The organism is Brevibacterium zhoupengii, from assembly GCF_021117425.1.
In the GTDB taxonomy this organism is placed as follows: domain Bacteria; phylum Actinomycetota; class Actinomycetes; order Actinomycetales; family Brevibacteriaceae; genus Brevibacterium; species Brevibacterium zhoupengii.
The window spans coordinates 3565443-4408116 of sequence record NZ_CP088298.1; the positions used below are offsets into that span (position 1 = coordinate 3565443).

The following is an 842674-nucleotide window of genomic DNA, read 5'->3' on the forward strand; positions in this document are numbered from 1 at the left end:
AGGACTTCGGTGGCCGCGCCGACTGAGGGCATCGTGCTCACAGGGCTCGCGCCGTTTGCGGTGTTCGCGCCGTTCGGTAACCAGTCATGATTCTGCCCGAGGTTCGCGACCCGGCCATGGTCACTGTGCGACGGGGTGGAACCCTCAGCGATGACGATCACCAGCTGCTTGCCCTCTGGGCAGCCGACTGCGCCGAGCACGTCATACATCTCTTCGAATCCGAGGCCCCCGGGGATACACGGGTTCGCGACGCGGTCGCTGCCACACGTGCGTGGGCGGGAGGCACAATGCCGATGATGCAGGCACGCGCCGCCGGTGGGCACTCCATGGGTGCTGCCCGCCCCTTGCAAGGGGCGGCACGGTTCGCCGCCTATTCTGCAGGGCAGGCGGCATGCGTCGGGCACGTTGCCGAACACGACCTCGGCGCTGCGGCCTACGCCATCAAGGCCGCCAGCAGCGCGAGTCCCGAGGACCCCACTGCGGGACAGAAGGAACGTGACTGGCAGAGAGCACAGCTGCCCGATCAGGTCCGGCGTCTCGTGCTTGCCGATCAGCGCCGGCGCAACTCCATCTGCTGGTACGTCTTCGACACTGACTGAGTCTGGTCACCGGCTCCGAATACTTCCGCGTATGAAAGATGCGCATGTCATGCACTCATGCATGCCATGCGCATCTTTCATACGCGGTTACCTGCGAAGGGTCGTTGTCGCTGCTCAGGCGCGGCGGCGTGCAAGAACGTCGTCGACGGCGCCCAGCTCGGGAGCCTTGTTGGTCCGGATCGCCTTGCGGCCGTGTTCCAGCGGGCTGTCCTCGCGGGCGGAGTCGCTGAGCTCAGCACGGTAGCCGAGTTCGGCGGCGAACTGAGCGGCGATGTCCTCCCGGCTGCGAGCCTCGGTCTCGTAGGAGGACGCATCGGCGGCCTTCGCTTCGGGAACCGGGTGCTCAGCCTCTGGGGCGGCCACGTAGCTGGGGATCGGCAAGGGTGTCGGCGACCAGGCGCCGCGTGCCTGCAGTCGCTGCATGAACGGATCGTTGACCTTGACGGTGTCGACATTCGACGCGGCCGCCACAACCTCGGCGGTGGTGTCCGTGTCGCTGTCTGCGGAGTCGTCTTTGTCTGCTGAGTTGGTATCGGTCGCGGCTGCAGACGCGGAGCCGTCAGCCCTATCCGTCGAGGCCGACTCAGCTGCCGGTGCTGTCTCGGCAGAACCGGCCTTGGCTGCGACTGTTTCCTCATCGCCTGCGTCTGTGCCCTCGGGTGAGGCCTCTTCGACGATGGGGATCGGTCCGGTGAGCAGCACCTGCCGGGTGGTGTGGCCCTCTGCGGCTTCGTTGCGGATGCGCACGATCGGGATTTCGCCGGTGTCGGCTTCTTCCCTGCTCTGCTTCGCGCTCACGTTGCGCTCCATGATGGCGCGCGCCCGGGCCGCTTTGGTCGACCCTGCCGACCGTGCCTCAGCAGTCCCGGATCCTGCGGCCTTCGAGCCCGCAGTCGCCGAGGTGGTGGCCGGCTTCGCAGCAGCCTTCGCCTGAGGCGACGTGGTGGCTCGAGTTGCTGCCTTCGTCCGAGGTGCGGCGTTGGTCTGTGGTGCAGCTGTCGTGGTCTTCGCGGTCCGGCCCTCGATCTTCCGGAGGCGGGACTTGAGTTCACGCCTGCGCAGGTTGAGGGTGCGCACGATGGCCAAGGAGACGATCGCGAGCCCGAGGAAGACTCCGGCCAGGGCAATGTGGACGACGGAGAACATCGCAAGCACACTCGTCACCAGAACGCCGAGGGCAGAGGCGAGGAAGAGCAGGCCGAATCCTCGCGTCATCGTGCCCAGCGATTTCATCGACTCGCGCAGTGTCGTTGCTTTCTCAGTCATCGAATGGTCCTCATCGGCTCCGAAGTTCGGATTGGGAAACTGTGTACCTCGTTTGTCTGTCTCTGCTGTGCCTGTGGAGACGGCCTCGTCGGAGCGGCGCTGCGGTGACCTGGGGTTGGTGCGTCCGGGGCGGATCGGAACCGTCCCGGAATGCCCGCCGAGGTCGCTGCTGCTTCCGCTGCCGCGTCCCGTCGAACCGTGGCCGCCTGCCCCCTGCTGGGACTGGTTGAACACGGCGTGGACTGCCGGGTGGAGCATCCGAACATTGTCGGCCATCGCCGAGGCGGAGGCCTCGTGTCGGCTGTCACCGTCGAGATACGTGGAGCGGGTCTCACCGACGGCCACGGGAAGGGTGGCGCGCTGGTGGGGCGCGTCCAGCTCGGCGCTGGTGGAGTCTGTCGTGGTCGAACCCGAGTTCGCATGTCCGTCGATGACGGCGAATTCTGGGACCTTGGCGGAGAGGCTGAGCTTCGGTGCCTCGGTCATCGGTGCGATAGCGGGTCGGGGAACGCTCGCTTCGACGGTGGTCGAGGAGTGGAAGACTCGTGCCCGTTCGGTGTGGTCGTGGCCGGGGATCTGGGGGTCGGCGGCGACGACCTGTGCCCGATCCGGGACGGTGTCGATCTCGACGCGGGAGAGCTCCGTCGCTGATTTGCGGATCATTGTGGGCACGACAACGACGAAGACCACGATGATGGCGATAACGACGATGATGCTGGTGTCCACACTGCAACCCTAGAGTGCCCGGATCAGCAACGACGTGAAGGACGGTGGTGTGTCGGTCAAACAGGTGTCAAGTTCACGACTTTCTCAGGCTGTGTCGATAGGCGGTGAGGATTCCCTGTGGAACCTCTTCGGCGACCAGGGCGAACGTGCGGTGATCACACCACCTGCCGTCGATGTGCATGTACTTCTCACGCAGGCCTTCGTCCCGGAAGCCGAGCTTCTCAACCACCCGCAGGCTTGGCGTGTTCTCGGGTCGGATATTGATCTCGATGCGGTGCAGCCCCAGGGCGAAGAGGCAGTGATCGACGGCCATGGCCACGGCGATGGGGGTGATTCCGCGGCCGGCGACGCGCGAATCGATCCAGTAGCCGATCTGGCCGCTGAGGATGGACCCCCAGCTGATGCTGGAGACGGTGAGCTGCCCGCGGAAGACACCGCCGACCTCGATCGCCAAGGGCACGGACTGCCCCCGCTTGGCCTGCTTGTCGTACATGCGGACCATGGTGCGAAAACCTGGCAGCTGCTGGCCGGGAATCGGCAACGTCGCGTCCCAGGGGCGCAGCCAATCACGGTTGTGCCTGCGGACTTCGCGCCACTGGCTCTCGTCGCGCCGGTGGAGCGGACGCAGCACGATGTCGGACTGCTGATCAGTCAGGATGACTGGCCACAAACGGCTGCCTCCGCTCTTGGGTGTTCCATCAGGGAAGCGTCGCCACGTAGTCCTTGAGCCAGCTGTTGAGGTCAGCCCCCAGATCGTCACGAGAGCTGGCGATCTGCACGACGGCCTTGAGGTAGTCGAGCTTGTCGCCAGTATCGTAGCGGGCGCCCTTGAAGACGACGCCGTAGACGCCGTTTCCGCCCTCTTGTTCTGCGAGGACCTGGAGGGCGTCGGTGAGCTGGATTTCATTGCCGCGGCCAGGTTCGGTTGTCTCCAGGACATCGAAGATCTCCGGGGCCAGGACGTAGCGGCCGATGATCGCCAGATTCGACGGAGCCTCCCCTGTCTCGGGCTTCTCGACCAGGCCGGTGACCTTGACGACCTCGTCATCATCGGTAGCTTCGACTGCGGCGCAGCCGTAGAGGTGGATCGCCTCCGGTGGGACTTCCATGAGGGCGACGACGCTGCCGCCGGTCTTCTCGGCGACCTCGATCATCTTCGGCAGGATCGGGCTGCGTTCATCGATGAGGTCGTCACCGAGCAGGACCGCGAACGGCTCCTGGCCCACATGTTGGCGGCCTTTGAGCACGGCGTGGCCCAGGCCCTTGGGGTCACCCTGGCGAACGTAGTGGATATCGGCGAGTTCGGAGGCGTGGCGAACAGCGGCGAGCTTCTTGTCATCGCCTTTCTTAGCCAGTGCGGCCTCGAGCCCGTCGACCCGGTCGAAGTGATCTTCCAGGGGTCGCTTGTTCCGACCGGTGATCATGAGGAGGTCCTGCAGTCCGGCATCGGCCGCCTCTTCGACGACGTACTGAATGGCAGGCTTGTCGACGACTGGCAACATCTCCTTGGGAGTCGCCTTGGTGGCAGGGAGGAAACGGGTACCCAGGCCAGCCACGGGGATCACGGCCTTGCGCACTGTGCGCTGCGATTCATCACTCATGCCGTTCATCTTAACCATTGAAGGTGCCCCCGATTAGGCTTATGCGTGTGGATGCAGAAACTTCGAAGGCGCAATTGCGGAAGCGCATACGTTCCGATCGGGCGGCCCGAGCTGCGGCGGAGGCCGAATCGTCGGGCGCTGGGTCCGAATCGTCGGGAGCCGAGCTGGCCTCGCCGGTCGCCGAATCTGCGTGGCAGGTGGTCAAGGGCCTGCGCCCGGACCTCGATCTCACGGGCTGTTCGATGCTCGCCTATGCCGCCCTGGCCGGCGAACCCGACCTTGATCCGGCCATCGACCGGTTCCTCGCCCACGGCGGCACCGTCTACCTTCCCGTGGTCACGAGTGTCGGTCACGCACTCATGTTCGGCACCGTCACCGACTCCATGTCCACCCTCGAACCTCGCGGTAAGTGGGGCATCCGTGAACCGTCCCCTTCCCTGACTGCGTCAGCCCTCCTGGCCGCCGAGGTGGCCCCCGACCTGATATTCGTTCCTGCCCTCGGGTTCGGGCCCGGTGGTGCCCGCCTGGGCAATGGCGGCGGATTCTACGACCGTACGTTCGGGCCCCAGGGCGAGGTGCCGTTGGTCGGAGCAGAGGGCGAAGAGCCGTTGGCAGTCGGCACGCGCACAGATGGTGGACGCACGGTCCCTGTCGCTGTCTACGGCGTGTGCTTCTCTGTCGAGCTCGATCTCCCGGGCCTCACCATTGAGCCCTGGGACCTGCAGGTCCCCCAAGCCGTCACCGATCAGGGTGTCCACACTCTCGCCTGATTTGAGTTCCCTGGGTCACTGACGCGTACAGACCTGTGGATGGGACGACGGAGTTGCGGGCACCTGACCCCGCGCGTTATTCGCGGGCGTGGGCAGTGGACTATAATCTTCTCGTCGAAGAAAGGTCTCGAATGCCCGTTTACTCCTATGCCTGCAAGAGCTGTGGTCATGCTTTTGATATTCACCAAGATTTCAGCGATGACTCGCTCACAGTCTGCCCCGAATGCCAGGGGCGCCTGAAGAAGGTCTTCGGCACGGTGGGCATCAGCTTCAAAGGCTCAGGCTTCTACGCCACTGACTCCCGCGCAAGCAATTCGAGTACAGTGCCTTCGTCTTCGAACTCATCGAGTTCCGATTCGTCATCGAGTTCGTCGAAGGAGTCTTCGAGTTCATCGGATTCGTCCTCGTCGACGTCCAGCTCCGCGGCCAAGAGTGCCGCGGCAGCCAGCAGCGCCTCTGCGGACTGACTTCACCGTGCTTCCCTGTGAACTCTCCGTTCACTCGTGTGCGTCTGCGCTGTGGACACTGACCGGCTGTCCACATGCCGGGTTCGTGCCCTTGTCCTAGGATTGTGAGCACAATAAGGCTCTGGGCATGGGAATCATCCACCGCGTCAGAACTGGCATCTCAACTTGGTCGACGTCCTCACGGATCAAACCACAGCGCATCGTCGCTGCTGTCTGCTTTGCATGTGCATGTGCGCTCGTGGTGTGGATGCTCACCCCTGATCCGGGTGGGACGCCCATCGTCGTCGCCAACCGGGATCTGCCGCCGGGATCGCAGCTGCGAGCTCAGGATCTGACCATCGTCGAATTTCCGTCACGGCTCGTCCCGGACAAGGCCTTCACATCGGTCTCAGACGCCGATCACAAGCGCACTTCAGCAGGTCTGTCCAAGGGTTCGCCGCTGACGCAGTCGGCAGTTCTTGATCAGCAGGCGCTGCCCGAGGGCAGTACGGATCTCCTGATGCCTGTGCGTCTGGCCGACGATGCGTCGGCGGGCCTGCTGCAGCCGGGGCAGAGAATCCGTCTATTCAGCTCGCTGCCCGATGGGGGATCTGACATCGTCGTGAAGGAAGTGACGATAGCCCGACTGGTCGACAAAGGCGACGGCATTTCAGCAGAATCAGGGCAGCTTGTTTCAGTCATACTGTCATCAGAAGATGCAGCACGGATCGCAGAATTCGCCGGAATGCCGATCAGCTTCGCGATCCTGCCGGGCTGATTCGATGGCGGGTCTCTGGTCATCAATCGCTGACTTCCCGATGACTCCCGAATGACTCTGCGCCGCGGGACTGAGCCGTATTCACCAGGATATTCTGTCTCAGAATAGCTTGCATGTCTTCGGCATGCAGACGAGTTACCTGTGTGTATCATGTAACGGTAATAGAAGATTTTCACATCGCATTATTGTTGATAAATACGCCGAAAGGGTGCCTCTAATGCTTAAAGGATTCAGAGACTTCATTCTCCAGGGGAATGTCGTCGAACTCGCAACTGCGGTCATCATCGGCGGCGCCTTCACCGGAATCGTGACGGCCTTCTCCGATAAGATCATCAACCCGCTCATCGCCGCCGTCGGCGGCGCAGAAGGTCCTGCGCTGGCTTTCCGGATCAAGGAAGGCGTCCCGGAGACGACCATTGACCTGGGCGCTGTGATCACGGCAGCGATCAACTTCCTGATCGTCGCCGCCGTCGTCTACTTCATCATCATCGTCCCGATGAACAAGCTCAACGAACTGCGCAAGCGCGGAGCACCTGAGGAAGAAGTTCCTCCAACCACCGAGGACCTCCTCGGCGACATCCGCGAAATCCTCCGGACCCAGGCGGCCACCACCGTCGGCGGCCCGGGCGAAGGCCCTGCCAGCACGGCCGGCCCGTTCGACGACACCGAATCGACCGAGCCCCCGCGCCACTGATCGGCACGAACGCCACGAAGGCCCGTTTCCCCTTGAGGGAAGCGGGCCTTCGTCATCGTCGGGCGCGGCAGTTCAGGTTCTTTTGCCACTCAGTTCTCGAGGTGAGCACGCCTCGAGATGAGTACCCAATGCCGCAGGATCACCAGTGCGGAGGTTTCTGCGATCGGTAGTAGTCGACGCTGAAACCTCCGGCATCAGCTTCAGCTTCGTTTCGCAGCGTCGCCCGGTACTTGCGCAGGGCTGCCTCGAGACGGGCCTTCTTCTGCTCATCAGTTTCGTGCTCGTCTTCGTCCTCGGGTGGTACTTCGAGGTCGTCGTCACTCATCGCGCAGTGAGTCATCCTCGCGGGGCTCGATATCGGCCGCGCGCGGACGCATCCTCTCCGCATCATGATCACGAACCGGCGCTGTCTGCGCTTCTGCGGTGGGCTCGGAGGAATCCAGCGGGCTGTCCGCCGAGTCGCCGAGCGCATTTTCCGTGTCTGCGGACGCATGCCCTGTGTCTCCGAGGGCATCCTGTTCGACGGGCCCGGGCACCTGTTCGTTGCTTGCGGTTTCGATGAGACCGGCCTGACGCAGCTCATCGGCCCGGATCTTTCCCGTGTCGAAGGTGGGCACGACCTCGTCCTCCATGGGACTGTGCTTCTGAGTTTCGGGCACCAGAACCTCGGCGCCGGTGACTCGTTTGGCCTGCGTGTGCCGTTGACGGTAACGGTCTACCGCGGCCTGCAACTGGGAGTCACCGCGACTGGAGTTGCCCTTCTGTGCCAACGCCGTGCGGAGCAGATCCTTGATCTCCCCGTCACCGCGGACGACGGAATCGGACTGAACCCAGTCGATCATTGCGTCAAGGCTGGAGTCCGAGTACTTGTGCATGGGCAGACCCGGCACCAGTTTGGGCCGGCTGCCTGTGCGGCCGACGACCACGGAGGCAGCACGGGCCGCGTTGAGAACGGCCTGCGGGCTCATCTTCTCAACCGTGGACTTCCAGGCGCCGAAGATCTTCTCAGTCTCCGTCTGTGGATCGACGAAGGCATCGGTGGACCATACGCGCATGAACTTCCACCCGCGACGGGCCAACTGTTCGGGCACGACGCGATCGCGCTGGCGCAGGCTTCGGACTGAAGCGTATTCGGGCCCGTCTCCGGCGACGGCGATGATCATGCCGTGTTCGTCCTCGGTCGAGTTCGCCACGGCCAGATCGATGCCGTTGTAATGTTCGTGAGCGACCACGCCGAGCTGCAGCAGACGGTCGGCGATGTCGTTGAAGAGCGGATCGTAGATCTCACCGTGTGGGCCCGGCTGCCTCATTCCTCCGGCGGCGACCTCGTCGAGCAGCCGTGGCAGCAGGACTGCTCCCCCGGTGAGCCGGTTCGTCTCGAAGTCATCGGATTCGATGCTCGAGACAACGGTCAGGCGCTTGCGTGCCCGGGTCATCGTCGCCGCGAGGATCCGTTCCCCGTCGGGGCCCGAGAGCGCTCCGAAGTCGTGGATGACTCGACCGTGGACGGTCCGTCCGTAGCCGAAGGTGAAGATCACGGCGTCGCGGGACATTCCCTGAACGCGCTCGGCATCGGTGACCACAAAGGGTTCCTTGCTCGAATCATTGAAGAATGCTGCCACGTAGGGCAGGTCCTTCATAGCTCGAGAGATCGCGGTGGCCACACGCTGGGCGTGATGCGCGGTGAGCGCGACGACCGCCAAGGACTCACGGGATCGGTTGCGTGCGTGTCTGAGCACGAGTTCGACGACTCGCTTGACCTCAGCGTCTGGACTCTCGACACGACCGGTGCCGATGTCCGTTGGGCCTCTGCCGTCGGCGACATAGGAGAATTCGAGTCCAGTGCCCTCGCCTGTGTGGGCGGTCGGCATCGTCGTGATCGTCGAATCGTAGAAGTGCCGGTTCGCCAGATCGATGAGTCCGACCGGTGACTGCCGATAGGAGTTCGACAGTTCCATGCGGGGCAGGAACTCGCCGAGGCGCTCCTGGACTGAGCTCGGATGATTCCCATCGTCCATGCCCCAGCGATCAACCGCGATGGTGAACGGCCGCGGCCCGAGCAGACGGGAGTCACCCAGGGAGATGACCTGTCGGGCGCGGGTGATGGCCGGGACCACGTCGGGGACCGACAGGCGTCCGGCATCGGCGATGACCACGGCGTCGAAGAGCGGCAGAGCGGAGAAGAGCTCAGGCACGGTGTAGGGGCTGGCCATCCAGACCGGTGCCAGAGTGGTGAGCAGTTCGGGGGCCCGCGTCGACATGGTCTGCACCGAGGTGTGCGGCGACAGCAGCTCCTGCTTGATGACACCAGCGGAGATCGGGTCGTTGTCGATTCCCCGCTTCCAGGCCTGCGCATGGTTGTAACGCAGGCGACCAGCACCTGCAGCGACGAAGGCGCGGTCGTTCTCACGGAAGCCTTCGGCCACCTGGTGCAGTTCAGCACCGTCATGGCGACCCACCTGTGGATCCTCACTGGCCATCCGCTGCAGTACCGATGCCCAGTAGGCCAGGTCGAACTCAGGGCCGACCAACGTGGTGTCGACCTTGCGACGGCGCAGGTCTGTGAGCAGATCAGACAGGCCTTCGTCGGTCAGCTCACGCTGGAGCCGAGACCGCTCCGGCAGTTCGGCGAGATTCTCCGAGTCACGTCCCATGGCTTCGGTGCGTGCCTGCAGCTCTTCGATGAGCATGAGACCCAGGTCGCCGCCGTCGGGAGTGGTCTCGAGGATCGGTGCGATCTTGGCAACGTCGGCCTCAACGGTCTGCAGGATCTCATCGGCTTCGAGGACGCCGCGCGGGATCTGTGGGCGACCGTCGTGGCCGGCCAGGTCCTGGAGCACGATGCGCTGGGAACGGACATCGATCAGCGCCGCATGCAGGTCGGAGACGTCAGCACCGGGACGCAGGAACTCGTTCGCTGCCTTCTTCTGACGCTTGCGCTGGAGCATGCCCATCTCCACGCCGACCTCGGCACGGTATTCTGAGCTGCCTGTTGCTGCAATGAGGTCATCGAGACGGTGGTCGTAGATGTCGGGGGCGAAGTTGTCGAGGGTCGTGCGCACCCGCAACAGCACCTTGATGGCGCGCGACCAGTCACTGAGGTTGCGGCGCGGGTTCAGTTTGGCTTTGGACAGGACCGGCTCAACGGACTTGACCAGGTCGGGAATGGTCCGACCGAGACGTTCGGCAACGGTGCGTGCGGCTTCGGCCTCTTCGACCGATTTGAGGTCGGCACCGAACCAGACTGTGTCCTCAACGTCGAGGGTGAAGGCACCCAGAGATGCCAGTTCGCTGAGCTTTCCGCGCAGCGCGTTGCGACGGTCATCGCTGGCGCCGAGGAGGTCTTCACCGAGCCGGACAGGAGTTTGAGGAGAATCGTCGCCGGAGGTCAATTCCGCCAGGTGCTGCATCGTCTCGTAGACGGACACGTCCCAGGGTTCACGACGCCGATGCAGTGAGGACACATGCTCGTTGAGCGTCTCGCGCTGCTCGTTGAGTTCGTTGAGCAGGCCGGACAGGTCGGGACGCTCGGCTTTCTCTGCCGACCCGATGAGGCCGACGAGCTGTTTCCTGATCGCGCCGGTGCCCTGACGGGTGTCGACGGCGAACTCTGAGAGCCCGACCTCGCCGAGGCGGGAAGAGAAGTCATCGAGAGCATCGGCGGTCTGTGCCAGGAAGAGGACGCTCTTGCCGGTGTGGGCCAATGTCGTGGCGACCGCAACGGCGACTTGGGTCGCTCCGGTCCCGGGAGGTGTGTCAACGACGACGGACTGTCCGGAGACGGCGGCGTCGACGACGGCCTGCTGATCACCGTCGACATCGATGACGAGAAACTCTTCCTGAGGTTTGCGATCCGGAAGCGGTGTGACGGGTTCCTTGAGCGCGGCCGGAATGACTTCGTCTTCGTCGGAGTCAGATGTGTCTGCGTCTGCGGGCGCTTCCTTGTCCAGGCCGGATGCGGTGTCAGAGGCCGGCTGTTTGGCGCCTGAGTTCTCGGCAGCTGCAGTGTCGGCGCCGACGTTCGGTTCGGACTTCGCAGTTTCGGCTTCAGCGACATCCTCACGTCCGGAAGCTGAAGGCTCGTGAGTGGCCGCAGAGGCAGCTTCTCTGCCCTGCGCTGATGCAGACTCAGGTTTCCTGGCCGTGTCTTTGTTCGCAGTTTTCTCAGCACCTGCACCGGCGGAGGCCGACGGTGTTTCTTCGGAATCGCTGCGGCTCGTCTCGGGCCCAACGGCGGCAGACGTGTAGTCCGCGGCCGCCACGGTGTCACCAGGTGTGGTTCCGGCAGATGCGGTGGTGTCGGTCGACGCGACGTCCGCAGACGAGGTGGTGTCGTCTGTCTTGGCCTCGGCGCGCTTGGTATCGTCCGGCTTGGTGCCCTCGGGTGACGCAGCCGCAGAGACCGATCGAGTTGCCTCACCCGCAGTCGTGGTTCCGGTGCGGTCCGCTCTTCCCCCTGGCAGGGAGCCATCCGTGATCGGAACCGTGGGCTGTGAGAACTCATCATCGTCGTCGACAGTCGCCGGATCACGCTCAGTTGAAGTCGTCGTGCTTCGGCTGCCCCGCTCGTCAGAGACTGCAGCGGAGTTCCGGCTAGTGCCATGCTGGCGTGGGGTTGGAGTATAGGACGGGCCGCCCAATGCGCCGCGCACCTCTTCGTCGCCGGCGAGAGCACGAAGGATCGGATGCTGTGTGGGCAGGTAGTCAGTGGTGAATGGGCTCGCGATATTGGCGAATGTCGACACCACGAAGCGGTGGTTGATGCGCAGACCAGGCACGGACTGTGCAAGGTCACGGAGACGGTCGAGGGCTGGCCCCGGATCGAAGCCGTGTGGTCCGCCCGTGGCATCAACCCATTCATCGACGGGCACTTCGAGGTCGTAGACCTCAGACAGATGCTGGACCAAGGCGGGGTTGATCATGATCCCGTCGCCGAGAACGATTTCGAAGTCCTCGACTCGGGAGCCACGGGGAACGAGCGTGACGTGGCGCATCACGATCGGGGCGTTGAACTTGTACTTGGAGTCCTTCTCCGTCCACGAGGCGAAGCCGATCGCCAGGTGTGCGGCCTGAATTCCGCGCTCGTTGCCGAGCTGCTCGGCCTTCGACCGGATCGACTTAGCACGGCGTCGTGCGTCAGCGAGGACTTCATGGTCGCGGACCAAGCTGGAGAGTCGAGTGGCACGACCTGCCAGAAGCTGGGCTAGCCCAGAGGGATGTGCTCCGGAGAGATCGATGCTGCCATCACGCGAATCCCGGAAATGGAGCATGGTGTCGCGACCGCCCAGATGGGCAGCCTGCTGTTTCCACTCGGCGTAGACATCGTCGAGTTCTGGGAACTGATCGTCAACAACGGAATCTGGCACACTTCGACCCTAACGAGAAACTACACACAATAGGCGCTGGCACACCGTGAAACATCCAGGTTTCTTCTACGCTACACTTGGTGGTCGTGGTTGTAGAAGGCCACATCGCCCCCGTAGCTCAGGGGATAGAGCACCGCTCTCCTAAAGCGGGTGCCGGCAGTTCGAATCTGCCCGGGGGCGCCATCACCACTGCGGATCAGGGCAGTTCTCGTCTGCATAACCGCCTCCGACCGCAGCACATTGCGCACCGTGGCTCAGTTCATCGCATGGCATGGTCAATCTGGTTCATCGCATTCCTGGACCCGTCGTGGCAGTGCCCCCTTACCCGTCAGCGCCTGGTAGCCGACGATACGGCAATGCTCCCGGGCACCGTCGCACCTCCGAGTACGCCCCTGAACTGCGGCGACGATGGCCACCAACACCCGAATGACGAAATCGACACCCACCCAACAAGACAATAGTCCTTGTTGCCTCTAAGCTATCAAGGTGGGAGCGAGCCACGGCAAACTGCCTTGCGCCCAACCACGCGGAGTCGAAGGCCGACACCACGTGGCGCACCCCAGGAAGGACCAGAACATGCGGCACCTCCGCAGACGACTCCCCGTAGTCGGCACAACGATTGCACTGATCGCCGGGAGCGCTCTCCTTTCGTCTCCGGCAATGGCTGCGCCCGAACTCGGCCCCCAGCTCAGCGCATACGAGGGCGAACCAGACTTCACCGGCGTCACCACAAACCCTGAAACCGACAACCAGGGCGGCGTCGACAACGCCACCATGTACGGTGCCTACATTCCCTCGTCCGGTGTTCTCTCCGGCAATCGTGTCTGGTGCATTGACCGGGGCCTGAACCAACCTATGGGCAACGGCTACGACGAAGGCGGCAGATCATCCGTCGAAGCCCCCGAACTGGCTTATATCCTCGCGAAATGGGACGAACCCCGCGACGACCAGGCCGATCAGATGGCTCATGACATGGCAATCGGCGAGCAGGTACACAGCTCAGATGAAATCGACCACCGCGATATTCTCGATGACCGCAGTCTGCAAGAGGTCACCGATGGCATCGGCTGGAACGAGGACTCTCAGAATCTCAAGGACATAGGCGCGGACGCGTTCTACGATGACGTACTTCCCGACGCATACGACCTCTCGACGCTCATGAGTGACGAAGCCGCGAAGTATGCCGGAGACGGCACCTATAAGGCCGAAGTCACCATTGACGAGGACTCATCGGCTGCGGTTATCTCGCTGGTCAACTCCGAGGGCGTCAGTGTCCCCGGATTCGACGGTGAGCTCACTGTCGACGGCGCCAAGCCTGAGACGACGGAGATCACGTCCGGCGAATCCTCAGTCGAGGTGCCCCTCGATTTCACCGACGACGTTCCAGATGTCTCTGTCTCGGTGACATTCTCGGGATTGCCGACTGGTTCGGTCACCCAGTGGAACCCCAAGGATTTCGACGCTGATGAATATGATCGCGCGAGCCTGCAAGCTGTCGTTGAGGGGCAGGAGACAACGGTCCAGGCATCTGATTCATACCAGGGCCGCTACACCCCGAAGGTGTCCTCGCAGGTCTCGGTCGGAGAGATCACTGAGCTCCCGGCCAAGGTCACTGACAAGGTTCGCCTGGACCACTGCGCACCAGGTGAGACTATCGAAGATGTCAAAGTCGAGGTGTATGCCGAGGACGGAACCATCACCCAGTCCAAGACTGCCCCCGAGGATGCGAAGCTGCTGGAAACCTTCACTCCCGATGTCACCTGTGAGGAAGACGGCACCGTCGACTTCGAGACTGACGAGCTCACACTCGATGCCGACTTCGTCAAGCCCGGCGAGGAGAAGTCGGTGACATTCGTAGCTTCGGCTCCGGCCTCCGGATCGAACGAAGCCTTCTCACATGAGTACGGTGTGCCCTCGGAGACCGTGGAAATCGCAATTCCCGAGGCTGATAAGCCGGACGACAACCCGGTAGTGAAGACCGGTGCGTACGTTGACTCGGCCGACGCTGGACCCAATTGGAACCTCCTCGGCGGCATCGGACTGCTGACCGTGGCCGGAGGACTCATCATCGGTGCACTTCGCCGTCGCATGACTGGCAACTGACGATTCAGTCATGACTCGGTGGCGGTCACTGCTTCGGTGGCCGCCACCGACAGATGAAAGGAACCCATGACGGCACGAGTATTTCGTGACTGGTGGTCCATCCCTGTCGCAGTTGTTACCATTGCGCTCATCTGCGCAGGTGCATGGATGCTCACCCAGGGTCTCACCGATGAACACAACACCGACGAGAGTCAGGCCAATGTTCAGCTCGAAGAGCCCCCAAGCGAAGCCGACGTCGAGGAGATGCAGATCGAAGCCCTCGACGGAGAATTCCAGATCCCTTCTGTCGGGCTTGATACCGGGCTGGAGACGATGTCCGAGGTCAATGGTGCGATCAATCCCCCAGGGTTGCGCAATGGCTACATTGTGCGTAATCACGGCACCCCCGACCACCCCGAACGCGGCACGACCTATGTTGCCATCCACTCCGTACAAGGAGCCGAGCTGCCTGGGAACACACTCATCGATGTCGATGCGGGAGAGCCGACCGTCGAAAAGGGTGAGTCGATCACTCTTCAAGATCGCGACTACACGGTGACCGACTCCTACACGGTGCCCAAGACGGACATCTCCGGTGATGATCGTGTATGGGCCGATGAACCCGGCCGCCTCGTTATTCTCACGTGCCTGCAGCGCAATTCCGGTCAATCAGCCGACAATGTCGTCATCGAGGCAATCGCGGACTAGCGATGACCAGCCGAGCCCAAAGGCAAGGCAGCGGTCCCCGTATCACAGCCCCGGCTCGGGAACCTCACCATCGTGTCGACGCTTGTTATGGTCGCGGGTGACGCGCACGACCATCGTCGGACACTGCGAATACGGCAGAACCGACTGCGAGGTCGACCCCAGGAGCAGTCCGGCAAAGCCGCCGCGTCCGCGAGAACCGATGACGAGCACCTCGGCGGTGTCAGAGGCCCGGACGAGCACCTCGGCGGGCTGACCGTCGAAGAGGGTCCAGGTGACGTCGAGGCCTGCGAACTCCTCCTGCAGGCGCTGCTTGGCCACGACGAGCTTGTCGGCTCCCTCATTGACCAGTCGCTCGAGGTCCGCCGTGCTGGGCAGCCACTCCGGGCCGATCACTGTCGTGGTGATGACGGCGACGATGTGCAGCGGCGATCCACGACGCACAGCCAGTCGAGCAGCCTTCCACAGCGCTGGAGATTCAGCGCCCAGGGAATCGACGCCGACAACGACCTTGCCGTCGAAACGCAGCCCTTCGATGGCATCGACATTGGGGTCAGGCTCCTCGACGACGATGCCGTCCTGGCGGATGGGCCGGGAGGATGTCGGGTGAGCGGCCCTCTCCACATCTGACTGCCACGAGGCGGGAACGACCACCGTCGCGCAGGCGGAGTGGGCAGGCAGTGCACTGGAGACGGTGCCGAGCAGGCGTCCGGCGAATCCGCCGCGTCCGCGTGAGCCGACGACGGCCAGGCTCCCCGACTTCGATTCGTCGATGAGGACACCAGCGGCATCGCCGATCTCAATGACGGCCTCAACCGGCACGCCGGCGGCCTTCACTTCGGCGGCGGCTTCCTTGAGGGTGTTTGTGACTGCCGCACGGATTGAGGTGTCATCGATCGGGACGTAGGAGACGTCGATCGCTGCCGCGGCCACACTGGGGATCGTGTAGGCACCGACGAGGCGGATCGGCTTGTCCAGAGATTTCGCTTCGCGAATTGCCCATGCCAGTGCATTGCGGCTGGGTGGCGAACCGTCGATGCCGACGATGACGGCGTCAGGTTCCCCTGGGGGTGTAGTTTCAGCGTTCTGGGGCCGGTCCTGCTCGTTCATAGCAAGCTCCTCATCTTGAAGCGAACTTCTCTCGCTTCCACCCTAAATCAGAATCGATCACAGGCCTGGGCCTATGTCACATCGTTATCCGAATTCCGTCTCAGCGTGGACACCACGACGACGAGCTGGGACGATGCCCGCCTCAGGCGGCCCTGGAGAGCTCCAGGAACGGTCGCCACTGCTCGACCGGCTTGTCGATCCCCCGCATCCAGAATTGACCTGTTCGCGGCTCCTGAGGGTGGAAGCTGAGCTTCCACCCGATCTCCGCCAATGACCTGTTGCCTTTGCGGTTGTTGCATTCGCGACAGCAGGCGACGAGGTTCTCCCAGCTGTTGACCCCGCCGCGGGAGCGGGGAACGACATGGTCAACGGTCGTCGCAGGCTTCGCACAGTAGGCACAGCGGTGATTGTCGCGCCGGAGCACTCCTCGTCGAGAGAGTGAGACTCGGCGGTCATGGGGCGGCCGCACGTAACGTGTGAGCAGAATGACCGATGGCTGGTCGAGATTCAAGTGCTCGGATCTCACTGGAACATCCTCGGCAGCCAGTACCGTCGCCTTGCCCGTCAGCACCAAGACGACGGCCCTGGTGAACGGAACGATCGACAGTGGTTCATACCCGGCATTCAGCACAAGAGTCTTCATATCCCGCCCCTCATCAACGTGTGAGTGTGGATCCGGTCGACTGACACGGGCCCAGGGAACGCAAAAGGCGTTGTGCCGCAGCACAACGCCTTGAAAGAAGGGACAGACACAGATATGTACTCCGCGCCAGAAACTGGAGCGGCTATTCGTACTATTCGACTGTGGCCCATCTGGTTCCCCATCACTTACGCCAAACTCAATCTTATTAAGACTAACGCCGACCCTCCCCTGTGACCGAATTCATAACGCTCGCGTCACGGATTCTTTCACTGTCGTTCACCTTTCAGAACCGTGAGGGCCGTTGCGCACCAGCTTGGAGGGACCGCCGGCCGCATCCGTGGCGACACAGACACTTACACGAGGCCCGGCGCCGAAGCTGGCACCACAGGCCCGCCGAGGGAATTCGACACAATCGGGTACGCAAAAACTCCCCGTCTGACTCGAGGACCGTCGAGTCAGGCGGGGAGTTTCTGTGTGAACTGAATCAGAGAACGCGGATGAAGGTGACGTTGCCCATCCAGCTGTAGCTGCGCTTCGAGGTGCCTGATCCTGGTGAACCGGCATCGTACATCTGTCCGTCACCGGCGTAGATGCCGATGTGACCTGGGTGCCAGATGAGGTCACCGGGCTTGGCCTCCGACTGGGAGACGACCGTGCCGGATGCCTTCTGCGCACCGGAGCTGCGAGGCAGGTTCACGCCGACCTTGCTGTAGACCCACGAGGTGTAGCCGGAGCAGTCCCAGCCGCTCTGTGAAGTTCCACCGTAAACATATGGAGTGCCGACGCCCTTGGCAGCCCAGCCGATGACCTGCTCGGCCTTGGAGCCGTCGATCGAACCGGCATCGCCGGAGCCGGAGTCCTTGTTCTCGTCCTTGTCGCCGGAATCCGAGGAGCCGGCGGTCGGAGCATCACCGGAGTCATCGTCTGAAGTGTCTTCAGCGGTCTCAACGGGCTTTGGTTCTGGTTTTGGTGCAGCTTTGGCGGTGACGGTCTGGACATCGGCGCTGAAGGAGGAATCCTGCTTCTTGTCCTTGTCCTGGTCTTCGTCGCCAGCAGTGACGGTCGCCGTCTGGTTCTTGTACTCAACCTGGGTCTGAGCCTGTGACTCGGCGGAGACTGCGACGTTGTCGTCGGCTCCCTGTCCTGCTGCCGGAAGGACGGCTGCGGTGAGCAGTCCACCGCTGGCAGCGACAACGGCTGCACGGCGCCCGAAGACGGCGGAGTTGGCATTCAGGATGTCGGTCAGTTCGGTCAAAGGTGTCTTGACCTTGGCTTCAGCGGCGCGGCGGCCATGCTGCTTAGTTGCCACGTTTCCCTCTCGTCACCTATTGGAAGATTCCCAACCGCCACTCTCGGTCCTCAGAGATTTCACATCGAGCGTGGCGTGCGGCTCTCGATGCAAAGTCGCCACTTTCGTGAACGACCTCCATAACTGTAACCAATCAGTGACCGATTGTCACGTTTCTGTCACGAACCACGGGGGAAACACCTGAGGTTTTCCATAAAGATGCAGGTCAGAGGCATTAAATACTGATAAATCTTCGTAACATTTGCTCGTTATACGACACGGCCCAGGGAGCAATCTGTCGCTCTCTGGGCCGAGTTCGGCAATGCTTTGTAACAAACCGGCCCGAGTCGAGACCTTTGACCGTAATCGGCAACGTTTCAAGAGCGTGACCGTGCAGTCTCGCGACCGTGACTCGGCAATGCCTCTGCAGTGAGGCTGCCAGTTTTGACGAAAAGGGTGGGTCTGGTGAGGGGACCTCGCCCGACAAGCACCCGCCCATCGTCAGCCGGGCTCACATCTCGGCCGGGTTCACTTCCTAGCCGAGCTCACTTCTTATACGCGAATACGTGCGAGGCGGTATCCAGCGGCAGATCGAGCACGTCCTGCGCACCGGGGACCTGGACAGTGATGTACTCACCGTTGCGTGAGATCTCGACGTCGCTCTCGGGTAGGACACCGGCGACCTGGAACTGCTGCAGCAGGTGGATATCGACCTGGAGTGGTTCTGCCAACCAGGCGATCCGAAGCTCCTTGGCTCCATCGCGAGCCACTGCAGTCGCCAGATCGACGACCTCTGTGCCTTCGTTCAGCTTTCCACCGATCACGTCGAGACCGGGGATCGGATTGCCGTACGGGCCCGAAGCGATCTCGGGAAGCAGGGTGACGAGCTTACGTTCGACCTGCTCGCTCATCACGTGTTCCCACCGGCATGCCTCGTCGTGGACGAGTTCCCACTCGAGTCCGACGACGTCGGCGAGGAGCCGTTCTGCCAGACGGTGCTTGCGCATCACCTCGGTGGCGATACGACGTCCCTCTGCTGTCAGCTCCAGGTGTCGGTCATTGCTCACATGCAGCAGACCGTCACGCTCCATACGCGCCACGGTCTGTGAAACGGTGGGACCGGAGTGATCCAAACGTTCAGCGATACGAGCCCGCAACGGCACGATCGACTGCTCCTCAAGCTCGATGATCGACTTGAGGTACATCTCGGTTGTATCAATGAGGTCGTTCACTTCAGACCAGCCACTCCACTCTTCGTCTTCAGGCCCATTCGACCATTTCAGGCGTTCTCAGCTTCAATCCTATCCCGCGTACACATGATCACGTGCTTTCAAGCAGAGTTGAAGTCCACCGGCTCGTGTGATCCGAGGCCCTCATTCAATGCATTGCCGCCAGCCTCGCCTGTCGTAGTCGCCCTGCCCTCGGGATAACGCTGGCGGCACGACGAATATTTCGACACGACCGCGCTCGAGACAGAGCCCAGATCAGGGGTAGAGGCGAACCGGACTCCACTCTTCTGCCTGGGACAGATCTGCAGGTTCATGGCTGCCGTCGGCACGGCGGAAGACCCACCTGTCATGGAACCGATTCTTCTGCCCCTGCCAGAACTCGATCTCGAAGACACGAACCCGGAACCCGCCCCAATGTTCGGGTCGGGGCACGTCCCTGTCGGCATACTTCGCCAGCGCAGCATCATATTCTGCCTGCATCTGCTCCCGACCGCTGACTGGCTGGGACTGCTTCGAGACGCTGGCTGCGATCTGTGATCCGTGGGGGCGCACGGCGAAGTAGGCGTCGGAGTCCTCGGGGGCGGCCACCTCGGCGAGGCCTCTGATCCTGACCTGTCGTTCCATGTCCTGCCAGGGGAAGTTCACGGCCACTCTGGGATCGGCGCGCAGCTGCCGGCCCTTGGCAGAGTCGTAGTCGGTGAAGAACATGAAACCGGCTTCGTCGATGCCCTTGAGCAGGACGATCCGCGAGGAAGGACCCCATTCGTCGAGGGTCGAGACCGTCATCGCGTTCGGTTCCCGCACGTGGCTGGCGGCCTCGTCGTACCACTGTCTGAACAGCTCCAGCGGCGAGACCTGGGGATGGTCGAAGGTCGGTGACTCGTAGGACTTCCGCGTCTGCGGCAATCGGTCGACTGGCTCACTCATGCCTTCACTCTACGGCGAGCCAGTGACACAACGCTCGCACAGATACAGACATGCAGGCACAGACATGTCGATACCCAAATGCCGAGGCCGACATGACTCAAGATGACGGTGCCGGCCACCTGGCACGGGCGGGTGCGTCGTAGACTGTCGTGCGTGACTGCCACGAATATAGAGATCCCAGACGAACTCCTGCCCACCGACGGACGCTTCGGCGCCGGACCGGCGCGCATCCGCAAAGCCCAGATCGAGGCGCTGAATTCTGCCGCCGCCGATGTGCTGGGCACCAGCCACCGCCAGGCACCCGTGAAGAACCTGGTCGGGCGCATCCGCACCGGCCTGGCCGAGCTCTTCAACCTGCCCTCCGGCTACGAGGTTGTCCTGGGCAACGGCGGGTCCACCGCCTTCTGGGACGTCGCCGCCTTCGGGCTGGTGCGCGAACGCGCCGCCCATGCGACCTTCGGCGAATTCGGTCAGAAGTTCGCCAAGGCCACCGACGAGGCCCCACATCTGCAGGATTCCCTCATCCTCAAGGCCGAACCCGGCACCTCCGCCGTCCCCTCCCCCGCTGCCCTCGCCGAGGCGACCGGCAATTCCGATGTCACGGCCGACGTCTATGCTTGGCCGCACAACGAGACCTCGACCGGTGTTGCCACCACGATCACGCGTCCCGAGGGCATTGACGAGGATTCGCTCGTCGTCATCGACGCCACCTCGGGGGCCGGCGGTCTGCCCGTCGACATCACCGCCACCGACGTCTACTACTTCGCACCGCAGAAGAACATGGGCTCCGACGGAGGCCTGTGGGTGGCGATCATGTCGCCGAAGGCCATCGCCCGCGCCCAGGAGATCAAGGACTCGGGGCGGTGGATTCCCGCGTCGTTGGATCTCGTGACCGCGATCGAGAACTCGCGCAAGGACCAGACCTACAACACTCCTGCCGTGACGACCCTGGTGCTCCTGGCCGAGCAGATCGAATGGATCAACGGCAACGGCGGCCTCGAGTGGGCCACCACCCGCACCCGTGAGACCTCCGGTTTCGTCTACGCCTGGGCCGATGCCGCCGAGGTGGCTCATCCCTTCGTCGAGAACGCTGAGGATCGCTCGTCGGTCGTGACCACCATCGACTTCGACGATTCTGTCGATGCGGCCCTCGTCGCCTCGGTGCTGCGCAACAACGGCATCGTCGACGTCGAGCCCTACCGCAAGCTGGGCCGCAACCAGCTGCGCATCGCGACCTTCGTCTCCGTCGATCCCGAGGACGTCAAAGCGCTGCTGGCCAGCATCGACTTCGTCATCGACGCCCTGGCCTGATACCTCTGGCGACTTAGGCGCACGCGCCGGCTAGGTTAGCGCCAAGTGGTTCGGTGCCCAATGGTTCGGTGCCAGCTGGTTCGGTGCCGTTCTCGGCAATAGCTTTCAGCACCCCGCACCCGCAGTGCCTAAACACCCCGTTGCAACGAGGCGTTTTGGAGCTGCGGGGGCGGGGTGCTGAACTATCTGTAGGCCAAGCAGCTCACGGGAGGACGTGCGACTACCGGTGCGTGGTGCGCTGCACTGAATAAGCATGAGACACCAGTCCCCTGGCCCTCAGCCGAGGAAGTGGATGAGGGTTCCGATGCCGAAGGTGATGGCTGCCAGCAGAGCGAGCAGGAACTCGAGGGCGGTGCCGATGCCGATCGCTTTGAGTGATTCCCAACTGGAGTCCCAGGCCTCCTTTGCCTCCTTGAGCCGCAGGTATTCGGCGAGGTAGAGGCCGGCGATGAAGCCGATCGGCAGACCGACGACGGGAATCACGAAGAATCCGATGATGCCGAGGACCCCGGCCAGCAGCACGGACTTGTTGGGGACCTTCATCGCCTTGAGCTTCCTGCCCGTGAGCACCAGCGAGGCGCTCATGCCGGCGGCGACGAAAACGGCCACGATGGCGAAGATGATCCAAGCCATCGGCCCACCGATGACGATGGCCCACACCAGCACGGCGATCGCAATGAGGATGGATCCCGGCAGCACGGGCAGGATGATGCCGAGGCAGCCGACGAGGATCGCCAATCCGACCAGCACCGAGGTGAGAATGTCCGCGTTCACTGTGTGTCCGATCTGTTGCTCATGGGGCTCCTCATATTAAGGGACCAAGTTCTGCGCCGCACACAGAATGGCAGACGACTGCCGGCCTGCCCCTCCGCGACTACCGGCCCGCCCCTCAGGGACGGCTCAAGGACGTCCGTGCAGCCCTCAGGGGCGTCCGTGATAGCTCACATGGAGGCGGATGCGTGATTTGGGGTCGTAGTGCAGCCGCAGGTTCTTCGCCACGATCATCCACACCAGCCCGACGGCGAAGGCAATGATCCCCGAGGCTGCGCCGACGACCATCGCCATCCGCGGTCCGTACAGGTCAGCCACCCACCCCGCCAGCGGGGCACCGATGGGGGTTCCACCCATGACGACAGCGGCATAGATCGCCATCACCCGACCGCGATAGTGCGGTGGTGTCGTCGTCTGCACATAGGCATTCGCGGAAGTCATCATCGTCAGCGATGCGAAGCCGACAAGCATGAGTGACGCTGCGAAGACATAGTAGTTGGGGATCAGGGACGCTGTCCCGACTGCGAGACCGAAACCGCCTGCTGCACCGAAGATGAAGCGCAGCCTCGGCTTCTCCCGCTTTGCCGAGGCCAACGCCCCGGTCACCGAGCCGATCGCCATGACGGAGTTGAGCAGACCGAAGCCCGAGGCATCCTTGCCGAACTCGATCTTGGCCATCGTGGCGGTGTAGATGTTGAAGTTGAAGCCGAAGGTCGCAACGATGAAGAGTACGACGAGCACGATCGTCACATCGGGACGTTGGCGCAGATATCTGAATCCGCCCAGGATCCCACCTGTGCCCCGGCGACTCGAGGGGTGCAGTCGGGTCTGGTCAAGTCGAATGAGCACCGTCAGGGTCGCAGCGAACCCGAGTCCGCTGATGAGGAACACCGGCCCGGCACCGATGAGCGCGGTGAGGACACCGGCGACGGCGGGACCGATCATGCGGGCACCGTTGAATGATGCGGAGTTGAGGCTGACCGCGTTGGGGAGCAGCTTCTCACCGACGAGCTCAGAGACGAAGGCCTGCCGGGCGGGGTTGTCGAGGGTGGCCAGGATGCCCAGTGCCAAGGCTGTCAGATAGACATGCCAGAGCACGATGACGTCGGTGATGACGAGCACGAACAGCAACAGGCCCATGGCCCCCAGCAGTGTCTGGGTGACCATGAGCAGTCTGCGCTTGGAGAACTTGTCGGCGATCGCTCCCGCAAAGGGGAACATGATGAGCTGTGGACCCATCTGCAGCGCCATGGTGATGCCCAGGGCCGAGGCATTGTTGTTCGTCAGATAGGTGAGGACGATCCAGTCCTGGGCCGTCCTCTGCATCCACGTTCCGGTGTTCGAGATCAGGGCACCGGCGAACCAATGTCGGTAGTTCGGTTCTGCCAGTGACCGGAACGTGTGCGCCATCGAGTGTGTCAGCCCTCCTGGAACTCGAGTTCGCCGACGGAGTAGTCATCGACGACGGCATCGGCAGGTTCTGTGCTCTGCCGGCTGACGTCGGTCTCAGAATGGGCTCCACACCCGAAGTCGAGTGCGACGACCTTGCCGTCGGCCGGGGACCAGCCGTTGGCGCAGACACCGAATTTCTGCCGCAGCGATCCCGCCAATGGCATCAGGTAGCCGCAGCTGGAGCAGTGCGCCGAGGCTTTCGCCGCGAACTCGGATTCCGCGCCGGTCTCCGATTCGGCCCACCTGGAGGCGGCCGATGATATGCCTTCGGTTGAGAGGACCCGACGACGACCGAGCCCGAATTCAAAATTCGGAATCTCATCCAGGTTGCCGTCCGAGGTCTCTTCGACCTGCTCGAACCCCTGCTGGAGGTTCGGATCGTCTTCGACCTTCGGCAGCGTGTCCCGCGGAGTCAGATCGTTGGGTTCGAGCCGTTGTTCCCAGGGGACCCATTCCGGTGCGACCAGTGAGTCGGGTCCCGGCAGCAGTGCGGTCTCGCAGACCGTGACCTTCTTGGCGCGGGGTGCCCGTGCGAGCACTGCGATCCAGCGCCAACCGCGGTAGGTCGGGTCGGTGCATGCGAAGTAGTGAGTGACCAGGCGAGTGCCCTCGGCCAGAGTGCCCAGGTGGTCTCCGACCACGGCGCTGCCGGCCACCTCGGTGATGGCCGAGCGAGCGGTGTCGATCGCGGCGGCCAGCTGCGTGTCGAGAACGACCTTCTCCGACGTCGCCCGCGGGGCCCTGGCCGGCTTCACCGGTGCTGGCGACTCAGCCTGCGACGATGTCTCAGCCTGAGCTGGTGTCTCGGCCGAAGCCGTTGTTTCAGCCCGAGCTGGCGTCTCAGCTTGGGTCGTCGTTTCGGCAACCGACGTCGCCTCTGTGGGCGCAGGGTCGCTCGTCGGCTCGGCACTCTGGCCGGCCATCCAATCACTGAAGAGTGATGACATCAGGACTCCAAATCGTCGGCAATTGCCCGCAGCAGTGAGGCTACCTTGTTCCCGTGGGAAGGATCGGGGTAGCGGCCGTGCTGCAGTCCGTTGTTGAGGTCATCGAGTACTTTGATGACATCTTCAACCATAACCGCCATGTCTTCGGCCGGGCGTCTGCGGACCTTCGCAACCTTCGTCGGGCCCGACAGCAGTCTGGCCTTGAGCACCTGGGCTCCGCGACGGGAATCGACCACATCGTAGTCGAGGCGGGTGCCCTTGGTGACCTCGGCGTCCTCGGGCAGGACCGAGGAGTGGAGGAAGGCCTGGGAGCCGTCCTCGGCGATGACGAAGCCGAAGCCCTTGTCGACGTCGAACCATTTCACGCGTCCGGTTGGCATGGTGTCCTTTCCTGTTGCTGCTCGTCGTTGGTGTTGCTCGTCGTTGCTGCTGTCTGTACTGGTCAAGCTCGTATTCGGTGATGCCTGGTGGTGGTGCCGCGGTCGCGCTCGACTGCGTCGGTCCGAGTGGTCGGTCCGAGTGCTTGCACCGGGGCCTGTGCCTGCAACTGCGCCGGCACTTGGATCAGAGTCCGCGTCGCTGCCTGCGACCACTCCTGCACCTGCGCGTTCCGGTATCCATTACCCGGTATCCGGTATCCGGTCCAGGTCGCGAACCGGAACTTGCTCTGCGTCTGCTCTCCTGCGTCCTTCTCAGTGGTTGAACGCCACAAGACTGTGGGAGATTCCGGCCGTGGCCATTCGAATCGCCCGGACACGGACGCTGACTGCGGCCAACCTCGGCGCGGGGACCGTCATGGTGGGAATGTGCCCGACGCTGACTCAACGGCCACCCCGTCCAAGGCGTTCGCCTCAGCGGATGTGCGTGTGCCGTTAGCTGCGCCCGCGGCCGAGTTTCAGCTCTGGCCCACCTCGGTCTGTCTGCGTCTCAGTGCCGCTCTGACCAGGGCCACTGCGACCAAGGCGAAGGCGATCGGGAGGAGAATCATCGGCAGGTAAGTCAGCAGGTGTGAGGGGGCGTAGCCCATCCAGGCCTGCCCCAGTACGCCGAGCAGCGCGACCGCTCCGACAATGGCGGCGGCTACGGCCACGACGACGATGGTCGAGTCGACACGCTTGGCTGACAATGCTCGTCCTTTCCGAGATCTGCGAACCTGTTCTGCCCACCTATTGTACCCCTCACGCTAAACTGAACAGCGATGTCAATGACCTTCAGCCAGTGGCTGTCCCACAGTGCCGATACCGACTTCGAGTCCCTCGTCCGGACCCGTCGCGATCTCCTCCAACCAGAGTCCCCGACGATCCCCTCGCTGGCCGCGGCCGCGTCCTCGCGCATCGGCGTCTCCCGGGGCATCGAAGCCCTGAGCGCCACCGAGCTCGACGTCTTCATCGAGCTGGCCAAGGCCGCACGCACCACCACGGACATCAACGTGGGTGAGAATCGTCATATCGACGACGCCCTCGCCGAGGTTGTCCTCCCCCGACTGCGCGACCTGGGCCTGGCCTGGCCCTCGGCTGCCCCCACCGAGGCGGCATCGTCGCCGAAGTCCACCTGGCGGATCCAGTCCGAGGCCATCACACTGCTGCCCACCTCGGCGGCCGAATCCGCCCGGGCACATCCGTGGCAGGCGGACACGGCCGAGCTCGATTCGAGCACCGAGACCATCCCCACGTCACTCATTCACAACAGCGAACGAGCCGCAGTGGCAGAGGTCATCTCCTCCCTGCGCGGACTCGTCGATGAGCTGGCCAGCTCCCCCATCTCCCGCCTGACCAGCGGCGGAATCTCCAAACGCGATGTCACTCGGATCGGGAAGACCATCGATCTGGGACTCGAACAGACGATCACCCTGCTGCTCGCGGCGAAGTCGCTCAACCTCATCGGCGTCCTTGATGACCCGCTGGATCCGCAGTGGACGGCCAGCGATGACGCGGCCGCCATCCTCGAAGGAGACAGGGCGCAGCTGTGGGCGGCGCTGGTGTCCTCCTGGCTGCGTGAACCCCTCGATGTCACTCAGCTGGCGGCCGGAGCCAGCGCCAACGAGCGCCTCACCGTCCTCGCCTCGCCGAAGAAGTCCCTGTTCAAGGGGTTCAGCCAGTCGCAGCCGACGATGCCGCTGCTGCGCTTCACCATCCTGGAGATACTCCACGACATCGGGCAGGGATCCTCCCGCTCGGCCGAATGGATCCACGCGCAGGTTCTGGCCCGGCGCCCGCTCATCCCCGCGCATGACTTCGCGATGACAGAGGCGATCCTGCACACCGCGGGCGCCTTCGGTCTGGCGACGACGCCGCTGCAGAATTCCGAGCATTTCGGCCCCAGCAGGTTCGGTGTCCTCCTCGCAGCTGGCCTGCGGTCTGCGATGAGCGACCTCGCCGCCCAGGATCCCTCGATCGCTCCCGTGAACTTCAGCCTTGAGGGCCTCGAGGTACCCAGTCATGTCGTCGACGAGGTGCGGCTTGGGCTCGTCGACGAGGTGGAGACCGTCCTCATCCAGTCCGACCTCACCGCTGTGGCGACCGGGCCCATCGAACCTCGTGTCCACCACATTCTGCGTAAGTTCGCCGTCGTCGAGGCCCGCGGCCAGGGCACCGTGTACCGCATCGATGCCGACACGATCGAGGCGAGCATGCAGTCCGGCATCAATGCCGAGGATGCCCTGGCTCAGCTCGCCGAGATCAGCGCCGAGGCTCTGCCCTCGACCCTGAACTTCCTCGTCGAGAACACGGCGTCGAAGCTGCGCCGAGTCCAGGTCGCAGGCGCCCGCGCCGTCCTCGTCGTTGATGACCCTGTCGACCTCGATGTCATCCTCTCCGACCAGGCCATGCTGCCGGCCGGCCTGGAACGCTTGGCACCGACCGTGGCGATCGGGCAGCTGGGTCCCGAACGCACCATGCACCTCCTGGAGTCCGCCGAGCACCACGCCATGCTGCACTCGCCTTCGGGTCCGGTGCGCAAACGCAGAGTCATCACGCAGGCCGAGCCGGAGGTGCATCTGCGCAAGCGTGCCCGGGTCACCGACAACCACCTCGACGACTACATCCGCATCCTCCGTTCTCCCGGAGCCCGCGCAGCCCCGGTGACGAGCACCGACGAACCCCTGGGACACATGGATCGTCTCCGGGAGGCTGCCAGTGCGGGCCAGCAGGTCACGATCACGCTCGCCGACTCGCATGGGAAGGAACGCGTCATCGAGATGGTTCCGGCCACCGTCAACGGTGGGCGCGTGCGAGGCACGGTGAAGACCACCGGCGCCGAGGCGTCCCTGTCGATCGCGCGCATCGTCAGTGTCGATGTGGCCGGGGCTCAATCCGATGGTGCGGAGGAACAATCCTGAGGACACATACGTTGTCCCCTCGGAAGTCACCTCGGCGTGGGAAGAAGCAGGAACACATATGAACGGTCCGTTGATCGTGCAGTCCGACCGGACTGTGCTGTTGGAGTCGGGACATCCCCTGGCCGTCGAGGCGGCCGTGGCGATCGCACCCTTCGCGCAGCTGTCGCGGACCCCGGAATACATCCACACGTACACGATCACCCCACTGGGGCTGTGGAACGCCCGGGCCAGTGGCCATGACGCGGAGTCCGTCGTCGACGTCCTCCTCGAGTTCGCCAAGTACCCGGTGCCCCATGAGCTGCTCGTCGACATCGTCGACATCATGGACCGCTTCGGCGTCCTCACCCTCGTCGACAATCCGATCCACGGGCTGACCCTGACCTCGGCAGACACTGACCTGCTCGCCTCGCTCATCACCCAACCGGGCCTGGTGGGCAAGTTCGGCAGATCCCTCGACGCCGAATCCGTCCTCGTCCATCCGTCCGAACGCGGCGAGCTCAAACATGCGCTGCTGCAGCTGGGCCATCCGGTCTCCGACCATGCCGGCTACGTCGACGGTGAGGCCCACGAAATCGCCTTGTCCGATGATGCCCATGGTGGGCAGTGGCATCTGCGTGACTATCAGAAGGAAGCGATCGACCATTCCCTCAGCGGTGAGTCCGGCGTCGTCGTCCTACCCTGCGGTGCGGGCAAGACCATCGTCGGAGTGGCCACGATGTCGCGGGTGCAGACGACGACGCTGATCCTGGTGACGAACTCGGTCTCCGCCCGGCAATGGAAGGACGAGATCCTCGCGCGCACCTCGCTGACCGAGGACGAGGTCGGTGAGTACTCGGGGTCGACGAAGGAGATCCGACCGATCACCATCGCCACCTATCAGGTGCTGACCACCCGCCGCAAAGGCTCCTACCTGCACCTGGAACTCCTCGATGCCAAGGATTGGGGGCTGGTCATCTATGACGAGGTCCACCTGCTTCCGGCACCGATCTTCCGTCTGACCGCGAGCCTGCAGGCCAGGCGGCGGCTGGGACTCACGGCCACCCTGGTCCGTGAGGACGGACGTGAGGACGAGGTGTTCTCCCTCATCGGGCCCAAGCAGTACGAGGTGCCGTGGAAGGAACTCGAGCGCATGGGCTACATCGCCACCGCGTCCTGCCACGAAGTCCGGGTCCGCCTCGACGGAGGAACCCGGACCGCCTATGCCCGTGCCGATGGTGAGGACCGGTACCGGCTGGCTGCGACGTCGGATGCGAAGCTGCCGATCGTGCGTGAACTCGTCGCCGACCATCCGAATGCGCAGATCCTCGTCATCGGCCAGTACCTCGATCAGCTCGAAGAGGTCGGACGCGAACTCGACGCTCCTGTGCTGACCGGTCAGACCCCGGAATCGCAGCGCCAGGAGCTCTTCCGCGACTTCCGGTCCGGCGCGATCCCGGTGCTCGTGGTGTCAAAGGTCGCGAACTTCTCCGTCGACCTTCCGGCGGCCTCCGTGGCGATCCAGGTCTCCGGTGCCTTCGGCTCCCGACAGGAGGAGGCCCAGCGCCTGGGGCGGATCCTGCGACCGAAGGAAGACTCCGGATCCGCGACGTTCTACACCGTCGTCGCCGCCGACACCGTCGACGAGCACTTCGCCGCCCAGCGCCGTCGCTTCCTCACCGAGCAGGGCTACAGCTACGACATCGAGGTCCGCTGAGTCAGCCTGCGGCACATGGCTCAGCCGCGAGTGCGCACCACGCGGCCCTCGTCCCAGACCGGGGTCGTCGATTCGTAGATGTCACCGTCGGAGCCGAAGACGAGGAACCGGTCGAAGTCCCGGGCGAACCAACGGTCGTGGGTGACCGCAAGGACGGTGCCGTCGAAGACTGCCAGCGCATCCTGCAGAGCTTCTGCCGAGACCAGGTCGAGGTTGTCCGTGGGTTCGTCGAGCAGCAGCAGGGTGGCTCCGGCGAGTTCGAGGAGCAGAATCTGCACACGTGCCTGCTGACCGCCGGAGAGTGAGTCGAAGGTCTGTTCCGCAGCACCGGCGAGCTCGTAGCGGGCGAGCGCTCGCGAGGCCGGTTCCCGGGGAAGGCCGTTGCGATGCTCGTCGCCCCGGTGCAGGATGTCGAGCAGCGTGCGACCGTGTAGGTCCGGACGGCCATGCGTCTGCGCGAACCAGCCGGGACGGACTCTGGCACCGAGCTTCACCCGCCCCTCGTGCTCGACCGGGACGATCTCGACATCGGAGACCGGTCGGCGTTCGGGCTCGGGATCGGAGCCGCCGGCGGCGAGCAGCCGCAGGAAGTGCGACTTTCCCGAACCGTTCGATCCGAGCACGGCGACCCTGTCCCCGTAGCGGACCTCGAGGTCGAAGGGCAGCATGAGGTTCGTCAGCTCCAACTGCTGTGCGACGATCGCGATCTTGCCGGTCCGTCCGCCTTTGAGCCGCATCCCCAGATTCTGCTCTCGAGGAATCGCCTGCGGCGGTCCGGCAGTCTCGAAGCGTTCCAGCCGGGTCTGCGCAGCCCGGTAGCGGGAGGTCATGTCCGAGTTGTAGGCGGCCTTCTGCTTGTACATCTGGACGAGAGCCTTGAGCTTGGAATGCTCTTCGTCCCAGCGTTTGCCCATCTCTTCGAGCCGTTCGAAACGTGCCGTGCGCGCCTCGTGGTAGCTGTCGAAGCCTCCGGGATGGACCCACGCGGTGTTGCCTGCCGCAGAGAGTTCGAGGGTGATGATCTCTGTGGCCGCTTGGGCCAGCAGCTCACGGTCGTGGGAGACGAAGAGGACGCTCTTGTCGGTTTCGGCCAGCGCCTCCTCGAGCCAGCGTTTGCCCGGGACGTCGAGAAAGTTGTCCGGCTCGTCGAGGACGAGGACATCGTTGTGCCCGCGCAGAAGCGCCTCAAGCACGAGCTTCTTCTGCTCCCCACCGGACAGCGTGGAGATCGACCGATCCCGGCAGCGGTCGAAGCTCATCCCCAGCGCCGAGGTAGTGCAGGTGTCCCACAGCACCTCGGCTTCGTAGCCGCCGGCTTCACCCCATTCGCCCAAGGCGGTCGCATAGGCCATCTGCACAGTGGTTGACTCACTGTCGGGCCCGAGCAGCTTATCCTCGGCACGACGGACTGTGGCAGCGGCGGTACGGATACGTTTCGGTGCCAACTCCTCGAGCGCCTCGGCGACGGTATCGGCAGTGATGAACTGCCGCATGAGTCCGACGCTGCCGGTGTGGGAGATGAACCCCTCGTCCGGGGTGAGCTCACCGGTGAGCAGTCGCAGCAGTGTGGTCTTGCCCGCTCCGTTGGCACCGATGAGCGCGGCCTTCTTGCCGTCGCCGATGCGAAATGAGACGGAGTTCAGCAGTGGTCGACCGTCGGCCAGTGTGTAGGAAACGTCATTGATTTCGATATGGCCCATACGCTCAAGCTATCAGCCGCGACTCTTCGATTGAGGCTGAGTCAGCTGGGCCTCAGACTGCGACGCAGTCGGCCGACCCTCAGGCCGAGACGAGTTCCTCGGACGTGACGACGACCTCGCGGGAGGCGACCCGGCGGGCCAAGCGTGCCTCGCCCCATTTGATGAACCCGACGCCGGCGACGATGAAGACACCGCCGAAGAGCTGGATGGGCGCGGGCATCTCGAACAGGATCAGCCAGGCGACGATGACGGAGAAGGGCACCTCGATGAGGTTGACGAAGGATCCGACCGTCGCACCGATGTAGCGCAGGCCGAGGATGCCGGTGATGTAGGCGCCGACGGTGAAGACGACGATCATCGCCATGGGCAGGATCCACGAGACCTTGTAGCCGCCGAAGTCGACATCGGCGGCGACCGCACCAGCCGGCATGACACCGGTGAATACGATGAGCGACATGGCCAGAGCGCCGACGCCCATCCCCAATCCGGTCAATGCGACCGGTGGAACGTTGATGGAGTCCTTCGCCGAGACGAGGAAGTAGCTGGCCAGGCAGACCGCGGCGGCGAGAGCCATGACGACGCCGAAGATGCTGATATCCGAGTTGCGGAGATTGAGGATGAGGACGAGCCCGATCATCGAGACCACCACACCGATGAAGGTCACCGTCGCCGGACGGGTCCGTGTCCGCGCCCAGATCCAGAAGACGATGAGCATCGGCGCGGTCATCTCGAGCAGCAGCGCCACGGCCACGGTGAGGTGTTCGACGGCGACGAAGTAGAAGCCCTGGACACCGGCCATCGACACCAGGCCGTAGGTGAGCACGGTCTTCCAATGCCTGCGCACCTCGTCCCAACGTCCGCGCAGGGCGATGATGCTGGGCACGAGCAGCAGAACGGCCGAGCCGGCCAGTCTGATGAGCACGACCGAGCCCGGGGTCCACCCGATCTCATACATCGTCTTCGCGATCGGTCCCGAGACCGCGAAGAAGAACGCGGAGGCAAGCGTGAGGAGAAACCCCATGACGACGGTACGACTCATTCTTGACCTCCTGAAGTGCATGACTGCTGAAACGATGATGGACGTGCTGGTGGATATGTGATCCGAGTGCGGAGGGAGTGGGGCACACGCCAGCACCCTCGCCGAGGTGGGGCCCAGTCCCGCAGGACTCCGATGTTGATCTGCCGCCTGAAACCAGTATTGAACACGCCCGTGAAATGAGTCAAGTGCATTTTGGTCCTTACATATCTGTGGCAGAATGTGCTCACCATGCCTTTCGCCTATGACATTCGCTCGAATCTCACGATGCTCGTCGACCTCCTCAACACCTCGGGAGCCCTCGCCGAAGACGGAGACGAGCTGACGACAACCGCCGGACTCCGCGGATTCGCGGCCCGGCACGACTTCTCGGGCCCCATCCGGGCCACGAAGTCCGACGTCGATGCCACCCGTCGCCTGCGGGAGAGATTCGCCCTCGCGCTCGATGCGAGCCTCGACGCCGTGACGCCGGCCGAGGTCGAAGCGGGCGAAGAGAGCGTCGTCAATGAGGTCAATCTCACACTGCGCGAGGCCAGTGCACTGCCCCTGCTCGTCAAACACGGGGAGTGGGACTGGCATCTGCACGGGGTGGGCGAGTCAGCGAGTCTGGCCGATCGTGTCGCCGCCGACGTCGCACTCGTCCTCGTCGACCTCATCCGCAGCGGGGACCTCGATCGACTCGGCCGCTGCGCCGCCGAGGACTGCGACGCCTATCTGGCTGACTTCAGCCGCAACCGCTCGAAGCGCTTCTGCGATACCGGCAACTGCGCGAACCGCACGCACGTGGCAGCATTCCGCGCCCGGCAGGCGGACCCCTGAGGCCAGACCCTGGAGGCAGACTCCTGAGGCCAGACTCTCGAGACGACGACCGGGGCCCCACCTCGGCGATGGACACCCGGCGCGGTTCGGCATTTCTGTGCACAAGCTGAGTGCGAGCACATATAACCCTCAATCTGTGGAGGCATTCCTGTGAACGCATGCGGCACTTCAGCCCTCACGGGACTTTTCTGAGAGTTTTCTAGTGACTCAGGTCACATTCGCATTCAGGAAATTATCAAGCCACTATCAGAATTGAGCTTCAGACTAAATACATGACTACAGCAAACGATACCGACATCGAAGCCACACTCCTCGTTGTCGACGATGAGCCCAATATCCGCGAACTCCTCTCGACCAGCCTGCGCTTCGCAGGGTTCGACGTCGTCTCGGCCGCCAACGGCGCCGAAGCTCTTCGTCTGGCCGAGCAGACCAACCCCGACCTCCTCGTCCTCGACGTGATGCTGCCGGACATGGACGGCTTCACTGTCACACGACGCCTCCGCCAGATCGGCATGAACGCTCCCGTCGTGTTCCTCACCGCCCGTGATGACACCTCGGACAAGATCACCGGCCTGACCGTCGGCGGCGACGACTACGTCACCAAGCCCTTCAGCCTCGAAGAGGTCGTCGCCCGCATCCGCGCTGTGCTGCGTCGGACCCGCAGCCTCGAAGACGAAGAGAACGCCGTCATCATGGCCGGCGATCTCGAACTCGATGACGACACCCACGAGGTGCGTCGCTCGGGAATCCTCATCGATCTCTCCCCCACCGAGTTCAAACTGCTGCGCTACCTCATGCTCAACACCAACCGTGTGCTCTCGAAGTCCCAGATCCTCGACCATGTCTGGGAATACGACTTCGGCGGCGACACCGGAATCGTCGAGTCCTATATCTCCTACCTGCGTCGCAAGATCGATGTCACACCGGAGACCGACGCCGCCGGACACCCTGTCGAGATGGAATGGACGCCGATGATTCAGACCAAGCGCGGTGTGGGTTACATGCTGCGCACACCGGAATCCAAGTAGTCGGACAAGCTCAGGCGCTAGATTACTCACGTGGCAAAAGAATCCCGTCCCACCCGACCCGGCTTCTGGGAAGAATGGTCGCTGACTACCAAGCTGCTGGCCATCATGATGCTGCTCATGTTGCTCGTTCTCTCCGGAACGAGCGCCTGGGTGCTCGAGAACCTGCGCGACAGCCTCGTCGAACGCACCGATGAGAGACTCATCAATGCGTCGGAGACGCTTGCCAAGCAGGCTTATCAGGATGTGTTCCAGCCTGCCCAGCTGCAATCGTCGTCATCGTCGAGCAAGGACCAGTCAGCGAACTCGGACAGCAGCGACGGGGCGGATTCCTCCACCGAGACTCCCACCACCATCGATTCGAGCTCCTGGGATGAACTCAAGAGCCTCATGCCCGGTGGCTTCTACGTCCAGTTCTATGACACTGACGGCAAACCGATCAGTGATCCTGTAGCTCCGGAGCCTGGCAACAGCCCGGTTCTGCCGACGATCAACGAGTCGAAGGTCTATGCGCAGGGTGGTGAGCCATTCACCGTCGCCGGGACCACCTCGCAGTGGCGGGCTCGGGCGATGAAGGTTCAGAACACGGACGTACTCGTCTCGATCGCGGTGCCCTTCGACCGCGAGATCGACAACATCAATGAGCGTGCCCGCAATACGATGATCGGCATCGGACTGCTGGCCCTGGCCATGGTGGCAGGTGTCGGATACTGGGCGATCAACAACACGTTCCGGCCGCTGCGCGACATCGAGAAGACTGCCTCGAGGATCGCCGCCGGTGACCTGAGCCAACGGGTGCCGACGTTCCCCCGCAACACCGAACTCGGTCGCCTCTCGGGCGCACTGAACACGATGCTGGGGCGGATCGAGGACTCCTTCGACGGACAGACACGGTCGGAGAAGCGCATCCGCCAGTTCGTCTCCGATGCCTCGCACGAACTGCGCACACCTCTGGTCACGATCCGCGGCTACGCCGAGCTCTACCGGCAGGGCGCAATCACGAAATCCGATGACATCGGCAATGCCATGGAGCGGATGGAGTCCGAGGCCAAACGTATGGGAGTCCTTGTCGATGACCTCGTCGTCCTCGCTCGCCTCGACGAGCAGCGACCTGCCGAGATCGGTCCCATCGACCTCCACCGGATCGCCCGTGACGCCGCCGCCGACGCAGCCGCTCAGGCACCCGACCGGGACATCAGCTTCATCGGGCTCGACGGGGACGATGCTCAGCCCGTGCCGATGATCAGGGGGTCGGAGTCGAAGATCCGCCAGGTCATCGTCAACCTCGCCGGCAACGCTGTCCGCCACACCCCGGAGCACACCGCCATCGAATTCGCCGTCGGCGTCGTCGGAGGCCGCGCCGAGGCGAGCGCGGAGTCAGCAGACCCTTCGAATGGCCAGGACACCGAGTCCAAGACCGGCTCCAACAAGGCCGTGGCAAACAAGACGGGTGCGAACAAGGCCGCGGCGAAGGACAAATCCCGCGAGCGCGGATTCGTCACCGGCGGTGTGCGCATCTTCCGCCGAGGCGACTCGAACGGCAACGATCAGAACGACGCTCAGGCGCCCGCCGGGATTGTGCCGGATATGACGGCGGCCGGGTCGATTACGGTCGACGATTCGCTGCGCGGATTCCCCAATGGACGAGTCAGGATCGAAGTTCGCGATCACGGCGACGGGATCGACCCCGAGGTCGTGCCCCGGATCTTCGAGAGGTTCTATCGCCTCGATGTGTCCAGGACCCGCGATACCGGCGGGTCTGGTCTCGGACTTTCCATCGTCAAGGCGATCGTGGAGAACCACCATGGTGCGATATCGGTGCACCAGACCCCGGGCGGCGGTGCAACGTTCCGCATCGATCTACCTATCTCAGACACTGAAGACAGCGCTCCGGACGCACGAAAGGACGAGCGATGAGCAGCAACGACCCCAACAATCAGGGCAACAATTCCGACTACCGGGGACGGCACGGGGACCAGGACCACCGCACGTTCCCCACCGATGGCTCACGCGAATCCTCAGATGACCCACGCAGCTCGGCACCAGGATCCCAAGGCTCTGCGGAGGGCTCACGCCGCTCTGCCGAGGTCCCTCGCACGTTCCCGAGCAACTCGAGTGGATCCAGCGGATTCAGTGGAGCCAATGGGTCGAACGGTCCTGCGCGGGTCAGTCCTCCGGTCGCACCCTCTTCTCGCTCGAACAGCTCTGAGCAGGGTCAGACACCCTGGCAGGGTCAGGATCCGCGACAACGCCAGGCTCCGTGGCAGGGCCAGGACCCGAGGCAGAACCCGGAGTCGAATCCTTCTCCGGTGCAGCCGACTCGTGTTCAGCCCCCTGTGGACGCATCGACAGAACAGTCCGCACAATCCGGATACCCCGCACAATCCGGGTCAGCGGGAGGCTATCAGGGGTATCAGAGCCAACAGGGATATCAGGGGCAGCAGGGGCAGCCGCCACAGGGGCCCGGCGCTGGTGCGAACCAGTCCTACGATGGAGCCCAGCGCTACGGCAACACTCAGCGCTACGATCGCAGCCCAGACACTGGCGGAGGCGGTCACATCGGCTATTCCTCTCCCGGAACCAATGCAGCCCACGGTGCATCGCAGACTGGCACCAACTCCCCCACCGATCCGAATCCCTACGGCACGCCGTATGCGCAGGGAACCGGACAGCCCGGCACAGGGTCTGGCCCAGGCGCAGGGGCAGGGACAGTTGCGGGAGCCGGCCCCGATGCCGCCGCAGGCGCAGCAGGAGCGGCCGCCTATGGTCATATGGGCAGCCAACCGAACCCCGGCGGCTACCCCCAGACCGGGTCAGCAGGCTTCCACTCCGGTCCCGGTGGCCAAGGAGACCCCGGCGACCCCAACGGACCAAGTGACCCCTATGGACCAAACGGTCCTGGTGGACCAGGTGGACCGTACGGTCCAGGGCCGTACGGAGTCGAAGCACCACCTCGGCGAGAGAAGCGAGGACCGGGCTGGTTCGCCACCATCGCGATCGCCGCAGTTGCTGCGCTTCTCGGTGGAGCCGCGGCCTTCGGCGGGAGCTACGCAGTCAATGCCTTCGGCGGTGAGGACTCACGCAAAGTCGCTGATCAGACCATCGAAACCCCAGATTGGACCGAGGTCGCCAAGCAGACGTCCCAGAGCGTCGTCTCGATCCAGGTCGGCACCAACGGACAGGTGCAGGGACTGGGTTCAGGCTCGATCTACGATGACCAGGGACACGTCATCACAAACAATCACGTGGTGGCACCTGCCGACACACCTTCCGGCGAGATCGCTGTGACGATGAAGAACGGGGGGACGGTGAAAGCCGAGATCGTCGGCCGCGACCCCTCGACCGATATCGCGGTCATCAAACTCGACCAAGTTCCCAAGGACGCAGGTCCCCTCCCCGTCGGTGACTCGAAGGAGATGAAGGTGGGAGATCCGGTGATGGCACTGGGCAATCCTCTGGGTCTCGCGGATTCGGTCACCACCGGCATCGTCTCGGCTCTTGATCGGCCGGTCTCGACGGAGAACATCGGCGAGGACGCGACCTCGCAGGAGAAGGAGATGACGATCACCAACGCCATCCAGACGGATGCTGCGATCAACCCCGGCAACTCCGGCGGTCCGCTGGTCGACGGTGATGGCAACTTCATCGGAGTGAATTCCGCTGCGGCATCACTGAGCCAGGCTGGTGAAGGTGGCCAGTCAGGATCGATCGGCATCGGGTTCGCCATCCCCTCGTCGCAGGCCGTGATGATCGCCGACCAGCTCATCTCCAGCGGCAAGGCGCTGCATCCGTTCCTCGGGATCACGCTGACGGACGGACAGATCAACAGCGGCGGCGCTACCCAGGGCAGCGCCAAGGTCCAGTCTGTGCAGTCCGGGTCACCGGCATCCAAAGCAGGTTTCAAGGACGGCGATGACATCGTGGCCGTTGGTGGGACCAAGGTCAACAATGCCATCGCTCTGCGTGCACTCGTCCGTGCACAGCCGACGAACACGCCCGTCGACTTCACGGTCGTGCGCGGCGGCCAGGAACAGACGCTCAAGACGACTTTGGTCCTGAAGTGACGACATCGACCTTTCAGCAGAGGGTCGACCGGACTTGAGTGCAGATCACTGTGGATGACGATCCCACTCGTGGGCATTGAGGGTGTGGACAGCCAAGCGCTGTCCACACCCTCTTTCTCTGAGCTTCCGCCGGTACAGGAGAGCCGCGAAGATGAGTGCCAGTCCCGGTGCTTCGTCCCAAGCTCCGGTGTTCCACCGATAGGAGAAGTCATGAGTTTCGAAGTCGATGCCGAACGCGTCTCGTCCGCCGCCACCGCCACGGCAGGCACCTCCCGCACCCTTGTCGCGGAATCAAACACAATGCTGAGGAATCTTTTGGCCCTGCAGGAGTGTTGGAAGGGTAGTGCGGCACAGAATTTCCAGACGGTCATCAATGAGTGGGAAGGTGCGCAGAAGCAGCTGTTCGAATCGTTGACCTCGATCCACGGGGCGCTGAACACCGCAGCTGCGCAGTACTCGGAGGTGGAAGCCGCGAATTCTCGGCTCTTCGCTCCGTGAGGCTCGAGTCACCCGCGTCAGTCGGCGTCACCGGCCACCGGAACCCATCGGCGGCCCGAGTCGCAGGCACGCTGTGGCTACCGAATCCCGCCCGGATCGTCTGTTCGATTTCTATGTCCGCGTCTGGCAAATTATCAGCCTTTGTTAGTAGGCTGATAGCGATAGTTCGCGGCGGTGCTGGATGGGTTTCTCCAGGTTAGGAGACGACCGGTCTGCAGCGTCGGGTCAAGACCAATGCAGGAGTCGACTACGGATGAGCATCTTCCAAAGGATCGCGGCGATCTTTGGCGCCAAGGCCAACAAGGCACTGGACAAAGCCGAGAACCCCAATGAAACCCTCGATTATTCATATCAGAAGCAGCTTGAGCTGCTGCAGAAGGTACGCCGCGGTGTTGCCGATGTCGCCACCAGCCGCAAGCGCCTCGAGCTGCAGATCACCCAGCTCGAACAGCAGCAGAACAAGCTCAGCGGTCAGGCCCAGAAGGCCATGGAGGTCGGCCGCGAGGACCTCGCACGTGAGGCACTGACACGGAAGTCGGGCCTGGACCAGCAGATCACCGATCTGCAGGGACAGCACGAAGGACTGCAGGGCGAAGAGCAGAAGCTGACTCTGGCATCACAGCGGCTGCAGGCCAAGGTCGACGCCTTCCGCACACGGAAGGAAACGATCAAGGCCACATACAACGCAGCAGAGGCACAGTCGAAGATCGGTGAAGCCTTCTCGGGAATCTCCGAAGAACTCGGCGACGTCGGGCTCGCGGTCCAGCGCGCCGAGGACAAGACCGCTTCGCTGCAGGCACGTGCCGGTGCAGTCGACGAGCTCATCGCTTCGGGTGCCCTCGAAGATGTCACCGGTTCGTCGAAGGACGACATCAGTGCACAGCTCGATGCGCTCTCAAGCGAGAACGATGTCGAGATGGAACTCAACCGGATGCGTGAGTCACTGCCAGCGTCGTCGAACAAGCAGCAGCAGTCGCTTGAAGGCGAGGACAAGCAATGATCATCCGAATCATGGGCGAAGGCCAGTTTGATGTTGCAGACGTCGACCAGAACCTGATGCAGAAGTACGACAACCAGGTCGAGGACGCAGTCAAGGCAGGAAACGAAGAGGCTGCCAAGAACGCTCTGCAGTCCCTCCACGACTACGTCGTCGGGAACGGCAAGCCCGTCTCCGATGACTATCTCGGTTCGAGCGAGGCCGTCGTACCGTTCATCGATGCGACGCTGCAGGAGATCACGGAGCTCCTCACCGGTGAAGGCTTCATCCCGGATCCAGCCTGATCCACATAGTTTGATATCGATGATTCCGGCCCACTGCCTTCACCCGAGGTTGTGGGCCGGAACTGACTTAACCAGAGAGGAACCACGATGAAGAATCGCTTCGTCAAGGACAACGGACTCACCATGCGCATGGGGTGGACGATCTTCCTCAACGGACTCATCTATGTGATCCTCATTCTGGCCATCTGGTGGATCTTCGGAGGAAGCGTCTCCGGAGTCATCATCGCCGTGCTCATCAGCGCGGGCGCGTTCTTCTTCCAGTGGTACTTCTCCGACAAGATCGCGATGAAGGCGATGGGTGCACGGGAGGTCGCCCCCGAGGAGGCCCCGGAGCTGCACACCATGGTCGATCGTCTCTGTCAGCTTGCCGATTCAACCAAGCCACGCGTCGCCGTATCGAACTCAGCGATTCCCAATGCCTTCGCCACCGGTCGTTCACCGCAGCGTTCGGTCGTCTGTGTCACCCGCGGCCTGCTCGAGAAACTCGACCGTGATGAGGTCGAGGTCGTGCTCGCTCACGAACTCTCCCACGTCGCCCACCGCGACGTCACCGTCATGACCGTCGCCGGAGTCACCGGCGTCGTGGCCGCACTGATGATGCGCGCCGGCTACTACATGAGCTTCGGACGTTCGAACAACAACAACGGCGGCGTCCCCGTCCAGCTGCTGTTCGTCCTCGTCGGAGCCGTCGTCTACGGCCTCTCGTTCCTCCTCATCCGCAGCCTCTCGCGCTACCGCGAACTGGCCGCAGACAGAGCAGCCGCGATCCTCACAGGCGCGCCTTCGACCTTGGCCTCTGCGCTGACGAAGCTGAGCGGAGACATGAGCAAGATCCCGGAGAAGGATCTGCGAGCCTCTTCTTCGGCAAACCATCTGGCGCTCATTCCCGCCGCCAGCGGCAAGGCCGCCATCACGCAGCTCTTCTCCACTCACCCTTCCCTCGACAAGCGCTTGGAGCAGCTGGCGAGGATCTCCGGGCAGCTCTCACAGCAGCAGTGACGATCACTGCGCTGACCTCAATCGCACCGACCGACATCCACTAGGAGTTTCATGGGTTTCTTCGACGCGCTGTTGGGCCGTTCCAAACCGAAGCGGGCTAACCTCGACGATCTTTTCGCGCTTCCCCCCGCCGCGCTGACGCTCGAAGCCGCGACCGGCTTCAAACCCACCGGCGTCGGAGCAGTGGCGTTCCGACAGGTCGAGGGGGCGGCGTTCCAGACCGCTGAGTCCGAGAGCATCGCCCTCATCAGCTCCGATCCGGCCGCGAACGTGTCACAGCGCAACGACGGCTTCGGCTACACCTGGCAGGTGGTCTCCGACAACGACGCCGAGGTGGTCAACCTCGTAACCAATCTGCACGCCGTGAATTCGGCTCTGGTCAGCCAGGGGTTCGATACCATGCTGCTGTGCTCGACCGTCTACTTCGCCAACCCGGACGGACGCCGCCTGGCACTCGTCTACCAGTACAAGCGCGGTACGTTCTATCCGTTCGCACAGTCGGGTGCCAAGCAGCGTGACAATCCTCTGGAGATTCAGATCCGCGGCGTGCTGGCCAACGAACTCCCGTTCGAAGAGGACACGTCACGGTGGTCGGCGCTATGGGACGCACCGGGCCTCAACGACTCACCTGAGTCGAACACACAGCGCTGATCCCCGGGCGCCCGAGAGCCCCGGGCGCCCAAGGGATCAGATAAGGCAGAAGGGACGTCCCCGCGGGGGCGTCCCTTCTGCCTTATCAGTACCAGTCAGTTCCAGTTCAGCGGCCGCTGTGACTCTGGACCCTGAGTCCTATTCGATTGCAGTGACCTATTCAGTCGATATCTGGATGACCTCACCCAGCGCTTCGACCGTGTCTCCCGGACGGATCGTGGCACCTCGGCGAGTTTCGACCTCACCGTTGACCACAACTTCACCGTCAGCGATCATGTCCTTGGCCATCGCACCGTGTTCGGCGACACCATGGAGCTTGAGCAGCTGACCGAGTTTGATCGAATCGCCGCGAATCTCGATCGTCTCCATCAGAAAAGATCTCCCAGGTCGAATCCGTCGCCGCCGAAGAGACCGCCGCCATCGCCGCCGTCGCCTCCACCGAAGAATCCTCCGCCGTCTCCGCCAGCATCGCCACCACCGGCGTCACCGCCGGTCGCGTCTCCGCCGACGTCGCCGTCCCAGCCACCGCCGCCCATGCCGCCGAACATCATCGACCCCATGAGCACGCCGGGCAGAAGTCCCGAGCCTGCATAGGAGTTGAAGTATCCGCGGTTGTATTCGGCGTAGGCAGGGCCTGCTTCCCAGTAGGCACGGCGAGTGTGTCCGTCACCGGTCACGACCTTGCGCACCGCTGGTTCGGCGCCCACGGCCACGCGTTCGGCATCGGCAGCACAGACGGGAACCGGTCGCAGCTGTCCACCGGCTGGTGCCCAGTCGATGTCCTCGACCGAGGGGCCGTGCTGTGGGTTGAAGAAGCATGGGGGGCGACGGACGGGAAGCGGCTTACCGTCAACGCGGGCCCGCAGGCACTTTGCGGCATAGCGACCGTCCTCCAGAGCCTCGGTGACATGGCGGATGTCGGAGGGCTCGTCGACTTTGTCGAGCGTCTCCTTGGCGACGTCGTAGGAATCCAGTGCCTGCTTGTAATCCTGCGAACCGCCGGTGTCGAGTTCGACCCCGGCGGTGAGGATATCGAGTTCGGCGACTTCCTCGCCGAAGGACGTGACGTCTTCTTCAGCGGTCTTCGTCACCTGACGGAGCTCAGCGTCGGCGAGCTCCTTCTTTCGGTGCTTTTCCTTGCGGTAGCTCACGAAGAAAATGGTGCCGAGCACCACGAGTATTATCAGGAATACTGCTCCCACGATCTATGCCTCCCCAGCAAAACGAGTCACCAATCAGTATGCCGGATGAGTCTGACAAGGGACTGAACCGAAACCTTGTATCCGCTCAGTTGGCGGGCCCAAAACCTGAACTTCCGACCGGCACCCGTCCCCACACCGATCGCGGTATTCGTCCCGACGCTCATCGCGGTCACAGCAGGTGCCCGAGTCCGGCCTGCGAAGAGTGTGAGACGTGGCCTCAGCTCAGGTGGCTGAGACCTTTGACGAGGGTCGCAGCTCCACCGCCGAGGGCGAGGATGATCATCGCGATTCGCGCAGTCGAGGATTCGATCTTCTTCGACAGCCAGTCACCGCTGACCAGTCCTGCGACGAGCACCGCCCCGATTCCGATCCAGGTCGGTGCCGCCAACTGCGGCCAGGAACTGTGATCGAACACGGCCTTGAAGATGACCGCCGAGGTGGTCCCCACGACAAGGAACGGCTGCAGAGTGGCCGCGAACTTCCGCTGTTCCCATCTCGTCAGCACAGCGTAGGCGCTGACGGCCGGTCCTCCCGCCCCCGCAGCTGCTGACATCGTTCCCGAGAGGAATCCGGTCGTGAATTTGGTGCCGAAGTTCACCGGCACGGTCTTACCGACCCGGCCGATGATCATAGAGCTGATGAGGGAGACGATGATGAGCAGACCGATGAGTATCTGCAGAGGTGGGGCCGGAAGAGCCGCGGCCAGGAGAGCACCCGGGATCGAGCCGAGCACGGCACCCGACGACAGCTTCCAGAACGAGCCCCACTCCACCTCTTCGAAGGTGCGGACGAAGACGGTGCCGCTGGCGATGATGCCGCAGATGTTGACGAGCACGACACCGGAGAACGGGTCGAGCAGAAGCACAAGGAAAGGGCCACTGACCAGGCCGAATCCCATACCCGTGACCCGCTGCGACACTGCCCCGAGGAACACTGCGAACAGGATGAGCACAACGACGGGTTCCATTTGCTCAATTCTAGTTCAGGGCTCATATCCGGGCGGGGTTACAGTAATAGTCATGAATGCCTCGCCCCTGTGGTCCCGATTCAGCGCTGATCCCCGCGCTTACGGACAGGTGCGCGCGTCTGACGCCGATCGCGCCGTCGTGACCGATGTGCTGTCCGAGGCGTTTGCGCTGGGCCAGATCGATGCGGAGGAATTCGACGAACGCAGTGAGGCTGCCAACCGCCTGAAGACTCTGGGAGAGGTCCCCGAACTCGTGCAGGACCTCGTCATCGCCGAGGCGGGCGAGGTCGAACCCGGAGAACTCGACGATTCCGCTCGCGCTCAGGCCCTGGCCCGGTTGGATGCCGATCGTGTCCCGATCACCCCTGAACAGATCGATGCCGCCGCACAGAAGTACTACCGGGACCGAGTCCGGAATGCGCTGTTGGGAATGATCGCAGGTCCTGCTGGCGTCACCCTTGCCATCTGGGCCTTCACCTCATTCGCTTCGGGCGGGCTGATCTTCTTCTGGCCGATCTTCGTCATCCTACCGATGCTCTTCGGGGCGATCTCACAGATCTCCAACAAGGAGAGCCTCATCCGGAACCGGAAGCGCGAGCTGACGAAACGGGCCAGGGCGCAGCTCGGCGATGCCGAAGCGAAACGCGAGCTCGAAGAGCGCAGGAACAACGATGACGACGATGAGGATCCCGAGGATACGTTCGGTCGCGGATTGCAGCCACCTCATCCCCTTGCCCCGCCCTTCTCACCGGGACGAGACTCGCCACGTGATGAAATGCGCAGGCGACGCGAAGAGCGCCGCCGCAGACGCCGAAACCCCTGGGACTGAAGCACCCACGTCCGCACGCAGGCCAGTCCGCCCAGCAGGCCAGTGCTCAAGTCAGATCACCACGCTGGCCTGCCCCAGTATGCCTGTCAGGGGTGAAAGACCCGGATCTGAGCGAATTCCTCGGCTTTGTTGGTACGGAACCACAACGTGTGTGAGAAGTGTTGGATGTCGTCTCCATCGCTCGAGTTCTCCCACTGCCCCCATGCCGCGGCGGCCTTGCCGTGGGTGATGGCGGCCTCGAGATGACCGGCCACGGGATTCGAAGCTGAGATACCCAGCAGAGCGGCGAGGACCTCATCACGACCGGTGCTGGTCGCGACTCCCCCGCTGCCGACGATCTGGAGGATGCAGTCCTCAGCGATCACCTCGGCGAGGGCGGGCTCGTCTCCTGTGAACAGGTTCTCCTCGAACCTGGCCACGAACATATTCTTGGGGCTGTTTCCACACGATTCTGTGCCAGTGAACGTCATGGCACCCAGGCTACGGTACGGCCAGCAGGCAGAGAAGAGACGTGCCGGCACCCTTTCGGGTACCGGCACGGCTCATCGAGCGAGAGGGGCTGATCAGAAGCCCATGCCGCCCATTCCGTCCATACCGGCAGCAGCTGCGTCGGCACCTGGTGCAGCCTTCTCAGGCTTGTCGGCGACAACCGACTCGGTGGTGAGGAACAGACCAGCGATCGAGGCGGCGTTCTGCAGAGCAGAGCGGGTCACCTTGACCGGGTCGTTGATGCCAGCGGCCAACAGGTCCTCGTACTCACCGGTTGCGGCGTTGAGACCGAATCCGGCTTCGAGGTTGGCGACCTTATCGGCAACCACACCGGCTTCGAGGCCGGCGTTGGTGGCGATCTGCTTCAGCGGAGCTTCGATGGCAACCTTGACGATGTTGGCACCGGTTGCTTCGTCGCCCTCGAGTGCGAGGTTGGCGAAGGCAGTCTTGCCCGCCTGGATGAGCGAGACGCCGCCACCGGCGACGATTCCCTCTTCCACAGCAGCCTTGGCGTTGCGCACTGCATCTTCGATGCGGTGCTTGGTTTCCTTGAGCTCGACCTCGGTCGCGGCTCCGGCCTTGATGACTGCAACGCCGCCGGCCAGCTTGGCCAGACGTTCCTGCAGCTTCTCGCGGTCGTAGTCCGAATCCGAGTTTTCGATCTCGGCACGGATCTGGGCGACCCGACCTGCGATCTCCTCGGCGTCTCCGGCACCTTCGACGATGGTGGTCTCGTCCTTGGTGATGACAACCTTGCGGGCGGTGCCCAGCAGTTCGGTGGTCACGTTGTCGAGCTTGAGCCCGACTTCCTCGGACACGACCTGACCACCGGTGAGGATGGCGATGTCGGCCAGCTGAGCCTTGCGGCGGTCTCCAAAGCCAGGAGCCTTGACGGCCACGGACTTGAAGGTGCCACGGATCTTGTTCAGCACGAGAACCGCGAGAGCTTCGCCCTCGACGTCTTCAGCGATGATGAACAGCGGCTTGTTGGACTGCTGGACCTTCTCAAGGACGGGCAGCAGATCCTTCACGTTCGAGATCTTGGAGTTGACGATGAGGATGTAGGGGTCCTCGAGGACAGCTTCCTGGCGATCTGTGTCCGTGACGAAGTAACCGGAGATGTAGCCCTTGTCGAAGCGCATGCCCTCGGTCAGTTCGAGTTCGAGTCCGAAGGTGTTGGACTCCTCGACGGTGACGACGCCTTCCTTGCCGACTTTGTCGATGGCCTCGGCGATCAGTTCACCGATCGCAGGATCTCCAGCGGAGATACCGGCGGTAGCGGCGATCTGTTCCTTGGTCTCGATGTCGATGGCGTTCTCAAGCAGCACACCGGTGACGGCTTCAACAGCCTTCTCGATGCCGCGCTTGAGGCTGAGCGGGTCAGCACCAGCTGCCACGTTGCGCAGGCCTTCGCGGACGAGAGCCTGAGCGAGAACGGTAGCTGTGGTGGTGCCGTCGCCTGCGACGTCGTCAGTCTTCTTGGCGACTTCCTTGACGAGCTCAGCGCCGATCTTCTCGTAGGGATCCTCGAGTTCGATCTCCTTGGCAATGGAGACACCATCGTTGGTGATGGTGGGAGCGCCCCACTGCTTTTCGAGCACGACATTGCGGCCACGGGGTCCAAGGGTTACCTTGACCGCGTCCGCAAGCTGGTTGAGACCTGCTTCGAGTCCCCGACGAGCTTCTTCGTCGAATGCAATCATCTTTGCCATAGTGGCTTAGATCCTCCCTGATGGAGTGGAGTGGGATTCCAGAGCAGTCGTCAACGCCCGCGACGGCAGAGAGTGGGTCCGCATGTTCCATTCCACATATGGACCACGCTCTCGAGACAACTGATGAGAAACCCAGTGGTTTTCACCAGTACTAGATTTAGCACTCTCCCCATGCGAGTGCAAATATTGCGCGTTCCCGCGGCCTTCGAATCGGGTGGATTCCGCGGGATTGCGCGGTTCGGCCCAGCGCGAAACTTCAGCGCCGTCCACTGCGTGGACCGCTGCGCGCCAGACAACTGAAAAGCGCCAAGCAGTTACCTGCTTGGCGCTTTCCCCGATCGGAGGGATTCGGGCTTTCGCCGTCTTCCCGCCGCAGCGGATCAAAAGAGTTTACGTACGTGAGTCTCAGAGGAGGGTGACGGATTCCGCCTGAGGACCCTTTTGTCCTTCTCCAACTTCGAACTCAACCTGCTGGCCCTCTTCGAGAGCGCGGTAGCCGTCCATCTGGATTGCGCTCCAGTGAACGAACACGTCCTGGTTGTTGCCTTCCAGGGTGATGAATCCGTAGCCCTTTTCGGCGTTGAACCATTTGACGGTACCTTGTGCCATTACTTCTCCATACAGTGCAGTGTCATTGACATTCCGTCACCTCATTGCGACCGGTCTGGCCGCGCCGCGGACAACGGAAGCTAGTAAAAATCAACCGACCCCGCGATTTCTCTCATTGACCTCTAGAGAATGATCTCGGTGAAGCACGAATAGAACACAAGGGCAGTGCTTGCCTAGCTGATGCAACTCTACCCCAGCGCCGCACAGGTCCTCCGGCCGCTCAACACTGTTACCAATTCGTTATCAAGGTGTGTTCGACGGCGTCTTTTCCGGTACGAAACCTCCGCCGATCACCGACTTCACCGGCACAAAAGAGAAATGCGCTGCCGGTCATGACAACGAGCTGGCGCGTGGGCCTCAGCCGTTGTTGTCCACAGCCCCGGCCGAGCCGGAATCTGCGCCGCCTTCGGCCGAATCGCCCTCGCCGGAGCCGCCTTCGCTGGGCTCTGGTCCGCGCTCGGCGATGTCGGAGCAGATGACGACGGTGATGTCCGCGTCGAAGTCCGTCGAGGCTTCTGTGGCCTCGATTCCGAGTGCGTCGGCGACCATCTTCGCCTGAGATTTATTCGACTCGTCCGAGTAGTAGACCGTGGAGACGCTCAGCCCGGTCGAATAGTTGCCGACCTGGCCGATGCCCCAGCCCTTCTCCTCCACTGCTTCGGAGAATTTCTTCGCAACTCCGGAGACTCCCGAACCATTGAGCACGTCAACCGTAAGCTCCGAATCGGCGACGCTGACTTCGCTTTCACTCGGCGATGGGCTCGCCGAGGCGGTCTTATCGGATCCGGAATCGGCGACGTTGGACTCGGGGTCCTTCATCGAGGACGTGATGATGTTGATGGCCGCGACCACCAGCAGAACGGCAACAAGTGCCAGGATGATGACCAGCGCGATGGCACCGACGTTCGATTGCGCTGAGGAGTCCTGTCGATGGGCTCCGCTGCGTCGTCCGGGTTCGATCTCGTCGAATTCGTCAGTCATGTCTACCTCGAGACGCGGGCTTGTGCGCGTTCGCTCTGCCGCGTGGTGCGGATGCGACGCAGGCGTTTGACCAGCATAGGGTCACTGGCAAGTGCGGCAGGATTGTCGAGCAGGGAATTGAGGATCTGGAAGTAGCTGGTGGCAGACATGTCGAACCGTTCACGGATCGCGTGGTCCTTGGCTCCACCGTATTTCCACCACCGCCGCTCGAACTCCAAAACGGACACCTCGAGCTCACTCAGTTCGGGGGCGCCTTGGTTCTGCGGCATAGAGGTTGTGCTCCTTCGAGAAGAATCGTTGCTTCTATATTATCGCCCGGAGGACAGGACTGAAATTCGCGGCGCGCCGCCGCTGCCCTGCAGGCGCGGATTCATGCGCCTCTCGGCGCTTTCTTCCGGCGCCTTCCACCCTTTGGGAAGCAGGCGACCCACCCTGCTGCAGGCGGCTCACCACAGAGGGTGAACCGGCCGCGGCCGAGTGGGTCGACAGTGCTGCTGCGACGGTCCTTGGCAGATCGTCCGTCAGATTCGGGCTGATCAGCGGATGCGGATGTTGACCTGCTTGATCTGGGTGAAGCCTTCGAGCATGCCTTCCAGTGAGGCCTCACGGCCGAAGCCGGAGGTCTTCATACCGCCGTAGGACTGCCCGGCCAGCTGACCGCCGCCCTGGTTGACCTGGACCCAGCCGGATTCGATCCGGTTGGCCATGGTCAGTGCGGCATCGACGTTCCTTGTGAAAACGAAGGCGGCGAGGCCGAATTCGCTGTCATTGGCCATGTCGATGACCTCGTCGACGTCTTTCCAGGGAATGACCGAGAGGACGGGTCCGAAGATCTCCTCCTGGCTGGTCTGCCATTCGTTCTTGGCCTTGGAGAAGATGACCGGTGCGTGGTAAAAACCGGGTTCGCCGACTTCGAGTGAGTCCGAACCGTCGTAGGCGATCTCGACGCCGTCCATCGACTTGCCCATCTCGATGTAGTCCGAGACCTGGTTGTACTGCTTCTCGTTGATGATGCAGCCGATGTCCGAATCCTCGTTGCGAGGGTCACCGACCTTCATCTTCGACACGGCGTCGACGAGCTTGGCCAGGAAGTCGTCGTAGATGTCCTCGTGGAGGAACAGACGCGAACCCATCGTGCAGGACTGGCCCTGACGTGCGAAGCGCGTCGAGAGCAGCACCTGCTGGAGTGTGTCGTCATCGTTGGAGTCGGGGAAGACGATGTTGGGGCTCTTGCCGCCGAGTTCCATCGAGGAGTGAGCGAGGCGTCCGCCTGCCAGTTCGGCGACGTGACGGCCGACGTTCGTCGAACCGGTGAACGAGACCTTGTCGACGTCGGGGTGGACGTTGAGCGCCTCGCCGATGACCGAGCCCTTGCCAGTGACGACGTTGAGGACGCCGGCCGGCAGGATGTCGGCCAGCAGTTCAGCCATCTTCAGAATCGTCAGCGGCGCATCCTCAGCGCACTTGAGGACGATCGTGTTGCCCGCGGCCAGTGCGGCTGGGGTCTTGAAGGCCGCAATCATCAGCGGTGAGTTCCAGGGCAGGATTCCGGCGACGACGCCCAGCGGAACGCGTTTCGTGTACTGCAGCTGTCCGTCACCGGCAGGCAGGGTATTGCCCTTGACCTCACCTGCGACACCGCCCATGTAGCGGAACAGGTCGGCCAGGATGATCGTCTCCGGACGTGCCTGGGTGCGGATGGCGTTGCCTGTGTCGATCGCAGTCAGCTGGGCCAGTTCCTCGGACGCAGCATCAAGTGCGTCCGCGCAGCGGATGAGCATCTTCTGGCGTTCCTTGAATGGCAAAGCGGCCCATTCGGGGAAGGCCTTCCGAGCGGCCTTGACGGCGCGATCGGCGTCTTCTTCCTTGCCATTGGCCACAGTGGCGATCACTACGTTGCGATCAATGGGGGTGATGACGTCTTTCCTGTCACCGTCGGCAGCTTCGACCCATTCTCCGCCGATGAACATCTTCCAGTTCGTGGCCTCGGGAAATTGCGACATTGTGATCCTTTCACCTACATAGTTCTCCGCTGAACTCTCTCCGACGAGCATATCGCCTGCCCCCATCCGAAAAGAATGGCGGAGCAGTAGGCGATGATGCACACCTCGTCTGCGTTGCGTGCACATCAGCACCCGGTCCAACGCCATCGGTAGACTCGCGACCATGACGTCCACCGCTGAGCTCACGAACATCATGTCCCCCGACTGGGCCGCCGCACTGTCCGACCAGGCCGAACGCATCCACGCCATGGGCGATTTCCTACGTGAGGAGATCGCGGCTGGGCGCAGCTACCTGCCCAGCGGGGACAAGGTGTTCCGTGCCTTTGCCGATCCCCTCGCCGAGGTGAAGGTGCTCATCGTCGGACAGGATCCCTACCCGACCCCCGGACATGCGATCGGTCTGTCCTTCGCCGTCGATCCCGATGTGCGCCCACTCCCCCGGTCGCTGCAGAACATCTTTAAGGAAATCGAGGCGGACCTGGGCATCGACCCTGCCTCCCATGGTGATCTTCAAGCCTGGTCGCGGCAAGGGGTCATGCTGCTCAACAGAGTGCTCACCGTGTCACCGGGCGAACCCGCATCCCACCGCAAGCGCGGCTGGGAAGCCATCACCGAAGCCGCGATTGCCGCACTCGTCGATCGGGATCAGCCGCTTGTGGCGATTCTCTGGGGTCGGGACGCGAGGAATCTTGCGCCCATGCTGCTCTCGGGTCGCTCTGAGGTCGCGATCATCGAATCCGCGCACCCATCACCCTTGTCAGCCAACAGAGGCTTCTTCGGTTCCCAACCGTTCTCCCGGACGAACGAACTGCTCGAACAGAAGAACCTGGCGCCCATCGACTGGAGCCTCCCGTCCCAGGACTGACTTCACCTCTGTACTGACCTCAGTCCAGGGCCAACCTCCGAGCCCCTGCGCACGACCAGCCCCGGCACCTCAGTCGCGGGGCTCGACCGTGTCCAAGGTGATCGTCGATTCGTTCGACCGCGCGGATTCGGCGGTCTTCTCCACGGCATCAGCCTTGAGGTTCTTCAACGGCCTGGCCAGGTAGCTGCCGAGCACGGCGCCGACTGCCAGAGCCGCATTGGCCAGTATCGCGGTGAACAGTGCGGACAGTCCCACCGCGAATGTAGTCGTCGCGGATTCGGCGACGATCTGATAGACGGCGGTGAAGATCGAGAGACCCTGCAGCAGCGTGTAGATCGCGGGAATCATCAGCACGATGGCGGGTGCACCCAGACGCAGCGACAGCGGTCGTGCCAGGAAGCCGGTCACAGTCGCGGCCAGCAGACTGGCCAGAACATTGTCGATGGCGATGATCGTCAGCGCCGTCATCGTGATGTAGGAGGCGAGACCGACGAATGCACCGGGCAGGATGAACCGCCTCGTCGACTGCATGGCGATGACGCCAGCCACGGCCACGACAGCAGCGGCCACCATCGACACGATTGCTGAGATGACGTGGACGCTGGTCTTGGGCACAAGGACTTCGATCGGATCGAGCCCGATCGCCTCGCCGGTCACAACACCCAAGGCCAGCCCCGAGACAATGCCGGCCAGGGTCAAAACCACCCCCACCATGCGTCCGGCGGCGGTGAGCGGGAAATTCGTCAAGGCATCTTGTACCGAGGAATACAGGGATTGTGTGGGCAGGAGCAGGACGATGCCGGCGGCCACCAGAAATTGAGGAGATTGAATGATGCCGAAGTTGCCGGCGACCATTGCCATCAGGGTCGCGATGGCCGCCTGCAGGGCGGTGATGAAGAAACTGGGCAGCGCGGTGCGGCCGATGAGTCGGCCGACCCAACTGATCAGGGTGGACATGATGATTCCGAGGCCAGCGGCAATCGGCCCGCCGCCCAAGAGCACGACGAGGCTGCCGACCATCAGACCCCAAGCACCGGTGACGACCCAATCCTGATAGGGACGGCGCTGGTACCGGATGGCGTCGAGGCGACTCCGGGCATCGTTGAATCCCAGATTCCCCGCGACCAGATCGGTGACGAGCTTATGCACGGAGCCGAGTTTCGCGAAGTGGATGGATTCGCCCCGGTTGACGCGCATGACGGTCATGAGACGACCGTCGGACGTCGAATAGTGCACGGTGAGGGTGTTCGAAGTCAGATCCACTTGGGCAGTCGTGAGTCCGAAGGCCGCGCAGGCCGCAATGACGGAGACCTCGATGTCGGAGGTTCCGGCCCCGGCGCGCATCATGATCGCCGCAATGTCGGCGGCGAGGTCGAGGACCATCCTGGCCTCGTCCTCGTTGGGCTCGCTGGCCTGCACCGGAGCCTTGTACGGGCTGCCCTTGAGGGCGGTGACGATGGGCACCGGCTGGGTGTTGACCGAGGTGCCGGACACGAGCCTGCCCACGGTGCGCCTGGCCACCCGTTGAGCGATGCGCTGGGAGGCGCCCTTCTGCTCGGCCTTGGGCTTGGCTTTGGCCGTCGTCGTCTTCGGTGACCTCGCACCCGCGGGGCTGTCCTCACCGGATTTCAGTTCCCCGGTCGGTGCCTCGCGCAGCTCCTGGAGCCGCTGCTGACGGGAGAGTTCGAGCAGTTCCTGCAGCGCCGAGGACCCGGCTTCGGCCTTATTCGTCCCGTGCTCAGGTCCGGACGACGACTGCGCGTCGACCGGTACCTCGGCGGTGGGTGCCTCTTCAGTGTTGTCGTTCGTCACGGCTCACTGATGAGAGTCGGGCCGAATGGGTCCGCCACATCGGCGGTGCCTGCGGCTGCGTCGAATTCGTAGACCTTGCGGCCGGAGACGAACACCTGATCGGCGCGGGAGTTCAGGTCCAGCGGGTCACCGGACCAGACGACGAGGTCGGCGTCGCGGCCGGGAGCCAGCGAACCCAGACGCTCCTCGAGGCCGAAGATCGCGGCGGGGTTGATGGTCAGCGCTTCGAGCGCGACGACAGGATCGAGGCCTTCCTTGACTGCCAGGGAGGCCTCGTGGATGAGGAAGTTGATCGGGATGACCGGATGGTCAGTGGTCAGAGCGATGCGCACCCCGGCCTTGGCCAGTGCGCCTGCGGTTGCCAGGGACCTGTCGCGCAGCTCGACCTTCGAACGGCTGGTCATCAGCGGTCCGAGGATGACGTCGATGCCCTTGTCAGCGATGTAGTCAGCGATCTTGTGGCCCTCGGTGCCGTGGTTGATGACGAGACGATAGCCGAACTCCTCCGACAGGCGGATGGCTGTGGCGATGTCATCGGCGCGGTGGCAGTGCTGGTCGAAGGCGAGCTTGCCCTCGAGAACGTCCGCCAAGGTCTCCTTCACGAGATCACGCTCGAAGGGAATGCCCTCCGATTCGGCGTGGGCGCGCTTGGCCAGGTAGTTCTGGGCATCGACGAAGGCATCGCGGAGGATCTTCGCGGTTCCCATACGGGTCGATGGGGTGACGTTCTTCTCGCCGTAGACGCGCTTCGGGTTCTCACCCAGGGCCGACTTCACGGACAGGTCCTGCGTCACGAGCATCTCGTCGACGATCCGTCCCCAGGTCTTCACGAAGGCGGTGCGCCCGCCGATCGGATTGCCGGACCCGGGCTTGATCAGCGCCGAGGTGACGCCTCCTCGCAGTGCGTCCTTGAATCCGATCTCGGACGGGTCGATGCCGTCGAGGGCACGCACGCCGGCACCGTTGGGGTCGGTCATCTCATTCGTATCGTCACCGGACCAGCCTTCGCCATCCTCATGGACGCCGAGGTGGCCGTGGGCTTCGATGAATCCCGGCAGCACCCAGCGTTGTCCGGCATCGATGAGCTCAGTGCCGTCAGGCAGATCCGCGGCAGTGACGGTGCCGGATTCCACCGAGGTGATCGTGCCATCGGAGACCAGGATCGTGCCGGATTCGATCGGTTCGACACGCTGCCCCTTGGCATCTGCGATGGGCAGAATCCGAGCATTCGTGATGGCGAAATCAGTGATCTCGGGAACCGGAATCGAACGATACATTGTGCTCCTCTTGCAGTTGCCGTCAACGATGGGATCCGTCTCGAATCGAGTCTACGCCAGGCGATCAGCACAGGTCATGACGCGGGGCCACCGGAATCTGTCGCAGTCCCGGCTGATTCCGACAAGGCCGATTCAGTATAGTTCGGAGTCAGAGAATCAATGAGAGAAGGACCCCAATGCTCCAGACCATCACCTCGTATGTCGCCATCGGCGATTCATTCAGTGAAGGGCTCATGGACCACGATCCGAGCGCAGACGATCGCTACCTGGGTTGGGCCGACCGCCTGGCTGACAAGCTCGTCGACTCCCCCGCAGGCAGCCCCGAACTCACCTACGCCAACCTCGCCATCCGTGGGCGTCTCATTGACCGGATCATCGAGGAGCAGGTGCCCAAGGCACTTGACCTCAACCCCGACCTGGTCAGCTTCTGCGCCGGCGGCAACGACTGCCTGCGCCCGAAAGCCGATATCGATGACCTGGCCGACCAGTTCGAACGTGCCGTCGTCGCCTTTCGCGAGGCCGGCATCGAGGTGCTCATGTGCAACGGCTTCGACACCGAGATCGCCTCACCCCTCATCCGCGCCGTGCGCCCGCGCGTGGGCATCTACAACGCGCACCTGTGGTCGATTGCACAGCGACATGGCTGCCATATGACCGACGTCTGGGGGCTGCGGCAGCTCTACGCCGGCGACATGTGGGCCGATGACAGAATTCACCTCTCACCCAAGGGCCATGAGCTCGTGGCCAGTCAGGCCTTGGCCACATTGGAAAGCGGGCATTCCCTGCCGGTGACCGGGTTCGCTATGCCGGCTCGACCGACGCGGCCGATTCGAGCGGCCATGAGCGAAGAGTCCAAGTGGGCACGCGAACACCTCGGCCCCTGGGTCGGCCGGCGCCTGCGCGGGCAGTCCTCCGGCGACAAGCTGGATGCGAAGATTCCTGAACTCACCCGAGTGCGCAAATCAGAATGAGCCAGAGCGATCGTTTCGCGGCACTGGGCGCCGCCGGTTCCGCACCGGACTCTACGCGGGACTTCCTCCGATGCGATTACGGACCTGAGGCCGATCAGTTCCTCGAGGTCCATGGCGACCCGAGCACCGCCTCGGCGACGGTGTTCTTCGTCCACGGAGGCTACTTCCGTGAGCGCACGGACCTCGCCCATGCCAGGCCCATGGCGATTGCCCTCGCCGAGGCGGGGGTGCTGTGCGTACTCATCGAATATCGGCGCTCGGGCGGGCAACCCAACTGCTCCGACGACGTCACCGCCGCCCTCTCCTCTGCGTGGAAATCACTATCGGACTGGGGTGTCAACGACCGGGCACAGAGCAATCTCACGGTGACCGGTCATTCGGCCGGAGGGTGCCTGGTGCTGGCGTGGGCGAGCCACCTTCGCGCGGACGGACCCGAGTTCCGACTGCGGCCCTTGGCCCCGGTCACGGATCTGTTCCGGGAGGTCGAGGCCGGTTTGGGCGAGGGGGCTGTGCTCGACTACATGGGTGTCAGGCCGGAACAGGATCTGGCACCGTATCTGCGGGAAGATCCGCGTTCGCGGGTGGCCCTCATTCCCGCTCGGGCGGATCTGCTCATCCTCCACGGTGACCGCGATGAGACGGTCGACGTCGCATTCTCTCGGACGTTCCCGGCTCGGCTGACCGTCGCCGAGGGTGCCGATCATGCCGATCTCGTCGACCCCGATTCACCCTATTTCCCGCTCGTGGTCAAGACCCTGCTGAATTGATCTCACGGACGTGGGTGCGTGCGGGCTCGGCCAGTGTGCGGCGCAGCTGCGCGAAGAGTTCGACGCCTCTCATCCCGGGCCAGTTTGAGGGCAGGGCACTGGGCGGAAGGCCCGGATCGACGTACGGGATCGCCTTCCAATCGTCGACGCAGTGCAGCCACAGGGCGAACGCCTCACGCGGTTGAAGAGACGACTGCGGCGCTGAACCGGCGTGTTCTGCACCCACTGTGTGCGGCGCAGCGTTCTCTGCGTGCACAACGTTCTCTGCGTGCACAGCGTGTTCGTACCGGTCAATGAATTCGGTGTGCCGGGCAGCCAGAGTGTCCAGCTCCCACCATTTCGCCGCCACTTTGGCGAAAGGCTCGGCGGTCAAGGGCGTCTGCGTGATGAAGATCGTCGCCCGGTCTCGGACGTCGAGGTTGACTAGGGCTTCCTCGACCTCGGCGCGCAGATGCCCGGGCGCAATCCACAACCCGTCGGTGACCGCTCCGAACCCCAGCCCCATGAGTGTTCGCCGCAGCTGCACCCGCTTCGACCGATCCACCTCGGGCATAGAGTAGGACACCAGGCACCAGGGCTCGTCATCCCTCTGACTGCGGTAGGAGAAGATCCTCCGATCGCCGCGTTCGAGGCCAGAGACTGCCGCTGGGTCCAAACGATATCCGGCCACGGCCCCACGCTTGTCGGGGAGGAGCAGTCCCTTGCCCTTGAGCCTTGACACGGCGCTGCGGGTCGAGGAGTTCGAGACCCCGGCAGTGGCGAGGAGATCGAGCAGAGCAGCAACTCGAATCCAACCGCCCAGGTCACGCAGGTGAAGTCCGACGAAGGTCCGCAGCAAGGAGGTAGGGCTGCCGGAGGTGTGATCGAGATCGACGATTGGGCTCAGAGCCCCGAACAACCGGACGCAGAACCTTGGCTGCCCGTAGAGTCCTTTGCACTCTCCGTGCCCGGACCCGTCGCTGTGCCGGGTCCGTTCTCGATGCCGGTGCGGATGTCGAAGAGCTCTGGGAAGAAGGTGAGGTCGAGTGCCTTCTGCAGGAACCCGACGCCGCTCGATCCGCCTGTGCCTCGCTTCATGCCGATGATGCGCAGCACCGTGCGCATATGGCGGTAGCGCCAGAATTGGAAGTTCTCCTCGAGGTCGACGAGCTCTTCGCAGCTCTCATACTCCAGCCAATATTCTTCGGGGTTCTCGTAGATGATCCGGAAAGCGTCGAGAAGCTCCTCGTCGAAGGTGTGCGCCACAGACACGTCCCTGTCCAGCAGCCGCTGCGGCACCGGGAGCCCGCGACGGGCAAGGGCACGGAGGAACTCGTCGTAGACGCTGGGCTCGTTGAGGTACGCCTCGAGCTGGGCACGGGCCTCGGGTTCGCCGTCGAAGACCTGCAGCATGCCGGCGTTCTTGTTCCCGAGCAGGAACTCCACGGCCCGGTACTGCCAGGACTGGAACCCCGAAGACTTGCCGAGTTCATCGCGGAATCCGACGTATTCGCTCGGCGTCAGAGTTGCGAGGACCGACCACTGCTCGGTCAGGGTCTTCTGAATGTGCTTGACGCGGGCAATGCGTTTGAGCGCCAGCTGGAGCTGATCATCGGCAATGAGACGTCGGGCGTCAACGAGCTCATGGATGACGAGCTTGAACCACAGCTCCGTGGTTTGGTGCTGGATGATGAACAGCAGCTCGTCGTGATGGACAGGGTCGCTGACAGGATGCTGGGCGCCGAGCAGTCGGTCGAGGTGAAGATAGGAACCGTAGGTCATCGTCGACCTCAGATCCGTGTGGATTCCGTCTTCGAGGTCCCGCTCGTTGTTCTCCGCCGTGGAGTCGTCATGAGTCATAACAGGCAGTGTATTGCAGTTATCGACCGAGCGGATCAGATACGCAACATCATTCCGTTCCCGGCCTGCGCCGTTCAGGGGCTGCGATCTCGCGGACCTGCTCAACGAGGCTCTTCCACTCCCCCGGCATCTCGGTCTCACCGAAACGCACCAGACCGAAACGACTCTCGATCGCATAGACGTAACGGTCCGCCCCAGCGTTCGCCTTCACCCCCGCACCGCCATCGGCCCGCCCCGCCGGGTCATTCGGCCACGGGAGCTCTGCCACCTTCGGTCCGATGCTCGCCCGGTGCTCGCTCGAGTCGATGTCGAGGTCCCAGACGAGCAGGAGCCCCGCGATTCCGCCGCTGCGCTCGACGATGAGATGGCCGAATTCGCCGGACGCAGGAGACGAACCCTCCTCGCTCACCAGCTGCTCCCCACGTTTCCGCGGCTTGCGCCACGGGTGACGCCCACTGCGTCCCAGCTTTGGACGAGCGCATCGTGGACGTCGGATCCCTCACCGAACTGGGCGATCGCCTCGGCGATGGTCAGGGCTGCGAAGCCCGCGAAATCGGTGCGCGTGGTGATGTCATCTCCGGTCAGCACGGAGTACCAGACCTGCCCCACGGTCTCCCAGGCCTGGCCGCCGAGGCGGGTGGCCGCGAGTGCGAACGCGCGGTTGGGGATTCCGGAATTGAGGTGGACCCCGCCGTTGTCCGAATCGGTGGTGACGTAGCGGTCCATGTGATCGGGCTGGGGATCCTTGCCGAGAACATCGTCGTCGTAGGCGGTGCCGGGCTCGAGCATGGAGCGCAGGGCCTGGCCGGTGACCTCGGGGGTGAAGATGCCAGCACCGATGAGCCAGGAGGCATCTCCGGCGGCCTGCCCGGAATCATGCTGTTCGGTCAGGGCGCCGAAGACATCGGCGCAGTGCTCGTTGAGGGCTCCGGGCTGTCCTAAGTACTCGAGATCGGCGGTGTGGCTGATGACGCCGTGACTGAGTTCGTGGCCGATGATCGACAGCGACCCGGTGAAGCCGGTGAAGACCTCGTCGTCACCGTCGCCGAAGACCATGAGCCGACCGTCGAAGAAGGCGTTGTCGTAGTCCTGGCCGTAGTGGACGCTGGCAATGAGCGGCATCCCCTTGCCATCGAGCGAATTGCGCTCGAAGGCCTCGGCGAAGAGCGAATAGGAGGCTCCGAGACCGTCGTAGGCCTCATTGACCGCCTCGTCGGACACCGCCTCCTCGCCCTCGCTGCGCACAAGTGCTCCCGGCAGGGTCTCGGTGCCCTGCGCGTCATGGATGAGGCGATTCACCCCGGCACTGGCGCCGGTGACCTGAGACCCCATCGCGGCCTCGGAATCCTGCGCTCCCCCATCGGGCTTGGCCACCGGCGTATAGCGCAGCCCCTCGGCGCGCAGGTTGCGGCAGGACTCATCGGAGACCTGGCAGCTGCGTGCGGCGCGGGCGGCTCGGGGGAACTTCTCGCCTCCGCGTTCGGCGATCGCATCGAGCAGGTAGGGCGGAATGACATCTCGAATGCTCATATGACCAGGGTGCCACCTCTGCCCCCGCGTCGACCAGGAAAATTCGTGCAAACTTTCCCTTGCAAAGGATTCTTTGCAAGCGTATCTTTGCATTATGACCGATTCGCAGCCCGACCCTCAGCCCGGCTCTCACCCCGATCACACACGCAGAATCGAATCCTCAGCACTCAAGGGACTCGCCCACCCACTGCGGATGGCGATCTATGATGCGCTGGCGAAATACGGCCCGCAGACGGCGACGACGCTGGCCGGCAGGCTCGGCGAATCCACAGGTTCGACCAGCTATCACCTGCGTCAGCTCGCTCGGCATGACTTCATCCGGCAGGTCAAGAGCAGCACCGGAGGCAGAGACAAGTGGTGGGAGCGCATCCCCGGGGCGGTCACCGTCCCCTCGCGGAACGAGAGTCGAGATTCCGCGGCCCATGCTGCTGCCGACTTCGTCATCCGAGAGTGGAACCGCAGCAGCGCCCGGGCGCTCGAGGACTTCGTCATCGGATCCACAGACGAGGATCGCCTGTCCGCTGAATGGTTGGAGGCCGCGGACAACACGACCAGTTATCTTCACCTGACGTCGGAGCAGCTTGCCGAGGTCGCGAAGCGCTTCCACGACACAACCCAGTCGCTCATCGACGAGTTCCGGGGCCGCAACGACCCCGGATCCCGTCCCGTGCAGATCCAGTTCAATGCCTTCCCCCTGATCGATGGAGAGGAAACACCATCATGAGCACCTTGCTCACCCCGATCCGACCACCGACCTTCCAGCGAGGGCCCGGCAGGATCGTCGAACGCACGACCACCACCACCCGCGAGATCTTCCTCGACGACCCGATACCAACGCCACCCGGACCAAGGACGCCCTCCCCGCACAGTCCCAGGACGGCAGACGATCTGCTGACACACCCGTCCGAGCTGCAGCGCTCCGAGATGCAACTCCGCGGGCTCAATCGGGTCATGGTGCGCCTCGGCGTGTGGCTGATCGCAGCAGGCCGCAGGCACGCGCTTCGCCCGGCAGCCCGGGCGGATGAGATCGCCCGCAGGCTCGATGATGCGAAGGCCCACAATATGAGGCACTTCAGCGGCCTCCCGTACTGAACTCAGGCTCCTGAACTCACGCTTCCACCTCGGTGGCGGTGGACGTTTCGTCTCCCTTCGGAGTTGCCACGATGAGGGTGATGACGATGATGATCATGAAGAAGGTCGTGAGGAACGTCGGAACCGGGATGATCGGGTCACAGAGCACGAGGACGGCGCACACCGGGATGACCGTGTTGACGACCCCTCCGGCGTTGGCCCTGATCGCCAGCAGCCACACGCCGAGGACGAAGACCGCGACCGGCACGGACACCGTGAAGGTTGCGAGCACCGGGTCAAGAGCGCTGTTGCCCAGCTGCGAATCGACTTCGATGCCCACCCCAGCCGAGAATGCTCCGGCGGCAGCGAAGATGACGTAGTGGCCGTAGCCGTAGGTGAGCGAACCGCCGAAGCTGCCGATCGCGCGGTGGTGAGGTGGCCAGAAGTAGATCCACCACATCGACGCGGTCACAAGCAGGCTGAGGATGCCCAGAGACACCAGCGAGACGAGGTCATCGCTGTCCTCGAACGCTCCAAACACCGCATTCGCCGAGGCCAGCATGGACTCGCCGAGGACGATGATCGTGAAGCAGCCATAGCGTTCGGTGATGTGCTCCGGATGCCAGGGTGTCGTCCCCCGCGCTTCCGCGATGACGGGAATGGCCACCTCGGCGAGGACGAGAATGAGGAACCCGGCCAATGAGATCGCCGGATCATCAATGCTCATCCACGCCACCCACAGCACCTGCACGATGCCGATTCCGCAGGCGTAGGTCAGCGTCGCCGCTCGCGCCTTGCCTGCATGGCGTGCCGCGCGCAGCCACTGTGCGATCATGACAACTCGCATGAGGACGTAGCCGAGGACGAGGATGAGGAAGTTCTCGTCGGCAAAGACCGGTCCGATGCCCGCGGCCAGGATGAGCACCCCGCCCATCTGCACGATCGTCATCACCCGGTAGAGCCAGTCGTCGGTATCGAACGAGGTCGCGAACCACGTGAAGTTCATCCACGCCCACCAGATCGCGAAGAAGATCATGAGGTACTTGCCCAGACCGTCGCCGAGGTGGCCGGCAGTGACCGTGTCATGGAGATTGGACGCGGCGATGGACACCGCGATGACGAACACGAGGTCGAAGAAGAGCTCGAGCGAACTGGCCGCACGAGAGTCCTCACCGGGGTCTCGGGGGCGCATCGGGGTCAGCCGAAATCTGTTCGGCTGCACCGCTGAGTTGTTCACATCGATCACCTTCGCAGAGTGCCGTGGGCGGGACGGGTCTTCGCTGGCAACAGTGTAGACCTCCCTCCGGCAACCTCCCCTGCCACGGTTGGGTCCGTCGCGCGCCGCCGCTGGGTTCGTCGCGCAGCACTCACGGGCAGATCGGTGCGCAGATCCGTCCAGCGGAGCGCGCGTTTAGACTGGCCAGGTGCTCAAACCCATCATGTGGCCGGTCCTCGCACCGTCGCTCCTCTTCGCCGTCGGATTGGGCGCGATCCTTCCGGTCATGGTCCTCGGAGCGCTCAACCTGGGGTCAAGCTCGTCCTTCGCCGCCGCTATCGTCGGCATCATGGGGGCAGTCTCCCTTGCCGCAACGGTGCCGGCGGGGATTCTCGTCGACCGTCTCGGCGATTTCCGGGCCATGCTCGTGGCCACGGTCGTCGCGGTCGTGGTCCTCGGTGGGATCGTCGCCGCGTTCCTCTGGGACTCCCCCGCCTCGCTGATCCTCTACACGGTCGCGCTCATGCTCTTCGCGCCGGTCTCCGATGTGTGGAATCTGGCCCGGCAAGCCGTCGTCGCCGAGGTGATGCCGCCGCAGGACCTCTCGAGGGCTATGACCGCGCTGGGCGGCACACAGCGGGTGGGAAATCTCATCGGACCGATCGTCGGAGCCGGCCTCATGCTCGTCTTTCCGCTCTGGTCGGTCTTTGCGTTCTCCGGCGTCGTCTCGGTCGCAGCCATCGTCATCATGGCTCTGCCCATCGCCCAGATTCCCGGGTATTCGGATCGTGGGAGCCCGCTTCCTCCGCATACTTCGAACGCGAATTCGTCTGTCCACGGTCCTTCAAGCGCCGAGGCAGCGCCAGACCCTGCCCTCGCCGAGGTGGTTACACCGAAGTCCCGAAAGCCGCCTCGTCCTCGTCTCGAGGTGAGGTGGAAGGCCGTGATCCTCGTCGGGATCTCGATGATCGCCCTGACCGTGGCCAGGTCGGCCCAACCTGTGGTGATCCAGCTGTGGGGCGTCGAGATCGGACTGGAAGAGTCCGCGATCTCCCTGCTCATCGCCTTCGGGTCGGGCCTCGAGCTCATCTTCATGTTCCTCGGCGCCTACATCAAGGACCACATCGGCCGGACCACGACGATGGTGGCATGCCTGACGATCTTCGGATCCGGCTTCGTGATCATGGTGCTGCGTCCGGATCTGGCCGGGATGATCGCGGCCGCTGCGATCATGGCCGTGGGCAACGGGCTGGGGGCTGGAATCAATATGACGATCGGCGCCGATCTGTCTCCGGTCATCGGACGCGCCCGTTTTCTCGGGATCTGGGCGATCTTCTCCAACGGCGGCAAACTGGCGGGCCCGACCGTCGTCTCTCTGGTCATCACCATCGCCTCGCTGCGCCTCGGAGTCATGTTCCCAGGACTCTTCGCCATCCTCGGCGCCGTCTGGATCATCATCTGGTCCAAGCAGATCGGCCTGCCCGGCAGGATGCGGCGAGGTTGAGCCGAGCCCGGATCGGCCCTGAGAATCGGCGAGCACCGATTAGGCTGGTGACGACCGGTCCCTGACGGACACAACGCCGGGGAACACCGCTGCCTAAGGAGAGATGTTCATGGCCGCCCTCGACTTCGGAGCCTATGTTCTGCTGGGCATTGCCGCCATGCTGTTCCTCCTCCTGCAGTCATGGCTTGCCGCGACTGTGGTGCGCCGCGTCGTCGGCGTCCCGACAGGATGGCCGCGGACCATCGGGGTGGGACTGGTGATGAGCGCTGTCATGGCCCTGACCGTGCAGTATCTCTACCGTGCCGGGACGGGACAGAACGCTGGCGGCCTCGAGGTGGCACCCGGTGTCGCACTCCTGCTCCTGCTGCTGGCGACCGGGTGGATCTTCGCTCTGGGCGTCGGCGTCCTCGTCGTCATCGAAGCCGCCTTCCCGACAGGCTCGGTGCCCGGCCCACAGTCTCTGTTCTTCGGCTGGAAGGCGCGCAGGCGGCGCGGTCGACGCTACGCCGAAGTCATCTCGATCGCGGTGCGCCACGGCCTGGGTTCACAGATCCGCGGCTTCGGCCGGGGTGCTTCCCGTGACCGTGAGGCCAAGACGGCGCGAGCGTTGAAGAACTCGCTCTCGGAAGCCGGAGTCACGTTCGTCAAGCTCGGACAGATGCTCTCCACCCGGCGTGATGTGCTGCCTCCCGCCTACGTCCACGAACTGGAGCTGCTGCAGACGCAGGTCTCCCCCGAACCCTGGTCGGTCATCGAACCGGCGATCATCGAGCGCATGGGCAAACCCTTAAGCGACGTGTTCTCCCGCATCGACGCCACACCCCTGGCGGCAGCCTCGGTGGCACAGGTCCATGAGGCCACACTGCTCGACGGCACCGATGTCATCGTCAAGGTCCAACGGCCCAAGGCCCTCAACCAGGTCAATCAGGACCTCGACATCATCCTGCGTCTGGCCAGCTGGCTGAACAAGACCACCGTGTGGGGTCAGGATCTGGGGATCGAGAAGCTGGCGAAGGGATTCGCCAGCTCCCTCGAGGAGGAGCTGGACTATCGGATCGAGCTCAGCAATATGCGTGCCATCGAGGACAGTCTTCGGCGCTCGGGCACGTTCTCCGTGACAGTGCCCCACAGCTATCCGGAGCTCTCGAGCGAGAGGCTCCTCATCATGGACAAACTGCCCGGGCGTCCGGTGTCCTCGGCGGGGAAGATCCTGGCTGAACTCTCCGCGAAGGAACGCAAAGGCCTGGCCACCACTTTGCTGGGAGCCACACTCGAACAGATCATCACCGACGGCGTCTTCCACGCAGACCTGCATTCGGGCAACATCTTCATCATGCCCGACGGCGGTTTGGGGCTCCTGGACTTCGGGGCTGTCGGCAGGCTCGACCCTGGAACACAGACGGCACTAGGCCTCATGCTCTACTCGATTGACCAGAACGACAGCGCCGGCGCCACGGACTCCATCATCGAACTCCTCGGCCGCCCAGAGAATCTCGACGATCGGGCCGTTGAACGTGCCGTCGGCGAACTGCTCACCCGCTACGGCGGCGGAAGCCAGTCCTATGACGGGCAGAAGCTCTTCGACGACCTGTTCAACCTGGTCCTGGCCCACCGATTCTCGGTCCCGGCCCCGATCAGTGCGGCCTTCCGGGCGCTGGCCTCGGTCGAGGGAGCACTCCTGGTCATCGATCCCAGCTTCGACGTCGTCGCCGTGGCCCGCAACGAGGGCAACCGCCTCATGCGCAGCAAGCTGAAGTCGACGAAGATCACCGATGAACTCCAGCGTCGCGCGATGCAGATCCTGCCGATGATCGACCGTCTGCCTCGGCGGCTCAACAAGATCACCGAGGACCTCGAGCAGGGCCGCTTCTCGATGAACATGCGCGTGCTGGAGAACCCTTCCGATCGACGGTTCCTCACGAGCCTGTTCCAGCAGCTCATCGTCGCCGTCCTCGCCGGAGCCGCCGTCTTGGGATCGATCATGCTCATCACCAGCGAAGAGGGACCGCTGCTGACCGAAGGCATCCACCTGTACGCATTCTTCGGATTCGTCCTGCTCTTCGGCGGCTTCGTGCTGAGCATGCGCTCCCTCATGCTCGTGTTCAAACGCGGCGTCGACAGCTAGGGCGTTCGCCTCAAAACACCGGCAAACTCAGCGAAGGGACCCCGCGTTCTGCAACAATCTGCAGAACGCGGGGTCTCTCTCACCGGGAGCCTTCTCTCAGGCTCAGGAGGCGGGGACCTCGAACTCAGAGCTGAATTCGGGGACCTTCTTGTCCTCTCCGAGCACCTTCGCCTCGGGGCGCAGGTAGGTTCCCTTGAGCACGTCGGCTGTTTCACTCACGTAGATCGGAACGTAGCCCGTGTGCTCTCCATCGCGACGAGGCGCGAGGTCGAAATACTCAAAACCGGCATCTTTGAGTTCGGCTTTGGCACTCGATGCGTAATTGGCCTCTTCGCCGCCGCTGTCGAGGTAGAAGTCCGATGAGCTGATGGTCCCGCCGTAGCTGTCGCCCGGTTCCACCTTCACCTCGATGTAGACCATCTCCCCATCAGGGTTGTCGGCGGCTTCGTAGTACTCAGTGGGGTTGTTGCGCACCGCAGACACGATGGTGATGACGTCCCCGGTCTCCTCGTCGGTGAATTCTGTGCCGATCTTCACCTCAGCGCCCTCGGCCTTGCTGCTCGTGCCTTCGGCCTCGTCCGTCTCTGTAGTCTCGGCCGCAGTCTCGTCCGTGGTCTCTTCTGCCGGCTCTTCGGCTTCGAGGGCTTCGCCCTGCGTTTGGCTGGACGTCGCGTCCTCGGGGGCTTCATCCGCCGCCGTGTCATTGCTGCCGCAGGCTGACAGTGCCAGGACGGCGGCAAAGGCCAAGGCGGAAGTCTGGGTGAGGATTCGGGCTGAGTGGCGTCCGGTGCGGTTCATCGGGTTCCCTTTCGACATGATGGGCGCTGCATGAGCTGCGTGATTGACGGCTCATTGGCCCTGACAAGGAAAGACTCTATGGCCGAGAGCCCGAGGAACAGGTGATGATCACAGCACACCGCGTAGCAGATCTGCCACAACTGGCCCGGCACATGCTTGGCGCACCCGTGACGGGTGGAGGCGTTAGCGTGACGCCCCCGCACCGCGGCAGAAAAGAACCGGGCCAGACAGTTCACTGTCTGGCCCGGTTATGTGGAGCCCCCCATCGGACTCGAACCGATGACCTTCGCTTTACAAGAGCGGTGCTCTACCAACTGAGCTAGGGAGGCGTGGCGGCGAAACGATGCCGTCTGCGCCAACACGATAGTAGTCCATTCACCTTCGCGGCGACAAAACGGACGCGAAGGGAACTTCACCGTACGGACTTCACGTCCGAGCATCGGTCGACTGCCACCTCGGCGGCGGTCGACCGATGCGCGTGGAGTGAGTCAGCCCTTGAACTCGCCGGTGGCCTTGAGGATCTCCAAGGTCAGCGCCTGCGGGTCGCTGGTCTTGTCGGTCTGCTTGCCGTTGATGAGCACCCATGGAGTGGCTTCCACTCCGCTGTCGAGGGCTTCCTTCGAGGACTTGTCAACGAAGTCCTTGAACGACTGGTCCGTGACGCAGCTCTCGACGGTCTGCTCGGGGTCGGACGTGAGCTTCTTCGAGGTGTCGACACCGGCCTCTTCGGCAACCTTGAGCAGCTCTTCATCGGTGCGGCCGTTGCCCTGCTCTTCGGGCTGCTGAGCATACATTGCGGGGAAGAAGTCCCGGACGGTTTCGGGCTGGGAGTCGATGACGCAGGCCGCGAGGTTGGCGGAGCGGGTCGAATACTCATTGCCGCTGGACATCCGGTCGAGGATCGACACCGGCTTGTACTCGAGCACGATCGAACCTTCGTCGGCCAGTTTCTCCAGAGTCGGAGTATTGGCTTCTTCGAATGCCTTGCAGCCAGGGCACTGGAAGTCGAGGTAGACGGTCACAGTTGCGGCATTGTCCTTGGCACCGGCTTCGGCAGGGGTCGGCAGGTCCGACTCTTCACCGTCGGGCATCTGCTTCGGCTGCACCACTTCGCCGTCTTTGGCCATGCTGACACCGTTGGCGACGTAGTTGGCCGGGGTGATGCCCGGTTTGCTCTGCTGGAAGATGAGAACACCGACGACTGCGGCCACGACGACCACGACGACGCCGATCCCCACGTAGAGGATCGTCTTAGCGGTCTTCTCCTTCTTGGCCTGAGCCGCTGCGATCTGACGCGCGTTCTCACGTGCTTGGTTGCGCCGATTGTCACCGGAATTGTTCTTCGCCATTGTTCCTCACGTTGCGATCGTCTGACGTCGGCCCGGCCTCGGACCGTGGGGAATCGGGTCGACATACGAGTCCCGACCGTCCCACCTTACCCAAACAGGTGGTGGCCCGACTCCCAGTGAAATTCAAGAATCAACTACACCGGGTCCGGAAGATAGGTGAATGGGTTCGTCGTCAGCGGCCACCAGGACATCCCGGCTCCGGACTGAACAGCCATGATGCCGATGATGATGAGGAGCGCAATCGCCGACAGCGTGATGAGCCGACCCAGGTGGTTGCGTGTCACTCCGGAGACCATGAGCCGTGATCCGTAGCGCAGACTGCCCGCGCCGGGTCCCAGCCACAGCACGAGGGCACCCGCGGCGCCGGCCGCCCACACCGACCACTGCTCCGAGTACCCGCTGGGTACGATTCCCGCGATGTCGAGTCGGGTCAGCACGAGCATCGCGACTCCCGCAATCGCCGGCAGGATGAGGGTCGCGATCGAGGTCAGCACCGAAGCCAGGAACGCGGCCGGCGCCGAGGCGAGTGAGCGGAGGAATCCTCTGCGCTCGACTCCGCGTTCGAACCGGTGCTTCTGGGCCTTGCGGTCCAATCGTGTGCCGGTCCGCGCCAGGATCGACCACAGGAACACGAGGAGTGTGACGAGCAGCGGCCCCAACGGCATGATCGTGATGGCCAGCAGGATGAGGCCGAAGACCACCCACCCGCCGGTCCGGATCGTCCGGTAGGTCATCGGTGCCCAACCATAGCCAGGCTGGCCCGGCTGGCCAGGTCGGCTCTGCTGTCCTGCCTGGACTCCGGTGCCGTTGGGATCGGGTCGGGCAGTCCCCTGACCCGCTGGTGGTCCGCCGCGAGCAGCAGGTGGTCCGCCGAGTCCATACCCGGCCCCGCCGAGGTTGGTCCCGGCCATCGCTGAACCGGGAGCGGCTTGGATGCCGCCGTTGGGGTTGCGCACGGGAGGTGCGGTGCCCCGGTTCATCGGGCCTGGGGCCATTGTGGGCGGACTCCCCTGCCCACCGGGCATCATCCCGGAGCGGGCCTGTGGCTGCTGACCTTGCACCTGTTGGCCCTGCGGTCGCTGGTCTTGCCCTGGTTGGCCTTGTGGGGAGTAGCCCTGCTGCGGGTTCGTCCCGCCGGGACCCGACTCCTGGTAACCGCCGCGAGGTGAGCCATGTCCGGTTGCGCCATAGCCTGAACCGTCGTATCCGGCAGCACCGTAGCCCGCAGCTGCGCCCGCTGCGGCACCACCGGCGGCAGCGCCTGCAGCGCCGAAGGCTGCGGGTCCGCCGTAGCCTGGCCCACTGCTTCCACCGCCGTCGACTGCGGGCATCCGCGCCGTACCCGTCGGGGAAGCCTGATTTGCGGTCCCGGCTGCGGGACCGGATCCCAGCTGCGGTTCGCGTCCGGATTCGATGTCGACGAGGGCATCGAGGATCATCTGGCCGCTCGGCCTGCGTTCGGGCTTCGGGTCGAGGCAGGCCGCGATGAGGGGAACGAAGTTGCGGGGCGCATTGTCGAGATCGAACTTGCCCATGGCCACTCGCCCCAGCACAGCTTCGAGGGGCCCCGAACCATAGGGATTGCGGCCGGTGGCGGCGTAGGCCATGGTTGCGGCCCAACCCCACCAGTCGGTCTTCTCGCTCGAAGTCTTGCCATCGGCGATCTCCGGTGACAGATACCCGGGTGTTCCCATCACGAGGCCGGTCGCGGTCACTCGCACTTCGTCGGCGACCTGGGCGATGCCGAAGTCGATGACCATCGGTTCGCCGTCCATGATCATGACGTTCGCGGGTTTGAGGTCGCGGTGGATGACACCGGATTCGTGCACGGCGTTGAGGGCGTCGAGGAGGGCGTGGCCGAAATGGACGAGCTCATCCTCGGCGAAGGGACCGTGGTCCCTGACATCATCGGACAACGTCTGCCCATCGACGAACTCGGTGATGATGAAGGGCTGCGAGGATTCGAGCTCCGCGTCGAGCACCTCGGCGATTCGGGGATGTTTGATCCTCCGCAGCGTCCTGACCTCGCGTCCGAGGCGTTTGCGCGCGGTCTCATCATTGGCGATATGGGGGTGGAGAACCTTGACGGCGACAGGGTTGTTTCCGCCGTCGACACCGAGATAGACGACACCCATGCCGCCCGAGCCGAGCTCCTCGATGAGGCGGTAGCCTCCCAGATCCTGATCCATCACCCTCCCAAGCGTAGTCGAGCGAGTACAGTTCGTTCCAAGGACCGACACAGGAGGAGGCGCAGATGAACACCGTCAACTCTGCCGAAACCACTACCGCATCTCCGTATGGCGACAGCGATTTCGTTGTTGTCGCGAACCGACTGCCCGTGGACCGTGACCCCGCCGAGACAAGCCAAGGATGGCGTACCTCACCTGGGGGTTTGGTCACGGCTGTGGCTCCGGTGATGAAGTCTCAGGAGGGTGCGTGGATCGGCTGGACAGGTGTGCCCGATGTTGATTTCGACCCGTTCACCATCGACGGCATGCATCTGGTTCCCGTCACCCTCACGAGTGAGGATGTCCTCAAATATTATGAAGGATTCTCCAATGCAACTCTCTGGCCCCTCTATCACGATGTGATCGTTCCTCCCGAGTTCCACCGCACCTGGTGGGACTCGTATGTGCGAGTCAATGAGCGCTTCGCGGCCAAGGTCGCCGAGGTGGCTGCCGAGGGGGCGACCGTCTGGGTCCATGACTATCAGCTCCAGTTGGTTCCACAGCTGGTGCGACGGATGCGACCGGACCTGGCGATCGGGTTCTTCAACCACATTCCCTTCCCGCCGTTCGAGCTCTTCGCGCAGCTGCCCTGGCGCGATGAGATCCTGCGTGGACTCCTCGGCGCGGACCTCGTCGGATTCCAGCGTCCGGCCGATGCTGCGAACTTCCGACGTGCTGTTCGCGGGCGTCTCAACTTCACGACGAAGGGCTCAACCGTCAACGTCCCGGCAGGTGACTTCCTGCCGGAGCACATCGTGCGTGCCGAGGCCTTCCCCATCTCCATCGACACCCCGTACCTCGAGGAGCTGGCGCGTGATCCGAAGATCATCGAGCGAGCCCGGCAGATCCGCGAAGAGGTCGGCAATCCGAAGGTCGTCATGCTCGGCGTCGATCGGATGGACTATACGAAGGGCATCCGCCACCGTCTCAAGGCGTTCGGGGAGCTGCTGGCCGAAGGCAAGCTCGACGTCGAGGATGTCGTCCTGATCCAGATCGCGACCCCGTCGCGGGAGCGACTCGAGCAGTACAAGATCATCCGTCATGATGTGGAGCTGACAGTCGGGCGGATCAACGGCGAACAGGCCGAGGTCGGGTCCATCGCCGTCCACTACCTCCACCACTCGTATCCGCGCGATGAGATGACGGCGTTCTTCCTCGCCGCCGACGTCATGCTCGTGACCGCCCTGCGCGACGGGATGAACCTCGTAGCCAAGGAGTATGTGGCCTGCCGCAGACGTGATGACGGGGCTCTCGTACTCTCCGAGTTCACCGGTGCCGCCGACCAGCTCAAGGGCGCTGTGATGGTCAACCCGCACGACATCGGCGACCTCAAGGCCGGGATCCTCGACGCCGTGCAGATGGATGAGAAGACGGGTTCACGGCGGATGAAGCAGATGCGCAAGAAGGTCGCTACGGACACCGTGAGCATCTGGTCGAAGAAGTTCCTCGCCGAGCTCGAGGCCATCCACACGAACCCGGAGGCGATCATCCCCGACCGACCCGCCGCCCTGCCCGAGCGGTCGACGACGGCTTCGGATCGACTCACCTCCGCTGTTGACGCACGGACTACCAGCGGCGACTCACATGCCTCCAACGCGACATCCGCGTCCGCATCTGCACCTGGTGAGGATCGTCAGTGACAGCGGATTCGTCACCACAGTTCACTCCCGAATACACTCCGGCGGATGCCCTCGACCTCAGGCAGCTCACCGGCGCCGATTCAGCTCTCATCGCCCTCGACTTCGACGGTGTCCTCGCCCCGCTCCAGGACAATCCCGAGCTGTCCCAGATACTCCCGGAATCGGCGCAGGCGATCACTGCCCTCAGCGTCCTGCCTGCGACTCGGGTGGCCCTGGTCTCCGGGCGCGACGTCACCACCTTGCGCCGGCTTGCCGACCCGCCGGCGCACGTATGGCTGGTCGGTTCGCACGGCGCCGAGGTGGACCTGGACTCCTCGTCTTCACCTGAGGTGTCGATGACGTCGCCCGAGGTCAGCGCCGAGGAACAGCAGATGCTCACCGCCATCGACGCCCACATCGAATCCTTCGAACTCGACCTGTCCGCGGGGTCAGGCTCGGAGGTACGGTCGGTCTCGGACATACGGACAGGGTCGGACATGCCGTCGGGGTCGGATACCGAGGTCAGGGTGGAGCGGAAGCCGTTCTCACGTACGGTGCACACGCGCGGCCTCGATGAGGAATTCGCGTCCGCACTGCACGCCCATGTCATCGCCGTGCAGGCCGAATATCCCGGGATCCGCGTCATCGAGGGCCACGACATCACCGAACTTGCGGTGAAGACCGCGACGAAAGGTGATGGACTGCGGACCCTCATTTCCGTCGGGACACCGTCGGCGGTTGTCTACCTCGGTGACGATGTGACCGACGAGGATGCCTTCGCCGAACTCGAGAACCTGACCACAGGCCTGAGCATCAAGGTCGGGCCCGGACCGACTCGCGCACCCTGGCGCATCAAGGGCCCCGATGCGGTCGCCGAACTTCTCACCCGCCTGGCGAACGAGCGCCGCGCACAGGTGGCACACCTGCCCCAGCCTTGATGGAGTCTCGGCTCAGGGGCCATCTCGTCCTCGGTGGACGCCCTGCCAGCGTCATGTGAGGCTCGGTCGTCCTCGGCTCACGCCCTGTCAGCGTCGCTGTGGAGGTACTGCACTGGCGCGCAGCACAAGATCCGGTGTCACCGAATAGTCGATGGCCGCCTCGGTGCCGGGATCGGCCATCATCGCTCTGACCTCGTTGAGCGCGGACACCGCGATCGCTTCCCAGTCGTAGCTGACCTGCGACAGCGGCGGAGCGATGACATCGGCATCGGGCATGTCCCCGACCGTGAGCAGGGACAGATCGCGGGGGACGTCGAGGCGAGCGCGGCCGGCGGCCTCGAGGATGCCGAAGGACAGCGAGGGTGCACAGGCGATGACGGCGGAGCACTGCTGGCCCAGCAGCTCCTCGGCCGCGGCGACTCCGGCCATGGTGCCGCCGGCGGCTTCGACGACGGGGGCCTGGTCCCGGGTGGCGGGAATGTGGAGGACCTGGGCGATGGATTTGCGGAACCCGGCGATGCGCACGGCCGCGGCGGAGTCACGCAGCACGGCGAGCCCGATCCGACGGTGGCCCAGGTGGACGAGGTGCTGCACGGCGGTCGCGATTCCGTCCGTGGCGTCGAGGACGATGCGGGAGATGCCGTCCGGGTGCCGGGCGTTGGAGACTCTGATCTGCGGCAGGCCACGCTCGGCCAGCTTCGCTGCCAGCTCACCGGCTGCTCCACCGCCGAGGACGATCGCGCCTTGCACATGCGGCTGGCCCCCGTGCGGGCCGAGCAGCGATTCGGCCAGGGCGTCGGCACGTTCGATCGCGGCTTCCACGTGCACGGCCGCGATCCCTTGTGCGAAGACCTTGCTGGTCAGAAGCTCGAAGAGTCGCGCATAGGGGTCAACATTCCCGGGCGGCACGGTTGGTTTGACCAAGGCAATCATCTGCCTGGCTGGTGTATCCCCGGTGCCCGAATCCACGCCGAGGATGGCCAATGCCCGCCTGACCTTGGACAGGGAGCCGGCGGATACCGAGTCGGGGTTGCGCAGCGCCCGCGAGGCCGTCGCCTTCGATACTCCGGCCGCGTCGGCGATGGCCTCAAGCCCGACATGTTTGTGTTCACCAGGCTCGGGAGTGCTGGGTGTGCCTGGCGAGCCGAGCGGCGGGTCCACGGACGGGCTCACTGTCGTGCCGCCGTCGTTGAGGCGCGGGCAAAGAGTCGGGGACGGAATACCGGCGGGACCGATTGGAGGTCATCGCCGGAAATCTTCAGGGTCGACAGGGTCGCGGTGACGAGTGCCTGCGAGAGTCCTTCGACATCGATGCCCAGGACGGTGGCCGGCGGGCCGGTGAACTTCATCGTCGGCGAGTCCCCGAAGCCCACGATCGACATATCGCGCGGGACCTGCAGGTGCCGGTTGCGCAGACCATGCAGAGCCCCGTGCAGCTGCAGCGCCGACTGCACGATCACCGCAGTGCAGGTCGCATCCTTGAGATCGAGAACGGCACGCGAACCACCGGAGAAGGACTTCGGAACCTGTGCGATCCAGTCATCGAGCCTGACCCCGAAATTGCGTGCGGGATGTTCTGCACGGAAACGCCTGATCAGCTGCACCGCCAGCTCACCACTGTCATTGCAGATGAGACCGATGCGGCGGTGACCGATGGCCTGGAGATGCTCGAAGGCCGTTGTCATTCCCCCGCCGAGGTCGAGGCGGGCTGCGATGATGTCGCCGCTGACATCGTCGGAGTCCACCGCCGACTGTTCATCGACGCGGATGCAGGGGATCTCGGTGTGCAGGCTCGTCAGCGTCGGAGTCACGAGGGCAACGGCGCCGGCGTCGACGGCGACCTCAAGTGGGGTGGTCTCGGTCTCGACGGGAGGCCGGGTGATGAGCAGGCCGTGTTCCTGCAGCGCCGTGGCTACCCGGGTACAGACCTGAACCTGCCAGTATTCCGGGTTGCCAGGGGCGCTGACGGCAACCAAGCGCCTCAGCGCCTCGTGCAGGAGGGTGGAGCGGGAGTAACCCAGCGCGTCCATTGCCTCGAGCACTCTGGCTCGAGTCTCCTCGGCGACGGCACCGCGCTTGCCGAGAACACGGGAGACGGTCGCTAAGGACACGCCTGCCCGGGCGGCGACGTCGTCGAGCTTGACCTTCATATCGGGAAGTCTATCGGGGTCGGACAGACTGGGGACCACCTACGGCCCGGTGAGCACCCCGCACCTGGCGGCCACCTCGGCGTGGGTGTCAGCTGGTGGTGAGCACGGCAACGTCGACCTCAGCCGGTTGTCAGTACAGCGGTGAGCTCTCGGTTCAGTGTTCGGCCAAGTACTTGCACCTGCTCATCGAGCAGGGACTGCGGGAGCGCCCCGGCTTCAGCGAACCAACTGATCCGCACCTCGTGGGCGACCGTTTTCCAGGTGCCGACGACGAAGCCGTTGTGCACGATCGTGTTCGCGCCGCGTGAGGCCACCGCTCGGCGTGAGGCGGCGATGATTCGGGTATCCGCGGTCCCTGGCCCCAGCAGCCACGGGTCGAAGCTCGGGAGGAAAAGCAGCGTCTCCACCTGCTGGGTCGAGCGGATGTCGTCGAGGTCTGCGGCCAGGACGAACGCTTCGGATCCGGCCACGGTGACCGGGACGAGTTCGTCGCCCAGCGCCGTCATCCATTCCTCGAGCTGGGCCCGTCGAACACCGAGGCCCTCCGTGAACCAGTAGTGGAGATTGGCCCGTGTCACCGGCCCGTAGGAGTGCATGTAGTCCCCCATCGCCTGCACGCCCGCCTCATGTGCAGGCGGCAGACCGGGCCAGGCTGGGTCATCGGCCAACCACCTAAATGTGGCTTGCCCATCTCGAGTCGGCCCGAAGCAGATGTCTCCCCACCAGTGCAGAGGCTTGTAGAGGCTGTCGGCACCGGCGCCGCTCAGACCGAGCTGCAGATGACTCAGCGTGGGTTCAGCGAGCACCTGGGTGCTGATCTCCTCGCGTGTTCTGGGGCCGAGCGAACAGGCCCCGTGCACTGCTTCACGCAGGGGCTGCCAGTCGTCGATGCTGAAGGAAGCCTGTTTCTGAAATCGGGGCGAAGCCCAGATCTTCGTTGCGGCGCGAACGGAGAGCAGGTTCGCGCCGCGGACCGGAGTGAAGAAGTACGAACCCCCGCGGAGGGCATAGCTGCGGATGATCGAGGAGTCTTCCTGCGCGGCCGCCAGCACACCGGAAGCCGGTGGAGCGGCGGGGGCCGGCAAACCGTCCCCGGCCGAGTTCGACGGACAGCCCGCGGACGCTCGCCTGATGCGGATCGCGGCCTCGGCTGAGCGCTCGGGCCAGGCGCGCAGCGCCACCATCCGGTCGACCACCTCGGCGACTGCGGAATTCTGTGCCGTCCCGGGTGCCGGCGATGGGTCGTCGGGTGCGGTGGCAAGGCGGTGCCGACCCTGCCGCCACGCCATTGTCTGGGCCTCATCGAGCTCCATCAGCTCAGAATACGCTTCACCCCCGCTGACGACACGCCGTTGTCACAAACTATCTTGTCGAACTGAGGTGTTGCCTGCCGGACGGTCAGAAAGTGTTGAGCAATCGTGAGATCCGCGGTTTCTCACCCAGGTTTCGCCCAGATGCGCGCCCGCGCGCTGGCACAGTGCTGAGAATCACTCTACGCAATGTCGAATTGACTGTCACCGGGCGCAGTCGACGGCTTAGGATGAGGATGACTGAGCATCCCCGCCAGGTCACCGACGACCAGCTGCTCACGAATTTTTAGGAGGAAACATGTCAACAGTGTCGTTGAATGGCCTCAGTCACGCCTACGAGAACACGGTGTCCCCTTCGGTTCACCCCTTCAACCTCTTCATCGACGACGGAGAATTCCTCGTCCTCTACGGCCCGTCCGGATCCGGCAAGTCAACCATCCTGCGCATGCTCCACGGCCTCGAAGCCCCCAAGACGGGCACGATCCTCATTGACGGAAACGATGTCACCCATGCTGCGGTCAACGATCGCGATGTCACCCTCGCACTGGAGAGCTACGCCCTCTACCCGCACATGAGCGTGCGCGACAACCTCGGATTCGCCCTCCGCGTCGATGGCCTCCCCGCCGAGGAGATCCGCGACCGTGTGGAGTCCGTGACGTCGAAGATCGGGTTGCGTGACATCCTCGATGATGTGCCCGGCGATCTCTCCGCCCTGCAGCGCCAGACGATCGCTTTGGCCCGGGCCGTGGTCCGTCAGCCCAAGGTCCTCATCATGGACGAACCGGTCGTCAACCTCGTCCCCGAGCACCAGGCCGACACCCTGCGCCTGGTCAAGGACCTGCAGCAGGAATTCGGGCTGACCACCCTCTATGCCACAGCGAATCTCGAGGACGCGAAGGTCCTCGGCGACCGCATCGCCTTCCTCGACCACGGGCGTCTGATCGGGGTGGAGAAACCTGAAGTCGCCGAGGCGCTCGTCGCCTCGATCGCGGACGTGGACTCCTGATCGGTGCCCGAGACCACAGCACCGCAGATCCATGCGGTCCACAGTGCCGATCATGATGCAATAGCACAGCTGCCCTGGCATCTCCCGCTCGGCGACTGGTCTCATGACTTCCTCGGCGGCCTGCCCCGTGGAATCTCGCGCCACGTCGTGCGCTTCGTCGAAATCGGCGGAGAAGTACTCGCTATCAAGGAGACCGATGATCGTCGGGCACTGCGCGAATTCGACATCCTCGGCGTCCTCGGGAATCTGGCTGTGCCCACGGTCGAACCCCGCGCCTATGTGACCAACCGCAGCACCACCTCGGCGAAGGAACTGCCCGGAGCGCTGCTGACGGCCTACCTGGACTTCTCGCTGCCCTACCGCGCCCTGTTCTCGCGGTCCCTGGCCGAAGACACGACCGGCCGCCTCGTCGACGCCCTGGCCGTCCTCCTCGCCCGCCTCCACCTCGTCGGCTTCTATTGGGGCGATGTGTCGCTGTCGAACACCCTGTTCCGACGCGATGCCGACGCCTATGCTGCCTACGTCGTCGATGCGGAGACCGGCGAACTCCACGATCAGCTCTCCGATGGTCAGCGGCAGATGGATCTGCGGATCGCCAAGACGAACATCGCCGGCGACTTCCTCGACCTGCAGGCCGCGGGCCTCATTGATCCCGAGGTCGACCCCCTGGCCGCCGGTGAGCGCCTGCTCGAGGCCTACAACGGGCTATGGGCCGAGCTGACCCGGGTCGAGGAGTTCTCCGTCAACGAACGCTGGCGCATTGACGAACGCATTCGCCGTCTCAATGACCTGGGCTTCGACCTGGGCGAACTCACCGTGACCACCGACCTGGACGGCGTCAGCCTGCTGGTCGAGCCGAAGGTCGTCGAACCCAACCACCATTCGCGCAGGCTCCTGCGCCTGACCGGCATCGGGGCCAACGAGAACCAGGCGCGGACCATGCTCAACGACCTCGACTCCCACCGCAGCGCCCCCGGCTTCACCGGCGGAGCCCACGGTTCGGGAGAGCTGCCTGTCGAACTCAGCGAGGAGGAGGCCGCCCGGCATTGGCTCGACGAGGTCTACAAACCCCTCATCGCCGCCATCCCGGAGAACCTCACGCACAAGCTGGAACCCGGTCAGATCTTCTACGAGTTCATCGAACACCGGCGTGTGATGTCCCGGGCCAGGCAGCGCGACATCCCGACGATGGAGGCGATCGCCTACTTCATCGTCGACTACCTCTCCAACCTCCCCGACGAAGCACTCTACGTCGACAGCCAGAAGTTCTGAGCCTCCAGCTGGTCGGGATTCCATTACGTGGAACGTGGACCCGGCAGCCGCCTCGGCGGGCATATCTTTGAGATCACCAGGATCGCCGCCCATGATGACCACCATCGTGGCCGTCCACTCGATCAGAACCCCGGAAGGACCTCCGATGTCGCAAGTCCCACAAGTTTCAACACCGGCGAAGCAGAACTCCATGCCGAGCAATGAGAACAACCCCTCGATTCCCGCGCTCTTCGATCTCAGCGGCCGCACCGCCGTCGTCGTCGGTGCGGGCTCAGGTCTGGGTCAGGCAAGCGCGATCGGACTCGCCGACGCCGGTGCTCACGTCGTCGTCGCCGACCTCAACCTCGACGGCGCCGAGGAGACGGTGCGGATCATCAGCGAACGTCAAGGGGAATCGGGCGGCACAGGCAAGGGCGGGCACAGCGCCGCCGCCTCGCCGGGTGCCGAAGCCGCGCGCGTGGACATCACCGACACCGAGTCAGTCAACGCCCTCGTCACGGCTCACCCGGATGCCCAGGTCCTCGTCATCACCCCGGGTGCGAACGTGCGCAAGCGACTGCTGTCGACGACCGATGAGGAGTTCGACCGGGTCATCGACATCAATCTCAAGGGCACCTACCGTCTGATGCGCGGCTTCGGCGCCGAGATGGCCGAACGCGGACGCGGCTCCATCGTCACCTATTCCTCGTTCCGTGCGCTGGCGATCGAGCCGGGCCAGGGCATCTACGCCGCGGCCAAGGCGGGAGTCGTACAGCTGACGAAGACGCTGGCCAGCGAGCTGGGGCCCCAGGGCGTGCGCGTCAACGCGATCCTGCCCGGACCCTTCGACACTCCCCTGACTCAGCAGATCAAGTCCGATGAGGAATGGTGGAACGCCTACGCGGAGAAGACCGCTCTGGGCCGGTGGGGTCACCTGCACGAGATCGCCGGGCCGGTGCTCTTCCTCGCCTCCGACGCCTCGACCTACGTCACGGGGCACTCGCAGCTCGTCGACGGCGGCTGGATGGCACAGGACGGTCGCTTCTCCCCACGGCTGTAAATCTCCGCTCGAGCGCGGTCGCGTGCGGTCCTAGGGCGCAGTCGCGTGCGGTCCTAGGGCGCAGTCGCATGCGGTCGCAGGGCGCAGTCGCGTGCAGCTGTCGAACGCAGTCGCGTGCGAGCGTCGTGCCTGCACGTGCAAGAATATTCGCATGACCGCTCGAGACAACCTCCCCTCCCCTGCAACGACCGAACGAACTCGGCTGAGCAATCAGCTGGTCCGTCGCAAGTCGATCACCAGCATGGTCGAGGACACCCAGGACGCGTCCACGGGTGGTCTGCGCAGAACCTTCGGCGTCTTCCAGCTGACGATGATCAGCGTCGGCGCCACCTTGGGCACGGGTATCCTCGTCATCCTCGGCGAGGCTGTGCCCATTGCCGGCCCCGCCGTCTGGTTGGCCTTCATCCTGGCCGGAATCACGGCCCTGCTCTCCGCTGTCAGCTATGCGGAGATGGCGGGCATGGTTCCGGTGTCCGGGTCGAGTTATTCGTATTCCTATGCGACCCTCGGCGAGGGTGTGGCCTGGGTCTGCGGGTGGTGCCTGGTCCTCGAATATGCGGTTTCCGTGGCGGCCGTGGCTGTCGGTGCCGCCGACTACGTCAATGAGACGCTGCGGATCTTCGGCCTGTCCCTGCCGCCGTCGCTGTCGGCTGGCCCCGGAATCGCCGAGAGTCCCGGCGGAGTCATCAACCTCTCGGCCCTCATCGTCGTCCTCCTCGCCACGGTCCTGCTCATGCGCGGGGCCAAGGAGTCCGGCATCGTCAACACGATCATCGTGTTCGTCAAGCTCGGCATCCTCGTGTTCTTCGCCATTGTCGCGTTCACCGCATTCAAGGCCGGCAACTTCACTCCGCTGCTGCCCATGGGTGCCGCCGGGGTCACCGCCGCAGCGTCGAGTGTCTTCTTCTCCTACATCGGCTTCGACGCGGCCTCGACAGCCGGCGAAGAGGCGAAGAACCCCAAGCGGGACCTGCCGCGGGCGATCATCCTCTCCATGGTCATCGTCACCACCATGTACGTGCTGGTGGCCGTGGCTGCGATCGGTGCCAGGGAATGGCAGTGGTTCGAGACCTCGACCGCGCCTCTGGTCCAGATCGTCCACGAGATCACGCAGTCGAACCTCGCGGTCTTCATCTTCGCCGTCTCCGCGGTCCTTGCGATCCTCTCGGTCGTCATCACCGTCCTCTACGGACAGTCACGCATCCTGCTCACGATGTCACGAGACGGCATGGTTCCACGTGTGTTCGGCATCGTCTCTCCACGCACCGGCACTCCCCTGGTGGGGACGCTCGTCACGGGTGTTCTGGTGGCGATCACTGCGGCGCTGATTCCGCTCGGCGAGCTGGCGAATGCCACGAGCATCGGCACACTGTTCGCCTTCTGCCTCGTCAACATCGCCGTCATCTACCTCCGCGTGAAGCGTCCGGACCTGCCGCGCTCATTCAAGGTGCCCTTCGGGCCGATCATTCCGATCCTCGGCTCGCTGGCATGCGCGTTCCTCATGGTCAACCTCGGCGGAACCACCTGGATCGTCTTCGGCCTGTGGATGGTCGTCGGATTCGTCGTCTACCTCACCTACAGCCGCCGCCACTCCCGCGTCGGCGCCCTCAGCGACAGCGACTACCGCGCGAGCGTGGATGCCTGAGCGGCAAGTGCGCAGTTCGCACTGCGAACTACGCACCGGCGACTCGACACATTGAAGCCAGCAACCTCCCGGGCGCTGAGCAACCTTTAGCGGGGTTGCTCAGCGCCCGGGAGGTTGCTGAGTCTAAACGTAGGTGGATGCACGCGCGGAATCGAGACCTGATCAGCGTCTCGTCGGCTCCCGGCCAGCTCCTAAATTGCCACGCCAGGCTCTCAGCCGCGGCGACTGCGGGCGACTTCGTAGAGGGAGACTGCCGCGGCGATTCCCGCGTTGAGAGACTCAGTGGTCGCGGCGATCGGGATCGAGACGATCTGGTCGCACTTGTCGGCGATGAGGCGAGAGATGCCCTTGCCCTCTGAACCGACGACAATGCACAGCGGGTCGCGGCTGAAGGTCAGCTCCGGCAGTTCGACCTCGCCGTCCATGTCGAGTCCGACGACGAAGACGTTCTGCTTCTTGAGCTCGTCGATTGCACGCGCCAGGTTGACGACCTGAGCGACCTTGATGCGGGCGGCCGCACCGGCGGAGGTCTTCCACGCAGCTGCGGTCATCGAAGCGGCACGACGTTCGGGGATGATGACCCCGTGCCCGCCGAAGGCAGCCGCTGAACGCACGATGGCGCCGAGGTTCCTGGGGTCCGTGATGCCGTCGAGGGCGACGAGCAGCGGGGCCTCGGCCCGGTCGGCTGCGACCTCGAGCAGGTCACGGGGCTCGGCGTAGTCATACGGCGGGATCTGCAGGGCGATGCCCTGGTGGATCGCGTCGTCGGTGAGCCGGTCCAGGTCGGGCTTGCTCGCCTCAAGCATCGAGATGCCGCGCTTGGTGGCCAGGGTGATGGCCTCACGGACTCGGTCGTCGGAGTCGATGCGACCGGCAACGTACATCGCGGTTGCCGGAACGTCCTCGCGCAGAGCCTCGAGCACAGAGTTGCGCCCGGCGACCATGTTCGGACCGTTCTCCTTTTTGCGGCGCCGGGCCTGGTTGGCGCTTGACGCCTTCTTGGCCGCTGCCGTCTTGTGCGCCTTGTGATAGACACGGTCCTCGGCCTTCGGGGTGGGGCCGCGGCCCTGCAGGCTGCGCTTGTTCTTGCCGCCGGAGCCCTTGGTGGGGCCCTTCTTCGAGCCGCCGGCGCGTGGGTTGGAAGCCATGTGAATCCTTAAGAGTCGTAAGTGGTGGCGAACCGGAGTCCGTCACCGGAAGAGATTTTCTGAGCGAAATGCGGTGGGTCAGCTGTCTTTGACGTGGTAGCGGTAGCCGTCGGCCGTGTCCTCGATGACGATTCCGGCAGATGCCAGACTGTCCCGGATCGCATCGGCGGTGGCGAAGTCCTTCTCCGCCTTCGCCGCGGACCTTTGCGAGGCGAGCGCAGCGACGAGGGAATCCAACGCCGATTCCACGCTCGCGTTCGTTCCCGACTGCGCCCACGCCTCGGCGCTGGGATTGACTCCCAGGATATCGAGCATCAGCTCCACCTCGGCGACGATCTGCGTGAGTTGACTCCGATCCTGAGCTGAGTCGAGGAGCTTCGCACCCTCGGTGACCGTCGCGAAGACCACGGACAGCGCACGGGGCACGCCGAGGTCGTCGTCGAGTGCCGCAGCGAACTCCGCGGGCACGTCGACGCCGCGGGTGCTGTAGCCGTCGCTGACGTCGGGAAGTGCGGGAGCATCCTCGCCGAGAGCCTGCCGGGCACGTTTCAGGAAGTTCGCCAGACGGTCGAGCGAAGCGGTCTGCCGGTCCATGGCCTCGGGTGAGAATTCGAGGATCGACCGGTAGCTGGCACCGGTGAGGAAGTAGCGCACCGCCAGCGGGCTGTAGCGGTCGAAGAGTTCGGAGGCGAAGACCGAGTTGCCCAGCGACTTCGACATCTTGTCTCCGCCGACGTTGAGCAGACCCGAATGCATCCAGATGTTGGCGAACCGGTCACCGGCCGCACGCGACTGGGCAAGCTCGTTCTCGTGGTGAGGGAAGCGCAGATCCAGACCGCCGCCATGGATGTCGAAATTCTCGCCGAGGTATTTCGTCGACATGGCCGAGCACTCGATGTGCCAGCCCGGTCGGCCGCGACCCCAGGGGGCCGGCCACGAGGCGGTGTCCGGTTCACCGGGCTTGTGAGCCTTCCACAGTGCGAAGTCCCGGGCATCCTTCTTGCCCCGCATGTCTGCATCGTTCGCGGGCTCCATGTCGTCGAGACGCTGATTGGTCAGCTCGCCGTAAGCGGCCCATGAGGTGGCCGCGAAGTACACGTCGCCGCTGCCGTCGAGTGCTGGGTAGGCGTAACCGGCGGTGATGAGTCGATCGATGAGTTCGATCATCTCCGTGATGTGCCCGGTGGCGCGAGGTTCGTAGCTGGGCGGCAGCACATCGAGTGCGGCATATGCCTGGGTGAAGGCCCGCTCATATTTGAAGGCGTGGGAGAACCAGGTTCGACCCTCCTCGGCGGACTTCGACAGGATCTTGTCGTCGATGTCCGTGACGTTGCGAACGAGGGTGACGTTGTAGCCGCGATACATCAGCCAACGGCGCAGCTGGTCGAAGACCGAGGCGGAGCGCAGATGGCCGATGTGAGGCTCGCCCTGCACCGTGGCACCGCAGACGTAGATGCCCACGTGTCCGTCGTTGACGGGGCGCAGTTCATCGGTGGTACGGCTGGCGGTGTTGTACAGAGCGATAGTCACGCACACAAGTCTACCGGGGACAGGCGGTGTGGTGCCGCCTGCGCGAACATCAGGATGCGCGGACGACTATGAGGTGTCCAACATTTGATACGAGACTGTTACTCAGCTCACGTGACTTGCGGCACGTTTCACAGAATCTTCCCAGTAAGCTGGAGGACGGGCAAAGAAACCGCGCCAGTTCCACCCCGAGGAGAACTCTCGGAAGCGGTACGCTAGCTTGCCGACGGCACGGTCACAGCAGACTGCCCCATCGGCATCAGCCTCACAACAATGTGGTTGGACAGAAAGGACATCATGTCTTCCACCAAAGCACCCCAGAGGGAGGTCTTCGCCACCCGCGGCGCGTTCATCTTCGCAGCCATCGGCTCGGCAGTCGGCCTCGGCAACATCTGGCGCTTCCCGTACATCACTTACGACAACGGCGGCGGCGCCTTCATCATCCCTTACCTCGTCGCACTTCTGACAGCCGGCATTCCGCTGCTGTTCTTCGACTACGCGATGGGCCACCGCTCACGCGGCTCAGCCCCGTTGGCCTTCCGGATGGCGTCGAAGGTCGCCGAGCCCATCGGCTGGTTCCAGACCGGTGTGGCCTTCTTCATCGGCATCTACTACGCGGCCATCATCGGCTGGGCCGGCTGCTATATGTTCTTCTCGCTCAATCAGGCGTGGGGCGATGACGCCACCGGGTTCTTCACCGAGACGTTCCTCCATGCCAGTGACCCGGGCATCTCGTTCGAGTTCGTCCCCGGGATCCTCATTCCGATCGTCCTCGTGTGGATCGCCACGCTGGGAATCCTTCTGGCAGGCGTGCAGAACGGCATCGCGCGGTTCTCGAAGATCTTCATCCCGCTGCTGGTCGTCCTGTTCCTCGCGCTCGTCGTGCGGGCGCTGTTCCTGCCGGGCGCCTTCGACGGCATCGACGCCCTGTTCACCCCGGACTTCGCGGCACTGACAGATCCGGCAGTATGGATCGCGGCATACGGGCAGATCTTCTTCTCGCTGTCGATCGCCTTCGGCATCATGATCACCTACGCCTCCTACCTGAAGAAGAAGACGAACCTGACCGGTGCCGGGCTCGTCGTCGGCTTCTCGAACTCGGCGTTCGAGATCCTCGCCGGAATCGGTGTCTTCGCCGCTCTGGGCTTCATGGCCGCGGCACAGGGCACGCAGGTCTCCGAGGTCGCCGACAGCGGCATCGGACTCGCGTTCATGGCGTTCCCGACACTGATCTCGGAGATGCCCGGAGGTGCGCTGTTCGGCTTCGCCTTCTTCGCCTGCCTCGTGTTCGCCGGACTGACGTCGATAATCTCCATCGTGCAGGTCCCGATCCAGGCTGTGCGCGAGAAGTTCGGCCTCGGCGACAAGGCATCGACCTGGCTCGTCGGCGGAATCATGGCGGTCATCTCGATCCTGCTCATGCCCACCGTCACCGGCCTCTACGTCCTCGACACGATCGATGCCTGGGCCAACAACATCGGCATCGTCGGCGGTGCCGTCGTCGCGCTCATCTCCATCGGCTGGATCGCCCGCAGGCTGCCTGTCCTGCGTGATCACCTCAACGCGATCTCGAGCTTCAAGGTGGGCTGGTTCTGGATGATCATCCTCGGCGGTCTCACGACCATCGTGCTCATCTACATGCTCATCACGCAGATCATCACCTATTCGACCGAGGGCTACGAAGAGTACCCGGCCGTACTGACCGGCACCTTCGGCTGGGGCATGATCGGACTGCTGATCATCGCCTCGATCGTCCTGACTCTGATCAAATGGCCCCAGAAGACGCTCGATGCTGCTGAAGCGGCCGTCGCGGATTCTGTGGCCGAAGAGAATCGCAGAAACATCACTCACGGAGGAGAAAACTGATGGGCACCTCAGCAATCATCATGATGGTCATTGCCATGGTCACCGTGTGGGGCGGCCTCGGCGCCGCGATCATGCACCTGCGCAAGCACCCGGACGAGGAGTGAGCACGGCCAAAGGGCAGTGATCTCACACTGACGATCCGATAGCACGGAGGCGGTTCGACACCTGATTTCAGGGGTCGAACCGCCTCCTTTGCTCTGCCTTCCTGCGGACCGGAATTCTCATTCGGTGAGCGCACTGGTCGTGAGCGCCATGCCTGGTTAGGGTGGGGGCTGTACGAACTCATCGTCGGGCGAACTCAGCCGTTGACAACGCATTGAGCACAACGCCCAGAGCACTAGGAGACGCAATGCCACAGACTGTCAAAGGTGTCATCTCCCGTAGCAAGGGGGCGCCGGTCGAACTCACCGACATCGTCATCCCCGATCCGGGTCCGGGCGAGGTCATCGTCGATGTGAAGTCGTGCGGCGTCTGCCACACGGACTTCCACTATCGTGAGGGCGGAATCAGCGACGACTACCCGTTCCTGCTCGGCCACGAATCAGCCGGCACCGTCTCAGAAATCGGTGAAGGAGTCACCGACGTCGAGGTGGGCGACTTCGTCATCCTCAACTGGCGTGCCATCTGCGGCGAGTGCCGGGCCTGCAAGCGCGGGGAACCCTGGTACTGCTTCGACACCCACAACGCCTCCCAGAAGATGACGCTGCCCGACGGCACCGAGCTCGAAGCCGCTCTGGGCATCGGCTCCTTCGCAGAGAAGACCCTGGTCGCGGCCGGACAGTGCACGAAGGTCCCCGAAGCCGACCCTGCAGTCGTGGGTCTGCTGGGCTGCGGCGTCATGGCCGGAATCGGTGCCGCCATCAACACGGGAGAGGTCACCCGCGGCAAGTCCGTGGCCGTCATCGGCTGCGGCGGCGTCGGCTGCTCGGCCATCGCCGGTTCTGCGCTGGCCGGTGCCGGCACGATCATCGCCCTCGACCTCGATGACACGAAGCTCGAGTGGGCCAAGGATCTCGGTGCCACACACACGGTCAACACCCGCGGCAAGAGCGAGGACGAGGTCGTGCAGGCGATCCAGGACCTCACCGGCGGCTTCGGCGTCGATGTCGCCATCGACGCTGTCGGTCGCCCCGAAACCTGGCGTCAGGCCTTCTACGGTCGCGATCTCGCGGGCACTGTGGTGCTTGTGGGCGTGCCGACTCCGGAGATGGAGCTCAGCGTGCCGCTGCTCGACGTCTTCGGCCGAGGCGGCCGCCTGAAGTCCTCCTGGTACGGCGACTGCCTGCCTGAGCGAGACTTCCCGATGCTCGTCGACCTGTATCAGCAGGGCCGCGTGCCCTTGGAGAAATTCGTGTCCGAACGCATCGGACTCGGCGACGTCGAGGAGGCATTCGAGAAAATGAGTCAAGGCAAGGTACTGCGATCGGTGGTGGAATTCTGATGACGGCAATCGAACATCTGGTCACGTCCGGAACGTTCTCGCTCGACGGCGGAACCTGGGATGTCGACAACAACGTCTGGATCATCGGCGACGACTCCGAAGTCATCGTCATCGATCCCGCTCACGACGTCAACGCCATCGCGGAGAAGGTCGGAGCGCGAGAGGTCAAAGCGATCCTGCTCACCCACGGTCACGATGACCATGTGGGAGTCGTCCGCGACTTCGCTCATCGTGTGGGCAACCCGCCAGTCCACCTCAATCCCGAGGACCATATCCTCTGGGACATGACCTACGAGGGCTACCGGCCCGATGCGGAGATCACCCACGGCGACACCTGGCACGTCGCTGGGGTCAGGATCAAGGCACTGCACACGCCGGGCCACTCCCCCGGTTCGACCTGCTTCTTCATCGAAACAGGGCTGCCGATCCCCGCCTCGGCGGGTGCCGGCAGTGCCGTCGGGCCTGTTCTCTTCTCCGGAGACACCCTGTTCAACGGAGGCCCGGGAGCCACCGGGCGTTCCCATTCGAGCTTCGACACGATCATCGCCTCGATCAGGGACGTCCTGTTCAAGCTCCCCGACGCCACCATCGTCCTCACCGGACATGGTGAGCCGACCTCGATCGGCGCCGAAGCACCGTCCTTGGAAGAATGGGTCAAACGCGGAGAGTGAGAGCCTCAACCCTCTGATTCGCCGAGGTGGCGCTTGAGTCTCCCGGTGGGAGATGCCGTGGTCGCAATTCTGCGACCACGGCATCTCTACGTTTGGGGTCGGAGGTTAGAATCATCTGGTGCCTGAATCTCAATCACCGCTTTCGCCCGAACCCGCAGACCCATCATCAGCAGCACCGACGCCTGATGTCGCGGGAGGCGGGGCCGGCCTCAAAGTCGGAATGAAGCCGCGCCATCTGGTCATGATGAGCCTCGGATCGGCGATCGGAGCCGGCCTCTTCGTCGGTTCCGGTGCTGGTGTCCAGGCCGCAGGACCAGCCGTCCTCATCTCCTATGTGGTCGCCGGACTCATCGTCATCTTCGTCATGCGCGCCCTCGGCGAGCTGGTGGCCGCTGATCCGAACCCGGGGGCATTCTCCCACTACGCGGGCCGAGCCATGGGACCTGCCGCCGCATTCGCCGTCGGCGCACTGTGGTGGGTCCAACTCTGTCTCGTCGTCGCAGCCGAGGCCACGGCCGCAGCGCAGATTGCGGCCAGCTATGTGCCGTCGATTCCGCAATGGGTCATCGCCCTGGCCATCATGGTCATCTTCACCGCAATCAACCTCACCACCTCGGGCAGCTTCGGGGAATTCGAGTTCTGGTTCTCCCTCATCAAGGTCGCCTTCGTGACCCTGTTCCTCGTCCTCGGTGCCGCGTACCTCTTCGGCTGGACGCCTGCAGAACCACCGACAGCGGTCTTCACCGACGGCTTCATGCCCACGGGTCTCCCGGGAGTCGCGGCAGGACTCCTCGTCGTGGCCTTCGCCTTCGGCGGCATCGAGATCGTGGCAGTCGCCGCGGCCGAGACCGCGAACCCGCGCCGCAGCGTGACTCAGGCGATCAAGACCATCGTGTGGCGCATCCTGTTCCTCTACATCGGTTCCGTGGCGATCATCGTCCTGGTCCTCGACTGGAAGGACGAGCGGCTGAGCGAGTCGCCGTTCGTCGCCGTGCTCGACACCGCCGGGCTCCCCTTCTTCGCATCGCTCCTGGCTGCGGTCATCGTCATCGCGCTGCTGTCGTCGATGAACGCGAACATCTACGGCGCATCCAGGATGGCCTTCTCCATGTCCGAGCGGAAGATGCTGCCGGCAGGTCTGAGCCGTACGACCAAACGCGGTGTGCCGCTGGCCGCGGTGCTGGCCACCTCGGCGTTCGGTTTCGTGGCAGTGGGACTCAACTACTTCTGGGCCGCCGAGGTGCTCGGGGTGCTGCTCAACATCGTCGGGTCCACGCTCATCGTCACCTGGGTCGCGACCCTGGTCTCCCAGATCATCATCCGCCGCCGGGCCGAGGCCGCAGGCCAGGAGCTGCCGTTGAAGATGTGGCTCTTCCCCTGGCTGTCCTATGCGACGCTGGCAGGCATCGCCGTGATCATCATCCTCGGTCTGACCGTGGAGTCCGTGCGCATCCAGATACTGGGCACCTTGGTCTTCACCGCGGCGCTCTACGGCATCGGCTACCTGGTCACGCGCAAGCGCAGGGCCTGAATCAGTTCCCTCAGCGCGGGACCCGCGTCTCGTCCGGGGTTTCGCTGCGCGTCCCGTCCTGGTGCACGTCGGGTCAGCTGTCTGACCCACCCCTCGAGCATGTCGAGGGTCTGCCCCTCATGGCGGGCGAAATGTCGGCCCGCATACTCGCCGACGTCGATGGGGACGAGGAGTTCCAATGCGTCGAGGACGAGTCCGGCACCCCAAGGCATCTCCGGTGGACGAACACCGGAGACGGCGTACACAGCCTCGGCGGAGGCCTGAGCGGGCCGTCGCAGATGCGTTCTCAGATCCGTCCAGCTGCCCTCGCGAACACTCAGCTCCGCGACGTAGGGGATGAAGACTGCTGGTGGAGCGGAGACCAGAGCGGCTGGAACGCCGACGATGAGGCCACCGCCGAGTCCGTGCCGGAGGCGCCGCACAGGTTCCCGACGGCCGCTGGCCATGAACACCGGCATTCCCAGCGGCTGCCAGTAGCGGACCGTGCGTTCAGCTGTCCGCTCCGACAGGAGTGCAGGCGAGAAGACGAGGATCTCGGAGCCGGGGAACATCGACGCCGCAATGTCTCGGTCGCCGTCGACCTGGCTGGTGATCGCAATGGTGCTCGGACGAAGCACAGAGATGGAGGCCGCAACCGATTCATCGAGGTCCCCAGGCCGTGTGGTGAGCACAAGGAGATCCCACGATTCTTCACTCACCGTGGCCCAATCGACCACGGGCACCCGGCGTACCGCCCCTCGCCCATTGGAGCGCACTCGGCGCGGGTATGCGACGTCTCGCGGGGGCACAGTGCCTCGTGGGCGCACGGTGTCTCGCGGGGGCACAGTATCTCGCGAGCGCACGGTGGTTGGAGAGTTCAGGGTTTCAGAACCCGCATTCGTCGAGCGGGAGACCACGACAGTTTCGTGACGTTGGCCGAACAGTGCTGCGGCTGCGATGCCGATCGCCCCGGCACCTTGGAACACGATCTTCATGCCGTGCTCACTGTTGCGTTGGTGCCGGTTCGGATGCCACCGTCTCGCTTCTGTCAGCAGGGTAGACGAGCGCGTTCGCGATGGCTGCGACCCCTTCGCCTCTGCCTGTCAGGCCGAGTGCATCGGTCGTTGTCCCGGACACTGACACTTCGGCACCAGCTGCTGCCGACAGTGCTCGCTGAGCATCATCACGCCTGGTGCCGATCTTCGGTCTGTTGCCGATGACCTGGACGGAGACATTGCCAATCTCGAAGCCCGCCGCGCGAACCTGACGTGCAGCCTCGGCGAGGAGGGTGACCCCGGAGGAACCAGCGAATTCAGGCCGATCGACTCCGAAGTGCAGCCCCAGGTCACCGATACCTGCAGCCGAGAACAACGCGTCACAGCACGCATGCGCGGCGACATCGGAATCGGAGTGGCCCTCGAGCCCACGTCCGCCCGGCCAATGCAGTCCCGCGACCCAGAGCTCACGCGCCGGATCCTCGGAGTAGGCGTGCACGTCCACACCGATACCGGTACGCGGAATCACCATAGTCATCGTCGCTGTCCTCTTTCGTTCAGTGTGCTGCCTGCTGCGCCGCGATTCGCGGCGCCGCTGATCTGTTCATCGCGCATCTTTGCGATGTGCTCGCCGAGCACGAGGTCGAGCGGGTAAGTGATCTTCAATGCTTCCTCGTCACCGTCAACTGAGATGACATCGACGCCGAGGCGCTCAACGAGTCCAGCATCGTCCGTGGCAGTCAGTGCCCCAGGGCCTGCAGTGGCCAGGTCGTCTTCGTACTTCTCGTGTGCTCGGCGCAGGCTGGATGCGGCAAAGCCCTGTGGTGTTTGAACCCTGCGCAGTCGTGAACGGTCGAGATCACCGTGGAGGACCTCAACGGTTGGTAAGTTCTGGTCGACTTCGGCTCCGGAATCGACCACAACTTGCCAACCGTTGGCTTCTGCCGGACGGTTCTCTGCGCGGCGAACGGTGTCGGTCATCGGCAGGACCGGGACGACCGCCTCGGCGCCGGCGCGGACAGCTGCGACCACACGCCGGAAGACCTCGGGTGGGGTCAGCGCACGGGCAGCGTCGTGGACAAGAACGACATCAGCGCCACCAGCGTATTTCAAGGCTAATTGCACAGATTCGATTCGATCATTTCCACCTGCTACAACTGTGATTGAAATGTCAGAATGCTCAGTTCCGGAATCTGTCTGCATCGATTCTGCAATGGAAGTGATTTCACTGCGAGCACGCATTAAAAACTCCTCGGGAGCAGCAACCACAATTGTGGAAGCAACTCCCGAGGAGATGATCGCCTCAAGACTGCGAACCAAAAGGCTCTTCCCGTTCAGCTGAACGAGGGCCTTCGGGTCTGCACTGCCCAAGCGTGATCCCGACCCTGCGGCCGGAACGATGACGCAGGTACTCAGGACGCGAGCACTTCGTCCAGAATGGCCTCGGCCTCGGATTCCTCTTTCTTCTCGGCCAATGCGAGTTCGGAAACGAGGATCTGTCGAGCCTTGGACAACATGCGCTTCTCACCGGTCGACAGGCCGCGATCCTGCTCGCGACGCCACAGGTCACGAACGACTTCGGCGACCTTGATCACGTCACCGGACTGCAGCTTCTCAAGATTCGCCTTGTAGCGACGAGACCAGTTGGTGGGTTCCTCAACGAATTCGGCGCGGAGGACGTTGAAGACCTTCTCGACACCTTCTTCACCGACGACATCTCGCACGCCGACGAGATCGCAGTTTTCCGCGGGAACCTCGATGACTAGATCACCATGGGCGACCTGGAGCTTGAGGTACAGTTTCTCCTCACCTTTAATGGTTCGTTTTTTGATATCTTGGATTGTCGCTGCACCGTGATGTGGATAGACAACTGTGTCGCCGACCTCGAAACTCATATTCTCTTCAAACCCCTTTCGCGGACCTCCAGTTTACCATGAGGCGCGCCACAGAAATCGTTCAGGGTAGGGATTCTTCGTGCTAGGCTCCGCTGCGCGCCGTCACGCCCAGCGCCTCATCACGGGCAATGCCGAGAACTCAGGGCAGAAACTATTTCACCTCGGCCCGGACACTGCCTCCCTCCACGTGCATACTCCGAGTGCCTACTCCACCGTGCGTACTCTCTCCTTCGATCTCACTCGGACGCGTTCCGGGTTCTACGGCCGGTCAAAAACCGGGTAGTATACAGATTGATCTTGTATTGCCACTTCAAGGAGCAAAATGAAACGGCACAACCGCGCGGCACTCGCAGTTGCCGCACTCGCTCTCGTCATTCCCGTCAGCGGATGTGCAAGCCTGCTGTCACCTCACCAGACTGCCGAGTATCACTACAACGCCGGTGACGGCGCCTGGGGTTCGGTCGGAGACGTCGAGGTTCGCGGAATGATGCTCATCATGGACGAGTCAGGCGAGGGCCCTGCCCAGCTGTTCTACACGCTCATCAACAAGGGCGATTCAACTGCGTCGGTGTCCATCGACGTCGGCGAGAAGAAGCAGAAGGAGTCGGTCAAGGCCGGCGAGACCTACGTTCAGGACCCAGAGAGCTCGGCGTCGTCGTCATCGAAGCCGGTCATCGTGGACGGCCTCAAGGCACAGCCCGGCGACCTGGCCGATATCACCGTCACAGTCGGCGACGACGAGAAGACGATCCGGACCCAGGTCCTGTCGAATTCCCTGCCCTACTACGAACAGTACGTACCGACCGAAAAGCCCTCAGAGTCGCCCAGCGAAGATGCGTCTCAGCCCAATGGCGACGCATCTCAGTCCGGTGAGCAGAGCGAGTCAGCAGTCGGAGTCAACGGCTGAGCACAGCCGCACGAGAGCTGACAGTCAAGAAGGAGCCGCCCACATGGGCGGCTCCTTCTTGACTGTCAGGTGACTCTGCGCGAGTGGCCGGTTACTCTGAGGGTGGCCGGTGACTCTGTGGGCGGTCAGACGCCTCGAGTGATCAGGCTTCGAACTTGTAGCCGAGCCCACGCACCGTGGTGAGCAGACGCGGTTCCGAGGGATTCTGTTCCACCTTGGCGCGCAGACGCTTGACGTGGACATCGAGGGTCTTCGTGTCCCCCACGTAGTCCTCGCCCCAGATACGGTCGATGAGCTGACCTCGTGTCATGACTCGACCCGAGTTGCGGATGAGGATCTCGAGGAGCTCGAACTCCTTCAGCGGCATCGACAGCTCTTCGCCGCGAACACTGACGACGTGGCGTTCGACATCGATGCGGACGCCCCCGGCCTCGAGCACCGACTCATCGTCAAAGCCCTCCGACTCGACGTTGCGTCGCAGCACCGCACGCACCCTGGCGAGCAGCTCACGCGAGGAGTACGGCTTGGTCACGTAGTCGTCGGCGCCGAGTTCGAGTCCCACCACCTTATCGATCTCCGAGTCCTTGGCGGTGAGCATGATGATCGGCACACTGGACTTCGCGCGCAGCTCTCGGCACACCTCGGTGCCGGAGACTCCCGGCAGCATGAGGTCGAGCAGGACGAGGTCGGCGCCGTTGCGGTCAAACTCTGCAAGAGCCTTCAAACCGTCATCGGCAACAGTCACCTCATAACCTTCTTTACCGAGCAGGTACGAGAGTGGGTCCGAGAACGAATCCTCGTCCTCGACAAGCAGAATTCGAGTCACGTCTTGAGCTTCCTTTGTTCGCTTCCGGTTTCCAAAACCTGGGTTGTCTCATTCTCCACTGTGCTGACACCCTTGTCACCGTCAACGTCATTGTCACCGTCAACTTCAGCGTCTCCGTCGACGTCTGTGCCATCGTCAGCGGGCTGTTCGGTGACGTCATCGGCTCCGGCTCCAGCACCCGCTTCCGCCCGTGCCGAGTGCTCGAGCAGGACCCCATCCGGCGCCGAGGAGGATGCCTCGTCATCGGTGACCGTCCCTGCCAGCGGCAGCACGATCGTGAACGTCGAGCCTTTGCCGAGTCGGCTCCAGACCTTCACCTCTCCGCCGTGTGTGGCGATGATGTGCTTGACGATGCTCAGCCCCAAACCGGTGCCGCCGGTGATGCGCGACCGTGCCGGGTCGACACGGTAGAACCGTTCGAAGACCCTCTCCGTGTCCTGAGTGGAGAGTCCGATGCCCTGGTCAGTCACGGAGATCTCGACGCGTTCGTCGACGAGTTCGACACCGACGCCGATCCGGGTCCCATCGGGTGAGTAGTTGATGCCATTGTCGATGAGGTTGCGCACCGCGTTGACGAGGAGTTCGTAGTTGCCTTCGATGAGCATCCGACCAGGAGGCGAGACCTCGATGTGGATGTTCTTACCCTCGGCGCGCGTGCGGGCACGATCAGCGGCATCATCGACCACCTCGGCGGCGGAGATCTTCTCCGTTGCAGACGGGGCCGTGTGGTCCTGCACCCGGGAGAGGTCGATGATCTCCTGCACCAGCTGGGTCAGGCGCTTCGACTCGCGCTGCATGCGTCCGCCGAAGCGTTCGACAGCCTGCGGATCGTCGGAGAAGTCAGTGACCGCCTCGGCGAGGAGGGCCATCGCGCCGATAGGGGTCTTGAGTTCGTGGGAGACGTTGGCGACGAAGTCACGGCGAACGGCATCGACGCGCTTGGACTCGGTCTGGTCGTCACAGAGGACGAGGACGAAGTTCGTGCCCAAGGGGGCCACTCGAGCATGGAGGAAGCGCAGAATCGAGTCAGTCTGCTCACGTTTCTGCTCGAGTTCGATCTCTTCGATGAGGCCGCGCGAGCGCACCCGTCCGACCATGCGCAGCATCTCAGGGGAGGCGAGAGAATGCCCTCTGACCAGACCGAAGGTGTAGGCGGCCGGGGAAGCTTTGACGACATCGTCGCCGGCATCGAGGACGATCGCGGCCGAGGGCAGCACGGCCAGAACCTCGGCGATGCCTTCGGGCAGGTCATCCTCTGAATGCAGATCGGCAGCGTCACGGGAGCGTTCGCTGAAACGAAACGCCAGAATTCCCGCTATGCCAAGTCCCAGACCGACGATGCCGGTCAGGACCGCTACGATCAAGAGGTCCACGTCATCAAGCTTATGCGCAGTCTGCTTCACAGACGCACCGAATCGGCCTCAGAACGCCGCTTTTGCCGAGGAATTCACCTACACGCCAGACAACGTTCACCCAATCGTGTCAAGCTGGCACAGTGTGCCTGTCCTGACCGGACAGCTGTCCGCCCCGGGACACCATGAGGCACGTCAGCCTCACCAGAGATCCACGAGATTAAGGAACCGTTGTCAATGCGCGAAGTCTTCAGAAATGAGCTGGACGACCTGGCCACGCAGCTGGTCGACATGTCCATCAAGGTACACGAGGCGATGCGCCTGGCGAACCAGGCCCTGCGCAGCAACGACCTGGAGCTGGCCGAAAAGGTCATCGAAGCCGACGCCGTCATCGACCATATGCAGTACGCCCTCGACCAGCAGGCCGCTGAGATGCTGGCCCTGCAGGCACCTGTCGCCGCTGATCTGCGCGCGGTCATCGGCTCTCTGCGGATGTCCGCCTCCCTCGAGCGCATGGGCGACCTGGCTCGCCACATCGCCCAGCAGGTGCGCATCCGCTACCCCGAGTCCGCGATCCCCGATCAGTTCTCCGACACGTTCACCCGGATGGGCGAATCAGGAGAGAAGATCGCCGAGGCGACCGAGAACCTGCTGTCGAACCCCGGCCTGACCGCCGTGCCCACGATCAACGCGATCGATGAAGAGCTCGACGAACTGCACCTGAGCATCTTCGCCAAGCTCGCCGAGGCGCCTGCCGGGTCGCTGGCACCTCGCCACATTGCCGACGTCACCCTGCTCTCGCGTTACTACGAGCGCTTCGGCGACCACGCGGTGTCCGTGTCCCAGAAGGTCGAATACCTGCTCACGGGCAACTGGGAACCGTACCTGTCGAAGAAGTGACACACGCCTGAGACTCCGAATCAGGTGTGAGTCTCCGAATCAGCCCGAGGCCGACGAATGTTCGGCCTCGGGCTTTTCGCTGGCGATGACCTTTCGTGATCGCTGCTTCGATCCCGTGATGCTGCGCGCAATGGTCTTGAGCACTCCGGTCGTGACCGCGACGCCGAGGAGCAGGAGCGCGCCCCCGATGAGTTCGGGCCCCGTGGGTCGGTCGCCGAGGACGAGCCAGGCAGAGAGCACGCCGACCAGCGGGACGAGCAGCGAGAACGGTGCGACCTGCGATGCCGGGAAGCGTGCGAGCAGCGAGTTCCAGATGACATAGCCGATGAGCGATGCGCACCCGGCGGTGTAGACGACCGAGGCCACGACGCCCCAGGTCGGGTGCGCCAGAGCATGGGCCACCTCGGCGGGGCCATCGACGAGGAGCGAGAGCACGAACAGCGGAACCGGCACAACGAGGGCCGACCACACGGTCATCTGCACGCCGTTGGTCCCCTCCTTCACTCCGCGGGCGATGACATTGCCGACCGCCCACGACAGGGAGGCCCCGAGGGCGACGAGGAAGGCCGCGATTGGGACCGAGGCCTGCAGGCTCAGCCCGATGACGCCCAGCCCGGAGAGGCCGATGAGGATGCCGATGATCTGACGTCGATTCGGGATCTCGCGCAGTGCGAGCGCGGCGACGAGGACGGTGAATGCCGCCTGGATCTGAATGACGATCGAGGTCAGACCCGCCGGAAGTCCGAGGAACATCGAGGTGTAGAGCAGGCCGAACTGGCCCGCGGACATGAACACGCCGATGAGCAGGATGCGGCGGAAGTCCCCGCGTGGAAACTTCACGAAGAAGATCGCCGGGAACACGACGAGGGTGAAGCGGGCGGCGACGAGGAGCAGCGGCGGCCAGTCCCGCAGTCCGAAGTCGATGAAGATGAAGTTGACGCCCCAGAGGACGACGACGAGCAGGGCGAGCAGGTAATGGACAGGACGCATACTTCAAGGATCCCAGCCAGTGCATCAAATTTCCATTGAATATAAATGCGTGGTTTCGTTAAAATAATTTGATGATTGACACTCTCGCCCTGCGCACACTCGTTGCTCTCGACTCGGCCGGATCCGTCACGGCGACTGCCGACGCACTCGGCTACACCTCGGCGGCCATCAGCCATCAGCTGCAGAAGCTCTCGCGCTATCTCGGGGCGCCGGTGACCGAGCGCACGGGACGCGGGATCGCTCTGACTCCGATGGGCCGTGAACTCAGCCGTCGCGGTGCCGAGCTGCTCCAGGATCTCGAAAGCCTCGAGACCGACGCCAGAGCACAGTCGGGCGAACCCCGAGGTCGAATCACGGTGGGCGGGTTCTCGACCGGCATCCGCGGGGTGCTGGTGCCGTCCCTGCCGCTGCTCAAGGACACCGCGCCGGAGCTGACGATCACCAACATCGAGGAGGAGCCCGATGAGCTCATCGACATGGTCACGGCCGGTCGGATCGACGCCTCGCTCATCTTCGACTGGCGGGAAGCTCCTCCTCAGCTGCCCTCAACATTGAATTCCGAGCTCATCGCCGTCGACCGGGCCGATATCGTCATGCACCGCGACCACCATCTGGCCGCGCGTGATCAGGTGAGTCGCCAGGACCTCCTCGGCGAGGTGTTCGTCTCGGCACCGCGCAACGGCGTGTGCCACCGCTGGCTCACCGCACTCTTCGACCCGCTCAACACCGAACCGCGGATCGAGTACTGGGCGATGGAGTACGACACCCAGATCGAGTTCGCCCGGGCCGTCGGTGCGCTTGCGCTGGTGCCGCGGCTGGGACGACCGCATCTGCCCGCCGATGTCACCGTCGTCGAGCTCGACGATCCGAGCATCGCCCGTTGGATCTACCTCGTCTGGCGGGCCTCGATGAGCGCCTCCCCGGCGATCGCCCTCCTCCTTGAGCAGATGAGGGCGGTCGCCGAGGTGGCAGCCGGTGAGGTCACGTAAGTGAGCTCCTGAGCCTCAGCGGCCCTGGTTGGCGACCTGACCGATCGCGGCCTCGGCGGCAGCGGGATCAAGGTACGTGCCGCCGGGCTTGACCGGGGTGAAGTCCTCGGTCAGCTCGTAGTGCAGCGGGATTCCGGTGGGAATGTTGAGGCCGGTGATATCGGCATCGGAGATTCCGTCGAGGTGCTTGACGAGGGCACGCAGCGAATTGCCGTGGGCGACGACGAGCACGGTGCGTCCGACGGTGAGTTCGGGCACGAGCCGGTCGTACCAATAGGGCAGGAGCCGGTCGATGACATCGGCCAGGCATTCCGTACGAGGCAGGGAGTCGCCGAGGTTGGCGTAGCGGGGGTCTCCGGCCTGTGAGAATTCCGAGGCATCGCCGAGAGCCGGCGGCGGGGTGTCGAAGGACCGGCGCCAGGTCATGAACTGCTCCTCGCCGAACTCCTCGCGGATCTCCTTCTTGTTCTTACCCTGCAGCGCACCGTAGTGACGTTCGTTGAGTCGCCAGCTGCGGTGGACGTCGAGCCACGAGAGGTCGGCGGCCTCGAGCGCCAGGTTCGAGGTGAGGATGGCCCGCTTGAGACGGGAGGTGTACACGACGTCAGGGATGAGCTCGGCCTCGCGCAGGAGCTCTCCCGCGCGCTGGCCCTCTGCCCGGCCCTTGCCGGTCAGTGTCACATCGACCCAACCGGTGAACAGATTCTTCTGGTTCCATTCGCTCTCGCCGTGGCGCAGCAGGATGAGGTTATGCGTCATGGCACTATTTTTGCACGACCGCCCCTGCGCGCACAGACTCGCCCACGGAATGAGCCTGCGGACGAGCCGTCGATGAGCCTGCGGGTGAGCACTCGAGACGTTTCTCACTATTCGGCACACCGTCTTGCATCCCGAAATGCACGGCTAGCCTGAGCTCATGTCCGACTCATCCACGCCACCAGCGGGGCCACCGCAGACCCCCAACTCTCGCTCACACTCGGGGCAGGCATCGCCGTCGCCCGCGCAGCAGCCGAAAGCTGATCGCAGTTCGATCATCGCCGTCACGGCGCTGCCGGTCCTCGTCGTCATTGCGGGAGTCCTCGGATTCCTCACCCCCGACACGTTCACGCCCCTGGCACCCACAATCACGTGGAGCCTCGGCGTCGTCATGTTCTTCATGGGGCTGACCCTGACCTTGCCGGACTTCGCCCGCATCGCCAAGAAGCCGTGGATCGCCGCCCTCGGAGTCGTCACGCAGTTCATCGCCATGCCGCTGCTCGGCCTCCTCGTCGTCACCCTGTTCAACCTTCCGGCCGAGATCGCCGTCGGCGTCATCCTCGTCGGCTGTGCACCCGGCGGCACCGCCTCGAACGTGGTGACCTATCTGGCCAAGGGCGACACCGCACTGTCCGTGTCGATCACGACGCTGTCCACCCTGCTCGCTCCGGTGCTGACTCCCCTGCTGACCCTGTGGCTGGCCGGCTCCTATATGAATGTGCCCTTCTGGTCGATGTTCGTCTCGATCTGCCAGACCGTCCTCGTGCCCGTCATCGTCGGTGTCCTGGTGCGGGTCGTGGCCTCGAAGCTCGTCGATGCGATCGCACCCGTGCTGCCGTGGCTGGCATCGGTCGCCATCGCCTACATCGTTGCCATCGTCGTCGCCGGATCCGCCGATTCCATCGCCTCAGCCGGGCTCCTCGTCCTCCTGGCCGTCATCACCCACAACGTTCTGGGACTGGGCATCGGCTACGGTGTCGCGGCCGCCTGCCGCCTGGATACGCCCACCAGACGCGCGCTGTCCTTCGAGGTCGGCCTGCAGAACTCGGGCCTCGCATCGACCCTGGCCACCACGTACTTCTCCCCCTTGGCCGCTCTCCCCGGAGCCGTGTTCAGCGTCTGGCACAACGTCTCCGGCGCACTCCTGGCCTCGCTGTTCGCACGTCGGCCCTACAGCAGTCCACCACGTGAGCAGCTCTCCGCGGACGCTCGCGCGCAGGAGTCCGTACGATGACCGAGTCCGCGATTCCGGCGGGCTTCTCCGCCTTCGCCGGGGAGACGATCACCCTCGCAGACAGGAAGTTCCTGGTACGTCGCGCCACCGCAGCAGACGTGCCAGGACTGGTGTCCCTGCTTCGCGATGACGCTCTCGGTGCCGGTCGTGAGGGGGCAGGGACCGAGGATGTTGCCGACTACCAGCACGCATTCGGTCTCATCGACTCCGACCCCAATCAGCTTCTGGTCGCGGTCGACGAGGTCACCGACAGTTCCGACGTCACCGACAGCACCGCGGAACCTCGCGTGGACAGACGGTCACAGCCTTCGGAAACAGAGTCGACTGCTCTCGTGGGCACTCTGCAGCTGACCTTGATCCCGAGCCTGTCACGGCGAGGCTCGACACGGCTGCAGATCGAAGCGGTGAGGATCGGCCCGGCCGCTCAGGGGCTTGGTCTGGGCACTGCAGTCTTCGACTGGGCCCATGACTGCGGACGTCGGTTCGGGGCCTCGCTGGCTCAGCTGACGACCGACAAGTCACGTGCGGATGCGCAGCGGTTCTATGCTCGTCTCGGCTACAAGGTCAGTCATAAAGGACTCAAACTCGATCTGAGCTGAGACTCACATCCACTTCACGCCGTCGACTTCGGCTTCGCGGATGCGGTGAGCGATCATCTGCGACAGCAGCTTGGTGGGGATCTCTCGATCGTAGTAGAGCTTGATCGAGCCCTTTCCGGTGTCGAATTCGCCCAGCTGATCGGCGAAGGCCTCTTTGGTGCTGGGGGTGAACACGAAGTTCGCGTGCTTGGCATAGCCGGCGAATACGAAGAGGATCGTGTTCAGCGAATAGGCCGGGTTCCCCCATTTGATGCCTTCCTCCGCGGTGGGCGCAGCACTGCGGCTGAGGTCGCGGAGGCGGGCCAGAAAGTCTCTCTTGTGCTCATCGTCGAACCCGGCGATGTAGTCGTCGACGTTCACGTCTGCTCCAAGAATTCGTTGTCGTCTCCGCTGAGGACGTCTTCGAAGGCAGCGAGGTTGCGCGTCGACTCCCCGCGGCTGATCCTCCATGCCCATTCCTTCTTCATGCCGGTGCGGAAGCCGATGAGCAGGAGTTCGTTGAACGAGGAGTCGGCGGTCGCCAGAATCGCGCCGAGCAGCGAGTCGAGTTCGTCCAACAGTCGGTCCCGGGGCACGCTGGCCCCCAGGTAGACATCGCCGAGCGCATCGATTCCGAAGGACACAGGCCCCGGCTTCAGGTTCTTCATCAGCAGCCACCGATTGAACTCCTCGGAGTTCTCATCCGGATGACGAATGACGAACGCCTGCAGCTGCACCGTTCGCGCTGCGATCGTGATCGACACGGTCGTCTTCAGCTTCTTCTCCCCCGGCAGGACGACGGCGATCTGAGAGTCTTCAACGGCGTCGACCTCGACCTCGTTCTCGTGGGCCCATTGCCTCACACCGGCCAGGATCGTCTCGGTGTCGTTCGTCATCTCGTGTCCTTCCGTCTGCGACTCATCGACCGCCTCAGCAGGTGCGCCCGACGAGACTCGCCGGTGTCGGTTCTTCAACGGTCGTCATGGTTGTGTGCAGCACCTGGTCCGGCACCTCGAGAGCTCCGAGCACCGCCGCTGCTGTGGCCTCCCAGTCGAATCGAGTCGAACGTTCGGCGGCATGGGCGGCGAGTTCGCTGCGGGCATCGTCATCGAGGAGCATTCGTTCGAGCGCCATCGCCCAATGCCTGGGGTTGTGGTCGGCGATGAGGACGCCGGAGTGCCCGTGTTCGACGATGTCAGGCAGACCTCCCACCGCCGAGGCGATGGCGGGCAGTCCCGAGGCCGAGGCCTCGGCCGCGACCAAGCCGAATGATTCGCTGCGTGAGGGGACGAGGAGGATGTCCGCGGCACGGTAGTAGGTGACGAGCTCGTGTGCTGGGACGGGGCGTCGCACTTCGACACTGGGTTCGGCGGCGATCGCAGTGTTCAGTCTGCTCAGGTAGGGCGTGGACCCGGTAGGAGCGTCCTGGCCCGAGACTGCGCCGAGGAGGATCCCTCGTGTCCGCGAAGCCAGGTGCGGGTTGTTCTCGCGCAGCCCCGAGATCGCGTCGACGACGACATCGGTGCCCTTGATGAACTGCATCCGCCCCACATAGAGAACGATGAATTCGTCCGGGTCGAGCCCCAGGTCGCTTCTGGCTTCGGCACGATCTCCCGGGGAGAACAGTTCGTGGTCGACACCGGGCCTGGCCACCACGACGGCGTCCGCATCGGCGCCGAGTTCGTGGATGAGGTCGCGACGCTCTGCCGGGGTGTTGGCCACAAGCAGGTCCACCGCCGAGGCGATCCTCTCCTCTGCCTCCAGACGTTGAGGTCGCTCGTGGCTGGTTTCAGAGTCACGGTTCTTGACCGCCCCGATCGTGTGCATGCTCACGACGATCCGGGGACGCTCACCGGAGCCGAGGTCTTTGGCGCGCAGCTCCTGGGCCCGCAGGCCCGCCTCGGCGGAGATCCAATAGTGGGCCCAGATCAGATCGGCCGAGGTGAAGCTCGGCTGGGCGAGGAGGAGCAGTGCGAGTTCGTCGATGGCGTCAGCAAGCTCGTCCTTGCTCGCCGCCTCGATCGGCAGCTGGTGGAGACGGACGTTCTCAGCGATCTGGAGTGTGTCGACGTAAGCGTCAAGTCCTTCGCCGCCGCCAAGCCCCATGAGGCCACCGAGCTCGTCGATGCCCTCAAGCCCGTCAAAGCTATCTCGGCTCCCGCTGTTTCCCAGCCCGGCGATGTTCCCCAGCCCATCGATGCCGCTCGGGTCAGCGGTGAAGACGTCGACGATGTGGCCGGCGGCCGCCAGAGCGCGCACCGACTGGTCGACGTAGACGTTCATGCCACCGGCATCGCCCTGGCCCGGCTGAGCCGCGGGCGAGGTATGGAGGGAGAGAACGGAGATGCGCACGGTGCCAGTTTAGCCAAAGAACTCGCCGAGGATCCGGCGAACTTCGTGGCGACCACGCCACAGGATCGAACCTGCCGGCAGGACTTCCAGACGGGAGTCGGGAATCGCGGCTGCAACCGCCTCGGCGACCTCGACCGGATGCGCCGGGTCATCGTCATGGGTGAGCACGAGCACCTCCCCGGGGAAGCGCGCCAGGGTGCCCAGCGGGTCATCGCCTGCGTTCGTGTCGACGGCGATCTCGAGCGCCAGGCCGAGCCCGTCCGACATGTCTGTGTTCACGAGGTTCTCGGCCTTCGTCTTCGTCCAGGCTCGAGCCGGCAGGAGCTCGGCCACCTCGGCGGGTTCACGCGAGAGCATGAGGTCGGTGATGGATTCGACGTCACCGGCGGAGGCCAGATCGCGCAGTCTCTCCAGGTGAGCGCGGTTGGTCTCGGCAACCTCGGCGGAGAATCCAGTGAATGAGGCAGGGAGCACGAGTGCGACCTTCTCCAGATTCTGGGCCACCGGATGGCCTGCGCTCAGCAGCCGGAGAAGCCCACCGGCGGACATCGAGACCCCGAGGGCCTGAGTCGCCGAGGTGGATGTCAGTGCCTGGGCCAGCACTTCGGCGATCTGCCCGTAGTTCCACCCTGGACCCGGTGAGGGGCGGCCGCCGTGGCCGGGGAGATGGAGGAAGTGCTTGGTTCCGCTGATGCCGGTGCCGAATGGTCGGGTGTCGCGGATTGCGCCGGCGAATCCGTGGCCGAACAGTGTGTGGGGCTCGCTACTGCCGAAGCTGGCGATGAAGTCGGTTTCGGGGCCCGGGAGGTTGAGGTCCTGTGTCATCGATGCGTGCTCGGCGCCAGCTCAGCGCCAGTTCTTCCGAGTCTGTTTGCGATTGCGCGGGTCGATGGCCTTGATCTTCGGGCGGACGTCGGTGAGGTAGACGATGCCTGCGACGAGAGCGATGAGGTTGAGGAAGATGATGCGCATTCCCATCGGCGGCAGTGCGATGAGCGCAAGCGCGAGACCGACGCCGAGGAGGATGACCCAGAACTTCTTGCTCTGTTTGTCAACGGCGCGATAGTTCTCGTCCTTGTAACGGAGGCAGTCGATAAACGCCCACAGCTGGAGGCCGAAGGCGGCGACAGACAAGGCGAGAAAGATCATCTGCTGAAAGCCAGCAATTATTTCCATGCCTCCAGCCTAGCAATCACAGTCGTTGCCGGCACTGCGTCGGTGTGGATCCTGGGCGAATCCCCACCGGCGAGTCACCCTCCGCACATGTACCGCGCCACCTCAGCACCGGCAGCGCTTCGGCTCACAGTCTCAGTGTCCACGCACTCGCGGCCCCGCGAAGTCCGAATCCGCTGCCGATCACAGCTTCACAGGATCCCGGTCAGGCGTATGCCCGCGCACACCGCCATGCCCACCAGCACGCAGATGAGCATCGGCACCCGCAGGATCGAGGCGAGAACGCCCACTCCGACGCCGATGAGCCGTGCGGGATCCGCGACGTCCTGGCCATCGAAGATCGCCGTGGTGGCGAAGACAGCACCGATGAGAACGACCGTCGCCCGATCCATCCACTTCGTCACCGTCGCCGTCGAGTCGCCCTCCGGCTCCGCCGCAGTGTCGCCCGGGTCCTCCCCCGCAGCGTCATCCTGGCTCTCCCCCGCAGCGTCATACTGGCTCTCGCCCGCAGCCTCACCCGGCGCTGAGATGCCCGGTCCGGTGTCGCCGGCCACCGCCGAGGTGGTCGTGAGCTGTCGACGTCTGCCCTTGGTGGCGATTGCCGCACCCAGCTTCACACCGGCGAAGCGCATCGCGTAGGTTCCGATGCTCAGCGCGGCGAGTGCGATGAGGAAGCTGAGAGGGTTCATCGACGCTCCTCGCGAAAGTCGGGCCCAACAACGCCGCCGCGATCGGCCGGGGCTGGTTCTTGGCTTGCAGTGCTTGGGGCTGGTTCTTGGCCTGCGGTGCTTGGGGCTGGTTCTTCACCTGTGGTGCCTGAGGAGGTACCACCTCGGCGCTTCCTGATGGCGGCTCGAATCAGCCACCCGGCGGCCACGAATACGAATACGGACAGGGACGTCACGGCTCCGAGGCCGAGCGGCAGGATCGGCGTCAGGAGGACGGCGACGAGGATGCCTGCGACCGTCAGCGTCAGTGTCGACCTGTTCTTCAGATCGCCGCGGATGAGGCAGAAGAGGATGATCGGGAAGGCTGCGTCGAGGCCGAGAAGATCGGCGTCGATGACGTTGCCGAGCCACTGTCCGACCATGGCCCCGCTCGGCCACATCAGCGCGATGGACGCGCCCATGAGCAGAAAGGCGTGCCACCGGGCCCGATCGGAGTTCACTGTGCGCGATACGGCGATCGATTCGTCATTGATCCAATGCGCGGCGATGAGCGCACGCCAGTCCTGCGGAAAGAACGGCCCGACCGCCACGCCGAATGCGAAGTTCCGCGAGTTGACCAGCAGCCCTGCCAGCACCGCCAGTATCGGGGCGCCGCCTGCCGCGATCACCCCGACGAAGGTGAACTCAGCGGCGCCGCCGAGAGCGAACATCGCCAGCAGCAGCGTCTGCCACCAAGGGAACCCAGACACCGCGGAGATGGCCCCGTAGGACAGGGCGACAGCGGTGATCGTGATCGTGACGATCGCGACATCACGATAGGCCGAGCCCGGAAGGACCCGACCAGTCGTGCGAAATACAGAACTCATGTTCTATATACTGCACATGCGTTCTTCGTTCGTCAACCAGAACGCTTTGTCGCTATAGTGAACTTATGAGCTCTCAACCACACGGCGAGGCCCTCAGGGACAGGGACATTTCGCATGCCCCGACCGACATTCCATCCGCCCCGACGCCGCGCGAACAGATCGCAGCCGCCATCAAGCGCGAGCGACTGCGGGCCGATCTCTCACTCTCCGAAGTCGCACGCCGGGCGGGGATCGGAAAATCGACCATGTCCGGGCTCGAGGCGGGCACCGGCAACCCCAGCGTCGAGACGATGTGGGCCCTGGCGGCTGCGCTCGACATCCCCTTGGCCAGGCTGCTCGATCCCCCACAGCATGAGGTTGCGCTCGTGCATGCCAAGGACCTGCCCAGCCTGCCGTCGAACACTGCGAACTATGCGGCGACTCTGCTTTCGGCATCCCCGGCCAACGCGCGACGCGACGTCTACTTCATTCAAGCCGAACCGGGCCAGCCTCGAGACTCACAGCCCCACCCGATCGGCACCGTGGAGCATGTGATCCTCGGGCAGGGCGCGGCTCGCATCGAGGTGCTCGGCGAATCCTACGAGCTCCACGTCGGCGACTACCTCACGTACCCGGGCGACCAGCCGCACAAGTTCACGGCGCTCAAGCCTGAGACCACCGTCGTGTTCATCGTCGAGAGCCGCTGAGCTCAGTCACCAGAACTCAGTCAGCAGACACTTGGCTCCTTGACCGACGCACCGAGGTCGACTGGCCGACCAGCCCCACTCGTTCGAGGCTCACTCCGCGGGTGGTTCGTCGGTGTCTCGCGTGTCTTCTTCGCTCAGTGAGGGCAGGCGGCTCTGGGCGGCATCGTTCGTCAGCCCGCAGGCTTCGAGGAGGTCGACGGCGACCGGACGCAGCAGCAGCACAAGGGACTCGTCGTGGATGTCCCAGCTCTTCTCCGCACGCGGGTCCAGGCTGGAGGCGGCCTCGGCCAGTGCCGCTTCTGCCAGAGCTCGATCAGTACCTCGGCGCAGTGCGACCTCGAGCTTCTTCGAGCCTTCCGACAGCGAGCCTACATAGCTGGCGATGATCGGCTTCTCGACTCCGAACTCGGTGATGCCCACGACTCGGCGCGCAATGACTCGAATAGTCCGCATGGCACGATCGGAATGGGTGTGGGCACGGGACAGCCGGGTCACCTCGGCGGCGTGACGCCTGCCTCTGGCGTTGATCTTCGCCGCTTCCTTCGAGATCTTGAGCGACGAGCCCCAGGAGTCGATGATGTCCTGAGTCTCACGGGCCCGGGTCAGCGCCCGTTTGGCCAATACGACGTCGGAGTCCCGCAGTGCTCGAGACATCATCTGGAGGACGGCACTGATCTCGTCGAGCATGCTCGCGGCCAGACCGCGTGGGACCTTACGGGCGTCACGCGGGAGGATGAGGGCAAGAAGGATCGCGCACACCGAACCGGTGAGGGCATCGAGGGTGCGCGGAAACGGCAGGGTCGTGGCTGTGGCGGGAACCACGACGACGTAGACGGACTGGACGGCGATCTGAGTGATGAAGATGCCGCCGGAATTGAGCATCGTGCCGATGAAGAGGCCGATGGCCAGGGTCAGCGTGAGCTGCCAGATCCCGGTGCCGTAGACGTTGACGAGGAGCTCGCCCACGAGCACGCCGAAGGTCGCACCGAAGCCGATCTCCATGGCACGCCGGAGACGACGATCCGCAACCGGACCGATGCCGACGGCAGAGGCGACGGCCGCCAAGAACGGATAAGGATGCCCGAGGACGTAGACGCAGAAGGCATAGGCCGCGGTGGCCGCGATCGGGATCTGAATCAGCTGCCCGGCGTTGGCCTGCACGCGCCTGAGACCCATCCGAGAGCGATGCACCACTGTGTTGAAGGCGCGCTGTGGCAGCTCGCTGACCTCGGATTTCACCTGCGGTCTCCCTTCGTGCTCGCCTGCGCTGTACCCAGCGTACCGGAATTGTGACATGCTAAAGTCTGTGCGCCGAGGAGGCTATGAATGACAACCAACCTGACCCGAGATGAAGCGCAGAGCCGCACCCAAGTGCTCGATGTCTCGACCTACACTGTCGATATCGACGTCAGCAATGCCGAAACCGGAGCTCCGACGTACCTGTCCCGGACCGTCGTCGAGTTCACCGCTCGGACCGAATGCCGCACATTCATCGACCTGATCGCAGACTCGGTCACATTCGCCGAGATCAATGATGAGATCCTCGATCCCGCCGAGGTGTTCGACGGCGCGCGAGTGGGACTGCCCATCCGCACAGGGAAGAACACCCTGACGATCGAGGCACAGGCCTACTACTCCACCTCGGGCGAGGGGCTGCACCGCTTCACCGACCCTGCCGACGGCAAGGTCTACCTCTACACCCAGTACGAACCGACCGATGCCCGCCGCGTGTTCGCGAACTTCGACCAGCCGGACCTCAAAGCCGAGTTCATCTTCAACGTGACGGCGCCCGAGCACTTCCAGGTTCTCTCGAACCGGCCCGAGACGAGTCGCGGACCGAGCCAGGAGAAGAGCCAAGAGCAGGTCGATCCGGACTCCCCCGCGATCACTCACCACTTCGCTCCGACGCTGCGACAGTCGAGCTACATCACCTGCATCACAGCGGGCCCCTATGAGGGGGCGACCGATAAGTGGACGGACCCCACGACGGGCGAGACCATCGCGCTGGGCGCATGGACGCGCGCCAGCCTCGTCGACCATCTCGATGCCTCCGACATCTTCTCGATCACGAAGGCCGGGCTGGACTTCTTCAGCTCCGAATTCGACTACCCCTACCCGTGGGGCAAGTACGACCAGATCTTCGTTCCGGAGTACAACCTCGGCGCCATGGAGAATCCGGGCCTGGTCACGTTCACCGACAGCCTGATCTTCCGGGACAAGGTCACGGACGCGAACTACGAGTCGCGAGCCAATGTGATCCTCCACGAGATGGCGCACATGTGGTTCGGCGACCTGGTGACCATGAAGTGGTGGGACGATCTGTGGCTCAAGGAGTCGTTCGCCGACTACATGGGCGGGCTGGCGCTGGCCGAGGCGACCCGCTTCACCGACGGCTGGGTCACGTTCGCGCTGCGTCGGAAGGCGTGGGCGTACACACAGGATCTGTATCCGACCACGCATCCGATCGTCGCCGACATTCCCGACGTGGAGGCCGCGAAGCTCAACTTCGACGGCATCACGTATGCCAAGGGCGCCTCCGTCCTCAAGCAGCTCGTCGCCTTCGTCGGCCGGGAGGCCTTCTTCGCCGGTTCGCGTCTCTACTTCAAACGCTTCGACTTCCGCAATACCGAACTCGCCGACTTCCTCGAATGCCTCGCCGAGGTGGCCCCTGACCGGGACATCGCCACCTGGGCCAGCGCATGGCTGGGCACGTCCGGAGTCTCCGAACTGTCCCTGGAGCTGACGACCGGCAGTTCCGATGCGGTGCGGAGCAAAGCGAGCACCGGTACGTATGTGAGCGGCAACGCCGGTGGCAACGGCAGTGCGGGTGGCAGTGGCAGTGCCGGTGGCAGTGGCGGTGGCGGTGCAGGGACTGTGGGAACTGCGGGGACTGCACGACGTTCCGGGCGGGACAGCATCATCAGCGCGAAGATCACACAGGCCGATTCGGCCCGTGGTACCGAACTGCTGCGCCCGCACACGCTTGAGATCGCCACACTGGGGCGGTCGGGACGCAAGCTGGTCCCCCTCGACACCTTCGCCTTCGACTTCTCCACCGAATCCGCCGAGGTGGAGCAGCTCGTTGGGCGCACCCTCGGCGATATCACGTTGGTGAACTTTGCCGATCATGACTATGCGCGCGTGCGCTTGGATCAGGCCTCGACGGAGGCCGCGATCAGGTCGGTCTCCCGGATCGCCGATCCGCTTTCGCGGGCGCTGGTCTGGTCGGCCTTGGACAACGCCGTTCGCGATGGCCTCCTTCCTGTGCAGCGATACCTCACGGCCTATGCTCGAAGCTTGGGCAAGGAAAGCCATGCCGGCATCATGGCTGGATTGAGCCAGACGGCCCTGACCTGCCTGGATCAGTGGGTCTCGGAGAGGAACTTCGAGACCGCGATCACGGGCTTGCTGGGCGCCGCTCTCGACGCGTTGGCCACGGCACGGGCCGGTTCGGATGCTCAGCTGCATCTGGCGAATCTGGTTCTTGCTCTCACGTCCCGCACGGCGCGCTGCTTCGAGGCAAGTGCCGCGATCACGATGGGCCGCAGCTTCGCTTCGCAGATCCTCGCCGTTCCCGTCGGCGAGGAGATCGATCGCCTCACGCCCGGTGTACCCGCTGGATCTGAGTCTGCGGGTTCTGAGTCTGCGGAGACTGCTGGCGCGGGGTCTGCTGGTTCTACTAGCGCGGGGTCTGTCGCTCCGGACCATGCGGCGGCGTCAATGCCGTTCAAGGGCCTGATCAACGATCATGCCCTGCGCTGGAATGCACTGACTGCACTCGTGTGTCTGGGATGGGCTGACCAGACCGACATCGCCCGAGAGAACCAGTCTGATCCCAGCTCATCGGGTCGCCTCCATGCGGAGACCGCCAGCGCCGCCATGCCTCTGCCGATCGTGAAGATCCGCGCATGGGAGGTCATCAACGAAGCGGCCGCGCTGAGCAACGATGTGCTCTCAGCAATCATCTCCGGCTTCGTGGCACCCACATCGATGCCGCTCATTGAGAACTACGTCGATGAGTACTTCTCGCTGCTTGCGACGTTCTGGTCCGATAATTCGATCGAGATCGCCCGGCGCCTCGTGCTTGGCCTCTACCCACGCTGGTCTATTGACGAAGAGCGGGTGGTCCAGAAGACCGATGCCTGGCTGGCAGAGCACGGCGACGCCCCAGCAGCGCTTCGTCGCCTGCTCATCGAACGACGCGACGATCTCGCTCGGGCGATCTACCTCAAGTCGACCCAGAGTTCACGCCACTGACAGGTCTCTGACGTGGTCTGATTCAGGACGACAAGAGCGAAGGCCGAATCCCCGAATGAAACGGGGAATCGGCCTTCGCTCTGTGTTCATAGCTCACCGTCGCTGGGCAGATAGCTCACCGTCGCTGGGCAGTTCGCTCACCGTCGCTGGGCTGCGAGGTCAACGCCGGTCGGTGACCAGCCGACCGTTCAGCCTCTCGCCGCTCAGCTTCAGGCTCAGATGATTCGGCGAGCTCCGGAGAACTCGTTGCCGGTGTCCCACGACTTCCAGTCGGTGACGTAGACGTCTTTCGAAGCATTGGGCGAATGGATCATCTTGCCGTCGCCGACGTACATTCCGACGTGGTGGACGGTTCCCGAGCTGGTGGAGAAGAACAGCAGGTCGCCAGCTTTGAGGTCACCCTCGGCGACCTTCTTTCCGGTTGTCGCCTGCTCACCCGAGTCACGGGGGATGTCGATGCCGTGTGCTCGGTAGATGCTGTACGTGAAGCCTGAGCAGTCGAAGCCATAGGGCGAGACGCCTGCCCACAGGTAGCGCAGCCCGTCGAACTTCTTCGCGGTCTTGACGAGGTCATCGCCGCTGGGCTTCTCCGGTTTGCCGTCGGTGTCATAGACGTCAACATCGTCGACGTCGATCCACGCTGCGCCGCCGCCTGGGAGCGCCACGCGCACATCGTCGACGTCTTGAGCGATGAGAGGAAGGTCGACGTTGAAGGTGATCTCTGCACCGGTGTCCTTGGTGAATTCGATGCCTTCGAGTTCACTCTTCTTCTTGGTGACGACGGCCCGAGGCTGGTCGTCCTTCAAATCGCCGAACCGATCGTTTTCGACCAGCTGCTTCTTCGGCACCCAGCCGGGGTACCCCTTCTTATTCTTGGAGGTGGACTGGTCTTTGACCGCGACCTGGGCCCAAGCACCCTTGGTTTTGAGGACGGTGACTTCGGATCCGTAGGCGGCCTGGGTCTCGACCTTGCCGGTCAAGCCGCGCCGCACCTCGGTGTCCTTGAGATTCTTGTTCCACTTGTCGAGGTCGACAGGGTGTCCGAGGGCAGGCTTGTCGACCTTACGGGGTGCTTTCGAATCGGTCCACAGAGTCGCAACAGTGACATCGACGTAGGCTGTTTCGCCCTTTTCGATCTTACCGTCAGTGACCCGCTCAAGCTCTTGGCCCGGGACGACTGCAGCTTCCAAATCGGTTGCGGATTCTTCATCGGTCGACGTCAGGTTGCTCGACAGCGCGGGAGCTCCTGCGCCAAATACAAGTCCGAGCCCAAGTGCCGCCGAAACAGCAATTTTGGTACGCATTATTTCTCTTTCGGTCTGCGGGTGTCACTCCCGCGTGGGGGAAGTCTCCGAAGGTCATTCGGTATGCGTGCTCCGCAGCCCATGGCACCGACCGGTATCGAAATCTGTGGTCGACATCGATCGAACCCATGCGCATCGAAGCGCCGCACAGTGCCAATATTACTGCCTGCTCGGAAGCAGACGGCAACGTCGACACTGTGGCAGGATATCGCGATGCCAGCTTGAAAAGAAGTGCACTTGTCCGAATCGATATAGAGATGAGACTTCCCACGGGCACGACGAGCTGAAGGGGGCGCCCTCAGTTCGAGTCGCCGTCTTCAGCTCATCATGATGGTGGTGAACTCAGCTCACTGGGCTGTTCCTCAGTTGAGGAACTCAGCCGCCAACAGCTCGAGCGATTGAATTCGAGCGGCATCTTGAAGGAGGTCCTCGCCTTCCATCGCTCCTGCGACGGGTTGGATCATGATTTCGTCGACCTCGAACCGGCTGGCAAGTTCTTCAAGCTGGGCCTTGGCCGATGCGGCGTCGCCGATGATCCAGTTCTCGGACATGTCTTCGCCGACCATGCGCTCCTGTTCGGTCCTGACCGAGCGCACGTCGTCGCCGGCCAGTCGCAAGGGCTCCATTCGCCCACCTGTCCGCAGGCGAGACATCTGCAGCAGGAACGGCTCCGAACGCAGCTGTGCCTCTTCCTCGGTCGGCGAGACCACAGCATTGACCGTGACGAACGTCTGCGGCTTGTCTCCGTAAGCACCGGGAGTGAAGTTGTCGCGGTAGATCTTCATCCCGGTGGTGGCACCCGCAGCGAAGTGATTGGCGAATACGTAGGGCATGCCGAGCTGTGCGGCCAGTCGGGCCGAGTAGCCAGACGACCCGAGCAGCCATGGCAGAGGTTGTGTTCCCGGCACAGCAGCAGGTGTCGCGTGTAGGACGTGCTCGCGCCCGCCGTGGAGTGGAATGCGCAGCCCTTCGGGTTTCATCAGGCTCAGCGTGTCGATGACGTGCTGGGGGAACTGTTCGACGGGGTCGACCGTGTTTCCCTCCCGATCAACCATGCGACCTTCGCCGAGGTGGCCCCTCATGGCTGCGGAGGTGATCGGGTCTGTGCCTGGGGCTCGACCTATGCCCAGATCGATGCGGTCACCGTAGACCGCCGAGAGGAGCGAGAAGAGTTCCGCGACTGCCAGCGGCGCGTGGTTGGGAAGCATCACACCGCCGGATCCGAGGCGGATTCGCTCGGTGCCCTGCCCGAGGTACATGAGCTCGGCGCCCGGCATCGTTGAGGCGATCGATGGCATGTTGTGGTGTTCGGCAACCCAATAGCGGGTGAAGCCCAGTTTGTCCGCGGACTGAACCAGTTCGTGGGAGGCTGCAAAAGAATCTGAGGTGCTCTGTCCGACGCGGACCGGCACGAGGTCAAGAATAGAAAGCTCCATGCTGATGGCAACAGCCGCCTCATCGGGTTCATTCCGCTTTGCCTGCGGGACCTACGGCACACTGCTACCCTGATTCACACGAATCGCGCTAGTCGAAGAGAGTATCTGTGATCTCTTTCGCGATGAACCGTGCGTGCAGGATCGGAGTTCTGGCGGGATCAATCGATGCTGGTGGCACCCATGCAGGGCGTCCGTCCTTCAGCATCACGGTGTGCCAGTCCGATTCGTCGATCAGATGGTGGTGGGAGCCGCATGCCAGTGTCAGATTATTGACATCGGTCTTACCCTTTTGCGACCACGGAACTATATGGTGAGCGTCGCACCACCCAGGTGGAGTGTCGCAACCGGGAAATGTACAGCCCTGGTCTCGGCTGGAAATGACTGCCAACTGCTTTGAGGTGGCGAATCGTCGCTCTGTCGCAAGTTCCATACTCTTCGTCTTTTCGCCCATCAGGTGGAAGAACACCGAACCGTTCAGCCCCTCGTAGGAGGCCGTCTGCATCGGAAAAGGTGCTTCTGCGTCGGTGGCGGCACGACCGGACTGCTTTGCGAGGTCCTCGGCTTTCGCTGTGACCACGAGTGCGAAGGGCGCACCCGCCATCACTCGTTTCATTTCGATTCGGCCGATCATCGTGGCGAATCGTTCGTAGATTCTGTTCTTCACGCTCGGCTGTCGGCCGGCCATAGCCACTGTGGAGCCGTCTTCTCTCACGCCATATCCCCGCGGTACGTCACCGGAGCCTGCGCCGCCTGCTGTCTTTGACCCTCCCAGCCCGTCAACGGCTTGGTTGTCGAAACCGAATTCCAGCGAAGGGTCAAGCGCGTCCGCACGATCACCGTGCAGCACTTGAGCGTATACGTCGACCACTTCCTGATCCGCTGCGGAGATGGCATCCGCGGCTGAGGTGGCGTCCGCGGCAGAGGTGGCGTCCGCGGCAGCTGTGTCCGTACCTGAATCGACATCCGTACCTGCGCCAGTGCCAGTGCCAGTGCCAGTGCCAGTGCCAGTGCCAGTGCCAGTGCCAGTGCCAGCTTCGCTCTGTTGCGCCGTTGTTGGGGCTTCTTCGCTGTCGACTTTGATGCGCGATGTGAGGTGCCCGCTCATAATCCCGCCAGTGACTGCGTCGAGGACTCCTTTGAGCGCCCAGGTTCCGTCTTTTCGCTGGCGCAGGCTGACTGAGAAGTTGTCACGTTTCGGCGCTTCGTCAGGCAGTTCACCATCGGGGTCGAGCCATCCGAGAATCTCGTTGAATAGCTGTTGTATGTCCTTCACACGCACCGAGGGCGCCTTTTCGACCAAGATTCGTTCCGCTTCCAGACGGTCTTCCTGACTGACCCGAAAGGGAAGGTGCCTCAGGCACCCGATGATCGCGCTGGCCTGGGTCGCCGAGAGCAACCCCTTCTGCAATGCTTCAGAAACTATGGGACAAACCGGTGCGATCGGATCGCCGCTGAAACTGACCTGGTCTCCCAGTTTTTCTGCCAACTCGGATCTCCGGTAGGCCTCCCGTTCTGAGAGGTTGAGCCGATTCTGGACCAACGCTTTCGTCGTCTTTGCACCGTAGTCTCGAGGAGTTCCCACTCGTTCGAACACGGAAAGAGTCACGACTGAGAGTGATTCGACCAGCCGGTTGACTGTCTCCAGCCCATCCATCACTGTGAGCGCTTCGCCGGGGGCCAATGGTCGATTGCACGAATGGAGATCACCGACGAGTGTGCGAAGATCCTGGATGCTGCTGACGACTTCGGGAGCGATGCGTGCCAAGTCCGACCAGGCGCACTCGTCCAGAAGTGGATGCTCCGATTCGAGGCCAGTGTCGGATGCGGGCATGCTGTCGGTGCCGTTCGCACCGGTCTGTCCCGTGCGGTCTCGGGCTTCTTGACGCTTGGGCTCAGCGTTGGGCTGCGCTCCGCCGAGGGTGGTCGCCCAATCATCAGCCTCGCAGCCGTCAGGCCCGTTCTCATCAACACCGCGCTCAGCCTCCGGCCCCTCGACCTTCCTGTGCATCCACGCTTCTTTTTCGGCGTCGATCTCTGCCGCACGCCTTTTGAGTTCGGCTCGCGCGTCCGGATCATCAGCACTCGCCTGCCACGGGTTCCGACCAACCCAACGATCCCGCAGCTCATCGTCTGATGACTCGACAGCGCTGGTGGGAGCACCGGATTCGAGTGGATGCTCGGCATCGACAAACTCGAAATCATCTGGGGGTGGCGTGGCCACTTCATCAAAGCGATCGGCCAGTGGGTGACCATCAAGGTCAAGGCCTGCTTCGCGCAGCAGTTCTCGATACGTGCGAGTCTCGTTGCGATCTTCAGCCGCACTCTCGCCACCGGGCGCAGCAGGTGAGGCGGGTTCGTCACGCCTATTCTGCCTGTCGCGCTTGCGGTCGGGGGTGAGAGTCATGATCTCGGAATCCGTTCGTCAACTGCCTTGTTGTCCGCTTGATTCCAATTTTACGCGCATCATTAGCATAGTGTCTATAGTTTTGTTCTATTTTTTAAAGTTTTTTATTGTGGTGTTCGATCTAGTTCTAACCGCTAATCTCATAAGAGATCGAATCGTTCCAGTTCAGGCCACTCGTCATCTTCTATTCCGTTCAGTGGGTCGACCCCACACCTCGGCGCATTCACCCTGCGTCGCGCCTCGAGTCAGACACGCAATCGATCACAGTTTGCCAAATCAGCAAAATATCTTGCGTCACTGACGGGCTTCAGATCAGACTTCTGAGGTACCCGAATCCTTGCCCCTCAACAGAAGGACCGCCATGTCAGACCCTCTCGTCACTGAAAATCCACAAGACCGTCGCGACCCACAGACCCTCATCGCCGAGGTGGCCGTCATAGGTGGTGGCGCTGGTGGTCTGGCCGCGTCGATCGCTTTGGCCCGCTCACTGCGCAGTGTCGTCGTCATCGACGCTGGCTCGCCGCGCAATGCGCCGAGCGCGCACGCGCACAACGTCCTCGGTCAAGAAGGAATCAACCCCCTCGAACTCGTGGCCAAGGGACGTCGAGAGGCTGAAGGGTATGGCGTCCGGTTCGTCGACGCCACAGTCCTCAGTGCGGAGCGCGCCCAGCACTTAACCGATGAGTCCGAGCCGACGGGCTTCATCCTCAAGACTTCTGTCGGTGTCTCCATCGAGGCGAGGCGAATCGTCATCGCGACCGGCCTCACGGATGTGCTTCCCGATATCCCTGGGCTCGCGGACGGGTGGGGCGAAACCGTCATCCACTGCCCCTATTGCCACGGCTATGAGGTCCGTGGGGAGCGTATCGGCGTCATCGGCACTACCTCCATGTCCTATCACCAGGCCATGCTGTTCTCCCAGCTCAGCGACCACGTCACCTTCATACGCCACGATGCTCCGGAACCCGATGAGGCACAGACGAGAATGCTCGAATCGCTCGGCATCACCTACGTCGATGCGGCCGTCGAAGCGGTAGTACGCACCGACAGCGGAACCGACGTCACGCTACGCAGCCACACCTCGAGCGCCGCACCGCGAGGCAATGAGGCTGGGGCGACTGCAGAGAACGAGACCATGACCGTCGGGGCACTGGCCGTTGGTCCTTACTTCCGCGCGAACAGCGAGATCTTCGAACAGCTCGGCGGCACCGTCGTTGACCACCCGTCGGGTATGGGCTCGTCCATTCCCGCCGAGGCGACTGGAGCCACCGATGTGCCCGGCGTCTGGGCGGTGGGAAACAGCGCCGACATCTCGGCCATGGTGGTGGCGAGCGCGACCAGCGGCGTCCTGGTCGGTGCGCAGATCAACGCCGAACTCATCATGAGCTCAGTACCATCATGAGTTCAGTACCATCATGAGCTCGGTCTCGTCATGAGTTCAGTCCCCTCATGAGACCGCATTCATGACGCGCTCAGCGGCTGGCCTTCACACAGAGGACAGGGCATACGGCTTCAAGGATGACTCGTTGGATCGTCGATCCCAGGAGGAATTTCCCAACTGGGGTCCGCTTTCTGGTCCCGAGCACGATCAGCTCAGCCCCCACCTCGGCGGCGGCATCGAGAATCTGTTCCGCGGGATCGTACTCGCTGCCCCTCGTCAGCACTCGTCCCTGAACTCCGGAGCGCGACAGATACTCCTGGACCGACTTGATCTCACCCTCGCCGAGGCGGTAGGCATCGCTGCGATCTGATGATCGGGAAGCGTTGACGACGACCAATTCCAGACCGTCTTTCTTCGCCTCCGAGATCCCCTTGTCGAGTGCGGCATGGCCTGCTGGATTGTTGACGTATCCCACGATGACGGTCATTTTTCACCTTCACTTGTTGAGACTGATTGAAACCTGGAACGTCCCGCGATCATGTGAGCTCCTCGGGATTGCGGAACTTGGTGCTCGCGCCCTTCACGGACCGGTTCCACAACCAGGTGGCGGCCCACAGGACGACGCCGATGCCGATCAGCGCCACCGCGATCTGGTACTGGATGAGGTCGTCGAGACGAGCCCAGGGTCCCACGAGGAACGCACAGGTGAACACGCCGAGCCAGGGCAGGAACTTAGGCGCCTTGAAGTGCTCGTGCTCGACCGGCTTCTTCCGCAGGACCAGCACCGCAACGTTGACGACGGCGAACACGGCGAGCAGCAGCAGCGAGGTCGTGCCGCCCAGGGACGCGGTCACCGTCTCCGGCAGCAGAGTGGTCACGGCGATGATGAGGCCGAAGGCGATGATGGTCGTGAAGACGATCGAAACCCACGGTGAGCGCCGTCCGGGCAGCACCTTCGCGAAGACGGGCGGAAGCACGTTCTGCTTCGACATTCCGTACAGCAGGCGGCTGGCCATGAGCATGTTGATGAGTGCGGAGTTCGCGACGGCGAACATCGTCATGAACGGGAAGATCAGGTCGATCGGAAGCCCCGGCGCACCGGCTCTGACGACCTCCAGCAGCGGCGTCTCGCTCTCGGAGAGTTTGCCGATCGGCACTGCGGCCACTGCCACCAGCGAGACGAGCACATAGATCACGCCGGTGATCGAGAGCCCCGTGAGCATGATCTTCGGGAAGACCCTCGGGTCCTTGGTCTCCTCGACCATGTTCACCGAATCCTCGAAGCCGACCATGGAGAAGAATGCCAGCGAGGTTGCACCGGTGATCGCGAGGAAGACGCCCTTGTCGTCGGCGGTTTCGAAGATCATCACGCGGGAAAAGTCGGCGCTGCCCGAGCCCAGTGCGAAGAAGCCGACCAAAATGACGAGCAGCAGGCCGCTGAGTTCGATCAAGGTCAGCACGACGTTGAACCACACGCTCTCGCCCACGCCGCGCAGGTTGATCGCGGCGATGACGGCCAGGAAGCCGAGCGCGATCCACATGATCCCCGTGCCTGATATGTCCCACCCGAACCCTGCCACCATGTTGGCGGCAAAGACGTTGGAGGCTGTCGACGCCGAGGTGATTCCCGAGCTGAGGACGGCGAATGCGACGAGGAACGTGATGAAGTGGACCCCGAACGCCTTATGCGTGTACAGCGCGGCACCGGCGGCGGTCGGATACTTGGTGACGAGCTCCATATAGGAGAATGCCGTGATCAGGGCCACTGCGAAGGCCAATATGACCGGAGCCCAGCCGGCACCGCCGACCTGTCCGGCGACCTTGCCCGTCAGTGCGTAGACGCCGGTACCCAGGATGTCACCGACGATGAAGAGGAGCAGAAGCTTAGGCCCCATGACCCGTTTCAGGGTCTCCGGCTGCTGCTCTGCCCCCGGACCTGTCTTGGTTGAGTTTTCGCTGTGACTCACGATGGTGCCTCCGTGTTCGCCCGCAATCGCAGCCTCGCGATCACGTGTGTCTGCTGCGGACCACGTCGAAGAATGCCGTCAAGAGCGCCTTCGCGTCCCGCTGACTGTCCTCGCTGCGTTCCTCTGCCTGTTCCAACAGGGTCTCCTTATTAAAACCCAATTCTTGCAGATTGTCCGCGTCCCAGTTGCGAATGTTCTGTCCCGACGATTCCGGATGGAACTGTGTGCCCCACGCATTGCCGAATCGAAATGCCTGGAACCGGCAGGCGGTGCTGGTTGCCAGCAGCGTTGCTTCCGGCGGCAGATCGACGATCCGGTCGACGTGGCTCTCAACGAAGGAAGCAGACCTCCCGATCGCGGAGAACACTGGGTCCTGGCTCGCGTCCTCGGTCATATCGATCCAGGTGTACCCCTTCTCCGGGGCACCGGTCCGCGCCCGCACATCCCCGCCGATGACGTGTGCGATGAGCTGCCCACCCAGGCAGATGCCGAACTGCGGCAGGTCCGTCTCCAGCGCATGCCGTGACAATCGCGCCTCGGTGTCAAGCCACGGCGCACGATCGGTCTCATCGGGCATGTACCCGCCGCCGAGCATGATGAGCCCGTCGTAGTCGCTCAGCGCACTCGGCTCGGGAAGTCGGGACACCCCGCCGATGCGCAGGTCGAACTCGATGTTCTCGCTGATCATCCACTGCGTGAGCAGCCCCGGCTGGGATTCGATGTGATTGACGATGACGAGCAGCCGGGTCATGCGTGCTCCCCCGCCGAGGTGGCCGAACCGGCCGTACCCGCCGAGGTGGCCACACCGTCAGCGCCCGCCGACGACTCCGTACCCGCCGACGTACCCAGGAACTTCGTGTACGCCTCCTCGTGTGCCTCCAGGACCCGCATCGCGTTGTCGAAGCCGAGCTTGCGCAGATCAGTGTCCGACCAGCCGCGAGAGGCCAGCTCCTCGAAGAGCGCAGGATACTGTCCCGCATCGCCGAGCCCCTGCGGCAGCTCATCGACACCGCAGATGTCGCCGCCGAGGCCGATGTGGTCGATTCCGATCCGCTCACGTACGTAATCGCAGTGATCGGCGACATCGGCAACTCTCACCTCGGGGGCGGTGCCGTTCTCTCCGGCGTCCACCCATTCGCGACGTGCGTTCGAGACGAAGGAGGGAACGAAGGTCATCATCGCCACTCCCCCGTTGCCGGGCACCCGGTCGAGGACGTCGTCGGGGATGTTGCGCGGATGCGGGTTGAGTCCGAAGGCGCACGAGTGGCTGAAGATCACCGGAAGAGTGGAGATGTCCAGGGACTGGTGCATGACGCTGGGCGCGACGTGGGAGAGGTCGACGATCATGCCGATCCGGTTCATCTCCGCCACCACCTCGCGGCCGAAATCGCTGAGCCCACCGTGCTGCGGTTCATCTGTCGCGGAGTCCGCCCAGGAGTGCGTCGTCGACCAGGTCAGGGTCATATACCGGGATCCGGCGCGCGCATAGGAACGGAGCACGGCCAAGGATTCGTCGATCTGCTGGCCTCCTTCGACGCCCATGAGCGAGGCCACCTTTCCGGCGTTTCGGGCGGCGACCACCTCGGCGGCGGTGCGGGCGAACTGGAGCCGTCCGGGATAGCTCGTGACCACGCGCTGCACGGCGTCGATCTGTTCCCAGGTGGCCTTGATCGCATCGGCGCCGGTGATCGAGGAGTGGACGTAGACCGACCAGTACTGAGCGGCGACATGTCCGTCGCGCAGCTGATCCATCGTGGTGAAGGGCGAGACGCTCGGATCGTTGAGCCCCTCAACGCTGTAGTCGCGCTCCTCCCGCAGGTACCAGGCGAGGTCGTTGTGTCCGTCGAAGACGTCGTATGTCATGTGGTGTCCTTTACAGAGTGCTGGAGGGGCTTGTGTCGCCGAGGTGGTCGTGCGGTGTCGCCGGTGTGATCGTGCGGTGGGGTCAGAGGAAACGGTGGATGGCGTCGCCGGCTTCGCGCATGATCGGCATGACGTCGACGACCCGGTCAGTGCCCTTCTCCCAGTTCGCGAACACGGCATAGGCGACTCGCCGGGTCGGAGTCATCGCGATGCCGGCGTCGGCCCTGATCGTTCCGTTCGTGCCGGTCTTGTTCCAGACCCACACGTCGCGCTGATAGTTGTAGTGGGCCAGTGGATCGAGGTCGAACGCCGAGGCGACCATCGAGGTGTCCGCGCCGGCTCCCAACCAGCGACGGAAGATCTCATTCGTCGACTCATCCCAGAACTCATCCTTTGCGTGCCGGGCCATGAAATCGGCGAATTCGGCCGCGGTGCCCGTCGACAGAGTGCGCGGTGCCTTTGCCGGTCGGGGCCAGCGGAGGAAGTCATGGAGACCCGAGTTCCGGTAGCCGAGGTCCTCGACCTGGCGGGCGACGTTCTCCAGCCCGATGCGGCGGATGAGCACATTGGTCGCGAAGTTGTCGCTGAAGGCCCCGATGAGCACGGCCACGTCGTAGATGCTCAGATCGTCCTGCTCCATGAGGTACCAGATCCCGGATTCGTCGACCCGTTCCGAGGGCCGCCGAGACAGGCGCTCCTGCAGGTTGAGATTGCCGTTGACGTGCAACTGCAACGCTGTGTGCAGGAGGAACACCTTGCCCATGCTGGCGGTGTCGAGTTCGGCATTCTCGTTATGGGCGAACACGCGTTCGCCGCTGTCCACGTCGAAGGCCAGGGCGCTGAAGCGCACTCCCGGCAGCCGGTCGAAGTCCACGTCACCCATGTTCTCGTCCTCATTCATCATCGAATTCCTCTCCTCCAGCGACATCTCCCAGCATCACAGTCCTCTCACTTCGCGTCTACCCACATGCGCGGTCTGCCCTGCGCAGGAGCCTCAAGCGTGACGGCAACTCCCAACGGCGCGCTCGGCGCATCAGGGTCATGCCCGAAGCCCATCTCGGACACGATCGGAATGCCCATATCGCCGAGGTAGTCCACGACCAGGGCCTCGACCTCGTCGATCTCGGCGCAGTCCTGCCACGAGCCCAGCACCACGGCGTCCGCCGAGTCGAACCAGCCGCCGCGGACGAGCTGCACGAGCAGGTTGTCGAGTCGGTAGAGCTCCTCGTCGACGTCTTCGAGCATGAGGATCGAGGGCCCGAGGCGTTCCCGCAGTTCGCGCACCCCAGACAGTTCCGGACTGCCCATCCCGGCCGCGACAAGACTGAGGTTTCCCCCGCCGAGGCGGCCCTTCGCCGTCCCCGGAACCAGAGTCCGCGCCCGGCTGAGCGGGCGAGACGCCGCCTGGCTCGCTCCGGACTGCTCCGAGGCGGCAGCCGTCACGGTGGCAGCCGCTGGGGTGGCAGCCGCTGGGGTGGTCGATTTGTGCTGATTCTCGACCTGATTGTCAGCAGAAAACGACCATTCTTCGCCTGCAGCCCCGCCGTCCCCCGCAGCCCCGCTGTCGCCCGCGGCCCGGCCGTCTCCGCTGGGGAACCCGAGTTCGCGGCCGCTCCAGGGTTCGAACAGCCAGGTGGCCACCTCGGCGGGGACGACTGTGGAGTTCTTGAACGGATCGTTGCCGACCATCGGGCAGAACAGTGTTGCCACCTGCAGGTGGTGGTCCCAGGCCTGGTGCAGGGCGGTGATGTCCGAGGAGCCGGTGAGCAGCTTGGGTCGCCCGTCTCGGCGCAGGGCATGCGTGCGCATGAGGTCGAAGTCGATTCCGTCGAGCAGCCGCATCGCCCCGAATCCGCCCCGTAGGGCGATGACCGCCGCGGCATCCGGATCGCACCAGGCGTCGACGAGGTCGGCTCGGCGCTGCTCGTCGGTTCCCGCCAGGTACTTCACGCGGGGGTGGCGAGCGCGCACGTTGTCGCCGACAACCACGTGCAGCCCCCAGGATTCGAGCTGTCCGATCGCCCGCAGCAGGGATTCCTCATCTGTCGGGCCCGACGGCGCGATGAGGCGGACGGTGTCGCCGGCCTGCAGCGGGGCGGTCTCCAGGTACGGGCTGGCGCCTGCGAGCGTGCTCTCAGCGCCCAAAGCGCCCGAAACGCCTGAAACGCCTGAGGTGAATGCGGTGGAACTATTCATGTGTGACCAGACTCTGACTTCCCAATCGGGGAACTGCGGCGAGGAGTTCCTGCGTGTAGGCGTGCTGCGGGTTCGACAGCACGGTGTCGACATCGCCGTACTCGACGATCTCCCCTTTCTTCATCACGGCCACGGTATCGGCGATGTTCCACGCCAAACCGAGGTCGTGGGTGATGATCAGGGCGCTCATGCCCAGGTTCTTCTTCAGCGCCAGGAACAGGGACAGGATCTCTCCGCGCACGGAGGCGTCGAGGGAGGCGACCGGCTCATCGGCGATGAGCACCTGCGGGTCAAGGGCGAGTGCGCCGGCGATGACGACGCGTTGCCGCTGTCCGCCCGAGAGCTCCTGCGGGATCGACTCGAGGTAGTCGGCCGCAGGCGTCAGCTCGGCGGCTTCGAGCGCGCCGATGACCCGGTGGTATTCGTCGTCGGTGAGCTTCTGCACGCGCAGTCCCTCGACGACGGCCTCGTAGACGCTGCGCTTCGGGTTGAGCGACCCTGAAGGGTCCTGGAGGATCATCTGCACCTGCCGGCGGAAGGTCCGCAACGCCTTCGCCTTCGTCGGCAGCGCCTTGCCCGCGAACTCCACCCGCGAGCCCGGATCCACCTCCTGCAGACCGAGCAGCGACCTGGCCAGGGTCGTCTTCCCCGACCCTGACTGGCCGACCACGGCGAGGATCTCGGCCTTGTGCAGCGCCAGATCCACGTCGCGCACGGCCCGTTCCCTCCCCTGTCGGGTGTTGAAGGAGACGTTGAGGTTCTTGGCCTCAAGCACCACCTCGTCGGTCATCGTGTACGGCTGGGCCCGACGCACCTCGGCGGGCTTGAGGGTTCGCGGATTCATCCGCGACTCAGCGTCTCCGATCTGCGGGAACGCGCCGGCCAGCTGCTGCGTGTAGGCCTCCGCCGGGGCCAGGCACACCTGGTCGCTGGGACCGTATTCGACGAGCTTGCCGTGGCGCATGATCGCGAGGTTCTCACACACCGCGGAGAGCACAGCGAGGTCGTGGCTGATCATGAGCAGCGAGATTCCGCGTTCGGCCACGAGCTTCGCCAGCCCCACGAGAATCTGCTTCTGCACGATGACGTCGAGGGCGGTCGTCGGTTCGTCGGCGATGATGATATCGGGCTCGCAGGCCAGGGCCATGGCGATCATAATCCGCTGCTTCTGCCCGCCGGAGAGCTCGTGCGGATAGGCCACGGCCTTGCTCTTGTCGAGGTCGACCTCGTTGAGGAGTTCGAACATCCGATCCCGCCGTTTGGCCGGCGTCGTCCAGATGCCCTTGGCATGATGTTCGAGCGCTTCGATGATCTGCCCACCCACCTCGCGGACGGGGTTGAGCGAATGCAGGGCACCTTGGAACACGATCGAGGCCTGCCCCCAGCGCACGGCGCGGATCTGGCCGAAGGTGAGGTCCTTGATGTCCTTCCCGCCGAGGAGGACCTGCCCGTCGATCTGCGCGGACTTGGGCAGCAGTCGCAGCGCCGACATGATCAGTGTGGACTTGCCCGAACCCGACTCCCCCGCAATGCCCAAGGTGGATCCTGTCGGCAGGTCAAGACTGATGTCTCTGACCGCGGTGACGTCACCGCGTGCTGCGGAGGAACGGTAGGTGATTGTGACCTGCTTGAAGCTGAGATCGGTCATCAGCGGCTCCTCAGGGCTGGATTGATGATGGCTTCGAACGCGCGTCCGACCATCGTGAAGGCGATCACCACGAGCACGATCGCGATACCGGGGGCCAGCACGTACCACCAGTAGCCCGAGGTCGCAGCGGAGATGTCCATGGAGTTCTTCAGGATCGTGCCCCATGACTCCTTGCTCGTATCCCCCAGACCCAGGAAGGACAGGGTGGATTCGGCGATGATCGCGCTGCCGACCGTCAGCGTGGTATTCGCCAGCACCAGCGGCATCACGGCAGGCAGCATGTGCTTGAACAGGATGTGGCGATGTCCGGCGCCGAGGATGCGCGCCCTTTCGATGTAGAGCCGGGACTCGACGCTCAAGGTCTGGGACCGCACGATGCGTGCCGTCGACGCCCAGGAAGTGATGCCGATGGCGATGACGATCGTGAACACTCCGCGTTCGAGGACCGAGGACAGGACGATCGCGAGCAGCAGGGACGGCAGGACGATGAAGAAGTCGATGATGCGCATGACGACTGCGCCGAAGAGTCCTGAGAAGTGTCCGCCGGCCAGGCCCATGATGGTGCCGATGACCATCGACATCACGGTCGCGGCAACACCGACGAGGATGGACACGCGTGCACCCCAGAGGATGCGCACCCAGAGTTCGCGGCCCAGGTCGTCGGTGCCCAGCGGGTGTTCCAGGCTCGGCGGGGCGTAGCGGGGCACGTCGAGCTGCTTCGTCACATCGAGCATGGACACAGGCGCGATGAGGGGCGCGAAGATCGCGATGAGGATGAAGAAGAGCAGCACGAAGGCACCGATCATCGCCGGGATGTCGGCCCGGAACATGGCCCAGTTCTTCTTCGCGTTGTTGAGTCGGCGTTCGCGGACGAGTTTCGTCCCGTCCAGAACGGGAGACTGCCTCGCCGAGGTGGTGCTGGAGTTGGCGGCGTCACCTGAGGTTGTGGTGGGGTCGTTCGTACTCATCAGGCCCTCCTGACTCGTGGATCCAGGAAGCGGTACACGATGTCCGCTGCCAGGTTCATGACGATGATGATGCCCGAGAACACGACGAATGTGCCCTGCAGCAGCGGCAGGTCAGGCCCGCTGATCGCTTCGAAGGTCAGCTTGCCCAAACCGGGCCAGGAGAATACGGCTTCGACGGTGACGGCTCCGGCGATGAGCCCGCCGATGTGCATGAAGACGACGGTGACCGTGGGCAGAAGTGCGTTGGGCACGGCGTGCTTCCTGCGCACCTCGTCCTCGGTCAGGCCCTTGGCGCGCGCGGTCGTCAGGTAGTCCTCGCTCATCTCTTCGATGAGTGAGGCCCGCATGACCATGAGGTACTGCGCGTAGACGACGGCAACCATGGTGATGACCGGCAGGATCAGGTGCTTGACGATATCGACCATCCCGGCGAATGACCAGGGGTCCAGACCGGGCGTGATCATGCCTCCGGTTGGCAGCCACTGGAGGGTTCCGCCGAAGATCATGAGCAGGATGAGGCCCAGCCAGAAGGTCGGTACCGACCAGAAGACCAGAGAGGTCGAGGACATGATCTTGTCGAAGGTCGAATTGCGACGCCAGCCGGAGAGCTGCCCGAGCCACAGGCCCAGGCCGATCGAGAGGATGGCGGCGGTGGCTGTGAGCAGGAGCGTGGGTCCCAGGTACTCGACGATGAGTGAGGCCACCGGTTTGCGGTAGACGTAACTTTCGCCGAAGTCGCCGGTGAAGATGCCGACCAGATAGTCCCAGAACTGGACGATCACGGGTTTGTCCAGACCGTACTGGCTGCGCAGCTCGGCGATCTGTGCCGGGCTCATGGGCCGTTCTTTGGCGATCTTGAGCACGGGGTCGCCGGGCAGCATGCGGAAGGCGAAGAAGCCGAGGACGATGACGAGGATCATCGAGGTCAGGGCACCGCCGAGTTTGCGCAGAAGGTAGCCCAGGAATGATCCGCCCTTGGGCGGTTCGTCCATGTCGCGGCCGGGACCGCCAGCGATGCCGGTGCCACCGGGATCGGGGCCACCTTCCGGGGTGGGGAGGTCATGCGTCGGTGTTGTCACTGGGATACTCCTGGTCGTGCTGGGGAAGCGTGTGATGTCGGGACGGCGTCGGGTGAGTTGCGATGCGAAGCACCATCGTCGGTGAGCGTCGTGGTCACGACGCTCACCGACGATGGACATTTGTCCATGGTGCCCAGATCCATGGTGCTGAGGATGGGACTATTCGCGATCGTCGGACTTCTTGCGACGGCTGAGCAGGAAGCCGCCTCCACCGATGACCACGATTGCTGCGGCGGCGATGCCGATCCAACCGCCGGCACCCATGCCGCCGCTTTCGCCGGAAGCGTCTTCCGCGTTGGCGGGTTCGACCGAGGTGTAGCCCCAGTAGCCGACCTGGTTGGCGATGATGCCGCCTTCGGTGGGCTGCTTGGTGAAGCCGGTGAACCGATCGGAGCGGAAGGCCTCGAGCTGGTTCGGGTACCACAGCGTGATCGAAGCGGTGTCCTCATAATGCTGTGCCAGCGCCTGGTGGACCAGATCGGCGCGCTTGCCCTCATCGAGTTCGACGTGCTGCTGCTGGTAGAGCTTGTCGAAGTCCTTGTTGCAGTACCCGTCCTGGCTGGTGCCGCCGTTGCCGTCGGCATCGGGACGCGAATCGCAGGTGTTGATGAACAGTTGGTAGTCAGGGTCCGGGCCGAGTGACCAACCCGAGAAGTACATGTCGTAGTCACCCTTGGTGGTGCGCTCGGACACCGTGTCGACGTCGCTGGCCTCGTTCTTGAGGCTGATGCCGATGTCCTTCATCCACGGCTTGAGGAACTTCGCCGTGTTCTGTTCGACCGTGGCATCGGCATCGGTGAGGAAGCGCAGCTGAAGCTTTTCGCCGTCCTTCTCGCGGATGCCGTCGGAGCCTTCCTTCCAGCCGGCGTCGTCAAGCAGCTTCTTGGCCTTGTCGACGTTGAAGCCGGTGATCGCCGGATCGTCCTTGGGAAGCGCCCATGTCTCATACACAGAAGGCACGAAGCTCGTGGCCGGCTGTCCGTAGTCCTGCAGCACTTGGTCACGCAGGGTGTCGATGTCGATGCCCGCTCGGATGGCCTGTCGGACCTTCTTGTCCTTGAGCGCCTCGTGACCGGTGCCGAATTCCTTGTTGTCGGCGTCGGCGAGTCCGGAGTTGATGGAGATTCCCTGGAACCTGCGGCCGTTGCCCTCATTGGTCTCAACGTTCTCGGCGCTTTCGATCGCCTTGAACTGTTCGGGTGTCAGGCCGGTGATGAAGTCGACCTCGCCCGAGCGGATCGCCTGGACCTGAGCGTCGGAGTTCGTGTAGTAGCGGTACTGAATCTTGTCGAGGTTGGGCTTGCCACGCCAGAAGTTCGGGTTGGCCTTGAGCGTGACGGACTTGTTCGCTTCGTAGCTCTCGAGCTGGAACGGTCCCGAGCCGACGGTGTCCTCTTCGTTCTTGAACTCACCCGGTTTGTCGACCTTCGACCAGATGTGCTCCGGCACGACGGGAATCTCCTGGCCGGGATTGTTCGCCTGGGGCTCCTTGAGCGTGATGACCAACGTGGACTCATCAGGGGCTTCGACCTTGTCGAAGTTCTCCACGAGGGCGCCGTTGGCGACCGCCATCTCCTCCTTTTTCATGATCTGGTTGTATGTCCAGGCGACGTCTTCGGAGGTGAGCGGTTCATCATCGGACCACTTCATATCGGGACGCATCTTGTACGTCCAGACCTTGCCCTCGGAATCGGTGTCCCATTCGGTGGCGAGGCCCTCCGAGACCTGCGTGTCCTCGGCACTGTTGGCGACGAGGTTCTCATACATGTACTTGAACGTATTCGTCGGCATCAGATAGAACGAGGTGAACGGATTGAACGAGTCGATGAACCCGTCCGTGGCGATCCGCAGCACCTTTGAGTCGTCTGCTTCTTCGGTCGCAGCCTGAACGGGAGCCGTGGCCATGGAGCCGACCAAGGCCAGCCCGGCCAGACCAGCAAGGCCTGTTACCAGCCGCCTGCGCAGCTTATGTGGAGCGAACATCATTGTCCTTTGTCTCGTTATGGAGATTCAGTTATCAGTCGTTGCAGGTGAGAGCCTGCTCACACTTCATCTTAAGTTCTCACGAACTCAATTCGGGGCAAGCGCGCCCTGTCGTTTCGCGCCATTCTCACCCGCTTTCGGCCATCCGGTCTGCAGCGGCTGAATCCGAACTTCTCCCGCCTCGGCGAGGACCTCTGCGATGGTCTGTCCGCGCCGGATGAGTGAGAACTCGATCTCGCCTTCGCCGAGGTGGTCGTGAGCTTCGGCGCCGAGGTGGTCGTGGACGTCGGCGTACGCGTCCACGGAGGCCGGGCTCACCCGGTACCCGAACACCGGAACCCGCGGGAGCAGGTTGTAGGAGAACGGGTTGGAGAAGTAGTAGGCGCCGGTGTCGGGCACGGCCACGATGTCGCCGGCCTCGAGGCGCGGGAGCATGCGATCACGGGCGAGGAGGTCACCGGCGAAGCAGGCGGGGCCGGCGACATCGGTGGGCACCTCCTCGGCGGATTTGGGGGTGCCATCGGGGTCGAAGGGGAGGATCCGCAGCGGCCAGTCGGCGGGGGCGTAGGCCGTGCGGGTGGCGACCTGGACGCCGGCGTGGGTCATGGCGATGCGGCGGTCACCGGTGGTCTTCGCGTATTCGACGTGGGTGAGGATGGTGCCAGCCTTGGCCAGCAGTGCGCGGCCGAATTCGGTGATGATGTCGAAGTCGAACAGGTCTGGGACCTGCTCTTCGAGCACGGCCCGGTATTCGGCGAAGGTCGGGGTGATGTCCTCCCCGGCGAAGTTCACAGGCAGTCCCCCGCCGATGTCGATGCGGGTGACCTGACGAGCGCTGCTGCGTCCGTCTGCCTGGGGTGATTCTGGATTCCGCTGCGCGGCGCGCGCGTTGACGTCCTGTGCCAGTTCGACGACGGCTTGGACACCCGCGGCGGCCTGGTCGAGGCTGATCCCCTGGGACCCCGAGTGGACGTGGATCTGGTTGAGCCAGGGGCGTGCCAGGTAGGCCTCGATGAGTGCCTCGCGAACCCCGGGGTCGGCCAGTCCGATGCCGAACTTCGAGGTCTGTGTGGCGGTGGACAGCGCACCGATCGTGCCCGTCCCCGACTGCGGATTGATCCGAATCCCTACCCTCGCCGAGGTGGCTGTCGAGTCTGGCATAGTCGCCGAGGTGGCTCGTCCTTCAAAGAGCGCATCGAGCCGCTCGAGTTCGGAGAAGTTGTCGATGTTCATCGACACCCCGAGGTCAACGGCGCGCTTGAGCTCACTCAGGGTTTTCGCTGGGGAGTCGAAGACGATGTTCTCCGGCGCGAAGCCGGCTGTCAGAGCCAGTTCGAGTTCTCCCGGGCTGGCGACCTCGCAGCCGGCACCCACCTCGGCGTAGTAGCGCAGCAGCGGCTGCAGTGGGACTGCTTTGCAGGCCACGGCGTGAAGGACGTCGTTGTCTCCGGCGAAGGCTGAGGTCAGGCGCTCGTATGCGGTTTCGACCTGAGCGAGATCGATGAGGCCGATGACCGGGGTCTCGTCGTCGAGCCTCGGCGTCGGAGATTCGGTGCCGCCTAACTCCGTGCTGTTCGCTACTGCTTTGATCGCTCGATCCCGGCTGACCTGGACCGACGGCCCCGACTGGCTGCTGCGCATACTGTCCTTCGCTAGTGGTGTGGTGCCACTGTAGAACGCGGCCACCAGGACGAACGGACAATAATCTGCCAAACTTCAGCGTGGTTCCTTGTGCGAAACGCACAGCTGACCGATGTGGGGGTCACCGCGGCAGCTGCCGTCGCCGAGGTCAGCTGGTCAAGCCTGCTCGCGGTCGAAGACGAGCACCGCGAACTCCAGCCACAGGCGTCCTGCGCGCTCTGCCGTCGACAGTCCCGTGATCTCTTCGATCCGATTGAGACGGTGCCGCAGCGAGTTCGTGTGCACATGCAGACGGCGGGATGCCTCGGCGGAGTTGCCGACGGTGGCGAAGTACACCCGCAGGGTTTCAAGCAGCTGCCCCTGGTGCTTCACATCATGATCGGCCAGCAATCGGGCAGGCTCGGTGATGCGAGGTCCCACAGAACGGAGAGCATCGGCGGCTTCGAGCCCGACGAGTTCGGCTGCGACGTCCTCGGCCGTCGCACCACGGACCAGGTCCTGGTCCGACGCGGACGCGGAGGCGGGCGCGGAGGCGGAGGCGGGCGCGGAGTCCTCCGAGTTGGAAGCGTCGCGCGCGGGCCTGCGGGTCAGCAGCGCGTCGACGACGTACACCGCCTCGGTCCACGAACGGTGCACGTGGTCCAGGCGCTCGACTGCGGTTCCCACTCCGAAGTGCAGCGGCTCGGTCTGAGACAGGGACCGCTGCAGCGCCGAGACGACGTGGTCTCTGATGGCGGCGGCGGTGAGACTCTCACTCATGTGCACGAGCACGGCCAGATGGCCGTCGGTCCCCACATGGGCGAGCACGGCATCGGCGAAGGCGGCCCGCAGATGAAACCTCAGCACGGGCTCTCGGTCGGGGGCCACCTCGGCGAAGGACAGGGTTGCGTAGTGCCCAGAGAAGGGCAGCGCGAGCAATGTTGCGGCCGGTCCCAAGTCCGGCGATCCGCCGAGGATCGAGCCGAGAGCCTCGCGGCGGATGCGCTTCTCGAACGGGGAGCGGCGCAGGGTCCGCAGCATCACCGGAACAGCCGCACGGGCGGCATCCCGGAGGACTTCGCGCAGGGACGCGGGATCCACCGCATCCGGGTAGGCGGCCCAGATCGTGCCGAGCAGCTCACCCTCGCTGCGCAGGGCGATGACCGACCGGGCAGGAGTAGTCCCGGCAGCCGGTCGCTCGACCACGTCGGTCGAACGGCGCACGACGTCGAGGAACCCGGATTTCTCGAGTTCTGCGATGCGCCAGTCGGGGATTGCTCCGGAGAGGATGGTCTCGCGTCGAATGTCATCGATCTCATCGCCGAGGTTGGAGTGCGCAAGCACTCGCGAGGCCGGGTCCTCGATCGTGATCGATGCACCCGTCATCTCCGCGATGACCGCGGCCAGCGCACTGAGGTCATCGACATCTGGCCAGGCCAGGGCGCTCGAGGCACCCTCGTTGAGCTGCCGCAGATGGACCAGCACCTCGGACCAGGTCACGCCGGTGGAGCGTTCCAGCAGAATGGGCGGCGCTGACGTGTCTGTCCCCTCGCCGAGGTGGGCGTGCGTTCCCGGCGAAACGACGAGTGCCGCGGCACCCGAGTACTGCGCACGGATCGTATTGAGCCTGCCTGGACTGTCCACGGTTTCGGTGACGAGGACGACTGCCCCTGCGAGTTCAGCGGGAGAACCCAGAACACCAACCGAAGCTCTGAGGTCGAGGTCGAGATCGAGGTCGAACTCGATGCGAGTGACTTCAACGTCGGTTTCGGCCTGGGTCAGGGGAAGCAGAAACCCCGCGGTCTCGCGCAACAGGCGGGAGACGCGCAGGGAATTCGATTCACTCATACACCCACTGTAGTCAACGGCGCACCCACACACCTCGTGACCCCGGCAGCTGCCGAACCTGATTGTGCTTCAGACATTCCGATGAACTTCGTCATTCCGGAACGTAGAACTTATGTTGGATGGCACGGATGACGAGTTGCGCCAGATTCTTCGCATCCAGCTTGATCCGCAGATTCCTGGCGTGGGACTTCACCGTATAGACGGTGACGACCTGTTGTGCGGCGATCTCCGAGTAATCCATCCCCTCACAGATCTGACGCAGCAGGAGCTTCTCGCTCGGAGTCAGAGTCGGCACCGCGCTCGAACCGTCCGAGGCGATGTCGCCGCTGATCATGATGTCCTCCGCCAAGGATCGCAGCAGGGCCGGAGACTCTCCAGCGACTGCCGCTCGCGCGACGCGAACGAGTTCGGCATCTGTGGCGGACTTGTTCACCGCCGCTATCGCACCGGCCTCGAGAGCTCGTGTGATGCCCGGCCCGGGCGAAACAGTGGTCAGCACAACGATCGTCGCCTCCGGGTCGAGACACATGATCTCCCTGGCCGCATCGACGCCGCTCATACCCGGATGCATGTTGACATCCATGAGGACAAGATCCGGGCGATGGCGATCGAACGCTTCGATTGCGTCCTCACCGGAGTGCTGAGGTTCGAGAACTGTGAACCCTCCGTCGTCGACAAGAGCTGCCGCCACGGCTCTCGTCGTCCACGAATCGTCGTCGACGATGAGCACGACTATGCGATCGTCTGCTGGCGAGCTGTCGATCTCCGACCCGACCAAACCGCTCACACCCTCTCGCTCTTCGCCGCCGATACGTCGCGGTCGGCACTCGTTCCGAGAGGCGCTGCAGAGGACTCCGCTGCGGTGAAATCGTCGCGGGCACAGACTGCGTCAACCTCGTCTCCGTCACCCGAGGCGTGAAACCTGAGTGGCTGAACGACTTCGACGACGACGCGCCCCTGGTGAGTCGATCCCGTGGTGCAAGACCCGCCCAAAGCCTGAGCGCGCCGACTGAGAGATCGAGGCGGACGCGTCAGCGACGCCGCAGCCTCATTCTCCGTGCGGAAACGCAGGACAGCCGCGTCAGGTCCCTCACGATCCACGTCCACGGTCAGACTCGATTCGGTTCCCGGCAGGGAGTGTCGGATGACGTTCGTCGCCAGCTCCCGCATGATTGCGGTGAAATGTGCTCCCAGCACCGGGGAGGCAAATCGGGGCAAGGTGCCGACATTGAGCGTCAACGACACACCGCCGGCGGCACAGCCGTTCTCAATGGACGTGGCCAGTGCCTTCGCCTCGGCCTGCAGCCGAATCCTGGTCTGTCGCTCGTCTCCGTCACTGAGTTGAGTGACGAGCTGGCGCAGGCGCTTCGACGCCTCGGTGTTGACCAGGGCGAGCTCGGCGAGCTGACGGTTGGTGCCGAGATCCCGCGACCCCCTGGCCAATGCCTTGATGATTGCGCCCTCTGTTGCGAGTGAGTTCGAGATTGTGTCGTGCATATCGCTGGTGAAGCGAGCACGCAACGACTCCACGGCCTGCTGGTGTTCCACGGCGGCGCGCTCCCGGCGACGGATCTCGCGTTGGATCCTCAGTTCGACGAATCCGGCGGCCAAACCGATCAGTGAGTACGTGAGCCAGCCGTATCCGAAGTCGATGAACCCCGCAATGCCGCCGTCGTAGGCCGCCAGCTCGGTGCACGTGATGAGATAGACGACCAGTCCCACTGTGCCGATGGCAGAGCCGACCCAACGCCGGTGGCTGAGCAGTACAGCAATGGCGAAGATGAGCGCCTCGGGGAACATATTCTCCAGGTCGGGATAGAGCACGACGAAGACGAGGCTCAGCCCTGTCGAGACGAACACCGTCGCCAAAGGGAGAAACGGGGAGAGAACGATCAGAGCATAGGCACAGACGAGGAGGACCATGTATCGAGGTTCATCGATCTCGAACGATCCCGGAATCAGCACAGTCAGCCCCATGATGAGTGCAAGAAGCCGCATAGGCAGATCCACGAAGCGCCGTCCACGGAATACGAGCCACAATCTGTTGGGCGTACTCATGGTGCCGTCGTCTGTCGCTGATGTCATGGAGCCTATTGTGCTATACCCTCGTTCCCGCCGTAGCCGGCGGATCTCATACTTACGTGCGATGCCCGTTCGCGGCAAGCAGGCTAGCCTTGCAAAGGCACTCCCCACAGCAGCACGCCCCTCGTGCACAACCCGGACCATCCCCCTTTGGAACCGGTGATATCACCCCGTCTCCTTGACCTGGTGATATCACCGCGGTTGAGCACCACTCCACAACACGCTGACGGCGGCCCAGCTACCAAGTACTTGGTAGCTGGGCCGCCGTCAGGTTCTGGAGCGAGTTTGGGCGCTCTGGCTCAGGTCGAGCCTGGGACTTCTCCTCAGCCGAGGATCTCGCCGAGGCCTGCTTCGATGACGTCGAATGCCTCATTGAGCAGTTCGTCGGAGATCGCCAGCGGTGGCAGGAAACGCAGGATGTTGCCGAAGGTTCCCGTGGTGAGCACGAGGACGCCGTTGTTCGCACAGTAGTCGGCGATCTTCTTGACCAGGTCGGGGTTCGGATCGATCGAGTCGTGCGCGACGAACTCGGCGGCGATCATGGCACCACGGCCGCGGATGTCACCGACCTCCGGATACGTGCTCTGGAGCTTGGTGAGACGTTCGGTGATGATCTCGCCGATGTGAGTGGCGTTCTCAACGAGGCCGTCGTTTTCGTAGGACTCGATGGCGCCCAGGGCAGCCGCACAGGCGACAGGGTTGCCGCCGTAGGTGCCGCCGAGGCGACCCGGTCCGACCGAGTCCATGATCTCCGCGCGACCGGTCACGGCCGAGAGCGGCAGACCGCCGGCGATGCCCTTCGCCGTGGTGATGAGGTCGGGGACGATGCCCTCCCATTCGGAGGCGAACATCTTGCCCGTGCGAGCGAAGCCGGCCTGGACCTCGTCGGCGACGAAGACGATGCCCTTCTCGCGGGCGTACTCGACCAGCGTCGGCAGGAAGCCTTCGGCCGGGACGATGAAGCCGCCCTCACCCTGGATGGGTTCGATGACGATCGCGGCGACGTATTCGGAGCCGATCTGCTTCTCGATCATGGTGATGACGCGCTTGGCCGCATCCTCGCCGCTGACCTTGGTGCCGGCCGCGTCGTTGTCGCGGAACGGGTAGGACATGGGGGCGCGGTAGACCTCACCGGCGAACGGACCGAAACCGGCCTTGTAGGGAGCGGCCTTCGCGGTCATCGACATGGTCAGGTTGGTGCGACCGTGGTAGGCGTGGTCGAACACGACGACCGCATCGCGGCCGGTGTGGGCACGGGCGATCTTGACGGCGTTCTCGACAGCCTCGGCGCCGGAGTTGAGCAGGATCGAACGCTTCTCGTGATCGCCGGGTGTCAGGCGGTTGAGCGCCTCGGCAACCTCGACATAACCCTCGTACGGATTGACCATGAAGCAGGTGTGGGTGAACGCTTCGAGCTGTTCTGTTGCACCCTTGACCACGCGGGGGTTCGAGTTTCCGGCGGTCGTCACGGCGATGCCTGCACCCAGGTCGATGATCTGGTTGCCGTCGACGTCCTTGAGGATTCCGCCGCCGGCGGCGACGATATAGGCGGGCAGGCTCGAGCCGACTCCCGGTGCTACTGCCGACTTGCGTCGTTCCTCGATCTCACGGGACTTCGGCCCGGGGATCTCGGTGACGATCTTACGTTCCTGCGGCAGAGCTTCGCCGCCAATTTCCAAAGCTGTCATAACGAGAAGATTAGAGCCTATCGACGGTTCTTGTCACTTACCGTCCGCAGGCTGGTCAGATCACGTGAAACTCGGAACCAGACGATGCGGATTCCGTTGCCGTCGGTGCAGCTGTCAGAGCATGCAGAACGTGCTCACACAACGGTTCCAGACCGCTGAGCGAACCGAGGCTGCAGATTCACCCGCGGTTTCCGTCGAGGTCGAAATTCAGCGGTTCTGATTGCGCATGTCGACGTCTCTGTTGCGGCTGGGCAGGTCGAGATCGTGTTCGCGCACGGGCGCGACGATCGTCTCCTGAGCTCCGACCACACGGGCCGCATCCTCACCGAGATCGAAGCTGAGCTCCGCCTCGGCGGAGAGATTGCGCTTGACCACTGCCAAACCGATCGGACCCAGCTCCCAGTGGAGGGCGACCGAGGACAGCTGACCCACGGAACGCTCGGCTCCGCGGACCTCAGCGAGCACCTCGGCGCCGGCTTCGGGCTGAATGTGCCCGGATCCGTCGAGATGGACGAAGACGAGCCGACGAGGCGGCTGGCCGAGGTTGTGCACGCGTGCCACGGCCTCCTGGCCGCGGTAGCAGCCCTTGGCCAGGTGCACCGAGGTGCGCAGAAGATCGAGTTCGCCGACGAGCGACTTGTGGTCGATTTCGTTCACACCGGGACGCCAAGCGGCGATCCGCAGTGCTTCCCAAGCGTTGTAGCCGGCCATCGTGAAATCATTCGCCGAGGCGGCCCGCAGGTCAGCGCGGGCGATGATGCCGATGACGAACTGGGTCTCGAGCCCGGGGTGATCCTCCCCTGCCACTCCGAGGCCGAGATCAACCTGAGCGTACGAGGCCGAGCCGGTCCCGATGTGCGGCCAGGGGTCAGTCCACAGCTGGGTCACCGGCAGGCTGTCCGGCAGGGTGACGAGTGCGCCGATGCATTGGAACTCGTCGCTGACGTCCTCGATCGTCACCCGCATCATGAAGACCATCTTGCGCAGGAATTCGAGGGTGTCGTCGGTGCGCAGCTCGCTGATCGCCCACAGCGATTCGCCGTCGTCGACGAGCTTCAGCCAGCCTTCGATGCGGCCGTTCGGGTCAAGGACCAGAGTCTCTGTGGCCACGCCCGGGGCGAGTGTGTCGAGCTTCTGCGTGGTGATGGAGTTCAGCCAGGTGAGGCGATCTGCTCCGCTCAGACGCAGAACACGCAGATGAGGCAGATCGACGATCGCGCCCTTTTCCAGCAGTGCCCGCTGTTCACGCAGCGGTGAACCGTAGTGCAGCGGCGTGTGCGCCAGTTCGCCTTCGCCTACGACCGCGGTGGAGCTCAGCGGACGGCTCAGCGATGAGGGACGCGACTGCGCTGCCTGTGTCTCTGCAGCGTCGGCTTCGCCGTCATGTGCGTTCGAGTCGGGGTCGACCATTTCAGGCAATCTTCTTCAGTCGGGCTGAGGAGTGGGTGGCGAGTTCGTGACCCAGCGCGGCCATGTCCCAGGCCCACATCAGCTCTCCTCCGACGAGGCCGTACATGCGGGTCGAGGCCGTGTACTCCTTCGCGGTCTTGGTCCGGGCGACGACGTCGGTGGAGAGGTCGATGCGCGGTCCCTTCACGTGACCTGCGTAGAGTTCCATCACTCCGTGAGGGTGGACGATCTCGGCTTCGATCTCGAATCCATCGTCGTTGGTGCGCAGAGTCTCCACGGCAGCCGCCGTGGTGAAGCTCGGGTCCTCGGTCGGAATGAGCATTCCCGGGCCCACGTCACCGGCATCGCGCGGACGCACGAGCTGCCAGATCCCCGTCTCCAGGGTCAGCGTCGACTCCAATTCGCCGTCTTCACTCAGCAGCCACGCATGCGCGGTGTACTGCAGGAACGGAGTTCCGGGGTGGGCGGTGAATTCGACGCGCTGCCCGAACTGCTTCTCAGGGGTGTCTGCGTAGCCGACGACTCCGACACCTTCCCACGAACCGATCAGCCAGGACAGGGGAACGAGCTCGGGATGTACCGAGGAATCAAGTTCGATCATTGAGTTCAGCGATTGTCTTTGAACAGCGCCGTGACGACCTTGACTCCGACGCCCAGGGCGCCGAGTGCGGCAATGCCGACGAGACTGGAGAAGACGATTTCGAGAGCGACGAGGTTATCCATGCTCCCAGTCTACATTTCCATTCCGCGAAGCGCGCACCCAGCCCGAGCCCAATGCCCGACCCCAGATCGAGGTCCGGCCCGGGGTCTGCATGGCGAGCGCCCGGCCTCAGACCGAGGTCACAGAGCGATGCGCTCGAGGGAGTAGACGACGACACCGCCGAGGGCGATGGGGGTCGCGCCGAGCGCGAGTTGGACGGCGAAGCTGCGAGCCTTCTCCACGTTCTTCTTCAGCTCGATGTTCTGGGACAGCTCAAGGCTCACGGCCTGATATTTGCTGTGGGCGATGAGCCCGAGCATGCGGTCGACGCCGGCGACCAGGAGGCCCATGACAGCACCGAGGATCAGCGCGACAGGCAAGCTGAGAGAACTTTGGAAGATGAGGACCGAGAGGATCCCAGCAACCGCGGTCGACATCGCAATCGCCAGCGGTGAAGTGTAGATCGCAGGCCAGGGCAGGGCCGTCATGCAGCCTGCGACGATGAGCGAGATGAGACCCACGACGATGGATTCTTTGTCTCCGGGCACGGTGATCGCTGCGACCCACGTACTCGCGGACAAGGCGATGACCACGCCCGCGACCTGCGCCGAGACGTTGGCCACGGCGTCCGAAGCCCCCATCCCACGGGTGAGGTTCTGCACGAAGGTCCACAGCAGACCGAGACCCGCCAGGACCGGGAGCCAGTCCAGATAGGGTGCCGTGTCGTCGCGGAACGCCGCGAGCAGTCCGGCCACGCCGAAGAGGAAGAGCATGATCGAGGTCGCTCGGGGCTGCGGCGAGTCCGTGAGCCGCGGCCAACCGTAGGCGACACCGAAGACGATGAGTCCCGTCGCAAGCAGGAACAAGGTGTAGCCCCAGTACACGGAGGCACTGAGGGCCAGGGCCAGTACCAGGGCAACAGCTACTCGAATCCATCTGATCACAGCACTATCGTGCCTTACTCGGCCGCGAGTACGCGATTTGAGCAGGTATCGGCGATCCCTCACCGAGGCTCCAATCACCCGCGATCACCGACTGTCACGGGCAGCAAGCCGCCCTTGACAGACAACAGGCCGCCTTTCACAGTCACCAGACCTCCATTCGCGGGCATCGGGCATGAGTCACGGCCGACCCTGGTCACGCCTTCGGACACCGACCTACGCTGATTCGCACCAGTTCAAACAGATCGAACAAGGTCAAACGGATCGCACCAGTTCATCCACATCGTGCAGAGCCCAGGCCCGGACGGGCAGCAACGGAGGACACCATGACAACCATGAAGCCAACCTCAACAGACGACCAGCATCACTTCGACATCGGCTCGGACCTCGGAGCGCAGCAGCTCAATTCACTCTCCGCCCTCTTCGACGGGACCACCCGTTCGGTCCTGAGCACCCTGCCCCTCCCCGCATCACCGCAGTGTCTGGAGATCGGGGCAGGAAACGGCTCAGTGGCCCGGATGATCGCCGAGCAGACCGGCGGGCAGGTGGTGGCGATCGACCTCGACACAACACACCTGCCGCGAACGCCCGGAGTCGAACCGCACCGTCACGACATTCGCGAGGGAGTCCCCGCCGGCCCCTTCGACCTCATCCACGCACGGCTCGTCCTCACCCACCTGCCCGCGCGACGAGAGATATTCGCCCAGCTCATCGATGAGCTGGCACCCGGAGGTTGGCTCGTTCTCGCCGACGTCGGCCTCGCCGACGAGCTGCTGGTGGCCCCGGAGGAAACCGATCATGATGTCTGGCGCAAGTACAATGATGCGGCGTACCGGCAGGTCGGTCCGGCCGCCGGACACGACTATCTGTGGGCCGAGCAGACCGAGGCAGCCATGTTCGGTGCCGGGCTCAGCGAGGTTTTCGCAGAGCACCTCGTCCCGCTTGCCCGCGGCGGCGGCCCCTGGGCCGTCTACCAATCCAACCTCAGCAAGCAGGCCGAGGCACCGCTCCTGGCCACGGGGCTGAGCACGACGGATATGGACCGCTATCGCGCCATGCTCAGTGACCCCGAATTCCGTGCGCGCTTCTTCTCACTGACATACACGGCAGGACGCAAGCCGAGCGCATAACTGACTCCTCCTCTCCAGCGACTCAGCGCCCTTCCCTTCCCGGCTTTGGGAAAGCACACCTTCGCACCCTCGGTATACTTTCCCCAGGCCGCATCTTCTGCGGCCGCACCGAGTCAGAGGAGGTGGGTGGAGCGCATGCGAATCCTGCACATCTGCCCCACCGCCCGACTCGAATCCCCACTGGCCCCGGAATCCCTGCAGTACCTCGGCCATCAAGTCGAACGCCTCGGCCTCGATCAGCTGAACTCGGCACGCACCGATCTGAGTGCTGCCGACGTCATCGTCGCCGATGCCTGCCTTGACCTGTCCTTGGCCCCTGCCATCGCCGAGGCGGTGGCGCGGGCTCACATCAGTGCTCCGATCGTCGTCGTGCTCAGTGAAGGCGGCCTGGCGACCGCCTCGGCGAAGTGGAATGTGTCCGATATCGTCCTCACCACCGCTGGCCCCGCCGAGGTGGAGGCCCGCCTGCGTCTGGCCCGTGACCACCACCTGTCGACGCCGTCACACGAGGGTGCATCGCGAGGAGGAGGCGGCGGCGCGAGCACAGCGGCGACCGTGGCCACGTCGGGAACCTCACGCGCCGAGGCTGCATACGGCGGTGGCCCGTGGATCAGCGAGGGCGACCCCATGGTCGTCGTCAGCGGCGCCCTGCGCATCGATGAGACCGCATTCACCGCGCACCTCGGCAAACGCAGCCTCGACCTGACCTACCGCGAATTCGCCCTGCTGAAGTTCTTCGCCATGCACCCCGAGCGCGTCTTCACCCGTGATGAGATTCTGCTCGAGGTATGGGGAGACGACTACTACGGCGGCACCCGCACCGTCGATGTGCATGTCCGCCGTGTGCGTGCGAAACTCGGCAAAGACTTTGAGAACGCCATCCACACCGTGCGCTACGTCGGCTACCGTTTCAGCCCCGACTCAGCAGCAGCCCGCGGAGACTCCGCTAACGTTCACGATGACCCCGCGGCTGCCCACGACGGTGGAGCAGTCCCAAGCACCGACGACAAGTCGGAACCCGACAAGGCGTCGGAACCCGACGAAGAATCGCCACCTGAAGCACAGCCGGAGTCGAACGAGGAGGACCTGAAGGTATGAGAATCGAAGCCAGCGGAGCCGTGATGGGGACCCCGATCGCCACCCTCGCCGAGGCGGAGCTGACCTTCCTGGACCACGTGGCAGCGGCCGATGGGTCCGCCGAGATCTCCGGCGGGCTTCTGGCCATCGCCACCGGTGAGGACGAATCGCATTCGGCACAGACGGCGTCGAGCGTCTGGCGGGTCTACGCCGACGACGCTCTCATCGGTTTCGGCATCCGCGCCCTGCAGGGCGATCGCCATGCGGCCGAATTCCTCATCGCCCCTGATCATCGCGGCCAGGGCCTCGGCGAGGAGCTGCTGTCGACGATCCTCGACGAGGAACCCTCCTCCTGGTGCTGGTCGCACGGCGACCACCCCGCAGCCCAAAGACTCGCAGACAAGCACGGGCTGGGCCGCGACCGGGTGCTCTATCAGATGCGCACCGAGTCCGGCCTCAACCTGGACGACCTGCCGCAGACCTCGGCCCCCGACAACGTCACGATCCGGTCCTTTTCCCCGGGCGATGAGGAGGGGTGGCGGCAGGTCAACAATGCGGCCTTCGACTGGCACCCTGAGCAGGGGTCGCAGACGGCGGAGGACTTCGCCGAGATCATCCAGGCGCCCGACTTCGATCCGGATTCGGTGATCCTCGCCACCCGAGATGATCAGGTCATCGGATTCCACCAGACCAAGCTCACGGACTTCGATGATGAGGGCCGCCTCGGCGAGGTCTATGTTGTCGGGGTCGATCCGAGCGTCCATGCCAAAGGCGTGGGCAAGGCACTGACGATCGAAGGCATGCGGCGGATGGTGGCTGCCGGAGCGAAGGTGATCGAACTCTACGTCGAGTCCGACAACGCACCGGCGCTAGGCTTGTACGAGCGGCTGGGATTCCATGTCGCGGTGGCGCATGTGTCCTATGCGCCGGCTTCCTCGACCGAACGCAATCAGGAGTAGAGCGATGTACGACATCAGCGCAGTCGGAGCGGAACTGGGTCTGCCGGATCCGGAGGATCGATTCCTCGACCGAGAACTCAGCTGGTTGGCGTTCAACGAGCGTGTCCTCGACCTCGCCTCAGACCCTGACATGCCGCTGCTGGAGAGGGTCCGCTTCCTCTCGATCTTCGCAACCAACCTCGACGAGTTCTTCATGGTCCGCGTCGCCGGCCTCAAACGCCGCATCAACACCGGCCTGGCCGTGCCCAGCGTCACCGGGCGGATGCCGCTGCAGGTGATGCACGCGATCGGGGTCCGGGCCCACGAACTCATGACCCGCCATGCCGCCCTGCTCAAGGACGACATCGGGCCCCGCCTCGATGCGGAGTCGATCACGAAGGTCCAGGTGGACGAGCTCACCGAAGACGAACGTGCCCGGGTCGACGAATTCTTCGCCGGCCATGTCTTCCCCGTCCTCACCCCGCTCGCGGTGGACCCGGCCCACCCGTTCCCCTATATCTCGGGACTCTCGCTCAACCTCGGCGTCCTTCTGCGCTACCCGGACTCCGGCAAGGAGCTCTTCGCCCGGGTCAAGGTGCCGCCGCGCCTGCCCCGGTTCTTCAATGTCGCCACGGCCACGGACCGCCCCGTCGGCCGCGATGTCCCCGCCCGCTTCGTCGCGCTCGAAGACATCATCGCCGAGCACCTCGACACTCTCTTCGAGGGGATGGAGATCATCCACCACTCGACCTTCCGCGTCACCCGCAATGAGGACGTCGAGGTCGAAGAGGACGATGCGGAGAACCTCCTCAAGGCTCTGGAGAAGGAGCTCCTGCGCCGTCGCTTCGGTCCGGCGGTGAGGTTGGAGATCACGGAGAACATCCATCCCCGCGTCCGCGAGATGCTCAAGGACGAACTCGGCATCGACGAGAACGAGATCTACCAGCTGCCGACCCCGCTCGACCTCTCCGGCATGTCAGACATCGCCGATGTCCCCCGCGATGACCTGCACTTCCGCAAGATGGTCCCGCAGATGAACAAGGATCTGTCGCTGCGCGAATCCAGCGACCAAGTCGACGTCTTCGCAGCCGTGAGCAATCGCGACATCCTCCTCCACCACCCCTACGACTCGTTCTCCACGAGCGTGCAGGCGTTCCTCGAGCAGGCGGCCGCGGACAAGAACGTGCTCGCCATCAAGCAGACGCTCTACCGGACCTCAGGTGACTCCCCGATCATCGATGCCCTCGTCGACGCCGCACAGGCAGGCATCCAGGTCCTCGCCGTCGTCGAGATCAAGGCTCGCTTCGATGAGGAGGCCAACATCACCTGGGCGCGCAAGCTCGAACGCGCCGGTGTCCATGTCGTCTACGGAATCGTCGGCCTCAAGACCCACGCGAAGCTCTCCCTCGTCGTCCGTCAGGAGGCCGAGGGTCTGGCCCGCTACTGCCACGTCGGCACCGGAAACTACCACCCGAAGACCGCGCGCGGGTACGAGGACTTCGGGCTGCTGACCAAGGACAAGAACGTCGCCGATGACCTGACGAAGCTGTTCAACCAGCTCTCCGGATACGCTCCCTTGGCCGAGTATTCGCGTCTGCTCGTCGCACCCACACGGGTCCGGTCGGGACTGACCGAGCTCATCGACAAGGAGATCGCCATCGCCGAGGCGGGCGGTGAGGGCATGATCCGGATCAAGGTCAACTCCATCGTCGATGAGGCGATCATCGATGCCCTCTACATGGCCTCCCGCGCCGGGGTCAAGGTCGAGGTCTTCGTCCGCGGCATCTGCGCCCTGCGACCGGGCATCCCCGGGGTGAGTGAGAACATCACCGTGCGCTCCGTCCTCGGCCGCTTCCTCGAACATTCGCGGACCTTCGTCTTCGGCAACAACGGCGATCCGCTCGTCTACATCGGCTCGGCGGACATGATGCACCGCAACCTCGACCGACGCGTCGAAACGCTCGTCGAACTCGTCGCCCCGAATCACAAGGCCGAGATCATCGAACTCTTCGATCTCGCCTTCGCGGACACCACCTCGGCGTTCGACCTCGCCGCCGACGGCAAGTGGACGCGCAGCACCCACGACGATGAGGGCAACCGTCTCGCCGAGTATCAGACGGAGCTCATCCGCCGACATCGCAAGCGCCGACAGATCGGGGAAGAGGCTTGAGCGCGAAATCGGTCGGTTCCGCGCAGGCATCCTCGCGCGTCACCGCCGATATCCTCGCCGCCGGGGCCCTGTGCTGGCGCCAGGGCAGCGAAGGCATTGAGGTCGCACTCATCCACCGCCCCCGCTACAACGACTGGTCCTGGCCCAAGGGCAAGGTCGAATCCGGAGAGACCCTTCCCGAGACTGCTGTTCGTGAGGTCAAAGAGGAGACGGGACTCGACATCACCCTCGGCGTTCCCCTGCCCTCAGCCGAGTACATGGTCGGGGGAAAGAACCTCAAGAAGGTCTTCTACTGGTCGGCTCAGGTCAAGAGCGATCACACCTTCGCGCCGATGAGCAAGGCCGAGGTCGATGAGGTGGGATGGTTTCCCGTCGGCGAGGCTCGCACGAAGCTGACTTCCTATGCCGATCGCGACCAACTCGATGCCCTGGAGAAGTACGATGCGACCAACGCGCTGCGCGCCTGGCCGCTGATCCTCGTCCGGCACGGTAAGGCCTTTCCCCGCGCGAAGTGGCATGAGACGGAGCACGTGCGCCCGCTGCTGGCGCTGGGCACCCGCCAGGCCATGGCACTGACCGGGCTGCTCTCGGCATGGGGGACGAAGAAGCTGATCTCGAGTCCGTGGAAGCGGTGTGTGGCCACGCTGACCCCCTTGTCTGCGGCGACGGGCAAGTCGATCAGGAAGGTCTCGTGCCTGAGTGAGAAGGCAAGTTCGGCGAACCCCGACAAGACCTCGCGGTTCATCGAGAAGCTGTTGGAGAAGGGCAAGCCGGTCATCTACTGCACCCACCGCCCGGTCCTGCCGCTGATCCTCGCGGTCTATGCCAAGCATGCCCCGCAGCGCATCGCTGAGAAGCTGCCGCAGGAGGACCCCTACCTCAAACCCGGTGAGATCATCGTCGCGTATGTGCGTCCGGGGGCTGTGCCTCGCATCGTCGAGTTCGAACGGATCCGCCCGATCGACGCCTGAGGCTGGGCGTGTTCGTGGCTGGTCCTGGGCTTGTTTGCGCCCGGGTTTCGGCGTGTTTGCCTCAAGATTTCAGCGTGTTCGCCACTGGACTTCGCCCGTAATGACTGGTCACAGCGTCATCCGAAATTCGGAGCTTCGCCCCTCCGACTTGTCGTCCCGACAATGATCCTTTCATGAATTCGCGGGTGCCTGTGATGGAGCACTCACCCGGACTTGAAGCCTTCAGGATCCATTCATCTTCCATTCACTTTGCCACTCCCCGAGCTTTACACACGATCCTTAGCGTGTAACACGAAAGATCGAGCAACCTCGAACAGTGTTCTCATATTCGAAAGGCATCTTCGTGAAGCTGAAGCACCTGGCACCCTCCGCTGCAATCCTCGCAGCCGGCGCACTCACCCTGTCGGCATGTGGCGGAACCTCCGCCACCGGAGAGGAAGCAAGCAGCGGTGGCGACAGCGACCTGCAGGGCACCCTCACCGGCATCGGCGCTTCCTCGCAGAAGGCTGCGATGGACGCCTGGACCGCCGACTTCGCCGCGGAGAACTCCGGCGTGACTGTCAACTACTCCCCCGATGGCTCGGGTGCAGGCCGCGAGCAGTTCCTGGCTGGAAACGCTCAGTTCGCCGGTTCTGACGCTCACCTCGACGATGACGAAGTCAAGCAGGGCAAGGAAGCCTGCGGCGCCGATGGAGCCTACGAGTTCCCCGTCTACATCTCCCCGATCGCAGTGGCGTTCAACGTCGAAGGCGTCGACGAACTCAACCTCGCACCTGCAACCATCGCCAAGATCTTCAAGGGCGAAATCAGCAAGTGGAACGACAAGGCGATCAAGGCCGACAACCCGGATGCCGATCTGCCTGACACGAAGATCACCGCCGTCCACCGCGCCGATGACTCCGGCACCACGGAGAACTTCGCCGAGTACCTCAAGGCCACAGCCGAGAAGGACTGGGACGCTGAGGTCAGCGGAGACTTCCCGAAGGACTTCGGTGGCGAGGCCGCACAGGGCACCGATGGTGTCGTGCAGACCGTCTCCGACACCGATGGAGCCATCGGCTACGCTGACGCCTCCGCTGTCGGTTCGCTGAGCAAGGCCAAGGTCAAGGTCGGCGACGAATACGTCGAGCTCTCCGCCGATGCCGCTTCGAAGGTCGTCGACGCTTCCGACAAGGTCGAGGGCCGCACCGAAGGCGACCTCGCCTTCGACCTGGCTCGCGACACCACCGAGTCGGGCGCCTACCCGATCGTCCTCGTGTCCTACCACGTCGTCTGCTCGTCCTACAAGGACCAGGAGACCGTGGACATGGTCAAGGCCTGGGAGAAGTTCGTCGTCTCCGAGGAAGGACAGAAGTCGGCAGCAGACTCCGCTGGCTCGGCCCCATTGTCTGACGACCTGCGTTCGCAGATCGAAACCGTCATCGATTCGATCAAGGTTGAAGGCTGAAACTTGGCCACTGACCTGCAGAATTGATCAGTCGAGAAGCGGCGCAGCGACCCTGCGCCGCTTCTCGGTGCCTAGGGATCCGTGAACCGGATCCACCACAAGTTTCATGAGGAGCACTTGTGCCGACCAGCACACAGACCACAGAGTCCGGCCCTGCCGGAACACCTGAACCGGGCTCACGCGGTGAGTCCGGCGCAGCCCAGAAGCCCAAAGCCGTCGTTCGTCCCGGAGACCGGATCTTTTCGGCCGCGACGCTCATCGCCGGCATCCTGATCCTGCTCATCCTGGCAGGGGTCGCCCTGTTCCTTCTGGCGCAGTCCAAGGACACCATCGAAGCCCAGATCACCGATCCGAGCTCGATCACCGGCGGCAAGGGATTCTTCTCCTACGTCTGGCCGCTTGTCATCGGCACACTGATCTCCTCCGCCATCGCCCTGCTCGTGGCGACTCCGTTCGCGCTGGGCATCGCACTGTTCACCACGCACATGTCGCCTCGGAAGCTCGCCCCGGTCCTCGGCTACGTCATCGACCTGCTCGCCGCGATCCCCTCCGTCGTCTACGGTCTGTGGGGAATCGCCCTGGCCGGCAACCTCACCGCGTTCTACCTGTGGCTGTCGAAGTGGTTCGGCTGGATCCCGATCTTCGCCCCCGACGAGAACGGCGATGTGTCGAACACCGGGCGCACCCTGCTGACGGCCTCCCTCGTGCTCGCCATTATGATCCTGCCGATCATCACCTCTCTGACCCGCGAGGTCTTCCTGCAGACTCCCCGTCTGCAGGAAGAAGCAGCTCTCGCTCTCGGCGCCACGCGCTGGGAGATGATCCGCATGTCGGTGCTGCCGTTCGGAAAGTCCGGCATCGCCTCGGCGACCATGCTCGGCCTCGGCCGCGCGCTCGGCGAAACTATGGCTGTGGCCATGATCCTCTCCCCTGGACTGCTCACCGCATCCCTGGTGGTCAGCGGCAATCAGACCATCGCTTCTGAGATTGCTCAGAACTTCCCCGAAGCCGCCGGACTGCGACTGTCCGAACTGATCACAGTCGGCCTCGTCCTGTTCGTCATCACCCTGCTGGTGAACATGGGTGCACGTGCAATTGTTGCCAAGACCTCGGTGAAGGGCAGTTGAGAATGTTGACTACTACGAACAATTCGACGACCACATCTCGTGCCCTCACCTCAAAGCAGCTGCCCAAGGCCACACCATGGGTGATTGCGGTTGCCTCGATCATCGTCGCGACCATCATCAGCTTCATCGCCTTCAGCGGCTTCAACATCCCTGTCGTCGCGGTCCTCGCCGGACTCATCAACGTCGTGGCCGTCTTCGCGCTCTCCGGTGCCTATGAAGGCCGCCGTAAGGCGACCGACCGGGTGGCGACCACCGTTGTCACCTCTTCGTTCATCCTCGCCTGTGTTCCCCTCATCTCTCTGCTCTGGATGACCATCGCCAAGGGCGGAGCCGCTATCAGCGTCGACCTCCTCACCCGCACGATGCTCGGCATGAAGGGCGTCCTCGACCAGCAGTACGTCGCCGGCGAAGCAACTATCGCCGGTGGCTTCTACCACGCGATCGTCGGCACCGTCCTGATCACGGCCATGGCATGCCTCATCTCGATCCCCATCGGCGTGCTGACGGCCATCTACCTCGTCGAATACTCCGGCAAGAACAAGCTGGGCAAGGCCATCACCTTCCTCGTCGACGTGATGACAGGCATCCCCTCGATCGTCGCCGGTCTCTTCGCCTTCGCTCTGTTCTCCACCATCGTGGGCTTCGTCATGCCGGATGCGGCAGGCATTGCGAAGACAGGCTTCACAGCCGCCGTGGCACTGTCTGTGCTCATGATTCCGATCGTCGTGCGCAACACAGAGGAGATCCTGCGCCTGGTCCCGATGGACCTGCGAGAGGCGTCCTACGCTCTGGGCGTGCCGAAGTGGAAGACGATCGTCAAGATCGTTCTGCCCACCTCGGTGTCGGGCATCCTCTCCGGCATCACCATCGCAATCGCCCGCGTGATCGGCGAAACCGCACCGATCATGGTCACCGCCGGATTCGCCAAGGCACTCAACTGGAACCTGTTCTCCGGCTGGATGTCGACGCTGCCCACCTACATCTACGACTCGCAGCTGCGCCCCGTCTCCCCCGGTGACGCAGCCCTGGCCAGCTCGGAGCGAGCCTGGGCAGCAGCCCTCGTCCTCGTCACCCTGGTCATGGTCCTCAACCTCCTCGCCCGCGTCATCGCGAGGGTGCTCGCCCCGAAGACAGGGCGCTGATGAAGCACTGAGCCCCCGAGCCACTGACTCACCACATACTTGTTACAGACATTCCACAGATAGGGAAACACATGTCCAAGCAGATCGACATCAAGGATCTCGACATCTTCTACGGCGACTTCCGCGCCGTCGATGGTGTGCAGATGCAGATCAAGCCCCGCTCGGTCACGGCCCTCATCGGCCCCTCGGGCTGCGGTAAGTCAACCGTGCTGCGCACACTCAACCGGATGCACGAAGTGATTCCGGGCGCCAGCGTCTCGGGCGAAGTGCTCATGGACGGCAACGACATCTACGGTGCCGGCGTCGACCCGGTCAACGTGCGTCGCGAGGTCGGCATGGTCTTCCAGCGCGCGAACCCGTTCCCCACGATGAGCATCAAGGAGAACGTGCTGGCCGGGGTGCGCCTCAACAGCAAGCGCATGTCGAAGTCCGAGGCCGATGACCTCACCGAACGTGCGCTGCGCGGCGCCAACCTCTGGAATGAGGTCAAGGACCGCCTCAACCTGCCCGGTTCCGGACTCTCCGGTGGTCAGCAGCAGCGCCTGTGCATCGCCCGCGCGATCGCCGTCGAGCCCGAGGTCCTGCTCATGGACGAACCGTGCTCCGCACTCGATCCGATCTCCACTCTGGCCATCGAGGACCTCATCAACGACCTCAAGGACCAGTACACGGTCGTCATCGTCACTCACAACATGCAGCAGGCTGCTCGCGTGTCCGACAAGACCGCGTTCTTCAACATCGCCGGAACCGGCAAGCCGGGCAAGCTCATCGAGTTCAACGAGACCTCGACGATCTTCTCCAACCCAGAGAAGGAAGAGACCGAGAACTACATCTCCGGCCGCTTCGGATGACCTGAGGGGCCAGTGCGGTGCGTCCGCGCCGAGGTTGGCCGCCGTTCTCAGCGAGAGTGTCCAACGGGTGGTAACTTCGTCTCGATCCAAGCGCCTGGGTCGAGACGAAGTTACCACCCGTTTCCTGTATTCACGGCCTGTGGTGGTCCCTCGGCGTCCGGTGGCCCCTCGGCGTACGCGTCTGAACAATGTCTGGGAGTTGCCTCCGCAATCAACCGAATGACCTTTCCAGCAACCCATCGCCGATATATCGTTATATATCGTCAAGGCGATTCAATCAGACCTGGAGGTCATCATGAACGAGCCATTCAATCACGGAGGTTTCTCTCGCCGAGGCGGCGATTGGGGCGGTTCCAACATCTGGGAGGCGATGGAGCAGCTACGCTCTTCCTTCAACCCCAAACAGCCTTTCCGCATGAACCGCGGAGACGTCCGCGCCGGGATCCTCACACTGCTGGCCGAGGCCCCGATGCACGGCTACCAGATCATCCAAGAGATCGAAGAACGCAGCGGCGGCAGCTGGAAGCCCAGCCCAGGGTCGGTCTACCCGACGCTGCAGCTGCTCACCGATGAGGGACTCATCAGCGCGGAGTCCTCCAGCGGGCGCAAGACCTATTCGCTCACCGAGGCCGGACGCGAACAGGTCGAATCCGAACCGGAGTCCAGTGCTCCGTGGGAGACGACGAAGAAGCCCGACGCACCCAGGGCCGCAAACCTGGCCAAGGCCGGCGTCGAACTGGCCCAGGCAGCGGCTCAGGTCGGTCGTACCGGCAGCAAAGAACAGGTCGCTGAGGCGGTCACTGCTCTCGAGGAGACCAAGCGCAGGCTGTATTCGATCCTCGCCGAGGACTGACACGTGAAGGAGAGGACCCTTCGGGCTCGCTACGGTCGCATCCTCCGATTCGCTGCGACCCAGATGATCGTGGCCTGGTGGTTCGAGTTGACGCTGCCGCGAATCGGCCTGGGTCGGTTCGCGGCCCGGGGCCGGATAGACCGGTGGCGTTCGAGCGCCAAACGGTTCCGCGCCCTGGCCGTCGAGCTCGGCGGGCTGATGATCAAGGTCGGTCAGTTCCTCTCCTCACGCATGGATGTGCTCCCACCTGAGATCACCAAAGAGCTGGAAGGCCTGCAGGACGAGGTCGCTCCGGTTCCCTTCGACCAGATCCGCATCCTCGCCGAGGCGCAGCTGGGGATGGATCTCAACAACGCATTCGCCTCGTTCGATCCGCGCCCGCTGGCAGCGGCGTCCTTGGGGCAGGCGCATTCGGCGACGCTGACCTCGGACAATGCCGATGAGCTCGGATTCGCCGAGGTGGTCGTCAAGGTCCAGCGTCCGGGCATCGCCGCTGTCGTCGAGGTTGATCTGCGCGCCCTGCGCCGGATCGCCGGCTGGCTCTCCCGAGTCCGGTTCATCTCCCGACGCGTCGATATGCCAGCCCTGGTCGAGGAGTTCGCCCATGTCAGTCTCGAGGAGATTGACTATCTCCATGAAGCCGCGAATGCGGAGGCCTTCGCCATGGACGCGGCAGCATCGGCAACGGGGTCGGCGGCACCGTCGGCGGCATGGTCGGCGGATGCGTCAGATGCTGCTGCTCCTGCGGTCGAGTCGGCTCGGGTGCAGGCCCCGCGGATCGTCTGGGAACAGACCACGCCACAGGTCCTGACCATGGAAGATGTCACGGCAATCAAGGCCAACGACATCACCAATGTGCGCCGAGCCGGCATCGACCCCCACGAGGTTGCAACGACTTTCGCGCACACGATGTTCGACCAGCTCTTCCGCACCGGCTTCTTCCATGCCGATCCCCATCCCGGCAATATCTTCGTGACACCTTCTCACCCGGGCACAACCTCGGCGGGGGCGAACTGGCACCTGACCTTCGTTGACTTCGGAATGATGGGGCACGTGCCCGAGAACCTGCGCTCAGGTCTGCGGGAACTCATCATCGCCGTGGCGCTGCGGGATTCCCGCCGACTCGTCGCCAGCGTCGAACTCATCGGGGTTCTGCTCGACGGAGCGGACACGGAGGAACTCGAGCGCTCCCTCACGGGGCTCTTCGCACGATTCGGAGGCATGGGGTTCGCGCAGCTGCGCGACGTTGATGAGAAGGAGCTGCGGGCCTTCTCCACGGATTTCGAATCAGTGGTGCGGGATCTGCCCGTGCAGCTGCCGGAGAACCTCTTCCTCATCATCCGCTCGCTGTCCATGGTCTCGGGCCTGTGCAGTTCGCTCAATCCCTCGTTCAACATCTGGGAGGTCGTCGAACCCTATGCCAGCGAGCTGATCGAGGAGGAGAAGGGCGGTGTCGCCGGAACTGCGGCGAAGGAGGCGCTCAACTTCGTGCGCCTGACGCTGGGTCTGCCGGGACGACTCGACAGCCTGGTGCAGAGGCTCGAGAACGGCGAGCTCTCGGTGGCCACTCCCAAACTGGACCGTCGCGTTGCCGGCCTCGAACTTCTGGCCCGCGGGGTGATCTCGGCTGTGCTGTTCACTGGCTTCGTCATCGGCGGTGCTGTGTTGCTGCCGACGACGTGGTTGGGTGGCGTGCTGCTGCTCATCGCCTCGGCGCCGGCGCTCATCCACAGCCTGACCACCCTGCTGCGGCACAGAAGGCTCACTCACCGTCAGCGGGGTCGGTGAGTGCACTCACCGACCCCGCTGACGGTTCGGGTTGAAATTGTTCGGATTAAATTGTCGGTCACGGCCACAGAGCAGCGCGAGCACCAAGCCGACGAACGCGGTAGGAGTAAGTGGCCCAGCCGAGCGCCAGCGCCCACAGCGGGAATAGGAGAGTCGGTCCGATCGTCACCCAGTTGCCATCCAAGCTGACGCCTTTGAGTAGAACCGAATGGATCAATCCCATCCCTCCGGTGAACAGCGCCAGGGTGACGATGCTGGCGGGAATCGTTGCGAGGAGGATGGGCACTCGTCTTCCTGCCAGCGGCCCGGTCCACCGCGGAAACCGCTCTCCCCATTTCTGCACCAATCCCAGAGTCAGCAGCGCTCCGACCAATCCGGCGATGGCCAGCGCCAGTCCTGAGTGCCACATCCCGGCCTGGAGACCTTCGGTATAGAACTCGGGACTGAGTCCGAAGGGGATGCCCATTGCCCACAGAATTCGAGTGGATGCATAGATGACCGGAACGGCGACGGCCACACCGACGGCGACTTTGGCACTGCCCCGGATGGGCTGCCGACTTTCAGGTTCAGCGCTTGCCCTGGTGCGACGGTGGCGGCTCTCCAGCGACGCCCACGTCGCTACCCACAGTCCCGGGCCGAGCAGCATGAATCCCTGCCAGAGGACGGGAACGGGGATCGGTGGGAACTGCAGGCTCACCGTATAGCCGAGGTAGGCCAACACCAAGGTGTCGGTGAAGACCACGGTCGTGACGAGGGCGAGGATCACTGCGAAGATGCCGACCGTCGCGACTGCTTTGGCGCGCAACCGCGGCAGTGTCAGGAATGTCGCTGCAAGTGTCAGGCTCAGCAGTGCGCAGGACCCGACCAGTGCCGCTCCAGCGGGGATGGAGAAATAGTCGAGCAGAGAGTTGAATTCGCCCGGTTCCGCATGGCCGAACGGAGAGACGAGGATCCTGCTCCCCCACAGCACTGAGACGACCAGCATGGTCAGGGACCAGACCGCGCTCAGGCCGAGCATGATGACTCCGAGGTGGGGTGCCTTCGCCGATTGAGATGGATTTTCTGACTGTGTACCACTCTGTGTTGTCTTCATGCTTCAACATTCGCTCCGAGGCCGTCCCTACAGACTCCCCTAAACGGGTGAACCGTGCCCTTCGACGGGTGAAGCGCGTGACTCAGAGAGTGATGAATCCCGATTCGAAGGCTCTGATGACAGCCTGGGTCCGGTCCCGGGCGCCGAGTTTGCCGAGCAGCGAACTGACATAGGTCTTAACCGTCTCACTCCCGATGAATAGCTCACCGGCGATCTCCACATTGCTCAGACCCCGTGCCATGAGTGAGAGCACCTCCTGCTCGCGACTGCTCAACTGGGCAGTACTGGCCAGGTCTTCGCGCCGCCCCGCCTGAGCCGCCATCTCACGCACCTTCTGCGGATACAGGAGCACTTCCCCACCGGCGACAACATGCACGGCTCGGATGAGTTCCTCCGGCTGCGCTCGCTTGAGCACGAAACCATCGGCACCGGCACGCAGCGCCTCGAAGACGTAGTCGTCGCTGTCGAAGGTCGTGAGGATGAGCACGCGAGGCGGATCCGATCGATTCACGAGCAGCCGAGTCGCTTCGAGTCCGTTCAGTTGCGGCATCCGCACATCCATGATGACGACATCGGGTTGAGTGCGCTGGGCGAGGTCGATGGCATCGGCACCATCGCCTGCCTCACCGACCACCTCGAGTCCAGGAGCAGAGTCGATGATCGCTGCCAGCCCGGCACGCACCAACGGTTCGTCGTCGATGAGAACCACCCTGATGCTCATTCCTGTGTCTCCTCATTCGCTGCCCGTACAGTGGTGCTGGGTGTCGCAGTGCCGCCGGCCGTCGGCAGCACTGCCTCGATGGTCCACGTTCCGCCGTCTGAATTCCACCGAACTTCCCCGCCGAAGAGTTCGACGCGTTCCCTGATGCCCCGCAGACCCCGGCCGGCACCCGCATTGTCGCCTGCACCTGCGCTATTCCCCGCACCTGCGTCGTTCCCAGCACCCTTCGCGCTCCCCGCGCAGGCATTGCTCGCCACCATCGTCACCGCCGTCGTGTCGACGGCGATCGACACCGAGAGCCCCGGTTCCGAGGCATGTCGAAGCGAATTCGTCAGTGCCTCGCGCACGATCCGATGCAGCTCATGCGCGACATCAGGAGGCAGTGCACCCACCTCGCCGCTGAACCTCAGCTGCGTGGGATGCCCCACCGACCTCGCTTCCTCGGCCAGGATCTCGAGGTCATCGATCATTCGCCGAGGTGATTGCGCCGTTCTCAAATCGGCCCCGGTGTCGTCATCTGCATCCAGATCAGCCTCCGAACGCAGCAGAGTGAGGACATGGTCCAACTCAGCGACCGCCTCACGACCGGTCCGAGCGATTTCGTCAACGGCCGCCTCGGCGACGGTAGGATCCGAAGTCAGCGAACGCTTGGCCACTGCCGCCTGCATCGTCGTCACGGTCAGAGCATGGCCGATCGAGTCGTGCACCTCGCGGGCGAGCACCGTGCGCCGGAACCGACGGACCCGGTCGCGACCGGCGAGCTCGGCACGGTCGGCCGCTGACGGCCCCAGGAGAACCTGCGCATAGTTCGGAAGAAAGTACCCCTCCACGACGACGATGGCGATGCACATCAGGAGAATTCCCACAGCGAGAGCCTGGATCAGTTCGGCAGGCAGGACGGTCGCCGCAGTGTCCGTCTGGGTGCCGATGAGACCGTTGGAGAGCTCCTGCGCCTGCCCGGGATCGGCGGCCAGAACAATCGCGGCGGGGACGAGGACGACGACGGTGAATAAGAGCAGGGCGCCAGCGAAGGTGTGGCCGAAGTAGAACAGGGCACCGCGCAATCGATCGGCGGTGCTCGGCCGCCTCGGTGGGGTGGGAATACTCAGTTCGAGCAGCTGCTCGACAAGAGTGCGCTCGAGGGCGCGGATGACCGCGAGGAAGGCGGGGACGCACAGCAGCAGGAACACGATGATTCCGACGGCGACGATGGCCAGTGCTTCCGACCGGTCCCCGACCTGTTTCGAGGCGGTGACGGTCCAGATCACGACCGCCGCATAGGGCACGGCGATGACGCCGCCGATCAGCAGGATCAGCAGCCTGCGCCACAGCACTGCCACGCGAGCTCTCACCGTCACCAGACTACCGTCGTGGCGCGCGATCGGTCCCGGAAGCCAGGCTCTTTCGAAAGCAGCAACAGAAAAGCCACCAACCGGCCCCATCCATGACTCAATCCGCTCCGAATCAGCTGATGTACGACGAGAGTCTTCGAAAGGATCGTCATGACAACTCATACAGTTTCATCATCAGCTCACACCACCCGCACCAGCGTTCAACTCGTCTCAGGTCTCTTCGGAGCAGTGTTCCTCCTGGTGGGCATCCTGGGTTTCGTTCCAGGTATCACCCAGGACCTGGACACGATCATGTTCGCCGGACATCATTCACAAGCCGCACTGCTGGGGATCTTCCAAGTCTCGGTGCTGCACAACATCGTCCACCTGCTCTTCGGCGTCGTCGGACTGCTCGGGCTCAGGTCACGTGGACTGGCCAAGACCTACCTCATCGTCGGAGGCGTCGTCTACGCGGTGCTGTGGGTCTACGGACTCGTCGTTCCGATGGAGTCGATGGGCAACTTCGTTCCGCTCAACACAGCCGATAACTGGCTGCACTTCGTCCTCGCCGTCGCCATGGTCACGACCGGGATCGTCTTCGGCCGGAAGGCCAGAGCTGCGGCTCAGAAGTGACGCATGCCAGTAAGGCGTACCCCCGCGGCGCAGTAGTGACGACTCAGATCAGCCGACGAAGGCCCTGACTACCAGGCCGATGCAGATCGCCAATGCTGCCGCCGCGGGGATGGTCAGAATCCAGACTCCGGCGACGGGCAGGATGAAACGGGCGCGTGCGCGACCTTTTCGTCCTGCGTACTGAGTACCCAAGATCGCTGATCCGAGGATGAATGTCAGCGACACGGGGACTCGCATGATGAGTGCTGCGGTGTACATGAGCACCGTGGCGGTGCCGTCCGCTGCCACAGATTTCAGAGGATCAAGTCCGGCCATGCGCACCGACAGGGTCCGCACCACCCGCCATCCGCTCAATCCGGTGCCGATCGCCAATGCCCCGGCGATGATCAGTCGCACCGGCCAGGAGATCTCGACGACGGAGAGTTCGGTGTACGGATTGGCCTCGACCGCAAGGAGGCCGACCATGACCAGGGCCGCGATCTTCTGTGCGTCCTGGATCCCGTGGACCAGCGACAACGAGGCGGTGAGGACCGAGTCGACCATGCGGGCACCGCGGAAGAGCGGCTTCGGAGGAGAAGCCGCGAAGGTCTTCGACAGCAGAGCCGTCAGACCCCAGGAGAGCAGGAAGCCGAGGATCGGTGAGAGCACCAGCGGCAGGATCACCGAGTCGAGAGCCTCGGCAGAGTTGACCGAGAATCCCAGCACGATACCGGCACCCAGGAGTCCGCCGATGAGACAGTGCGTGGACGACACCGGCAACGCGAGATAGTACGTGAACAGACTCCACGCCGTCGCTGCGACGAAAGCGATGATCAGAGACGTGAGGATGACTTCGGGGTCGCCGTCGAAGTGGACGATCTGGTTGGCGACGACGGAGGCGATTCCCTCGCCCAGCAGTGCCCCGATGAAGTTGAAGACCACGGCCAGGCCCAGGGCCCACCGCGCATTGATGGACCGTCCGACGACAGCGTTTCCGATGGTCAGCGCTGCATCATGGAAACCGTTCGAACCGGCGAAGATCACCGCGGTCACGATGACTCCCGCCAAGAGCAGATCCACGGACTACGACTCCTTGATCGCTATGGCGGCGACGACCTTGCCCAGCTCGGTGAAGCCGTATGCGGCGCGGACGAAGGCCTGCCCCAGCTGCGAGACGGCGGCCATGTAGGTCAGACCCCGCTTCGAGTTCGGAACAGCATCGGACATTCGCCACTGCAGGGCCTCGACCTGGTAGGTGAGGCGATTGATGGAGTCGACGTAGTCCCACTGATCCAACTTGCCCGGCAGTCGGGTGACCATGCGGGACGTGTGGTCCGTCTGGTTGGACAGGACGGCCAAGGTTTCGAGGACGCCCGAGGGCAGCTGATCGAATGCTTCCGAGGCAAGGACGAAACCAGCACCGTGGAGGAGGTGGCAGATGTCGCGCATGTGATGACCGAGCAGGTACAGGTCATTGCGATCAAAGGGAGTGATGTAGTTCTCGCGCAACGCACGAAGCACGGCTCCCATGTCCTCGTCGGCCTGATCGCCGATCTCGCGGAGACGGTCTGCGACCTGCCGGCGTTCGCTGACTTCGATGCCGGAGAGTTCGGCAAGCACCAGGTTGCATTGCCTCATCTGCCCGACCAGATCGGACAGCCGTTCGTAGAAGACAGTGTCCTGCGGTACTCGCTTGAGCCGCATGCGCTCCTCCTGCCCGGGGCCCGGTCGAGCCGGACGAATGTGCATGTTGCTTCAATTGTATGTGCCGGACGCTGAACCGAGAGCGCCTCTCGGCGGTAGGCCGCTCGAAGCGGCTGAATTTGGAGCCCGGGGCTTCAGATCCAGCGTCCGGTGGCCACGAGGGCCACCCACAACGATACTCGCTCACGCTCGTGAGTCCACCGCCGAGGCGGGTGAACGAGAGTTGACAATCTCACAGTCGCGCACCGGGTCAGGTCCCCACCCGATGGTGGGGTCCTCGTGCTCCCAGAGGAGGAATCCTCGAGCCGGTCGGGCAGGCAGTCAGGCATTCAGGCATTCAGGCATTCAGCCAGGCTGCGGGTCGATCAGTCCAGTCCGCCGTGGCGGTGGGAGATGGCGGCATCCTTGAGGTCTTTCGCGAATTGGCGCAACCGTGTGGCCGCCTCGGCGTCGTCGGTGCCTTCGGCGCACATGCCGACGAACGCGGCAGCCCGAAGAAGGGCGATGACGACATCCCCGCGGAAAGCACCAGCGAGGATCTCGTCGATGGCCCGGGCCACCTCGTCGGGACCTGCGGGAAGCTCGACCCCGGCGAGGATGTCGTCGAGGCCGAGCCCGTCGGTCACCCTGCGCTGCCCGGCTGAGAACATGTCGGCAAGCTCACGCGGGGCGGTGAGTATCCATTCGCGCAGCGCATACAAGCGCCAGAGCGCGCCCGGCGCGGAGACCGCGGGTGCCGCAGACCACATTTCGGCGATGACCTCGAGGCCGATGTCGTCGGCCAGCTCCACGAATCGCTTCGTTGCGGCCTCATCGCGCTGTCCGCGCGAGTCTCCGAGGAGAAGCGCCGCGGTGGCATGAGAGGTCTCTGATCTGGTCACCGGGTCACTCGTATCGCTGATGGAATCGAGGTCGGCCAGAGGAATCGGGCGGTGAAAGCGTGGCTGTGTCATCGTCAGAGCAGTCTAGTCCCCCACTCTGACCCGCGCGCCACCCTGAGCCGACGTTCGCCTCCCGGTCAGGATTCATTCGTCGCGTTCACAGTGGCCACTACTAAACTGATGACAAACTCGTGCCTGCGACCAGCAGGTCACGAGTGCAGACAACGAGGAGGAACTCCCGTGGCAAAATCATCAGTGGCGAAGAAAGGCCTGGACAAGGCAGCGAAGTTCGCTGTCAACGAGGACGGGTCCCTCAATCCCCGCGCCCAGTCGATGCTGTCGAGGCTTCTGTCAGTCCAGCGCCCCGTGGCTCTCGCCTATGTGCGCAGCCTGCGTCGCCGGAACCCGGATGCGACTCCGGAAGAGCTCATCAAGATCATCCGTCGCCATTACCTCGCCCTGACCACCTCGGGCGGAGCAGCTGTCGGCGCCACCGCCGCCGTCCCAGGACTGGGTACAACCGCGGCATTGGGTGTGGCCACAGCAGAGACTGCCGGCTTCCTCGAAGGGACCGCGCTGTTTGCTCAGGCGATCTCTGAGATCCACGGACTTCCGGTCCAGGATTCAAAGCGCGCGAATGCGCTGGTGTTGGGACTGATGCTCGGCAAGGACGGAAAGAACCTCGTCCAGAAGTTCAGCAAGCAGTCTGGCGGTTCGGAGTCCATGTTCGGCAACTGGGGTTCGACGGTGACTAAGCAGCTGCCTGCTCCGGTCGTCGATCTGCTCGTGCGGAAACTGCGCAAGACCTTCATCCGCAAATTCGCCGCACGTGCCGGTGGCTCACTGGTCGGTCGTCTGCTGCCCTTCGGCATCGGCGCGATCATCGGCGGTGTGGTCAACGCTCAGATGGCCCGCAAGGTCACCGAAGAGTCGTCCGAGGCCTTCGGCGCCGCGCCCACGATCTTCCCGCTGGAGACCGATCCTGAGTACGTTGCACCGAAGAAGGATCGCAAGCTGCTGGCAGGGCTGAAGAACGTTGCGGCGCTGCGCGGCAAGATCAAGAAGAATAAGGCCATCGAGTCCGATGTCATCGACGAGGCTGCCGAGGAGTATCCCACCGCACCGGATGCCCTCCCCCGCACCTACACCGGTGACGAGCACCCTGAACTCGGAAAATGATCTATGAGTGAATCCTGCTGGTCCCCACTGGGAACCGGTTTGAGTATTCGGGCCCCTTACCTCTAATATTATTGAGTCTCCAACAACACTTACGTGGCGCTTGTCCACGCGGTCTCGTTGGGGCGGGGCCTCTAGCTCAGTTGGTAGAGCAACGGACTTTTAATCCGTGGGTCGTGGGTTCGATCCCCACGGGGCCCACCCGAATGCAAGACCCCGTGATCCCTGTGAAGACAAGGGATCACGGGGTCTTTGCTTCTCTCAGTCGGATGAGATCTTCTGCGAACCGACGACGCCGAGCAGCTGCAGCTGTTCTGCCGCGTTCGTGCCCTCCATCGGGAAGAACACAAGCAGAGAGATGTCGTCGTCGGGCGTCAGCAGGACTTCGCACCGAAGCTCGAGCAATCCGACCTCCGGGTGGACGAAGACTTTGGTGTCCGAGTGGTGGACTGCCACGTCATGACGGTCCCAGAGCTCCTTGAACTCATCGCTGACAGCAATGAGATCCTGAACGAATTTCCTCACATGGACTTCGTCAGATCTACGGGCGTAGGTGGCCCGCAGATCGCTGACGTGGGCGGCAGAGATGCGGTCCCAATGCTCCGGAGGCATCGCCCGACTGTCGGGGTCGGCGAACCACTCCCAGATGAGATTCCTGCCGCGTCCAGGCTCTCCTGCAAGGTCGTCGAGCAGTATGCGACCCAGGGCGTTCTCCCAGACGATTTCGCCGAGGTCGGTGACGATCACCGCGGGAAGATCGACGAGCCGGTTGGCAACAGCGATGAGGCCGGGACTCACGTGACCATCGGCGCTGCGCGGTAGCACGGGGTGACCGGCGAGGTGCAGCATGTGGTCACGCTGATCACGGTCGCACTGCAGCGCCCGAGCCACCGCCGACACCACTCCGATCGACGGGGTCGATCCCCGCCCCTGTTCGAGGCGAGCGTAATAGTCGACCGATACTCCGGCGAGCATGGCGACCTCTTCGCGCCGCAGTCCAGGAGTACGGCGACGGTGGGTGTGGCCAGTCCCCACATCTTCTGGCCGCAGCTGCTCCCGTCGACGGCGGATGAAGTCAGCGAACCCAGAACGATCAGTCATCTCTTGATTGTCCATCCGATCTGCCGATCTAACCAGGGACAGTCTGTCCCTGGATCGACAGGGCCTCGTGCGACTGCCGCCGTCCTGCAAGGCTTGCAGTCATGAGTACATACACAGAGAACCCAACCGTCAATACTCGCCGACTCGGAACGCAGGGACCTCGCGTCACTTCTCCCGGCCTGGGCGCCATGAGCATGTCCGGAGCCTATGGACCGACACGAGATGAGGAGAGCATCGCCGCCATCCATGCGTATGCGGATGCCGGAGGAACACTCATCGACACCGGAGACTTCTACGGTGCCGGTCACAATGAAATGCTCGTCGGTGCCGCACTTCGTGAGCGCAGCCGTGAGGGCGTCGTGATCTCACTGAAATTCGGCGCTGTCCTTGCACCCAACGGTTCGTTCATCGGATTCGACACTCGACCGGACGCGATCCGAAACTCACTGGCCTATTCGCTGAAACGCCTGGGCACGGACCACGTCGACATCTACCGGCCGGCCCGGCTCGACCCGAATGTGCCCATCGAGGAGACCGTGGGAGCCATCAGTGAACTCGTCGATGCCGGATACGTCCGTCACATCGGGCTCAGCGAGGTCGGGTCTGAGACTATTCGTCGAGCGGCGGCGACAGCACCCATCAGCGACCTGCAGATCGAATACTCGCTGCTGAGCCGCGGCATCGAAGAGAATGGGATTCTGGCTGCATGCCGTGAACTCGGAATCGGAGTCACGGCATACGGGGCTTTGGCCAAAGGTCTGTTTGCAGGTTCCGTGGGAGGCAATCGGGCGATGTTCCCGCGTTTCCAAGGGAACAACCTCGTCCACAATCAGCGGATCGTCTCAGCCCTCGCGGAGCTCGCTGCAGCGCGGGACGTGACGCTTCCTCAGCTGGCGATCGCATGGGTGGCCGCTCAAGGTGAGGACATCGTGCCCGTCGTCGGGTCGCGAACCACTGATCAGGTGGCCGCCACCGTTTCCAGCAACGGCGTGCATCTGAACGCCGATGATCTTGCGGTCATCGACTCAGCTCTGGCCGACAGTGAGGTCCGGGGCGATCGCTATCCGTCCGAACAGATGATGCTCTTGGACAGCGAACGCTGAAGACACGGCCGGTCAGCCGCACGCCGCCTAATGTTCACTCAGCGTTCAAGTCGGCCGCCGAAGGCCTGCTCAAGGGGAATGCTTCCGTCCTGCCAGGGGGTGAGCGCCCAGGCAACCACATACGCGCCGACGCCCAAGACTGGGAGCAGGAACGAGATGAGGATCAACAGGCGCATCAGCCACACGTTCATTCCGGTGGATTCGGCGAGACCGCCTGCAATACCGCCGAGAACACGGTCGGGTCCGCGACGGAAGCCAACTTTGCGAATGGAATCAAATAGTTTTCTCATGTCTTCAACAGTACGCAGAATCTGCGCTCTGCACAGGGGTGCTGACCGTTGAACGGGGATGAGGGAAACCAGAATGACGCTCATCGGTGGCGCTGGCAGGGAAGGGCCACCTCGGCGACTATCGGCCTGCAATTCTCGCTATATGAGATCGCGATCACAGGTTTTGGGCGCGCCTTCTCGGGTGCCGCCGGCAAGGGCGGTTACGATTAACGAGTTGTGCAACCAATTGTCCGCATCTGCCATCCCAGCGACGCGGCATGGAGGAGTCCGTTGTGAAGTGGTTGAAAAAGGCCGTCCTCACGCTCGTCGTCATTTTTGTGGCGTTCTATCTGTTCAGTCGGCCAGAAGATTCGGCCGAGGCAGTGCGGAACGCTTTCGAAGCAGTGGGCACCGGTGTCGGCTCGCTGGTCACTTTCTTCACTTCCCTGTCCGCGTAGCCGCGCAGGAAGCAGCCTGACGTGTTCGGGGCACTGACCGACCCGAGAGTCGAAGATCATCTGATCGCTGAAGAGGGCGAGATCGTCGTCGACGAAGTTCGCCGCCATTTCCTTGCCTTCGTCTCTCCCACGCTCATCATTCTGCTGGGCCTGGCCGTCGCAGCACTGAGCTTCACGGTCCCGATCGACTTCGCTTCGATCCCATTGGGAATCGGTGCCGCCATTGCGCTCTTCGGCGTCTACCGTGCACTGTTCGTGCACATGGACCGGTTCGTCATCACGAACATGCGAGTGTTCCGCATCCACGGGATCTTCACTCAGCACAAGGCCACGATGCCGATGGCGCGTATCCTCGATATCTCGGTCCATAAGCCCCTGATGGGCCGGATCTTCAGATACGGTCACTTCGTCTTCGAATCTGCTGCCCAGGACCAGGGCCTGCGCGACATCCGCTATGTCGGCCGGCCGGATGAACGAGACCTCACTATCCAGACGGTGATTCAGCGCTCCGGACTGCGCTCTGCCATCACCTCGCTCAATTCCAGGGACGAGGACGAAGACGAGGAAATCCTTGATGGTGACGACCTCGTCACGGGCTCGTCGTCCGATATCGACGCCGACCTGGATATCGATTCCGAGGCCGACACGAATTTCGAATCCGAGGAGGAGCTCAGGGCCGAACACCAGCCACGCTTCAGCGCCGGCACCGGTCAGTACCCGGCAGTGCGCACCGGAGTCGGCCCGAATGTGGACACCGAAGAGTGGAACACGATGGAGTTCAACACCGGTCACGGCTTCAGCGACTCCGAGGAGTTCAGGATCGGCAGCGCCTCACCGGCCTTGAACGATCCGGTCTCGATGGCCGCCAGCGCGTGGGAGATGCGGTGGCCCGAACGCGACCGGATGCAGACTGCCACCGAACTGATGCGGGCCCACCGCTTCCTCATCGACAGCCTCGATGAGAAGCTGCGCCCACTGGGGCTCACCTACGCACGCTATGAAGCACTGCTTCTCCTGTTCTTCGATCAGAGAGGCGCTCTCCCTCTCGTCGAACTCACCGACCAACTGCAGGTCGACACCAGCTCATCGTTCTCCACAGTGCGGTGGCTGGAGGACAACGATCTGCTCGAAAGGGCGCTGGAACCCGGTGACGACGGAGAGGTCTTCGCTGAGATCACGCCCAAAGGTCGTGCACTGACTGACAGGGCCAGTCAGATCGTCGCCGATGCGCGCTTCGGCTTGGACACGATGTCAGATGCCGAATGCCGTCAGCTCACCAACCTGCTGGCCAGGCAACGTCGCATCCGGGACTGAGGACAGACGCTCAAAGGTCCGCATTGGACAGTGCTCGCAGTGCAATGGACTAGCGGCAGCGAGTGTCAGACTGTCTCCGGTTGCCGACGCGCGAAGTCCGGAGCGTGCTCGGGAGTGATACCCATGCCGAGGATGCGCGCGGGAATCACGGTCAGCGCCGGAAACGTTGTCAGCAGCCACAGGACCGGCGCCGGGGGACGAATGACTCCGCCGTTGTGAACGACCGGCTCGATCATCCGGTGGATGCCGCCCTGCAGCAGCTCGACCGCCTTCGTCGTCAGCAGTCGTCTGCGCTGCACACGCCTGAGCTCACTGGTGGGCACGCGTCCCGACCGCAGCGCCTCCGCCAGCAGACGGGCTGTGGCCACACCGTCTTGAACCGCCAGATTGACGCCGACTCCGCCCAGCGGACTCATGGCATGGGCCGCATCGCCGATGCACAGCAGCCCGTCGATGAACCAGCGCTTGGCCTCATTGCGACGGACTTCGAGGAGCTTCACATCCTCGAGCCGCAGCGCTGCAAGATCGCCTGCCAGCACGGGGAAGGTCTCTGCGACCCCGCGGCGAAGAGACTCGATCCCCTGCTCACGGAAGCGAGCGTCCTCGCCCTTCGGGATGAGACGAGCCATCTGCACATGACCGTCGCGCGGAATCGCGACGAACACATTGCCGCCCTTGGCGCGAGGTGCGATGGATTCGGCCAGCTGTGCCAGGGTGTCGATCCGGAACCACCACACGTCGATCGTCGACCGCAGCTCCCGCATCGACAGCTGTGCCTCGTCCCGGGCCTTCGACCAGCGACCGTCAGCGGCGACGACGAGTGGCGCCCGCAGCTCGGTCTCACCGTCGGGAGTCTGCGCATAAACGCCGACGACTCGGTCGCCGTCCCAGATCAGCGAGGTCATTTCGACACCCATGCGCAGATCGAACCCGGGTTCGTCCTCCCCTGCTTTGGCCAGCAGATTGAGGAAGTCCCACTGTGGTGCGATCGTCATGAACGGATGCGTGGTGTTGAGCCTGGACAGGTCGCCGAGGATGTAGTCCCGACCGTCGTCACCGGCGAGACTGATGTTGGTCACCTTACGGTGGGTGATGCGAGCGAATTCGTTGTAGAGGCCCAGCTCATCGAGGAGCCGCAGTGTTGATGGATGGATGGTGTCACCGCGGAAATCGCGGAAGAAATCGGTGTGCTTCTCCAGCACCACAACTTTGACACCACCGCGGGCCAAGAGCAGCCCGGCGACGATTCCGGCGGGCCCTCCTCCGGAGATGATGCAGTCACAGTCGGCATCGAGTTGGTCGTGCGCAGCGTCTGTCATGACACACTCCTCAGCATTGTGTTCCTCAGCATTGCGGGCACAGAATCGATGCTAGACCACGAGGAGACCGATTGACATGGGGCGGCGAACTCACACAGTCCTGCGTCCTACGCCGGAGACCTTCTCCGTGACATCGAAGCGCTCACGGTAGCGACCCGTGAGCAGACGCCACTGCGAATGCAGCGCGGTCGAGGAGTTGAACACGAGCAGGGTCAGCGGATAGAGCACCCACTGCAGCCACATGGTCACCCGACGCACCGGTGGAACGTGGACTGGCCGGGGCGGCAGCAGCGAGTTGAAGACGATGACGGAGGCGATGAGACCGACCATGCCGATCTGCTGGACCAGGCCGACCGTCATCGGCATCCGCTCGATGAGGTCCGTGACCTCTCCTGTCTGCGTTGCCACAGCGAAGGGAATCCATCCGCCGACGGCGATGATCACAGAGATCGAGGCCAGGCTGACATGACCTTCGATGAGTGAGAGGAAGCGGAGGAAACCGGGCCAGAAGGGTGTTCGAGCAGTCCCGGAGAAGACCCTGACTCCCACATAGGGCACATCGCTGGCACCGTATGACCAGCGGCTGAGCTGCTTGAACTGAGCCACCATCGTGTCCCGGAATCCGCCGGCCAGGACAGCATCCTGGTAGATCGGAACGTGGATGGGCACGACACGGTAGTCGCCGTCGAAGTGGAACCAGCTCCTCCAGTACTGGTGGCCGTCTTCGACGATCGTCTTCGTCGACCAGAACCCCATGTCGATCAGCGCGGTCAGGGGCTGGGAGTGGGAGGCGAAGTTGCGCAGCGAGAGAGGGCGGACCGTGGTCGTGAGATTCCAGAAGCAGTTCGCGCTCGCGACGACCCGAGACGGCGCGGGCGCCTCCCAGATGTTCGTGAGGTAGAGGCTGATGGGTTGGAACGAGAGGTGGGCGCGATCGGGCGCCAGCACATACTCGTAGGCGACATAGTCGAAATACGCCTCGTGAGGCGTGTTGTCGCAGTCGAGGCTGGTCACGAGAACCGACTCGGGATCGATCCCGTTCGCCTCCACCCAATGAGCCAGCCGCTGACCGGCGTAGGTGATGTTCGCGCCCTTCCCCGCAATCTCTCCCGGGATTCCGGCCGGATGCTCGACGAGGACGAAGGCCGCAAAACCGTCGCCGTACTCGGCCGCCAGGCGTCGTGCCGTCTCAGCCATCTGTGGTCCGCCGCGTTCCTCATAGGCGAAGAAGACGACGATCTTCGACGGCAAGGTCGTGGTGTGCAGGAGGGAGCGGATTCCGTCGGCGACCACTTCGTAGGGCTCGTTGTAGGCAGCGACGACGACAGCATGGAGCAGGGACGAGGGGCGCAGAACTGCACCGGGGTTCTCGCGTACTCGGGCAATCGTCGCGGCATGTTCCTTCGCCTGGAACCCGGACCAGGGATAGGGGCGTGCGGGCAGTCCGTCCAGCGCCCGTTCGACATCGAGCAGCCTGGCACCCCAGTCCACCCGGGAGCTGCGACGATAGCGCACAAATCCTCGTGAGACGTCGACTGCTCCTCGCATCGCTCGAATCAGGGTGAGACCGACGACGGTGAAGACGTAGATCGCCCCGGCAGTCGCGTCGATGAACGGCAGGACGAACACCAACCCGATGGCGGAGAAACTCACGATCGCCGGCAGCGCTTCGAAGATCCTGTAGGCCCGCGTGCGCGGCCCCGTGGGAAGCTCGAGCTCATCGGCACGACGTTGGACTGCGGAAGTCAGTTCACGAATCGTTCTCACACTGACGATCCTGTGTGAGGATCCTGACCGCTTGTTGGTCCGCAGATGCAGGCCAGGTGAATACTGGACATGCATTTGCCGACGCCGGCGTGACTACCTCAGACCCACAGCACTCCCGACTGGGGTTGCAATCTCCTCTTCCCCACCAGATTCGCCAAGGTCAGCGCCCCGCTGAGCGGATCGCCGGCGGGTTCGACAACGACAGTCTCTCGCCTCAGGCGCAGGGCCTCAGAACGAAACGCCTCCACGAGAGACTCACCTGCCCTGCGCAGACCACCGCTGAGCGTGACCCGAGCTGCGGCGTCAATTCCTTGGCCTCCGGCTGCGATCGCACTGCGTGCGGCCTCGCGCCCGGCTTCGGCCAACAGCGCGCTGGCCACGGGGTCACCCGCGCTGGCGCGGCCTGCCACGTCGACGGCGAACTCAGCGAGGAGTCCCGCTCGATCGCTGCGCGTGTAGAACTGCGCGGGCCAGGTACCCGGTTCACCGAATCTCTGCCGTGCTGCCTCAAGCAGACCGGCTCCTCGGTCATCAACTCCGTCGTGGCATTTCAGTGCTGCTTCGAGCGCCTGCCTGCCCACCCAGGCACCGCCCCCGCGGTCACCGAAGAGATGCCCCCAGCCGTCGACTCGTCGCCATTTCGGAAGCAGGTTTCCCTGCGGATCGGGCCCGGGATGGGCGATGGCGATTGCTCCGGTCCCCAGAACCGTCACCGCGCCCCCACAACCGGACAGGGCGCCGAGGTGGGCCGTCACCGCATCGATCGCCACCGCCGTTTCGGCCTTCGCCTCCACTGCCAGAGATCGTGCAAACTCCCCGACGTCTGTGCTCAGTGAGGCGATACCGGTGGCACCGATGCCGACTCCGCGGATCGAATCGACATGGTCCGGCCATGCTTCCTTGGCCGCGATGACGAGACGCCGGATCTGCTGTGGGGCATTGCTGCCCTCGGCTCCGATGGACACTCCGGGTCCGGTGAGAGTCCCCAACAGCTCAGCCACGACACTGTCGGCTGTGGCACCGTCGGCCGTGGCACCGTCAGCAGTCGTGCTCACAGCCGTCGCATCGAAGGGTGCGATCGCGACCCGGCTGCCGGTGCCTCCGATGTCGATGCCGAGGACGAAGCCGCTCATGAGGTCTCGCGCCTCGACTCCGCTGTCACTGCCGCAATCGCGGCCTTGACCGAGCCGTCGGAGTCCGCGAGATGCTTCGCCGCAATTTGGGGCGTCACCGAGGTGAAGGAGACGACCAGTGCCGTCTTGAGTCCACCGTCGCAGTCCTCCAACAGCTCACGCGCAGCGGCATCAGACAGGTCGGCTGCCTCACAGAGGATCCGCACGGTCCGCTCCCGCAGCTTGTCATTCGTGGCGACGACGGAGACCATGAGGTTGCGCCAGGTGCGGCCCAACGCGATCATCAGCGCAGTCGAGAACCCGTTGAGCGTCAGCTTCTGCGCCGTTCCGGCCTTGAGCCGGGTCGAACCCGTGACCACTTCTGGTCCGGTGTCGAGCAGAATGTGATCAGCCGCCGCCTCGGCGACGGGGGCCTCGGGGTTGTTCGAGATGAGCACGGTGTGCGCACCCGCCTCACCGGCGGCTTCCAACGCCCCGCGGACATAGGGTGTCGACCCGCTCGCGGCGATTCCGATCGCCACGTCGTCGGGACCGAGCACACCCGCATCTCTGCGACCGTCGCCGGTCGAGTCCTCGGCGTTCTCCACCGCATTGACCAGCGCCGCCTGGCCGCCGGCGATGTGGCCGACCACGCGTCCCGGCTCGAGGTTGAATGTGGGCAGTAGTTCGCTGGCGTCGAGTACTCCCAACCGACCGGAGGTGCCGGCACCGAAGTAGTGGACGGTACCGCCTCGGCGCATTCGCTCGGCCGCGATGTCGACGAGTTCTGCCAGCTGCGGCAGTGCCGCCCGCACCGCGGTGAGGACGGCGTGGTCCTCGTCATTCATCACCTGCAGGACACCCAGGGTGTCGAGGTCGTCGAGTCCCGCACAGCGGGGGTTGCGCTGTTCGGTCGGCGACAGCGGGCGCGGGGTCGACGAGTGTGGGGACGAATCCTGGTGGGACGGTGGCTGCTGGGACTGGGTCATCAGCGGTTGCTGCCTTCCACCTCGGCGACGGTGTTGCGGGTCTGAGTCTTGGGATGACGCAGGGACAGGAGCCCACCGATCACGACCATGACGATGACGCCGAGGAGCGGGTACCACTGCCAGGCGACCCACACCTCGCCGGTGATGTACTTCTCCATGATGAAGAAGAAGGCGTTGACCGCGACCGCCAGGGCGAAGGTGATGTTCGCGTCCACGGCGGTGGCGCGCTTGTTGACCATGCCGAACACGAACGCCCCGAGCAGCCCGCCGTATGTGATGCCTGCGACGCCCAAAGCCAGGATGACGATGTTGCCCTCATCGGATTGGAAGACGGTGGCGGGAAGGATGAAGGCGATGCCCCAGCCGATGGTCGCCCAGCGCCCGACCTTGAAGCCCTCGGCGTCGGTCATCGGCGTCTTCTTCAGCCGTGCGTAGACGTCGTTGACCGTCGAGGAGGACAGTGCGGACAGAGAGGAGGACAGTGTCGACATGGCCGCGGCGAGGATGCCTGCCAGCAGCAGACCCGAGACGCCTGGTGGCAGTCCTTCGATGATGAAGAGCGGGAAGATCTCGTCGTCGCGGCTCAGGCCCAGATCGGCGGGCAGCGCATGGTCGTAGTAGGCCCAGAGTGCCAGTCCGACCGCGAGGAAGATCGCGAACTGGACGAAGACGACGACTCCGGAGACGATGAGTGCCTTCTGTGCTTCGATCTTGGACCGGCAGGACAGGAGACGCTGGACGATGAGCTGGTCAGAACCGTGCGAGGCCATGGCGAAGACCGCTCCGCCGAGCAGCGAGGGGATGAACGAGTCGGGAGCCGAGATCGGATTGCCCTCGAAGATGAACATGTTGAGCTTGTCGGCCGCCGCTGCCTCGCCCAACCAGCCACCGCCGATGGCAGCGGTGATGACGATGATCGACAGCAGACCGCCGACGACGTAGAGGCACATCTGAGCCACATCGACCCAGACCACGGCCCTGATGCCGCCGATGAAGGTGTAGGCGATCGTGACGAGTGAGAGGACGACGATGATGACGAAGTAGTTCGTGTGGATGCCCAGGCCGTCGAGGATGACCTTGACCGGGATGGCGGCGGCCAGCACGCGGATGCCGTCTGCCAGCAGGCGCGTGAACAGGAAGGTCACTCCCGCGGTCGTCTGGGTGGAGGTGCCGAAGCGTTTGCCCAGGTAGGCGTACGCGGTGAGCATCTCACCGTCGTAGTAGCGCGGGAGCATGAAGAAGGCGACGACGACTCGGCCGAGGATGTAGCCCAGACCCAGCTGCAGGTAGTTGATGTCGCCGAGGTAGCTCATGACCGGGATGCCGATCACGGTCAGGGCGCTGGTCTCTGTGGCGACCACGGACAGGCACACCGCCCACCACGGGATGTTCCGACCACCCAGGAAATAGCCCTGGAGGTCCTTCTGCTTGCCGCTGAGCTTCAGGCCCAACCACGCCGTGGCGACGAGGTAGGCGATGATCACCAGAAGGTCGATGATCTGCATGGTCTTTCTCCTTCATACAAGGGGTGTGCGTTTCTTCGCGAGGCCTGCATCGGTGCAGGATCCTCATCAGTTCAGTGGTCTCTTCGGTCCAGAATTCTCAGACGAGTGGGTCTGGCTGCCAGTGGTTCGGGAAGTGTGAGCGGACCGTGTCCCGGGCTCAGCCGTCCGGCGATGCTCGGATGCGCGGCACCGGTGAGGTTCGGCTCGGTGCCTGCGAGTCCGTTCCAGGTCAGCCATCCCAGCAGTGCCATGAGGAGGGCTTCTTTGGCTCCTTCGGGCAGTCCGAAGGCCTGATCCGTGCTGGTCAAGGTGATGCCGGGGCCGAGTTCCGAGGCCATTTGCCCCAGCAGCGTCGGGTTCCGGGTGCCCCCGCCAGAGGCGATGACCGTGGTGACGCCGTGTGCGTGGCAGGCGTCGGCGACCGTGCGCGCGGTCAGCGCCGTGACCGTCGCGATGGCATCATGCTCGCCGAGGTGGGTCCTGGCTGAGAGGAATCCGTCGAGGTAGTCCGCGTGGAAGAGTTCCTTGCCCGTCGACTTCGGTGCCGGGAGCCGGTAGTACGGATCGGCCAGCAGCTGCTCGAGCAGCTCCTCATCGACCCGACCGCGTGCGGCCAGCTCCCCGTCACGGTCGAAGTCCGCCTCACCCTTGGTGATCCTGCGGGCGAGGATGTCGATGAGGGCATTGGCGGGACCTGTGTCGAAGGCCAACGGTGCGTGCTCGGGTGCCAGGACCGTCATGTTGGCGATGCCGCCGAGGTTGAGCACCGCGGTCGCGGTCTCGACGTCACCGACGAGGAGGCTGTCGAGGATTCCGACGAGCGGGGCTCCCTGGCCACCGGCGGCGACGTCGCGGGCGCGAACGTCGGAGAGTACGGGAGCTCCGGTCGCCTCGGCGATCCATGCCGGTTGGCCGATCTGCAGTGTGGAGGTGACCGTGCCGTCGGTGATGTCGTGGCGCACGGTCTGCCCATGGGAGACCACGAGTTCAGCCTCGACTCCGGTTTCGGTGCAGAGGTCGTTTACTGCCTGGGCGCAGAAGCGGCCCAAGCGGGCATCGACGCCAGAGACCAAGGACAGCGGAACGTCGGCGGGCTCGAGCAGGCGCAGGATGTCGCGGCGCAGCTGCTGGTCGAATTCGACCTCTCGGCTGGCGATGATGCGCACCCTCAGTTCGGAGGGACCAGCGGTCTGGCTGTCGTTGCCGTCGTGGCTGCTGTTGCCGTCACCGCCATCGTGGATGAATTCGGCGAGGACGACGTCGAGGGCATCGGCGGACGTTCCTGTCATCAGGCCGGCGATGATCATGGGCGGCCTCCTCCGTGGGTGTCGGGCAGGGTGAGTTCGGTGCGGATCTTGTAGCGATCTCCGCGATAGACCGAGCGAACGAATTCGAAGGGCACCCCGTCGGCTCCACGGGAGGTGCGTTCGAAGAGCAGCGCCGGGGACTGTTCGGGGACTCCGAGGATCTTCGCCTCAGCCGCGTCGAGGAGGGTCGGCTCGATCGTCTGCACGCTGTGGTTGAGGGAGATGGAGAAGCGCGAGGCCAGCAGTTCGTAGAACGAGCTGTTCTCCAGGTCCTCCGCGCTCAGGCCGGGAACGAGGGCTGCGGGGATGTGCAGCTCCTCGAGTGCGAGTGGTTCGTCATCGGCTAGGCGCAGACGCAGAATTGCGATGGCCTCGGCATCATCGTCGACGTGGAGCCTGCGCCCGATGTGGGCTCCGGCCCTGGTCACGTCGAAGGAAATCACGCGTGAGCCCGGGCGCATACCACGGGCGACCATGTCCTCGGTGAAGGAGCTCGCTGCCAGCGGCTGGTCGAGTTTCGGGCCGAGGGCGAAGACGCCCGCGCCATGGCGACGGCGGACGACGCCCTTGGCGACCAGTTCGTCGATGGCGCGGCGCAGGGTCATCCGCGAGATGCCCAGCGCTTCGGCGAGCTGGCGTTCGGGAGGGAACTGCTCACCGGCGGCCATTGTCTCAAGGCGGTCGAGGAGCTGATCCCGAATCGAGTGGAATTTAGTCACGTGACTATTGAGGCATAGGACACACCCTGAAATCAAGACCACTGGTCTGACTTTTTGTGTGGCGTGTTCCGGGAAGGAGGTTCGTGAGGCGCTGAAGTCCGAACTGTCCACCACTTCACAGGCACCGGTCCGGGTCCTAGCATGAACTCATGACTGCATACACCGGACAGAAGCTGCTCGACACCCTCGATGCGCGCGGTCTCGCCGATTGGCAGGGACTGCCGGACTGCCTCGGCGCCCGATTCCTCACCGGCGACTTCGCGACCGGGCTGGACCTCGTCGCACGCATCGGCACCGCCGCCGAGGAGGCGAACCACCACCCGGACGTCACCCTCACCTTTCCTCATGTCGATATCCGTCTGACCAGTCACGACACCGGAGCCGTGACCGAACGCGACCTCAAGCTCGCGGCACAGATCAGCGAGCTCGCCGCCTCGGCGGGGGTGAGCTCGGATCCGAAGGTTCCTGCACTGCTCGAGCTCGGCATGGACACAGCGAACCGGGACGCCATCGCCCCGTTCTGGGCTGCCCTGCTCACTGGCGATGCGAGCAATGTCTCCGGCCCCGATGTCATCGACCCCGCGGGGCAGATGCCGTTGCTGTGGTTCCAGGACTGTGAAGAGCACGAGGTGCCGCATCAGCGCCTGCACGTCGACGTCTCGGTGCCCCGTGCGGTCGCACCGGAGCGAATCCGCGCGGCCGTCGCGGCCGGTGGCACGGTCGTCGACGACGCCCAGGCACCGTCGTTCACCGTCCTCGCCGATGCCGACGGCAATCGCGCCTGCGTCTGCACCCTGGAGAATCGTTCCTAGCCTCTCCCGGATGCCGTCACCGCGGAGTCGCACCGTCCGGTGCACTATGCCTGCCAACAACTCGTTTCTCGTTCTCGCTTAAGCTGATGCCAGCAGTCCTAACCCGTTCCCGCCGCAGGAGGCACCGTGTATCAAGCAGCCGATGACCGTTACGAATCGATGAGCTATCGCCCGGTCGGTCGGTCCGGGCTCGTCCTTCCCGCTCTGTCGTTGGGGCTGTGGCACAACTTCGGCGATGATGTCGCCTTCCAGAATCAGCGTGACATCGTGCGCCGGGCCTTCGATTTGGGCATCACGCACTTCGACCTCGCGAACAACTACGGTCCGCCTCCCGGCTCGGCCGAGACGAACTTCGGTCGACTGCTGCGCGAAGATCTCCATCCCTACCGCGACGAGCTCATCATCTCGACGAAGGCTGGTTGGGGGATGCATCCTGGCCCGTACGGCGGACCTGGCGGCAGCCGCAAATACCTGCTCGCCAGTCTCGACGCCTCACTGAAGCGACTCGGCCTCGACTATGTCGATATCTTCTACTCTCACCGGCCCGATGCCTCGACTCCGCTGGAGGAGACCATCGGTGCGCTTGACACCGCGGTGCGTTCGGGCCGTGCCCTCTACGCCGGCATCTCGTCGTATTCTGCTGCCGACACAGCCCGCGCCTCGGCTTTGGCGAAGGAGCTGGGGACTCCGCTGCTCATCCACCAGCCCTCGTATTCGATGTTCAACCGGTGGATCGAATCCGATGGCCTGCTCGAGACCACGGACACCGAGGGGCTGGGCGTCATCGCGTTCTCCCCACTCGCACAGGGCCTGCTCACCGACAAATACCTCGGTGGAGTTCCCGAGGAGTCACGGGCAGGCAAATCCACTCCTTCGTTCAAGGATGGTTTCCTCTCCGAGGACAACCTCGAGCGCATTCGCGGGCTGAATGAACTCGCCGAGGCTCGCGGTCAGTCGCTGGCACAGATGGCGCTGAGCTGGGCGCTGCGCGATGACCGCGTTTCCTCTCTTGTCATCGGCTCCAGCCGGGTCACCCAGCTCGAGCACAATGTCGCGGCACTGAACTCGGAACCATTCAGCGCCGAGGAACTGGCCGCCATCGACACGTTCGCCGTCGATTCCGGCGTCGACATCTGGGGAGATGCCCGCCGCAGCACTCAGGAGTGAAACTCGACGGGAATTGAGTACCGGGCGAGAAGCTCCTGCAGTCACGTCATTCGTGGGCGGCTTCGAGCAGGATTCCGGTGTGACGGTTCCAGCGCGGTCGGAACGCATAGACGCAGGCCAGTCGCACGAGTGCTGAGCGCTCGTAGGTGCGGACCCGGTCTGGATCCAGTCCGCTCGCCGAGGTGATCCGAGAGATTTCCCCGATCACCACCTCGGCGTCATCCTGGGTCCAGATCCCCTGGTGAGTGCGCCACTGCGCGTGGGCGCGCAGGTTGCCCAGGTCGAGTTCGCGTTCGCCGAAGCAGGCGGTATCGACGTCGAGCAGTCCGGGTCCGGCCACCGGATCCCACATGATCTGCTTGTCATGGAGGTCGCGGTGGATCGGACCCCAGTTCCGCTCCCCCGCCGAGGCAGCACCGTCGTTGAGGAGGTCGGCGCTGACCTGCGTGATCAGTGCATCAACCTCGGCAAGCTTCTCTCCGAGGTGGACGTGGGCACGATCGCGCCACTCGTTGAACACGTGCACTTCTGAACTCGCCGAATGAACCGGCATCGACGTCCTCACCGCCGCAATCGTGTTCGTCGCGGCGCTCGTGTCCGTCCCGGCAGTCGTGTCGGTCCCAGCGGTCGTGTCGGTCCCAACGGTCGTGTTCGAAGTGGATGCGGCGAGCGCCCAAGCGTCGAGAGCTTCGGCCCAGGCACGTGACCAATCAGCACCCAGGCTCTGTGGTTCGTGGAGTTCGACGCCAGGCAGTGCGCTGAGGACGACGGTCGAATCATCCGCGGTGAGTACATCCGGCAGTGCGAAGCCGTTCCGGAACGCTTCGGCTCGATCCTGTCCGGCGACGATTCCATCTGCTTTGGACGAGCGCACGCACTTGGCGAAACGCCCATCGGCCAAGCGGATCACGGCTCTCTTGCCGGGCCGATGCGAGACCAAGCGATTCCCGGCGGTGCCGAGCAGGAGTTCGAGTCCCGGCAGCTTCGGATCTCTGCCCTCCTCAAGCATGTCCACTTCGCCGTTGCTGAGAAATCCTGACCTGATCGCAGACCCGTGCTGAGCTTCGAGCGCGATCCGATCGCGGCTGGCGGGCCAGGCTCGACGCACGGTCCACTTCTGGCCATCGATCGTGACGAACTCGGGGATGGCAGACACTGTTTGTGCCGCAGGACCCGGCATCATTTCGACATCCGCTCTACATTCGCGGCCAGAGCCCGCTGAGCTGCATTGATGGCCTGCCTTGTGGCCTGCTGCCAATCAGGCCGGCAGGTGCGCCACGGCTCGACGGCCGTGACGAGCATGGCCCAGACAGCCCAGGCCTCCACATCGATGTCGACCCCACCTGCTGCTCGGTAGCCGTCGAGGAACCCGTCTTCGAGGGACGTGCCGTCCTCGTCGGTGCGTCGTCGACAGGCGGCCACCCATCGGCCAAGGTCCATCCCGACAGGGCCGACACTGGCCCGGTCGAGGTCGATGATGCGACATTCCGAATGACCGACGAGCACCTGATCGGGGCTGAGATCCCCATGAATCGCACGGGAGCCGCCATCTGCTGCAGCACCGGAGAGGGACTCGTGCCCGATCCGCAGTCGAAGCGTCCGAACAATGTCCTGGACTGTGTTGCCAGCCTCGGGCAGCAGTTGTGCCAACAACGTTGCAGTGTCCTCGGCTTGCTCCAACGGCGATGGAGTGGAACCGGAGACCACCTCGGCGGGGGTGTGGCGGTGAAGTTCTGCGATGATGACTCCCACTTCCTCGGTCATAGCGAGGTCCGGGGTCGTCTCGAGGTCGCCGGTCCCCCACCAGGGAGAGCGCACAGCCGTTCCCTCGCTGCCGAAGGATTCGACGGGGAGGGTCGGCAGCCCCCAGTCAGCCCACTGGCTGGCGGTCTCAACCAGGTGCTGCTGGGAACGGGTGCCGATGCGGATGAACTCGCACACCCCCGAATGCTCCGGTGTGTGCTTGAGCAGGACCCGCCGACCGGGGTTGTAGCCGATGACGTCGATCTCACCGTTCAACCGTGCAATCGCGCGAGCAGCCTCCTTCCCCAACTTCGAATCCGCCGCCACCGATCCACTCAGCAGCACACTGCCGGTGACACCGGCAGATCGTGGTTCGCTGCATTCGTGCACGGTGACCGTCTCGTTGTGCCGGGCAGCACGCCTGCGAATGTTGCCCAGCTTGTCAGCGCTGGTCACAACCGCAGTCCACCCCCAGTCCTCCAGCCCGCCGAGGCGGCTCCCGGCTTCCCGCGACCAGGACACGATGGCACTGCGACCGGGTTTGACCCGAATGCGGTTGGGCACGACGGGAAAACCCAAGCGCTGCGAGAGCGCCTCGGCCGATCTGAGCTCGGTCACAAACGGCAGGTTCGCGAACTCCGCCGTTGCCTCATCACCGGCGCTATGAAGGTCCGTCAAGGTCATGCCCTTACCTCCTGAGGAATATTGCCCATCTGGGAATCTTCGGCCTGTGTGCGCATCCACTCGGCGACGCGGGTGCCGGGATTGCCCGCCAGCTCGCTCGGCGATCCGTCTTCGACGATCTGTCCGTCTTCGAGCCACAGCACCCGGTCGAGGCCGCGGATCATGGCCAGATCGTGAGTGATGACGATGCTGGTGCGCCCCTCGGTCAGCATGGAGACCGAGTCTGTGACCTGTCCCCGGGTCGCCGGGTCAAGGCCCGAGGTCGCTTCGTCGAAGACGACGACGGGGGCGTCGCGCACCAGTGCCCTGGCGATGGCCAGACGCTGACGCTGCCCACCGGAGAGAGTGTCGCCGCGGTTGCCCAACACGGTGTCGTAACCGTCGGGCAGTCCTTGGATGAACTCATCGGCTGAGGCGGCACGGGCCGCGGCCTCCACCTCGGCGTCGGTGGCATCCAAGCGACCGTAGCGGATGTTCTCCCGCACGGTTGCGGCGAACAGGACTGATTCCTGCAGAAGCACGGACATGCTCGATCGCAGGGAGGCTCTGGTGACATTGTGCGTGTCGTAGCCGTCGATGAAGATCGATCCCGATTCCGGCTGCGAGAGTCGCAGCAGGTAGCTCATCAGCGTGGATTTCCCGGCTCCTGAAGCGCCGAGGATTCCGACCTTCTGCCCCGCAGGAATGAGCAGATTGAGATCGTCGAACAACGGGTTTCCATGACCGTCGCTCGAGGTGATGCGGTCGAAGACGACATCACCGGCAACGGGCCCCATGGTGAGCGCGCCGGGGGCGTCGGCAATCTCGATCGGCTCGTCGAGGAGGTCGGCGATCCGCTCCCCCGATGCGGTGGCGCGGGCGATCCGGCCGGTGTATTTGGCCATATCGCGCAGCGGCTTCATCGCGATCTTGAGGTACATGAGGAACAGCACCAGATCGCCTGGGGACATGGCCCCGCGCAGCACCTGGTAACTGCCGAAGATGAGCACGAGAGCCTGGGAGATGCCGACGAGCACATCGGTCGAGCGCTCGAGGCCGGCAGCGAGGCGACGTGCTCGCACTCCGGCCTTGAGGGCGCGTTCGTTTCCGTTGGCGAATTCGCGTGCCACGGTGCCTTCGAGTCCGTAGGCCTGGACGACGCGGATGGCGCCGAGGGCCTCAGCTGCGGAGCCGACGAGTCTGCCCTCGCCCTTACGGGTCGAGCGGGAGGCTGTCGTGATCTTCGGGGTCGCGATCTTCGAGAGCACCCCGTAGATCGCGGCCGTGATGAGCACGATGGCGCTGAGGATCGGGTCGAGGATGACCATGACGACGAGGAGGACGGCCAGGGTGATGACGTTGCCCACCAGGGGAAGACCGGCGGTCACCGCCACTTCCTGGAGGCGCCCGATATCGCCGACGAGACGCTGGGAGGTGTCTCCGATCGAAGCCCGCGAGTGGTACTTCAGCGACAGGGCCTGCACATGTTCGAAGACCCGTGAGCGCAGCTGGGTCGCAACCCGGGCACCGACGAGCGCGAAGCAGATGGTCGAGGCATAGTTCGCCACGGCCCTGCCTGCCACGATGACCGCCAGACCGATCGCGGCGGCGGCCAAGGTCATCCCGACGTTGGATCCGACGCCGATGGTCGGCCCGATCTCTGCGCCGAGGGCAGAAGTCACCGCATCGATGGCGATCTTGAGCGGCCACGGTTCGAGGATGCGGAAGATGACGTCGCAGAACAGTGCGGCCAGTCCGCCGAGGATGAGCCATTTGTGCTGGCCCAGGTGCGGTGTGAGGATTCGCAGGGTTCGCTTCAGTGCCCCGGGCGAGATCTTCGTCCGGGACTTCTTCGACCGTGCAGACTGCTCCGGCAGCGGGGTCTGACTCATACCAGCTCCATGACGAACGGTGCCAGGATCTCCTGGCACCGACTGGTCCACGAATGGTGGGCCAGGGCTTCGGATCGGGCGGCAGCACCCATACGTTGGCGCACCTCGGCGTTGTCGATGAGGTTCTGCAGGGCAGCACTCAGGGCACCGGTATCATCGGCGGGCACCAGGGTCGCGGCATCTGTGCCTTCGAGAACTGCGGGGATCGACCCCACCGCTGAGGCGACGATGGGCAGCCCTGCCGCCAGGTACTCGTAGATCTTCAGCGGTGAGAAGTAGTTCTCGCCCGCCGGGTACGGGGCCACGGCGATATCGAAGGTGCGCAGGTGGGCCGGAATCTCTTCGGGGGCCAGCGCACCGTGGAACGTCACACGATCACCGAGGCGAAGAGCCTTCGCCTGCTTCTGCAGAGCCTCCGATTCCGGCCCATGCCCGAGGATGTCGAGATGGAAGTTCCCGTGCAGACCCGCGCAGGCCTCGATCAGCCGATCCGTGCCGTGCCAAGGTTTGAGGGTTCCCACGAATCCGATCCGCACCGCGCGGCTGTCCGTGACGTCTTGCGCGGTCGCGGCGGGGGTGATCCGGTCCGTATTCACACCGTTGGGGACGACCGAGACGTCGCTCAGACCCGGATAGTCCCGGTTCACCCAGCCGGCTACTGCAGCACTGACGCAGACAATCCGCTCGGCTCCGACGAAGCTGTGGGCCGTGGTCCGAGCCGCGTGTTCGTCGTGGACGAGCCCACGATGCTGCTTCTGCTCAGCGAGCAGAGGTGCGTTGACCTCAAGGACCAATGGCACGCCGAGGCGGCTGCTGATTTCGGCTCCAGCCGTGGAGAACAGCGAATACCGTTCATAGACGAGGTCAAAGCCCTGATCGGCTCCCGCATCCGGGTCGGACACGGTGTCGACGACCATATCGGCGAGCATGTCGGACAGTCGCATCAGCGCGATCTCGCGTTGGCCTCGGTCCAGTCCGCGTGGCACCTCGAGGCGGGTGATGTCGACGTCGGCGAGATCGGCTGGGATGTCGTCATCGGTGCGGGTGCAGAAGATGCTGACTTCGTGGCCGAGGCTCCTGAAGGTGCGGACGACTTCTTGCACGTGGACACTTGCGCCCTTGGTGCCGAAGACTCCGATGCCCGGGTCGAGCAGGATGTAGGCGATTCTCATGACACGTACTCCAGTTCGCGGTCAGCTTTCGGTGCGTCTCGGTCAGTGTTCGGTGCGACGCGGTCAGTTTTCGGTGTGATTCGGTCGGCGGTCGGTGCCGCGCGGCCGGCAGCCTGGTCGACCAGCCCGGACAGTTCCCGGGCCTGGGCCGCCGAGTCGTGCAGCCTGCACACCAGATCCCGCGCGGCATCGGTGATCTCTCGCACGGAATCCGGGGCTTCGCGCAGACGGCGGACCACCTCGGCGATGGCGGTGATGATCTGTTCGGGATCGCTCCCGTCGTCGACGAGCCAGCCGGTCTCACCATCGATGATGACCTCAGGCACCGCCGTGACATTGCCGGCCACACAGGGAATTCCGGTGGCCATGCCTTCGAGCAGGACGGTCGGCAGGCCATCGGCGTTGCCGTCGGTGCCGATGACGAAGGGGGCGACGAGAAGGTCGTGGCGGACGAACATCTCGCGGACCTCGGACTGGGTCAGAGCACCGTGCATGTCGACGAGCTCGGTGAGGTGCAGAGCGTCGATGAGCTCACGCAGCTCATCCTCGAGCGGACCAGTGCCGACGAGGTCGAGGTGGCAGGGCAGTCCGCGATCACGCAGCCGGGCAAGTGCAGTGAGCAGATGCCCGAAGCCCTTCTTCTCGACGAGGCGACCGACGGCCAGCAGTGAGGGAATCGCGTGCGCCGCGCCACTTGGTCGCTCGGCGATGGCGGGACGGTAGGGGAAACGCTCAAGTTCGAGACCGTTGCGAACGACGACGATCCGTTCGCTGAGCTCGCGCCCCAGGAGGCGGCGCAGATAGCTGTGGTTGTAGTCGCTGATCGCGATGACGTGGTCGGCGCCTGCGACCTTTCGGCTCAGATCCTCGAATTCGACGCTCTCATGGAAGATGTCCTTCGCATGCGTGGTGAACGAGTAGGGAATAGCTGTCAGGGCTGAGGCGGCTCTGGCCACGGTCGTCGCCACCGACGCGAAGTGGGCGTGGAGGTGGGTGACCTCGTGTTCGAGTGCCAGACGGGCCACGGCAACGGCCTGGACGGCATCGTCGTGGCCGAGTTCGGCAAGGTCACCGAGGTGGGTCTGGAGACCGGAGGCGATCCTCGGATCCTGCATGCTCTCCTGCCAGGTCTGCCAGTAGCTGCGAGCGCTCGAGGGCCGCTCGACGTGGATGACGGGTGCCTTGACCCTGGCCAGCTCCGGGTGGAACCGGGTGTCGGTCGTGGGACGGAGGGAGAAGATGACGAGCTCTTCACCGGCGGCTTCTCTGGCGAGGATTTCGGAGACGATGAAGGTCTCGGAGAACCGGGGATACATCTTCAGCACGTAGGCGCGTCGGACGGAAGGCTTGGTGGGAGTGTGATCAGCCTGCATAGCGAATCTCCTTGATCGAAGTGATGCTGCCACGGCTTGCTGCAGCTGAGTCTGTGCCGATGGGCTCGGCGTCTGTGCCGATGAGTTCGGCGGCGAGATGTGCAATGGTCTGGAGACCGGCAAGGTCGACATTCGAACGGTCGATCGAGTGGCCCACCCGATCTCCGAACCAGTCGTTGAGCCCGGCGACGCTCACCTCGGCGAAGGAGCAGGTGTCGACTGCTCCGACGGCAGCGAGCGCTTCTGCCCGCCGAGGCTGTTCCGCGCGATGGCTGTTGCGGGGGACGACGAGAGCTGGGGTTGGGGTCGCCATCACCTCGCTCAGTGTGTTGTATCCGCCCATGCAGACAACGGCGCTGGCCGAGGCGATGAGTCCGGGAATGTCGTCGCTGTGTCGAATGACTGTCGTCTCCGCCGCGGCTGTGCGTTTGAGTGCTTCGAAGTCTGCGAAATCCATCTGCGGGCCGGTCACCACAAGGTGGGTGTAGCCGGCCGGTGGCTGTGAGCGCACGGCGATCGACGCGAGTTCGGCGCCGTCGGAACCGCCGCCCAGGCACGTGAGAACGAACTTTCCCGGTGTGGTTGTGGCCCGGTCATTGGGGCGTTCCATGGCCAGGTACCCGGTGCATTCGGCGATGCGGGCGAGTTCTGTGGGCACCTCGCCGGTCGTGCGAGGGTCGTAGACGTCAGGATCGCCGTAGATCCAGACTGCGTCGAAGGAGTCCGCAACAGCACCGGGACCGCCCACTCGATTCCATTCGCGCTCGATCACCTTGGGTGAGTCGAGAACCTCACGCAGGCCGAGGACTGTCCTGCATCCGCGGGCACGAACGTGGCGTAGTGCTTCTCTGAGTTCACCGTCGATGCCGAAGGGGTGCCGATCAACGATGAAGAGCTCCGGGTCCTGTTGGTCGAGGATCGCCTTGATGGCGGCTTTCCGAAGCGCACTGAGTCCCTCCATCGACGAGGCGAGCGCCCGCGGTTGATAACCACCGGCTGCCGGAGTCACACCCGGCAGAATCACCCAGTCCCACCCTGCCGGCAGGTCGAAGCGAGTGGCTTCGGGATTGCCCGCGATCAGCAGTCCGCTCACTCGTCGACCGGTCAGTGCGGGAAGGGCCTTGGCCAAAGCGAAGGCCAGGGCACGGTTGCGGCGGATGTGCCCCAGGCCCAGCGAGTCGTGGGAGAACAGTGCGATTCTCAAAGTGGAATTCATAGTTCTCATCTTGTCGCGCGCAATTAAGGTGCAATTAAGATTCAGATGAGAAGACTCTTAGGCTCGAATTCAGTCGACGCCGACTTCAGTCGACGCGGTAGCCGAATCCTCGCACGGTGGTGACGAAGTCGCTGCCGAGCTTCTTGCGCAGGTACCCGACGTAGACATCGACGACGTTGGAGCCGGGATCGAAGTCGAAGCCCCATACGTGTGAGAGCAGCTGTTCTCGTGAGAGCACATTGCCGCGGTTCTGAAGCAGGATCTCTGCCAAGGACAGCTCCCGGGCGGAGAGGTCGATGATCTTGTCTGCCACCCAGACCTGGCGCTTGAGCAGGTCGATGCGCACGTCACCGCGGACGAGCTCTGTCTGCGGTGCTTCGGTGGCGGTCTCTTTGAGCCGCAGTCTGATGCGGGCCAGCAGCTCGCCGAATCTGAACGGTTTGATCATGTAGTCCGCCGCACCGGACTCAAGCGCGAAGATCGTGTCATCGGCGTTGTCGCGTGCGGTGAGAACGAGGACCGGAAGATCGGGTCTGTCTTTGCGCAGTTGGCTGAGCACGCTGAATCCGTCAAGACCCGGCAGCCCGATGTCGAGGACAAGCAGGTCGAAGTCTCCTGTCAGCGCCAGATCACGGCCGGTGATCCCATCGGCGGCGATCTCCGTGACGAAGCCTGCGGCCTTGAGCCCCTTGGCGATGAAGGCGGAGATCCGCTCCTCATCTTCGACAACGAGAATTCTGTTCACAGCGGTCCTTTCGGCAGGATCATTCGGAACTGGGCGCCCCTGGAGACGTGGTCGAGGACAACGGTGCCCCCGTGCGCCTCGGCGATGGCCTTGATGATGGACAGTCCGAGGCCGAAGCCGTGTCCTTCTGTCGACCCTCGGCTGAATCGTTCAAAGATGTCGGCTGCGATCTCGTCTGGGACTCCATGGCCTTCGTCGCGGACCCAGATGTGGACTTTGTCATCGACGATGCGGGCGCCGAAGGTGATCGGCTGATCCTCCTCAGTGTGTTCGACGGCGTTCGAGGCCAATTGCAGCAGAGCCTGCGTCAGTCGCTGTCGATCAGCGGTGATGACGATGGCCGGCGGAGTCTCGAGCCGCCAATCACGCTGTCCCAACCCCTTGGCCTTGGCCAGGGACTCGTTGAGCAGGGACGGTACGTCGACCTGTTCCGGTCGGACGAAGTCGGGGCGCCGAGATCGCGCCAGAATCAGCAGCTCCTCGACGAGTCGGGCCATCCGATCGGTTTCGTCGAGCAGCATCGTCCGGGTCTCATCGACGTCATCGACGTCGCTGGAGTCCATGGTCTCAAGATGGCCGCTGAGGATGGTCAGGGGTGTGCGCAGCTCATGGCCGACGTCGTCGAGGAAGCGTCGCTGCGTTTCGAAGGAGGCTTCGAGACGGTCGAGCATGTCGTTGAATGTGCGTCCGAGCTCGGCGATGTCGTCATGGCCTCGCGTGGTGATTCGGCTGCTGAGATCACCGCCGGAGATCGACTGTGCGGTCTGTCGCAACTCGGTGACCGGAGCCAGAAGCTTCCTGGCCAGCACCGAGGAGATCCCTGAGATCAACAACGCGGCGGCCAGCGCGACGACGATGTAGATCTGCATGACGTGCGTGAGATCCGTGTGACTGGCGGTGACGTTGTGGACGACGACGAACGACCCTGGGCCGTTGTCCGCCCCGGTTGGGGATCCGCTGGCGGTGTCCCCACCGGAGGCATTCCCACCGGTCGCGTCTCCACCGGGCCCGGAGGTGATCGGCAATACGTAACCTTCGTATTCGTCGCCGTCGATCGTCAGTTTGATCTCGCCGCCGTCAGCGGACACTCCGGCCACGGCCTCCTCGAACTCCTGGGAACTGTTCACCGCGGAGTTCGGGTCTCCTTGGTAGAGGACGCGACCATCGGAGAGGAAAGCGAACAGAGTTTCGTCCTCGTCCGGCCGATTCTGGGCGAGGAACTGGGTGAGGATCTGATCGACGGAGGTGAAGCGCTCCCCTGTTTCGGGATCGACACCGTTCTGGGCGAAGGAGCGCATCTCTGCGATCTCCTGAGTCATCGAGGCAGAGTTCCGCCCCTCCAGATTGTTCGCTTCGACGGTGTAGAGGACAAGCCCGACGACGGTGAGTGCGAGTACGGAGAGAATGGCGACCGTGATCGTCAGTCGGTTCTGAACGGTCATCCTGATGCGACGCTCAGTCGTCGTCATCATCGCCATCATCGTCGTCGTCATCGCCGTCGTCGTCATCGTCGCCGTCATCATCGTCATCGTCGCCACCGGAGTTGGCGCCGGAGTTGGCGGAGTCGGCGGGCACTTCGCGTGGCGGGTTGGGCACCGGCTCATAGGAATGCTTGAGTTCCTCGGGCCCAGAAGAGTCGTCAGAAGAGTTCGAGGACTGACTCGAATCGGAGGATTGGGCTGAGTCGGTGGGACGATCGGCAGAGCCGTCTGCTGACTCGGCGGCGTCGGCTGATTCGGTGGCACCCGCGGATTCTGATCCATCGGCGCTCGCGGGGGCCGAGGTCTCGGGAGTCACTTCGACCGGGGTGAGATCTGGTGGCTCCGGCTGAGCGGAGGTCCTGACGATGATGACTGCAACCAAAGCGAGCACGACAACCAGACCAGCGATCACGCCGCCCAGAATCTTCGATCGTCCTTCCACGCTCTCAACACTGCCCAAGGCCGGAAGGTTTGTCGAGCGATCCGCGATGAGAGTCTTCTTAGACCAGGTCAGCCGCGCACTGCCAGGGATCGCCTGAGTCGCTGTGATACCGTGAGCGCCGACCGCACAGCCCCAGGCAGGAGCCCCTGATGAGTGAGAACCGTCTGCCCGATGACGAGGCCCGGTTCAAGGAATCCGAAAGCAGTGACTCTCATCACGAAGGCCCGGACGAGGCCCCCGACGAGAGCACTGACTCCTCCACAGAGAGCCCCTGGGCCGCGCTCAAACCCTGGCAGGGCAAGGCATCCCGTCTGGACAAGGTGCTGCTCTTCCTCATCATCGGTGTCCCACTCGTCTACCTGGGACTCATGCCGCTGCGCCCCTGGATGCTGGTCAACGCCCCGGTCCTGCAGGAGTTCATCAACGGTGCCAAGACTGCTGTCGTTGCCGCGGGCGCCTACGCCCGCGTCGGTGAGATTCCGCTGTGGCTCGTCATCGTTGCCGGGTTCATCGGAATGGCGAAACTGGACTGGGCCTTCTGGTTGGCCGGCAGACGCTGGGGCGACGGCATTCTGAGGCTCTTCGCTCAGAACGAGCGACAGCTCAAGCGCATCGAATCGCTCAAGCGGATCCCCAACTGGGCACTGTTCCTTATGACCATCGTCTCGCGCTGCCCGGGAGTCCCGGGCACTCTCGTCTACCTCGTCGCCGGCTGGACGCGGATGCGACTGTCACTGTTCCTCATCGCCGACCTCCTGGGCTGCCTGATCTTCACTCTCATCTGGACGACCTTGGGCTATCAGCTGGGCGAGGCCGCCGTCGATATCCTCAAGGTCGTCGACAAGTACGCGCTGTGGCTGACCTTGGCGATCATCGTCGGCATCTTCGTCATCACCTATATCCGCGAGTACCGGAAGCAGAAGAACGCTCAGTGAGCCCCCGCTTCACACGTCGGTGATCTTAGGCTCCGAAGTAGTCGAGCCTAGGCTCCGAAGGACAGGAAAGTCTCGCGCATCCGCGTCGGATCGGCCCTGCGTCCGCTGAAGAGTTCGAAGGCATCGATTGCCTGATTGACGGCCATCCCTGAACCGTCGAGGGTCCGGCACCCTTTGGCCTTCGCCTCCCTGAGCAGCTGCGTTTCGAGCGGGAAGTACACGACGTCGGCGACCCAGGTCTGCGAATCCAGCAGGTCCGTGTCGAAGGGCGTCCCCGGAAAGGCCGCCATGCCGACCGGGGTGGCGTTGACGATTCCGTCCGCCGAGGTGATGGCCGGTTCCAGCTCTGTCGTTGAGATCGCGCGGACATGGTCCCCGATCTCGGCGGCCAGGTCCTGTGCCCGCTGTGCACTGATATCGGCGATGACGAGGTCATGGACCCCCAGTTCCGACAGGGCGAAGGCGACGGCGCGCCCCGCTCCTCCGGCACCGATCTGCACGACGCGATTCCTTGCCGCACCTTCGAGTCCGGCTTCGAATCCTCGTGCGAACCCGGTGACATCGGTGTTGTGACCTGTCGTCCGTCCAGCTTCGTCGATGACGACCGTGTTGACCGAGCCGATGCGCCGAGCGCCGGGGTCAACCTCGTCGAGGAGCTCGATGACCTGCTGCTTGAAGGGGTGGGTGATGTTGAGCCCGTCGAAGCCGAGGTTCACGGCCGATGTCAGCAGCTCAGTCAGCGGCACAGAGGTCAGTCGCTCCTCGGCGATGTCGATCGTGCGGTAGATCGTGGTCAGATCGTGCGCCGCGCCTTCATTCTCGTGCATGCGCGGGGTGCGGGAGGCGGAGATGCCTTCGCCGATGAGCCCCAGGAGCAGTGACCGGGTCATAGTCTCACTTTCGTGTGGTGCGTGTGGTGTTTCAGGTATTGAGCTTGTCGGCCAGGATCTCCATCGCGTGCACATACCCCTGCGCTCCGGCACCGGCGATGACCGCGGCTGCCACGGGTGAGAGGTAGGAGTGGTGGCGAAATGACTCGCGGGCGTGCGGGTTGCTCAGGTGCACTTCGATGATCGGGTGATCATAGGATTTGAGCGCATCGTGGAGAGCAAGGGACGTGTGCGTGTAGGCGCCGGCGTTGATGATGGCACCCACTGTGGTCTCTCGGGCCTCGTGCACGGCATCGATGAGATCACCCTCATGGTTGCTCTGGATGCAACGGACGTTCAGGCCCACCTCGGCGGCACTTGCGGTGCACATCTCCTCGATGTCTCCCAGCGTGGTGTGGCCGTAGATTTCGGGTTCGCGGACGCCGAGGAGGTTGAGGTTGGGACCGTTGAGGATGAGAACTGTGGACATGGTCACCTGGGCAATCTGGCGGCGATCGCGGCCGCCGTCTCGGTCAGTTGGGGGACGAATTCGATGAGTTCATCCAAGGTTCGGCGGAACAGCGGTGCGGCCAATGCGAGGGCGGCCAGCAGACGTCCGTCGAGGTCGAAGACGGGGACGGCCAGGGCGTTCATGCCGATGTCGTTCTCCTCAGACTGTCCTGCCCAGCCGGCATTGCGGATCTGTTCGAGCTTGGTTCGCAGCTGTGCGGGATCGGTGATGGAGTTCGGAGTCCGCGGCTCCAGCTCGAGCTCAGCGATCGTGTCTTCGCTGTTCGGGTCGTGGGCGAGGAGCGCCTGCCCCAGCGCCGAAGTGTGCAGCGGAGAATCGTCACCGGGATCCGTCGTGGTCCGAAACTGCGGACCGTCGACCGTGATCACCGTGAGCGCGGCATTGCCACGACGAACGGAGAGGATGCTCGACTCCCCCGTCGATGCCGTCAGTGCCTGGAGCAGGTCTTTGGACGATCCGGCGAAGCCACGACGATGAGCTACCTTCTGCCCGAGGCGGAAGACTTCCAATCCCAGGGTGTAGGCCTTGGTGGAGGGATCGTAGTCGGCATATCCGGACTCGACGAGACCGCCGAGCAGCCTGTAGGCGGTGCTGAAGGGATGGCCGGTGAGCTCCGCAGCCCTGGCCGCGCTGATGCCCTCCGCGTGGTCACCGAGGAGTTCGAGCATGTCGAAGGCCTTGGTCACGGAGTTGGACCCCTTTGCCGGCATACTTCGCCTCCTTGGCTCGACTGCTTGATTCGACTGTTCAGTTCGCATGAGTGAACTGAACGTGGCTCGTTGAAGTGAACTGAACGTTGACAGACTATGTCATCTCGATCACACTGTAAACCACACTGTAACAACGACTTCCATATTATGGCAATAGAGAGATGCGAGGAAGCATGATCAACGCGACCGAAGACGCTCGTCCCGCCAAGACCCCGTTCCGGGCGGCGCTGTCGAGCTGGACGGGTTCGGCTCTCGAGTACTACGACTTCGCGGTCTACGGAACCGCCGCGGCCCTGGTGCTCAATTTCCTTTTCTTCCCGGACACAACCGCTCCGGGCATGGCCATCCTTCTGGCGATGGGCACCGTCGGCGTCGCATATGTGGTTCGTCCGCTGGGCGCCCTGATCATGGGGCCCCTGGGCGATCGCTACGGACGGAAGTTCGTCCTCATGCTCACCCTGTTCCTCATGGGGTTCTCGACCTTCGTCGTCGGCTGCCTGCCCACATTCGACCAGGTCGGATACCTCGCGCCGGCACTTCTGGTGCTGTGTCGCGTGATCCAGGGACTCTCCGCTGCCGGCGAGCAGGCGAGCGCGATCAGCGTCTCCCTCGAGCACTCGCAGGAGACCAAGCGCGCCTGGACGACGAGCTGGACGCTGCACGGCACCCAGTTCGGCACCCTCCTGGCCACCGCGGTCTTCATTCCCTTCACTGCCCTCCTCCCCGAGGAAGCGCTGTTCAGTTGGGGCTGGCGCGTGCCCTTCTGGCTTTCGGCGCTTGTGGTGCTCACCGCTTGGCTGATCCGCCGTGGCCTCGACGAACCGCCTGCCTTCAAGGAGGCCCGCAATGAGCATCCCCCGCTGATGGCGGTCTTCCGCTGGCACAAGGCCGCAGTCCTGCGTGTTGCCTCGTGTGCCATGGTCAACACAGTGAATATGGTCTTCACCGTCTGGTCGCTGTCGTTCGCCACCTCGATCGTCGGCCTCGAACGCTCGACCATGCTGCTGGTCTCGGTCATCGCCAATGCCGTGGCTCTGCTCGCTATCCCAGCCGCCGCGATCCTCTCCGACCGCATCGGCCGCAAACCCGTCTTCATCACCGGAGCCTTGGGCGCCGGGCTGATGATGTTCCCCTACCTGGCTGCGGTCTCGAGCGGAAACTGGATCCTCATCTTCGTCTGCGGTGCGATCATGTCCGGTTGCGCCTATTCGATGGCCAACTCGATCTGGCCCTCGTTCTACGCGGAGATGTTCCCGACCACTGTGCGCGTCACCGGTTTGGCTCTGGGCACGCAGATCGGCTTCGCCGTCTCCGGCGGACTCGCCCCGGTGCTAGCCTCGGCCGTCGCCGGCGCCTCGGGTGAGAATTGGCTCTCGGTCGCCGGCTTCACCGCCGGAGTCTGCGTCTTCACAGCCCTGGCCGCGATGACGGCAAAGGAGACCAAGGGGCTGAACCTCGAAGAGATCGACACAGTCCACGCTGCACGCTCACACTGAGAAGCGTGCCGGTGACGAAGAATTGCCCGTGACGAGAAGTAAGGAAGGACGTCCATGCGAACGTCGATAGCAACAGTGTGCCTGTCAGGAACCCTGGAAGAGAAGCTTCGGGCCGCAGCACGGGCCGGCTTCGACGGAGTCGAGATCTTCGAACAGGACCTCGTCGTCTCCCCCGACTCCCCTGAGGCCATCGCGAAGCTGGCTGGCGAGCTGGGCATCAGCCTTGACCTGTACCAGCCCTTCCGGGATCTCGAGGGCGTCGATGAAGCTCAGTTTCAGAAGAATCTGAAGCGTGCAGAATCGAAGTTCCAGCTCATGGCTCGACTCGGAATCGACACCATTCTGCTGTGTTCGAACGTCGGGACCGCCACCATCTCCGATGACGGCGTGGTCGTGGAACAGCTCCGTCGCCTCGGCGATCTTGCTGACTCCTACGGGGTCAACGTCGCCTATGAGGCACTGGCCTGGGGTCGGTTCGTCTCCGAGTACGACCATGCCTGGGACCTGGTGAAGGCCGCAGACCACCCACGGATCGGCACCTGCCTCGACAGCTTCCACATCCTCTCGCGCAATACGGATCTGAGCCGCATCGCAGATATCCCGGGCGAGAAGATCTTCTTCCTCCAGCTCGCCGATGCCCCCGCACTGACGATGGACGTCCTCAGCTGGTCCCGCCATCACCGGGTCTTTCCCGGTGAGGGCGCTTGGGATCTCAGCGACTTCCTCACCAGGATCGCGGCCACGGGCTACGCCGGGCCGGTGTCGCTGGAGGTCTTCAACGACTCCTTCCGCCAAGGCGACACCAACCGGACCGCCGTCGACGGCCTGCGCTCCCTGCGCTGGCTCGAGGCCAGCATCGCCGATGCTCCCGCACACGCGGCTGACTCTGCACACGCAGCTGGATCAACAGCGCCGGGCACCGCACTGGATCTGCAGCCTCTGCCCGAAGTGGAGGAGCCGCGGGGAATCAACTATGTCGAGCTGAGCACCGATGACCTCGGCACCCTGACTCGCCAGATGCACCAGCTCGGGTTCCAGTTCATCGGCTATCACCGCAGCAAACCCCACGTGCAGCTGTGGCTGCGGGGGCAGGCCCGGATCATCGTCAGCGAGGTGACCGAGGATGCGGGCACCACCTCGGCGCCGGTGAACGGCACGTTCCTGCGCGGAATCGGCTTCGAAGTCACCGACTCGCAGTCGGCCATGGAACGCGCCGCACTCCTGCACGCAGATGAAGTGCCGCGCGATCAGGCGCACAACGACGAGGTGCTGCGCGGAGTCTTCGCCCCCGACGGCTCCGAGGTCTTCTTCCACCAGCTCGACGCGACGACCCCTGCCTGGATCAAGGAATTCGGACACGATCACGACGAACAGGTCTCCCACATCGACCATGTGAACCTGGCCCAGCCGTCGAACCACTACGACGAGGCTGTCCTGTTCTACACCTCGCTGCTGGCGCTGCACGCCCAATCCTCACAGGACGTGCCGAGCCCATCGGGCCTGGTCAGGTCGCAGGTCATGTCGAGCACCGATGGATCGGTCCGCATGCCGCTCAACGTCTCACCGCAGCCGAATGCCGAAGCCGTCGCGGGCCGTGGAATCGGCTCGGTCGTCGAGGCGTACCCGGAGCACGTGGCCGTGGCCTGCGAGGACATCTTCCAGGCCGCCGCGACTGCGCTCTCTCGCGGACTCGATTTCCTCCCCGTGCCCCAGAACTACTACGAGGACCTCGACTCCCGGTTCGATCTCGACCCGGAATTCCTGCAGCGGCTGCAGGAGAACCACGTCCTCTACGATCGGGACGAACACGGTGAGTTCCTGCACTTCTATACCTCGACGATCGGGTCTGTGTTCTTCGAGATGATCGAACGCCGAGGTGACTACCTCGGATTCGGCGCTCCCGACGCTCCGGTCCGGTTGGCCGCACAGCATCGGAAGAACGCGCAGCGGGGCGCATGACAGCGGTGGCGATCAGCGCCAGCAGCGACAGTCAGCGCGGCCAACGTTGAAGCCAGTGCAGAAGAGGTGGAATCTGGCAGGTTCCGGGATCTTCTGGCAAGGTATTGCCCATGAGCAATGAACAGATCTTTGACGGGCCGTTGGCTCGTGCCGCCCGCGCCCTGGTTCGCGTGTCCGTGAAGGACGTTGCGTCCAAAGCTGATGTGAAGAAGTCCGAACTCAGGGACTTCGAAAAGGGACGCGATGACCTCACCGAACAGCAGGAGCACCGCATTCGCGAGGCCCTCGAAGAATTCGGAGCCAGGTTCGTCCACGATGAATCACAAGGCGGCTACGGTGTGCGCCTGAAGTTCAACCGCGCCAAGGTTCGCGCCATCGAACGCTGGGAAGACGAGGGCGGCACCCCCGCCGAAGACGACGTCTGAGACCTCCCGAGCAGATAGGAAGCTGCCCCGACCGTGCGCTGTGCATGATCGGGGCAGCTTCTCGTTTCGCTGAACACTCAGCTGGTGGGTCAGCCTGGTGGGTCAGCCTTCGGCGATGAGCTCCAGGTTGTCGACGACACGGTTGGAGAAGCCCCATTCGTTGTCGTACCAGGCGACGACCTTGACCATCTTGCCCTCGACGCGAGTCAGCGCGGAGTCGAAGATCGAGGATGCGGCCTGGCCGACGATGTCGCTGGAGACGATGGGTTCGGTCTCGTACTCGAGGATGCCCTTGAGCTCTCCGTCGGCAGCCGTGCGGTAGGCCTCAAGCACCTCGTCGCGGGTGACCTCACGGGACACGATGGTGTTGATCTCGACGATGGAGCCGACCGGAACGGGCACGCGCAAGGCATCGCCGCTGAGCTTGCCGTCGAGCTGAGGAAGCACCAGGCCGATGGCCTTGGCAGCCCCTGTCGATGTCGGGATGATGTTCTCCGCTGCGGCTCGGGCACGACGGGGATCCTTGTGCGGCCCGTCCTGGACCATCTGGTCGCCGGTGTAGGCGTGGACCGTGGTCATGAAGCCCTGTTCGATACCCGCCAGGTCGTCGAGTACCTTTGCCAGCGGAGCCAAGGCATTGGTGGTGCACGAGGCATTCGAGATGATGGTGTGTTCCGGCTTGTAGGCCTCGGTATTCACGCCGTAGGCCAGCGTGACATCCGCGCCCTTCGAGGGGGCGCTGACGAGGACCTTCTTCGCACCGGCAGTGATGTGAGCCTGTGCCTTCTCGGCCTTGGTGAAGCGGCCCGTGGATTCGAGGACCACGTCGACGTCCAGTTCTTTCCAAGGGAGATTTTCCGGGTTCTTCTCGGCAAGGATTCTGATCGACTTTCCGTCGATGATGATCTTGTCGTCGGAGACCTCGACGGGGAATCCGAAGCGACCCAGCGTGGTGTCGAACTTGAGCAGCCTCGCCAGGTCCTCGATGGGGCCGAGGTCATTGATGGCGACGACCTCCAGATCGCTGCCGCGTTCAAACAGCGCGCGCAGGGTGCTGCGTCCGATACGACCGAAACCGTTGATGGCGATGCGAGTCAATGTCACTCCTTGCGAGGGGTTCTCCTTGTGGGTACACCTCAATATTCTCGCGAACAGACGAACCGCAACAGTGGCCAGCGAGACATTCTACGCAAGGTTATCGCCAGATGTATTGCCAGATGCCGTAAGTATCTGGCCAGCCCTGCCTTGACCCGCTGGGGCGTCGACCAAACACGATCGCCACAGGCCGATCAGTCGGACTTCCATTCGCCGTCAGCGCGTATGGCGGTGGTGATTCGTCGACTGCTGTCGCGCAGCTGGCGAGCTTGAGTCCGGGTCAGCGAATCGAAGACGAGCCTGCGCACAAGAGCAACGTGTCCGGGCGCCGCCGCACGCACGGCCGTCTGCCCATCCTCAGTCAGCGTAGCGATCGTACTGCGACCGTCGCTCGGATCCGGCGCCCTGCGAACCCACTGCTTCCGCTCAAGTCTGGCAACTGCGCGCGACAGCCGGGACAGGGTGCTGTTGGCGTAGCCGGCAAGCTCACTCATGCGAAGAGACCGCCCCTCAGCCTCCGAGAGTGCGCAGAGGATCCCGAACTCGAAGTGACTGATCCCCGAATCACCCTGCATCTGCGCGTCGAGTGCCGCGGGAAGCCACTCAAGAAGCGTCGCCACCGCCGACCACGCTTCAAGCTCATCAGGGTTGAAAGCATCAGCGGATTGATCATCGATCATGAGTGTCATTCTAACATTTCAATTGCCTGAGCAAGTAAACGCGCCTACGATTAACTTACTCAGGCAAGTAATTTCTGCTCTGGAGAGCAGTATGAAAGGACGCACACCATGGATATGGGCATCTCAGGAAAAAGGGCGTTTGTCAGCGGCTCCACCCAGGGCATCGGATTCGCGGTGGCGGCGAGCTTGGCCGCCGAGGGTGCCACTGTAGTGATCAATGGTCGCGATGAGCACCGAGTGACCGAAGCACTTGAAAGCCTTCGCTCCTTGATACCCGGCTGCGATGTCTCAGGGATCGCCGCCGATGTGGCTGACCCAGGGCAGGCCGGAGCTCTCCTCGACGCACTTGATCCCGTGGATGTGCTGGTCAACAATGTGGGACGCTTCGAGGTGTCGGCGTTCGAGGAGATCTCGGACGCGGAGTGGTCGCAATTCTTCGAGGTCAATGTGATGAGCGGGGTCCGCCTCTCGCGTCACCTTCTCAATCCGATGCTGAAGCAGGGGTGGGGCCGGATCATCTTCGTCGGCACCGAGTCCGCCGCTGATGTGCCCGGCGACATGATCCACTACGGGGCGACCAAGGCTGCTGCACTTGCGCTGAGCAACGGTCTCGCGAAACTCACCAGGGGTACCGGTGTCACGGTCAACACCGTTCTGGGTGGTCCGACCTATTCCACCGGCGTGGCGGACACCGTCGAGCAGATCGCTTCCGCGCAGTCGCTCTCTCCTGAGGAATTGAAGTCCACACTCGTGCGTGGATCTTCGCTCCTCGAACGCTTCATCGAACCAGAGGAGATAGCGAATCTGGTGACCTATCTGGCCGGTACGAAGTCCTCGGCAACCAATGGCGCAGCACTTCGTGTCGAAGGCGGTGTTCTCCCCACCACCGTGTGAGTCATCTACACGTATGAGCCATCTCCGCGCGTGAGCCATCGACGGCGCTGACGAGGCCGCCGGCCGAACCTATCCCGGAATCAGCCGGAGAACGTGTGCCGGTACTCGTTGGGAGACGTCGAGAGGATGCGCTGGAAGTGCATGCGCAGGTTCGCACCGGTACCGAGTCCTACCTGGTCAGCGATCTGCTCGATGCCGAGATCACTGTTCTCGAGGAGTTCCCTGGCCAGGTCGACGCGGGCCCTGAGTACCCATTGCATCGGTGTGTAGCCGGTGTCGTCGACGAAACGCCGAGAGAATGTGCGCACGGAGACTCCCGCGTTGGCCGCGAGATCCGTCAGCGTCAGTGATTCACCGAGGTGCTGCAGGGCCCACTCGCGGGTGTCGGCGAAGACCTCGCCAAGAGGGTCCGGCACACTGCGCGGCACATATTGGGCCTGCCCCGCACTGCGGTAGGCAGCCGCGACGAGCCTGCGGGCGACCTGATTCGACAGGCCCACACCGTGGTCGCGGCGAATGAGGTGGAGACAGAGATCGATCGCCGAGGCTGCTCCTGCCGAGGTCAGCAGCTCGCCTTCATCGATGAAGAGGACATTCTCGTCGACCTCGATCGAAGGGTAGCGTCGGGCGAGCTCCTTCGCGGTCGACCAGTGGGTGGTGGCTCGCCTGCCGGCGAGCAGACCTGTGCGTGCGAGGACGAAGGTGCCCGTCGAGATCGCGGCGATTCGGGCGCCGCGTTCGAACGCCGAGAGCAGTGCCCCGACGACGGCAGCCGATGGCTCATCGTCGACAACCGAGGTGGCTCCGGGGATGATGATCGTGTCTGCCGACTCCAAGGCTTCGAGGCCGACATCGACGCTGTAGGAGAGACCATCGGCCCCGGTGATCACTCCGGCGGCGTCCCCGCAGACCTCGACCGAGTACGGCCAGGTTCCGCCCGGCAGGATGCCGCTCGGGTGGACTGTTGCGGTGGGGCTGACCGCGTTGGAGCCGCGGCCGAAGACCTGGACTGGGACGCCGAGGTCGATGGCAGACACCCCGCCCAGAGCCAGCACGAGAATGCGGTGCGGCTGCGAACGGGGTGTTCTGCGCAGTGGTGTTCGGGAGTCATCAGTCATGATTGCTCTTCAGTCTAGGCAATCAGACCGCCCGGATCAGCTGTGGTCGTGGACTCCGGTGAGTTTGAAGCCGAGGCGTCCGTGGGCGAATGCTCCACCGGCCCGAATCGCCGAGGCGGTCCAGGCGGTCTCTGCCAGCTCGGTTTCCGAGGCGCCAGCTTTGACCGCGGCGTTCGCGTGCGCATCGATGCAGTAGGCGCACTGCGTCGTCAGTCCGACGGCGTAGGCGATGAGTTCGCGGTACTTCAGCGGGATCTCGCGTCCGTCCTCGGCGAAGACTGCGTTGTTGAAATCACCGAAGGCCTTGAGGATGTCCGGAGTGGTCTCCTTGTAGGCCTTGTCGTACTTTCCGTCGCCTTCGCGATCGAAGAAATCAGTCATGGTGCGCTACCTCCTGGGATCGAAAACGTTCCAGATTGCCACGCTACCGCCGGTGGCAAGAGGGTGCGTCCGTTTCGTCACACAGCGACGGATTTCAGCCCTGGAGGCCTAGGTCAGATGATGCCGGGCTGAGCCACGTATGGCTGCGGAGCAATGCTGGGTGCGGCAGCCGTTGGCGCGACGACGTTCGGAATGACCGAGCCTGTTGCGGCAGCACTGGGAACTGCGACGTTCGCGGCTGCAGCCGTTGGCGCGGCAGCCGTTGGCGCGGCAGTGGTTGGTGCTGCTGTGGTTGGCGCTGCTGTGGTTGGTGCAGCAAGGGTTGGTGCGGAAGCGTTCGGAGCGGCGGCGCCTGGCGCAGGGGCGCTCGCAGCCACTGCCGAAGCGTTCGGAACTGGTGCTGCGGGAGCGGCAGTGCCGACGTCGTTCGCGAGTTCGGCTGCGGACGCCACCGGCGACGCAGCGGCGGATCCGGACTTCGGGGGAACCGCCTCGGCGATGGCCTCGAACATGGCCAGAGTCCCGTGCTGTTGGGCCAGGCTCACCGGTTGGGGGTCGCTTGAGAGCTTGACGCCCACGGTCTGGGTGGCGCGGTCGATGTAGAGCATCTGGCCGTGGATGCCGATGCCGATGACCACGTCGCGGCTGGCCGAGGGCACCCAGAACTGACTGCGGTACATGCCGCCTGGGTAGGACTGCCCCGACGGGGAGTCGGCGAAGACCTGGGCAGAGTCGGCCGCTCCGGTGAAGATGTCGTCGATCCACTGGCCGGAGAGGACACGCACTCCCTCGGCGGTGGTACCGCCGCGGGCGATCATCTCACCGAACCTGGTCAGGTCGCGCAGGGTGGTGCTGATGGCGCCGTCGGCGATGGAACCGCCCCACCGGTCTTGGCAGACCTGCGCCGCGTGAGCAGCACCGATCTTCGACCAGACGTATTCGCTGGCGATGACGGAGAAGGGCTGACCGACGACGGCTTCGCAGATCCAAGCTAGGACGTCGGTCTCGCAGCTGCGGTAGACGTAGGCCCCGCCGTGCTCGCGTTCGCTGGTCAGTCCCTTGAGGAATTCCTTGATTCCGTTCGCCGAGGTGGCTGTCCGCGGCGCGAAATCGACCGCTTCGAACAGGGCCCGGATCTCGGATCCTTCCTTGAGGTATTCCTCGGAGAACTTGATGCCCGATCGCATGTCGAGAAGATCGCGGATGGTCGCTCCGGCATATCCGCTCTCGGCCAGTGCGGGGACACGGGTGGTGACCAGGTCGCCGGGAGAGAGAAGGCCCGCGTCGGTGAGTGCGCCGATGACAGCGGAGACGATGGACTTGCTGATCGAGAACAGCATGTGCTGGCGAGCTGGCTTCATCGGCCAGGCGTATTCCTCCTCCAGCGCGATGCCGTCGCGGGAGACCATCCAGGCATCGGTGAATGTGTTGGCCAGAACGTCGCCGACGGTCGACCACTTTTCGTCAGCACCGGACCACTTCTCGCGGTCGATGGGCAGGGGGCGGAAATCGTTCTCTTCGGTCACAAGCTCGCGGACCGGGCCGATCCCGCGCGGAATGCCGCCAACGGGGAAGAGTTCTTCCATCCGGGTCAGTGAGAACGCGAAGTACTCCGGCCATTTCCAGGAATCGAGGTCGATGCGTTCGAGGATCGCCTCCGACGGGTCGACGATGGCGTCTTCGCTCGCCGAGGTGAGGTCGCCGGCTCGTGGTAGCGGCGGCATCTCAACTGGAGGTTCCGAGGGAGGTGCGGGTGAGGCGGCGTTGTCGCCGGTCTGGTCCGCCGCTGGCTTGATGCCCTTGGTGTTTCCCGAGAGCGCGCCGAAGCGGCGTTTACCTGACCCGTCGGAGGAGCTGGGCAGGGTCTTGTCGCCATCTGCCATAGTTCGCCTCCACCGGTCTTGACCGGCACGGACTGCCGATCTGCATGGAAGAGCCTACCTGCAGGAGAAGAACCAGCACAGTTGAGTTCCGGTTTCAGCGCACGACCCGAGCCGCACCAAGACCGCTCGCAAGCCTGCCACCAGGCCAGTCACAGCAATTGATTACTTATCAGTTATTCAACTTACAGTTCGGTGTCCCCGGCGCGTTCTGTGCCTGGCCGAGCGTGCGAACCTCGAACTTACCCGATGGCTCTTCAGGCTGGCCGTCCCCTACGCTGGGAACATAGACACATTCTCAACGAGGAGAATTTGACAATGCTGCTTGGCTGTCATGTAGATCGCCCGGGCGACGTCCTGACCATCGAATGGTCGCTCGGCTATGCCCAGTCCTCGGTGTGGAAACATCTCACTGATCCTAAGACGTTGAACGAATGGTTGGGGCGGCCAATGACGTTCGATGCTCGAGCCGGTGGCGAGATCATCGTCGATCATGACGACGGATATCTCTGCCGCTCCGAGGTTCTGTCCGTGAGCCACGACCACGGCACGTCTCACGCCAGCAGCGTGGAACTGTCATGGGAATTTCCCGATGAACCCCCGAGTCGCCTGTCCCTGCGAGTGTTCGACAGCGACAGCGGAGTCGATGACGGCACCGGCCACACGCCGATAACTGGTCTGCTTCTCCAGCATTATGGCCTCGGATCGCTCATCGATTCCTATGTGGCCGGCTGGCTGACCCACCTCACGTACTTCGAAGCCTCACTCGGTGCGACACCACTACCGCCGGGCCAATTCTGGGCTCTCTGCGCGACGTTGGAACGGCTCCGCGCATCAGCGAATGGCGACGACCTGCCTCGCTAGAAGGCTGACGCCATCGCGCGTTAGTCAGGTTTCGACCACTGACCACAATGTTGTCGACGCTTCGTCGGCTACCAGCGCGAAACGCTTCCCGGATCTCAGCTGCGCATACTCGCTGGCGGGATGATCGTCGACGAGTTTGCCCGTGTCAGATTCGTAGAAGCTCGTCTTCTTGTCGTCGGTGACGATGACAAGACCCAGTTCCGGCAGAACACCTTGACCACCCCAGGGCAAGTCGCTCGTGGAGTCGCCAGCTTCCCAGACGGTCTTTCCTGTCTCTGCGTTCAGTGCCATCACGCCCGAGTCGAGTCCCGGCACGATCACCAGCGTTTCGTCTTCAGCGTCGACCGGGGCATTTTGCGGTGCTCCGTAGCCGCCGATCGAGTCCAATGCGACTTCGGGGGCATCCGCGTACCACCCCTGCAGGGGTCCGTCCGAGCCCTGGTATTTGACCGTCGAGGCGAACAGTTGGGGTTGGACACAGGCGGGCTCACCGTTCGGGCTGAAGGCCAAATCTGCAGCGCAGACCGCGTCGAAGGTGTCTTTCATGGTCAGATCCTGTGGTTCGTCAATGCTGTCAAGAGTTGGCGCATCGGAGTCAGGAAGTCCGCTGGGCAGGCTCAGCTGCGCCGCTCTCGTGACCATCGAACTGTAGGGATTATCCGGGTCCTCTGAACCATAGACGTAGAGCAGTGACTTCGGATCGGATGTCGGGTACACGTCGAAATGGTCGACTCCGGTGTCGTCGATGGAGCGCGCCGAGGTGATGGGGACAGTCGTATGGCGTCCGGTGTCCAGCGCCACCCGGGTGATCACCGCTTCGTCTCCGTCTTGCCAGGACACGAAGCCGTAATGGCGATCCGGAGACACATGGATCGTGGTGCCCCCGAATGTCTTCCCCTCAGAGCCAGTCGACAGCGATGGCCATGCTTCTTCGCCTGTTGCAGGGTCGAGTGCGAGGACAAGCGCGTTCCCATTCTCCGAGGTCGGCTCGCAGCCGTCTTCTTCGAGCATCCCCTCGTACGCGAGGAGGATCAGGTCACCGTCGCCGAGGATGGGGCTGGTTCCCGTCGTCTGTGAGCCGAACCCCTGGGCCGGGTGACAGGCGTTCGCCACCTCGGGGATTTCAAATGACCACGCTTCGCTGCCATCGGCCCAGGAATAGGCGACCACTTCACCCGAATAGTCATCGATGATCACATTCTCTCCTGCGGAGTATGCCTGGGCTCCTCCACTCGGATCGTCATTGATCTGGACATCGATGCTCCACAGCTCGTCACCTGCAGAGTCAATCGCACGCAGTTTCTCCGCAGACCAGTCGGAAACCAGTGCGTGGCCCGCTCCGTCGTCGACGATCAGGGTTGCGCGGTAGTCGAGGTCGATCGGATCAGCGAGGGTGGGAGTTGCCTCAGGTGATGGTGTCGCAGCCTCCTGCGAAGGCGCAGAAGTGCACCCACTGAGAACCAGCAGCGCCGTCGCCGCGGCGAAGACTGTCGCCCACTTCATCGGTCGTTTTTCCAGGTCATGCCTAGATCATATGTCCCGGCGCACGGTTTCTGACTCGAGACTCGTGTGATCCCCACCTCGACGCAACGCTGCCGTGTCGAAACTCCTGTGCACGCACAGGGGTGTCCACTCCAGGAGTGTCTCGGCAAGCGATCGGCGCACCCTGTCAGAGGAACGCGAAACCGATCAGGCCTGCGGCGATGACTGCGGCCCAAGCAGGCAGCTTCCATTTCACCTGCGCGATGAAGACGCCCACGGCGAGCGCCAGGGTGGCAGGTGAGGTGATGCCCTGGGTGAATACCGGATCGTAGAGGGCGGCAGCGAGTATGCCGACCACGGCGGCGTTGACTCCCAGCAGGGCCCGGCGCACTGCCTGCGCGCTCCGAAGTCGCTCCCAGAAGGGCAGGGCGGCGATGACGAGGAGGGCTGCCGGCAGGAAGATCGCCAGGAGCGCGATGGCCGCACCGATCAGACCTGTCGGCCCCGTGGTCGTGGAAGCACCGAGGAATGCGGCGAACGAGAACAGAGGTCCCGGGACTGCCTGTGCGGCACCGTACCCGGCGAGGAAGGAATCGTGGCCCACCAGTCCGGTCGCGACGGTCTCCGCCTCAAGCAACGGCAGCACGACATGGCCTCCGCCGAAGACGAGCGCACCGGCTCGGTAGAACACATCGACCAAGCGCAGACTAGCGTCACCGGTGACTGCGGTCAGGATCGGCAGCGCCACGAGCAGCACAATGAAGGTCGTCAGTGCAACGAGACCGACCTTCCGGGAAGTGCGCACCCCGAAGTCTGGTCGCGCACTGTCTCCAGCAGACTGCTCATCCGCATCCGGGCTCTTCGAGGCACCGTCTTGCGCAGCTTCGTCTCTTGCAGCTTCGTCTTGAGCAGCTTCACGACGCAGCCAGACGAGTCCGACGACACCACCCACAACGATCGCAGCCACCTGGACGAGCGGGCTCGGGATGAGCAGGATGATGATCATCGCGGCCCCCGCGATGGTGGCACGTTTGGCATCCGGCGTCAGGTTCTTCGCCATCCCGAGTACCGCCTGCGCGACCACAGCGACCGCGGCAGCCTTCAGTCCCGCCAGCCACCCCAAGCCCGTATCCCCGCCGAATGCGGCGACGCCGAGGGCGAAGGCGACGAGCACGATGGCTGAGGGCATGGTGAAGGCGAACCAGGCAGCCAACAGTCCTCCGAGGCCTGCCCGCTGCAGTCCGATCGCCATACCCACCTGGCTGGAGGCCGGTCCGGGAAGGAACTGACACAGCGCGACCAAGTCCGCGTAGGCGCCGTCAGAGAGCCACTTACGGCGGGCGACGAAGGTCTCGCGAAAGAACCCGAGATGCGCGACTGGACCGCCGAACGAGGTCACGCCGAGACGCAGGAACGCCCAGAACACTTCTCCGATCGTGCCGGGATGCCTGCGCTCATTCCCCACGTCTGCCATCGCTTCGCCCATTCTCACTATTCTGGCCGAGCCGACTCAGGCGGACTGTCAGATCGGCCGAATACGGCGATGAACTTCAGGATAACTTTTGCACCCCGTCCCCGCGGGCACCGCACATTGAGCGTCTGCCGCTACACCAGCCCCTGATCCTCGGCGACGCGGATTGCCCGTGACCGCGATTCGACGCCGAGCTTCGTGAACACATTGACCAGATGGCTCTTCACCGTCGCCTCGGTGACGAAGAGTTCCTGGGCGATCTGGGCATTCGAGGCTCCGGTGGCCAGCAGCTTCACCACGTCGCGTTCGCGGCGCGTCAGCTTCGGGCCCGGGTTGCGCATCGCGGCGACGACCTTCGAGGAGATTTCGGGAGGCAGGTAAGTCTCCCCGCGCGAGGCCTTCTCGATCGCAGTCGAAATGTCTTCGGGGTTGATGTCCTTGAGCAGATAACCGGCCGCTCCGGCATTGAGAGCGGCGACGATCTCCGAGTCGTTGTCGAAGGTCGTGAGGATGAGGACCGCGGGTTTGCTCGGCCGCGCGTTCAGCCGCTTCGTCACCTCGATGCCGTCGATGCCCTCCCCCAGCCGCAGATCGCAGAGCACCACATCGGGGGCGAATTCATCGACCAGGTCCAGCGCCTCCTCACCGGTGCTGGCCTCCCCGATGACGGCGATGTGGTCAGGGGCGTCGATGACGGACCGCAGGCCGGCCCGCACCACGGGATGGTCATCGACGAGGATCACTCGAATCGTCATGCGCTGTCTCCTTGTGTGCGTTGTCCTTCGACGTCCCCACCTTCGCCGAGGTTGTTCTGCCGAAAAGTCAGGGTCGGATTGTTGGGCAGCGTGGCTGAGATCGCGAAGCCCGAACCCGGAGTCGTCTCGATGACGAGTTCGCCTCCCAGCTCACGCATCCGGGATCCGATGAAGTCGAGTCCGAATCCGGATTCCGATTCGCGTTTTCGCGCCTCGGGATCGGCCATGCCGACACCGTCGTCGACGATGTCCATGCGGATCGACCCGTCGAGATCCATGAGGCTGACCATGACTCGTGAGGCGTGGGAGTGCTGTCGGACGTTGGCGAGCGCGGACTGCGCGGTCCGCAGCAGCGCCACCTCCACCTCGGCGGGCAGGGAGGGCACGGTCTCATCGACTTCGACGCGGCCGCGGATGGAGGTGTCGTCCTCCAGCCGGGTGAGCAGGCGGCGGAGGGCTGCGGTCAGGGCACCGTCCTCGAGTTCGGCCGGGGCGAGGGCGGCGATGATGCGGCGCACGTCTCGCGAACTCTGCGCGGCGAGGTCTTCGACCTGGCGCAGGACCTGGGCAGCATGGGCATCACTGGTCCTGTCCACCTCGGCGTGGGCGATGAGACGGATCGAGGAGATCTCCTGAGCGATCGTGTCGTGGATGTCGCGGGAGACCCGAGTGCGTTCCTGGATCTCGCCGGCGTGGCGCTGGGTCAGCGCCAGTTCGTCCTGGAGGTCAAGGAGATTCTGGTGGGCCAGCTCCAAGGATTGCAGCAGCTCTTCACGCCGGCGCCCCTCGCGCAGGAGTTCGATGTAGCCGCGTGAGAGTCCGAGCGCGAAGACCGCACCGATGAGTGATCCGATGATGCTGGCGGTGCCGACCGCACCGTAATGGGCCAAGGGTGCCACGACCGTCGCGATGTAGGTCAGCGCGGTGAAGACGACTGCGATGCGCAGGGAGAACAGGTGTCCGGCAAGCAGCCACAGGACGAAGGCGATCCAGATGAATTCGGCGGAGACCAGCAGGGTGCACAGCCAGGCGACGGCCAGGACCAGCAGCCACCATTTGGCCAGGACGATGGCGCCGCTGCGGGCGGCTCTCACAGCCCCGAGCGCGTACCAGCCGAGGAAGACGATGCTCACGGCGAAGGCCGCCAGAGGTGCTGCTCCGGCATCGATGGCGCGGATGCACGAGATCACGGTGAGAGCCAGGGCCATTGCGTGCTGGCCGATCTCCATCGTTCTCTCTGTCCACCCGCGTAGTTCCACGGTCCCACCTTCCTGCAAGTCGTTCCTCGCGTTTGTCGTCATTCCTGCCAACTCAATCACATCTGCGGCACCCGCGTGCGCTTTTCGACGGAGCCGGGGCCCGGCCATCGAGATGTCTCGACGACCAGGCCCCGCTTGTGCCAACTGACTGCGTCAGCTTTCAGCAGCTCTGATCAGTGCCTACCGTGGCCCGCCGAGGCTGTGGCCTCGTCCCGGTCCGACTCGGCCAAGAGCGGGGTTCCCTGTGTCGAAGCGCCGTCGGCCTGAACTCCGTCGGTCTGTGCTTCGTCGGCGAGCACCTCGTCGGTCTGTCCTTCGTCGGCGTACTTGTACTCCGAGTGCGTGATCGCCTTGTTGGGCCACCACATCTTGTTGCCGACCAGGCTGATGATGGCCGGGACGATGACCGTGCGCACGAGGATGGTGTCGACGAGGACGCCGACGCCGACGATGAGTCCCAGCTGCCCCAGGACCATCAGCGGCAGCATGCCCAGCGCCGCGAACACTCCGGCCAGGACGATGCCGGCGCTGGTGATCACGCCGCCGGTGTGGCTGATGGCTTCGATCATTCCCTGGCGAGCACCGTGGACGACCGATTCCTTCTTCGCCCGGTGGGAGAGGAAGATCGAGTAGTCGATGCCCAGTGCCACGAGGAACAGGAACGCGAGGATCGGAACCTGAGCATCGAGGGCTGCCTGGCCGAACATCGCTCGGGACAGGAACGCGCCGAGGCCGATCGCCGCGGCCGAGGATGCGACGTTGACCACGAGCAGGGTTCCGGCCACAAGCGGTGCACGGAGGATGCCGAGCAGGATGATGAAGCTGATGGCCAGGATCATCGGCGCGATCGTCAGGAAGTCCTGAGCGTTGCCGTCACGGGCATCGAGTTCGGTGGCCGCCGCGCCGCCGACCTGCGCGTTCGCACCGTCGATCGCGTGGACGTCGGAGCGGATGTCCGTGATCAGGTCGAGGCCTGCGGGGCTGTCGGGTTCGTATTCGCCGGTGACCATGACCTTCGAGATCGAGGTGCCCTCGGCCGTCGTCTCGTCGATGACGTTGGCGCGCACGACCCCGTCGATGTCGGAAACGGAGTCTGCAACCTGATCGGCGTGGGCGGAGTCGGCCACGACCCAGATGGGCTGCGATTCGCCGGGTGGGAAGTGCTCGGACAGGACGTCGAGGCCCTGCGCCGATTCGGACTGCACGCGGAACTTCTCGGACTGGTCCAGTCCCACCGAGGTGCCGATGAGTCCCGTGGCCATGACACCGAGGATGACGATTCCGGCGCCGAGGTGGATGCCGGGCTTCTTGACCACGCGAGTCGCGATGGTCCTCCAGATGGAGGGCTTTGCAGCGGGCGTGGCTGCGGATGTGGCTGCGGTCGCTTCGTCAGCAGCCGTCTCGTCGGCGGCAGTTTCGTCGGTGGCGTCCTGCACCTTGGGGACGAAGGGCCAGAACACTCCCTTGCCGCAGATCGCGAGAACCGGTGGCAGTGCGAAGAGCACGGCGGCCGCGGCGATGATGAGTCCGACCGCTGCGGTGATGCCCAGTCCGCGGGTTCCCGGGATGACGGCGAAGACGAGGCTGAGCAGGGACAGGACGACCGTCAGGTTCGAGGCGAGTATCGTTGAGGCGGTGTGGGTCCAGGCCGACCTCAGTGCCAGACGGTGGTCTGATTCGCGGCCCAGTTCCTCCCGGTAGCGGGAGATGAACAGGAGCGCGTAGTTGGCTCCGGCGCCGAAGACGAGGACGCTGATGATGCCCGTGTCGAACTGCAGGTCAAGGACGTCACCGATGGCCCCGGTCACCGTGGAGGCGAGCCCGTCGGCGGTGCCGATGACGATCAGTGGCAGCAGCCACAGGATCGGCGAGCGGTAGGTGATGATGAGCAGCAAGGCGACGATGACGATGGTCACGATGAGGAGCGTGAAGTCCGCGCCGCCGAAGGCAGAGGCGATGTCGGCGCCGATCGCGGGTCCGCCGGTGACCAGGAGGGACATTCCGGAATCCTCGAGCGCACCGGCCTGCGAGTCATCGGCGATGAAGTCGCGAAGTCCGTCGACGGTCTCAGCGGTGTCGGAGTTGGTCAGTCCGACCTCGATGGGGACCATGAGCAGCGCGGCCTTGCCGTCCTCGCTCATGATCGGTCGGCTGGCCTGGGACGCATCGTCACCGGACACGGAGTCCGCTGCATCGGATGACTCGCCGTTCTGGCTCGAATCTCCGTTTTGGCTCGAGTCTCCGTTCTGGGTCGAATCGCCGTTCTGGCTCGAGTCGATGTAGTCCCCGAGCGTGCCACCGAGCTTGCCCAGTTCGGCCTGCTCATCCGAGCTCAGTGTCGAACCGTCTTCGTGGGAGGCGACGACCATGACCGACTGCTTGTCGGCGTCCGGGAACTTCTGCAGGAGCTGGGCGGCCTGGGTGGATTCGGAGTCGGCCGGAGCTGATTCGTTGGCCCGGTCCTCGCCTGGTCCGGACAGGAGCCCGAAGAGGAGGGTGACGAGGATGACGATCCCGCCGAGGACGAACCACGAACCGCGCTTCGACACGAGTGTGTGCGCGCTTTTCGTCAGTGTTGTGTTCATGTCTCAAGCTCATCAATTTTCTGAGCTGGAAACATCGCCTAGGAGTTCAGACTAAATCTGCAACTTTCGATGGAGTAATGCCCCGGAACAACACCACGACACCCTCTGACCAGTGCAGATGTCCAGGATCCAGGTGGAGGTGCTGGCTAGGCGATGGAGGCGCCCGCCGCATCCATCTCGGCCAGGGCCAGTGTGGACGAGTCCTTGCCGACACCCGCGATGAGGTCCTGCAGAACGCGCACGGACCAACCGCCCTTGAGCGCGTCGAGGACCGTGGCGCGTACGCAATGATCGGTCGCGATTCCGACGACGTCCACCTCGGCGATGGTGAGCCTCGTCAGCAGATCGCCGAGGTGCTCCCCCGCGTCCGTCGTCCCTTGGAAGGCGGAGTAGTCGGGTGTGCCCCGGCCCTTGCGCACGTGGTCGGTGATGGCGTCGACGGAGAGCAGCGGGTCATACGCTGCACCCTCGCTGTCTGCGACGCAGTGGACTGGCCAGGTGTCGACGAAGTCGGGATCCTGGCTGAAGTGGCCGCCGTTGTCGCTGTCGGCATCATGCCAGTCGCGAGAGGCGATGATCGCGTCGTATTCGTCAGCGTGGGTGTCGACATAGCGCGTCACCTCTTCGGCAACACGGTCACCGCCGTTGACGCCGAGCGCCCCGCCCTCGGTGAAGTCGTTCTGGATGTCCACGATGAGAAGTGCCTTGCCCATACCTCGAGCATAGGCGCTTCTGCGCGAATATCAGCCCTGCTTCAGGGCTTTCTTCTGGGCCTGCTTCGCCGCTTTTGCTGCGGCTTTCTGTGCCGCCTTCTTGGCCGCCTGCTTGGTTGTCTGAGCGCCTGCGACGAGGAGGAGTCCGCCCAGCGCTGCGACGTTCTTCGAGAAGTGGGTCTTGTGTGCGGCGGCGTCTGCGCCGTCCATCTCCCAGAAGGAGTGACCGGCCAGAGTGGTCGGCACCAGGGAGCCGGCGAGGGCGAGCGCGGAGAGTCGTGGCTTGATGCCCAGCGCCAAGGTGGTGCCGGCCAGGAGCTGGAGCCCACCGTTGGCGCGGACCAGGAGTTCGTCGTCTTCGGGCAGAACCGGCACGTATTCGCGGATCGCATCGAGCGTCGGAGCGGCAGCAGCTACTCGCCCGCCGGGACTCGTCAGTGCCGAGTAGCCGCCGGTGATGAAGATCGGTGCGGTGAGTACGCGTCCTGCCGTCTGCAGCAACGATGATCCGAATGCCATGGAATTCTCCTTGAGGTTGGGGGTTTTGAGCCTAACCGACTGCCACCGTCAGCCTCAAAGCGCTTCGCCATGAGACGTCACGGTCGCGTTGGTCTCTGCCGATCCGCTGGGAGCAGCGACGAGCCGTGGCTGTTTGAATCCCAGCTCGGGCTGCCGACGGAACTGACCGGTGACGAGGAGGACGACGATGACGATCGCGGACACGATCCATCCGCTCACACCCAGGAAAGCCACAAGCGCCATGTCCGGTGCCTGCGCAGAACCATCGATGAAGAGTCCGAGCAGCATTCCAGCTGAACCGTTGAGTGCGGCATGCGCGGCGACGGCCGGCCAGACCGAGCCGGTGCGCAGCCGCAGCCAGCCGAAGAGGATTCCCACCATGACGCAGCCGCCGACCATGAACGCCAGACCCGTGATGTCGGGGCGAGCGAAGTTGTACCCGAGCAGGATCAGCGGTGCGTGCCACAGACCCCAGATCACTCCGACGATGAGCAGTGCCGGCCAGGTGCCCAGCGGTCGCAGGCTCGTCAGCAGCCAGCCGCGCCAACCGACTTCCTCGCCGAAGGCCACGGTGATATTGAACAGCGATCCCAACGCCATGATCGCCAGGTAGCCGACCACGGCCACGAGAACCGGGATCTCCTCCAACCCGGGCAGCTGTGCCAACTGCGCCTTGAACCCGGAGAGCCCGAGCAGATCAACCTGCATCCACCCGAACGCGGCACCCAGCAGATAGGCCACGGCGACCAGAACGAACACGCCGAAGAAGGCGAGTGCGGTCATCCCGAGCACCCGACCGAAGGGACGCAGCGGCCAGATACCCAGATACCGGACGATGCTGGACCGAGGCTCGCCGCTGCGCCGACGCTGGATGAGCATCGCCACGACCACCGCGATCAGCGGAGTGAACATCATGGCCATTCCCGAGACCTGCACGAGCATCACATTGCCGAGTCCCTCGCCGCTCAACCACAGCGGCAGGCACACGAGCCAGGCCAGGATCACCGCGACGGCGACGAAGACTGCGAACTCGAGCCACGGCACCTTCGCCGGCACGATCGCCAACGGTCTGCCTTTGGCATCCGTGCTCTCCCCCACCGATTCTCGCTCCGTCTCCCCCGCCGATTCTCTCGCCGAGGTGGCTGTGGGCTCCGTGCCCACGATGGCCTTGTCATTGCGATCCGTACCCGTGCTCACGGCTGCTCCTCATTTCCTGCGCCAGCGACCCTGCCCCAGCGCCTCGATTCTGCACCGATGCCGTTGTTCTGCCAACCCTGCGTTGCTCTTATGATCCAACCTACGTTGCCGCAGAGCACTGCACCTCCACCACGCGGATGAAATCGGCCTCACCCGCACGGCCGAGCGGCCCGAAACGAACCGCTCTCCACCGCCACCACCTCGGCGAGGGTCCGCCCGTTCCGCTTGTTCACATAAAAATACATATCTATGCATAACAATTCGACATGGGTTGTTCTGGCCGCTAAGCTGGACGGCATGTCGAAAGTATTGTCTTCGCTCCCTGTCGGTGAGCACGTTGGAATCGCCTTCTCCGGCGGACTGGATACGTCCTGCGCGGTCGCATGGATGCGCCACAAGGGCGCCATCCCCTGCACCTACACGGCCGATATCGGTCAGTATGACGAGCCCGACCTTGAATCGGTGACCGAACGTGCCAAGGAGTACGGCGCTGAGATCGCTCGCTTCGTCGATGCCAAGCGCCTCCTCGTCGAGGAGGGCTTCGTCGCTCTGCAGTGCGGTGCCTTCAACGTCCGCTCCGGCGGCAAGACCTACTTCAACACGACTCCCCTGGGTCGTGCGGTGACCGGAACGATGCTCGTGCGCGCCATGAAGGAAGACGGCGTCGACATCTGGGGCGACGGTTCGACCTACAAGGGCAACGACATCGAGCGCTTCTACCGCTACGGCCTCATGGCCAACCCGAAGCTGCGCATCTACAAGCCCTGGCTCGACGCGGACTTCGTCGAGGAGCTCGGCGGACGCCAGGAGATGAGCGAATGGCTCGTCGAGCACGGCTATCCCTATCGCGACTCCGCCGATAAGGCGTACTCCACCGATGCCAACATCTGGGGTGCGACCCACGAGGCGAAGAGCCTTGAGTTCCTTGATAACGGACTCGACATCGTCAATCCGATCATGGGCGTTGCCGCCTGGCGCGATGACGTCGAGGTCGCCACCGAAGAGGTCACCGTCGGATTCGAGGCCGGCCGCCCCGTGTCGATCAATGGTGAGAAGTTCGACGATCCCGTTGCCCTGGTCTTCAAGGCCAACGAGGTCGGTGGCCGGCACGGTCTCGGCGTCTCCGACCAGATCGAGAACCGCATCATTGAGGCCAAGTCGCGCGGCATCTACGAGGCCCCGGGCATGGCGCTGTTCCACATCACCTACGAGCGCCTGCTCAATGCCATCCACAACGAAGACACCATCGCGCTCTACCACGAAGAGGGTCGCCGTCTGGGTCGCCGGATGTACGAGGGACGCTGGTTGGATCCGCAGTCACTGATGCTGCGCGAATCGATGCAGCGCTGGGTCGCCTCGGCGATCACCGGCGAGGTCACCCTGCGCCTGCGCCGCGGTGACGACTACACGATCGTCAACACCCAGGGCCCCAACCTGTCTTACCACCCGGAGAAGCTGTCGATGGAGCGCGTGGGCGATGCCGCCTTCGGCCCCGAGGACCGGATCGGTCAGATGACCATGCGCAACCTCGACATCGCCGATTCGCGCGCCCGCCTCGAGCAGTACGCGGCCATGGGCATCGTCTCGGGCCCGACCTCGGAGCTCGTCGGGTCACTTGAGGCCGGTGGCGCCGAGGAGATCGCAAACTCGGGTGCCGATGTTGATGCCGCCAGCGACCTTGCAGGCCTGTCCGCAGCATTCGACGCCGGTACGGACTGATTCGGCACAGATAGCGGGGACACCGACGCCGAGCCACGCTCGATGATCAACGGTTGGCGCATTCGCTTCGATTTCACACGAGATTTCGAAGTGAATGCGCCAACCGTTTCGTCCATTCATCGCCGTCGCTGCGGCTGGAGCAGCTGGCGGAGCGGCCCCGCTGCATTGACCTGTGGGCCCTGCGTGCACAGACTGAGACGATGATCGAGATGAGGCCGGGCTTTCACATGCTGCCGACCGACCAGCTCAACGAGACGATTGCAGGTTGGTCCGGGGCTCGCTTCGATGTGCTGTGGCAGCCAGACGACGACACTGCTCTGCTTGGCCGAGGGTCACGGGCACTCGTCATGATCGAAGATGACACGACCGAACGACAGTTGGGCCCCGGACCGGTCGTCATCACTGATCAACTGCCATCGGACATCGAGTGGGCGATCGCCCCAGTGACCGTTCCCGCAGGAACCTATGCAGCCTGCCGAATCGGCGCTGACCCTCTGAGGTTCCTCATTCTCGACGAACCCACTGACGTCTTCGGAGACCGCTGATGTCTCCTGAGTCCCGTGCGCATTCCCTCGCCGAGGTGATCGAACGCGAACTGCGTGCTCATGGCTCTTCCGTACGCGCGGAGAAGGAACGGGCGTACCTCAAGAGTGAGCTCGTCCACTATGGCGTCGGCGTGCCCGACACTCGGGCTGTGGTGCGTGAGGCCCTGCGAGGAGCGGAGTTGGATCACGAAGTGGTCGTCGCGCTTGCCGAGGCGCTGTGGAACCCGGACCTCATCGGAATCGACGCTGCTGTCTTTGATCTCCGCAGTGCGGCCACGATGGTGCTCATCCAAGCGAAGGACCACCTCGGCGCCGGTGACAGTCTCTTCCTGGAACGACTGCTGCGGCAGGCACATACTTGGGCCCTTGTCGATCCCCTCGCAGGGGACGCTGTCGGTCCTCTTGCCGAATACGATCCGGAGTTCGATCCAGTGCTGGAACGCTGGGCCAGTGACGAGGATTTCTGGATCCGACGCTCTGCCCTGCTGGCCCACCTCAGGCCTCTGCGGGAGGGACGCGGAGACTTCGAGCGATTCACGCGATATGCCGACGCCATGCTCGAGGAGAAGGAGTTCTTCATCCGCAAGGCCATCGGGTGGGTGCTGCGTGACACGGCCCGCACACGGCCAGATATGGTCTTCAAGTGGATGCTGCCACGCGCCGATCGAGCCTCAGGTGTGACCATGCGCGAAGTGGTGAAACGTCTGTCCCCTGACCAGCGAGATGCACTGCTTGCGGCTAGAGAGACTTCGCGAAGTCGAGCAGGATCTCGTTGAACGCCTCGGGCTGTTCGATGTTGGCCGCATGCCCATCCTCAGGGATGCTAACCGAGGTGCCGATCGGGGCAAGACCGGCCGATGCGGCTGCGTGCGCTGCCGGCCAGTGCTCGCTTTCGGCTCCTGCGACGAAGAGCACGGGCACATCCGTCCCCTCGATCACGGGGCGCCAGTCGGCCTTGGCATGGTCGTTCAGCAGTGCGAGCTCTCCGCGGGTGAGTTTGCGGTCCACGCCCTTCATAGCCTTGAGCAGACGCAGCAGGCGCCTACCCCTCTTCCAGATGGGCGTGCCGTGTCCGGTCGGAGGGATTTCCTCGGCGAAGTAGGTCTCGGCGTTGGATTCGTCGAAGCCGTAGTATCCGTGGGACCAGTCGGCAGTGTTGAGCATCTTCGGCGTCTGGTCGACGATCGTGATTCCGGCAATGCGGTCGGCGCGAAATTGGGAGAGATAGGACCAGATGGTGCTGCCGCCCATCGACCCACCCACGAGAAGAACATCGTTAAGGGCCAATGCCTCCAGGACCTGCGCCACGTCCTGGCCGCGGCGCTCCATGGTCACTCCGGCTTGGGGATGTTCGGCGCTTCCGTGGCCGCGCAGATCGACACAGAACACCTGGTAACCCGCCTGCGTCAGCGGTCCGACCTGGTAGCGCCAGCTCGTCGCCGGTGCCTTGAACCCGGCCAGCAGTACTACCGGGCGTCCGGAGGAGTCTCCGGCTTGGGTGTATTCGAGACGGACACCGTCATCGGCAGTGATTGCGGCCATGGTCCAATCCTAGCGCCGAGCCAACTCGTACAGCCCGAGCGCTCAGACGATGGTGGTTGCTGCGCGAAGACAACGGCACTCACCACGCGAAGACGACGTCTCTGCGGGCAGGGATCGAAAAAGCCCCTCACCTTGCGTTTCCACTGGTGAGGGGCTTTCTAACTGTGCGCCACGAGGGATTCGAACCCCCAACCTTCTGATCCGTAGTCAGATGCTCTATCCGTTGAGCTAGTGGCGCATGTCGCTCGGACTCACGCCCTGCAACTCGAACAACTATACACACCGAATTCACTCAAGCTCAAATTCGAGCCGAGTGCGCTTCGCCACATTTGCGACTTCGGCTGAGTGGAGCCGCGCGCGCCTCGATGACAGTCGGCGGCCCCACTCGACAGCAGCGTGCAGACTATCGCTGCGCGGGCTCCGTCTGTGCCGAATTCTTCCACCGACGTGCGGCAATGAAGGACCGGACACCCATGACGACGTAGATGATGAGCAGCACGAAGGTGATGATGCTGGTGATCACGGCGGCGGGCCGTTCGGCCTCACCGGCGATGAGTGCACCGATCTGCATGACGTTCATCGCGGTACCGAAGATGCCCAGGATCGCAACGACAAGGGCGATATGGATTCCGAGCTTCTGGTTCTTCAGGGCGATGAGGCCGCAGATCAGGATGACTGCACCCAGAATGGCCGGGATCAGCGCGGTCCAGCTGGCAAAGGCGGTAGCGACATAGGCGATGACACCGACGGCGATGAGGACGATGCCGAGTCCGATGGTGGTGCGGGGCATGATGCTCCTTATAGTTTCAGGTGAGGTCGAAATAGTTTCAGGTGAGGTCGAAGGCGCCAATACTGACGACGACTACCCCTAATTCTACAAGAGGTAGAAGTTAAGTCCACCTCTCACGAGAGCCGAGAACCACCTCGGCGAGGGAGCGGGGCCCGCTATTTTCACGATGGAACAGCTTTTGCAAGAAACAATCATCACTATGCAAATACACGTCAACGAAATGACGCATTCGCGTCTTTCGTGATGCCGTTGTGATCCAATGCACATCTTCGCGTGACTCAAAACCAGGATTTTCCGGGCCACCCGCGTCCTACGGTGGAGATGTACCAGCCGCCAGGCAGAACCCCGTAATCCCGATTGACCAGGAGACCACTCATGACTGTCCTCGACCATGACGTCGTCGCTGACCAGCTGAAGAACGCACCGACCGATAGCGAGTCGGTGCTCTCGTTCGTCAGCCGGGTCGCCGCCCTCACCACCCCCGACGACATCGTCTGGGTCGATGGTTCGGAAGAGCAGAAGGCCACAATCGCCGACCAGCTCGTCGAAGCCGGCACGATCGTTCGCCTGACCGGCACCAAGGACTCATTCTACGCGGCTTCCGACCCCGAGGATGTCGCCCGTGTGGAAGGCCGCACCTACATCTGCTCCGAAGAGGAGAAGGACGCCGGTGCGCTCAACAACTGGATGGCACCGGCCGAGATGAAGGAGACCCTCGAACCTCTCTTCACCGGTTCGATGCGCGGACGCACCATGTACGTCATCCCCTTCGTCATGGGACATGCTGAGGCAGACCAGCCGATGTTCGGCATCGAGGTCACCGACTCCCCCTACGTCGTGCTCTCCATGCTCGTCATGGCTCGCTCGGGCAAGAACGCCCTCGACGCGATCGTGGCCAACGGCGGCACCTTCGTCGAGTGTGTGCACTCCGTCGGCGCCCCGCTCGAGCCGGGTCAGGAAGATGTCGCTTGGCCATGCAACCCCACCAAGTACATCACCCACTTCCCCGAAGATCGCTCCATCTGGTCCTTCGGCTCCGGATACGGCGGCAACGCCCTGCTCGGCAAGAAGTGCTACGCGCTGCGCATCGCCTCGTCGATCGCCCGCGATGAGGGCTGGCTGGCCGAGCACATGCTCATCCTCAAGCTGACGAGCCCGGAGGGCGAGGTCAAGTACATCGCCGCCGCGTTCCCCTCGGCCTGCGGCAAGACCAACCTCGCCATGATCGAGCCCACCATTCCCGGCTGGAAGGCCGAGACCCTGGGTGATGACATCGCCTGGATGCGCTTCGGCGACGACGGTCAGCTCTACGCCGTCAACCCCGAGTTCGGCCTCTTCGGCGTCGCGCCGGGCACCGGCTACACCACCAACCCGACCGCGATGCGCGCCATCGAAGCTGGCGGCAACATCTTCACCAACGTCGCGCTGACCGACGACGGTGACGTGTGGTGGGAAGGCAAGACCGACGAGAAGCCGGCTCATCTCACCGACTGGCGCGGCAACGACTGGACCCCGGACTCGGAGACTCCAGCCGCTCACCCGAACTCGCGTTTCTGCACCCCGATCGCCAACGTCCCGACCCTGGCTCCCGAGTGGACCAACCCGAACGGTGTGCCGATCTCGGCCATCCTCTTCGGCGGTCGCCGTAAGACCACGATGCCGCTGGTGACCGAGACCAAGAGCTGGAACCACGGTGTGTTCATGGGATCGGTGCTCTCCTCGGAGACCACCGCGGCAGCCACCGGAGCCGTCGGCGTCGTTCGCCGTGACCCCATGGCCATGCGTCCCTTCATCGGCTACAACGTCGGTGACTACCTGCAGCACTGGCTCGACATCGGCAATACCGAGGGTGCCCAGCTGCCTAAGATCTTCTACGTCAACTGGTTCCGCCGCGATGACGACAACTCGTTCCTGTGGCCAGGATTCTCCGAGAACTCACGCGTTCTCAAGTGGGTTTTCGAGCGCGTGGCCGGCACCGCCGACGCAGCCGAATCCCCACTGGGCCTGACCCCTGTCGAGGGCGGGCTGGACACCGAGGGCCTCGATTTCACCGACGAGCAGCTGCGCAAAGCTCTCGCGATCAAGCCCGAGGAGTGGGAGACCGAGCTCGGACTCATCGAAGAATGGTACGAGCAGCTCGGAGATTCGGTTCCTGCCGAACTCCGCGCCGAGGTCGACAACCTGCGTGACCGTCTGGGCCTCGCCTGAGACAGTAAGACTCCAGTATTGAGTCTCTGAGCGACAGAGAATCCCCCAACCATCGCCGAGGTGGTTGGGGGATTTTCTTGTGCCGGGGCGCAGTGGCCATTGGGCTCAGTCCCCGAAGCGGGCAGCCAGTTGGCACTCGGACGATGTGCTGGGCAGAGGCCTGGATGAGGCTCCGGGCCAGTTGCCAATGCCAGAAATGCGTTACGTACCGGGAGCACCAATGCGCACCGCAGGAACCGTAGGACGAGATGGCCCGGGGAGGGCGTGCAGAGCTGACGGTTGTGATTGCAACGGACTGGGGTGATTGCGACTACCGGTGCTGGTTGCCGTTGCAGGAGGTGCCGTGAAAGTCAGAGACGCTCTCAATGACGGGATGTTCAGCCAGACGCTGTCGAGGGCTAGGCACCGTGGCGATCAGGCGCCGCGTCCAGCCCGGCAACAAACTCCGGACCTCACGTTCCGAGCCTCAGGCCCCGGGCCTGACGCCCCGAGCCTGAAACGCCGAGCCTGACGCCCCGAGCCCTACGCGCCGTGGAGGGCCGGGACAATGAGGTAGACGCCGACGAGCACGACGATGCTGCACACACCGAACACCGCCCAGTATCCGACCCGGAGCAGGGGCTTGCTCTGCCCCGCGGCAGCCAGGTCGACGTGCACGGCCCTCATTCGCACCGCGGTGGAGAAGAGCGTGATGACGACGATCGCTGACACCCAGGTCGCGACCGCAACGATGAGGAATGAGCTCCACTCGATCATTTCGTATCTCCCTTGTCTGCGCGGGACTCGTCGACATCGGTCTCCGCCGCTATACCGCGCACAGCGCTGGAGTCTGCGCCGGCAGCCGCATCGGAGCTGGAAGCAGCCCCGGAGTCTGTACCGACAGCGACGCCGGCGTCGGACTTCGCCTCTGCCTTGGCGGCCTGGCGCTGGTCACGGGCATCGATGCGCGCGGCACGTTTCATAGCAGCGCGTTTGCGGTTGCGGTCCTTGCGAATCTTGCGCTTGCGGCCGCGAATTCCGACTGCCTCGCCGACGGTGTCGAAGTTCGAGAGGTCTGTCTGCTTGGCCTTGAGTGAGCTGAGGAAGATCCAGAGGACGGCAATGACTGCAATGATCGTGTCGATGACGACCCCGACTGTGCCGAGGTGGGCGATGCCGGCAGCGACAGCGCCGACGATTCCCGCCGCCGGGATGGTGAACAGCCAACCAGAGGCAATGCGTCCGGCGGTGGACCACTGAACATCGGCGCCCTTGCGTCCCAGTCCCGAGCCGAGCACCGAGCCCGAGGCGACCTGCGTCGTCGACAGGGCGAAGCCCAGGTGCGACGAAGCGAGGATGGCAGCTGCGGTCGAGGTCTCGGCGGCCAGCCCCTGAGCGGGTTTGACGGTTGTGAGCTTCGTGCCCAGGGTATCGATGATTCGCCATCCGCCGACGTAGGTGCCCAAGGCGATCGCCAGCGCGCAGGTGGTGATGACCCAGAGGTGTGGACCGGTTCCGTGATCCTGCAGGTTCGCGGACACGAGCACGAGGGTGATGACTCCCATGGTCTTCTGAGCGTCATTGGTCCCGTGTGCCAGCGCCACGAGCGAGGAGCTGAAGATCTGACCGTATTTGAACGGCGCCCGGTGCGCAGTCTTACCCTCGCCGTTGCGGCGCGTGATGGAGTAGGCCAGTCGGGTGCAAAGATAAGCGCCCACACCGGCGATGATCGGGGCCGCGAGCGCGGGCAGGACCACCTTGGACAAGAACACGCCGAAGTCGACGGAGTTGAGACCGGCGCCGACGATTGCGGCACCGATCAAGCCACCGAACAGTGCGTGCGAGGACGATGACGGCAGGCCGAAGCGCCAGGTCGCCATGTTCCAGATGATCGCACCGATGAGACCGGCAAGGATGAAGTCCGGAGTGATCTGGACTCCCCCACCACCTTCTTTGATGATGCCCCCAGAGATGGTCTTGGCCACCTCGGTGGAGAGGAAGGCTCCGACGAGGTTGAGCAGCGCTGCCAGGGTGACCGCCGTCTTCGGCTTGATCGCGCCCGTGGCGATCGGTGTCGCCATCGCATTGGCTGTGTCGTGAAAGCCATTGGTGAAGTCAAAGAACAGTGCCAGTACGATGACCAGCACGACGACGAAGATGATTTCCACTAAGCGACCTTGAACGTAGACACAACTCGGACCGTGGATGATTTAGCTGACGGGCAGCGACCTCAATCTGCGAAAAGTCTACCGCCTATTTCCCCTTGTCTTCACTTACTGTTCGACAGAACTCCACTCAGGACACTCTGCGTTCACTTCTGAACTGGCCGAACGTACTCTCACCGGGTGCGAAATGTATTGCTGTTCACAGTCCACCCGGCGAGGGCCGAAAAGGTCAGTTGACGTATTCGTCGGCGATGCTCAGCGCCTGGTCGAGCGCGTCGAGGCCGAAGCGCACGTCTTCGTCGGGCGTGTTCAGCGGCGGTACGACGTGGATCCGGTTGAAGTTCGCAAACGGCAGCACCCCGTCTGACTTCATCGCAGCGATCACTCGGTTCATCTCCGGTGAGCTGCCGCCGTAGGCAGCCATCGGCTCACGGGTGGTTCGATCCTTGACCAGCTCGACGGCCCAGAAACATCCCATTCCGCGAATGTCGCCGATCGAGGGGTGGCGCTGGGCCATCTCGTGCAGCGCGGGTCCGATGATGTCGCGGCCCAGCCGCTCGGCGTTGCCGATCATGTCCTCATCGCGCATGGCTGTGATCGTCGCCACCGCTGCCGCACACGCCAGTGGATGGCCCGAGTAGGTCAGTCCGCCCGGGTAGACGCGATCACGGAAGGTCTCGAAGATGTCATCGGAGATCGCGACTCCACCGAGGGGAACATAGCCGGAGTTCACTCCCTTGGCGAAGGTGAGCAGGTCCGGCGTCACTCCCCAATGATCCACGGCGAACCAGGCGCCAGTCCGCCCGAAGCCAGCCATCACCTCGTCGGCGATGAAGACGATTCCGTGACGCGATGTCAGCTCCCGCACCCCCTCGAGGTACCCGGCCGGCGGCCCGTAGATGCCGGCCGTTCCGGGCACGGTCTCGAGGATGAGCGCGGCGATGTTGGACGGCCCTTCTAACGTGATCATGTCTTCGAGGTGCTGCAGCGCCCGCTGCGTCTCCTCTGCTTCGGTCGTCGCCCCGAAGTAGGAACGGTACTGATAGGCGGGCATGAAGTGGACGATGCCTTCGGCTGAGTAGTCGTTGGCGAAGCGCCGCGGGTCACCGGTGACATTGACGGCCAGCTGGGTGCCGCCGTGATAGCTGCGGTAGGCGGAGAGCACCTTGGTCCGCCCGGTGTGCAGACGCGCCATCCGGATTGCGTGCTCGTTGGCATCGGCACCACCATTGGTGAAGAACACGTGGTCGAGGTCGCCGGGGGTGACCTCGGTGATGAGCCGGGCGGCTTCGGACCGAGCATCGTTGACGTGCTGAGGCGCAATGGTGCACAGCTTCGTTGCCTGCTCTTGGATCGCGGCGACGACCTTCGGGTGCTGGTGACCGATGTTCGTGTTCACCAGCTGTGATGACATGTCGAGCAGCTTCCGGCCCTCCCCGTCCCAAACATAGGGGCCCTCGGCTGCCAGCACGGTCATCGGGGTGAACGGGCCCTGCGCCTGCCAGGAATGGAAGACGTGCGCCCGATCCAGATCATGCGCCCGCCGGCCAGCGCTGAGCTCTTCCGCGGTGATCGTGCGACCGTCGGCGGTCGTGCTTTCGTCATACGCTCGGGCTTCGGCATCGGAAGTGGTCATAGCGTCGGTGGTGGTATTGATGGTTGTCATGAGTGTTCTGCTTTCGTGAACGGGTGTGGGTGCCCGCCTCGGTGATCGGTGTGCTCACCACCGAGGCGGGTCAGTCGCCGAGGTCGGTCAGTCGTTGGTGGGGAATCCGAGATTGAGTCCGCCGTGGCTGGGGTCGAGCCAGCGTGAGGTCACGACCTTGCCCCGGGTGAAGAATTGGACTCCTTCCTCGCCGTAGGCGTGGGTGTCGCCGAACAACGAGTTCTTCCAGCCGCCGAAGGAGTAGTACCCGACAGGCACCGGAATGGGGACGTTGACGCCGATCATGCCGACTTCGATCTCGTTCTCGTAACGTCGTGCTGCGCCGCCGTCGTTGGTGAAGATCGCTGTGCCGTTGCCGTAGGGGTTGGCGTTGATGAGTTCGATGCCCTCGTCATAGCCCGGGACCCGGACGACTGCGAGGACGGGGCCGAAGATCTCCTCGGTGTAGATCGACATGTCGGGTGTGACATGGTCGAACAACGTCGGGTTGAGGAAGAAGCCTTCTGAGTGCTCGTGCTCCCGTCCGTCGAGGACGAGAGTTGCACCGGATTCCTCGCCGGCGTCGATGTAGCCGGCGACCTTGTCCCGATGAGCCCCGGTCACCAGCGGTCCCATGTCCGGTTCCGTGGTGCCGTCGCCGATGCGCAGGGTGCGCGTGCGTTCGGCGATCTTGCCCACGAGCTCATCGGCGATCGATTCGACGGCGACGACCACGGAGATCGCCATGCACCGCTCTCCTGCTGCACCGTATCCGGCGTTGACGGCGGCGTCCGCGGCGAGATCGAGGTCCGCATCGGGCAGGACCATCATGTGGTTCTTCGCTCCGCCGAGGGCCTGGACGCGTTTGCCGGTGGCCGTTCCGTTCTCGTAGACGTACTTCGCAATCGGGGTCGAGCCGACGAAGGACACCGAGGCGACCTCGGGACTGTCCAGGATGGTGTCGACGGCCTCCTTGTCGCCGTGGACGACGTTGAATACTCCGTCGGGCAGGCCTGCTTCCTTCCACAGCTCGGCGATCCAGTTCGCCGCCGAGGGGTCCTTCTCCGATGGTTTGAGTACGACCGTGTTCCCGGTCGCGATGGCGACGGGGAAGAACCACATCGGAACCATAGCCGGGAAGTTGAACGGGGAGATGATCGCAGAGACACCCACGGGCTGCCGCAGTGAGTGCACGTCGATCTTCGTCGAAGCGTTCTCAGTGTGGCCGCCCTTGAGCTGGTGTGCGATGCCGCAGGCGAATTCCACAACCTCTTGGCCCCGTGCAACTTCGCCGAGCGCGTCGGAGACGACCTTGCCGTGTTCGGCGGTGATGATCTCCGCGAGCTCCTGCTTGCGTGCGTTGAGCAGCTCACGGAAGTTGAACAGGATGGAGGTCCGACGGGCCAGGGAGGTGTCGCGCCAGGCGGGGAACGCCTCGGCGGCGGAGGCGATCGCTGATTCGACGGTGGTGCGTGAGGCCAGCGCGACCTGCCCGGCGACTCGCCCTGTGGCAGGATTCATAATATCGCCGAGGCGGGTCCCAGCATCGGTGGGAACGTCCTGGCCGTTGATCCAGTGAGAAACGGTTGGCATGATTCATCCTTCAGCGTCGACGGTCTTTGTGCTGACACCAGTGTGCTCGGAGCAGCGCAGCCGCAACAGCGTCACACTGTCAGGATCTCTCCACCGACCTTTACACTGTGTAAATGGATGATCGGGAGAGAACTCAGCGGGAAGGCGACGACACGAGCGCAGCAGATCAGGCCGTCGCCGCACTGACCGTCGCTGAGCTCCTCGACGTCGAGGAGATCAGCAGCGGCGGACCGGAGATCGTCTCCGGAGATGACCAGCTGGGCCGAGGAATCCGCTGGGTCCACATCGCCGATTCCGAACGGGTCGAACGCTTCCTCGAGGGCGGAGAGCTCGTCCTCACTACGGCTCGCACTTTTCGCGAGTCGCCCGCAGCCATGGCAGAGTTCTTCGACCAACTCGAACGCGCCGATGCTTCCGGCACGATCGTCGAACTCGTCGACGAGGACTCGGCACCGGACCCTGAAGCCGCCGAGGTCCTGCGTCAAGCCGCCGCAGGGCGGACGCTGCCGGTGATCCTGTTGAGTCATCGGATCAAGTTCGTGCGGATCACGGAACTCGCTCACCGCAGGCTCCTCGCACAGCAGCTCTCCCAGCTCGAACGCGCCCGCGAGATCCACGAGACCTACACTCGGCTCAGCCTCGAGCGCGCCGAGGCTCAGACCATCGTCGACCGGACTGCCGAACTCCTCGCCGCCCCGGTCGTCCTCGAAGACGTCGCTCACCGCGTCCTCGCCCATGCAGGGCGCGGTTCCGAGTCGATCACCCAGGACTGGTCGGATCTCGTCTCCGCTCCCGGCGCCGACGGCGAGCGCAGATGGCAGCAGACGCCCGTGGGTCTGCGTGCCCGTCGGTGGGGGCGACTGGTCGTCCCCGGGCCCACCGAATCCGGAGTGCCGGTCGACCAGATCATCGACCGGGCCGGTGAGGCGCTGACACTGACGAGGATGGCCGATCGCGACGAGCAGGATCTGCTGCTGCAGGCTCAGAGCGGCCTGGTCAGGGAGATCGCAGACACCGATGACCTCGACGAGCAACGCGCTCGGGCACGTGCCCGCTCACTTGGCTTCGTCCCACCGGAGGGGGCCGCGCTGGTGCCCGTGGTGGTCAGGCTCGATCGGGATCCGGCCGCTGATCCGACTCGGCTCCAACTGCGGGAGCGTGGACTCACCGCGGAACTCGTCTCCGCCGCGACCCGCCAGCACATGGCCTGCCTGTCGACGAGTCTGCAGTCGGGCTCCTTCGGCCTCATCCTCGCCCTGAGCGGGAGCCGAGACGAGACACAGGCCCTCGAGCGCCTCCTCACCGAGGAGGTCGAGCACTCGACGATCTGGACTGTGGGTATCGGCCGGAGCACCACCTCACTGCTGGACGCGGTCGCCCGGCTGGACTCCGCTGCACAGGTCGCCGAGGTGGCTTCCACCCTCGAGGTGCGCGAGCGACCCTTCTACCGATCGGGCGACGTCAGGCTCCGTGGCCTGCTGTCAGTCCTCGGCCACGATTCGCGACTGCGCGCCTTCGCAGAAGGCGAGCTCGGACCCCTGCTCGGCAGCACACCGGCTGACACGGAGATGCGCGATTTCCTCGAGCTCTTCCTGGCCCATGGTGGAAACAAATCGGCGGTGGCGCGGGCCGGGTTCCTGTCCCGGCCCGCGCTCTACGCGCGCATCGCCAAACTGGAGTCCAGCCTCGGCGTCTCATTGGCCGACGCCGAGTCGCGCACTGCTCTGCACGTTGCCCTGCTGTGGTGGCGTATGAACGACTGACCGCGAAACCGGGCTAGGCCATCAGCTCGTACTGCCCTGCTTTGAGCTTCTGCCAATAGTCCCTGAAGTCGCCGCGGACCATCTTCGCAAGCAGAAACAGTCCGATGCCGTTGCAGACGGCGGGGAGGAAGAACACCGAATCCGTGAACACGATGATCGGCCCCAGCGAGACCGATGCGCCGATGACCGTGAAGCAGAGGAAGATGACCTTGTAGACGTTCTCGGCAGACTTTCGGTATCCGAATCCCTTCATGCCGTAGAAGGTGTTGCTGAGCACCGTGGAGAAGGCGAACAGAACAACTGCAACAGCGAGCACATAGGGGAACCATTCCGCGACCGTGGCAAATGATCGCGAGGTAAGTGTCACACCGTTCACCGCGTCCGGGTCGCTGTCTCGCCAGACTCCTGTGATGACGACGACGAGCGCGGTCATCGTGCAGACGATGATCGTGTCGACGAAGGGTTCGAGCGAGGCGACGAACCCTTCCGTCTGCGGTCGATTCGTCCGCACCGTCGAGTGCGCAATGGGGGCATCTCCGATTCCGGCCGAGTTCGAATAGGCAGCCCGCTGGAACCCGACTATGAGAGACCCGATGACGCCCCCTGCAACCCCCTCCGGGTTGAAGGCGCCGGTGACGATCGCAGTCACTGCCTGCGGGATCTCAGTGAAATTGGCACCAAGCACGATGAGGCAGGCGACGATGTAGATCACCGCCATCGCCGGGACCAGAACACCCGTAACCTTGGCCAGAGACCGGATTCCGCCGATGATGACGAAACCAGTGATGACGGCCAGGATGACGCCGAGCAGCCACCTGTTGTCCGAAAGCCACGTGCCGAAGCTTCCGGTTCCACTGACTTCGACGATCTGAGCGACGGCCTGATTCGACTGGAAGGCATTCGTGCCGATCGCGGCGATCATCATGAAGAACGCCCACAGCGCGGCCAGGATCTTTCCGAGCCTCGCGCGGCCGATCTCCGCGAGTCCGTCGCGCAGGTAGTACATCGGCCCACCGGAGGTGGTCCCGTCGGCGTGGACTCGACGATACTTGACGGCGAGGAAGCATTCGGCCATCTTCGTCGACATCGCAAGGAATCCGGCGACGATCATCCAGAAGGTCGCCCCGGGGCCGCCCAGACTGATGGCCACCGCAACGCCGGCGATGTTGCCGAGTCCGACTGTCGAGGACAGAGCTGTGGCCAGCGCCTGGAAGTGACTGACTTCCCCCACGGCGTCGGGTGTGGTGTACCGACCGCGGACAAGGTCATAGGCGTGCTTCATTCCACGGACGTTGAGGAACTTCAGCCACAGCGTGAAGAAGAGCCCCAGGGCCACGAGCCAGAGCACGATGATCGGGACTTCGGTGCCGAAGATCGGCAGCGGATAGAAGACCACGGATTCGACGGCCTTCGCGAATGGACCGAAGTACTTCTCCAGCGCGGCGTCGATTCCTGCAGCTGGAGCGTCGGCGGCGAGGAGACTCAGTTCGAGGGCCATCAGGGGACCACCACCACTGGGACCGGCGCATGTTGAACCAGACGATTGACTGTGGAGCCGAAGATCGCATTCACCCGTGCGGGCGACGACCACCATGTCGTACAGGCCTGTTTCGGCGAGATCGGCGAGCACCTCGGAGGGACGACCATGGCGGACTTGGGCGACCAGTTCGATCTTCTCGAAGTGTCCTTCCGCCTTGGCCCATTCGACGATCGGGTCGAGGGTCTCCGCTTGGGCGCGTCCGCGCTCCAGAGCCACCTGTCCGGGCCGAGATTCGTTGTCCACCGTGGTCGGGAAGGCGAACTTCGACCAGTAGACAACGTGCGCGATCGCGACTCTGCCTCCGGTCACGGCCGCTCGCTCGATCGCGAACCGTGCCGCTCTGACCGAATTCTGACTGTGGTCGATTCCGACCAGCATTGATTCCATGATCTCTCCCTGTCTCATCATCGAAAACCGCCGCCGGACTCTCCTGTCCGACGTTCAGGTCAAGGAACTGCAGAATAGTTTGTCATACAATAACGATCTGAGGGAAGAGATTGCTCGCGCTCGAAAAAGAGTGAGGGATCACCCAGGAGTCACGCGGCATACACAGATGCACCATCCTGCGCCTGAATATTCGCTGATCACGGGAGATCGACAACGATCAGCCCCGACAGCGGAGAGCCTCTCCCTGATGACAAGACGGCCAGTGCGAAGTATTATTGTCACACAATGACTGACAGAGCATCGTGCGGCGCAGGAGACGCAGGCAAGCGCGGCGAGTGCTGCAGGGACGCGCGACGACAACAGCTCTGCGGCAGACTGAGACCGAATCGGCCGCGTCCGCCCATACAGCCGCGGCCGAGACACAGCGGCAGCCGGCACACAGCCGCTGTCTGAACACAGCCCAAAACTTCAGAACACAATCGCGAAAATCAATGAGGAGCATTATGTCGAACTACCGAGTCCAGAACCCTGCTACCGGTGAGGTCGTCGAGGAATTCACCGAGGCCACCGATGCACAGATCGACACCGCCGTCAGCGCCGCGCACGCCGCCTACCTGTCGTGGAAAGACACCGACATCCAGGAACGTGCCGCAATCGTGCGTCGCGCAGCGGCGCTGTTCATGGAGCGCAAAGATGAACTAGCCGCAGCCATATGCCTCGAGATGGGCAAATCGATGGCCGAATCATATGACGAAGTCGAATTCGCCGCGGACATCATCGACTACTACGGTGTCCATGGCCCCACTCTGGCCACCGACTATCAGATCCCGTCCACGATCCCCGGCACTGCTCGAATCGAGGCCCTGCCAGTCGGCGCCCTCCTCGGTGTCATGCCATGGAACTTCCCGTATTACCAGGTGGCCCGGTTCGCCGCTCCCAACCTCGTCCTCGGCAACACCATCATGCTCAAACACGCCGACGTCTGCGGTCGCTCCGCTCTGCTCATCGAGGACATCTTCCGTGAGGCCGGAGTCCCCGAAGGCGGATACTCGCACCTCTTCGCCAACCATGACCAGATCGCGTCCATCATCGCCGATCCTCGAGTTCAAGGAGTGTCACTGACCGGCTCGGAACGCGCCGGAGCGATCATCGGTGCGCAGGCAGGCCGGAACCTCAAGAAGGCGGTCCTCGAGCTCGGCGGCATCGATCCGATGGTCGTGCTCGACTCCGACGATGTCGCAGCCGTGGCTCGAGAGGCTTGGGAGTTCCGCGTCTACAATGCCGGCCAGGTCTGCAATTCGAACAAACGGCTCATCGTCATGGCTGACATCTACGAAGAATTCGTCGCCGAACTCGTCCGCCTGGCCACCGACCTCGCCCCCGGCGACCCGGCGCACCTGGGCGAAGGCGAATACGTCCCTCTGTCCTCTCGCGCAGCCGCCGAGACCGTCGATGCCCAGGTCCGCAAGGCTGTGGCCGAAGGCGCGAAGGTACTCGCCGGTGGTGACCTCTCGGCCGGCCCCGGTGCCTACTACTCCCCCACCGTACTCGTCGACGTTCCTCGAAATTCTCAGTCATATGGCGAAGAGATCTTCGGTCCCGTCGCAACCGTGTACAAGGTCTCCTCCGACGCCGAGGCGCTCGAACTCGCCAACGACTGCGCGCTCGGACTCGGCGGGTCAGTCTTCTCCACCGATGAAGCACGCGCCGACAAGGTCGCAGCTCAGCTCGAGGTGGGAATGACACACGTCAACACCATCGCCGCAGAGGCCGCTGAAATGCCCTTCGGAGGTGTCAAACGCTCCGGCTTCGGTCGTGAGATGGGACCGATCGGCATGGGCGAGTTCGTCAACAAGCGCCTCCATTTCATCGCGAGGTGACCCCCACAACGTCGCGAGGTGACTTTGACATCATCGCGAGGTGACCCAGCGAGACGGCGAGGGGAGCAGACACTATGAGTGCCCGCTCCCCTCGCCGTCTCTGTGAATGCGGTGCTGGCTTCTGCGCCGTCGCACGCAATTGTCCGACCGACTGCTCCCGAAGGCATAGATCACCACAGATTGTCTGGCGACCGCAGCTATTCGACATAGTGGATGTAGTCGACCAACACGACTTCATAACACTTCTGTGCCGAGCCCCGGATCAACTCTCGATATTGCGCAGAAGTCGCTATATGGTCGATTGTATGACACACCGGCGGGAGGATCGTGTCTGTCCGTCACCCTGATGGGCCCCGCCATACCGTGCAGGGTCGACCCGGAGCAGGGTCGGCATTTTGACGAAGAGAGACAAAGATGTCCAAGACAAGTCAAATCATCATCGCCATCGTTGCCGTCATCGTACTCGCGTTGGCGGGCGGCTATTTCGGAGCCGGGCTCCGGTCCGGAGGCGGTGCTGGGGGCACCGAGAACGGCGCCTGGATCCAGAAGATCAAGGACCAAGGCGAGCTCCGAGTCGGAATCGCATCGGCTCCCCCGATGACCGGAGAGCAGGAGGACGGGAAGATGGGCGGGCCGAATGTGCTGCCGCTGCAGAACCTCGCCGATGAGATGGGAGTGAAGTTCACTCCCGTCGCAGCGGAATGGTCGAAGATGGTCTCCGGCCTGCAGGCCGACAGGTTCGACGTCGGCGCCTACCTCGACGCCACCTCGGAACGCTCCCTGGCCATTCAGTTCACCGACCCTGTCTACACCTATGAAGGTGTCTGGATCGTCAAGGCTGATTCCGGGCTGAAGTCCACCGAGGACATCCTCAAAAAGAAGAAGCCAGTCGCCGTGGCAACGGGCACCTCGTACGAACGACGGGTCGTCGACCTCGGCGTCGACATCGTCAACGCCGAGGCGATCCCACAGTCGGTCACCGCCATGGAATCGGGCCGTGCCATCGCCGCGTTCGGCGATCTGCCGACTCTGGCTGATGCCGCCCAGAAGAACAAGTCACTGAAGATCGTGCGCCCCCAGCCCGTCATCTTCAAGAGCGACTCGAACTACGGAGTCAGCGCGGACATCGATCCTCGCTCCCTGCAGGTCATCAATATCGCAATCCAGAACGCGAAGAACGACGGTTCCTTCGATGCTGCGCTGGAGAAGGCGGGAGTCGTGAGTGCCGACGACCTCGGCGATCTCGCAATGAAGTGATCGACCTCGCCTGAAGGCAGAAGGGAATTCCCATGAATTACACGTTCGACTGGAGCGTGGTCTCGAACAACCTTCCACGGTTGCTCGAAGGCCTGCTCCTGACCGTGGAGATCGCGGTCATCGTCATCGTACTCAGTATGATCATCGCAATCCCGCTGGCTCTGCTGCGCATGTCCAATATCGAGGTGGTGCGCTGGCTCGCCCAGATCTACATCGAGATCTTCCGCTGCACGCCGCTGCTGGTGCAGCTGTTCTGGGTCTACTACGCATTGCCGACCCTGACAGGGATCACCATCCCCGGCACGATCTCGGCGATCATCGCGCTCACCCTCAACCTCACCGCCTTCATGGCAGAGGCCTATCGCAGCGGATTCCAATCGGTCCCACCTGAACAGGTCGAGGCCGGGAAGATGCTGCGGCTGACTCGGTTTCAGCAGATTCGTCACATCATCGTCCCGCAGGCGCTCAAACAGCAGCTGCCGGTGATCATGTCGCTGAATATCTCGATATTCAAAGACACCGCGCTGGTCTCGACGATCGCTGTGGCAGACCTGATGTTCACCGCGAACAAGATCTCCACCGAGTCCTACCGAGCCCTGGAGATCCTCACCGTCGCCGCGCTGATGTACTTCATCATCGCGTTCCCGGCCTCGCTTATCCTGAGCAAGATCGAGCGCAACCTCATGGCCACCGGCAACGTGCGAGGCACCCGCAGGAAGAGCTTGGCCGCACAGATGGCTCCCGGAACGAAAGTCGAGGTCAAACCATGAGCGAGAACACGACTGCCCACACCGGGATGCATAGGGACATCTCCGCGAAATCCGGCGACGTGCTCGTGTCCTGCCGCGGACTGCAGAAGAGCTTCGGAGACCGTGAGGTCATGAAGAGCATCGACTTCGACATGCTGGCCGGTGACATCACCGTCATCATCGGCAGGTCGGGATCGGGCAAGTCCACGCTTCTGCGGGCCATCGCCGGACTCACCGACCCCGATGCCGGCACGATGACATTCGACGGTGAGGTCGTGTTCGAGGACGCCAAACGCACTCCGGCATGGAAGCAGGTCGACTCCCATGTCGGCATGATCTTCCAGAGCTACACCCTGTGGCCGCACATGGATGTGCTCAAGAACCTCACCTTGGCCCCGCGAAAACGGCTGGGCATGTCGGAGTCAGCGGCGCTGGAGCGGGCAGAGAAGGCCCTCGCCGAGGTGGGGATGTCCGATCATATCCACTCCCGCCCCAGCGAACTCTCCGGTGGTGAGCGGCAGCGAGTGGCGATCGCCCGTGCACTGATGATGCGGCCGAAGCTTCTGCTCTGCGACGAGATCACGAGTGCTCTCGATCCGCCGGTGGCGGCCGAGGTCCTCGATGTCCTGCGCAGGCTCAAAGAAGAGGAGGGCATCGCCGTCGCCCTGGTCACGCACGATATGGCGTTCGCGTCGAAGGCCGCCGACCGGGTCGTGTTCTTCCATCAGGGAGAGATCGCGGTGAATGCGACTCCGGACGACGCGTTCAACAAGACCGAGGACCCGGAGCTGAAGAAGTTCATCGACGCTGTCCGGTTCTGAGTCGCAGTGATGACTGTCCGACCTGGAGCTGTGCAGTCCTGATCGGGGGCCGACTATGTGCGCGTGACACTCGCTCAGCGCACGTAGTCGGCCCCTGTGATGTCGAGTGTCGACCCCGTCAGATGTCGAGATCGCCCCGAGGACAGGAAGGCCACTAGCTCTGCGACGTCCTCCGGCGGGGTGACTTCGCGCAAAGGAAGTCCGGCCAGTACGTCATCGGCGATGGCACCGGCGGACAGACCGGTTTTGACCCACCCAGGGGAGATTGCGTAGGCGAGGACTCCTTGGCCCCCATAACCGCGTGCGATGCCCTTCGTCAGACTGAGCAGGCCGCCCTTCGCCGCGCCGTAGGCCAGATGGGCTGCGTCATCGCCGCGATGCGCCGAGCGGCTCGTGATGTTGATGATCGACCCACCGCCCTGTGCAGGAAAATCGACGAGGGCGCATCTGCACAGATCAGCTGCGGCGATGAGGTTGAGCTGCAGATTCGCCGACCACCCGCTCGACCATTCCCCTGCATCGTCGACGGGTGAGGCGATCCACGCTCCGGCATTGTTGATCAGAGTGTCGATGCTGCCGAGGGCCGCACGCGCGGCCTCCCACAGGGTTTCGGCGGTGCCGGGCCGCGACAGGTCTCCGGGTACGATTCGGACACGCTCACCGAGCTCATCCGCGAGCGAGCGTGCAGCGGTCTCGTCGGAGTTGTAGTGGATCACCACGTCCGCGCCGTCGCGATGGAGCGCCCGGACGATGGCCGCGCCGATCCCTTTCGATCCGCCGGTGACGAGGATCTTCCTGCCGCAGAGCGGGCCGCGATCTGCCGTGGTCATGGTGCTCTCCTTAGGTGACTGCTCATTCCTGGTGGCAGGTCAGCTCGGCTGTTGGACACTTGTAGACATCGATCGGTTCTGGTGACTGACCGGCGCCAGGTCAACCGGCGCTGTTCGCTGTCGTTCATCCCACCTGTTGGGCGCCGGCGATCTCGACAGCGGCACCGGAGACGAACGAGGCTCGGTCGCTGAGCAGGAAGGTCGTCAGTTCGGCGACTTCGTGCGGTCTGCCCAGCCTGCCGAGCGGTATCGATGCAGCGAGCTCGGCCTCGGTGGTTCCTGAGTCATCGAGCTTCTGCTGCAGCATCGGTGTGAGGATCTCGCCCGGGCAGACCGAATTCACTCGGACACCGGCCGGCCCGTAGTCACGAGCCAGACTACGGCTGATTGATGTGACCGCGGCCTTCGAACTGTTGTAGGCGATGTGACCGCCGGCCGGCTGCAGGCCCCACTGGGACGCGATGTTGACGATGGCTCCGGCGCCGGCATCGATCATCACAGGCAGCACCGCGCGGCACAGTCGCATGACCGCATCGACGTTGACGGCATAGGTCAGCGCCCAGTCATCATCATCGATCTCCAGCAGCGCACCACGCCGCATCACGCCGGCGCAGTTGACCACGCCGTCGATGGTTCCGAAACGCTCGAGCACCTCGGCGATGGCCCTGTCACAGCCTTCGACCGTCGAGATGTCGGTGAGGAATGGGACGATCCGGTGAGCCACCTCGGCCCGAAGACCTGGATCAGGATGGGGCTGCACTCGGTCGAGCGCAGCAACTTGGGCTCCCTGGCGGGCACAGGCGGCGGCGATCGCCGTCCCGATTCCGCCGGCCGCACCGGTGACGAGAACCGTTCTGCCTTCAAGTTCCATGTTCGTTCCGATCTCAGTCCTCGGCAGTGAGCTTGCCGACGCCGAGTCCCCAGATGTCAGCCACGGTGTAGCCCACCGGGAACGGGTCGTCGGATTCGACGACAAGCTGCTGGAACCCGGTGATCCATCCGCGGCCGCTGATCGAGGGGATCACACCGGGGAGGTCTCCCACGGTGACTGTGTCCTTCACTTCGGCGGTGAATGTGGTGCCCATCATTGATTCGTGGATGAACGTCTCCCCGATCGCGAGTTCACCTCGAGCATGCATCGCGGCCACCTTGGCGCTGGTGCCCGTCCCACACGGGGAGCGGTCGAGAGTACCCGCCCATGTGCTCTCATTGCCGAGATCGACCTCTCCATTGGGTAGGACGACGGCATTGCGCCCATCGGTGCCCTCGGTCTGCGCGGGCCCGTGGAGCATCGGCAGTCCAATCGAGTTGAGCTCAGGGATGAGCGGGTGCTGAACGTCGAAGGCCTCATCTGCGGCTTTCCGAAGCACCGATGCCGCCCTGATGATCTCTTTGGCGTTTCCCGGCTCCAAAGCGACGCCGAGGTTCTCCGCCTTCGTCTGGACATAGAATTGACCCCCGAAGACGATGTCGACCGGGACGGTGCCGTAGCCGGGGACGTCGAGGGGAAGGTCGAGTCCGTGGACGAAGGCCGGGACGTTGTCGAAGGTCACCTTCGTCGCTCGTCCGTTCACCACCTCGGCGCGCACGGTGACGTTGCCCGCGGCGGTGTCGACACGCAGGGTTGTGATCGGCTCGACGACGTCGATTGCGCCGGTCTCGATCAGCGCGGTGACCGAACAGATGAGATTCGATCCCGACATCGGCCGGAATCCTCCCTGCTCCATGACGATCATTCCGAAGTCACAGCTCGGATCCACCGGTGGGACGATGAGCGGAGAGCAGAGCCCGGGATAACCTCGGGGCTCTTGGAGGACCAAGGTGCGCAAGTCGTCCAAATTCTCTTCGCAGTAGCGCAGACGCTCGGCCATCGTCGCACCCTTGACCCGGAGGCCCGAGCCCAGGAGGACTCTGCCGGGCTCTCCGGCGGCGTGCACGTCGACGGCCTGAATGAGCTGCCTGTTGGTCATGGTCTGAGCCTCTCGTTCGGAGTGTCTTGCCTGCTGCTGTGCACCGGCGGCAGACACCTGTTCTTCATCGGTCATGGCCGCCGCGGACAGAAGTCGGCAGCTGGTGGATGCTGATCCGTCAGGCGACGGTGTCGACGCCGGCGGCTTCGAGGAGTCCGCGCAGCTCGTCTCTGTATTCGGCGGCCAGAGGCTGGATCGGGCTGCGCGTCGGTCCGGCAGGCACGCCGACGAGCTCGACACCGGTCTTGATCGCACATGCATAGTTGTGGGACTCGAGGAAGACGCAGATCGGGTTGATCTTCGCCCAGAGCTCGCGAGCTCGCGGCAGATCGGCGTCTACGGCCAAAGCCTGGTACAGCTGCGCGCACAGACCGGGAATGATGCTCGCCGCGCCCCAGACACCCGCCTCAGCGCCGAGAGCCAGAGCGCTGAAGGTCAGGGTGTCCCAGCCGTTGAGGGCTTGGATGTCGTCTGCCTGGTCGAAATGGACCTCGGTGAATTTTGGGAAATCGCCGCCGGTGTCCTTGTAGCTCGCCACACCGGTCTCGCGGCCGAGTCGGCCGAATTCCTCGGGAGTCAGCTCGAGACCAGTGGCCGCAGGAATGTTGTAGAACATGATCGGGATGTCGACCGCTTCGGAGACCGCCTTGTAGTGGGCGATGACCTCGTCGAACGAGGGTGTGTCATAGAAGGGCGGGACGATCATGAGGGCATCGGCACCTGCCGCCTCGGCGTCGAGGCTGAGCTCGATCGTCTCTGCGGTGCCCAGCGCGCCGGTACCGGCGACGACCGGCACTCGACCTGCAGCTGCCTCGATGTATGCCCGGTTGGAGGCTTTGCGCTCGGCAACCGACTGAGCAGTGAACTCCCCGGTCGAACCGCCGGGGACCAGACCGTTGACGCCACCGGCGATGATGTGGTCGGCCTGAGCCTGAATGCCCGCCACGTCGATGTCCTTGCCATCGGCGGTGAACGGAGTGACGCAAGCGGCGAGGATGCCGGAGTAGGTGGAGGACATGGGTGTGCCTTTCATTTCGGTGTCACTCGCTCCACCGGGAGCGAGCGCTGATAGCGGATGTTTCGAACGGAGCGCGGTCACACATTCGTGTGACGCTGGGATGAGTTCAGAAGCGGTTCGGTGAGACACGGGCGAGAAGCTCTGGACTCAGACTCGGCTGACGGTCGAGAATGACGTCGGTGAGCACCTTCGCCGACCCCGGGGCCAAGGTCAGCCCCAACATCGAATGACCGGAGTTGACGTAGGCATTCTTCGCGACGTCGAGCCGACCGATGATCGGAAGACCGTCCGGGGTCATCGGCCTCGACCCCGCCCAGGGTGCCTTCTCACCAGCAGGTTCGCCCCAGGAATGGAAGGCTTCACGAGCAGATCGTCGGATCGCCTCGACTCGGACCTCGTTGACATCGTCATCCCGGCTGCCGAACTCCATCGTCCCGGCCAGACGCAGAGTGCCGTTGAGCGGTGTCACCGCCACGCGAGCGTCCTCGAGAGTCAGGGAGGTCCTCAGATTGATCGGTGCCGGCGAATAGTCGATGCTGTATCCCTTGCCGGAATAGATCGGCACCTTCTGACCCAACTGCGCCAGCAGACCACCGGTCGGCACGCCAGCCGCTACGACGACGGCATCAGTGGAGATGACTTCAGCATCGCCGGTCACAACCGCGGTGACGGTATCGCCGCTGCGTACGAAGCGCCCCACACTCACGCCCTCGCGGATCGTGGCGCCCAACTGCCGGAGGCGATCAACCAATGCAGCCGTCAGAGAATCGGGTTCGATCTGGCGATCACCGGAGAAGAACAATCCATGACGAATCCTGTCACTCAGCGCCGGTTCTGCCTCCTGAACCGCGTCACCATGCAGTCTGTCGGGAACGTACCCAGCAGACTCGAATGCTGCGAGACCCTCACTGTGCTCATCGAAGCGCTCCTGAGTTTCGAACGCCAGCAGAACTCCACGGTCATGCATCTCGAAATCGATGCCCTGCCGCTGATACTCGTCGAAGAGATCATTGGCATCTGCACCAAGGCGCAGATGCAGATCAAGACCCGCTTCATAATCACGAGCATTGCAGTGCAGAGCCATCCGCAGCAGGAACTTCAGATATCCGGGAGCCAGCGACGGCCTGATCGACAGCGGACTGTCCGGCTTGAGCATCCACTTGATGCCCTGCAGCAGTACCCCCGGCGCGGGGACCGGGTTGCTCTCGGCCAATGCCACCTTCGCGGCATTTCCGTGGGAGGCCCCAGCGCCGCACTGCCCCGCCTCCAACACGGTGACGTCGCACCCGGCCAGGGCCAGTTCATAAGCACTGGCAAGCCCAACGATCCCGCCACCGACGACAACAGTTCTCATTCGGTTCCCTCATTTCCACGAGCTGAGTCCGACTTTGGACTCGGCTCTGATCAAGCATATTTGGATTGTATGACAATCACTTGATGGATACGCTACGCAATGAAGCAGGCCACGTCAATGGCGACAGCGAATACGTAGACACTTCCGGGTCAACGCCCCTGCAGCACTAAGAAACGAGGACGTTCCGCGCGAATACTGGACGGAGGAACGCCGGTCGAGCTCAGGGTTGGCTGGATCCTTCGATGAGGAATGCGAGCTCCTGCGCACTGTCCATCGTGTGCACATCGAGGGCAGTGCGGATCCGATCCTGGTCACCGCTGCGGATCGCCGCCATCAGGGCCGCGTGGATCGCGTGTGCCCGCCCGGCATCACGTCGAGTGAATTGATCATAGGCGAGGATGAGCGTCATCTGCGCCTCCACGACAGGCCAGATCCGCATGAGAAGATAGTTGTCCGCGGCTTCCCAGATTCCCCGATGGAAACTGATGTGCGCCTCGTGCAGGGCCAGGGGGTCCGATTCAGCGCTAGCCGCCTCGAAGCGTCGCCACACGCCTTCCAACTTGCTCATCCTCCTGCCGGAGGAATCAGTCAGAATCTCCTCGATCGCCTCCGCGTCCAGAGCAACTCTCACACGCGCAATCTCGAGCAGGGAATCGACGCGGATATCTGCGACCCGCAGTCCGCGATATGCCTCTTGGTTGAGGAAGCCATCGCGAGCCATCTGATTCAGCGCTTCTCTGGCAGTCGGTCGACTTACGTCGAGCGAGGAGGTCAGCTCAGCCTCTATGATGCGCTGCCCCGGAAGAATCTCCCCGAGAACTATCCGTCGTTTGATTTCATCGATGACTCGTTGCCGCCGCTCGGTATTGGACACGGGTCGGCTCACCGTGGCGCGATCGGTGCTTTCCGATGCTGATCCCAGCGACTCCACTTGTGCGCTACTTTCTCGATACGGCCAATCAGACTCAACACAGCTTGTCAGTCGCGCGCACTTCGCTCACAGCCGCGCGGCTGACAGTCTACTGCCCAATTACCGAAGTTCGGCATATGCCCCGCTTGAGACGCTCGCCTGGAGGCTCAGACGGCGATAACCCTCCCGGAGACGTTCCCTTCGACCGACCGGACGAATGCTGCCCCGACCTGCTCGTCGGTGACAGGCACCATCCCAGCAAAGGCATCGTGGAAATGCGGCGAATTCTTCAGCACATTCGGGCTGACTGCATTGAGGCGAATACCCCGCGGAAGTTCCGGTGCCGCCGAAATGACGAAAGACTCAACCGCCCCGTTCGCCATTGCAGCCGCCGAGGCTGTCGGGACAGGTTCACGGCTGAGAACGCCCGTGGTCACCGTGATCGATCCGCCGTCATTGAGGTGCTCAATGCCTTGAGTGACGAATTCGATCTGGCCCATGGTCTTCGAGACGAAAGCTTCGCTGAAGTCCTCACGAGTGAGTTCGGTCAGCGGCTTGAATGCGGCTGCACCAACTGCGACGACAATGGCGTCGACGCTCCCGACCGATTTGAGCAGGGTAGCGATCGATGCGGGATCTGAGGTGTCGACGCCCGGATCGGTCGATCGAGACGCCGAGATGACATCGTGGCCGCGAGATTCCAGTTCGGCTTTGGCAACTCCGCCGACGTGGCCTCCGGCACCAACCAGCAAAATCTTCATTGCGGTAACTCCTCGTTCTCGACTCTGCCAGTCAGATTCGGATTGACTGACAATATCGATGCTAGAGGAAGTTGCGTCCTGTGACCACCCCACACAAGCTGATCCAGAGACAGCGAATGGGGCGACTACCCGCGTCTCGAACGAGCTCGGGTTGTGCACTGAGGTTCTGCGGGACTCGGCGCGTAAACATAAGCACTCGGGTCGTTCCATGTCGGCAGAGTCTGTCGACCTAGAGGCTGAGGACCGCCGGCTACGTACCGAGTTGGCTGAAGGAGCGGCCTCCCTTCCACAGGTGTCAGACTCTGCGGAGTTCGTGTTCGGATAGACCTGGTCGTCCGATCTTTGCCATGGTTGTCTCTTGTCTAGCAGAGTGCTGCACGCACGGTTTAAGTCTAAATCGGCTTTCCGCGCGGCGGAGCTCAACCGTCGGTCAAAGACGGGGCACTTCCCTCCTGCGGGGGCATCGTCGCCTTCATCGACGCGAACAAACACGATTTTGGACTCGAGCCAATCGCGCGCGCCCGGTCCGGGACTGCTGCCCATATTGCTGCAATCCCGTATTGCGCGTTCAGGAAACTCGTGCCCTCAGCGCGGGCCCTTTGGGACCGGAGACTCTTGGTCGTCACCAAGGATGTCGATGAGGCGAACTACTCATGTTGCGGGGTACGCAAGATGTGGAAGGCGAGCAACCCTGAGCACGGGGACAAGTTCGGCAAAATCGCACGGTACACCGTCGAGTGGTTGATGCGCCAGCTGGGCATGGACGGGACCCGGCGGAGGCGGAAGCGTCCGAAGACGGCCGCAGTCAGGACCGAGGAATGCCCGGATGACCTCGTCGAACGCGAGCTCTCAGCCCAGGCGTGTCCATCGCGAAGACCACGAACGCCCTGGAAGTCGGCCCGAACGAGGCTATCAAGGACTTCCTACGGCTTCACAGGGGACTGCCGGTCGATCATGCCAGGCTGGGAGTCGATTGGCTGCTATACCTCCAGGCGGAGGCGGCGAGGAATCGGTCAGAATTCGTCACCAGTCAGGCGTGGGAGAAGTAACCCGCACGCAGGGTCACGGTGTCGAATTCTGGTCATCGAGAGACAACGTCTCTGTATGGGACCTCGTTCAGCGTCGAGGACGATGCCGGATCCAGCGAAGATGAGGCGGACGATCACGGTGAAATCATCCGGGACAGTCCGTGGGACACGCCCTGCCCATACACACATTCTGGCCTCTACCACAGAAACCCCTGTCCGCCCAGTGTTCTACTGGTCAGACAGGGGTTTCGCACAACGCGGAGTCGGAGGGATTTGAACCCTCGGTCCCCAGTTCAAGGGACTTCACCTTAGCAGGGTGACGCTTTCGGCCGCTCAGCCACGACTCCAATTACCGACTCGATGCCACTCTGCGAAGAGAGCGTCGAATCTGCAGTTTGCACTACGGGGAACAGCCTATGCGAAACCAATGGCGAAGAGCAAAATGTGCGGTCAAAGAGTGGCCTTGATCATAATCATCTCAGGGGTGGATCGCCGAATAGATGGGGTTGGCGACCGGGCTCCCATGCTCACGTACACGCGAATTCCAGCATTCATCAATGTACAAGCGTAAAATCGTCCTGAAGTGCTCTGCGGTTTGCTCTCTGACGGGTTCGGGAACGATGCTACGGAGGTGCCCCCTGCGCTGACATCGTTCACGATGCGCGCCGATGGCCAGCCTCGTGAGCAACGCATACAGCACGAGACGTAATTTTTGAGGAGTTAAGAACTTGCCAGAGATTCCCCCTGACAAGCACGGGCCGAATGGGAACGACCCCAATTCACGCCCAGCTGGTCATCGGCTCCGCGCTTCTTCTCGTCCTCGATTCCGCGGTGATGCCACAGCCAGCGACGATGGTTCCAATTCGCTCCGCCCGACCTCGCAGCCACAGACGCCGTCGCAGTCACAGTCGCGAGCTCAGTCGCAGCCACCCCGGACGCCCGCACAGTCTCAGAACACGTCCTCAGCACAGAACCAGTCGAATTCTCAGCAGAACCAGTCGAAGGCACCGACGCCTCGACCGGTAGCACCACGCACCCGCCGCGAAGCACGGATGCTTCGCGCCGCCGGGGCCAGCAGCGCCTCTGCAGCAGGTGTGGCATCGGCCGCCCGCGCACACGACGACAATGCCCGAGACCACAGCTCCTCCACGCAGGAGCAGTCCTCCGGCTCACCATCGACCCCCACGGCCGGGGCTGGCAGGCCCACCGGCACACGGAACAATCGCCCCACCTCGGCGAGGGAATCAGCATATGACTCCAGCCACGAAACGGGCGCACCTCAGAGACGCAGGGACCGCCGAGCGGTTGAGGCTGCAGCCACGGACGAAACTTCGCGCGCACGTCGTCACTCCTCACGAGTCGGAGAAGCCTTCCCCAGCCTTGTCGGCTGGACCTCACTGAGCACGCTGCTCCCCGGCATCGGGCTGCTGCGTACTCGTTTCCGGCCCCTGGGCATCATCCTGCTCGGCGGATTCGTCCTCACCTTCCTCATCGCTCTCCTCTACGTCCTCATCAAGGGACCGATCCGCGCGTTCGGCACTGTCGTCTCCAGCCCGACGATGTTGACCTTCCTCGCAATCGTCCTCGCCGTCATCGGCGTGATCTGGATCCTCGTGATCGTGATCTCCCACTTCGGGCTGCGCAAAGGGCACCGCTATGCCTCGTGGCAGAACAAATTGGCCGGTGTACTCGTCGTCTCCTTGGCGCTCATCGTCGGCATTCCCTTCGGCGTCGGCTCGGTCTATTCCCGAGTCCAGGGCGACACGGTCTCGAGCCTGTTCGGCGACAGCACAGGGCACTCCAAGAGCGCCGAAGACCTGTGGGCCGACAAGCCCTACATCAACGTCTTTCTCATGGGCCGCGACAACGGCGATGACCGTGAGGGCACACGGCCCGACACCATGCTCGTCGCCTCCATCGACACGAAGACGGGCAACACCGCCCTGATCTCGGTGCCGCGTAACCTCGCGTTCCCGATCTTCCCCGAAGGCAGCGAACTGGAAGAGACTTGGCCCGACGGGTTCCGGCCCACGGGCCAAGCCTCCGTCGACCTCATCAACTCCGTTTGGCAGTGGGGCGAGGAGAACAAGGACACCATCGGCGACACCCATGGCCTGGAGCCGGGCATGTTCACGACGATGCAGGCTGTCGAGGGCTCGCTGGGCCTCAACCTCGACTACTGGGCTGCGGTCGACATGGCCGGATTCGAAGACGTCGTCGATGCCATCGGCGGTGTGAAGATCGACGTTGAACGTCCCATCCCGATGGGCGGCGGCAAGTCGATGTCCGGAGTCGCCAACGAGATCTACGGCTGGGTCGACCCGGGTCCGCAGACGCTCAAGGGCAAGGACGCACTCTGGTACGTCCGGTCGCGTGAAGGCAGCGACAACTACGACCGCATGTGCCGTCAGCAGCGCATGATCAAAACGACGCTCGATCAGATCGATCCCCGCGAACTCGCGACGGCGTATCCGAAACTCGCGAACTCAGCGACTCAGAACATCGCCACCTCGATCCCGCAGAACGAGGTCCCGGCCTTCATCGAACTCGCTGTCGCCATGCAGAAGGGCGACGTGTCAACGGTGCAGATCAACAACGACGTCACTCCGACCTACGACCCCGACTTCGACGTCCTCCACAAGTGGATCCTCGGCGAGGTCAAGGGCGCGTCCGATGGTGAAGAGACCGCGAAGCCGACGAACAAGCCGACCACCGAAGAGAAGAAGGACACCGCCGAGGACACACCTTCGGAGGAGGCACCTGCCGAGGACCAGCCCGCCGAAGAAGAGGGCGGCGAGCCCACCGAGACCACGAAGCCCGGCGAGCCAAACGCCGAGGGCAAGTGCTACCCGAAGGGCTTCAAGCCCGGCGACGACTTCCCCGGCTATCCAGGCCCGGGAGCCGGAGATGAAGGGTGACGACTTCTTCACCATGGCCGGAAACCAGCAGCTCAACTGACACGAGTGCCTCGGGCGCCGAGAGCCTCAACGCGCAGTCCCACTCGGTCGCGATCATCGGCGCTGGACCGCGCGGACTCTCGGTCCTCGAGAGGCTCGTCGCCCTCGCCGCCGAACGGTTCTCGAGCGCCGACGGTGACGGTGCTGATTCTGGTTCTGGTCCTGTCGCCGGGGCTGGAGACGGCAGCCCGCCGACGATCGTCATCCACCTCATCGATCCCTATCCTCCGGGTGCGGGCATCGTCTGGCGCACGGATCAGCCCGAGACGCTGCTGATGAACACGACGATCGCCGAGCAGACGATCTTCCCCGATTCCAGCTGTTCCTTCGTCTCCTCTGAGCCTGTTGCGGACTCCCCCACCTCCGACGACGAGTCCGATCGATTCGGCCCCGATATGGCGCAGTGGTATCGCGACATCGGCGGAACGGATCCCGTCGACGCGACGTTCCCCAGCCGGACCCTCTACGGCCGCTATCTGCGTGAGGCCTACGCCCGCATCCGCGACATGGCACCCGACTTCATCGAGATCGTCGAGCACCCCACGAAGGTCGAATCCCTCATCGATCTCCCGCCGGTCGAACCACTGGGATACACGTCCACGGATCCCGAGAGTGTGCCGCCGCAGCTGGTTCGCTGTGAGGATGGAACCACCATCATCGCCCCCGCCGTCGTCCTCGCCGTCGGCCACATCCCCAGTGCGCAGACCGAGGAACGAGCCAGGCTCGCGGCCTTCGCGCAGCGCTCCGGTGGGCTCTACATCCCGCAGGGTCTGCCTGCCGAGGCTCCCGTCGCCGAGGTGGCCCCTGGCAACCGTGTCATCGTCCGTGGCATGGGCCTGAACTACTTCGACCTGCAGACGTTGTTCACGCACGAACGTGGAGGCCGTTTCGATCCAGATCCCGACATCGCGGGCGAGCTCCGCTATGTGCGCAGCGGTGAGGAACCTCGACTGCTGCTCGGCTCCCGCCGCGGAGTCCCCTACCGCAGCAAACCCATCTGCCAGGCCCACCCGCGATCGCCGTGGCCGCTGCGCTACTTCACCCGGGAGAATATTGCGCTGCTGGCCGGTCTCGACGACCTCGACGGCGATCGCAAAGCCGGTGCACGCTTCAACGACCAGCTGTGGCCGCTGATCCTCGCTGACCTTCGTCTCGCCTACTACAGCACCCTGTCCCGGATCCGTCCCGAGGCGTTCGCCGGTGATCCAGGTCAGCTGCGTGAGGCCATCGCCGAGGCGGTGTCCCGACACCTGACCAGGCGCACCTGGCAGGAGACCCACCCGGAGACGCGCGAGACGCGTGCTGGTGGCGGGACTTCCACATCCACGGGCGCTGCCGAGTCCCGAGAGCACGAAGCCGCCGAGGCTGCACGGCAGGGTCGTGTCACACGTGAGGCCTTCGCATGGTCGGAGATCGAGGAGAGCCTCGTCCCCGATCCCGCCCACCGCATGTCACTGCACGCGCTGCTCAATCCGCTCGAAGGTCGAGAGTTCGACAGCAGAGGCCCCCGGGAGGCCAATTCCCTGCACGAGTGGATGCTCGACTTCCTCCGCGACGACCTCCACGATTCTCTGGCCGGGCCAGAGGGCAGCGCTGAGAAGTCGCTGTTCACCGTGCTCTGGCAGTCTCGTCTGCTGCTCAAAGAGCTCATCGTGGCCGGTCACATCGACCGCGTCAGCATCGACATGGAGATCTGCGGCTGGTTCGAGAGCTTCGTCTCCGGAATCTGCGACGGTCCTCCCCCGCAGCGCATCGCCGAGCTTCTCGCCCTGGCCGAAGCCGGCCTGGTCGAGTTCATCGGCCCCGACATGCGCATCGAAGCGAGTCCCGATGTCTCTGCACCTGCGGACGGGGATGCAACACCTGCAACCGAGACGGGCAGTGCACCGGCTTCCACGGTCGCCCTAACAGCGACGGGGGATCCTTTGCCGCAGATCTTCACCGTCACCTCGGCGCAGGTAGCAGGCGAAATCACCGGCAGTGTGGTCGTCGATGCGGCTTCACCGACGAACGCGGTGTCCCGAGCAGCCGATGTGCTGGTGCACGGGATGGTCGAACGAGGTCAGCTCACACCCGCACGTCTGACCTTGGACGATGGTCGCGAGAAGTTCCTCAACGGGCTCGCGCTCACCTCGCGGCCCTACCGCACGATCGATGTGGAGGGCGCTGTGCACCCCCGCCGTTTCGCGCTGTCCATTCAGCTCTCCTCGGTCCAATGGGGGCTGGCGATCGCGGCGAACCCCAACACGAACGCCGCGACGCTCAACGACTCCCACGCCGCGGCAGCAGCGATCCTCGACCTGATCTGAGGGTTCCGCAGGTCGCGGTGCGTGAGAGGGTCTTCCTCCCCACACGACGGCACCCGCTCAGCGAGACTCTCCCCTAAGCGTCGGCCATTTCGAGGGCGGCTTCGGGCTTCGTGGTCCGGGCCCGCACGATCGCGAGCAGGGACATCACGACTCCGATGATCGCCCAGGCCAGCAGGCCGCCATAGGCAGCGGCCACGCCCGTGGTGCCAGCGGTGATCGCAGCGAAGCCGTTCATCGCCGGCGTCAGCGGCAGAATCGGGGCGAGGAAGTCGAAGAAGCCGGGCACCGCGCCGATCGTTCGGCCGGCAACTGCTAGGACAACAGCGATCACCGACAGGAACCTGCCCACGCCGCCGAACCACGCCACCAGAGCGAAGTTGAGCACCATGAACACGAGCGCTGAGACGAACGTCAGCACCGCGATGTCGAAGCCTTGGACGGCATCGATGTCGAGCACGCTCACCGCCAGGATCGACAGCACCAGGGCCTGCAGCAGTCCCACGACCACACCGGGAACCAATCCACGCAGCCAGACAGCTACTGAGGACTTCGTCGACAGCAGGGTCGAGGCCGGGATCGGCTTGAGCACCGTGTAGGTGACGAGTCCGCCGACCCACAGGGCGAGCATGATGAGCAGCGCAAGCGTCGAGCCCTGCAGCACATCACCCGCGTCGGCGGAGTCCGGCGCCTTGATGTTCTGAGAGGCGACGGTGGAGAGCTTGTCACGTTCCGGGGCCGAATAGGAGGGGACCTCGTCCGCGCCCTTCTTCACCCCGTCGGCAAACTTTCCGACACCGTGCGAATACTTGTCTGTGCCCTCGGACAGAGTGTCCAGTCCGGCCGCCAGGTCAGAGGTGCCGGTGGCAGCGGTGGAGACACCGGTCGTGTACTGGTCGAGTCCGGTGGAGAACTCACCGAGTCCATCGGAGAGCTGTCCGGCACCGTCGTCGAGTTCGCTGGAGCCATCGGCGACCTTGGCGATTCCGTTGCTGAGCTCCGGCATACCGTCGGCGAGCTTCTGGTTTCCTTCGGCGACACCAGAGGCACCTTCGCGCAGACCCTTCGAGGCCTCGAGCAGCTTCGGAGCATTCTTCGAGATGTCCTCCATGCCCTTGGTCAGTTCGCCGAGGCCGTCCTCGAGTCCCTTGACGAACTTGCTCATGCCGTCGCTGAGTTCACCCGCACCGTCGGCGAGTTTGTCCGCGCCGCCGAGCAGCGACTCTCCGTCCTGCTTCTGCTCCAGACCGTCGACAGCACTGTTCAGGCCGCCCGAGGTGCCATTGAGCAGCCCCTGAGCGTAGGCCTTCTCAATGCCGGCGCAGACCTCATCCGGTGTGCCGACAGGGCACATCTGCGCCCGTGCCTGATCAGCCTCGTCCTGGGTCATCATGCCCGCCGACACCAGCGAATCGAGACCGGTCACGGTTCCGCTCTTGGCCAGCTGATCGGCCTGGTCGGCGCCTTCCTGGAGACCGTCACGGTACTGGCCGAGACCCGTTGACAGGCCTTCGGCACCCTCGGAGACTCCCTGGGCACCCTTGTCGAGATCTTTGCCGCCCTTGAGAAGATCGTCGATTCCGCCTTCGCCGGAGCCGGAGTCACCGGCACCGGCGAAGCCCTTGATGATCGCATCGATGGACTTCGTGTACTCGTCGACTCCCCCGGAGAGTTCTCCGGCACCGTCGGCCAGCTTCTGCGTGCTGTCTGGCAGGTCCGCCGTCGACTTCTTCATGTCCTGGAGACCGCCCGAGAGCTCAGAGGTGCCCTTCGACAGTTCGCCAGCCCCCTTGGACAGGTCTCCGGCGCCCTTGCTCAGCTCGGATCCCGAGGAGTCGAGCTTGTCCATACCGGCGGAGAGCTCACCGGCACCGCTCGCGGATTTCTCCGTGCCCTTCGCCAGTTCCTCGCCACCCTCGTCGAGTTCACCGGCGGCGTCTCCGAGATCCTTCATCTGATCACCCATGTCGTTGAAGCCGACATAGATGTTGTCGAGGTAGGTCTCGGTCATCTGCGTATTGAAGGTTGTCCGTGCCACTCCGGCAACGGACTGCGCGATCTGTGTGTCGGCGGCGGGAGCGACTCCGGAGACGTCGACGTCGAGCTGCGTCTGAGTCGCGGACTTAGCGTCGCTGACCGAGGTCACAGCCCGGGAGAAGCCCTCGGGAATGGTCAGGGTCGCAGCATAGGTCCCATCCGACATGCCCTTCTCGGCATCGTCCTCATCGGTGATGACCCAATGGATGTTCTTGTTCTCTTCACCCACAAGCCCGCTGGTCAGCTGCCGGCCGATCGGCACGGTCTCACCGTCCACCTCGGCGCCGTCATCGTTGTTGACGATCGCGGCCTCGATCGTGTCGAGGCGGTCGGTGCTGTTGTACGTGGCCAGAATGAATCCAGCGGCCACGATGATCGGAATGAGCACCAGGCCGAAGAGGGACAGCCAGGTCACGGGCCGTTTCGAGTTCGCACGTTCGAGTCTCACGACTGCACGCCTTCCATTTCGCTGCGACCGGCCGCGTGGGCTTGCACGCCGCCGTTGTCATTGTCGGTTCCACGCGCGACCTCGGGCTTGGCCTCATCGAGGTCGAGGTGGAAATAGTTCGTGTTCGGGGACAGGATCCCCGTGATGTCGCCGCCGGGCAGACCCAGCACGATTGCCGTGCCCTCGGCCTGCAGATCAAAGAGAAGATCGCGAACGTCCCGGCCGCTCTCACCTGCCAGTGCACCTGCTTCGCTGATGATGAGCAGGTCCGGCGCCGAGGTGCGCAGCTGTGAGAGCTCGCGCGCCCCTGGCATCGTCCCCGGCCCGTTCCTATCGAGGTCGAAGTACGGGACACGACGACGCACCCGTCCGGCATGTTCGGGCAGGACCATGTCTCCGATCTTCATCTCACCGGCGGTCAGTCCGACGCGACCGGAGAGAGCGAGCAGAAGTGCCTTGCGAGCTTGGCCGCTGGCGACGAGGATCTGGCCCGGTGAGAGCGAGATGTCGACCTGGGCGAATCCGCGTCGGCCCGAGCGGACGGCGATGCCGCGGCCATAGATCCGGTAGTTCGAGTCGGGCTCCGGCCAGTCACGCAGAGCCACCTCGTGGGCCAGGCCCTCTCCTTCGACGTCGAGCCTGGGCAGGATGCGGTCGAGCCATTTCGGCAGCCACCAGGCCTTGTCACCGAGCATCTGCATGATGGCAGGCACCAAGGACATGCGCACCAGGAAGGCATCGACGAAGATGCCCGAAGCCAGGGCGAGCGCGATGGACTTGATGATCGGCTCACCCGCGGGAACGAAGGCGGCGAAAACGGAGAACATGATGATCGCCGCGGCCGAGACCACTCGGGCAGACGAGGCGAAGCCAGCCTTGATCGCGCCCCTGGCACTCGACCCGTGGACGTATGCCTCGCGCATTCCGGAGACGAGGAACACCTCGTAGTCCATGGCCAAGCCGAACAGGATGCCCATGACGATGATCGGCAGGAAGCTGATCACCGGCCCGGTCGAATCGATGCCCATCGCTGATGCGAAGAGTCCGTCGTGGAAGACGAGGACCACGGTGCCGAAGGAGGCGAAGACGGACAGGAGGAAACCGCCGGTGGCCTTGATCGGCACCCAGATCGAACGGAAGACCATCATGAGCAGGATGATCGAGAGGCCGACGACGAAGATGCCGAAGGGCACCAGCGCCTTGCCGAGCTGATCGGAGACGTCGATCTGGATCGCCGTGGCACCGGTGACCGCTGTTTCGAAGCCGTCCTCGTCCTCGATGTCGGCGCTCAGATCACGAAGGCGGTCGACGGTGTCGAGAGTCGCCGGATCTTCGGAGCTGGTGGTCGGGATGATCTGGAACAGGGCTGTCGTCGCGTCCCGGTTCGGGGTGGCGAGGATGACCTGGTCGACGCCTTCGACGTCTTCGATCTCGCTCTCGATCTTCTCGACATCGTCGAGGGGGTCATCGGAGGTCACGATCTCACTCGTCATGACCAGCGGTCCGTTGAAGCCGGGACCGAAGTGCTCGTCGATGAGGTCATAACTCGTGCGGGCAGGGGTGCCCTCCTCCTGGCTGCCTGCAGTGGGCAGGGAGAGTTGGAGGTTCGAGGCGGGGATTGCGAACAACGCGAGTCCGCCGACGATGATGACGACTGTCAGCAGCGGTATCTTCGTCACCACGTGCAGCCAGCCGGCGAAGAACTTGTTCATGATCGTCTTCGGGTACGGTTCACCGGCCTCAGCCTCCGCCTCGGCGGCAATCGCCGACCGGGAGACGGAGTCGTCGGCCTTCTTCTGCGCGCTCGCGAACGCCCGGCGGTAGCGCTTCGTCGGCTTGGGGGTGATCTTGTCCTTGACGAGCCCCAGCAGCGCGGGAACCATCGTCAGGGAGATGAGCACGGCGACGACGACGGAACCGGAGGCACCGATGCCCATCACGGTGAGGAATGGGATGCCGGCCAGAGACAGGCCCAGCAGCGCGATCATCACGGTCATACCCGCGAAGACGACGGCCGATCCGGCGGTGGCGACGGCACGCCCGGCGGCTTCGAGCGGGTCATGCCCCTCGGCCAGGAGCGCCCGGGCTCTGGAGACGATGAACAGTGCGTAGTCGATGCCGACCGCCAGGCCCAACATCAGCGCCAACATGATCGATGAGGAGTTGACTGCGCCGAAGGCCGTGGATCCCACGACCAGGAGAACGGAGATGCCGACACCGATGAGCGCAGTGATCAGCGGCATGCCAGCGGCGCGGAAGGAACCGAGGGTGAGCAGCAGGACGATGAAGGCGATGACGACGCCGATGCCTTCTACCCAGGAGATCTCCACGCCGGTGATCTGGAAGAGCTGGCCTCCGCCTTCGACCTGGGAGCCATCGGGCAGGGCCTCGCGGAGGGGATCCAGTTCGTCGAGAAGCTGGTCCGGGGCCGCTTCGCCGACCTCCTGCTGGGTGCCGTCGTACTGGACGGAGATCATCGCAGCGGAGTCGTCTTCGCTGACTGCGCCTTTGACCATCTTGTCGAACGGCGAGGTCACAGCGTCGACGTGAGGGAGGTCTTCGAGCCGATCGACTTCCTTCTCGATCTCATCCTTGTACGTGGAGTCCGTGACCGCGTCGCCGTCGGCGGCGACGACGATGACGGAGGCGCCCACTCCTGAGGCTTCGGGGAAGGTCGTCTCCATCGAATCGAGTGCAACCTGGGCTTCGGACCCTGGAAGGGTGAAGTCGTTGTCGAAGTCCTTCGCGAAGGCCGCGACACCGGCACCGACGAGTCCGAAGATCACGAACCACAGAGCGATGTAACGGAAAGGAGCGCGGTAGGCACGACGACCCAGAGCGTACAGGAATGTTGACACGAAGACCTCGATACAAAAGTGTATTGGATACAGTATTGTATTGTTGTTGACTCAGTGCCCTCAGCGCAAATGCATCACGAGTTTCGTGAAGATTCTCATCGGATGCCCAGGCCGACTATGATGCGCACGGGCCGACACAGCACAGCCCGCGCGACAGCAGCACCGCCGCACCAGCACCGCGACCACCCCGACGATGAAATGTTCGATGAATACAGGCAAACTCAGCGCCCGCAGACGCCACACCCGATCCACCTTGGTGGAGGCGGGCATGTCCGTCTTCGCACACAAAGGCATCGATGGGGCTTCGATCGAGGAGATCTGCGAGGCCGCGGGGTTCACTCGCGGCGCGTTCTACTCGAACTTCTCCAGCCGCGACGATCTGGTTCTGGCCACGATCGAACAGCACACCTCTCGCGACCTCGACATGCTCGATGCCGCCATCGAACGGTGGCGCGACCGCCTCAACTCCAGTCGGCCCGAGGACATCGAAGACTTCCTCACGGAGTTCATCGACGACACCTTCAGTCAGAAGAAGTCCACCGCCGCCGAGGTGATCGCTGAACAGGAGATCCAGCTGTACTGCCTGCGCACACCTGAGCTCTACCCCAGATACGCGGAGCTGAGCTCGTTCCAGGTCCAGCGGATCCAGTCGCTGATCGAGAACGCCATCGGCTTCGCGAAAGCCGCCTCGACGATTCCGCTCAAGGACCTCATCGAGGCGCTCACCGCCGTCCACACGCAATCCTCTCTGCGCGCGGCCGCAGGGAAGGATCTGCGAGAGGTCGTCGAGATCGATTCGACGCAGATGGTGCGCATCCTCAGCCGACTGCTCGACTTCTCGCAGAAGCCCTGAACGGCCCGGACTCCCGGCAGTCCGGACTCCCGACTTCCTGGACCTATAGTCAGTCCCAGGACCGACCGCTAGGCATTAAGGTGGTTGGCGTGAATGAACTACAGCGCGAATATTACGCCTTCATCAACAACATGGATGTCCGCCTCGGCGCGTTCGTCCTCGCCGACCTGCCCGAGACCTTCGACAAGGAAGACGGGGAGACGGTGAAGTTCCCCAAGGACTTCGGTCCCAAGTCTCTGCCGATGCTCGAACTCTTCGTCCTCTCTCGTTTCCACTCTCCCGACGAGGTGCTCGACCCGGAGAATCGCAGGTTCGTCGAGGGCCTCATCCGCTACCTCGGCGAGACCTATCTCCGTGCGGTCGGTGGAGCCTGGGACCATGACGAAGAGACCGGGAACGGGATGCCGTTCATTCGTCCGGATACCGAGGAAGGGCCGCTGAAGGGCGAGCCCATTCCGATCTTGGCGATCATCCTCGCCGCGGTTGACGCCCGCACTGCTGAGGTGTTCACGGCCGTCCTGAGCAAGGCTCGCGAGAACCTCGGTGGTGACGGTGAGCCGAAGCGCAGCTGCACCGGTCTGGCGATGGGGATGCTCACGGCCGAGAACTCCAGCGAGGAAGAGGTCGAGTTCCTCTCCCGCTTCATCGGCACGGTGGAACCGGGCATCGCCGCCTGGACCCAGGAGCAGGCCGATCCGTCCTCGTGGGAGTTCGGGCGCGAGGCACTGGTGCGGTTGGGCAAGCAGCTCAAGGCCCGCTACGACTCGCGTGACGAGATGATGACCGAGGGCGAGACCGAGTTCGTCGCCGGGGCCATGCGCTTCATCGGTGAGACGATTCGGCGCATCGGCTTCGGACAGTGGCGCTACGGTGCCGATCTCGAGGCCGATGACCCCCGCAGCAGGCAGCCATTCGTCCGTTTCCGCGTCGGCGACCAGAACCTCGACATGGTGCCGTGGCGCTTGGCGCAGACTGCGCTCGAGGATGCGAACTCGATCGCCTCGGGTCTCGACACGATCACTACGATGCGCGAAGAGGAAGCCGCGAGCGAAGCGGCCGCCGAGGGCGCTCAGTCAGACGACGCCGAGTCGGACAGACCCTGACGCTTACACCTCAGAGCTGATAGCGACGGTTGCCCTGCATCCCGTCCGCCGGTGAACCCGGAGCCAGGTCGATCTGCTTGCGCTTCGGGTCGATCTGCACGGTGACCAGGGTCGCCGAGCGGTCTCCGTACGCGGCACCTGGATCCGGGGTGCAGGACACCGGCGCCTCGCCCGGACCGGTGGTCAGAATGTCGATGAGATCGGCTGCCGACCCGGGGCCATCGGATGCTCTCTCTTGCCTGGAGTAGTCCTCGAGTCGCTGCTCGAGGTGAGCGTGACGTGCCCGCGAGGTCGAGGTCGCATTGAGTTCGAGGCTGCCTGGGATGAGCTCGGGGTGCAGGAAGTGGTTCGTGTGCAGCAGGAATCCTGCACCGGCGTCAACGCCCGGAGTCGCACTCGGGGTTGGGCTCGAGGCCCCGGCTCGACGCTCACGCTTCTGGGCGTTGGCGATCTCGACCTGGACCACCTCGTCGGCGGTGACCACCGTGATGATCGACGATGATGTAGTGGGTGCCGAGTGGATGATCTCGAGCGCCTCGGCAAGAGTGCTCGCCGTTGACAGGACTCGATCGAGGATCATGTGGATGGGCACTCCCCCGGGACCGTCGCCCTCGTGCTTGAGGATGTTGAGCAGGACGCCGACACCGGCCTCGTTGAGTCCGATCTTGCCTGGCATCCCGTATTCGGCGATGCCCACGTGGCGCAGCTGCCCGGGCACGGCACCCACATCGTTGATGTGCCACAGTGTCGAGAAGTCGGCGGCCCAATCCCAGTTCTGCGCGGCCAGCGAGCTTCCGGGGCGGGTGAAGCTCACGGTCGAACACTCCGTCGCCGAGGCCGGCGCCAGGGTCATGATCTCTGTGCGGGCGATGACCTCCATGAGTTCCTCAACCGGGATCTCCGCACCCTGTGCCACGGCTGCCACCTCCTCGGCGGCTTCCGGGGACCAGGCCCGGAGACGTGCGAGGCTCGAGGCAGCCGCGGCACGGACATCCGCCTCGGCGATGGACAGAAAATCGAAGTAGCGCCGGTAGCCGGCGATCGCGGACTCGATGCCAGTGCGCAGCTCTCGCCCACGCTGGGTGCCACGCCGGAGGTGGTCGGAGGCTCGGACCGTGAAGGTCTCGGGCCTGACCTCGGCTGCGGGGACGTATTCGGTGCTCATTGTCGATTCCTTTTCTCGCGCGGGCCAGTTCGTCTCACGACTGTGGGACGAGCGGCCCCACTCCGACGTCGATGTCCAGATAGTGCATGTGAGCGGCAGTTTCGGCCAGGGCGGCGAACAGGTTGAAGTTGTGCAGGGAGTCGAATCCACGCGACCAGTGCAGGCCCTGGGCGATCGAGTAGACGCTGTGATCGTCGGTGGCGTCCATGCGTTCTGTGATCTCGTCCAGACGCTGCTGATGGTGCTCGACGAGTTCGCGTCGGCGATCGTGGAGGCCCTGGAAGCGGAAGCCGTGTGCGGGCAGGACCGCCACCTCGGCGTCGAGCTGTCCGATCTTGTCCAGGGAACCGAGATAGTCGCCGAGGCTGTGCGTGATCGCACCGCTGTCGAGTCCGATGTTCGGGGTGATCGTCGGGAGCACATGGTCACCGGAGAACAGCAGCTGGCCCTCGTCGCGAACGAACACCGAATGCCCGTAGGTGTGGCCCGGGGTCCACAGCGCCCGCAGCGATCCGGACTCCAGCGGCAGTTCGGAGCCGTCTTCGAGGATGTTCACGGTGTCGGGCATATTGCTCATCAGCAGTGCGAAGTCATTCTTCGATCCGGCCTCACCCTTGCCCTTCTTGCCGCCGACCTGGAGACTTTCGACCTCGTCCCAGCGGTCCTCGGGCACTCCGTAAGCGCGGGCAATATTGATGCTCGGGTCGACGCCGGTGCCCAGGTCCACGCTCTTGGAGAAGAACTTCTTGATCGAGCGCAGGTCCTCGCCGTGCATGGCGACCCACATGTCGGGGTTCTTGTGCAGCAGCGCCGGAACCAGCCCGATGTGGTCGCGGTGATAGTGGGTGATTGCGATCCCGTGGACGTTTGCGACGGTGAATCCCAGGGATCCCAGCGCCGAGGTGAGCGCCAGGTATTGGTCCTTGCCGTCCCAACCGGGATCGATGAGGATCAACCCGGAGCCGTCGGCGATGGCGTAGCAGTAGGTGTAGACGAGCGGATTGTTCGGGATCGGGACGGGAATCGCCCAGACGCCTTCGGCAACGTTCTCCACGTCGGGCAGGACTCTGTCCTTCCACGCCTTCGACTGTGCGGAGCTGAGTGATTCGATCGCCATTGTTCGCCGTTGCCTCTCTTCGTCGAGCATCATTGCCAATGCTGATCAACCTACTCTCTTTGCGCAATTGCTGAAAAGTCGTTCGATAGGCGGGACAGGGAGGAATGGTGGGCCAGCACCACTTCGGCGTCGGAATGGACACGAAGCCGTGCGTGAAGTGTCGACTGGAAATCAGCAACCTTGGCTACTGGATTCGTTGCGAACGTCGCGATGCAGGTGAAGTTATCGTTTCGTTTCGTGAGAATGATTGCGTTTTCGGTTGCACAAGGGATAGCATCTATGGCGCAGATCACTTCGGCTCCTGTGCTCAGACAGAGCCGAACGCGGTCGCAGAAACATCCGGCAATACTCATCGTGGAGGATTGATAATGGCCGCGTCTGGCTCACTGAAACGCAACCTCGGACTGTGGTCCATCGTCGGGCTCGGCCTTGGATATATGACGCCGACGGTGGTCTTCGATACGTTCGGAATAGTGTCGGATGAAACCAGCGGGGCGGTGCCGTCCGCCTATCTCATCGCTCTCATCGTCATGGTGTTCACGGCCTTCAGCTACGGCAAGATGGTCAAGGTCTTCCCCACTGCAGGCTCGGCCTATACGTACACGCGTGAGACCATGAGTCCCGGCCTCGGGTTCTTGGTCGGCTGGACCTCACTCATGGACTACCTGTTGCTGCCGATGGTCAACTGCCTCATCGCCCGCCTGTATATGGAGTCCCTGGTCCCCGACGCTCCGCCATGGGTGTGGGTGGTCCTCTACACCGTGATCATGACCGCCATTGTTGCCGTCTCCATGCGCGGAACAGCCAACCTCAACGGCGTTCTCCTGGTCTTCGCCGTCACCATGGTGACGCTCTTCTGCATCGTCGCCGTCGTCAACCTGACCAACGGCGATGGATCCGGAATCGTCTTCAGCGCCGAACCCTTCATGCACGAGGGCGTGCACATGTCCGCGCTGCTCACCGGCGCCACCGTCGTCTGCTTCTCATTCATCGGCTTCGACGCCGTGACGATGTACACCAACGAAGCCAAGCATGTGAACCTCATGCCCAAGGCGATTCTACTGACCGTCCTCGCCGGCGGCGCCATCTTCCTCGTCGCCAGCTACTTCGCCCAGCAGCTCTTCCCCGACAATTCGCAGTTCAACGTCGTCGATGATCCGCTGCCGGAGATCGGCCTCCTCACCGGCGGGCCCGTCTTCATGGGCTTCTTCCTCGCTGCGGCCTTCGCTGCCACAGTCGCCTCGGGTCTGGCCTCCCATGCCTCGGTCTCTCGCATGCTGCTGGTGATGGGACGCAACGGGGTGCTCCCGCGCAAGGCCTTCGGCTACATCCACCCGAAGACGCACACCCCGATGTTCAACATCTTCCTCGTCGGCGCGGTCTGCCTGTTGGCGATGTCGTTCAGCCTCGAGTTCATCTCCGCGCTGATCAACTTCGGGGCGCTCATCGCCTTCACCTTCGTCAACCTCACGGTCATCGCTCACTTCGCGTTCCGCACCAGGCAGGTCGTCGACGTCAAGTCAGCGTTCAACTACGTGGTGCTGCCAGCGATCGGCGCGATTCTCACCGGCATTCTGTGGGTGAGCCTGCACGAGACCGCCCTCATCGGCGGAGTGGTGTGGTTGGCCATCGGCGTCATCTATCTGGCCGTGCTCACCCGCGGCTTCAAACGGACAGTCCGCAGCTTCGACGACCCCGAGGCCGACGCCGAGATGTCCGAACCTGAGGCTGAACCAGAGGCGAAGTCCGAAGCCGAGGCCAAACCAGAGTCCATCTGAGAGTAGGGACGCGGAAAGCCCCCGCTCGCCATCGTTTTCACGATGCGAACGGGGGCTTTCACTTTGCGGAAGCGGTGGGATTCGAACCCACGGTACGTTGCCGCACAATGGTTTTCAAGACCATCTCCTTCGGCCGCTCGGACACGCTTCCAATGGTTCGCCATGAACCACGGCCTGCTCAGCGCGAAGCTGAGCCACAATAGTTTCTCATAAACCGATTGTCTTCTGCTAATCGATTCTCGAAGGACTCGAGTCAGTGCTTCCCCGTACTGGTGTCCTGCTCTGAAACATCGGTCGGCAGCTGCTCTGAAACATCGGTCGCGGACTTGTCGGAACCTTCAGGCTTCAGCTTCTCGTGCTTTCCCTCACTCACGATGTGACGACCTGTCGAATCCGAATCTTCCGCGGCGGCACCGCGTGCAGCGAAGGTCGCAGGCACGGGTGAGACGACGAATTCGTCTTCTTCGTCCTCGAACTCCTCTTCGGCCGAGTCAGCCAGTTCAGAGGGGCTCTGACGGCGAATCTTGCTCTGCCTGGAAGCACCGATCGAGGGCGCTGCCGGCTTCTGCTGGACTGCAGGGCGTGGCTGAGGCTCGGCGGGCTCTGCTTCGTCCACCTCCGAGGTGGTGTCGGCATCCGATGTGGTCTCGGCGTCGGCGAGAGCCTCGTCGGCTTCGACCACGACAGCAGGCTTCTCTGCTTCCTTCGTGTCAGAATCCTCAGCCTCAACCTCTGCTGTGGTGTCGGAGTCGGGCTCAGCCGAATCATCGGCGGCAACCGAGACGTCGGAAGCAACGTCGGCCGAAACGTCGGCGGCAGCCGCAGGGACGGGCGCAGCTGGCGAAACAGCCTCGGCCGAAGCGTCGGCCGACTCATCCACCTTGCCTGAAGCAGCTGCAGCGGTCGCGGGAACATTGACCTCAGCCTCGGCGGGGGTATCACCGGAACGGGCCGGCTTGCCCTTAAGCACGAGGGTCAGGGTCGACAGCGGAACCGAGAGCCAATTGGGTCGGTTGCGCAGCTCGGTGACGACCTCCACAAGGAGCCTGTCGATGAGGGCCGCGCGCAGAACCGGATCGCCGAGTCCCAGGGTCTCACCCCGGGCACGGGAGTACCCGCTCAGCAGCGAGTTCTGCACCTGCGAGGCCCACAGGAACTCCGGAGAGTCGTAGATGGTCCGCAGCGCGGACGCGTCATTGCCGAAGCCGTTGACGACGAGTCCGCCGTCTTCGGATTCGAGCTCGCCGGTCCGCTGCAGGCGAGCAAACCCAGCGGCATAGTCAATACTGCGCAGCAGGGCCACGAGGTCCAGTGCCACCGGCTTGGGGTCGGAGTTCGTTGAGTCCGTGAACTTCACGACCGAATAGCCGTCGGTCCCGGAACTCACCACGTGATCCAGTGTCAGCTCACCGTGGATCTTCTGCAGCACACCGACCGTCTCAAGTGATTGCAGCTTCGCACGGTGGGCACGCAGCTCGGGCACCAGGGAGTCCAGGGCCAGAGGGGCACGACCCAACGCCCAGTCGATGCGCTCGATCCACTTCTTGGCCAACTGCTTCGTCGGCTCTCCACGGCCTTCGACGATGCCGAATTCGGCGGCCATGTCGGAGTGGAGCTCACCGATGCGGCGACCCATCTCCGCGGCCTGAGCATTGTAGGCACCGATCGACCCCGAGTCGACGGCGCACACGATGTCCACGGCTTCGCGCCAAGCAGGTTCGGCGTCGACGTCGACGTGGGACAGCAGGGCCATCGGAGCTTCCATCTCGGTGACTTCGAACATGTCGTACCACCGGCCCGAGCCCCAGCCGATGACCTCGGGGACACTGCGGGAGCCCGCCTCGGTGAGCAGGACGGGAATCGTCAGCGATGACGGCATCCCGTTCTCCAGCACACGGAAGAAACTGAGCTCCATCGGCTCGTACTCGTCGTGGATGATGACCGTTGACTTGGAGGCACCTGCATCGGAGACCTCGATGGGTCGGATGTCGACGGGCAGCTCTTCACGGGTATCGGTGACCAGGGCAGCCTTCGATGGCTTCGGTGGAACCACCTCGGCGGGGGAACCGTTATAGGCAGTCGCTGATTGGGACGCAGCAATCTGCGCCGATGGCGAATGGGCGGGCAGAGCGTCCCGTGTCTCTGCCTTCTCCTGGCTGTGTCGCAGGGATTCGGTGCTCAGCTGGCCGCCGTCGAAGACCTTGCGCTTAGTGATCGCGTCGGCCATGAGGTTGACGAACACGGGGTCTGCCGCGCCGTCGTAGACGTAGACGTGACCCAGAGCCAGGTCATCGATCTGACCGATCAGCGACTTGCGCAGGTGCATGTCTTCGACTCCGCGCAGTGAGAGCGGAATGTTGAGCCGGCGCAGGGTCGGTCCGTCACCGACAGAGATCACGGTGACGAGGCCGGCGAAACCGCCGAGCTCCTCGGCCTTGTAGACGAAGGCGCGAGCCACCGACATCGGGGTGATATCGGGGTCGGTTCCGAAATCTGCGGCGAGCTTGGGAAACCACGACTGCCGAGGTATCCAGCTGGCTAACAGTTGCTCCAGCTCACTGCTGATGGCCATGTCGCCTCCTTGAAGGAATTACGGGCGTCTCCATCCAATCATGTTACGACCTTCGCGCTGTTCAGGGCGCACCCGAAATCATCAACTCAGCACCACTTTCCTTCCTTTCAGCGCACCGGCGGAGCACTGTCCCGGTACCGGTCAGCGGCCTGCCAAGTGTCCTTATCTCGGAACGACTTGCGCAAGGGCAAGACAGAAGGAGCACAATGGTGTCGTGTTGAAAACAGACGAATCACCCCAGCAGCAAACACTCGCGAACGAGGTCGAAGCGGCCGCGACGCGAATTGCCGACTCCGTGATTAAGTCTCCCCTGCAGATTTCGGAGCGGCTCTCCGCCGCCACCGGTTCCACCGTCTACCTCAAGCGTGAGGACCTGCAGATGGTGCGCTCGTACAAGATCCGGGGCGCCTTCAACTTCATGCTCCAGCTTGATGAGACCGAGCGTGCCCGCGGAGTCGTGTGCGCATCGGCGGGCAACCACGCCCAGGGCTTCGCCCGCGCGTGCAAGGAACTAGGCATCCAGGGCACCATCTTCGTCCCCAAGACCACGCCGAGGCAGAAGATCGAACGCGTGCGCCACTTCGGCGGCGACCGGGTGACCATCGAGATCTCCGGCTCCACCTATGACGATGCATCGGCACTGGCCCATCGGTACGCCGAACGCAATGACGCCCTCCTCGTCTCCGCCTTCGATGACCTGCGCACCATCGCCGGCCAGGGAACGGTGGCCGTGGAGATCGCCGCCCAGCTTGAGGCCGCCCCCGACTACATCATCGTGCCCGTCGGCGGCGGCGGAGTGATCTCCGGCATCGCCGCCTACGCGGCCGAGCACCTTCCCAACACCACCGTCATCGGCGCCGAACCCGCAGGAGCCGCCTCAATGATCGCGGCCCTCAAGGCCGGACGGCCGGTGACCTTGGAGAATATCGACCCCTTCGCCGACGGCACCGCAGTCAAACGCGCAGGCGCCCTGACCTACGACATCGTCTCCGAACTCAACGTCGATGTCCGCCCCGTCCCCGAAGGCTCCGTCGCCACGGAGATGCTCGACATGTACCAGGTCGACGGCATCATCGCCGAGCCTTCAGGTGCCATCGCCTCGGCGGCCATCGGGGCGCCAGGGACAGCCAAGCCGATCACCATCGAACCGGGTTCGACGGTCGTGTGCCTGGTCTCCGGCGGCAACAACGACATCTCCCGCTACCCCGAGATCCTCGAACGCTCACTCGTCCACGAGGGCCTCAAGCACTACTTCATCGTCGACTTCCCGCAGGAGCCCGGCGCTCTGCGTCGCTTCCTCAACGAGATCCTCGGGCCTGAGGACGACATCGCGATGTTCGAGTACGTCAAACGCTCCGACCGTGAGACCGGCCCTGCCTTCGTCGGCATCGAACTCGGCAATGCCGAGGACCTGCCGAACCTGCTCGAACGCATGGACGCCTCACAGATCGAGATCGAACGCGTGCACCAGAACTCACCGATGTTCCGTCTCTTCGCCTGAGGGCCTCGGCTGAGGCGCTTCGGCTGAGGGCCTCGGCTGAGGGCCTCGGCTGAGGCGCTTCGGCTGAGGGCCTCGAGCTGTTTGCCTGAAGGCCTCGAGACTCAGCGCTGTCTTGCAGCTCAAAGCGGCCCGGGTCGATCGTCGGGCAAACCACTAGAGTGGAATCATGCGAGCAATCACGATTTCTGAACCAGGTGGCCCTGACGTACTCCAGATCACCGAGGAGCCGACGCCGGACATCGCAGCCGACGAAGTCCTCGTCACCGTCCACGCTGCCGGCGTCAACCGCGCAGATCTTCTGCAGCGTCAGGGATTCTACGACCCACCGGCCGGTGCCACGCTGGTCCCGGGCCTCGAGGTCTCGGGAACGATCGCTGAGCTCGGCTCCGAGGTCACCGGATGGAAGGTCGGCGACCGTGTTGCGGCACTGCTCTCCGGCGGCGGTTACGCCGAGTCAGTGCCCGTCCCCGCAGGTCAGCTCCTGCCCGTTCCTGACAGCCTCGATCTCACCGAAGCTGCGGGCTTGCCCGAGGTTCTGTCGACAGTGCATTCCAACATCGTCGGCAACGCGAACATCCAGGCCGGGGAATGGCTGCTCGTCCACGGTGGCGGATCGGGCATCGGCACGGCCGCAATCCAGATCGCCAGGCACCTCGGCGTGAAGATCGTCGTCACCGTCGGATCTGAGCGCAAGGCCGAATTCTGCCGCGAGCTCGGTGCTGATGCCGTCATCAACTACCGCGAAGAGGACTTCGTCGAACGGGTCCACGAGATCTGCGTGCGCCCCGACGGGTCCACCGGCGCCGACGTCATCCTCGACATCATCGGTGCGAAGTATCTGAAGCCCAACGTCAAGGCCCTGGGCACCGATGGACGTCTCGTCATCATCGGCATGCAGGGCGGGGCGAAGGCCGAGCTGAGCATCGCCTCCCTCATGCAGCCGCGCAAGTCGGTGGCGGGAACGACGCTGCGAGCACGTCCCAAAGAACAGAAGATCGAGATCGTCGCCGAGGTGGCCGCCCAGTTGTGGCCGGCTGTCATCTCCGGTGACATCCGCCCGATCATCCATGAGACGATGCCCTTGTCCGAGGCCCCTAAGGCCCACACCGCGCTGGAAGAGGGCACGAGCATCGGGAAGGTGCTGCTCATCGCCGACGAGTCAGCACAGGCCGCGAAGTCAGCACAGAGCGTCTGAGCTTCGTTGAGGCTGGGGCCCAGCACGTCTGAGCCCCAGCGCAGGAGGAAGGTATCCGATCATGATCAGCAATCCCGATCAGTCCGAGAGTGCGTCCGATCAGCAAGGGGACTCCCCCGACCAGGCGGTGAGCCCCGCCGCCCAGTCGACAGACCCCAGTACTCAGTCGACTGGTTCTGCCGGTGACTCCGTCGCAGAGTCCTCGTCTCAGGTCGATGTGTCCTCTCCGGCGAAGGTGATGCGGATCGGGACCATGGTCAAGCAGCTCCTCGAAGAGGTCCGCAGCACCGATCTGGATGAGAAGGGCCGCGAACGCCTGGCCAAGATCCACCGCCGGTCGATCGACGAGCTCGAAGATGGGCTCTCCAAGGACCTCATCGACGAACTCGAACGCCTTGACCTGCCCTTCGACACGAGTGATGGACCTCCGACGAACTCCGAACTGCGCATCGCTCAGGCCCAGCTGGTCGGCTGGCTGGAGGGACTCTTCCACGGCATCCAGACCGCGATCATGGCGCAGCAGGCCATGGCACAACAGGGAATCGCGGGCCATGGCCAGCTGCCACCGGGAATGGTGCCACCCGGCGCGGCTCCCGGCTCAGCCGAGAACGAGCAGAAGCACGACGATTCCGACGATCCTCGCCCAGGCAACTACCTGTGAAGAACATCTTCTCTGGTCTGCGAAAACCTGGAGCCTCCGCGCCGCGCAAGGGCCCTGACCAACAGTTCGGCACCGGACTCTGGCGGCACAACCACGACAGGTTCATCCGCGCCGTCGACCGCTACTACACCACCTCGGTGGCCATTCATAAGCTGCCCAGCGACGGGCAGGGCACCTCCGCCGACGCGAACACGATCATCGATGGGACGCAGCGCCTCAACGATTTGGTGCCCGTCGTCGACGAGGTCACCGCGTGGCTGCACACCCACCATCCGGTCACCGGTCAGGTCGTTCCCAGCCACACCCGCAACATTGTCGGTGACACCCCCGAACTGCTGACCAAGGCCTCATCGAAGGTCGCCGAGGCGGTGCTGGCGGCCTCGATGGCCCGCACCGAAATCATCGCCGGCAGACCGATCGAACCGAGTGCCAAGGCGACCGAACGATTCATCTCCGATGCCGCACAGCTGCTCGAACGCGCCCAGGAGAACCTGGACGGACTGGGGCAATCATGACACCGCCAGAGGACTTTGACCTGGGCATGGTAGCCAGCGATATCGACGGCACGCTCCTCCTCGATTGGAAACCCATCTCCACGGCCACCATCGACGCCATCCACCGCTGCCAGGACATGGGCATCCCCTTCGTCCTCGTCACCGGCAGACCGATCAGATGGCTGGAGGCGATCGCGGAACAGATCCCCGACCTCGGCCGCGTCATCTGCCTCAATGGGGCAGTCGTCTATGACATCGCCTCGGCGAGTGTGGTGTCGGCTCACACCATCGAGTTCAGCGAGGTGGAGAAGATCATCGCCGCGATCACAGCCTCCCACCCGGAGGCGCACTTCGCGTTCGAAACACTGACCGGCGGCCTCGTCGACAAGAACTTCATCTCACGCAATCCGCGCCGGGCCCATGTCATGGACGACCTGTCGGAACTGGCTACGCGTGACGTCGTGAAGATCCTCGTGAGCATCGGCTCCGATGATTCGGAAGCACTCCATGATCTGCTCGACCCGCTTGTCGCCGCGGACTGCCACGCGTCTTTCTCCGACCCGGTCAACGGTCTCGTCGAACTGGCTCCGGCTGGGGTGACGAAGGCGAAGACGCTCGAGGAGCTGTGCAAGCACCTCGGCGTGGCACGCGAGCAGGTGATGGCGTTCGGGGACATGCCCAACGACATTGAGATGCTGACGTGGGCGGGTCACGGTGTGGCCATGGGCAATGCACTGCGGTCGGTCAAGGACTGCGCGGCCACCGTCACCGACTCAGTCGATGAGGACGGCGTCGCCCGCTACCTGAACGCAGTGCTCGACGCCCGCACAGGACGCCCCTAAAAATACCCGACGTCACTAATACCGGGCGGCGCCGCCCGATATTAGTGACGTCACCGATGTTTAGCGAAGTACGCGGTCGCAATGCCGCGTCGACAGGAGCGGTCGCTGAGTCTCAGCCGTGGGTGGCGCGGGAACCGCTGAGCGAGAGCACAGTGCGATCAAGGTCGAAATAGTCAACGAGAGCAACAGCCAGGCCGTCGTCGTCGACAGACTCCGTCACGACTGAGGCATGCTGCTTGAGCACGTCCTTCGACTGGCCCATGACGATCCCGTGGTGGACCCATTCGATCATTTCGATGTCATTGAGTCCGTCACCGGCGCCGATCGTCAGCTCATGGTCGATTCCAAGTTCGGATTCGACGAGTTCGAGACCGCTGGCCTTCGAGACACCGTCGGGGGCGATGTCGAGCCAGTTGCTCCAGCCCACCGAATAGCTGACTTCGTGGAGTCCGAGACGGTCGACCGCCTCGGCGAATTCCTCCGCAGTGCCGTTGACCTCACGCATCACGATGCGAGTGGCCCGCTTCTCCAGGAGCTGCTCGAAGTCGACGATGTCGAGCGTGTCCGATTCCGCGAGCTCACCCATGGGGAACGGTCCCGAAGCCCACCGGTGCAGATCCGGGTCCTCGACGAGGAACAGTGCGCTGGGCAGCGCCTCGTGCATCTTCTCCAGCGCGTCCCTGGGATCGAAGGACACCACATGGTGCATCTCCCACCCCAGCGGAGCGGCCGGTTCGAGCTTGACGACGACGGAGCCGTTCGAGCAGACGACGAACCCTTCCTTGAGGCCGAGCGCGTGCACGACCTCAAGTGCTCCGGGCAGCGCCCGTCCAGTGGAGATGACCAGATGGTGACCGGCGTCGGCAAGCTGTGTCAGCACCTGACGGACGGGTTCGGACAGGGAGCCATCGTAGTTGACGACGGTGCCGTCGATGTCGAGCGCGATGAGGTGTTCGGGCAATTTCTCTCCAAGCTTGAGGATCGTGGCTTCAGTAACGCGGGCCCTCTGGTCCCTGGGCGGTCATGCCGCCGAGGTAGGGGCGCAGTGCCGCGGGAACCGTGACCGAGCCGTCGGCCTGCTGGTGGTTTTCCAGGATCGGGACGAGCCAGCGGGTGTTGGCCATGGTTCCGTTGAGCGTGGCGACGGGGCGGGTGGCTCCGTCATAGCGTTCGCGGACCTGCAGGCGGCGTGCCTGGAAGGTCGTGCAGTTCGAGGTCGAGGTCAGTTCCCGGTAGGTGCCCTGCGTCGGGACCCAGGCTTCGCAGTCGAACTTGCGTGCTGCGGAGTCACCGAGGTCACCGGCTGCCGTGTCGATGACGCGGTAGGGCAGTTCGCACAGGCCCAGCATCTTCTCCTGCAGGGACAGCATGCGCTCGTGCTCAGCCTCGGCGTCTTCGACCTCGACGTAGGCGAACATCTCGACCTTCTGGAACTGGTGGACGCGGATGATTCCGCGGGTGTCTTTGCCGTAGGAACCGGCTTCGCGGCGGTAGCAGGAGGAGATTCCGGCGTAGCGCAGCGGACCGTCGCTCAGATCGATGATCTCGTCCATGTGGAGTCCGGCCAGAGGCACTTCGGAGGTGCCGACAAGGAACAGGTCATCGGCTTCGAGACGGTAGACCTCGTCGGCGTGCTCGCCGAGGAAGCCGGTGCCGCGCATGACCTCGGGCTTGACCAGAGTGGGCGTGATGGTCGGGATGAACCCGGCTTCCTCAGCCACATCGCGGGCCAGGTTGAGCAGGGCCATCTCCAGCTTGGCACCGAATCCGGTGAGGTAGTGGAAGCGCGAACCTGCGACCTTGGTACCCCGGGTCGTGTCGATGGCTTTGAGCGTTTCACCGATCTCGAGGTGGTCGGCAGGCTCGAAGCCGTCGGTGCTGAAGTCGCGGGGCTCGCCCACGGTCTTGAGGGTCACGAAGTTCTCCTCGCCGCCGGAGGGGATTCCCTCGACGATGAGGTTCGGGAGTTTGGCCGCGAGTTTGTCGAACGCGAAGGTGGCTTCCTCTGACTCGGCCTGCAGCGCCTTGACCTTGGCCGACTTCTCTTTGCCTGCGGCGATAAGAGCAGGCTTCTCGTCCTTGGGCGCCTTTGCAATCTGAGAGGAGAAGGACTTCTGATCTGCGCGTGCGTCCTCGAACGCGGTGATGGCAGAACGGCGTGCGGAATCCGCAGCCAGGACTTCGTCGACGAGGTCCACGGACGAGCCGCGGGCCTCCTGCGATGCCTTGAACAGGTCCGGGTTTTCTCTGAGGAGCGCTAGATCGATCACCCTCTCAGCTTAACGGTATGGGAGTCTTTTCGACATTCGGCGGGCTCGTGGGAGGGTCAGCGGCGCGCCAGAGGTGGGTGACCAGCTCGTACCCAAGTTGGGCACTGTAAATTTGGGGCATGACCATTGCTTTGGACCCCATGATGACGTGGCTCGTCGTCGCCGGCATCATCATTGTGCTGATCGTCGCGTTCTTCGTCGGCCACCGCATCGGCACGCGTCGTGCTCTGAGCCGAGTTCGACAGTATGCCCGCGGCGCTGACGCTGAGTCGCCTGAGAACGAGCTCTCTACCCGCTACCGGGCCGCTCTCGTCATCAACCCGACCAAAGCCGATGTCAGCAGACTGTCCTCGACCGCCGAGGCGATCTGCCGTTTCGAGGGCTGGAACCCGCCGTTGGTCATCGAGACCACCCCCGAGGATTCGGGTGAGGGAGCCACCTCTCGCGCACTCGACGAGGGGGTCGACGTCGTCATCGCTGCCGGCGGTGACGGCACGGTCCGCGCCGTCGCCTCGGCGCTGGCCGGGTCAGAGACACCGATGGGGATCGTTCCGCTGGGGACGGGGAATCTGCTGTCGCGCAACCTCGACATCGTCCTCGACAAGACCGAGTGGGCGCTTCGCATCGCGTTGTGGGGCCGCAACCGGAAGATCGACGTCGGTACCGCGAAGACCGCCGAGGATGGGGACACTCACGTATTCACCGTAATGACGGGACTCGGCTTCGATGCGGCGGTCATGGCCGATACCAATTCCGACCTCAAGTCCCGCCTGGGCTGGTTGGCCTATGTCGAGGCCGGGTCCCGGAAGCTCGTCGGTCGTCCCAGCCATGTGAAGGTGACCTTCGACGACGACTATCGGGTCTCGGCACGCGTGCGGTCGGTCCTCGGCGGCAATTGCGGGAAGCTGCAGGGCGGCATTCAGCTGCTGCCTCAGGCTGTCATCGATGACGGGATGCTCGATGTCCTCATCGTCAGCCCGAAGAATCTGGGCCAGTGGGTGGGCGTCCTTGCCTCCGTGCTGGGCCGGAAGACTTCGAAGGGTCTGCACACGGACATTCGCAAGTGCCAGAAGGTCGTCATCGAATCCGGTGAGGAACTCGATGTGCAGCTGGATGGAGATCCGATCGGCCAGTCGGGGTATCTGGCGATGGAGGTCATGCCTGCGGCGCTGACGGTTCGCGTGCCCACCGTGGAGCAGCGCAAGCAGATCCGCGCCGAGGCCTGGCCGGTCTGAGGGTAGGGGTCCGGCCAGCCTGAGAGCGGGCGGGGCCCGGTACCGGCACCTGAACCGGTGGTTACCCAATAGTTACATCACGGGAGTGTTTCATTGCGCGCTCTTTGTTCACCAAAGTGTTACTGCAAATACCGCTGAACAAAACTTACGCAAATAGTTTAGAGAATCCTTCGAACCTAGTATGAGTTTCAGATGTGCACCCCCTCACACTCTCTAGATTGAAGGCACTCCAATGAAGAAGCTCATTCTCGCGCCGGCCGTGGCCCTCGCGTTCACAGGTCTGGTGGCCGCCCCAGTCGCCGCCGCCGAGACCCCCTCCACCCAGTCCGCCTCTGCTAAGGCTGAAGCCAAGGCCGAGCAGGAGAAGAAGGACAAGGAAGCGGCCGAGAAGCTCGCGAAGGAAGAGGCCGAGCAGAAGAAGGCCGACGAGGACAAGGCTGCTGCTGAAAAGGAAGCCAAAGAAAAGGCTGAGCAGGATAAGAAGGACGCAGCCGAGAAGAAGGCTGCTGACAAGAAGGCCGCGGCCAAGAAAGCAGCCGACAAGAAGAAGGCTGACGACAAGGCAGACAAGAAGTCCGGCGATGATGCCAAGGACGCGAAGAAGCCTGCACCCAAGGATGACGAGCCGAAGAAGGACGACTCCGACGATAAAGACGATGCCGACGAGATCAACGCTCAGCTGAAGGTCGCCACCTCATCGATCTCGGCCGAAGACCTCGCCACCAAGGGCGTCAAGGTCACGGTCACCGGTCTGGAGAAGGGCGACAAGCTCTCAACGTCGGGCCTGAGCGCACCGGCCACGACCGCCTCCGGTTCGACCGCAACTCTCAACGTCAAGTACAACGGCGATGCCGAAGACCTCACCGAAGGCTCGAAGGCCCTCACCGTCAAGGTCCAGCGCGAAGGAGTTTCGGCGGAGAGTTTGCAGACTCAGGTTAAGTTCGAGCCGTTCGCCGACGAAGACGGCCCGATCGATGCCTCGCTCACGGTCGATCCCGAGGAGATCACCGCTGAGGATCTCGCCAACAAGGACAAGGGCGTCACCGTTACCGTCTCGGGTGTGAAGAAGGGTGACAAGATCACCGACTCCCTGACCGGAGACACCGAAACAGCCGAAAAAGACGGCAATCACACACTGCATATCTATTACAAGGGCTCGGTCGACGAGCTCGAAGAGGGCAAGGTTCCGTTCACTGTTGACATCGCGCGCGATGGCGAAAAGTCGGTCACCCTCAAGGGCAACATCAACGTCGTCGACGAGGTCTCCGAAGTCGACCCGAAGGTCTCGCTCTCAACCAAGGAGATCTCGGCCGAGGACTTCAAGAAGGATGGACTCAAGTTCACCGGCGAGGGCTTCAGCCCAGGCGGCACCGTCAGCGTCCAGGGCGAAGCCGTTTCGGCACAGAGCGCTGCTGTTCAGGCAGACAAGGCCACCGCCGACGAGGATGGCAACGTCAGCGGAGTTGTGACTGCGCCTGAATCGATCGAAGCCGGCAAGTACTCGCTCACCTTCATCGACGATGAGACTGGTGAAAAGAGCGCCGCGGTCGAAGTCACTGTCACCGAGGACGACGCCGTCGAGGCGATCGATGCCTCGCTGAAGGTCGATCCCAAGGAGATCACCGCAGCGGATCTCGCCAACAAGGACAAGGGCGTCACCGTCACCGTCTCGGGCGTGAAGAAGGGTGACAAGATCACCGACTCACTCACCGGAGACACAGAAACCGCCGACGCAGAAGGCGACTACAAGCTCCACCTCTACTACCAGGGCAACCCTGACAACCTCGAAGAGGGCAAGGTTCCCTTCACGGTCACCATTGACCGCGAAGGCACCGAGTCGGAGACCTTGAACGGCAACATCAATGTTGTCGCCGAAGACAAAGAAGACGGCGATGACGGTGACAATGGCGACGGAGGAGACACTCCCGAAGCGCCAGCAGAAGCATCGTTCACGGTCTCGCCGAAGACGCTCGAAGCAGCGGACTTCGCCAACGACAAGAAGGGTGTCACCCTGGCCGTCGAGGACTGCGAACCCGGCGCGGATGTGCACTTCGAAGTCACCCCTAAGGGCATCCAGGTCACCGCGTACGAGAACACGGTCCAGGCCGACGACGAGGGCAAGGCTTCGGTCAATGTCTTCGGCACCTCTGACAACGTTTCAGCGTATGTCGGCGACTACACCGCCAGCGCAACCTGCGGCGATGACTCAATGAAGGAATCGTTCACAGTCACCGCCGGTGCAGATGGCGGCGGAAGCGACGGCAGCGACAACGGCGGCAACGATGGCAGCCAGCTGCCACGTACCGGTGCGGACCTTGGCGGTCTTGCCTCGGGCGCGATGCTCCTCCTCGTTGGTGGAGCAGCAATCGCCATGACCGGTCGCCGCAAGACGGTCGGACAGTCACCTACCGACTTCTGATGAACACCTCAGATGATCAACTCACGTAGGTGATCATCTGAGCCTGCGAATGGGTGTGGCCCCGGCTTCGGTCGGGGCCACACCCATGTTCAATTCGACCATTGTTCTAACTGGTCAACGACGCCTGTGACTGATCTGTACGACAAGTGTGAACAAAACGACCACAACTATGCTCGTTGTAAATATTTCATTATTGTTACCTGCGTAGGACATCATCGTCAGCTGCTTAAACGAAGGACATCATGAAGAAGCTTGTACTCGCCCCCGCAGTGGCCCTGGCCATCACCGGCCTTGCCGCATCCCCAGTAATGGCTGCGCCCACAGCCGACGCTTTTGGACAGACAAACGTCCAGCAGAGCAAAGCCGAGTCGGATGATCCCAAGGACGCCGAGCCTCAGGCCATCGAAGCTTCGGTGACAGTTTCACCGAAAGAGCTCACACAGACCGATCTCCTCGACCCGGGCTTCACCGTCACCGTCACTGGTCTCGAAGCCGGAGACGTAGTCTCGGACAACCTCACCGGCGAAGAGGTAACGGCTGAAGGTGACTCCGTCGAGTTCACCATCCACAACGTCACCGGTGACCCTGCTGCTATCGATCCGGGCACACTCAACTTCACGATCACCATCAAGCGTGGCGAAGAGACCGAAGAGATCGCCTCGCAGGTCGAGGTCATCGACGATGACGCCGAAGAGCCAGAAGCACCCGCGGTCGACCCGAAGGTCTCTCTCAACACTGAGAAGATCTCCGTCTCAGACTTCGAAAAGGACGGCCTCAAGGTCACCGGTGAGGGCTTCACCCCTGACAGCGCCGTGACCGTGCTGGGCAATGACACTCAGTCGCCCTTCTTCCAGGAAGAGGTCAAGGCCGACGCGGACGGAAAGATCAGCACCACCGTCAAGGCACCCGAAGGCGGCCTGGAAGCAGGCGACTACTCGGTGTCCGCAGTCGACACAGAGACCGAAGAGGTCTCGAACTACGCACAGTTCGCCGTCGCCGAAGACGAGACCGAAGAGCCCAAGCCCACCACTCCAGCGGCTGACGCCAAGCTGACCATCTCGCCTGAGACCATCGACGCTGCCGACTTCGTCGTGGAGAACAAGGGTGTCACCCTGGCAGTCGAGAACTGCGAGCCAGGCTCGGACGTTCACTACCTCGTCACCCCCAAGGGCAACTCGAACGTCACCGCCTACGACAACACCGTCAAGGCCGACGACGAGGGCAATGCCTCCGTCAACGTCTACGGCACCTCTGCCAATGACCCATCGGCCTACCTCGGCGACTACGACGTCACCGTCACCTGCGGCGACGAAGAGCTCACCGGAGCCTTCACCGTCAGCGATGACGCCAACGCCGGCGGCAGCGACGGAAACGAAGATGGCAATGAAAACGGCGGCAACGCAGACGGCGGCAACGGCGGCGATGATGACGGCAACGGAAACGGTGGCGGCGACCTGCCTCGCACCGGTACCGAACTGACCGGCCTCGTCGGCGGAGCTGCTCTCCTCCTCATCGGTGGAGCCGCGGTCACCATGACCATGCGTCGCAAGAAGGCCGTCGAGGATCCTTCAGCGATCTGATCTTAAGGTCTGAACCCGTAGACAGCATCCGGGCATGACGAAGGGGGCGAATCCAATCGGATTCGTCCCCTTCGTCCTTGTTCGTTCCAGATTGAGGGCTGCAGGAAGTCAGCTCAACGGCGTCTGAACCTGTTGTAGAGAACCATCGCACCCGGCTCGGGGCGGCCCTGGGGCCGCCTGCCACGCGAAATCGAGACGACGTCACCGGCGGTGCCGGCTGCGAAAACACGAGCTTCGCGTTCCTTCGCTGACATCCGAGACCTGACTTCGGTCTCCAGCTCCTCGTTCCTAGACTTGAGCGCATCGACCTGGTTCTGCAGGTCGATGATCTTCTTGATGCCCACGAGGTTCACGCCCTCGTCCTGAGAGAGCTGCTGAATCAGCCGGAGTTTGGCGATGTCTCGCCCCGAGTACCGCCGGCCTCTGCCGGCCGTGCGCTCGGGGGTGACGAGACCCAGACGGTCATACTGCCGCAGCGTCTGCGGGTGCATTCCTGCGAGGTCCGCCGCCACCGAAATGACGTATACCGCTGCACTGGTCGATATGTGCATCACGCTTCACCACCTCAACTGGCCCTGGCTTTGTCGAGCAGACCGTCGCGCGGGTCCTCGTTCTCGGTCGCCGATCGGAACGATTCGACCGCTTCCTTGGCGTCCTTCGACAGGTTCTGCGGGACAACGATCTCCGCGGTCACCAGCAGGTCGCCGGTGCCCTTCTTCGATTTCACACCCTTGCCGCGCAGCCGCATGGTCCGACCCGATGGTGTGCCCGGGGCGATCTTCATCGTCACCGGCATTCCATCCAGCGTCGGCACCTTGACCTCGGCGCCGAGTGCGGCTTCGTCGAAGCTCACAGGCAGATCCATCCGCAGGTTGTCGCCGTCACGGGTGAAGACGGGGTGAGGCTTGACCTTGATCGTCAGGATCACGTCACCGGCCTCGCCGCCGTTGGGGCTGGTCTTGCCCTTGCCTGCCAGCCGAATCTTCTGTCCGTCTTTGACGCCGATCGGCGTGCGCACGGTCAGGGGCTTTCCGCCTGGCATATTCAGCTTCACTGAGGCACCGTTGATGGCCTCCGTGAACGACAGGGTGGTGCTGGACTTGATGTCCCCGCCTTTGGTCGGAGGCGAATAGCCGCCGCCGAAACCGCCGCCACCGTAGCCTCCTCCGCCGAAGCCGTTGAGGAGGTCAGCGAGGTCCGGAGGCACGTCTCCCCCGCCTCCGCCGTAGGGCGAACGGCTGCGTGTCCGTCCGCCTCCGCCGAAGAGGTCGGAGAATACGTCGTCGAATCCGCCGCTGGCTCCACCTGCGGGACCACCGGAACCGGTGAACCTGGCTCCGCCGCCCATGGCGCGGACCTGGTCATATTGGGCGCGGGATTCCTTGTCGGACAGCACCTGATGCGCCTGGCCGAGCTCCTTGAACTTGTCTTCAGCCTTGGTGTCACCGGGGTTGGCGTCCGGGTGGTACTTGCGTGCCAGCTTGCGGTAGGCCTTCTTGATCTCTGCATCGGAAGCATCTTTGGAGACGCCGAGGGTCTTGTAGAAGTCCTTTTCGAACCAATCATTCTGAGGACCGGTATTCACCTGGCACCTCCTTCCGTGTCTTCTTCATCAGTGTATTCAATTGTCTCCTCACAATCCGCAACCCCGGGATTGTCATCCCGGGTGATCCGGACCGCCGCCGAGGTGGTTCCACGTTGGTGGGACCACCTCGGCGAGGGTGTGGTTCTCAGTCTTCCGGCTGCTGCACGCCGACGCGTGCCGCACGGATGATGCGCTCACCCATGCGATAGCCCGGCTGCATGACCAGGAAGACGGTCGGAGTCTCGACGTCGTCCGATGGCTGCTGCATGAGTGCCTCGTGCAGTCGCGGATCGAACTCGTCGCCGACTTCACCGTACTGCTCGACGCCGACCTTGTTCAGCGAGTCGACCAGCTTCTTCACGTGGGTTTCGAAAGGCCCCGTGACGTCGCCGTTCTCCTGCGCCAGTCGCACTTCGTCGAGTACTGGGATCAGGGCTTCGACGGCCTTGATCGTTCCACCGGTCGCAGCCCGCTCGCGTTCGCGATCGGCCCGCATCCGGTAGGCGGCGTACTCGGCGTTGATGCGCTTGAGGTCGGCCAGGTGCGCTGCGGCCTCAGTTCCCGGTGCGGGTTCGGCAGCCTCTTCGCCCTGAGCAGCCTCGGTGTCGTTCAACGTCGAAGCGTCGGCCGGGATGTCGACGCCGAGGTCACTGGCATCCGCCAGATCATCTTCGGCGCCCTGGACGTCCTCGGCGCCTGCGGCACCGGTGGCGTCGTTAGCGACATCGGCTTCGCCAGCCTCCGCCGAGGCCGACGTTGCGTCGGCCTCTGGGCGTAGTTCGCCGGTGTCCGGATCAATCCGGCGCTTGTCGCTGAAGGTGAAGCCTGGCTCCTCGGACGACGGATCGTTGCCCTCGGCAGTCATTACTTCTTCTCCTCGTCCTCTTCGTCGACAACCTCAGCGTCGACGACGTCGTCGTCAGCGCTTGCATCAGCACCGGCTGCGGCCTCTTCACCAGCGGCGCCTTCGGCACCACCCTGCTGGCTGTAGATGGCTTCACCGATCTTCTGCTGGTTCTCGACGAGCTTGTCGTAGGCAGTCTTCACTGCATCGTCGTCTTCACCCTTGAGCGCTTCCTTGAGAGCCTCAACGTCCGAGTTGATCTCGGTCTTGACCTCTTCGGGCAGCTTGTCCTCGTTGTCGGTGATGAGCTTCTCGGTCTGGTAGGCGAGGTTCTCCGCATTGTTGCGAGTGTCAGCGGCCTCACGGCGCTTTTTGTCCTCGTCTGCGTGCTCTTCGGCTTCCTTGACCATGCGGTCGATGTCTTCCTTCGGCAGTGCGGAACCGCCGGTGATCGTCATCGACTGTTCGGTGCCAGTGCCCTTGTCGGTGGCCGACACGTGCACGATGCCGTTGGCGTCGATGTCGAAGGCGACCTCGATCTGCGGCACGCCGCGGGGAGCCGGTGCGATGCCGGTCAGCTCGAAGGTGCCCAGGTTCTTGTTGTCGCGAGTGAACTCACGCTCACCCTGGAAGACCTGGATCGACACGGAGGGCTGGTTGTCCTCAGCTGTGGTGAAGGTCTCCGAACGCTTGGTCGGGATCGGGGTGTTGCGCTCGATGAGCTTGGTCATCACGCCGCCCTTGGTCTCGAGTCCGAGCGAGAGCGGGGTGACATCGATAAGCAGAACGTCCTTGCGTTCGCCCACGAGGACACCGGCCTGCACGGCTGCGCCGATCGCGACGACCTCATCGGGGTTGACGCCCTTGTTGGGCTCCTTGCCTCCGGTGAGTTCGGTGACGACGGCGGAGACGCCGGGCATACGGGTCGAACCGCCGACGAGGACGACGTGGTCGATCTCGGAGACGGACACGCCTGCGTCCTTCATGACTGCGTGGAACGGAGCCTTGGTGCGCTCGAGGAGGTCCTTGGTCAGGTCCTCGAACTTCGCGCGGGTCAGGGTCTCATCCAGGTGGATGGGTCCGTTCTCGCTCATCGACAGGTACTGCAGCGAGATGTTGGTGCTGGTGGCCGAGGAGAGTTCCTTCTTGGCCTGCTCCGAAGCTTCCTTCAGACGCTGGATTGCGGTCGCGTCCTTGCTCAGGTCAACGCCGTATCCGTTCTTGACCTCACCGACGAGCCAGTCGACGATGCGCTGATCCCAGTCGTCGCCACCGAGGCGGTTGTCGCCCGAGGTCGCACGGACCTGAATCGTGGAGAAGTCGTCTTCGTCCTTGCCGACTTCCAGCAGGGAGACGTCGAAGGTACCGCCACCGAGGTCGAAGACCAGAATGGTCTCGTCTTCCTTGCCGCGTTCGAGGCCGTAGGCCAGAGCTGCAGCGGTCGGCTCGTTGATGATGCGCGAGACCTTGAGTCCTGCGATCTCACCGGCATCCTTCGTGGCCTGACGCTCGGCGTCGTTGAAGTACGCGGGAACGGTGATGACTGCGTCGGTCACGTCTTCCTGCAGGTATTCCTCAGCGTCGTGCTTGAGCTTCTGCAGGATGCGAGCCGAAACCTCAGGGGCCGACATCTTCTTGCCGCCGATCTCTGTGGACCAGTCGGTGCCCATGTGGCGCTTGACCGAAGCGACGGTGTTCTTGATGTTCGTGACGGCCTGGCGCTTGGCAATTTCGCCGACCAGGGAGTCGCCGTTCTTGTTGACAGCAACGACGGATGGGGTCGTGCGACCGCCTTCCGCGTTCGCGATGACCTTAGGGTCGCCGCCTTCGAGGACTGTGACGACGGAGTTCGTGGTTCCGAGGTCGATTCCAACTGCACGTGCCATAACGTTCTCTCCTTACATATCGTGAGTAATCTCGACTCGAATGTGTGCGATCGGGCGGTCCCACCGCGCGGCTTCCACGACATTTCCTGTCGCGGGGACTTGCAATGGTCCCACTCGACCGCACACATTGAGCCAACTGCACTCAAGTATTATCTCCGTGGTCCGAGCAGTCAAGCTCGGCATCACTAAAGTTGCGTACACTAGACTCAACTTTGCGGAGCGAGGGTTTATTCCGCGGGGGAGAAAAAGTTTTTCGGCGAGGCGCTGTGATGCGTTCGAGCTGGCGCGATCGTCACCGTCGGCACCTCCCAGCTCAGCGGCTCAGCGGCTCAGCGGCTCAGCGGCTTATGCGATGATCAAATGACGGTGAGAAGAGCACAGGGGAGGACAGCAGTGGCTGATAGCGGCTTCCTCATTAGGCGCCCCTGGGTGCTCGTGGTCGTATTGGTCGGTGCTGCTACGAGCACGGCTTTCATGCAGACACTCGTCGTTCCCATCCAGAACCATCTACCCGATCTCATCGATGCACCGCGCAGCTCCACTGCATGGGTCCTGACCATCTCGCTGCTGGTCGCGGCCGTCACCACCCCGATCTCCGGACGCCTGGCGGATATATTCGGCATGCGCACCGTCATGATCGCTCTGCTGGCGATGATGACGGTGGGCTCCCTTATCGCCGCGATTTCGAGCGACCTTTTGTGGCTGCTCGTCGGTCGAGGGCTCCAAGGGGTGAGCATGGGAGCCACTGCTGTCGGCATTTCGATCATGGGTCTCGTCGACAACGGCAAAATCCGCATTGCAGGCATCAGCCTCATCAGTTCGAGCATGGGATTCGGCGGCGCGATCGGTCTGCCGTTGGCTGCCTGGATCGCTGAGATCGGGGATTGGAAGCTGCTCTTCTGGACGACTGCGGCTCTCGGCGCCCTCATTCTCATCGCGGTGGTCTTCGTCGTCCCCAGCACCACTCGCCTTCGGCAACGATTCGACTGGTGTGGGGCTCTGATGCTCTCTGCCGGCCTGAGCGGGATTCTGGTTGCGATCTCCCAAGGCCCGGTGTGGGGATGGGCATCAGCTGCGACCCTGGGTTTGAGCGGGTCAGGGGTCGTGCTCCTCGTCGTCTGGGGAGTCCATGAACTGCGTACTCGTGACCCGCTCATTGATCTGCGCATCATGTCGAAGCTGCCGTTGCTCATGGTGAGTCTAGGTTCGATCGCCTTCGGCTTCGCTCTCTTCGTCCAAGAGGTATCGTTCCTGCAGATTCTCGAGTTGCCGACGCGCACTGAAGCCGGCTTGGGCCTGAGCGTCCTGTGGGCGAGCATGGCCTTGGTGCCTGCTTCCCTGGCGATGATGGCCGTTGCTCCTCTCGCCGCGACCATCACCGATCGTTACGGTGCACGTGTGACTGCAGTTGTGGGCGCGGTGACCTCCATGGTCGGATACCTCATCTCAGTGGTCTGGCACGCTGAGGTGTGGCATATCGTCGTCGCCAGCGTGTTCGCTCTGGCCGGAGTCGCGATGGGATACGCCGCCATCCCCACTCTCGTCATGGCCGAGGTGCCCTACTCGATGACCAGTTCCGCGATCGGAGTCAACGCTTTGATGCGCAGTGTGGGAACGAGTTCGGGGGCGACAATCACTGGCATGGTGCTGGCGGTGCAGCTTGAGTCCTCGGCCGGATTCGCGGCGCCGAGCCCAGGTGGGTTCGTCGCGACCTTCTGGCTCGGCGTCGCTGCAGCGGCCCTGGCAGCTGTCTTGTTTTGGATCCCTGGTCGACGGCGGTAGTGCTGTGCGCGCAGGAACTGTCGTTAGGATGGAGGCGATGGAGATCGGACGGAGCTTCTCGGAGCCGCGCCACGAACAGCGCGGACACTCCACCTCGACTCCTGCCCCCGTCGGCTCATGGCCTGGCCGTCATGCACTGTTCATCGATGTCCTCGTCATCGCTGCGATCTTTCTCTACAACCTGCCGATCCAGTTCTCGTCAGTCCCGGGCCACCTGTGGATCGGCACAGGACTCGTGTTCTCCGTCGGTCTCTGCGCTCCCTACCTGCTCAGACGCCGACATCCACTCCCGATCTTCCTCACTATCTTTGCCGTCACCGTCGTTCAGTCAGCATCGGGCATCGGACCGCTCGTCGCCGATGTCATGCTCGTCCTGGCGCTCTACAACCTCTCGTCCCGTTACCGGTGGGTCGTGTCCGTCCCCGCCACACTGGCCGTCGTCCTCCTCACTCTCAGCGCCACTTCGGGACTGCGGCAAGCGGGATACCTCAACCTCGGTGAGATCGGGGTTCTCATCGTCCTCGTCATGTGGGCAGGCACGTGGGGTGCCCTCGTGAGAATCCGGAGGGCGCACCTCGAGAGTCTGCGTGAGCAGACACGGCAGCTTGCGCGGGAGGCAGAGACGCAGAAGCAGATCGCCGCGGCCGAGGAGCGGGCGCGCATCGCCCGGGAGATCCACGACGTCGTCTCCCACAGTCTCAGCGTCGTCACGGTTCTTGCCGATGGTGCGGCCTCGACCACGGAGTCGAATCCGGCCCAGGCCAAACGTGCCATGGAGGATGTCCGGGACACCGGACGTTCTGCGATGACGGAAATGCGCAGCATGCTCGATGTTCTCCGTTCCGATGATCAGGCGAAGCACGCTCCCCTGCCGGGCATCGAGCAGCTCGATCAACTCATCAATGAGTCACGAGCAGTGGGGCTCCCCCTCAATTTCGAGCACCGTGGCAAGCATGACAGTTTGCCCGAAGGGCTGAGCCTCACCGTCTACCGAACGGTCCAGGAGGCGCTGACGAACATCCGCAAGCATGCCGGAACCTCGGTGCAGAAAGTCAGGGTGGTCCTCGAGCAGACAGATACGACCATCGACATTCGTATCGGCGACGACGGTCGGGGCCCCAACCGAGACCGAGGAGGCCACGGCTTGACGGGAATGCGCGAACGCGTCAGCGCCTACGGCGGCATACTTGAGACCGGCCCTCTCGATCCGAACGGATTCGAAGTCCACGCCCGATTCCCTATCGGAGAAGACTCTTGACGATTCGCATTCTGCTCGTCGATGACCAGGAGATGGTGCGCCGAGGCTTCGCCATGGTTCTCGACACCGACCCCGATCTCAGCGTCGTCGGCGAGGCCGAGGACGGTGACACTGCGGTCGCCTTCGCCCGAGACAACATGGTCGATGTCGTCGTGATGGATGTGCGGATGTCACGGATGGATGGTGTGGAGGCCACTCGCCTCATCCGCGCCGAGGCGAACGCGCCCAAGGTTCTCATCCTTACCACCTTCGACCTCGACGAGTACGTCTATGACGCGCTTCGTGCGGGCGCCAATGGTTTCCTCCTCAAGGACGCGGGTACTGCCGAGCTGACCTCGGCGATCCGCCATGTCCACGCCGGCGATGCTGTCGTCGCCCCCAGTGCCACTCGTCGACTCCTCGAACGCTTCTCCGTACCCGCCTCGCCGACAGACCAATCTCAGAATCCTGCAGCAGAAGCTGCGCAAGCCGGCACCACTGCGCTCCCAGTTCTCACTCCTCGAGAGGTCGAGGTCGTCAGGCTCGTCGCCAGGGGTCTGTCGAATTCTGAGATCGCCGAGGAGTTCGTCCTCACCGAGGGCACCGTCAAGACCCACATCAGCAACATCCTGACGAAACTCGGCCTGCGAGACCGGGTCCAGATCGTCGTCACCGCCTTCACCTCGGGGATGGTCCGCGCCGACAACCGTTGAGCTCGCCTGTTCAACTGCTGCTGTCCTCTGTCTGAGGGCAGAGAGGTGAGCCCCACGCATTCGGAGATCTCTGTCCTGCGACCGATGTGCCGCCCGCCATGATTGACGAGGCTTGAAGGCATGGAAACAGCAATCACTACTGACCAGCTGACAAAGCGCTACGGATCCCGCACTGCCGTGGCCGATCTCAACCTCCGCGTCCCCGAAGGCTGCGTCTACGGCTTCCTCGGTCCCAACGGCTCCGGCAAGTCGACGACGATGAAGATGCTGCTCTCACTCGTGCGCCCGACGGCCGGCGAGGTCCGCATCCTCGGCAGACCGATGACTCGACAGACCAGACGCAGCCTGCTCGGCCAGATCGGTTCCCTCATCGAGTCTCCGCCCGGATATGCCCACCTCACTGGCCAGGAGAACATGCAAATGGTGGGTCGACTCCTCGACCTCCCGCCGCACCAGATCGATTGGGCCGTCGACACCGTCCACCTCCGCAGGCAGATGTCCAAGCGCGTCCGCGACTACTCCCTGGGTATGAAGCAGCGCCTCGGTATCGCAATGGCCCTGGCCAGAGCGCCGAGGGTCCTCATCCTTGACGAACCGACCAACGGCCTCGACCCGGCCGGGATCGAGGAGATCAGAGATCTTCTCCGCACCCTCGCCGAGGCCGGTGTGACGGTCATGGTATCTAGTCACCTTCTCGGCGAGATCGACAAAACCGCAACCGTCCTAGGCATCGTTTCCGATGGCCGGATGATCTTCCAAGGTTCACGGCAACAGCTATTGGCGGAGTCGACACCTGATGTCCTCATCCGCTGCTCGAACCCCGCTGATGCCCGAGCTGCGGTGGAGGGGCTTCAGCAACATCCTGTACTGCACGATGCAATGCTCAGGATCACCAACCTCGGCGAGGAGGCGACAGCAAGAGTCGTTTCGAGCCTGGTCGAAGCCAACATCGATATCTTCGAGGTCCGCAGGGACGAGCAGTCGCTCGAGGACATCTTCAAGAGCCTGACAGCAGGGGCAGGGTTATGAGAAGCATCATCGGCAATGAATTCGCGAAGATGCGGCACCTGTGGATCGCTCCGATTGCTATGGTCATGCCGCTGGGAATCGCAGGGATGACGGCCTTTCGCGGCCTCGCCTCGGGTATGCTCGGGCACCTCGATGACCCCGAAGGTCTCGGCTGGAAGTTACTGCTCGCCGGCCTCGGGCTCTCGGTCAGCCTCATCTCGCCGCTCATCATCGCCGTCCTCGCCAGCAGGCTGGTCGACATCGAGCACGCGGGCAACGGCTGGCTGCTGTCGTCGACAGCCTGTGAGACACCGGGCTCACTGTGCCGGGCAAAGTTCGCCTCGCTGGGACTCATCGTCACAGCGGCCACGGTGCTGCAGAGTCTCCTTCTCATCGGGATGGGGTTGAGCATCGGCATTACGTCACCGTTTCCCGGCGAGCACTGGCTTGTCTTCACCTGTGCGGCCGTGACGATCAACCTCTGCGTGCTCGCGTTCCAGATTGTGCTGTCGGCGACGGTCGAAAACCAGATCGTGTGCTTAGGCGTTGCTGTGCTCGGTGTATTCATCGCCGTCTTCGCTCCGGCGCTGCCCGGATTGTTGCAGCTCATCACACCGTGGGGCTACTACGAACTGGCGCGCGCAGCGGACTATGTCGGTACCGACCTCGTCTATCTCGACATCCCCCGCCTCCCCGTCCTCGGCCAGGCAGTGGTCGTCACCGTTGCGTTCACTCTCATCACCGCCCGCTTCGATCGACAGGAGGCTTGAGATGAGACACCTGCACACTGAGTTCATGAAGTTGCGACGCTCCCTGAGTTGGCCGGTCGTGGTTCTCCTTCCCCTCATTGCCGTCGCCTCCGGTGCCATCGGCACACTCAGCACCGAGCAGGGGGCGTCGGAGGGGTGGCACACGCTATGGATCCGGTCGATCGGCTTCTACGGCATGGCTCTGCTGCCGGTCGGCATCGCCATCCTGGCGGCTCTGGTGTGGCGGGTCGAGCACCGCAACGGCAATTGGAACGCGCTCATGTCCGGCGCCTCACCAACCTGGTGCATCGTGGTCGGCAAGGCCGGTGTGGTGGCTGTCTTAGCCGGAATCATGCAGGTGGCCTTGCTTCTCACCGTCATCGTCTTCGGCACGATCGTATTCGGGTTGCCAAGGTTCTTGCCGTGGGAGTACTTTCTCAGCAGCATTCTCGTCATCATCGCCTGTGTGCCGATCGCAGCGATTCAGTCGGGACTGTCGATGTTCATCCGTTCGTTCGCGGCCCCTGTGGCGATCGCGCTGGCAGCGACCGGCATCTCGACAGTTGCCCTGCTGGTCGGGTCCACAGGTGCTGTTGTGTCTCCGTATGCGCTGGCAACATATGCCACTCAGCTCGGCACATCGCTGGTCGGTGGAGACAACACCTCGTTCGATGCTGCGTCGGTCTCATTAGCAAGTGCGAGCCTGGTCATCGCGGTTTCGGCGCTGTCGACGTTCCTCATCATGGTTGTCTCGACGTTCGCGCTCAACCGCGTGGACACACGTGTCTGAGGCCCACCTCGGCGGTTAGTCGGCACAGGGAGCATTCCTCTGATGCGCCTCGGGCAGAGCCTCTGCCAGATGAGTCGGCAGCGGCCTTCAATGCGAAGACCGCTGCCGACTCAGACAACAGTCACTCGGACTTCGTATCCGTCTCCGCGACGTCCAATTGACCGTCCCGGCTGAACCGGCGCAGTTGGGTCACATGACTCGGGTTGAGCTCGGCGACGTTCGAGACCTGAAGCAGCTTCATCGTCCGCTCGACCTGTTCGCTGAGGATCGCGATCGTGCGATCGACGCCTTCCCGACCACCGGCCATGAGTCCGTAGAGATAGGCACGGCCGATGAGCGTGAAGTCCGCACCCAAGGCCATGGAGGCGACGATGTCGGCACCATTGCGGATACCCGTGTCGACGATGACCTCAAGATCCTGACCGACTTCCTTGGCCACCGAGGGCAGCAGCTCGAAGGGAACCGGGGCGCGGTCGAGCTGGCGCCCGCCGTGGTTCGACAGCACAATGGCGTCGACGCCGAGGTCGGCAAGCTTCCTGGCATCGGCGACGGTCTGGACGCCCTTGATGGCGAGCTTGCCTGGCCACATTTTGCGGATCGTGGCGAGATCGTCGAAGTCGATCGACGGGTCCATGGCCGAGTTGAGCAGTTCGCCCACTGTTCCGCCGGTCTCGGACAGGGAAGCGAACTGCAGCGTCTCTGTGGTCAGGAAGTCCCACCACCACCAGGGCCTGGGAATCGCGTTGAGAACGGTCTTAGGCGAGAGCTGCGGAGGGATGGAGAAGCCGTTGCGGCTGTCCCGCAGACGGGCACCTGCGATCGGGGTGTCAACCGTGAAGAAGAGAGTGTCGTACCCTGCTGCGGCGGCCCGCTCGACGAGGCCATAGGAGATTTCCCGCTCGCGCATCACATAGAGCTGGAACCAGTTCCGGCCTTCTGGGTTGACCTTCTTCACGTCCTCGATCGAGGTCGTTCCGAGAGTGGACAAGGTGAACGGAATCCCAGCAGCACCGGCTGCGGAGGCTCCGGCGATCTCACCTTCGGTCTGCATCAGCCGGGTGAACCCGGTCGGCGCGATGCCGAAGGGCATCGCCGAACTGCCGCCGAGGATCTGAGTCGACGTATCGACCTGCGAGACATCGTTGAGGATGGACGGGTGGAACTCGACGTCCTGGAAGGACTGCACCGAGCGCTCCATCGAGATCTCACCTTCGGCCGCGCCATCGGTATAGTCGAACGCAGCAGCCGGTGTGCGCCGCTTGGCGATCTGACGCAGGTCTTCGATCGTCAATGCAGCATCGAGGCGACGTTTCCGGGAGTTGAGCTCGAACTTCTTGAACTTCATCAGTTCGAAGATCTCGGACGGATTGGGCAACTGTCTCTTGACCATGGTCACTGCCTCTTTCTCTTCAGTTCGTTTTTTCAGCTTCGTGATTTCAGTGTTCAGTCTTCAGTTCGCGGGCTTCAGCTTGCGGAGCTTCGGACTTCAGTTCGCGGGGCCTCACGCTCCGCCGGGAACCATCCAGGACAGGACGGTCGACTGCAGTCCGACGAGCAGACACATGACGACGAGCATGCCCAGCGACCACCAGATGACGCGGCGGAAGATCGAGGACTCCTGGCCGAGAAGGCCGACCGCGGTGGCCGCGATGGTGAGGTTCTGCGGGCTGATCATCTTGCCCACGACTCCACCGGAGCTGTTGGCAGCCACCAACAGAACGGGATCGATTCCGGCCTTCGTCGCGGCCGTCTGCTGCAGCGTCGCGAATAGTGCGTTGGCGCTGGTGTCGGAACCGGTCACTGCTGTGCCGAGCCAGCCGAGGATGGGTGAGAGGAAGGCGAACAGTGCCCCGGTCCCGGCGATCCAGGTGCCGATTGTGATCGTCTGGCCCGACAGGTTCATGACGTAGGCCAGTGCCAGGACAAGTCCGACAGTGAGAATGGAGAATCGCATTTTGGCGACATTGTCGACGAAGACCTGGACTGCGTCCTTGACGGTCATCTTGTACACGATGGAGACGATGATGCCTGAGACCAGCAGCATCGTGCCCGGTGATGACAACCATTGGAAGTTGTAGACCGTGCTCGTCGACAGCTCTCCGGCAGCGGTCATAATGTTCCCGTCCAGTCCCGGCCAAGGAATCTTGACATCGGTGCTGGCCAACCATTTGTCGATGACTGGGACCAGCTTGGCACCGGAGAAGATGATGATGACGATGAGGTAGGGGAAGAGCGCCATGAAGACGCGCTTACCGGTCAGAGGTGCTCCCTTCGTGTCCACCGAGGTCGTCACGGCTGCGGCGGCTCCACCAGCATCGGGCGCGCTGGCCTTCTCCCGACTGCGCTCGTCGGCCATCTTGTCCAGAGCGTCCTGGCCGCCGACTGGCTTCCAGAACTGGAGCATGACCACGGCAGCAGCGAGGCCCATGAGCGAGGCGACGATGTCGGTCATTTCAACCGAGAGATAATTCGCGGAGACGAACTGTGCTGCGCCGAACACGATTCCGACGACCAGAGCGAGTGGCCACAGCTGACGCAGGCCTCGCTTGCCATCGACGAGGAAGATGAGGAACAGCGGCACCAGGGCAGCCAGCAATGGAGTCTGGTGACCGACCATGGCACCGATCTCCTTGTAGTCGATCCCGGTGAGATTGCCGGCGGTGATGATCGGGATGGCGATGGCACCGAAGGCGACCGGAGCGGTGTTGGCCACCAGCACGACGACTGCTGCACGCATAGCGGTGAAGCCGACTGCGATGAGCATGACGCCGGTGATGGCAACCGGGGCACCGAATCCGGCAAGGGCCTCGAGCAGTCCGCCGAAGCAGAAGGCGACCAGGATCGCCTGCACACGAGGATCATCGGAGATGACGTTGATGACCAACCTGAGGTCTTCGAAGTGTCCTGACTTCACCGTCAGTTCGTAGAGCCAGATGGCGGTGATGACGATCCACATGATCGGGAACAGCCCGAAGGCGAATCCCTGGCTGGCTGAGAGCCCCGCCAGTCCGACGGGCATTCCGTAGACGAAGATGGCGACGATCAGGGCGACGATGACGGCCGCCAGTCCGGCCCAGTGGGCCTTCCATTTCAAGAACCCGAGGGTGACGAAGATGGTCAACAGCGGCAGCAGCGCAACCAGCGATGACCACAGGAGGCTGTCTGCAAGTGGGGCGATTTCAGGAGTGTACATGTTTTCTCCTGCACGGTCGGTGCTCGACTACAGCGTCTGCGTTTCGACGTTGAACGCGCCCGAACATGCATACTCGATGGGTTTCAGTATGTCCTTTGTGTGGTCAGACCACTAAAGTGAGTGTAGGACTGAATGTGATCCAGGTCAAGGATTTACTCCCGATGAGGCAGGGTCCTACTCATGGGATGATGGCGAGGTGCGAAAAGTGAGTACTCATGCCCAGTGATTCAGTCCGCTCGAGCGACGGCATCGCCGCCGGTCACGCCTCCAAGGCGCCCCAGGAACCGGAATGGAAGGCGGTTTCTCGGTCGAGCACCCATGAACTCGTCATCAATGCGATCGAGGAGCAGATCACCTCCGGTTACCTCACCGTCGGCGATCCGCTCCCCTCGGAACGAGACCTTGCCGCGAAGCTTCAGGTCAGTCGCGCGGCCGTGCGTGAGGCACTGCGCGTCATGGAGTCCCTCGGCGTCGTCGTCTCAAACGTCGGCTCCGGCAAGTCCGCGGGCACCTTCATCGCCTCCATGCCCAAAGAGGCACTGACTCGGTTTCTGCGCCTCCATGTGGCTCTGGCGAACTTCAGCATCGAGGAGGCCATCGAAACACGCATCCAGTTGGAGCGCTCAAGCACCGCACTGGCCACAGGTCGGGTCCACGATGACGCGCTGGCCGGCATGAATGCCTCACTGGCGATCATGGACACCCCGGGCGTGAGCCTGGAGACTTTCAACGATGCCGATACCGCCTTCCACGTCGCCATCGCCCATGCTTCGAACAATCAGCTGCTCTCCGATCTGACGGAGGCCATCCGCGGTTCTCTGCGACGCCCCATCCTCGACGCCTTCCATGAGGTCGAGGATCCGCGCGCCCTGATGGCCCAGCTGCAGGAGGAACACCATGCGATCATGCAGGCGATCGTCGACCGCGACACCGATCACGCGGTGCAGCTGACCGAGGATCACATCCGATCGGCCACCGCCGCCCTGCCGCAGTTGACCAACCAGAGCCGGCCAGGCAGCTGAGCGCGGACGTCAGCCCGTCACCCCGGTGACCTCATTGCTGGCGTGTGGCAGTTCAGCACTCTTCTCCACTTCACCGGTGGCCAGATCCACGATGTGGAGCTGGCTCTTGTCCGGTTCGGAGACATAGGCCTTCTCCCCCTGGACGAACAGTGTCGGCCGGGGCTGCTGCCAGTCCACGGGTTCCTTCCACGCTTCGGTGACCGGGTGGGAGCCAGTGATCTTGCCGGACTCCGGGTCGATGACGTTGAGCTTGCCGTCGGTGTCGAGCACGAGGGCCTCACCTTCGGGTCCGCGGGCCAGGGAGCGGAAGCTGTACGAGGAGTCGAGGTCGACGAGCTTCATCTTTCCAGTCTCGGTGTTCGTCAGGGTGACCTTCACCGGGCGTTCGAGTTCGGCATCCTCGTCGACCTTGTAGTCGCCGAGCACGACCGGGGAATCATCGGATCCGGCCTGATTGCCGATGCGGCCATATGAATCCGGGGCGTCGACCTTCGTGAACTTTCCGTCCTTGTAGTAGAGGATGCCGTCTTCACAGCCGACGGCGATCGCCTCGTTCTGTGCAGCGGCCTCCCCGTGGACGCCCGGGCAGTCTTCGCTGCGAGCGATCTCCTTGCCGTCGGCGTCAACGACCTTCGCTCCCGAGCGTTCTTCTTCGTTGCCGATGGTGTGCAGGATGCTGCCGTTCTCCAACTGCACCGCCACACCGTGGTGCGCCTCTTCTGCCTCCTTGACCTCGGGTTCGGGTGCGCCGTCGCGGAAGGCGTCGGTGTCGAAGATCTGCATCCGTCCGTCGCCGTCGCCGAAGAGCACCGTCGAACCGCCGTGGCGCACGACGTGACCTGGGGTATCTGTTTCGTAGACCTTGTCGGTGAGTTCAGGCGATCCGGCGAAGCTGTGGCCGTGGTCGCCGTGCGCTTCAGTCCAGACGCCGGCGTCGAAGAGCTGGAATCCGTTGGCCACCGAGACCATGACGTGCCGTCCGTCTCCGACCGGATTGACCCGGTTGAAGCCTTCGAGCTTCGTGTCGTCGATGACCTCGAGCGTCCTCGCGTCCAGAGTGAGGATGCCGCCGTCGTAGGTGGTGACCAGGCGCGACTGGGCTTCTTCGACCTGCTCGGCGTCCGAGGGCTCCCCCGCATCTGTCTGGCCTCCGGTATCAGGGTCGGCCTCCGCCCCGGTGCCGCCGCAGCCGCTCAGCAGGAGTGCGGTGACGGCCGCGGTCGCAGCCAGTGGTGCGATCAGGGTGTGTCGTGTTCTCATTCTTCTCTCTTCCCTATTCTCATGATGGTGTTTCCGTGATCTGTGGTGATGCGAGCCCGTCCGCGATGCGCTGCGCGTTGGTTCTCTGCATGTCGATGTAGGTTCCGGCTTCACCGTCGGCCTCGGTCAGCGATTCCGAGAACAGTGGTGTCACTTCGACGTCGAGGTCGACTTCGTCAGACAGGGCCTCGGCGAGCTTCTGCGGCTGTGAGGAGTCCGCGAAGATCGTGGGCACTCCCGCGTCCTCGACCGTGCGCGCGAGCTCCTCGAGGTCGGCTGCTGAGGGTGAGGCCAGTGTGGTTCCGCTTGGCAGCACCGCTCCGATGACTTCGAAGTCGAAGCGCTGCGCGAAGTAGCCGAACACGTGATGATTCGTCACCAGCTTCCGGTTCTTCGCAGGGATCGTTTCGGCGATCTCTGCGATTTCGGCATCGAGGTCTTCCAGTTGTCCCCGATACGAGGACATGGACGGTCCGATCGCCTCGGCGAGGTCATCGCCGACCTCCTTCTCCAGCGCCGAGGTGATGGTGTCGACTGCGGCGATCATCCGTGCGGGATCGGTCCAGAAATGCGGGTCCGGTGTGCCTGCGCTGCCGCCCGAGATGTACTCGAGGGGGTCGATGCTCTCACCGACTTCGAGGACACGCACCCCTTCGCTGCGCGCGTTGTCGAGGTTCGCCGACAGCCCCTCTTCCAGCCCGAGACCGTTGCCGATGATGAGATCCGCGCTCTCCATGGCTCCGGCTTCCTTCGCTGAGATGCCAAAGGAATGCGGGTCGGAGTTCGGCTTCATCAGCACCGTGACCGTTGCGTGGTCTCCGACGATGCTGTTCACGACATCGCCGAGGATGTTCGTCGTCACCACGATCGAGGGCTCATCGTCGCCTCCGCTGCAGGCGGTCAGTGATCCGAGCGTGGCCAGGGTGAGTGCCACCGCAGTGAGGTGGCGCCGTGTGCTCATCACCGCCCCGTCACAGCCAGGCTTGCCGGTGCCCCGCCGATGTCGAAGCTGCGTGCCTCACGCAGCCCATCGGCCGGGTCCAGTTCGAGCACTGTGCCCGACGCAGGGTCGCTGACGTAGGTGCGTTCGCTGTCCACGGCCACCGAGGTTCCGGCTCCGTGATCTGGATCCTCGGCATCAAAGGGTGTGATGAGCCTCTTCTTCGCCAGCTCTTTTCCGGTCTCTGGGTCCAGCGAATAGACGGTCCCGTCTTCGTCCAGGGCCACGACCGCGGAATCGTCGGGGGCGATGCCGGCGGAGACCACCTCGGCGTCGGTGTCGGCGAACGTCCACTCATCCGTCCTCGCGTCGAGGATCCCGATTCCACCACCGTCGAAGGGGGCCGCGGCGAGGTCTCGACCGACTTCGATCGACCACGCGCGCTCATCGGCGTCCTCGGGATAGGGCAGAATCTCGGCGTCGAAGTCCTCATCTACCCTGATCACGCCTTCGGCACAGGCGAAGACCAGCCCGTCGCGGGTGACGCCGGCACCGTGGATCTCCTCGCATGTCGCGTCGATCGGCGAGGCCTGACCCTTGTCGTCGTACACGGTGAGCTCGGACGGCAGATCATCGGCCTTATCTCCTGGAAGCGTAGAGACGAAGTGGCCCTCGAAGGGGACCGTCACACCGTGGTGGGCGCCCGGCTTCACGGTGCCGAGCTGAGTGAGTTCACCATCACCGAGGGCGCTCCGGTCATAGATCTTCGCCCGGCCCTCGCCGTCGAAGAAGAAGGCCACCTCGGTCGGCGTCGAGACGACGTGTGCGGGGTCGGCCCCATCGACCTGACCGATGGTCTTCGCCTCGGCCTTGTAGTAGTGCCTGTGATCGCCGTGGTCGACCGTCCACGCCCCCGTGTCGACGGCTGTGACCGTTCCGGCTTCACCATCGCCGAGGTAGAGGTACCGGGAATCTGCCCCCGCCAGGGTCGTTGATGGTGAGCCTTCGACCTTCTCCACGACATCTTCGGTGAGCAGGTCGATGACTGAGACCGCGCCGGTCTTCGCATCGCTGACGGCCAGGCGCAACTGCGGCTCATCGGCCTCTTCCGCGCCGTCGACGTATCCGTGGGGCGCCGTCGATTGGCTGGGGCTGCTGGTCCCGCTGGCCGCTTGTTGGCCCTGGCACCCGGTGAGGGCGAGCAGTGCGATCAGCGCCGCGCTCGGTGCGGCGAATGCTGTTGTCCTCGTCATGAGATCTTTCTATTGATAATGGTTCTCATTGTGTTGAAAGTATCGTAGCGCACTTTTCACCCGCCTCGCGACGAGCACCGCGAAGAAGACGAGGACGGTGAGCAGGGCAATGGTCGCGCCGGCAGACGTCTGGGCATACCAGCTCACGAGCAGCCCGAAGAAGCACGAGAACGCACCGATCGCCGAGGCGGTTGCCATGATTGCTCCGACGCGGTCGAACAGAAGGCAGGCCGTGGCCGGAGGTCCGATGAGGAGACCGAAGACGAGGAGAGTGCCGACGACCTGGAACGATGCGACAACTGCCAGGGCCGTGAGCATGAGCATCGCAACATGAGCCCAGCCGGGCCGCATGCCCAGAGTTGCGGCTTTTCGCTCATCGAAGGCGAGCGCGAGGAACGGCCTATGCAGGAGGATGCAGGCCAGCACTCCGAGGCAGGCTGCGACCGCGAGGACGATCAGGTCCTGACCGCGGACACCGAGCACGTCACCGAACAGGAAGCCTGTGAGGTCGACGGCGAATGATTGGGAGTGGGACACGATGACCACGCCGATGGCCAGCATTCCGACGAAGAGCAGTCCGATGCCGACGTCTTGGGACAGCTTCGACTCGCGCGACACCCAGGTGATCCCGGCCGCCATCACCAGCGCACTGACCGCCGCGCCGATCATGATCTGACCACCGAGGAGCGCCGCGATTGCAACCCCCGGCAGCATCCCGTGCGACATCGCATCTCCGAAGAAGGCCAGGCCGCGCAGGACGACCCAGGTGCCGATGCACCCGCACAGCACGGCAGCGAGCACGCCGGCGATGAGGGCACGGAGAACGAAGGACACCTCGAAGGGCGCGAACAGTAATTCCATTCGATGATGATAACCATTATTGTTAGAGTGTGGACAATCCGATCACCCTCACCAGCCTCAGCTGCCACTATGGTGCGCATCTCGCCTTGGACCAGGTCACTCTGACCGTTCCCCTGGGCCAGGTCACGGCACTCGTCGGCGCCAACGGCTCAGGCAAGTCGACGGTGCTCATGGCACTGGCGGGCCTGCTCCGGCCGACGCACGGATCGATTTCCGACCTGCCGTCGACCGTGGCCTTCGTGCCGCAGCGCAGTTCCGCTCCGGACCACCTTCCGATCACCGTCAGACAGGTCGTGGCCATGGGCAGATGGGGCTCACGGGGTCTCTTCGCCCGTCTCGGCAGTGATGATCAGCGGATCGTCGACGACTGCCTGGCCCAGCTGCGAATCGACGACCTCGCCTCGCGCCGCCTCGGGTCACTCTCCGGGGGTCAGCGTCAGCGCGCACTGGTGGCGCAGGGGCTGGCACAACGCGCGGACCTGCTGCTCCTCGACGAGCCGCTGGCCGGAATCGATGCTCGCGCGACCGAGGACATCACCATGGCCATCGACTCCGAGCGCAGCCGCGGCACCACGATCGTCATGGCCACGCATGAGCGCACCCAGGCAGCTCGGGCCGACCATGTCGTCCATCTCCGCCAGGGTGCGCTCGCGTTTCACTGAGTGTTCAGCAGGCCTCGCTCACCAGAACTCTCGTGTGGGTGATTCGTCGTTGCACGGAACCTCACTCATCTACGGGACGGGCGGCCACCTCGGCGGTCTCTGCATCGATCCTGTCTTGGTCGGCCGCATGCTTGGCCGCATGCTTGGCCTCCTTGTGCTCTGCCCGGCGTTCCTTGCGTCGTTCGACGAGGAGATAGAGGGCGGGGACAAGGATCAGTGTCAGCACCGTCGAGGAGGTGAGTCCGCCGATGACGACGATCGCCAGCGGCTGGGAGATGAAGACGCCCCCTCCGGTCAGCCCCAGTGACATGGGCACGAGGGCGAAGATCGTTGCGGCCGCCGTCATCAGGATCGGACGCAGTCGCAGTCGGGTCCCGTGGATGATCGCATCCCACAGCCCCATCCCGTGCTCGCGCATCTTGTTGATGAGGTCGATGAGCACGATCGCGTTGGTCACCACGATGCCGATGAGCATGAGTAGGCCGATGAGCGAGGGGATGCCCAGGGGCGTCCCGGTCAGCAGCAGAAGCAGCACGGCACCGGTCGCGGCGAACGGGATCGACACGAGCAGGATCAGCGGTTGGACGAAGCTGCGGAAGGTCGCGATCATGACGAGGAAGACGAGCGCGATCGCCACGAGCATGGCCCATCCGAGCTGGGCGAAGGAGTCGGCCTGTTCCTGGCTCGCACCGCCGACGTCGAAGCTCACACCGTCGGGCAGATCCATGTTCGAGGTCAGTTCCTGTGCCTCGGTGGAGACCGGGCTGAGCTGTCCCTCGGCAGGGGTGGCGAACACCGTGACCTGACGGTTCCCGTCCTCGCGGGTGACGGTGGCGGGGGTCTCGGTCTCGTCGACGCTGGCGATCTCATCGACCGTGATCGGCTCACCCTTGATGTCGGGGATCGCCGCCTGCTCATCGGCGAGGTCCTGTTCCTCAGCCTGGCTTTCCTCCTGCTCACGCTGGCCGGTGATCAGGTCATCGATCGCGTCGTTGGCCTCTTCCAGGCCCTTCTCTGCCTGTTCGACGCCTTCTTCTGCCTGGTTGACCTGGTCGGCAGCCATGTCGCCGGGGCTCTGCGGTGGGCCTGGATTGCGCACCTCGTCCAGGGCCTTACGTGCTTCTTCGAGCTGATCGGCGGCACTGTCGCGGGCTTCCCGGGCAGAGTCGAGCTGCTCGGCCGATTCGTCTGCGGCCTTGGCCTTGGCTTCCTCGGCTCTGCGGTCGGTCTTCTCTTCGACTGCGTCGGTCGCGTCTTCCTGGGCGTTCTGCGTCTGCACCTCGGTGACGGGCAGTTCGAGTGCCCTGATCTCATCGGGGCTGGCATCCGGGTGAGTCGCTGCAAGGAAGATATCGCGTTCCTTGCCTTTCATCGTCAGGGTCCCAGCTTCGCTTCCGTGCAGGGCCGCGGCAATGGCCTGCCCGACCTCGGCCTGGCTGTACCCGTAGTCTGCTGCCTTCTCTCGGTCGACGTCGACGTGGATGACCGGCTGTTCGGAGGCGAGGTCGTTGCGCGCATCCGTCACGCCATCGGTCTCGGCCATCTTCTTCGTCACCGCATCGGCGGCCTTGCCCAGGGCATCCATGTCGGTGCCGGAGAGCTTGATCTCGACGTCCTCATTCGTGCTTCCGGTGGCGTCCTGGAACTCGATCTCGCCGATATCCTCGCCGAGGTTCTCGACCTGTGTGCGGATCCGATTCGTTGCGGTCTCGGCCACCTCAGCGTCCTTGAGCGTGATGTTGAAGCTGTTCTCCGCCCCTGTCTGCGGTCCGTTGACGGTCGTGGAGAATGTGGCGACGTCCGGGTCGGAGACGAGGACATCATCGATCTTCTTCGCCGCCTCGTCGCTGGCTTCCAGCGAGGCACCGGCGGGCAAGGTCTGGGTGATGTAGAGGGATTCCTTGCCGGCGTCTCCGAGCAGGTCGGTCTTGAGGAAGCTCGCCATGAGCATGGTGACGGCGAAGATCGCCACGGAGACGACGATCGTGCGCCAGGGGTGACGCAGGGCAGCGGTGATCGCGGGCAGGCTGCTCTGCTGGAGGCGGTCGATCCGATCCGATGCCTCTCCGTCCCCGGGCATCGGTGCGATCGCGGCATCGACGCTCGCGGCGGGCAGGAGTTCCTTGCCTTTGGCCGCACGCTTGGTGTTCTTCTTCTCGATCGTGCGCTGTCGACGCTCGGCTCGCCTGATCGCCCGATTCCTGCGTTTGTCCGCCCAGGCCTCGTAACGTTCGTCTGTTGCGGCCTGACGCTTAGGCGAGAGGGGCTTCGGGCTCTTGCGCAGCACCCAGTAGCTGAAGACAGGAACGATCGTCAGTGCGACGACGAGGGAGGCGAGCAGGGCCAGGGTCACGGTCACGGAGAACGGGCGGAACAGCTGCCCGGCGATGCCGTCGACGAAGGCGATGGGCAGGAACACTGCCACGGTCGTCAGGGTCGAGGCAGTGATCGCACCGGCGACCTGCTTGACGGAGGCGACGATATCGTCGATCGTCAGCTCGCTCGTGCCCTGCCTGCGGCGGATGTTCTCGATGACGACGATCGAGTCGTCGACGACTCGGCCGACGGCGATGGTCAGCGCCCCCAGGGTGAGGATGTTGATCGTGTAGTCGCCGATCATCAGGCCGATCATTGCCACGAGCAGCGACATCGGGATTGAGATCGCAGCGACGATCGTGGAACGGAACGAACCGAGGAATGCGAGGATGACGAGGATCGCGAAGAACAGTCCCAGCCCACCTTCGACGGACAGGTCGTGGATCGACTTCTCGATCTCCGGCGCCTGGTCATAGACCGTGGAAAAGGCGACGTCGTCGCCGAGTTCGGGACCGATCGTGTCGAGAACCTCATTGACTCCGTGGGAGACCTCGACGACGTTGGCGTCCTGCCCCTTCGTCACCGATACGGTCACGGCGTCCTTGCCTTCGGCTCGTGAGTACGAGGTCTTCTCCACTGAGTCGAGGTCGACGTCGGCAACGTCCTTGAGCAGGACCGTTCCGTCGGCGGTGCGCAGCGGGGTGTTCTCGATCTCCTTGACTGCGTCAAGTTCGGTTCCGACCTCCACGGACAGTGATTTGTCTCCCTGCGCGCTCTGACCTGCGGGGACGACTGTTCCGGCCGCCGTGAGCTCGTCCGGCACCGAGGTGGTGACGACGTTCTTGTCGTTGACGTCCTCGGGCCGGAAGCTGATGCTGACCCGCTGTTCCTCCGCTCCTGTGACCTCGACGCCGGCGACACCGTCAACGGCCTGGAGTTCGGGGACGAGGGTGGAATCCACGCGGTCGCCGAGCTTCTGCGGATCGCCTGCGGCGGAGACTGCGAACATGACGACCGGGACGTCGTCGATCTGCTGGGAGAGCACCTCCGCCTCGGCGCCGTCGGGAAGGTCGGCCTTCACAGAGTCGACGGTGGAACGGACCTCGTCCGTCATCTCCTCGGCGTCCTTGCCGAAGGGCCAGGTGACGTTGGCCGTCATCGATCCCGCCGAGGAGGTTGTGGTCACCGCTTCGAGGTCACCGACTCCATCGAGCGCGGTTTCGATCGGCTTGGTCACCGTCTCCTCGACGACCTCTGGCGATGCCCCAGGAATCGTGACCTGCACAGAGGTGCCCGGCATCTCGACCGAAGGCATCGTCTCCTGGTTGAGCGAGGTGGTCGCAATGACGCCGAAGACGGCGATCACGAGGGTGAGCAGTCCGACGATGAGACGGTTCTTCAGACTCATCCTGGTGATCAGGGACACGGGTTCCTCCGGGTTTTGGGCATGCGGGAGCTGCAGATGGGTGGAGCGGTGATCTTCGGTGGTGCTCGGGTGTTTCGGCGGGGATGGTCCGGGCGAGGGTGGAACGAGTTCAGTCTTTCAGGCCCGGTTGGTCGACGCGTCCCCCAAAAGTTGTCTTCTTCCTCCCCCAAAAGGCTGAGTACAGCATGGGAGGTTGGTCATGATTCGATCGTATGAGCGCCGAGGTCTGCGGGCGCGGGTGTTTTCCTCCGTACAGGGCGCAGATAACACCACTATCGCGTTGGACTGGGCTGCCGTGGTCAGCTGTGCAATTGTATTTGGCTGTGTTCAGCTGTGCAGGCGCACGTAGTGGCGGAGTCGTTCCACTCCGGCCGAGTCTCCGTTGCTGCGCAACGCGGCCTCCAACTTTGCTCTGACGGCTGCTTCGTCGAAGGACTCGCCGATGACGACCAGCGCGCTGTCCCAGCCCTGCTCTTGTGGTGCATTCGTCGACGGCAAGGCGGCCGTCGACTGCGGCGAGGCTGTCGATTGCGGCGAGGCTGTCGACTGTGGCGAGGCTGCGGACACATAGACATTCGGGCCTACCGCCTGCAGCCCGAAGCGCCTGCACCTACCCCTGTCGTCGACGAGGATCGAGCCCTTCACCCGGTAGACCCCGGGCGGGAGATCCTCAAGAATGTCGAGCACCGCCCCGGCGTCGGCACGTCCACGAGCGGTGATCGTCACCGACTGTGCGTGCTTGTGGACTGGAACATTCTCGCCATCGAGGCTCTCCTGGGCGGCTTCGGCGTAGGCCTGTCGGATGAGTTCCCGGATCGGCAGTTCGGCTTGGATGGGTTCTGCGATCGCGCCGTCGCCTTCACCCGGGCCGACGCTCGGCTGGGTACTGTCTTTGCCTCGTTCGGCTCCCGCTCCGGGATCGAAGATGAGCGCCGGGTCGAGGCGGCCATAGCTGGTGCCGACGACGAGCAGTCGCGGATTGCGCTGATGGACCCGCTCCCGGATCGCATCGACGGACGACTCCCGATCTGCCTCCGGCAGCTGGTCGAGCTTGTTGACGAGCACCAGAGTCGTCGCCGCATAGCGCATCGGCGGTGCGGTTTCGGTGTCGACCGTGGCCGCATGCATGGTGGCATCGACGACGTCAATGACCCCGCCGAGGTGGAAGCGGTGGTGGCCCATGCGGGTGACCATGCGTGCCAAGGTCAGCGGTTCGGCGAAGCCGCTGGCTTCGACGATGATGGCGTCGAGACGCAGTCGCGGTTTCGCGAGCGCGGTGAGCGCATCCTCGAGAGAGGTGTCGTCGTCAAGGCAGCAGATGCATCCACCCGAGATGGAGAAGGACTCATCGACCTGCCCGACGACAAGGCCCGCGTCGATGTTGAGATCGCCGAAGTCATTGACGACAACTCCGATGCGCGCATCGGGGTGGCGCAGCAGGTGGTTGAGCAGACTGGTTTTTCCCGCACCCAAGTAGCCGGTCAGGAGGATCACCGGAACGGCGTCTGCGGACTGCTTCCTGCTCACTTGTTCACCACACCTGCCACCTGGCTGCCACTCGTCATCCGCTAATGGTAACGTTTTTCATTAATATCGGAACACATCAACGTATGCGCATATGCTCACAGGACCAGCTGCGCTGCACAGTCGGAGGCAGAAGGACATGACGGCCGAAGAACCCAAGAAGACTCGGAGCACAGCACAGAAGGCCGTGATCAGCTCCGCACTCGAGAGCGAGAAGCGCTTCGTCTCTGCCCAGCAGCTCCATCGGACGCTTGAGGACCAGGGTCACACGGTGGGATTGGCCACCGTCTACCGACAGCTCAACGCCCTGAGTGAGTCCGGGGGCGCCGACTCCATCACGATTGCCGAGAAGCAGCTGTTTCGCGCCTGTGCTCAGGACGAGCATCACCACCACCTGGTGTGCGAGAACTGCGGCAAGGCCGTGGAGATCGAACCACCCAGTGAGGACTGGATCACCACCACGGCTCAAGCTCATGGATTCGACGTCACCCGACACGTGTTCGAGATCTTCGGACTCTGCGCCGAGTGCTCCGCCTTGGTGAAAAACCGGTAGCAGCCTCGGCGAAGAAGCTGCAGCCGCTGTCGGCAGACCGTATCGACGAGCTGCATCGGCGGCCCTACGTCGCCGTCGTGCTCCACGCCGGAAATTCGTCGAGGAAGCTCGCCCACACCATGGGGCCTGCCGCCAACTCCGCATCGCTGAGGGCTGCGTGGTCGAGGATCTGCCGCAGCCGGACCTCGTCGAGTCCGGTGCCGATGAATGCCAGGTCCTGACCGAAGGCGAGGAGCTCGTCCTCGGCACCGAGGCTGTCGTCGAGCGCCAAGGGAGTGAGCGTGAATATGCGGCCGACCTGGTCCCACTGAGCTGTGACGTGCGGGCGCGAGGCCAATCGCGCGAAGCCGGCCGAACGCAGAATGTGCCCACAGTGCCCCTGAAACAGGCACGTGTCCAGCGCGTGATGCAGGCGCCCTGGGTGGAAGGGACGATATTGCTCGTAGCGAATGGCTTCAACCGCGCAGGATTGCCGCTGCGGCGGAAGTTCCTGGTTGAGGATCGACACCCACCCGGCACTCGGTGGCCGCTGCGAATAGGTCGTCCCGGAGCGGCTGTGTGCCTCGCTGCCGCCACTATGGTCACCACCATGCACGTCACAGGCAGTCGCGACAAGTCTCTGCTCGGCGCACGGGGCAAGATGGCTGACCAGTGAGGTCGCCCGCTCGAGAGCCTTCGGCCCAAGCGATCCTCCGTTGACGACTGCAATGGTCGAGGCGAATTCGATCTGGGCGACGATCAGCTCAGCCTTCGAGGCGATGACGCCTCCGTCGTCCGCGTCCCGCGTCAGAGGGAGTCTGATGAACTCCTCGGAGTCAAGGTCGGCAAGCAAGCATCCCGCGTCAAGAACACAGACGAGATCGATGAGTCTCGTTCCTGTATCCGCAGCGGTGAGGGTGCCGACGATTTCCGTCACCGACACCTCTATCGGGAATTCCAGAACCAGGCCCTGAACGTGGATCGCCTTGCGCATCAGATTGACTGCCCTGTCGACTGCTTCGAGTCCTTGGCCCGTCTGCTCTGCTGGGACGAATACGAATCCCTGGGCTTCCGCAATGCCCCGGGCGCAGCTGCTCCGCTCATGGGCGCGTGCGCCGGTCACTGCAATCACATCGACATCGGCACCAATTGGCTCTGGCATTGGCATCCTTCCTCTAAAGAATCTATTGTTAAGACTAACAATACTCATTCTCATTAAGGAGATCAGTCGTGAAGGTTCGCAATTCCCTGCGCTCGATCAAGAAGCAGCCAGGTTCACAGGTCGTGCGTCGGCGTGGCCGCGTCTATGTCATCAACAAGCTCAACCCCCGATTCAAGGCACGTCAGGGCTGAGCAGATCAGCCTGGGCGTTTGGGCCTGCCGGCAATGCTGTGCGTGAAGATCTCAGGGTAGAGCTCGACGAGCTTTCTGGTGTGGCGGATATGCAACGCCAGCATCGCTTCGGCGGATTCGATGTCGCCGTCGACGACGGCCCGGAGGATCATGCGGTGCTCGGCAAAGATGTCTTCTCGTCGGGAGCGCCGGGTGCCTGCGTTCGGCGCCAGCAGCTGTCTGCGGTAATAGTGGGTGAGGTTCCACAGGTGATCAACCGTGTCGTGGAGTCTGATCGTCGCAGGACCCGACATCAACGCTCGGTGGAAGTCATGATCGCGCTCGAGGAACTCACCGGGCTCGATTGCCGCTTCCACTCGCTGGGCGCAGGCTTCGAACTCGATGTATGACTCCGCCGTGTGCGTAGGCATCGCCATTCTCAGCAGCAGGGGCTCCAGCCGTTCCCGCATCAGGTAGATTTCCCGGCACTCGTTGAGATCGAGCGTGGAGACCCACGCTCCGGTCGATGCCACGAGGGTGACCAGTCCGGAGGATTCGAGGATGCGCAGAGTCTCTCTGATCGGCAGCCTGCTCACACCGAACTCCTCGGCGATCTCCTCCTGCCTGATCCTGGTCCCGGGAACCAGAATGCCCTGAATGATCCGCGACCTCAGCTCGGCCGCAATTCTGGCGCTGGCCGCCTGATCATGCGTCACAGCTCGACTTCCCTTCATCGATCGCGGTGCTCACGCGATGTCCGCTCGCGGGCAGGCGCCCGCCTTCGGACACGCACCCTCTGACATCAGTCTGCTGACATCCGCCTGCCGGAGTCTGCCCCCTGCGGTGAAGCATAGTCGCCTTCACACTCTGCGATAACGCACCCGGGGTCATGCGACTATGCACTCAGGGCCATGTGGTGGCTCCCGAGTGAAGACACGCCGCACCGATTGCAACCAAACTGCAATCCACTGCCGCCTCACACCAAACCGCCTCGGAATGGAGAATTGCTTCCTGAGAATTTCGCACGCAATTGGATCCAATGTGACAACACAGCATTCAATAACTTCCGGTCATTGCTAAGAGCAACTCAGCGACCCGCCCGAGCTTTGGATCCAATCGACAGAATTTTCTGACATTGCACAGAAATCTGAGTATCGACGCTGGTCACATGATGTATATAAAGGTTCTCGAGAAGCCTGTAAATCACGTTCAGCGTGATTGACATCACCTATTCGAAAGGCGCAAACTTCAACAGTTGAAAGCTGTTAGGAACAATCGAAAGGGCAATGATGTCCACAATCATTCCCCCGGCATCCGGACAACCAACGAAGGTCGAGGTCCGGGCCGATAAGGGGCTCAAGAGAGACATCGGGAAGATCGGCCTCCTCTTCACCGGTGTCGGTTCGATCATCGGTTCCGGCTGGCTCTTCGGTGCGTTCAACGCCTCGGTGATGGTCGGTCCCGCATCACTCATCTCCTGGGCGCTGGGCGCGGTCATGATGATCTTCGTGGCTCTGAACTATGCGGAGCTCGGCGTGATGTTCCCCGTCGCCGGTGGCGTCATCCGCTTCCCCCACTTCTCCTTCGGCTCATTCGCAAGCTTCACCAGCGGCTGGATCACTTGGCTCTCTGTGGCCGCGACTGTGCCCATCGAGGTCATGGCGGCCGTTCAGTATGCTTCGAGCTATCTTCCATGGCTGATGCACACGGTTGACGACGTCGCTGTCCTCACCGGCCCGGGCATTGCTGTGAGCATTGCTCTGATGCTGGTCTTCAGTTTCATCAACCTCTACGGAGTCCAGCTCTTCGCACGGTTCAACAACGTCCTCGTGTGGTGGAAGCTCGCCGTCATCCTGTTGGTCATCGTCGTGTTCTTCGCCCTCTCGTTCAATCCCGGTCACTTCGTCAGCCAGCAGTTCGGTGGTTTCGCTCCCAATGGAATCGGACCGATCTTCGCAGCCCTTCCCGCTGCCGGCATCGTCTTCTCCTATCTCGGCTTCCGTCAGGGCGTCGAGTTCGCCGGCGAGACGACGAACCCGCAGAAGAACGTTCCCTTCGCAGTCGTCGGTTCGATTCTCGTCACCGGCGTCATCTACATCGCACTGCAGGCCGCCTTCATCGGCGCGCTGCCCTCGGATCTCCTCGACGGCGGCTGGGCGAAGCTTGCCTTCACCAACGATGCCGGACCTCTCGCGGAGATCTCACTGCTGCTGGGTGCCGTGTGGTTGGCCGTCATCCTCTACGGTGATGCGATCATCTCCCCCGCCGACACCGGCCTGATCTACACTGCGTTGGCTCCACGTCTGTCCTATTCGCAGGCGAAGGTGGGCAACGCACCCCGCGCCCTGGCCAAGCTCAACAAGCACGGCGTTCCCTGGATCTCGCTGCTCGTGGTGTTCATCGTCTCCTGCATCATGTTCCTGCCGTTCCCCTCATGGGCGAAGCTGGTCGGTTTCATCACCTCGGGGACCGTGCTCTCGTTCGCTACAGGCCCGGTGGTCGTGGCCGCACTGCGCCGTCAGTTGCCCGATCAAGAGCGTCCGTTCAAACTGCCCGGCAATGATGTGCTGCCGATCATCGGCTTCATCTGCGCGAACCTCATCGTGTACTGGACAGGGTGGGAGACGAATTGGAAGCTCTTCCTGGCCGTGGCCATCGGCTACGTCGTCATGATCCTCCACCACATCTTCGCCAAGGACAAGGCACGTCTTCCGGACCTGAAGATGCGCTCGGGTTGGTGGATGATCCTGTGGATGGTCGGTTTGGTCATACTCAGTCTCATCGGCCACTACGGCGGTGGACTCGACATCATGGGCTTCATCTGGGGCGAGGTCGTGACCGTGATCTTCTCGGTCGTCGTCTTCTACGTCGGCATCAGCTGCCGGCTGAGTCCCGCGGAGTCCGTCGAGGCCATCGAACAGACGCAGCGCGCCGACGACTGAGCCCGTAGGCTCCGTTCGCGACCGATGCCGCCTCGATGCTTCATTGCGTCGAGGCGGCTTCGCCGGTCGAGGAAGCATCGTCGTCGATGCGCGTATGGATGCGGTCGAGGTCCTCGGCCGTGTCGAAGTCTGTGACCACGCCCGGTTCCACGTCGACGAGACTGGGTTCGAGCCCGGAAAACAGCCATTTCACCGCGCCGTTGGTAGGATCGCCGATGTCGTCCAGGCGCGAGAGCAGCAGATGTGTCGGCCATGCGGCACACAGGAACTGCGTCTTCCCCCGGTCGTCGGTCCCGGCAGCTGGAGCCCCCGTCCGTTGACAGGCTTCGATCAGATCGCCGAGGTGGTCGGCAGTGATCAGCGGCATGTCCCCTGCCAGCACCAAGGTTACTCCCGCAGGCGCTGCCGAGGACGCGTCTCGAACCGCGGCACATACCGCTGCGATCCCGGCCAGAGGCCCGGCGAAGGCCGGCTCCTCAACAACGGAATGCACGGATTCCTGCTCCGCCTCAGACAGTCCATCACATGGCCCGGCCACCCACACCTCGGCGGCGGGGGCGGCAGTGCGCACTGCGCTGAGGATGCGGGAGATCACGGTGGCTCCACCCAGCTCGACGGCGGGTTTGTGGACGCCGCCGAAGCGGTTCGAGCGGCCGCCGCTGAGTATGATCGCTCTGATCGACATGCCCCGATCCTATCCGGGCAGACATCATGGTCGAAGGCGGGCGGACCTCACGATCGAAGTCGCAAGGACGTCATCGGCAACGGGATTCGCACGACATTTCCGGTCCTGGTGAGCAATACTGTGAGGCATCACCAGTTCATTGCGGGCTGCATTCAGCGGGGCATCGTCGACCCGGCGAAGGCGCCCGTACGCACCGGATCTGCACGGAGGAATCGAGAATGACGAAGTTCGATGTTGTCGAAGCATCCATCGCCTCACTGCGCCAGGCTCTCGAGGACGGGTCGACCACCTCGGTGGGGCTCGTCGAGGCCTATCAGGCGCGCATCGCCGCCTACGACGGTCCCGAGACCGATACCCGCCTCAACTCCGTGATCGTGTCCAACCCAGAAGCCCTCGCCGAGGCGGCCGCAGCCGACGAGCGACGCGCCCAGGGACAGAGGCGAGGACCCCTCGACGGGATCCCGTACACGGCCAAAGACAGCTACATGGTCACCGGGCTGAGTGTCGCCGCCGGATCCCCCGCCTTCGCCGAGCTCATCGCGCAGAAGGATGCCTTCACCATCGAACGCCTCCGCGATGCTGGGGCCATCTGCCTGGGGCTGACCAACATGCCGCCGATGGCCAACGGCGGCATGCAGCGTGGCCTCTACGGCCGCGCCGAAAGCCCCTATAACGCGCAGTGGCTGACCAGCGCCTTCGCCTCCGGCTCCTCGAACGGCTCCGGGACTGCGACGGCCGCGAGCTTCGCCGCCTTCGGTCTCGGCGAGGAGACCTGGTCCTCGGGCCGCGCCCCCGCCTCACACAACGCACTCATCGCCTATACCCCGTCTCGCGGAGTCATCTCGGTGCGCGGCAACTGGTCCCTGGTGCCCACGATGGACGTCGTCGTCCCCCACACTCGGTCGATGGCCGACCTGTGCGAGGTTCTCGACATCATCGTCGCCGACGACACCGAGGCTCGCGGCGACTTCTGGCGAGTCCAGCCCTGGGTCGAGATTCCCGCCGCTTCTGCCGTCCGTCCCGATTCCTATGCCACGCTGCTTCCAACCGATGCCGAGGCGGCTCGCTCAACTCTGGCTGGCAAACGCTTCGGCGTCCCGAAGATGTACATCAACGCGGACCCCGAGGCCGGCACGAACCCCGCGGGCGGGATCGGCGGACCGACGGGGCAGCGGGTCGAGACCCGGGCTTCGGTGATCGCGGCCTGGGAGGCCGCCCGCCGTGACCTTGAGGCCGCCGGCGCTGTGGTGGTCGAGACCGACTTCCCTGTCGTGAGCAACTACGAAGGCGATCGTCCTGGTGCTCCGACCATCAAGACGCGCGGCATCGTCAGCGCCGACTACCTCGATCGCGAGATCAATGATCTCTCCGCGTGGGCCTGGGACGATTTCCTCGCCGCCAACGGTGACCCGAAGCTGTCTTCCCTCGCCGAGGTGGACGGGACGAAGATCTTCCCCCACCCGAAGGGTGCCCTGCCGGACCGCTACACCGGATTCGACGACGACATCGCCGAATACCCGCAACTGGCCAGGGACTGCCCCTATGCCTCGGTGACGGAGATTCCCGAACTCGAAGACGGTATTCGTGGCCTCGAGGTCACGCGACGGATCGACCTCGAAGAGTGGATGGACGCCAACGAACTCGACGCCGTCGTCTACCCGGCGATGGCCGACGTGGGACCGGCCGATATGGATGTCAACGAAGCCTCGGCCGATCTGGGCTGGCGCAACGGCACCTGGGTCGCCAACGGCAACCTGGTTCCACGGCATCTGGGCATCCCCTCGGTGACGGTGCCGATGGGCACGATGACCGACACCGGAATTCCCGTCGGGCTGACGATTTCAGGCCGTGGCTGGGATGACACGAAGCTCATCGAACTCGCTGCGGCCTTCGAAGCCACCGGTGACCGACGTGAGGAGCCACCGCGGACGCCGAGGCTGTGATCGCGTCGAGGCGGTGAAACCGGCAGTCCATGCACGGTGAATAAGTCTGAAACCTTCGGGTGAAAGCGCCAGGTTACTGGATCGTAGCCATCATTCGGTGCCACAGTGTTGGACATGACCGATTTCTCTGTTCTTGCCGAACGCGCCTCCACTCTGCTCGAAGCCCACCAGCAGAATCGCCCCCTCGTTCTGCCGACGGTGTGGGACGCCTGGTCGGCTCACGCGATGGTCGAAGCCGGCTTCGAGGCCTTGAGCATCGGCTCCCATCCGCTCGCCGACTCCTTAGGGGCCGCGGACGGTGAGGCGATGAGCCTGAGTCAGGCGTTGGCGGGCATCGCCCGTGTGTGCGGGGCTGTGGACGTGCCGGTCTCTGCTGACCTGGAATCCGGCTACGACACCTCGGCGCCGGACCTCATTGCCGGACTCCTCGAAGCGGGCGCAGTGGGCGTGAACATCGAGGACACGGTGCACAGCGAGGGTCGGATGCGCACTGCCGAGGAACATGCCGAATACATTGGTGATCTTCGCCGGGCCGCCGATGCGCAGCGTGTGCATGTGGTCATCAATGCCCGCACCGACGTATTCAAGAACCCCGATCAGTTCGAGGACCCCACCGCCGAGGTGATCCATCGTCTCAATCTCTGTGCCGAAGCGGGTGCCGATTCCGTCTACCCCGTCAGGTTGCCGAACACGGACACTCTCAAGACGATCTTGTCTCAGGTGACGCTGCCGCTCAATGTCACGGCCCACCCTGTCAAGGGGGCTGTTCCCGATGAACTCGATCTCTCCCAGCTGCAGGATCTCGGAGTGAGTCGTGTGACCTTCGGCCCACTGCTGCAGGCGACCATGCGAGCCTACTTCGCCGACTTCACCAGGAACTGGCACTGATATCAGCCGCTGTTTCCGCGGCCACCGAAAGCAATCACCAGCAGATCGCCAACCGCAATGATGAGGAGCCGCAATGCCTGAGAATATCCGTGAAGGACAGCCCGTCTGGATCGATTACACCTGCCACGAATTCGAGTCCACAACGAAGTTCTACGCCGAGATCTTCGGGTGGGAGTTCGAGGATCAGGGACCTGACTTCGGCCACTACAACATGATCACAAAGGACGGAGCCGCGGTCGGCGGTGCGATGCGTGCCGTGAATATGGACGGCACGCCGAACCCGATGATTCCGGCGATGTGGACGACCTACCTCCACACCAGCGACATCGCCAACACCTACGCAGCGGCACTCACCGCCGGCGCGGCTCCCATAGCCGAGCCCATGTCCGTCGGACCGCTGGGGCAGATGGCAGTCATCACCGATCCCACGGGTGCGGGTGTGGGCATGTGGCAGCCGGGCGATTTCACCGGGTTCGACACCCCGCTCACGCCCGGAACTCCAGTGTGGTTCGAGCTCATGACACTGAACTATCCTGTCGCTCAGGAGTTCTACCGCAGCGTCTTCTCCTTCGACATCGTGGCGATGGAGGGGTTCCCCTATTCGACCCATGGCGCCGAGGAGAATGCCGTGGCCGGCATCTGCGACGCCAGCGAATGGACACAGGTCTCCTTCTGGCGTGACTACATCAATGTCGAGGACACCGATGCCACCGCAGCACGGGTGGCCGAGCTCGGCGGCAAGGTGCTCGCAGGCCCCGAGGATTCGCCCTATGGTCGCATCGCCACCGTCACCGATCCGGAAGGGGCAACCTTCCAGCTCCAGCAGAATCCGTGAGAGATCGCTTCTCCAGGCTGAGGCGGAAGTATCTGAGCCTGGGACTTGGCGAGCTGGCGGCCGTCGCAGCGTTTGCGGCGGCCGCCTTCGTCTTGCAGCAGCGACTCGACTCTGCGGGAGCGGGCGCGGCATTGTGGTTCGCCCTCGTTCCGCTGGAATTCGTTCTCATCCAGGCAGGGGTCTATTGGCTGCTCGCGCGGACATGGATCGTGCCCGGTCGAATGCCGTTGCAGCTTGCACGGATATTCCGTGGGTTGCGGATCATCAACCCGTTGGTCCTGCTCGTCGGGTTGGCAGGAGTGATCGCCAACCTTCCATCGACGCAGATGGCGGCTGTGGTCGTCATCGTCGTGTGGGCGTTCGGAATCGCCGAGTACGTCAACTACTACCTCGTCCGGCTTTCCTATCCGTGGACGCAGTGGGCCTCAGAGATCGGTCGCTGGAGGACGCCGAAGCTGGTCAAGGACATGCGCGCGGCAGGCTGACTTCAGGCGCACTGGGTACCTCGAGTCACGACTTCAAGGCACTGATCGTCAGGCGCGCAGTGCGAGTGCGAATGGCAGCACCGCTGTTGCTCCCGCCTGTCGCAGCAGTCGCGCCCCGATCGCCATCGTCCAACGAGAGACCACCTCATCGTCGACGAGGAGCACCGCTTTCCCGGCCACTGCCTCTTCGACCTCGGGCGGGACGACGAAGGCATCGTAGAGATCCTTCACTCGGAAGGCACTGTTGACCTCGGGGCTGCCATGGTCATGGACCTGCAACAGCTCTCCCCCATCGATAAGCCTGCCAACTGAAGCCAGATTCGCCGCCAACGATCTCACTGTCGCAGGCCTGCGCGCACTGGGCACCGAGACAACGACTTCGGGGCGGATCTCCCAGTCCCATTGGGCCAGCACCTCAAGGCACCATTTGCCGATCTGCGCGGGTACTTCGGCATCGGGAGCGTCCGGAGCGAGGAAGGATCGCAGGGTCTGACCCTGCCCCAGGTCGCTGAGCCGGGCGATGGCTCGTCCTTCGGCGGCCAGCTCTCCCGCGGGAATACGGCCCTTGAGCGGGACGCCGATATTGGCCATACCGCTGGGCCAGGTGCTGCGTGGGTCAAGGGGAAGACCGATGCGATGCAGAGTGCCTACCGTGGCCTGCCTGTTATCATCCGAGATCTCGGCAGACCACCAGGCTCCGGCACAGTTGTCGCAGCGTCCGCAGGGCTTGGGTTCGGGGTCGTCGAGCTGGCGGATGAGGAATTCCATCCGGCATTCGCCAGTGGACTCGTAGTCAAGCATCGCCTGAGCTTCGGCCGCGCGCACTGCAGCGACCTTCTCGTATCGTTCCTGGTCGTAGGTCCAGCCTCGGCCCGTCGAGACATATCCGCCCTTGATCTTGGTCACCGCGTCCTCGACCTCGAGGGTCTTCAGCAGCAGCTGCAGTCTGGTGCGTTTGGTGCCGACAAGCGTCTCCAAGCGAGCCACGGACAGGGGGCCGTCCGCCTCGGCGAGGGACTGCAGCACGGCGTTGGCATCGGTCTGGCTGGGCATCGAAGCGGTGGCGAAGTAGTTCCAGATCTCCTGGTCCTCGGCTCCGGGCAGGAGCAGGACATCCGCGGAGTCCGTGGCGCGGCCGGCACGACCGACCTGCTGGTAGTAGGCGACGGCCGAGGACGGAGCACCAACATGGACGACGAAGCCGAGGTCCGGTTTGTCGAAGCCCATTCCCAACGCCGAGGTGGCCACGAGTGCCTTGATCCGGTTGTCCTTGAGCTGCTGCTCGAGTTCGGCTCTCTCCTCAGCGTCGGTGCGGCCGGTGTAGGCACGAACCTCATGCCCCTGGTCGCGTAGGATTCGGGTGATGTCCTCCGCTGCGCTGACCGTGAGTGTGTAGATGATTCCCGAACCGGTGAAATCACCGAGGCGGGAAGACAGCCAGGCGATGCGTGCGCTTGCGTCGAGCCCGGGTTGGACGCCGAGCCGGAGAGAGTCGCGGGCGAGCTCGCCGCGGACGACGGTGGTGTCCTGGCCGAGCTGTTCTGCGACGTCGGTGACGACCCGAGAGTTGGCTGTGGCTGTCGTGGCGAGGACGGGGGTGTTGCCCGGAAGTTCGGACAGGATGTGTCCGATGCGTCGGTAGTCGGGGCGGAAATCGTGGCCCCAGTCGGAGATGCAGTGGGCTTCGTCGACGACGATGAGGCCGAGGAAGGCCAGCAGCTGCGGCAGAACCTCGTCGCGGAACTGCGGGTTGTTCAGCCTCTCGGGCGAGACGAGAAGGACGTCGAGATTTCCTGCCCTGAGGTCATCGAGGACGGTGTCCCATTCGGTGACGTTCGAGGAATTGAGGCTGGCCGCGCGCACTCCGGCGCGTTCGGCGGCTGCGATCTGGTCGCGCATGAGGGCCAGAAGCGGGGAGATGATGAGACTGGGTCCGGTACCGGCCGCGCGCAGCATTCTGGTTGCCACGAAATACACAGCCGACTTGCCCCATCCTGTCCGCTGCACCACGAGGACGCGCTTCTTCTCGACCACGAGGTCGCGGATCGATTCGAGCTGGCCGTCGCGGAACTGAGCGTCGGGATTCGCGGTGAGCTCGGAAAGGATCCGCTGAGCCTGAACGGCGAATTCGTCGGCCTCGATGGTCGCTGTGCTCGGGGTGGATTCCGTCATGGACCCAGTCTAGGCGGGAGCACTGACGCAGCCGCTCAGCCCCTGGCCCGTCCGCTCGGCCCCTGGTGCATCACCTCAGAGCGAGCTCGATGCCCAAGGTGGCGAGGACGCCGAAGAGCACGCCCCACAGGATGATCGAGATGATCTGCCAGAAGGCTACGGCGTTGCGATTGGCACCGAATCCGACCATGGCCATCGAGGTGATCTGCGACGGCAGCAGTGTCTGCCCGAGGAGGGAGACTCCGGGGACGCCGAACTTGTCGAACATGCGCTTGAGCCTCTGGCGCTTCTGCGAAGGCTCAGCGCCCTTGTTCTTCGTTGCCTTGTCGCGGATGGCCCCGGCACCGTAGACGAAGGCGAGCATTGAGATCACGTTGCCGATGACAGCCACGAGGATCGCAACGACAGGGTGCAGACCGATGGCGACGCCGATGACGGCACCGAAGTAGGACTCGACGAAGGGGATCGCGGAGACGAGCAGCACCCCGGCCCACTGCAGCCAGTCGGGGAACGAGTCGGCGAAGTTCTGGATGGATTCGATCATTCTGGGGCTCCATTTTCACTAGGGCGGAGTCACGGTCGAGGTTATGCGTCCGACCCCACGATCCATTTCAGACCTGGAACCCGACTTTCTAGCACAGTGTGCCAGTACGCTGTACTATACAGGAAGGTACACTGCAGTGCGAGACCGAGAGGAGCAGCAATGTCACGACGCGATGACATCATCTCTGCGGCAATCCGCCTGGCCGAGCAGGGCCCACCCGGGCAGACCAGCCTCAGCGTGCGGGCAGTCGCGAAGGAAGCCGGGATCGGTGCCTCGACGCTGCGTCACTACTTCCCCACCCAGGCTGACCTGCACGAAGCAATCGCCCGGGGTTCGATGAAGACGGCAGTCAAAGACTTCTCGATCTCTGATTCCGAGCTGGATCCAGCTGATCGTCTCTTCGAGTGCTGCGCGCAGTTCCTCCCCACACACGAGCACCGCGATATGCAGCTCGAGCTGTGGTTCACGATGCACCTGAGTGCACTCGGCCCAGACCGGCGCGAAGTGTCTCGCCGGCTCCTCGAGTATGGCCACGACTTCACCTATGAATGCCTGCATCGGTGGCTCGGAATCCTGTCCGAGGAGGGTCATATCGACCCCGCCGAGGTGGCTTCCATCTCCGTTGCTCTGTTCACCATGCTCGATGGGCTGGCTCTGCATTCGATCGTGACCCCCGAGCGCGTCACCGTCGATGCCGCGCTGGATCAGCTCAGGTGGATGATCGCGAAGGTCCTCGAACCGGCACCTGGAGCTCAGCGGTAAACCTGCCGGCCAGGCCGAACGTCAGCGCATCTGAGCTGCGGCTCGGTGGAGGGCTCCGGTAAGTCGGCCGAGCTTCTCCGAGGCGAGATTCCAATGGTGCCAATAGAGCGCGACGTCGATGTTCGGTTCGGATGAGAGAGGCACGAGGTCCTTGCTGAGATCTCCCAGCTGCATGATGGGGATCAGCCCCCATCCGACCCCTGCCTCGACTGCGGCCGCAAATTCCCACGAGCTGGGCACCACCGACATCGGCGGAATCGTCGTCACTCCAGTGCGCCTGAGATAGGTGAACTGCAGGTCATCGTCCTTGCCGAAGTTCACCATGGGCAGGGACCCGAGGTCCACCTCGGCGAATGATCCGCCCCCAACCTCGGCACCGTACTTCGCGAGCAGGCACTTCGTCGCGACGGCGACGTAGCGCATCGAACCGAGCTTCTGCACTTGGGTGCCGTAACCGCCGACCGCCGCCGAGGTGATGGTGCCCAGCACCTCGCCCGACGTCAGCAGCGGCAGGGCTTTGTCTTGGTCGGCGACCTCGATGCGGATGACGATATCGTCCCAGCCGGCCACCTCGGCGAAGATCGGGCGGAACCAGGTCGAGAGCGAATCGGCGTTGACACCGATGCGCAGCACCGTCGGGACTCGCCTTCTCTGGCCGGGCACTGCACAGGCGTCCTTGCCGATGCCGTCGGGAGCGTCGATGTCGATACCGTGCAGGCGGTCCATGGTTTCGGACTCGAGGAGCTCGATCTCCCGCGCATATTTCAGGACCGCCTCCCCCGCCTCGGTGACGGTGATCGGGTTCGTGCGGCGAATGAGCACCTGCCCGATGCGGGATTCGAGAGTGCGGATGCGCTGACTCGTCGCCGATGGTGTGACGCCCAGGATGAAGGCTCCGCCTTCGACCGTGCCCTCGTCGACGACTGCGGCCAGCGCTTTGACGTGATCGATGTTCATGAAGCAATTGTGCATCACATGAAGATTATGTTGTTTTTCTTATCTTCCTGCGCGTCATAGTCTTTTCGAGTGCTCACTCATCTCATCAGCGGAACGCTCGCCGGTTGGTCGCTCATCATCGCCGTCGGTCCGCAGAATGCGCTTGTCCTGCGGCAGGGAATTCGGCGTGAGCATCTCGGCGTGGTGCTCACGATCTGCATCCTCGCCGATGTGCTGCTCATCGGGGCTGGCACGGTGGGCATCGGTGCGATCGTGCTATTGGCACCGTGGGCGCTGGAGATTCTGCGGTGGCTGGGTGTGGCCTATCTGCTCTGGTACGCGTGGGGCAGCCTGAAATCTGCGCGTGAGGCATCAGGGCTGGAGGCGGATACGCATCAACGCAGTCTGAAGTCCATCATCGCAACGACCCTGGCGCTGACGTTCCTCAATCCTGGGGTCTACCTCGATACCGTCGTCATGCTCGGCAATCTGGCGAATCAGCAGGGGCCCGGCGGAACGTTGCCGTTCACGATCGGGGCGATGCTCGGATCTCTGACTTGGTTCCTCGGCATCGGCTACGGCGCCCGTGGCCTCTCGCGTTACCTCGCCCGGCCACGTGTGTGGCAGGTTCTCGACGTGCTCATCGCCGTGGTGTTGGTGATCTTGGCCGCTCGATTGGCGTTCGGGTAGGGGTTAGTTGCTGGGGTTGGCTATTGCGTCTCTGACGTCCTCGCGTCTGAGCATCTGCGCACACCACCGGAAGTGACCGTCCTGGCTGTCTGTGGCGAAGTAGGAGTTTGTGATCACCGCGTATGCCGCGCGATACAGGCCATAGGCGCTGAGGTCATGGCCGAACCGAGTGCTGAAGGCTTTGCTCAGGGCATTCTCGGAGCGACGAGCGTTCGGCCCGTACATGTCGAAGCTGCTCGCAGCGATCGCCGCGTCGAACTGCGGGTCGCCGACAGTGGTCAGGAACCCGAAATCCACGACTCCCGCGACTTCGCCGTCTTCGATCAGCACGTTGGCAGGGATGAGATCCCCGTGAATCAGACATTTCGATTCGGGATCGGGAAGGTCTCGCAGTCTTCGCAGAAGCGTCTCAAAGATCTTGTCGATATCGCCGATCGCCTGCCGCAGCAATTCTGGACGTGCTGTGAACCGCCGCCCAGCAAGATCCGCCAATGAGCCTCCGAAGCTCTTCGTGCAGAGAAACGGTTCCTCACCAGGAAGGATCGGTAGGGCACTCAGATCTCCGGCGTCCGCTTGGGACAGTCCAGCCAATGCTTCGCTCATGAGTCGGATCTCTTCATCGGTCACGACCGGAGCGTTCGTCATGGCGTCTAGACGCAGAGGGCGACCGGTATCCTTCTGCTCGATGGTAATTGTGAGACTGTCCTCGCTGAGGCTCTCGATCGTCCGAGAGCAACGGAACGGAATCGGCGACTGCTCCAATGCCGAACCGAAGCGCAGCAGCGGTTCGAGGTCTGCCGGACGTCGTTCATGCCAGACCTTGGCGACTTCGTCGGCAGACAGGTCGACGACCGTGCCTTCCATGCCTGAGCCGAGTATTTCGCCGGGCTTCCACCCACGCGCACGCAGCAGCGCGATTGCTCGCTCGTCCATGTCGCCAGTCTATTGGCCGGCGTCGGGAGTGAAATTCACTGCGATCAAGCGCTCCAGCAGATTGCTGCGATACTTCTGCACGCCAGACGCCTCGGCACCCTTGTCCAGAAATGCCATGTCTGTGCCGACGTCTACATTCGGACACATGGATTCCCGGGTAGATCTACCGCTGCGGTCGGTGACCAGACATGCGCATTCTCCGCCAGAGCTCAGCCCTTGGCTGCGTGAGCTTCCTGCTGTGCGCGACTGTCTGGACGGCTTCGAGTTCGAGCGCACCACCGTCTTCGTCGGTGAGAATGGCTCAGGCAAGTCAACGCTCATCGAAGCGCTGGCCACCGCCCTCGACCTCCCGCACGGTGGCGGTACGGGATGGGAAGTGCGCGACCACGCCGAGGAGGTTCCTGAGCTGAGCGAGCACGTGCAGATCGTGCGCGGTGCCGCTTCGAAGCGAGGCGCATTCTTCCTCCGCGCCGAAACAATGCACGAGAACATGGCCTACCTGATGGAGATCGGCGCCGGTCGCGGCCACCACTACTCGCAGCAATCACACGGTGAGATGTTCATCGAGATGCTGACGGGGAAGTTCATGGACTTAGGGCTGTGGGTTCTCGACGAACCCGAGAGCGCACTGTCCTTCACCGCCTCGCTGACACTGCTGCAGCTCATCCGACAGCGACATCGCGCAGGATTGCAGACCATCATGGCCACCCACTCCCCCATCCTCGCCCGGGCCGAGGGGGCCAAGCTCGTCGAGGTCGGCGAATGGGGGCTGCGCGAATCCACATGGGATCGGCTCGACATGGTCGACCATTGGAGACGCTTCCTCCATGAACCGCAGCGGTACTTACGATATTTCGATGACGACTAGACGCCTCTCCTCGTGAACATCTTTCCTCGCCGAGGTGGCGGTGCGCGCCAACGCACGGCCGCCTCGGCGAGGGCCGAGGCTCAGAGCGTCAGGCTCGGGTGCAGCTGAGTCAGCGTCACCATCCGCTTCCGGCCGCAGACGAACATGGTCGCCACCAGACAGATCGCGGTCATGAGCAGCAGAACGACCGCCGCCTGTGCCGCGATGAACATGTCCCCGCCGGCGATCAGGGTCCGCAGGCCGTTGACCGCGTGTGTCATCGGCAGGAATGGCGAGATGATCTGGAAGATGCTCGGCGCCGTCTGCACCGGGTAGGTGCCTCCTGCTGAGGCGATCTGGACCATGAGCAGGACCAACGCGACCAGCCTGCCGACACCGCCCAAGGCCGCGACGCAGAGTTGATGGACCGCATGGAAGCTGGCTGCGACGAGGATCGAGAACAGCAGCGTCCACAGCCAGCTGCCGGCGGAGAAGTCGAGGGCGAAGGAGAGGACCCCATAGAGCACAGCCACTTGAGCCACACCGAACAGAATGCCGGGCACGTAGCCGGCCCAGGCGATGCGGGAGGATTTCGCCGATGACATCAGCGCGCGATACGGAATCGCATTGATGACCATATAAGTGATCATTCCGCCGATCCACAGGGCGAGGGACACGAAGAATGCTGCGAGACCTTCACCGTAGGCGTCCACGGCATTGTCCTTGATCTTCTCGGCGTCGACGGGCACCGCCACGACGTCCGAGCGGTTCTCACGATCCGACTTGTCATAGGTCGGGATCTGCTTGAGCCCGTCGGCAAGCTTGTCGGCGAGTTCTTTCGAACCGTCGACGAGCTTCTTCGCGCCCTTGTCGAGTTCGTCGGCGCCGTCGGCCAGCTGTGAGGATCCGTCCTTGAGGTCGGCGACACCGGTCTTGGCCTTCTCGGTGCCGTCTTTGAGTTGGATGGCACCGTCGTTGAGGTCTCCGGCACCTTTGGCCAGATCGCCTGCACCGGCGTCGAGTTTGATCAGCCCGGAGTGCAGGTCATCGGCTCCGGTGGCCACCTTCTGTGCACCGTCGTCGAGTTTGCCGATCTTCTTGTCGGCCTCCCTGATCTTTTTCATGACGTCGTCGACGGCGTCTTTGACTGGGTCCTCGAGATCCTTGGCCTCGTCTGCGGCCTTCGATGCCCGCCCGTGGGCTTTGTCGAGATCCCCGCCGAGGTTGTCCATGTCGTCGGCGAGTTTCTGCACATTCGGGTCATCTGGGTAGTCTTCGCGCAGCTGCGCGACCCGGTCGTCCATATCACCGTTGACCGTGTTCCGCGCCGAGTCGAAGTCATCTTCGGCCTGGGTGAGCTTGGGGCGTGTTCCCTCGACGAGGTCGTCGGCCTTGTCTTTGAGGTCCTCGGCCTTGTCCGTGGCCTCGTCTGCGGTGTCGCGCAGCTGGCCCGTTCCGTCGGCGACCTGCCCGGCACCGTCGGCGACCTTTTTCGAACCGTTCTTCGCCTCGGTCGTGCTCTTCGCCAGCTTATCTGCGCCGGTCTTCAGATCGCCGCTGCCCTTTTCCAGCTCACCGGCCCCTTCGTCGAGGTCGCCGATGCCGGTCTGCAACGTGCCGACTCCCTTGTCGAGGGTATGCGCGCCGTCGGAGAGCTGGCCTGACCCGTCGTGGAGATCAGTCGCACCGTCGTTGAGCTGCCTCGCCCCGTCGACGGCCTTTTTCGTCGAGGAGTGGATGTCGTTGAAGCCAAGGTAGACCTCGGAGACGTATTCGGCCGTTGTGGTCTCGTTCAGTCCCGATTTGATCTCGTTGAGGATTGTTCCTGCCATCTGTCCGACGATGAAATTGTGCGCATCGTCGGTGCGCAGGTTCAGTCCTGCCTGCTCGGGATCGTCCCCTCCTGTTGAGACCAATCGTTCTGAGAAGTTCGATGGGATCTCGAGGACAGCGAAGTACTTGCCTTCGGCCAGGCCGTCGTTGGCCTCCTTCAGTGATGTCTCCTGCCAGTCGAATCCGCCTTCACCTTTGGGGGTGATCTTGTCGACGAGCTCATCGCCTGCCTGGAGCTTCTCACCGTCGGAGTCAGGCTTCTCTGCGCCTTCGTCGGTGTTGACCACGGCTGCTTGGAGCTTGTCGAGGTTGTCGGTCGGAGCCCAGTTCGAGGCCAGGTACAGTCCACCGTAGATCGCGGGGATGACCGCGACGACGATGATCGCCAGGCGGGTGATCGTATGCCGTTTGAAGCGGCTGAGTTCGAGCCAAGGCAGAGAGAACATCGAAGAAGCACCTTATTGTCGTTGACAGATTCGAAAAGCTGGTGGAAGCGGGCTACGGTCAGGTCACCCACCTCGGTGACTGAGTTCGGCGGCTCAGTGTCGGGGATGCTGGGTGAGCTGCAGTGTGCTCACCGAGGTGGGTGAGACCTCCGTGGACAACGCGTCGAGGACCAGGTCGACATCGGAGGAATCCTCGCAGGACGCGATGACCGTGAGCGGATTCTCGGGATCGCGCTTGCTGCGCAGCTCCTGGTAGATGAGGATGGCCGCCCAGGCGCGGGCACGGTCTTCGCGCTCGCGTAGGTAGTCGATGTTGTCGAGGACGACGACCGGTGCCTGGGCGAGGCTGGCAAGACCGAACTCAAGGAGGAATTTCTGCAGCTCGCTGAGTTCGGAGACGAAGGCCTTGCCTTCGTCATCGATGAGGAAATCGGCGTCCTTGGCGTCAGATGAGGAGAAGGTACCCTCAGGAAGGCGGTCGATCACCTCGGTGGCGGAAGCGAAAGTCTCGCGGATGACGTCGATAACCTCGCGCAGGGAGGACTTCGAGACCCAGGGTTTGTACCAGGGCTGGAGCATGATCAGCCGTTCGGCGATGTGCTGGGCGAGTGTGAAGTCGTTCTCGAGGTCGGTGAGACCGGCGATGTGGCCGACTGTCACCTGCCCGCGGACGAGGCGGGGCTGCTTGCGGATATCGAGTTCGCCCACATGGCCCTCGCCGGAAGTCACGCGCATGCGTCCAGCGATCGAGAGCAGGAGGGATGTCTTGCCGGACCCGGCTGCACCTTGGATGATGGCGACCGAACCGCGGGGGACGTCGAGGTCGAGCCCGGAGAATACCTCTCCCTGCTTTCCCGACAGCCCCCATCCGCGAAGACTGACGTGGCCGACCGCCTGTTCTGTCTCATCGACGAGCGTCTGTGAAGTGCTCTGCATTCCTGTTGCCCCCAAAGTGTGCGACTGTGTCGACCCATTGCGCTGGCCGTTGACGCTGGGAACGCGGTTCAGGCACGCTCCGCTGCCAAGCACGTTACGCCACATTGGCTCGTACGAAGCCGTTCCGCCTGACGCCGGGTCAAGTTACTCATAAGTAACTATAGTGCCCGAAATTGCTTGTCGTCGTCAAAATGCGGCGAATGTCTCGAATCCCACAAAAAGTCGATAATGGAGAAATGAGCAATGGACAGACGAGCTTGGCACACCTGCAGACAAGGTGGGGGCTGAGTCCAGGGACGGTCACACCGGGATGTTTCGCGTCTGTCATGGCCACGGGAATCATGTCCGTCGGCGCGCACCTCAAGGGACTGACAGCACTCGCGGCGATCCTTTTCTGGCTGGCCGTAGTCCTCTACGTCTTCTTCCTCTCGCTCGTCATCTGGCGTGCCTGCGTGCACAACGAGGAGCTGCGTGCCGATCTCCACAACCCGTCGAAGGCCTTCGGATTCTTCACCTTCGTCGCAGCCACCAATGTCCTGGCCACCGCTCTTGAAGGCCAAGCCCACTTCCGCATTGCCCTCGTAATCTTCAGCGTCGGCCTCGTTGCCTGGCTGATCCTGGGCTACCTCATCCCGTTCTCCGCCGTGCTCGGCTCGTCGAAATCACCCATCCTCACACAGGTCAACGGCACCTGGTTCGTCTGCGTGGTTGCGGCTCAATCTGTTGCCGTCGCCGCGTCCGGGCTGATGGCGCACCTGCCGACCCCGGAGGCTGCGTCTGGCATCAACCTCAACTCTGCACTTGCCGTCATCGCTGTCATCGCCTGGAGCGTCGGCATCGGGCTCTACTTCCTCTGTGCCGCCTTCGTCGGGATGAGGGCGCTGCTCCACCGCATCGGCCCGGAAGACCTCGATGCTCCGTACTGGGTGATGATGGGCGCACTGGCGATCTCGGTGGTCGCAGGTTCGAAGATCCTCGAGGGTGGGACTGCCCCGATCCTCGCGGCGACGACCGTCATCATCGCGGGCGCCTCGGCGATCCTGTGGTCGATCTCGACCTGGCTCATCCCAGCACTAGTCATCGCCGGCCTGTGGCGACACTTCGGCCATCGCTTCCCCCTGGGCTACTCGGCCGGGCTGTGGAGCATGGTCTTCCCACTGGGGATGTACTCTGTGGCGAGCACGAACGTAGGCAAGGTCGACGATGTGCCGATCATCTCCTGGATCGGCGCTCAGTGGTATTGGATCGCACTAACAGTCTGGGCGATCGTCTTCGCTGCGATGGTCTGGTCATTCGTGAAGTCCACGAGCGCGAAGAGCTCTTCTGGTTCAGCTGCGGGGTGAGTGCGTTGCTACGGGGCGGGTAAGATCGGCGTCGCAGAAGCTGAGTGCGGCGGCGAGCTAAGCCGGACTGCCCTGGAGCAATACGCCCAGCCAGTTTCACGCCCTACATCTGCAACGGTAGGTTTTGGCAGCCCCAGGTCGCTGAGTGAAACTAGCTGTATCAGGTAGCGGGAACGGTGCGACTTAGCAGGCGAGGTGCGGAACAGCACTGAGTGTATGAGTTGGCGTGTACGAGTCGGCGAAGCAACGCCTACGACGATGCTCAGACTGTTCCCGCACAGCAAAAAGCTGCCGCATGCAGGGTATGCATGCGGCAGCTTCAGTTCGTTCGTGTTGAGGACTCTTCGATATGAGCCTCGCTCAATCGAGAACGCTCAGATGATCAGACGTCGAAGCGCTGACCTTCAGGCTTCGAAGGCAAGAGCAGCAGAACGAGCAGGATGATCGCGCCGACGCCGGGGATGAAGTAGAGGAAGAAGAACGGTCCCGCGAAGTTCCCGTCATGCAGTCGACGCCAGATAATCGCCAGGGTCGGGATGAGCATTGCGAGTCCGATGAGACCACCGATGACATAGCCGATCCCAGCAATAATCACTCCGGGACCCGACATGGCAGCCTGTGCAGCAGTCGGATCGTAGGGATCCACCATCGCCGCGGAACTCGCCGCCATGGTTGCACCGACGATGGCCAGAATCATTGGGATGAGCTGCACCAAAAATCCGAACAGCGCCACCCACCAGATCTCGCTGCGCGAGGCGCGGCCCGAGAAATGGGTGTACTTCTTGAAGAAGCGCTTGACAGCCTGGCCGAACGACGCGCCATAAAGAGGGAGGGACAGGTCGTCGGGGCTGGCAGCTCCGCGAGGCTGGCCGCCGAATCCACCAGCGCCAGGGCCCATGGCTCCTGGACCTGTGGCACCGGGGCCTGCGGGATATGCGTTGTTCGCGTCGTAGGACATGGTGACCTTCGTGTTAGGAAAAATATCGTCTCTGCACAGGAAGTGCGATATCAATTGTGCTACACAGTGACCGGAATCCTCGCATTCCCGGTGTTCCAGATCTGGAACGTGACATGAACAGTGTGTATCTATGGCCCATCGATACCGTTACGCCGATGCCATGACGCGACAGACGCCCGAGAGGATCAAGCCTCACGGGCGCCATCAACGCTTCGCCTCAGACGAACGCTCGGAGCAGGAGATCCCTCTCCCGCAACGCTCTCACCTCAGGCGTCGCCGCCGGTGAGAGCATAGGCCTCATCGACCGGAGCCTCCTCGATGTGGCCATCGACGCGACGCAGCGCCTTCCAAGAGACGCTGAGGACCACGACCGCCAACAGCACAGTAGCCGCACCGAAGAGGTACGGGACCCCGACGCCGAGGGCCTCTGAGACCGGTCCGGCCACCAGCGGAGCAACGGCGCCGCCGATGAAGCGCACACCCGAATACGTTCCCGAAGCCACCGGACGGGGCAGATCGCTGGCCTCCATCGCAGACTCGGTGAAGACCGTGTTGAGCACACCGAGGACCAATCCGGCGAGGATCACACAGATGATGATCCCGACGAAGGACTCGACGATGAACGACATGACCACGAGGATGGCTGCGAGCGCGATGAGAGTGGCGACGAGAGTGCGCCGACGACCGATCCGCTTGGTCAGGATCGGGGCGCCGAAGACCGAGGTGATCGCCACACTGATGCCCCAACCGAAGAAGACGAAGCCCAGGCCCATCGCACCGAAGTTCTCAATCCCCATCTTCGCGGCCGCCGCTTCGACCGGGAAAGGGCTGTAGGCGAGGATGATGAAGAACCCGAAATTGTACAGCAGCGCGGAGATGCCCAGGGCGAGGATTCCGGGGTGAGCGAGAGCGCGGAAGGTGGCGCTGAGCTTGATGGGCTCGGGGTTGGTCTTCAGACCCGACTTTCCACCGGGAAGAAGAACGACGATTGAGATGAAGCCGATGGCCATGAGGACTGCAGTGCCGAAGAACGGCCCACGCCAGGAGATTCCGCCGAGCAGCCCTCCCAACAGCGGACCGGTGGCGATGCCGACGCCGAGCGCGGCCTCATAGAGGATGATCGCCTTCTCAGCACCACCCGAAGCGGCACCGACGATCGTCGAGAGCGCGGTGGAGATGAAGAGCGCATTGCCCAGGCCCCAACCCGCGCGGAAGCCGATGATCTGATCTACGGAGCCGGAGAATCCTGCCAGTGCCGCGAATGCGACGATGAGGATGAGACCGATCAACAGGGTCTTCTTCGCACCGATGCGCGAGGAGAGGAAGCTCGTGAAGAACATCATGGCGCCGGTGATGAAGAGGTAGCTGGTGAACAGCAGCATCGACTGTGACGGTGAAGCGTTGAGGTCTTCGGAGATCGCGGGCAGAATCGGGTCAACCAGACCGATACCCATAAACGCGATGACCGCGGCGAACGCGACTGCCCATACTGCTCGTGGTTGACGCAGAATAGATGCTTCCGCGCCCTCCTCATCTTTCAACTGTGCTTCGTTACCTGGTGACACGCTCATTGCTGTTCCTGCGCACCCTTTCGTCGATATGTTGTGGTTCTCTGTCGTTGGTCTGATGTGACTCGCCGGCTCAATGTGATTGCCGCCGAGGTGGTTCATCGTCAGCCGTTCCGTTCGTCGTCAGGCTGAACCTCGTCGGCATCCACCGGATGCTGATCCTGCAGGTACTGCGAGACCAACCCCAGCGCCCGATGGACGCTGAGCCTGTCTTCGGGAGTCAGCGCCTCGAAGTAGGGTTCCATCCGCTCGGCCAGTATGTTGCGATTCTCGGCCAGCCTTGTGCGGCCGGCATCGGTCAGCGAGAACTGCGATGCCCTTCGATCGCTCGCACTGGCCTCGCGCACCACATATCCCGCCTCTTCCAAACGGGCCAGAATTTTCGTCGCAGCCGGCTGAGAGCACAGGTAGCCCTGTGCGAAATGTCCGACCCGAACAGGTTGGTACTGCTCGACCACGCCGAGGCCACGCAATGTGACCAGGTCACTTTCGTCACCGATCACTCGCCTCAGCGCCCTGGTCAGACGGGAGGAAACGACAACGAGGCCAGAGACGAGCTCTGCCGAATCAACATCATCCATAACTCTGGTATATACCTAGGTTATGTAATTTCGCAAGGGCTGTGTCACGCCACCGAAGCCTCGACAGTCCGCGTCACCCCTTGCAGCCCCGCCCTGGCGGGACTGCGGCAGGGCACCAGCGTTTCTCATGTGATGGACGTCATGGCCGCCTCGGCGAGGTGCGTGCTAATCTGTGGTCACATGTTCCGGGGACGGTGAAAATCCGTACCGGCGGTGATAGTCCGCGAGCCGGCTGCATTCGTGCAGATGGTTGACTTGGTGAAATTCCGAGACCGACAGTCAGAGTCTGGATGGGAGGAGCATGGCGACCGCAGTCGTTGAGTTTCGGTGCATCCCAATGCACTGGCGCACACGTTCGCACGCTCTGATAGTTGCACCCGCAATATCCTCCCTCCCGGCATCGGCTCGGGAGGTTTTTTCATGCAGGCAGAGTTCACCGAACTCGAAACGACCGCGATGTCCGCGGCTCTGCAGGCTGCGCGAAACGGTCACCGCGGCGCGAATCCGCTGGTGGGAGCCGCGATCCTGACGAGGGACTCGCAGATCGTCGTCGGCCATCATGCCGGCGCAGGCAGCCCCCACGCCGAGGTGGACGCCATCACCACGGCCATCGACCTCGGCGTCGACCTCACCGCCTCCACCCTGTTCGCGACCCTGGAGCCCTGCAATCACATCGGCCGGACCGGGCCGTGCACCCAGGCGATCATCGATGCCGGCATTCCCGAGGTCGTCTTCGCTCTGCCCGATTCCAACGGTGTTGCCGCCGGTGGTGGAGCCACCCTCGCCGAGGCAGGGGTCCGGGTCCGCTCGGGCCTGGGCCGTGACGAGTCCTCGGCTCTCAATGCCAGGTGGCGTCGTGCTGTCGATGCCGAGCGTCCGTTCGTCACCGCGAAGATCGCGCAGAGTCTCGACGGCATGGTTGCGGCGTCCGACGGGACCAGCCAATGGATCACCTCGGCGGCTTCGCGAGTGCATTCACATAAGTACCGGTCCCGCGTCGACGGGATCCTCGTCGGCACCGGAACGGTCCTCGCCGATGACCCCCGACTCAACGCCAGAGGCCCGGGTGGTGAACCGCTGGAATCCCAGCCGGTGCCCATCGTGCTCGGGCTGACCTCCCTGCCGCCGGAATCCTTCCTCGCACTCAATCCCGACACGGTTCACCTGCGCACACGAGATGTCACTGCAGCGCTGGGCGAACTGCATGCCCGCGGTCTGCGCCACATCCTCGTCGAGGGCGGGCCCAGCGTGCTCGGCGCTTTCTTCACCGCTGGCGCCGTTGACGAGGTCTTCTGCTATCAGGCTCCTCTGCTGGTGGGGGCGGGAAAATCCAGCCTGTCGGGTCTGGGCACATCGACATTGAGCGAGGCAGTCAACCTGGTTTCCGATGAAACTGCTGAACCCGCCATCACACAGCTGGGCCCCGACGTCCTGCTGCACTTCGTCACCGGCTCGGGCAGCGGTTCGAGTTCCGGCTCAAGTTCCGGCAACACCGACAACTACACCATCTGACTCATCTCCAACTGACTATCGACAATCCATTCGGAGGGCACATGTTCACCGGCATCATCGAGGAGCTCGGCACCGTCGCAGCCATCGACCACTTGGATGACTCTGCCGTCATCACCATCGACGCCAAGGGGCTCGTCGACGACCTCGGCCTCGGCGGCTCGCTGGCTGTCAACGGCGTGTGCCTGACCTCGGTCAGGGACGAATCATCCTCGCCGCAGGGCGCCTTCACCGCCGAGGTGCAAGGACCTTTCACCGCTGAGGTGATGGGCGAGACCCTGCGCCTGACCGGCCTCGGGGCTCTGCGCACCGGGGACCGGGTCAACCTGGAGCGTTGCACACCCGCCTCAGGGCGCTTCGATGGCCACGTGGTGCAGGGACATGTCGATGGGTGCGGTGAGCTGTTGAGCCGAGACGACTTCGCTGAGTGGTCGACCCTGCGCATCGGCATTCCGAACTCTCTGGCGCCCTACACCGCCGTCAAGGGTTCCATCGCCCTCAACGGCGTCTCCCTGACGCTGACCGCAGTCTCCGAACCTTCCGAGTCCAGCGCCTGGGTCGAGGTCGGGCTCATCCCGGCCACGCTGACCCACACCACGTTCGGCGACCTGTCGCCCGGCAATCCGGTCAACGTCGAGGTCGACGTGCTCGCGAAGTACACCGCCCGCCTGCTCTCGTTCCGCACAGAAACCGCCGCGGAAACGACCACAGTCTTCAACTCAACCGACAGCAGCACTCGACAAGGAGCCGACCATGACTGAGACCACCCCGAGCGCTGCTCGACTCGATCCGATCAGCGAGGCAATCGCCGCATTCGCCGCGGGCCAGCCCATCGTCGTCGTCGATGACGAGGACCGCGAGAACGAAGGCGACCTCATCATGGCCGCTGAGTTCGCCGAGGCTGCCACCATGGGATTCTTCGTTCGCTACACCTCGGGCGTCATCTGTGCTCCCATGGATGCTGAGCGTGCCGCCGCACTCGAACTGCCGCCCATGGTCTCTGCCAACGAAGACCCGAAGGGCACCGCCTACACGATCAGCTGCGACGCTGTCGGCGTGACCACCGGCATCAGCGCCGCCGAGCGTGCCCTGACCGGACGTCACCTTGCCGCAGCAGTCCCAGACCAGGCATCGATCACCCGCCCCGGGCACGTCTTCCCGCTCATCGCGAAGTCCGGTGGAGTCCGTGAACGCCCAGGACACACGGAAGCCGGAGTCGAATTCGCTCGGCTGGCCGGTGCCACTCCCGTGGCGATGATCGGCGAGGTAGTCCATGACGACGGTTCGATGATGCGCTTTGACTCCCTCCGCGAATTCGCCGATGCCCATCAGCTCGTCATGGTCTCGATCGAAGGACTCATCGACTACCTCAATGAGGCGGATCGCGAAGACTCTGTGAATGCCGAACGGCCGGATGCCGGATCAGCGGGTCTTAGCTCAACTCATGAGTCGGATACGAACCCGCGAGCGCTCGAAGCCTCGGCGGAGGTGCCGCTGCCGACCAAGCACGGGAGCTTCAGCGCCCGCGCATTCACGATCGACGGCCACGACCACCTCGGCGTGTTCTCCGGGATCGATTCTGCCGCCGTTGCCCATGAACCGGCGGGTCAGGAGCCTTCACTGCGCGGGCCCGCTCCCCTGGTTCGGGTGCATTCGGAGTGCCTGACCGGGGACGTCTTCGGATCGCACCGATGTGACTGCGGTGAGCAGCTGGATCTGGCGCTGCAGCGGATCTCCGATGAGGGTGGCGCCGTGATCTACATGACCGGCCACGAAGGCCGCGGCATCGGGCTGAGCAACAAGCTCCGCGCCTACGCCCTGCAGGATCGGGGGCTGGACACCGTTGATGCGAACCGTGAACTCGGCTTCCACGATGATGACCGCGACTACCGTGCCGCCGCGGAGATCCTGCGCTCGATCGGCCTGACTCGCATCCGCCTGCTGACGAACAACCCGGATAAGACTCGGGCGCTCGAGTCGCTGGGGATCACGATCGAGGCAGTCGTTCCGCTTGAGATTCCTGCGCGGCCGGAGAACTCGAACTACCTCAACACCAAGCGTGAACGCATGCACCACACCCTGACTTTGCCTTCAGTCGTCGGCAGCGCCACCGCCTCGGCGACCATCGCCGAGAAGCACCACTGCTGAGCAGTTCTGCTGCTGACCGGCACCACCGCTGATCAGACACTTCACTTACAGGCACTCCTCAACACTGACTATTGCGGCTATCACGGCCGCGACGAAAGGATCCACCCATGGCACATTCCGGAGCACCCGAGCTCACCGTCTCTGCGGCCGATACTCGAGTCGCCATCATCGCAGCATCCTGGCACACACAGATCATGGACGGCCTGGTCGACGGTGCCCAGCGGGCAGCCGCCGAGGCCGGCGCCCAAGCTACCCTGGTGCGGGTCCCAGGAAGCTTCGAGCTGCCCATCGCCGCAGCCCGACTGGCACCGCACTTCGACGCGGTCGTCGCCCTCGGCGTCGTCATCCGCGGCGGCACCCCGCACTTCGACTATGTCTGCCAAGCCGCCACCGATGGACTCAACCGCGTTGCCATCGACTCCCGCAAACCAGTCGGCTTCGGGGTGCTGACCTGCGACACCGAGCAGCAGGGAATCGACCGCGCCGGGCTCGAGGGCTCGCAGGAAGACAAAGGCCACGAGGCAATGACCGCCGCTCTGGTCACCGCGCAGGCTCTGGCTGAGTATCCGATCGCGTGAACTGTGAAGCGGCCAGTCGCCGCTGCGAACGTGAGCGTGGCTAGTCAGACGGCAGTGGGCACAACCGTGGCTCCCTACGCCAACGGTTGGTAAGTTCTTTGCGATCCTGAGCTCGGGATCGCAAAGAACTTACCAACCGTTTCAGCAAGAGTCCGCAGATAGGTCGGGTTTCCGTTTCGCCGGACCTGCGAAAGTCGACTCATGCGCTCTGCATTGTGGACGACCCCGAGCGTTGGGACAATGTGAGACTGAGATTTACGTGCTGGGGCCGCGGGCAACCACTGCGATCACAACAACTGCGATAACGGGAACACCGCTCAGGGTCAGCGGAAATCGCTGCTTGAGCCGAGTATGAATCTGTCCACAGCTGAACCTGACTTCGACGTAGTTCCCCTGGGGATGCCGGGTCGTTATCCCCAATGCTCCCGAGCCATTTGGAAAGTGTGCCTCTGGCCGCCCGATACTGATCAGCATGTCGTATTGGCACTCGAAACCGATGACGTTCAGGCAGATGCCGACTCCATTCACCCGCGCCGATTTAGCCGCTCGGAAGATCACTTCGTATGCGCTGCAGCATGATCCTCGCTATATCCAGTTGGTCCACGGTGTTTGGATCGACAGAACCGATGACACCGTGACTCCCACACCGGTTTGGGCAGGACCCAATTGGCAGAGGGTTGCGACGCTGCTGCGAGGATTTCGTCTGCGACGCCCCGACGTGGCTGGCACATTCTGGACTGCGGCTCGTCTCTATGGCTTGCCGGTGCCGAGCCGAATCCGGGACCAGGATCTACACGTCGCTGGGGACACGGCCTGCACCCGAGTCAATATGCGACAAGTCATTCTTCATCGACATCGTCAGCTCAAGCAGATCGACTTCTTCGACCTGCAATTGGTCACGGTTCCGCACCTTCTCGTCGAACTCGGCTCTCACCTCAGTCTGCTCGAACTCGTGCAATTCGGCGATGCAGCGGTGTCGAAGCGATTCGGTGGGCCGAAGACCACTGTCGAATCGCTTCAAACCGAACTCGCCACTCGCCGCCAGGTCCGCAACCGCCGAAGGATAGAGAAGGCGTTTTCGCTCATCCGCCTGACCGTTGACTCTCCTCGTGAGACCTGGCTGCGGCTGTGGCTCATCGACAACGGCTTTCCCGAACCTGTAGTTCACCCGCAAGTTCTCTGCCGGATCAAGAATGCGATCCTGCAACCCGATTTGGGATATCCAGAGTTCAAGCTGGCAATCGAATATGAGGGAGACCATCATCGATCGTCAGCGGGGCAATTCAACACTGACATCGAACGGCAACAACTGTTGGAAGCCGAGGGATGGGCCGTCCTCCGAGTCACGAAGAAGACAGATATAGCGACCTTTGGGAAGCTCCTCAACACCCACCTGAACAATCCTGCCTGAACCTGCAACTGCCGACAGTTGAATAGGCAAACGGTTGGTAAGTTCTTCTCGATCCGGAGCTCCGGGTCGAGAAGAACTTACCAACCGTTGATTAGCACAGGATTGAGCGGCAGGCCTCCAGCGTCCAGCGAAGCTCAGAAGAGTTGGCGGATGTTCGTTCGTGCCAGGTCGATGAGTTCGTCGCCCTTGCCGGAGAGCACCGTGCGGACGGCGTAGAGCGCGAAGCCCTTGGCCTGTTCGGCGGTGATCGTCGGAGGCATGGACAGTTCCTGACGTTCGGTGACGACGTCGAGTACCGCGGCACCGTCGTAGGCGAGGAACTCCTTGACGACCTTCGGCAGATCCTTCGACTTCTCGACGCGGAAGCCCTTGATGCCGACCGCCTCGGCGATGGTGGCGAAGTCGGGGTTCGACAGCTCCGTTCCGAAGGTGACGAAGCCGGCGGCCTTCATCTCCAGCTCCACGAAGTTCAGCGAGGAGTTGTTGTAGACAACGGTCTTGACCGGCAGCTTGTTCTGCGTCAGGGTGATGAGCTCGCCCAACAGCATGGCAAGGCCACCGTCACCGGCGAGCGCGATCGTCTGCCGATCCGGATGGGAGGCCTGGACGCCGACGCTTTGGGACAGGGCGTTGGCCATGGAGCCGTGGCTGAAGGACCCGATCAGTCGGCGTTTGCCGTTCATGGTCAGATACCTGGCGGCCCACACCACAGGTGATCCGACGTCGGGGACGAACACGGCATCGTCATCGGCCATCTCGTCGATGAGGCGAGTCAGGTACTGCGGGTGGATGGTCCGCTTCGACGGGGTTGCGAGTTCGTCGAGATCCTTGCGGGTCTTACCGTAATGCTTCGTCATCGACTTCAGGTGAGCGCTGCTGCGACTCGGTTTGATCAGCGGCAGGAGCTCGCCGACGGTGTCAGCCACGGTGCCCACCAGACCGATGTCGACACGGGTACGCCGGCCGATCTGGGACCCTCGGACGTCGGCCTGGATGACTGTCGCGTCATCGGGATAGAACTGCTGATAAGGCAGGTCGGTGCCCAACATGAGCAGAGTGTCGCAGTCCTTGAGCGCATGGTAGCCCGAGGAGAAGCCGAGCAGACCGGTCATCCCCACGTCATAGGGGTTGTCGTATTCGATGAACTCCTTGCCGCGCAGCGAGTGCACGATCGGTGCCTGCAGCTTGGCGGCGATGGCGATGAGTTCGTCATGGGCCCCCTCGGTGCCGGCACCGGCGAGGATCGTGACCTTCTTGCTCTTGTTCAGCGCCTTCGCGGCCGCTTCGAGCTGGGATTCGGCAGGGATCACACGGGGCGCATAGGACCGCACCACCTCGGCGGCGGCAGAGATATCGGTGAGTCCGACGTCACCGGGGATGACGAGGACCGCGACCCCGCGCTTCTCGATGGCCTCGCGCATGGCTATGCGCAGCAGGCGCGGCATCTGCTCCGCGGACGCCACGTGTTCGACGTAGACGCTGCATTCGCGGAACAGCTCGGTCGGGTGGGTCTCCTGGAAGTAGTTTGAGCCGATCTCATCGCTGGGGATGTGAGCGGCGATTGCGAGCACCGGCACGCGGGAGCGTTGGGCGTCGTAGAGTCCGTTGATGAGGTGGAGGTTTCCCGGTCCGCAGCTGCCTGCACAGACGGCGAGTTCCCCGGTCAGTGCGGCCTCACCGCTGGCGGCGAAGGATGCTGCCTCTTCGTGGCGGACGTGGACCCATTCGAGTTGCGGGTTGACGCGCAGCGCATCGGTGAAGCCGTTGAGCGAATCTCCGGGGATCCCGTAGACCCTCTTGACTCCGCTGGCCACGAGCGTATCGACAATGTTTCCGGCGACGGTGGGCATAGGATTCCTTCCGTTGGAACACGTGGAGCTCTCACAGCTCCTGGGTGGACCTCCGTCAGCATCCCAGTCAGAGTGCCGACACAGGCTGGTACCGCGGTTTCAGTCTATCCCCGAGGTCAGCGGTCTGTGGGTGTGAAGTCAGAGACAGCACCGACGGACCGGATCACACCTCAGACATCTCTTACGACAGAATCTCGCGAACCAGGCCACAGTAGTAGCGGACTCCGACAGGCAACACGGCATTGTTGAAGTCATAGTCGTGACTGTGCAGCGGCAACCCGCCCGTCGCCCCGTCGACACCGTTGCCGATCAAAGTGAAGTTCGCCGGAACGTGGCCTGCGTAGACACCGAAGTCCTCACTGGCCATGATCGGTGGAGTATTCGCGTCACAGAATTCAGCATCGACGACGCTGGCGGCTACTCGAATGGCCATGGCCGTCGCATCAGGATGGTTGACGGTCGTCGCAAACTCACGTGTGTAGACCACCTCGGCGTTCGCGCCGTGTGCACGCGCAGTGTGCTCGGCGATCTCCCGGATACGACGTTCAAGAAAGCTGCTGATTTCAGGTTCGAAGTTGCGTGTATCCCCGGTGATGCGAACGACAGTCGGGATCGCGTTGCGAGCGCCGTCGGTCGTGACATCCGTGCAGGAGACGACCGCGGAGGACACCGGGTCGATACTCCGAGCCACAATCGTCTGCAGGGCGATGACGATGTGAGCAGACACGACGAGCGGATCGATCACGCGCTGCGGGGCCGATGCGTGCCCGCCTCTGCCGGTGATGGTGATGACGAAGTTGTCCTCCCCCGCCATAATCGCTCCCGCACGCGTAGCCAGTTGGCCTGCCTGCAGACCTGGAATATTGTGCAGACCGAAGATTGCGTCCATCGGAAACCGGTCGAACAGACCATCGGCAATCATGGCCGCAGCACCTTCTCCCGGCTCCTCGGCAGGCTGGAATACGAAGTGGACGGTGCCGTCGAGATTTTCATCTTCTGCCAGTGCCGCCGCCGCTCCGAGCACCATCGTCATATGCCCATCGTGTCCGCATGCGTGCATGCTTCCTTCCTGACGGGATGCATACTCCAGCCCCGTTCGCTCTTGAATCGGCAGACCGTCCATATCGGATCTCAATCCGATCGAGCGTCGGGAGGTACCACGCGTCAAGGTGCCCACTACTCCGGTTCCGCCGATCCCGGTCGTGACATCGATGTTCAACGACCGCATTATGTCAGCGACGAATGACGCCGTGCGGTACTCGCCGAAGGCGGTCTCGGCCAGCTGATGCAAATGGTGACGCCAACGGATCAGGTCGGGGCCCTTCGGAGACAGTGCGTCGCCGATCACTGCTGTTTCTGCGGGCCGCTCGTCCGGGTTCGGTGCAGTCATCGCTGTATTCCCTCGCGGTTCGCGGTGCCTTCGGTGTTCCCATTTCCCTGGGGATTCGCAGCCTTACCCTCAGTGCTCAGCAGTACGACGACGGAGCCGGGGCCAAGACCTGAGAACGTGAACAATTCGTCATCGGCTATCAGCACACGCAGTGCAGCGAGATTGGCGGCGCCGCACGGACCCGAATCCACGCCTAAGTCGGTCAGATCGGCAACGGCGGCGAGCGCCTGACTGTCGGTGACGGTGATGGGTGCATCGATTCCGTCGCGCAGTGTGGGCCACGCGATTTCGGAGACTGTGCCGCAGTTCAGTCCGGTCATGATCGTATCGCCGGTGTCGACCGGCACCACCCGCCCTGCGCACAGGGCTGCCGTCACTGACATCGCCGTATCCGGCTCGACTGCGAACAGCGCGGGCGTGTGTTTGGAGGAACGATAGTGGTGGACGACCGCTTGAGCGAGCGATCCGACGCCTGCAGGCACGAAGACCGCGTCAAGGCGATCGACGCCGATATCGGCCAACTGTTCGTCGACTTCTTCGACCAAGGTGGTGTATCCGTCGACGATCCACTGCGGAATATCCTCGTACCCTTTCCACGAGGTGTCCTGAATGAGCAGACGACCCGGCCCGGATTGTTTGGCAGCCTCGGCGACGACCTGGTCATATGTCAGATTCAACTCGACCAATTCCGCGCCTTCAGCGACGATCGCGTCCTTCGCCGCCTCGGAGACACCCGGTGGGACATAGATCGTTGAGGTCAGCCCCAACAGATTGGCGACATGAGCGACAGCCCGACCGTGATTGCCGTCCGTCGCGGCGACCAGCGAAAGCCCTGCCTCCGCATCGAGCCGTTTCGCGAGTGCTTCAAGTCGAAGCACTTCGCCGGCTCCGAACCGCTCCGAGAGCGCGCACGCGATCGCGTACGAGGCTCCGAGGATCTTGAACGCTGGCAGGCCCAGTCGCTGAGATTCGTCCTTGACCAGCACCGACTTCACTCCGAGACGCGCCGCTTCCTCGGGCAGACTGATCAGCGGGGTCGGTGCGTATCCGGGCAGCGACCGGTGGAAATCTACCGGCGAGTTCGCCAATGGTTCGGCACGCCAAGCGCGAGCAGTCCTGTTGAGTGGGACTGGAGTCTTCGAGGTGGTCATACATCATCCGTTTCGTCGGTGAGTGGTTCGGTCAGTTCATCATGTGATTCGTCGGCCGATTCGTCTGACAGTCTCAGCAGCGTGTTGGCGAGGACGGTGATGCCGGCTGCACAGTCGTCGGGAGTTGAATACTCGCGCGGGTTGTGGCTGATCCCGTCGTGCTGTCCCCGCACGAAGACCATCGCTGTCGGAGCTATTGCCGCCATCTCCTGTGCATCATGGCCTGCGCCCGACATCAATGTCACGGGCTGATGCCCCAGATCAGCTGCGGCTTTGGCAATGACGTCTTGCACGCGGTGGTCAAAAGGAACGTGGCTCGTCTTGGCCATTCTCTTCGTCGCTACTTTCAGCCCCGAGCACGGCTGCAGTTCGGGAAGCGTGTCCAGAAATGCGGCGAAGTCCCTCTCTGCCGCGGCCATCTGTTCGTCGTCGGGATTGCGCAGGTCGACGGTCAGCTCCGCTCGGTCTGGAACCACACTGGGCAGGCCCGGAGAAGTCGCGATGTGACCGACGGTGGCCCGCAGTCGCCCGTAACTGCCCGAGTCGACCATCTCGCGAACCTTCACGACGATCTGTGCAGCCGCCAATCCTGCGTCGACCCTCAGCTCAGTCGGTGTTGTGCCTGCGTGTGCAGCGCGACCGTGGAGTATGACCTTCTGCCAAGAGATCGACTGCACCCCGGTCACAATGCCGATGGCAACGTCATCACGCAACAGCACTGGACCTTGCTCGATGTGGCACTCCACATAGGCGTGAGGTGGCTCCAACACGACCGGCTGTGTTCCCTTGAATCCGATGCGGTCGAGCTCGTCGCCGAATCGCAGCCCCTCGGCATCGACGAGGTCATATGCATAGTCGAGGGTGAGCCTGCCCGCTGCTACAGCGGAGCCGAGCATGTCGGTGCCGAAGCGCACCCCTTCTTCCTCAGTCCACGCAGCGATCACCAGCGGCCGTCGCGTCCTCATGCCCTGGTCATTGAGAGAACGCACGATTTCCAGCGCCCCCAACACACCAAGGCATCCGTCGAAGGCTCCAGCGGTGCCGACCGAGTCGATATGCGAGCCGGCCACCACCGGACGCAATGTCGGGTCAAGGCCTTCCCTGCGACCGAAGATCGTCCCCATCTCATCGATGCATACGTCGAGGCCGGCCGATTCCATCCACCCCACCAGCAGATTCCTGCCCTCGGCATCCGCATCGGTCAGGGATTGTCGATTCACGCCCACCAAACCGGTCTCTGAATCCTCATAGGAACCGACCTGCGCCAGCTCCATTAATGAGGACCACAGCCGGTCGCCGTTGATGTCGAGTAGATCCGGGACAGTTCTGTTCGGTGACACTGCGGTCATCGCCTCCTCCATAGATTGAGTGGTTCGTCGTCGCGACAACCCAATGGTCTGTTCTATGACAACAGTACGAACATGTGACTGACGAAGCGATAGCATGGGTTCGACTGATACCAGTGAAAAATATTGATGATTCGAAGAGATGAGTGAGAGCGGCAATGTATGACCTGCATCGGCTGCGACTGCTGCGTGAACTCTCACACCGCGGAACCCTTGCAGCAGTCGCTGATGCCCTCGGCTACAGCCCCTCTGCCATTTCGCACCAGCTCGGCATTCTCGAACGCGAAACCGGCACACGGCTGTTGGAACCCGCCGGTCGCCGCGTCCGCCTCTCCGCAGCAGCCAGACAACTGGTTGCCCACACCGAAACGATCTTGCGCGAGCTCGAACGTGCGGAGGCCGACATTGCCGCCAGCCGGACCTCGATCACCGGCACCGTCCACATCGCCACCTTCCAAACCGCTGCCCAGACCCTCGTCCTCGACGTCATACAGCAGCTTGCGCACGACCACCCCCGTCTGTCCGTGACCTTCGCTCATGTCGACGCGGAGGCGGCAATCCCGGCACTCATCGCACGCGACTACGACTTGGTCTTGTCTGAGCAGTATCCCGGCAGTCCTCCGCCACCGCACCCCGGCGTCAGCTCAGAGCCCCTTCTGACCGATCCGCTGCTCCTCGCTTTCCCGATCGACTGGTCGGCGCGCAGCCTTGCCGACTTAGCCGAGGCGGCGTGGGTCATGGAACATCCCGGCACCGCCGCTCGCGCATGGTCAATGGCCGCATGCCGTGCCGCCGGATACGAACCTCAGGTCCACTTCGAGACATCCGACCTCAACCTTCACTCAGAGATCGTTGAGCGTGGTCTCGCTGCTGCTTTTCTCCCTCAACTTACCTTTGACCCGTTACGCTCATTCCAGACAGTCTCAATCGATCAATCGCGAATCATCACCGCATCCACGCGGGCGGGCAGCGACAGGAACCCCGCGGTCAATGCGATTCGCAGCACCCTGAAGCAGGTTGCATCAGCAACACACTGATTTCCGTTGCGGTGCCCCGCACACCACCTCAGTGCCAGGAAGTGCGCAGCACCGATGACATGCGCATCGGGTTCGTTCCGCGATAGGCGGTGAGGATCCCGGCCCCTTCCGGGTTCCGTGTGTAGACTGTCTCGCCTCCGCCGACCCACCGGTCCCACGCTTGTGCATATGCCAGTGCCGATTCTCGTCGTGTGCCCAGAGTTGACGGCACCGCGTGCCAGACAGGATCGCTCTGCTGCATTGACGACCATCCACACCTCAGCCGCTCCGCCAGTACCCGGATTCCCTCCTGCGGGTGCGGCAATGCCCACCGGGGAACGAGATACCGCGGATCCGCGATCGGTGACACCGCCTCGTCGAGGGCGAGAGCAAAAGCCTCCGCGGACCGCGCATCCGCATCAAGGTGACAGCGCAGATCCCCGCGCGCGTCCACCCGGATACGCACCGCCTCGGACCCGACACTGCTGTGGCCCGTCTGCTGCAGTGCCTCAACAATGGCGCCAGCCAGTTGGCCAACTGTCGGCGGCTTCGCATAGAGACGAGTGCGTCGAGACCCGGCCACGGACAGAACAGCAGGCAGACTCAGCCAGACGACAAGACTGAGCACCGTGAGAACCGCCCCACCGGCACCTCCAAGCCCTACGCCCAGAAGAAGGAGAATCAGTCCTACCCCCAGCCAGGGGACGATGGTCGCAGTTCTGATCCCGAAGGGCAGGATGCGTCCCGGATCCCCGCCGAGGTGGCGCGGCATCGCTCCGATCTCGTCGTTGTCAGCGGTGTCAGTTTCGAACCGCGCCAACGCATCCGCACCACGCGGACCGGTGTCGGCAAGGATCCGCACCGAACGCAGTTCTTCATCCCTATAGTCACTGCCGACACTCCACCGTCGCGCGATCTCTGCACGGTCCTGCGACTGAGTGATCATCCGCGCATTGATCTCCTCTGTCAGGTCCACCGCTGGTGGCTCGTAGGGAGAGAAAGCGGAATCGATATGAGCCACTCCATCAACGATCTCGCCCTCGGAGTCGGTGCCGAAGAATCCGTCGTGTTTGCGCACCAAACGTCCCCAGTCCTGGTCACCGCGCGGATGATCGGGGCTGACGCAGACGACAGTCCAGTTGAGCGCCACCTTGCCCGGCTGCTTCGGATCTCGCCGCAGGGCTCGGCCACGCGTCTGCGTCACCGCTGTCGGTGTGGTTGCGGTACTCAGGTCGATGAGACCGGTGATGGCCGGCGCGTCCCATCCCTCGCCGAGGAGGGCACGAGTGCCTATGAGGACCTGCGATCTTCCCGTGGTGAAGAATTCAGTCACGTACGGGACCCAGGCCCGACTGCTCCACGGTCCTTCCATGCGGCTGACTCCTGCAACCGGTTCGCCGATTCGCAGGCGGGCGGCCAGAGACTCATCGGATTCTGCGATCCGGGCACACAGATCGCTGAGCACCTCAGGTGCCCCGGCCACAGTCTTGCCCGAAACCAGAAGTGGTCGAAGATCTGTGGTGCGGGCGTCGGAGACGAGTGTTTCGAGGACCAGCTGGGCCGAACCGGAATCCTCGTCAACCACTTCACGGACATCGGCGGAAAGGGTGGCTGTCACTGATTCGAAGTCGCAGAGCACCAACGTTCGCAGCTGCTGGCCGAGGGTGGCCGCCTCGGCACAGATGATCTCGCTCGCTGCCTGCGGCTTCGACGCCGAATAGGCGATGACACGGTCAACAGGTGACCGTCCTGCCCGAATGCCGGACCGAGTCCAGCGGTACCCGATGGCGGGCAGGGCACGACGGATCGCCTCGGCGAGTTCCATGTCTTCTGCAGCTTCGGAGGCGACCAGGTGGTGGCGCATCCAATCATCGATGAGCAGCGCCCAGTCGTGGGCATCGGGGTCACGACGATGCTGCTCAGCGACGCTGGCACCCGGAGGCAGTCTGAGCAGATCCGCGTGGTGGAGTCGCAGTGCAGCTGTGCACAGTTCCGGGTTCGAGCGGCTCATGGCCGCCCAGCTGACAACCGTGTCTCGGGTGCCCAAGAAGCGTTTGTCGACCCATTCGAGGAACGGCACAGTGCCCTGCGCAGGGTCGAGGATTCCGGTGATGAGTTCGGTGAAGCGGGTGGCCTGCGCGGACAGCCAGCTGTTCTCCTCGTTCGTCGGGGTCGTCACCCAGACGAGGTCTGCAAATGGGGCCAGGTCGCCTTCTCTGACGACTGCGGGGATCGAAGCGGAGTAGCGGATGTCGGAGAACATGCCGGTCACCAGCTCTGACTGTGCTGTCGTCATCGTTCCGGGAGGAGTAGCCGTGAGTCCAAGCACCCAGACCTCCGGAAGCAGGTCGAGGAGTTCGGTCAGCAGGCTGCCCCATACGTCGAGCAGGTGGTGGCATTCGTCGAGGATGAGCAGCAGAGGACCGACATCGCCGAGGCGGTCGACCAGTGCCCGTCCTCCCGGGGCGAGTTCGTCGAGGAGGTTCTTCGTGTTGCTGCGGTCATCGTCGAAGACGGCCAGTGACTGGTAGGTCAGTGCGGTGAAATGGGTTGGAAGTGCACGGTCAATTCCGGCGTGGTCGGAGTGGTCGACTCGGTCGAAGTGCTCGGCGTGGTCGGAGTGCTCGACTCGGTCGAAGTGCTCGGCGTGGTCGGAGTGGTCGACTCGGTCGGTCCGATCGGCGTAGGTGCGGAGCTCGTCCCAGGCGTTCGCCCACTGTGTCTGGATAGCAGTGTTGGGGCCGAAGACCACGACCTTCGAGACATGTCCGCCGTCGAGCAGGTTCTGCGCATGCTCGATGCCGACTCGGGTCTTCCCCGCACCCGGCGGCAGGACGACCCACGATCGGCGAGAGTCGGCGCCTGCGGATTCAAGGAGCGCTTCGAGTGCTTCGCGTTGGTGCCGACGCAACGGTGGTCGGTGGTCTTGCACTGGCTCTACCTCGCGCATCGACATGGCAACCAGTCTAAAACAGGCCCATAATCGACGACGTCGAGCACCGCCCAGCTCACGTCCGCGCAGACAGCACGGTCGCCCCGGTCAGCAGTGCGGCCATCACGATCGCCATCATCGGAAAGCCTCCGACGAAACCTGCCAGTGCGGGACCGGCAACGGGAGCCAGCGCCGTGCCGACGGTGATGGGTGCGACGAAGACTCCGTTGATCGCTCCGAAGTTGGCGGTCCCCCACCGGTCGGCGACTGCCGTGGCCTGCAGCAGCGTGATGCATCCGCGCACTCCGCCGGTGATCATGCCGATGCCGATGAGCAGCCAGATTGGGCCCGGGACGAAGGCCAGGAGCCATAGGCCGATCGCCCCGCACGCGAACAGCAATATGGTTCTGGCCCTTGAAGTGGTGTGGCGTTCGAGTGCGGGGTAGAGGAATCGACCGGCGACCTGACCGAAGCCGACGATCCCGAGTGCGATGGCTGCGAGCCCGTATGCGGCGCCGCGTTCGATGAGGAGCGGGATGATGTTGATCGTCACGGCGAAGAGGGTGAAGGTCGACAGTGCCACTGCGATCTGCAGGATGATGAAGCGACTGGATCGTGTGACCGTGCGGATCTCTGTCCGTGATGGTGTCCGCGACTCCTGCGCCGCCTCGTCGGTCCATTTCCGGTTGAGGAAGAACAGGTGCATCGGCAGTGCGGTAAGCGCCAAGATACCGGCGAGGATGACGTAGGTGGTGCGCCATCCGCAGGCGTCGATGAGCCAGGCGATGATCGGGGCGAACACGGTTGAGGCGAGCCCGCCGACGAGAGTGATCGTCGTCAGCGGCTTGACCCGGTCCGCTCCGTACCAGCGGGTCACGACGGCGAAGGCCGGCGGATAGAGCGTTGCCGCCTGCGCGAATCCCGCAAGCACCCAGGCTGCGAAGAAGACGATGAGGTTGGGCGCCGCCGCCACGAGCAGCAGTGCGACGATGCCGATGACCGTGCCGAGGCTCATAAGTGTGCGTGGCCCGCGGGAATCCAGCATTCTGCCGACGCGGACACCGGCGAGCGCGGAGACGATGAGCCCCACGGTCAGTGCGGCGGTCACGGTCGTCTGACTCCATCCCGTGTCCGCAGAGATGCGCGTCACCGCCACCGGCAGCGAGTAGTAGAGCAGACCCCAGCTGCACAGCTCGGCGATGCACAGCGCTGCCAGTCCCCCGCGAGGCCGGTCGGTCACTCAGGCTCCCCCGGATTCGGTGCAGACTCCGCCGCCGAGGTGGTCAACCGTTCCAGCGCTGCCCTCCAGGGGATCCGCTCCTGTTCGAGGCGCACATCGCCCTCGGCACGCAGACGAGTCAGCGCCCGTGTCTCGGTCCCAGTCAGTTCCGGAAAAGCTCCGGTGTGTGGTTTCGGTTCCTGCACCCACAGGTCCTTGTGATCGGTGAGTGTGGCCTCGTCCATGAGCGTCGATTCCACGTGCGGCAAGTGTTTGCGCAGCCGAGAGAGGATCGCGAATCCGTGCGAGTCGAGGTCACCCCAGTAGATGACACACGTCCCGTGCACCCAGGACAGGCGGGCGACGTTGTCCACGGCATATCCCGAGCCGTGCACAGCCACCGCGCTGGTCCAGGTCGGCATGGCGAGCACGGATTCGAGGTTCTCGAACACGAAGACGAGCCGCGGCGAAATTGCCAGATCGCTGATCTGAGTCACCGGCGCAGCGATGTCGCTCAGTCCTGAGGGTGCGAGTTTCGGGTCGAGGATGCGCATTCGAATTCTCGGTTCTGCGTCGAGGACGTCGACCGCCTCGGGATGGCCTATTGCCTCCAGCAGGCTTGTGACCAGGGCGCGGTGTGTTTCAAACCATTTCGAGTCGACACCGCGGATCGGCAGTTGCCTGGGCCGCAGGGTACCCACCGGGTGATCGCGCAACCATGCGACGACATCGAGAAGCGTGTCGAATTCTGCCTGTCCGAGCCCGAGGATCCGTTTCGCATGAGCTTTGATCGCCGAGGCCAGCTGGTCGATGCGCGCCGAAGTGGCCGGGTGCTGATTATCGAACAGTGACCGGATCGTCGCGGCCCGGTCCCGCAGCCGACGCCACTGCTCGGCTTCGTCTCCACCGACGAAGTTCGCCACAGTCTCTGGAGCACCAAGTCGCAGGCGCAGTGGGATCTGTTGGCGCCCGACTCGCGCCCAAGAACGTTCGGCCCAGTCGATGACCGGACTGCTCGAGTTGTCCAGTTTTTCGCCACTGCCATCGGGCGCGGCAACCTTTCGCCAGCTCGCTGCCCATTCCATTGCGGCCTGCTGATCGTCGAGCACCTGCTTCTCTGTGGGCGGGTGCAGCGCGATCTCGACGACCGCTGAGGTGGGGGTGCTGGTATCAGAGCCGTCGTCTGAACTCACGCTGATCGAGTCGGACTGGGTGGCCCAGGTCGACATCGATGAGCGCAGGCGGATACGCGACTTCGCCCGCGCCTCGGCGACGGAGAGCATCGTCATCGACGCCTCACCCGATCAGCTCTCATGGTCGGTCTCAACTGTGCCTGCGGTTTCGCCGGCGGCCACTTCGTCAGCACCGACAGGTCCCTCGTCCGCAGCGGTATCACCGCTCTCCTCGCCGGCATCACCGCCCTGCTCAGCCCAGACCATGGTCGAAGCCAGGGTCTTCTGGCGGCTCGGGTTCTCGATCGAGGTCGCCGCGCCGACGTAGGGTTCGATGGTCTGCAGGAGTTTCTGCGGGGTGGCCAGGACCATGTGGAAACCGAACTCGATGAAGATGTCGAGCGCCATGCGTGTGTATCTCGTGTCGGCCTTGTCGAAGGCCTCATCGAGGATGATCGTGCCGTACTTCGAGATCGCCTCGTCGGGATCGGCCAACTGGTAGCGCAGGGCCGCTGCGAGGCAGAAGATCACGAGCTTCTGCTGCTGACCGCCGGACATCGCCGCACCGGAATCGTAGGTGGCGTGAGCACGACCGTGGTCGTCGATCTCCTCGGCCAGGAAGGACACGTGCAGTCGAGTGTCGAGGCATTGGTTCTTCCACATCTTGTCCACGTGCTCGCTTGAGGAGAACCGGCGCATCACCTCGGCGAGGGTGTCGTACTTATCCTCCGCGGTCTCCATATCTTCTTCGCCCCAGGTGCCGCCGGCGACCTTGCGGAGGTCGGAGATGAAGGCGTTGACGGTCTCACTGCGACGGGTCTTGACCTTCAGCCGCAGATAGCGGCCCTCGTCGAACTGGGAGCGCAGCAGGGAGGAGTTGATCGGTGCGACCCGGTCCTCGATCTCACGTGGGGCGGCATGGATCTCGTTGAGGAGTTCGCCGATGAGATCGCGGGAGCGCTGCCGCAGCAGATCTCGGAATCTGTTCTCATGGTCGGGCAGACCGTGGGCCAGGATTTCATCGAGCATCGCCAAGTAGTCGTGCCGATCGGCGATATCGGCGGTGAGGTCGGAGGCGACGGAGGACCACGCGGCCTTGAACTCGGCGGCCAGCCGGGTCACTGCCTGGCCTGCCTCGCTCGCCACGGCCTGTGCCTTGTCCTTCTCCGACTGCAGAGCTTGGGAGACCTGCTGGCCGATCTCGGGCAGAGATTCGCGTTTGATGCTGCGCTGGATACGCGTGAACCGGGCCTCGAGCTGTTCGGCGATCGTCGGATCCACCTCGGGGATGCGTCCGGCGTTGACGTCGTCCTCGAGTCGGCTGAGGCCAGCCCGCAGACCGGTGATCTCTTCATTCGCCCGACGCAGCGCGTAGTCGCAGTCTCGGGTCGCGGTCTCGGCCGTCTCCTTCGCCGCACGGGCTTCGCGTTCGGCGCCGATCGCCTGCTGCAGGTCGCCGTCTGCGTCCTCGAGTTCGCGCAGTGCCTTCTCCAGGGCCGCGATCGCCTCCTTGGCTCCGGCCAAATCCACATCGCGCCAGGACTGTTCACGGATTCCTGCGAGGATGCCCTTCCGGCGGTGTGCCTGCGCGGTCTCTGCGTTTGCCGCGTCGACGATGGCTTGGGCCTCAGACAGTTCCGCCTGGGCTTCCTTCAGCGCGGCGACGAGGGCTTCGAGTTTGCTCTCCCGGTCACCGAGCACCCACTGGCTGCGATCGTCGATGCGACGCCGATCATCTTTCTCATACCTTGTTCGGGAGGTCTTGACCTGTCCCTTGAGGGTCACGGCCCGGGGGTGGTCGTCGAGTTCGTCCGGACTGTCGACGCAGGCGAAGTCGAAGCGTTCGGACAGGGTGGAATGCACCCACTCTCCGAACCCGGTTTCGGCGACAGTGACCTTGTTGACCAGGGACTTCACACTGTTGACGGGTCTGGGCTTCGGAGCTTGGGCGGGGATCTCTTCGAAGACGAGTCGTCCCTTGATCCGGTGGGAGTCGACCCAGGAGCGAACAGCGCCGAGGTTCTCGCTGCGCACGAGGACCGTGAGAGCCAGCGGACGCAGCACGCGTTCGATCGCCCCGGTCCAGGCTGCGTGGTCGGGGTCGACTTCGATGAGTTCGGCGGCGAAGGGCAGCGCCTTCTCACTCAGTCCAGTGCCTTCGGCCAGTTCCTGTCGGATCTGGAGCAGGTTACCCGGCACGGTCGAGCCGGACCGACGCAGTGAGTCGATCTCGGCTTCGAGGTCCCTGACTCGTGCTCGGGCCTTCGAGAAGCGGTCATGGTCGGCATGGCTGGGGCCCGCGGCTTGAGTCTCGTCATCGAGGGTGGTGGCGATCTGGGCCTGGAGTTCGGCGAATTCCGCCGCCGAGGTGGGCACCTGATCGATGTCTGCCTGCTTCAGCTGTCGCTCCAGACTGGCCCACCTATCGGCGATTGCCCTGCGTTCGGTCTCGGCCGTGTCGATGCGCTGCTGCAGGTGCTCGGCCTCCGAACCGCCGAGGTCGAGGGTGGCTCGACGGGCGAGGTCGTATTCGTCGACGGCAGCGTCGTAGTCCTTCTTGGCCCGGTCGGCGGCGACTTCGATTTCGACGAGTTCCCGGCGCTGGGCTGAGAGGTCGGAGCGCATGAGGTCGAGTTCGCGTCGTTTCTGGAACGGCAGCAGGGCGTCGTTGAGGGCGATCGACTTCGCCGCGGTCTCGTGGGCGGTGTCGTAACGGTTCGAGGCCTCGCGCAGCTGCAGGAGGTGGTCGCGTTGGCGGCGGAGTTCGACGACGTGGTCGTGGGCGTCCTTGAGGTCGCCGAACTGGTTGACCGCGGTCTCTGCCAGGTCGAAGGTGACCGGGGGTTCGAGCATGTGGTCGCGAAAGAGGCGGTCGAGGCTGTCGAGGCTCTTGGCCGACTGGGTTTTGTGCAGCAGCTGCAGCGCCGCTTCACTGGCCATGCCGAAGACCTTGCGCATCCGGGCGTAGAACCTGGCATGGGACCCGTTCGAGGTGATGAGTGCTTCGGGATGCTCGGTCTTGAGCTTCCTCGTCTCGAGACCGGTGCGGGCGTACTGCTGAAGATCGGCGAGGTCGAGGCCGGCCCGTTCGAGGATGCAGACGTCGGACAGGTCGGTCATCTTCGTGCCCGAGCCCTTGATGAAGAAGAGCCTGGCCAACGAGAGGGGGCGGTCGGTGCCGTTGTCGTAGCGGAGGATGATGCCGCTCCACGTGGCCCGCGGACGCAGGTATTTGCTGACGACACGGTCCTCATCGGAATCCGCTGTGCGAGTCCACGCGCCGCGGACATAGCTGACGAGGCTGCGCTGATCGACCCGGCTGCCGGCAGTCTGGGCGGCGACGTTGAAGCGCAGCCACTTGTCTGGAGTGAGCACGGCGGCGATGCCGTCGAGCAGCGAGGACTTGCCCGAGCCTGAGGGCCCGGTGATGAGGTGGCCCTTGTGGGAGACCGGAATGCGGTGGATGTCGGCGTCGAAGGTGCCCCAGTTCGCGATCTGGATCTCCGACAGCCGCCACTGACTGCCGACATCGGGACGGTCTGCCCCACGAGCACGGGCCTGGTCCGCGATGAGTGCGGCATCAAGCGGGAAGAGGGCCTCGGTCATGCTTCGTCCCCCTCGGTGTCGTCGTCGCGATCTTCTGGATCGGTGTCATCGGAACTGAGCCCCGCCTCGGCGATGGAGCCCTTGGCCTCGCCCGAGGCGATGCGTTCGTAGACGTCGATGAGCTCACGCACTTGGTCCTCGTCGATGAGGAACTTCACCATCGGTGAGATTTCGAAGCGCTCTTCACCTGCCTTGTGGAGGACACGCAGACGGTTGCTCATCCGACTCCATGCACCGTTGAGATTGCGCTGGAATGTCGATTCGTCGCCTGTGCGGTAGATCGCGAGGCGTTCGTAGACCTCCTCGCGATCTACGATCACACGCTGCTCGCCGGGGGCAGCCAGCAGCAGCTGCCGTAGGACGAGAAGCATGGCGGTATCGAGGAAGGTCAGCCGTTCGCTGCGGACAGCCGCGGGTACGTCGATCTCCTCGGTGACGACCTTGCGGGTGAACGCGAATTCGTCGATCTTGTCGATGACGAGGTCTAAGAACAGGTCGTGTAGCCGTGAACGCACAATGGATTCGTCGGCGACCAGCGCCGACCACAGCTGCGGGCTCTGTGCACCGGAGACATAGGGACCCTTGAGCAGTTCGAGCAGAACCCGGCGAGTGCGCTCGCCCAAGGTCCCGGTGTCTTGGAACCACAGCCCACTCGGATTGTGCGCGGACTCGTCAGCCTCGGTAGGTGTAACTGCGGAATCGTTCATAGTGAGATGCCTTCGGTGAAGTAATGGCGGCGGATCGTGGCGCTGCGCACAATTCCGTCGACCCCGGCCCATTCGAGTCGATCCCGGGCCTCGGAATCGACATGTCCGTAGGTGCTGGCCAGGGACAGGAGACCGACGACGCTCGCCAGGCCCTGTGAGGCTGGGAACTGGTCGAGCACCTCGGCGACGGAGATCTGCTGGGTACCGTGAATGGCCTGATTGACGTTGTCGGAGAGTTCGGAGAAGTCGATCTCCGATTCCCGGGCGACGGCGATGAGCTCGGCGAAGTCGACCTCAGTCTCGGTCGCCTCGCCCAGTTCGGCACCGGCATCGAACTCGGTGGGATCGTGGAGGACGACCTCCCCGACGCTGCCCAATGCAACGCTCGAGAGCTCGAGATCCACGCCGATGTTGTCGTAGGGTCTGCGGACTTGAGAGACCGGGGCCGCCGCGGCCAGGGCATCCTGGATCAGGGTGCGCATGACGCGGTCGCGTTGGAATTCGTGGGAGTGGACGTAACGGCGCAGACCGCGGGCGAATTCGGACAGGATGTCGGAGACTTCGCGCGAGCCGTCCTTCATCTGCCGCATCAGGGTGCGAAGTGAGCGGCGAGTCTCGGCCGTCAGCGTGGCAGAGAAGTCACGGTCGAGGATCGCTGCGATGTCCTCGTCGAAGGCCGAGGCCTGCTCGGGGTCGCGGACGAGTTGGGAGAAGGCGGAGAACGTTCTGCCTTCGTCGGAGGATTCGATGAGGTCGACTCCGCGGAAGACTTCGTTCAGTACCTGGGACTGGGAGTCCTCGGCGGCGAGGATCGAGATCCGCAGTTCCTGGTTGAGTTCTTCGAAGCGGGCGCGAACGCGAGCGAAATCGGCGGGCAGGCCCTGCGCCTGTTGGAGGATGTCGCTGACTCGTTCATTCGCCCGGCGCCGGTCGAGGACGATCGAACGGGGGTCACCGCGGCGGACGCGGGCGATCTCAGCATCGATACGGTCGCGTTCTGCTCGCAGGGATTCCAGTCGGCGGGAGCTGTCCGGGTCGGTGTCGATGGCCAGCTGCCGCACCGATTGGGCGAGACTGACCAGTCGTGATTCGGTCGCGGTCTGCGGCGGGGTGCGCAGCTGTTCGAGCATGCGGATGGCATCGAATCCCGCCGCGGAGAGTTCGTAGGTCTCGCCCCTCGCCGAGGTGGCCGGACGGCGGACAAGAATCTCCGCCCGACGCCAGTCGTCACAGTAGGCCTTCGCTGTCCGCGTGGACAGGTCGAAGTGGTCGCGCAGCTCCTCGAGATCCGAGTCGATGGACTCGTGCAGGTCTTCGGTGGAGATTCGGGTGCCCGGCTTGCCCAGGTGAGTGCCCAGTGTCGCTGCCATGACCGGGAGATGGTCAGCCCGCAGCATGCGCAGAGTGGCATTCGTATCAAGCAGTCGCCGGTAGGCGAGTGCGGAGCTGAGGGCGGACATGTCCCCTATTGTCTGCGCCGGTGGGGCCTGTTGCCAATTTCGGGTGCGCGGGCCATCTCGCATGTCTCTCGCACGGCGCACGGCGCACGGCTCATCTTCGGGCGGCACACAGGTCGCTTTCGGGCGGCTTGCAGACAGCCGATCATTGGTCCAATATTCATGCTTTGTTCAGCTCGTGACACTCGCCACTGGATTCGCCATTCCGATATCGAATCGTTATATCGTGTGCCGATGACTCGGATACGACGATGGCCCTACACCTTTGCCACGATGCTCTCCATAGCTGTCGCATTGGTCGCCCTTGCTTCTTCGATCTACCTCGGGCGGCCACTCAGGGACCCGGACGGCTTCCTCGGACCCGCCTATATCCGGATGCCGTTGCTGGCTCTGCTGTTCTTCGGCGTGGGCATCGTCGTGGACGCCGTGCGAATGAGCGGCTGGAAGCATCTGTCCAACGGAATGCGCGAAGTCGTGAGAAACGAATGGAGCCTCCGTCGGGTCCTGTGCATCACCGCGGGCATGATGAGTTTCTACATCTGCTACCTCAGCTACCGAAACCTCAAGAGTGACCTTCCTACCTATCGCGAAGGAGTCCTCTACGATCACGAGCTTTCGCATACCGACCTGTGGTTCAGCGGCGGAATCAACCCCGCTGTGTTCCTGCACGATCTGTTCGGTACCGGGTTCATGGCAGAAGTGCTCTCCGTCGTCTATCTCGCCTATCTTCCGCTCATCCCCATCAGCCTCGGCGCTGTGCTCATCCTCAGTCGCAACCTCGCCATCGGTGCCTGGTATGCCACGACGCTGTGTCTCAACTGGGTGCTGGGCACAGTCAGCTACTACATCCTGCCCGCTCTTGGGCCTGCATTTGCCCGACCCGAGCTCTACCGCGGCCTGGCCGACACCGGAGTCACCGAGCTGCAGCAGTCACTCATCGAAACTCGGCTTGACGTCCTTGTCGACCCCGTGGGCAGTGGGCAGATCCAGGGTGTGGCCGCTTTCGCCTCCCTGCACGTCTCTGTGACATTCGCCGCGGCCCTGTTCATGATGCGAACTAACCAGAAGCCGCTGTGGCAGACAGTGACGTGGATATTCTTCGGGGCCACCGTGATCGCCACGCTCTATTTCGGTTGGCACTACATCCTCGATGACATCGCCGGCATGGTGATCGGCTGGGCTTCCGTGACTCTGGGTGCCTGGGTCACCGGGAACCGACGAAAGCGAGCTCAGCAGAGCAAAGAAGCCGATGCGATTGCCGCCGAGCAGCGTGAGGAAACAGCACTCGTCGAGGCCTCCTGACGGGTGGAGCGTGTCCTCCTGACGGGTGGAGCGTGTCCTGAGGGGTAGAGCGTCTACCGACTCATTCTTCATCCCTCCCGCCGAAGGTCTTCGGGTCGACGGGTCGGTCCTTCTTCGGCAGCTTCGCGACGACGAGGCAGTAGGACTCGAGCACGAGATCATGCAGAAGCTCGGCATCAAGGACGTTCCCTGATCCGTCACGACTGCCTTCGGCGCCTTCGTCTTCGTTCTCAGCACCTTCGCCTTCGGTCCCGCCTTCGATCCCGTCTTCGGCCGTGCCGGCTCCCGCCACGGTGATCCAGTGCTTCTTGCTCATGTGATATCCGGGAGTGATCTCCTCATAGGCATCACAGAGCACCTCCCCGTCCAGCGGATCGATCTTGAGGTTGAGGCTGGGCACACCGCGCAGATCGAAGGCCATCAGGAACATCTTCCCGCGCACCTTGTACACGTTGTACTCGGGCCCGAAGGGATGCTCGATCTCCACAGACGGGTACTGGATAGCCTGGTCATGAGCGAAGGTGAGCACGGAGTCAGGATCCATGTTCGGAGACTAGCAAAGGGCCATGACACAGAACGTCGGCATCAGGGCCTGGGCACCGAAACACCCCGATAGACTCGTGCCCATGTCAGAGAACGCGCCTCATCTCCTCGTCGCCGCCCTCGGCGGCACTATCGCCTCGACCTCGAACCAGTCCGGGGGTGTCGCCCCGGCCCTGAGCGGAGCCGAGATCGCTGCGGCCGCCGGCCTCGACCAGGTCTGGCCGGATCTGCAGGCCGACTTCACCCAGGTATCGCAGGTCTCGAGCGCCAACGTCACCCTCGACATGCTCTTCGACGTCCGCGAGCTCGCGCGCACCACCGAGGCCGACGGCATCGTCCTCACACAGGGAACCGACACTCTCGAAGAGAGCGCCTTTGTCCTCTGGCTGCTCAACGACTCGGCCACTCACATCGCTGCCACCGGAGCCATGCGCAATCCGACGCTGCCCGGCGCCGACGGCCCCGCGAACGTACGCGCCGCCGCTCTGACCGCACTCTCTCCTCTGAGCAGTGGACTGCCCTCAAGCCTGGTCTTCAACGACGAGATCCATGATCCGCGTTTCGTCCGCAAGTCCCACGTGACCTCGACTGCGGCGTTTTCCTCCGGCCCGGTCCTCGGCGCGATCGGCTGGATCAGCGAAGACACTGTTCGTCTCCCCCACGCACCCGCGGCTGCGGATGCGTCCCCATTCGCGGGCCTGCCCCGCCCGGAGGCGCTGTCCAAAGTCGCCCTCGCCGAGGTGGGGATGGGCGAACCCGAGGAGACACTGACCCAGCTCATCGAGTCCGGTTTCGCCGGTGCCGTCATCTCCGGGGTCGGGGGCGGGCACGTCCCCGAGCATCTGCTGCCAGCGGTGGCCCGCCTCGGCGAGGCGATGCCCATCGTCCTAGCATCACGGCCAAGCTCGGGCGCGAGCCTGAGGAACACCTACGGCTATCCGGGCGGTGAGATCGGGCTGCTCGAGTCCGGGCTCATCCCCGCCGGAATCGTCGATGCCCGCAAGGCCCGCATCGTCCTGACCTTGGCCCTGAGCTTCGGCCTCGACCCCGCCGAGGTGTTCACGACGTTCGCATGAGCGTTGCCTTCATTGATCGGCGACAGCTTCAACGCTGATACACGAAACAGTCGGTAAGTTCTGGTTGAAAATCGCGCGATTTTCGACCAGAACTTACCGACTGTTGGAGCAACCTACAGCGCCGCTGGGTTGCCTCAGGTCTCGGCGCCGACAACCCTCGTCGACTGGCGGATGACGAGCTCGGGAGTGAACTTCTCATCCCGGTGAGTCTGCTCGCCCGAGGCGTTCTCCGCCAGCAGCGATTCAACAGCAGTACGCCCGAGCAGGTCCGCTGGCTGCCGAATCGAGGTCAACGGCACAATCGTCGAAAATGCGTAGTCGATGTCGTCATAGCCGATGAGCGCCAGGTCCTCAGGGATGCGCAATGCGGAGAACATGATGACTGCCTGCATGAAACCCACCGCCAGCAGGTCGTTGGCACAGAAGACAGCACCGGGGCGCTTGTCTTCGGGCAGCGAAACAATGCGCTCTCCGATCGAGCGACCTGCAAGGATCGTCAGCTCAGCGGTTTCGAACACCGCAAGGTCGAGACCGGACTCTGCGGCACGCTCTCGTGCTCCCGCGGCACGGTCGCTGACCTGCGGAAGTGAGAATGGCCCTCCGACAAAGGCCGGGTTCGTGCACCCGCCTGCGATGAGATGGTCGAGCGCCATTCGTCCACCTGCGACATTGTCGACGGTCACCGAGGATAGCGAGTAGTCACCGGCCTCGCGGTCGACGAGCATCACCGGGGTTCCCCGAGCTGCGATTCCCTCCAATTTGCTCAGGTCGGCGCCGGAAGGTGTCACGAGCAGACCGTTGACCCTCTGCTCGGCAAACAGGTCGAGGTACTTCGACTCTCTGGCCTCCTCCGTTCCCGAATCACCGATGAGGAGCGACAGTCCTGCTTCGTCGCAGGCCTCTCTGGCACCGTGGGCGACCGAAGCGAAGAACGGGTTCGAGGTGTCTAGGACGACAAGACCGAGGCTGCTGCTCCTGCCTGAACGCAGCTGTCTGGCGGCGGCGTTTCGGACGAAGCCGAGTGCTTCGATCGACCGGCTGACCTTGGCGATCGTGTCTTCGGAGACCTTCTGGGACCGATTGACGACATGTGAGACCGTGCCCACGGAGACACCCGCATGGGCGGCAACCTCTCGCATACTCACCTTGGCCAAGTGGCCCTCCCTTACATGTCATCTCACACCCGCTCTTGTCTGAGCGCTTCTGCGTGAGCGGGTCCGTCCTATTCTGCCCGACTTCCGAACACTATCTTGATGTGATCCAAGTGACATGATACTGTCACCAACAGCCTTATTGAAACGTTTCAATTCGTTTCAGATCCTCGGGCAGTCCCGGCGGATCGACATCCACATCACCACACATCGCCACTGACAATTCGGAGAGACACATGAGGGACACAAAGACGTCGTCCAAATGGAAAGCCACCATCGCGGTGGCCATGTCCAACTACATCGAAGCCGGATCCATCATCGCAATCGCCACAAGCATGAGCCTGTCTGTGGCAGACGGAGTTCGGGCTCGACAGCCTGGCAGTGGGCCTGCTCAGCGCCCTGAGCGCCAACGCCTTCGGCGCAGCGATCGGTGCCGCCATCGGCGGTCCGCTGTGCGACCGCTACGGCCGCAAGTTCATCTACACCTACGACTTGCTCCTCTACATGTTCGGCACCCTGTTCGCGGTCTTCGCCATGAACTTCACGATGCTGCTCATCGGATTCGTCCTCACCGGCATCGCAGTCGGTGCGGGAGTCACCGCAGCCTGGACCTATATCGCCGAGGAGGCACCGGACGGTCGACGTGCCGGTCACGTCGGTGTCGCCCAGCTTGCCTGGTCGATCGGACCGATGATCGGGTTCCTGCTTGCCGCACTTCTCGAGCCCATGGGACTGCTGGGTTCGCGCATCATTTTCGCCCACCTCTTCGTCATCGCCTTCATCACTTGGTGGGTCCGTCGCGGACTAGCCGAGTCACGACGCTGGAAGGCCAAGAACGCCAATCCCAACATGGTCGGGACCTATCGCGGCATCTTCGAACTCTTCACGAACAAGAAGAACCTCATCGCGTTGCTCTTCCTCATCGGCGTCTACGGATTGTGGAACACCGTTGCCGGACAGGCTGGCATCTTCCAACCGCGCATCTATGAGGCGACCGGCCTCACCGATGCCCGTTCGCAATACCTGCTCCAGGTCCTGGTCTGGGGCCTGACCAGCGCTTCCACCTTCTTCGGCTTCATGCGCTACGGCGACAAGGTCTCCCGCCGCTGGCTCTACGGCATCGGCGCGGGACTCGGAATCATCGCCTGGGCGGTCCTCATCTACGGACCCGCGGGCTGGTTCTCACTCCTCGTCTTCGCCATCGGCTGGGGCATCTCCTCCGGACTTGGTGCACAGGCCTTCTACGGGCTGTGGGCGGCAGAGCTCTTCGCCACCCGCTACCGCGCCTCGGCGCAGGGATTCATGTTCATGATCGTTCGCGTGATGGTCGGCATCCTCTCCCTGTGGTTTCCGCTCATGCTCGACAAGACGGGACTTCACGGCGTCGGCTTCCTCATCCTCGGACTCCTCGTCGCCGCTCTACTCATCGGTGTCATCTGGACACCCAAAACCCAGGACAAGACTCTCGAAGAGATCGAGATCGAGCGCTATGGACGACTTCTCGATGCTGATGTCGACGACGAGGTTGCCGCCGGCAATGTCGCGGCCGACGCAGAAGCATCCGTGCTCAGGAAGGACTGAAATCGATGGAACGCGTCTGCTTCCGCATGCAGGTCGATCCAGCCCACCTCGGCGAATACATCGACCGTCACCGCGCGGTCTGGCCGGACATGCTCGCAGCGCTGAAGGAGACGGGGTGGAGCAACTACTCGCTCTTCGCCGACCCCAGCGGAATGATCATCGGCTACCTCGAAACCGAGGACTATGAGGCGGCCCAACGAGGTATGGAGCTGAAGGACATCAACGCGAAATGGCAGGCGTCGATGTCCGAGCTCTTCGCCGCCGGAGGGTCCTTCGACGAAGGGCCGCTGCGACTACAGGAGGTCTTTCACCTCGAGGACCAGTTGGCCCAGCGCACCCAGTGAACCACCACAGACCTCATGCACCCAGCATCTGACGCATCAGGCACCCGCATCTTCGAAAGGACGATGAATCGCACATGACCACACCCACAGGCTTCAACGACATCACCGATGAGCTCGCCGAGCAGTCCATCGAACTGCCCTCCTGGGCGTTCGGCAACTCGGGCACCCGCTTCAAGGTGTACGGAACTCCCGGAACTCCGCGGGATCCGTTCGAGAAGATCGCCGACGCGGCCAAGGTCAACGAGCTCACCGGGCTCGCTCCGCAGGTCGCACTGCACATCCCCTGGGACCTCTGCGACTTCAAGGCTCTCGCCGACCACGCTGCCGGGCTCGGTGTGCGGTTGGGAACGATCAACTCGAACACCTTCCAGGACGACGACTTCAAGTTCGGCGCTCTGACCCATGTCGACGAACGCATCCGCACCAAGGCCATCGACCATCACCTTCAGTGCATCGACGTGATGGACACGACCGGCTCGCGCGATCTCAAGATCTGGCTGGCCGAAGGGTCGAACTACCCCGGCCAGGCCGATATGAGAGGCCGTCAGGACCGACTCCACGACTCACTTGCCAGAATCTACGACCGCCTCGGCGAGGAGCAGCGCCTCGTCCTCGAATACAAATTCTTCGAGCCGTCGTTCTACCACACAGACGTCCCGGACTGGGGCACGAGCTACACACAGGTGGCCGCTCTGGGCGACAAGGCCAAGGTCTGCCTCGACACCGGGCACCATGCTCCGGGAACGAACATCGAGTTCATCGTCATGCAGCTGCTGCGACTGGGCAAGCTCGGATCCTTCGACTTCAATTCCCGCTTCTACGCCGATGACGATCTCATGGTCGGCGCCGCCGACCCGTTCCAGCTCTTCCGCATCATCCACGAGGTGATCCGCGGAGGAGGTCTCAACAACCCGGACGTCGCGTTCATGCTCGACCAGTGCCACAACGTAGAGAACAAGATCGAGGGGCAGATGCGCTCTGTGCTCAACGTCCAGGAGATGACGGCCCGGGCTCTGCTTCTCGACGCCACCGCCCTGACAGCGGCACAGGAATCCTGCGATGTCATCGCTGCCAATGACATCTTCATGGACGCCTTCTACACCGATGTCCGCCCGGCCCTGGCCGAATGGCGCACGTCCCGCGGGCTCCCAGCCAATCCTGTCCAGGCATTCCGCGAATCGGGCTACCAGGACCGCATCGAGTCCGATCGAGTCGGCGGAACCCAAGCCGGGTGGGGCGCCTGAGCAGCGCCGCGCATCCCACCACACAGCCCACAGCCACCCCTCAGCCCGCAGCCCTCCCCCAACCTCACGAAAACCACTCCGAGGAGAGACATGACCACGACCAATCCCACGGTGACTGAGCTCATCCGACGCTCCAACTCGTTGGGCTCCGATCGACGCAACACGAACTTCGCCGGAGGAAACACCTCAGCCAAGGGCAGCGATATCGATCCGGTGACCGGCGAGAACGTCGAGCTGCTGTGGGTGAAGGGATCCGGCGGGGATCTGGGAACGCTGGTGCCCGAGGGCCTGGCCGTCCTCCGCCTCGACCGAGTGCAGGCCATGACCGGCACCTATCCCGGTATCGACCGCGAAGACGAGATGGTGGCGGCCTTCGACTACACCCTCCATGGCAAGGGCGGTGCAGCACCATCCATCGACACCGCAATGCACGGACTCGTCGACGCCGCCCACGTCGATCATCTGCACCCCGATTCGGGCATCGCCATCGCCACGGCAGCCGACGGAAAGGAACTGACGAAGCAGATCTTCGACGACAAGGTCGTCTGGGTGCCTTGGCGGCGCCCCGGCTTCCAGCTCGGCCTCGACATCGCTGCGATCAAGCGAGCGAACCCGCAGGCCATCGGGACCATCCTCGGCGGTCACGGGATCACTGCATGGGGAGACACCTCGGCGGAATCCGAGGCCAACTCCCGGTGGATCATCGACACCGCGGCGAAGTTCATCGACGACAATGGCCGTCCCGAGCCCTTCGGCACAGCCCGTCCGGACTTCACGGCGCTGCCGGGATCCGAACGCCGGGCCAAGGCCGCCGCTCTGGCACCGCACCTGCGAGCTATCGCCTCGGCGGACAGGACCATGGTCGGTCATTTCACGGACTCCGAGCCTGTCCTCGAATTCCTCGCCGGACAGAAGCTGGGCGCACTGGCAGAACTGGGCACGAGCTGTCCCGACCATTTCCTGCGCACCAAGATCAAGCCACTGGTCATCGACCTGCCGGCGACCACCTCGGCGGAGGACATCATCGCAGCACTGCCGAAGCTCCACGACGCCTACCGGGAGGACTACCGTTCCTATTACGCACGCCATGCGGATTCTGATTCGCCGGCGATGCGTGGGGCCGATCCCGCCATCATCCTGGTCCCCGGCGTCGGAATGTTCTCCTACGGACCCGACAAGCAGACGGCACGCGTGGCCGGAGAGTTCTACGTCAACGCCATCAATGTCATGCGCGGAGCGGAATCACTTTCCACCTATGCACCGATCTCCGAGGCGGAGAAGTTCCGTATCGAATACTGGGCTCTCGAAGAGGCCAAGCTCAAGCGCAAACCAGCTCCCAAGCCGCTTTCCTCACGAGTCGCCTTCGTCACCGGTGCCGCGAGTGGAATCGGCAAGGCCATCGCCACGCGCCTGTCGTCCGAGGGCGCCTGCGTGGTCATCGCCGACCTCGACCGCGACAAGGCAGAAGCCGTGGCAGCCGAACTCGGTTCGACCGATACGGCCATAGGCGTGGCCGCGGATGTCTCCGATGAGACTGGAGTGCAGGCGGCCCTCACCGAGGCGGTGCTGGCCTTCGGAGGAGTCGACCTGATCGTCAACAATGCAGGGCTGTCCCTGTCGAAGTCACTGTTCGAGACGACAGAGAAGGACTGGGACCTCCAGCACGACGTCATGGCGAAAGGATCGTTCCTGGTGTCGAAGAACGCCGCGAGGATCCTCGTCGACCAGGGGCTCGGAGGCGACATCGTCTACATCTCCTCGAAGAACTCCGTGTTCGCAGGCCCCAACAACATCGCGTACTCCGCAACCAAGGCCGATCAGGCGCATCAGGTGAGGCTGCTCGCGGCCGAACTCGGCGAGCATGGGATCCGCGTCAACGGGATCAACCCCGACGGGGTGGTCCGCGGATCGGGAATCTTCGCCGGCGGGTGGGGAGCTCAGCGTGCGAAGACCTACGGGGTCGAGGAGAAGGACCTGGGGAAGTTCTATGCCCAGCGCACAATCCTCGGCCGCGAGGTGGTCCCGGAGAACGTGGCGAATGCCGTCTACGCTCTGTGCACCCACGACTTCTCGCACACGACCGGACTGCACGTGCCGGTCGACGCCGGCGTTGCCGCCGCGTTCCTGCGCTGAGGGGTGAACTGATGGACCACGGTAACGAATCGACGACCTTCACGCTGGCGGCCGTTGATCTCGGAGCGACCAGCGGCCGCGTGATCCTCGGCGGGATCGACGACGGCGTGCTGCGGATGAAGCACGTGGCGCGGTTTCCGAATACGCCGCTCACGCTGTTGGAGACCAACGGCGAAGTGCAGGGTTTCGCACACGGGCAGGACGCAGCCGCTGGTGAAGGCTTGTATTGGAACATCCAATCCCTGTATGCGGCGGTTCAGGACGGACTGCGGGAAGCTGCGCGACTCGCTCCCGGTCTGACCAGCATCGGAATCGACTCCTGGGCCGTCGACTACAGTCTGCTGCGCAATGGTCGATTGCTCGGATCACCTCATCACTACCGCGACGAGCGGACAGCGCGAGGGGTCGAGCTCGTCCATAATCGGATCACCCCTGCCGATCTGTTCGCCCGCAACGGTCTCCAACATCTCGACTTCAACACCGTGTTCCAGTTGGCGGTGGAGTCGGAAACCGGCTTCCTCGACCTGGCCGACGAGGTGCTGCTGATCCCTGATCTGCTCGCCTACTGGCTGACCGGGCGCTCACACGCTGAGGTCACCAATGCGTCGACGACGGGACTTCTCTCGGTCACAACGCGGACCTGGGACACCGGGCTACTAGACGAGTTCGGGTTCGAGCGGAGCCTCCTGCCACCACTCGTCCGCTCCGGTGACGCTATCGGACAGATCACCGATGCGACGGCCAGGCGGCTGGGTGCCGATCATGATGTCCAGGTCACGGCTGTGGGCTCCCACGACACCGCCTCGGCGGTGGTGGCCGTGCCCTTCGCCTCGAAACGATCGGCCTATATCTCGAGCGGAACCTGGTCGTTGGTGGGACTCGAGCTGGACGAACCGGTGCTGTCGACCGCGGCTCGGGAGGCGAACTTCACGAACGAGGGCGGAGTCGATGACACCGTCAGATTCCTCAAGAACGTCTCGGGCCTGTGGCTGCTCAGCGAATCGATGCGTCACTGGCAGGCCGATTCGAACGAGGCTCAGCGCAGTGCTGACCTGCAGTCTCTGCTGGCCGAGGCCGAAACCGTGAAGTTCCATTTCGAAGTGTTCGATCCCGCCGATGCGCGGTTCGTTCCGCCTGGTGACATGCCCAGCAGGATCGCGGAATGGTACACGGAACGCGGCCTGCGCCCACCCGAGTCCCCCGCCGAGGTGGTCCGCTGCATTCTCGAATCCCTGGCCGAGGCCTACGCCCGCACTATCGATGCCGCCGAGACGTTAGCCGGAATGACGGTCGACACGGTCCACGTCGTCGGAGGCGGATCGCAGAACTCACTTCTGTGCCAGTTGACGGCGGACCGGACCGGTCGCACGGTCCTGGCCGGGCCAGTCGAAGCGACTGCGATCGGCAACCTCCTCGTCCAGGCGAGAGCAGTTGGCTTGGTGGCGAAGGACGCCTCTTTGTCGGATCTGCGTGAGATCGCGCGACGGTCATTCCCCGTCGTCGAGTATCTTCCCGAGACGAGCTGACCCAGCGGCGACATTCGGGGCTGAACGATGGACTGAAGGGTGCGCTGGACGACGGACTGAGACTGAAACAGTCGGTAAGTTCTGGTCGACAATCGCGCGATTGTCGACCAGAACTTACCGACTGTTGATGCTGCTGCGACGGGGAGCGCCTCCGTCAGCGACGAAGGCTGATCGCGCCACGCGCCGCGCTACTGTCAGCTTTCGGCGCCGACTGCCACGACCATCTTGCCGAAGTTACGGCCGGCGAGCAGGTCGTTGAAGTACTCGGGCGTCTTGTCCAGGCCCGAGCGGATGTCCTCGCGGTAGCGGACCTTTCCTTCCTTGACCCAGCCGCTCATGTCGGACAGGAAGTTCTCGTGGTGCTTCTCAACAAACTCGGTCTGAATGAAGCCACGGACGTTGAGTGACCGCGTGAGGATGTTGCCCATGAGCGCACCCGAGCGGTCGGGACCCTCGGGCAACTCGGTCAGGTTGTAGTTGGCGACGAGACCGCAGACGGGTACGCGTGCGTAGGTGTTCAGGCGTGGCAGCACAGCCTTGAACACGTCTCCGCCGACGTTCTCGAAGTAGACGTCGATGCCCTGCGGCACCGACTCTTTGAGTTCGTTCTTCAGGTTGCCGGTCCTGTGGTCGAGCGCGACGTCGAAGCCGAGCTCGTTCAGATGGGCGACTTTGTCAGGTCCACCCGCAATACCGACGGCCTTCGCGCCCTTGATCTTCGCGATCTGTCCGACGACGGAGCCGACGGGACCGGTGGCAGCAGCAACGGCCACGGTCTCGCCTTCCTGTGGGCGCCCGATCTCCAGGAGACCCGAGTATGCGGTGAAGCCCGGCATGCCCAGCACACCGAGAGCAGTGCTGACCGGGGCGACTTCCGGATCGAGGCGACGCAGGTGTGCGGCCTTCTCGACGGAGTACTCCTGCCAGCCGCCGTAGCCGAGGACGGTGTCACCGGTGGAGAACTCGGACGAGTTGGACTCGACGACCTCGGAAACCGTGGCGCCGACCATGACGTCACCGACCTCGACCGGCTTCGCATAGGACTTCGCATCCGACATCCGACCGCGCATGTAGGGATCGAGTGAGAGATACAGAGTGCGGAGCAGAACCTCGCCGTCCTGCGGCGCCCCCAGGTCAACCTCGTCGAGGAGATAGTTCTCCGCTTTCGGCTCTCCGACCGGACGAGAATTCAGGCGAATTCTGTGGTTTGTCGTCATCGAGATGCTTCCTTTCATCGACGCCGCGCACTGTATGCACACGGTCGTAGCGTGTCTGTGGAGCTGAACCCTTGGCCGCCGAAGCGGCGACGCCTAGATCCAGTCCTTGTCGTAGCAACCACTGCGGATCCGTTGATGTTCCTGATTTCGCGAAGAATCCGAGACAGACGATTCTGCCGCAAGCTCCCGAGCCTTCGTTTCCCACTTCGGGTCAAACGCCCAGGTGAAATCGCCGAGGTGGTCGAGCAGCTCAGATCCATTGCGTCGAATGTTGTCCGACCATTCACGTGGCCAGGCGCCGTAGTTCGCCGCGGCGGCGAGTTCGTCCACGTCCTTGAACACCGCCCCGTTCGGGTTGAGAAGCGCGTACCCCGGCGTCGTGTTCCGGGACTGCGCGTGACCCGACGTTGTGTGCAGTGGCATGCCGTCGGTGGGGAAGGTGATGTCGAGGATGTGATCGCTCGTGTAGAGGGCATCGTCCGTGCGGCGGTGGGTGGCCTCGAGGTTGACGTACCAGTCCGCGCGGATCGCACCAGAGCCGGCAGCAGAGTCGCTGACAACAGGGTCATTGGCCTCAGTCCCTGCACCACCAGGCTTGAGCAGGACCCATACAGAGAACGGAACACCGGGCGGGACGATCTTGAGTACCCCGAGCCCGCGCCAGCTGCCGGGCGCCTTGATCCGTCGAGGCGCCTCGGCGGGCGGGCGGAACCGCGCCTTGAGCGGAACGTCGTGGGGGTTGAATTCCTCCCAGCCGACGATTCTCGTGTCGGTGGTCGCGGTGCCTCCAGCCATCCACAGCACTGCACCGGCCGGCCCGTCCTCGATGACTCGCATCGGCCGACGCACCTCGGCGTGGTCACGATCGAAGTCAAAGCGTCGAAACGACCAGGTCACGGTGTCGCCGGGCGCCCAGAAGGGCCCCTTGCCCACTTGTCTTGTGCCGGGTGGGACGTCGATCTCGTACGGATCGGTGAACTCCATACTGGCAGTCTAAGTTCGAGTCATGGGTGAGGCCTGGATGCACACAAGTCCGCTTTGCAGGCGCCATTGCGCCCAGGTGCTGCCCACCGCTTCAGCCCGCTCAGCGCTCACCGCCTAAAGTGGTAGGCATGGACGACTTCACACTTCCCGATCGCAAAGACGCGGCCAATCGCAACGAGGCGACCGCGGCCGAACCTCCACGCACCGATTCCGACATTCCGGGCTACCTCGAGGCGCTGGGCATCCCCGGCCTCGCTGACATCCACATCCACTTCCTGCCGCAGAACGTGCTCGACAAGGTGTGGGCATACTTCGACGCCGCCGAAGCCAGCTACGGCTACCCGTGGCCGATCCACTACCGCTATGACACGGAGACTCGCCTCCAGATCGTCCGTGACCTGGGCGTCCGTGCCATCCCGGCCCTGACCTACCCGCACAGACCCGGCATGGCCGCCTGGCTCAATGAGTGGAACCGCGAGTTCGCCGCCGCCCACGACGACGTCATCCACTGCGCGACGCTCTACGCGGAGCCGGAGTCAGCCGACTACGTGCCCGAGGCGCTGGCGGCCGGCGCCCGACTGTTCAAGGTCCATATCCAGGTGGGTGGCTTCTCCCCCGATGACCGTGTGCTCGATCGCGCGTGGGCAGCGCTGGCCGAGGCACAGGTGCCCGTCGTCATCCACGCCGGGTCCGAGCCTCTGCCCGGCACCTACACCGGACCGCAGGCTGTGGCGAACGTCCTCGAACGGTTCCCGTCCCTGCAGTTCGTCATCGCCCACATGGGCATGCCCGAGTACGAGGCATTCGCGAGCCTGGCCGAGGATTACAGCGGTGTGCACCTGGACACGACGATGTACGTGTCAGGATTCTTCTCCTCCCCCGCCGAGGTGGACCCTGCTTACCGTAATCGCTTGGCTGGTCTGCAGGACAAAGTCATCCTCGGCTCGGACTTCCCGAACATCCCCTACCCCTATGCCGATCAGGTCTCAGGGTTGGCCGGGTTGGGCCTCGGCGACGATTGGATGCGCTCGGTGCTGTGGCGAAACGGAGCGCGGGTCCTCGGACTGGAGGGCTGAGCTCTCACTCTGCGTGGTTCGCGGAGTCGTCCCCCGCGGGGTCAGCCTTCGCGGGGAATTCTCTCTGCTCCGATGACTCCGCGCAGCAGCTCCTCGTCGATCGGCGCCCCTTTCCGGGTGACGCTGATCTGACCGGTCGGCTCAAGGATCACGCATGCCACCTCGGCGCGCTGGCGAATGCCTGCCATGCGCAGCTTCGAATACACCTCAGCGGGGTCGACATGGGCCCTGGCAAGGTTGTCGGTCAGCAGCTCGCTGCCGGCCATGAGCACCACCGCGGGACTGTTGACGATGCCGGCGATGCGGTGGAAACGACGAGCCTTCCCGGTCAGCGCCTGCAGAACCAGCAGGGTCGCCAGCCCCAAGAGACCAGCGATGAGAGTCGGGGTGTCGCCGAGGATCGCACGGCCGATGATCGCGCCGAGGGCGATGATAGCTGCGAGGTCGAAGCTTGAGAGACTGGCCAGAGTGCGCTGGCCGAAGACGCGGACGAGCAGGATGATGCCGAGATAGAACGCGATACAGGACACGACGATCCGCACCGCGTCGACACCGTCGAGTCCGAATTCCGCCCAGCTGAAGTCCATGCATTTCCTCCCGACTGGATCTTACAACTTCGGCCCTCGCCCTGAGCCGACCTCGCTTTGAGCCGAGCGCAGGCTCCGCGAGAACCCATACCCAGCGGGCGCGCAGGCTCAGCGGGTGCGCAGCCAATCGTCGACGGTGACGGCCGACAACCTCGGCGATTCGGGGATGAGACCATCGGCAGACATCGGACCGGGGATCGGGATGGGAACGATCTTCTGGCCACGTTCTGAGCGCCCACCGTCACTCACAGCCGAATCTGCGTTCGAACTTCTGGCGGCGATCTGGCCGGCGATCGTCGGGAAGTCACTGATCTCGGGGCCAGCGACCTCGATGGTTCCGCGCTCACCTGCGTCGATGGCCTCGGCCATCATTCGGGCGGCCTCGTCCGCGGCCAGAGCCTGGACTCGCATCTTCGGGACGAATGCCACCGGACCTGCATTGAACGTCATTGTGTCGACAAGCTCGAACCACTGGGCCGATCGGAACAGCAGGAGCTGGTCGGCGGGGATCAATCGACGATAGACCCGTTCCTGCAGCTCTTTGGCCTGGTAGTAGCCGAGGAGCTTGGACTTGGCGACTTCGGGTCGGAACGCGATGGACAGGCACACCATCGCAGCACCCGGGTTCTCTGCTGCGGCCAATGCGATCGAACGTGAGCTGCGGGAGAAGAAGTCGAGGGCCTTGTGTCGGTTGTTCGTCATGAAGTTGACGCAGTCGACGAGGACATCGCTGCCTTCGGCCGCCTCGGTGACGCCTTCTCCGGCGTAGGTGTCGACCCCGATGCCGCGGTGAGCGGCGATGACCGAGTGCCCACGTTCTCGCAGGTGTGCCACGAGTCTGCTGCCGAATGTGCCGGTGGCCCCATAAACGGTGATCTGCATGTCTCATCCCCTGCTGTCGGTGGATCGGCCGGTGTCGAGTCGCAGGGCCTGTGGGCCGTTGCCCGTTCTGCTGCTGGCACATGGCTGCTGACGGATTGGCAGTGCCCGCCGGCGGTTGCGCCGACGGGCACCGTATGAGCCAGTCTAGTTCTGTTCGATGGTAATCGCTCCGGTATCAGCGCTTACCGCAATCGGGATGACGGTCTTGCCGTCGGCGTCCTTGGAATCCCTCGACGCATCGTACTTCTTGAGGTCCTTGGCCAGATCCACGCTACCCTGATTCGAGTTCGCGTTGATGCGATAGAAGAGGTCCTTGGCGTCTTCGGAACTGGCGTCATCGTCCTTGGAAGCGGCAGTCTCGGCGGCCATCTTCTCCTGGGCCAGGTCCAAGCGCGGCAGACGGAGGTCGATCGTGCCTTCATCGGCCTTGGCCACGATGCCTGACATCGGAACCATGTCGTTGGAGAAGTCGAGGTCGATCGACCCTGTCGAGGTCACGGCGTCGACGTGGTCGCGAACATTGAGGTTCGTTCCGTCGAGGGTGCCGACGCCGGTCTTGGATTCGATAGTGCCGAAGGTTCCGCTCAGCTCCGTCATGCCGTAGTCGGTCGCGGTCTGCAGAGTCTCTGCCGAACCGCTGACCTCCACAGCGCCGCCGTCCGTCTTCGCGACGATGTCCTGGTAGTCACCTGAGATGTTGATGGCTCCGTAGCCGCCGTTGAAGTCGAGCTTCATGTCCTTCGAGGTCTCGGCCGGGAGGAGGACCTCGATCCGGGACTTCTCGAGGTGCTTGTGGTCATCGACAGAGACGGTCGAGGCTCTGTCGGATCCTCTCACCTGCAGCTTCGGCGTCTCGTCCCGAGGTCCGGTAGCCGTGAGCCGCACGGAAGGCTCGGTGGTGTCGGTGGTCTTGACGACGATCGAGGCGCCGGTGTCGAGGACGAAGTTCAGGTCCTTGGTCGAGCTCGGCAGCTTCTTCGTGACTTCGAGGTTCGTGTAGTTGAGGCGTGAGGCTCCATGGGCGACGCTGAATGCGATCGGCACCAAGAGGACGACGATTGCGGCGATCGTGATGATCACTCGCATGCTCGTGCGGGTGGATTCGCTGACGTGGACTGTGGCAGGCATTCTAGGCTCCGAGGAATGTGAGGACGGCGAGGATTCGTCGATTGTCCGAGGTGTCGGCGGTGAGGCCGAACTTCGTGAAGACCGAGCTGATGTGCTTCTCAACTGCACCCGCGCTGAGGTAGAGGGTGCGGGCGATCGCGGCATTCGATTTGCCTTCGGCCATGAGCTGGAGGACTTCGAGTTCGCGCGGGCTGAGTGTCGACAGCCCGTCCTTCTTGCGTGTGCGCACGAGGATCTGCGAGACGACTTCGGGATCCAAGACGGTGCCGCCGGAGGCAACCTCGTCGACGGCTGCGAGGAAGTCCTCGACATCGGCGACCCGGTCCTTGAGCAGGTATCCGAAGCCACCGGTGTTCTCCGCGATGAGTTCGGATGCGTACTGCTCTTCCACGTATTGGCTGAACACGAGCACCTTGACGTCCGGGTTCTGCTTGCGGATGAGCACGGCGGCGCGGATGCCTTCGTCGGTGAACGTCGGGGGCATGCGCACATCGATGATGGCGAGGTCCGGCGGGGTGTTGTGGACGGTGGCGAGGAGCTCGTTGGCGTCGGCCACGGCGGCGATCACTTCGTGCCCGGCATCGACCAGAAGCCTCTCGAGTCCGGCTCGCAAGATGGCAGAGTCTTCGGCAATTACGATGCGCATGGCACCTCCACAACGACAGTAGTTGGCCCACCTGCGGGGCTGGTCAGGTTCAGTGTCCCACGAGCGGCTTCGACGCGATCGACCAAACCGGCGATGCCGGTGTGCCGACCTGATCTGTCGATGCGGGCCCCACCCTGTCCGTTGTCGGTGACGACGATCTGGACTCCGGTCTCGGTCGGGGCGATGAAGACTCGAGCGTGGGTTGCCTCCGAATGCTTGGCGATGTTCGTCAGGCATTCAGCGACGACGAAGTAGGCCACAGCTTCGGCTTCTCGATCGATGCGCCCGGCGAGGCGGACATCGACCTCGACAGGGATCGTTGAGCGCCCGGCCAGAGCGGAGACAGCCGCATCAAGTCCACGGTCGGTGAGCACCGCGGGGTGGATTCCGCGTGCCAGCTGCCGCAGTTCGTTGACGATGCCCTTCGCTTCAGTGTGGGCTTCGGACACGAGTTCCTTGGCGCGTTCTGGATCGGTGTCGATCTTCGACTTCGCCATGCCCAGGGTCATGCTCAGTGCGACGAGGCGGGGCTGGGCTCCATCGTGGAGGTCGCGTTCGATGCGCAGTCGTTCTGCGCCCGCCGCCTCGATCCCGGCCATGCGGGCGCGATCGAGTTCGGTGACCTCGGCCTGCAGTGCCGCGGTCCGTGCGGGTGGAAGAAGGCTGCGATCCAGCGCCCGGTCGAGGTAGGGGGCGAACCACAGGATCGCCACGGAACTGGCGAGGATGATGAGCGAGCCGATGGCAACACCGATGCGCCCCAGTCCGCCGGTGGATTCACCGAGGTAGAAGGTGGTGACGCCTTCCGGGTTGATTGCGCTGAAGATGCCGAGAATGGCTGCGCAGATGCCGGCGACGGTACCGAAGACGACGATCGCACCCAGCAGCAGCTTCACATAATGGTGAGCGGTCGAACGCCAGAACGAGCCGGATTTCACGTGCAGCCACCGGTTGTGGAAGAAGCGGCCGAAGCCTGATTCGCGGGTGCTGCGTGCGATCTTCGGAACCGGGATTCGGTCCCCGTAGATGAGTTCAGCCCGGTAGCGTTCGAACACGTTCGCACCCTGCTGGACGACGACCCAGACGACGAGGGCGAGTACGCCGAGGCCGAGTGCGAAGATGCCGCCGATGCCGGTGAACAGCAGGCCGAGCGGGATCCAAGCCCAGACCACGGCCATTACGGCAGAGAGCACGAGGTTGGCGACGCCGACGATTCCAACTCGCCTGCTCGGCCATTCGATCGGCCCGTCAGCCGGGATCTCGGTCGCTTCGTCTCGCGCCAGCGGCATTGTCCCTGTCACGGGTGCATATGTGATGTTCTCTGCCTTCGGCTTCTTCCTCCGAGGCGGCTGCATCGGTTGCATCGGGCCCATCGGCATCTGCCCGTTGGGTCCGGGTCCGAGGTACGGGCCCTGGTTGGGGTAGTGGCTTTGCTGAGGATGGTTGGCGTAGGTGCGCGGCTGGTAGCCGGGCTGCTGGGGACTGCTGGGCTGCTGGGGGCTGCCGGGCTGTTGGGGATTGCCGACCTGCTGGGGGCTGCCGGGTCCGGCGGGGCGCAGCTGCTGGGGCGGGTATGCCTGGGCGGGCTGCTGCGCTGGCGCCTGCTGTGTTGGCACCGGCTGCGAGGGTGTTGGCTGCGAGAACCCCTGCGGGGAGTTCGCGTTCATCACGCGGGTCTGTGGGTAGGCCTGCGTGTACTGCTGTGTCGGATAGCTGGTGGCCTGCGACTGCGGGCCCGGAGCCGAACCGTGCTGCTGAGCAGATCCGTTCTGCTGAGTGGAGTCGTACGGCTGAGCGGCACCGCGGCTGAATGGAACCTCCAGGTCCAACGGTGTTGTCCGGAACTGTCCGGCCTCCGTCGCCAAGGGCGCCCGTGGGGAATCGTCGGTCTCGCCGATGTCGGAGCTTTCGGAGGCATCAGCAGCCTCAACTGTCGCGTCGGCCGCAGAGCTCTCATCAGCTTCAGGGCTCGCAACAGTTCCTGAAGTCGCATCGGCGCCTTCGGAAGTTTCGGAGATCTCTGAAGTCGGGGGTGCGTTGACGATCGCCGCGGCGCCGATTGGCCTGTCCGATTCCGGCGTTTCCTCTGGTGCCTGGGACTCCAGAGAGTCGGCGCCCTGGGGCTCCGAATCGTGTGGGTTCGTGGGGGTGTTCTCACTCATAGCAATTACGCTACGGGAGTCGACGCGCTGCCAACAGCACGTTGACCGCCTACCCTGCGTCGGGTTTTCCCCACGCCTGGTGACCACGCGCACACCCGCTCCGCAATGCTTGCGGCGATTGATGCCTTCTCCCCCGCACTGTAAGCGGCGATTGTCACCTTCCCAACCCGCACCGTTAGCGGCTTTTCCTACCCGCAGCTCCACACACAACAGCTGGCACAGCACGTGGCACCGCGAGTATCAATTCATACCGTTGCAACAGGGTGTTTAAGCACTGCCGGTGCGAGGTCGGCAACTGGAGCCTCATCGTCCGTAGCCTCCGCACCCGAAACGTCTGTACCCAACGTGTCCGCACCTGAAACGTCCGCACCCAACGATTCCGCACCCGAAACGTCCGCGCTCGAAACCTCCGCGCCGGCGCTCACGCCGTCCGGAGTCTGCGCCGCAGCGGCGAGCGCCGCGTCGAGGTCGGTGAGGATGTCGGCGATGTCTTCGATGCCCAGGGATAGGCGGATGAACGTCGGCGAGACGCTGAGTTCGCAGTCGGCAACCGCCAGATGGGTCATGGTCGCTGGGTGGTCAATCAGTGACTCGACTCCGCCGAGCGATTCGGCCAGGGTGATGAGCTTCGTGCTCTTCACCAGCGACAGGGCCCTGGCCTCGGTATCGGTGCGGAAAGAGATCACTCCCCCGAAGCCGCTCATCTGCTTCTTCGCGACCTCATGACCGGGGTGGGATGACAGCCCGGGGTAATACACCTCGGCGATCTCGGGGCGGTTCTCCAACCATTCAGCCACGGCCTGCGCGTTCTCGCAGTGCTTGGCCATCCGCACCGGCAGTGTCTTGATACCGCGGCGGGTCAGCCATGCATCGAATGGGGCGATGCCCAGCCCGACGGATGCGAGGTAGGACTCGAGACGTTCGACAACCTCGGCGGCACGGGGACAGGTCGAACCGTCACCGGCGAGGACGGCACCGCCGATGACATCGGAGTGGCCGTTGATGAACTTCGTCGTCGAGTGGATGACGACGTCGGCGCCGAGCTCGATGGGGCGCTGCAGAATCGGGGTGGCGAAGGTGGAGTCGACGGCCAGGATGGCGTTCGCGGCGTGGGCGAGCTTGGCCGTCTCGGCGATGTCGACGATGTCGAGTCCGGGATTGCTCGGGGTCTCGACCCACACGATCGCGGTCTTGTCTGAGATCGCCGCCGCCAGCGCCTCGGTGTCGGTGAGATCGACGGTGCGGATGCTGATGCCCCAGCGCTCGTATTCGTTCTTCAGCAGCCGGTAGGTGCCGCCGTAGATGTCGCGCGGGATGATGATCTCATCGCCGGGACCCAGCAGTGCGGAGAAGACCGCGACCTCGGCGGAAGTCCCTGAGTTCACCGCCGCCGCGAAGGAGGCGTTCTCCAGCTCGCACAGCACCTGCTCGAGGTCGCTGCGATTCGGGGTGCCGGTGCGCGCGTAGTCGAAGCCGGCGCGGGTCTGGCCCGGGGTGTCCATCATGAAGGTCGAGGTCTGGAAGATAGGGGCAACAACCGAACCGGTATGGGATTCGGGGTTGGCCCCCGAATGCACAGAGCGGGTCGAGATTCCGTTCTGGGTGATACTCATGGCGGGACCTTCCTTCACTGATGACGCTTCGACTTCGCTGCCGAAGTTCCACCAGTGTGAACGCACAGTCGCTGGTTCTGCCTTCGCCCGTGACCCCGGATGTCACCGACCGTCATATGACGGTCTTCCGGCGTCACTTTCCGTCACGAAAGAGTCAGAATAGGAAAATTTCTCGATCCGCGGGTCTTTTCCGTCCAGTCCATGCGACACTTAGCCTCATGGCTAAGTATTCGGATCAGCTCGATGCGATGTTCACCGCTCTTGCCGATCCCACACGACGTGCGGTGGTCCGCCGATTGGGCCACGGATCGGCCAGCGTCGGAGAGCTGGCAGAGCCCCTGCCGATCTCGCTCCCGTCGTTCATGAAACATGTGCGCACCTTGGAATCGTGCGGGCTGATCCGAACTCAGAAGACAGGCCGGGTGCGCACCTGCGTACTCAACCGCGATCGCCTGACACTGCTCAATGATTGGCTGGCCGAGCAGAGACTCATCTGGGAAGCCAGCACGGATCGCCTCGAGCGGTTCGTCACCACCGGCGCTGCCGCTGGCCGCGCGGGATCTGACGACACCGCCCCAGACGACGGGATCGCACACGGCGCTGCCGCTGACACCAGCGGCAGCAATCACAGTAGGGAAGAATCATGACAGCACATCTCGCTCGCACCCGACATTTCGACTCAGCACTCGACCTCACAATCCAGAGAGTGATCCGAGCGCCCAAGGAATCGATCTGGTCTGCTTGGACGGAGCCCGACAAACTGGCGCAATGGTGGATACCCGCGCCGCTGACGCTTCGCATCGATGCCCTTGAACTCAGCCCAGGCGGGGCCTTCTCCACCATGATGAGCGAGGACGGGGAAACCTTCACGCCGCACGTCGACGCAGTCTTCCTCCTCGTCGAGGACAACAGCCGTCTGGTGTTCACCAACGCGGTCAACAGTTCCTGGCACCCGGCCTTTCCCGACCCTGTCTCCATGACCACCGAGATCATTCTCAGCGACCATGCCGAGGGCACGGACTATCAGGCCGTCGTCCGCCATGGCAGCCCCGAGCAGCGTGCCCGTCACGAGGAGCTGGGGTTCTTCGACGGTTGGGGCACCGTCACCGAGCAGCTGGCGAAGTCCGTGGAGTGAGGCGAGCGCAGCGGCGCAACGCGCAGGGACGCAGCGGCGCTGACTGCGCCACGCGCAGAGACACACGCGTCAGCGCTGAGTCCCGTTGGGGATCGATCGAAGTTTCAGGGCCCACGTTCAAACGGGAGCTCTGAAACTTCGATCGATCCCTAACCTTTTTTCAGCCGAGACTGGCCAGCGCCCTGGCACGATCCGCCGGCGCTTCGCTCGCTGCCGGCACCTCACTCGCTGCAGCCTTCTCGGACTCCGGTGCCTTCATGGTGGCGGCGAGCACCAGAGACGTTGCGAGTGCAGCAACAGAGACGAGTGTCCAGATCAGTGGGGCGATTCCGATGAGAAGTGCGATCGCGATGCCACCCATTGCCAGGGCTACTGCGATGATGGCGCGGCTGACTGTGGTCGACAGACGCTCACGCAGCTGCCGCGCCGCTGCCCGGACCCCTGTCCGGGTCTCACCTGCGGGGTGACTATCCCGATGCCCGGCGATCTCACCGACGATCTCACCGGCGACTCGGGCAATCCATTGCCCAAACCGTGCCAGTCGTTCCTCGCCGGGGAAAGGAATCTTCGACATTGCCATCGCCAAGGCTCCGGCCAGCACCATCACCGTGAGCAGCCAAGACAGTCGCGTCAGCCACCACCACGCCGATTCGATCTCGGGCAGCAGGATGCCTGCCGCTGGTACGCCGTCTCCGAATGATGCCCCGGCAGCCAGATTCGCACCGAAGCCAAGGAACCCGATAAGGGTGATGACGATGGGCATGTGCCACAGGTAGACCTGGATGCCGTAGGTGTTGCCCCAGGTGATGATGCGCTGCCAGCTGCGAGCGCGGTACTCGCGTGCACGCTCCGATCCCGTCCGTCCGCCGGCCACAATTTCGTTGAGCCGCGCATGGGTCAGCCGCAGGACGGACATCTGCGCCACTCCCAGCAGCACCAAGGCCCCCGTCGGCGGGTTGAGATTGACGAGCATGTCCGGGCTGTAGACCCCGAGTCCCACGAGCACGCCGAGGCTGGCCAATGCGAGAGCCATCGTCGTCCATGCGAGTCCGACTCGGACGGGCCGATGAATGGCGTCGGCGTAGAAGAATCCGAACTGCTGGATCAGGGGCCACACGAACAGGAAGTTGAGATAGCCCAGGCCAGTCACTCCGGTGAGTGCGACCACGGTGTCCACGGCGATGACGGCACCGGCGAGCGCTGCGATCGACCGCCTCGGCGCTCTTTCGTGGAAGTGCACGGCCAGCGGCACCAGGGAGGTCAGTCCGACGTAGACGGCGAGGAACCATAGGGGTTGTCCGATTCGCGTGCTTGCTTCTGCGAGCAGGCCGGTGGGCACTCCCATTTCCGAGGCGATGGACAGGCCGAGGCCGGCAGCACCGATGAGCACGGCGACCGGGATGACGAGGCGGCGCAGGCGTGCGCGAATGTAGTCGGCCCAGGTTCCTTCGGTGGCCTGCGTGCGCCGCCACCCGTTGATGGCGGCGTATCCGCCGATGAAGAAGAACAACGGCATGATCTGGTAGAACCATGAGGCGATCGTGAAGCCCACGGTGCCCGAGAGCGCCACGGTCGGCACCACTTCCCCATCGGCGCCGAGGACCGCGCTGGCCATCAGCGAATGCAGAATCACCACGACGACGAGGCAGCCGAACCGGATGAGGTCGATGGCGCCGTCGCGGTGGGAGCGGCTGCCGGCGGCCCGGTTCGCAGATGCTTCCGGCGGCTCGGTCGGCCTGTGGGGTTCGGCCGCGGATGCTTCCGGCGGCTCGCTTGCTTCGGAACTCCCGACGAGGGTGAGTGACATGATGACTCCTTGAACGGTTCAGCGGTGGGCGACTGAAATGAACCTACGAGCGCGGTTGTCATCGCCACATCACCTCGGAGTCTCGACCTGGGCGCCCTCAACCAGTACTTCCGAGTGAACGGCGACTCCCCCGACCCCAGACCATCCCACCCCGAACCGCCACCGCTCAGAGCGAGTGCAAGAATGGCAGAGGAATCCTCACCCGCTGAGGAATCCACCAGACCTAGGACGCCCGAGCAAGGAGCACGAAACGATGACGACGATCGCCTTCGAGACCACTGATCTGCCCATCATCGGAGCGCCGATGGCAGGCGGAACGACAACACCCGAGCTCACTGCGGCCGTCGCCCGAGCCGGTGGGTTCCCCTTCGTCGCCGGTGGCTACCTCAGTGCCGAAGCGCTGGCCCCTCTGATCGAGCGCATGCGGGAGACTGCCGAGAACTTCGGAGTCAATCTCTTCGCACCGAATCCGGTACCCGTCGATCGCGGTGCCTTCGACGCCTTCGTCTCGGCGCTTGAGCCCGTCGCGGCCGATCGCGGCGTCGCCATCGATCCCGAGCCCGTTGAGGACGACGATCACTACACCGACAAGGTCGACTTCCTCGTCGCTCATCCCGTGCCCTTGGTGTCGATGACGTTCAACATTCCCACCGCCGAGGTGGTCGACCGTCTCCATTCCGTCGGCACTCAGGTGGTCGCCACTGTCACGACCGCGGCCGAGGCACGCACTGCTGCCGATCGCGGCGTCGATGCTCTCATCGTCCAGGGTCCTCAAGCTGGCGGGCATTCGGGCACGGCCGATCCCACACGGTCCATCGAGGATCGGTCCACTATCGACCTCGTCAAAGATGTCCTCGCCGAGGTGGCTCTGCCCGTGGCAGCCGGAGGTGGAGTCGACGGCCCGGAATCCGTCGACGAGCTGCTCCAGGCAGGGGCGAGCGCCGTCGTCGTCGGCACCCTTCTGCTGCTGAGTGATGAGGCAGGCACTGCACCGACTCACCGGGCAGCACTGCAGTCCGAGGACTTCAACGAGACACAGCTGACCAGGGCATTCACCGGTCGGCCCGCTCGCGCACTGGTCAATGACTTCGTGAAGAAGTTCGATCCGATCGCGGTCGACGCCTACCCGGCGGTCCATCACCTGACGAAATCGTTCCGTGCCCAGGCGAAGAAGAACGATGATCCGCAGGGCCTGCACCTGTGGGCCGGCACCGGATACCGCAGTGCCCAGACAGGCTCAGCGGAGACGATCGTCAAGGAACTCGGCGCCCGCTTCGCCCGGAACTGATATCGACAGCGGATGCTCACAGCCCTAAGCCGGACCTCAGACGTACCTTAGCTGGACGTTTTGGTCAGGTCCGCCAGTGATTCTTCCGCCCAGAACGTCCGACTTAGACTGCTTCAGGATGGCAACGGAGCGGCTCACTGGCTCGGATGGAGGAACTTTTGGTGTGGTTGCGGCCATGAAAACCGCACCAAAGGTTCCTCCATCCCCAAAGCCCGAGCGCCAATCCCCAAGGCTCACGGCCCAATCCCCCGAAGGCTCCACGCCCCCAACGCTCACCCTCCGGCGACGACCAGGCCGGATTCGTAGGCGGCGACGACGATCTGGGTGCGATCGCGCAGGCCCAGCTTCGACAGGATCCGGGACACGTGGGTCTTCACGGTCTGCTCGGCCAGGAACAGCTGCTGAGCCACCTCGGCGTTGGCATGGCCTTTGGCCACCAGGGTCATGACGTCGATCTCACGGTCAGTGAGCTGCCCGAGCACAGCGGTGTCCTTGGCGACCTTGGGTCCGCTCACGTACTCGGAGATGAGGCGGCGGGTCACGGACGGCGCCAACAGCGATTGCCCCTCGGCAACCACGCGCACGGCGGTGATCATGTCCTCGGCGGTGGCGTCCTTGAGGAGGAACCCGCTGGCCCCGGCACGCAGTGCTGAGAACACGTACTCGTCGGCGTCGAAGGTGGTGAGCATGATGATCTTCGGGTGCTCACCGGGCATCGAGAACACGGCCCGAGTGGCATCGAGACCGTTGAGCTTCGGCATCCGGATGTCCATAAGGATGACGTCGGGCGCGGTTCTGCGCACGAGGTCGACGACCTGCGAACCGTCCTCGGCGCTGCCGACGACGCTCATGTCCGGCTGTGCGTCGAGGAGGGCTCCGAACCCCTGACGGACCATGGCCTGGTCATCGATGATGGCGACCCGCGTCGTCTCGGACGACGGCGGCGGAACCCCGTCGCGCGCAATCGACCCCGGTGCGGGACTCGGCGTCGAGCCCGGCATGGCACTCGGCGTCGAGCCCGGTGCGGTACTTGCCCCTGGCACTCCTGCTTCTGGCATGCTCTCACGCTACCCGACCAGCGCCGCCATGAACCCTCGAAAGCCCGTGAAATCAGGCGGAAGACTCCCTGTCGTGGCCGATTTCATCCGAAAGTAGCACTCCCGGGTTCATACAATCACTCCTTCGTATGATGCGCCCCATGACACCGGGTCCTTAGCGTGCACAGCATGATCATCACAGCGATAATCCTCGCCACGGTCGCAGCCTTCTGCCTGGCGCTGGGCACGCACTTCCAGCAGTACGCCGTCGCCACCATGACACCCGGGCCCAAACGTCGGGCAACCTGGATCACCGGCCTGGGGCTCATGGGCATGGTGACCGTCCTCAATGTCATCGCTCTGGGCCTCGGACCGGTCGCCATCGTCCAACCCATCGGGGCGATCTCCCTCGTCTTCGCCGCGCTCATCAGTCGCCGGTACTTCGGACTGCGCCTCGGCGCCCCGCTGCTCATCAGCATCGGGGTGACGATGTTCTCGATCTTCACCTTTGTGGCCACCTCGGCGCAGTTCTCCCATGAACTCGTCGCTACGACGGAATCGATCACCTGGATGTTGTCGATCCTCGTCGCCCTCAGCGTCTTCGGCTCACTCTTCGCCCTCAGCCGGGCCGACCACATCCCCCGTGTCGTCATGACCGGCATCATCTTCGGCACGGTCGCGGCCGCGACACATGTGCTCGCCCGCACGGTCGTGGCTGGCGGACTCCCCGGGTTCGACCTCATGGGCTCGCAGTGGTGGATGGTGCTCGCCGCGGTGGGTCTCGCCTCGGCGGTGGGATTCTGGCTGGTCCAGACCGCCTACGCCTCGGGCCCGCCTGAAACGGTTCTCGCCGGACTGACCGTCATCGATCCGATCGTGGCGGTGGTCATCGGCGCCGCCTTCTTCGGCGAATACTCGGGCCTCACGCCCATGGCCGTCGGCCTGCTGCTGTTGGCCGCCGCCGGAGGAGTCGGAGGGGTGTGGATGCTCTCGCAGTTCCACCCCCGCGTCCTCGAAGCGAAATCGGTCCCCGCAGGGCGGATCCCAGCAGACGTTCCCGCACACCTCTCACCAGAGCTGCGAACACCGGCTCACAATAGTCAAGGAATCCGATCATAAACCAGACCCTCGAATCCTCATACACCGATGCGTCTTCGTGGCCGAGCACGTACCCTGAGAACGTGCCCCGTCCCCCAGATTCGCCGCCGCAGACCCGGTCTTGGTGGTCACGCATGTGGCACAACCTGGGCCGCGACACCATCCTCGTCCTCCCCGGATTCTTCATCTCCCTCATCGGGTTCGTCGTTCTCATCACGATGTTCTCCGTCTCGATCGCCACCCTCATCATCTGGATCGGTGCCCTGCTCCTGCTGTTGACGCTCTACGTCGCGACCGGGTTCGCGAACCTGTCCCGGGCCCGTGCCCGGCAGTGGGGAGCTCCCATCGCCGAGGTGGTCCATCGTCCCCGTGGACGCGGAATCAGCGGGTGGTTCGGGGTCATGGCCGAGGGACGACGCTGGCTCGATCTGCTCTTCGAGATGGTCTTCGCCCTGCCCATCCGCCTCTTCGCCTTCTCCGTGGTGATCCCCTGGTTCTTCGGCGCTTTGGGTGGGATGACCTACTTCTTCTGGGGACGTTTTCTGCCTGACGGCAACACTGAACTCATCGAGCTCATCGTCGCTGCCTCGAACGACACCTCGCTGGTGGATTTGGAGTTCGGCACCATTGCGACCGTCCAGTTCATCTCCGGACTCATCCTCCTCGTCACTTTCCCCTTCGTCCTGCACGCTATGGCTCGGGTGGAGATCGCGGCGGTGACGGCAGGGCTGGCGCCCGAGCACGATGGGGCCACCTCGGCGGGAAAAGCACGGGCCGGTGATCCGATGGGCTCCGATCCGGTGGAGGCTGCCACGGCGCCCCTGTCAGCATCGGGAGCCCTCGGCTCATCGGCAGCCAGTTCGTTCCTGACGCGGTCCGCCGGCGAGGGCTGGTTCTGGCTGCTCAGCATCTTCGTGGGCGTGGTGCTCGTGGCCGTCGGATGGCCGGTGACTGCGGTGCTGTATGAGTCCTCGACCGTCCTTGCGATGTTCGTCGCCCTCGGACAGAGCGGTGCCCTGGTGCTCGCCGTGCGCAGTCCGGTCGCCGCGATCATCCTCGGGCTGGTCTCGGCGGCGGGGGGCATTGTTCTCACTGCCGATTCCTCCGGTCTCGTATGGCCGTGGACGGCGACGTCACTCCTCGCGCTGCTCTTTCTCCATCTCATCATCGGGATGCGGCACAGCTGGCTCCACCTCGTCATCCTGTGGTCGCTGTCCGCGGTGCTCGGGGCGCTGAGCCTGACCATGCCCCATGCGGGAGGGCTGTCGGGGGCGCTGGCGAATGTCATCACGACGATCTCGCTGGCTGCGGGACTCTCGATCGTTGCAATGATCGGCAATCTGTGGATTCGCGGCCGCACCCAGCTGGCCAACGAACGCCAGCTCAGCGCCGAACAGCTGGCCAAGCGTCAGGAGCTCGAGGAGCGTAACCGGATCGCACAAGAACTCCACGACGTCGTCGCCCACAGCATGTCCGTCATCAGCGTCCAAGCCACCACGGCCCGCTACCGGCTGCCCGAGCTCGATTCGCGCAGCGTCGAGGAGTTCGATTCCATCGCCGGCTCCGCTCGGCAGGCTCTGACCGAGATGCGCGGCCTGCTGGCAATTCTGCGCGGTGGCCGCGATGCCGATCTGGCACCGCAGCCGACTATCGACGACATCCCCGAGCTGATCGAGGCCACTCGCGGTTCGGGCGCCGAGGTGGAGCTCGAGTTCCCGACGGGACCGATCTCGGTCAACCCGACGACCGGGTTGACCGCGTTTCGTCTCGTTCAGGAGGCTCTGTCGAATGCCCTTCGCCATGCTCCCGGTGCTCCGATTCGAGTAACAGTTCACTTGGATGAGTCGCTGCTGTCGATCGGAGTCGTCAACGCTGTACCGGACTCGAGCCGGTCCACCGGAGGCCACCTCGGCGGCGGATTCGGACTCAAGGGCATGCGCGAACGAGTCGAGGCACTCGACGGCACGCTGCAGGTGGGGCCGACTGCCGATGGTGGGTTCGAGGTGGTCGCGACCGTGCCCGCGGGTTGAGTCACGCGAGCGTCCCCGCGGGGACGCTGCCTGACGTCGAGGATGACGATTCCGGTGAAGACGATCGGCGCGGCGATCGAGATGAGGGCCTCGATCGTCGGTCCGCTCGTCGCATTCAGATCAGCTCCGGAGAGGAGGCCGAGTCCCAGTGCGAAGATGTAGTTGACGATGTAGACGGCCATGCCGGCTTCCAGACCAGCCCCCAGAAGAATAAGCCGCCGAACTGGACGATGAGACCGAGCCCGCAGAACAGGCCGGCGAGAGCCATGACGAGCAACGGGCTGTACCACCCGTGTCGCGGGTGAGATCTGAACTGGCGAACGTATTGCGTTGACATGTCTCCGGCCTTTCCCACCACCTCGGCGGAGGAGCTCGACCATCGATTCGAATGATCTCATCCTTTCGGACGACAGCGGCGGGCGAACGCGAACGGTAGCCTCAAAGGGTGAGACTTCACCCCGACCGGCGCACCCTGACCTATGCCCTCCTCTGGACGGGCGTCTCGGCGGCCATCGGTGTGCTCGCACTCTTCATCATCATCGGAACAGAATGGCCGGAGTTCGAGGAGGCTGGTGCCCGCACCGGAGCACTCAGCGCCGAACTGTTCATCCACATCGGCTTCGGCATCATCTCCTTGGCCTGCCTGCCGATCGTCCTCGCCTTCGACGGGCGAACGACCCCCCGCAAGACTCTGCGCCCCAAAGTGATCGCGGCCGAGAAGCTGCGCGATTTCCTCACCACGAGTGGTCGCGGCGGCGAGGAGTTCCTCACCGCCGACGACTCCGTCGAATCCCTGCAGCGCCGCCCAGGCGGGTGGGTTCCGGTCGCCGTCGGGCTCCTCGGCATCGTCACCGGCACGATCGGCGTTCTCGGTGCGGTCGCCGGCCTGGTCATCCTCATCTCCCTCACCGCACGACGCAGCTGGTCGCTGGATTTCACCTGCCTGGCGGCAGCCATCATCGCCCAGGGCCTGACATATACGCTCACACCGACGGCGGTCGGAGCGTTCGAACTTCCGCTGTTCCTCGTCAACGGCACCCTCTACGCGATGCTCGTCGTCATCGGCGTCATCCGCGGAGCCCGCGAACAGGGCCTCATCGACACCGCAGCCCAGACGCTGCTGCGTGAACGATCCCGTCAGGATCGTGCCGTCGCCGAGGTGCGCCGCGGCATCGCACGCGACATGCACGACTCGCTCTCGCACCACCTCAGCGTCATCGCCATGTACTCCGGTGCGCTCTCGGTGCGCCGAGATCTCGACCCCGAGGCGGTCCACGAAAGCGCCCGACTCATCGCCAGCAGCGCCCGCCGATCCGGGATCGAGCTGCGAGAAGTGCTGACGATGCTGCGTGGGGATGACCAGGGCACCGTGATCGATCCTGATCTGGACCGACTCGTCGCCGACCGACCGGAGTCGGTGACCTTGGTCTATGAGGAGCCGCTGACGTCTAAGTCGCTTCACGTCTTAGGCAGCCTCGAGCGGATGACGATCTACCGCTTCGTCCAAGAGACGATGACGAATGCCTTCAAACACGCTCCCGGTGAGATGCTGACCATCACCATCGGCGGCGACTCCAGCAGCGAAGACGGAGACAGACCCCATCGATACCTCACGATGACCGCGCGCAATCCCTATCCGGACAGCCTCCTCGGCGCCACCGTGGCCGCACAGACCAATCGCAAGCAGTACATCGCCGGCTCCGGGTTGGGAATTCTCGGCCTCAAGGAGAGAGTGGAGGCGATGGGCGGTGACCTCGCCGTCAGCCATTATCCCGATTTCGAGCTGCGAGCTCGCATCCCCGTCCAAGACACGGAGGAGATCAGCGCATGAGCATCAGAACCATCATCGCCGACGACGAGTCACTCATGCGTTCGGGCCTGCGCCTCCTCCTCGGCGCGGCCGATGACATCGAGATCATCGCCGAGGCGGCTCACGGTGCCGAGGCGATCGACCTGGCCCGGAAGCTGAGTCCCGATCTCATTCTCATGGACATCCGCATGCCCGTCATGGACGGGCTGGAGGCGACCCGGGCCCTCATGGCCCAGGCCTCTCACCCGGAGGTTCTCATCCTCACCGCCTTCGGCACCGATGATTTCGTCCTCCAGGCGCTGCGTGCCGGTGCTGCCGGCTACATCCTCAAAGACACCCCACCCGATGAGCTCATCCACGCGGTCAGGGCCGCCGCAAACGGCACCCGTGCCGTGTCACCGGGAGTCATGGAGTCCCTGCTGGGACGGAGCACCACCTCGGCGACGGGGGCAGGCAGTGATTCGACGACGGGCGCAGGCTCCTCCGGTGCGGGAGTTCCGAATGGGCCCGACCCGCTGGAGCCCCTGACCTCGCGAGAGCGGGAGATCGCCGAGGCAGTCGCTCAGGGGATGACGAATGCGCAGGTGGCGCGGTCGCTGTTCGTCTCAACGGCCACGGTCAAGACGCACCTGGCGCGCATCTTCTTCAAGCTCGGTGTCAGCACCCGTGTGCAGTTGGCGCTGCTCGTCAACGAACGGCGCTGAGCGGCCGAGCTCAGATCATTTCGGAGCCATGCGGATGGCGCCGTCGAGGCGAATGGTCTCACCGTTGAGCATCGGGTTGGCCACGATCGATTCGACGAGCTGCGCGTACTCGGCGGGCTTGCCCAGTCGCGAAGGGTGGGGAATCGACTTCGCCAGGGATTCCTGAGCCTCTTCAGGCAGACCGGCCATCATCGGGGTCTCGAAGATGCCGGGGGCGATCGTGACGACGCGGATCTGTGAGGAGGCGAGTTCGCGGGCCATCGGCAGAGTCACGGAGGCGATGGCACCCTTTGATGCGGAGTAGGCGATCTGGCCGATCTGTCCGTCGAAGGCTGCGACCGAGGCGGTGTTGACGATGACGCCGCGTTCTTCGCCCGCAGCTTCCTGCTGCTGCATGGCCGCTGCTGCCAGGCGGCACACGTTGACCGTGCCCACGACGTTGATGCTCAGCACCTTCGAAAACGCGTCCAGGGGCAGTGGGCCCCTGCGCGAGACGAGTTTGCCGGGAGTCGCGACTCCGGCGCAGTTGACGACGACTCTCAGCTGTCCGAGACCGGTCGCGGTGTCCACGGCCGCCTGGACCTGCTCTTCGTTTGTGACGTCGGCGGAGACGAAATGGGCGCTCTCGCCCAGTTCCGCAGCCACCTGCTGACCCACCTCGGCGTTGAGGTCGACCATGACGACCTGGGCACCGGCAGCCAGGAGGCGTTCCGTGGTGGCACGGCCGAGCCCGGAGGCCCCGCCGGTGACGAGTGCGACTGTGTTGTTGAGATCCATGAGTGTCCTTCGCAGCGCTGAGTGAACGTTTGAGTTGGTTCGACTTTAACGCAGGGCTGTGGGCACGACGAAGCCCGCCGACCTTTCGGTGCGACGGGCTTTCGACGTGTCAGCTGTTGATCAGGCGGCCTGCTCCTCGGATGCGGCATCCTCACGCACGGACTTCAGGGCCTCGCCCCAGCTCACGAGGTCATCGGCCATCGACGCGAACGGAGTCGCCGAAACCTCGGTCGGGGTGAAGACGCCGTCGGCGAAGTCGGTGAAGAGGCTGAAGGAGGCCTGGTCGCGGACGACGGCCAGCTTGTAGTTGGCGAGGATGTGGCGCAGGTGCTCGGCGGCACGCACACCCTTGTCGGCGCCGTAGTTCACGATGCCGGCGACCTTGTGGTTGAATTCGGTGGCGACGAAGTCCAGGGCGTTCTTCAGTGAACCGGAGATCGAGTGGTTGTACTCGGGGGTGACGAAGATGAAGGCGTCGAACTCGTTGAGTTTGGCGCCCCAGGCCTTGGTGTGATCGTTCTGGTACATGTTCGCGCCGGCCGGAATGACCTCGTCGAGCAGCGGCAGGTTGAACTCACCGAAGTCGACGACCTCGGCGCGCACATCCTCACGACCGGCCAGCTGCTCCTTGGCCCAGGCGACGACCTGTGGGTTGAGCGCCTGTGGGCGTGAAGTTCCGGGAATGATGGCGATGTTGAGCATGTCCGTCCTCTGTTCGATGGCAAGATGCGCTGTCAGATAATTGGTGTTCTTGGGCGTTCGGCACACAGCAGTCCTCTGCGGTATACCCACGCTTGCACAACATGGTTGAAAACTTGATAATTCCAGATTCTGGAGTGATCGCCATCACATCAATCCTGACGCCGCCGTCAGATTGGTCCACGCGTCGCTGTCATGCTCAACTGCGACTAGACCTCATCAGACACCGCGCTGCTGTCGCGAGAGCCGGACCCAAATCACTACACGGTGGGGCACAGATCCCCGAATTCTGGGCGGAAGCGGCCATTCTCAGCCCAACGTCATGTATTCTCGGTTGGCAAGTGAAAGATTGTTCGATATCCGACCGCCAAGGAGCCCAAGCACCGTGAGATCAACCAACGGCCGCAATAACATCCTCCGCTCGGCTCGGGACACCTTCGCAGCCAAGGGCTTCGACGGCGCCTCCATCCGCGATATCGCGCAGGCCGCCGGCCTGAGCCTGTCCGCACTCTACTACTACTTCCCCTCCAAGCAGGAAGCGCTATACGAGCTCGTGCACACCGCATACACCTGGTACAGCGAGCACAGCCGGGCTGCCATCGCCGAGGTGGGCGGTGATCCCACCGAGCAGCTGACCGTGGCCGTACGCTACCTCGCCCGCTACCGCATGGAGAACGTCTCCGTGTCCACAGTGCTGCTGCGCGACACCGAACGACTCACCGGCGACAACGCCGCCCGCGTCAAAGAACTCCAGCGCGAGGCACGAGTCATCATGGGCGACATCGTCCAATCAGGCATCGATGAGGGATCGTTCCACGTCGACAGCGCACCGCTGGTCACACGTGCGATCCACTCGATCTGCAACTCACTTTCGCTCTGGTACCGCCCCACCGGCGACCTGACGCCGGACGTCATCGAACGCGATTTCACCCAGTACTCGCTGCGCATCCTGGGCCTCGATCCCAGCAGTGAGGAGCTCGACCGCCTCATGGCGCTGCCGATCAGCCAGGCAGGCATGCTCGACTTCATCTCCGACGACAAGAGCTGACCAGGTCACTAATCTCGCCCGAAGGGACTAATCACGCGCGGCGCCGCGCGTATTTAGTCCCTTCGGGTATTTTTTGCGGCTGGTTCTGACCTCCGCTCAGCCGACGGTGGTGCGCAGGCTGCGGGCCAGTTCACGGCGCTTGGCCTGCTCGTCCGGGTCGGGCACAGGCAGTGAGGCGATGAGTCGCTTCGTGTAGTCGTTGCTCGGCGATCCCAGCACCTTCTCGCCCGTGCCCTCTTCCAGCAGTTCGCCGTGGAACAGCACCCCGATGCGATCGGAGAGCATGTCGACGACGGCCAGGTCGTGGCTGATGAATAGGGCCGCGAAGTCGAACCTGTTCTGCAGCTCAACGAACAGCTCGAGGACCTTGGCCTGCACCGACACGTCCAGTGCCGAGGTCGGCTCATCAGCGATGAGCAGCTCCGGGTCGAGGGCCAGTCCGCGTGCCAGGGAGGCTCTCTGACGTTGACCGCCCGAGAGTTCGTGCGGGTACCTGGCAGCGTAGGCGCTGGGCAGCTGCACCGAGTCGAGGAGTTCGAGGACTCTCGTCTCACGGTCTTTAGCCGTCATGTCTCGTTTGTGGATGGCGAACGGCTCCGCCACACACTCACCGATCGTCAGGTGCGGGTTGAATGAGGCCGCCGGGTCCTGGAACACGAACCCGATCCGGCGCCTGATCGGAGAGAAGGTCTTCTCCTTGAATCCGACCATCTCGTGGCCGAGCACCGTGAGGCTGCCCCCGCTGGCCCTGGTCAGGCCGGCGATGGCACGCCCGATCGTGGTCTTGCCCGAGCCGGATTCGCCGACCAGTCCGTAGACCTCGCCGGCCTTGATGTCAAAGCTGACCGAGGACACCGCCTGGAAGTCCGATCGCCCGAACCCTCCCGGGTAGACGATGTCGAGGTTGCGCGCCACGACGATGGAATCGCGCTCGTCCCGTGGCGTGCCGGAGCCAGGGCTCTCCCCCGCCGAGGTGGCCGTGGCCTTCCCGTCGCCACCCGCCGTCACGTCGGCCGGTGCCGTAGCGTCGCCACCTGCCGTCGCACTCGAACCACCAGTTCGCTCTGCGGCGGCAGCGGCCTTACGGCTGCCGGCAACCGTCGATCCCAGACGAGGGACGGCGCCGAGGAGGTCACGCGTGTACTGCTCCTTCGGATCGCTGAAGAGCTGCTTGACCGACGACACCTCAACGAGGTCTCCGCGATACATCACAGCCACCCTGTCGGCGAGGTCGGCAACAACACCCATGTTGTGGGTGATGAGCACGATCGCGGTCCCTGTCTCATCGCGCAGGTCACGGAGCAGATCGAGGATCTCGGCCTGAACTGTGACGTCGAGAGCCGTCGTCGGCTCGTCGGCGACGATGAGTTCGGCGCCGAGGGCGAGCGCCATGGCGATGACGATGCGCTGCTTCTGCCCGCCGGAGAACTGGTGCGGGTAGTAGTCGAAGCGGTTCTGCGCATCGGGGATCCCGACCTGTTCCATCGCGGCGATGACCTTGGCCTTGAGCTCGGCCTTGCTCGCACGCCTGTGGTGGGCCCGCAAGCCCTCGGCGATCTGCCACCCCACGGTGTAGACGGGGTTGAGCGCCGTCGACGGCTCCTGGAAGACCATCGACACATCGGTTCCTCGCAGTTTGCGCAGCTGTTCCCCGGAGACGCTGAGCACGTCCTTGCCGGAGACGATGACCGCGCCCGACCGCTGTGCGGTTTCGGGCAGGAGGCCGAGGATGCTGCGTGCCGTCACGGTCTTACCGGAGCCCGATTCGCCCACGATGGCCAGCACCTCCCCGGGGGTGACCGACAGGGTCACGTTCTTCACCGCGTGGACGTCGCCGCCGTCGGTGGAGAAGGTGACGTCGAGACCCTCGATATCGAGGATGCTATTCGCCCGACCGGCTGCGTTGCTTGAGCCGCCAGTGCTGTTGTCTCTCACGTTCTCATTCATCACTTGGCCTCCGCAGTCTCATTGATGCTCGACGATGCGCCAGCCTGCGAGGCCTTCGCAGTCTTCGATGTCTTGGCGCCCTTGGCTTTGCGCCGCACCCGCAGACGCGGGTCGTTGAGGTCATTCATCGACTCGCCGACGAGGGTGATACCCAGGACCGTCAGCACGATCGCCAGGCCCGGATACACCGAGGTCCACCACACACCGCTGGTGACGTCCGGCAGCGCCTTGTTGAGGTCATAACCCCATTCCGACGCCGAGGTGGGTTCGATTCCGAAGCCCAGGAACCCCAGTCCTGCCAGAGTCAGAATCGCCTCGGAGGAGTTGAGGGTGAAGATCAGCGGCAGTGTCCGTGTGGCATTGCGGAAGATGTGCTTCGAGATGATCCGGGTCTTCGAGGCGCCGAGCACGATCGCCGATTCGACGAAGGGCTCTGCCTTCAGGCGCAGGGTCTCTGCGCGAACGACCCGGAAGTACTGCGGAATGAAGACCACGGTGATCGAGAACGCGGCCGCGGCGATGCCGCCCCAGGCACTCGATTGACCGCCGGAGATTGCGATCGACATGACCAGGGCCAGCAGCAGGGTCGGGAAGGCATAGACCGCGTCGGCGATGACGACGAGGACGCGGTCGAGCCAGCCGCCGAGGTAGCCCGAGACGAGTCCCAGGATGACACCGGCGAAGAGTGACATGATCACGGCCACGATGATGACGGCCACCGCGGTCTGGGCTCCCCAGACCACGCGGGAGAAGACGTCGTAGCCGCCGACTGTCGTTCCCCAGATGTGGGTCCCGCCTGGAGGCAGCTTCGATCCGAAGTTGCCCTCGGAGGTGCCCAGCTGGTTGAACCCGTAGGGGGCGATCAGCGGTGCGAAGATCGCGCAGATGAGGACGATGCCGCACAGGATGAGACCCGTGATGAGCATTCCTCGCTGCAGACCCACCGATTGGCGCAGATGGGAGACGATCGGCAGGCGGGAGAACAAGGATTTCTTGGCTTTGTCATCAAACGCGAGGGCGGGGACACCGGAACCGGGGGCCGCCTCGGCGAAGTTCTCGTTATTCTCTGGGGACTGTGATGTGTTGTCTGGAGTGGACATCAGTACCTCACTCGGGGGTCGATGAAGGCGGCGATGACGTCGACGAGGAAGTTGGTCAGTGCCACGATGATGGCGAGGAAGACCACGATTCCCTGGACGGCCACGAAGTCACGGGCGGTGAGGTATTCGGCGAGCTTGAAGCCGAGCCCCTTCCATTCGAATGTCGTCTCCGTGAGCACGGCGCCGGCGAGCATGAGCGCGATCTGCATGCCCATGACCGTGATGATCGGGATCAGCGCGGGACGGTAGGCGTGCTTGGTGACCAGGCGGTATTCGGAGATGCCGCGGGACCGGCCGGAGTCGATGTACTGCTGGCCCAGGGTGCCGATGAGGTTCGTGCGCACGAGGCGGAGGAAGACTCCGGCCGTGAGCACGCCGAGGGCGATCGCGGGCAGGACCGCGTGGGCGAGCACATCGCCGAGGACCTCGAAGTTGCCGATGCGGATCGCATCGATGATGTAGAACCGGGTGGGCCCGACCACGCCGGACATGATGTATTCGGTCTCGGTGGTGCCGCGACCTGCCACGGGCAGGATGGGCAGGAAGACGCCGAAGACCAGCTTGAGGATCATGCCCGCGAAGAACACGGGAGTCGCGTAGCCGAGGATCGCGAGGATGCGCAGCGCGGCGTCGGGGGCCTTGTCCCGGTGGTAGGCGGCGAGCATACCCAGTGGGATGCCGAGGATGAACGCGACGATGAGGGCGTAGAAGACGAGTTCGACGGTCGCGGTTCCGTAGTTGAGCAGGATGCTCGAGACGGGCTGGCCGTCGGAGACCGTGGTGCCGAAGTCGCCCTTGAGCAGATTGCCCATGTACTCGAAGTACTGGACGATGAGCGGCCGGTCGTAGCCGGCGGCATGGATGCGCTCGGCCAGCTGGCTCTTGGTCAGGCGTCCACCCAGAGATGCGGTGATCGGATCACCGGTGATGCGCATGAGGAAGAAGACCAGAGTGGTGAGGATGAAGATGGTGGGAATGATGAGGAGGAATCGGATGACGACATAGCGTCCCAATCCGCCCCCGGAGGGCTTCTTCACCGCGACCGAAGTCTCGGCGGCTTCCGCCCCTGGTTCACTGATGGCTGCAGACATGTGTTCCTTCATTGCTGGCGTCGACGCTCAGAAAGCTCGAGTGTCGACGTGGTTCTCGTTCGGTGCCACAGAGTGTGGGCACGCTGAATGCGTTTGCAGGCACGCTGATTGCGTTTGCGGGCACGCTGGATGCGTTCGCGGACACGCCAAGTTGCGGTTGCAAGCATGCTGGGATGTCATGCGAACGCACCACGAGGTGCAGGCGGGCCGGGCGGCTCACCTGCACCTCGAATGACGATCAGGTCGTTGATCGTCGCGGCGTAGCCATGCGCACTCTCACGTCGTCGGCGACGTGCGTGGTTCGCGCTCTCACTTGCTCAGCAGCGCCAACCGGAACTGGAACGCGGGGTCAAGGGTGTCATCGACGCCCTTGACGTCCTTGCCCGAGACCGCGATCTGGTTGCCCTGAAGCAGCGGCAGGGTCGGCAGCTCCTCAGCAAGCTGACCCTGAATCTTCTTCAGCGCGTCTGCGCGCTTGCCCTTGTCGTCGATGGAGGACTGAGCGTTCAGTTCCTTGTTCATCGTCTTATCCCGGTAGTGGTTGGCCAGGAAGCTCGGTGTCTCGTCCGTGTCATAGAAGAACGGCACCAGGTAGTTGTCCGCATCCGAGTAGTCCGGGAACCAGCCGAGCTGATACATGGGGTAGACGTCGTCGGTGCGGTCCTTGCTGTACTGCACCCATTCGGTCGACTGCAGGTTGACCTTGAACAGCCCCGTCTTGTCCAGCTGATCCTTGACCAGGGCGTATTCGTCGCCCGAGGAGGGACCGTAGTGGTCGGGGTTGTACTGCAGGTTGAGCTCGACAGGTGTCTTGACACCGGCATCCTTGAGGGCCTTCTTGGCCTTGTCGACATCCGCACCGCCCTGACCGTCACCGTACTCAGACTTCAAGGGCTCGTCGGCACCCGGCAGTCCGTCGGGAACATGCGAATACAGAGGGGTGAAGGTGTCCTTGTAGACCTGGGAGGCGATGGCCTGACGATCGACAGAGTCCGCCATCGCCTGGCGCACGGCCAGGGACTTCTTCTCATCCGCATTGTCGGTCTTGGCACCGAAGGGCATCGTGTCCATGTTGAAGACGATGTAGCGGATCTCGCCGCCGGGGCCCTTGTGCACCTTGAGGTCGTCGTTCTTGCCGAGGTCTTCGACGTCGGTGGCCGACAGCGAACGCCAGGCGACGTCGATCGTGTTCTCCTGGACGTCGAGCTTCATGTTGTTGGCGTCCGAGTAGTACTTCATCTGCACGGTCTCGGTCTTCGCCGGTTCGATGAAGCCCTTGTAGTCGGGGTAGGCCTTGTAGGTGATGAGCTCGTTGAACTTGAATCCGTCGATCGTGTACGGACCGGCGAAGGCCTTGCCGTCGACGATGGCCTGGTTCTCAGTGATCTTGTCCGCCTCAAAGACGTCCTCGTCAACGATCGGCCCTGCGGCACTGGCCAGCACACCTGGGAAGGTCTGGTCGTTCTTGCGCTTGAGGTTGAAGATGACCGTGGAGTCATCCGGAGTCTCAACCGACTTCAGGCCGCCGAGGAGGGACGACGGTCCGTTCGGATCCTGGATCTTCAGCTGTCGATCGAAGGAGAACTTCACGTCCGAGGAGGTGAGTTCGTTTCCGTTCGCATACTTCAACCCGTCCTTGAGCTTGACCTCGTACTTCGTCGGTTCGCTGAAGTCCGCCGATTCCGCGATGGAGGGATTGAGCTCCGCGGTTCCCGGCTTATAGGCCAGGATGAACGGGTAGACCTGCTGCTCGACGAGCGAGCTTCCGTTGTCATAGGCACCGGCCGGGTCGAGAGCGACAACCTTGTCTGTGGTTCCCACTGTGAGGGAGCCACCTCCCTCTTCACCGTCTTTGCCGGTGGTCGAGGTCGAGCATGCCGAGAGTAGCAAAGCGCCGGCAGCGGCGATGGCCACTGCCTTTGCACCAGTTCGACGTTTCATTGTGTTCCTTGTCATCCAAAGTGCTCTCCGTGTCGTCTTTGCTCGGAGAGATCCGCACCACATCTTACGGCCGCCGTCCCAAATAGTGAACTGAATAGTATGAGTCCGCCCACTCTGTCATCACTTTGAAACCTGGCGATGACCGAGCAGAAAACCGCGCCCGGGCCGATTTTCCGGGCCGTGACCACCGGATTTGCGTCGCGGGTCACAATCCGTTTGACTTATGAGGTCAATCACAGAGAAGACTCACGCTTTCGTCGCTGATTGCCCATGAAAATGCTCGATCCGGCGAACTGCCGGATCCCGCCGAATGTTCGTTTCCACTTTTTGCCTCCCTGATAGGAGAAGCATGTCCGCAGTCCTCGAATGGCTCAACGGAATCATCTGGTCCTCTGCCCTCGTCTACCTGTGCCTCGGTGCCGGTGTCTACTTCACCATCCGCTCTCGCGCAGTCCAGATCCGACAGATCAAAGCGATCTTCATCCAGATGTTCCGCGGCAAGAGCTCCGATGAAGGCGTCTCCTCGTTCCAGGCTCTGGCGATGTCGCTGGCCGGCCGAGTCGGAGTCGGCAACATCGCCGGCGTCGCCACCGCCATCGGCTTCGGCGGACCAGGTGCCGTCGTGTGGATGTGGATCTCCGCGCTCCTCGGCGCCTCGACCTCCTATGTCGAATCAACTCTCGGCCAAGTGTTCAAGGAGCAGGACCCCAAGACCGGCGAATACCGCGGTGGGCCGGCCTATTACATTGAGAAGGCCTACCGCCACACCAAGGCCAAGGGCCTGTTCAAGGTCTACGGCATGGTCTTCGCTGCGGTCACCGTCATGGCGATGAGCTTCATGCTCCCGGGCATCCAGTCCAATGCCATCTCCGGCGCCGTTGAGAATGCCTGGGGAACTCCGACCTGGATCACTGCGATCATCCTCGCCGTCATCATGGGCTTCATCGTCATCGGCGGCGTCAAGCGCATCGCGCACTTCGCTTCGCTGGCTGTGCCCTTCATGGCCGTCATCTACATCATTGCCGCGATCGCAGTGACCCTGATCAACGCCGACCAGATCATCCCGGTCTTCCAGCTCGTCTTCACCTCGGCCTTCGGCATCGACGCCGGACCAGAGGCCGCCTTCGGCGGAATCATCGGCATGGCCGTCCAGTGGGGTGTCCAGCGCGGAATCTACTCGAACGAAGCAGGTCAGGGCACCGGGCCTCACGCCGCTGCCGCCGCCGAGGTCTCGCACCCGTCCAAGCAGGGTCTCGTCCAGGCCGGGTCGGTCTACATCGACACCCTGTTCGTGTGCTCGGCAACTGCGTTCATGATCCTTTCCACAGGCATGTACAAGGTGTTCGGCGAAGACGGCACAACCATCATCGGCACGGGTCGTGGTCAGATGGTCGAAGAGATCGCCGCGACTCCGGGCGAGAAGTGGCCGCAGGCCGGTCTCGACACGATGATCTCCGGCTTCGGTGCCGGCTTCATCGCGATCTCGATCTTCCTCTTCGCCCTGACGACCATCGTCGCCTACTACTACATGGCCGAGACCAACCTGGTCTACCTGCTGGGTCGGATCAAGAACCCCCTGGTGCTGGCCATCGGCAAGCGCGTTCTGCAGGTGCTCATCCTCATCGCCGTCGCCGTCGGTGCGATGTCGACCTCCGGCAGCGCCTGGGCACTCGGCGACATCGGCGTGGGGCTCATGGCATGGCTCAACGTCATCGCGATCCTCATCCTGCAGGGTCCGGCATTCAAGCTCCTCCGGGACTTCGAACGTCAGACGAAGCAGGGGCTGGACCCGGTCTTCGATCCCAAGGCGCTCAACATCAGGAACGCCGATTTCTGGGATAAGCGCATCGCCAAGATCGCCGCAGGAGAGACAGTCGCGGAGGGCTGAGCGCCGCCGCAAGGCACAGCTGAATAGACACAATTGAATAGACGAGAGGTCCGGGACAATGGCGTCCCGGACCTCTCGTCGTACCGCGCGTCTGTTGCGGCGCTTACTTCAGGCTGGTGCCTTCACTTCAGGCTGGTGCCTGCGGAGCCGAGGTTCTGGCAGGCCTCGACGATGCGATCGGCCATGCCGGCCTCCGCTGCCTTGCCGTAGGCGCGCGGATCGTAGATCTTCTTGTTTCCGACTTCGCCGTCGATCTTGAGTACGCCGTCGTAGTTGCGGAACATGTGCTCGACGACGGGACGGGTGAAGGCGTACTGGGTGTCCGTGTCGATATTCATCTTCACAACTCCGTGACGGACCGCCTCGGCGATCTCTTCTGCGCTCGAACCCGAGCCGCCGTGGAAGACGAGGTCGAAGGGCTTGTCCTTGCCGACCTGCGCGCCGACATCGGTCTGGATCTCACCGAGCAGCTCAGGACGCAGCTTCACATTGCCCGGCTTGTAGACGCCGTGGACGTTTCCGAAGGTCAGGGCTGTGAGGTAGCGGCCCTTCTCCCCCGAGCCCAGGGCCTTGACCGTAGCCAGGCCGTCGGCGACCGTGGTGTAGAGCTTGTCGTTGATCTCGTTCTCAACGCCGTCCTCTTCACCGCCGACGACGCCGACCTCGATCTCGAGGATCGAGTGCGCCGCCGCCGAGAGCTCAAGCAGCTCCTCGGCGAGGACGAGGTTCTCACCGAGAGGAACAGCCGAACCGTCCCACATGTGCGACTGGAAGTACGGTTCGCCGCCGTTCTTCACCCGCTCGGTCGACAGCGCCAGCAGCGGCTTGACCCACTCCTCGACCTCCTTCTTCGGGGCGTGGTCGGTGTGCAGGGCGATGTTGACGTCGTAGCTCTTGGCCACTTCGGCGGCGAAGACGGAGAACGCGATGGCACCGCGCACGCGGTCCTTGATCGTCGGACCGGACATGTACTCGGCACCGCCGGTCGAGATCTGAACGATTCCATCGGATCCGGCCTCAGCAAAGCCGCGGATGGCCGCGTTGATCGTCTGGGAGGAGGTGCAGTTGATCGCGGGGTACGCGAAGCCCTCGGACTTCGCCCGGTTGATCATCTCGGCATACACGTCGGGGCTTGCAATGGGCATATGGGCTCCTTGGTCGGTGGATTCGGTGCGCTTTCGGTTGCTCCCAGACTACTCGGTCTCCGCCAGGCGACAGAAGCAGTCCCCGCCGTGCACACCAAATTCTCACTGGCCGGATTCCTTCCGTCCTCACCTGTCAGATCCGTCCCCAGTCCACTGCTGAGATCACGTGCTCGCCGAGGTGGCCTTCAGTTCACCTCGGACACCTGCAGATTCAGTACAGTGGCGTCATGGAGACGAATCCGAGGCCGGCAGCTGGGTCACGTTCGAAAATACTCAGCTGGGCCCTCTGGGACTGGGGATCGGCGTCCTTCAACGCCGTCATCATCACCTTCGTCTTCGCCCCTTACTTGACGAAGAGCGTGGCAGCCACGGAGGAGGCGGGCTCGTCGGCACTCGGCTGGTCGACGGCCGCGGCCGGGCTGATCATCGCTCTCGTGGCGCCGGCTGCAGGCACCCGGGCCGACGCCGGCGGACGACACAAACTATGGCTCGGCGTCCACACCGGGATCGTCATCCTCACGATGTTCGGCCTCTTCTTCGTCCGCGACTCCCCCGAGTATCTGTGGCTGGGTCTGCTCCTCATCGCCATGGGCAGTGTGTTCTTCGAGTTCGCCGAGGTGTCCTACAACGGCATCATGGTCCGCATCACCCAACCTGACAATGTCGGGAAGGTCTCCGGCTTCGGTTGGGGCATGGGCTACGCCGGCGGCCTCGTCCTCCTCGTCGTCCTGCTCGTGCTCGTCATCCAGCCCGAGGTCGGACTCTTCGGCGCCGGTGATGAGGAGGGACTGAGGTTCCGCGTCGTCGCCGCCCTGTCCGCGGTCTGGTTCGCGATCTTCGCTCTGCCGGTGCTGTTCACCGCACCGAGCGCCAAGGCCTCCGGCCCCGCGAAGGGGCATCCAGTCAAGGCGTTCATTGCTGATTATGCCGCGCTCGTTCGCCGCCTCGTGCGGATGTGGAAGGAAGAGCATCAGACGTTGCGCTTCTTCATCGCCTCGGCTGTCTTCCGTGACGGCCTGGCCGCGATCTTCGCCTTCGCCGGCGTCCTCGCGGCAGGCAGCTACGGCTTCTCCGCCTCGGAGATCATCATCTTGGGTGTGGCCGCCAATGTCGCTGCCGGCGCAGGTGCGATGATCGCCGGAGTCTTCGATGACCGGCTCGGACCCAAGCCCGTCATCATCGCCGGGCTCATCATCATCCTCATCGGCGGCCTGCCGATCCTCTTCAGTGACACACCCACCGTATTCTGGGTCTGTGCTCTTGTCCTCAGCTTCTGCGTCGGCCCGGTGCAGGCCTCGAGCCGATCATTCCTGGCTAGGATCACGCCGCCTGAGCGAGCCGGAGAGAACTTCGGCCTCTACGCCACGACTGGCCGGGCCGTGAGCTTCCTGGGTCCGGCCATGTTCGCGGTCTCGATCTCGATCTTCGGCTTCCAGCGGGCCGGCACCCTGGGCATCCTCATCGTGCTGTTCATCGGCCTGCTCCTCATCATCCCGGTCGGGCCAGATGCCCCAAGGAAGGCGATGCAGTCTCAAGCCGAGGGCTGAGCCGACGAGCAGCCGAGGTATGGGACTCCCCCTCCCGAAAGTGGCCAACGGTTGGTAAGTTCTCCTCGATCCACGAACGAACTTCGAAGAGAACTTACCAACCGTTGACGCATCGAGTGCGGTGCCAGACGCAGCCAACGGGTTTGGCTTCAGCCTTTGGCCAGCAGCTCGTCGATCTGGTTGATCGCGCCGGTCGACCCTTCGACGACACCCATCTCGAGCACGGTCTTCAGCCCGTCAAGGGACTCGAAGGTCGATTCGTAGGTGACACGGGTGCCGGCGGCCACCTCGGCGAAGGTATAGGTGTTCGTACTGCCCGGCATCGACTCGACTGCGTTGAAGTCCTCATCGGCGAAATAGTCGCGGAAGACGAGCCGTGAGGGCTCCTCGACCGAGGAGATCTCCCAGAGACCGCAGAACTTCTCGCCCTCCGGGCTGGTCATGAAGTACGTGACCCTGCCACCGGGCGTCAGGCTGTGATCGACGACCGTGGCCGGGTACGTGGGCGGACCCCAGATCTTCTCGAGCTGGCGCGGATCGGCGTAGATCTCCCAGACCCGTTGCGGCGGTGCCGCGAATTCGGCGACCAGCGTCAGAGTCAGGTTCTCTTCGTCGTGGGTGGTGTCAATGACTGGCATGACTGCTCCTCATTCGTTTCGCTGCTTGTCTCATTGCCCAGTGGCCTCCTCATCGGCCAACAGGTCATCGATGCGTGCGACTCGCGCACGCCATAGGTCCTCTAGCTCGCCCAGCAGCGATCGCACGGTGCGGATCGCCGCCATCTCGACATGCGCGATCTGCGCTCTGCCGACCCTCTGCTTCGACACGATCCCCGCTCGTTCGAGAACAGCAACGTGCTTCTGCACTCCCGCGAAGCTCATCTCATAGGATGTGGCGAGCTCGGACACCGAAAGCTCTTCGACCATGACCCGCCGCACGATGTCGCGACGCGTCCGATCGGCCAACGCCTGAAACATCGCATCCACCTGATCGTCGAGAAGTGCTTCCATACCTCAAATCATACAACCATATAGTTGTACGTTAAGAGTTTTCACTGCATTCATTGACACCACGATTGAACACGCGTTTAATATTAAACATGCGTTCAACCCATGATGAATCGAACTCGAAGCAGTCCGCCCCGAAGAGGCAGTCAGCTGCGCAGACTCGGGGAGCCACGGAGGCACCAGGAGCCGCGGAGCCGAAGCCCACACGCTCCCCGAATACTTCTCCGGAGACTGCCGACCGTATCCGCACTGCAGCGATCCGGGAGTTCTCCACGCATGGGTTCACGAAGTCGACGATCCGCAGCATCGCTTCGGCGGCAGAAGTCTCTCCGGGGCTCGTCATCCACCACTTCGGGTCGAAGGAGGGACTGCGCACCGCCTGCGACAACTACGTCTTCGACGCCATCGCCGAGGCCAAAGCCGCGAATGCCGAGTACGCCGCCCAGGCCATGCAGATGATCTTCGAAGACTCGAACATGGCCATGAACATCAACTACCTCATGAAGTCACTGCTCGATCCCAGCGAACACGGCCAACGCTATTTCGAGCACTACATCAGCCTCGTCGAGGACTACATCGCCCATGGCTTCGCCGGATACGTGTTCCGGCAGAGCGAGGATCCGCGGGGGCAGGCGGCGACGATTGCGACTCTGGCGCTGGCCCCGACGATACTCGAGCACCGGTTGCAGGAATCGCTGGGCACGAACGACACCGCAGGGACGATGACTCGCCTCGCGCCCCACCTCCTTGACCTCTACCTCAACGGCGTCCTCGAAGCCATCCCCGAGGGCGCAGACACCAACACAGCTCCCGCCGGTACAGCCCAAGACCCCACCGATCCCTCTGGAGGCGATCAACCATGACCACGATGACGAACACCCCACCGTCCACCTCGGCGAATGCCGGCGCCGACTCCACTGCGATCTCGATGCAGAATGTGGTCAAGAGCTACGGCCGGGTCCGTGCACTCGACGGACTGTCTCTCGACGTTGCCCGCGGCGAGGTCCACGGCTTCCTCGGTCCCAACGGTGCGGGGAAGTCCACGACGATTCGGATCCTGCTCGGAATCCTCAAACACGATGCGGGACGCATCAGACTCCTCGGCGAGGATCCCTGGGCGAAGGCGGTGTCATTGCACCGCAGACTCGCCTACGTTCCCGGCGACGTCGAACTGTGGCCCAGCCTGACCGGCGGGGAGGCCATCGACCTGTTCGCACGACTGCGGGGCGGGGTCGATACACGCAAACGCGATGAACTCATCGAACGCTTCGATCTCGACCCGCGCAAGAAGGGACGGACCTACTCCAAGGGCAACCGGCAGAAGGTCGCCCTGATCTCCGCGCTGGCCTCCCATGTCGACCTTCTGCTGCTCGATGAGCCGACAGCCGGCCTCGACCCGCTCATGGAGGCCGTCTTCCAGCAGTGCATCAGGGAAGCGAAGGAGGAGGGACGCACGGTTCTCCTCTCAAGCCACATCCTCGCGCAGGTGGAGGCGTTGGCCGATCGTGTGTCGATCATCAGATCCGGAACGATCGTCGAATCGGGAGCCCTTGCGGATCTGCGCCACCTCTCCCGCACGACGATCACCGCCGGGCTCGAACACGATGTTCCTGCCCTGTCCGAGATGTCCGGCGTCCATGACCTGACCCGCGAGGGAACGCAGCTGCACTTCAGCGCCGACACCGCGCAGCTTCCCGCCATCATGCGCGCCCTCGGCGAACACGATATCCGGTCACTGACCGCCACTCCCCCGACGCTCGAACAGCTGCTGCTGCGTCATTACAGTGACCCGACCGGAAGCAGTTCAGCCGAAGGCAGCTCGGCCGAAGGCAGCTCGACAGACGACGCCTCCGGCAAGGGAATCCTCACGAGGGAGGAATCATGAATCTGCTGATCCGGGCCGAGAGCACCGCCGAACGCAACGACGAACAGCTCAGCACCACTCGTCATGGGCGTCATACTGAGGACCGATCCGGATCCGAGGTGACAGGGCTGTGGACTCTCCTGCGTCTCATGGTCAGACGGGACAGGTGGCGAGCGCCCATCTGGATTCTCAGTCTCACGGCCCTCACCGCCTACTTCGCGAATGCGATCGCGGTGGTCATGGACGAGGACACGCTCGCCTCAATGGTGGTGTTCGCGAAGAACCCCGTGATGGGGCTGATCACCGGCCCGGGCTACGGATTGGACGAGATCACCATCGCCCGCTTCGTTGTGGGTATGTACGGAGTCTTCCTCATGATCGGCGCCGCACTCATGTCGATCCAGACGATGACCAGGCACACCCGCGCCGAGGAGCAGACCGGTCGGGCGGAACTGATCCGGGCGAATGTCACCGGGCGCCACACACAGCTTCTCGCCGCGCTGATTCTCACCCTGGTGATGAACCTCGTGGCCGGGTTCCTCATGTCTCTGGCGTTCTACTTCTCCGAGGCGAATCCGGAGCCTCTCTCCTCCGCCCTCCTCTTCGGTGCCAGCATCGCCGCAGCTGGGTGCGTGTTCGCTGCGATCTCCGCGGTCACCGTGCAGCTGACGTCGTTCTCCCGCGCGGCCTCTGGCATTGCCGGTGCGGTGCTGGCCGCGTCGTTCGTCATCCGTGGCCTCGGCGACATGTCTGCCGTGGCCGGCGGTGACTTGGACTGGCTGTCCTGGTTCTCACCTCTGGGATGGTCACAGCAGACGGCTCCCTACACCCTCGACAGGTGGGCTCCGCTGCTGCTGTCAGCGGCGGCCGTCCTCGCCCTTATCGGGTCGAGTCTGTTCCTCCAATCCCGCCGCGACCTGTCCGCCGGAATCTTCGCCGACCGCCTCGGCCGGTCCACTGCTTCCTCGTTCCTCTCGACCAGCACCGGGCTCGCCTTGCGCCTGCAGCGTTCGAGTCTGACCTGGTGGTCGATCGGGATCTTCGCGATGGCGCTCATCTTCGGGTCCTTCACCGGAGCCATGGAAGACGGTGCGGCGGGAATGCCGAAGGAGATCCTCGATCTCATGGGCGGATCACGCGGAATCGTTGACGGCTACATCGGCTACATGGCCCTCTACTTCGCCATGATCGTCTCCGCCTACGCGATCATCGCCGTCTTCGGTCTCCGGGCCGAAGAGACAGGCTTTCGCACGGAACCCGTACTCGCCGCCGCTGTGGGGCGTGGTCGCTGGGTGCTGTCGTGGACGCTGGTGACGCTCCTCGGCTCGCTCTGGCTTATGGCCTTGGCTGGTGTGGGCGAGGGGCTGGGCGCGGCCGCATCGACTGGCGACTGGTCGCTGCTGGGTCCAGCGATCCTCGGTCACGTCGCGCAGACCGCCTCGGTGTGGGTCCTGCTCGGGCTGGCACTGGCACTCTACGGACTCGCGCCGAAGCTGCAGGGACTGGTCTGGATTCTCTTCGTCTACAGCGCTGGGATGGCCCTGTTCGGGCAGATGATGCGCCTCGACGAGGCAGTCCTCGACACCTCCGTGTTCGTCCACATCGGGCAGTACCCGGCCCAGGATCTGTCCGCCGAGGCGGTTCTGACCCTGACCGCGGCAACCGCGGTTCTCGTGGTGCTGGGTGTGTTCGGGTTCCGGCGCAGGAACCTCATCACAGCGTGAAGGCTGGGCCCGCGGGCCCGGAGTGGGCCGAAACGAGATGAATTCGTCACCTCCAGATGACCTCTGTCGGAACTATCCTGGGAACACCGTGCGCCGCTTCGACGAAAGCATTCCCAATGATGAGAAACCCTTCAACACCTGACGTGGACATCGCTGTCCTCGGCTCCGGCGCCTCGGGAACACATGGGCTGCTGCGCACCATCTCTGAGCTGCGCGACCGGAGGTCATCCTTCGATGACCCAATCCGCATCACAGTGATCGATCGCGATGAGCAGTTTCATTCTGGAATTCCCTATGGTCACCGATCCGGTCGCTCTTCGCTGCTGATCTCGGCGCTGGAGAGTTTCCTGCCCGATCGTGAGCGCAGCGATTTCATCGACTGGTTGGAGGCCAGACGGCCGGACATGCTCGACTGGGCGAAAGACGGTCGCACCCCCGATTCGCCTCTGGCCACGCTGATGGATCGGGACTGGATCCTCCGCCATGAAGATGCCGTGCGTGCCGGAGAGTGGGACGACCTCTATCTTCCGCGCAGGCTCTACGGCCAGTATCTGTCGGAACTCGTCGAACGCACCTTCGAGGAAGCCCGCGGCCATGTCGAGGTCGACTTCGTCCACGCCGATGTCAATGAGGTGACCAGCGAGGCCAGCGGCGGGGTCCATCTGCGCGAACGCGACAGCGACGGTGGGATTCGATTCGAGCTCCACGCACATTCCTTGCTGCTGGCCGTCGGCTCTCCCCCGGTGCGCAATCTCGCCGTCTCCGCGGCAAAGCACCCGAGCACCGACGATCTTCTCGATATGGGGCTGGTCGCCGATATCCACGCTCCTGAGATCGAGCACGTGATCGAGCGGATCAGAGGTCGGCTTGAGGCGCTGCCGGTGGAGAAACGGACAATTCTGCTCATCGGCGGCAATGCCGATGCCCTCGAGTTCCTGCTCGCCTCACACAGGCTCAGGCAGGAAACCGGCGCTCGGCTCTTCATCCTGTCTTCGCGGGGTCGGCCTCATTACTGGCACCATGATCGGCCGGGTGAGCGGGCTTCAACCCCGATCCTCGACCGCCTGTTCGCGACCGCCGAGGCGGGAACCCCGCTGCGTGCCCGCGATCTGCATGAGGCCGTCCGTGCAGAACTCAGCGCCGCGATGACCCAGAAGAACGTCAACTCGACGATCGCTGCCCTCATCGCTGCAGTCGGCTCATCCCTGCGGTATATGGACGATTTCGAGCTCTACTCCATGGCCACCGACCATGGAGTCGCCATCTCCGATCTGCTGCGCCGAGCCGGCGGCGATTCCCTCGATTTCCTCACCGCGGGCATCAATGACGGATCCATCACCTGCATCCCCGGTCGCTTTCGCGAAGCGCAAGTGCGCGAGGACATGCTGTTCGCGGTTGTGGATCAGCTCCCAGGAGCGGCACCCGACCCGGGCGGCGATGCGGACCATGGCTACGCTGTGATCGTCAATGGAACCGGCTTCGAACGGGTGACGGACACCCGTTCCCCTCTCCTGCGGCAGATGCTCGGATCGGGAACCGTCCGCGCCTCAGCATCGAGGACGGGGCTTTCCCTCGACGCGAAGTTCCAGGCCGCACCGGGCGTCTTCGTCCTCGGACCGCTGATCGCCGGGCACCATCACGGGAAGGCGGCCTACTGGCATATCGAGAGCGTCGCCAGGATCATCCAGCTCGCGGGTCCGGTGGCCGACAGCCTCGTCACCGAAACCCTCGTCAAACGCTCGATGAGTGCATACCTGCCCGCATCCTGAGTCCTACGGCAATGCCCGTCGTCGCCAACCTGCTGTCGACGACAGCTGGATGCCGATGACAGTGGTGCCTCTCTCCGCTGCCTAGGCTCCCACTGAGCCGAGGTAGCCCAGCACCCGAGCGCGTGTCACTGCCGCTTCCCGTCCGCTGACTCCGAGCTTCCGATAGAGGGAGGAGAGATTGTTCTTCACCGTCCCCTGAACCAACAGCAGATCGCGGGCGATCTCAGCGACGCTGGCCCCCTGATCGAGCTTTTCGAGCAGAGACATCTCACGGCGTCCGAGCATTGGGAAGTCAACCAGCCCGACCACTGCCTCGCCGAGGCTGGCCAACTTATCCAAGCCCACGGCGTGGGCATCGCTGCCGGTCGATCGGCGACTCGGTGAATGGGCCAAGGGGACGAGAAGCTCCGTGAGCTTCTGCCAGATCGGCTCCTCGGCGCTCATCCGCATCAGCTCCTGCCGCTCAGCCATGGGCAACCGCACGATCGGCAGCACGGTACCGACAAGCACGGAGAGTTCCAAAAGCTCCACAAACGCCAGCCGCGCCGCCTCCAGATCGCCGAGGCGCAGCAGCGCCGCGGCCTTGATTCCCGTGAGTTCAGCTCGGTCGCGGGTGTCAACGTGATTTTCGTAGTACTGTGCCTCGGCAATGCGGACTGACGCTTCGTTGCGTCCGGCCACCAACTCGCTGCGCGCAAACAGCACCTGGCTGACTCCCGAGATTCCCGACAGCTTCTCCAGCAGCATTTCGGCCCGATGCAGCTGGCCGAGGCTGATGAGCATTCCGATGCGCGAGGCCATGAGCATCTCTGCCGCACCGCCTGTCGCGCAGACCCCATGAGCGTGCACATCGATGGATTCCTCCGACCGCAGGAGGGTCGAGCGTGAGCTTGCCGCCAGCTGTGAGAGCGTCCTTTCGATGATCGGCACGTGAAACCACAGATCACCCATCTCTGCGTAGTCGCGCATGCGGCGTACGGTCTCCTCCGCTGCACTCAGATCCAGCTTGTCGATGCTGCGATAGGCCTCCACGATGAGTGCGGCCGGTCGAAAGGTCTGTTCCTGCACGAACGGTGGAATGTCGAGGCGAGCGAATTCGACGATCTCTGTGTCGGCACGTTCATGATCGCCGGCGAGGTAGGAGGCAAGAGCAGTCCAGGCTGTGACGGCAGGTGATAGGAAGTCCCCGACCACGCTGTCTTCCTTGACTTCGTCCTCGATCGATCTCAGCAATGCCAGGGCACGCCCCGGCTCACAGGCGAGGACACTGTGGATCGCGGCATGCAGACGAACGATTCGGCTCGGACGGCGCGCCACTCCGCTGGCCACCCAGCCTGCACCTGCCTCAGCCGCGGCATGATGTGCTCCTGCTGCACCGAGGCGAGCCATCTCACTCATCACTGCGTGGAACCGCGACGGCGCCCCTGCCTCTCCGAGCAGTACTCGCTCAGCGAGCTGGCCGACCGGATTGTCCTCCGCCCCGAGGTCACGGCGCAGCGCTCCCGGAGCGGTCAGACGGGCGACCTGTTCGCGCACCAGCAGGCTCGGCGGCACCCCCGTGGGTGGGACGGCGTCGAGCAGCGCCTCCTGCACCATCGTGGCCACGGTGGTGACCTCTCTCAACTCCGGGACGGTACGCAGCGCAGGGGCTGGCAGCTGGGCGAACGCAGCCACGCTGGAGCGGTGGTAACGGTAGAACAGCGAATATCCGCAGGCGAGGAAGATGCGGTCGAGCAGCTCCCACGCACGCACCCGCCGCGCCAGCACGAGCGCGTTGTCCACCAGCAGCGAATCGGGAGAGCTGGCCAGTTCGAGCTGTGTGGTGAATGCTTCTGCCAGGGACATCTCGACTGCCGCGGTGACACCTTCCAGCCCCTCTTCGATCAGGCTCTTACGTGCCCAGGCCGCGATGAGCAGAGGCACAGACCAGTGCGATTCCTCTGGTCCCGCGGTGACCGCGCCCGAGAGCTGCAGGCGCAGCAGCACGGTCGGCACATCGGCCCACGCAGGGTCAGTCCAACGCTCGGCCGAGACTTCGAACGCGATCCGAGCGACTCCTTCGTCGAAGCCGTCGAGGAGCGAGAGTACCTCAAGCGCGTGCTGATCGGCTGTGGACAGCGGGAGCGAGAAATCGTCCGTCTGCGAGACGACGAAGTCCGCGAGCCCGGCCGAGCCCAGCAGTTCGTCCAGACTCCGTCCGGTGGTCTGGACCGCCGACACCGCTACACCGGCGAAGGACTCCCAACCACCGCTGGCGGCGTGGATGATCTGCGCCGCGTCTTCATCGAGATTGAATTTTGCCTGCAGCTCAGCAGCAGTGAGCTTCTTCGCAGCCTGGTCGATCATCGGTGTCTGTCTTCCGCCTGGAAGCCGTAGTCGGAGACGGTGTCATCAGGGACGACGGGAACTTCTGCCGGAGCGGTGACGAAATCGAAATCCTCCGCGCTGATTCCCTTGAGCTCGGAACCCAGCTGGGCCAGAGTGCTGGCGTTGAGGCCGGAGTCCACGGTGAGGAAAGGGCTGAGCGCCCGGACCAGTTCAGACATCTTCAGCGGGTTGAGCTCATAGTCTGCAGACAGCACCTGAGCACCGATTGCTCGGATGAATTCCTGCTGATTGCGGATGCGCTGCAGGTCACCGTTCGCGAACGCTGTGCGCTCGCAGACGAATGCGAGTGCCGCCTCCCCATCAAGCGTGTTGGGCCCGACGCTGAAGTCGTGACTTCCGGATTCGAATGCCGCCGACGACACGACATCGACACCGCCGACGAGATCGGTCAGGTCACTGAGCCCGGCGAGGTCGACGACAGCGACGTGGTCGATGTCGATGGCGAGGAACTCGGAGACCGCCCGTACAGCTAACGGCAGACCTCCGACCTCGACGGAGGACTCGACCGTGCCCTGCCCATGGCCCGGCACACTCACCCAGGTGTCGCTCGGGATGGATACAAGCTGGACCCCGCTGCGGTCGGCGGGAATCCGGACGACCATAATCATGTCCGTCGGAAAACCAGTGGAAGCCGTGGAGTCGGTGGCGGCGGTGGAGCCCGGGGCAGCAACCGGTGAGTTGGTGCCGAGGAACAGAATGTCGACTGCCTCCGGCCCGGCGCTCGGTTCCTGCTGCTTCGATGACTGCAGCTGCTTCGCCAGAGCAGGATCGTCCGTCGTCGCGGTCCCAGAATCCCAGGACAGCCCCAGATACCCGGTGTACGCACCGACTCCGGCTCCGACGAAGAGGAGAGCGAAGACTACGAGGCCCGCCCCGATGATGATCGTCTGCTTCTTCATACTCTGACCGCCTCATCGATGTAGGCTGCGATCTCCGCAACCACTTGGCTCCGGTCCTCCGACGGCAGATCTGTGCTCGACGGAAGTGCCAACCCGGTTTGGAACAGCTCCTCCGCACGGCCGGTGATGTACCGCTGATCGCAGCCAGCGTGCACGGGCTGCAAGTGCATCGGCTTGAACACCGGGCGAGTTTCGACTCCGCGCAGCAGCAGTGATTCACTCAGCGACCAGGCATCGGTGCCTGATTCGGGTCCGACGATGAGCACACTCATCCAGCAGTTGCCGTCAGCGGCGTCGAGGACTCGCATTCCGCCGACTGATCTCAGCGACTCGTCGTAGACACGATTATGGGAACGTTTGATCGCCACGATCTCCTCGAGCCGATCCAGCTGAGCCAGACCCAGAGCTGCGAGAAGGTTGGACAAACGGTAGTTGTATCCCACCTCGGTGTGCTCATAGTGCACCACGGGCTGCCGCGCCTGGGTCGAGAGATAGCGAACCCGGGCGGCGGTCTCAGGGTCGGAGCAGAGGACCGCACCACCCGAGGAGGTGGTGATGATCTTATTGCCGTTGAAGGACAGTGCGGCAACCTCGCCGAACGATCCGGCCGGCTCCCCGTTCAGGCTGGCGCCCAATGACTCGGCGGCATCGGAGACGACGACGGCATCATAGGCCGCAGCGATCTGCCCGATGCGCAGGTAGTCAGCGGGTCGTCCGTAGAGGTCGACGGGCATCACCGCACGGATCGGACGTCGTGTGGCCAGGGCATCCGCACAAGCGGCCTCGAGCACCGCGACGTCCATGAGACCTGAATCATCGCAGTCGATGAACACAGGCTCGGCGCCGAGGTAGTGGAGGGCATTGACGGTCGCGGCGAAGGTGAGCGTCGACACCGCAACACGGTCTCCGCGCCCGATCCCCTGCACCAGCAGGGCCAGATGCAGCGCGGCGGTTCCAGAACTCACCGCCACGGCATGAGACCGACCGGTGACGGCGGCCAATCGTGTTTCGAACTCATCGAGCTGCGGACCGGCCGGAGCCACCCACCCGGATCGCAGTGCGGCAACGACCGCACCTTCTTCCTTCGCCCCCACAGATGGAATGCACAGGGGAATACGCATCGCCGTCATGACCAGCTCGTCCCAGCCAAATCGAGCCTGCCCGTAGTCTGGCCGACTCCGGCCACTTCGACAGCGGGCATCTCAGCAGGCATCTCAACGAAGTTCGAGACGGTGGGCGCCGAGGTGAGCGCAGCGACTGGTGCTGTCGCATCCACACCGTCAACGGTCTCCACATAGCAGTCGCGGATGTTCTCGAGGGTAGCGCCCGGGACGGGAACCGCCGTCGGGTCCAAGGGTGAGACCTCGACCGTCCAAGACACCCCGTTGGCCGAGGTTCGGTCAAGCTCATCGGGCGAGAACAGCTCCTCGTGCAGCTTCTCCCCCGCACGCAAGCCGGTGTAGACAATGGGACACGACCGTCCGGTCAGGGCCATCACCCGCTTCGCCAAGTCGACGATGCGGACGGGTTTGCCCATGTCGAGGACCTGCGTCTGGCCGCTGCCGCCCAGGGCCGCAGCTCGCAGCACCAGCAGGCACGCCTCGGGAATGGTCATGAAGAAGCGTGTGACGTCAGGGTGTGTCACGGTCAGCGGTCCGCCCCGCCGGATCTGATCGGCAAACGAGATGAGCACCGACCCACGTGAACCGAGGACGTTTCCGAAGCGCACCGACACATAGGGAAGACCCGTGACGGCGGCATAGTGGGCGGTGAAGCGTTCGGCGACGAATTTCGACCGTCCCAGTTCGCTGCTGGGGTTCGCCGCCTTGTCCGTGGAGATGTTGACGAATCGGCCGACACCGTGTTTCTGGGCCGCGCGCAGGACGTTCAACGAACCGTGCACGTTGGTCTTCCACCCTTCAGCGGGATAGCTTTCGAGCATCGGCAGATGCTTGAGCGCGGCCGCATGGATGACGATGTCAGGTTTGTGTTCGGCGAAGGCGTGGTCGAGTGCCTGCGGGTCACGAATATCGGCGAGGACGAGATCAGGGGAATCCATCAGCGCTCTCCCCTCAAGGCTCATGCACAGTGAGTGCAGCTCTGACTCATCACGGTCGAGCATGATCAGTCGTCTCGGATCGTGCCGCGAGATGATCCTGCACAGTTCGGATCCGATGGAGCCGCCGGCTCCGGTGACGAGCACAGTACGTCCTTCGACGAGACGGGAGATCTGATCGCTCTCAGGTTCGATCGCGGGTCTGCCGATGAGATCGGTGACATCGAGATCGCGGATATCGGAGAGCCCGATGTCCGATGAGAGCATATCCAGAGGCGAAGGCACTGCCCGCACCCAGGTCGTCTCCGGCTCCAGTCGCTGAACAAGGGAGGCGAACACCTGCGCCGGTGCATCGGCAATGCCGACGATGACTCCGGCGGCATGCGAAGCGGCAACCACCTCGGCGACGGAAGAAGTAGTGCCACGGACGGGCACACCGTGGATGAGCTGTCGAGCCTTGGTCGGGTCATCGTCGATGATGGCCACGGGACGGTAGGGGCTGAGCGGATCCGCCATCATCTGGGAGACCAGCGAAGCCCCGAGGTCACCGGCGCCGACGATGATGACGGGTTCACCGGCCACCGGCACCATCCTCAGCTCCTGGAGGACTCGAACGACCTGTCTGACGAAGACCATGAGGGCTTGGGCGAAGAGCAGAGCCAGAAGCAGCCAGGGGATGTCCTCCCGGTATTCCGGCACCGCGCCCACGACGGCGGTGCCGGTGAAGAGGATGGCCGCGACCACGCCCTGATTGCGCAGTTCACGGTCGGAGCCGAGCTGATACCGGTTGCGATACAGCGAGAGCAGGTAGCCCAGGCCGATCTGACCGATGACGAGTGTCGGCAGCAGGAGAAGAAACTCGCCGCCCCAGACCCGCCCGAACAGGGAGACGACGAGGAACCACGAGATGATGAGGGCCGACCCGTCGAGACAGGCCAGACCGAGAGCACTGGAGTAGGGCCGACGACGAGGACTGTCAGCGGCGGACGGCAAAGGGGCTGGGAGTTCATTCATTGTTTTCACGAGGCCCAGGATTCCCCAGCCCTCTCACAGCCAATAGGGGGTTACCTCCGGACAGCGACGTGTCACTACTCTGTCATGATCAGGTCATCACTGGCTCCCAATACTCAGTCACCCGCAATGACCTGGAACTTGTGGATCAAACCCCCTCGCACCGCCCCTCAGACACTCGCGTGCCCCGAGATTCCGCCCTCGACGGTTGACCGCACGGAGTCTGCGGATGACCGTAGACCGCGGTGATTTCGGCGAGTTCACGTCCCGCGTGCTCCTAGTCTGAGAGCGTCAGCGAGAGCAGAGAACAGGGATGGTGAAGCAGCGTGAGAATCGGCTTATTGGCCAGCACCGGTGGGATGTTGGATTCCTTCTTCATCGAGATCGCACAATCGTGGCGATCATGTGGACACACTGTCAGCTTCGCCGCCGGGTCAGCGATGGTCTCGGACCAGGCAACGCTGATCCCCGGGCTCTCCCGTCGTCCCGACCCGGGCACGTTTCGAGCCCTGGCCGGCCTGCGGCAGTGGTCGGGGAGTGAGAACCTCGACGTCATCGTCACGAACTCGGCAACCGCCTCGGCGCTGGTGAGACTGGCCGGAACGAAAGTGCCCGTCGTCTACTTCTGTCACGGACTGCACTGGAACGAGCTCCGCTCGATCTCGGACCGGGTCTGGCCGGTCCTCGAGCGCATGCTCCTTTCGCGCACTGCCGGAGTCATCTCACTCAATTCGGACGACCAGGCATGGTTCGCCGAGCGTATTGAGAGCCGTCGCCGGCTGCATCTGTCGGCCGGAGTCGGACTCGATCTGGCTCGCTACCCCGTCAGAGACTTACCCGACGGTCCGCTCCGACTGTGTTGGATCGGGGAGTTCTCCACTCGCAAACGTCCGCATCTGGCGATGGAGGCAGCGGCCGAACTGCAGCGACGAGGAATCGACTTCCATTTCGAGATGCTCGGTGAGGGAGTCTTTCGTGCGCAGATCCGTGATGAGATCTCTGCTCGTGGACTGTCGGGGATCGTCTCCGCAGATGGTCCGGGTGATGCGGCCGCGGTGCTCGCGGACAGTCATGCTCTGGTGCATACCGCGCAGTGGGAGGGCCTGCCCCGTGTCATGTTGGAGAGCCTGGCAGCCGGCCGCGGCAGCTATGCCTTCGACGTCAAGGGCGTGCGTGACATTCCTCTGGCTCAGCTGAGTGTCGACGGCGACGCAGAAGAGCTGGCCACCCGGATCGCCGCAGACTGGGAATCGGGACGATTGCGCCGACCCCTGACCTTCGACCGAGGCCTCCTCGATTACTCACATGCCGCCGATGGCATCCGGCAGTTCCTGCCCACTTTCGTCCACACCGTGTCGTCGACGTCTGCCCGGCGGAGAGAACCTCATGTCGAATGATGCTCTGATCTCCGTCATCATCCCCGTCCACAACGGCGAGAGGTACCTGCAGGACTGCCTGTGGTCGGTACTCACCCAGTGCCATGAGCATCTTGAGCTCATCGTCGTCGACGACGGGTCCACCGACAGCACACCGGAGATCCTTGACGACCTCAGCTCCCGGGACCCCCGAATCATTCGTCTGCAGACCGATCACGCCGGAGCCTCAGCGGCTCGCAATGCCGCGCTGGCGAAGGCAGGCGGCGAATGGGTCATGTTCGTCGACGCCGACGACCAGCTCCTCAGCCCTTGTCTGCTCAAAGCAATAGCCGACGCCTCGGACTCCGCCCTCGACGTGGTCACCTTCGAGACCAGCAGCAACCCCACCGACATCGCCGATGCCCACGACGCCGCGCTCCTCGCGCGGCACAGGTGCGTCGCCGGTGAAACCCGACTCACGAGGCCGAGGCGGGTACTTGATCCGACCTATCTGAGCCCGAAGATCATCGACGAATCATTGAACACAGTATGGAACAAGGCCTACCGTCGTGCGGCTGTGACCCGGTCAGGGGCGCGATTCCCCGTCGGGGTCCACCTCGGCGAAGACCTGCTGTTCAATCTCTCCTTCGCCCGTGCAGCTTCGATCGGGAGCCATCTGCCCCTGCTGGGCTACTACTACCGGCAAGACAATTCAGCGTCGGTGACCAAGCGTTTCATCCCCGGAAAGCACGATGAGCTGATGCTCGTCAACGACGCTCTGCAGCAGTTCGCCTCGGACCTGAGCTCGCCCGAGCTGATCGCCGCGGCCGGATACATCCGGGCCAAGAATGCGGTGTCCTCAACCAGGGACCTCCACCACCGGCAGTGCCCTCTCCCCTTGCGGGAGAAACTGGCGGCGGCCAAGACATATCGCAGTGCAGCGACGCGGGTGGCCACCCGCGGCCTGAGACCCGTTCAGCTGCTGTTCGGCTCAGCCTACAATCTGCTCGATCATCGAGTGCTGTTCCTCCTCACCGGGTTACTCGCCGCGGCGAACCGGCGGGCTATGCGCTGAATCGACACGTGCTGGCGGTACGTTGCATCGGCACGCGCCCGCGTTGCATTGCTTCAGCACAGGTCTCAGGTGTTGAGCAGCATGTCCATCATCAGGTATTGAGCAGCTTGTCCATTGCGCCGATGTACTGGCTCCAGCCGAGGAAGGCGATCATGAGCCCGACACTTGCCAGTCCCTGTCTCCACCCTTTCAGGCAGAGCACGGGGATCGTCACGATCAGCGGCACTATCGACCAGGAATAGGCCGCGACCCTGTCGCTGTAGTAGACGAAGCCCAATGCAAGGTAGTAGGTATTGAGGATGATGAAGGCGTGGAACAGCTGTCGGTACCAGTCCGGCAGGCCATCGATCGTCTTCAGCACGACATAGCCCATCACGAGGACGCAGAGCCCGAGAATCCAGAAGTCCGGTCTGTTCGTCCCGCCGGTGTACAGATCGGCGTTCTCAGGATCGGTGTAGGTTTCGAGTTCTTCCGAGCCGGAGGCGAACGGCGCCAACAAGGTTGCGTTGAGTCCTGTGAGGAACAGCAGAGAGAACACCACCCACACTCCCACGAGGAAATTTGTGGAGGCCTTCGGAAGAAACCGGATGCCAAGCAGCAGCAGCGCCGCAGGAATAGCCGACCAGTGGAAGAGAGATGCGATGGCCAGCCACACGAGTGTCTGCCACAGGCGGGCTCGCCGGCAGATCGAGACGAGAGCGAGCAGGATGAACAGCAGAGACAGTCCCTGCCGCAGCAGATAGCTCGAATACCCGGTGAAGAATCCGAAACAGAAGGTGATGTAGTAGACGACGGTCACCTGCCATGTCGACCGCAGCAGCCAGAGCAGTGCCAGGGCGAGCACAATCGAACCGAGCAGGGCGATGACGAAGAAGTAGACCTGCGGATCATGAGTGAAGAGACCGATGAGCCAGCCCAGCAGGAGGAAGGCAGGTTCGCGGCCCTCACTATCGTAGGCATAGAAGACCTCGCCAGTGGGCGCAAAGCTGAGGACCTGGAATTCCGTCGAATAGATCGCTTTGTCGGAGATGTCGTAGTTGCCCAAGGCCGCAACGATGGTGTTGATCAGGATCAGTGAAATCAGCGGAAGCAGCGCATTGCTCCAATGCCGCAGCTGCGGGACTCTCCAGCTCAGAACGAGCATGAGAACCCAGACAGTCGTCAGCCCGAACCAGATGGCGATCATGATCGTTTCGTGCCGCCGTCGTTGCTTGCCAGCGGCAGAGCAGCACTGGGCAGCTCGGACTGAATTCCGTAGGTTCGGTTTCGGTCGGCCTCCGCCGCCGACAGTTCGGACCTGTTGAGCACGAGACCGATCGGAGCTCCCAGCTCGTCCAGGGCTCTGACGGATTCTGCGACGGCGCGGGACTTCACCCGTCCGGCGCCCGCAACCAGGAGGGTTCTGCTGGCCAGTCTGGAGAGGACGAGTCCGTCTGCCACAGGCAGCAGCGGTGGGCCGTCGAGAATGACAAGGTCGAACCTGCCTGCCAGTTCGGAGACCAGTTCTGCCATTGCACGGGTCTCAAGCAGCTCCGCCGGATTGGGCGGAATCTCTCCGGCCGTGAGCACGCTGAGGCCGTCATCACCCCAGGTCTGCAGCAGCTCACTCAAATCGAGGCCACCGACCAGAGCGGTCGTGAGGCCGGCCGCATTCTCCAAGCCCAAACGCGAGGCGACACTCGGTCGTCGCAGGTCGGCATCGACGAGGACGACGCTCTGCCCCGCGCGAGCGCTCGCGATGGCAAGGTCGAGGCTGAGCGTGGTCTTGCCCTCCCCCGCCTGAGCCGAGGTCATGAGCAGGACGGTGCTCTCTTCGTCGACGTGGGCGAAGCGAAGATTGGTTCGCAGCCGAAGAATCGACTCACCGCGGATTCCTGCGATCGCGGGTCCGCCCCTGGCAGACTCGTGAACGATGGCGCGATCTTCTGGGACCGATGCCATCAACGGCGCCGAGGTGATCGCCGCCAGATCGTCCTTCGTCCGGACGACGCTGTCAAAGGTTCCACGCACAATCGCAATTGCGATGCCTGCCGCCAGACCGAGCAGTGCACCGATGGGTGCGAAGACCCAGTTGGGCAAGCCGTCTGACTCTTCCGGGGCCACCGCCGCGTTCGCCTCGATGAGGTCGATGGCAGCCGTATCCGTCTTTCCCGGGTTCTCGAGCATTCCGATCCTCTCCGTCAGGCTGCGAGCAACTGCAGTCGATAACCGTGCCGCGCCGTCCGCGTCCTCGGCCTGAGCCTGGACGGTGATGAGCACGGTCTCGGGATCGCTGAATGCTTCGACCTGGCCAGCCAGTGCTTCCGGAGTGGTGTCGAGTTCCAGATCTGAGACCACTGGCTCGAGGACGGATTCGCTGCTGACCATTCCCACATAGGTCTGGATTCGCTCCTTGATGAAATCCGAAGCCATGCGCATCTCATAGGGATCGCCTGAGGTGGGCACCGACACAAACAGTTCGGTGCGCGCTGTATACGTCGGCTGGAGCAGGGTCGAGACCCCGAATCCACCCAGCCCGCCGGCTACGACGGTGAGGATGAGCAACACGGTATGACGGCGGAGGAGGTAGAGAAATTGCTGGAGATTCATCAGAGATCAGCTTTGGTCGGGCCGGAGAACCGGCATAAGACGACATCGCAGCTCAGCTCGATGTCCGGGACTCGTTCTCGCGCTTTCAGCCTAGTGAAACGTGCTTCAGGAAGGACCCCCTCCTGCTTCTGTCTACGGTTCACCGCGAGGGATGCACGGAATACCGCACATGTCAGTGGTGCATCCGCAATCCGGCGGCAAAGCCGGTCACGGAGCCGCAGGTGGGGACGATACTGGAATCCAGCCCTCGTCGTCGTGAGGTCGTCCCTGAAGTCGAGGAGGAATCCACCGGTGCACAGCTCCCGATCCTCGTTTGCATTGGTCACTGTGGGCAATGTCGCTGTTGCCGGCGCCCAGTGGTATCTGGTGTGGCTGTTCGCTCAGCAGAGCGGACCGATCGCCGTCGGCCACTACTCCACGCTGATTGCGATGATGACACCTGTATTCATCGCCACGCAGCTCGGTCTGCGCAATCTCTTCGTCACCCTGCAGCAGACCGTGCGCTGGCGCATCTATCTCGGATGCCGCTTGTCCACCGTGGGCCTGTCCACCCTCATCATCACCGGGCTGGTCATCTTCGGGCCCGTTCAGATCCACTCTGCTCTCGCTTTTCCACTGCTCATGATCAAGGTCAGCGATTCGATCGGTGATCTGTTCTATGCCCGATTGCAGAAGACTGAGCGTCTCTTCGCCTTCGGACTCATCCTCCTCGGCGTGGCCGCGGTCAGCGCAATCACGGTCACCGCGGTGATCCTCTCAACCGGTTCAGTCGTCACCGCACTGTGGTCGGCTGCCGTGGTGTCTGCTGCGGGCACAGCAGTCACCATCTGGGTGGCCTCGGCCAAACCGCCCGAAACGCCCGGGGCAATAGAGTCACGGACCTCGGTGCGCGAGGAGATCCGTGCACTCATTTCGGCAGGAGTCCCGATGTCCCTGATGCAGGGTGTCTACTCCCTGCTGTCCTATGTGCCGCTTGCCGTAGTCGCCTGGTTCGGATCACCCAGCGACGTCGGACGCTACGCTTCGGCCGCCTACCTCGTCGTCTTCGCCAATCTGGTGGGCGCGTCGATCGAGACGGTCGTCCTTCCTGCCTTTCGCACCATCCACGACGGCGAAGGGGCCGTGGTGCTGCGGCGCAGAGTGAAACGGCTGTGCGGGATCGCTCTGACCAGTCTTGTCCCCTTTGTCGTGCTCGCGCTGTTCATCGGACCGTGGCTGCTGTCGACCATCTACGGTGCCGACTTCGTCCTCTCCCGAGAAGCCGTGCTCTTCCTTGCCCTGGCTGCACTCTGCACACTGCCGACCTATCTGGCATCGGCGAACCTGCTTGTCCTCAACCGCTATTGGGCCACCTTCTTCGTCGGCGCAGCCGCGATCGGCACTGTTCTCGCAGGCGGTGGGATCGCCGGCATGGCCGGAATGTCCGCCGTGGAAGCAGGATGCCTCGCGGTGTTCATCGGCTCGCTGACACGGCTGCTGGGCGAGTTCTACTGTTCCCGACCCAGGCATGAGTCATCGCCGGTTACTCTGTGATCGGGTCTCAGACGGTGTGGTTGAGTCCAGACGATGTGATTGGGCCGTACACGGTGTGGTTGAGTCGTATGCGGTCGGTGACACGGGCCCGGTGAACGGGCATCGCTTCAGGCTCGGCCGAGGCCGCTGTTCCGGTACTCCCAATCGACCATCTCGTACACACTCGGGAGCAACTGGTCGGACATCACCGGGTTGAGCAGATCCCAGTCATCGTGCGGATCGACAACATCGTCGAAGTCCGGTCCACCGGGAGCCGGCATGCGGGAACGCTGTGCCAAAGCGACCAGGTTCTCCCAGCGCTGTCGAGTCGTGGAGTCTTCGGGCGTCGAGAGGGAATGGATGATGCGTGCGAACTCCCGCAGTGTGAAGGTTCGTCTGAGCGCGCGCGGTTCAAGAGTCACCACCTGGCTCCGGTGCCACCGCTCCATACCGATCACCAGATCAGCGTTCGTGACATGCGCAGGCTGCAGACGCTTGGCGCGAAACTCGCTGAGGTCGAAACCCCAGTCTGCCGCCAAGGACTGCACATCCTCGGTTGCCCCGGCCCCGACCACGCCTTCAGTGCCCGCGCTGTCGAGGGCGAATCGACCGGGGGCGACTTCGTCGAACCCCTGTTGGAGCAGTCCAGCGGCCAGCGGCGAACGAAAGAGATTTCCGGTGCAGACGACAAGGATTCTGAAAAGAGCGGTCGGTGACTCACTCCTGGCCGTCACTGCTCTGCAGTCCGCTCTCCAGCCCCGATTCTCCTGGCGGCATCGGCTGTTCCCGTGCCCGGCTGATCGAATTCTCCAGCGGCTCGATCGGAGGTTACGGTCAGGCCTCCGGACCCCTCGGTGCGCTGTGCTCTCCGCCGAGTCCGGCTTCCGGGCCAGACTCGAGGTGTGCGCGTGGACTGCTCGGCACCGAGCTCTCCCGACAACCATCCGACCGGTTCCGTGCCTTCGGTGAGAGGCGAATCTTCGCCGCTGTTCGTCGTGGAGTGACGGGACCCGGGCGGCAGGCTGGCAACCGACTGCCGCGCCGAGTAGGTCTTCGTATATCCAGTCAGGTCGGTATGCCCCAGAGGGACCTTGTTGACGACGAGGCTGAGCGGAGTGTCGACCACGGACAGATCGTTCAGTGCTTCTTCCAGCTCGTTGCGCGAGGTCTCATTCACCGCGATGACGTGGACTATCCGACCAGCCATCTTGGCCAACAGCAGACCGTCCGCGACAGGAAGAACTGGTGGGCAGTCGAGGATGACGGTGTCGAAATCATTGCGCAGGACGGTCATGAGTTTGGACATCGACCTCGAGTCAATGAGTTCCAATGGGTTGGACACCTTGTCGCCGGCGGTCAGCACATAGAGCTCGTCTTGTCCCCATGGCTGCAGCAGATCGTGGACATCCGCGGTTCCCAGCAGCGCGGTCGTCAACCCTGCTGAGTTCTCAAGGCCGAGCCTGTCGGCCACGGCAGGCTGGCGGAGGTCGACATCAACCAGCACCACTCGCTGCCCGGATTGCGCCAGCGAGATCGCCAGATTCACACTGGTTGAAGTCTTCCCTTCGGAGGGCACCGATGAGGTGACTTCGATGACGTTGTTCAAGTCTTCGACTCGAGCAAATCGCAGGTTGGCTCGCAGGCGCCGAATTGCCTCTGCAAAGGGAGAATCCTGATAGCTCGCTGTCGGCTCCGGATGCGCTGAGGATTCGTTGCGCACCGGCACCGAGGCGAGGATCGGCGCAGCAGTCACCTCGCGGATACTTGTGATATCGCGGATTTTGAAGTCAAGTGCGGAGCGGAACAGCGCAATTGCGATGCCGAGTGCCGCCCCCAGGAGGATTCCGATTGCTGCGCAGAGCCACAGCGCCGGTCCGCTCGCCGTCGATGGGACACTCGCATCGTTGGCCACGGCCAGACGGATACCTGATTGTGCCTTCCCGTGGCGGGATTCAAGGTCGGTGATCGTCGTGGTGAGGCTGTCTGCCACCGCCTCCGAAACTCGAGCGGCTCCTCCAGGTGTTGCGGCAGTCGCGCTGACGGTGAGCAGCACGGTCCCGTGATCGGATGAGGCCGACACGTATTCAGCCAGTTTCTCGGGACTGATCTTCAGATCCAGATCGCGAATGACGGGTTCGAGCACAAGTCGGGAATCAGCGAGATCAACATAGGTTCGCAGCCGTTCCTGGACGAAGGCAGACGCGATCTGCTTCTGGTCCGGGTTCGCTGCTTCGACCGTGGACACAAACAGCTCGGTCTCCGAGGTGTACTCGTCGGGGAGCAGGAGATAGACACCGACACCGCCAAGACCGCCTGCTGCAATCATCACGATCAGCAGAACGATGTTCTTGCGCACAATCCGCATAAAATCGATGATGCTCATCTCGGGTCCAATCCGGTCTGAAGGGAAACAGCTGCGGTGATGTTTGGCCCCAACTGTACTGTCGGAGACGGCATCACGGTCGGTCTCGTCACCGAGCTTGCGGCCTCCCGCAACGACCCTGCGGAGACATTCGCCTCCCACGCACTCGCCCCTGAGGATCTCGACCAGAGCCGCATTCTCAGTGACTGTGGTCGGGGGCACATCCCCGCACTTCCCATTCGCGAATCACGTCGATCGCGGACACGATCTGAGTATTCATCCGTTCGTATGCTCGTGCGGGGCGGTTGTGCGGATCGATGACATCATCATCGTCTGCACCCCCAGGTGGAGGAGTCCGATAGCGGGGGGCCAAAGCGACGAGGGACTGCCACCGTCCAGTCGGCGTCGCCAGCTGTTCGGGGCGCACAGTGGGAAGGATGCGTGCGAACTCGCGCAGGGTGAACGTGGTCCGCAGTGCCCGCGGACTCACCTTCACGACCTGGCGTCTGAGTGCTCTGTCCATGACCAAGATGAGATCGGCTTCGGAGATCATTGCCTCATCAAGCTGACTGACGACGAATCCGTGCAGACGAATCCCTCGGCGCGATGCCAATCTCAAGACTTCCACGGCAGCTGGCCGCCCAGGTGTGACGTGGGTTCCTGCGCTGCGCACGCTGAACTCACCTGGCGCCTCGGTATCGAGCTCGTGCTGCAGCATCCGTGCCGCCAGTGGGGAACGGCAGATGTTGTTCAGGCCCACGACGAGTATCCGAAATCCTGTGGGCATCACTGCCCAGTCTCCGTTGACAGAGGCGTTCGTCATTGGCTTGCGTCCGCCTTCGGCAGACTCTGCATCGCCGTATTGCCTCGGCCCGCGGCCCCATACGTTTCGGCACGGACAGTCTCATCTGGCCATAGTCTGCAGGCGGCAAGAATCCGGTCGGCTGATTGACGGTGTCCGAATTTCAACTGTTCGTCAGGGGCGGTGATCTCGTAGAACCCAATTTCGGCCAGAATCGAACGATCCACGCTGTCTGCAAGCGGAGCGCACACTGCGAATTCTGCCTCGGTGGCCCGCGCCCGGTTGGTCAGGAGTCGGACGATCTCTCGCCGCATCTCGATCTCCGGTGCCGCCTCCGACCAGTCGTCGAAGCGGATGAACAGAGTCTTAGCGTTCACGACCGACATCTCACAGGATCCGATCGTCTGTCCTGCTGTGCCGTTCACAGCCCACGTCGTGATGGCCTCGGTCCGAGTGCGCTGTTCGAACACCAGCAGGTCCGATTTCAAGGTGCCGCCGAAATTCTCCGCGGTCACCTCACCGTCCTGGCTGATGCCATCGGCGCGCAGGACAATGGTCACCGTGCGCAGGAGTATGCGCAGGTCAAGAGCGAAGCTCAAGGTATCCACGTATTCGACGTCCAGGTCGAATCTGTCATCCCAGCGCACACGATTGCGGCCGCTGACCTGAGCCATGCCGCTCAGTCCTCCACGCACCTGATGTCGACGCCGCTGTTGGTCCGAGTAGTGAGGCAGATAGCGGGTGGGCAGCGGTCGCGGACCGATCAGGCTCATGTCTCCACGCAGCACATTCCACAGACTGGGCAGCTCGTCCAAGCTGCTCGAGCGCAGCACCCGACCGAAGCGAGTCATCCTCTGCCCATCGGAGACAAGGCCTCGCTCGGGATCTGCGTTGAGCATGCTGCGAAACTTCCACAGCCTAAAGACCCGTTCGCCCTGAGTCACGCGCTCCTGGGTGAAGAACATCGGTGCACCGAGGAACAGAAGGACCAGGACTCCGACGACGGCGATAACCGGTGCCAGTACCAGCAGGGCCACCAGTGCACCGAGGATGTCCAACAGTCTCTTGATGACGTGATATCCGATCATCTCGGCACTCCTTCAGACGCCGGGACAGTGCATATTGCGGCGATGCGGGAACCCTGTTCAGGGCTGAAGCTCGTTTCGTCGGTCACCATGATGATGCGTTCCTCACTCTCTTCCGATTCTCAGGCTAGGCGTGCACGACGGTGCCGCCTCTCGTCTTGCTGCAGGCTTGCGGGAGACCGTCGAGTTCCTGCGGTCGCCGTCGGTTTCAGGCCACAGGGAGCCCCGCGCCATTCGCCAATCGAGCGATGAGTCCGGTCCGCGAGGTGACGTCGAGTTTTCGGTACACAGATGTCAGTCGCAGCTCCACTGTGCGCAGGGAGACGAATATCCGCGGTGCGATCTCCCTGTTCTTCAGACCTTGTCGAACCAGCTCAACGACGGTTCGTTCATCTGCGCTCAGCTGGTCAAGCAGACTGTTGTGCGCCGGTTCCGCTCGAGCCTGTGTGCGCTCGGGGCTGGCGGTGTGGGCCAAATGGTCCGAGCCGACTTCACGGAAGATCGCCACCGCCAGGCGTGCTCGTTCGGTGGCACCGCTGTGAGCACCGCATTCGGCAAGACGGTTGGCCATCACCAGGAGCGTCACTCCCTTGTCGAATTGGGAGTCATCGGGCCGCCACGAACCGAGCAGCCGTCCCATGGCTTCCAGGCCCGCAGCCTCGGGGAGCATGATGATGCGCGAGCGTTCCAGGGCGATTTCCGCCCAACGAGATGGCACCCTCTCGACTCTGCCGTGGAAGACACGGACGAGCATTCCCGCGTGTTCTCGTCGCCCTGTGGCGAGCAGGGCCTCGATGAGATCCGGTTCGTAGCGGATGACGTTCGGGTTGAGTTCACTCAGAGCCAGCTCTTCGCAGCGATGCAGATGGCGCACCGCCTCGGCGGGAAGACCCATGCGCAGCAGATAATTGCCTTGGATTGCGTTGAGCTCAGCCAGAAGGCTGAGATTCTGAGAGGCCGTGGCATGCGCAGTCACTGCTGCTTCGACCTTCTCCGCATCACTGGCACGTCCCTGTGCCAGGAGGCTCCAGCACTGCAGCAGCAGAAGACGGTCCAGTCGGATCTCCCCATTGGACCCAGCAGTGGGCGCGCATCTGTCGATGAGTGCAATGGCCAGACCGGTATCTCCTCGTCGAATTGCGATCTCGGCGCGTACAACCTGCGAGTGCGTTTCCCAGATGGTTCCCCGAACGTCGCACGCGTCCAAACAGTCCAGAGTGGCAAGAGCCGAGTCGTAGTTCTCGGCGACCATCAGGCCCATGGACAGCAGGAGCAGACCGACGGGGTCTGAATCCTCGACAGTGTCGAGTGCCCGGAAATCCTCCACAGCGCGGCTGTCACGCCCTCGTCCGCATTCGAGCAGGACGTCCAGAGATCGGTGCAGTCGCCTTGATCGGTCGTCGAAGTGAGCGCTGAGTCCGTTTGCGGTACTCAGCAGCCCCTGCGCTTCAGCATTTTCTCTCCTCAGCACATGGCACAGTGCGATGACCAGCTGCAGATGCGCTACTTCAGTCGGCGCAGCCGCCGCTTCGCTGCGACTCCACTGGTTGCGCAGGCGCAGTGGGACGCTCTGGTGGACAAGGAATTCAGCCCACACTCTCAGCGTGCGTGCTCGGACGATGACTCTCGCGTCGGTGCTGCGAACTGCGTGGTCGAGGTAGCGCAGAGCGAAATCGATGCGACCGCGGTTGATCAGGCAAGCAGCCAGAGCATTCAGCTGCGCGGAAACCGCCCCCGGGTCCATGCAGAGGGCAAGGGCGCGTTCGGCGAATTCGATGCCGGCCCACTCCATTCCCAACCGAACCAGCTCACTGGCGTCCGTGAGCAGTTGGAGTGGCGTCTCATCCGCGGCATCGATGAAGGACCGGTGCCAGTGGTGAAGCTCGGGGTAGGATCCCTCGCAACGCTGCGCGAGCAGCGAGTGACCGGCCAGACGCTCATCGATACTCATGGCTCGATGCCTGCTGGCCCGGGTCAGTTCCTCCGAGATGCGGCAGTACAAGCCGTCCTTCTCGACGGTGCCCCGGGCTTCCAGCTCCGAGAACCATTCCTGTGCCTCACGAGAGGCCCCAAGCAATGCGGGCCGCGGGGACAAGGGGGCCAAGGACATGAGCCCCAACAGCTCATCAGCGGAGGTGCCGAGTCCGATCTTCTGCGCCGAGACCATCTTCTCCGCGTTCGGGCCCAAGCGCAGCGGCAGGTCCAGGGCCTGCGACCCTTCCAGTTGATTCGACGGCAGACGTTCGAGCAGCTGAAGCAGTGCCGAGGGTCGTCCTGAGGCTGTGCGCACAGCTGCGTCGGCCACTCCCGCGGCAATGCGTCCGCCCGTCAGGTCATCAGCCAGTTCACGCATTCGACTTTCGCTCAGCTGCCGCAGCTCTACTGCGGGGACTCCGGCCAGCGGACTGTTCGGAGACAGTGCGCCCGTCGATACCGCGAACTTCAGCCGTTTGCCTGCCATGCGTCGCAGCATGTGACCGAGAATGACCTGCGAGGAATGATCCATGTCATCGGCTCCCGGCACTATGACCAGCGCGCTCTGCTCCGGTTCCAGACTGCCGACCAGTCGGGTCATGTCATCCGCGATTGCCGGAACCGAATCCAGGGAGTCAGACTTCTCTGCACGCAACCTGCTCTCGAGGTCTGCGGAATCGAAGCCTGTGAGTCTGAGAGTGCGCAGGGAGGCCAGTACGATCTCCAAACCTGCATAGGCCCGAACAAACTCGGTCTGGCCGTTGGGAACTCGGATGACGGGGACGGTCGACTCATTCTCCAACGCCATGAGCATCTCATCACCGCCCAGTCCCGGCGAGCTGATGACGGCTGCCGCACTGTGACGATCTAGGAGGTTGCGCAGCTGGTCAAGCTCGGCGCGGCGGATCAGCGCGTGCATCGCGTGCTCCGCTCAGCAGCTGAATCTTCGTCATTCCTCGGCGGCTTTCGCCACGACCTGTTGTTGTCCATGCCCACATGATTCCGTCGCAGAGGATGCCCAGAAAGGTGGTCATGCCCGGACATATTCCGGTCAGTACTCAGTCATGACAGAGACAGCACTGGTTCCTCTACTCAGTCGTTTTCACCCGCTGTTGTCGAGCGCGCGACAGCTGCCGAAGAGTCGCGGCCGCTGCTGCAGACTAGTCAGATGGAGCATCTGCTGGCGGCGGCTGCCCAGTCGCCCACATATTGCCGTTGAGGTAGTCCTCAACTCCCCCACGACGTCGCACCAGAGTCAGCGAATCCTCGTGAAGGACATAGACCGCCGGCTGAAACTCGATGAACGAAGAACCGTAGGTCATGGTGTAGGCGCCGACTCGTCGGAAGACGATTCTGTCTCCCTCAACGAGTTTAGGAGAGTCCTTCAACACCATCAGTCTGTCGTCTTCCATGCACGTGAACCCGGCGAGCACCTGTTCAGGATGGCTCGTGCTCGGAACGGCTTCGGTGGCGATGTCATACGAGACCTGCTTGCGAAAGAGCGGATCGATATCGGTCCTGCTCGTGTCCGTGATGACGAACCGCTGGGTCCCGATGTCCTTGGTGTCGAGTACCTGCGCATGCAGCTCCACCGGGGTCGCAATTACGGAGCCCCCGGGTTCGATGACCAGCAGAGTCCGGTCGGGATCAACGACGGACTCGAGCTCTGCGCGGATGCAGGAGATGTAGTCCGCAAACATTGTGGTGTCTTCGAGGCTCCCGAAGAAGCCGCCTCCGATGTCGATCCAGTCCAGGTGAAGGTCAAGGGTCGAGATGATCTCCGCGGCGACTCCGGCCGCTGCCTGATACACCTGCAGACTCTTGGTTCGAGAGTTCCGGTGCATGTGGAGACCGACGACGCTTGCGCCGGCTTCGGACAACCGTGAGATCACCGCTTCGAGATCGCCGTTGGTGTAGTCGAAACCGAATCGGCTCGACTCGCCGACCACGGTGCTCTCCCCCGGACACAGCGCATCGAGGTCCCAATTGACCCGGAGGCCGACTCGCACATCCAGACTCGGGTCCTCGGCGGCCAGCTCGGCCGCCCACCTGACTTCCCTGTTCGAGTCCAAATTCGTGAGCGATCCGTTACGCAAGGCGGCGCGGAGGACCTTCCGGCTCTTGACCGGGCCGTTGTACACGATCTGCTCCGGCTCGTAGCCGATTGCGCAGGCCAGCCTGTATTCGGAGTCCGAGACGACTTCTGCCCAGATACCCTGCCGTTTCATATAGGTCAGAAGCCACGGCAGGGAGTTCGTCTTCACGGAATATGACATGACGGAATTGGGCCAATGCTGCGCCAACGCACCCTGAAAGCGATTGACCAGCAATTCGAGCGCAGACTTGTCGATGACGAAGGCCGGAGTCGGCGGACCTGTGATCCGTGGATGTTCTGTGGAGTTCATGAATGCCTTCCTCATTGAGTCTGGACGTCGTCACCACTGTCGCTGCTGTGGTGGGGCCGCTGCTGCCGCGGCAGCACCGTCGTGCAACGCCGATGCGAGTTCGTCGTCTATGTGTGTTCCATCTCGGCGGAGAAGTCGGTATCCACTCGCGAACCACGAGACGTCACCCGGGTTTCCTGATATTTGGCGGAGATGACGCCCGCCTCGTACTGCTTCCATCCCTCATCGATGGGGATCCCGAAGACCTGACCCGTGTAGTAGAGGGGAACGTCTGCTCCTGCCAGGTGCACGAAGGGATAGCCGCCTCCGAACCGAGGATTGATATCGATGACGGACACCTGTCCCGCATCGTCGAGGAACATGTCGACATCGATCAGCCCGGACAACCCTGCCGCCCGAGCGATCTTGCCCGAGGCTTCCCGGAACGGCTCGGCGTCAACAGTGACGGCCTTGTCGGTCTCGCCGGCGCGCATCCGCAGCTTGCGGCGGGCGAAAACTCCGGAGAGCGACCCCTGTTCCACCAGGCTGGAGACGATGTCGACACCGTATTCGCTGCCGGGCACCAGGGGTTGCACGATGACATCATCCCTGGGATCTGCCCTGCCGGCGCGGGGCGGAACACTTTTGGCGGAATGAGCTACCGCCTCCCCTACACCACTGGCAGACGCCACGGCCAAACCGGAAGAACGACTACCGAATCGGTGTTTGACGACGAATTCGTCGCTTCTCCCCGCAGTCGCGAGAAGCCTGGCCAGATCACTGCCCTTCACTGTTCTCGGGGTGGGGACATCAACGTCTGCAAGCATCTGCGCCATCCGAAGTTTGTCTGCACAGCCGATCTGCCATGCGGCAGAGACACCGGGGACGAAGACACCACGGTCACGCAGGGAGTCCGCGATACCCGTCTTCACGTGCAGCTGCATCAGCTCGTAGTCATTCGCCGAGAGGAAGAGCCGCGGCTTGACCTCATCAACTAACCGCAGAATCTCATCGCCGTAGGAGGGATCGGTGTATCTCGGCAGCAGCCGAGTCTCGTCCCCATACGATGCAGCGGCGCTCGAGGGATCATTTTCGGCGACGATGATCCTCCCGTTCAAGCCGAGTGTAGAGAAAGCAGCACGAAACCAATCAATGAGATAGAGGCGTCGGCCCGCAGAGCCGATCACAATAGTCGCAGTTCCATCTGTCAATTCGCCCTCCTGAAATCGTCGTGTCGCACAAAGGGGATTACCGGGAATTCATTTCGCAGCGAATTGGACTGCTGTCACAAAGCATGAGAAATTCGACCGAAATGTTCCACTTGGATTCTTTTCAAACATCGAAACGAATCACCCTGGTGCCCACTCACATTAGCTTCACTACAATCATCGGCAGAGTGATTTTCGATATCCTTGCGGTTTCCCGAAGGGACATTGCGAGCCGTTTCTCCCAATCGCGCTTCGGCCACATCCGGGTGATCTCAGCACGCTGCGAAACTATGAGCGGTCGGTCTCCTGCTTCGCTGATCCCAACGCTTCGATATTCAACCTCGCCACGGCCTCTGCAACCTGATGCCGACGAGTGACTCCGAGCTTTCGGTAAAGGCGATAGGCGTGGCCTTCGACCGTTCTCACTGCCGCTCCGAGAAGAACCGCTATTTCCGCGTTCGATTTTCCTTTGACCAAGAAGCCGCAGATCTCCCGCTCCCGCTCCGTCAGTTGGACGGACAGGTCGTAGGAACCGCGCGCGAGGGGCGCGCTGCCGCGATGATTGAGTCGCTCCCGGGCCATCTGCACACATCGAGCGGCAATGTCCGGCGCGGACAATCGCTGCGTATCAGCAAATCTCAACAGCACCGCAGCATCCTTCGACCACAGCGCCTCACCCACTGCCCCGAGGAGTCGAAATGCGTGCCCTTCACCCGCTGCGGAGAGACAACGCATCTCTGCGACATCGACCTCTCCGAGATGGCGAAACAGGAGCGAGCGAATCTGTGCCGAGAGACCGAATTCCTGGTCCCTGTCTGCGTCCTCGAGCAGGTGCCGCAGCCGCCTCTCGGATTCCGGATCAGAGGTCCGCAGCCACCGAGAGATGAGAGTGAACACCAGCGCCCGTCTGGACTCAACGTGCAGCCCGGAGGACTCCATCTGAGCAAATTTGGCGTCAAAGTCCTCAGCTATGTCCGTCTCTCCGCTGAGCGTAGCGATGTACTGCGACACCCCCAGCGCCGAGACGAGCATGGAAGACTGATTCCAATGATCCAATGCTTCGACACCAGCACGCGCAAAACGCAGCGACTGGTCCAAGTCGCCCTCAATCAGTGAAACCTCCGCCGCCATGATGTCGCTGGTTCCGCTGTGTGCCGCGATATGAGCGATATCGCTCGTCTGCGGCAGCTGCAGCGAACGATGAACAGCGTCCAAATCGCCCAGTTCCATCATCACCCTTGCCTCGAGCATTCGCAGGAGCATTGAACCCATTCCCACAGCAGGGAGTTCACGTTTCACCAGCGCGAGGACTTCCTGGGCCCTGCGAGCTCGCCCAAGCTCCAGGTCGCGGGATGCGCAGATGAGCGCCGCTCCCATGCGATAGACGTGGGGCAAGGAGGTATCAAATGCATGGGAACGCAGCAGATCTGCATCCGGAGGGCCGTAGGTGCCCACAGCAGACCAGATAGTCAGCAGCACCGTCCTCGCCGTTGCATCATCTAAGCTTTCCGCGGCGAAGGCCCTCCTCGCCTCATGGTCAAGGTTCGCCTCGTTCGGGTGGCACGACTCGTCGTCGCAGCAGTCGATCTCGCCCGCAGCGATCCTGTCGAGCGCCGCGGTGAAGTCGGCAACCTCAAGCGCCACTGACCGGTGAGTGACCTGGCGGTTGGCCCACAACACTGCGGCGGTGACGACGAGTCCCGGGCAGCACGCTCTGTGCAGACAATGAGCGAGGAGATCGAGTCCCAAGGCCACCTGCCCAACGTTGCAGTAGAGGCTTGCCAGCTCGTAGAGTTCCGGCGCCGTCAATCGAGCTATCGGGACATCTGCCATGATTCGCAGGGCTCGATGCCATTCGCCCATCTCAATCGCGGTCATCGCGGCAGCGACGACCTGCCGTTCGTCCACGGCCGCTCCACACCCCAGCGCCCATTCCGTCCTGAGCATCTGGGAGCGTCTGCTGGGATTGTCCGGATAGTCGCGGACCATGCCGTACCACTTCCGGCTGCGGCCGATCGGCGCGTTGTAGCGAATCGTCTCCGAGGCGTGGTGTTCGCGTGCAATGTAGACGCGAGAAGTGCCCCCGACGATGCGCAGCTCATCGACATCAACGAGTCGGTCGGCTGCTGGACCAAGTCCGGCCGTGAGCATCAGGTCGATGTCGATCTCGCCTGCCATGACGACCAGCTCGAGGGCTTCCCTCTCCTCTGCCGAATACTGATCGAGATCGATGCGAGCGAAGTCGCGGGCTCGGACATCGAAGTCGATGTCGAGACCGTCGAGGACGAGAACGCCCTTACGCATCAGAAGGCGGTTCTGCCTCCGGCAGTATTCGAGCAGTTCCAACAGCTTTCCGGGGTTGCGCCCCGAGTGGAACTCGACGATGTCGAGGACTCCCTGGGCGGCGATCCCGCCAAAACTGTACTCGACTGCGGTGCGCATGTCCTTCGTCGTCAGCGGCCCCAGCACCATCTGCGCAAGCATCTGTTCGTCGACCAGATCGGCAAAGGGCCAGAACTCGCCCACCATCGAATGGCGAGTCATTGCCACAAGCTTGATCCTGCCGTCGGCTACGAGCTGCGACAGCATACGAACGCTGTGTTCGTCGAGATAGTGAGCGTCGTCGACGAACACGGTTGGGATCTGCGCGCCCCCAGTCACCGCCACGATCACGCGACCGATCAGACCACCTGGCTCATCGAGATCAACGATCATCCCGAAGATCCCGAACGGGGTCTGGCTGAGCACGCGGTCAGCGTGTAACCAGGGCTCCTTCCCACCTCGGCGACGGTGCACCTCTCTCCCCAGACGCGTCTTTCCCATGCCCACATCGCCTTCGATGAGGATGCCGACTCCGGAGGCGTCAGTCAGCGATTCCTCAATGGCTCGGAGCTCGTCTTCGCGGCCGAAGATCGGTGGGCTTCGATGCAGATGCCGCTGGGTCATGCCAGACTCCGCGCGATCACCTTGAGTTCCTGCCGGTCTCTGACATGCAGGCGCCGATAGAGACGGCCGAGGTGCCATTCCACTGTACGCACCGAAAGATGCAGCCGATCGCCGAGTTCCGAGTTGCTCGCGCCCTCGGCCACGCCATTGACCAGCTGCTTCTCGATCGTGGTGAGTATTGCAGACAGGTCTGCGCCACCAGCGTCGAAGGTGATCGTGCGCAGACTCGAATCCAGCAGCATCCGAGCTTGTTTGATCGCAGTCGGGTTATTGTTCTGCACGGCTCTGTCGCGTGCGGAGCGTGCCAGATCTGCGCACATCACAATGGCCCCGAACTTCAGCGCCTCATCCGCTGCGGCAATGACCGCTTCGTCATCGTCACCGGGGCGAATCTTCGCCACCGCAGTTGCCAGTCGCCCCAGGTTTCCGTCCACCTTCTCTGCTGCGTCAGGCAGACTCCGCTGCGCCGCCGTGCTGCCATGCCGACTCGCCTCCATCCAGGCAAAGACAGCCAGGGTGTGGGCGCCACGCTCTTCGGCCTCTGTACCGAGGCGGTGCAGATCGTCCGCGAGCTTCGCCGGGTTCCTCAGCGCATGGGCTTGGAGTTCAAGCAGGTCGGCAAGATAGTCCTGACACCAGTCATAGTCGGCGTTGGGCAGACCGTGGACCGGTCCTGTGGTCCCTCCTACGGTTTTCCCGCTGTCCGGTTCGTGTCGGCGGAATCGGGCAATGCGATCGTCTGCCGAGGCTGTCGATGTGCGTCTGCTCGAGGTCTCACGCATCTGCAGCAGCCCCTCGGCCAGGTGCAGAGCAGCTTGAACGATTTCGCGTCCGTCTCCACGCTGGCTCCCCTTCGCCACAGCCTTGCTGAGAGTCTGCCGTGCCCGCGTGAAGTGACCGGTCCACAAATCGACAAGAGCTGTGACAGGAACCGAACCTGGCTGCACCTCAACGATTCGTCTGGCGGTCGTGCGTGCGCGATCCCAGTCTCCTGCCAGATAGAATCCGATGAATATCTGCGGCACTGAGTCTTCGACTTCGAAGCTCGTCGTATCCGGCAGAGCAAACATCATCTCGGCCTGCGTCAGATACTCAAGACCGCGTTCAATTCGGCCGCACATGATCTCCACCTGGCCGAGCAGCGAGCAGGCACGCTGACGGTGTCGGGGCAGACAGCTGCGATTGCGGAAGACTCGCTCTGCCAGTTTTCGCCCCTCGTCCAAGCGTCCTCCGCGCACGTCGAACTGGGCACGAGTGACGTCCAACCGACCAGTGTCGACGGGACTACGCAGCCGTTCGCGAATCCACTCGGTACGCAAAGTCCGAGGCTCGCGGGGATCGGTCAACCGCAGCTCGATACACGCCAGTCGTGAGAGATACCTGTCGGACCCCTCTCCCACCTGCGGAGAGGAGATCAGACGGTCAACGATGTGCTCCGCCTCAACGGAGTCCCCTCGGCCCCGCTCCCCGCGCGCCAGCTCCAGGTAGATCTCCGGATCATCAGAATTCGAGTGTCTCAGCAATTCGATCGCCGCAGCGAAGTCTCCTCGCTCATTCGCCCACATGGCAGCACCGAGGACCTTGACCTCGTCGACTGGAACTCCCCAGTTCTGCGTCCATCTCACCTGGCCGAACAGCGCGGCCCCGACCAGAGGTGTCGTCTCCAGAACGGGGGTGATGTCCCGAAGCAGCTGCAGGCTATGCGAAGGCTGGACACCGTCGCGCAGACTCTGAGCGACAGCAGGTTCGACCACCGACACTTCGGCGTACCGGCCTCTAGTGATGTTGATGATTCCGCCCTCGACCAGGTTGTCGAGGACCTCGGGCTCGCACAGGGTCCGCAACGCTTCATACGGCAATGCACCGGCCATCGCGATCATCTCGAGAATTCGCTTCTGCTCCGGCCGCACATTCCACAGCGCCCGATGATCGGCGCCTCGGCGAGAAGAGGCGCTCGCGGCCGCACCGACGATGAGCTTTCTCAGCATGCGTGGGTTGCCCTGCGACTTCTGACGATAATCTGCAATCGTCCTGTCATCGAGCTCGCCTCCTGTTTCGCGAGCGATGGCGGCGATCGCATCCTCGTCCAGGCCCTCAAGATCGGTGCGTACGATCCTGCCTGCAGTCCACAGCGCCGCCAGCAGATCGATCGGCGGCCTGATCGTTTCGGCGGCCGCGACCAGTCTGATCCGACCGGCGGAAGCCAGCTGGGAGATGATCGAGAGCGAATGCTCATCGACCCGGTCCGCATTGTCGATGAGCACGACGGGTGATTGCTCCCGTTCGAAGATCCGACTCATGACCGACAGCGCGGCGCCCGATGCGATCTCATCGGCCTGTTCTCCCTCACACGAAAGCAGAACTTCGAAGATGCCCAGCTTCCTTGAGGCAATCAGGTTCGAGCCGCGGAACCGGAAGACCGGCACATCCGGGTCCAGGTTCGCTGCGACACCGTTGATGATCGTGGTCTTGCCCATTCCGGAGGCGCCGATGACAAGCACCCCACAGATGTGGGGATCCGCCAGAAACCCGGTGATCTCCGCAATCTCCGCGCGGCTTCCTTTGGCCGCGGCACGTGTTGAACGCATTGGGGCAGCATTCAATTTCACGGCGCCACGATCACTTGCCCGGCACCCACACCCGCATCGAGCGCATGTGCCGATACACAGTCGTTGCGTTCTACGCGTGCGGAAACCGCCGACATGGGCGCGACACGACTCAAGCGGCCGTTCGGAGCCCGTGAGCTGAGTTCACCACAACGCATCCGACGGTGGTGCCCGAGGAAGACCTCACACGATTCATCATTGAATGCGCGATCGTTTTGGGACACGATATTCATCCCGTTCACTTCTCTCACAGAGGGCATATTCGGTGGGCATAGGAGGAGAGCCACTCGATTATGCGAAAAACAGTTTGTTTCTTTCAGCCCGACTTCTTCGGCTGAAGGGGAGTGTCCTCCCGATACTAGAACTGCTTCATTACTGGTCCTAGCTCCAGCACATCACTGTTAAGAAAACGTAACATTCCCGGTGACCGATCATCACGAAATAGTAATAATTCAGACATATTGCGTCGTAACAGTGCAGATGCCAGGCAAATCGCACCACTGGGCCACCTGCGTCAGGCTGCCGAGAGCCTGTGGGCCGCCAGCGCGACAGAGCGGGCTCCGATCCCGCGGTTCCTCCGCGACTGCAGCCTTCAGCCACTTGTGAGCCTGAACACCGAAACGTACTATTGGGACTAAGTTACCGAACGATCAATCAGGAGTTTTCATGGACACCTTGCTGAATGCAGAGGAGCGCGAGTTCGCGCAGAAGATGCGTCAGTTCTATCGCACGGAGATACCCGAGGAACTGCGCTTCAAGGTCGCCACCGGCCAGGAGCTGACCAAAGAGGACATGGTCACGTCGCAGCGCATCCTCAATCAGCACGGATACGCTGTGCCGAACTGGCCTGTCGAATGGGGCGGTCAGGACTGGACTCCTGTGCAGCGACACATCTGGCTCGAGGAGATGCAGCTTGCCTGCGTCCCGCAGCCGCTGCCCTTCAACGTCTCCATGGTCGGCCCTGTCATCGCGACCTTCGGCAGCCAGGAGATCAAGGAGCGTTTCCTGCCCGCCACCGCCAACATCGACATCTGGTGGTCGCAGGGCTTCTCCGAACCCGATGCCGGCTCTGACCTCGCTTCGCTGAAGACCACCGCGGTCCGCAACGGAGACAAGTACATCGTCAACGGTCAGAAGACCTGGACAACCTTGGGCCAGTACGGCGACTGGATGTTCAACCTGGTGCGCACCGACCCGAACGTGAAGAAGCAGGCGGGTATCTCATTCCTGCTCATCGACATGAAGACGCCCGGTGTCACCGTCCGCCCGATTCAGCTCATCGACGGCGGCCATGAGGTCAACGAAGTCTTCTTCGACAATGTCGAGGTTCCCGTCGAGAACCTCGTCGGCGAAGAGAACAAGGGCTGGACCTACGCGAAGTTCCTGCTCGGCAACGAGCGCACCGGCATCGCCCGCATCGGCGGATCCAAGGTCAACCTGGCCCGGGCCAAGGCCTACGCCGCGGTGACGAAGACGGCACGTGGCACCCTGCTGGATGACCCTCTGTTCTCCGCCCGTCTGACTCGGATCGAAGCCGAACTCACTGCGCTTGAGATGACCCAGCTGCGCATCCTCTCAACTCAGGCTGCCGGATCTGACAAGCCGGATCCACGCTCCTCTGTGCTCAAGCTCAAGGGCTCGCAGTTACAGGAGGACATCAGCGAACTCCTCGTTGACGTCCTCGGCCCACAAGGGCTCGACTTCGTCGCCGACCGCGCCCAGGGCGAGGGCCTCTCAGACCTTCCGCTGGGTGCCGTCGATGCCCTTCCCGCGTACTTCAACACCCGCAAGGTCACCATCTACGGCGGCTCGTCCGAGGTCCAGCGCGGAATCATCTCGAAAGCACTGCTTGGTCTCTGAGGTTCCCACGAGCCCAGGACACTTAAGAAGAGGACAATCATGGATCTTGAACTCAACGACATTCAGCAAGAACTCGCCAGCACTTTGAACAAGTACCTGCGCAGCGAGTACGACACACAGGCCCGCGAAGCAATCCTGGCCAGCGACGAGGGCATCTCCCGCGAGAAGTGGGAGCAGTTCGCAGAGATGGGCCTGCTCGGCCTGGCAATCCCGGAGAACTACGGTGGAGCCGAGATGACCTTCGCCGAGGTTGCTGTGGTGCTCGAAGCATTCGGCCGTTCGCTCGTGCTCGAGCCGTTCCTGGCCACAGCTGTGCTGGGTGCCAACGCCATCGTCGCCGCCGGCACCGAAGAGCAGAAGCAGGAGATCCTGCCCTCTGTGTGTGAAGGCCAAACCTTCCTCGCCTTCGCTGCCCTTGAGCCCGGCCTGCGCTACGCGGTCGACACGCCCTCCACCACAGCCTCGGCGGGCGCTGACGGTGCCTACACGATCAGCGGAGAGAAGAACGGTGTGCTCGGCGGCGACGTCGCCGACCACTTCATCGTCACTGCCGCAGAGAACGGCGATCTGGGTCTCTACCTCGTCGCTGCATCGGCGTCGGGCGTTAATCGCGTCGCTCACCGTCAGGCCGATGGACAGGGCAGCGCCAGCGTGAAGTTCGACAATGCTCCCGCCCAGCGTCTGGGCGCCGCCGATGCGCACGCTGTCGTCGCCGAACTCATCGACACTGCCAACGCCGCGATCATGGCCGAAGCCGTCGGCGTCATGGAGACCTCCCTGACGATGACGGCAGAGTACCTCAAAACTCGCGAGCAGTTCGGTGCCCCGATCGGTGCCAACCAGGCTCTCCAGCACCGTGCGGCCGACCTCTACGCGGACCTCGAGTACGCCCGAAGCATGGCACTGTTCTCGCGCCTCGCGGTCACCAGCGAAGAGGCAGGCTCCGAAAAGGACCGTCACCGCGATGTCATTGCGGCCAAGATCATCATCGATTCGTCGGCTCGCACCATCAGCCAGGAATCGATTCAGATGCACGGCGGCATCGGCATGACCATGGAATACCCCATCGGCCACTATGCCAAGCGGTTGACGGTCATCTCACGTACGTTCGACGATGCCGATTCGCTGACTGCCGAGCTGGCAGAGATCGGCGGACTCATCGAGCCGCACGCCGCCGATCTGAACTGAGGTCAGGCAGCTGACGCTCTTCCGCTTCACGCGCTCAGCCTGAAGCGGAAGAGCACCAACAGCGATCAGTTAGAGAAGACAGTGGGCGTTTTGTGCTGATTCCAGGGATGGAATCAGCACAAAACGCCCACTGTTTTTCGTTTCCTGCAGGTCCGCCGTCGCGCCGTCGCGCAGTCCCGCCGTCCTGAGGCCGTCAGGGCTGAGCGCCGGAGGCCCTCAGCTCACCGGCTGGTCGTAGACGTGACGGCGGATCCATGAGTGCATGGTGATCGCTGCCGCGGCGGCGGCGTTCATGGACCTTGTCGAACCGTACTGGGCGATCGACAGCACCGCAGTGCTCGCCTGGTGCGCTTCCTCGCTCAGGCCGGGTCCCTCCTGGCCGAACAGCAGCAGGCTGCGGCGCGGGAGGTCATAGGTCTCCAGCGGCACGGAGTCCGGGAAGTTGTCGATCCCGATCAGCGGCACGTCATTGTCGGTGCACCACTGCAGAAGATCGTCGATGCTCGGGTGGTGGATGATGTGCTGGTACCGGTCGGTGACCATCGCCCCACGCCGATTCCAGCGCCGTCTGCCCACGATGTGCACTGCGGCTGCATTGAAGGCATTGGCCGTCCGGACGACCGAACCGATGTTGAGGTCGTGCTGCCAGTTCTCCACACCGACGTGGAATTCGTGCCGCGTCGAGTCGAGATCGGCAACGATCGCCTCAAGTTTCCAGTAGCGATACTTGTCGACGACATTGCGCCGATCGCCCTCAGCCAGAAGCTCGGGATCGAAGTGCTCAGACACAGGCCAGGGGCCGGTCCACGGACCGACCCCCACCTGTGGCGCGTTCGACTCCGACGCGCTGTCCTCAGTCACTTCTTGTCATCGGTTTCATCCGCCGAGGTGTCGGCCTTCGATTTGCCCGCCGAGGTGTCAGCGGAGTCCGAATCGATCGCGTCGTCGGACTTCGCGTCCGAGTCCGCTTCGGCATCCGAGTCCGAATCCTTGGAAGCGTCCTTCGAGTCAGTGTCCTTCTTGCCGGCTGCGCCGACGGAGACCTTCTGTGCACGCTTGCTCATCTTCACGGTCTTACCGCCGCGTCCGCCGCCGGTGAGCACCGCGCGAACGTAGGCGCTGCTGGCCAGGGAGTGGACGATGAGCGCCACCACTGCTGCGATGGCCGCAGCAACAAGGCCCTCCCACCATTCGGGTGGGCTTGCGAAGAAGCGACCGGCGATTCCCAGCGCCGAGGTGAACGGAGTCCACGACAGCACCTTGGCGACGGTTCCCGAGGCTCCCAGGATGACGGGAGCGATGAAGCCGGCCACGGTGATGACGCCGATGATCGACACGAAGATCTTGCGTGCTGTACTGCCGGTCACCGTCGATGCCCACACGAGGAGCGCGTAGATGGTCCAGGCAGTGAACAGCAAGGTCAGTGCGAACCAGCCCAGCCCCGGAAGCATGGCGAATGCCAAAGAGGTCTTCCCCGTGATGGAGAGCCCGAGTTCGGCCACAACGATCGCGATCACCAGGTGCACGGCCGTCAGGGACAGCATGCCAGTGATCCGACCCGAGGCAGAGGCGCGCGGCGGAATCGTCGCGGCGATGATCTCGGTGATCCGGTTGCGCTTCTCCAGGCGCAGGTTCTGATAGAGCGCGGTGCCGAGTGTGGCCACCACGAGAAGCGCGAACACTGCCATTCCCCACAGCAGCGGAGTTGCGATCTCTGCGCCGACTGCCGGCGCGTTCAGTAGTGTCGCCTCAGTCTTCGGCGCCAGCTTCTCCAGCAGAGCCTCGGGCTGTTCGTCCAAGGCGATGATCGTCGGCTGTGCCTGTCCGCTGGGGTCCTGGATGAAGGCCGCGTCGACCTTGCCCTCCTTGACCAGCTTCTCCGCAGCCTGCGCGTCTTTGGCGTCGGTGATCTTCACGCCCAGCTGCTGCTCGTACATGGCAGCCTGTTCGCCTACCCCGACCATAGCCATGGTCGGAGTACCCGACTTCGAATCGGATCCGGCGACGACGCCGGAGATGATCGCAGCGAGGATTCCGAGCACGATGACCGCGCCGGTAACCAGGAAGAAGGGACTGCGCAGTGCTGTCGTGCTCTCTCGGTTCGACACCAGCCATGCGGCCTGGCGTTTGTTCACGTCGACGAACTCGGAGACCAGTCCGGTCTCGGGAAGCTCGTCGGCAGAGGGCTTGTCTTCGGCGAGTTCGAATGGAACCTCATCGAGCCCGTCGTCGGCCGCAACTGCGTCCGCGTCGCTCGCGCTGTCAGTGTCAGTGACGTCGTCAGTGTCAGTTGCGTCGTCAGCGGCAGCTGCAGCGGGCTTGGCGCCCTTGGCGTTCTTCGTCGGCTTGCTGTTCCGAGCCGAAGAGGCCTTCTTCGCTGATTTCGCGCCCGCGCCCGCTCCAGCACCGGTGCCGGTGCTCTGTGCTGAGTCGCCATCGTTGTCGGTCACCGTGACGTCGTCGCCGATAGGAGTGCCCAGATCATCGATGCTCTCTCCGGCAGTGCCCTTCGACACCTGTGGCTCCGGGGACTCCCCGTCTTGGCCTTCGTCCTTGCCTGCCATCACAAAGCCTCCTTGTACTGCTCGGCCAATGTCGGGCGAACACTCTCGAAACTCTTCACACCATTCAGTGCTGCCACGGTCTGTGCGGCCGCACCCGCATCGGCGGCCCGGAAGCTGATGACGTTGTCTGCGGAGTCGAGGATCGCAACGTCGCTGACGTCCGCGCGGCTCTCCAATGTCTTGGCAGCCGCCTCGGCGTCGGCAAGCTCCACCCGGTACTTCACATCCGCACGCAGCTCTTCCACGCTGCCGGTCACGCTGGTCCGTCCTTGGCTGAGGACGATGACGTCGTCGGCATGGGCCTGCGCGGCTTCCCAATTGTCGGTGGCCAGGATGACTGGCACACCTGAGGCTGCGTGGGCACGCAGCAGGGACATCACAAGTTCGGTTGACTGCGAGTCGAGTCCGGAGAAGGCGTCGTCGATGATGACGACATCGGGATCGGCGGCCAGGATCGCTGCGATGTCGACGCGGGCGATCTCGGTGCCGCTGAGGTTCTTCAGCGGGGCGTAGCCGCGATCGGCGAGTTCGAGGCGCGAGAGCAGAGTCAGCGCATTGCGCTCCGCTGCTCCGAGCGTGATGCCGTGCAGACGCGCCAGGTAGACGATCTGATCGATCACGCGCATGTTCGGGTAGCCACCGCGCTCGGCGGGCAGATATCCGAAGTTCTGACGATCGCCGAAGTCGAGCTCGAAGTCCTCGAGCTTGACGGTGCCCTCATCGGGCGAGATCAGCCCCATGATGACGCGAACCAGCTCGGTCCGACCGGCTGAACGGGATCCGACGATTGCAGTGATCCGGCCTGCCTGCGCGGTGAAACTCACCTCGTCGAGATAAGTTCGCTTTCCCTTGCGCAGGGAAACCTCTTTCAGTGTGAGCACGCGTCATCCTTACTTTTCCTGAAGCAGTACTGTGGGAGTGTCTCATCTATCGTGTTGAATGGACCACGATGTTTCAAACCAGGACCCCGATTTCGACAGAATTGCCAGTCGAGTCCCAGCTGCTGATCGACGGGTGAGACGGCGCCCGCGGAGTCCGAGGAAACGTCTCAGTCCAACCCAAGATCGCTTGTCGTCAATGCCGTGAGATACGGAATTCCTGTCGCCTCGACCCGCTCCTTGGCTCCCGTGTCACGGTCCATGACCACGGCCACGGCCACCACCTCGGCCCCGGCCTCCTTGAGAGCCTCGACAGCGGTGAGCACCGAACCGCCCGTGGTGGAGGTGTCCTCGACCGCAACGACCCGTTTGCCAGCGACATCGGGGCCCTCAACGCGACGAGACATCCCGTGCTTCTTCGCTTCCTTGCGGACGACGAAGGAATCCACCGGGGTGCCGCGAACGACGGAGCGGTGCATGACGGCGGTGCCGACCGGATCGGCTCCCATCGTCAGACCGCCCACGGCGTCGACCTGCTCCAGCAGGCCTTCGGAAGCCAGGAGGTCGAGCACCACATCGCCGATCAGAGGTGCAGATCGATGGTCGAGAGTGACCCGGCGCAGATCCAGGTAATAGTCAGCTTCCCTGCCTGATGAGAGGGTCACCTTGCCACGAACCACGGCGAGTTCGTCGATGAGGTCGAGCAACTGTCGGCGGGTGTCTGCGCTATCGGTCATGCCCACAAGTCTAAACGGCCAGTGCCATTGCGCGGACCAGGGCCGTCACACACGCCCAGCATCCCGTCGCCGAGGTGGTCATGAGCTCCAGCTGCCCACGCCGAGGTGGTGATTCCTCGCCGATGCGGTGACGGGGATCACGGCATGCGAACCGAATCCGACCGTGAGGTTTCCACCGAGCAAACGTCTGTACCAATGTCATAAAAGATCGGGTGAAGCGGTACGTTCCGCGAGAATCGGATCTACCATTGGAGACAGATTCACTCAGCAAGCCCGATCATCAGCCACTTCTGAAGGGATGTGAACCTCATGGGTTTCATCGCATACTTGATTCTCGGACTCATCGCCGGTGCCATTGCCAAGGCCATTCTGCCGGGCAAGCAGGGCGGCGGACTCATCGCCACACTCATCATCGGCGTCATCGGAGCCATGATCGGCGGATGGCTCGGAGGCGCGATCTTCGGCGTCCAGATGGATGCCTTCTTCTCGATCTCGTCCTGGCTGTGCGCGATCGGCGGCTCGCTGATCGTTCTGCTCATCTGGGGCTTCATCACCAACAAGATGGGCAAGAAGGACAAAACCGCCTGATCACAGGCTGATCCTGACGAGGGCCGGAATCCATCACTGGATTCCGGCCCTCGTCACATTCACCCACAGTCCTGGCGACTAGCCTCGGCTGACGACGCGCAGATCGATGTCGAGTCGTCCGCTGGCCTCCACTGCCCCACGGGCAATATCGGCCTCGACGACGGAGAAGATCTCATCGACAACCTCGGCGACCGAACGGGTGCGATCAAGGTGGGCATCGATCCTCACCTTCACACCGTCACTTCCACGGGCCACATCGACGCCGACGGGCTCACCACCGACCCGCCGCAGCACCCTGGCTGTGGCTGTGGCGACCAGATCGCGCAGTCCCGGCGCCAGGCTTCTGACACCGGGGACCGAGGTCACCGACGTCGCCAGACGCTCCGACTCCGCGACCTCACTGCCGCTGCCGGAACCGTTGCCGCCGCCTAAGCCGTTGCCGCTGTTCACAGGGGTGAGGTTCTTCGCTTCGCCACGATCAGTCAACGTACACATCCTCAGCATTGATATCGATCCTGACAGCTGGAATCCCGAGTTCGTCCAGAACCGCGGCGGACACGGCACTTCGGATCGCCTCGGCGGTGGGCGCGAAGGAGATGCCTGCGCGCATGGCCAGTGTCAACGACACCGTCGCCGCGCTGCCGTCGGGATCACCGGCGGGTTCGACGTCGACGCTGCGAGCACGGATGCCGTCCACCGAGTCGACGGCCCTGCGCACGATTGCACGCACCGCGGCTGTGGAGATCGAGAACGGGTGACCATGTTCGGTCTGCAGACGGGTCGAGGGGCCCCGGTACAGGTCGTCTCTGACCAGCTGGAGGATGCGCTCGCGCACCCCGGCAGTGTCCTCAGGTTCGGGTTCGAACGTGGCCATGTATTCGTCGATGACACCGCGAAGCTGAGCGTCTGATTCCCGCTGGAGATCATCGTTCGTCTGGTCGGGTTCAGCGCCGGAGCCGACATGTTCGTTCATGTCCATCCTTCCATCCCCTCCATGATGGCAGTTCGGGCCCGGTGGATGCGGCCGCGTACACTGCCTTCGCTGATGCCCAGAGTTGCCGCCACCTCGGCGTAGCTGAGGCCCTCCATCTGGTGGAGCACCCAGGTTACCCGCTGTTCTGACGAGAGCGTCTGGAGAACGCTTGAGAAATGCTGGAGAGCGGTGCGTGCTTCGACGGACTTCTCAACCGATGCACGCCCGTCCGGGTGGATGCTCATATCATCGGGATCCTGCGCATCCGAGGGTCTGGCCATCCGCCGCCGCAGCATGTCGGTGCACTTGTTCGATGCCAAGCGGTAGATCCACGTACCGAAGGCGGAAGGTTCGCTCAGGGCGTTCAGCGATTTCCACGCCTGCACCAGCGTGTCCTGCACGACGTCTTCAGCATCCTGCCGGTCGCCGAGCGTGCGCAGGCAGAATCGCAGCAGCTTCGTCTCATACCGGTCGACCAGCGACTCGAAGGCATCGATATCTCCTTCCCTCGCGCGCACGACCAGGGTGACGAGATCGAACCGATCATCGTGCCTTGTCATATCCATATCGTATGCGACCGTCGGCGCTGTGAGCGCGCAATCCGTGCCGGGGAATGTCGGGCCCAACCTGCTCGAAATTTTTTTCGCAGAGGTGCGTGAGGATCTCTGACCTGCCGCGTCTGTACCTATGACAGCGCAATCGAAACGAAAAGGAATCAGAAATGCCTGAAGTCAAGCAGTCCAGCGGTTCCCAGCAGATCACGACCGACGATTCGGTGCGCAGCCCTCTCGTGACCGACATGGGCAACACCACGATCGCCGAGAACGTCGTCGCCAAACTCTCCGGCATCGCCGCACGTGAGGTCCCCGGCGTCTACAGCATGGGCACCGCCGCACGCCGTGCCTTCGACACCCTCACCGACCGCATCCCCGGCTCACAGACCAACGTCTCCGGCGGTGTCTCCGTCGAGAAGGGTGAGAAGCAGACCGCGATCGACCTCACCATCGTCGTCGAGTACGGAACATCGATCGTCGATGTCGCCGAGGCGATTCGCCGCAACGTCATCCGTGCCGTCGAACAGGGCACCGGGCTGCAGGTCGTCGAGGTCAACATCGAGGTCACCGACGTCCATCTCCCCGGCGATGAGGATGACCAGCAGAGCTCGAACGACACCGTCGAACTCAACTGATCTGCCCCACACCCAACAGCCTGCATACTCAACACACGAACGCAGCCTTTCCCATGGCCGACTACGGGTCCGGGAACGACTCGCCGCCTCGGCGGAAGGAATGACATGTCGAAAACACTCATCGGACTGCTCGTCGGATTGACGCTGGGCATCGTCGCGTACTTCGGAGGATTCCTGGCATTCCTCATCGTCGCCATCTGCGGCGGGCTCGGCCTCGTCGTCGGCCTGGTCCTCGACGGACGCCTCGACCTCAGCGCACTGAGTTCACGTTCAACGACCCGGAGGTGACGACGTGGCTTCATCACGTGGTGGCCTCACGATCGCGGACCGGGTCATCGAGAAGACGGCCTCCCAGATCCTCAAGGCTCTGCCCGGAATCGGGGGGACGAAATCGGGCCTGTTCGGACTCGGCTCGAGCGCCGATCTCGGTTCCCGGCCCAGTGTGGACGTGACGCTCTCGGGTCGAAGCTGCACCCTCGACGTCGAACTCGGACTGCAGTACCCCTCCCCCATCACTGAGGCGACCGAATCGGTGCGTCGTCGCCTCAGCACCGATGTCGAAGCCCTCACCGGGGTCGCCGTCCATCAGGTCGACATCACCGTGAAATGGCTCAAGCCCAATGCATCAGGATCCGGACAGACAGTGAGGAATCTGCAATGAGCGCACGACTGCTTCGGGCACGCCCGGCACGCGTGGTGCCTGCCGTCATCCTCGCCATCCTGATCCTGGTCATCGCCGTCGCCCTCGGCTGGGCGGCCATTGCCGCCATCGCCTCCGCAGGCTCCGGAAGCTCCGCGCTCTCGGACGGAATCCCAGGACTGTCGAGCCTTCGCGAGATGACCTGGGGTGCCGCGGCCATCATCGCCACCGGCGTCGTTATTGCGCTGCTGGGGCTGATCTTCCTCTTCATCGGGATCTCTCCCGGGGCCAAGCGCAACATCGGCTACCGCACGCAGACCCCGGAGCACATCGAACGCTTCGAGGTGGTGCTGCCGACCTCGGCACTGTCCGGCCTGGCAGCCGCGGCAGCGGATTCCGTCGACGGAGTCTCGAGCGTACGCGCCGCGTCCGATGCCTCATCGACGAACGTCACGTTCTCCACTCCCGTGCGTGACAATGACGAGATCCGCCGCGATGTCGATGCCGCAGTCACGCAGCGCTTCGCATCGATTGCGTTCGATCGCACACCCACCGTCAAGGTCCGAGCACACAGGAGGCAGGCATGAGACGAATGGCAGCAGGTGCCAATCGCACCGGACTCATCATCGTCGGGCTGATCTTCCTGGCGGCCGGACTCGCTGTGCTTGCGATCAGCTTCGGCCTGGCAACAGCGGTGGCCCCCGGCTTGACTCCGGACTCGGCGCTGCAGCCTGTCGCCGCTGTGTTCGCATTGCCGTTCTCTGCGCTCATTGCGCTGGTTATCGCCCTCATTCTGGCGATCATCGGCATCCGTTGGCTTGCCGCGCAGGTCCCGCGGAAGGATTCCGCCAAGCCCCTGCGCATGCAGGAAGACGCTCGCAGCGGTGTGACCACAGTGACGGCGAATGTCGTGGCCGCTGCCGTGGAAGATGACCTCGAGGCCACCCCCGAGGTCGTGGATGCGCAGGCCATCCTGCGCGGAACTGCGCGACGACCCGAGCTCGTCCTCCACCTCGATGTCGACGAACGCGGCGACATCGATGCAGTCGTCGCCGACGTCGCAGATCGCGTGACCCGCAACGCCAGTCAGGCACTCGGCGTCCCGCTGTCCGCCGTGGGCGTCGAGGTCGCCATCGCCCGATCGCGGCAGAGAAGGCAGCGCAGTGTCCAGCTGTGAATGACAAAGACCCCGGGGCGCGTAATCGCGACATCCCGGGGTCCTCGCAGCACTCCCCTCGAGTACCCGGACGCATCCCCATACGTCCGTTGTGTCCACCCGATCCCCACCGGGCGAACACCATTATTGGATCACACATCGATCCTACTTGTAAAGATTGTTCCGCCCTGTCTGAGCCGCAGAGCGGCGATTCAGCGACCCTGAACACCTGATAGAACCCCAGGTCACAGGCCTCGCCGTAAATAATTCAAGACTCAACTTCATTCGGCGGGTCGCAATGTCACTGTTGCGAATTCAGTGATCGTCTCGTCTGCTGAGAGAGAATCCCCTCGACCCCCAGCGCACCAGGGAGCGCGGAACGAAGCGGGCGATTCGCGCCGCCACCCCATAGCTCACCCCAGGAATCGAGACCACCTTGCCGCGCCGGGCATCACGCAGTGAAGCGGCGACGACCTGCCGCACGCTCAGCCAGATCCACCCCGGCCCCGGTCGGTCGACGCCGAGTCGTTCATGGAACCTGGTGCGAATGAATCCGGGCAGCACGACGGTGACCGTCACCGGGCTCTCGCGCAGTTCGCCGGCAAGTGCTTCGGTGAAGACCAGAGTCGACATCTTCGAGGCCGCATACTGGCCCATCGTCGTCAGTGCCGCCATGGACGAGACGTTGATCAGGCCGCCGCGACCACGCTCGCGCATCTGCTTGACCGCGGCCAGGGAGAGCTCGCGCACCGCACCGGTGAGCACCATGTCCTGGTCTTCGAGCTCCGTCGCCTCCGACTCGAGCAGACCCTGCCTGAGACCGTAGCCGGCGTTGTTGATGAGCAGATCGATGCGCGAGGTCTCAACCACGGCCCGGACCACGTCGATGCCGGATCGGGTGGACAGGTCGGCCACGACAACCTCGGCGTGGGTGCCGTGCTCGGTCTCGATGCTCGTGGCCAGCTCCCGCAGACGCGTCTCATCACGGGCCACGAGCACGAGGTCATAATGATCGGCGGCGAGAGCACGTGCATAGCCGCGTCCCAGCCCTGAGCTGGCGCCGGTGACGAGTGCGCGCGGCCTCGTCACTTCGCTCCCTGGCCCACCCGCACCGTCAGCGACTGTGCCGCGGTGCCGATCGGTCCTTTGACGTCGCTGAGGACGCTCGTGGTCTCGCCGATCCCATTCGGACCGAACGCCACCTTCGTTTCGAAACCGACCCAGCCTGGTTCGGGGACTCGAGTGAGGTGGATGGTGAGGTCGACATTGGGGAAGAACGTCGTCTTCGGATCTTCTCTCACGGCCAGCCCGTTGGCCGTATCGACGAGTTTCACGAAGGCCGCGGTCGCGGGGTCGTCCTCACCGTCGACGAGAGGATAGGGCGACCGGATCCAGGAACGTGCGAATCCGGGGCGGACGTCGGCGAACTGACCACCGTCCAATGAGGCGATGAAGCCTCCACCCCAGCGGCCGGTGAATGGCACGGCAGGAGCGTCTTCGGGCTCGGGCAGAGCCTGCCATTCGTCGCCGACGACGCTTGCGGTGTCGCTGGGCAGCAGGCGCCAGACTCGGGCGTGGACGCTCGTGCGCTCACCATGGCGCATGCTCGCCTCGATGAGTTCGATGGTCCGGCCTGGCCTGATCACGTTGACGTCGATCGTGAACTCGCCGGAATGGATGACGCCGAGGATGTCGAAGCTGACTCGAGACACCACCTTGTCCGAGGGCAGCCGGCGTTCGATCTCCGCGAGCACCAGTCCTGCGGCCGGGGCCAGATGCTGCTCACCCGGCTGCCACGCGCCCTGGCTGTGCAGCGTCGAGACGAAGGTCTCCGGCGCCGTGCGCACATAGTAGGAGTCGGGGCAGGCGGCACCATCGTGGCCGAGGTGTTCGTTGAGTGCTTCAGGCATGACCACAGATTATCGGTAGCCAGCCGGCGCCGAGGTGATGGGGCCGACCGGTGCGACTGCTGGCGCCTTCTGGTCACCGGCTTCCTTCTGCCTGTTGAGCTTGGGCCTGCGGTCGGGACAGCTTATGGTGGGAGAGTGAGAATCGCGAGCTGGAATGTGAACTCGATCCGCGCCCGACATGACAGAATCGGTGCCTGGCTGGATCGCTCCGACGTCGATGTCCTGGCCATCCAGGAACTCAAATGCAAGGACGAACAGTTCCCGGAGGAGCTGTTCACCTCCCGCGGCTATGAAGTGAGCTTCCACGGCCTCAATCAGTGGAATGGTGTGGCCATCGCCTCCCGAGTGGGTCTCGAGGACCCCGAGATCGGGTTCCCAAGCATTCCCTCATTCGGCGAAGAGCCCGTGGTCGAGGCCCGTGCCCTCTCAGCCACCTGCGGCGGAGTCAGAGTGTATTCGCTCTACGTTCCCAATGGTCGCGAGCTCGACCATCCGCACTACACCTATAAGCTCGAATGGTATTCGGCCCTGACTGCCGATATCTCAGCACAGCTGAGTGAAACACCTGATAAGAAACTCGTCCTCTGCGGTGACTTCAATGTCGCACCTCTGGATGAGGACGTCTGGGACATGGCGGAGTTCGACGGACTCACCCATGTGTCCGAACCCGAGCGCCAAGCCTTCAACACTCTTCTTGGGGCCGGGCTCAGCGAGGTCACCAGGCAGTTCACCCCAGGCCCAGGCGTCTACACCTTCTGGGACTACCAGAGGTTGGCTTTCCCGAAGAAGAAGGGCATGCGCATCGACTTCGAACTCGCTTCAGCCTCCTTGGCTGAGAAGGCCACCGGCGCCGAAATCGACCGCGAGGAGCGCAAGGGCAAGGGCGCGTCGGATCACGCCCCTGTCATCGTCGACTACGAGGTGTGAGCAGTTCCCGACGAGAACCTCACGTCCCGAGCCTGCCGCGGCGCTCCCCGGCGCCGCTGCATATCAATATTGACGAAACACCACTTCACCAGTGATCCTAAGAACAACGTGCTGCTGCCCACTCCCCGATAATGTACAACGGCATCGTTGAATACTCACTGAGTGAAGTTGAACGCAGACTTAGTGAAAATCACATAGCTGCCACATTGAGTAACCGGAATTCGGTCACAGAGATCGGATATATTACTTAATGGTAGTCAATCCCCAAATCCCCATATCCCCACTGCCAGAGGTCCCCACCCATGCATGATTCCGCTGACCAGGGCGTTCCCGTTCCCCCGACGGACCGCTCAGCCGGTGCAGGCGTCTTTCCCGGCGAGCGCTCGGCGACGGCTCACTCATTCGCGACTCGCCTCGCCGATTTCGCACCCGAGCTGCCCGAACCGGTATGGAAGAGTCTGTTCCTGCAGACATCTGGGCATATCCTGGCTGGCCAAGCCGTTCTGCAAGGTGCCGACTCGATGGGCCACGACCTCTCGACGGTCGATGCCGACCACTACCCGGATCTGCCATCCGCTGAGGTGCTGGCTCAGATCAGACGTCAGGCCCCGGACAGTCCCGAGCTGAAGTTCGCCCATCTGCTCTCATTCATGCGCGACATCAACGCCGATACCCTCGCCATCGCCGCCGGAGCAATGCGCCACCTGAGGTCGTTCGCCGTTCCCTCGGAGCCAGAGGGCACCGGCGCCCTCGACATCGCTGACCTGAGCGCGCATCTGCTCGAGGACGGATTGCTGCTCCCGTCTCTGCAGGGCACCGGTCACCACACGATTCCGCCGGTCATGAAAGCACTCCTGAGGCGCCTCTACGACGACCGGGATCGGCACAGCGAATCGCGGTCGCGACGCGCACTTGGTGCCAGCGCCGCCGAATGGCTGAAGGCCCCGGCCTCCTATCATTCGGAGGGCTTCGACGAGGCACTCCTGCAGGTCGCGGAGGCCGGAGAGTGGAGCGCACTGACCGATCTCTGGGCACACCGAGGCCATGCACTCATGATCGATCATTTCGACGCAACGCTTGAGGCCTTCTCGAATGTCCCCGAGGCGCAGGCTCAGAACTCGGCGGTGTTGGCCGAAGCGCTGGGCGACTGCCTGCAGGTTGACGAGGTCAGACGGCGTCTTCGCAGCAGCGACGGCCTCACCGTACTCAACGAGGTCAACTTCGAGCATTCGGCCGTCCCGACTCTCGACTCGCAGATGGAACGGATCAAAGACGGTGACTTCACCGTCGATGACATCCTGATCATGGCGATCGCATCGATGCGGCGCCAGAAGGTGCTCGGCCAGTCGGATCAGGGTCTGCAAGTGGCCAGGGCGGCCCAGGAGCTGATCAACGACAGCCGCCACTTCCAGTCAGCGCCCAGCCGACTCTGCGAAGCACGATTCCACCTCGAATATGGGATCACCACCATGTTCGTCGGTGATCTCACTGGCAGTGTCCAACTGCTGCGTCGGTCGATCATCATCACGGAGCTCGCCTCTGCGTCGTCTCCTTATCTCCTGCTCCCCGCGCACGCCTACAGTGCCCTGGCATACGCGATGCTCGGAAACGGCCCATCGAGTGACGCACACCTGGGTCACTTCGACGAGCTCAAGGACCAAACTCGCTTCGGCAGCCCTCACACCCTCACCGCCTACTCCTTGGCTCGCATGATCCGTGCCATGGACGGCCTGGACCTCGACGCGGCAAGCCGGCACTCGGCACGTCTGACCGACCCCTCGCTGGGTCATCACTCGTGGCTCGGAGTCGTTCAGTACAGATCGCTGTTGGGCATTCTGCGCAGCGATGTCGGGATCGAGGGCAAACGCCTGCAGCAGATCATCGACACCAACCGCTCATCCCTGCCGGCTGACGGACTCCTGCTCGACACTCTCCAGCTCATGCTGGTCTGCCTCCATCTGGCTCAGGGCCAGACTCACCTCGCCCAGAACGTCCTGCTCGACGCCGAGACCGAGTCGCCGTACATCGTCCTGGCCAGAGCTCAACTCCATCTGACCATCGGGGAGCATGGGACCGCGGCGCACCTGGCGAACAGAGTGCTGTCTGAGAAGTCACTCGATCTGCACGCCAGGGCCTCAGCACGTGCGGTTCAGGCTGCCAGTCTGTTGGGCAAGGGAGAGTTGGTCGAGGCAGACTCCGCATTCGTCGACGCCCTCGAGTACTGCAGGATCGCGGCCAGCCTCATTCCCGTGTCGATAGTTCCCAAGCCTCTGCGCGATCAGTTGATCGAGCGCAGCTCCAGCGCTGCCGAATGGGACTTGCTCGCTCCGGTCTTCGCGAGCGAATCCGGCGCCACCGACGGCGCCACCGACGGCGCCATCGGCGGACCGGACGGTCGCGGCGCCGGGGAGCGAGTCCGGCATCGGCTGCTGGGTCTCGGGGAGACGCTTCGCATCCGCGACGGTCACACATTGCTCAGCCCCTCACAGAGGCAGCTCCTGGCCCTGTTGGACACTCAGTCATCGGTGTCCGCGATCGCAGCTGAGCTCCACCTCGTCGAAGGAACTGTGAAGAACAAACTGTCGAATCTCTACGCGCGCCTCGGCGTCCGCAATCGCAGGGATGCGCTGGCTCGCGGCTACGAATACGGATACCTTCCCACCGAGCGCTGAGTCCGCGGCGCACATCTCAGGACCTCTGAACAGTCCGCCGAGGCGCCCGTGACGACCTCACGGAGGAAAGCTCGTCTCATTCGCGCGGAAAGCATGGACATCCACCCCGTCTTCTGGTGAAGTTGAATCAGGAGCTAGGAAGGTGACGAGGATGTCAGCAACAGTCCGCGAACTGGTCGACGAAGCCTACGACAGGCGCGAGTCGACATGGAGGGCCGCCCTGGAGACGGTCAACGATTGGGTCGAGGCCGCATGCTCGGGCTCAGCGCTGTTGTCAGGCGATCGAGTCACCGTCGGCCGTGGACGGATCAAGGACCGGCTCCGAGCCGGGGAGAAGCTGCGCCGCAAGCTCGCCGACGCCAATGACGAGATCCATGAGGCAGTCGAGGTCGAGAATCAGGTCATCGATGTCGTCGGTGCCCGGGCCGTGTGCCGCACCGAGCGGGAGCAGACGGCACTGTGGGATCTGCTCACCGACAGCAATGACAGCTCAAACCTCTCCATCGCCGAGGTGCGGGACTACTCCGCCCAGCCCAAGCCCTCCGGATACCGCGGGCGCCATCTCATCATCGAAGTTCCCTTCGACGCCGAGCCCTCGGTGCTCGTCGAGCTGCAGCTGCGCACGATCATGCAGGATGCGTGGTGTGTGCTCGCCGAGGAGCATCTGTTCAAACCGGGTCAGGCACTGAAATCAGATGCCCAGCAGGAGCGGCTCTCCGTCGTCCTCTCCGGACTCCTGGCCCAGGCCGATGTGGTTGCCGGCTATATCGCCGATGATGTCGGTGCCTACCTGGGAATGGGCAACGCCTCACCACCTCGGACGGTGACGAATATCGATGCCGCAGCGGAGGTCCCCTCGATCGAGGTCACCATCCGCGAGCTCAACCATTCCTATGTCCTCGCCGCCGACGAGGTCGGTCGGCACGGGATCATCCGCCTGGAGAATCTGGGTCTGACGCCGGAGAATCCCGAACACTCGGCGTTCCCGACCCCAGGTGACAAACTGCAGGTGACGATGGACGAGTCGAACACAACGCGCTACTTCATCCCGGTCGCTGGGCAGCACTGAAACACCCCGGCGAACGGGATGCATTCCGATTCGCCAGACCGTCTAGACTTGTCTTCCATGGGTAAGAAGTCGAAGCGTTCCAAAGAAGATGTCATTGCCAAACGTTTGGCACGTGCAGAGGCCACGGCCTTCGTTGCACGTCCGTTCGAGGGCCTGCCGTTCGAGGCGGACCTCATCTGCCTGCGTGAGCTGGTGCCGGCGGCGACCGCCTCGGCGAAGCTGAAAGAGGATTTCGGTGGTCACGAGATCACCATCACCTCCCTGCTGCCCGCCGCATGGCAGGCCTGGCACCGTGAAGACGGTGAGATCCTGGCCGGCATGCAGGTGCCGGTGTCCTCGACCGATGCTTCTCGCGATGTCGCCCACGGCATTCTGGCCGCAGTCGATTCGGAGCCGGGCACCACCGTCGAAGCGACCACCGAACCCGGTCAGGGACCGCGGTTGCAGGACATCCTCGACACCGACCACACTTTCGACATCCGCGTGCTCGAGACATTCGAGTATTGGAAGCTGCCCGAGGCCGAGACGGACTCCGATGTCGCTGCGGCACTCGAGCAGGCCAATGATTCCATCTCGCCCACGGAGAAGCTCGCCTCGGTGAAGTCCGCCTACTGGACCGAGATGTCGGGCCGCACCTACGTCCGTTGGGCACGCCCCGAGGGTGAGGACGCGATCGTCGACGCTCTCGCGAGCCTGCAGGTCGATGGGCGCAACGACCTCGGCGGTCCAGGCACCTTCCTGGGATATTTCCGTGCGCACGGAATCATCGTGCCCGTCTGGGAACTCGAATTCGGCACACAGGTCGACGACATCGAGGAACCCATTGCGGAGTTCGGCAAACGCCTTGAGACGACCATGAACTCGGGTGAGTCTCTGACCACCGAGGCACGCCGTGCGCGTTCAGGCATCGTCGCTCGCCAGCTGACCATCCACTGAGTTCCGTCGCCACGACCACCAGCGAGCGTCGACCCGAGCTCGCCGGTGTGTGAGGCGGACAGGAGAAGAGTTCCCATGCCTGAACAGTCGAACACCCCAGGTCCGTCGTCGGAGACGGCACCCCGCGCGATCGCCGCCATCATCCCTGCGATGAACGAAGCCGACCGGATCGCAGCGACCGTGAGAAGCGCCAAGCAGATCCCCGGCGTCGATATCGTCATGGTCGTCGATGACGGTTCGAGTGATGACACCGGTGTCCGCGCCCGCAGGGCTGGCGCCGAGGTGGTCACCCACCGGAAGAACAAAGGCAAGGCCGCGGCCATGATGACCGGTGCGTTTGCCATCCGCAATCGTGAGATCTCCGATTCGGATCCCGACCAGCACCCGGAACATCGCGCCCTCCTCTTCATCGACGGCGACCTGGAGGATTCAGCTCTCAACACAGCACCGCTGGCCGCACCTGTCCTCGCTGGCGAGGCCGATATGACGATCGCGATCCTGCCGGCACAGAAACGCAAGGGCGGCGGGTTCGGCTTCGTCGTCGGTCTCGCGAAGAAGGGCATCGCTGAGCTCAGCGGATTCGACGCGACCCAGCCGCTGTCGGGAATGCGCTGCCTGAGCCGTGAGGCCTTCGACACGGCGCTTCCCTTCGCTGCCGGATGGGGCGTCGAAACGGCTATGACCATCGATGTCGTCACTGCCGGCCTGCGCGTCGAAGAGGTCGAATGCGATCTCCACCACCGGGTCACGGGCAAGGACCTCAAGGCGCAGCTGCACCGCGCCGCCCAATACCGCGACGTCGCCCGGGCGATCTTCGTACGCAGACTGCGCGCCAAGAAGTCGAACAGCACATCGCCGAGTACCGAGAAGGAGAACTCTCAGTGAGCGCAGAGCGCTACGCCTACCTGGGCCCAGAAGCCACGTTCACCGAGGCAGCACTCCTGCAGTATCTCGACTCCCACGGCCTGCGCTCGAACGCATCGACCCAGCCCATGCGCAACGGGGCCGCGGCTCTCGAGGCAGTCCTCGACGGTGACTGCCTGGCAGCTGTCGTGCCGATCGAGAACTCCATCGAAGGCGGCGTGCCGGCCACGATCGATGCCCTGACCGATCATGGTCAGCTGCAGATCATCGCCGAGGTGGTGGTGCCCGTTCGCTTCGTCCTGGCGGTGAAGCCGGGGACCGATCCCAGCACGCTGACCTCGTTCGGATCCCACCCGCACGGTGAGGCACAGGTGAGGACGTTCATGGCTGCGAACTTCCCCGATGCCGTCTACCTGCCGACCTCGTCGACGGCCGCGGCCGCACGAGATCTGGCCAACGACGCCGCCGACCATGTGGCGGCCGTGTGCCCGGCCCTGGCGGCTGAACGCTACGGACTTGAAGTCCTGGCCAACGACATCGGAGAACGTCAGGACGCCGAGACCCGGTTCGTCGTCGTCACTCGTCCCGGCACCATTCCGGCACCAACGGGATCTGACAAGACCACCATCGTGGCCTCACTGCGCTCCGATCGTGCGGGTGCGCTGTTGGAGATGCTCGAACAGTTCTCCAGTCGCGGGGTGAACATGTCACGCATCGAATCCCGACCCACCGGTGACGGACTCGGGCTCTACCAGTTCTCGATCGACCTGCTGGGCCATGTGCACGAGGCCCGGATGGCCGATGCGCTGCAGGGAGTCCACCGTGTGACCAGGAACCTGAGATTCCTCGGCAGCTACCCCAGTGCGGTGGAGACCGGTGTGCCCCTCGACCCGACGACCACGGACGATTCGTTTTCCGCCGCCGCTGCCTGGCTGGATTCGACACTGGGCGGCTGAGCACCGTATACCTGCCGTCATAGCTGAGTGACCTGGAGGGCTCGGAGGACAGTAGTCTGAGTATGCTTGGGGTCGCCAGGCTCACACATCGACGAAGGAGTCGCCCATGGGAAACACCTCTCCGAACGCCGCCCCTGATGAGGCTTATGACGCCATCGTCGTCGGGGCAGGCCTCGCGGGGCTTGTCGCCGCCCATGAGCTCAGCCTCGCCGGGAAGAGGGTGCTCATCCTCGACCAGGAGAACCGGGCCAACCTCGGCGGTCAGGCCTTCTGGTCCCTCGGTGGGCTTTTCCTCGTCGATTCCCCTGAGCAGCGCCGACTCGGCGTCCACGACTCCCTCGACCTGGCACGCCAGGATTGGGCCACCTCGGCGGGCTTCGACCGGGAAGACGATCATTGGCCGCGGCAGTGGGCCGAGTCGTATCTTGAGTTCGCCGCCGGGGACAAGCGCCGCTACCTCCATGACCTGGGGCTGCGCCTGACACCGATCGTCGGCTGGGCAGAGCGAGGCGGGTCCGGTGCCTCCGAGCACGGCAACTCCGTGCCGAGGTTCCACCTCACCTGGGGCACCGGCCCCGAGGTGGTCCGGGTCTTCCGCGAACCCGTGGAAAGGGCCGAAGCCGCGGGGCTTGTCACCATGGGTTTCCGGCACCGTGTCGATGAGCTCATCGTCGAAGGCAGCGGCAGCGGCGATGGCGATGGCGATGGCGCCTCGGTCGTCGGGGTCCGCGGGCGGAGACTGGCCCCCAGCCACACCGGCCGCGGGGTCGAGTCGAACCGCGAGGAGCTCGGTGACTTCGAACTCCGCGCCCCTGCGGTCGTCGTCACCAGCGGCGGCGTCGGCCACAACTTCGAACTCATGCGCAAGTTCTGGCCGGTCGAACGACTCGGCGAATTCCCCCAGACGATGCTCGCCGGAGTCCCCGCCCATGTCGACGGACGCATGCTGGCCATCGCCGAGGAGGCGGGTGCGAGCCTGATCAATCGGGATCGGATCTGGGCCTATACCGAGGGCATCGAGAACTGGAACCCCGTGTGGCCCAACCACGGGATCCGCATCATTCCTGGTCCCTCGTCACTGTGGTTCGACGCTGAGGGCAACCGGTTCCCCGCACCGAACTACCCCGGCTTCGACACCAACCGGACCATGAAGACCATTCTCTCGACCGGTCACGACTATTCGTGGTTCGTGCTCAACGAGTCGATCATCCGCAAGGAGTTCGCGCTCTCAGGCTCGGAGCAGAATCCCGACATCACGAAGAAAGACTGGCGCCTGACCTTGGACCGGGCCCGCTCCTCCGATGCGCCTGGCCCGGTCGAAGCCTTCAAGAAATTCGGCCCCGACTTCGTCGTTGCCGACACCACCGAAGAGCTGGTCGCCGGGATGAATGAGCGGTCTCGCGGTCCCGTCATCGATCATGACCACCTCGTCGACCAGATCGTCGAACGCGACCGGCAGATGGACCATTCGTTCTCGAAGGACGCGCAGGTCCAAGCCATCCACAATGCCAGGAACTACCTCGGCGACAAGATCGTGCGGGTGCAGAAACCGCACAAGATCCTCGACCCGGCCCACGGTCCACTCATCGCGGTGCGCCTGAGCCTGCTCTCCCGCAAGACCCTGGGCGGGCTGGAGACGAACCTCGACGCCCAGGTCATCGGAGCAGACGGCACACCGATCCCCGGTCTCTATGCCGCGGGTGAGGTCACGGGATTCGGCGGCGGAGGAATGCACGGCTACAACGCACTTGAGGGAACTTTCCTGGGCGGGTGCATCTTCTCCGGAATGCGCGCCGGACGTGCCCTCGCGGGAAGCTTGGGAGCGGAGAGAAGGCCATGACGAACACGAATCTCACGGTGCTCATCACCGGTGGCACGTCCGGAATCGGAGCCGCACTGGTGAGGAAGTTGGCGCACCGTGGTTGCACGGTGCTGACCACGAGTCGAGACCCCGAGCGGATTCCACCGTCCGAGCGGATCTCCGGGGTGCGCTATCTTCAATTGGACCTCGCCGATCCCGACAGCATCGAGGCGCTGGGCGCCGAGCTTGGCACCGTCGACGTGCTCGTCAACAATGCCGGTGAGAGTCAGTCGGGGCCCTTCGAGGAGCTGCCCTCCGAGGCCATCGACCGCCTGTTTCGCACCAATGTCTTCGGGCCGGTGCGCCTGAGCCAGCTCGTCCTGCCCGGCATGCGCCAGCGTGGGCGCGGCCGGATCATCATGGTCGGTTCCATGCTCGCCAGCTTCCCCCTGGCTCATCGCAGCTCCTATGTTGCGTCCAAGGCGGCCCTGCGCGGATTCGCCACTGCCGCGCGTCAGGAGCTCTCGCCGTTCGGCGTCTGGCTCAGTGTCGTCGAACCCGGGTCCATCGCCACCGGGATCGGCGGCCGGCGGACGAAGTACCTCTCCCCGGGTTCTGTCTACACCGAGGATGTGAGGACGATGCTTGAGCATCTCGATGCCAATGAACGAGGCGGGATCTCTGCCGAGACCGTGGCCACGACCATCATCACGGCCATCGAGACGGCCAGGCCCCGCGAATTCTATGCCGTAGGCAGCAGGGCGCCGCTGCCGTTCCTACTCAAACGGGCACTCCCCTGCACAGTGATGTCACGGATCGTCGCGGCCCAGCACGGACTCAAGCGGTGAGTTCCGGGTGATCTCGCGTCGCTGAGCTGCACAGTGGCGCGGACCGCGCGGCTGTGCTGATGTGTGGCTGACCGACTGAGAGGTTACTGGAAACGTGAGGGCAGAAGGAACTGCGTGGTGGAGATTCCGAGCACTCGCTGCTGACGCGTGAGATTGTATGTCCGGTCGTGCTGGAGGTACTCGACGAGGAACAGCTCCGCCCGGTTGCCCCGCTTGAAGAACGTCTTGACCTTCAAACCCAGTTTCGCGGCGAAGAGCGCCTTGTCCTTCGCGATCGCATCAATGACGACAGGCTCGTACTCCATACGAGCGAAGTGAGTGGAGACGGCATCCTTGAGCTTGTACGGAGTCGGATCGCCGATGTTGAATGGGCCCGAGGCCGAAGGCACGTCGACGCAGGCGATTGCCGCTCGCACCAGGTTGTCGATGTGGGTCAGGGTGATCTTCTGCCTGCCGCCGCCGGGAAGTCGCAGGACTCCCTTCTTCGCCAATTGGCTGAGATACGGCATAAGCATCGTCTCACCAGGACCGTAGACCGCGGCGGGTCGAAGGATGGCCGCATCGGGACGGATTCGCATCACCAGCTGCTCGGCCAGAGCATGCGTCCGCGAGTAGGCGTCATGGAAGTCGTTGGGGTCCTTGGGTCCGGCCTCTTCCCATAGGTCCGCATGGGGTGCGTTCGTGGAATAGACGGTCGTCGAGGAGATGTGCACGATTCGCGCCTTCGCGAATGCGTCGAGCACGTTCCGGGTTCCCGTGACCTTCACGTTGTAGAGCGCATCGTCATCGGCATTGACGGCAGCGATGCCCGCGCAGTGGAAGACCGCCGTGGCCTTCGACGCCAGGGATTTCACCGCTTCGGACGCAGGTTCGGTGAGGTCCCATGCTTGGAAATTCACGCCGGGGATCTCGGGATCGCGTCGCCCCACGGCATAGACCGTCTCATCCCTGTTCGCCAGGGCACGGGCGATTGCGCCACCGATGAAGCCGCTGGCTCCGGTCACGATTACCGCCACGTCTGATCCTCCATCATCATCTGAAGCATCTCATCCGGTCGATCCGAACGAGCACACTGTCATAGGAAATCACACTGTCAGTCCCGATGCTGCCACTGAGGCTCTCTCCTGCCCAGAAATGCGTCGATCCCCTCCTGCGCATCGGGTGCGACGGCGTTGTGCGCCATCACCTCCGACATGTGCTCGTAGGCCTCTGCCAGAGGCAGATCACGCTGTTCGTAGAACGCTGCTTTGCCTATTGCCACTGTAGCCGACGAGGCTGACGCGACTTTCCGCGCCAACTCCATGGTCGATGCCTCCAGCTCCTCATCGGCGACGACATCGGAGACCAGACCGAACGCCAGTGCGTCGCCCGCACTGAGGAAGTCTCCGGTCAGCAGCATCCGCATCGCCGTCTTCGCCGGCACTGCCCGGGTCAGGGCCACCATAGGCGTGGAGCAGAACAGGCCGATCTTCACCCCCGGGGTGGCGAACCGAGCCGACGCAGCCGCGACCGCCAGGTCGCAGCTGGCGACGAGCTGGCACCCGGCGGCTGTCGCCACACCTTGGACCTGCGCGATGACCGGCTGTGGGATCGACTGGATCAGCTGCATGAGTTCGGAGCAGACCGCGAAGGTCTCCTGCTGCGATTCCAGCTTGGCCCCGCGAATCTCCTTGAGATCATGGCCGGAACTGAAGACGTGTCCTGCAGTGGACAGGATCACTGCGCGGACATCGGTGCGCTGACCCACCTCGGCGAGGGTGTCGATGAGATCTTGCATCACCGAGCGCGACAGTGCGTTCCGAGTCTGAGGCTCGTTGATCGAAATCGTCGCGACTGCGTCCTTCGCCAGGGAGAATACAATTGAGTCAGACATAAGGGTATTCTGCCAAAATATCGTTGGTCCGTCGCGGAAACCTGATGTGGATTTCATTCTGAATCCTTACCGGGCGCCCCTCAGGGAGACGATGTTTCCTGACATCGATGCCGTTGAACCGGTGTGCAGCGATGCCACCCATATCGAGGAGACGAGCATGACGACTCTGCTGATGATCATCGGATTCGGTGCCGCGACCAGCGTCGTCGTGGGCCTGGGCCAGAAGCTGCGTCTCCCCTGGCCGGCTCTCATGGTCGTCATCGGCATCGCCGGCGCGTTCATTCCCACGTTCGCCGAGATCACCATCGAACCCGAACTCATCTTGCCTCTGTTCCTGCCTCCTCTTCTGTTCGCCGCCGCACAGAAGACCTCCTGGGCTCTCTTCGCCATCCGCTGGCGTACGATCCTGGGCATGGCGGTCGCGCTCGTCGGGGTGACGGTGGCTGCCGTGGCCGGGACCGCGGTCCTTCTCATCCCCGGGATCACGATCGCGGCCGCGATTGCGCTGGGAGCCATGCTCGCCCCGCCCGACCCCGTCGCCGTCGATGCGGTCGCAGGAACCGTATCGATACCTCGGCGGATCATGTCGACCCTGCAGAGCGAGGGGCTGTTCAACGATGCCGCCTCCCTCGTCATCTTCCAGACGGCGATGGCGGCGGCCATGTCCGGCACCGAGGTGGACTTCGGGCAGCTGGCCCTGTCCTTCCTCATCTCCGCGATCATCGCCATCGCCGTCGGCCTCATCGTCGTGTTCGTCGTGTGGTGGGTGATGGAGAAGATCGACCATACGATCGCCCGCTCCTCCCTCATGCTCATGCTGCCCTTCGGCGTCTACCTCATCGCCGAACATTTCCATGCCAGCGGAGTCATCGCCGTCGTCGTGGCCGCGCTCGAGGTGCGCAGGCGCGACGTCGAAGGAAACTCCGCGGAACGTGTCACCCAGGCCTCGACGTGGCAGGTCCTGGAAATGCTCATCACCGGCATCGCCTTCGGCCTCATCGGCCTCGATCTGCGGATGGTCGTCGAATCCGAGCATGCCGACCTGGGCAAGGCCGTCCTCGTGGGGTTGGGCATCGCGCTCATCGTCATCGCCGTGAGGTTCGGCTGGCTGCTCATCGGCACCGTGCTGGAGAACAAGCGCAGAGAGGAGGACCCGGATGCCGCACCGCTGAACATCAGGGATGCCACACTGATGACCTGGGGCGGTATGCGCGGTTTGGCCACGATCGCCCTAGCCCTGTCGATCCCGGCAACCACAGACACCGGCGAACCGTTCCCCGGTCGTTCCTACATCCTCGTCACCGCCGCGGTGATCCTGCTCGTGACGCTGGTGCTTGCCGGCCTCACCTTCCCCACCATCGTCAACGTCTTAGGCATCGACGACGAAGCGGAGAAGGAACGTCAGGCGACGAAGGAGATCGCCGCGCGGGCCTACAAAGCGGCCCTCCACCAGATCAAGAACGACCCCACCCTGCCCGACGAGGTGGCCGAGCCGCTGCGTGCTCGGTTCAAGGGCCTGTATGCAGAGCTGCTGGGAACCTCGGACGACCAGGCCAGCTCCGAGCAGGCGACAGCGCTGAAGGAGAACCGTGAGGTCATGGCCAAGGTGCAGACCAGGGCGCTGCAGTCGGCCCGCACGGAAGTGCTCAAGGCCCGACGCGAACGCGGCACCGATCCGGAGATCGCCGATAGAGTGCTGCGCCGCTTCGACCTCCAATCCGTGCTTCTGCGGTGAGCTGCTGAGGTGAGGCAGATTCTCGGGTTTTTCTAAAGTTGAGTGGAATAGACTCAACTTTGTCGGTGTTGAACTCTTCGAGAGCAATGACTGTTCACGGAACAGCTGCGAAGAACACTTGTGAAGGAGATGCGCATGGACGCACAGATGACAACCAAATCACGCGAGACGCTGCAGTCCGCGATCAATGACGTCGTGGCCAGGCGGAACAACCAGGTCGAACCCGCCCACGTGGTCGCAGCACTGCTGGATCAGCCGAACTCACTGGCATCGAACCTGGTGACCAAGGTCGGCGCGGACCCCCGGACCGTGCTCGCCGCTGTCCGTTCGACCATCGACGGCTTCCCCACCGTCAGCGGGCAGACCGTCGCCCAGCCGGGACTCTCGCGCTCCGGACTCGAGATGATGAATCTCGCGCAGGAGGAGATGACGAGCCTCGGCGACCAGTTCGTGTCCACGGAGCACCTGCTGCTCGCGGCCGCCGCAGGCAAGGACGGGGCAGGCGAAGCCCTGCGAAACAACGGCGCCGGACGCGATGCGCTGCTGGCTGCCCTGCCCGAGCTGCGCGGAGGCAAGAAGGTCACCTCGGAAAATCCCGAGGACACGATGCAGTCGCTGGAGAAGTACGGTGTCGACCTCACAGCCACCGCGCGTGAGGCCAAACTCGACCCAGTCATCGGCCGCGACAAGGAGATCCGACGGGTCATCCAGGTCCTTTCCCGGAGGACGAAGAACAACCCGGTCCTCATCGGCGAACCAGGCGTCGGCAAAACTGCCGTCGTCGAGGGACTGGCCCAGCGGATCGTGGCCGGAGACGTGCCTGAATCCCTGCGCAACAAGACCCTGATCAGCCTGGACCTCTCGGCGATGGTCGCCGGAGCGAAGTACCGCGGCGAATTCGAGGAGCGGTTCAAGGCCGTCCTCGAAGAGATCAAGAACGCCGACGGTCAGATCATCACATTCATCGATGAGCTCCACACCGTCGTCGGTGCCGGCGCCACCGGTGACTCGGCGATGGATGCCGGCAACATGCTCAAACCGATGCTCGCCCGCGGTGAACTGCGCCTCGTCGGCGCCACCACTCTCGACGAGTACCGGGAGAACATCGAGAAGGACCCGGCTCTGGAACGCAGGTTCCAGCAGGTCTACGTCGGTGAGCCCAGCGTCGAGGACACGGTCGCGATCCTGCGTGGCCTCAAGGAACGCTACGAGGCCCACCACAAGGTCTCGATCAACGACGGAGCCCTGGTCGCTGCGGCCACCATGTCCAATCGCTACATCACCGGGCGCCAGCTTCCGGATAAGGCCATCGACCTCGTCGACGAGGCCGCGTCCCGTCTTCGCATGGAGATCGACTCGGCTCCCGTCGAGATCGATGAGCTCCGCCGCGCGGTGGATCGGCTGAAGATGGAGGACATGGCCCTGTCCAAGGAAACGGACACGGCTTCGATCGAACGCCTCGGCGCCCTGCGGGCCGATCTTGCCGATCGGGAAGAGGAGCTGCACGGCCTCGAGGCCACCTGGGAATCCCAGCGGGCCGGACTCAACCGTGTCGGTGAGCTGAAGACGAAGCTCGATGAGCTGCGTTCCCAGGCTGATAAGGCCCAGCGCGACACGGACTTGGAGACCGCCTCACGTCTGCTCTACGGGGAGATCCCCGCGGTGCAGAAGGAGATCGATATCGCTGAGGCGGAGGAGGCCAACGCTGAGACCGAGACCGACCCGATGGTCAGTGATCGGGTCTCGAGCAATGACATCGCCGAGGTGGTCTCGTCGTGGACCGGCATCCCCGCGGGACGCCTGCTCCAGGGTGAGATCGAGAAGCTGCTGGGCGCCGAAGATGTGCTGGGCAAGCGTCTCATCGGTCAGAAGAACGCTGTCACCGCGGTCTCGGATGCGATCCGGCGTTCGCGTGCCGGCATCGCCGACCCTGATCGTCCGACGGGCTCGTTCCTGTTCCTCGGACCCACGGGCGTGGGCAAGACGGAGCTGGCGAAGTCTCTGGCCGACTTCCTCTTCGACGATGAGAAGGCCCTGATCCGCATCGACATGAGCGAGTACGGGGAGAAGCACACGGTGTCCCGTCTCGTCGGTGCTCCTCCGGGCTACGTGGGCTATGACGAGGGCGGTCAGCTCACCGAGGCTGTGCGCCGTCGCCCCTACTCCGTCGTCCTCCTCGACGAGGTGGAGAAGGCACACCCGAGTGTCTTCGACATCCTGCTGCAGGTCCTCGACGACGGTCGCCTCACCGACGGTCAGGGCCGCACGGTCGACTTCCGGAACACGATCCTCATCCTGACGTCGAACCTCGGCTCGCAGTTCCTCGTCGATAGGTCCCTGAGCACGCAGGAGCAGAAGGATGCGGTGCTCGGCGTCGTGCATTCGACCTTCAAGCCCGAGTTCCTCAACCGCCTCGACGACATCGTTCTCTTCGATGCGCTGAGCACCGAGGAACTGTCCTCGATCGTCGATCTGCAGATCCAGCGTCTGGCGTCTCGTCTGACCGAACGCCGGATCACTCTCGAGGTCACGGATGCCGCCGAAGACTGGCTTGCACTCGAGGGCTACGATCCCGCGTTCGGTGCCCGGCCGCTGCGCAGGCTGGTCCAGCGCGAGATCGGTGACAAGCTGGCCCGCGCGCTGCTCTCCGGCGACGTGGCCGACGGAGACGACATCGTCATCGGCCTGCCCGAGGACCCAGAGTCCAAGGGACTGGAGCTGCGCCCGAAGCGGTAAGGCGCCGGGTAATGCTGGCGCCGCATAGTCGGCGATGCGCTGCGCAGTCGGTGAGGATGTTCAGGTTAGGGAACAGTACATGGGTTGCAACCGGTGTACTGTTCCCTAACCTGAGTCGTCTCCGGTCCGCCCCTTGGGAGCACCAGCACGCGGCCGAGCAGTGAGGGCCCCATCGAAGTTTCAGAGCTCTGCTTCAAAGTCGAGCTCTGAAACTTCGATGGGGCCCTTTCCGCTGAGTCCGCAGCGTCCCCTGCGCCCCCTGCGTCCGTTGAGTCCGTGGAGTCCCCTGAGTCCGCGAAGCGAGGCTTACGCGGTCAGCGCAACGCCTACTTCGCCCTCAGCGCGAGGACTTCGCTTTCGACCGTTCCAGGCCGTCGCTCGTCGACTTCCACCAGCGGCTCACGGACCTGTGGAGCTTTTCGAAGCTGCGGTCGCGGATGAAGATGGCGTCGACGGCGATCATCGTCAGCGAGAACCAGGGCAGTCCCATCAGCAGGGCGATTCCCAAGTGAAAGGACAGAATGCCCAAGAGGCCGATGATTCGCGTGTACCTGTTGAACAGCATGAAGGGGAAGGCGCACTGGAAGAGCACCGAACCCCAGGAGATGGCCACGACCATCGGCCCCCAGGCGGTGAGCAGGTCTGAGAGCACCGGCCAGGTACCAAACTGCTGAGTATGCAGCGGGTTGTACACCGCGAACCCGTGCTGCCAGGCGGCACCGCCTGCCTTGTAGAGACCACCCGACATGTAGATCGCACAGACCTGGAAGGCCAGGACGACGATCGCCAAGTTGTTGGCCATGATCAGAACCCAGCGATAGCTGCCGCCATCGGTGTCGGGGAAGGCTGGGTTCTGCTTTCTCTTGCGCCTGGCATCCAATGACCACCGTCGGGTGGTGTCGGCGAAGAGCATCGCGATCATGAACATGCGATACGCGTTGTCGCCCTGATCCCCGGCACCGTCGTTGAGCTCGATGAAGCTCACCCACAGGACGAGGTAGAAGGGCAGGACGATGCGCGTCCGCCATCCCAGGATGATGACGACGGCGAGGATCGCCAGACCGATCATCATGGTGGTGAACAAGGCAGGGTTGGTCACCGCACGGTGGAAGAGCGAGAACAGCCAGATGTTGGGGAAGTCGCTCTTGGGTTCAGCGATCTCACCGTTCCAGGCGCTGCCCACGCCGAAGGTATAGTGCCGGGCATTGAAGTTCGTCAGCAGCAGGCCCAGACCGGTCAGGCCGATGAGGATACGGGTCACCGCGAGACCATATGTGGCGTGGTAACGCCCGGTGAGCATCTCCTCCAGCCAGTTCCATCCGCGTGAAATGCTGCCTAAGACACGGGAGGCGAGCGGAATGTTCTCTTTCGAATCTGCCTGCGTCGCCGTCTCCTGCGCCTTTGCCTCCGTCTGAGGCTGGGAGTCGACCTCGGGCTCGTCACCCTTGACCTGGATGTTCCTGTCACTGCTCACTTGCACACCTCACTTTGTCGGAGGCACAGAAGTACTTCGCGAACTCCTCATCGGACTGGTGCGGCTCACTCACCAGTGCTCGCCAACCGACCGGCACCGGCTGGATGTTCGGTCGTTCGGCATCATCGTCATTGCGCTTGGCAAACGGCACCACGTTCTGCCGCGCCGCCTGGTACTGGACGCGCTGGACGTCCTCACCCCAGATGGCTTTGGCCACCTGTGTCGCATACGCCGTGGCCAGGTGCTCGCTCTCGAGATATCCGCTCACAGCATCGTCGGGGTCGTCATACTCGTTCAACTTCGTCGTCAGCCGGTCGACCGAGTCATCACCTTTGAAGTAGTCGAGCTTGACGATAGCCTTCTGATCATTGGGAAGATCCTCCCACGATCCCTTGATATCGGAGGCGACTCCGACGCCCAGACCGGCCGAACGCGGTGGGAAGAGCTTGTAGGTCGAATGGTCGAGTTCGACATCGGTGGCTCGCACCCAGTCGGTGACCTCTTCCCCGCCGCCGTCGGTCTTGACCACCGCGCGGACGTCGAAGTAGTAGTCGCCGTTGATCGGCTCAGGAGCGAATACGCTCCACGACTGACCCCACAGGGGAATCATGTACTCCGAGAGCAGGTTCCCGGGGATCACCTGCCGTGCCGTCGACGACGGGGCGATCCAGAGGAAGCTTGCGAGCAGGTGGAACGCGGTCAGCAGCATGGCCACAACCATCAGTACGCGTTTGACGACCGGCCGCCCGACGGCCTTCGCCTCAGTCTTGTCTGTGTCCATCTCAGTCCTGGAATATGGGCGCCACTTCGCGAAATCCGCCTTGACCAGAAGTGGACTGCTCAGGATCTCCCCAGTGACTAGGGTGCTTTCATACAGACTCTAGGGTACGTCAGTGAATCCGGAAGTTCAGCCCGAACAACCCCGGTGTTTCACGATCCCACCCTGTTCCACCGCTGGCCGAAGCCAGAGTTCACGCGCCCGGAGTCATGACTGAGGCCATGACTCCGGGCGTGACTCTGGTCATTACGGTGTCATGACTGCCCTCATTGTTAACCGCGCAGCCATTCCTTGACCGCTTCGGTGCTCTCCCCCAACGTCGGCGGTGCAAGATCGTAGCTGGCCGGTGTCTCTGACAGACGGATCGGATTGGCCACCGTCGGGATCACACGATCCCCAGCTCCCGCCTCGGCGACGGGCTCAAGTCCCAACGACGATGCCAGCTCAACACCCTGGGCGATCGTGTTGATCGGGGCACACGGCAGACCGGCTGCGGAGAGGATGTCGAACCATTCCTGATTCGTCTTTTCACTCAGTGCGGCGATGAGTTCGGGTTCGAGTTCTCCACGATTCTCGTTGCGGTCGGAGAAGTTCGCGAAGCGTTGATCCTCGGCCCACTCGGGGTGGCCGAGCACGGAGGCCAATGACTTGAACTGGTTGTCATTGCCCACGGCGATGATGATCTGGCCCTCGGCTGTGGGCATCGGCTGGTAGGGGTAGAGGCTCGGGTGGGCATTGCCCATGGCCTGCGGAACGACGCCACCGGCCACGTACGCCGAGGTCTGGTTCGCCAAGCCTGACAGTGCCGAGGACAGCAGGTTCGTCTCCACCAGCTGACCCTTCCCGGTGTCCTTGCGGTGGGCCAGTGCGGCCAGGATCCCGACCGTGGTGTGCAGACCGGTGAACACGTCGACGACTGCGACACCGGCTTTGACCGGGCCCGACTCCTGGGATCCTGTCACGCTCATGAAACCCGAGAGCCCCTGGATGAGCAGATCGTAGCCGGGCTGAGGATTGTCGCGCCCGAATCCGGTCACGGAAGCGTAGATGATGCCCGGGTTCTCGGCCTTGACGGTCTCGTAGTCGAGTCCGTATTTGGCCAGACCACCGGCCTTGAAGTTCTCCACCAGAATGTCCGCCCGCCCGGCCAGCTCCCGCGCCAGCCCCAGGTCGTCTTCGTCCTTGAAGTCGAGGACCACGGAGTGCTTGTTCCGGTTCGCTGTGAGGAAGTACGTCGCATCATTGCCTCGCCGAGGTGGTGCCCAGTGCCGTGTATCGTCACCGGTCCTGCCCTCGACCTTGATGACTGTGGCCCCGAGGTCGGCGAGCATCATCGTCGCGTAGGGTCCCGCGAGCACTCGTGAGAAGTCAGCGACGACCACACCCGACAAGGGGCCGGTGCCCGAGCGAGAGAAGAGTTCCTGCAGATCCTGCTGTTCCACGTACTGCCTCCCATGGCGAGTTCGAACCCTGATATCCAGGCGTCCTGTCATTCACGTCAGACTATACGGACCCACCACACGCCGTCTGGAGTTGGTATCCACACCGCCTGGTGTGGTGCGGAATTCGTTGACCCCCAGGAGCCGAATCTCGCTACACTCGGGACAAGCCGACAGCCGAGCGGCAGACGCCGAGGCTCAACAGTCAGTCAGACTCGAAGGGATGAACGATGACGTTTCACATGCCTGCAGAAACAGCCGCCCATGACCGCATCTGGATGGCATTCCCGTCCTCCGGCTATGCCTTGGGCGACACCGACGAAGAGGCAGAGGCTGCCCGCCGCACCTGGGCCGCCGTGGCCCGTGCCACCAGCGAGTTCACTCCGGTCACCGTGGTGGTGTCGACGTCGCAGACAGACCATGCCCGCCGCCACCTCGGAGAGGGGATCAACCATCCGATCACCGTCATCAATGCAGAACTCGATGACGCGTGGATGCGTGACATCGGTCCGAGCTTCGTCGTCGACGACAATGGGAAGCTGCACGCCGTGGACTGGGTCTTCAACGGCTGGGGCGCTCAGGAATGGGCGGAATGGGATCACGATCAGCACATCGGCCGCTTCGTTGCGAACCAGGCAGGCGTTCCGATCCTGGATTCCCACCTGCGCAATGAGGGTGGCGGCTTCCACGTCGATGGGCGCGGCACCGTGCTGGCCACGCGCAGCGTGCAGCTGGATCCGGGCCGCAATCCCGATCTGACTGAGGCTGAGGTGGAGGCCGAATTCGCACGCACCATCGGGGCGAAGAAGGTCATCTGGCTCGACCACGGCCTCTACCGCGACAATCAGACCTTCGGCACGCGCGGGCACGTCGACATCGCCGCGGCCATGCCCAGCCCCGGTGTCGTGCTCATCCACGATCAGCGCAATCCCGAACACCCGGACTTCGAGTTCTCTCAGACCCTCAAGACCCAGTTCAGGGCTGAGACCACGTCGGACGGTCAACCCTTCGAGGTCGTGGCGATCCCAGCGCCGGAGGTGCTGCGCGATGACGAGGACTGGGTCGACTATTCCTACGTCAACCATCTCGTCACCAATGACGGAGTCATCGCCTGCACCTTCGACGATCCGATGGACGCCGAGGCGGTGTCCGTGCTCGAGCAGGTGTACCCGGGACGCAAGGTCGTCGGCGTCGACGCTCGCGAACTCTATGCGCGCGGCGGCGGAATCCACTGCATCACCCAGCAGCAGCCCACGATCGGCTGATCGCCGGTGAACTGTGTGCATTCTACAAACCTGAGACGATATTCTTTCACTGCGGAACCATCTGCAGTATAAGGTGGTGAACCAGGACACAGTGCCGATGCGCACGACCGTCGTTCATCGTCGGTCCAAGCACTCGCACGTGTTGCATGCAGTCACGGCAAGCTGAGAAGGAGAGCAGGAAAATGAAGAAGCGATTGATTCTCCTGGCTGGTCTGGGAGTCGGTTACGTACTCGGATCACGCACCGGACGTCAGAGCTACGAAAAGCTCAAGGCCCAGGCACAGGATCTCTGGACCGACCCGCGAGTGCAGGACACGGTCGAGAAGGCGAACCAGTCGATCCGCGAGAAGTCACCGGCCGTCGCCGATGCCGTCCAGACTGCGGCCGACAAGGTCAACTCCGCTGCTGGAGCCGGCCCCACAGGTGCGGGTGCTGCGGGAACCGGAGCCGCTGGGGCGGGCGCTGCAGGCGCCAAGTCTGCCGGTGCCGCTGGCAGCAAGTCCACCGGTACGCCGGAGGTCGAGGACGATGTCATTGCCGACCCCATGCGCGACATCGATGACGAAGGCCCTGCCGGACTCTCCGAAGACACCTGAGTCTCGCGCACCTGAGGCTCTCACACTGATTGCTCCCGCACACCGATCGGTGTGCGGGAGCATTGTCATGTCCGGCGCAGTCCGGCGCCGTTCAGCGCGGTCCGGCACGGTCCGGTCCGGCCCGGTTCAGAGCGGTCCGGCACGGTCCGGTCCGGCCCGGTTCAGAGCAGTCCGGCGCGGTTCAGAGCAGCGAGCTCGTGAGCCTGGCGACGTTCTCCACATACTTGTGCAGCAGGGGCCTGTCGTTCCACTTCTCGGCATCGAGCTCGACGGAGTTCGGAGCGTACCGCTGCGCCTCAAGGTCATACATCCGCTGGGTGAATTCCTTGTCGACGATGAACATGGTGACCTCCATGTTCATCGCGAACGAACGCTCATCCATGTTCGAGGACCCGATGATCGAGACCTCATCGTCGATGAGAAGGAACTTCGAATGCAGAACCGTCGGGGCGTGATACAGGAAGATCCGGACACCGGCTCGCACCAGGTCGGCGTAATAGGACTGCTGCGCCCGCTGCGTGACCCAATGGTCACTCGTCTCTCCCACATACAGTCGCACGTCGACTCCGGACCGGGCCTCGGTCGTGAGCGCGTGCATGAGCGATTCGTCGGGCACGAAGTACGGTGAGCAGACGACGACGCTGCGGTTCGCGTTGTAGATGAGGTGGTTGAACAGACGCAGGTTGTTCTCATCTTCGAACCCTGGTCCTGAGGGGACCACCTGCGCCTGGATACCACCGTTCTGCGGGGCCTGGAGTTCTCCTTGGGACGGACCTTCGAAGAGCTCTCCGGTCTCCGAATACCAGTCCGTGACGAAGACAGCATCGAGTTCATCGACGACGGGCCCGGTGCATTTCAGCGACAGATCCATCCATTGGAAGCCCTTCCGCAGGTTGCGCCGCTTGTTATAGGAGCGGTCGATGATGTTCTGTGAACCGGTGAAGGCGACGGTTCCGTCGACGACGAGGATCTTCCGGTGATTGCGCAGGTCTGGTCGCTGGTACTCGCCCCTCCACGGGCGGATCGGCAGGGATCGGCGCCATTGCACTCCGGAGGAGTCAAGCCTCTTGACCAGCTCCGAGTAACCCGGGTAGCCCAGTGAGCCCAGGTGGTCGATGAGGATTCTCACCTCCACCCCACGTTCGTGTGCGGCCAGCAGGGATTCGAAGAGCCGCCTCGTCGTGTCATCGATGGCGACGATGTAGAACTCGAAGTGGACGTATGTCGTGGCCGCATCGATCTCATCGGCCATCGCCTCCATGCAGGCGTGGTTGTCGGTGTGGAGGTCGAAGGAGTTGCCGTGCGTCATCGGCAGCGCGCCCAGATCGAAGTTCAGCTGCGCTGCCGTGCTCAGCGGTTCGGGCATGTGGGCGAAGTCGCCGATGATCGCCCGATCATCGGTCTGATCACGGAAGATGTCATTGACGAGCAGCTGCTTGTCCCGCCGCCGCTTCGGCAGCTTCGCCGAGCCCAGCAGCAGGAAGGCGAGGATCCCGACGTAGGGAATGAGGAAGATCGCGAGCAGCCAGCCGAGTGCGACCGAGGGCCTGCGGTTGTGCGGAATCCAGCCCACCGCGACGATGCGGATGATCATGTCGATGGCCAGGAGGGTGAATATCAGCCAGTTGGGCCACCCCTGATCGATCCTGATGAAAGGATAGATCTCCAATCCGGTCATGTCCGCACTCTTCCGGTTTGCGGGCTGTCAACGCCCGGTGTCGCGCTCCGATTCTCAAGCACCAGCACTCAAGATGTCTTGAGAGATTCGTCATCGTTGTCAACTGACTTCCATCGTATCCTGCCGCATGTTCCCCGCGCTGATCGCCCCGAGTGCGGCCGGTGGGTCTCCGACAGATACCGACCCCGCCTCGGGCTCACCCGGTGGTGAGAGTCATAATGGGAGTCAACGACCAGACACAGAAGCGAAGGTGCTGACAGTGATTCGAGATATCTCCCCCGAGGGGTCCGACCGTTCGGACCTCGCCGATTCCTCCAGTCGCGGACCCGATGTGGCCGACCCGACGGCGGTGCCGATCAGACCCGCCGTCAGCGTGCTCATGATGCGCGACGGTGCCACCGGGCTCGAGGTCTTCGTCCAGCACCGGGTCTCGACGATGGACTTCGCCGCTGGCGTCGTGGTCTTTCCCGGCGGTCGCGTCGACCCGATCGATGAGCAGACCGCGGCCTCCATCGAGATCCCCGATCCGCAGAGTCATCAGGCAGCGTGGAAGGACTCCACCATCGCCGAGGCGGCCGATGGTTGGCGCATCCTGCTCGCCACCGCTGTGCGTGAGGTCGAGGAGGAGACCGGCGCCGTGCTCGATCCTGCCGGCCTGAAGCCGTGGGCGAACTGGGTGACCCCGGCCGGTCGGCCGAAACGCTTCGACACCTATTTCTATGCCCTTGCGGCCGGTGACCTCGAGTCAGCCCATCATCAGACCACCGAGGCGCATGCGAGCGAATGGATGCCGGTGGCCGAGATCCTGACCGCCGAAGCCGAGGAGCGCCTCAAACTGATGCGTCCGACCCTGGTGCTCCTTCGCGAGCTCGACACATTCGACACCGTCGCCGAGGTGGTCGGATCCGAACGAAGCATCGACCCAGTCCGTCCGGAGTTCCCCGGCAAACACGGCTGAGCCGCCACACACCGCGAAGGGTGTGGCTCGGCCTCAGGCCGTCGACTTCTTGGCCTCAGCCCTTTGACTTCTTGGCCATGGCGGCCAGCCGATCTGTGACGACCGTGCGCTGCTCGTCGGTGCCGATGAGGGAGGACAAGGCCTCCTGCTCGGCATCGAGGCCCGTGACCAGGTCGGCCTCAAAGGAAAGATCGACGAGCTTCTTCGCCCAGACGAGCGCCGAGCGTGATTTTCCGGCGATATCGGCGGCGAGTGCAAGGGCTCGCTCGACCGGGTCTTCGGCGACTTCTTCGACAAGACCGATCCGCAGGGCCTCCTCGGCTCCGATGGCCTCACCGGTGGCGATGAGCTTCTTCGCCATACCGGGTCCGACCAGGCGCGGCAGAAGCTGAGTCCCACACATGTCCGGGATGATCCCCCACTTGATCTCCATCAGCGACAGCTGAACGTCCTTGCCGGCGATGCGGATGTCGGCACCCAGCGCGATCTGCATTCCCCCGCCGAGCGCGGGGCCCCTGATTCCGGCGATGACGGGCACCTCGATGAGCGACCACACATGCACGGCCTTCTGCGCCAGCGCCCGAGCCGATCCGAGACGCTCACCGACGTCGACGGCGCCGCCGGTCGCTGCTGCAGACCCAGCCCCCGCCTCGGCGGTGGAAGAGGACCCAGCCCCCGCCTCGGCGGTGGACACTGTCGCGGTGCCTTCCTGCGCGAGCCGGGACATCTCGGTGAAGTCCAGGCCGGCGCTGAAGGCACGTCCGCGACCGGAGAGGACGACGGCCCTGACCTCGGAAGAGCCTTTGAGCGCAAGCCCGACCTCGACGAGATCCTCGAAGACCTCTCGGGTGAGCGAATTGAGCTTCTCGGCGCGGTCGATCTCCACGTGGGCGATTCCCTGGTCGATCGCAAAGATGACATTCGAGTGTGCTGCTTGGGGCATGACGTCCTCCGGTTTTGAAGCTGAACGAATGATCAGCTGCGTTTCTTGAACCCTATCGAAGCCCCGCTCAGCGTCAAGATCAGAACGGCAGACAAGGAGATCATGCACATGATGACCACGCCGGTCCACGCGAAATCGGTGAACAGGACCGCCGACAGCCAAGCGCCCAGGCTGGTGCCCAGATAGTAGACGGTGAGGTAGATGGCCGCGGACCGGGTCGAGTCGACTCCCGGCCGTGAGGCGCTGGCGGCGGCGGATGCGCCCGTGTGCCCGAGGAAGAAGCCGCCGGTGAGCAGGGACATGCCGATGATGATCACGGTCAGGGAGTCGACGAGGGTGAGCCCGGCACCGGCGAGCGCCGTGATCATGCCGATGAGCGTCAGCGAGGTGCGCGAGAGCTTCGTGGCCAGGCGCCCGTAGTACGTGGTGACGACGGTGCCGACGAGGTAGATGAGGAAGAACAGGGCGACCGCGCCTTCGCTCAGGTGCCAGGGATCCTGCTGCAGCCGGGTGCCGAGCATCGTGAAGGACCCGCCGAAGACGATCATGCAGAGGAAGCCCGTGAGGTAGATCCGCCACAGACCCGATCCCAACGGAATGATCGCCCGCCGAGGTGGCCGCCCCGTATCCGTGGCATCCAAGGTGTGCGGCTCGGTCGTCGATGTATCCGACTCGGTCGTCGGTGGGTCCAACTCCGGTTCGGTCGATTCCCGTGCGGCGACTGCTCGCGCCGTGGTGAACAGATCGTGGCGCAGGAGCCAGACGACGATGAGCCCGAAGACCAGGGAGATGGCCGCTGTGAACGCCAAGCCGCCGTGCCAGCCGAGGACCTCCGCGGCGAGTCCCGTGAGCAGTCGGGAGGAGAGACCGCCGATGGTGTTGCCGGCGATATAGACGCCGATCGCACCGGGCAGTGCCTGAGCCGGCAGCCGCAGCGACAGATAGGCCATCGCGGTGGCCGGGACCGAGGCGATCGCCACGCCCTGGAGGAAGCGGACGGCAATGAGCAGTTCGGGGCTGGGCATGAAGGGCAGGATGAGCGCCAGCAGCGCGGCCAGGACGACACCGCCGGCGATCTGCCTGGCATGCCCGATACGTGGGGCGAGCATGGAGAAGGGAATGAGGAAGACGGCCATGGCGACGTTGGTGGCCGAGACCGTCAGACTCGCGGTGGGTGCGTCGATGCCATAGGCGCCGCGGATGGCGGGGAGAAGGCCCTGCGTTTCGTAGAGCACGAGGAAGACAGAGACGCCGGCCAGGAAGACTGCGATGATGGTTCGCCGAGTACTCGTCGCGCTCGGCTCACCAGTACTCATGAACCCCACGCTATGCCGACACTGGGGAAAACCCCAATGCGCACACGCTCATGAGTTTCCTAGGCTGTACTCAGGTCCCCCCACCTGACGCCCATCCCCCGGCTCTCCGCGGCACGTCGATCGCATCACGTCGATCACTCCACGGAGAGCGGCGACGCAAGAGAAGGAGAACACCGTGTCCGTGTCGCCTCTGGTCCCCGAACTGCCCTCCATCGACCCCTTCGGCTCCATCAACTCACTTGACTCCCTTGAGCGCCCAGATTCCGTCACACGACCTGACTCCGACAATGGATCCGAGCACAACCGTGCCAACCGCTCCTTCTTCGTCACCTGGCTCCTCTCGCTGCTGTTGGGATTCCTCGGTGCCGACCGCTTCTACACGGGACGCTTCCTCACCGGCGGACTCAAGCTGGTCAGCCTCGGCGGTCTGGGTCTGTGGTGGGTCATCGACCTCGTCATCGTCATGGCCGGCGGGCTTCGCTACGACAGTCGTCCCCTCAACGGCTACGACGTCTGGAAGGAAGTCGCATGGATTGCCACAGGCTTCCTTCTCATCATCGGCTACTCCCTTCAACTCGACCAACTGGTCCAGGCGCTGCTAGCACGACTGCTCTGAGCCAGATGACCGGAAATTTAGTCCGCCCTTTCCTGAAATCCCCGCGTTCTCGGTTTAGGCTCGCATCAAGCACAGACCGAAGTAGTTCAAGGAAAGGTCAGTACTCCATGGTCAGTCAGCTCGGAGGAGACTCCACCGGAAAGCGCGTGGCTCAGGCCGCTGCCGCCATCTCAGCACTCGGCCTCGGCGCCCTCGCAGCCTGGGATGTGACCCAGAAGAAGCATTCGATTCTGCGCAACTATCCTGTCGCCGGTCACGCACGGTACCTGCTCGAGTCGATTCGCCCAGAGATCCAGCAGTACTTCATCGAGCGGAACTGGGACGGCCGCCCTTACAACCGCAACGTTCGCGCCATGATCTACGAACGTTCCAAGGGCAAGCACGCTGAAAGCGCCTTCGGCACTGAACGCGATGTCAATCGCACGGGCTATGAGGCCCTCATGCACTCCACGGTTCCGATCACGAACTCCCCGACTCCCCCGCGGATCCGCATCGGCGATGCGGAATGCACACAGCCCTATGACATCTCACTCCTCAACGTCTCGGCCATGAGCTTCGGATCACTGAGCAACAACGCGGTGCGCTCGCTCAACAAGGGTGCCGCGATGGGAGGCTTCGCCCAGGACACCGGCGAAGGTTCGATCACGCCCTACCACCAGGAGTTCGGCGGCGATCTGATCTGGGAGGTCGGCACCGGCTACTTCGGCTGCCGAACCTCTGAAGGCGAATTCGATCCGGATGTCTTCGCGCAGAAGGCACAGGACCCACAGGTCAAGATGGTCTCGCTCAAGCTTTCCCAGGGCGCCAAGCCCGGCCTCGGCGGCGTTCTGCCCGGCCCGAAGGTCACCGAGGAGATCTCAGAGATCCGCGGCATCCCTGTCGGCAAGACCTGCGTCAGCCCACCGAACCACACTGTTTTCTCGACGCCGATCGAGCTCCTGCAGTTCATCGCACAGATGCGCAAGCTCTCCGGCGGCAAACCGGCCGGCTTCAAGCTCTGCGTGGGCTCACGCACTGAGTTCCTCAGCATCTGCAAGGCGATGGTCGAGACCGGCATCACTCCCGACTTCATCATCGTCGACGGTTCCGAAGGTGGCACGGGAGCGGCACCGCTCGAATTCGAGAACCATGTCGGCCTGCCTCTGACGCAGGGTCTGATGATCGTGCACAATGCGCTCAAGGGCGCGGGATTGCGTGATCGCATCAAGGTCGGCGCGGCAGGGAAGATCGCGGCCGGCTCCGACATCGTCAAGCGACTCATCCAGGGCGCCGACTTCACGATGGCAGCTCGCGCCATGATGATGGCTGTGGGCTGTATTCAGGCTCAGGTCTGCCACACGGGCAAGTGCCCCGTCGGCGTGGCCACGCAGGATCCTCGCCGAGCTCGCGCCATCGATGTTCCCGACAAGTCGACTCGTGTGAGGAACTACCACGACGGCACCGTCGCCGAGGCTGTGCGCCTGATGGCCTCGATGGGCGTATCTCATCCGGATGAGCTGGAACCGACGATGCTGCGCCGCAATGTCTCGGAGTCCGAATCGTGGTCCTATGCCCGGCTCTACGACTGGCTCGAATCCGGCGAACTGCTCAACGGCGCCCCCGCCGACTGGGCCTCCGACTGGAAGACGGCCCGAGCAGACTCCTTTGCCATCCCCCACGGCCATAGCCGCTGAGTCGATCGTCGAGACAGTCAGCAATATAATCCGCGAGACAGGAGACAACAATGGTGACCCTCGTCCTGCTCCATTCCGCACTGGGCAAGACCCCCGGCATCGAGGCGATCGCCGATCGCTACAGAGCCGCAGGCCACACCGTGCACGCCCCCGATGTCTACGAGGGACACACGTTCACCACCGCCGAGGAGGGAGTCGGTCACGCGCAGGAAGTCGGGTTCTCGCAACTCGTCGACCGGGCCGCCGCGGCCTGTGCTGATCTGACGGGTGAGATCGTCTTCGCCGGACTCTCACTCGGAGCCGGCATCGCCCAGCAGATGGGCAAGAACGACGCACGGGCACGCGGTGCGCTCCTCTTCCACGGCGGCGGCTTCCCCAAGCCGACGCGGTGGCAGGAGAATGTGCCCGTCCAGGTCCACTTCTCCGTCGACGACACCTGGCGCGACGCGGCCGCCCAGCAGACCCTGATGGAGTCCGCTGCCCGAGCCGGAGCCCAGGCTGAGTACTTCCTCTACCCGGGCGACAGCCATCTGTTCAGCGACCCGCTGGTCTCCGACTACCGCGAGGACAGTGCGCAGCTTCTCCGTGCACGCAGCCTGGACTTCCTCGACAGGGCCTGAAGCCTTCCACCCGCTCGCCCAACAAACATCGAGAGCAGCCGGCAGCGTCGAGGGCCGACCGCACCGGCCAAAGCCGACTCCCTGAAGTCGCCCGCCGCCGCTACGGTCGGCTCTCGGCGAATTCGCGGTCTCCGGAGGAGCGAATTCTGTGATCGCGTCCGCTTTGAAATCTGACTTTTCATTGCGTTTGGTGTCATTTGATGCCATTATCTTTAGATGGTTCAGGTTTACATGAAGCAGGACCTGCTCAGATTCGGCTTGACCGATGATGATGTCCGCCGAGCGCAGCAGTGTTGCCTGCAAAAGATTCGGCGTGGGCACTATGCCGTAATCCGCCCTTGCAGTTCACCGCAGCATGCCGTTCTGCACTCACCTGGCGCTGCCGAGCCGATCTCTTACCCCCAGACTTTCGGCGATATCCGAGACCGGAGCGAGGCCCTCAAGCCTTTGATTCGTTCGCGACTGCACGAGCTCCGCTCCGATGACGTCTACTCCCACATCTCTGCTGCTCTGATTCACGGCATTCGCCCACCCTTCCCGGCAACCGACCAGGCCGAGATCATCCGCACCGGTTATCACGAGAACTTCCCAACATTGCGTATCTATGACCGCATCGTTCCACCGGCGGATCGGACCACAGTCGGAGATTTTGCGGTCACAGACCTCTCGCGCACGCTCTCCGACATCGCTCATGACTACCCATCGGAGATCTCGGTTCCAATGATCTCCGAGGCCCTTCGGGTCGGCAACACCAGCAAACCCGACCTTCTCGAGCAGATGAAGATTCGTCGAAGAGGGTGCAGAGTTGCGAAGCAAGGCATCGAGCTGTCCGACCCGCTGCACGAATCTCAGGGCGAGACCCTTTGTGCGGTGAAATTCCACAGATACTCCATCGGAGAGATGGTTCCGCAGGTGAAAGTGCACGATCGCACTGGGAAATTTCTCGGCAGATGCGACTTCAAGCACGCACGACTTCCGCTGATCGTGGAGTTCCATGGTCTGGGCAAGTACTACCTCAACGAATCCGGACCGGATCGAGCAAGCAGGGACAACCACGCTCGGCACATGCGGCTCACCAATGCCGGGTTCACAGTATTCAATTTGGTCTGGGCCGATCTCTTTCGGAGCGAAATGTTCACTGCCATCAAGAAGCACATCGCCGAGAGCCGAGCGCACCAGTCAATGCCGACTCCCTGAAGTCGCCCGCCGCCGCTAAGGTCGGCTCTCGACGAAAGTTCGCGCTAGTTCGCGAAAGTTCGCGCTAGTTCGCGAACTAGCGCGGAGTCGATCCTTATTTCAGCTGCCCGCAGGTCAGCCCATCACCAGACCGTTGTCGACGACGAGGTTCTGGCCCGTCACCGCACGTGAGGCCGGTGATGCGAAGAACACCACCGCCGAGGCGAATTCCTCCGGGGTCGTCACGTGACCCAGCGGAGTCTGCTCCGCGATCTGGTCGAAGACCTCCTCCGGGGTTGCCGAGGAGGCATCGGTGGTGCGCAGGAGACCGCCGGAGACCATGTTGACTCTGACTCCGGAGGGTCCGAGATCCTTTGCGAAGGTCCTGGTCAGAGACAGCAGTGCCGCTTTGGCCGCCGTGTAGTCGTGGTACGGCACGACCGGGTTCTGGACGAGGTTGGAGCCGATGTTGATGACTCGGCCCGACCCGATCTCGCGGAATCCGCTCATCGCGGCCTGGACGGTGTTGAGCGCGGCACCGACGGCGCCACGGAACTGGTCGGTGAAATCGGAGAAGTCGATCTCGTCGGCCGGCTGTCGTTCGTCCCCGTTGAAGGAGAAGTCAACGAGAGCGCTGTTGACCACCGTCGACACGGGCGCGCCGAACTCCGCATGGGCGGCGGCGAACATAGTGTCCACAGCACGTGAGTCGGTGACATCGGCCTCGATCGCCACTGCACGTCCACCGCGGGCGCGGATCGCCTCGGCGAGGTCCTCCGCGGCCTCGGCCGAATAGCGGTAGTTGATGACGAGCGCGGCCTCCTCATGTGCGAAGGCCTTTGCGATGGACGAGCCCACACCGCGGCCGGCTCCTGTCACGAGGACGATCTGCTGGTCAAGCGGCATAGCCGATGTTGTGAATGCCTGGGCGTTGCTCATCGCGATTCTCCTTCGAATGCTGGGCGGTCCTCACCGCTCGGGAGGCCGTTGCAGGTCGTGATCTCACCCTACATTCGCGACGAGTCCTGTGGGTGAACGTGATTACCGCCCCGATCCTCCTTAGACTGAGCAGACGACCATCGTTGTCCATCCCCAGGAAGTCCTTCATGAGCGAGCTCGGCGCCAGCATCTCAATCGGAGTCCTCGCAGCACTCGTCGTCCTCATCATCTACATCATCGCGGCTCGGATCGGGCGATGGCAGCCGGCTCCGCGGCGTGGGCCCCAGGCCGGACCGACGCAGCCAGGCTACGCTCCCGGTGGCAACGGGCAGCCGGGCTATGCGCCGGGCTCACGACCACGGGGCGGCTCCTACGATCAGTCGACCCGGGCCTATGACCAGCCGACGCGTGCCTATGATCAGTCGACTCGCGCCTATAACCAGCAGCCCGAGCGCGTCTATGGAATCGCCGACGATGAGACCCGCGTCATGCCCGCGGCCGGCACCGATTCCGACGAGCGGGCCACGAAGGCGCAGCTGCGCGACAACATCGGCCAGTCGGGGCAGATGGTCGAGACGAACCGTCGTGCGGCCACCTCGTCCAACGGTGACACGCTGGCGGTGTTCACGTATATCTTCGGCGCCGCCCTCATCGCCGTCATCGCATTCGTGTTCTTCAACAACCTGCTCCTGCCCGCGACCGTCGGCGCCCTGGCCGGCGCGATCATCTGTGTGGCTCTGGCCTCGACCTACACGCTGAAGTCCCTGGCCTTCTGGCCGGACAATTCGACGATCACGATCATCAACCTCCTCGTCGCCCTGGCCGCCGCCGTCGCCATGTTCATCGGCGCGGAACAGACCGAACGCGACGGGTTCACCCTGGGTCGGATCACCGATTCCTTCGACGCGCTGCCTTTCAGCGAAGGATTCACCGGTTTCGCCACCGCCATCGCCGATCGTGTCGTCGAGTTCTTCCGCGAGTTCGGCTTCATGGGCTTCATCTTCGCGCTGCTCATGGGCGTGGGCTGCATCATCGTCTTCACCCTCGCAGCGAAGTCGCTCATCGATGTCATGGACTGGCGCATCTTCGTGCAGTTCGGACGCTTCGTCACCGACCGCCCCATGTCCCATTCGCGTGCCGTTCGGTTCCAATCCTCGAAGGTCTCGCACACGGTGACGTCGATCGTTTTAGCCGGAATCGCGGTCCTCTGTGCGACAGGAATGGCCTATGACGGATTCACCTGGTTCACTCGCTGAGAAACAATTCAGCCTGAGGGATATAAGATAGTCTCCGGACTTCCCCCGTCGTGGCGCGCTTCATAGGGTGCGTCGCATCGGCCCAGCAGACTACGACGAACGACCCGCAAAGGGATGAGAACCTCAATTGGCGAACGGCAACGCAACATTCCGGCACTCGAACGTGGCGCTTCTCGGCCTGACCGAGATCCTCGCCCCGAACGAAGTGACCTCTCAAGAATTCGACGAGCGCCTCGCCGATACCCTGTCCACCCTCAATCTGCCCACCGGCCTCCTGCAGCGCGTCGCCGGTGTCCACGCACGCCGCAACTGGGACGTGCCGAGCCAGTTCGCCGAAGGAGCGATCGCGGCCGGAAAGAAGGCTCTCGCCGAGTCGGGGGTCTCACCCGAGTCGATCGGACTGATGGTCAATACCTCGGTCACGCGTGAGCACCTCGAACCTTCCGTTGCCGTCGGCGTCCACGCGGGCATCGGACTGGGCTCGCAGGCGATGAACTTCGACATCGCCAATGCCTGCCTGGGCTTCGTCAACGGAATGACCCTGGCAGCGAACATGATCGACGCCGGCCAGATCGATTACGCCCTCGTCGTCGCCGGCGAGGATGCCTCCCGCGTCCAGGAGGCCACACTGCGCCGGCTGACCCGCCCAGACATCAGCCGGGAGGAGTACCTCAACGAGTTCGCTTCCCTGACGCTGGGATCAGGTGCCTCCGCCGCCGTCCTCGGACCGGCAGACAAGCATCCGGAAGGCCACCGCATCCTCGGCGGCATCACCCGTGCCGCAACCCAGCACCACGAACTGTGCGTGGGCGATCACAACGGAATGTTCACCGACACCAAGGGTCTGCTGGCCGGCGGTATGGAACTCGTCGTCGCCGCGTGGGAGGAAGCCCACGGGGACGGATGGGACTGGCGCGAGATGGATCGCTACGTCATGCACCAGGTCTCTGACGTGCACGTGAACTCGATTACGAAGGCCGCGAATCTCGATCCAGATCGGATTCCGGTCACCTATCCCGAACTGGGCAATGTGGGACCGGCTTCCCTGCCGATCACGCTCAGCCGCGAGGCCTCGAGCCTCAAGCCCGGCGACCGCATCCTGTGCATGGGAGTCGGGTCGGGACTCAACACCGCAATGACCGAAATCGAGTGGTAGAGGTTCAATGAGATTTCCTGCACGGCCGGCTCAGACTCCCCCGAAGCTGCCCGAGTGGGACCCTGTCTGGTCCCGAATCGTCGAGGCCAGGACTCCCGACGGGCCGCATTCCTTCCACGTGCTCGACACCCTTGAGGTGCTGCGCGGCGAAGGGCTGGAACCAAGCGGCACGATCCTTGCCCTGCATGGCAATCCGACCTGGTCATACCTGTGGCGACACCTCGCGCAGGCGACAGTGGACTCAGCCCGATCCGGTGGCCGCGTGTGGCGTCTCATCGCCCCCGATCAGCTCGATATGGGCTACTCGCAGAGGCTGAGCCATGAGTCTCTGCCGACTCCCCATGGCGCCGAGGTGCGTCGCATGTCCCAGCGCATCTCCGATTTCGATGCCGTCGTCACACCCCTCCTCGCCGAGGTTGCCGGCAGTGCCGCGTCCAACGACGGGACCGCGCCCAACGATGACGCCGCACCCCGCAACCGAGCTGCGCCCGCCGATCATCCGATCGTGACGATCGGTCACGACTGGGGTGGCGTCCTGTCACTGGGTTGGGCCTCGCGCAACACCGACATCGTCTCCGCCTCCATCAGCCTGAACACGGCAGTCCACCAGCCCGAGGATGCCCCGATCCCCGCCCCGCTGCGGGCGACACTTGCCGGGCCCATGCTCCCGACTGCCACCGTGGTCACCGACGGATTCCTGCGAGTGACGATGAGCCTGGGCGATCTCGATCCGGAGATCAAGGACGCTTTCCGCTCCCCCTATGGCAACGCCTCGCGGCGCCACGGGATCGGTGGCTTCGTCGCCGACATCCCCGTCGATGAGAACCACCCGTCCTATTCCGAGCTGCAGCGTGTGGGCGCCGATATCGCGGCCAATGAGCATCCTGCGCTCCTCGTATGGGGACCAAAGGACCCGGTGTTCCTCGAACGCTACCTGCGTGATCTGCGTCAGCGCCTGCCCCAGGCCGACGTGCACCGCTTCGAACTGGGCTCGCACCTGGTCAGCGAAGATTACGATGTCGCTGGGGTCGTCACCGACTGGCTCGAGACACAGTTCCCCGCCACATCGGCGGCAGACACCGGATCGATCGCTGCCCCCAACACATCCGCTGCCAGCACATCCGCCTCGACGGACACGAGCGCCGACAACGTGGAGTCACCGGACGCGACACCCCCGGCACGCGGGGTCACCGCGATCCTCGACGCACGCCACGGTGACGAGTCCATCGCCTCGGTGGACTTCGCCCAGAATCCTGCGCAGCAGATCACCTGGCGCCACCTTTGGCACGTGACGACGAGCATCGCGAGCGGCCTGCTCGAACTCGGTGTGCGCCCCGGCGATCGGGTCTCCATGCTCGTGCCACCCGGCAACAACCTCACCGCGGCCCTCTACGCCTGCCTGAAGATCGGCGCGGTCGCCGTCGTCGCCGACGCCGGCCTCGGACCCAAGGGCATGACCCGGGCGACCACCTCGGCGGATCCGCAGTGGATCATCGGGGAACTGCCGGGACTGGGCCTCGCCCGCGCCTTCAACTGGCCCGGACGCCGCGTCTCCGTGTCCCCGCTGGGACCGGTGCAGGCCAAACTCCTCAAGGTCGAAACCAGCCTGACTGCGCTTTCGCGCACCACCCATCACGCGCAGCTGCCGACCCCGGCGGCCACCGACGATGCGGCGATCCTCTTCACCTCCGGGTCGACGGGACCGGCCAAGGGCGTGCGCTACACCCACGGCGACATCTCGGCCCTGGCAGCGGTGCTGACCCGAGTCTTCGACGTCCGCGAGGGCACCGGGCTGGTCGCCGGCTTCCCACCATTTGCGCTGCTGGGTCCGGCCATCGGGGCCACCTCGGTGACTCCGGACATGTCCGTGACCAAGCCGAAGACGCTGACGGCCAGCGCCATCTCCGATGCGATCATCGCCGGTCATTCCACGATGGTCTTCGCCTCCCCTGCCGCGTACAAGAACGTCGCGGCCACCGCCTCTGACCTCGATGAGGAACAGAAGGCCGCCTGCGCACGGGTCGAACTCGTGCTCTCGGCCGGTGCCCCCGTGCCGCTGGAGCTGATGGATTCCATCGCCGAGGTGTTCCCGAACGCGAGCATCCACTCGCCGTATGGGATGACCGAGGGCCTCCTCCTGACCGATATCGACCGTGCCGGTGTGGCCGCCGCGGATGCCACGTCCAACCTCGGTGTGTGCGTGGGTCGTCCCATCGACGGCGTCGAACTGGCTCTGGCTCCGATCGACACCTCAGGTACGTCTGCGGATGCGCTCGAGAGAGGCGCAGACGCGCAGAGACACCTGGGCGAATTCGTCGTCAGCGCCGCTCACATCAAATCCGGCTACGACAACCTCTGGGCCACCACCGCGGCCTCGGCACGCGATGACCTCGACGGTCGGACCTGGCACCGGACCAACGACATCGGCCACATCGACGCCGAGGGACGCGTCTGGCTCGAAGGCCGCCTGCAGCACGTGGTCACCACACCTCGGGGACCAGTGGGCCCCGGCGGTCTCGAGGCACTCATCGATTCCGATGAGGAGGTCAGCCGCTCCTCGATCGTGGGCATCGGCCCGGCTGGGACGCAGTCCCTGGTGGCCGTCCTCGACGCCGAAGGGACCGAGTTGCCTCCCGGTCTGGCACCGCTGGACCTGACTGCGCGGCTGCGAGAGCTCGTTGCCGACACCGTCGGACACGACCTCACAGCAGTCCTCGTCGCGCCCACGTTCCCGACCGATATCCGCCACAATTCGAAGATCGACCGCTCTCGACTGGCAACCTGGGCCGACCATGTCCTGTCCGGCGGTTCGGTGCGCACCAAGGTCTGAATTCCGTCAGTTTCCCGTCCGTCTGAGGAGTCTTCATGAAGATCACCGTCACCGGCGCCTCCGGGCTCCTGGGGTCATCCGTCGCTCGTGCATTGGTGGCAGACGGCCACGAGGTCACCACTTTGCAGCGTCGTCCCTCTTCGGTGGCCGGTGCACGCGATGTCATCGGAACGGTCACCGATCCGAGCAGCGTCACCGAAGCCCTCACCGGCGCCGAGGCGGTCGTGCACCTGGCAGCGAAGGTGTCCATGATGGGCGACCCCAGCGAGTTCGAGGCCGTGAACATCGGCGGCACGCGCACCCTCGTCGATGCTGCTCAGGCAGCTGGTGTGAAGCGGATGGTCCACATCTCCTCACCGTCGGTGGCCCATACCGGTGATTCGATCATCGGCGCAGGAGCAGGTCCGGCCTCCCCCGAGCTGGCGCGCGGCGAGTACGCGCGGACGAAGGCTGCCGGCGAGCTCATCGCACTGGGCGCTGATTCGCAGGACTTCAAGGTCCTCGTCCTGCGCCCCCACCTCATGTGGGGTCCTGGCGACACACAGCTGACGGAACGTGTCATCGACCGTGCGCGGGCGGGCCGGATGCCGATTCTCGGATCGGGTGCCCCGCTGGTCGACGCCCTGTTCGTCGACAACGCGGTCGATGCGATCGTTGCCGCCGTGGACGCTGTCGCGACCACGCACGGCGAATCTTTGGTTGTGACGAATGGTCAGCCGCGTCCGATCGGTGAACTCATGTCGCGGATCGCGATCGCCGGTGGCGCCGAGGTGCCGAAGCTGCGCATTCCCGTGGGGCCCGCGTTGGCGGCCGGATCGGTTGTGGAGAAGGCGTGGGACCTGGGAGAACACGACGATGAGCCTCCGCTGACGAGGTTCTTGGCCGAACAGCTCTCCACTGCGCACTGGTTCGACCAGCGCCGCACCCAGGAGGTTCTCGGGTGGACGCCGCGCGTCAGCATCGAAGAGGGCCTGAGGATCCTCGCCGCCCACTACTCGGGAGCAGCCTCAGGCGTGCAATGATGCCGGGCAGGACCTGTTCCGGAGTCAGTTCTCGACGCAGTCAGTTCTCGACGCAGTCAGCGCCTTCTGCAGTCAGCTGCCGAGATCAGCTTTTAGGGGTTGGTCCGCCGGGAATGGTCTCTTCTCCGGCCCCGTCGTCATCCGAGGACTCCGCGGCTTCTGCCGACTCATCGTCACCGGATTCTCCGTTTCCCTCGGCGGTCTCGGATTCAGCGTCTTCCAGAGAGTCCACGGAGACTCCGGGCTCTCCGGTCGGAGGGCTCTCCAGGGACGATCCCGTCGCCTCTTCGTTGAATTCGTCCGGTGCCAAGGTCTCCGGCTCTTCGAGGTTCGGCTCGGCATCGGTGCTTTGGGCCACGGCCGGTTCCGCCTCAAACGAGGATTCGTCGGCTCCCGGTGACGTGTCGTCCTCTGCTGCCGACTCCATCGGCGGGGCCGTCTCAGGCACAGAGCCGTCAGTGGTCTTCGTCTCCGGCACAGCGGTCGCCCCGGGCACAGCAGTCTTCCCGGGCGAAGATGTCTTCGAGTCAGCCTCTTCCTCGGGCTCGCCGTTGTCGTCAAGACTCACCCCCGCCTCGGCGGCCAAGCGAGCACGACGTTCCGCACGCGCATTCGCACGCTCCTCCTCGCTCATCGCCGGTTTCGCGGGGGCGGTGTCCTTATTGCTGGGTTTGACGACTTCCCAGATCAGGAGAACGACGACCATCGTGATTCCGACGGTCGCACCCATCAGCAGCGAACCCCATGGACGTGGCATCGAGAAGAGGTCGGCGAAGGCGTTGATGCCGAACAGGGCGCCGATGCCGATGATCAGAGCAACAAGATATCTCATGTCCCCATTGTGCCTTGTCTGCGATGACATTCAGGAGTTCTCGGCACAATACCTGTTGTGAAACAGTTGAGTGCATACACACTCTGCGCAGGCTGGGCCGACGTACGGCCCAGCCCGAACAGCTGCTGGCCGGTGGCCACAGGCCGCGCGCCGAGCGCCGAGCGCCAACGGGCGCGCCGAGCGCCGAGCGCCGACGCGCGACCGGCGGGCTCAGGCCTGGTCGCGCGGCATGATGTGGATGTGGTCGATGTTGACGTGGCTCGGCAGTGAAGCGGCCCAGCGGATCGACTCTGCGACATCGTCGGCGGACAGATTGAGCTTGCCCGCGTAGACCTTGGCGGCCTTGTCCGCGTCACCGTCAAAGCGGTTGAGGGAGAAGTCGGTCTCCACCCGGCCCGGATCGACCTGGGTCACGCGGATGGGGTCGCCGACGTGCTCGAGTCGCAGTACGCGAGTCAGCGCGCCCTCGCCGAACTTCGCGACGTTGTAGCCAGCACCACCGGCGTAAGGGGTGAAGGCGGCCATGGACACGGTGTTGATGATGTGACCCTCGGAGGCGATGAGCTTGTCGAGCAGGGCTTTCGTGACTCGAACAGTGCCGAGGACGTTGACGTCGAACATCCACTGCCAGTCTTCGAGGTCGGCATCTGCCACCGGGTCCAGTCCCCGTGCACCGCCGGCATTGTTGACCAGCAGATCGACGCGATCGACCTGGGCTGCGAGATTGGCGACGGATTCGTCCGAACTGACGTCAAGCTCGACGGCGGTGCCGCCGATGTCAGCAGCGACCTTTTCGATCTTGTCTCTGCGGCGGGCGGCGACGATGACCTGCCAACCGTCCTGAGCGAGTGCGGCTGCTGTGGCTGCGCCGATTCCCGAAGAGGCTCCGGTGACGATTGCTACCTTCTGCGTGCTGTCCTGTGTTTGAGTCATGGCGTCAGTGTGGCACAGGGGACATTTTCAACAAGACCGTCTCACCATGTGCCCTCAAGTGGCACTCTCGCAGTCAGAAAACTCTGCCGCTTTAGCGTCGAAACGGCTCGCGCGCAACCATCACAGACCAAAAAATCGACGCGATCTGCCCCTACGGGCTGCTGTGCCATGGGTCACAATGGAATCATGAACACGATCGCACAGGACGAATCCCCCAGCTACGACGATGTCATCGCCCGCATCGATGCCGATCCTAAAGAGTTCTGGCTCGACCAGGCCAAGAAGCACGTCGACTGGATCACCGAGCCGACTCGCGCCGTCGATGACGCGAACGCCCCCATCTACCGTTGGTTCCCCGACGGTGAGCTCAACGTGTGCTTCAACGCCGTCGATCGCCATGTGGCGGCCGGACGCGGCGACCAGGCGGCCATCATCTATGACTCACCCGTCACCGACACGATTCGCACGATCACCTACTCGGAACTTCTCGACGAGGTTTCCCGCTTCGCCAGGGCCCTGTCCGACAAGGGCGTGGTCAAGGGCGATCGCGTCATCATCTACATGCCGATGGTCCCCGAGGCTGCGATCGCCATGCTCGCATGTGCCCGCCTCGGCGCGATCCACTCGGTGGTCTTCGGCGGGTTCGCCCCCAACGAGCTGGCTGTTCGCATCGATGACACCTCTCCGAAGGCCGTCATCTCCACCTCGTGCGGGGTCGAGAAGAGCCGCATCCTCGAATACAAGCCCATGGTCGACGAGGCGATCGACATCGCCGAGAACAAACCTGAGTTCACCGTCATCGTCCAACGCGAGGAGCATCGCTGCGAAATGGGCGAGAATGATCTCGACTACGCCGAGCTGCTCGAGAACACCCCCGAGGGCATTGATCCCGTCACCGTCAAAGCCACCGATGAACTCTACGTCCTCTACACCTCCGGCACGACAGGCAAGCCGAAGGGCATCGTGCGCGATTCCGGCGGCTACGCGGTGGCCTCGGCATTCTCGATGCCCAACATCTTCGGCCTCAATCCCAGCGACACCATGTTCACCGCCTCCGACGTCGGCTGGGTCGTCGGGCACACCTATATCGTCTATGCGCCGCTTCTGGCCGGAGTCACTTCGGTCCTGTTCGAGGGCAAACCGATCGGCACCCCCGATGCGGGCACCTTCTTCCGCATCATCGAAGACCACAAGGTCAACGTTCATTTCACGGCGCCGACGGCCATGCGCGTGGTCCGCAAGGAAGACCCGAACGGCGAACTCATCAAGAAGTACGATCTCTCCAGCCTGCGGGCCTCGTTCCTCGCTGGCGAGCGCCTTGATCCCGACACCTATGAGTGGACGACGAACATCCTCGCCGAGGCGACCGGTCGGGACATTCCCGTCGTCGACAACTGGTGGCAGACAGAGACCGGTTGGCCGATCGCAGCCAATCCACTCGGCCTCACTCAGTTCCCCCTCAAGGCCGGGTCCCCGACCAAACCGGTACCGGGCTTCCACGTCGGCGTTCTCGATCCCGCCGGTAATCCCATGCCAGCCGGCGAGGAGGGCCTCATCGTCATGAAGCTGCCCCTGCCGCCGGGAACGATGGCCACCGTCTGGGGTGATGACTCCAGGTTCGTGTCCTCATATCTCTCGGCCTTCGACGGCTACTACCTCACCGGCGACTCGGGCTACCTCGACGAAGACGGATATGTCTTCGTCATGGGTCGCACCGACGATGTCATCAACGTCGCCGGTCACCGCCTGTCCACGGGTGTCATCGAAGCCGTCATCGCCTCCCACCCCGCAGTCGCGGAGACCGCCGTGATCGGCGTACACGATGACACGAAGGGACAGAGTCCACGAGCGCTCGTCGTCCTCAGTGATTCCGCCGACGCGACCGATCCGAAGGCGGTCATCGCCGAACTCGTGGCGCTGGTGCGCAAGGAGATCGGCCCCGTCGCCGCCTTCAAACAGGTCGATATCGTCACTGCCCTGCCGAAGACCCGGTCGGGGAAGATCCTGCGCAAGACGATGCGGGAGATCGCCGACGGAGTCGACTCCCCGGCCGTACCCTCGACCATCGAGGACCGGACAGTGCTCGATGACCTGGAGCTGGTGCTTCAGCGCGGCTGATCCGGGGCCTCGCCAAGGTGCTGCTGGCTTGCGCCTCAGCCTTCGGCGAGCGCCTTGAGCCCCTCTAATGAGGCCAGCAGATTCTGCGGGGTCGTCGACTGCGCCCGCGGCAGTCGCCGAGGGTCTCTCAGCTCGGTCCAGTCGTAGGTCTGGCGAACCAGGCTTGAGCCTTCTCCGGTCGCCTCGATCTCCCACGTCCACTTCTGACCGAAGGGCTCACCGCCGACTTCGGAGGGCTTCCAGGCGATGAGCCTGCCCTCTTCGAATTCGACGATGTGGTTCTCACGGTCCACGCCCTTGGTCAGGGTGGTGATGAAGGAGCCTCCGACGCTGGTCGGCCTCTGCCCCGAAGCGGCTGCTCCCAGGTTGTCGTTGCCATCCCACTCGGGTTGGCGGACAGGGTCCGCGATGAGTTCGAAGATCTCAGCGGCCGGGGCGGCGATCTCCACTTCGACGCTGACCACCTTGAGCGCCGGATCGATCGTGTCGAAGATCGAAGCGTCGGAAGCCTCGGCCCCGTCAGAGGGAGCAGATGAGTGGGATGTCGATTCGGTCATGGGATTGCGCCTCTTCGCTTGGGTCCGGTTCCGATGGCAGATACGCGCCGCCGGAATGCAGTCGCAATCAGGATACACAGGGCGCGGAGTCCACGACTCCTCTATGCGCAGACACTCAGCAAGTGCGCGTGCACTCAGTCCTCGAGTGCCCGATCCTGGCGTTCGGCACGAAGCGCTGCGGTGCTGAAACGGGTGAACAGCCGTGAAGAGTCACTCGACAAGGACAGCAGCACAGCGACCTGCATGGCGATCGTCGTCAACGCATACATGTTGGTCGCGAGGTCGCGGTCTCCGGTGAAGTAGTTCGTCATCGACACGATCACCGACACCGTGGACAGGGTCAGAATCCACAGCCGCGCCCGGTTGCTGCCCCGGAACACGGAGATGCTCGCGATCACCTGCAGGCATCCGATGAGGAGGCTGAGTCCGATGAGGGCTCCCGCCACGATCCGTGTCGCCACCTCGTTTCCGAGGGTGTCGATGTCCTTGCTGTAGTCGACGACTTCAGTGCGCAGTCCGTTCCAGTCCAGCACGGTGCCCAGGACGTCCCATGCTTGGAAGAGGAGCAGAATCAGAACGAGTGCGGCACCGACGACAGTCTGCAACGGCCGCCTGTGCCACAGAGTTCTGGTGACCTCCCTGACTGATTTGGCATCGGCATAGATCGAGGTCGCGTCGAGAGCGAGGTCGAGCCGATCCGGAGAGTCGGATTCGTCAGCGGTGACGTCGGTGACCTCGATGATCGGCAGGTCGCCGTCGGTGATGATCGCGTCTCCGCCGCCGTTGCGCGAGTGGTAGCCGGTCGAGAAGTCCTCGATGTGCTGAACGACGATCGCCTCATCGGCTGAAGACACCGTGTCGACGATGTAGTCACGTTCGACATCGGTGTTCTCTTCGATCTTGTGGGTGAACTGCAATGTGAAGAGTGAGATTCCGACGCTCTTGTCGTATGTGCCCGCCGCCAGCCAGTCCGCCTGGTGCCCGCCGGGCAGCATCCAACCGGTGGGGCATTTCCAGAATCGGACGTGATGTCGCTGCCCAGGATCGCCGTCGACCTCCTGCTGATAGGCGAAGTCCTGCCGTCTGCCGAACAGCAGCAGAGGCGATACGGGCGCCTTGGGATAGCTCCGCCTCGTCAGCGTGGAGGTGATGATCTCCCAGGTCGAGGCCGGGGTGATGCCATCGGCAAGGATCCACCCGGCGGCCTTCATCGCGTGGTGGATCTGCGTCTCGTCACCGCGCCATGCGAGGTTGACCGGGTCGCCGAGGAGTCCGTCCGATGTCCGGGCTCGACCGATGAAGTAGTTGGGGACGTAGATCTGGGACAGGATGCGGTGCAGCCGCGGAAGTGCCAGGTAGGACACCACCACCCAGAACACGAGCAGAGTCAGCACCTGCCACCAGCCCAGTGAGAACCCCTTCAACAGGATCAGCACTGCCAACCAGGTCGACGAGGCTCCGGCGAAGAGGAAGAAGAGGTAGTCAAGCACCCCGGTGACTGTGAAATGGTGACGCCGGAATGCGAACGGCTGCCGTTGCCGTCTCTTCGGGGAGGCGGCCGATCGGTCTGGCCCAGGATCGGGCGACGTTGTTCCGGAGGTCATGGAACAAGTTTAATGATCGTGGCGTCGGTTCAGGGCTGCGGTTGCCGTCGCTGCGACCTCGAAGCTCTCGTCGGTGCGCAGCTCTGCAATGAAGTCGTCGGCCTCGGCACCGGCAATTTCGATGAGGACCTGCAGCACTCGAAAACGCACCGTCGCCTCAGGTGACTTGGCATGGCGACGCAGGTCCGCCATGATCCGGGATGCGACCTCTGCGCGTGCCCCTTTCTCCGGGGCCTCATTGACGAATGCGGCGAGGGCTTCGGCGGCTTCGATGTCCTTGGGTCCATCCATCGCGATCTCGAGCAGATCTGAGACAACAACGGGATCTCCCATCTGACCGAGAATGAGCGCCGCACTGCTGCGCACCTGAATGTCTGGGTCACCGAGCCCGGAGCGCAGGGACGCGGTGATCGTCGCCTCAGCGACGGGCCCGAGTTCGTCACTTGCTGTATTGCGACGGATCTCATCGAGGGCCTGCAACGCATTGCGTCGGACGTCGACGGACAGGTCGTCCATGCCCTTCGCCAAATGGCGGACCGCTTCGGAACCCGACTGCGCCAAGGCCCAGCGCATGGCCCCGGCGGCGTTGAGCACGGGTTCGTTGAGTACGGCTGTCGACAGGGATTCGATGGGTATCGTTCCGTCGACACCGCTGCCCAAAGCCGCTTTGTGCCGTTGGATGACGTCACCAGATTCCAGGGAGCGCATGAGATCGATGGTCCGCAGCAGCGCCTCACCATCGGCATGGTGGAGACGGTCGATGCGCTCGAGGTGGGAGAGCAGCTCCTGTTCGGCTGCGATGCGCTGCGTGGTCGTCTCGACCAGCTCGTGAAGCAGCCGGCTGGGATCGAACGCCGGATCGCTGAGCAGGGTTCCGATCTCGGCCAGCGACATTCCTAGTTTGCGCAGCCCCTCAACGTGGAAGATGCGACCGATATCGGCCGCGGAGTACTCTCGGTACCCGCTTGAGGTGCGCTCGCTGGGATCGATGAGGCCCAAGGATTCATAGTGCCGCAGCATGCGGGCGCTCACACCGGAGCGTCTGGCAACTTCGCCGATCCGCATTGATACCCCTCTCCTGCCTCCACTATAGACAGGTCACACTGTCCCGGCTCTGCCGACAGCGCACTGAGCTTCTGAGGAAGGAGTCCGAGGTGTCGCACGCAGCGCCGCGCGAGCTTGCCCCGCTCGGCAGCGCTGCCTCGGTCAACCCTTCCCAAAATCGACCTATGCTGACGCCTCGGACCCCAGTGCGACCACGCGCTTGGCTTCACTCAAGGCGTGAGCAAAACCGGCATCCGGATCGGTGAACATGTCCCGGGTAGCCATGGCATGTGTCCGCACTGTTTCTTCCTCTGCCTGCAGTCTTCCATCGAGCACTGACACGAGATCCTCTCCGAGGGAGACGATGGCTCGGCTGAGGCTCTTCTGTGTCTCCACATCACCTCGACCAAGCTGCGTGACCAGGGACGATGCCAATTTCTCCCGCTCGTCACCGGGGACGAGGGCCACGGCGGCCCTCCACGCACTGCGGGCCACCTCGGTGTCGGCATGGGCGATCAGGCCATCTCCGATGGTTTCCGGATCCATGGCCTCCCAGCCACGGGGATCACCGATCTTCGACAGCGTGTGAAGGGCCTGGCTCTGGGCCTGCGGCACCTCTGAGCTCAACTCGGCGATGAGCAGTGGGACGGTCGCCTCGGCGGGCATCCGAGTGATCGCCCAGGTGAGCATGTCACGGACGAAGAAGTCCGGTTCGGTTCTGCACCGCTGGATGAGGGCGCCGAGGTGGCGGTCCTCGGCGGTGGTCCCTACAGACAGTGCCGCCTGCAGTCGCTGCTGTGGGTTCGGCGACGACAGGGCCGCGATGACGGGTTCCTGACTCGAAGGGCTCTGCGTGATGCTGTGTGGATTGGTCATTGGTTCCACCTCCTTGAGACCAGTGAAGACCTTGACACTGTGTCAAGGTCAAGGCCTGGACCGAAAGACATCCCATTGAGCATCAGGCTCGCCTCGTAGAATCGGACAATCACTTCTGCCGGAACGGAATGTGCCTTGAATAAGATCGATTACAAGAAGACGCTGCGCAGCTATCGCGCCAAGCACGGCGTCTTCGACACCCTTGCCATTCCACCGCTGCAGTACCTCATGGTCGACGGGCACGGGGATCCGAATTCGTCACCCGATTTCACCTCGGCCATTGAGACGCTCTATCCGCTGGCCTACGCTCTGAAGTTCTTCAGCAAGAACGAGCTGGGTCGTGACTACGTCGTCCCACCGCTCGAGGGGTTGTGGTGGGCAGAGGACATGTCCACGTTCACGAGTGCTCGCGATAAGTCTCAGTGGGACTTCACGCTCATGCTGCTCGTGCCTGACTGGCTGGATCAGTCCCATCTCGACCACGTTTCCACACTGTCTGCACAACGCAAGACCCTCCCCCGCCTCGGCGACCTCCGCATGACGACGCTGCACGAGGGGACAATCGTTCAGACCCTGCACATCGGGCCATTCGACACCGAAGGGCCCGTGCTCGAGCACATGCACACAGACGTCATCCCGACCTCGGGGTTCGAGATGACTGGCAGACACCACGAGATCTACCTCAGCGACCTGCGGAGAACGGCCCCGGACAAGCTGCGGACGATTCTGCGTCAGCCTGTTCAGGGGACCGTCGCCGGCAGAAGCGCCGCGAACTGAATCACCTCAGGCGCTCAACCGCTGTTCAGCCGCCGCTCGACCACTGCCCGGGGGAAGCTGGGGCACTGCTCGATGCACCATTCCCGCTCGAGCCCCCGTCCGCGCCGTCAACCGAACTGTCGATGTCAGCGCTCATAAGGACCACTGCGGCGACGACTGCGATGACCACGACCCCCATGACGAACAGCGCGATCAAACCCACCAGGCACCCGAAGAGTGGAGGTCTCGGGTTGCGTCGTCTCACGAAGATCATGATCCGATATTAGACGGCGCACAGGTCGATTCGTCCTGAGGAGATGACGCAGACCTGGAACATGACGCGTCACCACCGACGCACACAAAAAATTCACTTCCGTGACCGTTCTGTGACAAAAGGCACGGCGTGGACACATGCACCCCTCAGTTTGTTGCATTATCGTTATATTCATGGCTGGAACGACTCGACACCGCAAGGGCTCTCGGTCCGTACTTCGTGGTGCCCTGATCGGTTTCGGGGCAGCGGTGATGGCCTTGGTTCTCGCCGCCGTCATCATCGTCAATTCGCCTATCTCCTTCGGTTCGACGACGATCAGGCAGATGCAGATGGCTTCAGTGAATCAACTGTCCGAGCAGCAGATCGACAATGCCCGACTGATCATCGGCATCGGTCGCGGCGGCGACTTCGATGACCGCGCGATCAGAATCGCTCTCATGACCGCGCTCCAAGAGTCCTCGCTGCGGAACCTCGACTCGGGTGACCGCGATTCGGTCGGCCTGTTCCAGCAGCGCCCCTCGCAGGGGTGGGGTGAACCCGAGCGCCTCAACGACCCCATCTATGCCACGAAGTCCTTCTACGGAATCAACCCGGACGTCGAGAATCCGGGACTCGTGCAGATCGAGAATTGGCACACGATGGCCCCCACCGAGGCGGCACAGGCCGTCCAACGATCTGCCTTGCCCGACGCCTATGAGCAGTGGGAGTCACTGGCCGACGACCTCATCGGCACCCAGGACGACGTCGAAGCCCTCAGCTGAACAGTGAGATCACCGCAGAATTTCCGGTAATCTCTATCCATGGCTTCCACTTCAGATTCCACCCCGGTCAATGCCGCAGTCAATCAGCTCCTGCGCGACCCCGAGGGCAATCTCGAAGCCATCTCTGAGACCGCCGACCTGTTCAAGGCACTGGCCACGCCGTCGAGGCTGAAGATGCTGCTGGTCCTCGCTCACGGCGAGGCGACCGTGACGCATATCGTCGAGTCCACCGAGCTTTCGCAGCCACTGGTCTCCCAACATCTGAAATTCCTGCGTGGCCTCCACCTCGTCGGGGTCAACCGAATCGGCCGCGAAGCCTATTACTCACTCAAGGACGACCACGTCGCTCACATCATCCTCGACGCTCTGGCCCACACCGTCGAAGGTCACGAGCACTGAGCGCATAAGTCGCCAGGACCCGACCAGCATCAGCGTCGTCTGCACCAGCGTCAACCTCGTCAGCGTCAACCTCGTCTGCGCAGCGCCTCCGGGCCACCCCCGACGACCCAGACGATGACGACGACCAGCACCGCGCCGATCCACTGCGCCGGCTGCAGTCGCTCTCCGGCGATGATTGCACCCAGAACCACAGCCGACAGCGGTTGGAGCAGCATCAGAGCCGCGGTCCGCGACACTGACACCAACGGGCTCGAGATGCTCAGCAGCACCCATGACAGGGCCTGGCCGAAGACGGCCAGGGCCACCATCCACGCCCACCCGTCCCAGCCCAGGTCGAAGTCGAGTCCGCCGAGTAAGAGACCGGCGATCGCCGTCATGACTCCCGCCGCGACGGTACCCACCGCCACCGGCGCGACCACGAAGTTCGGAGCTGCCTTGCGACAATGGTGGATGCCGAAGATGTAGACGCCGTAGAGAATTCCAGACAGCACACCGAAGATCGCGCCGCGCTCCGGGTTCGCTGCTCCCTCATCGGCGCCGAAGACGCCTCCGGTGAGCAGCATGCCGATGATCATGATGGGAATGCACATGATGAACAGCCACCCGGGCCGCGATCCGCCGAAGACCCAGACCAATGCCGGGAACACGATGACCTGGACGCTGATGAGGACCGTGGAGACGCCGACTCCAGCGTCGAGGACGCTCTGGGCCCACAGCACGTAGTCAATGCCCAGTGCTGCACCCGAGACCGCCGCAACCACAAGTGCCCGGGACGGCAGGAGGCCATGGCGTCGGAGCTCGAGGATTGCCAGTGGAGCTAAGACGATGACGGCGATCCAGCAGCGCAGGAATGCCGCGGTCGGAGCACTCGCCTCGGCGAGGATGACGAACAGACCGGCCGAGCCCAGGAGCAGTGCGGACACGATGACGCCCAGTGTCGGCAGACCGGAGGACGGCGGGACTGAACCGGCGGATGAACCTGACACGGGTGGCTTCGCAGGCGGTCCCTCGTCGTGGGCCGCGGCCGAATTCGGAGTCATCTCATGAAGTCGAGGATCCGGTCGAGCGCCTCGGCGGTCTTGTCCGCACCGACGGCCAAGGACAACCGCACCGAACGAGACCCGTTGAGGGAGTCGAAGTCATCACCCGGCGCCAAAGCAACTCCGGTGGTCTCAAGCAGAGCCTGACACCAATCGGTCGCGGTGTCGATGCCAGCGTCCGATCGCTGCAGGATCTCGTCGATGCGGGCATACATGTAGAACGCCCCATCGGGCGGAGCCATATCGGAGAACCCCAGGTCAGCGGTGGCGTCGAGAACGTGCTTGCGGGCGCGGGCGAAGGATTCGACCGCGGCCTCGCATTCGGCATAGGACTCCTCGGTGAACGCCGCCACGGCCGCATACTGAGCCGGCACCGGGGCACACAGCGAGAGGTTCCCGGTCACGTTCTGAGCTGCCGACGCCAATGATTCGGGCAGGATCGCCCAGCCGAGTCGCCACCCGGTCATCGCCCAGTACTTCGAGAACGAGGAAATGACGATGGCATTGTCGTCATGGGCCAGCGCGGTCTCACCGCGCGTGCCGATGTAGGAGATGCCGTGGTAGATCTCGTCGGAGATCACCTGCACACCGTGCTCGGCACACCAGGAGATGAGCTCGCCGAGGTGCTCGCCCGAAATCATCGTGCCCGTCGGATTCGCCGGCGACGCGAGCATGAGCCCCTTCAGTGGAGCCTGAGCGTGTGCCTGCTCGAGGAGTTCGACGGTCGGTTGGAAGCCGTGGTCTCCACCGCAGTCGAGTTCGACGATCTCACAGTTCAACGCGGCGAGGATGTTCTTGTAGGCGCCGTAGCCCGGGCGGGCGAGCGCGACGCGGTCACCTGCGTCGAAGCAGGTGAGGAAGGCAGTCTGGAAGGCACCGGAGGAACCTGTGGTGATGGCGATGCGTTCCGTGGGCACCTCGACGCCGTACCAGTCGCGGTAGTGCCCGGCGATGGCCGTGCGCAGTTCGGGGATGCCGAAGATCGGGGAGTATCCGAGATTCGTCCCGTCGGTGACCACCTCGGCGGCTCTCCTGCGCACCGGCCCCGGTGCCCCCTGGGTCGGTTCACCCAAGCACATGGCGATGGTGTCACGGCCGTTACGCGACATCTCCTGGACTTTAGCCACGATGCCCATGGCGGCAAAGGGCTGGACGAGGCCGGCCCGGTCAGAGACGCGGGGTGCGCTCGTTTGAGTGCTCATCGTCATTGGTCACTTCCTCTCACGTGGGACGCGTCCCATGAGGTAGAACTCGGGGTTGGGCATCATTCCGCCCACGTGTGCCATGCGGTTGGACAAGCCGAAGAATCCAGTGATGGCGCCGATGTCCCAGGCGTCCTCGTCGTCGAATCCGTGCTCGGCCAGGGCCGCGAAGTCAGCGTCGTCAAGTGCCCAGGGCTCTGTGCAGACCGTCATCGCGAAGTCGAGCATCGCCATCTGTCGGTCGGTGATGTCGGCCTGTCGGTAGTTGACCGCCACCTGGTCTGCGACCAGTGGCTTCTTCTCCATGATGCGCAGCACGGCTCCGTGCGCGACGACGCAGTAGAGGCAGTTATTCACCGCCGAGGTGGCCGTGACGATCATCTCCCGGTCTCCCTTGGTCAGGTTCCCGGTCTCCTTCTCCATAAGAGCGTCGTAGTAGGCGAAGAAAGCTCGGAACTCGACCGGCCGCCGGGCCAAGGAGAGGAATACGTTAGGCACGAAGCCCGACTTCTCCGACACGGCCAGGATCGTTTCGCGGATATCGTCTTCGACATCGTCGATGTCAGCGTAGGGGTATCGCATACTGCTCATGCTAACCGTGAAGGCGGCTCCTGTGTGCCGCGGGTCACGTGCCGGGCTGGGATGCTGTTGGGCTGAGGGCTAGGGTGAGGAACAGACCATCGATGACGATTGAAGGAGTGGAATCATGAGCGATGAGAGCACCGGTTCAACAGGTGAGGTTCAGCTCGACAACGGAGTCTTCCGCGTGACCAGGTGGACCATCGAACCCGACGGCGTCATTCCGATGCACAAGCACGAATACGAATACGTCGTCGTGCCCATGGTCACCGACACCATGCGGGTGCGGAACTCCGATGGCACCGAGATCGTCGCCGAGCTCGAGGCTGGTGTCAGCTACACCCGTGCCGCTGGAGCCGAGCATGAGGTCTCAAACCCGAACGGCACCGCCGACGTCGTCTTCGTCGAGGTCGAACGCCTCTGACTCAGTCAGCATCCGACTCAGACAGCAACGCTCAGACCGGCACGTCCCAGGTGTGGACGGGGTCGCCGGAGGCCTGGTTCGCCACGTAGGCGTCCATCATCTGCTTGAGTCCCTCGCGGCGCTCCGGGGAGTCCGGAGCGCTGTTCGGGGCCAGATGGTCGAGCATCTTCAGCTGCCAGGTTGCGCCGTTGGTGCGCAGCTCGGCGCGGCCTTCGATGATCGACATGTATTCGTCGATGACGTCTTTGTCGATGCCCAGACGGCTCAGGCCTCTCCGCGCCTGCGGGATGAGGACATCGAGCACCAGATCCGCGACGTCGATGTGGCCGATCTTCGGCCAGGTCACACGGGCGCCGATTCCGTCCTTGGCGCAGGCGAAGAAGTTCTCCTCGGCCTCGCGGAAGGACATCCGCGACCACACAGGCCGGTTCTCTCCGACGAGGAACTCGGCGAGACCGTAGTAGAAGGCGGCATCGGCGACCATGTCGACGGGAGTGGGGCCGGCCGGGAGGAGTCGGTTCTCCACCCGGATGTGGGCACCGGAGTCGGAGGAATCGTAGATCGGCCGGTTCCAGCGCCACACGGTGCCGTTGTGCAGATTGAGTTCGTAGAGCTTCGGGGCATCGGCGGAACTGAATTCGACGAAGTCCTTGATCTCCGGCAGCAGCGGCGGGAAATAGCGGACGTTCTCTTCGAAGAGGTCGAAGACGCTGGTGATCCACCGCTCTCCGAACCACACCCGGGGCCGGACCCCCTGGTTGACGAGTTCGGGAGTGCGGGTGTCGATGGCCTGAGTGAATACGGGGATCCGCGATTCGTGCCAGAGTTTGCGGCCGACGAACAGAGGCGAGTTCGCACTCATCGCGACCTGTGCCGCCGCGATCGCCTGGGAGGCGTTCCAGGCTTCGGCGAATTTATTGGGTGCGACCTGCAGATGCAGCTGCATGGACGTGCATGAGGCTTCCGGTGCGATGTCGGAGAATTCGTGTTTGTACTTCTCCTCACCGTCGAGTTCGATGCGGACGTACTCACCGCGGGCGTCGACGATCGAGTTGCTCAGCGCCTCGTAGCGGTTCTCCTCGGTGATCCACGTTTCCTCGGTGAGGAATTGGGTGCTCAGGGTCGGCAGTGTGCCGATCGATGTGACTGTCAGCCCCTCCGCCTCGGCGGCCTTCTGTGCCTTGGCCAGCCGGTGTGCCACTCCTGCTTCCAGGGTCTTCAGTCCGCGCCCGGCCACCTGCAGAACAGGGTGGTTGAGTTCGAGGTTGAACCCGCCGATCTCGGACTGGTACTCATCGTCGAGACGCTGAAGTACCTTCGTGTTGTTGAGGCTCGGCTGATTGTCGGAGTCGATGAGGTTGAGTTCGAGCTCCAGACCGATCGTGCCCGCAGATTTGAACTCCGCATGGCGCAGGTAGGTGTCGAAGAGCTCGAGGTTCTCCGCGAGCTTCTCTCGATACAGTGTGCGTTCTTCCGGCGTGTACCGCTTGGAACTGACTTCCTCACCCATAGGTCAAGCAAACCACAGTCACTCGCGTTTGCGCATGCCGCTTTCGTCGCATGATGCGGACGTCGCAACCGGCCTTGCGGGCCCCATCGTAGAATCTGGTCATGACCACCTCTCTGACCTCAGATCTCCAGTCCGCTGACCTCGTGGCGAAGGCCAATGACCGTCTCCCCCAGATTCTCGACGACATCGAACGCGTCATCACGAAGGAGACTCCTTCCCACGACAAAGAGGCCGTGGCCGCCGGTGCCCGGGACTTCGTCGAACTCCTGCGCGAACGGCTCGGGGCCACCGCTGAGGTCATCACCGTCGATGACACCGCTCATGTGCGCTTGCGTTTCGGTTCGGGCCCGGCCCGCGTGGTCCTCCTCAACCACCAGGACACGGTCTGGCCGCACGGAACCCTGGAGCGCATTCCCTTCTCCACTGACGACGGCATCCTGCGCGGCCCAGGCAGCTTCGACATGCTCACCGGGGCGATCATGAGCATCCACGCGAGCGCGATCCTGCGCGAGCACCTCGGCGAGGGTGCCCTTGATGGTCTGTCGATCCTGGTCACCGGTGATGAGGAGATCGGGTCAATCTCCTCCTCCGATCTCATCCGCGCCGAGGCGGCCGAGGCGAAGGCCGTGTATGTGATGGAGGCGAGCGCCGGGGGTGCACTCAAACTCGAGCGCAAGGGAACGAGCAACTACGTCCTCGTGTTCACGGGCAAGGCCTCCCATGCCGGGCTCGAACCGGAGAAGGGGATCAACGCGGGCATGGCCCTGGCCCTGCACCTGCCCCTCGTCGCAGATCTCGCCGACGCCGAGGCGGGTACCTCTGTGGTGCCGACGGTGATCAGCGCGGGCACCACGTCGAACACGGTCCCGGCCGAGGCACGCGTCGACATCGATGTCCGTGCCCGCACCGCCGCCGAACTCGACCGCGTCGATGCCGCTATTCGTGAACTCGCCACCCGCCCACAGTTGGAAGGCTCGTCAATCGAGGTCCTCGGCGGCATCAACCGTCCGCCCTTCGAACGTGAGCAGTCGGCGGCACTCTTCGAGCGTGCCGCAGCCCTGGCCGCTGAACTCGGTCTGCCCGCACCGGAAGGTGTCTCCGTGGGCGGCGCTTCGGACGGGAACTTCACCGCCGGCGACGGCATTGCGACCCTCGATGGCCTGGGCGCTGTGGGTGATGGTGCGCATGCCGAGCACGAGCACGCGGTCATCGCTGAGATCGCACCGCGCACAGCCCTGCTCGCGGCCCTCATCGCCGATCAGCTCCAGGGGTGACTCCGCTAGTCAGCTCCACGGGTGAGGCGAGCCTCAGCGCTCCTCAACCGACCCGGTTGAGCTGACTCGGTCGTTCACCTGACCGGGTAGCCCGCGACCCGCATGTCCTCTGGGTTCTTCGTGGTGAAGAGCCAGTCGCGGAAATGCGGGTCCGGGACGATCTCATCATGGGCGATGAGATGATCGGTCCCGACGAGGTAGTAGTGGTAGTCGAGCCGGTCGAGGATGCGCATCAGCTGCTCCGGCTGAGCCCGGTCGTCGAGGATCTCGCACAGAATGTCCGGCTGCAGCGTGGCCAGCAGCTCTCGCCCGTTGTCGAGGACGTCGTTCTCCGCGCCCTCCACGTCGATCTTCACCGTCACCAGGGGGTGGCCCTCCGGCAGGTCCGGGAGGAGTTCGTCGAGAGAGGTGAAGCGCACCTCGGCGCCGGAGTCGAAGTCCATCCCCGTCCCGTAGAACGAGGGCAGCGCCGATCCCCCGTCGCCGGTGGGCACCTGCATCGTGGTGCCGGGCTTGCCGACGCCCGTCGGATGTACAGTCACCCGATCGCCGAGGTGGTTCCGGGCCACGTTCTTCTCCAGCCCAGTGACGACGGCGGGGATGATCTCGAAGGAGTGGGCGACCGCGGCCGGATTCGCGGCCAGCACTGCCATCGTGAATACCCCGGTGTAGGCGCCGATGTCGAGGAACACGTCCGCGTCACGGGACAGCTCGACCATGAGGTCGAGTGCGAAGGCGTCCTCCGACTCTGTCCGGCGGCCCTTGCCCCAGTAGAATTCCTTGGCGATCTCGCAGCGGAAGGGATCGACGAGGTAGAAGCCAGCCCCTCCGGCACGACCGCGTACCTCGGTGAGTCCGATCGGTGCGGGCAGTCTGCCGACCTTGATGCCGTTGATATGGGGCGCCACCGTCCTCATCAGCGGGTGGAGATACGGCTGTGCGAGAGCAGCCTTGACGGGCAGTTTGAGTCCGAACCACTTCTGCTTCCGGCCCTTGAAAGTCCGCAGGTAGTCGTTCACGTAGCTCTCCCTCACGTTGAGCGCGATCTTTGACTCACAGTACCAATGTCGAGAACCCCAGTTCTAGAAGCACCGCACCTGTGAGACGGTCAGTGCGAGCCGCAAGTGAGTGCAAGGAGTCCTGCCGAGTGATTCCAAGGGAGAAGAATGTCGGTTTCACGCCTCGGTCGTTCACCTATGTCCATACTCCAACGCCCGCCGAGGTAGTCATGCGAGTGGCTATAGGCTGGGTCACAGGATCATCAGCCCGAACACAAAGAAGGTGCATGGCGCATGAAGCTCAAGTCAATCACTCTCCACCAGGTGTCCATTCCCCTCGTCACCCCCTTCGAGACCTCGTTCATGCGGGAGACGGAGAAGGACTGCTACCTCGTCGAGGCCACCATCGACACCCCGAAAGGTGAGATCACAGGCTGGGGCGAGTCGGTGGCGATGATCTCCCCGCTCTATTCCTCGGAATACGTCGCCTCGGGTATCGATGTGACGAAGCGCTGGCTGGCACCGATCCTCTTCGACGTCGACGATCTCACTGCCGAGACCGTGTCCTGGCATCTGCGCCACGTGATCGGCCACCCGATGGCGAAGTCCGCGCTGGAGATGGCGGTCATCGAGGCTCAGCTCAAGCTCAACGACCAGTCGTTCAAGAGCTACCTCGGCGGCGTCGTCGACTCCGTCCCTTCAGGTGTCTCCGTGGGCATTCAGGACTCTGTCGAAGAGACCGTCAAGGTCATCGGCGGATACTTGGAAGAGGGCTATGCCCGCATCAAGCTCAAGATCAAACCGGGCAAGGACATCGCCCCCATCGCTGCGGTGCGCAAGGCCTTCGGTGACGACTTCAGCTTCCAAGTCGACGCCAATGCCGCCTATACCCTTGTCGATGCCTCCCACCTGCGCAGGCTCGACAAGTACGGACTTCTCCTCATCGAACAGCCCTTGGGCGAGGCCGATATTCGTCAGCATGGGGAACTCGCGAAGCTGATGGAGACACCGATGTGCCTGGATGAGTCGATCGACTCCGCCGAGGCCGCGGCCGACGCGATCTCCATGGGTGCCGCAGCCGTCATCAACATCAAACCAGGACGAGTCGGCGGCTTCATCGAGGCGAAGAAGATCCATGACCTCTGCTCCGCCCACGGTGTGGCTGTCTGGCATGGCGGAATGGTCGAGACCGGTCTGGGGCGTGCCGCCAATGCCGCTCTCGCATCTTTGCCCGGCTTCACCTTGCCCGGAGACATCTCGGGATCGAACCGCTTCTTCCACGAAGACATCACCGAAGAGATCGTCATGTACGACGGCAAGGTCGACGTGCCCACGGGAGTCGGCTTCGGCGTCTCAATCGATCCGGCCAAGCTCGAGAAGTTCCGCACCGAATCGATCGAGATCCTGCCGCAGGGCTGATCGGAACACGCCTGCGGGTGTACTTCAAGCTGATCTTCGCCGAGGAGATCTGCGTCTGCACTACCTCTCCGTCGCACTTGGCAGCGAACAGCCCCTTAGCCGGTGTGTCCGGGTCGAAAATAGCGCGATATTCGCCCCGGAGGCACCGACTAACTCCCGCCCGGGGACGATTCCCCGTTCGTGGCCAACTGGCTCCGGATACCCGCCTGGTTCTGACTACTCAGCTCAGGTATGGGTGTGGGTCTCCTGGGCCGCGTCCTTCGCCCGGTCGAACTGGAATGTCGAGTGTTCGATCGCGACCTTGAAGTGCTCGGCCAGGCATTCCTGCAGCGCGACGAGGATGCGCGGCGCGTGGCCGTCGTAGAAGCACGAATCGGCAAGTACCACGTGCGCGGTAAGCACAGGCAAGTTGGAGTCGATGCGCGTGACGTGAAGATCGTGAACCTCCTGGACGTGCTCGACACCTTCGATGTGCATTTTGACCTTGTCGAGGTCGAGCTCTCTAGGAGCGACTTCGAGGAGGATCGATCCGGTCTCCTTGAGGATGGTGAAGGCCCTGGGCACGATCAGCGCGGCAATGATCAGGGCTGCCACCGCGTCGGCGCGGGTCCAGTCGAAGAGCCAGATGGACACGGCAGCGAGGATGACTGCGACGGAACCCAACGCATCGGCGATGACCTCGAGGAATGCTGCCCTGAGATTGAGTGACTGCTCTTTGGATGAGCTGAGGATGATGATCGACACGATATTGCCGACCAGTCCGACGACACCGAAGAACAGCAGTTCCGGGCCGGGAACCTCGGGCGGGACGAAGAAACGGCGGATGCCCTCAATGAGGCTGTAGACGCCGAGTCCCAGCAGCAGAGTCGCCTGTGCTCCGGCGGCGAGCACCTCGGCCCGGCGAAACCCCCAGGTCTTCTGACCTTTCGGCGGCTTCCGGACCAGAGTGGCGGCGAAGAGCGCGATTCCGATGCCGATGAGGTCGACGGAGTTATGTCCCGTGTCGATCAGCAGCGCCAGGCTGCCAGTCATGATCGAGCCGATCACCTGGAAGACGAAGATGATCAGGACGATGCCGAAGACGACCGCCAAGCGTCGACGCGAACCTGAACTGTGCGAGTGGTCGTGGGCCATGGGAACCTCCTACACCATCACATTAACATATGCGCATGTCTTTATGAATTAGGATGACGCCAGGTTGGCCCGGGCCGTGACACCGAACACAGAATGCGTACGTGCCCAGCAACGATTGCCGGACGCGTACGCAATCTGTGCGCGTCAATCACACGGGGGATTACTTCTTGCCGGGTCCGCCGTCCCGAGGACCGCCGTCACCCTTCGGCCCGTTCGAACCCGGACCGCTCGAGCCCGACCCACCCGAATCGCCGTCACGTCCATCGCGTCGGCGCAGCGCGTCGGCGATGTAGGCCTGCACGTCGATCCCGGTGGCCTTCTTCACATCATCACCGATATGTGTAAGGTCGAGTTCACCGTTCTCGTCGAGGTAGTCCTTCGGGTCGAAGTTCCCACTCGACCATGCGCTGGGATCCCCCAATCCGGTGGGCTTCGATCCTCCGCGGCCGGAACGACCTTCGCGACCCGACTGGCCGCTGTGGCCCTCGGAGATCTCACCTTCGACGACCTGATCCTGGCCGTCGGCTCCATCGTCTGCAGATTCCGACCCGGCGAAGTCGCCACTGTCATCGAACGTGGTCGAGTCATCGCGGACCCATCCGTTCGCGGACTTCGAGCCGCCCTGGTTCTGAGCCTTGTCGACGAGGTTGCCGAGGTCGATACCGGTCGTCCCGCGCACGACTTCGAGGACCTGAGCGAGGTTGTTCGACACGGAGTTCGCCAGCTTGGACTCTCCGTCAGTTGAGACGATCGAGAGATCCTTGATGTTCGCATACGGCGCGACGAGCTCACCGGCGATGGTCGGCAGAACCTCGAGGACCTTCGACAGCACGGCCGCATCATTGAACTTCTTGTAGGCCTCGGCTTGAGCCTGAAGCGCTCCGGCTTCTGCCTCACCCCGAGCCTTGATCGCATCGGCCTGAGCCTCACCCTCGAGGCGAATGGCCTCGGCGTCCTTCGACCGACGGTGCAGTTCGGCAGCGGCCTCGGCCCGACCCTGGGCTTCGATCTCGTAGGCACGAGCATCGGCTTCCGCCTGCTGACGGTAGCGCTCAGCGTCGGCGGGACGCCTGACCTCGGCATCGAGCTGTTCGGCACGCAGCTCTGCGGCTTCCTTGGCAACCACGCGATCGCGCTCGAGCAGCTTCTGCTTCTCTGCCGCAGCAGACAGCGGACCGGCGTTATCGGCTGCCGCCTGACGCTGATCAGCCTCTTCCTTCAGGGCCGCACGCCGCAGCGCAAGCTGCTGCTGCTGTTCGGCGATGGCCTGATCGGTCAGAGCCTGCTGCTTCTGGGTCGACTCGTTCTGCAGCGCTTCCTCAACGGCCGAGGCACGACCGGCGTTCGCCTCGGCGATGGCGGCATTCTTCGCGACCTCGGCCGCCTGTGGGCGACCCCAGTCCTTCAGGTAGCTGCCCTCGTCTTCGACCGCGGAGATCTGGAACGTGTCGATGACCAGACCCTGGTTGTTCATCGAGTGCGCGGACTCCTCCTGCACCTGGGAGGCGAAGGAGGCCCGATCCTGAATGATCTGCTCGACGGTGAGCGTGCCGACGACGGCGCGCAGAGTGCCGGAGAGGATCTCCGTGCTGTAGGGCTCGATCTGATCCTGCTGATCAAGGAAGCGCTGTGCAGCCTTGCGCACATCTTCCTCGGTGCCGCCGACCTTGACCTGCGCAACACCGTGCAGGCGCAAGGCGATGCCGTTCATCGAGATGCCGTCAATGGCGACCGCGATCTGACGTGAGGACAGCGACAGGAAGAAGGCCTTCTGGACGACCGGGTACACGACCGCGCGACCGCCGATGATGATTCGGCCGGTGCCACCCGAACTGCTGGCGTTCCGGCCGGTGATGATGAGGGCCTCAGACGGGGAGGCGATCTTGATCGAGCGCATGATCACGAAGAACACGATCAGGGCGATGATGACGATGGCGCCGATGACGACGGCGCCCAGGATGAAATCCACTTGGGCCTTTCCGAGATTCTGGATTGGAAGGGACAAGGCGCAGTGGGACCACAGCGCCTGTGGTGTTCATCCTATGCGAGTCTGCTTTTCCTGGACAGACCTGCCGGAGCCCGAGATGGCGCCGGGTTCACTTGCCCCATTCACCGGGAGGGCCGAGAAAGAGCAGTCCGCTGAAGATGGCGATGACCACGATGACTCCTACGCCGATGGCGAGCAGGGGTGTGCGGATTGCCCAGGAGGTGAGTTTCTCGAACCAGTTCCGCGGTGTGCGTCCGTTTGCACCCAGTCCCCAGTCGCCTTCGAGTGCTCCCCTCTTTTCTACGGATCTCTCGAAGGGAATAGTGGCATAGGGAATGATGGCCGACCCCAGGCCCGTGGCGATGCGCTTCTTGCTCCACATCTGCGAGGTTCCCACCCCGATGACGGCGATGACGAAGCAGATGAAGACGAACCCGTGGATTCCGCCGCCGATGCGCACACCGACCTCGGTGACATGTGTGTACTTGAGGATCATGCCGATGATGAGCAGAGTCCAGGTGATGGTCTCAGCGATGGCGAAGGTCTTGAAGAAGAGTTTGGGAGTCACAGCAGACCATTCTGCCTGACCAAGATGGGCAGGTGCTGAAGGACTCCGCTGACTGAGCGAGAGCGTCTCACCACAGCGGAGAGGTCTCCAGACAGAAGATGAATGGGCACGCGGGCCGGTGAACTTTTTCAGTCACCGGCCCGCGTGGTCTGCGGAGGAGGCTCAGGCCTTACGGCGGCGAGCTCCCATGGTCATGATCACACCGAGCAGGATGAGTGCTCCGGCTGAGATCACGAGAGGCAGCGCCTCGTTACCGGTACGCGGGAGGTCTCCCCCACCGTCGCCGGCACCGGGGCCGTCACCTTCGGCGACGACATCGAACGAACCGGTCAGCGGATCTCCGCCCTCACAGTCGACGGTGACATCGTAGGCACCGATGTAGTCATCTGCGGCCGATTTTTCGAGACCGCGCACTCCGAACTTCGCCACGGAATCGGCGTCTGCCGTCGCGGTCTGTTCGAACTTCTCGATCTTTCCGTTCTGCGGATCGACGGTCATCGTCGCGGTCGTGTCGGCGGTGCAGCCGGCAGCCGCGACCTGGACGCCGGTCTTTCCGACGAAGTCATCCACTTCGATCGTCTTCGGATCGATGTTCAGGCTGCGCTCGCTCGGGTCATCGGTCGGATCGTCCGTCGGACCGTCAGTCGGGTCGTCCGTAGGGTCGTCCGTCGGAGGATCCGTGGGATCGGTCGGAGGATCCGTCGGGTCGGTCGGAGGATCGGTCGGCTCGTCCACCAGGTCATAAGCCAGCGTGTGGACCGCGAAGCCGATTGCAGGAGCGAAGATGCCAACGGACTCCTTGCTCACGTTCTCGATCGTGTCGGTGGGCTGGTGGTAGTTCGTGTCATGCTTGTCGCCGACCGTACCACCGAACCACTCTGCTTCCTGCTCGGTCTTCGTGCCATCGGCACCTGAGAACAGTCCGCTGGCAGGAATGCCGTTGTCGATGAACGCCTGGTAGTCAGAGCGTCCCGAGAAGTCCGTTCCGACATTGGGCTGATCGATATCGGCGAAGTAGTCGGTGAAGATCTCTTCCAGCTCCGCCGAGCCCTCGGGTACGTTGACCCCATCTGGGATCGGCACATCGGAGCCGTCGGAGTCGAGGGTGCCGACGATGTAGTTGTCGGATCCGATCATGTCGAAGTTCATGTACGACTTGACCTTCGACAGCTCTGCTTCACCGAGGTTCTCCACGTAGTGGGTCGAGCCGACGAGTCCGACCTCTTCGGCTGCCCACCAGCCGAAGCGGATGGCGTTGTCAGCTTCGGTCGGCTGCTCGGCCAGTGCCTCTGCGCTGGCCAGCAGTGCGGCCGATCCCGAACCGTTGTCGTTGACTCCTGGCCCTTCGGCGACGCCATCAAGGTGAGCGCCGAACATCTGGACGTTGTCGTGGTCGCCGGCCTTGGTTTCGGCGATGACGTTCCAGGTCGTCGAGGTGGTGTATTCGGTCTCGAGCGTGAAGTCCGCCAGCAGCGGCTCGCCCTCGGCCGCGCCCTCGATCTTGGTCAGCAGGTCATTGCCGATGTTGTAGCTGACACCGACGGTGGGTGCGCCGTTCTCGACACGTTCGCCGAGGGTGGCGTTGAGTGTCTCATCGGGTGCGGAGGTGTCGTTGTTGTAGAGGATGACCGCTGCGGCTCCGGCGTCCGTGGCCGCTTGGGTCTTCTCCCCGAAGGAGCAGGTGCCGCGTGCGACGAGGACGAGTGCACCCTCTGCGCTGTCGTCGAAGTCACTGGCAGCACAGCCGAGCTGACCGCCGGCCAGATCGCTGTAGTCATCATCGACCGGCAGCGCCACAGGCAGATCGGTCAGCGGCTCGTCGGTGCCCTCGGTGTAACTGGCCGGGGTGGCCTCGAGATCTTCGCCGTCCACATTGACAGCGACCTCGCCGAATGTCTGGTTGTCGACCTCGAAGGCCTGACGTTCGACGTCGAAGGCACCGGTGGCCTCGAGCGTCTGCTCGACGTACTCAACGGACTCCTCATAACCGGGCGTTCCCAACGCGCGGAATCCCTCATCAGCGTGGGAAGTCGAGATGTCAGAGATCTTCTGCAGATGTTCCATCACGGCGTCGCCTGTGACGCCCATGTCGGTGTGCTCGGTCGGTCCCGCGTTCCCGGCGGCCAAGGCCGGACTGAATCCGCCGAGAGCCAGACCGGTGGCAGCGGTGACCGCCAACCAGGTTTTAGTACGCAACTTCATGGAGTTCCTTTCGCTCCTCAGGTGCCAGACGAACCACGATTGCCATTCGCGCACGACTGCGAGCGGACATCTCTGACCGCGTCCGGTCATCGACCGAACGTCACCCACGGGGTAATCGCAGCACACGAATAGCTGAGCGCGAACCGGAGGCACCGACGCTGTCAGAAATTCACTACAGCAGCGGTGCCAACCTGTCGAACTCAAGGGGAAGCTTGATTCTCACGTTTCGCGATGACTTCGTCATTGGTAACGAAATACATACATCTATAACGAAACGGTGACACAACTCACATTGAGCTTTAATCTAGTCCATCCCCTGGATGATTGAGGTAACGAATCGATAACAACCAATACTTAGTCGATTGCGCAAGTGTTGAATTCAGGCGTAGAATCAGACCAGTGATGAACAACGAGTCAACAGCCCCCGAAGCGCGACCTGAGCCCGATCACAGGACCGTCAGACGCTGGCAGAGATACCTGGCCAATGAGCGCCTCGAGGAGCGCGTCTATCGCAATCTGGCCGACCGCCGCTCGGGCGAAGATCGGGAGATCCTGCTGGCCCTGGCCACCGCCGAGTCCCGGCACCAAGAACACTGGATCGACCTCCTCGGCGAGCATGCGCACAAGAAGCGGACCCCCGATCTGCTCACCCTGAGCCTCGCGTTCCTGGGACGACTCTTCGGCTCGGTCTTCGTTCTCGCGCTGGCACAGCAATCGGAGACGAGCTCGCCCTATGACGACGAGGAGGCGGCGTCGGCAGAGATGGCCGCCGATGAGCGGATCCACGCCGAGGTCGTCCGTGCTCTCGCCGCCCGTTCCCGAGCCCGCCTGTCAGGAAATTTCCGCGCAGCGGTCTTCGGCGCCAACGATGGGCTCGTATCCAACCTCGCACTCGTCCTCGGTGTGGGCGCTGCGGGCGTGGGCAACCACGTCATTCTCCTCACCGGTGTCTCCGGCCTGCTTGCCGGGGCCCTGTCTATGGCGGCCGGAGAGTACATCTCCGTGCGCTCCCAGCGCGAGCTTCTCGATGCTTCAACTCCCGACCCCGAATCACGCCACGCAATCGCCGATCTCAACATCGACGCCAACGAACTCGCCCTCGTCTTCCGCGCCAGGGGAATGGATTCCCCCGAGGCCGATGTCCGGGCACATAAGACGATCGCCGCGGCCAAGAACAAGAAGGCACCACAGCTGCCCAACCTCGATGCGGGTGTCGACCGTGACGAACTGGGCACGGGACTGGGTGCCTCGCTGTCGAGCTTCGGCTTCTTCTCCTCGGGCGCGCTCATCCCGATCCTCCCCTACATCTTCGGCCTGTCCGGGCTGCCCGCCGTGTTCGTCTCCGCCGGACTCGTCGGCATCGCACTCCTCTTCACCGGCGGCACGGTCGGCCTGCTCTCGGGAACTGCTCCGGGACCGCGCGCACTGCGCCAGCTCGCCGTGGGATTCGGTGCTGCTGCGGTGACCTATGCTCTCGGCCTCCTCTTCGGCGTCAGCGCAGGCTGAGCGCAGCAGCGGCTCGGCGCAGATTTTCTGAGAACCTAGACTGTCGGTATGACCGATGCACTTGTCCTCATCGACCCTGCCGCATCCACCGTCGAGGTGGCCGATCTCGGCGCACCCCAGCTTCCCGTCACTGACCTGTCGGCTCACCGCGGAGACGGCATCTTCGAGACCGTTCTCGTGCGCATCGGCGACGAGGTGACCGTGGTGTCTCGCAATCGTCATTTCGAACGGTTCTGCGCCTCCGCCTCGGCGCTGGGCCTGCCCGAACCGGAACCGGAACTATGGGATCGCGGACTCGACACCGTGATCGCCGAGGTGCGGGCGGCCGATCCGAACCTCACCGAGGTCGGGGTCCGCTACGCACTGTCACGCGGAGCGCAGAACCCAGACGGCAGTCAGACTCCGCGCGGCTGGGCGTTCAACGTTCCCGTCGATGAGAAGATCACGCACGCTCGGGCAGAGGGGATCTCCGCCGTCAGCCTCGACCGCGGCTACGATGCCTATCTCGGAACCAAGGCACCCTGGCTGCTCATCGGGGCCAAGACCCTGTCATACGCCGTCAACCAGGCCGCCGGCAGGTATGCGGCCACGCAGGGCGCCGACGAGGCCCTCTTCGTCTCCCATGACGGCGTCGTCCTCGAAGGCCCGACGTCCAACCTCATCATTCGCCGAGGTGACCGCCTCCTCACGCCGAATCCGGAAGCGGGTCTGCTCTCGGGCACAACCCAGCGCCTGATCTTCGATCATGCCGCAGAACTCGGGTTCAGCACCGAATACGCCGACCTCGGTTTGAATGACGTCATCACTGCCGATGGCGCTTGGTATGTGTCCTCGATGCGCACTGCGGTGACGCTCAATGAGGTGGACGGGAACCCGATCACGCGCGACGAAGAGCTGACAGCTCAGCTGCAATCGCTGATCAAGGCTGGCTGACGCCATCGACAGGGCCTGGAGCGGGGTGCGCTGTAGGACTGGGCGTTGCGGGGTGACCTGCGACAGACGATTTCGCTGCCGGAGACTGAGACGGCACGATCACTGTCAGGACCAGTGCGAGAATGCATGCGCCGCAGCCGGTGAACCACAGGATCCAGAAGATGTCGGCGAGCAGCGGGAACAGTCCGAGGATGAAATTCAGCGCGCCGAAGGCAAACAGTCCGGTGATGACCGCGACTTTCCATCTGGTGAGCATTGAGGCTCCTCTCCTGCGCTGAAGCTTCAATCTATCGGTCGCGGCAGTCGCGCACATCCCTCAAAAGTATGAAGTTCTGGCTCCTGCGTAAGAAAGGGTCTCCTGCGCTAGTGTGGACACGTACGGATTCGCACCTCAGCGATATCTGCGCGACGCAGAAGCGTCGCAGGCACAACGTCTAACGAAAGGACACGAGCATGGGAAAGCTCGCTTGGCAGGTCATCGGCGTCGGAGCGCCCATCGTGGCAGCATTCGCGGCTCGTAAGGTGTTGACCTTCGCTTGGGAGAAGTCGACCAAACGTCCCGCTCCGAACAACCCAGTCGATGATGAGATCTCGATGTCCGAGGCTCTGGCCTGGACCATCGTCTCCGGTGTCGGTGTCGCAGTGGCTCAGCTCGTCGTGCAGCGCGTTGCCGCCAGCACCGTGCGCAACAGCTTCGGCGACGACGCTCTGCCCAAGAAGTTCCGCAAGCAGATCGAAGAAGGCGTCGACTGATCAGTCGGTCCCCGCTGACACTTCAGCCGTAGAGTTCGTCGATCACCCCGACCAGATCTGCCACGGCGATCTGGCCGGGTGCCGACGGCTCACCCAGTTGTGCAAACGTTGCGCAGCTGCCGAAATCTGGGCCCATGATCCGACTGGTACGGCCCAACTGCCCCATCGAGATCCCGAGCACGGGTATGTCCAGAGTCGCTTCTGCTCGAGCCGTGGCTCCCAGCAGCTCGGCGACATCGGCACTGCTCGTGGGCATCATTGCAATCTTCGCCACGTCCGCTCCGGCCGCAGCCATCGCGGTGAACGTGGCACCCATCGCCTCCGCCGAGTCCGTCCCCGCGAAATTGTGGTGCGAGGCAACCACTGAGATTCCCAAGTCATGCGCTGCCTCGATGAGACGAGCCGCACCGTTGCGCTCGATCTCGACGTCGAGTGCCCATGTGGTTCCCGCACTCCGCTTCGCCGGCTCCGGCAGTTCGGCCTCTTCGGCAAGCCCGGAGATGACTGCCCTCAGAACCTCCGTGTAGACGTCTTCGCCCACCTCGGCCTGCCCGCCTTCGAACCCCGTCCGCAACGTCATGAGGACCGGAAGCCCTGCCCTGGTCACATACGGTGCCAGGTTCAGGACAGCCTCGGCGAGGACCCGGGGCTCCATCTCGGCAGACTCCGCGGTTGCAGCCGCGTTGGAATCAGTATTTTGCGCGCTCGTGACAGCGGCGATCACGGTATCGATGCGCCATTCGATGACGTCAACGGCACCGGCATCGGCAACGGCCCCGCACTGCCGGGCGATCTCATCGGCCGCAGTTGCCTGAACGGGAACGATGATGGCCGGTCGCCGCGGGTTCGCAGCCGCCGGCGTCGCTGCTGGCGTGGACGAGTCGACAGCCGTACGGTCATCTGCGGCATCATTGAGGAACGGCAATTGCTTCATGGCCCAAGCCTAGGTGCTCGGGCCGGCGCACCAGTGAAGAGGAACACCACGTGGAGACTAGGGACCAGCTCACCATCACCGCTCGTGACGGCTTCCCACTCGAGATCCAGGTCAGCGGGCCGCTTGAGGCACCGGCTCTGCTGCTCCTCCAAGGGCAGTCGAGCTCCCATCGCTGGTGGGACGAGCTGCGCGCGGACTTCGAACCGCAGTTTCGCACCGTCACCTTCGACTACCGCGGCACCGGCGGCAGCCGTGGCGAACTGACCGATCTCTCGACTGCGAGCTTCGCCGCTGATGCCGCCGAGGTTCTCGACCATCTCGGAATTGCCCGCGCTGCCGTCTACGGAACATCGATGGGCGGGCGTATCGCTCAGATGCTGGCGCTGGATTTCCCCGAGCGCGTCGGCGCACTTGCCCTGGGATGCACGACCCCCGGGGGTCCGAACTCGGTCAAACGCCCTCGTGAGGTGGGCCAGTCTCTGGCGCGGCTGCGCGGTCGCGAACATACCCAGTACCTGTTCTCGCTGTTCTATACCCCGAATTGGACCGTGGCTCCCAGGTACAGCAAACTGCTCGGCGACGACACGATGACCGCCCAGGAATCCGCTGCCCACCTGCGCATCAGCGCCCATCACAATGCCTGGGAACGTCTGCCGGAGATCACCGCGCCAACACTCATCGTCCACGGCGACGACGATCTCATGAATCCCGTCGACAATGCTCATCTGCTGCACGAGCGCATAGCGGACTCCCGGATCCTCATCTGCCCTGGTGGTTGGCATGGCTTCTTCGAAGAGTTCGCCGAGGTGGTCAACCCCGAGATCCTCGGATTCCTGAGTACCTCTGCTGCACGGCCGCATCTCGCTTGAGAGCTGACAGCCTCTTTCACCATCAACAATCCGCATTGTGTAACAAATCGGATAAGGCCATACGTATATGCCTCAAGAGCAGTTTGTAACAATCAAGTAACGCATGATTTTACATCGCCCCAGGTCAAAGCGGTCGTCAAGTTCACCACTCCGTGATCTTTCGACAAAGCTACTGCCGAAAATTCTGAACAAAACTACAATGAGAAGTGAGATATCCGTGTGCGGTGAGGCGAGTGAGCGATCGACCCAGTTCGGATCGACCACCGCCGTACTGCAAAACGGGGGTGAAGCCTCTCGTTCTTGCGGAGAGTCAAGAATGCAAGGAGGAAGCACGTGAGCGTTGTCAAGGCGACAAACGTCTACAAAGTCTTCGGAAAGCGCCAGAACGAGGTCGTCAAGCGACTCGAAGAGGGTGCCGACCGTGACGATCTGACCAAACTCGGAACGGCCGCGGTCATCGACGCGAGTTTCGACGTCCAAGAGGGCGAGATCTTCGTCGTCATGGGGCTATCCGGCTCGGGCAAGTCAACCCTGATTCGCACACTCAATGGCCTGTGGGCTCCAACATCAGGTTCGGTCGAAGTGCTCGGCACCGACATCGCCAAGGTCGACGCTGCGGCCTTGCGCAAGGTGCGCAGCGAACACATCTCCATGGTCTTCCAGCACTTCGCACTGCTGCCACACCGCACGGTCCGCGACAATGCCGCCTACGCCCTCGAAATCCGTGGAATCGCGAAGGCGGAGCGAGACAAAGCAGCTGACCGCTGGCTCAAGGCTGTCGGTCTCGACGGGTGGGGTGACAAATACCCTGAGCAGCTCTCCGGCGGCATGCAGCAGCGCGTCGGCCTGGCCCGCGCACTTGCCGCTGAAACAGACATCCTGCTCATGGATGAGGCATTCTCTGCCCTCGACCCGCTCATCCGACGTGAGATGCAGGAACAGCTCATCGAACTTCAGGGCGAGCTCAAGAAGACCATCATCTTCATCACCCACGACCTCAACGAGGCGATGTTCCTCGGCGACCGGATCGCAGTCATGCGCAACGGACGCATCGTCCAGGTCGGCACCCCGGAGGATATTCTCACTGACCCGGCCAACGACTACGTCGCCCAGTTCGTCCACGATGTCGATCGGGCACGTGTGCTGACTGCCAACAACGTCATGGAGAAAGCACGTCAGACCGTGAGCAGTCACAACGGTCCCCGCGTCGCGCTGCGCACCATGCGCGAACACAATGCCTCGGGCGTGTATGTCACAGACAGGGACCGGAAGTTCCTCGGTCTCGTCAGCGACCGCGACTGCCTCGAGCACATCCGGCGAGGAGCCACCTCTCTCGACGAGATCATCAAGCCGGTCGCCCACCCCGCTTCTCAGGACGACCTGCTCATCGATCTCTTCCTTCCGTCCTCGGAAATGCCTCTGCCCGTGCCCGTCACCGATGCCGACGGCGACCTTGTCGGCGTTGTGCCTCGGGCCACCCTGCTTGCCGCACTCGGCAACCAGAACGGCAACGATGAGCAGCCGACGGATGCCTCGGTCGACGACTGGCCAGAGCCCGTCGACACCGGCATCATCGATCAGGTGCTCGCCGAGGCTGATGATTCGGTTTCACCGCAGACCGCCGGCGAAAGGAGTGAGCGCTGATGGAGAACATCAGAATTCCCATCGGGGCCTGGGTCGATACCGCGTTCGACTGGCTCAAAGAAAACGTCGCGTGGTTCTTCGACGCCGTGACCTGGCTGTTCAACTTCTTCATCGAGATCCTCACCGATGTGCTCGTCGACCTTCACCCTCTCGTCATCATCGTTCTGCTGGCACTCATCGGCTGGGTGCTGCGGTCCTGGCAGATGGCTCTGGGCACGGTGATCACGATGTTCTTCATCATGACTATGGACCAATGGGTGGCTTCCATGCAGACGCTGGCTCTTGTCCTCATCGCCGCCGTGATCGCCGTCATCATCGCCGTACCAGTGGGCATCCTCGCCGCGCGCAACGACGCGGCGTCAACGGTCATCAAACCGGTGCTCGACTTCATGCAGACGATGCCGTCCTTCGTCTACCTCATCCCTGCGGTCACCTTCTTCGGCATCGGCGTCGTTCCCGGTCTCGTGGCAACTGTGATCTTCGCACTGCCACCGGGCGTGAGGTTCACGGAGCTCGGCATCCGCGGAGTCGATTCGGAGACTGTCGAAGCAGGACAGTCCTTCGGCGCGACACCCGGACAGATCCTCAGAGGCGTTCAGCTGCCCCTCGCCACGCCGACGATCATGGCCGGCATCAACCAGGTAATCATGCTCGCACTGGCCATGGCTGTCATCGCCGGAATGGTCGGCGCCGACGGACTCGGAAAAAACGTCGTCGAGGCGATCGCCACCCAGAACCTGCCGCTCGGAGTCGAAGCCGGACTCGGCGTGGTGATCATCGCGGTCTATCTCGATCGCGTCACCGCAGCCCTGGGCAATGCAAAGGACTACCCGAGTTCGCTCATCGCGGGAATGCGTCGCCGCGCCGCAAACAAAAAGGCGGCGGCAACCGCCTGACCTGATGGACTATCCAGCCTGAATTGTCGATCACTAGAGAAAAGGAACACACAATGAAGAGAAGATTCCTCACCACATTCGTCGCAGGAGTGGCAGCTCTTGGCCTTGCTCTGACCGGTTGCTCGCAGGAAGCAGCGAAGGACGACGGCAGCGGCGGCGGAGACAAGGGCGACATCAAGCTCGGCTATGTCACCGGCTGGACCGACGGTCAGAGCATCTCGCTCCTGCTCGAAGATCAGCTCGGAAAGATGGGCTATAACGTCGAGACCGAGACCTTCAACGACGCTGCCGTCTTGTATGCCGGTGTCGCCAACGGCGATATCGACATGTATCCGTCCTCGTGGCCCGAAGTCACACACAAGCAGTACATCGACGAGTACGGCGACAAGCTCGAAGATCTCGGCGCCTACTACGACAATGCTGTGCTGACGATCGCGGTGCCGAAGTATATGAAGGACATCAATTCGATCGAAGACCTCAAGGGCAAGGGCAAGGACTTCGACGGGAAGATCATCGGCATCGAGCCCGGTGCTGGTCTGACCGCCGCCACCAAGAAGATGATTCCCGAGTACGGCTTGGACAAGGAGTACGAACTCGTCACGTCTTCGACCGCTGCCATGCTCACCGAGCTCGGCAACGCGACCGACGCGGACAAGGACATCGTCGTCACCCTGTGGCGGCCGTTCTGGGCCAACAACGCGTACCCGGTCAAGGATCTCAAAGATCCCAAAGGTGCCATGGGCGAACCTGAGAAGCTGCACTTCACTGCAACCAAGGGCTTCAGTGATGAGTTCTCAGACGCCGCTGACTATGTCGGCAAGGTCAAGATGAACGATAAGCAATACGGCGATCTCGAGGACCTCGTTGTCAACAAGTACAAGGACGAGGGAGAAAAGGCCATCGCCGAGTGGCTCAAGAAAAACCCGGACGCCTACGAAGGTGAGCTTCCTGACGAAGAGAAGTGATTCACTCTTCGCGGCTACACCTCTGATTGTCTGAATCAGCGAGAGGCCCCCGGCTCGATCCGCGAGCCGGGGGCTTCTCGTCGCTGGCGGGCACGTCGCAGCCGGAGTGACATACTCATGCGCTAGCTTTGTTCCAGTGGCATCCGCAGATAGGAGAGATTGATGGTGACGAGATCCGACCAGTCCGGTCCTGCTCCTGCCGGCAAAGCCGCCGATGAAACATACTGGGTGTCGCAGGCCGTCACGTCGCCGATCGGCCCGATCACGCTGACCGGCGACGGAATCGCGATAGTCCGGGTCGAATGGCGTGATTCCGAACCCGATCCGAACGATTCCGAAGGGTCTGCCGACCACCCCACGAATTCAGCAACGGCAAAGGACCCGATCACGAGCGCGGCAGTCGACCAGCTCCGGCGGTACTTCGAGGGCCAACTCATCGACTTCGACCTTCCGATTAGCTTCGGTCACATCTCCGATGTCGCCACAGCGGTGCTGACCACACTCGCCAAGTCGGTCGAATACGGCAGCACGGTCACCTATGGAGAACTCGCTGATCGCAGCGGCACGGGAATACCCGCCCGTGCCGTCGGAGGCATCATGGGACTCAATCCGCTTCCGATCATTGTGCCCTGCCACCGGGTGGTCGCCAGTGATGGCCTGGGCGGATACTCCGGCGGCCTGCCAGGCAGAGGCCTCGAGACCAAACGCTGGCTGCTTGAGTTCGAGGATGCTCTGCCCCGGCCGCTGTTCTGAGGCCGACCGTTCTACACATTGGGACGATGCTCTTTGCGAAGAGCATCGTCCCAATGTGTAGAAGTCGAACAGAGAATGTGGTTATATGGCACTACAGTATTTTGTGATCACATCGTTGATGTGTGAGCCGAAATCACTGTGTGACCACGAGTTCGACTCGATTCCGGGCGGACTCGATGAAGTGATCAGCTGCTACGAAGAGGTATGAACTGATGAAGTCTCGCGCTCTCAACACCGCCCTCGCTGCCTGTGCCGCGCTCGGCCTCGCTCTGACCGGATGCTCCCAGGAGGCAGCTAAGGATTCGGGCTCGGACGGTGACAAGGGAAAGCTCACCATCGGCTACATTTCGTCGTGGACGGACAGCCTCAGTACGGCCTTTCTGCTCGAAGACCAATTCGAGAAGCTCGGCTTCGACGTCGAACTGGAGTCCATGTCCGAGGCTGCGATCGTCTACGCCGGGGTGGCGAACGGTGACATCGACGTCTACCCGTCGGCGTGGCCTGAACGCACACACAAGAAATACATGGATGAGTACGGCGACAAGATCGAGGATCTCGGCACATACTTCGACGAGGCGAAGAACACCCTTGTCGTACCCTCCTACGTCGACATCGATTCGATGGATGAGCTCGTCGACAACGCTGACAAATTCGGCGGCAAGATCATCGGAATCGAACCCGGTGCCGGCCTCACCGCGATGGTCAAGGATTCGGTGATACCGACCTACGGTCTCGACAAAGATTTCGAACTCGTGACCTCTTCGACCCCCGCGATGCTCACCGAGCTGGGCAATGCGATCGAAGCGAAGGAAGACATCGTCGTCACTCTCTGGCGACCGTTCTGGGCCAACAACGCCTATGACGTCAAGGACCTCAAGGATCCGAAGCACGCCATGGGTGATCCGGAGGGCATGCATTTCCTCGGCACCAAGGGATTCAGCGACGAGTTCCCCGAAGCCGCAGATCTCGTCAAGGGCATCAAGCTCGATGACAAGCAGTACGGCGACCTCGAGAACCTCGTCGTCAACGAGTACGAGGACGGTGAAGAAAGCGACGCAGTCGATCAGTGGCTCAAGGAGAACCCGAAAGCCTTCGACACGGAGATCACCGACTGAGCCGCGGCCCGGCCGCGGCGGCCGCCGCAGCCGCTTCTGCGGATCCGGCGGCCGCATCAGTCGCTCACCCCTCGAACAGGTTCTGCCCGACGTATTCCCCCTCGCTGATGCCGGGCGGGATCGCCCACACGGTCGACCCGATCGGCGTGGTCCACTCATTGAGCAGATCCACCTCGGCGAGGCGGCGTTGGATCGGCAGGAACTGCCGTTCGATGTCGGCCTGGAAGGAAGCGAACAGCAGTCCTGCGCCTTCCTCCGCACCTGTCTCGTAGTTGAACGTTCGCCGATGGATCTGCGCCTCCGGGCCCAGTCCATCACGAGCCCTGGCCACGTGCGAGGCCGCAGATATCTTCGTCAGACCCCGCTTGTCGACCGCGGTGAAGTCGGGAACATCGAACTCATCTGTGCCAGACAGCGGTGCGCCGGAATCAAGCGTCCGTCCCGTCGCGAACTCCCGTGCCGGCCGGTCGGCCTTGTCCCAAGTGTCGAGATTCATCGCGATATCGCGCAGCACTAGGGTCGTTCCCCCGCGCATCCAGTCAGGCAGATGCTCGCCGAGGTTGTCCGGCGGTTCCCCGCGCGCGGAGTACACCGCATCCGTCCGCCCGGTACCCTGACCCCAGATGATGCGCGCGAAATCGTCGGATCCGGATCCCGGGTTGGCGGTCCCATCCAACTGTCCGAAGAGGTTCCGCTGGGTCTTCCCTTCTTCTTTGCTGCCGTAGGAACGGCGGAACCCACCCCTCTGCCAGGCCACCTCGGCGAAGTTCCGGGAATCCTTCCACAGCATCCGTCTGGCATGTGCCAAGGTCAGCGGATCGTCACCGCAGATCTGCAGCAGCAGATCCCCGGTGCACCGGTCTGGATCGAGGTCATCGATGGAGAACTTCTCCAGCGGACCCAACCATTCCGGTACCGTTTTCCTGCCCGCCAGCTTCACGAGCCTGCGACCGAATCCGAAGGTCACGGTCAGGCGGGCCGGATCGTGGGCGAGCTCGGGCTCCGAGTCAGCCAGCGGCCCGCTGCCCTGGGTCAGCGCCGCCGCATCTGCGGTGAGCAGTCGCAGCCAGCGGACCGCCTCGTCGGCGTTGATTCCGGTTTTCAACGTCAACGCCAGGAAGTGCGCGTGCGCTTGAGGAGGCGTTTCTACTCCGGACTGGTGAGGACCGTAGAACGGTTCGGTGATCGGACCGTTTGCTCCGTTGAGATCTCGGGATGGCGCGGCCTCAGCACGGTCTGTGGATTCGGCTCGCCCAGCGCCGAAGCCTGCGACGGCGCCGACGACTCCCGCTCCTCCGGCCGCAGCCGCCGAGGCGATGAGGCCTCGGCGGCTGAAACCGTGAGCACGGGCCGAGGAGTCCTTCGGCTGGGACTCAGCGGTCACCGTGATCCCCGTGGTCCATCTCGTCATGGTTCATGTCTTCGTGGTCCATGTCCTTGTGGTCGGCTCCGTCGCCTTCGTCCTCGGCCTCGCCCGGGGCGTAGTTCTCCTGCGCACCCGAATAGTCCTTGGCGATGGCGGTGACCGGGAAGCTCTGCTTATCGGCGGTGAAGAGTTCTAGTGAGATCTCCTCACCGGGTTTGATCGGTTTCGTCAGGCCCATGACCATGATGTGATCGCCACCGGGTTTGAGGTTCAGGGATTCGCCTGCAGGGATCGTGAAGCCGCCCTTCTTCTCCTGCATCGACATTCCTCCGGAGGTGTCTTCAAGAGTTTCGTGGAGTTGGACCTGCTCGGCGTCATCGTATTTCGCCTCGATGAGGTTGATGTCCTCATCGCTGTTGTTCTTCAGTTCACCGAAGACAGCGGTCATCCCGTCGTCGGCGGCCTTAACCCAGGCGTCGTCGAGACTCAGTGAGCCGGCGCTGACCTGGGATCTGGTGGTCTCTTCGGGCTCGCTCGCCTGGCTCTGGCCGCAGGCGCTGAGGCCAATCATCAAGGCAACAGACACAGTGGCCATCAGGGAGGTGTTCTTTCGCATTTCGTCTGCACTTTCAGCTTGTCGGTGCAGCCGGGCACAGGTCTCGACGAGTGTCGGCGCGGACGCGATCAGTTGCGATCAGTTGCCGTCCGAAGCGGTCAGTCGCGCTCAGACGCGGTTCGACGCGGCCCGATGCGATCGGTCGCGATTTGTCACACGGAACGGCTCGTCTGCGACAGTGCGTGGCTGTCACCAATGATGTGTGGGTCGGCGGAGTATCCGCCGATGGTGAGGTTCTGAGCTCAGACGAGTGCGGGCGGACCGCGTCGATAGTTCGGGCCGACGACGGCAGAGGTGACGGCCTGGGGCAGCTGGTATTCGCCCTGGATGAGTCGGGTCGGGAACTCGGCCAGAACTCCGAGGGCCTCGGAGAGGGCTCGGAGCGCGGTGGCGATCGGCCCCAGGGCCAGCTGCAGGATGGTGAGGATGATGTCTTCGCCGCGTTTGAGAACGACTGCGGTGACAATGACGGCCGCGACGTGGGCAAACACCATGGCCACGCCCGCGCTCGAGCCGTCACCGGCCATGTGCGACAGCGGCTGGGAAGTCGATCCTGTCTGGCCCAGGTCAAGTGCACCGGTCCCGTGGTGCATGTGCTGATGGCCCATGACCGTTCCGGTCGTCGTTGCACCGCTGGAGGCGGGTGCGGCAGTGAACCAGCCCATCGACAGGTGCATGAGGATCTGTCCCAGACTCAACAGCGATCCCAGGGCCAGATAGCCGAGCCGGCGGCCGGCGAGGATCATTGCGGCCCACAGGGCGAAGACGAAGACGATCACAATGCCGACGGGAGAAGTCGAGCCCCCGGCGCCGACGTGCATGAGAACGGCGAGCAGGGTCGTCATGAGTGCGGCGAAGAGAGCGCGCACCGACTTGTTCGACCCGGTCATGCCGCTCCTCTCCTGGGACTTCTCACACGAATGGCATCATGGCTGAGCCTCAGAGGACTCAAAGCTTCTACTCAGTGTAGAACTAAGTGGGTTCCCGACGCCACAGCGATGGGGAGGTTACATCCTCAGCCAGGTATCGGCGGTCTTCTTGATCATGGCTCCGGCGGCTTCGGCCTCGTCCAGCCAGGTCACTGGCTGGCCCTCGGGGTCGATCACTGCGTCAGAGAGGACGATGACGTCGAAGTTGCACACCAGCGCGGCCATCGCCGAGGCACGAACCGAGCCCGGCAATTCGCCGCCAGCATTGTCATCAGCAGAGTCTGCTTCGCCAACCGAATCTGTACCATCAGCAGCGTCCGCACCATCCGCGCCGTCCGCCTCGTCCGAGGTGTCTGCGTCCTCGAGGGTTGCAACGGTAGTCACGTCCCCACCGGCGATGACGATGCGGTCAACGCCCATGTCGTGGAGGCCGGGCGCCAGGTCGCGGATGCCGTCGAAGACATCGGGCTTCTCCGAACGCAGCACGAGATCTTCCTCGTCGGGGACGAAGATGGACAGTTCCTCATCGTCGATGTCGACGAGTTCGTCCTTCGTCGAGGCGAAGATGAGCACACCGCCGACGGTGCGAGTGCGGCCGACGATGTCGACTAAAATCTCGGCGTTCTCGTCGGAGATATAACTGGCGTCGTCGGTGTCAATGAGGAGCAGGGCATCCATGTGTCCTATCGTGCCATGTTCTGTGCCCTGATGCTCATGTCCGCGTTCAGCAGCAGGTACTCGGCGGGCATCCCGACACGCAGCAGACAGCCCTCGTCTTCTGCGATGAACCCGAGTGCTCGCAGGGGCACCAGGCTCGCGGCCCGGACGGCTTCAAACGGGCTCATCCCCACCTCGGCGACCGCCCTCATCACCGCATCGTCCATGGTCAGGGTCGAACCGGCGATGGACCCCGTCGCCCCGTCCTCGCCCAGCAGCCGTGCCACCGAATCCTCGACCTGCACCGGCAGCGAACCGAGCATGTAGCGCCCGTCGGCCATCCCCGTCGCGGCCATGGCGTCGGTGATCAGTGCGATCCTGCCGGGGGCCAGTTTCGCAAGCATCCGTGCCGGTGGCGCTGCCACGTGGACTCCGTCGTTGATGAGTTCGAGGCTGACGTGCCCGGCATCGACGGCGGCGAGGATCGGGCCGGGTGCCCTGTGGTGGATGCCCGGCATCGCGTTGAACGTGTGGGTGAGAATTCGTGCGCCCGCGTCGAAGGCTCGTGCTGCTTCCTTGTAATCAGCTGCGGTGTGGCCGACGGCCACGCTCACCCCCGCCGAGGCGAACCGTGAGATCGCGTCGATCGCTCCCGGCAGCTCTGGGGCGATCGTGATCTGAGCCAGTGTCCCATCGGCTGCGGTGAGGATCGATTCGACCGCCTCGGGGGTGGGAGCAGTGAGCACTTCGGGTGCGTGCGCGCCCTTGAAGTCCGGGGACAGGAACGGACCTTCGGCGTGGAGTCCCAGCACGGCCGGGTTGTCGCGGCAGAGCCTGGCCCCGGTGGCCAGGGAACGGCACAGGCCGGCGACCGTATCGGAGACATAAGACAGGGCGAGGGCCCGGGTTCCGTGCCGGCGGTGAACTGCCAGCACCTCGACGAGCCCGGATTCCCCATCCTCGGCGCTGGAGCCGCCGGCCCCGTGGCAGTGGATGTCGACGTAGGCGGGTGCCAGATACGCTCCCTTAGCGTCGATGATCTGCACCGTCGCCGAGGTGCTCAGGTCCTTCCAGCCCGTCCCACGTCCGCGGGCGATGACGGTTCCCCCCGCCGACGCGAGCCAGTCATCCCCGGTGGCCGGAGTAGGGCCGTCCGAGATGGACCCGTCCGAGCCGACCCCGGTGGGATCGCCGTCGAGGATGACGGCGTTGTGGGTGATCGTGTCTGCGGGCATCATGTTGCTCACCAGAGTATTCTCCAAGGTCATCGCTGCAGTTGAGTCGTCACCCCAGGGCGCGGATGCGTTGGGCGTCGATGTCGAGGACGTGTTTGTCGAGGAAGGCCAGGACAGTTCGGTACCAGACTTCGGCGTTGCCGCGACCGGTGATCCAGTGCCCCTCGTCGGGGAAATACAGGAAGCGGTGCTGGGTGAGTCCGTCCGCGTCCAGGGGTGTCTTGGACCGGGTGAGCAGGTCGTACCAGAGTTCCTGACCCTGACCGATGGGCACCCGGTAGTCCTTGTCACCGTGGATGACGAGCATCGGCACCTCGATCCGGTCGGCGAACAGGTGCGGTGAGTACGTCGACGACTGCTTCCGCATGGCCACGTCCCAGGAGGCGTTGTCCGTGGTCCGGCCCATCGACGTCGTGTTCCACAGGGAAGCGTGGGTGACGATGCACGCGAAGCGCTGACTGGTATGTCCCGCGACCCAGTTCGCCATGTACCCGCCGTAGGATCCGCCGGCCAGAGCCGTGCGCTGCTCGTCGATGTCGGGCCGCTCGATCGCCGCATCCGTGAGTGCGAGGATGTCCGTGAACGGTGCCCCACCCAGCTCCTGCTGACCACGATCGATCATCGCCTGGCCGTAGCCAGTGGAGATCGCCGGATCCGGCAGCAGCACCGCGTATCCGGCTGCGGTGAACGGTCCCGGGTTCCACCGGTACGTCCAGGCGTTCCAGGACCCCCAGGGCCCACCGTGGGCGAACACGACGAGGGGGAACGGCCCTTCCCCGTCGGGCAGAGCCAACCAGGCGCGCACCTCGGTGCCGTCATCACCTTCAGCGGCCACCTCGGTGAGGGTGCCTGTCCCGTCGATGACGTCGGCGGGGTTGGCCAGCTCGCTGATCTGTCCGGAGACCAGGTCGATGGCGATGGGCAGGGGTGCGACGTCGATCGCCGAGGCGGTCGCGACGACCCGCAGTCCCTGAACGTGGAGTCCGGCAAAAGCATATTTCTGACCGGGACCGCCGACCAGTCGCCGAGGCTGTTCGTCGTTGACATCGCCGATGAAGACGCTGCCCCGACCGAGATCGTCTGCGGTCGCCACAATCGTCGAATCGTCGGCCCAGACGGGGTCGAACCACTGGTCGGCATCCGGCCACACCGGGCTCAGCGTCTCCGTATCGAGGTCGAGGACCATGAGTGCCGCGGACAGGTTCGTCGTCGACGTCCAGAACTGCTCTCGAGTGAGCAGTGCCCGGGTGCCGTCGGGGCTGATGGCGTCGATGCTGTACGCGTGGTCGACCGCGGCACCGATCAGGAGGCGCGGTGCCCCATGCTTGTGCACGTCGATCTGCCAGATCTCGCTGGCCTCGAGCTGACCTGGGATCGGCTTCTCGACTTGCACGAGGACGAAGCGGGCCTCATCATCGACGGCCCAGTCCACGAGCCGACCGGGTGGCAGCGACAGGTAGCGGAAGGCCAGGTCGGCAGGGCGTGTGGAAGTCGAATCCTCACTGTCGCCGGTGGCAGCGGCACCTGTGGCTCCGGTGCCAGCAGCCGTGTTCGAGGTGGAGTCGGCCTCGTACCGAGCGGTGTCGGTCGTGAGGTCGTCGGCGAACTCGTCGGCGACGGTGCTCAGGTCTGCGATCGCCAGGGTCTCTTGCCCTGGGCCCAGATCGTGGTCCCAGCGGCGGATGGGGAAGCCGGAGTGCAGGATGGCGCTGACCTTGGAGTCGCGGCGCTCCTGGCTGTAGTCCCGGTGCTCGTCCTCGGTCGCGGCCCATGTGTGAGTGGGGAATTGGACGATCATGGACTGACCCTTGACGTCGATGCGGGAGAAGCCGCCGTCATGATCGGCGAGTTTGCGTGCCTCTCCTGTCTCCGGCAGCGACCAGAGGCTCGGGCTCTCGGCGTCCTTGCCGTCCTCGCCGGTGCGCTTGGCCGCGAAGTACAGTGTTCCGGATTCGCTGAGCGCGGCGGCTCCGATCGGCTGGTCACCGCGGGTGAGGCGGCGCGGGCTCTCACCGCTGATGTCTGCGAGATGGGTGAGATAGGTGTTGCACTCGGCGTTGAGGAAGGAGTACTGGGCGATCACACGGTCGCTCTTGTTCGTCAGGAGGCCTTGCAGTCGGCGGGCATCGAGGAGAGTCGTCACAGCGTCGTTGGTCATCATGAACCCATCCTAGGATCATCACCGATCTTCGGGCCCGCAAACCGCTATTTGAATCTGGGTGTGGGGACCTTCTCTCCGTCGAGGGTGACGGTGGGGAGCATCTTCTTGAACTCCTCGGCAGCCTCCGGGTCAGTTTCGAGGGCGCGCATATCAATTTTGATCTCGACCAGACGCCCATTGGTCTTGTAGCCGATCACGACTCCGTACATGACCGTCGGCTTCTGGTTGATGGCGAAGATCTCCGTCGGGCCGAGCACACCCTGGTAGGACCAGTAGTATCCGGCGGCGAGGTTGCCCGAACGCTGAGCGAGCACCGAGGAGTCCTTCTCGGAGAACGTGTACTTCTTCCGTGAATCGACGAGCGACTGCGGCGAATCGTCATAGCCCTTGGTGCAGGTGACGAGGGTCATGTCGCTGTCGGCAATCGAGGTGCCGCGCGAGAACGAGTGGAAGTCATCGGTCACCGACCCCTCCGTCCAGTCATCAGTCATGGCGAGGCTGACGTCGACCGGGCATTCGGCGCCGAGGTTGACGGAGATCTTCTTCATTCCCTCGGGGATGCCGTCATCAGGAGGCGCAGTCGTCGGGTTCTCGCCGGCTTTCTCCTCCACGGCCACACGAACGGGACCGGAATCGCGTTCCGCGGTGCGGATCTGCAGTGCGGAGCAGCCGCTGAGGACGAGGCCGAGCAGTGCGGCTCCCGCCGCGACTGTTCGCACCTTCGACGCGTGCCTCATCACCGTTCGTCCCTCGACCGCAGCTCCCTGCGGGTCAATGGCTGCTGTCCGGAATCAGGCTGCTGGGTCTGCGGGGAAGGCTCAGGCGGTCGCTGAGGCTGTGGCGGATGCTGTTGCCACACCTGCTGTGGACCCGGTTGGCTGCCGTATTGTTGCTGTGGCCCGGGCTGACTTCCATACCCGTGCTGGGGTCCTGGCTGACTCCCGTACTGCTGCTGGGGCACTGGCTGGCTGCCCGCCCCCTGCACAGGTCCTGACTGAGATCCTGAGACGGGTCCTGGCTGCGGGCCGGACTGCGGTCCCGATGGTGGGCCCGATTGAGGAGCTGCCGGTGTCCGGCGCATGCCGGGGCCCGGTTTGAACTGGGAATGCTGACCGGAATCCGGCGGGAACCCACCGCTGACCGACTCTCCGGTCGAGCGGTTGACCAGGTTGCCGTCGACTCGTTCCAGGCGGCGTTTCGAGGTTCGACGAGGAGTTCCCAAGATCCGGCCCTGCAGCTCGGCCTCGTTCGGCTGCCGAGGCGGCACGAACCCGGGTGACTGACGTGAGTCGGGAAGCTGTACGGGTTGGACCGGAGAAGAACCGGCCGCTGCGTGCCCGACCTGATCGTTCATCGGCGGCACGGTCACCTGTGCGGCATCGCCGAGCACTGGCAGCACCATGCGCACCGAGGTGCCCACACCCTCTTGACTGAACAGCTGCACGGAGCCGCCATGCCGGGTCACGATCGCCCGGACCAAGGACAGCCCCATGCCTGAGCCTGCCACCGCACGGACGCGGGAACCGCGTGAGAGTTCGTCCCACACCTGTTCCTGCTCTGTCAGCGGGATGCCGCTGCCCGTGTCAGCCACCTCGACGACGACCCACCTGTGGCTGTCGATGATCTGCTCATTGGCACGCAATTCGACGACTTCGGCTTGGGAGGAGTATTTGAGCGCATTGCCCAGCAGGTTGAGGATAGCCGTCAGCAGCAGGTCCTCTTCGCCGGCAACGTCGGGCAGACGCCAGGGGGCGCGGGCGACGGTGGCCACGATCATGCGGTCCTCGGCCCCGGGCGCCGTCGATGCGTCCTCGACGGCCTGGTGGATGAGTCGGTCGAGGTCGACGCGGGAGTATTCGATGATCCGAGTCTCGACGTCGGCGAGTTTACGCAGGTCGGCCAGGAGGCGTGCGACGCGGCGGGAGGAGATGTCGACCTGCTTGGCCGAGGATTCGACCTCGGTGATGGATCCGCCTTCGCGGACGACGTCGCGGATGCTCGCGGCCGAGGTGCGCAGAGCGGTCAGGGGGTTCTTCAGCTCATGGTCCAAACGGATGAGCATCCGGTTACGTTTGGCCAGGGAGTCCTCGTTGGACGCTGTCTCGATCGATTCCCGCAGCGTGGCTTCTCGCTTGCGCAGATACCTCCAGGCGAAGAAGGCACCGACTGCCAGGCCTGCCAGGACCAGGAACAGCAGAAGCAGGAACAGCCAGATCTGGATCTCGAAGACCAGAAAGTTCGTCATAGGGTCCTCTGACCCTCTTCGCCTCGAACCTCACCGACGAACCGGTAGCCGCGGCCCTGCACGGTCGCGATCCATCGCGGTTCGGCAGCGTCCTCGCCGAGGACTCTACGCAGTTCGGCCACACGCGAATCCACCGCGCGGGTGCCCACGGCCTCCTCGAAGCCCCACAGGATCTCGAGCAGGCGGGAACGTTCGATGAGTTCGTCTTTGTGGACCATGAGGTATTCCAACAGGGTGAAGCCTTTGGGGGTGATCACGAGTTCGCGGTTGCCCATCCAGGCGCGCCTGCCCACGCGATCGACGCGCAGGCCGAAGCTCGAGGCGAGCACGGGGGCAGTCGCCAGGGGCGGCCCGTCCGTGCGGGTCCGTCGCAGCACCGCTCGGATGCGGGCGACGAGTTCGTGCGGGTCGAAGGGTTTGTTGAGGTAGTCATCGGCGCCCTCTTCGAGTGCCATGGCCCGCTCGACGGCTTCGCCGACCTGTGTCAGCAGCAGGACTGGGACCCAGTTCTCTTCCTGGCGCAGTCGGCGCAGGACCTGTCTGCCGTCGGCACCGGGCATGAGGACATCGAGGACGCAGACGTCGGGGTTGTGCCGGTGGATCTCGTCGAGAGCCAGCAGGCCGTCGCTGGCGGCGAGGACCCGAAAACCGGAGCGTTCGAGGAAGGGGACGACGGCGCCGAGGACATCGGGCTCGTCATCGGCGACCAGAACCAGGGGCTGGGGTTCGTGCTGATTGTCAACCGTCATTGGGGTCCGTTCCGATTCCTTTTCTGCGTTCCCACGCGACTTCTCTGGCCTCTGCCCGATCGACCGCCTCGGCGAGCTCATCTCGGTACAGCATAGAACGACGCAGGTGCTTGGTGCGATAACCGGCGCGTCCGACCATGTGCGTAGCCACGGGAATCGTAACGAGCTGGAAGGAGATGATGATCGCCAGAGTCGTCACCGTCGACCAGGTCGGATACTGGATGGCGATCGCAACGGCCACCATCAGCAGCCCCAGCACCTGCGGCTTTGCACTCGCGTGCATGCGTGAGAGGAGATCGCCGAAGCGCAGCAGACCCACTGCGGCAGCCAGTGAGAGCACCCCGCCGAGGAGGATGAGCAGCGCAGAGATGATGTCGAGGATCATCGGCGGCTCCCTTCGTCGTCGGGTTCGGGACCGGTGCGAGCACCGTCATCGGAGTCATCTGGTCCCGCATCGGGGCCGGTTCCCTCTCCCTCTCCGTCGACATCCGGATCCGCACCGTTGGGATCCTCCATGCTGGGGCCCTCGTCGGCGGGTTCGAACTCGGCGCCCGCATCCTCACCGTCGGCGGGGACGGCGCCGGGATCAGAGCCCTGATCGAGTCCGACAGTCACGGGATGGTTCTCCTCGTCCTCTTGGACGGTGACAGCATCGGGGCCATCGGAGACATCGGCGATCCCGCGGGCCACATCGTCGGGCCACTGCGCGTTCTCATCTGGCATTCCACTCGCGGTCGCGGATTGCGACTCCTTGGGCATGTGCCAGTCGGAGCTGGAGAAGTCACTGAGTGAACCCACCTCGGCGCCGGGGGTCATGGAATCGGACTTGGACACGTACCGGGACACGCTGACGGATCCGACGAATCCGAGCATCGCCAGCACGATGAGTACGGGCAGGAGATCGGTGCGACCCGACAGGGCCATGAACCCGCCCAGACCGCACATGATGGAGGCCAGCACGACGTCGGTGGCGATCATGCGGTCGAGGATCGAGGGTCCGCGGACGATGCGGTAGAGGGCGATGATCGCCGAGGCGGCCAGCAGCACCGAGGCCACGACGACGAGGGTGTCGAGCACGATCTGGCTCATCGGGCACCTCCATTTTCATCGACCATCGGGTCGGGGTTGATCTTCAGCGCAGCAAGGTCACGGTGGGAGCCGAGGGCTTTGATGAGCAGCTCTTCGATGTGGTAGACGAGCTTCTTGGCCGCGATGACCTTCTCTTCGGAATCACAGTCGAGGACGTGGAGGTAGAGGACACCCGACGCCCGGTCGCTGTCGACGATGATCGATCCGGGGATGAGGCTGGCGGTGTCTGCCACGAGTGTCATCAGCAGGTCAGAACTCGTGCGCAGATCACACGCGATGACCGATCCGGCGCCCACAGCGCGGCGCCGGAATGCGTACCAAGCCACCTCGACCGAGGCGATGATGAGCGAATAGAGGAACCACAGTCCGTAGTTGAGGGCGTGGATGATGTTGAAACGTCCGGACAGCACCACCGGCGGCAGGTAGAAGACTCGTGTCACGACGAAGGAGAAGATCACGCCGGTGATGATGTGCATCAGCGACACGGAGTCCCAGAGCATCACCCAGAGGACGACGAGGAAGAACACCAGCACCAGCTGCTGGACGAAGCTGCGGCCCTTCGACATCCGGGGTCGTCTGGCGTTCACTGGTCATCACCGCCCAGTACTTTCGTCGCATAGCTCAGCGGAGACTGCAGGTTCTGCGCGGCACGGTCGGACAGATCCCACAATGGAGCGGCGAAGACGGTGAGGACGATCGAGGCGATCACCACGACCGTGGTGGCTGCGAACATCGATCCCGGGACGCCGATCTGAGATTTCCAGGGCTTGCCAGCGAGCTTGGCCTTCTTGCGTTCGGCGAACTCTGCCACGAGCTCTTCGCTCGGCTCCTCCGCATCCGCGGGGTCGCGCCAGAAGGCCAGGTTGAAGGTACGTCCGATGACGTAGAGGGTGAGCAGGCTGGTCACGGTGCCGGCGACGATGAGGGAGACTGCGAGCCAGTCGTGATCGGCGAAGCCAGCGGCGAAGAGGGCGACCTTGCCGATGAACCCGGAGAACGGCGGGATGCCGGAGAGGTTGAGTGCCGGGATGAAGAAGATGATCGACAGTGCTGGTGAGAGCACCATGAGTCCGCCGAGTGATCTCGTCGACGTCGACCCGCCGCGCATTTCCACCATGCCTATGGCCAGGAACAGAGCAGTCTGGACGATGATGTGGTGGACCGTGTAGTAGATCGCGGCGGAGAGTCCGACAGTCGTTCCCAAAGCCACACCGAAGAGCATGTAGCCGATGTGGGAGACGAGGGTGAAGGACACGATCCTCTTGATCTCCGACTGGGCGATCGCGCCTAAGATTCCGATCACCATCGTCAATGCCGCGGCTATCAGCAGCGGCACCCGCAGGGAGGATTCGGCGAACAGGAGCGTCTCGGTGCGGATGATCGCATAGATGCCGACCTTCGTCAGCAGGCCTGCGAACACGGCCGTCACCGGCGCCGGAGCAGTCGGATAGGAGTCGGGCAGCCAGAAGGACAGAGGGAAGATCGCGGCCTTGATGCCGAAGCCGATGAGCAGGAGGACATGCAGGATCATCTGCACATCTGGGGGCAGGTCGCTCAGCCGCTCGGACAGCTGCGCCATGTTCACGGTTCCGGTGGCCGAGTAGATGACGCCGATCGCCGCCAGGAAGATGACCGAGGACACGAGCGAGACGACGACGTAGGTCACGCCCGCCCGGATCCGCTCGGCTGTGGCTCCCAGCGTCAGCAGCACATAGGACGCGAGGAGGAACATCTCGAAGCCGACGTAGAGGTTGAACAGGTCTCCGGCGAGGAAGGCGTTGGCGACACCCGCGCACAGCACCAGATAACTGGGGTTGAACACGGAGATCGGGGTCTCGTTCGAATCGTCGTTGGCGTCCTGGCTGAGTGCGTAGATGAGCACGCACAGGGTGACCAGGGAGGAGACGACGAGCATGAGCGAGGAGAGCCTGTCGGCGACGAGCACGATCCCCGCCGGCGGTTCCCAGCCGCCGATCGCCACGACCTGCGGACCGTGGGCATCGACACCGAAGAGCATGATGAGCGAGATGACCATGACCGCGCTGAGGATCAGGATCGACACGATGTTCTGGGCCCGCGAGTGCTTCGACAGCACCAGCGCCAGGCCGGCGCCGATGAGCGGCAGGAGAACGGGCAGCGGCACGAGCACGGGGAGGAGATCTGTCATTTCTTCTCCTCCGTCTCGGTTCCGTTCGAACCGTCGTCATTCTTGGTCGCCGAGGTGGTCCCGGCCCTACCCGTGACCGAGCTGTTTCCGTCCGCACCGGTGCTGTCGGTCTCGGGTTCTCGTTCGTGGGGCTTGCCGTCATCGTCGAGATCGATGGCACCGGTGATGGGGCTCTCGGCCTCGTCACCGAACTCTGTGTCGTCGTAGTCCGTGCTCGCCTCCGCCTCGGAGTCGATCATCTTCGTGATCGCCACCTGCAGGTCGGCGGTGTCGTCCTGCAGCGAATCGGCTCGCACCAGTCTCCAGGAGCGGTAGATCATGGCCAGCAGGAAGGCTGTGACCGCGAAGGTGATGACGATGGCGGTGAGGATGAGCGCCTGCGGCAGCGGATCGGACATGCTCGCCGTGGACAGGTTCTCTCCATCGGTCAGCGGTGGCGTTCCCTTTCCTGCGGTGAGGATGATGAGGAGGTTGACGCCGTTGCCCAGCAGAATGAATCCCAACAGCACGCGGGTCAGCGACCGCTCGAGCATGAGGTAGATGCCGCAGGCGAAGAGGAATCCCATCGCCAGCACCATGATGAAGGGCAGAGTCATAGTCGTCCCCCTTCCGCGCCGTTGTCCACGTCGAGGTGGTTGACACGGTCGAGGATCGAGGAGACTGCATCGTGTTCGGCCTCGGCGCTGAAGTTCTCCGAGAGTTTGTATGACTGGTTGAGTCGGTTGGTCAGGACCATCTCATCGCGTTCCTGGTGCAGGTCCACCTCGGCGCCCAAGGATTTGAGGATGTCGAGCATGAGGCCGACGACGATGAGGTAGACGCCGATGTCGAAGAACGTGGAGGTCCCGAAGGACAGGTGCCCGAGCACTGGAATGTCACCTTCGAGGTAGACGGACTTGAACACCGTGTCGCCCCAGATCCAACCGCCGACACCGGTGAGTACGGCCATGATCATTCCGGTTCCCAGCAGGCCTGAGGGGGTGAAGCGGGCCGCCTCGGCGAGTTCGAATTTGCCGCCGGCGAGGTAGCGCACGACCAGTGCCAGACCAGCCACGAGACCACCGGCGAAGCCGCCGCCGGGCTCGTTGTGGCCGGCGAAGAGGAGGTAGAGGGAGAAGATGAGGACCGCGTGGAAGATCAGACGGGCGGTGACTTCGAGGATGATGGACCGGTTGCGTGGGGCCAGTGTGCGTCCGGCGATGAGCCAGGAGACTCGGCGCTGGGTCACGTCCTCGTGCTCGGGATCGTGGTAGTGGAAGTCGCCGATCTCCTCGGCCACTGGCTGGAAGCGCACGCGCCCCTGTCCTTCGGTGCCGTCCCTGCGGGAGACGAAGCGGTGGAGGTGTCCTTCACGGCCACGGACGAAGATCAGTCCGGCGACGCCGGTGCCGGCGGCAACGAGGACCGAGATCTCACCGAGGGTGTCCCAGACGCGGATGTCGACGAGAGTCACGTTGACGATGTTCTTGCCGTGGCCGAGTTCGTAGGCGAGCTGGCCGAAGTCGACGGAGACCGGGTCGCTGATGCGCACTCCCGCGGCGATGAGCACGACCACCATCATGGTTATGCCGACGGCTGCGCCGATGATGGCACGCCAGGCCGGGGTGAAGCGTCCGGTGCTCTGCCCGATCCGAGCCGGGAGTCGGCGCAGGACGAGCACGAAGACGACGATGGTGATCGTCTCGACGAGAACCTGAGTCAGGGCCAGATCCGGGGCGCCGACGAAGGCGAAGTAGGCGACCATCGCATAGCCCGAGATTCCGGTGACGACGACGGCAGTGAAGCGTTTCTTGGCCCGGGTCGCAGCCACGGCGACGACGATGAGGACTGTGGCGACGATGAAGTCGAGCGGGGTGTCGAAGAGTTTGAAGCCGATGTTCCACGTGTCGTTCGAAATCACCGCGAGTCCGACACCAGCGACGAGGACGAGGTAGATCACACTCTGGTAGAACGGCAGCGAGCCTCGCTGGGTCCGGGAGGTGACCCACAGAGCCAGCGTCTCCATCGAGCTGATCATCTTGCGGTAGAGGTCGTGGAAATCGAGGCCAGAGGGCAACGTCGATTGGACCTTGGCGAAGGAGTCACGGACGAAGAAGAGACCGAGGCCCACTGCGATAGTCACGGCAGACAGTGCCAGGGCCGGCTCCAGCCCGTGCCACAGAGCCAAGTGGTAGTTGCCGTCGCCGGGGTCGATGACCGGCAGCGTTGAGGTCCAAGCTCCGAAGTAGCCGTCGATGAGTCCGACTGCCGGGCCGAGTGCGACGGTGAGGACGGTGAGCATGACCGGGGAGATGATCAGTGTGATCTTCTCGTCGCGTCGAGCGATGTCGTCGACGCCTTCCTTGCTCGAGAACGCACCCCAGACGAAGCGGGCCGAATAGGCCACGGTGAGCATCGAACCGATCATCACGCCGATCAGGGCGATGATCGATGCCTTGTCACCCGAAGCGAGCAGGGTCGAATAGACCGCTTCCTTGGCTGCGAAGCCCAACAGCGGCGGCAGACCCGACATCGAGGCTGCGGCGATCGTGGCGCAGACGGCCACGACCGGGAAGGCCTTCCAGCCTCCGGAGAGCTTCGTCAGGTCACGCGTGCCGGCGCGATGATCGATGATGCCCACGCACAGGAACAGACAGGCCTTGAACAGCGCGTGTGCGATGAGCATGGCTAGGGCGGCCTTGGTGATGTCGGGGGTGCCGAACGAGGCCAAGGTCGTGAGGAATCCGAGCTGGGAGACCGTCCCGAAGGCGAGCAGGAGTTTGAGGTCGGTCTGTTTCAGCGACTGCCAACCGCCGATGAACATCGTGAGCAGACCCAGCGTGAGCAGGGTCTCCGACCAGCCAGGCAGAGAGTGGTAGCCCGGGGCCAGACGCAGGACGAGGTAGATTCCGGCTTTGACCATCGCTGCCGCGTGCAGGTAGGCGCTGACCGGGGTCGGTGCGGCCATGGCGCCGGGGAGCCAGAAGTGGAAGGGAATCAGCGCGGACTTCGACACGGCACCGACGAGGATGAGGATTACGGCCGAGACGATGACCGGCCCGGTGTCCATGCCTTCGCTCGCGCGCTCCATGAGGGTGGAGATCTGGCCCGTTCCGGTCGTGGCCATCAGCAGGATCATGCCCACGAGCATGGCCAGTCCGCCGGCTGTGGTGACGATGAGGGCCTGCAGAGCAGCCTGGCGGGAACGGCGGCGGGACTGGCTGTGGCCGATGAGCAGGTAGGAGAAGACGGTGGTGCCTTCCCAGAACAGGTAGAGCATGAGGAGCTCATCGGCGAGGACGAGTCCGTACATCATTCCGGCGAAGGCCATGAAGACCGCGGCGAACCTGGCCAATCCCGGCTCATCGGGCGGGAAGTAGCGGGCGCAGTAGATGAATACGAGGGCCCCGACGCCGGTGACCAGGAGGCTCATGATCCAGGAGAGCTCATCGAGGCGGAAGATGCCGTCGAGGCCGAGTGCCGGCAGCCAGCCCATGCTCTCGACCCAGGGTGCCCCTGCGGCTCCGAAGATGTCGGGGACTTTGGCCAGGCTGAGGATCAGACCGGCAAGCGGCACCAAGGCAAGGAGGAAGAACCCGTTGCGACCGAGGCGCTTGACCAGTGGGAACGCAATGACAGCAGCCCCGAAAAAGGCTCCTGTCATGAATATCACCGGCGGACACCTCCGTCATTTATACGATTTGCCAGAATGTAGTGCTCACCAGTATTTTCTCACGACACACCGTGTATCTCCCAATCAGCGGACTGGTAATCGGCAGTCATTCTCAACACGTTCTGCTCGGCTGCCCCATCAAGGCCGCACGCTCACCGCGCGAATTCCGATGGCAGCGGATCGGCGGGCGGGGCAGGCTCTTTTCGCTCGCCGAGGGGACGAATCAGCTGCGAAGCTGGCTGCTGGTGACGAGGAACCCGGTCTCATCCAGGCCAGTCCCGTCACTGCCGATGAGCAGCTCCGCGCCGATGCTGTCGACGAGGCTGGCCACCTGATTGCGCATCCGCCGGAACCGTCGGGTTTGGGCCGGCTGGTATCGCTTCGATTCAGTGTCCATCCAATGCACGTGGTATTCGACCAGCGGCATCTGCAGATGTTTGGCGATGATCGGCGGCACCCAGTCGGCCTCAGACACGCGCACCTCGATGATGCCGGCCGCCTCGCTGATATCTCCGAGCGGGACGAGGAGCGAATAGCCGTCGAGGATCACCGGCGCCGAGGCGTCGAAGAGCGGATCGTCGATCGTGGCCTGGGCGAGGACCGCCTCGTCAGGTGTCGGCAGCGCCTGCTGGAAGGCGTGCGGGGCGTGCTTGCGCACGAGGGAGAGTGCGACCTCGGGCTCGAGCCAGTAGGTCGAATAGAGATAGAGGTCGATCTTCGCTTCGGGGTCGGGCACGAGGACCCGGGTCGGCAGACCAGCCTCGTCCGCCAACCGAACACCCGTGTGCAGGCGTGATGCGACACCCAGGATGAGACTGAGCATCCGCTCTTCTTCCCGGTCGGGCAGGCCTGAGGGGAATGCTGTGTTGAGCCCGTCGGCGTCGCTGAACCAGTCCGGCGGCGGAACCGGCTCACGGTCTCGGGGGCAGTCGATGACGACCGCATGGTGGGCCCAATCGGGCAGTTCGAGCGCAGCGATCGTGGCCGCGTCGAGGTCGACCCCCTCGCTCAGGCGCGAGTGTCGGCTCAGTTTCAGCTGACCATTGGCGTCCAAGCGGGGCGTGATGTCGGGAAGCCTGTTGTGCACGAGTGCGAGCACATCGGAGACCTCGACCCCTTCGTCGAGGAGAAGCAGATGGAATCCACGCAGGTCTGCCGAGACGTCGGTATCGACGCCTGTGTCACTGACACGCTCGGCGGCCTGACGCCGCATCCGCAGCTCTCGGCGTGTGGTCACATGTCCCTCCGGTAGAAGTTGAGATGCGAACGGGAGGCCGTCGGACCCTGCTGGCCCTGATAGCGATTGCCGGTGGACTGCGAACCGTAGGGGTTGAGCGCAGCCGAGCTGAGGCGGAAGAAACAGAGCTGGCCGATCTTCATTCCCGGCCACAGCGTGATGGGCAGGGTGGCGACATTCGAGAGCTCAAGCGTTACGTGACCGGTGAATCCAGGATCGATGAAGCCGGCCGTGGAGTGGGTCAGCAGTCCGAGACGTCCCAGCGATGACTTACCCTCCAGCCGGGCTGCCACATCATCAGGCAGGGTGACGAGTTCGTGGGTGGAGGCCAGCACGAATTCGCCGGGGTGCAGCACGAAGGGCTCCCCCGGTGCTGCCTCGATGAAACGGGTGAGCTCGGGCTGATCGAGGCTCGGATCGATGACTGGGTACTTGTGGTTGTCGAAGAGACGGAAATAGCGATCCAGGCACACATCGACGCTGGCGGGCTGAATCAGAGACGGGTCATAGGGGTCGAGGGCGATGCGTCCGGAGTCGAGCTCGGCGCGGATGTCGCGATCGGAAAGGAGAGTCACGTATCACATGGTAGTCGCCCTGGACTCTGGAGTGCAGTGAGCTGGGCTTATACGGGGGCGAAAAATGTCACAGCAGCTCCGACACGCCGTACTTATGTAACGACTCGATAACGATAACCGCAGTTTTTGCTGGTTTTCTCCCGTGTGTCTCCCCATAGGCATTGGTGAATGCTTTAGAGTTAGGAGCTGTACGAACCCGCGCACGATGGTGCCTTCCTCTTCTTAAGCCAAGGAATGCCGGGAGTCCATCGTCTTTCGTGGGTTGACAACAAACGAAAGGCATTACTGTGAAGACCTCGCGTCTTGTGCTTGCCCCCGCAGTAGCCGTTGCATTGACAGGTCTTGCTGGCGCTCCCGCGTTCGCAGCGACAGAGTCCGCTCCGGTGCCGGCAGGCCCGCTCTGTGCGTATGATGACGCACAGCAGTCAACTGACCCCGATTCCAAGGTTCCCGACAGCTCAGACCCGCAGGCGACACTGTCCGCGGCACAGGTCACCCGAGCTGATATTGCCGACCGCAAGAAGGGCATCGGATTCTCCGGCACGGGATTCACTCCCGACGACAAGGCGACCGTCACGGTCGTCGGCACCGATGGGTCCAAGTACTCACCAGAGACCAAGCTGACCGTCGACGAGAAGGGAAAGGTGTCCGGCACCTACTTCTTCTCGGTCACGGACAACGCCAAGGTTCCGACCGGCAACTACTCTCTCTACCTCACCGATGAGAAGACCGAGAAGGACTCCTCGAAGGTCACCTTCGAGGTCGTCGGCTCTGCCAAGGACCTCGACGAGGATGCCAAGGCACCCGATTGCACCCCGGCAACCGGCCCGGCCTCGGACCCGTCCGAGACCGACGAACCCAGCGAATCCGCTGCGCCGACTCCGTCTGAGACGAAGACTGAGGAGCCGAGCAAGACTGCCGAGCCGACTCCCACTGAGTCCAAGTCGGAAGAGCCCAGCGAAAAGCCGACTGAGACCAAGGAAGCTCGGAAGCCCGCTGCTCCCAAGCCCACTGAAACTGAGACGAAATCTCCTGAGCCGACTGAGTCCGCAAGCGAGACGTCGGAGCCGACCGAGACGGAGTCAGAGGCTCCAGCGACAGACGACACCGATTCTGCGGAGCCAGAGGCCCCCGCAGCTGACGATGCCGACGATGAGTCCGAGGCCCCGCAGGCAGGTCCGTCGGAGACGACAGCTCCAGCCAGCCCGGGCACCGATGACGGCGAGAAGAAGGCCGCGGCCAACGCGACCCAGGCACTCATCATCGATCCGACCGAGATCAGCTCCGAGGACTTCCTCAACGAGGGCATCAAGCTCGGCATCACCGGTGCACAGCCTGGCGAGAAGATCACGATCACTGTCGAGCACGCTCAGGGCAAGGTCGATCGCTACACCATGACGAAGGAAGCCGACTCTGAAGGCAAGGCGACCTTCGGCGTGCAGGCGAAGGTCAAGGCCGTGCTGGGCACGTACAACGTCACAGCTCAGGCAGACAGCTTCGACAAGCCACAGGGCGGCAGCTTCACCGTCGTCACCAACGGCACCTCCGTCGATGAGGGCGGAGAGAACGGCAACGACAGCGGCAGCGACCTGCCTCGCACAGGTGCAGAGATGACCGGGCTCGCGCTCGGCGTCGGCCTCCTCGTTGTGGGTGCCGCGGCCGTCGTCATCACCCGTCGGCGGATGACCGCCTCCGACGATCCTGCGGAGTTCTAAGATCCGTTGAACGATGAATTGTCCCTAGCGGGGCTGCACCTCGGCGGACACCAGATCGATCTCGGTCGTCTCCGAGCAGGGACAATACTCGGTCTCATGGGCAGCACGGACAGCACCACTGAGGTGGTGCTGTCCGTTGCTGCGCGCTCTGACGTCGCGCCTGCGCCACAGTTTCCAACCGGAATCCGATCGGGTCTCACGCGTGTGCGCAAGTGGGTCAAGTCATATCTTCGCGAAGCCAATGCCGGATCTGGGGAGGCGGCATTGGCACAAGCGTGTACGGAATTCGGGCTTCGACCCGATGTGCTGAGACGTCGATTCGGCGAACTCGATGTCAGCGACAAGGCAAAACTTTGCCTAGTCGCGGCGTGGTCGACTGGAGCGACGTGGTTGACCTTCATCGACCCCTTCGCCTCCGTTCCGGGCCATGTGCGCGCAGGTCTGCGCGGCCGCTTGGCCGATCTGGCTGCCGCACACGGCCGCGGAATCGTCTTCTCCTCGAATACGCTGACCGACTTCACCGTCGCCGAGGCGGGGGTGGCCGACATCGAAAAGGGCGAGCTCGTCGCGTTCGGCACTCTGGAGCAGGTCGTCACGGAGCCCAGGGGTTCCCTGCCTGCCGAACTCAGCGGAGTCAACGTCTATTCCGGGCTGGCGCGGAAGGGGTGGCTGTCGATCGGCCACTCTGCGGTGAAGGCTCGGACCGAACTCGATGGGAAGGTCTTCGTCACCCTCGGGTGGCGCAGTGCCCTCCTGTCACTGGACAAACACGACCCGGCGTTCACCTCGGCGACGGTGTTCGAAGCCATCGTCATCGGACTCCGCGATCGCGGATCCTGTCTGCAGGCGAAGCTGTCGCCGGTGGACACGGAGATGGGGCTCGCACTCGACGTGGACCTGGCCGATCTGGCCGGGGTTCGCCGCGCTCAGCCCGTCGGTACTGACATCGATTCTGATCGGTCCGGCTCGGTGGGCGGGTTCGGAGTGCTTCATCCCGGCCTCGGCCAGTCGATCGCAGAGTTGCGTGCCAACGTCAAGGTCGGCACCCATGTCTTCGTCGAGGTCGACACCTCGGCGCTGCACGCCTACTCAGTGGAATGATGCACGCCGGCGCACGTCCGGTCACTGCTGCCCGCGTGTCCTCGCCGGTCATGGAGCTTCGCGGCGGCTGATTGGCATTAAACTGAAATTCCCTCATTCCCCACCGATTCAGGAGAGCAATGCGAACTTCGCGCAAGCTTCTGATTTCGGCGCTCCTGGTCATCGTCCTCACCGTGGCCGCAGTTCCGCTCCTCAACCTCACCGTCTACACTCCTGCTCGCGCCGCAGAGGCCTATATTTCGGCGATCGAGGACGCCGACGCCGAGCGGGCGTTCTCCTACCTCTCCTCCCCCACCCCGTCCTCGACTCTGGCACTCAACCATGATGTGCTCTCAGCCGCCCCCGACCTGCCGCGCGATCCTGAGGCGACGACCGTGTCGATGGACGGCGACCAGGCGAAGGTCTCGCTGAGCTATGTCCTGTCCTCGCAGACGCAGACCGTGGATCTGTCCATGGTCAAGCTGCCGGCGAGGGCCGGGCTGTTCGATCGTTGGGCGATCAAGCAGAAGGATTGGCCCACGCTTGACCTGCAGGTCGAGGGGTCGTCAACGGCCACAGTCAACGGCTATGGAGTCTCCGCCGGGACTGTTCCCGTGCTGTTCCCAGCCACCTATCTCGTCGGCTTCGATGCGACCTATCTGAAGTCGAAGCCCGAACGCGCCGAGGTGATCGCTCCGACCGATACCGCCGAGATCGCGATGTCGCCCGAGCCCACGGCAAAGCTGGAGCAGGCTGTCGACGAGCAGATCACCGAGCATCTGCAGAAGTGTGTGAAGTCGAAGACCCTCTATCCCTCGGGATGCGTGTTCGGCTACGACACGGACAATGAGATCCTCGGCGACGTGAAGTGGTCGCTGGCACGCGACCCGCAGGTCAGCCTGACCGCCTCGGGCAACGATCTCGAGCTCACTCCGTCCACGGTCGAGGTGCGCATCCAGGGCCGCTACCGCGATATCGTCACGGCCGCCGAACACGACTTCGACGAGACGCTCTCCTTCGTCATGGGCGGCTCCGTCGTCGTCAAGTCCTCTCAGGTCAGCTTCGATCCGCGCCGCCTCGGAGACATCTCCGTGAAGTAGCGGCTCCGGGCAGTAGCCGCTCCAGGCGGGTCCGTCTGAGTCTTCAGGTGGACCCGCCTGAGCCTTCAGTCGTGCTTGTCTGAGTCTTCAGGCGCCGCGGAGGTCGAGGGTCAGTTCGGCCGGTGCCGTGGCGACGAGGTCGACCGGGATGCCCCAGTCCTGTTGGTAGAGGTGGCACGCAGCGTGCAGCGGGATCTCTCCGCCTGGCTCTCCATCGCAGGCGGCCGCTCGTGCGGTCACGTGCAGGACTCCCGATTCGAGTTCGGGGTTGATGACGATGTCTCGGGTCAGCCCCTCGGCCCCGCCGCTACCGGAGACGATGAGCTCCGGCGGTGTCGACGAGACCTGCAGGTAGGTGGGGTCACCCCACCGGTCGTCGAGCTTCTGACCGGCAGGAACGGTGAAGCTCACACTCACTGCCACGGGCCCTGAGGAGATCTCGGTCGAGGGGCGTTTGCTGGTGAGCGCCCCTTCGTCGACTCGTTGGGCGTCCTTGGGCAGCTTCACTCTGGTCAGGGCGTGCGCGGCGGACTCGACGATGAGGAGTTCGGCGTCGGCTCCCTCCGTGGTCGCCTCAGCGCTTCCGGCTGCCTCGAGGACGAAGATGTCTGAGGGTTCGCGCAGCCCTCGAGCCAGTGTCGAGACCTCGTTCGTGGTGAAGTCATAGCGGCGGATTGCGCCATTGTAGGTGTCGGCGATCGCGAGAGATCCATCCGGCAGGCTCCGCACTCCCAGGGGGTGCTGCAGCCGGGCCTCGGCGGCGGGCCCGTCACGGAAGCCGAAGTCGAAGAGGCCCTCTCCGATGAGCGTGGAGACCGCTCCGGTGCTCGGGTCGAGGCGACGGATCGCTGAGGTCTCCGAATCGGCGATGAACACATCGCCGTCGGCGCTGAGGTCGAGTCCCGAAGTCTGCGCGAACCATGCGGTCTCGGCCTCACCATCGGCCAGGCCTTCATTCATGGTGCCCGAGAGCAGACGGATCGATCCCGTTTCCGGGTTGAACGACCAGATGGTGTGGTTGCCTGCCATCGCCACAACCACCTCGGCGGTGGCGGGGACGTAGAGGACATCCCACGGTGAGGACAGCTTCACCTCGAGGGCAGGGCCGTCGTAGCGGCCGAGCTCTCCGTGAGTCCCGACCACATTGTCGATCGCGCCGACCATGTGCTGTGATCCGGTGCCGGCGACCGTCGTCACGGTTTCGGTGTCGAGATTGATGCCGCGCAGAGTGTGGTTGACCGTGTCGGCGACGACGAGGTGGTAGCCGGCCTTCGCGGCCACGTCATCGGGCAGAACGGTGATGCCACCGGGTTCGCTGAAGCTCGCCGAGGTGAAGTCGCCGTCGTCTGATCCTCGTTCTCCGGTGCCGATGCGTCGGATGATGGTCTGGCCGGAAGCGTCGTATTCGACGAGGCTGTGGTGTCCCGAATCGGCGACGAGGAGGTTCCCCGAAGACAGCGCGGTGACCTTTCCGGGATAGAACAGCTCGGTCTCCGGTGCTGGTGGCGGCACGTAGGGTCCGTCTCCGGAGTGCAGCGTCCCCTTGGCCGAGTGCTCTTCGATGAGCCCTTCGATGATTTCCCCGAGGCCTGCACCGTGGCCTTCGCCCGAGAGAGTGGCGACCAGGTAGCCCTCGGGGTCGATGACGGCCAGTGTGGGCCAGGCTCGGGCGGTGTATGCCTGCCAGGTGACGAGGTCTGGATCGTCGAGGACGAGGTGTTCGACCTGGTAGCGCTCGACGGCCTGATCAACGGCCTCGACGGTGCGTTCGAACTCGAACTTCGGCGAGTGGACGCCGATGATGACGAGTTCCTTGTTGTACTTCTCCTCGAGCGGTCGCAGCTCGTCGAGGACGTGGAGGCAGTTGATGCAGCAGAAGGTCCAGAAGTCGAGCAGGATGACCTTGCCGCGCAGGTCGGCCAGGCTCAGCTCCTTGCCGCCGGAATTCATCCACCGACGGCCGATGAGTTCAGGTGCACGCACCTTGACCTGATGGGCGGCTGCTGAGGGTTCCTGCGGACTGGAGTTCATAGCTCCATCTTCACAGATTCACCGCCGCGACGGGAGACCCGGTGTCATCATGTGACCAACGCCCCAGCCGTCAGCCTGGGGCAGACGCTGCGCCACGTCTCCGGGGCAGCAAGTTGGACGGCGAGGCAGCGAGTTGTGCAGCGGCTCTGGAGCTTGGGCGGTGGGTTGCACAGCGGCTCAGGAGCTTGGGCGGTGGCTCAGGAATAGTCGCGGGCTCCGAAGACGCTGGAGCCGACGCGGACCATGGTCGCGCCCTCGGCGATTGCGAGCTCGAAGTCGTTGCTCATCCCCATGGACAGCTCCGTGGCCTCCGCGGGCATGACGCCTGATGCGATGAGCTTCTCCCTCAGTTCCCGCAGGTCAGCATAGCTGGGACGGATCTCCTCGGGAATGCGCCCTGGCAGGCCGATCGTCATCAGTCCGCGCAGCTTCATGCGCGACAGTCCGCGGAGCTCGGTGATGAGACCTTCGGCCTCTTCGGGGGCGATGCCGGATTTCGAGTCCTCGCGTGAGGTGTTGACCTGCACGAAGATGTCCACCGTGGCATCGAGGACCTCGAGGCGGTTGTTGATCTTCGTTGCGAGTTCAAGGTTGTCGACGGACTGGATGCAGTGCGCGTGGCGCAAGGTGTGGTTGACCTTGTTCTTCTGCAGCGGGCCGATGAGATGGGCCTCGTGATCGAGATCGGCCAGGTCCTCGGCCTTGCCGACCAGTTCCTGGACCTTGTTCTCGCCGACGAGTGTGAACCCGTGCTCGATTGCGACGCGGATCTTGTCGGCTGGCTGGGTTTTGGTCGCGAGCAGCACCTGCACGTCAGCGCTCGTCCGACCGCTGGCCTCGGCGGCGGTCGCTGCCCGAGCGGCCACCTCGTCGAGGTTGTCTCTGATGGAGGCGACGGCCTCCGGGGACAGTGATGCGGGAGTGTGCTGTGGTTCGGGAGTGTCTGGGGAACTCATGCTTCCAGTCTTACACGTACCCGCTGAAGTTGCAGGTCGCCAGCGCAGCGGCGTGGGGCCCGGTTCTCTGCAAACGGTTGGTAAGTTCTCCTCGAAGTCCGTTCGGGGATCGAGGAGAACTTACCAACCGTTGGTTCTCGTCCTGCGGAACACAGACCGTCAGCTGCCGCATGCTCGGCGGCGGCGTTCGTCTCAGCCACTCGCCGTAGCGGCGCTGCCCCTGTTCGGGCAGGCCTGCGCCTACTCGGGCAGCTCAGCCGCTATTCGGGCAGGCCCTTGGCCTTCGCATCGATGTTCTTGATCAGCGCCGAGGTGTCGAGACCTTCGAGTCCGGCATCGACGAGCTTCTGCAGCTGAGCGTGGACGAGCTGGGCCGCCGGCAGGTCGAGGCCCTGTGTCTCGGCACCGGCGAGAGCCAGACCAACGTCCTTGTGCATGAGGGCTGTTGCAAACCCGGGCTTGAACGAGTTGTTCGACGCTGCTGTCTCTGTCACGCCCGGTACGGGGTACCAGGTGCGCAGCGGCCAGGAATCGCCGGAGGAGACGGTGGCAATGTCGTAGAAGACCTTCGGGTCGAGCCCGAAGCGATCGGCGAGCACTGCCCCTTCGACGACACCCTGCAGGCTGATCGAGAGCATCATGTTGTTGACGATCTTGGCGGCCTGGCCAGCTGCCTCGCCACCAGCGTGGAACATGTTGCCGGCCATCGGTTCGATGAACGTCTTCGCCTCGGCCACGTCCTCATCGCTGCCGCCGAGCATGAAGGTCAGCGTGCCGGCCTCGGCACCTGTGACGCCGCCGGAGACCGGTCCGTCGACAAAACGGAACCCAGCCTTGACCGCTTCGGAGTGGAGGGCACGAGCCGAATCGAAGTCGATCGTCGAAGAATCGACAAGGAGGGTCTTGGTATCGGCATGAGCCAGGACGCCGTCGGCTTCGAGGTAGACCGCTCGGGCGTGCTCACCCTTGGGCAGCATCGTGAAGACGATGTCGGCTCCGGCGACCGCCTCGGCGATGGACTTGACGGGGTTCACCCCGTGCTTGGCTGCCTCTTCGACGGCGATCTCCATGAGATCGAAGCCATTGACGGTGTGACCGGCTTTCACCAGGTTTGCAGTCATCGGACGACCCATGTTCCCCAGGCCGATCCATCCAATCGTCGACATAAAATGCCTCCTCGCATCATGTTCTTCTGCTGATTCAGTGTTGCCCCTCACATTACGCCAGTCGCTGCGGCAACACAGGTCGAGGAGAATCACATATTCCGCACCGGATATGTGCGCACACGCAGATAGGATGGGACGACTATGGCTTCATATGCACCAGGCGGTTCCGGTTCGCAGATCTCACCCGAGGATCTGCTGACGCTGCTTGCCGTGGCCCGGTTGGGCAAGTTCACGGCCGCCGCCCACAGCCTGGGGCTCAACCACACCACCGTGTCCCGACGCATCGCAGCCCTGGAGAAAGGCTACGGCGAACGACTGCTCGTGGCCTCCCCTGACGGGTGGGAGCTCAGTGCCGCTGGCCGTCTTCTGCTGCCAGTGGCCGAGGACATCGAAGCCGCGCTGGGACGCATCGACTCCCACGCCAACTCGGCGCTGTCCGGCACGATCCGCCTGGCCTGCCCTCAGGCCTTCGCCCTCGAGTACGCGGTACCGGCCCTGACCCGGCTGCAGCGCAGCCATCCCGGACTGCAGTTCGAACTCATCGCGGCGACCCAACGGGCCAGACAGTACCGTTCGGGTGTGGACATCGAGGTCGTTGTCGGTCGGCCGAACGCGCCGCGCAGCATCGCGAAGCACATCCGCGACTACCGGCTCCAGCTCTATGCCTCGCATGATTACCTGCGCAGCCACAGCACACCGACGACGATCGACGACCTCGCCGAGCATCGGCTCATCTACTACATTGAGAACTCGCTTCAGGTCGACGACCTCGACGAGGCCGGCAACGCTCTTCCACGGAGCAAGGGCTTCTTCCGCTCCACCTCCGTGCATGCTCACGTACTCGCCACCTCTAACGGGGTCGGCATCGGGATCCTGCCCGACTTCCTCGCCGCGAACAACAGCCGCCTGGTGCAGGTGCTGCCTGGGGAGTTCTCGAAACCGGTCTCCTACTGGGCTTCGGTCCGCCACGAATCCCTGCGCAATGCAGGGGTCCGCAGCGTCCTCGAGGTCCTCTGAGCCGAGCCCGATTTCGGGCCCGGCTTCGGACCCGGCAACTTTCTAGGCCGCGGACCAGCCGCCGTCGACGCTGTGTGCGCTGCCGTTGATGACCGCGGCCGCGTCGCTGGCCAGGAACAGTGCGAGTGCAGCGATGTCACCGGGATCGGCAAGTTTCGGCACCGCCGAATGGCCGAGGAAGACCTGCTCGAGGACCTCGTCTTCGGTGATGCCGTTCGTCTTCGCCTGATCGGCGATCTGACCCTTGACCATCGGCGTCATCACATAGCCGGGGTTGATCGCATTGCAGGTCACCCCGTGTGGCCCCGCCTCAAGCGCGGTCGTCTTCGTCAGTCCCATGAGCCCGTGCTTGGCCGCCACGTACGCCGATTTGTTCGCCGAGGCACGCAGCCCGTGGATCGAGGAGAGGTTGATGACCCGGCCCCACCCCTTCTCATACATCGACGGCAGCGCCGCCTTTGTGAGCACGAACGGCGCTTCGAGCATGAGCGTATTGATCAGCCGCCATTCGTCGAGGGGGAATTCGGTGATCGGGTGGATGCGCTGAATGCCGGCGTTGTTGACGAGGATGTCGACGTCGAGATCAAGTCCATCCAGCGCCGAGGTGTCCGCGAGGTTGACCGTCCACGCTTCTCCCCCGATGTCGCCGGCCACGGCTTCCGCCGATTCCGCATTGACGTCAGCGACGATGACGTGTGCTCCTGCTGCGGCGAAGGCTTCGCTCATTGCCTTGCCGAGGCCGGAGGCTCCCCCTGTGACGAGGGCGCGTGTGCTGCTGAGATCGACCATTTCGGTCCCTTCGATCGTAGTGTGCTTCGCCAGTGCGGTCAGCTGTGGTGATGTCAGCTGTGGTGGTGTCGACTGTCATGGATTCGGGCGGCACCGATGTTCATCGGCACCGCCCGAAGATCGAACTCACTGTCGTGTGCTCGAGTGTTGAGATACGCGAATCAGCGCTGTGCTGCGTGACGACGGTCCTTATCCACCTGGTCCAACGAACGCAGGTCGATGCCCTTCGTCTCCTTCGTGTACAGAAGAGCGATCATCGAGATCACTGCGGCTGCCAGCAGGTAGAACGCGATCGGCACTGAGGACTCGAACTGCTGCAGCAGTGCAGTGGCGATGATCGGCGCGAACGAGCCTGCCACGATCGCCGTGACCTGGTAGCCGGTCGAGACACCCGAGTTGCGCATGTGGGTCGGGAACATCTCCGACATGATCGCCGGCTGGCCGGCATACATCAGTGCGTGGAAGATGAGTCCCAGCAGCAGGGCGAGGAAGATCATCCCGGCGCTGGCTGTGTCGTACATCGGGAAGGCGAAGAAGCCCCAGCTTGCCGTGAGAACGATGCCGATTCCGTAGGGCAGCTTGCGCCCGACCTTGTCCGCCATGGCCCCGACGAAGGGCACGAGCACAGCGTGGATCGCATGGGCTCCGAGCAGGAGGCCGAGGATCTCGCTTGACTCGATCTTGACCGCGATCGACAGATATGTGATCGAGAAGGTCACCACGAGATAGTAGTGGATGTTCTCGACGAAGCGCAGGCCCATCGCGGCGAAGACTTCGCGGGGGTAGCGCTTGAAGACGGCCTTGATGCCGTAGTCCACGCCCTCTTCGATCTCTTCAGCCTGGACCTCGTCGAAGATCGGTGCGTCTGAGACACGGGTGCGGATGTAGTAGCCGATGAGCACGATGACGGCCGAGAGCCAGAAGGCCACGCGCCAGCCCCACGAGAGGAAGTGCTCTTCGGTCAGCGTTGCGGTGAGGATGAAGAGCACCGCGGTGGCGAGCAGGTTGCCCAATGGCACACCGGACTGCGGGAAGGACGACCAGAAGCCGCGTTCCTTGTTCGGTGCATGCTCGGCCACGAGGAGGACCGCTCCACCCCACTCGCCGCCCACGGCGAAGCCCTGCACGACGCGCAGCAGGACGAGGAGAATCGGGGCGAAGGGCCCGATCTGATCGAACGTCGGCAGACATCCCATGAGGAATGTGGCCACACCGACGAGGACGATCGACAGCTGCAAGAGCTTCTTCCGTCCGTACTTGTCACCGAAGTGGCCGAAGACGATACCGCCGATGGGGCGGGCGATGAAGCCGACCGCGTAGGTGGCGAAGCCCGCCAGGATCGGTGTCAGCGGGTCATCCGACGGTGGGAACAGAATGTGGTTGAACACCAGGGTGGCGGCCGAACCGTAGAGGAAGAACTCGTACCACTCGACGACGGTTCCGGCCATCGAGGCGGCGACGACCTTGCGCAGCTGTGCGCGGATCGTCTTCCTCTCGGCATTGTTCGAAGAACTCATGACTCTCCTTGATTTCCACGATCCGCATCACCGTTGAATGCGCGGATCGACTCGCTGTGGCGTCTGGGCCCGTGCGGAGGTGAGCCTGCAAGCCCCTGCTATGCGGCTTCAGGTCCACGCCGTCGGCGCGGGTTACGTGACGCTGTGGATAAATATGATCCATGCAACAGTCTGCGCCATCCAACGAGTGATTGGGGGCAGAAAGGGCTCGAATCCGGGAATTATCTCTGCACATTCCCGCACACGAGGTGTGCAGTCATCTGCTTCGCGGGCTGGAGTTCGCGTCGCGCTGCGCCATATTGGCGAGCATGTCGTTGTAGGCGCGCAGCTCCGCGTCGTCGGTGCGTGCCTCACGTCGATCAAGGCGCTTGGCCTCACGATCGGAGGACTTCGACCATTGGAAGGCGACCATGATTGCGATGAAGAGGGTAGGGAACTCTCCGATGCCCCAGGCGATTCCGCCGCCCATCTGCTGGTCTTCGATCGCCGAATAGCCCCAGTCGGCACCGATGTTGCCGAACCAGTCACCTTCGATGAGGACTTCGGAGCTCATAATCGAGATACCGAAGAACGCGTGGAAGGCCATCGTGATGAGCAGCATGAGCAGCCGCAGCGGATAGGCGGGACGCTCCACGCCGGGGTCGATGCCGATGAGCGCCTGCGCGAACAGATAGCCGGCGCCGAGGAAGTGGATGATCATCAGCTCGTGGCCCAAGTGCCATTCGAGCGCATATTTCATCACGCCCGAGTAGTAGAAGACGACGAGGGAACCGGCGAAGTTCACGCTTGCGAAGATCGGGTTCGCAAAAAACCTCATAAAGGGAGTGTGGACGAGCCAGAGCACCCATTCGCGCACACCACGTGAACCGTCGGTGCGGGCCTTCGTCCCGCGCATGAGCATTGTGATGGGTGCACCGAGGACCATCGGCAGGGGCACCACCATGATCAGGAGCATGTGCTGGATCATGTGTCCGGAGAACTGGATCTCGCCGTAGACCCGGGCACCGCCTGAGGTGACGTAGACGAGGAAGATCATGCCCAGCAGCCAGCAGACCAGGCGATGGATCGGCCAGGAATCACCTCGGCGCCGGAGATTGATGAAACCGACGATATAGGCCACGGACAGGCCGACTGCGATGACGACCCACAGCGGGTCGAGGGACCATTCGGTGAAGTAGCGGGCGAAGCTCGGCGGCGGGGGAAGCGGCTCACCGGTCAGGATCTCTGCCGGGGTCGGATCGCCCACGGGTTCCTGAGACACCGGTGGCTGAGACCGCGACAGAGCGACCGCCAGCCCCATGGTGGCCCCGAAGATGATGAATTCCACGACGATGAGTCGCCAGAATTCTCTGGTCGCCGAGGCGGCGGCACCCAGACGTCGGATGACGAACTGCCGATGCCAGAAGCCGATGAGGCCGAGCAGAATCGTCGCAAACGTCTTCGCCACAATCACCTGCCCGTACGGAGTCATGAGGTCATCGAAACTGTGGACACGCAGCAGCGAGTTCACGACGCCGGAGAAGGCGACGATCGCGAAGGACATGAGAGCGATCGAGGAATAGCGTTCGATCGTCGAGCGCAGCAGGTTCGAACGTGCCAGGTCCGAGCCGAGGAGCGCGATGACGAAGAGGCCGCCCAACCACATCGTCACGCCCAGCAGATGCAGGCCGATGCTGTTGACGGCCTGGGTGTGTCCGGAGGCCTCAGCGGAGTGGCCCATAAGTGCCAGGGGGATCATCACGCCGACGCCGAGGACACCCGCGACGGCGATCCCGAGGAAGCTGCGTGTGCCGAAGCACAGCGTCGAGGCGACAGCGATGAGGACGACGATGAGGGTCCAGAGCTGGCCGAAGGCGATCTGGGTCAAGAACACGCCGAGCTGGCTGGAGAAGTCGAGGTAGGCCTGGGCACCGACAGTGTCGGCGAAGGTGAGGACGAGGACGGCCACGGCGGAGATCGTCCAGGCGATCGATGCCATCTCGGCGATCTTCAGGGTCTTCTCCCAGAGTGCATTGAGCGGCTCCGCGTCGGGTGTGCTCGACTTCGCAGTCGTGGGGTTCGCCTGTTTTCCCCTGCCCTTCTTCGCGGTGCGGGGCAGGATGAAGAGGGCGAACATCAGTGCACCCACGGTCAGCGACATCGACACATTGAAGACGAGCTTGGCCGCGGGAAGGCCGTAGCGCACGTAGGGGCCGGGGTCGTTGAGCAGCGTCGCCTCGGCTGCTCCGGTGAAGAGCATCGCGAGCAGGCCGACGGCGAGCCCGCCGATGACGACGAGGGGAACGGCGGCGCGAGACGTGAATCGAGTGATCGATTCGAAGACTTGAGTGCTCACTGGTGGCAGGCCGCCGCTTCATTCATGGTTCAAGGATATCGCCGCAGTCTGATACCGGGCGAACTGCGAGGCTCGGACGTGGCCGAGATCTCGGCACGGAGACAGGAAATGACCCGGACCACATGGTCCGGGTCATTCCACGCTGATGCTCGAGGCTCAGTTAGGGCTGCCAGCGGCAGCTTTCAGCTTCGAACCAGCGGACAGCTTCACGGAGTAGCCGGCCTTGATCTGGATCTCTTCACCGGTCTGCGGGTTGCGGCCCTTGCGAGCGGCACGTTCGGTGCGCTCGACGGACAGCCATCCCGGGATGGTGAGCTTTTCGCCCTTGCCGACGACGTCGGAGAAGACATCGAAGACACCATCAAGAACGTCCGAGACCTGCTTCTGAGTCAGTCCGGAATTCTCTGCAACTTCTGCTACGAGCTCACTGCGGTTCTTAGCCATAAAAGTGTCCTCCTTAGGACAAGTCGGTCGGTTACCGGTCCGTTTTTCCGATAACGAACTTCCTCGAGATTACCAGCTTGACTTCGTGATGCCGGGCAACTCGCCGTTGTGTGCCATTTCGCGGAAACGAACACGGGAGAGACCGAACTTGCGGAGGTAGCCCCGCGGACGGCCATCAACCTGGTCGCGGTTGCGCACACGCACTGGTGAGGCATCGCGAGGAAGCTTCTGCAGTCCGAGGCGTGCTTCTTCACGCTGCTCGTCGGTGCTGTCTGGGTGTGTCAGCTGACGCTTGAGCGTCGCACGACGCTCCGCGTAGCGCTCGACAATGACGCGACGCTGCTTGTCGCGTGCGATCTTTGACTTCTTAGCCATGTGCGCTCAGCGCTCCTCTCGGAAATCGACGTGCTTACGAACAACTGGATCGTACTTCTTGAGAACCATGCGATCCGGGTTGTTGCGGCGGTTCTTGCGGGTCACGTAGGTGTACCCGGAGCCAGCTGTCGACTTGAGCTTGACGATCGGACGGATGTCCTGTGCCTTAGCCATCAGAGCTTCACTCCCTTGGCAATGAGTTCGCCGACGACTGCGTCAATTCCGCGTGCGTCGATGACCTTGATGCCCTTGGCGGACAAGGTGAGGGTGACGCTGCGGCGCAGGGACGGAACGAAATAGCGCTTTTTCTGAATATTCGGGTTGAAACGACGCTTAGTGGTTCGTTTCGAGTGGGACACGTTGTGTCCGAAACCAGGGACGGCCCCGGTTACTTGGCAGGTTGCTGCCATGACTCTCCTCCAGTTCACAAGTTACCGACTCTCGAAACAAGCTGTCTGCGTGGGTTCCACGCTCGCTTGCGCCGATGTCGGAAGACATCAACAAATTTTCACGATTGCTGCTCGGCCGGGCAGGTGCCCGACCACTTGCCAGATTGTTGCCCGGCATACGGCGTTCGCAATGAAAATTGTGTACGCCAAAACAGGTTTGCCCGTTCGGGCGAGATGTCTCACCAGCGCTGAAGCCGTAGCCTGTGAGAGATTGGCCGAAGCTGGAGTGCAGCGGTGGGTGAGCACCATGTTGGCCTTAGCAGATCAATCGGTGATCGAACTGCTACGACACAACAGATAACAATCTTAGTGAGAAACAGGCCTTCAGAGCAAATTCACTGACTCGCTGCCGTCAGGCCCCCTCAGGCGTGTCGCAATTGAGGGTCGGTGAACACGGCGCGCCCGGATTCCAGGGGCGGACACCGGCGCTCACCTCGCACTCATCCGGCACGCAGGTTCGTGCCCGCGCTCCAGGACACAATGCATCCTGCCCTCGTTCATGTTGAACACGTGCCGATGACGTGCCAAGGTAAGAAGATGATTGCCACCACATTTGGCACTCAGGAGGACCGATGAGCGACGTTCCACCGAGGCCGCGAATCCGTCCAGCGACCAGTGACGACTGGCAGAAAGACCAATCTGATCGTGCCGGTCTGACCTCGTCGCCGGGGCAGGAGTCCACCCAGAGTGCTGCTGATTTCGACAACTCGACCTATTACGAGTATCTCGAGAAGCACACCGGCGACGTACCCGTATCCAAAAACCGCTCTCGCAACGCCTTCGCCCCCGCAGGCGCTTCCGCGTTCCAGGGACAGCCTCAGAGCTCATCCGGCGCACCTGCGGCCAGGCAGGGGCAACCTGATGGTCACTCCGCTCACTCACCCCAGGTGGAGCAGGGCTCTGATGGCCATGCATCCGGACAGATCCCACTCCAGCCCGCTCCCGCCCCGAAGAAGGGCAATGGGGCCAAGATCATCGTCGTCATCGTTGCCATCATCATGGTTCTCGCACTGCTGGCATTCTTCGGTATCCGCTGGTTGGCCCCGTCGACGGGCACCGTACCCGTGGACTTCGGCGCAGACGAGTCCGCATCGCCTTCCGCCTCACCTTCCGAGTCCATGGTCCAGCCGACATCGAGCTCGCAAGAGGCTCTGTCGACCTACACGAAGCAAGGTACCGCAAAGGCGGATGACCTCGAAGGGCAATGGGTGACTCAGGTCAGCGCGAAGGACGTCGGCATCGAAGCCGACGGCAAGACGTGGTCGGCCCAGGACATCGTCGACGAGTTCGAGACCAACCGCGTCAAATACCCTGGCGCGATCCTCATCCACAGCGGTGACTGGGATTCCTACAAGGATGACAACTACTGGGTCACCGTCATCGACACCCCCTACAGCGATCCCGAGCCTGCTCTCGATCAGTGCCGCTCTTGGGGGCTGGACCGCGACCATTGCCTGGCGAAGCGCCTGGTCAAGGACGGAAGCCCCACCGACAACAGCGCCTACCTCGACAAGTAGGGCTGCGCCTTCTCGATCGGTGCCCGCGGCCATGTGCCCGAAACACCGGCAGTGCGCCGAAACAACCATGGAGCGCAATTACAGCGGTGGAGCGCCGAAGCACCTGTGTGTGCACAGGCGCTACGGCGCTCCATCGTTGCGTGGAGGATAGATCCGCTCCACCGGGCCGCTTCTGCGGCTTCAGGCTCGCAGGCCCTCAGACCAGCAGCAATGTCGGGTCTTCGAGCCCGCGACCGACATCGGCGAGGAACTTCGAGATGATCTCACCGTCGACGACGCGATGGTCAGCACTCACCGACAGGGTGGTGATGTCGCGGGGGACGATCTCATCTCCAACGACCCAGGGCTTCTTCCGGATCTGTCCGAAGGCCAGGATCGCGGCTTCCCCCGGGTTGATGATCGGGGTGCCCGCGTCGACGCCGAAGACGCCGACGTTGGTGATCGTGATCGTGCCGCCGGACTGATCGGCCGGAGGTGTCTTGCCTGAACGCGCCAGCGCAGTCAGATCCTGAATGCCCTGAGCCAGGTCAGTCAGGCCCATTGCGTGTGCGCCCTTGATGTTCGGCACGATCAGACCACGTGGAGTGGCTGCGGCGATACCGAGGTTGACGTACTTCTTGACGACGATCTCTTCGCCCTCGAGGCACGAGTTGATCCGCGGGTTGCGGGCAACGGCCCAGGCCACGGCCTTGGCAACGAGCAGCAGGGGTGAGACCTTGATGTCCTCGCCCAGGAACTTCGTGGACTTCAGCCTGCGTACGAAGGCCATCGTCTCGGTGACATCGACATCGAGGAATTCGGTGACGTGGGGCATCGTGAACGCGGATTCGACCATGGCCTTGGCCATCATCTTCGCTACGCCCTTGAACGGGATCCGTTCTTCGAGTTCGCCCGAGGGACCGGCCCCTGCCGAGGCGGCTGCTGATCCAGCTCCCGAGGCTGCGGCTGCGGTGGCTGCCGCTCCTGTGCCGCTGGCTGCGGCCTTGACGTCGTCACGGGTGACCTCGCCACGTGAACCGGTCGGCACGATCGCAGCCAGGTCGAGGCCGAGGTCCTTCGCGAGCTTGCGCACGGGAGGCTTGGCCAGAGGCTTGCCCGACGAGGCTGTCGCTGGTGCTGTGGCTGCAGCGTTTTCGACCGGGGCTGTCGCCGCAGCTGCGACAGGAGTTGCCGCAGCCGCTGGCGCAGACGGAGCTTCCGGTGCGGCTGAAGCCTGGCTCGGCTTCGCCGGCGCCGCGACGCCTGCACCCTTGCGAGGCCGACGTTTCGACGAGGCTGCCTTGGCACCGTAGCCGACCAAGGTCGCCCCGCCCTCGGCGTCGCCGCCGCCTTCGGCGGGCGTTTGGGTTTCTCCTGCTGCAGGTGCCGAGGCGCTGGCGTTGTCGGAGCCGCTATCTGCGCCGCCGAAGCGAATGATCGGTGTCCCGACCTCGATGGTCTGGCCCTCCTCGACGAGCAGGGCGCCGACTTCGCCAGCCTGAGGACTGGGGAGTTCGACCAGTGACTTGGCCGTTTCGATCTCGACGAGGATCTGATTGACGGTGACGGTGTCGCCGACGGCGACCTTCCATGACACGATGTCGGCCTCGGTCAGGCCCTCACCGACATCAGGAAGAGGAAATTCAAAAGACATGTCAGCTCTCCTTGAGTCAGTAGGCCAGTGCCCGGTCGACACCGTCGAAGATGCGATCCAGGTCGGGCAGGTAGTGCTCTTCCATCCGCGAGCCGGGGTATGGCGTGTGATAGCCGCCGACTCGGATAACCGGGGCCTCGAGGTTGAAGAAGCAGCGTTCTGACATTCGTGCCGCGATCTCGGAGCCGAGACCCAGGAACGTCGGTGCCTCGTGGGCGACGACGAGACGACCGGTCTTCTTCACCGATTTCTCGATCGTCGCGAAGTCGATCGGGCTGAGGCTGCGCAGGTCGATGAGCTCGACGCTCTTGCCTTCATCCGCAGCAGCTGCGACAACGTCCTTGGCCGTCGGCACCAGAGGGCCATAGGCCACCAGGGTGACGTCGTTGCCTTCGGAGACGACGCTGGCGTCGTGCATTCCCAGCTCGCCGCGATTCGCGGTGTCGACGTCCCCGCGCAGCCAGTAGCGGCGCTTGGGTTCGAAGAACATCACCGGATCGTCGCTCTTGATCGCTTCCTGCATCATCCAGTAGGCGTCATGAGCATTCGAGGGTGAGACCAGACGCAGTCCTGCGTGGTGGGCGAAGACGGTTTCCGGGCTCTCCGAGTGGTGTTCGGGTGATCCGATTCCGCCGCCGTAGGGCACGCGGATGACGAGCGGAACTCGTTCCTTGCCCAGGGTGCGGTTGTAGAGCTTGGCCACCTGCGTCACGATCTGGTCGTAGGCAGGGAAGATGAAGGCATCGAACTGGATCTCGATGACCGGGCGGTAGCCGCGGATGGCCATGCCGATCGAGGTGCCCACGATGCCGGATTCGGCCAGCGGCGCATCGATGACCCGCTGCGGACCGAAGTCCTTCTGCAGGCCCTCGGTGACGCGGAAGACGCCGCCGAGCTTTCCGATGTCCTCACCGATGAGGACGACCTTCGGGTCGTCCTCCATGGCTTTGCGCATTCCGGCCGTGATGGCCTTTGACAGGGGAAGTTTCTCCATCAGGCCTCACCTGCATCGGCGAACGAGGCCTGGTATGCGAGGAATTCCGCACGTTCCTCGTCGACGAGGGGGTGAGGTCCGGAGGTGACATGGGCGAACATCTCGACAGGGTCGGGATCTTCCATGGTCATGCAGTTGTGGCGGATGCGGGCGGCGAGGGTATCGGCCTCGGCGTCGACCTCGGCGAAGAATTCCTCGCCGGTTTCGGTGTGGTTGTCGAGGTAGGCTTTGAGGCGCTTGAGCGGGTCGCGGTCCTCCCAGATCTCCTCTTCGGCTGCATCGCGATACTTCGTCGGATCATCTGCCGTGGTGTGAGCACCGCGACGGTAGGTGAAGGCCTCGATGAGCATCGGGCCGTTGCCGGCGCGAACCGAATCCAGGCTGGCCCTGGCCACGGCGTACATCGCGATGATGTCGTTGCCGTCGACACGCAGGCCGGGAACACCGAATCCTTCGCCGCGCTTGCACAGTGGTGCAGCGGTCTGGACGTGGGTGGGTTCAGAGATGGCCCACTGGTTGTTCTGGCAGAAGAACAGCACAGGTGCGTGGAAGGCTCCGGCGAAGGTCAGTGCCTCCGAGACATCGCCCTGCGAGGTGGCTCCGTCGCCGAAGCAGGCGATGGCCGCAGTGTCGCGTTCGAGGTCACCGGTGCCGACGTCGCCGTCCATGGACACACCCATGGCGTAGCCGGTGGCGTGCAGGGTCTGGGATCCGATGACGATGGTGTATGTGTGGAAGCGGTGTTCCTGAGGGTCCCAACCGCCGTGGTCCTGACCGCGGAACATGCCGAGGAGAGTTTCCGGTTCGACTCCGCGGGTGTAGGCGAGGCCGTGTTCGCGGTAGGTGGGGAAGACGAAGTCCTGGGGGCGAGCTGCCCGTCCCATTCCGATCTGAGCTGCTTCCTGACCGAACATCGGCGCCCAGAGGCCGAGCTGTCCTTGGCGCTGCAGGGCCGCACCCTCAGCATCGATGCGACGCACCAGGACCATGTCCCGGTAGAAGCCGCGCAGATCCTCATCGGTGAGTTCTGCTGCGAAGGCGTCATATTCACCGGATTCGACGCGATTGCCGTCTTCGGTGAGCATCTGGATCATCCGAGGTTCCGAAGCCTGACTGTGGGCAGTCCCGGTTCCCACTGAAATGTTGGAAGTCATTCCAGTTCTCCTTTGTTCAAGGTCCAAGCGCACCGGAGGTGACCAGTGGTGGACGGTGTCCTTCAGGCGGGGCCTCTGGTGTGAGATCTCGCCTTCGAGTGATGTGATTCACAGGTGCTACCACGATACCGAATCCACCGACTGCATGCCACTTCGGCAACGTGCGTCGAGCGCCAATTGTTATGGTCGGGTTCAGCCTAGGAGGCGAACTCCACGCGTGTGGTCCACATCCAAAGCTCTCCGGGCCTAATTGTCGATGGTCGCAGAGTTGTTCCAACGTCCGACAAACGCACGTCCGAGCACTTCAGAGCCCTACCTCGCCGAGGTTGCCCCGCCCTTGGCAGCGTTCATGTTCGCTTGCGTTTGCCCTGGTAGTCCCTTGTCTCCTTGAGATCACCGGAGAAGAACCCTGAGTTCCTCTCGGTGAAGCGATTGAGGCCGGCATGGCCGCCTGCGAGCATGAGTCCGATCGAGGCGCTGTAGGCGGCGGAGGAATGAGCGGCTCCGGCGGAGGAGAACATATCGTCGAGTTCAGCATCTGTCTTGCCCCTCAGGCTCGGGGCCTGGCGCAGCGCCTCGGGGTCGTAGTCGACGGTGATCGTCGACCAATGGTCTGCGGCTGGATTCTCATTGCCGTCGAGGTCGGGCACCAGATCCTGTTCATGTTCGATGGAGAGGACATCGATGCCCTCATCAACTGGGAAGTCTGAGATCGGTGCACCCACGGTGAAGAGGGCAGTGACATTCACATCGTTGAGGAATGCCGGATCGGCGGCCAGCGAACCGGCGATGATCCCTCCCTGCGAATAGCCGACCAGCATGACCTCGCTGTCTGCCCCGATGTTCGCATCGGCGATGGCCTGGCGGACCATCTCTGCCATGACGGTGTCGTTGCCGGCCATCGCCTGCACGTTCGTCGTCAGATCTGTGGTGTTTTGGCCGGGTTCCGGCGACCAATCGCTCGTCGCCGGAATGTAGACGATGTAGCGGGTCGTGCCGTCAGCGTCGGTGATCTCCTCAATCCGCACCTGTCCGGAATCGACACCGCGATGGCGGTCGGCTTCTCTGCGGTAGAGGTCCTCGATGTCGCGCGGCGGCTCGTCATCGGGCGCAGTGATCCCTTTGGCTTTCCAGACCTCAACGTCGGAAGGCAGAAGCAGCCCGAACATGTTCGCGCCTCCCAGGATCCAGGCCGTCATCGATGACGAGTCGTGTGGCCACAGTGCATGATCGCCGTCGGTGGCCAGCACCGTCGGCGGCAATCCCATGAAGCCGACGACGATGCCCGGCAGCACATGTTCGATGATGGCTCCGGAGACATCTGAATTCTCGAACACGAGAGCTACGAAGGCTTCCTTCGCCGCCGCCTTCGTCTGCGCCAGGTCGATGCCGAAGTGTTTGGCCACGACATCGTCGAGACCCGTGACGTCGAGGAACTTCAGTCCCAGATAGATCGGTGCTCCGACCGCAACGCCGATGGGAATGAGCGCAGGCAGGCTGATGGCGATGACGCGACCGGTGACGTAGCCGAAGTAGTCGAGGAGTCCGCCGAAGGTGTCACTGATCCCCTTCTCCGCCTGTCGGTAGGCGAGGGCTGCGGTTCTCACCGCCAGGACGGTGGCTTCGAGTTCGATGAGCACGAGTGCCGACTCGTGATGGTAGACGGCCCGAGCGGCATCGAGATTGATCGCAGTGAGAGGTGAGGGAACCTGTGTCAGGAGCGTGGCCAGGTCGAAGTCAGCTCGCAGCCCTTCCACGTTCAGGTCACCGATGTGGCCGCAGATTCGCTGCAGTTCGTCGCCGCTGGAGTCTGCTCGATCATCGATCTTCAGCTGCGGACCACCGGCGGTTCGGGTTTCGATCATGACCGGATCCCGGTCATCGACGACCGCGAGAACACCGTTGTCTGCAGTCGAGTCATGGTCGCAGCAAGAAGGAGCCGCACCGCGTTGCCGTCGAGCCTGTGCTCGGCTCCGACCGTGATCGCCTCGCCCTCACGTTCGAGTGTCGGGCGGGACCAGACCCCGTCCACTCTGTGGAGGAACTCCATGCCGGCGACCTTGGATTCGTCGAGGTAGGTCAGGGTGAGCACGCAGTCCTTCTCGACCAACGCACACAGCTCCTCGGTGACCTGCGCGAGGTCCTGAGGCCGGAGGCGTCTGAGGAGCTGGAAGTCAGCGAATTCTTCGAAGTCTCCACCGTGCAGCACCAGGATCGCCAGACAGATGTCATCGCACAGGGACACCTCGATCTGGACGGTCTCAGCCCCGGAGCTGATGACGATGGTGATCCGCGAACGGGTGAGGTTGAGCTCCGCAGTGAAACCGGCCAACCAGGCCGTGAGCACATCGAGTCCGCGCTTCGATGACCCGCCGACGGGCTCCCCCAACATCACCGTCTCCCTCATCGTCGTCCCCACAGCTGGGGATCTACCCGACACCGCCCCCGAGGAGGTGCCCGGGACAGCGTGTGCACCTGGCATCAGTTCGCGGGGCCAAAGCACCCTCAGACGCTCGGGAAGCCTCATAATGCGTGCTGCGTCGACGGCGAACCACTTGTCGCCCGGCTCGGCTCCCGGCTTCGTCGTGTCGCTCATATCTGGATCCGACCTCCCACCGAGACGACCTGCAGGTGCAGGTCGTAGGCTTCGGCGAGCTTGTCGGCTCTCTCCGCCAGCGTGTTGATCGAGTCCGAACAAGTCAGAAGACGGTCGCTGAGCATCCGTCCCGCCGGAGAGTCCCACCCCTGCACCTGCCGACAGGTCTGCGCCAGACTCCGCAGCTCGTTCGCTCGTCGCCTCCATCCATCCCGGTTGAGTGCCAGCTCATCGGTGATCACTGTCATCCTCCTGTCCGATTCAGCCTTCACCGTACGAACCGGCGACTGCTGCCGAAAGCGCACGTCAGCACCCTGTGGACGCTCGTTGACCATCCACAGGAATTCCACGTCGAAGTCAGGGCAGATTCCACCGCCGGACGATCGCGAGTCCTCAGCGGCTGCAAGCGCTGCCCTGACCATCTGGCGGTCGGTTCCACGCCCGTGTGCGGCTCATGAGAAAATGGGGGCATGCCGACCGTTTCGCTTGCTGACATCACGCCCGCCATCGCCCTCGGACCACTTGATGGCCGTTATCGCAAAGACACCGCTGACCTCGTTGACCACCTGTCCGAGGCAGCCCTGAACCGCAACCGGATCACGGTGGAGGTCGAGTGGTTCATCCACCTGGCTCAGAACTCTGTGATCGACGGGGTGCGTCGTCTCACCGACGATGAGGTCAGTGGCCTGCGCGCCTTCGCCGAGAATTTCGATGCCGACACGATCGCCACCCTCGCCGCCCACGAGGCTGTGACGGTTCACGACGTCAAAGCCGTCGAGTACACAATCAAAGAAGCGCTAGTCGAACTCGGCGCCGACGATCTCAGCGAACTCGTCCACTTCTGCTGCACCTCCGAGGACATCAACAATCTGTCCTGGGCCCTGGGCGTCAAGGGCGCCACCGCTGATGTGTGGCTGCCCCGCGCCAAGGCGCTCATCGACTCATTGGCCGACACCGCCTCGGCGCTGGCAGAGGTCCCGATGCTCTCCCACACCCACGGTCAGCCGGCGACGCCGACGACGATGGGCAAGGAGCTCGCGGTGTTCGTCCACCGGCTGCGCCGCCAGTTCGAACGTGTCGAGGCAAGCGAATTCCTCGGCAAGATCAATGGTGCGACCGGGACCTATTCGGCTCATCTGGCCGCCGTTCCCGGCGCCGACTGGCCCAAGCTGGCCAAAACCTTCGTCGAAGGCAGCCTGGGGCTGACCTTCAACCCGCTGACCACGCAGATCGAATCCCACGACTGGGATGCTGAGCTCTTCGCAGACATCGCCCGGTTCAATCGCATCGCCCACAATCTGGCGACGGATATGTGGACCTACATCTCAATGAACTACTTCAAGCAGATCCCCGTTGCCGGTGCGACCGGGTCCTCGACGATGCCGCACAAGGTCAATCCGATCCGCTTCGAGAACGCCGAGGCCAATCTCGAGCTCTCGTGCGCCCTGCTCGACTCGCTGGCCTCCACTCTGGTCACATCTCGGATGCAGCGTGACCTCACCGACTCGACCTCACAGCGCAACATCGGCGTCGCCTACGGCCACTCCGTGCTGGCGCTGAACAACCTGGTCAAGGGCCTCGAACGGCTCGCCATCAATGAAGAGGCCCTGAATGCCGACCTCAACTCCAACTGGGAGGTTCTCGGCGAAGCGATCCAGTCGGTCATGCGCGCTGCCGGGCTGCAGGGTGTGCCCGGAATGGACAACCCCTACGAAACACTCAAGGAACTCACTCGCGGAAAGCGCATCGATCAGGCCGATCTGCAGACCTTCGTCGCCGGCCTCGGACTGCCCGAGGCCGAGACTCAGCTGCTGACCGCACTGACCCCGGCCACCTACATCGGCGTTGCCGCACAGCTGGCCGAATCAGAGGTCGCCGATTGGAAGGCTCGCTCCCAGAGCTGAGCTCGGCGCACGGAAATCACTGTTACTGAACAGTAGATAATTTGCGAGTTCTTCATTAACCTTGTGCTCATGACGAGCACAATGATGAGTTCCGTGCGTATTCCGGTCACCGGTGGCCCACACAGCGAAACCACCGGCAACAGACACCAGACGGCAGGCGAATCCGAGCGGCACAGTCACGTGGTCGGCACTGTGCTGATGCCGCCAGAAACCCCGGTCGGATTTCTCACGGTCCATCCTGCCACGGCGACTCCGGCTCGCTTCTACACGAAGTTCGCCGAATACGCCGTCGACCGAGGGCTGGCAGTGCTCACCTACGATGTGCGCGGCGTCGCCGCCTCGGGGCCGGCGAGTGAGCACGCCAGGCTGCGGATGCGTGACTGGATGCAAGAGGACGCGAATGCCGTCGCGGCCTGGGCCAACCGTGAATACCCGGAGCTGCCGAAGCTGGCAATCGGACACAGCCTCGGCGGCCATGCTCTGCTGTTGGGCAACGCTAACGCGGGACTGCACGGCATCGTCACCGTGGGCACAGCATTGGCGGCACTGCAAGATATCAATCCCCGCAGCGAACGACTGCGCGTCGGGCTCATTCTCAGGGCGCTCGGCCCTCTCATCAGTCCACTCGTCGGCTACGCTCCCGGCAAACGCCTCGGCCTCGGTGAGGACATCCCGACCGCGGCCATGCTCGAATGGGGTCGCTGGGTGCAGATGTCCGAGTATTTCTTCGACGATCCGAGCCTGGGTGCCACCGCACGGATGGCACGCTTGCGCACGCCCGTGCTCGCCGTCGGTGCCAGCGACGACAACTGGGCCTCAGCAGCCCAGGTCGACGCGCTCGTCGACCATGTCCGCCTCGCCGAGGTGCAGCGACGCACCTTCACACCTGAGGAACTCGAGGTCGACCGAATCGGGCATCATGGTCTGTTTCGGCGCTCGGTCGCCGAGAGGGCGTGGCCGGAGATCGTCACCTGGCTGCTGCACCGACTCCCCCGGCACTGACCTCAGGCCGGGACGAGATCCTTGTCGCGGTCCACTTCCGCCAAGGGCCTGCCCGCCATATTGCGGGCCAGGAACAGGGTCGGAATGCCGGCTACGACGACGATGACGGTCGCATAGATCGCTGGGGCCAAGGTGAGACCAGTCGAGCTCATCAGCGCTGTCGCAATCAGTGGGGAGAGTCCGCCGAAGAGGACCGTGGCCACGTTGTAGCCGATCGCCATTCCAGAGAAGCGGCTGGTGCCGGTGAACTGCTCGGGGACCATGGCCGCCGCCACAGCACTCCATCCGGCGGCTGGCACAGCAAGGAACGCCACACCGAAGATCGCGACGCCGGAGTTCCCATCGGCCAACAGCGCGTAGGCGGGAATGGTGGTGAGGATGAAGACGGCCATGAGCACCGCCAGAGTCTTCTTGCGCCCGAAGCGGTCCGAGGCGATGCCGAACAGCGGCGTGATGACGATCGCCACGACGGCGGCGATGGTGCCCAGTGCCAGTGACCCGGAGTTCTTCACCTGAGAGACCTCTTCGATATAGGTCGGTACATAGGTGATGTTGAGGAAGTAGCTGACCGATCCGATCGAGGAGATCAGGAACGCGACGAGGATCGCGCGGGGCTGCTGGAGGAAGGCGATGAGCAGCGGGGAGCGACCGCGTGAGGCCACAGGCTTGTCGCTCTTGGCGGTCTGCGCCTGCTTCGTCTTCTCCGCGGCCTGCAGTCGCTTGAAGGTGTCGGTCTCCTCCATCATGCGACGGAGCGGGATCATCAGTGCGGCAAGCAGTGCACCGAGGATGAACAGGACTCGCCAGCCCCACGAGCTCATCGCCTCGGCCGAGAGTGTGCTTGCTAGCAGTGCTCCGGAGCCCACCGCGAGCAGGGCCCCGACCTCACTGTTGGCAGCCGCCCAGCTGGCTGCGAGTCCCCGGCGCTTGCTGCCAGCCGATTCCATCAGGAAGACCATGATCCCGGTGTACTCGGCCCCGACGGAGAATCCGGACAGGCAGCGGAAGAAGACCATGCCGACGCCGGCCCAGATGCCGATCGTGTCATATCCGGGCATAATCGCGATTCCGAGCATCGCGACGGCCATGAGCACAGCGGAGACGACCAATGCGGACTTGCGTCCGACCCTGTCGCCGAGGTGGCCGAAAACCATGGCGCCCAGTGGCCGGAACAGGAACCCGGCGGCTCCGACACCCAGGGTGAGCAGGAGCGAATCGGGGCGATCGCCGAAGAATTCCTTGGTCAGAATGGTCGCGACATAGAAGAAGATCGAGAAGTCATACCATTCGACGATGGTGCCGAAGGCCGCGACCATCATCGATCGACGGCGCCCCTTCTCCTTCTCCGGGCTGTTGGAGGCTGCTGGGTCCGACTGGGCCTGCGATTCGAAATCTGACATCGAGGAGTCCATTTCCTAGGGAATGCTGCGGCCATATCTCTCAACGACCACGGACAAAGCTGCTCGTCGAGCCTTTCCTGCCCACCTTACTGCTGGTGGGAGCCTGTGGGCAGGTCAGCGGAGAATTCTCAGCCCGCGCGCGAGCCGAGCCCGAACGACCCCAGCCCGAACAGAGAATCGGTGAATCGGTTCCCGAACATCGCGTGCGGGTCCAGCTTCTCCCGCAGCGCACAGAAGTCCTCGAAACGCGGATAGAGCTCACGCAGATCATCGGCGCCCAGAGCGTGGATCTTGCCCCAGTGCGGGCGGCCCCCATAACGTCGACAGATCTGTTCGACGACACGGAAGTACTCGGCGAAGTCGTCCTTCACGAACCGGTGCACGGCGATGTACATCGTCTCGCGCCCGAAGGCGGTCGAGAGTGGAACATCATCGGCGGCGGCAGATCTGACTTCGATCGGGAACGAGATCGACCATCCTCTCGACTCGATCGTGCGACGGATCTCACGGATCGCCTCGGCGCCGGATTCGAAGGGAAGCGCATACTCCATCTCGTTGAACCGCACCCGCCGGGGCGTCACGAAGACGTCGTGTCCCGGTGCTCGGTAGGTTCTGTCCGAGACGGCGGATTGGGCGATCCGATTGATGCGCGGGACGAGGCTGGGCACCGCCGATCCGAGCTCGACGGCTAGGCGAAGGGCACCGTTTTCGATGACTTCCTTGTCGAAGAGGTTGAGGAATCGATTGCGCACCCCTGCCTCAGCGAGGTGGCCCGGGCCGATCTCACCGAGCCCGACACGGGTGTTCGTCTTGGTCAGAGCGGTGTCGGTGTGCGGGAACCAGTAGAACTCGAAATGGTCGGCTGCGCGCATCCGTGGTTCGAGGTCGGCCAGCAGCTCGTCGACATCCGTCACGATCTCCTCGGCGATGAGGTCGAAGGCCGGCACGCACTGCAGCTCGATCTCCGTGACGATGCCCAGCACGCCGAGGCTGACGCGGGCCAGGTCGAAGATCTCCGGTTGAGTCGTGGGCGACAGGTCGATCACGGTGCCGTCGGGTCCCATGAGCGAGAGACCGGAGACGGTCCCCGCGAACCCGGTGAACCCGAGCCCGGTCCCGTGTGTGCTCGTCGAGATCGCTCCGGCGAGCGCCTGCGGATTGACGTCGCCCTGATTGGCCAGGGCCAGCCCGAAGGGCGCGAGCAGGGCCGGAATGTCGCGCAGCCGGGTGCCCGCGTGGAAACGCACCCGCCCGGACTCCTCATCGACGGCGATGATTCCGCTGAGGTGGTCGAGGCTGATCATGACATCGTCTCCCGCGGCCACGGGGGTGAACGAGTGCCCTGCACCGACGGGTCTGACCCGTTGACCGGCCGCGGACCGCAGGATCTCGCCCAGTTCCCCCGCCGAGGTGGGCCTGAGGAAGGTGTGCGGATGGGAGTGGACGTGCCCGGACCAGTTCCGGAACAGCTGTCGCTGAGTCGGTCTGCCGCTGCGGGTCACAGCACCCACCCCTGTCCGCGATAGGTCGACCACGAGTCGACGATCTGGGCTCCTGAGACGACGAGGAACTCATTGAAGTGCTCGGCGAGCTCACCGGCCTTGGCATGTCTGAACCAGACGAGGTCGCCGATGCGCAGATCTTCGGTGCCGGGACCGGTCAGTGGGGTCTGGACTTCACCAGCACCTTCGAGTCCCGCGTAGTCGAGTCCAGGGGGCCAGGCAATCGTCGGGACACGGTCGGCTCCAGGCACGCCGGAGGCGATGAATCCCCCTTTGAAGACCGTCACCCAGCCGGGTCCAGGTCGGCGCACCACGGGGGTGGCGAAGTAGGCGGCCGGCTCGTGTCGGAAGTGGGTGTAGCCGTCGAAGAGTCCTGGGGAGAAGAGTCCGGAGCCGGCGGCCAGTTCCGTCAGAGTGCCCTCGGCCACGCTGGATTCGAAGGACCCGGTGCCGCCGCCGTTGACGAATTCGAGGTCGGTGAGTTCACGCACCGCATCGACGACGCTTCTGCGCCGGACCTTCAGCTCGGCGATCGAACGCTTCTGCATGGCACGCACCATGGCCTGCTTGGGCGTTGGCCCGGCATCGGCGGTGCCGGCGACCTGCCCCTCGTAGGACATCAGCCCGACGAGGGTGGTCTCCGGGCGGGCCATGACCTGTGCGGCGAGGTCGACGGCAGCGGCCGAATCGCGGATCGGAGAGCGCCTGGCCCCGATATGGATCCGACTGCTCAGCACCCCTGAGCCGAGGCGGTACGAGGCATCGATGTCGATGCACACGCGCACAGTCTGTGCCGTGCCGCCGGCCGCCGCGTCGCCTACTCTCGCGTCGCCTGCCGTGGCACCGGCCTCTGCATCGCTGCGGGCGCTGTCGATGATATCGAGGTGGGTGGGGCAGTCGATCATCAGGGTGATGTTCTGGGTGGCCCCCGCCTCGGCGAACATCTGAGTGAGACTGCCCCGATCAACGGTGGGATAGCCGACGAGGATATCGCGGACCCCGCGAGCTTGGAGGATCAGCGCCTCCGGCAGTGAGAAGGCGAAGACCCCAGAGTAGCCGGGGTGGGCGAGCGCGCGCTCGATCGCAGCGGGAGTGCGCAGGGACTTCGTGGCGATGCGGATCGGCAGCCCCTGGGCTCGCTGGGCCAAGACGGTGACGTTCGCGTCGAACGCCTCCAGATCGATGACCGCGACAGGAGCTCCGACCCCACTCAGGGCGTGACGCAGTTCACGTGAGATCATGAAGATACTGTAGCGTAAGTTAGCGGTTCCATAGGCAGCAATCCACCCATTCACTGACGACACGGAGGCATGATGCACACGGACGTCACCAGCACCACCACCCCCTCGGACCGACTCACACATGTCACCGATCGGCTCCGCGAATTCCTCGACAGCAACCCCTATGCCGAGGCTTCGGGCAGCGGTGATCGCATGGTCAGCCCCGACCCGTTCACCGGCCTCGAACTTCCCCGCTTCGCTAAGAACACACCGGCCGACATCGAGAACGCCTACGCCACCGCGCGCATCGCCGCTGACGCCTGGGCAGCGCGGTCCCCCGAACACCGGGCGCGGGTGCTGCTGCGACTGCATTCTGCATTGCGCCGGCACGAAGATCTCCTCCTCGACATCATCCAGTACGAGACCGGCAAAGCCCGCATCCACGCCTATGACGAGATCCTCGACACCTACAACGTGTGCCGCCACTATGGTGTGACCGCTCCCGCCCGACTGCGCCCGCAACGCCGTCGCGGCGCCGTTCCCGTCCTCACCCGCACCGAGGTCACCCGCACACCGCTGGGCGTCGTCGGGTTCATCACCCCTTGGAACTATCCGCTGACCTTGGGCGCAACGGACTTGCTCGCGGCCCTGATCGCCGGCAATGCCGTGGTGCACAAACCCGACAGCCAGACAACCCTGACCGCCATCATCATGCGTCGTCTGGCCATTGCCTGCGGCCTGCCCGCGGAAGTCTGGCAGCTGGTACCCGGGCCCAGCAGCGAGGTCGGCCCGGCTCTGATGGCCGGTGCCGATGGGATCTCCTTCACCGGCTCGACCGCTGCGGGTCGCTCCATTGCCGCCGAGGCGGCCTCGCGTCTGCTTCCCACCGCCCTTGAGCTCGGCGGCAAGAACCCGATGCTCATCCTCTCCGATGCCGATCTTCCCTCGGCCGTAGACGGTGCCGTCCGTGGGTGCTTCTCCTCGGCCGGTCAGCTGTGCCTGTCCATCGAGCGCATCTATGTCCACGAGGATCTCTACCCCGAGTTCTGTGCCCATTTCGCCGAGGCGACCCGGAACCTCGAGCTCAGCTCCGACTACTCCTACGGCCCCGGAATGGGTTCCCTGGCTGGACCGAAGCAGTTGGCACAAGTCAGCGAACACATCGAACAGGCCCGAGCGAGCGGAGCTCAGGTCATCGCGGGTGGCCGCCCGGTCCCGGAGCTGGGCCCCTACTTCTACCTGCCGACCGTGCTCACCGATGTCACCGAGGAGGCTGAGCTGTTCGCCGAGGAGACCTTCGGCCCTGTCGTCGCCGTGTACCCGGTGGCCAGCGACGCCGAGGCGATCAAGCGGGCAAACGCCTCCGAATACGGTCTCAACGCCAGCGTCTACTCCCAGTCCCGCGGGCTCGAGACAGCCAGGCAGCTCGAGTCTGGAATGGTCAATGTCAATGAGGCCTATGTAGCCGCCTGGGGTTCGATCGACTCTCCGGCCGGCGGCGTCAAGGCTTCAGGCATGGGCCATCGGCATGGAGTTGAGGGTCTCTACCAGTTCATGCACACGCACAGCATCGCCGAGCAGAATCTGGTTCCCATCGCTCCGTTCGGTCCGCTCGATCAGTCGCGATTCGCCCGCACGCTGACCACCGCGTTCGAGGTCATGCGTGCCCTGCGCATGAAGTGAGGGCCTTCCTCAGTTGAGCGATTCGAAGAATTTCTTCGCCACCGGCACAGCCGCCTCGGCGCCGAATCCTCCGTCCTCGACGAGAACGGCCACGGCCACGTCGCCCTGATAACCGGCGAACCAGGAGTGGGTGCGTGGTGGGGTCTTGTCACCGTATTCGGCGGTGCCGGTCTTGCCGTGGACCGGTTCGCCGGGGACGTCCTGCAGCGCGCTGGCGGTGCCATCGGTCACTGCGCGGCGCATGAGCTTCTGCATCGTGGTGACCGCGTCGGCGTCGATCGTGCTCTTGTCCTTGCCCTTGTCCTCGTTTTTGCTCTTGTCAGAGGTCACGAGCAGGGGTTTGACCGTGTCGCCCTCGGCCACGGAGGCGGCCATCACCGCGACCGCCAACGGGCTGGAGACGACCTTGCCCTGACCGATCATCTGCGCCGCTTGCGTCACTGCGTCATCATCGCTGGGGACGGTCGCCATCTTCGCCCCAAGCCCCAGGTCGACGTCGTCCATGCCCAGGCTCGACGCCGCATCTGTCACCTCTGAGCCCGAAACCTTCTGCGCGGCATCGACGAAGGCGGTGTTGCAGGATTCGGCGAAATCGTCTTCGAAGGCCACCTCGCCCAGCACGTGGTCTTCGGCGTTCTTGAAGCTCTTTCCATCGACCGTCGTGGTCTTCGGACAGTCGAGAGTGGTCTTCGCAGTGACTCCGGCCTCCAGCAGGGCCAGGCCGGAGGCGACCTTGAATACCGATCCGGGTGCGTACTGGCCGGTCAGCGCCCGGTCCCAGGCAGCACCCTCGGGGTCCTGGTTGGCCACCGCGAGGATGTGACCGTCGCTGGGCCGGATCGCCACCAGCGCTGTCGGCTTTTTGCCTGTTGCGGCCGCCTTGTCTGCCGCTTCCTGCACGTCGACGTTGAGTGTCGTGGTGATGTTCTCACCGTCATGGTCGGGGAATTCGTGGACGAGGACGGGATCGGCGGACTTGCCGTCGTCGCCTGCCTCCGCGTCCTTGGCATCACCGCCCTCCGCAGCCTCGGCGTCGCTGATGTAGATCGCTTCGCTGCCTGGTCCGCTCAACTGCTTATCGTAGGCTTTCTGCAGTCCGCTCTTTCCGACAACGGATTCGCCGGTGAGCTTTCCGTCAGAGGCTTCGACCTCCTCGGCGCTGGCGGCTCCGGCCGTTCCCAGAGTCGGACCGGCGAAGCCCTTCTTCCGGCTCAGCGGCTGAGTGTGTCTGTTGAAGACGGTGCCGGGCAGGGAGTGGATCGAGTCCCTGACCAATTTGTAGTCACTCTCACGCAGGGTGATGACGGGAACGAGCTGATCGGGCTCCGCCTTGTCGACACGTTCCTTCAACGATGTGAGATCGATATCGAGTTCATCCTTGAGAGTGCTCAGGGTGTCATCGCCATCCCCTGCTTTCTCGAGCTTGGCCGGGTGGATGCCGATGTCGACGACGGGACCTTCGGCCATCAGCTCTTCGTCGTCTTCGCCGAGGATCGCACCTCTTTGCCCTGGGGTGGTCTGCGAGACGAGGACTCGACCGTCTTCGAGTTCCGGATGCAGCACGGTGGGAGTCAGCTCGGCCGACCAGAGCAGGCCCTTCTTGTGCAGGGGAAGCTCAGAGCTGTATTCCCAGGGTTCACCTTCCTGGTTCGTCCAGGTCCACGTCAGTGTCGCGACGACGTCATCACCGTGCTTCTTCGTGCCCTTAAGCTCCACCGAGCGATTCTTCATGCTCTGGTCGAGAGTCCCCAGAATCAGATCGTGCAGCTTCGTCGCCGTCGTCTGATCCGACCAGACATCGGATTCGATGCTTCCGTTGTTCAGGTCCGCAGCGGCGTCTTCTGCAGCTGTCTCTGCCCTCAGCGGCAGTGTGAAGAAAGCGAAGACACCGGCTGCGGCCAGCAGCACGACGACGAGGGTGATGGCCAACCACATTGTGGACTTCTTTGTCATAGGTCAATCATCGATGGGCTCGGCCGGGAAGTCCACTTGCTGCCTGCACTGGGCGGTTGGGCGGCCCGTTGAGTCCGGTGGGATGGGGCCCGGCACCGGTGGTGCCTGACCGGCCCTGCCGGGCTGGGTGGGGATGGAGCCCGGGTATCGAGGGGTGGTTCAGTCGTCGTCGGCGACGACGGTGTATTCGAGAACGGGCCTGCCTGCGGCCCCATATCGAGGTCGGCGGTTGAGCATGCCCGCGTCGGCCATGGCCTCTAAGTACCGGCGTGCGGTCACTCGGGAGACACCGAGACCTTCAGCGACCTCGGCGGCGGACTGACCGGGCTTGTCGCCGAGGACTGACTTCACTTCGGTCTGCACGGCGTTCGGGACGCCCTTCGCTGTCGCGGTCACGGTGTGGGTGCGCAGTGCGGCGATCGCGGTGTCGACGTCGGTCTGGGTGACCTCGCCTTCGGTGCTGTCCCCGCCGAGGCTGTTGCGGAAGGAGGAATATGCCTCAAGTTTGGATTTGAAGACCGGGAAGGTGAACGGTTTGATGATGTATTGGGCAACACCGTAGGACAGTGCCTCCTGGACGATCTGCATGTCCCGGGCCGCGGTGACGGCGATGATGTCGACGTCGACGCGGTGGCCGCGGATGGCCCGGCAGACCTGCAGTCCGTGGCCGTCGGGGAGATTCATGTCCAGGAGGACGAGGTTGATGCAGTCCGCGTTGAGACCGTAGATCTTTCCGGTCAGAGCAGCCATCGCCTGAGTGGCATTCTTCGCCACACCGGCGAGGTGATAGCCGTCGATGCGCTCGATGTACTTCGCGTGGGCCCGGGCGGCGACCGCCTCGTCCTCAACCACGAGCACACCGATGCTCGACTCAGGCGCAGTTGTATCTGACATGCCGCCAGTCTAACCAACGCCATTGCGGGTCTGCCGCTGTTCGTGTTACAGCCTGGGCACATGCGTGACACAGGATTGGAACGTTGTGGATCCTCAGGCGCATTCGAAGATTGCGGCGATGCCTGCAAGATCAGATCGCGAAAATCAGCGACAGCGCCGAACGTGATCGAGGTCGCCCCCGAGACGCGGCAAAGTAGAACGGAGTGGCTTTCCGAACGACGCAAGCTCGGGTGGCTAATGAAATGGTCGAACCCGAGATCCATTTCAGTTTCGAGATCGCCTGGGTGCCGACCATTCGCGCAAAGGATTCGCTCTGTCGGGGTATCTCAACCTCATCGGCGGCAGTCTCTAAGCGCTCCTCAATCGTACCGACAGCAGCTCCGAACTTTTCTTGTGCTGACACGGCAGTAATGAGATCGACGTCAGCCGTGGGCAGATGAATAAGCCTGTGCTCTCGAATGGATTCTGAGTCCGCAGGCGCGAATCCGCTGCTGGCCGCACTCTTGCAATGCGATACGAGCGATGTCGTGTTGCATCTCCTCAGGACTAGGTATGTACTACTCTCAGCTCGGGGAAACGCTCTTCCCAGAGGTTACGCACGCGAGAATCTAGGCTCAGCTGCGGCCACAGCCGGAGCAGAATTTCCTTGTTCATCAGCTGCGCCTGGATCGCGTCAGTCCCTTCTGCAAGCAGAGCTTGATAGGCTAGACGCGCACCACCGAGATCTGTCAGGTCAATGTCACCATCATCGAGCCACCGAACCCAGATTGGCAGACTAATTGTGCCCTTTGCTGGGCCGTGCAGGTCGTCGAGACTGGCGACGACCTCATACGGTTTGAGATCTCTGAAACGAACTCTCTCCATGGCTTGCCCCTTTCAAGCTGCTCGTGTTCGCTCTACTGTTTTGCCCTGAAACGATACAGCGAGCATTTCGGGACAGTTGATTGGTGGGACATGATTTTGGGACGGAGCCAGGCGGCGTAGCGCGGTCAGATTGGAACGGGCGACGATCGGCCCCATAACGACCGTTAACGGACCGGTCCTGTGTAGCGCGTCGACCTGCCGCCGGTGGCGGCTGCACCGGGAGGTGCGAACACTGCGCCCTCGACGCAATAAGATTCCCGCGCAACGGGGCCACTTGGTTCAAAGAGTACAGCGACGGGGGCGATGGTCCGTAGCTCAATACTGCAACCGAGCTACCGCTGGTGCTCAGTCCCTGTTGTCGGATCATCATCAGTTAAATCCGCGCGCCACGTCAGCCGCTCGTGCGCGAGGATTGCCCGCCATTCAGCCTCGTCTTCAGATTGGTGCACAACGTCTGAGCCAGAAGCCCTGAGATATCGAGAGTCGACAGCGCCGTGGTGTGCCATTTGTCCACTCTGCCATCAGTTCTTCGTTGCGCCTGGCTGTGCCTTCATCCTTCCACAGGTATTGCATTCAGGCTACAGGCAGTGAGGGCAAATGTTGCGGCTAGCCCGCAACTATCACGCCATCTTGATAGCACAAGCGCGCATCGGGTTCGGTTCCCTTCCAGCTGACAAGGGCGAGGAGACTTCCAAAGAAAGCCTTGACGAATACTCCTGACCAAGCCGCACAGAGGATAGCGACGATGACCAGGCACATAGCCCAGCCCGCCCGAGTCTCGACGCTGAATGCAATAAAGGTGAAGATTACAACCGAGACTAGCGTCAGAATCACAAGACACTTAACGGAAAGCTTGCACACGAGCCCTCCCTGGCCGCGAGCTACTGTCGCCGTCAACGCAACACTCACGGCACACACCGCTCTATGAAATTCTGCGCAATGAACCAGCGCAGGCCACCCGGATAAACGGATCAACACTCTCACCAGAACAAACAGTTTGCCGATAATAAACCTTATGTTAAGTCAGGTTGCCCTTCACCTCACCTACGTCGACTCGAACAAGTGCGTGCTGCCGACCAAGAACGGAATCTCCGGACAGCCGCATCACAAAGCTACCCGGCCCGTCGAGACGAGCATACAGTTCGTTGAGTAACGGACTTCCAAGTAGAAACCATCGGGCCTGATACAGCGGGTCGCCCTTCTTCCCGCGATAGCCGGTCGTCTCCTGCTGAACACGACGGCGCACCTCATCAAGCCCGTCGCCGACGAGCTTGACGACATGGAACGGATCCATCACCTCAACAGCTGCCGGCACTTCTTCGGCAGCGGCGGCCTTGAACACGGTGAACCCGTCCATCGCTACGACTTCGATTCCATCCCTCCATGACTGGGGCCGATCGGCCAGCCAAGTCTTGAACACGGCCTTCGACCGTCCCTCGACCATGTCCAGCAACCTGGCCGGACCGGTCTTGTCACAGATCGGAGTGAGGTCAATGATGACGGTGCCGTACTAGTCGCTCCGTCTCGTGTGGCGCCACACGTGCTCATCGGCACCGATGACGTGAACACCGTCGAATCGGGCCGGATCGTCGATGAGGACTCGGTGGCCCTCGGCCAGGATCGCTTCGTTAGCCGCATGCCACGATACTGCGAGCTTGGCAGCGATCACAGACACGGTGATGTGATCGACGTCGAGATAGTCGCGAACTTCTCCGCGCGAGTACAGTGCGGCAACCTTGTTTCCGACTGCATCTTCAATCGCAAGCACCGGACCCACTTCTAACGCAACAGGTTCTCGCGACCGCCAATCGATCCCGAGATCTACATCGACTTCCCCCCTCCCCTGTCGTGACAGACAGACGGGCAAACGATTCGCTCCTGCGCGGCACCTCAACTCCATAACCAGATCCCCGGAGCCGATCGACAACCTCATCGACTGCACCAGAATGGACTTGTCAGGAACAGCGAGGCCACTGGTGAACAGACTATAATCATTCAACTCACCACCGAAGTGAATTGGTCGTGTGCCACCGCGTCACCGATTTCGCTGCTCAAGTGCCCACACGATCCGAGGCGAGAGAACGGAGCCAAACGTGGAACAGCCTTATCATGAGTTGCTAGCTGAAGCTATTGCTGAAATAACCCAAAGGTCCGTCACTGTCGACGACGTCACTGGAAAGATCCTCGCGTGGGAATTCGTCGATTCAAACCAGGATCCCACCCGGCTTGAGGCAATTCTTTCAAAGTCTGGCTCTGTCGACGTGCGCCAGTGGGAGCGCAGCCACGGAGCTTATGACAAGTCGGCTGGGCCTGTCCTCGTCCCTGCTAACGGGGAACTACATTACCGAGCCCGACTGTGCTACCCCCTTAGACACCGCAATAAGGTTCTTGCCTACGCCTGGGTTCTCGCCAAAGACGAAGCAGACACTCTGGCCGACGCCGCCGTGATACTGGAGTCGCCAAGCCAAACTGTTACTTCTCTGCTCACTGAACTATCGCAGTCTGACAACTACAGAAAAATTTCTGCTGGCATGGATAGAGAACTCATTGGGTTCCTTCGCGGCGACTATAGTAATAACACGTACAACTGGGCACCGTCCCCCAAGCGCGACGTAAGCTACTGTATCTTGTCCGGTCGGCCCGTGGATACAAACCCTCTAGCTTCCGAAACCTGGGGACCGGTGTTTTCGGAAGCCATTGTGCCCACACTACGGACCAGCAACAATATTGTTGCGCGGTGGGGGGCCAGAGACACCTATTTCTCACTGCTCTGCGAGATCGCATCAGGAGATGAACTCAATTCGTTTGCGAGCAGTTTGAGCGCAGCATTCTCGTCAAAGTCTGGAGAGGATGGCCCGATTTTAACCCTGGGTGTCAGCCGATGGTTTGGACTGCAAGGTTCGCCGCAGATGGCGTTCAGGGAGTCGAGCAGGGCAATACAAGCTCAGGAAATCGATCCCAGTGTTCATGCAAGAGACTTCGACCAAATTGGTGCGTATCAACAATTCTCCGATCACTTGGATAGCGAGAACATCCGAAGCTCTGCACTCTCGATGATCTTGCAACATCCTCGTGGCGAGGTACTTCTTGAGTTCCTAGAGAAGGTCTACGACTCCGGAGCACCGATTACTGAGCTGGCAAGCGCCCTGCATGTACACCGAACCACAATCTATGATCGCTTTCAACAGCTATCACTAATCCTTGGCGCGGACCCTCTTGACGGCGTCGTAAGGCTTGAGCTCCATCTTGCGTTGAAACTGCGAAGATGGCATTCGCGCGCACCGTTCGTCTGACAGCGCACATACCTCAATGGGCTTGGAGACACAAGCTCGTTTGCAACTTCCTCGCGGTGGGCGTGATGATGTCCCGGTACACGCTCCAGGTGACCTTGACCTCAGTATGATTCTCAACGGTGAACAGCGTCGCGATTCGCCGCTGTTGCCGCTCGGTTAGTAACCCGCACCCCGTATGCAGCGTCCGCCGAGCTTGGTACAGCGGGTCGCCCTTCTACCTGCGGTACACAGCCGTTGCCTGCTGAGCGCGACGAGGAACTTCGCCGAGGTCCTCGCAGGTGAGCTTGAAGAAATGAAATAGATCCATCACTTCGGCCGCGGGCGGGAAGTTCTTCGACCGCCGCGTTTTTAAACCCGGTGAATCCATCTATCGCTACGATTTCGATGCCGTCGCGCCACTCTTTCGGCCGGGCACTGCCGGCCAAATCTAGAACACGGCCTTCGCCCGCCCCTCCACCACGTCCAGCAGTCTGGCCGGTGTCCCGAAGCGTGCTGTGCCCACCGCAGCTGCGGCACCAATCGTCGTCGTTCGTCGGTACACCCAAAGAGCGCTGACTCTCGTTCGGTCCGCACTGACCCAGCAGTGCAGGTCAAATGTGTCGAGGTGGCAGAACGTAGTGAGGCCGGAGGTAGAAAACGTACGAGGGTTCACGTCGAGATCTTTCGGATGGACAGGTTAGGAACTTCAACCTTCGAGAGGCCTCGGCCTATTTCCCTGGACCGACGCGCACCAGTTCTAACTGCGAAGAGCCGTCAAACCGGGAACCGACGCCGCAGAACCGACTCTACATATGTCGAGCACTCACTCACATTCACGCGACAGATGAGCGTTGTGGTGATATACATCTCATCGATACCTTGAACGAAGCACGTTTTCACCGCAGTTTTATCGATAGCGCGGCGATTTCGGCGGATTCCAAAATCGATGTCAGAAAGGTGTCACCGCATGACGAACCAGACGACTGCAAACGCTCACGCGAGCAAATCGTCCAAAGACTACCCTCAGCTGATCGACGGCAAATGGGTCTGCGCGAAGAACGACTCGTGGATTGATGTCGAGAACCCAGGCCGAGGGACCATTCTTGGTCGTGTTCCAGACTCTCGTGAAGAAGACGTCGATTCCGCAGTTGCTGCAGCCAAGGAAGCATTCGACGGATGGAAGCGCAAGGCAGCGCGAGATCGCGGACGTTTGCTGATTCAGATTGGTGACGTAATCGCCGATCGTCAAGAAGAACTGGCCCGCATTATCTCCTCTGAAACGGGTAATGCTCTCCGCACTCAGGCTCGTGGAGAAGCTGCTTCAGGTGCCGACATTTTTCGTTTCTACGGTGAGGTCGCATCCCAGCAAAAAGGCGACACACTCCCATTTGGCGACAATCTTCTTAGCTATACGGTAAGGGAGCCGGTCGGTGTTGTCGGCGGCATTGTCCCTTGGAATGCTCCCGTAACACTTGCAACTTTGAAGATGGCGATGGCACTGTCGACGGGAAATACACTCGTATTGAAAGTCGCCGAGCTCGCACCACTTGCCGTCCTCAAGGTCGCGGAGTGGGCGAATGAACTGTTGCCGGCTGGAGTACTCAATGTCATTTCGGGGACCGGACTTGGTGCAGGCGTGCCACTGGCAGGTCATTCGGACGTCGCAAAGTTGACGTTCACCGGGTCCACCTCTGTCGGCAAAGAGATCTTGTCAGCGGCAGCCTCACGGGTCGCTCCGGTGTCGCTGGAGCTAGGAGGTAAGTCGCCCGCAATCGTGTTCCCCGACTCGGACGATGCGGCCACTGTCAGCAACGTCATCAGTGCAATGCGTTTCACCCGTCAGGGTCAGTCGTGCACGGCGGGATCTCGACTCTTCCTGCACAAGTCGATCTATGACTCTTTCCTCTCCAAACTGACGGCCGAGCTCGACAAGTTGGTCATCGGAGACCCTCTCGATGAGGCGACCGATATTGGTGCAATTGCCAGCCAGAAGCAGTACAACACCGTGCTCGAGTACATCAACGATGCCTCCACAGAAGGTGCGACGATCATTACTGGCGGTCCGGATAAACCCGTTGAGTCCGGTGGCTACTATGTCGCTCCGACAATCATTGCAGGAGCCGAAGCGGATTCGAAGCTTTGCCGCGAAGAAGTCTTCGGCCCAGTTCTGGCCGTTATCCCATGGGAAGACGAAGAAGAATTGCTCAAGCAGGCCAACGATAGCAGCTACGGGCTCGCCGGTTACGTATTCACTAAAGACATCTCTACCGCGATCCGGTTCGCGAACGACCTAGAGGTCGGATGGGTCCAGGTCAATCGTGGCGGAGGCCAGCTGCCAGGTATGTCCTACGGCGGCAACAAGCAAAGCGGTCTTGGCCGCGAGTACTCCGTCGAAGGCGCGCTCGAGAGCTTCACCACCGTGAAGAACATCACAGTAGCAATCTAAATCCCTCTCTTACCGCCTCAGCGGTGGCAGCATCCACCACTTTGCCGCCCTGAGTCACGGTCCATAACATCAATCTTTAGGAGAGCCGACGATGTCGGTGAAAAATAGACCTGACCAAGGCGAAGAACTCATTGATGGTTTGAAGCCTGACCTCAAATCACGACACGTCAGCATGCTGGCAATTGGTGGCGCAATCGGCGTTGGCCTCTTCCTCGGTTCTGGAGCGGGAATCGAGTTGACAGGACCGTCAATTATCTTAGCGTACGCAGTCGTCGGTATGTTTATCTTTGTCGTCATGCGTGCGTTTGGGGAGTTACTTTCTTACCGTTCGATTTCGGGTAGCATCGCTGAATTCGCCCGTGAGTTTTTGGGTCCCAAGATGGGCTTCATCGCGGGGTGGGGCTACTGGCTCACGTGGTCTCTGATTGGAATGACCGAACTGACAGCGGCAGGTGTGTTCATCCAGTTCTGGTTCCCCGACGTTCCCGGTTGGGTCACAGCTGCAGTCGCATTGGTCGCACTAGTAATCCTCAATCTTCTACAAGTCGGCTACTTCGGCGAAGCAGAGTTCTGGTTTGCCTCAATCAAGGTCATCGCTATCGGTGGTCTAATACTTCTCGGCATTGCGGTGCTCATCTTCCGCTTCGGCCCGACAGGCGATACTGCTTCGCTTGCGAATCTTTTCACCGTTACGCATTCGGATGGCACATCCGGGTTCTTTCCCTATGGCTTCACTGCCTTTTTGTTGGCGATCCCCATCGCGGTGTTCTCCTTCCAAGGAACTGAGCTCGTCGGCATGACTGCTTCTGAGGCCCGTAATCGCAAGGTAGTAATCCCGAAAGCAATTAATGCTGTTCCTTTCCGCATTTCTTTCTTCTATGTGGGCGCATTAGCTGTTCTCATGTCTGTCGTGCCCTGGGACCAGTTCAGCAGTGCTGAGAGTCCATTTGTGCATGCACTTTCCGTGCTGGGGACGCCAGGAGCGGCTGGAATCATGAACTTTGTCGTCTTGACCTCTGCCCTGTCAGCGTGCAGCTCTGGACCCGTCTATTCAAATGCTCGTCTGCTCATGCGAATGGCAAAGAACGGCATTGCCCCCAAGACTTTCGACAAGACTGGCATAACTCACGTTCCTTCGCGAGCAGTACTGGCCTCCGGTGGGGTAATGCTCATCGGTGTGGCTATTAACTTCGTCATCCCAGAACAGGCATTCGCAGTGCTAGTTGCTGTCTGCTCATTTGCCGCGCTGTGGAACTGGGGCATTATTCTCGCTTGCTACATCTCCTACAAGAAAAAGGTGTTTCGGGGAGAGCGCCCTGCATCGGACTTCCGTCTCAAAGGCGGTGTCGCGCTCTCGTGGATCACCATATGCTTCCTCGCACTGATCGTGGTCCTGATGGCTTTCGACGCTGGGAACCGTCTCGCGCTTTACACTGTCCCGTTCTGGGCGCTAGCGCTCATTATCGGCTACCAGTCTTCGAAGCGCTGGAACCCGGGCCACCAAAAGTATTTGAAGATGAGCGAGACAGTCCCCAGCAACGACACGGGGCGCGAGCCTCAGCCTGACCCAAAGTACATCGCTCGCAAGAATGCCAAGGGCCTGTAAAACATAGCGAATCACGAACTGCATAAGGTCCGTCCTGCAAACCAACCACATCCACACGATTCAACGAAAGAGAAGTACTGAAATGACAACAAAAATTGCGTTCATAGGTTTGGGAAACATGGGCAAGCGCATGTCAGCTCGGCTGGTGGATCCTTCACATGACGTATTTGTGTTCGACGTCAACGCTGCCGCGACCGAAGCTTTGGTCGACCAGGGGGCCCAGTCGGCAGCCTCACCGGCAGAGGCTGCAACCGATGCCGATTACGTGCTCACGAGTCTGCCGAATGCAAAAATTATTGAATCCGTCTACCTAGGCGAAGATGGAATTCTCCAAACCCTGCGTCCTGGAGCAATTGCAATCGACTTCAGCACTGTTGACCCGCTCACTTCGCGTAAGATCGCGGAAGCTACTTCAGAGAAGGAAGCATTCTTCCTGGATGCACCAGTGAGTCGAGGAATCGCGGGGGCCGAAAACGGCACACTCGCAATCATGGTCGGGGGTGAGAAAAGAGCTTTCGATCAGGCTCAGGAAGTGCTCACGGTGCTCGGTTCGAGCATTACTCACGTCGGCGAGAGCGGAACCGGAGCCATGGTCAAGCTATGCAACAACATGATCAGTGCGATCATCACGGCTGCCACTGGTGAAGTGATGGTTGTGGGACGTGAGGTCGGCCTGGATACTCGAACAATGTACGACGTCCTCAGTAATAGCTCCGCTGCAAGTCACATGCTCAGCGACTACTTCCCTCGCACTGTTTTCGGCGAGGAGAGGCCAGTGGGCTTCACTCTTGACCTCATGATGAAAGACGTGGACCTCTTCCTGAACACCGCGGAGACTGGAACTGTCCCGCTGCACTTGAGCTCGGCAGCCCGGCAGGTATTTCGCGCTGCGAAGTCCCAGGGGATGGGGGCTAAAGACTCGTGCCACGTTGTTGAGATGTACGAAGCTGCCGCGGACCAGCAGCTTCGGTTCTGAGAGGGGCCCAGGTGAACGAACAGCACGAACAAGGTGAGTTCGAACCTGGGTTCATCATTCGAGGGCCCGCTGACGAACTTCACAGGCAACGGCGGGCCCTCGAACTAATCAATGGCTCTCATCGTCCCTCTGATCAGTACGTCAACCTCACAGGGAACGAAGGCGCTTTTCCGCTAGAACCGGAAGACCTGGCGAGCTGCAACGAGTGGATTGCCCCGGGTCACGTTGCAGATTCTCTCAAAACCAACACCCTGAGCCATCTCGGTGGAAACGCTCATCACAGTACGAGCATTGCCTCCCGAACGTCGTCCGTTGTTCTAGGTTTCTTGGCCGTTGCATGTTCGCGTGCAGGGCGTGTACTTTCGATCGTGCCAGACAACGGTTCGTCGCACTCTTCAGTTGTCTTTGCGGCGTCGACCTTCGAATTGTCGCTTGAAGAGTTTAGCTACCAAAGATTCTTGGCCCAACCTGAATATGCGCATGGTTTCGATTGCGCCATTGTCACCACGGTCACCAGCGATCTCGACGAGATTCCCAACGAGGCACTGGCTGACGTGTTCGAAACGCTAAACACCCATGAGCTGCGGTTCCTCGTCGACGATGCCTATGGTGCACGCGTGAGAACGGTATTTCGTGGAGGCCCACGCTCACTTTCCATAGGTGCCGATGTGGTGGTGACAAACGGTGACAAAGTGGGTTTGGGTGGACCTCGTTGCGGAATTCTCGCGGGAGAGCCGAAGTTGGTAAATGCAGTGGCAACTTGGATATCGGAGGCTGGTGCCGACGCGCGAGGACCAATTCACGTTGCCTTGGATCGAGCATTTCGCAACTGGAGTCCAGAACGCCTTCGTCGCGACGCCGAATACGGTAAATTACTCTCAGAGCTATTGTCCATGCGCCTTCCATTCGGAATGGTCGAGAGTGGTCTACTTGGTCCAACCATCACAGCAGATGCTGCTTTCGAATACTGCGCCGGGGGAAGTCGCTCGAGGTCTCTGAGTCCGGTGGAGATCACCGCATCGATCGGTATGATCCTTCTCGAGAACGGCATCATGACAGTCAATGCACTTGCTGGACCAGGAGCCAAGACATCTTTACGTTTCAAACCCACAGGTTCATTCCAGCTGCCGATGAGTTCAGTCGCCTCTAAGATTGTGCTCGCAATCGATACGGTTCGAGACCACAGTAGAGACAACGAGTGGATCGAGAGGACTCTCGTGGGCTAGCTGTACTTCCCCGTACGGTTGTGAACATATACTGATAGTGTGAGTCCACCGATACCGGTATAGGGTCGATGAAAATTATAATCATGGACCCACATTTCGTAGGACTCGGCCTGCTCGGTCTCATCGGCATACGTCCTCGCATAGGCCCACTCAGCATCAAGAGTCCGGTTGGCTCGTTCGACCTTCGCTGTCGTCTGCGGCCGATAGGGTCTCGTCTTCTTATGCTTGTCTCCCTCGCCAAGTGCCTGCACAAACGCCCGTGACCGGCGGCTGGCCCCGTTATCGGTCATCACAGCCGTGACCTCGACACCAATGTCTGCGAAGAACTCATCGGCCCGTCGCAAGAACCCGGTAGCAGTGTCCTTGCGCTCATCATCAAGGATCTCGGAATTGGCGACTCTCGAATAGTCATCGACAGCACGATGGAGGAACCGGTAACCACGCGACTCCTTTGCCCCGGACCAGACAGCTCGACCTCGACTGGCCCAGGCTTTCCCTTCCTAGGCCGTCCCACGCCCATGAGCACACTACCCGCCACCGTCGGGGATCCCGGCCCTGCTCTTGATATCGACGTGAACCATACGCCCAGGGGCCTCGACCTCGCAGCGAACTGGGGAAGGTTTCCGTGCTGGCAGTCCTGTCATCTGATCGATGTGAGCCAATGGCGGCGTTCGGAACCGGTTGAGGACTCGGCCAACAGTCGAAGGTGGAATACGAAGATGATAACCATGGGCCCCACCATCGGTTGATCCGCAGCCCCAGGATGCGTCTTTCCCTTTCAGCAAACTGTCGTATGGGGCTGCGGTGGTCGACTGGAGAAGTCGTCGAGATCGTTGCCGACTCGGTGACGACTCACCATTCTGGATACGGTTGCTGGCGAGACTTGGAATCGTTCGGCGACTCGGCGCTGGAACCATCCGTCGTTGATGACGAGAGAAACCAAGCGGCGTCTACCCTCGATGGTCAGTGACGTGACGGTGTGTCATGGAGTCCTCCGGGACTCGATCATGAGTTTCGCTACCCATATCGCTACCGGAGGTCTTCGCTCTACTTCAACTACGGTTCACAAGGTGTCGAGGAAGTATAGCTAGCGCTCGATTTTCTCCAATGCGAGTGGACCGGTCAAACCCACGTCGTATTGAAGACACTCGGCCGAGAATTCTGCTTTGCGGACGCCGGCAAACCTGCGGGCAGCCAGGCTGTGCTGGCAGGTTAAAATACTGCCGCCGCATGACCATCGCGCTGGGGATCTGCTGCGCCCTCAAGCGAGCCATTCAGTTTCGACAGTGCGTGGACTGCACCAAATGCGTAGTTCATCGGGGATCTTCGCACCTCATAGCTTCGTTTGACGAGTGCGGCCTCACTTTCGCGGCTGATGCGATTACTCAGATCAATTGCATTCGAGGTGGCCGCTATCCGAGGCGCAAGCACGGCTTCACGGACATCCATTCCGAAGTCGATAAAGTTCGACAATGCTTGAACTATCGCCGGAGTGATCAGAGATCCGCCTGGCGCACCTAAGGTAAGTATTGGACCTGACTCATCGAATACGATCACCGGGCAAGCGGTCGTATTCCGACGACGGCCAGCCTGAACAGAGTTGACGGATCCCGGCCGGGGGTCGAAAGTACTCATACCCCCATTGAGCATGAAACCTAGCCCAGTTGGAATATAACCCGATGGGTTTCCAAGAGTGTGGGTGAGGGAGACAGTGAACCCTTGTTCGTCGATCGCGCAAACGTGGGTTGTGTTGGGCGAGTCCTCATGAACGCGCCCAACTTGCACGCGTTCCGAGTTTCGGATTGCCTCGGCGGCAGTTTTGGCCCGTTCGCTGCTCAACAGGCTCAGATAATCGTCCTCAGATACGTCTGACTTCTGCCATAGGGACTCTTTGTCTTGAAGCGCCCTCTTCATAGCCTCTGAGAGAACTTCGATGTGGGCCGAACTATTATGGCCCAGGCCGGAAAGTTCAAACTCGTTGAGAATCCCCAGAATCTGCATGGTTTGTATTCCGCCTGCGGGCTGCGGTGGCATCGAAAGCCCAATACCCCTGTACTTGCCTAATAGTGGTCTCAGCTCGTGGATTGTGTAATGCCGCAGATCGTCGATACATAGAAGGCCACCATCGCGCTGCACACTCGAAGCGAGTAGATCTGCGATAGCCCCCTTATATAGCTCCTCGGAGCCGTGCTCAGCAATATGACGTAGGACCTCACTGAGCTCAGGGTTGGTGATCACGTCACCGACGCGAGGCGGACGGTCGGCAGCACCATAGATTCGACGCCCGTCTGGCGTGGAGAGCAACTTGTCCGCATAGTTCATTCGTCCGTTCTTCGCTTCGTCGTTGTCCAAGGTTGCTTGAACGTAAGGCCGGACTGTCCAACCACTTTTCGCGATTCGGATCGCGTCAGCAAACAGGTCCGCCCACGGCGTTGAGCCGAATCGACTATGCAGGTTGGCTAGTGCTTTCAACGTCCCCGGGACCATGACCGACTCCGCGCCAGTTTCGTTTCTATGTCCGCGTACTTGATACCCGAAGCCGTCTGGAGTCGGACCAAGATAGTCCGACAGCCAAATGTCTGGCCGAATCTGTGATGGTGTCTGTCCAAGAGCATCGATGACCACAATCTCACTCTCGCGAGTCATCACTTGCGCAACAGCCATACCTCCGAGCCCGCACATCAATGGATCCACAACGGTTTGAACCAGCGCTGCAGCTACAACGGCGTCGACGGCGTTGCCACCTTCTGCCATTATCATCGCTCCTGCATCTGATGCCTCCGGCTGAGCAGTCACAATCATTGCTCGCGGGGAGCGCCGTGGCGGCCTGGTGAAACGCATATGTCAATCTCCTCGAAAACCGATCAGCTGCTTGGTGCTGAGAATGCCGATGGGCGGTCTTAGGCTTTCTTGCCCTAGTCCGCACAAGTTGTCCGTTCTATCCCCAGAAGCCCAAAGTGAACTCCGCGATCACCGTCGAGAGCAAGAAGGAGGCAGTAATTGCGACGAGACCGACCGGCACGATCTTCCAGCCAATTTCTCGCAGAAGTGAGAGGTCCTTACCAAGTGAAAGTCCCGCTAAGGTCAGCATGACAGTCGCCAATGACAAGACGTCGACAGAGGAGACCTGAGCGGTCAACCACTCCCCCGCGAAGAACCAAGGGCTTGAAATGTATGCTCCGATCGTTGTGATCCAGATGATGACTGAGATTTTCCGGAGAAGCTTGGCTAGAACCATGCTGATTAGAATCAATCCGAGCATGATGGCGTAACCAATGACGATGCTCATCGATGGTTTGTCGGCAGCGATGAGTGCCGTACAAAGTCCGATCACCGTGAGAATCGGGAGCGAGAGAATTAGCGGTACTCGAACGGTGGCGGTTGTCTCTTCCAGTGCTTTGATAAACGCGCTGTTCTCCTTGTCACTGTTGCCATTGGCTCCGGTACTATCGATGATTGCCGTCTCGTTGGCGCCAGCGACTCCATCTCTCGTAATAGGGTCGGAGGTTAGTGTGGTGGCCGGGAATCTGCCGCTGGATTCTTCGCTCACGCGGTGCCGACCGCGTGAAAGGAAATGATAGAAGCGGTCAGCGAGTGGAAGCGAGATATAGATGCCGACATAAACGCCGAGAACAGTGGTGATCAGATTCGACACCGAGGCGATGGCCAAAACGGCATCGGCACTTTCCGGATAGGCGTTGACAATACTGCCAACCGAAGCAGCCATCATAGAACCGCTTCCAACTCCTGCTCCCATCGCCAGCGCGAGAGGATCGAAAATCTTCCAGTTCGCGACCAATGAGGTCAGCAAGGTGATGAAGACTGCGCCGAAAAGCGTGCCGAAGACGTACATCGACAGGACACCGCGATATTGGTGCGAGTCTGGCCCGTATTTTTCCGACACCATGGCAAATGAAGGTTCCCGATCGAGGGAGAATGTCGCGCCGATAGTCGATGTTCCCATCCTCAGAAGGACGGCCAGCGGAAGAGCCAACGCGATCGTGCCGAGCATGTGCCCGATCTCCTGAAGGAAGAGTGCGGGACCTGCGTTGACGAGAGTGGGAAGATTCGGTCCGATGTTGAAGGCAAGCCTAGCAACAAGAAACAGCACGGCCACTGCTACGAGCGCCGCAGCTACTTTCTGCAGATCGATGCCCAGAGGCTTGAACCTCTGCACGGAGAGGATCAGACCAACGATCAGCCCCCACACCATAGGGAATATGACAATCGAACCGATACCAAGATTGATGTCAAGTTCTCCCACAAACTCCATCACTATTGCGATGGCAAATGCGAGAGCTGCGATGGTCAACGTCTGTTTCTTGCCTACAGTTGGAGCATTGCTGTCAGTGCTCACTGTTCTTTTCTCCTCTATCAGTGGCCAGTTGCCAAGTTTGTTTCGGGTATAGCAATGCCGCGCGGTCGCGTTCTATAAGTCAAGACCGCACGGCATAGATTGACTACGGTGCGAGCGTAATCAGTAGTTCAAAGACGGAAATGGAGATCCGGTAGCCTGTGTAGGGGCCCAGATTGATTTGATCTGGGTGTACTCGTCAAGCACACCTGGGCCGGAAGATCGGCCGTGGCCGGAATCGCCAAAGCCGCCAAACGGTGCGGCGACGTGAATCTTCTTGTATGCGTTGATCCAGAATGTTCCGGCTCTCACTGAGCGAGCAACATGGTGCGCCCGCGACACATTCTCAGTCCACACCGCACCTGCAAGCCCGAATGCGGTGGCATTGGCCCGGTTGATTGCGTCCTGCTCGGAATCGAAGACATCAGCTCCGAGAACAGGCCCGAAGACTTCCGTCGTCTCCAATCGGTTCTGCGGAGTGACTCCCGCCAGCAATGTCGGTTGCACCCACCGACCGCCGCCGAGCACCGAGTCCGTGATCGAAGCTGGTAAAGAATCTGAGGTAAGCCTGTTCGCTCCATCCTCCAATCCGGTCTGAATCAAGTTGCGGATTATGTCGTACTGCGGAGGCGTAATAATCGGTCCGATCTCAGTCTCTGAATCGAGCGGATCCCCGATTCGTAAGCGCGAGGCCTTTTCTGCGACCAGCTCAAGGAACTCGTTTTTAACTTCACGCTGAATGAGAAGCCTGGATCCTGCAACGCAGGATTGACCGGCCTGGGTGAAGATTGCTGCTACAGCACCGTCAGAGGCTCGATCAAGGTCTGCATCGGCGAAGACAATGTTTGCACTCTTACCTCCGAGCTCGAGAACAATAGGGATTCCTGCTGCTGCAGCAGCCACCGATACTTTGCGCCCAGTAGGTAGTGATCCGATAAAGGACACTTTCCCGACGCGACGATCAGTGGTCAATGCCGTGCCTACGGTCGATCCTTCACCGATAGCAACGTTGAAGACACCGGCAGGGAGCCCAGCGGAATGAGCGATCTGCGCAAGGCGGATCGTACTGACAGGTGTGAACTCGCTAGGCTTGACTATGACAGCATTTCCAGCCGCGAGCGGTGCAGCGGAATTCCAGCCAGCAGTGAAAGCTGGCGCGTTCCACGGAGTGATTGAAACGACGACGCCGCAAGGGACACGTTCAGTGTAGGTATGCCAGTCGCCAGGGACAGGGATGGTGAGTCCGAACAACTTGTCCGCCCACCCCGAATAGTAGGCGAACATCTCGGCCACTTTGGCCATTTCACCGCGTGTATCGGTGATTGTCTTACCTGTCGTTACAGACTCAATCTGTGCGAGTTCCTCCGCGTGATCTTCAATCGCGGCCGATACGTGCCTGAGTATATTTGCTCGTTCGAATGGATCAGTTTTGGCCCAGATTTCGGCGCCCCGCTGTGAGCTCTCAACCACAGCTTGTGCGCCCTCGAGACCGCTATCGTTGTATGTAAGGAAGCTCTCTCCCGTCGCACTCACTGTCAGTTCGATCGGGTTTCCGGCTCCAGGCACAACCTTGCCATCGAGAAACGATCCAATCCCGTCGGCGAAGTACTGATGGACTGCTGCTCTTGCATTGGCAGCAGATGATTCGGTGAAAAGCATGCTTCTCCTTAAGCTTTCTCTACTGACTAGCGCTGCTCGTGACTTGCGTTCTGTAGGTCAAGATCGGGTATAAGCAGCTTCCCGATCTCGGAAAAGTCAGAGTTCGTGCCAATATGTTCCCGGGTCTGTTCCCAGATCGAGCTGGCACGGTTGAGCACTGCCGGGTCAGATCCCACTTCTTGTCCGATCTGCACAGCCAGTGCGATGTCCCGGGCCATTAGTCCAGTGGAAAAGCCGGAATCATAAGTGCCGCTGAGAATCCAATCTGGATACATGTGCGAAGTAGCCCGGCTAGTGCCCGTGGCCGCCGAGACACTCTGGGCAGCAATTTCCGGGTCCACTCCCCAAGCCTGTGCAATGGCAAGAGCTTCTCCTGTTGCAATCAGATTCGTCGCTGAGAGAGCATTGTTAATCAACTTCACTACGTTTCCTGCACCGGGGCCACCCAAATGTTTAAACGCTCCGCTAGTGAGTGTTTCCAGAACGGAGCGGGATTTTTCAAGGTCCGATTCGCTGCCACCAACGAAAGCGCTCAACGTGCCACTTGCTGCACCAACCCTGCCACCAGACACCGGCGCATCAACAAAGGCGGTACCTTGTTCCCGTGCAAGTTTTGACATCTCACGACTAGTCCCAGGGTCCGAAGTAGTCGTGTCGACAATTGCTACAGTACCGGGCTGAGAGAGGACTTTCGGCACAGTATCGCGAACAAGGTCGGCATTCGGCAATGACATAAGCACATACTCGTGCCCGACGACCGTGCTGATGTCCGAACTCGGCGTGACGCCATTTGAGCAGGCCTTTTCACGGGCTTCCTCCGACGGGTCAACACCAGTAACGTCCCAACCAGTGCGGCTGAGAGTCGAAGCCATTGCTCCGCCCATAGCCCCCAGACCAATAACGGCGATATGTTTCAAGATATGTTCCTGTTCTATGTTTGGTGTTCAAGTTCAATACTTCAGGCGCGGACTAGTCACTGTAAATCTCGAGTTCCTTCCACATCTTCTGAATTCCACGAAGCGACTGGCGGCTTCTCTCGGTGTTCGCCGTTTCCATACCTGCCAAAAGGCCGTATATCACCGATGTTGCCGCGGTAACTGACTGGAAGAACGAGATGCCCTCGGATGGGACGACAAGTAGGTGGTCAGCGGCCTCCGAAATAAGGCTTTCCCTCATGTCGGTGATGGCCAAAACTTTCGCGCCTAACTCCCGAACTGCCTCGGCTGCGAGAGTAGAAGTCTTATTTGTTCGCCACATGTTGACAATCACGAGCAAGTCGTCGGGCCCCATCGTGTTCAAAGCACTGGCAAGGTGGACACTCCCGCGGGGCTCATGAGCAATCGAGTATCCCATCGTGGTACCAAGATGAGCGAGCAAACCTGCGGGGCCCGCATACGACCCAAACCCCAGAACGAGAGTGCGTCTCGCTGAGATTAGGGCCTCAATCGCCGCGTCGGCTTCTATTTCCGAGATCGATTCTTTCGTCAATCGGAGATTGTCGATTTCGTGGTCGAGTGCGTCGTGCACAGGCGAGTGGTAGCTCCCATGCTCGTTCAAGGTGTCTTCGGTGTTCAACGACAGAAGATGGCGTGCTCGAAGTTCTCGCTGCAGGTCGGGCCACCCCCGATAGCCGAGCGCCTGAGCAGTCCGGACGATAGTTGAACCATTGACGTCTGCCCTTTGAGCGAGCTCAGATGTGTCTGCGTAAAGTGCCAAACGCGGATTACGGATAATTACATCCGCAACACGTGACTGAGACTTCGAAAGGTGGGCATCCCCAACTAGATCAACGAACCACGTCACTCCGTGGCCAGAGTCCGGCCTATCTTGTTTATGCATCGTGTTTCACCTCACAGTACTTGCAACCGATTCTGCAAGGCTATATCTCTGGGAAAAATTCTGCAATAGCTTCATTCGCGATTTTTCTGGTCGCCGGACGGACTGAGTGACGTTCGCCAGTTCACCGATGAACACGAGAAGGCTAGTCAAGCAGCAGTAAGTGCTATACCGGCCTGCGCGACCCACGCCGAACCTGATAGTCAATCCGCTACTCACCCCGTTATGGAGCTGAAGCATTCTCGAAATTGCCCCGGGACCGCCCTCAGTAGGATCCCTCGACGCCACATGTCGCCGGGAAATCCAGAAGCCAGTCAATTTCGATGTCGGGCCGACCCCAGGCCTTGGGCAAGTTCACAAAGCGATGGAGATAAGCGCCTGCGCTGGAAAGTTCGTTATCTGGCACTTACAGCAAGGACGTGCGAAAGCCTGCATTCGTCGATCAACCTGATGTGCACGGTGGCGATCGGCGCAGACACGCGGCCTGTGCGGGATGGCAAGTGGGATCTCAAAACGCTGAGCCACGAAATAATAGTGGAAGCCATAGAACGCATCTCGCTCGGACTTGCTCCGAACTCGTAGCCGGCAGACTTAGTCAATACCGTCCGGCCAGGCCTAAAGTCGTGGTTAACAGGAGCGCCGCCTGAGCGTCGGTACAGAAAGCTGAATTCGCCTGTACGCAAACCAGCCTTCACCCCGAAACAGCAGTAGGTCCCTGCGTTCGTAAGAAAAAGTTTCCGGCCACTATTATTGACTCAACAGCAAGACCTATGCGGAAAGAAGAGCAGTTGCGACGACAACTCGATGCAATAGATTTGCGCATCCTCAGTGCGTTGCGCCGCAATGCCCGACTCAGTCATTCTTCACTCGGGGATGAAGTCAATCTGTCCCGGAATGCGGTTCGCCAAAGAATCGAACGACTCGAACGCGACGGACACATTTCGGGATACACAATCGTCGAAAAAGTTGAAGAGTCAAGCACCTCGGTGATGGCGCTTCTACTTATCGACAGGAATGATCGCATGCGAGGAGGTGAGGTCGTCGAAATACTCCGCTCAATACCTGAGATCGTCCGGTGTGATGTCGTCGCTGGTGAGCTCGACTTGGTGGCTCATGTAGAGGCTGCAGAAACAGCCAGGGTCAGTGAGATTTGGCAACTTCTCGCCAAACACCCCGGCGTGAGGGACATCACGACCGCCATGTCCCTCACTACCGTGATAGATCGAACTCACCAAATATAACCTGAGGGGTAACTACTGCCCGGCTATTGCGACGACCTTCGGCTGTGTCATTTCTTCAACAGTGAAACGCACTCCTTCACGGCCCATCGATCCATACTTCGCCCCTCCGAACGGCATGGAGTCAAGGCGGAAGTCAGAGGAGTCATTGATCATCACGCCACCTGCCTCGATCGACTCAGCAACACGAAACGCTCTATTGATGTCCGAAGTGAAAAGCCCGGCCTGCAGAGAGTACTCACTATCATTGGCTGCTGCTACAGCCTCAGCCTCTGACTCAAATGGTTCCAGAAGAACGACCGGTGCGAACACCTCCTCCTTCCACAGACGGCATGTTCGCGGAACTTTAATCAGAATAGCCGGCGAAAGCAGTGATTCTTTCTGCTCTCCTCCAGAAATTAGTCGAGCGCCTGCTTTGACTGCTTCATCGATAGAACGACGAGCGCCAATAGCAGCAGAAGTGCTGATCATCGGCCCGATGTCCGTCTTCTCTAGACGCGGATCACCAACTTCTAAATGCTTGGTGACTGTCACCAGCTCTTGAAGAAACGGGAAGAAGACACTCTTATCGACCAAGATCCGTTGAGCACCGATGCAGTTCTGCCCCGCTGCCCAGAAGCCACCCGATGCACAAGCTTCGGCCGCCTGAGTAAGATCAGCATCGTCGAATACAAGAACCGGTGCGTTCCCTCCCAGTTCCATCGAAAGGCGCTTAATACCTGCCAGCTTCGCAATGGCTTCACCCGTTGCAAACCCCCCTGTGAAGGACACCATCCGGACCTTACGCGAGCTGACAAGCATTCTAACCACATCCCGGTTGCCGCGTACTACCTGAATCGCCTGCTCAGGCAGACCCGACCGCAACAAGATGTCGACCAGAAACTGTGCAGTCAGGGGAGTTTGTTGCGATGGTTTTAGGACCACCGAGTTGCCCGCAGCGATAGCTGGGCCCAACTTGTGCGCAACCAAGTTCAGAGCGTCGTTGTACGGTGTGATCGCGACCACCAGACCAAGCGGCTCCCGCGTGTACCACCCTCGGCGGCCTTCAGCCCCGGGAAAGGTGTCGAAAGCGATCACTTCACCAGGATTATCGAGCGCAGCATTCGCCGAGAGTTTCAAGGTGTTTGCCGCTCTTGAGACTTCTTTGCGCGCCTGGCGTATAGTCTTACCGGCTTCCGCCACAATGAGTTCAGCGACTTCATCCGCGTGTGTCTGCAGAGACTCCGCTGCAGTGTTGAGTATATCGGCTCGGCGATGGCGGGGTATCTGAGCTGCCGACGGCGCGGCACTTGCGGCAACCTCGAGCTTCGCAGCAGCTTGCTCCACCGTGTCTTGCTCAAGCGTGCCGATCAACTCGCCGGTGTACTTGTTCCAGATTCTCAGATCATCGGGCTCTACGAATTCATTAGTATCGATCTCAGGCATTTGGTGTTTCCCGCTTAAAGTCGTGGATAGAAATGATGTCGGAGACTAGGGCGTAAGCAGTCTCTACTCGACCCGCTCCTGGGCCACTAATGGTCACCTGGCCGAGCAGGTCGGTATCGAAGGTGACCGCGTTTGTCGCTCCTGCAATTCCCGCAAGCGGGTGGTCCGCTGAAAGCGCGACGGGTTGGACTCTCGCTACCAAAGTTCCCGCTTCCGAGCGCGAGACGGAGCCAATTAGCTTCCACTTCTTTCCCTCTGCAGCAGCTGTTTCGATGTCTCCACGAGTAATAGCGTCGATGCCGGTAGTGTCGACGTCTGACGGATCTAGATTCGCGTCCAGCAGCTCGTTGGCGAGGATCGAGACTTTGAGCTGGACGTCGGAGCCTCCGATGTCGGCGGTAGGGTCAGCCTCGGCATAGCCATGGCCCTGGGCTTCAGAAATTGCAGCTTCGAGGTCGAGCCCGTCCTCCATCCGACCGAGTACATAGTTGCAAGTGCCGTTGAGTATGCCTTGGACACCTCGAATAGTCGCACCGCTCAAGCGTTCGTGTGCCAAAGATATTACCGGTGTACCACTGACAACCGATCCCTCATAAGCGAAAAGAACTCCGTTTTCCTCCGCAAGTGTGTTCAGCTCTCGGCCGTAGAGCGCGACAGGGCCCTTGTTTGTTGTCGTCACGTGCTTACCAGATTCAAGCGCCGTCCGCACGTGAGTAGCTGCTGGCTCACCGTCGAGCGGGTTGGTGAATGTCGCCTCGACGACGATTTGCGCAGTGCTCTGACGAATGAATCGCTCGTTATCGATTGAGTCATCGCCGCCCGCGAGAATTGAGAAACTTTCTCCTGGCCCGAGCCTAAAAACCGAAGCCAGGTCAATACCGTTGGGGTTGACGAGAGTTCCGCGAAACAGGTCGCTGATACCCACGATACGCAGCCTGAACCCAAGCCGGTCAAAACGCTCTGGCCCATCGACAATTAGTCGGGCTAACGCCTGATTGACCCCGCCGAAACCGACGAGAGCAAGGTCATAGGTGTTCATAGTCTTCTCCAATGCGAGTTGATACTGGGTTACTAAAACACTCTCGCAGGGGCTGTACCGCCGCATACGGTCACACCGCCACAAACCGATTGCGTTCTGCGCAAAGATCACATACTCAAGTGACATAACGGCACTTCCGTAGGCATGGGTAGAACTGAATTGTTACGGTTTCAAGATGGCTCCCAGTCGCAAGTGAAAGACGTTGACAAAAACTCATGATCGAACTCAGCACGTCAGTACCTACCTCAAACACGGGAACTTCGCATCCTCAAACACGAACCGAAACAGACTCGCTCGGTGCTCTGGAGATTCCACATGACGCCTACTGGGGAGCAAACTCCGCTCGAGCTAATGAAAACTTCCCGATCGCGCTCAGCAGCATCGCGGTCTACCCACAATTTGTTCGAGCATTCGCCTGCGTCAAGCAGGCTGCTTGCCGGGCCAACGCTGAGATTGGGCATCTCGACGGCACGCGCGCACACTGGATTGACAAAGCCTGTGAGGAGGTCAAACACGGTCATCTTCTCGAGCAGTTCAACGTCAATGTCATTCAAGGTGGAGCGGGCACATCCACGAATATGAATGTCAATGAAGTCATCACGAATAGGGCCCTCGAGCTCGCAGGAAGAAATAAAGGTGACTATTCCTTCATCAACCCCATCGACCATACCAATCGCAGTCAATCTACGAATGACACCTATCCGACCGCCATCAAAATTGCTTTGGCATTCTCGCTCGAGGGCTTGCTTTCCGAGCTGGAAGAACTCGCCGGGTGCTTCAAAGATAAGGGTGACGAGTTCTCGCACATTGTGAAAGTTGGGCGCACACAACTTCAGGATGCCGTGCCGATGACGTTGGGACAAGAATTCACCGCGTTCTCAGTGACTCTTCTCGAAGAAGTTGATCGGCTGAATGATGCGGTCGCCCTTCTGAGAGAAGTAAACATGGGCGCTACGGCGATCGGCACCGGCATCAACGCCCCGGCCAAATACCGGAAAGCAGTGATGGGGCACCTCCGGGCAATCACAAATCTTGACCTGCTCAGTGCTGACGACCTCGTCGAGTCGACAAGTGATACTGGTGCCTTCGTGACATTCTCTGGAGCGCTCAAGAGGAGCGCACTGAAACTGTCGAAAATCGCCAACGATCTCCGACTCCTATCATCAGGGCCGCAAGCGGGTCTGTCCGAGATCAACCTACCGGCGCGGCAAGCGGGCTCGTCGATCATGCCAGGAAAAGTAAATCCCGTTATCCCCGAAGCCGTATCCCAAGTGGCCTACTCGGTTGCAGGGGCGGATGTCACGGTGTCAATGGCGGCGGAAGCAGGTCAGTTACAACTCAACGCTTTCGAACCAATCATCGCGCACTCCCTGTTCGAGTCTCTGATACATCTGGAACACGCGTGTCGAACATTCCGAATCAACTGTGTCCGCGGTATCACAGCAAACGAAAGTCTCCTGAGCGAGACGATCTCACAGTCAGTGACGGTAATTACCGCACTTGCCCCCGATATCGGGTATGCAACAGCGGCCCGACTGGCGAAGAAAGCGCTACACGACTCGCGCTCAGTCGTAGAGATAGTCGTCGAAGAAGGGATTCTGTGTAACGAAGCCCTCGAATGGCTCATTCGTCCCGGACGACTGACGGGCACGGAACCGCTTAACTCAGGCGACAGGTCCACTGGATCCGATCGTTCTTCCCTTCAAACTAAATAGCCAGACATCCGAAGATAGATCCTAGAAGGCCATTGCTAACTCGGAACCCAGCTAACCTCGCTGGAACCAGCGGATCCCCATCATCCCGACGACACCCTTACACTGTGCAGGCGGACCAACACGACAAGAATTGCCGATTCACAGGTCTCACCCGTCGCCGGATAAAGATGGTCATGTGTTTCCGAACACTCAGTAAGAAAAGGGATTTGATCTCTGTGAGCGAGAGGTGCAGGCGTGATTGCCCTCCTCCTGCCAGGTGTTCTTCACGTAGGTAACCGTGCTCGACAATTTGAGAATTGTGCTTACTGAGAGCTTACTTCGATATCCTCAGCCGTTCCTGAAGCTCATGAAATTCCACATGCGTCGCGGCGTGCGCGATAGCGCAGATTCGCAGCCGATGCGGCATCTGTATCAGGCGAGTCTAGGGGGGGCAGTCACCCGGCTCGGTAACAAGGTTGGGGTGACGGACATCTGTGTAATTCCATGGCAAGAAAGAAGGGGCTCGGGTCAAGGTTGAGAGATGAGTTGTCGAAGTTCTTGGCACGCGCGCCTATACAAATCAGCTACATTTGTGGGCGGTTGATCACCACTGCGGTAGGTCCATTCTTCGAGGGCTGCGTGAAGTGTCGCCGATGTCACGTGGACCAGCAGTCTCGCGATGAGGGCGTGTTGCTGCCCGAAGTTCTCCTCCAGGCGGGACCGCAAGCGCTCGGTTGACGTTCGCAATCGGCGTTCGGCCGCCTGCTGCAATCCGGGCTCCCGTGCAATGAGTTTCTGCACGGCAAGATATTCGCTTTCATCGTCCGCGAGGTCGTCAAGCATCGAAGCATACATCTCCTGGATCAACATCAATGCAGCTGCCGAATCTGTACCGCCGAGGTTGAGTTCAGCGGCGGCGTCCTCCACGTCCATGTAACCCGTCAGCACAGCGTCTTCTTTGGTCTCGAAGTGGCGAAAAAATGTGCGCGGAGAGATACCCGCTTCGGCGGCTATGTCGTCAACAGTCGTACCGCTGACGCCTTTTTCCTCGAACAGCCGCAGCGCGACTGTACCGACCTGCTGTCGAATTTCAACGCGTCGCCGGGTTCGTAGATCAGAAGTCGGGCGGGTGTCAGCCATGGTGGCCATCTCCTTCGCTGGGCTCAATACCGGATAGTACCGCATGGCATAACGACAGCGAGTGTCTATGTGGCAGTAACTGCCATTATGATGGGAGCATGCACCATAACAAGAACACTGTGTCGATCGATGAGCACATCTCGGACGCAATTCCGCCCTCGTCCGACGAAAAGCTGCCCAGCCGGGTCACGCTGGTCGTCGGCCTGCTGCTTTCCGCGGCATTCGTCGTCATTCTGAATGAAACGATCATGAGCGTGGCACTGCCGAGCCTGGTGGTGGACTTGGATATCACTGCTGCCACCGCCCAGTGGCTGACTACGGCTTAACTGTTGACGATGGCTGTCGTCATTCCTGCAACGGGACAGATCCTTGAACGGTTCGGCACGAGGTCGGTCTTCATCGCCGCGCTGTCATTCGGTGCTCACCCCCTCACCCCGAAGCACGGCGCCTTTGCTGAACGAATCGTAATGCCAGCCGACAGTCTCGTGAAGATCTCCGCGGACGTCACCGATGAGCAGGCCGCGATGATCGAGCCGGCTACGGTCGCACTGCATGCCACCCTCCGACGCAGCCCTCGAGTCGGTGACGTGGTCGTCGTGATGAGAGCTGGCCCTGTCGGTCTCTTCGCAGCACAACTGGCCAGAATCGCTGGAGCCGGTACTGTGCTCGTCGTCGAGCCCCAAGGTCGACGACGAGCACTGGCTCTCGAAATCGGAGCCGACGTTGCGGTGAAGCCCGGGGAAGAGACTCGCGATGCAATTCACAAGGCGAGCAGTGGGCGCGGTGCAGATCTGGTCTATGACTGCGTCGGAAACGAGGCAGCGATCGCGACCGCCATCGAGCTGTGCCGCCCGGGTGCCGCCATCATGATGCTTGGAGTTGCCTCCGGGAATGTCTCCATCTCCCCCTCTCGCTTGGCTCAGCAAGGAACTCACGTTCGACACGAGCCCGGCTCATCTCAATCGCGAATTCTCGATCACCGTCGACCTGATCCGTTCGGGGCGTCTTCGAACCGGTCCTCTTCACGACGAAACCATCGGTCTCAGCATGCTCGACAGGGCCCTGGCAGACCTATCTGGGGGACTGGATCGCGTCAAGATCCTCGTTGACCCGCGCCGCTAGATACAGATGTAACCTTCCCAGCTTCAAAACAACCGAAAGGACACACCATGCGAGCACTACTGCTTGATGCGACCGGCAGCCCTGACACTCTCCGTATGGGAGAACTCCCCACCCCCGAGCCAGGCAAAGGTGAAGTTCGAGTCAAGCTCGAGGCATGCGGCCTCAACCCTTCGGACTACCAGCGCGCCGAATACGGGGTACCCGATTGGGAATGGCCTGCTGTCCTCGGACTCGATGTCGTCGGTGTCATCGACGAGCTGGGCGAAGGAGTCACCGACTTCGAGGTCGGAACACGCGTCGCCTATAACGGGGACATTCGAGCTCGTGGCGGTTTCGCGGAGTTTACGATCGTTGACGGGGTGGTACTCGCACCGGTGCCCGAAGGAGTCAGTTCGACGCAGGCAGCGGCACTGCCATCTGCAGGACTCACTGCCTACCAGTCGATAGTGCGACGGCTTCGAGTCGACGCCGATGACACAGTTCTCATCACCGGTGGAGCCGGTGGAGTGGGCGGCTTCGCCGTCCAACTCGCACATGCCACCGGCGCGCATGTATTCGCCACAGAGGGAAGCCGCAACCTCGACCGAGTGCGCGAGCTGGGTGCAGAAGCTGTCATCGACTTCGCCGCAGAGAACATTTCAGAACGGGTCTTGGAGTTGACCGACGGCCGAGGTGTCGACGTAATTCTCGACACCATCGGCACAGAATCTGCTACAGCGAATCTCGCCCTCCTCGCCTTTGAGGGGCGACTCGCCTCGACCGCAGGTCGTCCCGATATGGGCGATCTCGCACCATTCAGCGTCGGTCCGGCAGTACATGAGATCGCTCTCGGTGCGGCACATACGACTGGCGACCTGCGCGCACGAAGAGAACTCGCGACCATGCTGAGCGAACTGCTCGCTCTCGTCAATGATGGAACCATTGACGCAATGGTGTCCCGCACCGTTTCCATCAACGAAGTGCCTGAGGCGCTGACTCAGCTCGCAAATCGCAAAGCGAGTGGAAAGTTTGTGATGGATCTCACCGAAACGGAGTGATCGCCGTCCGCGCTATCATCACCGCCGAGGCAGCGACGGTTCTCTACCCTGAAGGGCGCAGTCGTTTCCGCCATCGCCGGTGATGGGCACGTGCTCCTGAAATGCATGGTGTAAGCAGGCATCTGAGTCAATGAGTAGCCTCCGCTACGTCGACGACGACACGCACGGCCTCCCCGCTGCGCAGCGCCTCGATCACAGTGCCGATCTCGGCCAAGGGGGTAGCGATGCGACACCTGCTCAGCCAGATCGAGTCGTCCCTGTTCGGCCAGCTGTACGATGTTCGGCATGTCGACAAACGGATCGCAGGCACCATTGAGAGCGCCGGAGATGGTGAGATGGCGGTGAATGACGGACCTTCCGAGGCTCTCTCCTGTGGGCATGGCACTAGCGCAAGTCGAGAGATGGTCATATGTTCGGCCGGAAAATTTTAGATCGACTGTTCCAGGAATGGACACGCTGGAGACGGGACTAAAAGCAAAGACACCGCTTATTCAACGATGAACAGTGAGAGCAGATTGTGCTACTCGGGCCTTCAAACACCAGTAAAAGACCCAGACAACATGCGTTAGCGGCACACCCGCAATCTTACAGGTGTGCCGCTAACGTCGAGTCAGGATGTCACTCGAACTTGCGAATTCGAACCCGCATCGCGATAGATTGACTCGTATTCGCTGAGCGATTGCCGCCGGACGTCCTCGCTGCTCAGCATCCCGGGTCCGAATCGGTCGAGGGCAAACCCAGAGATTGAGCTGGGCCGCTGGCCCGTCGTCAGCCACTCGGCCATGTCCGCACCGAGGGCGGGAGACACCGAGAGGCCCATGACGTTGCAGCCCGTCATGAAATAGGCACCGGAAGCCGTCTCCAGCTCATCGATGATGTAGCTGCCGTCCGGGGTCATGGTGACCATCCCCCCGCGCATTGTGCGAACCGTCGAATCAGCGACTCCCGGAAACAGGCCCGAGATTTTGCCGAGTGCCAACTCGATCGCCCGGCCGTCCAGGGGCGTGTCCGCGGTACGATCCGGCAGAGACTTTACCGAAAACTCCATCGGTTGCGGCTCGTACGTTCCGAACATGAGATCCTTGCCCACGGGCCGAGCATAGATAGCATCATCGACGACACGCACTGAGGGAAGCCCAAACCGGATGCCGGAAATTTTCTGCCTGATCGAATACTGGTGACGCACGTGGATAAGCGGCAAATCCAGTCCAACCGACCGGCCCAGCAGTTCGCTGGTCCAGGCTCCCGCTGCGATGACCACCGAGGCAGCAGATTCGATTCCGTCGGTGGTGCGCACGCCTGTGACCCGTCCTGAAGAAACCTCCAAGTTTGTGACGTCGACTCCGAATCTGAATTCCACACCCGCACGAGTGGCTGCTTCGTACATCGATGATGCCAGATCAGCCGCTTCGAAGTAGATGTCGTCGGGGGCATACCAGGCTGCGGTTGCCGCAGAGGAATCGGTGTGCGGGGCCAGTCGACCTGCTTCAGCTAGGTCGATCATGCCGACTCGTGCGCCGAGCTTCGTTGCCCGCTGAACTTCACGTTGCAACTGTTCGGCCGACCAGTCCTGCAGTGCGTATTTGATGCTGCCCGCTTGGTGGTAGACAAGCGGTACACCGGTTCGAGCTTCGAATTCGATGATGTCACCGATGCTACGATGCATAAGCGATCCCATCGCTGGATCCGTTTGCGCGATGACGGATTGTCCCGCGGCAAGCGAGGAGGTCTGCCTTCCAGGGCCGACCCGATCAATCACCAGAACTGTCTGGCCCCGTCGGCGGAGATTCTCGGCGACACTCAATCCTTGAACGCCGCAGCCGACGACGATGACATCGGCGGTCATGTTGTCGCCTCACCTTCGCGTTCTTCAAGTGCGGAGACGAGTGCGACGAGAGCTCCGATGTACCCGTGGTGACGGAACCCCATCGCAGTGCCGGCAGCAGTCTGCGTAAACGTGGAGCGATTTCCAGTCGCGAAGATGTTCGCGAAGTGGACTTCGACAAACGGTTTGCCCGTCTCGGTCAGCGCAATCCGCGTCGGCTCCCCGAAAGCCCAAAGGCCGCCAGGATTGATGAGATAGCCGTCATATGTTGTATCCGCCTCGACGAAGTCGACGAGATCCCCTTCATGGTTCGAGTGATAGGGATTGATGGTCGCGCCCACCAATTGGCCCGAGTCCGCGACCAACGATTCCAGCTCCTGGAGCGATGTCACCGTGCCGTAGACGTTCTTGTCGCGGTTACCCAGATTGGACATGTTGAGCCCGTTCAGGAGTGCTATGCGCCATCTGGCGTCATGGTTGGTTTCCAAAGGTTGCATAATCAAGTCTCAGCTTTCAGAGGTCTACTGGTAGAGAGAGCGAGGAGTACCGTGTGATCGGTTGTACTCTCCGCTGCCATCCGGATTGAGAAAGTCGACATCGTCCAGGGCAAGCGCTAGCGCGACAACCGCGCCTTTGAGGCCATTGGCGCCGAGGCCGGAGAAGATGGCTGTCACGCTCGGCGAGAAGATCGACCTGCCGTTCAGCTCACTGTTTCGCCAGTGGAATTCCACCGATGGTCGCTTGACGTCCTTGAGACAGTGCCGGAGCGATTCCCCCGTTGTCGACAGACCACCGGGGTTCACGATGTACCCATCGATCTCGGAAGCATTCTCATGGATGAATTCGAGCAGATGCCCTTCGTGGTTTGACTGTTTGTGTCGAATGCTCACATTGAATAATTCACCCCAATCTTCCAACAGCGTTTGAAAAGCTTCGATACTATCGATATCTCGTTTTGTATTGGGTCCGCTGAGTAGAGCAAGATTCCATTTCTTGCCCTTGGCGCGGAGCCGAGAAATATGTTTCACAAAAACTCCATTCTGAGATGTTCTCCTTCTGAGCGGAGATACCATTCAACGCTTACCGCCAATTTCCGCGGCCGGTCACTTTTCCCAGGGAACTCCACCGGCGTAGGTCAGGTACGACGTTCCCGCGAGGCTTCCGCTGTCGATCGGTAGGAGCACACCGCTGATAGTCCGGGCCTGGTCGGAGCAGAGGAAAGCGATCGCTTCCGCGACGTCTTCTGTCGATGGGAGGTTTGGCAGCGGGTGGAGCGCCATGATCTTGCCCATGTCGCGTTCTCCGGCGGCGATCGCAGCCTCGAGAGGAGGGGTCATGACGTGAGTCGGCCCCACGCTGTTGACGCGGATCTCATGTCGCCCAAGCTCGACTGCAAGAAGTTGAGTGATTCGTTCGATGGCAGCTTTGCCAGGATTATAGGCCGGCAACGGCATCGGCAGTCGACTGTGAATCGATCCGAGCGTGACGATCGCGCCCTTCTTCCGCGGGACCATCCGTCGTCCGAATGATTGGCAGGTGTGGATGGTCCCGAAATAATTGACCTTCCACATCCGCTCATGCGCGGGCATATCCATCTCGAGAATGGCCTCGCTGTTCGGTGTCAGCCCCGCGGAGGTGACCAGTGCCTCGACCGGGCCGAGGTCCGTCTCGACCGCGTTCGCGACCTTCTCGACCTCTTCCCTGTCTGCGACGTTGCACTCGTAGTAGGTTGCTTCGACGCCGAGCTTTCGCAGCTCGCCGACGACACGCTGGCCACCTTCTCCGTCGACATCGATGACAGCAACATTGTAGCCATCTGCTGCAAATCGTTTTGCTGCCGCCTCGCCAATTCCGCTTGCTCCGCCTGTCACTGCTGCAACTCGTGTGCTCATGATCGATTTCCCTTCAATGATTTTTTGCTGTCCTTAGATTGTTTCGTCGTGAAGCAATCCGCGTCTACTTAGCATTTCCGAATGTAAAATATAAGAATTAGTGAACAATCCAGTCGGATGTGTTGTCGCACCCTGAATACCGCATGCCCCAACTGGCACGTTCCACGCAGTTATGATTAAAAGCTTTTACCGCCGAGTACCGTGGCTACGACGTCAATTTTGCGGATTTCGTCAGGAGGTATTGTCGTCGGGTCGCGGTCGAGAACCGCGAAATCAGCGAACTTTCCGATTTCGAGACTGCCGACTTTGTCCTCCATCCCGATGACGAGAGCCGCATCGATAGTGATGGCCCGCAATGCTCGGTCGACGGGGATTCTTTCCCCTGGAGCCTGTACTGTCTCGTTGTCAGCTGCGAGTCGGGTCACCGCCGTCCAAGCTGCTTCGAGAGGAGAGATCGGCAGCAGAGCGAAGGCAAAGTCGGAGTGCAGGCCAAAACTCACCCCTTCGCGGGCTAGGCTGCCAAGGCGAGCAGTTGCCTCTGATCGGTCAGGGCCTAGACCGGAGAGATTTTGCACTTGGCTGCGATGATGAACGTATTGCACGAGGACACTGGCCAGACCCCCGAGCTTCGCCAGGCGTCGGGCCTGTGAGGTGTTGCTGATGAGATAATGTTCGATGGTGAACCGATGGTCCATTCTCGGGGTGTGATCTTGCAGCTGCTCGAGCAGGTCGAGACACGCATCGATTGCTTCATCACCGTTTGCGTGTGCGTGGATGGGCACTTTGCGTTCCCAGTAGGGCAGGATCCGTTCGGCGAGTTCGTCCCATGGCACATCACCGCGCAGGCCGTTGCCTCCGTCGACGTATCCGGGATAGTTCAGTCTCAGTGACATGGCTTGATATGACCCATCGAGCCAAACCTTGACGCCGTTGAAGTGGAGCTTGTCCGTGGAGATTTGCGAGAGGTCTTTGACGAATTGGGCCGCTTCGGACCCGTGGGCTTTGTGAACGGCGATTTCTGCTGAACACATCGTCATGCGCAGTGGGAAGTCGGGATGGTTGACGATTTCGAGGTGGTCGTTGAGTTCGGTGTCGAAATCTTGGACACCCAATCCCATATCGGCAGTTGTCGTCACGCCGGCTCTCTGCGCTGTGCCGGCGAGCTTCCATAACCCTTCCCTCGCTGCGTCGCGGTTGTGCATCTTGTCCATAAACGGTGCCTGAGCGTATCGGACGGCTTCCATCTCGACGAAGGTTCCGTCCAATCGTCCATCCGGATAGCGCCCGACACCGTGTACTTCGATAGCATCATCGGCGCCGAGCGCGTCGAGAAGAGGACTGTTGACGTAGAGATAGTGGATAGCGTAAGCGAGGATCCATATCGGCCTGCGTGCTGAGATGGCGTCCAGTTCGTCTCGATGTAAGTGACCGCCTTGGTAGGCCGGATCGAATCCCCATGCGAAGATGGGCTCCCCGTCCGGGAGCTGTGCGTCGAGAGCACGGAGGCTGGTGAAAACATCTTCTCTTGTCGGCTGTGCCGACGATCCCGTAGGTGAGGTGATCGGCCCCAAATAATGAAGGGCGGTCACTGATCCTGCCCACCGGAGATGCGTGTGAGGATCGATGAATCCGGGCATGATGACGTTGTCGGCGAAGCTGGTGTCGATCGTATGCGGTTGGTTGTCCAACCAAGGCCGCATCGAGGCGAGTGAACCCACGGATAGGATGCGTCCGTCACGCACCGCGACCGCTTCAGCGTTGGGACGGCCCGGGTCCATTGTGAGAACCCTTTTTGCTTTGAAGACGGTGATTTCTTCACTCATTCGATGTCATCCGTTCTTGAATAGCTCTTTATTCCGTTCGGGGTGGCCTTGGGGCGTCGGTTTAGGCGTGCCACCATCCCGCCTGACTTTTGTGGGTCCGGCGTAGGGCCCGGAGGAATCAGACGAGTCGGCGGCCGATTTAGTGCACGGTCGCCAGTCGAGCCGGTGCAGGCGTGTTACGTGAGCGTAAACCTTGCACCTGGCCGTCGATGATGACTCCACAGATTCCGGGCACGTCTCCGCGTTCGATTGCCGAGAGGGGGTCGGTGGCGACTCCTCCGGCCGGGGGCTGCAGAAGTACCATATCTGCAGGCCGTCCGAGATCGATGACTCCTTCCTCGCGGTGGAGAACTCGACCAGGATTGCTGGTGGCGAGTGCGATCGTGTCAGCCGCTGATAGGTCCGCCAGAGATGAGAATTCAACGATCGTCTTGATCATCCCCAATGGCATGACCCCCGTGCCCGTCGGAGTATCTGTTGCAATGAGGATGCGGTCGAGGTCATCTCGGTCCTTCGCCAGGTCGATCACCCGCAAGCTCGACCGCAGATTTCCTGCTTGCACCAACTGCAATGCGCCCGGAGCGTCGAACATGCGTTCGAGGTCCTCGTCTGGCAGTGAAGTGGTTCCCCCGTTGGCATGACCGATGATGTCGCATTCGAGGGCAAGGACGTCGTCGATCGAGACTGCTGCCGAACCGGGCACGGACGCTCCCCCGGTGTGATTCATAACGACGAATCCTGCCTTCTGGGCAGCTCGCACTAGTGGTGCGGCTTCAGACTGGCTTTCGAACGCACCGAAACCGACTTTCGCGAGTCGTACGTTCTCTGCACCCAGCTCGGCGAAGTCCTCCTCCGTGAGCGAAGGGCTGATGATCACCGAACCGCCCAGGACCTTGACACCTCCCGGGCGAACGTTCTCCCAAGATCTCTGTGCGGCGATAGCCAGTCCCTTGAGGCCGGCGCGATCAGTCGGCCGACCGGGCACGTGGATCTCCGACGCTGACATCATCAAGGTCGTACCGCCGTGCATATAGCTTTCGATCCACCCGACCGTCTGTTGTCGGGGAGTCCAGTCGCCGAACGTCACGTGAACATGGCTGTCAATCAGGCCCGGGCACAGTGTAGCTCCGTTGGCGTCCACAATGACATCGGCATCGGTATCGTCGTCGAAGGCAGCGATCTTACCATCGACGCAGCGGACCGAGCCCACGGTGAGGACGGGCTCGCCGAGACGGCCTGTGACGACTCCTGAGACATTGTCGATACGAAGGGACTTCATCGCTTTCCTACTTTCTCGTTGTGAGCTTCGTCGAGGGTCATTCCCCCCACTCGGTGGTTGAGTCGACCGCGATTGGCCACCGCAAGGACGACAGCCACTTCGTCGGCGAGCGGTGCATCAGCGAGATAAACTGTCACCGCGTCGTAGTGGGAGCGAACCCAGATCTCGCTCTTGTAGGCAAGCGGGACGTCGACTGTCGAACCGGGCGTCGATCGTTTACTCACTGAGGAAATCCACGCGTCACCGCCGACAGCATCGCGTACACCCCGTCCGAACTCACCGATCTTGCAGGCCACTCCGTGTTCGACCTCGCCGTCGATGCCCACGACGGCAGCTTTCCCGAAACTTTCGACCTCATGACCGAGCGTGTCGGCAGCCGCCGTTGCCAGCAGATGTCCGAGACGATAGTTGTCATCGATGATCTCCGACAGTTCGTTCGTATAGGGGTGGTCTGCGTAAGGATTACGCACAACGGCCACTGCCGCGGCTTTCACAAGAGGGGTTTCGGCCGAGCATCCGGCTTCGGAACGGATCTCCTCTCTCACAGTCGTGAGTTTGCGGATCTCCAGCGTCATTTCTTCTCCTTGATTATTTCGGCGGATTTGAACCATTGTTCGGGCAAGATGTCACGGAAAATGATGTGCACGGAGTCGGGCCGCGCATCGCAGTGAGTTACGAAGGCCTCAGAAATCGCCGAGGCCAAGCGTCTTTTTTGCTCGTCCGATCGACCTTTGTACAGTGTGATGTCAACCAAGGGCATACGATTCTCCGTTCGTGCTTCGATCGATGATTCTGATGATCAGAGAGATCAGCGGGGTCTCTCCGACGAGGATTCTCACCCTCTTTACGTCAGGCTGTTCTTCGACTCGGGCTCCAAATCCGTTGTCGATCGACTGTTCAGGTGAGCAATTGTGAACCCGGTGAGCGCGTAGATTGCTGAGATGATCGGCGTTAGATAGGCGAAGACGGCGTAGGGACCGTATTCGGCTACTCCAACTCCGAGAACTCCGACCGCAAATATGGCGGCTGTATTCCACGGGACAAGGAACGCTGTCATGGTTCCGGAATCTTCGAGAGCTCGGGACAAGTTCTTTGGGTGCAGTTTGAGCTTCTTGTAAACCGGGCGCATGAGAGTTCCCGTTGCTACAATGGCCGTCGTCTGTGCGGCAGTGATGATGTTGCCTAGCAGGGTCAGACCCAGAGTTGTAAGAATCGCGCGTCGGCTGGACTTGGTGGCGCTTTTGAGTCGCTTGAGGATCGACCGGAGGATGCCTGTTCCGCCGAGCACACCGCCGAGGGCGACGGCCAGAAGAATCAGGACGACGACCGTGGACACAATCTCAGCGATCCCTCCACCGGAGAGCAGTGTGTCGACAGCATCGTTTCCGGTATCGGTCTGAGTGCCGTCGAAGATGGCCACTAGTGCATCTGAAAATGAATGACCCTGTTTCCAAATGGCGAAGGGAAGCGCGGATAGGGCTCCGAAGATTAGAGCAAGGAACGCGGGAATCCTGCATGCAAGCAGCACGATGACGACGATGAGCGGCACCAGGTTGATGAGATCGACGTTAAAGTTCGCTTCGATCGTCGCCAGCATTTCGGCAGTCGAATCCAGTTTCACCGAACCGGCATGGTGGCGCATATCGAGGAGGAAGAAGAAGAGCGCCGTGATCACGTAGGCCGGAACTGTGGTCCATAGCATGTGTTTGATGTGGGTAATCATGTTCACTCGTGCCATCGCCGCGGTGAGGTTCGTCGTATCCGAGAGCGGAGAGAGTTTGTCACCGAAAAGTGCGCCACAGACGATGGCGGCGGCTGTTGGTGCGGCTGGAATTCCGGCGCCATTGGCGATGACCAGTAGTGCTAGTCCGACTGTGCCGATTGCTCCAAACGCAGTCCCCGTGGCGATTGACACGATCGAGCAGAGAAAGAGAGCTGTGATCAGGAAGTACTGCGGCGAGACCAGTTGCAGTCCGACGTCGACAAGAGTGGGGATTGTGCCGGCGAGCATCCACGTTCCCAAAAGTGCCCCGACGCCGATGAGGATGAAGATCGCCTCCTGCGCCTGGCGGATCGCGTCGAAGGCGCAATTCTGGATCACGCGATACGAACGAGTGATGGGAAGTGCGAGAACGAGAGTCACGATGTAGGCGATGAAGATCGTGATGCTGCTCGGCAGTTCAAGCACGATCATCCCCGTTAAGAGCACGGCGACGATGCAGGCGATAACGATTAAGGAATATCTGAAGCTGGGGTCGTATTGGGGTTCGTCGAGTTCTTCGTCTTGCGTAGGATTATGCGGGTTTTTGGATTTCACTGGCGGTCCCTTCGTCGTCGACCGGACTGTGGTGAAAGATCTGAGCCGTGGCTGGGATAAATGCGGCAACTCTGCCGATTGTTCAGCCTGTGTCTGTGTTGATCGTCACTGTTAGAAGTATCCGCCGGGGGTGCTTCAGCGTCTATCGCGAACGTGTGGACGGTATCGTCCGTATTTGCTTACAGAAGAGCCCTAGTGCGCATCATTACAGGTGAACGATGAGGTATCCTCCGACGTCGATCCGATGGAGTAAGTTTCAGAGTGTTCGGAGGAGTATTCCGCAAATTATCGTCAGCGATCGACAGCTGAATGGGCGAGTGCGAAAACTTCCCGATAGGCTTCACGCACCGTAGTGATGATGGGATGGCTCTGTGCGCCGATCCGGCATCGTGTGAGGAGGGTCCGAGTGTGTGCAGGATCCATCAATCGGAGGTGGAATTCTGGTTCACGAATGCTCCAGATCAGGTCTGGAAGAAAAGCTACGGCTCGTCCGTAGCGCACGAGTTCGCAGGCGACGAGGGTGTCACTGGTCTCGTGTTCGACCCGCGGTTCGAAGCCTGCTTTCCGACATACCGCGACAGCCCACTCACGCACAGGACTGCCTTCGGGCTCTAACACCCAAGGTTGATCGGCAAAATCCTTGAGAACCACGTCAGAAGAGACTTTGCCGACCGGCAAGTCGCGAAACGCAACGCGCATCGGATCTTCGACGACAGTCTCGGAGTGAGTCTCTTTAGAGCGGGGTGTGGGCATACCGTCGAATTCTTCGACACAAACAAGGTCGAACTCTCTTGCGAGCAGCGCCGGCAGTGCCACGTCCGGTTCGGCTTGTGTCAGATGGACTTTCAATGCGGGATGCGATTCCGAGAGGTTGTGGAGCATCTCTGGGACACGTGCGAGAGCGGCGGTCTGCACCGCGGCCAAGCGAACAGTTCCGGCCACGGTGGCAAGCGACGTCACGATCTCGGCTTCTGCTTGATCAAGCTGTTTGATCAGCTCGGATGTGTGGCGTACAAGAATCTCTGCCTGCGGCGTTAGTTTGACCCGCCGTCCATCAGGCACCAGTAGAGGAACGCCAATCTCTTTCTCTAACGCCGCAAGCTGTTGGGATACAGCTGACGTGCTATAGGAGAGATCTTCTGCAACGGAAGAGACGGTCCCACGCTGAGAAAGCTCACTGAGCAACCGGAGCCGATGCAGATCGAACTTCATATATCTGATGCTAGCGGCCGCAAGCTCAATTCATGAATCTCGAATCGATCTGTGCCCCATTCACTCTGTAGATCCGATCCGGGCGACCTTGAGCTCACGAAGCTTGTCGCCGTGTCCTGACTACCGTTTTTCAGCCGATGGTACGCGGACGTAAACTCGACGACCGCTACGTGCTCACGCCTCGCAGCTAGTACTCAAACTCATCAACGCTCCAAGGGCTCTGACGCCAATCCGTAAGTTAGATGCCGCGGAAGTACTCGATCCGAAGTTGCTGCAGCAGCATCGGTAACTCCCAACTTGAATACATCGCATCAGCTCCCCCACTGGAAATGATTCCCCTCTGCCTGATCGGCGATCGAAAGCGGTTCTGGAAGAGCAAATTCCGTACTTCACGGCAATTGGATTTCCGATGGCCATTGCGTGGAAATCATTTGAGGTGAACCCTTCAGCCAGAACTCCGTTCGCACACCCACCTACCACCAGTTCCTCATGGAAGTGTTCCCACAACGCGACAGAGATCCATGAGCGGTTCCGAGTCGGGAAACGCCGACAGGAGAACGTCATTGACCGCTTGCAGTCGGTATTGAAGATCTCTGGCGGCCCCGGCATTGAATCTAATCCGCATTTCCCTGCTGGATACACAACGAGTGTCATCGATGACGGCCTTCAGCTGATTCGCGACGGCTTCGTCAATGAGGCCGATTCGTCTGCCGTATCTGTTGAAGATTGTCGCCTTCATATCGTTAAGAACATCGGCGACATCCTCAGCGACCAGAGTCGTCAACAAACCTAGCGCCTTTTCAGTGTCCTAGACCAGGTCGTGTCTCGAAATCTATGGGTTTTGCGACAAGGAGGATACGAGACAGTTAGGCCGATTCTTACGCCAGTTACGGACTCGGCTCAGTTGGCGAATCTAGCACCCAGGCTTACTCCTTGCTCTACGGTCGTTGCTTCGCAGGTTTCATCGCCATCCCGCCAAAAGATCTTTCCATCCATATATGAAAGTGAGGTTTGAGCGGGCACGCCGATAATAATCACTCCTAGCCCGTAATAATTGTTGTAATCGATCTTGGAAAGGACAGCGCTCTTCAGTGGTTCACTGAGCTCTGAATTTCGTATCCCCGTCTTCCAGCGGCCGAAGTATTCCTCGGGTGTCTCCCTGAGAATCTCGGCCTCTCTCCGAACACCGACTACATAGCGACGTCCAACTCGGTGCGGTTGAAAGCCGTCGAGTTCGCGAATCCGATCCGCGTCTGCGGTTTTATCAGTCACTCCGATGAGAATTTTTCCGCCACTGTCTGGACCGTTATTCGCGATAGCACATACAGTCCTGGCAACTTTTGCTATCATATTTGCATCGAGAGCCCTCGTGCTGTCTAGCCGGAGCATTCCCTGCTTGAGTTCATAATTTGGGAGTTCGATCTCCGACCGGTGGAGCACGGCGTCTACATCCATAATCGCGTGGTTGCCATATATCTCGTCTGTGGACGCAGATGGGACTACGTGCGGAGACAGCAAACCTTTGATCATGTCTACATTATTTCGGCGGTCTTCCTTTTTGGTCTTCCTGCCATGTATGCGCGAAGATAGATCGGTCAGAGAGTTTTTAAGCGACTCATAGTCACGAATCTGGTTCGATTCCTTGACAAGTTTTTCATGAAAAGCTATTACTAAGACGGTAAATGTAGCTGGGAAAGCGTTGGTTGTCGCTCTTGAGGCAAATACGAGATCACGGAGCTTCGTTGGCGATCCGGCCTCGGTGACATTAATCACTTCATTGATTGAATACTTTATTTCATCAGCGAGTCGAGATGATCCATACGTGTCCAGAGCCAAAGATATCCGCGCGTTCTCATCACTTCCCTGCTCATACACGTCGTCGAGCGCTGTCTTTGAGCGTTCTAAGATTTGTCCGCCCACGATTGAAGCTGCAATATCAGCCAGACATTCTTCATCTAGGCTGTCCCGAAGGTCGGTGGACCTTAGGATTCCGGATTTGACCCAGAAAATCTCGTCAGCCTGGACGAGGTAACCGTGTTTCGTCATAGGCAGGTCGACACTGATGGAGGGCATGTCGCTTAGATCCAGGTGATCTGACGAAACGTCACCCCTATGAAAGCATGCGGATAGCCGAATCAAGTCGCTGAAGTCATCTTTGACTCCGGCCTGCCGACGCTCTTGGTTGCTCAACTGGTGCCCGTAAGTGTTGATCCGCGCAAAGACGTCGTCGATTTCAACCTCGCTGGCTCCACGCATGACTGAAACTGCCATGGAGTAGTCGAGGAAAACATTGACGTCTCGAGGAGTAAGAAGGTTGCTGTAGTCTGGAAACGCGAATTCTTCTTCGTTCGCGCGCGTCTGCGCCGTGGGGTACTGAGCTATGTCAAAAGCGGTGCCCTGGAGTGTGGGGAACCCTCCCTCGATGAACGACATGATAGTGAAAAGCCGCTGAAGCCCATCTATGATTTCATATTCGCCGTCACCCCGTTCCGCTAAGAGGACTGCTGGCACTGGATAACGATTGAGGATGGACTCGACGAGTTTTTGCTTTTCAAGGAGAGTCCATACCAGTTTCCGCTGGTACCGCCGGTTAACTGTGAGCTTACCCTCGCTAAACCAGGTGTAGAGGGATTGGACTGTTTTCGGCTGCGAATCTACATCTGCCATGACGCTCCTTATTTTTGCCCAATTTACAACATGTCAAGCAACTTCCGGACGCGTCTCGAAACCCTAGGGATACGAGGCGTCTCATTAGCGTCACATCGACAATCTTTCACACACACCAGAGTTCCGCGAGATCTCGGCCCTGGCGGCCTTTCGTCAACTTCTCATAACTATGCCTTGTAACCTCAGGGGCAAATCAGTGTACTCACCGTTAGTTATGAGACACATTGGAGCACCGCCTTGGCGAAACTGAGCGGATATTCTCGCGTATCAATCCGCGACCAATCCGCTGACAGACAACAAGCCGACCTAATCACCGCCGGGGTCCGACGCGATGACCCTCATCTCAACCACGTGGTCTCTGCGGCACGAGCGTCACGGCCAGAGTAAAACCGGGCGCTCGAAACACTCATCGATGGCGACACTCTCGTCGTCACCACCCTCAATCGTTTAGGACGGTCGACCCAAAACATGCTCACCTTTGCCGAAGAGCTTCGAGCTCGTGGAGCAGGCTTACCAGTCTTCAACCTCGGCAGCTGAGTTGTCGACACCGAAATTGGCACGGTTTCAGCGTCGTACGGCGTAGGGAAGAGGAAAGTTCGAGCGATCCCCGACGGCGAGTAGGGAGCCATAACGGCTGGACCGGATAATCTAGCCGTCATCGAGTCCTCCATCATGGAACTCTCGCATTCGGTGGTGACATGGCGAGAATAGGTGAGGTCTGAACTCTGGGCCAGTCGCAGATGGGCGCGATGATGATCATGAGCACCGCGAAGGTGCCGAATAGACGCATGACACTCACCCTGGCACCTGACTTACATTCCTTTGGATACGGATTTGCACTCGGCCGACGTGGGTAGAGTGGATCCTTTGCCGTCAGCATGTGCGTCGTCTTTGAGCGCGAGTTTGACGTCGTCGAGGGTGATTGCGCGGATGCGTTTTTAAGCAATGTTTTCGGCTGCGGCGAAATTCTTGATCTGCTGCAAGATCTACTCCGCTTCCCCGCCTGCATCAAGGTAGTCGGTGATTAGTGCTCGCAAACACCCGAACGGTTCCGTACCTTCGTGGTGATAGCCGATGCAATGATCGTCAGGACACCCGCACGAGTCACCTTCCCAGTCCTGCCGAAGAGATGGCGCACTCAGCCTGTCGGAATGATGTTTGAGCTTTCAGTTTGATCGAGTGCGCGCTGGCCGATCTGTGCGATAGTCCGTATACTCGGCCGTCGAATACGACAATTCTGTCGGGACGGAACCTCGGCCGGTGATCATCGTCAGTGACGACAACTGGGGCTTGGGAGTAGCCGGGGTCTCCATGATGTCCTGCGATGCTGTGTCGTTCGCAGGAAGTGTGGGACCCTGTTTTTGTCAGTCCACACCTGCGACGAGACTTTTAGCATCGAGAGCCGTGTACGTGGCGTTGTATCGCCACGCAATTTGGCTTGCGATAAATGTCGACCGTAGCACCTCCCCAGTCATTTACGGCCAATCGTCACGCGGAACCTGGTCGCCGTACTTTTTCGAGGATCGGCCCAACAAGGGGCTCAAAGAGCTCCTGCTTCTTCATGTCCACCATTCCAACCGCGTAGCCGAGAAGTCAGCCGTGGCTCTTGTTGTACCAAAAGCTAGTAATTGTTCGTCTCCGAAGATTTCGTTCTGAGTACTTGCATGGCGGCATTAGCTTTACGCCGGGTGACTGGGATCACAGAAGGAAGCTCGCTCGACCCAGATCGCTTCCTGGCTGCTCCCCTAGACGCGCGTGCGCTATTACAAGGAACAGACCTCGATATTCTGTCCGAAAATCGACAGTTTGTTCCCCGCAAATAGCTCAGGCCGTCAGACCTCAGACGCGTTCGAAGATCGCGGCGATGCCCTGGCCACCGCCGATGCACATGGTCTCGAGTCCGTAGCGGGCGTCACGGCGCTCCATCTCGCGCAGCATCGTCGCCAGGATCCGCCCGCCGGTCGCACCGACGGGGTGGCCCAGGGAGATCCCGGAGCCGTTGACGTTGAGACGGTCGAAGTCATCCTTGCCGAAGCCCCATTCGCGGGTCACTGACAGCGCCTGGGCGGCGAAGGCCTCGTTGAGTTCGATGAGGTCGATGTCGGCCAAACTCAGTCCGGCTTTCTCGAGTGCCTTCGCTGTGGCGGGCACGGGGCCGATGCCCATGGTCTTCGGCGGCACTCCGGCCACGGCCCAGCTGACCAGGCGGCCGAGCGGCTTGAGACCCTGCGCTTCAGCAGCGGCCCGGGTGGTGACGATGCTCGCAGCGGCGCCGTCGTTCTGGCCCGAGGCGTTGCCCGCCGTGACTGTTGCCTGATCGTCGCCCTTGCCCAGGATGGGGCGCAGCTTGGCGAGCTTCTCGATGCTGGTGTCTGGACGGATGTGCTCATCGGTGTCGATCTGGTGTTCGGCGACCTTGCGGGTGGCGGGGATCGTCACGGGAACGATCTCCTCGGCGAAGCGTCCGTCCTTGGCTGCCGCGGCTGCGCGCTGGTGTGAGTTGTATGCGAGTTCGTCCTGCTCGTCGCGGCCGATCGAGTATTCGCGGCGCAGATTCTCTGCGGTCTCGAGCATGCCGCCGGGAACCGGGTAGTTCTTTCCGCCTGGCGTGGTGCGACCGCGGCCCAGGGAGTCAGTGAACTCGGCATTGCCGCCGCGCACACCCCAGCGGATGGTGTCGTTGTAGAAGGGTGCGTGGGACATCGATTCGACGCCGCCGGCGATGACGAAGTCTCCGTTGCCGGAGCCGACGACCATGGAGGCGTCGATGACTGCCTGCAGTCCGGAACCGCAGCGGCGGTCGACCTGCTTGCCCGGCACGGTCATGGGAAGGCCCGCGTCAAGAGCGGTGACTCGGCCGATGCAGGGGGCTTCCGAGGTCGCGTAGCCCTGACCCATGATCACGTCGGCGACGAGTTCTGGATTGAGTCCGGTCCTGGCGATGAGCTCGCGGACGACGGTGGCGGAGAGCTCGTGGGCTGGGATGTCGCGGAACTGTCCTCCGAATCCTCCGATCGCGGTGCGCAGCGGTTCACAAACGACGATGTCCTGGTCCATAGTTCCTCCACTCGATTTCGCGGCAGCCGATGACACGTGACCACCAGCCCGGCATTCCTGTTCAGCCTATGCCGGATCCGAAACATGGCGAGGAAATGTTTCATTCATTGGGACGTCGCACAGCACAGGTGAGGCCCCGCGGAGCACCTCAGTCGCGGTCGTCGCGCACGATCTGGATCGGGCCCGTGGGCGGATTCCCGGACGGCGGCTGGCTCGATGATGAGGGCCCAGTCGAGGGATTCCCGGAAGCCTGCCCGAGCTCCCCGGGATCAACGTCACTGGTGTCGGGCAGCCATACCGTGAGCACAGCGCCCTTGAACTCGTCGCAGTCCTCGCCACGGCCCTGGACATCGACGGCCCCACCGAGACGGCGGATGGCCTGGACGACCAGGGACAGTCCGACCCCGCGGGTGCCGGATTCCTGGCGGCCGAGGCCCTTGTCGATCTCGACCCCGTCATGCTTCGTCGACCAGCCGCGTTCGAAGATCGCATCGACGTACTCTTCGTCGATGCCCGGTCCATCGTCGCTGACCTCGATCGTGAACCCGCTGGCACCGCCTGCTCCGCTCAGGTGGACGTGCACTCGCTTGTCCTCGGGCAGAACGTCCTGCCTGCGCAGAGCGTCGAAAGCGTTGTCGATGAGGTTGCCGAGGATGGTCGCGAGATCACGGTCGTCCCCGCCGAGGCGGCCCGAGAGTCCCGCCGTATCGACGGTCATATCGATGCCCACCTCGGCGGCCTGGGCGATCTTCGAGAGCAGGAGTGCAGAGAGCACAGGATGGTCGAAGCTCATCTGACCATCGCCGGTGACCCGGTTGAGATCGGCGAGGTCCTTGGCGGCGAAATCGATCGCCTCGTCGATGTGACCGGTCTCCAACAGGGAGACGACCATGTGGAGTCGGTTCGCATATTCGTGGGTCTGTGCGCGCAGAGAATCGGAGAACGACCTCACCGAGACGAGCTCACCGGAGAGTTCGGCGAGTTCGGTGTGGTCGCGCATCGTCACGACCCAGGTGTCACTGGCGGCGTCGGTGGGCTGCTGATTGACGACGAGGACCCGATCGTCGGTGTAGTGGATCTCGTCGCGGGCCCACCGGCCTGATGAGAGAAGGTCTCTGAGGGCATCGGGCAGGTCGAGGCTGCGCAGTGCGATGCCGCCGATCGGAGAGGTCGCCCGAACCGGATCGTCGGTGGCAGCGATCTGCTCACCTGCCTTCCCCTCGCCTGCGGCGGGCAGTCCCAGAAGCTCGCGGGCCTCGGCATTGATGAGGACGATGCCCGTCGAACGATCGAGGAGAAGCAGCCCTTCCGACACGGCCTTGAGCACCGAGGAGTAGAACTCGAGCATGCCGCGCAGCTCATTGGCGCCGTAGTCACCGGTGACGCGGCGCAGACCGCGGGAGGTCGCCCAGGAAGCGGCGATCCCCAGGACAAGAGTGGTGATGGCGATGCCGATGAGCCAATTGCTCTGGGCCAGGAAGCCCTCCCGCACAGAATCGGCCGAGTTGCCGACGACGACGGCCCCGACGACGGTGTTGGGTCCGATGTCGTCGACGCCGAGGTGCTTCGCGAAGACTGGGCTGATGACGTACATCGTGCCGCCGCCGGGACCACCATCCTCGAGGAAACGGACCACGGACTCACCCTCGGAGACCCGCGAGCCGTCGATGGTCGCAGCGAGCTGATCGACGGAGTCATCGGGCACATCTCCCGACACCGAGGACACGATCTTCGCCTCGATGCTCTCCTGTCGATTCGACGAACCCAACGTCGGCGGGGTGACGAGGTAGTCGATGGGCACAACCGCGGCCACATCGAAATCGTACTGGCTGACCACATTGTCCAGCATCGTCTCGATGTCCTCCTGCGAACCCTCATCGATGAAGTCACCCGAGGTGACCTCGCCCGAACCGACCAGGCTCAGCGACATCGACATATTGTCGGCCGCAGAGCGCAGCAGGTCCTGTTCGCGCTTCTGGTTCAGCTGGGAGAGTTGGATGTAGAGGAGGCTCGTCGTGAGCACCATGATGCCCACGAGCATGATCGAGTTCGCGAACATGATGCGCCCGGCAACGCCGAACTTCAGACGCCTGCTCACACGTGCCACTGGTCCTGTCAGTCCTCCTGACTTCACGACACGCTGATCCTTGGGCATGAGTCCATTCTGCCACCCACTGCGCCAACTCCCGGGTCAGGCGGAATCGCGACGATCAGGTTGGCGACAATCTCGTTTGCGACGGTCAGATCCCGAGACTGATGGGCCCGGAGGGCACAGCGGAGCACACGAGCACCTCGTCGGCGGCGATCCGCGCCGCGGGTTCGACCGGGTAGATGACCGACCCGGCCGCCAAGGACACAACACAGGTACCGCAGGAACCGCCGCGGCAGGAGTTGTCGGCGCGCAGTCCGCGCGCTTCCAGTGCTTCGAGCAGCGTCCCCTGCTGGGGCTCCCAGAGGAAGCTGGTGCCCGAATTCTCCAAGGTCACCTCGGCGGGCGAGCATTGGGCGATGGCCTCGCTCATGCCGGTGTTCGGGGAGGCGAAGATCTCCTGGTGCACGGCCGGGACTCCGGCCTCGGCACTGGCGTCGAGCACCGCACGGGTGAAGTCTGCGGGCCCGCAGACCATGACGTTGTCGCATCCGGCGAGCCAGTCGACGAGCTCGGCGTGGCCGGGTCTGCCCTGGCTCGCGGTGTCACGGTGGTGGGTCTCGACGGGAATCTGTCGCGAGTGGGCGCGCTTGCGCAGCCGGTCCCAGAGGCAGGCCGTCCGTTGGTCACGATCAACGTGGAAGAGCTTGATCTTCTCGGTTCCCGACAGTTCGGCTCCGCGCATGAGGCCGAGGCTCGGGGTGATGCCGATGCCGGCGGTGACCAGCGCGGTTGTGCCCCCGAAGACACGGTTCGCGGTCATGGTCCCGTGCGGCCCGGAGGCGAGGATGGACTGCCCGGGCGCGAGCTCCGCCACCGCTCGGGAGCCCTTGCCCTGGGTGCGCACCGCGACCCGGACGATGTCATCGGAGACATCCGTGATCGTGTAGGTCCGCCAGAAGGGTTCGCCGAGTTCGAGGTGGACGCGCAGGTTGGTGCCGGGTTCGTCGAACTCGCGGATCCAGCCCTGGTCATCGCGCAGGGAGACTTCGACGATGTCATTGCAGATCTGCTGGCTGCCCAGCACCGTCATGAAGCGCGGGGTCCGCGCGGTCTTGACGAGCTCTCGCGGGGCATCGTCTTCGATCTCGATCTCATCACCGGTGCTGACCAGGCCGGATTCCAGGATCCGACCGTAGACGCCGCAGTGCAGGTGCCCACACGCCGAGGCCAGGACCCGGGGGACGTTGACGTCGACGGCAGTCGTGACCGGGTTGACCGTGGTCGCCGGGCAGCGTTCGATCGCCTGGGTGATGGCCAGACGCACCCCGCCGAGTCGGACGATCTTGCCGATGAGTGCGAATTCCTCGAAGGGGGCGAGTCCGTCGACGAGGACGTTTCCGCGGAAGCGCAGCGGGTCGAGTTCGGTCTCATCCGGTCCCAACGCCGCCTGTCCGTCGGCGGTCTGGGAGATCGCGGCGACCGTAGCCGGGTTGATGATCGAGACACCCGCGGCCTGAGAGTCGAACATGCCCTGGTCCGCGACGCTCAGTGCGCGCGGGAAGTCACCCTGAGGGGGTATGCGCGCAGAGAGGAAGTCCGCCGAGGTGGCCCGTGAGTCCCGGTCATCCGTGCGAAACGTCGTGGTCTCGTTCTGCGGGGACGTCAGGGTCACGGTTGGGGGCGCGGACGGGGCAGCCGCCTCGGCGAGGTCGATGGCCACCCGCCACTTCTGCAGGTCGGTGTCATTCTTGAGCACCGTGAACGCGGAGTATCGGTGCCAGCTGTCGTCGGGGATGTCGAGGCTGCCGTTGGTGAACGCGGCGACACGGTCACCGAGGATGCCGCGGCCGGTGCGCACATCCGCCTCGGTGATCTCTTCGGCAGGGAACCCCTTGACGGGGAATCGGAACAGTCTGGCAACGCGCATGATTCGATTGTAGGAGCTTGGCGACGCCCGGCACCCACGGTGAGACCAATTGCACAAACGCCGAGGGGCTCCAGCTCAAGCCCGCGACAGGGGCATCGCCCCTTGACTCATACCCTAAGGGGGTATAGAGTATCGTCATGACTGAGCACCATGGATACACCCCGCAGAAGGACGCCCTTGCGAAGCGGATGAAACGGATCGAAGGTCAGGTCCGTGGGATCGGACGGATGATCGATGACGACAAGTACTGCATCGACATCCTGACCCAGGTCTCCGCCGCAACGGCCGCGCTGCACGCGGTCTCCATCAACCTCTTAGAAGAGCACATCGCTCATTGCGTGGTCGACGCCGCATCCTCAGGAGATGACGACGCCGCCCGCAAGAAGATCGAAGAGGCTTCAGCCGCTATTGCCCGACTCATCAAGAGCTGAATGACAGGAGACACATCATGACAACCACCACCGTCACCGTCAACGGAATGACCTGCGGCCACTGCGAGACAGCCGTCAAGGAAGAGCTCGGGGCACTGCCCGGAGTCACCGATGTCGCCGTTGAGCTCAATGCCGGCGGGGACTCCCCCGTGACCATCACCTCCGAGAAGGATCTCGACGAAGCCGCAATCAGCGCCGCCGTCGATGAGGCCGGCTACGAGGTGAAGTGATGTCCCGCGAAGTCGATCTCGACATCACGGGAATGACCTGCGCGTCCTGTTCGGCTCGCATCGAGAAGAAGCTCACCCGCCTCGATGGGGTCAGCGCCGAGGTCAACCTGCCGCTGAATTCCGCCCACGTCATCGTCGAATCCGAGCTGAGCGACGAGGATCTTCTGACCGCCGTCGAAAAGGCCGGCTATGGCGCCACCGTCAAGACCGCCTCGGCGAGCGGACCGGAGATCGTCGACTACGACCCCCGGCATCTGCGGCCCCGCTTTATCGGTTCGCTGATTCTGGCGGTGCCGATCGTGGCCATCTCCATGGTCATGAGCTGGCACTTCCCCGGCTGGGAATGGATCGTCGCGATTCTCGCCCTGCCGGTCGTGACCTGGGGCGCCTGGCCGTTCCACTCCGCCGCATTCAAGGCCGCCCGCGGACGGTCAACGACCATGGACACCCTGGTCAGCGTCGGAATCATCGTCGCCAGCGCCTATTCCTACATCACCCTGGGCCGGGCCGTCGCCGACGGCTACGGCTGGCAGATCCCCGCGACCTACCATGTGTGGTTCGAGGCTGCCGCCGCAATCACGGTGTTCCTGCTCATCGGCAAACTCACCGAGGACCGGGCGAAGAATCGGGCGACAGCTGCACTCAAGGCCTTACTGGGCCTGGGCGCACGCTCGGCAAACGTGGTCCGCGAAGGCACCGGAGACACTCGCGTCGAGGCCCAGGTCCCGATCGACGAACTCGTCGTCGGCGATGTCTTCATCGTCCGCCCGGGCGAGAAGATCGCCACCGACGGCGAGGTGATCGCGGGGCATTCCGCGATCGACGAGGCCATGCTCACCGGCGAATCGGTGCCCGTCGAGGTCGATCTCGGCGACGCCGTCACCGGCGCCACCATCAACACCTCCGGCGTGCTCGAGGTCAGAGCCACCCGCGTCGGGTCCGATACGACCCTGGCTGCCATGGCCGACCTGGTCAGCCGTGCGCAGACGGGCAAACCCGCCGTGCAGCGCCTGGCCGATCGGATCTCTGCCGTGTTCGTGCCGATCGTCTTCGCCACCAGTGCTCTCACGCTTCTGGCGTGGGGGCTGATCACCGGCGACTGGGCGATGGGTCTGCACGCGGCCCTCACCGTCCTCATCATCGCCTGCCCCTGTGCGCTGGGTCTGGCCACCCCGACGGCCCTGGCCGTCTCGTCCGGACGCGGTTCGCAGCTGGGCATCCTCGTCTCCGGGCCCGAGGCTCTCGAATCGACGCGGTCGATCGACACCGTTGTGCTCGACAAGACCGGCACCCTGACCACGGGTGTCATGACCCTGCTGGAGACCCAGCTGTCCGACACCGACTTCGCGGTCCTGGCTCGCCTGGAATCACAGAGTGAGCACCCGGTGGCTCGCGCGATCGTCGATGCCGCTGACACGAGGGCTGAGTCTCAGCCGGCCGCGCAGGCGAGCGCCGGGCTGGGACGAACAGTCGCCTCGGCGATGGATGATTTCGAGAACATTCCCGGCGGCGGGCTGCAGGCCACGATCGACGGCGCCGAGGTGCTCGCTGGTCGGCCCGATCTGCTCCGCGAGCGTGGAATCGACGTGTCATACACCTCCGATTCTGTGCCCACCGGGGCCACGATCGTCGCTCTGGCCATCGACTCGCAGTTCCGCGGTCTGACCTTCGTCTCCGATGAGATCAAGACCGGAGCTCCCGAGGCGATTGCCGAGCTGCATTCGCTTGGCATCGACACCGTCCTCCTGACCGGGGACAATGCCCAAGCCGCCGAGGTGGTCGCGGGCAAGCTCGCCATCACCGAGATCCGCGCCGATGTCCGTCCCGAGGGCAAGATCGCCGTGGTCAATGAGCTGCAGGCTCGGGGGCAGGCGGTGGCGATGGTCGGCGACGGCATCAACGATGCCGCGGCTCTGGCCGGTGCCGATCTGGGTATCGCGATGGGTTCGGGCACGGATGCGGCGATGGCTGCCTCAGACATCACCATGGTGCGTTCGGATCCCCGGCAGATCCCGCAGGCGATTCGCCTGTCGAGGAAGACGCTGGGCCTGATCAAGGGCAACCTGTTCTGGGCCTTCGCCTACAATACGGCTGCCGTTCCGATCGCCGCCCTCGGACTGCTGAGCCCGATGATCGCCGGAGCCGCGATGGCGTTCTCCTCGGTGTTCGTCGTCCTCAACAGCCTGCGGCTGCTGCGGTTCAAGTAGGACTCATAACCTGTCAGCCCTGGATGCGGGTAGTGCGGTCGCCCCATTCCTGGTTGCGAAGTTCGAACTTCTGGATCTTGCCGGTCGAGGTCTTGGGCAGGGCCTCGACGATCTCGACCTCGCGCGGGGCCTTGTACTTCGCGATCTGCGTGCGCACATGGTCGATGACTTCGGCCTCGGTGACCGCGGAGCCTTCACGCACGATGATGAAGGCCTTCGGTCGTTCGCCCCATTTGTCATCCGGGACACCGATGACGGCGACTTCGAGGACTGCCGGGTGCGAGGAGATTGCCTGTTCGATCTCGACTGTGGAGATGTTCTCGCCGCCGGAGACGATGATGTCCTTCGAACGGTCGCGCAGCTCGATGTAGCCGTCCTCGTGCATCACACCGAGGTCACCGGAGTGGAACCAGCCGCCCTGGAATGCCTTCGCGGTGGCCTCCTCGTCGCGGAAATAGCCCTTCATCACGTTGTTGCCGCGCATGACGATCTCACCGATCGTCTGCCCATCGGCGGGAACGTCGACCAGTTCGTCACCCGATTCGAGCGCGACGATGCGGGCCTGATCGGCTTGGACCATGCCGACTCCCTGCCGCGCCCGCAGTCTGGCTCGGGACTTGTCATCAAGGGAATCCCACGAATCCTGCCACTCGCACACCGTGTAGGGACCGTAGGACTCGGTGAGTCCGTAGACGTGAACGATCTGGAAGTTCAGTGCCTCCATCTCCCAGATGAGGGTGGGACTGGGTGCGGCACCGGCCATCGTGGCCGTCACTGCCTGATCGAGGGAATGCGCCTGTTCGGCGTTGATGACCGTGCTCATCACGGTCGGGGCACCGTTGAGGTGGGTGACTTCGTGCCGATCGATGAGGTCCCAGATCACGTCTCCGCGGACCTCGCGCAGGCACACCTGGGTGCCACCGGCTGCGGCCAGCGCCCAGCCTGTGCACCAGCCGTTGCAGTGGAACATCGGCAGCGTCCACAGGTACACGCTCTTCTCATCGTGGTCTGAGTGTATGACTTCGCCGAGAGCGTTGAGGTAAGCGCCCCGGTGTGAGTACATCACCCCCTTGGGTCGACCCGTGGTGCCCGAGGTGTAGTTGATCGACAGCGTCGCCCGCTCGTCCTCGACGCGCCAGGCGAGCTCGTTAGTGTCAGCCTCGGCGCCGGCGAGGAACTCGTCCAGGCTGGTCACGGTCGGTGTCGCGGAATCCGGGCGGACTGCCTCGGCGGAAGAGCCGAGCGTCGTATCCTCGACGTCGACGATGGCCTCAACCGTGTCGAGGCCATCGATGACCGGGGCGACGCTGGGCCACAGCTGCGTGTCGACGACCAGCAGCTTCGCCTGACTGTGGTTGCAGATGTAGCGGACCTCTTCGGCGGCCAGCCGGGTATTGATCGGCACGAGGACGGCTCCGGCCAGCGGCACGGCGAATTGGGCCATGAGAGCCTCAGGGAGGTTGGGCATGAGGTAGGCGACGCGATCGCCGGGCTTGATGCCTGCCGCACGCAGAGCATGCGCCCGGGTCTCAACAGCAGCTGCGAATTCCCGGTAGGTCAGTTCCTGGTCGTTGTAGACCACGGCGCGCTTGTCGGGAAAGACGTCGGCCGAGCGGCGCAGGAAGGACAACGGTGTCAGTTCTGTGTTCCAAGTCTCCATGGAAAAAGCCTACGACACCGCTCCATGGCCCCGCCGAGGTGGGCCTCAGCTGCCGTAGGACTCAGCCGCCGTAGGACTCGGCCGCCGAGAACGGGGTGCAGGCGATCAGCTCATTTGAGGATCGGGTAGGTCTGATCCTCATTCTGCGTGTCATTGCGCATCACCCAGTTGAGAATGCAGGCCATGGCGCTGACCAGGACGAATGCGGCACCGGCATAGATGAAGGCGAATCCGAATGCGGTTCCGTCCTGCCACGCACGGGTGACGATGATCGCCAGGACCAGTACGACGACGCCGCAGACGAGCCCCACTTTGAGCGCGTCCTTGTAGGACACGGTGCTGCTGGACTTCTTCTCAGACTTCGATGGTGCCATGTCCCCAGGATACCGGTCCCACCTGAGAATCAGGCCACCGAGGTCTCCCTGCAGCGGGTCGGCAGGGGCGTCTCTGAATCGCCGGAATCGCGGTGCGGGTGGACTACCCGGGCAGAACACGCAAAAATGTCTACGTGCCCATCCCCATTCGCCGCCCCTCAGTTGAGGCCGCGCGCTCGCTGAACTTCAACCAGGTCTCCCCTGGTCAGAAGTCGCGCCCGCGCACGGCGTTGAGGACAGTGATCGCAACCATCCTTGCAACGATCACGCTGGCTGGTGTGGCTGCATGCGGTCCGGACAAGGGCCTGCGAGTGGAACCCGAGGGTGAGACGTCCCCCACCCAGTTCGAACCGGCGAACACGGATTCCGGTCCGCCCAACAAGCCGTTCTCACTCACGGAGATCCGCAAGGCCATCGTGGCTTCCTCGGGAATCGCGGTGACCGGCAGGGCCACGGAGTCTGCGCAGGTCGTCGACGACTGCGAGGAATGCCTCAAATTCACGACTCCCTTCCTCAGCGGTGACAGGAAGTTCCAGGTCGTCACCGTGGCCAACCCGAAGCAGAAGAGTGAGATCGTGGCGGGCGCCGTCATCAGTGAGAAGGACGGCAAACCTCGGCTTGAGCTCATCGCCACAGGCAACCAGTTGAAACTCAGCCCAGGTAAGAATGGGACACTGGTGGTGCAGGAGGCGATGTATGCCGATGGTGACGATGCCTGCTGCCCTTCAGGTTGGTCGGTGCAGGTGTTCCGCCTGCATGAAGGTAGGTTTGAACCGGGTCAACGCTTCACGCGGCTTAATGGAGAAACGTAATGCATATTGTTCTGGTTGAGGATGACGAGGTCATCCGGGAAACGACCCAGATCGGCCTGGAACGGTTCGATTACACGGTGTCGGCATTTGCCGACGGCCGTGAGGGGTACGAGTTCGTCGCTGCACATGGTGCCGACGTTCTGCTTCTCGACCTCATGCTGCCCACCATGAACGGCGCATCGATCTGCCGGGCGGTGCGTGAGCGCTCCACCATTCCCATCATCATCATCTCCGCCCGCTCGGATGCGATCGACATCGTCCAGGCGCTCGAGGCCGGAGCCGACGACTACCTCACCAAACCCTTCGACATGCAGGTGCTCAACGCCCGCATCCGCGCCGTCGTCCGCCGCTTCATCACCACCGGCACCGACAAGCTCGGCTATTCCCCGACGACCGAGATGGGCGAAGAGCACGAAACCGTGATCGGACCCGGCGGCATGATCACCGGAGACGGCATCCCCGAGGTGCTCGGGGCCAGCCCCGGCATGGACACCCGCGAACGCCTCAAGGCTCAGCTCGAGTCCGACGACACGTACCTGGGTGCGGGCGGAAAATTCACCTCGGCGGATATGAACGCTGGTGGAGACGAGCAGATGATCGGCGGCGACGTCTCCGTTCCGCCTCGCCCGGACGGCTCACCAGCCACGCAGTCGGGGCCGAGCCACGGCGGCTACATGGGTGCGAGCAAGCCCCAATCCGCCAGCACAGATTCCGATGGTGAGCTCGGTCCGTTCCGCACGCGCCTGGGTTCGCTAGTCCTCGACACCGGCCGCCTGACCGTGGAGATCGACGGCGAAGAGGTTCACCTCACCCCCACCGAGCTCCGCGTCCTCCTGCTCCTGACCGAGCAGCCCGAACACGTCTACTCACGTGAGAAGATCGCCTTCACCGTCTGGGGATACGAATGGGCTGGCGACTCCCGTGTCGTCGACGTCCACATTCAGCGCCTGCGGAAGAAGATCGGCGCCAACATGATCGAGACCGTCCGCGGATTCGGATACCGCTTCGCGGGCTGATCGCATGTCACTGCGCTGGAAGATCTCCCTTCTCATCGTTGCCTCGGTCATCATCGCCGTGCTCTCCTGCTCGATCGTGCTGCGCCAGTCCGCAGCCCGTGCCGAGGACGACCGGATGCGATCGACGGTGACCGAGCAGCTTGCGAACTCCGTCGCGATCTTCTCCGAGACCGGGGTGCTCACCCTCAACGCCCGCATCGATGACCCGGCTCTGCCCAAGGATGCACGCGCCCAGGCGCTCAAGGGTCAGAGCGTGACGATGCGCTCCGAGGTCGATGGGGAGGAGATCGTGTGGGCAGCGGCTCCGATCGAGGTCGGCACTTATACCGAGGTGATCTCCGTGCGCGCCTCGACCAAGGACAGCCAGGAGCTCATCGGCCGCATCGACCAGGCGCTGCTGGTGGGTATGATCGGCTCCGCGCTGGTCGTCGGCGGTGTCGGCTCCATTGTGGCAGGACGCATCTCCCGCAGGCTGACCCTGGGCGCTCAGGCCGCGCGGAAGATCGCGGCCGGGGACACGAGCATCAGAATCGCCGATGTCGTTGACGACACGGATCAGGAGGTCGCGGCCTTCGCCTCGGCGGTCGACACTGCCGTGACACGGCTGACCGAGCGCATCGACTCCGAGCAGCGTTTCACGGCTGACCTGGCCCATGAGATGCGGACCCCGCTGACAGGGCTGGTCAACGCGGCCAACCTGCTCGAAGAGGATTCGCGTCCGGCCGAACTCGTCAAGGATCGGGTCAAGCGCATGCAGGTCCTCGTCGAGGACCTCCTCGAAGTCTCCCGCCTCGATGCGGGGCGGGCGAATCCCGAGTTCACCCGCGTCAACATCGACCAGGCGATCCGATCGCTGCTGGGCACGATGACGGCCTCCGGCGCCCTGGCCGGCCACGACATCGACACACAGTTCGCGGCTCTGAATTCAACGTTGGTCACCGATGTCCGCCGCTTCGAACGCATCATCTCGAATCTGCTGGTCAACGCCATCAAACACGGTGCGGATCCGATCCGCTTGGAGACGAGCACCCGCAGCATCACGATCACCGACTCCGGTTCCGGCTACCCGCCCGACATCGTCAACACCGGTCCGACCCGCTTCGTCTCCGCAGGTGGTGGCGGCATGGGCCTTGGTCTCGTGATCGCGCAGGGTCAGGCCCGCCTGCTGGGCATCCGACTCATCTTCAGCAACGACCCGATCACCGGCGGCGCTCGAACCGAGGCGATCTTCCCCGATCCCGAGGCTCAGGACCAGGCCCTCAAGCAGTACCTCGAAACGGCCTGAGCACTCAGCCGCAGTGCGCTGTCAGCTGCGCAGGTCACGCTGTGTGCCGTCGTCAGCTGCGCAGGGCGCGGGAGTATCGCCTGCGGTAGATGATCTGGGCGAGGCGGACGAAGGGCTCGCCGAGGCGCCAGATCCCCATTCCCGCTCGTGAGACGGAACGCAGCACGAGGAAGACTCGATCATCCTCAGCGTTGATGAGGATGAATGACTCTTCACCGGTGATCGGGTGCCCGGGCTTCGTCCCATAGGTGAAGCCACGACGCGCCTCGGACTCGAAGACTGTGATGACACGTGCCGGCTCGGGCAGGCGGAAGGGCCCGAGTCGCACGAAGATCGTCGGCTCCTGCCCGGCCCGAACCCGTGGAGTGCCAGTACCAGACTGCGTAACCCCGATGTCGAAGCCGCTGCGGATCTTCACCTCCCAATGCAGGAGCTCTTCGGCGCAGCGGTCGAAAGTCTCGCGGCCATGACCGACGAAGTAGGCTGATTCGAAGTTCCGGTAGCCTGCTGGCCGGTCGACCCACCGGGGTGAGAGCGGCTGAGTCAGTGGTTCCATGCCACCAACCTAACCGAATTCCGGACACATCATCGCCGTGCCGTTACCGCATCCCGGACACACCGGTGCCAAGTGTCCTGCGAACAAGTAAGGTGCCAAGTACCGACATTTACTCAATCGAATGTCCGCTAAGAGCACTTATCAGACCCACCACGTACGACAGGCACGGATCAAAGGAGAACCAAGAATGCGCACACTCAATGGAATCGATGAGATCACCTCGCTCGTCGGCACCGAGCTGGGCTCGTCGGAGTGGACGACGATCGACCAGGACGCGATCAACACCTTCGCCGATGTCACCGACGATCACCAGTGGATCCACATCGACGAGGAGCGCGCGGCAGAAGGCCCCTACGGAGCGACGATCGTCCACGGCTTCTTCACCCTGTCCCTGATCCCGAAGTTCTCCAGCGAGATCTTCACCATCGAAGGCGTGTCCATCCGCGTCAACTACGGGCTCAACAAGGTCCGCTTCGCTCAGCCCGTTCCGGTGGGTTCGCGCCTGCGCGGCACCGTCAGCGTCAACGAGGTCATCCCCGGGGACAAGGGTACCCAGGTCATCCTCAAGCACGTCATCGAGATCGAAGGCCAGGAGCGTCCGGCCTGCATCGCCGAGGTGGTCACCCTCCTCGTCGAGTGACCTGACTTCCACAGCACAATGGCGTTGACCGCCCCAGCTGACGCCAGCCCTCAGCTCGGGCGGTAGGCGTCGAGCATCTGGGCGACGCGGATGTAGCCCAGATGCGAGTATGCCTGCGGATGGTTGCCCAGGTGCATCTCCGCCACCGGGTCGTACTCTTCGGCCAACAGCCCGGTCGGCCCCAGCAGGTTGTCCACCTGCCGGAACAGGTCCCAGGCATCATCGATGCGCCCGACCTTGATAAAGGCCTCGATGAGCCAGGTCGTGCAGATGTGGAAGCCGCCTTCAAGGCCGGGCAGCCCGTCGTCGTACCGGTAGCGGAAGACCGTCGGTCCCACCCGCAGCTCGCGTTCGATGGCGTCCACTGTCGAGACGAAGCGCGGATCATCGGCGGGCAGCAGACCCGAGAGTCCCACGAACAGGCATGCCGAGTCGAGGTCGGTCTCGCCGTAGGCAACGGTGAAGGCCCCGACCTCCTCGTTGTACCCGTTCTCGAGCACATCGTGGGCGATCTCCTCGCGCAGCTGCCGCCAAGCCCCGGGGAGTTCACGACCGAAGCGTTCGGCGATCTGCAGCGCCCGATCGACCGTCACCCAGCACATGACACGCGTGTAGACGTTGTGTTTGGGCGGCCTTCTGGCCTCCCAGATGCCGTGATCGGCCTCGAACCACCGTTTGCTCACGGCCTCGACCATCTGGCAGGTCAGTCGCCAATAGGAATCCGGAAGATCGCCGAGGTGCTCGCTGAGATCGTTGAGGAGTTCCGTGACCGGACCGAAGACGTCGAGTTGGACCTGGTGTTCGGCCGCGTTGCCCACTCGCACCGGGCGGGATCCCGCATATCCGGGCAGGTGGGCCAGCACCGCCTCGGTGGTCAGCGCGGAGCCGTCGACGGCATAGAGCGGGTGCAGCTGTTCAGGAGACACGGTGCGGGCCAGGATTCCAGTGAGCCAGGACAGGAAGCCCTCGGCCTCACCGGTCGAACCCAACGCGAGCAGGGCGCGCACGGTCATCGAGCCGTCGCGCAGCCAGGTGTACCGGTAGTCCCAGTTGCGCACGCCGCCGATGCCCTCCGGCAGGGAGGTCGTGGGTGCGGCGAGGACTCCTCCGGTCGGTTCGTGGCACAGGGCGCGCAGGGTGATGGCCGAGCGGATGACCTCTTCGCGGTGGTGGCCGGGGATGTTAAGTGTGTCGACCCAATTGGTCCAGAAGTTCAGGGCGCGTTCGCGCACATGGTGCTCTCCGCCTGTGGCCATGTATCTCGCGTCGCCGGTGCCGGTGCCGCAGGCCAAGACCAGCACGACGGCTCCTCCTGGTTGCTGCGAGGGCACAACGACCGCCTCGGCGGTGTGTGACTGTCCGACATCGCTGATCTCGAAGTCGATGCCCGGTGCGATCAGGGAGATGGGTTCGGAGGTTCCGAGCACCTGCACTCCGTCGTCGGTGCGCACTATCTGCGTCGGCACTGTCGCGTAGTCGAGGCGTGGGGCGAAGCGGATCCGCGCTGGGGTGTCGCCGGTGAGCACGCGTACGACGATGGTGTCATCACTGTTGGCGTCGACCGGGGCGAGGTAGTCGAGGCAGCTGAGCCCGGGCCACCGGGTCTCCAGCAGCGTCGAGTGGGTGACGTAGCGCTGTGTCAGGGGCGCGGTGCCGGCCTCTGTTTCGACGGCGAAGAACCCGGCGGCCTCGGCGCCGAGGATCTCGGAGAACATCGATGAGGAGTGCGGCAGCGGGTGCGGCATCCAGCAGATGCGACCGCCCGGGTCCAAGAGTGCCGTCGACTGCCCATTGCCCAGCAGGCTGTGCCGGTGGATCGGGGTCGCGCGCCGGCCGAAGAGCCAGGATTTGCGCAGTTCGTAGATCGCGGCGAGGACGACAGAGACCTCGGCCGGTGAGCTGATCCTGTAGTCGGCGTGGGTGTCGCCGGGTTCACGGTCGACCTTGAGCCCCAGGTCCTGGTCCCCGAGCGTTTCGAGGGCGAATTCGTCTGCAGTGTCGTCGCCGATGAACACGACCACCTCGGCGCTGGTCTGGTGCCGCAGGCGCTGCAGAGCCTCGGCCTTGGACGAGGGGACGACCGAGAGATCGATGACCTGTTTGCCCCGAGTCGGGAAGATCGCGTGGGCCTCGACCAAGTTGCTGACCGCGTCTTCGACCCTCTGACGTTCGGCCTCGTCGAGTCCGCGCAGGTGCACGGCGGCACCGGTGGTCTTGTGTTCGATGATCGTCGTCGGCAGGGTCTGGAAGACGTCTCGCCGGAGACCGTCTAAGGCGGTGCGCTGCTCCTCGTCGAGGGTGTCGATGGCGACCGTGTCCGTCTCTCCGCCGTGGGAGCCGAAGAGGTGGACCTCTCGTGGCAGCCGTGACATGGCCGCGAGGTCGCGCAGGCTGCGCCCGGAGATCACCCCCGCCGAGGTGGTCGGGAGCAGAGCGAGCGCGCGCAGTGAGTCGACCGAGGCGTCCAGCGGGAATGCCTGGCCGGGGAGGTCGACGATCGGTGCAATGGTGCCGTCGTAGTCGGTGGCGATGAGGAGCGAGGAGGAGCGTGAGACCTCGAAGAGGCGGCGGAAGAGTTCCGGGGAGAGTTCGCGGCTGGCCTCGGCCAGGTCACCCAAGAGGCCGGATGAGCTGACGGAGGCGGCGATCGGAGTCAGCGGAGAAAGATTCTCGTAGTCATGCTCGACGGTACTCATCTCACCTCGGTCTTCTCGAGTTCGGCTGTGGTTCTCGTGTGATGGACCCTGCTGGCAGTGCAGGTCGTGGCGAGCGTGCAGGCTGCTCCGAGTCCACGGCCCGGGTCAGTTCTTGGTCTCGGGCCGATTCTGATCCTCTGGATCCTCGGGAGCATTGAGATCCTCTGGCGTGTTCAGTTCATCGAAAGAGTCTGAGTTCGCGTCGTTGCTGTCGTGTGTCTCTGCCTGGCCGGCCGCGACCTGTTTGGACTTGCTGATACGCGAATAGCCGCCGATGATGAAGATGACTCCGGCGATGAGCGTGGCCACGCCGGTGAAGCCGAGGATCCACAGTGCACCGAAGCCGTCTCCGAACATGAGGATCACGCCGAGCAGCACATGGCACGCCGCGGCGATGAGGAAGTCCGATGCCATGGGGTGGGTCTTGAGCTGGCGATAGTTCCACAGTTCGAGGAGACCGTGCAGCAGGGCCCAGATGCTCATGGCTGCGCGCAGTTCCGCCGGCTGCTCGGCGAGGAACAGGAACACGATCGCGGGGACCGTGATGATCGCCTGGCCGTAGACCGCTGTGCGCACGTTCAACGGCGAACGCAGTCCCTGGTAGACGAGCACCAGCGCGAACAGCACCAGGTAGCTGATCGAGAGGATATCGACGATGTCGACGCCCATCGACAGGTGTTTGGGGCTGGCGGCATCGCGTGGCCAGAAGACCGTCGCGAAGCCGAAGGCGACGCCGAGGATTCCGCGGACGACCATCGGAGCACCGAGTGCTTTCGACTCGGAGATGGCCTGAGGCAGTGCCTCGGGTCGCGGTTGCGTGGACTCGGTGCGCGGTTCGTCGGTACTCATCACGACACCAGTTTAGGTCTCTCACCTGAGTCTGTCTGGTGTTGGTCTGGACACAACCAGATCATGTATTTACGTAATTACGTACTTTGTGTATTATGGGCTTATGAGTTCGTTGTCGAAGGGTCAATCCGTACACGACTTCGAGGGGCGCTTGGCCGGGCTTGAGCGCAAGGTCGCCAGCCTGGAGAATGCTGTTCACACGACCGCACCGATCACCAAGGCTGAGTCCACTCTGGCGCCGAAGAGGACGAACCCGACCGCCGATGACGACGCCTTCTGGGCGCTGAACGGCCTCATCGATCGAGCAGGAGACGAAGGCGGAGTCGTCTACACCGGACATACCACTCCCCCGGGCGGCGAGCTCCCAGTGTCCTGGCAGATGGGGCTGCCGTCGGCGGCAATCAATGACCTCAATTTCGCCGAGGCGGCCCCGGCCCTTGCGGCACTGGGCCACCCGGTCCGCCTCGAACTCCTGCAGGCGATCTACGAGGGGACAAGCACCGTCGCCCAGCTCGGCGAAGACGAACGATTCGGCACGACCGGCCAGATCTACCACCACATCCATGCCCTGGCCGGGGCTGGCTGGCTCGAGAACTCGCGCCGAGGCCACTGGCGCGTACCCAGCCAGAAGGTCATCCCCCTCCTCACCCTCTTCCTCATCGGCACTCACTGACACGCAGACACGCACTGGCACTCACTCGGGAGCACTCATGAACACCGCCACCGCCTCCGAAAGCTCCAACACTCCTCGCCCACACTCAGCCCCAGACGAGTCGGGGACTCAGCGGACATGGGTCGCTGTGCTCACCGCCGGCATCGTGGGCGTACTGCTTCTGCTCATCACTCCGTTTCCACGTGGGTTCCAGGGCGAGACGACCGGCGACGCAGCTCTGGTCAGCCAGGTCGAGAACGCCCTCGACAGCGGGCACTGGCACCATGTGGCAGCGGCGAAGATCAATGGCGATGATGTCACCTGGGGAGGGGTCGGCGCCGACGAGAATTCCGAGTTCGAAATCGGATCGATCACGAAGACCGTCACCGCCGCGCTCTACGCCGACGCGATCGAACGAGGTGAAATCGACGAGAGAACCAACCTCGGCGAGGTCTGGCCCGAACTCGACGGTGAGGTTGCCGAGGTGACGCTGGCGTCAATCGCCACGCAGCGCTCAGGATTGCCCGCGCAGGAGCCGGCGCTGAGTTTCGGCGATGGCCTGGCGACATTCCTGTCGAGGTATATCCACACCGACCCCTATCGCGGGACTGCGACGGACCTCGCCGACTCGCTCAGGAACGTCGACGTGGGTCCGCAGGAACCCGAGTACTCGAACTTCGCATTCGGGATCCTCGGACAGGCACTCGCGACGGTCACGGACTCCAGCTACGGCGATCTTGTCAGGGAACGGATTACGGAGCCCTTGGGAATGACGGACACCTACGTGCCAAGAACGGCCGAGGGACTCTCACATGGCTACACTGCTTCTGGGCTGCGGGCAGCACCATGGACCTTGGGCGGGACCGCGCCCTCGGGTGCCATCAGGTCGACTGCCCATGACATGAGCATCTGGCTGCGTGCGACGGTGGACGGATCGGCCCCTGGCTCGAGAGCCGCCCAGCCGCGTGAGGACTTCGATGAGTCGGATCGCATCGGCTGGGCCTGGTTCACCACGAAGGATCGCAGTCCGAATCTCACCTGGCATAACGGTGGCACCGGTGGATACCGGTCGTTCCTCGGATTCGATCCGAAGACGTCGCAGGGAATCATTGTCCTCTCCGACTCGGCAATCTCCGTCGACGATGCCGCGGACGTGATCTCGACAAGCAACGCATCGTCGCTGGGTACGCAGCGCCCCTCGCAGGTACACGACGATCAGGCGGGAGGGAACTCATGAACCCCGAGCTCGTCTCTCAGATCGCATCCGCGATCGTGGTCGCGTGGGGCGCTTACTCTGCAATCAAGGCCTCTCGTGCTCACACCCGGACCGTGCTGCTGAGTAACCTCTTCGTTGCACTCGCCATGCTCTTGCTTGTCCGGCTGATTGCAGACTACGGCGGTTGGACCTCGTGGTTCATCTACGTGTGGCTGCTCTGCCTCGGCGCGTATGTATTCGGCGTGTACCTGGCAGCGAGGGCCTGGTCGAACCTTCCCTGGACCACGAATGGAGCTGCAGCCAAACGGTCGGAGATGACAGGCCTCGGGGTATCGGCCGTGATGACGCTGGCTGTCGCGGGTGCGCTGGTGATTCCCGGGCTTGTGTTGGGCTAGAAAACCCAGCCTGAAGGTCAAGGTGAGAACCACGGTGTGCATAGCAGGTCTACTTCTCTGAGATTGTCAGCGTCCCGTCGGAGTCGGTGACGGAGAATTTCGGCAATGGATCGGTGGCCGGACCGGCGAGGACCTCCCCGGTGGACGTTGAGAACTGTGAAGAATGGCAGGGGCAGGTGATCTTGTCTTCGGTGATGGTACGGACCTGGCAGCCCTGATGAGTGCAGACAGAGGAGAACGCGTGGAATTCGCCTTCCTTCGGCTGGGTGACCACATATGTTTCGTCGATAACGGTTCCAGAACCGACGGGAACGTCTCCCGCAGCGACGCTGGCATCGTCTGCTGAACCACTTGTCGGCGTCTCGGACGGGTCCTCGGACCCGCACGCCGAGGTCAGCGCCACCGAGGAACCGACGACAGCTGCGGATCCGACCATGCCGGCGGATTTCATGATCGTACGTCTATTGGTTTCCACTGTGCTCCTCAGTCTCCTGTGCATACGTGAACTGTGCGGTCTCCGTGCGATTGTTCGGCTTCCAGGGTAACGCGAAGCACTGACTCTCCCATATTCATTCACTCAGAGTCAGCCTGTTCCGTGCGGCGTCGCCGGCAGCAGTCCCGGGTCAAGCAGCAGTGTCGGGTCAACGGGATGTCCCGCTTTTGAATGCAGAAAGTGGTGGTGCGGACCCCGCCCCAAAAGGAACCGAAATCCACACCACCAGATACAAGTAAAGGCCACCCCCAAAAGGGAGTGACCTCTACTCAAAGAATATTGCGGCAGTCACCTACTCTCCCACAACCACCAAGTTGCAGTACCATCAGCGCGAATGGGCTTAGCTACCGGGATCGGAACGGTTAACCGGGCGTTTCCCCACCACTATCACCACCGCAAAACCCAACAGACCACCACCACCCCAAGCCATCAGCTCAAAGAGTGTCGTAGCGGTCCAAGAACCGTACAGCGAACGCGAACACCATCATGCAACATGACTCATAAAATATCTCGTCAAACCCATAGCGTGAAACACGCACACACCAACCAATGATTGTGGTTGATGAGTGATCGGCGTATTAGTACCAGTCAACTCCACACCTTACAGTGCTTCCATACCCGGCCTATCAAACCCATAATCTATAGGACACCTCACCCCAACTTAATGGGTTGGAAATCTCATCTCGAAGCAGGCTTCCCGCTTAGATGCTTTCAGCGGTTATCCTTCCCGAACGTAGCCAACCAGCCATGCACCTGGCGGTACAACTGGCACACCAGAGGTTCGTCCGTCCCGGTCCTCTCGTACTAAGGACAGGCCTCCACAAATTTCCTACGCACGCAGCGGATAGGGACCGAACTGTCTCACGACGTTCTAAACCCAGCTCGCGTACCGCTTTAATGGGCGAACAGCCCAACCCTTGGGACCGACTACAGCCCCAGGATGCGACGAGCCGACATCGAGGTGCCAAACCATGCCGTCGATATGGACTCTTGGGCAAGATCAGCCTGTTATCCCCGAGGTACCTTTTATCCGTTGAGCGACCACGCTTCCACAAGCCATGGCCGGGTCACTAGTCCCAGCTTTCGCTCCTGCTCGACACGTCCGTCTCACAGTCAAGCTCCCTTGTGCACTTACACTCGACACCTGATTGCCAACCAGGCTGAGGGAACCTTTGGGCGCCTCCGTTACTCTTTAGGAGGCAACCGCCCCAGTTAAACTACCCATCAGGCACTGTCCCTGAACCCGATCAGGGTCCGAAGTTAAGAAATCCAGTATAATCAGAGTGGTATTTCACTTGACGACTCCACCACCACTAGCGTGATAGCCTCACAGTCTCCCACCTATCCTACACAAACCACACCGAATCCCAATACCAAACTATAGTGAAGGTCTCGGGGTCTTTCCGTCCTGCTGCGCGTAACGAGCATCTTTACTCGTAATGCAATTTCGCCGAGTTCGTGGTTGAGACAGCAGAGAAGTCGTTACGCCATTCGTGCAGGTCGGAACTTACCCGACAAGGAATTTCGCTACCTTAGGATGGTTATAGTTACCACCGCCGTTTACTGGGGCTTAAATTCTCCGCTTCACCCTTACGGGTTAACGAGTCCTCTTAACCTTCCAGCACCGGGCAGGCGTCAGTCCGTATACATCGACTTACATCTTCGCACGGACCTGTGTTTTTAATAAACAGTCGCTTCTCTCTGGCCTCTGCGACCACCACCAGCACATCACCAAGCACGTTGGCTTCACCGGGATGGTCCCCCTTCTCCCGAAGTTACGGGGGCATTTTGCCGAGTTCCTTAACCACGATTCTCTCGATCACCTTAGTATTCTCTACCTGACCACCTGTGTCGGTTATAGGGTACGGGCAACACACAACCTCACGCCGATGCTTTTCTCGGCAGCATAGGATCACCAGATCACCCCACCACAAGTGGGGCGCCCATCAGCTCTCACACTACGTGTGGGGACGGATTTACCTACCCCCACGTGCTACGACCTTAGACCACGACTACCATCGCGTGGCCTGGCTACCTTCCTGCGTCACACCTCGCGCTTACCGACTCCACACTCAGGTCCTTGCCCACACACCAACCAGACATCCGAAGACATCACGGGTGAGTAGAAAAGTTAGTATCGTGTGTTTTGGTATTGACGGTTGAGCGTCGGTACCAGAATATCAACTGGTTGTCCATCGACTACGCCTGTCGGCCTCGCCTTAGGTCCCGACTTACCCAGGGCGGATTAGCCTAGCCCTGGAACCCTTGGTCATCCGGTGGACGGGTTTCTCACCCGTCTTTCGCTACTCATGCCTGCATTCTCACTCGTACCGGCTCCACCACTCGTTCACACGGCGACTTCACTGCCAGCACGACGCTCCCCTACCCAACACCCCACCATTACGGCTACTTGGGGTGCTGCCACAACTTCGGCGGTGTACTTAGCCCCGCTACATTATCGGCGCTCAATCACTTGACCAGTGAGCTATTACGCACTCTTTCAAGGATGGCTGCTTCTAAGCCAACCTCCTGGTTGTCTTCGCAACTGAACATCCTTTCCCACTTAGCACACGCTTAGGGGCCTTAGTTGATGGTCTGGGCTGTTTCCCTCTCGACAATGAAGCTTATCCCCCACTGTCTCACTGCCACGCTGAACCTTACCGGCATTCGGAGTTTAGTTGACGTCAGTAACCCGGTGGGGCCCATCAGCCATCCAGTAGCTCTACCTCCGGCAAGAACCACGCAACGCTGCACCTAAATGCATTTCGGGGAGAACCAGCTATCACAGAGTTTGATTGGCCTTTCACCCCTAACCACAGGTCATCCCCTCCATTTTCAACTGAAGTGGGTGCGGGCCTCCACGCGCTCTTACACACGCTTCACCCTGCCCATGGCTAGATCACTCCGCTTCGGGTCTAGGACACGCGACTCATTCGCCCTATTCGGACTCGCTTTCGCTACGACTACCCCTCTCGGGTTAACCTCGCCACGCACCGCTAACTCGCAGGCTCATTCTTCAAAAGGCACGCCATCACCCCAACAAAGGAGGCTCTGACGGATTGTAAGCACATGGTTTCAGGTACTATTTCACTCCCCTCCCGGGGTACTTTTCACCATTCCCTCACGGTACTATCCGCTATCGGTCATCAGGAAGTATTTAGCCTTACCAGGTGGTCCTGGCAGATTCACACGACATTCCACGAGTATCGTGCTACTCGGGCAAACACATATCGTCGGGGCCACATGTTTCGTCTACGGGACTCTCACCCACTCCGGTACTGTTTCCCACCAGCTTCGACTACACAAGGCACACATCAACGACTCGGTCATGCTGGACCGAACACGCATTCCCCACAACACCGCATACGCAACACCAGCACGTTTGACACGCACACGGTTTAGGCTGATCCAGTTTCGCTCGCCACTACTCCCGGAATCATGTTTTATTTTCTCTTCCTACGGGTACTGAGATGTTTCACTTCCCCGCGTTCCCTCCACGCATCCTATATATTCAGATGCGGGTCACCACACTCTCATGTGGCGGGGTTTCCCCATTCGGACACCCTCGGATCACAGCCCGTTTATCGGCTCCCCGAGGCTTATCGCAGATTTCCACGTCCTTCATCGGCTCCTGATGCCAAGGCATCCACCATGCGCTCTTACACACTCATCACACCCAAACAAATTGGTTGCAATCGTGTGTGCGAAATTTTTCACACTAAGATTTCACAAGAAAAATCACATTACATAACAACCCAAACAAATGTTCGGGCTGTTGATGCTCGCGTCCACTATACGATTCTCAAACCACTACCAAACACCACCCACACCACGAACAGCTTTTTCGACTGCGAGTGTGGACGGGTTGGTCCTGTTGGTTGAAACCACGTGCAACCATGACTGGTTGGTTTGTGATTCCAGGACCCAATAACGTGTTCGTTCTAGCCCACCATCATCACACCGTCGACAAGGCATGAACCTTAACGACGCTGTGCGGGTTGAGCGAAAATAATGATGTTCCACCCTTGAGCTCCCAACCGGCACCACGTTCGGGTGACACGTTGGGGTTCTGATGTGTGCTCCTTAGAAAGGAGGTGATCCAGCCGCACCTTCCGGTACGGCTACCTTGTTACGACTTAGTCCCAATCACCAGTCCCACCTTAGACGGCCCCCTCCCACGAGGGGTTGGGCCACCGGCTTCGGGTGTTACCGACTTTCGTGACTTGACGGGCGGTGTGTACAAGGCCCGGGAACGTATTCACCGCAGCGTTGCTGATCTGCGATTACTAGCGACTCCGACTTCACGTAGTCGAATTGCAGACTACGATCCGAACTGAGACTGGCTTTAAGGGATTCGCTAAAACCTCGCGGTCTCGCATCTCTCTGTACCAGCCATTGTAGCATGCGTGAAGCCCAAGACATAAAGGGCATGATGATTTGACGTCATCCCCACCTTCCTCCGAGTTGACCCCGGCAGTCTCCTATGAGTTCCCACCATCACGTGCTGGCAACATAGAACGAGGGTTGCGCTCGTTGCGGGACTTAACCCAACATCTCACGACACGAGCTGACGACAACCATGCACCACCTGTACACCAACCCCAAAGGGGAGGAACTGTTTCCAGAACGGTCTGGTGTATGTCAAGCCTTGGTAAGGTTCTTCGCGTTGCATCGAATTAATCCGCATGCTCCGCCGCTTGTGCGGGCCCCCGTCAATTCCTTTGAGTTTTAGCCTTGCGACCGTACTCCCCAGGCGGGGCACTTAATGCGTTAGCTACGGCGCGGAGAACGTGGAATGTCCCCCACACCTAGTGCCCAACGTTTACGGCATGGACTACCAGGGTATCTAATCCTGTTCGCTCCCCATGCTTTCGCTCCTCAGTGTCAGTTACAGCCCAGAGTCCCGCCTTCGCCACCGGTGTTCCTCCTGATATCTGCGCATTTCACCGCTACACCAGGAATTCCAGACTCCCCTACTGCACTCTAGTCAGCCCGTACCCACTGCACGCGCAACGTTAAGCGTTGCGTTTCCACAGCAGACGTGACCAACCACCTACGAGCTCTTTACGCCCAATAATTCCGGACAACGCTTGTACCCTACGTATTACCGCGGCTGCTGGCACGTAGTTAGCCGGTACTTCTTCTGCAGGTACCGTCACCCGTAAGGGGCTTCTTCCCTGCTGAAAGCGGTTTACAACCCGAAGGCCGTCATCCCGCACGCTGCGTCGCTGCATCAGGGTTTCCCCCATTGTGCAATATTCCCCACTGCTGCCTCCCGTAGGAGTCTGGGCCGTGTCTCAGTCCCAGTGTGGCCGGTCGCCCTCTCAGGCCGGCTACCCGTCGTCGTCTTGGTGAGCCATTACCTCACCAACAAACTGATAGGCCGCGAGCCCATCCCCAACCGAAAAAACTTTCCACAACCAAAGATGCCTTCGGTTGTCATATCCGGTATTAGACCCAGTTTCCCGGGCTTATCCCGAAGTCGGGGGCAGGTTACTCACGTGTTACTCACCCGTTCGCCACTCATCCACCCACAGCAAGCTGCGGGTTTCAGCGTTCGACTTGCATGTGTTAAGCACGCAGCCAGCGTTCGTCCTGAGCCAGGATCAAACTCTCCATAAAAAAATTATGTTACGAATGAATCCCAGCAAGACAGCCAACCAAACGATCACGGGGTGACCGCAGTCGGCTCAATGTTCATGTCCACACACGCTGGCGTGACCGCCCGGCGAAGGGCAGTCACAAATGTGTGACCATGTGATTGTCTTACCAGAAAAATAATGTTTCTGGCATCACTATTTGTTCAAACAAACACGCTATTGGATTCTCAAACCACAAACACTCACCCATCACCACAACCCAACATCTGGGCATGTTCACTGGGGGTGTCAGTTTCAATTTATATGGCTGCCAACCACGTTTCCGTGTGAACCAACTAAACTGTGTTTGTGCTGGTCACACCCGGTGAAAACCGTTCTCGAAGAGTTCGTTTTCTGCGGGGCAACGAGATACAACTCTAGACCAGGCCAGGCTCGTCGTGCAACTCGAAACCGGAAATCTGATCGTGACGCCCACCACACCCCTCAGGTGAGCCGAAATTCCACCGGCTGGCCCCCTCCGATCCGCAGGGCTCCGGCACCCGGATCCGCAGGGGCGGGCCCCTGCTAAACGTGGAGCGCACCGAATCGTAGGAGTTGCCCAGTATCCGGTGGCTCTGCCGCTGCGTTCCTCTTATTGCAGACCTCTATGCACCGGCTCATGACCCAACACTGTGCTGTGGGTTCGGCAGGTTCGGCCAAGTCAGGGCCGTCCACTAGCCTTGGTCACATGACTTCGGCTCCCACAACCTCTCCGCTTGACGTCCTCCATGATGTCTTCGGCTATGACGAATTCCGGGGCCAGCAGCAAGCGGTCGTCGATCAGATCGTAGGCGGAGGAGACGCCGTCGTCCTCATGCCCACCGGTGGTGGAAAGTCCCTCTGCTATCAGATTCCGAGTCTCGTCAGGCCCGGAACAGGCATCGTCATCTCACCTCTCATCGCGCTCATGGCCGATCAGGTCGCTGCACTGGAGAATCTCGGTGTCAGGGCCGCATACCTCAACTCGACACTCGACTTCGAGGAAGCACAGAACGTCGAAAGCGCACTCCTTGCCGGGGAGCTGGATCTGCTCTACCTGGCACCGGAGCGCCTGGTCCTGCCACGCACAATGTCCCTGCTCGAACGAGCCCAGGTCGCGCTGTTCGCTATCGACGAGGCGCACTGCGTATCGCAGTGGGGCCATGATTTCCGCAGCGACTATCTCGGCCTGGGAGTACTGGCAGAGCGCTTCCCCGATGTGCCTCGCATTGCGTTGACGGCCACGGCCACACCTGCCACTCACGCGGAGCTCACCGAACGTCTTCATCTCGGCGAGGCCCAGCATTTCGTCGCCAGCTTCGACCGGCCCAACATCACCTACCGCATCGAACCGAAGCAATCTGGTCGCTCCCAGCTCATCAGCTTCATCACCACAGAACACCCCGGCGACTCCGGCATCGTCTACTGCCTGTCCCGCCGCGGTGTCGAACAGCTCGCCGAGGCGCTCGAGGCCCGAGGGATCAACGCTCTGCCGTATCACGCGGGCCTGCCCTCAGAAGTGCGCGCCGAGCACCAGGCACGATTCCTCCGTGAGGACGGTCTGGTCATGGTCGCGACGATCGCCTTCGGCATGGGCATCGACAAACCCGATGTCCGCTTCGTCGCCCACCTCGACCTGCCGCGCAGTGTTGAAGGGTACTACCAGGAGACCGGCCGTGCCGGACGTGACGGACTGCCTGCTGATGCGTGGATGGTCTACGGCCTCGGCGATGTCGTCTCCCAACGCCGCCTCATCGAATCCGGAGACGGCGATCGAACCTACCAGCGCCGAGCAATGTCGCACCTTGATTCGATGCTGGCTCTGTGCGAAACCGTCGACTGCCGGCGCGTGCAGCTCCTGCGCTACTTCGATGAGGAATCCGAGCCCTGTGGCAACTGCGACACCTGCATCACTCCCCCAGTGACCTGGGACGCAACGGTGGCCGTGCAGAAACTTCTGTCGGCAGTCATCCGCCTCGACCGAGAACGCGGCCAGAAATTCGGCTCCGGACAGGTCATCGATGTGCTGCGCGGCATTGACAACGAACGGTCCCGCTCGGCCGACCACGAGAGCCTCAGTGTCTGGGGCGTCGGCAGCGATCTCAGTGAAACCCAATGGAAGACCGTGGTCCGCCAGGTTCTTGCCCGCGGCCTGCTCGAATCCCATGGCGACTACGGCGTCCTCGTCGTCGGCGAGACCGCCGGACCCGTCCTCCGCAGCGAGGTCGAGATCTCACTGCGCGTGGATCCCGTGAAGAAATCCGGATCGAAGAAGGCAGCTGCCAAACGCCGAGGTGGCCCAGAGGTCGAACTCGGCACCGCAGACACAGCCCTGTTCGAGGCTCTGCGTGCTTGGCGTGCCGATCAGGCGAAGGAGCAGGGCGTCCCCGCCTATGTCGTGTTCCCCGATGCCACCCTGTACGGAATCGTCGAGGCCAAACCCAGCACCATCGGCGAGCTAGGCCAGGTCAGCGGAGTGGGTCTGAAGAAGCTCGACCGCTATGGTCCCGGCGTCCTCGAGGTCCTTGAGTCCAGCGCCGCCTGATCGTGGGCTCAGTCGCTCATTCCTGTCCTGCGGCGAATGCCTCGGGTCCTTGTTCCACTGCGGCGGGATCCATCCACATGAACTCGATGATGTTGCCGTCGGGGTCGGCCATGCTGATCGAGTACATGAACCCGAAGTCCTGCGGTTCCTTGTTCTCCGATCCGCCGGCGTCGAGAATCTTCGCTCGTGTGGCGTCAACGTCATCACGGGAATCCCGGCTCAGAGCGGTGAGCACCTGCGCAGTCGAATGCGGATCAGCGATCGGCTTGTCGGTGAACGTCCCCAGGTACTCCCTCGTCAGAATCATGAAGAAGATACCCTCGTCCCATTTGAGACAAGCGGCGTTCTCGTCGGTGAATTCGGGAACAACCTCGGCGCCGAGATTGGCGTAGAACTTCTTCGCTCGATTGAGATCGGTGGTCGGGTAGTTGACGAAGATCTGGGTCATGACTGCTCCCTCGCAGCTGGTGTCCAGCAATGGGCTCAATATCCTCGTCCTCGCTCACCGGCATGTCAATAGACCGACGAGACTCATCAGTTCGTCTTCGTCACGGTGACGTCGATGGGTGTCGGGTTCGTGAAGATGTCGAAGACCGGGCAGTGAGCATCGACAGTCTGCTGCAGCTCCTGGTAGGCCTCGTCACTGTCGGGGCCCGTGATGTTCACGGTGACACGGACTGCGGAGAGTCCCGCTCGCACCGAGTCATCAGCACCGAAGAGCCCCCGAACATCGAGGTCACCCTCAGCTCTGACGTCGAGGTTCTCGAACGTCAGTCCCAGGTTGTGTGCGTAGAGGCGGTAGACGACTATCTGGCAGGAGATGAGGGCGCCGAGCGCGTATTCCACGGGGTTCGGTGCGGCATCGTCACCCGCCAAAGGGGCCGGCTCGTCGACGGTGAAGGTGTGCTTGCCAGCGGTGATGACCGAGGAGACCGAGCCCTGGGCGCTTCCTTTGGCCGAGAAGACCAGCTGCGCGTTCTTCTCCGAGGCGGCGATCCGGTCATTCCATGCCTGACCCGCCGAGGTGAGGCGTGCGGCACGATCCTCGGCACTGATGGCAACGGTCGAGACCGTTCCGCTGGTGGAATCTGTGGTGGTTTCTACTGTGGTGGTCATGGACATCTCCTTGGCGTGAGTGGTGTTCGCTTGAGTGATCCCCAGACTAGGAACACCGGCTTCCTGCAAGCGGGCCGATCGTCAGATTCCGACGCGCTCCGTCACACTCTCGAAATGCACCGACGCATACCGACATAACCTGAGTGCCTGCCCGGCGAGCCCGGCGCCCGTCGAAAGCTCGTTCCCGTGCCACATCGGGGGAACAAATCTCATCCTTCTGACGGACAACACGCCTGATCAACGACTCATAGGGTTGAGGAATGAGCGAAACCCCACCCCGAAGTCGACTCTCAACGACGACCCTCCTCATTTCAGCCGGAATCGTCTTAGGCATCGGTGCTCTCGTCTTCGGAACTGCCGTCCTCATCGGACTCACCGTTCCAGGTGCGCGGGCGCATTTCGATAGCCTCATCGTCACTGTGCTGCTCGTGCAGAGCGCAGGGACTCTATGGGCGCTGACGTTCACCCTGAGCCGCCGCGGTCACCGACTCTCGGACATCGGCTTCGCCCGCCCCTCTCTGCGCCTCTTCCACCTGCTGTGGCAGATTCCCACAGCTGTGATCGTGGTGCTCCTCACGCAGGCCCTCGTCTTCGCGGTCACAGGCTCGGACCCTGTCAGCGACTCAGCGACCGATTCGCTGGCAGGAAACGCCGGCGCCGCCGGTGCGATCGTGATGTTCGCCGCCGTCGCAGTCATCACCCCGTTCTGGGAAGAGCTTTTCTTCCGCGGCCTGATCTTCGGCTTCGTTCGTGACCGCCTCGGCACAACATGGGCGGTTGTCATCAGCGCCGTCATCTTCGCGCTGTGCCATGGCGTGCCAATTCTCCTGCCCTACATGCTTGCACTCGGCCTCTGCCTAGCACTGCTGCGGGTGTTCCACGGCAATCTGTGGGGCTCGCTGGGCCTGCACATCACGATCAATTCGACGGCGTCCATCGTCCTGCTGCAGGCCGCATTCGCGTAAGGAGGCGCCGTCGACCATCCTCGCTCGAGGTGCTTCCGGCACGGCGTCCTGAATCACGGGCGGTGATGCCCGAACACAAGACTGGTCTGCGTGTGGGCGATCATCGGATCCGAGAGATGCGCGTCGATGAAGTCGTTGAGTCCCGTCGGATGGGCGGTGGCGATGTGCACGAGCAGGTCCCGCTCCCCCGACACCTGGAAGACATCAAGAGTCTCAGGTGCCCGAAGCAGTCCCGCGATGACATCGCTCATCTTCGACCGTCCCACCGGTGACATTCGCACGGAGATCATGCCGAACACGTGCAGACCGAGCGCTTCGAAATCGATGTCGGCATGAAATCCCTTGATGATGCCACGCGATCTCAGGGCACTGACTCTCCCCGAGCAGGTCGACGGAGCAAGCCCCACCCGGCCGGCGAGGTCCTTGTTGGAGATCCGAGCATCGGAACCGAGCTCACGCAGGATCGCCAGGTCCACCTCGGCGAGGTGGGAATCGTTCGATTCAGCACGATGATCGACGATCAATTCCGAATTCACCACAGAACTCACTTCCAATTCTCGTCATCTGTTCGGATTGACTCGATGATATCCGTGATCTGAGTAGTCTGTGAGGTGAACCGGACCAACCGACCCGATGAAGGTGAGTCATGACGACCCTCGAGCGATCAGCCTGCGAACTCCTCGACCGCGACGATCCTCTGCGCAAGCTCAGAGACGAGTTCATCCTCCCCTCCGACACGATCTACCTTGATGGGAACTCACTGGGAGCCCAGACGAAGGGCGCGGCCGGACGAGCCCAGGAGGTCATCGAGGACGAATGGGGCAGCGGCCTCATCCGCTCCTGGAATACGGCCGGCTGGTTCGATCTGCCGGCAACATTGGGCGAGAAGGTGGCCGGCATCGTCGGTGGTGGGACCGGCAGCACCGTCGTCACGGACACCACCTCGATCAACCTGTTCAAAGCCGCATCGGCCGCGCTGAAGATGCAGGCCGCCGATGCACCAGAGCGTCGCGTCATCCTCACCCAGCGGGAGAACTTCCCCTCCGATATCTACATGCTCCAAGGCCTGGCCGAGCAGCTCGACGACGGTTACGAGGTGCGTCTCGTCGACGACGCCGAGGTGACCGCCGGGTTCCCGGACACGATGACCGACGAGGTGGCCCTCGTTGTCCTCACCCACGTGAACTACCGCACGGGCCGCCTCTTCGACATGGCCACCACCACCTCGGCGATCCATGCGGGCGGTTCCCTGGTGATCTGGGATCTGTGCCATTCGGCGGGAGCCCTGGAGATCGACCTGGCCGGATCGGGCGCGGATATGGCTATCGGCTGCACGTACAAGTTCCTCAACGGCGGGCCGGGTTCACCCGCTTTCATCTGGGTCTCCGAGGCACTGCAGAATCGTTTCACCCAACCGCTCTCGGGCTGGTGGGGGCACGCGAAGCCCTTCGAGATGTCGCCGGACTATGCTCCAGCCGAGGGTATTCGCCGGTATCTGACCGGCACGCAGGGCGTCATCTCGATGGCAGTGGCCGAATTGGGCCTCGACATCGCCAACAGCGTCGATATGGCAGCCGTGCGACGGAAGTCCCTGCAGCTGTCCGACCTCTTCATCGAGCTCGTCGAATCTCGCCTGGCCGATCATCCCGTCCAGATCGTGACCCCGCGTGAGCACGCTCATCGCGGGTCACAGGTCTCGATCACCCACCCTGAGGGATTTGCCGTGATGAGTGCGCTGATCGAGCGTGGAATCATCGGCGACTATCGGGAGCCGGAAGTCCTGCGCTTCGGCCTGACTCCGCTCTACATCGGCTTCAACGATGTCTGGGACACCGTTGAGGCGCTGCGTGAGATCCTCGACAATCGGCTCTGGGATGCGCCCCAGTACAAGGTCCGCGGCGCCGTCACCTGAGCAGTCGCACCTGGTCACACGGTCACTTGAGGCAGGCTCACCCGACCCGTCGCCCACGTCCTGCCAACACGTAGGCGCCGATCCCGATCGCGCCGATGGCCAGAACCGAGCCCCCGATCGTCACAGCCTGCGGGATCGTGGCGATGGTGCCGAGGACGCCGACGGTGACCCCGGAGAAGGTCTGCATACCGGGGCCGAACATCGAGTAGGAGCCGATGACTCGGCCACGGATCTCGGTCGGAGCTTCGAGCTGGATGATCGCCATCTCGGTTGATTCGGCGGTGATCTTGCAGACTCCGGCGAGGACGAGCACGATCAGCGCCAGCCACAGGTGTGAGGTGAAGGCGAAGACGATCGAGCTCGCCCCGAGTCCGGCGGCGGCGACCGCGGCTGCTGCTGGGGTCGGTCGCACCCAGCCTGTGGCCTCGAGGAAGAATCCGCCGAGCACACCCCCGGCGCCGAGGGCGAAGAGCAGCAGTCCGTACGTGAAGTCACTGTCTCCACCTGGGTCGGTCAGCAGCCCGCCGAAGACCGGCATCGCCGTCTGCAGCACTGCTCCGATGGTGATCGAGGCGAGCGCCGCCAAGAGCAGCATGCTGATGATCGACCGGTTGTGACGGACGTCGACGAGCACCCGCAGCGACTGCATCAGGGTCGTGCGCGTCTTGTTCGGACTCCCGCTCCTGGTGTGCCCGGTGAAGGGTGTGCGCATGAGGAAGATCGTCAGAGGCAGATAGAAGATGATGTTGATGAAGATGCCCCAGGTCGGGCCGAACGACAGCAGCAGCACCGAGCCGACGACCGGCCCGAACAGGATCCCGAGACTGCGGAAGGTTGCGTTGATGCGCACCGCGCTGGGCAGTTCGGAACGTCCGGCGAAGTCGTAGAGCATCATCTGCTCGGCCGGGCCCCACAGGCATCCGGCCAGTCCGTGGATGACGAGCAGCACGCAGGCCTGCCACAGCTGCAGCGAGTCGGTGAGGAAGAGGATGCCCCAGCACAGGGACACGAACATGAACAGTCCCTGACCGATCTGGATCAGCCGCCTGCAGTCGAAGCGCTCCGCTAGAGAGCCTGCGTAGACGGAGAGCAGTAGGAACGGCAGCCAGTGGCTGATGAGTTGGAACCCGACGAGGGCCGGGGATTCGAACTTCTGCCACAGCACCCAGTAGGTGATGACGTGTTCGATGTTGTCACCCATCATCGCCAGCCCGGACCCGACCAGGTAGGGCGCGGTCTTCCAGCTGCGCAGCACCCCGAAGCGGCGCGGATGTGCCGAGCTGTCGGCTGAATCGTCTCGGATCTCACTCACTCGGCCCATTCTGGCACCGTCGCAGCCGGACCGAACCCGACGTACCGAAGCGTGGAACCCGATGTCGTCGAGGCAGCTCTGGCCTGGCCATGGACGAGACCATTGATCTCGCCCGGAAATGGGGTCACCATTGAACTGATCGAGGAGGATCAGATGTCAACGAGCACATCCACAAACCAGCCACCACTCGCCTCACAGAGAGAGAAGACCGCCCTCATCGTCATCGACGTCCAGACCGCAGTGATGGCCGCATCATGGAATGCCGCCGAGGTGACCGGTACGATCTCCAAATTGATCGACCGTGCCCGAAACGAGGGAGTCGAGGTCATCTGGGTCAGGCACAGCTCCGGAGAACTGCCCGCAGGCACGCCGCAGTGGCAGATCGTCGATGACCTCTCGCCGGCCGATGACGAGACCATCGTGGAGAAGACCCACGGCAGCACCTTCGAGGACACCGACTTCGAGGACGTGCTCGCGTCCAAGGACGTCGGCCACCTCGTCGTCACCGGCGCACAGTCCGATGCGTGTGTGAGGTCGACGATCCACAGCGGGTTCGCCCGCGGCTACGATGTCACGTTGGTCTCCGATGCGCATACGACCGAAGATCTCAGTGACTGGGGTGCGCCTCCCCCAGAGCAGGTAGTCTCCCACACGAATCTCTACTGGGGCTTCGAATCAGGACCGGGGCGAACCGCCCGAGTCCAGGAATCATCAGAGGTCGACTTCACTGCGCCGTGATTCCTGACATCATGGGTTCATGAGTGAAGACACCCGCAGCATCGAACTGACCAGGATCGCAGAGAACCACTACCGCGCCACGGCACCGAGCGGTGCAAGCATCGAATTCGGTCGCGGTGAGGGCCTGATGACACCCGTGGAGCTTCTGCTCGCGGCTGTTGCCGGGTGCTCCTCTATCGATGTCGACACCGTGACCAGCAGGCACACCGAGCCGACTCGCTTCGACGTCTCGGCCCAGGCTGACAAGATCGACGAGGATGGTGCCTCCCGCGTGGACAATGTCCATCTCGACTTCAACCTCGCCTTCCCCGATGACGAGGACGGTCGCAAGGCCGATGCCCGCGTCGAGAGGCTCGTCGGCCTCTCCCATGACAAGTACTGCACGGTCTCGCGCACGGTCGAGCACCCGACGAACGTCGACTTCAGCATCCACCGCGACTGACCCTCGCCGAGGTAGGGGCTCAGCTCTCGGCCAGCCGTTCCCGTTCGACGTCGATGTCGAAATCGGCCGCCGGCCATTGTGGGTCGATGTCCCGCAGCGCATTGAGCAGGAGCCGCTGAACCGCGATCCGGGCGTACCATTTGCGGTCGGCGGGGACGACGTACCACGGGGCCACCTCGGTGGAGGTGCGTTCGAACACTGTCTGGTAGGCGCGCATGTAGTCGGGCCACATGAGTCGCTCGTCGACGTCACCCGAGTTGTACTTCCAGTACTTATCCGGGCGGTCCAGGCGCTCCATCAACCGGTCCTTCTGCTCATCGGGGGAGATGTTGAGCATGACCTTGATGATGCGCACACCCGCCTCGGCGAGCTGTGCTTCGAAGTCGTTGATGGCGGTGTAGCGACGCTCGATCTCTTCGCCATCGGCGAGCTCACGGACCTTGCCGATGAGCACATCCTCGTAGTGGGAGCGATCGAAGACGCCGATCATGCCGGGCCCGGGCACGCGCGGTCGGATGCGCCACAGGAAATCGTGGGAGAGCTCCTCCTTCGTGGGGGCTTTGAACGCGGCGAGCGCAACGCCCTGGGGATCGACTGAGCCGACGACGTGGCGCACGATTCCGCCCTTGCCGGCGGTGTCCATTGCCTGGAGGATGAGGAGAACGGCCGGGCCCGACTCCTCGTCATGATGGGCGGCGAACAGTCGCTCCTGGAGATCACCGAGCTCGGGAATGCAGGCCTTGAGGTCCTTGCGTCCGGACTTCTTGTTGCCCTCGTATCCAGGGGTCGAATGCGGGTCGACTTCGTCGAGCCGAAATCCTTTGCCTGCCCGCAGCAGCGGCTGCGGATCGGTGCTCCAACTCTGCGTTGTCTTCTCGCTCATGGCTTCATCTTTGCAGGCAGGAGGGTCAGCGTCTATAACCGTGGTGATCTCCGGCGATTGCTGTGGCGATCTCAGCGGGTTCTGCGCGCTCAGTCGGGCTTGCGAAACACTGAGGGCAGTTTCTTCATCTTCTTCGGCGTCTCTCGATACGACCACTGCCGCATCGGCTGCGGGACCCGCCACTGCAGCTTCCAGGCCAGCATGCGGAAGGCGAAAGCGAGGCCTGCGATGATCAGCGACAAAACGTTGTTGAGGATTCCTGTCGCATCGGCGATGAGAGTCAGCCCCGCTCCGAAGAGGGCGGGGATGAGGTACAGGTCGGTACCGGTGAAGATCGCCGGGTCCTCGCTGGCCACCGCGTCGCGCATGAGTCCGCCGCCGCAGGCCGTGAGCGCACCCATGAGCAGCGCCGCCGGGTAAGTTGCACCGGCACCGAGGGCGATCGTCGTGCCGGTGACACTGAAGATGGCGAGCCCGATCGCATCGAAGGTCACGATCCAGATCCGAGCTCGCGAGACGTGCTTGCCGATGAGGTATATGAGGAGGGTGGCGATGATCGGCGGGGCCAGATAGATCGGCTGACCGAGCGCGTTCGGCACCCGGTCGAGGAGGACATCGCGGATCATGCCTCCGCCAATGCCCGTCATCGTCCCAAGGACCAGGCCCCCGGTGATGTCGAAGCCCCGCCTGGCGGCCAGGAGGACTCCCGAGACTGCGAAGACGAAGGTGCCGGTGAGGTCGAGTGCGAGAAAGACTGCTTCCTGAAAGTCCACGCGCTCCTCCCCTTCCGACTCATCAACGGTGCATCCCGCGCACCGATCGGTACGCGGTCAGCATTGCCGGCGCCGGATCTCGGTTCTCGACGCCTGGTCACCACTGTAGTATCCCCTCGCCGAGGCGGCAGTGCGCCGGGAAGTCAGCTGAGCTGGAAGTTGTCCGGGTTCTTGTATTCCTCGATCTCGACGCTCGGGCTGCCTTGGCCCTTGAGCAGCTTCGAGATCGGGCACCTGGCGTGGGCTCGTCCGGCATACTTCTCGGCGTCGGCGTCGGAGACGCCGTCGATGGAGATATAGGCCCGGGGCACGAAGTGGAATCCGGCATTGGACTCTCCGTGCAGGTCGACCTCGACCCTGACTCGGGACAGGGCCTCGACCTGGTTGACTGCGAGCACGACCTTGAGGGTTTCGCCGAGGCAAGTGCTCCATGCCATGGCGAGGAACTGTTCGGGGTTGCTGCCCTGATCGGTATGTGAGGTGGGTGCTGTCGCCAGAGTCATACCGTCTTCGACTCGGACCTCGCCCGAGGTCCCGCCGAGGTTCTCGACCTTTGCGGTGTAGATAGGTGCACTTGCGCTTCTTGGTTCGTCCGAGTCTCCGCTTGGCGCCTGCGGCTCGGCGTATCCTGGGTTCTCAGTCATTGCACTATGCTACGTCAGCTTGACGGCAAGTTCACTGGTAATTTCGTGAGTGAGATGCGCCCCGTGAGCGAATCGTTACTCCCGGCTGACCCATCTGAATCGCGCCGTGCTCCGAATCTTCGTACATGAGAAGACCACTTCATGCCGCCCTCGCCGGGGTCGTCGCCACGATTGTCCTGTTCGGTGTCGCCGACCTTCTGGCCCGTGCCTTCGGTCCGCCGGCCGCACCTCTGCTGGCATTGGGCCAGACGATCATTCCGCTCGCTCCGGCCGGTCTCATCAAACCTGTCATCGATTTACTCGGGCACAATGACAAACTGTTCCTGATCCTCACCACCGGCCTCGGCGCTCTGGTGCTCGGAGGGCTCATCGGATGGCTCGCATCCCGTCATCTCCGCTCAGCGACTGCGTTGCTGGGGTTGGCGGGCCTCATTCCCATCATCGTCATCCTCGTCCGTCCCGAAGCTGAGGCCCTTGACATCATCCCGACCATCATCGGACTCGTGCTGGGCCTGGCAGTCTTCCGTCTTCTCATCGGCCTCGCACCCCAGCCGGACGTGGAGAATGAGCCCGAGTCCGAATCTGCGACCCCCTCTCGGCGCCGCTTCTTCGTCATCACCGGTGTCATCGGTGCTGCGGGAGCCGCGGCCGTGGCAGCGGGCCAGACCGTGGCCTCCTTGGCGCTCGACGCCGGGGCCGCGGTGGCAAAGTTGGTGCTGCCGAAGCCGGCGAGTGAGGCTCCCCCGATTCCCGCCTCGGCGCATCCGGACGTCAAGGGCCTGGCACCCTTCGTCACGAACCCGAAGGATTTCTATCGCATCGATACGGCCCTGGCTCCTCCGGTCATCGATCCGGAGGAATGGTCGCTGAGGATCCACGGCATGGTCGAAACCGAAGTTGTCGTCACCATGGACGAACTTCTGAAGCTTCCTCTCAACGAGCACCACATCACGCTCACCTGCGTATCCAATCCCGTCGGTGGTGACCTCGTCGGCAATGCCACCTGGCTGGGCTACCCCGTCCGTGAACTCTTGGCTCGAGCAAGACCCCTCAAGAACGCAGACATGGTGCTCTCGCATTCGTTCGACGGCTTCTCCGCCTCCACCCCGATCGAGGTCCTGCTCGATGATCGTGATTCGCTGCTGGCCGTCGGAATGAACGGCCAGCCGCTGCCGCCCGAGCACGGATTCCCCGCTAGGTTGGTCGTGCCGGGTCTCTACGGCTTCGTCTCTGCCACCAAATGGGTCACCGAACTCGAGGTCACCCGTTTCGATGAGAAGACGGCCTACTGGACCGACCGCGGCTGGGACGCCAAGGCACCCATCCTCGTCGCCTCCCGCATCGAAGTGCCCAAACCTCTGGCGAAGGTCGCGGCGGGTGACCTTGCCGTGGCGGGCACGGCCTGGGCGCAGCGAAGCGGCATCAGCAGAGTCGAGGTGAAGCTCGACGATGGGGAATGGACGCAGGCCGCCCTCGGCGATGAGGTCAACATCGACACCTGGCGCCAATGGAAGACCGGATTCAGCGACGTCAAGGCAGGATCGCACACCGTCACCGTCCGAGCCATCGATCAGGACGGGAATATTCAGACCGCCGAACGCAGGAAGTCCATCCCCAACTCAGCGACCGGGCACCACCACATCCAGTTCCGCGTCGAATAATTCTCAAGAAGATCCGGCAATCACCCATCCAGAACCTCATGGGCTGCGAATACCAGGTACACAGCGAGCAACGAAGACGATTTCAGAGCTGTGCGCTGATAGGCACCACCGTTGATGCACCACCTTCACAAGGAGAAGAACGATGAAAACACTGCTTCGCAATCGCACCGCAACCGTCCTGGCAGCCGGCGCCATCTCACTCATGGCTTTGAGTGGCTGCTCGAGCATGGGTTCGGACTCCGAATCCGGTGGCGAAGAGACTCAGGCAGAGGAATCGGGCGAGAGCTCACAGGCTCCGGAAGAATCAGCAGACTCCGCCATGGCTGACTCGAACCTCGTCGGCCCGGGCTGCGCTGCCTACGCCGAAGCCAACCCAGATGGCGGCGGATCCGTCGAGGGAATGGCCCAGGACCCGGTCGCCACCGCCGCATCGAACAACCCGATGCTCAAGACGCTGACCAAGGCCGTCTCCGGCAAGCTCAACCCCGACGTCGACCTCGTCGACACGCTCAACGGCGACGAGTTCACCGTCATCGCTCCGATCGATGATGCCTTCGCCGATGTCCCCAAGGACGACTTGGACGCGCTGGCCAAGGACTCGGACATGCTGACGAAGGTGCTGACCTACCACGTCATCCCCGGACAGCTGTCTCCCGATGAGATCGCCGGCGAACACGAAACCGTCGAAGGCTCGAAGGTGAAGATCTCCGGTGAGGGCGAGGACATGAAGTTCGACGACGCCGGACTGGTCTGCGGCGGAGTTCAGACCGCCAACGCAACCGTCTACATGGTGGATGCCGTGATGATGCCCTCGAAGTGACATCCCAGCTTCACAGAATTGTGGCCAAGGACCGATTTCGACATCTCGGATCGGCCCTTGGCCACATATCTTTTCCCCCAGAACCTGGACAACGACCAATTCTCAGCTCAGCGAATGACATGATTGGGCAATGAGCTCAGACGATCCCTCGGCACCAGGCCATGGACCACCGGGTGGCGATCTCCCAGCGCCGGCTGGTGGGACAGCCACAGCAGCCGATCCCAGCGGTGACCTGCTGCTGCGGATCGCCGACGGTGATCGCGCCGCTTTTGAAGAACTGTTCGTCGCCCAGTCCCGCATCCTCATGGCAGTGATCCTGCGGATCGTGAGAAGTCAGTCCCTCGCCGAGGAGGTGCTTCAGGAATGCTTCACCGAAGTCTGGACCCGGTGCACCGGGTTCGACCCCGCACGGGGAACCGGCAGGGCCTGGCTGATCACCCTGTGTCGCAGAAGGGCCATCGACTGCGTCCGCAGCGTCCAGGCCCAGCAGGATCGCGATCTGGCCGACGGGCTGCGGTCCTCAGCGGGGATGGGAGAACAGGTCGAGCAGACTGTCATCGACAAATCGGAATCGGATCGCACGGTGACGGCGCTGAAGATACTTCCCAAGGAGCAGGCACAGCCCATCGTCATGGCCTTCTATCAGGGCCTGACCCACGCTCAGATATCTGAGCGCCTCAAGGTGCCCCTCGGTACCATCAAGTCACGGATCAGAGACGGAATGAAGAAGCTGCGAGAAGAGTTGGAGGCAAGCCGATGAGCACCGATCGTGACTATCTGGCTGCCGGTCTGGCACTAGGCGGACTCAGCGACGCAGAACTCGCCGAGGCGCAGGCCCTTGCCGACACTGACGCCGATTTCCGCTCCGAAGTCGCCGCGTACTCCGACACCATGGCGCTCATGGCCGAATCCGATGCGGAACTGGCCGTTGATTCGGCAGCTGAACCCTCTCCAGCTGGGCCTTCGACGGGCACACCCGAACACATCAGTGCGGCCACCCGGGACGCAATCCTCGCGATCCCCGGCGCCCACACACAGATCCAGGGCACACCATCTGAGCCACCGCGCCAAGAGCAGGAAGAACCGCACCCGGAGCCGGAAACATCACGCCAGGAGCAGTCAGCAATGTCTGCGCCGAGGCAGCACGCTCCAGCACAGTCTGAATCCGTAAAGTCTGAATCAGCACCACCGGCAGATCTGGCCGAGCACCGCCGCAATCGCCGCCCATGGGTGGCCTGGACGGCGGCAGCGGCCGCAATTGTTGCTGTCGCAGTCCTCGGGGCCAATGCCTGGCAGCTGCAGCAGGAGCAGAACGAGCTTGAGGAGAAGTTGGCCTCGACTCAGCAGCAGCTCGATGACTCCGCTCGTCTCATGGAGGCTGGAGATCTGCGGACGAGCAACGCCGATCTGCCCGAGGGTGGTTCGGTCACTGTGTTCTCATCTGAAAAGGAGCAGCTCATTCGGTTCACCCCTCGTGACGTCACCGCTGCTCCGGCAGGGAAGTCGATGCAGATGTGGGTGATCGGTGACAAGGGTCCCGAGAGCGTGGGCCTCATGACCGGTCAGCCGGTGACGATTGCCGATGAGCCATTCACGTCGGGCAGCCTGTTTGGCATCACGGTGGAACCGGAGGGCGGTTCGAAGCAGCCGACGACCGACCCGATCGTGGCCATCGACCTGTAGGCACGTCCGATACAGACCTCGGGTCAGGCATCTCCGTATATCGAGCAGTGCAGGTCACGCTGCTCGGCATCACAGCGGCGGATGGGTCTGAGCGTGACCAGTCACCCCTTCGAAAGCCTGTGCTGCCTTGAGCACACGCGCATCAGCCCCGACAGGGCCAATGAACTGCAGACCCACCGGCAACCCTGTTGCGGAGAAACCGGCCGGCACACTGATCGCTGGACATCCCGTAGCTGAGATCAGGCTCGTCGCGTGGACCCATGCCATGTAGTCGGTGATCGGCTTTCCGTTGAGAGTGTCTGGATAGTCGAGGTCGGCGGCGAAGGGCTCCACCTGACTCGTGGTCGTCACCAGCACATCGTGGCACTTGAAATAGACCTGCATGGCTACCCACAGGCGGGCGCGAGCAGCATCAAGTGCGAAGAGATCCGCAGCCCCCAGGTCTAAACCAGATTGGATGTTTCCACGTAGAGTACTCTTCATCTTTTCGGCGTGGTCGCCGATGAGATGCCCATAGTTCTTAGCGAATTCGTAGGCCCTGGCCAAACGGAACACCTCAGCAGCATCATCGAGCGGCGGGGCCTCGTGACTCAGTTGCGCTCCCAATCCGGTCAGTACAGTTTCGGATTTGCTGACGACCTCGGCGACTTCGCCTTCGACCTCGACCTGGCCGTTGAGATCCGGAGCGAATCCGATCGTCCACCCCGACAGGTCCGTGCCCGTATCAAGGTCCGAGAACTGTCCCAAATCCAGACGTGATGTCGGCCCCCAGGGGTCCGGACCGCTGCACAGATCCATCAGCAAGGCGACATCAGCGACATTGCGCGCCATGAATCCCGGCTGGCTCAGCCACTCCCATGGGTTGCCTGGCACCACATGGGGAATCCACCCGTTTGAAGGACGCAGCCCCACGATGTTGTTGAAGGCGGCAGGCAGACGCAACGACCCACCCGTATCCGACCCGTCTCCCGCTGCCTGCACTCCGCATGCGATCGCTGCAGCGGCTCCCCCCGACGAGCCAGATGCGGATCGAGTGGGGTCGTACGGATTGTGTGTCGTTCCGAATACGGGGTTGGCGGTGTGAGCTCCCGCCGCGAACTCAGGCACGTTGCTCTTGCCTGTGCTGATCACGCCTGCTGACTTCAGCCTGGCCACAACGAGGTCATCGCGATTCGGGACGTTATCGGCAAAGATCGGTGAGCCGAATGTCGTCCGCATCCCCTCAGTCTCATGCGTGTCTTTATGAGTCATCGGTACACCCGACAGAAGTGGGAGGTCCGTCCCACGTGCCCTCAGCTCGTCGACTTTCTTCGCCGAGGCGAGAGCACAGTCAGCATCGACCGTGACCACAGCGTTGACAAGCGGATTGATCTCGTCAATGCGGTGCAGGTGAGCCTCGACGAGTTCGCGAGAACTCAGTTGTCCAGTCGAGAGCGCACCGGCAAGTTCAGCAAGTGACATCCATCGGATGTCCGTTTCTGCGCTGATTGACACTAACGACGCCCGGCCAACAAGCCGACGCAGACACCCAGCAGAGCGGCTCCTGCCCCGACAGCAGCACCCGCGAAGAACTCGCTGCCACGCACAGAAGATCCGAAACCTACTCCGGCCGGTTCAGCCACCGGCCGCAACGCAGAGCCTGCTGGCGCCGCGGACACCGCAGGCATTTCAAGCACCTCAGGAGCCGCCTCTGCGACTGCGGCTGCAGGCTCGTCGACCCCTTCGTGGATGGCCCGGTCGATGTCTTTGAAAAATTTTGTGGCGATGCGTTTCGCCACACCGGACAGCATTCGCTGGCCGACTCCTCCGATGGCTCCCCCCAGAACAGCGTCGGCGTCCCAGGTGACCTCGGTTCCTCCGGCTTCGCCAGGGGCCAGCGCCACGGTGATATCGGCACCGATGGTTCCCGGTCCGCCAGAACCTTTGGCAGTGAGGACGAACGACGTCGGGGGCTGCTCGTGTGAAAACGCCACCGAACCCTTGTACGTGCCTTTGATCGCCGCCACGCCCATGGTCAGTACCACGTTATAGGTTTGTTCGTCGACCGGAGTGAAGCCTTCGACTCCCGGAATTGTCGCCGCGAGGATCCGGGGGTCGTGGAACGCCGCATAGGCGGTGTCTGGATCGGCCGTCATCTGAGCTACGGAAGAGATGCGCATGTGGTGCAGTCCTTACTGGTGTCCGGCAATGGATAGGGGTGCAGAAACGGCAGAGTCGAGGCCTCGGGATTTCAGTCCGGGGACTTCACCGGCCTCGTGCTTGTTCCGCAGTTCCCACAGTGTTGAAGGGTCGAGTGGCATGGCACGGATGGGGAAGCCTTCAGCATCTTCGATGGCAGACGCGATCGTCGTGGCCGTCGGAATTGTTCCGGCCTCCCCTGCACCTTTGATGCCCAAAGGGTTGAGTGGGCTGGGGGTCTCCAGATGATCGGTCTCAACGTGGGGGATCTCGGATGCGAAGGGCATGAGGAAGTCCATGAAGGAAGCATTGAGCAGCTGTCCGTCCGTGTCATAGGCCATCCGTTCGTAGAGTGCCCCTCCCACACCTTGGGCGACACCGCCGTGTACCTGTCCTTCGACAACCATCGGATTGATCATCGGCCCGCAGTCGTGGACGACGCAGTAGCGAAGGATCGTGATGTCGGCAGTCTCCGGATCGGTCTCGACGATCGCGGCATGCATGCCGTTGGCCACGGTGGAGCGCAGCGGCGAGAAGAACTCCTGTTCTTCCAGGCCCGGTTGCTCGCCCGGTTTCACCGAGGGCTCCTCAGCTGTGGACTCCTTGGCGAACTGGGTCGCGGCTTTGGCGCTTTCGTCGAACGCGTAACGCAGGGGATTCGACAGAACAGACACCGCGGCCAATGGCATGGCGGCACTGGGGTCGCCTTTGACAGAGATGATTCCGTCGACGATTTCAAGGTCCTCGGGGTCGGCCTCGAGTGACTCGCCTGCAATCTTCAATGCCTTGGCTTTGACCTTCTGAGCCGTCAGGTGCAGAGCGTTGCCTGCCATCACGGCTCCTCGCGATCCCCAAGTCCCGACTGAGTACGGAAGTTTGCGGGTGTCACCTGTCGCTACATGGACGGTGTCGATGGGGACGCCAAGTGCATCGGCGACGATCTGCGCGAAGACCGTCGCATGAGCCTGCCCGTGCGTCGTCAACCCAGTCCAGACATTCACCCGGCCAGAAGATTCGACCTCGATATGGCCGCCTTCGTATGGACCGGCACCGGTGCTCTCGACATAGCATCCAATCCCCAGACCGACCTTGCGGCCTTCGGCTCTGGCCTGGTCACGATAGGCTTCGAACTCGTCCCAGCCGACGAGAGCCTTGAGCTTGTCGAGCGAGGTCACGAAGTCACCCGAGTCCAGGCAGCCTTCCGCACCGTCCTGCATGGTCACTCCCATGGGATGGGGGAATTCGCGGACGAAGTTGTTCAGACGCACCTGGGTGCGATCCATCCCGAGTTCGTCAGCGATGGCATCGACAGTGCGTTCCATCATGAACACCGCATGGGCGCGACCGGCGCCTCGATAGGGCGTGACCATGACGGTGTTGGTGTACAGAGACCAGTATTCGACTCGGTAGTTGGCGATGTTGTAGGGGCCCATGACATGCGTCGAAGTGTTAAGAGGCACGATGACGCCGTAAGGAATGTAGGCCCCGTTGTCGTGCCAGAACTTCACATCCAAACTGAATATCCGACCGTCATCGTCGAATCCGACTTTCACATTCTGAGTCTGTGCTCTCTCGTGCGCCGAGGAGATGAAGTGCTCGCGCCGGTCTTCGGTCCATTTAACCGTCGTTCCAAGTGCTCTCGCGGCGCAGGCCACGGCCAGTTCCTCTGGCCAGGGGTGGTTGATTTTGACGCCGAAGGCACCGCCGACGTCGGGAGTGATGACTTCGACCCTTGTCAGCGGGATCTCCAGCCGTGCTGCCAGCGCGGCTCGCAACCCGGTGCTGGTCTGGGTTGAGGAATGAACTTGGAGGCTTTCGTCCTCCCGGTTCCAGGCAGCGATGACGCCTTTGCCTTCCATCGGCATGCAGGCGCTGCGCTCGAACTCCAGGTCGAAGTCGAGCGTATGTGGGGCCCGCTCCAATCCAGCGTCAACGTCCCCGACTTCTTGGACGTAATGGGCGGCCACATTGTCGTCCATTCCAGCGTGGACGATCCGCTGCCCCTCACGAGATTGTTCGACACCGACGATCGGGTCAAGGAACTTATAGTCGATCTCGATCCGTCCGGCCGCGTCCTCGGCGATGTAGCGGTCGCGGGCGATGACCATGACGATCGGTTCGCCGACGAAGTTCACGTGGTCTGGGGCCAGAGCGAAACCGGTATGAGGTGCCACGATCGATGGATGCGGGATCAACATGGGCAGGCGGTCTGCTGCCTGACCGGGCAGATCTTCGTGGGTCCAGACTGCGATGACGCCTTCGACATCGATGGCGCCTGTGACGTCGATATCGACGATGTCAGCGTGGGCGTGAGGGCTGCGTACGAAGGCCGCGGCAACACTGCCGTTGGCCAGGTCGTCAAGATAGCGACCGTTGCCGGTGACGAGACGCGGGTCCTCCCGACGTTTGATCTTCTGGCCGAACATACGTGTGGTCATTGAGACACCTCGGTATCTTCTCTGTCGCAGCAGTCCTGGCCACAGCCGCCCCGTAGTTCGGCCGTACGTTGAACCGCCTTGACGATGTTCTGGTAGCCGGTGCACCGGCAGAGGTTGCCGGAGATCGCCTCCCGAGCCTCTTCTTCGCTCGGGTGCGGGTTTTCGTTCACGAAGGCGTCAATGGTGGTGATGAAGCCAGGGGTGCAGAAGCCGCATTGCAGCCCGTGGGAATCGATGAAAGCCTGCTGCACGTCGGCAGGGTTCTCCGGATCGTCTCCGATTCCTTCGACGGTGGTGACCTCATGATTCTGTGCGCTGGCGGCAAAGATCAGACAGGACCGGATCGGATCGCCGTCGAGCTGCACTGTGCAGGCACCGCAGACCCCATGTTCGCAGCCGACATGGGTACCGGTCAGCTCCAGATCCTGACGCAGAACGTCGGAGAGAAGCTTGCGATCTGGCACATCGAGAACATGGTCTTTGCCGTTGACACTCAGCCGGATGGTCGATCTCGGTTCGGTTGCCGCCTCAGTCGCGCTCATCTGAGTCATCGTGATTCCTTCTCCTTGCATGTTGCTGCTCACTGTCCACCGCTGAGGGCTGATGCACCACGAGTGCTGTTCTGTCTGCTCAATCGCTTGAGCAGGCGTCCGGCGATGACTCCTGTGAGATGTCGGCGATAGTCGGCGGTGGCGTGGATGTCCCCTTCCGGATCAATGAAATCCTTGATCGCCGAGGCGACGGCGTCGACGATCGTGTCCACGCGATCCACTGGGGTGCCGGAGACGAATTGATCGAGTTCGATGATGTCCGGGGTGTCCGTGACTGACACGAATCCTGCCTTCAATCCAGTGATCGCGGCAATCTTGCCCGCAGTTCCGGAGACAGGCGGTCGGGAAGCGTCAACAGAGGCAACAGCGTCGGCGTTGTCTGTGGACATGATCAGTCCGACTCCGGCCAGTCCGTAGTCGCCGCTGCGGCGTGCCAGTTCGTCGAACCCGGCCCTCTGTCCTGGCTGGAGAGCTGGGAAGATCGCCTCGGTGATGAGCTCATCGGGTTCCAAGCTGGTCTCCAGCGGACCGACGTTGAGTTCGTCTGCTGTGAGTGTGCGTGCGCCTCTCAGACTCCTGACCCGCACGTGACCACCGGTCAGTGCCAGAATCATCGGCATCTCACCGTTGGGGTCGGCGTGAGCGATGGAGCCGACCGTGGTGCCTCGATTCCGGATCGACGGGTGAGCCACATGTCGCAGTGCCTCACCCAGGAGCGGATTCGCCGAGGCGACGCCCGGGTCGCGCTCGAGCCGTCGGTGGCTCACGAGCGCACCGACCGTGATCTCCTGTCCTTCGATCGTAAGCCCGTCGAGTCCGTCGACAGCTGTGATGTCGATGAGGTTCTCTGGAGCTGCCAGTCGCATATTGAGGACTGGGACCAGGCTCTGTCCCCCGGCGATGATCTTTCCATCCGATGCATGCGCCGCGAGCAGTTCCAGGGTGTTCTCAATAGTCTTCGGACGGTGAATCCTCAGGGGAGAAGGCTTCATTGTCTATGTCACTCATCTTTCGTTCTGCGGAGCTTGCGATCCTGTTCGAGGTCTGCGGTGACCCGGGCTCTCTGCCCTTCGCTTCCAATGTTGAGTCCAGCGCCATCGGCTGGATCATCCAGCAGCTCTTTCGGCGCCAGCCAGCGCGCAACATGGTACATGAGCAGCATCGATATCGTCCCCAGCGCGATTCCGGAGAGGATGAAGTCGTCAGTGAACTTCAGGCTGACGTCACCGATGGCGATGATCAGTCCTGCTGCGACCGGGACGATGTTGAGCGGGTTGGCGAAGTTGACCCGGTTCTCAATCCAGATCTTCGCACCCAGCATGCCGATCATTCCGTAGAGGACGACCGTGATGCCACCGAGGACTCCGCCCGGGACCGATGATATGAGTGCACCGAACTTCGGTGAGAAGCCGAAGCAGATCGCAACAAGTGCAGCAACCCAGTAGGCCGCGGTGGAGTAGACGCGCGTGGCCGCCATCACCCCGATGTTCTCTGCATAGGTTGTCGTCGGTGAACCTCCGACCGAGGTGGCGACGACAGTGGCGACGCCGTCACCGAGGACCGCCCGCCCCATGTATTTGTCGAGCTTGTCACCGGTCATCTCTTCGACTGCCTTGACGTGTCCGGCGTTCTCGGCGACGAGGGCGATAATGCCGGGCAGCATGACGACGATCGCCGCCGCATTGAAGACTGGAAGGTGAACTCCGACGACACCTGCAGCAGTGTCCGTCATGGGCGGGAACCCGATCCACGCGGCTGACTCGATGGCGGAGAAGTCCACGCGGAAGTGTGTGGTCACTTCTCCGGCCGCGGCACTGAATGAGGTGATCTGACCGAAAATCTTGTCGAACAGCCAGGAGATTCCGTAGCCGAGGATGAGACCGAGGAACACTGCGATGCGACCGAGGAACCCTCTTGCCCAGACGGAGAGGAAGACGATGAAGACCATGACGATGACCGCAACCCACTGGTCCTGGGGCCAGTAGGTGTTTGCAACGACCGGGGCCAGGTTGAAGCCGATGAGCATGACCACTCCGCCAGTGACGACGGGCGGGAGGACTTTGGTCAGCGCGGACGCCCCGATGTAGTGGATGAACACACCGACGAGAGCGAGAATGACGCCCGAGACCATGATCGCACCGGTCACCTCGGCGGGGGTGCCGCCTTGGGCGGTGACAGCGGTGACGCCGCCGACGAATGCGGCGGAGGTGCCGACGTAGCTGGGTACCTTGCCCTTGACGATGAGGAGGAAGATGATGGTACCGAATCCCGACATCATGACCGCCAGCTGCGGGTTGAGCCCCATGATAACGGGGAACACGAAGGTTGCCCCGAACATGGCTACCACGTGCTGAGCACCAAGGCCGATCGTTCGGCCCCAGGTCAGACGTTCGCTGGGTTTGACGAACTCACCTGGGGCGACAGTCTTGCCATCCCCGTGCAACGTCCATGAAAACATCGACATGTGTTTCTCCTCATCGTTGAGAAAGGCCCGGTGCAGACATTTCGACACGTGTGTTCTTGCAGCCGCCGGTCACGAAACATCTCGACTAACACCACGACTCTATTGGGATGATGAGGTACACATCACGTCAGATCCTGCCAAATATACCCAGGCCTCGTCGGCAGTCTTTGCTAAGGAAGCTTGACGATCTGCAACGCCAAAGACACCGAGAGACGGAGGTTGGGGTCCTCGGTGAACGGCCCGACCATGTGTTCGAGCTTGGTGATCCGATATCTCAGCGTGTTGTAGTGGAAGTACAGCGACCGTGCCGTTTCGGCCACGTTGAGATTGTGATCGAGCAGAGCCTGCAAAGTGGTGCGCAGTCCTTCGTATTCTTCTTTGTCGTCCCCAGCCAACGGGCCGAGGACCTCGCGGGCAAAACTGCGCAGCTCTTCCTTCTTCGTCACCTGAAGGAGCAGCCGGTAGACGCCCAGGGAGTCGTAATGACTGAGGCCCTGACCACGTTCGAGCTGGCGTCCGACCTCGAGTGCGCGCATCGCCTCCTGATAGGCCGCTGCTAGGCCGGACACGTCTGCTGCTGGCCGCGAGATGCCGACCGAGAACTGCCTCCTGCCGCCCCCGCCATATCCGCGCACATCCGTGATGAAGGACCTGAGTCGTGCCGTGATCTTGTCCGCACTCTCTGCCGAGAGCAGCAGGATGACCTGATCTCCCGAACCGACGACCGCGGCAGCAGGATCGTCCTGTGACACGACTTTCGTCCAGGCGTCGGCGAAGAGGGACTGCATCGTCCGTTTGTTCTCAGCATCTGTCTGGTCCGCTTCCGAATCCACCTCGGCGACTGCGACGTTGATGGGTCGGGCCAGGTCCCAGCCCAACGAATCTGCATGGGAGAGCACTCGGTCTGTGGACGCAATATGGCCACGCAACACCTCAAGGACGAAGTCTGTGCGGTACTTGCTCTCGACCGCAGTGATCGCCTTCTCTCGGGTGATAACAAGCGCTGCGGCTGCCGCAGCCTGTTCGATGAGTCGGAACTCGGGAGCTGTGAGCCCGCCCTCGCCGAAGGCAACGATGCGGCCCAGAGTCTTATCTCCGCCTTCGATGCTGCAGTTGCCCCACACGTACGTCAGCCCCGCGCGGGTCTGGCCGCCGCGTTCCAGGCCCGCTGGTTCATCCTCGACACGGAAACGACCAGACTTGTCGAAGCAGTCCAGGCTCGCCAGATCCTCGCTGACCTCGGCTTCGGCCTCGGCAACCATCGAGTGAGTCCGCAGGCAGCGCACCCTGCCGTCCAAGGTGGCGACCGCTGCAGCCACACCGATCCGCTCTGCCACCATCTGGCAGACGTCTTCGAGGTCGCCGTCATTGATGACGACGTCGACAAGCTCTCGCATCGTCTGTTCCGTCTTCCGGATGAGTTCGGCTCGGCGATCAAGGTTGCTCGAGAGCACTTCGTGCATGATCTCGTCGAAGCCCACTCCGTCGCCGAGGTGGACGATGGGCAGGCCGAGCCGGTCGGCTTCCGCGATGGCGGATTCCGGTATCTCGGGAAGATATCGTCCCGGCTTGATGCAGATGGCGGAGACCCCGCTGGCGTCAAGCGTCGTCAGGAGCTGGGCGATCTCCTCTGGCCGATCGCGCAGCGGATAGGCGGTGGTCAGGAGCAGTTCGCGCGGCTTCACCCAAGGGATGATGTCTGGAACTTCCATCACATTGGTCAGCTCAACTAGGCGATCAAGCCCCTGCGCACCCGCGACGACCGCGCCGTTTCGCATACTCGGCAGATCCATGACGTCACGCACGGACAGACATGCTGAAAAGGGGTCGCCATCATCGGCTAGCAAGTTTTGATGCATATCCAAGCCATTCTTGGCACCATTTGACATGCAGTGACGATAGCAGGTCACGATAATCTGTCGAAATGAGGTCCACGTCACGCACTCTGCCGGCAGCGGTTTCGCCGCTGCCGTTCCTGGACCCGAGCCGCGCCACCGTCGTGAGTTCAAAGCTGACGAACTCAAGCGAGGTATCCGTGGATGCAAAGGTTCTCGGACTCTTTCCGACTGGCTTCTACATTGGGGTCGATGCCCACCCATGTGGTCAGCAGATCCTTCCCGTGTTAGGCCCAGATGCCCTGCAGCTGCCGTCGGGACTTCAGGTGCCCCAGCTGACTCCGGACCACCTCGGCGAGCTTCGTACTGAGATGCCGGCAACCATCACACTCTCAACCGCAGTTGCCAGCCCGAGAGTCGAACGAATCGAAGCCGCGAATCTGAGCTTCGTCACCGTTCGAACTTGGCGTCCCAGCTGGATCGAGCCCCTTGACCTGCTAGGTCCTCAACGAGATTCGCATCATGTGGTCGTACCGATCCGAGACCGCCTGAATCCGGGCCGCAGCGACCTGGCTTCTCGGTCACTGAAGCTTGTTCGTGCATTGGAATCCGGGATCATTCAGGACGTGGACTCATGCGTCCACGCTCTCCTCGGCTACGGCCCCGGAAGCACCCCGTCTGGCGACGACGCACTATGTGGGATCGCCTTGGCGCTGCGCCGGACATCGCAGTCGGTGTCTCATTCGCGCCAACAATCCCTGTTGGCCCAAAGACTGTCCAGCATCGCCCTCGAAGCACGAACCACAGCCGTGTCGGCCTCACTTCTGCGCGCCGCCCTCGAGGGCTACTGCATTCCGGAGATCAAACACGCCATCACCGACATCGCTCGCCTTGGCCTCGGCGAAGATGACTCTCTCGACGGGTTTCTCGCGGACATCAGCCGGATCGGTCATCACTCCGGACACGATCTTCTGACCGGAGCCCTCGCGGTACTCACCCCAGCAGCCGAACTCACCCTCGCTTCACCATTGGAAGGAACCACCCATGCCGACGACTCTTGATATCAGGTCAGGCCTCTACTACGACTCCGTCGCTCTCATGCAGGTCTCTGCGCAGGTCAAAGCCACCGAAGGCGTCGACACCGCGCTCATCGGCATGGGCACCGAACTCAATGTCGGTCTCATGCGCGAGGCCGGTTTCGACATTCCCGATTCTGCCGCACCCAATGATCTGGTCATCGCGATCAGCGCCAGCGACGATGCCGCGCTCGCGTCGGGTCTTACTGCCGTCGACGAGGCCTTCACCCGCATTGCCGACACCGCCGCACGCTCGCTGGGGCCAACCGGAGGGGAGCAGCCCCCACTGACTGTCGAGTCAGCGCTCGCGCGCACCGGTTCCAACCTGGTCGTGGTCTCCGTTCCCGGCGACTACGCAGGCATCGAAACCATTGCCGCTCTGGATTCTGGGAACTCGGTGCTGCTCTTCAGCGACAACGTCGATGTCGACACAGAGGTCGCCCTCAAACGCAGGGCCACCGAGGCGGGCCTCATCGTGATGGGCCCTGACTGTGGGACTGCCATCGTCGCCGGGGCCGGGCTCGGTTTCGCCAACGAAGTGAAGCCGGGTCGGATCGGCATCGTCGCCGCTTCGGGTACTGGTGCACAGCAAGTCTCGACCCTGCTTGATGCTGCAGGGGCGGGAATCTCCCAGCTGATCGGCACTGGCGGACGCGATCTGACACGTGAAGTCGGTGGACTCAGCGCCAAACAGGCGCTCAAGGCGCTTGCCGGCGATGAAGACACCGATCATGTCGTCGTCGTGTCTAAACCCGCCGACGCCGAGGTGGTCGCGGAAATAGAAGTACTGGCAGTTGATCTGGGCATCGGTGTCAGCTGGGCCGTGCTCGGCCCCGACAACATCGATCTGACAGCAAGCGTCGAAGCTGCTCTGGACAGCTGCGGCTTCGACGTTCCCACATGGCCGACCTGGGGAACGTCCGACACAACGGTACACCTGAAGCAAGGACCTCTGGTGGGGCTCTTCTGTGGTGGCACCATGGCCGATGAAGCCATGCTCATCGCGGCAGAGACTCTGGGCCCGATCACCTCGAACATCCCCCTCGACGGGGCGGAGAAGATCACTGATCCCGAACTACCTGTGTCCGCACACACTGTCATCGATTTCGGTGATGATGGGATGACTCAAGGACGCGCCCACCCGATGATCGATCCCAGCCTCCGCCTTGAGGCCATAGCAGAGATGGGTGACAGCGCCGGGGTTCTCCTCCTCGATCTGGTCCTCGGTCACGGAGCCCACGCGGCTCCAGCGGAAGGTCTCGCTGAAGCCATCTCCGCAGCTCGATCGGCTGCGGCGCAGATTGGTCGGGAACTGCCGGTCATCGTCAGTCTCATCGGCACCCAGTCTGATCCGCAGGACTTCTCTGCCACGGTTGACTCGCTCGTTGGGGCCGGAGCCGAGGTCTACGTCTCCAACGCTCAGGCAACTCGGCGCGCGGTCTCCTTCATCGCTCCACTCAACCAGACCCAGCGCTACGACGCTTCCGGACGAAACGCACAGTCGGAGCGGAACAACTCGGGCACAGAAGGACTCCCCGCTCAACCGGAAACTTCCTCCCACGAGGCAGCAGCTCAGACGGACGTGGGAGCGAACTCTACGTCAGCAACGAACTCTTCCTCGGCGACGAAACTGGGCGAGCTGCTCTCGGCCGAACCGAAAGTCGTCAGTGTTGGTCTGTCACTCTTCGCCGACGCGCTGCGCGCACAGGCCGTTCCTGTCGTCGAAGTACCGTGGCAACCGCCCTTGGGCGACACGAACAGTCTGTTCTCCGTGATGAGCGACCCTCGTCGCCTGGCTGCCAATGCCCAAGCCTTGGAGGCCATGCTCAACGCCGGCGCCGAGCTCGTCGGCTTGCGACCGGCCCGTGAGTGTCTGGGCCTTGCCGACAACGAGTTCCTGCATTCGGGACCGCCCCTCGCGTTTGAACGTGCCTCGGGTCCTATGCGGGGAGCGTTGGCTGGTGCTGTGGTCTTCGAAGGACTGACCGACACCCTCGAAGAGGCTGAGGCCGGGCTCGCCGACGGACGATTCGGCATGGCGCCATGCCATTCGAAGGATGCTGTCGGGCCGATGGCCGGAGTGATCAGCCCGTCGATGTGGATGTTCGAACTCGTCGACCCCGTGTACGGCAACCGTGCTTACTGCTCCCTCAACGAGGGGTTGGGCAAGGTGCTGCGGTACGGCGCGAACAACGACGAGGTGCTTGACCGCCTCCGTTGGATGCGCGACATCTTGGGCCCCGTGCTCGCGCAGGCGGTCGCCACACACGGACCCATCGACACGAAATACTATGTCTCGCAGATGTTGTCATCCGGCGATGAAGGGCATAACCGCAATCGCACTGCGACACTGCTGTTCCTCCGAGATCTGATGCCGGATCTGCTTGCCCTGGACTTCGCCTCCGACAACCTCGCCGAGGTGTGCCGATTCCTGGGCGCCAATGACTACTTCGCACTCAACTTGGTGATGCCGACCTGCAAACTGGCCATGGCAGCGGCGAAGGGCATTCCCGGTTCCTCACTGGTCGTGACCATGGCTCGAAACGGCACCGATTTCGGCATTCAGCTCTCAGGGACCGGCGACGAATGGTTCACCGGACCGGCCCAGGTCGCTGAGGGACTGTACCTAGGTGACTACGGTCCAGAAGACGCCAATCCCGACATCGGAGACTCAGCAATCACCGAGACTGCCGGCATCGGAGGACTGGCCATGGCCGCGGCTCCGGCAGTGGTGCGCCTCGTCGGTGGCGATGTGGCCTTCGCTGTGGAGACGACGCGGAGAATGTACGAGATCACCGCTGGTGAGCACCCGATCCACCAGATTCCAATCCTGGAATTCCGGGGTGTGCCCAGCGGAATCGACCTGGTCAAGGTGCTGCGGACAGCCGTGCTTCCGCAGATCAACACGGGCATGGCCGGTCGCATGGCCGGCGTCGGCCAGGTAGGCGCCGGACTGGTCAACCCTCCGATGGACTGCTTCACCAATGGTCTCGAGTCGCTGGGACAGTAGTTCCCTCAGCATCGGTAGCCGGACCCAGTGAGTAATCTCTGGGTCCGGCGACTAAGAGTGAATGGGTCCGGTTGTATTCCGCAGTGAACGACCGCTCCCTCGGGCGAACTCAAGCAGCACCTCGGCGAAGATGGACACTGCAGTGGCCTCCGGCGAACGCGCCCCGAGATCGAGGCCGATGGGACCATGAATCCGGTCGATCTCCGCTGTGCTCGCGCCCGCTTGCGCCATGGCCTCGACGCGCAGTGTGTGGGTGCGGCGACTTCCCAGTGCACCGATGTATCCGGCCTCGGACCGTGCCGCTTCGAGGAGCACCGGAACGTCGAACTTCAGATCGTGGGTGAGCACTGCGATGACCGTGGAGCTGTCGATTCGCCCCGCTCGGATCTCTTCACCCAGGTATCGATGAGGCCAGCCCACGATGACTTCGTGGGCGTCGGGGAACCTCTCCGGCGTAGCAAAGATCGGACGCGCATCGCAGACCGTCACCTGGTAGCCGAGGAATCTCCCGAGCTGAGACAGGGCCGCCGCGTAGTCGATCGCCCCGAAGACGATGAGACGGGCAGGTGGCACTGAGGTGGTGACGAAGATCCGCGTTCCGGCGCCGAGGCGCTTTCCAGTCGAGTCGTATTCACGCACTCCCGTCCGACCTTGGGTGATCATCGCCCTAGCATCGGTGGTGACGTGCTCATCGAGTCGCGGATGACCGAGAGTTCCACTCGTGCGCCACTCCGCTTCAGCCTCACCAGCGGTACTGAGTCGGCCAGCATCTGCGGACACACCATCTGCACTTCCTGCGGGTTCGATGAACAATATGCGCCCAGTGGGGTCATCAATGTCAACGAAACCGCCGGCAGTGCCAGAGTCCTCGGCAGCACTGCCGAGCACCTCCTCCGCTGAAGTCTCACGGATCACCGGCAGCTCCAGGGCGAGCGCAGCCGGTCGAGATTCCTCAAGCGCACGCAGATATCCAGCCAGCAGCGCCGTCGTCGTCTCATCGACGATGGGAATCACCAGCGCCTCGATCTGCCCGCCGCAGGCAAGGCCCACGGCGTATGCCTCATCGTCGCTGGAGCCGTAGTGCGCCAGCCTGGCATGACCTGTGGTCAGCACCTCAAGAGCAAGTTCATGGACGGCGGATTCGACGCATCCACCGGACAGGCTGCCAACGGTCTGACCGTCGGAGGCCACAGCCATCATCGCCCCGGCCGGACGAGGTGCCGACGACCAGGTTTCGACGACGACGGCCACTGAGAACCGGCGGCCCGACTGCAGCCAATCCAACAGTGTCTGTTCCAACTCAGCCATTGGTCATCGTCTCTTTCACTCCGTATTCGTTGAAGTTCGCCGTTTCCCGATGTCGACTCGCCGCATCCCGGTTCGCCCTAGTCGTACCCCGTCCCAGGTTGGACGCGATATTTTCGGCCACTGCCTGCCACCCATCAACGGTGGTCGCGGGAAGCATCACCTGCGCAAATTCCTCAGCGATCCGCATGCCACGCACCTCCGGAGTGAAGCCGGCACGACCTGCACGAGGATTCACCCAGATGAATCGGTGGCTCAGTCTGCCCAGCCGTGCGCACGCGGTGCGCAGTTCGGAGCAGTCCCCCTGTTCCCAACCATCACTGATGAGGACGAGCACAGATCCGCGGATCGCCTCTCGATGTCCCCCGCTGAGCAAGCTGAGGAGTCCTTCGCCGAGGCGGGTGCCACCTGCAATATCCGGAATCGTCGCCTGCGCCGCCCGCAGTTCCCGTTCAGTCAACGGTGCACAGAAGTGCTGGTCGACTCGGGTCAGCCGCGTTCCCACGGTGAAGCTACGTGCCTTGAGTCTTGGCGTGGCCCGAGCCAGGAATCGGATGAGTGCTGGCAGCCATTGCTTCATTGAGGCGGAGACGTCGACGATGATCGTGACGTGTCGATCGCGTTCCCGGCGGGTTGATCGCGGCAGACACGAGAGTTCTTCCTGTCGGATCAAGGTCTTCAGTATCTGGTTCGCATCGATTCCCCCGCTGCTGCTGCGCCTCGTTGTGTACGCACTGCGACGTGGGGAGCGAAAGGACAGTCCGTCGATCAGACGCACCGCCTCTGCCGCATGTTCGCCGTTCCCAAGGTCAGTGGTGCGCAGGAGCTCGATCCGGCTGGCGGCCGCTTGGAGCGCCATCGTCTGATCGTCGACCTGGCCCAATTCATCGGAGGCCCTCGACTCGTTGCTGAGCTCCGGTGTCGGAACGCTCACCTCGTGAGGAGTCTGAGCCAATCGTTGGCGCCCGGTGAGACCGAAGTGCTGGTTGAAGAGCGCATCGTGGATCGGAATGTGTTTCTGCTCGGTGCAGATCAATGACCGTGAGGCAGCACGAACCTGAGTCGGATCAAACGGATCGATGAGCGCAAGCGCGCTGGTCAGAGTCCGGATCCTGTCTGCACCGGCAGGCAGTCCATACCGGCGCAGGCATGAGCCGAGGTGCATCAGCTCGGTGGGCAGGTCGCTCATACCTGGTCGACCAGACAGTTCGAATTCAAACCTCCGAGGTCATCGGCATCTTTCAGAACCGCAGAAATCGTCGACCTCACGGCCGCCTCGTCGAGCTCACTGATTCCCAGCGCATCGAGGGCACGGATCCAGTCGATGGTCTCCGAGGTTCCCGGAGGTTTGATCAAGGTCTGCGCCCGCAGACGATTCGCGGCACGCACCACTGCGGCCCGCAGCGCTTGGGAAGAGCCTGGGACATGGTGGGCAAGTATTCTCTCCTCCGTCTGGGCATCGGGTTGTGAGAACCAGTGGTAGACGCAGCGACGTTTGAGCGCGTCGTGAAGTTCACGTGTGCGGTTGGAGGTGAGGATGACCAAGGGCGGGGTCGGAGTGTGAATGGTGCCAAGCTCGGGAACGGTCACAGACCAGTCTGAGAGGACTTCGAGCAGAAGTGCGTCGAATTCGTCGCCGGCACGATCGATCTCATCGATCAACAGCACAGGTCGCCGAGGTTGAGCAGCGATCCCCTCGCTTCGTGAACTTTCGATCGCCTGGAGAATAGGTCGTCTGAGCAGGAACGGCAGGCTGTGGAGTTCATCGTCGAGTCGGGTTGCATCGAGTCGCTCGGCCGATGCCTTCGCCGCAGCTTCGATGGTCCGGACGTGGAGAATCTGCTTGGCGAAGTCCCAGTCATAGAGCGCATGGGTCGAATCGAGTCCCTCGTGGCACTGCAGTCGAATCAGTTCGGTGCCATGGACTTCGGCCAGGGCTTTGGCCAGGCTGGTCTTGCCCACTCCGGGCGCACCTTCACACAGCAGGGGCTTATCGAGTGCGCCCGCCAGGAAGCTGGCCGTGGCGAGGGATTCGTCGGCCATGTACCCCGCGTCTCCCAGGGCATTCGCCAAATCAAGGGCGCCGGTGAAGTCAGTCATGATCACTCTTTCCGGTCGTGGACACAACCAGCCCGTGGGCGTGCGCTTCGGCCACAGTATCGACGTCACTGTTTCCTGAGGCGCCCGGTGGCAGCAGATCCCCGCATTCGATCCCGAGCACCTGGTTCGACAGCTCCCTGAACAGGTCTTTCGCCCCTGTCTCGTCGTGACAGGCCGCGATTGCTCGCGGGATCAGTTCCCTGCCGATCATCACTGGGTGCCCGGGTTGTGCATTCCAGGTACAGCGGGCCAGCACCTCGGGCCCGGAGTGCTCGAGCAGACGGTGGTAGGTTTCGGCCGGGGTGTCTGGCACGTCGACCAGGGTGACGATCGCCGCTTCGGCATCGGCGGCGACCGCCTGCAGGCCCACCTGCAGTGATGACCCCATCCCTGTTGGATAGTCAGGGTTCTCGACCACTCGTGCGCTCTCCGGAATCAGCGGCCAGGCGCGGTCGGCAGAAGCTCCGAGGACCACGATGATCTCAACCGTGTCCTCCGATCCCTGCGTTGCAGCCTTAGTCGTCTGCGCGGCTTCAGCCATCGTCTGCACATGGTGTTCGAGCAGTGGTGTTCCCGTACGCAGTCGCAGCAGTGCCTTGGGCGCACCCATTCGGCTGCCACATCCTGCCGCCAACACGATCATGCTGACCTTGCGCTTCATTGCCTTCACCATGGATATCGATTCTAGGCGTGATCCGTCCGAGCTGGATCTCGGTCAGCCCTGGTCAGTACACTGTCTCCAGGTGTGACTACAGTTCCCGAGTTGCCTGCTACTGCCGTGGGGAGATCGTCGAGCGCAGCGATGACGCCCATCGGTCCACCGTTGTCGACATAGTTGAGAACAGCATCGACTTTTGGTCCCATCGAACCTGAGGCGAAGGTGCCCGTATCCGTGAGCGCCCGCAGCTCCGTGTTCGTGACATTCGTGATGTCGCGAGCCACTGGCGTGCCGAATCCCGCAACAGCGCAGGGCACATCGGTGGCGATGATGAGACGATCGGCTTTCACCGACAGCGCCAGCTGCGCCGCGCTGAGGTCCTTGTCGATGACCGCAGAGACTCCGTTGAACCCCTGGCCATCGGCAATGACAGGGATTCCTCCGCCGCCTGCCGCGACGACGACCACGCCAGAATTCGCCAAGAACTCGATCGTAGGAGTTTCGAGGATCCGCACCGGGCGAGGCGATGCCACAACCCGACGCCACCCACGAGCTCCGAAGTCCTTCCACATCTGTCCCAGTTCTTCCATGGAGGCCGCATAGTCCTTGGGCTGGTAGGAGCCGATCGGTTTGACCGGATCCGTGAAGGCAGGATCGTCTGGGTCGACGACGGTACGGGTGACCAGCGCAACAACGCTCTTGGAAATACTTCGAGAGTTGAGCTCCTTCTCGATTCTGCTCACAATCGTGAAGCCGATGGTGCCTTGGGTCTGCGCCCCGCACCAGTCGAGACTGACCGGGGGCAGCTCCGAAACGGCGAGCTCATTCTTACGCATGATGTTGCCCACCTGCGGCCCATTCCCATGGGCGACGACGAGTTCGTGTCCGGCTTCGATGAGATCGGCGAGATGGACGGCCGCCCGCCCGATGGCACGACGCTGGCTCTCCGGCGACGCGTCACCATCGGCGGAAGTCATCGCGTTGCCACCGAGGGCGACGAGGACTCTCACAGCCAGTCCACCTCGGGTGCCATGGCACCGTCACCGGCCAACTCGACGTAACCGGGTCCCCGGTCGAAGAATGGTTCGTTGACTCCGCGTTCGGTGACCAGGCGTGCACGCAGCGACTCCGAAGCCGCCTCGTCGACGGTGGCGTTCTCGATTCCGTCCGGGCCCTCGGTGACAATGACGCCATAGGACTCTTCGGCCCCGGCGATGCTCACCTTGCCCCACTGGACGTCACGGACAACCTCGGCGAAGGGACGCTGCAGCGGGTCTCCCCACCCGCCGCCACCGGTCGTGCGGATCCGCACGACCTCGCCAGCGCTGATCGGCTCGTCATCGGCCAGAGCATCGATTTCGCGTTCATTCGCACCACCTGGGTCGATGGTGACCTGGAAGGGCTTACCGGCCTTCCCACCTTTGACTCCCCAGCAGGCGAGGATCGACCGGTCGGCGATCGACATGAAGTGACCGTCGCGCAGCATCCTGATGTGCTTCTCGTAGCCGAGTCCGCCACGGTATCGACCAGCCCCGCCGGAGTCGACGGACAGGCCGAGGCGTTCGACCCGGAACGGGAACCGAGATTCCGTGAACTCCGTCGGCAGGTTTCGGGAATCGGGGACCACATGGATCGTGTCCTCACCGTCGGAGTAGTAGCGTCCGCCGGAGCCTCCGCCGAGGACCTCGCGCATGAGGTAGTCATTGCCGTCTCGGTCCTTGCCGTAGACACCCGTGTAGCGGATGGTCTCCTGGTCGGCGGGCATCTGCCCATCGACTGCCTTCGCCACCACACCTGCCAGCACGCCGAGGAGGCGCAAGATGACGAAGGTGCGTGCGTTCGTAGGCCCGGGGAATTCGGGAGTGAGCAGAGTCCCCTTCTCCGGGAACCGCATCTCGATCAGGGGAACGATCCCCTCGTTGACGTCGAGTTCAGCCATGCGTTCTGGACTGTCGGCGAGGTTGCGCAGAATCGGTGCTAGCCACTTCTTGAGGAAGTTGCCGCCCACATAGTCACCGCAGTGGTTGATCGGGCCTGCGGCCTGAGCCGCGGTGCCGGTGAAGTCGATGATGAGACGTGGACCATCATCTGGACCACCCGTCGAGGTCTTCGTCAGGGTGATCCGCTGCGTGTGCAGCATCGGGTCGGAGACTCCGTCGTGTTCGGCGTAGTCCTCCCATACGTACTGGCCGTCGGGGATCTTCGACAGAATCTCGCGGCGGTAGATCTCCGTGGAATTGTCGAGGATCGTGTCGAAAGCGGCCTCGACGGTATCGACTCCGTAGCGGGTGAACAGCTCGGTCAGGCGCCTGGCACCCATGAGGCAGGCGGAGCACTCCGCATCCAGGTCGGCCGACAGCGAGTCAGGCATACGGGAGTTGCGTGTCATAATCGCCAGCGCCGACTTGTTCGGCATCCCTGCATCCCAGAGCTTGATCGGAGGGATCATCAGACCCTCTTCGAAGACGCTGGTCGCTCCCGATGGCATCGATCCAGGGCAGGCTCCACCGATGTCATCGTGATGACCGAATGCTTGGACGAAGCAGACGACCTCACCATTGGCGAAGACCGGTACCGTCACGCACATATCCGGAAGGTGGCCGATTCCGCCCTCGGAGGCGTAGACGTCGTTGTGGAAGAAGACATCCCCTTCCTGCATCTCTTCGATGGGGAAGTCGCGGACGACAGGATGGACGAGTGCCGAATATGAGCGACCCGTGAGCTTGCGCAGCTGCCGGTCATGGATTCCCGCACGGAAGTCGTGAGCGTCACGGATCATCGGTGAGCGTGAGGTGCGGGCGATCGCGGTCTCGACCTCCATTTCGACGCTGGCCAGGGTGCCTTCGACGATTTCGACGATGATCGGGTCGACCGTCGAAGCCTCCTGCTTCGAGGTCAGGCGGTTGCCGTGTTCGTAGGCCGTCGGCAGACCTGCAGGGTTGATCGGGTCGGCGTTGATGTAATCGGTCAGTGCCTGCCCTGTCAGCGGGGTGAGGCTGAGCATCGACCCGGAGTCGGGTGCGGCGGTCTGGTCAGTGATCGTCATTTGCCTGCCTCCTGGCGGTTGCTGCGTGTGGTGATGATGTTGCCGCTGGCATCGATGCGGGCGGTGAAGCCCGGGTGCAATGGGAAGGTGGAACCGAACTCTTCGATGATGGCCGGCCCTTCCACGGTGTCTCCTGCCAGGAGACTTTCGCGCCAGTACACGGCGGTGTCGACGAATCCGTCCTCAGCTTCGAAGCACACTGACCGCACAGCGGTCTGCGCGCGTTCGGACTTATCCGGTGCCCCCTCGGCTGATGCGATGTGGCGCAGCTCCGGACGAGTGATCGGACCGATGCCTGAGACACGAACATTGACCCATTCCACGTGCTGGTCCGACGCATCAGCGAAGTCATAGCCGTAGAGCTGCCTGTGCTCGGCATGGAATGCCCGAGTCACTTCGTTGGCCCATTCTCGGGTGATCGTCCCCGAAGGAGCAGGCACGCGGACTTCGAAGGCCTGACCGAAGTAGCGGAGGTCGACGGAGCGGTCGAACTGGTGACGTTCCGGTGCAAAGCCTTCATTGACCAGAGCTTCTGTGGCCCGAGCCTGGAGACGGTCGAAGAGTCCGGCGACCTCAGCGATGTCCAGTCCGTCATCTCGAGCGACATTGGTCTGGACATAGTCGTTCTTGACGTCGACGGTGAGCAATCCGAAGGCGGAGACGTTACCCGGGTTGAGCGGAACGACGACGCCGGCAAGATCGAGGATGTCGACGAGTGTGCAGGCCAGCAGCGAGCCGGAGCCGCCGAAGGTGGTGAGCATGAAGTCACGGACATCGAGGCCACGCTGGACCGAGATCTGGCGCAGCGCGTTGGCCTGGTTCCAGGCGGAGATCTCGAGGATTCCGGTCGCGGCTTTCTCCGTGCTCAGCCCGAGCTTTGCGGCGATTTCGCTGATGCCATGGCCGCCGGCATCCGCGTCGAGGGGGATCTCACCGCCGAGGAGGTGGGGAGGGATCCGTCCGAGGAACACGTGGGCATCGGTGATGGTCGGTTCCACACCACCATTGCCGTAGCAGATCGGCCCTGGGTCGGCTCCTGCCGACTGAGGACCGACCTTGAGCTGCCCTTCGGCCGTGGTCCAGGCGATCGAGCCGCCGCCAGCGCCGACGGTGACGACGTCGATCATGGGGATCTTCGACGGGTAGACACCGACCGAGCCTTCGGTCGTCAGAGCGGGCTCTCCGTCGACGACAACAGTAACGTCGGTCGAGGTGCCGCCGCCGTCGCAGGTCAGGACCTTGTCGAAGCCGGCTTCCCGGGCGATGAGTCCGGCACCCAGTGCGCCAGCGGCAGGGCCGGAGAGCACGGTGGTAATGGGCTGGTTGACGACCTCATCGGCGGAGAGGACGCCGCCGTTGGACTTCATGATGTAGAACGGCAGCTTGGAATCTTTGTCGGTGCCGGTATAGGCGTCGAGGCGTTCATGGATGTTCTTGACGTAGGAGGAGACTTTGGGTTTGACTGCGGCGTCAACCAAGGTCGTCATGGATCGTTCGTATTCGCGGTATTCGCGCAGCACTTCGGAACTCAGAGACACGATCACGTCGGGATGCTCTTCGAGGAGGATTTCGCGCATCCTCTGCTCGTGGGCGGGATTCGCGTAGGCGTGGAGGAAGTTGACGCCCAGTGTGCCGACGCCCTGGTCCCGGAACCAGCGAGCGACCTTGCGTGCCTCGTCTTCGTCGAATGGGCGCACCTCGTTTCCTTCGAAGTCCATGCGGCCGGTCACCGTCTTCACCAGGTCGGCGGACACGATGCGATCGGGCTTGACCCAGAAATAGGAGTTTCCGTAACCGTCAGGAACGGCCTGACGGGCGATCTCGAGCACGAATTCGTAACCCTCGGTGGTGATGAAGCCGAGACGATCGAGCTTGCCTTCGAGCAGCTGGTTGGTAGCGACGGTGGTCCCGTGACTGACCGCACTGATATCGGAGGCCGTGATCGTCGCGGAATCCTGATCGGTGCCCAACATCTCGAGCACCTTGTCGATGCCGTTGATGAAGCCATCAGCGGGATTCGACGGTGTCGAGGGAGTCTTCGTTGTGGTCAGCTCACCGGTGGCTTCGTTGAAAGCCACCACATCTGTGAACGTGCCGCCGGTGTCGATACCGATACGGATTAGTGGGCTTTGAGTCGACATCAATGTCCTTCCCGGGTCTACTGACCCCAGGTCTGCTGAGCGTTTGAGTCCATTTTTGCCGGTGACTCACATCACTCCATCGGCAAAAGATGCCAAACAACTCACCAGCCGTTGGTAAATGTCTCCAATTACGACAGCTCCGTTCGCAGCACTTCTTGAACAGATCGCGTCGGACGGCTCAGGATAGTCTGCGCTGGAAGCGCTCCGCACGACAGTCCGTGGTTGTCGTAGTAGGAGAACATTGCCTCCAACCATTCGATTTCGCGCAGGTCGAGGCTCGTGTCAGACGTCGAGTCGGCGACCGAATTCCTGCGAGCAAGCGACCAGCGCTTCGGAGTTGAAACTTCGAGTTCAACTGTTCGACCCAGCACCTGCTCGGCTACAGCGGCAACGTCGCGAACAGTCAGAAGTTCGGGCCCACCGAGTTCATAGGTCGCCCCGATGTGAGCGTCATCAAGCAGCACTTGCGCAGCGACCTCGCCGACATCGGCGAGACTGATCAGTCCGAATCGGGTGTCGGCGTTGTAGGGCACAGCAATGTGCGGATTCTGCCCTCGCAGGCCCGGCAGGAGGTTGTCGATATATGCGCACGGTTGAAGAATCGACCACTGCAGTCCGCTCCGCCGCACCAGGTCTTCCGCTGCAGCCTTGGCCACGTGGTGGGGCATATCGGGAGCATAGGGTGCTGCCACCGAATGGTAGACGACCCGTTCCACTCCTGCCTCGCGGCAAGCCTCGAGCAGTGCGGAGATGAAGTCGAGCTCATTCGTGTGGAGGTTCGGCGCCATGAGATAGGCAGCTCGACAGCCTTGCAGCGCCGCACCAAGATCCGCCATTTCGTCTCGACCGACAGGAGCGGCGGGCACTCCCCGGGCTTCGAGTGCCGACACGATCGCTCGACCGGTCTTCCCCCGCGCACCCACCACGGCCACAGTTCCTCCCGCCGCTGCATCTGTGGACACCTTCGTCTCTTCGTTCATTTCCACACCTTGTCCTCATCATCATCGAACGATCCGTCCGGGTCTGGATCCGAACCTACCCAGGGCAGGCAGACGCAGATACGGCGAATCCTGCCAAATTCTCACGCCTCCACCTCCACCCTGAGCCGGAGACTGCACCAACCAGATCCCCACTGCGGCGGATACCGTGCCGCCGATCCCCTGGCTAAGCTGGAAGGATGGCAGAGAACTCGACAGCGCTGAGGCCCACGCGCGGCGACGTGTATCTGGTGCTCGCTCTGGCGGCCGCTTCGGTGGTCTTCGCGATTCTGTACAACACGACGTCCTATTGGCCGTTCAAAGGACCCCTGTGGCTGATCTGCCTGATGTCGGCTGTCGTCACTCTGCCGCTCATCTGGCGTCGGCGTTATCCCAGTCAGATGGCTTGGATCCAGACCGCTGTCTTCGTCATTGCACAGGTCCTCGAGATCATGGAACCCGGGGTCACCCAGATCATCATCTTCATGGGGGTCTACTCGGTCGGCGCCTGGCAGAGCAATCGCAAAGCGGCTTTCATCTCACGCCTCTTCCTCTGCATCGGGATCTTCGTCTACCTGATCGTGTCGACAGCTCTGCAGTTCAAGGCGATCGGCGACATGACAGTGCTTCAGTTCGCGGCCGCCTCCGGGGTTTCGTTCCTCATCAACGTCGCCTTTTTCGGTGGGGCCTGGCTCTTCGGCAACCGAGCGTGGAAGCAGCGTCGGCTGTTCGAGGAGCTGAGCTCGGCCAACGCGGAAGTCCGCTCACAGGAACGGCAGCTGACCAGTCAGGCACTCGACCTCGAGCGGGTGCGCATCGCCCGCGAACTCCACGACGGCATCGCCCACCACATCACCGGCGTCGGCATCCACGCCGCGGCCGCGCGCCGCAGCCTCGAGAAGAACCCCGACAAGGCGAGGGAGTCGCTGAAGACCATCGAATCCTCCACTCGCGAAACCGTCGAGGAACTGCGCGCACTCGTCTACACACTCCGCGATAAGGACGACGCGCACACCGACGAGCACACGACGAAGGGCAACCCCAGCCTCGGCGACGTTCCCGAACTCATCGACGTTGCCCGTCGCTCCGGGCAGCAGATCGAGATCCACACGATCGGGCAGCCGCGACCGCTGACGCCGATCACGGAGATGTCGGTCTACCGGGTGATTCAGGAATCCCTGACCAACTGCCGTCGCTATGCGGGATCGCACGCCGAAGTTGATGTGCGTCTGCGATACGGCACCGCCAGTCTCGAAATCGAGATCAGCGACTCCCGCGCGCTCGGTGCGCACCACGAGGAACCGCGCTCCGAAACTGAGATGCCAGCGAAGCAGCCAGGACTGGGCCTGGGCATCATCGGCATGCGCGAACGAATGAGTGCCCTGGGCGGCAGACTGGAGGCCGGTCCGAAATCTCGCGGTGGCTGGCTCGTGCGGGCACAGATTCCCTACCCCCGGAATGTCGCGGATCCAGAGGAGCCAGTTTCAGACACTGAAGAGCCTGCCCCAGACACCGCCGCCATGATCCCCACAGCAAAGGCCGAACAGTGATCAGAGTCCTCCTCGTCGATGACCAGGCGATGGTCCGCACCGGTTTCCGCACGATCCTCGAAAGCGAAGACGGCATCATCGTCGTCGGCGAGGCGGAGAACGGCCAGGTCGCGATCGACCGCGCACTCGATCTCGCACCGGACGTGATCTGCATGGACGTTCAGATGCCAGTCATGGACGGGCTCGAATCCACCGCAGAGATCGTACGCCGAGGTGCGGCCGGGGCGGTCCTCATGCTCACCACCTTCGACCGGGACGATTTTTTGTTCCAGGCACTGGCTGCAGGTGCCAGCGGGTTCCTGCTCAAGACCGCCGAGGCGGAACAGCTCATCGACGCGGTCACCGCACTGGCGGGCGGCGACGGACTCCTCTCCCCCGAGGTGACACGACGCGTCATCGAACGTTCCGTGCGCAGCCCCGAGACCATCACCACGGCGGCCCCAGAGCTGAAACTGCTCACCGATCGGGAACTCGAAGTCCTCCACCTCGTCGCCAAGGGTCTGAGCAATTCCGAGATCGCAGGCACGCTCTTCGTCGGCGAAGCCACCGTCAAGACACATGTGTCGAACCTACTGACCAAGCTCGACATCCGCGATCGCATCCATGTCGTCATCTTCGCCTACGAGAACGGACTCGTCGGGGACTGAGCGAGCCCGAGATCCCGTCTTCGCCGAACACTGATCGAGTGCGATGCGCAAGTGAACGGTAATCGGCAGATGAACTGAATATTGATTCCTGAACAACGGGTGTAGCATACTTTCAGATTGTGGAATGTTCCCACCATTCCACAGTCTCCTCCCCCGAATATCCCCGCACGATTGATCCCCAGCACGGCCGATTCAGCACCCCTCTGACACCGGCTCTCCGCTGGACGGAAAGGTTGTATCTGCATGCGCAGCTCGGACATCAGCTCCCCGTTCGATCCCGTCTACGACCGCCTTGTGCACAAGGCGCCGACGCGCAGTCGAGAATCGGCCCAGATCCTCGATTGCCTCCGCTCCGGTCGCTCTGTCGTCGTGGTCTGCCTCACCGGCGACGGTGCCCTCGACTTCGCCCGATCCCTGGCGACCACACTCCCAGTTCACCAAGCCTCTCTGCTGCGCGTCACCGCCCAGACAACCGCTGCCGACCTCAGGGAATTCACCGACCCTGCGAACTGCGACGGGGGTCCGCGCATCATCTGCGGCGCCCAACTGCTCCCACCCGATACCGAATCCATCATCAGCCACGCCCTTCACGTCTCTCGAGTGCCCATTGCCTACCTCGTCGATGGTGACCGACTGCGTGCCCTCAACCGGAACGATCACGGTCCTCTGTCTCAGATCGCAGCAGGTTGGAGCTCGGGCGCCCTCGAACGAATCGACCTCGCGCGGCTGACAAGCAGCGAATCATTGGCATTGGTGACCGGGCTCTCGACCACCGTGCCACTCGATGACCTGCAGCTGCGCACCCTCGCGGCGCTGTCCGCAGGCAGGCCCCTGATCGCCGCCGACCTCGTCGCCTGGGCGGAGGAATCTCCGCACAGAGTTCCGCAGCGATACCCCCACGCCAGCGTCGGCACTCCGCCCTTCGGACACCGTCTGCTGTCTCGGCTGACGGATCAATATCCGCTGCAGCGCGAGGATACACTCGTCACCGCCCGCCGCCTCGGCGACATCGGGCCCATGCCCTTGCGCACAGCCAAGCAGCTCTTCGGCGACACAGTCATCGCACGCCTCATCGACCTGCGACTGGCACGAGAACTCGAGATCTCAGGTCAGCCCTCGGTCGCGGTCTCTCCGCTTCACGTCTCCGCAATGGACAGCGCAGGCGTGGGCGAAACGAGTGAGGACGACGACAGAAGCTTTCGTCGCCGACTGGAGACGATGTGGCGAGCAGGCTATCCGATCGGTGAGGTCGCCTCAATCGATCTGGCCCGCGACGTCATCAACGACGGGCTCGAGCTCAATCGTGCCCGCGTTCGGCTGCTGCTCGGAGCTGCACGGGCGCTCAACCGTCTCGGCGATCCGATGGAAGCCACAGTCATGCTCGTGACCGTCGAAGACGCGGTCCGTGATGATCCGCTGCTGCTGCTCGAATGGGAGCTGCAGTCGATCACCGCGCGGTTGGTCGACGGTGACCGCGAGGGCGCAGTGAAACTGATCCGGGCCGGAATCGGCCACGGGGCAATGGGGTGTGAACGCGAACCGGTATGCGTCGAACTTCTCTTCGTCGCAGGCGCAGCACTTGCCTCGTACACGGAACTCCCGCAGTGGTGGACGGACTTCCTCCGCGACGTTGTCGACCCGCTTGTGCCCGGAATCGCGAACCTTGTCTCCTCTTTCACCGGCAGTGTGATGACTCGCATCGAGGACGTCCTTGCGGTCCTCGAATCTCCGCAGGCATCGCCAGCGCTCCGGTTGGCTGCGATGGCGGCGGTGTGCCAATACCACCTCAAAGTCGATGACGCCGAAAGCCTGACCTCGGCCGCCAAGGCTGGTTTCGACTTCATCAACGAGCTGGTCACATTCCGACCACGGACTTTGGACGACTTCACATACACCATGACCTGGTACTTCGCCATTGGAGTCACCGCCAACTGCCTCCTCGCCGGCGTCGAACACGAACGTTCCGAATTCACCGCGCGTATGCTGCTGGCTGCGGCGTGCGGGTCATCGTCCCACAGCGGTTGGCAGCGGACAGCCACAGCCGCCTGGAGTACGGGGATCCTGCGCTTATTAGAAGGTGAAGTCGACGTTGCTGCACGTGATTATGAGGCGCTGGCTGGATCACTCAACCCGGCGCTCCTGGCCGTCGGCTGGGGGCTGCGCGACACGGTCAGACGCTGGCAACGCAGCAACGCTCCCTATTACCGCCTGTCCACCAGCGAGAATGCGACGGCGACACAGGGTTACCGGCTCCATGACGGCTTGACGGCTCTGCTCTTCGGCCCCGGATCCGCGCCCCTGGCAGAGATGCCGCCATGGATGGGGGCCGTCTTCACCCACGCACGCTTCCTCGACGGCACCCTCACCGCCTCCGAAGCGAACGAGTCCCTGAGCAACGACCCCGGCATCCATCTCCCGGGTCCCCGGGCTGCCCGCAACCATATTGAAGCGGCGGCCGAAGAGGACCCCGAGGCGCTCCTGATCGTCGGTCACGAACTGCAGCAGGTCGGCTACCGTGGAGCCGCGCTTCACGCTTTCGCTCAGGCACGCGCGCTGTTCCTTGCCCAGAGGCTGAGTGCCCGGGCCCGAGTCGCAGGGGAGGCGCTAGGTGCACTGCAGCTGCGAGCCTCGAAGTCACCGGAAGATCCGCGCCCCGGCGCCGACTCACCGGTCAGGTCGACAGACAACGCACCTGCCGTGACGCTGACGGAACGCGAGCTCGAGGTCTGCCGGCTGGTGGCCGAGGGGCTGACCAATGTGCAGATCAGCCAGCGGCTCGTGCTGTCGGTGCGAACAGTCGAATCGCACGTGCTGCAAGCGCGGGCGAAGCTGGGTGCCGATCGTCGCCGTGACATCCCCATGGAGCTGCTCAAGCTTCGCGATGCCGGACGGATCAATGCCGTGCACCGCTCGCCGAGGTGACTTTCACCGGTCTGACTTTCACTGGTCGCCCCGACCACCACACGTAGACGCCCGCAACAACCAGGCCTGCCCCCATGATGACGATCCACCAGGGAAAGCCCGGCAGGTCGGGTTCGGCGGTGCCTGCTTCGCGGTCGGCCGCCGGAGTCGGGAGTACGCGTTCGGCGGTGATGAGGATGCGCTGTGAGTTGATGCCCAGAGGAGTGCAGGTGACCAGGGTGACGAGGTCCTTTCCGATGACCGGCTGCAGTGATTCGGTCTCATCGGGTTCGACGACCTGAGTGCGCACCACCTGGTAGGCGAGAACCTCGCCGAACGTGGTCAGAGTGAACGTGTCGCCCTTGGTCACCTTGTCGAGGTGGGTGAACATGGTTGCGTCGGCCAGCCCGCGGTGGCCGGTGATCACGGAGTGGGTGTCCTCTCCGCCGACGGGCAGGCTTGTGCCTTCGAGGTGGCCCAACCCCTTGAGCAGGGTCGCATCGCTCGTGCCGTGGTACGTGGGCAGGTCCAGCTTGATCGAGGGAATCCGCAGCCGGGTCATCACTTCGGTGCTGCCGTCGTCGAGGACCTCGTCGTAGACGGGAGCACCATTGGACGAGGTGCCGTTGCCTGAGGGCAGACGGTGGTTCGACTCGAGCAGGGCACCGGACTGCAGGGCGTCGTTGTACCGGTGTGCGAGTTTCAGCTGCCGGGCGTCTTCGACACGGTCGGATTCGGTGGTCTTCGCTGAGTCGCCGAGGATCTTCGACTGATCGAGCTGGGAGAACCAGGCGGCGGCACTCGGGTAGGTCCAGATGCCCAGGCCGGTGAACGCAATCAGGGCGATGACCATGGCGAATGCGGGGACGCGCCAGCGGCGCCCGTCGGTTGAAGGGCGCCGCGTGCGTTCAGGTGAGAATGTCACACCTGGTTCTTGCGACGGTTGGCCGCGACGATGGCCGCACCACCGGCGATGAGCATCAGGCCGATGCCGGCGATCATCGCGAGCATCTTGCCATCAGCACCGGTCAGCGGCAGGTTCGGGTGACCCTGCTGGGTGTTCGCGAAGTCGAAGACGACGGCTGCGGATGTCTCCCCGGCCTTCACTGTGACCTCGTTGACGGTGTCGTCGAGGACGTAGCCGGCAGGTGCCTTGGTCTCCTTGACCCAGTATTTCTGGGTGGTGTCGTCGTTGTTGCCGACCCACAGGGTGATCGAGGCGGTGCCATCGGCCTTCGTCGTCAGTTTGCCGACGGACTTTGCGGCTGCGGCGTCGGAGTAGATCGCGAATTCGGCACCGGCGAGGGTGCTCGCCTTATCGCCCTTGGCGAATTTGTGGATCGTCAGCGATCCCCAGTTCGAGCTGACAGCAGGGGTCTCGATGCCGGAGTCGTTGACGTTGACCAGCGCCGTGTTCTCGATCGTGCCGTCGCCTTGGCTGGTCACCTTCGTGGTGATCGTGGCGGCGACGTCGTTGCCGGCCTTGAGCTTCTGCAGTCCGGTTGCTGTGAAGGTGATCTTCACGGTGCCGTCCGAGTTGCTGACGGTGTAGTCGGTGCCGGAGGTGAATCCGGCCAGCGACGCGGACTGGAACTCCAGTCGTTTGTCCAGCTTGTCGGTGATGACGAAGGACTTGTAGCCGTAGTTGGCGCGTGGGACCGGTGCGGTGATCGTCCAGTCGACTGTCGAACCGAGCACTGGCGCGGCCGGGTTCGCCACCGTCTTGGTGGGCGTGGTGTCATTGACCGAGTTCTTCGGGTAGACGTTGACGTCGTAGATCCATTTTCCGTTGTTCTGTGACAGCGGCAGGGTGACGAGGAAGGGTGCCGTCGTCGAGGTGGCATTGGCCGGAGCGCTCGACTCGGTGACGAGGTAGAGACCCAGCGGAAGTCCGCCGAAGGTCGCGAGCCCGTTGGCGTCGGTGGTCTTGGTGCCCTTGTCGACGAGCGTGTAGCCGCTTTCGGTGACCGCCGAGGCCTGCAGGCCAGAGATCGCATCCCAGCTTTCGGGCGTGGTCAGGTCGATGGCCTGTCCGCCCTTGGCAGTGACCTGCTTGACGGTGAATCCGGCGCCGGCCAGCGGCTTGCCCATGCCGGAGGTGTCTGCGAGGACGGATCCGTTGCCGCCGTCGCCTCCCTCGTTGCCGTCATATTTGTGGATGACGATCGACCCGGACCTGCTCGAATCGATGTTTCCCACGGTGTCAGCGGCCTGCGCCGTGCCGGCCATCCCAAGGACGCTCAGCGCCGATACTGCTGCCGCAGCGGTCAGACGCCGCCACAGACCCAGTTTCCTGCTTTTCATGTTTTTCCTTTCAGTGCTTCCGGTTCCTGCGGCGCAGGCCCTTGAGAAGTGCTCCCACACCACCGGCTGCGCACAGTGCGGCTCCGGCGATGATGAAAATCTGGCTTCCGGTTCCACCCGTGAGCGGCAGCGCAACCTGCGGCTTCTGCTTGTTGGTGAACGATCCGATCGACTGTTTGAGCGTCGATCCGGAGACCGTGAAGGTGTGCTTGGTGTCGTCGAGGACGTATCCCGCCGGGGCGGACTTCTCGACGAGCGTGTGTTCGCCCCACTTGAGGCTGCTGAGCGCGAACTTGCCCGCGGCTGGGTCCTTGTCAGGACCGGTGCACGCGTCCGCCGAGGTGGCTGCGCAGTCCTCGACCTCGACCGCGGTTCCGTCGGGGCCGGTCATCGTCCACACGGATCCCTTGAGCGCGTTGCCGCTCTCGTCGGTCTTGTTCCAGGTCACGGTTCCGGTCTTCGCGGTGTTCGTAATCGTGCACGCCACCGTCTCGCCGGCTTTGATTGTGACCTTGTCCGCTGTGACCGTGTTCTTCGGGCCGCAGTCCCAGGCAGAGGCCTCGTAGCCCTCGGGTCCGTCGAGTTCGGAGAGTGCGTATTCGCCGGCCTTGATCTTGACCTCGGTGACGTCCTTGGTGCCGGTCTTGCCGGAAATGGTCTTGTCGCCTGCGGCCTTGTCACCGATGGCCTTCAGCGTCCAGTCGGTGGCCTTGGCTATGCCGGCCGCGTCCTTGTTGTCAACCTTCTTTACGAGGGTGAGCGAGGTGTCGCTGACCTTGTTGAGGTAGCCGCACTTCACATCGTCACCGGGTTTGATGCCGGTGAGGTTGGTGTTCTTCTCGTTGTCGAGCTTCTTCGTGTCCTTGGTCCCGTCGAGGTGGGTGATCTCGCAGGAGCCTGAGGAGAATTCAAAGCCGTCCTGCTGAGTCTCGGAGACGGCGATCGTCGCTCGACCTGTGGTCTTGTTGAATTTCAGTGCCCACTTGGCATCGCCGCTGGCATTGGTCTTCTGCGTGGCTGCGGTGGGTGTCGAAGTGACGGTGTCGGTCGTGACAGTCGTCTTCGCGCCGACGGTCCAGTCCTTGCCCGGTTTGACGTTCTTGCCGTCTTCGTCGGCGACGTCCTTGTGGATCGAGACGTTGGCGGTCAGCGGCGAGTTCGTGATCGTGCAGACGACCTCTTTGCCGGTGTTGGGGATGGTCACGCTGCCCGAGTTGCCGGTTCCGGAGGCGCCGCTGATCGGCGTTTTATCTACCGTGCACGAATATGCGCTGGCGTAGTCACCGAGGTCAGCTCCGTTGGCTCCGGTTTCGGAGAACTTGATCGTCGCTCCACGCTTTACAGGCTGAGGCCCGACGATTTCCTTCTGCACACCAGTGGAGCTGCCGGTCGTGGTAGCGGTTCCGAGATCAGTGTTGCCCTGCTTGAGCGACAACGCGAACTGATCATCCGCTTTTGCACGTCCGCCGACGACGTCCTTCGTAAGTGTGATGGTGGCTGGAGAGGAGCACGAGGCCAGGTCAGTGCTTGACCAGTTGCCGGAGGCGAAATCGTCGGAGTTCGACCAATCGGGCATGTCATAGGCCTTGATCGTCGAACCGGTTCCCAGATAGGCCCGTCCACTGGCGTCAAATGCCACACCGTTGACATTGGAATTGGTCTCATATGTTCCGGAAGGGGAGGCTGCTATTTCCCTTCCAGTGCCAGCGGCCAAGTCTGCTTTCGTGACCGAGAAGACGGTGGTGGTATTGCCTGAACCGCGGACTATGAAGAGATTGCCCTGCGAGTCAAAAGCCATGTCGCCGTTGGAAGTTCTGCTTGAGTTTGTGTTGGTGTCGACCGAACCTTTGAACGAGGTGGTGTTCGAGTCTTTGTTGTAGACGTAGACGTTGAACTTCGAACCTGAGTCGGTGAACCCGCCGAAGTAGTAGAGGCCACTGTCGAGGTCGACGGCTCCACCGATGAATTGGATAGCGTTGTCTGTCCGTTCAGCACTCGTGGCGGACCATGTGCCGCTCGACGGGTTGAGCTGATAGATCTCGACGGTCTTGGAGCTGTTCGTCCGTTCGTAGGCATAGATCGGGGAACCTTCCTTACCGATGCCAAGCCCGTTGAATGATGCCACTGGCACGTCGCGATACCGCCATCCGAGAAGCGTCCAATAGCGCTCTTGATAGGTGGCTGGTGCACCGACAGACTCAGATGAATCGTTCGTCACCTTCCGCATCTGGCCCGAACTCGACACCGAGTACACATTCCCCGGTTCGCACGTTATCGAGACAGGTCTCGCAGCTGCATGTGCTGCTGAGGGCTTCGTTTCGGGCGCCGAGGTCGCGGCATCCTTCGTCGCAGGAGCCTTCGTCGCAGGTGCCGACGTCGCGGGTGCCGAAGCGGCAGCATGCGCGGACGCAGCCGGCATCAGCACGATGCCCATGCCGGAAAGAACCATGACCAGTGCGGTCAACGCAGCCCATACAGGGCGCACACGCAAACGTGCCAGCGGCATACTTTCCTCATTCCGGTTCCAAGCGATCTCGCCCGTGGCACCTCACAATCCCGTCCGCGCACGACAGCGGGTGAGCTGCGGACGGGCAGGGGAACAGAGGAGCAGAGCGTGACGAACTTCTTCAGATTAGGAAGTTGAAAGCGCAAAGACATTGCTGGGACCGGCCACTTCAGCAATAGATCAGTAGTTGCTTTCAGGCATTGTGGCAGCAGCGGAAACTACTCAGTAGTTTTCTATTCAACTACCACCGGTCTCCCCCATGCCGCTGAGGCCGAAATAGCCCGAACGACGGATTCGCATCGCCGGCGCACCGCATAGGTTTGAGTCATGATCACCTTGGACTCAATTTCTCGCAGCTTCGGCGACAAACAGGTTCTTCACGACCTGTCCTTCTCCATCGGCTCGGGACGGATGACCGGGTTCGTCGGTTCCAACGGCTCCGGCAAGACGACGACCATGCGCATCATCCTGGGCGTGCTCGCCGCGGACTCCGGCCGCATCACCGTCGATGGCGAGACCATCACTCCCGGCCACCGCAGCGCGATCGGCTATATGCCCGAAGAGCGCGGCCTCTACCCGAAGATGCCGATCATCGATCAGCTCATCTACCTCGCCCGCTTCCACGGTCTCAGCCGCCATTCCGCCCGTCGACGTGGCCTCGAACTCCTCGAGCAGCTCGACCTGGGCGGCAAACCCAGCGACAACCTCGAAGCAGTGAGCCTCGGCAACCAGCAGAAGGTGCAGATCGCCGCCGCGCTCATTCACCGACCGCGCGCCCTCGTCCTCGACGAGCCCTTCTCCGGACTCGATCCGGTCGCCGTCGAACGCACCCTCGAAGTGCTCAAGGACTTCGCCGACACCGGTGTACCCGTCCTCTTCTCCAGCCACCAGCTCGACCTGGTCGAGCGCCTCGTCGACGACCTCGTCATCATCGACGGCGGCCGGCTCGTCGCCAACGGAACCGCCGACGAGCTGCGCAGTCAGCGCAGCACCCCTGAGTGGATTCTGCAGACCGATTCGGACATGGGCTGGGTGCGCGAGATCCCCGACATCAATGTCGTTGAGTTCGACGGTAACTGGGTGCGCTTCGCCGCACCGAACCCTGATATCGCCGAGGCGGTCCTGCACCAGGCCATCACCGTGTCGTCCGTGAAATCCTTTGCCCCACACACCGTCGCCCTCAACCGTCTCTTCCAGGAGGTCACGCAGGCATGAGCATCCAACAGGATTCGAATTCGCTCGACACCAACGCCCCCAAGAAGTCGGGGTTGGCAACGACGGCGCAGACACAGCGGGCGAGTTTCACCACCGCCATCGGCCTCGTCATCGAACGCGAGATCATGGTCCGCATCAAGTCGAAGGCGTTCATGATCTCGACCTTGCTGAGCATCGTCCTCTTCGGCGCACTCGTCGCGGTATCGGGGTCGCTGCCTTCATTGTTCTCCTCCACGGAAAAGGTGGCGGTCACCTCGGCGGGGGCACAGGCTGTCGAAGGAATCGATGGGATCGAACTCGTCTCCGTGGACAACGCCGATGAGGCGAAGGAGCTTGTGAAGTCGGAGGAGGTCGCGGCCGCGGTGGTCGATGACCCGCAGTCCCCGGTCGGCGTCACCGTCATCGCCGAACGCTCCGCTCCCGAGTCACTGACAGGCGAACTCAGCCAGGTCCCTACCGTTGAACTCCTCGACCCCGACGCCCCGGATCCGGGGCTGACGTACCTGATCGGCTTGGGCCTCGGGCTTGTGTTCTTCATGTCCGCGGTGACCTTCGGATCGACCATCGCTTCCTCGGTGGTGGAGGAGAAGCAGTCACGGATCGTGGAGATCCTGCTCGCCTCCACCTCGGCGAAGGTGCTGATGTTCGGCAAGGTGCTTGCGTGTTCCATCCTCGCCTTCGCACAGATCGGTCTGACCGCGCTCTCCGTCCTTATCGGCGCTGCCATCAGCGGGAACGATCTGGTGCTCAGCAAGGTCACGGACCCGATCGCCTGGTTCATCCCACTCTTCATCGTCGGCTTCGTCATGATCGCCTCCCTCTACGCCGCGGCCGCCTCGATGGTCTCCCGGACGGAGGACCTGGGCTCGACGTCCAGCCCGATCATGATGCTCATCTTCCTGCCCTATATGGCGGTCATCCTCTTCTCCTCCAACGAGACCGTGATGGCTGTGATGTCCTATATTCCGTTCTCCGCGGCGGTCGCGGTCCCGATGCGCGTCTTCCTCGGCACGATCGAATGGTGGGAGCCGTTGCTCTCGCTGCTCATCCTCGCGGTGACCACGATTCTGGCTCTGCTGCTGGCGACCCGGATCTTCGAACGCTCCATCCTGCAGTCAGGCCCGAAGGTGTCGTGGAAGCAGGCTCTGAGCAGGTCGAAGGGCTGAGCTTCTACGACCAAATCCGCGTTTTTACAGCCAGCCGTTGTCGCGGGCGATGCGGGCGGCATCGGCACGGTTGCGGGCATCGGTCTTGCCGATCGCGGCAGACAGTCGGTTGCGTACCGTACCTGCCGAAAGGAAGAGCGCCGAGGCGAGTTCTTCGACGCTGCCCCCGTCGGCCGCTGCTCGGAGGACGTCGGTCTCCCGCTCCGTCAGCGGGGAGCGCCCGCGCACGGTTGATTCGACGACGAGTTCGGGGTCGATGACCTGCAGTCCGGCCATCACCCGCCGGATCCCGTCTGCCAGATGTTCGACAGGGGCGTCCTTGACCATGAACCCGTTGACCCCGGCATCCATGGCTCTCCTCACCCACCCCGGCCGTCCATACGTGGTAACGATGATGATCTTGACGTGGGGAAACTCGGCACGAAGGACGTCTGCGACCTCGAGTCCGTCGAGGCCAGGCATATCGACGTCGAGCAGCGCGACATCGGGCTGCTGGTGTCGGACGGCAGGCAGCACCTCGTCGCCGCGTGCGCATTGGGCGATGACCTCGAGATCCGCTTCCATTCCAAGCAGGGCGGCGAGCGCCTCGCGGACCATGGTCTGATCGTCGGCGACGAGGAGCGTAGTCACCGCTTGGCCTCCTGTTCGTCGTTGATCCCCGAGGTGATGGCGTCGTCGGCCTTCCGACTGACTGCGAGCACGAAGCCCTCATCGGTCTTCTCCGTCCTCACCCTGGCTCCCACAGCCTTCGCTCGCTCGCTCAGCCCGCGCAGACCGGAACCGGCACCCACCTCGGCGAGGTCGGTGGGGTGACCGACGCTGTCGTTTCTGATCTCGATCCGGTTCGGCTCGAGGCTGATGCTGACGTGCCGGGCGCGGGCATGGCGGAAGATATTCGTACTGCCCTCGCGCACTGTCCAGGCGAAGAGCTCCCGCAGTCCAGCATCGACATTGTCGACCGAGGTGGGAGCCTCGACATCGATTCCGGCCGCGCGCAGAGCCCGTGTGGCCGCGACGAGTTCCGCAGCCAGGGAGATCATCCGCGTCCCCTGCACCGTCGTGCGCACATCAGCCAGAGCAGACCGGGCAAGCTGTTCGATCTCCGAGATGTGCTTGGCAGCTTCGGGAGCACCGTTGGCCTGGAGCTTCGCCGCCAACTGGGCTTTGAGCGCAATGACGGTGAGCGAATGGCCGAGAACATCGTGAACGTCGCGGGAGATCCGCAGACGTTCAGCTTCGTGTTCGAGCCGCCGATTCTCCTCCTCCGCGGCACGCGCAGCGCGGGCACGGTCGCCGGCCAATATGGCCATGACCATGGCGAAGCTCGAGATCGAGATGCCGAAGGTGGTGGCGTAATCGTGGGTCCACCCGGGTACGAGGTGTTGGGTCACCTCGGCGACGATGGTCGTCAGGCAGGCCACGATCAGTCCCGGGGTCGTTCGGTGCACGATGATGACGATGATGACAGAGATGTAGGCGAGGAACGACAGTCCCTCTTCGCCGATGAGCGCAGTGACGATGAGTCCGATGATGATCATCGCGACGAGGCATCCGGCGAGTGCGAGTCGCCTGCGGCCGACCGTTCCTCGCATTACACGGTGCGAAGCCGGTGTTGACCTCGGTCCCACGTCACGAGAGATGGCACCGAGGTTGAGCCCGCTGACCCACATGGCCAGGTAGAAGACGGCGGCGAAGAGAATCGTCAGGCCCACGCCCCAGTACCGGGAGGCGCCGCTGTGTTCCCAGGCTCCAGACAGTGGGTAGACGAGGAAGACCATCCAGATGGCGGGAAAGAACCACTTGATGAAGGGAAGCCGCACCGGAGTGGATTCGGTGCTTGCTGGAGCTGCGCTCACTACGACTTCCCTCCTTGAAAGCTGGTATCTGTCACGCGGGCGAAGACGCTGCTCACACGCGGGCGGTGTCTCTGCGCAGGGCCCAGACTGAGCCTCCGACGAAGATTGCCAGCCACACGACGACGTTGACGACTGCCCACTGATCGTATCCCCCGCCAAGCGGTGCACGGGCGATTTCGCCGGCACCATAGGCAGGAGTGAAGCGCGCGATCGTCTGCAGAGTGTCTGGCCAGATCGTGAGAGGAACGAAGAGTCCGCCGATCAGGGAGAGGACGCCGAGGGCCATGCTCGAGAGCTGGATGGCGTTCTCTGCCGGAAGCAGATACCCGAGCATGACTCCGAAGGCTGCGAATACCGCGGAGGTGAGGATGACGAGGAGCCCGCATACGAGCAGCGTGCCCAGCGGAGCGTGAACGCCGGTGACCGCGGTGAGGATGAAGACGACGGCAACGGACAATGCGCCGAGGAACATCGAGACAAGCACTTTTGTGAGAATATAGGCCGCCGGATGCAACGGGGTCAGCGCAAGCTGTCGGCTCCATCCCAAAGCCCGCTCGACCGCGACCTGTGCACCGCCGGTGGTCGTCGCGACCATGGCCCCATAGGTTGCCAGCGACACCGAGATGTAGAGGGCCGCGTTGGTGCTGCCGAGCGTTTCACCCCGATTCGTCAGGCCGAAGATGAGGTAGAAGACCGCGGGCATGATCATCGAGAAGATGAGCGTGCGCTTGTTGCGCAGCTTGCGGAGGAGTTCGATGCGCAGAAGCGTGGCGGAGAATCCGCCGAAGCGAGGCGCTCGACGATCGTTGAGGGAGTCGAGGAACTGGCCTGTGGTTGCGGGTGTGGTGGTCGCGGACATGTCATGCCCCTTTCGAGGTCAGGCTGATGAATGCGTCTTCGAGGGAGTGGGAGGAGATTTCGAGGTCGGTGCAGGCGTTGTCGAAGAGTGCTCTGGCAGCTGCGTCGGAGTCCGTCGTACGCATCTTCAGCCGCCGGCCCTGAACCTCGACGGATTCGACGCCGACCAGACCGCCGAGCAAGGCGAGGAGACTGTCTGGTCGGTCGGGACCGTCGGCCCGGTTGATGCCGTCGTCGAGGGGAACGGTCGCACTCACCGTCTTCGCCGAAGCCATGGCGCGGATCTCGTGTGCCGGGCCGTCGGCAACGATGCGCCCACCGGAAACGAGGATCACTCGATCGGCGAACTCATCGGCCTCTTCGAGATAGTGCGTGGCGAAGAGAATCGTCTTTCCGTGCAGGGCGTCGGCACGCATCTCGTGCCAGAAGTCTCGGCGGCCGGTGACGTCCATGCCCGTCGTCGGTTCGTCAAGGACGATGAGGGCCGGGTCCGGCAGGAGCGCCATCGCGAACCGCAGGCGCTGCTTCTGTCCGCCCGAGCACTTCTTCACGGTCGACTTCGCGATGTCCGTGATGCCTGCGCGGGCCAGGACGACATCAACGTCCAGGGACGAGGCGAAGATCGCCGAGGTGTACTCCACCGTCTCCTGCACTGTGAGGTCATCGAGGAGTCCTCCGGTCTGCATCACCGAGCTGACGAGACCCCGGCTGACCGCTTGTCGCGGCGTCATTCCGAACACCTCGACCGATCCTTTGGTCGGTCGGGAGAGACCGAGGAGCATATCGATCGTCGTGGTCTTGCCGGCCCCATTGGGGCCGAGGAAGGCGACGACCTCTCCGGGTCGGATGCTCAGGTCGATGTCGTCGACTGCCGTGAGGTCGCCGAAGCGTTTGGTCAGGTGGTCGAGGACAACGGCGGATGGAATCGTTCCCTGGTCGGCTGCTCTGCGTGGTGCTGTCATCTGTGTGCTCATGACTTCAGATTAGGAAGAGACAGGCGGCCCTGATGATGCCATTTGTCACTGCCTGTGGCCGCTCTAGCCAGGCACTGCTCCTGTTCTGCTCCGATGCATGTTCGAGGAGATTCCAACTGTTCCTCTCTTCCGCCTCGATCCTGGTCGTGATTGGGTGGAGGTTATGAAATCCCTGACTCTGCCGCTGACCACCGACCGCCTGAACCTGCGCGCGCATCGCGAGACCGACGCCGAGGCGCTGCTGCCCATCTACTCTCGAGAAGACGTCTCGCAGTTCCTGCTCGGCGAGCCTTGGACCGCCGAAGAGGCGCGGACTCAAATCGCCAAGCGCTCTTCGAAGACCGGCTTGGATACCGAATCACGTGCGCTCTCGCTGATCGTCGAGACCAAGGACGGCCTCGACGACATCGAAGGCTCGGTCGTCATCGGCGACGTCGGCATCTGGCTCACCGACGATTCAGCGGAGAAGGCCGAGATCGGCTGGGTGCTCAATCCGGCTGCCGGTGGCCACGGTTTCGCATCAGAAGCCGCCACCGCCATGCTCAATGTCGCCTTCGACCACTACAACCTCCATCGGGTCATCGCTCAGATGGATGCCCGGAACACCGCCTCGGCGAAGTTGGCCTCCCGCATCGGCATGCGCCAGGAAGCTCATCTGCGCCAAGACTGGTGGTCGAAGGGCGAATGGTCAGACACCCTCATCTTCGGGATGCTGAGTACCGACCGTCAGGTGGCGTGAAACTCAAACAGTGGGCCCACCATCGCAGCTCCGTCGCATCGTCCGCGCTACAAATAGAAGGGTTTCTGCGCTACAACTGTAAGGATCCGGCGTGAACTCTACGGCGTCCGGCGGCGCAGAGTCAGTGAACCGACGATGACGGCACCGACGATCCAGCAGCCGATGAAGAGTATGCGCACCCAGATGTACGCCGCGTCCTCGCTGCCTGTCGACACCGCAGTCAGGGCGTCGATCGCGTGCGACAGCGGCAACCAGTCACCGATCACTTCGAGTACGTCCGGCAGCTGATCGCGGGGAAGGAAGATGCCGCCCAACAGAATCTGCGGGAACACGAGCACCGGCATGAACTGCACGACCTGGAACTCGGTGCGGGCGAATGCGCTGGCGAGCAGCCCGAGCGCCGTACCGAGCAGTGCATCCGCAATGGCGACGACGAAGAGCAGCACGATCGACTCTTCGATCTCCAGTCCGCACACCACCGTGGCGAAGCCCACCGCGATCGCCGTCTGCAGCACCGCCAGCAGGCCGAAGGCCACGGTGTATCCGAGGATGAAGTCGCCCCGCCCCAAGGGCATCGACAGCAGACGTTCGAGTGTTCCGCTGCGCCGCTCGCGCAGGGTGCTGATGCTCGTGACGAGGAACATCACGATGAAGGGAAACAGCGCGAGCATCGCCGGGCCGATTCTGTCGAAGACATCCGTCTCGTCGAAGATCCAGGCTACGAGTCCGATGAGCAGGCTGGGCACGACGAGCAGCAGTGCGATGGTGCGCGGGTCGTTGCGGATCTGGAGCAGCACACGCCCTGCCGTGGCCAAGGTGCGCGAAGGAGTCATCTCTTCGTCCCCTTCGAACCTCGCTTGCCCTGCGGCGGTGGGCGCGTCGCCAACAGCCTCTTCGACACAGAGTCCCTCTTAGCCGTATCGGTCTCGATGATGCGCAGAAAGGCTTCCTCCGCCGAGGCGGCCCGTGTGCTCTCGAGCAGCTCGCTCGGAGTCGTATCTGCGATCACCGCGCCCTCACGCATCAGCAGCAGCCGGTCACACCGAGTGGCCTCATCCATGACGTGACTCGAGACGAGCAGCGTCGCCCCATCGTCTGCGATGCGGCGGAAGATGGCCCACAGCTCGGAGCGCAGAACCGGATCGAGCCCGACCGTGGGCTCGTCGAGGACCAACAGCTCCGGCGACCCGAGCATCGCCGCCGCCAGCGACACGCGATTGGCCTGGCCGCCGGAGAGCGTGCGGGCGAGCTGATCGGCCTGGCCTCTCAGATCGGTGCGCTCGATGACGCGCTCGACATCGGACTTCGGCACGCCCTGCACCCGGGCGAAGTAGGCCAGGTTCGCGCGCACCGAGAGGTCGTCGTAGATGCTGGCCAGCTGCGTCATATATCCAACTTTGTGGCGCAGAGGTGCTGAGCCTGCGGGTTCGCCGAGCACTTTGACGGTTCCGCCGCTGACGATTTGGACACCGACGATGGCGCGCATGAGTGTCGTCTTCCCGCTGCCGCTGGGCCCGAGCAGACCGACGATGGCGCCGCGCGGCAGAGTCAGGTCGAGACTGTCGATCACGGTCTTTCGCCCGCGTCGAATCGTCAGCCCCCGAGCTTCGATCGCGTTGCTCGTCATATGAAGAATAAGACTACCGATATTGGCCTACGTCAAGTGACCCGTGGTACCAAAGGTTTGGGAAACAATCCGAAAACCTCGGCAAAGGTTCACGAAACGGGCCTCTGTTTGGTCAGAACCACCTCGGCGAGGGTCATAGCGTGGGAATAGCAAACGTCTCAGCGAAAGGTTCACATGTACAGGCAGTCGTCGAAATTGGCCAATGTCCTCTATGACATTCGGGGACCCGTCCTCGAAGAGGCCGAGGCGATGGAGGCCAAGGGCCACACCATCCTCAAGCTCAACATCGGCAACCCTGCACCTTTCGGATTCGAAGCCCCCGAGGCGATCGTCCACGACATGGTCAAACAGCTGCCCGTGGCTCAGGGGTACTCGGACTCGCGTGGAATTCTCTCCGGTCGCCGCGCCGTCGTCCAGTATTACGAGACCAGAGGCATCCACAATCTGGACACCCCCGAGGTGTTCCTGGGCAACGGAGTCAGCGAACTCATCACCCTATCCCTGCAGGCCCTGTGCAATCCCGGCGACGAGATCCTCGTCCCCAGCCCCGACTATCCCCTGTGGACGGCATCGGTCGCCCTGGCCGGCGGCACCCCCAAGCACTACCTGTGCGACGAAGCCACCGCATGGCAGCCCGACCTCGAGGATCTCGAATCGAAGATCACCGAGAACACCCGCGGCATCGTCGTCATCAACCCGAACAACCCGACGGGTGCGGTCTACTCACGCGAGACTCTGAAGAAGATCGTCGACATCGCACGCCGCCACGACCTCATCATCTTCGCTGACGAGATCTACGAGAAGATCACCTACGACGATGTCGAGATGGTCAATATGGCCACCGTGACCGGCGACGATGTCCTGTGCCTGACCTACTCGGGACTGTCCAAGGCCTACCGGATCGCCGGCTACCGCGCGGGCTGGCTGGCCATCACCGGACCACTGTCCGAGGCCAAAAGCTACCTCGAGGGCATCAAACTCCTGGCCAATATGCGCATGTGCGCAAATGTTCCCGCCCAGCACGCAATCCAGGCGGCGCTCGGCGGCAAGCAGTCGATCGAGGACCTCGTCCTGCCGCAGGGTCGCCTCGGTGCGCAGATGAACCTCGCGCACGAGGGGCTGAACTCCATCGACGGTGTCTCCGCGCACCGGGCCAGCGGTGCCCTCTATATGTTCGCGAAGCTCGACGTCGACAAATTCAACATCACCGACGACGAACAGTTCGCCCTCGACCTGCTGCGCGAACAGAAGATCCTCGTCTCCCACGGCACCGCCTTCAACTGGTCGAGCCCCGACCACTTCCGACTCGTCACCCTGCCCTCCGTCGAAGTCCTGGACGAATCGATCAACCGCCTCGGCGAGTTCCTCTCCGGCTACAAGCAGAACGCACCCAGCACCTGCGAGCTGCCGACCGTCAAGGAGATGTCGCCGGCGGCGGGGTGATCTGGGGCTGAGATAATGGCCCCATGACGGAGCGCTCGACAGGACCAGAGACAGCAGCAGTGGACTCCGTCGCACGGGCTATCAGTCTGATCGCGCGCGGAAACCCCGTCGATCCCGGCTCGCTGGAGGCAGAACTCGGGCAGCAGTCGACCCTCATCGACTCGCTTCTCGAGCTATCCACCACCATGGTTCGCTGGCGCCAGAAGGACCATGAACGCGCAGCCCTGCTCGAAAGCGCCTCAGAGCTCATCCAGGTCAGAGACACGAAGCGTCTATTACAGAAGCTCGTCGACAGAGCCAAATCGCTTATCGGCTGCGACATCGCCTACCTCTCGGAATACAACCCGGAAACCGACGAGCTCAACGTCAGAGCCAGCCGCGGGGCCATTTCGCTCCAACTCCCGGCACTGCGCGTACCACCCGGAGTCGGACTCGCAGGCCGTGTCGTCCGCGACCGAGCCGCCCACTGGACCTCGGACTACGACCTGACTCAACTGCCTCATGAGCGGCGTGTCGACTCAGCAGTCAAGGCAGAAGGCATGGAGTCACTCCTCGGAGTGCCCATGGTCGTCGACGGCGAAGTGCTCGGTGCCCTGTTCGCGGCGAATCGCTACCCCCATGACTTCGGGGCAGATGAGATCACCTTGCTCTCTGCTCTGGCAGACCACGCTTCGGTGATTCTCAAGACCGCCCGACTCATGGGCGAACTCGCCGAAGCGGCCGCACTGTCTGCTGCCGCAGAAGAACTGGCCGCGGCCAAGGCGAACACCCTGCAGCGCCTCGTCGAGGTCGAAGAGCAGCTGACCCAGTTGGTGCTGCAGGGCCACGGTGCAGCAGCCGTCACGAAAGTCATTGCCGAGACCCTCCGTGCCGAGGTGCTCATCGTGGACAGTTGGAGCCTTGACTCCCCCGGTTTTCCAGCAGACGAGGGATTCCTCGCCGAGGCCGACGTGAGTCGAGATGACATTCTTGCGGCGTTGGACACCAGTCACCGCACCGGACGAAGCGTCCAGATCTCCCACGACAAGCGACTCATCGCTGCCTCGGTGGCGTCGAACAGACGTCAGCACAGCGGGCTGTTCGTGCTCTTCCACAACGACCCCAAAGACGGCGACCACAGCATCGTCGCGCAGGCCGCACAGTCTTTGGCACTCATTCAGATGAACGAGCAGTCACGTGCCGACGCGGAGAACCGTGTACGCGGCGAACTGGCCGTCGATCTGATCGCCGACACCAGAAGTCTCGACGAGCTGCGAGCGCGAGCGCGTTCCAGCAACTTCACTCTCCTCGGCCCCTGGCAGCTCATCGTGGTTCAAGCCGCCCCCAACGACTTCGACCGCATCGGTTCGTATCTGGCTCGGATTGAGCCGCGGATTCTCATGACTCAACGCTCCCCGGGCCTGACCGTGCTGCTGCCCCGCTCGGCACATCGAAGCCGAACGCAGCTGAATGAGCTGCTCACAGCCTCAGACATCCTGCGCGAGTGCCTGGTCGTTGTCTCCGACACCGAATTTCAGCGTTCGCAGCTGCGCACCGCAGAAGACGAGCTCTGGTCGTGCGTGCGAGTGCTCAACTCGCTCTCGATCACCACAGGCGTCCGCCCCGCTGAGGACTTCGCTCCTTACACGGCGATGTTCGGCTCAGCCCCCGAACACGTCGGACAGTTCATGGAGCGCATGCTCAGCCCGCTGCGACAATGGGATCGGCGGCAATCGGCCGATCTGATCACCACACTGCGCACCTACTTCGAACACAGGAGCAGCGTCAGTCGCACCGCCGCTGCCCTCTCGGTTCACATCAATACCGTCAAACTGCGGCTGGAGCGCATCGATACGGTACTCGACAACGACTGGCGAGCGCCCGAATACGCGTTCCGTCTCCACGTCGCACTCCGCCTGGATCAACTCCGGCAGAAGGACTGAACCTACCCGGGCATGAGCCAGGACCCCTGGCCGATAAAGCCATGAACAGAAGATATTACTGGCTGCAACGGCCATAGGTGTTCGAGTCCTGAAGTGTTTGACTGAACCCTGCGCGGAATTACTCTGCGCCGACGCTCGGCCGCTTTCGGCAGCCGCAGTCGGCAGACACAGATTCGAAGAAGACTCGACAGGAGACACACCATGGCAGAGAACAGTCGTATCGCCGACTTCCGCAATAAGTCGGTCAACGATCGTCGCACGGCAGTAGCCGAGGCAACCGGGCTCGACACCGAGGTGTTCACCCAGATCGATGCGACTGCGTTCGGCCCCGAGCAGGCCGCCAACCTGAGCGAGAACGTCTTCGGTGTCTTCTCCCTGCCGTTGGGAGTCGCCACCAACTTCACGATCAACGGCACCGATGTCCTCGTACCCATGGCCACCGAAGAGGCATCGGTCATCGCCGCAGCCAGCAACGCCGCACGGATGGCACGGCCCACAGGCGGTTTCTTCACCAGCTCGACCCAGCCGATCATGCAGGCACAGATCCAGCTCATCAATGTGGCAGACCCTCATGCCGCACGGTCCCGTATCTTCGAACGCCAGAACGAGATCATCGACCTGGCCAATGCGCAGGATCCGAAGCTCGTCGAGGTCGGCGGGGGCGTCAAGGGCCTCGATGTTCGGCTCGTGGAGGCGAAGTCGGCAACCTATGTCGTCGTCCATCTCCACGTCGACGTCCGCGATGCCATGGGTGCCAATGCGGTCAACACCATGGCAGAGGCGGTGTCGAGCAGCCTTGCGGCGATCGCCGAGGGCGACGCACTGCTGCGCATCCTGACGAACAAGGCAGATCTTCGCCTGAGCCGAGCGCGAGCCGTCTTCGACAAAGAACTCCTGGGTGGAGCCGAGGTCGTCGACAACATCCTCCACGCCTACGAGCTGGCGGCAGCCGACCCGTACCGGGCCGCCACCCACAACAAGGGCATCATGAACGGCATCTCCGCCGTCGTCCTGGCCACCGGAAATGACACTCGCGCGGTGGAAGCCGGAGCCCATTCCCATGCCCTGGTCGACGGACGGTACACCTCACTGTCCACGTTTGAAAAGGACGCCGAAGGCAACCTCGTCGGCAACCTCGAGATGCCGATGCCCGTCGGCCTGGTAGGTGGTGCCACGAAGGTCCACCCCGCGGCCCGCACCTCCCTCCAGGTCGCCGAAGTGGCCACCGCAAAGGACCTGGCCGAAATCATCGTCGCAGCCGGTCTGGCGCAGAACCTGGCGGCACTGCGGGTTCTGGCCACCGAAGGTGTGCAGCGCGGTCACATGTCGCTGCATGCGAAGAACCTCGCCGTGTCTGCCGGCGCCACCGCTGAGGAAGCCAAGGTCATCGTGGAGAGGCTCATCGACGAGAAGGCCTTCCGCTTCGATCGGGTTCAGGCCATCCTCGCCGATCTTCGCTCAGGTGCACAGAAATGATGGATTCACTCCCACAGGTCTTCACCCACGAGGATTTTCCGACTCAGGTCAGGGTCTACGAGGTCAGTGCTCGGGACGGGCTCCAGGCTGAACCGGTCACCCTGCCCGCCGAGGTTCGGGCCCAGCTCATCTCCCGACTGGCCGATTCCGGTCTGACGTCCATCGAAGCAGGCAGCTTCGTGTCCCCTCGGGCCGTTCCGCAGATGGCTGACACCCGCTCAGTTCTCGACGAGCTCGACCTCGACGCGGACATCTCCTATCCGGTCCTCGTGCCCAACCAGCGCGGACTCGCCGATGCCATGGCCGCGGGAGCCAAGGACGTCGCTGTCTTCGTCAGTGTCACGGAAGCCTTCTCTCGGGCCAACCTCGGCGACAGCCTCGAAGTGACCACGGCACGCAATCTTGACGTGGCGGCCGCGGCCACCTCGGCGGGGATGCGGGTCCGCGGTTATCTGTCGATGGTCTTCGGCGACCCTTGGGAAGGTCAGGTGGATCCACAGCGTGTGGTCACAGCATCTCATCGACTGCTGGAAGCCGGCTGCTCGTCGCTTTCGCTCGGCGATACCATCGGCACCGCCACACCTGGTCACGTCACCGCGGTTCTGCAGGCCCTGATCGAAAGCGGCATCCCAGTCGAGTCGATCGCGCTGCACACCCACAACACCTACGGTCAGGCGCTGTCGAATGTCTGTGCCGCCCTCCAGCTGGGAGTGAGCGAGTTCGACGCCTCGGCCGGTGGGGTCGGTGGCTGCCCGTTCGCAGGCTCAGCGACGGGAAACCTGGCAACTGAGGACCTCCTGTGGATGCTCGACGGTCTGGGAATCTCGACCGGAGTCAACATCCGCGCAGTCGCGGAGACGAGCCAATGGCTGAGTCAGCAACTCGGCAAGCCACTGGCGTCGGCCACCTCGGCGGCCATCGTCAATCAGTAGCCCCACAGTTCTTCAGCCGGGCCGAGCCTCAGTCAGCCCGGTTCGCGTTCCACCTCCAGAAACACGACTCATCAACAGAAGGTAGGCGAAGATGCCACAGCTGCTCGAAGTCTGGAATGACACTGTCGACTCAAAACACCTTGTCGGCAGCATTGCCATCGGAATTGGGGTGGCGGTTCCCGCCTTCCTCATCTCCGACCATCTCTTCACGACCACCGGCGATCCGGAACTGGGGCATTCCTACGCCCTCCTGATCGGAATCGTGGGCTGCATCGTCGGTGCCGTGATCGCCGGAATCCTGTTCAAGCCCAAGCGGGTGATCACACAGTCAGAGGCCGACACCCGGAACCGGCAGGAAGTCATCGATGAAGTCGTCGAAGAGTACGGCGACCTGGGTGACCCCCGGGATCTCAAACCGGGGGTGCAGGAGGAGATACGAGCACTCGGGCTCTTCGACGCTCTGGTCGAGAACCATGAGAACCGGGCGAAGGGTGCACAGCTGTGAGCGCGGATCTCATTGAGCCGATCCTGTGGGCGATCGGCATGGCCCTGCTGGCCGCGGTGCTCTTCACCGGAATCGGCCTCATCTCAGGCACCGACGAGACAGCGATCGTCGCACCCCTGGCACTGCTCGTCATCCTCATCGGAGTACCGCCGGCCGGCGTCATCGCCTTCTTCTTGGCAGCGATCATCGCCAAGCACATCTCTCACGCCGTGCCCACAACATTGTTGGGGATACCCGGCGACACCACTGCCGTGCCGATGCTGCGCGAAGCACAGCTGCTGCGTTCTCTCGGAGTGCCTCATATCGCCCTGCAGAAGGCCATCTCCGGTGGCGTGATCGCGGTGATCATCGCGATTCCTCTGTCGATCCTCTTCGCACTGGTCCTCACTCCGTTCGCCGAGGCCATCGGTGCCGCAGCCCCGTGGATCTTCATCGCGGCGGCCGTGCTCGTCGCGTACACGTCGAAAGGAAAGCTGGCGGCAGTCGTCGCACTGATCCCCTTCGTCCTCATCATCGTCGGGCTGCAGGCATTCATCCTCGAACAGAAGGACGCGACGTTCACAACCTCCTTCTTCCTGGGCATCGCGACCGGTCCTCTCATCTACGATCTGTTCTCCGCGCTGTCCCCCGCGGGCCGTCGGTCGATGACTCAGGCAGGCAAGCGGGAGTTCGACCTCGCGCCCGACGTCCGGCCTGCGGGTGGGGCAAAGTTGCCGAACCCCTTCAGGGTCCTGGACCGAAAGCAGTTGGCCTACACGAGCGGTTCGGCTGTCATCACCAGCGCAACCTTCGTGTTCTCACCAGTCGCCATGGCGGTGCTCATGGGTGAGATCGCCGGCAGCCGAATCAAAAACGGTTTCCATCGACTGACAACGGTCGTGTCCGTGAGGAACGGAACCACCGAGTCGACCTATATCGCTGAGACCCTGATCCCGCTGATCGCCATCGGCCTTCCTCTCTCGCCGATGGCCGCGGGCCCGGCAGCGCCGCTGTTCAACGCGCCGCCGGTCTACACCCTCGATGCGGAGACGGGCGAGACGAACAATCTGCACGACCTTCTGTCGACCGGTGAGTTCGCGCTCTTCTCGGTCATCGCCGCGGTCATCGCAGTTGCTGTCGCCTATCCGTTCGTGATGAGGAACGCCCACAGGGCTGCTACTTGGGTGATGAAATCGGTCTCTCATGAGGCGATCATTGCTGGCTTCGCCGCACTCATCTGCGTCATCTGCCTCTACGAAGGCGGTCTGCTCGCGCTCGGAGTGACCATCACTGTGGGACTGGTCGGCGGTCTGTTCAACAGAATGATCGGCATGCACGCAGGAGTCCAATTCATGGGTTACTACGTCGCCGTCCTCACGGTTCCGGCAGTTCTGGCCCTGTAAAAGGTCCCGACGGTCCGACATTGCTGGCCGCCTGGGCCAGACTCGAAGCACCGGGGTAGGTCTACCTCGGTGCTTCGTCCTGTCTCAAAGACCGCCCTGGCCCTGTGACGCACGATGTCCCGAAACGTCACAGAAATTCATAGTCTAGTAATCGGATCGACTTAGTGAGTATTGTTGGCATCGAACGAATTGCTCAACAATCTTCAGCATGCTGAAAGGTCACCACTATGCGCCAGCTCATCGTCCTCGGATTCGTCGGGCTTCTTGCCCAGCTCATCGACGGCTCCCTCGGTATGGCCTATGGGGTGACGTCGACGACCCTGCTGCTCGCGGCCGGGATCGCACCGGCCACAGCCTCGGCGGCGGTGCACTTCTCTGAGATCGGCACGTCCCTGGTCTCCGGCATCTCCCACCACAAGTTCGGCAACGTCGATTGGAAGACGGTCTCGATCCTCGCGATCCCCGGCTTCGTCGGTGCCTTCGCCGGCGCAACCTTCCTCACCAGCCTCAACGGCGACGCGGCCACACCGTGGATCTCGAGCATCCTGCTGGCCCTTGGAATCTATGTGATCTGGCGCTTCCTCGCCCTCGGCGGTCGACGCCCCGAGTTCAAAGGACGGCCCGGAGTGAGGCTGCTCGTACCCATGGGACTCGTCGGCGGTGCGCTGGACTCCATCGGCGGAGGCGGTTGGGGCCCGGTCGGGACCACCACTCTTCTGTCATCGGGGCGACTGGAACCACGCAAGGTCGTCGGGTCGATCGACACCAGCGAATTCGTCGTCGCGGTCGGCGGCTCACTCGGATTCCTCTTCGCGCTGGGCTCCTCAGGAATCGAATGGTCCATCGCCGGGGCACTTCTGGTCGGCGGAGTCATCGCCGCACCGATCGCCGCCTGGCTGGTCAAGATCCTGCCCGCCCGGGTGCTGGCGATCGCCGCCGGCGGCATCATCATCCTCACCAATGTGCGCACGATCGCCCTGGCCCTCGGAGCATCGTCGACCACGGTCACCATCACCCTCATCGCCCTCGCCGCAGTCTGGATCGCACTCATCGTGCATGCGGTTCGCCTTGAGCGCCGCACCCGTCAGACCGAATCCCTCGCCGAGGTGGGCGCCGAAGTCACCACCGGAAGCTGAGCACCGCAGACGGCCGGCTCCCCGGCTCTCCCCTGGGTGCCAGTGCGCGGGGGCGCCGGTGAGCCCGCTGTTACTATGACGGCATGCGGGTCACCACGAAATCCGACTATGCTCTGCGGGCTCTGATCGAGATCGCCAACGTCAGCGACGGCGGCCCCATCAGCGCCGATGAGCTCGGAAAGCGACAGAACATCCCCAAGGGATTTCTCCAGGCCATCCTCGCCGACCTGCGCAGGGTCGAGATCGTGGCCTCGGTCCGCGGCAATTCCGGCGGCTGGAAACTGACAAAACCCGCGAGCGCCACGACCATCGCCGATGTCATCCGCGCCGTCGACGGACCGCTGGTCTCGATCTACGGCCAGCGCCCTGAGGCAGTCGAGTACGACGATGCCGCCGATTCCCTCCAACAGGTGTGGATCGCGGCCCGCTTCGCCCTCCGCGATGTCCTCGAGCAGGTGACCATCGCAGCGCTGGCCTCGAAGACACTGCCCGCCGCGGTGACCGAGAAGGTCGCGATCGAAGACGCCTGGAACCCGCACTGAGCAGATAGCACCACTGCATCACCGTCACTGCATCCGTCGCGTCACCGCCACTGCGCGGTGACGGTTCCCACGTCAGCGACCACCTCGGCGACGGCGGCATGATGTGCGGCGATGATCGGGTCATGCCGTGAGACCTTCGCCGTCGACTCCCCCGACCGCGCACGTGACACGAGAAGGACGTCGCGGCGGCAGGCGTCCATCGGCATCGGAATGACCTCGACCGTCGGGTCCTCGGGCACCGAAGAATCAGGGATCACCGCGACCGCCAACCCGGCCGCGATCATCCGGATGATCGCCGCGTAGTCATCCATCCGCATACCAACCCGCGGCTCAAAACCGGCGGCCACACAGAACGACCGAACTACCTCGTCGATGGCATCGCCCGGGTCGATGCTGAACGCCCAGGTCTGGGACACCAAGGCCGTGAGATCGGGCATCCCGTGAGCATCGAAGGAGACCGGACCGACGGACTTCGGCACGCAGAGGAAGAGCTGCTCCGAGTACAGGTGCTTGGCCTTCAGGGTCGACGGGATCCACGTCTTGTCGATGTCGGTGGAGACGAGCAGCGCCAGGTCGAGATCACCGGATTCCAGCCTGGCGACGAGCTTCGCATGCTCATCCATGGTCACATCGAGTGCCGCAGCCGTCATATCGGCAGGTGTGGGAAGAACAGCGGCCATCTCATCAGGGGCCTGCCAGCGCGCACGCTTCTGCAGCTGGTTGTGCAGCTTAGGGATCACCCGGGCACCGACCGTGGGAACGGCCCCGATGCGAACCGGAACCGCCTGATCTTCACGCCACAGGGCCACCTCGGCGCCGAGGCGGTCGCACAGTCCCAGGATCTCCACGGCACGGGAGACGACAAGGCCGCCGACCACTGTCGGCTGCGATCCCCGCGGGCTCTTCTCGATCAAGGTCGAGCCCAGAGCCTTCTCCAGATTGCGCAGGTGATGGTTGACGGTGGGCTGGCTCCACCCCAGTGTGGTCGCCGCTGCGGCAACCGAACCGAACTCGGCGATCGCGCGCAGGGCCGAGAGTCCACGGGTATCCAGAGTTTCCATTATCCTCCGAGCACAAGCTCAATAGTGTGTATTGATCAGTTTAGGAAACTTGGTATTCTCCCGGCAAGGCTCCGTTGCCTAATCTGGATTCATGACCGTGCATCAAGACTCCCCCATGACCTCCGCCTCAGATCATTCGGCATTCCCGGGTAACGCGAAGACCTACGCGCCCTATGCCGATGCGCTGCAGGCGGCGGCCAAGCGTGACTCGCTGTTCCTGTCCACCCCCGGACATGGCGGCACCACCACGGGAATCTCCGCAGGTCAGGCCGAGTTCTTCGGCGAGCACACCCTCTCCCTGGACATCCCCCCGCTCTTCGACGGCATCGACCTCGGCGTCGACACCCCGAAGGACGAAGCCCTGCAGCTGGCGGCCGAGGCCTGGGGCGCGCGGCGCACCTGGTTCCTCACCAACGGCTCCTCGCAGGGCAACCGCATGGCAGCACTGGCGATCGGCACGCTGGGCACGGGCGTCGTCACCCAACGCAGCGCCCATTCGAGTTTCATCGACGGCATCGTGCTGGCCGGACTCAACCCCGGCTTCGTCTCCCCCAACGTCGACGAGGTCAACGGCATCGCCCACGGAGTCACCTCGGACTCGCTGCGCCATGCCATTGCCGCCCACCCTGAGAAGGTCTCTGCCGTCTACCTGGTGACCCCCAGCTACTTCGGTGCAGTCGCCGATGTCAGCGCCCTGGCCGAGGTCGCCCACGAAGCAGGCGCCGCCCTCATCATCGACGCCGCATGGGGCGCCCATTTCGGCTTCCACCCCGACCTGCCGGAGTCCCCCGTGACCCTGGGCGCCGATATCGTCATCATGAGCACCCATAAGCTCGCCGGCTCATTCACCCAGTCGGCCCTGCTCCACCTCGGCGATACCGAGTTCGCGAACAGGCTCGAACCGGCCCTGGCCCGTGCCTTCATGATGACGGCTTCGACCAGCGAGAACGCCCACCTCATGGCGTCGATCGACATTGCCCGCCGCGAACTCGTGAACTCCCACGATGCGATTGCCGATTCGCTGGACAACATCCGCCAGATCCGTGCCCGGATCGAGGGCTCCGAGCACTATCATCTGCTCTCCGGGGACTTCATGAACCATGCCGACGTCGTCGACATCGACCCCTTCCGCCTGCCCATCGACATCACCTCGACGGGACTCGACGGCCATGCCGTGCGCAAGCGCCTGACCGAGGAGTTCGACATCTTCGCCGAGATGGCGACTGGCACGACGATCGTCGCCCTCATCGGCATCGGCAAGTCTCCCGACCTCAGCCGACTCTTCGACGCACTCGACCAGATCCGTGCCGAGAACTCCGGAACAAGCGGTGCGGGCGCAGCCGAGTCTGCGACGCGAGCCTCGGGCATCCCCGCCCTGCCGAACGCCGGAGAGCTGGTCGCCCTGCCGCGCGATGCGTACTTCGCGGAGTCCGAACTCGTTCCCGCCGCCGAGGCGATCGGCCGGACCAGCGTCAGCTCCCTGGCCGCGTACCCACCGGGCATCCCGAATGTCCTCCCCGGCGAAAGGATCACTGCAGAGACCATCGAGTTCCTGCAGGCCGTCGCCGCCAGCCCATCGGGGCACGTCCGCGGCGGCGTCGATGCGACACTGAGCACGTTCCGAGTCCTCAAGAACTGACCGTTGCCCCTGATCGGATCCCTTCATCGAACCAGTGAGACTGGTTGATTGTTCAAATAGCGATACTCTATGCACAAAGCCGTCTTGTCGGCTACAGTCGCCGCTGAGGATAGATTTCACACAGAATGCTCTTCCCTTATTCTCACTGCTGGACCAGACGCAGGCTGCAATGACGAACTGCAGACTGCATGACGCTACCGATTGATTCAGGACCGGATGGACGTGCACGCACATCAGCCAGGGGAAGAACTCGCCGATTTCACGGAGAGCGAGCTTCTCTCGCTCATCGATGCCGGAACCGCCGGTGCCTATTCCGAGATCTACCGCCGCTACCGCGACGACGCCATAGCAAGAGCATCATCCCCTCTGCCCAAGGCGCAGGCCAAACAGGTTGCAGATGATGCTTTCCTCAGTGTGCTCAGGTCCCTGCTCAACAGGTCCTCCGACACAACCGAGGGCCTCCGCTCCTTAATTGACGCCGAGATCGACACGCACATCGAGAATCTGACCTCAGCCGATCTGACGTCAGCAGGGGGTTCGGACTCAGTAGCTCCAGAGGCTGCCCAGGTCTCACAGGCTCTGTCGAACCTGCCCGATAACTGGCAGCGGATCCTGTGGTTGCGCGAAGTCGAACGTCTCCCACCCGAGGCCGTGGCCGAGCAGCTGAATATCAAGGCATCGACTATCGAACGGCTGGCAGGTCGCGCCCGTCAAGGCCTACAGGATGAATGGAAGCGGGTCCGCCCGGCGAAGAGCAATGCAACCGCCGATCACCGCGCCGCGCTCATTCCTGCGCTTCTGACCTCGCCGATCGTCATTGAGCGCCTCTCTGCCACCTTGGCACAGTCAATTCCAGAATCAGCTCCTGCTGCTGCCGACGCTGCTGTTGCCGACGCTGCTGACCCTGCAACCGCAGTCCTCGAAACGTCTGCTGCCGAGGGACCTGGAATCGAGTCAGCCGCACCTGCAGACGAATCAGTCACAGAGCCGGCTCCGGCCCTATTGGGGGCCGAGGATGCAGGAGCCGAAGACGAAAGTGCAGACTCTCAAAGCGCGGACACAACCGCGGCTGCCGCGCCGAGCCTGTCCGTCGCAGCAGGTGCAGGTGCCGCAGGTGCAGGTGCCGCAGGTGCGACCTTGGCGCCCGAAGCCGACGCAACGGCAGGAACAGATTCAGTCGCGAAGGATGATCCTGAGACCAGCTCAGTCTCCGAATCAGTCGATGAGTCCGCCTCTCCCACCACCTTCGGTGCGCCACCCGCGGCAGCTCACACCTCGCGCCACACGCCTGCACCAGCTGGCTTCAGCATGCCGAAACCCGTACTGATTCCGGTAGTCGCCGCGTGCATAGGCCTCCTGGGAACACTCGTCGGTGTGGCCATAATGCCGCAGCAAGCTGAGCAGACTGGACTTCAATCCGGCAACGCAGGCACCGCGGCCTCACCTGAAGACCCCTCTTCAATGGAAGACTCCTCCTCGAAGAAGGAGGAGAAGAACAGCAACTCCCAATCTCCAGATGACACGAACTCGGACAAGCACGACCAAGAGTCGGGGTCCGAGAAATCACAGGCTTCTGAATCCGACAGGGGCGAGGATGAAAAGTCATCTCGGGACCCGGGAGACGATGACATCCAGACGGACGATAGCCCATCGGCCGAGGACAATCCCGGCGACAAGGGCGACAGCAGCGATCGCCCGTCAGCAGACGAACCAGACAAGCCGAGCCCGTCGGATTCCAACGAGCCAGACCCTGAGTCGCCTTCGGAACCGACACCGCCACCATCCGACGACCCTGAAACACCTTCAGAGTCGCCGTCGGATGAGCCGACTGAGGAGCCAAGCGAGGAACCGACCGAGGAGCCATCTGAGGAGCCAAGCGAGGAACCGTCGGATGAGCCGCCTGAGTCGCCCAGCGAGGAGCCGAGCTCCGAAAACCCCACCCCCTGATCCGACACAGAGTGGCACCTCGACCTGAGCACAGGCTCTTCATCGAAATGAGCGCTGGACGCTGGGACACTCCTCAGACTGACTGCATCTCCATTTGGGCCGACTGCGCCCCAATTTGACGCGCCTGCTGACGGGCATCGACCATTTGCACACCCAAAACCCCGCCGCTTGGGTTGCTCCTAATAACCACAGGTTCGCCTGAGGTAAATACCCCGGTCGCTTTCAGCAGTCCCACAGAATTCTTACCCGAACGACAATTCATCGTGACCTGGCTCACTAAATTTGTTGACATGGGTGTTTAATCGAGTAAAGATGTTCAGCATTGTCGAAAAACGATCACCCCGTAACTCTCGAGTTCTTGGGGTGTCAGAAAATCGAATTGCATCTGAAACGAGGAACCACTGATGTCAGAAGGCCAAGCAAACCCGATTCCAGATGGGACGAAGCTGCCCCGCAGGGAGCGGAAGGCACTCAAGAAGAAGCGCTTGGAGGCCGACCACTGCATCGTGATCGAGAAGAAATCCATTCGCACGGCAATCGGCGGCACCACCGTCGGCAACTTCATGGAATGGTTCGACTTCGGCGTCTACGGATACCTGGCCGTCACCATGACCACTGTCTTCACCGAAGGTATGGACAGGCAGATGGGTCTCCTCGTCACTCTGTTCGGCTTCGCGGTCTCCTTCCTCGTCCGCCCCCTCGGCGGCATGGTCCTCGGACCGCTGGGCGACAAGATCGGGCGCCAGAAGGTCCTCTTCTTCACCATGGCCACGATGGCCACCGCCACCGCGCTCATCGGCGTTCTGCCCACCGCGGCTCAGATCGGCTTGTGGGTGATCATTCCTCTCTACCTGCTTAAGATGATCCAGGGATTCTCGACCGGCGGCGAATACGCCGGTGCGACCACCTACGTCTCGGAGTTCGCCCCCGATAAGTCGCGTGGATTCTGGGCCTCCTGGCTCGACGTCGGCTCCTACCTCGGCTTCGCAGCCGGTGCAGGCACCGTCGCCATCACCACCGTCATCTCCACGAGCGTCGCCGGAGAGAACGCCATGATCGACGGCGGCTGGAGGATCCCGTTCCTCATCGCGATCCCCCTCGGCGCCGTCGCCATCTGGTTCCGACTGAAGATCCCCGAGACACCCAGCTTCGAAGCCAACGTGGCTGAGGGCCTCGATGTGAAGGTCAAGGACGACAAGTACGCTCGCCACGGCCTCATCGGCGTCGTCCGTCACTTCTGGAAAGAGATCCTCATCGGCATCGCCATCGTCGCCGGTTCACAGACGGTGGGCTACGCCCTCACCAGCTTCATGCCGACCTATCTCGAGGAGACAGTCAAGGTCTCGAACGTCCAAGCGGCCGTGGCGACAATTCCGGTGCTCGTCATCATGTCCCTGTGCCTGCCGCTGATCGGGCGCCTCTCCGACACGATCGGCCGCAAAAAGGTCTTCCTCATTGCCGCGGGTCTGACGATCGTGCTTATGGTCCCGGCCTTCGCCGTCATGCAGATCGGCGAGATGTGGGCCGTCATCATCGCACTGTTCATGGTCGCCCTGCCTGCCGGCTTCTACATCGCCTGCCTCGCATCGACACTGCCGGCGCTGTTCCCGACAGCGTCGCGCTACGGTGCCATGGGTCTGACCTTCAACATCGGAGTCTCCCTGTTCGGCGGCACCACGCCGCTGTTCAGCCAGGCGCTCATCGACCTCACCGGCAACTCGTACATGCCTGCGTTCTACATCATGTTCTTCTCAACCATCGCCTTCGTGGCGGTGCTCCTGATGAAGGAATCAGCGCACAGGCCGCTGCTCGGTTCGTTCCCGACAGTCGCCACACACGAGGAAGCGGTCGAGCTCGTTCGTACCCAGGATGACAATCCGGACCTCGACCCGGACACCATGCCGATCCCGGTCGTGAAGGTCTGATCCCGAGTCACAACGGGACTGACGAACAGTCCTGACCATCGCCGAGACGGTCGCTCTCGTTCCGGGGGCGACCGCTTCGTTGTGCGCTTCCAAGCGCGGTTTGCTCCCCCGCCCTCAGCGTGTGTCTAGGAGCTCTCGGCCCGCCGGAAGTAGAAGAGGTTATCGATGACCAGAGCCTGCGCCTCGGTCGACCTGCCGACTTCGATGAGCCCGACGAGGTCGACGATCTGCTGCGCCGATTCAGCGTCGACGATGGCGGCGATCGAATGGGCCGCAAAGACTCGTGACTGGTCGCGCAGCCGCAGACTGATGTCGGCCGCCCGGCGGCCCAGACCGTACTCGAGCAGATGCTCGTGGAAAAGACGATCGGCAGTCATAAATCCGACCGTGTCATCCTCGTGCGCCGCCGCCAGAGCAGCTTCGGCATGACGGCGAAGATCGCCGAGCGCGGACGCATTCGCGACCGGATCCTCGCGCGCCCGGTCGCACAGGGCTTCGACAGCAGGCCCGGCGAGCAGAGCTCTGATTCGGATGATCTCCTCCAGGTCTTCTCGCGTGACCGGCACCAGGCGGAAACCGCGGTTCGGCACGGCCTCAACAGTCCCTTCGGCGACGAGAGACATCATGGCCTCTCGGACCGGGCTCAGGGACATGCCCAGCTGCTTGGCCAGTCCCGCCGCCGAATAGATCGTATCCTCGGCAAGGTCCCCGGTCGTGATCGCATGGCGGATGACGACCAGCGCGTGCTCCCTCAACGTCGGGGCAGTCTCGGGCCGAGCCGGAATAGACGTACTGCCGCCCAATGCACGACTGCCAGAGGTCGGATGCTTCGCTGCGGGTGCTCCGGATTCGCTGGTGACCAAAATTCTCCTTCGATGACTATTGACAGCATAACCACGACGACTCACGATTGAGGGAAGTAATCGGTTATCGACTACCAATATTTCGGCCGCATCGAAATGAGGTCGTCGACACCACAGCGTGGCCGCTCCGAAGCAGCCACCGTCGTTCCTGCAACGAAGGAGGAACCCATGTCAGTAGATCCCCTGCTCCAGCCGTTCACCCTGGGCCCCGTGCAGCTCAAGAACCGCATCGTCTCCACCGCACACGAGCCGGCCTACACCGAGCTCGGCATGCCCAAGGACCGCTACCGTCTCTATCACCGGGAGAAGGCACGCGGCGGCGTGGGGCTGACGATGACGGCCGGGTCGGCCATCGTGTCCAAGGACTCTCCCGCCGCCTTCGGCAATGTCGATCTCTCCACCGACGAGGTGATTCCCTGGATGGCCGCGATCGCCGATGACTGCCATGCCGAGGGCACGGCAGTGATGATCCAGCTCACCCACCTGGGTCCGCGCAACTCGAACTTCACGGCCGACTGGCTGCCGCTGATCTCCGCCAGCCGACATCGCGAACCCACCCACCGGTCCTTCACGAAGGCCATGGAAGATTTCGACATCGAACGGGTGGTCGATGACTTCGCCGCCGCGACGGCTCGGGTCAAGGCCGCAGGCTTCGACGGTCTGGAGTTCCTCCATACCGGCCACCTCGTCGACTACTTCTTCGCCTCGCGATTCAATGAGCGCGAGGATGAGTACAACGGGGACCTGGCAGCCAGGATGCGCTTCCCGCTCCAGATCATCGATGCCATGCGCGGCGCCGCGGACGGGCTCGCCCTCGGCGTGCGTATGTCCGTCCTCGAACAGCTCGAAGACGGCATCACCGAGGAGGCCTCCATCGAGGTGCTCAAGGAGTATGCCGCCCACGGCGTCGACTTCCTCAACCTCAACGTCGGAAGCATCAGCTCCGATAAGGAACTCGCCGAGGCGATCCCGGGCATGGGCACCCCCTCGGCACCCTGGCTCGAGACCTGCCGTCGCATCCGGCAAGCCATCAACATCCCCGTCCTCCACGCCGCACGGATTGCCGATGCACCCACAGCCCGCTTCGCGATCGAGGACGGCTGCGTCGACCTCGTGGGCATGACCCGGGCACAGCTGGCCGACCCATACTTGGTGAAGAAGATCGAGGAGAAGCGCGAGGACGATATCCGCCCCTGTGTGGGCGCGAACATGTGCCTCGACAGCATCTACACCTCGGGCGCCGCAACCTGCATCCACAACCCGGCCAGCGGACGAGAGGCCGATCTGCCTCAGGAAGTCACCCGCGACGTGGAGTCAGGCCCCAAACACGTCGTCATCGTCGGAGCCGGCCCCGCAGGTCTCGAGGCCGCACGTGTGGCTGCGGTGCGCGGGCATCGGGTGACCGTACTCGAGGCCGACGAAGCGGTGGGCGGGCAGGTGCGCATCGCCGCCCGCTCGCAGCGCCGCCGGGACCTCATCGGCATCATCGACTGGCGGGCGCAGCAGTGCAAGAAGCACGGCGTCGACATCAGACTCGATACCTTCGCCGAGGAGGACGACATCCTCGCCCTGTCCCCCGACGTCGTCATCATCGCCACCGGCGGCGTCCCCGACTCCAGCTACCCCTTCCGCGAGCAGGGTCCGTCGTTCGACGTCTGGGACGTGATGAACGACTGCCTGCGCAACAAGTCCCGCGTCCTCGTCTTCGACGACCACGGCTTCTACCCGGCACTCGACGCAGTCGAGCACCTGGCTCGCAACGGTCAGGAGGTGACTTATGTCAGCCCCGAACGCACCATCGGCGTCGACGTCGGATCAATGAACTCCCCCGCCTACCTACAGGTGTTCTCCGAGTTCGGCGTCAAAATCCACCTCGGCGAGCGACTAGCAGCGAAGCCGAAGATCAACGGCAAGTTGGTCACCGCACGCCTGCGCAATGACTACTCGGGCATCGAGACCGAGCTCGAGACCGACGCTGTGGTCGTCGATTTCGGGACGACGCCCAACGACGACGTCTACTTCGCGCTCAAGTCGCACTCGAGCAACCACGGCGAGATCGACATCGACTCCTGGATACATGGGCGGCCTCAGCCCGCCCATCGAATCGACTCGAACCCGTCCACCACAGCGAGCGCTTCCTCCTCCACCACCGCCGAGGCGAGCGCGACCTTCGCGCTCTATCGGATCGGGGATTCCGTCGCCTCCCGCAATGTCCACGCCGCCGTCCTCGAAGGTCTGCGCGTGGGAATGGGGCTCTGAGCAGATGAGCGGACAAGCCACGATCACCACGATCGACTATCACACCGGAGGGGAGCCTTTCCGGATCGTCGCCGATCCCCCGGTGGAGATCCCGGGTTCCACTGTGGCAGAGAAGCGAATGAACGCGATCGGCAGCGAGGCGGTCGACGGACTGCGCCGACTGCTGGTCTTCGAGCCTCGTGGGCATGCCGATATGTACGGCGGATTCGTCACTGCCCCCGATGACGACGGTGCCGACTTCGGAGTGCTGTTCTGGCACAAGGACGGATTCTCCACTGCCTGCGGCCACGGGACGATCGCTTTGGGAACATGGGCAGTCGAATCCGGATTGGTGAGCGCTTCTGAATCGGGGGCCACCGATGTCGTCATCGACGTCCCGTCGGGCCGTGTCACCGCCACCGTCCACACCGGCCCCGACGGCGAAGTCACCTCGGTCGACTTCATCAACGTCGCTTGTCGAGTCATCGCATCCGGCATCGACATCGATATCAGCTGCGATGACGGGCCGCCGACGAGTGCGATGGGAAGAGAAGAGTCCAGCTCCGGTCGACAATCGATCAACGTCGATCTCGCATGGGGCGGCGCGATCTATGCCTGCCTCGACGCGGACCGAATCGGCCTCACCGTCGTGCCGGAGAATCTCAACGAACTCATCAGTCTCGGACGCCGGGTGAAGACGGCGTTGGCCGACCATCCGATGTCACAGCATCGCAGCGACAGCAGACTGAGCGGGGTCTATGGCACCATCATCGTCAATCGCCTCGGCCTAGGGCCAGGTGGTGAGCTCCACCAGCGGAACGTGACCATCTTCGCCGACGGTCAGGTCGACCGCTCGCCTTGCGGGTCCGGGACGGCAGCGCGAATCGGCCTTCTCCACGCCAGCGGAGAACTGGCAACCGGCCAGACGCTTCTCCACGAGTCGATCATCGGCACTCGATTCCGAGCCAGTGTCCTCGCCGAGGTGAAGGACGGCGTCATCCCGACCATCGAGGCGAGCGCGCACAAGGTTTCCACCTGCAGGTTCGTCGTCGATCCCCGCGATGAACTGGTTCCGGGCTTCGTTCTGCGCTGAATGACCCGACCGTCTCCTGTAGGAAGATCAGCAACACTGCGCGTATGAACCCCTCGGCAAGCACATCTGCCAGTAAAGTTCTTCCGGCGGAGCATTGTGAGCCGCGTCATACAAAGGTAGATTGAACATACCTTTACGCATCGATGGAGAGAGCGAACGTGGGCAAATACATCGCCAGACGCATACTTCTCATGGTGCCCATCGTCCTCGGCGTTGCCACACTCTCGTTCGTGCTCATGCAGCTCGCACCAGGCGATCCCGCTGCCGCCTACCTCGGCGACAAGGCGACTCCGGAGGCAGTTGCCCAGCTGCGACACGCTTGGGGACTCGATCAGCCCTTCCTCATCCAGTACTTTCAGTTCCTCGGCGGCCTGATCGTCGGCGATTTCGGTCCCTCGTTCATCTTCCAGACCTCCGTGCTCGAACTGCTCAAGCTGCGCATGCCCGCGACCGTCATGCTCATGCTCGTCTCGGTCGTCTTCGCCATCGCCATCTCCATCCCGATCTCGCTGTGGGTGGCCGCAACCAAGAGCCCCACCGCGGCGGTCGTCTCCCGGGTCTTCACCGCCACGGTCCAGGGAATGCCGGCATTCTTCGTCGGCACCCTCCTGATCCTGGTTCTGGGAGTGAATACGGGACTGTTCCCTGTCGGCGGATATGGGCGCAACCTCGGCGAACATCTGTATTCTCTGGTGCTGCCGGGCATCGCGGTCGCGCTCACGATCTGTCCGGTCCTCATCCGCAGCCTGACCGCGGCGCTCAACGACTCACTGTCGGCGGAATACACGAAGTTCGCCATGTCGAAGGGACTGAGCCGATCGAAGACCGTAACCAACTACGCGTTCCGCAATGCCGGAATAACGGGGATCTCGATCCTCGGCATCCAGGTCGGGCACCTCGTGGGCGGTGCCCTGATCGTCGAGAACGTGTTCGCGATCCCGGGCGCTGGTTCGCTGCTCATGCAATCGGTGCTGGCCCGTGACTACAACGTCGTCCAGGCACTGACCGTCGTCTTCGGCATCCTCGTCGTCCTCGTCTATCTGCTCACCGACATCATCTACAGCGTCGTCGATCCGCGCGTACGACTGGGAGGCTGAGCATGTCCGCCGAATCCCTCACCTCCACGACTGGGCCCCAGGCCCGGTTCACGATGCCGCTCCCAGCATTCCTGCGTCGCCACAATCTGCAGCTGTGGGTCGGTCTGGCCATCATGGGCCTCATCGTCGCCGTCCTGGCCATCGGGCCGCTGTTCGTCACCGCCGATCCCAACCGTCAGGATCTGCTCAACGCTTTCGGCCCTTCCTCGCTCGCCCACCCCATGGGCACCGATCAGTTGGGCCGTGACATCCTCTCCCGGTTCCTCAACGGCGGGCGGGTCGACCTCATGGTCGCGGTCATCGCCGTCATCGTCCCCTTCATCCTCGGCACCGTTCTGGGGTCGTTGGCCGGGTACTTCGGGAAGTGGGTCGATGTCGTCATCATGCGGCTGGCCGATATCGTTTCGGCTTTCCCCTTCTATGTCCTCGTCATCGTGCTCGTCTTCGTCATGGGCAACGGCATGGCCAGCATCTTCGTGGCGATCAGCCTCGTGTCCTGGGTCGCCTACGCCCGCATCGTCCGCGGCGAAGTCCTCGTCCTGCGCGAGGAGGAATTCATCTCCGCCTGCCGGGCCAGCGGACTCTCGACTCCGCGGATCTTAGCCCGCCACGTCATCCCGAACACCGTCAGCCAGGGAATCATCTACGGCATGAGTGACATCGTGCTCAACATCGGCGTCGTCGTGACCCTGAGCTTCTTCGGCATGGGCATCGTCCCGCCGACAGCAGACTGGGGGCAGATGATGAACGACGGCCAGCAGTACATGGGCACCGGCAACTACGGACTCATCCTGTGGCCCGGGTTCGCCGTCGTCCTCGTGTCGCTGGCCCTGGCGCTCATCGGCGACGGCCTGACCAACATCCTGAAGCCGAAGAGGTGAGTCGAATGAGCATTGAGTCCACGACATCTCAGCCCCTGTTGGAGGTCGACTCTCTCACCGTCGACATCGACGGAGAGGTCGGCAAACACCGGATACTGGACAATGTGTCGATCACCCTCGAGTCCGGTGAACCGATGGGCCTCGTCGGCGAATCGGGGTCCGGGAAGTCCATGACCCTGCGCACGGTCCTGGGCATGCTGCCGCCGGCGGCCACCGTCGTCGACGGGGAGGTCCGCTTCCGAGGAAAGAACATCCTCACCTCGGGTCCCGGTCGCCGCTACGACCACACGGTGCGCGGCACCGGCATCTCGATGGTGTTCCAGGAACCGGCGATCGCCCTCAATCCAGTGATGAAGGTGGGTCGACAGATCACCGACGCCATCGCCGAACACAAAGGGCTGTCGAAGCGAGCCGCCCATGATCTCGCCATCGAACTCATGGACCGGGTCGGCATCGCCGATCCCGAGCGCCGTGTCTCCGACTACCCGTTCCAGCTCTCCGGCGGCATGCGGCAGCGAGTGATGATCGCAGCGGCGTTGGCCCAAGAGCCCGAGGTCCTCCTCTGCGACGAACCCACGACGGCACTGGACGTGACAATACAGGCTCAGGTCCTCGATCTGTTCCGCACGATGCAGCAGAAGAACGGGCTGGGTCTGCTCTACGTCACCCATGATCTCGCGGTCGTCGCGCAGCTGTGTCAGAGCATCAGCGTGATGAAGAGCGGGCAGATCATCGAGCACGGGAATCTGCAGAGAGTCTTCGACGAGCCGCAGGAGGACTACACGCGCAGACTCCTGTCGGCGACTCCGCGGATCGACGACGACGTGGCGATGGAGGCGACGACATGACCACACGATTGCTGGCAGAAGATGATGGCTCGTCATCGAGGAAAAACTCATCGTCGGGGACAGCCTCAACGTCGGGGACAGCCTCGTCGTCGGGCACCGGACTGAGGGCCGAGAACATCACCGTGACCTTCGGTCGAGGCGAGCGGGCCTTCACTGCCGTCGATGACGTCAGCATCGAAGTCGGCCCGGGTGAGATCGTCGGCCTCGTCGGGGAGTCCGGCTCCGGCAAGTCCACCGTCTCCCGAGTCATCTGCGGCCTGCAGCGCGATTATTCGGGCACGGTCTCCTTCAACGGCAAGGAACTCGAACCCAAACGCAGCGCGAAGCGTTGGCGGGTCGTCCAGATGGTGTTCCAGGATCCCTTCGCCTCTCTTGACCCCCGGTACACGGTGCGCAGCACACTGTCCGAGGTGATCAGACACCATAAGCTCGCCTCTGGGGCGGCCCTGAAGCGCAGGTGCGTCGAACTCATGGACATGGTGCGTCTGCCGGTCGAATTCCTCGACCGGACGCCCACAGCAATGTCCGGTGGCCAGCGCCAACGTGTGGCCATCGCCCGTGCTCTCGCGGTTCAGCCCGAGGTGATCGTGGCCGACGAGGCGGTGTCCGCCCTTGATGTCAGTGTGCAGGCGGAGATCATCGCCCTCTTCGCCCGACTGCGTGCAGAGCTCGGACTCTCGATCCTCTTCATCTCCCATGACCTCGCCGTGGTCAAGAGCCTGTGCGAGCGCGTCTGTGTCATCCACAACGGAGTCCTCGTCGAGAGCAGCTCCACTGCCGAGATCTTTCACAATCCGCGCGAGGACTATACGAAGTCCCTGCTCCAGGCCATCCCCCGCTTCGACAGCGCCTTTCTCGATCGGGCCCCGGAACGGCGAACCACCTCGGCGAGCGAAGGAGATCGTTGATGCTCGGTAAGCGCACATCCAGGTTTCTCGCCATCATCGCCGCATCCCTGCTCATCCTCACCGGCTGCGACTCGGGGGACGACGGTCCGCCGGCCAACGGCGGAGACCTCGTCTTCGCTCGCGGCAAGGACGCCACAACCTTGCTGCCGCCGACGACGACGCAGAACGCCGACATCTGGACCCTGCAGCAGGTCTACGAGACGCTGACGCTGAACAAACCCGATGGAACCGGAGTCGTTCCGGGACTGGCAACGGATTGGAAGGAGTCGAAGGACAAGCTGTCCTGGACGTTCAATCTGCGCGAGAACGTCAAGTTCCACAGTGGCAAGGAGCTCACGGCCGATGACGTCGTCTTCTCCCTCAACTACGCGCGCGATGCCAGCGATGACGCCAATCTCTGGGCCGGGGAGTTCACCCTCATCGACGACGTCAAGAAGGTCGACGACTCCACGGTCAAGATCGAGCTGTCCAAACCGTGGGGACCGCTGCCCAGCTACATGGCACTGTTTGCCGCCGCGATCTACCCGGAGGACTTCGGCGGTCATGATGCCGAATACATGGCCACTCATGCCGACGGCACAGGACCCTTCAAGGTCGACTCCTGGTCGAAGGGCCAGAGCCTCAAGCTCGTCCGCAATGATGACTACTGGGAAGAAGGAGTGCCGAAGCTGCATTCGGTGACCTTCAACGTGGTCTCCGAGGACAACACCCGAAGACTCCAGCTCCAGGGCGGGCAGGCCCACATCGATGAGGAACCTGCCCCCTTGAGCATGAGCACCATGGACCGGTCGCAGGACGTCTCGGCCACCGCTTTCGAGTCGACGAAGATCCTCTACTTCAACCTCAACAACAAGGTCAAAGGTCTCGACGATCCGAAGGTCCGTCGCGCCATGTCCTATGCCGTCGACCGGAAATCCGTCGTCGATGTCGTCTACGCCGGGTATGCGGACCCTGCAGGGTCCTTCATCTCCCCCGGTCTGACCGGTCATGCCGATGGCATCGACGGCGGCGAGTACAACATGGACAAGGCGAAGAAGCTCATGGCCGAATCCGACCACGCGGAGGGGCTGGAGATCACCATCCAGATTCCTTCCGGGGTGGCCGACCGCGAACTGCTGGCCCAGATCGCCCAGCAGTCCTGGCAGGACCTCGGGATCACGGTCCATGTGCAGAAACTCGATGACGCTACCCTGGTGACCAACCGCACCAACGGTGACTTCGAAGTCCAGGTCGGCTACGCCACCTCCGATGTCTCCGACACCTCGCAGATGATCAACTTCCTCGCCGTCACCGATGATTCAGGCATCCGCTCCGGCTACGGCAATCCACAGGTCGAGAAGTGGTCGGCCCAGGCTCTGGCCGAACCCGATCCCGATAAGCAGAACGAGCTCTACGCGAAGATCCAGCAGAAGGTCGCCGACGACGCCCCGATCATCCCGGTCGCCTATCAGAAGGCCCTGTACGGAATCAGCAGCGACGTCGTCGACTTCGAACCCTACGTGCTGGGAACGTACGGACTGCGCGAGGCCACGCTCAAGAACTAGGACCTCACCAGCCGGGACGGTCCCGTTAAGCAATTGGGCACTGTTGTCGAAATCGACTCAGTGCTCAAGCACGATCTTTCCGGTCGTCGCACGGGATTCGAGCGCGGTGAACGCATCGGCCACCTCGGCGATGGGATAGCGGGCGCCGATGCTCACCTTGAGGTCTCCGCTGCGGATCCAGGCGAAGATCTCGTCTGTCCTGCCGCGGATCTCATCTGCGGTGCGGACGTGGTCGGCGACGGTGGGGCGGGTGAGGAAGAGCGAACCCGAGGTGTTGAGCGTGTTGACGTCGACCGGGTCGACCGGACCGCTGGCGTTGCCGACGACGACGATCGTGCCGCGGGTGCGCACGGCTTTGAGATCATCGTCGAAGGTCGTGGCGCCGACGCCGTCGTAGATGACGGAGGCGCCGATACCATCCGTGACTTCCAGGGTCTTCTCCGCGAAGTCTTCGTAGCCGAAGACATGGCTCGCGCCGTTCGCCCGGGCGATTTCGGCCTTCTCCGCAGAGGAGGTCGTACCGATCACTGTGGCTCCCTTGAACACCGCCACCTGCGTGAGCAGCTGGCCGAGCCCACCTGCCGCCGCGTGGATGAGCACGACGTCACCGGATGTGACCGGATGGGTGTCCGTGGTCAGGTAGTGGGCGGTGATGCCCTGCATGAGAGCGGCAACCGCGGTCTCATCATCGATGTCATCGGGCAATGGAACTGCCTTGTCCGCCTGCACGAGGGCGAACTGGGAGAAGCTTCCCTGCCCACCGGCCATCCAGCCGACGCGCGAACCGACCTCGAAGCCGGTGACACCGTCGCCGGTGGACACGACCGTGCCGACGCCTTCGACTCCGGCACGAAATGGCGTGGGCAGAGCCTTGCGACGCTGGACCACGTCGAGGAAGTTCACTCCCGAGACGCTCAGCTCGACGAGAATCTGCCCCTCAGCGGGAACCAGTTCCTCGTTGTCCACCCGTACGTAGGCCTCTGGACCGCCGTGTTGTTCAACCTTGATGAATGTCATCGTTGCCTCCTCGAAATCGATGTCGATGTCTGCCCGCGGAGCTTTCGTCCGGATACCTATCCGGACTATAGTCCGTATATGAGCGAGCATACCGGAACGCAGTCCGCTTTCGGAAGAGCCCTTCTTCCCATAGCGGCTCCAGAACAGCCGCTGCGCGCCGACGCTCAGCGGAATCGGCGTCGCATCCTCGACTCTGCGACACAGCTGCTCGCCGACGAGGGCGTGGCTGGACTGACCATGGACGAGTTGGCTAGGCGGGCACAGGTCGGCAAGGGCACTCTCTACCGGAACTTCACCGACAAGGCTGGAATCGCTTCGGCGCTGCTCGACGAACGGGTGCGGGATATGCACGCGCGGATGCTGCAGGGACCGTCTCCGCTGGGTCCGGGTGCGCCGGGCAGCGAGCGACTGGCGGCCTTTGCCGAGGCATATATAAGGCATGTCTCGAGCAACCTCGATCTCGTCCTCCTCACCGAGGACTCAAGTCCACGCGGACGATTCGATCGAGTGGGCTATCCCTTCTGGCGTCGCCACGTCGAGATCCTCATCGAAGAAGTCCGAGCGGACGATGCACGACTGCGCGCCGAGGCGGTCATGTCCGTGCTTTCGGCCGCCCAGTTGGAGCAGTGGCTTCGCATCGCAGGTCACGATCTCGAGGAGCTCATCCCCCGCGTACAGGGGATCGTCACCAGCATCGCAGACAGCTGATCACCGCTCTACCACGAGGTCGCTCAAGGGGGTCGAGCAGCAGGGCAGGAACTTCCCGGCCGCGATCTCCTTGGGCCGGATGCCCCCGGCATGGTTCATCTCGACCTCGCCGCTGACCAGGACTGACTTGCAGGTTCCGCACATGCCCTCTTCACAGGAGGAGGGGAAGACCATACCGGCTTCGACAGCCGCATCGAGGACCGTGGTCTCAGAATCACAGTCGACGTGCTTGCCGCTGGTCGTGAACTCGATGCCGAACCTCGCCAACGCCGAACCACCGCAGATGCCCTCAGCTGCCTGCGAAGCCGAACTGGTCCCTGACACTGGTGCACCCACTGCCTCGGCCACGCGTTCCTTCCGCGCCAGCCGCTCGGCCGGAGACGTCGCGAAGACGAAGGACTCCTCGTGGACTCGAGAGCCGAGCACGCCGAGCTCGTCGAGCATGATCCGGACAGCGGCCATGTAGTCGGCGGGACCACAGACGAAGGTCTCGCGATCTGCCAACTCGGGAACCACCTCGGCGAGGGTATCTCTGGTGATGCGGCCCCGACGGCCGGCCCACACCTCGGTGTTTCTCACTTCTGCGCCCCTCACTTCGGAGCCGGACTCCACGACCTCAGCGGCGGAATCCCGGGAGCACATCGTCACCACGCTCACTCCGGGAACCTCGGCAAGCTGCTCGAGTTCGGGCCGGAAGATGATGTCGGACGGGGTGGCCGCATTGTGGATGAGCACAATGTCGGTCGGCGTCCCGGCCGGCCTGGCCAGCAAAGACCGAACCATCGACATGATCGGGGAGATGCCCGAGCCGCCCGAGACGAACAGGTGCTTTTCGGCCGGGTGGAAACTGGTGCTGAACAGGCCGTAGGGTCCGTCGACGTGGATGCGGTCGCCGACCTTGAGCACATCGTGTAAGTAGGTCGAGACCGCGCCGCCGTCCACTCGTTTGATGGTCAGCGTGAATGTGTTCGTCCCGAACGGCGCCGAGGCGATCGAATAGCAGCGTTCGCGCTCGAGTTCGGGGATGCGCACCGTCACGTACTGACCTGGTTCGAAGTCGATCCTGGCCATCCAGGGGGCGAAGAGTTCGAAGCTCTTCACGTTGTGGGTGACCTCGGTGATGGACACGCATTCGACCATCCCGGTCAGTTCTGCATCGACTTCCGGGCTCGCCGCGCCAACGCCGGGAGCTGTTGCGTCAAAGTCTGGCACTGCTGAGTCGAAGCCAGTGCGCAGCGTCTCCTGATCGATCGTCATCGGCTCTGCCCTCCTGTGCCGTTCTGTGCTCTGTGGGCCTGCAGCCGTTCGATATACCAGGTGCAGAACTCCTCGAGGTCACTCTCCGTGGGCGCATAGGGTCCAGGAACGTAGGCCGGTGACGAGATCCCGCGGTGGGCCTTCGCGCACAGGGCCGCGTCCTGCTCGTTCGTCTTCACCCACACGGTCGTGAGGTTCTCGACGTCATAGTCGACGCCTTCGACCGCATCTTCATGGACCAGCCAGGTAGAGCGCACCAGCGTCCGATCGGGGCCTAACGGGACGAGGGAGAAGGTCACCGCGTGGTCGCCCATGAAGTGGAACCAGGCGTTGGGCTGGGTGTGCATCGACAGTCGCCCCAGTTCAGGGGTGTCAAGATCACCCAGCAGCTTCGCCGAGGCGGCCCCACCGTCCATCGTGTACGACTCCCCTTTTCCGTCGAGAGCTGCCCGTTCGATCCGGAAGCCGGTGGCTCGGCCGCTGAGTTCTGCGATGAGCTGCGTGGGCAGGTTGTTGCGTTCGCTGTTGACCCGCAGTCTCTCCTCGGCGTCGAGGTAGCGCTGGTAGGCGGGTTTGAGCCGTTTGGGGATCTCCTCCGGGGCGTAGCCGTAAGTCGGGAAGAACGTGCAGGTCAGCTCCGGGTGCCCGGCTTCGCAGTGATAGCACTCTCGGTTGTTCTCCATCACGAGCTTCCAGTTGGAATGTTCGATGAGGTCGACCTGGGCTGCGACCTTGGTCTTGTCCAGGGCGTGCGGTTCGATGTAGGGCGCGATCCGCTCGGCCACCTCGGCGAAGTCCTCTGGTGGATTCTGGGCGAGGCAGATGAAGACCAGTCCTGCGACGACGCGGACATTGACCGAGCGCAGGGAGAAGCAGGTGCGATCGAATCCTGGTGCTTGGACACCTGCTGACATGAGGTCGCCCTCGGGCGAGTAGGTCCACTGGTGGTAGCTGCAGACGATGTTGCCCACGGACCCGTTGGCCTCGGACAGAAGGCGAGCGCCGCGGTGCCGGCAGACGTTGTGGTGGGCGCGGATGTTCTCATCGTCATCGCGGATGATGATGACCGAATAGTTCCCGATGTCGATGGTGACGAAATCGCCGGGCTCTGGCACCTCGGCGGCGGCTGCTGCGAAGATCCACGTCGAGGCGAACACGGCGTCGATGTCGCGGCGGAAGAACTCCTCGGAGAGGTAGAACGGGGCATCCAAACAGTACCCAGGCCGACGCTCGTCAATGAGCCTGTCCGGGTCGTCAGGGTTGTCTGTCCGGGGATCGACTTCAGGTGCCAAAGTCATCGGTGTCACCGCCTCGCTGCGATTGCTGTAGCTGTTGTTGCTGTTGTTGCTGTTGTTGCTTAAAGCCAGTGTCCGCCGGAAAACCTACGAAGAAAAGCGAATCTTTTTCCACTCGATCGTGCAACAATATTGCATGATCGATCAGCGTCTCCACGTTCTCCGCGTCCTCGCCGAGGTCGGTACCCTCACCGAGGCCGCGCACCGTCTCGGATACACTCCATCGGCCGTGTCCCACCAGCTGCGATCCCTGTCCAAGGACCTGGGTCTGACCATCCTCGAACAGCGCGGTCGGGGCCTGGTTCTCACCCGCGTGGGTCAGCTACTGCTCGAGAGGACCCAGGAGCTCTTCACCCGATGGGAGGAGATTCGGGGCGAACTCGCCGAGGCGGACGCGGGCAGTCCGATGCGACAGAGGCGCCTGCGTCTGTGCGGCTTCTCAACCGCGGCGGCAACTTTGCTTCCCCCGACTGCGGAGAAGGTGAATGAGCTCTTCCCCGATTCGAATGTGACCATCATCGAGGCCGAGCCGGAGGAGTGCTTCGAGCTCCTCATCACCGAGCAGGCCGATATCGCCGTCGTCGTGGCCACGGATCCTCTGCCGCCCAGGAGCGACGTCAGGTTCGAACAGAATGCGCTGGTCAGCGACCGGCTCGACCTGCTCGTCCGCAGCGATCATCGTCTCGCGACTCGTTCTGCGGTGTCGCTGAGCGAGGCCGCGGAGGAGAGCTGGATCCTCGACCGCCCGGGCTCCCCCTACTACCGACTGGTGCGCACGGCGTGCGCGGCTGCCGGGTTCTTCCCCGAGAACGCCCATCAGTCCCGGGAGTGGGAGACGGGTGCGGCTTTGGTTTCTGCTGGCCTGGGAGTGGCGCTGATCCCCCGTCTGGCCAGGCTGCCCGAGGGCTACGATGTGGCTCGCGTCCCGCTGCGCGGCGACCCGGTCCCGTCCCGGAAGATCCTCACCGGGGTCCGCAGCGGATCGGCTGGTCAGCCGATCATCGCCGCCGCGCTTGAGATCCTCCACGAGGTCGCAGCCTCCGTGGCTCAGCGCGGGGTATGAGCAGCTGGCACCTCACCTCGGACGGCGCCAGCCCATTGCCGCGGATCTGATCCGGCGGCGCTTCCTCGCGGTGATGACGGTGAGCACGATTCCCAGGATGAGTGCCGCCAGTGATGCAAAGCCCAGAATGTGGCTGGTGAGGATGAAGCCGGAGGCGAAATCATCAAAGGCATCGACGTTGCCGCCCCCGCCGAGCAGAAACAGCACTCCGGGAATCATGATGATCCCGAGCGCCAGCAGCATCCCGAGCACACCGGCGACCATGAGCAGAATCCCGGGGACCACCGAAGGCAGTCGGGGTGGGAGCGGCAGCCGGGGTGGATACGGCAGCCCGGCGTGGGACGGCGTCCAAGCATTCTGGTCAACCATGGCCAGCCCCTCACCCTTCGCCGTCAGCTTCTCGTGCTCACCATCGTATTGGCACCTTGGCGCCGATTGACGGCTCAGCTGTGGCAGGTCTGCAACGAACGAGCCAGCCGCTTCGCGCCCAACCCCACCGTTTCGCATCCAACCTCACCGTTTCGCATCCAGAAGAGCATTCACACCCCAGCCGGGGGTGGCATAAAGTCGATTGCACGAGGTCAGTTCCCAGGCCGAATCATGAAGGATGTGCACACCGATGGACGACGTGAAGTATCTCGACACCGAGGCCGTATTCGCCACGCTGACTCCCGCCGAGGCGGTTGCTTCCCTGCGAGAGGCGCTCGCGGGCGATTTCGATCCCAGCAATGACATTCCGCGCACCATCAGCGACGTGACCGCCGGCAACATGATCTTCATGCCCGCAGAGATCGGCGACTGGGTCGGGGTCAAGCTCGTCGGCGTCTCCGTCGCCAACAGCGAGCGTGGCCTCCCCCGGATCATGGCCCAATACCTCATGTACGACGCCACCACGCTTGAGCTGCGCACCGTCATCGATGGTGCCGCACTGACGACGCTGCGCACCCCGGCCGTGTCCCTGGCCGCGGTCGAACCCGCACTGAACAGATTCACTCAGCCGGTCAACGTCGTCGTCTTCGGCGCCGGCCCGCAGGGGACGGGACATGCCGACACCATTGCAGACGTCCTCGATGTCGAGCTCGCCGACGTCTGCTTCGTCGTCCGTTCCCCCGATCAGGTCACCGCCGATGTCCACGAACGCGGCAGAGTGCTGCAGGCTCAGACCGCCGAGGTGGACGAGGCCATCCGTGCCGCCGACATCATCGTCACCGCCACCACCGCAAGCGAGCCCCTGTTCGCAGCGGATCTCGTGAGACCCGGCGCCGTGGTCATGGCCTGCGGCTCCCATGACCCGCACTCACGTGAGCTGCCAGCCGAGCTCTTCACCTCGGCGATGGTCGTGGTCGAAGACCTCAGCACCGTTCTGCGCGAGGGCGGCGACGTCGTCCTCGCAATCTCCGACGGTGCGTTGGACGCGGATTCGCTGGTGACGATGAAGGCGTTCAGCAACGGCGAGGTCAGCGCCGACCCCGACCAGACGCTCATCTTCAAGGGCTCAGGCATGTCATGGGAAGACCTGGCAGTGGCCACGAGGCTGGTCGGCAAAGCATGAGCACGCCTAACGAAGGCGCCGAAGGATCTGCCGGCGCCGCAGGATCTGCCGGAGCTGGAAGTTCTACTGGAGCTGCAGGGAAAGCGGGCGAACTTCGCCGCAGCATCGGACTGACCGAACTCGTCTTCATCGGCTTAGTGTTCATCGGGCCGGCCGCCGCGGTCGGCGTCTTCGGCACACTCGATGCGAACTCGGGCGGCGCGGTCGCCCTCGTCTACATTGTGGCCACGATCGTCATGTCGTTCACCGCGGTCAGCTATATGCGCATGTCGCGGGAGATCCCGCGGGCTGGGACGGTCTTCGCCTACGCCTCGGCGGGAATCGGACCGAGAGCCGGATTCACCGCCGGCTGGATGATTCTCCTCGACTACCTGTTCATCCCGTCCGTGGCGTACCTGTTCACGGGCATCGCCCTGAACTCGATCTTCCCGAGCATTCCCGTGTGGCTGTTCACCGGTATCGCCGTCATCCTCACCACCGGGCTCAACCTCGCGGGCGTGAAGATCGCTTCACGGGTGATCACGCTCGTGGTCGTCATCGAAGTGCTCGTGCTCGGGCTGGTCCTCGTGCTCGGCATCATCTTCCTGGCCGCCAATGGGCCCAGCCGCGACTGGCTGTCCCCGCTGACCGGCGTGGGCGCGTTCTCGATCACTGCCGTACTGGCCGCTGTATCTGTGGCAGTTCTGTCCTATCTCGGCTTCGATTCCCTGGCGACCTTCGCCGAGGAGGCCAAGGGCGGACCGAGAATCGTCGGACGTGCCACCCTGGTGTGTCTGATTCTCGCCGGGGTCTTCTTCGTGGCACAGACCTGGGTCGGCAGCCTGCTCTCGCCGGTCTCCCCTGCCGAACTGCAGGCCAATCCCGAGTTGGAGGGCGCCGCCTACTACGATGCCGTCGATGCCACCCTCGGGACTTGGGTCCACTGGCTGCTGGCCCTGGCCAAGGCCGTCGGTGCGGCATTCTCCGCCATGATCGGGCAGGCCGCCGGCTCCCGCATCCTCATGGACATGGGCCGCAAGGGTCAGGTGCCGAAGTTCCTGAGCCAAGTGTCACCGCGCACCGGTGTTCCGTGGAAGGGAATCCTCGTCGCCGCTGTCGGCAACGTCATCGTCGCCGGTTGGGCCACGACCCGCGCGGACGGACTCGACCAGCTCACATCCATCGTCAACGTCGGCGCACTGAGCGCCTTCATCTTCGTCCAGGCCTCAGTGGTCGGCTACTTCCTCATCAAACGTAAAGGTTCCGAGACCCCGAGCTGGTTCACGCACGGGGCGATTCCGATCATCGGTGCCGTCCTGCTGGCCATCGTCTTAGTCAGCGCGAATCCCCTTGCACTGATCATCGGTGCGGTGTGGCTGGCCATCGGCCTCGTCGTATATCTGGTGCGCAACCGCCGACGGGTGTGACTGGGTCAGACTGCTGACCTCAGTCCTGGAGCCGAGTTGTGCCGTCGATCCCACCTGAGGTGTTGAGCTGCTTGGCATAGCAGTAGTCGGCTCCCAGCCCGTGTGACGAACACCAGGACAGCGCCTCCTCGGGGTCGTCGTATCCGATTCCCACAACGGTGACCCAGAAGTTGTCTTCTTTGAAGCTGGCGAAGTCGCCAGACCACACCAACTGCACGCGAGGGAACTCTTCCCGCAGCTCTTGGTGTTCGGCGAGAATGTCCTTTTCCTTCCAGACCTTCCCCTCGGCCTCCAGGTCCAGCTTCTTCGAACTCAGCTGCGGCACCCACTTCCCGTTGAGGTCAGCTTTGACGCTGGGCCTGTCACCTTCGATCAGCTGATCGAGAGCCTTCGCGGGGTCATTCGACAGTGACGGTGACTCCGAGGGCTCGGGACTCTCTGAGGAACCCTGACTCGACGAGGCCTCACTTCCCGGGGTCTTCGCATCCGATGAGGCCGGTGCCGCAACCGTGTCACCGTCGGAATCATTACCGAACAGAGTCGCTGCGCCCCACCCGATTCCGAGGGCGACGACCACGATGAGAACTACGCCCAGTGCGATGAGCCCCTTCCGACTGCGCGGCTTCCCTGTCGGCGCGGCGGCATAGGGACCCTGGCCGTACTGGGCGTTGGGGTTCTGCCCCGGCTCCTGCTGTTGCTGTGGGTACTGCTGTTGCTGCGGGTGTTGCGAGTGCTGTGGGGGCTGTTGATATTGGTCTGGGGCCTGCGCCGAAACGGATTCACTCTGTGGGCGCTTCGGCCTGGGGTATGGGGTCGCGGGAGGAGGCACGGGGGTCGCGACAAGGCCATTACCCCAACCATTTCCGGCATGCTCGTTCGGCTGACCCCAGCCGTTGTCTGACGGCTGTTCTGGCTGCCCCCAGCCGGTATCGGCCTGTTGGTTCCACCCTGAATCCGACTGCTGATTCCACCCTGTATTTGGCTGCTGCGGAGGATTCGAGCCGTGTCCTTGGTGACCGTTGCCGTTCCACTCAGGGTCGCGGCCACTCCCGGGTGGAGGGGGATTCTCACTCATCAGCGGCTCTCGATCTTTCTTTGCGAAATAAGTCAATTTAGACAACTTCGATGGTGCCACAATCCTAATATAGGATTGCCACTACAAAATGAATATAAAGTCGCATATTGACTTATATCCATCTACAGACCCCTCGCCTGCACCGCTGCAGACCCACCCGGATGAAGGACCTGACATGAGCGACTCATCTCACGACGCCAAAGACAACGGAGCCGCGGAAGGGTCGAGCAGCCCTCCCGCTACGGAGCCGAAGAGCACGGAGAATTCGCCCGTCCCGAAAAAGCCCGATTCCTCTCCCGCGGCCGGGTCAGACGCGGACGCTTCTGCCACTGGCTCCGAACCTACTGCTGCCTCTGAACCTACTGTTGCCTCCGGATCTACGGCCGGTTCGAACAGTGACGACCTTGACTCCACAGCGCGATTCGCACCCGGATGGAACCAGAACAACCAGCAGCAGTCCCACCTCTATGGCTCAGAACCGCAGGCCGGATCACCACAGCCGAGGACGGGAGCACCCCACCCGAACTCGTACTACTCTCACTCGGGCAGTCAGCCGAATGGGTATCAGGGAAGCCAGCCAGGTGGATACCACGGCAGCCAACCAAATGGATACCCGGGAAGCCAGCCAGGTGGGCACATGGGCAGTCAGCCCGGCGGCCACCTCGGCGGTCACCCTCAGGGAGTTCCCTATCCTCAGCCTCCCCAGTACCCGCAGTCCCAGATGTCTCCGTCCGCGGCGAAGTACCTGTCGGCATTCGGACAGGGAGCCACATGGCGCAGCGCCCTGATCCCGCCGGGGCTGGCGCTGCTGGCCGGAATCATTGTCTCGATCATCATTTCGGCGCTGCTCACCTCGATGAGCGATTTCACCGCTCTCGCTGAAGAGATCGGCTTCAACACCGACGGAATCAGCTATGCGCTGCCCTTCGTCCTGCTGGCAATGTCCCTATTCGGTTCGGCTGTCTTCCGCTTCAGCGTGCAGGCAGGAGACATGGGGCAGGCGTCGGGCAGCCTCTTCGCCTCGGGAGCACCGCTGCTCATCACCATCATCGTCATCGGTGTGCTGTGGTGGTTCACGAAGCGCAGCGAGTTGAAGTCACCGTCACCCAATCGCGGAGTCACCTGGATCCGCATCGGGATCACGACCTTGTCCATGGCTCTCGTTCTGCTTCTTCTCCAATTGATCTTTGCGGCGCGCTTCTCCATCACGGAAAGCGGCGGCATGATCGATCTCGAGTTCTCCGCCGTGACCGTCCGTTCCTTCTTCCTGCCGCTGCTCGCCGTCCTCATCACCAGCATCTGTGCAAGGATCGCCGGGCACTTCAAGGGCAGCGAGGCCATCGGCGCCCCCTTCCTGCGGTGGCTCGTCCCGCCGATTCTCGTGACGTGGACCCACCTCATCGTGGCCACGCTCGCCCTGTCGGTCGTCGCAATCTTCATCATTCCGCTGTCCTTCGACATGCCCTGGCAGACGATCCCAGCGCTCTTCATCAACGTGGGCCTGATCCTCACCCTGCTTGTCCACCTCGGCGGAGTCAGCGCCTCGGCCCAGGGCGACATGATGGGTTATGACTCCGGCGGGTTCTCGGAATCATTGACCATCTTCAGCCGTGAGGCACCCGGGCAGCTGTGGATCGGACTGCTTGCGGTCGTGGCCGCTGTTCTCGTTGCAACTCTTGTCGCCACCGTGACTCGCCGTCCCTATTGGACGGTCCCCGGCGAGGACAAGCAGCAATGGGCCACTGCGTGGAAGATTCCCTTGGCGTTCTGTGCCATCTGGGGACTGCTTTCCGTCCTGGCGGTCCCCCTCCGCGTCCACCTCGAGGGATCTGCCGCGGCTGCCTCGATGTTCGATGGGTTCGGCACCGCCCGCGCTGGCGTCGGCCCTCTGGCCTGGTCGTTCCTCCTCTTCGCTCTCTGGGGCATTGTCATCGAGGTTCTGTCGAGGACCCTCGGCCCGCGGCTTGTCCTGACCATTCCAGCCATCGCGAAATTCTTCGCTGGACGGGCCGTCCACCCGCACTGGGGCCAGGCTCTGGGCATGAGCGAACCACGCCATCCCCTCATCCATCCAGACGCCGTCGCTGGACGTGGCCCCGGAGTCGGTATGACAGCTGCTGGTGCAGCTGGTGCCGGTCCAGCAGGAGCGGCGTTTGGCGCTCAGCCAGGACCGTCTGCCTCAGCCCCGGGATCAGCCGCGGCTCCTGGAACAGATTCTGCGGGCTATGCAAATGTCCCGCAATCTGGCGCCCCGACTCATGCAGATCCCGGCTCGTACCCGACCTCAGGCGCCACCTATCCGATTCCTGCTCACCCAGGCGGCCCCCCGAACGGCGCCTATGCCGCGGCTGGCTCGCCCCCGCCTCCCGGAACAGCACCGGCCCAACCTTTCAACAAGAAGAAGGCCACCCTGGTCGGCGTAATCAGCGGCTCAGCGGTTCTCGTGATCGTCGCGGCTCTCATCGTCGTCACGCAGGTCAACGGAAACACGTTCAGCCCCGAAGCCGCCATTGAGAAGTACTTCTCCGAACTCTCCGATGGCGACGCCGAGGGAGCCTTGAAGATGGCCGACGTCGACGTACCCTCCGAGCAGAGGCAGCTGCTGACGAATGACGTCCTTGGTGCTGCAAAGGCCCTGCCGAAGGACGTCACCGTCGAAGATGCCGAAATCAACGGAAACTCGGCGACAGTGACCGCGACCTATGACGTAGGAGGAAGCAAGGGCACGACGAGCTTCTCGCTGCACAAGGCGGGCAAGAAGGCTCTGTTCTTCGACGACTGGAGGCTGCAGGCGCCCGAGCTCTTCTCCCTCTCCGTCGAGACTCCCGGACTGAGCAAGGTCAAGATCAACGGCATCGATATCGAGACCAGCGAATCTGGCCTCGCGCTTCCGGCTTTCCCGGGAATGTACACCATCGGACTGTCGGAAGAGACCGACCTGGTTTCTGCAGACGAGATCGAGTCTCGAGCGTTCTTCGCCGAGGAAGGCGACTCGGAAGGGTACGAGCCGGCGCTGCTCGCGGCCCAGCCCACCGATGCCTTCCGCACTGAGGTGAACAAGCAGGTCAAGACCCTCATCGACAGCTGCGCCAAGAAGACCGTCGCCCAACCCGACGGCTGCCCGTTCGGCTCCTACAGCGCCGAAAGCTACGACGCGACGAACCTCAAATGGTCAATCTCCTCGTATCCGACGGCCACCGTGGGCGATCCATCGGGCGAAGGCTATTTCGACCCTGAAGAATCCACTGGCCCCAACGGCGGCCCAGCCTGGCCGATCTCGACAGAGTCGACCGGCGAAGCGTTCCTCACCGGAAAGTATGACTCGTTCTTCGACGAATCGGAGACCTTCGACGACACCGTGACATTCTCGGTCGACGGAAACGCGGAGATCGTCGACGGTAAGGTCGTCATCAACATCGAAGGCGACCCGTACGGGTTCTGATCAGGAGCTGAGCCTCGGTAGCAGGTCCAGGCCCTCGGACACGTACCGTTCGCGATCGGCGGTGGGCACCATGGCACCACCTGTCACCCACACCAGGTGCGTGGCACGGTCCCGTCCGTCAGCACTCCACCCGTCCCCTGCACCCTCGCCGAGGTGGTCCATCGTTCGCCAGGGAACCGTCAGTCCCGCAGTCGCCGAAGGCTCGACAACAACCCCCTCAGCCTGGTGGAGCACTGCCACGCCTGCCTTGATGACCTCGTCGCTGACCGTAGCGAATCCGGTAATCAGGGGGCTGATCACCGGGCCGATGAAGCGGGAAGGACGCGCCACAGCCAGACCGTCGGCTGCGGTGTTTCCACTCAACCCGATGTCCTGAACCGAGATCGCGCTGTGCAGGCCGGTCCTCACGCCGAGGAACATTGCGGGTGCTTGGCTGGGCTCCACGAAGATGCAGTGCACATCGTCGCCGAAGACCCACTTCAGACCGTAGGTCACGCCTCCTGGTCCGCCGCCGATCCCGCAGGGCAGATACACGACGAGAGGGTGATCGGCATCGACTGTCACCTGCGAATCTGCGAGCTGGTCTTTGAGGCACAGAGCCGCCACCGAATACCCGGCGAAGAGACTGCGTGAGTCTTCGTCGTCGACGAAGTGGGTGCGCGGCGCGCCTTCGGCCGACGCTCGGCCGGCTGACACCGCTGCAACGAAGTCACCAGCGTGTTCGATGACCTCGACACCGTGGCTGCGCAGGAGTTCTTTCTTCCATTCTCGGGCGTCGGCTGACATGTGAACTGAGGCTGCGAAGCCAAGCGCCGCACTGAGAATCCCGATCGACAGTCCCAGGTTTCCAGTGGATCCGACGACGATCCGGTGGGTTGCGGCGAGCGCACGAAACTCCTCGGAGCTGTAATTCGCGGGCTCGTGGGGATTCAGTCCGTGCTCGGCGGCGACTTCCTCGGCGTATTCGAGTACTTCGTGGAAACCTCCACGAGCCTTGATCGATCCGCTGATCGGTAGAGCGTCGTCGCGTTTGAGCCACAGCCTGCCGGGCAGTTCGACGCTGAGACGCTCGTTGAGATCAGCTTGCGCAGCATCCGCAGGGACGAGGGGGGACTCAATGACCCCGTCGGCAGCCGCCGTCTCTGGGAACGTGTCGGCGAACCACGGGGCGAAGCGGTCGAAGCGCTGTGCGGCCCGGTCCATGAGGTCGGAATCCACTCCGGCCTGGTGATCCACTCCGGCTTCGAGGTCTGCACCGGCCGCCCGCTCCACACTGGCGTCGAAATTCGCGGCCATACCCTGAAGCACCTCGGCAGTGGAGTCAAGATCGCGGCGCAACCAGGTAGTCGATTCGCCGGCCGCTAGGGATCGGATGACCGGATCACCAGCATCGAATTCGATCTCGGGCTGTGCTTGAGAGGGCATGGGAACAGACTCCGATTCTGAGCGGTGCCGAAGGACTCAACGAAATGATCCTATCCGTGGGATCGGGTGCACTCCAGGTTGCAGCTCAATTGACGCCAACCTCGGCGGTATCGGTCTTCTTTCGGCGGCGTCAATCCTTTTGGATATTCTTCGCCGCTTCCAACACATCCGCGAGCTCGCCGAGCCACTGCGTGTACCCGTCGTAGGTGTAGGCACGCTTGTCGTCCCAGGTGCCGAGTTGTTCGTGTTTGACTGGGAGAAGGCTCGTGAAGATGGGATTGTCCTCGTAGTCAGTCGAGGCATCGTGGATGAGCATGACGTCTGCCGGGTAGTCACTGATCTTCTCCCAGGAGACTTCGGCCCAACTGGTGTCCGCTCCGGACTCGGGTCCGACGAGGTTCAGGCCGTCGTCGGAAAGCATCTTCGCGACCCCGAGCTCCTTGGCTGTGTAGTTGATCTCAGCACTGAAGTTTGCGAGCAGCACGGTCAGCCATTCCTTCTCGGCAGTGATGTCGCGGATTCGCTGCCGAGCAGCCTCGAACTGCTTGCGCTGTTTCGCGATCTCTCCGGTCTTGGTGTCTTTGCCGAGCGCCCGTGCGATCGCGGCGTACTGGGCGAACATGTCGTCCGGTGTCCCTCCGTCGAGTTTGACTGGCACAAATGGGACGAGGGATGCGACCTGCTCACGAAGCTTGTCGTCCCACCACGTCCACCCGTCCCCTTCTTCGTTGCCATACGCGATGACGATGTCGGGATTCGTCGCCGCGAGGGCTTCGAGGTCCAGTTCCATATCGGTGCCGACGACCTCTACTCCCGACTGATCGAACGACTTCCCCGGTGACTCATTCTGGCCGAATCCGTAGACCGCGACCGGTTTGATTCCATACGGAGCGAGGGCCGCTGCGGAGTAGAAATCCATCGCGATCCGTTCGACCGGGTGGTCCAGCTCGATGGCGATTCCGTCATAACCCTCGGGGCTGTAGGAGAAGCCCTTCGCCCCGTTCGTCGACGTAGCCGCGGCGTCGCTCTCTGGACTGCCGCAGGCTGTAAGGGCGAATGGAGCGAGTAGGGACAGTGCGAGCAGTTGGCGCCGGCGCATAGATGACCTTCCGGTGTTCCTCGCGTGGTTTTCGTCTGTTTTGAGATCATTGGAACCGAGCAAGGCATGGCTACTCGTTTCGAGAACACAGTAACACTATTTGGAAAGGCTATCCTTACTAAATTGACGTAGACTGGCATCTGACCCTGCATCACATCGCTTGCTGGGAGCTTCTCCCTACAAGCGGCCGCCACGAGTTCCCCGGCACGACGAGGAACGAAGGAGCATCTGTGCCACAAGCACCCATCACCGCCTTCGAGGCCACTGTCATCAGCATCGAAGATCTCAGTCCCGTATTCCGCCGTGTCACCTTCGGTGGCGAGGGTCTCAGAGACTTCGGATGCAGCGGCCACCCGCGTGACCTGCGGTTCAAGCTCATCATCCCCTCGGCCGGAGCGCCTAAGCCTGAGTTCGACCTCATCCGCTTCCTCGATGAGCAGGATCCAGATTCCGGTGTGTCCTGGTATCAGGCATGGCTGCAGCTCGATCCGAATGTACGCGGCGAAATGCGCACCTACACCGTCCGCGAATGGCGCGAAGAAGCGTGCGAGCTCGTCGTCGACATGGTCCTCCACACCGACGATCAGGGCCACTCTGGCCCCGCTGCCGCCTGGGCGCAGAACGCCGAGGTGGGTCACAGCCTGCACATCATCGGTCCGTCGCGCCATGCCGAAGGGCCTACTGCCGGGATCGAGTTTGCGCCGGCAGATGCCGACACCATCCTCCTCGCCGGCGATGAGACCGCGGTGCCCGCGATCGCCTCTATCCTTGAGTCACTCAAAGGCGCCGAGGTGCAGGGAAAGGCGATTCTCGAGGTGCCCAGCGCCGAGGATGTTCTTGAGTTGGATGCTCCCGCAGGGTTTGAGATCCAGTGGCTGCCCCGTGACAACGCTGACCATGGTCAACTGCTCGAGCCTGCCGTCCGTGACGCTGTCCGAGTCGAGAGCCGAGTACTCGCAGAGGTGGGTGCGGGCACCTCGGGGTCAACGCCCGTTGAGCTCGACGACGTCAACATAGACGAACAGATCCTGTGGGACGTCCCGGCTGCTCTGACGCAGGCTGCTCAGGGCAGCTCGAGTGATACCGAAAAACATACCCGCCCGTTCTATGCCTGGATCGCCGGCGAGGCCGGACCCGTCAAACGTCTTCGTCGTTACCTTGTCCAGGAGGTCGGAGTCGATCGTCATCAGATCGCATTCATGGGCTACTGGCGCCAGGGCAAAGCCGAGGGCTGATCAGCTGCGCCCTATTCACTTCGAGGCCGGGTTCGCCGAAGAAGCACTCTTCGAAGACGAACGCAGCATCTGCGGAACAATGGTGAAGGCCGCGCCGAGGAGGCACAGCGTTCCGCCCAGTGCGGCCAGCAGCGGTGGAACTTCGCCGAGGACCAACCAGGCGAGAAGGACGACGATCGCTGGAACGAGCAGACTCGAAGAACTGAGCACGCCGGCGGGGAGGAAGCGGATCGCGTATCCCCATAGGTTGAATGCGAGTGCGGTGGGCACGATTCCGAGGTAGATGACCTGCACGGTGATGTTCATCGGCGCATCGGCCACCTCGGTGATGAGATCGGGAGTGAAGACAAGGCAGGCGATCGTTCCGGCTAGAATCCCCGTCCAGGTGACCGTCACCGAATCGTCTCGGGACAGGAAGTGCTTCTGCAACAACACGCTGGCGGCATAGAGGAGAGCGGCCGCAAGGCTCAGGAGCAGGCCGCCAATAGTGACCACACCGGAGAAGCTGGCGATCGTGATCAGCACTATCCCTGCCAAGGACACCGCGATTCCTATGACCAGTTTCCACGGAAGACCCTCGCCAAGAATCAGGCCTGCGAATATCGCCACGATGAGCGGGGCGATATTGACGATCATTGCCGCAGTGCCGGCGTCGATCGACCGCTCCGCAGCGTTGAGGATAACCGTGTAGCCGGCGAACCATGCAACTCCCCAGATGAGCATGATCAGCCAAGACATCTTCGACGTCGGGAACCTCGGCTTCCGAAAGAGCATCCAGGCAGATAGGACGATCACCGCAGCACCCATCCGCAACAGCGACATCGGCCCCGGGGAGTAGTGGTCGCCCGCATCACGAATGACGACGAACGACGAGGCCCAGAAGACCATCGTCAGCAATGCCGCAATCCACGGCATGACTCGTGAAGAAGACGCGGAGCCAGTGGGCGCCGTCGCTGCGTTGGCATTCGCTGTCGTCGCAGTCGGTACAGTCGCCGCGGTCAACGAAGTCGTCGCGGTCGCGACCGGCGGCTCGGCCACCGAGGGCGAATTGCTCGGGAAGTCCGATTCGGATGACGAGTCCGTATTGGTGGTCACGGTTGACGGCGTCGACGGGCAGTATCCGGAAGCTGAATTGTCTTTCATGTATACGATTATTCTGCCGGAGACAGTCAATGAAAAGCGCACACCATTGCACATCTGTACAAAGTTCTCGTACATTAGATAGATGAGCAACGTCGTCCAGCTGCAGTCATTCAAATCGGTCGCGACTACCGGTTCCGTGCGATCAGCGGCACTGCACCTCGGCCTGTCTCCTTCGGCGGTCAGCCACCATATCAAGCTTCTCGAACAGGATACGGGCCTGACACTCTTTCAAAGACAGGGCCGTGGCCTATGTCTGACCGACATTGGTTCTGCCATCATGGGCGAGGTCGACGGCATGCTCGAATCATCAAGCCGACTGCAGCAACGCATCACGGACCTGAAGGACCGTCGCGTCAACCGCCTTTCGATCAGTTACTTCAGCAGCGCTGGAAACCGATGGATGCCGGAACTGGTCCTCTTCCTCGAGCACAAGCATCCACATACCGGCGTCCAGTTGAGCTTGGCAGAAGGTCAGTGGCATGAGTCTCGATCTGATATTCAGATCATCATCACAGAGACCAAAGAACCTGTGTTGCCGCCTCAGGTCAACAGCAGCTTCCTGCTGGAAGATCCGTACGTCGTCGCAGTTCCCGAGGCGCACGAGCTCGCATCTCGCAGTGAGGTAACCCTGGCTGAGCTCGATAGACTTCCTTGGATCGACAACGAACAAGGCGATGGCCCGTGCCGTACGATCCTTTTCGACGCCTGTGCACGGGCCGGGATTCGAGTGCAGTTCAAACATGAGGCGCACACTTTCGTCGCCGCTCTCCACATGGTCAGCCGCGGATTGGGAATCACCCTGCTCCCCCGTCTCGGTATCGATCAGCTCCCGGAAGGTGTGGTCATCGTGCCACTGGCAGCACCTGAGCCGATCCGCTATGTCCACGCCATCAGCGACCCGGGTCATCCGCAGCAGGACGTCATCGATGATGCGATCTCTGCTCTTCATGAACTTGCCAGCGACGACGCAGTGGCACGGTGAAACCGGTACGCGCTGCTAGCGATCAAATACAAGGATCTGGTACGAGAACACACTCATTCGTCGAAGAGTGTGTCGATGACTTCTTGAGCCACGAACCGCGCATGCAATATCGGTCGCCTCGCCGGATCAATCGATGCCGGAGGCACCCACGCGGGACGCCCGTCTTTGAGCATCACTGTCTCCCAATCCGACCTATCCAGAAGATGATGATGGGCAGAACAACTCAACGTCATATTATTGACATCCGTTCGACCTTCTTGCGCCCACTCCACAATATGGTGAGCATCGCACCACCCCGGCGGTGCATCACACCCCGGGAACGTACACCCCTGATCACGAGCCGTCAGAACCGCGATCTGCTTCGCATTCGCGAACCGATTCTCCGTCACGACCTGCATCGTCTTCGCCTTCTCCGAGACGAGTTCGAAGAACACCGCCCCGTTCAAACCGTTACGAGCCAGTTCACTCATCGGGACCGGATTCTCAGTCCCCGTCGTCCCAGCCCCGGTCCTGTTTGCAAGATCTTCAGCCTTCGCCGTGACCACTAACGCGTATTGCGCGCCCTGGCCGGTGCGTGTCATATCGATCCTGGCGATCAACGTCGCGAAGCGTTCGTAAATCCACTCCTGAGCCGACAGCCTCTGCCCGGTCATATCAACAAGAGTGCCGTCTTCGAGAACACCGGACTCGTTCACATCCGCTGTGCTGCTGTTGTTGCTGGTGTTGTTGCTGTCATTGTTGTTGGCGATTTTGGTTCGTGCTGTCAGTAACCCGTTGAGGACACCACCCGTAACAGGATCGAGGAGGCCAGCGAGTTCCCAGTCACCATTGTCTCGGGCATGCATCGTAACCGTGTACATGGACCGGTCCGTGGCATCAACGGGTTCTTGCCCATCAGGATCAATATGAGCCAAGATCCGAGCAAAGATCGCCCGCAGGTCATGGACCCGCACACGTGGTGCCTTCTCCACGAGTGTCGTTTCGGCATAGTCACGATTGGCCTGACTGACCCAGGTGGGCAGTTTCTTCAACAAGTCCTTGATGACTCTGGCCTGATCGGCAGAGAGACTGCCTTCGTTGAAGGCATCAGCGACCGTGGGAAACAGTGGTGCTTGTGGCTGCCCGGTCAAAGTCACTCGTCCGCCCAGGGTCTTGGCCATGTCGGTGCGCCGGTTGGCTTCGCGGCTGGTGATGTTCAACCTGTCTTGGATGAGTGCCTTCGTGGTTTTAGCACCATAATCCGTCGGTGTGCCCACTCGTTCACACACGGCAAGTGCCAGGGTCGACAGGGCTTCGTTGACGCGGCCCAGGGCCTCGAGTCCGTCGATGAGCCTGATCGCATCATCGGGACCCATCAGCCGGTCAAAGGTCCGCAGCCCGTCCTTGAGCCCGCTGAGCGCGGTGAGGCTATTCGTGACTTCGGGCGCGAAACGGGAGAGATCAGTCCATTCCTCGCTCGAGAGCAGAGGATGCGGGCTGGAGGTGGTGGGACCCGGGAATGAGGAATCCGAGGCCTCATCGCAGGACTCGCCAGCTGGAGTCTTAGTGGCCGCGGCCTCTGCAGCACCAGCGTCCGGCTCACCTGGTTCGCCCTCAGTGTTCGGCTCATCTGGTTCGCTTTGAGTGTTCGGCTCGTCTGGGTTGCCGGTGGGTACGACTGGGAGGGATTCGAATTTCTTCGCCAGGGGGTGGCCGGTGAGGTCGAAGTCGGAGTCTTTGAGCTGGTCAAACAGCGACTGCTGTCCCACTTCCGAAGACGAAGCATCGGCCGCGTCTTCTCCCGCCATGGCATCACCGGGACCGGGGCGTGGGTCACGCTCTTCCGGGTTTCCTGGGGTGCGGTCGGGGGTGAGAGTCATGGTACTGAAGTCCATTCGCCAACATCGTCGTTGCTCTTCACTCAATTATACGCCCAGTTCGCTTGTTTTGACCCCCTAGTTTCGATTTTTGTTAGTAACTTCTTTCATCATCGTATTAATTGGTGGCTGAAATACCGAATGAAACTCGCAACTCCGCAGGTCAGCGAGGAGAACGACAATCGATCCCCGACGACAGGAAGATCGCCGGAAAATCCGTCACGCACAAACGCTGAGCGCAAAACAGAGCCGCGACACTGTGTGCTCACAATGCCGCGGCTCCCTACGCCACACGTCAATCGCCACACGTCAATCGCCAACGGCGATAGCGATGGCGATGGCGATGGCCACGTCGCCCACGACGATGGCCGCCCCAGACCCAACCCGTCAGATCGCGCTGAGCATCTTCCCGGGGTTGAGGATCCCCTGGGGATCCAGGGCATTCTTCACAGCGATCTGGATCCGCTTCGAACCCTCGTCGAGCTCGTTGTTCAGCCAATCGCGCTTGAGGAAGCCGACTCCATGCTCACCCGTGATCGTGCCACCCAGCTGGAGGCCGATGCGCATGATCTCGCCGAAAATCTCCTGCGCCCGCGCGGTCTGCTCCACATCGCCGGCATCAAAGAACACAGACGGGTGCGTATTGCCATCGCCGGCATGGGCCACCAGGGCGATCATCAGCCCCGAGGATTCCTGCAGCTCCTTCAACCGGTCGCAGAATTCGGGCATCGCTGTACGAGGCAGGCACACATCGTCGAGCAGCTGCCCTCCCCCATGACCGTTGGCGAACTTCTCGTAAGCGGGCTGGATCATCCGTCGGGCAGCGATGAGCGCGGCCGAGTCGGTTGGATCGTCGGAGTACGCGACGTCGAGTGCACCGCAGGCTTCGGCCACCTCGGCGAATTGGGCCATGACTGCCTGCGAATCCGCAGGATTCTGGTCCACCTGCATGATGAGCATCGAGCCCGCGTCGCCGTCGAGGCCGAAGTCGCCGAAGTCGTTGAGCATCTTCAGGCTGGAGGAATCGAGGAATTCCATCAGGCTCGGCACTCCGCCTGCACCCATGAAGTCCGCGACCGTCTGGAGGCCGGAGCGCTCGTCTGGGAAGGTCGCGACCGCGGTGAACGGGTCGGGCAGCTTCGGGATCAGGCGCAGGGTCGCCTCGACGACGATGCCCAGCGTGCCTTCGGAGCCGACGAACAGGTGGCGCATGTCGAGCCCAGCCACACCCTTCGCTGTCTGCGGGCCCAGCTTCGTCAGGGTTCCATCGGCCAGAACAACGGTGAGACTCCGAACATAGTCCCTGGTCACACCGTATTTTACGCAGCACAGGCCGCCCGCGTTGGTGGCGATGTTGCCGCCGATCGACGACAGCGCGACCGACCCCGGATCGGGCGGGTAGGACAGGCCGAAGGGTGCGAGATGGTCCTTGAGGTCCTGGTTGATGATTCCCGGCTGGACGGTGACGAGTCGTTCGGCCTCGTTGACGGACACGACGTCCTTCATACGCGAGACATTGAGCAGAATCGCCCCAGGTGAGCCGTTCGCCCCACCCGAGATCCCCGAACGTGCACCCTGCGGGACGACGGGGACTCCATGCTCACTGGCGAAGCGCATGACTTCCTGAACGTCGGCCGCCGAGGTGGCCCTGACCAGAGCGATCGCCCCTTCGTGAGGGCAGAACAGAGCCTCATCACGGGCGTGGGCCTCGATGACGTCGGGATCCGTCGTCAGCGCCCCTTCGCCCAGCCGCGCCGCCAACGCTTCGAGTTCGGCCGGTCCCACACTGGTCTGGTTCTGTACTGTCATGACATCCTTCCGAACGGAACTGCCGGGGTGGTCACGACCGCCTCGGCGACTGTCTGCTTGTGACGATCGGGCCCGATCAGCCCCTACTTCGTCATCTCCGGATTCACCTTATCCGGCGCGGGAGCGGCCTTGAGGATGAGGGTGACGATTCCGGCGGCGACCATGGCGGCGCCGACGACCCACATGCCTGCATTCTGGGTTCCGGTGAGCTCGGCGAGTCCGCCGGTGATGTAGGGGGCGAAGAATCCCGCGGAGTTGCCCAGCGAATTGATCAACGCGAGACCTGCGGCGGCTCCGGCACCGGCGAGGAAGGTCTGCGGCAGGGGCCAGAAGGTCGGAAGTGCGGCACAGATGGCCATGCAGGTGATGGTCACGGCGATCATCGTGGTGAACGGCGAGCTCAGGTACAGGGCGATCGGGATGGTGACACCGCCGACGAAGAGCGGAACCGCGACGTGCCAGACGCGCTCATTGGTCCTGTCCCCGTGACGGGACCAGAAGTACATGGCGAAGGCGCCGAATACATAGGGAATAGCCGTGATGAAGCCGATTTCGACGATCGAGTATTCGACGCCGAAGGTCTCCTGGAAGCCGGCGATGATGGTCGGCAGGAAGAAGCTCATCGCGTAGAGGCCGTAGACCATGCCGAAGTAGACGAAGGACAGCGCCCATACACGTGGCTGGAGCAGGGAGCGCCGGACCGGGTAGTGGAAGGTCTCGGACTTGCCCTTCTCCTCGGCGTCCATCTTCGACTGCAGCCAGTTCCTCTCCTCAGCCGAAAGCCATTTGGCATCGCGGGGGTGATCGGTGAGGTAGAAGATGCACATGATGCCGAGCAGGACCGCGGGCACGCCCTCGACGATGAACATGAAGCGCCAACCGGCGAAGTTCTCGAAGATCGAATTGCCGCTCGAGATCAGCCACGAGGACAGCGGGGAGCCGATGACGCTGGACATCGGGATCGCGAGCATGAACAGAGCGGTGGCCCGTGCACGCATCGAGGAGGGGAACCAGTAGGTGAGGTAGAGGATGACGCCCGGGAAGAATCCCGCCTCGGCGACACCGAGGAGGAAACGCAGGAAGTAGAGCCATCCGTGGCTGGGCACGAACGCCATCGCCGCTGCCACGAGGCCCCAGCTGATGAGAATCCTCGCGAGCCAGATCCGAGCGCCGAACTTGTGCAGTGCGAGGTTCGAGGGCACCTCGAGGAGGAGGTAGCCGAAGAAGAAGATACCGGCCGCGAACCCGAACTGGGTCGCGGTCATCGCGAGGTCTTCGTTCATTCCGCCCGGGCCCGCGATGCCGAGATTAGTGCGGTCGAGGTAGTTGATGAAGTACATCGCGATGATGAACGGAATCAACCGCACCGTGACCTTTCTCAGGGTCCGTTTCTCCATCGCAGAATCACTCGGCGGTTGCTGGCTCACAGGTGGGTTCACCTCGGATGACATGTGATCTCCCTCGATCAGGCTGAAGCCGCGGTGACGGCTCTCGGCACACTACTGACACACAGTACGTCAGCTTTTGATCAGGTTCCTAGAGATCGGCCCCAAAGTACCGAATACCGGGACGCAGCCTCGTCAAAAGGCAATCCAGGGACCACCCTCGCCGAGGTGGGGGCCGGGGTGAGTGCGCAGTCGTCACGACTGCGGGACCTAGGATTGACCCAGAACCCCCGAGGAGGACACCATGCAGCCGATGACCGAGCTCGACGCCGACTCCCTGCGCGAGTACTACCGGAAATTCGCCCAACTCGAGGCGACCGGCTCCTCTCCCACCTACGCCGCCTGGGCCACGGGCGTAGCCGAGGACGACGAGATCATCACGCTGCTCCTCGATCTGCCTAAGCCGAAGCGTCAGGCCAACCTGCTCTTCGCAGCTGCCCGGCACCTCGGCGCCGGTGAGGGTGACTACCCAACCTTGCGAACCTGGCTGCTCGAGCACTGGGAGCTGACGCGGGACCTCATGCTTGCTCGGTCGACGCAGACGAACGAGGCCGGCAGGTGTGCGGTGCTGCTGCCGGCGCTGGCCCGTATCGAGGGACCGATCTCGCTCATCGAGGTCGGCGCCTCGGCTGGCCTGTGCCTGTATCCCGATCGCTACAGTTACACGTACACCACAGAGTCAGGGCCGCGGGCCCTTCACCCCGAGGATGGCCCGAGCACTGTCGAACTCGCCTGTGAAATGACGAATGCAACGCCGCCCGAGCGGATCCCCGACGTCGCGTGGCGAGCCGGAATCGACCTCAATCCCATCGACATCGCCGACGATGACCAGCAGGAATGGCTACGCTCCCTGGTCTGGCCGGAGCACGGACTGCGCCGGGATCGTTTGAGTGCCGCGGCCGCCCTCGTGTCCGCTGACCCGCCGAGGCTGGTGCCGGGCGATCTGCTCGAGACCGTCGAATCCGTGCTGGCCGAGGCTCCCGCGCAGACGCAGAAAGTCGTATTCCACAGCGCAGTTCTCGCTTATGTCGAACCGGCCGAACGCGAAGGTTTCGCCGCTCTCATGCGATCGCGTGATGATGTCGTGTGGATCAGCAATGAGGGAGGCAGAGTGCTGCCCGATATCGGAGCTCAGCTTGACCGCGAACCGGACGGACGATTCGTGCTCGCTGTCAGCGGAGAGGCGATTGCGCTGACCGGGCCGCACGGGCAGAGCTTCGAGGGTCTGAGATGACGAAGCTGTCCGTCAGACAATCGAAGAGCTGGCCGTATACAGCTTGCACATCCGCAGTGAGAACACCGCGCTGACGAGCTCTGCCACGCACAGCGGATCCTTCAACGAGCGTCCCGTAAGTTCGTGCACACGGCGGAGTCGATAGCGGACAGTGTTGGAGTGGCAGTACAGCTGTTCAGCGGCGCGCTCGGCCGACCCCTCATTGTCGAAGTAGGCAACGAGCGTGTCGAGCATCATCGACCGATCCGCTGCCGGCAATTCCAAGACCCCACTGAGCACCTCATAGGCCAGCCGGCGCCCCTCATTCGGCTCACATGCGAGGAGCGCAGCCAAAGGACTCGAATTGAACTCACGCACCTCTGTCTGACCTGGTCGCACCGTCGACAGAGCTGTACGAGCCAGCTGCAGGGCACGCGGTGTTTCAGCCAACGACCTGTATGGCGGGCTCACTCCTGCACGTACCGCAATGCCAGTGAGAACACCCAAGGCAGCTTCGTGCTGCTCGGAGTGCAGTGACACAACCCCGAGCTGCAGCGTCGGCGTCAGCTGCCAGCCAGAGACAATGCCCTGGTCCGCAAAGGTCCGCTCCAGGTTGGCCAGATCTCTGCTTGCTGAGTTGCGGTTGTCGACCGCGACCACAATGAGATCCGCGTCCGGGGCCAGTCCGAGCAATGTCGCCATCTCCCAGGAGCTGCAATCTGGACTCGGCCGTCCTGCGAGCAGTGACTCAACCAGCGCCGAGCGTCGGCGCCCCTCCTCGGCGAGTAGCTCAGCCGATGCCGCCCGATACGATTCAGTCAATGCCGATGCGTGCGCGTCCGCGACTGACCACAGCCAAGTCGCCACCGCGAAGATGGCTTCTGGGGCTTCACAATCGCCGCCTGGCCTCGCCGCCTCGACCAGCGCGTCCCAGAGAACGCCGAAGCTGAAATGGTTCGCCTGCAGAATTTCGGCCAGAGGGATCCCCTGCTGGGCCCGACGCCTGCCCGTCTCATGTGGCGCTGTCAGCTGCAGCGTGTCCTGACGTTGGTTGATCGCGTTGACCGCGGCCCTCAGATTGCCCTCGATCGACCGGCGAACCTCGGCCCGAAGATGCGGCTCTGCGCGCTCGTAGAGTGGAATTCTCTCGACAATCCTGTCAAAAGCGTCTGTGACTATGCGCGGCATCTGAGCCTCGGCCCAGGTCACGAGCTGGTTGGCATCGGAGGACGTCAGCGCGCCCGTGGGCCGACTCATCTCTGAAAGGTGCAACCCTGTACCCATCCTCAACCTCGCGTCCAACCGATGTGTACCGATAGTACAAGTTTCAAGCTATTCATGCACGCATGCCCCCTTGCTGCCGTCACATTCGATCCAAGGACAATTCACCTTGATTTGTACTTTAGAAGCGCAGTTATCCGTGTACGAACTTTCCGCGGCTCAGAGAACACAGGAAGGACTGCGACGAAAAAACTCGCACCATGTGGATACATCACTGAAAAAATCAATCATGACGCAGACCTTCAGATTTTCTGCCGGTCTACGGCAATTGTTACACATCACAACCAGGCTTGTTCTTCTCGTCAAAGTCTAATGGAACTCTCAAAATCTCTGGACACGTCCTGAGCGTTTCGGAAGTATGTCCTGTGGGTAACGCTCGTTGGTGCATATGCCGACATCTGAGGGAGCGGTCCATACAACGAGCGGTACTTTGGAGGTAAATTCGTGTCTCACCACGTGCAATCACGTCCCCACGGTGGTCATCGAAAGAGAAAACTGGTTCTCAGGCGTATTCTGCCTGGCGTGGCCGTCGGAGTCGCGGGAACATTGTTGGCTTCGACTGCGGTATCGGCACAGGGCGTCAATGCCGATGAGCCGACGGAAGCCGGAGCCAGTGTCGCAGGCATGACTCTGGACTCGAAAGAACTTGTCGCACTGGGCAAGTCCAAGGCCGCTTCCAAATCGGATCCGGGTCCGAACCGCGAAGCTTTCAATGGCGCCATCGGCGGAGACGAGGTCGTCGATTTCGGTGCAGGCTACGAGATCCCGCTCGATGATTTTCTCAGCTTCGGTGAAGCAGGTGCCATCCACAGCGAATCCACCGCTGCCGATTCCAAGAACGGCAAGGCCGTCACCGGAATCGTCGGCGCCGATGGCGGGCTCACACTCGACGGCAAAGACAGCGACTTCGGCACCGCAAGCGTCGACCTCCTGTCGCTGGTCGATGCCACCGGAAAGTCTGATGTCACCGACGGACTCATCGACCAGGCAGACCTGAACTTCGGTCTCGGCGGTGCCTGGGTCGAAGCAGTGGACGGCGAACTTCAGGATCCAGATGGTGTGGGCGGATACGGCCAATACCGCGTCGGTGACGCAAAGCTCAATCTCCACTCCCCAGCCATTGAAGATGCCGGCGACGGCGTGTCGGACGCTGCAGGTCAGATGGAAGACGAAGTGGCTGACAAGGTCAACGACGCACTCGGACTCGGCAAAGCCCTCCCAGGAATGAAAGTCGACACGACCGTCACCTCCAACATCGAGGATGACGTTCTCGATGCGATCCTGCGTGAACCGATCAAGACCGATGACGGACTCGCCACGATCGACCTTGGAAAAGGCTCGGTGGAGGTCGACCTCGCTCGCCTCGGCGGCAACGACGACGGCGTGACCGATCGCCCGGTCGGAATCAACAACCAGGACCCGAACTCCGAGCTGATCGACGATGAGACATACCCGCTCATCGCCAGCAGCATCCACGACGCCATTGAGAAGGTCATTGACGTCGCAGTGGACACAGCGATCGAATCGCTGCGCAGCGCGGAAGTGAACGTTGATATCACCGCTCTCGATGGAACCACTGCCGGATGGGACATGGACCTCACCGGAAAGGTCAGCAACTACGACTGCAAGCCTTCGGGCGCAACGGGATCGGTGTCCTGCACAACAATCGACACCGTGATGAAATCGATGAAGACCGTCACAGGCCCGATCTATGACAAACTCTCGGACCCATCAGGCCTGCTGTACAAGGCGTTCACCACGATCAAAACCGACATGATGACGGTCCCGATTCGCGCGGCACTTGATCCTTTCCTCGAGCTGCTGGCAAATAACCTCGTGTCGCTGCAGATCAACCACCAGGAGACAACTGAGTGCAAGACTGCGGACGGTGAAAAGGTCGTCAGCGGCGTGGACGTCTCCGCACTGAACCTCGGCGTTGCCGGTGGCAAGTCACGGATGGGCTTCGGCAACGCTGGAGTCCGCACCGATCCTTGCGACGAGTCGGCAGAGACCGTCAAGCCGGGACCGGCCGAGCCGCACAGCGACAGGTCGATGTTCGACCCACGCAACCTGTTCCCTGGCTTGTGACACTCTTGAGAGCCACTGATCGCGATGCCAGCCATCGCAGTCGACAAAGCTGGAGTACACGCGTTCACGAACACAGCGAATGCAGCGAATGCATAACACTCATCGCACGATGAGCACCCGGGTGGTGGCGACACATTTCATGTGCCGCCACCACCCCCATTTGTCCATGAGATACCGCCGGGAAAGACGAGCTGAGCAACCTTGAGCAGACATGCCTTCACGAACAGACGTCTGCTGCAGATCATGGCAGGAGGACTATGCCTCATCCTCTTCGTCACGGCGTGCACTCGAGGTGACGCCTCACCCAAAGAAGCGAAAACTTCGGATTCCTCGGCAGTTGCCTCCAGCAGCTGCAAGGAGCCCGCGCAGAAGGTCTCGCAGACCCTATCCAGCGGAGCAACCTGGACGATGTGCTGGGGCGTCCATCCCGATTTCGGTCTCACTCTTTCCGAAGTCTTCATCGCACCTCCCGGCAAGCCCCCGATCAGAATCATCGATTCTGCCTCCATCGCTCAGCTGGAAGTCCCGTACGACACAGGAAAGCGCAACACATCGGATATCACCGCCGCCGGCTTCGGCGGCCGCAAGATGAAGACACTGAAGGCCGATGCTTGTGCGGGTGACCTGAACTCGATGGAGATCCCGAAGATCGGCGACGGCAAGTACGGGGAAAGCGAGACACGCAATGTTCTGTGCACCGAGGTCATCGACGACGGACTCGCCTATCATTCGAGTGATCTCGTAGCTCCAGCCTCCGAACGTAAGAACGCTCTGCGTCTGTCGACGGTTTCGCGGGTTGGTTGGTACGAGTATGTCTCTCAGTACACATTCGGCTCTGATGGATCCATCGATGTGCAGCTCGGGGCAACCGGTGACCTCTCGCCTGCCGACTACACGGACAAGGATCACGGCTGGGACGTCGGAGACGGTGAACATGCGGCAAGTCATTCGCATAACGCCGTTTGGAAAGTCCGTTGGGGTCTCGGAGGCGAAGGCGGCATGAAGGCGCAGCAGTTCGACGCCACTCCGACGGGCGAATCCGGACCGGAGTCACCGATCATGACCGGAAAGCTCAAGGATATCGAGCACCCGGCTCTCGCACGATGGAAGGACCGCCGTTGGTGGCGAGTCCTCAACCCCAATGCACTCAACGACGACGGCCATCCCATCTCCTACGAGATCGATACCGGAAAGTCTGACTCGTTCGAGTTCGTCGATGATGTCGAACATGCCCACTCCCATGAGGAAGAGCCCGGGTACGACGTCGGCTTCACGAACTTCAACGAATGCGAACAGTATGCGACGAACAATCGAGGCGATTGCGGCCGCGGGGTCCCCGAGTTCGTCGATGACGGCAAAGGTCAGAAGCTCGACGACGTCGTGTCATGGGTCGCTGTCGGATTCCATCATGTCCCACGTGATGAAGAGCAGTCGCCCATGGAGATGCACTGGCAGGGATTCAAACTGCTCCCTCGTGATCTCACCGCTCAACGATTCGACATTCCCGAAGGGCACGAAGAAGTGAATGGTGTTCCCGACTCCGAATGGAATCAGGAACCGACGAATTGATTATCTACTGTTTAGTAGCAAATGAAGAATGTGACCCTTCGGAGGCATGGTGAATTGGCCGGGGAAATCGTCTTGAGGAACGAGATTAGTATTGCGCGGAAATTACGTTACAAGGTAGGCTGATTTTGCTGACTTAGCATATTAGCTACTTGGCAATCGCATGAAAGTACCTCAGCGCGGAAATGCGATAACTCCTGAGTGCACGCAGCTTCCCGTGCGCTCAGGAGTCTTAATATTTATTGACTACATCCGATTTACACTAATGATGTCGCGTGGCAATCGCCTGTGATGCTTCCCAATGTGCCCGAGATCGGCAGCCGGGGTTTCCGTCGACCCCGAGGGACGATTCGGCATCGCCGTCGACGATGAGGCGATCGCGCTGAACGGACCGCACGGCCAGAGCTACGAAGGACTCTGACCGCCGAGGCGGGCACGCATTCTGGCACTGGCCTCGTTGAGTCCGACGATCTCGACGTGCTTGCCGTAGTGCTCATACTTATCGGTCACGGAGTCCAAGGCTGCGATCGTCGAGGCGTCCCAGAGGTGGGACTGGTGCATGTCGATGATGACGTGCTCGGGATCTTCGGCGTAGTCGAACATCGTGTACAGGTCGTTGGAGGAGGCGAAGAACAGCTCGCCGTCAACGGTGTAACGGGCGCTCAGTTTCCCCTCCGAGTCGACGATTTCGCGGTTGACGCTGACGAAGTGTGCCACACGATTGGCGAAGGCGACCATCGCCACGAGCACGCCGAGGATCACCCCGATCGCCAGGTTGTTCGTCCAGACGGTCGCGATGACGGTGACCAGCATGACCGTGGTCTCCGACTTCGGCATCCGCTTGAGAGTGCTGGGGCGGATGGAGTGCCAGTCGAAGGTTGCCCAGCAGACGAATATCATGACGGCGACCAGCGCGGCCATGGGGATCAGCGCGACGATGTCGCCGAGGACGACGACGAGGATGAGCAGGAAGACTCCGGCACAGAACGTCGAGAGCCGCGTCCGAGCTCCCGAGGCCTTCACGTTGATCATGGTCTGGCCGATCATCGCGCAGCCGCCCATGCCGCCGAAGAAGCCGGTGACGATATTGGCCACACCCTGTGCCCAGGACTCACGGGTTTTGTTCGAACGGGTGTCGGTGACATCGTCGACGAGTTTGGCCGTCATCAGGGATTCGAGCAGGCCGACGAGGGCCATCGCCAGCGCGTACGGGGCGATGATCTGCAGAGTCTCGAAGGTCAGCGGCACGTGCGGAATGAGGAGGCTGGGCAAAGACTCGGGCAGCTCGCCTTTGCCCCCGACATTCGGCACATCCCAGGCGAAGGTCACGACGAGGAGAGTCAGGACGACGATGGCGACCAGTGGTGCGGGCACGATGGAGGTGAAGCGCGGGAGGACGAAGACGATGATGAGACCGAGCAGGCACAGCGGGTAGACCAGCCACGGAACGCCGATGAGTTCGGGCACCTGGGCCATGAAGATGAGAATGGCCAGGGCGTTGACGAATCCCACCATGACCTGGCGCGGAATGAAACGCATCAGGCGTGCCACGCCGACCAGCGCCAGGATCACCTGGATCACGCCGGCCAGGATGACGGTGGCCATGAAGTAGTCGGTGCCATGCGAGGCCACCAGTGGTGCGATCACGAGTGCCACTGCGCCGGTCGCCGCGGAGATCATGGCAGGGCGTCCGCCGAGGATCGCCACGGTCACTGCCATCGTGAATGACGCGAAGAGCCCGACGCGCGGATCCACTCCGGCGATGACGGAGAAGGCGATCGCCTCCGGAATGAGCGCCAGTCCGACGACGAGTCCGCCGAGGATCTCGGTCTTGAGCCACCCGGGTCGCTTCAGCGTCCGAAGCACACTTTGGCGCTCTTCCGGCGTCGCGGAGTGCTGTGCACTGTCTGGGGGCAGAGTGGTGGACACAGGATTCTCCTACGAACAGGGAGGAATGGGAGACGATGCAGGGAGTGTGAATCGTCGGCTGCGAACTGTCGGCTGCAGGCCGTCACGAACCTTCACGAAACGTCAGAGTTCGAGCTCAACCTTAACGTTGCGTTAAGGTTGGTGCAAACCGGTCCGTGTGGTGGTTGCTGCGCGGCAATAGCCGCACGGTGGAACCAGAGCGATACCGCAGCCAGGCGGCAGAAAGGCGTGACGAAATCACAGGCGACGAGAGGGCTCGAGGGATGCACATCGGCGAGATGACCGAGAAGTCGGGACTGTCTTCACGAACGCTGCGCCACTATGAAGACATCGGCCTCATCCCCGCCACGGGTAGAACCGAGGGCGGTTTCCGCGTCTACACCGACGAGGACTTCCGACGCCTGATGACGATTCGCCGCATGAAGGCTCTCAGCTATTCCACCGCCGAGATGGGCGAACTGCTGGCTCATCTCGACATCCTGGAAGGCGACTTCCCCGACGAGGAGCGGAAGGAGGCTCGGCGCACTCTGCTGGCACTGCTCGACGATGCCGATGCCAGACGGGAGAAACTCGCCCGCCAGGTCGAGCGCGCCGACGAGTTCCTCGGCATCCTCCGCGATCGCCTCGGCTGAGGTGCGACGGTCAGCCGAGCACCTCGGCACTCGCTGACCAAACATGCAGGAGTCGCGCACAAATGCGCACCCTGGGCATTTGCGGCCAGCGGTCGCGAATCCTGCGCCAACGTACTCGCCCAGCTCCAACATACTCGCCCAGCCCAGCAGGCTTCACGCCCACCCGACGACCAGCCGGGCCGCCTCGGCGGGGATCATCGGGTCCACACTCGTCAGGTCGGCGAAGCGGCGCAGGCGGTTGGCCACGGTATTGCGATGGCAGAACAGCTCGGCGGCACTCTCCCCGATGCTGCCCGAGCGCAGATAGGTGTGCACCGCCTCGACGAGTCGTTCGCGCTCGGCCGCGCCGCAGACGGCGAGCGCTCGTTCGACGTCGGTGACGATGGAGTTCCCGGCGGCGTTCAGTGCCTGCGCGGCCAGTCTGGCCCAGCCGCGTTCCCAGGTCATCGCCCCCACCTCATCAGTGGTGAGCAGCTGCGCCAGATCCCGTGCGGTCAGCGCTGACCTGCGCAGGGATCCGATTCCAGGCGCCTTGACCAAACCCACCCGCGCTTCGGCGAGGCGGTGTTCCGTCGCCTGCAATCGTGAACCCGAGAGCTCCGGCGAGCGAGTGAAGGCAATGAGCACATCGCCGAGGTGGTGCGTGAACATGGTCCCACCTGCGCGCTCATGTTCGGAGATGAGCACTCGCAGCGCCGAGGTGTCCTCACCGCGCGCGGCCACGACGAGCAGTGGGCTTTCCGGGTCGAGGCCCAGCGCCGAGGCGATCGTGGACAGTCGTTCGTCCGTGGGGTTGTGATCGTCGAACAGCCCCGCAATGAGTCCCTGCCGAACCGAAGACTCCTCTTCCCGCATCCGCTGCTGCTCTGCCGCGTAGGCCTGCTGGACCTGGGAGACGTATTCGTCGACCGTGGAGAGCACGATCCCGGTGTGTCGGATGACGAGTTCAGCGTCATCCTGCGTCGCAACCCGGGTCAGAGCCTCCCACAGGACGTTGAAGTCGTGCCGGATCGCCGTCATCAGGGCCTCCAGCGGAATTCCTGCGCGGGCGCGGGAGACCCCTACCTCCGTGGACACCGCCACCGGACCGTCGAAGCCGCCGGCGCGCAGCCCCTCGACGAGCGACTGGAATGAGATGAGCCCCGTCCGCTTCAGTTCCGAGACCGGAATCGGGGCTGGATCGTAGCCGGGGACCCTGACGACTCGGAACATGAACCGGTCGGTGAGCTCCTCAAGATCCAGGGCGTCGAGGAGCTCGATCCAGCGCCGCCGGTCACCCGGCAGGGGCTGATCTTTGAGCTGTCTCTCGTGATGTGGAGGCATCGTCCTAGACTATGTGCAGATGCACAATCAGCGACAGAGATCCCGGGGCAAAAGATGCTCGAAATCGTGCGATCCCACTCTGTAGTGTTCTAAGTTACAGGTTGAATGCCCTCTCGGCAGATTGCCCTGCCGACCCAGCCCTGACCTCGATGGAGAGACACATGAGCCACAACGACCCCACAGCTGCCGCGGAGTACTCCGCAACGCATGAACTCAGCATCAAGGATGCCAATAAGGTCGCGCTCGGAGCCCTCCTGGGCACCGCGCTCGAATGGTATGACTTCTTCCTCTTCAGTGCCGCTGCGGCCCTCGTCTTCAACGTGCAGTACTTCACGAGCGAGAATGCGACCGCTGCTGCGCTGGCGTCCTTCGCCACCTTCGGCGTCGGTCTCGCCGCACGCCCCATCGGCGGTCTCATCTTCGGCCGCATCGGCGACAAGCTCGGTCGCCGTCGGGTCCTCATGGTCACGATCGTCGGCATCGGCATCGTCACCGGCCTCATCGGTGCCCTGCCGACCTACGCCGCCATCGGCTTCGCAGCCCCGGTGCTGCTCGTGCTTCTGCGCATCCTGCAGGGCCTGTTCGTCGGTGGCGAATGGTCGGGCGCCATGACCCTCGTCGTCGAGAACGCCCCACTTCACCTGCGCGCACGCTACGCCGCGATTCCGCAGATCGGCTCGCCCATCGGCACGATCCTGTCCTCCGGCGGCTTCTTCGTCATGACACTGCTGCTGTCTCAGGACAGCTTCAACTCCTGGGGCTGGCGCATCCCGTTCCTCGTCGCGATCCCGCTCCTCCTCGTCGCCGTCTACATCCGCAGCCGCCTCGAGGAGTCACCGGTCTTCCGTCAGCTCGAGGAGGCCGATGAACTCGAGAAGAGCCCCGTGCGCACCACCTTCCGCGACAGCTGGAAGCAGATCATCGTCGGCATGGCCGCGGCCCTCCTCGGCGTCGGCGGCTTCTACCTCGTGACCGCGTTCTGCGTCTGGTACGGCGTCAACGTCCTCGGCTACGACGATTCGCTCCTGCTGCTGGGCAGCATGGTCGCCGCCGCTGTCGAGATCTTCTGCCTCATCTGGGGCGGGGCTCTCGGAACGAAGTACGGAGCCAGCAAGGTCATCCTCTGGGGTGGAATCGCCTCGGCGGTGGTCTCTGTTCCTGCCTTCATCATGTTCGCTTCAGGCAACCCGGTCCTCGTCGTCATCGCGATGACCCTGGCCGTCGGCACACTGTCGCTGCCCTACGCCGCATCGGGCACCGTGATGACCGGCCTGTTCCCCGCCAGCACCCGCTACACCGGTGTCGCCTTGGCGCAGAACGTCGCCGGCATGCTCTCGGGCTTCATTCCGCTGCTTGCCACCGGGTTCGTCGCCTCGGCGGCCAATCATTGGTGGCCGGCCGCTGCGATGCTCGCCTTCCTGTCCCTGTTCACGGCCTTCGCCGGAGCCATTGCGCCGCGTCTGAGCGTCGACCTGCCCGGCTTCAAGCACTGAGCAACGCTCGCCGCGGGTGGTCGGCCGTAGGCACGGCCGACCACCCGCGCCAGCGTCACCTCACCCACCCGCACGAACACCACCAGCACCCGCACCCACCTTCGTGAAAGGACCCACGCGCATGTCCCGCTCGGCCGGTCACCACATCGTCAACACCCTGGAGAACGCCGGAATCGAGCGGGTCTACGCCGTTCCCGGTGAGTCCTACCTCGACGTCCTCGACGGGCTCTTTGACTCTTCGATCGAGACCGTCGTGTGCCGCCAGGAGGGCGGTGCCGGGTTCATGGCGCTGTCCGAATCGCGGCTGACCGGCCGCCCCGGAATCGCCATGGTCACCCGTGGCCCGGGAGCTGCGAACGCGATGATCTCCGTGCACACCGCCTACCAGGACGCCACCGCGCTCGTCCTCTTCGTCGGACTCGTGCCCATCGCCGATCGTGCTCGGGAGTCCTTCCAGGAGTTCAGCCTGGCCGAATGGTTCTCCTCGACGGCGAAGAAGGTCATCATCGTCGATGATAAGGATCGCGCCGGTGAGCTCACCGCCGAAGCCCTGCGCATCGCGGCCTCCGGTCGCCCCGGACCCGTGGTGGTGGGCCTGCCCGAGGACGTCCTCGTACGCATGACCGAGGCACCGGACACGAAGCCTGCACCGATTGCCGAACCGCAGCCCTCGGCCGCGGACCTTGAGTCGCTGACCACGCGCATCGCCGCAGCCGCGAAGCCTGCCTTCGTCTTCGGTGGGGACGGCTGGCACGAGGGCCACGGGCAGGACCTGCTCAACCTGGCCGCCTCGGCGGGGATTCCGGTCTTCTGCGATTGGCGCGCCTACGATGCCGTTCCCCACACCGGTCCCGCCTGGGCCGGTTGGTTGGGCTATGGCCGCGCCGAGGTGGTGGCTGCTGGTTACGGCGACGCCGACCTGCTCGTGTTCGTCGGTGCCACCCGGTCCGACGTCGCCAGCGATGGCTACTCGCGCGGTTTCGACGCAGAGACCGTCGTTGTCGGCCTTGACCCGGAGGCAACGCAGCACGCCGGGCGCATCGACCAGCAGATCCTGGCCTCACCGCGCAGCTTCGTCACTGCGCTGACCTCGATCGATGCCTCTGCTCTGCGCAATGAACGCACAGATGCGTGGATGACCTCTTGTTCCGATGTGCAGTCAAAGGTCGCCGCACACCGTCCCGACGCCGAGGTGGCCGGGGCCGTCCCTCGCACCGGCGTCGATCTCGGGGTGGCGTTCGGAATCCTCGACGACCGCCTCGGCGGGGAAGCCGTCCTGACGTACGGGGCAGGCAATGCCACGATCTGGGGTCACCGCTTCATCCGACACCGTCAGCCCGCGAGCCTCGTCGGCGCCCGCAATGGTGCGATGGGTCTGGCCGTTCCCGGTGCGGTCGCAGCCTCGCTCGTCTTCCCGGAGCGTCGGGCTGTTGCGGTCTGCGGTGACGGGGACTTCCTCATGAACGGCCAGGAGCTGGCGACGGCCTTTGCCCATGGGGCGAGTCCGCTGATCATCGTCGTCGACAACGGTGTATACGGCACGATCGTCGCGCACCAGGTCAACCACTATCCCGGCCGTCCTTCGGGCACCCGGATGGTCAATCCCGACTTCGCGACCTGGATGTCCTCGTTCGGCGGGCACGGCGAACGCGTCGAGCGGACCGAGGACTTCGAGGCTGCCCTCGACAGGGCTCTGGCCGCTGATGGTCCAGCGCTCGTCCATGTCCTCATCGATTCCGAGCTCATGCCCCCGTCCGCCGACGAGATCTCGGCCTGACGAAACCTCGAACACCCACGACCATCCCCAGACCTTTGCAAAGGACGAACAGTGACGCAGACTCCCGACTCGCACACACCTAACTCGCCAAATCCAGCTTTCTCACCAGCGATGACGCAGGCTGACCGGGACGACGAATTCCTCGCCGACTGGTCCTTGCATTCTCGCTTCGGAGCCGTCGAGGGTACGAACGGTGTCGACCGGCAGGCGGCGAGCGCCGCCGATGGTGAGCAGCGCAAATGGTTCGCCGAGCTGCTGGAGAAGCACGGGTTCAGCGTTCACCGGGATGCGATCGGCAACCAGTTCGGGCTGCTCGAACTCGTCCCCGGCGCCCCGTACATCCTCACCGGCTCGCACATGGATTCACAACCCACCGCCGGGCGCTTCGATGGCGCCTATGGCGTCATGTCCTCGGCGCACGCATGCTTCGCGATCGCCGATGAGCTGCGTGCGGATCCGTCGACGGCGAGATACAACCTCGCCGTCATCAACTGGTTCAACGAAGAGGGTTCGCGCTTCAAGCCGTCGATGATGGGCAGCAATGTCTTCACCGGCAAGGCCGAACTCGAGGCTGCTCTGGCCACGACCGACCCGCATGGTGTCACCGTAGCCGAGGCGCTCGACGCGATCGATGAACGTGGTGACTTCACCGCGCCCGAGATCGCGGCATATGCCGAAATCCACGTCCAGCAGGGCCGCAGCATGGAAGAGGACGGGGTCACGATCGGCCTCGTCAACGCCACCTGGGCCGCTCACAAGTACGAGTTCCGGGTCACCGGGGAACAAGCCCACAGTGGTTCGACGCTGATGAGCGACCGCCGCGACGCCCTGCTCGGTGCCGCCCGTCTGGTCGTGGCCGCCCGTGAGCTCGTCGACGAGTTCGATGCGGGTGCGCTGCACACCGCGTGCGGTGAGCTCAACGTCTATCCCAACTCCCCCGTCGTCGTCGCGAGTGAGGTCGGCCTGCTCCTCGACCTGCGCTCCCCCAGCGCCGAGGTGATCGCCGCTGCCCACGATTCGCTCATGTCCACGGTCGCCCGGGTCCGCGAGGAGGTCGGGGTCGACATCGAGATCGTCGCCGAACACAGCTGGGATCAGAACCCGTACTCCGAGGACGGGGTCGAGCTGGCACGGTCAGCGGCCCAGGACCTGGGACTCACCTCGGCGAGGGTGATGACTGTGGCCGGACATGACTCGACGAACATGAAGGACGCCGTGCCCACGGTCATGCTCTTCGTGCCCAGCGTCGGCGGGGTCTCCCATAGCCTGCAGGAATTCACGAAGGACGAGGACCTCGTCTCCGGACTGCACCACCTCACCGAGGTTGTGCGACGGCTGGCCTGTGGCGCGCTGGGGTGACGACGCGCCGCCGCAGCGGACCAGGTGTGGTGACCCCGGCGCGGCCAGGTACACGCTGCGGCGCATTGCGCGCCCGCTGGCCTGCTAGTAACCGCTGAGTCGGAAGCGGTCACAGACCCTTGAGGCGGTACGGCACGAACGCGTCGTCCTGGTCGTAGGGGTAGGAGATCTCCCGAGCCACGGTTCCGGTCGATCCGCCCTCTTCGATGCCGTGGTAGGCGGTGTGCTCGTCATTGGCCCACCCGTTGAAGATGGCGACGTGCCCATTGGCGCCCTCTGTGCCCGGACCGCCCTTCATCAGCACGTCTCCCGGCTTGAGATCCTCTTTGTCGATGGTCTCGGCGAAGTTCGGCAGGGTCACCGTGTTCTCGCTCGCGTCCAGGCCCCAGGCCATGGAGACGAAGCCGGAGCAGTCCGTCCGATACTCGTTGCCCTGCGGGTCGGGGTGATAGCCGGCCATGTCGTACGGAACTTCCTGATCAACCCAGGTCTGCGCTCGATCGATGATCACTTCGCGGCGTTCATCTTCGGACTGCTGTGTCTGGTTCTGCGATCCGGCTTCCGGTGTTGCCCGGGCGGGCGTGGCGATCACGGCGGTGCTGCCGGCAAGGAGTCCGACGGTCAGTGCAGTGCCTGCGAGTGTGCGTGTCACCTTCATGAGATCTTCCCTTCTCAACGTGTCTCTGCTGCTTCGGAATGTGTCTTCGTCTATTCAGAATGCGATTCAGCGTGTGCGTTTCGCTCAGGCGATCGCGTCGACGTCCTGGTTGTCTGCGACGAGCTCGGCGGCAAGTGTCTCCCATTTGTCGTATGCATCTGGGTAGGCCGAGCGCTGAACTGCCTGAGCCGCTGCGCCCGGGTCCATCGTGGCCCACCCTTGAATCTGGAGGAGTCCTGGGTTCGGGCACAGAGGATTGACTCCGTAGAAGGCCTTCGTTGCGTAGGTGCGATCAGTCACCTGTGCCAAGGTGCCCCACCCGACGGAGGGACGCTGCTGGAACAGACCGGCAGAATCACGGTCACCTCCATCGAGGTTGAGCAGGCTCGACTCCTGCAGCGCGGTCATGACGGCAATCTTCTGAGCTTGCTGTGAGAGTTCAGCACCTTTGCCTACAGCGATGATGATGCGTGCGTTCTCGATCTGTGTCTGGCTGAGCTGAGTAGTGTCCTGGGTGCTGGGGACCTTACCGCCTTCGAGCGCTTTGCTGGTGAACGGGGAGGCTTCGGGAGCTGGGGAGTTCGGCTGCGCCGATGCTGCGGTCGCCATCGAGGCGCCACCTGCAACGAGGACGGCTGAAAGGGTTGTCACTGCGAAGGCTCGCTTGAGTTTCATCTGTTCTGACTCTCCTGGGGTTGTGAGCGATAGGTTCGGATGGGGTTCCTACCTCTCTGATTCCACAGGTTAGGCTGTGGTTTCGCTCACACTCCACCCTGACGGAGAGGGGAGGCTGGGCGCAACGAATGCTGACTCAACGGCAGTTGAACAGTCCTCGTCCCAGAATCAAACTCGACCCTGCGAAGTAGCCTTGGCGCATGGACCTCATGTTGCCCAAAGATGCCGCATTCGCGATCGATTCCTATCTGCGTGCTGCCGACCGATTGCTGCCGGGCGCGATCACTGCCTGTGCCGTGGGCGGTTCTATCGCCCTCGATGCCTACCGGCCAGGTCGCAGCGACATCGACCTTGCTGCCATCGTCAGCGATGAGTGGCGAGGCCACCGCGGTCTCATGGCGCGATTGCGGCTTCTCCACCTTTCGCAGCTGCCCCGCCTGGCAGTGAGGGCCGCACGTGGGCGTGGCGTCAGCGCGTGCTGCAACACCGTCTTCGTCTGGGAGTCCGAAGCCGGGCAGCCGGTCACCCGAATCCGGCCGATCGCTTCCCACGTCGGCGAGATCTTCGATCCTCACGGCGCCTTCGATGTCAATCCGGTGATCTGGAAGGAACTCGTCGACGGAGGCATCTCCGTCCGCGGCGATGACGTTTCCACTTGGGGCCTGGACCCGGAGCCCGATGGTCTCCGTGACTGGGTGGCGCGCAACCTCGACGAATATTGGGCTCCGCTGGCCAGGAGTGTTGGGTCTGGGAAACGGAGGCTCTCCGCCAGTGAGGTGGAATGGTGCCTACTGGGTCCGGCCCGCATGCATCACACGCTTGTGACCGGGAAGATCATCAGCAAGGAGGCCGCCGGGAGGTACGCGGCAGACGCGTTCCCAGTGCACGCTCCGATCATCAAGGTGGCCCTTGCACGAGTGCGACACGACACGATTCCGAGCCAGCCGCCGCGAGAGTACTGGAGGACGCTCACTGCGGAGGCGATGCAGACGATGCTTGCCGAGGCCAGACGGTCTCACCCGCCAGCCTGAGCAGATCGATCCCGGCGCCGAGGTGGCTGGGAGCCGGGCAAGGTCCTCGACTCAGTCGATGTCGTCGACGTCCTGGTTGTCGTCGACGAGCTGAGCGGCCAGCGGTTCCCACTTCGCGTACTCGTCAGGGTAGGCCGAGGACTGCACGTCCTGCGCGGCCTGGCCCGGGTCAATGGTCTCCCAGTTGTCGATCTGGGTGAGGCCCGGGTTGGGGCTGTCGGGATTGACTCCATAGAACGACTTCGAAGCGAAGACGGGATCCTCCACCTGCTCAGCCGATCCCCAGTTCATCGAGGGGCGCTGCTGGAACGCTCCGACGGAGTCCCGGTCCCCGCCGTCGAGGTTCTGTAGGCTCGATTCCTGCAGTGCGGTCATCACGGCGATCGTCTGGGCCTTCTCCGACAGGTCCGCGCCCTTGCCGACGCCGATGATGGTGCGGGCATTGTCGATCTGCTCGGAGCTGAGCTCGTCCGGATCGTCGATGCCCACAGCTGCGCCGGCACCTGGGCCCTGACCGGCGTCCGAGGCGTTCGCGCTCGGCTGGTCGACGGCTCCTGAGATCGGATCGGCCGAGGCCGAGGTTGCCGCGGCCAGGGAGAGACCCCCTGCGATGACGGCAGCTGACAGTGCAGTCACCGCGAATGTGCGCACGCGTTTCATCTGTTCTCACTTTCATGTTGGATCGGGCGAGCTGCCCTGACGGCGTCTTGGTTAGGTCCGGTCCACATCTGTCTCCTGCTTTCGGCGCAGGGATGCTCCGGTAATCGCCTCACACAACACTGTCGGACGCAGGAAGTCGGTTCAATGGCGAGAGGCTCATAGGTGACTCAGTCTCGCCGCAACGAATCGGGAGCGAATCGTGATCATCAGCTCAGAATTCGCTGGATGCCCCGCGGCACCATGCGGCGCCCGAATGCACCCGTGACCCGGGTCTCGGTCTGCCCACCGGGTCGTTCGCAGCTTCGAGTCAGGCTCTATTCAGGCGGCCGTTCTTCTATCTCACGACCTCGCGTGAGGTGTTGTCGATTCGGCGGGTCCAACCGCGACCGTCGAGGTATTCGAGCAGGGGTATGACGACGCGTCGAGTGGTGCCCAGAGCCTGCCTGGCCGCACTCGTCGTGAACGGCTGGTCCAGTCCCGCAAGCAGTCGCATCGCCTGTGCGGGTGTCCGTGGTGACACAACCACACCATCGCCGAGGCGCAGGAGTCGTCCCGCAGACTCGGCGACAGCAAGCTCCCGCACTCCCAGACGAAGTTCTCGCAGGTCATCAGCCTCAGGTGCGGCAAAGGGGTTGGCCGCCAAGCGTCGTTCCACCTCGGCGACGCCCGCCTCGGCAGGGCCCAGATCCGCGGAATGTCCGGGCGGTCGGACCATGCCCTTGACCGTCTCCAGGCCTGCGCGAGAGACGATCGCGGCGACGAGTTCGCGATTGTGGTCACCGGGCAGCGGAGGGTCGAGGCGGCGCAGGTCTTCAGCCAGTGCCTTCTCGGGAACACCGGCCGCCAAGGGTTCTTCCGCCAGCTTCGCTTTCACGATGGTCGCGGCCGCTTCCACCCAGTTCTCGAGGGTCGGCCGGTGCACGAGCCATCCCCCGGTCTCATTCACCACTGCCTCAGGTAGGTCCTCGGGCACGCTCAGACCGAACCGGAGCAGCTGTGCACGTTCGACGGCTCCCCGGCGGGCCACCTCGGCGAGGATGTCTCCGGTCTCCGGACGACCTCCCAGCTCACGGGCTCGCCTGGTGCCGGCACCGCGGCGGCTGAGTTCGGGTGGGTCGACGTCGAGGACGACGACTCCGGCGTAGACGTTGCGGCTGCCGGGGCTGCGCAGGACGATCCGGTCCGTGACCTGCAATGGCAGCGGGCGTTCGAGCGTGAGGCGGGCGTGGTCGCCGTCGAAAGGTCGCAAGTGGACCGGGACCGCGGCGGTCCCGATGTGGAGCATGAGCCCGTGCACGCCCTCGTCGAGGGGCTGGCCCATGGTTCGGCGCACGTCGATGACCTCGACGATCGGCCACGCATCGTCGCTGATGAGAGCGTCGCCGCGGTGGATGTCGTCGGCGGCGACCTCGCGCAGATTCACGGCGACACGGGTGCTGGGGGCGACCACCTCGGCGGAGGAGTTCCGGCTCTGCAGGCCGCGGACGGCCGTCGCCTCGTCCGAGGTCTCCCCGACGAGGCGCAGACGGTCCCCGGTGCGCAGGGTTCCGGCTGTGAGCGTGCCGGTGACCACGGTGCCGGCGCCCTTGATGGTGAAGGCACGGTCGACCCACAGCCGCAGCCGGGCATCGGAATCGGGGGCAGGTGCCTCGGCGGTGACCTGGTCCAATGTTGCGATGAGCTCGTCGATGCCGTCCCCGTTGGTCGCCGAGACCGTGAGCACGGGAGCATCGGCCAGCGGCGTGCCTCGCAGTTCGGCTCTGACCTGGGATTTTGTCGCTGCGACCGAGTCCGGGGCGATGTCCGCGCGGGTGATGACGACGAGGCCGCGCGTGATGCCCAGCGCGGTGATCGCGTCGCGGTGGTCACTTGACTGGGCCTGCCACCCCTTATCTGCGGCGACGACGAGGCACACGATGGGGGCTGGGCCGACTCCTGCGAGCATGTTCGCGAGGAACTTCTCATGCCCGGGGACGTCGACAAAGGCCAGTTCACGGCCCGAAGGCAGGGTCGTCCAGGCGAAGCCGAGGTCGATCGTCAGACCCCGCTTCTTCTCTTCGGCCCAGCGGTCCGGTTCCATCCCGGTCAGGGCTCCCACCAGGGTGGACTTCCCGTGATCGACGTGGCCGGCGGTCGCGAGGACGTACATCGTGGTCATTGTTCTGAAGAGTCCTCGTCACCGTCGCCGAGGTGGTGCTTGAGACGATCGAGGAGCCTGCTGTCATCGCCCGGTTCGATATCGACGAGGTCGGCTCCTCGAATGCGGGCAATTGCGTCGACGATCCGCTGGTCCTCGACTTCGGGCACGCAGCGCAGGTCGATGAGGCATCGTCCCTGGTGAACCCGGGCGACAATGGCCGGGTCACCCTTGCGAAGTTCCGCGGCGAAGTACTCAGGCAGTTCGACGGCCCAACCAGGCAACGGCACACCAGGGGCTCCCCCGCCGCCGACGCGGCCGTCGTGCGCGACGACGACTCCGGAGGCAAGCTCTGCAAAGCGCTCGGTGCGTTCCTGAAGGCGATCGACGTCGATGTGCAGGGCTTCCTGGACGGGGTTCTCGGTGTTCGCGACCGTGGCCTCGATTGCCGCCAGCGTGAGCTTGTCGGTGCGCATGGCCCGGGCCAGGGGGTGTTTCGCGATGCGCTGCACTGCGTCGCTGCGGCCGAGGATGAGGCCGGCCTGCGGGCCGCCGAGGAGTTTGTCGCCGCTGACGATGACGACGTCGGCTCCGGCGGCGAGCGCACTGGCGATGTCGGGTTCGTCGGGCAGCGCCGGGACGGGCTCGAAGAGTCCGCTGCCCAGATCGGCGATGAGTGGGAGTCCGTGTTCGTCGGCGAGTTCACGCAGCTGCGCGATCTCGACGGAGGAGGTGAAGCCTTCGACCCGGAAATTGCTCGTGTGGACCTTGAGCAGGCTCGCCGTCTGGCCGGTGATGGCCTGGGCGTAGTCGTCGAGGTGGGTGCGGTTCGTCATGCCGACTTCCCGCAGCCGTGAGCCCGTCGTCGCCATGAGGTCGGGCAGGCGGAAGCCGGCACCGATCTCGATGAGTTCCCCGCGGCTGATGATGATCTCACTCGCCGGATTGTCAGCGAGCACGTTGTCACCGCGCAGCGCGGTGACGGCGAGCAGCAGCGCGGCGGCACCGTTGTTGACGACCAGGGCGTCCTCCGCGCGGGGGCAGGCGCGCAGCAGTGCCTGCTTTGCGCCGGTCCCACGCTTGCTGCGCTTCCCTGTCTGTAAGTCCATCTCCACGTCGACATAGCCGCTCGCCTCGGCCACGGCCTGTTTGGCTGCGGCAGACAGTGGGGCGCGGCCGAGGTTGGTGTGGACGATGATTCCGGTGGCGTTGAGCACCGGGGTCAGGGAGGAGGCCGAACGGGTGGTCACGTTGCGGATGACGGTGGGGGCCACCTCGGCGACGGGGATGTCACCGGCACGAGCGGCGCTCTGAGCTTCAGAGATAATCGCTTTGATTGTCGCCTGGCTCCGGCTCTCACCTGCGGCGATGACCTCGGGGAGGGCGAGGAGATGATCGGTGCGCGGGATGCTGCGCCGCGGATCCGTGTCGACCAAGACTGCGTTCTCCTTCACTGCGGTCGGGCCCTGCTGCGGACGCGAACTCCGAGGTATCAGGTGCCGCGACGGCGACGATGCTGGTGGCGGAGGCGGACGGGAATCGAACCCGCCAGACCGAGATACTCGGTCTCACCGGTTTTGAAGACCGGGGAGCCCACCAGGACTCGGACGCCTCCGTGAAGAATCCTACCGTGGAAGGTGGGGGTCCTACCTTCCACATCAGGAGTCGCCCACTCATTGCCGCTGTTGCGAGACTGAGGTCATCGAGACAGAGATGGTGCTTCATGACGTGATCTGAAGTGCCGCTTCCAGATCTTCTAGGAGGTCGGACGAGTCTTCGATTCCCACAGACAGGCGGATGGTGCCTGGCAGAATTCCGAGTTGCCGGCGCTGCCCTTCCGACACAGTCGAATGTGAGGTCTTACTTGGCAGGCATGCAAGCGATTCGACACTGCCCAAGCTTGAAGCTTCGTGAATGACGCTGAGATCGGCAACCAACCGTGCCGCGCGATCGTCGCCGCCGCTGACCCGGAACGTGACGATGGCTGCGCCCTTCAGTCCCAGCTCGTCAGCGAGATTCCTATCAGCATAGGAGCTGGTCGTGGGATGTGTAACGGCCTCTACTCCAGTTGCGGATTCGAGATGATCAGCGATGATCTCTGCGTTCAAACATGCTCGCTCGGTTCTGATGACCAGGGTCTTCAAACCACGGTCCAGCAGAGCGGCTCCCTGTGGAAGAAGAGTGCTTCCAAAGACCACCGACGACTGACGAACAGCATCGATCGTCTCCTTGTCCCCGGAGGCCACACCCGCGGTAACATCCGAGTGCCCGTTGAGGTATTTGGTTGCCGAATGCAGTACAACATCGAAGCCGCGTTCCAAGGGCTTGAGCATCGGCGGTGGGGTGAAGGTTGCGTCGACGACGGCTTTCGCTCCCACATCATGCGCGAGTGAGGCCAGCGCGGTGAGATTCGCCAGGCGCAGCATCGGATTCGACAGGGACTCGACGAAGAGGAGGGCAGGAGATTCGGCGAGTTCGCGTTTCCACCCGGCCAAGTCATCCACGGCTACAAAGCGGACTGTGCGCCCGAAGTCGGAAAACTGCTGACGCAGGAATTCCGATGTCTCTCCGTAGAGCTCTTCGGCAGCAACCAGGGTTCCCCCTGGCGGGACCAATGACAGCAATGTCGTGGTGATGGCAGCCATGCCCGAGGAGAACAGAACCGCATTCTCAGCCCCTTCGAGGGCAGCGATCTTCTCTTCGACTGAATCGACAGTCGGGTTTCGGTTTCGGCTGTAATACCAGGACCTCTCACCGCCGGTTTCCTGGATGTCACGATAGTCATCGTCATCAAGATCGAAATTCACCGATGTATAGATCGCATCCACGATCGGCCTTGGTCCGGAACCGGCGAAGCGCCGCCCCTGGGATACGGCAGTTGTCGACATTTCGAATTGTGGTCGGATCTGCTTCATTCTTCTTCCCTGCTGGAGTACGAAAATTCGCGAAAGGTGATTCAGCGATTTCTACGGACCAGTAGTGTGTCAAGGAGGGAAGTCACGGTCACCGCCATCGTCGGAAGTGATTGAACGACCGCCCACTGGGGACTCCGATCGTGTCCGATCCTACCGCGCCAGGTGAGGATCCTGTCGCCCGGATCTGCGCGTATGGGCAGTGCTAAGCTGATTTCGGAGACGCACCGAGGTCATCCGATGTCGAGGGAGACATCTATGCCGATCGGCTATATCATCACCATTGTCATCATCGGGGTATGCACATTCACTGCCCTGATCAGGGCCACACGGCTCGGAATTCTCGCTTTCTATGTCAGCGTGGTCATCAACGAAATCCCGCATCTGGCTGCACTCTTCCTCGTGCTGTCCACTGCGCTGGCCCTGGTCGAGGGAGACCTGCAGGGAACCGGCGGCACGATACTTCTCATCATCGCCGCGTTCGAGCTTGTGGGCCTGCTCGAACTGACCAGGCGGTCGATCCGCGCCCATGCGGTGGTCAACACGGTTGCGGCCGATCACGGGGCCACGATCGGCGGTGGTGGTGTTCGACTCTGGCTGCGGCCACTCGTCTTTCCCGTACCTCGCCGGCCCGGAAACGTCACACGAATCGGCGGTCTGTCCTACGGCGAGCATCCCAAACAACGTCTCGATGTCTATCGGCACAGGAACAGCGAGCGCACTGGCCCCGTTCTCGTCTATTTCCACGGTGGTGGCTATTCGTCGGGAACCAATCGGAACGAAGGACGGGTACTGCTGCACCGTCTGGCCGCCCAAGGATGGACGTGTATCAGCGCGAATTATCGCCTGCGCCCGGAAGCAGGATTCGACGACCACCTCGCCGACGCACGCTCGGTGCTCCAGTGGGCTCACAGCAACGCCGGCATCCACGGCGGAGACGTCTCGAAGATCGTCATGGCCGGCAGCTCTGCAGGTGCGCACATGACCGCGTTGACGGTGCTCACTCCCCCGAAGCCTCTTTCGCCTCCTCCTTACTCGACGTCGTGCTCAGAGTCAGCCGACGCCGAGGTGGTTCCCCCGATCGCTGCTGCCGTGTGCCTGTACCCGTGGATCGGCCGGTACTTCGGTCGGAGCGAGGACGAGAGCCAACCGTCGACGCCCCTGGCCCTCGACCCCTCGAATGCACCGCCCATGTTCATCGCCCATGTTCATCGCCCACGGCGATCACGATTCCTGGGTTCCGATCGAAGCGGCTCGAGAGTTCCACAAGCATGTGCGCGCAGGGTCATCGAACGCGACCTGGTATGTCGAACTGCCCGGTGCCCAGCATGCCTTCGACGCTCTGCATTCCTGGCGCAATGCCTCCATCGTCGAAGGGATCGTCGCGTTCCTGCGTCCCATCGGCGATCTCGCTGAACCGGCCGATTCATCACGATGAAAGGACACTTCATGTCGGACTTCACCTGGGATCCCGACACCTACCTCGACGTCATGGCAGAGGAGATCCCCGACTACCGGCGGCTGCAGGCCGAACTTGCCGCAGCCGTCGCCACGGCGGATCCGCGCACAATCCTCGACCTCGGCGTGGGCAGCGGGCTCACGGCTCATCGGGTCCTCGAGTCGCTGCCGGAAGCGCATATCCACGGCATCGACGAGAGCGAAGAGATGCTGACAGGTGCCGCGCAGGTTCTCGATCCCAATCGCAGCACGCTCAGCCACGGGCGGTTGCAGGATCCGCTGCCCAACGGTCCCTTCGACCTCGTCATGTCGACCCTTGCGGTGCATCACCTCGACGGAGAGGGGAAGGCCGATCTGTTCTCACGGATCGCACGGGTTCTCGTCGCCGGCGGCCGGTTCGTCCTCGCCGATCTCATCGTCCCAGCCGATCCGGCAGATGTGGTCACGCCAATCGACGGGGTCATTGATGTGCCGAGCTCGCTCGCTGACCAGCTGGAATGGCTGAGCGCGGCGGGATTCTCCACTCGAGTGACCTGGCAGCACCGAGACCTTGCGGTAGTAGCAGCAGACATGGTCGATTGACAGACGGTGCACCCTTCACACCCGCTTTCACTCTTCTGACCGAGTTCACTCAGGGTTTGCTCAGGTGTTGTCATGGTCGACTTAGGCTAGCCGGGTCTCCCCGCTGTCTTTCCAGAAAGACCCCATGTCTTCACGCATCCTGCCTTCGTCGAGTAATGCCGCGTTCACCAGGTCATTCGTTCTCGTTCTCGCAGTGATCGCTGCACTCCTCGCTCCGGGGACGATGGGGCCGGGCGGACTCCTGGCCACCTCGGTGCCGGCGAGCGCTGCCCCGCCCAGCGATGAGGATCTGGGCAAAGACGGGTCGGTCCTCCGCTCCTCCGAGACGAAGCGGGTCGCACCGGGCCTCGAGGTCACGGACTTCTCGCGTCTTGAGGACGGCGGCTGGAACAACGGAAACGTTCTCACCGCCGATCTCACCACGGACTCCCTGTCCCTCGACGTCCGCGACACCGGCACGGTCGCCGGCCACGCCACCACGAGCGAGATCATGAAGGGCGGCAAGAACGGTGCGAAGGCAGTCGCAGCGGTCAACGGCACGTTCTTCGATATCAATCACTCCTATGCCCCCATCTACACCTCGGTGAGCAGGAACGGAATGCGGATCGGCTCTCAGACTCCCAAACCGGCGTTCACCCTCGCCGACAAGAAGGCCGCCGTGACGATGCTCTCGGCGGCTGGCACACTGACCGCCGACGGGGAGGAGAAAGACCTCGGTGGGCTGAACAATCCGAACCTGTCGAGCGATGCGATCGGCGTCTACAACGAAGCCTGGGGTGACTACTCCCTCAACCGGCCGGTCGGCGGACCCGATGTGATGGCAGAGGAGATCGCACGGGTCACCGTCGTCGACGGCACCGTCACGAAGTCCTCCGGAATGATCGAGGAGGCCGGGGATCCGGACGTTCCCGAGAACGGTCAGGTCCTCCTCGGACGTGACTCCGGAGCGAAGACTCTGTCTGAGTTCGAGGTCGGCGACGAGGTGGAGATCGAGATCGGCCCCAGCGAGGACGTCGACCTGGGCATCGGGGGAAGCCACCAGGTCCTCAAGGACGGCGAAGTCCCCGATATGGGCAAGGACAGCTTGGTGACCACCGCGCATCCGCGCACAGCCGTAGGCATCAGCAAGGATGGATCCGAACTGTTCGTGACCACGATCGACGGCCGCAGCGAATCATCGGGCGGAATGAGCCTCGACGATATGGGCGAGTTCTTCTCCGACATCGGCGCTCACAACGCCATCAATCTCGATGGCGGCGGATCGACGACGATGCTGGCACGCGAAGCCGGAGCAGATGCGCCCGCGCTGCAGAATGACCCCTCCGATGGAGAGGAACGCTCGGTCGGCAATGCCCTCGTCTTCTACTCCGATGCGCCGGCACAGACCATCAACGACGCGCAGATCGAGCCCGACGTCGAGGGCGAGAGCTCGGTGTTCAAGGGACTCCACCGCAGTCTCACAGGCACGGCCCTGGGCGCGAACCTCGAACCGATCGCCGCTTCAGGTTCCTTCTCTGCCGAAGGTGGCGTCTCGCTCGCCGATGCGGATGAGGACACCGCTCGTGTGGCCGGCGACTCGACAGGGACCGGACGGGTCTCCTATCAAGTCGGCGGTCACACTGCGCGGCAGGAGCTGCGGGTGCTGGGTGAGGCCATCGGCCTGCAGCCGAGCACTCGCGCGATCAACCTCGAGAAGACGGGGGCGAGCGAGAAGGTGCGCGTCCAGGGCTTCGATTCTGAGGGCCGACGCGCGCTCATCGAGCCACGGGACATCGATATCGAGACTTCGGAGGGGCTCTCGACTGAGGACGACGGAACTGGCGGCTTCGTCGTCACTGCCGAAGGCGATTCGCCCACGGGTTCGATCGCACTCACCGTGGGTGAGGCCACGACGACCATCCCGGTGACGGTCGGCACGGAATCCACCGAAGTGCTCGACTTCTCCGACCTCTCCGCGTTCACTGACGCCTCGGACCGCGCGACAGGCTCCTTCACAGCAGGTGAGCCCACCGATGACGGCAAGCCGAGCATCGACCTCTCCTATGACTTCACCACCTCCTCGGCGACCAGAGGCTACTACCTCGTCCCGAAGGAACCGGTGCCGATCGAGGGCAACACTCTGGCCTTCGAGATGATGATCCGCGGCGATGGTTCCGGTGCCTGGCCCCGACTGCAGGTGAAGACCGCCGACGGGACGACGACGAACATCGACGGGGACCATCTCACCTTCGACGGCTGGCAGAAGGTGCGCTTCACCGTGCCCGCCGGCCTCTCACAGCCACTGAGCCTCGAGCGGATCCGCTTCATGGAGACTCGATCGGCCGAGAAGTACATGGGCGAGATCTCGATCGCCGACCTGCGCGCGGTCTCCACCCCTCAGACCGATGACCCGACGACGCAGGCAATCCACGATCCGGCCCTGCTGAGCACCGGCTCCGTCACGGGCCGACCCCAGCAGGTCGCTGTGATGAGCGATGCCCAGTTCGTCGCCACAGATCCCGACTCAGGATCGGTCGAGGGCGCGCGGCGGACCTTGCGTGAGATCCGCAGGGCCGACCCGGATCTTCTCGTCATCAACGGCGATTTCGTCGATGAGGCCTCACCTGCCGACTTCGAGCTCGCCGAGTCGATCATCGCCGACGAGTGGACCGAGGACATCCCCTACATCTACGTCCCCGGCAACCACGAGATCATGGGCGGCGAGATCGAGAACTTCGAATCCGCGTTCGGATCACCGACGACTGCCAGGACCGTCGGTCGCACGAAGGTGCTCACCTTGAATTCCTCGGCCGGGTCCCTGCACGGCAGCGACAGCGAGCAGCTTCGTGCACTTGAGGATGCCCTCGCCGAGGTGGATGAGAGTGATCATCTCACCGGCATCACCGTGTTCTTCCACCATCCTCCGCAGGATCCGCTGCCGTCGAAGACGAGCCAGCTCGGCGACCGTCGTGAGGCCGCGGAGTTGGAGAAGAAGCTCGGCGAATTCCGGGAGAGCAGCGGAAAGTCTGCCGCGGTGATCAACGGCCACGTCGGAGTCTTCCACGGGGCTGCAGTCGAAGGAGTCTCGTACCTCATCAACGGCAATTCAGGGAAGAATCCGGCGGGCACGCCTGCCACCGGCGGATTCACCGGATGGACGATGCTCGGCATCGACCCCGGAGTGGGTGAGGTCGGAGATAATCCGAGCACCGCCGACCGCGTGGGTTGGCTGGCCGCAGAGACGAGGCCGCAGGTGGACTCCATCTCCGTCGATGCACCGACATCGATGGTGACCGGACAGTCAGCCGATATCTCCGCCGAGTTCACCCAGGGTGAGCGCACAGTGCCCGTCGGCTGGCCGGCAACGGCACAGTGGGGCGGAGACGGTGTCGTCATCGATGCCGGCGCCGAGGCGGATATGCAGAAGGCGACAGGAGCGAAGGTGCACGCCGAGGCGGCTGGATCCTCGGCACCCGAGGCAGCCTCCGAGGTGATCCGGATCAATCCGGCCACTGGAGAGATCACCGCCGAGAACCCCGGCACCGCAGTCGTTGAGGTGACTGTCAACGGCAAGACCGCGAAGACCACGGTCGAGGTCGCCGGAGACGGACCGCCTACCGGTCCAGGCGATGACAAAGGTGATGAAGACGCCGAAGGGTCTGACAACGGAGCCGATGAGGACGGGGCTTCCGCAGGGTCAGAAGACGGCACATCTGCTGCGTCGGACGCGTCGGATGACGGCGGCGACGAGGCGAACGGTTCGGGCAGTGCGGACAGCTCGGACTCTGAAGTGTCTGCTGGCGGCTCGGATGACGGCAGCTCATCCGACGATGGCTCCGATCAATCCGGCAACAGGGACGGTTCGGCGAGTGATGGCTCCGCGGCGAGCGGCAACGCCGATCCAGGGTCGAATTCGGACGGTTCGGGCGACGGAGGCGGAGATCTGCCGAGAACCGGCGGACCGGTGCTGCTGACGGCCGCTGTGGGCGCTCTGCTGGTCATCGGCGGACTCGTCATTGCGAGGTTCGCCCGTGCCCGCCTCGGCGGTCGGTCGGGGAACCGCCACTGATGGATCGTCGGTGCTGCCTCGGCGATCAGGCAGCGCCCGATCATGGTCGAATGAGCACCTGTAGCACTGGTCTCACCTCGGTGTTAGTCTCGCGGTATGACTGCCACCCAGGAACGTCTGACCTCATTCGCCCACGGCGGAGGCTGTGCCTGCAAGATCCCGCCCGGCGAGCTCGAAGAGGCGGTCAAGGGCCTGACCGGCCAGCCCGGTGCCGATGTCCTCGTCGGCCTCGACGACGGGGATGATGCCTCTGCCGTCCGGGTCCGCGACGACCTCGCGGTGCTCTCGACAGCCGACTTCTTCACCCCTGTCGTCGACGATGCCTACGACTGGGGTCGGATAGCGGCGGCGAACGCCCTGTCCGATATCTACGCAATGGGCGGGACGCCGATCACGGCGATCAACCTCGTCGGCTGGCCGCGCGAGAAACTGCCGATGGAACTGCTCACCGAAGTTCTTCGCGGAGGCCTCGACGTCGCCGCCCAGGCGAAGTGCCCCGTCGCCGGTGGGCATTCGATCGACGATCCCGAACCGAAGTACGGCATGGCCGTGACCGGCATCGCCCGTCCCGATGAGCTGATGCGCAATGATTCCGCCGAGGTGGGCCTGCCGTTGACACTGACCAAACCGATCGGCGTCGGCATCCTCAACAACCGGCACAAGCAGACCGGCGAATACTTCGCCGAGGCCGTCGCGACGATGACCGCGCTCAACCGCGACGCTGCGCAGGCGGCAGTGGCTGCAGGTGTACGCGCGGCCACCGATGTCACCGGCTTCGGGTTGCTCGGCCACCTGTTCAAAATGTGCCGTGCATCAGGCGTCGGTGCGGTCATCGACGCGGCCGCGGTCCCCCGCCTCGGCGGAGTCGATCAGTCGATCGCCGACGGGTACGTCTCCGGCGGAACTCGTCGGAACCTCGACTGGGTGCGTCCCAGCCTCACCGCCGACGACTCAGTGAGCGAGGATGACCTGCTCCTCCTCGCCGATGCCCAGACCTCGGGCGGACTGCTGGTCGTCGGCGAGATCCCGGGACAGCCGATCATCGGTGAGATCGTCGTCGGCTCGGGTGTGCACGTGCGGTGAAGTTGGCACGTCACTTCGTCGTCGTGGTGGCGGTAGCAAGCAGTGCCGAGGGGTGGACCTCAGCGTGCAGAATCGGGCTTCGGCCTGAACCGTTCGTGAGCAGCTGTGAGTAGATCGACCAGCTCCCACCGGCCCACTTCCAGCGGCTGGTTGAGAACGATCCTCTCCCCCTGAATTTCACGCGTGAGGAATGAACGGCGCGTCGACCGCCTCCCTGATCCCGAAGCGAACGCAACATTGACAGCGGGGAAGGACGGGGATTCCGGGCGATTGCCGAAACTCGCTGTTGTCACGCTGTCGACTACCGACCACGTCGCATGGTGCACGGTCTCTTCCCCGCTCTGTCCGTCGCGAATGAGTTCGAGGCTCTCCGGTGTGAGCTCGAGACGGTAGTCCTGCTGATGACGTCTGACGATGAGCATCGGGGACACCAAACCGAAGAGGATCAAGAGCACGACTGCGCACAGTGCTACGAATCCGTCGGCGCCCAACACCAGAACGAGCAGTCCGAGCAGACCCAGCGCCACGCTGCCGATGAGACGTCCGGTGTATGCGCCGGAGGACGCGCGGCCGATGACAAGCCGACCGTTCTTCTCGATGGACTCCAGTCGTATCGCGACTCTCTCACCCTGCGAGGCCCCTGCGGGGAAAATCAGTGATGACTCGTCCGCGGACTGCCGATACCCCGGCGTCTCATCGCTGCCCGTCATGTCTTCCATAAGCGCCCCATGAGTCCAGACTACGACAGATGTGCGGGGCTTCACGCTGAAACAAGATCAATGACCTGGTCGACCGTGCGGGCGTGCACGTTCGTTCGTGCAGGGCCCCGCATCCACTCGGTCCGAACGACCGTCTAGGCGATTCGATCCACTCGTGTCATCCGTCCGCCGTCGGTGAGGAGCGGCAGATTCAGCGCGGCATGACGTCCTGATCCCGGAAGCGCCTGAATCCGCTCACGAAGAGCCAATAGAAGACTCCGGTCAAGAGCGCGCCGAGGAGAATCTCCCACCAGACAAATGGGTCGTGTCCCCAGCCGATCAGGTGCATGAGGATCCGGACGATGGGAACGAGTATGGTCACAACTGCGGCCTCTTTGAGACTGCGCCGGTCGGCGAGCAACTCCTTGACTGCAACCTTCATAGGTTCCACACGTTACTGCACGTGCATTATTGTGCAACATGTGTTGTCGGAAATTCCGAGCATCCCTCACCGTTGACGCCACAACGCACCACTGCGGCACGTGGTAGTGCTGCTCCCAGTGAGGAGTTCCACCCGCTGTCCGCGTCAGGGGGGGGTGCCGCTTACACCCCGGTCGTGATCGAATCGCCAGTAATTCCGCGGGCGCGACGTTCTTCGAGGCGAGCGCGCTGCGGTTCGACCACGTGGCGCGGATCCTTCGTGGATTCGATGCCGGCCTCGAGGACCCCGAATCGCGTGTACGCCGAGGCGGCTGCAAGTGCCGCACCGCTGACCGCTGAGACGGCACGTAGTGCGGCTCGAGTCTTCCAACCCGCACCCTTCCCCAGCTTCTTTGCGAACACCCTGGCCCCCACCTCGGCGGCGGCTGTTCCGATCGCACCGGCGATGAGCAGCTTCTCCGCCCGGTGGAGCTTGTGGCCGGGTTCGCCCTCTTCGAGAGGATCCACCTCGGCGGGGTGCATGCCCTTCTTCATCCGATCCATCGTGATCGCCTCTCCGGCGGCACCGACCAGAGCGAGCAGGCGTGCCGGTCCGGTCTCCCGCACGGGAGCCAGAGCCATCGCAGTGCCTCCGGCAGCCACTGCGGCCGAGGACACGAAGACGTAGGAGAGACCGTTGCGACCGGCGGCGTTCCAGGTGGGGACCGCGGTGTCGCCGAGGAGCGCTCCGGTGTACGCGGCCAGAGGAGTGGCGAAGAGTGCCGACTCGAGCGCGGCAGGAGTCTCGAAAGCATGGAGAATTCGACGCAGCGGCCCCAGCGGAAGCCGCAGACCGGTCAGCCGGTCGACTTCGATCGCGGCAAGTACTCCCGAGCCGACGCCGAATCCGGAGAGAATCCAGGTGCCCAGGCTCATGGGCGAGCTGACTTTGAACACGCGCATCATGTTGAGGAAGCGTTCGGGACGGCCGAGGTCAGCCACGAGTGCCGCTCCCCCGACACCGGTCGCGGTGATCGCCGTGAGCCTGGTGGCGATGCGCAGACCCGGGCGGTCGCTGAACTGGGCGCCGAGGCCCAAGAGGCTCGAGCCGCCGGCCAAGCCGCCGAGGAACAGGTAGAGCGCGATCTCGTCGCCCCATGGTGGAGCCTTGACGATGGCACGTCCGTAGTAAGAGGAGAATTCGACATCCTCGACCATCGGCATCTCACGGTTGCCGTCGGCCCCGCGGTTCTTCCAACCCTGACCACCGCCGCGGCCACCGGGGCGACCACCTCGGCGACGCTTCTTCCGTCCGCGATCAAGCTCAGGTGGACGGTAGGAATCGTATTCGGATGTGCTCAATGCCGGCTCCCGAGAAACGCGAGTCCGGCGGCAGCGACCATGCCGAGTGCGGCCATGCCCGCCTTGGCATACATCTGGGGCAGGTCCTTCGTCGGCACCCGCGGATCCGGCGGCAGACCATAGACCTCGGGCTCGTCGAGGATGAGGAAGACAGATCCGGTTCCGCCGACGCCGTCGTTCGGGTTGGCGCCGTAGAGTCGGGCCTCGGTCATGCCTTTCGCGTGGAGGTCGGCGACGCGGGCGTGGGCCTTGTCGACCATGTCGTCGTGGTCGCCGAACTTGATCGACTCGGTCGGGCAGGTCTGCGCACAGGCCGGAGTGTCACCTTCGACGAGGCGGTCGTAGCAGAGCGTGCACTTGTTGGCCGTGTTCTTGTTCGGCACGTCCATATCCGCGGCCTTGCGGTCATCGCGATCGGTGGGCGTATTGATCGTGCCGTCATCACGGCGTTCGATGACGCCGAAGGGGCAGCCGGCCACGCAGGTGCCGCAGCCGTTGCAGACATCGTTCTGCACGACGACCGTGTCGAATTCCGTGCGAAAGAGTGCACCCGTGGGGCACACGTCGAGGCAGCCGGCGTGGGTGCAGTGCTTGCACACGTCCGAGGACATCAGCCAGCGGAAGTCCGCTGTGTCCGGAGGCGTCGTGTCGAGTTTGGCGATGTCCTCCGGGTCGCTCGGGCTCAGGGCTCCGGGTGCCAGCAGGTCGATGCCCATCGGCGGTGTCGACGGCAGACCGCCACCCGAGGCGCCAGCCCCATTGGACCCGGACTCTGCGGCTCCGAGGGCTCCACCCAAAGGCTGTTCACCTGCGGACTCGTTCGAACGTGGTCGGATCGTCGGCATGCCGAGGTTGACGAGTTTGCGTCCGGATTCGCGGGCGGCTTCGATCCGCTCGGAATCCTGTTCGATGAAGGCGACGTGACGCCAGGTGTTGGCGCCGAGGCTGCCCGTGTTGTCGTAGGAGGAGCCGAGGAGTTCGAAGGTCCCGTCCTGCGGGTTGTTGTTCCATTCCTTGCAGGCGACCTCGCAGGCCTTGCAGCCGATGCAGATCGACGTATCGGTGAAGAACCCTTTGCGCTCGTGCGCGGAACCGTGCCAGTGCCCGTCAGCAACAGCGTCATCCTCGACAGTCGTCGACATCAGTCCTCCTCCTCGTTTCCTCTATTGTCCACCGTATCGTCGCCGGTGGGCTCGCCCTCAGGAGAAGGCGCACCCTCGCCGAGGTTGCCCTTCTGAACGCTGTCAGCATCCTCGCCGATGTAGCCACGATCCGGATCCCCGTCGGTCGGGTCCCCGTCGTCCGCGCGGTTCGCGCCCACGGTCTCGGTCCTGTTCTCGTCGATGGAATCGGCGGGTCGAAGATCGACACGACCAGTACGGTCGTCGGCACTGTCAACGACGCTGGAAGCGCCATCGTGTGCCGAACCACCGCTCGCCTCGGCGTCGTCCGATTCCCCACTGTCGGTCGCTTCGCCTCCGAAGGTGCGCCCGGGGGTGACACCAACTGCGGAGTCGCCGCCACGATGCGGATGTCCGCCCTTGCTGGCTGCAGAATCCGCCGCCTGCGAAGCGTCCACAACATCCTCGGAGACCGTGACGAGCTGGTTGCCAGATTCGGGACTCAGTCCCGCCTCGCGCTGATACTTCTCGACGAAGTCGACGAGTTCGGGACCGCGCGGACGCCTGCCCGGCATGATCGTTCCGGCCACGTACTTGCTGTTCTGGATGAACACGTTGGGATCCATCGTGACACCCAGCAGATCGTTCGCGGAGTCGCCTTCGACGGTGGCGTCCCCGCCGACGCCCCAGTGATAGGGCAGGCCGATCTGGTGGATGATCTTCCCGCCGATCGTCAGCGGCGTCATCCTCTTCGTCACGAGCACGCGGGCCTCGATGGCTGCGCGCGGGGAGACCAGAGTCGCCCAACCGTAGGGCTCCAGGCCCACCTCGGCGGCGAGCTCCGGTGAGATCTCGCAGAACATCTCGGGCTGCAGTTCGGACAGGTAGGGCAGCCATCGGGACATGCCACCGGCGGTGTGGTGCTCGGTCAGACGGTAGGTGGTGAACACGTAGGGGTAGACCTCGGAACCGGGATTGCCGGCACCGGGCGCGGACAGGTTGTCCTCACGGCGCATGACCAGTCGCGTCGGTGAGCTCTGCTGATCGTAGAGCGGGTTGGCAACCGTCGATTCCTGCGGTTCGTAGTGTGTGGGCATCGGTCCGTCGACCATGCCGCTGGGCGCGAACAGCCAGCCCTTGCCATCGGCCTGCATGATGAACGGGTCGTCCCCGTCAAGGTTGGCAGGACCGCCGTAGGCCTGATCCGATCGGGTCGAGGGCGCTCGGTCGATCGGGAAGTCGGGCACATCCTTGCCCGTCCACTTGCCGGTCTCCTCATCCCACCAGACGAACTTCTTCCGCTCTGACCACGGTGTGCCATCCGGAGCTGCCGAGGCGCGGTTGTAGAGGATCCGGCGATTCGCCGGCCACGCCCAGGCCCATTCGGCGGCAGTCTCGTCCTGCTCCGTCCTGGGTTTGCGCCGGGCGGCCATGTTCTGCCCGCCGGCGTAGATGCCCGCGTAGATCCAACAGCCTCCGGCGGTGGTGCCGTCGTCGGTCATCTGGTTGAAGTTGTCGAGCGGCTGCCCGTCCTTCTCTCCGCCGACGTAGTAGCCGTTGATCTCGGCCAGCACCGATTCGGGATCGACCTCGCCCTCCTCGTCGACCGGGTAGTCCCAGGTCATGTCGAGGAGCGGACGGTCGCGGGGATCGGTCGAGTCCTTCAACTTCTCGCGCACTCGCTGACCGAGTTCGAAGAAGAAGTCGAGTTCGCTCTGTGCGTCGCCGGGCGGGTTGACGGCCTTGTGCCGCCACTGCACGAGGCGCTGCGTCTGCGTGAAGGTGCCGGCCTTCTCCGTGTGGTTGGCGGCGGGCATGAAGAACATCTCGGTCTCGATGTCCTCGGTCTTGAGCTCGCCGGTGGCGATCTCGGGACCGTCCTTCCACCAGGTGGCGGACTCAATGAGCCGGAAGTCGCGGACGACCATCCACTTCAGGTGGCTCATGGCCATTCGCTGCATCCGGCCGTTGGCTGAGCCCACGGCCGGGTTCTGGCCCAGCAGGAAGTACCCGTCGACGCCGTCATTGAGCATTCGCACCTGCGTCTGATAGGTGCCGTGGGCGCCATTGATCTTCGGCAGATAGTCGTAGGCGAAGTTGTTCTCCGGCGTCGCCGCATCGCCCCACCAGGCCTTGAGCAGGTTGGTGGCGTAGCTGCGTCCATTCGCCCAGAAACCTTTGTGGGTCTCCGGGGTGCCGACGGCTTTGACGTAGTCATCGAAGGTCTCGTGAACTCCGGCGCTGGGCATCGGCAGGTAGCCGGGCAGCAGGTTGAACAGGGTCGGGATGTCCGTCGAACCCTGGATCGTGGCGTGCCCGCGCAGTGCCATGATGCCGCCACCGGGACGTCCCATGTTGCCCAGCAGGAGCTGGAGGATCGAGGCGGTGCGGATGAACTGGGCACCCAGGGAGTGCTGGGTCCAACCCACCGCGTAGGCGAAGCAGGTGGTGCGTTCGCGTCCGGAGTTCTGGGTCACGGATTCGAGCAGGTATTCGAAGTCGGCGGGCTTGATGCCGCAGTTCTCGGCCACCATCTCCGGAGTGTAGCGAGCGTAGTGACGCTTGAGGATCTGAAACACGCTGCGCGGGTCGCTCAGGCTCTCATCCCTGACCGCACGACCTTCCTCATCGGTCTGGTAGGACCAGGTCGAGTTGTCGTAGGAGTTCGTCTCCGGGTCGAAGCCGGAGAAGAGACCGCCCAGGTCCTCGGGATCCTGATAGTTCTCACTGATGAGGTTCGTCGCGTTCGTGTAGGCGCGGACGTACTCGTCGAAGTGCAGACCGTCGCTTAAGACACGGTTGATGAGCGCACCGAGTAGGACGATGTCGGACCCGGCCCGGATCGGGACATGCTTATCGGCAACCGCTGTGGTGCGCGTGAAACGAGGATCGACGTGGATGACGCGGGCACCCCGGGCCTTGGCCTCGGTCACCCACTGGAAGCCCACTGGGTGGCACTCGGCCATATTGGATCCCTGGATGATGATGCAGTCCGCATTCGCCATATCCTGGACGGGTTGTGTGGCGCCGCCTCGCCCAAACGAGGTTCCCAAACTGGGAACCGTGGCGGAGTGTCAAATACGCGCCTGGTTCTCGATCTGTATGGCGCCCGCGGCGGTGTAGAGCTTCTTCGCGAGGTAGTTCTCCTCGTTGTCGATGGTCGCCCCGCCGAGGCTGGCGATCCCCATCGTGCGACGCAGCGGGTGGCCCTTGTCGTCGAAGTCCTCCCAATGCTTGCGGCGGGCTTCGATGAAGCGGTCGGCGACCATGTCGATCGCGGTGGGCAGATCGAGTTTCTGCCAGTCTTTGGCTCGTGGCGCTCGGTAGAGGACGTCGGTGATGCGCCCATTGGCGTTGACGAGCTGTTCGCTGGCCGCGCCCTTGGGGCAGAGACGTCCGCGTGAGATCGGTGAGTCCGGGTCGCCTTCGATCTGGATGACCTTGTCATCCTTGACGAAGACCTTCTGACCACAGCCGACGGCGCAGTACGGGCAGACCGACTGCACGACCTTGTCTGCTGTGGCGGTGCGTGAGGTGGTGTCGCGGGTTTTCTGGGACACCACTGATTCGCCGCGCCCCGACGCATCGGAGGATCGCAGCTGCCGGATCACCGGCCACTCGAGAGGACTGAACCGAGCCATGGCTCAATCCTAGCCCTTCCAAGCGGTCGGTGGTGACCAATTCGATCACGATCATCCGTCAGCGTTTCACGAGGTGAGATGTGGTGATCTCACTCGCCGAGGTGGCTCCTCAGTCGGTGACCATGTGCGCCAGGAGCACGCTGTCGTCGATTTCGGATGGCTTCCCGTCCGGGCCTTCGACCTCGCGGGTGCGAAGCTCACCCAGTTCGATCTCCCAGCGAGCCGGGCTGCCGCCGATGAGCAGGGCGAAGTCTCCGTTCGGGGTGACCGGCTCATGATGATGGCCGAGCCCGTGGCCCAGTTCGTCATCATGGTTCTCGGCCCAGTCCGGCATCTCCGCATGGGAGATGAGAAGCATTCTGCCTCCCGGAGCGACGTACTCAGCCAAGCGGCCGACGAGTTCTTCCCGGGTGTCAGGCAACCGGGTGTGGAGGAAACAGCCGAGGACGAGGTCGAAGCCGCCTCGGCGAGGTTCGGGGTCACTCCACGTGGTGATGTCGGCGACTTCGAGCTTCACGCTCACGCCCTTTGCTTCGGCCGTCTCACCGGCACGGTCGATTGCGGTCTGGGACAGGTCGATTCCGGTCGCGTCCCAGCCCTGTTCGGCCAGCCAGGTGACGTCGGCGCCCTCACCGCAGCCGACGTCGAGGACGCGGTCGGGGGTGAGGCCGGTGGCAACGGCGACGAGTGACTCGTTGGGGTTGCCCGACCAGATTGCCTCGCCGGTTCCGGCGTAGCGCTCCTCCCACGCAGCGACTGTGTCAGGGACTCCCTCGTTCGAGGCAGACTCCTGGGAAACGGCCTGCTGGGGTTCGGTCACTGTGCCGATCCTGGTCCAGAGGCCTGCTGCCCGGCTTCGGGAGCTGACTGGCTTGCGTCTTCGGGAATAGCCGAGGGATCTGCCTGGTCGACTCCGGCTTCCTGCTTGGCCAGTTCCGCGCGGACCTCGTCCATGTCGAGGTCCTTGACTGCGGTGATGACCTGCTCGAGCTGAGGTGCGGCGAGAGCGCCGGGCTGAGCGAAGACGACGATGCCCTCACGGAAGGCCACGAGGGTCGGTATCGAGGAGATCGCAAAGAGACCTGCGAGCTCCTGCTGTGCCTCGGTGTCGACCTTGCCGAAGACCACGTCCGAGTTCTGTTCGGAGGCCTCTTCGTACACAGGGGCGAACTGCTTGCAGGGGCCGCACCAGTCGGCCCAGAAGTCGAGAAGGAGGATCGAGCTGTCGGTGATGGTTGACTCGAAGTTGTCTTTGGTGATTTCGATCGTAGACATTCGGGCAGTCTAAACGCCGACTATGAATACTGTCTGGACACTTTCGCAGTCTGGACTGCTGTCCGGACAGCGACTCGTCCTCTCTGGTCAGCGTCGATTGTCTGCAGTTCGGCCGATCTTCTGCAGTTCAGTCGATCATCTGCGGCTCAGTCGACGAGGTCGCCGATCGGCTCATCTGCGGTGATTGCGGAGAAGACGGCGTCAGCTGCCGGAGCCTTGACGACTCGGTTCTGATTGTCGGGCGCCGGCTGCCACGGCATGATCGCGAAGCTGATCGACTCCTTGGGAACCGATGACACTGTCGACGCCAGTGATCCAAGTGCCGAGACCGAATCGAGGTCATCATCGACGCGCAGAGACGAGGTGACCGCGTCAAGAAAGTTGTACAGCCGGTCGGGCCGCGACAGGGTGTGAGAGCTCTTGGCTCTGTCGATGATTGAGTCCATGACCATCTGCTGGTTGCCCATGCGCGAGATGTCGCTGCCGTCGCCGACGGCGTGACGGGTCCGCGCGAGCGCCAGGGCATCGGTGCCGCCCAGTGTCTGCTCTCCGGCTGGGAGATCGAGATTCGCCTTATCGTCGTACAGGGGTTCGTCGAGGTCGACGACGATTCCGTCCAATGCGTCGATGATGGTGGCGAAGCCGTCGAAATTGACTTCGATGAAGTGATCGAGGCGGACTCCCGTGAGCTCTTCGGCCGCGGAAACCGAGCACGCCGGGCCCTGGTTGAGCGCCGAATTGATCATGGCGCGCCGAGGTTCCGACGCCCCCGAGCCGGTGTCCTGACATGCAGGCAAGTCCATCATCGTGTCGCGGGGAATCTGAATGGCGTCGATGCGCGAGGAGTCATCGGAGATGTGGGCCAGGATCATCGCGTCGCTGCGGGCACCCTCGCCGGCGCCGTAGTCATCGGCATCCAGCTCCCTGGTGTCTGAGCCGAGGATGAGAACGTTGAGTTCGTCTGTGATCTTCTCTGGCACCTCGCCGCCTCCCGCCCGCAGCGGCGAGGAGGTGATGTTCGACTTCAAGCCGTGCACAAGGGTGACGACCGTGACCGGTACCGCGATGACGAGGACCGCGAGAATAGCGACCATCGTGCGGCGGCGACGGTATTTCATGGCCAGGCGGCGCTGGCGGCGTGGGCCGATCTCGGAGGAAGGGCCGGTTTCGCGGTGCTGCATAGAAAGTCAATTCGAAGTGGACGACGGATTGCATACAATTCTAAATATAATTTCTCCGAACTTTCTGGCACCGATGCCCGAAACACTCTGTTAGAGTTAAATTGTTCCCGTACGAAACAGTGCGGAGCACATGGTGTCGCGAGCGTAGGTAGATTCGCTTGGCATCGTGCAGTTGCCAGTTGGCGCGTGTCTACCGTCCGCGCCTCATAAGATTTTTCTATACTTTCAGTCCAGCCGTTCTTCGGCTTCCATCCCGCACCTTCGAGTGCATTACCGATACCGAGCTTTCCCGCTTTCGCCTGAGACAAGGATTCTTCACATCAGCACGAATTCCGGAACGTCGGTTTCACCACAGATTTCGTCGGACCTGCGTTCAATGCGCAGACCATCCAACGAGAAATCACACACTCAGACGATCAGCTTGTCGACTCTGTCGATCAGATCAGGTCTCTGAGAGTGTGAACAGCCGGGCCCGCAAAAGGGTCCGACCATCCAGATCGCTTCGGCGATCACCAGTTTAAAATAAGGATACAAAGATTATGGCTACAGGTACCGTGAAATGGTTCAACTCGGAAAAAGGTTTCGGATTCATCCAGCCTGACGATGGTTCAGCAGACGTCTTCACTCACTTCTCCGCGATCGAATCGACCGGCTACCGTGAGCTCACCGAAGGTCAGAACGTTGAGTTCGACTCGGAAATGGGTTCCAAGGGCCTCCAGGCCACCAGCGTTCGTCCCCTCTGAGAAAACCCGTAACTCTCCGGTCCCGGCCTGAGCGCTGCTGATTCGTCAGCAACGATCACCTCGCGGGAGCGAAGTTACCCTCAGTTTTACCAAAAGCGTGTGTTCGCGTTTGGAGCTTGTGTTCTCACTTGCTCCGAGCACGACCACACGCTTTTCGGCGTCTGCAGGGCAAAAGTGCTGCGGCCTTCAGATGCGCACCAGCTGTTTTCCCAGATTTGCGCCGGTGAACAGCCCATCGAGAGCACCCGGTGCCGTCTCCAGCCCGTCAGCAATCGATTCGGCGATGACGAGTTCGCCGCGGCCGAGCAATCCAGACAAGTGAGTCACGGCTTCTGGGAATCGTTCGAGGTAGTCGAGGAACACGAAGCCCTCCATGGTCGCCCGGCGCAGGCCCAGCTGCATGTAGTTGCGGATCCCGGTGTTCGGCAGGTTTCCGTCATATCCCGTGGCTATCGCTCCGCAGAGGACGATTCGCCCGTGATTCGCGAGGTTGTCGATGGCCGCTTCGAGCAGCTCGCCGCCGACGTTGTCGAAGTAGACATCGATACCTTCCGGGGCCAGAGTCTCCAACGCCGAGGGGACATCCTCCGAACGGTAGTCGATACAGGCATCCAATCCGGCTGACTCACGCACCCATTCGCACTTCTCCTGCCCTCCGGCGATCCCGATCGTACGGCACCCGAGGGACCGAGCCATCTGGGCGGCGATGGAACCTGTGGCACCGCCCGCGCCCGACACCAGGACGGTGTCTCCTGGCGATGGCCTGCCGATCTCCGTCAGTCCGAAGTACGCCGTCAGACCATTGGTGCCGAAGAGGCTGAGCATGTGGCGGGACTCGATTCCGTCGGGAACGACGTTGACGCCGAAGAGTCCAGAGGCGGAGGCGCTCATGTATTCCTGCCACCCCAATTCGCCGTATACCTTTGCGCCCACGGGGAGGAACTCAGCGTCCGACTCGATGACGGTGCCGACCCCTGCGCCCCTCATCACCTCGCCGAGGCCGACGGGTGAACGATAATTGGTTCCGGAGTTGAGCCAGCCGCGCTGTGTCGGATCAATGCTCAACCACTCGACGTGCACTCGCGCCTCGCCCGGCTGCAGCGGGGTCAGCCGCTCCTCCTGGAGCTCGAAACACGATGCCACCGACCGGGCCTGCGGCCGTGCTGTGAGGATCCAGCGACGGTTCCGAGTCGGAGCGCCGGCTGACATCAGTTCTCTGCCGAAACTGGTCGCCCCGCAAATGACGGAGCCAGGCGTCCCAGCAATTCGGTCAGCTGTTCCTGTTCTGCGGAATCGAAGACGTCGCCCAGCAGGGTGGTGGCCTTCTCCTCGGCGACCTTGACGGCATTCTGATAGAGCTCGGCGCCGACGTCAGTGACGCAGACAAGTGAGATCCTCGCATCGTGCGGGTCAGAGTCCCGCGACAGGTATCCGAGCTTTTCAAGCGGTGCGACCAGGCGGGCGATCCCCGACGGGGTGATTCCCAAGCGCTCAGCCAATTCGACACGGCGCAGTCGTCGACCCGGGGCGGCGCATAGGCTCTGCAGCACGCTCAGGTCGTTGAGCGTCAGGCCCTGGACCTCCAGTTTCCTACGGATTTCGGTGTCCGCTCGGACGAGTCGCATGCACAGCTCCAGCATGAAGCACAACCTTTCATTGTTAACTCATTGAGTACTCAACGATATATCATGCAGATGGCAGTTCAAAAATTGTCATGCCCGAACACTGAATGATGGACCTCTTGCGGGCAATGAGCTGAGGTTCGCCGAGCCATTGTCGACAGCTCGCTTGGCAACTACGGTTTCAATTATGGAATCACAGTCGTACTACCAAAACGAGCACAATACCCAAGCTCAACAGCCGCCACCTGCACCGCGGGCGCTTCGCTGGCTGGTGGTCGGAGTCATCGCCAGCATCATCCTGCTCATCGCCCTGCCCATTGTCATGATGGTCGACCAAGCTGGCCTCAGAGCTGCCATCGAGGAAGACACCGGAGGCAACCTGGATCCCGAGTGGAAGGACTGGGTCCTCGTCGCGAGCATCGTCTACGCAGTGGTGCTCCACCTCATCGACGTCGCCCTGCTGCTCTGGCTAGTTCCCAAAGTCCTGCGCGGGCGCAATTGGGCTCGCATCACGTTGACGGTCTATCTGATAGTCGCCACCTATTTCAGCCTCTACTCGGCCACTCAGGGAGCAATGTTCCTGTGGGCCGTGATCCCCACGGATATTCTCCACGTCCTCATGATCGGCCTGCTCTGGATACCTTCCTCCGTGCGCCGGTACTTCGGGCCTCAGCGATCTATGACTCACCAGCTGTGACGCCGCCGACTCACATCCATGCATGCCGCCCTTCCGGTTGCTACGGTGATACAGCTGTCCTGCCACCGGAAAGGATCTCTTGTGCCCAAGCTCATCGATCATGAGAGTCGGCGCGAGGAGATCGCCGCAGCAGCATGGCGGGTCATCGCTCGAGACGGCGTCGCCGGAGCATCTGTGCGCACAGTGGCCGCAGAAGCCGGGCTGTCCGTCGGTTCGCTCCGGCACGTCTTCGCAAGCCAGTCCCAGCTCCTCGCGTTCGCCATGAAACTGGTCATCGACCGCGCCGGCGAGCGCGTACGGAGACTTCCGCAGGCACCGAGTCCGCTGGAGTCGGCCGAGGCCATCGCGGGAGAGCTGCTTCCTCTGGACGAGGATCGACGCCTAGAGATGGAGGTCTACCTCGCCCTCTTTTCCGCGTCGGGTGCCGATCCGAACCTGCAGGAGATGAAGCAGGACGCTTGGAAGCGGGTGCGCACGACCTGCCGCATCATCATCGGCCAAGTGGTAGGCGCGGAGGCCAAGGACCGCACCGAGCGTATCGAGACCGAGGTGACTCTGCTTCACGCCGTCATCAACGGTCTGGCGTCTCATCTGGTGTGGCAGCCCACAGAACTGAGACCACACGATGCTCGGCGAGCCCTCGTCGAGCATCTTCAGCAGATGCAGGCACGGTTGTCCGAGAGTAGCGTTGGAACTCCTGAGGTCCCCACACAGAACAGGTGATTCCACGATGTCTCAGCCGACCGACCTGCACCCCACCACCGTCGTCTTCGACCTGGGCAACGTGCTCATAGGCTGGGATCAGACTGCCCCTCTTGCCGATCAGCTGACCCGCGACGAGTGGAATGCTTTTGCTGCCGAGGCGGACTTCGGCATGCTGAATACGCTGGCCGATCGCGGTGTGCCGATCACAGAGGTGATTGCACGGGCGACCGAATCAGATCCACGTCATGGTGAGATCGTCGCCGCCTACTACGACCGCTTCGATCAGTCTCTGACCGGTCCGATTCAGGGAATGGCCGAGGTCGTCACCGACCTCAAGGCCTCGGAAATCAGGTTGCTGGGTCTCTCGAACTGGTCGGCCGAGACCTTCCACCATGCGCCGAAGGTCGCACCGGCGATCAACGAGCTCGAAGATATCGTGGTGTCGGGACGGGAGAAACTAGTCAAACCCGACCCTGAGATCTTCCGCCTCCTGAGCCGACGCTTCGATCTTGTTCCCGAGCAGACCGTCTTCGTCGATGACCTGCCGGCGAACATCGATGCCGCAAACCAGCTCGGGTTCGTCGGCCTGCTGTTCACCGGTGCCCAGCAGCTCCGCAACGACCTGCACACTCTTGGGCTCCTCTCCTCCCCTGCTAACGTGGAAAACTGAGAACGGGCCACCCCCGCCCCGCACTCTTTGACGAGGAGAAGTGATGACGAATACCGGTTTCCTGGACACCATCGACTCCCAGCTGGATTGGCAGCGCGACCTCTACAAAGACTTCCACCGAGAGCCCGAACTCGGTCTCGAGGAGCATAAGACTTCTGAACGAATCGAATCCGAGCTCAAGGACATGGGACTCAGCGCTAAGCGCATCTCGGCCACCGGTCTTGTCGCCGTCATTGAGAACGGCAAGGGACCGACTGTACTGGCGCGAGCCGACATCGATGCCCTCCCCGTTTCTGAGGACACCGGTCTCGACTACTCCTCCACGATCGACGGTGTCATGCACGCCTGCGGTCACGATATGCACATCACGTCCCTGCTAGGCGCAGTCCGACTGCTGAATGAGAACCTCAACGCCTGGTCAGGAACGTACATCGCCCTGTTCCAGCCCTCGGAAGAGAATGCGGCCGGCGCCAAAGCGATGATCGACGACGGGTTGACATCGAAGATCCCCAAGCCCGACATCGCCTACGCTCAGCACGTCATGCCGATGCCCACCGGAACGGTCAACACCAAGGCTGGGCCTGTGCTCTCCGCCGGTGACTCTGTGAAGATCACCGTGCACGGACGCGGTGCCCACGGGTCCATGCCCCATCTGTCTGTGGACCCTGTGGTCCTTGCCGCCACCATCGTTCTTCGCCTGCAGACCATCGTGTCTCGGGAGACCGATCCCGGTGAGTTCGCGGTGGTCACGATCGGTGCGTCGAACTCGGGATCGAAGTCCAACATCATTCCCGATCGGGCCGAACTTCTGCTCAACCTGCGCACCTACGACATGGCGGTTCGTGATCGGATCATCGCCTCGATCGAGCGCATCGTCAAGGGCGAATGCGAAGCAGCCGGCTCTCCGAAGGAACCGAGCTTCGAGTACTACGATCAATTCCCCCTCACCGACAATGATGAGGGCGCCAACGACGCGGTCACCAAGGCGTTTGAGGACTACTTCGACGACGGAGTGGTTCTGCCAGCGACTCCCGCCACCGCCTCAGAGGACTTCAGCGAGATCCCCGACGCCTTCGAGATTCCCTACGCCTACTGGATGATCGGCTGCGCCGATGCCGATGTGTACAAGAAGGCCGCCGAGGCGGGGACCGTGAACTCGGACATCCCGGCCAATCATTCGCCCCAGTTCGCCCCGGTCATCGACCCGACGCTTGAAATCGCCACCAAGGCTCAGGTGATTGCGGCTCTGTCGCAGTTGGGCAGCTGAGGCAACTCCCGGCAACCGCCCGGGCCTCAGTCGTTGACCGAGCGCACCACACGTGCCGGCGACCCGACCACGACGGTTCCTGCACGCACGTCCTTGGTCACCACCGAGGCCGCCGCAACCACGGCGTTGTCGCCGATAGTCACGCCGGGCAGCACGGTCACATTCGCACCGATCCACACGTTGCGGCCGATGATGATGTGGCCAGGATGCATGTCTGAGCGACGGTCCGGGGAGATGTCGTGGTTGAGGGTTGCCAGCACGACATTGTGGCCGATGAGGCTGTCGTCTCCGATCCTGATGCCGCCCTGGTCCTGGAAGCTGCATCCGGAGTTGATGAAGACCCGTCGGCCCAGTGTCGTGTTCTTCCCGAAGTCGGTGTGGAAGGGCGGGAACAACGTGACGGTCTTGTCCACCGGCTTGCCGATCAGCGAAGCCAGCAGCTGCCGGACCTCGTCGGGTTCGTGATATGAACCGTTGAGCTCGGCGGTGATGCGCAGTGCTTCCTGGCTGCTGCGATGCATGACCTCGTGGAGGGGCGAGTCGCCGGCGATTGTTTGACCGTTGTTGAGTGCCTTGACCAGATCCTTGAGTTCCATACTGGCTATCCTTTCGCGTTTCTCACTTTTCTGCACTCTTGCTCGGAAACGCGCTCATTGTCGGGACCGGATCTTGTCCCGACGCTCCATCAGGACGACCCTGTCGTCCCGAGGTCCGCGAACTCGTCCTTCATCGACGTCAGCGTCCTGTTGATGTTCAATCGCTGGAAGTCGGAGAAGGATCTGCCTCCGGTGAGCACCCTGTCCACGATCTCCGCGACCCAGTCCGGCCACGTCGTGCGGTCATCGCTCCACGTTTCAGTGACCCGTGTGCGATCGCCGAGGTCCTCGAATTCGTAGCTCCAGGTGGCGATGCCGCCGCTGATCTTCGGTGCACTCGCACCGATCTTGCGGACTTCGAAGGCGAATCGGCGGCCCGGCTCTGAGGCTGTGACGACGCATTCGGTGACCCACCGTGCCCTATTGCGTCGGTTGCTGCCTTCGAAGATCTCGCCCACCTGCAATGGTCTGGATTCGGCAGGCGTGTGCGCGCCGGTGTTCTCGGGACTCCAGCGTGGCATCTGCGTCGGATCCGCCACCTGTTCCCAGAGGGTGAGTGCGTCGACGTCAATGATCATGCTGTCACTGACCTGCATTGTGCGCTTCATTCGCTTCCCTTCCTCGCTCACATCCACCCTAGCGGCGCGGACGCGGAGTACCCTGAAGCCTATGCCACCGAACGCGACGCCGCGCCTGAGATTCCGTGAGATGTCACCGGACGATCTCGACGAAATGGCGGACCTCCTCGGCGATCCACAGGTCATGGAGTACTACCCACATCCCAAGGACCGTGAAGAAGCGGCCCGGTGGATCAACTGGAATCAGCGTAGCTATGCCGCGGACGGACTCGGACTCTGGGTCATCGAAACCCACGACGGCGAATTCATCGGAGACTGCGGTCTGACCTGGCAGACGGTCAACGAGTCTCCTGCCTTGGAGATCGGTTTCCATGTAAAGGCTTCTGCCCAGAATCTCGGATTTGCCACCGAGGCGGCCGCCTCTTGCCGTGATTTCGCCAGTTCACATGTGCTGGCGTCCCGGTTAGTCGCGATCATCCACCACAACAATCGGCACTCGCAGCGCGTAGCGGCGAAGATCGGCATGCACCGTGATCGCACGCTCACGCATTCGTCGCCGATCCATCTCGTCTACGCGAGGGACCTCTGAACTTGAGAGACTCTCCGTCGATGTGGCCGTGCACCTGCCGCGATAGCCTGGATCTATGAGCGTGAAGGTCACCCGGGACGAGGTCATTGCGTTTCGCCTTGAGGCGCAGAACCTGAATCGACGCCTGGATGAGCGGTTGTTGGTCGCTGCCACCGGAGTCTGCGGGACTCAGAACAGTCCGCCCGGATCGGCTCTGATCGCGCTCAACGCCCGCGTCTCCGATGTCACCCGGGAAGCGGTCGACACTGCGATCTCCGAGGACAAGAGCCTGTTGCAGAGCTGGTCCATGCGCGGCGCACCCTTCTTCTTTCCGGCAAGCGACCTTCCCGTTTTCACCACTGGAGTCCTCCCGCCCACGGAGGATGGACGCCGCCACTTGATCCTCGGAGTCGAGGCTTCGCTCGAGAAGCTGGAGATGTCCCTCGCCGAGGTTGTCGACCGGACCCGTGACACGATCGGATCCGTGTTGTCCGGTCGCAGACTCACGGTCAACGACCTGGGAGCCGAGATTGCCGAGCAGATCGCTCACGAATTGCCGAAGAAGAAGCGCGCCGACTGGGAGCGTGAGGGACCGTATGCCAAGGGTCAGCCTCTGGGAGACGGTGTCGTTCATTTCTGCCTGCGCGTCCTCACCCTGCAGAAGGTCATCTGCTTCGCTCCGCGGGACGGCAACAAGGCACCGTTCGTGCTGCTCGATGAATGGCTGGACACGGACGTTCCCGACGTGGCTCCGGAGGACGCCCGGGCTGAGCTTCTCCGGCGCTACCTGCACGCCTATGGGCCGTCCACGCGCGGGGACTTCGCCTCGTGGCTCGGTGTGCGTGCGCGAGAAGGCGAGGCGTGGTGGGAGCTGCTCACAGAGGAGATGACCGAGGTCGACTTCGCTCGCAAAACCTGGGTCCTGACCGAGGATCTCGATGCGCTGCAGTCACCGCCCACTCCGGCGGGTATTCGCCTCCTCCCACCGCGCGATCCCTATACTCAGGGGCGCGATCGGGAGACCATCATCGACAAGCAGTTCCACCGCGACGTGTTCAAGACCGTCGGTGAGCCGGGGACCATCCTTGTCGACGGCCGAATCGTCGGCACCTGGCGAGCGCGCAAGAAGGGGAAGAAACTGCACATGTCCGTCGCGGCATTCGACCCGCTGTCGGCCCATTCGAAGAAGACGGTGGAAGCCGAGGCCGAGAAGGTGGCCAGCCTGCGCGGAGTCACTGCGGGTGAGGTCGACGTCGAGTTCTGTTGACCGAAAGGCTGGAGTACGACGTGACCGGACCTGGAGTTCAGCCAGCGTCTACTGGGCGAGTGCCCCTCCCTAGCAACGCTTCACCACGGGCAACCGTCTGATCCCGGAGTGCCTGCACGACGGCGGCAACGGCCGGTCGGCGCATCGAATCTGGGCGCAGCACCATCCAATAGGGAAGCCGTTCCGACAGGGTCTCTGGTAGGAGTCGTACCAGGTCGGCATGCAAGTCACCCATGAAACACGGCAGGAAGCCGATGCCCGCACTGGCACGTGTGGCTTCCACATGAACGAACACATTGGTCGAGGACAATCCGTCCTTCATCGTGGGGACCAGGCGACGCGGAGCGTCGAGGTCGTCGACTTGGAGCATCGAGTCCACGAAGTACACGAGCCGATGTTCGGTCAGCTCATCCTCGGTGACCGGGGTCCCGTGCTCTGCCAGATAGTTCCTGGAGGCATACATGCCCAGTTCGTAGTCGCCGAGTTTGAACGCTTCGGCACGGTGGACCTGGGGTTCACCGACGACCACTTCGATATCCAGACCCGAGCGCTGCTGCAGGGCCTGGCGGGTCACTGTCACGATCTCCACGCTGAGTCCGGGGTGTCGACTCCGCAGCTTTGCCACGGCCGGGGCCGCCACGTAGGCGCTGAAGCCGTCCGTGGCTGTCATTCGGACCACTCCGGTGATCGGGTCAGGGGCACGGCCCGGTTCGCCGAGGCTACGCACCGCATCCTCCACCTGTTCCGCCACGCGCACTGCCTCTTCACCCATTTCGGTGAGTTCCCACCCGCCGGATGCTCGAGACAGGACGCGTCCGCCGAGGGCCTTCTCCAGTGCAGCGATGCGCCGGGAGATCGTCGTGTGGTTCAAGCCCAAGGTTTGTGCCGCGGTCGTGAACTTGGCCGATCGGGAAACCGTGAGCAGCACAAGCAGGTCGTTGGGCTTCGTGTCCATATCTGCAATATTAGGCAGAGTGGGCGCGGATTTGGGTCTCAATCTCGCAATATCTGTGCACGAATGCTCACGACCTACGCAGAACGATCGGATTCAGCTGTTCAGAATCGGTATGTGTCAGAATCGGTCAAATGGTCCCGCGTACTGGAATGTGCCGCTCTGACCGTCATAGTCAGAGAGTGTGCGGATCTGGAAGTAGTCGCCCCACTCGGACTCCGGTGAGGTAACCGCTGTCGTCGAGGCTGGGACGAAACCGAAGCGCGAGTAATAGGCAGGCTCTCCGAGCAGGCCGACAATTGTCTCGCCTCGTGCATCTGCAGCGCCGAGCACCGCATGCATCAGCGCGGAACCGACGCCTCTTCCCTGCTGCCCCGGTTGGACACTGACCGGTCCGATGCCGAGAGCTGGGGAGGAATCGACGTGAGCACGGGTGGCCAGAACGTGCCCGATGATCTCGTCATCTTCGACGGCGACGAGAGAGAACTCGGGGACCCACGCGGGATCGTCCCGAAGCCATGAGATCAGGGTCGCTTCCCCAGGATCTCCTCCCGGCTCCACAGGTGGAGCACTGTGCTCTGCACTGCGAAATGCAGCTGCGGTGACGGCGCGGATCGCTTCGATGTCGCCTGAACGTTCTCGTCTGATCAACATGAAAATCAGACTACCGCGCACCGATGCGCACTCGGATACTCAACGCCTTGTCTCGTATCGAGTCAGGTGAACTCCGTCGGGAAACGACTGAGTCTCCACCAGATTCATATTCACCCAGCTGTCGAGGGGCGTGAAGAACGGTGTACCTCCACCCACCAGGACGGGGTAGGTGACAAGAATGTACTCGTCGATCAGTCCGGCCCGCATGGCGGTCGCGGCGAGGGTGGCGCCGCCGATGTCCATGGGACCACCGTCCTCCGACTTGAATCTGGCGATCTCCGAGGCGGCATCGCCGGAGACCAGCCGCGCATTCCATCCTAGGGTGCTGAGCGTCGATGAGAATACTGCCTTCGGCATCTCCATCCAACGGCGGGCATACTCAAGCTGTTCCGGTGTGACATCGCGCTGCTGGTCGGCGTGTGGCCAAAAGGAGCTCATACCTTCCCACAGCCTCCTGCCGTACAGAGCCAATTCGGTGGTTCCGACCCTGTCAGACCACCACTGGAACACCTCATCGTTCGGTGCGCTCCAGCCAAGATCGTCTCCAGGGGCGGCGACGTAGCCGTCCAGGCTCACGTTCATCGCAAAGGTCAGTTTCCGCATAATGTCACGCCTCTCACGAGCTGACCGCCCCTAGTCAGGTAGATCCTACAGCGCCTCGGCGACGATGCGTACCTCCAAATCGACCCACGAAAGCTTCGACTCTGAAGTGCCTTCGGCTTCCAAGAACTGATGACAGGATGACAGAACCACCTGATCTGCGCGCTGCGGTTGAGCACCTATTGAACGACGACTTCGCCTACATCCATCCGCGCAATACTGTCCATTGCTGCTCGGAAGCAACGGGAGACGGCATCACGGGTTTGCGCACCTGAGTGAGGTGTCCCAACAACGTTGGGAAGAGCCAGAAGCGGATCATCCGGCCGAGGAGGTTCCGTCGACCAGACGTCGATACCGGCACCGGCGAGGTGCCCGCGTTCCAGGTGTGACGCCAAGGCTACCTCGTCAACGATCCCCGAGCGTGACATACACAAAACCAAGGATCCCGGTTTCATCGTAGACAGTTCAGCTTCACCAATCATCGACATCGTCTCAGCGGTGAGCGGTACATGAACACTGACGACGTCGCTGGTCTGCAGGAGGACGTCGAGCTGGGCAAAGGACGCGTGATGGGATATCTCGGCGTCTTGCTGGCTCTGGACTAGGTCGTAGTAGATCACCTTCATGCCCAGCCCAGCCGCGCGAGTGGCCACCGCCTTGCCAATATGACCCAGTCCGATGATGCCAATTGTCTTGCCGGTCACTTCCAGCGATGAGTTCAGGTAGCTGTTTGAATTCGACCGGCCCGCCACGAGGCCGTTGTGCAGTGGTACAAGGTGACGCGAAACTGCCAGCATCATCAAGATGGTGTGTTCGGCAACAGACACAGCATTCAGGCCGGACAGATTCCCTATCCGGATTCCGCGGGCATGAGCGGCTTCGATATCAATTCCGTCGATTCCGGCACCGACGCGCTGGATGAACATCAGCCCTGGAGCTTTGTCCATAAGTGGCGCGTCGATTGTTCCGGCGCCATTGACGATCACACTGGTTTGGGCCAGTTGTTCATCGAATACTTGTGGATCATCGCTAGCGATCTCGAGTTGGAAGCAAGCCGGCGCGGCTTCATAGAGCAAGGTGGTGACTTCCGGATCCTTTTCGCCGATCCATAGGATGTGGCCATATTTCATGATGATGCCCCTTTCGAAGGCGCGGGGATGGATGTATTGATACTGTCAGCGGTGTGTCCGCCTCGCCCGGAGGACAGATTGTCCTTCACAAACAGGGTCAGAACTGCTGCGATCGCGCCGAACGTCGCCAGTGAACACAGCGCGAGCACTGTGTCACCGGTGATATCCAGCAGGTATCCAAATAGTGTTGGCCCGACAAAACCGCCCAGTGCCGCGACCGAATTGACGAAAGCCAGTCCGCCGGCTCCTGCCGCAGTGGTTCCGAGGTAGTCAGACGCCAGCGACCAAAACGCGGACATGGTGCCGTATCCGAAGAATGCCAAGCACAGAGCAATGAGTCCCGCGACCGGGCCGGTGAGTGCGCTGACACACAGACCGACGACGATGCAGAGCACCCCTAGCAGGACGTGCAGGTGACGCCGGCCATGGCGGTCCGAGGAACGCCCCAGAACGAAGAGTCCAATGACTTGGAAGGCGTAGGGGAGCACTGACAGGGACATCAGCTGGAATTGAGACAGGCCCGGGATCTGAGCAGTGATGCTGGGCAGCCAGAAGATGAGTCCGGCATTCGTGATTTGGATACACGCGTATATGCCAGCCAGCATCACAACTCGCGGCTCGCGAATCACGGTGCTCAAGCTACGCTTACCCGAATCGTGGCTGGTGCTGGACTCCGCAAGGCTGGCGAGCAGATGCGACTTCTCGGACGGAGAAAGCCACTTTGCCTGCTCCGGTCGGTCCGTCAGAACGAACCAGCAAAGGATTCCGACGAGCACGGTGGCGCCCCCCTCGATAGCGAAGAGCCACTGCCAGCCGTGAAGGCCGGCGAATCCTTCGAGTCCCAGTATCAATCCTGCCAAGGGTCCGGCCAACAGGTATGCCGCCGGGCCAGCGGCGCTGAGCAAGGCCATTGCCTGGCTCCGGCGCCGGCCGGGGAGCCACAGGGCAATGTAATAGACAGCGCCGGGAAAGAAGCCCGCCTCCGCGGCGCCCAGGAGAAATCGAAGGATATAGAAGCTGGACTCGTTGAAAGTGAACATCATCGCCGCGGCGACCAGACCCCAGCTGACCATGATGCGTGCCAACCAGCGGCGTGCGCCGATCCGATGAAGCAGGATGTTGCTTGGTACCTCGAAAATAAAATACCCGATGAAGAAGATGCCAGCCCCAAGGCCGAACGCTGCGTTGCTGAGGCCCAGATCAGTTGACATCCGCTCTTGCGCGAAGGCGAGATTCCCTCGATCGATCTGGTTCAGCAGATACATCAGGGTCAGAAAGAGCATGATCCGCACTGTGATCTTGCGGATCACTATTCGATCAAGACGCGTGTCGATAGTCGGCATTCAAACCAGACTCCCTCGGTTGGTCAGAAAGGCAACATGAGGTGTGTCATGCGCCATCTACCAATAAAAGCATCGTTTAAAGCTATACGCAATGCATATACGATGGTTTTTCTCGACGAGGGTCACCTGCTGCCGGTGACAAATGCCGTGTTGGGTGCGCTGGTGGTCAGTCGGTCGGATAAAAGCGCGGCGTTGTCCGCCACGTCGATTCCAGCTCCTCATTGATGGCACAGACAAGGCGCCAAGCAGTATCACGAGCATCGGATGAGCGGTGGCCTTGGATTGCGTCGGCGAGATCGACGTGCAGCTGCATCGACGCCTCGTCAGGAAGTTCCGGGAGCAGTCCCAGATTGTTTCGCGCGGAGACAGTCAGGCCCATGGGGCCTGCGAGCATACGGAACATCTCGTTACCTGAGGCCTCGAGGATTGTGGTGTGGAATAACATGTCCACCTCGATGAATCGCTGTTGGTTTCCGGCGCGTACTTCAGCGCGGAGTTCACCGGCAAGCCGGAGCAGCTGCGTGGTGATCGCATCGGGGGCGTGCGTGGCAGCCAGCGAGGCTGCCACAGGTTCCACAGCCGTCCGCAATTCGTTCAGCGATCGCAACTGCGCGAAGCTCGCTTCACTGTCCAGTCGCCACTTGATGACCAGTGGATCGAAATAGTTCCAGGACGAAGATGCCAAGACTTTGACCCCTACCCGCTTCACACTGCTGACCAACCCGATCGATTGCAGGACGCGGATGGATTCTCGGACTACTGGCTGTGATACGCCTAACTCCGTGGCCAACTGCTGAGCGGTCACCACGTGGCCCTCCGGGAGCTTGCCCGCGACGATGTCCCGACCGAGGCCATCAAGAGTCTGCTGAACGAGATAGGTAGCCATGGCCTCCAGCCTATAGGCATCGGATCCTGGACAACGATGTACTTCCGGGCCCGTACTCGACAGACGGTGCCTCTACATGCGATACCCCTACTGCGGCATGTTGACGAAGCGGGACTTCGCGCCCTGGAAGGCCACGGAGATGTCCGCGGTCGGACCCGCACGGTGCTTGGCGACGATGATGTCGGCTTCGCCAGCGCGTTCGTGTTCCTTGTCGTACATGTCGTCACGGTGGATAAGCAGCACCATATCGGCGTCCTGCTCGATCGAACCGGACTCACGCAGATCCGAGATCATCGGCCGCTTGTCCGTCCTCTGCTCGCTGCCACGGTTGAGCTGCGAAAGCGCGATGACCGGAATCTCGAGCTCCTTGGCCAGGAGCTTGAGCGAACGGGAGAACTCGGAGACCTCCTGCTGACGCGATTCGACCTTCTTACCGGAGCTCATCAGCTGCAGGTAGTCCACGCAGACCATCTTGAGATCATGCTGCTGTTTCAGGCGACGGCACTTTGCGCGGATCTCGGTCAGCGCCATGTTCGGCGAATCGTCGACGAACAGAGGCGCATCGTTGATGCGCGACTCGGTCGCGGCCAGGGTTGTCCAGTCGTGGGGGCTCAGCTCACCGCGGCGAAGGTTCTGCAGGGGAATCTCCGACTCCGCAGACAGCAGACGCATGACGAGCTCGTTCTTGCCCATCTCCAAGGAGAAGAAGACCGCGGCCTGGCCGTGGTGGATCGCCGCCGAGCGCATGAAGTCCAACGCCAGCGTGGACTTGCCGACACCGGGTCGAGCCGCGATGACGATCATCGTGCCCGGATGGAAACCGTTGGTCAGCGCATCGAATTCGGTGAATCCGGTCGGCACGCCCGCGGTCTGGCCATCGGTGTCACCATTGCGTTCGATCTCCTGGGCAACATCGCTGAGGATGTCGGAGAGGATCACATAGTCCTCAGTGGTGTGACGCTCGGTGACCTGGTAGATCTCCGCCTGGGCCGAGTTCACGACCTCATCGGTGTCGCCTTCGGCGTCATAGCCCATCTGCACGATGCGGGTGCCGGCCTCGACGAGTCGGCGCAGCACGGCCTGCTCACGCACGATCGCGGCGTAGTAGCCGGCGTTCGCGGCCGTCGGAACGGAGGAGATGAGCGTGTGCAGGTAGGCCGCACCGCCGACGCGTGAAAGGTCGCCGGTCTTCGTGAGGTAGTTCGCCACGGTCACCGAGTCTGCGGGTTCACCACGCGAATACAGGTCGAGGACGGCTTCGTAGATGGTCTCGTGAGCAGGTTTGTAGAAGTCGTCGCCAGTCATGGATTCGACGCAGTCGGCGATCGCATCCTTGGACAGAAGCATCGCACCGAGGACGCTCTGCTCGGCTTCGACGTCCTGCGGCGGGGTCCTCATCCCGTCAAACCCCTGATTGTTGCTCAATCGTCTTCCTCTTCCTCGAACCTCGTCGGCGGACACCCGCTTTCAACGCCCTCCAACTGTACCTGGATCGAGGAGCCGCAGACCCACCTCATTCCCGTGAACGACCAGCTGTCGCCACGGTCACGAGGATCGGCTTCGCCAGCTGCAGTCCCGATCTGATGATGAGAATACCGAGGACCACTGACGCGAGAATTGTGAGGAATGTGATCGGTTTGAGCACGAGGGCGGCCCCGGCCAAGGGCAGCACGAGAACCAGACCGAGCCCGCCGGCCAGCAGCGACACCCAGATGACCGGACCCAGCACTGCTCTCACCATGGCTTTGTGCATGGTCTCCGGGTCCATGCCCGCAGCATAGAGGTCCTGGAAGGTGTCGGCCCGGTCGTAGATGTCGGCGACTTGGTTGATCAGGGCTGATACGGCGATGAGCAGGATCGATATGCCCATCACGAGCAGGACTCCGGTGAAGATGTCCTGCAGCAGGAACCTGTCGGCGTCCTGCATCTGCGCCCCGGGTTCGTCACCCGCATCGAGACCGAGCTGCATGAGCGAGACGCCCGTTCCACCCACGGCAGCGACGAACGCGGCCATGGCCAGCCCGGAAACTCTGCGCCAGAACCGTTTGGGTTCGTCGGAGACTAGACGCGCGGCGAGGAGTCGTTCCGGAGTCTGCGCCCTGTTCCCGCTCAGATGGGCAAACCACCTGATCAGGAGTCCGCCGAGGAGGTCGACGACGAGCAGACCGAGAACGAAGGTGGCAATGCCCGCCGAGAGGACGATTCCCATTCCCAGCCCTCCGGACTTCGACAGCATCACGACCACCGGCAAGGTCAGGATCACGATGGCCGCTATGACCACCTGCACCACGGGGAACTTCCGTTCCAGGGCCTTGGTGCGCACACCCAACGGTGAGATCGCGACCTTGCGCAGCCCCAGCAGGGCCGAGGCGATGCACACGAGGATGAGGAAGACGACCACCGAGGCCACCAGCCACGCGGGCATGAGCATGTTCTCGTACCCGATGGGATGTCCCATGAAGTGAATCAGGCTCACCGGCCACGTCAGACCCAGATAGCCGAAGACTCCGAGCACGATTCCGCAGATCGCGGGCACCAGTGGTTCGGCCACTGCGATGGTGACGATGGACGAGCGCCTCGCCCCGAGCAGCGACATCGTAGACAGCCGCTCATCCTGTCGCCGGGCGGACAGGGTCGCCGAGGCCGACGCCAGTGTGCTCGCGGGAATCACGAGCAGAATGGTCGCGAAGCTCGCGAGGAACTTGTACATGAAGTCCATGCCCGCCATGTCCGGGTCCGGACTGGGTGGGACCTGGAAGAACATCCAGGCTCCGGCGGCGACAGTGAGGAACAGGGTCGCGCAGGCGAAGAAGGCACTCATCACCAGCAGCGAACTCGACGAACTCAGCGTCTTCCGCCCCAGGACCAGGGGAACGATGCGGGTTGCTGTCGGCAGTGCAGTGGACATGTCGATCTCCTTCTCAGACCGCAGCGTTCACGGTGGTGACGCTGCGCACTAGCGGACGGGTGAACTGCAGTCCCAGCCACACCATCACCACGCCGCCGATGAGCACTGATGCGACGACCCCGATGGTCAGCGGATCGCCGAGGTCGCTCGCCGATGCCATGAGTCCGGCCAGCATTCCGCCAAGCAGCAGCGACACGAGGGTGACGAGGACGATGGGTGACATGACCGCGTTGACGGTGACTCGGTGCATCATCTTCTGCGTCATGCCCGCCGAATGCAGCTCCCGGTAGGTCGATGCCCGGTCGAGGATGTCTGCGGCCTGATTGATCGTTGCGGAGATGACGATGAAGACGAAGGCAATAGCCAGGGTGAGGATGAGTCCGGTGAAGATGTCATCGGCCATGTACTGGTAGGGGCCCATGACGGCCTTGTCCTCAGCGGTGAGATCTCCCTGATTCGCCCGCATCATCGCCGTTCCGGCACCGCCGACGACCGCGATGAAGGTGATCATCGACAGACCCGCGACGCGACGCCAGTACTGTGCGGGGGCATCGGCGATCATCGACGCCGCGATCATCGAGGTGGGTGTTCGGGCAATCCTGTGACTGAACCAGCCGTGGATGCGCATGACGAGGACGCCGACGACATTGATGAGTAAGAGGGCGATGCCGATCGTGATGATGCTGGCAACGACGAAGACCATCGTCGGCTGGTTGCGGTCCAGAGAGAAGACGAGCGCACCGATCATTCCCGCCACGAGCACGATCACGGCGATGATGCGGGCCACGGGGAATTTCCGGGCCAAGGACCGGGTGCGCACGCCCAATGGTGAAACCGTGATCTTGCGCAGGCCGAGCAGAGCCGAGAGCAGGCAGACCAGAAGCAGTCCGATGACGACCGCGGCAAGCAGCCACAGGGGCATCATCAGCTCAGAGTATCCGAGCGCCTGGCCGTTGAAGACGAGGAGGCTGAGCGGGAAGGCCAGCATGAAGTAGCCGGCGATCCCCGCGATGATCCCGGCCGAGGCGGGAATGAAGGGTTCGGCAACTGCGAGGAGTCGGACGGTGCCAGGCTTCGCGCCCAGCAGGGAGAGCGTGGACAGGCGTTCATCCTGACGCCGGGCACTGAGCTTCGCCGAGGCGACCCCCAAGCTGATCGCGGGAACGATGAGGAAGACCGTGGCCAAGGTCGCGAGCATGCGATAGAGCCCGGCCACCTCGGCGTATCCGGTCACATCGGGTCGGTCATTGAAGGCCCAGGCGCCGCCGGCGACGGTGAGGAAGAGCGTGGAGCATGCGAAGAATGCGATGGCGACGAGCTTCGAGGTCGTCGAGGTGAAGGATTTCTTGGTCAGTACGACTGGAAGGATTTTCATGGTCGACATCACCGGTTGTTCTCAACGTACTGGATATTCTGCGCATGTTGGTTGGTCTGCACGATCTGGTTTGCAGAGTCGGAGACGAGGCGGCCGTCGGCGAGGCGGACGCTGCGGGAGCAGCGGGCAGCCACAGACTCATCGTGGGTGACCACGACCAGAGTGGATCCGCGGCCGGTCGTCGAGGCGAGAAGTTCGGAGAGCACCTCGGTGGAGGTGGAGGAGTCAAGGGCGCCGGTGGGTTCGTCGGCGAAGGTGACCACGGGCTGGGTGACCTGGGCGCGGGCGATGGCCACACGCTGTGCCTGACCACCGGAGAGCTGTCCGATGCGTTTGTTCAGGTGTTCGGCCAGTCCCAGACGCTGCAACCACGCGCGGGCATGCTCGGTCGCATCGGAGCGTTTCATCCCTGAGAGCATGGCGGCGAGCGCGACATTGTCCAAAGCGGTGAGCTCGGGCAGGAGCAGACCCTGCTGGAACACGAAGCCGAAGACCTCGCGGCGCAGCGCGGTACGGCCCTTCTCCTTCAGCGAGGTGATCTCTGCGGCGGCGCTGCGGTCTGTGGGCAGGAGACGGATGTTGCCCTCGTCCGGGCGGATGATGCCTGCCAGGCAGTGCAAGAGGGTCGTTTTGCCGGAACCGGAGGGTCCCATGATGGCCAGGGATTCGCCGAGGCCGATGCCCAGATCGACTCCGGCGAGTGCGTAGGTCTGGTTGTAGTGCTTGGTCACGTTCGAGGCGGCGATGATCGCAGGAAGCTGTGTGTTTGTCATGTCTCCATGTTTTCGCAATCGGACTTGTGCCACTATGGAGACGACCCACCACCTCGGCGAGGAAAACCCGACTCTTGGAATGGGGGTTACAGATCCGGCGAATCACCTGGTGATTGGCTTGAGATCGGACTTGCCGATAGACCAATCGGCGATCAGCCGCCTATTGTGAATGCGTAGCGGGTGCCCGACGGTTCCGCTGCACTTGAGCCACTCTGCGTGAACCACTCCGGATGAGCTCACGACGAGGACCGACCAAGACACGTCTACAACTGAGGAGTCATCATGAAGGCACAGTGGATCAGCATTCTCGTCGACGATCAGGCTCGGGCCCTGAAGTTCTACACCGACAGGCTCGGCTTCATTCCGAAGGTCGACGTGCCGGTCGGGGACGACTTCCGCTGGCTCACCGTGGTCTCACCCGAGGCCCCAGACGGAGTCGAGATCGTCCTGGAGCCGAAGGGCCACCCCGCAGCGAACGACTTCACTTCTGCGCTGAAGGCCGACGGAATCCCCCTCAACCAGTTCGCCGTAGAGGATGTCCAGGCCGAATACGATCGCCTGTCAACGCTCGGTGTCACGTTCACGCAGAAACCGACGACGATGGGACCTGTCACCACGGCGGTCCTCGACGACACCGTCGGCAACCTCATTCAGCTCATTCATCAGGAAGAGGACACCGAGCCGGACCTGCCTTGAGCCGGGTGGCAGATACCATCAAGGATAAATCCGGTTCTCCGATCGTAGGCCGCTCTGGAGGGGCGGACCCCGTACTTGAGTGCGAGTGAGTTGTCGATGGCCATCGCTTGAAAGTCATCCGGCGTGACCTCCTCGGCCAGAGCGCTGGCAGCATGCCCGTCCCGCACCAGCTCCTCGTGGAAACCTCCCCCGAGGTGACAGAGCTCCATGAGCGGGTCCGAGGCGGGAAACGCCTGTAGGAGGACGTCGTTGACCGCCGGCAATCGGTATTGAAGATCGCGGATGGCACCGACGTAGAATCGAATCCGCTCGCTGATACCGGTCACTGAACGGGCATCATCGATGACAGCCCTCAGCTTAGTCGCGACGACCTCGTCGATGACGGCATCGATCAGTCCGATCCGCCCGCCGAACCTGTTGAAGATCGTCGCCTTGCTCACCTGAGCGGCACCGGCAACGTTCTCCAGTGGTGCCGAAAGTCCCTCGGCGCGAAACACCTCGATAGCGGCGGCGCGGATCCTCTCGATATTCCGGCGGGCGTCCGTACGCAACGTCGGCTCAGAATTCCTATCGGCCATCCTCAGCTCTTCTCTGCTGTTTCCATAACTTGACTTACCTGGTCACTTTAACTCAGGATGGATATCGGCACTAAGTTGACCATCCGAGTCAACTTGAAAGAGGTGCTCTCCATCATCACCGGTCGTAGGACCGGCTTGAGCGAAAGGTCGTCGTCATGATCATCGTGACCGGAGCAACGGGCGCTCTCAACGGGTTCACTGTGGAGCATCTCCTCCAACGGATTGCACCGAGCGACATCGGTGTCAGCGTCCGCGATCCCGACCGCGCACAACACTTGGCTGACCAGGGAGTTCGCGTCAGACAAGGAAGCTACGACGATCCTGATGCACTCCGCCACTCGTTCGCCGACGCCGAGCAGGTGCTTCTCGTCTCCTCGAGTGATGTCACCGCGGACGTCATCACACAGCACAGAACTGCCATCGACGCGGCAGTCGAGGCTGGGACGCAACGGATCCTGTACACGAGCGCCCTCGGGACCGGTTTCAACTCCCCCTACCCTCCGCTGGCAATTCATGCTGCCACCGAGCAGCATCTTGCCGAGTCAGGCGTTTCTTGGACGGCTCTGCGCAATGGCTTCTACGGAGATCTAGGAGATCTGCTCGGACCGTGGCAGACGACGGGCACAATCGCCAAGCCAGCCGACGGTCCCTTCTCGTGGATCGACCGACGCGATGCTGGCGAAGCGGCCGCGACAATACTGACCAGCTCGTCGCCCTTCGACGGCCCAGTCGATCTCACGCTGCCCTCACCGGTAACCCTCGGTGACTTCGCCACGAGCGCCTCCAAACTATCGGGCCACTCTGTCGAACGCATGGTCGTCGAGGACGAAGAATGGATTGCCGGTGAGGTTGCCAATGGGGTGCTCGAGGCTGCCGCACGATTCACTCTGACGATGTTCCAAGCAACGCGAAGCGGCCACTTCGGACACTCCGATCTCACGTTGTCTCGTCTTCTCGGACGGGAGCCCCGTACCGTCTCCGATCAGCTCACTGAACAGTTGGTGCGGTCTGCGTGATCGCCCATGAACAGGCACTCACGCCGATAAAGCTTGGGAGCTCACCTGCCCTGAGGAGAACAACGAGCCGGATCTGCCCTGAGTGGTGAAGGAGCGCATGGAGTGGGGTCGGCGGAACGGTCGATTCAGCCCTTCCGATGGATCGATTTGTAGCTGATGTACTGACTCAGTCCCTCAATGCCGTACTCGACACCGAGTCCCGAGTCATGCCGGCCACCGAAGGGGGCATTGTGGTTGGAACCGAAGAAGTTCACGCCGACCGACCCTGAGTCCACCTGCTCGGCGACCTCCTGTGCCCTTTCCGCATCGGTCCCGAAGACGATGCCTCCAAGGCCGAACTCCGTGTTGTTGGCCAGGTCGATGGCTTCCTGCACATCAGTCGAGTCGTCGTAACGCAGGATGGAGATGACGGGTCCGAAGACCTCCTCCGCAGAGATCCGCATGTCCGGGGTCACCTCGGCGAAGACGGTCGGTTCGATGAACTGGCCTGTGGACAGGTCTCCACTCATCGTCGCCGCCTGACCACCGGTGAGTGCGCGAGCACCCTGGGTGTGTGCCGAGTCGATGTACTCCATCACGGTCGCATACTGGTTCGCCGAGGCGACCGGGCCGAATACGGTCGAATCGTCGAGCGGATCGCCCTGCCGTGCCTGGCCGATCGTCTCGGCCACTGCTTCGACGACTGCCTCATAGCGGGAGGCCGGGGCGATGATGCGGGTGGAGATGTAACAGGTCTGGCCGGTGTTGCGCATGCAAGAGCGGATGAGCACCTTCGACATGGCGGCGAGGTCAGCATCGGGCAGCACAATCGCCGAGGATTTGCCGCCCAGTTCCAAGGTCACCGGACGCAGCAACTCTCCGCACGCCGAGGCGATTCGCCGACCGACCGGGGTCGATCCGGTGAAGGCGACCTTGTCGATTGCCGAGTGCTTGACCAGAGCATCACCGAATCGGCCCGGTCCGGTCAGGAGGTTGACTACCCCAGACGGGACACCGGCGGCAACGACCGCGTCGATGATGAAGCGGATGGACAAGGGCGTCACCGAGGCGGGTTTGATGACGACGCTGCACCCGGCCAGCAGTGCGGGAGCGAGCTTGACGACGACGAGGTTGATGGGGAAGTTCCACGGCGCGATGAGTGCGCATACGCCGATCGGGTCCTTACGCACAACGGAATACGAACCGTCCTCGACAGGAAACTCCCGCGCATCCTCATCATCGAGCCAGTGGGCCAGGGAAGCGAAGTGCCGGAAGATGCCGGCCGCATTCGCCGCTGCCCCTCGTGTCTCCGTGATCGGAGTGCCGTTCTCCATTGTGTTCGTCAGAGCCAGGTCTTCGGCACGCGCCTCGATCTCATCGGCGATGCGCAGCAGGAATTCGGCGCGATCCGCCGCTTGGAGGCCCGACCACTCGGGCAGGACATCGCGTGCGGCGCCGACAGCCCGGTCGAGCTCGTCGTCAGTGGCTGCTGGAACAGAACCCCACTGCTCGTTCGTCGCCGGATCGGTCACCGGGTTACGAGTCGAGTCTTTCGCAGTGGTCCAGGCGCCGCCGATGAAGTGGTCGTCGACGTGAGTGTATGGCAAGTGTGCGAGGACCTCGGGTCGAGTTGGCGCCTGCGCCTGAGTTGGCGAAGTCATCGGATCACCTCTGTGCGCAGCAGGGCCTGGTGACGTGCCAGATCTTCCTGTGCCATCGCAACCGCAGGGGCGGTGATGAGCTCGGGAACGATCTCGTACTTGAGCCGATCAGTGTAGGTGGCCATGTCCATGCCGAACCACGAAGACGACAGCGCGATTCCTGCTCGGTCGAAGCGCCAGAGCCTGTCGGCATCGCGAACTAAGGCGTCTTCGAGGCTGAAGGCAACGGGTCTCGTGTCATGACCGTCGATGATCTCGCATACCCGATCAATGAAGTCGTCTGAGTATCCCAGTTCGGGTAGCACCCGACGCGCCACAAGGCATCCTTCTCGCTCATGCTCGTAGCGGATTCCGGCCTTGCGCCAGTCACCGGCGAAGCCTTCGGAGATGATGCGAGACTCGTCGACATGAGCCCAACCTGTGTCGTGAAGCATGATCGTGACGATGACAAGCTCCCGGTCGGCTTGCGGATAGGCGGCGCAAAGTCGCTCCGCATAAGCAGTGGAGACCGGCAGATGAACGTCGTTTCCGCGCGTTCTGGTCTCAGGCTCGATGGCTTTCCACAGCTCGTCGAAGCCTGCGGTCGGAGTGTCGCAGATCGTCGCGGTATCCGTCTGCCCTTCACCAGGGACCGGACGGATCGGGTAGTCCGCAGCGAACTGCTTCGCCCGCGGATCCGAGTCGAACTCCGATGCGGATTCCGCTGGAGCCCACTTGGCGTAGTTCTGATCGCGTGGATTAGGAGTCGTAGAGGTATTCGTCGAGCTGTTCATCGGGTGTCCTCTCTGTCGACGACCAGCGATTTGAGCATGACGTCGGGATCGGCTGCGGCTTCGGCGGGAATCTGCTGGTTCTTACCCAGAGCCGCCCGTACGGCCATGAAGTCCAAAGGTGTGTTGACGCAGTCGGCGGCGATGATCTGCCCCTCGCGGTAGTAGAGCACGGTGAACTTACCTTTGTCGTCCACTCTCCTGACCACGGTCGAGTCGAACCCCATCGACAGTCCCGCGATCTGCAGTTTCATATCGGCCTGGTTTGACCAGAACCAGGGGATGCCGGCGTATTCCTCTCGTCTTCCTGAGACGGAATAAGCGGCGACCTTCGCGTGTTCGATCGCGTTGTTGACGCTCTCAAGCCTGATCCGCTCACCCTCAGGGGAACCAGGCAGCGGGTTGGGCATATTGGCGACATCGCCGACGGCGATCGTTGAGCCGTCGGAGGCGAGCGCATAACCGTCGACGACGATGCCGTTGTCGACTTCGAGCCCCATCTGTTCGGCCAATCCAGTGTTCGGGATGACACCGATGCCGACGATGACCAACTGTGCGGGGACGAAGGTTCCGTCCTCGAGCTTGACCCCGGAGACCGTGCCGTTACCCGAGTCGACGAGCGATTCGACGCGGGAGTTGAGGACGATGTCGACTCCACGTTCCCGGTGGGCTTTGAGGAAGTAATCAGAAGTCTCCTCGCCGACAGCTCGTCCGATGAGGCGGGAACCATGTTCGAGCACGGTCGTGGTCTTGCCCATTCCGTGTAGTGAGCAGGCAACCTCGAGACCGATGAATCCGCCGCCGATGACGACGACGTCCGTGAACTCGTCGAGGCGGCCTTTGAGGTCGAGAGCGTCATCGGCGCTGCGCAGATAGCTCACACCTGTCAGATCTGCACCGGGTACCTGGAGCGGCCTGGCACGAGCGCCGACAGCGAGTGCGATCCGCAGGAACGGGTGCTCCTGGCCGTCGGTGGCAAGTGCTGTGCCAGAGCCGTCCGGCTTCTTCTCTATTCTTTCGATCCGAGAATTCTTGACCAGAGTGATGTCATGCTCGTCCCAGTACTCGGCAGACCGGAAGATGAGGTTTTCCTTGTCGACCTTACCTTGGAGGAACTCCTTGGACAGTGCCGGACGCTGATACGGCCTATGGTCCTCCTCGCCGAGGAGGGTGATCGGCTCCTCGAATCCGGTCCCCCGCAGGGAAATCGCCAGCTGCACCCCCGCTTGGGAGGCGCCGACGATGAGCATACCTGTCTCGGTGTGAGTGGTCGACGTACCTGCGGCGGTGGCGGCGGTGCTGCCGGCCGCCTCGGCGGTTGTGGATTCTTGTGTTGTGGACATGTCAGACCTGCGTTTCGGGGGTGGTCACGTGAAGATCGGTGTCCTCGGTGATCTTGAGCTGGCAGGACAGGCGCGAATTGTCTTCGCGATCCTCGGTGGTTCCGTAGAGCATCTCGTCCTCCATCTCTGACATCTCATCGAGTTCGTCGAGCTGGTTCTCGGCGACGAAGACGTGGCAGGTGGCGCAGGACAGGGATCCGCCGCATTCAGCGACGATGCCGGGTACGCCGTTGCGCACAGCAGTCTCCATCACGGAGTCGCCCGGGTTCGCGTCGATGTCACGGGTGGTGCCCTCGGTGTCGGTGAAGTGAACTGTCGGCATGGTTCTTCCTCCTGATCAGATGAATTGGCGGCCGCCGTCGACGACGATGGTCTGACCGGTGATGTAACCGGCCGTCGACGAGGCGAGGAACAGCGCCGTGCCGACGATGTCGTCGGGTTGGCTGGATCGTTTGATGGCACCCCGGTCGACGCCATAGGTCGCGGCGTCGTCCATGAGTTCGAGGCTGGCCTCGGTGAGTGTAAATCCTGGGGCGATCGTGTTGACGGTGATCGAACGCTGCCCGAGTTCCTTCGCGAGCACCCGGGTCAGTGCGATGACTCCGCCCTTCGACGCGACGTAGTGGGCCCAATTGGCTGACCCGGACATCACCGTTGCACTCGACAGATTGATCATCCGCCCGCCCTCAGGCAGGTGTGGGCTGAGTGCCCTGGCCACCTGCCACGGGCCTTTGAGGTTGACGTTCATCACGAGGTCCCATTCGTCCTCACTGATGTCCTCGAAGGGTGCACGGGTGATTCCGGCGTAGATCGCTGCGTTGTTGATGACGACGTCGATGCGTCCGTCTCCGAACTCCGCAGCGGTTGTCGCCATTGCCTTCGTCGATTCCGCCGAGGTGACGTCGACTTCCACGGCCAGTGCCTCCGCCGAGGTGGCCCGCAGCGCCGCTGCCGTCGTTTCGGCGCCGTCGATGTTGCGATCGGCGACGATCACGCGGTCTCCGCCTGCCGCAAATCCTTCGGCGAAGGCTCGGCCGAGTCCACCGGCGGCCCCGGTGATGAGGACCGTGCGTGAGTCGCTCATCTCAGCCACCCACCGGTGCGTGGGCGTGGCTGTGGGCACCGGGCCCTGCTACTTCTGGGATGGTTTCCTCAGCGTCAAGGATTTCGACGGTGCCGCGGGTGCCGTCGACACGCAGTCGTTGACCGGTGCGGATCTTCGTGGAGGCGTTGCCGGTGCCGGTCACAGCGGGCAGAGCATATTCGCGACAGACGATGGCAGCGTGGCTCATCATGCCGCCGATGTCGGTGACGGTGGCCTTGAGCTTGCCGAAGATCGGACCCCAGCTGGGTGCGGTGATGGGCGCGACGAGGATCTCATCCTGTTCGACCTCGTGGATCTGGGAGGCGTCCATGACCACCCGAGCTGTTCCTTCGACAACGCCGGGCGAGGCGGCCATGCCCTTGAGCCCACCGTTGTCCTCATCGTCGGCCGAGAGCCAGGACTGGACCTGTTCGGTGGTGATTCCCCACAGCATGCGGGTGAAGGGTTCGGTGATCGACTCCGGAGGTGTGTTCAGCGCCGGCTGCGGGCGTGCAGTCTTCAGCGCCGAGACGATCGCCTTGCGCTCTTTGAGGATCGGCGGCCAGTGGGCGGGAGCGATCGGTCCCTGTGGGGCGCCGACTCCCCACGAGGTGACGAGGTCGAAGATGACGTCACGGACCTCATTGCGATTGAGGTAGAGCAGGTCCCCCTCATCTTCGAAGACACCGTGGTGAACCAGTGTCCGGGAGAGTTCACGGACCTTGCGCCAGAACACGCCCATCGTCCAGTGCTCGATGTAGAAGTTGTGGTTTTCAACATATGGGTAGGCGGTAGCGGCGAGCTGACGTTTGGCGTCGAAGACCTCGCGCGCTTCACTGTCGAGCAGGTCCTGGTATTCGCTCACGATGCGGTCCTTCTCCGCGATAAGAGTCTCGGTTGGGCGCATGATCTGCTGTCCGTCGTCGAGTCTGCGAATGTAGTCGGCGATGAAGCCGAGCGGAATTGACAGTTCTTCGCGCCAGTACACGTCGTGGGCATAGAAGCCGTTGCCGGTGGTGAAGTTGAACCAGGGATCCTGCGCTTCCTCCCACCTGGTCAGCCAGCGGGATCCGCCGTCGGCAGAGGCGATGGCATCAAGTACCTGTGCAGCATCATCGGTGGTCTCGAACTTCGACTGCAGGCCGAGTTCGACTGCAAGTGTGGCAAGTTCCTTGAGCTCGTCATCGGGTTTGAACAGCTCCATGTCGACGCCCTGGACCATGGTCGCGATCGACTGGTCGGGAATATCGGGGAAGATCTCCTTGCAGTAGTTGAAGAAGTCGAGGTAGGCGATGTAGCCGAGGTTGAGGAACTCGAAATGGTACTGCCAGTTCTGGTAGCACAGCTGGATCAGCCGGTCGTAGTTCTCCATGAGGACTTCCGAACCGTCCATGGCCTTGCCGGAGACGATATCGTCCATGGGCACCATCTCCGGCAGCGGATCGAAACGCAGGGACTCCAACTCGTCGATCGTGCCGCGGACCTTGGTTCGCCACTGGTCGAGCATGGTGTCCCAGTTCGCGAAGTAGTGGCCGATGCGGGCCTGGAACTCGGGCAACCTGGCTTCGATCTGCTCCTCGGGGACCGGGATCGGCGACATGTAGAGGTAGCCGAGGTGGACACGGAAGTCGATGCCGTTGGCGTTGGGGATCATCAGGTGCCGGGCGTTGTACTGGCCCAGGCATTTGACGGCGAACTCTCCACCGATGGTCTCAAAGGGCTTGAACGCGGTGGGCCAGTGCTGGGAGTCGCAGAACCAGAACTTCTCGTCCTCGAAGTCTCTCAGCTCGTCTTGGAATACAAGGTAGTAGGGGTAGATCTTCTCCCATCCTTCGGCGCCTGCCGGCACAGCTAGGTCAGAGGGACGTGGAAATGACTTCATCGGCATTGTTCTGCTCCATTGTTTGTCGAGATACATGGGTTGTTAGTGGCCGGACTCCAGGTTCAGGAGGCTTTCGCGTCTGGTGCGTCAGCCGTTGGACTTCATCAGCGACGCGGTGATCGAACCGAGGTCGAAGCCAGCCGTGGTCGGCTTCTTCTCAGCTGTTCCCTCAGCCTTCTTCTCTGCAGAGGAGTGGACTGTCTCCGGTCGGGACTGCAGCAGGAGGAGGTTCTCCCCGTCCGGCAGATCACGGTCGAAGGCCCACTCGATGTCCTGCGGGCACTTGTAATGCTTCTCTGCACCCTTGGCAAGGCTGGCCACTGCGGTGACTTCGTCGTCGCTGAGGCATCTGACTTCAGCGCGGTCGGCGCTGACTTCCTTTTCGGCCAGCCTTCCGTCGGCAGGGACGAGTTCGATGTGCTTATCGCCGATGTGTTCGGTGACGACCTGCAGTGTGATCTTGTCCATGAGGATGTTGTCGGGAGTGACGAGTCCTGAGACGACTGTCTCTCCGACTCCCCAGGAGGCGTCGATGGCGATCTTCGAGCGGTCGCCGTTGGACGGATTCATCGTGATCGCCACGCCGGCGGTGCGAGCATTGACCATCTTCTGCACCACCACAGCCATCGACAGCCCCTCGTCGGGAATCGAGTTCTTCAGGCGGTAGATGATTGCACGGGAGGTGTAGAGCGAGGCCCAGCACTGCCGGATGTGATCGGTCACCTCGGCGTAGCCGTTGATCCACAGGTAGGTGTCCTGCTGCCCGGCAAAGCTGGCATCGGGCAGATCTTCGGCGGTCGCGGATGAACGCACCGCCACAGGCGCCTCGCCGCCGCATTGGGCGATGAGCCCGTCGTAGGCTTCTCGGGTGGATGTGCGGATGCTCTCGGGCACCTCGGCGCTGGTGAGTCGCTCGCGGATCCGGGCGGATACCTCGTCGACCTCTGTGACGTTCTCGGAGTTGAGGTTGCCGAGCTCGCGGCTGATCTCATCGGCGATTCCGGATTCGGCGAGGAAGGCATCGAAGGCTGCCGTGGTCACGACGAATCCAGGAGGCACGGGCATACCAGCCGTGGTCATCGTGACCAGTGAGGCTCCTTTACCGCCGAGGTTCTCCAGCTTAGGTTCGATCGTGGAGTCGAATGTCTGAACATAGTTCATGATGGTCCTCTCACCAAGTCACGGGTACGGAGATCGGGACCCGAAATGACAGGTTCTTGCGGAAGTCGATGGTCTCCGGGTCGACGAGTTGCAGGTTCGGGGCCAGTCGAGTGACCTCCTGGAAGCAGATCTTCGCCTGGAGCTTGGCGAGCATATTGCCCAAGCAGTAGTGGATGCCGAACCCGAACGACAGATGTTCACGAGCGTTGGACCGACCGATGTCGAACTCTTCGCCATCGTCGAATCGGTCTGCGTCACGGTTGGCCGATCCCATGAGCAACAGGAGCTCTTCGCCCTTTTTGATGCTCACTCCTCCAACCTCGGCGTCTTTGAGTGCCTTGCGGCGCCAGCCCACGATCGAGCCCGAGTAGCGCAGCACCTCATCGACAGCCGCCGGAATCTTCTTTTCATCATCGATGATGGCCTGCCACTGTGCCGGGTGGTTGAGAAGGACCCGGAAGCAGTTTCCGATGAGCGTCGTCGTGGTCTCGTGGCCGGCGAAGAGAAGCGAGTAGAGGACCGAAGCGATCTCGTGATCGGTGATCTCCGCTCCTCCCGACTGGGCGCGGACAAGATCTGCTGTCATGCTGTCGCCGCCGTTCTCGTGCGCGTCGGCGACGAGCTGGAGGCATTCCTGCCAGTACTCGACGAGGTTGTGAGCGTGAGGAATCTGTTCCTCATCACTCAAGTCGCCCCATGTCATGGCCGCGCGGGAGTCTGACCAGCGCTTGTAGGTGTCGACCTGAGATACGTCGGCGCCGATTAGGGTGAGAATGGTGATCGTCGGGATGTCGTAGGCGAGGTCGCGGACGAGTTCACCGTCCTTGTCTGGCCTAGCGAGCATCGTCTCGATTCGGGAGATGACATTGTCACGGATCTCCGGTTCGAGAACCTTGAATCGCCGAGGTGTGAAGGCCTTCTGGACGACCGTGCGGATCCGTGTGTGCTCGGGCGGAACGCGAGCCGAAAGCCCGGAGTACGCGGTGAATCCGCCGTCCTTCATGATTTGCGTGGCCTGAGGCCCGCGCTTGCGGACGGGGGCCTGGGCATTTTCAGAGGAGAAGGTCTCCCAGTCGTCGAAGACGGCCTTGATGTCGTCATAGCGGCTGACGACCCAATAGCCGACCCGCTCATCGAACATCACGGGCTCTTCTTTGCGCATCTGAGCGTAAGAGGGGAAGGGGTTCTTCATGTCGAAGGGCTCGAAGCCGTGGTGGTCCGAGGAGCCAGAGTTTCCGGAGCCGCTGTAGGGGCAGCCGCCGGTGGTCTGAGCCGAATCCAAAGTCATTGTCTCTCCTGTGAGCGGGGTCACTGTTGAACGTGCTGATCACACTACTGGCTGGCACGCTGGAGGCAATGATTAGACTTCCGTTGAATGGAAGTGACTTCCGCTGGCGCTGGTCATTCTGGGATGTGAAATCGATGGCCGACGGGAGACTGGAATTCAGCGCCGACCGTGAATGCCGAACTGTGTCTCAAGCAAGGTCTCGAGTGGGATGTGCGCCGTCGCCTGTTCGAGACGTTGGCTGATGCCGCGCAACGCAGGCAGGTGGCGCGTCAATGTTGACGCTTTCTCCGAGGCGACGACGAGGCCGAGCGCAGCCCCGATGCGCCCTGTATGAAAGACCGGCACTGCAATCGAACACGCGCCGAGGCGCTGCTCTTCGACGGTGGCGGCATAGCCTTCTTCTGAGATGGCTTCCAACTGTCTCGACAGCACTCCGGGGTTGGTAACCGTACGCGGTGCGACCTGCTTCATCGGTCGCTGCAGGTAGGCTTCCCGAACCCATGCTTCATCGAAGGCGAGGAGCACCTTGCCGACGGCTGTCGAATGCATCGGCAGGCGACCGCCGACGCGAGAGGCGCGAGGCACGCGTTCCGTCCCATAAACACGATCGATATAGAGCACTTCACGACCATCGCGAATGGCCAGCTGCGAGGTTTCGCCGGTGAAGGAATAGAGATCCTGGATGAAAGGCTGAGCCGTTTCGCGAAGCTGATGTCCGACATTCTGGCCCATCTCCCAGATGCGCAGACCGAGCTGATATCGGCCTTGTGCCGTGCGGGTGAGGAATCCCCAGTCCACCAGCTCGCTCGTCAGGCGGTGAGCTGTGCTCAATGGAATCTCTGCCGATTCGGCCAACTGAGTGAGAGTGAAGCTGCGCTTCGGCTCTTCGAATGTCGTGAGCAGGCTGAGCACCTTGTGAGTGACAGTTCGACCGCTTGCTGAGCTCGGCTCGGGACGGGACGGGGGCCTTGCCGCCGATGTGTTGACGGGCCCTGCTGGCTGAGAAGTCACTGACAGCTCACAGACTGACTGCTGCTCACGTATTGTCTGCTTCTTCGCATGAACGCAATATCCGTCACCGGAGGTCGCGCTGTCAACTGTATGACCGAGTTCTACTGCGAGCTCACACTGCGCGACTTCCTCGCCGATCGGGCAGGTGCAGTCGACTGGATCAGATCACAGGTGACGAACCTGCTTCCGGAACTGTGCATTCCGGTTGAGTCAGCCTCGAGCTGATCGCCTGATCTTCGCGCTTGCGATCACCCGGGCAGCAGCACGATGATCGTATGGATGACGAGGCCGACCAGGGCACCGATGACTGTGCCGTTGATGCGGATGTACTGCAGATCCCGGCCGACGTAGAGCTCGATCCTCTCGGCAGCTTCCTTCGCATCCCAGCGTTCGATCGTGTCGGAGATGACGCTGGCGATCTCGGGGCCGAAACTCTCTGCCAGGTCTCCGGCTGTGGTGGCGATCCGATCGTCGATCTTGGCTGCGAACTCAGAGTCGCTCTGCAGTCGCTGAGCGAATTCTCCGATGAGCTCCGAGATACGTCCGCGGACCTCGCCGTTCGGATCGATGATGGCTTGGCGCAGCAGCTGTTTGAGTGAAGTCCATATCTCGAGCACCGAATCGACGACCCCGGATTGGCTGAGCAGGTCGTTGATGATGACTTCGGCCTTCTCCGACAGCGGAGTGTCGGAGTTCAGGTCGTCGGAGAGATCGACGAGCCAGGCGTCGAGAGCCTGTCGTGCCTTGTGGTATTCGTTGTCGCGGACGTCGGCGACCCAGCCGAGCACCTCTCGCTGCAGTCGGTTGGAGAGCTGCTCGTTGACGAAGTCGGGAACCCAGGACGGGGCCCGGTTGTGGACGATCTCATCGATGACCTGCGGGTTGTCGCCCAACCAGGAGTATGCCTCGGCGACGATGAGGTCGACAAGTTTGTGATGCGCACCGTCGAGGACGATCTGACGCAGCAGCTGCGCCAGCACCGGAGTCTTACGGGTCGCGACCAGGCGCGGAATGATGACGTTCTTGGTCAGGGCCACGACGGAATCGTCGTCGATGCGGGCGAGCACATATTCGAGCCCACCGGCGGCACGGTCGACGACGAGGTCCCGGTTGGCGGACTTGCTCAGCCACTCACCGGCACGGTGGGAGACCTGAGCGGACCGGATCTTCGTCGACACCGCCTCGGCGTGGAGGAAGTTCGCGGCGACGAACGCGGACAGGCTCGCGCCCAGGGTGTCCTTCTTGCGAGGAATGATCGCGGTGTGCGGAATCGGCAGCCCGAGTGGGTGGCGAAAAAGTGCCGTGACGGCAAACCAGTCGGCAATCGCACCGATCATCGCAGCCTCCGAAGCACGGGAGACGAAGCCCCAGACCCCGGTGTTGTCGGTGAAGATGTGGGTCGAGAGAAAAATGAGGGTGGCGAGAACGAGCAGCGACAGCGCCAGCGTCCGCATCTTGCGCAGACCCCGCGCCCGTTCCTGGTCCTCCGGCGTCAGCTCGCTCGGACCGCCGAAACGCGGCACGGATGGTGCTTTCTCGATCGACATCGTTCCCCCTTCTTCGCCTGCCATCGACTTTAGCGAAGTAGCGGCCCGACGTGGGCATCGGCAGGCTGTGCCGAGCCTGGGAACCTGCGTCATGGAGTCTGCGCCCTGTCGCCGATTGCCGCATCGTGTTTGTATGGGAAGAGGCAACATTCGACGACTTTCGGGAGGATGACATGGCGGAGACGTTCAATGTGGGCGATCACGTGGGGTGGAACTCGGAGGCCGGCGAGGTCTCAGGCACGATCACGAAAGTCCACACCTCGGATTTCGAGTACAAAGGCCACAATCGTCGGGCATCGAAGGACGAACCGCAGTACGAGATCAAAAGCGACAAGACCGATCACATCGCCGCTCACAAGGGCACGACTCTCCACCGGATCGACAAAAGGTGAGCAGATCGCAGTTCTTCACCATCGGTCACTCGAACCATCCCCTCGAGGAGTTCATCGACCTTCTTACCGACAATGCCGCCGAGGTGGTCGTCGACGTCCGCAAGCTGCCCGGATCGAATAGGAATCCCCAGTTCAACGCGGACACTCTCGTCGATGACCTGGCCAAGGTGGGAGCGGACCCGCGTCGGCTCGAGGGCCTGATCGGCAGACGCCCGGTGAACCGTGACATCGACTTCGAGGTCAATGGGTGGTGGAAGAACCGCAGCTTCCACAACTATGCCGATCACGCCCTGACCGAGGAGTTCCGGACCGATTTCGAGCAGCTGCTTGAGTGGGGCGCGAGCAACCGCTGTGTGCTCATGTGTTCAGAGGCGGTGTGGTGGCGCTGCCACCGTCGCATCATCGCCGACAACCTGCTCGCCCACGACTACCCAGTCACCCACATCATGGGCAAGAACCAGACCTCTGCCGCCGAACTCAGCTCAGGAGCAGTCGTCGACAAGGACAGACGTGTCACCTACCCGGCAACTGCCTCGAACGACTAGTCGGGTGCCACACAGGATCCGTAGGCAACAGAATGTAGGGCGCGGCGGTGGATTCGTAGGTAGCAGAATGTAGGGCGCACGCATTGAACTGCCCCACCGTCGCTCTGGTGAATGGTCTCAATTGGCGAGACCCAGCAGTCTCACCAACATTTCGGGCGTAGTGTGTCGGGGTCTGGTCACCGCTGTCCCGCACGGGAAGGGACCTGACCAGGTTTCCGCTTCAGGCTGACCGGACGGTTCACCCCCGTACAGTCAGGAGCAGCCGTGCCAGCACAACCGGCCGAGGCCACCATTTCCGAGATCACCGATCTCATCACCTTCGACACCACCAGCCGGGATTCCAATCTCCCGCTCATCAACCACGTCGTCGACCGTCTCAAAGCCGCAGGCATCGAATCTCAGCGTGTGCCCAACGCCGAGGGCACCAAGGCAAACCTGCTGGCCACACTGCCGGCCTCCGATGGTTCTACGACCGGCGGAATCGTCCTGTCCGGGCACACCGATGTCGTACCCGTCGACGGACAGGATTGGTCAAGTGAGCCCTTCACTCCGCAGATCAGAAACGGCAAGCTCTACGCGCGCGGCAGTGCGGATATGAAGTCCTTCATCGGCGTGATCCTCGCGAAACTGCCTGAGCTCACCGCCGCGAAGCTCAAGGAGCCCATCCACCTCGCCTTCTCCTATGACGAAGAGGTCGGCTGCGTGGGTGCGATCGACCTCGTCGACACGATCACCGAGACGGGCCTGGCCCCACGCGGCTGCATCGTCGGTGAGCCCTCAAGCATGCGGGTCGTGCGCGGCCACAAGTCGATGAACGTCTTCCGGGTTGATTTCCACGGCGTCGCGGCACATTCCTCGCTGACCCCGGAAGGTGTGAACTCGATTGCCTACGCCTCCGAGTTCGTCACCTTCGTCCATGCGGTCGCCGCTGAATTCCGCACCGAGGGACCCTTCGACGAGAACTACGTCGTGCCCTTCACCACGGTGACGGCGAATACGATCAGCGGCGGCATCGCCGTCAACACGATCCCCGCCGAGGCGAGCGTGCAATTCGAGTTCCGATCCCTGGGATCTGTGGATCGTGAAGCACTCGTCGATCGATTCCGCGCCGAGGCGGCCCGCCTCGAGCGCATGATGCGCGCGGAGAACGACAGCGCTCACGTCGACTTCACCGTTGAGGCTGCCGCTCCCGGCTGCGAAACTCCAGCTGAGGCCGACATCGTCTCCCTGGCCGGTCAATGGGGCGGAGAGGTCAGCGACGACAAGGTCACCTACGGCACCGAGGCGGGACTGTTCTCGAACGCGGGCATCCCCACCGTCGTGTGCGGCCCCGGAGACATCGCACAGGCCCACGCTCCCGATGAGTACATCGAACTCGAACAGATCGTCGCCTGCGAAGCGTTCATCGGCAACCTCATCACCGACCTCAGCAGCAACACCGACCTCAACGCGGAAGGAGAGTGAGCACCATGAGCTCGTCCACCGCGGATGCGCAGCAGGGGCCTGTGCTCGAGGCAACTCCGGAGCGTCTCCTGGCCGCACGCAAGGCCGTCATCTCCAGTTCGATCGGTGCCGCCCTCGAATGGTTCGACATCATCGTCTTCGCGTCGTTCGCCGTCGTGATCTCGGAGATCTTCTACCCTGAGGGCGATCCGGTCTTCTCCCTCATCCTCACCTTCGCCACCTTCGCGATCTCCTACCTCGTCCGCCCCATCGGCGGCCTGGTCCTGGGCAGGTTCGCCGATCGACGCGGCCGCAAACCGGCGCTGACCCTCACCCTGTTCCTCATGATGCTCGGCACCCTGCTCATGGCGATCGCCCCGACCTATTCGCAGATCGGGGTCTGGGGCGCTCTCATCATCTTGGCATCCAGACTCCTGCAGGGGTTCTCCGCCGGCGGCGAGTTCGGCACGGCGACGACCTTCCTGGTGGAGACCGCTCCGCACCGGAAGATGTACTACGCCTCCTGGCAGATCGCCAGCCAGGGAGCCTCGATGGCCTTGGCCTCGGCCTTCGGCTTCGCCCTCAATACGTACCTGTCCGAAGAAGCACTCCACTCCTGGGGCTGGAGGGTGCCGTTCCTCATCGGCCTCCTCGTCGGACCGGTCGGACTCTACATCCGCTCCAAGCTCGACGAGACCGAGGAGTTCGTGTCGCGGCCTCCGGCGAAGTCGCCCCTGCGCACGCTTTTCGCCAACCACTGGGGTCGCATTCTCGCGGCCTCCGCGTCTGTCGGTGTCGCTACGATCTCCGTGTACATGATCCTCTTCATGCCCACCTTCGCGATGTCCAACTTGGGCATCTCACCGACGGCGGCCTACCTCGGCGGCATTTTGGCGGGTCTGATCTGTCTGCTCGGTTCACCGTTGGTGGGACGACTTGCCGATCGGGTCGGTGCGGCGCGGATCATGACCTATGCCGCGATCGCGGCCCTGGTGCTCGCGTGGCCGCTGTTCCAGCTCATCGTCACCCAGCGCAGCGTGCCCGCGTTCATCTTCGTCATCGCCGTGCTCGGCGTGATCATGGCGTTCTACTTCGCTCCGCTGCCGGGCATGCTCTCTGTCCTCTTCCCGGCAGAGATCAGAGGCACCGGGCTGTCCACGGCCTACAACATCGGTGTGACGCTGCTCGGCGGCATCGCTCCCTTGGTGCTCACGTGGCTGCTCGACATCACCGGTTCGCTGAACTCGCCGAGCGTGTACTACATGGGAGTCGCCGTACTCTCCCTCATCGGCCTGTTCTTCGTTCGCAGGCACTACGACCAGCGCTGATACAAGTGGCGGCAGGTCTGCCGCCGGCGCGCCTGCCTTGGTATCCTGGCGGCATGTACTGGCCACTGACGCCCCGGGAGCATGAGGTCGCGCTGACGATGATCCGTCATGCCCACCCCTCATCCGCTGAGGAGGCGAGTGCCACGTACGCCGATGCCCAGCAAGAGACGTGGGATAGTTCGGCCCAGGTCACACCCGCGCAGCGTGTGACCTGGGAGTCCAACCTCGCCGAGGTGGTCGTGACCAACCCCTGTGACTGCGGTTCCTGCCCGTCGATCGGCATGCGACCGGTGACTCGAGTCGACGACGAGAGCAGGGACGACACCGGTGGACAGGGAGATTTCGCGAACCGAGTCATCCTCGATGCCACGGTCGACGGGTGCATGCTGCTGCTGTTCATCGACGACGACAGCCCCAGCTACCTCGAATTGGCTCCCACAGATGATGAGGTATTCACGGAGTTCCCGCCACCCGAACGCATCCTGTTCTGACGCTCGAACGACCGCACCGTCGTCGAGAGCCACGCCACTCGCGCCTCGACTCACCGAGAGCAAACAAAAACGTCGAGGGAACACTCTGTAAAGTGTCCCCTCGACGTTTAGGTCTGCTTTCGACTACGAGCCGGGCTGACCGCTGGTCGGCCAGGCTGGCTGTAAAAGCTTCAGGCCTTGCCGATGACCTCGAACTTGGCGTTCGCGGTGATCTCGTCGTTGACGCGCACGGTAGCGGTGTAGCTGCCGGAGGTCTTGACGTGAGCAGGCAGTGCGACCTGACGACGATCGAAGTCGTGCCCGGTCGCGGTGTGCAGTGCTTCGGCCACAAGAGCCGGGGTCACGGCGCCGAAGAGGCGGCCGTTCTTACCGGACTTGAGTTCGATGCGGGCGCTGGAGGATTCCAGCTGAGCCTTCACCTTGACTGCTTCATCATGGTCAGCAATCTGCTTGGCCTGACGAGCCTTGCGAAGAGCATTGACATGCTTCTCCGCGCCCGCGGTCCATGCAGAAGCCCAGCCACGAGGCAGGAGCAGGTTACGTGCGTATCCGGCGCGAACCTCGACGATGTCGCCGGCGGCTCCCAGACCATCAACTTCCTGGTTCAGAATAACTTTGCGATTAGGCATGTTCTCTCCCTCCGATCAGCGAGCAGTGCTCGAGTAGGGCAGAAGTGCCATCTCGCGGGCGTTCTTGACGGCCTTTGCGATGACGCGCTGTTCCTGCACGGTCACGCCGGTGACGCGACGAGCACGGATCTTGCCGCGGTCGGAAATGAACTTACGGAGCGTAGCGGTGTCCTTGTAGTGGATCTTCGCCGCTTCGCCCTTCTTGAGCGGATTAGCCTTCTTCTTGATAGGCTTCCGGATCTCTGGCTTTGCCATGAGTATCTCCTGATTTACGAAATGTCTTGAACGTGTTTAGAACGGCGGTTCATCGGCGCCCGGGTTGCCCCAGCCGCCGTTGCCGCCCTGTGGACTCGATGATGCCCACGGGTCATTTGCCGGTGCGTTGTTCCCCTGGCTGTAACCACCCTGGCGCTGACCACCCTGCTGCGAACCGCCCTGATTCGGGTTGCCCTGATTCGGGTTGTTGCCCCAGCCGGAAGACTGCTGCTGACCGAAGCCACCCTGCTGGGCGCCTCCGCCCTGCTGCTGTCCACCGAAGTTACCGCCGCCGGAGAATCCGCCTCCGCTGCGTTCGTTCTTCGTCACCTGAGCGGTGGCGCGTCGCAGGCTGGGGCCGACTTCGTCGACGTCCAGTTCCATGACGGTGCGCTTTTCGCCCTCTTTGGTTTCGAAGGACCGCGACTTCAGGCGGCCCTGAACGACGACCCGAGTACCACGCTGCAAGGATTCGGCTACGTTTTCGCCCATCTCACGCCATACCGAGCAGCGAAGGAACAGGGTTTCCCCGTCCTTGAACTCGTTGGACTGACGGTCGAACATACGCGGCGTCGAAGCCACGGTGAAGTTTGCGACCGCAGCACCATTAGGTGTGAATCGCAGTTCGGGATCACTTGTCAGGTTCCCGACGACCGTGATGACTGTTTCGCCTGCCATTGACTGCTCCTTGAAACGAGGTGCTTGACGCTATTACTTGGCGTCTGGGCGGAGGATCTTGGTGCGCAGGACGGACTCGTTGAGTCCGAGCTGGCGATCGAGTTCCTTGGTCGTTGCAGGCTCTGCGTGGAAATCAACCACGACATAGAAGCCTTCGGACTTCTTCTGGATGTCGTAGGCGAAGCGCCTGCGTCCCCAGATGTCCACGTTGTCGACGGTTCCGTTTTCAGCCGGGACAACCTTCATCAGTTTGTCCACGGTGTCAGCCAACGTCCGCTCGTCGGTTTCGTTGTCAAGAATGAGCATGAGCTCGTAATGACGCATCTGTCACCCACCTCCTCTGGTCTTTACGGCCATGGTCGTTCCATGGCAGGAGGGTATATGCATGTCCGTTCCGTCCCTCACGCTTGTCGTGAAATGGGAACAGACCTACACAGTCTAGTGGACGGGCACCTGTGGTGTCATGTCGGATCCCCGTGCCCTTGCACACGGATGACCGGACGATCGGCTTCAACTCGGCGAGGTGGTTGTGCAGAGCGCAGTCGACCGCGGATTCGTCGTCGGTACAGATTCTCACCCGCGCAGATGACGACGGCGACGAGTGCGAGCAACCGCAGGAGAGTCAGGAGCGCGACGAAGGTCGGCTCGAGTCCTTTGTCGGGCTCAATGGCAGCGACATCGCCGAGGTGGATGGCAATGGCGAACGCAGTCTCCGCCACAGCCCAGATGATGAGCACCCACCAGCGACGAACGGTCAGGGCGAGGAACGGCAGGATCCACAGGCTGTCCCAGGGCATCATCCCGGGGGCCAGCAGCAGACAGCCGCCGATGAGGAGGCAGGCGGCGACGGCCGGGTCGAGTCCCGTCCGCCGGACCATGAACAGCGAGACGGCGATTGCGGCGATGACTCCCGCGCTGGCGATGATCCACACCGGTGCCCAGACCTCGGCGGTCCCCAGCCGTGCCATGACCAGGATGGAGGCGAAGGAGCCGCCGTCGACGGCATCGCTCATCCAGTGCAGGACCCGGTCGATGGCGGTGCCGTCGATGACCAGGAGAAGCGCCGAGGTGATGGTGACCGCCGCGAGCATCATCCGCGGGTCCCGGGGACGCAGTCGTCCAGCCGGGCGCGGACCGGCCAGGGTGAGGGCGAGGAGAACCAGCAGGGCCAGCGGGTTGATGAACGCGGCTATCCCAAGGAGGACCCCGGAGAGCCAGGGACGTGATCTCATCGGGGAGGATCCGACGAAGATGACCATGGCCCAGACGCTCAGTGCAAGCGCCACGGGGTCCAGACTCGACCCCAGGGTGAAGAGGATGACCGGCGAAGCGAAGGCTGCGACCAGCCAAGCTCTCTGCCTGGCGAGGACCAGAAGTGCGACGCCGAGCGCGGCGAAGGCGAGGACGTTGATGATGAGGACCATCGCCATGAAGACCGAGACATCGTCGGTCATGAGTTTGCCCAGTTGGACGAGACGAGACTCGAGCGCGGGCAGTCCCGGCATGCCCCCGTGGGAGCGTCCTAGAGCATCCTCGGGATTGAACTCTCCGAGGAATGCCATGGACAGAGGCCCGGAGCACATCCTCGCCGAGGCTGTCGGCTGTTCGTAGCCCGAACTCAGGCACGGGCCCTGCAGGGCGAGGGCGAAGAACGTGGTGAAACCGAGGATTCCGGCGAAGACATATGCCTGACCGCGCCGGAACCGCGCTCCTGCTGATGCGAGGTGAATGCCGTCCGGACCGCCGAGCAGAGGCTCGGCGATCCGGGTGCTGGACTGATGGGGCATGACTAGAGGTTACCGGCCAGCGGGCCGATGACCGTTATCAGCCTCCGGGTGACGCCGGTGGCTTAACGGGCAGTCCTCCTGACGAATCGCCACCGTCCTCAGAACTGTCGTCGTTGCCCTTCGGCGTGTCGTCCTTAGGCGGGTCGTCCTTAGGTGGATCGTCCTTAGGTGGATCGTCCTTAGGTGGATCGTCCTTAGGCGGTTCGGTCGGCTTCGGCTCGTCTGCACCCGAGTCGCCATCCTTCGAACTGTCGGCGTCCTTTTCCTTGTCCTTGTCGTCCTTCGGCTTCTCGCTCGGTTCGTCGACCGGGGCCTTCTTATCGGACCCGTCACCACCGTCGCTGCCGTCGTCGCTGCCGCTGGGAGTCTTGGGCTCGGGCTTCGGGGCAGGCGCTACCGGTTCATTCGTGTTCTTGGGCTTCGGCTTATCCGGCAGCTCTCCGCGCTCGGGGAACTGTTCGACCTTTTCGCCTTCAAGAGCAGCCTTCATGTACTCGGTCCAGACCTGGATCGGGAAGGAGCCACCGGTGACCTCGCCGCGACCGCCGTATGGGCCGATCGGAATCGACTTGCCGTCGACTTCGCGGTAGAGGACGACAGCAGTGGCTAGGTTCGGGGTGTACCCGGTGAACCACGCAGCCTTATTGTTCGACGTGGTACCAGTCTTGCCGGCTGCAGGTCGACCAAGTTGCTGTGCGTAACTGCCCGAACCACCGTTGACGACCTGGCTGAGAGCGAAAGAAGTCTCGGCAGCAACTGCCTCGTCGAAGACACGATCGCCCTTGGTCTTCGACTTGTAGATCTCTTCGTCCTGTTCGCCCTGAGTGACCTTCTTAATGGCGTGGGCATCGTGCTTGACGCCATTAGAGGCGAACGTCGCGTATGCATTCGCCATATCGACGACTTTGACGCTTGGGGTGCCCAGAACGTTCGACAGGTCCGGGGTCAGATCGATCGTGCAGTTCCTGGTATCACCCGTTTTCATCTGCTTTTTCGTGCAGTTCCCGCTGAGTCCCGCTCGCTGAGCGACGTCAACTGTCTTGTCAGGGCCAACCTGTTCGTTGAGAGCCGCATAGGCGGTGTTGATCGAGGACTCCGTTGCCTTGAGCAGGGTCACTGGCCCATAGTTCGCTCCGCCGAAGTTGGAGACTTCCCACGGGTTGCCGTCATTTTTGATTGTTGTCGCGGTGCCCGGGTACCGGTCCGTCAATCGCACACCGTTTTCCAAGCCCGCCACTAGAGCGAAGGGCTTGAAGGTCGAACCGGCCTGAGCATGGCCCTGAGTCGAGACATTGAAGGCCTGGTCCAAGTAGTTCTTACCACCGTAGAAGGCTTCGATTCCGCCGTTGTCCGGGTCGATCGAGACCAGACCCGCCTGCATCCCGTCGGGCTGATCCGGTGGAAGGTTCTTGATGGCCTTTTCGGCTTCCTTCATCCGGTCTTTGTCGAAAGTGGTGACGATGTTGTAGCCACCGCGGTCCAGCTGAGCCTCGTCGATGTCGAGCTTGCGCAGCGCCTCACGGCGTACGTATTCCCACATGTACCCGGTCTGGCCCTTGAGGGATTCTTCCTTGCTTGCTTCCTTCACCTCGGGCATCTCGACCTTGGCGGCCTGCTCGTCGGTGATGAAGCCCTCATCGGCCATCGACTTCACAACGTAGTCGAAGCGATCCTGGTAGGCCTCGGGATTGTCTGCAGGGTCAGCTGCACCCGGGCGCTGGATCATCGCGGCCAGCAGAGCCGACTCGCTGACATCGAGGTCCTTCGCCGACTTGTCGAAGTAGTTCTGGCTGGCGACCTCGATGCCGTAGGACCGGCGTCCCAGATAGATCGTGTTCAGGTAGTTGGCGAGGATCTCATCCTTGCTCTGCTGCTGGTCGATCTTGAGGGAGATGAACATCTCCTTGACCTTGCGATCCAGAGAATGCTCGTTGGTCAGGTAGAAGTTCTTCACGTACTGCTGTGTGATCGTCGAACCGCCGCCGGCGTACTGGTTCGTGACGACGCCGACAACGGCGCGGGAGAGTCCCTTGATCGAGATTCCGCGGTTCTCATAGAACGAGGTGTCTTCGGCGGCGATGGCGGCCTTGCGCATCGGCTCGGAGATCTCATCGATCTTCACGGACTTGCGGTCTTGGACTTTGTACTGACCAATGGGGGTCTTGCCGTCGTTATAGTAGATAGTCGACGTCTGACCGGTGGCCTCGATATTGGGCTCAGGGACGTCGGTGGCGGCGTAGCCGATGGAGAACAGCACGCACAAGGCGATGATGATGCTGAGTCCGCCGACGACGAGCAGCCGGATGCTGGGCAGAAAACGCGTCCATCCGCGCACACCTGAGCGCGGATAGTTGAGAATGTTCTTTGTCTTCTTGCCTCTGGTTTTGGCTTGTTCTTGTCCCTTAGCCACCCAAGGTCCTCCAGGTCAGTTTGCCTGCCGCATTGCGTGGCGACGAGGTTCGATAAGGTCACACTTGGGCTTCAGTGTGGCACGCCTTCTTTGGAACAGAGTGAAAATCCCCTGAATCTGGCGCCCACCTGACCCATTAGTTACCTGTCTGTACTTACGAGTAGCGGCTGATATCCGCTCTCACCAGGGATTTTACCGTCTGTCGAGTTCATCGACCACATCCAGTGCGGAATTGCTCACATTTAGCCCATTTTTCAACTATCAGCCGCCTGTCGGCCCACCCCCGTGCACAAAACTGTGCACTCCCATCCCTCAGCACTCGGCGAGGGATGAGAAGTGCCCTCAGTACTCGGCGAGGGAGGGAAGTGCCCTCAGCTCCCAACGAGAGTTGATCAGCTCTTGAGGTCGAAGTCCGTGTCGGCGTACTCCTTGCCCTCGACAACCGGCTCACCGCTGAACGGGTGCAGCTGATCCTCACGGGCACGAAGCTCTACGCGGCGGATCTTGCCGGAGATCGTCTTCGGCAGCTCAGAGAACTCGAGCCGGCGGATGCGCTTATAAGGAGCCAGATGCTCACGGCAGTAGGCGAGAATGGCTCGCGCGGTCTCCGCGTTGGGCTCGAATCCGCCCGCAGGGACAACGTAGGCCTTGGGAACAGCGAGACGCACGGGATCCGGCGATGGGACCACAGCCGCCTCGGCGACGGCCTCGTGCTCGATGAGCACACTCTCGAGCTCGAACGGAGACAGACGATAGTCGCTGGCCTTGAACACGTCATCGGCGCGGCCGACATAGGTGATGTAGCCGTTTTCATCGCGTTCGGCGACGTCACCGGTGTGATAGACACCGCCTTCGAAAGCTTCAGCGGTCTTCTCCTCGTTTGACCAGTACCCGCTGGTCAGACCCAAGGGGCGGGGATCCAGGCGCAGGCAGATCTCGCCCTCATTGCCCTCTTCGCCGGTCGCCGGATCGATGAGGACCACGTCGTAGCCGGGCAGAACCTTGCCCATGGAACCGTATTTGAGCTCCTGGTCAGGGGAGTTGCCGACCTGCAGGGTCGTCTCCGTCTGGCCGTAGCCGTCGCGGATGAGCACGTCCCATTCCTGCTTGACCCGGTCGATGACCTCCGGGTTGAGGGGTTCGCCAGCACCCAGGGCGATCTTCGGCGGGTTCTTGAGGTGGCTGAGGTCTGCCTGGATGAGCATGCGCCACACAGTCGGAGGGGCACAGAAGCTGGTCACGCCGACCCGATCCATGGTCTCCATCAGGGCATTCGCGTCGAAACGCGAGTAGTTGTAGAGGAAGACGCAGGATTCGGCGATCCAAGGAGTGAAGATATTCGACCAAGCGTGCTTGGCCCAGCCGGGCGAGGCCACATTGAGGTGGACATCGCCGGGGGTCAGGCCCATCCAGTACATCGTCGACAGGTGACCGACGGGGTAGGACACGTGGGAGTGGGCGACCATCTTCGCCTTCGAGGTCGTGCCCGAGGTGAAGTAGAGGAGGAGCAGATCATCGGCGCGCGAGGTGCCCTGCGGGTCGAAGATGTTGTCTTCGTCATCGGCATCGACGTAGCTGTAGTCCTGCTGACGAGAGGCGTCAGCACCGACGACGATGCGCACCACCTCGGCGTCGACCTCGTCAAACTTCGCGGCATCCGCAGCACCGGCGATAACGAATTCGGCCTTGCCGCGATCGACGCGATCGTTGAGATCGATGGGCCCCAGCTGAGTCGTCGTGGGTAGGAGAACCGCGCCGAGTTTGATGCCGGCGAGCATGGTCTCCCACAGCTCAACCTGGTTGTTGAGCATGATCATGACGTGGTCACCGCGCTTCACACCGGAGCGGCGGAGGAAATTGGCCACCTGATTCGAGCGACGAGAGAGTTCGGCATAGCTCCACTTGCCCTCTGTCCCGTCTTGTTCGACGATCCACAGGGCTGGGCTGTCGTTGCCCTCGGCGACCTTGTCGAACCAGTCGATGCCGAAGTTGAAGTGGTCGAAGCGCGGCCATTGAAAGCCGTCGCCGGCCGCCGCGGCATCGCTGCGCAACTCGATCAGCTTGTCTCTGGCTGCACGGAATTCATCGGTCACAGTCATCAGGTTCTCCTCACATCGTCGCCTGCGCCACATCATGTGACGACAAGCACAAACATACGCGATTTACGAAGCTATCAGTTGATGTGAGGAGGACAACAGGCGGGGGTGGAGCCTAGGACTCCTCGCCAGGCTCGACGTCGTCAGGCTCAGTTTCGTTGGGCCCAACTTCGGCGGGCCCGTTCTCGGCCCACCACTGCCGCAGAACCTCTTCGGCGCGCTCGTGTCCCAGCGGGCCGTGCTCCATCCGCTCCTCGAGCAGGTGCTTGTAGGCCTTGCCCACCAGCGGCGAGGGCTTGATGTCGAGGATGGCCATGATCTGGCGACCGTCGAGATCGGGACGGATCGCTGCCAGTTCTTCCTGTTCGCTGAGCTTCTCGATCCGGTGCTCCAGATCGTCGTAGGCGAAGGCGAGCCGATCGGCCTTCTTCTTGTTCCGGGTGGTCACGTCTGCCCGGGTGAGGATGTGCAGGCGGGAGAGCAGTGGGCCGGCATCGGTGACGTAGCGGCGCACGGCAGAATCGGTCCAGCCGGCGTCGCCGTAGCCGTAGAAGCGCAGGTGCAGCTCGACGAGGCGGCCGACGGCCTTGGTCGTGTCCTTGTCGAAGCGCAGCGCCTTCATCCGCTTCGCCGTCAGCTTCGCACCGACAGCATCATGGTGATAGAAGGTCACGGCCCCACCAGGCAGGAACCTGCGGGTCGCGGGTTTGCCGACATCGTGCATCAGCGCCGCGAACCTGACGACGAAGTCCGGCACCACGAGGCAGTTGGGATCATCGGAGCTCAACCCGGCTTCGCGCTGTTTGGCCGCATACTGCTCTTCGAGCTCGACGGCTTGGCGCAGCACGGTCAGTGAGTGCTGATAGACGTCCTTGTGGCGATGATGCTCATCGGTCTCGAGCCGCAGGCCGGCGACTTCGGGCAGAACATGATCGGCGACATCGGTGCGCACCAGCAGATCGATGCCCGCGGCCGGGTCGATGCCGGTCATCAGCTTGAACAGCTCCACCTGGATACGTTCAGCGGAGATGATCGCGATCCGATCGGCCATGTCACGCATCGCCGCTTCCACCTCGGCGACGGGATCGAGACCCAGCTGAGCGGTGAACCGAGCGGCGCGCATCATGCGCAGCGGATCATCGGAGAACGAATCCGCGGCGGTGCCCGGGGTGCGGATAACACCTTCGATGAGATCGGTGAAGCCATCGAACGGGTCGACGAAGGTCATCGCCGGGAGGCGGATCGCCATCGCCCCGATCGTGAAGTCGCGTCGGACCAGATCAGCGTCGAGGTCGGTGCCGAATTGCACCGTCGGCTTCCGCGATTCCGGATCATAGGCCTCGGCACGATAGGTGGTGATCTCGATCTGCACACCGGATTTGATGGCGCCGATGGTGCCGAATTCCCGGCCGATGTCCCAGTGGGTGTCCACCCAGTCGGAGATGAGAGCGAGGATGTCGTCGGGGCGTGCGTCAGTGGTGAAGTCGAGATCGGGCATGGGACGACCCAACAGTGCATCACGGACGGAGCCGCCGACGAGGGCGAGTTCGAATCCGGCCGCTGCGAAGCGCTTGCCCAAGGGCCCGAGAATGTTCTCGAGCTCATCGAGCTTGTCGTACAGACGGGCGTGCGCGGTCTTCGGGTCCACCGAGCTCCTTTGTGTTCTCCTGCGCCGCTCCGATCGGAGACGACTCAACTTCAGCAGAGTCCAGCCTACCGGGAGCGCGCCCCACGACACTTCCAAGAATCGCCTACTAAGGTAGGAGAATGACCACACCGATGCCCAAGCCGGGACCCAGAGCGTCTCGTCGCACCACGGTAGAGGAGATTTCCGCCGGGGGCATCGTCGTCGACTTCACACGCCCGGAGCTGACCGTGGCCGTGATCGCGCGGATCAACCGAGCAGGACGCATAGAATGGTGCCTTCCCAAGGGTCATCTCGAAGGAATTGAGACCCCCGCCGAGGCGGCTCGCCGTGAGGTGGAAGAGGAGACAGGGATCCTCGGGCAGATCATCTGCCCGCTGGGCACCGTCGACTACTGGTTCACGGTGACGGGAATCCGTGTCCACAAACTCGTCCACCACTTCCTGCTGCGTGCGCGGTCGGGGACGCTGACCGTGGATAATGATCCTGACCAGGAAGCGATCGACGCCGCGTGGATCCCCTTCAACGATCTGCGCTCCCGGCTCTCATTCGCCAATGAGCGTCGCATCGTTGCCGCAGCCCGCCCGATGGTTGCCCGATTGGAGCAGTGAAACCCATCAGTCACACGCGTTTCCTCCTCGCCCTGCTGAGCACAGTCCTGCTGCTCGCAGGGTCAGTTTTCGCTGTCCCGCTCTTGGGTACGGCTGGTCCCGCCAGCGCCGCGACGAACACCAGTTCGAGCGCCGCTGAGGTCTCGATCACCCTCGACGAGGTCACACCATGGGTGGATGAGAAGGGCACGCTCACGGTGCGCGGCACGATCACAAACCCCACAGATCAAGCGATCTCTGATCCCGATCTGGCTTTGGCGATGTCCACACAGAAACTCGACTCCGGACGCAAGATCCAGAGTTGGAAGACCGATCAGTCCCGGAACCGCCTGGTCGCCGACATCGAGAACAACGGCCCCGATGCTCGTAAAAAGGCCAAGGAAGCGGGGCAGAGCACCGATGAGAACTCGGATTCGGAGACTAAAGTGGACACCGCCTTCGACAAAGAGATCGCGGCAGAGTCCTCCTCGGAATTCACGTTCTCCGTCCCAGCGGATGAGTTGGGGCTGCAGAAGTCCTCTCCCGTCTCGGCCTGGGGCCCACGCGGCCTGAGCGTGCAGCTCGGCGACGACACCGGACGGCGGGCTTCAGAAGTCGGCTTCTCCACCTGGTATCCGAGCCCGAAGTTCGACAAGACCAAGGTCAGCATGCTCGCCCCGGTGACGCTTCCGGCTCACACCACCGACGGGATCATCGATCCCGACGAACTCGACAAGGCGATCGGCAAGGGCGGTTCCCTGACCGCGATCAGGAACGTGCTCGACAACCCTGGAGTGGGCATCGCCCTGGACCCCAGGGTCATCGCGTCCTTCGAAGCCGCGGTCGCCGACCCAACTCCCGAGGATGACGGGTCGGATCCCGAGGAGACCGACGAACCCTCACCGCAGGACACCGAAACGGCGACCGCAGGACCCGACGCCCATGACACCGACCCTGGCGCAGACTCCAATGATCAGGGCAATGCCGACGGACTCACCGCCGATGAGCTGAAAGCCCAGGAAGAGCAGCGCAAGCGCCTCGACACCTGGTATCAGGATTTCCTCGACGAGGCGGAGTCGCACACCGTCATCGCTCTGCCCTTCGGAGACCCCGACCAAACAACTCTGCGCAAGGGCGATCTGAAGAGCCTGGGGACCTTCGCACGCAAGCAGCGGACGATCGTCAAGGATGTCCTGCCGAAGGCCAAGACCGACATCGCCTGGCCCATCGCCGGCTCCGCTCAGCGCTCTGACCTCGCCGCCTTCGCCAAAGCCGGGGACAAGGCCGTGATCCTCGACAACACCCAGCAGCCCTCTTTGGGTGGCGTCCACGACAACGCCCATTCGAAGACCCGACTCACCTCCGATGCTCAGTCATCGATCGACACCCTGATCAGCGATTCCGCTCTGGCAAAGCAGAGCGCTCAAGTAGCCGACTCGGACCATCCGGCCTCAGGGATCTCGGAATTGGTCGCAACGACCGCCGCGATCCAAGCCGAGGCCCCCTACCGGACGCGGCACCTGCTGCTGCCCATGCCGCGTACAGCAGCCTCGGCGAACTGGGAGCAGACGGTCGGGGCCATCGCGGACGCCCCGTGGGTCGACCCCTCCGGCATCGATGAGCTCCTCGACACCGATGTCGTGCCCCGTGGCGTGCTGCAGACCGGGACGGATTCGAAGACCATCGGCGCGAAGGCTGTGAAGAGCCTTGCCGAGACCCGGACGACGCAGAGGAAATTCAACAGTGTGTTCTCCGATCCGGCAGGAGCGAATGCGCGGCTGGACCGCGAGCTGCTCAGCTGCACCTCGGTGGCGTGGACCCTGGGTGGAAATGCCACACGCTGCGCCGACGAGGCGCAGGCTTCGAGCGAGAAGGTGCGAAACAGTCTCTATCTCGAAAAGGGATCCTCAGTACTGCTGGTCACCGGTGAGGAGACGACCATTCCGGTGACGATCGTCAATGATTCCTCCGCCGAGGCGACGATGAGCATCCGGATGAAGCCGAAGACCCCTCAGCTGCGGGCCGAACCCACGGAAACCGTGGTCGTGCCCGCTGAGGAGACCATGCGCGTCGACGTTCCGGTCAAGGGTCTGGCCAACGCCGATGTGCCGACGACGATCGAGATGGTCGCCACCGATGACGTCGTTCTGCCGAAGGACGAGACTCTGCTTGTCAGAGTGCGGGCCGACTGGGAGAACATCGGCACGGCAGTTGTCGGATTGGCACTGGCCGCAGTGTTCGTGGTCGGCTTGATCAAGACGATCTCCCGCGGCCGCAGGAAGATCCCCGAACAGCAGCTGGCCGATGCGATGGCCCGCGCGCACAACGACGAATCGGAAACGAGGTAGGACTTGTCCAATCTTTCATCATTGGCCAAATCCTCGGCCATTATGACCGCAGGAACCCTGACCTCGCGCATTTTGGGCTTGGTCAAGGCGTCGCTGCTCGCGATGGCGATCGGCGTCACCGCGGTGCAAGCCGATGCCTTCGATGTCGCCAACAAGGTGCCCAACACCCTGTACATGCTGCTGGCCGGCGGTGTGGTCAACGCCGTCCTCGTCCCGCAGCTGGTTCGGGCGTCGAAGAGGAAGGACGGGGGCGAAGACTACACAAACCGACTTCTGACCCTGGCATTCCTCATCCTGGCGGCAGTCGGCCTCATCGCCACTCTGGCCGCACCGCTGCTCGTCTGGCTCTACTCCTCGGGGTGGGGTCCGGATCAGATGGCCTTGGCAACGGCCTTCGCCTTCTGGTGCCTGCCGCAGCTGTTCTTCTACGGCCTCTACACACTCCTGGGCCAGGTACTCAACGCCAAGTCCTCCTTCGGTCCATACATGTGGGCGCCTGTGCTCAACAATGTCGTGGCCATCGTGGGCCTCCTCGTCTTCATCCTCGTCTTCGGCACGAACGATGCGAATCCGCATGAGTTGAGCACCTGGACTCCGGGCATGATCGCTCTCCTGGCAGGATCGGCCACATTGGGAGTCGTCGCTCAGGCACTCATCCTGATCTGGCCGCTCAAGCGCATCGGGTTCAAGTACAAGCCGACCTTCGGCTTCCGCGGGGTCGGCCTGGCCACCGCAGGAAAGGTGGCGTTCTGGACCTTCTCGGCCATGCTCATCGGACAGATCGGCTTCCTCATCATCTCCCGCATCGCCGCTGGAGCCTCCGTCCCGGGTGAGGGCAATGCCTCGAATGCCGCATATTCATACGGCTATCTCGTCTTCATGCTCCCGCACTCGCTCATTGCGGTATCGCTGGCCACAGCGCTGTTCACCTCGTTGAGCAAGAATGCCGCCAACAAGGACACCGAGGCGGTCGTCGGCGATTTCTCCATGGGTGTGCGCATGGTCGGCCTGATCAACTCCTTTGCCGTGGCAGCACTCATCGTCCTCGCCTCGCCCGTGGCGATGATCATTGCCGGCGACGGCCGCGAACAGGCAATGGCAGTTGGGCTCGTCATCATCGCCATGGTGTTCGGACTCATTCCCTTCAGTGCCAACTACCTGGCGCAGAGGGTCTTCTATGCCTATGAGGATGCGAAGACGCCGTTCTTCATCCAACTTCCGCAGGTGATCTTCCAATCCCTTTTGGTGCTCTCGGCCTCGATCTTCCCGAATTCGGTCACGGTGGCCATCATCGGCCTGGCGATGAGCCTGGGGTATCTGCTCGCGATGATCCTGTCGTTCACACTCTTGAAGAAACGACTCGGCGACATTGATCTTCGCGGGATCCTGACCGCTCACATGAAGTTCTTGGTAGCAGCTTTGGTTGCTGGAATGGCCGGATACGGGCTTCTCTTCTTCTTCCCGGACTTCGCTCTGTCGGGACAGTGGCAGGCATTCGTCTCCACCGCTGCCGTCGGCACACTCATGCTCATTGTCTTCTTGGGAGCATGTTATTTGCTGAAAGTCAGAGAGTTGCATTCGATTATTGGCGTCGTTGCTGGAAAACTAAGAAAATAGCCTGCGCATTGAAGCCCCTCTGGAGGTGGTCACCCTGATCGATATCGAACCCGGCATGGTAGTTGCCGGTCGTTACGTCGTATCAACGGTCGACCGTCGGTGGCTCGAGGAGAATCCGCAAGCGGGGGCAGTGTGCACAGCTCTGGATGCCATCCTCGATGAACCAGTGCTCATCCACGTCGCCGATGCCGATGGATCCACGGATGTGCTCGAGGCAGCGCGACGGGTCTCCATCCTCGGCGATCATCGCATTGCCCCGACCTTGGACGTCGGCCATTCGAACGGACTCGACTATGTCGTGTCCAAACGCATCGCCGTCACGCCACTGAGCGAGATCCTCCCCAAATCCCCGCTACCCATCGATGCCGCCTGCGCTCTCATCGGCGAGATCGGAACGGTTCTCGTCACCGCCGCCCGGCGCGGCCTGTTTCATATGTTCCTGCGCCCGAACACCGTGGGAATCACGACCAAGGGCACCGTACTGGTCTCCGGTATCGGCATCGACGCCGCCCTGGCACTGGGCACTGAGGTCATCGCTCCCGAGGACTACACGCCGACGAAGGCCTCGCGCGAAGATGCACTGGGACTCATCCGGCTCTTCTATGCCGCCATCACCGGATACTGGCCCGCCGAAGAACCATTCAACGGAATACCCGCCGCCGGACGAGAGAACTCGCGCATCGCGCGCGCCAAGTCTCTCAATCCCGAGGTCTCCAACGAACTCGATGACTTCGTCAGCGGAATCCTCACCGGATCTGATCCGGGACCCGGATCTGTGGCAGAAGTGCTGGGCTACCTTGATGAGTGGGATGCCGAGCTGCTGCGCTACGTCAATCGTGCACCGGTGCTCGACAACGACAGCGTCTTCAACCAGTCACCACGCAGCTTCGACGAGGCGACGAGCCTGCCCACGCCGCGATCGACATCAATCGGTGCGACCCCGGCGAACACCGCCAGTGACGACCAGGTCAAGGCTGCTCTGGTACGCATCGGCATCACCCGTCCGGGAACACGCGGACTGGCTGTGGGTGTCGTGGGCAAGACGACGGGACAGTACGCGGATCGGATGCAGATGCGTGAGGCATCCAGCTTCCCCATCGGTAAGGATCAGCTCGACAATGCCGCCCAGGACTGGGAGGAATGGGAGCCTGAGCAGACCTATTCGGAGTACTCCGCATACGCCGATCACGAGTACGACGAAAATCTGACGTCTCCGATCATGAATCGTGATGCTCAGGATTCGGATCCCGATACCCAAGCACTCGACATCGTCTCCGACGACGTTGTTGAAGAGACCGAGGATGACAACGACACCCGAGTCATCATGGATGACGAAGACGACGGTTCGTGGTTCCTCGGCGGAATGTTCGAGACCAATGAGCAGCAGCGTGAACATCAGCTGCGCGAATACGAACGCGAACGCCGCATCGCCAAGGCGAAAGAGGACGAGGCCCGCCGGCGCATTGCGGCACTCGAAGCGTCGTCAGCAAGCAAACGACAAGAGGCCAATGCCTCCACTCCGCCCAAGCAGGTGCGTAGGCTTTCGCCCAATTCGGTCGACGAGTCAGACACCGATTCGACTCGGACGACTGCTCCCGTTCCCGCCGTCTCGCCCGAGCAGGGTACCGCCGAAAAGTCACGTTCTGGCAAGGCAGGAGCTGCCGCTGGTGCGGCGGCTGTCGGCGCCGCAGGTGCAGCTGCGTTTGCCGGAGCTTCGAAGGCCGGTGGTGAGAAGGCCGGTGGTGAGAAGGCCGGTGGTTCCACAGGCAAGAAGCCGTCAGGAGGCAAGAAGCAGTCCGCGAATGCTGGAGCCTCGACCGGAGGTAACTCTGCGACCTCAGATACACCGGCGAAGAAGTCGGGGGCAGGGAATGCGGTTGCCGGCGGTGCCGGTGCAGCGGGCGGTGCAGGTGCCGCCGGCGGATCTGCGAACAATGGCCACGACTCGGACGAGGACCCTAAGAACACCCGAAAACCATTCGCCTGGCTGGTCCTCGCACTCGTAGTCATCGCCGCCATCGTCATCTCTATCACTGTCTTCAGCTTCACCTCAGGCGATGACAATCCCGAACCGGTCGCCGAAACCTCGGCTCCGGCAAAGACGGATGACAGCAAAGACAAGAAGACAGAAGAGCCTCAGACAGAACCGCCGAAGATCGAAAAGGTTTCGGCCCTGGATCCCGAGGGCGACGATGAGGAGAACGACGACCAGGCACAAGACGTCGTTCCCAACACCGACGGATCATGGCGCACCGACCGCTATAACTCGGCGTCCTTCGGCAACCTGAAGTCTGGTGTCGGACTGCTGTTCGAACTCGAAGACAAGGCCACGGTGAAAGAGGTCAAGGTCAAGTCGTCGAACTCGGGCGGAAGCTTCGATATTCTCAATGGTTCCGACCCTGAGGATGCGAAGAAGGTGGGCGAAGGGAAGTTCGACTCGGACGGTGTCACGATCAAGCTCGATGATGACGTCGAGACAGACAACCTCATCCTCTGGGTCACCGAGCTTCCCCAGGACGAAGGCGGATTCCGCGCCATCGTCAACACCGTCGACATCAAGTAGGAACCACAGACGCCGGCAGGGTGAGCGGCCACCCGTTTCCCTCAACAGCAGGTGCGGAATAGTCGCAACCGCCGTACCGTTACACGTACGATAGGCATTCTGTGCCGCCGTCGAGCGGGGCACTGAGAACACAGCGAGCAGAAACAGGGAATTTTCACATGACTGATACACAATTGGTGATCATCGGGTCGGGTCCGGCCGGATACACCGCGGCCGTCTACGCGGCTCGTGCGAATCTTTCGCCCGTAGTCATTGCGGGTTCTGTGACAGCCGGTGGTGAACTCATGAACACCACTGATGTCGAGAACTACCCAGGTTTCCCCGCCGGTGTGCAAGGCCCGGAGCTCATGGAGAGCATGCGCGAGCAGGCTGAGAAGTTCGGTGCCGAGGTCATCTACGATGACGTCTCGAGCCTCAAGCTTGAACCAGGTGCTCATCAGATCGAAACGGCCCTCGGGGCCCGGTACACAGCTCAGGCCGTCATCCTCGCGACCGGTTCGGCATACCGCGAGCTCAACCTTCCGAATGAGAAGAAACTGTCCGGCCACGGTGTCAGCTGGTGCGCAACCTGCGACGGCTTCTTCTTCCGGGACCAGCACATCGCCGTGATCGGCGGTGGCGACTCCGCCCTCGAGGAAGCAACATTCCTCACGCGTTTCGCATCCAAGGTGACGCTGATCCACCGCCGCCAGGAGCTTCGAGCTTCGCAGGCGATGCAGGACAGAGCGGCAGCCGATGAGAAGCTCGAGTACCTCCTCGACAGCGAAGTGGCCGAAATACACGGTGAAGACTCGTTGACCGGCCTCACTGTCCGCAACACCGTCACAGGCGACACCTCCGAACTGCCCGTGACGGGCATGTTCGTAGCCATCGGCTCGGATCCGCGTACCAGCCTCTTCGGAGACCAGCTCTCACTGCGGCCTGACGGCTATCTCAATGTCGAAGGACGAACCTCCAAGACCGCGATCGAGGGTGTCTTCGCCGCCGGCGATGTCATCGATTCGGTGTACAGGCAGGCCATCACGGCTGCAGGATCGGGCTGCTCGGCAGCACTTGACGCTGAGCACTACCTTGCCGATCTGGAAGCAGTAGCAAAGCAGGCCGAAGCTGTCACGGCAGACGTCTCTGAAACCGCGGCGCCAGTCGCCTCCTGATATACCCACCTCGCCGGGCGTAGACAACGGCCAGTCGTCTCAAACTGCGTCTGCAGCTTCTGAGTCGAAACGTCGCCTCGGGGAATGAAACTCACGCAACCGCTGTTTCTGCTATTGAACATCATTGAGAGAAAGGTTGGTCATGTCGACAGAAGTCACTGACGCCACGTTCGAAGAGACCGTATTGAAGTCCGACAAGCCGGTCCTGGTCGATTTCTGGGCACCCTGGTGCGGCCCGTGCCGTATGGTCAGCCCCATTGTTGATCAGATCGCGGAAGAGAACACCGAGAAGCTCAACGTGGTCAAGGTCAACACAGACGAGAACCTCGAGACTGCGAGCAAGTACGGAATCACCTCGATTCCGGCCCTCTATGTCTTCAAAGATGGTGAGGTAGCCAAGACCATCATCGGCGCCCGGCCAAAGCCGGCGCTTGAAGATGAGCTCTCCGACTTCATCTGATCATGTTCTAAGGCGCCTGTTGTACGATCAACAGGCGCCTTAGGTCTATCCAGATGGCAGACAGGAACACGTTCAGAACTTCGCACAGCAGATTGGCATGGCATTGACTCACAACCCACACCCGCAGTTTTCACGCGGGGACAGCTCTGAGGTTTTGCCCAACATCAAATCTCAGATGGCTCGTCTGGGACTCAATGTCGGTGATGCCGATTCTGACGCGTTCGATCGCGCCTTTGAACTGGGAGTCCGACAGTTCCAGCAAGTGCGCGGTATCCTCTGCGACGGTGTTATGGGCAAAGAGACGTTTTCAGAGCTCGAACGGGCCAGATATCAGCTCGGGGACCGCGTGCTCCGCTATGACCCCGTCAGAGTCCTTACAGGCGATGATGTCCTGCGACTCCAACGTACGCTCGCAGGCCTCGGTTTCTACGCGGGCCGTATGGATGCCGAATACTCTGCGATCACTGACGCTGCTGTCAAAGAACTGCAGATGAGCCTCGGCACCAAGGTTGACGGAATCGCCGGTCCACAGACACTACGAGGACTCGATGCAATCGATCGTAAACAGGACACAGGCAACCTCTTCGCTCTCGAAGAACGCGCACGCGTCGCGGCATCCGGAACGTCCCTCGCCGGTCGGACCTTCGTGATCGAAGCGGCCACTACAGTTGTAGATTTCGTCACGCTGCCAATGACTCAGGAACAGGCGGAGACCGAGCGTCGCATCACAACCGATATAGCAACTCGCCTTGCCGGTAGGCTCGAAGTAGTCGGCGCAGGCGCAATCGTTCTCGATGGCGATGCAGTCGAAGTCAACACAGCCGACCAGCTGGGAGCGTCCGCCGTCATCACTGTGACTGCCGACGTCAATAAGTCCAAAGACGCAAATGGAATCGCCACCTTCTTCTTCGGGCACGAAACCCACGCCGATATCAACTCTCCAACTGGAGCACGGTTGGCAGAACTCATACAGAGCGAACTCACTGCGCGCACCGGAATGAAGGACTGCCGAAGCCACGCACGCACGTGGTCCTCCTTGAAACGACTACGCACCCCGAAGGTTCATGTGGTCTCCGGCTACCTGACGAATAGCCATGATCTGGAGAACCTCGAGGACCCCAACGTACGGGACGCAATTGCAGACGGCATCGCGGCAGGGCTGCAGAGGCTATACGTTCGAGAAGATTCAGATCCTGAGACGGGTACCTTGAGCCTCGCGGAAATCAAAGCGTACAGCTGAATCCTCATCGGGCTGAGTTTCACGTGAAACACAGCGTCGACCAATAGAGTCCGAGATTACCAGACGATACATCCACGCACTTGTGGTGCATTAGGCGCCTACGCAAGACGATGAGCTGCAGCCTATTCCAAAGTTGGCGACATTGGTGAGCAACAGCTAAAAGAATGCCTTAGCCGGCGCCTTCTCCGAGTGGATACCGTATCGACGCCAAGTACAAGGCTCGATCTGTACGACCGTACGCTCGAGCTCAATCTCCCAATGTAGGGCACCCGCGACGGGGCATCATTCCTCGCCCCGTTGGAACACAATTCATTCGCCACCTGTAGCTGCCTATTTCAACCGGACACATACCAAAATCGCTCTGATCAACAATCAGGCGCACATCCGCTGCCTTGTCGAGCTCGACGTCTTCGAGCACCGCCTCGAAGCACTTCTGTAATCCCGAACAGGCGTGCAGACCCAGCCCGACTTTGTCTCGACAGAGAAGAATAGTATGGATGAGTCATTTCAAGAAGATTCAACAACGTTTACGGGAACGAGATTCACCCTTGCTGTTCCAAGTGAAACAATCGTTATCCCTACAGACGCCACCCAAGTCGATTCCGGGAGCGACTGGTGCTTCGTGTTTGCAGTAGGACAGTAGGACTGTAATACCCGCAGCTTCATTAGCGAAATTCGACAGAGTAATGATTTCTCCGCTGTGAGTTCTGACTCGCTACCTACACGTTCGCAGCACACAACCAGTTGGACGAATGTCATGATATTCCAGTCAAGACCGAATGTCCTACCTGCTGTTCATAGTAGGTTTCACGTGAAACAACACCACTACGAGCCAACCTTACGATCCGCACACGCACGTAAGCATCAAACGGACGGCCATCGGATGCAACCGAGTGATCAGACTCATTCGGCTGACGTAGCGGTAACGATCAATCTTCCCGGCGTACAGCTACGACTATCAAAGGAAGCTTTCGGAGATACCAATACGAATACGATGTTCCACGTGAAACCGGGTTAGGGAGTCGATAGACCAAAACAAACCACAGTCGCTAATGGTGACGAGTCGATTCCGGACGGCGCCAAAAGGAGCAACATGATTAGCCTACTCAACGCTCTCAGATAGTCGACACGCCCTCGGATGCTCATCAACAGTCGACAGACACTAGGCTCGGCCCGTATTTCGTCCTGCACACACCTGGTGCACTGCCGATCGGTCGTCCTATGGAGTTGAGCCCGACCGGACCCAAAGCGGTAAGACACCGTTTCTCACGTACATCTTTCACGTGAAACGGTGGCTACGGCCTACACATTCGCGAAGAGTAAAGGGGGCCAGACCGACCAGTGGACGCTGTTAAGTGAACGGCTCCGACCATGACTAACGAGGCCTGAAGTCGAAGATCGGGGTACAAAGACCTATTCGGGTCCGCACCAAATCAAATGACAATGGTCGAACATGAATTGTTCGACGTGAAACAAGCACCCGAGAGTTGAGGGAGTGGGCGGCAGTCGGCTAATGGGTGTATCCACGAGAGCAGCCTCGATCGGGTAGTAACGGAATCTCATCGCACATCTCCACGATCAAAATTCACTCTTCAATTGACCACCAACCACGCGTTTCACGTGAAACAGAGACACCCCAGCTCTTCTAGCGGCAACTACATACTACAAATTCCCGCCTCGGAACTTGTGTTAGCCATAGAACCCCCGGGGTCCAACACCTCGGAAACTATCCCTATAGCCTTTCAGTTGCCGATACACTCGCGGGGGAAGGCCTTTCCTACCTGTTGTCGAGCCACGTTAGGCCACCATCTATAGGGGCCATCGACCGTCGCAAGATCAGGTTAAGGCCGCACGTCTCAACATCGACGGCTAGAAACCAGTCAGCACAGGCGACACAGCCGAACAGCGACCTCCCAAGCGACACAGATGTTACACGTGAAACATGAAATCCTATGGTCGGAGAGTTACGTCAGTTGGGCGACTGGGACAGCAAACCCGAACCGCTAACGCCTCTACATTTTGGGGAAAGTCCCCGCTCTAATCGAACCAAAGAACTGGCTGACATGTTCACTGCAGGACAACCAACGACGTTGCCTTGCACGGTCAATATCACCTAGGGAGCATTCGCAAATTCATCCCGCAAATCAGCAGAGGCATGCATATTCTAGAAGACACATCTTTGCCCGACTAGGCGTTTCACGTGAAACGTGAGCACCGAGGTGCCAACATTGCCCCCCCCAGACAGGTGCAGATAGTCGATGAAACCAACATAAGCTGCAGCATTTAGCACTAGGGCAAGTAGACATGGGGCGCGCTCCAAACCACCGAACTGGGGAATTTCTATGTACCCGATCAATAGGCGTCTGACGCTTCAATCACGTTGCCCATCGACGTTGGTCGTTTCACGTGAAACGATCCTGCGCGATCAGTTGCGCAGACCCATAAGACCCTTAAGGATTGTCCGCCACCCTACGTTCATCGAAAGCGGTGCATCACACAGTGACGACAAGCTCCGAATAGAGGCAGGCATGCAATAGACGGAGGCAAAGCTGGGAACCGCGCCTCCGCATCGGGAACATTTCAAGGTTAAGCAACCCAAAACAATCGGATGTTATGCACGGTGGATGGGCCTTCACCCATCTCCTCGGAACCCTTAAGCTCGTACGATCGGGTGTTTCACGTGAAACAATACCGGTTGCTAATCACTATTCGACCCGTAGTCTCACTTCATCTCTCGGCCCTATCCCGCTAGCACAAGCGAAATGGCGGCCTGTATGGCTGCATGAACCGCAATAGCGTGGATGCACTCCGGTCTATCAATCTATTTGCGCTCATTTTTGGGAAATCGAGCGCGCCGGCATTAATCAGCATCAAAAGAGGAATGAAAAAGAGCGGGTGAGAAGAACTGAATCTTCTCACCCGCTCCTGATCTAGCGGCTAGCGGCTAGCGGTACGCTATTCGTTCGGCGACTCTACACCCAGCAGCAATAGAATTCGGTCGAGATCGTCTTGGTTCGCAAATTCGACGCTCAATTTACCCTTCTTCTTACCAACGGTGATGTTCACCTTCGTGTCCAGACGATCCCCGAGCCTCTCAGCAACTTCAATAAACTGAGGCGCCACCTTCGTCGTTGCACGTGAAACATTCATGGAATCACCACGGTTCAACAGGACGACTGCCTCTTCAGACGCCCTCACCGACAAACCCTCTGCAACGATGCGCTGAGCCAGAATCTCCATATGTTCGGGTTCCCGCAAACCAAGAATCGCACGAGCATGTCCGGCAGAGATGACCCCCGCCGCAACTCGACGTTGTACGAGCGGTGGCAGACGGAGTAGGCGAAGAGTGTTGGAAATCTGCGGACGTGATCGACCGATCCTCTCGGAAAGCTCTTCCTGTGTGCAGCCGAAGTCTTCCAACAGCTGTCCGTAGGCAGCAGCTTCCTCCAGTGGATTAAGTTCTGCGCGATGCAAGTTCTCAAGCAACGCATCGCGGAGCAAATCGGTGTCGTCAACATACCGGATGATCGCAGGAATGGCGGAGAGGCCAGCGTCCTTCGTCGCCCGTAGACGACGCTCACCCATGATCAGTTCGAAGCGCTCAGAATTCCCGGGTTTCTGCCGCACGACTACGGGCTGCAGCACACCAATCTCGCGAATGCTGTGAACGAGCTCGCTGAGTTGGTCTTCATCAAAGAACGTACGCGGCTGACGAGGGTTGGCATCAATCAGGTCTACATTGATCTCGCCGAACTCTGTATCAGGGATCGAATCGACGCCTGACGACTCGATACCGGACTCGTCACCAGAGGCGGAGACTCCCTCGTCACTACTGCCTGCTTCCGAAGCCCCCTCACTCGACTCTTCCACAGGTGAGTAGCCATCCGACTCGGAAGTGATCTCCGACGAAGGGTCTACTTCATCTGTAGTCTGTTCGCCAATTGCACTCTGTTCCGTACGGGCCTCGTCAAAAGTTTCATGGCCCGACCGATATACCCCAGGGTGATTTTCGGACACCTCGTCATCGAGGCTTGACGTCTCCGATTCACTACCTTCGTCGGTGACAGCACCCGAGCTCGCCTCCACGTCAGGTTCCGCAGTCTCAAAGCTGGGTGCGACGGCCTCATAGCTGGTGTCATATTCCTGGCCCTGTGAAGTCTCAACACGGGATGTCGCGGGGACACTATCAACTTCCGGAGATGATGCCGTTGATGCGGCTTCCTTCGTTCGTGAGATCTTCACGTCGGACGGCGTCTTCACGCTGGATGTCGGCACACTGGATGTGGAGGCTTCGGTGCCGGCACTCGTTGTTTTGGCTGCTGTGCGCGTGGCCTTGCCGTCGGCGGTCTTGCTCCTGGAGGTCTTAGACCCCGTTGTTGAACGCTTGGAAGTTGTGGATGACGCGGCCGACGTCGATGGAGCCTTGGCTGAGGGAGCAGACTTCTTCGTGTTCGTCGATGACGTGCTGGCAGCCTTGGCGGAAGTGCGCTTCGCAGGTGTGCTCTTCGACGTTGAAGACTTGGGTGTTGAAGCACTCTTCGCGGAAGAAGACTTTCCAGTTGACGAGTCTGTCTCGGCTGTCTTGGCAGTCGACGATGTTGTAGAGGACGCTGCTTTCGGCTTCCGCCGCCGTGAAGACTGCATAGAAGCCGCTGGATCTGTCCGAGCCGTCCGAGGCGCCTTCTGCTCTTCCGATCCCTGTTTAGCCTCATCCGAATCGCCTCCGGAGAAGAACACGTCGACTGGGCGATCGCTCGACGCCGCATCCGGGATCAAAGCACCCAGTCCACGGCCCAGTCCACGCTTCTTGCGTTCAGCCACGATTTACTCCTCGTTGTGCGATTTCTTCGGCTGCTTCGCGGTAGGACAAAGCGCCACTGGAATGGGGGTCATAGGAAATGACAGTCTGACCGTAGCTCGGAGCCTCAGAGATCCGTACAGAGCGAGGGATCGCGGAGGACAATACCTGTTCAGGGAAATGCGTGCGAACATCTTCCGCAACCTGAGCGCTGAGGTTGGTCCGACCGTCGTACATCGTCAGCAGGATCGTTGAGATCGACAGCTTGGGGTTGAGGTGCTTCTGGATCAGCTGAATGTTCTTCAACAGTTGACTCAGACCCTCGAGCGCATAGTACTCGCACTGGATGGGGATCAGGACTTCCCGAGCAGCAACGAACGCGTTGACTGTCAGGAGTCCCAGGCTCGGAGGGCAATCAACGATGACATAGTCAACCCGATTTCCTGCAGCCGCCTCTTCATCGAGGTAGAAACCAAGAGAGCGTTGCAGGCGCTGTTCCCGGGCAACCAGCGAGACCAGCTCGATCTCCGCGCCGGCCAGGTCGATTGTCGCCGGCACACATTTGAGTGTTTCGAAGTCCGGGCACTGCGCAACTGCCTCGCGCATCGGAACGTCGTCGATGATGACGTCGTAGATGCTGGTGACCTCGGAGTAGTGGTCGATACCCAGAGCGGTACTCGCGTTGCCCTGCGGGTCGATGTCGATGAGCAGAACATTGAGGTTCTGATTCGCCAACGCGGCAGCGATATTCACTGCGGTCGTGGTCTTCCCGACGCCGCCCTTCTGGTTCGCGATCGTGAAGACCCGAGTAGAGTCTGGTCGTGGAAAACTCGCCTGGGACAGTCGATCAGCGCGTCGATTATCACGCGCGATAGCAGCACCTATGGGAGACGACTCGTCCATGATCGGCATTCGGCGCACTCCATCATCCATTGGTTTCACAAAGCTATACTCAGCCTAGACCAAATCTACTTCGTACTATTTCTTGACTATCTCGACGACACGGCTGGGGACATCGAGGATTCCGCCGTCGACGATGTGAATCTCCGGCTGAGACAGTCGATAACGCTTCAAAAGCTTCTTCGTCTTCACCAGCTCCGCTTCGACCGATGCCCCCTTGAGAGCAAGGATGCGACCCTCAGGTCCCATCACTTCGTGCGTCCATTCGATGAGGGTCGACATCGCTTTGACCGCGCGTGAGGTCACAACCGTGAACATCTCCTCATCGACGAGCTCCTCAACTCGGGCGCGGACGATTCGCACATTGCCCAGGCCCAAATCGTCTACGACCATCTTCAGCCATTCGACCCGACGTTCCATCGGCTCGATGAGCACAACCTGTGCCTCGGGACGAAGCAGCGCAATCGGAATCCCGGGCAGGCCCGCGCCACTGCCGACATCACCGACGACATCACCGTCATCAATGAATTCAGCGACAACAGCGCAATTGAGAATGTGCCTCGTCCAGAGCCTGTCGATCTCACGAGGACCGATCAGGCCCCATTCGATGCCAGTTGTAGCCAGATGCTGTGCATACCGCTGTGCAGTTGGGTAGGCGGCACCGAAGAACTCTTCTGTGCCTGCCGGGGGAATTTCGAGGGCGGAAAGGTCAGTCATGGGCAGGACGGACAAGCACATGCCGGCCCTCACCCTCGCCTTCAGACTCCGACACCAATCCGGCCTGAGCAACCTGATCGTGAATGATCTTACGTTCGAAGCTGTTCATCGGCTTGAACGCGAACTCGTTGCCGGACTCCTTGACATCGTCAATTGCCTGCTTCGCCTTCTTGATGAGCTCATCGCGACGATTATTGCGGAAGCCGTCAATGTCGAGCATGAGCCAGGAACGCTGGCCGGTGCTGGTCTGCACGGCAAGCCGGCTGAGTTCCTGCAAAGCGCCGAGGGTTTTGCCATCGCGGCCGACCAGGGTGCGCAGATTAGAATCCTCGTCGTCCTCACAGACGATCGACAGCTGTGCGCGTCCATCCCCGACATCGATGTCGATGTCGCCATCGATGTCAGCAACATCCATCAGCTCTTCGAGGTAATCCGCTGCAATCTCTCCCTCTTCTTCGAGGAGTTCTGCTCTCGTCGGCTTCTTAGATTTCTCAGCACCATCAACAGCGGCGCCAGTGTCGGCAGTCGCGTCGACGGTCTCATCAACAGTCGTGTCGACATTCTCTTCAGTCATGGTTCTTCCTCAGCGCTTCTTGTTCTTCTTGCGGTTCTTGCTCACCGGTTGCTGCCGCTGACGGCTCTGGTTCGGGGTCTGCTGAACTTCGGTGGCGGTCCCGCCCTTGACCTCAGATTTCTGAACAGGCTTGCCCTTGCGCGCCTTCCGCTCCAGCATCTCCTTCTCGGCTTTGGAACCGGGAGCTGGCATATTGCGGATGACGACATGCTGCTGGCACATCGTCCAGGTGTTCGAGACGAGCCAGTAGAAGAGGACACCGAGTGGGAAGTAGATTCCGCCGATGCCGAAGACAAGAGGCATCACGTAGAGAAGCATCTTCTGCGACTGCATCATCGGGTTCGCCATGGCGGACTCCGACATGTTCTTCGCCATCATCTGCTTCTGAGTGATGAACATCGTCCCGGCCATGATGACGATGAGAATGCCGGTCAGGAGCTTGACAGCGAAGCCCGGGTCCGTGAAGACCGCCGACAGCGAAATTCCGAAGACCGACGACTGCTCAGCCTGAATCGCGAGATTCTGAGTGAACCCGCCGATCGCACCGACCGACCCATCGGCCACCTTGGGCATGTTGTGGATGACACGGAAGAGAGAGAAGAAGATCGGCATCTGCACGAGGAGAGGCAGACACGAGGCCCAGGGGCTGGTCTTGTTGTCGCGGAACAGATTCATCTGCTCTTCGGCCATAGCCTGACGCGAGTACTGATCCTTCTTGCCCTTGTACTTGGCCTGCAGGCGCTGAATCTCAGGCTGCAGCAGCTGCATCTTACGCTGAGATTTGATCTGATAGACGAACAGCGGAATCAGGACCGCACGAATCACGAGAGTCAGTCCCGCAATCGACAGCACCCAGGTCCAACCGTTTGCGGCAGGAAGGCCGATCGCTGTGAAGATCTCGTGGAAGATCGCGAGGATCCAAGCAACTACCCACTGCAGCGGGTAGAGCAGCTTGTCCATCCAGTCCATTCAGTACTCCTCGTTACAACGAATCTTCACGATCGTTCATTTTGCCATTGTTCTCAGGTCTTCGCGACACAGAACTCATCGTTCTGCTTTCGCACGCGCCGGAGGCCTCAGCCCCTAGCAACTCGCGGTGCACAGATGCGCTGAACATCCGTCGCACACACGTCAAATATTGTCAGTGGCCCTCATCATCGTGCATGGAGACTGAGCGGGCCTGGCGCGCTGAACCGGGAACATGGTCCACCCCGCCATGGGAAAAGGGATTGCATCGCAGTATTCGCCACCCAGTTAACACCATTCCCTTGAGAACTCCGTGTATCTCGAAAGCCTCCAAGCCGTACATCGAGCAGCTGGGATAGTACCGACAGACCTGTCCATACATCGGCGACACTACGATTCGATAGGCCCGGATGAACCACACGAACGGCATGCGCGGTCCGATCCGGATCAGCCACCACGCGGTGGGCCAGAACCCGGCGGGCCTGCGAGGCACCTCCGAGGGGTGCTTCAGATCATGCTCGGCGTCCACGGCTCTCGAGCTTCTTCTGCGCCTTGTCCATCAGAATCGTGACTTCGGACTCGAGCTCGGCAAATTCCGCTCCGGCTGCTTGGGGCAATGCTCTGATGACGAACAGGGCGCCGGGGTCCAGACTGTCGAGTCGGACCCGCATGATCTCTCGAAGACGACGTTTCACTCGGTTCCGAACAACGGCGTTTCCAACGGCCTTGGATACGATGAAACCCACGCGTGCAGCGTGGGAATCATCAGAATCAATCAGGCTGTGTGCCATCAAATGGTCCGAGCGCACGCGGACGCCAGCTTTGAAGACTCTTCTGAAGTCATCTCCGCTGCGGATCCGGTGAGCCGCGGTGATCACACTTATGCCGAAACTTCGGCACGTCCCTTGCGACGACGTGCGGCCAGGATCGAACGACCGGCACGGGTGCGCATGCGCAGACGGAAGCCGTGCTTCTTGGCGCGCTTGCGGTTATTGGGCTGGAAAGTACGCTTACTCACTTCAAGTCTCCGATTTCTAGGTTGCGGTCGAACGGCGATGCGTTCTCACAAAAAACGGCGGTGCGAGTCTCGACCGCCGAGCACTCCTGTGCATAAGAGCCAAAAGATATTCAAGATAATCGGATGAAGCCCGGTACACAGGACACTCCATCTTAGCGAAGGTCAAAGTTGCTGGTCAAACTCGATGGCAATGTTTCACGTCACTGTCGCGAGCTGTTCGCCGAAATTCATTCCCTGCACATCTTCACCCGTCCACAAGTAACAAGCGTGTAGTTTTCCACATGGTTATCCAC

707 protein-coding genes, 7 tRNA genes, 3 rRNA genes, 8 pseudogenes and 1 riboswitch (1 of these 726 running past the window's edge) are annotated in these 842674 nt (G+C 62.8%); of the genes and pseudogenes, 297 read left to right on the forward strand and 428 right to left on the reverse strand.

All coding sequences use genetic code 11. The features are described from left to right. On the forward strand, nucleotides 1-26 hold the end of the coding sequence (locus tag LQ788_RS16210; RefSeq protein ID WP_231442751.1) for an IclR family transcriptional regulator domain-containing protein. 772 nt of this gene lie to the left of the window's left edge; the window shows 26 of its 798 coding nt (coding positions 773-798); its start codon lies beyond the left edge, outside the window; its stop codon occupies nucleotides 24-26. A gap of 60 nt (nucleotides 27-86) precedes the next feature. After that, nucleotides 87-599, forward strand: a complete 513-nt coding sequence (locus LQ788_RS16215; protein WP_231442753.1) for a putative immunity protein — start codon at nucleotides 87-89, stop codon at nucleotides 597-599. Nucleotides 600-713: 114 nt separating this feature from the next. Here the strand turns inward: LQ788_RS16215 and LQ788_RS16220 are convergent, their stop codons facing one another. From LQ788_RS16220 to galU, 3 genes are all read right to left on the reverse strand, one after another. Continuing rightward, entirely contained in the window at nucleotides 714-2591 is a 1878-nt protein-coding gene (locus LQ788_RS16220; protein WP_231442755.1) for a hypothetical protein, read from the reverse strand. 73 nt (nucleotides 2592-2664) lie between these two features. Beyond that, nucleotides 2665-3261 (reverse strand): GNAT family N-acetyltransferase, encoded by a 597-nt coding sequence (locus LQ788_RS16225; protein WP_231442757.1) that lies wholly within the window; start codon nucleotides 3259-3261, stop codon nucleotides 2665-2667. A gap of 28 nt (nucleotides 3262-3289) precedes the next feature. Then, nucleotides 3290-4192: a UTP--glucose-1-phosphate uridylyltransferase GalU gene (gene galU, locus LQ788_RS16230; protein ID WP_231442759.1), complete on the reverse strand. Its 903-nt coding sequence runs from the start codon at nucleotides 4190-4192 to the stop codon at nucleotides 3290-3292. Nucleotides 4193-4233: 41 nt separating this feature from the next. Between galU and LQ788_RS16235 the strand changes: the two genes are divergently transcribed. Together LQ788_RS16235 and LQ788_RS19970 are read left to right on the forward strand one after the other, a co-directional pair. Further along, a complete protein-coding gene (locus tag LQ788_RS16235; RefSeq protein ID WP_231442760.1) occupies nucleotides 4234-4962 on the forward strand; it encodes a 5-formyltetrahydrofolate cyclo-ligase in 729 nt (242 codons plus the stop codon). 131 nt (nucleotides 4963-5093) lie between these two features. Beyond that, a pseudogene (locus LQ788_RS19970) lies at nucleotides 5094-5234 on the forward strand (FmdB family zinc ribbon protein); the annotation flags it as partial. Between the two features lie 14 nt (nucleotides 5235-5248). On the opposite strand, the gene LQ788_RS19975 reads toward LQ788_RS19970, so the two are convergent. After that, a complete protein-coding gene (locus LQ788_RS19975; protein ID WP_394801345.1) occupies nucleotides 5249-5392 on the reverse strand; it encodes a hypothetical protein in 144 nt (47 codons plus the stop codon). A gap of 164 nt (nucleotides 5393-5556) precedes the next feature. Here LQ788_RS19975 and LQ788_RS16245 point away from each other — a divergent pair, with 164 nt between their 5' ends. Both LQ788_RS16245 and mscL read left to right on the forward strand, forming a co-directional pair. Beyond that, the gene (locus LQ788_RS16245) at nucleotides 5557-6186 is read left to right on the forward strand and encodes an SAF domain-containing protein (RefSeq protein WP_231442765.1); all 630 of its coding nucleotides are present in this window, start codon (nucleotides 5557-5559) and stop codon (nucleotides 6184-6186) included. A 217-nt stretch (nucleotides 6187-6403) separates the two neighbouring features. Continuing rightward, entirely contained in the window at nucleotides 6404-6880 is a 477-nt protein-coding gene (gene mscL, locus LQ788_RS16250) for a large conductance mechanosensitive channel protein MscL (protein WP_231442767.1), read from the forward strand. A gap of 139 nt (nucleotides 6881-7019) precedes the next feature. Here the strand turns inward: mscL and LQ788_RS16255 are convergent, their stop codons facing one another. Together LQ788_RS16255 and LQ788_RS16260 are read right to left on the reverse strand one after the other, a co-directional pair. Continuing rightward, nucleotides 7020-7205, reverse strand: a complete 186-nt coding sequence (locus tag LQ788_RS16255) for a hypothetical protein (RefSeq protein WP_231442769.1) — start codon at nucleotides 7203-7205, stop codon at nucleotides 7020-7022. Beyond that, nucleotides 7198-12246 carry a DUF4011 domain-containing protein gene (locus LQ788_RS16260; protein ID WP_231442771.1) on the reverse strand — a complete coding sequence of 1683 codons (5049 nt, stop codon included), beginning with the start codon at nucleotides 12244-12246 and terminating at the stop codon, nucleotides 7198-7200. The genes LQ788_RS16255 and LQ788_RS16260 overlap by 8 nt, the downstream gene beginning before the upstream one ends. 107 nt (nucleotides 12247-12353) lie before the next feature. Here LQ788_RS16260 and LQ788_RS16265 point away from each other — a divergent pair. The 3 genes from LQ788_RS16265 (at nucleotide 12354) to LQ788_RS16275 (ending at nucleotide 15036) form a co-directional block, all read left to right on the forward strand. Next, nucleotides 12354-12429, forward strand: a tRNA-Arg gene (locus LQ788_RS16265). 477 nt (nucleotides 12430-12906) lie between these two features. Beyond that, nucleotides 12907-14349, forward strand: a complete 1443-nt coding sequence (locus LQ788_RS16270) for a COG1361 family protein (protein ID WP_231442773.1) — start codon at nucleotides 12907-12909, stop codon at nucleotides 14347-14349. A 66-nt stretch (nucleotides 14350-14415) separates the two neighbouring features. Continuing rightward, nucleotides 14416-15036, forward strand: coding sequence for a class F sortase (locus LQ788_RS16275; RefSeq protein ID WP_231442775.1), 621 nt, complete (start codon nucleotides 14416-14418; stop codon nucleotides 15034-15036). A gap of 42 nt (nucleotides 15037-15078) precedes the next feature. Here the strand turns inward: LQ788_RS16275 and LQ788_RS16280 are convergent, their stop codons facing one another. The 5 genes from LQ788_RS16280 to pdxH all read right to left on the reverse strand — a co-directional run bounded on the left by LQ788_RS16280 (nucleotide 15079) and on the right by pdxH (nucleotide 20230). Beyond that, nucleotides 15079-16143, reverse strand: a complete 1065-nt coding sequence (locus LQ788_RS16280; RefSeq protein WP_231442777.1) for a universal stress protein — start codon at nucleotides 16141-16143, stop codon at nucleotides 15079-15081. A gap of 142 nt (nucleotides 16144-16285) precedes the next feature. After that, nucleotides 16286-16786, reverse strand: a complete 501-nt coding sequence (locus LQ788_RS16285) for an HNH endonuclease (protein ID WP_143920546.1) — start codon at nucleotides 16784-16786, stop codon at nucleotides 16286-16288. A 484-nt stretch (nucleotides 16787-17270) separates the two neighbouring features. Continuing rightward, nucleotides 17271-18095, reverse strand: coding sequence for a C40 family peptidase (locus LQ788_RS16290; RefSeq protein ID WP_231442779.1), 825 nt, complete (start codon nucleotides 18093-18095; stop codon nucleotides 17271-17273). 524 nt (nucleotides 18096-18619) lie between these two features. Next, the gene (locus LQ788_RS16295; protein ID WP_231442781.1) at nucleotides 18620-19306 is read right to left on the reverse strand and encodes a metal-dependent transcriptional regulator; all 687 of its coding nucleotides are present in this window, start codon (nucleotides 19304-19306) and stop codon (nucleotides 18620-18622) included. Between the two features lie 252 nt (nucleotides 19307-19558). Next, complete coding sequence (pdxH, locus tag LQ788_RS16300; protein WP_231442782.1) at nucleotides 19559-20230, reverse strand: pyridoxamine 5'-phosphate oxidase; 672 nt, start codon at nucleotides 20228-20230, stop codon at nucleotides 19559-19561. 153 nt (nucleotides 20231-20383) lie between these two features. On the opposite strand from pdxH, the gene serC reads away from it, so the two are divergent. Next, nucleotides 20384-21541, forward strand: coding sequence for a phosphoserine transaminase (gene serC, locus LQ788_RS16305; RefSeq protein WP_231442784.1), 1158 nt, complete (start codon nucleotides 20384-20386; stop codon nucleotides 21539-21541). 276 nt (nucleotides 21542-21817) lie between these two features. On the opposite strand, the gene LQ788_RS16310 is transcribed toward serC, so the two are convergent. The 5 genes from LQ788_RS16310 to LQ788_RS16330 all read right to left on the reverse strand — a co-directional run bounded on the left by LQ788_RS16310 (nucleotide 21818) and on the right by LQ788_RS16330 (nucleotide 25837). After that, a complete protein-coding gene (locus tag LQ788_RS16310; RefSeq protein ID WP_231442786.1) occupies nucleotides 21818-22315 on the reverse strand; it encodes a DUF456 domain-containing protein in 498 nt (165 codons plus the stop codon). Nucleotides 22316-22462: 147 nt separating this feature from the next. After that, nucleotides 22463-23722, reverse strand: coding sequence for an MFS transporter (locus LQ788_RS16315; RefSeq protein WP_231442787.1), 1260 nt, complete (start codon nucleotides 23720-23722; stop codon nucleotides 22463-22465). An 8-nt stretch (nucleotides 23723-23730) separates the two neighbouring features. Further along, a complete protein-coding gene (locus tag LQ788_RS16320; protein WP_231442789.1) occupies nucleotides 23731-24711 on the reverse strand; it encodes a DUF3027 domain-containing protein in 981 nt (326 codons plus the stop codon). Next, on the reverse strand, nucleotides 24711-25091 hold the full coding sequence (locus tag LQ788_RS16325; protein ID WP_009881897.1) for a cold-shock protein: 381 nt from the start codon (nucleotides 25089-25091) through the stop codon (nucleotides 24711-24713). The genes LQ788_RS16320 and LQ788_RS16325 overlap by 1 nt, the downstream gene beginning before the upstream one ends. A 515-nt stretch (nucleotides 25092-25606) precedes the next feature. Next, nucleotides 25607-25837 (reverse strand): hypothetical protein, encoded by a 231-nt coding sequence (locus LQ788_RS16330; RefSeq protein ID WP_009881896.1) that lies wholly within the window; start codon nucleotides 25835-25837, stop codon nucleotides 25607-25609. Nucleotides 25838-25909: 72 nt separating this feature from the next. Between LQ788_RS16330 and LQ788_RS16335 the strand changes: the two genes are divergently transcribed. After that, a complete protein-coding gene (locus LQ788_RS16335; protein ID WP_231442791.1) occupies nucleotides 25910-28048 on the forward strand; it encodes a helicase-associated domain-containing protein in 2139 nt (712 codons plus the stop codon). Between the two features lie 58 nt (nucleotides 28049-28106). After that, nucleotides 28107-29741, forward strand: a complete 1635-nt coding sequence (locus LQ788_RS16340) for a DNA repair helicase XPB (protein WP_231442792.1) — start codon at nucleotides 28107-28109, stop codon at nucleotides 29739-29741. Between the two features lie 20 nt (nucleotides 29742-29761). Here the strand turns inward: LQ788_RS16340 and LQ788_RS16345 are convergent, their stop codons facing one another. After that, nucleotides 29762-31441, reverse strand: a complete 1680-nt coding sequence (locus LQ788_RS16345) for an ABC-F family ATP-binding cassette domain-containing protein (RefSeq protein ID WP_231442794.1) — start codon at nucleotides 31439-31441, stop codon at nucleotides 29762-29764. Between the two features lie 79 nt (nucleotides 31442-31520). Continuing rightward, entirely contained in the window at nucleotides 31521-32480 is a 960-nt protein-coding gene (locus LQ788_RS16350; RefSeq protein WP_231442797.1) for an EamA family transporter, read from the reverse strand. Nucleotides 32481-32708: 228 nt separating this feature from the next. Here LQ788_RS16350 and LQ788_RS16355 point away from each other — a divergent pair, with 228 nt between their 5' ends. From LQ788_RS16355 to pspAB, 9 genes are all read left to right on the forward strand, one after another. Then, a complete protein-coding gene (locus tag LQ788_RS16355; protein ID WP_231442798.1) occupies nucleotides 32709-33296 on the forward strand; it encodes a CGNR zinc finger domain-containing protein in 588 nt (195 codons plus the stop codon). 272 nt (nucleotides 33297-33568) lie between these two features. Beyond that, on the forward strand, nucleotides 33569-34324 hold the full coding sequence (locus tag LQ788_RS16360) for a response regulator transcription factor (protein WP_009881891.1): 756 nt from the start codon (nucleotides 33569-33571) through the stop codon (nucleotides 34322-34324). A gap of 30 nt (nucleotides 34325-34354) precedes the next feature. Next, entirely contained in the window at nucleotides 34355-36238 is a 1884-nt protein-coding gene (locus LQ788_RS16365; protein WP_231442800.1) for a sensor histidine kinase, read from the forward strand. Then, nucleotides 36235-38385 carry a trypsin-like peptidase domain-containing protein gene (locus tag LQ788_RS16370; protein WP_231442802.1) on the forward strand — a complete coding sequence of 717 codons (2151 nt, stop codon included), beginning with the start codon at nucleotides 36235-36237 and terminating at the stop codon, nucleotides 38383-38385. The genes LQ788_RS16365 and LQ788_RS16370 overlap by 4 nt, the downstream gene beginning before the upstream one ends. Before the next feature lie 210 nt (nucleotides 38386-38595). After that, a complete protein-coding gene (locus tag LQ788_RS16375) occupies nucleotides 38596-38883 on the forward strand; it encodes a WXG100 family type VII secretion target (RefSeq protein WP_231442803.1) in 288 nt (95 codons plus the stop codon). A 253-nt stretch (nucleotides 38884-39136) separates the two neighbouring features. Then, complete coding sequence (locus tag LQ788_RS16380) at nucleotides 39137-39883, forward strand: PspA/IM30 family protein (RefSeq protein ID WP_231442805.1); 747 nt, start codon at nucleotides 39137-39139, stop codon at nucleotides 39881-39883. Then, the gene (gene pspAA / locus LQ788_RS16385) at nucleotides 39880-40164 is read left to right on the forward strand and encodes a PspA-associated protein PspAA (RefSeq protein ID WP_231442807.1); all 285 of its coding nucleotides are present in this window, start codon (nucleotides 39880-39882) and stop codon (nucleotides 40162-40164) included. The genes LQ788_RS16380 and pspAA overlap by 4 nt, the downstream gene beginning before the upstream one ends. Nucleotides 40165-40251: 87 nt before the next feature. Next, a complete protein-coding gene (gene htpX, locus LQ788_RS16390) occupies nucleotides 40252-41163 on the forward strand; it encodes a zinc metalloprotease HtpX (RefSeq protein WP_231442808.1) in 912 nt (303 codons plus the stop codon). Nucleotides 41164-41214: 51 nt separating this feature from the next. After that, nucleotides 41215-41814 (forward strand): PspA-associated protein PspAB, encoded by a 600-nt coding sequence (gene pspAB / locus LQ788_RS16395; protein WP_231442810.1) that lies wholly within the window; start codon nucleotides 41215-41217, stop codon nucleotides 41812-41814. A 156-nt stretch (nucleotides 41815-41970) separates the two neighbouring features. Here the strand turns inward: pspAB and LQ788_RS16400 are convergent, their stop codons facing one another. The 3 genes from LQ788_RS16400 to LQ788_RS16410 all read right to left on the reverse strand — a co-directional run bounded on the left by LQ788_RS16400 (nucleotide 41971) and on the right by LQ788_RS16410 (nucleotide 43983). Then, a complete protein-coding gene (locus LQ788_RS16400) occupies nucleotides 41971-42183 on the reverse strand; it encodes an RNA-binding S4 domain-containing protein (RefSeq protein WP_231442811.1) in 213 nt (70 codons plus the stop codon). Continuing rightward, nucleotides 42183-42986 (reverse strand): hypothetical protein, encoded by an 804-nt coding sequence (locus tag LQ788_RS16405; RefSeq protein WP_231442813.1) that lies wholly within the window; start codon nucleotides 42984-42986, stop codon nucleotides 42183-42185. Before LQ788_RS16405 ends, LQ788_RS16400 begins: the two co-directional genes overlap by 1 nt. A 247-nt stretch (nucleotides 42987-43233) precedes the next feature. Beyond that, nucleotides 43234-43983 carry a TSUP family transporter gene (locus LQ788_RS16410; RefSeq protein WP_231442814.1) on the reverse strand — a complete coding sequence of 250 codons (750 nt, stop codon included), beginning with the start codon at nucleotides 43981-43983 and terminating at the stop codon, nucleotides 43234-43236. 52 nt (nucleotides 43984-44035) lie between these two features. Between LQ788_RS16410 and LQ788_RS16415 the strand changes: the two genes are divergently transcribed. Then, nucleotides 44036-44812, forward strand: coding sequence for a DUF1707 SHOCT-like domain-containing protein (locus tag LQ788_RS16415; protein ID WP_231442816.1), 777 nt, complete (start codon nucleotides 44036-44038; stop codon nucleotides 44810-44812). An 86-nt stretch (nucleotides 44813-44898) separates the two neighbouring features. Here the strand turns inward: LQ788_RS16415 and LQ788_RS16420 are convergent, their stop codons facing one another. The 6 genes from LQ788_RS16420 to LQ788_RS16445 all read right to left on the reverse strand — a co-directional run bounded on the left by LQ788_RS16420 (nucleotide 44899) and on the right by LQ788_RS16445 (nucleotide 50606). Continuing rightward, nucleotides 44899-45231 carry a nuclear transport factor 2-like protein gene (locus LQ788_RS16420; RefSeq protein ID WP_231442818.1) on the reverse strand — a complete coding sequence of 111 codons (333 nt, stop codon included), beginning with the start codon at nucleotides 45229-45231 and terminating at the stop codon, nucleotides 44899-44901. Between the two features lie 144 nt (nucleotides 45232-45375). Then, nucleotides 45376-47013: a chaperonin GroEL gene (gene groL, locus LQ788_RS16425; protein ID WP_231442820.1), complete on the reverse strand. Its 1638-nt coding sequence runs from the start codon at nucleotides 47011-47013 to the stop codon at nucleotides 45376-45378. 405 nt (nucleotides 47014-47418) lie between these two features. Continuing rightward, the gene (locus tag LQ788_RS16430; protein WP_009881874.1) at nucleotides 47419-47622 is read right to left on the reverse strand and encodes a cold-shock protein; all 204 of its coding nucleotides are present in this window, start codon (nucleotides 47620-47622) and stop codon (nucleotides 47419-47421) included. Nucleotides 47623-47979: 357 nt separating this feature from the next. Beyond that, nucleotides 47980-48603: a LytR C-terminal domain-containing protein gene (locus LQ788_RS16435; RefSeq protein ID WP_231442822.1), complete on the reverse strand. Its 624-nt coding sequence runs from the start codon at nucleotides 48601-48603 to the stop codon at nucleotides 47980-47982. A 2-nt stretch (nucleotides 48604-48605) separates the two neighbouring features. Further along, the gene (locus LQ788_RS16440; protein ID WP_009881872.1) at nucleotides 48606-48872 is read right to left on the reverse strand and encodes a DUF3263 domain-containing protein; all 267 of its coding nucleotides are present in this window, start codon (nucleotides 48870-48872) and stop codon (nucleotides 48606-48608) included. A gap of 267 nt (nucleotides 48873-49139) precedes the next feature. Next, on the reverse strand, nucleotides 49140-50606 hold the full coding sequence (locus LQ788_RS16445) for an aldehyde dehydrogenase family protein (protein WP_231442823.1): 1467 nt from the start codon (nucleotides 50604-50606) through the stop codon (nucleotides 49140-49142). A gap of 163 nt (nucleotides 50607-50769) precedes the next feature. Between LQ788_RS16445 and LQ788_RS16450 the strand changes: the two genes are divergently transcribed. Continuing rightward, complete coding sequence (locus LQ788_RS16450; protein ID WP_231442825.1) at nucleotides 50770-51471, forward strand: uracil-DNA glycosylase; 702 nt, start codon at nucleotides 50770-50772, stop codon at nucleotides 51469-51471. 69 nt (nucleotides 51472-51540) lie between these two features. Here LQ788_RS16450 and LQ788_RS16455 read toward each other — a convergent pair whose 3' ends face one another. Together LQ788_RS16455 and LQ788_RS16460 are read right to left on the reverse strand one after the other, a co-directional pair. Then, nucleotides 51541-53283 carry a threonine/serine exporter family protein gene (locus tag LQ788_RS16455; protein WP_231442827.1) on the reverse strand — a complete coding sequence of 581 codons (1743 nt, stop codon included), beginning with the start codon at nucleotides 53281-53283 and terminating at the stop codon, nucleotides 51541-51543. After that, entirely contained in the window at nucleotides 53280-54560 is a 1281-nt protein-coding gene (locus tag LQ788_RS16460; RefSeq protein WP_231442829.1) for an amidohydrolase, read from the reverse strand. Before LQ788_RS16460 ends, LQ788_RS16455 begins: the two co-directional genes overlap by 4 nt. Nucleotides 54561-54736: 176 nt before the next feature. Between LQ788_RS16460 and LQ788_RS16465 the strand changes: the two genes are divergently transcribed. Together LQ788_RS16465 and LQ788_RS16470 are read left to right on the forward strand one after the other, a co-directional pair. Then, on the forward strand, nucleotides 54737-55531 hold the full coding sequence (locus LQ788_RS16465; RefSeq protein ID WP_231442831.1) for an SGNH/GDSL hydrolase family protein: 795 nt from the start codon (nucleotides 54737-54739) through the stop codon (nucleotides 55529-55531). Further along, nucleotides 55528-56298 carry an alpha/beta hydrolase gene (locus LQ788_RS16470; RefSeq protein ID WP_231442833.1) on the forward strand — a complete coding sequence of 257 codons (771 nt, stop codon included), beginning with the start codon at nucleotides 55528-55530 and terminating at the stop codon, nucleotides 56296-56298. Before LQ788_RS16465 ends, LQ788_RS16470 begins: the two co-directional genes overlap by 4 nt. Here LQ788_RS16470 and LQ788_RS16475 read toward each other — a convergent pair. From LQ788_RS16475 to LQ788_RS16490, 4 genes are read right to left on the reverse strand one after another with little or no spacing between them, the layout of a single operon-like run. Then, nucleotides 56279-57196 (reverse strand): PaaX family transcriptional regulator, encoded by a 918-nt coding sequence (locus LQ788_RS16475; protein ID WP_231442835.1) that lies wholly within the window; start codon nucleotides 57194-57196, stop codon nucleotides 56279-56281. The two genes, LQ788_RS16470 and LQ788_RS16475, sit on opposite strands and share 20 nt — an antisense overlap. Beyond that, on the reverse strand, nucleotides 57181-58137 hold the full coding sequence (locus tag LQ788_RS16480) for a tryptophan 2,3-dioxygenase (protein ID WP_231442836.1): 957 nt from the start codon (nucleotides 58135-58137) through the stop codon (nucleotides 57181-57183). Before LQ788_RS16480 ends, LQ788_RS16475 begins: the two co-directional genes overlap by 16 nt. A 49-nt stretch (nucleotides 58138-58186) precedes the next feature. Continuing rightward, entirely contained in the window at nucleotides 58187-58546 is a 360-nt protein-coding gene (locus tag LQ788_RS16485; RefSeq protein WP_231442838.1) for a hypothetical protein, read from the reverse strand. Next, nucleotides 58543-59667 (reverse strand): M4 family metallopeptidase, encoded by a 1125-nt coding sequence (locus tag LQ788_RS16490; protein WP_231442840.1) that lies wholly within the window; start codon nucleotides 59665-59667, stop codon nucleotides 58543-58545. The genes LQ788_RS16485 and LQ788_RS16490 overlap by 4 nt, the downstream gene beginning before the upstream one ends. Nucleotides 59668-59761: 94 nt before the next feature. On the opposite strand from LQ788_RS16490, the gene LQ788_RS16495 reads away from it, so the two are divergent. Further along, a complete protein-coding gene (locus LQ788_RS16495; RefSeq protein ID WP_231442841.1) occupies nucleotides 59762-60391 on the forward strand; it encodes an ArsR/SmtB family transcription factor in 630 nt (209 codons plus the stop codon). Beyond that, nucleotides 60388-60759: a hypothetical protein gene (locus tag LQ788_RS16500; protein ID WP_231442843.1), complete on the forward strand. Its 372-nt coding sequence runs from the start codon at nucleotides 60388-60390 to the stop codon at nucleotides 60757-60759. Before LQ788_RS16495 ends, LQ788_RS16500 begins: the two co-directional genes overlap by 4 nt. Nucleotides 60760-60775: 16 nt before the next feature. Here the strand turns inward: LQ788_RS16500 and LQ788_RS16505 are convergent, their stop codons facing one another. Further along, a complete protein-coding gene (locus tag LQ788_RS16505) occupies nucleotides 60776-61975 on the reverse strand; it encodes a low temperature requirement protein A (protein ID WP_231442845.1) in 1200 nt (399 codons plus the stop codon). Nucleotides 61976-62162: 187 nt separating this feature from the next. Here LQ788_RS16505 and LQ788_RS16510 point away from each other — a divergent pair, with 187 nt between their 5' ends. Both LQ788_RS16510 and LQ788_RS16515 read left to right on the forward strand, forming a co-directional pair. After that, nucleotides 62163-63458, forward strand: a complete 1296-nt coding sequence (locus LQ788_RS16510; RefSeq protein WP_231442847.1) for an MFS transporter — start codon at nucleotides 62163-62165, stop codon at nucleotides 63456-63458. A 109-nt stretch (nucleotides 63459-63567) separates the two neighbouring features. Beyond that, a complete protein-coding gene (locus tag LQ788_RS16515; RefSeq protein ID WP_231442848.1) occupies nucleotides 63568-65583 on the forward strand; it encodes an ABC1 kinase family protein in 2016 nt (671 codons plus the stop codon). A 102-nt stretch (nucleotides 65584-65685) separates the two neighbouring features. On the opposite strand, the gene LQ788_RS16520 is transcribed toward LQ788_RS16515, so the two are convergent. From LQ788_RS16520 to LQ788_RS16535, 4 genes are all read right to left on the reverse strand, one after another. Beyond that, entirely contained in the window at nucleotides 65686-66399 is a 714-nt protein-coding gene (locus tag LQ788_RS16520; RefSeq protein ID WP_231442850.1) for a hypothetical protein, read from the reverse strand. A 235-nt stretch (nucleotides 66400-66634) separates the two neighbouring features. Beyond that, nucleotides 66635-66710 (reverse strand) — tRNA-Thr (locus LQ788_RS16525). A gap of 159 nt (nucleotides 66711-66869) precedes the next feature. Then, a complete protein-coding gene (locus LQ788_RS16530) occupies nucleotides 66870-67730 on the reverse strand; it encodes a DsbA family protein (protein ID WP_231442852.1) in 861 nt (286 codons plus the stop codon). A gap of 134 nt (nucleotides 67731-67864) precedes the next feature. Beyond that, a complete protein-coding gene (locus tag LQ788_RS16535; protein WP_231442854.1) occupies nucleotides 67865-69919 on the reverse strand; it encodes a serine/threonine-protein kinase in 2055 nt (684 codons plus the stop codon). 65 nt (nucleotides 69920-69984) lie between these two features. On the opposite strand from LQ788_RS16535, the gene LQ788_RS16540 reads away from it, so the two are divergent. Both LQ788_RS16540 and LQ788_RS16545 read left to right on the forward strand, forming a co-directional pair. Beyond that, a complete protein-coding gene (locus LQ788_RS16540) occupies nucleotides 69985-71598 on the forward strand; it encodes an alpha,alpha-trehalose-phosphate synthase (UDP-forming) (RefSeq protein ID WP_231442856.1) in 1614 nt (537 codons plus the stop codon). Beyond that, nucleotides 71595-72515, forward strand: coding sequence for a trehalose-phosphatase (locus LQ788_RS16545; RefSeq protein ID WP_231442858.1), 921 nt, complete (start codon nucleotides 71595-71597; stop codon nucleotides 72513-72515). Before LQ788_RS16540 ends, LQ788_RS16545 begins: the two co-directional genes overlap by 4 nt. Nucleotides 72516-72602: 87 nt before the next feature. Here LQ788_RS16545 and LQ788_RS16550 read toward each other — a convergent pair whose 3' ends face one another. The 3 genes from LQ788_RS16550 to LQ788_RS16560 all read right to left on the reverse strand — a co-directional run bounded on the left by LQ788_RS16550 (nucleotide 72603) and on the right by LQ788_RS16560 (nucleotide 75978). Then, complete coding sequence (locus LQ788_RS16550; RefSeq protein ID WP_231442860.1) at nucleotides 72603-73676, reverse strand: LacI family DNA-binding transcriptional regulator; 1074 nt, start codon at nucleotides 73674-73676, stop codon at nucleotides 72603-72605. Between the two features lie 8 nt (nucleotides 73677-73684). Then, nucleotides 73685-74665: a LacI family DNA-binding transcriptional regulator gene (locus LQ788_RS16555; protein ID WP_231442861.1), complete on the reverse strand. Its 981-nt coding sequence runs from the start codon at nucleotides 74663-74665 to the stop codon at nucleotides 73685-73687. Nucleotides 74666-74784: 119 nt separating this feature from the next. Continuing rightward, complete coding sequence (locus tag LQ788_RS16560) at nucleotides 74785-75978, reverse strand: DNA glycosylase AlkZ-like family protein (RefSeq protein ID WP_231442863.1); 1194 nt, start codon at nucleotides 75976-75978, stop codon at nucleotides 74785-74787. Between the two features lie 295 nt (nucleotides 75979-76273). Between LQ788_RS16560 and LQ788_RS16565 the strand changes: the two genes are divergently transcribed. From LQ788_RS16565 to LQ788_RS16580, 4 genes are all read left to right on the forward strand, one after another. Further along, on the forward strand, nucleotides 76274-76981 hold the full coding sequence (locus tag LQ788_RS16565; protein ID WP_231442866.1) for an ABC transporter ATP-binding protein: 708 nt from the start codon (nucleotides 76274-76276) through the stop codon (nucleotides 76979-76981). A gap of 3 nt (nucleotides 76982-76984) precedes the next feature. After that, on the forward strand, nucleotides 76985-78253 hold the full coding sequence (locus tag LQ788_RS16570; protein WP_231442868.1) for a DUF4032 domain-containing protein: 1269 nt from the start codon (nucleotides 76985-76987) through the stop codon (nucleotides 78251-78253). 190 nt (nucleotides 78254-78443) lie between these two features. Continuing rightward, a complete protein-coding gene (locus LQ788_RS16575; RefSeq protein ID WP_231447463.1) occupies nucleotides 78444-79292 on the forward strand; it encodes an SDR family NAD(P)-dependent oxidoreductase in 849 nt (282 codons plus the stop codon). Nucleotides 79293-79443: 151 nt separating this feature from the next. Next, nucleotides 79444-80937 carry an amino acid permease gene (locus LQ788_RS16580; protein WP_231442870.1) on the forward strand — a complete coding sequence of 498 codons (1494 nt, stop codon included), beginning with the start codon at nucleotides 79444-79446 and terminating at the stop codon, nucleotides 80935-80937. A gap of 212 nt (nucleotides 80938-81149) precedes the next feature. Here the strand turns inward: LQ788_RS16580 and rlmB are convergent, their stop codons facing one another. Together rlmB and cysS are read right to left on the reverse strand one after the other, a co-directional pair. Continuing rightward, nucleotides 81150-82085 (reverse strand): 23S rRNA (guanosine(2251)-2'-O)-methyltransferase RlmB, encoded by a 936-nt coding sequence (rlmB, locus tag LQ788_RS16585; protein ID WP_231442872.1) that lies wholly within the window; start codon nucleotides 82083-82085, stop codon nucleotides 81150-81152. A gap of 78 nt (nucleotides 82086-82163) precedes the next feature. Then, a complete protein-coding gene (gene cysS, locus LQ788_RS16590; protein WP_231442874.1) occupies nucleotides 82164-83615 on the reverse strand; it encodes a cysteine--tRNA ligase in 1452 nt (483 codons plus the stop codon). A gap of 294 nt (nucleotides 83616-83909) precedes the next feature. Between cysS and LQ788_RS16595 the strand changes: the two genes are divergently transcribed. The 5 genes from LQ788_RS16595 to LQ788_RS16615 all read left to right on the forward strand — a co-directional run bounded on the left by LQ788_RS16595 (nucleotide 83910) and on the right by LQ788_RS16615 (nucleotide 89121). Continuing rightward, nucleotides 83910-85478: a sodium-dependent transporter gene (locus LQ788_RS16595; RefSeq protein ID WP_231442876.1), complete on the forward strand. Its 1569-nt coding sequence runs from the start codon at nucleotides 83910-83912 to the stop codon at nucleotides 85476-85478. Continuing rightward, on the forward strand, nucleotides 85478-85582 hold the full coding sequence (locus LQ788_RS16600) for a methionine/alanine import family NSS transporter small subunit (protein ID WP_139468130.1): 105 nt from the start codon (nucleotides 85478-85480) through the stop codon (nucleotides 85580-85582). Before LQ788_RS16595 ends, LQ788_RS16600 begins: the two co-directional genes overlap by 1 nt. Before the next feature lie 245 nt (nucleotides 85583-85827). Then, a complete protein-coding gene (locus LQ788_RS16605; RefSeq protein ID WP_231442878.1) occupies nucleotides 85828-86919 on the forward strand; it encodes an S-(hydroxymethyl)mycothiol dehydrogenase in 1092 nt (363 codons plus the stop codon). Further along, nucleotides 86919-87590 carry an MBL fold metallo-hydrolase gene (locus LQ788_RS16610; protein ID WP_231442880.1) on the forward strand — a complete coding sequence of 224 codons (672 nt, stop codon included), beginning with the start codon at nucleotides 86919-86921 and terminating at the stop codon, nucleotides 87588-87590. The genes LQ788_RS16605 and LQ788_RS16610 overlap by 1 nt, the downstream gene beginning before the upstream one ends. Nucleotides 87591-87810: 220 nt before the next feature. After that, nucleotides 87811-89121 carry an amino acid permease gene (locus tag LQ788_RS16615; protein WP_275902087.1) on the forward strand — a complete coding sequence of 437 codons (1311 nt, stop codon included), beginning with the start codon at nucleotides 87811-87813 and terminating at the stop codon, nucleotides 89119-89121. Here the strand turns inward: LQ788_RS16615 and LQ788_RS16620 are convergent. From LQ788_RS16620 to LQ788_RS16635, 4 genes are read right to left on the reverse strand one after another with little or no spacing between them, the layout of a single operon-like run. After that, on the reverse strand, nucleotides 89091-90095 hold the full coding sequence (locus LQ788_RS16620; protein ID WP_231442884.1) for a hypothetical protein: 1005 nt from the start codon (nucleotides 90093-90095) through the stop codon (nucleotides 89091-89093). The genes LQ788_RS16615 and LQ788_RS16620 overlap by 31 nt on opposite strands. 7 nt (nucleotides 90096-90102) lie before the next feature. Further along, nucleotides 90103-90633, reverse strand: a complete 531-nt coding sequence (gene ispF / locus LQ788_RS16625) for a 2-C-methyl-D-erythritol 2,4-cyclodiphosphate synthase (protein WP_231442886.1) — start codon at nucleotides 90631-90633, stop codon at nucleotides 90103-90105. After that, nucleotides 90630-91571: an IspD/TarI family cytidylyltransferase gene (locus LQ788_RS16630; RefSeq protein ID WP_317207071.1), complete on the reverse strand. Its 942-nt coding sequence runs from the start codon at nucleotides 91569-91571 to the stop codon at nucleotides 90630-90632. The genes ispF and LQ788_RS16630 overlap by 4 nt, the downstream gene beginning before the upstream one ends. Then, nucleotides 91508-91990: a CarD family transcriptional regulator gene (locus LQ788_RS16635; RefSeq protein WP_009883639.1), complete on the reverse strand. Its 483-nt coding sequence runs from the start codon at nucleotides 91988-91990 to the stop codon at nucleotides 91508-91510. The genes LQ788_RS16630 and LQ788_RS16635 overlap by 64 nt, the downstream gene beginning before the upstream one ends. Nucleotides 91991-92312: 322 nt before the next feature. Between LQ788_RS16635 and LQ788_RS16640 the strand changes: the two genes are divergently transcribed. Next, nucleotides 92313-92897: a hypothetical protein gene (locus LQ788_RS16640; protein ID WP_231442890.1), complete on the forward strand. Its 585-nt coding sequence runs from the start codon at nucleotides 92313-92315 to the stop codon at nucleotides 92895-92897. Between the two features lie 142 nt (nucleotides 92898-93039). Here LQ788_RS16640 and LQ788_RS16645 read toward each other — a convergent pair whose 3' ends face one another. Continuing rightward, nucleotides 93040-93723, reverse strand: coding sequence for a response regulator transcription factor (locus LQ788_RS16645; protein WP_231442892.1), 684 nt, complete (start codon nucleotides 93721-93723; stop codon nucleotides 93040-93042). After that, nucleotides 93720-95096 (reverse strand): sensor histidine kinase, encoded by a 1377-nt coding sequence (locus LQ788_RS16650; protein WP_231442894.1) that lies wholly within the window; start codon nucleotides 95094-95096, stop codon nucleotides 93720-93722. Before LQ788_RS16650 ends, LQ788_RS16645 begins: the two co-directional genes overlap by 4 nt. A 216-nt stretch (nucleotides 95097-95312) precedes the next feature. On the opposite strand from LQ788_RS16650, the gene phoU reads away from it, so the two are divergent. After that, the gene (gene phoU, locus LQ788_RS16655; protein WP_231442896.1) at nucleotides 95313-95975 is read left to right on the forward strand and encodes a phosphate signaling complex protein PhoU; all 663 of its coding nucleotides are present in this window, start codon (nucleotides 95313-95315) and stop codon (nucleotides 95973-95975) included. A 39-nt stretch (nucleotides 95976-96014) separates the two neighbouring features. Here phoU and LQ788_RS16660 read toward each other — a convergent pair whose 3' ends face one another. Continuing rightward, a complete protein-coding gene (locus tag LQ788_RS16660; protein WP_231442898.1) occupies nucleotides 96015-96965 on the reverse strand; it encodes an EamA family transporter in 951 nt (316 codons plus the stop codon). Between the two features lie 71 nt (nucleotides 96966-97036). On the opposite strand from LQ788_RS16660, the gene LQ788_RS16665 reads away from it, so the two are divergent. Next, nucleotides 97037-97954 carry a LysR family transcriptional regulator gene (locus LQ788_RS16665; protein WP_231442900.1) on the forward strand — a complete coding sequence of 306 codons (918 nt, stop codon included), beginning with the start codon at nucleotides 97037-97039 and terminating at the stop codon, nucleotides 97952-97954. A 15-nt stretch (nucleotides 97955-97969) separates the two neighbouring features. On the opposite strand, the gene LQ788_RS16670 is transcribed toward LQ788_RS16665, so the two are convergent. After that, a complete protein-coding gene (locus tag LQ788_RS16670) occupies nucleotides 97970-98713 on the reverse strand; it encodes a phosphoglyceromutase (RefSeq protein WP_231442901.1) in 744 nt (247 codons plus the stop codon). A 157-nt stretch (nucleotides 98714-98870) separates the two neighbouring features. Between LQ788_RS16670 and LQ788_RS16675 the strand changes: the two genes are divergently transcribed. Both LQ788_RS16675 and LQ788_RS16680 read left to right on the forward strand, forming a co-directional pair. Next, nucleotides 98871-99944 carry a bile acid:sodium symporter family protein gene (locus LQ788_RS16675; RefSeq protein ID WP_231442903.1) on the forward strand — a complete coding sequence of 358 codons (1074 nt, stop codon included), beginning with the start codon at nucleotides 98871-98873 and terminating at the stop codon, nucleotides 99942-99944. Beyond that, nucleotides 99941-100543, forward strand: coding sequence for a GNAT family N-acetyltransferase (locus LQ788_RS16680; protein ID WP_231442904.1), 603 nt, complete (start codon nucleotides 99941-99943; stop codon nucleotides 100541-100543). The genes LQ788_RS16675 and LQ788_RS16680 overlap by 4 nt, the downstream gene beginning before the upstream one ends. 3 nt (nucleotides 100544-100546) lie before the next feature. On the opposite strand, the gene LQ788_RS16685 is transcribed toward LQ788_RS16680, so the two are convergent. From LQ788_RS16685 to LQ788_RS16715, 7 genes are all read right to left on the reverse strand, one after another. After that, on the reverse strand, nucleotides 100547-100903 hold the full coding sequence (locus LQ788_RS16685) for an iron chaperone (protein WP_231442907.1): 357 nt from the start codon (nucleotides 100901-100903) through the stop codon (nucleotides 100547-100549). Beyond that, the gene (locus LQ788_RS16690; RefSeq protein ID WP_231442915.1) at nucleotides 100900-101418 is read right to left on the reverse strand and encodes a YbjN domain-containing protein; all 519 of its coding nucleotides are present in this window, start codon (nucleotides 101416-101418) and stop codon (nucleotides 100900-100902) included. Before LQ788_RS16690 ends, LQ788_RS16685 begins: the two co-directional genes overlap by 4 nt. Before the next feature lie 34 nt (nucleotides 101419-101452). Then, entirely contained in the window at nucleotides 101453-102874 is a 1422-nt protein-coding gene (locus LQ788_RS16695; protein WP_231442917.1) for a glycosyltransferase, read from the reverse strand. Between the two features lie 9 nt (nucleotides 102875-102883). Beyond that, nucleotides 102884-103699, reverse strand: coding sequence for an alpha/beta fold hydrolase (locus LQ788_RS16700; RefSeq protein WP_231442919.1), 816 nt, complete (start codon nucleotides 103697-103699; stop codon nucleotides 102884-102886). Nucleotides 103700-103720: 21 nt separating this feature from the next. Continuing rightward, on the reverse strand, nucleotides 103721-104050 hold the full coding sequence (locus LQ788_RS16705; RefSeq protein ID WP_231442921.1) for a DUF2516 family protein: 330 nt from the start codon (nucleotides 104048-104050) through the stop codon (nucleotides 103721-103723). A gap of 188 nt (nucleotides 104051-104238) precedes the next feature. Beyond that, a complete protein-coding gene (locus LQ788_RS16710; protein ID WP_231442922.1) occupies nucleotides 104239-104736 on the reverse strand; it encodes an AzlD domain-containing protein in 498 nt (165 codons plus the stop codon). Next, nucleotides 104733-105581: an AzlC family ABC transporter permease gene (locus tag LQ788_RS16715; protein WP_231442924.1), complete on the reverse strand. Its 849-nt coding sequence runs from the start codon at nucleotides 105579-105581 to the stop codon at nucleotides 104733-104735. Before LQ788_RS16715 ends, LQ788_RS16710 begins: the two co-directional genes overlap by 4 nt. A gap of 65 nt (nucleotides 105582-105646) precedes the next feature. Here LQ788_RS16715 and LQ788_RS16720 point away from each other — a divergent pair, with 65 nt between their 5' ends. After that, nucleotides 105647-106267: a helix-turn-helix domain-containing protein gene (locus LQ788_RS16720; RefSeq protein ID WP_231442926.1), complete on the forward strand. Its 621-nt coding sequence runs from the start codon at nucleotides 105647-105649 to the stop codon at nucleotides 106265-106267. Nucleotides 106268-106357: 90 nt separating this feature from the next. Here LQ788_RS16720 and LQ788_RS16725 read toward each other — a convergent pair whose 3' ends face one another. Further along, nucleotides 106358-107506, reverse strand: a complete 1149-nt coding sequence (locus LQ788_RS16725; RefSeq protein WP_231442928.1) for an FUSC family protein — start codon at nucleotides 107504-107506, stop codon at nucleotides 106358-106360. Nucleotides 107507-107593: 87 nt separating this feature from the next. Between LQ788_RS16725 and pepN the strand changes: the two genes are divergently transcribed. Then, nucleotides 107594-110524 carry an aminopeptidase N gene (gene pepN, locus LQ788_RS16730; protein ID WP_231442930.1) on the forward strand — a complete coding sequence of 977 codons (2931 nt, stop codon included), beginning with the start codon at nucleotides 107594-107596 and terminating at the stop codon, nucleotides 110522-110524. 215 nt (nucleotides 110525-110739) lie between these two features. Here the strand turns inward: pepN and LQ788_RS16735 are convergent, their stop codons facing one another. The 3 genes from LQ788_RS16735 to LQ788_RS16745 form a co-directional block, all read right to left on the reverse strand. Further along, nucleotides 110740-111828 carry a C40 family peptidase gene (locus LQ788_RS16735; protein WP_231442931.1) on the reverse strand — a complete coding sequence of 363 codons (1089 nt, stop codon included), beginning with the start codon at nucleotides 111826-111828 and terminating at the stop codon, nucleotides 110740-110742. A 362-nt stretch (nucleotides 111829-112190) separates the two neighbouring features. Continuing rightward, nucleotides 112191-113264: an LLM class flavin-dependent oxidoreductase gene (locus LQ788_RS16740; protein WP_262908279.1), complete on the reverse strand. Its 1074-nt coding sequence runs from the start codon at nucleotides 113262-113264 to the stop codon at nucleotides 112191-112193. An 88-nt stretch (nucleotides 113265-113352) separates the two neighbouring features. Beyond that, nucleotides 113353-115668, reverse strand: a complete 2316-nt coding sequence (locus tag LQ788_RS16745) for an HNH endonuclease signature motif containing protein (RefSeq protein ID WP_231442935.1) — start codon at nucleotides 115666-115668, stop codon at nucleotides 113353-113355. Nucleotides 115669-116029: 361 nt separating this feature from the next. Between LQ788_RS16745 and LQ788_RS16750 the strand changes: the two genes are divergently transcribed. Continuing rightward, entirely contained in the window at nucleotides 116030-117070 is a 1041-nt protein-coding gene (locus tag LQ788_RS16750; RefSeq protein WP_231442937.1) for an NAD(P)/FAD-dependent oxidoreductase, read from the forward strand. 70 nt (nucleotides 117071-117140) lie between these two features. Here LQ788_RS16750 and LQ788_RS16755 read toward each other — a convergent pair whose 3' ends face one another. The 18 genes from LQ788_RS16755 to LQ788_RS16840 all read right to left on the reverse strand — a co-directional run bounded on the left by LQ788_RS16755 (nucleotide 117141) and on the right by LQ788_RS16840 (nucleotide 139045). Further along, on the reverse strand, nucleotides 117141-117536 hold the full coding sequence (locus tag LQ788_RS16755) for a universal stress protein (protein WP_231442939.1): 396 nt from the start codon (nucleotides 117534-117536) through the stop codon (nucleotides 117141-117143). Nucleotides 117537-117585: 49 nt separating this feature from the next. Beyond that, the gene (locus tag LQ788_RS16760) at nucleotides 117586-119016 is read right to left on the reverse strand and encodes an APC family permease (RefSeq protein ID WP_231442941.1); all 1431 of its coding nucleotides are present in this window, start codon (nucleotides 119014-119016) and stop codon (nucleotides 117586-117588) included. A gap of 40 nt (nucleotides 119017-119056) precedes the next feature. Continuing rightward, entirely contained in the window at nucleotides 119057-119767 is a 711-nt protein-coding gene (locus LQ788_RS16765; protein ID WP_231442943.1) for a type 1 glutamine amidotransferase, read from the reverse strand. Continuing rightward, nucleotides 119764-120879, reverse strand: coding sequence for a dipeptidase (locus tag LQ788_RS16770; RefSeq protein WP_231442945.1), 1116 nt, complete (start codon nucleotides 120877-120879; stop codon nucleotides 119764-119766). The genes LQ788_RS16765 and LQ788_RS16770 overlap by 4 nt, the downstream gene beginning before the upstream one ends. 82 nt (nucleotides 120880-120961) lie before the next feature. Beyond that, on the reverse strand, nucleotides 120962-121783 hold the full coding sequence (locus LQ788_RS16775) for a serine hydrolase (RefSeq protein WP_231442947.1): 822 nt from the start codon (nucleotides 121781-121783) through the stop codon (nucleotides 120962-120964). A gap of 44 nt (nucleotides 121784-121827) precedes the next feature. Next, a complete protein-coding gene (locus tag LQ788_RS16780; RefSeq protein WP_231442949.1) occupies nucleotides 121828-123075 on the reverse strand; it encodes a S66 peptidase family protein in 1248 nt (415 codons plus the stop codon). After that, nucleotides 123068-124723 (reverse strand): ATP-binding cassette domain-containing protein, encoded by a 1656-nt coding sequence (locus tag LQ788_RS16785; RefSeq protein ID WP_231442951.1) that lies wholly within the window; start codon nucleotides 124721-124723, stop codon nucleotides 123068-123070. Before LQ788_RS16785 ends, LQ788_RS16780 begins: the two co-directional genes overlap by 8 nt. Then, complete coding sequence (locus LQ788_RS16790) at nucleotides 124723-125691, reverse strand: ABC transporter permease (RefSeq protein ID WP_231442953.1); 969 nt, start codon at nucleotides 125689-125691, stop codon at nucleotides 124723-124725. The genes LQ788_RS16785 and LQ788_RS16790 overlap by 1 nt, the downstream gene beginning before the upstream one ends. Then, complete coding sequence (locus LQ788_RS16795) at nucleotides 125691-126770, reverse strand: ABC transporter permease (RefSeq protein ID WP_231442955.1); 1080 nt, start codon at nucleotides 126768-126770, stop codon at nucleotides 125691-125693. The genes LQ788_RS16790 and LQ788_RS16795 overlap by 1 nt, the downstream gene beginning before the upstream one ends. Before the next feature lie 159 nt (nucleotides 126771-126929). Beyond that, on the reverse strand, nucleotides 126930-128756 hold the full coding sequence (locus LQ788_RS16800) for an ABC transporter substrate-binding protein (protein ID WP_231442957.1): 1827 nt from the start codon (nucleotides 128754-128756) through the stop codon (nucleotides 126930-126932). Between the two features lie 84 nt (nucleotides 128757-128840). After that, complete coding sequence (locus tag LQ788_RS16805) at nucleotides 128841-130394, reverse strand: type III PLP-dependent enzyme domain-containing protein (protein WP_231442958.1); 1554 nt, start codon at nucleotides 130392-130394, stop codon at nucleotides 128841-128843. A gap of 156 nt (nucleotides 130395-130550) precedes the next feature. Then, nucleotides 130551-132221, reverse strand: a complete 1671-nt coding sequence (locus LQ788_RS16810) for a PucR family transcriptional regulator (RefSeq protein WP_231442960.1) — start codon at nucleotides 132219-132221, stop codon at nucleotides 130551-130553. A gap of 91 nt (nucleotides 132222-132312) precedes the next feature. After that, entirely contained in the window at nucleotides 132313-133008 is a 696-nt protein-coding gene (locus LQ788_RS16815; RefSeq protein WP_231442962.1) for a response regulator, read from the reverse strand. Next, nucleotides 133005-134306, reverse strand: a complete 1302-nt coding sequence (locus LQ788_RS16820; RefSeq protein ID WP_231442964.1) for a sensor histidine kinase — start codon at nucleotides 134304-134306, stop codon at nucleotides 133005-133007. Before LQ788_RS16820 ends, LQ788_RS16815 begins: the two co-directional genes overlap by 4 nt. 320 nt (nucleotides 134307-134626) lie before the next feature. Next, complete coding sequence (gene gabT / locus LQ788_RS16825) at nucleotides 134627-135991, reverse strand: 4-aminobutyrate--2-oxoglutarate transaminase (protein ID WP_231442966.1); 1365 nt, start codon at nucleotides 135989-135991, stop codon at nucleotides 134627-134629. Between the two features lie 207 nt (nucleotides 135992-136198). Continuing rightward, entirely contained in the window at nucleotides 136199-137401 is a 1203-nt protein-coding gene (ygfZ, locus tag LQ788_RS16830) for a CAF17-like 4Fe-4S cluster assembly/insertion protein YgfZ (RefSeq protein WP_231442968.1), read from the reverse strand. Nucleotide 137402: 1 nt separating this feature from the next. Further along, complete coding sequence (locus tag LQ788_RS16835) at nucleotides 137403-138002, reverse strand: nitrobindin family protein (protein ID WP_009883682.1); 600 nt, start codon at nucleotides 138000-138002, stop codon at nucleotides 137403-137405. Between the two features lie 239 nt (nucleotides 138003-138241). Then, nucleotides 138242-139045, reverse strand: a complete 804-nt coding sequence (locus LQ788_RS16840; RefSeq protein ID WP_231442970.1) for an ammonia permease — start codon at nucleotides 139043-139045, stop codon at nucleotides 138242-138244. 323 nt (nucleotides 139046-139368) lie between these two features. On the opposite strand from LQ788_RS16840, the gene LQ788_RS16845 reads away from it, so the two are divergent. From LQ788_RS16845 to LQ788_RS16895, 11 genes are all read left to right on the forward strand, one after another. Then, entirely contained in the window at nucleotides 139369-140172 is an 804-nt protein-coding gene (locus tag LQ788_RS16845; protein ID WP_231442972.1) for a class I SAM-dependent methyltransferase, read from the forward strand. A gap of 135 nt (nucleotides 140173-140307) precedes the next feature. Then, on the forward strand, nucleotides 140308-141270 hold the full coding sequence (locus LQ788_RS16850; RefSeq protein ID WP_275902076.1) for a winged helix-turn-helix domain-containing protein: 963 nt from the start codon (nucleotides 140308-140310) through the stop codon (nucleotides 141268-141270). Then, nucleotides 141267-142208: a mycothiol synthase gene (mshD, locus tag LQ788_RS16855; protein ID WP_231442974.1), complete on the forward strand. Its 942-nt coding sequence runs from the start codon at nucleotides 141267-141269 to the stop codon at nucleotides 142206-142208. Before LQ788_RS16850 ends, mshD begins: the two co-directional genes overlap by 4 nt. 4 nt (nucleotides 142209-142212) lie before the next feature. Continuing rightward, on the forward strand, nucleotides 142213-144357 hold the full coding sequence (locus tag LQ788_RS16860; RefSeq protein WP_231442976.1) for an RNA degradosome polyphosphate kinase: 2145 nt from the start codon (nucleotides 142213-142215) through the stop codon (nucleotides 144355-144357). Continuing rightward, nucleotides 144354-145328, forward strand: a complete 975-nt coding sequence (locus LQ788_RS16865; RefSeq protein ID WP_231442978.1) for an NUDIX hydrolase — start codon at nucleotides 144354-144356, stop codon at nucleotides 145326-145328. Before LQ788_RS16860 ends, LQ788_RS16865 begins: the two co-directional genes overlap by 4 nt. Before the next feature lie 343 nt (nucleotides 145329-145671). Beyond that, nucleotides 145672-146775 (forward strand): phosphate ABC transporter substrate-binding protein PstS, encoded by a 1104-nt coding sequence (pstS, locus tag LQ788_RS16870; RefSeq protein ID WP_231442980.1) that lies wholly within the window; start codon nucleotides 145672-145674, stop codon nucleotides 146773-146775. Nucleotides 146776-146894: 119 nt separating this feature from the next. Beyond that, nucleotides 146895-147902: a phosphate ABC transporter permease subunit PstC gene (gene pstC, locus LQ788_RS16875; RefSeq protein WP_394801314.1), complete on the forward strand. Its 1008-nt coding sequence runs from the start codon at nucleotides 146895-146897 to the stop codon at nucleotides 147900-147902. A gap of 2 nt (nucleotides 147903-147904) precedes the next feature. Beyond that, a complete protein-coding gene (pstA, locus tag LQ788_RS16880; RefSeq protein WP_231442982.1) occupies nucleotides 147905-149044 on the forward strand; it encodes a phosphate ABC transporter permease PstA in 1140 nt (379 codons plus the stop codon). A gap of 71 nt (nucleotides 149045-149115) precedes the next feature. Continuing rightward, on the forward strand, nucleotides 149116-149895 hold the full coding sequence (gene pstB / locus LQ788_RS16885) for a phosphate ABC transporter ATP-binding protein PstB (RefSeq protein ID WP_009883693.1): 780 nt from the start codon (nucleotides 149116-149118) through the stop codon (nucleotides 149893-149895). A gap of 295 nt (nucleotides 149896-150190) precedes the next feature. Then, a complete protein-coding gene (locus tag LQ788_RS16890) occupies nucleotides 150191-150748 on the forward strand; it encodes a PadR family transcriptional regulator (RefSeq protein ID WP_009883696.1) in 558 nt (185 codons plus the stop codon). Between the two features lie 63 nt (nucleotides 150749-150811). Continuing rightward, nucleotides 150812-152536, forward strand: a complete 1725-nt coding sequence (locus LQ788_RS16895; protein ID WP_231447467.1) for an ABC1 kinase family protein — start codon at nucleotides 150812-150814, stop codon at nucleotides 152534-152536. A gap of 58 nt (nucleotides 152537-152594) precedes the next feature. Here LQ788_RS16895 and LQ788_RS16900 read toward each other — a convergent pair whose 3' ends face one another. From LQ788_RS16900 to LQ788_RS16910, 3 genes are all read right to left on the reverse strand, one after another. Continuing rightward, complete coding sequence (locus LQ788_RS16900; protein ID WP_231442985.1) at nucleotides 152595-153629, reverse strand: hypothetical protein; 1035 nt, start codon at nucleotides 153627-153629, stop codon at nucleotides 152595-152597. Nucleotides 153630-153711: 82 nt separating this feature from the next. Next, the gene (locus LQ788_RS16905; RefSeq protein ID WP_231442987.1) at nucleotides 153712-154350 is read right to left on the reverse strand and encodes a response regulator; all 639 of its coding nucleotides are present in this window, start codon (nucleotides 154348-154350) and stop codon (nucleotides 153712-153714) included. Next, entirely contained in the window at nucleotides 154347-155702 is a 1356-nt protein-coding gene (locus LQ788_RS16910; protein ID WP_231442989.1) for a sensor histidine kinase, read from the reverse strand. Before LQ788_RS16910 ends, LQ788_RS16905 begins: the two co-directional genes overlap by 4 nt. A gap of 150 nt (nucleotides 155703-155852) precedes the next feature. Between LQ788_RS16910 and LQ788_RS16915 the strand changes: the two genes are divergently transcribed. After that, a complete protein-coding gene (locus LQ788_RS16915; protein WP_231442991.1) occupies nucleotides 155853-156314 on the forward strand; it encodes a DUF4383 domain-containing protein in 462 nt (153 codons plus the stop codon). 48 nt (nucleotides 156315-156362) lie between these two features. Here the strand turns inward: LQ788_RS16915 and LQ788_RS16920 are convergent, their stop codons facing one another. The 3 genes from LQ788_RS16920 to LQ788_RS16930 all read right to left on the reverse strand — a co-directional run bounded on the left by LQ788_RS16920 (nucleotide 156363) and on the right by LQ788_RS16930 (nucleotide 158950). Then, complete coding sequence (locus tag LQ788_RS16920) at nucleotides 156363-157373, reverse strand: inorganic phosphate transporter (RefSeq protein WP_231442993.1); 1011 nt, start codon at nucleotides 157371-157373, stop codon at nucleotides 156363-156365. A 3-nt stretch (nucleotides 157374-157376) separates the two neighbouring features. After that, a complete protein-coding gene (locus tag LQ788_RS16925; protein WP_226823654.1) occupies nucleotides 157377-158042 on the reverse strand; it encodes a DUF47 domain-containing protein in 666 nt (221 codons plus the stop codon). A 320-nt stretch (nucleotides 158043-158362) separates the two neighbouring features. Further along, nucleotides 158363-158950 carry a hypothetical protein gene (locus tag LQ788_RS16930; RefSeq protein ID WP_231442995.1) on the reverse strand — a complete coding sequence of 196 codons (588 nt, stop codon included), beginning with the start codon at nucleotides 158948-158950 and terminating at the stop codon, nucleotides 158363-158365. Nucleotides 158951-159118: 168 nt separating this feature from the next. Between LQ788_RS16930 and LQ788_RS16935 the strand changes: the two genes are divergently transcribed. Together LQ788_RS16935 and LQ788_RS16940 are read left to right on the forward strand one after the other, a co-directional pair. After that, nucleotides 159119-160057: a hypothetical protein gene (locus tag LQ788_RS16935; protein ID WP_231442997.1), complete on the forward strand. Its 939-nt coding sequence runs from the start codon at nucleotides 159119-159121 to the stop codon at nucleotides 160055-160057. A 125-nt stretch (nucleotides 160058-160182) separates the two neighbouring features. Beyond that, nucleotides 160183-160255: transfer RNA gene (locus LQ788_RS16940), tRNA-Lys, on the forward strand. A 60-nt stretch (nucleotides 160256-160315) separates the two neighbouring features. Here the strand turns inward: LQ788_RS16940 and LQ788_RS16945 are convergent. Next, nucleotides 160316-161155 (reverse strand): helix-turn-helix transcriptional regulator, encoded by an 840-nt coding sequence (locus LQ788_RS16945; protein ID WP_231442999.1) that lies wholly within the window; start codon nucleotides 161153-161155, stop codon nucleotides 160316-160318. Between the two features lie 101 nt (nucleotides 161156-161256). Here LQ788_RS16945 and LQ788_RS16950 point away from each other — a divergent pair, with 101 nt between their 5' ends. Next, nucleotides 161257-162258 (forward strand): aldo/keto reductase, encoded by a 1002-nt coding sequence (locus LQ788_RS16950; protein ID WP_231443001.1) that lies wholly within the window; start codon nucleotides 161257-161259, stop codon nucleotides 162256-162258. A gap of 38 nt (nucleotides 162259-162296) precedes the next feature. On the opposite strand, the gene LQ788_RS16955 is transcribed toward LQ788_RS16950, so the two are convergent. Next, entirely contained in the window at nucleotides 162297-162548 is a 252-nt protein-coding gene (locus LQ788_RS16955; RefSeq protein WP_231443005.1) for a PspC domain-containing protein, read from the reverse strand. A 272-nt stretch (nucleotides 162549-162820) separates the two neighbouring features. Here LQ788_RS16955 and LQ788_RS16960 point away from each other — a divergent pair, with 272 nt between their 5' ends. Both LQ788_RS16960 and LQ788_RS16965 read left to right on the forward strand, forming a co-directional pair. Next, entirely contained in the window at nucleotides 162821-162985 is a 165-nt protein-coding gene (locus tag LQ788_RS16960) for a hypothetical protein (protein WP_165770788.1), read from the forward strand. 21 nt (nucleotides 162986-163006) lie between these two features. Continuing rightward, entirely contained in the window at nucleotides 163007-164299 is a 1293-nt protein-coding gene (locus tag LQ788_RS16965; protein ID WP_231443007.1) for a PH domain-containing protein, read from the forward strand. A gap of 65 nt (nucleotides 164300-164364) precedes the next feature. Here LQ788_RS16965 and LQ788_RS16970 read toward each other — a convergent pair whose 3' ends face one another. From LQ788_RS16970 to LQ788_RS17000, 7 genes are all read right to left on the reverse strand, one after another. Further along, nucleotides 164365-165618 (reverse strand): FAD-dependent oxidoreductase, encoded by a 1254-nt coding sequence (locus LQ788_RS16970; protein WP_231443008.1) that lies wholly within the window; start codon nucleotides 165616-165618, stop codon nucleotides 164365-164367. A 90-nt stretch (nucleotides 165619-165708) separates the two neighbouring features. Then, the gene (locus tag LQ788_RS16975) at nucleotides 165709-167385 is read right to left on the reverse strand and encodes a hypothetical protein (protein ID WP_231443009.1); all 1677 of its coding nucleotides are present in this window, start codon (nucleotides 167383-167385) and stop codon (nucleotides 165709-165711) included. Nucleotides 167386-167483: 98 nt separating this feature from the next. After that, on the reverse strand, nucleotides 167484-168518 hold the full coding sequence (locus LQ788_RS16980) for an N-acetylglucosamine kinase (RefSeq protein WP_231443010.1): 1035 nt from the start codon (nucleotides 168516-168518) through the stop codon (nucleotides 167484-167486). Further along, nucleotides 168515-169486: an N-acetylmuramic acid 6-phosphate etherase gene (gene murQ / locus LQ788_RS16985; protein ID WP_231443011.1), complete on the reverse strand. Its 972-nt coding sequence runs from the start codon at nucleotides 169484-169486 to the stop codon at nucleotides 168515-168517. The genes LQ788_RS16980 and murQ overlap by 4 nt, the downstream gene beginning before the upstream one ends. Beyond that, complete coding sequence (locus LQ788_RS16990; protein ID WP_231443012.1) at nucleotides 169486-170991, reverse strand: sodium:solute symporter; 1506 nt, start codon at nucleotides 170989-170991, stop codon at nucleotides 169486-169488. Before LQ788_RS16990 ends, murQ begins: the two co-directional genes overlap by 1 nt. Nucleotides 170992-171062: 71 nt before the next feature. Continuing rightward, nucleotides 171063-172298, reverse strand: a complete 1236-nt coding sequence (locus LQ788_RS16995; protein WP_231443013.1) for an anhydro-N-acetylmuramic acid kinase — start codon at nucleotides 172296-172298, stop codon at nucleotides 171063-171065. Beyond that, nucleotides 172295-173017: a GntR family transcriptional regulator gene (locus LQ788_RS17000; protein WP_231443014.1), complete on the reverse strand. Its 723-nt coding sequence runs from the start codon at nucleotides 173015-173017 to the stop codon at nucleotides 172295-172297. The genes LQ788_RS16995 and LQ788_RS17000 overlap by 4 nt, the downstream gene beginning before the upstream one ends. 149 nt (nucleotides 173018-173166) lie before the next feature. Here LQ788_RS17000 and LQ788_RS17005 point away from each other — a divergent pair, with 149 nt between their 5' ends. Together LQ788_RS17005 and mgrA are read left to right on the forward strand one after the other, a co-directional pair. Further along, nucleotides 173167-173829 carry a 4a-hydroxytetrahydrobiopterin dehydratase gene (locus tag LQ788_RS17005; RefSeq protein ID WP_231443015.1) on the forward strand — a complete coding sequence of 221 codons (663 nt, stop codon included), beginning with the start codon at nucleotides 173167-173169 and terminating at the stop codon, nucleotides 173827-173829. Nucleotides 173830-173955: 126 nt separating this feature from the next. After that, nucleotides 173956-174996 carry an L-glyceraldehyde 3-phosphate reductase gene (gene mgrA / locus LQ788_RS17010; RefSeq protein ID WP_262908280.1) on the forward strand — a complete coding sequence of 347 codons (1041 nt, stop codon included), beginning with the start codon at nucleotides 173956-173958 and terminating at the stop codon, nucleotides 174994-174996. A gap of 46 nt (nucleotides 174997-175042) precedes the next feature. On the opposite strand, the gene LQ788_RS17015 is transcribed toward mgrA, so the two are convergent. The 9 genes from LQ788_RS17015 to LQ788_RS17055 all read right to left on the reverse strand — a co-directional run bounded on the left by LQ788_RS17015 (nucleotide 175043) and on the right by LQ788_RS17055 (nucleotide 185723). Then, a complete protein-coding gene (locus tag LQ788_RS17015; RefSeq protein WP_231443017.1) occupies nucleotides 175043-176179 on the reverse strand; it encodes a phosphotransferase in 1137 nt (378 codons plus the stop codon). Continuing rightward, complete coding sequence (locus LQ788_RS17020; protein ID WP_231443019.1) at nucleotides 176176-177423, reverse strand: phosphotransferase; 1248 nt, start codon at nucleotides 177421-177423, stop codon at nucleotides 176176-176178. Before LQ788_RS17020 ends, LQ788_RS17015 begins: the two co-directional genes overlap by 4 nt. Next, on the reverse strand, nucleotides 177420-179294 hold the full coding sequence (locus LQ788_RS17025; RefSeq protein WP_231443021.1) for an ABC transporter ATP-binding protein: 1875 nt from the start codon (nucleotides 179292-179294) through the stop codon (nucleotides 177420-177422). Before LQ788_RS17025 ends, LQ788_RS17020 begins: the two co-directional genes overlap by 4 nt. Continuing rightward, complete coding sequence (locus LQ788_RS17030; protein WP_231443023.1) at nucleotides 179291-180466, reverse strand: glycosyltransferase family 4 protein; 1176 nt, start codon at nucleotides 180464-180466, stop codon at nucleotides 179291-179293. The genes LQ788_RS17025 and LQ788_RS17030 overlap by 4 nt, the downstream gene beginning before the upstream one ends. Then, complete coding sequence (locus tag LQ788_RS17035) at nucleotides 180463-181839, reverse strand: glycosyltransferase family 4 protein (RefSeq protein WP_231443025.1); 1377 nt, start codon at nucleotides 181837-181839, stop codon at nucleotides 180463-180465. Before LQ788_RS17035 ends, LQ788_RS17030 begins: the two co-directional genes overlap by 4 nt. After that, on the reverse strand, nucleotides 181829-183055 hold the full coding sequence (locus LQ788_RS17040; protein ID WP_231443027.1) for a glycosyltransferase family protein: 1227 nt from the start codon (nucleotides 183053-183055) through the stop codon (nucleotides 181829-181831). The genes LQ788_RS17035 and LQ788_RS17040 overlap by 11 nt, the downstream gene beginning before the upstream one ends. Nucleotides 183056-183140: 85 nt before the next feature. Next, a complete protein-coding gene (locus LQ788_RS17045) occupies nucleotides 183141-183800 on the reverse strand; it encodes a response regulator transcription factor (RefSeq protein WP_231443029.1) in 660 nt (219 codons plus the stop codon). Next, nucleotides 183797-185329, reverse strand: coding sequence for a sensor histidine kinase (locus tag LQ788_RS17050; RefSeq protein WP_231443031.1), 1533 nt, complete (start codon nucleotides 185327-185329; stop codon nucleotides 183797-183799). Before LQ788_RS17050 ends, LQ788_RS17045 begins: the two co-directional genes overlap by 4 nt. Then, entirely contained in the window at nucleotides 185256-185723 is a 468-nt protein-coding gene (locus tag LQ788_RS17055; RefSeq protein ID WP_231443033.1) for a hypothetical protein, read from the reverse strand. The genes LQ788_RS17050 and LQ788_RS17055 overlap by 74 nt, the downstream gene beginning before the upstream one ends. Nucleotides 185724-185872: 149 nt before the next feature. On the opposite strand from LQ788_RS17055, the gene LQ788_RS17060 reads away from it, so the two are divergent. Next, the gene (locus LQ788_RS17060) at nucleotides 185873-186658 is read left to right on the forward strand and encodes a DedA family protein (RefSeq protein ID WP_231443035.1); all 786 of its coding nucleotides are present in this window, start codon (nucleotides 185873-185875) and stop codon (nucleotides 186656-186658) included. A gap of 47 nt (nucleotides 186659-186705) precedes the next feature. On the opposite strand, the gene LQ788_RS17065 is transcribed toward LQ788_RS17060, so the two are convergent. The 3 genes from LQ788_RS17065 to LQ788_RS17075 are packed head-to-tail and all read right to left on the reverse strand — an operon-like array spanning nucleotide 186706 to nucleotide 188769. Continuing rightward, nucleotides 186706-187548, reverse strand: coding sequence for a shikimate dehydrogenase (locus LQ788_RS17065; protein ID WP_231443037.1), 843 nt, complete (start codon nucleotides 187546-187548; stop codon nucleotides 186706-186708). Nucleotides 187549-187579: 31 nt separating this feature from the next. After that, nucleotides 187580-188017 carry a type II 3-dehydroquinate dehydratase gene (gene aroQ / locus LQ788_RS17070; RefSeq protein ID WP_231443038.1) on the reverse strand — a complete coding sequence of 146 codons (438 nt, stop codon included), beginning with the start codon at nucleotides 188015-188017 and terminating at the stop codon, nucleotides 187580-187582. 2 nt (nucleotides 188018-188019) lie between these two features. Beyond that, nucleotides 188020-188769: an IclR family transcriptional regulator gene (locus LQ788_RS17075; protein WP_231443040.1), complete on the reverse strand. Its 750-nt coding sequence runs from the start codon at nucleotides 188767-188769 to the stop codon at nucleotides 188020-188022. A gap of 173 nt (nucleotides 188770-188942) precedes the next feature. Here LQ788_RS17075 and LQ788_RS17080 point away from each other — a divergent pair, with 173 nt between their 5' ends. The 3 genes from LQ788_RS17080 to LQ788_RS17090 all read left to right on the forward strand — a co-directional run bounded on the left by LQ788_RS17080 (nucleotide 188943) and on the right by LQ788_RS17090 (nucleotide 192649). Further along, nucleotides 188943-190265 carry an MFS transporter gene (locus LQ788_RS17080; protein ID WP_231443042.1) on the forward strand — a complete coding sequence of 441 codons (1323 nt, stop codon included), beginning with the start codon at nucleotides 188943-188945 and terminating at the stop codon, nucleotides 190263-190265. 54 nt (nucleotides 190266-190319) lie between these two features. Beyond that, nucleotides 190320-192224 carry a bifunctional sugar phosphate isomerase/epimerase/4-hydroxyphenylpyruvate dioxygenase family protein gene (locus LQ788_RS17085; protein ID WP_231443044.1) on the forward strand — a complete coding sequence of 635 codons (1905 nt, stop codon included), beginning with the start codon at nucleotides 190320-190322 and terminating at the stop codon, nucleotides 192222-192224. A gap of 110 nt (nucleotides 192225-192334) precedes the next feature. Further along, nucleotides 192335-192649, forward strand: coding sequence for an XRE family transcriptional regulator (locus LQ788_RS17090; protein ID WP_231443047.1), 315 nt, complete (start codon nucleotides 192335-192337; stop codon nucleotides 192647-192649). 102 nt (nucleotides 192650-192751) lie between these two features. Here the strand turns inward: LQ788_RS17090 and gap are convergent, their stop codons facing one another. Then, nucleotides 192752-193747, reverse strand: coding sequence for a type I glyceraldehyde-3-phosphate dehydrogenase (gene gap / locus LQ788_RS17095; protein ID WP_231443049.1), 996 nt, complete (start codon nucleotides 193745-193747; stop codon nucleotides 192752-192754). 191 nt (nucleotides 193748-193938) lie between these two features. Then, on the reverse strand, nucleotides 193939-194424 hold the full coding sequence (locus LQ788_RS17100) for a MarR family winged helix-turn-helix transcriptional regulator (RefSeq protein ID WP_231443051.1): 486 nt from the start codon (nucleotides 194422-194424) through the stop codon (nucleotides 193939-193941). Nucleotides 194425-194532: 108 nt separating this feature from the next. Between LQ788_RS17100 and LQ788_RS17105 the strand changes: the two genes are divergently transcribed. Next, on the forward strand, nucleotides 194533-195318 hold the full coding sequence (locus tag LQ788_RS17105; RefSeq protein WP_231443053.1) for an SDR family NAD(P)-dependent oxidoreductase: 786 nt from the start codon (nucleotides 194533-194535) through the stop codon (nucleotides 195316-195318). Nucleotides 195319-195398: 80 nt separating this feature from the next. On the opposite strand, the gene LQ788_RS17110 is transcribed toward LQ788_RS17105, so the two are convergent. The 3 genes from LQ788_RS17110 to LQ788_RS17120 form a co-directional block, all read right to left on the reverse strand. Further along, nucleotides 195399-196436 (reverse strand): GlxA family transcriptional regulator, encoded by a 1038-nt coding sequence (locus LQ788_RS17110; protein WP_231443055.1) that lies wholly within the window; start codon nucleotides 196434-196436, stop codon nucleotides 195399-195401. A gap of 36 nt (nucleotides 196437-196472) precedes the next feature. Beyond that, a complete protein-coding gene (locus LQ788_RS17115; protein WP_231443057.1) occupies nucleotides 196473-196817 on the reverse strand; it encodes a carboxymuconolactone decarboxylase family protein in 345 nt (114 codons plus the stop codon). A 113-nt stretch (nucleotides 196818-196930) separates the two neighbouring features. Then, a complete protein-coding gene (locus LQ788_RS17120; RefSeq protein ID WP_231443059.1) occupies nucleotides 196931-198700 on the reverse strand; it encodes a serine hydrolase domain-containing protein in 1770 nt (589 codons plus the stop codon). A gap of 309 nt (nucleotides 198701-199009) precedes the next feature. On the opposite strand from LQ788_RS17120, the gene LQ788_RS17125 reads away from it, so the two are divergent. Beyond that, on the forward strand, nucleotides 199010-199561 hold the full coding sequence (locus tag LQ788_RS17125) for an SRPBCC family protein (RefSeq protein WP_231443061.1): 552 nt from the start codon (nucleotides 199010-199012) through the stop codon (nucleotides 199559-199561). 24 nt (nucleotides 199562-199585) lie between these two features. On the opposite strand, the gene LQ788_RS17130 is transcribed toward LQ788_RS17125, so the two are convergent. From LQ788_RS17130 to LQ788_RS17165, 8 genes are all read right to left on the reverse strand, one after another. After that, nucleotides 199586-201064 (reverse strand): outer membrane protein assembly factor BamB family protein, encoded by a 1479-nt coding sequence (locus LQ788_RS17130; protein WP_231443063.1) that lies wholly within the window; start codon nucleotides 201062-201064, stop codon nucleotides 199586-199588. 166 nt (nucleotides 201065-201230) lie between these two features. After that, nucleotides 201231-202529: a chromate efflux transporter gene (gene chrA / locus LQ788_RS17135; RefSeq protein WP_231443065.1), complete on the reverse strand. Its 1299-nt coding sequence runs from the start codon at nucleotides 202527-202529 to the stop codon at nucleotides 201231-201233. Between the two features lie 119 nt (nucleotides 202530-202648). Continuing rightward, nucleotides 202649-203269, reverse strand: coding sequence for a response regulator (locus tag LQ788_RS17140; RefSeq protein WP_231443067.1), 621 nt, complete (start codon nucleotides 203267-203269; stop codon nucleotides 202649-202651). Then, nucleotides 203266-204528 (reverse strand): sensor histidine kinase, encoded by a 1263-nt coding sequence (locus LQ788_RS17145; protein ID WP_231443069.1) that lies wholly within the window; start codon nucleotides 204526-204528, stop codon nucleotides 203266-203268. Before LQ788_RS17145 ends, LQ788_RS17140 begins: the two co-directional genes overlap by 4 nt. A 173-nt stretch (nucleotides 204529-204701) precedes the next feature. Continuing rightward, the gene (locus LQ788_RS17150; protein ID WP_231443071.1) at nucleotides 204702-207113 is read right to left on the reverse strand and encodes an MMPL family transporter; all 2412 of its coding nucleotides are present in this window, start codon (nucleotides 207111-207113) and stop codon (nucleotides 204702-204704) included. Between the two features lie 146 nt (nucleotides 207114-207259). Then, the gene (locus LQ788_RS17155) at nucleotides 207260-207826 is read right to left on the reverse strand and encodes an isochorismatase family protein (RefSeq protein WP_231443073.1); all 567 of its coding nucleotides are present in this window, start codon (nucleotides 207824-207826) and stop codon (nucleotides 207260-207262) included. A 30-nt stretch (nucleotides 207827-207856) separates the two neighbouring features. After that, nucleotides 207857-208345, reverse strand: a complete 489-nt coding sequence (locus LQ788_RS17160; RefSeq protein ID WP_231443075.1) for a DoxX family protein — start codon at nucleotides 208343-208345, stop codon at nucleotides 207857-207859. Between the two features lie 54 nt (nucleotides 208346-208399). Continuing rightward, a complete protein-coding gene (locus tag LQ788_RS17165; protein ID WP_231443077.1) occupies nucleotides 208400-209542 on the reverse strand; it encodes a CPBP family intramembrane glutamic endopeptidase in 1143 nt (380 codons plus the stop codon). Nucleotides 209543-209839: 297 nt separating this feature from the next. Between LQ788_RS17165 and argG the strand changes: the two genes are divergently transcribed. The 3 genes from argG (at nucleotide 209840) to LQ788_RS17180 (ending at nucleotide 212582) form a co-directional block, all read left to right on the forward strand. Continuing rightward, nucleotides 209840-211261, forward strand: coding sequence for an argininosuccinate synthase (gene argG, locus LQ788_RS17170; RefSeq protein WP_069600939.1), 1422 nt, complete (start codon nucleotides 209840-209842; stop codon nucleotides 211259-211261). 200 nt (nucleotides 211262-211461) lie between these two features. Next, nucleotides 211462-211806 carry a hypothetical protein gene (locus LQ788_RS17175; RefSeq protein WP_231443079.1) on the forward strand — a complete coding sequence of 115 codons (345 nt, stop codon included), beginning with the start codon at nucleotides 211462-211464 and terminating at the stop codon, nucleotides 211804-211806. Continuing rightward, nucleotides 211806-212582 (forward strand): DNA alkylation repair protein, encoded by a 777-nt coding sequence (locus LQ788_RS17180; RefSeq protein WP_231443081.1) that lies wholly within the window; start codon nucleotides 211806-211808, stop codon nucleotides 212580-212582. Before LQ788_RS17175 ends, LQ788_RS17180 begins: the two co-directional genes overlap by 1 nt. Here LQ788_RS17180 and LQ788_RS17185 read toward each other — a convergent pair. From LQ788_RS17185 to LQ788_RS17195, 3 genes are all read right to left on the reverse strand, one after another. After that, the gene (locus LQ788_RS17185) at nucleotides 212545-213348 is read right to left on the reverse strand and encodes an alpha/beta fold hydrolase (protein ID WP_231443083.1); all 804 of its coding nucleotides are present in this window, start codon (nucleotides 213346-213348) and stop codon (nucleotides 212545-212547) included. The two genes, LQ788_RS17180 and LQ788_RS17185, sit on opposite strands and share 38 nt — an antisense overlap. Nucleotides 213349-213513: 165 nt before the next feature. Continuing rightward, nucleotides 213514-213586: transfer RNA gene (locus LQ788_RS17190), tRNA-Arg, on the reverse strand. Between the two features lie 165 nt (nucleotides 213587-213751). Next, nucleotides 213752-214138 carry a hypothetical protein gene (locus LQ788_RS17195; RefSeq protein WP_231443085.1) on the reverse strand — a complete coding sequence of 129 codons (387 nt, stop codon included), beginning with the start codon at nucleotides 214136-214138 and terminating at the stop codon, nucleotides 213752-213754. Between the two features lie 375 nt (nucleotides 214139-214513). On the opposite strand from LQ788_RS17195, the gene LQ788_RS17200 reads away from it, so the two are divergent. Next, complete coding sequence (locus LQ788_RS17200; RefSeq protein WP_231443087.1) at nucleotides 214514-216346, forward strand: phosphoenolpyruvate carboxykinase (GTP); 1833 nt, start codon at nucleotides 214514-214516, stop codon at nucleotides 216344-216346. Between the two features lie 522 nt (nucleotides 216347-216868). On the opposite strand, the gene LQ788_RS17205 is transcribed toward LQ788_RS17200, so the two are convergent. The 4 genes from LQ788_RS17205 to LQ788_RS17220 all read right to left on the reverse strand — a co-directional run bounded on the left by LQ788_RS17205 (nucleotide 216869) and on the right by LQ788_RS17220 (nucleotide 221728). Next, nucleotides 216869-217102, reverse strand: coding sequence for a hypothetical protein (locus LQ788_RS17205; RefSeq protein WP_009882547.1), 234 nt, complete (start codon nucleotides 217100-217102; stop codon nucleotides 216869-216871). Next, the gene (locus tag LQ788_RS17210; protein WP_231443089.1) at nucleotides 217099-218493 is read right to left on the reverse strand and encodes an inorganic phosphate transporter; all 1395 of its coding nucleotides are present in this window, start codon (nucleotides 218491-218493) and stop codon (nucleotides 217099-217101) included. The genes LQ788_RS17205 and LQ788_RS17210 overlap by 4 nt, the downstream gene beginning before the upstream one ends. 226 nt (nucleotides 218494-218719) lie before the next feature. After that, on the reverse strand, nucleotides 218720-220156 hold the full coding sequence (locus LQ788_RS17215) for an aspartate aminotransferase family protein (protein ID WP_394801315.1): 1437 nt from the start codon (nucleotides 220154-220156) through the stop codon (nucleotides 218720-218722). A gap of 87 nt (nucleotides 220157-220243) precedes the next feature. Next, entirely contained in the window at nucleotides 220244-221728 is a 1485-nt protein-coding gene (locus LQ788_RS17220; protein ID WP_231443091.1) for a CoA-acylating methylmalonate-semialdehyde dehydrogenase, read from the reverse strand. Between the two features lie 113 nt (nucleotides 221729-221841). Between LQ788_RS17220 and LQ788_RS17225 the strand changes: the two genes are divergently transcribed. Further along, nucleotides 221842-223491, forward strand: coding sequence for a PucR family transcriptional regulator ligand-binding domain-containing protein (locus tag LQ788_RS17225; RefSeq protein WP_231443093.1), 1650 nt, complete (start codon nucleotides 221842-221844; stop codon nucleotides 223489-223491). Nucleotides 223492-223504: 13 nt separating this feature from the next. Here the strand turns inward: LQ788_RS17225 and LQ788_RS17230 are convergent, their stop codons facing one another. Continuing rightward, the gene (locus tag LQ788_RS17230) at nucleotides 223505-225418 is read right to left on the reverse strand and encodes an amino acid carrier protein (RefSeq protein ID WP_231443094.1); all 1914 of its coding nucleotides are present in this window, start codon (nucleotides 225416-225418) and stop codon (nucleotides 223505-223507) included. Nucleotides 225419-225921: 503 nt separating this feature from the next. Here LQ788_RS17230 and LQ788_RS17235 point away from each other — a divergent pair. From LQ788_RS17235 to LQ788_RS17250, 4 genes are all read left to right on the forward strand, one after another. Further along, nucleotides 225922-227298 (forward strand): aldehyde dehydrogenase family protein, encoded by a 1377-nt coding sequence (locus tag LQ788_RS17235; protein WP_231443096.1) that lies wholly within the window; start codon nucleotides 225922-225924, stop codon nucleotides 227296-227298. Between the two features lie 414 nt (nucleotides 227299-227712). Continuing rightward, nucleotides 227713-228555 carry a substrate-binding periplasmic protein gene (locus LQ788_RS17240; RefSeq protein ID WP_231443098.1) on the forward strand — a complete coding sequence of 281 codons (843 nt, stop codon included), beginning with the start codon at nucleotides 227713-227715 and terminating at the stop codon, nucleotides 228553-228555. A 32-nt stretch (nucleotides 228556-228587) separates the two neighbouring features. Next, on the forward strand, nucleotides 228588-229325 hold the full coding sequence (locus tag LQ788_RS17245; protein WP_231443100.1) for an amino acid ABC transporter permease: 738 nt from the start codon (nucleotides 228588-228590) through the stop codon (nucleotides 229323-229325). Further along, nucleotides 229322-230125, forward strand: coding sequence for an ATP-binding cassette domain-containing protein (locus tag LQ788_RS17250; protein ID WP_231443102.1), 804 nt, complete (start codon nucleotides 229322-229324; stop codon nucleotides 230123-230125). Before LQ788_RS17245 ends, LQ788_RS17250 begins: the two co-directional genes overlap by 4 nt. Before the next feature lie 74 nt (nucleotides 230126-230199). Here the strand turns inward: LQ788_RS17250 and LQ788_RS17255 are convergent, their stop codons facing one another. The 8 genes from LQ788_RS17255 to LQ788_RS17290 form a co-directional block, all read right to left on the reverse strand. Next, the gene (locus LQ788_RS17255; RefSeq protein WP_231443105.1) at nucleotides 230200-230955 is read right to left on the reverse strand and encodes an SDR family NAD(P)-dependent oxidoreductase; all 756 of its coding nucleotides are present in this window, start codon (nucleotides 230953-230955) and stop codon (nucleotides 230200-230202) included. A gap of 124 nt (nucleotides 230956-231079) precedes the next feature. Continuing rightward, on the reverse strand, nucleotides 231080-231826 hold the full coding sequence (locus LQ788_RS17260) for an SDR family NAD(P)-dependent oxidoreductase (protein ID WP_231443106.1): 747 nt from the start codon (nucleotides 231824-231826) through the stop codon (nucleotides 231080-231082). 13 nt (nucleotides 231827-231839) lie between these two features. Further along, entirely contained in the window at nucleotides 231840-232925 is a 1086-nt protein-coding gene (locus LQ788_RS17265) for a proline racemase family protein (protein ID WP_231443108.1), read from the reverse strand. A gap of 118 nt (nucleotides 232926-233043) precedes the next feature. Continuing rightward, complete coding sequence (locus tag LQ788_RS17270) at nucleotides 233044-233943, reverse strand: dihydrodipicolinate synthase family protein (protein WP_231443110.1); 900 nt, start codon at nucleotides 233941-233943, stop codon at nucleotides 233044-233046. A gap of 106 nt (nucleotides 233944-234049) precedes the next feature. After that, entirely contained in the window at nucleotides 234050-235297 is a 1248-nt protein-coding gene (locus LQ788_RS17275) for an FAD-dependent oxidoreductase (RefSeq protein ID WP_231443111.1), read from the reverse strand. Nucleotides 235298-235517: 220 nt separating this feature from the next. Next, nucleotides 235518-236171: a GntR family transcriptional regulator gene (locus LQ788_RS17280; RefSeq protein WP_231443113.1), complete on the reverse strand. Its 654-nt coding sequence runs from the start codon at nucleotides 236169-236171 to the stop codon at nucleotides 235518-235520. A 203-nt stretch (nucleotides 236172-236374) separates the two neighbouring features. Continuing rightward, the gene (locus LQ788_RS17285; RefSeq protein WP_231443115.1) at nucleotides 236375-236968 is read right to left on the reverse strand and encodes a short chain dehydrogenase; all 594 of its coding nucleotides are present in this window, start codon (nucleotides 236966-236968) and stop codon (nucleotides 236375-236377) included. 1286 nt (nucleotides 236969-238254) lie between these two features. Beyond that, nucleotides 238255-238343: transfer RNA gene (locus tag LQ788_RS17290), tRNA-Ser, on the reverse strand. A 705-nt stretch (nucleotides 238344-239048) separates the two neighbouring features. Here LQ788_RS17290 and LQ788_RS17295 point away from each other — a divergent pair. Together LQ788_RS17295 and LQ788_RS17300 are read left to right on the forward strand one after the other, a co-directional pair. Beyond that, nucleotides 239049-240914 (forward strand): LCP family protein, encoded by a 1866-nt coding sequence (locus LQ788_RS17295; RefSeq protein WP_231443117.1) that lies wholly within the window; start codon nucleotides 239049-239051, stop codon nucleotides 240912-240914. Further along, nucleotides 240911-243262: an FAD/NAD(P)-binding protein gene (locus LQ788_RS17300; protein ID WP_231443119.1), complete on the forward strand. Its 2352-nt coding sequence runs from the start codon at nucleotides 240911-240913 to the stop codon at nucleotides 243260-243262. Before LQ788_RS17295 ends, LQ788_RS17300 begins: the two co-directional genes overlap by 4 nt. Nucleotides 243263-243335: 73 nt before the next feature. On the opposite strand, the gene LQ788_RS17305 is transcribed toward LQ788_RS17300, so the two are convergent. After that, nucleotides 243336-245744, reverse strand: coding sequence for a YhgE/Pip domain-containing protein (locus LQ788_RS17305; RefSeq protein WP_231443121.1), 2409 nt, complete (start codon nucleotides 245742-245744; stop codon nucleotides 243336-243338). Further along, complete coding sequence (locus LQ788_RS17310) at nucleotides 245741-248602, reverse strand: MMPL family transporter (protein WP_231443123.1); 2862 nt, start codon at nucleotides 248600-248602, stop codon at nucleotides 245741-245743. The genes LQ788_RS17305 and LQ788_RS17310 overlap by 4 nt, the downstream gene beginning before the upstream one ends. A 205-nt stretch (nucleotides 248603-248807) precedes the next feature. Between LQ788_RS17310 and LQ788_RS17315 the strand changes: the two genes are divergently transcribed. Both LQ788_RS17315 and LQ788_RS17320 read left to right on the forward strand, forming a co-directional pair. Continuing rightward, on the forward strand, nucleotides 248808-249455 hold the full coding sequence (locus LQ788_RS17315; RefSeq protein WP_231443125.1) for a TetR/AcrR family transcriptional regulator: 648 nt from the start codon (nucleotides 248808-248810) through the stop codon (nucleotides 249453-249455). Between the two features lie 89 nt (nucleotides 249456-249544). Then, complete coding sequence (locus LQ788_RS17320; protein ID WP_231443128.1) at nucleotides 249545-250558, forward strand: hypothetical protein; 1014 nt, start codon at nucleotides 249545-249547, stop codon at nucleotides 250556-250558. A 10-nt stretch (nucleotides 250559-250568) separates the two neighbouring features. Here the strand turns inward: LQ788_RS17320 and LQ788_RS17325 are convergent, their stop codons facing one another. Together LQ788_RS17325 and LQ788_RS17330 are read right to left on the reverse strand one after the other, a co-directional pair. Then, a complete protein-coding gene (locus tag LQ788_RS17325; protein ID WP_231443130.1) occupies nucleotides 250569-251723 on the reverse strand; it encodes a C45 family autoproteolytic acyltransferase/hydolase in 1155 nt (384 codons plus the stop codon). A gap of 34 nt (nucleotides 251724-251757) precedes the next feature. After that, entirely contained in the window at nucleotides 251758-252840 is a 1083-nt protein-coding gene (locus LQ788_RS17330; RefSeq protein WP_231443132.1) for an MBL fold metallo-hydrolase, read from the reverse strand. A gap of 368 nt (nucleotides 252841-253208) precedes the next feature. On the opposite strand from LQ788_RS17330, the gene LQ788_RS17335 reads away from it, so the two are divergent. Beyond that, nucleotides 253209-254618 (forward strand): APC family permease, encoded by a 1410-nt coding sequence (locus LQ788_RS17335; RefSeq protein WP_231443134.1) that lies wholly within the window; start codon nucleotides 253209-253211, stop codon nucleotides 254616-254618. 66 nt (nucleotides 254619-254684) lie between these two features. Here the strand turns inward: LQ788_RS17335 and LQ788_RS17340 are convergent. Both LQ788_RS17340 and LQ788_RS17345 read right to left on the reverse strand, forming a co-directional pair. Then, a tRNA-Ser gene (locus tag LQ788_RS17340) sits at nucleotides 254685-254769 on the reverse strand. A gap of 102 nt (nucleotides 254770-254871) precedes the next feature. After that, nucleotides 254872-257190 carry a maltokinase N-terminal cap-like domain-containing protein gene (locus tag LQ788_RS17345; RefSeq protein WP_231443135.1) on the reverse strand — a complete coding sequence of 773 codons (2319 nt, stop codon included), beginning with the start codon at nucleotides 257188-257190 and terminating at the stop codon, nucleotides 254872-254874. Between the two features lie 214 nt (nucleotides 257191-257404). On the opposite strand from LQ788_RS17345, the gene ilvA reads away from it, so the two are divergent. The 5 genes from ilvA to LQ788_RS17370 all read left to right on the forward strand — a co-directional run bounded on the left by ilvA (nucleotide 257405) and on the right by LQ788_RS17370 (nucleotide 261883). Beyond that, nucleotides 257405-258691: a threonine ammonia-lyase IlvA gene (gene ilvA, locus LQ788_RS17350; protein ID WP_069600956.1), complete on the forward strand. Its 1287-nt coding sequence runs from the start codon at nucleotides 257405-257407 to the stop codon at nucleotides 258689-258691. A 166-nt stretch (nucleotides 258692-258857) separates the two neighbouring features. Further along, entirely contained in the window at nucleotides 258858-259886 is a 1029-nt protein-coding gene (locus LQ788_RS17355) for an NAD(P)H-quinone oxidoreductase (protein ID WP_231443137.1), read from the forward strand. A 61-nt stretch (nucleotides 259887-259947) separates the two neighbouring features. Further along, nucleotides 259948-260547, forward strand: coding sequence for a proteasome activator (locus tag LQ788_RS17360; RefSeq protein WP_231443139.1), 600 nt, complete (start codon nucleotides 259948-259950; stop codon nucleotides 260545-260547). Then, nucleotides 260544-261062 carry a hypothetical protein gene (locus tag LQ788_RS17365; RefSeq protein ID WP_231443141.1) on the forward strand — a complete coding sequence of 173 codons (519 nt, stop codon included), beginning with the start codon at nucleotides 260544-260546 and terminating at the stop codon, nucleotides 261060-261062. The genes LQ788_RS17360 and LQ788_RS17365 overlap by 4 nt, the downstream gene beginning before the upstream one ends. Then, nucleotides 261059-261883, forward strand: a complete 825-nt coding sequence (locus tag LQ788_RS17370) for an HAD family hydrolase (RefSeq protein WP_231443143.1) — start codon at nucleotides 261059-261061, stop codon at nucleotides 261881-261883. The genes LQ788_RS17365 and LQ788_RS17370 overlap by 4 nt, the downstream gene beginning before the upstream one ends. 112 nt (nucleotides 261884-261995) lie before the next feature. Here the strand turns inward: LQ788_RS17370 and LQ788_RS17375 are convergent, their stop codons facing one another. Together LQ788_RS17375 and serS are read right to left on the reverse strand one after the other, a co-directional pair. After that, nucleotides 261996-262844, reverse strand: a complete 849-nt coding sequence (locus LQ788_RS17375; protein WP_231443144.1) for an HAD family hydrolase — start codon at nucleotides 262842-262844, stop codon at nucleotides 261996-261998. A gap of 28 nt (nucleotides 262845-262872) precedes the next feature. Then, the gene (gene serS, locus LQ788_RS17380; RefSeq protein ID WP_231443147.1) at nucleotides 262873-264153 is read right to left on the reverse strand and encodes a serine--tRNA ligase; all 1281 of its coding nucleotides are present in this window, start codon (nucleotides 264151-264153) and stop codon (nucleotides 262873-262875) included. Nucleotides 264154-264272: 119 nt separating this feature from the next. On the opposite strand from serS, the gene LQ788_RS17385 reads away from it, so the two are divergent. The 3 genes from LQ788_RS17385 to LQ788_RS17395 all read left to right on the forward strand — a co-directional run bounded on the left by LQ788_RS17385 (nucleotide 264273) and on the right by LQ788_RS17395 (nucleotide 269387). Beyond that, nucleotides 264273-265388, forward strand: coding sequence for a diacylglycerol/lipid kinase family protein (locus LQ788_RS17385; protein ID WP_231443149.1), 1116 nt, complete (start codon nucleotides 264273-264275; stop codon nucleotides 265386-265388). Nucleotides 265389-265620: 232 nt separating this feature from the next. Continuing rightward, nucleotides 265621-267807 carry a hypothetical protein gene (locus tag LQ788_RS17390; RefSeq protein WP_231443151.1) on the forward strand — a complete coding sequence of 729 codons (2187 nt, stop codon included), beginning with the start codon at nucleotides 265621-265623 and terminating at the stop codon, nucleotides 267805-267807. A 242-nt stretch (nucleotides 267808-268049) separates the two neighbouring features. After that, nucleotides 268050-269387, forward strand: a complete 1338-nt coding sequence (locus tag LQ788_RS17395) for a hypothetical protein (RefSeq protein WP_231443153.1) — start codon at nucleotides 268050-268052, stop codon at nucleotides 269385-269387. A 113-nt stretch (nucleotides 269388-269500) separates the two neighbouring features. On the opposite strand, the gene LQ788_RS17400 is transcribed toward LQ788_RS17395, so the two are convergent. The 4 genes from LQ788_RS17400 to dnaK all read right to left on the reverse strand — a co-directional run bounded on the left by LQ788_RS17400 (nucleotide 269501) and on the right by dnaK (nucleotide 273702). Beyond that, nucleotides 269501-269938, reverse strand: a complete 438-nt coding sequence (locus LQ788_RS17400) for a heat shock protein transcriptional repressor HspR (protein ID WP_231447473.1) — start codon at nucleotides 269936-269938, stop codon at nucleotides 269501-269503. A gap of 14 nt (nucleotides 269939-269952) precedes the next feature. After that, nucleotides 269953-270972: a DnaJ C-terminal domain-containing protein gene (locus LQ788_RS17405; protein WP_231443155.1), complete on the reverse strand. Its 1020-nt coding sequence runs from the start codon at nucleotides 270970-270972 to the stop codon at nucleotides 269953-269955. A 145-nt stretch (nucleotides 270973-271117) separates the two neighbouring features. Then, the gene (locus LQ788_RS17410) at nucleotides 271118-271837 is read right to left on the reverse strand and encodes a nucleotide exchange factor GrpE (RefSeq protein WP_231443157.1); all 720 of its coding nucleotides are present in this window, start codon (nucleotides 271835-271837) and stop codon (nucleotides 271118-271120) included. Continuing rightward, nucleotides 271837-273702 (reverse strand): molecular chaperone DnaK, encoded by a 1866-nt coding sequence (gene dnaK / locus LQ788_RS17415; RefSeq protein ID WP_231443159.1) that lies wholly within the window; start codon nucleotides 273700-273702, stop codon nucleotides 271837-271839. Before dnaK ends, LQ788_RS17410 begins: the two co-directional genes overlap by 1 nt. 393 nt (nucleotides 273703-274095) lie before the next feature. Between dnaK and LQ788_RS17420 the strand changes: the two genes are divergently transcribed. From LQ788_RS17420 to LQ788_RS17445, 6 genes are all read left to right on the forward strand, one after another. Beyond that, nucleotides 274096-275484, forward strand: coding sequence for an MFS transporter (locus tag LQ788_RS17420; RefSeq protein WP_231443161.1), 1389 nt, complete (start codon nucleotides 274096-274098; stop codon nucleotides 275482-275484). A gap of 37 nt (nucleotides 275485-275521) precedes the next feature. After that, the gene (locus LQ788_RS17425; RefSeq protein WP_231443162.1) at nucleotides 275522-276742 is read left to right on the forward strand and encodes a sensor histidine kinase; all 1221 of its coding nucleotides are present in this window, start codon (nucleotides 275522-275524) and stop codon (nucleotides 276740-276742) included. Continuing rightward, the gene (locus tag LQ788_RS17430; protein WP_231443164.1) at nucleotides 276739-277434 is read left to right on the forward strand and encodes a response regulator; all 696 of its coding nucleotides are present in this window, start codon (nucleotides 276739-276741) and stop codon (nucleotides 277432-277434) included. The genes LQ788_RS17425 and LQ788_RS17430 overlap by 4 nt, the downstream gene beginning before the upstream one ends. 120 nt (nucleotides 277435-277554) lie before the next feature. Beyond that, nucleotides 277555-278463 (forward strand): ABC transporter ATP-binding protein, encoded by a 909-nt coding sequence (locus LQ788_RS17435; protein WP_231443166.1) that lies wholly within the window; start codon nucleotides 277555-277557, stop codon nucleotides 278461-278463. Further along, nucleotides 278460-279212, forward strand: a complete 753-nt coding sequence (locus LQ788_RS17440; protein WP_231443167.1) for an ABC transporter permease — start codon at nucleotides 278460-278462, stop codon at nucleotides 279210-279212. The genes LQ788_RS17435 and LQ788_RS17440 overlap by 4 nt, the downstream gene beginning before the upstream one ends. Nucleotide 279213: 1 nt before the next feature. Next, complete coding sequence (locus LQ788_RS17445) at nucleotides 279214-279981, forward strand: ABC transporter permease (RefSeq protein ID WP_262908281.1); 768 nt, start codon at nucleotides 279214-279216, stop codon at nucleotides 279979-279981. Between the two features lie 121 nt (nucleotides 279982-280102). On the opposite strand, the gene LQ788_RS17450 is transcribed toward LQ788_RS17445, so the two are convergent. Both LQ788_RS17450 and LQ788_RS17455 read right to left on the reverse strand, forming a co-directional pair. Next, entirely contained in the window at nucleotides 280103-281371 is a 1269-nt protein-coding gene (locus LQ788_RS17450) for an alpha-hydroxy acid oxidase (protein WP_231443171.1), read from the reverse strand. Nucleotides 281372-281482: 111 nt separating this feature from the next. Then, the gene (locus LQ788_RS17455; RefSeq protein WP_231443173.1) at nucleotides 281483-283174 is read right to left on the reverse strand and encodes an L-lactate permease; all 1692 of its coding nucleotides are present in this window, start codon (nucleotides 283172-283174) and stop codon (nucleotides 281483-281485) included. Between the two features lie 215 nt (nucleotides 283175-283389). On the opposite strand from LQ788_RS17455, the gene LQ788_RS17460 reads away from it, so the two are divergent. Next, nucleotides 283390-284196 carry a FadR/GntR family transcriptional regulator gene (locus LQ788_RS17460; RefSeq protein WP_231443176.1) on the forward strand — a complete coding sequence of 269 codons (807 nt, stop codon included), beginning with the start codon at nucleotides 283390-283392 and terminating at the stop codon, nucleotides 284194-284196. A 9-nt stretch (nucleotides 284197-284205) separates the two neighbouring features. Here LQ788_RS17460 and aztD read toward each other — a convergent pair whose 3' ends face one another. The 4 genes from aztD to aztB are packed head-to-tail and all read right to left on the reverse strand — an operon-like array spanning nucleotide 284206 to nucleotide 288510. Continuing rightward, nucleotides 284206-285456 carry a zinc metallochaperone AztD gene (gene aztD / locus LQ788_RS17465; RefSeq protein ID WP_231443178.1) on the reverse strand — a complete coding sequence of 417 codons (1251 nt, stop codon included), beginning with the start codon at nucleotides 285454-285456 and terminating at the stop codon, nucleotides 284206-284208. Between the two features lie 19 nt (nucleotides 285457-285475). Further along, nucleotides 285476-286417: a zinc ABC transporter substrate-binding protein AztC gene (gene aztC / locus LQ788_RS17470; RefSeq protein WP_231443180.1), complete on the reverse strand. Its 942-nt coding sequence runs from the start codon at nucleotides 286415-286417 to the stop codon at nucleotides 285476-285478. Continuing rightward, nucleotides 286417-287649: an outer membrane protein assembly factor BamB family protein gene (locus LQ788_RS17475; protein WP_231443184.1), complete on the reverse strand. Its 1233-nt coding sequence runs from the start codon at nucleotides 287647-287649 to the stop codon at nucleotides 286417-286419. The genes aztC and LQ788_RS17475 overlap by 1 nt, the downstream gene beginning before the upstream one ends. 9 nt (nucleotides 287650-287658) lie before the next feature. After that, the gene (gene aztB, locus LQ788_RS17480; RefSeq protein WP_231443186.1) at nucleotides 287659-288510 is read right to left on the reverse strand and encodes a zinc ABC transporter permease AztB; all 852 of its coding nucleotides are present in this window, start codon (nucleotides 288508-288510) and stop codon (nucleotides 287659-287661) included. Between the two features lie 29 nt (nucleotides 288511-288539). Here aztB and aztA point away from each other — a divergent pair, with 29 nt between their 5' ends. Further along, a complete protein-coding gene (gene aztA / locus LQ788_RS17485; RefSeq protein WP_231443188.1) occupies nucleotides 288540-289172 on the forward strand; it encodes a zinc ABC transporter ATP-binding protein AztA in 633 nt (210 codons plus the stop codon). A 61-nt stretch (nucleotides 289173-289233) separates the two neighbouring features. On the opposite strand, the gene LQ788_RS17490 is transcribed toward aztA, so the two are convergent. Then, entirely contained in the window at nucleotides 289234-292896 is a 3663-nt protein-coding gene (locus tag LQ788_RS17490) for an efflux RND transporter permease subunit (RefSeq protein WP_275902058.1), read from the reverse strand. A 345-nt stretch (nucleotides 292897-293241) separates the two neighbouring features. Beyond that, on the reverse strand, nucleotides 293242-294441 hold the full coding sequence (locus LQ788_RS17495) for a CobW family GTP-binding protein (protein ID WP_231443192.1): 1200 nt from the start codon (nucleotides 294439-294441) through the stop codon (nucleotides 293242-293244). A gap of 136 nt (nucleotides 294442-294577) precedes the next feature. On the opposite strand from LQ788_RS17495, the gene LQ788_RS17500 reads away from it, so the two are divergent. After that, the gene (locus tag LQ788_RS17500; RefSeq protein WP_231443194.1) at nucleotides 294578-294991 is read left to right on the forward strand and encodes a Fur family transcriptional regulator; all 414 of its coding nucleotides are present in this window, start codon (nucleotides 294578-294580) and stop codon (nucleotides 294989-294991) included. Between the two features lie 64 nt (nucleotides 294992-295055). Here the strand turns inward: LQ788_RS17500 and LQ788_RS17505 are convergent, their stop codons facing one another. Next, nucleotides 295056-296132, reverse strand: coding sequence for a GTP-binding protein (locus tag LQ788_RS17505; RefSeq protein WP_231443196.1), 1077 nt, complete (start codon nucleotides 296130-296132; stop codon nucleotides 295056-295058). 68 nt (nucleotides 296133-296200) lie between these two features. Here LQ788_RS17505 and ykgO point away from each other — a divergent pair, with 68 nt between their 5' ends. Further along, nucleotides 296201-296323 carry a type B 50S ribosomal protein L36 gene (gene ykgO, locus LQ788_RS17510; protein ID WP_101620703.1) on the forward strand — a complete coding sequence of 41 codons (123 nt, stop codon included), beginning with the start codon at nucleotides 296201-296203 and terminating at the stop codon, nucleotides 296321-296323. 5 nt (nucleotides 296324-296328) lie between these two features. Here the strand turns inward: ykgO and LQ788_RS17515 are convergent, their stop codons facing one another. Beyond that, nucleotides 296329-297018, reverse strand: coding sequence for a GntR family transcriptional regulator (locus LQ788_RS17515; protein ID WP_231443198.1), 690 nt, complete (start codon nucleotides 297016-297018; stop codon nucleotides 296329-296331). 570 nt (nucleotides 297019-297588) lie between these two features. Here LQ788_RS17515 and LQ788_RS17520 point away from each other — a divergent pair. Then, nucleotides 297589-299244 carry an APC family permease gene (locus LQ788_RS17520; RefSeq protein ID WP_231443200.1) on the forward strand — a complete coding sequence of 552 codons (1656 nt, stop codon included), beginning with the start codon at nucleotides 297589-297591 and terminating at the stop codon, nucleotides 299242-299244. A 40-nt stretch (nucleotides 299245-299284) separates the two neighbouring features. Here LQ788_RS17520 and mobA read toward each other — a convergent pair whose 3' ends face one another. Further along, nucleotides 299285-299929, reverse strand: coding sequence for a molybdenum cofactor guanylyltransferase (gene mobA, locus LQ788_RS17525; RefSeq protein WP_231443202.1), 645 nt, complete (start codon nucleotides 299927-299929; stop codon nucleotides 299285-299287). A 218-nt stretch (nucleotides 299930-300147) separates the two neighbouring features. On the opposite strand from mobA, the gene LQ788_RS17530 reads away from it, so the two are divergent. The 4 genes from LQ788_RS17530 (at nucleotide 300148) to LQ788_RS17545 (ending at nucleotide 304080) form a co-directional block, all read left to right on the forward strand. Next, on the forward strand, nucleotides 300148-301872 hold the full coding sequence (locus LQ788_RS17530) for an amidase (RefSeq protein ID WP_231443204.1): 1725 nt from the start codon (nucleotides 300148-300150) through the stop codon (nucleotides 301870-301872). Between the two features lie 114 nt (nucleotides 301873-301986). Beyond that, nucleotides 301987-302760, forward strand: a complete 774-nt coding sequence (locus tag LQ788_RS17535) for an isocitrate lyase/PEP mutase family protein (protein ID WP_231443206.1) — start codon at nucleotides 301987-301989, stop codon at nucleotides 302758-302760. Between the two features lie 73 nt (nucleotides 302761-302833). Beyond that, on the forward strand, nucleotides 302834-303595 hold the full coding sequence (locus tag LQ788_RS17540; protein WP_231443208.1) for a VOC family protein: 762 nt from the start codon (nucleotides 302834-302836) through the stop codon (nucleotides 303593-303595). After that, complete coding sequence (locus LQ788_RS17545) at nucleotides 303592-304080, forward strand: hypothetical protein (protein WP_231443209.1); 489 nt, start codon at nucleotides 303592-303594, stop codon at nucleotides 304078-304080. The genes LQ788_RS17540 and LQ788_RS17545 overlap by 4 nt, the downstream gene beginning before the upstream one ends. A 48-nt stretch (nucleotides 304081-304128) precedes the next feature. On the opposite strand, the gene LQ788_RS17550 is transcribed toward LQ788_RS17545, so the two are convergent. Continuing rightward, nucleotides 304129-306252, reverse strand: coding sequence for a RecQ family ATP-dependent DNA helicase (locus tag LQ788_RS17550; protein ID WP_231443211.1), 2124 nt, complete (start codon nucleotides 306250-306252; stop codon nucleotides 304129-304131). 70 nt (nucleotides 306253-306322) lie between these two features. Continuing rightward, nucleotides 306323-306796: a hypothetical protein gene (locus tag LQ788_RS17555; protein WP_231443213.1), complete on the reverse strand. Its 474-nt coding sequence runs from the start codon at nucleotides 306794-306796 to the stop codon at nucleotides 306323-306325. Between the two features lie 159 nt (nucleotides 306797-306955). Between LQ788_RS17555 and LQ788_RS17560 the strand changes: the two genes are divergently transcribed. Continuing rightward, nucleotides 306956-307558 (forward strand): TetR/AcrR family transcriptional regulator, encoded by a 603-nt coding sequence (locus LQ788_RS17560; RefSeq protein ID WP_231443215.1) that lies wholly within the window; start codon nucleotides 306956-306958, stop codon nucleotides 307556-307558. Between the two features lie 21 nt (nucleotides 307559-307579). Here LQ788_RS17560 and LQ788_RS17565 read toward each other — a convergent pair whose 3' ends face one another. Then, nucleotides 307580-308515, reverse strand: a complete 936-nt coding sequence (locus LQ788_RS17565) for an ArgP/LysG family DNA-binding transcriptional regulator (protein WP_231443216.1) — start codon at nucleotides 308513-308515, stop codon at nucleotides 307580-307582. A gap of 69 nt (nucleotides 308516-308584) precedes the next feature. On the opposite strand from LQ788_RS17565, the gene LQ788_RS17570 reads away from it, so the two are divergent. Continuing rightward, nucleotides 308585-309184 carry a LysE/ArgO family amino acid transporter gene (locus LQ788_RS17570; protein WP_231443217.1) on the forward strand — a complete coding sequence of 200 codons (600 nt, stop codon included), beginning with the start codon at nucleotides 308585-308587 and terminating at the stop codon, nucleotides 309182-309184. 3 nt (nucleotides 309185-309187) lie between these two features. Here LQ788_RS17570 and LQ788_RS17575 read toward each other — a convergent pair whose 3' ends face one another. After that, nucleotides 309188-310117, reverse strand: coding sequence for an aminoglycoside phosphotransferase family protein (locus LQ788_RS17575; protein ID WP_231443218.1), 930 nt, complete (start codon nucleotides 310115-310117; stop codon nucleotides 309188-309190). A gap of 145 nt (nucleotides 310118-310262) precedes the next feature. Here LQ788_RS17575 and LQ788_RS17580 point away from each other — a divergent pair, with 145 nt between their 5' ends. Then, nucleotides 310263-310985 carry an AAA family ATPase gene (locus LQ788_RS17580; protein ID WP_231443220.1) on the forward strand — a complete coding sequence of 241 codons (723 nt, stop codon included), beginning with the start codon at nucleotides 310263-310265 and terminating at the stop codon, nucleotides 310983-310985. 80 nt (nucleotides 310986-311065) lie between these two features. Here LQ788_RS17580 and LQ788_RS17585 read toward each other — a convergent pair whose 3' ends face one another. Together LQ788_RS17585 and LQ788_RS17590 are read right to left on the reverse strand one after the other, a co-directional pair. Continuing rightward, nucleotides 311066-313243, reverse strand: a complete 2178-nt coding sequence (locus tag LQ788_RS17585) for a YhgE/Pip domain-containing protein (protein WP_231443222.1) — start codon at nucleotides 313241-313243, stop codon at nucleotides 311066-311068. 93 nt (nucleotides 313244-313336) lie between these two features. Continuing rightward, nucleotides 313337-314179, reverse strand: a complete 843-nt coding sequence (locus LQ788_RS17590; RefSeq protein ID WP_231443224.1) for an ATP-binding cassette domain-containing protein — start codon at nucleotides 314177-314179, stop codon at nucleotides 313337-313339. Nucleotides 314180-314415: 236 nt separating this feature from the next. Here LQ788_RS17590 and LQ788_RS17595 point away from each other — a divergent pair, with 236 nt between their 5' ends. Beyond that, the gene (locus LQ788_RS17595; protein ID WP_231443225.1) at nucleotides 314416-315522 is read left to right on the forward strand and encodes a tellurite resistance/C4-dicarboxylate transporter family protein; all 1107 of its coding nucleotides are present in this window, start codon (nucleotides 314416-314418) and stop codon (nucleotides 315520-315522) included. A 382-nt stretch (nucleotides 315523-315904) separates the two neighbouring features. On the opposite strand, the gene LQ788_RS17600 is transcribed toward LQ788_RS17595, so the two are convergent. From LQ788_RS17600 to LQ788_RS17610, 3 genes are all read right to left on the reverse strand, one after another. After that, complete coding sequence (locus tag LQ788_RS17600) at nucleotides 315905-316420, reverse strand: DUF805 domain-containing protein (protein ID WP_420868420.1); 516 nt, start codon at nucleotides 316418-316420, stop codon at nucleotides 315905-315907. A gap of 326 nt (nucleotides 316421-316746) precedes the next feature. Beyond that, complete coding sequence (locus LQ788_RS17605) at nucleotides 316747-318051, reverse strand: MFS transporter (RefSeq protein ID WP_231443229.1); 1305 nt, start codon at nucleotides 318049-318051, stop codon at nucleotides 316747-316749. 101 nt (nucleotides 318052-318152) lie between these two features. Continuing rightward, on the reverse strand, nucleotides 318153-318551 hold the full coding sequence (locus LQ788_RS17610) for a MarR family winged helix-turn-helix transcriptional regulator (RefSeq protein WP_231443231.1): 399 nt from the start codon (nucleotides 318549-318551) through the stop codon (nucleotides 318153-318155). A 255-nt stretch (nucleotides 318552-318806) separates the two neighbouring features. Continuing rightward, nucleotides 318807-318935: riboswitch (FMN riboswitch) on the forward strand. 114 nt (nucleotides 318936-319049) lie between these two features. Here LQ788_RS17610 and ribD point away from each other — a divergent pair. The 5 genes from ribD (at nucleotide 319050) to LQ788_RS17635 (ending at nucleotide 324275) form a co-directional block, all read left to right on the forward strand. Next, nucleotides 319050-320141: a bifunctional diaminohydroxyphosphoribosylaminopyrimidine deaminase/5-amino-6-(5-phosphoribosylamino)uracil reductase RibD gene (ribD, locus tag LQ788_RS17615; RefSeq protein ID WP_231443233.1), complete on the forward strand. Its 1092-nt coding sequence runs from the start codon at nucleotides 319050-319052 to the stop codon at nucleotides 320139-320141. Nucleotides 320142-320182: 41 nt separating this feature from the next. Next, nucleotides 320183-320899, forward strand: coding sequence for a riboflavin synthase (locus tag LQ788_RS17620; RefSeq protein ID WP_231443235.1), 717 nt, complete (start codon nucleotides 320183-320185; stop codon nucleotides 320897-320899). Next, nucleotides 320892-322286, forward strand: coding sequence for a 3,4-dihydroxy-2-butanone-4-phosphate synthase (gene ribB, locus LQ788_RS17625; protein WP_231443237.1), 1395 nt, complete (start codon nucleotides 320892-320894; stop codon nucleotides 322284-322286). Before LQ788_RS17620 ends, ribB begins: the two co-directional genes overlap by 8 nt. A 107-nt stretch (nucleotides 322287-322393) precedes the next feature. Continuing rightward, nucleotides 322394-322864 carry a 6,7-dimethyl-8-ribityllumazine synthase gene (gene ribH, locus LQ788_RS17630; RefSeq protein ID WP_231443239.1) on the forward strand — a complete coding sequence of 157 codons (471 nt, stop codon included), beginning with the start codon at nucleotides 322394-322396 and terminating at the stop codon, nucleotides 322862-322864. 952 nt (nucleotides 322865-323816) lie between these two features. After that, nucleotides 323817-324275 (forward strand): endonuclease domain-containing protein, encoded by a 459-nt coding sequence (locus tag LQ788_RS17635; protein WP_231443241.1) that lies wholly within the window; start codon nucleotides 323817-323819, stop codon nucleotides 324273-324275. A gap of 134 nt (nucleotides 324276-324409) precedes the next feature. Here LQ788_RS17635 and poxB read toward each other — a convergent pair whose 3' ends face one another. The 4 genes from poxB to LQ788_RS17655 form a co-directional block, all read right to left on the reverse strand. Continuing rightward, nucleotides 324410-326125 (reverse strand): ubiquinone-dependent pyruvate dehydrogenase, encoded by a 1716-nt coding sequence (gene poxB, locus LQ788_RS17640; RefSeq protein ID WP_231443248.1) that lies wholly within the window; start codon nucleotides 326123-326125, stop codon nucleotides 324410-324412. 181 nt (nucleotides 326126-326306) lie between these two features. After that, nucleotides 326307-327515: an amidohydrolase gene (locus LQ788_RS17645; protein ID WP_231443250.1), complete on the reverse strand. Its 1209-nt coding sequence runs from the start codon at nucleotides 327513-327515 to the stop codon at nucleotides 326307-326309. Beyond that, complete coding sequence (locus LQ788_RS17650) at nucleotides 327512-328666, reverse strand: diaminopropionate ammonia-lyase (RefSeq protein WP_231443252.1); 1155 nt, start codon at nucleotides 328664-328666, stop codon at nucleotides 327512-327514. Before LQ788_RS17650 ends, LQ788_RS17645 begins: the two co-directional genes overlap by 4 nt. Next, nucleotides 328663-330015, reverse strand: coding sequence for a M20 family metallo-hydrolase (locus tag LQ788_RS17655; RefSeq protein WP_231443255.1), 1353 nt, complete (start codon nucleotides 330013-330015; stop codon nucleotides 328663-328665). The genes LQ788_RS17650 and LQ788_RS17655 overlap by 4 nt, the downstream gene beginning before the upstream one ends. A 155-nt stretch (nucleotides 330016-330170) precedes the next feature. Between LQ788_RS17655 and LQ788_RS17660 the strand changes: the two genes are divergently transcribed. After that, nucleotides 330171-331049, forward strand: coding sequence for a LysR family transcriptional regulator (locus LQ788_RS17660; RefSeq protein WP_231443257.1), 879 nt, complete (start codon nucleotides 330171-330173; stop codon nucleotides 331047-331049). Nucleotides 331050-331077: 28 nt separating this feature from the next. On the opposite strand, the gene LQ788_RS17665 is transcribed toward LQ788_RS17660, so the two are convergent. From LQ788_RS17665 to LQ788_RS17690, 6 genes are read right to left on the reverse strand one after another with little or no spacing between them, the layout of a single operon-like run. Continuing rightward, nucleotides 331078-333984, reverse strand: a complete 2907-nt coding sequence (locus LQ788_RS17665) for a DEAD/DEAH box helicase family protein (RefSeq protein ID WP_231443259.1) — start codon at nucleotides 333982-333984, stop codon at nucleotides 331078-331080. Between the two features lie 52 nt (nucleotides 333985-334036). Next, on the reverse strand, nucleotides 334037-335200 hold the full coding sequence (locus LQ788_RS17670; protein WP_231443261.1) for an MFS transporter: 1164 nt from the start codon (nucleotides 335198-335200) through the stop codon (nucleotides 334037-334039). Next, on the reverse strand, nucleotides 335197-336468 hold the full coding sequence (locus LQ788_RS17675; RefSeq protein WP_231443263.1) for a Wadjet anti-phage system protein JetD domain-containing protein: 1272 nt from the start codon (nucleotides 336466-336468) through the stop codon (nucleotides 335197-335199). The genes LQ788_RS17670 and LQ788_RS17675 overlap by 4 nt, the downstream gene beginning before the upstream one ends. A gap of 15 nt (nucleotides 336469-336483) precedes the next feature. After that, the gene (locus LQ788_RS17680) at nucleotides 336484-339957 is read right to left on the reverse strand and encodes an ATP-binding protein (RefSeq protein ID WP_231443264.1); all 3474 of its coding nucleotides are present in this window, start codon (nucleotides 339955-339957) and stop codon (nucleotides 336484-336486) included. Continuing rightward, nucleotides 339954-340664, reverse strand: a complete 711-nt coding sequence (locus LQ788_RS17685; RefSeq protein WP_231443266.1) for a DUF4194 domain-containing protein — start codon at nucleotides 340662-340664, stop codon at nucleotides 339954-339956. Before LQ788_RS17685 ends, LQ788_RS17680 begins: the two co-directional genes overlap by 4 nt. Then, nucleotides 340661-342124 (reverse strand): DUF3375 domain-containing protein, encoded by a 1464-nt coding sequence (locus LQ788_RS17690; protein ID WP_231443268.1) that lies wholly within the window; start codon nucleotides 342122-342124, stop codon nucleotides 340661-340663. The genes LQ788_RS17685 and LQ788_RS17690 overlap by 4 nt, the downstream gene beginning before the upstream one ends. Nucleotides 342125-342355: 231 nt before the next feature. On the opposite strand from LQ788_RS17690, the gene LQ788_RS17695 reads away from it, so the two are divergent. Further along, complete coding sequence (locus LQ788_RS17695; RefSeq protein ID WP_231443271.1) at nucleotides 342356-343423, forward strand: phosphatase PAP2 family protein; 1068 nt, start codon at nucleotides 342356-342358, stop codon at nucleotides 343421-343423. Between the two features lie 61 nt (nucleotides 343424-343484). On the opposite strand, the gene LQ788_RS17700 is transcribed toward LQ788_RS17695, so the two are convergent. Beyond that, a complete protein-coding gene (locus LQ788_RS17700; RefSeq protein ID WP_231443273.1) occupies nucleotides 343485-343967 on the reverse strand; it encodes an MmcQ/YjbR family DNA-binding protein in 483 nt (160 codons plus the stop codon). Nucleotides 343968-344049: 82 nt separating this feature from the next. Between LQ788_RS17700 and LQ788_RS17705 the strand changes: the two genes are divergently transcribed. Further along, a complete protein-coding gene (locus LQ788_RS17705) occupies nucleotides 344050-345042 on the forward strand; it encodes an asparaginase (protein WP_231443275.1) in 993 nt (330 codons plus the stop codon). Between the two features lie 134 nt (nucleotides 345043-345176). Here the strand turns inward: LQ788_RS17705 and LQ788_RS17710 are convergent, their stop codons facing one another. Further along, entirely contained in the window at nucleotides 345177-346187 is a 1011-nt protein-coding gene (locus tag LQ788_RS17710; protein WP_317207072.1) for a LacI family DNA-binding transcriptional regulator, read from the reverse strand. 387 nt (nucleotides 346188-346574) lie between these two features. Between LQ788_RS17710 and LQ788_RS17715 the strand changes: the two genes are divergently transcribed. From LQ788_RS17715 to LQ788_RS17735, 5 genes are all read left to right on the forward strand, one after another. Continuing rightward, on the forward strand, nucleotides 346575-347774 hold the full coding sequence (locus LQ788_RS17715; protein ID WP_231443279.1) for an MFS transporter: 1200 nt from the start codon (nucleotides 346575-346577) through the stop codon (nucleotides 347772-347774). Nucleotides 347775-347779: 5 nt separating this feature from the next. Beyond that, nucleotides 347780-348118, forward strand: a complete 339-nt coding sequence (locus tag LQ788_RS17720; RefSeq protein WP_231443281.1) for an L-rhamnose mutarotase — start codon at nucleotides 347780-347782, stop codon at nucleotides 348116-348118. A 74-nt stretch (nucleotides 348119-348192) separates the two neighbouring features. Further along, a complete protein-coding gene (rhaI, locus tag LQ788_RS17725; protein WP_231443283.1) occupies nucleotides 348193-349362 on the forward strand; it encodes an L-rhamnose isomerase in 1170 nt (389 codons plus the stop codon). Between the two features lie 90 nt (nucleotides 349363-349452). Next, nucleotides 349453-351495: a bifunctional aldolase/short-chain dehydrogenase gene (locus tag LQ788_RS17730; protein WP_231443285.1), complete on the forward strand. Its 2043-nt coding sequence runs from the start codon at nucleotides 349453-349455 to the stop codon at nucleotides 351493-351495. Between the two features lie 11 nt (nucleotides 351496-351506). Beyond that, nucleotides 351507-353021: a rhamnulokinase gene (locus LQ788_RS17735; protein WP_231443287.1), complete on the forward strand. Its 1515-nt coding sequence runs from the start codon at nucleotides 351507-351509 to the stop codon at nucleotides 353019-353021. A 194-nt stretch (nucleotides 353022-353215) separates the two neighbouring features. Here the strand turns inward: LQ788_RS17735 and LQ788_RS17740 are convergent, their stop codons facing one another. Both LQ788_RS17740 and LQ788_RS17745 read right to left on the reverse strand, forming a co-directional pair. Beyond that, nucleotides 353216-354238, reverse strand: coding sequence for an NADP-dependent oxidoreductase (locus LQ788_RS17740; RefSeq protein WP_231443289.1), 1023 nt, complete (start codon nucleotides 354236-354238; stop codon nucleotides 353216-353218). A 93-nt stretch (nucleotides 354239-354331) separates the two neighbouring features. Beyond that, on the reverse strand, nucleotides 354332-355222 hold the full coding sequence (locus tag LQ788_RS17745) for a DUF402 domain-containing protein (protein ID WP_231443291.1): 891 nt from the start codon (nucleotides 355220-355222) through the stop codon (nucleotides 354332-354334). Nucleotides 355223-355350: 128 nt separating this feature from the next. Between LQ788_RS17745 and LQ788_RS17750 the strand changes: the two genes are divergently transcribed. Beyond that, nucleotides 355351-356298 (forward strand): amidohydrolase family protein, encoded by a 948-nt coding sequence (locus tag LQ788_RS17750; RefSeq protein WP_231443293.1) that lies wholly within the window; start codon nucleotides 355351-355353, stop codon nucleotides 356296-356298. A 41-nt stretch (nucleotides 356299-356339) separates the two neighbouring features. Here the strand turns inward: LQ788_RS17750 and LQ788_RS17755 are convergent, their stop codons facing one another. The 6 genes from LQ788_RS17755 to LQ788_RS17780 form a co-directional block, all read right to left on the reverse strand. Continuing rightward, nucleotides 356340-356885, reverse strand: coding sequence for a DUF421 domain-containing protein (locus LQ788_RS17755; protein ID WP_096159920.1), 546 nt, complete (start codon nucleotides 356883-356885; stop codon nucleotides 356340-356342). A gap of 108 nt (nucleotides 356886-356993) precedes the next feature. Further along, nucleotides 356994-357767: an SDR family oxidoreductase gene (locus tag LQ788_RS17760; protein WP_231443296.1), complete on the reverse strand. Its 774-nt coding sequence runs from the start codon at nucleotides 357765-357767 to the stop codon at nucleotides 356994-356996. Between the two features lie 144 nt (nucleotides 357768-357911). Next, on the reverse strand, nucleotides 357912-358895 hold the full coding sequence (locus tag LQ788_RS17765; protein ID WP_231443298.1) for a DUF4097 family beta strand repeat-containing protein: 984 nt from the start codon (nucleotides 358893-358895) through the stop codon (nucleotides 357912-357914). 1 nt (nucleotide 358896) lies between these two features. After that, nucleotides 358897-359541 carry a response regulator transcription factor gene (locus LQ788_RS17770; protein ID WP_096159926.1) on the reverse strand — a complete coding sequence of 215 codons (645 nt, stop codon included), beginning with the start codon at nucleotides 359539-359541 and terminating at the stop codon, nucleotides 358897-358899. Beyond that, complete coding sequence (locus tag LQ788_RS17775) at nucleotides 359529-361703, reverse strand: sensor histidine kinase (RefSeq protein WP_231443300.1); 2175 nt, start codon at nucleotides 361701-361703, stop codon at nucleotides 359529-359531. The genes LQ788_RS17770 and LQ788_RS17775 overlap by 13 nt, the downstream gene beginning before the upstream one ends. Nucleotides 361704-361948: 245 nt before the next feature. After that, complete coding sequence (locus LQ788_RS17780) at nucleotides 361949-363316, reverse strand: trans-sulfuration enzyme family protein (protein ID WP_317207048.1); 1368 nt, start codon at nucleotides 363314-363316, stop codon at nucleotides 361949-361951. 218 nt (nucleotides 363317-363534) lie between these two features. On the opposite strand from LQ788_RS17780, the gene LQ788_RS17785 reads away from it, so the two are divergent. Continuing rightward, complete coding sequence (locus tag LQ788_RS17785) at nucleotides 363535-363963, forward strand: ArsR/SmtB family transcription factor (RefSeq protein ID WP_231443302.1); 429 nt, start codon at nucleotides 363535-363537, stop codon at nucleotides 363961-363963. After that, nucleotides 363960-364451: an SRPBCC domain-containing protein gene (locus LQ788_RS17790; protein WP_231443304.1), complete on the forward strand. Its 492-nt coding sequence runs from the start codon at nucleotides 363960-363962 to the stop codon at nucleotides 364449-364451. The genes LQ788_RS17785 and LQ788_RS17790 overlap by 4 nt, the downstream gene beginning before the upstream one ends. A gap of 160 nt (nucleotides 364452-364611) precedes the next feature. Here LQ788_RS17790 and LQ788_RS17795 read toward each other — a convergent pair whose 3' ends face one another. After that, a complete protein-coding gene (locus LQ788_RS17795; protein ID WP_231443306.1) occupies nucleotides 364612-366258 on the reverse strand; it encodes an acyltransferase family protein in 1647 nt (548 codons plus the stop codon). 253 nt (nucleotides 366259-366511) lie between these two features. On the opposite strand from LQ788_RS17795, the gene LQ788_RS17800 reads away from it, so the two are divergent. Beyond that, nucleotides 366512-367546, forward strand: coding sequence for a nitronate monooxygenase (locus LQ788_RS17800; RefSeq protein WP_231443307.1), 1035 nt, complete (start codon nucleotides 366512-366514; stop codon nucleotides 367544-367546). Between the two features lie 272 nt (nucleotides 367547-367818). Here LQ788_RS17800 and LQ788_RS17805 read toward each other — a convergent pair whose 3' ends face one another. Then, nucleotides 367819-368604 (reverse strand): response regulator, encoded by a 786-nt coding sequence (locus LQ788_RS17805; RefSeq protein ID WP_317207049.1) that lies wholly within the window; start codon nucleotides 368602-368604, stop codon nucleotides 367819-367821. A 168-nt stretch (nucleotides 368605-368772) separates the two neighbouring features. On the opposite strand from LQ788_RS17805, the gene LQ788_RS17810 reads away from it, so the two are divergent. The 4 genes from LQ788_RS17810 to LQ788_RS17825 all read left to right on the forward strand — a co-directional run bounded on the left by LQ788_RS17810 (nucleotide 368773) and on the right by LQ788_RS17825 (nucleotide 374225). Beyond that, complete coding sequence (locus tag LQ788_RS17810; protein ID WP_231443309.1) at nucleotides 368773-369702, forward strand: DMT family protein; 930 nt, start codon at nucleotides 368773-368775, stop codon at nucleotides 369700-369702. A 62-nt stretch (nucleotides 369703-369764) separates the two neighbouring features. Then, a complete protein-coding gene (locus tag LQ788_RS17815; RefSeq protein ID WP_231443311.1) occupies nucleotides 369765-371711 on the forward strand; it encodes a sensor histidine kinase in 1947 nt (648 codons plus the stop codon). A 445-nt stretch (nucleotides 371712-372156) separates the two neighbouring features. Further along, nucleotides 372157-373542 (forward strand): sensor histidine kinase, encoded by a 1386-nt coding sequence (locus tag LQ788_RS17820; protein WP_231443313.1) that lies wholly within the window; start codon nucleotides 372157-372159, stop codon nucleotides 373540-373542. Next, on the forward strand, nucleotides 373539-374225 hold the full coding sequence (locus LQ788_RS17825) for a response regulator transcription factor (RefSeq protein ID WP_231443315.1): 687 nt from the start codon (nucleotides 373539-373541) through the stop codon (nucleotides 374223-374225). Before LQ788_RS17820 ends, LQ788_RS17825 begins: the two co-directional genes overlap by 4 nt. Nucleotides 374226-374240: 15 nt before the next feature. On the opposite strand, the gene LQ788_RS17830 is transcribed toward LQ788_RS17825, so the two are convergent. Continuing rightward, complete coding sequence (locus LQ788_RS17830) at nucleotides 374241-375002, reverse strand: SDR family NAD(P)-dependent oxidoreductase (protein WP_231443317.1); 762 nt, start codon at nucleotides 375000-375002, stop codon at nucleotides 374241-374243. A gap of 120 nt (nucleotides 375003-375122) precedes the next feature. Then, entirely contained in the window at nucleotides 375123-375704 is a 582-nt protein-coding gene (locus LQ788_RS17835; protein WP_231443319.1) for an NADPH-dependent FMN reductase, read from the reverse strand. A gap of 382 nt (nucleotides 375705-376086) precedes the next feature. Between LQ788_RS17835 and LQ788_RS17840 the strand changes: the two genes are divergently transcribed. Further along, the gene (locus LQ788_RS17840) at nucleotides 376087-376749 is read left to right on the forward strand and encodes a TetR/AcrR family transcriptional regulator (protein WP_231443321.1); all 663 of its coding nucleotides are present in this window, start codon (nucleotides 376087-376089) and stop codon (nucleotides 376747-376749) included. 96 nt (nucleotides 376750-376845) lie between these two features. Here LQ788_RS17840 and LQ788_RS17845 read toward each other — a convergent pair whose 3' ends face one another. The 4 genes from LQ788_RS17845 to LQ788_RS17860 form a co-directional block, all read right to left on the reverse strand. Next, a complete protein-coding gene (locus tag LQ788_RS17845; RefSeq protein ID WP_231443323.1) occupies nucleotides 376846-378696 on the reverse strand; it encodes a dipeptide ABC transporter ATP-binding protein in 1851 nt (616 codons plus the stop codon). Beyond that, complete coding sequence (locus tag LQ788_RS17850; protein ID WP_231443326.1) at nucleotides 378696-379796, reverse strand: ABC transporter permease; 1101 nt, start codon at nucleotides 379794-379796, stop codon at nucleotides 378696-378698. The genes LQ788_RS17845 and LQ788_RS17850 overlap by 1 nt, the downstream gene beginning before the upstream one ends. Further along, a complete protein-coding gene (locus LQ788_RS17855) occupies nucleotides 379796-380887 on the reverse strand; it encodes an ABC transporter permease (RefSeq protein ID WP_231443328.1) in 1092 nt (363 codons plus the stop codon). The genes LQ788_RS17850 and LQ788_RS17855 overlap by 1 nt, the downstream gene beginning before the upstream one ends. Nucleotides 380888-381196: 309 nt before the next feature. Next, the gene (locus tag LQ788_RS17860) at nucleotides 381197-382828 is read right to left on the reverse strand and encodes an ABC transporter substrate-binding protein (protein WP_231443329.1); all 1632 of its coding nucleotides are present in this window, start codon (nucleotides 382826-382828) and stop codon (nucleotides 381197-381199) included. Nucleotides 382829-383177: 349 nt separating this feature from the next. On the opposite strand from LQ788_RS17860, the gene LQ788_RS17865 reads away from it, so the two are divergent. Then, complete coding sequence (locus tag LQ788_RS17865; protein WP_231443332.1) at nucleotides 383178-384716, forward strand: alanine/glycine:cation symporter family protein; 1539 nt, start codon at nucleotides 383178-383180, stop codon at nucleotides 384714-384716. A gap of 122 nt (nucleotides 384717-384838) precedes the next feature. On the opposite strand, the gene fbaA is transcribed toward LQ788_RS17865, so the two are convergent. Next, nucleotides 384839-385861 (reverse strand): class II fructose-bisphosphate aldolase, encoded by a 1023-nt coding sequence (gene fbaA / locus LQ788_RS17870; RefSeq protein WP_231443334.1) that lies wholly within the window; start codon nucleotides 385859-385861, stop codon nucleotides 384839-384841. Between the two features lie 227 nt (nucleotides 385862-386088). Between fbaA and LQ788_RS17875 the strand changes: the two genes are divergently transcribed. Further along, nucleotides 386089-387408 (forward strand): MFS transporter, encoded by a 1320-nt coding sequence (locus tag LQ788_RS17875; protein ID WP_231443336.1) that lies wholly within the window; start codon nucleotides 386089-386091, stop codon nucleotides 387406-387408. Between the two features lie 149 nt (nucleotides 387409-387557). On the opposite strand, the gene LQ788_RS17880 is transcribed toward LQ788_RS17875, so the two are convergent. Together LQ788_RS17880 and LQ788_RS17885 are read right to left on the reverse strand one after the other, a co-directional pair. After that, nucleotides 387558-388046 carry an SRPBCC family protein gene (locus tag LQ788_RS17880; RefSeq protein ID WP_231443338.1) on the reverse strand — a complete coding sequence of 163 codons (489 nt, stop codon included), beginning with the start codon at nucleotides 388044-388046 and terminating at the stop codon, nucleotides 387558-387560. Between the two features lie 30 nt (nucleotides 388047-388076). Further along, nucleotides 388077-388418 carry an ArsR/SmtB family transcription factor gene (locus LQ788_RS17885; protein WP_231443340.1) on the reverse strand — a complete coding sequence of 114 codons (342 nt, stop codon included), beginning with the start codon at nucleotides 388416-388418 and terminating at the stop codon, nucleotides 388077-388079. A gap of 89 nt (nucleotides 388419-388507) precedes the next feature. On the opposite strand from LQ788_RS17885, the gene LQ788_RS17890 reads away from it, so the two are divergent. The 4 genes from LQ788_RS17890 to LQ788_RS17905 all read left to right on the forward strand — a co-directional run bounded on the left by LQ788_RS17890 (nucleotide 388508) and on the right by LQ788_RS17905 (nucleotide 393772). Next, nucleotides 388508-389278 carry a TetR family transcriptional regulator gene (locus LQ788_RS17890; RefSeq protein ID WP_231443342.1) on the forward strand — a complete coding sequence of 257 codons (771 nt, stop codon included), beginning with the start codon at nucleotides 388508-388510 and terminating at the stop codon, nucleotides 389276-389278. After that, nucleotides 389275-390300, forward strand: a complete 1026-nt coding sequence (locus tag LQ788_RS17895) for an ABC transporter ATP-binding protein (RefSeq protein WP_275902025.1) — start codon at nucleotides 389275-389277, stop codon at nucleotides 390298-390300. The genes LQ788_RS17890 and LQ788_RS17895 overlap by 4 nt, the downstream gene beginning before the upstream one ends. Beyond that, on the forward strand, nucleotides 390297-392003 hold the full coding sequence (locus LQ788_RS17900; protein ID WP_231443344.1) for an ABC transporter permease: 1707 nt from the start codon (nucleotides 390297-390299) through the stop codon (nucleotides 392001-392003). The genes LQ788_RS17895 and LQ788_RS17900 overlap by 4 nt, the downstream gene beginning before the upstream one ends. 116 nt (nucleotides 392004-392119) lie before the next feature. Continuing rightward, entirely contained in the window at nucleotides 392120-393772 is a 1653-nt protein-coding gene (locus tag LQ788_RS17905; RefSeq protein ID WP_231443346.1) for an FAD/NAD(P)-binding protein, read from the forward strand. Between the two features lie 81 nt (nucleotides 393773-393853). On the opposite strand, the gene LQ788_RS17910 is transcribed toward LQ788_RS17905, so the two are convergent. Genes LQ788_RS17910 through LQ788_RS17925 form a run of 4 tightly spaced genes read right to left on the reverse strand, consistent with a single transcriptional unit; the run spans nucleotide 393854 to nucleotide 400129 of the window. Continuing rightward, nucleotides 393854-396118: a LuxR C-terminal-related transcriptional regulator gene (locus LQ788_RS17910; RefSeq protein WP_231443348.1), complete on the reverse strand. Its 2265-nt coding sequence runs from the start codon at nucleotides 396116-396118 to the stop codon at nucleotides 393854-393856. Continuing rightward, nucleotides 396115-397059: an LCP family protein gene (locus LQ788_RS17915; protein ID WP_231443349.1), complete on the reverse strand. Its 945-nt coding sequence runs from the start codon at nucleotides 397057-397059 to the stop codon at nucleotides 396115-396117. Before LQ788_RS17915 ends, LQ788_RS17910 begins: the two co-directional genes overlap by 4 nt. Beyond that, on the reverse strand, nucleotides 397056-398189 hold the full coding sequence (locus LQ788_RS17920) for an aminotransferase class I/II-fold pyridoxal phosphate-dependent enzyme (protein WP_231443352.1): 1134 nt from the start codon (nucleotides 398187-398189) through the stop codon (nucleotides 397056-397058). Before LQ788_RS17920 ends, LQ788_RS17915 begins: the two co-directional genes overlap by 4 nt. Next, nucleotides 398186-400129 carry a nucleoside-diphosphate sugar epimerase/dehydratase gene (locus tag LQ788_RS17925; RefSeq protein WP_231447476.1) on the reverse strand — a complete coding sequence of 648 codons (1944 nt, stop codon included), beginning with the start codon at nucleotides 400127-400129 and terminating at the stop codon, nucleotides 398186-398188. The genes LQ788_RS17920 and LQ788_RS17925 overlap by 4 nt, the downstream gene beginning before the upstream one ends. A gap of 323 nt (nucleotides 400130-400452) precedes the next feature. On the opposite strand from LQ788_RS17925, the gene LQ788_RS17930 reads away from it, so the two are divergent. Then, nucleotides 400453-401523 carry a glycosyltransferase gene (locus tag LQ788_RS17930; protein WP_231443354.1) on the forward strand — a complete coding sequence of 357 codons (1071 nt, stop codon included), beginning with the start codon at nucleotides 400453-400455 and terminating at the stop codon, nucleotides 401521-401523. Beyond that, nucleotides 401513-402556, forward strand: coding sequence for a glycosyltransferase family 2 protein (locus LQ788_RS17935; protein WP_231443356.1), 1044 nt, complete (start codon nucleotides 401513-401515; stop codon nucleotides 402554-402556). Before LQ788_RS17930 ends, LQ788_RS17935 begins: the two co-directional genes overlap by 11 nt. Before the next feature lie 91 nt (nucleotides 402557-402647). On the opposite strand, the gene LQ788_RS17940 is transcribed toward LQ788_RS17935, so the two are convergent. Continuing rightward, the gene (locus LQ788_RS17940) at nucleotides 402648-403742 is read right to left on the reverse strand and encodes an EpsG family protein (protein WP_231443358.1); all 1095 of its coding nucleotides are present in this window, start codon (nucleotides 403740-403742) and stop codon (nucleotides 402648-402650) included. Then, nucleotides 403739-405145: a polysaccharide biosynthesis tyrosine autokinase gene (locus LQ788_RS17945; protein ID WP_231443360.1), complete on the reverse strand. Its 1407-nt coding sequence runs from the start codon at nucleotides 405143-405145 to the stop codon at nucleotides 403739-403741. Before LQ788_RS17945 ends, LQ788_RS17940 begins: the two co-directional genes overlap by 4 nt. A gap of 291 nt (nucleotides 405146-405436) precedes the next feature. Here LQ788_RS17945 and LQ788_RS17950 point away from each other — a divergent pair, with 291 nt between their 5' ends. Further along, nucleotides 405437-406678: a lipopolysaccharide biosynthesis protein gene (locus LQ788_RS17950; RefSeq protein ID WP_231443362.1), complete on the forward strand. Its 1242-nt coding sequence runs from the start codon at nucleotides 405437-405439 to the stop codon at nucleotides 406676-406678. Nucleotides 406679-406785: 107 nt separating this feature from the next. On the opposite strand, the gene LQ788_RS17955 is transcribed toward LQ788_RS17950, so the two are convergent. The 9 genes from LQ788_RS17955 to LQ788_RS17995 all read right to left on the reverse strand — a co-directional run bounded on the left by LQ788_RS17955 (nucleotide 406786) and on the right by LQ788_RS17995 (nucleotide 422006). Then, nucleotides 406786-407391, reverse strand: coding sequence for an arsenate reductase/protein-tyrosine-phosphatase family protein (locus tag LQ788_RS17955; protein ID WP_231443364.1), 606 nt, complete (start codon nucleotides 407389-407391; stop codon nucleotides 406786-406788). Beyond that, nucleotides 407388-409040, reverse strand: coding sequence for a polysaccharide biosynthesis tyrosine autokinase (locus LQ788_RS17960; RefSeq protein WP_231443366.1), 1653 nt, complete (start codon nucleotides 409038-409040; stop codon nucleotides 407388-407390). Before LQ788_RS17960 ends, LQ788_RS17955 begins: the two co-directional genes overlap by 4 nt. A 178-nt stretch (nucleotides 409041-409218) precedes the next feature. Next, on the reverse strand, nucleotides 409219-409842 hold the full coding sequence (locus LQ788_RS17965) for an arsenate reductase/protein-tyrosine-phosphatase family protein (protein ID WP_231443368.1): 624 nt from the start codon (nucleotides 409840-409842) through the stop codon (nucleotides 409219-409221). Beyond that, a complete protein-coding gene (locus tag LQ788_RS19880) occupies nucleotides 409839-410909 on the reverse strand; it encodes a sugar transferase (RefSeq protein ID WP_275902024.1) in 1071 nt (356 codons plus the stop codon). Before LQ788_RS19880 ends, LQ788_RS17965 begins: the two co-directional genes overlap by 4 nt. 205 nt (nucleotides 410910-411114) lie before the next feature. Beyond that, complete coding sequence (locus LQ788_RS17975) at nucleotides 411115-413799, reverse strand: helix-turn-helix transcriptional regulator (RefSeq protein WP_231443369.1); 2685 nt, start codon at nucleotides 413797-413799, stop codon at nucleotides 411115-411117. A 241-nt stretch (nucleotides 413800-414040) separates the two neighbouring features. Next, nucleotides 414041-415285, reverse strand: a complete 1245-nt coding sequence (locus LQ788_RS17980; RefSeq protein WP_231443371.1) for a type III PLP-dependent enzyme domain-containing protein — start codon at nucleotides 415283-415285, stop codon at nucleotides 414041-414043. A gap of 107 nt (nucleotides 415286-415392) precedes the next feature. Then, a complete protein-coding gene (locus tag LQ788_RS17985) occupies nucleotides 415393-416451 on the reverse strand; it encodes an ATP-grasp domain-containing protein (protein WP_338077592.1) in 1059 nt (352 codons plus the stop codon). Between the two features lie 309 nt (nucleotides 416452-416760). After that, nucleotides 416761-419418 (reverse strand): LuxR C-terminal-related transcriptional regulator, encoded by a 2658-nt coding sequence (locus LQ788_RS17990; protein WP_231443375.1) that lies wholly within the window; start codon nucleotides 419416-419418, stop codon nucleotides 416761-416763. Further along, entirely contained in the window at nucleotides 419415-422006 is a 2592-nt protein-coding gene (locus tag LQ788_RS17995; RefSeq protein ID WP_231443377.1) for a LuxR C-terminal-related transcriptional regulator, read from the reverse strand. The genes LQ788_RS17990 and LQ788_RS17995 overlap by 4 nt, the downstream gene beginning before the upstream one ends. A 684-nt stretch (nucleotides 422007-422690) precedes the next feature. On the opposite strand from LQ788_RS17995, the gene LQ788_RS18000 reads away from it, so the two are divergent. Both LQ788_RS18000 and LQ788_RS18005 read left to right on the forward strand, forming a co-directional pair. Further along, nucleotides 422691-423884: an acyl-CoA dehydrogenase family protein gene (locus LQ788_RS18000; RefSeq protein WP_231443379.1), complete on the forward strand. Its 1194-nt coding sequence runs from the start codon at nucleotides 422691-422693 to the stop codon at nucleotides 423882-423884. Between the two features lie 39 nt (nucleotides 423885-423923). Beyond that, nucleotides 423924-425072 (forward strand): acyl-CoA dehydrogenase family protein, encoded by a 1149-nt coding sequence (locus tag LQ788_RS18005; RefSeq protein ID WP_231443381.1) that lies wholly within the window; start codon nucleotides 423924-423926, stop codon nucleotides 425070-425072. 216 nt (nucleotides 425073-425288) lie between these two features. On the opposite strand, the gene LQ788_RS18010 is transcribed toward LQ788_RS18005, so the two are convergent. From LQ788_RS18010 to pyrE, 4 genes are all read right to left on the reverse strand, one after another. Next, a complete protein-coding gene (locus LQ788_RS18010; RefSeq protein ID WP_231443383.1) occupies nucleotides 425289-425933 on the reverse strand; it encodes a TrmH family RNA methyltransferase in 645 nt (214 codons plus the stop codon). Then, nucleotides 425930-427636 (reverse strand): ABC transporter permease, encoded by a 1707-nt coding sequence (locus tag LQ788_RS18015; RefSeq protein ID WP_231443385.1) that lies wholly within the window; start codon nucleotides 427634-427636, stop codon nucleotides 425930-425932. The genes LQ788_RS18010 and LQ788_RS18015 overlap by 4 nt, the downstream gene beginning before the upstream one ends. Further along, entirely contained in the window at nucleotides 427636-428517 is an 882-nt protein-coding gene (locus LQ788_RS18020; RefSeq protein WP_231443386.1) for an ABC transporter ATP-binding protein, read from the reverse strand. The genes LQ788_RS18015 and LQ788_RS18020 overlap by 1 nt, the downstream gene beginning before the upstream one ends. A 167-nt stretch (nucleotides 428518-428684) precedes the next feature. Continuing rightward, nucleotides 428685-429251, reverse strand: a complete 567-nt coding sequence (gene pyrE, locus LQ788_RS18025; RefSeq protein WP_231443388.1) for an orotate phosphoribosyltransferase — start codon at nucleotides 429249-429251, stop codon at nucleotides 428685-428687. A gap of 309 nt (nucleotides 429252-429560) precedes the next feature. Here pyrE and LQ788_RS18030 point away from each other — a divergent pair, with 309 nt between their 5' ends. Continuing rightward, complete coding sequence (locus LQ788_RS18030; protein WP_231443390.1) at nucleotides 429561-429839, forward strand: GlsB/YeaQ/YmgE family stress response membrane protein; 279 nt, start codon at nucleotides 429561-429563, stop codon at nucleotides 429837-429839. Nucleotides 429840-429917: 78 nt separating this feature from the next. On the opposite strand, the gene LQ788_RS18035 is transcribed toward LQ788_RS18030, so the two are convergent. Genes LQ788_RS18035 through LQ788_RS18045 form a run of 3 tightly spaced genes read right to left on the reverse strand, consistent with a single transcriptional unit; the run spans nucleotide 429918 to nucleotide 431372 of the window. Beyond that, complete coding sequence (locus tag LQ788_RS18035; RefSeq protein ID WP_231443392.1) at nucleotides 429918-430325, reverse strand: hypothetical protein; 408 nt, start codon at nucleotides 430323-430325, stop codon at nucleotides 429918-429920. Beyond that, entirely contained in the window at nucleotides 430318-430812 is a 495-nt protein-coding gene (locus LQ788_RS18040) for an alkaline shock response membrane anchor protein AmaP (protein WP_231443394.1), read from the reverse strand. The genes LQ788_RS18035 and LQ788_RS18040 overlap by 8 nt, the downstream gene beginning before the upstream one ends. Continuing rightward, entirely contained in the window at nucleotides 430809-431372 is a 564-nt protein-coding gene (locus tag LQ788_RS18045) for an RNA polymerase sigma factor (RefSeq protein ID WP_231443396.1), read from the reverse strand. The genes LQ788_RS18040 and LQ788_RS18045 overlap by 4 nt, the downstream gene beginning before the upstream one ends. A gap of 161 nt (nucleotides 431373-431533) precedes the next feature. Between LQ788_RS18045 and LQ788_RS18050 the strand changes: the two genes are divergently transcribed. The 5 genes from LQ788_RS18050 (at nucleotide 431534) to LQ788_RS18070 (ending at nucleotide 433818) form a co-directional block, all read left to right on the forward strand. Further along, nucleotides 431534-432001, forward strand: coding sequence for an Asp23/Gls24 family envelope stress response protein (locus LQ788_RS18050; protein ID WP_231443397.1), 468 nt, complete (start codon nucleotides 431534-431536; stop codon nucleotides 431999-432001). Between the two features lie 105 nt (nucleotides 432002-432106). Continuing rightward, nucleotides 432107-432289 carry a hypothetical protein gene (locus LQ788_RS18055; RefSeq protein WP_009881830.1) on the forward strand — a complete coding sequence of 61 codons (183 nt, stop codon included), beginning with the start codon at nucleotides 432107-432109 and terminating at the stop codon, nucleotides 432287-432289. Nucleotides 432290-432293: 4 nt separating this feature from the next. Continuing rightward, nucleotides 432294-432662, forward strand: coding sequence for an Asp23/Gls24 family envelope stress response protein (locus LQ788_RS18060; RefSeq protein ID WP_231443399.1), 369 nt, complete (start codon nucleotides 432294-432296; stop codon nucleotides 432660-432662). Then, entirely contained in the window at nucleotides 432659-433228 is a 570-nt protein-coding gene (locus LQ788_RS18065; protein ID WP_231443401.1) for a DUF6286 domain-containing protein, read from the forward strand. Before LQ788_RS18060 ends, LQ788_RS18065 begins: the two co-directional genes overlap by 4 nt. After that, on the forward strand, nucleotides 433225-433818 hold the full coding sequence (locus LQ788_RS18070) for an alkaline shock response membrane anchor protein AmaP (RefSeq protein WP_231443403.1): 594 nt from the start codon (nucleotides 433225-433227) through the stop codon (nucleotides 433816-433818). The genes LQ788_RS18065 and LQ788_RS18070 overlap by 4 nt, the downstream gene beginning before the upstream one ends. A 294-nt stretch (nucleotides 433819-434112) precedes the next feature. Here LQ788_RS18070 and LQ788_RS18075 read toward each other — a convergent pair whose 3' ends face one another. Both LQ788_RS18075 and LQ788_RS18080 read right to left on the reverse strand, forming a co-directional pair. After that, a complete protein-coding gene (locus LQ788_RS18075) occupies nucleotides 434113-434886 on the reverse strand; it encodes an SDR family NAD(P)-dependent oxidoreductase (protein WP_231443405.1) in 774 nt (257 codons plus the stop codon). Then, nucleotides 434883-435707: a thioesterase family protein gene (locus LQ788_RS18080; RefSeq protein ID WP_231443407.1), complete on the reverse strand. Its 825-nt coding sequence runs from the start codon at nucleotides 435705-435707 to the stop codon at nucleotides 434883-434885. Before LQ788_RS18080 ends, LQ788_RS18075 begins: the two co-directional genes overlap by 4 nt. 135 nt (nucleotides 435708-435842) lie before the next feature. On the opposite strand from LQ788_RS18080, the gene LQ788_RS18085 reads away from it, so the two are divergent. From LQ788_RS18085 to LQ788_RS18120, 8 genes are all read left to right on the forward strand, one after another. Next, complete coding sequence (locus LQ788_RS18085) at nucleotides 435843-436634, forward strand: exodeoxyribonuclease III (protein ID WP_231443409.1); 792 nt, start codon at nucleotides 435843-435845, stop codon at nucleotides 436632-436634. A gap of 302 nt (nucleotides 436635-436936) precedes the next feature. Further along, nucleotides 436937-439306 carry a helix-turn-helix transcriptional regulator gene (locus tag LQ788_RS18090; RefSeq protein ID WP_231443411.1) on the forward strand — a complete coding sequence of 790 codons (2370 nt, stop codon included), beginning with the start codon at nucleotides 436937-436939 and terminating at the stop codon, nucleotides 439304-439306. A 151-nt stretch (nucleotides 439307-439457) separates the two neighbouring features. After that, nucleotides 439458-440375 carry a GTP pyrophosphokinase gene (locus tag LQ788_RS18095; protein WP_231443413.1) on the forward strand — a complete coding sequence of 306 codons (918 nt, stop codon included), beginning with the start codon at nucleotides 439458-439460 and terminating at the stop codon, nucleotides 440373-440375. Between the two features lie 57 nt (nucleotides 440376-440432). Beyond that, nucleotides 440433-441311 (forward strand): DUF5926 family protein, encoded by an 879-nt coding sequence (locus tag LQ788_RS18100; RefSeq protein ID WP_231443415.1) that lies wholly within the window; start codon nucleotides 440433-440435, stop codon nucleotides 441309-441311. Nucleotides 441312-441386: 75 nt separating this feature from the next. Next, nucleotides 441387-442196 carry a glycosyltransferase family 2 protein gene (locus tag LQ788_RS18105; RefSeq protein WP_231443417.1) on the forward strand — a complete coding sequence of 270 codons (810 nt, stop codon included), beginning with the start codon at nucleotides 441387-441389 and terminating at the stop codon, nucleotides 442194-442196. Further along, nucleotides 442193-443131, forward strand: coding sequence for a prephenate dehydratase (gene pheA, locus LQ788_RS18110; RefSeq protein WP_231443418.1), 939 nt, complete (start codon nucleotides 442193-442195; stop codon nucleotides 443129-443131). The genes LQ788_RS18105 and pheA overlap by 4 nt, the downstream gene beginning before the upstream one ends. Nucleotides 443132-443237: 106 nt before the next feature. Next, nucleotides 443238-444971 (forward strand): FAD-binding dehydrogenase, encoded by a 1734-nt coding sequence (locus LQ788_RS18115; protein WP_231443421.1) that lies wholly within the window; start codon nucleotides 443238-443240, stop codon nucleotides 444969-444971. Continuing rightward, a complete protein-coding gene (locus tag LQ788_RS18120) occupies nucleotides 444968-445780 on the forward strand; it encodes an SDR family oxidoreductase (RefSeq protein WP_231443423.1) in 813 nt (270 codons plus the stop codon). Before LQ788_RS18115 ends, LQ788_RS18120 begins: the two co-directional genes overlap by 4 nt. Nucleotides 445781-445863: 83 nt before the next feature. On the opposite strand, the gene LQ788_RS18125 is transcribed toward LQ788_RS18120, so the two are convergent. After that, nucleotides 445864-446796 carry an NAD-dependent epimerase/dehydratase family protein gene (locus LQ788_RS18125; protein ID WP_231443426.1) on the reverse strand — a complete coding sequence of 311 codons (933 nt, stop codon included), beginning with the start codon at nucleotides 446794-446796 and terminating at the stop codon, nucleotides 445864-445866. 77 nt (nucleotides 446797-446873) lie between these two features. Further along, the gene (locus LQ788_RS18130; protein WP_231443428.1) at nucleotides 446874-447653 is read right to left on the reverse strand and encodes an enoyl-CoA hydratase; all 780 of its coding nucleotides are present in this window, start codon (nucleotides 447651-447653) and stop codon (nucleotides 446874-446876) included. Nucleotides 447654-447744: 91 nt separating this feature from the next. Here LQ788_RS18130 and LQ788_RS18135 point away from each other — a divergent pair, with 91 nt between their 5' ends. Next, a complete protein-coding gene (locus LQ788_RS18135; RefSeq protein WP_231443430.1) occupies nucleotides 447745-449388 on the forward strand; it encodes a Na+/H+ antiporter in 1644 nt (547 codons plus the stop codon). 135 nt (nucleotides 449389-449523) lie between these two features. Continuing rightward, a complete protein-coding gene (gene clpB / locus LQ788_RS18140) occupies nucleotides 449524-452124 on the forward strand; it encodes an ATP-dependent chaperone ClpB (protein ID WP_231443432.1) in 2601 nt (866 codons plus the stop codon). A gap of 337 nt (nucleotides 452125-452461) precedes the next feature. On the opposite strand, the gene LQ788_RS18145 is transcribed toward clpB, so the two are convergent. The 3 genes from LQ788_RS18145 to LQ788_RS18155 all read right to left on the reverse strand — a co-directional run bounded on the left by LQ788_RS18145 (nucleotide 452462) and on the right by LQ788_RS18155 (nucleotide 455818). Further along, entirely contained in the window at nucleotides 452462-453598 is a 1137-nt protein-coding gene (locus LQ788_RS18145; RefSeq protein WP_231443434.1) for an HTTM domain-containing protein, read from the reverse strand. Continuing rightward, nucleotides 453588-454379, reverse strand: coding sequence for a DUF5819 family protein (locus tag LQ788_RS18150; RefSeq protein ID WP_231443435.1), 792 nt, complete (start codon nucleotides 454377-454379; stop codon nucleotides 453588-453590). Before LQ788_RS18150 ends, LQ788_RS18145 begins: the two co-directional genes overlap by 11 nt. Nucleotides 454380-454648: 269 nt before the next feature. Next, nucleotides 454649-455818: a CaiB/BaiF CoA transferase family protein gene (locus tag LQ788_RS18155; RefSeq protein ID WP_231443437.1), complete on the reverse strand. Its 1170-nt coding sequence runs from the start codon at nucleotides 455816-455818 to the stop codon at nucleotides 454649-454651. A gap of 239 nt (nucleotides 455819-456057) precedes the next feature. Between LQ788_RS18155 and LQ788_RS18160 the strand changes: the two genes are divergently transcribed. Together LQ788_RS18160 and LQ788_RS18165 are read left to right on the forward strand one after the other, a co-directional pair. After that, nucleotides 456058-457080: an agmatine deiminase family protein gene (locus LQ788_RS18160; protein ID WP_231443440.1), complete on the forward strand. Its 1023-nt coding sequence runs from the start codon at nucleotides 456058-456060 to the stop codon at nucleotides 457078-457080. Nucleotides 457081-457262: 182 nt separating this feature from the next. Beyond that, complete coding sequence (locus tag LQ788_RS18165; RefSeq protein WP_231443442.1) at nucleotides 457263-457676, forward strand: YtxH domain-containing protein; 414 nt, start codon at nucleotides 457263-457265, stop codon at nucleotides 457674-457676. A 181-nt stretch (nucleotides 457677-457857) separates the two neighbouring features. Here LQ788_RS18165 and cls read toward each other — a convergent pair whose 3' ends face one another. Beyond that, nucleotides 457858-459354, reverse strand: a complete 1497-nt coding sequence (gene cls / locus LQ788_RS18170) for a cardiolipin synthase (RefSeq protein WP_231443443.1) — start codon at nucleotides 459352-459354, stop codon at nucleotides 457858-457860. Nucleotides 459355-459613: 259 nt separating this feature from the next. Here cls and LQ788_RS18175 point away from each other — a divergent pair, with 259 nt between their 5' ends. Next, nucleotides 459614-460312: an NUDIX hydrolase gene (locus LQ788_RS18175; protein WP_231443445.1), complete on the forward strand. Its 699-nt coding sequence runs from the start codon at nucleotides 459614-459616 to the stop codon at nucleotides 460310-460312. A 55-nt stretch (nucleotides 460313-460367) separates the two neighbouring features. Here the strand turns inward: LQ788_RS18175 and LQ788_RS18180 are convergent, their stop codons facing one another. Together LQ788_RS18180 and LQ788_RS18185 are read right to left on the reverse strand one after the other, a co-directional pair. Beyond that, nucleotides 460368-461255 (reverse strand): enoyl-CoA hydratase-related protein, encoded by an 888-nt coding sequence (locus LQ788_RS18180; RefSeq protein ID WP_231443451.1) that lies wholly within the window; start codon nucleotides 461253-461255, stop codon nucleotides 460368-460370. Between the two features lie 32 nt (nucleotides 461256-461287). Further along, entirely contained in the window at nucleotides 461288-462571 is a 1284-nt protein-coding gene (locus LQ788_RS18185) for an MFS transporter (protein WP_231443453.1), read from the reverse strand. Nucleotides 462572-462746: 175 nt separating this feature from the next. On the opposite strand from LQ788_RS18185, the gene LQ788_RS18190 reads away from it, so the two are divergent. The 4 genes from LQ788_RS18190 (at nucleotide 462747) to LQ788_RS18205 (ending at nucleotide 466677) form a co-directional block, all read left to right on the forward strand. Further along, nucleotides 462747-463187 carry a TM2 domain-containing protein gene (locus LQ788_RS18190; protein WP_231443455.1) on the forward strand — a complete coding sequence of 147 codons (441 nt, stop codon included), beginning with the start codon at nucleotides 462747-462749 and terminating at the stop codon, nucleotides 463185-463187. A gap of 107 nt (nucleotides 463188-463294) precedes the next feature. Then, on the forward strand, nucleotides 463295-464860 hold the full coding sequence (locus tag LQ788_RS18195) for an FMN-binding glutamate synthase family protein (RefSeq protein ID WP_231443457.1): 1566 nt from the start codon (nucleotides 463295-463297) through the stop codon (nucleotides 464858-464860). A gap of 50 nt (nucleotides 464861-464910) precedes the next feature. Next, entirely contained in the window at nucleotides 464911-465480 is a 570-nt protein-coding gene (locus LQ788_RS18200; protein ID WP_231443458.1) for a dienelactone hydrolase family protein, read from the forward strand. 231 nt (nucleotides 465481-465711) lie between these two features. Next, complete coding sequence (locus LQ788_RS18205; RefSeq protein ID WP_231443460.1) at nucleotides 465712-466677, forward strand: hypothetical protein; 966 nt, start codon at nucleotides 465712-465714, stop codon at nucleotides 466675-466677. A 114-nt stretch (nucleotides 466678-466791) separates the two neighbouring features. Here the strand turns inward: LQ788_RS18205 and LQ788_RS18210 are convergent, their stop codons facing one another. Beyond that, the gene (locus LQ788_RS18210; protein WP_231443462.1) at nucleotides 466792-467595 is read right to left on the reverse strand and encodes a 3-oxoacyl-ACP reductase; all 804 of its coding nucleotides are present in this window, start codon (nucleotides 467593-467595) and stop codon (nucleotides 466792-466794) included. Nucleotides 467596-467762: 167 nt separating this feature from the next. Between LQ788_RS18210 and LQ788_RS18215 the strand changes: the two genes are divergently transcribed. From LQ788_RS18215 to LQ788_RS18230, 4 genes are all read left to right on the forward strand, one after another. After that, on the forward strand, nucleotides 467763-468851 hold the full coding sequence (locus LQ788_RS18215; RefSeq protein ID WP_231443465.1) for a hypothetical protein: 1089 nt from the start codon (nucleotides 467763-467765) through the stop codon (nucleotides 468849-468851). Nucleotides 468852-468978: 127 nt separating this feature from the next. After that, the gene (locus tag LQ788_RS18220) at nucleotides 468979-470007 is read left to right on the forward strand and encodes a 3-oxoacyl-ACP synthase III (protein ID WP_231443467.1); all 1029 of its coding nucleotides are present in this window, start codon (nucleotides 468979-468981) and stop codon (nucleotides 470005-470007) included. Between the two features lie 7 nt (nucleotides 470008-470014). Next, a complete protein-coding gene (locus LQ788_RS18225) occupies nucleotides 470015-472837 on the forward strand; it encodes an alpha/beta fold hydrolase (RefSeq protein WP_231443468.1) in 2823 nt (940 codons plus the stop codon). Between the two features lie 35 nt (nucleotides 472838-472872). Next, a complete protein-coding gene (locus tag LQ788_RS18230; protein WP_231443470.1) occupies nucleotides 472873-473859 on the forward strand; it encodes an NAD-dependent epimerase/dehydratase family protein in 987 nt (328 codons plus the stop codon). Between the two features lie 85 nt (nucleotides 473860-473944). Here the strand turns inward: LQ788_RS18230 and LQ788_RS18235 are convergent, their stop codons facing one another. Continuing rightward, nucleotides 473945-474691, reverse strand: a complete 747-nt coding sequence (locus tag LQ788_RS18235) for an ICP22 family protein (RefSeq protein ID WP_231443472.1) — start codon at nucleotides 474689-474691, stop codon at nucleotides 473945-473947. A gap of 210 nt (nucleotides 474692-474901) precedes the next feature. Further along, the gene (locus tag LQ788_RS18240; protein WP_231443475.1) at nucleotides 474902-475624 is read right to left on the reverse strand and encodes an SDR family oxidoreductase; all 723 of its coding nucleotides are present in this window, start codon (nucleotides 475622-475624) and stop codon (nucleotides 474902-474904) included. 186 nt (nucleotides 475625-475810) lie between these two features. On the opposite strand from LQ788_RS18240, the gene LQ788_RS18245 reads away from it, so the two are divergent. Next, nucleotides 475811-477742, forward strand: a complete 1932-nt coding sequence (locus tag LQ788_RS18245; RefSeq protein WP_231443477.1) for an acetate--CoA ligase — start codon at nucleotides 475811-475813, stop codon at nucleotides 477740-477742. A gap of 35 nt (nucleotides 477743-477777) precedes the next feature. Here the strand turns inward: LQ788_RS18245 and LQ788_RS18250 are convergent, their stop codons facing one another. The 4 genes from LQ788_RS18250 to LQ788_RS18265 all read right to left on the reverse strand — a co-directional run bounded on the left by LQ788_RS18250 (nucleotide 477778) and on the right by LQ788_RS18265 (nucleotide 481823). Beyond that, nucleotides 477778-478299, reverse strand: coding sequence for an SRPBCC family protein (locus LQ788_RS18250; RefSeq protein WP_231443478.1), 522 nt, complete (start codon nucleotides 478297-478299; stop codon nucleotides 477778-477780). A 134-nt stretch (nucleotides 478300-478433) separates the two neighbouring features. Beyond that, nucleotides 478434-479903, reverse strand: a complete 1470-nt coding sequence (locus LQ788_RS18255) for an LssY C-terminal domain-containing protein (RefSeq protein WP_231443480.1) — start codon at nucleotides 479901-479903, stop codon at nucleotides 478434-478436. Nucleotides 479904-479912: 9 nt separating this feature from the next. Further along, on the reverse strand, nucleotides 479913-480968 hold the full coding sequence (locus LQ788_RS18260) for a MerR family transcriptional regulator (protein WP_231443482.1): 1056 nt from the start codon (nucleotides 480966-480968) through the stop codon (nucleotides 479913-479915). 162 nt (nucleotides 480969-481130) lie between these two features. Continuing rightward, nucleotides 481131-481823, reverse strand: a complete 693-nt coding sequence (locus tag LQ788_RS18265) for a HEAT repeat domain-containing protein (RefSeq protein ID WP_231443484.1) — start codon at nucleotides 481821-481823, stop codon at nucleotides 481131-481133. A 135-nt stretch (nucleotides 481824-481958) separates the two neighbouring features. Between LQ788_RS18265 and LQ788_RS18270 the strand changes: the two genes are divergently transcribed. After that, nucleotides 481959-482600, forward strand: a complete 642-nt coding sequence (locus LQ788_RS18270) for a GyrI-like domain-containing protein (RefSeq protein ID WP_231443486.1) — start codon at nucleotides 481959-481961, stop codon at nucleotides 482598-482600. 25 nt (nucleotides 482601-482625) lie between these two features. Here LQ788_RS18270 and LQ788_RS18275 read toward each other — a convergent pair whose 3' ends face one another. Next, a complete protein-coding gene (locus LQ788_RS18275; protein ID WP_231443487.1) occupies nucleotides 482626-482853 on the reverse strand; it encodes a hypothetical protein in 228 nt (75 codons plus the stop codon). Nucleotides 482854-483026: 173 nt separating this feature from the next. Between LQ788_RS18275 and LQ788_RS18280 the strand changes: the two genes are divergently transcribed. Beyond that, nucleotides 483027-483614, forward strand: a complete 588-nt coding sequence (locus LQ788_RS18280; protein ID WP_231443489.1) for a peptidoglycan-binding protein — start codon at nucleotides 483027-483029, stop codon at nucleotides 483612-483614. Nucleotides 483615-483653: 39 nt separating this feature from the next. Continuing rightward, nucleotides 483654-484013 (forward strand): ArsR/SmtB family transcription factor, encoded by a 360-nt coding sequence (locus LQ788_RS18285; protein ID WP_009882302.1) that lies wholly within the window; start codon nucleotides 483654-483656, stop codon nucleotides 484011-484013. Nucleotides 484014-484078: 65 nt separating this feature from the next. Here the strand turns inward: LQ788_RS18285 and LQ788_RS18290 are convergent, their stop codons facing one another. Genes LQ788_RS18290 through LQ788_RS18300 form a run of 3 tightly spaced genes read right to left on the reverse strand, consistent with a single transcriptional unit; the run spans nucleotide 484079 to nucleotide 486846 of the window. Continuing rightward, nucleotides 484079-485053 (reverse strand): DMT family transporter, encoded by a 975-nt coding sequence (locus LQ788_RS18290; protein WP_231443491.1) that lies wholly within the window; start codon nucleotides 485051-485053, stop codon nucleotides 484079-484081. Beyond that, the gene (locus tag LQ788_RS18295) at nucleotides 485050-486255 is read right to left on the reverse strand and encodes a pyridoxal phosphate-dependent aminotransferase (protein ID WP_231443493.1); all 1206 of its coding nucleotides are present in this window, start codon (nucleotides 486253-486255) and stop codon (nucleotides 485050-485052) included. The genes LQ788_RS18290 and LQ788_RS18295 overlap by 4 nt, the downstream gene beginning before the upstream one ends. A gap of 9 nt (nucleotides 486256-486264) precedes the next feature. Continuing rightward, nucleotides 486265-486846 (reverse strand): peroxidase-related enzyme, encoded by a 582-nt coding sequence (locus LQ788_RS18300; RefSeq protein ID WP_231443494.1) that lies wholly within the window; start codon nucleotides 486844-486846, stop codon nucleotides 486265-486267. A 115-nt stretch (nucleotides 486847-486961) separates the two neighbouring features. On the opposite strand from LQ788_RS18300, the gene LQ788_RS18305 reads away from it, so the two are divergent. Next, entirely contained in the window at nucleotides 486962-487258 is a 297-nt protein-coding gene (locus LQ788_RS18305) for a cupin domain-containing protein (protein ID WP_231443496.1), read from the forward strand. A 31-nt stretch (nucleotides 487259-487289) separates the two neighbouring features. On the opposite strand, the gene LQ788_RS18310 is transcribed toward LQ788_RS18305, so the two are convergent. After that, nucleotides 487290-488768, reverse strand: coding sequence for a glutamate-cysteine ligase family protein (locus LQ788_RS18310; RefSeq protein WP_231443498.1), 1479 nt, complete (start codon nucleotides 488766-488768; stop codon nucleotides 487290-487292). A gap of 101 nt (nucleotides 488769-488869) precedes the next feature. On the opposite strand from LQ788_RS18310, the gene LQ788_RS18315 reads away from it, so the two are divergent. Further along, nucleotides 488870-490042: a M20/M25/M40 family metallo-hydrolase gene (locus tag LQ788_RS18315; protein ID WP_231443500.1), complete on the forward strand. Its 1173-nt coding sequence runs from the start codon at nucleotides 488870-488872 to the stop codon at nucleotides 490040-490042. A gap of 74 nt (nucleotides 490043-490116) precedes the next feature. On the opposite strand, the gene LQ788_RS18320 is transcribed toward LQ788_RS18315, so the two are convergent. Beyond that, on the reverse strand, nucleotides 490117-491061 hold the full coding sequence (locus LQ788_RS18320) for an FkbM family methyltransferase (protein WP_231443502.1): 945 nt from the start codon (nucleotides 491059-491061) through the stop codon (nucleotides 490117-490119). A 273-nt stretch (nucleotides 491062-491334) separates the two neighbouring features. On the opposite strand from LQ788_RS18320, the gene menC reads away from it, so the two are divergent. Continuing rightward, nucleotides 491335-492459, forward strand: a complete 1125-nt coding sequence (gene menC, locus LQ788_RS18325) for an o-succinylbenzoate synthase (RefSeq protein ID WP_231443504.1) — start codon at nucleotides 491335-491337, stop codon at nucleotides 492457-492459. A gap of 225 nt (nucleotides 492460-492684) precedes the next feature. Here menC and LQ788_RS18330 read toward each other — a convergent pair whose 3' ends face one another. The 4 genes from LQ788_RS18330 to LQ788_RS18345 all read right to left on the reverse strand — a co-directional run bounded on the left by LQ788_RS18330 (nucleotide 492685) and on the right by LQ788_RS18345 (nucleotide 498350). Further along, nucleotides 492685-493593, reverse strand: coding sequence for a cation diffusion facilitator family transporter (locus LQ788_RS18330; RefSeq protein WP_231443506.1), 909 nt, complete (start codon nucleotides 493591-493593; stop codon nucleotides 492685-492687). 160 nt (nucleotides 493594-493753) lie between these two features. Continuing rightward, nucleotides 493754-495562 carry a flotillin family protein gene (locus tag LQ788_RS18335; protein WP_231443507.1) on the reverse strand — a complete coding sequence of 603 codons (1809 nt, stop codon included), beginning with the start codon at nucleotides 495560-495562 and terminating at the stop codon, nucleotides 493754-493756. A gap of 127 nt (nucleotides 495563-495689) precedes the next feature. After that, nucleotides 495690-496148, reverse strand: coding sequence for a DUF3817 domain-containing protein (locus tag LQ788_RS18340; protein ID WP_231443509.1), 459 nt, complete (start codon nucleotides 496146-496148; stop codon nucleotides 495690-495692). A gap of 162 nt (nucleotides 496149-496310) precedes the next feature. Continuing rightward, nucleotides 496311-498350 carry a M28 family peptidase gene (locus LQ788_RS18345; protein ID WP_231443510.1) on the reverse strand — a complete coding sequence of 680 codons (2040 nt, stop codon included), beginning with the start codon at nucleotides 498348-498350 and terminating at the stop codon, nucleotides 496311-496313. A 402-nt stretch (nucleotides 498351-498752) separates the two neighbouring features. On the opposite strand from LQ788_RS18345, the gene LQ788_RS18350 reads away from it, so the two are divergent. Both LQ788_RS18350 and LQ788_RS18355 read left to right on the forward strand, forming a co-directional pair. Further along, complete coding sequence (locus LQ788_RS18350; protein WP_231443512.1) at nucleotides 498753-499856, forward strand: VIT1/CCC1 transporter family protein; 1104 nt, start codon at nucleotides 498753-498755, stop codon at nucleotides 499854-499856. Between the two features lie 48 nt (nucleotides 499857-499904). After that, a complete protein-coding gene (locus LQ788_RS18355) occupies nucleotides 499905-500789 on the forward strand; it encodes an aminotransferase class IV (protein WP_231443514.1) in 885 nt (294 codons plus the stop codon). On the opposite strand, the gene LQ788_RS18360 is transcribed toward LQ788_RS18355, so the two are convergent. Then, entirely contained in the window at nucleotides 500776-501045 is a 270-nt protein-coding gene (locus LQ788_RS18360) for a hypothetical protein (protein ID WP_231443516.1), read from the reverse strand. The genes LQ788_RS18355 and LQ788_RS18360 overlap by 14 nt on opposite strands. 197 nt (nucleotides 501046-501242) lie before the next feature. Here LQ788_RS18360 and LQ788_RS18365 point away from each other — a divergent pair, with 197 nt between their 5' ends. Next, nucleotides 501243-501542: a DUF4235 domain-containing protein gene (locus LQ788_RS18365; protein ID WP_096168270.1), complete on the forward strand. Its 300-nt coding sequence runs from the start codon at nucleotides 501243-501245 to the stop codon at nucleotides 501540-501542. 22 nt (nucleotides 501543-501564) lie between these two features. Here the strand turns inward: LQ788_RS18365 and LQ788_RS18370 are convergent, their stop codons facing one another. After that, nucleotides 501565-502476, reverse strand: a complete 912-nt coding sequence (locus LQ788_RS18370; protein WP_231443517.1) for a type I 3-dehydroquinate dehydratase — start codon at nucleotides 502474-502476, stop codon at nucleotides 501565-501567. 50 nt (nucleotides 502477-502526) lie between these two features. On the opposite strand from LQ788_RS18370, the gene LQ788_RS18375 reads away from it, so the two are divergent. The 6 genes from LQ788_RS18375 to LQ788_RS18400 all read left to right on the forward strand — a co-directional run bounded on the left by LQ788_RS18375 (nucleotide 502527) and on the right by LQ788_RS18400 (nucleotide 508718). After that, on the forward strand, nucleotides 502527-503345 hold the full coding sequence (locus tag LQ788_RS18375; RefSeq protein ID WP_231443519.1) for an alpha/beta fold hydrolase: 819 nt from the start codon (nucleotides 502527-502529) through the stop codon (nucleotides 503343-503345). A 333-nt stretch (nucleotides 503346-503678) separates the two neighbouring features. Next, the gene (locus LQ788_RS18380) at nucleotides 503679-504989 is read left to right on the forward strand and encodes a quaternary amine ABC transporter ATP-binding protein (RefSeq protein ID WP_231443521.1); all 1311 of its coding nucleotides are present in this window, start codon (nucleotides 503679-503681) and stop codon (nucleotides 504987-504989) included. Beyond that, nucleotides 504989-505885, forward strand: a complete 897-nt coding sequence (locus LQ788_RS18385; protein WP_231443523.1) for an ABC transporter permease — start codon at nucleotides 504989-504991, stop codon at nucleotides 505883-505885. Before LQ788_RS18380 ends, LQ788_RS18385 begins: the two co-directional genes overlap by 1 nt. 53 nt (nucleotides 505886-505938) lie before the next feature. Next, entirely contained in the window at nucleotides 505939-506850 is a 912-nt protein-coding gene (locus tag LQ788_RS18390; RefSeq protein ID WP_231443524.1) for a glycine betaine ABC transporter substrate-binding protein, read from the forward strand. A gap of 162 nt (nucleotides 506851-507012) precedes the next feature. Beyond that, on the forward strand, nucleotides 507013-507603 hold the full coding sequence (locus tag LQ788_RS18395; protein WP_231443526.1) for a methylated-DNA--[protein]-cysteine S-methyltransferase: 591 nt from the start codon (nucleotides 507013-507015) through the stop codon (nucleotides 507601-507603). Between the two features lie 212 nt (nucleotides 507604-507815). Then, complete coding sequence (locus LQ788_RS18400; RefSeq protein WP_231443528.1) at nucleotides 507816-508718, forward strand: glycine betaine ABC transporter substrate-binding protein; 903 nt, start codon at nucleotides 507816-507818, stop codon at nucleotides 508716-508718. Nucleotides 508719-508782: 64 nt separating this feature from the next. Here LQ788_RS18400 and LQ788_RS18405 read toward each other — a convergent pair whose 3' ends face one another. The 17 genes from LQ788_RS18405 to dcd all read right to left on the reverse strand — a co-directional run bounded on the left by LQ788_RS18405 (nucleotide 508783) and on the right by dcd (nucleotide 527396). Next, on the reverse strand, nucleotides 508783-510129 hold the full coding sequence (locus tag LQ788_RS18405) for a Dyp-type peroxidase (protein WP_231443530.1): 1347 nt from the start codon (nucleotides 510127-510129) through the stop codon (nucleotides 508783-508785). Then, entirely contained in the window at nucleotides 510092-510700 is a 609-nt protein-coding gene (locus LQ788_RS18410; protein WP_231443532.1) for a copper chaperone PCu(A)C, read from the reverse strand. Before LQ788_RS18410 ends, LQ788_RS18405 begins: the two co-directional genes overlap by 38 nt. A 242-nt stretch (nucleotides 510701-510942) precedes the next feature. Next, entirely contained in the window at nucleotides 510943-511590 is a 648-nt protein-coding gene (locus tag LQ788_RS18415; RefSeq protein ID WP_231443534.1) for a hypothetical protein, read from the reverse strand. Nucleotides 511591-511707: 117 nt separating this feature from the next. After that, entirely contained in the window at nucleotides 511708-512307 is a 600-nt protein-coding gene (locus LQ788_RS18420; RefSeq protein WP_231443536.1) for a hypothetical protein, read from the reverse strand. 5 nt (nucleotides 512308-512312) lie between these two features. Next, a complete protein-coding gene (locus tag LQ788_RS18425) occupies nucleotides 512313-513554 on the reverse strand; it encodes an N-acetylglucosamine-6-phosphate deacetylase (RefSeq protein ID WP_231443538.1) in 1242 nt (413 codons plus the stop codon). A 16-nt stretch (nucleotides 513555-513570) separates the two neighbouring features. After that, on the reverse strand, nucleotides 513571-515682 hold the full coding sequence (locus LQ788_RS18430) for a S9 family peptidase (protein WP_231443539.1): 2112 nt from the start codon (nucleotides 515680-515682) through the stop codon (nucleotides 513571-513573). A gap of 44 nt (nucleotides 515683-515726) precedes the next feature. Beyond that, entirely contained in the window at nucleotides 515727-516419 is a 693-nt protein-coding gene (locus LQ788_RS18435) for a hypothetical protein (protein ID WP_231447477.1), read from the reverse strand. Continuing rightward, nucleotides 516419-517927: an ATP-binding protein gene (locus LQ788_RS18440; protein ID WP_231443541.1), complete on the reverse strand. Its 1509-nt coding sequence runs from the start codon at nucleotides 517925-517927 to the stop codon at nucleotides 516419-516421. Before LQ788_RS18440 ends, LQ788_RS18435 begins: the two co-directional genes overlap by 1 nt. Beyond that, nucleotides 517924-518676, reverse strand: a complete 753-nt coding sequence (locus tag LQ788_RS18445) for a response regulator transcription factor (RefSeq protein ID WP_231443543.1) — start codon at nucleotides 518674-518676, stop codon at nucleotides 517924-517926. Before LQ788_RS18445 ends, LQ788_RS18440 begins: the two co-directional genes overlap by 4 nt. Next, nucleotides 518666-519061, reverse strand: coding sequence for a monovalent cation/H(+) antiporter subunit G (gene mnhG, locus LQ788_RS18450; RefSeq protein ID WP_231443544.1), 396 nt, complete (start codon nucleotides 519059-519061; stop codon nucleotides 518666-518668). The genes LQ788_RS18445 and mnhG overlap by 11 nt, the downstream gene beginning before the upstream one ends. Then, complete coding sequence (locus tag LQ788_RS18455) at nucleotides 519058-519765, reverse strand: monovalent cation/H+ antiporter complex subunit F (protein ID WP_231443546.1); 708 nt, start codon at nucleotides 519763-519765, stop codon at nucleotides 519058-519060. The genes mnhG and LQ788_RS18455 overlap by 4 nt, the downstream gene beginning before the upstream one ends. Next, nucleotides 519762-520352, reverse strand: coding sequence for a Na+/H+ antiporter subunit E (locus LQ788_RS18460; protein ID WP_231443548.1), 591 nt, complete (start codon nucleotides 520350-520352; stop codon nucleotides 519762-519764). The genes LQ788_RS18455 and LQ788_RS18460 overlap by 4 nt, the downstream gene beginning before the upstream one ends. Next, nucleotides 520349-521932 carry a Na+/H+ antiporter subunit D gene (locus LQ788_RS18465; RefSeq protein WP_231443551.1) on the reverse strand — a complete coding sequence of 528 codons (1584 nt, stop codon included), beginning with the start codon at nucleotides 521930-521932 and terminating at the stop codon, nucleotides 520349-520351. The genes LQ788_RS18460 and LQ788_RS18465 overlap by 4 nt, the downstream gene beginning before the upstream one ends. Beyond that, nucleotides 521929-522528 (reverse strand): Na(+)/H(+) antiporter subunit C, encoded by a 600-nt coding sequence (locus LQ788_RS18470; protein ID WP_231443553.1) that lies wholly within the window; start codon nucleotides 522526-522528, stop codon nucleotides 521929-521931. Before LQ788_RS18470 ends, LQ788_RS18465 begins: the two co-directional genes overlap by 4 nt. Further along, nucleotides 522525-525575 carry a Na+/H+ antiporter subunit A gene (locus LQ788_RS18475; protein WP_231443555.1) on the reverse strand — a complete coding sequence of 1017 codons (3051 nt, stop codon included), beginning with the start codon at nucleotides 525573-525575 and terminating at the stop codon, nucleotides 522525-522527. The genes LQ788_RS18470 and LQ788_RS18475 overlap by 4 nt, the downstream gene beginning before the upstream one ends. A 232-nt stretch (nucleotides 525576-525807) precedes the next feature. Beyond that, nucleotides 525808-526821 carry a hypothetical protein gene (locus LQ788_RS18480; RefSeq protein ID WP_231443557.1) on the reverse strand — a complete coding sequence of 338 codons (1014 nt, stop codon included), beginning with the start codon at nucleotides 526819-526821 and terminating at the stop codon, nucleotides 525808-525810. After that, entirely contained in the window at nucleotides 526818-527396 is a 579-nt protein-coding gene (gene dcd / locus LQ788_RS18485; RefSeq protein WP_231443558.1) for a dCTP deaminase, read from the reverse strand. The genes LQ788_RS18480 and dcd overlap by 4 nt, the downstream gene beginning before the upstream one ends. A gap of 287 nt (nucleotides 527397-527683) precedes the next feature. On the opposite strand from dcd, the gene LQ788_RS18490 reads away from it, so the two are divergent. The 3 genes from LQ788_RS18490 to LQ788_RS18500 all read left to right on the forward strand — a co-directional run bounded on the left by LQ788_RS18490 (nucleotide 527684) and on the right by LQ788_RS18500 (nucleotide 531291). Beyond that, nucleotides 527684-529111, forward strand: coding sequence for an LPXTG cell wall anchor domain-containing protein (locus LQ788_RS18490; protein WP_231443561.1), 1428 nt, complete (start codon nucleotides 527684-527686; stop codon nucleotides 529109-529111). A 96-nt stretch (nucleotides 529112-529207) separates the two neighbouring features. Further along, on the forward strand, nucleotides 529208-530212 hold the full coding sequence (locus LQ788_RS18495; protein ID WP_231443563.1) for an ABC transporter: 1005 nt from the start codon (nucleotides 529208-529210) through the stop codon (nucleotides 530210-530212). Nucleotides 530213-530331: 119 nt separating this feature from the next. Then, nucleotides 530332-531291 (forward strand): hypothetical protein, encoded by a 960-nt coding sequence (locus tag LQ788_RS18500; protein WP_231443565.1) that lies wholly within the window; start codon nucleotides 530332-530334, stop codon nucleotides 531289-531291. An 87-nt stretch (nucleotides 531292-531378) separates the two neighbouring features. Here LQ788_RS18500 and LQ788_RS18505 read toward each other — a convergent pair whose 3' ends face one another. The 3 genes from LQ788_RS18505 to mmsB form a co-directional block, all read right to left on the reverse strand. Then, nucleotides 531379-533322, reverse strand: coding sequence for an NHL domain-containing thioredoxin family protein (locus tag LQ788_RS18505; RefSeq protein ID WP_231443567.1), 1944 nt, complete (start codon nucleotides 533320-533322; stop codon nucleotides 531379-531381). 197 nt (nucleotides 533323-533519) lie between these two features. Continuing rightward, on the reverse strand, nucleotides 533520-534278 hold the full coding sequence (locus LQ788_RS18510) for a YggS family pyridoxal phosphate-dependent enzyme (protein ID WP_231443569.1): 759 nt from the start codon (nucleotides 534276-534278) through the stop codon (nucleotides 533520-533522). Between the two features lie 260 nt (nucleotides 534279-534538). Then, nucleotides 534539-535495, reverse strand: coding sequence for a 3-hydroxyisobutyrate dehydrogenase (mmsB, locus tag LQ788_RS18515; RefSeq protein ID WP_257784997.1), 957 nt, complete (start codon nucleotides 535493-535495; stop codon nucleotides 534539-534541). Nucleotides 535496-535585: 90 nt separating this feature from the next. Between mmsB and LQ788_RS18520 the strand changes: the two genes are divergently transcribed. Continuing rightward, nucleotides 535586-536461, forward strand: a complete 876-nt coding sequence (locus LQ788_RS18520) for a LysR family transcriptional regulator (protein WP_231443585.1) — start codon at nucleotides 535586-535588, stop codon at nucleotides 536459-536461. A gap of 42 nt (nucleotides 536462-536503) precedes the next feature. Here LQ788_RS18520 and LQ788_RS18525 read toward each other — a convergent pair whose 3' ends face one another. The 7 genes from LQ788_RS18525 to rpmB all read right to left on the reverse strand — a co-directional run bounded on the left by LQ788_RS18525 (nucleotide 536504) and on the right by rpmB (nucleotide 542331). Then, nucleotides 536504-537250 (reverse strand): 3-hydroxybutyrate dehydrogenase, encoded by a 747-nt coding sequence (locus LQ788_RS18525; RefSeq protein ID WP_231443587.1) that lies wholly within the window; start codon nucleotides 537248-537250, stop codon nucleotides 536504-536506. A gap of 161 nt (nucleotides 537251-537411) precedes the next feature. After that, nucleotides 537412-538767 carry an MFS transporter gene (locus LQ788_RS18530; protein ID WP_317207050.1) on the reverse strand — a complete coding sequence of 452 codons (1356 nt, stop codon included), beginning with the start codon at nucleotides 538765-538767 and terminating at the stop codon, nucleotides 537412-537414. 256 nt (nucleotides 538768-539023) lie between these two features. Next, the gene (locus LQ788_RS18535) at nucleotides 539024-541102 is read right to left on the reverse strand and encodes a cytochrome c oxidase assembly protein (protein ID WP_231443589.1); all 2079 of its coding nucleotides are present in this window, start codon (nucleotides 541100-541102) and stop codon (nucleotides 539024-539026) included. 156 nt (nucleotides 541103-541258) lie between these two features. Then, the gene (locus tag LQ788_RS18540; protein WP_009882243.1) at nucleotides 541259-541546 is read right to left on the reverse strand and encodes an HU family DNA-binding protein; all 288 of its coding nucleotides are present in this window, start codon (nucleotides 541544-541546) and stop codon (nucleotides 541259-541261) included. Between the two features lie 69 nt (nucleotides 541547-541615). Continuing rightward, nucleotides 541616-541921: a 30S ribosomal protein S14 gene (gene rpsN, locus LQ788_RS18545; protein WP_009882241.1), complete on the reverse strand. Its 306-nt coding sequence runs from the start codon at nucleotides 541919-541921 to the stop codon at nucleotides 541616-541618. A gap of 6 nt (nucleotides 541922-541927) precedes the next feature. Beyond that, nucleotides 541928-542095, reverse strand: coding sequence for a 50S ribosomal protein L33 (gene rpmG / locus LQ788_RS18550; RefSeq protein ID WP_009882240.1), 168 nt, complete (start codon nucleotides 542093-542095; stop codon nucleotides 541928-541930). After that, on the reverse strand, nucleotides 542095-542331 hold the full coding sequence (rpmB, locus tag LQ788_RS18555) for a 50S ribosomal protein L28 (protein WP_101571629.1): 237 nt from the start codon (nucleotides 542329-542331) through the stop codon (nucleotides 542095-542097). The genes rpmG and rpmB overlap by 1 nt, the downstream gene beginning before the upstream one ends. A 611-nt stretch (nucleotides 542332-542942) precedes the next feature. On the opposite strand from rpmB, the gene LQ788_RS18560 reads away from it, so the two are divergent. Then, nucleotides 542943-543887: a protein kinase gene (locus LQ788_RS18560; RefSeq protein ID WP_231443591.1), complete on the forward strand. Its 945-nt coding sequence runs from the start codon at nucleotides 542943-542945 to the stop codon at nucleotides 543885-543887. Between the two features lie 196 nt (nucleotides 543888-544083). Here LQ788_RS18560 and LQ788_RS18565 read toward each other — a convergent pair whose 3' ends face one another. The 6 genes from LQ788_RS18565 to LQ788_RS18590 form a co-directional block, all read right to left on the reverse strand. After that, nucleotides 544084-545520, reverse strand: coding sequence for a dihydrolipoamide acetyltransferase family protein (locus LQ788_RS18565; RefSeq protein WP_231443593.1), 1437 nt, complete (start codon nucleotides 545518-545520; stop codon nucleotides 544084-544086). A 16-nt stretch (nucleotides 545521-545536) separates the two neighbouring features. After that, entirely contained in the window at nucleotides 545537-546514 is a 978-nt protein-coding gene (locus LQ788_RS18570; protein ID WP_231443595.1) for an alpha-ketoacid dehydrogenase subunit beta, read from the reverse strand. Then, nucleotides 546514-547668, reverse strand: coding sequence for a pyruvate dehydrogenase (acetyl-transferring) E1 component subunit alpha (pdhA, locus tag LQ788_RS18575; RefSeq protein ID WP_231443597.1), 1155 nt, complete (start codon nucleotides 547666-547668; stop codon nucleotides 546514-546516). The genes LQ788_RS18570 and pdhA overlap by 1 nt, the downstream gene beginning before the upstream one ends. Before the next feature lie 347 nt (nucleotides 547669-548015). Beyond that, nucleotides 548016-549533: a hypothetical protein gene (locus LQ788_RS18580; RefSeq protein WP_231443599.1), complete on the reverse strand. Its 1518-nt coding sequence runs from the start codon at nucleotides 549531-549533 to the stop codon at nucleotides 548016-548018. Further along, the gene (locus LQ788_RS18585; protein ID WP_231443601.1) at nucleotides 549530-550264 is read right to left on the reverse strand and encodes a hypothetical protein; all 735 of its coding nucleotides are present in this window, start codon (nucleotides 550262-550264) and stop codon (nucleotides 549530-549532) included. Before LQ788_RS18585 ends, LQ788_RS18580 begins: the two co-directional genes overlap by 4 nt. Further along, nucleotides 550261-550686, reverse strand: a complete 426-nt coding sequence (locus LQ788_RS18590; RefSeq protein WP_231443603.1) for a hypothetical protein — start codon at nucleotides 550684-550686, stop codon at nucleotides 550261-550263. The genes LQ788_RS18585 and LQ788_RS18590 overlap by 4 nt, the downstream gene beginning before the upstream one ends. Nucleotides 550687-550734: 48 nt before the next feature. Between LQ788_RS18590 and purB the strand changes: the two genes are divergently transcribed. After that, complete coding sequence (gene purB / locus LQ788_RS18595; RefSeq protein ID WP_231443605.1) at nucleotides 550735-552168, forward strand: adenylosuccinate lyase; 1434 nt, start codon at nucleotides 550735-550737, stop codon at nucleotides 552166-552168. Nucleotides 552169-552237: 69 nt separating this feature from the next. Then, the gene (locus tag LQ788_RS18600; protein WP_231443607.1) at nucleotides 552238-553170 is read left to right on the forward strand and encodes an alpha/beta hydrolase family protein; all 933 of its coding nucleotides are present in this window, start codon (nucleotides 552238-552240) and stop codon (nucleotides 553168-553170) included. A gap of 2 nt (nucleotides 553171-553172) precedes the next feature. Here the strand turns inward: LQ788_RS18600 and LQ788_RS18605 are convergent, their stop codons facing one another. The 3 genes from LQ788_RS18605 to LQ788_RS18615 form a co-directional block, all read right to left on the reverse strand. Beyond that, on the reverse strand, nucleotides 553173-554570 hold the full coding sequence (locus LQ788_RS18605) for an MFS transporter (RefSeq protein WP_231443609.1): 1398 nt from the start codon (nucleotides 554568-554570) through the stop codon (nucleotides 553173-553175). 128 nt (nucleotides 554571-554698) lie between these two features. Next, nucleotides 554699-556105, reverse strand: coding sequence for a D-arabinono-1,4-lactone oxidase (locus LQ788_RS18610; RefSeq protein WP_231443610.1), 1407 nt, complete (start codon nucleotides 556103-556105; stop codon nucleotides 554699-554701). After that, nucleotides 556069-557313: an amino acid deaminase/aldolase gene (locus tag LQ788_RS18615; protein ID WP_231443612.1), complete on the reverse strand. Its 1245-nt coding sequence runs from the start codon at nucleotides 557311-557313 to the stop codon at nucleotides 556069-556071. The genes LQ788_RS18610 and LQ788_RS18615 overlap by 37 nt, the downstream gene beginning before the upstream one ends. 69 nt (nucleotides 557314-557382) lie before the next feature. Here LQ788_RS18615 and LQ788_RS18620 point away from each other — a divergent pair, with 69 nt between their 5' ends. Beyond that, nucleotides 557383-558975, forward strand: a complete 1593-nt coding sequence (locus LQ788_RS18620; protein WP_231443614.1) for a succinic semialdehyde dehydrogenase — start codon at nucleotides 557383-557385, stop codon at nucleotides 558973-558975. A gap of 9 nt (nucleotides 558976-558984) precedes the next feature. Here LQ788_RS18620 and LQ788_RS18625 read toward each other — a convergent pair whose 3' ends face one another. The 4 genes and pseudogenes from LQ788_RS18625 to LQ788_RS18640 all read right to left on the reverse strand — a co-directional run. Then, on the reverse strand, nucleotides 558985-560928 hold the full coding sequence (locus LQ788_RS18625) for a penicillin-binding transpeptidase domain-containing protein (RefSeq protein WP_231443616.1): 1944 nt from the start codon (nucleotides 560926-560928) through the stop codon (nucleotides 558985-558987). 159 nt (nucleotides 560929-561087) lie between these two features. Next, nucleotides 561088-561822 carry a response regulator gene (locus tag LQ788_RS18630; RefSeq protein ID WP_231443618.1) on the reverse strand — a complete coding sequence of 245 codons (735 nt, stop codon included), beginning with the start codon at nucleotides 561820-561822 and terminating at the stop codon, nucleotides 561088-561090. Between the two features lie 546 nt (nucleotides 561823-562368). After that, on the reverse strand, nucleotides 562369-562686 hold the full coding sequence (locus LQ788_RS18635; RefSeq protein ID WP_231443619.1) for a transcriptional regulator: 318 nt from the start codon (nucleotides 562684-562686) through the stop codon (nucleotides 562369-562371). A 1141-nt stretch (nucleotides 562687-563827) separates the two neighbouring features. Continuing rightward, a pseudogene (locus tag LQ788_RS18640) lies at nucleotides 563828-564376 on the reverse strand (ISL3 family transposase); the annotation flags it as partial. Between the two features lie 403 nt (nucleotides 564377-564779). On the opposite strand from LQ788_RS18640, the gene LQ788_RS18645 reads away from it, so the two are divergent. Further along, nucleotides 564780-565979, forward strand: a complete 1200-nt coding sequence (locus LQ788_RS18645; protein WP_231443621.1) for a helix-turn-helix domain-containing protein — start codon at nucleotides 564780-564782, stop codon at nucleotides 565977-565979. A gap of 64 nt (nucleotides 565980-566043) precedes the next feature. Here LQ788_RS18645 and LQ788_RS18650 read toward each other — a convergent pair. Beyond that, nucleotides 566044-566457 (reverse strand): annotated as a pseudogene (locus LQ788_RS18650) (transposase); the annotation flags it as partial. 468 nt (nucleotides 566458-566925) lie between these two features. Here LQ788_RS18650 and LQ788_RS18655 point away from each other — a divergent pair. The 4 genes from LQ788_RS18655 to LQ788_RS18670 all read left to right on the forward strand — a co-directional run bounded on the left by LQ788_RS18655 (nucleotide 566926) and on the right by LQ788_RS18670 (nucleotide 572212). Then, nucleotides 566926-568404 carry an aldehyde dehydrogenase family protein gene (locus LQ788_RS18655; RefSeq protein ID WP_231443623.1) on the forward strand — a complete coding sequence of 493 codons (1479 nt, stop codon included), beginning with the start codon at nucleotides 566926-566928 and terminating at the stop codon, nucleotides 568402-568404. A gap of 91 nt (nucleotides 568405-568495) precedes the next feature. Further along, the gene (locus LQ788_RS18660; RefSeq protein WP_231443625.1) at nucleotides 568496-570010 is read left to right on the forward strand and encodes an amino acid permease; all 1515 of its coding nucleotides are present in this window, start codon (nucleotides 568496-568498) and stop codon (nucleotides 570008-570010) included. An 82-nt stretch (nucleotides 570011-570092) separates the two neighbouring features. Then, complete coding sequence (locus LQ788_RS18665; protein WP_231443626.1) at nucleotides 570093-570986, forward strand: NAD(P)-dependent oxidoreductase; 894 nt, start codon at nucleotides 570093-570095, stop codon at nucleotides 570984-570986. 368 nt (nucleotides 570987-571354) lie between these two features. Further along, complete coding sequence (locus LQ788_RS18670; RefSeq protein WP_231443628.1) at nucleotides 571355-572212, forward strand: hypothetical protein; 858 nt, start codon at nucleotides 571355-571357, stop codon at nucleotides 572210-572212. Here LQ788_RS18670 and LQ788_RS18675 read toward each other — a convergent pair. The 7 genes and pseudogenes from LQ788_RS18675 to LQ788_RS18705 form a co-directional block, all read right to left on the reverse strand. Beyond that, nucleotides 572209-573179, reverse strand: a pseudogene (locus tag LQ788_RS18675) (IS481 family transposase). The gene LQ788_RS18670 and the pseudogene LQ788_RS18675 overlap by 4 nt on opposite strands. Before the next feature lie 245 nt (nucleotides 573180-573424). Continuing rightward, nucleotides 573425-574972, reverse strand: coding sequence for a gamma-glutamyltransferase family protein (locus tag LQ788_RS18680; protein WP_231443630.1), 1548 nt, complete (start codon nucleotides 574970-574972; stop codon nucleotides 573425-573427). A gap of 178 nt (nucleotides 574973-575150) precedes the next feature. Next, nucleotides 575151-576485 (reverse strand): DUF3100 domain-containing protein, encoded by a 1335-nt coding sequence (locus tag LQ788_RS18685; RefSeq protein ID WP_394801342.1) that lies wholly within the window; start codon nucleotides 576483-576485, stop codon nucleotides 575151-575153. Nucleotides 576486-576689: 204 nt separating this feature from the next. Beyond that, nucleotides 576690-578225: an aldehyde dehydrogenase family protein gene (locus LQ788_RS18690; RefSeq protein WP_231443634.1), complete on the reverse strand. Its 1536-nt coding sequence runs from the start codon at nucleotides 578223-578225 to the stop codon at nucleotides 576690-576692. 26 nt (nucleotides 578226-578251) lie between these two features. Beyond that, nucleotides 578252-579142 carry an NAD(P)-dependent oxidoreductase gene (locus tag LQ788_RS18695; RefSeq protein WP_231443636.1) on the reverse strand — a complete coding sequence of 297 codons (891 nt, stop codon included), beginning with the start codon at nucleotides 579140-579142 and terminating at the stop codon, nucleotides 578252-578254. 52 nt (nucleotides 579143-579194) lie between these two features. Continuing rightward, nucleotides 579195-579800: a MurR/RpiR family transcriptional regulator gene (locus tag LQ788_RS18700; RefSeq protein WP_231447481.1), complete on the reverse strand. Its 606-nt coding sequence runs from the start codon at nucleotides 579798-579800 to the stop codon at nucleotides 579195-579197. Between the two features lie 30 nt (nucleotides 579801-579830). Further along, nucleotides 579831-580064 (reverse strand): annotated as a pseudogene (locus tag LQ788_RS18705) (MurR/RpiR family transcriptional regulator); the annotation flags it as partial. Nucleotides 580065-580831: 767 nt separating this feature from the next. Between LQ788_RS18705 and LQ788_RS18710 the strand changes: the two are divergent. After that, nucleotides 580832-581302, forward strand: a complete 471-nt coding sequence (locus LQ788_RS18710) for an Lrp/AsnC family transcriptional regulator (RefSeq protein WP_231443638.1) — start codon at nucleotides 580832-580834, stop codon at nucleotides 581300-581302. Nucleotides 581303-581314: 12 nt separating this feature from the next. On the opposite strand, the gene LQ788_RS18715 is transcribed toward LQ788_RS18710, so the two are convergent. Together LQ788_RS18715 and LQ788_RS18720 are read right to left on the reverse strand one after the other, a co-directional pair. Beyond that, nucleotides 581315-582724 (reverse strand): aldehyde dehydrogenase family protein, encoded by a 1410-nt coding sequence (locus tag LQ788_RS18715; protein ID WP_231443640.1) that lies wholly within the window; start codon nucleotides 582722-582724, stop codon nucleotides 581315-581317. Further along, a complete protein-coding gene (locus LQ788_RS18720; protein ID WP_231443642.1) occupies nucleotides 582717-583763 on the reverse strand; it encodes a homoserine dehydrogenase in 1047 nt (348 codons plus the stop codon). The genes LQ788_RS18715 and LQ788_RS18720 overlap by 8 nt, the downstream gene beginning before the upstream one ends. 215 nt (nucleotides 583764-583978) lie before the next feature. Here LQ788_RS18720 and LQ788_RS18725 point away from each other — a divergent pair, with 215 nt between their 5' ends. Further along, the gene (locus LQ788_RS18725; RefSeq protein WP_231443643.1) at nucleotides 583979-585478 is read left to right on the forward strand and encodes an aspartate ammonia-lyase; all 1500 of its coding nucleotides are present in this window, start codon (nucleotides 583979-583981) and stop codon (nucleotides 585476-585478) included. A 507-nt stretch (nucleotides 585479-585985) separates the two neighbouring features. On the opposite strand, the gene LQ788_RS18730 is transcribed toward LQ788_RS18725, so the two are convergent. After that, the gene (locus tag LQ788_RS18730; protein ID WP_231443645.1) at nucleotides 585986-586597 is read right to left on the reverse strand and encodes a TetR/AcrR family transcriptional regulator; all 612 of its coding nucleotides are present in this window, start codon (nucleotides 586595-586597) and stop codon (nucleotides 585986-585988) included. Between the two features lie 98 nt (nucleotides 586598-586695). Between LQ788_RS18730 and LQ788_RS18735 the strand changes: the two are divergent. From LQ788_RS18735 to LQ788_RS18745, 3 genes and pseudogenes are all read left to right on the forward strand, one after another. Continuing rightward, nucleotides 586696-587010 (forward strand): annotated as a pseudogene (locus tag LQ788_RS18735) (MFS transporter); the annotation flags it as partial. A gap of 186 nt (nucleotides 587011-587196) precedes the next feature. Further along, nucleotides 587197-587706: a zinc-binding dehydrogenase gene (locus tag LQ788_RS18740; RefSeq protein ID WP_231447483.1), complete on the forward strand. Its 510-nt coding sequence runs from the start codon at nucleotides 587197-587199 to the stop codon at nucleotides 587704-587706. A 108-nt stretch (nucleotides 587707-587814) separates the two neighbouring features. Further along, nucleotides 587815-588756 (forward strand): zinc-binding dehydrogenase, encoded by a 942-nt coding sequence (locus tag LQ788_RS18745; RefSeq protein ID WP_231443648.1) that lies wholly within the window; start codon nucleotides 587815-587817, stop codon nucleotides 588754-588756. A gap of 610 nt (nucleotides 588757-589366) precedes the next feature. On the opposite strand, the gene LQ788_RS18750 is transcribed toward LQ788_RS18745, so the two are convergent. From LQ788_RS18750 to LQ788_RS18790, 10 genes are all read right to left on the reverse strand, one after another. Beyond that, nucleotides 589367-590602 carry an NAD(P)/FAD-dependent oxidoreductase gene (locus LQ788_RS18750; protein WP_231443650.1) on the reverse strand — a complete coding sequence of 412 codons (1236 nt, stop codon included), beginning with the start codon at nucleotides 590600-590602 and terminating at the stop codon, nucleotides 589367-589369. Next, a complete protein-coding gene (locus tag LQ788_RS18755) occupies nucleotides 590599-591078 on the reverse strand; it encodes a type II 3-dehydroquinate dehydratase (RefSeq protein WP_262908282.1) in 480 nt (159 codons plus the stop codon). The genes LQ788_RS18750 and LQ788_RS18755 overlap by 4 nt, the downstream gene beginning before the upstream one ends. A gap of 24 nt (nucleotides 591079-591102) precedes the next feature. Next, a complete protein-coding gene (locus tag LQ788_RS18760) occupies nucleotides 591103-591609 on the reverse strand; it encodes a type II 3-dehydroquinate dehydratase (protein WP_231443654.1) in 507 nt (168 codons plus the stop codon). Between the two features lie 75 nt (nucleotides 591610-591684). Beyond that, nucleotides 591685-592473: an SDR family NAD(P)-dependent oxidoreductase gene (locus LQ788_RS18765; protein WP_231443656.1), complete on the reverse strand. Its 789-nt coding sequence runs from the start codon at nucleotides 592471-592473 to the stop codon at nucleotides 591685-591687. Nucleotides 592474-592649: 176 nt separating this feature from the next. Next, nucleotides 592650-594296 carry an amidohydrolase gene (locus LQ788_RS18770; protein WP_231443658.1) on the reverse strand — a complete coding sequence of 549 codons (1647 nt, stop codon included), beginning with the start codon at nucleotides 594294-594296 and terminating at the stop codon, nucleotides 592650-592652. 139 nt (nucleotides 594297-594435) lie between these two features. Beyond that, nucleotides 594436-595575 carry an amidohydrolase family protein gene (locus LQ788_RS18775; protein WP_231443660.1) on the reverse strand — a complete coding sequence of 380 codons (1140 nt, stop codon included), beginning with the start codon at nucleotides 595573-595575 and terminating at the stop codon, nucleotides 594436-594438. Next, complete coding sequence (locus LQ788_RS18780; protein ID WP_231443662.1) at nucleotides 595572-596150, reverse strand: amino acid synthesis family protein; 579 nt, start codon at nucleotides 596148-596150, stop codon at nucleotides 595572-595574. Before LQ788_RS18780 ends, LQ788_RS18775 begins: the two co-directional genes overlap by 4 nt. After that, complete coding sequence (locus LQ788_RS19980) at nucleotides 596147-596335, reverse strand: tautomerase family protein (RefSeq protein ID WP_394801318.1); 189 nt, start codon at nucleotides 596333-596335, stop codon at nucleotides 596147-596149. The genes LQ788_RS18780 and LQ788_RS19980 overlap by 4 nt, the downstream gene beginning before the upstream one ends. Before the next feature lie 84 nt (nucleotides 596336-596419). Further along, nucleotides 596420-597892: a Na+/H+ antiporter NhaC gene (gene nhaC, locus LQ788_RS18785; RefSeq protein WP_231443664.1), complete on the reverse strand. Its 1473-nt coding sequence runs from the start codon at nucleotides 597890-597892 to the stop codon at nucleotides 596420-596422. Nucleotides 597893-598183: 291 nt separating this feature from the next. Beyond that, complete coding sequence (locus LQ788_RS18790; protein WP_231443666.1) at nucleotides 598184-599104, reverse strand: LysR family transcriptional regulator; 921 nt, start codon at nucleotides 599102-599104, stop codon at nucleotides 598184-598186. A 409-nt stretch (nucleotides 599105-599513) separates the two neighbouring features. On the opposite strand from LQ788_RS18790, the gene LQ788_RS18795 reads away from it, so the two are divergent. Then, nucleotides 599514-599897, forward strand: coding sequence for a hypothetical protein (locus tag LQ788_RS18795; RefSeq protein ID WP_231443668.1), 384 nt, complete (start codon nucleotides 599514-599516; stop codon nucleotides 599895-599897). A gap of 107 nt (nucleotides 599898-600004) precedes the next feature. Here LQ788_RS18795 and LQ788_RS18800 read toward each other — a convergent pair whose 3' ends face one another. Next, a complete protein-coding gene (locus LQ788_RS18800; protein ID WP_231443670.1) occupies nucleotides 600005-601771 on the reverse strand; it encodes a GmrSD restriction endonuclease domain-containing protein in 1767 nt (588 codons plus the stop codon). A 237-nt stretch (nucleotides 601772-602008) separates the two neighbouring features. On the opposite strand from LQ788_RS18800, the pseudogene LQ788_RS18805 reads away from it, so the two are divergent. Then, a pseudogene (locus LQ788_RS18805) lies at nucleotides 602009-602302 on the forward strand (recombinase family protein); the annotation flags it as partial. A 1308-nt stretch (nucleotides 602303-603610) separates the two neighbouring features. Here LQ788_RS18805 and LQ788_RS18810 read toward each other — a convergent pair. From LQ788_RS18810 to LQ788_RS18820, 3 genes are all read right to left on the reverse strand, one after another. Beyond that, on the reverse strand, nucleotides 603611-604828 hold the full coding sequence (locus LQ788_RS18810) for an acetyl-CoA C-acetyltransferase (protein WP_231443672.1): 1218 nt from the start codon (nucleotides 604826-604828) through the stop codon (nucleotides 603611-603613). Between the two features lie 148 nt (nucleotides 604829-604976). After that, nucleotides 604977-606983: a sensor histidine kinase gene (locus LQ788_RS18815; protein WP_231443673.1), complete on the reverse strand. Its 2007-nt coding sequence runs from the start codon at nucleotides 606981-606983 to the stop codon at nucleotides 604977-604979. Nucleotides 606984-607068: 85 nt separating this feature from the next. Then, on the reverse strand, nucleotides 607069-608847 hold the full coding sequence (locus tag LQ788_RS18820; protein ID WP_231443675.1) for an MOSC domain-containing protein: 1779 nt from the start codon (nucleotides 608845-608847) through the stop codon (nucleotides 607069-607071). Nucleotides 608848-608984: 137 nt separating this feature from the next. Here LQ788_RS18820 and LQ788_RS18825 point away from each other — a divergent pair, with 137 nt between their 5' ends. Genes LQ788_RS18825 through LQ788_RS18835 form a run of 3 tightly spaced genes read left to right on the forward strand, consistent with a single transcriptional unit; the run spans nucleotide 608985 to nucleotide 611715 of the window. Continuing rightward, nucleotides 608985-609278 carry a metal-sensitive transcriptional regulator gene (locus tag LQ788_RS18825; RefSeq protein WP_231443677.1) on the forward strand — a complete coding sequence of 98 codons (294 nt, stop codon included), beginning with the start codon at nucleotides 608985-608987 and terminating at the stop codon, nucleotides 609276-609278. Nucleotides 609279-609295: 17 nt separating this feature from the next. Further along, nucleotides 609296-609508, forward strand: a complete 213-nt coding sequence (locus tag LQ788_RS18830) for a heavy-metal-associated domain-containing protein (RefSeq protein WP_231443679.1) — start codon at nucleotides 609296-609298, stop codon at nucleotides 609506-609508. Continuing rightward, nucleotides 609508-611715 (forward strand): heavy metal translocating P-type ATPase, encoded by a 2208-nt coding sequence (locus LQ788_RS18835; protein ID WP_231443681.1) that lies wholly within the window; start codon nucleotides 609508-609510, stop codon nucleotides 611713-611715. Before LQ788_RS18830 ends, LQ788_RS18835 begins: the two co-directional genes overlap by 1 nt. A 13-nt stretch (nucleotides 611716-611728) precedes the next feature. Here the strand turns inward: LQ788_RS18835 and LQ788_RS18840 are convergent, their stop codons facing one another. Further along, on the reverse strand, nucleotides 611729-613375 hold the full coding sequence (locus LQ788_RS18840; RefSeq protein ID WP_231443683.1) for a long-chain-fatty-acid--CoA ligase: 1647 nt from the start codon (nucleotides 613373-613375) through the stop codon (nucleotides 611729-611731). Nucleotides 613376-613485: 110 nt separating this feature from the next. Next, entirely contained in the window at nucleotides 613486-613749 is a 264-nt protein-coding gene (locus LQ788_RS18845; protein WP_231443685.1) for a hypothetical protein, read from the reverse strand. 134 nt (nucleotides 613750-613883) lie between these two features. Here LQ788_RS18845 and LQ788_RS18850 point away from each other — a divergent pair, with 134 nt between their 5' ends. Genes LQ788_RS18850 through LQ788_RS18865 form a run of 3 tightly spaced genes read left to right on the forward strand, consistent with a single transcriptional unit; the run spans nucleotide 613884 to nucleotide 616862 of the window. Next, complete coding sequence (locus tag LQ788_RS18850; protein ID WP_231443687.1) at nucleotides 613884-614561, forward strand: hypothetical protein; 678 nt, start codon at nucleotides 613884-613886, stop codon at nucleotides 614559-614561. Beyond that, complete coding sequence (locus tag LQ788_RS19885) at nucleotides 614561-615577, forward strand: response regulator transcription factor (RefSeq protein WP_275902017.1); 1017 nt, start codon at nucleotides 614561-614563, stop codon at nucleotides 615575-615577. The genes LQ788_RS18850 and LQ788_RS19885 overlap by 1 nt, the downstream gene beginning before the upstream one ends. 4 nt (nucleotides 615578-615581) lie before the next feature. Then, a complete protein-coding gene (locus tag LQ788_RS18865; protein ID WP_231443689.1) occupies nucleotides 615582-616862 on the forward strand; it encodes a sensor histidine kinase in 1281 nt (426 codons plus the stop codon). Nucleotides 616863-616914: 52 nt separating this feature from the next. On the opposite strand, the gene LQ788_RS18870 is transcribed toward LQ788_RS18865, so the two are convergent. Further along, nucleotides 616915-617418 carry a DUF1990 family protein gene (locus LQ788_RS18870; RefSeq protein WP_231443691.1) on the reverse strand — a complete coding sequence of 168 codons (504 nt, stop codon included), beginning with the start codon at nucleotides 617416-617418 and terminating at the stop codon, nucleotides 616915-616917. Nucleotides 617419-617605: 187 nt separating this feature from the next. On the opposite strand from LQ788_RS18870, the gene LQ788_RS18875 reads away from it, so the two are divergent. Next, a complete protein-coding gene (locus tag LQ788_RS18875; protein ID WP_009882206.1) occupies nucleotides 617606-618058 on the forward strand; it encodes a MaoC family dehydratase in 453 nt (150 codons plus the stop codon). A 50-nt stretch (nucleotides 618059-618108) separates the two neighbouring features. On the opposite strand, the gene otsB is transcribed toward LQ788_RS18875, so the two are convergent. Beyond that, nucleotides 618109-620754, reverse strand: a complete 2646-nt coding sequence (otsB, locus tag LQ788_RS18880; RefSeq protein ID WP_231443693.1) for a trehalose-phosphatase — start codon at nucleotides 620752-620754, stop codon at nucleotides 618109-618111. 105 nt (nucleotides 620755-620859) lie between these two features. Beyond that, nucleotides 620860-621603: an HdeD family acid-resistance protein gene (locus tag LQ788_RS18885; RefSeq protein WP_231447485.1), complete on the reverse strand. Its 744-nt coding sequence runs from the start codon at nucleotides 621601-621603 to the stop codon at nucleotides 620860-620862. 103 nt (nucleotides 621604-621706) lie between these two features. On the opposite strand from LQ788_RS18885, the gene LQ788_RS18890 reads away from it, so the two are divergent. Genes LQ788_RS18890 through LQ788_RS18900 form a run of 3 tightly spaced genes read left to right on the forward strand, consistent with a single transcriptional unit; the run spans nucleotide 621707 to nucleotide 623866 of the window. Continuing rightward, nucleotides 621707-622276, forward strand: coding sequence for a winged helix-turn-helix domain-containing protein (locus LQ788_RS18890; protein ID WP_231443695.1), 570 nt, complete (start codon nucleotides 621707-621709; stop codon nucleotides 622274-622276). Nucleotides 622277-622313: 37 nt separating this feature from the next. Further along, a complete protein-coding gene (locus LQ788_RS18895) occupies nucleotides 622314-623492 on the forward strand; it encodes a serine hydrolase domain-containing protein (protein ID WP_231443697.1) in 1179 nt (392 codons plus the stop codon). Beyond that, complete coding sequence (locus LQ788_RS18900) at nucleotides 623489-623866, forward strand: hypothetical protein (RefSeq protein WP_231443699.1); 378 nt, start codon at nucleotides 623489-623491, stop codon at nucleotides 623864-623866. Before LQ788_RS18895 ends, LQ788_RS18900 begins: the two co-directional genes overlap by 4 nt. A gap of 49 nt (nucleotides 623867-623915) precedes the next feature. Here the strand turns inward: LQ788_RS18900 and LQ788_RS18905 are convergent, their stop codons facing one another. From LQ788_RS18905 to LQ788_RS18920, 4 genes are all read right to left on the reverse strand, one after another. Then, on the reverse strand, nucleotides 623916-624341 hold the full coding sequence (locus tag LQ788_RS18905) for a Rieske (2Fe-2S) protein (RefSeq protein ID WP_231443701.1): 426 nt from the start codon (nucleotides 624339-624341) through the stop codon (nucleotides 623916-623918). A gap of 297 nt (nucleotides 624342-624638) precedes the next feature. Then, nucleotides 624639-624757, reverse strand: a 5S ribosomal RNA gene (gene rrf / locus LQ788_RS18910). Nucleotides 624758-624917: 160 nt separating this feature from the next. Beyond that, nucleotides 624918-628032, reverse strand: a 23S ribosomal RNA gene (locus LQ788_RS18915). A gap of 414 nt (nucleotides 628033-628446) precedes the next feature. Continuing rightward, nucleotides 628447-629981: ribosomal RNA gene (locus LQ788_RS18920) — 16S ribosomal RNA — on the reverse strand. The 16S, 23S and 5S rRNA genes sit together here, the layout of an rRNA operon. A gap of 705 nt (nucleotides 629982-630686) precedes the next feature. Between LQ788_RS18920 and recQ the strand changes: the two genes are divergently transcribed. Next, entirely contained in the window at nucleotides 630687-632522 is a 1836-nt protein-coding gene (gene recQ, locus LQ788_RS18925; protein ID WP_231443703.1) for a DNA helicase RecQ, read from the forward strand. A gap of 16 nt (nucleotides 632523-632538) precedes the next feature. Here recQ and LQ788_RS18930 read toward each other — a convergent pair whose 3' ends face one another. Together LQ788_RS18930 and LQ788_RS18935 are read right to left on the reverse strand one after the other, a co-directional pair. Then, the gene (locus LQ788_RS18930; RefSeq protein WP_231443705.1) at nucleotides 632539-632970 is read right to left on the reverse strand and encodes a VOC family protein; all 432 of its coding nucleotides are present in this window, start codon (nucleotides 632968-632970) and stop codon (nucleotides 632539-632541) included. 86 nt (nucleotides 632971-633056) lie between these two features. Next, the gene (locus LQ788_RS18935; RefSeq protein WP_231443707.1) at nucleotides 633057-633638 is read right to left on the reverse strand and encodes an OsmC family protein; all 582 of its coding nucleotides are present in this window, start codon (nucleotides 633636-633638) and stop codon (nucleotides 633057-633059) included. 260 nt (nucleotides 633639-633898) lie between these two features. On the opposite strand from LQ788_RS18935, the gene LQ788_RS18940 reads away from it, so the two are divergent. Then, nucleotides 633899-634603 (forward strand): CPBP family intramembrane glutamic endopeptidase, encoded by a 705-nt coding sequence (locus LQ788_RS18940; RefSeq protein WP_231443708.1) that lies wholly within the window; start codon nucleotides 633899-633901, stop codon nucleotides 634601-634603. A 53-nt stretch (nucleotides 634604-634656) separates the two neighbouring features. Here the strand turns inward: LQ788_RS18940 and LQ788_RS18945 are convergent, their stop codons facing one another. Continuing rightward, nucleotides 634657-635139 carry an Lrp/AsnC family transcriptional regulator gene (locus tag LQ788_RS18945; protein ID WP_231443710.1) on the reverse strand — a complete coding sequence of 161 codons (483 nt, stop codon included), beginning with the start codon at nucleotides 635137-635139 and terminating at the stop codon, nucleotides 634657-634659. Nucleotides 635140-635249: 110 nt separating this feature from the next. Here LQ788_RS18945 and kynU point away from each other — a divergent pair, with 110 nt between their 5' ends. Then, entirely contained in the window at nucleotides 635250-636515 is a 1266-nt protein-coding gene (gene kynU, locus LQ788_RS18950; protein ID WP_231443712.1) for a kynureninase, read from the forward strand. Between the two features lie 37 nt (nucleotides 636516-636552). On the opposite strand, the gene LQ788_RS18955 is transcribed toward kynU, so the two are convergent. Then, a complete protein-coding gene (locus LQ788_RS18955; protein ID WP_231443714.1) occupies nucleotides 636553-637827 on the reverse strand; it encodes an MFS transporter in 1275 nt (424 codons plus the stop codon). A 153-nt stretch (nucleotides 637828-637980) separates the two neighbouring features. Here LQ788_RS18955 and LQ788_RS18960 point away from each other — a divergent pair, with 153 nt between their 5' ends. Together LQ788_RS18960 and LQ788_RS18965 are read left to right on the forward strand one after the other, a co-directional pair. Further along, complete coding sequence (locus LQ788_RS18960; protein WP_231443716.1) at nucleotides 637981-638565, forward strand: cysteine hydrolase family protein; 585 nt, start codon at nucleotides 637981-637983, stop codon at nucleotides 638563-638565. A 19-nt stretch (nucleotides 638566-638584) separates the two neighbouring features. Next, on the forward strand, nucleotides 638585-639007 hold the full coding sequence (locus LQ788_RS18965; RefSeq protein WP_231443718.1) for an OsmC family protein: 423 nt from the start codon (nucleotides 638585-638587) through the stop codon (nucleotides 639005-639007). Nucleotides 639008-639026: 19 nt separating this feature from the next. Here LQ788_RS18965 and LQ788_RS18970 read toward each other — a convergent pair whose 3' ends face one another. The 3 genes from LQ788_RS18970 to LQ788_RS18980 form a co-directional block, all read right to left on the reverse strand. After that, a complete protein-coding gene (locus LQ788_RS18970) occupies nucleotides 639027-639890 on the reverse strand; it encodes a PPK2 family polyphosphate kinase (protein WP_231443725.1) in 864 nt (287 codons plus the stop codon). An 89-nt stretch (nucleotides 639891-639979) separates the two neighbouring features. Then, on the reverse strand, nucleotides 639980-640663 hold the full coding sequence (locus LQ788_RS18975; RefSeq protein ID WP_231443726.1) for a trimeric intracellular cation channel family protein: 684 nt from the start codon (nucleotides 640661-640663) through the stop codon (nucleotides 639980-639982). Nucleotides 640664-640806: 143 nt separating this feature from the next. Then, nucleotides 640807-641307, reverse strand: coding sequence for an OsmC family protein (locus LQ788_RS18980; protein ID WP_231443728.1), 501 nt, complete (start codon nucleotides 641305-641307; stop codon nucleotides 640807-640809). A 125-nt stretch (nucleotides 641308-641432) separates the two neighbouring features. On the opposite strand from LQ788_RS18980, the gene LQ788_RS18985 reads away from it, so the two are divergent. The 4 genes from LQ788_RS18985 (at nucleotide 641433) to LQ788_RS19000 (ending at nucleotide 645471) form a co-directional block, all read left to right on the forward strand. After that, entirely contained in the window at nucleotides 641433-642968 is a 1536-nt protein-coding gene (locus LQ788_RS18985) for a molybdopterin-dependent oxidoreductase (protein WP_231443730.1), read from the forward strand. Between the two features lie 142 nt (nucleotides 642969-643110). After that, nucleotides 643111-643788 carry a fasciclin domain-containing protein gene (locus LQ788_RS18990; RefSeq protein WP_231443731.1) on the forward strand — a complete coding sequence of 226 codons (678 nt, stop codon included), beginning with the start codon at nucleotides 643111-643113 and terminating at the stop codon, nucleotides 643786-643788. A gap of 130 nt (nucleotides 643789-643918) precedes the next feature. Next, complete coding sequence (locus LQ788_RS18995) at nucleotides 643919-644548, forward strand: sigma-70 family RNA polymerase sigma factor (protein WP_231443732.1); 630 nt, start codon at nucleotides 643919-643921, stop codon at nucleotides 644546-644548. Beyond that, on the forward strand, nucleotides 644545-645471 hold the full coding sequence (locus tag LQ788_RS19000) for an anti-sigma factor (RefSeq protein WP_231443733.1): 927 nt from the start codon (nucleotides 644545-644547) through the stop codon (nucleotides 645469-645471). The genes LQ788_RS18995 and LQ788_RS19000 overlap by 4 nt, the downstream gene beginning before the upstream one ends. Before the next feature lie 69 nt (nucleotides 645472-645540). Here the strand turns inward: LQ788_RS19000 and LQ788_RS19005 are convergent, their stop codons facing one another. The 7 genes from LQ788_RS19005 to LQ788_RS19035 form a co-directional block, all read right to left on the reverse strand. Continuing rightward, nucleotides 645541-646932, reverse strand: coding sequence for an amidase (locus LQ788_RS19005; protein ID WP_231443734.1), 1392 nt, complete (start codon nucleotides 646930-646932; stop codon nucleotides 645541-645543). 32 nt (nucleotides 646933-646964) lie between these two features. Next, on the reverse strand, nucleotides 646965-647630 hold the full coding sequence (locus LQ788_RS19010) for an SRPBCC family protein (RefSeq protein WP_231443735.1): 666 nt from the start codon (nucleotides 647628-647630) through the stop codon (nucleotides 646965-646967). A 12-nt stretch (nucleotides 647631-647642) separates the two neighbouring features. Next, a complete protein-coding gene (cutA, locus tag LQ788_RS19015; protein ID WP_231443736.1) occupies nucleotides 647643-650087 on the reverse strand; it encodes an aerobic carbon-monoxide dehydrogenase large subunit in 2445 nt (814 codons plus the stop codon). Then, nucleotides 650084-650638, reverse strand: coding sequence for a (2Fe-2S)-binding protein (locus tag LQ788_RS19020; RefSeq protein ID WP_317207052.1), 555 nt, complete (start codon nucleotides 650636-650638; stop codon nucleotides 650084-650086). Before LQ788_RS19020 ends, cutA begins: the two co-directional genes overlap by 4 nt. 29 nt (nucleotides 650639-650667) lie before the next feature. Further along, nucleotides 650668-651630, reverse strand: coding sequence for an FAD binding domain-containing protein (locus tag LQ788_RS19025; RefSeq protein ID WP_231443739.1), 963 nt, complete (start codon nucleotides 651628-651630; stop codon nucleotides 650668-650670). An 8-nt stretch (nucleotides 651631-651638) separates the two neighbouring features. Next, nucleotides 651639-653102, reverse strand: a complete 1464-nt coding sequence (locus LQ788_RS19030) for a uracil-xanthine permease family protein (RefSeq protein WP_231443741.1) — start codon at nucleotides 653100-653102, stop codon at nucleotides 651639-651641. Between the two features lie 170 nt (nucleotides 653103-653272). Then, complete coding sequence (locus LQ788_RS19035) at nucleotides 653273-654991, reverse strand: PucR family transcriptional regulator (protein ID WP_317207053.1); 1719 nt, start codon at nucleotides 654989-654991, stop codon at nucleotides 653273-653275. 35 nt (nucleotides 654992-655026) lie between these two features. Between LQ788_RS19035 and LQ788_RS19040 the strand changes: the two genes are divergently transcribed. After that, a complete protein-coding gene (locus LQ788_RS19040; RefSeq protein WP_231443745.1) occupies nucleotides 655027-655998 on the forward strand; it encodes a DUF2877 domain-containing protein in 972 nt (323 codons plus the stop codon). Beyond that, nucleotides 655982-659023 carry a bifunctional FdrA/YlbE family protein gene (locus tag LQ788_RS19045; protein ID WP_231443747.1) on the forward strand — a complete coding sequence of 1014 codons (3042 nt, stop codon included), beginning with the start codon at nucleotides 655982-655984 and terminating at the stop codon, nucleotides 659021-659023. The genes LQ788_RS19040 and LQ788_RS19045 overlap by 17 nt, the downstream gene beginning before the upstream one ends. Before the next feature lie 51 nt (nucleotides 659024-659074). Here the strand turns inward: LQ788_RS19045 and LQ788_RS19050 are convergent, their stop codons facing one another. The 8 genes from LQ788_RS19050 to LQ788_RS19085 all read right to left on the reverse strand — a co-directional run bounded on the left by LQ788_RS19050 (nucleotide 659075) and on the right by LQ788_RS19085 (nucleotide 669253). Continuing rightward, complete coding sequence (locus tag LQ788_RS19050) at nucleotides 659075-660331, reverse strand: XdhC family protein (protein ID WP_231443749.1); 1257 nt, start codon at nucleotides 660329-660331, stop codon at nucleotides 659075-659077. Continuing rightward, the gene (locus tag LQ788_RS19055; RefSeq protein ID WP_231443751.1) at nucleotides 660324-661517 is read right to left on the reverse strand and encodes a VWA domain-containing protein; all 1194 of its coding nucleotides are present in this window, start codon (nucleotides 661515-661517) and stop codon (nucleotides 660324-660326) included. The genes LQ788_RS19050 and LQ788_RS19055 overlap by 8 nt, the downstream gene beginning before the upstream one ends. Further along, nucleotides 661514-662428: an AAA family ATPase gene (locus LQ788_RS19060; RefSeq protein WP_231443753.1), complete on the reverse strand. Its 915-nt coding sequence runs from the start codon at nucleotides 662426-662428 to the stop codon at nucleotides 661514-661516. The genes LQ788_RS19055 and LQ788_RS19060 overlap by 4 nt, the downstream gene beginning before the upstream one ends. After that, nucleotides 662421-663101: a nucleotidyltransferase family protein gene (locus tag LQ788_RS19065; protein ID WP_231443755.1), complete on the reverse strand. Its 681-nt coding sequence runs from the start codon at nucleotides 663099-663101 to the stop codon at nucleotides 662421-662423. Before LQ788_RS19065 ends, LQ788_RS19060 begins: the two co-directional genes overlap by 8 nt. Before the next feature lie 11 nt (nucleotides 663102-663112). After that, a complete protein-coding gene (locus LQ788_RS19070; RefSeq protein WP_231443756.1) occupies nucleotides 663113-664096 on the reverse strand; it encodes a carbamate kinase in 984 nt (327 codons plus the stop codon). Next, entirely contained in the window at nucleotides 664093-666132 is a 2040-nt protein-coding gene (locus LQ788_RS19075; protein ID WP_231443758.1) for a hydantoinase B/oxoprolinase family protein, read from the reverse strand. The genes LQ788_RS19070 and LQ788_RS19075 overlap by 4 nt, the downstream gene beginning before the upstream one ends. After that, the gene (locus LQ788_RS19080) at nucleotides 666129-668273 is read right to left on the reverse strand and encodes a hydantoinase/oxoprolinase family protein (protein WP_231443760.1); all 2145 of its coding nucleotides are present in this window, start codon (nucleotides 668271-668273) and stop codon (nucleotides 666129-666131) included. The genes LQ788_RS19075 and LQ788_RS19080 overlap by 4 nt, the downstream gene beginning before the upstream one ends. A 128-nt stretch (nucleotides 668274-668401) precedes the next feature. Next, nucleotides 668402-669253, reverse strand: coding sequence for an SDR family oxidoreductase (locus LQ788_RS19085; protein WP_231443762.1), 852 nt, complete (start codon nucleotides 669251-669253; stop codon nucleotides 668402-668404). Nucleotides 669254-669450: 197 nt separating this feature from the next. Between LQ788_RS19085 and LQ788_RS19090 the strand changes: the two genes are divergently transcribed. The 3 genes from LQ788_RS19090 to LQ788_RS19100 all read left to right on the forward strand — a co-directional run bounded on the left by LQ788_RS19090 (nucleotide 669451) and on the right by LQ788_RS19100 (nucleotide 674369). Next, nucleotides 669451-670800, forward strand: coding sequence for a sensor histidine kinase (locus LQ788_RS19090; protein ID WP_231443764.1), 1350 nt, complete (start codon nucleotides 669451-669453; stop codon nucleotides 670798-670800). Further along, entirely contained in the window at nucleotides 670797-671447 is a 651-nt protein-coding gene (locus tag LQ788_RS19095) for a response regulator (protein WP_231443765.1), read from the forward strand. Before LQ788_RS19090 ends, LQ788_RS19095 begins: the two co-directional genes overlap by 4 nt. A 243-nt stretch (nucleotides 671448-671690) precedes the next feature. Further along, on the forward strand, nucleotides 671691-674369 hold the full coding sequence (locus LQ788_RS19100; RefSeq protein WP_231443768.1) for a helix-turn-helix transcriptional regulator: 2679 nt from the start codon (nucleotides 671691-671693) through the stop codon (nucleotides 674367-674369). Here LQ788_RS19100 and LQ788_RS19105 read toward each other — a convergent pair. From LQ788_RS19105 to LQ788_RS19115, 3 genes are read right to left on the reverse strand one after another with little or no spacing between them, the layout of a single operon-like run. Then, nucleotides 674341-675273, reverse strand: coding sequence for a class C sortase (locus LQ788_RS19105; RefSeq protein ID WP_231443770.1), 933 nt, complete (start codon nucleotides 675271-675273; stop codon nucleotides 674341-674343). The genes LQ788_RS19100 and LQ788_RS19105 overlap by 29 nt on opposite strands. Further along, a complete protein-coding gene (locus tag LQ788_RS19110) occupies nucleotides 675270-676652 on the reverse strand; it encodes a SpaH/EbpB family LPXTG-anchored major pilin (protein WP_231443772.1) in 1383 nt (460 codons plus the stop codon). Before LQ788_RS19110 ends, LQ788_RS19105 begins: the two co-directional genes overlap by 4 nt. Nucleotides 676653-676662: 10 nt before the next feature. Then, nucleotides 676663-678783 carry a SpaA isopeptide-forming pilin-related protein gene (locus tag LQ788_RS19115; protein ID WP_231443774.1) on the reverse strand — a complete coding sequence of 707 codons (2121 nt, stop codon included), beginning with the start codon at nucleotides 678781-678783 and terminating at the stop codon, nucleotides 676663-676665. A 46-nt stretch (nucleotides 678784-678829) separates the two neighbouring features. Here LQ788_RS19115 and LQ788_RS19120 point away from each other — a divergent pair, with 46 nt between their 5' ends. The 3 genes from LQ788_RS19120 (at nucleotide 678830) to LQ788_RS19130 (ending at nucleotide 681539) form a co-directional block, all read left to right on the forward strand. Continuing rightward, on the forward strand, nucleotides 678830-679270 hold the full coding sequence (locus LQ788_RS19120) for a hypothetical protein (RefSeq protein WP_231443776.1): 441 nt from the start codon (nucleotides 678830-678832) through the stop codon (nucleotides 679268-679270). 215 nt (nucleotides 679271-679485) lie between these two features. Then, nucleotides 679486-680373, forward strand: coding sequence for an ABC transporter ATP-binding protein (locus LQ788_RS19125; RefSeq protein ID WP_231443778.1), 888 nt, complete (start codon nucleotides 679486-679488; stop codon nucleotides 680371-680373). After that, nucleotides 680370-681539, forward strand: coding sequence for an ABC transporter permease (locus tag LQ788_RS19130; protein WP_231443780.1), 1170 nt, complete (start codon nucleotides 680370-680372; stop codon nucleotides 681537-681539). Before LQ788_RS19125 ends, LQ788_RS19130 begins: the two co-directional genes overlap by 4 nt. 24 nt (nucleotides 681540-681563) lie before the next feature. Here LQ788_RS19130 and LQ788_RS19135 read toward each other — a convergent pair whose 3' ends face one another. Genes LQ788_RS19135 through LQ788_RS19150 form a run of 4 tightly spaced genes read right to left on the reverse strand, consistent with a single transcriptional unit; the run spans nucleotide 681564 to nucleotide 685227 of the window. Continuing rightward, nucleotides 681564-682169, reverse strand: a complete 606-nt coding sequence (locus LQ788_RS19135; protein ID WP_231443782.1) for a response regulator transcription factor — start codon at nucleotides 682167-682169, stop codon at nucleotides 681564-681566. Then, a complete protein-coding gene (locus tag LQ788_RS19140) occupies nucleotides 682166-683395 on the reverse strand; it encodes a sensor histidine kinase (protein ID WP_231443784.1) in 1230 nt (409 codons plus the stop codon). Before LQ788_RS19140 ends, LQ788_RS19135 begins: the two co-directional genes overlap by 4 nt. Before the next feature lie 52 nt (nucleotides 683396-683447). Then, nucleotides 683448-684254, reverse strand: coding sequence for an ABC transporter permease (locus tag LQ788_RS19145; RefSeq protein WP_231443786.1), 807 nt, complete (start codon nucleotides 684252-684254; stop codon nucleotides 683448-683450). Between the two features lies 1 nt (nucleotide 684255). Further along, complete coding sequence (locus tag LQ788_RS19150) at nucleotides 684256-685227, reverse strand: ABC transporter ATP-binding protein (RefSeq protein ID WP_231443788.1); 972 nt, start codon at nucleotides 685225-685227, stop codon at nucleotides 684256-684258. A gap of 163 nt (nucleotides 685228-685390) precedes the next feature. Here LQ788_RS19150 and LQ788_RS19155 point away from each other — a divergent pair, with 163 nt between their 5' ends. Continuing rightward, complete coding sequence (locus LQ788_RS19155; RefSeq protein ID WP_231443790.1) at nucleotides 685391-685966, forward strand: GNAT family N-acetyltransferase; 576 nt, start codon at nucleotides 685391-685393, stop codon at nucleotides 685964-685966. Nucleotides 685967-686064: 98 nt separating this feature from the next. Here the strand turns inward: LQ788_RS19155 and LQ788_RS19160 are convergent, their stop codons facing one another. Both LQ788_RS19160 and LQ788_RS19165 read right to left on the reverse strand, forming a co-directional pair. Further along, the gene (locus LQ788_RS19160; protein WP_231443792.1) at nucleotides 686065-686799 is read right to left on the reverse strand and encodes an ABC transporter permease; all 735 of its coding nucleotides are present in this window, start codon (nucleotides 686797-686799) and stop codon (nucleotides 686065-686067) included. Then, the gene (locus LQ788_RS19165; RefSeq protein ID WP_231443794.1) at nucleotides 686796-687593 is read right to left on the reverse strand and encodes an ABC transporter ATP-binding protein; all 798 of its coding nucleotides are present in this window, start codon (nucleotides 687591-687593) and stop codon (nucleotides 686796-686798) included. The genes LQ788_RS19160 and LQ788_RS19165 overlap by 4 nt, the downstream gene beginning before the upstream one ends. A gap of 174 nt (nucleotides 687594-687767) precedes the next feature. On the opposite strand from LQ788_RS19165, the gene LQ788_RS19170 reads away from it, so the two are divergent. The 8 genes from LQ788_RS19170 to LQ788_RS19205 all read left to right on the forward strand — a co-directional run bounded on the left by LQ788_RS19170 (nucleotide 687768) and on the right by LQ788_RS19205 (nucleotide 696931). Next, a complete protein-coding gene (locus LQ788_RS19170) occupies nucleotides 687768-689036 on the forward strand; it encodes a pyridoxal phosphate-dependent aminotransferase (RefSeq protein ID WP_231443796.1) in 1269 nt (422 codons plus the stop codon). Nucleotides 689037-689059: 23 nt separating this feature from the next. Beyond that, entirely contained in the window at nucleotides 689060-690958 is a 1899-nt protein-coding gene (locus LQ788_RS19175; RefSeq protein WP_231443798.1) for a helix-turn-helix domain-containing protein, read from the forward strand. A 171-nt stretch (nucleotides 690959-691129) separates the two neighbouring features. Continuing rightward, a complete protein-coding gene (locus tag LQ788_RS19180) occupies nucleotides 691130-692434 on the forward strand; it encodes a hydroxymethylglutaryl-CoA reductase, degradative (protein WP_262908361.1) in 1305 nt (434 codons plus the stop codon). Next, nucleotides 692431-693366 carry a hydroxymethylglutaryl-CoA lyase gene (locus tag LQ788_RS19185; RefSeq protein ID WP_231443802.1) on the forward strand — a complete coding sequence of 312 codons (936 nt, stop codon included), beginning with the start codon at nucleotides 692431-692433 and terminating at the stop codon, nucleotides 693364-693366. Before LQ788_RS19180 ends, LQ788_RS19185 begins: the two co-directional genes overlap by 4 nt. Before the next feature lie 91 nt (nucleotides 693367-693457). Further along, nucleotides 693458-693871, forward strand: coding sequence for a hypothetical protein (locus LQ788_RS19190; RefSeq protein WP_231443804.1), 414 nt, complete (start codon nucleotides 693458-693460; stop codon nucleotides 693869-693871). After that, nucleotides 693868-695253 carry a tripartite tricarboxylate transporter permease gene (locus LQ788_RS19195; RefSeq protein ID WP_231443806.1) on the forward strand — a complete coding sequence of 462 codons (1386 nt, stop codon included), beginning with the start codon at nucleotides 693868-693870 and terminating at the stop codon, nucleotides 695251-695253. Before LQ788_RS19190 ends, LQ788_RS19195 begins: the two co-directional genes overlap by 4 nt. Before the next feature lie 227 nt (nucleotides 695254-695480). Then, nucleotides 695481-696389, forward strand: coding sequence for a sulfite exporter TauE/SafE family protein (locus LQ788_RS19200; RefSeq protein ID WP_231443808.1), 909 nt, complete (start codon nucleotides 695481-695483; stop codon nucleotides 696387-696389). 83 nt (nucleotides 696390-696472) lie between these two features. Continuing rightward, nucleotides 696473-696931, forward strand: coding sequence for an RrF2 family transcriptional regulator (locus tag LQ788_RS19205; RefSeq protein WP_231443810.1), 459 nt, complete (start codon nucleotides 696473-696475; stop codon nucleotides 696929-696931). A 41-nt stretch (nucleotides 696932-696972) separates the two neighbouring features. On the opposite strand, the gene LQ788_RS19210 is transcribed toward LQ788_RS19205, so the two are convergent. After that, the gene (locus tag LQ788_RS19210) at nucleotides 696973-697992 is read right to left on the reverse strand and encodes a LysR family transcriptional regulator (RefSeq protein ID WP_231443812.1); all 1020 of its coding nucleotides are present in this window, start codon (nucleotides 697990-697992) and stop codon (nucleotides 696973-696975) included. A 91-nt stretch (nucleotides 697993-698083) separates the two neighbouring features. Here LQ788_RS19210 and LQ788_RS19215 point away from each other — a divergent pair, with 91 nt between their 5' ends. The 3 genes from LQ788_RS19215 to LQ788_RS19225 all read left to right on the forward strand — a co-directional run bounded on the left by LQ788_RS19215 (nucleotide 698084) and on the right by LQ788_RS19225 (nucleotide 703503). Continuing rightward, the gene (locus tag LQ788_RS19215; protein ID WP_231443814.1) at nucleotides 698084-699631 is read left to right on the forward strand and encodes an aminotransferase class I/II-fold pyridoxal phosphate-dependent enzyme; all 1548 of its coding nucleotides are present in this window, start codon (nucleotides 698084-698086) and stop codon (nucleotides 699629-699631) included. Between the two features lie 216 nt (nucleotides 699632-699847). Continuing rightward, nucleotides 699848-701578, forward strand: coding sequence for a sigma factor-like helix-turn-helix DNA-binding protein (locus tag LQ788_RS19220; RefSeq protein WP_231443816.1), 1731 nt, complete (start codon nucleotides 699848-699850; stop codon nucleotides 701576-701578). 404 nt (nucleotides 701579-701982) lie between these two features. Continuing rightward, nucleotides 701983-703503: an MFS transporter gene (locus tag LQ788_RS19225; protein WP_231443818.1), complete on the forward strand. Its 1521-nt coding sequence runs from the start codon at nucleotides 701983-701985 to the stop codon at nucleotides 703501-703503. A gap of 125 nt (nucleotides 703504-703628) precedes the next feature. Here LQ788_RS19225 and LQ788_RS19230 read toward each other — a convergent pair whose 3' ends face one another. Further along, on the reverse strand, nucleotides 703629-704366 hold the full coding sequence (locus LQ788_RS19230; RefSeq protein ID WP_231443826.1) for a GntR family transcriptional regulator: 738 nt from the start codon (nucleotides 704364-704366) through the stop codon (nucleotides 703629-703631). A gap of 168 nt (nucleotides 704367-704534) precedes the next feature. Between LQ788_RS19230 and LQ788_RS19235 the strand changes: the two genes are divergently transcribed. From LQ788_RS19235 to LQ788_RS19265, 7 genes are all read left to right on the forward strand, one after another. Next, nucleotides 704535-706625 (forward strand): oxidoreductase, encoded by a 2091-nt coding sequence (locus LQ788_RS19235; protein WP_231443827.1) that lies wholly within the window; start codon nucleotides 704535-704537, stop codon nucleotides 706623-706625. Next, entirely contained in the window at nucleotides 706576-707697 is a 1122-nt protein-coding gene (locus tag LQ788_RS19240; protein WP_231443829.1) for a proline racemase family protein, read from the forward strand. The genes LQ788_RS19235 and LQ788_RS19240 overlap by 50 nt, the downstream gene beginning before the upstream one ends. A 158-nt stretch (nucleotides 707698-707855) precedes the next feature. Next, nucleotides 707856-708794, forward strand: coding sequence for an ABC transporter permease (locus LQ788_RS19245; RefSeq protein ID WP_231443831.1), 939 nt, complete (start codon nucleotides 707856-707858; stop codon nucleotides 708792-708794). A 2-nt stretch (nucleotides 708795-708796) separates the two neighbouring features. Next, the gene (locus tag LQ788_RS19250) at nucleotides 708797-709675 is read left to right on the forward strand and encodes an ABC transporter permease (RefSeq protein WP_231443833.1); all 879 of its coding nucleotides are present in this window, start codon (nucleotides 708797-708799) and stop codon (nucleotides 709673-709675) included. A 5-nt stretch (nucleotides 709676-709680) separates the two neighbouring features. Beyond that, nucleotides 709681-710523 (forward strand): ABC transporter ATP-binding protein, encoded by an 843-nt coding sequence (locus LQ788_RS19255; RefSeq protein WP_231443834.1) that lies wholly within the window; start codon nucleotides 709681-709683, stop codon nucleotides 710521-710523. Beyond that, nucleotides 710520-711431 carry an ABC transporter ATP-binding protein gene (locus LQ788_RS19260; RefSeq protein ID WP_231443836.1) on the forward strand — a complete coding sequence of 304 codons (912 nt, stop codon included), beginning with the start codon at nucleotides 710520-710522 and terminating at the stop codon, nucleotides 711429-711431. Before LQ788_RS19255 ends, LQ788_RS19260 begins: the two co-directional genes overlap by 4 nt. Continuing rightward, the gene (locus LQ788_RS19265) at nucleotides 711431-712975 is read left to right on the forward strand and encodes an ABC transporter substrate-binding protein (RefSeq protein ID WP_231443838.1); all 1545 of its coding nucleotides are present in this window, start codon (nucleotides 711431-711433) and stop codon (nucleotides 712973-712975) included. The genes LQ788_RS19260 and LQ788_RS19265 overlap by 1 nt, the downstream gene beginning before the upstream one ends. A 57-nt stretch (nucleotides 712976-713032) precedes the next feature. Here LQ788_RS19265 and LQ788_RS19270 read toward each other — a convergent pair whose 3' ends face one another. Then, a complete protein-coding gene (locus LQ788_RS19270) occupies nucleotides 713033-713992 on the reverse strand; it encodes a quinone oxidoreductase family protein (protein WP_231443840.1) in 960 nt (319 codons plus the stop codon). Nucleotides 713993-714070: 78 nt separating this feature from the next. Here LQ788_RS19270 and LQ788_RS19275 point away from each other — a divergent pair, with 78 nt between their 5' ends. Beyond that, the gene (locus tag LQ788_RS19275) at nucleotides 714071-714700 is read left to right on the forward strand and encodes a TetR/AcrR family transcriptional regulator (RefSeq protein WP_231443842.1); all 630 of its coding nucleotides are present in this window, start codon (nucleotides 714071-714073) and stop codon (nucleotides 714698-714700) included. Here the strand turns inward: LQ788_RS19275 and LQ788_RS19280 are convergent, their stop codons facing one another. From LQ788_RS19280 to LQ788_RS19290, 3 genes are read right to left on the reverse strand one after another with little or no spacing between them, the layout of a single operon-like run. After that, nucleotides 714701-715957, reverse strand: a complete 1257-nt coding sequence (locus LQ788_RS19280; RefSeq protein ID WP_231443844.1) for a hybrid-cluster NAD(P)-dependent oxidoreductase — start codon at nucleotides 715955-715957, stop codon at nucleotides 714701-714703. It abuts the gene before it with no gap. Next, nucleotides 715954-717255: an aromatic ring-hydroxylating oxygenase subunit alpha gene (locus LQ788_RS19285; RefSeq protein ID WP_231443846.1), complete on the reverse strand. Its 1302-nt coding sequence runs from the start codon at nucleotides 717253-717255 to the stop codon at nucleotides 715954-715956. The genes LQ788_RS19280 and LQ788_RS19285 overlap by 4 nt, the downstream gene beginning before the upstream one ends. Next, nucleotides 717239-717409 carry a hypothetical protein gene (locus LQ788_RS19290; protein ID WP_231443848.1) on the reverse strand — a complete coding sequence of 57 codons (171 nt, stop codon included), beginning with the start codon at nucleotides 717407-717409 and terminating at the stop codon, nucleotides 717239-717241. The genes LQ788_RS19285 and LQ788_RS19290 overlap by 17 nt, the downstream gene beginning before the upstream one ends. Here LQ788_RS19290 and LQ788_RS19295 point away from each other — a divergent pair. Then, nucleotides 717389-718315 (forward strand): LysR family transcriptional regulator, encoded by a 927-nt coding sequence (locus tag LQ788_RS19295; protein ID WP_231443849.1) that lies wholly within the window; start codon nucleotides 717389-717391, stop codon nucleotides 718313-718315. The two genes, LQ788_RS19290 and LQ788_RS19295, sit on opposite strands and share 21 nt — an antisense overlap. Nucleotides 718316-718327: 12 nt before the next feature. On the opposite strand, the gene LQ788_RS19300 is transcribed toward LQ788_RS19295, so the two are convergent. Then, nucleotides 718328-718684, reverse strand: a complete 357-nt coding sequence (locus LQ788_RS19300; RefSeq protein WP_231443851.1) for a hypothetical protein — start codon at nucleotides 718682-718684, stop codon at nucleotides 718328-718330. A 250-nt stretch (nucleotides 718685-718934) separates the two neighbouring features. Between LQ788_RS19300 and LQ788_RS19305 the strand changes: the two genes are divergently transcribed. Together LQ788_RS19305 and LQ788_RS19310 are read left to right on the forward strand one after the other, a co-directional pair. Next, nucleotides 718935-719867, forward strand: a complete 933-nt coding sequence (locus LQ788_RS19305; protein WP_231443853.1) for an ornithine cyclodeaminase family protein — start codon at nucleotides 718935-718937, stop codon at nucleotides 719865-719867. Beyond that, complete coding sequence (locus tag LQ788_RS19310; RefSeq protein ID WP_231443854.1) at nucleotides 719864-721273, forward strand: APC family permease; 1410 nt, start codon at nucleotides 719864-719866, stop codon at nucleotides 721271-721273. Before LQ788_RS19305 ends, LQ788_RS19310 begins: the two co-directional genes overlap by 4 nt. A 19-nt stretch (nucleotides 721274-721292) precedes the next feature. Here LQ788_RS19310 and LQ788_RS19315 read toward each other — a convergent pair whose 3' ends face one another. Then, the gene (locus LQ788_RS19315) at nucleotides 721293-722348 is read right to left on the reverse strand and encodes a hypothetical protein (protein WP_231443856.1); all 1056 of its coding nucleotides are present in this window, start codon (nucleotides 722346-722348) and stop codon (nucleotides 721293-721295) included. Between the two features lie 175 nt (nucleotides 722349-722523). On the opposite strand from LQ788_RS19315, the gene LQ788_RS19320 reads away from it, so the two are divergent. Beyond that, on the forward strand, nucleotides 722524-725790 hold the full coding sequence (locus LQ788_RS19320; protein WP_231443858.1) for a zinc ribbon domain-containing protein: 3267 nt from the start codon (nucleotides 722524-722526) through the stop codon (nucleotides 725788-725790). Here the strand turns inward: LQ788_RS19320 and LQ788_RS19325 are convergent, their stop codons facing one another. Beyond that, nucleotides 725791-727215: a D-serine ammonia-lyase gene (locus LQ788_RS19325; protein WP_231443859.1), complete on the reverse strand. Its 1425-nt coding sequence runs from the start codon at nucleotides 727213-727215 to the stop codon at nucleotides 725791-725793. Nucleotides 727216-727345: 130 nt separating this feature from the next. Beyond that, nucleotides 727346-728314, reverse strand: coding sequence for an ABC transporter substrate-binding protein (locus tag LQ788_RS19330; RefSeq protein WP_231443861.1), 969 nt, complete (start codon nucleotides 728312-728314; stop codon nucleotides 727346-727348). A 230-nt stretch (nucleotides 728315-728544) separates the two neighbouring features. Here LQ788_RS19330 and LQ788_RS19335 point away from each other — a divergent pair, with 230 nt between their 5' ends. Then, entirely contained in the window at nucleotides 728545-729549 is a 1005-nt protein-coding gene (locus tag LQ788_RS19335) for a siderophore-interacting protein (protein WP_231443864.1), read from the forward strand. A 15-nt stretch (nucleotides 729550-729564) separates the two neighbouring features. Here the strand turns inward: LQ788_RS19335 and LQ788_RS19340 are convergent, their stop codons facing one another. Next, complete coding sequence (locus LQ788_RS19340; protein ID WP_231443865.1) at nucleotides 729565-730692, reverse strand: DMT family transporter; 1128 nt, start codon at nucleotides 730690-730692, stop codon at nucleotides 729565-729567. Nucleotides 730693-730774: 82 nt separating this feature from the next. Between LQ788_RS19340 and LQ788_RS19345 the strand changes: the two genes are divergently transcribed. Beyond that, a complete protein-coding gene (locus tag LQ788_RS19345; protein WP_231443867.1) occupies nucleotides 730775-731674 on the forward strand; it encodes a LysR family transcriptional regulator in 900 nt (299 codons plus the stop codon). A 53-nt stretch (nucleotides 731675-731727) separates the two neighbouring features. Here the strand turns inward: LQ788_RS19345 and LQ788_RS19350 are convergent, their stop codons facing one another. The 3 genes from LQ788_RS19350 to LQ788_RS19360 form a co-directional block, all read right to left on the reverse strand. After that, nucleotides 731728-733548 carry a DUF222 domain-containing protein gene (locus LQ788_RS19350; RefSeq protein WP_449495034.1) on the reverse strand — a complete coding sequence of 607 codons (1821 nt, stop codon included), beginning with the start codon at nucleotides 733546-733548 and terminating at the stop codon, nucleotides 731728-731730. Between the two features lie 369 nt (nucleotides 733549-733917). Further along, nucleotides 733918-735339 (reverse strand): FAD-binding oxidoreductase, encoded by a 1422-nt coding sequence (locus LQ788_RS19355; RefSeq protein ID WP_231443870.1) that lies wholly within the window; start codon nucleotides 735337-735339, stop codon nucleotides 733918-733920. An 83-nt stretch (nucleotides 735340-735422) separates the two neighbouring features. Beyond that, nucleotides 735423-736790, reverse strand: a complete 1368-nt coding sequence (locus tag LQ788_RS19360) for an MFS transporter (RefSeq protein ID WP_231443872.1) — start codon at nucleotides 736788-736790, stop codon at nucleotides 735423-735425. Nucleotides 736791-737028: 238 nt separating this feature from the next. Here LQ788_RS19360 and LQ788_RS19365 point away from each other — a divergent pair, with 238 nt between their 5' ends. Further along, the gene (locus LQ788_RS19365) at nucleotides 737029-738018 is read left to right on the forward strand and encodes a DUF2332 domain-containing protein (RefSeq protein ID WP_231443874.1); all 990 of its coding nucleotides are present in this window, start codon (nucleotides 737029-737031) and stop codon (nucleotides 738016-738018) included. Nucleotides 738019-738030: 12 nt separating this feature from the next. Here LQ788_RS19365 and LQ788_RS19370 read toward each other — a convergent pair whose 3' ends face one another. Next, on the reverse strand, nucleotides 738031-739254 hold the full coding sequence (locus LQ788_RS19370) for a PucR family transcriptional regulator (RefSeq protein ID WP_231443875.1): 1224 nt from the start codon (nucleotides 739252-739254) through the stop codon (nucleotides 738031-738033). 546 nt (nucleotides 739255-739800) lie between these two features. Here LQ788_RS19370 and LQ788_RS19375 point away from each other — a divergent pair. Together LQ788_RS19375 and LQ788_RS19380 are read left to right on the forward strand one after the other, a co-directional pair. Beyond that, nucleotides 739801-741366, forward strand: coding sequence for a choice-of-anchor G family protein (locus LQ788_RS19375; protein WP_231443877.1), 1566 nt, complete (start codon nucleotides 739801-739803; stop codon nucleotides 741364-741366). Nucleotides 741367-741567: 201 nt separating this feature from the next. Continuing rightward, nucleotides 741568-742935 carry a copper amine oxidase gene (locus LQ788_RS19380; RefSeq protein ID WP_231443878.1) on the forward strand — a complete coding sequence of 456 codons (1368 nt, stop codon included), beginning with the start codon at nucleotides 741568-741570 and terminating at the stop codon, nucleotides 742933-742935. 402 nt (nucleotides 742936-743337) lie between these two features. Here LQ788_RS19380 and LQ788_RS19385 read toward each other — a convergent pair whose 3' ends face one another. Further along, complete coding sequence (locus LQ788_RS19385) at nucleotides 743338-744861, reverse strand: SulP family inorganic anion transporter (RefSeq protein ID WP_394801319.1); 1524 nt, start codon at nucleotides 744859-744861, stop codon at nucleotides 743338-743340. A 263-nt stretch (nucleotides 744862-745124) separates the two neighbouring features. Here LQ788_RS19385 and LQ788_RS19390 point away from each other — a divergent pair, with 263 nt between their 5' ends. Then, on the forward strand, nucleotides 745125-745493 hold the full coding sequence (locus LQ788_RS19390) for a MerR family transcriptional regulator (protein ID WP_262908363.1): 369 nt from the start codon (nucleotides 745125-745127) through the stop codon (nucleotides 745491-745493). Nucleotides 745494-745646: 153 nt separating this feature from the next. On the opposite strand, the gene LQ788_RS19395 is transcribed toward LQ788_RS19390, so the two are convergent. Next, the gene (locus tag LQ788_RS19395) at nucleotides 745647-746816 is read right to left on the reverse strand and encodes a PucR family transcriptional regulator (protein WP_231443883.1); all 1170 of its coding nucleotides are present in this window, start codon (nucleotides 746814-746816) and stop codon (nucleotides 745647-745649) included. A gap of 161 nt (nucleotides 746817-746977) precedes the next feature. On the opposite strand from LQ788_RS19395, the gene LQ788_RS19400 reads away from it, so the two are divergent. From LQ788_RS19400 to LQ788_RS19410, 3 genes are all read left to right on the forward strand, one after another. Then, nucleotides 746978-748309: an MFS transporter gene (locus LQ788_RS19400; protein ID WP_231443885.1), complete on the forward strand. Its 1332-nt coding sequence runs from the start codon at nucleotides 746978-746980 to the stop codon at nucleotides 748307-748309. A 121-nt stretch (nucleotides 748310-748430) separates the two neighbouring features. Further along, on the forward strand, nucleotides 748431-750086 hold the full coding sequence (locus LQ788_RS19405) for a thiamine pyrophosphate-dependent enzyme (RefSeq protein ID WP_231443886.1): 1656 nt from the start codon (nucleotides 748431-748433) through the stop codon (nucleotides 750084-750086). Between the two features lie 111 nt (nucleotides 750087-750197). Beyond that, the gene (locus tag LQ788_RS19410) at nucleotides 750198-751445 is read left to right on the forward strand and encodes a M20 family metallo-hydrolase (protein ID WP_231443888.1); all 1248 of its coding nucleotides are present in this window, start codon (nucleotides 750198-750200) and stop codon (nucleotides 751443-751445) included. A gap of 109 nt (nucleotides 751446-751554) precedes the next feature. Here LQ788_RS19410 and LQ788_RS19415 read toward each other — a convergent pair whose 3' ends face one another. Then, nucleotides 751555-752103 carry an NlpC/P60 family protein gene (locus tag LQ788_RS19415; protein ID WP_231443890.1) on the reverse strand — a complete coding sequence of 183 codons (549 nt, stop codon included), beginning with the start codon at nucleotides 752101-752103 and terminating at the stop codon, nucleotides 751555-751557. A gap of 84 nt (nucleotides 752104-752187) precedes the next feature. Continuing rightward, a complete protein-coding gene (locus LQ788_RS19420; protein ID WP_231443892.1) occupies nucleotides 752188-752778 on the reverse strand; it encodes a hypothetical protein in 591 nt (196 codons plus the stop codon). Between the two features lie 200 nt (nucleotides 752779-752978). On the opposite strand from LQ788_RS19420, the gene LQ788_RS19425 reads away from it, so the two are divergent. After that, nucleotides 752979-753809, forward strand: a complete 831-nt coding sequence (locus LQ788_RS19425; protein ID WP_231443894.1) for an aminoglycoside adenylyltransferase domain-containing protein — start codon at nucleotides 752979-752981, stop codon at nucleotides 753807-753809. Nucleotides 753810-753860: 51 nt separating this feature from the next. On the opposite strand, the gene LQ788_RS19430 is transcribed toward LQ788_RS19425, so the two are convergent. The 5 genes from LQ788_RS19430 to LQ788_RS19450 all read right to left on the reverse strand — a co-directional run bounded on the left by LQ788_RS19430 (nucleotide 753861) and on the right by LQ788_RS19450 (nucleotide 759521). After that, a complete protein-coding gene (locus LQ788_RS19430) occupies nucleotides 753861-754469 on the reverse strand; it encodes a hypothetical protein (protein ID WP_231443896.1) in 609 nt (202 codons plus the stop codon). A 334-nt stretch (nucleotides 754470-754803) separates the two neighbouring features. Then, complete coding sequence (selB, locus tag LQ788_RS19435; protein WP_231447491.1) at nucleotides 754804-756618, reverse strand: selenocysteine-specific translation elongation factor; 1815 nt, start codon at nucleotides 756616-756618, stop codon at nucleotides 754804-754806. A gap of 5 nt (nucleotides 756619-756623) precedes the next feature. Continuing rightward, nucleotides 756624-758042 carry an L-seryl-tRNA(Sec) selenium transferase gene (gene selA / locus LQ788_RS19440; protein ID WP_231443898.1) on the reverse strand — a complete coding sequence of 473 codons (1419 nt, stop codon included), beginning with the start codon at nucleotides 758040-758042 and terminating at the stop codon, nucleotides 756624-756626. A gap of 84 nt (nucleotides 758043-758126) precedes the next feature. Continuing rightward, nucleotides 758127-758221, reverse strand: a tRNA-Sec gene (locus LQ788_RS19445). Nucleotides 758222-758327: 106 nt separating this feature from the next. Continuing rightward, entirely contained in the window at nucleotides 758328-759521 is a 1194-nt protein-coding gene (locus LQ788_RS19450) for a trans-sulfuration enzyme family protein (protein WP_231443900.1), read from the reverse strand. A 255-nt stretch (nucleotides 759522-759776) separates the two neighbouring features. On the opposite strand from LQ788_RS19450, the gene LQ788_RS19455 reads away from it, so the two are divergent. The 4 genes from LQ788_RS19455 (at nucleotide 759777) to selD (ending at nucleotide 766689) form a co-directional block, all read left to right on the forward strand. After that, nucleotides 759777-760934, forward strand: coding sequence for an alpha/beta hydrolase (locus LQ788_RS19455; protein WP_231443902.1), 1158 nt, complete (start codon nucleotides 759777-759779; stop codon nucleotides 760932-760934). Nucleotides 760935-760967: 33 nt separating this feature from the next. Further along, nucleotides 760968-761558, forward strand: a complete 591-nt coding sequence (locus LQ788_RS19460; protein ID WP_231443904.1) for a class I SAM-dependent methyltransferase — start codon at nucleotides 760968-760970, stop codon at nucleotides 761556-761558. Between the two features lie 124 nt (nucleotides 761559-761682). Next, entirely contained in the window at nucleotides 761683-765606 is a 3924-nt protein-coding gene (locus tag LQ788_RS19465; RefSeq protein ID WP_231443906.1) for a phosphodiester glycosidase family protein, read from the forward strand. Nucleotides 765607-765702: 96 nt separating this feature from the next. Continuing rightward, the gene (gene selD / locus LQ788_RS19470) at nucleotides 765703-766689 is read left to right on the forward strand and encodes a selenide, water dikinase SelD (protein WP_231443908.1); all 987 of its coding nucleotides are present in this window, start codon (nucleotides 765703-765705) and stop codon (nucleotides 766687-766689) included. 59 nt (nucleotides 766690-766748) lie between these two features. On the opposite strand, the gene LQ788_RS19475 is transcribed toward selD, so the two are convergent. From LQ788_RS19475 to LQ788_RS19510, 8 genes and pseudogenes are all read right to left on the reverse strand, one after another. Then, a complete protein-coding gene (locus LQ788_RS19475) occupies nucleotides 766749-767408 on the reverse strand; it encodes a hypothetical protein (RefSeq protein ID WP_231443910.1) in 660 nt (219 codons plus the stop codon). A gap of 190 nt (nucleotides 767409-767598) precedes the next feature. Beyond that, nucleotides 767599-767829, reverse strand: coding sequence for a hypothetical protein (locus LQ788_RS19480; RefSeq protein ID WP_231443912.1), 231 nt, complete (start codon nucleotides 767827-767829; stop codon nucleotides 767599-767601). A 161-nt stretch (nucleotides 767830-767990) separates the two neighbouring features. Next, a complete protein-coding gene (nrfD, locus tag LQ788_RS19485; protein ID WP_231443913.1) occupies nucleotides 767991-769169 on the reverse strand; it encodes an NrfD/PsrC family molybdoenzyme membrane anchor subunit in 1179 nt (392 codons plus the stop codon). Next, on the reverse strand, nucleotides 769166-770311 hold the full coding sequence (locus LQ788_RS19490; protein ID WP_231443916.1) for a 4Fe-4S dicluster domain-containing protein: 1146 nt from the start codon (nucleotides 770309-770311) through the stop codon (nucleotides 769166-769168). Before LQ788_RS19490 ends, nrfD begins: the two co-directional genes overlap by 4 nt. Nucleotides 770312-770763: 452 nt before the next feature. Continuing rightward, nucleotides 770764-773931: pseudogene (gene fdnG / locus LQ788_RS19495) on the reverse strand (formate dehydrogenase-N subunit alpha); the annotation flags it as partial. A 109-nt stretch (nucleotides 773932-774040) separates the two neighbouring features. Next, nucleotides 774041-774751 (reverse strand): class I SAM-dependent methyltransferase, encoded by a 711-nt coding sequence (locus LQ788_RS19500; RefSeq protein ID WP_231443918.1) that lies wholly within the window; start codon nucleotides 774749-774751, stop codon nucleotides 774041-774043. Beyond that, the gene (locus tag LQ788_RS19505) at nucleotides 774748-775206 is read right to left on the reverse strand and encodes a thioredoxin family protein (protein ID WP_069601172.1); all 459 of its coding nucleotides are present in this window, start codon (nucleotides 775204-775206) and stop codon (nucleotides 774748-774750) included. The genes LQ788_RS19500 and LQ788_RS19505 overlap by 4 nt, the downstream gene beginning before the upstream one ends. A gap of 146 nt (nucleotides 775207-775352) precedes the next feature. Next, on the reverse strand, nucleotides 775353-776387 hold the full coding sequence (locus LQ788_RS19510; RefSeq protein WP_231443920.1) for an LCP family protein: 1035 nt from the start codon (nucleotides 776385-776387) through the stop codon (nucleotides 775353-775355). 539 nt (nucleotides 776388-776926) lie between these two features. Between LQ788_RS19510 and LQ788_RS19515 the strand changes: the two genes are divergently transcribed. Next, complete coding sequence (locus LQ788_RS19515) at nucleotides 776927-777130, forward strand: cold-shock protein (protein ID WP_069601174.1); 204 nt, start codon at nucleotides 776927-776929, stop codon at nucleotides 777128-777130. Nucleotides 777131-777316: 186 nt separating this feature from the next. Here LQ788_RS19515 and LQ788_RS19520 read toward each other — a convergent pair whose 3' ends face one another. Together LQ788_RS19520 and LQ788_RS19525 are read right to left on the reverse strand one after the other, a co-directional pair. Then, nucleotides 777317-778339, reverse strand: a complete 1023-nt coding sequence (locus tag LQ788_RS19520; RefSeq protein WP_231443922.1) for an NADP-dependent oxidoreductase — start codon at nucleotides 778337-778339, stop codon at nucleotides 777317-777319. Continuing rightward, nucleotides 778339-778755: a MarR family winged helix-turn-helix transcriptional regulator gene (locus tag LQ788_RS19525; RefSeq protein ID WP_231443924.1), complete on the reverse strand. Its 417-nt coding sequence runs from the start codon at nucleotides 778753-778755 to the stop codon at nucleotides 778339-778341. The genes LQ788_RS19520 and LQ788_RS19525 overlap by 1 nt, the downstream gene beginning before the upstream one ends. A gap of 184 nt (nucleotides 778756-778939) precedes the next feature. Here LQ788_RS19525 and LQ788_RS19530 point away from each other — a divergent pair, with 184 nt between their 5' ends. The 4 genes from LQ788_RS19530 (at nucleotide 778940) to LQ788_RS19545 (ending at nucleotide 782091) form a co-directional block, all read left to right on the forward strand. Then, nucleotides 778940-779449: a hypothetical protein gene (locus LQ788_RS19530; RefSeq protein WP_231443926.1), complete on the forward strand. Its 510-nt coding sequence runs from the start codon at nucleotides 778940-778942 to the stop codon at nucleotides 779447-779449. Nucleotides 779450-779530: 81 nt separating this feature from the next. Further along, nucleotides 779531-780172, forward strand: coding sequence for a TetR/AcrR family transcriptional regulator (locus LQ788_RS19535; RefSeq protein WP_231443928.1), 642 nt, complete (start codon nucleotides 779531-779533; stop codon nucleotides 780170-780172). 7 nt (nucleotides 780173-780179) lie between these two features. Then, complete coding sequence (locus LQ788_RS19540; RefSeq protein ID WP_231443930.1) at nucleotides 780180-780824, forward strand: HAD family hydrolase; 645 nt, start codon at nucleotides 780180-780182, stop codon at nucleotides 780822-780824. 43 nt (nucleotides 780825-780867) lie between these two features. Then, nucleotides 780868-782091, forward strand: a complete 1224-nt coding sequence (locus LQ788_RS19545) for an amidohydrolase (RefSeq protein ID WP_231443932.1) — start codon at nucleotides 780868-780870, stop codon at nucleotides 782089-782091. Nucleotides 782092-782117: 26 nt separating this feature from the next. Here LQ788_RS19545 and LQ788_RS19550 read toward each other — a convergent pair whose 3' ends face one another. Together LQ788_RS19550 and LQ788_RS19555 are read right to left on the reverse strand one after the other, a co-directional pair. Then, nucleotides 782118-782687, reverse strand: a complete 570-nt coding sequence (locus tag LQ788_RS19550) for a DapH/DapD/GlmU-related protein (protein ID WP_231443934.1) — start codon at nucleotides 782685-782687, stop codon at nucleotides 782118-782120. Nucleotides 782688-782776: 89 nt separating this feature from the next. Further along, complete coding sequence (locus tag LQ788_RS19555; protein ID WP_231443936.1) at nucleotides 782777-783295, reverse strand: SRPBCC family protein; 519 nt, start codon at nucleotides 783293-783295, stop codon at nucleotides 782777-782779. A 61-nt stretch (nucleotides 783296-783356) separates the two neighbouring features. Between LQ788_RS19555 and LQ788_RS19560 the strand changes: the two genes are divergently transcribed. Both LQ788_RS19560 and LQ788_RS19565 read left to right on the forward strand, forming a co-directional pair. Further along, nucleotides 783357-783854: a GNAT family N-acetyltransferase gene (locus tag LQ788_RS19560; RefSeq protein WP_231443938.1), complete on the forward strand. Its 498-nt coding sequence runs from the start codon at nucleotides 783357-783359 to the stop codon at nucleotides 783852-783854. Between the two features lie 55 nt (nucleotides 783855-783909). Next, nucleotides 783910-785100: a winged helix DNA-binding domain-containing protein gene (locus tag LQ788_RS19565; RefSeq protein ID WP_231443940.1), complete on the forward strand. Its 1191-nt coding sequence runs from the start codon at nucleotides 783910-783912 to the stop codon at nucleotides 785098-785100. A gap of 37 nt (nucleotides 785101-785137) precedes the next feature. On the opposite strand, the gene LQ788_RS19570 is transcribed toward LQ788_RS19565, so the two are convergent. The 10 genes from LQ788_RS19570 to LQ788_RS19615 form a co-directional block, all read right to left on the reverse strand. Further along, nucleotides 785138-786055, reverse strand: coding sequence for a LysR family transcriptional regulator (locus tag LQ788_RS19570; RefSeq protein ID WP_231443942.1), 918 nt, complete (start codon nucleotides 786053-786055; stop codon nucleotides 785138-785140). A gap of 117 nt (nucleotides 786056-786172) precedes the next feature. Beyond that, nucleotides 786173-786706 (reverse strand): GNAT family N-acetyltransferase, encoded by a 534-nt coding sequence (locus tag LQ788_RS19575; protein WP_231443944.1) that lies wholly within the window; start codon nucleotides 786704-786706, stop codon nucleotides 786173-786175. A 39-nt stretch (nucleotides 786707-786745) separates the two neighbouring features. After that, nucleotides 786746-787309, reverse strand: coding sequence for a dihydrofolate reductase family protein (locus LQ788_RS19580; RefSeq protein WP_231443946.1), 564 nt, complete (start codon nucleotides 787307-787309; stop codon nucleotides 786746-786748). Nucleotides 787310-787485: 176 nt separating this feature from the next. Beyond that, a complete protein-coding gene (locus LQ788_RS19585) occupies nucleotides 787486-788436 on the reverse strand; it encodes an NAD(P)-dependent oxidoreductase (RefSeq protein WP_231443947.1) in 951 nt (316 codons plus the stop codon). Further along, nucleotides 788433-789779: an MFS transporter gene (locus LQ788_RS19590; RefSeq protein WP_231443950.1), complete on the reverse strand. Its 1347-nt coding sequence runs from the start codon at nucleotides 789777-789779 to the stop codon at nucleotides 788433-788435. The genes LQ788_RS19585 and LQ788_RS19590 overlap by 4 nt, the downstream gene beginning before the upstream one ends. Before the next feature lie 166 nt (nucleotides 789780-789945). Then, the gene (locus tag LQ788_RS19595; RefSeq protein ID WP_231443952.1) at nucleotides 789946-790665 is read right to left on the reverse strand and encodes a FadR/GntR family transcriptional regulator; all 720 of its coding nucleotides are present in this window, start codon (nucleotides 790663-790665) and stop codon (nucleotides 789946-789948) included. 87 nt (nucleotides 790666-790752) lie between these two features. Then, nucleotides 790753-792063, reverse strand: coding sequence for a replicative DNA helicase (gene dnaB, locus LQ788_RS19600; protein WP_050773361.1), 1311 nt, complete (start codon nucleotides 792061-792063; stop codon nucleotides 790753-790755). A 115-nt stretch (nucleotides 792064-792178) separates the two neighbouring features. Continuing rightward, entirely contained in the window at nucleotides 792179-793573 is a 1395-nt protein-coding gene (locus LQ788_RS19605) for an FtsX-like permease family protein (protein ID WP_231443953.1), read from the reverse strand. A gap of 13 nt (nucleotides 793574-793586) precedes the next feature. After that, the gene (locus tag LQ788_RS19610) at nucleotides 793587-794957 is read right to left on the reverse strand and encodes an FtsX-like permease family protein (RefSeq protein WP_231443955.1); all 1371 of its coding nucleotides are present in this window, start codon (nucleotides 794955-794957) and stop codon (nucleotides 793587-793589) included. Continuing rightward, nucleotides 794957-795721 carry an ABC transporter ATP-binding protein gene (locus tag LQ788_RS19615; protein WP_231443957.1) on the reverse strand — a complete coding sequence of 255 codons (765 nt, stop codon included), beginning with the start codon at nucleotides 795719-795721 and terminating at the stop codon, nucleotides 794957-794959. The genes LQ788_RS19610 and LQ788_RS19615 overlap by 1 nt, the downstream gene beginning before the upstream one ends. A 282-nt stretch (nucleotides 795722-796003) precedes the next feature. Here LQ788_RS19615 and LQ788_RS19620 point away from each other — a divergent pair, with 282 nt between their 5' ends. Then, nucleotides 796004-796417, forward strand: coding sequence for a VOC family protein (locus LQ788_RS19620; protein ID WP_231443959.1), 414 nt, complete (start codon nucleotides 796004-796006; stop codon nucleotides 796415-796417). On the opposite strand, the gene LQ788_RS19625 is transcribed toward LQ788_RS19620, so the two are convergent. Then, the gene (locus LQ788_RS19625; RefSeq protein WP_231443961.1) at nucleotides 796384-796995 is read right to left on the reverse strand and encodes a TetR/AcrR family transcriptional regulator; all 612 of its coding nucleotides are present in this window, start codon (nucleotides 796993-796995) and stop codon (nucleotides 796384-796386) included. The two genes, LQ788_RS19620 and LQ788_RS19625, sit on opposite strands and share 34 nt — an antisense overlap. A gap of 155 nt (nucleotides 796996-797150) precedes the next feature. Here LQ788_RS19625 and LQ788_RS19630 point away from each other — a divergent pair, with 155 nt between their 5' ends. Then, entirely contained in the window at nucleotides 797151-798011 is an 861-nt protein-coding gene (locus LQ788_RS19630; protein WP_231443963.1) for an NAD(P)H-binding protein, read from the forward strand. A gap of 125 nt (nucleotides 798012-798136) precedes the next feature. Here the strand turns inward: LQ788_RS19630 and LQ788_RS19635 are convergent, their stop codons facing one another. The 9 genes from LQ788_RS19635 to LQ788_RS19675 form a co-directional block, all read right to left on the reverse strand. Next, the gene (locus tag LQ788_RS19635) at nucleotides 798137-799651 is read right to left on the reverse strand and encodes an aldehyde dehydrogenase family protein (protein WP_231443965.1); all 1515 of its coding nucleotides are present in this window, start codon (nucleotides 799649-799651) and stop codon (nucleotides 798137-798139) included. Next, nucleotides 799648-800424: an HD domain-containing protein gene (locus LQ788_RS19640; RefSeq protein ID WP_231443967.1), complete on the reverse strand. Its 777-nt coding sequence runs from the start codon at nucleotides 800422-800424 to the stop codon at nucleotides 799648-799650. The genes LQ788_RS19635 and LQ788_RS19640 overlap by 4 nt, the downstream gene beginning before the upstream one ends. Beyond that, nucleotides 800421-801764, reverse strand: a complete 1344-nt coding sequence (locus LQ788_RS19645) for an NAD(P)/FAD-dependent oxidoreductase (protein ID WP_231443969.1) — start codon at nucleotides 801762-801764, stop codon at nucleotides 800421-800423. The genes LQ788_RS19640 and LQ788_RS19645 overlap by 4 nt, the downstream gene beginning before the upstream one ends. Nucleotide 801765: 1 nt before the next feature. Then, nucleotides 801766-802086, reverse strand: coding sequence for a 2Fe-2S iron-sulfur cluster-binding protein (locus LQ788_RS19650; protein ID WP_231443971.1), 321 nt, complete (start codon nucleotides 802084-802086; stop codon nucleotides 801766-801768). 15 nt (nucleotides 802087-802101) lie between these two features. Continuing rightward, nucleotides 802102-802848 carry an SDR family NAD(P)-dependent oxidoreductase gene (locus tag LQ788_RS19655; RefSeq protein ID WP_231443972.1) on the reverse strand — a complete coding sequence of 249 codons (747 nt, stop codon included), beginning with the start codon at nucleotides 802846-802848 and terminating at the stop codon, nucleotides 802102-802104. A gap of 1 nt (nucleotide 802849) precedes the next feature. After that, nucleotides 802850-804736 carry a PEP-utilizing enzyme gene (locus tag LQ788_RS19660; RefSeq protein ID WP_231443974.1) on the reverse strand — a complete coding sequence of 629 codons (1887 nt, stop codon included), beginning with the start codon at nucleotides 804734-804736 and terminating at the stop codon, nucleotides 802850-802852. 81 nt (nucleotides 804737-804817) lie between these two features. Continuing rightward, nucleotides 804818-805891 (reverse strand): PEP/pyruvate-binding domain-containing protein, encoded by a 1074-nt coding sequence (locus LQ788_RS19665; RefSeq protein ID WP_231443976.1) that lies wholly within the window; start codon nucleotides 805889-805891, stop codon nucleotides 804818-804820. Nucleotides 805892-805901: 10 nt separating this feature from the next. After that, nucleotides 805902-807179: a cytochrome P450 gene (locus LQ788_RS19670; protein ID WP_231443977.1), complete on the reverse strand. Its 1278-nt coding sequence runs from the start codon at nucleotides 807177-807179 to the stop codon at nucleotides 805902-805904. Between the two features lie 156 nt (nucleotides 807180-807335). Next, on the reverse strand, nucleotides 807336-808190 hold the full coding sequence (locus LQ788_RS19675) for an IclR family transcriptional regulator (protein WP_317207054.1): 855 nt from the start codon (nucleotides 808188-808190) through the stop codon (nucleotides 807336-807338). A 48-nt stretch (nucleotides 808191-808238) separates the two neighbouring features. Here LQ788_RS19675 and LQ788_RS19680 point away from each other — a divergent pair, with 48 nt between their 5' ends. Further along, nucleotides 808239-808415, forward strand: a complete 177-nt coding sequence (locus tag LQ788_RS19680; RefSeq protein ID WP_231443979.1) for a hypothetical protein — start codon at nucleotides 808239-808241, stop codon at nucleotides 808413-808415. Nucleotides 808416-808438: 23 nt separating this feature from the next. Here the strand turns inward: LQ788_RS19680 and LQ788_RS19685 are convergent, their stop codons facing one another. Then, nucleotides 808439-809737 carry a DUF445 domain-containing protein gene (locus tag LQ788_RS19685; RefSeq protein ID WP_231443981.1) on the reverse strand — a complete coding sequence of 433 codons (1299 nt, stop codon included), beginning with the start codon at nucleotides 809735-809737 and terminating at the stop codon, nucleotides 808439-808441. 173 nt (nucleotides 809738-809910) lie between these two features. Between LQ788_RS19685 and LQ788_RS19690 the strand changes: the two genes are divergently transcribed. From LQ788_RS19690 to LQ788_RS19710, 5 genes are all read left to right on the forward strand, one after another. Continuing rightward, nucleotides 809911-810129, forward strand: a complete 219-nt coding sequence (locus LQ788_RS19690; protein ID WP_231443983.1) for a hypervirulence associated TUDOR domain-containing protein — start codon at nucleotides 809911-809913, stop codon at nucleotides 810127-810129. Then, entirely contained in the window at nucleotides 810126-810674 is a 549-nt protein-coding gene (locus LQ788_RS19695; protein ID WP_231443985.1) for a DUF488 domain-containing protein, read from the forward strand. Before LQ788_RS19690 ends, LQ788_RS19695 begins: the two co-directional genes overlap by 4 nt. 264 nt (nucleotides 810675-810938) lie before the next feature. Then, on the forward strand, nucleotides 810939-812138 hold the full coding sequence (gene argE / locus LQ788_RS19700) for an acetylornithine deacetylase (RefSeq protein WP_231443986.1): 1200 nt from the start codon (nucleotides 810939-810941) through the stop codon (nucleotides 812136-812138). Nucleotides 812139-812143: 5 nt separating this feature from the next. Then, a complete protein-coding gene (locus tag LQ788_RS19705) occupies nucleotides 812144-813445 on the forward strand; it encodes an MFS transporter (protein WP_231443988.1) in 1302 nt (433 codons plus the stop codon). Between the two features lie 53 nt (nucleotides 813446-813498). After that, nucleotides 813499-813936, forward strand: coding sequence for a hypothetical protein (locus LQ788_RS19710; protein ID WP_231443990.1), 438 nt, complete (start codon nucleotides 813499-813501; stop codon nucleotides 813934-813936). A gap of 170 nt (nucleotides 813937-814106) precedes the next feature. On the opposite strand, the gene rplI is transcribed toward LQ788_RS19710, so the two are convergent. The 8 genes from rplI to LQ788_RS19750 form a co-directional block, all read right to left on the reverse strand. Continuing rightward, nucleotides 814107-814565, reverse strand: coding sequence for a 50S ribosomal protein L9 (gene rplI, locus LQ788_RS19715; protein WP_009882769.1), 459 nt, complete (start codon nucleotides 814563-814565; stop codon nucleotides 814107-814109). A 15-nt stretch (nucleotides 814566-814580) separates the two neighbouring features. After that, a complete protein-coding gene (rpsR, locus tag LQ788_RS19720; RefSeq protein ID WP_009882767.1) occupies nucleotides 814581-814820 on the reverse strand; it encodes a 30S ribosomal protein S18 in 240 nt (79 codons plus the stop codon). A 36-nt stretch (nucleotides 814821-814856) separates the two neighbouring features. Continuing rightward, nucleotides 814857-815498 carry a single-stranded DNA-binding protein gene (locus LQ788_RS19725; protein WP_231443992.1) on the reverse strand — a complete coding sequence of 214 codons (642 nt, stop codon included), beginning with the start codon at nucleotides 815496-815498 and terminating at the stop codon, nucleotides 814857-814859. Nucleotides 815499-815531: 33 nt separating this feature from the next. Next, nucleotides 815532-815822 carry a 30S ribosomal protein S6 gene (gene rpsF, locus LQ788_RS19730; protein WP_009882765.1) on the reverse strand — a complete coding sequence of 97 codons (291 nt, stop codon included), beginning with the start codon at nucleotides 815820-815822 and terminating at the stop codon, nucleotides 815532-815534. 137 nt (nucleotides 815823-815959) lie between these two features. Next, the gene (locus LQ788_RS19735) at nucleotides 815960-817285 is read right to left on the reverse strand and encodes a hypothetical protein (RefSeq protein WP_231443994.1); all 1326 of its coding nucleotides are present in this window, start codon (nucleotides 817283-817285) and stop codon (nucleotides 815960-815962) included. Nucleotides 817286-817322: 37 nt separating this feature from the next. Continuing rightward, complete coding sequence (locus tag LQ788_RS19740) at nucleotides 817323-819695, reverse strand: transglycosylase domain-containing protein (RefSeq protein ID WP_231443996.1); 2373 nt, start codon at nucleotides 819693-819695, stop codon at nucleotides 817323-817325. A gap of 392 nt (nucleotides 819696-820087) precedes the next feature. After that, complete coding sequence (locus LQ788_RS19745; protein WP_275901935.1) at nucleotides 820088-821794, reverse strand: AMP-binding protein; 1707 nt, start codon at nucleotides 821792-821794, stop codon at nucleotides 820088-820090. Between the two features lie 112 nt (nucleotides 821795-821906). Next, complete coding sequence (locus LQ788_RS19750; RefSeq protein WP_231443998.1) at nucleotides 821907-823439, reverse strand: CCA tRNA nucleotidyltransferase; 1533 nt, start codon at nucleotides 823437-823439, stop codon at nucleotides 821907-821909. A gap of 119 nt (nucleotides 823440-823558) precedes the next feature. Here LQ788_RS19750 and LQ788_RS19755 point away from each other — a divergent pair, with 119 nt between their 5' ends. The 7 genes from LQ788_RS19755 (at nucleotide 823559) to LQ788_RS19785 (ending at nucleotide 833408) form a co-directional block, all read left to right on the forward strand. Next, on the forward strand, nucleotides 823559-824047 hold the full coding sequence (locus LQ788_RS19755) for an NUDIX domain-containing protein (RefSeq protein WP_101556893.1): 489 nt from the start codon (nucleotides 823559-823561) through the stop codon (nucleotides 824045-824047). Further along, nucleotides 824044-826374, forward strand: coding sequence for a DUF6049 family protein (locus LQ788_RS19760; protein ID WP_231443999.1), 2331 nt, complete (start codon nucleotides 824044-824046; stop codon nucleotides 826372-826374). Before LQ788_RS19755 ends, LQ788_RS19760 begins: the two co-directional genes overlap by 4 nt. Before the next feature lie 3 nt (nucleotides 826375-826377). Further along, nucleotides 826378-827991, forward strand: coding sequence for a murein biosynthesis integral membrane protein MurJ (gene murJ, locus LQ788_RS19765; RefSeq protein WP_231444001.1), 1614 nt, complete (start codon nucleotides 826378-826380; stop codon nucleotides 827989-827991). 25 nt (nucleotides 827992-828016) lie between these two features. Continuing rightward, nucleotides 828017-830554 carry a protein kinase family protein gene (locus LQ788_RS19770; protein ID WP_231444002.1) on the forward strand — a complete coding sequence of 846 codons (2538 nt, stop codon included), beginning with the start codon at nucleotides 828017-828019 and terminating at the stop codon, nucleotides 830552-830554. A 158-nt stretch (nucleotides 830555-830712) separates the two neighbouring features. Then, nucleotides 830713-831708, forward strand: a complete 996-nt coding sequence (gene trxB, locus LQ788_RS19775) for a thioredoxin-disulfide reductase (RefSeq protein WP_231444003.1) — start codon at nucleotides 830713-830715, stop codon at nucleotides 831706-831708. A gap of 142 nt (nucleotides 831709-831850) precedes the next feature. Then, entirely contained in the window at nucleotides 831851-832168 is a 318-nt protein-coding gene (gene trxA, locus LQ788_RS19780; protein ID WP_009882752.1) for a thioredoxin, read from the forward strand. A 97-nt stretch (nucleotides 832169-832265) separates the two neighbouring features. Then, the gene (locus tag LQ788_RS19785) at nucleotides 832266-833408 is read left to right on the forward strand and encodes an N-acetylmuramoyl-L-alanine amidase (RefSeq protein WP_394801320.1); all 1143 of its coding nucleotides are present in this window, start codon (nucleotides 832266-832268) and stop codon (nucleotides 833406-833408) included. 2955 nt (nucleotides 833409-836363) lie between these two features. Here the strand turns inward: LQ788_RS19785 and LQ788_RS19790 are convergent. The 8 genes from LQ788_RS19790 to rpmH form a co-directional block, all read right to left on the reverse strand. Next, the gene (locus LQ788_RS19790; protein ID WP_231444007.1) at nucleotides 836364-838229 is read right to left on the reverse strand and encodes a ParB/RepB/Spo0J family partition protein; all 1866 of its coding nucleotides are present in this window, start codon (nucleotides 838227-838229) and stop codon (nucleotides 836364-836366) included. Then, a complete protein-coding gene (locus LQ788_RS19795) occupies nucleotides 838222-839118 on the reverse strand; it encodes a ParA family protein (protein WP_231444009.1) in 897 nt (298 codons plus the stop codon). Before LQ788_RS19795 ends, LQ788_RS19790 begins: the two co-directional genes overlap by 8 nt. Nucleotides 839119-839184: 66 nt before the next feature. Beyond that, the gene (gene rsmG / locus LQ788_RS19800; protein ID WP_231444011.1) at nucleotides 839185-839823 is read right to left on the reverse strand and encodes a 16S rRNA (guanine(527)-N(7))-methyltransferase RsmG; all 639 of its coding nucleotides are present in this window, start codon (nucleotides 839821-839823) and stop codon (nucleotides 839185-839187) included. Next, nucleotides 839816-840397 carry a Jag family protein gene (locus LQ788_RS19805; RefSeq protein WP_231444013.1) on the reverse strand — a complete coding sequence of 194 codons (582 nt, stop codon included), beginning with the start codon at nucleotides 840395-840397 and terminating at the stop codon, nucleotides 839816-839818. The genes rsmG and LQ788_RS19805 overlap by 8 nt, the downstream gene beginning before the upstream one ends. 9 nt (nucleotides 840398-840406) lie before the next feature. Then, nucleotides 840407-841366 carry a membrane protein insertase YidC gene (gene yidC / locus LQ788_RS19810; protein WP_231444015.1) on the reverse strand — a complete coding sequence of 320 codons (960 nt, stop codon included), beginning with the start codon at nucleotides 841364-841366 and terminating at the stop codon, nucleotides 840407-840409. A 172-nt stretch (nucleotides 841367-841538) separates the two neighbouring features. Continuing rightward, the gene (gene yidD, locus LQ788_RS19815; RefSeq protein ID WP_317207073.1) at nucleotides 841539-841793 is read right to left on the reverse strand and encodes a membrane protein insertion efficiency factor YidD; all 255 of its coding nucleotides are present in this window, start codon (nucleotides 841791-841793) and stop codon (nucleotides 841539-841541) included. 82 nt (nucleotides 841794-841875) lie between these two features. After that, nucleotides 841876-842241, reverse strand: a complete 366-nt coding sequence (gene rnpA / locus LQ788_RS19820) for a ribonuclease P protein component (protein ID WP_262908287.1) — start codon at nucleotides 842239-842241, stop codon at nucleotides 841876-841878. A gap of 2 nt (nucleotides 842242-842243) precedes the next feature. Beyond that, a complete protein-coding gene (gene rpmH / locus LQ788_RS19825; protein WP_009882743.1) occupies nucleotides 842244-842381 on the reverse strand; it encodes a 50S ribosomal protein L34 in 138 nt (45 codons plus the stop codon). Between the last annotated feature and the right edge of the window lie 293 nt (nucleotides 842382-842674).

Excerpts from the sequence above, each read along its gene's own strand:
- LQ788_RS16215 (WP_231442753.1), top strand. The coding sequence starts at position 87 with ATGATTCTGCCCGAGGTTCGCGACCCGGCCATGGTCACTGTGCGACGG.
- galU (WP_231442759.1), bottom strand. The coding sequence starts at position 4,192 with ATGAGTGATGAATCGCAGCGCACAGTGCGCAAGGCCGTGATCCCCGTG.
- LQ788_RS16235 (WP_231442760.1), top strand. The coding sequence starts at position 4,234 with ATGCGTGTGGATGCAGAAACTTCGAAGGCGCAATTGCGGAAGCGCATA.
- LQ788_RS16245 (WP_231442765.1), top strand. The coding sequence starts at position 5,557 with ATGGGAATCATCCACCGCGTCAGAACTGGCATCTCAACTTGGTCGACG.
- mscL (WP_231442767.1), top strand. The coding sequence starts at position 6,404 with ATGCTTAAAGGATTCAGAGACTTCATTCTCCAGGGGAATGTCGTCGAA.
- LQ788_RS16255 (WP_231442769.1), bottom strand. The coding sequence starts at position 7,205 with ATGAGTGACGACGACCTCGAAGTACCACCCGAGGACGAAGACGAGCAC.
- LQ788_RS16270 (WP_231442773.1), top strand. The coding sequence starts at position 12,907 with ATGGCTGCGCCCGAACTCGGCCCCCAGCTCAGCGCATACGAGGGCGAA.
- LQ788_RS16275 (WP_231442775.1), top strand. The coding sequence starts at position 14,416 with ATGACGGCACGAGTATTTCGTGACTGGTGGTCCATCCCTGTCGCAGTT.
- LQ788_RS16280 (WP_231442777.1), bottom strand. The coding sequence starts at position 16,143 with ATGAACGAGCAGGACCGGCCCCAGAACGCTGAAACTACACCCCCAGGG.
- LQ788_RS16285 (WP_143920546.1), bottom strand. The coding sequence starts at position 16,786 with ATGAAGACTCTTGTGCTGAATGCCGGGTATGAACCACTGTCGATCGTT.
- pdxH (WP_231442782.1), bottom strand. The coding sequence starts at position 20,230 with ATGAGTGAGCCAGTCGACCGATTGCCGCAGACGCGGAAGTCCTACGAG.
- LQ788_RS16315 (WP_231442787.1), bottom strand. The coding sequence starts at position 23,722 with ATGGCGCACACGTTCCGGTCACTGGCAGAACCGAACTACCGACATTGG.
- LQ788_RS16320 (WP_231442789.1), bottom strand. The coding sequence starts at position 24,711 with ATGTCATCACTCTTCAGTGATTGGATGGCCGGCCAGAGTGCCGAGCCG.
- LQ788_RS16325 (WP_009881897.1), bottom strand. The coding sequence starts at position 25,091 with ATGCCAACCGGACGCGTGAAATGGTTCGACGTCGACAAGGGCTTCGGC.
- LQ788_RS16335 (WP_231442791.1), top strand. The coding sequence starts at position 25,910 with ATGTCAATGACCTTCAGCCAGTGGCTGTCCCACAGTGCCGATACCGAC.
- LQ788_RS16340 (WP_231442792.1), top strand. The coding sequence starts at position 28,107 with ATGAACGGTCCGTTGATCGTGCAGTCCGACCGGACTGTGCTGTTGGAG.
- LQ788_RS16345 (WP_231442794.1), bottom strand. The coding sequence starts at position 31,441 with ATGGGCCATATCGAAATCAATGACGTTTCCTACACACTGGCCGACGGT.
- LQ788_RS16350 (WP_231442797.1), bottom strand. The coding sequence starts at position 32,480 with ATGAGTCGTACCGTCGTCATGGGGTTTCTCCTCACGCTTGCCTCCGCG.
- LQ788_RS16355 (WP_231442798.1), top strand. The coding sequence starts at position 32,709 with ATGCCTTTCGCCTATGACATTCGCTCGAATCTCACGATGCTCGTCGAC.
- LQ788_RS16360 (WP_009881891.1), top strand. The coding sequence starts at position 33,569 with ATGACTACAGCAAACGATACCGACATCGAAGCCACACTCCTCGTTGTC.
- LQ788_RS16370 (WP_231442802.1), top strand. The coding sequence starts at position 36,235 with ATGAGCAGCAACGACCCCAACAATCAGGGCAACAATTCCGACTACCGG.
- LQ788_RS16375 (WP_231442803.1), top strand. The coding sequence starts at position 38,596 with ATGAGTTTCGAAGTCGATGCCGAACGCGTCTCGTCCGCCGCCACCGCC.
- LQ788_RS16380 (WP_231442805.1), top strand. The coding sequence starts at position 39,137 with ATGAGCATCTTCCAAAGGATCGCGGCGATCTTTGGCGCCAAGGCCAAC.
- pspAA (WP_231442807.1), top strand. The coding sequence starts at position 39,880 with ATGATCATCCGAATCATGGGCGAAGGCCAGTTTGATGTTGCAGACGTC.
- htpX (WP_231442808.1), top strand. The coding sequence starts at position 40,252 with ATGAAGAATCGCTTCGTCAAGGACAACGGACTCACCATGCGCATGGGG.
- pspAB (WP_231442810.1), top strand. The coding sequence starts at position 41,215 with ATGGGTTTCTTCGACGCGCTGTTGGGCCGTTCCAAACCGAAGCGGGCT.
- LQ788_RS16400 (WP_231442811.1), bottom strand. The coding sequence starts at position 42,183 with ATGGAGACGATCGAGATTCGCGGCGATTCGATCAAACTCGGTCAGCTG.
- LQ788_RS16410 (WP_231442814.1), bottom strand. The coding sequence starts at position 43,983 with ATGGAACCCGTCGTTGTGCTCATCCTGTTCGCAGTGTTCCTCGGGGCA.
- LQ788_RS16415 (WP_231442816.1), top strand. The coding sequence starts at position 44,036 with ATGAATGCCTCGCCCCTGTGGTCCCGATTCAGCGCTGATCCCCGCGCT.
- groL (WP_231442820.1), bottom strand. The coding sequence starts at position 47,013 with ATGGCAAAGATGATTGCATTCGACGAAGAAGCTCGTCGGGGACTCGAA.
- LQ788_RS16430 (WP_009881874.1), bottom strand. The coding sequence starts at position 47,622 with ATGGCACAAGGTACCGTCAAATGGTTCAACGCCGAAAAGGGCTACGGA.
- LQ788_RS16435 (WP_231442822.1), bottom strand. The coding sequence starts at position 48,603 with ATGACTGACGAATTCGACGAGATCGAACCCGGACGACGCAGCGGAGCC.
- LQ788_RS16440 (WP_009881872.1), bottom strand. The coding sequence starts at position 48,872 with ATGCCGCAGAACCAAGGCGCCCCCGAACTGAGTGAGCTCGAGGTGTCC.
- LQ788_RS16445 (WP_231442823.1), bottom strand. The coding sequence starts at position 50,606 with ATGTCGCAATTTCCCGAGGCCACGAACTGGAAGATGTTCATCGGCGGA.
- LQ788_RS16450 (WP_231442825.1), top strand. The coding sequence starts at position 50,770 with ATGACGTCCACCGCTGAGCTCACGAACATCATGTCCCCCGACTGGGCC.
- LQ788_RS16460 (WP_231442829.1), bottom strand. The coding sequence starts at position 54,560 with ATGTATCGTTCGATTCCGGTTCCCGAGATCACTGATTTCGCCATCACG.
- LQ788_RS16465 (WP_231442831.1), top strand. The coding sequence starts at position 54,737 with ATGCTCCAGACCATCACCTCGTATGTCGCCATCGGCGATTCATTCAGT.
- LQ788_RS16470 (WP_231442833.1), top strand. The coding sequence starts at position 55,528 with ATGAGCCAGAGCGATCGTTTCGCGGCACTGGGCGCCGCCGGTTCCGCA.
- LQ788_RS16480 (WP_231442836.1), bottom strand. The coding sequence starts at position 58,137 with ATGACTCATGACGACTCCACGGCGGAGAACAACGAGCGGGACCTCGAA.
- LQ788_RS16490 (WP_231442840.1), bottom strand. The coding sequence starts at position 59,667 with ATGAGCATTCGAGATGTCATTCCGCCCTACCTGCTCGATGCGATCGCC.
- LQ788_RS16495 (WP_231442841.1), top strand. The coding sequence starts at position 59,762 with ATGACCGATTCGCAGCCCGACCCTCAGCCCGGCTCTCACCCCGATCAC.
- LQ788_RS16500 (WP_231442843.1), top strand. The coding sequence starts at position 60,388 with ATGAGCACCTTGCTCACCCCGATCCGACCACCGACCTTCCAGCGAGGG.
- LQ788_RS16515 (WP_231442848.1), top strand. The coding sequence starts at position 63,568 with ATGGCCGCCCTCGACTTCGGAGCCTATGTTCTGCTGGGCATTGCCGCC.
- LQ788_RS16520 (WP_231442850.1), bottom strand. The coding sequence starts at position 66,399 with ATGTCGAAAGGGAACCCGATGAACCGCACCGGACGCCACTCAGCCCGA.
- LQ788_RS16530 (WP_231442852.1), bottom strand. The coding sequence starts at position 67,730 with ATGGCGAAGAACAATTCCGGTGACAATCGGCGCAACCAAGCACGTGAG.
- LQ788_RS16535 (WP_231442854.1), bottom strand. The coding sequence starts at position 69,919 with ATGGATCAGGATCTGGGAGGCTACCGCCTCATCGAGGAGCTCGGCTCG.
- LQ788_RS16540 (WP_231442856.1), top strand. The coding sequence starts at position 69,985 with ATGAACACCGTCAACTCTGCCGAAACCACTACCGCATCTCCGTATGGC.
- LQ788_RS16555 (WP_231442861.1), bottom strand. The coding sequence starts at position 74,665 with ATGAAGGTCAAGCTCGACGACGTCGCCGCCCGGGCAGGCGTGTCCTTA.
- LQ788_RS16560 (WP_231442863.1), bottom strand. The coding sequence starts at position 75,978 with ATGGAGCTCGATGAGGCCCAGACAATGGCGTGGCGGCAGGGTCGGCAC.
- LQ788_RS16565 (WP_231442866.1), top strand. The coding sequence starts at position 76,274 with ATGTCAACAGTGTCGTTGAATGGCCTCAGTCACGCCTACGAGAACACG.
- LQ788_RS16575 (WP_231447463.1), top strand. The coding sequence starts at position 78,444 with ATGCCGAGCAATGAGAACAACCCCTCGATTCCCGCGCTCTTCGATCTC.
- LQ788_RS16580 (WP_231442870.1), top strand. The coding sequence starts at position 79,444 with ATGACCGCTCGAGACAACCTCCCCTCCCCTGCAACGACCGAACGAACT.
- rlmB (WP_231442872.1), bottom strand. The coding sequence starts at position 82,085 with ATGGCTTCCAACCCACGCGCCGGCGGCTCGAAGAAGGGCCCCACCAAG.
- LQ788_RS16595 (WP_231442876.1), top strand. The coding sequence starts at position 83,910 with ATGTCTTCCACCAAAGCACCCCAGAGGGAGGTCTTCGCCACCCGCGGC.
- LQ788_RS16600 (WP_139468130.1), top strand. The coding sequence starts at position 85,478 with ATGGGCACCTCAGCAATCATCATGATGGTCATTGCCATGGTCACCGTG.
- LQ788_RS16605 (WP_231442878.1), top strand. The coding sequence starts at position 85,828 with ATGCCACAGACTGTCAAAGGTGTCATCTCCCGTAGCAAGGGGGCGCCG.
- LQ788_RS16610 (WP_231442880.1), top strand. The coding sequence starts at position 86,919 with ATGACGGCAATCGAACATCTGGTCACGTCCGGAACGTTCTCGCTCGAC.
- LQ788_RS16615 (WP_275902087.1), top strand. The coding sequence starts at position 87,811 with ATGAAGCCGCGCCATCTGGTCATGATGAGCCTCGGATCGGCGATCGGA.
- LQ788_RS16620 (WP_231442884.1), bottom strand. The coding sequence starts at position 90,095 with ATGAAGATCGTGTTCCAAGGTGCCGGGGCGATCGGCATCGCAGCCGCA.
- ispF (WP_231442886.1), bottom strand. The coding sequence starts at position 90,633 with ATGACTATGGTGATTCCGCGTACCGGTATCGGTGTGGACGTGCACGCC.
- LQ788_RS16635 (WP_009883639.1), bottom strand. The coding sequence starts at position 91,990 with ATGAGTTTCGAGGTCGGCGACACAGTTGTCTATCCACATCACGGTGCA.
- LQ788_RS16640 (WP_231442890.1), top strand. The coding sequence starts at position 92,313 with ATGAAACGGCACAACCGCGCGGCACTCGCAGTTGCCGCACTCGCTCTC.
- phoU (WP_231442896.1), top strand. The coding sequence starts at position 95,313 with ATGCGCGAAGTCTTCAGAAATGAGCTGGACGACCTGGCCACGCAGCTG.
- LQ788_RS16660 (WP_231442898.1), bottom strand. The coding sequence starts at position 96,965 with ATGCGTCCTGTCCATTACCTGCTCGCCCTGCTCGTCGTCGTCCTCTGG.
- LQ788_RS16665 (WP_231442900.1), top strand. The coding sequence starts at position 97,037 with ATGATTGACACTCTCGCCCTGCGCACACTCGTTGCTCTCGACTCGGCC.
- LQ788_RS16670 (WP_231442901.1), bottom strand. The coding sequence starts at position 98,713 with ATGACGCATAACCTCATCCTGCTGCGCCACGGCGAGAGCGAATGGAAC.
- LQ788_RS16675 (WP_231442903.1), top strand. The coding sequence starts at position 98,871 with ATGTCCGACTCATCCACGCCACCAGCGGGGCCACCGCAGACCCCCAAC.
- LQ788_RS16680 (WP_231442904.1), top strand. The coding sequence starts at position 99,941 with ATGACCGAGTCCGCGATTCCGGCGGGCTTCTCCGCCTTCGCCGGGGAG.
- LQ788_RS16690 (WP_231442915.1), bottom strand. The coding sequence starts at position 101,418 with ATGACGAACGACACCGAGACGATCCTGGCCGGTGTGAGGCAATGGGCC.
- LQ788_RS16700 (WP_231442919.1), bottom strand. The coding sequence starts at position 103,699 with ATGACACAGGACCTCAACCTCCCGGGCCCCGAAACCGACTTCATCGCC.
- LQ788_RS16705 (WP_231442921.1), bottom strand. The coding sequence starts at position 104,050 with ATGGAAATAATTGCTGGCTTTCAGCAGATGATCTTTCTCGCCTTGTCT.
- LQ788_RS16710 (WP_231442922.1), bottom strand. The coding sequence starts at position 104,736 with ATGAACCCTCTCAGCTTCCTCATCGCACTCGCCGCGCTGAGCATCGGA.
- LQ788_RS16715 (WP_231442924.1), bottom strand. The coding sequence starts at position 105,581 with ATGAGTTCTGTATTTCGCACGACTGGTCGGGTCCTTCCGGGCTCGGCC.
- LQ788_RS16720 (WP_231442926.1), top strand. The coding sequence starts at position 105,647 with ATGAGCTCTCAACCACACGGCGAGGCCCTCAGGGACAGGGACATTTCG.
- pepN (WP_231442930.1), top strand. The coding sequence starts at position 107,594 with ATGACAACCAACCTGACCCGAGATGAAGCGCAGAGCCGCACCCAAGTG.
- LQ788_RS16735 (WP_231442931.1), bottom strand. The coding sequence starts at position 111,828 with ATGCGTACCAAAATTGCTGTTTCGGCGGCACTTGGGCTCGGACTTGTA.
- LQ788_RS16740 (WP_262908279.1), bottom strand. The coding sequence starts at position 113,264 with ATGGAGCTTTCTATTCTTGACCTCGTGCCGGTCCGCGTCGGACAGAGC.
- LQ788_RS16745 (WP_231442935.1), bottom strand. The coding sequence starts at position 115,668 with ATGACTCTCACCCCCGACCGCAAGCGCGACAGGCAGAATAGGCGTGAC.
- LQ788_RS16750 (WP_231442937.1), top strand. The coding sequence starts at position 116,030 with ATGTCAGACCCTCTCGTCACTGAAAATCCACAAGACCGTCGCGACCCA.
- LQ788_RS16755 (WP_231442939.1), bottom strand. The coding sequence starts at position 117,536 with ATGACCGTCATCGTGGGATACGTCAACAATCCAGCAGGCCATGCCGCA.
- LQ788_RS16765 (WP_231442943.1), bottom strand. The coding sequence starts at position 119,767 with ATGACCCGGCTGCTCGTCATCGTCAATCACATCGAATCCCAGCCGGGG.
- LQ788_RS16770 (WP_231442945.1), bottom strand. The coding sequence starts at position 120,879 with ATGACATACGACGTCTTCGACGGACACAACGACCTCGCCTGGTACCTG.
- LQ788_RS16775 (WP_231442947.1), bottom strand. The coding sequence starts at position 121,783 with ATGATGAATGAGGACGAGAACATGGGTGACGTGGACTTCGACCGGCTG.
- LQ788_RS16780 (WP_231442949.1), bottom strand. The coding sequence starts at position 123,075 with ATGAATAGTTCCACCGCATTCACCTCAGGCGTTTCAGGCGTTTCGGGC.
- LQ788_RS16785 (WP_231442951.1), bottom strand. The coding sequence starts at position 124,723 with ATGACCGATCTCAGCTTCAAGCAGGTCACAATCACCTACCGTTCCTCC.
- LQ788_RS16790 (WP_231442953.1), bottom strand. The coding sequence starts at position 125,691 with ATGAGTACGAACGACCCCACCACAACCTCAGGTGACGCCGCCAACTCC.
- LQ788_RS16800 (WP_231442957.1), bottom strand. The coding sequence starts at position 128,756 with ATGATGTTCGCTCCACATAAGCTGCGCAGGCGGCTGGTAACAGGCCTT.
- LQ788_RS16805 (WP_231442958.1), bottom strand. The coding sequence starts at position 130,394 with ATGCGCAGCAGCCAGTCGGGGCCGTCGGTCCAGGTCAGCCGGGATCGA.
- LQ788_RS16810 (WP_231442960.1), bottom strand. The coding sequence starts at position 132,221 with ATGAGTGAATCGAATTCCCTGCGCGTCTCCCGCCTGTTGCGCGAGACC.
- LQ788_RS16820 (WP_231442964.1), bottom strand. The coding sequence starts at position 134,306 with ATGACATCAGCGACAGACGACGGCACCATGAGTACGCCCAACAGATTG.
- gabT (WP_231442966.1), bottom strand. The coding sequence starts at position 135,991 with ATGACAGCTTTGGAAATTGGCGGCGAAGCTCTGCCGCAGGAACGTAAG.
- ygfZ (WP_231442968.1), bottom strand. The coding sequence starts at position 137,401 with ATGGTCGACCCCGACTCGAACGCACATGACGGCGAAGCCGACGCTGCA.
- LQ788_RS16835 (WP_009883682.1), bottom strand. The coding sequence starts at position 138,002 with ATGATCGAACTTGATTCCTCGGTACATCCCGAGCTCGTTCCCCTGTCC.
- LQ788_RS16845 (WP_231442972.1), top strand. The coding sequence starts at position 139,369 with ATGACAACCATGAAGCCAACCTCAACAGACGACCAGCATCACTTCGAC.
- LQ788_RS16850 (WP_275902076.1), top strand. The coding sequence starts at position 140,308 with ATGCGAATCCTGCACATCTGCCCCACCGCCCGACTCGAATCCCCACTG.
- mshD (WP_231442974.1), top strand. The coding sequence starts at position 141,267 with ATGAGAATCGAAGCCAGCGGAGCCGTGATGGGGACCCCGATCGCCACC.
- LQ788_RS16860 (WP_231442976.1), top strand. The coding sequence starts at position 142,213 with ATGTACGACATCAGCGCAGTCGGAGCGGAACTGGGTCTGCCGGATCCG.
- pstA (WP_231442982.1), top strand. The coding sequence starts at position 147,905 with ATGTTGACTACTACGAACAATTCGACGACCACATCTCGTGCCCTCACC.
- pstB (WP_009883693.1), top strand. The coding sequence starts at position 149,116 with ATGTCCAAGCAGATCGACATCAAGGATCTCGACATCTTCTACGGCGAC.
- LQ788_RS16890 (WP_009883696.1), top strand. The coding sequence starts at position 150,191 with ATGAACGAGCCATTCAATCACGGAGGTTTCTCTCGCCGAGGCGGCGAT.
- LQ788_RS16895 (WP_231447467.1), top strand. The coding sequence starts at position 150,812 with ATGATCGTGGCCTGGTGGTTCGAGTTGACGCTGCCGCGAATCGGCCTG.
- LQ788_RS16900 (WP_231442985.1), bottom strand. The coding sequence starts at position 153,629 with ATGAAGACAACACAGAGTGGTACACAGTCAGAAAATCCATCTCAATCG.
- LQ788_RS16905 (WP_231442987.1), bottom strand. The coding sequence starts at position 154,350 with ATGAGCATCAGGGTGGTTCTCATCGACGACGAACCGTTGGTGCGTGCC.
- LQ788_RS16915 (WP_231442991.1), top strand. The coding sequence starts at position 155,853 with ATGACAACTCATACAGTTTCATCATCAGCTCACACCACCCGCACCAGC.
- LQ788_RS16925 (WP_226823654.1), bottom strand. The coding sequence starts at position 158,042 with ATGCACATTCGTCCGGCTCGACCGGGCCCCGGGCAGGAGGAGCGCATG.
- LQ788_RS16930 (WP_231442995.1), bottom strand. The coding sequence starts at position 158,950 with ATGACACAGCCACGCTTTCACCGCCCGATTCCTCTGGCCGACCTCGAT.
- LQ788_RS16945 (WP_231442999.1), bottom strand. The coding sequence starts at position 161,155 with ATGACTGATCGTTCTGGGTTCGCTGACTTCATCCGCCGTCGACGGGAG.
- LQ788_RS16950 (WP_231443001.1), top strand. The coding sequence starts at position 161,257 with ATGAGTACATACACAGAGAACCCAACCGTCAATACTCGCCGACTCGGA.
- LQ788_RS16955 (WP_231443005.1), bottom strand. The coding sequence starts at position 162,548 with ATGAGAAAACTATTTGATTCCATTCGCAAAGTTGGCTTCCGTCGCGGA.
- LQ788_RS16970 (WP_231443008.1), bottom strand. The coding sequence starts at position 165,618 with ATGACAGACGCTGCGCACGACCAACTCGATGCCGACTGTGACTGCATC.
- LQ788_RS16980 (WP_231443010.1), bottom strand. The coding sequence starts at position 168,518 with ATGAGCGGCTTCGTCCTCGGCATCGACATCGGAGGCACCGGCAGCCGG.
- murQ (WP_231443011.1), bottom strand. The coding sequence starts at position 169,486 with ATGACCCAGTCCCAGCAGCCACCGTCCCACCAGGATTCGTCCCCACAC.
- LQ788_RS16990 (WP_231443012.1), bottom strand. The coding sequence starts at position 170,991 with ATGCAGATCATCGACCTTCTGGTGATCATCGCCTACCTCGTCGCCACG.
- LQ788_RS16995 (WP_231443013.1), bottom strand. The coding sequence starts at position 172,298 with ATGATCATCGCCGGCCTGATGACAGGAACGTCCGCCGATGCCCTCGAC.
- LQ788_RS17005 (WP_231443015.1), top strand. The coding sequence starts at position 173,167 with ATGACTGCATACACCGGACAGAAGCTGCTCGACACCCTCGATGCGCGC.
- LQ788_RS17015 (WP_231443017.1), bottom strand. The coding sequence starts at position 176,179 with ATGATGCCGGGTCCTGCGGCACAAACAGTGTCTGCCATCCCCGAGTTC.
- LQ788_RS17020 (WP_231443019.1), bottom strand. The coding sequence starts at position 177,423 with ATGACCTTGACGGACCTTCATAGCGCCGGTGATGAGGCAACGGCGGAG.
- LQ788_RS17025 (WP_231443021.1), bottom strand. The coding sequence starts at position 179,294 with ATGAGTCAGACCCCGCTGCCGGAGCAGTCTGCACGGTCGAAGAAGTCC.
- LQ788_RS17030 (WP_231443023.1), bottom strand. The coding sequence starts at position 180,466 with ATGAGAATCGCCTACATCCTGCTCGACCCGGGCATCGGAGTCTTCGGC.
- LQ788_RS17035 (WP_231443025.1), bottom strand. The coding sequence starts at position 181,839 with ATGCAGGCTGATCACACTCCCACCAAGCCTTCCGTCCGACGCGCCTAC.
- LQ788_RS17040 (WP_231443027.1), bottom strand. The coding sequence starts at position 183,055 with ATGAATTCCACTTTGAGAATCGCACTGTTCTCCCACGACTCGCTGGGC.
- LQ788_RS17050 (WP_231443031.1), bottom strand. The coding sequence starts at position 185,329 with ATGACGATGATGACGGCGACGATGACGACGACGGCGATGACGACGACG.
- LQ788_RS17060 (WP_231443035.1), top strand. The coding sequence starts at position 185,873 with ATGAGTGAGAACCGTCTGCCCGATGACGAGGCCCGGTTCAAGGAATCC.
- LQ788_RS17065 (WP_231443037.1), bottom strand. The coding sequence starts at position 187,548 with ATGACCCGGTCACTGCTCCTGGGGCTCATCGGCGAAGGCATCTCCGCC.
- aroQ (WP_231443038.1), bottom strand. The coding sequence starts at position 188,017 with ATGTCCACAGTTCTCATCCTCAACGGTCCCAACCTCAACCTCCTCGGC.
- LQ788_RS17075 (WP_231443040.1), bottom strand. The coding sequence starts at position 188,769 with ATGCCGGCAAAGGGGTCCAACTCCGTGACCAAGGCCTTCGACATGCTC.
- LQ788_RS17080 (WP_231443042.1), top strand. The coding sequence starts at position 188,943 with ATGATCAACGCGACCGAAGACGCTCGTCCCGCCAAGACCCCGTTCCGG.
- LQ788_RS17085 (WP_231443044.1), top strand. The coding sequence starts at position 190,320 with ATGCGAACGTCGATAGCAACAGTGTGCCTGTCAGGAACCCTGGAAGAG.
- LQ788_RS17090 (WP_231443047.1), top strand. The coding sequence starts at position 192,335 with ATGAGCAATGAACAGATCTTTGACGGGCCGTTGGCTCGTGCCGCCCGC.
- LQ788_RS17100 (WP_231443051.1), bottom strand. The coding sequence starts at position 194,424 with ATGATCGATGATCAATCCGCTGATGCTTTCAACCCTGATGAGCTTGAA.
- LQ788_RS17105 (WP_231443053.1), top strand. The coding sequence starts at position 194,533 with ATGGATATGGGCATCTCAGGAAAAAGGGCGTTTGTCAGCGGCTCCACC.
- LQ788_RS17110 (WP_231443055.1), bottom strand. The coding sequence starts at position 196,436 with ATGACTGATGACTCCCGAACACCACTGCGCAGAACACCCCGTTCGCAG.
- LQ788_RS17115 (WP_231443057.1), bottom strand. The coding sequence starts at position 196,817 with ATGACTGATTTCTTCGATCGCGAAGGCGACGGAAAGTACGACAAGGCC.
- LQ788_RS17120 (WP_231443059.1), bottom strand. The coding sequence starts at position 198,700 with ATGGCAGATGGCGACAAGACCCTGCCCAGCTCCTCCGACGGGTCAGGT.
- LQ788_RS17130 (WP_231443063.1), bottom strand. The coding sequence starts at position 201,064 with ATGAAGTGGGCGACAGTCTTCGCCGCGGCGACGGCGCTGCTGGTTCTC.
- chrA (WP_231443065.1), bottom strand. The coding sequence starts at position 202,529 with ATGGGCGAAGCGATGGCAGACGTGGGGAATGAGCGCAGGCATCCCGGC.
- LQ788_RS17140 (WP_231443067.1), bottom strand. The coding sequence starts at position 203,269 with ATGACGATTCGAGTGATCCTCGTCGATGACCATCCCGTGGTGCGGGCC.
- LQ788_RS17150 (WP_231443071.1), bottom strand. The coding sequence starts at position 207,113 with ATGAACACAACACTGACGAAAAGCGCGCACACACTCGTGTCGAAGCGC.
- LQ788_RS17155 (WP_231443073.1), bottom strand. The coding sequence starts at position 207,826 with ATGGGCAAGGCACTTCTCATCGTGGACATCCAGAACGACTTCACCGAG.
- LQ788_RS17160 (WP_231443075.1), bottom strand. The coding sequence starts at position 208,345 with ATGGCATTCGGATCATCGTTGCTGCAGACGGCAGGACGCGTACTCACC.
- argG (WP_069600939.1), top strand. The coding sequence starts at position 209,840 with ATGTCGAAAGTATTGTCTTCGCTCCCTGTCGGTGAGCACGTTGGAATC.
- LQ788_RS17175 (WP_231443079.1), top strand. The coding sequence starts at position 211,462 with ATGATCGAGATGAGGCCGGGCTTTCACATGCTGCCGACCGACCAGCTC.
- LQ788_RS17180 (WP_231443081.1), top strand. The coding sequence starts at position 211,806 with ATGTCTCCTGAGTCCCGTGCGCATTCCCTCGCCGAGGTGATCGAACGC.
- LQ788_RS17185 (WP_231443083.1), bottom strand. The coding sequence starts at position 213,348 with ATGGCCGCAATCACTGCCGATGACGGTGTCCGTCTCGAATACACCCAA.
- LQ788_RS17195 (WP_231443085.1), bottom strand. The coding sequence starts at position 214,138 with ATGCCCCGCACCACCATCGGACTCGGCATCGTCCTCATCGCCGTCGGT.
- LQ788_RS17200 (WP_231443087.1), top strand. The coding sequence starts at position 214,514 with ATGACTGTCCTCGACCATGACGTCGTCGCTGACCAGCTGAAGAACGCA.
- LQ788_RS17205 (WP_009882547.1), bottom strand. The coding sequence starts at position 217,102 with ATGATCGAGTGGAGCTCATTCCTCATCGTTGCGGTCGCGACCTGGGTG.
- LQ788_RS17215 (WP_394801315.1), bottom strand. The coding sequence starts at position 220,156 with ATGACAACCATCAATACCACCACCGACGCTATGACCACTTCCGATGCC.
- LQ788_RS17220 (WP_231443091.1), bottom strand. The coding sequence starts at position 221,728 with ATGCCAACCGTTTCTCACTGGATCAACGGCCAGGACGTTCCCACCGAT.
- LQ788_RS17225 (WP_231443093.1), top strand. The coding sequence starts at position 221,842 with ATGGATGATCGGGAGAGAACTCAGCGGGAAGGCGACGACACGAGCGCA.
- LQ788_RS17230 (WP_231443094.1), bottom strand. The coding sequence starts at position 225,418 with ATGGAATCAATGCTGGTCGGAATCGACCACAGTCAGAATTCGGTCAGA.
- LQ788_RS17235 (WP_231443096.1), top strand. The coding sequence starts at position 225,922 with ATGTCGAACTACCGAGTCCAGAACCCTGCTACCGGTGAGGTCGTCGAG.
- LQ788_RS17240 (WP_231443098.1), top strand. The coding sequence starts at position 227,713 with ATGTCCAAGACAAGTCAAATCATCATCGCCATCGTTGCCGTCATCGTA.
- LQ788_RS17245 (WP_231443100.1), top strand. The coding sequence starts at position 228,588 with ATGAATTACACGTTCGACTGGAGCGTGGTCTCGAACAACCTTCCACGG.
- LQ788_RS17250 (WP_231443102.1), top strand. The coding sequence starts at position 229,322 with ATGAGCGAGAACACGACTGCCCACACCGGGATGCATAGGGACATCTCC.
- LQ788_RS17255 (WP_231443105.1), bottom strand. The coding sequence starts at position 230,955 with ATGACCACGGCAGATCGCGGCCCGCTCTGCGGCAGGAAGATCCTCGTC.
- LQ788_RS17260 (WP_231443106.1), bottom strand. The coding sequence starts at position 231,826 with ATGGAACTTGAAGGCAGAACGGTTCTCGTCACCGGTGCGGCCGGCGGA.
- LQ788_RS17265 (WP_231443108.1), bottom strand. The coding sequence starts at position 232,925 with ATGACCAACAGGCAGCTCATTCAGGCCGTCGACGTGCACGCCGCCGGA.
- LQ788_RS17270 (WP_231443110.1), bottom strand. The coding sequence starts at position 233,943 with ATGTCCTCCACCTACTCCGGCATCCTCGCCGCTTGCGTCACTCCGTTC.
- LQ788_RS17275 (WP_231443111.1), bottom strand. The coding sequence starts at position 235,297 with ATGAGAACTGTTGTCGTCGGTGGCGGGATCGTTGGGCTTGCCAGTGCT.
- LQ788_RS17285 (WP_231443115.1), bottom strand. The coding sequence starts at position 236,968 with ATGAAGATTTTGCTGGTTGGTGCCGGAGGCCACGTCGGCGGAGTTGCC.
- LQ788_RS17295 (WP_231443117.1), top strand. The coding sequence starts at position 239,049 with ATGCTTCGCGCCGCCGGGGCCAGCAGCGCCTCTGCAGCAGGTGTGGCA.
- LQ788_RS17315 (WP_231443125.1), top strand. The coding sequence starts at position 248,808 with ATGAATACAGGCAAACTCAGCGCCCGCAGACGCCACACCCGATCCACC.
- LQ788_RS17325 (WP_231443130.1), bottom strand. The coding sequence starts at position 251,723 with ATGAGCACCGAATACGTCCCCGCAGCCGAGGTCAGGCCCGAGACCTTC.
- LQ788_RS17330 (WP_231443132.1), bottom strand. The coding sequence starts at position 252,840 with ATGGCGATCGAATCACTCAGCTCCGCACAGTCGAAGGCGTGGAAGGAC.
- LQ788_RS17335 (WP_231443134.1), top strand. The coding sequence starts at position 253,209 with ATGGCCGCGTCTGGCTCACTGAAACGCAACCTCGGACTGTGGTCCATC.
- LQ788_RS17345 (WP_231443135.1), bottom strand. The coding sequence starts at position 257,190 with ATGGCCATCAGCAGTGAGCTGGAGCAACTGTTAGCCAGCTGGATACCT.
- LQ788_RS17355 (WP_231443137.1), top strand. The coding sequence starts at position 258,858 with ATGCGAGCAATCACGATTTCTGAACCAGGTGGCCCTGACGTACTCCAG.
- LQ788_RS17360 (WP_231443139.1), top strand. The coding sequence starts at position 259,948 with ATGATCAGCAATCCCGATCAGTCCGAGAGTGCGTCCGATCAGCAAGGG.
- LQ788_RS17370 (WP_231443143.1), top strand. The coding sequence starts at position 261,059 with ATGACACCGCCAGAGGACTTTGACCTGGGCATGGTAGCCAGCGATATC.
- LQ788_RS17385 (WP_231443149.1), top strand. The coding sequence starts at position 264,273 with ATGACCATTGCTTTGGACCCCATGATGACGTGGCTCGTCGTCGCCGGC.
- LQ788_RS17390 (WP_231443151.1), top strand. The coding sequence starts at position 265,621 with ATGAAGAAGCTCATTCTCGCGCCGGCCGTGGCCCTCGCGTTCACAGGT.
- LQ788_RS17395 (WP_231443153.1), top strand. The coding sequence starts at position 268,050 with ATGAAGAAGCTTGTACTCGCCCCCGCAGTGGCCCTGGCCATCACCGGC.
- LQ788_RS17400 (WP_231447473.1), bottom strand. The coding sequence starts at position 269,938 with ATGCACATATCGACCAGTGCAGCGGTATACGTCATTTCGGTGGCGGCG.
- LQ788_RS17410 (WP_231443157.1), bottom strand. The coding sequence starts at position 271,837 with ATGACTGCCGAGGGCAACGATCCGTCGTCCGAGGAGCCAGGCTTCACC.
- dnaK (WP_231443159.1), bottom strand. The coding sequence starts at position 273,702 with ATGGCACGTGCAGTTGGAATCGACCTCGGAACCACGAACTCCGTCGTC.
- LQ788_RS17425 (WP_231443162.1), top strand. The coding sequence starts at position 275,522 with ATGGAGATCGGACGGAGCTTCTCGGAGCCGCGCCACGAACAGCGCGGA.
- LQ788_RS17435 (WP_231443166.1), top strand. The coding sequence starts at position 277,555 with ATGGAAACAGCAATCACTACTGACCAGCTGACAAAGCGCTACGGATCC.
- LQ788_RS17440 (WP_231443167.1), top strand. The coding sequence starts at position 278,460 with ATGAGAAGCATCATCGGCAATGAATTCGCGAAGATGCGGCACCTGTGG.
- LQ788_RS17445 (WP_262908281.1), top strand. The coding sequence starts at position 279,214 with ATGAGACACCTGCACACTGAGTTCATGAAGTTGCGACGCTCCCTGAGT.
- LQ788_RS17450 (WP_231443171.1), bottom strand. The coding sequence starts at position 281,371 with ATGGTCAAGAGACAGTTGCCCAATCCGTCCGAGATCTTCGAACTGATG.
- LQ788_RS17455 (WP_231443173.1), bottom strand. The coding sequence starts at position 283,174 with ATGTACACTCCTGAAATCGCCCCACTTGCAGACAGCCTCCTGTGGTCA.
- LQ788_RS17460 (WP_231443176.1), top strand. The coding sequence starts at position 283,390 with ATGCCCAGTGATTCAGTCCGCTCGAGCGACGGCATCGCCGCCGGTCAC.
- aztD (WP_231443178.1), bottom strand. The coding sequence starts at position 285,456 with ATGAGAACACGACACACCCTGATCGCACCACTGGCTGCGACCGCGGCC.
- aztC (WP_231443180.1), bottom strand. The coding sequence starts at position 286,417 with ATGAGCACACGGCGCCACCTCACTGCGGTGGCACTCACCCTGGCCACG.
- LQ788_RS17475 (WP_231443184.1), bottom strand. The coding sequence starts at position 287,649 with ATGACGAGGACAACAGCATTCGCCGCACCGAGCGCGGCGCTGATCGCA.
- aztB (WP_231443186.1), bottom strand. The coding sequence starts at position 288,510 with ATGGAATTACTGTTCGCGCCCTTCGAGGTGTCCTTCGTTCTCCGTGCC.
- LQ788_RS17490 (WP_275902058.1), bottom strand. The coding sequence starts at position 292,896 with ATGAGTCTGAAGAACCGTCTCATCGTCGGACTGCTCACCCTCGTGATC.
- LQ788_RS17500 (WP_231443194.1), top strand. The coding sequence starts at position 294,578 with ATGACGGCCGAAGAACCCAAGAAGACTCGGAGCACAGCACAGAAGGCC.
- LQ788_RS17505 (WP_231443196.1), bottom strand. The coding sequence starts at position 296,132 with ATGCCAGAGCCAATTGGTGCCGATGTCGATGTGATTGCAGTGACCGGC.
- LQ788_RS17520 (WP_231443200.1), top strand. The coding sequence starts at position 297,589 with ATGATGTCCACAATCATTCCCCCGGCATCCGGACAACCAACGAAGGTC.
- mobA (WP_231443202.1), bottom strand. The coding sequence starts at position 299,929 with ATGTCGATCAGAGCGATCATACTCAGCGGCGGCCGCTCGAACCGCTTC.
- LQ788_RS17530 (WP_231443204.1), top strand. The coding sequence starts at position 300,148 with ATGACGAAGTTCGATGTTGTCGAAGCATCCATCGCCTCACTGCGCCAG.
- LQ788_RS17535 (WP_231443206.1), top strand. The coding sequence starts at position 301,987 with ATGACCGATTTCTCTGTTCTTGCCGAACGCGCCTCCACTCTGCTCGAA.
- LQ788_RS17540 (WP_231443208.1), top strand. The coding sequence starts at position 302,834 with ATGCCTGAGAATATCCGTGAAGGACAGCCCGTCTGGATCGATTACACC.
- LQ788_RS17550 (WP_231443211.1), bottom strand. The coding sequence starts at position 306,252 with ATGACGGAATCCACCCCGAGCACAGCGACCATCGAGGCCGACGAATTC.
- LQ788_RS17555 (WP_231443213.1), bottom strand. The coding sequence starts at position 306,796 with ATGATCGAATCCATCCAGAACTTCGCCGACTCGTTCCCCGACTGGCTG.
- LQ788_RS17560 (WP_231443215.1), top strand. The coding sequence starts at position 306,956 with ATGTCACGACGCGATGACATCATCTCTGCGGCAATCCGCCTGGCCGAG.
- LQ788_RS17565 (WP_231443216.1), bottom strand. The coding sequence starts at position 308,515 with ATGAACATCGATCACGTCAAAGCGCTGGCCGCAGTCGTCGACGAGGGC.
- LQ788_RS17575 (WP_231443218.1), bottom strand. The coding sequence starts at position 310,117 with ATGGACGAGCGAGCAATCGCGCTGCTGCGTGCGCGTGGGTGGAAGCCC.
- LQ788_RS17580 (WP_231443220.1), top strand. The coding sequence starts at position 310,263 with ATGGATTCCCGGGTAGATCTACCGCTGCGGTCGGTGACCAGACATGCG.
- LQ788_RS17585 (WP_231443222.1), bottom strand. The coding sequence starts at position 313,243 with ATGTTCTCTCTGCCTTGGCTCGAACTCAGCCGCTTCAAACGGCATACG.
- LQ788_RS17590 (WP_231443224.1), bottom strand. The coding sequence starts at position 314,179 with ATGCAGAGCACTTCACAGACGCTCGTCGATGAGACAGAACAGGCGGTC.
- LQ788_RS17595 (WP_231443225.1), top strand. The coding sequence starts at position 314,416 with ATGAGCAATGGACAGACGAGCTTGGCACACCTGCAGACAAGGTGGGGG.
- LQ788_RS17600 (WP_420868420.1), bottom strand. The coding sequence starts at position 316,420 with ATGGGCCCTGGCGCTGGTGGATTCGGCGGCCAGCCTCGCGGAGCTGCC.
- LQ788_RS17605 (WP_231443229.1), bottom strand. The coding sequence starts at position 318,051 with ATGAGCGTGTCACCAGGTAACGAAGCACAGTTGAAAGATGAGGAGGGC.
- ribD (WP_231443233.1), top strand. The coding sequence starts at position 319,050 with ATGCAGGCAGAGTTCACCGAACTCGAAACGACCGCGATGTCCGCGGCT.
- LQ788_RS17620 (WP_231443235.1), top strand. The coding sequence starts at position 320,183 with ATGTTCACCGGCATCATCGAGGAGCTCGGCACCGTCGCAGCCATCGAC.
- ribB (WP_231443237.1), top strand. The coding sequence starts at position 320,892 with ATGACTGAGACCACCCCGAGCGCTGCTCGACTCGATCCGATCAGCGAG.
- ribH (WP_231443239.1), top strand. The coding sequence starts at position 322,394 with ATGGCACATTCCGGAGCACCCGAGCTCACCGTCTCTGCGGCCGATACT.
- poxB (WP_231443248.1), bottom strand. The coding sequence starts at position 326,125 with ATGCCCACCGTCGCCGGAAACATTGTCGATACGCTCGTGGCCAGCGGA.
- LQ788_RS17645 (WP_231443250.1), bottom strand. The coding sequence starts at position 327,515 with ATGACTGCACCGAACCCGGACGAGCGGCCCGCAGAAACAGCAGTGATC.
- LQ788_RS17650 (WP_231443252.1), bottom strand. The coding sequence starts at position 328,666 with ATGACCACCTCGAAGACTCCAGTCCCACTCAACAGGACTGCTCGCGCT.
- LQ788_RS17655 (WP_231443255.1), bottom strand. The coding sequence starts at position 330,015 with ATGACCGCAGTGTCACCGAACAGAACTGTCCCGGATCTACTCGACATC.
- LQ788_RS17660 (WP_231443257.1), top strand. The coding sequence starts at position 330,171 with ATGTATGACCTGCATCGGCTGCGACTGCTGCGTGAACTCTCACACCGC.
- LQ788_RS17665 (WP_231443259.1), bottom strand. The coding sequence starts at position 333,984 with ATGTCGATGCGCGAGGTAGAGCCAGTGCAAGACCACCGACCACCGTTG.
- LQ788_RS17675 (WP_231443263.1), bottom strand. The coding sequence starts at position 336,468 with ATGACGATGCTCTCCGTCGCCGAGGCGCGGGCGAAGTCGCGTATCCGC.
- LQ788_RS17680 (WP_231443264.1), bottom strand. The coding sequence starts at position 339,957 with ATGACCGAGGCCCTCTTCCCGCTTGATGCCGCACTCATCGCGGACCAG.
- LQ788_RS17685 (WP_231443266.1), bottom strand. The coding sequence starts at position 340,664 with ATGAACGATTCCGCAGTTACACCTACCGAGGCTGACGAGTCCGCGCAC.
- LQ788_RS17690 (WP_231443268.1), bottom strand. The coding sequence starts at position 342,124 with ATGTCCGCCCTCAGCTCCGCACTCGCCTACCGGCGACTGCTTGATACG.
- LQ788_RS17695 (WP_231443271.1), top strand. The coding sequence starts at position 342,356 with ATGACTCGGATACGACGATGGCCCTACACCTTTGCCACGATGCTCTCC.
- LQ788_RS17700 (WP_231443273.1), bottom strand. The coding sequence starts at position 343,967 with ATGGATCCTGACTCCGTGCTCACCTTCGCTCATGACCAGGCTATCCAG.
- LQ788_RS17705 (WP_231443275.1), top strand. The coding sequence starts at position 344,050 with ATGTCAGAGAACGCGCCTCATCTCCTCGTCGCCGCCCTCGGCGGCACT.
- LQ788_RS17720 (WP_231443281.1), top strand. The coding sequence starts at position 347,780 with ATGGAACGCGTCTGCTTCCGCATGCAGGTCGATCCAGCCCACCTCGGC.
- rhaI (WP_231443283.1), top strand. The coding sequence starts at position 348,193 with ATGACCACACCCACAGGCTTCAACGACATCACCGATGAGCTCGCCGAG.
- LQ788_RS17730 (WP_231443285.1), top strand. The coding sequence starts at position 349,453 with ATGACCACGACCAATCCCACGGTGACTGAGCTCATCCGACGCTCCAAC.
- LQ788_RS17735 (WP_231443287.1), top strand. The coding sequence starts at position 351,507 with ATGGACCACGGTAACGAATCGACGACCTTCACGCTGGCGGCCGTTGAT.
- LQ788_RS17740 (WP_231443289.1), bottom strand. The coding sequence starts at position 354,238 with ATGACGACAAACCACAGAATTCGCCTGAATTCTCGTCCGGTCGGAGAG.
- LQ788_RS17745 (WP_231443291.1), bottom strand. The coding sequence starts at position 355,222 with ATGGAGTTCACCGATCCGTACGAGATCGACGTCCCACCCGGCACAAGA.
- LQ788_RS17750 (WP_231443293.1), top strand. The coding sequence starts at position 355,351 with ATGGACGACTTCACACTTCCCGATCGCAAAGACGCGGCCAATCGCAAC.
- LQ788_RS17755 (WP_096159920.1), bottom strand. The coding sequence starts at position 356,885 with ATGGACTTCAGCTGGGCGGAATTCGGACTCGACGGTGTCGACGCGGTG.
- LQ788_RS17760 (WP_231443296.1), bottom strand. The coding sequence starts at position 357,767 with ATGCAGATCACCGTTTATGGGGCCACCGGCACATTCGGCAGCAGACTC.
- LQ788_RS17765 (WP_231443298.1), bottom strand. The coding sequence starts at position 358,895 with ATGCCTGCCACAGTCCACGTCAGCGAATCCACCCGCACGAGCATGCGA.
- LQ788_RS17770 (WP_096159926.1), bottom strand. The coding sequence starts at position 359,541 with ATGCGCATCGTAATTGCCGAAGACTCTGCCATCTTGCGAGCCGGACTC.
- LQ788_RS17775 (WP_231443300.1), bottom strand. The coding sequence starts at position 361,703 with ATGAGTGAGAACACCCCCACGAACCCACACGATTCGGAGCCCCAGGGC.
- LQ788_RS17780 (WP_317207048.1), bottom strand. The coding sequence starts at position 363,316 with ATGAGTATCACCCAGAACGGAATCTCGACCCGCTCTGTGCATTCGGGG.
- LQ788_RS17785 (WP_231443302.1), top strand. The coding sequence starts at position 363,535 with ATGGCTAAGTATTCGGATCAGCTCGATGCGATGTTCACCGCTCTTGCC.
- LQ788_RS17790 (WP_231443304.1), top strand. The coding sequence starts at position 363,960 with ATGACAGCACATCTCGCTCGCACCCGACATTTCGACTCAGCACTCGAC.
- LQ788_RS17795 (WP_231443306.1), bottom strand. The coding sequence starts at position 366,258 with ATGTCACTCACCCTCGTCGGGAGTTCCGAAGCAAGCGAGCCGCCGGAA.
- LQ788_RS17800 (WP_231443307.1), top strand. The coding sequence starts at position 366,512 with ATGACGACGATCGCCTTCGAGACCACTGATCTGCCCATCATCGGAGCG.
- LQ788_RS17805 (WP_317207049.1), bottom strand. The coding sequence starts at position 368,604 with ATGCCAGAAGCAGGAGTGCCAGGGGCAAGTACCGCACCGGGCTCGACG.
- LQ788_RS17810 (WP_231443309.1), top strand. The coding sequence starts at position 368,773 with ATGATCATCACAGCGATAATCCTCGCCACGGTCGCAGCCTTCTGCCTG.
- LQ788_RS17825 (WP_231443315.1), top strand. The coding sequence starts at position 373,539 with ATGAGCATCAGAACCATCATCGCCGACGACGAGTCACTCATGCGTTCG.
- LQ788_RS17830 (WP_231443317.1), bottom strand. The coding sequence starts at position 375,002 with ATGGATCTCAACAACACAGTCGCACTCGTCACCGGCGGGGCCTCCGGG.
- LQ788_RS17835 (WP_231443319.1), bottom strand. The coding sequence starts at position 375,704 with ATGCTCAACATCGCCATCATTCCCGGAACTTCACGCCCACAGGCGCTC.
- LQ788_RS17845 (WP_231443323.1), bottom strand. The coding sequence starts at position 378,696 with ATGAATGAGAACGTGAGAGACAACAGCACTGGCGGCTCAAGCAACGCA.
- LQ788_RS17850 (WP_231443326.1), bottom strand. The coding sequence starts at position 379,796 with ATGTCCACTCCAGACAACACATCACAGTCCCCAGAGAATAACGAGAAC.
- LQ788_RS17855 (WP_231443328.1), bottom strand. The coding sequence starts at position 380,887 with ATGTCTGCAGCCATCAGTGAACCAGGGGCGGAAGCCGCCGAGACTTCG.
- LQ788_RS17860 (WP_231443329.1), bottom strand. The coding sequence starts at position 382,828 with ATGAAACGTCGAACTGGTGCAAAGGCAGTGGCCATCGCCGCTGCCGGC.
- LQ788_RS17865 (WP_231443332.1), top strand. The coding sequence starts at position 383,178 with ATGTCCGCAGTCCTCGAATGGCTCAACGGAATCATCTGGTCCTCTGCC.
- fbaA (WP_231443334.1), bottom strand. The coding sequence starts at position 385,861 with ATGCCCATTGCAAGCCCCGACGTGTATGCCGAGATGATCAACCGGGCG.
- LQ788_RS17875 (WP_231443336.1), top strand. The coding sequence starts at position 386,089 with ATGGAGACGAATCCGAGGCCGGCAGCTGGGTCACGTTCGAAAATACTC.
- LQ788_RS17880 (WP_231443338.1), bottom strand. The coding sequence starts at position 388,046 with ATGCCAGTCATTGACACCACCCACGACGAAGAGAACCTGACTCTGACG.
- LQ788_RS17885 (WP_231443340.1), bottom strand. The coding sequence starts at position 388,418 with ATGGAAGCACTTCTCGACGATCAGGTGGATGCGATGTTTCAGGCGTTG.
- LQ788_RS17890 (WP_231443342.1), top strand. The coding sequence starts at position 388,508 with ATGCGTTCAACCCATGATGAATCGAACTCGAAGCAGTCCGCCCCGAAG.
- LQ788_RS17895 (WP_275902025.1), top strand. The coding sequence starts at position 389,275 with ATGACCACGATGACGAACACCCCACCGTCCACCTCGGCGAATGCCGGC.
- LQ788_RS17900 (WP_231443344.1), top strand. The coding sequence starts at position 390,297 with ATGAATCTGCTGATCCGGGCCGAGAGCACCGCCGAACGCAACGACGAA.
- LQ788_RS17905 (WP_231443346.1), top strand. The coding sequence starts at position 392,120 with ATGATGAGAAACCCTTCAACACCTGACGTGGACATCGCTGTCCTCGGC.
- LQ788_RS17910 (WP_231443348.1), bottom strand. The coding sequence starts at position 396,118 with ATGATCGACCAGGCTGCGAAGAAGCTCACTGCTGCTGAGCTGCAGGCA.
- LQ788_RS17915 (WP_231443349.1), bottom strand. The coding sequence starts at position 397,059 with ATGAAGAAGCAGACGATCATCATCGGGGCGGGCCTCGTAGTCTTCGCT.
- LQ788_RS17920 (WP_231443352.1), bottom strand. The coding sequence starts at position 398,189 with ATGACGGCGATGCGTATTCCCCTGTGCATTCCATCTGTGGGGGCGAAG.
- LQ788_RS17925 (WP_231447476.1), bottom strand. The coding sequence starts at position 400,129 with ATGAATGAACTCCCAGCCCCTTTGCCGTCCGCCGCTGACAGTCCTCGT.
- LQ788_RS17935 (WP_231443356.1), top strand. The coding sequence starts at position 401,513 with ATGTCGAATGATGCTCTGATCTCCGTCATCATCCCCGTCCACAACGGC.
- LQ788_RS17940 (WP_231443358.1), bottom strand. The coding sequence starts at position 403,742 with ATGATCGCCATCTGGTTCGGGCTGACGACTGTCTGGGTTCTCATGCTC.
- LQ788_RS17945 (WP_231443360.1), bottom strand. The coding sequence starts at position 405,145 with ATGAATCTCCAGCAATTTCTCTACCTCCTCCGCCGTCATACCGTGTTG.
- LQ788_RS17960 (WP_231443366.1), bottom strand. The coding sequence starts at position 409,040 with ATGAGCATCATCGATTTTATGCGGATTGTGCGCAAGAACATCGTTCTG.
- LQ788_RS17965 (WP_231443368.1), bottom strand. The coding sequence starts at position 409,842 with ATGACGAACGCCTCTGTCAACGGAGACTGGGCAGTGATGCCCACAGGA.
- LQ788_RS19880 (WP_275902024.1), bottom strand. The coding sequence starts at position 410,909 with ATGATCGGATATCACGTCATCAAGAGACTGTTGGACATCCTCGGTGCA.
- LQ788_RS17975 (WP_231443369.1), bottom strand. The coding sequence starts at position 413,799 with ATGCACGCGCTGATCCGCCGCGCCGAGCTTGACCAGCTGCGCAACCTC.
- LQ788_RS17980 (WP_231443371.1), bottom strand. The coding sequence starts at position 415,285 with ATGAACTCCACAGAACATCCACGGATCACAGGTCCGCCGACTCCGGCC.
- LQ788_RS17990 (WP_231443375.1), bottom strand. The coding sequence starts at position 419,418 with ATGACCCAGCGGCATCTGCATCGAAGCCCACCGATCTTCGGCCGCGAA.
- LQ788_RS17995 (WP_231443377.1), bottom strand. The coding sequence starts at position 422,006 with ATGCGTTCAACACGTGCCGCGGCCAAAGGAAGCCGCGCGGAGATTGCG.
- LQ788_RS18000 (WP_231443379.1), top strand. The coding sequence starts at position 422,691 with ATGGACACCTTGCTGAATGCAGAGGAGCGCGAGTTCGCGCAGAAGATG.
- LQ788_RS18005 (WP_231443381.1), top strand. The coding sequence starts at position 423,924 with ATGGATCTTGAACTCAACGACATTCAGCAAGAACTCGCCAGCACTTTG.
- LQ788_RS18015 (WP_231443385.1), bottom strand. The coding sequence starts at position 427,636 with ATGGCAGGCAAGGACGAAGGCCAAGACGGGGAGTCCCCGGAGCCACAG.
- pyrE (WP_231443388.1), bottom strand. The coding sequence starts at position 429,251 with ATGACCGATAGCGCAGACACCCGCCGACAGTTGCTCGACCTCATCGAC.
- LQ788_RS18030 (WP_231443390.1), top strand. The coding sequence starts at position 429,561 with ATGGGTTTCATCGCATACTTGATTCTCGGACTCATCGCCGGTGCCATT.
- LQ788_RS18040 (WP_231443394.1), bottom strand. The coding sequence starts at position 430,812 with ATGAACGAACATGTCGGCTCCGGCGCTGAACCCGACCAGACGAACGAT.
- LQ788_RS18045 (WP_231443396.1), bottom strand. The coding sequence starts at position 431,372 with ATGACAAGGCACGATGATCGGTTCGATCTCGTCACCCTGGTCGTGCGC.
- LQ788_RS18050 (WP_231443397.1), top strand. The coding sequence starts at position 431,534 with ATGCCTGAAGTCAAGCAGTCCAGCGGTTCCCAGCAGATCACGACCGAC.
- LQ788_RS18055 (WP_009881830.1), top strand. The coding sequence starts at position 432,107 with ATGTCGAAAACACTCATCGGACTGCTCGTCGGATTGACGCTGGGCATC.
- LQ788_RS18065 (WP_231443401.1), top strand. The coding sequence starts at position 432,659 with ATGAGCGCACGACTGCTTCGGGCACGCCCGGCACGCGTGGTGCCTGCC.
- LQ788_RS18070 (WP_231443403.1), top strand. The coding sequence starts at position 433,225 with ATGAGACGAATGGCAGCAGGTGCCAATCGCACCGGACTCATCATCGTC.
- LQ788_RS18080 (WP_231443407.1), bottom strand. The coding sequence starts at position 435,707 with ATGCCTGAAGCACTCAACGAACACCTCGGCCACGATGGTGCCGCCTGC.
- LQ788_RS18090 (WP_231443411.1), top strand. The coding sequence starts at position 436,937 with ATGCATGATTCCGCTGACCAGGGCGTTCCCGTTCCCCCGACGGACCGC.
- LQ788_RS18095 (WP_231443413.1), top strand. The coding sequence starts at position 439,458 with ATGTCAGCAACAGTCCGCGAACTGGTCGACGAAGCCTACGACAGGCGC.
- LQ788_RS18100 (WP_231443415.1), top strand. The coding sequence starts at position 440,433 with ATGGGTAAGAAGTCGAAGCGTTCCAAAGAAGATGTCATTGCCAAACGT.
- LQ788_RS18105 (WP_231443417.1), top strand. The coding sequence starts at position 441,387 with ATGCCTGAACAGTCGAACACCCCAGGTCCGTCGTCGGAGACGGCACCC.
- LQ788_RS18115 (WP_231443421.1), top strand. The coding sequence starts at position 443,238 with ATGGGAAACACCTCTCCGAACGCCGCCCCTGATGAGGCTTATGACGCC.
- LQ788_RS18120 (WP_231443423.1), top strand. The coding sequence starts at position 444,968 with ATGACGAACACGAATCTCACGGTGCTCATCACCGGTGGCACGTCCGGA.
- LQ788_RS18130 (WP_231443428.1), bottom strand. The coding sequence starts at position 447,653 with ATGTCTGACTCAATTGTATTCTCCCTGGCGAAGGACGCAGTCGCGACG.
- LQ788_RS18135 (WP_231443430.1), top strand. The coding sequence starts at position 447,745 with ATGTTTCCTGACATCGATGCCGTTGAACCGGTGTGCAGCGATGCCACC.
- clpB (WP_231443432.1), top strand. The coding sequence starts at position 449,524 with ATGGACGCACAGATGACAACCAAATCACGCGAGACGCTGCAGTCCGCG.
- LQ788_RS18150 (WP_231443435.1), bottom strand. The coding sequence starts at position 454,379 with ATGGACACAGACAAGACTGAGGCGAAGGCCGTCGGGCGGCCGGTCGTC.
- LQ788_RS18160 (WP_231443440.1), top strand. The coding sequence starts at position 456,058 with ATGCCTGCAGAAACAGCCGCCCATGACCGCATCTGGATGGCATTCCCG.
- LQ788_RS18165 (WP_231443442.1), top strand. The coding sequence starts at position 457,263 with ATGAAGAAGCGATTGATTCTCCTGGCTGGTCTGGGAGTCGGTTACGTA.
- cls (WP_231443443.1), bottom strand. The coding sequence starts at position 459,354 with ATGACCGGATTGGAGATCTATCCTTTCATCAGGATCGATCAGGGGTGG.
- LQ788_RS18180 (WP_231443451.1), bottom strand. The coding sequence starts at position 461,255 with ATGCCCCAAGCAGCACACTCGAATGTCATCTTTGCGATCGACCAGGGA.
- LQ788_RS18185 (WP_231443453.1), bottom strand. The coding sequence starts at position 462,571 with ATGAGTACTGGTGAGCCGAGCGCGACGAGTACTCGGCGAACCATCATC.
- LQ788_RS18195 (WP_231443457.1), top strand. The coding sequence starts at position 463,295 with ATGGTCAGTCAGCTCGGAGGAGACTCCACCGGAAAGCGCGTGGCTCAG.
- LQ788_RS18200 (WP_231443458.1), top strand. The coding sequence starts at position 464,911 with ATGGTGACCCTCGTCCTGCTCCATTCCGCACTGGGCAAGACCCCCGGC.
- LQ788_RS18205 (WP_231443460.1), top strand. The coding sequence starts at position 465,712 with ATGAAGCAGGACCTGCTCAGATTCGGCTTGACCGATGATGATGTCCGC.
- LQ788_RS18210 (WP_231443462.1), bottom strand. The coding sequence starts at position 467,595 with ATGAGCAACGCCCAGGCATTCACAACATCGGCTATGCCGCTTGACCAG.
- LQ788_RS18215 (WP_231443465.1), top strand. The coding sequence starts at position 467,763 with ATGAGCGAGCTCGGCGCCAGCATCTCAATCGGAGTCCTCGCAGCACTC.
- LQ788_RS18225 (WP_231443468.1), top strand. The coding sequence starts at position 470,015 with ATGAGATTTCCTGCACGGCCGGCTCAGACTCCCCCGAAGCTGCCCGAG.
- LQ788_RS18230 (WP_231443470.1), top strand. The coding sequence starts at position 472,873 with ATGAAGATCACCGTCACCGGCGCCTCCGGGCTCCTGGGGTCATCCGTC.
- LQ788_RS18235 (WP_231443472.1), bottom strand. The coding sequence starts at position 474,691 with ATGAGATATCTTGTTGCTCTGATCATCGGCATCGGCGCCCTGTTCGGC.
- LQ788_RS18240 (WP_231443475.1), bottom strand. The coding sequence starts at position 475,624 with ATGACTCAAACACAGGACAGCACGCAGAAGGTAGCAATCGTCACCGGA.
- LQ788_RS18245 (WP_231443477.1), top strand. The coding sequence starts at position 475,811 with ATGAACACGATCGCACAGGACGAATCCCCCAGCTACGACGATGTCATC.
- LQ788_RS18250 (WP_231443478.1), bottom strand. The coding sequence starts at position 478,299 with ATGACCGAATCGACATCCCACTCATCTGCTCCCTCTGACGGGGCCGAG.
- LQ788_RS18255 (WP_231443480.1), bottom strand. The coding sequence starts at position 479,903 with ATGACCTCCGGAACAACGTCGCCCGATCCTGGGCCAGACCGATCGGCC.
- LQ788_RS18260 (WP_231443482.1), bottom strand. The coding sequence starts at position 480,968 with ATGCGGATCGGCGAAGTTGCCAGACGCTCCGGTGTGAGCGCCCGCATG.
- LQ788_RS18265 (WP_231443484.1), bottom strand. The coding sequence starts at position 481,823 with ATGACCAATCCACACAGCATCACGCAGAGCCCTTCGAGTCAGGAACCC.
- LQ788_RS18275 (WP_231443487.1), bottom strand. The coding sequence starts at position 482,853 with ATGATCTTCGTGAGACGACGCAACCCGAGACCTCCACTCTTCGGGTGC.
- LQ788_RS18280 (WP_231443489.1), top strand. The coding sequence starts at position 483,027 with ATGGCTGGAACGACTCGACACCGCAAGGGCTCTCGGTCCGTACTTCGT.
- LQ788_RS18285 (WP_009882302.1), top strand. The coding sequence starts at position 483,654 with ATGGCTTCCACTTCAGATTCCACCCCGGTCAATGCCGCAGTCAATCAG.
- LQ788_RS18290 (WP_231443491.1), bottom strand. The coding sequence starts at position 485,053 with ATGACTCCGAATTCGGCCGCGGCCCACGACGAGGGACCGCCTGCGAAG.
- LQ788_RS18295 (WP_231443493.1), bottom strand. The coding sequence starts at position 486,255 with ATGAGCACTCAAACGAGCGCACCCCGCGTCTCTGACCGGGCCGGCCTC.
- LQ788_RS18300 (WP_231443494.1), bottom strand. The coding sequence starts at position 486,846 with ATGAGCAGTATGCGATACCCCTACGCTGACATCGACGATGTCGAAGAC.
- LQ788_RS18305 (WP_231443496.1), top strand. The coding sequence starts at position 486,962 with ATGAGCGATGAGAGCACCGGTTCAACAGGTGAGGTTCAGCTCGACAAC.
- LQ788_RS18310 (WP_231443498.1), bottom strand. The coding sequence starts at position 488,768 with ATGGGTGAGGAAGTCAGTTCCAAGCGGTACACGCCGGAAGAACGCACA.
- LQ788_RS18315 (WP_231443500.1), top strand. The coding sequence starts at position 488,870 with ATGACCACCTCTCTGACCTCAGATCTCCAGTCCGCTGACCTCGTGGCG.
- menC (WP_231443504.1), top strand. The coding sequence starts at position 491,335 with ATGAAGCTCAAGTCAATCACTCTCCACCAGGTGTCCATTCCCCTCGTC.
- LQ788_RS18330 (WP_231443506.1), bottom strand. The coding sequence starts at position 493,593 with ATGGCCCACGACCACTCGCACAGTTCAGGTTCGCGTCGACGCTTGGCG.
- LQ788_RS18345 (WP_231443510.1), bottom strand. The coding sequence starts at position 498,350 with ATGAAGTTGCGTACTAAAACCTGGTTGGCGGTCACCGCTGCCACCGGT.
- LQ788_RS18350 (WP_231443512.1), top strand. The coding sequence starts at position 498,753 with ATGAACAACGAGTCAACAGCCCCCGAAGCGCGACCTGAGCCCGATCAC.
- LQ788_RS18355 (WP_231443514.1), top strand. The coding sequence starts at position 499,905 with ATGACCGATGCACTTGTCCTCATCGACCCTGCCGCATCCACCGTCGAG.
- LQ788_RS18360 (WP_231443516.1), bottom strand. The coding sequence starts at position 501,045 with ATGCTCACCAGATGGAAAGTCGCGGTCATCACCGGACTGTTTGCCTTC.
- LQ788_RS18365 (WP_096168270.1), top strand. The coding sequence starts at position 501,243 with ATGGGAAAGCTCGCTTGGCAGGTCATCGGCGTCGGAGCGCCCATCGTG.
- LQ788_RS18370 (WP_231443517.1), bottom strand. The coding sequence starts at position 502,476 with ATGAAGCAATTGCCGTTCCTCAATGATGCCGCAGATGACCGTACGGCT.
- LQ788_RS18385 (WP_231443523.1), top strand. The coding sequence starts at position 504,989 with ATGGAGAACATCAGAATTCCCATCGGGGCCTGGGTCGATACCGCGTTC.
- LQ788_RS18390 (WP_231443524.1), top strand. The coding sequence starts at position 505,939 with ATGAAGAGAAGATTCCTCACCACATTCGTCGCAGGAGTGGCAGCTCTT.
- LQ788_RS18395 (WP_231443526.1), top strand. The coding sequence starts at position 507,013 with ATGGTGACGAGATCCGACCAGTCCGGTCCTGCTCCTGCCGGCAAAGCC.
- LQ788_RS18400 (WP_231443528.1), top strand. The coding sequence starts at position 507,816 with ATGAAGTCTCGCGCTCTCAACACCGCCCTCGCTGCCTGTGCCGCGCTC.
- LQ788_RS18405 (WP_231443530.1), bottom strand. The coding sequence starts at position 510,129 with ATGACGAGATGGACCACGGGGATCACGGTGACCGCTGAGTCCCAGCCG.
- LQ788_RS18410 (WP_231443532.1), bottom strand. The coding sequence starts at position 510,700 with ATGCGAAAGAACACCTCCCTGATGGCCACTGTGTCTGTTGCCTTGATG.
- LQ788_RS18415 (WP_231443534.1), bottom strand. The coding sequence starts at position 511,590 with ATGACCGGGTCGAACAAGTCGGTGCGCGCTCTCTTCGCCGCACTCATG.
- LQ788_RS18420 (WP_231443536.1), bottom strand. The coding sequence starts at position 512,307 with ATGGATGCCCTGCTCCTCATTGACACCGACGACGCCAGTTATATCTCC.
- LQ788_RS18425 (WP_231443538.1), bottom strand. The coding sequence starts at position 513,554 with ATGACCTTGGAGAATACTCTGGTGAGCAACATGATGCCCGCAGACACG.
- LQ788_RS18430 (WP_231443539.1), bottom strand. The coding sequence starts at position 515,682 with ATGATGACCAACGACGCTGTGACGACTCTCCTCGATGCCCGCCGACTG.
- LQ788_RS18435 (WP_231447477.1), bottom strand. The coding sequence starts at position 516,419 with ATGAGGCACGCGTCGAAGGTGCGAACAGTCGCGGCGGGAGCCGCACTG.
- LQ788_RS18440 (WP_231443541.1), bottom strand. The coding sequence starts at position 517,927 with ATGACGAACTTTCTGGTCTTCGAGATCCAGATCTGGCTGTTCCTGCTT.
- LQ788_RS18445 (WP_231443543.1), bottom strand. The coding sequence starts at position 518,676 with ATGACGGTTGACAATCAGCACGAACCCCAGCCCCTGGTTCTGGTCGCC.
- mnhG (WP_231443544.1), bottom strand. The coding sequence starts at position 519,061 with ATGATCCTCGACATCATCTCTGCGCTGCTCATCCTCCTCGGCGGGGTG.
- LQ788_RS18455 (WP_231443546.1), bottom strand. The coding sequence starts at position 519,765 with ATGAGCCAGATCGTGCTCGACACCCTCGTCGTCGTGGCCTCGGTGCTG.
- LQ788_RS18465 (WP_231443551.1), bottom strand. The coding sequence starts at position 521,932 with ATGACAGATCTCCTCCCCGTGCTCGTGCCGCTGCCCGTTCTCCTGCCG.
- LQ788_RS18470 (WP_231443553.1), bottom strand. The coding sequence starts at position 522,528 with ATGACTCTGCCCTTCATCATGGTGCTGGCGATGGGATTCCTCTTCGCC.
- LQ788_RS18475 (WP_231443555.1), bottom strand. The coding sequence starts at position 525,575 with ATGACAGGAGCCTTTTTCGGGGCTGCTGTCATTGCGTTCCCACTGGTC.
- LQ788_RS18495 (WP_231443563.1), top strand. The coding sequence starts at position 529,208 with ATGGGCAGCACGGACAGCACCACTGAGGTGGTGCTGTCCGTTGCTGCG.
- LQ788_RS18500 (WP_231443565.1), top strand. The coding sequence starts at position 530,332 with ATGCGAACTTCGCGCAAGCTTCTGATTTCGGCGCTCCTGGTCATCGTC.
- LQ788_RS18505 (WP_231443567.1), bottom strand. The coding sequence starts at position 533,322 with ATGAACTCCAGTCCGCAGGAACCCTCAGCAGCCGCCCATCAGGTCAAG.
- LQ788_RS18510 (WP_231443569.1), bottom strand. The coding sequence starts at position 534,278 with ATGAGTTCCCCAGACACTCCCGAACCACAGCACACTCCCGCATCACTG.
- LQ788_RS18520 (WP_231443585.1), top strand. The coding sequence starts at position 535,586 with ATGGCTTCATATGCACCAGGCGGTTCCGGTTCGCAGATCTCACCCGAG.
- LQ788_RS18525 (WP_231443587.1), bottom strand. The coding sequence starts at position 537,250 with ATGGTCGATCTCAGCAGCACACGCGCCCTCGTCACAGGGGGAGCCTCC.
- LQ788_RS18530 (WP_317207050.1), bottom strand. The coding sequence starts at position 538,767 with ATGAGTTCTTCGAACAATGCCGAGAGGAAGACGATCCGCGCACAGCTG.
- LQ788_RS18540 (WP_009882243.1), bottom strand. The coding sequence starts at position 541,546 with ATGGCTAAGAACCGCAGTGAGCTCGTAGCAGAAGTTGCAGAGAATTCC.
- rpsN (WP_009882241.1), bottom strand. The coding sequence starts at position 541,921 with ATGGCTAAGAAGTCAAAGATCGCACGCGACAAGCAGCGTCGCGTCATT.
- rpmG (WP_009882240.1), bottom strand. The coding sequence starts at position 542,095 with ATGGCTAAGGCACAGGACATCCGTCCGATCGTCAAGCTCAAGTCGACA.
- rpmB (WP_101571629.1), bottom strand. The coding sequence starts at position 542,331 with ATGGCAGCAACCTGCCAAGTAACCGGGGCCGTCCCTGGTTTCGGACAC.
- LQ788_RS18560 (WP_231443591.1), top strand. The coding sequence starts at position 542,943 with ATGAGCGACGTTCCACCGAGGCCGCGAATCCGTCCAGCGACCAGTGAC.
- LQ788_RS18565 (WP_231443593.1), bottom strand. The coding sequence starts at position 545,520 with ATGTCTTTTGAATTTCCTCTTCCTGATGTCGGTGAGGGCCTGACCGAG.
- LQ788_RS18570 (WP_231443595.1), bottom strand. The coding sequence starts at position 546,514 with ATGGAGAAACTTCCCCTGTCAAAGGCCATCACGGCCGGAATGCGCAAA.
- pdhA (WP_231443597.1), bottom strand. The coding sequence starts at position 547,668 with ATGACTTCCAACATTTCAGTGGGAACCGGGACTGCCCACAGTCAGGCT.
- LQ788_RS18580 (WP_231443599.1), bottom strand. The coding sequence starts at position 549,533 with ATGATCGAAACCCGAACCGCCGGTGGTCCGCAGCTGAAGATCGATGAT.
- LQ788_RS18585 (WP_231443601.1), bottom strand. The coding sequence starts at position 550,264 with ATGAGCGACACGACGAAGCCGGGAGCCGAGCCGGGCGACAAGTGGTTC.
- LQ788_RS18590 (WP_231443603.1), bottom strand. The coding sequence starts at position 550,686 with ATGGTCAGGGCAGCGCTTGCAGCCGCTGAGGACTCGCGATCGTCCGGC.
- purB (WP_231443605.1), top strand. The coding sequence starts at position 550,735 with ATGCCGACCGTTTCGCTTGCTGACATCACGCCCGCCATCGCCCTCGGA.
- LQ788_RS18600 (WP_231443607.1), top strand. The coding sequence starts at position 552,238 with ATGACGAGCACAATGATGAGTTCCGTGCGTATTCCGGTCACCGGTGGC.
- LQ788_RS18605 (WP_231443609.1), bottom strand. The coding sequence starts at position 554,570 with ATGTCAGATTTCGAATCGCAGGCCCAGTCGGACCCAGCAGCCTCCAAC.
- LQ788_RS18615 (WP_231443612.1), bottom strand. The coding sequence starts at position 557,313 with ATGATCTCACGTGAACTGCGTCACGCCCTGAGTGGGGTCGGAGCTCCT.
- LQ788_RS18620 (WP_231443614.1), top strand. The coding sequence starts at position 557,383 with ATGATGCACACGGACGTCACCAGCACCACCACCCCCTCGGACCGACTC.
- LQ788_RS18625 (WP_231443616.1), bottom strand. The coding sequence starts at position 560,928 with ATGACAAAGAAGTCCACAATGTGGTTGGCCATCACCCTCGTCGTCGTG.
- LQ788_RS18630 (WP_231443618.1), bottom strand. The coding sequence starts at position 561,822 with ATGTCAGATACAACTGCGCCTGAGTCGAGCATCGGTGTGCTCGTGGTT.
- LQ788_RS18635 (WP_231443619.1), bottom strand. The coding sequence starts at position 562,686 with ATGGAGAGAGTTCGTTTCAGAGATCTCAAACCGTATGAGGTCGTCGCC.
- LQ788_RS18655 (WP_231443623.1), top strand. The coding sequence starts at position 566,926 with ATGACGAACCAGACGACTGCAAACGCTCACGCGAGCAAATCGTCCAAA.
- LQ788_RS18660 (WP_231443625.1), top strand. The coding sequence starts at position 568,496 with ATGTCGGTGAAAAATAGACCTGACCAAGGCGAAGAACTCATTGATGGT.
- LQ788_RS18665 (WP_231443626.1), top strand. The coding sequence starts at position 570,093 with ATGACAACAAAAATTGCGTTCATAGGTTTGGGAAACATGGGCAAGCGC.
- LQ788_RS18680 (WP_231443630.1), bottom strand. The coding sequence starts at position 574,972 with ATGATAATGGCAGAAGGTGGCAACGCCGTCGACGCCGTTGTAGCTGCA.
- LQ788_RS18685 (WP_394801342.1), bottom strand. The coding sequence starts at position 576,485 with ATGGAGTTTGTGGGAGAACTTGACATCAATCTTGGTATCGGTTCGATT.
- LQ788_RS18690 (WP_231443634.1), bottom strand. The coding sequence starts at position 578,225 with ATGCTTTTCACCGAATCATCTGCTGCCAATGCAAGAGCAGCAGTCCAT.
- LQ788_RS18710 (WP_231443638.1), top strand. The coding sequence starts at position 580,832 with ATGCGGAAAGAAGAGCAGTTGCGACGACAACTCGATGCAATAGATTTG.
- LQ788_RS18715 (WP_231443640.1), bottom strand. The coding sequence starts at position 582,724 with ATGCCTGAGATCGATACTAATGAATTCGTAGAGCCCGATGATCTGAGA.
- LQ788_RS18720 (WP_231443642.1), bottom strand. The coding sequence starts at position 583,763 with ATGAACACCTATGACCTTGCTCTCGTCGGTTTCGGCGGGGTCAATCAG.
- LQ788_RS18725 (WP_231443643.1), top strand. The coding sequence starts at position 583,979 with ATGATCGAACTCAGCACGTCAGTACCTACCTCAAACACGGGAACTTCG.
- LQ788_RS18730 (WP_231443645.1), bottom strand. The coding sequence starts at position 586,597 with ATGGCTGACACCCGCCCGACTTCTGATCTACGAACCCGGCGACGCGTT.
- LQ788_RS18740 (WP_231447483.1), top strand. The coding sequence starts at position 587,197 with ATGAGAGCTGGCCCTGTCGGTCTCTTCGCAGCACAACTGGCCAGAATC.
- LQ788_RS18745 (WP_231443648.1), top strand. The coding sequence starts at position 587,815 with ATGGGAGAACTCCCCACCCCCGAGCCAGGCAAAGGTGAAGTTCGAGTC.
- LQ788_RS18750 (WP_231443650.1), bottom strand. The coding sequence starts at position 590,602 with ATGACCGCCGATGTCATCGTCGTCGGCTGCGGCGTTCAAGGATTGAGT.
- LQ788_RS18755 (WP_262908282.1), bottom strand. The coding sequence starts at position 591,078 with ATGCAACCTTTGGAAACCAACCATGACGCCAGATGGCGCATAGCACTC.
- LQ788_RS18765 (WP_231443656.1), bottom strand. The coding sequence starts at position 592,473 with ATGAGCACACGAGTTGCAGCAGTGACAGGCGGAGCAAGCGGAATTGGC.
- LQ788_RS18770 (WP_231443658.1), bottom strand. The coding sequence starts at position 594,296 with ATGAGTGAAGAAATCACCGTCTTCAAAGCAAAAAGGGTTCTCACAATG.
- LQ788_RS18775 (WP_231443660.1), bottom strand. The coding sequence starts at position 595,575 with ATGAAGTCCCTTCGTATCGACAATGTCTCAGGAGTCGTCACAGGCCGT.
- LQ788_RS18780 (WP_231443662.1), bottom strand. The coding sequence starts at position 596,150 with ATGACGCTGGAGATCCGCAAACTCACGACTGTGAGAGAGGAGATCCGT.
- LQ788_RS19980 (WP_394801318.1), bottom strand. The coding sequence starts at position 596,335 with ATGCCCTTGGTTGACATCACACTGTACAAAGGTCGATCGGACGAGCAA.
- LQ788_RS18790 (WP_231443666.1), bottom strand. The coding sequence starts at position 599,104 with ATGAAGTTCGATCTGCATCGGCTCCGGTTGCTCAGTGAGCTTTCTCAG.
- LQ788_RS18795 (WP_231443668.1), top strand. The coding sequence starts at position 599,514 with ATGGCCATTGCGTGGAAATCATTTGAGGTGAACCCTTCAGCCAGAACT.
- LQ788_RS18800 (WP_231443670.1), bottom strand. The coding sequence starts at position 601,771 with ATGGCAGATGTAGATTCGCAGCCGAAAACAGTCCAATCCCTCTACACC.
- LQ788_RS18810 (WP_231443672.1), bottom strand. The coding sequence starts at position 604,828 with ATGGACCAGGACATCGTCGTTTGTGAACCGCTGCGCACCGCGATCGGA.
- LQ788_RS18815 (WP_231443673.1), bottom strand. The coding sequence starts at position 606,983 with ATGCCCAAGGATCAGCGTGTCGTGAAGTCAGGAGGACTGACAGGACCA.
- LQ788_RS18820 (WP_231443675.1), bottom strand. The coding sequence starts at position 608,847 with ATGCGCGTTGCCAGACTGTTCCGATTCCCCGTCAAGGGGTTCCCTGCC.
- LQ788_RS18825 (WP_231443677.1), top strand. The coding sequence starts at position 608,985 with ATGACTGAGCACCATGGATACACCCCGCAGAAGGACGCCCTTGCGAAG.
- LQ788_RS18830 (WP_231443679.1), top strand. The coding sequence starts at position 609,296 with ATGACAACCACCACCGTCACCGTCAACGGAATGACCTGCGGCCACTGC.
- LQ788_RS18835 (WP_231443681.1), top strand. The coding sequence starts at position 609,508 with ATGTCCCGCGAAGTCGATCTCGACATCACGGGAATGACCTGCGCGTCC.
- LQ788_RS18840 (WP_231443683.1), bottom strand. The coding sequence starts at position 613,375 with ATGGAGACTTGGAACACAGAACTGACACCGTTGTCCTTCCTGCGCCGC.
- LQ788_RS18845 (WP_231443685.1), bottom strand. The coding sequence starts at position 613,749 with ATGGCACCATCGAAGTCTGAGAAGAAGTCCAGCAGCACCGTGTCCTAC.
- LQ788_RS19885 (WP_275902017.1), top strand. The coding sequence starts at position 614,561 with ATGCATATTGTTCTGGTTGAGGATGACGAGGTCATCCGGGAAACGACC.
- LQ788_RS18865 (WP_231443689.1), top strand. The coding sequence starts at position 615,582 with ATGTCACTGCGCTGGAAGATCTCCCTTCTCATCGTTGCCTCGGTCATC.
- LQ788_RS18870 (WP_231443691.1), bottom strand. The coding sequence starts at position 617,418 with ATGGAACCACTGACTCAGCCGCTCTCACCCCGGTGGGTCGACCGGCCA.
- LQ788_RS18875 (WP_009882206.1), top strand. The coding sequence starts at position 617,606 with ATGCGCACACTCAATGGAATCGATGAGATCACCTCGCTCGTCGGCACC.
- otsB (WP_231443693.1), bottom strand. The coding sequence starts at position 620,754 with ATGAGTACCGTCGAGCATGACTACGAGAATCTTTCTCCGCTGACTCCG.
- LQ788_RS18885 (WP_231447485.1), bottom strand. The coding sequence starts at position 621,603 with ATGAGTACCGACGAACCGCGCACCGAGTCCACGCAACCGCGACCCGAG.
- LQ788_RS18890 (WP_231443695.1), top strand. The coding sequence starts at position 621,707 with ATGAGTTCGTTGTCGAAGGGTCAATCCGTACACGACTTCGAGGGGCGC.
- LQ788_RS18895 (WP_231443697.1), top strand. The coding sequence starts at position 622,314 with ATGAACACCGCCACCGCCTCCGAAAGCTCCAACACTCCTCGCCCACAC.
- LQ788_RS18900 (WP_231443699.1), top strand. The coding sequence starts at position 623,489 with ATGAACCCCGAGCTCGTCTCTCAGATCGCATCCGCGATCGTGGTCGCG.
- recQ (WP_231443703.1), top strand. The coding sequence starts at position 630,687 with ATGACTTCGGCTCCCACAACCTCTCCGCTTGACGTCCTCCATGATGTC.
- LQ788_RS18930 (WP_231443705.1), bottom strand. The coding sequence starts at position 632,970 with ATGACCCAGATCTTCGTCAACTACCCGACCACCGATCTCAATCGAGCG.
- LQ788_RS18935 (WP_231443707.1), bottom strand. The coding sequence starts at position 633,638 with ATGACCACCACAGTAGAAACCACCACAGATTCCACCAGCGGAACGGTC.
- LQ788_RS18940 (WP_231443708.1), top strand. The coding sequence starts at position 633,899 with ATGAGCGAAACCCCACCCCGAAGTCGACTCTCAACGACGACCCTCCTC.
- kynU (WP_231443712.1), top strand. The coding sequence starts at position 635,250 with ATGACGACCCTCGAGCGATCAGCCTGCGAACTCCTCGACCGCGACGAT.
- LQ788_RS18960 (WP_231443716.1), top strand. The coding sequence starts at position 637,981 with ATGTCAACGAGCACATCCACAAACCAGCCACCACTCGCCTCACAGAGA.
- LQ788_RS18965 (WP_231443718.1), top strand. The coding sequence starts at position 638,585 with ATGAGTGAAGACACCCGCAGCATCGAACTGACCAGGATCGCAGAGAAC.
- LQ788_RS18970 (WP_231443725.1), bottom strand. The coding sequence starts at position 639,890 with ATGAGCGAGAAGACAACGCAGAGTTGGAGCACCGATCCGCAGCCGCTG.
- LQ788_RS18980 (WP_231443728.1), bottom strand. The coding sequence starts at position 641,307 with ATGACTGAGAACCCAGGATACGCCGAGCCGCAGGCGCCAAGCGGAGAC.
- LQ788_RS18985 (WP_231443730.1), top strand. The coding sequence starts at position 641,433 with ATGAGAAGACCACTTCATGCCGCCCTCGCCGGGGTCGTCGCCACGATT.
- LQ788_RS18990 (WP_231443731.1), top strand. The coding sequence starts at position 643,111 with ATGAAAACACTGCTTCGCAATCGCACCGCAACCGTCCTGGCAGCCGGC.
- LQ788_RS18995 (WP_231443732.1), top strand. The coding sequence starts at position 643,919 with ATGAGCTCAGACGATCCCTCGGCACCAGGCCATGGACCACCGGGTGGC.
- LQ788_RS19000 (WP_231443733.1), top strand. The coding sequence starts at position 644,545 with ATGAGCACCGATCGTGACTATCTGGCTGCCGGTCTGGCACTAGGCGGA.
- LQ788_RS19005 (WP_231443734.1), bottom strand. The coding sequence starts at position 646,932 with ATGTCACTTGCTGAACTTGCCGGTGCGCTCTCGACTGGACAACTGAGT.
- LQ788_RS19010 (WP_231443735.1), bottom strand. The coding sequence starts at position 647,630 with ATGCGCATCTCTTCCGTAGCTCAGATGACGGCCGATCCAGACACCGCC.
- cutA (WP_231443736.1), bottom strand. The coding sequence starts at position 650,087 with ATGACCACACGTATGTTCGGCCAGAAGATCAAACGTCGGGAGGACCCG.
- LQ788_RS19020 (WP_317207052.1), bottom strand. The coding sequence starts at position 650,638 with ATGACTCAGATGAGCGCGACTGAGGCGGCAACCGAACCGAGATCGACC.
- LQ788_RS19025 (WP_231443739.1), bottom strand. The coding sequence starts at position 651,630 with ATGAAGCCTTCTCCCCTGAGGATTCACCGTCCGAAGACTATTGAGAAC.
- LQ788_RS19030 (WP_231443741.1), bottom strand. The coding sequence starts at position 653,102 with ATGTCGATGTTTTCATGGACGTTGCACGGGGATGGCAAGACTGTCGCC.
- LQ788_RS19035 (WP_317207053.1), bottom strand. The coding sequence starts at position 654,991 with ATGTCAAATGGTGCCAAGAATGGCTTGGATATGCATCAAAACTTGCTA.
- LQ788_RS19040 (WP_231443745.1), top strand. The coding sequence starts at position 655,027 with ATGAGGTCCACGTCACGCACTCTGCCGGCAGCGGTTTCGCCGCTGCCG.
- LQ788_RS19045 (WP_231443747.1), top strand. The coding sequence starts at position 655,982 with ATGCCGACGACTCTTGATATCAGGTCAGGCCTCTACTACGACTCCGTC.
- LQ788_RS19050 (WP_231443749.1), bottom strand. The coding sequence starts at position 660,331 with ATGGCTGAGTTGGAACAGACACTGTTGGATTGGCTGCAGTCGGGCCGC.
- LQ788_RS19055 (WP_231443751.1), bottom strand. The coding sequence starts at position 661,517 with ATGAGCGACCTGCCCACCGAGCTGATGCACCTCGGCTCATGCCTGCGC.
- LQ788_RS19060 (WP_231443753.1), bottom strand. The coding sequence starts at position 662,428 with ATGACTGACTTCACCGGCGCCCTTGATTTGGCGAATGCCCTGGGAGAC.
- LQ788_RS19065 (WP_231443755.1), bottom strand. The coding sequence starts at position 663,101 with ATGGTGAAGGCAATGAAGCGCAAGGTCAGCATGATCGTGTTGGCGGCA.
- LQ788_RS19075 (WP_231443758.1), bottom strand. The coding sequence starts at position 666,132 with ATGACGATCACTGACCAGACCGCCGCACCCGACTCCGGGTCGATGCTC.
- LQ788_RS19080 (WP_231443760.1), bottom strand. The coding sequence starts at position 668,273 with ATGTCGACTCAAAGCCCACTAATCCGTATCGGTATCGACACCGGCGGC.
- LQ788_RS19085 (WP_231443762.1), bottom strand. The coding sequence starts at position 669,253 with ATGAACGAAGAGACGAAGGTGTCCACAGATGCAGCGGCGGGAGGAACT.
- LQ788_RS19090 (WP_231443764.1), top strand. The coding sequence starts at position 669,451 with ATGGCAGAGAACTCGACAGCGCTGAGGCCCACGCGCGGCGACGTGTAT.
- LQ788_RS19100 (WP_231443768.1), top strand. The coding sequence starts at position 671,691 with ATGCGCAGCTCGGACATCAGCTCCCCGTTCGATCCCGTCTACGACCGC.
- LQ788_RS19110 (WP_231443772.1), bottom strand. The coding sequence starts at position 676,652 with ATGAAAAGCAGGAAACTGGGTCTGTGGCGGCGTCTGACCGCTGCGGCA.
- LQ788_RS19125 (WP_231443778.1), top strand. The coding sequence starts at position 679,486 with ATGATCACCTTGGACTCAATTTCTCGCAGCTTCGGCGACAAACAGGTT.
- LQ788_RS19130 (WP_231443780.1), top strand. The coding sequence starts at position 680,370 with ATGAGCATCCAACAGGATTCGAATTCGCTCGACACCAACGCCCCCAAG.
- LQ788_RS19145 (WP_231443786.1), bottom strand. The coding sequence starts at position 684,254 with ATGTCCGCGACCACCACACCCGCAACCACAGGCCAGTTCCTCGACTCC.
- LQ788_RS19150 (WP_231443788.1), bottom strand. The coding sequence starts at position 685,227 with ATGAGCACACAGATGACAGCACCACGCAGAGCAGCCGACCAGGGAACG.
- LQ788_RS19155 (WP_231443790.1), top strand. The coding sequence starts at position 685,391 with ATGAAATCCCTGACTCTGCCGCTGACCACCGACCGCCTGAACCTGCGC.
- LQ788_RS19160 (WP_231443792.1), bottom strand. The coding sequence starts at position 686,799 with ATGACTCCTTCGCGCACCTTGGCCACGGCAGGGCGTGTGCTGCTCCAG.
- LQ788_RS19165 (WP_231443794.1), bottom strand. The coding sequence starts at position 687,593 with ATGACGAGCAACGCGATCGAAGCTCGGGGGCTGACGATTCGACGCGGG.
- LQ788_RS19170 (WP_231443796.1), top strand. The coding sequence starts at position 687,768 with ATGTACAGGCAGTCGTCGAAATTGGCCAATGTCCTCTATGACATTCGG.
- LQ788_RS19175 (WP_231443798.1), top strand. The coding sequence starts at position 689,060 with ATGACGGAGCGCTCGACAGGACCAGAGACAGCAGCAGTGGACTCCGTC.
- LQ788_RS19185 (WP_231443802.1), top strand. The coding sequence starts at position 692,431 with ATGATGGATTCACTCCCACAGGTCTTCACCCACGAGGATTTTCCGACT.
- LQ788_RS19190 (WP_231443804.1), top strand. The coding sequence starts at position 693,458 with ATGCCACAGCTGCTCGAAGTCTGGAATGACACTGTCGACTCAAAACAC.
- LQ788_RS19200 (WP_231443808.1), top strand. The coding sequence starts at position 695,481 with ATGCGCCAGCTCATCGTCCTCGGATTCGTCGGGCTTCTTGCCCAGCTC.
- LQ788_RS19205 (WP_231443810.1), top strand. The coding sequence starts at position 696,473 with ATGCGGGTCACCACGAAATCCGACTATGCTCTGCGGGCTCTGATCGAG.
- LQ788_RS19210 (WP_231443812.1), bottom strand. The coding sequence starts at position 697,992 with ATGGAAACTCTGGATACCCGTGGACTCTCGGCCCTGCGCGCGATCGCC.
- LQ788_RS19215 (WP_231443814.1), top strand. The coding sequence starts at position 698,084 with ATGACCGTGCATCAAGACTCCCCCATGACCTCCGCCTCAGATCATTCG.
- LQ788_RS19220 (WP_231443816.1), top strand. The coding sequence starts at position 699,848 with ATGGACGTGCACGCACATCAGCCAGGGGAAGAACTCGCCGATTTCACG.
- LQ788_RS19225 (WP_231443818.1), top strand. The coding sequence starts at position 701,983 with ATGTCAGAAGGCCAAGCAAACCCGATTCCAGATGGGACGAAGCTGCCC.
- LQ788_RS19235 (WP_231443827.1), top strand. The coding sequence starts at position 704,535 with ATGTCAGTAGATCCCCTGCTCCAGCCGTTCACCCTGGGCCCCGTGCAG.
- LQ788_RS19240 (WP_231443829.1), top strand. The coding sequence starts at position 706,576 with ATGTCCACGCCGCCGTCCTCGAAGGTCTGCGCGTGGGAATGGGGCTCT.
- LQ788_RS19250 (WP_231443833.1), top strand. The coding sequence starts at position 708,797 with ATGTCCGCCGAATCCCTCACCTCCACGACTGGGCCCCAGGCCCGGTTC.
- LQ788_RS19255 (WP_231443834.1), top strand. The coding sequence starts at position 709,681 with ATGAGCATTGAGTCCACGACATCTCAGCCCCTGTTGGAGGTCGACTCT.
- LQ788_RS19260 (WP_231443836.1), top strand. The coding sequence starts at position 710,520 with ATGACCACACGATTGCTGGCAGAAGATGATGGCTCGTCATCGAGGAAA.
- LQ788_RS19265 (WP_231443838.1), top strand. The coding sequence starts at position 711,431 with ATGCTCGGTAAGCGCACATCCAGGTTTCTCGCCATCATCGCCGCATCC.
- LQ788_RS19270 (WP_231443840.1), bottom strand. The coding sequence starts at position 713,992 with ATGACATTCATCAAGGTTGAACAACACGGCGGTCCAGAGGCCTACGTA.
- LQ788_RS19275 (WP_231443842.1), top strand. The coding sequence starts at position 714,071 with ATGAGCGAGCATACCGGAACGCAGTCCGCTTTCGGAAGAGCCCTTCTT.
- LQ788_RS19280 (WP_231443844.1), bottom strand. The coding sequence starts at position 715,957 with ATGACGATCGATCAGGAGACGCTGCGCACTGGCTTCGACTCAGCAGTG.
- LQ788_RS19285 (WP_231443846.1), bottom strand. The coding sequence starts at position 717,255 with ATGACTTTGGCACCTGAAGTCGATCCCCGGACAGACAACCCTGACGAC.
- LQ788_RS19295 (WP_231443849.1), top strand. The coding sequence starts at position 717,389 with ATGATCGATCAGCGTCTCCACGTTCTCCGCGTCCTCGCCGAGGTCGGT.
- LQ788_RS19300 (WP_231443851.1), bottom strand. The coding sequence starts at position 718,684 with ATGGTTGACCAGAATGCTTGGACGCCGTCCCACGCCGGGCTGCCGTAT.
- LQ788_RS19305 (WP_231443853.1), top strand. The coding sequence starts at position 718,935 with ATGGACGACGTGAAGTATCTCGACACCGAGGCCGTATTCGCCACGCTG.
- LQ788_RS19310 (WP_231443854.1), top strand. The coding sequence starts at position 719,864 with ATGAGCACGCCTAACGAAGGCGCCGAAGGATCTGCCGGCGCCGCAGGA.
- LQ788_RS19315 (WP_231443856.1), bottom strand. The coding sequence starts at position 722,348 with ATGAGTGAGAATCCCCCTCCACCCGGGAGTGGCCGCGACCCTGAGTGG.
- LQ788_RS19320 (WP_231443858.1), top strand. The coding sequence starts at position 722,524 with ATGAGCGACTCATCTCACGACGCCAAAGACAACGGAGCCGCGGAAGGG.
- LQ788_RS19325 (WP_231443859.1), bottom strand. The coding sequence starts at position 727,215 with ATGCCCTCTCAAGCACAGCCCGAGATCGAATTCGATGCTGGTGATCCG.
- LQ788_RS19330 (WP_231443861.1), bottom strand. The coding sequence starts at position 728,314 with ATGCGCCGGCGCCAACTGCTCGCACTGTCCCTACTCGCTCCATTCGCC.
- LQ788_RS19340 (WP_231443865.1), bottom strand. The coding sequence starts at position 730,692 with ATGAAAGACAATTCAGCTTCCGGATACTGCCCGTCGACGCCGTCAACC.
- LQ788_RS19345 (WP_231443867.1), top strand. The coding sequence starts at position 730,775 with ATGAGCAACGTCGTCCAGCTGCAGTCATTCAAATCGGTCGCGACTACC.
- LQ788_RS19350 (WP_449495034.1), bottom strand. The coding sequence starts at position 733,548 with ATGGACTTCAGTACCATGACTCTCACCCCCGACCGCACCCCAGGAAAC.
- LQ788_RS19355 (WP_231443870.1), bottom strand. The coding sequence starts at position 735,339 with ATGACAGTACAGAACCAGACCAGTGTGGGACCGGCCGAACTCGAAGCG.
- LQ788_RS19360 (WP_231443872.1), bottom strand. The coding sequence starts at position 736,790 with ATGTCATCCGAGGTGAACCCACCTGTGAGCCAGCAACCGCCGAGTGAT.
- LQ788_RS19365 (WP_231443874.1), top strand. The coding sequence starts at position 737,029 with ATGCAGCCGATGACCGAGCTCGACGCCGACTCCCTGCGCGAGTACTAC.
- LQ788_RS19370 (WP_231443875.1), bottom strand. The coding sequence starts at position 739,254 with ATGAGTCGGCCCACGGGCGCGCTGACGTCCTCCGATGCCAACCAGCTC.
- LQ788_RS19390 (WP_262908363.1), top strand. The coding sequence starts at position 745,125 with ATGCACATCGGCGAGATGACCGAGAAGTCGGGACTGTCTTCACGAACG.
- LQ788_RS19395 (WP_231443883.1), bottom strand. The coding sequence starts at position 746,816 with ATGCCTCCACATCACGAGAGACAGCTCAAAGATCAGCCCCTGCCGGGT.
- LQ788_RS19400 (WP_231443885.1), top strand. The coding sequence starts at position 746,978 with ATGAGCCACAACGACCCCACAGCTGCCGCGGAGTACTCCGCAACGCAT.
- LQ788_RS19405 (WP_231443886.1), top strand. The coding sequence starts at position 748,431 with ATGTCCCGCTCGGCCGGTCACCACATCGTCAACACCCTGGAGAACGCC.
- LQ788_RS19410 (WP_231443888.1), top strand. The coding sequence starts at position 750,198 with ATGACGCAGGCTGACCGGGACGACGAATTCCTCGCCGACTGGTCCTTG.
- LQ788_RS19415 (WP_231443890.1), bottom strand. The coding sequence starts at position 752,103 with ATGAAGGTGACACGCACACTCGCAGGCACTGCACTGACCGTCGGACTC.
- LQ788_RS19420 (WP_231443892.1), bottom strand. The coding sequence starts at position 752,778 with ATGAAACTCAAGCGAGCCTTCGCAGTGACAACCCTTTCAGCCGTCCTC.
- LQ788_RS19425 (WP_231443894.1), top strand. The coding sequence starts at position 752,979 with ATGGACCTCATGTTGCCCAAAGATGCCGCATTCGCGATCGATTCCTAT.
- LQ788_RS19430 (WP_231443896.1), bottom strand. The coding sequence starts at position 754,469 with ATGAAACGCGTGCGCACATTCGCGGTGACTGCACTGTCAGCTGCCGTC.
- selB (WP_231447491.1), bottom strand. The coding sequence starts at position 756,618 with ATGTACGTCCTCGCGACCGCCGGCCACGTCGATCACGGGAAGTCCACC.
- LQ788_RS19450 (WP_231443900.1), bottom strand. The coding sequence starts at position 759,521 with ATGAAGCAGATCCGACCACAATTCGAAATGTCGACAACTGCCGTATCC.
- LQ788_RS19455 (WP_231443902.1), top strand. The coding sequence starts at position 759,777 with ATGCCGATCGGCTATATCATCACCATTGTCATCATCGGGGTATGCACA.
- LQ788_RS19460 (WP_231443904.1), top strand. The coding sequence starts at position 760,968 with ATGTCGGACTTCACCTGGGATCCCGACACCTACCTCGACGTCATGGCA.
- LQ788_RS19465 (WP_231443906.1), top strand. The coding sequence starts at position 761,683 with ATGTCTTCACGCATCCTGCCTTCGTCGAGTAATGCCGCGTTCACCAGG.
- selD (WP_231443908.1), top strand. The coding sequence starts at position 765,703 with ATGACTGCCACCCAGGAACGTCTGACCTCATTCGCCCACGGCGGAGGC.
- LQ788_RS19475 (WP_231443910.1), bottom strand. The coding sequence starts at position 767,408 with ATGGAAGACATGACGGGCAGCGATGAGACGCCGGGGTATCGGCAGTCC.
- LQ788_RS19480 (WP_231443912.1), bottom strand. The coding sequence starts at position 767,829 with ATGAAGGTTGCAGTCAAGGAGTTGCTCGCCGACCGGCGCAGTCTCAAA.
- LQ788_RS19490 (WP_231443916.1), bottom strand. The coding sequence starts at position 770,311 with ATGTCGACGACTGTCGAGGATGACGCTGTTGCTGACGGGCACTGGCAC.
- LQ788_RS19505 (WP_069601172.1), bottom strand. The coding sequence starts at position 775,206 with ATGTCTACGATCGAAATCACCAAAGACAACTTCGAGTCAACCATCACC.
- LQ788_RS19510 (WP_231443920.1), bottom strand. The coding sequence starts at position 776,387 with ATGCAGCACCGCGAAACCGGCCCTTCCTCCGAGATCGGCCCACGCCGC.
- LQ788_RS19515 (WP_069601174.1), top strand. The coding sequence starts at position 776,927 with ATGGCTACAGGTACCGTGAAATGGTTCAACTCGGAAAAAGGTTTCGGA.
- LQ788_RS19520 (WP_231443922.1), bottom strand. The coding sequence starts at position 778,339 with ATGTCAGCCGGCGCTCCGACTCGGAACCGTCGCTGGATCCTCACAGCA.
- LQ788_RS19525 (WP_231443924.1), bottom strand. The coding sequence starts at position 778,755 with ATGCGACTCGTCCGAGCGGACACCGAAATCCGTAGGAAACTGGAGGTC.
- LQ788_RS19530 (WP_231443926.1), top strand. The coding sequence starts at position 778,940 with ATGGAATCACAGTCGTACTACCAAAACGAGCACAATACCCAAGCTCAA.
- LQ788_RS19540 (WP_231443930.1), top strand. The coding sequence starts at position 780,180 with ATGTCTCAGCCGACCGACCTGCACCCCACCACCGTCGTCTTCGACCTG.
- LQ788_RS19545 (WP_231443932.1), top strand. The coding sequence starts at position 780,868 with ATGACGAATACCGGTTTCCTGGACACCATCGACTCCCAGCTGGATTGG.
- LQ788_RS19550 (WP_231443934.1), bottom strand. The coding sequence starts at position 782,687 with ATGGAACTCAAGGATCTGGTCAAGGCACTCAACAACGGTCAAACAATC.
- LQ788_RS19555 (WP_231443936.1), bottom strand. The coding sequence starts at position 783,295 with ATGAAGCGCACAATGCAGGTCAGTGACAGCATGATCATTGACGTCGAC.
- LQ788_RS19560 (WP_231443938.1), top strand. The coding sequence starts at position 783,357 with ATGCCACCGAACGCGACGCCGCGCCTGAGATTCCGTGAGATGTCACCG.
- LQ788_RS19565 (WP_231443940.1), top strand. The coding sequence starts at position 783,910 with ATGAGCGTGAAGGTCACCCGGGACGAGGTCATTGCGTTTCGCCTTGAG.
- LQ788_RS19570 (WP_231443942.1), bottom strand. The coding sequence starts at position 786,055 with ATGGACACGAAGCCCAACGACCTGCTTGTGCTGCTCACGGTTTCCCGA.
- LQ788_RS19575 (WP_231443944.1), bottom strand. The coding sequence starts at position 786,706 with ATGTTGATCAGACGAGAACGTTCAGGCGACATCGAAGCGATCCGCGCC.
- LQ788_RS19580 (WP_231443946.1), bottom strand. The coding sequence starts at position 787,309 with ATGCGGAAACTGACCTTTGCGATGAACGTGAGCCTGGACGGCTACGTC.
- LQ788_RS19585 (WP_231443947.1), bottom strand. The coding sequence starts at position 788,436 with ATGAAATATGGCCACATCCTATGGATCGGCGAAAAGGATCCGGAAGTC.
- LQ788_RS19590 (WP_231443950.1), bottom strand. The coding sequence starts at position 789,779 with ATGCCGACTATCGACACGCGTCTTGATCGAATAGTGATCCGCAAGATC.
- LQ788_RS19595 (WP_231443952.1), bottom strand. The coding sequence starts at position 790,665 with ATGGCTACCTATCTCGTTCAGCAGACTCTTGATGGCCTCGGTCGGGAC.
- dnaB (WP_050773361.1), bottom strand. The coding sequence starts at position 792,063 with ATGAGGACCCCGCCGCAGGACGTCGAAGCCGAGCAGAGCGTCCTCGGT.
- LQ788_RS19605 (WP_231443953.1), bottom strand. The coding sequence starts at position 793,573 with ATGTCCACTGCACTGCCGACAGCAACCCGCATCGTTCCCCTGGTCCTG.
- LQ788_RS19610 (WP_231443955.1), bottom strand. The coding sequence starts at position 794,957 with ATGTCGACCATGAAAATCCTTCCAGTCGTACTGACCAAGAAATCCTTC.
- LQ788_RS19615 (WP_231443957.1), bottom strand. The coding sequence starts at position 795,721 with ATGACAAACACACAGCTTCCTGCGATCATCGCCGCCTCGAACGTGACC.
- LQ788_RS19620 (WP_231443959.1), top strand. The coding sequence starts at position 796,004 with ATGAAGGCACAGTGGATCAGCATTCTCGTCGACGATCAGGCTCGGGCC.
- LQ788_RS19625 (WP_231443961.1), bottom strand. The coding sequence starts at position 796,995 with ATGGCCGATAGGAATTCTGAGCCGACGTTGCGTACGGACGCCCGCCGG.
- LQ788_RS19630 (WP_231443963.1), top strand. The coding sequence starts at position 797,151 with ATGATCATCGTGACCGGAGCAACGGGCGCTCTCAACGGGTTCACTGTG.
- LQ788_RS19635 (WP_231443965.1), bottom strand. The coding sequence starts at position 799,651 with ATGACTTCGCCAACTCAGGCGCAGGCGCCAACTCGACCCGAGGTCCTC.
- LQ788_RS19640 (WP_231443967.1), bottom strand. The coding sequence starts at position 800,424 with ATGAACAGCTCGACGAATACCTCTACGACTCCTAATCCACGCGATCAG.
- LQ788_RS19645 (WP_231443969.1), bottom strand. The coding sequence starts at position 801,764 with ATGTCCACAACACAAGAATCCACAACCGCCGAGGCGGCCGGCAGCACC.
- LQ788_RS19650 (WP_231443971.1), bottom strand. The coding sequence starts at position 802,086 with ATGCCGACAGTTCACTTCACCGACACCGAGGGCACCACCCGTGACATC.
- LQ788_RS19655 (WP_231443972.1), bottom strand. The coding sequence starts at position 802,848 with ATGAGCGACTCACGCACGGTCCTCATCACCGGGGCCGCCGGTGGACTC.
- LQ788_RS19660 (WP_231443974.1), bottom strand. The coding sequence starts at position 804,736 with ATGCCGATGAAGTCATTTCCACGTCCCTCTGACCTAGCTGTGCCGGCA.
- LQ788_RS19665 (WP_231443976.1), bottom strand. The coding sequence starts at position 805,891 with ATGAACTATGTTCAGACATTCGACTCCACGATCGAACCTAAGCTGGAG.
- LQ788_RS19670 (WP_231443977.1), bottom strand. The coding sequence starts at position 807,179 with ATGACTTTGGATTCGGCTCAGACCACCGGCGGCTGCCCCTACAGCGGC.
- LQ788_RS19680 (WP_231443979.1), top strand. The coding sequence starts at position 808,239 with ATGAACGCAATATCCGTCACCGGAGGTCGCGCTGTCAACTGTATGACC.
- LQ788_RS19685 (WP_231443981.1), bottom strand. The coding sequence starts at position 809,737 with ATGTCGATCGAGAAAGCACCATCCGTGCCGCGTTTCGGCGGTCCGAGC.
- LQ788_RS19690 (WP_231443983.1), top strand. The coding sequence starts at position 809,911 with ATGGCGGAGACGTTCAATGTGGGCGATCACGTGGGGTGGAACTCGGAG.
- LQ788_RS19705 (WP_231443988.1), top strand. The coding sequence starts at position 812,144 with ATGAGCTCGTCCACCGCGGATGCGCAGCAGGGGCCTGTGCTCGAGGCA.
- LQ788_RS19710 (WP_231443990.1), top strand. The coding sequence starts at position 813,499 with ATGTACTGGCCACTGACGCCCCGGGAGCATGAGGTCGCGCTGACGATG.
- rplI (WP_009882769.1), bottom strand. The coding sequence starts at position 814,565 with ATGCCTAATCGCAAAGTTATTCTGAACCAGGAAGTTGATGGTCTGGGA.
- rpsR (WP_009882767.1), bottom strand. The coding sequence starts at position 814,820 with ATGGCAAAGCCAGAGATCCGGAAGCCTATCAAGAAGAAGGCTAATCCG.
- LQ788_RS19725 (WP_231443992.1), bottom strand. The coding sequence starts at position 815,498 with ATGGCAGGCGAAACAGTCATCACGGTCGTCGGGAACCTGACAAGTGAT.
- rpsF (WP_009882765.1), bottom strand. The coding sequence starts at position 815,822 with ATGCGTCATTACGAGCTCATGCTCATTCTTGACAACGAAACCGACGAG.
- LQ788_RS19735 (WP_231443994.1), bottom strand. The coding sequence starts at position 817,285 with ATGCCCCATCAGTCCAGCACCCGGATCGCCGAGCCTCTGCTCGGCGGT.
- LQ788_RS19745 (WP_275901935.1), bottom strand. The coding sequence starts at position 821,794 with ATGACTGTGACCGATGAATTCCGTGCAGCCAGAGACAAGCTGATCGAG.
- LQ788_RS19755 (WP_101556893.1), top strand. The coding sequence starts at position 823,559 with ATGACCACACCGATGCCCAAGCCGGGACCCAGAGCGTCTCGTCGCACC.
- trxB (WP_231444003.1), top strand. The coding sequence starts at position 830,713 with ATGACTGATACACAATTGGTGATCATCGGGTCGGGTCCGGCCGGATAC.
- trxA (WP_009882752.1), top strand. The coding sequence starts at position 831,851 with ATGTCGACAGAAGTCACTGACGCCACGTTCGAAGAGACCGTATTGAAG.
- LQ788_RS19785 (WP_394801320.1), top strand. The coding sequence starts at position 832,266 with ATGGCATTGACTCACAACCCACACCCGCAGTTTTCACGCGGGGACAGC.
- LQ788_RS19795 (WP_231444009.1), bottom strand. The coding sequence starts at position 839,118 with ATGCCGATCATGGACGAGTCGTCTCCCATAGGTGCTGCTATCGCGCGT.
- rsmG (WP_231444011.1), bottom strand. The coding sequence starts at position 839,823 with ATGACTGACCTTTCCGCCCTCGAAATTCCCCCGGCAGGCACAGAAGAG.
- LQ788_RS19805 (WP_231444013.1), bottom strand. The coding sequence starts at position 840,397 with ATGACTGAAGAGAATGTCGACACGACTGTTGATGAGACCGTCGACGCG.
- yidC (WP_231444015.1), bottom strand. The coding sequence starts at position 841,366 with ATGGACTGGATGGACAAGCTGCTCTACCCGCTGCAGTGGGTAGTTGCT.
- yidD (WP_317207073.1), bottom strand. The coding sequence starts at position 841,793 with ATGCCGTTCGTGTGGTTCATCCGGGCCTATCGAATCGTAGTGTCGCCG.